At 61.3% G+C, this 894,986-nt stretch carries 899 protein-coding genes, 12 tRNA genes, 1 other RNA gene, 8 pseudogenes, 7 riboswitches and 1 other annotated feature (1 of these 928 running past the window's edge); of the genes and pseudogenes, 392 read left to right on the forward strand and 528 right to left on the reverse strand.

Annotation, left to right across the window (positions count from 1 at the left end; all coding sequences use genetic code 11):
* From BN2154_RS10255 to BN2154_RS10290, 8 genes are all read right to left on the reverse strand, one after another.
* Positions 1–828: the 5' portion of a virulence-associated E family protein gene (locus BN2154_RS10255; RefSeq protein ID WP_094762463.1), read on the reverse strand. 465 nt of this gene lie to the left of the window's left edge; 828 of the gene's 1,293 nt are visible here — the first part of the coding sequence; the start codon lies at positions 826–828; its stop codon lies off the left edge, out of view.
* Between the two features lie 10 nt (positions 829–838).
* Positions 839–1,477 carry a CHC2 zinc finger domain-containing protein gene (locus tag BN2154_RS10260; protein WP_195892337.1) on the reverse strand — a complete coding sequence of 213 codons (639 nt, stop codon included), beginning with the start codon at positions 1,475–1,477 and terminating at the stop codon, positions 839–841.
* A 63-nt stretch (positions 1,478–1,540) separates the two neighbouring features.
* Complete coding sequence (gene mobQ, locus BN2154_RS10265; protein WP_050618692.1) at positions 1,541–3,130, reverse strand: MobQ family relaxase; 1,590 nt, start codon at positions 3,128–3,130, stop codon at positions 1,541–1,543.
* Between the two features lie 129 nt (positions 3,131–3,259).
* A complete protein-coding gene (locus BN2154_RS10270) occupies positions 3,260–3,469 on the reverse strand; it encodes a helix-turn-helix transcriptional regulator (protein ID WP_050618693.1) in 210 nt (69 codons plus the stop codon).
* On the reverse strand, positions 3,466–3,798 hold the full coding sequence (locus BN2154_RS10275; protein WP_050618694.1) for a DUF6442 family protein: 333 nt from the start codon (positions 3,796–3,798) through the stop codon (positions 3,466–3,468). Before BN2154_RS10275 ends, BN2154_RS10270 begins: the two co-directional genes overlap by 4 nt.
* Positions 3,799–4,076: 278 nt before the next feature.
* A complete protein-coding gene (locus tag BN2154_RS10280) occupies positions 4,077–4,376 on the reverse strand; it encodes a DUF3847 domain-containing protein (RefSeq protein WP_050618695.1) in 300 nt (99 codons plus the stop codon).
* On the reverse strand, positions 4,369–4,710 hold the full coding sequence (locus BN2154_RS10285; protein WP_050618696.1) for a DeoR family transcriptional regulator: 342 nt from the start codon (positions 4,708–4,710) through the stop codon (positions 4,369–4,371). The genes BN2154_RS10280 and BN2154_RS10285 overlap by 8 nt, the downstream gene beginning before the upstream one ends.
* Complete coding sequence (locus BN2154_RS10290) at positions 4,711–4,896, reverse strand: hypothetical protein (RefSeq protein ID WP_050618697.1); 186 nt, start codon at positions 4,894–4,896, stop codon at positions 4,711–4,713. It lies immediately after the preceding gene.
* A gap of 532 nt (positions 4,897–5,428) precedes the next feature.
* Here BN2154_RS10290 and BN2154_RS10295 point away from each other — a divergent pair.
* Positions 5,429–6,250 (forward strand): helix-turn-helix domain-containing protein, encoded by an 822-nt coding sequence (locus BN2154_RS10295; protein WP_050618698.1) that lies wholly within the window; start codon positions 5,429–5,431, stop codon positions 6,248–6,250.
* A 46-nt stretch (positions 6,251–6,296) separates the two neighbouring features.
* Here the strand turns inward: BN2154_RS10295 and BN2154_RS15355 are convergent, their stop codons facing one another.
* The 4 genes and pseudogenes from BN2154_RS15355 to BN2154_RS15360 all read right to left on the reverse strand — a co-directional run.
* Complete coding sequence (locus BN2154_RS15355) at positions 6,297–7,061, reverse strand: MBL fold metallo-hydrolase (protein ID WP_015536484.1); 765 nt, start codon at positions 7,059–7,061, stop codon at positions 6,297–6,299.
* Between the two features lie 35 nt (positions 7,062–7,096).
* Positions 7,097–7,516 carry a nuclear transport factor 2 family protein gene (locus BN2154_RS10300; RefSeq protein WP_015536483.1) on the reverse strand — a complete coding sequence of 140 codons (420 nt, stop codon included), beginning with the start codon at positions 7,514–7,516 and terminating at the stop codon, positions 7,097–7,099.
* A gap of 18 nt (positions 7,517–7,534) precedes the next feature.
* Positions 7,535–7,759 carry a helix-turn-helix domain-containing protein gene (locus BN2154_RS10305; RefSeq protein WP_015536482.1) on the reverse strand — a complete coding sequence of 75 codons (225 nt, stop codon included), beginning with the start codon at positions 7,757–7,759 and terminating at the stop codon, positions 7,535–7,537.
* A 141-nt stretch (positions 7,760–7,900) separates the two neighbouring features.
* Positions 7,901–8,053 (reverse strand): annotated as a pseudogene (locus BN2154_RS15360) (Maff2 family mobile element protein); the annotation flags it as partial.
* Between the two features lie 265 nt (positions 8,054–8,318).
* Between BN2154_RS15360 and BN2154_RS15365 the strand changes: the two are divergent.
* Complete coding sequence (locus BN2154_RS15365; protein ID WP_094762466.1) at positions 8,319–9,080, forward strand: HNH endonuclease; 762 nt, start codon at positions 8,319–8,321, stop codon at positions 9,078–9,080.
* A 69-nt stretch (positions 9,081–9,149) separates the two neighbouring features.
* A complete protein-coding gene (locus tag BN2154_RS15765; protein WP_154666672.1) occupies positions 9,150–9,386 on the forward strand; it encodes a hypothetical protein in 237 nt (78 codons plus the stop codon).
* A gap of 43 nt (positions 9,387–9,429) precedes the next feature.
* Here BN2154_RS15765 and BN2154_RS10310 read toward each other — a convergent pair whose 3' ends face one another.
* From BN2154_RS10310 to BN2154_RS10330, 5 genes are all read right to left on the reverse strand, one after another.
* Positions 9,430–11,265, reverse strand: a complete 1,836-nt coding sequence (locus BN2154_RS10310; protein ID WP_050618699.1) for a VirD4-like conjugal transfer protein, CD1115 family — start codon at positions 11,263–11,265, stop codon at positions 9,430–9,432.
* Entirely contained in the window at positions 11,252–11,758 is a 507-nt protein-coding gene (locus BN2154_RS10315; protein WP_050618700.1) for a PcfB family protein, read from the reverse strand. Before BN2154_RS10315 ends, BN2154_RS10310 begins: the two co-directional genes overlap by 14 nt.
* 27 nt (positions 11,759–11,785) lie before the next feature.
* Positions 11,786–12,499, reverse strand: a complete 714-nt coding sequence (locus BN2154_RS10320) for an antirestriction protein ArdA (RefSeq protein ID WP_050618701.1) — start codon at positions 12,497–12,499, stop codon at positions 11,786–11,788.
* Positions 12,499–12,840, reverse strand: coding sequence for a DUF7768 domain-containing protein (locus BN2154_RS10325; RefSeq protein ID WP_050618702.1), 342 nt, complete (start codon positions 12,838–12,840; stop codon positions 12,499–12,501). Before BN2154_RS10325 ends, BN2154_RS10320 begins: the two co-directional genes overlap by 1 nt.
* 254 nt (positions 12,841–13,094) lie before the next feature.
* Positions 13,095–14,546 (reverse strand): ParB/RepB/Spo0J family partition protein, encoded by a 1,452-nt coding sequence (locus BN2154_RS10330; RefSeq protein ID WP_050618703.1) that lies wholly within the window; start codon positions 14,544–14,546, stop codon positions 13,095–13,097.
* Between the two features lie 249 nt (positions 14,547–14,795).
* On the opposite strand from BN2154_RS10330, the gene BN2154_RS15370 reads away from it, so the two are divergent.
* Positions 14,796–16,913, forward strand: coding sequence for an AAA family ATPase (locus BN2154_RS15370; RefSeq protein ID WP_195892338.1), 2,118 nt, complete (start codon positions 14,796–14,798; stop codon positions 16,911–16,913).
* Between the two features lie 75 nt (positions 16,914–16,988).
* Positions 16,989–17,345, forward strand: coding sequence for a hypothetical protein (locus tag BN2154_RS15770; protein ID WP_154666673.1), 357 nt, complete (start codon positions 16,989–16,991; stop codon positions 17,343–17,345).
* A gap of 89 nt (positions 17,346–17,434) precedes the next feature.
* Here BN2154_RS15770 and BN2154_RS16080 read toward each other — a convergent pair whose 3' ends face one another.
* The gene (locus BN2154_RS16080; protein ID WP_195892339.1) at positions 17,435–17,608 is read right to left on the reverse strand and encodes a hypothetical protein; all 174 of its coding nucleotides are present in this window, start codon (positions 17,606–17,608) and stop codon (positions 17,435–17,437) included.
* A 101-nt stretch (positions 17,609–17,709) separates the two neighbouring features.
* Here BN2154_RS16080 and BN2154_RS15775 point away from each other — a divergent pair, with 101 nt between their 5' ends.
* Positions 17,710–18,468 carry a hypothetical protein gene (locus BN2154_RS15775; RefSeq protein ID WP_154666674.1) on the forward strand — a complete coding sequence of 253 codons (759 nt, stop codon included), beginning with the start codon at positions 17,710–17,712 and terminating at the stop codon, positions 18,466–18,468.
* 200 nt (positions 18,469–18,668) lie between these two features.
* On the opposite strand, the gene BN2154_RS10350 is transcribed toward BN2154_RS15775, so the two are convergent.
* The 10 genes from BN2154_RS10350 to BN2154_RS10390 form a co-directional block, all read right to left on the reverse strand.
* Positions 18,669–20,273 carry a recombinase family protein gene (locus BN2154_RS10350; RefSeq protein WP_050618706.1) on the reverse strand — a complete coding sequence of 535 codons (1,605 nt, stop codon included), beginning with the start codon at positions 20,271–20,273 and terminating at the stop codon, positions 18,669–18,671.
* A 78-nt stretch (positions 20,274–20,351) separates the two neighbouring features.
* Positions 20,352–20,564, reverse strand: a complete 213-nt coding sequence (locus BN2154_RS10355) for a hypothetical protein (protein ID WP_050618707.1) — start codon at positions 20,562–20,564, stop codon at positions 20,352–20,354.
* A gap of 444 nt (positions 20,565–21,008) precedes the next feature.
* Positions 21,009–21,428, reverse strand: a complete 420-nt coding sequence (locus tag BN2154_RS10360) for an RNA polymerase sigma factor (protein WP_050618708.1) — start codon at positions 21,426–21,428, stop codon at positions 21,009–21,011.
* 324 nt (positions 21,429–21,752) lie between these two features.
* Positions 21,753–21,941, reverse strand: a complete 189-nt coding sequence (locus BN2154_RS15375; protein ID WP_094762468.1) for a cysteine-rich KTR domain-containing protein — start codon at positions 21,939–21,941, stop codon at positions 21,753–21,755.
* A 1-nt stretch (position 21,942) separates the two neighbouring features.
* A complete protein-coding gene (locus BN2154_RS10365; protein WP_050618709.1) occupies positions 21,943–22,737 on the reverse strand; it encodes an ABC transporter ATP-binding protein in 795 nt (264 codons plus the stop codon).
* A 2-nt stretch (positions 22,738–22,739) separates the two neighbouring features.
* Positions 22,740–23,756: a FecCD family ABC transporter permease gene (locus tag BN2154_RS10370; RefSeq protein ID WP_050618710.1), complete on the reverse strand. Its 1,017-nt coding sequence runs from the start codon at positions 23,754–23,756 to the stop codon at positions 22,740–22,742.
* Complete coding sequence (locus BN2154_RS10375) at positions 23,753–24,877, reverse strand: ABC transporter substrate-binding protein (protein WP_050618711.1); 1,125 nt, start codon at positions 24,875–24,877, stop codon at positions 23,753–23,755. Before BN2154_RS10375 ends, BN2154_RS10370 begins: the two co-directional genes overlap by 4 nt.
* A 10-nt stretch (positions 24,878–24,887) precedes the next feature.
* Positions 24,888–26,342: a methyltransferase domain-containing protein gene (locus tag BN2154_RS15380; RefSeq protein ID WP_154666675.1), complete on the reverse strand. Its 1,455-nt coding sequence runs from the start codon at positions 26,340–26,342 to the stop codon at positions 24,888–24,890.
* Between the two features lie 259 nt (positions 26,343–26,601).
* On the reverse strand, positions 26,602–27,966 hold the full coding sequence (locus BN2154_RS10385) for a relaxase/mobilization nuclease domain-containing protein (RefSeq protein ID WP_050619613.1): 1,365 nt from the start codon (positions 27,964–27,966) through the stop codon (positions 26,602–26,604).
* A 144-nt stretch (positions 27,967–28,110) separates the two neighbouring features.
* Entirely contained in the window at positions 28,111–28,398 is a 288-nt protein-coding gene (locus tag BN2154_RS10390; RefSeq protein WP_050618712.1) for a CD1845 family protein, read from the reverse strand.
* A 280-nt stretch (positions 28,399–28,678) separates the two neighbouring features.
* On the opposite strand from BN2154_RS10390, the gene BN2154_RS10395 reads away from it, so the two are divergent.
* Positions 28,679–29,308 (forward strand): hypothetical protein, encoded by a 630-nt coding sequence (locus BN2154_RS10395; RefSeq protein ID WP_050618713.1) that lies wholly within the window; start codon positions 28,679–28,681, stop codon positions 29,306–29,308.
* A complete protein-coding gene (locus BN2154_RS10400; RefSeq protein ID WP_050618714.1) occupies positions 29,305–30,459 on the forward strand; it encodes a helix-turn-helix domain-containing protein in 1,155 nt (384 codons plus the stop codon). The genes BN2154_RS10395 and BN2154_RS10400 overlap by 4 nt, the downstream gene beginning before the upstream one ends.
* Positions 30,460–30,535: 76 nt before the next feature.
* Here the strand turns inward: BN2154_RS10400 and BN2154_RS10405 are convergent, their stop codons facing one another.
* From BN2154_RS10405 to BN2154_RS10440, 8 genes and pseudogenes are all read right to left on the reverse strand, one after another.
* On the reverse strand, positions 30,536–30,883 hold the full coding sequence (locus BN2154_RS10405; protein WP_438819139.1) for a plasmid mobilization protein: 348 nt from the start codon (positions 30,881–30,883) through the stop codon (positions 30,536–30,538).
* Complete coding sequence (locus tag BN2154_RS16625) at positions 30,870–31,331, reverse strand: DUF4316 domain-containing protein (RefSeq protein WP_050618716.1); 462 nt, start codon at positions 31,329–31,331, stop codon at positions 30,870–30,872. Before BN2154_RS16625 ends, BN2154_RS10405 begins: the two co-directional genes overlap by 14 nt.
* Before the next feature lie 135 nt (positions 31,332–31,466).
* Complete coding sequence (locus BN2154_RS10415) at positions 31,467–31,820, reverse strand: cysteine-rich VLP domain-containing protein (protein WP_050618717.1); 354 nt, start codon at positions 31,818–31,820, stop codon at positions 31,467–31,469.
* Positions 31,817–32,605: a DUF4366 domain-containing protein gene (locus tag BN2154_RS10420; protein ID WP_050618718.1), complete on the reverse strand. Its 789-nt coding sequence runs from the start codon at positions 32,603–32,605 to the stop codon at positions 31,817–31,819. Before BN2154_RS10420 ends, BN2154_RS10415 begins: the two co-directional genes overlap by 4 nt.
* Positions 32,602–32,871: a DUF4315 family protein gene (locus tag BN2154_RS10425; protein ID WP_050618719.1), complete on the reverse strand. Its 270-nt coding sequence runs from the start codon at positions 32,869–32,871 to the stop codon at positions 32,602–32,604. The genes BN2154_RS10420 and BN2154_RS10425 overlap by 4 nt, the downstream gene beginning before the upstream one ends.
* Before the next feature lie 13 nt (positions 32,872–32,884).
* A complete protein-coding gene (locus tag BN2154_RS10430; RefSeq protein ID WP_050618720.1) occupies positions 32,885–34,573 on the reverse strand; it encodes a C40 family peptidase in 1,689 nt (562 codons plus the stop codon).
* 31 nt (positions 34,574–34,604) lie between these two features.
* Positions 34,605–34,910 (reverse strand): annotated as a pseudogene (locus BN2154_RS10435) (relaxase/mobilization nuclease domain-containing protein); the annotation flags it as partial.
* Between the two features lie 49 nt (positions 34,911–34,959).
* Positions 34,960–35,247 carry a CD1845 family protein gene (locus tag BN2154_RS10440; protein ID WP_050618722.1) on the reverse strand — a complete coding sequence of 96 codons (288 nt, stop codon included), beginning with the start codon at positions 35,245–35,247 and terminating at the stop codon, positions 34,960–34,962.
* 184 nt (positions 35,248–35,431) lie between these two features.
* On the opposite strand from BN2154_RS10440, the gene BN2154_RS10445 reads away from it, so the two are divergent.
* Entirely contained in the window at positions 35,432–35,758 is a 327-nt protein-coding gene (locus BN2154_RS10445) for a hypothetical protein (protein ID WP_050618723.1), read from the forward strand.
* Between the two features lie 89 nt (positions 35,759–35,847).
* Here BN2154_RS10445 and BN2154_RS10450 read toward each other — a convergent pair whose 3' ends face one another.
* From BN2154_RS10450 to BN2154_RS16455, 3 genes are read right to left on the reverse strand one after another with little or no spacing between them, the layout of a single operon-like run.
* Entirely contained in the window at positions 35,848–36,195 is a 348-nt protein-coding gene (locus BN2154_RS10450) for a plasmid mobilization protein (RefSeq protein WP_050618724.1), read from the reverse strand.
* Positions 36,192–36,365, reverse strand: a complete 174-nt coding sequence (locus BN2154_RS15390) for a DUF4316 domain-containing protein (RefSeq protein ID WP_094762471.1) — start codon at positions 36,363–36,365, stop codon at positions 36,192–36,194. The genes BN2154_RS10450 and BN2154_RS15390 overlap by 4 nt, the downstream gene beginning before the upstream one ends.
* Before the next feature lie 13 nt (positions 36,366–36,378).
* Positions 36,379–36,510, reverse strand: a complete 132-nt coding sequence (locus BN2154_RS16455; RefSeq protein ID WP_278320017.1) for a hypothetical protein — start codon at positions 36,508–36,510, stop codon at positions 36,379–36,381.
* 69 nt (positions 36,511–36,579) lie between these two features.
* Between BN2154_RS16455 and BN2154_RS10455 the strand changes: the two are divergent.
* The 4 genes and pseudogenes from BN2154_RS10455 to BN2154_RS15395 all read left to right on the forward strand — a co-directional run.
* Positions 36,580–37,719, forward strand: a pseudogene (locus tag BN2154_RS10455) (IS110 family transposase); the annotation flags it as partial.
* Between the two features lie 290 nt (positions 37,720–38,009).
* Complete coding sequence (locus BN2154_RS15780; RefSeq protein WP_154666676.1) at positions 38,010–38,957, forward strand: hypothetical protein; 948 nt, start codon at positions 38,010–38,012, stop codon at positions 38,955–38,957.
* A gap of 66 nt (positions 38,958–39,023) precedes the next feature.
* Entirely contained in the window at positions 39,024–39,479 is a 456-nt protein-coding gene (locus BN2154_RS15785) for a hypothetical protein (RefSeq protein ID WP_154666677.1), read from the forward strand.
* A 24-nt stretch (positions 39,480–39,503) separates the two neighbouring features.
* Positions 39,504–40,037: a PDDEXK family nuclease gene (locus BN2154_RS15395; protein ID WP_094762472.1), complete on the forward strand. Its 534-nt coding sequence runs from the start codon at positions 39,504–39,506 to the stop codon at positions 40,035–40,037.
* 44 nt (positions 40,038–40,081) lie between these two features.
* Here the strand turns inward: BN2154_RS15395 and BN2154_RS15400 are convergent, their stop codons facing one another.
* Positions 40,082–41,056: a DNA-methyltransferase gene (locus tag BN2154_RS15400; protein WP_094762473.1), complete on the reverse strand. Its 975-nt coding sequence runs from the start codon at positions 41,054–41,056 to the stop codon at positions 40,082–40,084.
* A 155-nt stretch (positions 41,057–41,211) separates the two neighbouring features.
* Here BN2154_RS15400 and BN2154_RS10460 point away from each other — a divergent pair, with 155 nt between their 5' ends.
* A complete protein-coding gene (locus BN2154_RS10460; RefSeq protein ID WP_050618725.1) occupies positions 41,212–42,348 on the forward strand; it encodes a tyrosine-type recombinase/integrase in 1,137 nt (378 codons plus the stop codon).
* A 168-nt stretch (positions 42,349–42,516) separates the two neighbouring features.
* Here BN2154_RS10460 and BN2154_RS10465 read toward each other — a convergent pair whose 3' ends face one another.
* The 4 genes from BN2154_RS10465 to BN2154_RS10480 all read right to left on the reverse strand — a co-directional run bounded on the left by BN2154_RS10465 (position 42,517) and on the right by BN2154_RS10480 (position 45,302).
* Positions 42,517–42,813 carry a hypothetical protein gene (locus BN2154_RS10465; protein ID WP_050618726.1) on the reverse strand — a complete coding sequence of 99 codons (297 nt, stop codon included), beginning with the start codon at positions 42,811–42,813 and terminating at the stop codon, positions 42,517–42,519.
* Between the two features lie 125 nt (positions 42,814–42,938).
* The gene (locus BN2154_RS10470) at positions 42,939–44,078 is read right to left on the reverse strand and encodes a type IV toxin-antitoxin system AbiEi family antitoxin domain-containing protein (protein ID WP_050618727.1); all 1,140 of its coding nucleotides are present in this window, start codon (positions 44,076–44,078) and stop codon (positions 42,939–42,941) included.
* A gap of 3 nt (positions 44,079–44,081) precedes the next feature.
* Positions 44,082–44,747 carry a hypothetical protein gene (locus BN2154_RS10475; protein ID WP_050618728.1) on the reverse strand — a complete coding sequence of 222 codons (666 nt, stop codon included), beginning with the start codon at positions 44,745–44,747 and terminating at the stop codon, positions 44,082–44,084.
* A 72-nt stretch (positions 44,748–44,819) separates the two neighbouring features.
* Complete coding sequence (locus BN2154_RS10480; protein WP_050618729.1) at positions 44,820–45,302, reverse strand: hypothetical protein; 483 nt, start codon at positions 45,300–45,302, stop codon at positions 44,820–44,822.
* Between the two features lie 618 nt (positions 45,303–45,920).
* Between BN2154_RS10480 and BN2154_RS10485 the strand changes: the two genes are divergently transcribed.
* The 4 genes from BN2154_RS10485 (at position 45,921) to BN2154_RS10495 (ending at position 48,211) form a co-directional block, all read left to right on the forward strand.
* A complete protein-coding gene (locus tag BN2154_RS10485; RefSeq protein WP_050618730.1) occupies positions 45,921–46,151 on the forward strand; it encodes a hypothetical protein in 231 nt (76 codons plus the stop codon).
* 1 nt (position 46,152) lies between these two features.
* Positions 46,153–46,353 carry a helix-turn-helix domain-containing protein gene (locus BN2154_RS15790; protein WP_195892340.1) on the forward strand — a complete coding sequence of 67 codons (201 nt, stop codon included), beginning with the start codon at positions 46,153–46,155 and terminating at the stop codon, positions 46,351–46,353.
* Positions 46,350–47,441, forward strand: coding sequence for a hypothetical protein (locus tag BN2154_RS10490; RefSeq protein ID WP_050618731.1), 1,092 nt, complete (start codon positions 46,350–46,352; stop codon positions 47,439–47,441). Before BN2154_RS15790 ends, BN2154_RS10490 begins: the two co-directional genes overlap by 4 nt.
* Positions 47,442–47,650: 209 nt before the next feature.
* Positions 47,651–48,211: a recombinase family protein gene (locus BN2154_RS10495; protein ID WP_050618732.1), complete on the forward strand. Its 561-nt coding sequence runs from the start codon at positions 47,651–47,653 to the stop codon at positions 48,209–48,211.
* Positions 48,212–48,511: 300 nt separating this feature from the next.
* On the opposite strand, the gene BN2154_RS16460 is transcribed toward BN2154_RS10495, so the two are convergent.
* The 13 genes from BN2154_RS16460 to BN2154_RS15405 form a co-directional block, all read right to left on the reverse strand.
* Positions 48,512–48,634 (reverse strand): hypothetical protein, encoded by a 123-nt coding sequence (locus tag BN2154_RS16460; protein WP_278320018.1) that lies wholly within the window; start codon positions 48,632–48,634, stop codon positions 48,512–48,514.
* Positions 48,631–50,115 (reverse strand): recombinase family protein, encoded by a 1,485-nt coding sequence (locus tag BN2154_RS10500; RefSeq protein ID WP_242853743.1) that lies wholly within the window; start codon positions 50,113–50,115, stop codon positions 48,631–48,633. The genes BN2154_RS16460 and BN2154_RS10500 overlap by 4 nt, the downstream gene beginning before the upstream one ends.
* Before the next feature lie 496 nt (positions 50,116–50,611).
* Positions 50,612–51,970 carry an IS1182 family transposase gene (locus BN2154_RS10510; RefSeq protein ID WP_242853731.1) on the reverse strand — a complete coding sequence of 453 codons (1,359 nt, stop codon included), beginning with the start codon at positions 51,968–51,970 and terminating at the stop codon, positions 50,612–50,614.
* Positions 51,971–52,528: 558 nt separating this feature from the next.
* Positions 52,529–54,502 (reverse strand): tape measure protein, encoded by a 1,974-nt coding sequence (locus BN2154_RS10515; RefSeq protein WP_050618734.1) that lies wholly within the window; start codon positions 54,500–54,502, stop codon positions 52,529–52,531.
* Complete coding sequence (locus BN2154_RS10520) at positions 54,489–54,851, reverse strand: hypothetical protein (RefSeq protein ID WP_050618735.1); 363 nt, start codon at positions 54,849–54,851, stop codon at positions 54,489–54,491. The genes BN2154_RS10515 and BN2154_RS10520 overlap by 14 nt, the downstream gene beginning before the upstream one ends.
* 5 nt (positions 54,852–54,856) lie before the next feature.
* Entirely contained in the window at positions 54,857–55,075 is a 219-nt protein-coding gene (locus BN2154_RS10525) for a hypothetical protein (protein ID WP_050618736.1), read from the reverse strand.
* 6 nt (positions 55,076–55,081) lie between these two features.
* Positions 55,082–55,276, reverse strand: a complete 195-nt coding sequence (locus BN2154_RS10530; protein WP_050618737.1) for a hypothetical protein — start codon at positions 55,274–55,276, stop codon at positions 55,082–55,084.
* The gene (locus BN2154_RS10535; protein ID WP_050618738.1) at positions 55,273–55,566 is read right to left on the reverse strand and encodes a hypothetical protein; all 294 of its coding nucleotides are present in this window, start codon (positions 55,564–55,566) and stop codon (positions 55,273–55,275) included. The genes BN2154_RS10530 and BN2154_RS10535 overlap by 4 nt, the downstream gene beginning before the upstream one ends.
* 63 nt (positions 55,567–55,629) lie before the next feature.
* Positions 55,630–56,481: a hypothetical protein gene (locus BN2154_RS10540; protein WP_050618739.1), complete on the reverse strand. Its 852-nt coding sequence runs from the start codon at positions 56,479–56,481 to the stop codon at positions 55,630–55,632.
* Between the two features lie 17 nt (positions 56,482–56,498).
* Positions 56,499–56,915 (reverse strand): hypothetical protein, encoded by a 417-nt coding sequence (locus tag BN2154_RS10545; protein ID WP_050618740.1) that lies wholly within the window; start codon positions 56,913–56,915, stop codon positions 56,499–56,501.
* Between the two features lie 344 nt (positions 56,916–57,259).
* Positions 57,260–57,430: a hypothetical protein gene (locus BN2154_RS15795; protein ID WP_154666679.1), complete on the reverse strand. Its 171-nt coding sequence runs from the start codon at positions 57,428–57,430 to the stop codon at positions 57,260–57,262.
* Positions 57,431–58,020: 590 nt separating this feature from the next.
* On the reverse strand, positions 58,021–60,015 hold the full coding sequence (locus BN2154_RS10550) for a DNA primase family protein (protein ID WP_094762474.1): 1,995 nt from the start codon (positions 60,013–60,015) through the stop codon (positions 58,021–58,023).
* 15 nt (positions 60,016–60,030) lie between these two features.
* On the reverse strand, positions 60,031–60,225 hold the full coding sequence (locus tag BN2154_RS15405) for a helix-turn-helix transcriptional regulator (RefSeq protein ID WP_094762475.1): 195 nt from the start codon (positions 60,223–60,225) through the stop codon (positions 60,031–60,033).
* Positions 60,226–60,376: 151 nt separating this feature from the next.
* On the opposite strand from BN2154_RS15405, the gene BN2154_RS15410 reads away from it, so the two are divergent.
* The gene (locus tag BN2154_RS15410) at positions 60,377–60,832 is read left to right on the forward strand and encodes a helix-turn-helix domain-containing protein (RefSeq protein WP_094762476.1); all 456 of its coding nucleotides are present in this window, start codon (positions 60,377–60,379) and stop codon (positions 60,830–60,832) included.
* A gap of 43 nt (positions 60,833–60,875) precedes the next feature.
* Positions 60,876–61,961: a site-specific integrase gene (locus BN2154_RS10565; RefSeq protein WP_050618743.1), complete on the forward strand. Its 1,086-nt coding sequence runs from the start codon at positions 60,876–60,878 to the stop codon at positions 61,959–61,961.
* A 152-nt stretch (positions 61,962–62,113) separates the two neighbouring features.
* On the opposite strand, the gene guaA is transcribed toward BN2154_RS10565, so the two are convergent.
* The 5 genes from guaA to BN2154_RS10590 all read right to left on the reverse strand — a co-directional run bounded on the left by guaA (position 62,114) and on the right by BN2154_RS10590 (position 69,874).
* Entirely contained in the window at positions 62,114–63,403 is a 1,290-nt protein-coding gene (guaA, locus tag BN2154_RS10570; RefSeq protein ID WP_050618744.1) for a glutamine-hydrolyzing GMP synthase, read from the reverse strand.
* A gap of 156 nt (positions 63,404–63,559) precedes the next feature.
* Positions 63,560–64,186: a hypothetical protein gene (locus BN2154_RS10575; protein WP_050618745.1), complete on the reverse strand. Its 627-nt coding sequence runs from the start codon at positions 64,184–64,186 to the stop codon at positions 63,560–63,562.
* Between the two features lie 175 nt (positions 64,187–64,361).
* Positions 64,362–68,456 carry an S-layer homology domain-containing protein gene (locus tag BN2154_RS16325; RefSeq protein ID WP_242853744.1) on the reverse strand — a complete coding sequence of 1,365 codons (4,095 nt, stop codon included), beginning with the start codon at positions 68,454–68,456 and terminating at the stop codon, positions 64,362–64,364.
* The gene (locus tag BN2154_RS10585) at positions 68,453–68,740 is read right to left on the reverse strand and encodes a hypothetical protein (RefSeq protein ID WP_050618746.1); all 288 of its coding nucleotides are present in this window, start codon (positions 68,738–68,740) and stop codon (positions 68,453–68,455) included. The genes BN2154_RS16325 and BN2154_RS10585 overlap by 4 nt, the downstream gene beginning before the upstream one ends.
* 291 nt (positions 68,741–69,031) lie before the next feature.
* On the reverse strand, positions 69,032–69,874 hold the full coding sequence (locus BN2154_RS10590; protein ID WP_050618747.1) for a tyrosine-type recombinase/integrase: 843 nt from the start codon (positions 69,872–69,874) through the stop codon (positions 69,032–69,034).
* 436 nt (positions 69,875–70,310) lie between these two features.
* Here BN2154_RS10590 and BN2154_RS10595 point away from each other — a divergent pair, with 436 nt between their 5' ends.
* Positions 70,311–71,180 (forward strand): AraC family transcriptional regulator, encoded by an 870-nt coding sequence (locus BN2154_RS10595; protein WP_050618748.1) that lies wholly within the window; start codon positions 70,311–70,313, stop codon positions 71,178–71,180.
* 260 nt (positions 71,181–71,440) lie between these two features.
* Here the strand turns inward: BN2154_RS10595 and BN2154_RS10600 are convergent, their stop codons facing one another.
* Positions 71,441–72,775 (reverse strand): B12-binding domain-containing radical SAM protein, encoded by a 1,335-nt coding sequence (locus BN2154_RS10600; protein ID WP_050618749.1) that lies wholly within the window; start codon positions 72,773–72,775, stop codon positions 71,441–71,443.
* Between the two features lie 162 nt (positions 72,776–72,937).
* Here BN2154_RS10600 and BN2154_RS10605 point away from each other — a divergent pair, with 162 nt between their 5' ends.
* The 4 genes from BN2154_RS10605 to BN2154_RS10620 all read left to right on the forward strand — a co-directional run bounded on the left by BN2154_RS10605 (position 72,938) and on the right by BN2154_RS10620 (position 75,587).
* Positions 72,938–73,231 carry a hypothetical protein gene (locus BN2154_RS10605; protein ID WP_050618750.1) on the forward strand — a complete coding sequence of 98 codons (294 nt, stop codon included), beginning with the start codon at positions 72,938–72,940 and terminating at the stop codon, positions 73,229–73,231.
* Between the two features lie 41 nt (positions 73,232–73,272).
* A complete protein-coding gene (locus BN2154_RS10610; RefSeq protein WP_050618751.1) occupies positions 73,273–74,163 on the forward strand; it encodes a C40 family peptidase in 891 nt (296 codons plus the stop codon).
* 91 nt (positions 74,164–74,254) lie between these two features.
* Positions 74,255–74,644: a metal-dependent transcriptional regulator gene (locus BN2154_RS10615; protein ID WP_050618752.1), complete on the forward strand. Its 390-nt coding sequence runs from the start codon at positions 74,255–74,257 to the stop codon at positions 74,642–74,644.
* A gap of 19 nt (positions 74,645–74,663) precedes the next feature.
* On the forward strand, positions 74,664–75,587 hold the full coding sequence (locus BN2154_RS10620) for a DMT family transporter (RefSeq protein WP_050618753.1): 924 nt from the start codon (positions 74,664–74,666) through the stop codon (positions 75,585–75,587).
* Positions 75,588–75,628: 41 nt separating this feature from the next.
* Here BN2154_RS10620 and BN2154_RS10625 read toward each other — a convergent pair whose 3' ends face one another.
* The 3 genes from BN2154_RS10625 to BN2154_RS10635 all read right to left on the reverse strand — a co-directional run bounded on the left by BN2154_RS10625 (position 75,629) and on the right by BN2154_RS10635 (position 78,844).
* Entirely contained in the window at positions 75,629–76,021 is a 393-nt protein-coding gene (locus BN2154_RS10625) for a hypothetical protein (protein ID WP_050618754.1), read from the reverse strand.
* A 136-nt stretch (positions 76,022–76,157) separates the two neighbouring features.
* Positions 76,158–77,939: an ABC-F family ATP-binding cassette domain-containing protein gene (locus tag BN2154_RS10630; protein ID WP_050618755.1), complete on the reverse strand. Its 1,782-nt coding sequence runs from the start codon at positions 77,937–77,939 to the stop codon at positions 76,158–76,160.
* Between the two features lie 14 nt (positions 77,940–77,953).
* On the reverse strand, positions 77,954–78,844 hold the full coding sequence (locus tag BN2154_RS10635; protein ID WP_050618756.1) for an SPL family radical SAM protein: 891 nt from the start codon (positions 78,842–78,844) through the stop codon (positions 77,954–77,956).
* Positions 78,845–78,957: 113 nt separating this feature from the next.
* Here BN2154_RS10635 and BN2154_RS10640 point away from each other — a divergent pair, with 113 nt between their 5' ends.
* Positions 78,958–80,175: a dicarboxylate/amino acid:cation symporter gene (locus tag BN2154_RS10640; protein WP_050618757.1), complete on the forward strand. Its 1,218-nt coding sequence runs from the start codon at positions 78,958–78,960 to the stop codon at positions 80,173–80,175.
* Between the two features lie 47 nt (positions 80,176–80,222).
* Here the strand turns inward: BN2154_RS10640 and BN2154_RS10645 are convergent, their stop codons facing one another.
* The 14 genes from BN2154_RS10645 to BN2154_RS10715 all read right to left on the reverse strand — a co-directional run bounded on the left by BN2154_RS10645 (position 80,223) and on the right by BN2154_RS10715 (position 96,569).
* Positions 80,223–80,627, reverse strand: a complete 405-nt coding sequence (locus BN2154_RS10645) for a GtrA family protein (RefSeq protein ID WP_050618758.1) — start codon at positions 80,625–80,627, stop codon at positions 80,223–80,225.
* Positions 80,611–81,582, reverse strand: a complete 972-nt coding sequence (locus tag BN2154_RS10650; protein ID WP_050618759.1) for a glycosyltransferase family 2 protein — start codon at positions 81,580–81,582, stop codon at positions 80,611–80,613. Before BN2154_RS10650 ends, BN2154_RS10645 begins: the two co-directional genes overlap by 17 nt.
* Positions 81,583–81,663: 81 nt before the next feature.
* Positions 81,664–82,377 carry a sigma-70 family RNA polymerase sigma factor gene (locus BN2154_RS10655; protein WP_050618760.1) on the reverse strand — a complete coding sequence of 238 codons (714 nt, stop codon included), beginning with the start codon at positions 82,375–82,377 and terminating at the stop codon, positions 81,664–81,666.
* Between the two features lie 4 nt (positions 82,378–82,381).
* Entirely contained in the window at positions 82,382–82,831 is a 450-nt protein-coding gene (spoIIAB, locus tag BN2154_RS10660) for an anti-sigma F factor (RefSeq protein ID WP_050618761.1), read from the reverse strand.
* A 48-nt stretch (positions 82,832–82,879) separates the two neighbouring features.
* Positions 82,880–83,185 carry an STAS domain-containing protein gene (locus tag BN2154_RS10665; RefSeq protein WP_050618762.1) on the reverse strand — a complete coding sequence of 102 codons (306 nt, stop codon included), beginning with the start codon at positions 83,183–83,185 and terminating at the stop codon, positions 82,880–82,882.
* Positions 83,186–83,618: 433 nt separating this feature from the next.
* Entirely contained in the window at positions 83,619–86,267 is a 2,649-nt protein-coding gene (locus BN2154_RS10675; protein WP_050618764.1) for a valine--tRNA ligase, read from the reverse strand.
* Positions 86,268–86,314: 47 nt separating this feature from the next.
* Positions 86,315–86,534: a binding site (T-box leader), on the reverse strand.
* Positions 86,535–86,627: 93 nt separating this feature from the next.
* Positions 86,628–88,274 carry a Na+/H+ antiporter NhaC family protein gene (locus tag BN2154_RS10680; RefSeq protein ID WP_050619616.1) on the reverse strand — a complete coding sequence of 549 codons (1,647 nt, stop codon included), beginning with the start codon at positions 88,272–88,274 and terminating at the stop codon, positions 86,628–86,630.
* Between the two features lie 181 nt (positions 88,275–88,455).
* The gene (gene gluQRS / locus BN2154_RS10685; protein ID WP_050618765.1) at positions 88,456–89,391 is read right to left on the reverse strand and encodes a tRNA glutamyl-Q(34) synthetase GluQRS; all 936 of its coding nucleotides are present in this window, start codon (positions 89,389–89,391) and stop codon (positions 88,456–88,458) included.
* A gap of 119 nt (positions 89,392–89,510) precedes the next feature.
* Positions 89,511–90,899, reverse strand: coding sequence for a dihydrolipoyl dehydrogenase (gene lpdA, locus BN2154_RS10690; protein WP_050618766.1), 1,389 nt, complete (start codon positions 90,897–90,899; stop codon positions 89,511–89,513).
* 124 nt (positions 90,900–91,023) lie between these two features.
* Positions 91,024–92,466 (reverse strand): aminomethyl-transferring glycine dehydrogenase subunit GcvPB, encoded by a 1,443-nt coding sequence (gene gcvPB / locus BN2154_RS10695; protein WP_050618767.1) that lies wholly within the window; start codon positions 92,464–92,466, stop codon positions 91,024–91,026.
* A 1-nt stretch (position 92,467) separates the two neighbouring features.
* Entirely contained in the window at positions 92,468–93,778 is a 1,311-nt protein-coding gene (gene gcvPA, locus BN2154_RS10700) for an aminomethyl-transferring glycine dehydrogenase subunit GcvPA (RefSeq protein WP_050618768.1), read from the reverse strand.
* A 5-nt stretch (positions 93,779–93,783) separates the two neighbouring features.
* A complete protein-coding gene (gene gcvH / locus BN2154_RS10705; RefSeq protein WP_050618769.1) occupies positions 93,784–94,164 on the reverse strand; it encodes a glycine cleavage system protein GcvH in 381 nt (126 codons plus the stop codon).
* Between the two features lie 40 nt (positions 94,165–94,204).
* A complete protein-coding gene (gcvT, locus tag BN2154_RS10710; protein WP_050618770.1) occupies positions 94,205–95,287 on the reverse strand; it encodes a glycine cleavage system aminomethyltransferase GcvT in 1,083 nt (360 codons plus the stop codon).
* Positions 95,288–95,357: 70 nt separating this feature from the next.
* Positions 95,358–95,440, reverse strand: a riboswitch (glycine riboswitch).
* Positions 95,441–95,443: 3 nt separating this feature from the next.
* Positions 95,444–95,533: riboswitch (glycine riboswitch) on the reverse strand.
* A 79-nt stretch (positions 95,534–95,612) separates the two neighbouring features.
* Positions 95,613–96,569, reverse strand: coding sequence for a tRNA dihydrouridine synthase (locus BN2154_RS10715; RefSeq protein WP_050618771.1), 957 nt, complete (start codon positions 96,567–96,569; stop codon positions 95,613–95,615).
* 140 nt (positions 96,570–96,709) lie between these two features.
* On the opposite strand from BN2154_RS10715, the gene BN2154_RS10720 reads away from it, so the two are divergent.
* From BN2154_RS10720 to BN2154_RS10755, 10 genes are all read left to right on the forward strand, one after another.
* Entirely contained in the window at positions 96,710–97,468 is a 759-nt protein-coding gene (locus tag BN2154_RS10720; RefSeq protein WP_050618772.1) for an alpha/beta hydrolase family protein, read from the forward strand.
* 401 nt (positions 97,469–97,869) lie between these two features.
* Entirely contained in the window at positions 97,870–101,037 is a 3,168-nt protein-coding gene (locus BN2154_RS10725) for a response regulator (RefSeq protein WP_368013993.1), read from the forward strand.
* 3 nt (positions 101,038–101,040) lie between these two features.
* Positions 101,041–101,412: an Hpt domain-containing protein gene (locus tag BN2154_RS10730; RefSeq protein ID WP_050618774.1), complete on the forward strand. Its 372-nt coding sequence runs from the start codon at positions 101,041–101,043 to the stop codon at positions 101,410–101,412.
* Positions 101,413–101,492: 80 nt separating this feature from the next.
* Complete coding sequence (locus BN2154_RS10735; RefSeq protein ID WP_050618775.1) at positions 101,493–101,822, forward strand: cupin domain-containing protein; 330 nt, start codon at positions 101,493–101,495, stop codon at positions 101,820–101,822.
* A 16-nt stretch (positions 101,823–101,838) separates the two neighbouring features.
* Complete coding sequence (locus BN2154_RS10740) at positions 101,839–102,177, forward strand: cupin domain-containing protein (protein WP_050618776.1); 339 nt, start codon at positions 101,839–101,841, stop codon at positions 102,175–102,177.
* Positions 102,178–102,556: 379 nt separating this feature from the next.
* Positions 102,557–103,165, forward strand: a complete 609-nt coding sequence (gene safA, locus BN2154_RS10745; RefSeq protein WP_050618777.1) for a SafA/ExsA family spore coat assembly protein — start codon at positions 102,557–102,559, stop codon at positions 103,163–103,165.
* 61 nt (positions 103,166–103,226) lie between these two features.
* Positions 103,227–103,361, forward strand: a complete 135-nt coding sequence (locus tag BN2154_RS16465) for a hypothetical protein (RefSeq protein ID WP_256304746.1) — start codon at positions 103,227–103,229, stop codon at positions 103,359–103,361.
* A 9-nt stretch (positions 103,362–103,370) separates the two neighbouring features.
* A complete protein-coding gene (locus BN2154_RS16470; protein WP_256304747.1) occupies positions 103,371–103,502 on the forward strand; it encodes a hypothetical protein in 132 nt (43 codons plus the stop codon).
* Between the two features lie 379 nt (positions 103,503–103,881).
* Positions 103,882–104,223 carry a hypothetical protein gene (locus BN2154_RS10750; RefSeq protein WP_050618778.1) on the forward strand — a complete coding sequence of 114 codons (342 nt, stop codon included), beginning with the start codon at positions 103,882–103,884 and terminating at the stop codon, positions 104,221–104,223.
* 34 nt (positions 104,224–104,257) lie between these two features.
* The gene (locus BN2154_RS10755) at positions 104,258–104,797 is read left to right on the forward strand and encodes a hypothetical protein (protein ID WP_050618779.1); all 540 of its coding nucleotides are present in this window, start codon (positions 104,258–104,260) and stop codon (positions 104,795–104,797) included.
* 39 nt (positions 104,798–104,836) lie between these two features.
* Here the strand turns inward: BN2154_RS10755 and BN2154_RS10760 are convergent, their stop codons facing one another.
* The 8 genes from BN2154_RS10760 to trpE form a co-directional block, all read right to left on the reverse strand.
* Positions 104,837–105,763: a tocopherol cyclase family protein gene (locus BN2154_RS10760; protein ID WP_050618780.1), complete on the reverse strand. Its 927-nt coding sequence runs from the start codon at positions 105,761–105,763 to the stop codon at positions 104,837–104,839.
* Between the two features lie 118 nt (positions 105,764–105,881).
* On the reverse strand, positions 105,882–106,661 hold the full coding sequence (gene trpA / locus BN2154_RS10765; protein WP_050618781.1) for a tryptophan synthase subunit alpha: 780 nt from the start codon (positions 106,659–106,661) through the stop codon (positions 105,882–105,884).
* On the reverse strand, positions 106,658–107,842 hold the full coding sequence (gene trpB, locus BN2154_RS10770) for a tryptophan synthase subunit beta (protein ID WP_050618782.1): 1,185 nt from the start codon (positions 107,840–107,842) through the stop codon (positions 106,658–106,660). Before trpB ends, trpA begins: the two co-directional genes overlap by 4 nt.
* Positions 107,843–107,847: 5 nt before the next feature.
* Complete coding sequence (locus tag BN2154_RS10775; RefSeq protein WP_050618783.1) at positions 107,848–108,453, reverse strand: phosphoribosylanthranilate isomerase; 606 nt, start codon at positions 108,451–108,453, stop codon at positions 107,848–107,850.
* On the reverse strand, positions 108,450–109,244 hold the full coding sequence (trpC, locus tag BN2154_RS10780; protein WP_050618784.1) for an indole-3-glycerol phosphate synthase TrpC: 795 nt from the start codon (positions 109,242–109,244) through the stop codon (positions 108,450–108,452). Before trpC ends, BN2154_RS10775 begins: the two co-directional genes overlap by 4 nt.
* 5 nt (positions 109,245–109,249) lie before the next feature.
* Complete coding sequence (gene trpD, locus BN2154_RS10785) at positions 109,250–110,260, reverse strand: anthranilate phosphoribosyltransferase (protein ID WP_050618785.1); 1,011 nt, start codon at positions 110,258–110,260, stop codon at positions 109,250–109,252.
* A 3-nt stretch (positions 110,261–110,263) separates the two neighbouring features.
* Positions 110,264–110,830 (reverse strand): anthranilate synthase component II, encoded by a 567-nt coding sequence (locus BN2154_RS10790; RefSeq protein ID WP_050618786.1) that lies wholly within the window; start codon positions 110,828–110,830, stop codon positions 110,264–110,266.
* Positions 110,827–112,302, reverse strand: a complete 1,476-nt coding sequence (trpE, locus tag BN2154_RS10795; protein ID WP_050618787.1) for an anthranilate synthase component I — start codon at positions 112,300–112,302, stop codon at positions 110,827–110,829. Before trpE ends, BN2154_RS10790 begins: the two co-directional genes overlap by 4 nt.
* 713 nt (positions 112,303–113,015) lie before the next feature.
* On the opposite strand from trpE, the gene BN2154_RS10800 reads away from it, so the two are divergent.
* The 10 genes and pseudogenes from BN2154_RS10800 to BN2154_RS10840 all read left to right on the forward strand — a co-directional run bounded on the left by BN2154_RS10800 (position 113,016) and on the right by BN2154_RS10840 (position 124,827).
* The gene (locus BN2154_RS10800) at positions 113,016–114,299 is read left to right on the forward strand and encodes an O-acetylhomoserine aminocarboxypropyltransferase/cysteine synthase family protein (protein WP_050618788.1); all 1,284 of its coding nucleotides are present in this window, start codon (positions 113,016–113,018) and stop codon (positions 114,297–114,299) included.
* Positions 114,300–114,523: 224 nt separating this feature from the next.
* Positions 114,524–115,456: a cysteine synthase A gene (gene cysK, locus BN2154_RS10805; RefSeq protein WP_050618789.1), complete on the forward strand. Its 933-nt coding sequence runs from the start codon at positions 114,524–114,526 to the stop codon at positions 115,454–115,456.
* 1,227 nt (positions 115,457–116,683) lie between these two features.
* The gene (locus tag BN2154_RS10810; RefSeq protein ID WP_050618790.1) at positions 116,684–117,646 is read left to right on the forward strand and encodes a DUF6017 domain-containing protein; all 963 of its coding nucleotides are present in this window, start codon (positions 116,684–116,686) and stop codon (positions 117,644–117,646) included.
* Positions 117,647–117,682: 36 nt separating this feature from the next.
* On the forward strand, positions 117,683–118,156 hold the full coding sequence (locus BN2154_RS10815; RefSeq protein WP_050618791.1) for a PcfB family protein: 474 nt from the start codon (positions 117,683–117,685) through the stop codon (positions 118,154–118,156).
* Positions 118,153–119,937, forward strand: a complete 1,785-nt coding sequence (locus tag BN2154_RS10820) for a VirD4-like conjugal transfer protein, CD1115 family (RefSeq protein ID WP_050618792.1) — start codon at positions 118,153–118,155, stop codon at positions 119,935–119,937. Before BN2154_RS10815 ends, BN2154_RS10820 begins: the two co-directional genes overlap by 4 nt.
* 64 nt (positions 119,938–120,001) lie before the next feature.
* Positions 120,002–120,218, forward strand: a pseudogene (locus BN2154_RS15430) (Maff2 family mobile element protein).
* A gap of 70 nt (positions 120,219–120,288) precedes the next feature.
* Positions 120,289–121,152 (forward strand): VirB6/TrbL-like conjugal transfer protein, CD1112 family, encoded by an 864-nt coding sequence (locus BN2154_RS10825; RefSeq protein WP_050618793.1) that lies wholly within the window; start codon positions 120,289–120,291, stop codon positions 121,150–121,152.
* A gap of 16 nt (positions 121,153–121,168) precedes the next feature.
* Positions 121,169–122,065, forward strand: coding sequence for a radical SAM protein (locus tag BN2154_RS10830; protein ID WP_195892341.1), 897 nt, complete (start codon positions 121,169–121,171; stop codon positions 122,063–122,065).
* 1 nt (position 122,066) lies between these two features.
* On the forward strand, positions 122,067–122,459 hold the full coding sequence (locus BN2154_RS10835; protein WP_050618795.1) for a PrgI family protein: 393 nt from the start codon (positions 122,067–122,069) through the stop codon (positions 122,457–122,459).
* Positions 122,419–124,827 (forward strand): VirB4-like conjugal transfer ATPase, CD1110 family, encoded by a 2,409-nt coding sequence (locus tag BN2154_RS10840; RefSeq protein ID WP_050618796.1) that lies wholly within the window; start codon positions 122,419–122,421, stop codon positions 124,825–124,827. The genes BN2154_RS10835 and BN2154_RS10840 overlap by 41 nt, the downstream gene beginning before the upstream one ends.
* Before the next feature lie 82 nt (positions 124,828–124,909).
* On the opposite strand, the gene BN2154_RS10845 is transcribed toward BN2154_RS10840, so the two are convergent.
* From BN2154_RS10845 to BN2154_RS15440, 4 genes are read right to left on the reverse strand one after another with little or no spacing between them, the layout of a single operon-like run.
* Positions 124,910–125,956, reverse strand: coding sequence for a tyrosine-type recombinase/integrase (locus BN2154_RS10845; protein WP_050618797.1), 1,047 nt, complete (start codon positions 125,954–125,956; stop codon positions 124,910–124,912).
* Positions 125,943–126,587 carry a tyrosine-type recombinase/integrase gene (locus BN2154_RS10850; protein WP_094762479.1) on the reverse strand — a complete coding sequence of 215 codons (645 nt, stop codon included), beginning with the start codon at positions 126,585–126,587 and terminating at the stop codon, positions 125,943–125,945. Before BN2154_RS10850 ends, BN2154_RS10845 begins: the two co-directional genes overlap by 14 nt.
* 3 nt (positions 126,588–126,590) lie before the next feature.
* A complete protein-coding gene (locus BN2154_RS16085; RefSeq protein ID WP_094762480.1) occupies positions 126,591–126,878 on the reverse strand; it encodes a hypothetical protein in 288 nt (95 codons plus the stop codon).
* 46 nt (positions 126,879–126,924) lie between these two features.
* Entirely contained in the window at positions 126,925–128,169 is a 1,245-nt protein-coding gene (locus BN2154_RS15440; protein ID WP_094762481.1) for a tyrosine-type recombinase/integrase, read from the reverse strand.
* 175 nt (positions 128,170–128,344) lie between these two features.
* Between BN2154_RS15440 and BN2154_RS10860 the strand changes: the two genes are divergently transcribed.
* From BN2154_RS10860 to BN2154_RS10890, 8 genes are all read left to right on the forward strand, one after another.
* On the forward strand, positions 128,345–129,301 hold the full coding sequence (locus BN2154_RS10860) for a DNA-methyltransferase (RefSeq protein ID WP_050618800.1): 957 nt from the start codon (positions 128,345–128,347) through the stop codon (positions 129,299–129,301).
* A 38-nt stretch (positions 129,302–129,339) separates the two neighbouring features.
* A complete protein-coding gene (locus BN2154_RS10865; RefSeq protein ID WP_438819145.1) occupies positions 129,340–131,265 on the forward strand; it encodes a C40 family peptidase in 1,926 nt (641 codons plus the stop codon).
* Between the two features lie 20 nt (positions 131,266–131,285).
* The gene (locus BN2154_RS10870) at positions 131,286–131,552 is read left to right on the forward strand and encodes a DUF4315 family protein (protein WP_021738981.1); all 267 of its coding nucleotides are present in this window, start codon (positions 131,286–131,288) and stop codon (positions 131,550–131,552) included.
* A complete protein-coding gene (locus tag BN2154_RS10875) occupies positions 131,542–132,291 on the forward strand; it encodes a DUF4366 domain-containing protein (protein ID WP_050618802.1) in 750 nt (249 codons plus the stop codon). Before BN2154_RS10870 ends, BN2154_RS10875 begins: the two co-directional genes overlap by 11 nt.
* Positions 132,288–134,363, forward strand: coding sequence for a type IA DNA topoisomerase (locus tag BN2154_RS10880; protein ID WP_050618803.1), 2,076 nt, complete (start codon positions 132,288–132,290; stop codon positions 134,361–134,363). Before BN2154_RS10875 ends, BN2154_RS10880 begins: the two co-directional genes overlap by 4 nt.
* Entirely contained in the window at positions 134,360–134,728 is a 369-nt protein-coding gene (locus tag BN2154_RS15445; RefSeq protein WP_094762482.1) for a cysteine-rich VLP domain-containing protein, read from the forward strand. The genes BN2154_RS10880 and BN2154_RS15445 overlap by 4 nt, the downstream gene beginning before the upstream one ends.
* Before the next feature lie 125 nt (positions 134,729–134,853).
* Positions 134,854–138,204 carry a YodL domain-containing protein gene (locus BN2154_RS10885; RefSeq protein ID WP_050618804.1) on the forward strand — a complete coding sequence of 1,117 codons (3,351 nt, stop codon included), beginning with the start codon at positions 134,854–134,856 and terminating at the stop codon, positions 138,202–138,204.
* A 4-nt stretch (positions 138,205–138,208) separates the two neighbouring features.
* A complete protein-coding gene (locus tag BN2154_RS10890) occupies positions 138,209–138,418 on the forward strand; it encodes a transposon-transfer assisting family protein (protein ID WP_050618805.1) in 210 nt (69 codons plus the stop codon).
* 190 nt (positions 138,419–138,608) lie between these two features.
* On the opposite strand, the gene BN2154_RS10895 is transcribed toward BN2154_RS10890, so the two are convergent.
* The 4 genes from BN2154_RS10895 to BN2154_RS10910 all read right to left on the reverse strand — a co-directional run bounded on the left by BN2154_RS10895 (position 138,609) and on the right by BN2154_RS10910 (position 141,736).
* Entirely contained in the window at positions 138,609–139,487 is an 879-nt protein-coding gene (locus BN2154_RS10895) for a BRO family protein (RefSeq protein WP_050618806.1), read from the reverse strand.
* 66 nt (positions 139,488–139,553) lie between these two features.
* Positions 139,554–140,888, reverse strand: a complete 1,335-nt coding sequence (locus BN2154_RS10900) for a relaxase/mobilization nuclease domain-containing protein (protein ID WP_050618807.1) — start codon at positions 140,886–140,888, stop codon at positions 139,554–139,556.
* Entirely contained in the window at positions 140,849–141,178 is a 330-nt protein-coding gene (locus BN2154_RS10905; protein WP_050618808.1) for a plasmid mobilization protein, read from the reverse strand. Before BN2154_RS10905 ends, BN2154_RS10900 begins: the two co-directional genes overlap by 40 nt.
* A 201-nt stretch (positions 141,179–141,379) precedes the next feature.
* Positions 141,380–141,736, reverse strand: a complete 357-nt coding sequence (locus tag BN2154_RS10910; RefSeq protein ID WP_050619617.1) for a helix-turn-helix transcriptional regulator — start codon at positions 141,734–141,736, stop codon at positions 141,380–141,382.
* Positions 141,737–141,908: 172 nt separating this feature from the next.
* On the opposite strand from BN2154_RS10910, the gene BN2154_RS16340 reads away from it, so the two are divergent.
* The 18 genes from BN2154_RS16340 to BN2154_RS10975 all read left to right on the forward strand — a co-directional run bounded on the left by BN2154_RS16340 (position 141,909) and on the right by BN2154_RS10975 (position 156,562).
* Entirely contained in the window at positions 141,909–142,073 is a 165-nt protein-coding gene (locus BN2154_RS16340) for a MerR family transcriptional regulator (protein WP_094762483.1), read from the forward strand.
* An 89-nt stretch (positions 142,074–142,162) separates the two neighbouring features.
* On the forward strand, positions 142,163–142,723 hold the full coding sequence (locus tag BN2154_RS15455) for an RNA polymerase sigma factor (RefSeq protein WP_094762484.1): 561 nt from the start codon (positions 142,163–142,165) through the stop codon (positions 142,721–142,723).
* Positions 142,720–143,751: a hypothetical protein gene (locus BN2154_RS10915; protein ID WP_050618809.1), complete on the forward strand. Its 1,032-nt coding sequence runs from the start codon at positions 142,720–142,722 to the stop codon at positions 143,749–143,751. Before BN2154_RS15455 ends, BN2154_RS10915 begins: the two co-directional genes overlap by 4 nt.
* A gap of 229 nt (positions 143,752–143,980) precedes the next feature.
* Positions 143,981–144,340 carry a BlaI/MecI/CopY family transcriptional regulator gene (locus BN2154_RS10920; protein WP_050618810.1) on the forward strand — a complete coding sequence of 120 codons (360 nt, stop codon included), beginning with the start codon at positions 143,981–143,983 and terminating at the stop codon, positions 144,338–144,340.
* Between the two features lie 10 nt (positions 144,341–144,350).
* The gene (locus BN2154_RS15460; protein WP_094762485.1) at positions 144,351–145,775 is read left to right on the forward strand and encodes a M23/M56 family metallopeptidase; all 1,425 of its coding nucleotides are present in this window, start codon (positions 144,351–144,353) and stop codon (positions 145,773–145,775) included.
* Positions 145,768–145,950 (forward strand): cysteine-rich KTR domain-containing protein, encoded by a 183-nt coding sequence (locus tag BN2154_RS15465; RefSeq protein ID WP_094762486.1) that lies wholly within the window; start codon positions 145,768–145,770, stop codon positions 145,948–145,950. Before BN2154_RS15460 ends, BN2154_RS15465 begins: the two co-directional genes overlap by 8 nt.
* Before the next feature lie 92 nt (positions 145,951–146,042).
* The gene (locus BN2154_RS10925) at positions 146,043–146,729 is read left to right on the forward strand and encodes a hypothetical protein (protein WP_050618811.1); all 687 of its coding nucleotides are present in this window, start codon (positions 146,043–146,045) and stop codon (positions 146,727–146,729) included.
* Positions 146,730–146,912: 183 nt separating this feature from the next.
* Entirely contained in the window at positions 146,913–148,031 is a 1,119-nt protein-coding gene (locus BN2154_RS15800) for a hypothetical protein (RefSeq protein WP_154666681.1), read from the forward strand.
* Positions 148,028–148,840, forward strand: a complete 813-nt coding sequence (locus BN2154_RS15805) for a hypothetical protein (RefSeq protein ID WP_154666682.1) — start codon at positions 148,028–148,030, stop codon at positions 148,838–148,840. The genes BN2154_RS15800 and BN2154_RS15805 overlap by 4 nt, the downstream gene beginning before the upstream one ends.
* Positions 148,833–149,693 carry a hypothetical protein gene (locus tag BN2154_RS15810; protein WP_154666683.1) on the forward strand — a complete coding sequence of 287 codons (861 nt, stop codon included), beginning with the start codon at positions 148,833–148,835 and terminating at the stop codon, positions 149,691–149,693. The genes BN2154_RS15805 and BN2154_RS15810 overlap by 8 nt, the downstream gene beginning before the upstream one ends.
* Entirely contained in the window at positions 149,690–150,397 is a 708-nt protein-coding gene (locus BN2154_RS10940) for a hypothetical protein (RefSeq protein WP_154666684.1), read from the forward strand. The genes BN2154_RS15810 and BN2154_RS10940 overlap by 4 nt, the downstream gene beginning before the upstream one ends.
* Before the next feature lie 11 nt (positions 150,398–150,408).
* Positions 150,409–151,044, forward strand: coding sequence for an ATP-binding cassette domain-containing protein (locus BN2154_RS10945; protein ID WP_050618815.1), 636 nt, complete (start codon positions 150,409–150,411; stop codon positions 151,042–151,044).
* A 450-nt stretch (positions 151,045–151,494) separates the two neighbouring features.
* Positions 151,495–151,932 (forward strand): sigma-70 family RNA polymerase sigma factor, encoded by a 438-nt coding sequence (locus BN2154_RS10950; RefSeq protein ID WP_050618816.1) that lies wholly within the window; start codon positions 151,495–151,497, stop codon positions 151,930–151,932.
* Entirely contained in the window at positions 151,916–152,158 is a 243-nt protein-coding gene (locus tag BN2154_RS10955) for a helix-turn-helix domain-containing protein (RefSeq protein ID WP_003431293.1), read from the forward strand. The genes BN2154_RS10950 and BN2154_RS10955 overlap by 17 nt, the downstream gene beginning before the upstream one ends.
* A gap of 497 nt (positions 152,159–152,655) precedes the next feature.
* Positions 152,656–152,910: a DUF6870 family protein gene (locus tag BN2154_RS10960; RefSeq protein ID WP_050618817.1), complete on the forward strand. Its 255-nt coding sequence runs from the start codon at positions 152,656–152,658 to the stop codon at positions 152,908–152,910.
* 96 nt (positions 152,911–153,006) lie between these two features.
* Positions 153,007–154,689, forward strand: a complete 1,683-nt coding sequence (locus BN2154_RS10965; protein WP_050618818.1) for a recombinase family protein — start codon at positions 153,007–153,009, stop codon at positions 154,687–154,689.
* A 243-nt stretch (positions 154,690–154,932) separates the two neighbouring features.
* Positions 154,933–155,388 (forward strand): hypothetical protein, encoded by a 456-nt coding sequence (locus BN2154_RS10970; RefSeq protein WP_242853745.1) that lies wholly within the window; start codon positions 154,933–154,935, stop codon positions 155,386–155,388.
* Between the two features lie 73 nt (positions 155,389–155,461).
* Positions 155,462–156,562, forward strand: coding sequence for a tetratricopeptide repeat-containing glycosyltransferase (locus BN2154_RS10975; RefSeq protein WP_050618820.1), 1,101 nt, complete (start codon positions 155,462–155,464; stop codon positions 156,560–156,562).
* Between the two features lie 340 nt (positions 156,563–156,902).
* Here BN2154_RS10975 and BN2154_RS10980 read toward each other — a convergent pair.
* The 6 genes from BN2154_RS10980 to pyrB all read right to left on the reverse strand — a co-directional run bounded on the left by BN2154_RS10980 (position 156,903) and on the right by pyrB (position 158,578).
* A tRNA-Lys gene (locus BN2154_RS10980) sits at positions 156,903–156,978 on the reverse strand.
* Between the two features lie 57 nt (positions 156,979–157,035).
* Positions 157,036–157,110, reverse strand: a tRNA-Gln gene (locus BN2154_RS10985).
* Positions 157,111–157,172: 62 nt separating this feature from the next.
* Positions 157,173–157,248 (reverse strand) — tRNA-His (locus tag BN2154_RS10990).
* A 25-nt stretch (positions 157,249–157,273) separates the two neighbouring features.
* Positions 157,274–157,350: transfer RNA gene (locus tag BN2154_RS10995), tRNA-Arg, on the reverse strand.
* Positions 157,351–157,353: 3 nt separating this feature from the next.
* Positions 157,354–157,427 (reverse strand) — tRNA-Gly (locus BN2154_RS11000).
* A 92-nt stretch (positions 157,428–157,519) separates the two neighbouring features.
* Positions 157,520–158,578, reverse strand: coding sequence for an aspartate carbamoyltransferase (gene pyrB, locus BN2154_RS11005; RefSeq protein WP_050618821.1), 1,059 nt, complete (start codon positions 158,576–158,578; stop codon positions 157,520–157,522).
* Positions 158,579–158,781: 203 nt separating this feature from the next.
* Here pyrB and BN2154_RS11010 point away from each other — a divergent pair, with 203 nt between their 5' ends.
* A complete protein-coding gene (locus BN2154_RS11010; RefSeq protein WP_050618822.1) occupies positions 158,782–159,342 on the forward strand; it encodes a putative ABC transporter permease in 561 nt (186 codons plus the stop codon).
* Between the two features lie 32 nt (positions 159,343–159,374).
* Here BN2154_RS11010 and BN2154_RS11015 read toward each other — a convergent pair whose 3' ends face one another.
* Positions 159,375–159,587 carry a hypothetical protein gene (locus tag BN2154_RS11015; RefSeq protein WP_050619618.1) on the reverse strand — a complete coding sequence of 71 codons (213 nt, stop codon included), beginning with the start codon at positions 159,585–159,587 and terminating at the stop codon, positions 159,375–159,377.
* Between the two features lie 111 nt (positions 159,588–159,698).
* Here BN2154_RS11015 and BN2154_RS11020 point away from each other — a divergent pair, with 111 nt between their 5' ends.
* Entirely contained in the window at positions 159,699–160,544 is an 846-nt protein-coding gene (locus BN2154_RS11020; RefSeq protein ID WP_050618823.1) for a DUF2238 domain-containing protein, read from the forward strand.
* Positions 160,545–160,599: 55 nt separating this feature from the next.
* Positions 160,600–160,788, forward strand: coding sequence for a DUF1540 domain-containing protein (locus BN2154_RS11025; protein ID WP_050618824.1), 189 nt, complete (start codon positions 160,600–160,602; stop codon positions 160,786–160,788).
* A 149-nt stretch (positions 160,789–160,937) separates the two neighbouring features.
* Here BN2154_RS11025 and BN2154_RS11030 read toward each other — a convergent pair whose 3' ends face one another.
* Positions 160,938–162,500, reverse strand: coding sequence for a lactate permease LctP family transporter (locus BN2154_RS11030; RefSeq protein ID WP_368013994.1), 1,563 nt, complete (start codon positions 162,498–162,500; stop codon positions 160,938–160,940).
* Positions 162,501–162,977: 477 nt separating this feature from the next.
* Between BN2154_RS11030 and larA the strand changes: the two genes are divergently transcribed.
* Both larA and BN2154_RS11040 read left to right on the forward strand, forming a co-directional pair.
* The gene (gene larA / locus BN2154_RS11035; protein WP_050618825.1) at positions 162,978–164,246 is read left to right on the forward strand and encodes a nickel-dependent lactate racemase; all 1,269 of its coding nucleotides are present in this window, start codon (positions 162,978–162,980) and stop codon (positions 164,244–164,246) included.
* A 39-nt stretch (positions 164,247–164,285) separates the two neighbouring features.
* Complete coding sequence (locus BN2154_RS11040) at positions 164,286–165,707, forward strand: FAD-binding oxidoreductase (protein WP_050618826.1); 1,422 nt, start codon at positions 164,286–164,288, stop codon at positions 165,705–165,707.
* Between the two features lie 50 nt (positions 165,708–165,757).
* On the opposite strand, the gene BN2154_RS11045 is transcribed toward BN2154_RS11040, so the two are convergent.
* Genes BN2154_RS11045 through BN2154_RS11055 form a run of 3 tightly spaced genes read right to left on the reverse strand, consistent with a single transcriptional unit; the run spans position 165,758 to position 169,063 of the window.
* A complete protein-coding gene (locus BN2154_RS11045; protein WP_050618827.1) occupies positions 165,758–166,126 on the reverse strand; it encodes a helix-turn-helix domain-containing protein in 369 nt (122 codons plus the stop codon).
* Positions 166,107–167,756, reverse strand: a complete 1,650-nt coding sequence (locus BN2154_RS11050) for a helix-turn-helix transcriptional regulator (protein ID WP_094762487.1) — start codon at positions 167,754–167,756, stop codon at positions 166,107–166,109. Before BN2154_RS11050 ends, BN2154_RS11045 begins: the two co-directional genes overlap by 20 nt.
* 2 nt (positions 167,757–167,758) lie before the next feature.
* Positions 167,759–169,063: an extracellular solute-binding protein gene (locus BN2154_RS11055; protein ID WP_242853746.1), complete on the reverse strand. Its 1,305-nt coding sequence runs from the start codon at positions 169,061–169,063 to the stop codon at positions 167,759–167,761.
* Positions 169,064–169,359: 296 nt separating this feature from the next.
* On the opposite strand from BN2154_RS11055, the gene BN2154_RS15815 reads away from it, so the two are divergent.
* The 3 genes from BN2154_RS15815 (at position 169,360) to BN2154_RS16090 (ending at position 170,285) form a co-directional block, all read left to right on the forward strand.
* On the forward strand, positions 169,360–169,500 hold the full coding sequence (locus BN2154_RS15815; RefSeq protein WP_154666686.1) for a hypothetical protein: 141 nt from the start codon (positions 169,360–169,362) through the stop codon (positions 169,498–169,500).
* Positions 169,487–169,843, forward strand: a complete 357-nt coding sequence (locus BN2154_RS11060; RefSeq protein ID WP_050618830.1) for a zinc-ribbon domain-containing protein — start codon at positions 169,487–169,489, stop codon at positions 169,841–169,843. The genes BN2154_RS15815 and BN2154_RS11060 overlap by 14 nt, the downstream gene beginning before the upstream one ends.
* Positions 169,844–170,000: 157 nt before the next feature.
* Positions 170,001–170,285 carry a hypothetical protein gene (locus BN2154_RS16090; RefSeq protein WP_195892342.1) on the forward strand — a complete coding sequence of 95 codons (285 nt, stop codon included), beginning with the start codon at positions 170,001–170,003 and terminating at the stop codon, positions 170,283–170,285.
* Between the two features lie 183 nt (positions 170,286–170,468).
* On the opposite strand, the gene yaaA is transcribed toward BN2154_RS16090, so the two are convergent.
* The 6 genes from yaaA to BN2154_RS16095 all read right to left on the reverse strand — a co-directional run bounded on the left by yaaA (position 170,469) and on the right by BN2154_RS16095 (position 175,045).
* The gene (gene yaaA, locus BN2154_RS11065) at positions 170,469–171,326 is read right to left on the reverse strand and encodes a peroxide stress protein YaaA (protein ID WP_094762488.1); all 858 of its coding nucleotides are present in this window, start codon (positions 171,324–171,326) and stop codon (positions 170,469–170,471) included.
* Positions 171,327–171,395: 69 nt separating this feature from the next.
* Positions 171,396–173,129 carry a DNA/RNA helicase domain-containing protein gene (locus BN2154_RS11070; RefSeq protein WP_050618831.1) on the reverse strand — a complete coding sequence of 578 codons (1,734 nt, stop codon included), beginning with the start codon at positions 173,127–173,129 and terminating at the stop codon, positions 171,396–171,398.
* A gap of 24 nt (positions 173,130–173,153) precedes the next feature.
* Positions 173,154–173,762 (reverse strand): HNH endonuclease, encoded by a 609-nt coding sequence (locus BN2154_RS11075; protein WP_050618832.1) that lies wholly within the window; start codon positions 173,760–173,762, stop codon positions 173,154–173,156.
* Positions 173,759–174,142 (reverse strand): (deoxy)nucleoside triphosphate pyrophosphohydrolase, encoded by a 384-nt coding sequence (locus tag BN2154_RS11080; protein ID WP_238074103.1) that lies wholly within the window; start codon positions 174,140–174,142, stop codon positions 173,759–173,761. The genes BN2154_RS11075 and BN2154_RS11080 overlap by 4 nt, the downstream gene beginning before the upstream one ends.
* Before the next feature lie 509 nt (positions 174,143–174,651).
* Positions 174,652–174,742, reverse strand: a tRNA-Ser gene (locus BN2154_RS11085).
* 87 nt (positions 174,743–174,829) lie between these two features.
* Positions 174,830–175,045: a hypothetical protein gene (locus BN2154_RS16095; RefSeq protein ID WP_050618834.1), complete on the reverse strand. Its 216-nt coding sequence runs from the start codon at positions 175,043–175,045 to the stop codon at positions 174,830–174,832.
* On the opposite strand from BN2154_RS16095, the gene BN2154_RS11095 reads away from it, so the two are divergent.
* Complete coding sequence (locus tag BN2154_RS11095) at positions 175,044–175,727, forward strand: gamma-glutamyl-gamma-aminobutyrate hydrolase family protein (RefSeq protein ID WP_050618835.1); 684 nt, start codon at positions 175,044–175,046, stop codon at positions 175,725–175,727. The two genes, BN2154_RS16095 and BN2154_RS11095, sit on opposite strands and share 2 nt — an antisense overlap.
* A gap of 56 nt (positions 175,728–175,783) precedes the next feature.
* Positions 175,784–176,359 (forward strand): xanthine phosphoribosyltransferase, encoded by a 576-nt coding sequence (locus BN2154_RS11100; protein ID WP_050618836.1) that lies wholly within the window; start codon positions 175,784–175,786, stop codon positions 176,357–176,359.
* A 48-nt stretch (positions 176,360–176,407) separates the two neighbouring features.
* On the opposite strand, the gene BN2154_RS11105 is transcribed toward BN2154_RS11100, so the two are convergent.
* From BN2154_RS11105 to BN2154_RS11120, 4 genes are all read right to left on the reverse strand, one after another.
* On the reverse strand, positions 176,408–176,776 hold the full coding sequence (locus BN2154_RS11105; protein WP_050618837.1) for a lipoprotein: 369 nt from the start codon (positions 176,774–176,776) through the stop codon (positions 176,408–176,410).
* A complete protein-coding gene (locus tag BN2154_RS11110) occupies positions 176,773–176,994 on the reverse strand; it encodes a helix-turn-helix domain-containing protein (protein ID WP_050618838.1) in 222 nt (73 codons plus the stop codon). The genes BN2154_RS11105 and BN2154_RS11110 overlap by 4 nt, the downstream gene beginning before the upstream one ends.
* 12 nt (positions 176,995–177,006) lie before the next feature.
* Complete coding sequence (locus BN2154_RS11115; protein ID WP_050618839.1) at positions 177,007–177,564, reverse strand: DUF2975 domain-containing protein; 558 nt, start codon at positions 177,562–177,564, stop codon at positions 177,007–177,009.
* A 126-nt stretch (positions 177,565–177,690) separates the two neighbouring features.
* Positions 177,691–178,413, reverse strand: coding sequence for an NAD-dependent protein deacylase (locus BN2154_RS11120; RefSeq protein WP_050618840.1), 723 nt, complete (start codon positions 178,411–178,413; stop codon positions 177,691–177,693).
* Between the two features lie 310 nt (positions 178,414–178,723).
* Between BN2154_RS11120 and BN2154_RS11125 the strand changes: the two genes are divergently transcribed.
* Positions 178,724–180,502, forward strand: coding sequence for a Na/Pi cotransporter family protein (locus BN2154_RS11125; protein WP_050618841.1), 1,779 nt, complete (start codon positions 178,724–178,726; stop codon positions 180,500–180,502).
* A gap of 53 nt (positions 180,503–180,555) precedes the next feature.
* On the opposite strand, the gene BN2154_RS11130 is transcribed toward BN2154_RS11125, so the two are convergent.
* Entirely contained in the window at positions 180,556–181,335 is a 780-nt protein-coding gene (locus BN2154_RS11130; protein ID WP_050618842.1) for a hypothetical protein, read from the reverse strand.
* Positions 181,336–181,563: 228 nt separating this feature from the next.
* Between BN2154_RS11130 and BN2154_RS11135 the strand changes: the two genes are divergently transcribed.
* The 3 genes from BN2154_RS11135 (at position 181,564) to BN2154_RS11145 (ending at position 183,893) form a co-directional block, all read left to right on the forward strand.
* Positions 181,564–181,977: a NusG domain II-containing protein gene (locus BN2154_RS11135; RefSeq protein ID WP_050618843.1), complete on the forward strand. Its 414-nt coding sequence runs from the start codon at positions 181,564–181,566 to the stop codon at positions 181,975–181,977.
* Between the two features lie 11 nt (positions 181,978–181,988).
* Positions 181,989–182,513 carry a Gx transporter family protein gene (locus BN2154_RS11140; RefSeq protein ID WP_050618844.1) on the forward strand — a complete coding sequence of 175 codons (525 nt, stop codon included), beginning with the start codon at positions 181,989–181,991 and terminating at the stop codon, positions 182,511–182,513.
* A gap of 90 nt (positions 182,514–182,603) precedes the next feature.
* Positions 182,604–183,893 (forward strand): polysaccharide deacetylase family protein, encoded by a 1,290-nt coding sequence (locus BN2154_RS11145; protein ID WP_242853747.1) that lies wholly within the window; start codon positions 182,604–182,606, stop codon positions 183,891–183,893.
* A 65-nt stretch (positions 183,894–183,958) separates the two neighbouring features.
* Here BN2154_RS11145 and BN2154_RS11150 read toward each other — a convergent pair whose 3' ends face one another.
* Positions 183,959–185,155 (reverse strand): acetate/propionate family kinase, encoded by a 1,197-nt coding sequence (locus BN2154_RS11150; RefSeq protein ID WP_050618845.1) that lies wholly within the window; start codon positions 185,153–185,155, stop codon positions 183,959–183,961.
* A gap of 159 nt (positions 185,156–185,314) precedes the next feature.
* Between BN2154_RS11150 and BN2154_RS11155 the strand changes: the two genes are divergently transcribed.
* The 5 genes from BN2154_RS11155 (at position 185,315) to BN2154_RS11175 (ending at position 192,169) form a co-directional block, all read left to right on the forward strand.
* Positions 185,315–186,481, forward strand: a complete 1,167-nt coding sequence (locus BN2154_RS11155; protein ID WP_050618846.1) for a tRNA(Met) cytidine acetate ligase — start codon at positions 185,315–185,317, stop codon at positions 186,479–186,481.
* A gap of 232 nt (positions 186,482–186,713) precedes the next feature.
* On the forward strand, positions 186,714–188,063 hold the full coding sequence (gdhA, locus tag BN2154_RS11160; protein ID WP_050618847.1) for an NADP-specific glutamate dehydrogenase: 1,350 nt from the start codon (positions 186,714–186,716) through the stop codon (positions 188,061–188,063).
* Between the two features lie 575 nt (positions 188,064–188,638).
* Positions 188,639–189,919 (forward strand): cation:proton antiporter, encoded by a 1,281-nt coding sequence (locus BN2154_RS11165; RefSeq protein WP_050618848.1) that lies wholly within the window; start codon positions 188,639–188,641, stop codon positions 189,917–189,919.
* A gap of 104 nt (positions 189,920–190,023) precedes the next feature.
* A complete protein-coding gene (locus tag BN2154_RS11170; protein ID WP_050618849.1) occupies positions 190,024–191,649 on the forward strand; it encodes an NAD(P)/FAD-dependent oxidoreductase in 1,626 nt (541 codons plus the stop codon).
* A 64-nt stretch (positions 191,650–191,713) separates the two neighbouring features.
* Entirely contained in the window at positions 191,714–192,169 is a 456-nt protein-coding gene (locus BN2154_RS11175; RefSeq protein ID WP_050618850.1) for an AlbA family DNA-binding domain-containing protein, read from the forward strand.
* A 59-nt stretch (positions 192,170–192,228) separates the two neighbouring features.
* Here the strand turns inward: BN2154_RS11175 and trxA are convergent, their stop codons facing one another.
* The 5 genes from trxA to BN2154_RS11200 form a co-directional block, all read right to left on the reverse strand.
* Positions 192,229–192,546 carry a thioredoxin gene (gene trxA, locus BN2154_RS11180; RefSeq protein WP_050618851.1) on the reverse strand — a complete coding sequence of 106 codons (318 nt, stop codon included), beginning with the start codon at positions 192,544–192,546 and terminating at the stop codon, positions 192,229–192,231.
* 21 nt (positions 192,547–192,567) lie between these two features.
* A complete protein-coding gene (locus tag BN2154_RS11185; RefSeq protein WP_050618852.1) occupies positions 192,568–193,437 on the reverse strand; it encodes an NAD(P)/FAD-dependent oxidoreductase in 870 nt (289 codons plus the stop codon).
* Positions 193,395–193,733 (reverse strand): ArsR/SmtB family transcription factor, encoded by a 339-nt coding sequence (locus tag BN2154_RS11190; protein ID WP_050618853.1) that lies wholly within the window; start codon positions 193,731–193,733, stop codon positions 193,395–193,397. Before BN2154_RS11190 ends, BN2154_RS11185 begins: the two co-directional genes overlap by 43 nt.
* Positions 193,734–193,866: 133 nt before the next feature.
* Positions 193,867–194,424, reverse strand: a complete 558-nt coding sequence (locus BN2154_RS11195) for an HD domain-containing protein (RefSeq protein WP_050618854.1) — start codon at positions 194,422–194,424, stop codon at positions 193,867–193,869.
* A gap of 33 nt (positions 194,425–194,457) precedes the next feature.
* Positions 194,458–194,874 carry a YjdF family protein gene (locus BN2154_RS11200; RefSeq protein WP_050618855.1) on the reverse strand — a complete coding sequence of 139 codons (417 nt, stop codon included), beginning with the start codon at positions 194,872–194,874 and terminating at the stop codon, positions 194,458–194,460.
* A gap of 262 nt (positions 194,875–195,136) precedes the next feature.
* Between BN2154_RS11200 and BN2154_RS11205 the strand changes: the two genes are divergently transcribed.
* The 4 genes from BN2154_RS11205 to BN2154_RS11220 all read left to right on the forward strand — a co-directional run bounded on the left by BN2154_RS11205 (position 195,137) and on the right by BN2154_RS11220 (position 199,457).
* On the forward strand, positions 195,137–196,081 hold the full coding sequence (locus tag BN2154_RS11205; protein WP_050618856.1) for a 2-hydroxyacid dehydrogenase: 945 nt from the start codon (positions 195,137–195,139) through the stop codon (positions 196,079–196,081).
* A 100-nt stretch (positions 196,082–196,181) separates the two neighbouring features.
* Positions 196,182–197,864 (forward strand): glutamine--tRNA ligase/YqeY domain fusion protein, encoded by a 1,683-nt coding sequence (locus BN2154_RS11210; RefSeq protein WP_050618857.1) that lies wholly within the window; start codon positions 196,182–196,184, stop codon positions 197,862–197,864.
* Positions 197,865–197,937: 73 nt separating this feature from the next.
* Complete coding sequence (locus BN2154_RS11215; RefSeq protein ID WP_050618858.1) at positions 197,938–198,969, forward strand: threonine aldolase family protein; 1,032 nt, start codon at positions 197,938–197,940, stop codon at positions 198,967–198,969.
* Between the two features lie 20 nt (positions 198,970–198,989).
* Positions 198,990–199,457, forward strand: a complete 468-nt coding sequence (locus tag BN2154_RS11220; RefSeq protein WP_050618859.1) for a hypothetical protein — start codon at positions 198,990–198,992, stop codon at positions 199,455–199,457.
* 48 nt (positions 199,458–199,505) lie between these two features.
* On the opposite strand, the gene BN2154_RS11225 is transcribed toward BN2154_RS11220, so the two are convergent.
* The 12 genes from BN2154_RS11225 to mraZ all read right to left on the reverse strand — a co-directional run bounded on the left by BN2154_RS11225 (position 199,506) and on the right by mraZ (position 213,650).
* Positions 199,506–200,429 carry a magnesium transporter CorA family protein gene (locus tag BN2154_RS11225; protein WP_238074124.1) on the reverse strand — a complete coding sequence of 308 codons (924 nt, stop codon included), beginning with the start codon at positions 200,427–200,429 and terminating at the stop codon, positions 199,506–199,508.
* Positions 200,430–200,663: 234 nt separating this feature from the next.
* Positions 200,664–201,800, reverse strand: coding sequence for a cell division protein FtsZ (gene ftsZ, locus BN2154_RS11230; RefSeq protein ID WP_050618860.1), 1,137 nt, complete (start codon positions 201,798–201,800; stop codon positions 200,664–200,666).
* Between the two features lie 165 nt (positions 201,801–201,965).
* On the reverse strand, positions 201,966–202,739 hold the full coding sequence (locus BN2154_RS11235; protein ID WP_094762489.1) for a cell division protein FtsQ/DivIB: 774 nt from the start codon (positions 202,737–202,739) through the stop codon (positions 201,966–201,968).
* A gap of 94 nt (positions 202,740–202,833) precedes the next feature.
* Positions 202,834–204,090 (reverse strand): UDP-N-acetylglucosamine 1-carboxyvinyltransferase, encoded by a 1,257-nt coding sequence (gene murA, locus BN2154_RS11240; protein WP_050618862.1) that lies wholly within the window; start codon positions 204,088–204,090, stop codon positions 202,834–202,836.
* Positions 204,091–204,163: 73 nt separating this feature from the next.
* Positions 204,164–205,285 carry a UDP-N-acetylglucosamine--N-acetylmuramyl-(pentapeptide) pyrophosphoryl-undecaprenol N-acetylglucosamine transferase gene (locus BN2154_RS11245; protein ID WP_050618863.1) on the reverse strand — a complete coding sequence of 374 codons (1,122 nt, stop codon included), beginning with the start codon at positions 205,283–205,285 and terminating at the stop codon, positions 204,164–204,166.
* Positions 205,286–205,297: 12 nt separating this feature from the next.
* Positions 205,298–206,515, reverse strand: a complete 1,218-nt coding sequence (gene ftsW / locus BN2154_RS11250; RefSeq protein ID WP_195892343.1) for a putative lipid II flippase FtsW — start codon at positions 206,513–206,515, stop codon at positions 205,298–205,300.
* Between the two features lie 38 nt (positions 206,516–206,553).
* Complete coding sequence (gene mraY, locus BN2154_RS11255; RefSeq protein WP_050618864.1) at positions 206,554–207,549, reverse strand: phospho-N-acetylmuramoyl-pentapeptide-transferase; 996 nt, start codon at positions 207,547–207,549, stop codon at positions 206,554–206,556.
* A 90-nt stretch (positions 207,550–207,639) separates the two neighbouring features.
* Positions 207,640–209,082, reverse strand: a complete 1,443-nt coding sequence (locus tag BN2154_RS11260) for a UDP-N-acetylmuramoyl-L-alanyl-D-glutamate--2,6-diaminopimelate ligase (RefSeq protein WP_050618865.1) — start codon at positions 209,080–209,082, stop codon at positions 207,640–207,642.
* 24 nt (positions 209,083–209,106) lie between these two features.
* Positions 209,107–211,569 (reverse strand): penicillin-binding transpeptidase domain-containing protein, encoded by a 2,463-nt coding sequence (locus BN2154_RS11265; RefSeq protein ID WP_050618866.1) that lies wholly within the window; start codon positions 211,567–211,569, stop codon positions 209,107–209,109.
* A gap of 128 nt (positions 211,570–211,697) precedes the next feature.
* Positions 211,698–212,261 carry a hypothetical protein gene (locus BN2154_RS11270; protein WP_050618867.1) on the reverse strand — a complete coding sequence of 188 codons (564 nt, stop codon included), beginning with the start codon at positions 212,259–212,261 and terminating at the stop codon, positions 211,698–211,700.
* Between the two features lie 20 nt (positions 212,262–212,281).
* Entirely contained in the window at positions 212,282–213,226 is a 945-nt protein-coding gene (gene rsmH / locus BN2154_RS11275; protein WP_050618868.1) for a 16S rRNA (cytosine(1402)-N(4))-methyltransferase RsmH, read from the reverse strand.
* 1 nt (position 213,227) lies between these two features.
* Positions 213,228–213,650, reverse strand: coding sequence for a division/cell wall cluster transcriptional repressor MraZ (mraZ, locus tag BN2154_RS11280; protein WP_050618869.1), 423 nt, complete (start codon positions 213,648–213,650; stop codon positions 213,228–213,230).
* Positions 213,651–214,056: 406 nt separating this feature from the next.
* Between mraZ and malQ the strand changes: the two genes are divergently transcribed.
* From malQ to BN2154_RS11295, 3 genes are read left to right on the forward strand one after another with little or no spacing between them, the layout of a single operon-like run.
* The gene (malQ, locus tag BN2154_RS11285) at positions 214,057–215,541 is read left to right on the forward strand and encodes a 4-alpha-glucanotransferase (protein ID WP_050618870.1); all 1,485 of its coding nucleotides are present in this window, start codon (positions 214,057–214,059) and stop codon (positions 215,539–215,541) included.
* Positions 215,542–215,557: 16 nt separating this feature from the next.
* On the forward strand, positions 215,558–216,163 hold the full coding sequence (gene yedF, locus BN2154_RS11290) for a sulfurtransferase-like selenium metabolism protein YedF (protein WP_050618871.1): 606 nt from the start codon (positions 215,558–215,560) through the stop codon (positions 216,161–216,163).
* Positions 216,163–216,429, forward strand: coding sequence for a putative Se/S carrier protein (locus tag BN2154_RS11295; protein ID WP_050618872.1), 267 nt, complete (start codon positions 216,163–216,165; stop codon positions 216,427–216,429). Before yedF ends, BN2154_RS11295 begins: the two co-directional genes overlap by 1 nt.
* A gap of 51 nt (positions 216,430–216,480) precedes the next feature.
* On the opposite strand, the gene BN2154_RS11300 is transcribed toward BN2154_RS11295, so the two are convergent.
* The 14 genes from BN2154_RS11300 to BN2154_RS11365 form a co-directional block, all read right to left on the reverse strand.
* Positions 216,481–216,999, reverse strand: a complete 519-nt coding sequence (locus tag BN2154_RS11300) for a hypothetical protein (protein ID WP_050618873.1) — start codon at positions 216,997–216,999, stop codon at positions 216,481–216,483.
* Entirely contained in the window at positions 217,000–217,494 is a 495-nt protein-coding gene (coaD, locus tag BN2154_RS11305) for a pantetheine-phosphate adenylyltransferase (RefSeq protein WP_050618874.1), read from the reverse strand.
* Positions 217,495–217,536: 42 nt separating this feature from the next.
* Positions 217,537–218,127, reverse strand: a complete 591-nt coding sequence (gene rsmD, locus BN2154_RS11310; protein WP_256303998.1) for a 16S rRNA (guanine(966)-N(2))-methyltransferase RsmD — start codon at positions 218,125–218,127, stop codon at positions 217,537–217,539.
* Positions 218,108–219,376 (reverse strand): DUF4358 domain-containing protein, encoded by a 1,269-nt coding sequence (locus tag BN2154_RS11315; RefSeq protein WP_195892344.1) that lies wholly within the window; start codon positions 219,374–219,376, stop codon positions 218,108–218,110. The genes rsmD and BN2154_RS11315 overlap by 20 nt, the downstream gene beginning before the upstream one ends.
* A 2-nt stretch (positions 219,377–219,378) precedes the next feature.
* The gene (gene uvrC / locus BN2154_RS11320; RefSeq protein WP_050618877.1) at positions 219,379–221,211 is read right to left on the reverse strand and encodes an excinuclease ABC subunit UvrC; all 1,833 of its coding nucleotides are present in this window, start codon (positions 221,209–221,211) and stop codon (positions 219,379–219,381) included.
* 209 nt (positions 221,212–221,420) lie between these two features.
* Positions 221,421–222,263 (reverse strand): VanW family protein, encoded by an 843-nt coding sequence (locus BN2154_RS11325; protein WP_050618878.1) that lies wholly within the window; start codon positions 222,261–222,263, stop codon positions 221,421–221,423.
* A complete protein-coding gene (locus BN2154_RS11330; RefSeq protein WP_050618879.1) occupies positions 222,263–223,069 on the reverse strand; it encodes an EcsC family protein in 807 nt (268 codons plus the stop codon). The genes BN2154_RS11325 and BN2154_RS11330 overlap by 1 nt, the downstream gene beginning before the upstream one ends.
* Before the next feature lie 67 nt (positions 223,070–223,136).
* Entirely contained in the window at positions 223,137–223,400 is a 264-nt protein-coding gene (locus BN2154_RS11335; RefSeq protein ID WP_033116234.1) for an HPr family phosphocarrier protein, read from the reverse strand.
* A gap of 168 nt (positions 223,401–223,568) precedes the next feature.
* Positions 223,569–225,950 (reverse strand): endonuclease MutS2, encoded by a 2,382-nt coding sequence (locus tag BN2154_RS11340; RefSeq protein WP_050618880.1) that lies wholly within the window; start codon positions 225,948–225,950, stop codon positions 223,569–223,571.
* A gap of 225 nt (positions 225,951–226,175) precedes the next feature.
* Positions 226,176–226,850 carry an amino acid ABC transporter permease gene (locus BN2154_RS11345; protein ID WP_050618881.1) on the reverse strand — a complete coding sequence of 225 codons (675 nt, stop codon included), beginning with the start codon at positions 226,848–226,850 and terminating at the stop codon, positions 226,176–226,178.
* Between the two features lie 12 nt (positions 226,851–226,862).
* Positions 226,863–227,609 (reverse strand): amino acid ABC transporter ATP-binding protein, encoded by a 747-nt coding sequence (locus BN2154_RS11350; protein WP_094762490.1) that lies wholly within the window; start codon positions 227,607–227,609, stop codon positions 226,863–226,865.
* Positions 227,610–227,626: 17 nt separating this feature from the next.
* The gene (locus tag BN2154_RS11355; protein WP_050618882.1) at positions 227,627–228,289 is read right to left on the reverse strand and encodes an amino acid ABC transporter permease; all 663 of its coding nucleotides are present in this window, start codon (positions 228,287–228,289) and stop codon (positions 227,627–227,629) included.
* Positions 228,290–228,483: 194 nt separating this feature from the next.
* Positions 228,484–229,347 carry a transporter substrate-binding domain-containing protein gene (locus BN2154_RS11360; protein WP_050618883.1) on the reverse strand — a complete coding sequence of 288 codons (864 nt, stop codon included), beginning with the start codon at positions 229,345–229,347 and terminating at the stop codon, positions 228,484–228,486.
* Positions 229,348–229,413: 66 nt separating this feature from the next.
* A complete protein-coding gene (locus BN2154_RS11365; RefSeq protein WP_050618884.1) occupies positions 229,414–230,643 on the reverse strand; it encodes an ROK family transcriptional regulator in 1,230 nt (409 codons plus the stop codon).
* 319 nt (positions 230,644–230,962) lie between these two features.
* Between BN2154_RS11365 and BN2154_RS11370 the strand changes: the two genes are divergently transcribed.
* The 3 genes from BN2154_RS11370 (at position 230,963) to xylB (ending at position 234,904) form a co-directional block, all read left to right on the forward strand.
* The gene (locus BN2154_RS11370) at positions 230,963–232,135 is read left to right on the forward strand and encodes a M24 family metallopeptidase (protein WP_050618885.1); all 1,173 of its coding nucleotides are present in this window, start codon (positions 230,963–230,965) and stop codon (positions 232,133–232,135) included.
* A gap of 124 nt (positions 232,136–232,259) precedes the next feature.
* Positions 232,260–233,435, forward strand: coding sequence for an MFS transporter (locus BN2154_RS11375; protein WP_195892345.1), 1,176 nt, complete (start codon positions 232,260–232,262; stop codon positions 233,433–233,435).
* A 14-nt stretch (positions 233,436–233,449) separates the two neighbouring features.
* Complete coding sequence (xylB, locus tag BN2154_RS11380) at positions 233,450–234,904, forward strand: xylulokinase (RefSeq protein ID WP_050618887.1); 1,455 nt, start codon at positions 233,450–233,452, stop codon at positions 234,902–234,904.
* On the opposite strand, the gene BN2154_RS11385 is transcribed toward xylB, so the two are convergent.
* From BN2154_RS11385 to BN2154_RS11445, 14 genes are all read right to left on the reverse strand, one after another.
* Entirely contained in the window at positions 234,901–235,272 is a 372-nt protein-coding gene (locus tag BN2154_RS11385) for a 5'-nucleotidase C-terminal domain-containing protein (RefSeq protein ID WP_094762491.1), read from the reverse strand. The genes xylB and BN2154_RS11385 overlap by 4 nt on opposite strands.
* A 146-nt stretch (positions 235,273–235,418) precedes the next feature.
* Positions 235,419–235,775: an oligopeptide/dipeptide ABC transporter ATP-binding protein gene (locus BN2154_RS16165; protein WP_050618889.1), complete on the reverse strand. Its 357-nt coding sequence runs from the start codon at positions 235,773–235,775 to the stop codon at positions 235,419–235,421.
* A gap of 48 nt (positions 235,776–235,823) precedes the next feature.
* The gene (locus tag BN2154_RS16170; RefSeq protein WP_094762492.1) at positions 235,824–236,072 is read right to left on the reverse strand and encodes an ATP-binding cassette domain-containing protein; all 249 of its coding nucleotides are present in this window, start codon (positions 236,070–236,072) and stop codon (positions 235,824–235,826) included.
* Positions 236,073–236,105: 33 nt separating this feature from the next.
* Positions 236,106–236,324 carry a hypothetical protein gene (locus tag BN2154_RS16175; protein ID WP_050618890.1) on the reverse strand — a complete coding sequence of 73 codons (219 nt, stop codon included), beginning with the start codon at positions 236,322–236,324 and terminating at the stop codon, positions 236,106–236,108.
* 16 nt (positions 236,325–236,340) lie between these two features.
* Positions 236,341–237,207 carry a PhzF family phenazine biosynthesis protein gene (locus BN2154_RS11400; RefSeq protein WP_050618891.1) on the reverse strand — a complete coding sequence of 289 codons (867 nt, stop codon included), beginning with the start codon at positions 237,205–237,207 and terminating at the stop codon, positions 236,341–236,343.
* An 18-nt stretch (positions 237,208–237,225) separates the two neighbouring features.
* Entirely contained in the window at positions 237,226–237,963 is a 738-nt protein-coding gene (recO, locus tag BN2154_RS11405; protein ID WP_050618892.1) for a DNA repair protein RecO, read from the reverse strand.
* A gap of 227 nt (positions 237,964–238,190) precedes the next feature.
* Positions 238,191–239,084 (reverse strand): GTPase Era, encoded by an 894-nt coding sequence (gene era / locus BN2154_RS11410; protein ID WP_050618893.1) that lies wholly within the window; start codon positions 239,082–239,084, stop codon positions 238,191–238,193.
* A 10-nt stretch (positions 239,085–239,094) separates the two neighbouring features.
* Entirely contained in the window at positions 239,095–239,583 is a 489-nt protein-coding gene (gene ybeY, locus BN2154_RS11415; RefSeq protein ID WP_050618894.1) for an rRNA maturation RNase YbeY, read from the reverse strand.
* Positions 239,584–239,588: 5 nt separating this feature from the next.
* Entirely contained in the window at positions 239,589–240,095 is a 507-nt protein-coding gene (locus BN2154_RS11420; RefSeq protein ID WP_050618895.1) for a hypothetical protein, read from the reverse strand.
* Positions 240,096–240,107: 12 nt separating this feature from the next.
* Entirely contained in the window at positions 240,108–241,082 is a 975-nt protein-coding gene (locus tag BN2154_RS11425; protein WP_050618896.1) for a PhoH family protein, read from the reverse strand.
* A gap of 45 nt (positions 241,083–241,127) precedes the next feature.
* On the reverse strand, positions 241,128–242,363 hold the full coding sequence (locus tag BN2154_RS11430) for a sporulation protein YqfD (RefSeq protein WP_050618897.1): 1,236 nt from the start codon (positions 242,361–242,363) through the stop codon (positions 241,128–241,130).
* Between the two features lie 10 nt (positions 242,364–242,373).
* Complete coding sequence (locus BN2154_RS11435; RefSeq protein WP_050618898.1) at positions 242,374–242,655, reverse strand: YabP/YqfC family sporulation protein; 282 nt, start codon at positions 242,653–242,655, stop codon at positions 242,374–242,376.
* A gap of 91 nt (positions 242,656–242,746) precedes the next feature.
* The gene (locus BN2154_RS11440) at positions 242,747–243,310 is read right to left on the reverse strand and encodes a M48 family metallopeptidase (protein ID WP_050618899.1); all 564 of its coding nucleotides are present in this window, start codon (positions 243,308–243,310) and stop codon (positions 242,747–242,749) included.
* Entirely contained in the window at positions 243,304–244,356 is a 1,053-nt protein-coding gene (locus BN2154_RS11445) for a DUF2804 domain-containing protein (protein WP_050618900.1), read from the reverse strand. Before BN2154_RS11445 ends, BN2154_RS11440 begins: the two co-directional genes overlap by 7 nt.
* Positions 244,357–244,374: 18 nt before the next feature.
* Here BN2154_RS11445 and BN2154_RS11450 point away from each other — a divergent pair, with 18 nt between their 5' ends.
* Both BN2154_RS11450 and BN2154_RS11455 read left to right on the forward strand, forming a co-directional pair.
* A complete protein-coding gene (locus tag BN2154_RS11450) occupies positions 244,375–245,559 on the forward strand; it encodes a nucleoside recognition domain-containing protein (RefSeq protein ID WP_050618901.1) in 1,185 nt (394 codons plus the stop codon).
* A gap of 36 nt (positions 245,560–245,595) precedes the next feature.
* The gene (locus tag BN2154_RS11455) at positions 245,596–245,805 is read left to right on the forward strand and encodes a hypothetical protein (protein WP_050618902.1); all 210 of its coding nucleotides are present in this window, start codon (positions 245,596–245,598) and stop codon (positions 245,803–245,805) included.
* Positions 245,806–245,871: 66 nt separating this feature from the next.
* On the opposite strand, the gene BN2154_RS11460 is transcribed toward BN2154_RS11455, so the two are convergent.
* From BN2154_RS11460 to BN2154_RS11550, 19 genes are all read right to left on the reverse strand, one after another.
* Positions 245,872–247,182: a stalk domain-containing protein gene (locus tag BN2154_RS11460; protein ID WP_050618903.1), complete on the reverse strand. Its 1,311-nt coding sequence runs from the start codon at positions 247,180–247,182 to the stop codon at positions 245,872–245,874.
* 206 nt (positions 247,183–247,388) lie between these two features.
* Positions 247,389–248,912 carry a 4Fe-4S dicluster domain-containing protein gene (locus BN2154_RS11465; RefSeq protein WP_050618904.1) on the reverse strand — a complete coding sequence of 508 codons (1,524 nt, stop codon included), beginning with the start codon at positions 248,910–248,912 and terminating at the stop codon, positions 247,389–247,391.
* A 193-nt stretch (positions 248,913–249,105) separates the two neighbouring features.
* Entirely contained in the window at positions 249,106–249,897 is a 792-nt protein-coding gene (locus BN2154_RS11470; RefSeq protein WP_050618905.1) for a lysine 5,6-aminomutase subunit beta, read from the reverse strand.
* Positions 249,894–251,456: a lysine 5,6-aminomutase subunit alpha gene (locus tag BN2154_RS11475; RefSeq protein ID WP_050618906.1), complete on the reverse strand. Its 1,563-nt coding sequence runs from the start codon at positions 251,454–251,456 to the stop codon at positions 249,894–249,896. The genes BN2154_RS11470 and BN2154_RS11475 overlap by 4 nt, the downstream gene beginning before the upstream one ends.
* A gap of 68 nt (positions 251,457–251,524) precedes the next feature.
* Positions 251,525–252,775: a lysine 2,3-aminomutase gene (gene ablA, locus BN2154_RS11480; protein WP_050618907.1), complete on the reverse strand. Its 1,251-nt coding sequence runs from the start codon at positions 252,773–252,775 to the stop codon at positions 251,525–251,527.
* 117 nt (positions 252,776–252,892) lie between these two features.
* Positions 252,893–253,936, reverse strand: coding sequence for an L-erythro-3,5-diaminohexanoate dehydrogenase (locus BN2154_RS11485; protein WP_050618908.1), 1,044 nt, complete (start codon positions 253,934–253,936; stop codon positions 252,893–252,895).
* 200 nt (positions 253,937–254,136) lie between these two features.
* Complete coding sequence (locus BN2154_RS11490) at positions 254,137–254,955, reverse strand: 3-keto-5-aminohexanoate cleavage enzyme (protein WP_050618909.1); 819 nt, start codon at positions 254,953–254,955, stop codon at positions 254,137–254,139.
* Between the two features lie 38 nt (positions 254,956–254,993).
* Entirely contained in the window at positions 254,994–255,380 is a 387-nt protein-coding gene (locus BN2154_RS11495; RefSeq protein WP_050619624.1) for a 3-aminobutyryl-CoA ammonia lyase, read from the reverse strand.
* A 150-nt stretch (positions 255,381–255,530) separates the two neighbouring features.
* A riboswitch (Lysine riboswitch) is annotated at positions 255,531–255,706 on the reverse strand.
* Positions 255,707–255,778: 72 nt separating this feature from the next.
* Complete coding sequence (locus tag BN2154_RS11500) at positions 255,779–257,212, reverse strand: lysine 5,6-aminomutase reactivase ATPase KamC (protein WP_050618910.1); 1,434 nt, start codon at positions 257,210–257,212, stop codon at positions 255,779–255,781.
* Between the two features lies 1 nt (position 257,213).
* On the reverse strand, positions 257,214–258,212 hold the full coding sequence (locus BN2154_RS11505; RefSeq protein WP_050619625.1) for a lysine 5,6-aminomutase reactivase subunit KamB: 999 nt from the start codon (positions 258,210–258,212) through the stop codon (positions 257,214–257,216).
* 123 nt (positions 258,213–258,335) lie between these two features.
* On the reverse strand, positions 258,336–259,052 hold the full coding sequence (locus BN2154_RS11510; RefSeq protein ID WP_242853748.1) for a hypothetical protein: 717 nt from the start codon (positions 259,050–259,052) through the stop codon (positions 258,336–258,338).
* A gap of 109 nt (positions 259,053–259,161) precedes the next feature.
* Complete coding sequence (locus tag BN2154_RS11515) at positions 259,162–260,721, reverse strand: recombinase family protein (protein WP_278320037.1); 1,560 nt, start codon at positions 260,719–260,721, stop codon at positions 259,162–259,164.
* A 386-nt stretch (positions 260,722–261,107) separates the two neighbouring features.
* Entirely contained in the window at positions 261,108–262,415 is a 1,308-nt protein-coding gene (locus BN2154_RS11520; protein WP_238074482.1) for a TRAP transporter large permease, read from the reverse strand.
* Complete coding sequence (locus BN2154_RS11525) at positions 262,412–262,924, reverse strand: TRAP transporter small permease (RefSeq protein WP_050618912.1); 513 nt, start codon at positions 262,922–262,924, stop codon at positions 262,412–262,414. The genes BN2154_RS11520 and BN2154_RS11525 overlap by 4 nt, the downstream gene beginning before the upstream one ends.
* 117 nt (positions 262,925–263,041) lie before the next feature.
* On the reverse strand, positions 263,042–264,106 hold the full coding sequence (locus BN2154_RS11530; RefSeq protein ID WP_094762572.1) for a TRAP transporter substrate-binding protein: 1,065 nt from the start codon (positions 264,104–264,106) through the stop codon (positions 263,042–263,044).
* 81 nt (positions 264,107–264,187) lie between these two features.
* Positions 264,188–265,033, reverse strand: coding sequence for a 3-keto-5-aminohexanoate cleavage enzyme (locus BN2154_RS11535; RefSeq protein WP_242853749.1), 846 nt, complete (start codon positions 265,031–265,033; stop codon positions 264,188–264,190).
* A 7-nt stretch (positions 265,034–265,040) separates the two neighbouring features.
* Positions 265,041–266,075, reverse strand: a complete 1,035-nt coding sequence (locus tag BN2154_RS11540; protein ID WP_050618913.1) for an L-erythro-3,5-diaminohexanoate dehydrogenase — start codon at positions 266,073–266,075, stop codon at positions 265,041–265,043.
* Positions 266,076–266,389: 314 nt separating this feature from the next.
* Entirely contained in the window at positions 266,390–268,483 is a 2,094-nt protein-coding gene (locus BN2154_RS11545; RefSeq protein ID WP_242853750.1) for a sigma 54-interacting transcriptional regulator, read from the reverse strand.
* Between the two features lie 152 nt (positions 268,484–268,635).
* On the reverse strand, positions 268,636–269,025 hold the full coding sequence (locus tag BN2154_RS11550; protein ID WP_050618914.1) for a 3-aminobutyryl-CoA ammonia lyase: 390 nt from the start codon (positions 269,023–269,025) through the stop codon (positions 268,636–268,638).
* A gap of 193 nt (positions 269,026–269,218) precedes the next feature.
* Here BN2154_RS11550 and BN2154_RS11555 point away from each other — a divergent pair, with 193 nt between their 5' ends.
* Both BN2154_RS11555 and BN2154_RS11560 read left to right on the forward strand, forming a co-directional pair.
* Complete coding sequence (locus BN2154_RS11555; RefSeq protein WP_195892346.1) at positions 269,219–270,199, forward strand: MBL fold metallo-hydrolase; 981 nt, start codon at positions 269,219–269,221, stop codon at positions 270,197–270,199.
* A 36-nt stretch (positions 270,200–270,235) separates the two neighbouring features.
* Positions 270,236–270,778, forward strand: coding sequence for a GNAT family N-acetyltransferase (locus BN2154_RS11560; RefSeq protein WP_094762496.1), 543 nt, complete (start codon positions 270,236–270,238; stop codon positions 270,776–270,778).
* 145 nt (positions 270,779–270,923) lie between these two features.
* Here the strand turns inward: BN2154_RS11560 and BN2154_RS11565 are convergent, their stop codons facing one another.
* Both BN2154_RS11565 and BN2154_RS11570 read right to left on the reverse strand, forming a co-directional pair.
* Entirely contained in the window at positions 270,924–271,250 is a 327-nt protein-coding gene (locus BN2154_RS11565; RefSeq protein WP_050618917.1) for an nSTAND3 domain-containing NTPase, read from the reverse strand.
* A 164-nt stretch (positions 271,251–271,414) separates the two neighbouring features.
* Positions 271,415–273,349 (reverse strand): GGDEF domain-containing phosphodiesterase, encoded by a 1,935-nt coding sequence (locus BN2154_RS11570; protein ID WP_050618918.1) that lies wholly within the window; start codon positions 273,347–273,349, stop codon positions 271,415–271,417.
* Positions 273,350–273,586: 237 nt separating this feature from the next.
* Between BN2154_RS11570 and BN2154_RS11575 the strand changes: the two genes are divergently transcribed.
* From BN2154_RS11575 to BN2154_RS11585, 3 genes are all read left to right on the forward strand, one after another.
* A complete protein-coding gene (locus BN2154_RS11575; RefSeq protein WP_050618919.1) occupies positions 273,587–275,047 on the forward strand; it encodes an MBOAT family O-acyltransferase in 1,461 nt (486 codons plus the stop codon).
* Positions 275,048–275,058: 11 nt separating this feature from the next.
* Positions 275,059–276,075: a hypothetical protein gene (locus tag BN2154_RS11580; protein WP_050618920.1), complete on the forward strand. Its 1,017-nt coding sequence runs from the start codon at positions 275,059–275,061 to the stop codon at positions 276,073–276,075.
* A 106-nt stretch (positions 276,076–276,181) separates the two neighbouring features.
* On the forward strand, positions 276,182–277,294 hold the full coding sequence (locus tag BN2154_RS11585; protein WP_050618921.1) for a M20/M25/M40 family metallo-hydrolase: 1,113 nt from the start codon (positions 276,182–276,184) through the stop codon (positions 277,292–277,294).
* A gap of 61 nt (positions 277,295–277,355) precedes the next feature.
* On the opposite strand, the gene BN2154_RS11590 is transcribed toward BN2154_RS11585, so the two are convergent.
* Entirely contained in the window at positions 277,356–277,628 is a 273-nt protein-coding gene (locus BN2154_RS11590) for a DUF6514 family protein (protein ID WP_050618922.1), read from the reverse strand.
* Positions 277,629–277,804: 176 nt separating this feature from the next.
* Between BN2154_RS11590 and BN2154_RS11595 the strand changes: the two genes are divergently transcribed.
* Positions 277,805–278,050 carry a hypothetical protein gene (locus BN2154_RS11595; RefSeq protein ID WP_050618923.1) on the forward strand — a complete coding sequence of 82 codons (246 nt, stop codon included), beginning with the start codon at positions 277,805–277,807 and terminating at the stop codon, positions 278,048–278,050.
* 58 nt (positions 278,051–278,108) lie between these two features.
* Here the strand turns inward: BN2154_RS11595 and BN2154_RS11600 are convergent, their stop codons facing one another.
* The 3 genes from BN2154_RS11600 to BN2154_RS11610 form a co-directional block, all read right to left on the reverse strand.
* On the reverse strand, positions 278,109–278,957 hold the full coding sequence (locus BN2154_RS11600; protein ID WP_050618924.1) for a 3-hydroxybutyryl-CoA dehydrogenase: 849 nt from the start codon (positions 278,955–278,957) through the stop codon (positions 278,109–278,111).
* A gap of 61 nt (positions 278,958–279,018) precedes the next feature.
* The gene (locus BN2154_RS11605) at positions 279,019–279,795 is read right to left on the reverse strand and encodes an enoyl-CoA hydratase-related protein (RefSeq protein WP_050618925.1); all 777 of its coding nucleotides are present in this window, start codon (positions 279,793–279,795) and stop codon (positions 279,019–279,021) included.
* A 310-nt stretch (positions 279,796–280,105) separates the two neighbouring features.
* Entirely contained in the window at positions 280,106–280,816 is a 711-nt protein-coding gene (locus BN2154_RS11610) for a DUF554 domain-containing protein (protein ID WP_050618926.1), read from the reverse strand.
* A 153-nt stretch (positions 280,817–280,969) separates the two neighbouring features.
* Here BN2154_RS11610 and BN2154_RS11615 point away from each other — a divergent pair, with 153 nt between their 5' ends.
* On the forward strand, positions 280,970–282,511 hold the full coding sequence (locus BN2154_RS11615; protein WP_242853751.1) for a putative polysaccharide biosynthesis protein: 1,542 nt from the start codon (positions 280,970–280,972) through the stop codon (positions 282,509–282,511).
* Between the two features lie 70 nt (positions 282,512–282,581).
* On the forward strand, positions 282,582–283,334 hold the full coding sequence (locus tag BN2154_RS11620; RefSeq protein ID WP_050618928.1) for an SDR family NAD(P)-dependent oxidoreductase: 753 nt from the start codon (positions 282,582–282,584) through the stop codon (positions 283,332–283,334).
* A 50-nt stretch (positions 283,335–283,384) separates the two neighbouring features.
* Here the strand turns inward: BN2154_RS11620 and BN2154_RS11625 are convergent, their stop codons facing one another.
* Positions 283,385–284,227, reverse strand: coding sequence for a pyridoxamine kinase (locus BN2154_RS11625; RefSeq protein WP_050618929.1), 843 nt, complete (start codon positions 284,225–284,227; stop codon positions 283,385–283,387).
* A gap of 201 nt (positions 284,228–284,428) precedes the next feature.
* Between BN2154_RS11625 and BN2154_RS11630 the strand changes: the two genes are divergently transcribed.
* Both BN2154_RS11630 and BN2154_RS11635 read left to right on the forward strand, forming a co-directional pair.
* A tRNA-Leu gene (locus BN2154_RS11630) sits at positions 284,429–284,513 on the forward strand.
* 426 nt (positions 284,514–284,939) lie between these two features.
* Positions 284,940–285,947: a hypothetical protein gene (locus BN2154_RS11635; RefSeq protein WP_195892347.1), complete on the forward strand. Its 1,008-nt coding sequence runs from the start codon at positions 284,940–284,942 to the stop codon at positions 285,945–285,947.
* Between the two features lie 669 nt (positions 285,948–286,616).
* Here BN2154_RS11635 and BN2154_RS15830 read toward each other — a convergent pair.
* The gene (locus tag BN2154_RS15830; protein WP_154666690.1) at positions 286,617–286,784 is read right to left on the reverse strand and encodes a hypothetical protein; all 168 of its coding nucleotides are present in this window, start codon (positions 286,782–286,784) and stop codon (positions 286,617–286,619) included.
* A 198-nt stretch (positions 286,785–286,982) separates the two neighbouring features.
* On the opposite strand from BN2154_RS15830, the gene BN2154_RS11645 reads away from it, so the two are divergent.
* The 6 genes from BN2154_RS11645 to BN2154_RS11670 all read left to right on the forward strand — a co-directional run bounded on the left by BN2154_RS11645 (position 286,983) and on the right by BN2154_RS11670 (position 293,765).
* Complete coding sequence (locus BN2154_RS11645; protein WP_050618931.1) at positions 286,983–287,657, forward strand: response regulator transcription factor; 675 nt, start codon at positions 286,983–286,985, stop codon at positions 287,655–287,657.
* Positions 287,654–288,868 (forward strand): sensor histidine kinase, encoded by a 1,215-nt coding sequence (locus BN2154_RS11650; RefSeq protein ID WP_050618932.1) that lies wholly within the window; start codon positions 287,654–287,656, stop codon positions 288,866–288,868. The genes BN2154_RS11645 and BN2154_RS11650 overlap by 4 nt, the downstream gene beginning before the upstream one ends.
* A gap of 170 nt (positions 288,869–289,038) precedes the next feature.
* Positions 289,039–290,034, forward strand: a complete 996-nt coding sequence (locus tag BN2154_RS11655; protein WP_050618933.1) for an ABC transporter ATP-binding protein — start codon at positions 289,039–289,041, stop codon at positions 290,032–290,034.
* Positions 290,031–290,894 (forward strand): ABC transporter permease, encoded by an 864-nt coding sequence (locus BN2154_RS11660; RefSeq protein WP_050618934.1) that lies wholly within the window; start codon positions 290,031–290,033, stop codon positions 290,892–290,894. Before BN2154_RS11655 ends, BN2154_RS11660 begins: the two co-directional genes overlap by 4 nt.
* Positions 290,894–292,363, forward strand: coding sequence for a GldG family protein (locus tag BN2154_RS11665; protein ID WP_050618935.1), 1,470 nt, complete (start codon positions 290,894–290,896; stop codon positions 292,361–292,363). Before BN2154_RS11660 ends, BN2154_RS11665 begins: the two co-directional genes overlap by 1 nt.
* Positions 292,350–293,765: a DUF4340 domain-containing protein gene (locus BN2154_RS11670; protein WP_050618936.1), complete on the forward strand. Its 1,416-nt coding sequence runs from the start codon at positions 292,350–292,352 to the stop codon at positions 293,763–293,765. Before BN2154_RS11665 ends, BN2154_RS11670 begins: the two co-directional genes overlap by 14 nt.
* 579 nt (positions 293,766–294,344) lie before the next feature.
* On the opposite strand, the gene BN2154_RS11675 is transcribed toward BN2154_RS11670, so the two are convergent.
* Positions 294,345–294,992 carry a Crp/Fnr family transcriptional regulator gene (locus tag BN2154_RS11675; protein ID WP_050618937.1) on the reverse strand — a complete coding sequence of 216 codons (648 nt, stop codon included), beginning with the start codon at positions 294,990–294,992 and terminating at the stop codon, positions 294,345–294,347.
* 142 nt (positions 294,993–295,134) lie between these two features.
* Between BN2154_RS11675 and hcp the strand changes: the two genes are divergently transcribed.
* The 3 genes from hcp to BN2154_RS11690 all read left to right on the forward strand — a co-directional run bounded on the left by hcp (position 295,135) and on the right by BN2154_RS11690 (position 300,086).
* Entirely contained in the window at positions 295,135–296,706 is a 1,572-nt protein-coding gene (gene hcp / locus BN2154_RS11680) for a hydroxylamine reductase (RefSeq protein WP_050618938.1), read from the forward strand.
* Positions 296,707–296,942: 236 nt separating this feature from the next.
* Positions 296,943–298,853 (forward strand): acyl-CoA dehydrogenase family protein, encoded by a 1,911-nt coding sequence (locus tag BN2154_RS15480; RefSeq protein ID WP_094762497.1) that lies wholly within the window; start codon positions 296,943–296,945, stop codon positions 298,851–298,853.
* A gap of 21 nt (positions 298,854–298,874) precedes the next feature.
* Positions 298,875–300,086: an FprA family A-type flavoprotein gene (locus BN2154_RS11690; protein WP_050618939.1), complete on the forward strand. Its 1,212-nt coding sequence runs from the start codon at positions 298,875–298,877 to the stop codon at positions 300,084–300,086.
* 77 nt (positions 300,087–300,163) lie between these two features.
* On the opposite strand, the gene BN2154_RS16475 is transcribed toward BN2154_RS11690, so the two are convergent.
* The 4 genes from BN2154_RS16475 to BN2154_RS11705 all read right to left on the reverse strand — a co-directional run bounded on the left by BN2154_RS16475 (position 300,164) and on the right by BN2154_RS11705 (position 302,640).
* On the reverse strand, positions 300,164–300,298 hold the full coding sequence (locus BN2154_RS16475; protein ID WP_256319010.1) for a hypothetical protein: 135 nt from the start codon (positions 300,296–300,298) through the stop codon (positions 300,164–300,166).
* A 21-nt stretch (positions 300,299–300,319) separates the two neighbouring features.
* Entirely contained in the window at positions 300,320–300,619 is a 300-nt protein-coding gene (locus tag BN2154_RS11695; RefSeq protein WP_050618940.1) for a hypothetical protein, read from the reverse strand.
* A gap of 326 nt (positions 300,620–300,945) precedes the next feature.
* On the reverse strand, positions 300,946–301,362 hold the full coding sequence (locus tag BN2154_RS11700; RefSeq protein WP_050618941.1) for a MarR family winged helix-turn-helix transcriptional regulator: 417 nt from the start codon (positions 301,360–301,362) through the stop codon (positions 300,946–300,948).
* A gap of 315 nt (positions 301,363–301,677) precedes the next feature.
* Positions 301,678–302,640 carry a LysR family transcriptional regulator gene (locus BN2154_RS11705; RefSeq protein WP_094762498.1) on the reverse strand — a complete coding sequence of 321 codons (963 nt, stop codon included), beginning with the start codon at positions 302,638–302,640 and terminating at the stop codon, positions 301,678–301,680.
* A 370-nt stretch (positions 302,641–303,010) separates the two neighbouring features.
* On the opposite strand from BN2154_RS11705, the gene BN2154_RS11710 reads away from it, so the two are divergent.
* The 3 genes from BN2154_RS11710 to BN2154_RS11720 all read left to right on the forward strand — a co-directional run bounded on the left by BN2154_RS11710 (position 303,011) and on the right by BN2154_RS11720 (position 306,549).
* The gene (locus tag BN2154_RS11710; protein ID WP_050619630.1) at positions 303,011–304,561 is read left to right on the forward strand and encodes an acyl CoA:acetate/3-ketoacid CoA transferase; all 1,551 of its coding nucleotides are present in this window, start codon (positions 303,011–303,013) and stop codon (positions 304,559–304,561) included.
* A gap of 77 nt (positions 304,562–304,638) precedes the next feature.
* A complete protein-coding gene (locus BN2154_RS11715) occupies positions 304,639–305,982 on the forward strand; it encodes a GntP family permease (protein WP_050618942.1) in 1,344 nt (447 codons plus the stop codon).
* Positions 305,983–306,138: 156 nt separating this feature from the next.
* Positions 306,139–306,549, forward strand: a complete 411-nt coding sequence (locus BN2154_RS11720) for a MaoC family dehydratase (protein WP_050618943.1) — start codon at positions 306,139–306,141, stop codon at positions 306,547–306,549.
* Between the two features lie 160 nt (positions 306,550–306,709).
* Here BN2154_RS11720 and BN2154_RS11725 read toward each other — a convergent pair whose 3' ends face one another.
* On the reverse strand, positions 306,710–307,459 hold the full coding sequence (locus tag BN2154_RS11725; RefSeq protein ID WP_195892350.1) for a DeoR/GlpR family DNA-binding transcription regulator: 750 nt from the start codon (positions 307,457–307,459) through the stop codon (positions 306,710–306,712).
* 223 nt (positions 307,460–307,682) lie between these two features.
* On the opposite strand from BN2154_RS11725, the gene BN2154_RS11730 reads away from it, so the two are divergent.
* From BN2154_RS11730 to BN2154_RS16480, 7 genes are all read left to right on the forward strand, one after another.
* Entirely contained in the window at positions 307,683–308,528 is an 846-nt protein-coding gene (locus tag BN2154_RS11730) for a transketolase (RefSeq protein ID WP_050618945.1), read from the forward strand.
* A 1-nt stretch (position 308,529) separates the two neighbouring features.
* Positions 308,530–309,477 carry a transketolase family protein gene (locus BN2154_RS11735; RefSeq protein WP_050618946.1) on the forward strand — a complete coding sequence of 316 codons (948 nt, stop codon included), beginning with the start codon at positions 308,530–308,532 and terminating at the stop codon, positions 309,475–309,477.
* A gap of 250 nt (positions 309,478–309,727) precedes the next feature.
* Positions 309,728–310,156, forward strand: a complete 429-nt coding sequence (locus BN2154_RS11740) for a hypothetical protein (RefSeq protein WP_154666691.1) — start codon at positions 309,728–309,730, stop codon at positions 310,154–310,156.
* 150 nt (positions 310,157–310,306) lie between these two features.
* Positions 310,307–311,296, forward strand: coding sequence for a lipoate--protein ligase (locus BN2154_RS11745; RefSeq protein ID WP_050618948.1), 990 nt, complete (start codon positions 310,307–310,309; stop codon positions 311,294–311,296).
* A 139-nt stretch (positions 311,297–311,435) separates the two neighbouring features.
* Positions 311,436–312,821 (forward strand): MATE family efflux transporter, encoded by a 1,386-nt coding sequence (locus BN2154_RS11750; protein WP_368013995.1) that lies wholly within the window; start codon positions 311,436–311,438, stop codon positions 312,819–312,821.
* A 152-nt stretch (positions 312,822–312,973) separates the two neighbouring features.
* Positions 312,974–313,555 (forward strand): sigma-70 family RNA polymerase sigma factor, encoded by a 582-nt coding sequence (locus BN2154_RS11755; protein WP_368013996.1) that lies wholly within the window; start codon positions 312,974–312,976, stop codon positions 313,553–313,555.
* The gene (locus tag BN2154_RS16480) at positions 313,552–314,499 is read left to right on the forward strand and encodes a PepSY domain-containing protein (RefSeq protein WP_050618949.1); all 948 of its coding nucleotides are present in this window, start codon (positions 313,552–313,554) and stop codon (positions 314,497–314,499) included. The genes BN2154_RS11755 and BN2154_RS16480 overlap by 4 nt, the downstream gene beginning before the upstream one ends.
* A gap of 41 nt (positions 314,500–314,540) precedes the next feature.
* On the opposite strand, the gene BN2154_RS11765 is transcribed toward BN2154_RS16480, so the two are convergent.
* The 3 genes from BN2154_RS11765 to mtaB form a co-directional block, all read right to left on the reverse strand.
* Positions 314,541–315,296 carry an exodeoxyribonuclease III gene (locus tag BN2154_RS11765; RefSeq protein WP_050618950.1) on the reverse strand — a complete coding sequence of 252 codons (756 nt, stop codon included), beginning with the start codon at positions 315,294–315,296 and terminating at the stop codon, positions 314,541–314,543.
* Between the two features lie 67 nt (positions 315,297–315,363).
* On the reverse strand, positions 315,364–316,788 hold the full coding sequence (locus BN2154_RS11770) for a S41 family peptidase (RefSeq protein ID WP_050618951.1): 1,425 nt from the start codon (positions 316,786–316,788) through the stop codon (positions 315,364–315,366).
* Complete coding sequence (gene mtaB, locus BN2154_RS11775) at positions 316,785–318,089, reverse strand: tRNA (N(6)-L-threonylcarbamoyladenosine(37)-C(2))-methylthiotransferase MtaB (protein WP_050618952.1); 1,305 nt, start codon at positions 318,087–318,089, stop codon at positions 316,785–316,787. The genes BN2154_RS11770 and mtaB overlap by 4 nt, the downstream gene beginning before the upstream one ends.
* A gap of 151 nt (positions 318,090–318,240) precedes the next feature.
* Between mtaB and BN2154_RS11780 the strand changes: the two genes are divergently transcribed.
* The 7 genes from BN2154_RS11780 (at position 318,241) to BN2154_RS11810 (ending at position 324,162) form a co-directional block, all read left to right on the forward strand.
* Positions 318,241–318,477: an HPr family phosphocarrier protein gene (locus BN2154_RS11780; RefSeq protein WP_050618953.1), complete on the forward strand. Its 237-nt coding sequence runs from the start codon at positions 318,241–318,243 to the stop codon at positions 318,475–318,477.
* Between the two features lie 2 nt (positions 318,478–318,479).
* Positions 318,480–319,058 carry a 5'-deoxynucleotidase gene (gene yfbR, locus BN2154_RS11785; protein WP_050618954.1) on the forward strand — a complete coding sequence of 193 codons (579 nt, stop codon included), beginning with the start codon at positions 318,480–318,482 and terminating at the stop codon, positions 319,056–319,058.
* 51 nt (positions 319,059–319,109) lie between these two features.
* Positions 319,110–319,379 (forward strand): ACT domain-containing protein, encoded by a 270-nt coding sequence (locus BN2154_RS11790; RefSeq protein WP_050618955.1) that lies wholly within the window; start codon positions 319,110–319,112, stop codon positions 319,377–319,379.
* Between the two features lie 12 nt (positions 319,380–319,391).
* Positions 319,392–320,750, forward strand: coding sequence for a PFL family protein (locus BN2154_RS11795; RefSeq protein WP_050618956.1), 1,359 nt, complete (start codon positions 319,392–319,394; stop codon positions 320,748–320,750).
* A gap of 128 nt (positions 320,751–320,878) precedes the next feature.
* The gene (locus BN2154_RS11800) at positions 320,879–322,204 is read left to right on the forward strand and encodes a glucose-6-phosphate isomerase (protein WP_050618957.1); all 1,326 of its coding nucleotides are present in this window, start codon (positions 320,879–320,881) and stop codon (positions 322,202–322,204) included.
* Between the two features lie 145 nt (positions 322,205–322,349).
* A complete protein-coding gene (locus tag BN2154_RS11805) occupies positions 322,350–322,766 on the forward strand; it encodes a hypothetical protein (protein ID WP_242853752.1) in 417 nt (138 codons plus the stop codon).
* 355 nt (positions 322,767–323,121) lie between these two features.
* Positions 323,122–324,162, forward strand: coding sequence for a LacI family DNA-binding transcriptional regulator (locus BN2154_RS11810; RefSeq protein ID WP_050618959.1), 1,041 nt, complete (start codon positions 323,122–323,124; stop codon positions 324,160–324,162).
* Positions 324,163–324,214: 52 nt separating this feature from the next.
* Here the strand turns inward: BN2154_RS11810 and BN2154_RS11815 are convergent, their stop codons facing one another.
* The 3 genes from BN2154_RS11815 to fixA all read right to left on the reverse strand — a co-directional run bounded on the left by BN2154_RS11815 (position 324,215) and on the right by fixA (position 327,636).
* Positions 324,215–325,765, reverse strand: a complete 1,551-nt coding sequence (locus tag BN2154_RS11815; protein WP_050618960.1) for an AMP-binding protein — start codon at positions 325,763–325,765, stop codon at positions 324,215–324,217.
* 163 nt (positions 325,766–325,928) lie between these two features.
* The gene (locus BN2154_RS11820; RefSeq protein ID WP_050618961.1) at positions 325,929–326,852 is read right to left on the reverse strand and encodes an electron transfer flavoprotein subunit alpha/FixB family protein; all 924 of its coding nucleotides are present in this window, start codon (positions 326,850–326,852) and stop codon (positions 325,929–325,931) included.
* Between the two features lie 22 nt (positions 326,853–326,874).
* Complete coding sequence (gene fixA / locus BN2154_RS11825; protein WP_050618962.1) at positions 326,875–327,636, reverse strand: putative electron transfer flavoprotein FixA; 762 nt, start codon at positions 327,634–327,636, stop codon at positions 326,875–326,877.
* A 525-nt stretch (positions 327,637–328,161) separates the two neighbouring features.
* On the opposite strand from fixA, the gene BN2154_RS11830 reads away from it, so the two are divergent.
* The 13 genes from BN2154_RS11830 to BN2154_RS11890 all read left to right on the forward strand — a co-directional run bounded on the left by BN2154_RS11830 (position 328,162) and on the right by BN2154_RS11890 (position 341,919).
* Positions 328,162–329,352 carry a CaiB/BaiF CoA transferase family protein gene (locus BN2154_RS11830; RefSeq protein ID WP_050618963.1) on the forward strand — a complete coding sequence of 397 codons (1,191 nt, stop codon included), beginning with the start codon at positions 328,162–328,164 and terminating at the stop codon, positions 329,350–329,352.
* A 27-nt stretch (positions 329,353–329,379) separates the two neighbouring features.
* Entirely contained in the window at positions 329,380–330,585 is a 1,206-nt protein-coding gene (locus BN2154_RS11835) for a CaiB/BaiF CoA transferase family protein (RefSeq protein WP_050618964.1), read from the forward strand.
* 26 nt (positions 330,586–330,611) lie between these two features.
* A complete protein-coding gene (locus BN2154_RS11840; protein ID WP_050618965.1) occupies positions 330,612–331,241 on the forward strand; it encodes an MBL fold metallo-hydrolase in 630 nt (209 codons plus the stop codon).
* A 41-nt stretch (positions 331,242–331,282) separates the two neighbouring features.
* On the forward strand, positions 331,283–332,062 hold the full coding sequence (locus BN2154_RS11845; protein WP_050618966.1) for an enoyl-CoA hydratase/isomerase family protein: 780 nt from the start codon (positions 331,283–331,285) through the stop codon (positions 332,060–332,062).
* Positions 332,063–332,138: 76 nt separating this feature from the next.
* Positions 332,139–333,275, forward strand: a complete 1,137-nt coding sequence (locus tag BN2154_RS11850) for an acyl-CoA dehydrogenase family protein (RefSeq protein WP_050618967.1) — start codon at positions 332,139–332,141, stop codon at positions 333,273–333,275.
* Between the two features lie 42 nt (positions 333,276–333,317).
* The gene (locus BN2154_RS11855) at positions 333,318–334,457 is read left to right on the forward strand and encodes an acyl-CoA dehydrogenase (protein ID WP_050618968.1); all 1,140 of its coding nucleotides are present in this window, start codon (positions 333,318–333,320) and stop codon (positions 334,455–334,457) included.
* A gap of 73 nt (positions 334,458–334,530) precedes the next feature.
* A complete protein-coding gene (locus BN2154_RS16100; RefSeq protein WP_195892351.1) occupies positions 334,531–334,668 on the forward strand; it encodes a hypothetical protein in 138 nt (45 codons plus the stop codon).
* Positions 334,665–336,278 (forward strand): sodium:solute symporter family protein, encoded by a 1,614-nt coding sequence (locus BN2154_RS11860; protein WP_050618969.1) that lies wholly within the window; start codon positions 334,665–334,667, stop codon positions 336,276–336,278. The genes BN2154_RS16100 and BN2154_RS11860 overlap by 4 nt, the downstream gene beginning before the upstream one ends.
* Positions 336,279–336,516: 238 nt before the next feature.
* Positions 336,517–337,788, forward strand: a complete 1,272-nt coding sequence (locus tag BN2154_RS11865) for an MFS transporter (RefSeq protein ID WP_050618970.1) — start codon at positions 336,517–336,519, stop codon at positions 337,786–337,788.
* Between the two features lie 96 nt (positions 337,789–337,884).
* Positions 337,885–339,051: a MalY/PatB family protein gene (locus BN2154_RS11870; protein ID WP_050618971.1), complete on the forward strand. Its 1,167-nt coding sequence runs from the start codon at positions 337,885–337,887 to the stop codon at positions 339,049–339,051.
* A gap of 132 nt (positions 339,052–339,183) precedes the next feature.
* Positions 339,184–340,185, forward strand: coding sequence for an acetyl esterase (gene aes, locus BN2154_RS11875; RefSeq protein ID WP_050618972.1), 1,002 nt, complete (start codon positions 339,184–339,186; stop codon positions 340,183–340,185).
* A gap of 649 nt (positions 340,186–340,834) precedes the next feature.
* Positions 340,835–341,368: a chromate transporter gene (locus BN2154_RS11885; protein WP_238075073.1), complete on the forward strand. Its 534-nt coding sequence runs from the start codon at positions 340,835–340,837 to the stop codon at positions 341,366–341,368.
* Positions 341,365–341,919, forward strand: coding sequence for a chromate transporter (locus tag BN2154_RS11890; protein ID WP_050618975.1), 555 nt, complete (start codon positions 341,365–341,367; stop codon positions 341,917–341,919). The genes BN2154_RS11885 and BN2154_RS11890 overlap by 4 nt, the downstream gene beginning before the upstream one ends.
* 40 nt (positions 341,920–341,959) lie before the next feature.
* Here BN2154_RS11890 and BN2154_RS11895 read toward each other — a convergent pair whose 3' ends face one another.
* From BN2154_RS11895 to BN2154_RS11910, 4 genes are all read right to left on the reverse strand, one after another.
* On the reverse strand, positions 341,960–342,211 hold the full coding sequence (locus tag BN2154_RS11895; protein WP_050618976.1) for a kinase to dihydroxyacetone kinase: 252 nt from the start codon (positions 342,209–342,211) through the stop codon (positions 341,960–341,962).
* A 198-nt stretch (positions 342,212–342,409) separates the two neighbouring features.
* Positions 342,410–343,606 carry a tyrosine-type recombinase/integrase gene (locus BN2154_RS11900; RefSeq protein WP_050618977.1) on the reverse strand — a complete coding sequence of 399 codons (1,197 nt, stop codon included), beginning with the start codon at positions 343,604–343,606 and terminating at the stop codon, positions 342,410–342,412.
* Between the two features lie 189 nt (positions 343,607–343,795).
* Positions 343,796–344,410 carry a hypothetical protein gene (locus tag BN2154_RS11905; protein ID WP_050618978.1) on the reverse strand — a complete coding sequence of 205 codons (615 nt, stop codon included), beginning with the start codon at positions 344,408–344,410 and terminating at the stop codon, positions 343,796–343,798.
* Between the two features lie 219 nt (positions 344,411–344,629).
* Positions 344,630–345,166, reverse strand: coding sequence for a helix-turn-helix domain-containing protein (locus BN2154_RS11910; protein ID WP_050618979.1), 537 nt, complete (start codon positions 345,164–345,166; stop codon positions 344,630–344,632).
* Positions 345,167–345,321: 155 nt separating this feature from the next.
* Between BN2154_RS11910 and BN2154_RS11915 the strand changes: the two genes are divergently transcribed.
* The 66 genes from BN2154_RS11915 (at position 345,322) to BN2154_RS12215 (ending at position 392,550) form a co-directional block, all read left to right on the forward strand.
* Positions 345,322–345,513: a helix-turn-helix transcriptional regulator gene (locus BN2154_RS11915; RefSeq protein WP_050618980.1), complete on the forward strand. Its 192-nt coding sequence runs from the start codon at positions 345,322–345,324 to the stop codon at positions 345,511–345,513.
* A 33-nt stretch (positions 345,514–345,546) separates the two neighbouring features.
* On the forward strand, positions 345,547–345,774 hold the full coding sequence (locus tag BN2154_RS16360) for a helix-turn-helix domain-containing protein (RefSeq protein WP_050618981.1): 228 nt from the start codon (positions 345,547–345,549) through the stop codon (positions 345,772–345,774).
* 208 nt (positions 345,775–345,982) lie between these two features.
* Entirely contained in the window at positions 345,983–346,357 is a 375-nt protein-coding gene (locus BN2154_RS11925; RefSeq protein ID WP_050618982.1) for a hypothetical protein, read from the forward strand.
* Positions 346,354–346,578, forward strand: a complete 225-nt coding sequence (locus BN2154_RS11930; protein ID WP_050618983.1) for a hypothetical protein — start codon at positions 346,354–346,356, stop codon at positions 346,576–346,578. The genes BN2154_RS11925 and BN2154_RS11930 overlap by 4 nt, the downstream gene beginning before the upstream one ends.
* A gap of 127 nt (positions 346,579–346,705) precedes the next feature.
* Positions 346,706–346,828, forward strand: coding sequence for a hypothetical protein (locus BN2154_RS16485; protein WP_278320021.1), 123 nt, complete (start codon positions 346,706–346,708; stop codon positions 346,826–346,828).
* Complete coding sequence (locus BN2154_RS11935; RefSeq protein WP_050618984.1) at positions 346,825–347,190, forward strand: DUF3846 domain-containing protein; 366 nt, start codon at positions 346,825–346,827, stop codon at positions 347,188–347,190. Before BN2154_RS16485 ends, BN2154_RS11935 begins: the two co-directional genes overlap by 4 nt.
* On the forward strand, positions 347,187–348,146 hold the full coding sequence (locus tag BN2154_RS11940) for an ATP-binding protein (RefSeq protein WP_050618985.1): 960 nt from the start codon (positions 347,187–347,189) through the stop codon (positions 348,144–348,146). The genes BN2154_RS11935 and BN2154_RS11940 overlap by 4 nt, the downstream gene beginning before the upstream one ends.
* The gene (locus BN2154_RS11945) at positions 348,147–348,758 is read left to right on the forward strand and encodes a hypothetical protein (RefSeq protein ID WP_050618986.1); all 612 of its coding nucleotides are present in this window, start codon (positions 348,147–348,149) and stop codon (positions 348,756–348,758) included.
* Positions 348,755–349,285: a hypothetical protein gene (locus tag BN2154_RS11950; protein ID WP_050618987.1), complete on the forward strand. Its 531-nt coding sequence runs from the start codon at positions 348,755–348,757 to the stop codon at positions 349,283–349,285. Before BN2154_RS11945 ends, BN2154_RS11950 begins: the two co-directional genes overlap by 4 nt.
* The gene (locus BN2154_RS11955) at positions 349,282–349,665 is read left to right on the forward strand and encodes a zinc-finger-containing protein (RefSeq protein WP_050618988.1); all 384 of its coding nucleotides are present in this window, start codon (positions 349,282–349,284) and stop codon (positions 349,663–349,665) included. The genes BN2154_RS11950 and BN2154_RS11955 overlap by 4 nt, the downstream gene beginning before the upstream one ends.
* Entirely contained in the window at positions 349,658–349,897 is a 240-nt protein-coding gene (locus tag BN2154_RS11960) for a hypothetical protein (RefSeq protein ID WP_050618989.1), read from the forward strand. Before BN2154_RS11955 ends, BN2154_RS11960 begins: the two co-directional genes overlap by 8 nt.
* Positions 349,887–350,399 (forward strand): single-stranded DNA-binding protein, encoded by a 513-nt coding sequence (locus BN2154_RS11965; protein ID WP_050618990.1) that lies wholly within the window; start codon positions 349,887–349,889, stop codon positions 350,397–350,399. Before BN2154_RS11960 ends, BN2154_RS11965 begins: the two co-directional genes overlap by 11 nt.
* Positions 350,400–350,457: 58 nt before the next feature.
* Positions 350,458–351,261, forward strand: coding sequence for a hypothetical protein (locus tag BN2154_RS11970; RefSeq protein ID WP_050618991.1), 804 nt, complete (start codon positions 350,458–350,460; stop codon positions 351,259–351,261).
* Positions 351,262–351,265: 4 nt separating this feature from the next.
* Positions 351,266–351,775 (forward strand): replicative helicase loader/inhibitor, encoded by a 510-nt coding sequence (locus tag BN2154_RS11975; protein ID WP_154666692.1) that lies wholly within the window; start codon positions 351,266–351,268, stop codon positions 351,773–351,775.
* The gene (locus BN2154_RS11980) at positions 351,772–352,389 is read left to right on the forward strand and encodes a cell wall hydrolase (protein ID WP_050618993.1); all 618 of its coding nucleotides are present in this window, start codon (positions 351,772–351,774) and stop codon (positions 352,387–352,389) included. The genes BN2154_RS11975 and BN2154_RS11980 overlap by 4 nt, the downstream gene beginning before the upstream one ends.
* Before the next feature lie 4 nt (positions 352,390–352,393).
* Positions 352,394–352,576, forward strand: coding sequence for a hypothetical protein (locus BN2154_RS11985; protein WP_050618994.1), 183 nt, complete (start codon positions 352,394–352,396; stop codon positions 352,574–352,576).
* Positions 352,573–353,085, forward strand: coding sequence for a Holliday junction resolvase RecU (locus BN2154_RS11990; protein ID WP_050618995.1), 513 nt, complete (start codon positions 352,573–352,575; stop codon positions 353,083–353,085). The genes BN2154_RS11985 and BN2154_RS11990 overlap by 4 nt, the downstream gene beginning before the upstream one ends.
* Before the next feature lie 16 nt (positions 353,086–353,101).
* On the forward strand, positions 353,102–353,830 hold the full coding sequence (locus BN2154_RS16490) for a DNA translocase FtsK (protein ID WP_050618996.1): 729 nt from the start codon (positions 353,102–353,104) through the stop codon (positions 353,828–353,830).
* Positions 353,817–353,993, forward strand: coding sequence for a hypothetical protein (locus BN2154_RS15845; protein WP_154666693.1), 177 nt, complete (start codon positions 353,817–353,819; stop codon positions 353,991–353,993). The genes BN2154_RS16490 and BN2154_RS15845 overlap by 14 nt, the downstream gene beginning before the upstream one ends.
* Positions 353,994–353,996: 3 nt before the next feature.
* Positions 353,997–354,857, forward strand: coding sequence for an N-6 DNA methylase (locus BN2154_RS12000; protein ID WP_050618997.1), 861 nt, complete (start codon positions 353,997–353,999; stop codon positions 354,855–354,857).
* Between the two features lie 14 nt (positions 354,858–354,871).
* Entirely contained in the window at positions 354,872–356,062 is a 1,191-nt protein-coding gene (locus BN2154_RS12005; RefSeq protein WP_094762504.1) for a Myb-like DNA-binding domain-containing protein, read from the forward strand.
* A 1-nt stretch (position 356,063) separates the two neighbouring features.
* Positions 356,064–356,252, forward strand: a complete 189-nt coding sequence (locus tag BN2154_RS12010; protein WP_050618999.1) for a hypothetical protein — start codon at positions 356,064–356,066, stop codon at positions 356,250–356,252.
* A 22-nt stretch (positions 356,253–356,274) separates the two neighbouring features.
* Positions 356,275–357,849, forward strand: a complete 1,575-nt coding sequence (locus BN2154_RS12015) for a ParB/RepB/Spo0J family partition protein (protein WP_050619000.1) — start codon at positions 356,275–356,277, stop codon at positions 357,847–357,849.
* The gene (locus BN2154_RS12020; protein ID WP_050619001.1) at positions 357,846–358,292 is read left to right on the forward strand and encodes an ASCH domain-containing protein; all 447 of its coding nucleotides are present in this window, start codon (positions 357,846–357,848) and stop codon (positions 358,290–358,292) included. Before BN2154_RS12015 ends, BN2154_RS12020 begins: the two co-directional genes overlap by 4 nt.
* The gene (locus tag BN2154_RS12025; RefSeq protein WP_050619002.1) at positions 358,289–358,537 is read left to right on the forward strand and encodes a hypothetical protein; all 249 of its coding nucleotides are present in this window, start codon (positions 358,289–358,291) and stop codon (positions 358,535–358,537) included. Before BN2154_RS12020 ends, BN2154_RS12025 begins: the two co-directional genes overlap by 4 nt.
* Positions 358,534–359,337, forward strand: a complete 804-nt coding sequence (locus BN2154_RS12030) for a DNA adenine methylase (RefSeq protein ID WP_050619003.1) — start codon at positions 358,534–358,536, stop codon at positions 359,335–359,337. Before BN2154_RS12025 ends, BN2154_RS12030 begins: the two co-directional genes overlap by 4 nt.
* Positions 359,338–359,352: 15 nt before the next feature.
* Positions 359,353–359,553, forward strand: a complete 201-nt coding sequence (locus BN2154_RS12035) for a hypothetical protein (protein WP_050619004.1) — start codon at positions 359,353–359,355, stop codon at positions 359,551–359,553.
* Positions 359,554–359,792: 239 nt separating this feature from the next.
* Positions 359,793–360,185 (forward strand): hypothetical protein, encoded by a 393-nt coding sequence (locus tag BN2154_RS12040; protein ID WP_050619005.1) that lies wholly within the window; start codon positions 359,793–359,795, stop codon positions 360,183–360,185.
* A gap of 228 nt (positions 360,186–360,413) precedes the next feature.
* The gene (locus BN2154_RS12045; RefSeq protein ID WP_050619006.1) at positions 360,414–361,799 is read left to right on the forward strand and encodes a sodium:solute symporter family protein; all 1,386 of its coding nucleotides are present in this window, start codon (positions 360,414–360,416) and stop codon (positions 361,797–361,799) included.
* A complete protein-coding gene (locus BN2154_RS12050) occupies positions 361,796–362,578 on the forward strand; it encodes a phosphoadenosine phosphosulfate reductase domain-containing protein (RefSeq protein ID WP_050619007.1) in 783 nt (260 codons plus the stop codon). Before BN2154_RS12045 ends, BN2154_RS12050 begins: the two co-directional genes overlap by 4 nt.
* Positions 362,575–363,183, forward strand: a complete 609-nt coding sequence (locus BN2154_RS12055) for a ParB/Srx family N-terminal domain-containing protein (protein ID WP_050619008.1) — start codon at positions 362,575–362,577, stop codon at positions 363,181–363,183. The genes BN2154_RS12050 and BN2154_RS12055 overlap by 4 nt, the downstream gene beginning before the upstream one ends.
* Positions 363,174–364,328, forward strand: a complete 1,155-nt coding sequence (locus BN2154_RS12060; RefSeq protein WP_050619009.1) for a phosphoadenosine phosphosulfate reductase domain-containing protein — start codon at positions 363,174–363,176, stop codon at positions 364,326–364,328. The genes BN2154_RS12055 and BN2154_RS12060 overlap by 10 nt, the downstream gene beginning before the upstream one ends.
* The gene (locus BN2154_RS12065; RefSeq protein ID WP_050619010.1) at positions 364,321–364,845 is read left to right on the forward strand and encodes an IbrB-like domain-containing protein; all 525 of its coding nucleotides are present in this window, start codon (positions 364,321–364,323) and stop codon (positions 364,843–364,845) included. Before BN2154_RS12060 ends, BN2154_RS12065 begins: the two co-directional genes overlap by 8 nt.
* A 393-nt stretch (positions 364,846–365,238) precedes the next feature.
* Positions 365,239–365,874 (forward strand): hypothetical protein, encoded by a 636-nt coding sequence (locus BN2154_RS16105; protein ID WP_195892352.1) that lies wholly within the window; start codon positions 365,239–365,241, stop codon positions 365,872–365,874.
* Positions 365,864–367,837, forward strand: coding sequence for a phage terminase large subunit family protein (locus BN2154_RS12075; RefSeq protein WP_050619011.1), 1,974 nt, complete (start codon positions 365,864–365,866; stop codon positions 367,835–367,837). The genes BN2154_RS16105 and BN2154_RS12075 overlap by 11 nt, the downstream gene beginning before the upstream one ends.
* A 10-nt stretch (positions 367,838–367,847) precedes the next feature.
* Complete coding sequence (locus tag BN2154_RS12080; protein WP_050619012.1) at positions 367,848–368,105, forward strand: hypothetical protein; 258 nt, start codon at positions 367,848–367,850, stop codon at positions 368,103–368,105.
* 127 nt (positions 368,106–368,232) lie between these two features.
* Entirely contained in the window at positions 368,233–369,876 is a 1,644-nt protein-coding gene (locus tag BN2154_RS12085; RefSeq protein WP_242853753.1) for a phage portal protein, read from the forward strand.
* Complete coding sequence (locus tag BN2154_RS12090; RefSeq protein WP_050619013.1) at positions 369,873–371,129, forward strand: head maturation protease, ClpP-related; 1,257 nt, start codon at positions 369,873–369,875, stop codon at positions 371,127–371,129. Before BN2154_RS12085 ends, BN2154_RS12090 begins: the two co-directional genes overlap by 4 nt.
* 1 nt (position 371,130) lies before the next feature.
* Positions 371,131–371,532: a head decoration protein gene (locus BN2154_RS12095; protein WP_050619014.1), complete on the forward strand. Its 402-nt coding sequence runs from the start codon at positions 371,131–371,133 to the stop codon at positions 371,530–371,532.
* A 15-nt stretch (positions 371,533–371,547) separates the two neighbouring features.
* Positions 371,548–372,618, forward strand: coding sequence for a major capsid protein (locus BN2154_RS12100; RefSeq protein WP_050619015.1), 1,071 nt, complete (start codon positions 371,548–371,550; stop codon positions 372,616–372,618).
* Positions 372,619–372,642: 24 nt separating this feature from the next.
* A complete protein-coding gene (locus tag BN2154_RS12105; RefSeq protein WP_050619016.1) occupies positions 372,643–373,119 on the forward strand; it encodes a hypothetical protein in 477 nt (158 codons plus the stop codon).
* The gene (locus tag BN2154_RS12110; protein ID WP_050619017.1) at positions 373,116–373,484 is read left to right on the forward strand and encodes a hypothetical protein; all 369 of its coding nucleotides are present in this window, start codon (positions 373,116–373,118) and stop codon (positions 373,482–373,484) included. Before BN2154_RS12105 ends, BN2154_RS12110 begins: the two co-directional genes overlap by 4 nt.
* Positions 373,481–374,056: a phage tail protein gene (locus BN2154_RS12115; protein ID WP_050619018.1), complete on the forward strand. Its 576-nt coding sequence runs from the start codon at positions 373,481–373,483 to the stop codon at positions 374,054–374,056. Before BN2154_RS12110 ends, BN2154_RS12115 begins: the two co-directional genes overlap by 4 nt.
* A 3-nt stretch (positions 374,057–374,059) precedes the next feature.
* A complete protein-coding gene (locus tag BN2154_RS12120) occupies positions 374,060–374,551 on the forward strand; it encodes a hypothetical protein (RefSeq protein WP_050619019.1) in 492 nt (163 codons plus the stop codon).
* On the forward strand, positions 374,548–374,895 hold the full coding sequence (locus BN2154_RS12125) for a hypothetical protein (protein WP_050619020.1): 348 nt from the start codon (positions 374,548–374,550) through the stop codon (positions 374,893–374,895). The genes BN2154_RS12120 and BN2154_RS12125 overlap by 4 nt, the downstream gene beginning before the upstream one ends.
* A 13-nt stretch (positions 374,896–374,908) precedes the next feature.
* Positions 374,909–376,330: a phage tail sheath family protein gene (locus BN2154_RS12130; protein ID WP_050619021.1), complete on the forward strand. Its 1,422-nt coding sequence runs from the start codon at positions 374,909–374,911 to the stop codon at positions 376,328–376,330.
* Positions 376,331–376,345: 15 nt separating this feature from the next.
* A complete protein-coding gene (locus BN2154_RS12135) occupies positions 376,346–376,855 on the forward strand; it encodes a phage major tail tube protein (RefSeq protein WP_050619022.1) in 510 nt (169 codons plus the stop codon).
* A gap of 72 nt (positions 376,856–376,927) precedes the next feature.
* The gene (locus BN2154_RS12140) at positions 376,928–377,353 is read left to right on the forward strand and encodes a hypothetical protein (protein WP_050619023.1); all 426 of its coding nucleotides are present in this window, start codon (positions 376,928–376,930) and stop codon (positions 377,351–377,353) included.
* Between the two features lie 41 nt (positions 377,354–377,394).
* The gene (locus BN2154_RS16495; RefSeq protein ID WP_278320023.1) at positions 377,395–377,520 is read left to right on the forward strand and encodes a hypothetical protein; all 126 of its coding nucleotides are present in this window, start codon (positions 377,395–377,397) and stop codon (positions 377,518–377,520) included.
* 20 nt (positions 377,521–377,540) lie between these two features.
* Positions 377,541–381,140: a phage tail tape measure protein gene (locus BN2154_RS12145; RefSeq protein ID WP_050619024.1), complete on the forward strand. Its 3,600-nt coding sequence runs from the start codon at positions 377,541–377,543 to the stop codon at positions 381,138–381,140.
* Complete coding sequence (locus tag BN2154_RS12150; protein ID WP_050619025.1) at positions 381,137–381,349, forward strand: tail protein X; 213 nt, start codon at positions 381,137–381,139, stop codon at positions 381,347–381,349. The genes BN2154_RS12145 and BN2154_RS12150 overlap by 4 nt, the downstream gene beginning before the upstream one ends.
* Positions 381,346–382,695, forward strand: coding sequence for an SH3 domain-containing protein (locus tag BN2154_RS12155; RefSeq protein WP_050619026.1), 1,350 nt, complete (start codon positions 381,346–381,348; stop codon positions 382,693–382,695). The genes BN2154_RS12150 and BN2154_RS12155 overlap by 4 nt, the downstream gene beginning before the upstream one ends.
* On the forward strand, positions 382,695–383,045 hold the full coding sequence (locus BN2154_RS16110; protein ID WP_050619027.1) for a hypothetical protein: 351 nt from the start codon (positions 382,695–382,697) through the stop codon (positions 383,043–383,045). Before BN2154_RS12155 ends, BN2154_RS16110 begins: the two co-directional genes overlap by 1 nt.
* Before the next feature lie 2 nt (positions 383,046–383,047).
* Entirely contained in the window at positions 383,048–383,449 is a 402-nt protein-coding gene (locus tag BN2154_RS12165; RefSeq protein ID WP_050619028.1) for a phage tail protein, read from the forward strand.
* A 7-nt stretch (positions 383,450–383,456) separates the two neighbouring features.
* On the forward strand, positions 383,457–383,777 hold the full coding sequence (locus BN2154_RS12170) for a GPW/gp25 family protein (protein ID WP_050619029.1): 321 nt from the start codon (positions 383,457–383,459) through the stop codon (positions 383,775–383,777).
* Positions 383,770–384,909: a baseplate J/gp47 family protein gene (locus tag BN2154_RS12175; RefSeq protein WP_050619030.1), complete on the forward strand. Its 1,140-nt coding sequence runs from the start codon at positions 383,770–383,772 to the stop codon at positions 384,907–384,909. Before BN2154_RS12170 ends, BN2154_RS12175 begins: the two co-directional genes overlap by 8 nt.
* On the forward strand, positions 384,902–385,489 hold the full coding sequence (locus BN2154_RS12180) for a phage tail protein I (protein ID WP_050619031.1): 588 nt from the start codon (positions 384,902–384,904) through the stop codon (positions 385,487–385,489). Before BN2154_RS12175 ends, BN2154_RS12180 begins: the two co-directional genes overlap by 8 nt.
* A 17-nt stretch (positions 385,490–385,506) precedes the next feature.
* Positions 385,507–388,215, forward strand: a complete 2,709-nt coding sequence (locus BN2154_RS12185) for a hypothetical protein (RefSeq protein WP_050619032.1) — start codon at positions 385,507–385,509, stop codon at positions 388,213–388,215.
* 203 nt (positions 388,216–388,418) lie between these two features.
* Positions 388,419–389,792, forward strand: coding sequence for an RNA-directed DNA polymerase (locus BN2154_RS12190; protein ID WP_154666695.1), 1,374 nt, complete (start codon positions 388,419–388,421; stop codon positions 389,790–389,792).
* On the forward strand, positions 389,734–390,156 hold the full coding sequence (locus tag BN2154_RS12195) for a hypothetical protein (protein ID WP_050619034.1): 423 nt from the start codon (positions 389,734–389,736) through the stop codon (positions 390,154–390,156). Before BN2154_RS12190 ends, BN2154_RS12195 begins: the two co-directional genes overlap by 59 nt.
* Positions 390,157–390,159: 3 nt before the next feature.
* The gene (locus tag BN2154_RS16115; RefSeq protein ID WP_195892379.1) at positions 390,160–390,300 is read left to right on the forward strand and encodes a CD1375 family protein; all 141 of its coding nucleotides are present in this window, start codon (positions 390,160–390,162) and stop codon (positions 390,298–390,300) included.
* Positions 390,301–390,353: 53 nt separating this feature from the next.
* Complete coding sequence (locus BN2154_RS16500) at positions 390,354–390,470, forward strand: CD1375 family protein (RefSeq protein ID WP_340041921.1); 117 nt, start codon at positions 390,354–390,356, stop codon at positions 390,468–390,470.
* Positions 390,471–390,545: 75 nt separating this feature from the next.
* The gene (locus BN2154_RS12200) at positions 390,546–390,971 is read left to right on the forward strand and encodes a hypothetical protein (protein WP_050619035.1); all 426 of its coding nucleotides are present in this window, start codon (positions 390,546–390,548) and stop codon (positions 390,969–390,971) included.
* 12 nt (positions 390,972–390,983) lie between these two features.
* Complete coding sequence (locus BN2154_RS12205) at positions 390,984–391,400, forward strand: hypothetical protein (RefSeq protein WP_050619036.1); 417 nt, start codon at positions 390,984–390,986, stop codon at positions 391,398–391,400.
* Positions 391,397–392,218, forward strand: a complete 822-nt coding sequence (locus tag BN2154_RS12210; protein ID WP_050619037.1) for a CHAP domain-containing protein — start codon at positions 391,397–391,399, stop codon at positions 392,216–392,218. Before BN2154_RS12205 ends, BN2154_RS12210 begins: the two co-directional genes overlap by 4 nt.
* Entirely contained in the window at positions 392,218–392,550 is a 333-nt protein-coding gene (locus BN2154_RS12215; RefSeq protein ID WP_050619038.1) for a hypothetical protein, read from the forward strand. Before BN2154_RS12210 ends, BN2154_RS12215 begins: the two co-directional genes overlap by 1 nt.
* A gap of 223 nt (positions 392,551–392,773) precedes the next feature.
* On the opposite strand, the gene BN2154_RS12220 is transcribed toward BN2154_RS12215, so the two are convergent.
* From BN2154_RS12220 to BN2154_RS16505, 7 genes are all read right to left on the reverse strand, one after another.
* Positions 392,774–393,064 (reverse strand): hypothetical protein, encoded by a 291-nt coding sequence (locus tag BN2154_RS12220; protein ID WP_050619039.1) that lies wholly within the window; start codon positions 393,062–393,064, stop codon positions 392,774–392,776.
* A 133-nt stretch (positions 393,065–393,197) separates the two neighbouring features.
* Positions 393,198–393,563, reverse strand: a complete 366-nt coding sequence (locus BN2154_RS12225; RefSeq protein WP_154666696.1) for a hypothetical protein — start codon at positions 393,561–393,563, stop codon at positions 393,198–393,200.
* Positions 393,564–393,658: 95 nt separating this feature from the next.
* Entirely contained in the window at positions 393,659–393,868 is a 210-nt protein-coding gene (locus tag BN2154_RS12230; RefSeq protein WP_050619041.1) for a hypothetical protein, read from the reverse strand.
* Between the two features lie 15 nt (positions 393,869–393,883).
* Positions 393,884–394,264, reverse strand: a complete 381-nt coding sequence (locus tag BN2154_RS12235; RefSeq protein ID WP_050619042.1) for a Sec20 domain-containing protein — start codon at positions 394,262–394,264, stop codon at positions 393,884–393,886.
* 44 nt (positions 394,265–394,308) lie between these two features.
* Positions 394,309–394,500, reverse strand: a complete 192-nt coding sequence (locus BN2154_RS12240) for a hypothetical protein (RefSeq protein WP_050619043.1) — start codon at positions 394,498–394,500, stop codon at positions 394,309–394,311.
* 44 nt (positions 394,501–394,544) lie between these two features.
* Entirely contained in the window at positions 394,545–395,141 is a 597-nt protein-coding gene (locus BN2154_RS12245) for a PLP-dependent aminotransferase family protein (RefSeq protein ID WP_050619044.1), read from the reverse strand.
* Positions 395,142–395,270: 129 nt separating this feature from the next.
* Positions 395,271–395,396 (reverse strand): hypothetical protein, encoded by a 126-nt coding sequence (locus tag BN2154_RS16505; protein ID WP_278320025.1) that lies wholly within the window; start codon positions 395,394–395,396, stop codon positions 395,271–395,273.
* A gap of 167 nt (positions 395,397–395,563) precedes the next feature.
* Between BN2154_RS16505 and BN2154_RS12250 the strand changes: the two genes are divergently transcribed.
* Positions 395,564–395,773 carry a helix-turn-helix domain-containing protein gene (locus BN2154_RS12250; RefSeq protein WP_050619045.1) on the forward strand — a complete coding sequence of 70 codons (210 nt, stop codon included), beginning with the start codon at positions 395,564–395,566 and terminating at the stop codon, positions 395,771–395,773.
* A 9-nt stretch (positions 395,774–395,782) separates the two neighbouring features.
* Positions 395,783–396,058 carry a helix-turn-helix domain-containing protein gene (locus BN2154_RS12255; protein ID WP_050619046.1) on the forward strand — a complete coding sequence of 92 codons (276 nt, stop codon included), beginning with the start codon at positions 395,783–395,785 and terminating at the stop codon, positions 396,056–396,058.
* Positions 396,059–396,080: 22 nt separating this feature from the next.
* On the opposite strand, the gene BN2154_RS12260 is transcribed toward BN2154_RS12255, so the two are convergent.
* From BN2154_RS12260 to rplM, 3 genes are all read right to left on the reverse strand, one after another.
* Complete coding sequence (locus tag BN2154_RS12260; RefSeq protein WP_050619047.1) at positions 396,081–396,335, reverse strand: helix-turn-helix domain-containing protein; 255 nt, start codon at positions 396,333–396,335, stop codon at positions 396,081–396,083.
* 553 nt (positions 396,336–396,888) lie between these two features.
* Positions 396,889–397,293 carry a 30S ribosomal protein S9 gene (gene rpsI, locus BN2154_RS12270; RefSeq protein ID WP_050619049.1) on the reverse strand — a complete coding sequence of 135 codons (405 nt, stop codon included), beginning with the start codon at positions 397,291–397,293 and terminating at the stop codon, positions 396,889–396,891.
* 19 nt (positions 397,294–397,312) lie between these two features.
* Positions 397,313–397,744 carry a 50S ribosomal protein L13 gene (gene rplM / locus BN2154_RS12275; protein WP_050619050.1) on the reverse strand — a complete coding sequence of 144 codons (432 nt, stop codon included), beginning with the start codon at positions 397,742–397,744 and terminating at the stop codon, positions 397,313–397,315.
* Between the two features lie 225 nt (positions 397,745–397,969).
* On the opposite strand from rplM, the gene BN2154_RS12280 reads away from it, so the two are divergent.
* Positions 397,970–398,728 (forward strand): tRNA lysidine(34) synthetase, encoded by a 759-nt coding sequence (locus BN2154_RS12280; RefSeq protein WP_050619051.1) that lies wholly within the window; start codon positions 397,970–397,972, stop codon positions 398,726–398,728.
* A 68-nt stretch (positions 398,729–398,796) separates the two neighbouring features.
* On the opposite strand, the gene BN2154_RS12285 is transcribed toward BN2154_RS12280, so the two are convergent.
* From BN2154_RS12285 to mltG, 16 genes are all read right to left on the reverse strand, one after another.
* The gene (locus BN2154_RS12285) at positions 398,797–399,039 is read right to left on the reverse strand and encodes a hypothetical protein (protein ID WP_050619052.1); all 243 of its coding nucleotides are present in this window, start codon (positions 399,037–399,039) and stop codon (positions 398,797–398,799) included.
* A gap of 209 nt (positions 399,040–399,248) precedes the next feature.
* On the reverse strand, positions 399,249–401,165 hold the full coding sequence (gene htpG / locus BN2154_RS12290) for a molecular chaperone HtpG (RefSeq protein ID WP_050619053.1): 1,917 nt from the start codon (positions 401,163–401,165) through the stop codon (positions 399,249–399,251).
* A gap of 132 nt (positions 401,166–401,297) precedes the next feature.
* Positions 401,298–402,728 carry a MerR family transcriptional regulator gene (locus BN2154_RS12295; RefSeq protein WP_050619054.1) on the reverse strand — a complete coding sequence of 477 codons (1,431 nt, stop codon included), beginning with the start codon at positions 402,726–402,728 and terminating at the stop codon, positions 401,298–401,300.
* A gap of 62 nt (positions 402,729–402,790) precedes the next feature.
* Complete coding sequence (locus BN2154_RS12300; protein WP_050619055.1) at positions 402,791–403,177, reverse strand: C-GCAxxG-C-C family protein; 387 nt, start codon at positions 403,175–403,177, stop codon at positions 402,791–402,793.
* The gene (locus BN2154_RS12305; protein WP_050619056.1) at positions 403,170–403,373 is read right to left on the reverse strand and encodes a DUF4177 domain-containing protein; all 204 of its coding nucleotides are present in this window, start codon (positions 403,371–403,373) and stop codon (positions 403,170–403,172) included. Before BN2154_RS12305 ends, BN2154_RS12300 begins: the two co-directional genes overlap by 8 nt.
* 13 nt (positions 403,374–403,386) lie before the next feature.
* The gene (locus BN2154_RS12310; protein WP_050619057.1) at positions 403,387–405,606 is read right to left on the reverse strand and encodes an ATP-dependent DNA helicase RecG; all 2,220 of its coding nucleotides are present in this window, start codon (positions 405,604–405,606) and stop codon (positions 403,387–403,389) included.
* The gene (locus tag BN2154_RS12315) at positions 405,597–406,193 is read right to left on the reverse strand and encodes a ribonuclease M5 (protein WP_050619058.1); all 597 of its coding nucleotides are present in this window, start codon (positions 406,191–406,193) and stop codon (positions 405,597–405,599) included. The genes BN2154_RS12310 and BN2154_RS12315 overlap by 10 nt, the downstream gene beginning before the upstream one ends.
* A gap of 13 nt (positions 406,194–406,206) precedes the next feature.
* On the reverse strand, positions 406,207–407,268 hold the full coding sequence (gene holA / locus BN2154_RS12320; protein WP_050619059.1) for a DNA polymerase III subunit delta: 1,062 nt from the start codon (positions 407,266–407,268) through the stop codon (positions 406,207–406,209).
* Between the two features lie 12 nt (positions 407,269–407,280).
* On the reverse strand, positions 407,281–409,530 hold the full coding sequence (locus tag BN2154_RS12325; RefSeq protein WP_050619060.1) for a DNA internalization-related competence protein ComEC/Rec2: 2,250 nt from the start codon (positions 409,528–409,530) through the stop codon (positions 407,281–407,283).
* On the reverse strand, positions 409,523–409,741 hold the full coding sequence (locus BN2154_RS12330) for a helix-turn-helix domain-containing protein (RefSeq protein WP_050619061.1): 219 nt from the start codon (positions 409,739–409,741) through the stop codon (positions 409,523–409,525). Before BN2154_RS12330 ends, BN2154_RS12325 begins: the two co-directional genes overlap by 8 nt.
* Before the next feature lie 257 nt (positions 409,742–409,998).
* Positions 409,999–410,337, reverse strand: coding sequence for a histidine triad nucleotide-binding protein (locus BN2154_RS12335; protein WP_050619062.1), 339 nt, complete (start codon positions 410,335–410,337; stop codon positions 409,999–410,001).
* Positions 410,338–410,351: 14 nt separating this feature from the next.
* On the reverse strand, positions 410,352–413,033 hold the full coding sequence (gene alaS, locus BN2154_RS12340; RefSeq protein ID WP_050619063.1) for an alanine--tRNA ligase: 2,682 nt from the start codon (positions 413,031–413,033) through the stop codon (positions 410,352–410,354).
* 259 nt (positions 413,034–413,292) lie between these two features.
* The gene (locus BN2154_RS12345) at positions 413,293–413,823 is read right to left on the reverse strand and encodes a hypothetical protein (protein ID WP_050619064.1); all 531 of its coding nucleotides are present in this window, start codon (positions 413,821–413,823) and stop codon (positions 413,293–413,295) included.
* A gap of 56 nt (positions 413,824–413,879) precedes the next feature.
* Positions 413,880–415,880 (reverse strand): CAP domain-containing protein, encoded by a 2,001-nt coding sequence (locus BN2154_RS12350; protein ID WP_050619065.1) that lies wholly within the window; start codon positions 415,878–415,880, stop codon positions 413,880–413,882.
* A 15-nt stretch (positions 415,881–415,895) separates the two neighbouring features.
* Positions 415,896–417,104: a peptidase U32 family protein gene (locus BN2154_RS12355; RefSeq protein ID WP_050619066.1), complete on the reverse strand. Its 1,209-nt coding sequence runs from the start codon at positions 417,102–417,104 to the stop codon at positions 415,896–415,898.
* A 67-nt stretch (positions 417,105–417,171) separates the two neighbouring features.
* Positions 417,172–418,311 (reverse strand): endolytic transglycosylase MltG, encoded by a 1,140-nt coding sequence (gene mltG, locus BN2154_RS12360; RefSeq protein ID WP_050619067.1) that lies wholly within the window; start codon positions 418,309–418,311, stop codon positions 417,172–417,174.
* A gap of 68 nt (positions 418,312–418,379) precedes the next feature.
* Between mltG and BN2154_RS16120 the strand changes: the two genes are divergently transcribed.
* Positions 418,380–418,592: a hypothetical protein gene (locus tag BN2154_RS16120; protein ID WP_195892353.1), complete on the forward strand. Its 213-nt coding sequence runs from the start codon at positions 418,380–418,382 to the stop codon at positions 418,590–418,592.
* Positions 418,593–418,671: 79 nt separating this feature from the next.
* Here the strand turns inward: BN2154_RS16120 and BN2154_RS12365 are convergent, their stop codons facing one another.
* The 4 genes from BN2154_RS12365 to BN2154_RS12380 are packed head-to-tail and all read right to left on the reverse strand — an operon-like array spanning position 418,672 to position 421,188.
* Positions 418,672–419,226: a 5-formyltetrahydrofolate cyclo-ligase gene (locus BN2154_RS12365; RefSeq protein WP_050619068.1), complete on the reverse strand. Its 555-nt coding sequence runs from the start codon at positions 419,224–419,226 to the stop codon at positions 418,672–418,674.
* Complete coding sequence (locus BN2154_RS12370) at positions 419,207–419,749, reverse strand: DJ-1 family glyoxalase III (RefSeq protein WP_050619069.1); 543 nt, start codon at positions 419,747–419,749, stop codon at positions 419,207–419,209. Before BN2154_RS12370 ends, BN2154_RS12365 begins: the two co-directional genes overlap by 20 nt.
* Before the next feature lie 14 nt (positions 419,750–419,763).
* A complete protein-coding gene (locus BN2154_RS12375; RefSeq protein WP_050619070.1) occupies positions 419,764–420,453 on the reverse strand; it encodes a dTMP kinase in 690 nt (229 codons plus the stop codon).
* Positions 420,454–420,465: 12 nt separating this feature from the next.
* Positions 420,466–421,188: a WecB/TagA/CpsF family glycosyltransferase gene (locus BN2154_RS12380; RefSeq protein WP_050619071.1), complete on the reverse strand. Its 723-nt coding sequence runs from the start codon at positions 421,186–421,188 to the stop codon at positions 420,466–420,468.
* Positions 421,189–421,387: 199 nt separating this feature from the next.
* Here BN2154_RS12380 and BN2154_RS12385 point away from each other — a divergent pair, with 199 nt between their 5' ends.
* The 3 genes from BN2154_RS12385 (at position 421,388) to BN2154_RS12395 (ending at position 424,268) form a co-directional block, all read left to right on the forward strand.
* Positions 421,388–422,422, forward strand: a complete 1,035-nt coding sequence (locus tag BN2154_RS12385; RefSeq protein WP_050619072.1) for an ABC transporter substrate-binding protein — start codon at positions 421,388–421,390, stop codon at positions 422,420–422,422.
* Between the two features lie 108 nt (positions 422,423–422,530).
* Positions 422,531–423,481 carry an ABC transporter permease gene (locus BN2154_RS12390; protein ID WP_050619073.1) on the forward strand — a complete coding sequence of 317 codons (951 nt, stop codon included), beginning with the start codon at positions 422,531–422,533 and terminating at the stop codon, positions 423,479–423,481.
* A complete protein-coding gene (locus BN2154_RS12395; RefSeq protein WP_050619074.1) occupies positions 423,474–424,268 on the forward strand; it encodes an ABC transporter ATP-binding protein in 795 nt (264 codons plus the stop codon). The genes BN2154_RS12390 and BN2154_RS12395 overlap by 8 nt, the downstream gene beginning before the upstream one ends.
* Before the next feature lie 243 nt (positions 424,269–424,511).
* Here BN2154_RS12395 and BN2154_RS12400 read toward each other — a convergent pair whose 3' ends face one another.
* The 7 genes from BN2154_RS12400 to BN2154_RS12430 form a co-directional block, all read right to left on the reverse strand.
* The gene (locus tag BN2154_RS12400) at positions 424,512–425,291 is read right to left on the reverse strand and encodes a sulfite exporter TauE/SafE family protein (RefSeq protein WP_050619075.1); all 780 of its coding nucleotides are present in this window, start codon (positions 425,289–425,291) and stop codon (positions 424,512–424,514) included.
* On the reverse strand, positions 425,288–425,722 hold the full coding sequence (locus tag BN2154_RS12405) for a MarR family winged helix-turn-helix transcriptional regulator (protein ID WP_050619076.1): 435 nt from the start codon (positions 425,720–425,722) through the stop codon (positions 425,288–425,290). Before BN2154_RS12405 ends, BN2154_RS12400 begins: the two co-directional genes overlap by 4 nt.
* Positions 425,723–425,844: 122 nt before the next feature.
* Positions 425,845–426,807: a copper amine oxidase N-terminal domain-containing protein gene (locus tag BN2154_RS12410; protein WP_050619077.1), complete on the reverse strand. Its 963-nt coding sequence runs from the start codon at positions 426,805–426,807 to the stop codon at positions 425,845–425,847.
* Positions 426,808–426,830: 23 nt separating this feature from the next.
* Positions 426,831–428,735, reverse strand: a complete 1,905-nt coding sequence (locus BN2154_RS12415; protein WP_050619078.1) for a S41 family peptidase — start codon at positions 428,733–428,735, stop codon at positions 426,831–426,833.
* 42 nt (positions 428,736–428,777) lie between these two features.
* Positions 428,778–429,437, reverse strand: coding sequence for an SdpI family protein (locus tag BN2154_RS12420; RefSeq protein ID WP_050619079.1), 660 nt, complete (start codon positions 429,435–429,437; stop codon positions 428,778–428,780).
* Positions 429,434–429,706, reverse strand: coding sequence for an autorepressor SdpR family transcription factor (locus BN2154_RS12425; protein ID WP_050619080.1), 273 nt, complete (start codon positions 429,704–429,706; stop codon positions 429,434–429,436). Before BN2154_RS12425 ends, BN2154_RS12420 begins: the two co-directional genes overlap by 4 nt.
* 104 nt (positions 429,707–429,810) lie before the next feature.
* On the reverse strand, positions 429,811–431,280 hold the full coding sequence (locus BN2154_RS12430) for a phosphate--AMP phosphotransferase (RefSeq protein WP_050619081.1): 1,470 nt from the start codon (positions 431,278–431,280) through the stop codon (positions 429,811–429,813).
* A gap of 208 nt (positions 431,281–431,488) precedes the next feature.
* On the opposite strand from BN2154_RS12430, the gene BN2154_RS12435 reads away from it, so the two are divergent.
* Complete coding sequence (locus tag BN2154_RS12435; protein WP_050619082.1) at positions 431,489–432,127, forward strand: YitT family protein; 639 nt, start codon at positions 431,489–431,491, stop codon at positions 432,125–432,127.
* 57 nt (positions 432,128–432,184) lie between these two features.
* On the opposite strand, the gene BN2154_RS12440 is transcribed toward BN2154_RS12435, so the two are convergent.
* The 5 genes from BN2154_RS12440 to BN2154_RS12455 all read right to left on the reverse strand — a co-directional run bounded on the left by BN2154_RS12440 (position 432,185) and on the right by BN2154_RS12455 (position 439,050).
* A complete protein-coding gene (locus BN2154_RS12440; RefSeq protein ID WP_050619083.1) occupies positions 432,185–433,774 on the reverse strand; it encodes an MBL fold metallo-hydrolase RNA specificity domain-containing protein in 1,590 nt (529 codons plus the stop codon).
* Between the two features lie 122 nt (positions 433,775–433,896).
* Entirely contained in the window at positions 433,897–434,157 is a 261-nt protein-coding gene (locus BN2154_RS15855) for a hypothetical protein (protein ID WP_154666697.1), read from the reverse strand.
* 136 nt (positions 434,158–434,293) lie between these two features.
* A complete protein-coding gene (locus BN2154_RS12445) occupies positions 434,294–436,312 on the reverse strand; it encodes an LTA synthase family protein (protein WP_242853754.1) in 2,019 nt (672 codons plus the stop codon).
* Between the two features lie 164 nt (positions 436,313–436,476).
* Positions 436,477–437,904, reverse strand: a complete 1,428-nt coding sequence (gene pyk, locus BN2154_RS12450; protein ID WP_050619084.1) for a pyruvate kinase — start codon at positions 437,902–437,904, stop codon at positions 436,477–436,479.
* A 192-nt stretch (positions 437,905–438,096) separates the two neighbouring features.
* A complete protein-coding gene (locus BN2154_RS12455; protein WP_050619085.1) occupies positions 438,097–439,050 on the reverse strand; it encodes a hemolysin family protein in 954 nt (317 codons plus the stop codon).
* A gap of 219 nt (positions 439,051–439,269) precedes the next feature.
* On the opposite strand from BN2154_RS12455, the gene BN2154_RS12460 reads away from it, so the two are divergent.
* Both BN2154_RS12460 and BN2154_RS12465 read left to right on the forward strand, forming a co-directional pair.
* Positions 439,270–440,544, forward strand: coding sequence for a chloride channel protein (locus tag BN2154_RS12460; RefSeq protein WP_050619086.1), 1,275 nt, complete (start codon positions 439,270–439,272; stop codon positions 440,542–440,544).
* Between the two features lie 4 nt (positions 440,545–440,548).
* The gene (locus tag BN2154_RS12465) at positions 440,549–442,141 is read left to right on the forward strand and encodes an amidohydrolase (RefSeq protein WP_050619087.1); all 1,593 of its coding nucleotides are present in this window, start codon (positions 440,549–440,551) and stop codon (positions 442,139–442,141) included.
* Between the two features lie 3 nt (positions 442,142–442,144).
* Here BN2154_RS12465 and BN2154_RS12470 read toward each other — a convergent pair whose 3' ends face one another.
* A complete protein-coding gene (locus tag BN2154_RS12470) occupies positions 442,145–442,384 on the reverse strand; it encodes a hypothetical protein (RefSeq protein ID WP_050619088.1) in 240 nt (79 codons plus the stop codon).
* Positions 442,385–442,455: 71 nt separating this feature from the next.
* Here BN2154_RS12470 and BN2154_RS12475 point away from each other — a divergent pair, with 71 nt between their 5' ends.
* From BN2154_RS12475 to BN2154_RS12515, 9 genes are all read left to right on the forward strand, one after another.
* On the forward strand, positions 442,456–442,668 hold the full coding sequence (locus BN2154_RS12475) for a helix-turn-helix domain-containing protein (protein WP_050619089.1): 213 nt from the start codon (positions 442,456–442,458) through the stop codon (positions 442,666–442,668).
* A gap of 380 nt (positions 442,669–443,048) precedes the next feature.
* Positions 443,049–443,717: an L-serine ammonia-lyase, iron-sulfur-dependent subunit beta gene (sdaAB, locus tag BN2154_RS12480; RefSeq protein WP_050619090.1), complete on the forward strand. Its 669-nt coding sequence runs from the start codon at positions 443,049–443,051 to the stop codon at positions 443,715–443,717.
* A gap of 1 nt (position 443,718) precedes the next feature.
* Positions 443,719–444,576: an L-serine ammonia-lyase, iron-sulfur-dependent, subunit alpha gene (sdaAA, locus tag BN2154_RS12485; protein WP_050619091.1), complete on the forward strand. Its 858-nt coding sequence runs from the start codon at positions 443,719–443,721 to the stop codon at positions 444,574–444,576.
* Between the two features lie 20 nt (positions 444,577–444,596).
* The gene (locus BN2154_RS12490; protein WP_050619092.1) at positions 444,597–444,974 is read left to right on the forward strand and encodes a VOC family protein; all 378 of its coding nucleotides are present in this window, start codon (positions 444,597–444,599) and stop codon (positions 444,972–444,974) included.
* A 3-nt stretch (positions 444,975–444,977) separates the two neighbouring features.
* A complete protein-coding gene (locus BN2154_RS12495) occupies positions 444,978–446,060 on the forward strand; it encodes an acyltransferase (RefSeq protein WP_050619093.1) in 1,083 nt (360 codons plus the stop codon).
* A gap of 19 nt (positions 446,061–446,079) precedes the next feature.
* On the forward strand, positions 446,080–447,102 hold the full coding sequence (locus BN2154_RS12500) for an acyltransferase (protein ID WP_050619094.1): 1,023 nt from the start codon (positions 446,080–446,082) through the stop codon (positions 447,100–447,102).
* A 21-nt stretch (positions 447,103–447,123) separates the two neighbouring features.
* Positions 447,124–448,554 (forward strand): MBOAT family O-acyltransferase, encoded by a 1,431-nt coding sequence (locus tag BN2154_RS12505; protein ID WP_050619095.1) that lies wholly within the window; start codon positions 447,124–447,126, stop codon positions 448,552–448,554.
* A gap of 12 nt (positions 448,555–448,566) precedes the next feature.
* On the forward strand, positions 448,567–449,946 hold the full coding sequence (locus BN2154_RS12510) for an alginate O-acetyltransferase AlgX-related protein (protein ID WP_050619096.1): 1,380 nt from the start codon (positions 448,567–448,569) through the stop codon (positions 449,944–449,946).
* Entirely contained in the window at positions 449,943–451,157 is a 1,215-nt protein-coding gene (locus tag BN2154_RS12515) for an MFS transporter (RefSeq protein WP_242853755.1), read from the forward strand. Before BN2154_RS12510 ends, BN2154_RS12515 begins: the two co-directional genes overlap by 4 nt.
* A gap of 34 nt (positions 451,158–451,191) precedes the next feature.
* Here BN2154_RS12515 and BN2154_RS12520 read toward each other — a convergent pair whose 3' ends face one another.
* Positions 451,192–451,713: a spore maturation protein gene (locus BN2154_RS12520; RefSeq protein ID WP_050619097.1), complete on the reverse strand. Its 522-nt coding sequence runs from the start codon at positions 451,711–451,713 to the stop codon at positions 451,192–451,194.
* Between the two features lies 1 nt (position 451,714).
* Entirely contained in the window at positions 451,715–452,293 is a 579-nt protein-coding gene (locus tag BN2154_RS12525; protein ID WP_050619098.1) for a nucleoside recognition domain-containing protein, read from the reverse strand.
* Between the two features lie 200 nt (positions 452,294–452,493).
* Here BN2154_RS12525 and BN2154_RS12530 point away from each other — a divergent pair, with 200 nt between their 5' ends.
* Positions 452,494–452,736, forward strand: a complete 243-nt coding sequence (locus BN2154_RS12530; RefSeq protein WP_050619099.1) for an AbrB/MazE/SpoVT family DNA-binding domain-containing protein — start codon at positions 452,494–452,496, stop codon at positions 452,734–452,736.
* A 182-nt stretch (positions 452,737–452,918) separates the two neighbouring features.
* Here BN2154_RS12530 and rsmI read toward each other — a convergent pair whose 3' ends face one another.
* Positions 452,919–453,761: a 16S rRNA (cytidine(1402)-2'-O)-methyltransferase gene (gene rsmI, locus BN2154_RS12535; RefSeq protein WP_050619100.1), complete on the reverse strand. Its 843-nt coding sequence runs from the start codon at positions 453,759–453,761 to the stop codon at positions 452,919–452,921.
* Positions 453,762–453,783: 22 nt separating this feature from the next.
* Complete coding sequence (locus tag BN2154_RS12540) at positions 453,784–454,473, reverse strand: tRNA1(Val) (adenine(37)-N6)-methyltransferase (protein WP_050619101.1); 690 nt, start codon at positions 454,471–454,473, stop codon at positions 453,784–453,786.
* Between the two features lie 12 nt (positions 454,474–454,485).
* Between BN2154_RS12540 and BN2154_RS12545 the strand changes: the two genes are divergently transcribed.
* On the forward strand, positions 454,486–455,313 hold the full coding sequence (locus tag BN2154_RS12545) for a GNAT family N-acetyltransferase (protein ID WP_050619102.1): 828 nt from the start codon (positions 454,486–454,488) through the stop codon (positions 455,311–455,313).
* Here BN2154_RS12545 and BN2154_RS12550 read toward each other — a convergent pair.
* From BN2154_RS12550 to murI, 9 genes are all read right to left on the reverse strand, one after another.
* Positions 455,246–455,896: an NUDIX hydrolase gene (locus BN2154_RS12550; RefSeq protein WP_050619103.1), complete on the reverse strand. Its 651-nt coding sequence runs from the start codon at positions 455,894–455,896 to the stop codon at positions 455,246–455,248. The two genes, BN2154_RS12545 and BN2154_RS12550, sit on opposite strands and share 68 nt — an antisense overlap.
* Positions 455,897–455,917: 21 nt before the next feature.
* Positions 455,918–456,475, reverse strand: coding sequence for an anaerobic ribonucleoside-triphosphate reductase activating protein (nrdG, locus tag BN2154_RS12555; RefSeq protein ID WP_050619104.1), 558 nt, complete (start codon positions 456,473–456,475; stop codon positions 455,918–455,920).
* 73 nt (positions 456,476–456,548) lie between these two features.
* Positions 456,549–457,751 carry a class I SAM-dependent rRNA methyltransferase gene (locus BN2154_RS12560; RefSeq protein ID WP_050619105.1) on the reverse strand — a complete coding sequence of 401 codons (1,203 nt, stop codon included), beginning with the start codon at positions 457,749–457,751 and terminating at the stop codon, positions 456,549–456,551.
* A 16-nt stretch (positions 457,752–457,767) separates the two neighbouring features.
* Complete coding sequence (locus BN2154_RS12565) at positions 457,768–460,086, reverse strand: anaerobic ribonucleoside triphosphate reductase (protein WP_050619106.1); 2,319 nt, start codon at positions 460,084–460,086, stop codon at positions 457,768–457,770.
* A gap of 227 nt (positions 460,087–460,313) precedes the next feature.
* Positions 460,314–461,558 (reverse strand): homocysteine S-methyltransferase family protein, encoded by a 1,245-nt coding sequence (locus tag BN2154_RS12570; RefSeq protein WP_050619107.1) that lies wholly within the window; start codon positions 461,556–461,558, stop codon positions 460,314–460,316.
* Between the two features lie 114 nt (positions 461,559–461,672).
* Positions 461,673–462,947, reverse strand: a complete 1,275-nt coding sequence (locus BN2154_RS12575; protein WP_050619636.1) for a glycosyltransferase family 2 protein — start codon at positions 462,945–462,947, stop codon at positions 461,673–461,675.
* A 174-nt stretch (positions 462,948–463,121) separates the two neighbouring features.
* A complete protein-coding gene (argS, locus tag BN2154_RS12580) occupies positions 463,122–464,870 on the reverse strand; it encodes an arginine--tRNA ligase (protein WP_050619108.1) in 1,749 nt (582 codons plus the stop codon).
* Between the two features lie 448 nt (positions 464,871–465,318).
* Complete coding sequence (locus tag BN2154_RS12585; RefSeq protein WP_050619109.1) at positions 465,319–465,762, reverse strand: YwiB family protein; 444 nt, start codon at positions 465,760–465,762, stop codon at positions 465,319–465,321.
* Between the two features lie 88 nt (positions 465,763–465,850).
* The gene (murI, locus tag BN2154_RS12590; RefSeq protein ID WP_050619110.1) at positions 465,851–466,666 is read right to left on the reverse strand and encodes a glutamate racemase; all 816 of its coding nucleotides are present in this window, start codon (positions 466,664–466,666) and stop codon (positions 465,851–465,853) included.
* Positions 466,667–466,856: 190 nt separating this feature from the next.
* Between murI and BN2154_RS12595 the strand changes: the two genes are divergently transcribed.
* Entirely contained in the window at positions 466,857–467,273 is a 417-nt protein-coding gene (locus tag BN2154_RS12595) for a hypothetical protein (protein ID WP_050619111.1), read from the forward strand.
* 44 nt (positions 467,274–467,317) lie between these two features.
* Here BN2154_RS12595 and BN2154_RS12600 read toward each other — a convergent pair whose 3' ends face one another.
* Entirely contained in the window at positions 467,318–468,262 is a 945-nt protein-coding gene (locus tag BN2154_RS12600) for a hypothetical protein (RefSeq protein WP_050619112.1), read from the reverse strand.
* A 137-nt stretch (positions 468,263–468,399) separates the two neighbouring features.
* Between BN2154_RS12600 and BN2154_RS12605 the strand changes: the two genes are divergently transcribed.
* A complete protein-coding gene (locus BN2154_RS12605) occupies positions 468,400–469,005 on the forward strand; it encodes a single-stranded DNA-binding protein (protein WP_050619113.1) in 606 nt (201 codons plus the stop codon).
* A gap of 67 nt (positions 469,006–469,072) precedes the next feature.
* On the opposite strand, the gene BN2154_RS12610 is transcribed toward BN2154_RS12605, so the two are convergent.
* From BN2154_RS12610 to BN2154_RS12625, 4 genes are read right to left on the reverse strand one after another with little or no spacing between them, the layout of a single operon-like run.
* A complete protein-coding gene (locus BN2154_RS12610) occupies positions 469,073–469,954 on the reverse strand; it encodes a MaoC/PaaZ C-terminal domain-containing protein (RefSeq protein ID WP_050619114.1) in 882 nt (293 codons plus the stop codon).
* Between the two features lie 43 nt (positions 469,955–469,997).
* Complete coding sequence (locus BN2154_RS12615) at positions 469,998–471,308, reverse strand: GntP family permease (protein WP_050619115.1); 1,311 nt, start codon at positions 471,306–471,308, stop codon at positions 469,998–470,000.
* A 35-nt stretch (positions 471,309–471,343) separates the two neighbouring features.
* A complete protein-coding gene (locus tag BN2154_RS12620) occupies positions 471,344–472,483 on the reverse strand; it encodes an acyl-CoA dehydrogenase family protein (RefSeq protein ID WP_094762506.1) in 1,140 nt (379 codons plus the stop codon).
* Positions 472,484–472,498: 15 nt separating this feature from the next.
* Positions 472,499–474,058: an acyl CoA:acetate/3-ketoacid CoA transferase gene (locus tag BN2154_RS12625; RefSeq protein ID WP_050619117.1), complete on the reverse strand. Its 1,560-nt coding sequence runs from the start codon at positions 474,056–474,058 to the stop codon at positions 472,499–472,501.
* A gap of 409 nt (positions 474,059–474,467) precedes the next feature.
* Here BN2154_RS12625 and BN2154_RS12630 point away from each other — a divergent pair, with 409 nt between their 5' ends.
* The 16 genes from BN2154_RS12630 to BN2154_RS15865 all read left to right on the forward strand — a co-directional run bounded on the left by BN2154_RS12630 (position 474,468) and on the right by BN2154_RS15865 (position 486,934).
* The gene (locus tag BN2154_RS12630; RefSeq protein ID WP_050619118.1) at positions 474,468–475,883 is read left to right on the forward strand and encodes a sigma-54 interaction domain-containing protein; all 1,416 of its coding nucleotides are present in this window, start codon (positions 474,468–474,470) and stop codon (positions 475,881–475,883) included.
* 132 nt (positions 475,884–476,015) lie between these two features.
* Positions 476,016–476,282 carry an alpha/beta-type small acid-soluble spore protein gene (locus tag BN2154_RS12635; RefSeq protein ID WP_050619119.1) on the forward strand — a complete coding sequence of 89 codons (267 nt, stop codon included), beginning with the start codon at positions 476,016–476,018 and terminating at the stop codon, positions 476,280–476,282.
* A 280-nt stretch (positions 476,283–476,562) separates the two neighbouring features.
* Positions 476,563–476,931, forward strand: a complete 369-nt coding sequence (locus BN2154_RS12640) for a winged helix-turn-helix domain-containing protein (protein WP_050619120.1) — start codon at positions 476,563–476,565, stop codon at positions 476,929–476,931.
* Positions 476,928–477,995: a histidine phosphatase family protein gene (locus BN2154_RS12645; RefSeq protein WP_050619121.1), complete on the forward strand. Its 1,068-nt coding sequence runs from the start codon at positions 476,928–476,930 to the stop codon at positions 477,993–477,995. Before BN2154_RS12640 ends, BN2154_RS12645 begins: the two co-directional genes overlap by 4 nt.
* Positions 477,992–479,017, forward strand: coding sequence for a molybdopterin-binding protein (locus BN2154_RS12650; RefSeq protein WP_050619122.1), 1,026 nt, complete (start codon positions 477,992–477,994; stop codon positions 479,015–479,017). Before BN2154_RS12645 ends, BN2154_RS12650 begins: the two co-directional genes overlap by 4 nt.
* 3 nt (positions 479,018–479,020) lie before the next feature.
* Positions 479,021–479,536, forward strand: a complete 516-nt coding sequence (gene moaC, locus BN2154_RS12655) for a cyclic pyranopterin monophosphate synthase MoaC (RefSeq protein ID WP_050619123.1) — start codon at positions 479,021–479,023, stop codon at positions 479,534–479,536.
* Positions 479,508–480,038, forward strand: a complete 531-nt coding sequence (locus tag BN2154_RS16370) for a radical SAM protein (RefSeq protein ID WP_242853756.1) — start codon at positions 479,508–479,510, stop codon at positions 480,036–480,038. Before moaC ends, BN2154_RS16370 begins: the two co-directional genes overlap by 29 nt.
* Before the next feature lie 10 nt (positions 480,039–480,048).
* A complete protein-coding gene (locus tag BN2154_RS16375; protein ID WP_242853757.1) occupies positions 480,049–480,501 on the forward strand; it encodes a GTP 3',8-cyclase MoaA family protein in 453 nt (150 codons plus the stop codon).
* 3 nt (positions 480,502–480,504) lie between these two features.
* A complete protein-coding gene (locus BN2154_RS12665) occupies positions 480,505–481,440 on the forward strand; it encodes an MOSC domain-containing protein (RefSeq protein WP_050619124.1) in 936 nt (311 codons plus the stop codon).
* A 113-nt stretch (positions 481,441–481,553) separates the two neighbouring features.
* Entirely contained in the window at positions 481,554–482,423 is an 870-nt protein-coding gene (gene modA / locus BN2154_RS12670) for a molybdate ABC transporter substrate-binding protein (RefSeq protein WP_050619125.1), read from the forward strand.
* A gap of 8 nt (positions 482,424–482,431) precedes the next feature.
* A complete protein-coding gene (gene modB, locus BN2154_RS12675) occupies positions 482,432–483,100 on the forward strand; it encodes a molybdate ABC transporter permease subunit (RefSeq protein WP_050619126.1) in 669 nt (222 codons plus the stop codon).
* 8 nt (positions 483,101–483,108) lie between these two features.
* Complete coding sequence (locus tag BN2154_RS12680) at positions 483,109–484,140, forward strand: sulfate/molybdate ABC transporter ATP-binding protein (RefSeq protein WP_242853758.1); 1,032 nt, start codon at positions 483,109–483,111, stop codon at positions 484,138–484,140.
* Positions 484,141–484,177: 37 nt separating this feature from the next.
* On the forward strand, positions 484,178–484,786 hold the full coding sequence (locus BN2154_RS12685; RefSeq protein ID WP_050619128.1) for a nucleotidyltransferase family protein: 609 nt from the start codon (positions 484,178–484,180) through the stop codon (positions 484,784–484,786).
* Positions 484,783–485,625 carry a TylF/MycF/NovP-related O-methyltransferase gene (locus BN2154_RS12690; RefSeq protein WP_050619129.1) on the forward strand — a complete coding sequence of 281 codons (843 nt, stop codon included), beginning with the start codon at positions 484,783–484,785 and terminating at the stop codon, positions 485,623–485,625. The genes BN2154_RS12685 and BN2154_RS12690 overlap by 4 nt, the downstream gene beginning before the upstream one ends.
* A 17-nt stretch (positions 485,626–485,642) precedes the next feature.
* The gene (gene xdhC / locus BN2154_RS12695; protein WP_050619130.1) at positions 485,643–486,662 is read left to right on the forward strand and encodes a xanthine dehydrogenase accessory protein XdhC; all 1,020 of its coding nucleotides are present in this window, start codon (positions 485,643–485,645) and stop codon (positions 486,660–486,662) included.
* A 110-nt stretch (positions 486,663–486,772) separates the two neighbouring features.
* Positions 486,773–486,934, forward strand: coding sequence for a hypothetical protein (locus BN2154_RS15865; RefSeq protein ID WP_154666699.1), 162 nt, complete (start codon positions 486,773–486,775; stop codon positions 486,932–486,934).
* On the opposite strand, the gene sleB is transcribed toward BN2154_RS15865, so the two are convergent.
* Positions 486,931–487,608, reverse strand: coding sequence for a spore cortex-lytic enzyme (sleB, locus tag BN2154_RS12700; RefSeq protein WP_050619131.1), 678 nt, complete (start codon positions 487,606–487,608; stop codon positions 486,931–486,933). The genes BN2154_RS15865 and sleB overlap by 4 nt on opposite strands.
* Positions 487,609–487,742: 134 nt before the next feature.
* Here sleB and BN2154_RS12705 point away from each other — a divergent pair, with 134 nt between their 5' ends.
* Positions 487,743–488,012 carry a hypothetical protein gene (locus tag BN2154_RS12705; RefSeq protein WP_050619132.1) on the forward strand — a complete coding sequence of 90 codons (270 nt, stop codon included), beginning with the start codon at positions 487,743–487,745 and terminating at the stop codon, positions 488,010–488,012.
* A gap of 42 nt (positions 488,013–488,054) precedes the next feature.
* Here the strand turns inward: BN2154_RS12705 and galU are convergent, their stop codons facing one another.
* Both galU and BN2154_RS12715 read right to left on the reverse strand, forming a co-directional pair.
* Positions 488,055–488,924, reverse strand: coding sequence for a UTP--glucose-1-phosphate uridylyltransferase GalU (galU, locus tag BN2154_RS12710; protein ID WP_050619133.1), 870 nt, complete (start codon positions 488,922–488,924; stop codon positions 488,055–488,057).
* Positions 488,925–488,950: 26 nt separating this feature from the next.
* Entirely contained in the window at positions 488,951–489,469 is a 519-nt protein-coding gene (locus BN2154_RS12715) for a QueT transporter family protein (RefSeq protein ID WP_050619134.1), read from the reverse strand.
* A gap of 253 nt (positions 489,470–489,722) precedes the next feature.
* Between BN2154_RS12715 and BN2154_RS12720 the strand changes: the two genes are divergently transcribed.
* Positions 489,723–490,178 (forward strand): MarR family winged helix-turn-helix transcriptional regulator, encoded by a 456-nt coding sequence (locus BN2154_RS12720; RefSeq protein WP_094762507.1) that lies wholly within the window; start codon positions 489,723–489,725, stop codon positions 490,176–490,178.
* Between the two features lie 9 nt (positions 490,179–490,187).
* Positions 490,188–490,406: pseudogene (locus BN2154_RS12725) on the forward strand (ATP-binding cassette domain-containing protein); the annotation flags it as partial.
* A gap of 50 nt (positions 490,407–490,456) precedes the next feature.
* On the opposite strand, the gene BN2154_RS12730 reads toward BN2154_RS12725, so the two are convergent.
* From BN2154_RS12730 to BN2154_RS12775, 10 genes are all read right to left on the reverse strand, one after another.
* Positions 490,457–491,836, reverse strand: a complete 1,380-nt coding sequence (locus BN2154_RS12730) for a TraB/GumN family protein (RefSeq protein ID WP_050619136.1) — start codon at positions 491,834–491,836, stop codon at positions 490,457–490,459.
* A gap of 163 nt (positions 491,837–491,999) precedes the next feature.
* Complete coding sequence (fusA, locus tag BN2154_RS12735) at positions 492,000–494,072, reverse strand: elongation factor G (RefSeq protein WP_050619137.1); 2,073 nt, start codon at positions 494,070–494,072, stop codon at positions 492,000–492,002.
* Positions 494,073–494,251: 179 nt separating this feature from the next.
* Entirely contained in the window at positions 494,252–495,145 is an 894-nt protein-coding gene (locus BN2154_RS16185) for an anti-sigma factor family protein (RefSeq protein WP_050619138.1), read from the reverse strand.
* Between the two features lie 53 nt (positions 495,146–495,198).
* Positions 495,199–495,807 (reverse strand): RNA polymerase sigma factor, encoded by a 609-nt coding sequence (locus tag BN2154_RS12745; protein WP_050619139.1) that lies wholly within the window; start codon positions 495,805–495,807, stop codon positions 495,199–495,201.
* 31 nt (positions 495,808–495,838) lie between these two features.
* On the reverse strand, positions 495,839–496,810 hold the full coding sequence (gene dusB / locus BN2154_RS12750; RefSeq protein ID WP_094762508.1) for a tRNA dihydrouridine synthase DusB: 972 nt from the start codon (positions 496,808–496,810) through the stop codon (positions 495,839–495,841).
* Between the two features lie 155 nt (positions 496,811–496,965).
* Positions 496,966–497,454 carry a MarR family winged helix-turn-helix transcriptional regulator gene (locus tag BN2154_RS12755; RefSeq protein ID WP_050619140.1) on the reverse strand — a complete coding sequence of 163 codons (489 nt, stop codon included), beginning with the start codon at positions 497,452–497,454 and terminating at the stop codon, positions 496,966–496,968.
* Positions 497,455–497,549: 95 nt separating this feature from the next.
* Positions 497,550–498,089 (reverse strand): nitroreductase family protein, encoded by a 540-nt coding sequence (locus BN2154_RS12760; protein ID WP_050619141.1) that lies wholly within the window; start codon positions 498,087–498,089, stop codon positions 497,550–497,552.
* Positions 498,090–498,119: 30 nt separating this feature from the next.
* Entirely contained in the window at positions 498,120–499,259 is a 1,140-nt protein-coding gene (locus BN2154_RS12765; RefSeq protein WP_094762506.1) for an acyl-CoA dehydrogenase family protein, read from the reverse strand.
* 59 nt (positions 499,260–499,318) lie between these two features.
* Entirely contained in the window at positions 499,319–500,515 is a 1,197-nt protein-coding gene (locus BN2154_RS12770; protein WP_050619142.1) for a CaiB/BaiF CoA transferase family protein, read from the reverse strand.
* 17 nt (positions 500,516–500,532) lie between these two features.
* Positions 500,533–500,901 carry a hotdog fold domain-containing protein gene (locus BN2154_RS12775; RefSeq protein ID WP_050619143.1) on the reverse strand — a complete coding sequence of 123 codons (369 nt, stop codon included), beginning with the start codon at positions 500,899–500,901 and terminating at the stop codon, positions 500,533–500,535.
* 253 nt (positions 500,902–501,154) lie between these two features.
* Here BN2154_RS12775 and BN2154_RS12780 point away from each other — a divergent pair, with 253 nt between their 5' ends.
* Complete coding sequence (locus BN2154_RS12780) at positions 501,155–502,333, forward strand: IS110 family RNA-guided transposase (protein WP_050617779.1); 1,179 nt, start codon at positions 501,155–501,157, stop codon at positions 502,331–502,333.
* 137 nt (positions 502,334–502,470) lie between these two features.
* Here BN2154_RS12780 and BN2154_RS12785 read toward each other — a convergent pair whose 3' ends face one another.
* Positions 502,471–502,947, reverse strand: coding sequence for a beta-alanyl-CoA:ammonia lyase (locus BN2154_RS12785; RefSeq protein WP_242853759.1), 477 nt, complete (start codon positions 502,945–502,947; stop codon positions 502,471–502,473).
* 30 nt (positions 502,948–502,977) lie between these two features.
* On the reverse strand, positions 502,978–504,342 hold the full coding sequence (brnQ, locus tag BN2154_RS12790) for a branched-chain amino acid transport system II carrier protein (RefSeq protein WP_050619144.1): 1,365 nt from the start codon (positions 504,340–504,342) through the stop codon (positions 502,978–502,980).
* Between the two features lie 302 nt (positions 504,343–504,644).
* Here brnQ and BN2154_RS12795 point away from each other — a divergent pair, with 302 nt between their 5' ends.
* Entirely contained in the window at positions 504,645–505,538 is an 894-nt protein-coding gene (locus BN2154_RS12795; RefSeq protein ID WP_050619145.1) for a MerR family transcriptional regulator, read from the forward strand.
* 244 nt (positions 505,539–505,782) lie between these two features.
* Entirely contained in the window at positions 505,783–506,625 is an 843-nt protein-coding gene (locus BN2154_RS12800; RefSeq protein ID WP_154666700.1) for a DMT family transporter, read from the forward strand.
* Between the two features lie 108 nt (positions 506,626–506,733).
* Here BN2154_RS12800 and BN2154_RS12805 read toward each other — a convergent pair whose 3' ends face one another.
* Both BN2154_RS12805 and BN2154_RS12810 read right to left on the reverse strand, forming a co-directional pair.
* Positions 506,734–507,660 carry a MerR family transcriptional regulator gene (locus BN2154_RS12805; protein ID WP_050619147.1) on the reverse strand — a complete coding sequence of 309 codons (927 nt, stop codon included), beginning with the start codon at positions 507,658–507,660 and terminating at the stop codon, positions 506,734–506,736.
* Positions 507,661–507,804: 144 nt separating this feature from the next.
* Complete coding sequence (locus BN2154_RS12810; protein WP_050619148.1) at positions 507,805–508,257, reverse strand: hotdog fold domain-containing protein; 453 nt, start codon at positions 508,255–508,257, stop codon at positions 507,805–507,807.
* Positions 508,258–508,855: 598 nt separating this feature from the next.
* On the opposite strand from BN2154_RS12810, the gene BN2154_RS12820 reads away from it, so the two are divergent.
* The gene (locus BN2154_RS12820; protein WP_050619150.1) at positions 508,856–511,213 is read left to right on the forward strand and encodes a SpoIIE family protein phosphatase; all 2,358 of its coding nucleotides are present in this window, start codon (positions 508,856–508,858) and stop codon (positions 511,211–511,213) included.
* Positions 511,214–511,258: 45 nt separating this feature from the next.
* Here BN2154_RS12820 and BN2154_RS12825 read toward each other — a convergent pair whose 3' ends face one another.
* The 14 genes from BN2154_RS12825 to BN2154_RS12890 all read right to left on the reverse strand — a co-directional run bounded on the left by BN2154_RS12825 (position 511,259) and on the right by BN2154_RS12890 (position 524,432).
* Entirely contained in the window at positions 511,259–512,614 is a 1,356-nt protein-coding gene (locus tag BN2154_RS12825; protein ID WP_050619151.1) for a DUF1576 domain-containing protein, read from the reverse strand.
* Positions 512,615–512,663: 49 nt separating this feature from the next.
* Complete coding sequence (gene ribF, locus BN2154_RS12830) at positions 512,664–513,572, reverse strand: riboflavin biosynthesis protein RibF (RefSeq protein WP_094762510.1); 909 nt, start codon at positions 513,570–513,572, stop codon at positions 512,664–512,666.
* A gap of 37 nt (positions 513,573–513,609) precedes the next feature.
* Complete coding sequence (gene truB, locus BN2154_RS12835) at positions 513,610–514,494, reverse strand: tRNA pseudouridine(55) synthase TruB (protein WP_050619153.1); 885 nt, start codon at positions 514,492–514,494, stop codon at positions 513,610–513,612.
* Complete coding sequence (locus BN2154_RS12840; protein ID WP_050619154.1) at positions 514,484–515,437, reverse strand: DHH family phosphoesterase; 954 nt, start codon at positions 515,435–515,437, stop codon at positions 514,484–514,486. The genes truB and BN2154_RS12840 overlap by 11 nt, the downstream gene beginning before the upstream one ends.
* A gap of 35 nt (positions 515,438–515,472) precedes the next feature.
* Positions 515,473–515,811 carry a 30S ribosome-binding factor RbfA gene (rbfA, locus tag BN2154_RS16125; protein ID WP_050619155.1) on the reverse strand — a complete coding sequence of 113 codons (339 nt, stop codon included), beginning with the start codon at positions 515,809–515,811 and terminating at the stop codon, positions 515,473–515,475.
* 216 nt (positions 515,812–516,027) lie between these two features.
* Entirely contained in the window at positions 516,028–518,379 is a 2,352-nt protein-coding gene (infB, locus tag BN2154_RS12850) for a translation initiation factor IF-2 (RefSeq protein WP_438819142.1), read from the reverse strand.
* 279 nt (positions 518,380–518,658) lie between these two features.
* Positions 518,659–519,216 (reverse strand): L7Ae/L30e/S12e/Gadd45 family ribosomal protein, encoded by a 558-nt coding sequence (locus BN2154_RS12855; protein WP_195892354.1) that lies wholly within the window; start codon positions 519,214–519,216, stop codon positions 518,659–518,661.
* A complete protein-coding gene (rnpM, locus tag BN2154_RS12860) occupies positions 519,209–519,484 on the reverse strand; it encodes an RNase P modulator RnpM (RefSeq protein WP_050619157.1) in 276 nt (91 codons plus the stop codon). Before rnpM ends, BN2154_RS12855 begins: the two co-directional genes overlap by 8 nt.
* Before the next feature lie 39 nt (positions 519,485–519,523).
* Positions 519,524–520,693 carry a transcription termination factor NusA gene (nusA, locus tag BN2154_RS12865; RefSeq protein WP_050619158.1) on the reverse strand — a complete coding sequence of 390 codons (1,170 nt, stop codon included), beginning with the start codon at positions 520,691–520,693 and terminating at the stop codon, positions 519,524–519,526.
* An 18-nt stretch (positions 520,694–520,711) separates the two neighbouring features.
* Entirely contained in the window at positions 520,712–521,167 is a 456-nt protein-coding gene (gene rimP / locus BN2154_RS12870; protein WP_050619159.1) for a ribosome maturation factor RimP, read from the reverse strand.
* 129 nt (positions 521,168–521,296) lie between these two features.
* The gene (locus BN2154_RS12875) at positions 521,297–521,902 is read right to left on the reverse strand and encodes an ATP-binding cassette domain-containing protein (RefSeq protein WP_050619160.1); all 606 of its coding nucleotides are present in this window, start codon (positions 521,900–521,902) and stop codon (positions 521,297–521,299) included.
* A complete protein-coding gene (locus tag BN2154_RS12880) occupies positions 521,899–522,651 on the reverse strand; it encodes an ABC transporter permease (protein ID WP_050619161.1) in 753 nt (250 codons plus the stop codon). Before BN2154_RS12880 ends, BN2154_RS12875 begins: the two co-directional genes overlap by 4 nt.
* 39 nt (positions 522,652–522,690) lie before the next feature.
* On the reverse strand, positions 522,691–523,737 hold the full coding sequence (locus BN2154_RS12885; RefSeq protein WP_050619162.1) for an ABC transporter substrate-binding protein: 1,047 nt from the start codon (positions 523,735–523,737) through the stop codon (positions 522,691–522,693).
* 26 nt (positions 523,738–523,763) lie between these two features.
* Positions 523,764–524,432: a Crp/Fnr family transcriptional regulator gene (locus tag BN2154_RS12890; protein WP_050619163.1), complete on the reverse strand. Its 669-nt coding sequence runs from the start codon at positions 524,430–524,432 to the stop codon at positions 523,764–523,766.
* A 110-nt stretch (positions 524,433–524,542) separates the two neighbouring features.
* On the opposite strand from BN2154_RS12890, the gene BN2154_RS12895 reads away from it, so the two are divergent.
* On the forward strand, positions 524,543–524,872 hold the full coding sequence (locus tag BN2154_RS12895) for a hypothetical protein (RefSeq protein WP_050619164.1): 330 nt from the start codon (positions 524,543–524,545) through the stop codon (positions 524,870–524,872).
* 45 nt (positions 524,873–524,917) lie between these two features.
* On the opposite strand, the gene BN2154_RS12900 is transcribed toward BN2154_RS12895, so the two are convergent.
* Together BN2154_RS12900 and thyA are read right to left on the reverse strand one after the other, a co-directional pair.
* Complete coding sequence (locus BN2154_RS12900; protein WP_050619165.1) at positions 524,918–525,409, reverse strand: dihydrofolate reductase; 492 nt, start codon at positions 525,407–525,409, stop codon at positions 524,918–524,920.
* Between the two features lie 412 nt (positions 525,410–525,821).
* Positions 525,822–526,652, reverse strand: a complete 831-nt coding sequence (gene thyA, locus BN2154_RS12905) for a thymidylate synthase (protein WP_050619166.1) — start codon at positions 526,650–526,652, stop codon at positions 525,822–525,824.
* A 187-nt stretch (positions 526,653–526,839) separates the two neighbouring features.
* Between thyA and BN2154_RS12910 the strand changes: the two genes are divergently transcribed.
* Complete coding sequence (locus BN2154_RS12910; protein WP_050619167.1) at positions 526,840–527,397, forward strand: FUSC family protein; 558 nt, start codon at positions 526,840–526,842, stop codon at positions 527,395–527,397.
* Between the two features lie 53 nt (positions 527,398–527,450).
* Here the strand turns inward: BN2154_RS12910 and BN2154_RS12915 are convergent, their stop codons facing one another.
* From BN2154_RS12915 to BN2154_RS12935, 5 genes are all read right to left on the reverse strand, one after another.
* Complete coding sequence (locus BN2154_RS12915; RefSeq protein ID WP_050619168.1) at positions 527,451–528,332, reverse strand: DUF6179 domain-containing protein; 882 nt, start codon at positions 528,330–528,332, stop codon at positions 527,451–527,453.
* A complete protein-coding gene (locus BN2154_RS12920; RefSeq protein WP_050619169.1) occupies positions 528,319–528,774 on the reverse strand; it encodes a DUF6323 family protein in 456 nt (151 codons plus the stop codon). Before BN2154_RS12920 ends, BN2154_RS12915 begins: the two co-directional genes overlap by 14 nt.
* 138 nt (positions 528,775–528,912) lie before the next feature.
* Positions 528,913–530,016, reverse strand: a complete 1,104-nt coding sequence (locus BN2154_RS12925) for a lysylphosphatidylglycerol synthase transmembrane domain-containing protein (RefSeq protein ID WP_050619170.1) — start codon at positions 530,014–530,016, stop codon at positions 528,913–528,915.
* Positions 530,013–531,104 carry an MGDG synthase family glycosyltransferase gene (locus BN2154_RS12930; RefSeq protein WP_050619171.1) on the reverse strand — a complete coding sequence of 364 codons (1,092 nt, stop codon included), beginning with the start codon at positions 531,102–531,104 and terminating at the stop codon, positions 530,013–530,015. The genes BN2154_RS12925 and BN2154_RS12930 overlap by 4 nt, the downstream gene beginning before the upstream one ends.
* 100 nt (positions 531,105–531,204) lie before the next feature.
* Complete coding sequence (locus BN2154_RS12935; RefSeq protein WP_050619172.1) at positions 531,205–531,729, reverse strand: 4'-phosphopantetheinyl transferase family protein; 525 nt, start codon at positions 531,727–531,729, stop codon at positions 531,205–531,207.
* 284 nt (positions 531,730–532,013) lie between these two features.
* Here BN2154_RS12935 and BN2154_RS12940 point away from each other — a divergent pair, with 284 nt between their 5' ends.
* Both BN2154_RS12940 and BN2154_RS12945 read left to right on the forward strand, forming a co-directional pair.
* Positions 532,014–532,709 carry a response regulator transcription factor gene (locus BN2154_RS12940; RefSeq protein WP_050619173.1) on the forward strand — a complete coding sequence of 232 codons (696 nt, stop codon included), beginning with the start codon at positions 532,014–532,016 and terminating at the stop codon, positions 532,707–532,709.
* A gap of 24 nt (positions 532,710–532,733) precedes the next feature.
* Complete coding sequence (locus tag BN2154_RS12945) at positions 532,734–534,842, forward strand: sensor histidine kinase (protein ID WP_050619174.1); 2,109 nt, start codon at positions 532,734–532,736, stop codon at positions 534,840–534,842.
* A gap of 189 nt (positions 534,843–535,031) precedes the next feature.
* On the opposite strand, the gene BN2154_RS12950 is transcribed toward BN2154_RS12945, so the two are convergent.
* Positions 535,032–535,119, reverse strand: a tRNA-Leu gene (locus BN2154_RS12950).
* A gap of 187 nt (positions 535,120–535,306) precedes the next feature.
* On the opposite strand from BN2154_RS12950, the gene BN2154_RS12955 reads away from it, so the two are divergent.
* Together BN2154_RS12955 and BN2154_RS12960 are read left to right on the forward strand one after the other, a co-directional pair.
* A tRNA-Leu gene (locus BN2154_RS12955) sits at positions 535,307–535,391 on the forward strand.
* A 315-nt stretch (positions 535,392–535,706) separates the two neighbouring features.
* A complete protein-coding gene (locus tag BN2154_RS12960; RefSeq protein ID WP_050619175.1) occupies positions 535,707–536,609 on the forward strand; it encodes an NAD(P)/FAD-dependent oxidoreductase in 903 nt (300 codons plus the stop codon).
* Between the two features lie 49 nt (positions 536,610–536,658).
* Here the strand turns inward: BN2154_RS12960 and murC are convergent, their stop codons facing one another.
* Positions 536,659–538,032, reverse strand: a complete 1,374-nt coding sequence (gene murC / locus BN2154_RS12965; RefSeq protein WP_050619176.1) for a UDP-N-acetylmuramate--L-alanine ligase — start codon at positions 538,030–538,032, stop codon at positions 536,659–536,661.
* A 111-nt stretch (positions 538,033–538,143) separates the two neighbouring features.
* Between murC and BN2154_RS16580 the strand changes: the two genes are divergently transcribed.
* A complete protein-coding gene (locus BN2154_RS16580) occupies positions 538,144–539,139 on the forward strand; it encodes a tRNA nucleotidyltransferase/poly(A) polymerase-related protein (RefSeq protein ID WP_050619177.1) in 996 nt (331 codons plus the stop codon).
* A 6-nt stretch (positions 539,140–539,145) separates the two neighbouring features.
* Here BN2154_RS16580 and BN2154_RS12975 read toward each other — a convergent pair whose 3' ends face one another.
* The gene (locus tag BN2154_RS12975; RefSeq protein WP_050619640.1) at positions 539,146–539,757 is read right to left on the reverse strand and encodes a TetR/AcrR family transcriptional regulator; all 612 of its coding nucleotides are present in this window, start codon (positions 539,755–539,757) and stop codon (positions 539,146–539,148) included.
* A gap of 122 nt (positions 539,758–539,879) precedes the next feature.
* Between BN2154_RS12975 and BN2154_RS12980 the strand changes: the two genes are divergently transcribed.
* Complete coding sequence (locus BN2154_RS12980; protein ID WP_050619178.1) at positions 539,880–540,743, forward strand: DegV family protein; 864 nt, start codon at positions 539,880–539,882, stop codon at positions 540,741–540,743.
* A gap of 188 nt (positions 540,744–540,931) precedes the next feature.
* Here BN2154_RS12980 and clpB read toward each other — a convergent pair whose 3' ends face one another.
* Together clpB and BN2154_RS12990 are read right to left on the reverse strand one after the other, a co-directional pair.
* Positions 540,932–543,541 carry an ATP-dependent chaperone ClpB gene (gene clpB, locus BN2154_RS12985; RefSeq protein ID WP_050619179.1) on the reverse strand — a complete coding sequence of 870 codons (2,610 nt, stop codon included), beginning with the start codon at positions 543,539–543,541 and terminating at the stop codon, positions 540,932–540,934.
* Between the two features lie 108 nt (positions 543,542–543,649).
* A complete protein-coding gene (locus BN2154_RS12990; protein WP_050619180.1) occupies positions 543,650–544,078 on the reverse strand; it encodes an Hsp20/alpha crystallin family protein in 429 nt (142 codons plus the stop codon).
* 307 nt (positions 544,079–544,385) lie between these two features.
* On the opposite strand from BN2154_RS12990, the gene BN2154_RS12995 reads away from it, so the two are divergent.
* On the forward strand, positions 544,386–545,582 hold the full coding sequence (locus tag BN2154_RS12995) for a pyridoxal phosphate-dependent aminotransferase (RefSeq protein ID WP_050619181.1): 1,197 nt from the start codon (positions 544,386–544,388) through the stop codon (positions 545,580–545,582).
* 51 nt (positions 545,583–545,633) lie between these two features.
* Here the strand turns inward: BN2154_RS12995 and BN2154_RS13000 are convergent, their stop codons facing one another.
* Positions 545,634–546,206, reverse strand: a complete 573-nt coding sequence (locus tag BN2154_RS13000) for an ECF transporter S component (RefSeq protein ID WP_050619182.1) — start codon at positions 546,204–546,206, stop codon at positions 545,634–545,636.
* A 229-nt stretch (positions 546,207–546,435) separates the two neighbouring features.
* Here BN2154_RS13000 and BN2154_RS13005 point away from each other — a divergent pair, with 229 nt between their 5' ends.
* On the forward strand, positions 546,436–546,813 hold the full coding sequence (locus BN2154_RS13005) for a hypothetical protein (RefSeq protein ID WP_050619183.1): 378 nt from the start codon (positions 546,436–546,438) through the stop codon (positions 546,811–546,813).
* A gap of 293 nt (positions 546,814–547,106) precedes the next feature.
* Here the strand turns inward: BN2154_RS13005 and BN2154_RS13010 are convergent, their stop codons facing one another.
* Complete coding sequence (locus tag BN2154_RS13010; RefSeq protein ID WP_050619184.1) at positions 547,107–548,492, reverse strand: uracil-xanthine permease family protein; 1,386 nt, start codon at positions 548,490–548,492, stop codon at positions 547,107–547,109.
* Positions 548,493–548,882: 390 nt separating this feature from the next.
* Here BN2154_RS13010 and BN2154_RS13015 point away from each other — a divergent pair, with 390 nt between their 5' ends.
* Together BN2154_RS13015 and BN2154_RS13020 are read left to right on the forward strand one after the other, a co-directional pair.
* Positions 548,883–550,142, forward strand: a complete 1,260-nt coding sequence (locus tag BN2154_RS13015) for a diaminopimelate decarboxylase (RefSeq protein WP_094762511.1) — start codon at positions 548,883–548,885, stop codon at positions 550,140–550,142.
* A gap of 357 nt (positions 550,143–550,499) precedes the next feature.
* Entirely contained in the window at positions 550,500–553,940 is a 3,441-nt protein-coding gene (locus tag BN2154_RS13020) for a pyruvate carboxylase (RefSeq protein ID WP_094762583.1), read from the forward strand.
* 94 nt (positions 553,941–554,034) lie between these two features.
* Here BN2154_RS13020 and BN2154_RS13025 read toward each other — a convergent pair whose 3' ends face one another.
* The 4 genes from BN2154_RS13025 to BN2154_RS15875 form a co-directional block, all read right to left on the reverse strand.
* Positions 554,035–554,295 carry a hypothetical protein gene (locus tag BN2154_RS13025; protein WP_050619187.1) on the reverse strand — a complete coding sequence of 87 codons (261 nt, stop codon included), beginning with the start codon at positions 554,293–554,295 and terminating at the stop codon, positions 554,035–554,037.
* Positions 554,296–554,403: 108 nt separating this feature from the next.
* Positions 554,404–555,255, reverse strand: a complete 852-nt coding sequence (locus tag BN2154_RS13030; RefSeq protein WP_050619188.1) for a glycosyltransferase family 2 protein — start codon at positions 555,253–555,255, stop codon at positions 554,404–554,406.
* Between the two features lie 16 nt (positions 555,256–555,271).
* On the reverse strand, positions 555,272–556,774 hold the full coding sequence (locus BN2154_RS16510; RefSeq protein WP_050619189.1) for a copper amine oxidase N-terminal domain-containing protein: 1,503 nt from the start codon (positions 556,772–556,774) through the stop codon (positions 555,272–555,274).
* Positions 556,771–557,064 (reverse strand): hypothetical protein, encoded by a 294-nt coding sequence (locus tag BN2154_RS15875; RefSeq protein WP_154666701.1) that lies wholly within the window; start codon positions 557,062–557,064, stop codon positions 556,771–556,773. The genes BN2154_RS16510 and BN2154_RS15875 overlap by 4 nt, the downstream gene beginning before the upstream one ends.
* Positions 557,065–557,144: 80 nt before the next feature.
* Between BN2154_RS15875 and pyrE the strand changes: the two genes are divergently transcribed.
* From pyrE to recD2, 8 genes are all read left to right on the forward strand, one after another.
* Positions 557,145–557,819 carry an orotate phosphoribosyltransferase gene (gene pyrE / locus BN2154_RS13040; protein WP_050619190.1) on the forward strand — a complete coding sequence of 225 codons (675 nt, stop codon included), beginning with the start codon at positions 557,145–557,147 and terminating at the stop codon, positions 557,817–557,819.
* Between the two features lie 43 nt (positions 557,820–557,862).
* Entirely contained in the window at positions 557,863–558,555 is a 693-nt protein-coding gene (locus BN2154_RS13045; RefSeq protein ID WP_050619191.1) for a JAB domain-containing protein, read from the forward strand.
* Positions 558,556–558,696: 141 nt separating this feature from the next.
* Entirely contained in the window at positions 558,697–560,664 is a 1,968-nt protein-coding gene (uvrB, locus tag BN2154_RS13050; RefSeq protein ID WP_050619192.1) for an excinuclease ABC subunit UvrB, read from the forward strand.
* 2 nt (positions 560,665–560,666) lie between these two features.
* Positions 560,667–561,443, forward strand: a complete 777-nt coding sequence (locus BN2154_RS13055) for a DUF6199 family natural product biosynthesis protein (RefSeq protein WP_050619193.1) — start codon at positions 560,667–560,669, stop codon at positions 561,441–561,443.
* Positions 561,444–561,485: 42 nt separating this feature from the next.
* On the forward strand, positions 561,486–564,308 hold the full coding sequence (gene uvrA / locus BN2154_RS13060) for an excinuclease ABC subunit UvrA (RefSeq protein WP_050619194.1): 2,823 nt from the start codon (positions 561,486–561,488) through the stop codon (positions 564,306–564,308).
* 99 nt (positions 564,309–564,407) lie between these two features.
* A complete protein-coding gene (locus BN2154_RS13065) occupies positions 564,408–564,902 on the forward strand; it encodes a COG2426 family protein (RefSeq protein ID WP_242853760.1) in 495 nt (164 codons plus the stop codon).
* A gap of 208 nt (positions 564,903–565,110) precedes the next feature.
* Positions 565,111–565,449 carry a hypothetical protein gene (locus BN2154_RS13070; RefSeq protein ID WP_238072852.1) on the forward strand — a complete coding sequence of 113 codons (339 nt, stop codon included), beginning with the start codon at positions 565,111–565,113 and terminating at the stop codon, positions 565,447–565,449.
* Positions 565,450–565,473: 24 nt separating this feature from the next.
* Positions 565,474–567,687, forward strand: coding sequence for an SF1B family DNA helicase RecD2 (recD2, locus tag BN2154_RS13075; protein ID WP_050619195.1), 2,214 nt, complete (start codon positions 565,474–565,476; stop codon positions 567,685–567,687).
* Here recD2 and BN2154_RS13080 read toward each other — a convergent pair.
* From BN2154_RS13080 to BN2154_RS13155, 17 genes are all read right to left on the reverse strand, one after another.
* Positions 567,684–568,397 (reverse strand): hypothetical protein, encoded by a 714-nt coding sequence (locus BN2154_RS13080; RefSeq protein WP_154666702.1) that lies wholly within the window; start codon positions 568,395–568,397, stop codon positions 567,684–567,686. The genes recD2 and BN2154_RS13080 overlap by 4 nt on opposite strands.
* Before the next feature lie 66 nt (positions 568,398–568,463).
* Positions 568,464–568,646 carry a hypothetical protein gene (locus BN2154_RS13085; protein ID WP_050619197.1) on the reverse strand — a complete coding sequence of 61 codons (183 nt, stop codon included), beginning with the start codon at positions 568,644–568,646 and terminating at the stop codon, positions 568,464–568,466.
* A 101-nt stretch (positions 568,647–568,747) separates the two neighbouring features.
* Complete coding sequence (locus tag BN2154_RS13090) at positions 568,748–569,134, reverse strand: metallopeptidase family protein (RefSeq protein ID WP_050619198.1); 387 nt, start codon at positions 569,132–569,134, stop codon at positions 568,748–568,750.
* A 2-nt stretch (positions 569,135–569,136) separates the two neighbouring features.
* Positions 569,137–571,302 carry a Tex family protein gene (locus BN2154_RS13095; RefSeq protein ID WP_050619199.1) on the reverse strand — a complete coding sequence of 722 codons (2,166 nt, stop codon included), beginning with the start codon at positions 571,300–571,302 and terminating at the stop codon, positions 569,137–569,139.
* Between the two features lie 90 nt (positions 571,303–571,392).
* Positions 571,393–571,920 carry a flavodoxin family protein gene (locus BN2154_RS13100; RefSeq protein ID WP_050619200.1) on the reverse strand — a complete coding sequence of 176 codons (528 nt, stop codon included), beginning with the start codon at positions 571,918–571,920 and terminating at the stop codon, positions 571,393–571,395.
* A 679-nt stretch (positions 571,921–572,599) separates the two neighbouring features.
* Entirely contained in the window at positions 572,600–573,085 is a 486-nt protein-coding gene (locus tag BN2154_RS13110) for an HK97 gp10 family phage protein (RefSeq protein ID WP_050619202.1), read from the reverse strand.
* Positions 573,049–573,492 (reverse strand): hypothetical protein, encoded by a 444-nt coding sequence (locus BN2154_RS13115; protein WP_050619203.1) that lies wholly within the window; start codon positions 573,490–573,492, stop codon positions 573,049–573,051. Before BN2154_RS13115 ends, BN2154_RS13110 begins: the two co-directional genes overlap by 37 nt.
* A gap of 4 nt (positions 573,493–573,496) precedes the next feature.
* The gene (locus tag BN2154_RS13120; protein ID WP_050619204.1) at positions 573,497–573,715 is read right to left on the reverse strand and encodes a hypothetical protein; all 219 of its coding nucleotides are present in this window, start codon (positions 573,713–573,715) and stop codon (positions 573,497–573,499) included.
* A 17-nt stretch (positions 573,716–573,732) separates the two neighbouring features.
* Positions 573,733–574,008 carry a hypothetical protein gene (locus tag BN2154_RS13125; RefSeq protein ID WP_050619205.1) on the reverse strand — a complete coding sequence of 92 codons (276 nt, stop codon included), beginning with the start codon at positions 574,006–574,008 and terminating at the stop codon, positions 573,733–573,735.
* Positions 574,009–574,071: 63 nt separating this feature from the next.
* On the reverse strand, positions 574,072–574,920 hold the full coding sequence (locus BN2154_RS13130) for a hypothetical protein (RefSeq protein ID WP_050619206.1): 849 nt from the start codon (positions 574,918–574,920) through the stop codon (positions 574,072–574,074).
* A gap of 17 nt (positions 574,921–574,937) precedes the next feature.
* The gene (locus BN2154_RS13135; protein WP_050619207.1) at positions 574,938–575,348 is read right to left on the reverse strand and encodes a capsid assembly scaffolding protein Gp46 family protein; all 411 of its coding nucleotides are present in this window, start codon (positions 575,346–575,348) and stop codon (positions 574,938–574,940) included.
* A gap of 343 nt (positions 575,349–575,691) precedes the next feature.
* Positions 575,692–575,928 carry a hypothetical protein gene (locus BN2154_RS13140; RefSeq protein ID WP_050619208.1) on the reverse strand — a complete coding sequence of 79 codons (237 nt, stop codon included), beginning with the start codon at positions 575,926–575,928 and terminating at the stop codon, positions 575,692–575,694.
* A 2-nt stretch (positions 575,929–575,930) separates the two neighbouring features.
* Entirely contained in the window at positions 575,931–576,101 is a 171-nt protein-coding gene (locus BN2154_RS13145; RefSeq protein WP_154666703.1) for a hypothetical protein, read from the reverse strand.
* A gap of 128 nt (positions 576,102–576,229) precedes the next feature.
* Positions 576,230–576,406 carry a hypothetical protein gene (locus BN2154_RS15880; RefSeq protein WP_154666704.1) on the reverse strand — a complete coding sequence of 59 codons (177 nt, stop codon included), beginning with the start codon at positions 576,404–576,406 and terminating at the stop codon, positions 576,230–576,232.
* The gene (locus BN2154_RS15885; protein WP_154666705.1) at positions 576,396–576,749 is read right to left on the reverse strand and encodes a hypothetical protein; all 354 of its coding nucleotides are present in this window, start codon (positions 576,747–576,749) and stop codon (positions 576,396–576,398) included. The genes BN2154_RS15880 and BN2154_RS15885 overlap by 11 nt, the downstream gene beginning before the upstream one ends.
* Before the next feature lie 125 nt (positions 576,750–576,874).
* On the reverse strand, positions 576,875–578,869 hold the full coding sequence (locus BN2154_RS13150) for a DNA primase family protein (protein ID WP_050619210.1): 1,995 nt from the start codon (positions 578,867–578,869) through the stop codon (positions 576,875–576,877).
* A 44-nt stretch (positions 578,870–578,913) separates the two neighbouring features.
* Positions 578,914–579,108: a helix-turn-helix domain-containing protein gene (locus tag BN2154_RS13155; protein WP_242853761.1), complete on the reverse strand. Its 195-nt coding sequence runs from the start codon at positions 579,106–579,108 to the stop codon at positions 578,914–578,916.
* Positions 579,109–579,267: 159 nt separating this feature from the next.
* On the opposite strand from BN2154_RS13155, the gene BN2154_RS13160 reads away from it, so the two are divergent.
* Positions 579,268–579,777, forward strand: coding sequence for a helix-turn-helix domain-containing protein (locus BN2154_RS13160; protein WP_050619212.1), 510 nt, complete (start codon positions 579,268–579,270; stop codon positions 579,775–579,777).
* A gap of 148 nt (positions 579,778–579,925) precedes the next feature.
* Positions 579,926–580,939, forward strand: a complete 1,014-nt coding sequence (locus tag BN2154_RS13165; protein ID WP_050619213.1) for a tyrosine-type recombinase/integrase — start codon at positions 579,926–579,928, stop codon at positions 580,937–580,939.
* A gap of 207 nt (positions 580,940–581,146) precedes the next feature.
* On the opposite strand, the gene BN2154_RS13170 is transcribed toward BN2154_RS13165, so the two are convergent.
* From BN2154_RS13170 to BN2154_RS13235, 14 genes are all read right to left on the reverse strand, one after another.
* Positions 581,147–581,575: a cupin domain-containing protein gene (locus BN2154_RS13170; RefSeq protein ID WP_050619214.1), complete on the reverse strand. Its 429-nt coding sequence runs from the start codon at positions 581,573–581,575 to the stop codon at positions 581,147–581,149.
* Positions 581,568–582,653: an ethanolamine utilization protein EutH gene (gene eutH / locus BN2154_RS13175; protein WP_050619215.1), complete on the reverse strand. Its 1,086-nt coding sequence runs from the start codon at positions 582,651–582,653 to the stop codon at positions 581,568–581,570. Before eutH ends, BN2154_RS13170 begins: the two co-directional genes overlap by 8 nt.
* A 65-nt stretch (positions 582,654–582,718) precedes the next feature.
* The gene (locus BN2154_RS13180) at positions 582,719–582,967 is read right to left on the reverse strand and encodes a EutN/CcmL family microcompartment protein (RefSeq protein WP_050619216.1); all 249 of its coding nucleotides are present in this window, start codon (positions 582,965–582,967) and stop codon (positions 582,719–582,721) included.
* A complete protein-coding gene (locus BN2154_RS13185) occupies positions 582,942–583,214 on the reverse strand; it encodes a hypothetical protein (RefSeq protein ID WP_050619217.1) in 273 nt (90 codons plus the stop codon). The genes BN2154_RS13180 and BN2154_RS13185 overlap by 26 nt, the downstream gene beginning before the upstream one ends.
* Positions 583,211–583,834 (reverse strand): phosphate propanoyltransferase, encoded by a 624-nt coding sequence (gene pduL, locus BN2154_RS13190; RefSeq protein ID WP_050619218.1) that lies wholly within the window; start codon positions 583,832–583,834, stop codon positions 583,211–583,213. The genes BN2154_RS13185 and pduL overlap by 4 nt, the downstream gene beginning before the upstream one ends.
* A 4-nt stretch (positions 583,835–583,838) precedes the next feature.
* Complete coding sequence (locus BN2154_RS13195) at positions 583,839–584,588, reverse strand: ATP-binding protein (protein ID WP_050619219.1); 750 nt, start codon at positions 584,586–584,588, stop codon at positions 583,839–583,841.
* Between the two features lie 3 nt (positions 584,589–584,591).
* Positions 584,592–584,891 carry an ethanolamine utilization microcompartment protein EutM gene (gene eutM / locus BN2154_RS13200; RefSeq protein WP_050619643.1) on the reverse strand — a complete coding sequence of 100 codons (300 nt, stop codon included), beginning with the start codon at positions 584,889–584,891 and terminating at the stop codon, positions 584,592–584,594.
* A gap of 371 nt (positions 584,892–585,262) precedes the next feature.
* Positions 585,263–586,756, reverse strand: a complete 1,494-nt coding sequence (locus BN2154_RS13205) for an acetaldehyde dehydrogenase (acetylating) (protein ID WP_094762512.1) — start codon at positions 586,754–586,756, stop codon at positions 585,263–585,265.
* Complete coding sequence (gene eutL, locus BN2154_RS13210) at positions 586,753–587,406, reverse strand: ethanolamine utilization microcompartment protein EutL (RefSeq protein ID WP_050619221.1); 654 nt, start codon at positions 587,404–587,406, stop codon at positions 586,753–586,755. Before eutL ends, BN2154_RS13205 begins: the two co-directional genes overlap by 4 nt.
* The gene (gene eutC / locus BN2154_RS13215; protein WP_050619222.1) at positions 587,403–588,314 is read right to left on the reverse strand and encodes an ethanolamine ammonia-lyase subunit EutC; all 912 of its coding nucleotides are present in this window, start codon (positions 588,312–588,314) and stop codon (positions 587,403–587,405) included. Before eutC ends, eutL begins: the two co-directional genes overlap by 4 nt.
* Positions 588,315–588,329: 15 nt before the next feature.
* Complete coding sequence (locus BN2154_RS13220) at positions 588,330–589,694, reverse strand: ethanolamine ammonia-lyase subunit EutB (protein WP_050619223.1); 1,365 nt, start codon at positions 589,692–589,694, stop codon at positions 588,330–588,332.
* Between the two features lie 21 nt (positions 589,695–589,715).
* Positions 589,716–591,122 carry an ethanolamine ammonia-lyase reactivating factor EutA gene (locus BN2154_RS13225; protein ID WP_050619224.1) on the reverse strand — a complete coding sequence of 469 codons (1,407 nt, stop codon included), beginning with the start codon at positions 591,120–591,122 and terminating at the stop codon, positions 589,716–589,718.
* Entirely contained in the window at positions 591,119–592,180 is a 1,062-nt protein-coding gene (locus tag BN2154_RS13230; RefSeq protein WP_050619225.1) for an iron-containing alcohol dehydrogenase, read from the reverse strand. The genes BN2154_RS13225 and BN2154_RS13230 overlap by 4 nt, the downstream gene beginning before the upstream one ends.
* Before the next feature lie 94 nt (positions 592,181–592,274).
* Entirely contained in the window at positions 592,275–592,562 is a 288-nt protein-coding gene (locus BN2154_RS13235) for a hypothetical protein (RefSeq protein WP_195892355.1), read from the reverse strand.
* A 208-nt stretch (positions 592,563–592,770) separates the two neighbouring features.
* Here BN2154_RS13235 and BN2154_RS13240 point away from each other — a divergent pair, with 208 nt between their 5' ends.
* Complete coding sequence (locus BN2154_RS13240; RefSeq protein ID WP_050619227.1) at positions 592,771–592,989, forward strand: hypothetical protein; 219 nt, start codon at positions 592,771–592,773, stop codon at positions 592,987–592,989.
* Between the two features lie 86 nt (positions 592,990–593,075).
* Here BN2154_RS13240 and BN2154_RS13245 read toward each other — a convergent pair whose 3' ends face one another.
* From BN2154_RS13245 to BN2154_RS13300, 12 genes are all read right to left on the reverse strand, one after another.
* Positions 593,076–594,338: a sensor histidine kinase gene (locus BN2154_RS13245; protein ID WP_050619228.1), complete on the reverse strand. Its 1,263-nt coding sequence runs from the start codon at positions 594,336–594,338 to the stop codon at positions 593,076–593,078.
* Positions 594,339–594,350: 12 nt separating this feature from the next.
* A complete protein-coding gene (locus BN2154_RS13250; RefSeq protein ID WP_050619644.1) occupies positions 594,351–595,010 on the reverse strand; it encodes a response regulator transcription factor in 660 nt (219 codons plus the stop codon).
* Between the two features lie 85 nt (positions 595,011–595,095).
* Positions 595,096–595,734 (reverse strand): phosphate signaling complex protein PhoU, encoded by a 639-nt coding sequence (phoU, locus tag BN2154_RS13255; protein ID WP_050619229.1) that lies wholly within the window; start codon positions 595,732–595,734, stop codon positions 595,096–595,098.
* Between the two features lie 12 nt (positions 595,735–595,746).
* Positions 595,747–596,508 carry a phosphate ABC transporter ATP-binding protein PstB gene (pstB, locus tag BN2154_RS13260; protein WP_050619230.1) on the reverse strand — a complete coding sequence of 254 codons (762 nt, stop codon included), beginning with the start codon at positions 596,506–596,508 and terminating at the stop codon, positions 595,747–595,749.
* Between the two features lie 15 nt (positions 596,509–596,523).
* The gene (pstA, locus tag BN2154_RS13265) at positions 596,524–597,477 is read right to left on the reverse strand and encodes a phosphate ABC transporter permease PstA (protein ID WP_050619231.1); all 954 of its coding nucleotides are present in this window, start codon (positions 597,475–597,477) and stop codon (positions 596,524–596,526) included.
* Positions 597,478–597,480: 3 nt separating this feature from the next.
* Positions 597,481–598,341 carry a phosphate ABC transporter permease subunit PstC gene (gene pstC, locus BN2154_RS13270; RefSeq protein WP_050619232.1) on the reverse strand — a complete coding sequence of 287 codons (861 nt, stop codon included), beginning with the start codon at positions 598,339–598,341 and terminating at the stop codon, positions 597,481–597,483.
* Between the two features lie 125 nt (positions 598,342–598,466).
* Positions 598,467–599,354, reverse strand: coding sequence for a phosphate ABC transporter substrate-binding protein (locus BN2154_RS13275; protein WP_050619233.1), 888 nt, complete (start codon positions 599,352–599,354; stop codon positions 598,467–598,469).
* Positions 599,355–599,532: 178 nt separating this feature from the next.
* Entirely contained in the window at positions 599,533–600,186 is a 654-nt protein-coding gene (locus BN2154_RS13280; RefSeq protein WP_050619234.1) for an HAD family hydrolase, read from the reverse strand.
* A 59-nt stretch (positions 600,187–600,245) separates the two neighbouring features.
* Entirely contained in the window at positions 600,246–601,631 is a 1,386-nt protein-coding gene (rpoN, locus tag BN2154_RS13285) for an RNA polymerase factor sigma-54 (RefSeq protein ID WP_050619235.1), read from the reverse strand.
* 188 nt (positions 601,632–601,819) lie between these two features.
* Positions 601,820–602,134, reverse strand: a complete 315-nt coding sequence (locus tag BN2154_RS13290; RefSeq protein WP_238072833.1) for a sigma-70 family RNA polymerase sigma factor — start codon at positions 602,132–602,134, stop codon at positions 601,820–601,822.
* On the reverse strand, positions 602,115–602,345 hold the full coding sequence (locus BN2154_RS13295) for a hypothetical protein (protein ID WP_050619237.1): 231 nt from the start codon (positions 602,343–602,345) through the stop codon (positions 602,115–602,117). The genes BN2154_RS13290 and BN2154_RS13295 overlap by 20 nt, the downstream gene beginning before the upstream one ends.
* A gap of 21 nt (positions 602,346–602,366) precedes the next feature.
* Complete coding sequence (locus BN2154_RS13300) at positions 602,367–602,558, reverse strand: hypothetical protein (protein ID WP_050619238.1); 192 nt, start codon at positions 602,556–602,558, stop codon at positions 602,367–602,369.
* Positions 602,559–602,628: 70 nt separating this feature from the next.
* Here BN2154_RS13300 and BN2154_RS13305 point away from each other — a divergent pair.
* The 4 genes from BN2154_RS13305 to BN2154_RS13320 all read left to right on the forward strand — a co-directional run bounded on the left by BN2154_RS13305 (position 602,629) and on the right by BN2154_RS13320 (position 604,499).
* Positions 602,629–602,704: transfer RNA gene (locus BN2154_RS13305), tRNA-Thr, on the forward strand.
* Between the two features lie 25 nt (positions 602,705–602,729).
* Positions 602,730–602,814, forward strand: a tRNA-Tyr gene (locus tag BN2154_RS13310).
* Between the two features lie 89 nt (positions 602,815–602,903).
* Positions 602,904–603,557 carry a trimeric intracellular cation channel family protein gene (locus tag BN2154_RS13315; RefSeq protein WP_050619239.1) on the forward strand — a complete coding sequence of 218 codons (654 nt, stop codon included), beginning with the start codon at positions 602,904–602,906 and terminating at the stop codon, positions 603,555–603,557.
* Positions 603,558–603,605: 48 nt separating this feature from the next.
* Complete coding sequence (locus tag BN2154_RS13320; protein ID WP_050619240.1) at positions 603,606–604,499, forward strand: DMT family transporter; 894 nt, start codon at positions 603,606–603,608, stop codon at positions 604,497–604,499.
* A 172-nt stretch (positions 604,500–604,671) separates the two neighbouring features.
* Here BN2154_RS13320 and asnS read toward each other — a convergent pair whose 3' ends face one another.
* The 4 genes from asnS to BN2154_RS13340 form a co-directional block, all read right to left on the reverse strand.
* The gene (gene asnS / locus BN2154_RS13325) at positions 604,672–606,066 is read right to left on the reverse strand and encodes an asparagine--tRNA ligase (protein ID WP_050619241.1); all 1,395 of its coding nucleotides are present in this window, start codon (positions 606,064–606,066) and stop codon (positions 604,672–604,674) included.
* A gap of 121 nt (positions 606,067–606,187) precedes the next feature.
* The gene (locus BN2154_RS13330; protein WP_050619242.1) at positions 606,188–606,580 is read right to left on the reverse strand and encodes a hypothetical protein; all 393 of its coding nucleotides are present in this window, start codon (positions 606,578–606,580) and stop codon (positions 606,188–606,190) included.
* Positions 606,577–607,437: a DUF3021 family protein gene (locus tag BN2154_RS13335; protein WP_050619243.1), complete on the reverse strand. Its 861-nt coding sequence runs from the start codon at positions 607,435–607,437 to the stop codon at positions 606,577–606,579. The genes BN2154_RS13330 and BN2154_RS13335 overlap by 4 nt, the downstream gene beginning before the upstream one ends.
* Before the next feature lie 302 nt (positions 607,438–607,739).
* On the reverse strand, positions 607,740–608,387 hold the full coding sequence (locus BN2154_RS13340) for a hypothetical protein (RefSeq protein ID WP_050619244.1): 648 nt from the start codon (positions 608,385–608,387) through the stop codon (positions 607,740–607,742).
* 143 nt (positions 608,388–608,530) lie between these two features.
* Between BN2154_RS13340 and BN2154_RS13345 the strand changes: the two genes are divergently transcribed.
* From BN2154_RS13345 to BN2154_RS13360, 4 genes are all read left to right on the forward strand, one after another.
* Positions 608,531–609,613, forward strand: coding sequence for a PfkB family carbohydrate kinase (locus tag BN2154_RS13345; protein ID WP_050619245.1), 1,083 nt, complete (start codon positions 608,531–608,533; stop codon positions 609,611–609,613).
* 51 nt (positions 609,614–609,664) lie between these two features.
* Positions 609,665–610,585 (forward strand): pseudouridine-5'-phosphate glycosidase, encoded by a 921-nt coding sequence (locus BN2154_RS13350; RefSeq protein WP_050619246.1) that lies wholly within the window; start codon positions 609,665–609,667, stop codon positions 610,583–610,585.
* Positions 610,586–610,652: 67 nt separating this feature from the next.
* Complete coding sequence (locus tag BN2154_RS13355) at positions 610,653–610,910, forward strand: hypothetical protein (protein ID WP_050619247.1); 258 nt, start codon at positions 610,653–610,655, stop codon at positions 610,908–610,910.
* Positions 610,911–611,000: 90 nt separating this feature from the next.
* Positions 611,001–613,058, forward strand: a complete 2,058-nt coding sequence (locus BN2154_RS13360) for a CocE/NonD family hydrolase (protein ID WP_050619248.1) — start codon at positions 611,001–611,003, stop codon at positions 613,056–613,058.
* Between the two features lie 41 nt (positions 613,059–613,099).
* Here the strand turns inward: BN2154_RS13360 and BN2154_RS13365 are convergent, their stop codons facing one another.
* The 6 genes from BN2154_RS13365 to udk form a co-directional block, all read right to left on the reverse strand.
* On the reverse strand, positions 613,100–614,254 hold the full coding sequence (locus BN2154_RS13365; protein ID WP_050619249.1) for a DHHW family protein: 1,155 nt from the start codon (positions 614,252–614,254) through the stop codon (positions 613,100–613,102).
* A gap of 13 nt (positions 614,255–614,267) precedes the next feature.
* Positions 614,268–615,671: an MBOAT family O-acyltransferase gene (locus tag BN2154_RS13370; RefSeq protein WP_050619250.1), complete on the reverse strand. Its 1,404-nt coding sequence runs from the start codon at positions 615,669–615,671 to the stop codon at positions 614,268–614,270.
* 78 nt (positions 615,672–615,749) lie between these two features.
* Positions 615,750–616,454 (reverse strand): DUF4358 domain-containing protein, encoded by a 705-nt coding sequence (locus tag BN2154_RS13375; RefSeq protein ID WP_050619251.1) that lies wholly within the window; start codon positions 616,452–616,454, stop codon positions 615,750–615,752.
* A gap of 148 nt (positions 616,455–616,602) precedes the next feature.
* On the reverse strand, positions 616,603–622,506 hold the full coding sequence (locus tag BN2154_RS13380; protein WP_050619252.1) for a Cna B-type domain-containing protein: 5,904 nt from the start codon (positions 622,504–622,506) through the stop codon (positions 616,603–616,605).
* Positions 622,507–622,539: 33 nt separating this feature from the next.
* Positions 622,540–622,627: riboswitch (cyclic di-GMP riboswitch) on the reverse strand.
* A 61-nt stretch (positions 622,628–622,688) separates the two neighbouring features.
* On the reverse strand, positions 622,689–622,889 hold the full coding sequence (locus BN2154_RS13385; RefSeq protein ID WP_050619253.1) for a hypothetical protein: 201 nt from the start codon (positions 622,887–622,889) through the stop codon (positions 622,689–622,691).
* A 138-nt stretch (positions 622,890–623,027) separates the two neighbouring features.
* Entirely contained in the window at positions 623,028–623,645 is a 618-nt protein-coding gene (gene udk, locus BN2154_RS13390; protein WP_050619254.1) for a uridine kinase, read from the reverse strand.
* Positions 623,646–623,759: 114 nt separating this feature from the next.
* On the opposite strand from udk, the gene BN2154_RS13395 reads away from it, so the two are divergent.
* From BN2154_RS13395 to BN2154_RS13460, 14 genes are all read left to right on the forward strand, one after another.
* Positions 623,760–625,115, forward strand: a complete 1,356-nt coding sequence (locus BN2154_RS13395; RefSeq protein WP_050619255.1) for a sigma-54 interaction domain-containing protein — start codon at positions 623,760–623,762, stop codon at positions 625,113–625,115.
* A 106-nt stretch (positions 625,116–625,221) separates the two neighbouring features.
* Positions 625,222–626,769, forward strand: coding sequence for a CitMHS family transporter (locus tag BN2154_RS13400; protein WP_349676180.1), 1,548 nt, complete (start codon positions 625,222–625,224; stop codon positions 626,767–626,769).
* Positions 626,770–626,809: 40 nt separating this feature from the next.
* Positions 626,810–628,156 (forward strand): acyclic terpene utilization AtuA family protein, encoded by a 1,347-nt coding sequence (locus BN2154_RS13405; RefSeq protein WP_050619257.1) that lies wholly within the window; start codon positions 626,810–626,812, stop codon positions 628,154–628,156.
* 28 nt (positions 628,157–628,184) lie between these two features.
* Positions 628,185–628,484 (forward strand): AtuA-related protein, encoded by a 300-nt coding sequence (locus tag BN2154_RS13410; RefSeq protein ID WP_050619258.1) that lies wholly within the window; start codon positions 628,185–628,187, stop codon positions 628,482–628,484.
* Between the two features lie 150 nt (positions 628,485–628,634).
* Positions 628,635–630,485, forward strand: a complete 1,851-nt coding sequence (gene asnB / locus BN2154_RS13415; RefSeq protein ID WP_050619259.1) for an asparagine synthase (glutamine-hydrolyzing) — start codon at positions 628,635–628,637, stop codon at positions 630,483–630,485.
* Between the two features lie 117 nt (positions 630,486–630,602).
* Positions 630,603–631,370 (forward strand): ABC transporter ATP-binding protein, encoded by a 768-nt coding sequence (locus BN2154_RS13420; RefSeq protein WP_050619260.1) that lies wholly within the window; start codon positions 630,603–630,605, stop codon positions 631,368–631,370.
* Entirely contained in the window at positions 631,360–633,207 is a 1,848-nt protein-coding gene (locus BN2154_RS13425; protein WP_050619261.1) for an FtsX-like permease family protein, read from the forward strand. Before BN2154_RS13420 ends, BN2154_RS13425 begins: the two co-directional genes overlap by 11 nt.
* Positions 633,208–633,756: 549 nt before the next feature.
* Positions 633,757–634,296 carry a hypothetical protein gene (locus BN2154_RS13430; RefSeq protein ID WP_195892357.1) on the forward strand — a complete coding sequence of 180 codons (540 nt, stop codon included), beginning with the start codon at positions 633,757–633,759 and terminating at the stop codon, positions 634,294–634,296.
* A gap of 183 nt (positions 634,297–634,479) precedes the next feature.
* On the forward strand, positions 634,480–634,725 hold the full coding sequence (secG, locus tag BN2154_RS13435; RefSeq protein ID WP_050619263.1) for a preprotein translocase subunit SecG: 246 nt from the start codon (positions 634,480–634,482) through the stop codon (positions 634,723–634,725).
* 54 nt (positions 634,726–634,779) lie between these two features.
* Positions 634,780–636,861, forward strand: coding sequence for a ribonuclease R (gene rnr / locus BN2154_RS13440; RefSeq protein ID WP_050619264.1), 2,082 nt, complete (start codon positions 634,780–634,782; stop codon positions 636,859–636,861).
* Complete coding sequence (gene nagZ, locus BN2154_RS13445; protein WP_050619265.1) at positions 636,858–638,123, forward strand: beta-N-acetylhexosaminidase; 1,266 nt, start codon at positions 636,858–636,860, stop codon at positions 638,121–638,123. Before rnr ends, nagZ begins: the two co-directional genes overlap by 4 nt.
* A gap of 57 nt (positions 638,124–638,180) precedes the next feature.
* Positions 638,181–638,825 (forward strand): helix-turn-helix transcriptional regulator, encoded by a 645-nt coding sequence (locus BN2154_RS13450; protein WP_050619266.1) that lies wholly within the window; start codon positions 638,181–638,183, stop codon positions 638,823–638,825.
* A 15-nt stretch (positions 638,826–638,840) separates the two neighbouring features.
* On the forward strand, positions 638,841–640,259 hold the full coding sequence (locus BN2154_RS13455) for a Sapep family Mn(2+)-dependent dipeptidase (protein WP_050619267.1): 1,419 nt from the start codon (positions 638,841–638,843) through the stop codon (positions 640,257–640,259).
* Positions 640,256–640,963, forward strand: coding sequence for a hypothetical protein (locus tag BN2154_RS13460; protein WP_050619268.1), 708 nt, complete (start codon positions 640,256–640,258; stop codon positions 640,961–640,963). Before BN2154_RS13455 ends, BN2154_RS13460 begins: the two co-directional genes overlap by 4 nt.
* A 59-nt stretch (positions 640,964–641,022) precedes the next feature.
* On the opposite strand, the gene BN2154_RS13465 is transcribed toward BN2154_RS13460, so the two are convergent.
* Genes BN2154_RS13465 through BN2154_RS13565 form a run of 21 tightly spaced genes read right to left on the reverse strand, consistent with a single transcriptional unit; the run spans position 641,023 to position 654,288 of the window.
* Positions 641,023–641,469: a phage holin family protein gene (locus BN2154_RS13465; protein WP_238073778.1), complete on the reverse strand. Its 447-nt coding sequence runs from the start codon at positions 641,467–641,469 to the stop codon at positions 641,023–641,025.
* A gap of 15 nt (positions 641,470–641,484) precedes the next feature.
* Entirely contained in the window at positions 641,485–642,051 is a 567-nt protein-coding gene (locus BN2154_RS13470; RefSeq protein WP_050619269.1) for a hypothetical protein, read from the reverse strand.
* Positions 642,048–643,103, reverse strand: a complete 1,056-nt coding sequence (locus tag BN2154_RS13475) for a baseplate J/gp47 family protein (RefSeq protein ID WP_050619270.1) — start codon at positions 643,101–643,103, stop codon at positions 642,048–642,050. The genes BN2154_RS13470 and BN2154_RS13475 overlap by 4 nt, the downstream gene beginning before the upstream one ends.
* A gap of 13 nt (positions 643,104–643,116) precedes the next feature.
* On the reverse strand, positions 643,117–643,467 hold the full coding sequence (locus BN2154_RS13480; protein WP_050619271.1) for a hypothetical protein: 351 nt from the start codon (positions 643,465–643,467) through the stop codon (positions 643,117–643,119).
* The gene (locus BN2154_RS13485) at positions 643,467–643,871 is read right to left on the reverse strand and encodes a hypothetical protein (RefSeq protein WP_050619272.1); all 405 of its coding nucleotides are present in this window, start codon (positions 643,869–643,871) and stop codon (positions 643,467–643,469) included. The genes BN2154_RS13480 and BN2154_RS13485 overlap by 1 nt, the downstream gene beginning before the upstream one ends.
* Before the next feature lie 16 nt (positions 643,872–643,887).
* The gene (locus tag BN2154_RS13490) at positions 643,888–644,838 is read right to left on the reverse strand and encodes a hypothetical protein (protein WP_050619273.1); all 951 of its coding nucleotides are present in this window, start codon (positions 644,836–644,838) and stop codon (positions 643,888–643,890) included.
* Positions 644,838–645,407: a LysM peptidoglycan-binding domain-containing protein gene (locus tag BN2154_RS13495; protein ID WP_242853763.1), complete on the reverse strand. Its 570-nt coding sequence runs from the start codon at positions 645,405–645,407 to the stop codon at positions 644,838–644,840. The genes BN2154_RS13490 and BN2154_RS13495 overlap by 1 nt, the downstream gene beginning before the upstream one ends.
* A gap of 15 nt (positions 645,408–645,422) precedes the next feature.
* Positions 645,423–645,914, reverse strand: coding sequence for a hypothetical protein (locus tag BN2154_RS13500; protein WP_050619274.1), 492 nt, complete (start codon positions 645,912–645,914; stop codon positions 645,423–645,425).
* A complete protein-coding gene (locus tag BN2154_RS13505) occupies positions 645,911–646,120 on the reverse strand; it encodes a molybdopterin oxidoreductase (protein WP_050619275.1) in 210 nt (69 codons plus the stop codon). The genes BN2154_RS13500 and BN2154_RS13505 overlap by 4 nt, the downstream gene beginning before the upstream one ends.
* Positions 646,117–646,554, reverse strand: a complete 438-nt coding sequence (locus BN2154_RS13510) for a hypothetical protein (RefSeq protein ID WP_242853764.1) — start codon at positions 646,552–646,554, stop codon at positions 646,117–646,119. Before BN2154_RS13510 ends, BN2154_RS13505 begins: the two co-directional genes overlap by 4 nt.
* A 2-nt stretch (positions 646,555–646,556) precedes the next feature.
* The gene (locus tag BN2154_RS13515; protein ID WP_050619276.1) at positions 646,557–646,946 is read right to left on the reverse strand and encodes a hypothetical protein; all 390 of its coding nucleotides are present in this window, start codon (positions 646,944–646,946) and stop codon (positions 646,557–646,559) included.
* A 15-nt stretch (positions 646,947–646,961) separates the two neighbouring features.
* Positions 646,962–647,996: a phage tail sheath subtilisin-like domain-containing protein gene (locus BN2154_RS13520; protein WP_050619277.1), complete on the reverse strand. Its 1,035-nt coding sequence runs from the start codon at positions 647,994–647,996 to the stop codon at positions 646,962–646,964.
* Complete coding sequence (locus BN2154_RS13525) at positions 647,993–648,490, reverse strand: hypothetical protein (protein ID WP_050619278.1); 498 nt, start codon at positions 648,488–648,490, stop codon at positions 647,993–647,995. Before BN2154_RS13525 ends, BN2154_RS13520 begins: the two co-directional genes overlap by 4 nt.
* A 1-nt stretch (position 648,491) precedes the next feature.
* Positions 648,492–648,830 carry a hypothetical protein gene (locus tag BN2154_RS13530; RefSeq protein ID WP_050619279.1) on the reverse strand — a complete coding sequence of 113 codons (339 nt, stop codon included), beginning with the start codon at positions 648,828–648,830 and terminating at the stop codon, positions 648,492–648,494.
* Positions 648,827–649,186 (reverse strand): hypothetical protein, encoded by a 360-nt coding sequence (locus tag BN2154_RS15890; RefSeq protein WP_050619280.1) that lies wholly within the window; start codon positions 649,184–649,186, stop codon positions 648,827–648,829. The genes BN2154_RS13530 and BN2154_RS15890 overlap by 4 nt, the downstream gene beginning before the upstream one ends.
* Before the next feature lie 10 nt (positions 649,187–649,196).
* Positions 649,197–650,228 (reverse strand): phage major capsid protein, encoded by a 1,032-nt coding sequence (locus tag BN2154_RS13540; protein ID WP_050619281.1) that lies wholly within the window; start codon positions 650,226–650,228, stop codon positions 649,197–649,199.
* Positions 650,229–650,246: 18 nt separating this feature from the next.
* Positions 650,247–650,603 carry a hypothetical protein gene (locus tag BN2154_RS13545; RefSeq protein WP_050619282.1) on the reverse strand — a complete coding sequence of 119 codons (357 nt, stop codon included), beginning with the start codon at positions 650,601–650,603 and terminating at the stop codon, positions 650,247–650,249.
* 34 nt (positions 650,604–650,637) lie between these two features.
* A complete protein-coding gene (locus BN2154_RS13550; protein ID WP_050619283.1) occupies positions 650,638–651,531 on the reverse strand; it encodes a hypothetical protein in 894 nt (297 codons plus the stop codon).
* 14 nt (positions 651,532–651,545) lie between these two features.
* Entirely contained in the window at positions 651,546–652,700 is a 1,155-nt protein-coding gene (locus BN2154_RS13555; RefSeq protein WP_050619284.1) for a phage portal family protein, read from the reverse strand.
* A 17-nt stretch (positions 652,701–652,717) separates the two neighbouring features.
* Positions 652,718–653,965, reverse strand: a complete 1,248-nt coding sequence (locus BN2154_RS13560; RefSeq protein WP_050619285.1) for a PBSX family phage terminase large subunit — start codon at positions 653,963–653,965, stop codon at positions 652,718–652,720.
* Positions 653,962–654,288, reverse strand: coding sequence for a hypothetical protein (locus tag BN2154_RS13565; RefSeq protein WP_050619286.1), 327 nt, complete (start codon positions 654,286–654,288; stop codon positions 653,962–653,964). The genes BN2154_RS13560 and BN2154_RS13565 overlap by 4 nt, the downstream gene beginning before the upstream one ends.
* Positions 654,289–654,441: 153 nt before the next feature.
* On the opposite strand from BN2154_RS13565, the gene smpB reads away from it, so the two are divergent.
* The 3 genes from smpB to ssrA all read left to right on the forward strand — a co-directional run bounded on the left by smpB (position 654,442) and on the right by ssrA (position 656,003).
* The gene (gene smpB, locus BN2154_RS13570) at positions 654,442–654,909 is read left to right on the forward strand and encodes an SsrA-binding protein SmpB (RefSeq protein WP_050619287.1); all 468 of its coding nucleotides are present in this window, start codon (positions 654,442–654,444) and stop codon (positions 654,907–654,909) included.
* Between the two features lie 66 nt (positions 654,910–654,975).
* Positions 654,976–655,497: a peptidylprolyl isomerase gene (locus BN2154_RS13575; protein ID WP_050619288.1), complete on the forward strand. Its 522-nt coding sequence runs from the start codon at positions 654,976–654,978 to the stop codon at positions 655,495–655,497.
* Positions 655,498–655,649: 152 nt separating this feature from the next.
* Positions 655,650–656,003, forward strand: a transfer-messenger RNA (tmRNA) gene (ssrA, locus tag BN2154_RS15510).
* Between the two features lie 219 nt (positions 656,004–656,222).
* On the opposite strand, the gene BN2154_RS13580 is transcribed toward ssrA, so the two are convergent.
* The 4 genes and pseudogenes from BN2154_RS13580 to BN2154_RS13585 all read right to left on the reverse strand — a co-directional run bounded on the left by BN2154_RS13580 (position 656,223) and on the right by BN2154_RS13585 (position 661,860).
* Positions 656,223–659,174 (reverse strand): hypothetical protein, encoded by a 2,952-nt coding sequence (locus tag BN2154_RS13580; RefSeq protein ID WP_050619289.1) that lies wholly within the window; start codon positions 659,172–659,174, stop codon positions 656,223–656,225.
* A 246-nt stretch (positions 659,175–659,420) separates the two neighbouring features.
* Positions 659,421–659,798: pseudogene (locus BN2154_RS16585) on the reverse strand (hypothetical protein); the annotation flags it as partial.
* Between the two features lie 213 nt (positions 659,799–660,011).
* The gene (locus BN2154_RS16515; protein ID WP_256303018.1) at positions 660,012–660,137 is read right to left on the reverse strand and encodes a hypothetical protein; all 126 of its coding nucleotides are present in this window, start codon (positions 660,135–660,137) and stop codon (positions 660,012–660,014) included.
* Between the two features lie 40 nt (positions 660,138–660,177).
* Complete coding sequence (locus BN2154_RS13585; RefSeq protein ID WP_050619290.1) at positions 660,178–661,860, reverse strand: GGDEF domain-containing protein; 1,683 nt, start codon at positions 661,858–661,860, stop codon at positions 660,178–660,180.
* A gap of 214 nt (positions 661,861–662,074) precedes the next feature.
* Positions 662,075–662,150: riboswitch (Fluoride riboswitch) on the forward strand.
* Between the two features lie 140 nt (positions 662,151–662,290).
* Here BN2154_RS13585 and BN2154_RS13590 point away from each other — a divergent pair.
* Positions 662,291–663,400: a cation:proton antiporter domain-containing protein gene (locus BN2154_RS13590; RefSeq protein ID WP_368013997.1), complete on the forward strand. Its 1,110-nt coding sequence runs from the start codon at positions 662,291–662,293 to the stop codon at positions 663,398–663,400.
* A gap of 41 nt (positions 663,401–663,441) precedes the next feature.
* On the opposite strand, the gene BN2154_RS13595 is transcribed toward BN2154_RS13590, so the two are convergent.
* From BN2154_RS13595 to BN2154_RS13660, 14 genes are all read right to left on the reverse strand, one after another.
* Positions 663,442–664,962 (reverse strand): sodium:solute symporter family protein, encoded by a 1,521-nt coding sequence (locus BN2154_RS13595; protein ID WP_050619291.1) that lies wholly within the window; start codon positions 664,960–664,962, stop codon positions 663,442–663,444.
* Positions 664,963–664,976: 14 nt separating this feature from the next.
* Positions 664,977–665,735: a CoA-transferase subunit beta gene (locus tag BN2154_RS13600; protein ID WP_050619292.1), complete on the reverse strand. Its 759-nt coding sequence runs from the start codon at positions 665,733–665,735 to the stop codon at positions 664,977–664,979.
* A 14-nt stretch (positions 665,736–665,749) separates the two neighbouring features.
* Positions 665,750–666,715, reverse strand: coding sequence for a CoA transferase subunit A (locus BN2154_RS13605; RefSeq protein WP_242853765.1), 966 nt, complete (start codon positions 666,713–666,715; stop codon positions 665,750–665,752).
* Between the two features lie 64 nt (positions 666,716–666,779).
* The gene (locus BN2154_RS13610) at positions 666,780–668,147 is read right to left on the reverse strand and encodes an aldehyde dehydrogenase family protein (protein ID WP_050619294.1); all 1,368 of its coding nucleotides are present in this window, start codon (positions 668,145–668,147) and stop codon (positions 666,780–666,782) included.
* 23 nt (positions 668,148–668,170) lie between these two features.
* Positions 668,171–670,165 (reverse strand): oxidoreductase, encoded by a 1,995-nt coding sequence (locus tag BN2154_RS13615; RefSeq protein WP_050619295.1) that lies wholly within the window; start codon positions 670,163–670,165, stop codon positions 668,171–668,173.
* A 15-nt stretch (positions 670,166–670,180) separates the two neighbouring features.
* Positions 670,181–670,972, reverse strand: a complete 792-nt coding sequence (locus BN2154_RS13620; protein WP_094762514.1) for an HpcH/HpaI aldolase family protein — start codon at positions 670,970–670,972, stop codon at positions 670,181–670,183.
* On the reverse strand, positions 670,969–671,181 hold the full coding sequence (locus tag BN2154_RS13625; RefSeq protein ID WP_050619297.1) for a tautomerase family protein: 213 nt from the start codon (positions 671,179–671,181) through the stop codon (positions 670,969–670,971). The genes BN2154_RS13620 and BN2154_RS13625 overlap by 4 nt, the downstream gene beginning before the upstream one ends.
* Positions 671,182–671,568, reverse strand: coding sequence for a tautomerase family protein (locus BN2154_RS13630; protein WP_050619298.1), 387 nt, complete (start codon positions 671,566–671,568; stop codon positions 671,182–671,184).
* A 31-nt stretch (positions 671,569–671,599) separates the two neighbouring features.
* Positions 671,600–672,757 (reverse strand): amidohydrolase family protein, encoded by a 1,158-nt coding sequence (locus BN2154_RS13635; RefSeq protein ID WP_050619299.1) that lies wholly within the window; start codon positions 672,755–672,757, stop codon positions 671,600–671,602.
* A gap of 18 nt (positions 672,758–672,775) precedes the next feature.
* Positions 672,776–673,609 (reverse strand): 2-keto-4-pentenoate hydratase, encoded by an 834-nt coding sequence (locus BN2154_RS13640; RefSeq protein WP_050619300.1) that lies wholly within the window; start codon positions 673,607–673,609, stop codon positions 672,776–672,778.
* 25 nt (positions 673,610–673,634) lie between these two features.
* A complete protein-coding gene (locus tag BN2154_RS13645; protein ID WP_050619301.1) occupies positions 673,635–674,423 on the reverse strand; it encodes a 2-keto-4-pentenoate hydratase in 789 nt (262 codons plus the stop codon).
* Between the two features lie 31 nt (positions 674,424–674,454).
* Positions 674,455–675,939, reverse strand: coding sequence for a tripartite tricarboxylate transporter permease (locus BN2154_RS13650; protein WP_050619302.1), 1,485 nt, complete (start codon positions 675,937–675,939; stop codon positions 674,455–674,457).
* Positions 675,940–675,953: 14 nt separating this feature from the next.
* Complete coding sequence (locus tag BN2154_RS13655; protein ID WP_050619303.1) at positions 675,954–676,445, reverse strand: tripartite tricarboxylate transporter TctB family protein; 492 nt, start codon at positions 676,443–676,445, stop codon at positions 675,954–675,956.
* A 108-nt stretch (positions 676,446–676,553) separates the two neighbouring features.
* Positions 676,554–677,612, reverse strand: a complete 1,059-nt coding sequence (locus BN2154_RS13660) for a Bug family tripartite tricarboxylate transporter substrate binding protein (RefSeq protein ID WP_050619304.1) — start codon at positions 677,610–677,612, stop codon at positions 676,554–676,556.
* A gap of 409 nt (positions 677,613–678,021) precedes the next feature.
* Here BN2154_RS13660 and BN2154_RS13665 point away from each other — a divergent pair, with 409 nt between their 5' ends.
* Positions 678,022–678,864, forward strand: a complete 843-nt coding sequence (locus tag BN2154_RS13665) for an AraC family transcriptional regulator (protein WP_256303123.1) — start codon at positions 678,022–678,024, stop codon at positions 678,862–678,864.
* 187 nt (positions 678,865–679,051) lie between these two features.
* On the opposite strand, the gene BN2154_RS13670 is transcribed toward BN2154_RS13665, so the two are convergent.
* Positions 679,052–681,877 (reverse strand): S-layer homology domain-containing protein, encoded by a 2,826-nt coding sequence (locus BN2154_RS13670; RefSeq protein ID WP_050619306.1) that lies wholly within the window; start codon positions 681,875–681,877, stop codon positions 679,052–679,054.
* A 475-nt stretch (positions 681,878–682,352) separates the two neighbouring features.
* Between BN2154_RS13670 and BN2154_RS13675 the strand changes: the two genes are divergently transcribed.
* Genes BN2154_RS13675 through BN2154_RS13690 form a run of 4 tightly spaced genes read left to right on the forward strand, consistent with a single transcriptional unit; the run spans position 682,353 to position 688,477 of the window.
* Positions 682,353–684,062: an efflux RND transporter periplasmic adaptor subunit gene (locus BN2154_RS13675; protein ID WP_050619307.1), complete on the forward strand. Its 1,710-nt coding sequence runs from the start codon at positions 682,353–682,355 to the stop codon at positions 684,060–684,062.
* Between the two features lie 11 nt (positions 684,063–684,073).
* Positions 684,074–684,769, forward strand: coding sequence for an ABC transporter ATP-binding protein (locus BN2154_RS13680; protein ID WP_050619308.1), 696 nt, complete (start codon positions 684,074–684,076; stop codon positions 684,767–684,769).
* The gene (locus BN2154_RS13685) at positions 684,766–686,064 is read left to right on the forward strand and encodes an ABC transporter permease (protein ID WP_050619309.1); all 1,299 of its coding nucleotides are present in this window, start codon (positions 684,766–684,768) and stop codon (positions 686,062–686,064) included. The genes BN2154_RS13680 and BN2154_RS13685 overlap by 4 nt, the downstream gene beginning before the upstream one ends.
* Before the next feature lie 43 nt (positions 686,065–686,107).
* Positions 686,108–688,477: an S-layer homology domain-containing protein gene (locus BN2154_RS13690; RefSeq protein WP_050619310.1), complete on the forward strand. Its 2,370-nt coding sequence runs from the start codon at positions 686,108–686,110 to the stop codon at positions 688,475–688,477.
* Positions 688,478–688,539: 62 nt separating this feature from the next.
* On the opposite strand, the gene BN2154_RS13695 is transcribed toward BN2154_RS13690, so the two are convergent.
* From BN2154_RS13695 to BN2154_RS13715, 5 genes are all read right to left on the reverse strand, one after another.
* The gene (locus BN2154_RS13695; RefSeq protein ID WP_050619311.1) at positions 688,540–689,823 is read right to left on the reverse strand and encodes an O-acetylhomoserine aminocarboxypropyltransferase/cysteine synthase family protein; all 1,284 of its coding nucleotides are present in this window, start codon (positions 689,821–689,823) and stop codon (positions 688,540–688,542) included.
* A 62-nt stretch (positions 689,824–689,885) separates the two neighbouring features.
* Positions 689,886–690,842, reverse strand: coding sequence for a GerMN domain-containing protein (locus BN2154_RS13700; RefSeq protein ID WP_050619312.1), 957 nt, complete (start codon positions 690,840–690,842; stop codon positions 689,886–689,888).
* A complete protein-coding gene (locus BN2154_RS13705; RefSeq protein WP_050619313.1) occupies positions 690,839–692,287 on the reverse strand; it encodes a sensor histidine kinase in 1,449 nt (482 codons plus the stop codon). The genes BN2154_RS13700 and BN2154_RS13705 overlap by 4 nt, the downstream gene beginning before the upstream one ends.
* Positions 692,288–692,321: 34 nt before the next feature.
* Positions 692,322–693,008 (reverse strand): response regulator transcription factor, encoded by a 687-nt coding sequence (locus BN2154_RS13710; protein ID WP_050619314.1) that lies wholly within the window; start codon positions 693,006–693,008, stop codon positions 692,322–692,324.
* Positions 693,009–693,020: 12 nt separating this feature from the next.
* Entirely contained in the window at positions 693,021–693,398 is a 378-nt protein-coding gene (locus BN2154_RS13715) for a ComEA family DNA-binding protein (protein WP_050619315.1), read from the reverse strand.
* 141 nt (positions 693,399–693,539) lie between these two features.
* Between BN2154_RS13715 and BN2154_RS13720 the strand changes: the two genes are divergently transcribed.
* Together BN2154_RS13720 and BN2154_RS13725 are read left to right on the forward strand one after the other, a co-directional pair.
* Positions 693,540–694,940 (forward strand): D-alanyl-D-alanine carboxypeptidase family protein, encoded by a 1,401-nt coding sequence (locus BN2154_RS13720; RefSeq protein ID WP_050619316.1) that lies wholly within the window; start codon positions 693,540–693,542, stop codon positions 694,938–694,940.
* 105 nt (positions 694,941–695,045) lie between these two features.
* The gene (locus BN2154_RS13725) at positions 695,046–695,798 is read left to right on the forward strand and encodes a MerR family transcriptional regulator (RefSeq protein WP_050619317.1); all 753 of its coding nucleotides are present in this window, start codon (positions 695,046–695,048) and stop codon (positions 695,796–695,798) included.
* Between the two features lie 114 nt (positions 695,799–695,912).
* Here BN2154_RS13725 and BN2154_RS15515 read toward each other — a convergent pair whose 3' ends face one another.
* Positions 695,913–700,016: an alpha/beta fold hydrolase gene (locus tag BN2154_RS15515; protein ID WP_094762517.1), complete on the reverse strand. Its 4,104-nt coding sequence runs from the start codon at positions 700,014–700,016 to the stop codon at positions 695,913–695,915.
* A gap of 239 nt (positions 700,017–700,255) precedes the next feature.
* On the reverse strand, positions 700,256–700,504 hold the full coding sequence (locus tag BN2154_RS13735) for a TIGR03905 family TSCPD domain-containing protein (protein WP_050619318.1): 249 nt from the start codon (positions 700,502–700,504) through the stop codon (positions 700,256–700,258).
* Positions 700,505–700,908: 404 nt separating this feature from the next.
* On the opposite strand from BN2154_RS13735, the gene BN2154_RS13740 reads away from it, so the two are divergent.
* Positions 700,909–701,397, forward strand: a complete 489-nt coding sequence (locus BN2154_RS13740; RefSeq protein ID WP_050619319.1) for an SAM-dependent methyltransferase — start codon at positions 700,909–700,911, stop codon at positions 701,395–701,397.
* Positions 701,398–701,434: 37 nt separating this feature from the next.
* Here BN2154_RS13740 and BN2154_RS13745 read toward each other — a convergent pair whose 3' ends face one another.
* Positions 701,435–702,337, reverse strand: a complete 903-nt coding sequence (locus tag BN2154_RS13745) for a LysR family transcriptional regulator (RefSeq protein WP_050619648.1) — start codon at positions 702,335–702,337, stop codon at positions 701,435–701,437.
* A 96-nt stretch (positions 702,338–702,433) separates the two neighbouring features.
* Here BN2154_RS13745 and BN2154_RS15895 point away from each other — a divergent pair, with 96 nt between their 5' ends.
* Positions 702,434–702,586, forward strand: coding sequence for a hypothetical protein (locus BN2154_RS15895; RefSeq protein WP_154666708.1), 153 nt, complete (start codon positions 702,434–702,436; stop codon positions 702,584–702,586).
* Positions 702,587–702,750: 164 nt separating this feature from the next.
* Here BN2154_RS15895 and spo0A read toward each other — a convergent pair whose 3' ends face one another.
* Together spo0A and spoIVB are read right to left on the reverse strand one after the other, a co-directional pair.
* Positions 702,751–703,515: a sporulation transcription factor Spo0A gene (gene spo0A, locus BN2154_RS13750; protein ID WP_050619320.1), complete on the reverse strand. Its 765-nt coding sequence runs from the start codon at positions 703,513–703,515 to the stop codon at positions 702,751–702,753.
* Between the two features lie 288 nt (positions 703,516–703,803).
* Positions 703,804–704,931 (reverse strand): SpoIVB peptidase, encoded by a 1,128-nt coding sequence (spoIVB, locus tag BN2154_RS13755; protein WP_050619321.1) that lies wholly within the window; start codon positions 704,929–704,931, stop codon positions 703,804–703,806.
* A gap of 315 nt (positions 704,932–705,246) precedes the next feature.
* Between spoIVB and BN2154_RS13760 the strand changes: the two genes are divergently transcribed.
* The 4 genes from BN2154_RS13760 to BN2154_RS13775 all read left to right on the forward strand — a co-directional run bounded on the left by BN2154_RS13760 (position 705,247) and on the right by BN2154_RS13775 (position 709,263).
* Positions 705,247–705,771, forward strand: coding sequence for a DUF6512 family protein (locus BN2154_RS13760; RefSeq protein WP_050619322.1), 525 nt, complete (start codon positions 705,247–705,249; stop codon positions 705,769–705,771).
* A gap of 434 nt (positions 705,772–706,205) precedes the next feature.
* Positions 706,206–706,478 (forward strand): hypothetical protein, encoded by a 273-nt coding sequence (locus tag BN2154_RS15900; RefSeq protein WP_154666709.1) that lies wholly within the window; start codon positions 706,206–706,208, stop codon positions 706,476–706,478.
* 627 nt (positions 706,479–707,105) lie between these two features.
* Complete coding sequence (locus BN2154_RS13770; RefSeq protein ID WP_050619324.1) at positions 707,106–707,978, forward strand: LysR family transcriptional regulator; 873 nt, start codon at positions 707,106–707,108, stop codon at positions 707,976–707,978.
* A 235-nt stretch (positions 707,979–708,213) separates the two neighbouring features.
* Positions 708,214–709,263, forward strand: coding sequence for an AbrB family transcriptional regulator (locus tag BN2154_RS13775; protein ID WP_050619325.1), 1,050 nt, complete (start codon positions 708,214–708,216; stop codon positions 709,261–709,263).
* A gap of 56 nt (positions 709,264–709,319) precedes the next feature.
* Here BN2154_RS13775 and BN2154_RS13780 read toward each other — a convergent pair whose 3' ends face one another.
* Positions 709,320–710,306 (reverse strand): LysR family transcriptional regulator, encoded by a 987-nt coding sequence (locus BN2154_RS13780; RefSeq protein WP_195892359.1) that lies wholly within the window; start codon positions 710,304–710,306, stop codon positions 709,320–709,322.
* A 266-nt stretch (positions 710,307–710,572) separates the two neighbouring features.
* Between BN2154_RS13780 and BN2154_RS13785 the strand changes: the two genes are divergently transcribed.
* From BN2154_RS13785 to BN2154_RS13795, 3 genes are read left to right on the forward strand one after another with little or no spacing between them, the layout of a single operon-like run.
* Positions 710,573–712,198 carry an amidohydrolase gene (locus BN2154_RS13785; protein WP_050619327.1) on the forward strand — a complete coding sequence of 542 codons (1,626 nt, stop codon included), beginning with the start codon at positions 710,573–710,575 and terminating at the stop codon, positions 712,196–712,198.
* 38 nt (positions 712,199–712,236) lie between these two features.
* Positions 712,237–713,817, forward strand: coding sequence for an AbgT family transporter (locus BN2154_RS13790; protein WP_050619328.1), 1,581 nt, complete (start codon positions 712,237–712,239; stop codon positions 713,815–713,817).
* A gap of 29 nt (positions 713,818–713,846) precedes the next feature.
* On the forward strand, positions 713,847–714,977 hold the full coding sequence (locus tag BN2154_RS13795; RefSeq protein WP_094762520.1) for a C45 family autoproteolytic acyltransferase/hydrolase: 1,131 nt from the start codon (positions 713,847–713,849) through the stop codon (positions 714,975–714,977).
* Between the two features lie 72 nt (positions 714,978–715,049).
* Here the strand turns inward: BN2154_RS13795 and citX are convergent, their stop codons facing one another.
* A complete protein-coding gene (gene citX, locus BN2154_RS13800) occupies positions 715,050–716,414 on the reverse strand; it encodes a citrate lyase holo-[acyl-carrier protein] synthase (RefSeq protein WP_050619330.1) in 1,365 nt (454 codons plus the stop codon).
* Complete coding sequence (locus BN2154_RS13805; protein WP_050619331.1) at positions 716,411–717,313, reverse strand: LysR family transcriptional regulator; 903 nt, start codon at positions 717,311–717,313, stop codon at positions 716,411–716,413. The genes citX and BN2154_RS13805 overlap by 4 nt, the downstream gene beginning before the upstream one ends.
* Before the next feature lie 121 nt (positions 717,314–717,434).
* On the opposite strand from BN2154_RS13805, the gene citD reads away from it, so the two are divergent.
* Genes citD through BN2154_RS13830 form a run of 5 tightly spaced genes read left to right on the forward strand, consistent with a single transcriptional unit; the run spans position 717,435 to position 721,547 of the window.
* Entirely contained in the window at positions 717,435–717,734 is a 300-nt protein-coding gene (gene citD / locus BN2154_RS13810; protein ID WP_050619332.1) for a citrate lyase acyl carrier protein, read from the forward strand.
* On the forward strand, positions 717,731–718,642 hold the full coding sequence (locus BN2154_RS13815) for an aldolase/citrate lyase family protein (protein ID WP_050619333.1): 912 nt from the start codon (positions 717,731–717,733) through the stop codon (positions 718,640–718,642). The genes citD and BN2154_RS13815 overlap by 4 nt, the downstream gene beginning before the upstream one ends.
* Before the next feature lies 1 nt (position 718,643).
* Entirely contained in the window at positions 718,644–720,218 is a 1,575-nt protein-coding gene (gene citF / locus BN2154_RS13820; RefSeq protein ID WP_050619334.1) for a citrate lyase subunit alpha, read from the forward strand.
* A gap of 36 nt (positions 720,219–720,254) precedes the next feature.
* Positions 720,255–721,256 carry a [citrate (pro-3S)-lyase] ligase gene (gene citC, locus BN2154_RS13825; protein ID WP_050619335.1) on the forward strand — a complete coding sequence of 334 codons (1,002 nt, stop codon included), beginning with the start codon at positions 720,255–720,257 and terminating at the stop codon, positions 721,254–721,256.
* Positions 721,257–721,310: 54 nt separating this feature from the next.
* Complete coding sequence (locus BN2154_RS13830; RefSeq protein ID WP_050619336.1) at positions 721,311–721,547, forward strand: hypothetical protein; 237 nt, start codon at positions 721,311–721,313, stop codon at positions 721,545–721,547.
* 48 nt (positions 721,548–721,595) lie between these two features.
* On the opposite strand, the gene BN2154_RS13835 is transcribed toward BN2154_RS13830, so the two are convergent.
* Entirely contained in the window at positions 721,596–723,002 is a 1,407-nt protein-coding gene (locus BN2154_RS13835) for an MATE family efflux transporter (RefSeq protein ID WP_242853766.1), read from the reverse strand.
* Between the two features lie 14 nt (positions 723,003–723,016).
* Entirely contained in the window at positions 723,017–724,153 is a 1,137-nt protein-coding gene (locus BN2154_RS13840) for a cysteine desulfurase family protein (RefSeq protein ID WP_094762521.1), read from the reverse strand.
* A 187-nt stretch (positions 724,154–724,340) separates the two neighbouring features.
* Here BN2154_RS13840 and BN2154_RS13845 point away from each other — a divergent pair, with 187 nt between their 5' ends.
* Positions 724,341–725,711, forward strand: coding sequence for a rubredoxin (locus tag BN2154_RS13845; protein ID WP_195892360.1), 1,371 nt, complete (start codon positions 724,341–724,343; stop codon positions 725,709–725,711).
* A gap of 41 nt (positions 725,712–725,752) precedes the next feature.
* On the opposite strand, the gene BN2154_RS13850 is transcribed toward BN2154_RS13845, so the two are convergent.
* From BN2154_RS13850 to BN2154_RS13860, 3 genes are all read right to left on the reverse strand, one after another.
* Entirely contained in the window at positions 725,753–727,165 is a 1,413-nt protein-coding gene (locus tag BN2154_RS13850; RefSeq protein WP_050619338.1) for an APC family permease, read from the reverse strand.
* A gap of 239 nt (positions 727,166–727,404) precedes the next feature.
* The gene (locus BN2154_RS13855) at positions 727,405–728,298 is read right to left on the reverse strand and encodes an NYN domain-containing protein (RefSeq protein WP_050619339.1); all 894 of its coding nucleotides are present in this window, start codon (positions 728,296–728,298) and stop codon (positions 727,405–727,407) included.
* 11 nt (positions 728,299–728,309) lie between these two features.
* Complete coding sequence (locus BN2154_RS13860; RefSeq protein WP_050619340.1) at positions 728,310–729,116, reverse strand: M55 family metallopeptidase; 807 nt, start codon at positions 729,114–729,116, stop codon at positions 728,310–728,312.
* A 218-nt stretch (positions 729,117–729,334) separates the two neighbouring features.
* On the opposite strand from BN2154_RS13860, the gene BN2154_RS13865 reads away from it, so the two are divergent.
* Genes BN2154_RS13865 through BN2154_RS13875 form a run of 3 tightly spaced genes read left to right on the forward strand, consistent with a single transcriptional unit; the run spans position 729,335 to position 730,988 of the window.
* Complete coding sequence (locus tag BN2154_RS13865; RefSeq protein ID WP_050619341.1) at positions 729,335–729,877, forward strand: RNA polymerase sigma factor; 543 nt, start codon at positions 729,335–729,337, stop codon at positions 729,875–729,877.
* A complete protein-coding gene (locus BN2154_RS13870; protein WP_050619342.1) occupies positions 729,858–730,577 on the forward strand; it encodes a DUF4367 domain-containing protein in 720 nt (239 codons plus the stop codon). Before BN2154_RS13865 ends, BN2154_RS13870 begins: the two co-directional genes overlap by 20 nt.
* A gap of 39 nt (positions 730,578–730,616) precedes the next feature.
* Positions 730,617–730,988: a hypothetical protein gene (locus tag BN2154_RS13875; RefSeq protein ID WP_050619343.1), complete on the forward strand. Its 372-nt coding sequence runs from the start codon at positions 730,617–730,619 to the stop codon at positions 730,986–730,988.
* 50 nt (positions 730,989–731,038) lie between these two features.
* On the opposite strand, the gene hpf is transcribed toward BN2154_RS13875, so the two are convergent.
* From hpf to ftsL, 4 genes are all read right to left on the reverse strand, one after another.
* On the reverse strand, positions 731,039–731,581 hold the full coding sequence (gene hpf, locus BN2154_RS13880; protein ID WP_050619344.1) for a ribosome hibernation-promoting factor, HPF/YfiA family: 543 nt from the start codon (positions 731,579–731,581) through the stop codon (positions 731,039–731,041).
* 162 nt (positions 731,582–731,743) lie between these two features.
* Positions 731,744–732,907 carry an amidohydrolase gene (locus tag BN2154_RS13885; RefSeq protein ID WP_242853767.1) on the reverse strand — a complete coding sequence of 388 codons (1,164 nt, stop codon included), beginning with the start codon at positions 732,905–732,907 and terminating at the stop codon, positions 731,744–731,746.
* Positions 732,908–733,294: 387 nt separating this feature from the next.
* Positions 733,295–733,729 (reverse strand): S1 RNA-binding domain-containing protein, encoded by a 435-nt coding sequence (locus BN2154_RS16630; RefSeq protein WP_438819143.1) that lies wholly within the window; start codon positions 733,727–733,729, stop codon positions 733,295–733,297.
* A 45-nt stretch (positions 733,730–733,774) separates the two neighbouring features.
* Positions 733,775–734,053, reverse strand: coding sequence for a cell division protein FtsL (gene ftsL / locus BN2154_RS13895; protein ID WP_050619345.1), 279 nt, complete (start codon positions 734,051–734,053; stop codon positions 733,775–733,777).
* 166 nt (positions 734,054–734,219) lie between these two features.
* Here ftsL and BN2154_RS16130 point away from each other — a divergent pair, with 166 nt between their 5' ends.
* Positions 734,220–734,435 carry a hypothetical protein gene (locus BN2154_RS16130; RefSeq protein ID WP_050619346.1) on the forward strand — a complete coding sequence of 72 codons (216 nt, stop codon included), beginning with the start codon at positions 734,220–734,222 and terminating at the stop codon, positions 734,433–734,435.
* On the opposite strand, the pseudogene yabQ reads toward BN2154_RS16130, so the two are convergent.
* The 3 genes and pseudogenes from yabQ to BN2154_RS13910 form a co-directional block, all read right to left on the reverse strand.
* Positions 734,334–734,594: pseudogene (gene yabQ / locus BN2154_RS16590) on the reverse strand (spore cortex biosynthesis protein YabQ); the annotation flags it as partial. The gene BN2154_RS16130 and the pseudogene yabQ sit on opposite strands and share 102 nt — an antisense overlap.
* Complete coding sequence (gene yabP, locus BN2154_RS13905) at positions 734,542–734,829, reverse strand: sporulation protein YabP (protein WP_050619347.1); 288 nt, start codon at positions 734,827–734,829, stop codon at positions 734,542–734,544. The pseudogene yabQ and the gene yabP, both read right to left, overlap by 53 nt.
* Before the next feature lie 63 nt (positions 734,830–734,892).
* Positions 734,893–735,429, reverse strand: a complete 537-nt coding sequence (locus tag BN2154_RS13910; protein ID WP_050619348.1) for a biotin transporter BioY — start codon at positions 735,427–735,429, stop codon at positions 734,893–734,895.
* A 173-nt stretch (positions 735,430–735,602) separates the two neighbouring features.
* Here BN2154_RS13910 and BN2154_RS13915 point away from each other — a divergent pair, with 173 nt between their 5' ends.
* The 3 genes from BN2154_RS13915 (at position 735,603) to BN2154_RS13925 (ending at position 738,287) form a co-directional block, all read left to right on the forward strand.
* Positions 735,603–736,595 carry a biotin--[acetyl-CoA-carboxylase] ligase gene (locus BN2154_RS13915; RefSeq protein WP_050619349.1) on the forward strand — a complete coding sequence of 331 codons (993 nt, stop codon included), beginning with the start codon at positions 735,603–735,605 and terminating at the stop codon, positions 736,593–736,595.
* A 15-nt stretch (positions 736,596–736,610) separates the two neighbouring features.
* Positions 736,611–737,123 (forward strand): transcription repressor NadR, encoded by a 513-nt coding sequence (locus tag BN2154_RS13920; protein ID WP_094762523.1) that lies wholly within the window; start codon positions 736,611–736,613, stop codon positions 737,121–737,123.
* Positions 737,124–737,222: 99 nt separating this feature from the next.
* The gene (locus tag BN2154_RS13925) at positions 737,223–738,287 is read left to right on the forward strand and encodes a PTS sugar transporter subunit IIC (protein ID WP_050619351.1); all 1,065 of its coding nucleotides are present in this window, start codon (positions 737,223–737,225) and stop codon (positions 738,285–738,287) included.
* A 54-nt stretch (positions 738,288–738,341) separates the two neighbouring features.
* On the opposite strand, the gene BN2154_RS13930 is transcribed toward BN2154_RS13925, so the two are convergent.
* The 21 genes from BN2154_RS13930 to BN2154_RS14030 form a co-directional block, all read right to left on the reverse strand.
* A complete protein-coding gene (locus tag BN2154_RS13930; protein WP_050619352.1) occupies positions 738,342–739,619 on the reverse strand; it encodes a S1C family serine protease in 1,278 nt (425 codons plus the stop codon).
* A gap of 250 nt (positions 739,620–739,869) precedes the next feature.
* Positions 739,870–741,333, reverse strand: coding sequence for a HAMP domain-containing sensor histidine kinase (locus BN2154_RS13935; protein ID WP_050619353.1), 1,464 nt, complete (start codon positions 741,331–741,333; stop codon positions 739,870–739,872).
* A 38-nt stretch (positions 741,334–741,371) separates the two neighbouring features.
* Entirely contained in the window at positions 741,372–742,061 is a 690-nt protein-coding gene (locus BN2154_RS13940; protein WP_050619354.1) for a response regulator transcription factor, read from the reverse strand.
* Between the two features lie 102 nt (positions 742,062–742,163).
* Entirely contained in the window at positions 742,164–743,342 is a 1,179-nt protein-coding gene (locus BN2154_RS13945) for a cation diffusion facilitator family transporter (protein ID WP_050619355.1), read from the reverse strand.
* Positions 743,343–743,346: 4 nt separating this feature from the next.
* A complete protein-coding gene (locus BN2154_RS13950; protein WP_050619356.1) occupies positions 743,347–743,586 on the reverse strand; it encodes an RNA-binding S4 domain-containing protein in 240 nt (79 codons plus the stop codon).
* A gap of 77 nt (positions 743,587–743,663) precedes the next feature.
* Positions 743,664–743,939 carry an HU family DNA-binding protein gene (locus BN2154_RS13955; RefSeq protein ID WP_050619357.1) on the reverse strand — a complete coding sequence of 92 codons (276 nt, stop codon included), beginning with the start codon at positions 743,937–743,939 and terminating at the stop codon, positions 743,664–743,666.
* Positions 743,940–744,053: 114 nt separating this feature from the next.
* Positions 744,054–744,848 (reverse strand): nucleoside triphosphate pyrophosphohydrolase, encoded by a 795-nt coding sequence (gene mazG, locus BN2154_RS13960; RefSeq protein ID WP_050619358.1) that lies wholly within the window; start codon positions 744,846–744,848, stop codon positions 744,054–744,056.
* 40 nt (positions 744,849–744,888) lie between these two features.
* On the reverse strand, positions 744,889–746,502 hold the full coding sequence (locus tag BN2154_RS13965) for a putative polysaccharide biosynthesis protein (protein WP_050619359.1): 1,614 nt from the start codon (positions 746,500–746,502) through the stop codon (positions 744,889–744,891).
* 33 nt (positions 746,503–746,535) lie between these two features.
* Positions 746,536–747,831 (reverse strand): amidohydrolase family protein, encoded by a 1,296-nt coding sequence (locus tag BN2154_RS13970; RefSeq protein ID WP_050619360.1) that lies wholly within the window; start codon positions 747,829–747,831, stop codon positions 746,536–746,538.
* Between the two features lie 10 nt (positions 747,832–747,841).
* Positions 747,842–748,669: a purine-nucleoside phosphorylase gene (locus BN2154_RS13975; protein WP_050619361.1), complete on the reverse strand. Its 828-nt coding sequence runs from the start codon at positions 748,667–748,669 to the stop codon at positions 747,842–747,844.
* Between the two features lie 203 nt (positions 748,670–748,872).
* Positions 748,873–749,991 carry a right-handed parallel beta-helix repeat-containing protein gene (locus BN2154_RS13980; RefSeq protein WP_050619362.1) on the reverse strand — a complete coding sequence of 373 codons (1,119 nt, stop codon included), beginning with the start codon at positions 749,989–749,991 and terminating at the stop codon, positions 748,873–748,875.
* A gap of 68 nt (positions 749,992–750,059) precedes the next feature.
* Positions 750,060–751,814 (reverse strand): NADH-dependent [FeFe] hydrogenase, group A6, encoded by a 1,755-nt coding sequence (locus BN2154_RS13985; RefSeq protein ID WP_050619363.1) that lies wholly within the window; start codon positions 751,812–751,814, stop codon positions 750,060–750,062.
* A gap of 15 nt (positions 751,815–751,829) precedes the next feature.
* Positions 751,830–753,629 (reverse strand): NADH-quinone oxidoreductase subunit NuoF, encoded by a 1,800-nt coding sequence (locus tag BN2154_RS13990; RefSeq protein ID WP_050619364.1) that lies wholly within the window; start codon positions 753,627–753,629, stop codon positions 751,830–751,832.
* 15 nt (positions 753,630–753,644) lie between these two features.
* Positions 753,645–754,013 (reverse strand): (2Fe-2S) ferredoxin domain-containing protein, encoded by a 369-nt coding sequence (locus BN2154_RS13995; protein ID WP_094762524.1) that lies wholly within the window; start codon positions 754,011–754,013, stop codon positions 753,645–753,647.
* A gap of 60 nt (positions 754,014–754,073) precedes the next feature.
* Positions 754,074–754,613, reverse strand: coding sequence for an ATP-binding protein (locus BN2154_RS14000; protein WP_050619365.1), 540 nt, complete (start codon positions 754,611–754,613; stop codon positions 754,074–754,076).
* A gap of 13 nt (positions 754,614–754,626) precedes the next feature.
* Positions 754,627–755,121, reverse strand: coding sequence for an NADH-quinone oxidoreductase subunit NuoE (gene nuoE, locus BN2154_RS14005; RefSeq protein WP_050619366.1), 495 nt, complete (start codon positions 755,119–755,121; stop codon positions 754,627–754,629).
* Positions 755,122–755,276: 155 nt separating this feature from the next.
* Positions 755,277–755,996: a PHP domain-containing protein gene (locus tag BN2154_RS14010; protein WP_154666711.1), complete on the reverse strand. Its 720-nt coding sequence runs from the start codon at positions 755,994–755,996 to the stop codon at positions 755,277–755,279.
* Between the two features lie 48 nt (positions 755,997–756,044).
* A complete protein-coding gene (locus tag BN2154_RS14015; protein ID WP_050619367.1) occupies positions 756,045–756,371 on the reverse strand; it encodes a DRTGG domain-containing protein in 327 nt (108 codons plus the stop codon).
* Positions 756,368–757,729, reverse strand: coding sequence for a [Fe-Fe] hydrogenase large subunit C-terminal domain-containing protein (locus BN2154_RS14020; RefSeq protein ID WP_050619368.1), 1,362 nt, complete (start codon positions 757,727–757,729; stop codon positions 756,368–756,370). Before BN2154_RS14020 ends, BN2154_RS14015 begins: the two co-directional genes overlap by 4 nt.
* Positions 757,730–757,801: 72 nt before the next feature.
* Positions 757,802–758,221: an ATP-binding protein gene (locus BN2154_RS14025; protein ID WP_050619369.1), complete on the reverse strand. Its 420-nt coding sequence runs from the start codon at positions 758,219–758,221 to the stop codon at positions 757,802–757,804.
* Between the two features lie 5 nt (positions 758,222–758,226).
* Complete coding sequence (locus tag BN2154_RS14030; protein ID WP_050619370.1) at positions 758,227–758,568, reverse strand: DRTGG domain-containing protein; 342 nt, start codon at positions 758,566–758,568, stop codon at positions 758,227–758,229.
* A gap of 273 nt (positions 758,569–758,841) precedes the next feature.
* Here BN2154_RS14030 and serC point away from each other — a divergent pair, with 273 nt between their 5' ends.
* From serC to BN2154_RS14045, 3 genes are read left to right on the forward strand one after another with little or no spacing between them, the layout of a single operon-like run.
* Positions 758,842–759,927: a 3-phosphoserine/phosphohydroxythreonine transaminase gene (serC, locus tag BN2154_RS14035; protein WP_050619371.1), complete on the forward strand. Its 1,086-nt coding sequence runs from the start codon at positions 758,842–758,844 to the stop codon at positions 759,925–759,927.
* A 52-nt stretch (positions 759,928–759,979) separates the two neighbouring features.
* Complete coding sequence (locus tag BN2154_RS14040; RefSeq protein ID WP_050619372.1) at positions 759,980–761,149, forward strand: phosphoglycerate dehydrogenase; 1,170 nt, start codon at positions 759,980–759,982, stop codon at positions 761,147–761,149.
* Between the two features lie 20 nt (positions 761,150–761,169).
* A complete protein-coding gene (locus tag BN2154_RS14045) occupies positions 761,170–761,652 on the forward strand; it encodes a gamma carbonic anhydrase family protein (protein WP_094762525.1) in 483 nt (160 codons plus the stop codon).
* Positions 761,653–761,686: 34 nt separating this feature from the next.
* Here the strand turns inward: BN2154_RS14045 and BN2154_RS14050 are convergent, their stop codons facing one another.
* From BN2154_RS14050 to gap, 5 genes are all read right to left on the reverse strand, one after another.
* Positions 761,687–762,328, reverse strand: coding sequence for an ABC-2 transporter permease (locus BN2154_RS14050; RefSeq protein WP_050619374.1), 642 nt, complete (start codon positions 762,326–762,328; stop codon positions 761,687–761,689).
* Positions 762,325–763,173 (reverse strand): ABC transporter ATP-binding protein, encoded by an 849-nt coding sequence (locus BN2154_RS14055; RefSeq protein ID WP_050619375.1) that lies wholly within the window; start codon positions 763,171–763,173, stop codon positions 762,325–762,327. Before BN2154_RS14055 ends, BN2154_RS14050 begins: the two co-directional genes overlap by 4 nt.
* Positions 763,174–763,175: 2 nt before the next feature.
* Positions 763,176–763,550: a GntR family transcriptional regulator gene (locus BN2154_RS14060; RefSeq protein ID WP_050619376.1), complete on the reverse strand. Its 375-nt coding sequence runs from the start codon at positions 763,548–763,550 to the stop codon at positions 763,176–763,178.
* A 104-nt stretch (positions 763,551–763,654) separates the two neighbouring features.
* Complete coding sequence (locus tag BN2154_RS14065; RefSeq protein WP_050619377.1) at positions 763,655–763,984, reverse strand: helix-turn-helix domain-containing protein; 330 nt, start codon at positions 763,982–763,984, stop codon at positions 763,655–763,657.
* Between the two features lie 223 nt (positions 763,985–764,207).
* The gene (gene gap, locus BN2154_RS14070) at positions 764,208–765,221 is read right to left on the reverse strand and encodes a type I glyceraldehyde-3-phosphate dehydrogenase (protein ID WP_050619378.1); all 1,014 of its coding nucleotides are present in this window, start codon (positions 765,219–765,221) and stop codon (positions 764,208–764,210) included.
* Positions 765,222–765,482: 261 nt separating this feature from the next.
* On the opposite strand from gap, the gene BN2154_RS14075 reads away from it, so the two are divergent.
* Positions 765,483–766,550: a sensor histidine kinase gene (locus BN2154_RS14075; RefSeq protein WP_050619379.1), complete on the forward strand. Its 1,068-nt coding sequence runs from the start codon at positions 765,483–765,485 to the stop codon at positions 766,548–766,550.
* A 51-nt stretch (positions 766,551–766,601) separates the two neighbouring features.
* Here the strand turns inward: BN2154_RS14075 and BN2154_RS14080 are convergent, their stop codons facing one another.
* The 10 genes and pseudogenes from BN2154_RS14080 to rny all read right to left on the reverse strand — a co-directional run bounded on the left by BN2154_RS14080 (position 766,602) and on the right by rny (position 775,375).
* Positions 766,602–767,240 carry a flavodoxin family protein gene (locus BN2154_RS14080; RefSeq protein ID WP_050619653.1) on the reverse strand — a complete coding sequence of 213 codons (639 nt, stop codon included), beginning with the start codon at positions 767,238–767,240 and terminating at the stop codon, positions 766,602–766,604.
* A gap of 32 nt (positions 767,241–767,272) precedes the next feature.
* Positions 767,273–767,857 carry a signal peptidase I gene (lepB, locus tag BN2154_RS14085; RefSeq protein ID WP_050619380.1) on the reverse strand — a complete coding sequence of 195 codons (585 nt, stop codon included), beginning with the start codon at positions 767,855–767,857 and terminating at the stop codon, positions 767,273–767,275.
* Between the two features lie 103 nt (positions 767,858–767,960).
* Complete coding sequence (locus BN2154_RS15530) at positions 767,961–768,533, reverse strand: ATP-binding protein (protein WP_195892361.1); 573 nt, start codon at positions 768,531–768,533, stop codon at positions 767,961–767,963.
* A 951-nt stretch (positions 768,534–769,484) separates the two neighbouring features.
* A pseudogene (locus BN2154_RS16635) lies at positions 769,485–770,285 on the reverse strand (AAA family ATPase); the annotation flags it as partial.
* On the reverse strand, positions 770,282–771,385 hold the full coding sequence (locus BN2154_RS14095; protein ID WP_050619381.1) for a metallophosphoesterase family protein: 1,104 nt from the start codon (positions 771,383–771,385) through the stop codon (positions 770,282–770,284). The pseudogene BN2154_RS16635 and the gene BN2154_RS14095, both read right to left, overlap by 4 nt.
* 19 nt (positions 771,386–771,404) lie before the next feature.
* Positions 771,405–772,184 (reverse strand): TIGR00282 family metallophosphoesterase, encoded by a 780-nt coding sequence (locus BN2154_RS14100; RefSeq protein WP_050619382.1) that lies wholly within the window; start codon positions 772,182–772,184, stop codon positions 771,405–771,407.
* A complete protein-coding gene (locus BN2154_RS14105) occupies positions 772,181–772,588 on the reverse strand; it encodes a PPC domain-containing DNA-binding protein (protein ID WP_050619383.1) in 408 nt (135 codons plus the stop codon). The genes BN2154_RS14100 and BN2154_RS14105 overlap by 4 nt, the downstream gene beginning before the upstream one ends.
* A gap of 134 nt (positions 772,589–772,722) precedes the next feature.
* Positions 772,723–773,265: a signal peptidase I gene (lepB, locus tag BN2154_RS14110; RefSeq protein WP_050619384.1), complete on the reverse strand. Its 543-nt coding sequence runs from the start codon at positions 773,263–773,265 to the stop codon at positions 772,723–772,725.
* Positions 773,262–773,783: a nitroreductase family protein gene (locus BN2154_RS14115; protein ID WP_050619385.1), complete on the reverse strand. Its 522-nt coding sequence runs from the start codon at positions 773,781–773,783 to the stop codon at positions 773,262–773,264. The genes lepB (BN2154_RS14110) and BN2154_RS14115 overlap by 4 nt, the downstream gene beginning before the upstream one ends.
* A gap of 50 nt (positions 773,784–773,833) precedes the next feature.
* The gene (rny, locus tag BN2154_RS14120) at positions 773,834–775,375 is read right to left on the reverse strand and encodes a ribonuclease Y (RefSeq protein ID WP_050619386.1); all 1,542 of its coding nucleotides are present in this window, start codon (positions 775,373–775,375) and stop codon (positions 773,834–773,836) included.
* A gap of 309 nt (positions 775,376–775,684) precedes the next feature.
* On the opposite strand from rny, the gene BN2154_RS14125 reads away from it, so the two are divergent.
* From BN2154_RS14125 to BN2154_RS14170, 11 genes are all read left to right on the forward strand, one after another.
* A complete protein-coding gene (locus tag BN2154_RS14125) occupies positions 775,685–776,431 on the forward strand; it encodes an IclR family transcriptional regulator (RefSeq protein ID WP_050619387.1) in 747 nt (248 codons plus the stop codon).
* Positions 776,432–776,782: 351 nt separating this feature from the next.
* Complete coding sequence (locus tag BN2154_RS14130) at positions 776,783–777,334, forward strand: 2-oxoacid:acceptor oxidoreductase family protein (RefSeq protein WP_050619388.1); 552 nt, start codon at positions 776,783–776,785, stop codon at positions 777,332–777,334.
* Positions 777,312–777,593, forward strand: coding sequence for a 4Fe-4S binding protein (locus BN2154_RS15535; protein WP_094762528.1), 282 nt, complete (start codon positions 777,312–777,314; stop codon positions 777,591–777,593). Before BN2154_RS14130 ends, BN2154_RS15535 begins: the two co-directional genes overlap by 23 nt.
* Positions 777,593–778,804 (forward strand): pyruvate ferredoxin oxidoreductase, encoded by a 1,212-nt coding sequence (gene porA / locus BN2154_RS14135; protein WP_050619389.1) that lies wholly within the window; start codon positions 777,593–777,595, stop codon positions 778,802–778,804. Before BN2154_RS15535 ends, porA begins: the two co-directional genes overlap by 1 nt.
* Positions 778,804–779,676: a thiamine pyrophosphate-dependent enzyme gene (locus tag BN2154_RS14140; protein ID WP_050619390.1), complete on the forward strand. Its 873-nt coding sequence runs from the start codon at positions 778,804–778,806 to the stop codon at positions 779,674–779,676. Before porA ends, BN2154_RS14140 begins: the two co-directional genes overlap by 1 nt.
* Positions 779,677–779,696: 20 nt before the next feature.
* A complete protein-coding gene (locus BN2154_RS14145) occupies positions 779,697–780,632 on the forward strand; it encodes a ketopantoate reductase family protein (RefSeq protein ID WP_050619391.1) in 936 nt (311 codons plus the stop codon).
* Positions 780,633–780,675: 43 nt separating this feature from the next.
* On the forward strand, positions 780,676–781,752 hold the full coding sequence (locus tag BN2154_RS14150; protein WP_050619392.1) for a TRAP transporter substrate-binding protein: 1,077 nt from the start codon (positions 780,676–780,678) through the stop codon (positions 781,750–781,752).
* 90 nt (positions 781,753–781,842) lie between these two features.
* Positions 781,843–782,376, forward strand: coding sequence for a TRAP transporter small permease (locus tag BN2154_RS14155; protein WP_195892362.1), 534 nt, complete (start codon positions 781,843–781,845; stop codon positions 782,374–782,376).
* Complete coding sequence (locus tag BN2154_RS14160; RefSeq protein WP_050619394.1) at positions 782,373–783,731, forward strand: TRAP transporter large permease; 1,359 nt, start codon at positions 782,373–782,375, stop codon at positions 783,729–783,731. The genes BN2154_RS14155 and BN2154_RS14160 overlap by 4 nt, the downstream gene beginning before the upstream one ends.
* Positions 783,732–783,810: 79 nt before the next feature.
* Positions 783,811–785,376 carry an acyl CoA:acetate/3-ketoacid CoA transferase gene (locus BN2154_RS14165; RefSeq protein WP_050619395.1) on the forward strand — a complete coding sequence of 522 codons (1,566 nt, stop codon included), beginning with the start codon at positions 783,811–783,813 and terminating at the stop codon, positions 785,374–785,376.
* Between the two features lie 30 nt (positions 785,377–785,406).
* Positions 785,407–786,768 carry an SLC13 family permease gene (locus BN2154_RS14170; RefSeq protein ID WP_050619396.1) on the forward strand — a complete coding sequence of 454 codons (1,362 nt, stop codon included), beginning with the start codon at positions 785,407–785,409 and terminating at the stop codon, positions 786,766–786,768.
* A 63-nt stretch (positions 786,769–786,831) separates the two neighbouring features.
* Here BN2154_RS14170 and BN2154_RS14175 read toward each other — a convergent pair whose 3' ends face one another.
* A complete protein-coding gene (locus BN2154_RS14175; RefSeq protein WP_050619397.1) occupies positions 786,832–787,314 on the reverse strand; it encodes a deoxycytidylate deaminase in 483 nt (160 codons plus the stop codon).
* Positions 787,315–787,490: 176 nt separating this feature from the next.
* On the opposite strand from BN2154_RS14175, the gene BN2154_RS14180 reads away from it, so the two are divergent.
* Positions 787,491–787,880 (forward strand): hypothetical protein, encoded by a 390-nt coding sequence (locus tag BN2154_RS14180; protein ID WP_050619398.1) that lies wholly within the window; start codon positions 787,491–787,493, stop codon positions 787,878–787,880.
* Between the two features lie 274 nt (positions 787,881–788,154).
* On the opposite strand, the gene mnmE is transcribed toward BN2154_RS14180, so the two are convergent.
* The 3 genes from mnmE to BN2154_RS14195 all read right to left on the reverse strand — a co-directional run bounded on the left by mnmE (position 788,155) and on the right by BN2154_RS14195 (position 791,976).
* Positions 788,155–789,522 (reverse strand): tRNA uridine-5-carboxymethylaminomethyl(34) synthesis GTPase MnmE, encoded by a 1,368-nt coding sequence (mnmE, locus tag BN2154_RS14185; RefSeq protein WP_050619399.1) that lies wholly within the window; start codon positions 789,520–789,522, stop codon positions 788,155–788,157.
* Positions 789,523–789,803: 281 nt separating this feature from the next.
* A complete protein-coding gene (locus BN2154_RS14190; protein WP_050619400.1) occupies positions 789,804–791,204 on the reverse strand; it encodes an NAD(P)/FAD-dependent oxidoreductase in 1,401 nt (466 codons plus the stop codon).
* A gap of 133 nt (positions 791,205–791,337) precedes the next feature.
* Complete coding sequence (locus tag BN2154_RS14195; RefSeq protein ID WP_050619401.1) at positions 791,338–791,976, reverse strand: helix-turn-helix transcriptional regulator; 639 nt, start codon at positions 791,974–791,976, stop codon at positions 791,338–791,340.
* Between the two features lie 313 nt (positions 791,977–792,289).
* Here BN2154_RS14195 and ssnA point away from each other — a divergent pair, with 313 nt between their 5' ends.
* Both ssnA and ygfK read left to right on the forward strand, forming a co-directional pair.
* Positions 792,290–793,630, forward strand: coding sequence for a putative aminohydrolase SsnA (gene ssnA, locus BN2154_RS14200; protein ID WP_050619402.1), 1,341 nt, complete (start codon positions 792,290–792,292; stop codon positions 793,628–793,630).
* Positions 793,631–793,667: 37 nt separating this feature from the next.
* Entirely contained in the window at positions 793,668–796,667 is a 3,000-nt protein-coding gene (ygfK, locus tag BN2154_RS14205; protein WP_050619403.1) for a putative selenate reductase subunit YgfK, read from the forward strand.
* 246 nt (positions 796,668–796,913) lie between these two features.
* Here ygfK and xdh read toward each other — a convergent pair whose 3' ends face one another.
* Entirely contained in the window at positions 796,914–799,475 is a 2,562-nt protein-coding gene (xdh, locus tag BN2154_RS14210) for a selenium-dependent xanthine dehydrogenase (RefSeq protein ID WP_050619404.1), read from the reverse strand.
* A gap of 234 nt (positions 799,476–799,709) precedes the next feature.
* On the opposite strand from xdh, the gene dpaL reads away from it, so the two are divergent.
* The 7 genes from dpaL (at position 799,710) to BN2154_RS14245 (ending at position 807,187) form a co-directional block, all read left to right on the forward strand.
* Positions 799,710–800,924, forward strand: a complete 1,215-nt coding sequence (dpaL, locus tag BN2154_RS14215; RefSeq protein ID WP_050619405.1) for a diaminopropionate ammonia-lyase — start codon at positions 799,710–799,712, stop codon at positions 800,922–800,924.
* Between the two features lie 46 nt (positions 800,925–800,970).
* Positions 800,971–802,383, forward strand: coding sequence for a YgeY family selenium metabolism-linked hydrolase (locus BN2154_RS14220; protein ID WP_050619406.1), 1,413 nt, complete (start codon positions 800,971–800,973; stop codon positions 802,381–802,383).
* 25 nt (positions 802,384–802,408) lie between these two features.
* Entirely contained in the window at positions 802,409–803,608 is a 1,200-nt protein-coding gene (gene ygeW, locus BN2154_RS14225) for a knotted carbamoyltransferase YgeW (RefSeq protein WP_050619407.1), read from the forward strand.
* Between the two features lie 95 nt (positions 803,609–803,703).
* Positions 803,704–804,645: a carbamate kinase gene (gene arcC, locus BN2154_RS14230; protein WP_050619408.1), complete on the forward strand. Its 942-nt coding sequence runs from the start codon at positions 803,704–803,706 to the stop codon at positions 804,643–804,645.
* A gap of 163 nt (positions 804,646–804,808) precedes the next feature.
* Positions 804,809–806,077: a putative DNA modification/repair radical SAM protein gene (locus BN2154_RS14235; protein WP_050619409.1), complete on the forward strand. Its 1,269-nt coding sequence runs from the start codon at positions 804,809–804,811 to the stop codon at positions 806,075–806,077.
* Between the two features lie 10 nt (positions 806,078–806,087).
* Entirely contained in the window at positions 806,088–806,873 is a 786-nt protein-coding gene (locus tag BN2154_RS14240) for a TIGR03915 family putative DNA repair protein (RefSeq protein WP_050619410.1), read from the forward strand.
* Positions 806,870–807,187, forward strand: a complete 318-nt coding sequence (locus BN2154_RS14245; protein WP_050619411.1) for a TIGR04076 family protein — start codon at positions 806,870–806,872, stop codon at positions 807,185–807,187. The genes BN2154_RS14240 and BN2154_RS14245 overlap by 4 nt, the downstream gene beginning before the upstream one ends.
* A 53-nt stretch (positions 807,188–807,240) precedes the next feature.
* On the opposite strand, the gene BN2154_RS14250 is transcribed toward BN2154_RS14245, so the two are convergent.
* From BN2154_RS14250 to BN2154_RS14290, 9 genes are all read right to left on the reverse strand, one after another.
* Positions 807,241–807,510, reverse strand: coding sequence for a GNAT family N-acetyltransferase (locus BN2154_RS14250; RefSeq protein WP_050619412.1), 270 nt, complete (start codon positions 807,508–807,510; stop codon positions 807,241–807,243).
* A gap of 22 nt (positions 807,511–807,532) precedes the next feature.
* The gene (locus BN2154_RS14255; RefSeq protein ID WP_050619413.1) at positions 807,533–808,366 is read right to left on the reverse strand and encodes a zinc dependent phospholipase C family protein; all 834 of its coding nucleotides are present in this window, start codon (positions 808,364–808,366) and stop codon (positions 807,533–807,535) included.
* A 68-nt stretch (positions 808,367–808,434) separates the two neighbouring features.
* The gene (locus BN2154_RS14260) at positions 808,435–809,136 is read right to left on the reverse strand and encodes an ABC transporter ATP-binding protein (protein WP_050619654.1); all 702 of its coding nucleotides are present in this window, start codon (positions 809,134–809,136) and stop codon (positions 808,435–808,437) included.
* A 7-nt stretch (positions 809,137–809,143) separates the two neighbouring features.
* Positions 809,144–810,004 carry an ABC transporter ATP-binding protein gene (locus BN2154_RS14265; RefSeq protein ID WP_094762530.1) on the reverse strand — a complete coding sequence of 287 codons (861 nt, stop codon included), beginning with the start codon at positions 810,002–810,004 and terminating at the stop codon, positions 809,144–809,146.
* Entirely contained in the window at positions 810,001–811,044 is a 1,044-nt protein-coding gene (locus tag BN2154_RS14270) for a branched-chain amino acid ABC transporter permease (RefSeq protein ID WP_050619414.1), read from the reverse strand. Before BN2154_RS14270 ends, BN2154_RS14265 begins: the two co-directional genes overlap by 4 nt.
* 13 nt (positions 811,045–811,057) lie before the next feature.
* Complete coding sequence (locus tag BN2154_RS14275) at positions 811,058–811,933, reverse strand: branched-chain amino acid ABC transporter permease (protein WP_050619415.1); 876 nt, start codon at positions 811,931–811,933, stop codon at positions 811,058–811,060.
* A 207-nt stretch (positions 811,934–812,140) separates the two neighbouring features.
* Positions 812,141–813,388, reverse strand: coding sequence for an ABC transporter substrate-binding protein (locus BN2154_RS14280; RefSeq protein ID WP_050619416.1), 1,248 nt, complete (start codon positions 813,386–813,388; stop codon positions 812,141–812,143).
* A 143-nt stretch (positions 813,389–813,531) separates the two neighbouring features.
* Positions 813,532–814,272, reverse strand: a complete 741-nt coding sequence (gene ymfI / locus BN2154_RS14285; RefSeq protein WP_050619417.1) for an elongation factor P 5-aminopentanone reductase — start codon at positions 814,270–814,272, stop codon at positions 813,532–813,534.
* The gene (locus BN2154_RS14290; protein WP_195892363.1) at positions 814,269–815,060 is read right to left on the reverse strand and encodes an alpha/beta hydrolase; all 792 of its coding nucleotides are present in this window, start codon (positions 815,058–815,060) and stop codon (positions 814,269–814,271) included. The genes ymfI and BN2154_RS14290 overlap by 4 nt, the downstream gene beginning before the upstream one ends.
* Positions 815,061–815,182: 122 nt before the next feature.
* On the opposite strand from BN2154_RS14290, the gene BN2154_RS14295 reads away from it, so the two are divergent.
* Positions 815,183–815,259 (forward strand) — tRNA-Val (locus tag BN2154_RS14295).
* Between the two features lie 515 nt (positions 815,260–815,774).
* Here the strand turns inward: BN2154_RS14295 and BN2154_RS14300 are convergent.
* Genes BN2154_RS14300 through BN2154_RS14315 form a run of 4 tightly spaced genes read right to left on the reverse strand, consistent with a single transcriptional unit; the run spans position 815,775 to position 819,343 of the window.
* Positions 815,775–816,302: a hypothetical protein gene (locus BN2154_RS14300; protein WP_050619419.1), complete on the reverse strand. Its 528-nt coding sequence runs from the start codon at positions 816,300–816,302 to the stop codon at positions 815,775–815,777.
* Positions 816,303–816,315: 13 nt separating this feature from the next.
* Entirely contained in the window at positions 816,316–817,899 is a 1,584-nt protein-coding gene (locus tag BN2154_RS14305) for a sodium:solute symporter family protein (RefSeq protein ID WP_050619420.1), read from the reverse strand.
* A gap of 45 nt (positions 817,900–817,944) precedes the next feature.
* Positions 817,945–818,157 carry a hypothetical protein gene (locus BN2154_RS14310; protein WP_050619421.1) on the reverse strand — a complete coding sequence of 71 codons (213 nt, stop codon included), beginning with the start codon at positions 818,155–818,157 and terminating at the stop codon, positions 817,945–817,947.
* Between the two features lie 52 nt (positions 818,158–818,209).
* Entirely contained in the window at positions 818,210–819,343 is a 1,134-nt protein-coding gene (locus BN2154_RS14315) for an acyl-CoA dehydrogenase family protein (protein ID WP_050619422.1), read from the reverse strand.
* A gap of 317 nt (positions 819,344–819,660) precedes the next feature.
* On the opposite strand from BN2154_RS14315, the gene BN2154_RS14320 reads away from it, so the two are divergent.
* The 6 genes from BN2154_RS14320 (at position 819,661) to BN2154_RS14345 (ending at position 826,219) form a co-directional block, all read left to right on the forward strand.
* Positions 819,661–821,097: a sigma-54 interaction domain-containing protein gene (locus BN2154_RS14320; RefSeq protein WP_050619423.1), complete on the forward strand. Its 1,437-nt coding sequence runs from the start codon at positions 819,661–819,663 to the stop codon at positions 821,095–821,097.
* Between the two features lie 133 nt (positions 821,098–821,230).
* Positions 821,231–822,688, forward strand: a complete 1,458-nt coding sequence (locus BN2154_RS14325; RefSeq protein ID WP_050619424.1) for a 4-hydroxyphenylacetate 3-hydroxylase family protein — start codon at positions 821,231–821,233, stop codon at positions 822,686–822,688.
* Positions 822,689–822,701: 13 nt separating this feature from the next.
* Entirely contained in the window at positions 822,702–822,998 is a 297-nt protein-coding gene (locus BN2154_RS14330; RefSeq protein ID WP_050619425.1) for a hypothetical protein, read from the forward strand.
* 92 nt (positions 822,999–823,090) lie between these two features.
* A complete protein-coding gene (locus tag BN2154_RS14335) occupies positions 823,091–823,372 on the forward strand; it encodes a NifU family protein (RefSeq protein WP_050619426.1) in 282 nt (93 codons plus the stop codon).
* A gap of 40 nt (positions 823,373–823,412) precedes the next feature.
* Entirely contained in the window at positions 823,413–824,966 is a 1,554-nt protein-coding gene (locus BN2154_RS14340; protein WP_050619427.1) for an acyl CoA:acetate/3-ketoacid CoA transferase, read from the forward strand.
* 56 nt (positions 824,967–825,022) lie between these two features.
* Positions 825,023–826,219 carry a thiolase family protein gene (locus tag BN2154_RS14345; RefSeq protein WP_050619428.1) on the forward strand — a complete coding sequence of 399 codons (1,197 nt, stop codon included), beginning with the start codon at positions 825,023–825,025 and terminating at the stop codon, positions 826,217–826,219.
* 103 nt (positions 826,220–826,322) lie between these two features.
* Here the strand turns inward: BN2154_RS14345 and BN2154_RS14350 are convergent, their stop codons facing one another.
* The 12 genes from BN2154_RS14350 to BN2154_RS14405 form a co-directional block, all read right to left on the reverse strand.
* A complete protein-coding gene (locus BN2154_RS14350) occupies positions 826,323–827,066 on the reverse strand; it encodes a response regulator transcription factor (protein WP_050619429.1) in 744 nt (247 codons plus the stop codon).
* Entirely contained in the window at positions 827,060–828,769 is a 1,710-nt protein-coding gene (locus BN2154_RS14355) for a sensor histidine kinase (RefSeq protein ID WP_050619430.1), read from the reverse strand. Before BN2154_RS14355 ends, BN2154_RS14350 begins: the two co-directional genes overlap by 7 nt.
* Positions 828,766–829,782 (reverse strand): ABC transporter substrate-binding protein, encoded by a 1,017-nt coding sequence (locus tag BN2154_RS14360; RefSeq protein WP_050619431.1) that lies wholly within the window; start codon positions 829,780–829,782, stop codon positions 828,766–828,768. The genes BN2154_RS14355 and BN2154_RS14360 overlap by 4 nt, the downstream gene beginning before the upstream one ends.
* An 18-nt stretch (positions 829,783–829,800) precedes the next feature.
* Positions 829,801–830,592 carry an HAD family hydrolase gene (locus tag BN2154_RS14365; protein WP_050619432.1) on the reverse strand — a complete coding sequence of 264 codons (792 nt, stop codon included), beginning with the start codon at positions 830,590–830,592 and terminating at the stop codon, positions 829,801–829,803.
* 57 nt (positions 830,593–830,649) lie between these two features.
* Positions 830,650–832,305, reverse strand: coding sequence for an ABC transporter ATP-binding protein (locus tag BN2154_RS14370; RefSeq protein ID WP_050619433.1), 1,656 nt, complete (start codon positions 832,303–832,305; stop codon positions 830,650–830,652).
* Between the two features lie 3 nt (positions 832,306–832,308).
* Positions 832,309–834,138, reverse strand: a complete 1,830-nt coding sequence (locus BN2154_RS14375) for an ABC transporter permease (protein WP_050619434.1) — start codon at positions 834,136–834,138, stop codon at positions 832,309–832,311.
* A gap of 109 nt (positions 834,139–834,247) precedes the next feature.
* The gene (locus tag BN2154_RS14380) at positions 834,248–835,645 is read right to left on the reverse strand and encodes a hypothetical protein (protein WP_050619435.1); all 1,398 of its coding nucleotides are present in this window, start codon (positions 835,643–835,645) and stop codon (positions 834,248–834,250) included.
* 416 nt (positions 835,646–836,061) lie between these two features.
* Positions 836,062–836,877 (reverse strand): EFR1 family ferrodoxin, encoded by an 816-nt coding sequence (locus BN2154_RS14385; protein ID WP_050619436.1) that lies wholly within the window; start codon positions 836,875–836,877, stop codon positions 836,062–836,064.
* A 60-nt stretch (positions 836,878–836,937) separates the two neighbouring features.
* The gene (locus BN2154_RS14390; RefSeq protein ID WP_195892364.1) at positions 836,938–838,230 is read right to left on the reverse strand and encodes a permease family protein; all 1,293 of its coding nucleotides are present in this window, start codon (positions 838,228–838,230) and stop codon (positions 836,938–836,940) included.
* A 252-nt stretch (positions 838,231–838,482) separates the two neighbouring features.
* Positions 838,483–840,027: a 4-hydroxyphenylacetate 3-hydroxylase N-terminal domain-containing protein gene (locus BN2154_RS14395; RefSeq protein ID WP_050619438.1), complete on the reverse strand. Its 1,545-nt coding sequence runs from the start codon at positions 840,025–840,027 to the stop codon at positions 838,483–838,485.
* Positions 840,028–840,100: 73 nt separating this feature from the next.
* Positions 840,101–841,402, reverse strand: coding sequence for an acetyl-CoA hydrolase/transferase family protein (locus BN2154_RS14400; protein ID WP_050619439.1), 1,302 nt, complete (start codon positions 841,400–841,402; stop codon positions 840,101–840,103).
* Between the two features lie 231 nt (positions 841,403–841,633).
* Positions 841,634–843,397: a sigma 54-interacting transcriptional regulator gene (locus BN2154_RS14405; RefSeq protein WP_050619440.1), complete on the reverse strand. Its 1,764-nt coding sequence runs from the start codon at positions 843,395–843,397 to the stop codon at positions 841,634–841,636.
* Between the two features lie 302 nt (positions 843,398–843,699).
* Positions 843,700–843,814, forward strand: a riboswitch (FMN riboswitch).
* A gap of 151 nt (positions 843,815–843,965) precedes the next feature.
* On the opposite strand from BN2154_RS14405, the gene ribD reads away from it, so the two are divergent.
* The 7 genes from ribD to BN2154_RS14440 all read left to right on the forward strand — a co-directional run bounded on the left by ribD (position 843,966) and on the right by BN2154_RS14440 (position 849,691).
* A complete protein-coding gene (gene ribD / locus BN2154_RS14410; RefSeq protein ID WP_050619441.1) occupies positions 843,966–845,072 on the forward strand; it encodes a bifunctional diaminohydroxyphosphoribosylaminopyrimidine deaminase/5-amino-6-(5-phosphoribosylamino)uracil reductase RibD in 1,107 nt (368 codons plus the stop codon).
* The gene (locus BN2154_RS14415; protein ID WP_050619442.1) at positions 845,053–845,709 is read left to right on the forward strand and encodes a riboflavin synthase; all 657 of its coding nucleotides are present in this window, start codon (positions 845,053–845,055) and stop codon (positions 845,707–845,709) included. The genes ribD and BN2154_RS14415 overlap by 20 nt, the downstream gene beginning before the upstream one ends.
* Before the next feature lie 12 nt (positions 845,710–845,721).
* Positions 845,722–846,921 carry a bifunctional 3,4-dihydroxy-2-butanone-4-phosphate synthase/GTP cyclohydrolase II gene (locus BN2154_RS14420; protein WP_050619443.1) on the forward strand — a complete coding sequence of 400 codons (1,200 nt, stop codon included), beginning with the start codon at positions 845,722–845,724 and terminating at the stop codon, positions 846,919–846,921.
* Positions 846,922–846,939: 18 nt separating this feature from the next.
* A complete protein-coding gene (ribH, locus tag BN2154_RS14425) occupies positions 846,940–847,407 on the forward strand; it encodes a 6,7-dimethyl-8-ribityllumazine synthase (protein WP_050619444.1) in 468 nt (155 codons plus the stop codon).
* Between the two features lie 230 nt (positions 847,408–847,637).
* On the forward strand, positions 847,638–848,081 hold the full coding sequence (locus tag BN2154_RS14430; RefSeq protein ID WP_050619445.1) for an RNHCP domain-containing protein: 444 nt from the start codon (positions 847,638–847,640) through the stop codon (positions 848,079–848,081).
* Positions 848,078–848,689, forward strand: a complete 612-nt coding sequence (locus tag BN2154_RS14435) for a GNAT family N-acetyltransferase (RefSeq protein WP_050619446.1) — start codon at positions 848,078–848,080, stop codon at positions 848,687–848,689. The genes BN2154_RS14430 and BN2154_RS14435 overlap by 4 nt, the downstream gene beginning before the upstream one ends.
* Positions 848,690–848,803: 114 nt before the next feature.
* Positions 848,804–849,691 carry a helix-turn-helix domain-containing protein gene (locus tag BN2154_RS14440; RefSeq protein WP_050619447.1) on the forward strand — a complete coding sequence of 296 codons (888 nt, stop codon included), beginning with the start codon at positions 848,804–848,806 and terminating at the stop codon, positions 849,689–849,691.
* A 49-nt stretch (positions 849,692–849,740) separates the two neighbouring features.
* Here the strand turns inward: BN2154_RS14440 and BN2154_RS16595 are convergent, their stop codons facing one another.
* From BN2154_RS16595 to BN2154_RS14465, 5 genes are all read right to left on the reverse strand, one after another.
* A complete protein-coding gene (locus BN2154_RS16595; protein WP_050619448.1) occupies positions 849,741–849,968 on the reverse strand; it encodes a hypothetical protein in 228 nt (75 codons plus the stop codon).
* A gap of 152 nt (positions 849,969–850,120) precedes the next feature.
* On the reverse strand, positions 850,121–852,154 hold the full coding sequence (locus tag BN2154_RS14450) for a GH25 family lysozyme (protein ID WP_050619449.1): 2,034 nt from the start codon (positions 852,152–852,154) through the stop codon (positions 850,121–850,123).
* A 106-nt stretch (positions 852,155–852,260) separates the two neighbouring features.
* Positions 852,261–852,755, reverse strand: coding sequence for a hypothetical protein (locus BN2154_RS14455; protein WP_050619450.1), 495 nt, complete (start codon positions 852,753–852,755; stop codon positions 852,261–852,263).
* Between the two features lie 122 nt (positions 852,756–852,877).
* Positions 852,878–854,110, reverse strand: coding sequence for a [Fe-Fe] hydrogenase large subunit C-terminal domain-containing protein (locus BN2154_RS14460; RefSeq protein ID WP_050619451.1), 1,233 nt, complete (start codon positions 854,108–854,110; stop codon positions 852,878–852,880).
* 94 nt (positions 854,111–854,204) lie between these two features.
* A complete protein-coding gene (locus BN2154_RS14465; RefSeq protein WP_050619452.1) occupies positions 854,205–854,987 on the reverse strand; it encodes a peptidoglycan recognition protein family protein in 783 nt (260 codons plus the stop codon).
* Between the two features lie 182 nt (positions 854,988–855,169).
* Between BN2154_RS14465 and BN2154_RS14470 the strand changes: the two genes are divergently transcribed.
* The 5 genes from BN2154_RS14470 (at position 855,170) to BN2154_RS14490 (ending at position 858,929) form a co-directional block, all read left to right on the forward strand.
* Positions 855,170–856,771: a peptide chain release factor 3 gene (locus tag BN2154_RS14470; protein ID WP_195892365.1), complete on the forward strand. Its 1,602-nt coding sequence runs from the start codon at positions 855,170–855,172 to the stop codon at positions 856,769–856,771.
* 4 nt (positions 856,772–856,775) lie between these two features.
* Positions 856,776–857,369 (forward strand): sugar O-acetyltransferase, encoded by a 594-nt coding sequence (locus BN2154_RS14475; RefSeq protein ID WP_050619454.1) that lies wholly within the window; start codon positions 856,776–856,778, stop codon positions 857,367–857,369.
* A 155-nt stretch (positions 857,370–857,524) separates the two neighbouring features.
* On the forward strand, positions 857,525–857,968 hold the full coding sequence (locus tag BN2154_RS14480) for a hypothetical protein (RefSeq protein ID WP_195892366.1): 444 nt from the start codon (positions 857,525–857,527) through the stop codon (positions 857,966–857,968).
* 25 nt (positions 857,969–857,993) lie between these two features.
* Positions 857,994–858,425 carry a cell wall hydrolase gene (locus BN2154_RS14485; RefSeq protein WP_050619455.1) on the forward strand — a complete coding sequence of 144 codons (432 nt, stop codon included), beginning with the start codon at positions 857,994–857,996 and terminating at the stop codon, positions 858,423–858,425.
* A gap of 18 nt (positions 858,426–858,443) precedes the next feature.
* On the forward strand, positions 858,444–858,929 hold the full coding sequence (locus tag BN2154_RS14490; protein WP_050619456.1) for a hypothetical protein: 486 nt from the start codon (positions 858,444–858,446) through the stop codon (positions 858,927–858,929).
* A gap of 61 nt (positions 858,930–858,990) precedes the next feature.
* Here the strand turns inward: BN2154_RS14490 and nifJ are convergent, their stop codons facing one another.
* A complete protein-coding gene (gene nifJ, locus BN2154_RS14495) occupies positions 858,991–862,548 on the reverse strand; it encodes a pyruvate:ferredoxin (flavodoxin) oxidoreductase (protein ID WP_050619457.1) in 3,558 nt (1,185 codons plus the stop codon).
* A gap of 314 nt (positions 862,549–862,862) precedes the next feature.
* Between nifJ and BN2154_RS14500 the strand changes: the two genes are divergently transcribed.
* From BN2154_RS14500 to BN2154_RS14510, 3 genes are all read left to right on the forward strand, one after another.
* Entirely contained in the window at positions 862,863–864,386 is a 1,524-nt protein-coding gene (locus tag BN2154_RS14500; RefSeq protein ID WP_050619656.1) for a YifB family Mg chelatase-like AAA ATPase, read from the forward strand.
* A gap of 31 nt (positions 864,387–864,417) precedes the next feature.
* Positions 864,418–865,587, forward strand: coding sequence for a tRNA uracil 4-sulfurtransferase ThiI (gene thiI / locus BN2154_RS14505; protein ID WP_050619458.1), 1,170 nt, complete (start codon positions 864,418–864,420; stop codon positions 865,585–865,587).
* 173 nt (positions 865,588–865,760) lie between these two features.
* Positions 865,761–867,053, forward strand: a complete 1,293-nt coding sequence (locus BN2154_RS14510; protein ID WP_050619459.1) for a competence/damage-inducible protein A — start codon at positions 865,761–865,763, stop codon at positions 867,051–867,053.
* A 143-nt stretch (positions 867,054–867,196) separates the two neighbouring features.
* Here the strand turns inward: BN2154_RS14510 and BN2154_RS14515 are convergent, their stop codons facing one another.
* The 3 genes from BN2154_RS14515 to BN2154_RS14525 all read right to left on the reverse strand — a co-directional run bounded on the left by BN2154_RS14515 (position 867,197) and on the right by BN2154_RS14525 (position 870,547).
* Positions 867,197–869,074 carry a WG repeat-containing protein gene (locus tag BN2154_RS14515; RefSeq protein WP_050619460.1) on the reverse strand — a complete coding sequence of 626 codons (1,878 nt, stop codon included), beginning with the start codon at positions 869,072–869,074 and terminating at the stop codon, positions 867,197–867,199.
* 117 nt (positions 869,075–869,191) lie between these two features.
* Positions 869,192–870,244, reverse strand: coding sequence for a 1-aminocyclopropane-1-carboxylate deaminase/D-cysteine desulfhydrase (locus BN2154_RS14520; protein WP_050619461.1), 1,053 nt, complete (start codon positions 870,242–870,244; stop codon positions 869,192–869,194).
* A gap of 84 nt (positions 870,245–870,328) precedes the next feature.
* Complete coding sequence (locus BN2154_RS14525) at positions 870,329–870,547, reverse strand: helix-turn-helix domain-containing protein (protein WP_050619462.1); 219 nt, start codon at positions 870,545–870,547, stop codon at positions 870,329–870,331.
* A gap of 104 nt (positions 870,548–870,651) precedes the next feature.
* Between BN2154_RS14525 and BN2154_RS15910 the strand changes: the two genes are divergently transcribed.
* Positions 870,652–870,801 carry a plant Invertase/pectin methylesterase inhibitor family protein gene (locus tag BN2154_RS15910; RefSeq protein ID WP_154666712.1) on the forward strand — a complete coding sequence of 50 codons (150 nt, stop codon included), beginning with the start codon at positions 870,652–870,654 and terminating at the stop codon, positions 870,799–870,801.
* Between the two features lie 100 nt (positions 870,802–870,901).
* Complete coding sequence (gene ychF / locus BN2154_RS14530; RefSeq protein ID WP_050619463.1) at positions 870,902–871,996, forward strand: redox-regulated ATPase YchF; 1,095 nt, start codon at positions 870,902–870,904, stop codon at positions 871,994–871,996.
* A gap of 54 nt (positions 871,997–872,050) precedes the next feature.
* Here the strand turns inward: ychF and BN2154_RS14535 are convergent, their stop codons facing one another.
* The 18 genes from BN2154_RS14535 to BN2154_RS15915 form a co-directional block, all read right to left on the reverse strand.
* Positions 872,051–872,341: a hypothetical protein gene (locus BN2154_RS14535; RefSeq protein ID WP_242853768.1), complete on the reverse strand. Its 291-nt coding sequence runs from the start codon at positions 872,339–872,341 to the stop codon at positions 872,051–872,053.
* Between the two features lie 66 nt (positions 872,342–872,407).
* Positions 872,408–876,448 carry an S-layer homology domain-containing protein gene (locus tag BN2154_RS14540; protein ID WP_050619465.1) on the reverse strand — a complete coding sequence of 1,347 codons (4,041 nt, stop codon included), beginning with the start codon at positions 876,446–876,448 and terminating at the stop codon, positions 872,408–872,410.
* A gap of 114 nt (positions 876,449–876,562) precedes the next feature.
* A riboswitch (cobalamin riboswitch) is annotated at positions 876,563–876,801 on the reverse strand.
* Between the two features lie 104 nt (positions 876,802–876,905).
* Entirely contained in the window at positions 876,906–878,855 is a 1,950-nt protein-coding gene (locus BN2154_RS14545; RefSeq protein WP_050619466.1) for a complex I subunit 5 family protein, read from the reverse strand.
* A gap of 14 nt (positions 878,856–878,869) precedes the next feature.
* Positions 878,870–880,360, reverse strand: a complete 1,491-nt coding sequence (locus tag BN2154_RS14550; protein WP_050619467.1) for a complex I subunit 5 family protein — start codon at positions 880,358–880,360, stop codon at positions 878,870–878,872.
* Between the two features lie 25 nt (positions 880,361–880,385).
* Positions 880,386–881,834: a complex I subunit 5 family protein gene (locus tag BN2154_RS14555; protein ID WP_050619468.1), complete on the reverse strand. Its 1,449-nt coding sequence runs from the start codon at positions 881,832–881,834 to the stop codon at positions 880,386–880,388.
* A gap of 19 nt (positions 881,835–881,853) precedes the next feature.
* Complete coding sequence (locus tag BN2154_RS14560; RefSeq protein ID WP_050619469.1) at positions 881,854–883,368, reverse strand: complex I subunit 5 family protein; 1,515 nt, start codon at positions 883,366–883,368, stop codon at positions 881,854–881,856.
* Positions 883,368–883,745: a sodium:proton antiporter gene (locus BN2154_RS14565; protein WP_050619470.1), complete on the reverse strand. Its 378-nt coding sequence runs from the start codon at positions 883,743–883,745 to the stop codon at positions 883,368–883,370. The genes BN2154_RS14560 and BN2154_RS14565 overlap by 1 nt, the downstream gene beginning before the upstream one ends.
* Positions 883,745–884,641 carry a hydrogen gas-evolving membrane-bound hydrogenase subunit E gene (gene mbhE / locus BN2154_RS14570; protein ID WP_094762533.1) on the reverse strand — a complete coding sequence of 299 codons (897 nt, stop codon included), beginning with the start codon at positions 884,639–884,641 and terminating at the stop codon, positions 883,745–883,747. Before mbhE ends, BN2154_RS14565 begins: the two co-directional genes overlap by 1 nt.
* Positions 884,634–884,885, reverse strand: a complete 252-nt coding sequence (locus tag BN2154_RS14575) for a hydrogenase subunit MbhD domain-containing protein (protein ID WP_050619472.1) — start codon at positions 884,883–884,885, stop codon at positions 884,634–884,636. The genes mbhE and BN2154_RS14575 overlap by 8 nt, the downstream gene beginning before the upstream one ends.
* Positions 884,882–885,205, reverse strand: a complete 324-nt coding sequence (locus tag BN2154_RS14580) for a cation:proton antiporter (RefSeq protein ID WP_050619473.1) — start codon at positions 885,203–885,205, stop codon at positions 884,882–884,884. The genes BN2154_RS14575 and BN2154_RS14580 overlap by 4 nt, the downstream gene beginning before the upstream one ends.
* Complete coding sequence (locus tag BN2154_RS14585; RefSeq protein ID WP_094762534.1) at positions 885,195–885,542, reverse strand: MrpF/PhaF family protein; 348 nt, start codon at positions 885,540–885,542, stop codon at positions 885,195–885,197. Before BN2154_RS14585 ends, BN2154_RS14580 begins: the two co-directional genes overlap by 11 nt.
* Position 885,543: 1 nt before the next feature.
* Entirely contained in the window at positions 885,544–886,002 is a 459-nt protein-coding gene (locus BN2154_RS14590) for a Na+/H+ antiporter subunit E (protein WP_050619474.1), read from the reverse strand.
* A gap of 427 nt (positions 886,003–886,429) precedes the next feature.
* Entirely contained in the window at positions 886,430–887,125 is a 696-nt protein-coding gene (locus BN2154_RS14595) for an ABC transporter ATP-binding protein (protein ID WP_050619475.1), read from the reverse strand.
* A complete protein-coding gene (locus tag BN2154_RS14600) occupies positions 887,112–887,960 on the reverse strand; it encodes an ABC transporter ATP-binding protein (RefSeq protein WP_050619476.1) in 849 nt (282 codons plus the stop codon). Before BN2154_RS14600 ends, BN2154_RS14595 begins: the two co-directional genes overlap by 14 nt.
* A complete protein-coding gene (locus BN2154_RS14605; RefSeq protein ID WP_050619657.1) occupies positions 887,957–889,072 on the reverse strand; it encodes a branched-chain amino acid ABC transporter permease in 1,116 nt (371 codons plus the stop codon). Before BN2154_RS14605 ends, BN2154_RS14600 begins: the two co-directional genes overlap by 4 nt.
* Before the next feature lie 10 nt (positions 889,073–889,082).
* Entirely contained in the window at positions 889,083–890,009 is a 927-nt protein-coding gene (locus BN2154_RS14610; protein ID WP_050619477.1) for a branched-chain amino acid ABC transporter permease, read from the reverse strand.
* Positions 890,010–890,167: 158 nt separating this feature from the next.
* Positions 890,168–891,388 (reverse strand): ABC transporter substrate-binding protein, encoded by a 1,221-nt coding sequence (locus tag BN2154_RS14615; protein WP_050619478.1) that lies wholly within the window; start codon positions 891,386–891,388, stop codon positions 890,168–890,170.
* 232 nt (positions 891,389–891,620) lie between these two features.
* The gene (locus tag BN2154_RS15915) at positions 891,621–893,273 is read right to left on the reverse strand and encodes an RCC1 domain-containing protein (RefSeq protein WP_050619479.1); all 1,653 of its coding nucleotides are present in this window, start codon (positions 893,271–893,273) and stop codon (positions 891,621–891,623) included.
* A 240-nt stretch (positions 893,274–893,513) separates the two neighbouring features.
* Between BN2154_RS15915 and BN2154_RS14625 the strand changes: the two genes are divergently transcribed.
* Positions 893,514–894,914, forward strand: a complete 1,401-nt coding sequence (locus BN2154_RS14625) for a uracil-xanthine permease family protein (RefSeq protein WP_050619480.1) — start codon at positions 893,514–893,516, stop codon at positions 894,912–894,914.
* Positions 894,915–894,986: the final 72 nt, after the last annotated feature.

The raw sequence follows: 894,986 nt of genomic DNA on the forward strand, positions 1-894,986 counted from the left end.
ATGAACTTCCGCCTGTTCCGGGTACACCATGACCGGCAGAAAGCGCCGGTTGCCGGAACGGTCAAGGGGCAGGAAGTCCAGGGCATTGGAAGTGCCGCCGAACACGCATTGCCGCAGCCTGTCCTCCGGGTGGGTTTCGTATGGGATTTTATAGACCTCCTTCTGTCGGCTCAAAAAAGACTTGATTTCCTCAATGCTCTTGGCGTTTGCGGTGGCGATCATCTCCGACATCTCAATAATCCAGTGGCCTTGCAGCTTGCGGTACACATTGTCATCGTCCAGCTTGCGAAGGTCATCGGAAAACCACTCGTCTTTCACGGCCAGCAGCCGGAAAAAGGTGGATTTTCCGGCGCCCTGGCCGCCCACCAGACAGAGCATGACCTCAAACTTGCAGCCGGGATGAAATGCCCGGTGGATGGCTCCCAGCAGAAACAGCCGCAGGGCTTCATAGGTGTACTGGTCGCTGTCGGCTCCTAAAAAGTGGTGCAGACAGGTGCGGATACGCTCGGTTCCGTCCCATGAAAGGCCGTTCAGGTAGTCCCGGATGGGGTGATAGCCGTTTTCGTTGGCAACGATCCCGATGGCGGCGGCAATCTTCTTTTCGCTGGTCAGCCCATAGGTTTCTTCCAGATACAAAAGCAGATAGTTCATATCCGTGTCCGTGATGGCGGTGCCGGTACGGTGGTAGCCGATGGGCTTGATGATGTCGATGCGCTCGGTCAGCAGATTTTTTGCGATTGCCCCGGAAAGCAGCGGGTCATTCTGAAAGACGGTCAGGCAGTTGCGGATACTGTTGCGGACGCCGCCTTTCTCGGTGCTTTCCAACATGGCTTTGACTTCACGGGCGTTCCGGGGCGGCGGTGTTTCTTGCATGGTCTGTTCTGCGGCCTGCCGTATCTCCGGCGGTAAGCTCTGCCATTCGTCTTTCAAGATTGCTCACTTCCTTTCCACAGTCGATGATAAGGGCTGCCCGTTCCTCCATGTCCGGGGAGAGCAGCACATCCAGCAAATAGTCCACATAGTCCTGCTTTTGCAGGGCTTCCACAAACAAAGGGTGGAAATCCTCGTCTGGCGTCTTGGGGGCATAGTCCCGTTTCCAGCGGCGCAGCAGGTTTCGATAGTCGCACAGCACCCGGAAGCAGTACCGTTCCATACGGCGGAACCGCTGTTCCGGGTTTTCCTGCGGTGGTTTCCTGTGGCTGGGCGGCTCCTTGTCCTCATAGGGGACGGAAAACGCCTGCGCCAGCATGAGGGCGGCTTCCTTGGGGCTGACAGCTTCCAGACGGGAAACAAAGTCGATCACATCCCCGTCTGCCTGACAGCCGAAACAGTGAAAGCGCCGGTCAACCTTCATGCTTGGCTTTTTGTCGGCATGGAAGGGACAGACGCACATCCCGTTTCGTCCCACCCGGACGCCGTAACGCTCGGCGGCCTGCCGGGTGGTAACAGACTGCTTGACAGCTTCAAATACATTCAACTCAATCCTCCTGAACATAAGAAAAGCGCCTGTCATTCTCGAAAAGAAAATGGCAAGCGCCTGTTAAAGTTCTATATCCTGTTTTTTCTCTGTGCGGGGCTGCTGGCGTTTCTCGGCTTGTTCCTCCCGGATACGCTGCGCCCGACCTTTGACTGCCTGCTGGATGGACGGTTTCTTGCCCGGCTCGGCGGTCTGGCGGTACTGCTCGGACGGAAGCACCTGATTGAGCCAGTGGCGCACATCCCGGAGAATCTTCACATCCTCCTGCACCGCTGACAGGCGTTCCCTGTACTCGGCCATCTCTCCGGCAAGCTGCGTCCGTTCCTCGTTCAATTTCTTGGTGCTGTACTTGGTTCCCTCCAAATGCACCTTGAAATAGCGGACAGCGGCATTGTAGGCGTCCAGCTCGTCCCGATGGGCGGCGGCAAACTGTTCCTCTGGCTTCTTAAACCGGATGGCGGCATATTCCGCATGAACCGGCTTGTGGGCTTCAAAGTTGGCGATATGGGAAAGCATGGTGTCGATCTCCTTCATGCGTTTTTCCTTCGGCTTCATCTCTGCCCGGATGGAAACGGCCTGCTCGCTGACGGTATCCAGATAGGTGTCAAGGCTCTCCACGGTGGACAGCTCCTTTTCCCGCAGATAGCGGATAGCGTCCATTACTTTGTTGAAGTCATTTACAGTGCCTTTGAGCTGGCCTTTGCTCGTCCAGCCGGTGCGCTCCTCCCGGCGCAAATCCAGATATTTGCCCAGCAGCTCCGGCAGGATGGGTTCCTTCGCTTCCTGCAAGGCTTCCAGCAGAGCGGCCTTTTTCTCCTTCAGGTCTGCGATCCAGCCTTTCAGGTGACGCACCATCTGACGGATGGACTGCATAAGCCGGTTGGCAGCGGTAATATCCCGGTTGAGATTGCCGATGTTGGTCTGTATCCCTCGTTTCTCCATCTGGCTGACCGCTGGCCCCATGTGGACGGTGGGGATTTTATCAAGCCCCTGCCGTTCATAGGAACGAAGGTCAAGGCGTTCCGGGCGGTCATTGGCTTCCAGATAGCGATTGGCGATAGCCGCCCAGCCCTGCCGCCATATCTCGGCGTACTTCTGGTCGTTCCAGTCTACGGTGTCCTCCTTGTGGCTTTTCCAGTTCCCGGACGGGAGCCGGATACGCTCGCCGTTCTTGTCAAGGTCATAAACCTTCCGGCTCTTGGGAAGCCATTTCCCGGTTTCGTCCATTGCCCGCATGGTCAGCAAGATGTGGGCGTGGGGATTCCCGTCCCCCTTATCGTGAATGGCAAAATCGGCAATCATGCCTTTGGAAACAAAAAACTCCCGGCAATAGTCCCGGATCAGGTCGGCGTGTTGCTCCGAGGGGATTTCCCTCGGTATGGCAAGTACGATCCTGCGGGCAAGCTGGGAGTTCCATTGTTTTTCTTGTGTCTCGGCAGCGTTCCACAAGATGTTGCGGTCTGCGTACTCCGGCGGTGCGTGGGGCGGCAGCATGATTTCCGTGTGGACAATTCCTCGTTTCTCGGAATAGTATTTCTGCTTCTGGTCGTACTCAGAAAACAGCCGTTCGCCGCTCTGGTAAGCTGCGGCGGCTACGGCTGACTGGCGGTTGCTGCGCTGGACGATTTTTATATCGTGGTGGGGACAGGGCATAACGGCTTCCTCCTTCCTGTGGGTGATTGGATGAGGTGGTGGTTTGCCACCGCATTTTGGGTAAAAGAAAAGCAGGAAACCGTTCAATGATTTCCTGCTCGGTGGTGCCGGTGGGCGGCTAATGTTTAGTTAATCAAAATAGAATAGTTCTTCAAACTTCTTGTCAAGGGCAATACATAAAATGAGTGCAAGTTTGGCGGTAGGGTTGAACTGACCTGTTTCAATCGAACTAATGGTGTTGCGGGAGACACCTACCATTTCTGCCAATGCCGCCTGCGATAGATTTTTTTCAACACGGGCTTCTTTGAGATGATTTTTAAGTGTCAATTCACCATTCATAGAGCTACTCCAAACATACTGCAAGCAACCCCAATTAAAGCTAAAATAGTCGTAAAGCTCGCAGCAATCGATAAAAGCAAAAACACCTTACTCTTTTTGAATCTCCATTCTATAAATGTTTCTCCTGCAAGATATCCCAAAAACATTGCACGCACCCCATAGTCAATCTCGCTCTTGGTAATTATAGCAAGAAGCGCAATTATGACAAACACGAAACTGAACATTGCTTGACCAATCAATCTCCCTTGATTTTTCATCTGTTTCGTTCCCTCATCAATGCCAAGCATACCTTCTTTTTGCGCCTTTGACAAAATATCTTCTTTTTTCATAAATTCATCTCCTTACTTGTTATCGCCAAGTATACTTGGTATCTTTAGAATAGCATTACCAAGTTTACTTGTCAATAGATTGTGCAAAGTTTTCTGTGCAAACTTTGCGGGCGGCATATTCGTAAAGGGGTAGCTGGCGGCAGCCAGCGCAGGGGGAAGTGTAGCTTCCCCCTGTGATGATTGGAAGCAGCCGCAAGTGTGCTGTCAATCATCTGCTTTCCGCAGGAAGCCCCCGGCAGGGCACAACACACCAGCTTGACCGGTGTATAGTTGCGCCCTTACTCCGTAAGGGGTTCCCCAGCTACCCGACCTTTCACGCTTTCCGCAACAACTTCTTTCATGTCAGTTTGGGAAAATGCCTGTTTCAGAATGTCCATCACGTCATCGTCCGTCAGCACTTCCGGCCTTATCAGGAAACTTTCCAGCATAGCTCCTCTGGTACAAAGCCGGTGCGTCCGTTCTTTCCGGGTAAGCTGTTTTATCTGGTGTGCCAGTATCTTTTCTTCGTGCTGCGCCCGCCGCAGTCTGGCTTCGCCTTTGGCAAGCTCCCGGTTGAGTTTTTCCAGCTTTTCATTCATCACGGCAGCCCTCCTTCTTGGGGAGCAGCGTGTAAATACGGTTCGGTTCTCCCACACCCCGGCGCACCCGCAGGATCAGTCCGGCGTCCTCCAATTCTTTCAAGGAACGCTTGACGGTTACGGAGCTTCGGGACAAGGCCGCCGCCAGCTCCACAATGGGGAAACGGACAAACAGTATCCCGTTGGTATCCTCCGTACCCACCGTAAGGGTGGCGTCCAGCAGGCGGGCATACATGACCTTTGCGGTGCTGCTGACCGGCAGCCGCAACATGGCGGGGGGAAGTGGCATACAGGGCGGCAGAACGGTATCTGCGGTCATAAATTCAAATTCCATTTAGTCGGTTTTCTCCTTTCGCTTGGCTCGTTTGGACAGGTAACAGGGGCAGTCGATCACGACAGCCCGGAAGCTCTGTTTGCACTCATGCTGACACTTCCGGCACAGGTCGTTGTAGGTCACACGCCCCCGGTCATTGAGGAAGAAGGACAGCTCCAACTTCCGTTTCTTGCTCATTCTCGGCATGGTGCCTCCTATCATAGAAAATCCGCCCATTTCAGCCGTAACGGTAGAGATGGGCGGATAGCGGTTTTTGGTGTCATGTTTCGGGGCGATTTTCAAGGAAAATACGGCCATAGAGCCGCTTGGAAAAGCCCCATAGTATCACGGACAGGGCAGACTACGCCCCGCCGATTTGTCATGTTTGGGTAGCGTTTTGGTGTCAGTTCTGCCGGGTTTCCCTGATGTCGTTCCTGCCCCTGAATCTCACAGCAGCGTTTCGTTCCCGTTGGTACGCTCGCTGCGGTCAAGGTTCCTCCAACTCCTTGCCGCAGGTCGTTGCGCTACATCGCCGGGGAGCATATCCCATCAGGCCGGTCATTCGATTGGAATAATCCATCGATGAACTGACTTAATCATAGCTCATTTTTGAACCCTTTCCCGTATGTCCAGAAAGTAGGAATACCGCCCCAAAATCGAAAATTTCCACGATTTCGGAACGGTATGGTATAATGGCTATATATGCTCGAAAACCACATGGAAAGGAAGTGGCAAACCGATGAAAGACCATGTTTCCTTACAGGAACGCTTGAAAGATTTACGGGTGGAAAAGGGCTTGAAGCTGGAAGAACTGGCGGAAAAGACCGGCATTTCAAAATCTGCTTTGGCAAGCTATGAAAATGAAGAAAACCGAAATAAGGAAATCAATCACGGCAACCTTATCACACTGGCAGACTTTTATGAGGTGTCCATTGACTATCTGTTCTGCCGGACAGAAAACCGGGAGCAGATCAACACCCCGCTGTCTGAACTGCATTTGACCGATGAAGCCGTGGCGCTTCTGAAAAGCGGACGGATCAATACCCGGCTGCTGTGCGAGATGATGTCCCACGAAAAATTTGCGGAACTGATGGCTGACGCAGAAATCTATGTGGATGGAATGGCTACCATGCGGTTCCATGACCTCAACAGTGCGCTGGCCGCTGTCCGGGTAATGATACTGGAAGAGCATCCCGAAGCCGCCGCAGACCGTTCCCTGAAAATTCTGGAAGCCGGTCAGATAGAGGAAGAAGATTTTTTCTGCCATGTGACACACAAAACATGGGACACAATCCTTCACGATATACGCAAAGCCCATGAGAACGACATGGAGAGTGCGCCGGATACCACGCCCGCCGATGAACTAATAAAGGCAGTCCGAAAGGCCATGCAGTCCACCGGCGATAGGGTGCAGGAATTTTTGGAAATCTTCTGCAAGGCGTTCCAGCTGAAATACAAGCGGCTCACAGACGAGGAAAGAGTGACCCTGAAAAGACTGTTCAAAAGATCGCCACTGATTAAAAATTCCGGGATCAACTTCCGGCGCAGGCCGTGGAAATGAAAACTGCCGTTGTGGGAACGGGTGTTCCTGCAACGGCAGTTTTGAATCATATATGAATTTGGAAGTCTCGAAACTCAAACAATCCATTTCCCTGTTTGAGTTTTCCGGCTCTCGATAATTGTGCAAATCCGGCTTCAATGTCACCTATCAAAGAAACAGGAATATCCAACTGGTGGTGTCCGGGCAGAACTTTTTTTATTTTGTATTTCTGTATCCGCCTTATGGATTGATAAAATAGTTGCGGATCAGTAGTTGGGTAAAATGCGTCAAGGCTTCCTTTGTATATCAAATCCCCGGAATACAAGTAATTTCTTTCTGGCTCGTAAAAGCAACAATGTCCGGGAGAATGTCCCGGCGTGTGAATAACCTGAATTTCCCGTCCGCCTAAATTCAGAAAATCTCCATCCTGCAAGATTCTTTGTGGCATACCTTGAAATATCTGATAGGCGTTAATATCAAAATCTCTTGGAAAATTACAAGGAAGTCTTGTTAAATTGTTCTTTACAACTTGCAACGGTATCGGAAACCTGACTGATAACCAGTCCTTTTCCGCTTCATATACAGCGATATTATCAAAATACTTATGCCCGCCGATGTGATCCCAATGAACATGAGTAGTAATTGCCATAACAGGCAGCTCTGTTAGACTGTCCACAATTTTTCTGATGTTGGAAACGCCTAAGCCTGTATCAATGAGAATAGCGCATTTTTCTCCACATAATAGATAGCAATGTGTTTCTTCCCAGTGTTTGTATTCGCTAATAGAGAATGTATCACGGTCTATTTGCTCAATGGTAAACCAATTATCCATTCTGCATAATTACCTCCAACAACTAAATTTCCCGGCTAAAACCACTTTGCGTTTTCATCTCTGAAATGTGGTATAGTGCCATCTTTATAAGGGTCATATCGATTTTCATTGCAACCAAATTCTTTTAAGAGGGCAATCTTGTCATCTGGTGTCCATTCAATCAGTGATATTCCATCAAACGCTTCTACATTACCGTCGTCCATTTTATTCTTAAAATACCATTCAACGATAGTCTGATTGTCTTTATGGAAAAACTGTTTGATGTCCCATTGTAAGACGGTTCCCCGGGTATTCCATTCCTCAAACCAAAGTATTATCTTCTTTATTCCGTGATATTCCGGCCCCCAGCTTTCAATATAGATGGCATTATTTGAAAAAATATCGGATATACCTAAATCTTTCTTTGTAAGCCACATATCAAACCAAAGTCTGATAATTCTTTCTCTATTGTCCATTTCGCAGAACCTTCCTTGTTAATTTGATATTTCAGCTTCTTCGTCATGCTCTAATTCAATCACATTCAAAATTCCACAGTTCAATGCTTTGCAGATACGCAGTAGTGTTTCCATACTGATATGCTTTCCCTTGCCCATGTTGGCAATCATATTGGTGGTCAGACCGGCGGACAGCCGCAAGTCCTCTTTCCTCATGCCACGCTCTTTCAAAGTGTCCCATAGCGGTTGATAGCTGATGTGCATAGGCTCCCGCCTCTCTTTCCATCGTCAAATGTTCTGTACCCATTATAGCAGAAATCTTGCGTTTCCACAATATTTCTTGACCGCACCGCCGGTTCCGTCTGGATTGTGCTTTTCCTTTCTTCACTTTTATTACATTTAATTAGCCATAAGCTGCTTCATGCCCTGGCTTTTGGAACCAGGGTTGTCCGAGCCGTAGCCCTCAAGCAAATTGACAACGCCCCACACGCCCAGACCAGCGCCGAGAGCCACAACAAGGGTCTGCAAAGTATCAATAGCGGAAGAAAAGAACTGCATATAGCCTCCATTTCTCCGGGGTTTTTCCCGGCCATGAAAAAAGCCGCCCATGCAGGCGGCAGGTTACGACCTCTGGACACTTTGTCCAGAAGTGCTGTTTATACAAAGGCGTCCGGGTCATCGAGATCGTCATAGTCGAGGATGTCCTCGTCCTCTTATATGAGTACAATGCCTACATGTACGCTTTGCATAACTTTTGATTGTGCGATTTCGATTTATTTGATATTATTGATATAAATAATAAGGCTTTAATAGAGGTGTTTCGATGAGTTTTCCAGAAAATGTTGCGATTGAAGCGTTGACATTATGTGGCCGCTGCTGTTGTATCTGCCACAAGTTTTGCGGAACAAAAATTGAGTTGCATCACATAGAGCAAAAGGCCTATGGGGGCAAGGATACTTTAGAGAATTGCATTCCACTATGTTTTGATTGTCATTCCGAGATGGGCAAAGCTGACCCAAAACATCCTAAAGGAAAAAGATATTCTACGGAAGAACTGAAACGCCATAGGGATAATTGGTATAGAAAAGTAAATAGTGATGGAATTTCTGTAAATAATAGCGAAAAGACTATATTTACAGAAGATATTGAATCATTTCAAACAATATGTGCTCTGTTTACTCCAACCGTCAAGTGTTGGCTTATTGAAGAAGATATTGGGGGAACTCACCCATACAATGTGTTTGATGGGTTAGCCAAATATCTAAATGATACTTATGATGATCCTTTTTCAGAATTTATAAATCCAGAACTAGAGAAAATGCGAGGTAATTTGATTAATTCTATTAAAGCATTTTTGAATTACAAATCCATGAACACATTTGTAAAGGATGTTTTTGGGCAAGAATTGTGTGTAACTCGCGCGTGGATGATTAGTCATGAAGATTGGATTCCACATTCCATGAGTTATGAAGAATGCTCAATACAGTATGCCAAAGAGTCTCAAACCCTAAATGATCTGGCAACAAAAGTTTGGAAAACTTACTGTGAATTTGTTCGCCAATGTCGTTTTTTGCTAGCTCAATAGCAGTATCACAAATAATGCTAAAATGAATTATCAATAGACTTTGAATATTTATAAAAAGGGAGAATTGTTATGAGAAAAGAGTTAACACCGGAGCTGAAAAAATGCAAAGAAGAATTTGATTTTCTTCATAAAAAAATTGGTGAACTAGAGTGGGAACTTGCAACAGTATATTATGGCCGCGAGGCAGTCCTCAGATCACAAATTGAATTGTTAGAAACACAAATTGAGAATTATAGAGTTAATATTGCAATTTTAGTAGATAAAGTTCGAGACGAGGTGTCAAAAGCAAACCATAAATCGCGATAGATTTTATGCCCCCATTCCGGTTGTTAAACTGGAATGGGGATTTTTATATAAAGGCATCCGGATCGTCCACATCATCGTAGTTGAGGATGTCCTCGTCCTCGCTTACGGGCCCCGCGTCCGATACGTCTACCTCGTACACCTCACAAGCCTCATTCAGCCCAGGCCGCCTGCGGCGGTTAATGAGTTTATCAAGGTCAAAGGCGTTTTTCTTTTTATCGGCCTCAGCCGTGTACTTGTAGTTCGGGTGCTGCTTCAAATCGTATTTGGACGAGAAGAACGGGGGCAGGCCCCGCAGCTGCAAAATGCACTTATCGCCCGGCATGGTAGCCAGCTCACTGGGGGTCATCAGCTCCCGGCCCAGCCGCTGGGTGTTTTGGTTGTAGCTTTCCGACTGCCCACGGGAGCGGCCCTCGGTCTGCATGGAGATCGTGGCCTTGCCCAGCCAGTTTTCGGAAATTTCCTTGATGGTGGAGCTTTCCCGCCCGCCCAGGAAAACCACGCTGTCCATGTTTCCCAGGATTGTTTCGGCGTTGTCCTTGTATATGGCCTTGCATTGAGCGTACTGCTGGTAGAACAGGCACAGACTTACCTCACGAGAACGGATCACGGCCACCAGCTTCTCCAGCGAGGGCACCTGGCCCGTGTTGGCCGCCTCGTCCCACAGCACCCGCACATGATGGGGCAGGCGGCCACCGTGAACATTGTCCGCCCGTTCACACAAGAGATTGAACATCTGCGAAAAGGCCAGGGCAACAATGAAGTTATAAGTGGGGGTTGTGTCGGAAATCGTGAAGAAAACCGCCGTTTTCCGATCCCCGATGCGGTCAAGCTCCAGCTCGTCATAGCTCATGATCTCCCGGAGTTGGGGGATGTCAAAGGGGGCCAGTCGGGAGCCGCAGGAAATCAAAATGCTTTTTGCGGTCTTGCCGCTTGCCAGCTTATATTTCTTGTACTGCTTCACGGCAAAGCAATCCGGCTTGCGCTTTTCCAGGCCCTTAAACATATAGTCCACCGCGTTCATATAGGACTCGTCATCCTCTTTCACGTCCATGCCGGAAATGATATCCACCAGGGTATTGATGTTCCGATCCTCGGCGGGGGCCTCGAAAATGATATAGGCAATCAGGGCGCAGTACAAAAGCGTTTCCGCCTTCGTCCAAAATGGATCGCCCTCCTTGCCCTCGCCTTTGGTGTTGGCTATGAGGGTGTCCACGAATTTGAGGATGTCCGCCTCGTTGTGAATGTAGGACAACGGATTGTAGTGCATGGATTTTGAAAAATCTATGCTGTTGAACACTTTGACCTGATACCCCCGGCGTTGCAGAAAAGCCCCCACCTGGGAGAGTACCCCGCCTTTCGGATCGACGCATACATAGGAGCTGTGCGCCTGGAGCAGTTGGGGCGTGAGCCAGAAACGGGTTTTGCCGGAGCCGGACGAGCCGATGATACAGGCGTTGAGATTGCGGGCGTTGGCGGGATTTTTGGGCCGGGTGTTCATAGTGAGAAACTCCGTCTTTGTCAAAATGACGTTGTTCTCAAACTTCGGATCGACAAAGGGCTTGATGTCTTTTTCGGTGCCCCAGCGGGCCGACCCGTATTCCTCATCCCGCCGAAATTTCTTTGCGTTCTTGCTTTTGAAGTAGATCAGCAGGCGAAAGCCCACCGCGCCCACAATGCCTATGAGCCAGTCAAAGGAGGCCAGCCCCGGCGCAAAGTCAGCAAAGGCCGGGCCGATGCTCTGCCCCAGGCCCATGAGCTTGTGAGCAAAGTCTGCTCCGGGGGCCAGACGGTAGGCCGTCCCCAGCTTTAGGCAGGCCCACAGAATAAATAGGTACGGGATATTGGGTATCACATACTTTTTGACGCTATCTGTCCTCATGCACCGCCTCCCTTGCACGTTCTCTCTTGTGGGACGGCTGGCGGGCCAGTTCAACGGCAGCCCGTTTGAGCTGTTCCCGGATGGGAACACGCTGGGACTTGGAACGCTTCATCACACGCCGGGAATACTCCGAAAAGCAAGTGGTGATGGCGTCGGCCTGCCCGCTCTTGAAAAACAACAGGTATTTGTCCGGCCCGGTCTTATAAAAGGCATAGTCCACATTCCAACGCCGGGCCACCCGGTCAAAATCCTTTGGGGACTCCACCTCGATGCTGTTCGTGGCGGCCCCGTGGCCCATGAGCTGGCGCACCGTCTGTTTTCCGTGAGGTGTCTGGCGGGCACGGTACGTTTTCTTAATCTTCCGGCCCACCGCCAGACACGCCTGGGCCAGCACCCGGCCCGTGAGCTTTGTCGCCTTGATCGAAACTGCTATGGTACGTCTGGAAACGTCCTCGTCAATCAGCCGTATCCCTCCTTTCCATGAAAAAAACACCTCTGGACAAAACGTCCAGAAGTGCTGTTATCGCTCCTCGTGTTCCTTTGCGGCAATCTTCCGATAGCCCTCCAGGGAGGAACCGTCAATGATTTCTTTGTAGGCCGCCATTTGCTCCCGCACCGTGAGCTGGGGAAAGGCAAAGACTTTGTGCTCGTCGGGAATGTCCTCGATCCCGTGATAGTGCTCGATAAATTGACCGCCATTGTTCCGCACATAGCCGCCGGGGGCAAAGTGGCCGTCCTCGTTGATCCTGATGTCCCGCCCGTATGCCTCATAGTCAAAGTAATTCAGCAGGTGCTCCGGCACCTCGATGGCCTCCATATCTTCCACATAGATGCGGCCCAGGGTTTCATCGTCCTCAACGCCGGGATAAAACTCGTAGCAATCCAGGTTTTGCGCCAGATTGATGAGATCGGCCACGCTGGAAGTATGTTCGCCGTTATCAATGACGGCCTCAAATTTCTCCAACTCACCTTGATCCAGCTCGGAGAGCAGACAGGCCAGATGATTGAGCTCGTCCAGATTTTCATATTCCGTCAGATAGTCGTAGAGCCCCAGCACATCACCGTCAAAGCTGGTAATGAAAAACTCCTCATAACGCACCCCATCCACACCAATGCGTTTCAGCAGTCCTTGCACCTCCTCCGTGGTGGTGGGGAATTTCAGCGTTTCGCCAACCAGCTCACCCTCGTTGTACTTTCCCAGGTTGGTGATGTAGGCTTCAAACAGAGACGTCATCAACACCGCCCCTGGCCCTTGACGGTCAGGATGCCCTCAAGCGTAGTCGCGGTGATCCCCAGGCGCTGGGCCACAGCAATATCATTTTTCATGGCCTCGGTCACGGAATGGCCGCACACCACCAGCACACGGGAACGCCGGAGCAGATCGCGGCCCATGTCGATGCCGTTCTTGTGCTCCTCCGGCACCGCGTCATTGAGGAACAGCGGCAGATAGAGCATAGGGCAGATGGGGGAATAGCCCGCATCGTAGACCACGCGGCAGTAATGCGCCGCCTGCTCCATATCCACCGCAGGATCGCCGCGCCACGCAGCGGTGATATAAGCAAGGGATCGTTTCATTATCACACCTCCGATATTTAATAGGTAGTTCAACCCTATCCCCCCGCCCTTTCCCATTCATGGGAAAGGGGGCGGCTCTGGAGGATATACCCCCGCCGCCTTGCCGGAAATAGCACGGCCGGGCCAGGCCGTCAAGGGCAAGCCGCCGCAAGCGACGGGCGTTCCGCCCCTTGACTGCCCGTTCCCGGCTGCGCTGCAAAATACCCGGCGCGGGGTGTTTACCTCTGGACAAAGTGTCCAGAAGCGGGGCCCGGTTACTTCTCCAAGTCCTTTTTCCTGTCCGGCTGCGCCAGTTCGGGCGGCTGTTTCTCTTTCCACTCGTCCAGCAGCGCCATGATCTGCTCTTTCATTTTGGCAGGAGTGACCTCCTTGCCGAAATACTTAGACAGTTCAGCAGTCGAAATAATCACACCGCGATCCTCCTTTTTTTCTTCACTCAAAATGCCGTCGATCACATCACCGTTGAGCTTGCCCTCCTTGTCCAGCTCGTGGAGCCGCTTCGCCTGGGCCACCGAGGGGGAGGACTGCTCTCCGTCAATGGAAACGGCAATCAGCCGCTGGTTTTCCGGCCTGATATACGAGATCTCCACCGCAGGCATAAAGCCCATCTGCTTTGTGTCCACCTTATCCAGAAGCTCCGGCACCAGGGAGTTGAGCCGGATATACCGCATGACCTTTTTATAGTTCATGTCGTGTTCCTTACCCACAATCTCCACCGAGAGCTTACCCAGGGCCTCCGCCTCTTTCTCATTTTTCGGGCGGGCCCCCTGGCGTTTGATGGCCTCCACCTCCAAATCCAGCAGCTTTGCCAGTTCGCTGGGGAGAGGATCGCCCCGCTGTTTGTTGCTGTTCCGCATTTCCCGGACAGCTTCAAGATCGGTCATCTCGCGGACGATACAGGGCATTTCCTCCAGTCCGGCCCGTGTACCACCGTGATGGCGGCGGTGGCCCGCGATAATCTCATAGCCCTTGCCGTCCTTTTCCGGGCGGACGGTGGCGGGGGTCATAATGCCGTGTTCCTTGATCGTCCCCACCAGATCGTCCATCGCCTTATCGTCCTGCACCTTGTAGGGGTGCTCCCGGAACGTATGGAACGGATGAAGCTCCGCCATTTTCAGATAGACGATTTTTCCATCTTCCACCGGGCGGGGCGGCACGTCAGGCGTGGGCGGCAGATTGATCTCCGGCGGCGGGACTGCCGCCTCCTTGACGGGAGCGGCCTTGCCCGGCTTTACCGCCTTAGCGGATTTAGACACAGGCGCACCGCCGGAGCCCGTTTCCTTGCCCTTGTCAGCTTTCTTACCTCTGGACACTTTGTCCCGAACAGCGGGCGGGGCCTCCTCACGGGCCGCCTTGTCAACCTTAGACGGGCGGCCTGTGCGGTGCTCCGTCGCTTTCTCCTTTTTTTCCGCAGACACCCCGGCCTGCTCTTTCAGGGGACGGCCACGGCGCTTTTGATCGGGTACAACCTCCGGCGGCTTGGCAGCCACATCGGCAACGACCTTGACGCCAGATAGATTAATCACTTTACTGGCAGGAGCGGGAGCGTCCTCAACCATACCGAAGATCACCGCCTGCTCATGCTCAGGTGGCTCGCCAGGGCTTTTGACCGGCTCCGGGGCGGGAGAAATGCTTGTCCTCGGGGGAGCAGCGGCCTCCGGGGGCTTAATGTTCTTTTGGTCTGGGTTCAGTTTTTCGGCTGCCATTTGCTAACCTCCTTCGTGATGGCATGAAAAAAGCCAGCCCAATGGCTGGACTGCGGGGGAGGGGTATCACTCCTTTCATACTATATTATTCCATATCACCCATAGTCCTGTTAGGTGGTAATCATTACAATAGAGTGGACAAGTGAAGTATTTTATCAATTTGTTTTTCTAGAGAAAAATATGGTATAATACAAAATACTGTCAGCAATGATCGCTTTTATGCCCACTATACGAAAGGAATGGCATGATATGAATATAGAAATTAAAAACTGCAATAATATCGATTTGGCTAGGATAACGATTGATCCTGGACGATTAAACATAAAATACGCTATTAACGGCACGGGTAAATCAACGATTGCACATGCCATCGAGCTTGCTGCAAACGGCAAGACACTAGAAAAACTAATGCCGTATAAATATCTAGGTGAAGATCCGATTTCTGAAAAACACACACCGTCTGTACTACTTTCAGAAACAACAGACGGAGTTGCAATTTTCAATGAAGAATATGTTAATCAGTATTTGTTTCGTCCCAATGAATTGGTAGAAAATAGTTTTGAAGTTTTTATAAAAACTTCAGATTATGATGAAAGAATGGCTAAAATCCAATTCCTTATAGAGGATATTCAAAAGACATTTAGAAATAACCCAGAGTTGGACGATCTCATTAATGATCTTACAACTTTCATTACCGGTTTCGGAAAAGCACAAAAGGGATACTCTAAAACGGGTTCTATTGGTAAAGGAATTGCTAGAGGAAACAAAATAATAAATGTCCCTCCTGTTTTAGCAGGATACACTCCCTATATTCAAAGTGAAAAAAACGCAGCATGGCTTACATGGCAAAGTAAAGGCGAAGAATACTTAGATCTTTCGGAACAATGTCCCTATTGCGCAGGAAAACTATCTTCTCCGCAGAAAGAAGTCGTTAAACAGGTTGCAATAGAATACGATTCGAAATATGTTGCCGAACTTCAAAAAATGGTCAGCGTATTTCAGGCATTGAAAGAATATTTTACAGATGATGTTAAAGTAGTTATTGATAGACTTGCAAGAAATAGCACTGGGTTTACCAAAGAAGAGATTAACTATTTAATTGAAATAAAAAAACAAGTAGAAATCCTGAACGAGCGTCTTATTGAGATTAAAAATCTGAATTTTGGCGCGCTAAAGGATGTAGATAAGGTTATTTCTGCACTAAACAGGCAAAAAATTGACTTGGAGTTATTGACACATATTAACTCGGTGTATACCGCAAGAAAAATATCACTAGTCAATGGCGCGTTGGATGGTGTAATTGAACAGGCAGGCCAACTGCAAGGAGAAGTAAACAAGCAAAAAGCGCTTATACAAAGCACAATTAATAAGTATAGCAGTGAGATAAATGGCTTCTTAGAAAGTGCTGGCTACAAATATAATGTGTCGATTGTCGAAGATACTGGAGCTGACACTTATCGACTTATTCTTTGCAGCACAGACACACTAGCGCCCGTTAACGATGCAAAACTTCATTTAAGCTATGGTGAAAGGAACGCGTTTGCACTAGTGCTTTTTATGTATCGGGTACTTAAGGAGAACCCTGCCTTGATTATCTTGGATGATCCCATATCTTCTTTTGATAAAAACAAAAAATATGCAATAATGGAGATGCTTTTTCAGGGGAACGGTTCACTTCAAGGTAAGACAGTCATAATGCTGACGCATGACTTTGATCCAATAGTAGATATGATTCATACATCAAGTATTAGGTGCAGATTTTGCCCAGTACCCGTGGCCGCTTTTCTATACAATGAAAATGGCATTTTAGCAGAGCAAGAAATATTGCCCTCAGATATTCAGTCGTTTTTTGAAATTGCAAATACCAATATAAATAGCAACATTGATATAATTAACAAACTGATTTATCTGCGCAGACGGGTAGAGGCGTGTGGCGATAAAGGGCCAGTTTGGCAGTTGTTGTCAAACTTTTTTCACCCCGATAGAGGAACACCTGTTATCCAGGATACGGCAGGAACCCGTAATATGACTAATGAAGAAATAGAGGCAGCTTCTCGAAAAATCTGCGAGGAGATTCCGGAATTTGATTATCCATCGGCTTATACAAGGGCGCATGATCCGCACCAAATGATAGCGCTATACAAAACTCTCACAAGCAGCTATGAAAAAATCCAACTTTACCGCATGATTAATCATGGGAAAATATCGGATACTGTTTTCAAAAAATTTGTAGATGAAGCATTTCATATAGAAAACGATAGTCTTTTCCAACTGAATCCATCCAAGTATTCGACAATACCGTACTACATTATTCAACTGTGTGATAATGGCATCCGAATTTTAGAAGAGCAACTACGCGAAGATTAAAGTCCGGTTTAAGGGACTGCTATCATGGTATTATCTTTATTAGAGAAGGAATATATCTAGTGAGGAGGTAATACCATGATAGTTCAATTACAATGCCATTGCCATTGGTCACCTGAAAAGCAAACGCGAATTGCAACCCTAATTGCTGAAAGGGCAGAGCTAATCCTTGGTAATAGTATATCACCATTAGTAAGAGATTTAGTTTTCGTAGATAAACTTCAACCACCGTCTCAACTAGCCTTACTCCTTTTTCAGAAAAGCCAAAAGGGTGTTTTTTTAGACAAAAGAAGCGATAATACATATAGACTGGTATTAGGTTCTGAGACATTATTTTCTATGGTTAATCCTGGGGCAGGGCAAGCTCACTTTGATGAACTTATTTTTTTCGCAAAAAAAGCAATATGTGAATTGCAGATTTGTAATGGCACTTAGTTTTCGAATCTTAAAAGGACGTCCCTCTGATTCCAGAGTGACGTCCTTAGGATAAAGCCTCTTGCTTGACTGCTTAGCAAAATATTAAATTATTCTTCTTTATGAGTTTCGTTCCACATTTCATCTTCTATGTCGGCCATCATTAACTTGAACAAGATGTCCGCCATACTTTCGCCGTTCTTGTTATAGTATGGCTCCACGATAAAAACACGCTTTCCGATTTGGTATCGCTGCGGCTCACCGGGTACATACTCTTTTTCCATATCACACCCCCTTTCTACTGTGGAACGTAAGAATTATATCATGTGCAGAAAGAACTGTCTTTGAAAAGAGCATATAGTATTGCTACGTAACTATTTTTTAGGTGGTGGTTCTCACGAGACTTAAGCCAAAACTATTATGGATATTTTTTGCCATTGAATCTTTTGCTTTAATTGTATTTTTAATCTTTTGGCTACTTGGATATAGATTAGTTCCAATCAATGATAGCACTATTGATTGGGAAGCGATCAATAGTGTTACATCCTGGGTGCTTCCAACTATGGTTTCAGTTGTTGCTATTTTTATAACATTATACATTGCCAGTAGACAGGAAAAACTTTCTCTTTTTCCCGAAAAAGAAAAAATCTATTATCAACTTGAGAGATTGAGTATGCATTATGTTTCATATAGAACTGATGCACTCCCATTTTTAGAGAAGAAGCCCTCTTTTGTTTCTCAAGAAGATTTGAGCAATGAAGAAGTTATTTTTTTGAAGGCGGAATCGTTATTATCAGATAATACCATCCGTCTACTTAAGTCCTTAAAAGATATAAGTACAAAAATCGGTATTTTGAATTTAGAAGCAGAAATTTATTTTGATGAGTTAGCAGAACAGGGAAAAATGACAATATATAAGCAAATTCAGCTTTTAGCCCTCAGACTCGAAAATAAAGAGAAAAATAAGAGTGATTTAGAGCATTTAGAGAAATTGTGTGCAGACAATGAAGTTGACCTTAAAAAATGTGGGGGAGAATTGACGAATTATGCTACCCTGCGAAAGCAGATAAAAGATTTACAACCCCAATTATATGGGCTGTACTTTGAGTTCAAGAGAGCGTTAGATGACGAACTTCATTTGTGAGTTTTTCTCGTTATAGCGCTGCCTGAAAAGTTCCCGCGCACAAAAAGCACTCTCCCCACCCCCTTTAGGGGGTTCGCTACACGCTTGTACGAGGAGAGCGCTTGAATGGCATTCAAGAGGTCAGCGGTTCGATCCCGCTTATCTCCACCATATCAAGGGAAAGTGCTTTTTCCTCGCCTCGCTTGAGGCGAGGTTTTGTTTTATGCGGCGATAGCGTCAAGGTCGATCCCGAGGCTGAACTGCTCAAAGTCGATGTTAAAGTCGATATGCAGCTTGTAGTCCCGGTAAACCTCAATCCGCTTGATAAGGCAGTTGACAATCATTTTCTTTGCCTCCATGCTGGCCGTGTCGTACATATCGGCCCATGAAATGATGTCGTCGTATTGCGCGTTGAGCGCGGCCATGATCTCCTGCCCCTCTTCATAGGCGGCCTGGGCAGCGTCAAGCTGTTCCTTCACTTTGAGACAATTTGTCTCAGAGTCGGCAATCAGAGAGGAAAGCAGTTCCTGACTGAAACTGCTTTCCCCACGGAGGGATTTTACCACCTCGGCCTTCAGCATCGCCAGATCAGCAGACGCTTTGTTATAGTCGGCCCGTACAGCCTGCAGCAGCGCCTTCCGCTCCTTCATCTTTTCCTGATACCTGACGCCGACGATCTCGCTTTTGGGAATAGCCCTCATGCGCTCAAAGATCTGTCGGATCAACTTATCAATAATACCGTCGAGAACGCTGGCCGTGTAGCCTGTTTGCCCGTCGCACACGGTCTGCTTGCGGGTTTTCCCATAGCAGATATACCGTACCCGCTTGACGATCCGGCTGGGATCATCTTTACAGGGATATGCTTTTCCGTTTGTCGTGCGGGACAGGCGGGAGCCGCAATGACCACAAAAGATATTTCCGGCCAGAAGCGTACTGCCCTTTGTGTTCATCGGCACGCGGTTTTCCAAAGCAACGGAATTTGCCCGTGAAGTGCGGATAGTCTGCGCCGCTTCAAAGAGCTCCGGCTCAATGATTTGCAACTGCGGCAATACCTCGGAGCGGCTTTCCCCGCAGCGGAGGACGCCGGTATAAGTCAGGTTGCAGAGGATACCCCGGATCGTGGCGTGGTGCCACGGCTTACCCGTTCTTGCCCGATAGCCGAGGTCGTTCAGATAGGTTGCGATCCGCTGAGCGCCGAAGCCCTCCTGTACGTACTTTTCAAAAATGATGCGCACGACAGGAGCTTCGGCTTCGTTGACCGCCAACATAAAGAGCTCATGCTTGCGCTTGTTGAAACGCCCGCTTTTTACAAGGTCATAGCCATAGGGAGCGTTCCCGCCCTTAAAGCCACCGTCTGCCACAATCTGGCCGAGGGCGGTTTTTGTGCGGATAGAGGTTTTCTCGCTTTCTCCGTCGGCCTGCCAGAAGCGGATATAGTTGGTGAGCTTGTCGGTGTGATTATCAAACCGTTGCTCGCCCTCCTGGGTACTCCATACCCGGATGCCGTTCTTTACAAACCATTCCACCACAAATGGCGTTTCGTCAGCGATACGCCCGATGCGGTCAAACATGAACACCAGCAGAATATCAAATTTACCTTGCTTTGCGTGTTCTTTGATGGTCTGTATCTTATCGCGGTTTTCAGCCCGTACCTTATGGCCGGAAACACCGTCCTCCTGTTCCTCATGGATGATCGTCCAGCCTTTTTCATCAGCGAAGCGGTGGCACTCTTTACGCTGCATGGGAATATCTGCTTGATTTCTCTCGTCGTAATCTACCTGTTTATCAGAAGAAACGCGATATAAGCAATAAACTCGGTTTTCCATAATTGATCCGTCCTTTCATATTGTCCGAGCAATATGGAGGTGCAGATCAATACACAAAGATAGAACGATATGCAGTTTTCAAGGTACACGGTGTCCTTCACCACTATCATTATACCTCTGCGCAGCAGGCACCTCAAGGATGTCGCCGGAACGCTTTTTGGGCGTATCTGCGGCATAGGAAGTCAGCAGGATATGTTTCAAGTGTCTGCTTATATCGGAGTTTCGGCTTTCCGCAAAGGTGGCGGAAATCTCGTAACCGTCCACACGAAACGCAGCCGTTTTCTGTTTCATCAAATAACCTCCCTCCCATAACGCTGGCCTTGTTGAGCAAGTTTCCCGTTGTCCGGTGGGGAAACAAGAATGGGCGACACCCGAGAGGATGCCGCCCATTCTTGCGGCTCCACCTTGGGACAAATTGTCCCGAAGTAGAAAAGCAGAAGCGCCGCGCTCATTTCCTTGGCCTGTCGTAGGACAGCTATACTCGGCACGAGCCCCTGCAAGGGTGCGGCGGCTCCGGGGGACAGGCTGCCGGCCTGCCTCGCGGATCGTGGCCGTGGGATGGCAAGGCCCCACTTGCGGCGTTGGTGTTGTTCGCTCGTTCTCATGGGAGAAGTCTCGGCGCACCCGCCACCCGGCTCCCCGCATAGCACCCGGAGCCGCCGCTATTCAGTTGTCGAGAGGATCAACTCCTCTCATATACCAAGGACAAAAAACGGCCAAATGCGGGGGTAGAAATTAAAAATTTTTCAAAAACTTTCTCATGTTCTCTATACCAAGACGAACCGACTCCCGCACTGAACTCTCATTGACACCTTCTTCCAGAGCCACCTCCCGGTAGCTCTTGCCGAGGATCACGCAAGCCTCCACACGGCGGCCCTGCGCTTCCGGCAGGGAGTTAAGCGCGTGGCAAAGTGCGATGAAGGTTTCCTTCCGTTCCAGCAACTGTTGGGGCGTGGGCTCGGACAGGCAAGCCGAATACTCGATCCCATCGTCCAAATCCAGAGAGTACTGCGCCTTGTTGCGGATGACCGTGCGCTGGTGAGCAGCCTCATACAACTTATCCGCCCGTAGCTCGGCAGCCACTTCATCGGAAACCTCGATATATTCATCCTGGGTGTACCACGGGTAATAGTCCCGCAAATTGATGGTTGTCATTTGTTCCTCCATTCAGATCTCGGGTTGACAAGCGATCTGAATGGAGGGGGCGGGGATCGGCAGCCGGGGCTACCGACCTTGGGACAAATTGTCCCAAAGATATGAAAAATGCCCGCACAGAGTAAAACTGTGTGGGCAGAGAAAAGACTGTATTTGCAAAAAGGGTAAAACGATCCACTCCTGCGGAAATGCAGAAAAGAAATATCATTGCAGTTTATAGTTTTATATCAACAGCAACATCCTTTCATGCTGCCACCTCCACGGTACAAAACCGTTCACCGCAGGAAAAGAACGACGCAGAGATGAAATCCTTTTAAGGAATTATCAGCTCTGCGTCTTTGCGTCTGGCTTATCAATAACCGTTATTCTCTTTTGCTCAAAACTTATAAGTATCTCCTTTTTGCACTTTGGACAGAATAAGGGGAAGTTATTTAACGTTGTATTCTCATATATTTTTGTTCTTGTCTTTTTGTGACATACAGGGCATAAGAGCCATTCACTTCTCCCTTTCATATTATGTAAAAACTTTGACTTCCTCCAAAAAGGAGAAAGAAGTTATCATTTCATCCTTGTATTGAAATTGCACAGATTGTGAATATACGCCGAAATACGTCTGTATATTCTTATCTGTCATTACCTCTTTTGCAGAGCCCACGATATACCCTTGCTCGCCAAGCAGGAAGCATTGATCGGCAATTCTCAGCGCGTGGTTGGGGTAATGTGTATTGATGATACAAGCAATTTCCTTTTCCAACGCAACTTTTTTTATCATTTTTAGCAGGCGGATTTGATTGCGAAAATCCAAGTGTGACTCCGGCTCATCCAGCACAAGTAATTTTGGGGCGTTTATCAAAGCGCGTGCAATATATACAAGTTGGAGTTGCCCCCCGCTTAACTCGTTGCAAGGATGATCCTTCAGCTCATATATTCCAACCTGCTGCAATACATTTTCCGCCAGCGCGTAGTCCTGTTTGCTTGGCGTCGCAAAATATGAGCTGTGGCCGACCTTTCCAAACACCACCATATCGCAGACTGAATAAGGGAAAGAAACCTTGTGTGCCTGTGGCACGTATCCGATTTCCTTCATGGCCCCTGTGCTTTTACTCTCTTTCCCGTTGATATAGGAATAACCGCTGTTCCATTTCAGCAGACCAACAACGCACTTAATCAGCGTGGTTTTCCCGATCCCGTTCCGGCCCATGACGGCCATGACCTTTCCAGCATCGAGCGAAAAAGAAATATCTTTTAAGACCTCATGGCCTGTGAAGTAAGAAAAGCAGCCACTTTTCACTTCTATTGCGTGTCCCATTTTCAAAGCCTCCTTCTGCGACGATATATTGCTGCAAAAAACGGGGCACCGATTAAAGCGGTGAGTATTCCGATAGGAACCTCTGCGGCGGTCAGATTTCTCGCCAATGTATCTACAAGGATCATAAAAATAGCTCCGATCAGACCAGAGGCCGGTAAAAGCTCTCCGTGGTTGACGCCCACCAATTTGCGGCAAATATGGGGGATCACAAGCCCAATCCAACCAATGACACCGGAAACCGTTACGCACCCGGCGGTTGTGATAGTAGCAAAAAGAATGATGATCCAGCGGGTTTTCACGGGGTCAACACCCAATGTGTGGCAATCCTCGTCACCGAGCGACAGCAAGTTGATTTTCCAGCGAAACAGATAAAGGCCGAACATTCCCCCGATAACGGGCACCGCCGCGATTTGTATATGGTCGTATGTTCTATTCGCAAAGCTCCCCATCTGCCAAAAGGTAATGGCAGGCAGTGTTTCCGAGCTGTCTGCGGTATATTTTATCAGCGCGATCAATGCTGCAAAGATTGACGAAACAACAATCCCGCCCAATACAACGGATAATGTTTCGGTATTATTTCTCCGCCCCGCGAAAAAGAACACCAGCAGGACGCTGAACAATCCGAATGTCAAGGACAGCACGGGGGTAAAAATTCCTGCCCCGCCGAACAATAAAATTCCTAACGCTGCGCCAAAGCCTGCGCCGGAGCATACGCCCAAAAGGTCAGGGCTTACCAATGGATTTTGAAACACCCCCTGCAAGGCGGAGCCGGACATGGATAGTCCGGCTCCTACCATAGCAGTTAATATCACACGAGGGATACGAACATTAAAAATTACAAAGGATGCTGTTTCCAAAGGGGACGCCGTTGCTGTTATTTTAGATTTTATGATCGCCAAAAAATCAGAAAGCGTGATTGTATATTGCCCAATCAATATTGCACAGAGGGAAATCGCAGCAATAACGGCAAATCCGCCAAGCATGACAGCGCGATACCTCTTGCTTGTTTTGTTCCTCATGATCCTTTCGCTACACGATAGTCCAAAATGCTGTCTATATCGGTATCGGACAGCGTAATACCATAGTTGGTTTTATAGTACTCCATGATTTCCGTCCGCATTTCCTGTTCGCTGAACAAGTCGGGATATGCTTTTGAAACGAGCCAAAGCGGGGTCAAAGCGGCATCTGCGGAGGGAACGATCCAAGAAAATGTAGTACGGGGAACATCGTACACAGCACCGTTTTTCCACGCAGTCAAGATAGACCAATCCTGCCCTTCAATCGAATTGCCGATAATCGCTTTTGCCGGCGCATCCTGAAATACAATAATCATATCGGGGTCCCATTCATAAATCTGCTCCATGCTGACTTCGGCAGTCCCGTCGATCCCAACGGCAGCGTTCCTAATTCCGGCCATTTCAAAGAAGCTCTGTGCATAAGCATCAAAGGCATTTGTGCCGCAAACCGTGATTGCACCTGCAAGATTTGAAAACACGCAAAGCGCCGTCTTTTCTTCCGTTTGGTTCGCCAAAAGCGCCCCGAGCTTTTCGTTTGTTCTGTCCCAAGCGGCCTGCTGTCCGCCAGAGGTAGGAAGATCAAATATCTCCCGGAGAAGATTATCCCAAGCAATAGATACATCTTGAGGGTCGTTAGACTCCGCTCGAAAATCTATACTGGGAATTGCAACCTCTCCGAGCCCTTGCTTCTGCATATTTCCGTAATAAAAGATAATGTCGGGGTTAAGTTTTAGTAAAGCCTCTTTGTTCACAGTAAAACTCGCGTCAATGAAAGATGTATCTGCGGTCTGCCAATTTGGAAAGACTTTTTCAACGATTTGCGTATTGGAGGTCGAAAAAGAGCGAGAATTGATCCCTACGATCATTTCTGTGCTGGGGATCGTTTCCACCACAAACGACATCACGGGTGGGGCAATAATCACAACGCGTTTAATATCTGCTGCCGCAGGGATCTCAACCTCGTTTCCGGCAAGGTCGATAATCTGCCTGCGATCTGCAGATGTTTCAACCGGATTTGAAGAGTCGGGGTTATCGGGATTTGTCACATTTGAATTTGTTTGCCTGCAAGCTGTAATAGCCATGCACAAAATGGCAGCTAAAATAAGGGATACGATTTTTTTCATTTTTACCTCCTTATGCGTGGTTTTGAATCAGATTGATGGCACGCTCCAAAAAGCCCAGGATGGCCGTGAGTTGATCGTCATTCATATCCGATAAGTATGAAAAGAGGGCTTTGTCGTATTTATCGTGATATTCAGCGTGATAACGATAGGCAAGTTTGCCTTTGTCTGTCAAATATAAACAATGCAGTTTTTTGTTGTCGGCAACAGCCTCCTTTCTAATTAAGTCGCGTTCTATCAGCTTTTGGAGTGTCTTATGGACAACCGGGCGGGTAATGCCGAATTTTCTTGCAAGCTCTGCGCTGTGGATACCGGGGAAATCTCCGATCATCTTTACAAGGTGTATCTCCCCACGATAAAAGGTCATATCCTTGCTTCCAAAGTCAAGGACATTTGTTTTGCTGTTGGCAATCCTTTCGGTCAACTCGATAAATGAACGGATAACATCGTCGGAGTAAATGCCGCCCTTTTGATATATTTTCCCCTGAAATAAACCGCTGTTCAGTTGGACTCCCAAGCAGGACAGACCGCATTTTCTCTCGGTTTCTCTCAACCCTGCGTTTTTTAATGCCTGGTTGAGTACATCGCTGCTTGGAGGAAGCGGAACCCCGTCAAGAAATCCGGACAGCCAACTTATCATGTTTTGAGGAACATCGTAGTTGTGATCTGAAAATTGACCTACAATAAGCAAATATCCGCCTTCATTCAAAGAACTCGACAACTTCTTCATAAATGCTGACATATCGCCGCGCACAAAATTCAAAATACCGGAGGCTATAATCAGGTCATAGCTGCCGCCTAAATCATCTGAATTAAAATCCCCGGCAAGCACGTCTACTTGTTTTTCTGCGTGATACTGCAAAATGATTTCTTTTGTAACCGTGGCAACATCGGGCCGCTCAAATACTACGGCAGAACTATTCGGAAAGTGTTTTGAAAATTCAATCGCTAAAATCCCTGTACCACCTCCGAGATCAAGGATACGCAACTGTTTGTTTTTGTCGGGATATAATCCCTGCATCCCCTCAATAAAAGATTGCACTCGTCCCGCATACATTTCCGGGATCGTTACTCGCGCAAGTTCTTCAAAATCATACCCCTGTTGCTTGCTGCCGCTTGTCTCTTCCAGCCGTTCTTTCAGATCCGAAAGAGAAGTCATTTTCTCGCGGAAAAGGATATTCTCACCTAAATAGACGGGGCTGTGACGGGAGAGATACTTTCTTGTGTTTTCCGTATTCACAAAAAAATCGCCTTGTTTTTCAATCAACCCGCAAGAGGTAAGTGCAAATAATAGCAGTTCAACTTTATTTGGAGGACAGGATATTCTTTCAGCTATCATGTCAACCGTTGCCGGAGCATCCAAAAAAGAGAAGATGTCCATTTGAATAGCAGTAAAGAGGAGTTGCGTTTCTTGATAGTCTCGTATCGCTTGATAAAACCGCGCTGGCCCGCTCATTTCTTTTTTCATAAACAACCAAAACCTTTCCAAAACACCAGAGTTGAGTTAGCGGTTCCTAACCTATCGTTAGCATAGCATACGATAATGATGTTTGTCAAGAAAACTATTTGCTTTTGGCCTGCGCACTACCGGCAAGCAGGGCAAGTGTGGCCACACTTGCTATTTTTGCACCCCGGAGGGGTCGCAAAAATGCTTGTTGGGGAGCCTCCCCAAACCCGGCAACTTCGGGACAAAATGTCCCAAAGTCCTGCTGGCTGCGTCACAGGAGCTACCGCTCCTGTTCCTTATGATCCCGGTCACCCGTGGCCCCAATCAGATGGTCGATGTTGGTCTTGACCGCCACGGCCTCCCGCATATCCCGCTGGGCCGCCCGGTACTCTGTATAGAGCGCCTTCTTCCGTGCCGCCAGCTTGCGGCGCTGTTCTTTTAGCGCGTCCATTTTCGGGAGCTTTGCGCCGCCCAGCAGATCGTTGATTGCTGCCTTTGCCGCCCGGTAATCGGCCAGTTCCTGCCCATGCTCGGCCAGATACTTCTTGCTGTATCGGGCGGCCTTGTATCCGTCGAACACGGGCCGTGTCTTTGCGTATTGCACCACCGCGCCCATAAGCTCGGAGGTTTTGGAGAGCTCGGCTTCTGTCTGCCGGATCTGCGCGGTCAGCGTATGAAAACGCCCGGCGGCCTGATCCGCCATAGCCGCAAGGCTGTCATAATCGGTCAGGTTATGCTCCTGCAAATACTGGAGCGCCGCGGCCATTTGTTTCAGATTATAGACCTTTGCCCAGCGTTCATAGCCCGGCCCATTGCCCTCGGCCATGCGCTGCTGAATGTCAACAATGAGCTCGACACGATGGGGAACTGGTGCCGCCTCGCGGGACACCTGGGGGATAGGACGTTTCCCGGCAATCACGGCCTGAATGTCCTCGGGATCGTAGCCTTCCCCGAGGACAGAAGCCCGGAGCCGTGTCGCCCGATCCTGGCCGGGAGCAAGGAAAGAGATCACGCCGCCGCGCCCATGCTTCACCGTATAGCCGGACTCCTCCATGAGCCGCAGAAAGGCGTCAAAGTCGGTGGGCTTTTTGGCAAGAGCGGCGTTTATCGCAAGCCGCAGCCGCTCCTGGTAAGAGGGCTGCCGATCCGCGCCCAGCCATGCCCCATAGTGGAGAAAACGGCCCTTGCTGTGCAGCTTGGGGTTGAGAATGACGGACAGATCATTTTCCAGACATACCCGGTCAGAGAGCCGCCGGAGAGCCCGGGCCGATCCGATGAAATCCCGGAACTTGTGCGTACAGTCCAGCGAGGTGGAATTGTAGTAAATGTGATTGTGAATGTGCGCCCGGTCTGTATGCGTTGCCACAAAAAAAGCGTACTTTCCCTTTGTCCAGCGCATAGCTGTTTCATAACCGACACGATTTGCCTCCTCGGGCGTAATCTCTCCGGGCTTGAATGACTGGCGGATCTGATAGCAAAGCACGTCCGCGTCCCGCCGCTGTTCCCGACCTGTGACAGTCTTGTACTTTGCTTTGGTAAGCAGAAATTCGGCGTCAGCGGTCACAGGGTCGCACTCATAGGCGGAAAGAAGCTCACCGCCCTGCGTTTTGTCCGGGTTTTGCCCGTAGTCAAAACGATCCCGCAGCGATTGAGCGATGGTCTGGCCTTTGCTGATCTTATGCGTTTTGAGGTATGTCGTTGCCGTAGGCGACACCTCCTTCCCATATGACAAACGGCGGCTATATCAGCCGCCGTTATGCTTCACCTTGGGACAAATTGTCCCGAAGTATCAGCTTGTTATAAAGTCCTTCAAATTCTCTTTCAGATCATTCAACTTCAACACCAGCCACTCAGCGATAGCCGGAATACCAAAGGGAGAGAATAGGAAGGCCAAAATGATGAACACAATGCCGCCAGTTGTCTCTCCGGTTATAAACAGTAGTACAGACAGGATAACCAATATCACGCAGATGACATAGCAAAATGCGTATGCTACACAAAAGAGGAAGTTTATCAAAGCAGCTAAAATCATGGCTATAACCATAACAGGGGCTGCAAGGATTTTCAGAACAATCATGGCGGCACCTCCAATCTGTCCGGCTGTTGTGGTTTCCTCCTATATTACTATCATATCTCTGTTCCGGCACACATGCAAGGATGTCGATTGCTGCCCACCTTGGGACAAAGTGTCCCGAAGTGCGAAAAGCAGGGGAGCGGCGCAGGGCCATTTTTATTACAACTCAGCTAACATAGGCTAAAGAGATACCGAAATCTCCTGTATTCAGAAAAGGGGTTGACAAAATCTCTTAAAAACTGTAAAATAGGCTCAAGATAAATTTGCGCTTGGAGGACATGTTATGCCGGAACGGTTTCAAAACCTTTTCACTCCCCGTGAGCTAATGACCTTGGCATCCATCGTGCAAGTTGGCGATGCTACATATCGAGAGTTGATGGAAACGCAACGTCCAATGTTTGGCCATCCTTACTTTGCCGACACACGAGGCCGTCTTAGAACAAAGCTTGTGCAAATGCAGTGTGAAATTGAGAGTCACGACTCAAAATTCCCATTTGAGTTTGTGCAACGCGAATTCCAGTACAAGCAGTTGATACCGGAATTGAGAAACAAAAGCGTTATTCTGCATGTTGCGCGCAGTTCTTCTCCAAATGATCTGCCGTATGCATCGAAATATAAGATCAGGCTCTCAAACAACAATCACGCCTTACAGCGGCAGATGGTTATTGATCTTGACCAGACACCTCCATACGGAGATGAACCCTATTACGGCATACTGACCTTTGGCGGGCGAGGCCAAACTTTCTCTGTCGTTCAGTTCCCAGAGCCTGGCTATACAGGAGTTGCTGAGCAGCTCCTACTTCCGCAAATTGTTCTGAATGATGAAAGCGAAAACACAAAGGTGTTTGAGCGTAAAAAGGCCGTCCTGAAAAGAGAATTTTTGGCACACGGTATTGAGGAGGATATTTCATGACCAGCCCAATTATTCCCTCTCGAATAACGGAGGCTCGCGAGGCTCGTGCCATGTCTATGGAGGATTTAGCAGAAGATATTGGCGTCACCAGACAATCTGTTTCAAAATATGAGAGGGGCATTGTAAGCCCCTCTCCTGAAGTGCTGCAAGCGGTTTCTTTTAGCCTTGGCTTCCCAACAGAGTTTTTTTATAAAGCTGAAGAAAACACCAGTGCAGGAAGCAGTCCACTTTTTTTTCGCTCAAAGTCTAATATTGCAAAAAAGGTTAAGACAGCATGCAAGTACCAAATAAAGTGGACAGATGAAATCAAAAAGCAACTTGAAGAATATGTTGATTTTGTTGATCTGGATTTGCCCACGATTGATAAAGAGTACGAGGATTTATCATTTGAGGACATCGAAGAATTAGCTTTATCAGTGAGAAAAAAATGGGGCTTAAATGATGATCCCATTGGAGACTTAATAGGCTTGTTAGAAAACCATGGTATCATTGTAACCCAATTTTCCACGAGCAATTTTTGTGCATTTAAAGGGATAGATGCTTTTTCTTGTTGGACAGATGGAACGCCATATATACTATACCATTCTGTCCAAAAGAGCGCAGTTCGTACTCGGTTCAGCATTTTACATGAACTTGGACATTTGATTATGCATAGCGCAATTGTCGAAGATGATTCCGTAAAAAAAGAGATAGTAGATTTTGCTGATATGCAGGCAGATCGATTTGCTGCGGCTTTTCTGCTTCCTGCAACATCTTTCCCTAAAGATGTCCGAAGCTCTTCTTTAGTTTCTCTGGAAATAGTTAAGCGGAAATGGGGCGCAGCCATGTCCACTATAATTAGGCGTTGTGAAACATTGGAGTTGTTAACCGAAAACCAAATCAACTATTTGAAGCGTCAGATGACGACTCAAAAATACTGGCATAAAGAACCGTTGGATGATGTTTTAACTGTTGCTGATCCAGAAATGATACGTGACGCAATTTATCTTTTAGTCGATAACCAGATCATTACCAAAGCGGCTTTTATTAACTCATCTGCGCTACCTGTTCAAGACCTTAAGCATATCTGTGGATTGCCGGATGAATTCTTTGATGAATTCAATCGACGGAAGAAGCCTGCATTGCGATTGATAAAAGCCGGTGAAGTATAAGTAAAATGTAAGTACGATAAAAGGTTTAGTTTGTTGTAAAAATAGACGGAGAGGACCTGGCCTCTCCGTCTATTTTTCATAGCTCCAGCAAGGCGGACAGCTTTTTCAGCAGCTCGGACAGCGGCCCCCATAGGGCCGCATAGTCCTTTTGCAGCGCGGCAATCTCCTCGGGATAAACACCGTAGGTGTTGGCGTGGATCGCCACCTGATTGAGATTGTTCGCGCAGCGCCGCTGCAAGGAAACAAGCTCCCGGACAGAGGACAGATCGACATGGAGCACATAGCCGTTGAGTGCCATCTTCCGCATATATGCGCCCATGTTTCGGATGCCCGCCTCGGCCATGCGCTCCTGAATGAGCGCCTGCTCCTCCTCGGACACCATGACGTGCAGGTGGATGGGGCGGCGGCGCTTACCGCTCCTCACGATCCCGGCCCCGGTGCTTCTTCGGCGGCTCCAGCACCTTGTCCTTGGGCTTCTCCTCCGGGATCGTCAGGTTGTTGATGATCCCGTCGATCTGATTGAAGTTCTGCTCCAACGCCATTTCCGCGTTTCTCAAAGGATTGTCTTTCTCTTGCATCTTCTCCTCCTTTGCCAGCATCCTGGCCTCCGCAAGCTGTTGTTTGATCGGGCGCATGACCTCATGGACGCCGAAGCGCCGCTTGTAGTCCTCGATCCTGGCGGCAAAGTCTTTTTCGGCGGCGGCCCTGTCGCCGTGGTAATGGCCCCAATAGTAATCCCGCCGCCCCTTTTCCTCGGTAAACTGCCATGTGACAAAGGGAGCCGGAGCCCTGGGAGACTCGCCCAGCGCAAAGCCCCGGCCATTGTCGAACAGAACAGACTGCCGGATGATATAATCCGCGTTGACCTCCACGGTATGACCTCCCTTCAAAATGTTGAAAGCATTTTTGAAAAACGGGGTAGGACGTAAAATCATACGTCCTGCCCCGAAAGTGGGCCGGAAAAGTCTTGAAAACAGGGTCTTTTCTCCGGCCTTATTTTCAACAGTTCAGCCCCGCTTTTTCCTCATGTATTCCCGCTGCTGCCGCCGCTGGGCGGCGCGGGAACAGGCCGCCGAGCAGTAGCGCGTCCTGCCGTCAGGCAAGAAGGGCTTGCCGCAGACGGGACAGGGCCGTGTGTCCGGCTCGCCGTCCTCGCTGAACAGGGACGCCTCCAGCACCGGATCGTTTGGCAGTACGGCCTCCCGGAAATAGCGGCAATAGGCCCCCGTCCAGCATTTGCCGAGCATATAACATTCACAATCCAAAGGCAGGCATCCGTATTCCTTATCGTAGTTGGCACAGAGCGTCACCACCAGCCTGCGGATCGCCGCCTTTTCCTTGCGCGTCAGCTCACGGCTCATTCATCCCCGTCCTCATCCCAGGGCGGGCCGTCGTCCTCGTCAAGATAATCCTCCGCGTCCTCATAGGCGGCGGGATCGTCCACATACTCCTCGGCGTCCGCGGCGGCCTGCTGCTGTTTCGGGCGATAAATCTTAACGTACCACGCGCCTACCCCGGCAATCACGGCAAGGACAAGGATCAGCACCAGCGCCCCGCCGTTGCCTGCCCTGGCGGGCTCCGGTTCCACCGTGGGTTCCACTTGCGGCTCGGGCGTCACCGTGGGCGCGGGCTCCGCGCCCGTACACTCGCTCATGTTTTTGGAGCACACCGGGCAATCCATGTTGACTGCGCCGGGCATACACTTTTCCTTGCAGATGCACCAGGGCAGTTCCACGCCCGCGGACTGCGCGAGGGCCAGCAGGTCGGCCTCGTCCACAAGGCTCAGAAAGTAGGTTTCGTACCGCTCTCCGGCCTCGTCGATGGGCTTGTCGTAGTCGATGATGATGTAAAAGAGATTGCCGCCCGCGGTTTCCACGGTAATAAACTGCTTGTTGGCGTACTTGTCATAGAGCAGATCGCGGGTAGCCAGATTGCCGTCCTCGGAAAAGCCCTGGCCGGGCAGCAGCTCAAAATGCTCCTCCTCGGCCACCGGCTCCGGGGCCGGGGTTTCCGTGACAGCTTCCGCGGGCGGCTCATAGCCCCCCGTTTCCTCATAGTCCGGCGCTCCGGCGTAGGCCGTCACCGTGACGGCGCACATAAGGGCGGCCACACACAGGGCCGCCATGAGAATACGCAGCTTTTTCATTCCTTTACCTCCGTTTTCGGCATAGCAGCGTCAGCCTCGGACTTCGGGACAATTTGTCCCAAAGTTTCACCGCTGCGGAGCTTCTGGAGCAGCACCGGCAGCTCGGAAAGGGAAATGCTCATACCGCGCACGATGTCCACGATCTCGCTGTTTTCCGCCTCCGTCCGGCGCTGTTCCAGCTCCTTCAGCCGGACCTGCTGCTCCGCGATCTTGCCCTTGACCTTTTCGATCTCGGCCTCGATCTTTGCGCTTTTCGTTGTCGCCATGAATGACCTCCTTTTACGGCAGCCGCCCATAGGCGTAAAAATGGGCCTGCCAATAGCTGTTGTTCAGGTTGGTATAGCTGATGGGATCTCCACAATGGAGCATCCAGCCGTCGCCCACATAGATGCCCACATGGGAAACGCCCGTCGTGTCATACGTCCCCACGAAGAACACCAGATCGCCGGGGTGGGGATCGCTTGTCGGGGTGCAGATGTTATACAGGCCCTGCGCCCCCAGCCGTCCCACGTTCCAGCCGCTGTGATTGATGACCCACGACACATAGCCCGAACAGTCAAAGGACGTGGCCGGGCTGGAGCCGCCCCACACATAGGGATAGCCGATGTATTTCTCCGCCTCCGCCATGATCGCGGCAAAGGTTTCGTCGTTCAGATACTCCCTGGGCACATCGTAGATCAGCGGGCTGCCGTTGACGTACTTGTTTACATAGCCGGAGGATGGGAACAGATCGGGGCGGTTGCCCAGCGTCGCCATATACAAGGCGTACCGGGAAAGCCGTTCCTGTCCCATGATGTAAACAGGCAGATGGGACAAGTTGAAGTTTTCCAGCGTGACGGTGCAGATGAAATAGTCATAGGGCACCTCCACCTCGTATTCCTCAATCTCCCAATAGCTCTCGCCGGTTTCGGGATCTGTGACAAGGTAGCTGTCCGTCCGGGTTTCCGTCCGGTAGCGGGTTTCCCGCACCACCTCCTCGGTAAGAATGTACTGACGGTCAAAGAGCATTTGCAGCGTGCCCTGTACCTCGTCCAGCGTCCACGCGCCCTCGTGCCATGCGCTCAAAATGGAGATCAGCACATAGGGATCGTGCCCGATGTCGTCCAGATCGTAGTGGTACTCGTCATAGTCGTGGGTACTCTCGTAGGTATTCAGCTTGTTTTGAAGCTCGGCCTCCAGCGCGCAGTAGGCAGCCTCGGCCCCGTACATATCCGCATCCGAGGCGGTGTAGGTGGAAGCGCCGATAGCCCCCACCGCGCTGCCGCCGAGGGTAGTCATGGAGGACATACAGGATTGCAGCCCCACCACCAGCAGCACAATGAGCAGGGCAAGGATAAAGCCCACGGGATGCCGCTTGACGAACTCCACGGCACGGGCCGCCAGCTTTTCCGTCGTGACCGCCGTTTCCTCGGCGGCCTTCGCGCTCTTTTTGGCGGCCTCCCGCGCCTGCTTTGCGTATTGCCGTTTGAGCCGCTGCTTCTGCCAATAGCGGGACACGGGATTGCCCTGCATTTCCGGGTGCTCCTGTGCCGTCACACGGTATTGGTAATCCGCCGTAGCCTTGACATAGTTTCTCTCGGCGCGGAGAACAGCCCGCCGGGGGTGCAACCGCACCTGCCGCTTGACAAAGCGTTTCCCGCCCCGTAGCACGGCCTCGCCCGCGAGCTCTGTATGGTGAGCGGCCTCCACGCCCACATTCTCATGCTCCACCTCGTAGATTTTGCCGTGGACATAGCCGTGGACGCCCCGCCGCACCGCCCGGCCCGTCCGTTTGACGGGGCCGGGCCTTTTGAGCGGCTTTTGTTTGGAGAGCTTTTGCCGGGCCTTGTCCAGCGTTTCCTCCCGGCGCTCCATGCGGAGCTTGGAGGCCGCCGTTTTCTCCTGTTGGCTCTTTTGCCGGAACTTGGACTTCGGAGACTTCGGGACATTTTGTCCCGAAGTCCCGGCCTTACGCTCCGGCCCGGTCATGGATCATATCCTCCGGGCGCGTCGTCAGCAGGTCATAGCCCACGCGATTGGCCTCCTCGGGCGTGATCTCCCCGGGCCGAAAGGACTGCCGGATCTGATAGCAGAGCACATCGGCGTCCCGGCGCTGCTCCCGTCCTGTGGCGGCCTTGTACCTGGCCTTGCTCAAAAGGAACTCCGCATCGGCGGTCTGATGGTCGCAGGCGTAGGAGGAAATGAGCTCCCCGCCCCCGGTCTTTTCCGGGTTCTGCCCGTAGTCGAAGCGGTCTTTCAGCGATTGCGCCACGCTCTCGCCCTTGCTGATGTGGTGGGTAATCAGTCGTGTTGTGGCCGTACACATGCCCCCTTTCAAAACGGCGCTCCACTTCGGGGCAAAGTCTCCCGAAGTATCAGCCGGTAATAAAATCCTGTAAGGCGAACTTGACCCCGTAGAGCTTGAGCAGCAGCCACTCTCCGATGGCTGGGAGCCCGAAGGGGGAAACAAGGAACGCCAGAACAAGCCCCACAATACCGCCCTGTATCATCCCGAAGGACAGCGAAGCGAGGCCCAGCAGCGTCAAGAGGATGCAGGCCACATAGCACAGGACCCCGGCAATACAGGCAAGAAAGGTGATGACTGCGGCCAGCAGCGTGAGGATCAGCAGAAAAGGCGTGGCAAGGATTTTCAGTAACAACATAATGAAACCTCCTGTAAAATCTCATCTTTTGGTGTCCTACACTAATATTTTAACTCCGGCCTGTGGGACAAACAAGGATGCCTTTGACTTTTATCACTTCGGGACAAAGTGACCCGAAGCTCCTTTTTTGTTGTGCGCACACCTCAAATATGATAAACTGACGCATAGAAAAAGAGGTGTTGAAATGAAAAAACCTATCGAATATTCCAGCAGGATTGATATAGAGAGCTATAACAACCTCCGCTTTGTTTTAACCGCGCTGGACAGGCGGGAAAAAGATATTGTAATCAGCGCAGACTATGGCCCGTCCCACGATGAGCCCGGCATGATCGTTGCCGATGTGTGGGCCGGTTTTGCGTACGGCTCCCTTCGCAGCTTCCTCTACACGGCGCATATCGAAAAATGCGCGCTGGAGGACTATGTCGGGATTGCGATGGAGATACATGACAGCCTCGTGTTTCGGAGCAAATTAAGAGATTTTATTCAATGGGCATACCACGGCCCCAACTGATGGCTCGTCAGCTTTTATCACTTCGGGACACTTTGTCCCGAAGTGATAAAAGCCGGGGGGAACGGCACAAAGCCGCTCCCCCCGGTAGGTCATAGCTCTACAACGGCGGCCAGCCTTTTGAGCAGGTCAGAGAGCGGTCCCCACAGGGCTTCATAGTCTTTTTGGAGCCGGGCGATCTCCTGCGGGTAAATTCCGCCGTATGTGTTGGCCTGGATCGCCACTTGGTTGAGATTGTTTGCGCACCGGCGCTGGAGGGACACCAGCTCCCTGACCGGGGCGAGGTCTACGTTGAGCACATACCCGTTAAGCGCCATTTTGCGCAGGTAGGCGCTCATGTTACGGATGCCCGCCTCGGCCATGCGCTCCCGGATCAGCGCCAGCTCGTCGGGGCGGAGCCACAGACAGACAGCCTCGCTGCGCACACGCTTTCGCTTCATCGCTCCTCGCGCTCCCGGCTGCGGTGGCAGCGGAGCGGCTCCTTCACCCTGTCCACCGGCTTTTCCTCCGGGGCCGGAATGGGCAGGTTGTTGATGAGCCCGTCAATGCAGTTGTAGTTCTGCTCCATGGCAAGCTCCGCGTTTTGGTTCGGATTGTTTTTCTGGTCCATAAACTCCTTCTTGTTATCTGTCGCCCCGGTCGGGGGCGTCCTTTTTGTGGGTATGGCCGTCCCGGTTGGCCTCCACCTTCTTTTGTGCCTCTTTCATCTGCTGGGCAATGGTGGGCTGTCTGGGCGTGGGCCTTGTATCCCGCACAAGCCGCACACGATATTGCCGCTGGTATTCCAAGGCTCTTTGGGAAAGGTCGGCCTCCGCCTGCCTGCTGTCGGTGTAGTAGTGACCCCAGAAGTAGTCCCGGTGGCCGTCCTGTTCATTGAATTGCCAAGTGACAAAAGTCTAGATGGCGAAACTCGTGTGGTAATGGAGTCCACAGGCAATTACCATGTGCCCGTAGCATGGTTGCTCCAAGATGCAGGCCTTTATGTTTCCGTGGTGAACGCACTTTTAGTGCATGACTATGGGAACAATAGTTTGCGACGGGCTAAAACTGACAAGAAGGATGCTGTAAAACTAGCTAATTATGGCCTTGACCACTGGCTTACCTTGACTCGCTATGTTCCAGAGGCAAATACTCGTCTGCTTCTGAAGAACTGCTATCGGCAGTACCAGCAATATTCCAAGGTGCATACTATGTTAAAAAATAATCTAATTTCCTTGCTAGATGCCGTATTCCCGGAGGTCAATCGCTTGTTCAGTAGCCCTCCGCGTGCTGATGGAAGTGAAAAATGGGTGGATTTCGTCTCGGCCTTCTGGCATTGTCAGTGCATTTCAAGGTTAACTCTAAAATCATTTTCTGCTAAATACTTGAAATGGTGCAAAAAATACGGGTACAAATTCAGCCAGGAGAAGGCGCTTGAACTTCATACTAAGGCATGCATCTGTATTGGTGTTATGCCTTCCAATGATACAACCAAGCTTTTAGTACAACAAACAATTGTACAGCTCCAGGCAACCTCTGCCGCATTGGCCTCACTCAAGCAGGAAATGCAGTCTTTGGCCGCTTCTTTGCCCGAATATCCTGTGGTCATGGGAATGTTCGGCATCGGCCCTATACTCGGCCCACAGCTTATGGCTGAAATTGGCGATGTGCGCCGGTTCCACTCTAAGAAGGCTTTGGTTGCTTTTGCCGGCATTGACGCTCCTCCTTACCAGTCTGGCCAAATGGATATCCGCAGCCGCAGTATTTCCAAGCGTGGTTCCGCTGCTTTGCGAAGGACTTTGTTCCTTGTGATGGGCGTTTATCTACAAAATGCTCCTCAGGATGAGCCTGTGTACAAATTCATGGACAAAAAGCGTTCTGAAGGAAAACCTTACCGGGTTTATATGATGGCTTCCGCCAACAAATTCCTGCGCATCTACTATGCCTCAGTAACTACTTATCTAAACACACTGGCACAAACCTGATCTCATACCGATCACATTTCTGGCCGACCGCCGTTTCAATTTTGAATTGCTCAGCGGTCTGGCGTTGTATTGCCTTTTTTCTAAATTGAAATCTCGAAATTTTTACTTGACTTTTGTTAGCAGGTCTACCGAAAAGGCCAAACCAACCGGCTCGGCCTGCGGGGATATATGAAAAGCGCCGCCCATAGTCTCCATTGGGCGGCGCTTTTCATAATGCTTTAAAATTTTCTATATGAGTTTGACGTGAGTTCTGCTATAATCAAATTACTACATTTAGGGAGAATATTTATATGGCGTTTAAAAGGGATTGGAGTTTCTTAGATAAAATAACAATGGGATCTGTAGGGACAAAACGTGTAATTGAAATACTAAATGCCGAGGGACATCAAATTATTGAGTTAGAGAGATATTGCACCAGTAATAAAATATGGTCAACTAAAATTAAACGCTTACGTATTCCTGATTTGCTTTGTCTACGTTGTGGGAAACGTATTGAGTCTCGGGCCAAGTCAAAATTGGGGATAATAATGTCTGATTCTAAGAATAATCTTGATCGGCGTTGGTATTCGGGATTGCGTAAGTCAGATTTAGTTGCTTTTGTTCAATGCCATAGAAATGTAGAAGGACTTTGGGAGGCGAGTAGAACAATAAATCTTTTTAGCGTAGGCGATATGCTAAGTAAAGAGAGCCTCACCAAACTTAGTGCCCCAAAATCTGTATATGAAGGAGCAGAACGTGATCGTGAATGGAAATGTTATATTCCAGGTTATGACTTTAAAGTAGTTGCTATCGAAAAAGGGAAAGACGGAACTCGTATTAAATTTATGACACCGACAGGAAAAAGACACTCAAGAGTTATTGCCAGTGATCATTATGTTTACGTCAATGAGGGTGATAATTTTCTTGGAAAAGAAAAAATAGTATCTGGAATTGTGCCTTCAACATACGATTGTCATTGTACGGGGGAACAGTATGATTTTATTAAAGATTTGAAATCCGAGGAAAATGAAACAAAGTATACTGCTATTAAAGCTTTGGGTTTTTTACCGCCAAATAATTTAGCTATTCATGAACTTCAATGCATAACAAAAAAAGCAGAGATGGATGCACGAATTAAATTAGAGGCATTTGCTACTTTAATAAAGTTAGGTATTGATTTATGGGACGATATGTATAGCTTTGTATTTTCCAGCACAAGCGAAGAAATAAAAATGGAATATGTTCTTATACTTGGATAACTTAATCTTGAAGTAGCAACTACGAAGCTTATCGAGGTTATTAATAATTCTTCCAATAATCCAGAAGTGCGTGCTGCTGCTGTTTGGTCATTACCAAATGACACTTATACATTGCTTGCAATACTAAATCAATGCTTTTCGAGTGAGGAGATTCTCGCAAATCATGCAATAGCTAAAATTGAAAAATACTTTTCACCTGAAATGACGCCCAACTTACTATCTTTATTTGGAGAGGACGAGCATAACAATGCTATTTGTTCGCACATCCTAGCCATGGCACAAGCCGTAAATAAAAAGGCAATTGTTAAACATTATATTGCAGAAAGACAGATAAAACTACGGAATTGGATATTATTTTCGATTGGTATTAGCGGTAGGAATGGCTATGAGGAATTAATAAATATGCTTGATATAGACGCCAAAGATACATTAAATAAACTTGCTTTGTTATGGGATTGTCATGATAATTTCATGAGCAAAGAACAGCAAGAAGGAATTGAATTTATTAAAAGGCAGAAATAAAATGAATTAAGGGGAAGTTTTAAAATGGAATTTTACAGTGACGAACACAAAGCTAAAATTGCACGTTTAGAAAAGTTGTGGGAAAATCTGCATGAGTTAGCTGATATGTGTAAAGAATATGGTATACAAGATATGCTTCAAGATAATGGACTTAAAGTTATGCAGCAGCTTGTATACTTAAATATGGATTTTCTCCCAGGGCGAGAAGGCAATGATAGTATTTCTAATTCTGGAACCGAATGGGAGATGAAATCTGTTAATATTTTATTGACATCTGGGTTTAGTACAAATCACCATACAAACCATGATATTATTGCAAAATATCGCAAAGTTCCATGGACGTTTTCAATATATGAAGGTATTGTTTTAAAAGAGATTTATGTAATGCGACCTGAACAGTTGGAGCCCATATTTAGGCATTGGGAAGATCAACTAGATGATGGACGCTCACATATAAATAATCCGAAAATTCCAGTCAAATTTGTCCGTGAAAATGGACTAAAAGTTTATCCGATTAATCCTCAGCACCCCATTGATCCTGATTTAATAAATATTTAAACTATAAGCAAGGGGCACCGCTCGCTGGTGCCCCTTGCTCTTTCTTATAAAGATAATTGTTCTATTTCGGCTTCCCGCTCAATTGTAATAAATTCCCCAGCCATAATTGAATCATAGCTATCTCGAGCCTGGTCTTTACTTTCGACAAATCGAAAAGTAGATGCTGCGACGAATTCTTGACAAAGTTCAAAGCACAGCCAACGGCGATCAAGTTTCTCTGCAACATATCCTGTAGTATTAGAACCGCCGAAAATGTCTAACACCAAATCATTTTTATCGGTTAAAAATTTAATAAAGAAGTCTGGCAGGGCAGAAGGAAATCTTGCAGGGTGCCCTTTAATCGAAAGCAGCTTACAATATCGCAAATATTGACTGTTAGAGTCACTATTAGGATATTGCAATAGATTTGGGGGTATTGCCCCACCGTTATCTCTCGTCCACGATGCTTTGCCCATAACATGACCTGAAGGTCGCTTAATTCCTTCTTCTTTTACAAAGTCCTCCGGTTTATTAATTAAGTGTTGCATTCTGGAAGAATACGGTGTAAGTACATTTTTTATATTTGATTTAGGCCATTCTGTTTTAGAAAGCCACCATACCGTATTAACACTATTTTTTGCTCTTAATTTACGCTTATTGACCCACTCAATCGGAGCGGGTAAAGCTGAGGTATTATACCAGTAAAAAGGTTGTGCTAAATGAAAACCAATTTCTTCGCACATTTTTATTAATACTTTAAACTGGTATAAGCTATAGGTAGGACTTCCACGGTTATACGCAGCACCTAAATCAATAACAAAACTACCGTCATCCGATAATTTATCAAAGACAAGTTTCCCAAAGGAACAAAGCCACGAAATATATTCTTCTTGCTCTAAGTTCCCGTAACTTTTTTGACGTAAAAGTGCAAACGGTGGTGATGTTACTACCAAGTTTACACTGCCATCTTCCAAGGTTCTGAGAAGTTCAAGAGAATCGCCTACAATGCATTGACCCCTATTTGTGCTATATCCGTTCATGAATTTTTTACCTCACATTTTCTCTTGATTAGTATATCATAACAATGCACTAATAACAATGGTCGGAATTTACGCCCTATATACCAAATTAAAGTGTTTATTTTCCACGTATACTGAAACGCATCTCCAGTCGTACACATAGGGGCGCGTAACCGATGGACTCAGGAGAGCGCTTGAATGGCATTCAAGAGGTCAGCGGTTCGATCCCGCTTATCTCCACCATCCAAATATGGGAAGTGCAGAAAACCGTTGAAACCACAAGGTTTCAACGGTTTTTCTGTTTTCTGAAATCACATTTTCACGGAAAAACTGTCCGCTTGATTTTTGCCGCAAAAATCTTGAATCAAGGGGACAGAAAAATGAAGAAAATTAAAATGAATCAAGCTGCTACAATGGAAGAAACCTTCAAAGACTTCCTCACTTCCCGGAAAATCAAAGGCGTTGCCGAAAAAACTTTGCAGACCTATTCTTTCCACCTCCATGCGGTTTCCAAGCACTTGGATATTCAGAAGGACATAGCAGAACTGAACAAGCGGGACTTGGAGCACATGATAGCAAGCATGAGGGAGCGCGGGCTTTCCGCAAACACGATAAACAGTTACACCCGGACGCTGAAATCTTTCTTTTCTTGGTGCAATGGAGAAGGACTTACGGCGGTCAATCTGCCGCTCTACAAGGCAGAGGAAACCGTCAAGGAAACCTACACGGACGCAGAATTGAAAGCCCTGCTCAAAAAGCCCGATGTACGGAAATGTACCTTTGCAGAGTTTCGGGATTGGGCAATCGTAAACTTTCTGCTGAACAGCGGCTGCCGCGCCGCCACGGTCAGAGCTATTCAAATACGGGACTTGGATTTGGACAACAGCCTTGTTTACTACCGTCATACCAAGAACAAGAAAGCCCAAGTAATTCCGCTTTGCAGCCCCATGACAGCCATTCTCCGGGAGTATTTGAGGGTGCGCGGCGGAGCGGCGGCGGATTACCTCTTTTGTACGGAGCGCGGCGAACAACTTACAGAAAACGCCTTGCGTCAATCCATTGTCCGATACAATAAGCGGCGGGGCGTGGAGAAAACCAGCATTCATCTGTTTCGCCACACATTCGCCCGGAAATATCTGATTGACTGCGGCGGCGACGCTTTTACTCTGCAACGGCTTTTGGGTCACTCCACGCTGAATATGACGAAACATTACTGCGCTATCTTTGACACGGATATTACAAAGAACTATGACAGCCTTTCACCGCTGGCCCAGTTGAAGGGCGGCGAAAACAGAATCAAGATGGAGCCATGAATATGTGGGATTTGCCAGACTTACCCCTTGCTCTCATCATGGAGGAAATACTGGAATGGGAAAAGCCAGCGGAGCGGGACACGAACACCGAGCGGGAGCGGGAAAACGATAAGCAATCCAAAGAGCGTTAAAAGACGCGGCGGAGGCATTAGACCTCCGCCGCATATTTTATTTCAATCCCTTTTGTACCGCGTCCACAGCCTCTTGTACCGCTTTTTCAGCGGCGGGCCATATCATCTCTTTTATTGCTTCATCGGACGGGAAAACGCGGCGGAGGGCGCGGCGCAATGCCTCCCGCTGTGTACTGTTTGTCCTGTTCCTGTGCGTCTGACGGGTGTATGCTTGCATGGGAGAGGGCGGATTGCCGCCGTAAATTTCCGCCAAAATCTCCCCGCGCTCTGCGGTACTCATTTCATCGTCAAAAGCGGAAAGGATTTGCTCAATTACGCTTTCATGTTCAGTCATTTCTTCACCTTCTTTCTCTGTCAGTATTGTTTTTCTTGTACCGCCCAGCGGCTATTTACCTGCCCCCGACCGTCTTATATTCTTTTCTTTTATAATGGCCGGGGTCAGGTAAACAGCGCCAGCGGTTACACGGATTTTCTCACATAATGGCCCCGCTTGACCCGCTCAATCAGGCCGTGCTCCACAAACTTATCCAGCGTCTTACGGCTGAAACCCTGTGCATAGATTTCCTGCGTTGTCCATGCGTCACCTTCCAACTGCTCAAAGCGTTTTTCAGTCTGACGGCGGCCCATATCCTTGTTGTGCTCGGCGTTGTGTTCTGCATTGTATGCGCCCATTTCTTCTTTCAAATACGGCGCAGCCACGATTTCAACATCCTTTTCAAAGTCGATGGTAAACTCATAATTGCCGTCTGGTATTTCTCCATGATAAGGGAGCGGCGCGGTTCCTGTGCGGAAATACTGATACACCCATTCTTTCAGTGTCCGGTATTCCTCCCCCGGAAGGGTCATGTATTGCCCCGACTGGTAAGATAACATCATCATGGCATTATCGTAGGTGCTGCCTCTGAAACGGGAGCGTTCGCTCTGGCTCATGGTTTTGGATATTTCCAGAGTTGCGCGGCGGTCATTCAGATAGTCCATAATAGGCTGTGCCCATCTCTCCCAAGTCATGGGAATACCGCGATAGGTTGCGCTGTGCGCCTCCATTTGCCCCATGTAGCACCAAACGCCTTTGACCGTCCCGCGCACTTCCAATGAAACCCCGAAGGTTATCATTTTTTCCAGACCGTCAGGCCATTGCATACGGTTTAACCACCGCTGGGCGCTCTCCGTCTTTTGGGCGCGGCAAAGGGCCAGCAAATCCCATTTGTCTTGTTCTGAAACATGCACCAGCGGAAACCGCTGGGCAAGAATATGATATTGCAGTTTAGACCGCTGATTTCCGCTCAATCGGAAAATATCATCGGTGAGAAATTGCACCTTGTAGGGGTACATTCTGTATTCATCAAATTCGCATTTCAAAAAATCCCTCCTTGTCAAATGATTGCCCTTATAGGCAATTAGATAGTTGTTATATTCTATATCTCTGGTATCATCCTCACCCTCAAAGGCGCTGACTGATACAAGGATTGTTTTCGTTTTTTGCGCTGCTGCCCATGTGATAGGCAAGCCGCGAAAGAGAAGCGGCGCGGCGGCGCTCTGGTCTTGCTGTGGCTCTAAACCGTCGAGCGGGAGCGGGACAATCGGTTCAAAGTCAATCAATGCTTACCCCTTGGCCGTCAGCGTTTCCCGCTGGGCAAAGAGCGTATCAAAGGCCCACTGTCCTTGGTCAATGGGTGCGTCCTTGTAATCCAGCCAAAGGCCCACTTTATCACAAATGCGGCTCACGGACACATGAGCGCCCACCCGCTCGGCAAGCCCCTTTGTTTTCCGCTCGTATAACTCCCATTCCAGACCTGTGTTGTCCTTGTATTGCTTATCAAAAGCAAGAATGATTTCCTTTGCGCCCGCCTGCATGAGCATGGCAATGTGGTTTGTATGTGCGCCAAAGGTGTGTGTTGCCACAGCGTAAGGATAACCGTAGGTGTGGGCCAGCATAACGCTTTTTGCGCCCTCAAATACGATGGCTTTTCCCGTTTCACGGATGGCCGCTTTTGCTTTGTGCAAGCCGTAGAGATTTCGGGTGTTTGGAAAGCTCCAACACGGTTTACCGTTCTTGTAGTATTGTCCCCCTTTATACAGAGGCATATATTTCGCCGTTGGAAACTGGTATAAATCTTTGGGTGAAAAGTCTGGGAAACAGGCTTTTGCCTCTTGCCGCAGCATGGAAAAATTGCGTTCATACAGACCGACAATTTCCCCATCGGCGTTGTGGTGCGGCAGAATGATGGTTTTTCTTTTGGGATAATACGCAACTTGGAATGCCTGCAACTGTTCAACGGGAATACCGTCCCCGCCCTGTTCCCGACTTTTGCACCATACCAGCCGGGAAAGCGTTTCCCGTCATGTGTCAAACTGCGAATACAATTCTTGTATGGTGTTGGGGTCAATGCCCTGCACCATTTCAATTTCTACATTTGGGTCAAACGGCTTTTCAGAATACGAAAATTCAATATCTTCCTGTGGTATTCTATTCTCAAAGTCGATTTCCTGCCCATCCATCCACTTCTCAAGCATCTTTTTGGCATGGTATGGACTGTCTAAATCCAAGGACCGCATGACCCATGTATGCAGCATCATTCCGCCGCCGCACGCGCTGAAACAATTTACTTTCAATGTTTCCGGGTCGAACAATGCGCTGTGGTTCTCTCCGTGGTGACAAAGGCCCAAAATTTGAATAGACCGTTTCCCGCCGCTGTTCACCCAGCGCGGCGCAGCATTGAAATGTTCAAAGAGGGAGAAAAATTCCTCTTTGTTCAACCGTGTAATTTTATCTTCATATATCGGCTCATAAGCCAACTCAAAAGGCACTTCCATGTTACTCATGGCAAAACTCCTTTTTATCAAATTAGAAAGTCTTTGGAGAGATTTTTTCATCTCTCTCACTTTCTATAATAATTATACTATAAAAATTTTTTTGACTCAAATTAGCAGAATTATGAAAGAAAATGAGTAAAACAAGAACATTACAAAGCATTTCTTGCAGGAGCCGAGGCAGAACAAAACTTCCCATCGGACAGCAGGAAGGGAGCGCCGGGGGGATAGTATTAGGAAAAAGAACAAGGTACGCGCGGCGGCGGATTTTCCCGGCGATTGTCCCGACCGCTGATAAATTACGGGAAACACGGACGAACACGGCGGAAACGACAAAAAGCAGAGCGGAACAAAGAGAATTGCATGAAAAACGGCGCATAATTCAAGAAATCCACGCCATTTCATATCGTATTCGATTGAAAATAAGAAAAAACACACCGAAATCGCGCGTTTTCCAGTCGAAACGCGGCAATTTCATGTGTGTCATGCGGAACAGCAATATTTTCAACTATTTTCGATAAATTTTGCGAAAGCTCTTGACAATATATATATATATATATGATAGATTGTACGAAATGCTGTCAGATTGCACAGTATTCGTACATTTTTTATTTGCAAGGAGGAATTGCTATGCGTATCATTTTGGACACGGACAAGAAAACCATCACCGTACCTTGGAACTATCAGCAAAAGTTGGAGGAATACAATGCTATGGTTATGGAAATCTCCGGTGATGCAAGCAAGAAAAAGACTTTTAAGAGTTTCATTGATGATATTTGGAGAGAGTGCATGGAGGACAGCGACAAGCACTTAATCACCGGGAAAAAGCCCGCCTCCGTCAAATCCTCCCCCCAGGGCTGATATGGGTGCGCCGCGTGTAACCCCGGCGGAAATCGTTGAAATGCACCGCCTGTATGCCAAACTCGGCAACTATGCGGCGGTGGGCCGTGAAATGGGGCGAAGCGGGACAACGGTTGCAAAGTACATCAAATTGAAAGATACACCCCAAATTATTAAGCACACCTTTGTTGAGGTCGTGCGGGAAGGAGATAAGAGAAAATGAAGAAGGTTTTGGCCCTTATGCTTGCGGCGGCGCTTATGCTGTCCTTGACGGCTTGCGGAAGCAAAAAGAGTGACGCCGCAAAGGCGGCGGATGAACAGATTTTGGCTATCGGCGAAGTAACATTGGAAAGTGAAAACCAAATTTCTGCGGCGGAAGCAACTGTAGAAGCTTTGGCTGAAGAAGATAAAGAACAATTAGATAATTTGAACGTTCTGACTGAGGCCCGGAGTGCCTATGATACCCTGGTACTGGAAAGTAAAGCAAGTGAAATTGAAGCCGCTATTTCTGCAATTGGTACGGTTACTCTGGACAGCGAAGCTGCTATTTCCGCCGCTGAGGAAGCTTATGGCAACGCCTCGCTTGAGGTGCAAGCATTAGTGGAAAACACTTCTGTTTTGGATGAGGCCACAGGGGCTTTGAGTGGTCTGCGGGTTGCCAAGGCGGAGGAACTGATTTCTGCAATTGGCGAAGTCACTCCGGAGCGGGCCGATGCTATTCGCCAGGCTCAAGATTTCTATAGTGCCCTGTCCGCCAGCGATAAGGAGAAGGTGACGAACGCCGATGTACTGGACGCCGCTACTACCTGCCTCAAGGAATTGACAAAGGCGGAGGCGGAAAAACTTTTAGCTGGGATGCGGCTGGACGAGGACAAGATTCAAAGAATGCAGTTTTATACTCCAAAGGTGGTAAAGCATTATTCAGACGGCAGTTGGGCCGCTGATATTCGGTGCTTTGTGGTGCCCTACCTCGGCCGGGATACTAATAGCGTTTGGCTTCGTCTAATTTGCAATTACACTGGGGATGACTGGGTGTTTTGGAAGAAGCTCACCTTTGCTGTAGATGATGAACGCTACACGAAAACTTTTAGTTATTATGATATCGTTCGTAATAACGGCGGTGGTGTTGTGTGGGAATATATTGACACCGATGTATCCGACTCTGATGTCGAAATGCTCTGGGCCATCGCAAATTCTACCGAAACAATCGTTCGTTTTGAAGGCGATGATTACACACATGACTTCACCGTAAATTCGGCCGATAAGCAGGCGATTCGGGATGTGCTGACTGCATACGAAGCATTAAAATAACACATCAAGACATGTGGGGGCAATACTAAAATATTGCCCCCACATGTCAATAGGGTATACCCAATTGACATATTGAAACAGCAGTGAATTGTGTGTCACACAAGCCGTTTTTCTATATCTGAAATATTTCAAAATATAATATAATTCTATTGATATACTTTCGATTGTGTGGTATCATTATATCAGACAAAGCGAAAGGGTGTGAAACAATGCGGGTCGGTTATGTACGGTGTTCCACCATCGAACAGAACGAGGCGCGGCAACTGAAAATGATGGAGGAACAAAAGGCCGAAAAACTATTCATCGACAAGGCCAGCGGCAAGAATACAGACCGCAAGGCGTTCAAAGAAATGATGGCTTTTGTCCGCGCTGGGGACATGGTAATTGTGGAAAGCATTTCCCGTATCGCCCGCAACACCCGCGACCTTCTCTCCATCGTGTCGGAACTGACGGAGAAACAGGTGGAGTTTGTCAGTCTGAAAGAGAGTATCGACACCACCACCCCGCAGGGCCGTTTCATGCTGACGGTGTTCGGCGCTCTGGCGGAGCTGGAACGGGAGAACATCTTGGAGCGGCAACGGGAGGGCATAGAGATTGCAAAGAGCGAGGGCAAGTATAAGGGCCGCAAGCCCTTGGAGGTGGACGAAACCCAATTCAAAGACGCTTGCAAGCGGTGGAGGGCCGGGGAGATAACGGCCACCGCCGCCATGCAGGAGGTTGGCTTGAAGCCGAATACCTTTTACAGAAGGGTCAAAGAAATGGGCCTGTAATGGCCCATTTCTCTCCCGAAAAGGTTGCAGAAAAATTGACTTTTCAAGGGAAATCTGCTATACTTAGCATAGTAAATTTTAAGCGCACAGGTTTCGGAAAAATCAAGCAGACACCCAAAGGGTGAACGGCGGAAACCCCTGTGTTTCAATGGTTTTTATATTGTCCCCGGCCGGAGCCGCAACGCGGCGTGAGGTCACTTGAATGGCATTCAAGAGGTCAGCGGTTCGATCCCGCTTATCTCCACCATATCAAGGGAAAGAGCTTTTCCTCGCTTCTGAAAAGGAGCGAGGTTTTTTGTTTTATGCGGCGATGGCAACGATGTCCATGCCCATGCTGAACTGCTCAAAGTCAACGTTAAAGTCGATATGCAGCTTGTAGTCCCGGTAGACCTCCACCCGCTTGATTAAGCAGTTGACGATCATTTTTTTGCCTCCATACTGGCCGTGTCGTACATTTCCGCCCATGAGATTATATCGTCATATTGGGCGTTCAGCGAAGCAAGCACCGTTTTCCCCTCGTCATAAGCCGCCTGTGCCGTTTCCATGTTCTCTTGAAGCTCTTGGCATTTGGCCTCGGCCTCGGCAATCAGAGAGCTTAACAGCTCCTTGGAAAAGGTGCTCTCCCCACGGATAGTCTTGATAACCTCGCCTTTCAGCGTTTCAAGGTCAGCAGCGGCCTTGGTATATTCCGCCCGCACGCTATGGAGCAGGCTTTTCCGTTCCTCCATCTTTTCCCGGTAGCGGATATTGACTATATCGCTTTTGGGGATTGCTTTCATGCGCTCAAAGATCTGGCGCACCAGCTTATCAATGATCCCGTCAAGGATATGGGCCGTGTAGCCCGTCTGTCCGTCACAATCCGTCTGCTTGCGGGTTTTCCCGTAGCAGACATACCGCACACGCTTCACCACCCGATTGGGATCTTCCTTGCAGGGATAAGCCTTGCCGCTGGTGGTCAGGGACAGCCGGGAGCCACAATGCCCACAGAAAACATTTCCGGCCAGCAGGGCGCTGCCCCTGGTGTTCAGGGGGACGGTGCGCTCCTGTTCGGCGGAGTTGGCGCGGGCGGTGCGTATCTTTTGGGCGGCCTCAAACAGTTCAGGCGGGATAATCTGCAAATGGGGCTGGACGGGGGAACGGCTATCGCCGCTGCGAAGTACGCCGGTATAGGTGAGATTGCAAATGATACCCCGGATGCTGGCGTGGTGCCACTTCTTGCCCGTCCTGGCCCGGTAGCCCTGATTATTCAGGTAGGAGGCGATCCGCTGGGCCCCGTAGCCCTCATGCACGTATTTGGCAAAGATAATCCGCACCACAGCGGCCTCGGCCTCGTTGACGGCCAAATCGAAAACCTCGTGCTTGCGCTTGTTGATCCGCCCGCTCTTTACGAGGTCGTAGCCATAGGGGGCGTTACCGCCCTTGTAATGCCCATCCTCCACCATCTGGCCCAGTCTTGTCCGGGTGCGGATCGAGGTTTTTTCGCTTTCCCCGTCCGCTTGCCAAAAGCGGATGTAATTGGTGAGCTTGTCGGTGTGATTGTCAAACCGCTGCTCCCCCTCCTGGGTGCTCCATACCCGGATGCCGTTTTTGACGAACCACTCCACCACAAAGGGGGTTTCGTCCGCGATCCGCCCGATGCGGTCAAACATGAACACAAGCAGAATGTCAAACTTGCTCTGCTTGGCGTGTTCCTTGATAATCTGCACCTTGTCCCGGTTTTCCGCCCGTACCTTGTGGCCGGAAACGCCGTCCTCCTGTTCCTCGTGGATAATCGTCCAGCCCTTTTCCTCGCAGAAGCGGTGGCAGGCTTTACGCTGCATGGGAATGTCCGCCTGGTTTTTATCGTCGTGATCCACCTGCTTGTCGGTGGAAACCCTGTATAAACAATAAACCCGATTTTCCATATTGATTTGTCCTTTCTCAATCATACGTTGTTAAATTGAGATGTAAATCAATACGTGGATAATATGCACTTTTCAAGGTACATGGGGAGTACCCCCACTTATATTATCCCTCTGTCCGGGGTGAATTTCAAGGATGCCTCCGGCCCTATTTTTAGGGGTGTTGCTGGCAAAAGACGATAGCAAAATCTGTTTCACTTGGCCCAGGGCCGCCGCGTTTTCACTGTCCGCGAAGGTGGCCGATATTTCGTAGCCGTCAACGGCAAACGTCGCCCTGCGCCTTGTATCGGTTGTAATTGACTGCATGAAAGACCTCCTTAGTCCAAAAATGAAAGAACCAATCAGCCTCCCCCGTGTCCCGTGGGGAAACGTGAAAGGGCGGCGCGAGAGCGCCGCCCTTTGACCTTCCCCCACCTCTGGACACTTTGGAGCTGTTGACAAAGTGCCTGATCATTTATTACGAGCGGGAAAATGGCAATAAAAAAGACGCCTATCGGCGTCATCCCATGTACTTTATCATCCTTTTTAGGTTTAAGGCCGTGGCTGAAAGGAGACAGTGGTCTTCCGCTGCCTCTAAACCCCGCCGCAAGACGCGTGTTAAGTTATGCCCCCACTTCTGAGCGGCAAACGTGCCCTCGCACCAGATCTGCCGCTTGCGCAGCGCATCCAGATCGTCCGGCTCGTTTTGCCGGGCGAGATGCCGTCGAACCGTGGGACGGAAGTAGGTGTCCAGCAGCCTTCGCGCACCGCGCTGATCATTTTCGCTCAAACATTTCTCCCGGCAAGGACAGCTCCGGCAGTCTCCGCGGTCTGCCCAATACTCCCAGTACACACCGCTGGCGCTGCGGTACAGCCCCTTCACGCGAAGTTCTTTCCCATTGGGGCATTGATAAACATCGTTCTCCGCATCATAAGAAAAGGCATCCCGCTTGAATTCCACCTTGGTCCGATCGGCAAAAGGCTGCGGCCTGACATAAAAAGAGATTCCCTGCTCCTCCAGCACACGGTGAGCCAGAGGGAAATCGTAAGCGGCGTCCGCTGTGGCTGCCTGAATGGGGAAGACATTTCGATGGATCTGCTCCAGGTGGTCCAGGTATGGCACGGAATCATGCACATCACCCGGTGTTACTGTCACGCCCAGGATCACACCGTGGTCCGTGTCCAAGGTCTGGTGGCTCAGGTAATATTGGCCCTCCGGTTTCCCCGGCCGTTTCATATGCCCTGCCTCCGGATCCGTTCGGCTCACCCGCTTGTGGCTGCGGCGGCTATCCCGCTTGATCTGCTTTGTCCGCTTCTTCCGGCGGTGTCCAGTCCGTTTCTCCAGTGCCTGCAGTCCTTCTTCCTCGTAGCTGTCCAGCCGTTCCCAGTATGCGCCCGGTTCCTCCAGCATTTCCACCAGATGCTCCGACGCCCGGGAGGCATTGGCCTTTACATGGGTGGAGTCAGTGGCTGCCAGCCGCCCGCTGACCAGACCTTTCTCGATGCACTGACGCACCACTTCCTCAAACAGCCGGCGGAAAACCTTGCGGAAAGAAGGCTTGCGGCGACGAAGCTGTGAGATGGTGCTGTGGTCCGGTACCCGGTCAAACAGATCCAGGCCCAGATACCACCGCAGGGCCACATCTGTCTGGATACGCTGTTCGATCTGCCGTTCCGATGGAATCCCGTACAGGTATCCTACCAGCAGATACTTCACCAACATCACTGGGTCGATGGGCGGGCGGCCATACCTGGGGCTGTACAGATGGGCTGTTTCTTCACGCACGAAGGACAAGTCCAGCGTGGCTTCCAGTTTTCGCAGAAAGTGTCCCTCCGGGACCAGATCTTCTATCGTTACCATGTGCAGTTTTAGTTGCATTCCCATCCCCCCACTGCTCTTTTTTCATTATATCATATTTCCAGTGATACATGGGCTTTGTCAACAGCCCCAAAGAGTGCAAAAGAGTGCAACGTAACTGTTTTTCACTCTTTTGCCTTTCTCCAATTATCGCAGATGGGTTTGCTCGTATCAATCCGCCCAATTATTTGACGGTTACGCTTGTTGCACAGAATAATGATAAAAAGAAAAAGAGAGCTAACTGATTACTCAAAATCAGTTAGCTCTCTTTTTATGAATAATGAAAAAGTGTTGCCAAATCGTTGCCACGGAGGGCCTTAACCCTTCAAAAACCCAGTCATATCAGGCTTTTTCGGGCCTCTGAAATCATTCCCACTCTGTTTCGGCTTACACTGAACAAGGCTAAAAAGTGCTTCTTTTTCGCTGAATATGTAGCGAATTTGAACAATTTTTCAGTGATATTCAGGGTAAAATGAACTATTCAAGCGTACTCTGAACCGCTATTAGTACGATTTTAGTACGCCCATTTTTTCAATTCATTGAACAGCCTTTTTCTTGAAAATTAACTTTCAATTCCCATTACTCATGCACCCCTTCTTCAGAAACATCCAGTTTTTCCGCAAAGTCATTGGCCCAAGCGTCCATGATCCCATCCAGATCAGTTTCCTTGTCAATGTAATTGGTGTTGTTCTGTTCAACCTTGATTTCAGCGGTGGTGAACCGGTTGATTGCTTCCCGTTCCGCAATATCACGCAGATAGGACAAATCTTCTTCAGTAATGTCAAGGGCATCACTCATAGCGGCGGTATTTCCCGCCGTATCACCGGTGTTGCCATAGATACCATCAAGGGTGTTGCCAAGATTGAAGGCTTCAACACCGCCCAAATTAAAGGCCCCGGAAATTTTATCGGCAATTCCTTTGCCGAAATCATATCCAGCGGAAGCGGCTTCAGAATAATCAATGAAGTCCATCTTCTGAACATATTCAACCCAACCGGCTTCATCTTTAACTTTTTGCTGGGCCTGTTCCAACCCTGCATAAAAGCTATCAAGGCCGCTTGTAATGTCCACGGTTACGCCGGGGATCTTATTCAGCAAATTTTCAATGGCATGGGCCAATTTGGTGATATAGCCAATCACGGTAAGGCACATATCATAGAAAGCAACCTTCACAGCGGCAATGGGGTTATTGAACACATTGCCAAGGAAGTTGGCGATCATAGCAAAGCCATTCTGAAGGGGAACAATGAAGCTGTTGATCAGGAAAGCGCCCAACACAGCAAAGGCCCCGCCAATAATGCCGGTTGCAGAAACACCAGCACCGGTGAACTTGTTATAAGCGGCTACACCGGCATACAATGCACCGATCAGCGCCATGATCAGCATTATCACCCAAACAATGGGGTTGGCCAACAGCGCAGAATTGAAGGTGAACACCGCCGCAGAAGCCGCCGCTGTGTTGCCGGTCAGAACGCCAAAGCCGATGGAAAGGAAGTTCACCACACCATGATAAATAGCCGTTGCCGCCGCCGCAATCTGCGTCCAATGGGCGGCAATCTGGAACACCGCAAAGGCACCGGCCAAACCCAAAACAGCGGGGCCAATGATAGAAATGTTGTTTGCAAGCCAGTTGATTCCGTTCAAAAGGGGCTGAAGCACCTGAAGGGCCTTGTTCTTCATGCCCGTCCAAATCTGTCCCCAAGTTTTGGGCATATTTGAAAAGGTTCTTTCAATATCACCAGCCGCTTCAAACATGGCGTTCTTTACAATATTGGCGGTAATCTGCCCTTCAGAAGCCATTGTTCTGATCTGACCAATGGGAACATCCAAGTATTTTGCAATGCTCTGAATAATTCCGGGGGCAGTTTCAAAAATGCTGTTCAGTTCTTCACCACGGAGAACCCCGGAAGCCATTGCCTGTGTAAGCTGAAGCATTGCGGCGGATTGCTCTTGGGCACCGGCACCACCGATAACAAAAGACTTGTTCACCAATTCGGAAAAAGCAATTACTTCATCCATGTTGGTGAATGCGTCCCTTGCGTTCATGCCCAACTTGGCAACAGCGGCGGCGGTGTCCATGTAATAAGAACGGGAACGCTGTGCCGAAGCCATTACCTTTGCTTGCAGTTCTTCAAGGCTCCCGCCATCATCAAAATTCACCATGGCATTGTTCAACCGGGCATTGGTGCTTGTAAGCTGGTCAGAAACCCCAAGCACCTTATTCAGTCCAGCAATACCACCCACGGTGGCCGCAATTCCCTTCAGCTTGTTCCAAAGGCCATCAGCGGCGGAAGAACCGGCCCGAATGGAATCGTTAAACTGGTCTTGGGCGTGATCCGATTGCCTGATATTCTGTTCCATCCGATCAAATCCAACGGTTGCTTCCGCTATATCTTCTCTGACCTGCTGAAGAACAGTGGAATCAAATCCACGGTCAAAGGTTCCTTGGGCATTTTCCATAGCGTTAATCAGGGTATTCATGCCCCGGCTCATTGCCTGAAGGGGGCGGGTCATGCCGTCATAGATTTGAATTGCAGTTTTAATGGTTGCCATGATTTTTCACCACCTTTCGGCGCTCCAGTTCCGCCAATAAGCAGTAACGATAAATGACCTGAAGCGGTTGGTTTGCGGGTGAATGGTGCAAGGAATCAAGTTCCTTATTGATCTGCCGGGATTTCAGCTTCATCACCGCTTCCGTGGCCTTCTTTACCAGTTCATAATGTTTGAAATCCTTGTTCAGAATCATGATCCCATCCGGGCCAAACTGCCCCGGAACCTGTTCCAGCGGAATAGATGGATCAGGATTATAGCTGATCTGCGGAATGAAGGGGATCAATGAAAACCGAACCGCCCACAGATTTTTGTTGATAATATCAATATTAGGGTTTTCATGCTTCAGCATATTTTTCACCGCCCTTCCATAGTGGCTAACAGCCCTTCCAGTTCCACCAGCTTCTTTTCATATTCGTCTGTCTTAATGGCCGCAAGAGCGGCGTTACAGGCGTAAAGAAGGGTGTTGGCTCTTTTGGGGTCAATTTCATTGTTCAGGGTCATATTTGCAACCCTTGAAATGGCCCGGCGTATATCTGCCGGGGTAGATAACTTTAGTGTTTTGCGCCGGGGCATGGTGTTTCACTTCCTTTCCAAAAGATGAAGGCCATCCACAGAAGCAAAGATTTCTATGATCCTTTCTTCAGACGGATTCCCATAGGCCAATTCTTTTAACTGGTCAATGGTCATTCGGTCATATATGGCTGCTTCCATTTGTTTGCTTCTTTGTATGGCCTGTTTCTTTGCTGTTGAAATTAACTTTTCAAGTTTGTTCATATGTCATCATCTTCCCCCTGATTCATATCATCGTAGAAAATGGGGGAATCTTCTTGGGTATTGGGGTACTCATCAGCAAGGGAATATAGGGCATCCATAGCGGCATCCGGGGAATCATGCCATGAAACTATATACCGACATCCAGCGCCCTTCTTGCCGCTCCACAGGTGGCCACAGGCCCGGTATTGGCCCCTATCTGGGGCATAGGTCACAGAACCCATAATAAACCGCTCAGATTTGGCTTGTGCGGCCTTTTTCGCTTTAATAATCAGTCGGTCTATCCGATCCATAAAAACCTCCCACAAGTCAAATACGGGGCGCATAGGCCACGCCCACACGCCCCGCATCAGATATTAGCCCTCGGTAACGGCCTGATAGTAGATTGCCTTTGCCTTGTTTTCCAGAACAAAGGCATCGTAACAGATACGGCCTTCCACCAGATCACCGGAAATGCCGGGCGGGTCTTGGTGTACTCGGTAATCCTCCAACTTGGTAGGGGCCACGGTTGCCACAGGATGGGCAATCATAAAGCCAAAGTCAGAGGGAAGGCGGTTGGCGGGAACCTTGATGATCTGCGCCCCGTCAAGCTGGGCGATCACGCCCCGAAGCCGCATATTTTCCGCCACATCAGTTTCCAAGAAAATATCCTTGGACTGCTTCATCAGAAGGTAAGTATCAGGCGTTACCACGATAATACGCCCGGTTTCTGGAACCTCGGCATTATCAAGGGCGGTATTTGCCTTGAAAATCTCACCACAGATGTTTTCAGCGGTAAGGGCAATAGCGGCGGGTTTGGTGCCAGCACCGGCACACATCACGCCATAGGTGTAAGTGTCCACCTCCGGGATCACCACTTCCCGAAGCTGACGGGCCAATGCACCAGCGGCCTGAAGCTGTCCTGCGGTTTCGTCCGTGTCCAGCTTGTCAATGGCGAAGGTGAAGGAACGATCCTTCTTCAGGGTCATTTCCTCTGTAGTGGCATCCAGACCGGCCACGGGGCCAAACCTGCTCCAATTTGTGGCGGTGTTTGCACCGGGGCGGTCATAGTCGTTCATGGCCGAAGTGCTGACCTTATAAACCTTGATGGAATGCGCCCCAGTCCAATCAAAGTCATTGTTGGTCAACAGGGATTTGCGGGATTCCGTGGTAAACTTTTCATCCACCAGCGGAAGGAATGTAGTAACAAGATTAACAGTATTAGCCATTTATGGCACTTCCTTTCTTATTCGGGAAGCCCCATAGCCTTTCTAAGTGAACTGTCACCGGTATTTTTTGCACGGGACAGACTTTCAGCCGGTTTAGCCCCGCTGAACTTGATAGGGTGGGCTTCCGCTTTGTGTTTGTCCATAACCGTTTTCACGATGGACAGGGCCTTTTCCAATGCTTTAGGGCTGGACACATTCAGAGCGTCCACCAGTTCAGCGGGAAGGCCCATTTCACTGATCTTCTCTTTTGCGGTCAACAGCAATTCACGCTGGGCCAACTGCTGTTCCCTTTCAGCAAGAGCGGCTTCCCCCTTTGCCTTCTCTTTGGCAAGGCGTTCACCCACAATGCGGTTCACATCGTCCTGACTGAAGGTTTTTGCCCCGGCTCCATCCGGGTTCTGATTGTTGTTCATAGTGGCCTTGATTTCATCCATCTTTCATACCTCCGTTTAACGCCCGAAGTAGGCTAAATATAGAAAAAGCGTGGGAACCGTCCCAAAAAGAACGATTCCCACGCCGTTTTCTCACAGCTTCCACCCGGTAAGGGGGTGGGGTACTATATTAAGATTATACCATATATGGGGGTGTAGGTCAAGGAAAATCACCTATTTCGTGTGTTTTTCGCTTTTCGTAGGTATGAAATACAGATGATTATAGGGGGGTGTACCTGTGCTTTTCTTGACCTTATGACGGGGCAAAAGCGACTTCAGAAGGGCTTCAAGCCGGGGTATTTTCGCTTCCTCGTCCGGGGTGTAGCTGATTTTGACTTTGACCGACATCAGCGATCACCAGCCTTCTGCCCTTGATGGAAGCCAATCTTGAACGCCCAAGAAATCATCCTGAACACATCCCCATGGGCTCCATTGTAAATGGCTTCCAAATCCCTTTCCCGAAGTTCGTACTTCTCAGGAACCTTGGTGGCCTTGGCGGTTTCGATCAGATTTTTCATATGTAATTCCGTCCTTTCTTGATTTCCGGGCGGATCATGTGTTATACTATCCACAAGCCGCCCTTTTGGGTTGGTGGTTTCGGCTCCCTTGTGTCAGAGTTTGCAGACGGTGACGCAAGGGGGCTTTTTTCTTCTGTCATTGTGCTTCAGGATCACATAGTTCTTAATGTTGGGTGTAAAACAATGTGGGCATCGTGGGCCTTCATAATGGCCTTTGTCGTTTCCGTGAATATGGATTTGTTGGCAATAAGGGCAAACGATGTAAACATGAAATGAATCAATCGCTATTGGGTATATGTTCCAGCATCCTTCCGAATCCAAAAAGGAACGATGATCCACGGCATGGGTTTTCCGCTTTTTATTGGCCGGTAGCAATTCCAACTGATCCAAGGGTAACAACAGCTTTACCGGGTCTTGACCTTTACCCCATTTCTTTGCATACTGCCTAAATTCACTTATCGTCAATGGGTATCCTCTCCTTTCGGCCTGTCCGTCTGTCCTTCTCAAAGTAGTATTTTATATACTTTTTTCCTATCAAAAAACTTTTTAGAAAAATATTTTCCCTATATACAAGGTTGTAAAATGGGATTTCAGAAGGACAGGCAGACAGTTATTTTTTTCCGAAACATGGGCATCCGTTTACCCTCTATGCGTTTGATATAGCTCTCATATCCATAGCGGGTTTTAATAATCCGGGTGAAATCCTTTTGATCCTTTGCCCTTTCTCCGCTGGCGTTACAATAGATTTCATACGCTTTATAAAGCCCTTCCGGGCCGCTTATCGGCTCCCGCTCCAAAATGCCGACATCATCAAGGCTTTCCACCCACGCAACAACGGAATCATTTTCCGACACAAAAGCGGCCATCTGCTGTTTGCTTTTCCGGGTTTCAATAAATCCTTTGTTTTGGGTCAGGCTCTTATAACCAGAAATGGCCCGGTTTAGAAGTGCGCTCATAGCTTCATCAGTAGAAAGATCATCGTCAATGGCGGGGTTATAATCGGGATCCGTCCGCTTGTAAACCCGTTCAAACTTCAAAATCACAAGCCGCCGTTCGATACCTTCAAAGTCTGCTGAAAAGTCCGGGAACAGGTTCATACCAAAAATCATTTTCCCGGTGAAAACATAATCAAACGATTCCCGGTATTTTTGTTCCACATGAACGGCATCGCCACCCACAAGGGCCTTAAACAGACCGGAAGCAAACAATTTCGTTTTCTTAATATCCGGTACAATGTTCAGTGTTTTGTTCACAAGGCCAGCCAATCCGAACCGATTCCCCAAATCTTCCAATTCCACGGAAGAAACATTTTCTTCCCCGCAGAACCGGCGAACCATCGTAGAAAGCGTACTTTTAGCCGAAGATGGAAGCCCCACCCAAAAGAAGCACTTCTGATACCGTGTGTGGTTCATCATAAGATAACCCATGATCTGGTCGAATAGTTCAATCTGTTCTGAACTTTTGCTAAACGCATTTTCAAGGGCTTTGTCAAGCACAGGGCAAACCGCTGAAGGGTCATAGTCTGCATGAAACTGTCGGAAGCTGATAATATCAGGGTTGTGGGGGTGAAGCGTTATTGTACCATCATCCGCAATTTCCAACATGCCATTTCTCACATTGATCATGGGGCTTTCTTCCGCTTGGTCAATGTAAGCGGCTCCCTTGATTTGTTCGGCCACTTCTTGCCGAAAGCGGATTTTGGCGAAAGGATAGTGCTTGCTGATATATGCGTTGATTTGATCCTTGCCGAATGGCTTATATACCCCATTTTGATAGGCATAAAGATTGCCATTCAGATAAATCAAATGGTGCTGTTCCAGAAGTTCATTGGCAACAGCCACAGGGGACAGGTTCTTTTCTTCCTTCTGGTTAATGATGTTCCGCAACTTCTCCAAGGTTTCTTCCCGAAGAATGGTATCAATTTCACTACAACGAAGGCCGGTTTCCAGCACAAAATCATTGATAGCCTGAATTGTGCTTTGAATTTGTTCAATGGTGTAACCTTTCCAAGCCAAAGCGAACGCATATTCAGAAAAACCATTGTTCCGGGCATCCGATAGGGTTGTAAAATCAAATGGCCGGTTTTTAGACTTCTGCAAAGGCCACAATTCAACCGGCAATTCATCAATGGCTTCATTCAGCATATCACCAGCGGCCCACTTTCGGAGAACGCCCCCCACTTTGAATGGGATGTGTTCTTTGGATTGCCCACCGCCCAATTTGACTTCAACTTTAATTCCCAATGCAGAATACCAGTTGATTTTATTGGTTTCATGGGGGTAATTTTGCGGAACTCTGAAATAAAAGTGCTTTCCATGTTCCGTAATCATCAGATTATAGCGAATGCCCTTAGAATTCAGCCAAGCCAATACAGCTTCACTTCTTGGATTTCCCTTGATAGGCTCGTCCAGTTCGCCGGTACGGTGGTCGAAATCATCAATATCCAACTTCAGAAAACCAGCTTTCAGACGGGCACACAAATCACCATTGTAACCGCTGATTTTTTCATCAGGGCTGAAATACACACGGTTCTTTTCATCCTCTGAAGGGTGTTTGTTGTTGGCTCTGCAAATACCATCAATCACTGATTATCACCTTCTTTACTCATTGAAAAACAGTTCTTGCACAGTCTTGTTCAATTCCTTTGCAATTCGCTCCATCACCTGTTTTGAAGGATTGCGTGAAACTCCACACTCCAACTGTGAAAGATATTTATTGGTTACGCCTACTCGCTCCGCAAGTTGCTTTTGTGTTAACTCTGCATCTATACGGGCCATTTTTAGTTGCTTGTTCAAATATCACACCTCCCGATATTCCCATTTGCAATGGAATTTTTTCTTATTATACCATTGACAATGGTATAAGTCAATCGTATAATGGAAAAAAGAGAAGCGGGGGTTTGAATTTTTCACTACCAATGGTATAATAATATTTAGAGGTGATCCAATGGCAGTGAAAGACAATCTGAAGCGGATCAGAAAAGAAAAAAGGCTTACCCAACGGGAATTAGCTGACAAGTCAAAGGTTAGTTTCAGCATGGTTTCCAAGCTCGAGAGCGGAGAACAGTTAAACCCTTCTTTGGAAACCATACAAAAGCTGGCAACCGTGTTAGAGGTAGAACCTTATCAACTTCTAACCAGCATTGATTTTGAAAAAATATCCCCCATTGCTAAACGGGTTGATGAAGAAGTTGCACGGTTGCTTGAAAGGCCCGTAGAAAAGGTTCGTACTGCAATTCATGAACTGCTTCTAAGCGATTATGGAACTGAAACCTTTGAAATCAATCATGATGCTATAAGTCCTGACGAACTGGGTAGAATTGAAGATGAAATACTCAATTTCATTCGTTTTCGTTTCCAACAGTTCAAAGATAAGCCTTCTATTTATCATCATTCTGATTAAGCTGAACCCCTGTTTTTTCTTCACAGAAAGGACAGGTGATTATATGCCGGTTTATAAGAATGAAAAAGCCGGTTCATGGTTCTGCAAGTTCTACTATACCGATTGGACGGGGAACCGGAAGCAGAAGAAGAAGGAAGGCTTTAAGACAAAGAAGGAAGCCCAAGAATTTGAACGGGAATTCTTATCCAAGGCCCATGCTTCCTGTGATATGTCCTTTGGCTCTCTGGTGGAACTTTACATGGAAGATTGCAAGCACCGTCTGAAGCCCACCACCTATTCCAACAAGCAATTTCTGATTGACACCAAACTTCTTCCTTTCTTCCGGGATATGCCAATCAACACCATTACCCCGGCCACAATCAGAAAGTGGCAAAACGAACTTTTAGCTGATCCCAAGGGTTATTCCCAAACCTATCTAAAAACGGTAAATAATCAGGCCAGCGCAATTTTCAATTTTGCTGTGAAGTATTACCGGTTGGAAAACAACCCTTGCCGACTTGCCGGTAGCATGGGGAAAAAACACGCTGATGAAATGGAGATTTGGACGGTAGAAGAATTTAACCGATTTATTCAAGCCGTATCTAACAAGCCGCCTTCCGTTGTGATCTTTAATCTGCTATTTTGGACGGGAATGCGATCCGGTGAACTGTTGGCTTTAACTGCGGATGATTTTGATTTTGAAGCCCATACAGTGAGTATTTCCAAAAACTATGCCAGACACCAAAAGGAAGATTTGATCCTTCCACCCAAAACCCCAAAGAGCAAACGAATCATTACCTTGCCGCCGTTTCTGTCCGATATGGTACAGCGGTATTCCACTTGCATTTATGTTACTGATCCGTCCGGGCGGCTTTTTGGACAAACCAAAAGCTATCTACTCCATGAAATGATCAGGGGGTGTAAATCATCAGGCGTGAAGCGAATTCGAGTTCATGATCTGCGGCACTCCCACGCTTCCTTCCTGATCGAAAAAGGTTTTTCCCCATTGTTGATTGCTGACCGGCTGGGGCATGAGAACATAGAAACCACGCTTCAGACATATAGCCACCTTTACCCGAATAAGCATTCAGAAGTGAGCGCCTTGATTGAAGAAGTCCATTCCGCTCTCAGCAACGCCCAGCGGGTCTAAAAGTTCAAGGCTATTTCTTGTGAATAGTACGATTATAGTACGGCAACAAAAAAGAACCACGAAACACAGAACAATTTCTTCCGTGTTTCGTGGCTTTTCTCTTGTTTTCTTCTGATTTCTAAACTAATTTAGCAAGTTCAGAAAACCTATTGTTATTCCCACTCAATGGTGCCGGTGGGCTTGGGTGTCAGGTCAAACAAGACCCGGTTGACGCCCTTAACCTCCTTCGTGATGCGCTTGGTGATGTGCTGGAGCAGGTCAAAGGGGACGTTCTCCACCGTGGCGGTCATGGCGTCCACGGTGTTGACGGCACGGAGGATAACGCACCACTCGTCGGCGCGCTTGTTGTCGCGGACGCCCACAGACTTGATGTCGGGGATGGCGGTAAAGTACTGCCACACCTTGCCCTCCAGACCGTTCTTGGCAAACTCCTCCCGAAGAATGGCGTCGGACTCCCGGACGGCTTTCAGACGGTCACGGGTGATGGCGCCCAAGCAGCGGACACCCAGTCCGGGGCCAGGGAACGGCTGGCGGTAGACCATGGAATCAGGCAGCCCCAGTGCCTTGCCGCAGGCGCGGACCTCATCCTTGAAGAGCATCTTCAGCGGCTCTACCAGCGCAAAGCCAAGGTCCTCGGGCAGCCCCCCCACGTTGTGGTGGGATTTGACCGCCTTGACCGTCTTGGTACCTGACTCGATGATGTCGGGATAAATGGTCCCCTGGGCCAGGAACTCGATGCCCGAGAGCTTGCGTGCCTCTTCCTCAAAAACCCGGATAAACTCCGCGCCGATGACCTTTCGCTTGGTCTCCGGATCAGCCACACCCGCCAGCTTGTCCAGAAAGCGGTCCACGGCGTCCACATAGATGAGGTTGGCGTCCATCTCGTCCCGGAACACCCGCACCACCTGCTCCGGCTCCCCTTTGCGCAGAAGGCCATGGTTCACATGGACGCAGGTGAGCTGCTTGCCGATGGCCTTGATGAGCAGGGCCGCCACCACCGACGAGTCCACTCCGCCGGACAGCGCTAACAGCACCTTCCGTTCCCCCACTTGCCGGCGGATCAGCTCTACCTGATCGGCGATAAAATTCTCCATATTCCAGTTGGGCTGGGCGCCGCAGAGTCCAAAGACAAAATTAGACAGCGCCTCTCTGCGCATCTCCCCGTCGTCCGGCCAGGGGGCGTCCCCCTTGTGGTCGGCCAGAAGGACCGGCACCTCATAATTATAGATCTCCTTGGCCGCGTCGATCTCCACTCCGTTCACGATCCGGTTGGCCCCGCCGTTCAGGATGATGCCTTTTACATTGGGAAGCGCCTTGAGCTCCTCCAGCGTGATGTCGTGGGGATGGATCTCACTGTAGACCCCCAGCGCGCGGATCTCGCGGGCCAGACGCGGATTCTCCTCACTGCCCAGGTCCAAAATAACGATCATGTCCTGCCTCATTGCAGTACCTCCTATATCTTCCGTATGGGTGTTTTTAATCCTACCATATCTGCGTGCCGAAATCCAGACTCAATTCCGCTCCATCTGCTCCATCTGCCAACCGCAGCTCCACCCAAGCGGTGCTCATGTTGAACTCATAGGACAGGATTTTCATCGTCATTGCTCCCTGGTTTTTCGGCGCACTCGTTCGTCAGACCGCTTGCCGCCCTCTGGAAAGATGTGCGGTTCCATCGGGATTACGCCTTTTTCGCTATGATCCAAAGCCCTGCGGAATATGTGGATCAGCTCCAGGGCGCTGCGGAAGGCCGTGGCGCTATCCCTGTCTCCCGCTCGGATTAGTATGCCTTGCATGGAAGCATTCTGTCTGGAATACACCCGCAGATAAAAACTCGCCAGTTTTCCTCGCCTTGGCCGCAGAGCATGGAAATCCCAGGCAGCGACTGGAGCAGAGCCGCGGGACACCTCCGGAAGGGGCCCCTTTTTGCGCTTTCGGGCCCTCCGGCCGCTCAAGGTACGTGTGATATTCCACGGCTCGGCCAGTCTGCTCTCATTCAGCACTTCCTCCATCGAGAACAATAATTGATCCAGGCTGTGGAAGGGACGTGGCGCAGGCAGGCAGAAACTGTGCAGCCACCCTTCCGCCAAGCCGTTTTCAAAGCTGTCCACACAGACGACCAGTGTGCGGCAATACTCGGGCCATTGGCCACCGTCACGGGATATTTCGTCCTCTGCAATATAGCGGGGTTCCAAACGATCGGCCACCAAAATACACTCTTCTTTCATCTGCAACCCACCTTTTTCAGGGCCGGCTGTTTTACAGGGCCCACTGACAAACATCCCATGTTCAAATGAGTCCCTTGCCATTCTTTCTCCAAGCCCTCCAAAGGATTGGAGGGCTTGGAGAAAGGGGGGCCGGGAGGCCCCCCTCCCGCGATAGGCGGGAAACGGGATCGGGGGATTATTTCACGACGTTTTCACAAAAGCGCATGAGGATGGCCGCAACTTGGGCCCGTGTTGCCCCAGCCTTGGGAGAAATCGTGGTAGTGCTGGTGCCTCTGACAAGGCCCGCGGCGTTGGCCCACCGGATGGCCTCCTGTGCATAGCCGCTGACCGTCCCAGCGTCGGAGAAACCAGACAGGTCAGCCTTTGCGCTCATGTCATAGCCCTGGAATCCGGCATAGCGATACAGAATGGCCGCCATCTGCTCTCGGGTAATGGTGTCGTCCGGGCCGAAGTTCCCGTCGTCATAACCATTCACAATCCCGTTTTCAGACGCCCAGGCAACAGCCTCGGAATAATACTGACCGGCAGGCACATCCAGGAAATCTGCGCTCTCCCGGCTCGCAGGCGACCCCGCGAGCCGATGGAGAATGGTCACGATCATACCCCGGGTCGTGGTCGCATCGGGACTGAACGTGGTGCTGCTGGTACCGTTCATCATGCCCTCGCCATATACGAACATCACGGCGTCATAGAACCAGTCGCCCGTCTGCACGTCCAGGAAGGGCAGCGTGGTCAAGGCGGGCTCTTCCACAAAGCTCACTGTGATCTCCACTTTGGAGGCGGGCATGGTAAAGGTGTACTGGGTATCGCTTTTCTTGGTCAGCTTCACGGCGTCGCCGCTTTGGTCGGTGACGGTAAGGTCATCCAACTCATAGCCGGAATCCGGCTTGACAGTAATCGTTACCGCGGTGCCCTTGGATGCATTTTTGTGGCTGACGGAAACGGAGCCATGCTTCACACCGGAAGGCGTGGAGACGGCATAAGTAGTAGTGGAAGAACCACCACCGCCGGAGGGAGCGCTGTAAACGCAGGTGTAGATGCCGTTCTCCTCCTGGACCGTCGTGCGGGCGCTGGCGCCCTTCACAGTGCCGCTAAAGATTTTCCCAGCCTTGTCAAGGGTAAAGGTCACCGTGCGGCCGACCGTCACGGCCTCGCTGTTGTCCTTCACCAGGGTAATCGTCTCGCCGTTCTGCACGGCGTCCACAGCGGCCTGGAGCGTGGTATAGCCAATCTCGCCGATCTTGGCGGCGGGGGCCTGTGTGGTCACCACAAAGGTGCTGAAACCGTTGGGATTGGTGAAGGTAATTGTGCTGTCATTGTTCCTCGTGGCGCTGTACACATAGGTCCTCGTGCTGCTCTTGATGTGCCGGACATAGAACTGCGCATCGCCATCAGCAAAGCTGGATGCAAGGGGGACCGTGATCTGGATCGGGGTCGTGACATTCAGGGTCTGCGCTTCCTTGAGGACCACGGCGTTTTGGCCCTCACCGCTCTCCGTTTTGATATGGTCGGGATCGGTGGTGGCGACAACATGGTACTTCGCCGCGATCTCCAACGTCATAGTCTTGGAGCCGTCCTCAGCCGTCTCAATTTTCTCAACGGCAACGTCCAGATAGGGCTGGACCACAACCGTAATGGTGGCACTGTCATCTGCAAGGTCGCCAAGTGCGGTCTTTGCCGCGTCCTCAGTGCCGACAATCGAGGAATCGTTGGCGAGGGCACTTGCGGCTGCGGCCAGAGTATTTGTGGTCGCTTCACTCTTCGCGGCAGTCGCCACCTGATCGGTAGTGATGCCTGTGCCATCGGGGACACTCACATTTGGTTCGCCGGCGGAGACAGCGGTTTCCACATCGACCTCGGATACGCCAATCGTGTAATAGCCGGCCTTATCACTGACGACGGCGTCCTTGCCCTCTGCGATATAGCTCTTGTCGGGCTTGTGGGAGAAGTAACCGTCGGTGATGAGAATGGTACCGCCCGGATATTTCTCGCTGTTCACAACCGCACCATAGGGCTCAACGCCTGTAAAGGTACCGCCTTTGATGGTCAGTTGACCCTTGCCGGCGGATTCCAACACGCCGTTCCATACAGCCTCCTCGGCTGTGCTGGTAAACGTACCGTCATTGATCTCGGCCACATTCCAGTTCATAATATTGGCCTGGGCGCCGGTTTGAAAGGTGCCGCCGGTGACCGTCAGCGTGCTGTAGTCGTCGTTCTTGACATTGTTCAGGCCGCCGGTGAAGGAACCGCCCTCAATGGTCAACACGCCGGCAGTCACGCCCTCTCCAGCCTGCGTGCCGAGATTGCGGATCATGCTGGAGAATTTGCCGCTGTTCTCTACGGTGACCCCTTTGTTGATGGTCATGACGCCCTGGTTATCAATGGTGTACCAGGAGTTCCCGCCGCTGGTCGCAGCATCCACGCCCGTCTCAGCGCTTCTTTTGAAAATGCCGCCGTTAAGTACCGCAGTGCCGTAGTTCACCAGAGCGCCCTTGCCGTGGCTCACATTGTCCACGGTGCCCTCGCCGGTAATGGTCAGGGTGCCATTGTTGATAATGGTATGTTTGCCGTCTTCATTGGTGAGAGTCTTGCCGTTCAGGTCCAGCGCCACAGTGGCGTCGGCAGGAATGGTCGTAGATTGTGTTGCGCTCTCTCCCAGCTCCACCGCTACATCAGCGCCAGCAGCCAGATAATTCAGTGCGCTTACATCGGAGAAGGTACCACTCTGGACGGAAATACGTGCATTGTTTTCCCCACCATTGGGGTTGGTCCGTTCAATCTTACCGAGAATCTCACTTTCCCCTTTGACTGTGACCGACACGCCGGTATAGTTGGCATAGTCGCAGGAATCAAAAGCAAAACCATTCTCAGGAGCAATGATTTCACAGTTCTGAATCGTCACATTGCCGCAGTTATTGGAAAGGGTATATTGTCCGCGTCCGATATTGGTACCGTCCAACGTCATATTGTCCAGTGTCAAATCGCAGTAATTTTGGACGAGCATCCGCACACCGGAATCGGCTGTCGAAGAAATCGTGCCGTTTTTCAAGGTTACCTTCGCATTTTCATTTCCAGTCCCTTTCCACTCCAGGTGGAAGGCTTGGCTCTGGGTGCCCATGGAACCTACCGCCGGGCCGGTGCAGGTGTATGTATGGTTGTCAAAATTGATGGTAAAGTCCTTCACCGCAGTTTTGGCGCCGTTCGCTGTATTTAGAAAAGTGCCAATACCACTGCCGCTGGCATTCGTCAGCAAAATAATCGTTCCGCCGTCTTCAACCGCTGCCACAGCGGCGGCCAGGGTGGCGTAACCGCGCTCAACACCATCGGTGGTGATGGAGGCTGTTGCAAACCGCTCGCCAACGCCTTCGGTGCCGGTCGTCGTTGCAGGGGTAATGTTGTAGGTGATCTTGTTTCGGATCGCTGCCGGATCGTATGCGGCATTGCAGCCGTCATCAAGGCCGTAGACCCATGCAGTGTTGGAGAAGGTGCAATCCGTGATGTTCACAACATTCTGCCTTACATTCGTGTCGGAGATAACATTGCTGTAAACAGCGTCCCACATGTTTGTGAAGGTACAGCCGGTAAAGTTAAGGATCACGCCGCTGGCGTCAAAGCCTGTGATCACGGCGTAGCCGTTCTTTTCGCCTGCGGTGTTCTCAAAGTTGACATTCTCAAAGGTCAGATTAACATCGGTCACGCCCTCCAGGTTGTTCTTGTCAATCTGCTTGAACACGCCGCCGGCGGGGAACTGAATCGTGTGGCCTTCGCCTTTGATAGTGAACGTTGCCTTCTCGGGTACGATAATGGAGCCGGTCAGGGTGATGTCGGCAGTCAGGGTGATGATGTCAGTGCCAACTCCATTAGTTCCGGCAGCATTGACGGCATCCGCGAGGGTCGAATAGCCGGTCTCACCGATCTTAACGGGCTGTTCCCCCACACTCTCCACCGCCGTGATATCAACCGGGTCAATCACATCAATTGTTTCATAATAGGCGTTGCTATCCGCATCGTCCATCGGGGCAGGCACATTATTTGTGTCTGTGTTAATGCCGCTGGTCTCATCATTAGCCGAGGCGGGTTCCCCGTCCACTTCATCACCTGCTTCGCCAGCATCATTGTTCGCAAAGGGAAGAACGCAATCGCCCTCATGACCGGCCTCCCGCGTACATCCCACCGTGGCCGTGCAGGGCTCCGCGGCCAGCGCCACGGTGGGCAGCAGGCCCGCCACCAGGCACACGGCCAACAAACTTGCTATTAGTCGCCGTTTCATGTACAAATTCCTCCTTTTTCTTCTTGCCACCCCTTGGTCCGGGGCGCGGCCAGTGAGCACATCAGCCGTTCTTTTGCAGCCTCCGGGGTCGGTTGGTGCGGTTCACCTGTCAGATATTCCAGGGCGTCGTTCCACTCGAACAGCGTCCCGGACTGCGGACTGACCTTCTCCAGTGCCCGGGCCAGCCGGAGCCGCTGAAGGTCATCGATGTACCGCAGATCAGACAGAAACTCACACCCGGCCTGGACCGCCATTGCATCCAACAGGGACATGTTTGCATCCATACCAACATCACCTCCACATCACAAAATCAACATTTCGCATACAGGTATACACTGCTTTTTTACTTCGGCAAGCCCAAAAACGGAAAAATAAGGAATTCAAGGGTTCATTGCAGCAGCAAAAGGGCGCAAAAAGACCAAGCCGCAAAATCGAGGTTTCAGCGGCTTGAGTTTTTGTGCCCAAAAGTGTCAATCCCCCTTGATAATCATAGGATTGCGTAGTACAATAACCATGCTATATGTAGCTGAAGGGGCCGGAGTGCCGATAGCTTCAAGGCAAAATGTTGATTTTGTCTATGAGACAAGTCCCAGGCGGTCCAGTTGTCTGACCTGCTCGGCTCCAGTGGTCACAAGATAGATGCGGGTAGTCTCGATGCTGGAATGGCCCAGCACGTCGGCTAGACGCGCGATGTCCTTGCAGGCCTGGTAAAATGTCCGGGCAAACAGATGCCTCAAATTGTGGGGATAGACTTTCTCCGAAGCTACACCCGTCGCCTTACAAAGCTGCTTCATCTCCGCCCATATCTGCCGCCGTGAAAGGCTCCTCCCGCTTCTGGTGAGAAAAATCTCGCCGGAGGCGATTTTCTGTTTCCTGGCGTATTTCAAGAGTTTGCGGCACAGCTTATTGGGCAACAGAATCATCCGTATCTTGCCCTTTAAGGCAATCTCCGCCCGGCCACACTGGGCAGCTTCCACCGTGAGATACTTCACCTCGCTCACCCGCACGCCGGTGGCGCAGACGGCCTCCATCAGCAGGGCAAGGCGCTCCTTTCCAGCGGCCCGGGCCGTGTTCACCAGCAGGTCGTATTCACCCCGGGTCAGCTCCCGGGACTGGTCCCGGAACAGCCGGCGCTGAACCTTCAGAAATTTTACCCGGATGCCCCAGCCCAAAAAGCGGAACAGGCCGTTGACGGCGGCCAGCATGGAGTTAACGGTACTGGGCTTGTGGCCGCTGGATAGCAAACGGTCTCTCCACTCCGCCGCTAATTCCCTTGTCACCGGGCGGCCCTCCAGCCACACGGCAAAAGCCCGCGTGTCCCGCAAATATTTCTCGATGGTGCTGGGGGCGTGCTCTTCCGTACGCAGACACACTCCGTAGGCCGTAATCTGGTCTTGCGTCAGTTGGTAGTTGTCCATGGAAAATCCTCCAGTCGCAGTAATGACAGTATTTTACCCGATTGCGGGCTTCATATGGGATGGGTACTCGCACGGACACAAGCCAGAAAATAAATCGCTCCGGCTCACCCGGGAAGCGCATCGACATTGGTGTGCGCATGATGTAATTGCCTTTGGGTAAAGTTGGCGGATCATGTCGGCCTGTGTTAAAATAACACCCAAGCGATGAAGAAAGCGCACGTCTCCATAAAAGGCAGAGATGTGCGCTTCTTTTCCTACAATTGCTTTCCGCGCTTGATTTCCATAAATTATATAAATTATTTGTTTTTGCGGAGGGCCCTGGCAATAGAAACACATCAAATGGAGAGACGGCTATCCTGACAGCAGAACGCACAGGATGTCAGGCTTTCACGGCTCAGATGTGCGATAATCAGTTCAGACGGAAGGAAGGGGTCCTATGGATTGGATCACAGGAATCCAGCGGGCGCTGGATTACACCGAAGCGCATTTGACGGAAGAGATCGACTACAAGGAAGTGGCGAAGCAGGCCTGCTCCTCCTCCTTTCACTTTCAGAGAATGTTCGGCATGCTTTTGGGCCTTACACTGGGCGATTACATCCGCATGCGGCGGCTGACGCTGGCGGCCTGCGACTTGCAGCAGACCGGCGGCAAGGTCATCGATATTGCTATGAAATACGGTTACGACACGCCTGAGAGCTTTTCCAGAGCCTTTGCCCGGTTCCACCACATCAGCCCCACCGAGGCAAGACAGGGCGGGAGCGTCAAATCCTTTTCCCGGCTGTCCGTCAAACTGATTTTAACAGGAGGCAACACCATGGATTACAGGATTGAAAAGAGGGACGCATTCAAGGTCGTCTGCAAGAAAAAGCAGGTCACGCAGCCCCAAGGTGACACCGCCACCGCCGACATTTCGGCCTTTTGGGATGCGTGCAGCCGAGACGGCACACTGGAGGCGATCTGCAAATATGCCGATTTCCCGCAGATTGGCGGAATGCTGGGCATCTGCTTCTCCGGGGAGATGGACGACTCGGCGTTTCCCTATGGCATCGGCGCACCCTACAACGGAGCAGAGCTCAGGGACAAGGGGCTGGAAGTGATTGAAATCCCGGCTCACACCTATGCGGTCTTTACTTGCAAGGGCAAGATGCCCGACGCGTTCCAAAAGACCTATCAGCAGATCTGCACCGAGTTCTTTCCCCAAAGCGGCTACGCGTACGGCAACGGCGTGGAACTGGAGGTGTACCCTTCCGCCAATACCCAGGACCCGAACTACACCTGTGAGATTTGGATTGCGGTAAAGAAGTAACCCTTATCCCTTCATGGCGCCCGCACGATTCCCGTGAGGCGCCTGCATCTCACGGGAGCCCTTTTGTATTTGATCTCCTTGGGCGAAGCAAATTTGCCCTGCGCGAACTCGGCTGCACCGAATTTCGCACCGCACTGGCGGCGTTCCGCTAGTGGCGCATCCAAAATGACCGGACAAGCCAGAGGGCCTCGGAAAGCAATGCTTTCCGAGGCCCTCTGGCTTGTCTGTTAACCTTTTTCAACCCCGCGGAGGGGTATGAGTTACCGCAGAGCGCCCCGTCTCCGCCACCAGCGGACCAGCACCCGACCCAAATACGCAGGGGTGACGAACCGGAACGCCCCCCGCCGCCAGGTACACAGAGTCAGACGCGCCAGCAGCAGCCGGTACCGGGCCAAAAAGGCCCTCCGGCTCATGTGTTCCGGAGGCAGCACCAGGTGGGTCAGGTCCCACTGCCGCAGGTCCCGGCTGGTGAGTTCCCCTTCCTTTCGCCGGTAAAAGGGGGTGGGCGGAATCGGGGTGAGGATCTGAACGGAGGCATACCGAACCGGATGCTCCGCCACCCAGCGGGCCAGGGCCTGAAAGTCCGCCTTCTCAAACGCAGGGTCGGCCAGCAGCAGAGCGGCGCAGTCGGCCCCGTTGGCGTGGAGGATGGTCACGCAGGCTTCGTTTACCGCCCGGCTGGTCCCCTTGTTCCAGCCCTCCAGCCGGTCGTCCCGCACCCCTTCGATGCCCACCAGGAAACATCGGAAGCCCGCCCGGCACAGCCGGGCCGTCAGCTCTGGGTGGGCGGCGATGAAGTCCGCCCGGGCGTAACAGATGAACTGTTTGCGGATGCCCCGCTCCTCCAGGCCCCGCAGGAAGGCCTCCGTCCGCACCTCCTCCAGCAGGAAGTCCGAATCCACGATAAAGACAGGCTCTCCCGGTATCGCCTCCAGTTCATCCAGCACCAGATCCAGCCGCCGGGCTTGATACCGTCCGCCGTGGAGGTTTCGGCCATAGCAGAAGTCGCAGGTATAGGGACAGGCTACGGCGGTCTTTAAGGTGGACACCCGCGGATAGTCCAGATAGCGGAACCACTTCGCCCCCGCCGCCCAGCCGCTCCGGTCGGGCAGGGGCAGCTCGTCAATGTCGCAGGGGATATAGGGCGTCTCGCTCCACCCCTCGCCCGTTCTCCAGCACAGGCCGGGTATCCCCGCCGGGTCGGCCCCGGACAGCAGCGCCTGAAAGGCCGCAGTGGACTCACCCCGCAGGATGAAATCCACCCCCTCCCAGCGCAGTCTGTCCCAGTTGAGCTGGGCATGCACTCCGCCCACCACCACCCGGCAGCCCGGGGCCGCCATCCTGGCCAGTCGGACATATTCCGCCATCTCCCGCTCCTGCGTCAGATAGCCAGTCAACCCCACCCAGTCCGGCCGCACCTCTCTTACCACCCGGGAGAACGGGCGGTGCTCCAGGATTCCGTCATAGAGAACCGGCTGCGCCCCCATGGCCTTGCAGGCCGCCGACAGATATTCCAGCTCCAGCGGCTCACAGTCCACCGCGCCAAATACCGTCATGGCGTTGAGCCTTCTGGGCCGCACCAGCAGCACCCGCATGAAACCGCCCCCTTCCCCTGTATTTTACCGATTTCCGCTCCGTTCTGCAAGCCTCCGGCCCCATCCCAGAAATATCCGGAAATCCGCCGAAAAGAATTTGACATGCCGGGAACAATGTGTTACAATTTGGTTACAGTTTTATCTTGGATATTGGAGGTCAATATGGCTGATCAGAAATTTCCCCTGGTTTACAAGGGACACCCCCTGCGCCGCAAGGACAACCTGATCTATTACGGCAGCATGGCGGATAAATATATCATCATGCTCCAAGTGATGGACAACAAAAAGGTGGACGACGACCTGTCCCTGGCCACCAAGGTCTCGGTCCAGCTCCAGCTCACCGACCCCGACCTGAAGAGCCGCGACCGGGTGGTCAAGAAGACCGAGAAGGACAACCTTTACGCCGCCATGGACGTGGCCGCCGTGTGGCTGGCCCGGGCTCTGGCCAACAAATAATTTTCTCCGCCTACAAACGATAAAATGGGAGGTCCTCACCGATGATAATGCCCGGCAAGCTGCTGCGCACCTGCCTGCTCACCGTCGCCCTTACCGCTCTATGTACCATCGGCGCGTCCGCCGCCTGTCTGGGCGCCGGCACCGTCACTGCCGACGCCCTCCGCCTGCGGGACACCCCCGCCACCGACGGCGCCATCCTGGCCACCGCCCCCAGCAACGCCAAGCTGGTAGTGCTGGAAGAGGCCGGCGATGGCTGGTACAAGGTCAGCTACAACGCCGTGGAGGGCTATATGGCCGGTGAATATCTGACCGTCTCCACCTCCATGGATGCCGCGCTGGGCTATGGCAAGGTCAACAGCGATGTATCCTCCCTCAACATCCGCTCCGGCGCCGGCACCGGCTGCAGCGTACTGAACAGCGTCTCCGGCGGCACGGTGCTGGAGCTCACCGGCGTACAGGACGGCTGGTATAAGGTAGTCCACGGCGGCACCAGCGGCTACGTCAGCAGCGATTACATAACCCTCACCTCCGAGACTCCCGCCGCCACCGTAGCCGCCTCCTCGGTGGGCGAGGAAATTGCCGCCTACGCCCAGAACTTCCTGGGAACTCCTTACGTGTACGGCGGCAGCAGCACCAGCGGCTTTGACTGTTCCGGCTTCACCAAGTATGTCTATGGCCAGTTCGGCTATACCCTTAACCGCACCGCCACCGACCAGCTCTCCAACGGCGTGTCCGTCAGCAAGGATGAGCTGCAGCCCGGCGATCTGGTGTTCTTCAAATACCGCACCAGCAAGCCGGTCTCCCATGTGGGCATCTACATCGGCAGCGGCCAGTTCGTCCATGCCTCTACCAACAGCTACGCCGTTCAGATCGACGACCTGTCCTCCGGCCACTACGCCAACGTCTACGTCTACGGCCGTCGGGTGGTCTGAGCCTCTTGCAAATCCGAGGCAGAGGAAATATAATAGCAAGTGCGCAGCGCCTCTGCCGCTGCGCACTTTTCTTATTGCAAGGAGGCCCGCCATGGAACATCTGACCATCGCCATGGAGCACTATCTGGAGACTGTTTATGATCTGTGCGGCGAGGGCGGCTGCCGGCTCAGCGATGTGGCCGCCCGGCTGGAGGTCTCCAAGGCCAGCGCCAACAACGCCATGAATGTGCTGGCCTCCCGGGGGCTGGTGGAAAGTGAAAAATACCGGGAAATCCGGCTGACGGAGCAGGGGCTCCGTCTGGCTGAGCTGCTCTCCCACAAGCACACCATTCTGCAGCGCCTACTGACCCAGGTGATGGGGGTGGACCCGGAGCAGGCCTATGAAGACGCCTGCGCCATCGAGCACGTCATCAGCGCCGACTCGGTCGCCCACATCCAGGACTTTCTGCGCCGCTACCCCCCGCGCTCCGACCAAACCTGAGGAAAGGACTTCGAACGCCATGCACAGCCGCTCCCGCCTCCTGGGACATACCTTCGCCCTGCTGGTCACCATCGTGTGGGGCACCACCTTTATCTCCACCAAGCTGCTTCTGCGGGCGTATGACCCGCTGGCCATCATGACCTACCGCTTCGTCATCGCCTGGGTGATCCTGTTCTTCCTTCACCCGAAACCGCTGCTGCCCAAAAGCCTGCGGGAGGAGCTCCCTTTTATGGCGGCCGGGCTCACCGGCCTCACCCTCTATTTCATTCTGGAGAACACCGCCCTGGCCTATACCCTGGCCTCCACTGTGGGCATCATTATCTCGGCGGCCCCCATGTTCTCGGCGCTGATGCTGTGGCTCTGCCGCCGGGCGCCCCGGCCCCGCTGGTCCTTCTTCGCCGGCTTTGTCCTGGCCCTCACCGGCATCACCCTGATCTCCCTGGCCCGGGGCGAGACCCTGGACTTCAACCCGCTGGGCAGCCTGCTCACCCTGGGCGCCGCCTTCTGCTGGGGCTGTTACGGCGTCTGTGTGGAGCTGACTCGCAGCTCCGGCTGCACCAACCTCCAGGTCACCCGCAAGGTCTTTTTTTGGGGCCTGGTCTTTACGGCCCCGCTGCTGGCCCTTCTCCGGCCCGACCTGTCCCCCGCCCATTTGGCCGCACCCGACCTGCTCTTCAACGTCCTCTACCTGGGCGTGGGGGCCTCTGCCATCTGCTTCGTCCTGTGGAATAAGGCTCTGTCCCTTTTGGGCTCGGTGTCCACCAACGTATACATCTATCTGACTCCGGTGGTCACGCTCTTCGCCTCCGCCCTTATCCTCCACGAGCCGGTCACCCTTCAGGCTCTGGCCGCCATCGCCCTGATCCTGGCCGGACTGTGGCTGTCCCAGAGAAAAACGGGTGCGCTGTCTGAAGAGGTTTCCGCCTCCCCCTCCTCTACCTGACCAAAACGCCCGGTCCGCTTAAGCGGACCGGGCGTTTTTTCTTACTGCCGGGGCTCTTCCGGCTTGGGGTCCTCCACGGGGGCCGCGGGTTCCTCGGGCGCCACCTCAGTCTCCGCAGAGCAGCAGCCGCAGCCGCACACATCGTCGGAGACATCGTTGGCCGCCTTGATCTCGCTGATCTTGGCGCGGTTCTCCTCGATCTTCTGCTTGGACGCGGTAATTCTCTCACACAGCGCCGCGTAAGCGCCCTCGGGCGCCATGCCCCGCTCGGCGTAGTAGAGCTTGCCCAGCTCAATATAGGCCTTGCGGATGTTATCCTCCTCGGTGGAGTTTGCAATGTTCAGCTTGGCCACGTCGGTGAGCTCCTTGGCCTTGGCCACGCCGCTCTGGGTCAGGTCCAGTGCCCGGCTCTTCAGTTCGTCAAAAGAAATCATATCAAAAACCTCCTGTTGCATTCTTCTAATGTTTTTGGAATCTGGCCCTATTGTATACGTATTTTCAGCGGGGCGCAAGTTGTCCCCGTGGAAATTCATGCTTTTTTAATCTTTTTTCAATCCGGATTTAGAAAAATCATGGATGGGCGATGCGCTCGGCCAAATCGGTGAGGTAGAGCCACCGCTCCATCTTCTCCTCCAGCCGGGCCTCCAGCTCCTCCTGCCTCGCCTGAAGGTCCTGCAGGGCCACGTAATCGCTGGCCTTCTCCTCCTGCTCCGCCCGAACGGCGGCCAGTTCTCCCTCTAGAGCGGCGATGTCGGCTTCGATGGTCCCATACTCCCGCTGCTCCTTGTAGCTGAACTTCAGCTTTTGGGGGCCGGTGGGCTTCTCCTGGGGCCGCTTCTCTCCGCTGGACCGGGGCGTCTTTTCCCGCTGCGCCTCTGCACGGGCGGCCAGATAGTCTGAATATCCCCCGGTATAGCCCTGCACCGCCCCGCCCTCTCCCACGGCAAAGATCCGCCGGGCCATTTTATCGAGAAAATAGCGGTCGTGAGACACGGCGATGACCGCCCCGGGGAAGGTCTCCAGATAGTCCTCCAGGATGGTGAGGGTCTGGATGTCCAGGTCGTTGGTAGGCTCATCCAGCAGCAGCACGTTGGGGGCGGCGCACAGGATGGACAGCAGGAACAGCCGCCGTTTCTCTCCGCCAGAAAGCCTGTCGATGGGGGCCCACTGGGCGTCCTTTGGAAAGAGAAACTTTTCCAGGAGCTGGGAGGCGGTGAGGGAACCCTCCGGGGTCTCAATGCGGTTGCCGATGTCCTTCACATAGTCAATGACCCGCCGGTCCGCCGCCATGGGAGGGGTCTCCTGAGCAAAATAGCCGATGCGCACCGTCTCTCCGGTTACCACCTCTCCCGCGTCGGGAGCCAGCCGCCCGGCGATGAGGTTCAGCAGGGTGCTCTTGCCGCTGCCGTTGGGACCCACGACCCCGATGCGGTCGTCCCGCAGCAGCATCAGGTCGAAATCCCGCAGCACGGTCCTTCCCCCAAATTCCTTGGATACCCCGCGGAGCTCAATGGTCTTTTTCCCCAGGCGGCTGGACAGGGCGGACAGCTCCAGCTCGGCCCGCTTCTCCGGCCCCGTCTGGTCCCGCAGGGCCTCATACCGCTCCAACCGCTCCCGGCTCTTGGTCCCTCGGGCGGTGGGGCCCTGCATCACCCACTGGTACTCCCGCCGGAGGATGGACTGACGCTTGCGCTCGCTGGCCGCCTCCATCTCCTCCCGCTGGGCCTTGGCCTCCAGGTACCTGGCGTAGCTCCCCTCGTAAAAGGCGAGTTTGCCCCGCTCTACCTCCACAATACGCTCCACCACCCGCTCCAGGAAATAGCGGTCGTGGGTGACCATCACCAGCGCCCCCTTGAACTGGCGCAGCCGCTCCTCCAGCCAGGCCACCATCTCGGCATCCAGGTGGTTGGTGGGCTCGTCCAGAATGAGCACGTCGCAGTCGTGGACCAGCGCGGCGGCCAGGGCCGTCCGCTTGCGCTGCCCGCCGGAGAGTTCCCCCATCCGCTGTTCAAAATTGGTGACGCCCAGGCGGGTGAGGATACTTTTGGCCTCGTACTCCTGAAGCTCCCGGGCCTCGGGGGACAGGCGGTCAAAGACCTGCTCCAGCACGGTGCGCGCCGGGTCGAAGGCCGGGTTCTGGGGCAGATATTCCAGCCGCACATTGGGGTCCCGAGCCACCGTTCCCCCATCGGGTTCCTCCGCCCCCGCCAGGATGCGCAGCAGGGTGGACTTGCCGTTGCCGTTCAGCCCGATGACCCCCAGCTTCTGTCCCCGCTCCAGATAGAGGGACGCCCCGTCCAGCACGGCCCGGGTCCCGTATATTTTTGTGATGTGTTCCGCGGAAAGCAGCATGGCTGCCGCTCCTTTCAATCCAAAAAACTGAGCTGCCGGTCCTCATAGCCCCGCTGGTAGTTGGCCGTGATGTGCCTCATCTCGTACAAAAGCCCCAGCTCGCCGCACCGCCGGGAGAACACCTCCCACAGCCGCCTGGCCCGGGGGCTGGTGCAGACATACCGGTCCCCATAGCGCTTTTCGTGCTTCTCACGCAGGCCCCGGCCGGGGAAAGCGGCCTCCAGCCGGTCCAGATACCAGCTCCGCTGGCCCTGCCGCTGGGTCATGCCGAAGGCGGGGTAGATGTACCGGGCCCCGGCCTCCGCCGCCGCCTCGGTCACCGCCAGGACGTTCTCCTCGGTGTCCTCGACGAAGGGGAGCACCGGCATCAGCAGGATACACACCGGGATGCCCGCCCTGGACAGCGCCCGCACGGCCTCCAGCCGCCGGGTCGGGCTGGGCGCCCGGGGCTCCAGCTTGGCGGCCAGAGCGTCGTCCGCCGTGGTGAGGGTCAGCTTGCACAGCACCGGAGCGCGGCTCTGGATAAACCGGAGCAGGTCGATGTCCCGGACCACCAGATCGCTCTTGGTGGCCAGGGTGACCCCGAAGCCATAGGCGTCCAGCAGGGACAGCGCGTTCCGGGTGAGCTCGAGCTCCCGCTCAAACGGGTTGTAGGGGTCGCTCATGGCCCCCATGCCTACAATACCGGGGCGGAGCTTGCGCCGGAGGTCGTCCCGCAGGACGGCCAGGGCGTTCTCCTTGACCCGCACGGTATCAAAGTCCTCCACCCGATAGCAGTCGCTCCTGCTGTCGCAGTAGATACAGCCGTGGCAACAGCCCCGGTACAGATTCATGGTGTAGTCCGTGCCGAACCAGGAGCCATCCCTGGTCCGGTGCAGCAGATGCTTGGCCGGGACAGATTCCAAACCGCTCGCCTCCGTTTCCTCCAGTGTATCACAATCCGGAGAAAATTCGTATCTTTTCTTTTGTTTTGAAGTATGATATCCTATTGGCTGTTGTTAATTCAGGAGGGATATCCATGAAACATAAGCCGCCCCTTTCCGTGCAGATTCTGATCGGCCTGCTCCTGGGCGTCCTGGCCGGGCTGGCCCTGCAGGCCGCGCCGGACGTCGCCCGAACCTATATCAAGCCCTTCGGCGTTCTGTTCCTCAACCTCATCAAAATGGTGGTGGTGCCTCTGGTGTTCGCCTCCATCACCGTGGGCACCTGCGGCCTGGGAGACGCCAAAAAGGTGGGCCGCATCGGCGGAAAAACCATTTTGTTCTACCTGTGCACCACCGCGCTGGCCGTCACGCTGGGTCTGCTGGCGGCCAACCTCTTTCCGGTGGGGCGGGGGCTGGGCCAGGTGGCGCAAGAATCCGCCGGAGCCGCCGGGACGACGGTCAGCGTCGCCGACACCCTGCTGAATATCGTCCCCACCAATCCTGTGGCCGCCCTGGCCGAGGGCAATATGCTCCAAATCATCTTTTTCGCCCTGTGCCTGGGCGGGGCCATCCTGCTCATCGGAGAGAAAGGCTTGCCCCTGCTGGCGGTGTGCGACAGTCTGGCCGAGGCCATGTACGCCCTCACCGGATTCATCATGAAGCTGGCCCCCGTCGCCGTCTTCGCCCTCATCGCCCCAGTGGTGGCCGAGCTGGGCCCCCGGGTGCTGCTTGCCTTTCTGGGGGTCATCCTGGTGGTATACGGGGCCTGCCTACTCCACATGCTGGTAGGCTACTCCATCGCCGTGGGGGGCATCGCCCGGGTCAACCCCCTGACCTTCTTCCGGACCGCCCTGCCCGCTCTGGTATTCGCCTTCTCCTCCGCCAGCTCGGCGGGCACCCTCCCCTTCTCCATGGAGGCCGCCCGCAGGCTGGGGGTGCCCGCTCCGGTGCGCTCCTTCGTCCTGCCCCTGGGGGCCACCATCAACATGGACGGCACCGCCATCTACCAGGGGGTGTGCGCCCTCTTTATCGCCAACGCCTATGGCATCCCTCTGGACCTGGGGCAGCAGGTCACCATCGTGCTCACCTGCACGCTGGCCTCCGTCGGCACCGCCGGGGTCCCCGGCGCGGGAGTGGTGATGCTCACCATGGTACTCCAGTCGGTGGGCCTGCCCGTGGAGGGGGTAGCCCTGGTGGCGGGCATCGACCGCGTCCTGGACATGGCCCGCACCACCGTCAACATCACCGGCGACATCGCCTGCTCGGCCGTGGTGGCCGCCACCGAGGGCGGGCTGAAACCGGAGCGCCCATAAAAAGCAAGGGGACTGACGAGCGCGCGCTCGCCGGTCCCTTTTTGCTCCTATGTTCCCTTCCGGAAAGCAAAAAACCGCTGTCCAAAGTAGTTGAGCACGGTATACAGCCCCATGCCCACCAGCTTGGAGAGCCGCTCGACCCAGATCACGGGTACGGCGTTGGGCTGTTGGGGGATAGGCACCAGCACCTTGGCCAGCCCATACCCCACCACATAGCACACCGCCACGTTGACGGCGAACTTTACCGCCGACCGGCCCAGCTTCTCCTGACTGTGGAAGGTGAAGTGCCGGTTGAGGAAGAAGCTCATCACCGCTCCGGCCACATAGGCGATGGCGGTGGAGGGCCAGTAGCCCAGCCCCTCCAGAAGGAACATGAGGAACATGGACAGCAGGGTGTTGCCCACCCCCACCAGCAGGAATTTGGGAATCGAGCTGTCAATTAGTCTGGCCATGTTCGTCCTCCAGCACCTCCCGGATCAGGAACCGGGGGCGACCCTTGGTCTCCAGGTAGATTTTTCCGATATACTCCCCAATGACCCCCAGGGACAGCAGGATCAATCCCCCGATGGCCCAGACGGAGCAGATGACGCTGGCCCAGCCCAGAACGGTTTCTCCGTGGGCCCAGCGGACGATGGAATAGATCAGCATCAGGATGCTGATGAAAAAGATGAGAAAGCCCAGGGCCGTGATATAGCGGATGGGCTTCACCGACAGGGAGGTGATGCCCTCCATGGCAAAGGAGAGCATCTTTTTGAGGGGATACTTGCTCTCGCCGGCGAACCGCTCGCCCCGCTCGTACTCCACGGCGGCGCTGGGATAGCCCACCAGGGGCACGATCCCCCGAAGGAACAGGTTGACTTCCTTGAACGCCGCCAGCCCCTCCAGGGCCCGGCGGGAGAGCAGGCGATAGTCAGCGTGGTTGAACACCGTCTCGGCCCCCAGGGCGTTCATCACCCGGTAAAAGCCCTCTGCGGTGAAGCGTTTGAAAAAGGAATCGCTCTTTCGGGAGGAACGGACGCCGTACACCACGTCGCACCCCTCGTAGTACTTGTCCACCATGGCGTCCACCGCGTCAATGTCGTCCTGGAGGTCGGCGTCCATGGAGATGACCATGTCGGCCCGGTCCTTGGCGGTCATCAGTCCGGCCAGCAGAGCGTTCTGGTGACCCCGGTTGCGGCTCAGATCCGCGCCGGAGAACAGCGGGCACTGCCGATGCAGGTCAGAGATCACCGCCCAGGTGTGGTCCCGGGAGCCGTCGTTGACAAAGAGGACCCGGCTCTGATCGGAGATCCGCCCGGCGGCCGTCAGAGCCTCCAGCTTGGCCCGGAGGCGGCGGGCGGTCTCGGGCAGGACCTCCTCCTCATTGTAGCAGGGGACCACGATATAGAGGGTATCCGGATGTTCCACGGAGTCTTCACTCCCTTGTGTTTTATGATCCTTTCGATTATACCCCCTTTGGACGAAAAAAGCCATCCTTGTGTTCCAAATTTACTCGCTCAGAATGGAGCGCAGGCGTTCCATCGCCTTGCGCTCGATGCGGGACACCTGTACCTGGCTCACCCCCAGCACCTTGGCCGCCTTGTCCTGGGTGAGATTTTTGTAGTACCGCAGGAAGATAACCTGCTTTTCCCGGTCAGGCAGGCTTTCGATGGCCCCCCGGAGGGCCAGCTTCTCCACCACCCCCTCCTCCATGCCCTCGGTGCCCAGAACGGACTCCAGAGTGAAGCCCCCGTCCCCCGTCTCCATCTGGAGGGAGGCCACCGGCAGATTGGCCTCCTCGGCGGCGGCAATCTCCTCGGGCTCCAGCCCCGTCTCCTCCGAGAGCTCGGAGAGGGTGGGCTCCCGGCCCAGCAGGTGAGTCAGCCGGTCCCGGGCGGTCCGGATGGCGGTGCCCCGCTCCTTTACCCCCCGGCTGACCTTCACCGCCCCGTCGTCCCGGAGAAAGCGTCGGATCTCCCCGGCGATCTTGGGCACGGCATAGGTGGAGAACTGACAGCCGTAGGCCGTGTCGAAGCCCCGGACCGCCTTGAGAAAGCCCAGGCAGCCCAACTGATACAGGTCCTCCGGGTCCACGCCGCGGCCGTAATAGCGCCGGACGATGGACCAGATGAGTCCGGCGTTCTCCTCCAGCATCCGCTCGCAGGCCTCGTTGTCCCCGTTGTGGGCGGCTTCCAGGAGGGAGGAAGCCTCCAGCGCGCTCATGGGCTCACCGCCCGCCCGCCGCCAGGCGGCGGGAGATGCGGCGGCGCAGGGTGACGGTGGTGCCTTTTCCGGGGGCGGACTTCACCTTGAGGGCGTCCATAAAGCTCTCCATGATGGTGAAGCCCATGCCGGAGCGCTCCTCGTTCCCGGTGGTGAACAGAGGGGTGCGGGCCTGAGCCACGTCGGCGATGCCCACCCCCCAATCCTGGACCACCACCTCCAGCGTGTTGTCCTCGAAAAGGCGCAGCTTCATCCGGATTTTTCCCAGTTCGTTGGGGTAGGCGTGGACGATGCAGTTCGTCACCGCCTCGCTGACGGCGGTCTTGATGTCGTTGACCTCATCCAGCGTGGGGTCCATCTGGGCGGCAAAGCAGGCCGCCGTCGTCCGGGCAAAGCCCTCATTGGCCGAACGGCTCAGGAATTCCACGGTGGCGCTGTTGACCGGATTTCTCATATGTATAGCCTCCTATTGGTCCGTGTGCGGCGGGGCAGCCCCGCCGCATCACTCAAATTTCATCAGCCGGTCCAGCCCGGCGGCCCGCAGGACCTTGCCCGCCTGATCCGGCACGTGCTGCACCGTCATGGTCCCACCCAGAAGCCCCACCCGCCGGTGGGCCCGCAGCAGCACCGCGATCCCCGAGCTGTCCATAAAGGTCACGTCTCCCAGATCCACCGTCAGGCGGCGGGGCAGCTCCATGTCGATCTCCCGGTCCAGCACGTCCATCATCTCCCGGGCCCGGTGGTGGTCCACCTCCCCGGTAATGGTCACCCGCAGCACCCGATCCTCCGCCGTACAACTTACCGGCATAGCTTGTCCCTCCCAGTTCTCTTTGGTATCTATAAAAAAATCGCAGTATACCAGAATTTGGTATACTGCGATTATAACGCGGGGACGCGGGGGCTTTTTGTCGAAGTGTCTGTATTTGGAAATTTATAGGTCCTGTGGTTTCCTCCTCGGCCTCCAGTACCGGCAGGTCTGCTCCACGCCGCGGCGCTTCATGCGGGGATAGCCACAATGTCCAAAGTCCAATGCGTGAAATGGCTCTCCCTCCATTTGACGATGGCAAAACGGCTGGGCCTATATAAAACGACTGATGCACGCTATGAAACGGGTAGGTACGAAATTCCCTTCTCCGTTGCGATACGGATTGCCAAGTGCCACAAAGTCACTCTGGACTATTTGGCTGCAATCGTGATGTAAAAGCCGGCGGACACACTGATATGTGTCCGCCGGCTTTTTGTTACATGCTCCGGAGCTGTTCCTCCAGCTTGGCGATCAGCGCCGTCAGCTTACCGGCGCGCTCCCGCTCGGCCTCCACCACGTTGGCAGGGGCCTTATTGACAAAGCCCGGGTTGTTCAGCTTGGCCTGCAGCTTCTCCAGCTCCGCCTTCTGCTTGCCCAGGTCCTTCTGAATCCGGGCCTTTTCCTTCTCCAGATCCACCAGCTCGGCCATGGGCATGGAGATACGGGCCGCATGGGTGATGACGGTGACCATGCCCCTGGCGCTCTCCTCGCCGTCGGCGCCCAGGCCGGCCACGCCGGTGATGGTCACGTCGCTGGCGTAGGCCAGGCGCTTCAGGAAGGGGATACCCGCCTGGAAGACCTCCTGCTCCAGAGTGGAGACGGTCAGGCTGGCCTTCTTGGAGGGGGGCACATTCATCTCCGCCCGCCGCGTGCGGACAGCGCCGATGGCGTCCATGATCATCTCCATGGCCTTTTCCTCTTCGGGGAAGTCCAGCTCCACATGGTGCTCGGGCCACTTCTGGAGCATGAGGAAATCGCCCTCATGCGGCAGCGCCTGCCAGATTTCCTCGGTAATAAAGGGCATGAAGGGATGCAGCAGCTTGAGAATATCGGTCAGAACACAGCACAGCACCTTCTGCGCGTTGACCTTGGCCTCCTCGTCGTCGCCCTGGAGGCGGGACTTGGTCAGCTCGATATACCAGTCGCAGTAGTCGTCCCAGATGAAATCGTATACCTTCTGGGCGGCCACGCCCAGCTCGTATTTGTCCATGTTCTCGGTGATCTCGGGGATGACGGCGTTGAGCTTGGACAGAATCCACTTGTCCTCCAGCTCCAGCCGCTCGGGCAGCTCGCACGTGTCGATGGTCAGGTTCATCATCAGGAAGCGGCTGGCGTTCCAGATCTTGTTGGCAAAGTTGCGCATGGCCTCGCACCGCTCGGTGTAGAAGCGCATGTCGTTTCCGGGGCTGTTGCCGGTGACCAGATTGAACCGCAGGGCGTCGGCGCCGTACTGCTCGGCAATCTCCAGAGGGTCGATGCCGTTGCCCAGGGACTTGGACATCTTGCGGCCCTTGTCGTCCCGGACCAGGCCGTGGATGAACACGGTGTGGAAGGGGGGCTTGCCGGTGTGCTCACAGCCGGAGAAGATCATCCGGGCCACCCAGAAGAAGATGATGTCGTAGCCGGTGACCAACACATCGGTGGGATAGAAGTATTTGTAATCCTCGCTGCTCTCGTCCGGCCAGCCCAGGGTGGAGAAGGGCCACAGAGCGGAGGAAAACCAGGTGTCCAGCACGTCCTCCTCCTGGTGGATATGCCGGCTGTGGCAGTGCTGGCACTCGGTGGGGTCAGACTCGGAGACGGTCAGCTTGCCGCAGTCGTCGCAGTACCAGGCGGGGATGCGGTGGCCCCACCAGAGCTGACGGGAAATACACCAATCGTGGACGTTCTCCATCCAGTTGGTGTAGGTCTTGGCGAAGCGGTCAGGGACGAACTTGGTCTCCCCCTCGTTGACCACCCGCAGGGCCTCCTTGGCCAGGGGCTCCATCTTGACGAACCACTGGGCGGAGATGAGGGGCTCCACATCGCTGTGGCAGCGGTAGCAGGTGCCCACGTTGTGCTGGTGGGGCTCCACCTTCACCAGGTAGCCTCCCGCCTCCAGATCCGCCACAATGGCCTTCCGGGCCTCGTAGCGGTCCATGCCGGAGTACTTGCCGTACCCCTCCACCACCCTGCCGTTGTCGTCCAGCACCCGGATGGTCTCCAGATTCTGGCGCAGGCCGACCTCGAAGTCGTTGGGGTCGTGGGCGGGGGTCATCTTCACGCAGCCGGTGCCGAAGGTCCTGTCCACGTATGCGTCGGCCACGATGGGCATCTCCCGGCCCACCAGAGGCAGGATGCACTTCTTGCCCACGATGCTCTTATACCGCTCGTCCTCGGGGTTGACGGCCACGCCGGTGTCGCCCAGCATGGTCTCGGGCCGGGTGGTGGCCACCACGACCCAGCGGTCGGTCTCCCCCTGGATAGGGTAACGGATGTGCCAGAGATTGCCGGGCTTGTCCTGGTACTCCACCTCCGCGTCGCTCAGGGCGGTGACGCAGTGAGGGCACCAGTTGATGATGCGGGAGCCCTTGTAGATCAGGCCCTTGTTGTAGAGGCGGACGAACACATGGCGCACAGCGGCGGACAGGCCGTCGTCCATGGTAAACCGGGCCCGGGACCAATCGCAGGAGGCGCCCAGCTTCTTCTGCTGCTCCACGATGCGGCCGCCGTACTTGGCCTTCCAGTCCCAGACGCGCTCCAGGAACTTCTCCCGGCCCAGGTCATAGCGGGTGAGGCCCTCCTTGGTGCGCAGCTCCTCCTCCACCTTGATCTGGGTAGCGATGCCGGCGTGATCGGTGCCGGGGACCCACAGCGCGGCGTAGCCCTGCATCCGTTTGAACCGGATGAGGATATCCTGAAGGGTGGAGTCCATGGCGTGGCCCATATGGAGCTGGCCGGTGACGTTGGGGGGCGGCATCACAATGGTGAAGGGCTTCTTGTCAGGGTCCCGGTGCCCCACGAAGCAGCCGTTCTTCTCCCACATCTCGTAGATGCGGCCTTCGACCTCTTGGGGCTCATAGACCTTGGGCAGTTCTTTCTTCATGTTTACATCTCCTTTTCGGGGCAACAAAAAGCGCCCCGAGCATGCTTGCTCAGGGCGAACGAATGTCCGCGGTACCACCTGAATTTGGGCGCGGCGCGCCCACACTCCTTGACCCTTAACGCGGGCGCACGTTGCGGCCTACGGCAGGATGCCGTTCAGCCCACAGCTCCGGGACCACCTTCCCCGCTTTTTTGGAGAGCCTCGCAGCAGGCCGGCTCCTCTCTGCACCAAACGAAGGCGGGTACTCCTTCCCATCACAGCCTTTTTTCGTCGAACAGCCTTAGTATACGCAAATGGCGGGAAAATGTCAAGGAAAAACCGGGGCGGACCAAGTCCGCCCCGGCTTTTCCTTGCAATCGCTTATTTCACCACAGCCGCCTCGTCCTTTTTGGACGAGATGCTCTTCAGGGCGAAGAGGACCACCTCCAGCAGGACCAGGCTGATAATCAGGGTAATCCAGGTGTTGCCGTTGGTCAGGCCGGCGATGATGTAACCCACGAAGCAGACCGCAGCGACGGTCAGCGCGTAGGGGAGCTGCGTGGCCACATGGTTGACGTGGTTGCAGCGGGCGCCGGCGGAGGCCATGATGGTGGTGTCGGAGATGGGAGAGCAGTGGTCGCCGCAGACGGCGCCGGCCAGGCAGGCGGCGATGGAGGTGACCATCATATCGCTGCCCATGGGGAACAGCGGCAGCACGATGGGGATCATGATGCCGAAGGTGCCCCAGGAGGTGCCGGTAGCGAAGGCCAAGCCCACACAGACCAGGAACACGATGGCGGGCAGCATGGCCTTCATGCCGGGGGCCGCATTGGCCACCAGGTTCTCCACGAAGGTGGCGCCGCCCAGCAGGCCGGTCATGCCGGACAGGGTCCACGCAAAGGTGAGGATCAGGATGGCGGGGACCATCTGCTTGAAGCCGTCGGGGATGCACTCGGTGAATTCCTGGAAGGTCATTACGCGGCGGATCATGTAGTAGATAAAGGTAAGAATCAGGGTGATGACGGAGCCCAGCACCAGGCCCATGGAGGCGTCGGACCCGGCAAAGGCGTCAATGAAGCTCTCGCCGTCAAAGAAGCCGCCGGTGTAGACCATGCCCATGATGCAGCAGAAAATCAGCACCACCACGGGGAGCACCAGGTCGATGACCTTGCCGTTGGCGTTGGGCTTCACGTCGCCCAGTCCCTCGCCATAGGGCCGGTCAGGCGTGGTGAACAGGTCGTTTTTGTCCCGGGCATTGTCCTCATGGATCTTCATGGGACCGTAGTCGAACTTGCCTATCGCCAGGGTGAGGCACATCACGATGGTCAGCAGGGCATAGAGGTTGTTGGGGATCGTCTGCAGGAACATGGCAAAGCCGTTGATGCCGGAATCCTCGGGGACGGAGCCGGTGACGGCGGCGGCCCAGGAGGAGATGGGCGCGATGATACAGATGGGCGCGGCCGTGGCGTCGATGAGGTAGGCCAGCTTGGCCCGGGACACCCGGTGGCCATCCGTAACGGGCAGCATAACGGAGCCCACGGTCAGGCAGTTGAAATAGTCGTCCACGAAGATGAGCACGCCCAGCAGCATAGTGGAGAGCTGGCCGCCCACCCGTGTCTTGATGTGGTCCTTGGCCCAGTTACCGAAGGCAGTGGAGCCGCCGGCCTTGTTCATCAGGGCCACCATGATGCCCAGGATAACCAGGAACACCAGGATGCCCGCGTTCCAGGAGTCGGAAATCTTATAGATCATGCCGCCGTCTTCATTGAAGAACATGGTCATGATGGTCAGCTCGGGGTTGAAGTTAGCGTACAGCAGGCCGCCCACCAGGATGCCTACGAACAGAGAGCTGTAGACCTCCTTGGTGATCAGGGCCAGGATGATGGCGATGACAGGGGGCAGCAGAGACAGGGGGCTGGCGTAGAAATTGCTGACGTATTCCGCCTCGCCTTCCGCGAAGGCTACGGTCATCATGATAGCGGTCAAGGCCACAAAAACAACCAAGAATGGAAGAAACCTCTTCCGCATGTTGGATCTGTGCATGTTTACCCTCCCTTTCGAATGATGCTTGTGTCGGATTTGCCGTTGCTGAGATAAAACCAAACCAATTCCCATTTACAGCATATCACATTTGCTCCCAAACCACAAGTAAAATCGAACAAATTACATCTGCATTTTATGTGTAAACTCGGCAAACTCACTATGCTATTCAGAGCTGTTCTATGCAGATCGGAGCCCGCTTCACTTTGGCCCAGGTAAATTCCTTCACCAACTCCCGGGGGCTTGCCGGGGCCGGCTCTTCCGTGAGCCCGGCCAAAAATGCCAGATACCCGGTCAACTCCGCCGGGGTAAACCGCTCCCGCAGGGCCCCCATGTCCAGGTCCTGGTCCCGTTTGGACAGGCGGCGGCCGTCGGCGGCCTCCAGCAGCGGGAGGTGGGCATAGGTGGGGCGGCGATAGCCCAGCTTGTCCATCAGCCAGAGCTGACGCGGGGTGGAGTCCAGCAGGTCCATGCCCCGCACCACCCGGGTCACCCCCATCCGGGCGTCATCCACCGTGACCGCGAGCTGATAGGCATACACCCCGTCGGAGCGCCGTACGATAAAATCTCCGCAGTCGTGGGCCAGGTGGAAGGATTGGGGTCCGCAGTTGGCGTCGCGGAAGGCCACCGTCTCGTGGGGGACCGCCGCCTTCCAGGCCGGGTCCCGTTCCCGCCAGCGGGCGGCCCGCTCCTCCGCCGTAAAGGCGCGGCAGGGACACGCCCCCATGTCCCGCACCTCCCCGGGGTGAGGGGCGGAGGCGGCCAGCCGCTGGTGGCGGCTGCACCAGCAGGGGTAGAGCAGCCCCTGCTCCTCCAGAGCCCGGAACGCCGCGTCATACAGTGCGGTGCGCTCCCGCTGGCAGTATGGGCCGTTGGGTCCGCCCGCCTGGAAGCCCTCCTCCCACCCCAGCCCCAGCCAGCGCAGATCGTCGGCGATCCGGGAGGCCCAGGGCTCCCCAGTCCGCAGGGGGTCCAGATCCTCCATCCGCAGCACCACCGTGCCCCCCGCCGCCCGGGCGTCCAGCCAGGCCAGCAGGAAGGACAGTACGTTTCCCAGGTGCATCCGGCCGCTGGGGCTGGGGGCAAAGCGTCCCTTTTCCGCCATATGGTTCTCTCCCCTTTGTTCGTTCTTCCGCCAGTGTACCACAGGTCCGGGCACTTTTACAGCCCAAACATACCAAGGACCGCACGCCGGATACCCGGCATGCGGTCCTCTCCGTCTTTTTATCGGTTGAGCTGGTGGATGGCCAGGCCGAAGCAGCTCTCTGCCGCCTCGGAAATCCCCTCCCCAAACGTGGGGTGAGGCCGGATAAGCTGGGCCATGCGCTCCACCGTCCGGCCCTCCGCCACGGCGAGGGTAAATTCCCCAATCAGGTCGGTGGCCCGCTCGCACATGAGCTGGGCGCCCAGCACCGCGCCGCTTTCGGCGTGGTACACCACCTTGATGAAGCCCCGTTCCCCCCGGGCGATGACCGTGCGGCCGTTGCCGCTCATCAGATACTTGCCCGTCTTGTACGGGATACCGTTTTCCTTGCACTCGGCCTCCGTGCTGCCCACACAGGCGATCTCCGGGTCGGTGTACACGCAGGCCGGGACGGCCTCCAGGCGCATGGGGGGCCGCAGGCCGGCCATACGGCTCACGGCGTTGATCCCCTGGGCGGAGGCTACATGGGCCAGTTGGATGTTGCCCTTGACCACGTCCCCGATGGCGCAGATACCGGCCACCCGGGTGGAGAAATGGAGGTTCACCGGAATGCCGCCCCGGTCCAGCCCCAGCGCGTCCTCCAATCTGGGGGAAAAGAGGCCGGCGGTGTTCGGCCGCCGCCCGGTGGCCACCAGCACGGCGTCGGACTGCGCCGTCTCCGCCTTGCCCTTGGCCGTAAAGGTGCACGTCAGCGCCTCGCCCTGCCGCTCCACCCGCTCTACGACGGCGCCGGCGTGGACCCGGACCCCCCGCTTTTTCAGCAGCATGGCCAGGTTCTGACCCAGCTCCCGGTCCAGCGTGGGCAGGATGCGGTCCATGGCCTCGATGACGGTGACCTCCGTGCCCAGGGCGCTGCACAGGCAGGCAAACTCCATGCCGATGACCCCGCCGCCGACGATGGTCAGCCTGGGATAGAGCCTCCCGTCGGCCAGCAGCTCGTCGCTGGTGACCACGCCGGGTAGGTCCAGCCCCGGCACCGGCGGCTTTGCGGGAACTGCGCCCGTGGCGATGAGGATGTGCCTGCTCTCCAGCACCTCTTCCCCCACCCGGACCTTTCCCGGCTCCTCCACCCGGGCGGAGCCCCGGAGAAGCTCCACCTTGTTGCCCTGCAGCAGGCCCTCCACACCGGAGCGGAGCTGACCGGTGACCTCGTCCTTCCGGGCGGACATGGCCCCGTAGTCGAAGCGCACGCCCTCCGCCTGTAGACCAAAGGACTGGCAGGTCAGCATCTCCCGGTAAAGGTGGGCGGAGTGGAGCAGGGTCTTGGTGGGGATGCAGCCCCGGTTCAGGCAGGTGCCGCCCACCGCGTCCCGCTCCACCAGGGCGGTCCTCAAACCGAGCTGGCTGGCCCGAATGGCGGCTGCATAGCCGCCCGGGCCGCCGCCGACGACGACAAGGTCATAACGCATGCGAATCCCTCCGGCAACGGTCAAATTTCCAGTACAATACTTTAGATTATAGAGGCTCCGCCGCCAAAAAGCAATCGCTCCGCCGGAAATTCATAAAAACAAAGCGACTTTCTGCAAGAAAGCGTCACTCCGCCGGAAATTCATAGCGCAGCACCGGATGCCGGGCGGCGCTGACCTCGTCGGGCCGGCCGATGGGCGTGGTGTGCGGCGCGGCGTGGAGGCTGTCCGGGTCGCTGTCGGCCCGGGCCCGGATGGCCTTGAGCACCGCCACCGCCTGGTCGATGGTCTCCCGGGACTCCGTCTCAGTGGGCTCGGCCATGAGGGCCTCCTCCACGATGAGGGGGAAGTACATGGTGGGCGGATGGATGCCGTCGTCCAGCAGGGCCTTGGCCACGTCCATGGCGGAGATCCCCTTCTCCCTCTTGAGCCCGGCCAGAGTGAGGACGAACTCGTGCATGCAGGGCCCGTCGCCGTAAGCGACGTCGTAGCTGTCCCGCAGCATCTCCCGCATATAGTTGGCGTTGAGCACCGCGCCCTGGGCGGCCTCGGTGATTCCCTCGCTCCCCAGGGTCAGGAGATACGCCAGGGCCTTCACCACCACGGCGAAGTTGCCGTAGAAGCTCTTCACGCTGCCAATGGACTTGGCCGGGTGCTGGAACTCCAGCCCATCCTCCCCCTCCGCCGCGTGGTACAGCGGCAGGAAGGGGGCCAGGAAATCCTTGCAGCCCACGGGGCCGGAGCCGGGCCCGCCGCCGCCGTGGGGGGTGGAGAAGGTCTTGTGCAGATTCAGGTGGACCAAATCAAAGCCCATGTCGCCGGGCCGGGCCACCCCCATGACGGCGTTGAGGTTGGCTCCGTCGTAGTAGCACAGGCCCCCCGCGTCGTGGACGATCCGGGTGATCTCCAGAATATTGGGATCGAACAGGCCCAGGGTGTTGGGGTTGGTGAGCATGAGCCCGGCGGTGTCCGGCCCGGCGGCCGCGCGCAGGGCCTCCAGGTCCACCCCGCCCTGGGAATTGGAGGGCACGTTGACCACAGTGAAGCCGCACATGGCGGCGGAGGCCGGGTTGGTGCCGTGGGCGGAATCAGGGACCAGGATCTTGGTCCGGGCTGGGTCCCCCCGGTCCAGGTGGTATTTTTTTACCATCAGCAGGGCGGTGAACTCCCCGTGGGCCCCGGCGGCGGGCTGGAAAGTCATCTGGTCCATGCCGGTGACCTCGCACAGGAGCTCCTCCGCCCAGCCCAGTACCTCCAGGCAGCCCTGGACCGTATCGGCGCTCTGGAGGGGGTGGACTCCGGCAAAGCCGGGCAGAGCGGCCAGCTCTTCGTTGATCTTGGGGTTATACTTCATGGTGCAGGAGCCCAGGGGATAAAACCCGTTGTTGACCCCGTGGGTCCGGCGGCACAGGGCGGAGTAGTGCCGGGACAGGTCCACCTCGGCCATCTCCGGCAGGCGGAGGGGCGTTTCCCGCTCCAGACCCTCCAGCAGATGGGCGGGCGGCACGTCCAGCGGCGGCAGCAGGTCGCAGCCGCGGCCGGGAACACTCTTTTCAAACAGCAATTCCATCTCAGCACACCTCCCGAATGGCCGCTTCCAGGGCGTCGATCTCATCCTTGGTGTTCATCTCGGTGGCGCACCAGAGGATGCCCTGCTCGATGGGCAGGCCGCCCAGAATACCCCGGGCCTCCAGCCCCGCCGTCAGCTTCTCCGGCTTCACGGGACAGGTGGTGACGAACTCATGGAAATAGGGGCCGGGGTAGACCATGTCGAAGCCGGGCACCGAGCAAATGCGCTCGGCGGCGTACCGGGCGTGGGCCATACAGCTCTCCGCAGCCCGGCGCAGGCCGTCCGGACCCATGGCCGCCAGATACACCGAGGCGGTCATGGCGCACAGGGCCTGGTTGGAGCACACGTTGGAAGAGGCTTTCTCCCGGCGGATGTGCTGCTCCCGGGCCTGGAGGGTGAGGACATAGGCCCGCCGTCCGTCGTGGTCGGCGGTCTGCCCCACGATGCGCCCGGGGAGCTTGCGGGTCAGTGCCTTGGTGCAGGCCATGAAGCCCAGGTACGGCCCGCCAAAGCTGAGGGGCAGGCCCAGACTCTGGCCCTCTCCCACGGCAATGTCGGCCCCGCATTCCCCGGGGGTCCGGAGCACCGCCATGGCGATGGGGTTGACCCCCATGATACACTTGGCCCCGGCGGCGTGGGCAGCACGGACCGCGGCCTCGGCGGACTCGATGCGGCCAAAGTAGTTGGGCTGCTGGAGGTAGACGCAGGCCACCGTGTCGTCCAGCAGCCCCTCCAGCGCCTCGATGTCGGTAAAGCCGTTCTTCATGGGGACAGTCCGGACCTCCATGCCGCTGCCGAAGCAGTAGGTGCCGATGGTCTGGAGTACCATGGGGTGGGCGGCGGCGGAGACCAGAACGGCATTCCGCTTCTTCTCCCGGCACATGGCCACGGCCTCGGCGGCGGCGGACGCCCCGTCGTACACCGAGGCGTTGGCCACATCCATGCCGGTGAGCTCACAGATCATGGTCTGATACTCGAAGATGGACTGGAGCACCCCCTGGGAAATCTCCGCCTGATAGGGGGTGTAGGCGGTGATGAACTCCTCCTTGGAGGTAACGGACTTGACGATGGCGGGGATATAGTGGCGGTAGGCCCCCGCCCCCCGGAACACCGAGGAGAACACCCGGTTCTTCCCCGCCATGCCCTCCAGCACCCGACGGACCTCCAACTCGGACTTGCCCGCAGGCAGGTCCAGCCGGTCCACCTTCATCTCCGGCGGCACCTGGACGAACAGATCGTCCATGCTGCGGCAGCCGATGGCCTCCAGCATAGCCTGGCGCTCCGCCGCCGTGGACGGAATATAGCTTCCCATGCCCCTCACCCCTCGGCCGCGCAGTGGGCCTCATAGGCGGCGGCGTCCAGCAGTTCCTCCTGCCCGGTGATGGCCTCCACCTCCACCAGCCAGGCCCCGTAGGGGTCGGCATTGATGGCCTCGGGGGTGTCCAGCAGGGCCTCGTTGGCCGCGCGCACGGTGCCGGTGACGGGGCAGAAGATGTCGGACACCGCCTTGACGGACTCCACGTCCCCCAGGGCCTCCCCGGCGGTGACGGCGTCCCCCGCCTCGGGCAGGTTGACAAAGACCAGATCGCCCAGGGCATCCTGGGCGTGATCGGTGAGCCCCACCCGGGCGGCGCCGTCGGGCAGGAACTCCACCCACTCGTGGGACCTGGTGTACTTCAGGTTTTCAGGAATATTCATGACGTTTTCCTCCTTATAAATTCAAACCGTGTGGTTTTGGTCAGCGCTTATAAAAGGGCAGCTCCACCACCTGGGCGGCCACGCGGCGGCCGCGCACGTCCACCTCCACCCGGGTGCCGGGGACGGCGTCGGCACTCGACAGATAGGCCATGGCAACCGCCTTGCCCAGGAAGGGGCAGTGGGTGCCGGAGGTAGTCTGTCCCGCCAGCCGGTCTCCGATATAGATGTCCTGGTGCTCCCGGGCGATACCCCGGCCGGTGATCTCCAGCCCCACCCGGGTCTGCCGGACGGGCAGCCTGGCGGCGAGGGCATCCTTTCCGATAAAGTCCTCCTTGCCCATCTTCACCGCAAAATCCAGCCCCGCCTCCAGAGGGGTAATGACGTCGTTGAGCTCGTGGCCGTAGAGGGGCATGGCGGCCTCCAGGCGCAGGGTGTCCCTGGCCCCCAGGCCGCAGGGGATGAGCCCCAGGTCGGCCCCCGCCTCCAGCAGCAGATCCCACAGCCCCTCCGCGTCGGCACTGACACAGTAGAGCTCATAGCCGAATTCCCCGGTATAGCCGGTGCGGGAGATGAGGCAGCGGATCCCCCTCAGGTCCACATCCCGGACAAAGCTGTAGTACTTTGGGGGCAGGACGGACTCGTCCAGCAGCCGGAGCAGGATCTGCTTGGACTTCGGCCCCTGGAGGGCCACCTGGGCCACCCGTCCGGAGATGTCCTCCATTTCGCACGCGCCGAACAGATGCTCCCGCATCCAGCCGGCGTCCTTATCCTTGTTTGCGGCGTTGACCACCACCAGATAGGCGGCGTCGTGCACCTTGTAGACGATCAGATCGTCCACACAGCCCCCCTGGTCGTTGCACATGGGGGAATAGCGCACCTGTCCGTCGTACATGCCGGTAAAATCATTGGTAAGCAGGTGGTTGAGGTTGCGGAGCGCGTCCGGCCCGGTGAATACGAGCTCCCCCATGTGGCTGACGTCGAAGAGCCCGGCAGCCGTGCGCACCGCCATATGCTCGGCGATCACGCCCGTAGGGTACTGGACGGGCAGCAGGTAGCCGGCAAAGGGGACGATCTTGCCGCCCGCCGCGGCGTGCTTTGCGTAGAGCGGGGTTTTTTGTTCCATCTCTATCATCATCCTTTCTGAATCATCGGTGCAGCAAAAAAAGACGGAGGCGTGCCAAAAAAAAGCATGCCTCCGTCTCGTTACCTGAAAGATTCTCCGCCCCCCGGGGGACGGGTTGCTTCTTCGGTCCGGCCGCAGGGCCGGTTTTCGGAGTTCCGTCCGGCGTCGGTACTTTTGCCTGAGAGTTTGCTGCCCGCTTCCCCTTCGGCGCCCCTCTTGCAGAGGAGTCTCTCCCGACGCCATCATCCGCCTGTTTGATTGTCACCCTCAGTATAGCCGACGGCGATGGATTTGGCAAGTCTTTTCTGTCGCCGCCCGGCCGGTTTTACCAGCCCTGCTCCGCCTCCTCCCGCAGCTCCAGATCCCGGAAGATGGACGCCACCTGGGCCTCATACACTCTGGGATCTGCCGCCTTGCGGAGCTGTCTGGCGTGGCGCTCCCCGCCCCGGAAGCGGTGGATGAGGTAGAACCAGACCTCCTTCATGCGCAGCATGGCGTTGCGCTCGCTGCCGAAGGCGGCGCAGTAGCCGTGGTAGAGCTGGTCATGAAAGGTCCGCAGAGACTCCTTGTCCAAAGCCGGGCCCCCCTTCTGCCGGGCGATGAGGTCCGGAGAGGCCACCAGCCCCCGGCCCAGCATAGCCGCCTCCAGACCGGGGGCCCGGGACTCCAGGGCCCGGCAGTCCGCCGCCGTCAGCAGGTCGCCGTTGTAGCACAGGGGATTTTTGCTCGCCCCCAGGGCCAGTTCAAACCACTCCCACCGGGCGGCGCCGCGGTAAAAGTCCTTCTGCACCCTCGGGTGGACCGTGAGCTCCAGGATGGGGTACCGGTTGTAGATCTCCAGAATGCGGAGGAACTCCTCCGGCTCCCGGACGCCCAGCCGGGTCTTGACGGAGACCGCCACAGGGGCACGGGAGAAGATCTCCTCCAGGAACCGGTCCAGCTCCTCTGGAAAGGCCAGGAAGCCGGAGCCCTTCCCCTTGGCCGTCACCGTGCCTGAGGGACACCCCAGGTTCAGATTGACCTCCCGGTAGCCCATGGCGGCCAGCTCCCCCGCCGCCCAAAGGAAGTCTTCCGCCCGCCGGGTCAGGAGCTGAGGCACCGCCGGGACCCCCTCGTTGTGGGCGGGCAGGATGTCCTGGAGCTCCCGCCGGGGAAAGACGTGGTCCTGGCTCACCGAGAGGAAGGGCATGAAATACTTGTCGGCGCCGGGAAAGCAGCGGTGGTGGACGCCGCGGTAGAGCCAGCCGGTGACGCCCTCCATGGGGGCAGAATAAAAGCGCATGTCGATCCATCCTTGCCGTCGGCGGAGTCCGCCGGATATCCAGAGGATTTTACCATCTTTTCGCCCCGCTGGCAAACCCTCGTTGCGGGGGCGGGTCTTGTTGGTGTATAATGGAAGGCGACCGGAAAGGAGAACGCGGTATGAAACATGAGTGGATTCCCACCGAAACGGGCTGGAGCGTGCCCTGTCTGCATCGGATCGGCGGCGGCGAGGCGCTGGTCTGCGTATCGGCCCACGGCTTCGGCAGCAGCAAGTCCAGCCCCACCAACCAGCTCCTGCTCCAGGGGCTCCCCGCCCGGGGCGTTGGCGTGCTGGCATTCGACTTTCCCCTCCATGGGGAGAGCCCCGACGGCGCCCCTCCCCTGCGGCTGGAGACCTGCTTCGACGCACTGGCGGCCGCGGAGGCCCGGGCCCGCTCCCTGGCCCCCCGGGCCCAGGTCGTCTATTTCGGCTCCAGCTTCGGGGCCTATGTCACCCTGCTCTATCTCGCCCAGCGGCCCCATGCCGGACGGCGGGCTTTCCTCCGCTCGGCGGCGGTGTGCATGCCGGAGCTCTTCCACCACAAGACCCCCGAGGAGGAGGCCCGGCTCCAGGCCGACGGCTCTGTGGTCCTGGGGGAGGAATACGGCTATGTTCGCCCGCTGAAGTTGACCTGCGGCTTTTTCGAGGATCTGGATCGGCACGATCTGTTTACCCTGTGGCGGCCGGAGGAGGCCGAGGTACGCATGGTCCATGGCGAGCTGGACGAGACCATCCCCGTGGAGGAGGCCCGCCGCTTTGCCGTGCGCTTCCAGATCCCTCTGACGGTGATCCCCGGAGGAGACCACCGTCTGTCCATTCCCGGCGCGCCGGAGCTGGTGCTGGAGCGGGCCGCCGCCTTCTTCCTGGGCCGGAGCTGACCCGGTCAGGGCCTCCTCCCCGCGCCTGTGCAGAGCAGGCCTTGGACACAGAATATGACGGTATGGCCCTCCATGGCCCGGCAGACCCATGTTTGCCCATCAAACCGTGGCGGGCGTGTACCCGCCGACGACTCTCGTTGCATGGCAGCAATTTTCATCCTTTTTTCCCGTTGCAAAAGCGGCCGAGGACATCCCCCTGCCGGGTCCCTCCGTCCTTCGGACCTACCTAAAGATTGCGCATCCTTCTCTCCCATGTTAAAATGGAATATCCACTGGTAAAAACAGATGTCCTCCCGCCACACCCTACCGCCCGGGCGGGCTCGGCCTGATACAGTGCAGGCGCAGCCTGCGGAAAGGGGAATGCCATGCCATTGCAGCGGACTGCGGAGGAGACTCTCCGCTTGTTTTGTCAGAGCTGGTTCGAGCAGCGGGATGCAGAGGGCACGCTGGCACTGCTCTCGCCCGACCTCACCTTTGTCGGCGCCATAGGGACGGACCCGGCCCTCAATCTGGCCCAGACAGCCGACTACATCCGGAAGAGCATCCAGGAGGCCCCCGAGCCCTGTGCCTGTACACTCTCTATTGTAGACGAGCAGCCGATCACCCCCTGCGTGTGCAACCTCTTTACCGAGCTGACCCTGCAAAGTCCCTATACCGTCCGACGGCTACAGGGCTGCGCGACTCTGGAGCGGCAGCCGGACAGGCCCTGGCTGATCCGCTCTCTCCACGTGGCGGACAGACGGGCCACCCTTCTCTCCACCTGCATCGACATCACGGCCCGGAAGCGGGCCCAGGACGAGGTGCAGCTCCTCTACAACAACATCCCCGGCGCGGTCTTCCGCTGCCGGTTCGACGATGATTTCACCGTCATCGACGCCAATGACGGCCTGTTTGACTTTCTGGGCTACACCCGTGCAGAATTCGCCGCACTGGGCAGCCGCATGTCCGCCGTGATCCACCCGGAGGACCTGTCCAACCTGCGGGAAAAGCTGCTGGCACAGTTGGAGCACGGGCACACCATCCGCCATGAAAACCGCCTGGTCTGTAAGGACGGCAGCGTCAAATGGATCTCCATCAAGGCCCAATTGCTTCAGGGCTCCGAACCATACTTTTACTGCATTTTTGTGGATATCACCGAAGAAAAACGGCTCCGGGTGCGTATCCGGGAGCTGTATGAGCAGGAGCTGGCCTATTTCTCCGAGCTGACCTCTGAGGACGGCAGCATCCAGGGCCGCTTCAATGTCACCCGCAACCGGCTGGAAAGCTATCTTACCACCTCCGATATCGCACTGACCAAAGACGGCGACTCCTACGATCAGGCCATCGCCGCGTTTGCCTCCTCGGCCGCGGACCCGCAGTGCCGGGACGCGATCCTCCGCGGCCTCGCCCGGGAGAATGTCCTGACCGACTACGCCGCCGGGAAAGTCAACTACCGCTTCGATTTTTTGCGCCGGCGCAGCGGCGGCCGCGAATTCTGGGGGAGCACCAGCTTCCGCTCCTGCCGCAATCCCGAGACCGGCGACGTGATGCTGTTTTTCCGCACCACCGACATCACGGAAAAGAAGCTGCAGGAGGAACTGCTCAACCAGTTGGCCGTATTGAATTACGACGTCATTATGGAGATCAGCATCCCTCTGGATACCCATCGGATCATCTCCTTTGACCGGCGCCAGCGGGAGACCATCCCCCGCCAGGGGAAGTTTCAGGAGGGGATTCGGGACATCGCCGACCGCTTTATGGACGCGGCGGCCAAAAGAGAGTATCTGAGCAAGCTGGACTACGCCTACATGGAGCGGCAGCTCGCCCGGCGCCCGGCCTACTCCTTTGTCCTGGAGGTGCGGGACCGGTGGGGCGACCGGCGGGTCAAGCGGTTCCAGGTCTTTTCCATCAGCAAGGAGCTGGGCCGCGTGTGTCTGGCGCGCTCCGACGTGACCGACGTGGTCCGGCAGGAGCAGCGGCAAAAGGAGGCGCTGGCCTCCGCCCTGGTGGCTGCGGAGCAGGCCAACGCCGCCAAGTCCGACTTCCTCTCCCGCATGAGCCATGAGATCCGCACCCCCATGAACGCCATCATCGGCATGAGCGCCATCGCGGCCCAGTCGGTGGGGCGCGACGAGCTGGTGGCCGACTGCATCGCCAAGATCGGCATTTCCTCCCGCTTCCTGCTCTCTCTCATCAACGACATTCTGGACATGAGCCGGATCGAAAGCGGCAAGATGCTGCTGAAGAGCGAAACCATCCCCACCGAGGAGTTTCTCAACGGGATCAACTCCATCTGCTATTCCCAGGCGGTGGCCAAGGGTGTGGACTATGAGTGCATCCTCGACCCGGTGCTGAACGATTGCTACATTGGCGACGCCATGAAGCTCCAGCAGGTGCTCATCAATATCCTGAGCAACGCCGTCAAATTCACCCAGGAGGGCGGTAAGGTCACCTTTTCCGTCTCCCAACACCGGAGGACCAAGAACGGCGCCCTGCTGCGCTTTATCGTCAACGACACCGGCCGGGGCATCAGCGACGACTTCCTGCCCCATATCTTCGAGCCCTTCTCCCAGGAGTCCACAGGCACCACCGCCCTGTACGGCGGCACCGGGCTGGGCCTGGCCATCTCCAAAAGCATTGTGGATATGATGGGCGGAAAGATCACCGTGCGCTCCATCAAGGGCATCGGCACGGAGTTTACCGTAGATGTCAAGCTGGGCGTCACAGAGGAGGACCGGCTCCGCCACCGCCCCAAAAAGCAGGACTACAACTTCTCCCATCTGAAAACCCTGGTGGTGGATGACGACGTGGCCGTGTGTGAAAGCGCCATACTTACCCTGCGGGAGATGGGCATCCAGGCCGAGTGGGTGGACAGCGGGCGCAAGGCCGTGGACCAGGTCCACGGCCTCTGGGATCGGGGCCGGTATTACGATCTGATCCTGATCGACTGGAAGATGCCGGAGATGGACGGGCTGGAGACGGCCCGGCGCATCCGCGCCATCGTGGGACCGGAGGTCACCATCATCATCATGACCGCCTATGATTGGACCGCCATCGAGCACGAAGCCAAGCTGGCCGGGGTTAATCTGCTGATGAGCAAGCCCATGTTCAAATCCTCCCTGATCTCTGCCTTCTCCAAGGCGCTGGGGGAGAAGGAGGAGCACACGCAGCCGGTGCAGGAGCCCGACTACGACTTCACGGGCAGGCGGGTGCTGCTGGCGGAGGACAATGCAATCAGCACCGAGGTGGCGGTGCTGCTGCTGGAGAGCAAGGGCTTTCAGGTGGATACGGCGGAAAACGGCCTGCGCGCCCTGGAGATGTTCAGCAAGACGGAGCAGGGCTACTACAGCGCCATCCTGATGGACATCCGCATGCCCCTGATGGACGGCCTGACCGCCGCCGCCAACATCCGCCACCTCAGCAACGCCGACGCCCGCACCATCCCCATCATCGCCATGACCGCCAACGCCTTCGACGACGACATAGAAAAGAGCCGTGCCTCCGGCATGAACGCCCATCTGGCCAAGCCTGTCGATCCGGCGCTGCTGTACCAGACGCTTTACGACTTCATTTTCCGGGAGGGGGAGTGATCCATGCCGGGTTTTCCGGAGTGCTTTGCCGCCTACGGCGCAGACCACCGCGACACCATGGCCCGCTTTCTGGGCAGCGAGAGTCTGTATCTGCGCTTTCTGGACATGCTGCCTCAGGACGATAATCTACGCAAGCTGGGGGCCGCGCTGGCCGACGGCGACCTGGAGCGCGCCTTCCTGGCCGCCCACACGCTGAAGGGCGTGGCGGGCAATCTGGGCCTGCTGCCTCTTTCCCGGGCAGTCTGCGCCATCGTGGAGCCCCTCCGGGCCAGGGAAGCCCGGGACTACGGGGCACTCTACCAGGCCGTCCTGGAGGAGTTCCGGCGCGTGGATGCTTTTCGGGAATGCCTGCGGCGGAACTACCAGGGAGAATGAATCCCACGGGGCCGGCATTTTCTCCAGTTTTGCGGCATACTACTGGGGGAACCACCATCTTTGTGAAAGGAGAGGAACCGATGGAGCATCTGAAAAACCTGCCGTCCGACCAGGTCGCGGCCTTGGCTCAGATGGTCACGATCCAGCCTGGTCGGGTGGTCAGCATGGCCCTTTCCCGAAATGAGCACTGTCAGATGACCCTGCTGGCCTTTGCGGACGGCGAGAGCGTCAGCGAGGAGTGCTATTTCGGCGACACCCTCTACTACGTTCTGGAGGGGGAAATGCCCCTTCAAATGGGAGACCGGGTGTACCCTCTGCGGGCGGGAGACTGCATGGCAGTGCCCGCCCACACCCTGCATGCGGTGGGCGGCAGCCTGCCGTTTAAACTGCTGCAGATCACACTGCAATGATCGGGAGGACCACATCATGGAAAAGCTGATTAAAAATCTGGAACATGCCAAGCCGCTGCCGCTGAAAGAGCAGGTGGCCTACGAGCCCGGCCGGGTGGTCAGCCTGACCCTGGCCCAGCAGCCTGGCGTGGGTATGACGCTCTTTGCCTTTGACGCCGGCGAAGGCGTCAGCACCCACGCCGCCCCGGGCGACGCCATGGTCTATGTCCTGGAGGGCGAAGCCCAGATCACCATCGACGGCGCGCCCCACTCCGTCACCGGCGGAAGCGCCATTATTCTGCCCGCCGGCATCCCCCACGCGGTGGCGGCCGTCACCCCCTTCAAAATGCTCCTTACGGTAGTCAAAGAGAGCTAAATTCAGCCCCCGCCGGCAAAAACCGGCGGGGGCTCAGGCTGTCGAAAACCCCTCCTGGAGAAGAGCCTCGCAGAGTTCCGTCGTCCGCAGACGACGGAAGGAAAGGAAGCTCCGTCATTTCCGGCGACATGCGCGTCGGAAATGACACCTCTCATGACAGATAGGGCGACTTTTCTACAAGAATCGAGCCCTGTCCGTCATGCATCTCTCTGTCGAAAAAGGCCAAAGGCCTTTTTCGACAAGCTGAGCCCCCGCCGGCAAAAACCGGCGGGGGCTTTTGATCTCCAGACTCATGGCAGATATTGCATTTGCAAAAAGGTTACAAAACGGTTACAATTGCAGTAGCCTTGCAAGGAAACCCACAAAGGAGCTGATTCCAATGAAACCATTCCGCACCCTGCTTCTCACTGCCGCCCTGGCCGGGACCGTCCTGGCATCCTCCGCCGGCGCGGCCTCCCTCTCCCACACGGTGGCGGCCGGAGACACCATGTGGAAGCTGGCCGTGAAATATCAGGTAGGCACCAGCGAAATCATCCGGGCAAACGCCCACATCAGCAACCCGGACCTGATCTATCCCGGCCAGGTGCTGACCATCCCTCAGCTCGACAGCACCGTATCCAGCTTTGAGGCCGAGGTGGTGCGCCTGGTCAACGAGATCCGCCGGCAGAACGGGCTGTCCTCCCTCACCGCCAACTGGGAGCTCTCCCGCGTGGCCCGCTATAAATCGCAGGACATGCTGGACAACCGCTACTTTTCCCACAACAGCCCTACTTACGGCACACCCTTCCAGATGATTAAGGCCTTCGGGCTGTCCTACCGCACGGCGGGGGAAAACATCGCCAAAGGCTACCCCTCTCCCCAGGCCGTGGTGAATGGCTGGATGAATTCCAGCGGCCATCGGGCCAATATCCTCAACGCCTCCTACACCCAGATCGGCGTGGGCTACGTCGCCCAGGGCAATTACTGGACGCAGATGTTCCTCGGCTGAGCTGTTGGGGCATGACTACGATCCCTCCGGTCCGGGCACACTATCAGGCGAGGTGATTACGATGCCGAAGGACAGCCAGCCGGACAACAAGCGCGCCCGCATGAAAAAGTGCCGGGGGCAGACGCCCATCACCCGGGAGAACCAAAATCAGAACCGGACCGCCAAAAAGCAGTCCATCCCCAACAACGACGTCTGAGGTGAAGCCATGGCAAAAAAAGGCATGAAGCGCCCCGAGCGCACCCACACCCGGCCGCGCAACGAAGTCCCTCCGGTGCCGGAGCTCCAGGGCCGGGCCAAGACCGCCAAGGAAAAGGCCAAGCCCATCACCGAGCCCTGACCGGCGCCCACAAAAAATGCACCTGCTGCCCGCAGGTGCATTTTTTGCTCCGGTCCCCCGGCCGGACAGAATGGACCGGACGCCTGCTCCTGACGTCCGGTCCACTCCAAAGGAAAGAGGATACCATGAAAAAAGCTATCTCTTGCAAGGATTAGGATACAAAAAAGATGTTAAGAAGAAAACTAAAAAGTATTACAAATGGATGAAATCCGGCAGGAATTTTGTAAGGGCAGGGTAAAGCGGGCCTACCTTCCCGCCTTTTGCGTCCGTTCTCCTCCCATTGTAACAAATTTCGCCTTCGGGAATAGGATGACACAGTGACAGTGCAGCGCGTCTGAAGGCGCACTGCGGCCATATCTATCACAAGGAGCGATGGTTTATGGACAACAACACCGCGCTGGATTACCCGATCGTGACCCGGTCCGGAGTACCCCTGTCCCCTCCCACCACCGTGGACACGAGAAGCTATCAGGAGCTTCTGTACGTCTCCAAAGGGCGCTTTCTGGTGTGCAGCTTCCTCATTGGCACCCAGACCATCACGACGCTCTCCGGTTTTCTGGTGAATGTGGGGCCCAGCTATTTTGTGCTGCGCGACCCGTGTACGAACATAGAGACGACCTGCGACATCTATTCTCTCAAGTTTGTCGCCGTCTATCCTGCGGGAGAGCCGGACCCGCGGGCGTACTGCGTCACCCGTCTTTACAGAAACACCCTCGGGTAGGGCAGGCCCTGTGCCGATGGACAGTCAACCGTTAATGTTCTCCGAAACTCAATACGATCTTGTTCAGAGCTGTATCGACGCCTGGCGTCTGGGCTCCTTCTGGAGCATCCTGTACATGCAGAGTCGTATGTTCGACGGAGACAACGCCAAAAGCATGGAGGAAGAGCTTGGCACCATACCGAAGCAATACGGCGCGATCCTCCAGCCGTATTACGGGCCGGCGGTGGGCACGCTGATAAGCGCACGCATCCAGCCGATTTACGGTTTCTATATCGAATATCTGGACCTGGTGATCTCCCGCCGGCGCACCAGGGCGGCAGAAGTGAAGCAGGCGTGGCTCCTGGCTGCGGACGACGCCGGTCAAACGATCAGCGAACAGAACCCCTATTGGGATGCGCATATGTGGAGCACCATGCTGCGGCACATGGTGACCCTGCTGGTGGGCTCCATCGACATGCTGATCCTGGGGACGTACCGCAAGGTGGGGCTGAATTATCTGATGCTGGAGCGGCTGGCTGCCGATCTGGGCTCTTATATGGGGCTTGGCATCATCCGCCAGTTCCAGATCCCCTAGTCTCCCTGCTCCAAGCCCCTCCGGAAGACGGCGGCCGCCTCACGGCGTGAGGCGGCCGCCGTCTGTCTGCGCGTTTTCCTCCCCCGCATACTCAAAGCTGGCGCAGCGGTCGGTGTGCTCAAACAAAAGAGTTCTGCCCGCCCAGAAGCGGTAGCGCAGGCAGGCGGTCAGGCTCTCACCGACGGTACGGCCCATGCCGCCCTCCACCGGCGCCCGCAGGAGCCGGGCTTCCCCTTCCAGGCGCTCCGCCTCCAGGCGGTATATTCCCTGGCGGATCCGGGCGCCGTCGGCGGACCAACGCTCCACCCGGGCCCCCCGGTAGGTGGCCAGGCGGTACTCGCGCCCATTGTAGAGCACCGCGCAGATGCAGCCGGTAAAGCTCACGCCCGCCAGGGGGATGTCCGCAATGGACAGCATCAGACTGCTGCACCTGGCCTCCCGCCAGGCGCACTGCGTCCAGAGGTAGGCGCTGGGGAAGGACCGTCCCCGGTCGGTCTCCACATACCCCGTCCCCCCAGCGAAGTCCAGGACCGCGCCGTTCAGGGTCAGCGTCCCCTCCAGCGCATGGCCCATGCTGATCACGCCATGGCTGCACTCCATGCCGGGCAGGAACCGGAAGGGGCCCATGATGTCCGATTTAAGGGGCGTGAAGGGGCCGCATTGCAGCGCGCCGTGGAGAGAGAGTCCCCTCCCCTCTACATTCAGCCAGATCCCCTTTCGATTGAACAGACTGCCGTCCAGCCAGATCTGGAACAGCTCCCCGGAGGCCTGGAGCGCAGATTCCGGGTATTCCAGCCACCAGGCGCCGTCCTCTGCGAGGACCTGGAGGGAGGCGCTGCGCCGCCCCGTCCGGTCCTGATGGACCGCCGGGATCAGCGCCAGCGCCCTGCCGTCCCTCGTCTGGCACTTCAAATACCAGCCCTCAAAATAGGGGCCTCGCCGGCCCGCGCCATGATAATACTTCACGCCATACACCCTCCTGTCAGGCCCGCCGCCTGCCCTTCCGTGCTAGTATTGCGAGTTTGGGCCCCCATTATGCCCACAGCGTGGAAGCGGTCTGCAGGCCGGCGCATGCTGCCTCCGCTCACCTCCGGCTGACCGCCCGCTTCATCGCCGCGGTGAAATCCCGCACAGCGGGCACGGCCTCCCGGCCATGCCGGGCCACCAGCTTGACGATGGCCGACCCCACAATGACCCCGTCGGAGAGGGCGGCCATCTCTGCGGCCTGCTCCGGAGCGGAGATGCCAAACCCCACGGCGCAGGGGATGTGCGGATTGGACGCCCGGACCTGGCCTACCATGGCGCCCACGTCCGTGGTAATCCGGCTGCGCATCCCCGTGACGCCCAGGGAGGACACGCAATAGACAAACCCCTCCGCCGCCTTTGCGATCTCTGAGATACGGCCTTCGGAGGTGGGAGCGATGAGGGAGATGAGATCCAGTCCGCAGGCTCGGCAGGCGGGGGCAAACTCCTCTTTCTCCTCAAAGGGGACGTCGGGCAGGATCAGGCCGTCTATGCCCGCTTCGGCAGCCGCAGCAAGAAACCGCTCGGTTCCATAGGAGAACACCACGTTGGCGTAGGTCATGAATACCATGGGGATAGCCACATCCCGGCGCAGCGCCCGGGCCATCCCGAAAATCTGGTCGGTGGTGACGCCGCCGGCCAGAGCTCGGGCGTTGGCCGCCTGGATGACCGGGCCCTCGGCCGTGGGGTCGGAGAACGGGATCCCCAGCTCGATGAGGTCGGCCCCTGCCTCCGCCATAGTCCGCACCAGAGCCGCGGTGGTCCCCAGGTCCGGGTCCCCGCAAGTAAGAAAGGGAATAAACGCCTTGCCGTTGGCAAAAGCCTGTTGGATTCGGCTCATTCGGAGATCTCCTCCCCTCTGTACCGGGCGACAGACACACAGTCCTTGTCCCCCCGGCCGGAAATAGTCACCACAAGGATCTGTTCCTTTCCCATGGTGGGCGCCAGCTTTCGGGCATAGGCCACCGCGTGGGCCGACTCGATGGCGGGGATGATACCTTCCAGACGGCTGAGATATTCAAAGGCGTCCACCGCCTCGCTGTCCGTGACGGGCACGTACTCCGCCCGTCCGGTGTCGTGGAGCCAGGCGTGCTCCGGCCCGATGCCGGGGTAGTCCAGCCCGGCGGAAATGGAGTACACCGGGGCGATCTGGCCGTACTGGTCCTGACAGAAGTAGGATTTCATGCCGTGAAAGATGCCCAGCCGCCCGGTGGCGATGGTGGCCGCCGTCTCGGGCGTGTCCACGCCCCGCCCCGCGGCCTCGCAGCCGATGAGTCGGACGGAGGGCTCGCCGATAAAGTGGTAGAAGGCCCCGATGGCGTTGGAGCCGCCGCCCACGCAGGCCACCACCGCGTCGGGCAGCTTGCCCTCCTTCTCCCGGAGCTGCTCCCGGATCTCCCGGGAGATGACGGCCTGGAAGTCCCGGACGATGGTGGGGAACGGATGGGGACCCATGACAGAGCCCAGGCAGTAGTGGGTGTCGCGGATGCGGCCCGTCCACTCCCGCATAGCCTCGGAGACAGCGTCCTTCAGGGTGGCTGTGCCGGTGGTGACGGGCACTACCCGCGCCCCCAGCAGCCGCATTTTATAGACATTGAGGGCCTGGCGCCGGGTATCCTCCTCCCCCATGAACACCACGCACTCCATACCCATGAGGGCGGCGGCGGTGGCGGTGGCCACGCCGTGCTGCCCCGCTCCGGTCTCCGCGATGAGCCGAGTCTTGCCCATCCTTTGGGCCAGGAGCGCCTGACCCAGCACGTTGTTGATCTTATGGGCTCCCGTGTGGTTCAGGTCCTCCCGCTTGAGATAGACCTTGGCTCCCCCCAGATCCTCCGTCATACGCCTGGCGAAGTACAGCCGGGAGGGCCGTCCGGCGTACTCGTTAAACAGCTCCGTCAGCTCCCGGTTGAAGGCCGGGTCGTCCTTGCAGCGGTCATAGGCCTCCTCCAGCTCCATGACCGCGTTCATCAGCGTTTCGGGTATATATTGCCCGCCGTGGATGCCAAATCGTCCCCTGGACATGACGCTCACTCCTTCCGCGCAGCGGCCACTGCCGCCTCTATCTTGTGCCGATCCTTTTTCTTCTCTGTCTCCACCCCGCTGGACAGGTCCAGCCCATAGGGGTGGAGGGCGGCGACGGCCGCCGGTATGTTTTCCGGGGTCAGCCCCCCCGCCAGCAGGAAGGGCCGGGTTACCCCACCGGCAAGGGACCAGTCGAAGGTCTCTCCCGTGCCGCAGCCGTTGTCCAGCAGCACCAGATCCGCAGCGGAGGCATGGACCGCCCTCAGATCGGCGGCGGAGCGCACTTGGAACGTCTTCCAGATCACGCATCCCGGCGCCAGCTCCCGCAGGGCGGCCAGATAAGCGTCGTCCTCGTGGCCGTGGAGCTGGGCGACGGAAATGGTCCCGTCCCTGAGCAGGGCGGCCGGGACCTCCGCCGGCTGGTCCACAAACACCCCCACCGGCACGATGCCCGGGGCCAGCTCCGCCCGCAATGCCCTGGCCTGGTCCGGAGTGACGTTCCGGTGGCTCTTGGGAAAATGCAGGATAAAGCCGCACCAGTCGGGCCTGGCCTCGTTCACATACCGGATATCCTCGGGCCGGTACAGTCCACAGATTTTGATCCGGGTCATTTCGCCGCCTCCCGCAGGGCAGCCAACAGGGCGGCCCGGTCCTTCGCCCGCATGAGAACTTCCCCCATAAGCACCGCGTCGGCCCCGATGCGCTTCAGCTCCGCCACATCCGCCGGCCCGGTCACGCCGCTCTCCGCCACATAGAGCACTTCCGGCGGGATTCGCTCCCGCAGCCGGGCGGCGGTGGCGAAGTCCACGGAGAAGTCCTTCAGGTTCCGGTTGTTGACCCCGATGATCGACGCCCCGGCGGACACGGCGGAGGCGAGCTCCGTCTCATCATGCGCCTCCACCACAGCGGACAGGCCCAGCTCCCCGCACAGCTCCAGATACCGGGCAATGGTGCGGGTATCCAGCAAGGCGCAGATCAGCAGCACCGCCTCGGCGCCCAGCAGCCTGGCCTGATAAATTTGATACTCGTCCACCGTGAAGTCCTTGCGGAGCATGGGAATGGATACGGCCGCCCGGATATCCCCGAACACCTGGTCCGAGCCCAAAAACCACTTGGGCTCCGTCAGGCAGGAGATGCAGTCCGCTCCCGCCGCCTGATAGTCCCGGGCGACGTCCAGATAGGGAAAGTCCTCCGAGAGAATCCCCTTGGAGGGGGACGCCTTCTTGACCTCGCAAATGAGGCCCAGGCCGCGCCCTTGCAGGGCGTTCAGAAACCGCCGTCCCCCAGCCTGGCCCTCCTGGCCGCATTGGTCCCGGAGCAGCTCCAGAGGGAGCCGCCGCCGGTCCTCCTCCACCCGCCGCCGGGTGTGGGCGGCGATGGTCTCCAAAATCGTCTCCGCCATGGCGCTCACCTCCGGGTGAGCCGGACGATCTCCTCCAGCTTTGCCCCGGCTGCGCCGGAGTCGATGAGCTCCTCCGCCCGCTTTACGCCGGCCGCCACGGTGTCCGCCTTCCCGCCGATGTAGAGGGCCGCTCCGGCATTGAGGCACACCGCCTGCCGCTTGGGGCCCCGGTCCGTCCCGTCCAGGACGGCCCGGGTGATGGCGGCATTCTCCGACGGAGTACCGCCTGTCAGCTCCGCCTTATCGCACCGGGCATAGCCGAACTGCTCCGGGGTCAGCTCATAGGACTGGAACCAGCCGTCCCGGATTTCGCAGACCGAGGTGGGGGCGGACATGGAGATCTCGTCCAGCCTGTCCCGGCCGAACACCACCATGCCCCGGGTGACGCCCAGCTTGCTCATCACCTGAGCCAGAGGCTCCACCAGCGCCTCGTCGTAGACGCCCATCAGTTCCCGGTTGGCCCCGGCGGGGTTGGACAGGGGGCCCAGAATATTGAACACCGTGCGGATGCCCAGCTCTTTGCGCACCGGGGCCACATATTTCATGGAAATGTGGTAGTTCTGGGCAAACAGAAAGCAAAAATTCTGCCGTCTCAGCAGTTCGGCACTCTGTTCCGGTGACAGGGCTATGTTGACCCCCAGGGCCTCCAATACATCGGCCGCGCCGCTTTTGGAGGAGGCCGCCCGGTTGCCGTGCTTGGCCACGGGGACGCCTCCGGCGGCGATGACAAAGGCGGAGGTCGTGGAGATGTTAAAGGAATTGGCCCCGTCTCCGCCGGTGCCCACGATCTCCAGGGCGTCCACGTCGTGGAGCAGGCGCACGCAGTGGGCGCGCATCCCGGCGGCGCAGGCGGTGATCTCGTCGATGGTCTCCCCCTTGATGGCCAGGGCGGTCAGGAAGGAGGCCATCTGAATCTGGCTGGCCTGGCCGCTCATAATCTCATCCATAACGGCGGCGGCGGTCTCGTAGGAAAGGTCCTGTTTGGCGGCGAGCTGGATGATGGCTTCTTTAATCATGGGTTATCCCTCCAAAAAATGTTTTAAAATGACGGCGCCCTGGGGCGTCAGAATGGATTCCGGGTGGAACTGCAGGCCGTAGACGGGAAACTTCCGGTGCCGGACCGCCATGACCTCCCCGTCCTCGGTACGGGCGGTGACCTGGAGGCAGGCCGGCAAGGTCTCCTCCACCGCGGCCAGGGAGTGGTAGCGGGCGGCGGGGATGGTCTCTGGCAGGTCCGTGAAGAGAGGACAGGTCCGGTCCAGTAGGATTCGGGACTGCTTGCCGTGCATAAGCTGCGCGGCGTAGGATACCGTGCCGCCAAAGGCCTCGCAGATGGCCTGATGGCCCAGGCAGACCCCCAGGATAGGCATCTCCCCCGCCAGCGCCGCGACCGCCCGCTCACAGATCCCCGCGTCCGCCGGGCGGCCGGGGCCGGGCGACAGGATCAAATGGTCGGGAGCAAGCGTGCGGATCTCCTCCACCGTCCGCTCGTCGTTGCGGATCACCTGGATGTCCGGCCGGATGCCGCCGATGAGCTGACAGAGGTTGTAGGAAAAACTGTCGTAATTGTCGATGAGCAGGATCATAGGTCTCTCTCCTCCCGGGCCAGCTCCAGGGCCTTCACCACGGCCCTGGCCTTGTTGATGCACTCCTGGTACTCCCTCTCCGGCACCGAGTCGGCCACGATGCCCGCTCCGGACCGGATGAACACCTTGCCGTTCTTGCGGAAGGCCAACCGGATGGCAATGCAGGTATCCAGATTACCGGTGAAATCCAGATATCCGACGGCTCCGCCATAGACTCCCCGCTTATTGTTCTCCAGCCTATTGATGATCTCCATGGCTCGCAGCTTGGGGGCGCCGGAGAGCGTTCCGGCGGGCAGGATGGCATCCACCGCGTCCACGGCGTCCCGGTCCGCCCGGAGCTGCCCCCGTACGGTGGAGCCGATGTGCATCACATGGGAGAAGCGCTGGATGGACAGGTACTTCTCCACCGCTACCGAGCCGAAGGCGCTGATTTTACCGATGTCGTTACGGCCCAAGTCCACCAGCATGTTGTGCTCCGCCAGCTCCTTTTCATCGCAGAGCAGCTCCGCCTCCAGAGCTTTGTCCTCCTCCGGTGTTTTTCCCCGCGGCCGGGTGCCCGCCAGGGGGAACGTTTGGAGCACCCCGTCCTCCAGCTTCACCAGGGTCTCGGGAGAGGCCCCGGCCAGCTCAATGTCGTCGCTGGTAAAGTAGAACATGTAGGGGGAGGGATTGGTGGTGCGCAGAATGCGGTAGGTATCCAGCAGGGAGCCCTCGAAGCCCGCCTCCAGGCGGTTGGAAAGGACCACCTGAAAGATATCCCCCTCCCGGATATGCCGCTTGGCCGTCTCCACCATGGCGCAGTAAGCATCCTGGTCGAAGAGCGGCCGGATGGGGGTCGTCATGCGCCCGGGCTGGCGGGGGATCGGCCTGCCCCGGCGGAGAAGCTGGACCATCCGCTCCAGTTGGGCGCAGGCAGCCGGATAGGAGCGGTCCAGGTCCTCCGCATCGGCATTGGCGATGAGCACCAGCTCCTGCCGGAAGTGGTCAAAGACCACCAGCTTTTCAAAGAGCATCAGATCCATGTCGTGGAAGCCCTCCTGGTCGTCGGCGTCCAGCTTCAGGGTGGGCTCGGCGTACTTGATGTAGTCGTAGGAAAAATAGCCCACCAGACCGCCGGTGAAGGGCGGCAGTCCCGGGACTCTTGGGCTCCTGTGCTCTGCCAGGAGCCGGCGTAGGACCCGGCCGGGATGGGCGGTCCCCTCCTCCCCGTTCCGGCTGCCCCTCAGCCGCAGCACCCCGTCGGTACAGGTGACCTCCAGCGTGGGTTCGTACCCCAGAAAGGAGTAGCGCCCCCAGCCCTCGCGGTCCGCGGCGGACTCCAGCAGAAAGCAGTGCCCGCTCTGTGCCCGCAGGACACGCAGGGCCTGGATCGGGGTGATAAAATCGGACAAGAGCACCCGGCTGACGGGGATTTTCCGGTAGGCTCCGGAGGCAGCGATGGCTCCGGCCTCCTTTAGGGACGGGTAATACATAAGCATGACCTCCTGCCGGGACGGGCCATAGGCAGAAAAAAACGCCCGTCCCTGACAAATTCTGTCAAGGACGAGCGTATGAATACACTCGCGGTGCCACCTTGATTCACGGCAAAAATGCCGTGCGCTTTGCGGGATACCAACATATCCCCGGCAACTGACGTATGCCCCCACGTCGCGAAATACTGGGTCGTTCGACCGTTCCTCGCGCCCTCCGTGATCCATTTGCCTGCCTGCGTTCTGCCCGGCTCTCAGCCGCCCGGACTCTCTGTGAGGGCACAACAGACGTTATCTCCACATCATCGGTTTCGTCTATGAAATTGCAAATATGATACCCCCGCGCCGCCCGGCTGTCAAGTCTTTTTTCCGCGCAAAACCACCCGCGCCCGGGGGAAAAGAAAAATTTGTAAGCCGCCCTTGACAACGCCATACTTGAGTGTTATTATACCTATAAACCAATCGAACATATAGGAATTAAAATGAGGGGAGTGTGAGGGGATGCGCCTCCAGTTTCAAACGCTGCTGAGGAGCAATTTCCGCTGTGGGCGAATGTTGTACTCCCGGGCTGACTCTATGGCCGGGCGCGGCAGCGCGCCCAGCGCCTGACTCCTTCCACGGGGCAGGTCGTGCCATATCCGGTCCGGGAGCGTTTACCGCGACCCGGATTATTCTTTTCCGGGCCCAAAAATAAAACAGAAAAAGAGGGATTTGCCATGAGCCGCTATCATTTTGAGACCCTTCAGCTCCATGTGGGACAGGAGCAGCCCGACCCCGCCACCGACGCCCGGGCGGTGCCCATCTATCAGACCACCTCCTACGTATTCCGCAACTCCGCCCACGCCGCCGCCCGCTTCGGCCTGGCCGACGCCGGTAACATCTACGGCCGCCTCACCAACTCCACCCAGGAGGTACTGGAAAAGCGCCTGGCCGCCCTGGAGGGCGGCGTGGCGGCCCTGGCCACCGCCTCCGGAGCGGCGGCCATCACCTACACCATTCAGGCCCTGGCCCAGGCCGGAGACCACATCGTGGCCCAAAAGACCATCTACGGCGGCAGTTACAATCTGCTGGCCCACACCCTGCCCCAGTTCGGCGTAACGACTACCTTTGTGGACGCCCACGATCTGGCGGCGTTGGAGGCCGCCATCCGTCCCAATACCAAGGCCGTCTATCTGGAGACCCTGGGCAACCCCAACAGCGATGTCCCCGACATCGACGCCATCGCAGCGCTCGCCCACCGGCACGGCCTGCCTCTGGTCATCGACAACACCTTCGGCACCCCCTATCTCATCCGGCCCATTGAGCACGGCGCCGACGTGGTAGTCCACTCCGCCACCAAGTTCATCGGCGGTCACGGCACCACCCTGGGCGGCGTTATCGTGGATTCCGGCCGGTTCGACTGGAAGGCATCCGACAAATACGCCCCCATCGCCGCGCCCAATCCCAGCTATCACGGCGTCAGCTTTGTGGATGCCGCCGGACCCGCCGCCTTTGTGACCTACATCCGGGCCATCCTCCTGCGGGACACCGGCGCCTCCATCTCCCCCTTCAACGCCTTTCTGCTGCTTCAAGGCGTGGAGACCCTCTCCCTGCGCCTGGAGCGCCACGCCGAGAACACGAGGAAGGTGGTGGCCTATCTGGCCCAGCACCCCCAGGTGGAGCGTGTGAACCATCCCTCTCTGCCGGACCACCCTGACCACGCACTGTACGAGCGGTATTTTCCCAACGGGGGCGCGTCCATCTTCACCTTTGAGATCCGGGGCGGCCAGGCTGAGGCTCACCGGTTCATCGACAGCCTGAAGATTTTCTCCCTGCTGGCCAATGTGGCCGACGTGAAGAGTCTGGTCATCCACCCCGCCACCACCACCCACTCCCAGCTCAGTCCCGAAGAGCTGGCGGATCAGGGCATCCGCCCCAACACCATCCGTCTGTCCATAGGCACCGAACACATCGACGACATCCTCGCCGACTTGGATCAGGCCTTCGCCGCGGTGCGATAAGGGCGAGAGCGTACCGCGGCCTTTTGAGGTGCTGTCCTCCGCGGAAAAAACCCAGATCCCCTCTTGACAATGGTTTGTGGGGGGCCTACGTTTCCTATAAACACACTTGAAAGGTTGGTATTTATGAACCACTATCGTCCGGGGTCCCGATGTTGCCTGTGCCGCCGCACCCGCATAGCGGAAAGGGGAAACACAATGAAAACATGGATTTGGAGGAATCGACTATGAGTCATATCTATACATCGGCCGACCAGTTGATCGGCAGGACCCCCCTGCTGGAGCTGGCCCATCTGGAGCAGAACGAAGCCCTGGAGGCCCGCATCCTGGGCAAGCTGGAATACTTCAACCCCGCCGGTTCGGTCAAGGACCGGATCGCCAAGGCCATGATCGACGAGGCGGAAGCCAAGGGGCAGCTTAAGCCCGGCTCCGTCATCATCGAGCCCACTTCCGGCAACACCGGCATCGGCTTGGCCTCTGTGGCGGCGGCCCGGGGCTACCGCATCCTCATCGTCATGCCGGAGACCATGAGCGTGGAGCGCCGCCAGTTGATGAAGGCCTACGGCGCGGAGCTGGTGCTCACCGACGGGGCCAAGGGCATGAAGGGCGCTATCGCCAAGGCCGAAGAGCTGGCTGGGGAGATCCCCGGCAGTTTTATTCCGGGCCAGTTCCGCAATCCGGCCAACCCCGCCACCCACACCGCCACTACCGGCCCGGAGATCTGGGAGGACACCGACGGCAAGGTGGATATCTTCGTGGCGGGCGTGGGCACCGGCGGCACCGTCACTGGGGGAGGCTGGTACCTAAAATCCCGGAACCCGGCGATCCGGGTCGTGGCGGTGGAGCCCGCCTCCTCCCCGGTCTTGAGTAAGGGCACGGCAGGCGCCCACAAGATTCAGGGCATCGGCGCGGGCTTCGTGCCGGACGTGCTGGACACGACGGTCTATGACGAGATCATCCCCGTGGAAAACGAGGACGCCTTTGCCACCGGGCGAAAAATCGGCCGGTCCGAGGGCGTGCTGGTGGGCATCTCCTCCGGTGCCGCCGTGTGGGCGGCCATTCAACTGGCCAAGCGGCCGGAAAACAAGGGAAAAACCATCGTCGCCCTCCTCCCGGACACTGGGGACCGTTATCTGTCCACCCCCCTTTTCGCGGACTGAAGGTTCCAGCGAGCCTCCGGCTCCGCAGCCGTGTAAGCAGGCCCGAAGCGCACCGGCATGGATAAAAAGAAGAGGCCCGGCTTTCGATCCAATCCTTCGAAAGCCGGGCCTTTTTTCCTTTCGCATCCTTTGTCAGAAGCAGGGCGGGATGCGGCGAAGCTTGGGCGAACACGGACGGAGCCAGCCTGCATAGAATGGACTGTGGCACAGCCACGCCTCTATTTTATGATGCATGCGATGCAAAAGGAGCGCTTATGAAACGATATTACGCTTCCGATTGGGAGCAGCGTCGTGAAAACGACGCAGCCGCATATCTGAGCAGCAGCGGGTGCTGTCCGCGGGGCCCCTTCTGCTGCTGCCCGCCCCCTTGTCCGCCTCTGATCGGTCCGACCGGGCCCACCGGACCGCAGGGCATCCCGGGGCCTGATGGCGCCACCGGCCCCACCGGTCCACAGGGCATTCCGGGGCCTGTCGGTGCGACAGGCGCCACGGGTGCCACCGGTCCTACCGGCCCCACCGGCGCGACGGGCGCCACCGGCCCCACCGGCCCCACCGGTAGGACCGGGTCCTACCGGCCCCACCGGTGCGACAGGCGCCACGGGCGCCACCGGTCCTACCGGCCCCACTGGCCCCACCGGCGCGACGGGCGCCACGGGCGCCACTGCTCCGTCAATATATGCACAACAAGGAAAATGCCGTAACCATGCGGCTTTCCGCTATCTTAAAGACAATTAAACAGCCCCTATGATTACACCTAAAACGCCGTAGCAAGGTTGGACAAGCCTTGATATGGCGTTTTTAAGTGGGTAGGGATATGCCGCCGCAGCTTGAAATAAGTTGTGGCGTTTTTTTATGCCCGCAGGAAAGGAGGCGCAGCCGGAATGTATTTCACAAAGGGTAAGCAGCGGGCGTTTGAACTGCTCATGCAGCAGAAGCCGGGATTTGACCGTTATCAATCCGGCTGTGCCGGAGATGATGAAGATTGCGGCACTTGCCGTTTCTACCGCCCCGGGTGGAAGTATGAGTTTTGCGTTTTCAAAGAGTGTCCCTACTGTCCCGGCAAGAGGACGCGGAAAACGCCCCCAGCATGGACAAATAGACGGGTAAAAACCCTTGTGTTATGCGGCTTTGCAGACGCGAAAACGGCAGAGGGCATATTGCAATACCAAAACCGCCGAAAACGGCTTTCTAATATTCCACGCAGACCAAGAGAGGAAGTGATGAAACATGGCAGTTTTCAGAGTGGAACGCAATACGGGATATACCGTTATGAGCAACCACCACTTGCGAAACAAGGAACTCACCTTAAAGGCAAAGGGCTTGCTTTCGCAAATGTTGTCCTTGCCGGAGGATTGGGACTATACCCTTGCGGGCTTATCCCATATCAACCGGGAGAAGATCGACGCAATCCGCGAAGCGGTAAAAGAACTTGAAAAAGCCGGGTATATCGTCCGCAGCCGGGAGCGCGACGAGAAAGGACGCTTGCGGGGCGCGGATTACGTCATATATGAGCAGCCACAGCCGCGAGAGCCGGAAGCAGCTACCAGCGACGAACAGCCTACCAGCGGCGAACAGCCGCCTATATTGGATTTACCTACATTGGAAAATCCAACATTGGATAATCCAACGTTGGAAAAACCTACGCAGGAAAAGCCTACGTTGGAAAATCCAACGCAATTAAATAAAGATATATCAAGTAATGAACAATCAATTACTGATTTATCAAGTACCCATTCCATTCCTTTCCATTCCCCAAACCCCTTGCCCTTTGCACAGGGCGAAGCGGCTACGCCGCCGGAAAGGAAAAGAACGGAAGCGAAAAGCAATAGCGCAGTAGAGATTTACAGGGAGATTATCAAGGACAATATCGAATACGACCATCTCATTCAAAACTGCAACATCGACGCAGACCGCCTAAATGAGATTGTTGACCTTATGCTGGAAACCGTCTGCACAGCCCGAAAGACAATCCGTATCGCCGGGGACGACTACCCCGCCGAACTGGTGAAATCCAAGTTTATGAAGCTGAACAGCAGCCATATTGAGTTTATTTTGGATTGCATGAAGGAAAACACAACCAAGGTGCGCAACATCAAGCAGTATCTAAAAGCGGTGCTGTTCAACGCGCCGAGTACCATTGACAGCTACTATACCGCCCTTGTCAATCACGACTTATACGGCGGCGAATGAGCATAGCCGCAGTTTACCGGGAAAGGAGTTGATACCTTGCAGGAAGAAGTAACCCAAAAAACGATTGCCCTATACGTCAAAGTGGGAAAAGGCGCGGCGCGGCTTACCGAGCAGGCGTTGCAGAAAGCAATCCAAAAGTTTTTGGAGCAGAAAAGCAAGCCCGCGCATGGGAAACAGACCATGCGGCAGCTTATGAAGCAGAACGCGGGCGTTTCCAACATCGAGATCACCGACGCGAATATCAAAGCCTTTGAAAGTACGGCGAAGAAATACAACATAGATTTTTCGCTGAAAAAGGTTAAGGGCGAACAGACCCGTTACCTTGTGTTTTTCAAAGGCCGGGACGCGGACGTTATGACCGCAGCGTTTCAAGAGTTTTCCGCAAAGAAGCTGAACCGGGATAAAAAGCCCTCTATCCGCAAAGCCCTTGCCGCTGCAAAGGACAAAGCAAAGCAGCTTAACGCCGCCCGCGACAAGGTAAAGAAAATGGACAGGGGGCGCGAGATATGAAGCAGATAAACTACAAAAAGCTGGTACTTCCGAATATCCCCTATGTGTTCTTTGTCTATCTCTTTGATAAAGTCGGACAGGCGGTGCGCCTTGCCCCCGGCGCGGATATTTCCGAAAAGATACTGAATATCACACAGGGATTTTCCGAAGCGTTTTCAAACGCCTTGCCGAGCGTCTACCCGCTGGATTTGCTTGTTGGCATTGTCGGCGCGGTGATTATCCGCTTGATTGTCTATGTCAAAGGGAAAAACGCGAAGAAATACCGCAAGGGCGCGGAGTACGGCAGCGCACGTTGGGGCAACGCCGAAGATATTAAGCCCTACATAGACCCGGAGTTTCAAAACAACATCATTTTGACGCAGACGGAACGGCTTACCATGAACAGCCGCCCGAAACAGCCGAAGTACGCGAGAAATAAAAATGTCGTCGTGATCGGCGGCAGCGGCAGCGGAAAAACAAGGTTTTTCGTCAAGCCTAATTTAATGCAGCTTCATTCCTCTTACGTCTTGACAGACCCGAAAGGCACCGTCCTAATCGAGTGCGGGAAGCTGCTGCAACGGGCGGGCTACCGCATTAAGGTACTGAATACGATTAACTTCAAAAAATCCATGCACTACAACCCCTTTGTGTATATCCGCAGCGAGAAAGATATTTTGAAGCTGGTAAACACGCTGATAGCGAATACCAAAGGTGAGGGCGAAAAAAGCGCGGAGGATTTTTGGGTAAAGGCAGAACGGCTTTTGTATTGTGCGTTGGTGGGATATATCTGGTACGAAGCCCCCGCAGAGGAAATGAACTTTATTACCCTGTTGGAACTTATCAACGCCAGTGAAGCACGCGAGGACGACGAGGAATATCAAAGCCCCGTCGATCTGCTCTTTGCCGACTTGGAGGAACGCGACCCCGACCATTTCGCGGTGAAGCAGTACCGAAAATATAAATTAGCGGCGGGCAAGACAGCAAAATCAATCCTCATTTCTTGCGGTGCGCGGCTTGCCCCCTTTGATATAAAGGAACTCCGCGATCTCATGTCCTACGACGAATTAGAACTTGATACGTTAGGCGACAGAAAGACCGCGCTTTTTCTCATAATGAGCGATACGGACAGCACATTTAATTTTGTTATCGCTATGCTGCAATCGCAGCTTTTCAATTTGCTTTGCGACAAGGCCGATGATGAATACGGCGGCAAACTGCCCGTCCATGTGCGGTGTCTGCTGGACGAGTTTGCCAACATCGGCCAAATCCCGCAGTTTGAAAAACTCATTGCTACAATCCGCAGCCGGGAAATCTCGGCTTCTATCATTCTGCAATCGCAGAGCCAGCTAAAAGCCATTTACAAGGACGCGGCAGAAATCATACTGGACAATGCCGACAGCACCTTGTTTTTGGGAGGGCGCGGGAAAAATGCAAAGGATATTTCGGAAAACTTGGGACGGGAAACAATCGACAGTTTCAACACTTCCGAAAATCGCGGCACGCAGGTTTCTCATGGCCTCAATTATCAAAAATTGGGAAAGGAGTTGATGACACAGGACGAAATCGCAGTTATGGACGGAGGAAAATGTATTTTGCAGTTGCGCGGTGTGCGTCCCTTTTTCAGCGACAAATACGATATAACGCAGCACCCGAACTACAAATACCTTTCCGACTTCGACAAGAAAAACGCTTTCGACGTTGAACGGTATATGTCTACCCGTCCGGCAATCGTAAAGCCGGACGAACCCTTTGACATATACGAAATAGATTTGTCCGACGAGGACGCAGCCGCCGAAACGTAACGGCGGCATTTTTATTTCCAACAACATTTTTTGAGCCGTTTTAGCGGCAGAAAGCGAGGTTTCTATGGAGTTTTTCAACAGCGCAGTTGACGTATTGCAGACTTTGGTAATCGCGCTTGGCGCAGGACTTGGCATTTGGGGCGGCATTAACCTCATGGAGGGCTACGGCAACGACAACCCAGGTGCAAAAAAGCCAGGGCATGAAGCAGTTGATGGCGGGCGGCGGCGTTGCCCTCATTGGACTTACCCTTGTCCCGCTGCTCTCCGGCCTGTTCGGATAATGCCACAAACTAACACTACCCACCGCGCCCTCTCGGAAACGGGAGGGCGCGGGAAAGGAGGGATTAGCTTTTGATATGGCAGATGATTGAAGATTGGTTCCGGGGCATATTGACAGACGGGATTTTATCAAACCTTTCCGGGCTGTTTGACAGCGTAAACACAGAGGTTGGCGAAATCGCGTCGCAAGTCGGCACGACCCCCGCCGGGTGGAACGCGGGCATATTCAATATGATACGCAGCCTTTCGGAAAACGTCATTGTGCCGATTGCGGGCGTTATCATTACCTTTGTCATGTGCTACGAACTAATCCAGCTTGTGATTGAGAAAAACAATCTGCACGATCTCGACACTTGGATTTTCTTCAAGTGGATTTTCAAAACCTTTGTCGCGGTGCTGCTGGTAACAAATACTTGGAACATCGTCATGGGTGTTTTCGATATTACGCAAAGCGTCGTCAACGACAGCGCGGGCGTTATCATATCCGACACAAGCATAGATATTGCAACCGTTATCACCGATATAGAAACAAAGCTGGAAGCTATGAGTGTCGGCGGGCTTTTGGGGCTATGGTTTCAATCCCTTTTTGTAGGGCTTACCATGAAAGCCCTCTCTATCTGCATTATGCTGGTTGTGTACGGGCGCATGATTGAAATATACCTTGTAACGAGTATCGCCCCTATCCCCGTTGCGACAATGGTAAATCACGAATGGGGCGGCATGGGGCAGAACTATTTGAAATCCTTGCTTGCCCTCGGTTTCCAAGCGTTTTTAATCCTTGTGTGCGTCGGCATTTACGCGGTTTTGATACAGACAATCGCAGCAACCGACGACATTTCCGGCGCGATCTGGTCTTGCATGGGCTATACCGTCCTCTTGTGCTTCACGCTTTTCAAGACGGGAAGCCTTGCAAAGAGCGTCTTTTCGGCGCATTAAGGGGGTGTGCTATGGTTTGAAAATCGGTTTAATCGACGTGGATAGCCATAATTTCCCCAACCTCTGCTTGATGAAGCTGTCCGCGTATCACAAAGCAAGGGGGCATAAAGTGGAATGGTGGAACGCAAAGGGGCGGTACGACCTTGTGTATAAAAGCCGCGTCTTTACCGACACCTACTCCAAAGACACGATAACCGTTACCAACGCGGAACAGGTTATTTTAGGCGGTACGGGCTACGATACGAAAAACCGCTTGCCGCCGGAGGTGGAACACAGCTACCCGGATTATGCAATCTACCCGCAGTTTTTCGGGATTGCCTACGGCTTTTTGAGCCGGGGCTGTCCGAGGAATTGCGGTTTTTGCATTGTCAGCGGCAAGGAGGGGCGCAAAAGCGTCAAGGTTGCGGATTTATCCGAGTTTTGGAAATGGCAGCCGGAAATCAAGCTAATGGACGCTAATCTGCTTGCCTGTCCCGACCATGAAAAACTCATTGAGCAGCTTATACAGAGCCGCGCATGGGTGGATTTTTCGCAAGGGCTGGATATTCGACTTATCAACAAGGACAATATCAGTTTGTTAAACCGCGTGAGGACAAAGGTGGTACACTTCGCATGGGACAACCCCAACGAGGACTTGACCGGGCATTTCCAGCGATTTTTGGACTTGACCGCCATTAAGAGCAGCCGCCAGCGGCGCGTGTATGTGCTTACCAACTACGGCAGCACCCATGAGCAGGATTTATACCGCGTGAACACCTTGCGGGCTATGGGCTTTGACCCTTATGTGATGATTTACGAGCGTCCAACCGCCCCGCCCGTTACCCGCCATTTGCAGCGGTGGGTAAACAACAAGCGGCTTTTCTATGCTGTTCCCCGTTTTGAAGATTATATTCCGAGCCGAAAGGAGATTTGAAATGGCGTATGTAACCGTCCCAAAGGATTTAACGAAAATCAAGAGCAAGGTAATGTTTAACCTTACCAAACGGCAGCTAATTTGTTTCGGCGCGGCGGTGGCTATCGGCTTACCGCTATTCTTTTTGACAAAGGACAGCGCGGGAACGACAACGGCGGCTTTGTGCATGGTGCTTGCCATGCTGCCTATGTTCCTACTCGCCATGTATGAGAAGAACGGGCAACCGCTGGAAGTGATTATACGGCAATTTGTGGAAGTGAAGTTTCTTCGCCCCAAAGAGCGACCTTATCAGACCAACAATTTTTATGCCGCCCTTGCGCGGCAGGAGCGATTAGATAAGGAGGTACGGGCGATTGTCAAAGGAAAAAGGAAAGACCCAAAACGAAAAGCGTAAACTTACGCGGCAGGAAAAGAAACAGATCGACGCGCTTATCCGGCAGGCAAAGGGCGACGGGAAGCCCCATACGGCGCAGGATAGCATACCGTTTGAGCGAATGTATAAGGACGGGATTTGCCGCCTTGCAAACGGGCGGTATTCCAAGTGCATTGAGTTTGAGGACATCAACTATCAGCTTGCGCAGCCGGACGATAAGACCGCCATTTTTGAAGCCCTTTGCGATATGTATAACTCGTTTGACGCTTCCATTGGCGTGCAGCTTTCCTTAATCAGCCGCCATGCGAACAAGGAGGATTTCAAGAGCAGTATCACGATTGCCCCGCAGAATGACGACTTTGACAGTATCAGAGCCGAATATACCGAAATGCTGCAAACGCAGCTTGAACGGGGCAACAACGGGCTTATCAAGACAAAGTTTCTCACCTTTACCATTGAAGCAAAGGATATTAAATCGGCGCGGGCGCGGCTTGCCCGTATCGAAACGGACACCCTCAACCATTTTAAGGTGATGGGCGCGGCGGCGCGGGTGCTGGACGGGAAGCAGCGTCTTGAAGTGCTGCATGGGCTGTTCCACCCGGACGGGGAACGCTTCAACTTTGCATGGGAATGGCTACCCGCAAGCGGCCTATCCGTCAAGGATTTTATCGCCCCGTCCTCTTTCCGCTTTGGCGACGGGCGTATGTTCCAAATGGGCGGCAAGTTTGGCGCGGTTTCCTTTTTGCAGATTGCCGCGCCGGAACTTTCAGACCGTATGCTTGCCGACTTTATGGAAGCGGAAAACGGGATTGTCGTCAATCTGCACATTCAGAGTATCGACCACAACGAAGCGATCAAGACCATTAAGCGCAAGATAACCGACCTTGACCGTATGAAAATCGAGGAACAGAAAAAGGCAATCCGCAGCGGCTACGACATGGATATAATCCCGTCCGACCTTGCCACCTATGGCGGCGAAGCGAAAAACCTTTTGCGGGATTTGCAGAGCCGGAACGAGCGAATGTTTTTACTTACCTTGCTTGTGCTGAATATCGCGGACACCAAGCAGAAATTGGATAACGACGTATTTCAGGCCGCAAGTATCGCGCAGAAATATAACTGTATGCTCACCCGCCTTGACTACCGGCAGGAACAGGGGCTTATGTCCTCTATCCCGTTGGGGGAAAACTTAATCCATATCCAGCGGGGCTTGACGACTTCCAGCACCGCTATTTTCGTCCCCTTTACGGTACAAGAGCTGTTCCAAAGCGGCGAAGCGTTGTATTACGGCTTAAACGCCCTTTCCAACAACATGATTTTGTGCGACAGGAAACGGCTGAAAAACCCTAACGGCTTGATACTCGGCACACCGGGAAGCGGAAAGAGTTTTTCGGCAAAGCGCGAGATCACCAATGCTTTCCTTATCACGCAGGACGACATAATCATTTGCGACCCCGAAGCCGAATATTACCCCCTTGTGGAACGGCTGAAAGGACAGGTTATCAAGGTTTCGCAGAACAGCACACAGTACATCAACCCGATGGATATTAACCTCAATTACAGCGAGGGCGACACGCCCATAGCCTTAAAGAGCGATTTTATCCTTTCCTTTTGCGAACTCATTATGGGCGGCAAAAACGGGCTGGAAGCCGTTGAAAAGACCTTGATTGACCGCGCTGTTATCAGCGTGTACCGCAGCTACCTTGCAGACCCGAAGCCGGAAAATATGCCGGTTTTGGGCGACCTCTACAATGAGATTAGGAAGCAGCCGGAAAAGGAAGCGCAGCGTATCGCGTCGGCATTGGAACTGTATGTAAACGGCAGCTTGAACCTGTTTAACCACCGCACAAACGTTGACATTCACAACCGCCTTGTCTGCTTTGACATTAAGGAACTCGGTACCCAGCTTAAAAAAGTCGGTATGCTCATTATCCAAGACCAGGTGTGGAACCGCGTAACGCTCAACCGCAGCGAGGGCAAGGCGACGCGGTACTACATCGACGAGTTTCATTTGCTCTTGAAGGAGGAACAGACCGCCGCCTATTCCGTCGAGATTTGGAAGCGTTTTCGGAAATGGGGCGGTATTCCGACAGGTATCACGCAGAACGTCAAAGACCTTTTGACGAGTAGAGAAGTTTCAAACGTTTTTGAAAACAGCGATTTTGTGTATATGCTCAACCAAGCGCAGGGCGACCGGGAAATCCTTGCAAAGCAGCTTAACATTTCGCAGCAGCAAATGACCTATGTAACCCATTCCGACGCAGGCGAGGGGCTTATTTTCTACGGCAACGTGATTTTGCCCTTTATTGACCGTTTCCCGCAGGACACAGAACTCTATCGCGTGATGACGACGAAGTTATCCGAGATCTCAGATAATTTGGTTTATTAAAGAACTATTGTTATTCGAGAAGAATTGAAACCCCGTTGTGACATGGGGTTTCTCAGCATTCTTCTCGAATAACGAAATATCATCACCGCAAGAACTCAGGGATGGAGTCCTTTGTCGGCGGCAATGTTGCTTCATTGGGTTTGTTTTTGGAAAACCATTTTTCATTCCATTCCTCCATTGAACGATCTACGGTCTGCTGTGAAATTTCTACATAAATCTGCGTTGTTTGTATCGACGCATGACCAAGTATATTTTTAACAATAGCTACGGGCACACCGGCTTCAATCAAATGTGTGGCTGTTGTATGCCGCATAACATGGGGTGTATACGGCCCATTGCAGAATTTATCCGGATGTGCGGCTTTAGCTTTTGTAATATATTTTGTAAAAATTTCCTCAACAGCCGGAACCGACAAGTACTCATTCCTCTGGCTGAAAAAGACGTGTCGATTTGGTTGGTTACTTATTTTTCTGTAGTTAATGTATTGGTTCAACAGTCGAGTAGCATCAGCGGTTATTTTTACCCGCCTTGTTTTCTCACCCTTGCCAGTAAGAGTAAGAATTGCATTTCCTTTTTCATCATGTGTAATGTTTTTTACTGTCAGATCACATATTTCCTGCGCTCTTGCTCCACTGGAATACATTACAGATAGCAGAACCAAATCACGCAATCCAAGTATTTCTGTGGTATCTGGAAGGCTCAGGAGGATTGCTATTTCTTCACGGGTAAAGGAGCTGCGTTGCTTTCCCTTCACTCTACGGAAGGATTTCTTAGCAATCCGTGCCAAACTGCTGTGGAAAATATATCCTGCTTCAAAATTTCTGTTCTGAGCATATTCCGCAAAAGAGGCCAATGCGCCCATTCGCTGCTTTGCTGTAGTTCGGCCATTCTTCCGGACCGATATTAACCAGTCAAAAAAGTTAGTGAGCAGATCGAAATTCAGCATTTCAAATGTAACGTGCCCTGTCTCTATATCTGTCTCCTCATTCAGATACTGGAATAGCAGCCGGAATGCACATTTATAAGATGAAATGGTATTTGGGCTGGCATTCATGGAGATGGGAAGGTATTCTGTGAAAAACTTTCCGAGGAGACTCAGAAATTCAAATTCGGCATTACTCCTCCGCATATGGCACCTCCACGAACGGAATCAATCCATCTGTAAATACTTCAAAGGCATCCAACGATTCAGGAACCTGCACACCAGAAAAACGCATATATTTATCGGTGTCGATAAGACATTCATGCCCAAGATATGTTGGCAAAAGCAGGTCATTCAAATCAACGGGATGTCCAGCGGCTTCAAGTTGCTGCATCGACTTTAGAACAAACAAATGGCGGAAGCAGTGAATACACGCACTACGCTCGTTTTTAGGCTTGTTTCTTTGGTCAATATTGGCAAGTCGGAGAATTTCAGAAAACCATGTATCCATTTGCCGTGAGGTAAAATGGTGTTCGGGTTTTCTGCCCGGAAACAGATATGCGTCAGGCTTATCCATGATTCCCAGAGCAAGACAATACTGTTCCAAGATCTCCATCAATGATTCATGGGCAGGAATCAAGCGCTCCTTTGAGAATTTTGTTTTACGCAGAAATATTGTACCAGCCTTAAAATCCACATCTTTTCTCTGTAATGCCATAGTCTCGCCCAATCTTGTTCCGCATCCATAAAGAATGCGAATGGCCATTGGTACTTTCAGATGCAGAAAATCACTGCATTCATTGGGACGCTTTGGCATAAGATTATCGGCGTAGTGCATGATTTACAGAAGCTCTTCATCCGAGTAAATGTACGGAATATAGTCGGATTTCACTTTGGGAAGCTGCGGCAGAAAAGAACTGTGACCCAGAGTGTTCAAATATTTTGCGAACCCTCTGGCGACTGCTACTTTCTCCTTTACTGTTTTGCTTTTTCCTGTGAGTGTTAAGATCCACGAATCAAGGATATCTTCGCTTAATTCCTTACCGCAAAAGTCATGCGTAAGAAGGTGCTGGTCCAGTAACCGTAATACACTCTTTTCGTGCGAAACAGTACTTTCGGATACGCTCATTTTTCTGAGTTCCAGAAAAGATACCATTTCCTGGGCAAGAGAACTGTTAAACACGGTCTTCACCTGCCTTCCACGAAAGTAATTGCGCAAAAGATCCGCTTGGCTCCGGTACAGGGAGAGGGCAAAGCCGCATGCTTTCAACATCAATTTTGGCGTAGTGCTTAAGGGCGTGTTTTGTACCATGCCCCAAAACCCTTCGGACAACCTCTGTTGAAACCCTGTCGTTAATCATGTTGCTCGCAATGGAAGATCTGAAAGCACGGCTTCCATGCCTCCTGTCTGCAACCGCAACGTCAGATTTACCGAATAAATCCCAAACCATTGTATTTATCGCAAAGCTATCAATCGGTTTATATGGAATCATTAGGGTAATGAATATCTGCGAACAGCCAGGAACATGGGGCCTAACATTTTGGATATAATCTTGTAATGCAGCTTTTACCTCTGGAAACAATTCACTTTCCCATGGATCACCTGTTTTCTGCTGCGTAAAATGGATTCTGTTGTTTTGGAAATCTATATTTTCAAAAGACAGTGCAGCTATATCACAGGCCCGAATTCCATATCGGGATAGCAGCAGGATGATTGCAAAATTTCTAATTCCCGAGGGAGAATTTCGGTCTACCGAATCCTCGACAACAGAAATTTCTTCTGGTGAATACACTGTTGGATGCGGTGTATGGCTCCTCCTGTGGAGGATGAGCTTTGAATAATCCTGTGCCAAGAACCTAGATTCAAAGAGGAACCTTAAAAAGGGACCGATGCGATCCCAGTATCGGGAAAACCCCAGTTTTAGGAAAGCGGACTGTATTAGCTCTCCGCTGGCATCCTCAATTTTTGTGCATCCAAGTTCAGCCAGATTCTGCATGAATTTTCCGCAAATCCACTGCCGATAATGAATTGTTGTCTCTTTATTCCCATTTTTGCGGCAATGATCAATATACGCATTTAGGGAATCGCTGAGACCATCCGGGATATTCATGGGAGATGTTCGTTCTCCCCATAGGGCAGTTCTCCCATCTAACCCCTGATACAGACGATTCAGTTTGCGTACAATGACTTTTGCTCTGGTAACGCGGGAAGCACATACTTGAAGATCCTGCTCGCAATATCGAACAAAGCAATCCCCAATTTCTGGGGTATAGTTTTCCAACGAATGTGCAGCCATGAAATCTGCAAAAGCACTCAGGATGAACTCCATGTCTCTGACTGTGCTTTTGCTGTAAGATTCTGTGTCCAGCAACAAACGCAAATGAGCTGACAAATCGTAAAAATTATGCTGTTTTTCCATTAAAAAACCTCCTGTAAATTTGGCGTTGGGTCGACACAACACCAGTATACAGGAGTTTTTTCATTACACATTGTTATTCAAGAAGAATGCAAAAAACTGTTGATTCTGAAAGGGGGTATTCAACTCTTTGAATAACGTAACTCATTTAATAAACCAAGCCCGGCGAGGTGTCGGCATGAGGATAGAAACGGATAAAATCTATTGCGGCGACAGCTTGCAGGTGCTTCAAACCTTGCCGGAAAACTGTATTGACTGTTGCGTAACGTCCCCGCCCTACTACGGCTTGCGGGACTACGGCGCAGACGGGCAGATCGGGCGGGAAGCAACGCCGGAGGAATACGTTTCCCGCATTACGGCGGTTTTCCATGAGGTAAAGCGGGTGCTTACGCCGGAGGGCACTTGTTGGCTGAATATCGCGGACACTTATTGCGGCACAGGCAGCAAGGCCGGCCACCAAGACCCGAAATACCCCAAAGGCAGGAACGGGCAGCAAGTGGCGGTAAACCACCGCGCCCCCGGCTGCAAGCCCAAAGACCTAATCGGTGTTCCGTGGCTTGTAGCCCTTGCCTTGCGGGGCGACGGTTGGTATTTGCGCAGTTCTATCATCTGGTACAAAACAAACCCCATGCCGGAAAGCTGTAAAGACCGTCCGACCCGCTGCTATGAGTATGTGTTTCTACTCACCAAATCGAAGAAATATTACTACGATTGGCAAGCAGTAGCCGAGCCGATAGCCCCCGCAACGGCGGGGCGGCTGAAAAGCGGCGTTGGCAAAGGCAACAAATACAGCGTTACTGTTCCGGGGCAGAACCAGCCGCAGAAAATCAACCGCCCCCGCGAAAAGGGCGCATACGCCGACGAGATGATTTCCCCCGTCCGCAGCCGCCGCAACGTTTGGCAGATCAACAACGTTGCCTATCGCGGCGGGCATTTCGCGGCATACCCGCCCAAACTTGCGGAAACGTGCATTTTGGCGGGCTGTCCCGTGGGCGGGATTGTCCTTGACCCCTTTTTAGGCAGCGGCACCACCGCAGCGGCGGCAAAGCACCTTTCCCGCCGCTATATCGGCATTGAGTTAAACCCCGAATACTGCACCCTTGCAAAACAGCGGATTGGAGGTGATGAAGATTGAACAAGGAACTGAAAGCCCCGGACAAGGTAACGCAGAAAATGACCCGCGACGGGGCGGTTGCGGAAAACCTTACGACGGGCGAAACAACGAGTATCAGCGAAAGGCCGCAGGAGGAAAACTATTCCCAAGCCCCTACCGCAGCGGCAGAAAAGGCTGTTGACCGTATCGGCGCAGAGGTTGAACGGCAAGCGGCAAAGGGCGCAGAGAAAAAAGCCCTTGACGCGGCGCAGCTAAAGACCCATACTTCCCGCTTGCAGTTTTCCGAAGCGGAACGGGCAACGCCGGAATTGCAGAAAGCTATCCGTAAATCCGAGAAAGCGGCAGACCGTTTAGACGCGGCGCGGGCGGCTATCCCCAAGCAGACCAAAATCAAGAAAGAGCGCGTTTTTGACGAAGCGAAAGGCAAGGCAAAGACGCGCCTTTCCTTTGAAAAGACCGATAAGCCCCCAAACGGCAAGTTGCGTCATAACCCCTTATCCCGTCCGGCGCAGGAGTTAAACAGCACCGTACATGGGAAAATCTACGAGGTAGAGAAAGAAAACGTCGGTGTGGAAAGCGGGCACCGGGTAGAACTTGCGGGCGAGAAAGCGGGCGGCATGGCGGCGCGGACGGTAAAACGCGGCATACGCAGCCACAAGCTGAAACCCTACCGGGCAGCGGCGGCAGCCGAGAGAAAGGCGGTAAAGGCAAACGCCGATTTCCTCTATCAAAAGGCGCTGCACGATAACCCCGCCCTTGCGCACTCCAACCCGATTTCCCGTTTTTGGCAAAAGCAACGCATTAAAAAGCAGTATGCAAAGGCGTTGAAAACAGGCGGCAAGGTGAAAAAGACCGCCGAAGCCACCGCAAAGGCGGCGAAGAAAACGGCGCAGGAAACCAAACGGGCGACGTTCTTTGTCGTCCGGCATTGGAAAGGCTGTTTGATTGTGGGCGGGATTGCCTTTATCGTGCTGCTGCTTTTCGGCGGCTTGTCCTCTTGCTCTCTGTTCGGCGGCAACAGCGGCAGCGGCTTGATTGCGTCGTCCTATCTCTCCGAGGACGCGGATATTACAGGCGCAGAAAGCGCGTATGCCGCTATGGAAGCAGAGTTACAAGATATGCTGGACAACATCGAGCGCGAATACCCCGGCTACGACGAATACCGGGTGAACGCGGACGAGATCGAGCATGACCCTTATGTGCTAATCTCTATCCTCTCCGCTTGGCATGAGGGCGTGTTTACTCTCGATGAAGCGCAAAGCACCCTTGAAATGCTCTTTGATAAACAGTATATCTTGACGGTTACGGAGGAAGTCGAGGTACGCTACCGCACCGAAACGCGGACGGACAGCGAGGGCAACGAGTACGACGTTGAAGTACCCTATAACTATTACATTCTTCATGTGGATTTGGAAAACTTCAACCTTTCCCATGTCCCCGTTTACATTATGGGCGAGGAACAGCTATCCATGTACGCTATGTATATGTCGTCGCTTGGAAACCGACCCGACCTTTTCCCGCAATCCGGCTATATCTCAAAATACTATGAACACCCGCCAGCAGATTATGAAATCCCGCCCGCCTATCTGGAAGATGAACAGTTTGCGCGGCTCATTGAGGAAGCGGAAAAGTACGTCGGCTTTCCCTATGTGTGGGGCGGCAGCAGCCCGGAAACCTCTTTTGATTGCAGCGGTTTTGTTAGCTATGTGCTGACGAACAGCGGCTTATACAATACGGGCAGACTTGGGGCGCAGGGGCTTTACAACATTTCAACCCGCGTTTCCAACCCGCAGCCGGGGGATTTGGTTTTCTTTACGGGTACATACGACACGCCGGGGGTATCTCATGTGGGTATCTATGTTGGCGAGGACGGGGACGGAAGCCCCGTCATGCTGCATTGTGGCGACCCGATACAATACGCAAAACTTGATACAAGCTATTGGCAATCCCATTTTTACGCCTATGGGCGGCTACATTACAACTGACTTTGAAAGGAGTTTATTTTATGGCAAATACGAAACTTGACCGTATCGAAAGGGATATTGAGAAAACGAGGGCGAAAATCCTTGAACAGCAAAAGAAGCTGAAAGACCTTGAAGCGCAGAAAACCGAGGAAGAAAACGCGCAGATCGTGCAAATGGTAAAGGCGGTACACCTTGACGGGACGCAGCTTGCCGCGTTCCTTTCCGCTTACGCCAGCGGCGAAATCACCTTGCCGCAGCCGGAAGCGGCCTACCCTACCGAACAGGAGGACAGCGACGATGAAGAATAAAAATCTAATCCGAACGTTTACCGTACTGCTTGCCGCGCTGGTTGTCATGTGCGGCTTTTCTGTTACCGCATACGCGGGCGGCGGCGATGAAAGCGACTTGCCGCCTACCCCCGTAACCGAGGAAACGCCCGCGCCGGAAACCGAGCCGGAGGAAACGACGGGCGGCTATGAGCCGCAGCCCCTTACCCCTGACGGGAATATGTCCCTTGTGGACGATATTTCGGGGGAAGCGTCCGGCGACAAGCAGTTTATCACCGTCGTTACCAAAAGCGGCAACTATTTTTACATCATCATTGACCGCGCCGAGGACGGGGAAAACACCGTCCATTTCCTTAACCAGGTGGACGAAGCGGATTTAACCGCCCTTATGGAGGACGGGCAGACCGAAGCCCCCGTTTGTAGCTGCACCGAAAAATGTATTGCCGGAAGCGTCAACACCGATTGCCCGGTTTGCAGCGTCAACATGGGCGAGTGCGCAGGTGTGGAAGCCGAGCCGGAGCCGGAAGAAACCGAGCAGCCGCAGGAGGAAGAAAAAGGCGGCGGCATGGGTATTCTGCTTGTCGTGCTGCTTGTTGCCGCAGCGGGCGGCGGCGCGTTCTACTACTTTAAGATTTTGAAGCCCAAAAAGGACGCGGCAAAAGGCGGCAGCAGCCTTGACGACCTTGATTTTGACGAGGACGACGAGGAAACGGAAGAAGTCGAAACCGAACAGACCGAGCAGGAGGACGAACATCTATGAAACTTGTAATTGCAGAAAAACCGAGCGTCGGGGCGGCGATTGCCGCCGTACTTGGCGCGGCTGAAAAGCGCAGCGGATATTTTGAGGGCAGCGGCTACCTTGTGTCGTGGTGTATCGGGCATTTGATTAGCCTTGCGGACGCGGCCACCTACAACGAGCAGTACCGAAAATGGAAGTATGACGATCTCCCCATTGTCCCGCAGGAGTGGCAGTTTGTTATTGCCAGCGGCAAGGAGCAGCAGTTTTCCATTCTCAAAGACCTTATGCACCGCAGCGACGTTACCGAGATTGTCAACGCTTGCGACAGCGGGCGCGAGGGGGAACTCATTTTCCGCTTTGTCTATGAACAGGCAAATTGCAAAAAGCCCTTTTCCCGCCTTTGGATTAGCAGCATGGAGGAAAGCGCAATCCGCGAGGGCTTTTCAAACCTCAAAGACGGGCGCGGCTATGATAACCTCTATCAATCCGCGCTTTGCAGAGCAAAGGCCGATTGGCTCATTGGCATTAACGCGACCCGCCTTTTCTCTATCCTCTATCACAAAACGCTGAATGTCGGCAGAGTGCAAACGCCCACCCTTGCTATGCTGGTAAACCGCGACTATGCGATTAGCAGCTTTAAGAAAGAGAAATATCATGTCGTCCGGCTGGACGTTGGCGGCGTTGCCGCCCTTTCACAGCGGCAGGACGACGAAGCAGCGGCGCGGCAGATGAAAGCGGCTTGCGAGAAATCGCAGGCCGTTTGTACTTCCCTCAAAAAAGAGAAAAAGACCGCAGCCCCGCCGAAATTATTTGACCTTACTTCCTTGCAACGGGAAGCAAACCGCCTGTATGGGTTTACGGCGAAACAGACCCTTGACTATGCGCAAGCCCTCTATGAAAAGCGGCTTTTGACCTATCCCCGCACCGACAGCAAATATATCACTTCCGATATGGAGGGCAGCACAAAGGAACTCATTACCGGGCTTTGTTCTCTGCTTCCCTTTATGCAGGGCGTGAAGCTGCAAGCCGACCTTACAGGGATTTGCGACAACAGCAAAGTAACCGACCATCACGCCATTTTGCCGACAGCGGAGTTTTTGAAAAACGGTTTTGCGCCCCTTGCCGAGAGCGAGAAAAAGCTAATGACCCTTGTATGCGCGAAACTGCTTTGCGCCGTTGCCGCGCCCTATAAGTATGAAGCAGTTACGGCGGTTTTCACTTGCGGCGGCTATGCCTTTACCGCAAAGGGCAAAACGACGCTTTGCGAGGGTTGGCGCGAGATTGAAAGGCTATCCCGCGCCGCGTCCGGGGAACAGGACGAGGACGCAGAGCCGGAAGCGGTTTTGCCCCCTCTTACCGAGGGACAGACCTTTGACAATCCGACAGCGGAGATCTCCGAGCGTTACACGCAGCCCCCAAAGGCATTTACCGAAGATACGTTGCTTTCGGCTATGGAGAGCGCGGGCAAGGAGGAAACGCCGGAGGACGCGGAGCGCAAGGGATTAGGCACCACCGCGACGCGGGCGGGTATCATTGAAAAACTCATTTCAGCGGGCTTTGCCGAGCGCAAGGGCAAGAAGCTAATCCCCACAAAGGACGGGTATAACCTTGTCGCCATTCTGCCCGAAAGCCTTACGTCCCCGCAGCTTACGGCAGAATGGGAAACGCGCCTTACCGGGATTGCAAAGGGCAGCGACAGCCCGGACGATTTCATGCGCGGGATTGAGGAAATGACAGCGGGGCTTGTCAAAACCTATTCCGCGATTTCCGAGGATAAAGCGAAGCTGTTTACCCCGCAGCGGGAAGCAATCGGCACTTGTCCCCGTTGCGGCGCGACGGTTTACGAAGGCAAGAAAAACTTTTATTGTTCCGACAGGGCTTGCAGCTTTGTGATGTGGAAGAATGACCGCTTTTTTGAGCAGCGCAAAAAGGCTTTCACGAAGGCGATTGCCGCCGCCCTTTTGAAAGACGGAAAGGTAAAAATCAAGGGTATGTACTCCACCAAGACAGGAAAGACCTTTGACGGCGTTGTGCTGCTTGCCGACACAGGCGGCAAGTATGTAAACTTCCGCGTCGAGCAGAACCGAAAATGATTAGGCTTGATGAAAAGCAATACCGCGCCGTAAAGAAAATGACCCGCGCCGCTTGTGCAAACAACGATTGCGGGAATTGTCTGCTGCTGGACGACGGGGAAACTTGCGTTTGTGTGCAGAGTATCAGCTATTCGCTGCTATGCCGTTATTTCCGCGAAGCGGTATTACCCGCCGACAGGCAGCTATGCGAACAGATCACCCGCAGCGGGGAAACCGATTTGAAGCGTTGCGCGGTATGCGGCAGCACGTTTGCAGCGGGCAGCAACCGGGCGAAATACTGCCCCGATTGCGCGGTAAAGATACGCCGCAGACAGAAAGCCCAAAGCGAGAGAAACAGGCGTTTGCGGAGTAAAACAACTACATAGCAAGCACAGCAAACGAGTACCCGTTTGCGAGAAATCCCCGCATTTCTCTTTGAGATTTGCGGGGATTTTGCTTGTTGGGATAGTCCCAAACCCTTAAAAACCGAGAAAGGACGTGATGAAATAATATGCCGTATTCCTCATACGACCATGACAAATTAGAAGCCGCCGAAACCATGCGGATAGACCGCCGGATATATTTTGAAGCAAAGGACGGGGATATTGCCCCCTATACTTCCTTGCCGATTGCGCAGTTACTTTCCATGCGCGAGGAAAGCGCGGCAGCGGAACAGGCGGTTTTTGACGACCTTGCAAGACGCGCCGCTGCATGGGAAGAACAGGCGGGAAAAACGCTTTTGCTCGACAAAGCACTTGAATATGTGAGAACGCCGCACGTCCAGCACACCGCTAACGAGTGGCGGGAAAACGAGTATAACCGCCATACCCGCAGCAACCGGGTCTATCAGATGAATTACTACATTTACGAGAATACCCGATACGACCGGGAAAAGCAGCAAAGCGTCCCGTATTCCTATTCCCTTACATGGGGCGTTTACACCAACAGCCCGAACAGGAACGGGCAAGCGAAGATCGCCGGACAGGACAGAAAAGTTTTCCCCGATAAGGCGGCTATGGAAAAGTATCTGAATGGGCGTATCAAAGCATACGACCGCCTGTTTACGGAAATCTCCCCGCCTATCCCGCAGGAGTACGCCGAGTATTTCAAAGTAAACGGGCAGCTCATGCCGGACTACACCATAGAGGGCGAGGAACCCCCGCAGCAGCAACAGGCGGCAGCTATCCCCGAAGCTACCGTACAGGAAAAGGAGCGTGAACACATGGACGGACAGTTTTCAATTATGATAGGCAACCGCAGCCGCTTTGAAGCGGGCGACCCCAGCGGCTATTGGCTGGATATGCCCGCCACAAAGGAGCAGTTACATGAAGCTATGCAGAGCGTCGGTATTACCGCCGACAACCCGCAGGATTTTTCCATTCGCGGCTATTCCGACGACCCGGAAAAACATATTGCCTTGCCTTATGAAATGGTATGCGCCGCCGACGTGGACGAACTCAATTTTCTTGCGGCGCGGCTGGAACAGCTTGACCCCGCCGAGGTTGGCAAGCTGAACGCAGCTTTGCAGCAGAAAAACGGGCTTGCAAATATCGGACAGGTGATCGACTTCACCTACAACGTGGATTTTTACGTCCATATCCCCGAAGTACATACCCACCGCGATTTAGGCGACTACTACTTAAATCAATCCGGCATGGTACAAATGCCCGAAGAATGGAAAGGCGGCATTGACCTTACTACTTTCGGCAGGAACGCCGCCGCACAGGAAAAGGGCGCGTTTACCGAATACGGCTATATTGTGGAAAGCGGCGACGAGTGGGAACGGCAGTTTGAGGGGCGCGAAGTGCCGGAAGAATACAAGATTATGAGTTACCCGCAGCCGGAGCGCGGCGAACAGGACAAAGCCTTTATGGACGCAGCCGAAACGCAGCAAGCAGCCGGACAGACCGACGAGCCGCAGCAGCCCCGCCCCGTCGTCCCCATTATCCTTACTTCTGAAAAGCCCGGCGACAAGGTAAAGGAAATCACCGCCCGTTTGGAACAGGGCGTACAGGCGATTTTTGACAGCGACCGCTACAAAGAGTTTCTAACCGCTATGTCAAAGTTCCATGATTACAGTCTGAACAATACGATTTTGATTGCCATGCAAGGCGGCAATTTGGTAATGGGCTTCCGTCAATGGGAAAAGGAGTTTGACCGCCATGTAAAGAAAGGCGAGAAAGGCATTAAAATCTTTGCCCCCGCCCCCTACAAGGTGAAAAAGCTGGTTGACAAAATCGACCCCGAAACGAGAAAGCCCATGCTTGACCGCGAGGGAAAAGCGATTAAGGAAGAAAAGGAAATCACCGTTCCCGCCTTTAAGGTTATAACCGTCTTTGATATTTCACAGACCGAGGGCAAGGAGTTTCCCGACCTTTCCGTTAAACCGCTGCTTGCCGATGTGGAGCAGTACGAGGACTTTTTCGCAGCCCTTGAAAAAGCGTCCCCCGTCCCGATTGCCTTTGAACAGATTACAAACGGCGCAAATGGGTATTTCAGTCTAACCGACAAGCGTATTGCAATCAAAGAGGGCGTGAGCGAATTACAGGCGGTAAAGACCGCCATTCACGAAATCGCCCATGCGAAGCTGCACGACGTAGACTTGAACGCCCCGCCGGAGCAGCAAAACCGCGTTGACCGCCATACCCGCGAGGTAGAAGCGGAAAGCGTCGCTTACACCGTCTGCCAGCACTTTGGCCTTGATACTTCCGATTACTCTTTCGGCTATGTGGCGGGTTGGAGCAGCGGCAAGGAAATGACCGAGTTAAAAGCGTCCCTTGAAACGATACAGGCCACCGCAAAGGAACTCATTACCGAGATTGAGGGGCATTTTACCGAGTTGCAGCAGCAGCGGCAAGCCGAGCAGGAACAGGGCGACACCTTTTCCATTTTTCAGTTAAAGCGCGGGGACGAAACAAGGGACTTGCGCTTTGAGCCTTACGACCGTCTGCAAGCGACGGGGCATACCGTTGACCGGGCAAATTATGAACTCGTCTATACCGCGCCGCTTACAAAAGATATGACGCTGGGCGGCATTTGGGAAAAGTTTAATATCGACCACCCCGCCGATTTCAAGGGGCATAGCCTTTCCGTTTCGGACATTGTCGTGCTTCATCAGAACGGCGAGGACACCGCCCACTATGTAGACAGTATCGGTTTTCAGCAAGTGCCGGAGTTTTTGCAGGAGCAGCAGACCCCCATATTTGACAAGCTGCCACCCGAACAGCAGCAAGCCCTATCCGACACCGTAAAAGACACCTTGCAAATACTGGTTGACGCAGACAAGCGGATTTATGGCGACGTTACGGGTAAGACCCTTGAAGCAATCGCGGCGCAAGGGTATTCCTATAAGGACGGGCAGCTTGAAAAGCAGCAGCCGGAAGCGACCCCCGAAAGCCTTATGACGGGTGAAACCGTCAGAACGCCGAGGGGCAATTTTCATATTACCGATATGAGCCGGGAGCAGATCGAAGCGGCGGGCTTTGGTTTTCACCATGCGTCGGAGGATGGGAAGTATCTCATTATGGGGAACAGCACACAGGCATTTGCCATAGCCGCCGAGCAGCCGCAGCGGGATAATCCCTTAAAGCACGTCGAGGACACCATAGAGCAGAACGACAACAATTTTGACGGGCTTATCAATAACACGCCGCAAGCCCCCACCGTCGCAGATTTGGAGCAGCGGGCAAAGGCGGGGGAAGCGATTTCCGTTACCGACCTTGCGAAAGCGGTAAAGGCCGAGAAACGGGAGCAGCCGCAGAAAAAGCCCTCTATTCTGAAAAAGCTGGACGAGTATAAGAAACAGGCGGCGCAGCAGCCGAAAGATAAGCAGAAAGAACATAAAAAGGATTTGGAGGTTTGATAGCATGAATATCCGCTTTACCATAGAGGAAGAAAACATAATTGCGATTTACGCCGAGGACAGCCGGGAAAGGACGATTGATAATATCAACTCTGCCATGCCCTATATGGACGAGGATATACGCCAGCTTGCCGCCGCAGCGGTGAGCAAGCTGCAAGCCATGACGGACAGCGAGTTTTCCGAACGGGAGTTTATCTTGACCGACGAGGAATAGACCATAGAAAACAGGGGCGCGGTTGCCGATTTCCGGCGCCGCGCCCCTGTTCTTTTTTTGTCCTTGCGTCGACAATTAGAAAGCCGATTTTGCGGGTTTGAATATACTTTATCGTCTACGCCGTTTCCCCGCGCTGGAAGCCGCAGAAACACAGGCGTTTTCAGCCCTTAATGTTCCACTTGCAGCCCCGTTATTCGTCCGTTTCGTCTTTCTTCTTTTCCGCGTCCACAACGCCCTCAATCATGCCCGTTACAACGGCGTTTAATTGCGCCGCGTTTTGGGAAGTGATAACGGGCTTGCCCGTTTCCGCTTCAAGGGCTTGTTTTGCAATCCCGGCGACATTCCCGCCGCGACGGGCAACCTCTATGTTTTCTTCAAAGGTTTCCGGCTTGGACGCTTGGGAAATATCTTTTGTAGAGGTTTCCGCGAGCATATTTAAGATGATTTCCGTTGTACTCATGTTATCCCGCAGATTTTCTTTTTTTAAGCCTTTCAGCTTTTTGTATTGCCGCGTCGTCATTCCCGACCATGCGCGGGTGATCTCGTCGGTGAGTATCGCATATTCAACGCCCTTTTTCACGCCCCGGTCTTGCCATTCGTCGGTTAATTCTTTCCGCACTTGGATTGCCTGTAACCGCTGGTTAATCCATTCGCGGGTATATCCCTTTTTCAAGTAAGTTTCAAGGGCGCGGTCAATGGCCTGTTCCGGGTCTATGGTTTCTTCTATCCGTTCCCGCCCGACTTCTGCAAGCCACAGCTTAAACGGCTCTGCTTTCGGTGAGGGGATAGACTGAATGATACGCAAAAGCTGTTCCGTTGTCGCAACGTCGGTCAAATAGCGTTTCCCGTCCTTGTGCGATTTCAATTTCAGTTGGTTACAAGATGTAACCGACTGATTTCCCTCGTCTTTCAGCCGCTTTTTTAAGACTTTCCAATAGTTATTTGGATTTGGGCTGTCGGTCAAAACCGCGACAACATCAACGACGGAAAAATACCATTCTTCCTTTTCCTCGTCCCATGCCGTTCTGATTGCTTTGTTTTCAAAAAGCTGCAATTTGTCGTTATCCATTTGCGGTACTCCTTTCCGGGCAATTCTATTTTATAATAAAATTATGACTTTTTCTACTGTAACCTCTTATCGCTCCTGCTCCCGCGCCTTGCTTTGGGACGGGTAAAGAATACTATCCACGTTCTTTTTGACAATACCGTACTCCTGCATTTGCTTTTTCGCTTGGCGGTAATCCTCATACAATTTGCTTTTCCTGTCGTTTAGGCCGCTGTACTCCTTGCGCAGCGCGGCGAGATCGGGCAGCTTCTTTATCTGCATTTCCTTTAATGCCTTTGCCGCAGCTTCAAACAGGATAATTTCGCTTTCATGCCCCCGCAGATACTTTTCCTTGTCCCGCGACTTCTTGTATTCCTCGTAAATCGGTTTCAACTGTCGGTATGTGGTGGTGTGCTTGATAATCAGCGACAAATCGGACATACGCTGCTCTACTTCCTTAACCGCCTTTGCCGCCGTGTCATGGGCGGTCATAATATCCGCGATTTTGCTTTCAAGGTCGCTGTAATACTCAATCTTGTTTTCGGTCAAGAAGTTCATGCTTTTTGCGGCCTGTTTCAGATTATGGATTTTCGCCCACCGTTCATAGCCCGCCGACTGTTGGGCTTTAATGCTGTTTTCAATATCGACGACAAGCCGGATTTTCCTATCTTCCCGCAGCGGTTTTGACTTGGCGATATATACGCCCTTGATACGCTCCTTTATCGCTTCTTCCGTATAGGCCGCGCCCAGCGTCTTTGCGCGGGTAAACCGTTCCTGTCCGGCGGCGCGGAAAGAAATATATTTGCCCTGTTTGATTTCATACCCCATTTCCTGCAAACGGCGCAGCAGTTCGTCAAAATCTTTCACTTGGGGAATGAGGGTGTCTATTGCCGTTTTCAATTTGGCTTTGTAGCTTGTACCTTGCTTTTCGGCGGTATATTCCGCATAGCTTTTTCCCTTGTCCTGTCCCGGCACGACGACGGATAGCCCATGCTCTTTACATATCCTGTCGCTGGTGCGCCGGATAAAGTGATAGCTTTGCTTGTTGGAATGGTACTTTTTGTAGTCAACGAAGCTGACCGCATTAAAAATCAGATGATTGTGCAAGTGGTTTTTATCGACATGGGTTGTCAAAACAAACTCATACTTGCCGCCTAAAATCTCTTTGGCAAGTTCCATGCCGATTTTGTGCGCTTCTTCCGGCGTGGTTTCGCCCACCGCAAAGGATTGTATCAAGTGCCGCCCTAAATGGGTGCCGCGATCTCCGGCAGCTTCCCGCGTCCATGCAAACTCTATATCGGCGGTTTCCAGCCCGCAGCCGAAAGAGGACGCAAGCAGCTTCCCGTCTGTCTTTTCGGGATTTAAGATATAGTCTATCGCAGCCTTTAAGGTTGATTTAATAGGGTGCGTCTTTGTAACCGCCATATCTCGTCCACCGCCTTTTTAATGTCCTCTATATCCTGCCTGTAAACCGTCCCCGTCGCATTGGCGCGTTTGGCAATCTGGTTGATGTTCCGGCTCATCGCTTGCAGTTCCCGGATATATGCTTTTGTGTCGCTTCGGTCAATGACAAGGATATATCCGTCTATCGCCATTTTGCGGAGGTATGCGCCGTATTGCCGGATTGGTAGCTGCTTCATTTTCTCGTCAATCAACCGCTTTTCTTCTTCCGTAACGTAAAACTTCATCTGTATGTTTCTCTTTCGGTTTTCCATTCTCGCGCCGCCTTTCGGTATAAGGGTTTGGGACTATCCCAACAAGCATTTTTCGCAAACGGGTACTCGTTTGCTGTGCTTGCTATCTACTCCATACCCCTACCGAAAGGCGGTATTTGTTGCGCGTCCCCTTGATTTTAGGCGCAAAAAAAGATTGCAGCCGCCATGCGCTGCAATCCTGTATTTCCCGTATAAAAGAGGTTAGCCCTCTGTCTTTTCAACTTCCGTAATTTCCTTTGCCGTTGCGGTTACAATCCGTATGCCTTTATCGCTCATACCGTCCAGCAGCGCGTCAAGCTGTCGCCGGTTGGTGGATTTTTCCGCGTCGCTGTTCGGGAAGAAAAATTGATCTACCGAAATATGATACCGGGTTACAAGGTCATAAAACACCTGTAAACTTGGCTGTTGTCCCTTGTTTTCGATATTCGCAAGGTAGCGCGGGGAAATATATAACTCGTCGCTTACCTTTTTCCGGCTCTCGCCGTATTCTTTTCTCGCGGCTTTTATGGCTGCCCCGAAAGCCTTAAAATCGTATAACGGTACAGGTCTTTTCGCCATTTTCATTCACCCTACTACATTCTACTGTTCACCTTTCTTCTTGGATATGCCTATATAATTCCTATAATTAGCTTAAATAATTCTTTTTATTTACGCCCTGTCTATTGTTATTGTTCGTTTGACCGTATATAATATATAGTGATATGTCAAAGAAAGAAAGGGCGGTTGCACAATGAAATATATGTCATGTGCGGAAGCAGGGGCAAAATGGGGCATTTCCGAAAGGCGGGTACAGAAACTTTGTGAGAGCAACCGCATACCCGGAGCGGTGAAGTTTAGCCGCGTTTGGTTGATACCAAAAGACGCGGAAAAGCCCGTTGACGGGAGAAGAAAATAAAACCTTTATTTATTTTTGAAAAACGTCTTTCTTATAGTGTAAGATTTTCGATTAAATCCATAGTACATAGATGAAAGGAGGGTGATACTTTGTTGGAAGATAGCAAAATCATTGAATTGTTCTTTGCGCGCGTGGAACAGGCAATCGTTGAGCTATCGGCAAAATATGGAACAGTTTGCAGCAGGATTGCAAGGAATATTTTGAAAAATGATCTTGACGCAGAGGAATGTGTCAATGATACATATCTTGCAGCGTGGAATACCATCCCCCCCGAAAAGCCTAACCCGCTACGAACATATATTTTCCGCATTGTCCGAAATATCTCTATTGCAAAATACCATGCAAATACTTCAATTAAACGCAACAGTTATTATGATGTAGCATTGGAAGAATTAGATAACTGCATTTCTTCCTCTGTAACCGTAGAGCAGGAAATTGCTGCAAATGAATTGTCAAAACAGATAGATTGCTTTCTTGATACTTTAGATAGAGAGAGCCGAGTGATGTTTGTGCGCCGCTATTGGTATTCGGATAGCATATCGGATATTGCGGGAATGTTCCATATTAGCAACAATAATGTATCTGTCCGCCTTTCTCGAATACGGGATAAGCTGAAAAATCATCTAAAGAAAGAGGGTTATGATATATGAATAAAAAGATCATATCGTATGCTATTGGCAATATTAGCAATCGGCACATTGAAGAAGCTGCCGATTTTCAAGTAAGGAAGAAAGAGCCCGTTTGGATAAAATGGGGCTGTATAGCAGCGTGCCTTGCAGTTGTGCTTTTCGCTACTTTTTCTATTCTCCCAAATTATTTAAGTCAGCAAGGTTTTACACCGCAGAATAATCCGAATGGAGTTATTGATCATAATCCACCAATAATTACAAACCCGGATGATCAGTCGGACAATACCGAGCAAGTCATAAATCTTAACATCAATGAAATTGCCGCTCCTAACGCCGTAAGTAGCAACATTGCTCTTGCGGCAGACGATTATACTGCAATGTCTTATGAAGAACTGCTCACATATTTTGATACATCTCTCCCGATTACAGAAACGCTCCCCTACCTTACACTCCAGAGCAAAAATTTTGGCATTTTCAAGTCAGAAGATCGTGATATTTATTACGATGGAAATTCTGTTGTGTTCCGAAATTCCGATGGGACGCAGAGCATCAATATTGTCCTTTCAAAAGTATTTAAGCACACTTCTGATGTTTTTGATTTAAGCGAGGACGAACTCAAGTTTACAGATATCAATGGTAGAGAATTGGCTGTTTTCCATTACAAAAATGAAAACGGAGCAGAATGTTATTACGTTGAATTCTTGCAAGATGATGTTGCTTTCGTAATCAGTTCGGAAAATATATCTGCGGAGGATTACGCGAAATGCCTGCAAGCATTAGTCAATAAAACACAGCAAAACAGTAACTCTGTCCACACTATTACAGGTGAAATCATTGCAATCGACCCATACGCAAATCATATAGGAATTCGTTTGGACGAGGATAAGGCCCTGAAATATAGCCGCGGGTACGGGATTGATCTACCAGACGGACAATCTGCTGATGGATATTCGCTTGGTGACCGTGTAGAGATAACATATACGGGAGAACCGGCAACAGTTCTAACGATATGGGCAGAGCAACTTGTTGATATCACATTGCTTCCATAAAGGCAAAAAGATATAACAAAGGGCAATTATCACAGAGCCAGACGCATAGACGCAGAGCCAAACAGCATAAATAGGCAGCGACTTTGCAAAGGCAAGGTTGCTGCTTTGTTTATTTGAAATCATCATAAAGAGTTTACATAAAACTATGTCAGTAGCATTGACTTTTTCACACGACTGTGGTAGTATATTTTTATACACTACTACTGTCGTGTGAATGAGGTGATATGTTATGGATAATAAACTTTTCGATTCTGAATTAAAAGTAATGTCTGTCCTATGGCGTGAGGGAGAATGTACGGCAAAGCATATTTCCGATGTTTTGAAAAAAGAAGTCGGCTGGAATATGAATACAACCTACACCCTAATCAAAAGGTGCATTAACAAAGGCGCAATAGAGCGGTCAGAACCTAACTTTATGTGCCGCCCCTTAATTTCAAAAGAAGCGGTACAAAAAAGGGAAACAAACGAACTGATTGATAAAATATTCGACGGGTCAGCCGATAAATTGTTTGCTGCTTTGTTGGGGAAAAAAACTTTATCTTCCAAACAGATCGAAAAATTGAAACAAATAGTTGACGAATTAGAGTGAGGTGATTGATATGAGCTTACTGCAAATGAGTTTCACCGGCTCTATATTCATTACGTTGATTTTCCTTTTGCGCCTTTTGACTGTAAACAGACTTCCAAAAAGCACTTTTTTAGTATTATGGGGGATAGCCGTAATAAGGCTGTTAATACCTTTTTCTATTCCCTCGGCTTTTAGCGTGTATTCTCTGTTAAATAGAAATGCTGCTCTCCAAGGTGCGCTTAACGAAAGTCCTATTGCGCGTCTGTTGCCGCTTTCAAATAGTACTCACTTAACGCTCGGAAGTAAGGTTACGCCGCAAGACATGGGGGCATTATCCGTTGAACATATAATATATTTTATCGGTGCTACTCTCTGTTTGCTGATATTTGCAACAGCATATTTTTGCTGTATAAAAAAGTTGCGTCATTCGCGCCCGATCAGAAACAGTTATATTTCAGAGTGGGTTAAAACTCATAAGATAAAAAGGAAAATCCGTTTTGAACAATGCGACAATATTTCTTCTCCCCTAACATACGGTATTTTTTCGCCTATAATCCTATTGCCTAAAAACACCGATTTTGATAACCGCCAAGAATTGAATTACATACTGCTGCATGAATACTTGCACATTCGGCGTTTTGACTGTTTGCTTAAAATAGTTGCTGTTGTTACCGTTTGTATTCATTGGTTTAATCCGCTGGTATGGCTTATGTATTTCTTCTTAAATCGGGATATGGAACTTTCTTGCGACGAATTTGTTGTTAGAAAAAATGGGAAAACCGCAAGAGCCAGCTATGCCCGTTTACTAATAGCTATGGAAGAAAGACGTAGCGTACCTTTGGCTATGTTTAGCGAGTTCTCGATCAATGTGTCAGAAGAAAGAATTACAGCTATTATGAAAACAAAACCTTTTACCATAGTAAGCATGGTTACTGCTTCCATTTTAATCCTTACTTTATGTGCAGGCTTTATGACTTCTGCTTATGGAGTAAAGATTGATGTAGGGCAACCGCAAACAGCCAATGTATCTGTCCCAAATGTTGATGTTTCGTCTATAAACGAGAAAGCAGTAGCCACAGCCACCGAATGGGCATGGCCCACAACCAGCAATGAAATATCAACAGTATTTGGTTATCAATCATCTTCGGGAAAAATGAGCGATCATATCAATATCAAAGGAGAGAAAGGTGATGAAATATTTGCTGCTGTTGAAGGGCAAGTAATTGAAAGTGGAATGGATAGGGAGTATGGAAATTACGTTGTCATAGAAAGCGATAACAATATAAAAATTATTTACGGACACTTGGAGAATGTTTCAATAACTGTAAACGATACGGTTAAAACAGGAGAAAGGATAGGGACAATCGGACGATCTGGAACGGCAACAGGGTACTGCTTATCGTTTGCGGTATTTGTAAACAATGTAGCTGTTGACCCTATGAGTTATTATGAATAGCCTTGACCGCAGCAAGTGGATTATATGTCCGGTGTGCGGGAACAAAACCCGCGATAAAATACGAGCAGATACAGTTATGGAACACTACCCCTTATTTTGTCCGAAATGCAAACATGAAACCCTAATAAATGTCCAAAAAATGAATATCACTATTGTGAAAGAGCCAGACGCATAGACGCAGAGCCAATAACCCGATAGGGGTTGTTGGCTCTGTTTATATATATCTTTATTCACCCTATGTTAATACAATTTTTTGGAGGTATCATTATGAAAAAAATTTATGCGTTCATAAGCTTGCTGCTTACTTCCGGTATGATTATGCTAATGCTTAGTGCCTGCACACAAAATAATCCTAATTCTCAGTTTTCCAACAATTCTCAAGTTTCCGCTGATCTGCCCAATGGTTATATTCTGCATGAGATGATTTTTCCCGAAAGTGATGCTGAAAAAACTGATTACAATAAGGATATTTTTGAAATAACACCATTTAAGATTCAGGTTGCATTCCCTGAAAAATGGTCTATAGGTGAATTTGACTCTCAGAAAAATACTTATCTATATAGTGGTACTTGGGCTCGTGTTGGCATTTATGACGAAGATAATAAATGTATTGGTGCTGTTGGTTACAACATCTTTGAAATCGACGAAGAAGCAGAAGATGAACTAATGGCCGTTTATAATCAAATTGCACTTGGAAATGACTATCGATTTGATGTTAAAAACACATACACTGTTGTTAAAGAGTCGGACACAAGCGAAACCGCAACTACTGACATATATTACTCTCCGGTGTTTTCTACTACGCCTGACTCGGAGGGAGTTTCTAAAACAAATTATGGCATTCTCTCGTATAATAGCGATAAACTTGTTTATGTAGCCTTTGAATTTGATAGTGCTGTTGTTTCTGATGATACAATTACCTGTATAGCTAATAGTGTTGAATTTCTTGACTAAACTGTACTGTAGTTATGCAAATTGTAAGCTTAAAAATTCAAATTGACTCTATCCTGATTTTGTCTCAATGCCATTATCTAATACAAAATAAACATAGGCATTAAAGCTAAAAGTAAATTTATGATAAATTGGGGTGATGCAAATACAGTTATCTCATCACCCCATTTTCTATTGGAGGGTTTTATGAAACGAAAAATGATTGTATTGATAACAATGATTCTTTGTTACACGCTTATGCTTACATCTTGCCAACCGACTCCGAGCAACACCATAAACTCTGAAAGCGCTCAATCTGCTGTTCCCTTAAATCCACAGTTGACCCCAAAGGACGAACAGAATAGTGTCAATAGTAACGATTTGTCTGCTAATCTCAAACTGGTGCATAGTGCTGATGGCAAAATGGTAGAGGAAACTTTGACTACAACAAATGGCGAAGAAATTATTTTGAATGCTACTGTTACCACTAAAAATGTTGAGAATGTCCAGCAATATCAGTATGTCTCATTACCAATTACAGATAATTTTAGAAAATCGCTGTTCACATCAGTTTTAGGGGATAAAGCCGCAGACGCAGAGTATGACGCAAGAAATGACGTATGGGAACTTCGACTATCAAACAAAGTAGGAGATTATTATTTGTATGAAACAGGCTATTTTCTTGCTGGTGAAAGTGTAGCGGAACAGACTACATTTTCGTTGGAATACCGCTATGTCGATTTATACCCAATTGACGATAATATCTTATCCTCAATTGAACAATCACCTATGACGCTTTCCGCTGATGAAGCAGTTTCTATGTGCAATAAAATTATGGACCAGATAGCAAACGGAACCGAATATCAAGTTGATTATATTTTTGCCTATGGGACAAATGGGCGACACCCTTACTATAAAATTGTTTATAAACAAGAGATTGACAACACAACCATTACTGCATTTAACGATATATATTTTTTGGTGGACGATAGCGGAGTACAAAAGGTTTTTGGCTGTCTTTATGAAGTCGGAAATACAATCCTCACAGACCCTATTATTTCTGTTGACAAAGCAGTTGAGTCCTTAAAGGATAGTATTTTTCAAATCTCTTTCCAAGAGTTTGACAATAGCACTCTAACTGTAAATGAGATTACATTGGAATACATCGTTGTCAATGCTGATGATGGGAAAGCGTATATAAGACCAGCATGGCGTTTTATTGTGGGAGAAAACGAAGAACAGCAAAATCGGTATCGAGATCGCATTATAGCTATCGACGCAGTAACAGGGGATTTAATTCAAGGTAGACGGGGGAATAACTTTTGAAAACTTCATTGTCCATACGATTACACGCAGCGATATTTTCTCCTGCTATGCTGATAAGCGTTCTGTTGGGGTTAATCCTGCTTCTCAAGTTCCACATCACTCATTATATTTGGTATTACATAGAATACGGTGCAATCAATTTTTCTGATATAGGGACAACATTTCTGAATGAAATATTCGTAACTGACGCAACAAGCGGTTTCGGGCTGTTTGCACCGATTTTAGCAGTACTTCCCGCTACCACCTTATTTTGTGATGATTACAACAGCGGATATATCAAACCTATTTTAAGCCGTATTGAGAAGAAACGCTATATCAAAGAAACGGTTTTATGCTCTACGATTGCGGGCGGCTTGGCAGTTTTCGTTCCAACCTTTTTGACGGATTTTCTTATGGTGATATGCTTTAAGCCTAACACATTGGAAAACAATTTGGGGTATCAAACATTTTTAGATGAAGGGATTTTTGCAAATATTCAATTTATATGGGGCGGATTACTTGTTGTGTTCCTGCTACTTTTGCTTTCATTTTTATTTGGGGCGGTATGGTCAAATATCGGGTTATGTATTTCTGCCTTTATCCCCAATAAATATGTCGCATTGGCAACCCCATTTGCCCTATATTTTTCCCTACATCTCATTTTATATAAAACGGGCAGCCTATTACTTTTAAGCCCTGTAAATATGCTAACGGCATTTGCCGATTTTCTCCCCTGTTTACCATACCCCTTTATTTATCAAGGGATATTATTAGCCGCCGCGATTTGCGTATTTTGGTGGGGCGTAAAGAGGAGGTTAAAAGATGTTTAGGGTTTGCAGTCATCAGTTGAAAATCTCGCTATGTTCCCCGCGAATATATATCGCTGTTTTTGCTGGAATTGTCATACAGATTGTGAGTTTAATATCTTTTTTGGACTTTTCCAAAACGATAGGAAAACCGCTTTGCGTTTTTGAAAGCATTACTTATTCTAATTGCGATCTGTACGCGCCCGTAGCATTATTTCTTGCAGTTTTGGTGTTGGTATCAGATATACCGTTTACCTCAGAGAGTGAAACATATACGCTGTTAAGAATATCAAGGAAAAAATGGATTGCGGGAAAAATCTTATACTTGGTATGTATTTGCGCGATTTATTATTTGATTGTTTATGCGGCGGGAGCATTGTTTATAGCGGAAAACGCGTATGGGGGCAATCTTTGGAGTGAACCGCTATATATCATTGCAAACGATACAACGTCTGCTCTATCCCTATCGAGCAATGTCTATTTTCCCTATGCGTATATCCTTAATAACCTATCCCCGTACTTTTCCGCTGTTCTTATCTATATTTTGAGCGTTTCTTATGCAACGCTTATGAGTTTGCTGGTATTTTGGCTTAATTTGAAAATATCACGAATGTTAAGCTATGCAGCCGTTATGTTGGTGCATATTGTCAGCTATACACTAACGGCATTATCCGTAACACCGAGCCGGATCAATCTTTCGCTTTTTAGCAATAGCCTACTCATGTTTCATAATATCGGGGCTGGGTCAGATGAACGATATAACTCTATACCACAAACAGTCATTATTTATGGCGTAATCATAGGGCTGCTTGTGCTTATGATTTTACACGCAATAAAGCGGTATGATTTCAGAATTACAGTCGGGGGTAAGCAATGAACAGAAAAATCATCGAGAGAACACTTACTCCTACAATATGTACTTTTTATCTTCTTATGTGTTGCTTATTAACGGCGACTGCCGAGGGGAAAACGGTTATTGATATTTGGGGCGGCTTTGTTCCGTCCGGCGGCTTGTTGTCAAATGTTATAGGAATTGTGCGTTGGAATATTTGTGTTATGCCGCCTATTATGATATGTAATCTGTTTATGATTGCGGGAACAGGCAAATTAAGCACTTTTACAGTAATAAGAGAAATAAGCCTTGAAAAATGGTTTTTCAAGCGATATATCGCAATGGTTATTTCAACGCTTGCCTATATAGCGATGGCAATGATATTAACCACATTTTTAGGATTTAACAATAGTTTGCAGCTTCATCAAATTATCGGCTTTGCATTGACCTTTTCCGCGCATATTTTACTGCTAATTTCCGCTTCTGTTGCCACACTTCTTATTTTTAGATCGGCAAAAGCGGTGTTGATACTGTATCTTATCATAGAGGGAATTATGGTGATTATAGGTACTACTTTTCCTGTAACAAGCAAATACCTCATTCCCTATTGGGGAATGGCAATCGAAGATCAAACCATGACAGTTGTTTGGAAAACAGTTCTATCGCTTTTGATAACTGCTTTAAGCGTATTGATTACAATAGTTTTTTTGAAAAAACACAATCCAGCGGAAACCCCGAAGAATACATAGGAGGTGTGATAATGGAAAACATTATTTGCGTAGAGAATGTGAATAAATCATATAAGGGAAATCAAGTTCTTCAAGATATAAATATATCATTTGAAATGGGAAAAATACATGGAATTATTGGAAGAAACGGCTCGGGTAAAACTGTATTGATAAAGACAATATGCGGTTTTGTTCACCCGGATACCGGGCGGGTGCTGGTTGACGGGAAGATTATAGGGAAAGATATTGATTTTCCTAAAAATATTGGAGCGATTATCGAAGCACCGGGCTTTCTCCCTAATGCAAGCGCGTATAAAAATCTTGAATACTTAGCGTCATTACGCAGAGTGATCGGAAAAGAGGAAATCCGAAAAGCAATAGAAATTGTGGGGCTGAACCCCGATGATAAAAAACACGTTGGGAAATACTCTCTTGGTATGAAACAGCGATTGGGATTGGCACAAGCTATTATGGAAAACCCGGATATTTTGATTTTAGACGAACCTATGAATGGGCTTGATAAAGAAGGAGTTTCCGAGATAAGGGAATTGCTGTTAGATTTCAAAAGTAAAGGTAAGACCATTATCATTGTTTCTCATAATTCGGAAGATATAAATATGTTATGTGATACTGTTCACGAAATGGATAAAGGTAGATTAGTTGAATAGTTAAGAGCCAGACGCATAGACGCAGAGCCGATAACCCGCAAGCCTTTTTTGGGCGCGGATTATCGGCTTTTGCATTTTATGGTGGCTATCAATAAAGAGCCGCCGTTACAGATATACGACGACTTTATGAAAAACGCTGCGGTATCAAGGAGGTATCGCCGTGTTACTTTTCTTACGACATAATTCGACTATCTTTTACATACGAAAAAAAGCCTTTATCCGCCAGCGGGATATTTCAGCTATGAGTATGAACTGTCAATACATCTAAATACTTCTTACATTTCCTTTGCGCTCGTCCGCGTCTTGCGGACGGGCGCATTTTGCTTATTTCAATTTATTTTTGAAAGGAGCAACAAAGAGCCATCTCCCGAACGGGTACGGAGCGAAAGGGGCAGAGAGGACAAGCCTTTACTCCCGTCCTCTACTCCACGCGGGAAGGAGGTGAACTCTATGGAGCTATCTTCTTCCGACAAGGAAAGAATACAACATCAGTACGACGCATTAGCAAAGAAAACTTTGGTAGGCGAAGCGAAAAGCTACCGCCGCACTCTTGCCAGACGCGCAGCCCGCGAAGTAACTTTTTCGGATTTGAGCGAAAGCGAACTCGCGCAGCTTTTCACGACGGACGAATACGAAAGCGATTATTTCCGTTTTCAAGTGTCCGGCTTTGATGTACTCGTCAAAAATGAACTGCTTGCCGAAGCCCTTAACGCTTTGCCCGAAAGGAAACGCGATATTGTTCTCTTGTCCTACTTCTTGGATATGAGCGACGCGGAAATTGGCGAACTGCTGAATGTTGTACGCACGACGGTTTTCCGGCATAGGAAATCCGCGCTTGCGAAGATCAAACAGTATTTGGAGGGAAAAGCAGATGATGAACACCGTTAGGAAATCTGAAAATCTGTTGCCGTTCCCTGTCATTTCCGCAGCGGCAAACGGCGACACAAACGCCATGTGCGCGATCTTGAAGCATTACGAGGGTTACATAGCGAAACTTTGTACCCGAACGCTGAAAGACGACGCGGGCAATACTTACTCCTATGTGGACGAAGAAATGCGTAACAGGCTGCAAGTGCGCCTTATTACCCGCACTCTTGCGTTTCATGTAGGCTAACTCTTTAAGCCCATGCGGGGAGCGTGTACCCCTTTCCACGCTTCCCGTTATGGGCTGTTTGTCGTTCCGTAAAAGCATATCGGAAACGGTATGCTTTTACAGGCTGACAAAGCCTTATTGTTCCTTGTCAAAGAAAGCCCGCAAGACAACGGCGGCGCAGTATAACAGGCAAACGAATACATACCGCTTATATCGAGCCGAACAGCGGGTACGCCATGACCGCTTTTCACACAGGGAAAGCCGAGCGAGAAATACCGCGCTGCAAAACAGGTTTAGCAGCTTGTGGGCGACGACATATAGGCGGGACGAAACGCCTTTATAGCCATAGTCCGAGCGTTAAGAGCGTCGCAGGCATTGGGTAAAGCTGCCTTAAATGAGCAGGGGTGAAACTCCCGCGGTGCTGCCGCTGACAGCCGTTCGTTTCTGCCTTATTTCTCATATCGTACAAGCCGGAGCGCATATTCTGTATTATGTCGCTATACCGGGAGGGAAAGAAGATGATTAACAAGGTACAGCTTCAACAAATGAGAAGCGTTGATATAACACAGGTAGACCGCAGCACTTTGGTTGACATTCGTAATATCCATATCGACAGTTCTTTGCCAGCAGCAAAGAAAATGCAAAGTTACTTTGAGCAGATCGTAAATCCTTACTGTTTTCTTTGCGACGACACACCCGTAAAAATACGGTTTGTAGCAGAGGATAAAACATTGAAACAATCATTGTGCGACTACTTTTTAAGTCTGAAATGACTTGCCTACTTTCCCTGCCCCAAAGGGTAAAGACCTTGTGATTATGGGGCTAAAATGGTATAATAGACCCGTAATTATAGGGGGAAAGGAGGTATTATGCCCCGCATACGCAAAGACAAAACGGCACGCAGTTACGCAGAGCCGTTTTGGAAAATCGGGCTATACATTCGACTATCCAAAGAGGACGATAACGAGGACGAAAGCGAGAGTGTTATCAATCAAGAAAAGATACTCCGCGACTTTGTAGACAGCTATTTTGAGCCGGGTACTTTTGTCATTGTAGACGTGTTTGCCGACGACGGATTGACAGGCACAGACACAGCGCGACCAAACTTCAAACGGCTTGAGGGCTGTATTGTCCGCAAAGAAGTAAACTGCATGATTATCAAATCCCTTGCACGCGGTTTCCGCAACCTTGCCGACCAGCAGAAGTTTTTGGAGGAGTTCATACCGATTAACGGCGCAAGGTTTATTTGCACAGGCACGCCATTCATTGATACCTACGCTAACCCCCATTCAGCAAGCGGACTTGAAGTACCTATAAGGGGAATGTTCAATGAACAGTTTGCCGCCACCACTTCCGAAGAAATCCGCAAAACTTTCAAGATGAAACGGGAGCGCGGCGAGTTCATCGGTGCATTTGCCACCTATGGTTATAAAAAAGACCCGAACGACAAAAACAGCCTATTGGTAGATGAAGAAGCAGCGGAAGTTGTGAAAAGCATATATCATTGGTTTGTCAATGAGGGGTACAGCAAAATGGGGATTGCAAAAAGGCTTAATCAAATGGGAGAGCCTAACCCCGAAGCCTACAAAAAGAAAAAAGGATTGAAGTACAACAATCCTAATTCCGGCAAAAATGACGGGCTATGGTCTGCCAGCACGATTGCAAGGATATTGCAGAACGAAATCTATACGGGCGTAATGGTACAGGGCAGAAACCGCGTTATCAGCTACAAAGTCCATAAGCAGATCAGCGTCCCGGAAGATGAATGGTTTGTCGTCCCCAACACACACGAACCGATCATTGACAGAGAAACATTTGAGAAAGCGCAAGCCCTACATAAGCGCGACACAAGAACGGCACCGGGCAAGCAGGAAGTCTATTTAATGTCCGGCTTTGTCCGTTGCGCAGACTGTCAAAAAGCCATGCGGCGAAAAACCGCCCGCAATATCGCCTACTATTCTTGCCGCAGCTATACAGACAAAAAGATTTGCAGCAAACATTCTATCCGGCAGGATAAATTGGAAAATGCGGTTTTGGCAGCTTTGCAAATGCAAATTGCCCTTGTAGATCAGCTTGCAGAAGAAATTGAACGTATCAACAACGCGCCTGTAATCAACAGGGAAAACAAACGGTTATCCTATTCATTGAAACAGGCAGAAAAGCAACTAAAACAGTACAATGACGCTTCCGACAGCTTGTACCTCGATTGGAAAAGCGGCGAAATCACAAAAGAAGAATACCGCCGCTTGAAAGGCAAGATTGCAGAACAGATACAGCAGCTTGAAGCGAATATCTCTTATCTGAAAGAGGAAATGCAAATCATGGCTGACGGTATCGGAGCCGACGACCCGTATCTAACCGCCTTTCTGAAATATAAAAACATTCAGAGCCTAAACCGAGGAATTGTAGTTGAACTTATCAAAGCGGTTTGGGTGCATGAGAACGGGGAAATAACGGTTGACTTCAATTTTGCCGACGAGTACCAGCGAATTATTGATTACATCGAGAATAACCACAACATAATTACGGTGATTGAGAGCAAGGCGATATGACGGGCTTTCTACTCACCGCAAAGCAAAAGCTAATGTTGTGCATAAATAAACGGCTCTACCGGTCCTACCGGCCCCACCGGCGCGACGGGCGCCACGGGCGCCACCGGTCCTACCGGCCCCACCGGCGCGGCGACGGGTGCTGCGGGCGCTACCGGTCCTGCCGGCCCCACTGGCCCGATTGGCCCCATCGGACCCACCGGCCCCACCGGCACCTGTGTCTGCCCCTGCCGTTCTACAGGTGAAATGGTCCTGAACGGGGGAATGGAGCAGTTCACAGGCAGTGTACCCACCAATTGGAACACCAACGATGCGCAAAGGATATCCAGGGTGACCGCTCAGGGCCGGGTCCACACCGGCAGTTCTGCCGTCAATCTGACGAACGGCGGTGAACTGTGGCAAGACATCCGAATCACCGGTGGCTGCTATTTTGACTTCTCCTTCTTTGCCCGTGGAGAGGGAGCACAGGTCGCCATAGAGGCCACTGTCACCTTTATGAACGCACAAGGAGACAGCCAGAGCGGGCTGACCATCTCCATCCACAGCCAGAATCTGACCAACGACAACCGGGAGTTTGCCTATTACCGCGGGATCACGGGCCAGGCGCCCGCCGGAGCCACGATGGCGCGGGTGCGCTTCGCGGTCACTGCGGAAGGCGGGCAGTCTGCCGATCTGGACGACGTGTCCTTCTCGACGGATTAAAGCCGCAGCCGAAAGCCGGCTTGGGAGCGCTGCCTCAGAGGAGCAGCGCTCCCCTTTTTAACAGGAGGAATGTATGGGGAACTATTCTGTCTGCGTCTATGCGATCTGCAAAAACGAGGAATCGTTTGTAGATCGCTGGATGGATTCCATGTCAGAGGCGGACCGGGTCGTGGTGCTGGACACGGGCTCGTCCGATGCGACCGTGGAAAAGCTGCGGAACCGGGGCGCCGAGGTAACGGTGGAAGTGATTTCCCCCTGGCGCTTCGACACCGCGCGCAATCGCTCCTTGGAGCTGGTACCGGAGGATGCGGACATCTGTGTATGCACCGATCTGGATGAAGTGTTCCAGCCCGGCTGGCGGGAGCGTCTGGAGGATGCCTGGACGCCCGGCGCGGGGCAGGCCACGTACCGCTATACCTGGTCTTTCAACCCCGACGGCTCGGAAGGCGTGGTGTTCTGGTACGAGAAGATACACGTCCGACACGGGTATCGCTGGGTCCACCCGGTCCACGAGGTGCTCGTCTGGGTGGGAGAAGGAGCGCCCGGACCTATGGTAACGGCCGAGGGGGTGCAGCTTGACCATCACCCGGACCCCTCCAAATCCAGAGGGCAGTACCTGCCGCTGCTGGAGCTGTCCGTGGCGGAGGACCCGGAGGACGACCGGAACGTCCACTATCTGGGCCGGGAGTACCTCTACCATGGGCGCTGGGAGGACTGCATCTCCACCCTGCAGCGCCACCTGGCCATGCCCAAAGCGGTTTGGCGGGACGAGCGGGCGGCCTCCATGCGGTATATGGCCAAGGCCTACCTTCAGTTGGGGGAGCCAGGCCCGGCCCGGGGCTGGTATCTTCGGGCGGTGGCCGAGGCGCCCCACCTGCGTGAGCCCTACATCGACTTGGCGCTGCTGCTGTATGAACAGGAGGCGTGGGACGGGGTCCTCTATTTCACCGGCTGCGCTCTGTCCATCACCCACCGCCCCCGGACCTATATCTGTGAAGCCGCCCCGTGGGGCAGTCTGCCCTACGATCTGCGCGCCGTCGCCTTTTATCACACCGGTCGCTTTTCGCAGGCTCTGGAGGCAGCACAGGCGGCGCTTGCCCTGGAACCGGAAAATGAGCGCCTGCGAGGAAATGTGGATTTACTCAACCGCATGATCCCATCGGATCAGACTTGATACGAACAAGTGCGGGCTGGCGCATGTTTGACAAAGGTATGTTCCAAAATCGGTTCTCTACTGCTGAAGGGCAATGTGCTCTGGTGTGTGATATTCCGATGCTCCGGATGCCAAACCATTGGGGCGCTACCGGTCACTTGAGGCGGCAGCAGACCCCGGCGCCGCACAGCGGAGCCCAAACAGTATAGATGCTGACCCTTTCAGGTCCGCAACCAAAACGAAACCGAAACTAAACCGAAGCCCGGCGCAGCGGGTTCGGTTTGGAAAGGAGGAGCAGCGGCATAAGCACGCTTTGACTTTTAAAAAAGTCGGAGCAAGCGATATGTAGCTTGCTCCGACGTGGTGACCCGTCGGAGATTCGAACTCCGGACACCCTGCTTAAAAGGCAGGTGCTCTGCCGACTGAGCTAACGGGTCACATATCTATATCACCACGCACTTTCTCCCGTCTCCGGTAAAAATGCGTGCCGTTTTTGGCTGGGATGGCTGGACTCGAACCAGCGAATGCGGGAGTCAAAGTCCCGTGCCTTACCACTTGGCTACACCCCATCAGGCTGGTTCCAAAGCAACGGGCCGGAGCGGACGCTCCGGCCCTTCTGCCTTGAGATTTATGGGGTGGGTGACGGGACTCGAACCCGCGACACTCGGAACCACAATCCGATGCTCTACCAACTGAACTACACCCACCATAGGCTTGCGGAGACGGTGCAAATGGCACGCCTGAAGGGACTCGAACCCCTGACCCACTGCTTAGAAGGCAGTTGCTCTATCCACCTGAGCTACAGGCGCGTATGGAGCGGGTGATGGGAATCGAACCCACGCGACCAGCTTGGAAGGCTGGGATTCTACCATTGAACTACACCCGCATGGGAGCGGCACTCCAAGGAATGTCAGCCATAGTATATTAGCATAAATCCTGCCGGCTTGTCAATCCTTTTTTCACCATACGTGCTTTTTTTCATCGCAGCGCAGCGTCGCAGTAGGCACAGCAATCCACGCCGCTGTTTTCCTTCACCAGAGGCGGCAGGTACAACTCGGTCTGGGTGATGCACCGGGGATTGGAGCACACCGGCCGGGTACCGATCTCCACCGGGTCCGGCGTCAGACGTTCCTGATTGGCCAGGTCGGTCAACAGGGCCATGCGGGCGAACATGCCGTAGCGGGCCTGCTCAAAGTAGACTGCCCGGGGGTCGTCGTCCACATCCACCGTGATCTCATCCACCCGGGGCAGTGGGTGCATCACCAGCAGGTCCTTTTTGGCCCGGTCCAGCTTCCGCCGGGTCAGGATGTAGATTCCCTTGTTGCGCTCGTATTCCAGCGGGTCCACGAAGCGCTCCCGCTGGATGCGGGTCATATACAGCACATCCAGCGAGGGGATGACCGACTCCAGGCCGGTGACCTCGGTGAACCGCATGCCGTTCTCCCGCATAAAGGCGCGCATATACTCGGGCACCGCCAGCTCCCGGGGGGAGATCAGAAAAAACTTGATGCCGTCGAACTTGGCCATGGCCTTGATGAGGGAGTGTACGGTCCGGCCGTTCTTCAGGTCGCCGCACAGGCCCACGGACAGCCCGTCCACCCCGCCCCGAAGACGGGTGATGGTGGTCAGGTCGGCGGTGGTCTGGGTCGGGTGCATGTGGCCTCCGTCGCCGGCGTTGACGACCGGGACGTGGGAGTAGAGGGAAGCCGCCTTGGCTGCGCCCTCCTTTGGATTGCGCATGACCACCACGTCGGCATAGCCAGACACCATTTTGATGGTGTCCTTCAGGGTCTCGCCCTTGGCCACGGAGGAAGAGTTGGGGTCGGCAAAGCCGAACACCGTGCCACCCACCCGCAGCATGGCGGTCTGGAAGGAAAAGTTGGTCCGGGTGGAGGGCTCATAGAATAAGCTGGCCATCACCTTTCCCCGGCATGCGTCCAAAAAATCAGCGGGGTGGTCCATGATATCGCTGCACCGACGGTACAACGTCTCCCACTCCGCTCGTGACAAATCTCCAAAATCGATGAGATGCCGCATTTCTTCCCTGTCCCCTTTTGAATTTTCCTTATTTTATCACAAGCCCCACCCCCAGACAAGAGGCAACCCGACAAATTTCCGCCCGCAGACGGGCTGTAATCGTCACTTTCGACCGATAGCGGCCTGCCAAAAAATACACCGCATGATTTGGTCCGCCCCGCCCATGCTAAGGGATACAGCATGGAATGGGGGAATCGCTTTTGATGGCGGCATGGTTCTGGTATTTTGTCCTCTACAGCTTTCTGGGCTTCCTGGTGGAGGTGGTCTTCGCGCGAATCACCCATAATCCCAAAAGGGATCGAAAATGCCTCTATTTCCTGCCGCTCTGCCCGGTGTACGGGCTGGGCGTGCTTTTGATGCTGGCCCTGCCCGCCGCCCGTTCCAATTCCTGGCTGCTGTTTCTGTGGGCCGCCCTGTCCGCCACCGGAGCGGAGTACCTCATGGACCTCTTCTATGACAGGGTGCTGGGGGTCTCCTTCTGGGATTATTCCCATCTTCCTCTGAACCTCCACGGCAGGGTCTGTCTGCTTTTCTCCTTTTTCTGGGGCATTTTGGGCCTGATCGCCGTCCGGCTGGTCCACCCTCTCGCGGCGGAGCTGGTCTCCCGCATCCCGCAGGCGGTCACCCTCCCCGCCGCCCTGTTCCTGGCGCTGGACATCGGCTTTTCCGTCTTTGTGCTCCGCCGGGACGGCACCACGGACGCGCTGATGTGGTACCGCCGTCTGCCCGCCCGCGGCGCCCGGCACTCTCTCCCGGAAAAGTAAGGGCCGGACGGAGCTTTCCCGTCCGGCTCTCCTCACAGATTGCGCAGCTCCCGCAGGGTCTCGTTGATGACCATCTTGGGTAAGTACACCTGGGCAAAGCCGATGAGCTGGTTCAGCGTCAGGCCCCTGGCTGCAGGCACCATGGGGTGGTTGAGAAATTTTCCAAACCGCTTTTGAAAGACTGCGCGGGAGGCCGGATCGTCCAGCAATTCCCCCACCAAGATCTGATTGTTCCGCAAATCCACATTGATCACCTCTCTTCCATTCTATGCGCGCCGGGCCAGTCCCTTGCACGCGGGAGGAATCCGTGGTAAAATGTTTTACTCTATATATTTCGGTCGAAAGGATACCTACTTATGAAACAACGGAAATGGGATGATCCCAACTACAAGTCACTGCGGCAGGAGATCAAGGAGAAAAAGGGCGTCGCCACCCTGTACTTTATCCTGCGGGCCATGGTCCTTGTAGTGATGGTCGCGCAGTTCCTGAACGGCAACTTTGAAAACTTTTTCCTCTGTATTCTGACCCTCATTCTCTTTCTGGTGCCCACCTTTCTTGAGCGTAAGATACATATTGATCTGCCGGACACCCTGGAGGTCATCATCCTCCTGTTTATTTTTGCTGCTGAGATTCTGGGGGAGATTCAGGCCTACTACATCACCTTTCCCTACTGGGATACCATGCTGCACACCCTGAATGGCTTCCTTTGTGCCGCCATCGGCTTCGCCCTGGTGGATATTCTGAACCGCAGTGAGCGCTTCTCCATTGAGCTGTCTCCCCTGTTTCTGGCCCTCGTGGCCTTCTGTTTCTCCATGACCATCGGTGTACTGTGGGAGTTCTTTGAGTGTACCATGGACCAGTTCTTCCTGTTGGATATGCAGAAGGACACCGTGGTGCACACCATCTCCTCGGTCATGCTGGACCCGGCGGGCGGCAACCATCCCACGGCTATCAAAGGCATCACCGACGTCATCGTCGTCACAGCGGACGGCGCTGAGACCTCTCTGGGCCTGGGCGGTTACCTGGACATCGGTATCCTGGACACGATGAAGGACCTGTTCGTCAATTTTATTGGCGCGGTAGTCTTTTCCATCATTGGCTATCTCTACGTCAAGTCCCGGGGCGAGGGCCGATTTGCCCGCCGCTTTATTCCCCAGGTGGTCCAGGAGGAATGTTCTCCCAAGGAGGGTTTGTCTGAATAAGGCCCCAACCGGTGTGCATACTAGTTCTGTACCACACAAAGGAGGTCAAATTCAAATGAATCAGAATCGACATGCCAATCCCAGCATCGCCTGCACCGTGTCCACCTGCGCCTTCCACTGCAAGGACCAGAACCACTGCTCTCTGAACGAGATCAAGGTGGGCTGCTGCGATCCCAAGGTCACCGACTGCACCTCCACCGAGTGCGCTTCCTTCCAATTGGGCTCTTGTGACCACTGCCGCTAAATCGGCAATCGTCCCGGAGGGACAGCCTCTGCGGCATCCCCGAAGCCGGAACCGGCTGTCCCTCACGACTCCCGTGCCTCGAAGCCCGTCTCAACACATAAAAAACCTGCCGCGGAACAAAAATTCCGCGGCAGGTTTTTATACAATACTCAAATACCCAGAATCGGGGTAAGAATACCGCCCAGCAAGCCCACGACTAAGCAGGCGATAACCAGTTCCAGAACAGCCCATTTAATAATGCCGCCCAGTAGCTTAGAATCCTGGCCAATCAGGCCCACGGCCGCAGCCGCGGTGGCAATGCACTGAGGAGATAGAATTTTGCCTATACCAGCACCGGTGGAGTTTGCCGCCGCCAGCCAGAACTCGGATACACCTATTTGCTGCGCCGCAGCGGTCTGCAAACTGCCTAAGAGCACCTCGGTGCTGGTGCCACTGCCAGTGATGAAAGCTCCCAACGCAGCAATGATGGGGGCCACAAAGGGATAAAAGCTACCAGTGATAGAGACAAAGAAAGTGGCCATATCGTTGATCATACCGCAGTAGGTCATAATTTTTGCCACGGCCAGCACCGACATAATGGTCACAATGGTCTTGGACATCTGTTTGACGGTGGCGACCAGCGTCTCCCACATGACCTTAGCGCTGGCCTTCTGGACAACACCGCCGATAATGGCCGCCACAAAAATCCAAATGCCGGGGGTGTTAATCCAGCTGAAGGATGCTTTGCCCGCATTAGCCGAGGTGCTGATCTTGACAGAGGTGGAGAAGCCCGCCAAGGCGCTGTTGATAGGGCTTACCAACTTAGAAGTAATCAACAACAGGATGAAGATGAGAATGAAGGGAAGCCAAGAGGCCAAGGCCTTCCGGCCATCAATCTTCCCATGGACACCCTCAGCGCGCATATTGTACTCAGCGGGCACCTCCGCGTTTTTGCGGCTCCGGGCCATAAGAATGGTGCAACCTAGGCTGACCACGCAACCCACGATAACAGCCAGTTCTGGACCGGTGAACTTGGCGACAATAAGCTGCGGGAGCACAAAAGAGGCACCGGAGACCAAGGTAATGCCAACCACGCCCTTAAGGGCCTTAACTCCGCCGCCGCCAACAATAACCATCAGGAAAGGCACCAGAATCATGAAGGGAATCATTTGCACCACAGTGGTAAAAGCAAGAGGTAGGGCGTCAAGCCCGGTCACATTTGCCAGAGTAACGGTAGGAATACCCACCGAACCAAAAGCGGTTGGGAATGCGTTAGCCAGCATGCACACCAAGCAAGCCGCTATCGGATTCATGCCCATTCCCGCCAACATGCTGGCAGGAATGGCGATGGCCGTTCCAAAACCGGCCATTCCCTCCATAAAGCCGCCGAAGCACCAGCCGATGAGAAGCACGAGCACACGCTTATCGGCGGAGACACCGGTGAGCATCTGCTTGATAACATCCATGGCCCCAGTTTTCAGGGATAGATTGTAGGTAAAGATAGCCGCGATAATGACCAAAATAATGGGCCAAAGAGCAGATGCGAAGCCCTCCAGCGCGGAGGTGGCGCAGTCTATAACCGGCATTTTCCACAGAAACAGGGATTCTAGAATCGTAATAATAAGCGCTCCCACGCAGGCCTTGTGGCCCGCCATCTTGAGCCCTGTCAGTGCCACAATCAGCCATATGATGGGGAGCAGCGCCAAAATCCCCCTGAATATAATTTCTCCCACGAGATGTTCCTCCTCTTCTTTCCTTCATCGGGATGAGCAAACCGCAAAATTTTAAGTAGCAATATGCAATATATGGGATAATCGCCGATCTTATTATATCGCATCACTATATTTGCGAAACAAAATTTTGCTCATCTCTTTTCCCACAGCAGTATTGACGCTACCAATTTTTAATTTTACGGCCTCCTTTCTACTTGTCCTGCTTTCTACCATTGGTTCCACCAATTTATGTAGTATTTTATTCTTTTTTCATCATATTGTCCAGCACAAATTAGGTGCAAATCTCATTTTTCAATAAATCGCCAAAAATTAGTGTTTCAAATTGTAAGGAATGGAGAAATCTATAAAATGATTCAAAAATTCTTGCATCTGCTCCATATTGTGTTAAACTTATAAAGTAAAAATAGGTGGGACCAATCAGAACAGATGTCTCGTTCTGCCGGCAGAGCGATTCAAATTTTTTAAAGGAGGAATACCATGCAAATCGCGTACGGAACCAGCGGGATACCTTGGGTGCGGAGCCTGGAGGGCGTGGAGGTTCTGGAGTCCGGGATCGGCGAGCTGAAGGCGACGAAGAGCGAGGACGAGCTGGTGCTGGAGGCCATGGCCAAGCCCATCGACTCTCCCAAGCTGTCCGAGCTGGCCAAGGGCAAAAAGACCTGCACCATCATCATCAGCGACCATACCCGTCCGGTGCCCAGCAAGCACATCATCCCCTTCATGCTCGCCGAGCTGCGGCAGGGCAGCCCCGAGATCGACATCACCCTGCTGGTGGCCACCGGCTTCCACCGCCCCACCAGCAAGGACGAGCTCATCCAAAAGCTGGGCGAAAAGATCGTGGCGGAGGAGAAGATCGTCATCCATGACAGCCAGGACCCGGCCAGCAACGTGGAGATCGGCGTGCTGCCCTCCGGGGCCCGGCTGGTCATCGACAAGGTGGCGGCCGAGACCGAGCTGCTGGTCAGCGAGGGCTTTATCGAGCCCCACTTCTTCGCCGGCTTCTCCGGCGGCCGCAAGAGCGTGCTGCCCGGCGTGTGCGATCAGGTGACGGTGCTGGGCAACCACTGCGCCAAGTTCATCGCCTCCGACTGCGCCCGCACCGGCGTGCTGAAGGGCAACCCCCTGCACATCGACATGGTGGACGCCGCCCGGCAGGCCAAGCTGGCCTACATCGTCAACGTCATCATCGACGAGGACAAGAAGGTAGTCGCCGCCTTTGCCGGCAACTACGTCAAGGCCCATGAGACTGGCTGTGCGTTCCTGAAGGGCTACTGCCGGGTGAAGCCCCAGAAGCGGGGCGACGTGGTCATCACCTCCAACGGCGGCGCGCCCCTGGATCAGAACATGTACCAGAGCGTCAAGGGCCTGACCGCCGCCGAGTCCGCCGCCGCTCCCGGCGCCGTGCTCATCATCTGCTCCCGCTGCAACGACGGCACCGGCGGCGAGGGCTTCTACCGGGCTCTGAAGGACTGTGAATCCCCGGAGAAGCTCCAGGAGGAGACCCTCAAGATCCCCATGGAGCAGACCAACCCCGACCAGTGGGAGTACCAGATCCTGGTGCGCATGATGTGCAAGCACCATATCATCTTCGTCTCCGACCCCTCCGCCAGGCAGTTTGTGGAGGACATGAAGCTGGAGTACGCCCCCGACCTGGAGACTGCTCTGGACCGGGCCTACGCCCTCAAGGGCAAGGACGCCCACACCGTGGTCATCCCCAACGGCATCTCCGTCATCGTGGAGGAGTAAAGACGCCGACCGTTGAAAAATACGTTAGGAGGAATCCATATGGCAACCTACAATCCAGTCACCCCTGAAATCATCGAAGAGCTGAAGAAGATCTCCGGCGACCGCGTCGTCGTGGGCGCGGACGTCAACCCCGACTACTCCCGCGACGAGATGCCCATCTACGGCACCAAGATGCCCGACGTCTCCATTGATGTGCTGAGCACCGAAGAGGTCTCCGCCATCATGAAGGTCTGCTATGACAACAACATCCCCGTGACCTGCCGCGGCGCTGGCACCGGCCTGGTGGGCGCCTGCACCCCCATCGCCGGCGGTGTGGTGCTGTGCACCATGCGCATGAAGCAGATCCTGGAATATGATACCGACAACTTTGTCGTCCGGGTCCAGCCCGGCGTGCTGCTCAACGACCTGGCCGAGGACGCCCTGAAGCAGGGCCTGCTGTATCCCCCCGATCCCGGTGAGAAGTTTGCCACGCTGGGCGGCAACGTCTCCACCAACGCCGGCGGCCTGCGGGCCGTCAAGTACGGCGCCACCCGCGACTATGTCCGGGCCATGACCGTGGTCCTGCCCACCGGCGAGATCGTCAAGATGGGCGCCACCGTCTCCAAGACCTCCTCCGGCTACTCCCTGCTCAACCTCATCATCGGCTCCGAGGGCACCCTCGGCATCATCACCGAGCTGACCCTCAAGCTCATCCCCGCCCCCAAGCAGACCGTCAGCCTCATCTGCCCCTTCGAGGACCTGGCCACCTGCATCTCCACCGTGCCCCTGTTCAAGAAGGCCCACATGGACCCCCAGGCTCTGGAGTTCTTTGAGCGAGAGATCCTCATCTCCTCCGAGGAGTATCTGGGCAAGGCCGTGTTCCCCCGCAACATCGGCGGGCAGGACGTGGGCGCCTATCTGCTGGTGACCTTCGACGCCAACACCCAGGACGCCATCGACGCCCTGGTGGAGCAGGCCGCCGAGCTGGTGGTCGAGGCCGGCGCCATGGACGTCCTGGTGGCCGACACCCCCGCCAAGATGAAGGACGCCTGGGCCGCCCGCTCCTCCTTCCTGGAGGGCATCGAGGAGCAGACCAAGCTGCTGGACGAGTGCGACGTGGTCGTCCCCGTCTCCAAGATCGCCGACTTCGTGCTCTACATCAAGGAGATCGACAAGGAGTTCGACTTTGAGGTCAAGATGTTCGGCCACGCCGGCGACGGCAACCTGCACGTTTACACCTGCTCCGTGGACATGGAGATGGACGCCTTCGTCAAGCAGGTGGACCAGTTCATGCGCAAGCTCTACGCCAAGACCACCGAGCTGGGCGGCCAGATCTCCGGCGAGCACGGCATCGGCATGGGCAAGGTGGAGTACCTGGCCGAGTCTGTGGGGCCCGTCAATATGCGCCTCATGGAGGAGATCAAGAAGGTCTTCGATCCCAAGATGATCCTCAACCCCGGAAAGGTCTGCTACACCCTCTGATTGCTCCTATTAATAACCGCCCCCGGGCTTTAAGCCCGGGGGCGGTTTTCTTATTCTTGGGATGGCGGCCGTTCCATGCTGCGGATAAAATCGGCCACTGCCCGCAACTCCGGCTCGCTCATGCGCTCTACCCGCTGGAGCACCTCGGCCTGAAGGCCGTGCACAGGCCGCCCCCCGCCCTCCTCCCCCTGGAGGACCCAGTCCGCCGGGTAGCCGTAGACACGCTCGATCAGCCGGGCCAGGGTCTCGGAAATGGCCGTTTTCCGTCCGCTGGTGAGCAGATAGACATAGTTTGCGCTGATACCAAGGCTCTGGGCAAACTCCACCTGCTTGACCCCGCTCTCCCGAATGATCTGCCGGATACGCCCGGCAAGGCCGGATTCCCTTCCCCCGTCTGGGTTATATTTTCCCCTGGACATAGGCGTCCTTCGCCTCCTCCATCATCTGGATATACACCATGAGTTCCTTGCGGCTGGTGACGTTCAGCTTCATATAAATGCGGCGGTTGTGGGTCTTGATGGTATTGATGGACAGGCACAGAATCTCCGCGATCTCCCGCGCCGTGTGGCCCCGCATGTACAGGTCAAAGACCGCCCGCTCCGCCGCGGAGAGCGTGTCGATGTTCTTCACGAACTCCTGGTACAGGGCGGACTGACCCGGCAGCGGGTCCGGCGCTTCATCCTGCGTGGAAAGGAATTCGATTAGGTCGTCAATCTCCGGGATATGGGTCTTGGCGCCCTGGCCGCCCGCTTTGATTTGCCGGAAGGCCGCCATCACCGGCCGGACATATCGGTGACTGATAAAGGCGGCCACCGCCATGCTGCACAGCAGCAGGATGCCCAATCCCACCATCAGGCTCCAATTCCGGCCCGCCAGCTTCTCCGCCAGAGCATGCTCCGGCATCAGCAGGGCCAGGACCCACTCCTCCCCCTCATAGGCCGAGTCCGAGGGGTAGAGCACGACCTCCCGGTGCAGCCCTACATAGGGTGCGGCGTCCGCCTGACGGTATGTGTTGACCGCATGGGAATCCGGCTGGACCTCCAGCGGCTCTTCCGTCATATCGGTGGGATAGACGGCATAGCTCCCGGCGAACAGAGCGCCCTCTGCCGCCAGCCGTCCCTGCTCCAACGGCGCCAGCATACAGAACAGATACTCATACTGGCTGTTGTCCGGCGCGTAGGACAGCTTGAAGAGCATTTGGCTCACCTCAAAGCCGCACACCCCCATCACCGTCCCGTCAGAGGCCCGCAGGGGCACGGACAGCAGCATGACCCGCTCGCCGCTGCCGGGCAGGGAGGTGCTGCGGCTCCAGTGGTACAGCCGTGAGATGGGCAAATCCCGGCATTCCTCCGCCCGCTCCATCGGCACGGTGTAGTACTCCCCATCCGATACGTCGAATTCCATCCTCCACTGGGGCAGCGTATAGAGCCCCCGCTCCCGGGCCACCGCCATGGGGCCCACCATGTAGCGCAGGTTGGCCGCCGTATTGCTGACGATATTGGGCTCCATATTTTTCAGGTAGAGGCCCGCCCGGGAGTGCTCCGCCCCCTCCAGCTCCGGATTTACAGTGGCGTCCAGGATCAAAAACACCCCGCTGCTGCGGGCCTTCTCCAGCGCCCCGGACAGCCGGGCGAGCTCCTCCCCCAGCAGCTCCTCCAGCAGCGCCGTGTCCTCCCCCAGCCCGGCGGGTACGGCTCCGCGCTCCGCCAGGTGCCACTCCAGGCTCTGGGAGAGCTCTCCGGCCAGGGTCACTCCCTGCACTGAGATGTCTCCAAAGCTCCGGTACACATTCTGCGCCCGGTAGGACAGCTCATTTTCCAGCAGCTCCCGGGTAGCCTGCATGCCGCTGTGGAAGGTCCCCGTCAGAAAGAGGATGAGCAGAAACCCCATCAGGATGGCGTTGAGAAAGAGCAGCAGCATACCGAACAGGCGCAGGCGCATGGAGAGGCCGTCCCGGCCCGCCCGCCGAACGGCATGGATATAGAGCTTTCCGGTTTCCAGCAGGCCGCGTCCGGCCATACCCATCCCCTCCCCTGCGCTTTCGTCCATGCCTACCGGCCGGTGAAGGCCTCAAACCGCCCCTGCACCGCCGCTTCATAGGCCGCATCTGGCTCCGTGGTCTCCAAAAGCGCGCAATATTCCTCCCTAGCCGCGCCCCCGGCAGTCAAAAAGTCCGCTTCATAGCTTCTGCGCAGGGCGTTGAAGGAGTCAAACACCGGCGGGATGTAGAATTCGTACTCGCTGTAGACCTGTACCGCCGTACGCAGCAGCTTCTGAATGTTGACGTTCTCATTGGTGGCGATTTCCTGGTCCATGCTGTTTTCAAAGGCGGCCTTCGTCACCGGGAGATAGCCCGTGGAGGCCACAAAGCGCATGTTCTGCTCCGGCTGGGTGAACCACTTGAGGAACAGCACCGCGGCCTGCTCCTTCTCCGGGGTGGACCGGGCCACCACCAGGCCATTGCCCCGCTGGATAGCGATTTTCTTCCCGCCTTCAAAGGTGGGGAAGGGCAGCACGGTGTACTCCACCTGCTCAGTGGTGTTGTCCGGGTAGGTGATCTGATCCCCATAAAAGAGGATGCCCGCGGTAGAACCGGTGGAGCAGACGATCTCCCCGGTTTTGGACAGATCGGAGGAGTAGCCGTCGTAGATGGCATAGCCTCCCCGGACCGCCGGCTCAAACACGGCCTGCCACACCCGCCGGTAGGCCGGGTGGTCCAGTGCCAGGCTCTCTCCCTCCAGAAGGGAGGCCCCCATCTGCTCCATGCCCACCTGAGCCAGGTTGAACAGGGAGTCCGCTGTATAAAAATGCTTGCCGTCCCCCGCCGTATCGGGGGTCAGCCCGTCGGTCCACTGGTAGTATTCCATGCTGGCCGCCGCAATACCCTCAAAGGTGGACAGACTGTCCAGCGTGACGCCGACGGCCTGGGAAAAGCGGTCGAACAGAGTCTGATTGACAAAGAGCACCTCGGTAGACTTGGCGAAGGGAAAGACATAGAGCCGCCCGTCGTCCAGCCGCCCCTCCTCCACGAAGCGGGGCAGATAGGCGTCCAGCTCCTCCTGGGTAAACGGTCCATCCAGCGGCGCCAGCAGCTCCTTTGCCCGCAGAATGGAGGCCGTGGCGGGGTAACAGGTGGTAATATCCGGCATCTCGGGCGCGCCGGGGTCCCCGGCGGCGATCATGGTCAGCTTCTCCTGGACGGAGGCCGAGCCGGAGATCGAGGTGACGCTGAGTATGACGCCGTTTTCCTTGCCCACCGTACCATTGAACTCGTCCACCAGGGCGTCCATGGTGGCCTGCATCTGTCCGCCGAAATTGTGCCACAGGGTCAGAGTCACAGGATGTTTGGGGTCCAATCCGGACGGCTCACTGCATCCGGATAATAGGGTAACCATGATCAAGGCGACGCAAAAAATCCCTCCAAAACGTTTCATACAACCGCTCCTTTTCCCTTCTTCCCCTGGTTTTGTAAAAATCACCCCAAAAATCACCCCTATTCGGGCTTGACCGTCACCCCAGGGATGATGACTCAGGTGAATGCGACCGATATACTGAACGCCAGAGGCGAGAGTTTTTGCTCTCCTCTTCTGGTTTTTATTTTACCTTTATGCTCTAGCCAAATCAATCTTAATTTGTGGAAGGAGAGGATCACATGGAGAGCAGGGAACAGCTTCTCCAGGAAATCACGCAGGAGATCAAAGGCATGGACCGGGAGTCCCTCCGGCATCTCAGCGCATTTCTTACCGGATTGGAGGCCGTCCGAAAGGAGGAGAGCGGCCATGACCAGGCCTGATTCCCCCGCCTTCCATGCTCCCCATCGGCTCCTGTGCCGCGGCAGAGGCTGGCAGGTGGTTTTCTCCTGCGGTCTCTGCGGCAAGGAGTACGCCGTCCTTGTTCCGCAGGCAGGCCAGCCGGAACAGGCCCTGGCGCTGGCCGCCGCTGAGGCAAAGCTCCACTTCAACTGGTGCCGGCACTGCGGCGTCTGGGTCTGCGACGAGCACTTTAACGAAAATCGCGGCCTGTGCACCCGGTGCGCGCCCCGCATCTGCGCCGCCTGCGGCGCTGGGGTCCCCGCCGGAGACCAATTTTGTACCGTCTGCGGCGCCGTCCAGTTTGAGCCCAGCCGCCGTCCCTGAACCATCGAAAGAAAAAGCTGGTCCTTTTCTCCTGTGTATGCGCCACCGCCTCGGCGACCGGAAAAGACACCGTGACCCTTTACATCCAAGGTGCGGTAAAGCTATACCCAGGACCAGCGTAAGGAACCACATAGGCTGGCTGTTCGGCGACGGCGGTATGGGCGTGGCCATCCTCATCTGGCTGGCGGGCACCGGCCTGGCCAATTCTTTGTGGACAGCTCCCTGGGCTATAGCGACGAGTGCTGCTTGGTCTGCTGTTCAGGCTCCTGCACGAGAGCCCTCTGGTGCCCTTCCTTCCAGAAGGGTCAGCAGGAAAACCCCAGCCCGCCTGCGCAGAGGCGGCCACGGCGGACAAGACCTTTTGTCCCTCCTGCGGCGCGCCGCTTCCAGAGCAGACGGCGGCGGCCTGGACAGCCTGCTGGACCAGATCAACCGCGGCTGAGGCCCAAACGACGGCAAACTCTACCTGAGCCTGTCCTACTGTGACGGCACCCTCACCATGGACCACACCACCGAGCTGCGGATCTCTCCGGGATTCTCGGCGGATAGCCGCCGGCTCCACACCCCGTTTCAAAAACAGGGCGGCTCCTCTCAGGGGCGTCCTGTTTTCGCTCTTTCTCTCCTACTATCCGGAGGATGGGGAGTCGATCCGATGTTCAACCCCAGGGAGCGCATCCTGCTGACCGCCCTGCGGCTGTTTGTCCAGGACGGCTACGAAGCCGTGTCTGGACGCAAACGGCTCCTTGCGCAGAAACACCAGCTCGTCCGGCGTCGAATGTTCGGCGTCGTAGGCATAGCCCAGGCCGTCAAAGTCCCTCACGTCTACCGCCTTTGTGACTTGGCGCTCGGTCAGCCAGCGCACCATCTGCCCCCGCGCCATTTTGCACAGGGTGCCCCTCTCGACGATCTTCCCCTTACTCCGCTCCCCAAACACGCAGGTGACCACCCGCACCGTCCGGGGCAGATAGGGCGTCACCGCCCTGCTGTACTCCCGGGAGGCCAGGTTCAGGATCAGGTCCGTCTCGGCCGCCAGCTCGTCGGCCAGCCTGCCGCCCCAGAAATCGTACAAGTCCCGGCTCCCGTCCACGGACAGCTTTGCCTGCATCTCCAGCCGATAGGGCACCACCCCGTCGAGGGGACGCAGCACTCCATAGAAGCCGGACAGGATACGCAAGTGCTCCTGCAGGAAGGCGTACTCCCCGCGCTCGAACACCCCTGGGGCCATATACCGGTATTGGATTCCTTCATAGGCCAAAACGGCCGGCGTCAGGCCGCGCTCCAGGTCCATTCCCCGCAGCCGTTCCGCGTTGAGCCGCGCCAGGGAATCGCTGCACCGCCAGAGGGCCTGCAGCTCCTCCGCCGTCAGCCGCTGCAGCGCCTGCTTCACCCGCTCCGCCTTGTCCCGGAATCGGGGCAGTCCAACAGCGGCCAGGCCGTCCGGGTCTGTCCGCATCTTCTTCGCCGGTGAGATGATCATCCGCATAGGCTTCTCCTCTGTCATGTTTCTCGGCGTCCGCTGCCGGGTCCGATTATACCTCAGCGGGCAGGCCGGTTAGCGGTTGTCATTGCTATCTGCCGACTGCATTGGGCGATAGAGGTTCCAGGCTTGACCATTCCAAATCATGTCTGGTCCCCAGCACAGGATCGGGAGATCCACCTCTAAGCCCTGACAACTGAACTCGGTCACCACGTGGCGAAAGCGACAGCAGGATTTTGGGCTTTCGGGTGGATCATTATACCACGCAGCAATGTCCATGTTGCGCATACTGGTGGCTTCATAGCTATTATCCACGCCATAGCGTCTCATCAGCGTGGACTCTGCTTTAGAAGAGACTAGCAGTCCATAGCGCTTCGATGATTGCCCCATATAGCGAGTCGTACAATACGCCTTTGCTGCATCTAAATCCTGCGTCACGAGCATCGTATAGCCCGCAGACTGCAAGGAGGTGGCAAGCGATTTTGCCTGGTCAATCTCACCTGAAATCAAATGGTTCATAAAGGTGCTGGCGTCTTGGGCCAAGTGGTTGCGTAAGGACACGTTGAGATCCAATTGGTTGCGCGCGTGAAGGCGACGCATCGTCCGCAGCGGTTCAAAGGAGGCGGTCAGTTTTGAAGGTGCAACAATTTCCCATGCTCGTTGTGCACGGGAAATGGCGCTCACCCACTGGTCTACGCCGGCGGATTCCCCCTTGTAGATTTCTTTCCCTTCCCCGATGAGCACAAGAAGGACACACCACGGGAGCCGTGTCTCTGCCAGTTGGAGCATTAATTCTGCCTCGGAGCATTGGCGACCAGGGTTCCGCTGGGCCATGCGCTCCTGCGTCCAAGCCCGCTGCCCCTCATCAAAGACAATGATGCTCTGGTGAAAATCCTTGGCCCGATAGCGGACAAATTCATCGATCTGTTTATGGAGGTCCTTGACAAATACATTGCTCCCCAAAGCAGCAGAGAGGACTTTCACCAAGGGGCCGTTGCCCGACAGATACACAGAGTGCACTTGCTCTGCTGCCTGGAGGGATTCATAAACATATTGTAAACCCAAGTAAGTTTTCCCTGCGCCAGGCACACCCGTGACAAAGGCGAGCATATACTTGCCCTTTTCTTGCGCATAGGTAGCAATACCGGTAAGGCACTGTAATGCTTGTGGAATGCCTGCACTGTCTGCGCTGCGGATATGCGGGAGTGCCTCCTTGCGCATAATCATCTGAGCGGCCTCCACGATGGTGGGAAGGGGCTCATAGCGGGAGGACATCCAGGCAGTCGCATCACAAGCGGTTGTGCCCGCTTGCAACGTGTCGAGCAGGGCTTCCTGCAGCCGATCCCCAGAGCTCACAAGGACAGAACCTCTTAACTCTATTGTATGGTTTATGCGGGTAACCACCAGTAAGGAAGTGACTTTGCGGTTTCTGGATTCAAAGTGATATTCCTGGATATCCCGGGCATAGGCAGCCGTCTGGTCCACATCGGCCCGGAGCACACGGTATTTCATTTTGAACTCCAAAATCACGACCTGTTCTTGGCTGAGGAGGATCACATCTGGGCGACGGCCCGCTTCATAAGGCAGCTCGTATTCGAAGATCAGGATGAGCTCTGGATGTTGCGCTTGAATGGCCGGTAGCGTATGTAGGAGCACATCATAGCAGTCTGCCCAGGCAGCAATCTGCTCTTCGTGGAGAGGGCGCCCCGACTCCCGAGCCTTCATTTGGGCCAGCCATTCTTCTTTTCTAACACTGAGGAAGGTGCCCAGTGAGGAGGCAAAGCTACAACGGGGATGGGCCAGCAGCATAAGAACAACCTCCCACAAACAGTTTTATCCAATCGCTGAGCGTAGCTTTTGAACGTCCTCAGGGTCATTGACAATGTGCATCTTTTTGTGACAGTTGGGGCAGAGCGCGGCTGTATTGTCAGTGGTATCTGCCCCGCCCTGAGAGAGCCACTCAATATGGTGGCTTTCCAGGTAAGGACGCCCCTTTTGATCCCAAAATGGTGCTGGCTGGCCACAGAGCTGACAGATCCCCTTGGCCCGACGCTTGGCATACTCTGCAACAAAGGGGTCCCGTACGTAGACAGAGGAAGTCACATCCCGTTGGGCAGCCTTCTGTTTTTCAGTGCCGTTTACGTGGCGAGCAAGGTGCAGCACTTCAAAGAGGTACACTTCGACTCCGTTGTGATCTGATTCGGCCAGAGTGCGATTTTGACTGGTCAACGTCTGATCTCCAGTCTTGCCCATTCCAGTATAGTGAAGGGTATCGCCATACCACTTATCGTCATAGAGAGACTTTGTATGGTCCGAGATGATAATGAGGGTATTGGTGCGCTTGGAGCGGTGCATACCACCCATATTACCGCACTGAAATGCGGTACAGATTTCTGGGTGAGTCACTGTGTCGCCCACTGCAAATGGCGGTCGGAAGCTCATCGCAATACCTCCAAAAGTTTTTGAGAGACCAGATAGTCGGCCGGAAGCTGGTCGTGGTCTAACAACTTCGAAAGTGGGACCCACTCCATCTGATCATGGACGGTCAACTGGATTTCCCCTTCATATTGGTTGATCCGATAGGCATGTAGGCGAATGGTTTTGGAGCTCATTTCAAAGGCGCTCTCCGCCATCTTCTCACCAATTTCCGCGTCAATGCAGAGTTCTTCCTTTAGCTCGCGGTGCAGACACTGTTCACCAGTCTCGCCGGGCTCTATTTTTCCACCGGGATATTCCCAACCGCCAGCCGCATTCTGACCCGGAGCACGGCGCATAAGCAAAACATGGTGGTCTTTCACAAGGATACCAGCAGTTACTTCCATGATAATCCCTTTCTATGGAAGGATAATATTGTATTTTTATTGTACCAGATTTGGGTGTGTTTTCAATGGCTATCCCAAATTCTGAATCGCCCCCATCGATGAGCACGGTACTATGTTATAGCTGAAAAGAGAACTGCAAAAGGACACTTCTTCTTTTCAGAGGAACTGTCCTTTTGAGGGCAGGTAAGCAGCCTACCTACGCGGTATTCATTTTTGTCGCTAATTTAACACCCTCTACGGTATAACGGTTTCGTGCCCGATTTTTTCGGGTTGGAAAAGGATAAAAAATCCACCTGATAAACCTCCAAATCCTTGAAATTATGGGGCTTTTCCGGTTTGTCGTTTTAATACCGTAAGGGCATACCTGCGCAAGCCTTCTGCTGCAAAGCGGAGAAGTATCAATGAAGCAGCTTTCAAACCGGCTGAGGCACAGCATCTTCTCAACAACGGCAGACATCTATCCGCTTAAAAAGGAAAGAGCCTGCAATGGTACTCCCATTGCAGGCTCTTGGCGGAGGAGGTGGGAGTCGAACCCACGCGCCGGGAACACCGACCTGCCGCTTTTCGAGAGCGGTCCCTTCACCACTTGGGTACTCCTCCAAGCTATCTTCAACACCTGCCCTCTAGATGAACAAAGTGTAGAAATGCTGTTGTAAAAAATACGGGCAAGCCAGAAAACCAGTAAAATCAAGGGTTTTCGGGCCCAAACGGTCTACAGTCCACTTTGATTTCCATCAGTCCCGTTATGACCACTTCGATGCCGCTCCCTCTTGAGCCGCCAGTTAAAATCGTCAGCTCATATAAAATACCGTATTTCTTTCCGTTTGTCAATGCCGTCCCTTGCAGTTCCATGGCTTTTCCGCTATAATACCGTTGATAATCAAATGAGGAGAGGCCGAACATGAAAGCTCCGCGCATCCTGCTCTCCGGCTCCGACGGCAGCCGTATCAACTATGAAAATGCCATCCGCCGCGCGGGCGGCATTCCCTGCTCCTTCTACTGTCCCCCAGTCAGCACCGACTACGACGGGCTCCTGCTCTGCGGTGGCGAGGACGTGGACCCGTCCTATTTTCATCAGGAAAATCGCGGCTCCCGCGACATGGACCTGCGCCGCGACCAGGCGGAGTTTCCCCTCGTAGCCGCCTGGCTGGCGGCAGAGAAACCCATTTTCGGCATCTGCCGCGGCCATCAGGTCCTCAACATCGCGCTGGGCGGAACGCTGGTCCAGGACATTGGCCCGGAGCCGGCTCTCTTTCACACCCACGACTCCCATTGCGCCGGAGACAAGGTCCACCCCGTCCGGGCTGCGGCGGGCTCTGTTTTGCATCGCTTCTACGGCCCCATCTTTCCCGTGAACAGCTCCCACCATCAGGTCGTGGACCGGCTGGGGACGGGCCTGCGGGCCACAGCCTGGTCGGAATCCGGCCTGGTGGAGGGCATGGAACATGACACGCTGCCCCTGCTCTGCGTCCAATTCCACCCCGAGCGCATGTCGTATGACCGGCGTCGCCCGGACACGGCGGACGGCTCTTTCCTGTTCGAGCACTTTATTCAGCAATGCCGCGGAGGCTGTACCGGGTGGTAAGCCCAGTACCGCCGGAAGCACCACGCGGAAATATAGAACGGAGGCACCTACCACATATGGATGAACTGAAAAAACGAATCCAAAAGGACGCCGCCATCGGTGAGGGCGACATCGTCCGGGTGGACATGTTTCTCAATCACTGCATGGACATGGAGCTGCTCCAGTCCGCCGGCAAGGCGCTGGCCAAGCGCTTTCAAGGCGAAAAGGTCACCAAGGTGCTGACAGTGGAGGCTTCCGGCATCGCTATGGCCTGCTTTACCGCGCTGACGCTCGGCGTCCCCGCCGTCTACGCCAAGAAGTTTCAGACCGGATACATCGACCCGGACGTCTACACCGCCGAGGTCCACTCCTTTTCTCTGGAAAAATCCTACACCATGCGGGTCTCCCGCCGGTATCTGAGCGAGGACGACCGGGTCCTGCTGATAGACGACATCCTCTCCAGCGGCCAGGCCATGCTGGGACTGCTGGAGATCGTCTCCAAAGCCGGGGCGGAACCCGCCGGTGTGGGTGTCGCCATCGAAAAGGCCACCCGGGACGGCGGACAGGTCCTGCGGCGCATGGGTCTGCGGGTGGAGGCCCTGGCTACCATCCAGCGCATTGAGGATGGCCACATCGTCCTGGCGGAGGATTGAACCGCATGGAACAAGCGAAGGGACCGGCACGCCCGGTCCCTTCGCTTGTTATGACGGGAGCTCCTCCAGCAGCAGGACGGGCCGACCGCCCCGCTCCGACAGGGTGACGGTATACCGGAGCTCGTGCTCAAAGGACAGGGAAAACGTCCCCTGAGCCAGCACGGCCCGCTCCCCCTCGTCCCAGACGCGCAGCGACACCACCCCGCCCTCGTCCGGGTCCATCCGGAAGCCCAGGGAGTCCCCCCGCCCGATGGGGGAGCCGTCCGCGTAGCAGCCGCCCCCGCTATACCCCGGCCCGGCCAGCTCCACCAGTCCCACCGATGCGGCGCTGTCGTTGACGAAAATCAGATTGTCGGCGTTCCGGGCACAGCCGGCCAGGAAAAACAGCAGCAGGGCGGGCAAAAGCAGCCGCTTCACGGCTTTTCCTCCTCTCCGGATACATATTCCAAAATGTCGCCGGGCTGGCAGTCCAGAGCCCGGCAGATGGCCTCCAGGGTGGTAAAGCGCACCGCCTTGGCATGATTGTTCTTCAGGATGGACAGGTTGGCCAGGGTGATGTCCACCCGCTGGGCCAGCTCGTTGAGGCTCATCTTCCGCCTGGCCATCATCACATCCAAATTGACCATGATCGGCATCGTTCCGCCCTCCTATATGGTCAGGTCATTTTCCGCCTTCAGCTCCGCCGCCTGGCGGAAAAGAGCGGACATGACCATGCACAGCAGTCCCGCCATCAGAAAGATGGGCACGAACAGCGCGTTGTATGTGAGCAGAGGCATCAGGCTGCGATAAAAACACAGGCCCCACACCGTCCGGCCCAGGGCGGCGGCCGAGATGAGGAAGCAGCATACCGCCGCCCGCCGCATATTGGCCGCATTTTCAAAGGTGAAAGTGTTCCCGGCCAGGATGGTGTCCAGCACCCGGCGGGCCTGCCACAGGATGACGGCGGTGCAGACGCCGCAGAAAAAAAGGAATCCGTATAGTACCCAGTCATAGATTCCGCACTCTGCCACAAGAAACAGAAAATCCGGATAGTAAGAGAGCCAGAAAGCTACGGGATGGCGCAACAAATCCATCAACACCCCCGGCTCACCTCGGGACACCACCAAAGTCGGCAATTGGAACAGTGCTAGGATGTTGCAGATAAACGTAATCGTGACTAGGACCTTTAATACGCTGGCCAGCTTTTGTACTCCGGTCTTTTCCATGGGAATCCCTCCCTTGTTCTGGGGTCAGCATAGCACACTCTATATTGAATGTCAATTATTTTTTATTGTTTTTCAATAAATGGCGGCCTACCGACAGCCCCGGCGCAGAACGCCGGGGCTGTTTCTTCAAATCTGGACGGCGCCCAGGATCTCCCCGATGGGGCCGGAGACCACCAGATCGGCCTGCCAGTCCATGGAGGTCGCCCCCTTGTTGATGAGGGTCAGCTTATTCCCCCGGTAATCGTTCACCAGCCCGGCGGCCGGATAGACCACCAGCGAGGTGCCGCCGATGATGAGCATGTCGGCTTTGCGGATGTAGTCCAGCGCCCTCCGCATCACCGTCCCGTCCAGCGCCTCCTCATAGAGCACCACATCGGGCTTGATGACCCCGCCGCAGGCACAGCGGGGCACCCCCTCCGCCTCAGCCACCGCCTCCACCGGATAGAACCGGCCGCACGCCTGGCAGTAATTCCGGTGGACGGAGCCGTGGAGCTCCAGCACCTCCCGGCTCCCGGCCATCTGGTGGAGACCGTCGATGTTCTGGGTGATGACCGCCCGGAGCTTGCCCGCCTGCTCCAGCTCGGCCAGCTTCCGATGGGCCATGTTGGGCTTGGCCCACAGGGCCAGCAGCTTTTTTCGGTAAAAATCAAAAAATTCTTCGGTGTGGGACGCATAAAAGCTGTGGCTCAGCATGGTCTCAGGCGGATACTGGAACTGCTGATGGTACAGCCCGTCCACGCTGCGGAAATCGGGGATGCCGCTTTCGGTGGATACGCCGGCCCCGCCGAAAAAGACGATGTTGTCGCTCGCGCTGATCCATTCCTGCAAGGTTTCCTGTTCCTTTGTCATGGGTCCTCCTCCTTCTCTGGTCTGGAGATTGACGGCTGATCTGCTGTTCTTTATTTTACCCTCTTTTTTCCAAAAACACAAGAGGGCATCCGGACCCCTTTGCCGCCCACGCTGATTATTTGACGGATTTCATGCAGAAACTTTTTGCCTTTTTGGCCGAAATGTAAAATTTACGTCAAGTGCTTTACATAGGATTTACGCGGCGAAAAAAGGCGTATATAATCTATACTGGTTTTATAGGGACCTAAAATTGAATCCTGCAAATTTCGGCCGCTCAACTTTGACAACTTGTCAGATTTGGAGGAAACTTGTGAACGCAACTGATGTGATCACCCTGATAGGTGCAATCGCGACCTTCCTGTTCGGCATGTCCACCATGACCGACGGTCTGGAGAAGCTCTCCAGCGGTCGGTTGGAGGGTATTCTGGAACGACTGACCAGCAACGTGTTCAAGGGAGTCCTGCTTGGCGCTCTGGTCACGGGTCTGATTCAGAGCTCCGCCGCCACCACCGTAATGTGCGTGGGCTTCGTCAATGCCGGCATCATGAAGCTGCCCCAGACTGTGGGAATTATCATGGGCGCCAACATCGGCACCACGGTCACCGCGCAGCTCCTCCGGCTGGGCGACATTTCGTCCGACAACGTCTTTTTGGCCCTGCTCAAGCCCTCGATCCTGGGCCCTCTGCTGGCAGCGGTGGGCATCGTGCTCTTCATGTTCCTCAAGGGGAGCAGCCGCAGGCAGATCGTGGGCCAGATCCTGCTGGGGCTGGGCCTTCTGTTCATCGGCATGAAGACCATGGAAAACGCCGTCTCCGGCCTCCAGGAGCTCCCCGCCTTCCGCGAGCTGTTCGTCGCCTTTTCCAATCCCCTGCTGGGTATTCTGGTAGGCGCCGCCGTCACCGCCCTGATCCAGAGCTCCTCCGCCTCCATGGGCATCCTGCAGGCGGTCAGCTCCACCGGCGTGGTTTCCTTCCATATTGCTATCCCCCTTATTATGGGCCAGAACATCGGCACCTGTATCACCGCCCTTCTCTCCGCCATCGGCGCCAGCAAAAATGCCAAGCGGACGGCCATGGTTCATCTCCTGTTCAATATCATCGGCACACTGTTCTTCCTCGTGGTGCTGTATGCAGGCAACGCCCTGTTCCACTTCCCCTTCTGGGGCGACGTCATGAACCGCGGCTCCATCGCCAACCTGCACCTGGGCTTCAACGTAGCCTGTACCCTTCTGCTGCTCCCCTTCAACCGGGTGTTGGTGAAGATCGTGGAGACGCTGGTCCCCGGCGATACCGGGACCATCGACATCAACCCCCTGGACGAGCGTTTCCTCTCCTCCCCCGCCGTGGCTCTGGAGCACGCTCGCGCCGCCGTCATCAATATGGGTACCATGGCCCGGGACAACTACCGTCTGGCCGTGGAGCTGCTCTCCGACTATGACGACAAAAAGCTGGAGCGGCTCCATGAGACCGAGTCCGCCATCGACAAGCTGGAGAACATGCTGGACAGCTATCTGGTCAAGCTCACCGACCGCGCCCTCACCCAGTCGGAGAGCAATCTGGTGTCCGAGCTGCTCCACACCCTCACCAACTTTGAGCGGATCGGCGATTACTCGGTCAATCTGTCCGAGTCGGCCACCGCCCTCCACAGCCGGGACATCGCCTTTTCCCCCGTGGCCAGCCGCGAGCTGCGGTACCTCACCGACGCCGTGGGCAAAGCCGTGGACACCACGCTGGCCTGCTACGCCGGCCGGGATCACGCCCTTTCCATGCAGGTGGAGCCGTTGGAAGAGGTGGTGGATCTGATGGAGGACACCTTGAAAAACCGGCACATTGAGCGGCTGAAATCCGGCGCCTGCACCATCGAGCTGGGCACGCAGTTTCTGGAGCTGCTCATCAATCTGGAGCGCATTTCTGACCACTGCTCCAATGTGGCCATGCTGATCCTCCGCTCCACCACCCCCGCCAAGGAAAACCTACCTGACAACCACACCTACCTCAAGTATCTCCACTCCGGCGCCTCAGCCGAGTTTGAAAAGCTCTTCGCCCAGTATCAGGAGCAGTATTACGCCCCCATTCGCAAGGAGGCGTGAAGACACACAAAAAAGCGGCGCCCGGCAGTAGCCGGGCGCCGCTTTTTTCCCAATCACATGAGCTTGACGGTGAAGTAGACTGCCAGTACGAAGATCCAAGCCACCAGTGCGAACATCAGGTAGTAGGCCGCCGCAGCGCCCAGGATCAAAGCCGCCGCCAGGGCCGCCGCCACCACGGCACAACTGACATAGAACAGGGCGTAATTGGCACCGTGGCCCAGGACCCGGATACGCTTTTCCCCGCGCTTGAGCATTCCCTCCGCCTGCTGGAGCCGCCGGGCCAGCAGCACCGCCGCCACCAGTATCACCGCCACCACGGCGAAATAGCCATAGACCACCACTGCGTGGCCGCCGCCCGCCTTGCGGAAGAGCCAAAGCCCGACCAGGCCCAGTGCCGATAAAACGGTGATGGCAAAAAATTCCCGCTGGTAGAGGTAATACACCAGCGCCAGCACCGCCACGGCCGGGACCAGGGTACACATGAGCTGGATGCCGGCCCCCTTGAATCGGAACGCCGCCAGGCATCCCAGAGCCAGAGCTCCGAAAACGCCGGTCAGCAGCCCGGGGATCAGGCCGCTCCGCTTCTTTTTCAACCCTGTATACAGCCAGACCGCGCAGACCACCGTCAGCACCGCCAGCGCTGCAATCATCACGGGCAGGGCCTTATGGATGTTGCTCATGAGCGTGATGCCGCTGACGTTATAATTGATATAATAGCGGTTAAGCAGCAGCAGCAGGAGTTCAACGACCACTGCCCCGCCAAACCAGATCAGGGTCCGGTTCAGGACGACATCCTCCTTCTGGTTCCGCGCCGCTTGCTTCTGTTTATCCATGGGTTCATCTCCTAGTCGCTTTCGTCCGGCGCATACCGCACCAGTCTAACAGGCAGTATTTTATCAGAATTTGCCCTGTTTTGCAACTAGAAAATACTTACCGCTCCCGGCGCCAGTTCCTTCCTGTCATCGGAGCTTTTCAAGCGCGCCGCTTCGTGATACAATAAAAAAGTCTATGATCCCGGCTTTACCGGGGTCAAATTGTGGATTTTGATGTGAGGCATACCGATGAAACACGCTGGAACTCCCCCCGCGGCTATCCGTGTCCGCCCCACCCCCTGGGACGGCCTTGTGGCGCTGGCCGTGGCGGCCTTCGCGCTTCTCCTGCTCTATCTTTTTCGTCCGGCCCCTGGAAACTTTTTGACCGCCACAGTCGTCTTAAATAACGAGGTCATCGCCCAATACCCCCTCTCTTCCCTGTCCGAACCCGTCACCCTGTACCTGGAGGAGCTGGACTATCCCCTCACGATTCAGGCGGAGCGGGGCCGCATCCGGATCTCAGAGAGCTCTTGCCCCGGCGAGGACTGCGTCCACACCGGCTGGGTGTCGGTTTCCGGCGGGCAGATCGTCTGCCTGCCCAACCGCCTCATCATCTCCGTCACCGGCTCGGAGGCCCCGGCCGTGGACGGCGTGACCGGTTAGGAGGGCCCGTGATGTATCCTGCTTCCGCCCTTTCCACGCGCCGCCTCACCCGCTGCGCGGTCCTGACCGCCCTGGCCCTGGCCCTGTCGGTAACCGAGGGGCTCTTCCCCCTCACCGTGCTGGTGCCCCTGCCCGGCCTGCGGCTGGGTCTGGCCAATCTGGTCACCATCTACGCCCTGTGCACCATGTCCGGCCGGGAGGCCCTGCTCATCTTGGTGGCCCGGTGCCTGCTGGGCGCGCTGGTGGGCGGTAATCTCTCCGCCCTGGCCTTCTCCCTGGGCGGCGGGCTGCTGGCCTTTGGGGTCATGTGGCTGCTGGTCCGCTGCCGCCGTCTGTCCCTCTTCGGCGTCTGCATTGCCGGCGCCGCCGCCCACAACACCGGCCAGGTCCTGGCCGCCATGGCCGTGCTGGCCTCTCCCGCCCTGCTGGTCTACCTGGCTCCCCTACTGCTGGCCTCCCTGGTCACCGGAGCCGTCACCGGCGCGGCCTCCATTCTGCTGGTCCGAAGGGTCCCGCCCCCCGACGGAAAACCTTAATCTTTTTGTCATTTCTTTGTGATGCATGTTACCGCCCGTTTCCTGTAAGATAACAGGGACAGAGATCGAACGCTAGGAGGAACCCCGCCCATGTGCATGAGAACAAACCTGAAACGACTGTTGGCCCTGACACTGACCCTGACGCTGTTCACACCGCTGGCCGCCTGCAAGAAAGCCCCGCCCGCCGGCAGCGGTACACCGGACACCCCGCCCGTCTCCGCAACCCCGGAGCCCACCGCCTCCGCCGAATCTTCCCCAACCCCCGCCGCGGACCCCTACGACGCCGTCAGGACCTACTGGTCTGAGGACCAGCTCACACAGTCCTGGGGCCCGGACCAGGTGGTGGAGCACCTGTTCTTCCACCCCATCATCGCCTATCCCCAGTACGCCTTCCATGAGAGCCCTCTGCCCGAATCCCAGCGCATCGGTCTGGACGACTGGATGGTGACGGTAGACGAGTACAACAAGATTTTGCAGAGCGTCTATGACAAGGGCTATATTCTGGTGGCCATGGAGGACGTCTGGAGCGAGGTCACCGACGAGAGCGGTACCCATATGGTCCGCAACACGCTCCGGCTCCCCGAGGGGAAAAAACCTCTGATCATCTCCTTTGACGACGTGAACTACTATGAGTATATGCTGGAGGGGGGCTTTACCTCCAAGCTGGTGGTGGGGGACGACGGCCAGATCTGGGCCGAGTGCACCGACCCCTACACCAAGGAGACCTTCCTCACTCAGGACCTGGACGCCACCACCATCCTGGACCAGTTTATCCTGGAGCACCCCGACTTCTCCCTCAACGGAGCCAAGGCCATCTTCTCTCTCACCGGCTACCAGGGCATCCTGGGCTATCGGACCCAGAACGACCGGGACATCAAGGCCGACGACCCGCGCCGGGCGGAGTTTGAGGCCTACCGCCAGAGTGAGATCGACGCGGTGATGCCGGTGATCCAGCGTCTGAAGGAGACCGGCTGGACCTTCGGCAGCCACACCTGGGGGCATATCAACCTGTCCGCCAAGTCCATGGAGGTGGTCAAGACCGACACCGAGCGCTGGGCCGAGGAGGTGGGCAGCCTGGTGGGCCCCACCAGCATCCTGTTCTATCCCCACGGGGCGCGGCCCGACGGGGACAACGACGTAACCCAGACCGGCCCCATGTTCCAGTACCTCCAGAGCATGGGCTTCCGGGTCTTCGCTTCGGTGGGTGTCGAGTCCTACTCCAAGATCAAGACGGACATCTCCGCCGTCATCTGCGACCGGCTTCACCCCGACGGCAAGACCCTACGCAGCGGCCGGGAGCGGGAGCGGTATCTCCAGTTCTACGACGCCAAGGACATCATCGACCTGGGTGTGCGCCCCGACCTGGGGGTCACCTGGTAAACCTGTGATGCGAAAAGGGCCCGCGCTCCATTGCGAGCGCGGGCCCTTCGTGGTTCCTGTGCAGTTTACTTGCCTACGATCTCGGCGGTATCCATGGCGATCATGAGCTCCTCGTCGGTGGGGATGAGCAGCACCTTCACCTTGGAGTCGGCGGCGGAGACCACCGCCTCGTGGCCGCGGGTGTTGTTGGCCTCGGCGTCCATCTTCACGCCCATGAACTCCAGGCCGGAGGCGATGGCCATCCGGGTGACGGCGTCGTTCTCGCCCACGCCGGCGGTGAACACGATGGCGTCCACCCCGCCCATGGCGGCGGCGTAAGCGCCCACCAGCTTCTTCACGCTGTACTGGAAGGAGTCCAGGGCGAGCTGGGCGCGGTCGTTGCCGGCCTTGGCGGCCTCCTCCAGGTCGCGGAAGTCGGAGGATACGCCGGAGATGCCCAGCACGCCGGACTTCTTGTTCAGCACGTTCAGCATCTCCTTGATGTCCATGCCGTACTTGTTCATCAGGTACTCCAGAATGCCGGCGTCCAGGTCGCCGGAGCGGGTGCCCATCGGCACGCCGGCCAGGGGGGTGAAGCCCATGGAGGTATCCACGCTCCTGCCGCCGTCGATGGCGCTGACGGAAGAGCCGTTGCCCAGGTGGCAGGTGATGATCTTCAGCTCCTCAATGGGCTTGCCCAGCAGGGCGGCGGCCCGGGCGGAGACATAGCGGTGCGAGGTGCCGTGGAAGCCGTAGCGGCGGACCTTGTCCTTCTCATAATACTCGTAGGGCAGGGCATAAATATAGCTCCTGGCGGGCATCGTCTGATGGAAGGCGGTGTCGAACACGGCCACCATGGGAGTGGAGGGCATAACGGCCTGGCAGGCCTTGATGCCGGTGATGTTGGCGGGATTGTGCAGGGGGGCCAGAGGGATGCACTCCTCCAGAGCGGCCATCACGTCGGCGTCGATCCGGGCGGAGGCGGCAAACTTCTCGCCGCCGTGGACCACCCGGTGGCCCACCGCGTCGATCTCGGACATACTCCGGATCACGCCGTGCTCGGCGGAGGTCAGGGCGTCCAGCACGGACTGGATGGCCTCGGCGTGGGTGGGCATGGCAATCTCAAACTCCAGCTTCAGGTCCTTGGCGGGGACCTTGTGGGTCAGGCGGCCGTCGATGCCGATGCGCTCACACAGGCCCTTGGCCAGCACCGTCCGGGTGTCGGTGTCCATGAGCTGGTACTTCAGAGAGGAACTGCCCGCATTGATGACGAGGACTTTCATGTTACTATCCGCTCCTTAATTTGTATAGTTTGGGCTTCGGCCCTTGCAGAATCGTTCCGGTTCCGCTAAAATTGCAAGTATATTCTAGACCATTCCGCTGGAAAGAACAACCCACTTTTTCGATGAAATTCAAAAAAATCTACACTTTTGGGGGCTGACATGAACATCTCCGGCATTATTGCTGAATACAATCCCTTCCATTCCGGCCATGCCCGGCAGATTGCTGAGACCCGCCGGCTGCTGGGTGAGGACGCCGCCGTGGTCTGCGCCATGAGCGGAAACTGGGTCCAGCGGGCCGACTGCGCCATCGCTGACAAGTGGACCCGGGCGGCCGTGGCCCTAAAGGGCGGCGCCGACCTGGTGCTGGAGCTGCCCACCCCCTGGGCGATCTCCTCCGCGGAGCGCTTCGCCCGGGGTGCGGTGGAGGTCCTCTCCGCCGCCGGAGTGGTGAGCCATCTCTCGTTCGGCAGCGAGTCCGGCTCGCTGGAGGAGCTTCGGGCCGCCGCCGTCTGTCTGGACTCCCAAGCCTACCCCTCCGCCCTGCGCCGCGCCCTCGACCAGGGGCTCCCCTTCCCCGCCGCCCGGCAGGAGGCCGTCCGCGCCCTCATCGGCCCGGCGGCCGACGTTCTCTCCGCCCCCAACAACAACCTGGCGGTGGAATACCTGCGGGCCCTGCCCGGCTCCATGGAGGCCGTCGCCATCCCCCGGACCGGGGCGGGCCACGATCAAGCTCCGGCGGCGGGCTTTGCCTCGGCAAGCTGGCTGCGGGGCCGGCTCCGCGCCGGGTACCCCGATGCCGCCGCCCCCTATCTCACCGGCCCCTGGACCTGGGAGACCGCCGACCTGGTCCGCTGTGAGCGGGCCATCCTGGCCCGACTCCGCTCCATGACTCTGGAACAGGCCGAGGCTCTGCCCGACAGCGGCGACGGCCTGGCCGCCCGGCTGCTGGCGGCCGGAAAGGCCGCCACCACCCTGGAGGAGGTCTACGCCCTGACCAAGACCCGCCGGTACACCCACGCCCGGGTCCGGCGGCTGGTGCTCTGGGCCTTTCTGGGCCTCACCGCCGCCGACCGCCCGGAGCATGTCCCCTATCTGCGGGTGCTGGGCTTCAACGACCGCGGCCGGGCGGTGCTGCGGGAGATGTGGAAACATGCCCGGCTGCCCATCCTCACCAAGCCCGCCCACGTCCGCACCCTCTCCCCCGCCGCCCGGCGGCTTTTCGAGCTGGAGGACCGCTGCACCGACCTCTACGGCCTGTGCCTGCCCACAGCGGCTCCCGGCGGCCGCGAGTGGACGACAAATCCCGCCATTTTGCCCGTCAAATGAACTATGCATCTTCCTTTGCTGCATCGGATGCGGCATTCTTCCGCCATATGAGAAAAATTCTGCAAGTTTCCATTTTTTTGTTGCATTTTTACCCAGATAGGCGTATAATACCCCCAACAATTTTCCGTGGGGGGCGGAATCGGCCGCACCCAGTGCAGCAGCGCACAGGATTTTATATTTTAAGGTGGGCGTGTCCACGGAAACGCGCCGCCAGGCAAAGGGGTTTGGCAAGATGACATTTACCAACAGCTATCTGCAGGAAGTGTACGCGGACGTAGTCCGCAAGGACCCGGATCAGAAAGAATTCCTCCAGGCCGTCCGGGAGGTGCTGGAGTCCCTCCAGCCTGTGGTGGAGCAGCGCCCCGAGCTGGTCAAGTCCGGCGTCATCCAGCGCATCGTGGAGCCGGAGCGCAGCCTGCTCTTCCGCATCTCGTGGGTGGACGACAAGGGCAACGTGCAGGTGAACCGTGGCTATCGCGTCCAGTTTTCCACGGCCATCGGCCCTTCCAAGGGCGGCCTGCGCTTCCATCCCAGCGTCAACCTGAGCGTCATCAAGTTCCTGGGCTTTGAGCAGATCTTCAAGAACAGCCTCACCGGCCTGCCCATGGGCGGCGGCAAGGGCGGCTCCGACTTCGACCCCAAGGGCAAGAGCAGCAACGAGGTCATGCGTTTCTGCCAGTCCTTCATGACCGAGCTCCAGCGCCACATCGGCCCCGACACCGACGTGCCTGCCGGCGACATCGGCGTGGGCGCCCGGGAGATCGGCTATCTGTTCGGCCAGTATAAGCGCATCCGCAACGAGTTCAACGGCGTCCTCACCGGCAAGGGCATCAGCTACGGCGGCTCCCTGGCCCGGACCGAGGCCACCGGCTACGGCCTGTGCTACTTCACCGAGGAGATGCTCAAGGCCAACGGAAAGTCCTTCCAGGGCCAGAGCGTGGTGATCTCCGGCTCCGGCAACGTGGCCATCTACGCCAACCAGAAGGCCACCCAGTTGGGCGCCAAGGTCATCGCCATGAGCGATTCCAACGGTTATATTGTGGACCAGAACGGCATCGACTATAAGGTCATGCAGGAGATCAAGGAGGTCAAGCGGGACCGTATCAAGACCTATCTGGACTATGTGCCCACCGCCCAGTACGTGGAGGGCTGCTCCGGCATCTGGAGCGTACCCTGTGACATCGCTCTGCCCTGCGCCACGCAGAACGAGCTGGACGGCGTAGCCGCCCAGCAGCTTGTGAAGAACGGCTGTTTTGCCGTGGCCGAGGGCGCCAATATGCCCTCCACCCCCGAGGCCATTGAGATCTTCCAGATCAACGACGTGCTGTTTGGGCCCGCCAAGGCGGCCAACGCCGGCGGCGTGGCCACCTCCGGTCTGGAGATGAGTCAGAATTCCATGCGTCTGTCCTGGTCCTTCGAGGAAGTGGACCAGAAGCTCCACGGCATTATGACTAACATCTACCACAACGCCGCCAAGGCCGCCGAGGAATACGGCATGCCCGGCAACCTGGTGGCCGGCGCCAATATCGCCGGCTTCATGAAGGTCGCCGACGCCATGATCTGGCAGGGTGTCAGCTACTAAACAGCCTGTCGGTGACCGGGGCCCCATCGCGGATGGGGCGGCGCGCAGCGCCGTCAAGCGTCCTGCACAGCAGGACCTTGGCGCAGGGCGAATTCATTTCGCCCGAGCAGGTCAGACCGGGTCCCCAAAGTGCCTATGCGCTTTGGGCCATGCCGACGCCATGATCTGGCAGGGCGTCAGCTACTAAACAGCCCGTCGGCGACCGGGGCCCCATCGCGGATGGGGCGGCGCGCAGCGCCGTCAAGCGTCCTGCACAGCAGGACCTTGGCGCAGGGCGAATTCATTTCGCCCGAGCAGGTCAGACCGGGTCCCCAAAGTGCCTATGCGCTTGGGGCCATGCCGACGCTATGATCTGGCAGGGCGTCAGCTACTAAACAGCCCGTCATGCCTGCTCCGTCCGGGTCGCAGCGGCCGGGAATTTCAACTGAATCTATATCTAATGGGTCTCCAGGCCGCTGCCGCGGCCTGGAGACCCATCTCGTTCTGCCGCCAAGGCAAAACTTTTCGGCGTTTTTGCCCTTGCATTCCATTCGGGAATGGTCTAGAATGAGTCCCTCAACAAAGGGGGTAATCGCATGGATTCCTATCTGTTCCTGGTCCAGCTTTCGGCCATCCTCCTGTGCACAAAGCTGCTGGGCATCCTCACCAAACGGGTGTCCCTACCGCAGGTGGTAGGCGCCCTGATCGCCGGTCTTCTCCTTGGCCCCGCCTGCTTTGGCCTCATTCCCGACACCGCCTTCCTCGACGAGGTGGCGGAGCTGGGCGTGATCACTCTGATGTTCACCGCCGGGATGGAAACCGACCTGGACGGCCTGAAGCGTGCTGGAAAAGCCGCCTTTATCATTGCCCTCATCGGCGTTCTCCTCCCCTTGGTGATGGGGTTTGCCGCGGCCGCACTCTTTAATCGCGGTGAGTTCCTTCAGAATCTGTTCATCGGCGTGGTCCTGACCGCTACCTCGGTCAGCATCACGGTCGAAACCCTGAAGGAACTGGGCAAGCTCTCCACCCGTTCGGGCAATGCCATCCTGGGCGCGGCCCTGATTGACGACGTGCTGGGCATCGTGGCCCTCACCATTGTCACCTCCCTGTCCGGCAAAGGGGGCGGCCTGGGCCTGGTGCTTCTGAAAATCGCGCTCTTTTTTGCCCTGAGCGTTCTGGTGGGCTTTGTGCTCCACCGTCTGATCAGTCTCTGGTTCTCCCGCTGGAACCGCGACAAACGCCGGTTCCTGATCGTGGCTTTTGCCTTGTGCCTCCTCTATGCCTATCTGTCCGAGGTCTATTTCGGCGTGGCCGATATCACCGGGGCCTACATTATGGGGATCATCTTTGCTAACACGCCCAGAGTCACCTATCTACAGGACCGCTTCGACACGCTGTCCTGTATGCTGCTCTCCCCTGTCTTCTTCGCCAGCATCGGCTTGAAGGTGGCGCTGCCCGAGATGAGCGCTTCCATCGTCCTCTTCGCCCTACTTCTGGTCCTGGTGGCCCTGGTGAGCAAGGTGGTGGGCTGCGGCCTGGGCGCCCGGCTGTGCGGATACTCCACCAAGGATTCCCTCCAGGTGGGCGTCGGCATGATTTCCCGGGGCGAGGTGGCTCTGATCGTGGCAAACAAAGGCATCTCCTCGGGACTGATGAAGGAGGACTTCTTCGGCCCGGTGGTACTGGTCGTCATCGCCACCACCGTCATCACGCCCATTCTTCTGAAGCTCGTCTACCGGGGCAGCAAAAACGACTACTCCGACCTGGAGGAGAGCGCGCTGCTCGACCGCTACGAGGACGCCTCGTCCTATGATAAGGCCTCGCAGATGCTGCTGGAGGACCACGTCAACCTGCTTCCTCCAAAGGAGAAAAAGTAATCCAAAGGCACGGGAGCCGCCGCAAGGCGGCTCCCACTCCTTTTTTATCCGGACGGACTGTTCCCCCGCCCATTTTTCTGGTATACTACCTCTCAGGTGATAACATGATACGAATCAGCAATCTTCCCCTCCCCGTGGACGGGGACCTGGAGCAGCTCCGACGCAAGGCTGCCCGGCTGCTGGGACTCCGCCCGGCTCTGGTCCGGGACCTGACCCTGACCCGCCAGTCCATCGACGCCCGGAAAAAAACCGACGTCCACTACGTCTGCACCGTGGAGCTGTCTGCCGACCACGAGGAGGACCTGGTGCGCCGTGCCAACCGCAAAAACATCGCCCTGTTTCAGCGGCAGCCCTATGTCTTTCCCGCCGCCGCCCGGACCTCCCCCCTGCCTCCAGTGGTGGTGGGCATGGGCCCGGCGGGCCTGTTCGCCGCCCTGTTCCTGGCCCGGGCGGGGCTGGCCCCCATCGTATTGGAGCGGGGCCGCCCGGTGGAACAGCGCGCCGCCGATGTAGCCGCCTTCTGGTCCTCCGGGGTGCTGGACCCGCTCTCCAACGTCCAATTCGGGGAGGGTGGCGCAGGCACCTTTTCCGACGGCAAGCTGACCACGGGCACCCACGACGGCCGCATCTCCGCCGTGCTGGAGGCCCTGGTGGAGCACGGCGCGCCGGAGGACATCCTCTGGTCCCACAAGCCCCACATCGGCACCGACGTGCTCCGCCAGGTGGTGAAGCGCATCCGGGCCGAGCTGCTGGCCCGGGGCTGCGACGTCCGGTTCGAGCACCGGCTCACCGGCCTGCGGCAAAAGGACGGCCGGCTGACCGGTCTCACCGTGGCCGCCCCCGGGGGGCCCTACGACCTGGAGGCCGACGCCCTGGTGCTGGCCCCCGGCCACTCCGCCCGGGACACCTTCCGGATGCTCTTCGAGGCCGGGGTCCCCATGGAGCAGAAGCCCTTTGCCATCGGCGTGCGCATCGAGCACCGGCAATCCGACGTCAGTCTGGCCCAGTTCGGCCCCGCCTGGGAAAAGCTGCCCCCGGCGGACTACAAGCTGGCCTGCCACCTGCCCAACGGCCGCTCGGCCTTCACCTTCTGCGTCTGCCCCGGCGGCGAGGTGGTGGCCGCCGCCTCCGAACCCGGACGGCTGGTGACCAACGGCATGAGCGGACGGGCCCGGGACGGGGAAAACAGCAACGGCGGGCTGCTGGTGGGGGTGGCCCCGGCCGACTTCGGCAGCCCCCATCCGCTGGCGGGCATGGAGTTTCAGGCAGTTTGGGAGGAACGGGCCTTCGCCCTGGGCGGCGGCGGGTTCTACGCCCCCGCCGCATGTGTGGGCTCATTCCTGGCAGGGACGGCTCCCACCCTCTCCCCTTCCGTTAATCCCACCTACCGCCCTGGGGTCGTCCCGGCGGACCTGTCCCGCTGCCTGCCCGGCTTCGTCACCGATACCCTCCGGGGTGCGCTCCCCCTGCTGGGGAAAAAGCTCCGGGGCTTCGACGCCCCCAGCGCCCTCCTCACCGGGGTGGAGACCCGCTCCTCCTCCCCGGTGCGCATCCTCCGGGGCGAGGACCTCCAATCCCCCCTCCGGGGCCTTTACCCCTGCGGCGAGGGCGGCGGCTGGGCCGGCGGCATCGTCAGCGCGGCCGTGGACGGCATCCGGGTGGCCGAACAGATCGCCGCCGGTTCACGCCTCCCCCCGGACCCATTGACAAGCCCGCCCCATTCGGGTTAAGATGAGGTCAGAATGGCCCAGGCCCGCGCCGCGCCTGGGCCGCTGCAGGCAGGAGGCAGACGCGATGCTGGACCTGAACCACATGGAGCAATACCGGGAAAACAACCGCCTGGAGGCCAAGCTGGCCACCGGCGGGCTGCCCCACAGTCTCTGGGAGACCTACTCCGCCTTTGCCAACAGTTACGGCGGGGTCATCCTGCTGGGCGTGGAGGAGCTGCCCGACCACTCTCTTCGGGTCCATGGGCTGCTGGAGCCCCACGAGATGGCCGACGAGCTCTGGTCCATGCTCAGTGACCCCAAGGTGGTCAGCGCCAATATCCTCCGCCGTGACCAGATCTGGGTGGCGGGCACCGACTATGGCTCGGTGGTGGTCGTGGAGGTCCCACCGGCAGAGCGGGACCAGCTTCCCGTCTATCTGGGCGGCGACCCCTTCACCGGCTCCTATCGCCGGGCCTGGGACGGCGACTACCACTGCACCCGGGCCGAGGTGGTGGCCATGCTGGGCGCCAAAGAGCACTGAGAGACGAACATCCGCCCGGAGCTGCCTGTGCAGCTCCGGGCGGATGTGTTTTGTCCTCCTTACAGGTTGGCGTCCAGCACCTGGGTGTAGGCCCCGGCGGGCATGACGCCTACCTTGCGGCCAATCTCCTTACCGTCCTTAAAAAAGACCACGGTGGGGATGCTCATGACTCCATAGCGGGCGGCCAGACCCTGGTTCTGGTCCACATCCACCTTGGCCACCACGGCCTTGCCGTTGTACTTGCCGCCCAGATCCTCGATGACGGGGGCCAGCATCTTGCAGGGGCCGCACCAGGTGGCCCAGAAGTCCACCATGGCCAGAGGGGCGGAGGTAATCTTGGCGTCGAATTCAGACTCGTTGAGATGTAAGACAGACATAATTTTTTCTCCTTTTCTTCGTTAATTGGAATTGGTTTTGTCGGTGTGAAGTGCGTCCACATATTCGGCGGCCTTTTGGCCGGCCACCAGCCCTTCCCCCGCCGCCTTGGACAGTTGGAGGGGCTCCCCCGTACAGTCGCCGCAGGCGAAAATGCCCGGCAAGTTGGTCTGCATATCCCGGTCCACCGCCACATACCCCCCCTCCAGGGTCAGGCCGGGCAGCAGATCGGTGGGCGCCACGGCGTGGCGCAGAAGGAACACCCCGTCGCAGGGAATCTCCCGTCCGTCGGCTTGCAGGGCGGCGACGGCGCTGCCGCCGGTGATCTCCATCCGGGCGGCCTTTACATAGGGGATGGCGGGGTCCAGCCCCGCCGGGGGCCGCGGGGATACGTAGGTCACACGACAACCCAGGCCGTGGAGGAAATTGGCCTCTTCCGGCGCGTCGGGGGCCAGGCCCACCACCGCCACCGGGCGGTTTCGGTAGAGCATTCCGTCGCAGGTGGCGCAGTAGCTCACCCCCCGTCCCAGAAATTCCGCCTCGCCGGGATATTTCCGGCCGCGGGAGACCCCGGTGGCTAGAATCACCGCCCGGGCCTCCTCCATGTCGCTGCCGATGCCGATATAGTTTGTGCCTTCCATCGGCATGATATTCAAGGCCCGTCCGGCCCGGAACACCGTCCCCATGGCCTCGGCGTGGCTGTGGTAGGCCTCCAGCAGCTCCGGGCCCGTCCGGCCCGGCATCCCCAGGTAGTTGTCCACCCACTCCGCCTTATACAGAGGGCTCTCCCGGTAATCATTGGTGACCACCAGCACGGATTTGTTCCGCGCCCTGGCGTTGACGGCGGCGCTCAGCCCTGCCGGGCCGCCTCCGATGACGGCAATGTCGTACAATTATAGTCCTCCCTTTCATCGCCGAACAGGGCCGCCACCAGGTTGGCGGCATCCGGGTCGGACACCTCGTAGTACATCTCGTTGCCCGACCGCTCGCACCGGACCACCCCCGCCGCCTTCAGGCGCATCAGATGCTGGGAGATGGTGGACTGGGACTGCCCCGTGCCCGCCTCCATGCAGCGGACGTTGTGGCATCCCCCCACCAGCAGGCCCCGAACGATCTGCAGCCGCAGAGGATGGGCCAGTGCCTTGAGCAGTTCGCTTTTCGCTTCGTACAATTCCCGGCTCTCTTCCATGCCCCACGCTCCCTTCCCTTGTTCTAATATTATTATATTCTAATATTCAGTTTTGTCAATACTCTTTGCAAAAAAATTTTGGGACGCCGGGGACCTCCGGAAAGGTCCCGGGACTTTTCCGGAGGGCTTCGGGCTACTTTCCCAGCTTTTCCAGCGTATCCTGGCGCAGCGCATCCCGCAGAGCCCGCAGCCAGGGAAATTCGGCGGCGTTTTCGGCGCCATAGTCCAGTTGAAGCTGGCGCTCCAGCGGCGTCCAGGTATCCAGGGGGGCCTCGTTGTGCTGGAGCACGGCCTCCAGCTTGTCCAGGGCCTTATAGACCCTGGATTCGGGAGTCTCGAACGCATCCATCTCGGCAAAGAGGGCGGTCAGCTCTCCCCGGAGCGGCTCCGGCAGCGGCGCGAGCATCCCGGCCACGGCCTCGGTCTCGGCCGCTTCGTCGGCGCCGGTCTTTTCAAAGGAGGGAATGTCCCCGGTGACTGCCTCTCCAAAGTCGTGGATAAGGCACATACGCAGCACCTTGTCCATATCCACCCCGGGCAGCTCGTCCCGCAGCAGCAGGGCCATCACCGCCAGCCGCCAGGTGTGGGCCGCCACCGTCTCGTGCCGCCCGGTGGAGGTCCAGGAGTGGCGGGTATTGCACTTGAGCCGTTCCAGTATGTGCAGAAAATCCAGAAATACACGCTGTGTCATGTTCACTGCTCCTTGTACGCACAGGGGCCGCGGTCAGCGGCCCCTGTGCTTCTGCTTTTTCTTCTCCTGGCGGAGCTGGAACTTCCGCTTCTCCTCCGCCTCGTCCCTGGCGCGCCGCGCCGCCTTTCGCTCCCGGCCGCCCTGCTCCCGCTGGAGCCGGAGGGCCTGCTGGGCCTTGGTGCCCACGCCCCGGTTTTCCAGGGCGGAGGCCGCCGTCCGCTGCCGCCGTTTGGGGTTTCCCCCGTCGGTCCGCATCCGGGCCGCCACGGCCGGGCTGAACACCAGCCCCCGCCAGCAGGACAGCAGGAGCTCGTACATCTGGCCGTCGGTGGGCTCTCCGCCCAGAGTCAGCTTGCAGGCCGACAGCCGGCCGTTCTCCTCCCGCTCCAGAACGCAGACCCAGAAGGGGTCCTCAAAAAAGACGGTCACCCGCGCTTGCGCCTGTTCCATATGCAGTTGTCCTCCCATAACAGAAACTCACGGAGAACGGACGACCCTGGGAGGGAAGGTTACTGACGGCGCGGCGGGCGGGACGGTCCCCCTGCGCCGCGGCCGGACTACCAACCGGCCTGTGTTTTGATCTCCGCCCCTTTATTCTACGGCGGGTTTCTTCTCCGGTCAAGGGATTTCGCATTGCTTTCCGGTCCGGCTTCTGTTATAGTAGTATTGGCCAAAATTGGTAGTACAAATCGGGAAGGGAGTGTACAATTTCATGAATACCAGGACAGTCGTGCTCAACGGAGCCAAGATGAACTATGACGGCAAGCTGGACTTTTCCATCCTCTCCGATGCGGTGACGGTCTACGACGACACGGCCCAGGACCAGGTGCTGGAGCGGGTGGCGGGCTGCGGCATCGTGGTGACCAAGGAGATGCCCGTGGGGGCGGAGCTCCTCGCCCGATTCCCCGACTCCGTCTATCTGCTGTGCGAGGCGGGCACTGGCTACAACAACATCGACCTGGCCGCCGCCCGGGCCAGGGGCATCACCGTGTGCAACATCCCGGCCTATTCCACCCAGCGGGTGGCCCACACCGCCGTCATGCTGCTGCTCAACCTGGCCTCGTCCATGCGCCGGCAGCTCGACATGCTCTCCAGGGGAGATCGGAGCAACTTCACCGGCCACCTCCAGTGCCCCCATGCAGAGGTCAACGGCAAGACCCTGGGCGTCATCGGCGCGGGCCACATCGGCAAGGAGGTCATCCGGGTGGCCCGGGCCCTGGACATGGAGGTCCTGGCCTACAGCCGCACCCCCAAGGACGACGGAGTGTGCTATGTGGGGCTGGACGAGCTGCTCTCCCGCAGCGATTTCGTCTCCCTCCACTGCCCCCTCAGCGACCAGACCCGCCACCTCATCAACGCCGATACCCTGGCCAAAATGAAGCCCACCGCCTGCCTCATCAACACCTCCCGGGGCGCTCTGGTGGATGAGCCCGCCCTCATCGCCGCCCTGCAAAACGGCGTCATCGCCGGAGCCGGCCTGGACGTGCAGGAGACCGAGCCTCCCGCCGCCGACAATCCCCTCTATGACATGGATAATGTCATCCTGACCCCCCACATGGGCTGGAAGGGTCTGGAGACCCGTCAGCGCCTGGTGGCTCTGCTGGCCGGGAACATCCGGAGCTATCTGGAGGGCCGGCCCATCCATGTGGTGAGCTGACGAGCGAAAAACCTCACTCTTTCGAAGAAAGCATTGCATTTTCCTATGGCAGAGGTTAAAATAGGAAGGCTATGAAGCAATTACGAAGGAGTGAAACGACATGCCAGAAGAACGGAACCCCACCATGACCCAGAACTTCATCCATGACTTCATCGACGAGGATATCGCCCAGGGTGGTCAGTTCCAAGGTATGACCGTCCACACCCGGTTTCCGCCCGAGCCCAACGGCTACCTCCACATCGGCCACGCCAAGGCCATTTTCGTGGATTTCGGCACCGCCGAGAAGTATCACGGACTGTGCAATCTCCGCATGGACGACACCAACCCTACCAAGGAGGACGTGGAATATGTGGAGGCCATCCAGGAGGACATCCACTGGCTGGGCTATGACTGGGGCGACCGGTTCTATTTTGCCTCCGATTACTTTGACCAGATGTATGCCTACGCCGTAGAACTCATCAAGAAGGGCCTGGCCTACGTCTGCGAGCTGACTCCCGAGGAATTCAAGACCCACCGGGGCGACGTGGGCACCCCCGCCACCTCCCCCTGGCGGGACCGGAGCGTGGAGGAGTCCCTGGACCTGTTCGCCCGGATGAAGGCCGGGGAGTTCCCCAACGGCAGGTACACCCTGCGGGCCAAGATCGACCTGGCCTCCGGCAACTTCAACATGCGGGACCCGGTCCTCTACCGCATCAACCACATGCACCACCACCGGCAGGGGAACAAGTGGTGCATCTACCCCATGTACGACTTCGCCCACCCCATTGAGGACGCCCTGGAGGGCATCACCCACTCCCTGTGCTCCCTGGAGTTCGAGGATCACCGGCCCCTCTACGACTGGGTTATCGCCAACTGCCCGGTGCCCTCCAAGCCCCGGCAGATCGAGTTTGCCCGGCTGGGCATCAACTACACCGTCATGTCCAAGCGCAAGCTGCGCCAGCTCGTGGAGGAGGGCAAGGTCTCCGGCTGGGACGACCCCCGGATGCCCACCCTGTGCGGTCTGCGCCGTCGGGGCTATACCCCCCGGTCCATCCGGAACTTCTCCGAGCGCAACGGCGTGAGCAAGGCCGCCTCCACCGTGGAGTTCGCCTTTTTGGAGCACTGCCTGCGGGAGGATCTGAACGAGACCGCCCAGCGGGTGATGGCGGTGCTGCGGCCCATCCGGCTCACCGTCACCAACTACCCCGAGGGGCACAGCGAGACCTTCCAGGTGGAAAACAACCCCAGCCGCCCCGAGGATGGCACCCGGGCCGTCACTTTCTCCCGCCACCTGTATATCGAGGCGGAGGACTTTCTGGAGACCCCGGTACCCAAATATAAGCGTCTCTATCCCGGCGGCCCCGAGTGCCGCCTGAAGGGGGCCTATCTGGTCCATTGCACCGGCTGCGTCAAGGACGAGGCAGGCAACATCGTCGAGGTCCTGTGCGAGTACGACCCCGACAGCCGCGGCGGAGACCCCGCCGACGGCCGCAAGGTGAAGGGGGCCACCATCCACTGGGTGGACGCCGCCACCGCACTGGACGCCGAGGTGCGGCTTTACGACAACCTATTTTCCGACGCCGACCCCGACGGCGGGGACAAAAACTTCCTGGACTGCCTGAATCCCGGCTCTCTGGAGGTGCTCTCCGGCGCCAAGGTGGAGGCCGGCCTGAAAGACGCCGCCGCTCCCGCCTCCTTCCAGTTCCTGCGCCAGGGCTACTTCTGCGTGGACAACAAGGACTCCCGGCCCGGACACCTGGTCTTCAACCGCTCGGTCAGCCTAAAGGACTCTTTCAAATTCTGAGTACGACCGGCGGCGGGGCCATGGCTCCGCCGTCGGCCTTTCAGTTCAATCAACAGACAGAAGGGAATCGGATATGAAGTATCTCTTTCGCAACGACTACTCCTTCGGGGCGCATCCCAAGGTACTCACCGCCCTGGCAGAGACCAGCATGGAGGGCAACACGGGCTACGGAGAGGACGGCTACTGCAAGCGCTGCGCCGACCTGATCCGCGGCCTGTGCAACTGCCCCCAGGCCGACGTGCAATTCCTCATCGGAGGTACCCAGACCAACTTCACCGCCATCGCCGCCTTCTTGCGGCCCTGGGAGGGGGTCATCGCCGCCGACTCCTCCCACATCAACGGCCATGAGGTGGGCGCGGTGGAGGCCACCGGCCACAAGATCCTCCCCGTCCCCACCGGACCGGACGGCAAGATTACGCCAGAGCAGATCGCCCCTATCCTGGAGCGGCACAAGGACCCCCACCTGGTCAAGCCCCGGCTGGTGGAAATCGCCGACGCCACCGAGAGCGGCATGGTATACACCAAGGCGGAGCTCACCGCCCTGTCCCAATTCTGCCGGGAACACGACCTGCTTCTCTTCCTGGACGGCGCCCGGCTGGGCTCCGCCCTGGCCTCTCCGGCCAGCGACCTGACCCTGCCCGACCTGGCCGAGCTCACCGACGCCTTCTACATCGGCGGCACCAAGAACGGCGCTCTCATGGGCGAGGCGCTGGTTATCGCCAATCCCGCTCTCCAGCCCGACTTCTTCCGCATCAAAAAGCGGCTGGGCGCAGTGCTGGCCAAGGGCTGGCTGCTGGGCGTCCAGTTTGAGGCTCTGCTGCAGGACGGCCTCTATTTCGAGATGGCCCGCCACGCCAACGCCATGGCCGCCCGGCTCCAGACCGGCCTGAAGGCCCTGGGCTGGACCTTGATGGTGGACTCCCCCACCAACCAGATCTTCCCCGTCATTCCTAACACGCGCAAATCCGCGCTGGACCAGCTCTGCGCCTATGAGGATTGGTGCCCCGGCCCCACGCCCGACACCACCGTCATCCGTTTCGTCACCTGCTTTGCCACCACGGCCGAGGACGTGGACGGCTTTCTGGCCGCGGCGGCCAAATTCTGAACAGACAGGGAGGACCCCATATGAACGCCCTCTGCCGCCTGAGAGAATCGCTCCCCGACATCGTCTACCGCATCGCGCAGATCCTGGAGATCATCGTCAGCATCATTGTCGCCCTGGCCATCATCCTGTCCTTCTACACCGTCCTTGTGGAGCTGGATCTGATGGTCAACGACCCCGCCGTGGGGCTCCACGACTTCCTGGGCACCGCCTTCAACGTGGTCATCGGCATCGAGTTTTTGAAAATGCTCTGCCGCCACAGCGTGGGCTCGGTGGTGGAGGTGCTCCTCTTCGCCCTGGCCCGCGGACTGGTGGTGGATCACGGCACGCCGGTGTCCAATCTCATCACCGTAGGCACCATCGCCCTATTGTTCGTGGTCCGCAAATTCCTTTTCATCCCTGGCCTGGACGACAAGCACCACCATGAACACCGCCATGGGCACCAGAACGGCTGTCCGACCCAGGAGCCCGCAGGCGCGGGCCGGCACTGAGCATATGGAAAACGGCGCACCGCTATGCGGTGCGCCGTCTGTTTTTCTTCAGAACAGGTCTTTGATCTTCAGCACGATGCCGACCACCACGATGGCCACGACCGCCACCACCAGTGGGAACCACCAGAACTGGTCCAAAGGCAGGTTGGCCACGTTCATGCCGTAAAAGCCGAAAATGATGTTGGGCAGAGTCAGCAGGATGGTCAGAGAGGTCAGCACTTTCATGATGACATTCAGATTGTTGGAAATCACCGACGCAAATGCGTCCATCATGCCGGAGATGATGGAGGAGTAGATGTTGGCCATCTCGATGGCCTGCCGCACCTCGATCAGCACGTCCTCCAGCAGGTCGTGGTCCTCCTCGTAGAGGGTGATGATGCGCCCCCGGAGGATCTTCTCCAGCGTGACCTCGTTGGCCTTCAGCGACGTATTGAAATAGACCAGGGATTTTTCCAGGTCCAGAAGCTGGATGAGCTCCTTGTTCCGCTGGGATTTATAGAGCTGCCGCTCCATGTAGTTATAGATCTTGTCAATCTGCTTCAGGTACTGAAGGAAGCGCTTGGCCACCCACAGCAGCAGATAGAGGATAAAGCTGGTTTTCTTCTGGGTCTCGGCGTTTTTCACCAGCCCGTCCTGAAAGTCCCGGATGATGGAGGACTCCTTCAGGCAGACCGTGATGATGCACTTCTCCGCCACGATGATGCCCAGGGGCAGAGTGGAATACACCACCGCCTCGCCCTGCTCCACGGAGGGCAGGTCGATGATGATGAGGGTCTGGCCGTCCTCGGTATCAATCCGGGAGGTCTCCTCCTCGTCCAGGGCGGCCCGGAGAAAGCCCGGGTCGATGCCCAGCAGGGCGGTCACGGTATTCATCTCGTCCTCGGTGGGGTAGGTCAGGTTCACCCAGCAGCCGTCCTCCACCTTGTCCAGCTTGGTCATTTTTCCGTCAATGGTCTTGTGGATGCTTAACAATGGTCATCACGCCTTTCCCGGCGCGTCACCGTGGCTGAATACACTCCACCCCTGTGAGACGCGCCGCTTCGTTATAGTATCTTCGACTTCCAGGGTCGCTACTCACGACAGGTCTCACTCCTTTTTCCGTTCAAATCGCCAGAAGCCATGTTTCATTATAAATCGCCCTTGTCCCATTTGCAAGCAAAAAAACACCTGCGGAATCCTTCCGCAGGTGTTTTTATAATCGTAGGTTCAGCGGTCCTTGTTGAAGATCTTGAAAATGTCCACGAAGGGGTCGTCCTCCTGGTCCGGCTCCTTGTCGGGCAGGGGCTCCAGGCTGGGACGCTTACCCGACGGCGCCGCAGCCGCACCGGCCGCCGCCGCCCGCTCCCCCGCCTTGGTAAAGGGGTTGGCGTTCATGCCGGCGCCCACGTTTTCTTCAAAGCCGGTGGCGATGACGGTCACGCGGATCTCGTCCTCCAGCTCGTCGTCGAAGGCGGCGCCGAAGATGATGAGCGCGTCGGGATGGGCGGCCTGCTGGACCAGGTTGGCCGCCGTCTCCACTTCCTCCAGACCGATGTCCATGGAGCCGGTGACATTGACCAGCACGCCCTTGGCGCCATTGATGGAGGTCTCCAGCAGGGGGCTGGAGATGGCCATCTTGGCGGCCTCCTCGGCCTTGTTCTTGCCGGCAGCCCGGCCCACGCCCATGTGGGCCATCCCCGCATTCTTCATGACGGCGGTGACGTCGGCAAAGTCCAGGTTGATGAAGCCGGTGTTCTTGATGAGGTCGGAGATGGACTGGACCGCCTGGCGCAGCACGTCGTCGGCGATCTCAAAGGCATTGGCAAAGGTGATCTTCTGGTCGGTGGCAAACTTCAGCCGCTCGTTGGGGATGATGACCAGGGAGTCCACCCGGGTGCGCAGGTCCTCGATGCCCCGCTCGGCCTGCTCCATACGGCGGCGGCCCTCGAAGTTGAAGGGCTTGGTCACCACGCCCACGGTGAGGATGCCCAGCTCCTTGGCGATGTCGGCCACGATGGGGGCCGCGCCGGTGCCGGTGCCGCCGCCCATACCGGCGGTGATGAAGACCATGTCGGTCTCCTCCAGCATCTTGGAGATCTGGTTGCGGCTCTCCTCGGCGGACTTGCGGCCCACCTCGGGGTCGCTGCCCGCGCCCTGGCCCTGGGTGAGCTTCTCACCGATCTGTATCTTGTAGGTCGCGGCGGAATTTTTCAGCGCCTGCTTGTCCGTATTCACGGCGATAAAGTCCACGCCCTTCATGCCGGAGCGCACCATGCGGTTGACTACATTGCTGCCGCCGCCGCCCACGCCGATCACCTTGATCGTAACGACGGTATCAGGCCCGGTGTCCAATCCAAAAGCCATGCCTGTTCCTCCTATGTAAATATGTCAAAAAACACGGTAAAATCGACTGATTGTGCCGGAAACACCGGCTCAAGCTCAATATCTTGTTATATTGTATCTCTCTTTTCGCCGCAGGTCAAGAGCTACCCGGATATTTCCAAAACTTTTGTGTGCCTTGGGCCTCAGCTATTCCGGGTCGAAGTACCACCTCTCTCCAATATCGCGGGTCAGGTCCAGGGTGCCCCGCTCGTTGTCCTGGATGCTCTCCATGGCCCGCTCCAGTCCCTCCAGCTTGGCTTCCACCTTCTCGTCTACCAGAGGCAGCTTGACGGTAATGCGCCCGTCGTAGAGGAAGGTGAGCCGGGCGGCGGCGGTCAGGTCGATGGCGCCCACCCGGCCCAGCATGGCCCGGTTCTCCATGGCGGTCAGAAGCCGGGTGAGGCTGGACAGCTTGGTCTGCTCCTCCTCCGCCACGGCCAGCTTGGTACCCGCCGTGGGCAGCAGGGCGGTGATGCCGGTGACCTTGGCCAGATCCGGCCGGACGGTGGGGGCGCTCACCTGCTCCAGCAGCTTGCCCCGGGCGTCGATGATCCACCAGCCCTCCCCGCCCTGGACCAGAGCGGCGGGAGCGCATTCGGTGACTGAGATGAGCAGGGTGTCCGGCAGGCTCGGGCGCAGGTTGACGTTGCTGACATAGGGGAGCTGGGTCAGGATACGTTTGACGATCTGGTTCCTGGGCAGCAGGAGGAGATTGTCCCCCTGCTGCACTCCGGTCACGTCGATGATCTCCTGGGCGGTATACTTGCTCTCCCCCGAAACCGCCACGTCGTTGACCCGGAAGAATACGATGCAGCCGGCCACGATGGCCGCCAGAATGAGCACCAGGGACAGGGCTTTATAGAGGAAGCCGAAGCGTCCCCTCCTCCGCCTTGTTCGCTTGCTGCTTCTCCTCGCCGCCATGACTGCCTCCGCATCGTCTCTTTGGTTTCTGCCTCAATATAGCATACAAAGGTGAGAAAATCGTTAAAAATTCCTTACAAAAGGTTCATACGGCTCAGGGAACCCGGACAATATCCGCTCCCAGGCCCCGGAGCGTATCCTCCAGACCGTAGTAGCCCCGATCCATGTGGTGCAGGCCGGTGATCTCGCTGCGGCCCTCCGCCCCCAGGGCGGCCACCACCAGGGCGGCCCCACCCCGCAGGTCGGCGGCCTGGAGCGCAGCGCCATGGAGCCGCTCCACGCCGCACACCACCGCCACCTTGCCCTCCACCCGGATATCCGCCCCCATGCGGGAGAGCTCATCCACATGGCGGTAGCGGCTTTCAAACATGTTTTCCACAAAGACCGTGGTACCTGTTCCCCGGCACAGCGCCGCCATGACGGGCGGCTGGGCGTCGGTGGGAAAGCCGGGATAGGGGGCCGTCCGGATGGGCCGCACGCCCCGCAGGGGCGCCTCCCGGCAGATGTGGATGGAATCGCTGCCGCTGCGGATTCGGCACCCCGCCTCGGTGAGCACGGCGGTGACGGTGGAGAGCTGCCGGTAGTCGGTGCCCAGGAGCTCGGCCTCTCCCCCCGCGGCGGCCACGGCGGTCAGCAGCGTGGCGGCCACGATCCGGTCGGGCATGACCGTGTGCTCTCCGCCGTGGAGGGGCTTTTTCCCCCGCACGGTGATGACAGAGGTGCCCGCTCCCCGGACGTCCGCCCCCAGCGCCCGCAGGAAGGCCTGCAGATCCACGATCTCCGGCTCCCGGGCGGCGTTGCAGATGACGGTGACGCCCTCCGCCCCGCAGGCGCACAGCATGGCGTTTTCCGTGGCCCCCACGCTGGGGATGGAAAAGGTGATCTCGCAGCCCGCCAGGCCGCCGGCCGCGGAGCAGTGGAGCTCGCCCCCCTGCTCCCGCACCTGGGCCCCCAGGGACCGGATGGCCGCCAGATGGAGGTCGATGGGCCTGGGGCCCAGCTCACACCCGCCGGGGAAGGACATGATCGCCTCCCCCAGCCTGGCCAGGATGGCCCCCAGGAAGATGACGGACGAGCGCATCTCCCGCATCAGGGCGTCGGGCACGTCCCGGCCGGTGAGGGCGGAGGCGTCCACCGTCACCGTGTCTCCCGCCCGCTCCACCCGGCACCCCAGGTGCTCCAGGATGGCAATGGAGGCCCGCACGTCGGAGAGATCGGGGCAGTTATGTACCACGCTCTCTCCCGGGCATAGAATGGTCGCCGCCAGGATGGGCAGCACGCTGTTTTTCGCTCCGTGGACCCGCGCGGTCCCCTGGAGCCGGTTTCCGCCTTCCACCAGATAAGCACTCATATGGACCGTCCTCCGCATTCATGGTTTCAGGCCATACTATGCGGAGGCTCCGGGATGTGACAGCCCCGGCGGGCTATTGGACGAGCCGGATCAGGGTCTGATAGATCTCCTCCGCCGCGTCGGTGACCGACAGTGCCGACAGGGCCCTGGACATGGCGGTGAGTCGGTCCCGGTCCTCCAGCAGCCCGGATGCCGCCCGGTAGAGGCTCCTGCCGTCGCACTCCGGCTCCAGCAGCACCACCGCAGCCCCGTGGCGCTCCAGCACCCGGGCATTCTTCTCCTGGTGGTTATTGGTCACGTTGGGGGAGGGCACCAGGATGGCCGGCTTGGCGATGGTGGTCAGCTCCGAGATGGTGGAGGCCCCCGCCCGACAGATCACCAGGTCGGCGGCAGCCATCACCAGGGGCATGTCGTAGATATACTCCCGCACCTCCACCCCGGCGCGGCCGTCCAGCTCGATGCCCCGGCCCTTCAGCTCGCCGGTGAGCCAGGCGTAGTTCCGCCCCGCCCCGTGGATGTGGTGGAAGGGCCGGCCGTCGGCGCACTCGGCCTGGATGAAGTCGGCGGTATAGCGGTTCATCACCTCGGCCCCCAGGCTGCCCCAGTAGGACAGCAGCACCGGCCGCTCGTCGGTGATCCCCAGGGCCCGCCGGGCCTCCTTCCGGGTGTGGTCGAAAAAGTCCCGGCGCACCGGGGTGCCGGTGACCACCACCCGTTCCGGGTGGGGATAGTATCCGCGGGAGTCCTCAAAGCCCACCAGCACCCGGTCCACCACACGGGACAGCAGCTTGGTGGTCAGGCCGGGCACGGCGTTGGACTCGTGAACGGCGGTGGGGATGCCCCGCCGGGCCGCCTCCCGCACCACGGGGTAGGAGGCGTAGCCCCCGGTGCCCACCACCAGGTCGGGCTGGAAATCCCGGATGATCTCCGCCGCCTGACGCCGGGATCTGGGCATGGTCACCACCGTGATGAGGTTATGCTTGATGTCCTTCCAGCGGAAGGCCCGGTGGATGGTGTTGACATACACGGTCCGGAGCTGGTAGCCCTCCTTGGGCACCAGATCCCGCTCCATGCCGTTGTAGGCGCCGGCGAAGAGGATGTTGCAGCCGGGGTGATGGAGCTGAAACAGACGGGCCAGCGCGATGGCCGGATTGATGTGTCCGGCCGTGCCGCCGCAGGTAAAGAGAATGTTCAAGCCAGTGCCCTCCTATCCGGCCTTTGGGGCCGGAATCTGTCGTGATACGCTCAATATGACGCCCATTTCCAGTAGCTGGATCATCAGGGCCGTACCGCCGTAGCTGAAAAAGGGCATGGAGATACCGGTGACCGGGAACAGATTGGTCACCACGCCGATGTTCAAAAAGGTCTGCACCGCCACCTGGGTGGTGATCCCCACGATGAGCAGGGCGCCGAAGCGGTCCCGGGCGTGGATGGCCAGCCAGTAGCCCCGCAGGATCAGCAGGGCGAACAGGCACAGGATCAGCACCGCTCCCACGAAGCCCAGCTCCTCACAGGCGATGGAGAAGATAAAGTCGTTTTCCGGCTCGGGGATGTAGAGGAACTTCTGGCGGCTGTTGCCCAGCCCCAGCCCCAGCAGGCCGCCGGAGCCGATGGCGTACAGAGACTGGATGGTCTGGAAGCCCTTGCCCAGCGGGTCGCTCCAGGGGTCCTGCCAGATGTGGATGCGGGAGGCCATGTAGTCGGTGTTGAAGATGATGAAGGTCAGGGCGGCCACGGCAAAGCTGCCGCCGGCCACGAACCACCCCAGATGGATGCCGGCGGCAAAGAGGATGGACGCGCCGATGGCCAGAATCAGGATCATGCCCGACATGTGGGGCTGGAGGGCCAGCAGACCCAGGATGGCCAGCAGCACCCCCATATAGGGCGCCAGTTCCAGTAGGCCGATGCGGTCCATCAGGCGGAGAAAGCGGCCCTTGGGGGTATGGTGGTTGAATTTTCGCTTTTTTTCCGTGTTCCGCTTGGCCAGGCGCGCCGAAAAATAGAGGATGACGCCCAGCTTCGCCACCTCCGAGGGCTGGAACTGGGGCAGACCAGGCAGCTTGATCCAGCGGTTGGCACCGCCGGCGGTGACCCCGATGTGGGGCACCTTCACCAGAATCAGCAGCACGAAGGCGGCGGCCAGCACGAAGATGGACATCCATCGGAAATTCTGGTAGTTGAGCTTGGAGGTCAGGTACATGACGACCACCCCCGCCGCGGCAAAGATGGCCTGCCGCTTGACGTACCAGGTGGGGTCGTGGTGGGTCACCGCCTCGTTGTAATAGGCCGAGGCGTAGGAGGCGGAGAACACCATGATGAGGCCGATGCCGGTAAGCAGCAGCACCAGCATCAGGAAGGGCAGGTCCAAAGGCCCCCGGGCCAACTGCTCTTCCACCGTCAGGTCGCGCTTGGGTTTGGTCGCCATGGGGCCACCTGCCTTTCCTCAGCAGAGTCCAAAAGTGACTACAGGGATACGTAGCGGTCCATGACTCCCAGGAAGGCCAGGACGCAGAACACGAGGGAGACGGCGGCAAAGACCGCCACCACCTTTTTTTCGCTCCAGCCCCCCATCTCGAAGTGGTGGTGCAGGGGGGCCATGCGGAAGATACGCTTGCCGTGGGTGGCTTTGAAGTAGACCACCTGGATGATATCGGAGAGGGTCTCGGCAATATAGACGACGCCCACCAGGACGAGGATCAGCGGCATGTCAAAGGCAAAGGCCAGGCCGCACACCGCGCCCCCCAGGAACAGGGAGCCGGTGTCCCCCATAAACACCTTGGCGGGGTAATGGTTGTAGAGCAGGAAGGCCGCCAGACCGCCGAACAGCGCCCCGGCGAACACGCCGATGTCCTGGTACTGGCTGCCCCACCAGGCCGACACGGCGGCGAAGAAGGCGGCCACCGGCAGGGTGACGCTGGAGGACAGGCCGTCCACTCCGTCGGTGATGTTGACGGCGTTGACGGTGCCCACCATGACGAAGGCGGCAAAGACCATATAGACCACCCAGGGCAGCTCCACCACCAGGTTGACAAAGGGGAGGTACAGGTGGGGGGCCAGGTAGCCGTAGTGCCGCAGCAGCACCGTGAAGGCGATGGCGGCGGCGAGCTGGAGCAGGAACTTGGGCCCGGCGGTCAGGCCGGTGTTCTCCTTTTTCTTCACCTTCTCGTAGTCGTCCAGGTAGCCGATGACCCCGAACACCAGCGCGAAGCAGAAAACGAACAGAGCCCGGAAGTCCCCCCGGGCCATGTCGGTCCAGCCGATGAGCAGGAGGGTGCACAGGATGCCCAGGATGAACATGAGCCCGCCCATGGTAGGGGTGCCCTGCTTGGACATGTGCCAGGTGGGGCCGTCCTCCTTGATGGACTGGCCGGCCTTCATCCGGCGGAGTACAGGAATCAAAATCTTTCCGGCAATGGCCGATACCACGAAGGACACCAGCGCCGCGATCAATAGTCTCATTTTTTCAACCTCCCGGTAAAATTCCCAAACGGGGATTATACCACAAAGCCCTCCATATCAAAAGCCCAACGTGTCACTTACCGGGACTTTTCACTTGGAAAAGTACGCCGCCACCTCTTCCCGCTCGTCCAGGTGCCACTGTACCCCGTCGATCTCCTGATAGGTCTCGTGTCCCTTGCCCGCCAGCACCACCACGTCGCCGGGCCCGGCCTGGGCCAGGGCCAGGCGGATGGCCGCGCGGCGGTCGGGCTCCACCAGAGGCGGAGCCGCGGCCTCGCCCATGCCCGCCAGAACGTCGCGGAGGATGGCCTCCGGCTCCTCGGTGCGGGGGTTATCCGAGGTGACCACGCACAGATCGGCCAGGCTGCCCGCCACCGCCCCCATCAGGGGCCGCTTGGTCCGGTCCCGGTCGCCGCCGCAGCCGAACAGGCAGATGACCCGGTGGTCGGTCAGGTCCCGGACGGTGGTGAGAATGTTCTCCAGGGCGTCGGGGGTGTGGGCGTAGTCGATGATGACGGTGTAGGCCGCCGGGACGGGGACTACCTCAATGCGGCCCTTCACCCCTCGGGCCGTCCGCAGGGCGGCAATGACGTCGGGCAGCTCCGCCCCCAGGTTGAGGGCGCAGGCCACTACGCCCAGGGCGTTGTAGATGGTGAATCCGCCCGGAATGGGGAGAAACACCCGACCGATGGCCCCCTTGGCCACCGCCTCAAATTCCACATGGCTGGGGAATAGCCGGATATTCTTGGCCACCAGGTCGGCCTCGTCCTTCCGCTCGGAGTAGGTAAACACCGGGCAGGGCGCGGTCCGGGCGTAATACCGCCCGGCCTCGTCGTCCAGGTTGAGGACGGCCAGGTCGGACTGCTCGAACAGCCGCCCCTTGGCCGCCCGGTAGGCCTCCATGGTCCCGTGAAAATCCAGGTGGTCCTGGGTCAGGTTGGTGAAGATTCCGGCGGCAAAGCGGATGCCCCGGACCCGGTGAAGCACCAGGGCGTGGGAGGAGACCTCCATCACCACATGGGTACAGCCCGCGTCGGCCATCTGCCGCAGCAGCGCCTGGAGCTCGTAGGACTCGGGGGTGGTCCGGTGGGCGGGGAGGATTTCCTCTCCGATCATGTTCTGGTTGGTGCCGATGAGACCTACCTTGGCCTTCAGGGCCCCCTCCAGCGCCGCCTTCAGCAGATAGGTGGTGGTGGTCTTGCCGTTGGTGCCGGTCACCCCTACGCAGGTCATGGCCTCCGCCGGGCGGCCGAACCAGTTGGCCGACACGTCGGCCAGGGCGGCCCGGGTGTCCCCGGCCACCAGCCACGGGCCGTCGAAGTCGGGGGCACGCTGGCACAAAACGGCGGCGGCCCCCTTCTCCAGGGCCTCCCGGATATAGCGGTGTCCGTCGGTCTTATAGCCGGACAGCGCCGCGAAAAGGGCTCCCGGCTTGAGGTCCCGGGTGTCATAGCTGATCCCGGTGATTTCCACGTCCCCGGCCGCCCGGCACTCTGTGAGCGCCACGCCGGACAGCAGCTCCTGCAGATTCAATCCGCTTTCACCTCCTGGGGAGAATCACCGTATACCGGTGTTGTTGGCATAGTCCTGGATATCGGTGTCGATGAACTGGACGTCCACCACGGTGCCCGGGTCCACCATGGCCCCCGCTGTGATGGACTGCCCCACCGCCACGGTGGAGGAGGAGGAATAGCTGCCGCCGCTGCCCGAGGGCCGCAGGTACAGCCCCACCTTGGCAAAGGCGGTCTGGGCGCTCTCCAAAGTCTTGCCCGACACGTCGGGCACCGGTACTTGGTCGGTGGGCTTTTCCGCTCCCAGGTAGAGGACCACCTGGCTGCTGCCGGGGATGGAGGCCCCCTGGGCGGGGATCTGGTCGGTGACCACGCCGCCCTCGCCCACCGTCCGCCACTGAAGTCCCTTCTGCTTGAGCAGGTCCTGGGCGTCGTTGAGGGAGAGCTCGGTGACCTTGGGCACCACCACATCGGCCAGTTCATCGGCCTTGTACTGCTTCTCCACCCCCAGGTAATCCAGAATGTCGGCGATGAGCTCTCCGGCCATGGGGGCGGCCATGTTGCCGCCGCTGATGTAATAGCCCCCGGCGGTCAGGTTGGAGCCGGGAACGGCGGGCTTGGGGTGATCGTAGCCCAGCAGGACCACGATCTGCGGGTTCTCCGCCGGTGCCACCCCCAGAAAAGAGACGATCAGCCGGCCGGTGGTTTTACTCTGGTTGGTCTCGGAGGTGCCGGTCTTGCCGCCGATGCTGTAGCCCGCCTGATAGGCGTTCTTGCCGGTGCCTCCGTCCATGACCACGCTGCCCAGGATAGAGCGCACCTGGGCGGAGGTCGCCTCGCTGATGACCTGCCGCACCTGGGTGGGCTGGGCGGACTGAATTACGTTGCCGTCGGAGTCGGTGATGGACTGGACCACATAGGGCTGCATCAGGCGGCCGCCGTTGACAGCGGCGCAGGCGGCGGTGATCATCTGGATGGGGGTGATCTGGAACCGCTGGCCGAAGGAGGCGGTGGCCAGGGAGGCGATGCCCTGCTCGCTGACGAACTCCTCCTCGTCCCAGAACTGGCTCTGCCCCTCGCCCTGCAGGTCGATGCCGGTGCGCTCCATCAGGCCGTAGTTCTCCAGGTACTCCCAGAACTTTTCCGCCCCCAGCCGCTGGCCGATCTCGATAAAAGCCGGGTTGCAGGAGTTCATCACTGCCTGGCGCAGGGTCTGATCTCCGTGGCCCTCCCGCTTGGAGCACCGGATGGGCCAGTTGGCCACCTGCTTCACGCCGGAGCAGTAGAAGTGGTCGGACTCGCTGACCACCCCCTCCTCCAGGGCAGCGGAGAGGACCAGGGTCTTGAAGGTGGAGCCGGGCTCATAGGTGTCGTTGAGGGCCTTGTTGCGCCACTGGGAATACTGCGCGTCCTGAAGGGCTTTGGCATAGGCCTCGTCGTTGGAGCTGGGGTCGTTCCTCACCGACTCCACGTAGCTGGACAGCACTGAGTCGGTGATCTCCCGTGGGCTGTTCAGATCGTAGTCGGGGCTGGAGGCCATCGCCAGCACCGCGCCGGTGTTGGGGTCCATGACGATGCAGAAGGCCCCCTCCTGCACATCGTATTTGGCAATGCCCTCGTCCATGACCCGCTGGGCGTAGCTCTGGATGGTGTTGTCGATGGTCAGGTGCAGGTCGCCGCCGGCGATGGCGTCGATGTAGTTTTCATAGCTGGAGAGCATCTCGGTGCCGGCGGCGTTTTTGGCGGTGACCACCCGGCCGGCCTTTCCGGCCAGATAGCTCTCGTACTGGGCCTCCACGCCGTAGGCGCCCTTGTTGTTGTCGTTGACGTTGACCCAGCCCACCACATGAGCGGCCAGATCGGAGGAGGGGTAGTAGCGCTTGGTGTCCGGCTCCACATACACGCCGGGGTAGAGCTGATAGTCGCTGATGAACTGCCGGACCTGGGTGGTGATGTCGTCCTCCACCCGCCACTTGACCACCTCATACTGGACCGCGGTGTTCTCCATGCGCTTGAGGATCTTTTCCTCCTCCACCCCCAGGATCTGGGACAGCCCCTGAGCGATGAATTCGGCGTAATTGCCGCTCTGGGCGGCAATTTCGGCGTCGGTGGGGACGCAGCCCTTTTTCTCCTTCTCCTCCTGGGTAAGTCCGGCGCCCTTTTCCAGCTTGGCCACCGCCCGCTCGGCCGCCGCCTTCTCTCCCTCCACGATGTCCTTGGGAGAGATGACGATGTTGTGAACGTCGGCGGAGACGGCCAGCCGGTTGCCTTTGGCGTCGTAAATGGTGCCCCGGGGCGCGGTCACCAGCAGGTCCCGGGTCTGCTGGTCGATAGCCTGCTCCTCCAGCTTGTCGTGCTGGCTGATTTGCACGTCCCACAACTTCCAGAACAGCGGGATAAAGACAACCACCCCGAAGATCACCATCAGGAAAATGGTGCGGCCCAGGATGGTCCGGTTGGCCCGGCGGTCACCGGACCGGGATTCTGTTTTGCGCGTTCTCTCTGCCATGCCGGTCTCCTTGTCAAATCGCCGTGCGGGCGCTTTCCGAAAGAGGAGGGCGTAAGAAAATACACCATTTTCTTACGCCCCGCTTTATCTCTCTCGCTATTAGGACTTGATGAACGATATGTGCCGACTCACTGGAAATATGCCTGGAATCCGCTCAAAATCTCCTTGGTCTTGTCCCAAAGACCGCTTTTTTCGGTCTCGCCCTCGGCCCGGTAGCGGACCACGGTGTCGGGCTCGGACATATCCAGCATCACGATCTGCCCGCTCTGGGGCTTGGTCATGGAGCCGTCCGCCGTTACCTGGGCCTCAATGGCCGACAAATCGAAGGCCAGATCGTACCGGGCCATCAGCTTGGACTCTTCGGTCTTCAGGCTGTCCAGCTCGCTGCGCAGGCTCACCACCTGGTCGGACACCACGGTGAGCCGGACATAGCTCATCAGCACCAGGGCGGCGAACACACCCACGGCCAGAAAGCCCACCACGGCGAAGATCGAAACCCTGCCCTGCTCCCGGACCTGTACCTTGGGGCGGGCGGCGGCGCGCTGCCGGGGGCGTACCTTTGGCTGCGGGCGGAGGACCTCCGCCCCTCCCCGCTCCGCGGGGCGGCGGGCAGGCTGGGCATAGGCCGGATCATAGGCCACGTTGCCATAGGACTGATATCGGGTTTTTCTTCCGGCCGCAGCTACCGCCATGGGTCGTCAGCTCCTCGCGTTCACAATTTCTCCGCCAAGCGCAGCTTGGCGCTGCGGGCTCTCGGGTTTTCGTTTAATTCCGCTTCCCCGGACAGGATGGGCTTGCGGTTCACCAGCCTCACCTGGGGCGTTTTGCCGCAGACGCACACGGGAAAGTCCGGCGGGCAGGTACAGCCCCTGGCGAAAGCTGCCAGTGCGTTTTTCACGATGCGGTCCTCCAGGGAGTGGAAGGAGATGACCGCCAGCCGTCCCCCTGGGGACAGCCGGGGCACCGCTGCCTGGAGCATCCGGTCCACCGCCGCCAGCTCGTCATTGACCGCGATCCGGATGGCCTGAAAGCTGCGCTTGGCCGGGTGCTGCTTCTCCCGCAGGGCCTGGGCGGGCATGGCGCCGCGGATGACCTCCACCAGCTCCAGCGTGGTGCCGATGGGCTTGTCCGCCCGCCGGCGGGCGATGGCCGCCGCAATCTGGGGGGCGTAGCGCTCCTCCCCGTACTGCCAGAGGATACGCTTGAGCTCCTCCTGGGGCCACTCGTTGACCACCATGGCGGCGGTCAGGGCCTCGGAGCGGTCCATGCGCATGTCCAGCGGGGCGTCGTGCATATAGGAAAAGCCCCGCTCCGGGTCGTCCAGTTGGGGGGAGGACACGCCCAGGTCGAAGAGCATCCCGTCAAAGGGCCCCAGTCCCCTGCCGTCCAGCAGCTCCGCCAGGTCCCCGAAGTTGCCGTGAATCAGCTCCACCTTGTCCAAGCAGCCGGCCAGCCGGTCCTGAGCGGCGTCCAGCGCCGCCTGGTCCCGGTCGATGCACACCAGACGTCCGGTGTCCAGCCGCCTTGCGATCTCCCGGGAATGGCCCGCCCGGCCCAGGGTCCCGTCCAGATAGAGACCGCCGGGGCGGATGCGCAGCCCCTCGATGCACTCGTCCAGCAGGACGGGGCGGTGAGAATAGGCCTGTCCTTGTTCCATATTACAGCTCCAAAGAGTCCATCAGCGCCGCCATCTTCTCGGGCGTCATCTCTTCCTCCTCGGCGTTCCAGCGCTCGGCGCTCCAGATTTCCGCCCGGTCGTGGACGCCGATGATGACCACGTCCTTGCCCAGATCGGCGTATTTGCGCAGCCGCTGGGGCAGAACGATGCGCCCCTGGCTGTCGGGCACACACTTGACGGCGTTGGCGAAGAGAGAGCGCATGGCCTTGGATTTGCTCACCGGCAGGGAAGCGAATTTCTCCGTAAACCGGTCCCAGCTCTCCTGGGGATAGACGGCCAGACAGGTGTCCACGCCCATGGCCAGATAGAAGGAGGCGCCCAGCTCCTCCCGGAGCTTGGCGGGGATGAACAGCCGGCCTTTGGCGTCGATGCTGTGCTCATAGGTGCCAGTGACGCTCCCCACGCCGGTTCACTCCCTCCACTTTACCCCATTTAGGCTCTGTTTTACTCCACTTCACTCCACCAGTATGTCCAGTATAAAGGGTTTGTCACAAAATTGCAAGAGTTTGTACCAGCTTTTTTCACCAAAAATACGGAATTTTTCGAGGAAAATCAGCCCTTTTCGGTACAAAAACAAATGTTCTATATTCTTTGGATTACAACCGGTTACACGGTGATTTTTTGCAGTTTTATACTAAAAACACACGTTATTGTATGACCAAATCTTTCCTTCCCCAGATATGGTGCCTGTGCAGGCCGTTTTTGCCGGCGGCTGGAATTATCCATTGTAAAGCCCCGGCAAATCCCGTATAATGGTCTCCGCAGGACTTTCCCCCGCACCAAACCGCATCTGATTGGAGGCGCATCCCATGACCGGACGTTCCAGCGGCATTCTTCTTCCTATCTTTTCTCTCCCCGGCGGCTGCGGCGTGGGCTCCCTGGGAGGGGGCGCCCGAACCTTTGTAGACTTTCTTGCCGCAGCGGGACAGCGCTGGTGGCAGATTCTCCCCCTGGTGCCGCCGGGCAGCGGCAACTCCCCCTATATGTCCCCCTCCGCCTTTGCAGGCAACCCCTGGTTTCTGGACCTGGAGGACCTGGCCCGGGACGGCCTGCTCACCCCGGACGAGCTCCGGGAGGCCCGATATCCTGATCTGGACCGGGTGGACTATCGGTGGCTGGCCGAAACCCGCCTCCCCCTGCTGCGCCGGGCTTGGAAGCGAGGAAGGACGGCCTGCCGGACGGAGCAGGACGCCTTTCTGCGGGCGCAGGCCGGCTGGCTGCCCGACCACGCTCTGTTCACCGCCCTGCACGCCCACCTGGGCGCTCTGCCTCTGGACCGGTGGCCAGAGCCTCTCCGCCGCCGGGACCCGGAGGCGTTGGAGCCGTACCGAGCCCGGCTGGCCGACGAGATCGACTTCCAGGTGTTTTTGCAGTATCAGTTCTTCCGCCAGTGGACCGCCCTGCGGGCCTACGCCAGGGCCAGAGGAGTCTCCATCCTGGGCGACCTGCCCATCTACGTCTCAGCCGACAGCGCGGAGGTGTGGGCCCAGCCCCGACTCTTCCAGCTCGACGAGGCGCTCCGCCCCAAGGCGGCGGCCGGCGTGCCCCCCGACGCCTTCTCCGACGTGGGCCAGCACTGGGGCAACCCCCTCTATGACTGGGCCGGACACAGGCAGGCGCTCTTTACCTGGTGGGTGCGCCGGATGGAACACGCCGCGCTGCTCTACGACGCGGTGCGCATCGACCACTTCCGGGGCTTCCACACCTACTGGTCCATCCCCATGGGGGCCTCCACCGCCCTGGAGGGCCGCTGGGAGCCCGGTCCCGGCCAGGACCTGGTGGACCACCTGCGCCGGGAGGTCCCCGGCCTGGACCTGATCGCGGAGGACCTGGGGGATCTGGACGAAGCCGCCCGGGACTTTATCGCGGGCTCCGGCCTGCCTGGTATGAAGATCCTGATCTACGCCTTCGACCCCGTGGGCGAGAGCGCCTATCTGCCCCACAATTGCCCGACGGACGCGGTGGTCTACACCGGCACCCATGACACCCCCACCTTCGTCCAGTGGCTGTTTCAGGAGGCCAGCCCGGCGGAACGGGCTTTTGCCTCCGATTACCTGCGGCTCCGGGCCGACGAGGGCTTCGGCTGGGGGGCCGTCTGCGGCGCCTGGGCCGCCCCGTCCCGGCTGGCCATCGCCCCCCTGCAGGACGTGCTGGGCCTGGGGGCGGACGCACGGATCAACACCCCCGGCACCACCGGCCCCCACAACTGGTCCTGGCGGGTCCGTCAGGACGCCCTCAACTCCGACGTGTCCGGCCGGCTGAAACACATCACCCGTACCTACCGCAGAGGCTAAAAGGAGGAATCCGCTCATGTCCCAATGTATCGACGCCAAGGGCCAGCGCTGCCCTGTGCCCGTGGTCCTGGCCAAAAAGGCCATCGCCGCCGGGGAGACCAGCTTCACCATTGAGGTGGACGACCCCGCCGCCGTGGAAAATCTGTCCCGGCTGGCCGACCACCAGGGCTTCACCGTCGCCGTCCGCGGCCTTCCCGGCGGCGGCCATGCCCTGAATTTCACCCGCGCTTCGGGTGTGAGCGCGCCCACCGCCTGCCAGCGGGAGGCCGACGCACCCCTGCCCGGCCGGGGCTACGCCGTCTTTGTGGGCCGGGACATCATCGGCTCCGGCGACCGGGAGCTGGGCGCCAACCTGATGCGCATGTTTTTCTACACCCTGGCGGAGGGGGACGCGCTGCCCGAGAGCGTGCTTTTCATGAACGACGGGGTCAAGCTGCCCACCCTGGACGACCAGGTAGCCGCCCACGTCCAAACGCTCACCGACCGCGGGGTGGAGGTACTGGTCTGCGGCACCTGCCTCAGCTTCTACGGCCTGACCGACCGGCTCCAGGCGGGTACGGTGAGCAACATGTTCGACATCGTGTCCCGGATGCAGGCCGCCGCCAAGGTCATCACCCTGTGATGGAGCCGGACTACTGTCTGATCTCCTTCGCCTCCACCCATGCCGCTATCCGGGCCCGGCAGGCCCTGACCGGGGTCTGCCCGGCGGTGGTCATGCCGGTGCTGCGGGAGATCTCGCTGGGCTGCGGTATGGCCCTCCGCCTTCACCCGGCCCATCTTTCCGCCGCCCGGACCGCCCTGGCGGAGAGCGGACTCCCCCGGGAGACCTACGCCTTTTACCGGGTGACCGGCTCGGGCAAAACTCTGGGGGCCGAGCCACTGGAATAAGCGCAAAAAAGACGCGGGACCCCGCACGGGGTCCCGCGTGTGTATTTTCCGTTACTGCTCCGCCTCGGCGTCATAGACCGCGCGGCCCTGCGCCGCCGCAGCCCCGCCCGCCGCACCGGCGGCGGCCCGGAATCGGGCCCGGGAGCGCTTGATCTCCTCGTGGGCCTCGCTCACCGCCTCTTCCGTCCGGCGCAGAGCGTCCTCGCAGTACTCGTTGGCCGCCCGGCGCAGCTCCCGGCTGCGCTCCTCGGCCACCTTGACGATCCCGTTGGCCTTCTGCCTGGCCTGGGCCATCAGCTCATCCTCGTCCAGAAGCTGCTTGGCCCTGTCCTCTGCCTGCTTGCGGATCAGATCGGCCTCCCGCTTGGCGGAGGCGATATAGTCCGCCCGCGCCGCCAGCAGCTTCTTGGCCTCGCCAAACTCCATGGGGAACTGCGCCTTGATATCGTCCAGCAGGTCCAGGGCCCGGTCCCGCTCGATGATGCACTTCTCACTGCTCAGGGGTACGCTTTTGGCCTCGTCGATCATGGCAAAGAGCATATCCACCAGTTCTTCCACACCGGTCGCCATCTAATTTTCCCTCCTGCTGTCGTCCATTTTCTTTTTTACGTCCTCGATGATCTCCCGGGGCAGGAAATCGGACAGGTCCGCCCCATAACGCACCATCTCCTTCACCACCGTGGAGCTGAGATAGGTGTACTTCTCGTTGGAGGGCAGGAACATCGTGTCAATGTTGGGATTGAGCTTGCGGTTGACCACTGCCATCTGCACCTCAGCCTCGAAGTCGGAGAAGGCCCGCAGGCCCTTGACGATCACCCGGGCCCGGCGCTGCCGGGCATACTCCGCCAGCAACAGGGCGGAGGCATCCACCTCCACGTTGGGGAGCTGCTTCACCACCCGCCGGATGAGCTCCACCCGCTCTTCGGGCGAGAACAGCCCCTTTTTCTGGGAGTTCACCATGACGCAGACGATGAGCTTGTCGAAGCAGCGGGCCGCCCGTTTGATGATGTTCAAGTGGCCCAGAGTCAGAGGGTCAAAGCTGCCGGGATAAATGGCGATCTTCATGGACACACGCCCCCTATGGGTTTTGAACTGGTCCGGAGACCGTCACACCGTGCGCCGGCACGTGGTCAGCTTGATCTTGCCGTAGCGGTATTCCCGCCCCACCGCATAGGGGGCCGGCAGCTCCGGCAGGACCGTTTCCTGCGCACTTTCGCAGACTATTATACCATTTTCCGACACAATGTCAATCGCGGCAATGGTTTCCAGCGCCTTTTCCAGAAAACCGCTGGCGTAGGGAGGGTCCAGAAAGACCAGGTCGAACTTCTCCCGGCAGCCGGTGAGGAAGGCCAGATAGTCCCCCTGGACCACCCGGGCCCGGCCGGCAAAGCCGCAGTGGGCCAGGTTCTCCCGGATGAGGGCGGCGGCGTCCTTGCGCACGTCCACAAAGACGGCGGACTCCGCCCCCCGGGACAGCGCCTCGATGCCGAGCTGGCCCGTGCCGGCGAACAGGTCCAGTACCTTTCGCCCCTCGATGTCGAACTGGACGATGTTGAACATGGACTCCTTCACCTTGTCGGTGGTGGGCCGGGTGTCCATGCCGGACAGCTCCTTCAGCCGCCGGCCCCGGGCCTCTCCTGTGATGACGCGCATAGGTGCAGTCTCCTTTTCCTCAAATTTAGTCCGCCTTCCAGGCATACGCGGCCGCCGTGGCCTCCGGCACATTCCGATAGTCCCACTGATGGTCGGTCTCCCGCAGATAGGCGCTGGTCACGTTGAAATAGCGGTGATGTCTGCCGTTCCTGGCCGCACCGGTGGGGTCGTCCCAGGTCACGTCCACGCAGTACCACTCCCCGTCCAGCTTCACCATGTTCCAGGCGTGGTCCTCCCGGGAGCCGAAGGCCGCTCCGACCACGGTGATACACTCCACCCCGGACAGGTCCATCAAAAGCTGGAAGGTGCTGGAGTAGCCCAGACAGTTGCCGTAGCCCCCCACCAGCATCCCCCAGGGGTCCCGGTAGCCGGTGCGGCCACTGTGGTTGGGATTGTCATACACCGTGCGGTCATAGCTTCCCCACTCCACCAGCCAGTCATGTACCGCCAGTTCCATTTCATATGCGCTCATTCCCTCGGTGAGGACCTCGCCCAGCACCTCCCGGCACCGCTCCAGGATCTCCCGATCCTTGTCGCTCAGGCCGCTGTCGTCTCCGCTCTCCCACGCCCTTTGAATGGCGCTGGTGTCATAGAGCTCCATCACGGAGGCATTGGGCTGGACGTAGGGTACGAAGCCGCTGACGTCCAGGTCCGGGTTGAGCACCCCGGCGGGGGTGGGCTCCGGGTCAGGCGACGGAGAGGGTGGGCTTGCCGGCTCCGGCAGGGTCCGCGTGGGTTCCGGCGGCTCCGACGGACTCGGGGCAGGGTCCGGCGTCTGCGTATGTACGGGGGCAAAGACCGGCTCCCCGGCCAGAGCGGCCTCAAAGGCGGACCGGGCCGCGTCCATGTCCTCGCAGACCAGCAGGGCGGCAAAGCGCCCGACGGTCAGGACGGCGGCCTTGTCCAGCCGCTCGGCCTCCTCCGGGGCGTAGCCGAAAAAGTCCCCCTGGCGGCTCTGGCGGTAGACTTCCAGCCTCTCTCCCGCCGCCTGGGCGGCGTCTTCGTCGGGCAGCAGCACCACCGTGATCTCCCGGGCGTCCACGCCGGAGGCGGCATACACCGCCCCCTCTTCCCAGTCCTCCAGCCCGCAGAAGTCGGCCAGGTGGTCGGACAGGCCGTCCCCCTCCAGGGCCTCCAGTCCCTCCCGGTCGGGCTGGCTGTTCCAGACGGCCTGTGCCGCCTGCGCCGCAGTCACATCGGCGGCAGGCGTAATCTCCGCCCCGCCGCCCCCGCCGCAGGCGGCCAAAATCAGGCACAGCATCAGCATGGGGAGCAGCATGCGCAATCGTTTCATGGTCATGGCTCCCCCTCCGGCCGGTTGAAAAAGTCATACACGGCTCTGGCCGTGTTCTTGGGCACCGCCTCCTCCAGCTCGGCCAGAGAGGCAGCCCTGACGTTCTTTACGCTCTTGAAGCGTTTGAGCAGCTCGGCCCGGCGCTTGTCGCCCACGCCGGGGATCTGGTCCAGCACCGAGCCCTGGACCCGGTTCTTCCGCTGGAGCCGGTTGAACTCGATGGCAAAGCGGTGGGTCTCCTCCTGGATACGGCCCACAAAGGAAAAAATGGCCTGATTCTGCTGGATGCCGATCTCCCGCCCCTCCGGCGTCACCAGGGCGCGGGTCCGGTGCCGGTCATCCTTCACCATGCCGAACACCGGGATATCCAGTCCGTGGGCCTCCAGCACCCGGACGGCCACCCTGGCGTGGTTCTCTCCGCCGTCAATGAAGAGCACGTCGGGCAGATTTCCGAACTTTTCGTCCCCGTCCAGATACCGCCGGAATCTCCTCGTGAGCACCTGCTCCATGGAGGCGTAGTCATCGGCGTGCTCCAGGTCCCGGAGCTTGAAATGGCGGTAGTCCCGCTTCAGGGGTCGGGCATGGACAAAGACGGTCATGGAGGCCACGATGTCGGCGTCGCCGGTGTTGGAGATGTCGTAGGCCTCGATGCGCTCAGGGCCCCGCTCCAGGGCCAGCATCCGTCCCAGGGCCTCCAGCAGCCTGGACTGCCGTTCCTCCCGACTGGTGGCTCGCTCCACCTCCTCCACGGCGTTCTTGTTGGCCAGGCGGATGAGGTCCATCTTGGCCCCACGCCGGGGGGTCATCAGGGCCATCCGCCGTCCGCAGGCCTCGGAGAGCATCCGGAGCACCGGCACCTCGTCCTCGATCTCGCAGGGCAGCAGGATCTGCCGGGGCAGGCTGCCCCGCCCGCCGTAGTACTGCTTCACCAGGGCGGAGACGGTGTCCTCCCGCTCCTCCTCCATGGGCGTGTCGATGAGCTCCATGTCCTTGGCCGCCAGGTCGCCGTCCACATAGTGCAGGACCACAAAGCAGCTTTTGGCCTCCCCCCGGTGGAAGCCCACCACGTCGGTGTCGGCCAGGCTGCCGGCCACCACCTTCTGCCGCTTGCCCAGCAGCTCGATGGACCGGATGCGGTCCCGCAGCTCGGCGGCCCGCTCAAACCGCAGCTCGGCGGCTGCGCGCTCCATTTCGGCCTGGAGGTCGTTCACCACCTCGTCGTACCTGCCCTCCAGCAGCCGGACGGCCTGGTCCATGGCCTCGCCGTACCGGCTCTGGTCCATCTCCCTGCGGCAGTAGCCGTCGCACTGGCCCATACGGTAGTAGAGACAGGGCCGCTCCTTGCCGATGTCACGGGGGAACCGCTTCTGACACTGGGGCAGGCGGAGGGCGGCCTTCAGAGCGTCGATGATGTCCTGGCTGGCCCCCCGGCTGCCATAGGGCCCGAAGTACCGGGCCCCGTCCTCCGCCGGGCGGTTGACCAGGGAAAAGCGGGGGTAGGGCTCGTGCACCGACAGGCGGATATAGGGGTAGCCCTTGTCGTCCTTCAAAAGGATGTTGTACTTGGGCTGATGCCGCTTGATGAGGGAGCACTCCAAAATAAGGGCCTCGAACTCCGAGTCGGCGATGATGACGTCGAAGTGGTCGATCTGGCTCACCATGGCCCGGGTCTTTTCCGTGTGGGAGGCCAGATTGGCAAAATACTGCGACACCCGATTTTTCAGAGCCTTGGCCTTGCCCACATAGATGACCTCGTTTTTGGCGTTCTGCATGATGTAGACGCCGGGCTTCAGCGGCAGGCCGTGGGCTTTTTCTTTCAGTTCGTCAAAGGTCAATGGGATTGCACCACCTTGGTCTCCGTTCGGTGTATCGCGGCCTGCCGCATGGGCGCAGCCAACCGCGCGTCGGCGCGTTCAAGCGTTTTGGGCCGTGCCCAAAACCTTGCCGCAGGGTGAATTCACTTCACCCGAGGATGTCAAATCCACGGGGCCCCGCAGGATGGCGCATCCTGTGGGGATAGGCCGTGGGCTTTTCTTTCCGTTCGTCAAAGGTCAATGGGATTGCACCACCTTTCTTCCGGCAGCATGGGGGAATACATCATCAGAGCGTGGTTTTCACATACGAATTCATCCCCCAGCAGAACGCCCTTCAGGTCCAAAACCCGGCGGTACAGGGCGTTATGGCGGGTATAGCCGCCCCAGTATTCCCCCTGGAAATAGTGTTCCTTCTCGTACACCTCATAGCGGAGGGTCTGCGGAGCGCTGCACCGCCACTCTCCCTCCAGATGGGTGTCCGTCACCCGCAGCATCAGCCGCCATGTGTCGGGGGTATCGTTGCGGATGGTCAGATCCAGATAGTTGTAAAAGCAGGTGGCCCCGCTGCCGAAGGGCTGGGTCCGGTCCGCGTCGGGAAAGACGTCATACCCGTGCCGGTGCCGTTCGGTGACCGTAAGCGGCGTGTGGAGGGTCATCCAATAGAGGAGGTTGGAGCACTGGCACAGGCCCCCGCCCACGCCGGGGACCACCCGGCCGTTTCGCAGAAGCATCCCCTCCACATAACCCTTTCGCCGCGTGGGATTGCCGATGCTCCGCCAATAGGAGAGCGTCTCCCCGGGCAGCAGAGTCATTCCATCCAGCCGGGCGGCGGCCAGGCGCAGGTTTCGCACCTTGTTCTCCTGCATCCACAGGTCCACGTCCCGGAGCCTCCGTACCAGGGGCGTGGCGTGGGCCATCCACAGGTGGGGACAGTCGGGGGCGGTCCTCCGCCGGGCATAGGCCGTCCCGCCCACATGCCACCAGACCCATCGTCGGGCGCGGAAATACCGGACTCCCAGCCACATGCGCAGTCTTCCCCGAAGCACCGGCTCCGGCGTTATCTCCCTCTTCATCACAGCCCCCTCCGCTTTTTCTCCAAAAACCGCTTCTGGTATTTCAAATTGGCCACCTCGGTCACCCGGCGGCTGGCGGAAAAGTTGCAGGCGCCCCCCACCACGCCCACGACGGCAGTGCCCTGGATGAACTTCACCACCAGCATGGCGTCAGCCAGGGCCCTGGAGGTCTCCCCCATCTGGGCGTCCAGGTCAAAGGGCGGCCGCTCCCCGTGGTCGATGGCCCGCCCGAATCCGTCGGCCCGGTCGCTGTAGTCCTTCCGCTCCGCCCCCCTGGTCAGGGCGGCGCACAGCAGGAGCAGAATGTAGTAGCGCTCCTCCCGGGTGTCGTAGGGGAAACCATAGCGCAGGGCAGTCTGATACACCGCACGGAGAAGCAGGGTCATCAGGATGGGGATATCGGGCAGCCCCATCCCCAGCAGGCCCAGGGCGCAGCCCTCCAGGGTGGCCGCAGCGGTGGCCGCCGCTCCGCCCCGGCTGCCGCTCTTATGGAAGGCTCGGACGTGCTCGGCGCTGGGGTCCTCCTTGAGGAAGTATTCCCGGATATACCGCTCCCCCCGAAGCTTTTTCTCCGGTATGGTCTTTTTCAGCAGGCCGGTCCCCTGCTGGAACAGCACCTGAAAGGCGGTGTAGAAGGCGGTATCCAGAGTCCCCCGCAGCTTTTCCGGAATTCTTTCCTCGATTTTGGCCATCAGGCTTCCGCCGGGTGCGTTCCGCGGAGCGCGCACCCGAAACAGCTTGGCCTCCCGGCGCCGGATGGCGTCCAACTGGCGGTTATACTGGTTGACATAGGGATTGATCGGCATGGCTCACCCCTCCCGAGGTGAAAAAAAGCGCCGCTCAACGCGGCGCTTTTTCTAGAGTTCGAAGGTCTTACTCCGAGAAGTTGGACGAGATGAGTTCGATGAGCGCCTCCACGGCCTCCTTCTCGTCGGGTCCGTCGGCGATGAGGTTGATTGCGGTGCCCTTCACGATGCCAAGAGAGAGGACACCCAACAGGCTTTTCGCATTTACTCTGCGCTCATCCTTTTCCACCCAGATGGAGCTCTTAAATTCATTGGCCTTCTGAATGAAGAACGTGGCGGGTCTGGCGTGGAGACCTACCTGATTGTTCACGACCGCCTCTTTGATATACATTGTGTTCTCCCCCTCAAACAAAAACATTGTTTGCACCTCTATAGCATACCAAATTTGTGTCAAACCGTCAATGACATTTTGCACAAATTCCCGCAAGGCCCTTTGCACTTTTCACAAACAAAACCATCGATATGACGATATCCCCTGTTTTTGCCCTGTTTCCATAACCTATTTCAGCTCCACCACCGTCACGCCGTCCTCGCCTTCGCCATAGCGGCCGGGCCGGAAGGTCTTGACGTAGCGGCTGCGCCTGAGGTGCTCCCGCACCGCCTTACGCACTGCACCGGTGCCCTTGCCGTGGATGACGGTGACCTGGGTCAGCTTGCCCATGACGGCGCTGTCCAGGAACTGGTCCAGCACCCCGATGGCCTCGTCGGTCATCATGCCCCGCAGGTCCACCTCCGGCGAGGCCCCCAGGGAGCGCAGCTTGTGCTCCGCCCGCTGGACGAACCGCTGGGCCTCCTTCTGGGTCTTTTGGGCCTCGCCCTCCACCACTCGCACCTCCGACTGCCTGGCGGTGATCTTCAGAATGCCCGCCTGGAGCTGGAGCCCTCCGTCCCTGTTCACCGACAGCACGGTGGCCCGGGTGCCCATCTTTACCAGCTCCACCGTGTCCCCGGCCGCAGCGGGCCGGGTGGGGGGCGGCGGGGGCAGGTCCTCCCGTCCGCCGCCGATGGCGTCTTCCGCCTCGTTGAGGCGGCGGCGCAGGCCGGCCCGGCGGTCGTTCTGCTCCTGCCAGCTCGCCTCCTTCTCCTGGCGGCGGCGCATATCGTTGAGCTCGGCAAAAACCTGATCGGCGGTGTCCCGGGCCTCCTGGATGATGGCGCGTGCCTCGGCCTGGGCCTTCTCCACCGCCTTGGCCTTCTCCTTCTCCAGCCGCTCTCGGTACTCCCGGGCGGTCCTGGCGGAGTCCTCCATCTCCCGGCGCAGCTTCCGGGCCGCATCCTTTTCCCGCTCCATCTCCTGGCGCTGGCGGTCGAGCTGGGTCAGCACATCCTCAAAACGGACGTTCTCCGCGTCGATGCGCTCGGCGGCCTTGTCGATGATCGCCTGGGGCAACCCCAGACGGCGGGAGATGGCAAAGGCGTTGGACTTGCCCGGCACGCCGATGAGCAGCTTATAGGTGGGGGCCAGGGTCTCCACGTCGAACTCGCAGGAGGCGTTCTCCACCCCCCTGGTGGTCATGGCGTAGACCTTCAGCTCGGCATAGTGGGTGGTAGCGGCCACCAGCGCCCCCCGCTCCCGGGCGGACTCGATGATGGCGGCGGCCAGGGCCGCGCCCTCCACCGGGTCGGTGCCCGCTCCCAGCTCGTCGAAGAGGATCAGGGTCCCCGGCCCGCACTGGCCCAGGATGCCCACGATATTCACCATGTGGGAGGAGAAGGTGGACAGGTTCTGTGCGATGGACTGCTCGTCCCCGATATCGGCCAGCACATGGTCAAAGACCATTACCCGGCTGTCGTCGGCCACCGGGATGTGGAGACCGCACTGGGCCATCAGCGTCAGAAGGCCGATGGTCTTGAGGGTCACGGTCTTGCCGCCGGTGTTGGGGCCGGTGATGACCAGCGTGTCGAAGCCATCCCCCAGCCGCAGGTCGTTGGCCACCGCCTTGGCCGGGTCCAGCAGGGGATGGCGTGCCTTTTTCAGCTCGATACCGCCCCGGCCCAGCCTGGGCTCGCTGGCATCCATCCGGGTGGACAGCTTGGCCCGGGCAAAGATCACATCCAGCATCACCAGCAGATCGTAGTCCTGGATGATATCCTCTTTATGCCCGGCGCAGTCGGCGGAGAGCTCCCGCAGGATGCGCTCGATCTCCTTTTCCTCCCGGGCCTGGAGCTCCCGCAGCTCGTTGTTGGTCTTGACCACCCCCATCGGCTCGATGAAAAAGGTCCCGCCGGAGCCGGACACGTCGTGGACCAGGCCGGGGACGTCGTTTTTGTGCTCCGCCTTCACCGGCACCACATACCGGCCGGAGCGCATGGTGATGATGGACTCCTGGAGGTACTTGGCCTGAGAAGAGGAGATCAGCTTTTGCAGGATGTCCCGCACCTTGGAGGCCGAGGCCCGGATATGCCGCCGAATGTCGGCCAGCTCCGGGCTGGCGGCGTCGGCGATCTCGTCCTCCCCCAGAATGGAGCCGGAAATCTTGTCCTCCAGGAAGCGGTTGGCGGTCAGGGAGACGAAAAGGTGGTCGATGCAGGTCTTCTGATTCCCCTCCCCGGTGGCGTAGTCCCGGGCGGACCGGGCGCAGCGCAGCAGGGCGGCGATGTCCAGCAGCTCCCGGGTGTTCAGCGCGCCCCCCATGTAGGCCCGCTGGAGGGCAGCGGCCACCGGCTTGACACCGGACAGCGACGGCGTGCCCCGCAGGACCAGCATACTCAGGGCCGCCGAGGTCTCGGCCAGTCGGCGCTGCACGTCGTCGGCGTCCGTGAGTGGCCGCAGGGCCCGGCAGCGCTCCTTGCCCTCCTCTGTCACCGCCTGGTCGGCCAGAAGGCCCAGCACGCGGGGCAGTTCCAGAGTCTGAATGGATTTTTCAAACAAATCGGTCATAGTTCCTGCTTTCCTTCCAAGCATCGTGGCAGTCGCCTGCAGGCTTCCACCCAATCGCATTGGATATACCTGATGGATTATATTTATCATAGCCTGTTTTTGCATCCGATGCAATACTTCATGCATCGTTTTCTCTCCGCAGATTGCACCTTCTGCCTTGGCCCACAGCAAAAGAGCGCTCCCGGAACAGCTCGTAAGCTGTTCCGGGAGCGCCCAGGTGCGGCGTTATTTTTTGGCCTTTTCTATGGTCAGACCGGGAATCTTGATCTTCTTCTCCGCCACGGAGAAAATGATGGTCATCACGCCAATGATCACCAGGTAAAAAATCGCCACAGTGGAGTAGGACTCAATGGTGTTGTAGAACCGAGAAATCATGATCTTGGCCTGGGTCATCAGCTCGGGCACGGCAATCAGATAACACACTGACGTATTTTTAATCATGGAGATGGCCTCGTTGGCCCAGGTGGGCAGGACGATACGGAAAACCTGCGGCATCAGGATCACGCGAATCGCCTTGAATTGGGACATCCCCAGGGCCCGTGCGGCCATCATCTGACCGGGGCCGATGGAGAGGATGGCTCCCCGGAAATATTCGATCTGATAGGCCGCCGAATTCAGCCCCATGGTCAGGCAGCCGGCCACCATGGGAGAGAGCACCAGGCCAAACTGGGGCAGACCGTAATAGACGATGAAGAGCTGCACCAATACGGGCGTGCCTCGCATCAGTTCCGAATAGGCCAGGCTGAAATTGCGCAGTATCTTACCGCCATAGACTCTGGCAAAGGCCAAGGGTATCCCCACCGCTAGGCCCAGGAGCAGGGAGATGGCCGACATCTCCAAGGTAATGAGGGCGCCCCGGCAGAATGCGGGAATGGCAATTTCCAGAAAGTTTACATTCATAATAACCCCTCCTCAGTCGAACTGGCTTTCAAACTTACCGAGGAATTGGCGGGCACGTTCGGTCTTGGGATGCTCGAAAAACTCGTCAGGCGTCCCCTCTTCCACGATCACGCCGCCCTCCAGAAAGACAATGCGGTTGGCCACACGGCGGGCAAAGTGCATCTCATGGGTCACGCAGACCATAGTCATGCCCTCCTGGGCCAGCTTCTGCATGACCTCCAGTACTTCGCCGATAAGCTCCGGGTCCAGGGCCGAGGTGGGCTCGTCGAAGAGCATGACCTCCGGGTCCATGGCCAGAGCACGGGCAATAGCCACCCGCTGCTTCTGGCCTCCGGAGAGCTGGCCGGGGTACAGATCCAGCTTGTCGCCTAAGCCTACCCGCTCCAGCTCAATCCGGGCCTTCTCCTGGGCCTCCGCCTTCTTCACGCCCAGCACCTTAGTCAGCCCCACCGCCACGTTGTCGATGGCCCGCAGGTGGGCGAACAGGTTAAACTCCTGAAACACCATACCCAGGTGCTCACGGGCGTGATTGATGTTGACCTTGGGGGCCGTCAGCTCCTGACCACTGACCCACACATGGCCTTCGGTCGGAACAGTAAGGAGGTTGATACAGCGCAGCAGCGTACTCTTGCCGGTGCCGCTGGGCCCCAGAAGGACGACTACCTCAGATTCGTTGACAGACAGATCAATCCCCTTCAGAACCTCACTTTGGCCATAGGACTTTTTAATGCCTTCCAGACGGATGATTTCTTTACCCATTTTACATGACCTCGCAGTTAAGAAATGTCGGGAATCGCCAGGCGTCTTTCCACTTTGCGCAGCGCAAAGTTGGTCAGGTAGGTGCAGGCGAAGTAGATGAGCGCAACGGCAATGTAGACCGCAAAGGGCTGTCGGCTCCGGGCAATTTCATACTGGGCCAGCCGCATAATCTCGACCACGCCGATGATATACACTAGGGACGACGCCTTGATCACGCCGGCGGCCTCATTGGCCCAGGAGGGCAGGGCCCGGCGCAGTGCCTGGGGCAGAATGATGTAAAAGACCGCCTTGAAATGGGACATTCCGATGGCGCGGGCGGCCATCATCTGGCCGTAATCCACCGACTCGATGGCGGAGCGGAAAATCTCCAGTTGATAAACGCAGCTTATGACCGCCAGAGAGAGCGTACCCGCCCAGTACGCAGAGATGTTGATTGAACCGGCGATGACGAAGTAGAGCAGCAGGAGCAGGATGGTCTGGGGGATGGCACGGAACACCGCACTGAAGATCGTCATAAGCACCTGGACGGCCCGCCCGCCGTATACCCGCAGGAAGGCCAGCAGCAAACCGCCCACTGCTCCAATCACGAGGGCCAGGGAGGAGACCGAGAGGGTCACCGAGATACCGCCTAAAAGATAGGGGATCAGATATGTAAATAATCTGTTGAATGTCAGTTCCATAAAGACCTCTTCCCATGGGTCCGGGTAAACACGAAACAAATCCCCGCACACATGCGCTGCGCGGTCAATTCAGCCGGGACATGCGCGCCTGTGCGCGCCGATTCGTTCCGTCTCTCCCTGGTTTTTGAGGGCCGCAGCGGGCGGAAATGCCCGCTGCGGCGATGGATTTTGGTTGGTTGCCGATATGGCGTTACTCAGTCCACTTCCCACTTCAGGGCCAGCTCGTCCAGGAAGCCCTCTTCACGCAGGTCGTCCAGGATACCGTCCAGCTCGCCGAGCAGCTCGGGCTGATTCTTGGGGACGGCGATGTTCTCGCCGGTGCCAAAGAAGGAGCACTCGTAGATAATCTTGACGTTATACATGCCCTCAAAGACCTTGGCCTGGTTCTTATCGCCGGCCACCAGGTCGATACGGCCGGCCTCCAGGTCCAGAATCATGTTTTCAGGGGCTTCATAGCGGGAAACCTGGGAATCCTTCATCTTTCCGGCGTCCACCAGACCGGTAATGTACTGGTCGGGCAGGGTGCCGCTCTGCACGCCCACGTTGTAGGCGGCGATGTCCTCCATATTGGCGATGGAGATATCGGAATCCTTTTGAGCAATGTATACGTTCATCTGCTGATGATACATCTGGGTGAAATCGACCTTCTCCTTGCGCTCTTCCTTCGCGCCCATGGAGGCGATGGCCACATTGACCTTACCGGTCTGGACAGCGGCCACCAAAGCGTCGAAGGCCATATCCTCGATCTGGACCTCGACCCCCATGCGGGAGGCAATTTCATTGATTAGGTCCATGTCATAGCCCACGTAGTTGCCGTCGGCATCAATGGACTCCCAGGGGGCGTTGGTGGCGCTGGTGCCGACCACCATCACGCCGGAGCTCTTGATCTGGTCCAGCAGGCTGGCGGTACCGGTCTCGGCGGGGGCGCTCTCCGCGGGTGCGCTGGCGCTGGGGCTGGGGCTCTGGGACGTGCTGTTGCTGCAGCCGCTCATCATGCCGAGCATACCCACGATGACGGAAGCGCAGAGGAGCAAGGACAGTGTCTTTTTGGCTTTCATGATGTTTCCTCCTGTTTTAATTGATTTTTCTCTTTTATAGCGAATAGCGACAGGGCTATTTACTATTCAAGTCCCGACGCAGAGCATATTGTTGTGGCCGTGCGGGTCGCCGATTGGACTAGTAAAAATCACATGGAAGGCAGCCTCCGCCGCGCCCACCAGGCTGGCCCGGCTACCCAAAACCGTGAGTTCCACCTTCAGTTGGCGATAGATCAGCTCAGGGAGACGCTGGCGCAAAATCTTCTTTATGGGCTCCAGCACGATATCCCCCATCTCGGAGAGCAGCCCGCCGATAACGACGACCTTTGGGTTATAGATATAGACCACGTTAAACAGCCCCAGAGCCAGCACGGCGGCCGCCTCCCGGGCCAGCCGGACGGCAAATGCGTCGCCCGAGTTGGCCGCGGCCACGATGTCCTCCACCGTCACCTTGTCGGCACAGTCCCCCGTCAGCTTGCGCAGCAGAAAATTGTCCTGCGCGCCCCAGCTCTCCTGGGCACGCCGGATCAGCATCTGGCCGCCGCAGGATTCCTCCAGATTCCGCAGGAAAGGGTTCCCCTCGCCGGTAAAATTAATGGTGTTTCCGATCTCACCCGCCATGCCCCAGCCGCCTCGGAACAGCTCCCGGTGGGAGATCACCCCGGCGCAGATGCCCCAGGAGGTAGTAACATAGACCAGATCGTCCACCGAATCGTCGTAAACCGTTTTCCACTCGCCCAGAGCTGCCAGCCTGGCATTGATATCCAGCCCCACCGGCACGGAGTAGCGGTCGGTCAGGAGCTGCCGCAGGGGAATATTCTCCCACCCGAAGGTGGTGGAGGACAAAATGGTACCGGTGTTGCTGTCGATCAGTCCCCGGACGCCGCAGTAGATCAGCATAAGGCGTTCCTTGGCGTGTAGAAAGGCAACGCAGTTGTCAATGGCCTCGTATAAACCATCCAAATAGGCGCGTCCATGGATGGGAGCCACGTACTGAAAGATCATCTCACCGCAGAAGTTGAATACCCCGGCATTGGCCTTGGTTTTGCTGAAATCCACGCCGATGACGTATCCCGCCAAGGGGTTGACCCGGATGGTGATGGGCTTCCGGCCGCCGCTGGAGTCGCCGTAACCCGTCTCCAAAACAAAGCCGTCTTCAATGAGCTGTTTGACGATCCGTGAGACCGCCGAAAGGCTCAGCCCAGTCATTCCGGCCAGTTCAGTCCGGGAAATGCTCTTCTGCTCATGGATAATCTTCAAAACATGGATGCGGTTCGCATCACTCAGCGTTCTGAGGTCGATTCCGCCCTTGGACATACGGCACCTCCTGCAAGCTTTCTTTCTTGTTATTAGAAAGCAAGTAAGTTATAATTATACTACCATCTCTCCACAGCGATGTAAAGTTACAATCGTTTAATAATTTAGCCAAATAAGACAAATATATTTTGTTTTAATCTACAAATTTATTTAGTTTTTAGAGTGTTTAGGAAAAATTGACTGAGACGCCCTTTACAAACTAACGGGTGTATGCTATATTAAAAGTCACTTTCAACCATCTTTCAATAAAGTTTTTTCTATAGCAGCAGTAGGTTTGCGGGGAAAGACGGGCTGAAATGAAAAATTGAGGTGTGCTTTTATGGTAAAAACGATCCCCGACAGCGATTATTTTGAGAGGATACATCGTCTTCAGGCCAAGATGGCCGAGCGGGACCTAGACGCGGTCCTCTGCTATGCCGATACCGGCGTGTATGAAAACGTCTTCTACCTGAGTAAATACTGGCCGCTGTTTGAGGTGGGCGGCGTTTTGGTGGGCCGTACCGGCACGCCACTGGTGCTGATCGGCGGCGAGGCCCCCGAGTTTGGCGGCCAGACTCCCTTTGGCATGGACGCCGTCCGCGGCTGCTCCGCCTTCGGCCACACCAGCGGGCCGGTGCGCGACTGGATCGGCGTGACATATCACAGCCTGAGTGAGCTGTTTGGCGAGGTCACCGGCGGCAAGGGTGTCAAACGTCTGGGCCTGGCTGATTACAACATCACCCCGCACCCCCTCTATGAGCAGATCTGTGCCGCCGTTCAGCCCAGCGGCGAGGTCATCGACTGCGGCGACCTGCTCATCGACCTGCGCATGAACAAGTCCGCCTATGAGCAGGAAATGGTGCGCGAAGCCTGTCTCCTCTCCCAGAAGGCCTTCAACGACGCTCTGGGCAAAATCCATCCCGACATGACCGAGTACGAGCTGGAAGGTGTGCTGGCCGCCGAGCTGTATAAGAACGGCGGTGAGGGGCCCTCTTTCCCTATCCTGTGCTACTCCGGCTACCGCAGCCGCAGCGGCATCGGCCGCAGCACCCACAACAAGCTGGGCCGCGACACCCTCATCAACATTGACATCGGCTGCCACTATGCAGGATACGCCTCTGCCTACGGCCGCCCCATCCTTTTCGGCAAGATGCCCGACTCCATGAAAAAGGAGATTGACTTCATGCTGGACCTCCATGAGCGGCTTATCTGCGAGTGGGTCAAACCCGGTATGACCTCCGAGGCCGTCTATCAAAAGTATTACGACTGGTTCGTGGACCACGGCTATGGACCTCCTCCGGCCAGTGCCTCCCATGGCATCGGCGTCTTCGAGGGGGAGCCCCCCACGTTCCGCTTCAACAACCCCACCGAGCTGAAGCCCGGCATGACCATTGCAGGCGACCACTTCTTCCGCTCCAAGGAGTACGGGTTTCGATTCGAGGACTGCTACCGGATCACCGAGACCGGCACCGAGCTGTTCACCCGGGACAACTGGCGCTGCATCGAGCTCTAATCCCAAACTATCATCCCTCTTTTCTGGGAATGGCCGCTGTGTACTTGCACGGCGGCCATTTTCCAAATCTCCCGCAAGGAGTTGAGACGGCCCCATGTCCACAATCACACCGTCCTATTCGCTTATGCAGGGAGCGGAATGGGCGATCGACGGCTGCCTGTACTGTTACAGCAGCGTATTCCTGCTCTCCTGTGGTCTAAACAACACCCTCATCGGAGTCCTACTGGGAATTGCTGCCGGGCTCAGCTTTTGGGGACAGATCTTTTTTGGTGAACTGTTGAACCGCAGGGGCCGCAGGGCACTCAGGGGTTTTTTATTGCTGGGCGCCGGGGTCCTGCTGGCGGACAATCTGATTCTGCTGGCGGGCATCCCCAGGGGGGGCGCCGTCCCCCTGTTTCTAATCAACTGCCTGCTGCTGCAGCTCTTCCCGGCCTTTCTCAACTCCGCGGCCATGTGCGAGATCCAGTTTGGCGTACCGGTCAACTTTGGCGTCGGACGGGGCACCGGCTCTCTGGGCTACGCCCTCTGCTCGGTAATCGTGGGGCGCCTACTGCTGCGGTTCGGCACCTCCGCCATGTTCTGCGTCGGAGCGGCGCTCTCCGCGGCGCTGCTGGTCGGTATCCTCTGGTTCTTTGCCTCGGCCGACGCCTACCGCGCCCAGCGGCCGGGCTTCCTTCCTCCCCCATTGCCTCCAGAGGGAAAGACGCCCGTCCGGCGGGGATTCGACGTCTCGTTTCTGCGGACCTACCGGCGCTATACCCTGCTGCTGGGCGGGTGTGTGCTTCTGATGATGGGACACACTTATATGTCCAACTTTATCTATCAGATTGTGGCCTTCAAAGGTGGAAATGAGGAGGCCACTGGCGTGGCCTCCGCCATCGCCGCCTGCGCGGAGGTGCCGGTGCTGTTTCTTTTCGGGCGGGTCATCGGAAAGCTGCGCTGCGACCAGTGGCTGAAGCTGTCCTGCGTCCTTCTGACTGCAAAAATGCTCCTGGCCTATTTTTCTGGAAATCTGTTTCTGCTTCAGTCCACCGAGCTGCTCCAGTTAGGATATGCCCTATTCGTCGTGAGCAGCGTGTACTACACCGGTGCCGTCATTCCGCACCGAGATGCTATCAGCGGCCAGGCCTATCTCAACGCGGCTTCCACCTTGGGCGTGCTGCTCTCCCTGCTGACCGGCGGCATACTGCTGGACTGCTTTGGCGTACCCGCCCTGCTGCTGACGGGAGCCGGAGCCCTGGCCGCCGGCACTGTCATCCTGTTCTGCTCTGCAGAGCCCGCGCCGCCGCAGACATGCTGAAAGGGGAACATACTATGCTGTATATCGGAATCGACTTAGGCACTTCTGCAGTCAAGCTGCTGCTGATGGAGCAGAGCGGACGCGTGCTGCGGACCGTACAGCGGAGGTACCCTCTCTCGTTTCCCCGGAACGGCTGGTCAGAGCAGTCGCCGGAGGACTGGTGGTCCCAGACCTGTGCAGGGACCCGAGCCCTTCTGGAAGGGTTCGACCCCGCCGCGGTGGACGGCATCAGCTTCGGCGGGCAGATGCACGGTCTGGTCCTCCTGGACTGGGAGGATCAGGTAATCCGGCCGGCCATTCTCTGGAATGATGGTCGGGCCGTCCAGGAGACCGCCTGGCTCAACCGGGAAATAGGGGAGGACCGGCTTTCCGCCCTGACCGGCAACATCGCCTTTGCCGGTTTTACCGCCCCCAAGCTCCTGTGGGTCCGCGCACACGAGCGGGAGCGTTTTTCCAGAATTGATAAGATCATGCTACCCAAAGACTTTTTGGCCTATCGCATGACGGGCGTGCACAGTACAGACTATTCCGACGCGGCCGGCACGCTCCTGCTGGATACCGCCCATAAGCAGTGGTCGGCCGAAATGTTGCGGATCTGCGGGATTCGTGCAGAGCAGCTTCCGGTGCTCCGGGAAAGCTGGCAGGTCACCGGCACCCTGCGGCCGGAGGCGGCCCGGGCACTGGGACTGCCGGAATCTGTGCGGGTGTGCGCCGGGGCGGGAGACAACGCCGCGGCCGCCGTTGGCACTGGCACCCTGACTGACGGGAGCTGCAATCTCTCCCTGGGCACATCGGGCACCCTTTTTATCACCTGCGATCAGTTCCGTCTGCCCCAAAATCACGCCCTGCACGCCTTTGCCCATGCCACCGGCGGCTATCACCTGATGGGCTGCATGCTCAGTGCCGCCGCCTGCAACCAGTGGTGGATGGAGAACATCCTGAAAAGCGGCGACTTCAGCGGCGAACAGGCGCACGTTTCCCAGCTAGGCAACAATCCCGTACTGTTTGCTCCTTACCTGATGGGGGAGCGCACCCCCCACAACGATACGGCGGTCCGGGGCGCCTTTGTGGGGCTCTCCCTGGACACCTCCCGGGGGCAGATGACCCAAGCGGTGCTGGAGGGCGTGGCCTTTGCGTTTCGGGACGCGCTGGAGATCGCCAGATCCGTGGGAGCGGAGGTCCGGCGGGCCACTGTCTGCGGCGGAGGCGCCAAGAGTCCGGTGTGGCGTCACATCCTGGCAAATGTACTGAACATTCCTATGGATTACATTCAGACCGAGGGTCCGGCCATGGGAGCGGCCATGCTGGCGGTCAAGGGCTGCGGCGCCTGCGGCAGTCTGGAGGAGCTGGCGGCCAGGACGCTTCAGGTCACGGACACAGCCTTTCCGGATGCTGAGATTGTACGTCGGTATGAGGCACGCTATCCAGTATTTCGGGCCCTCTACCCGACCCTGCGCACCCTGACTTAGAATCCTTTTTTCAAAATACACCTGCGGCGGCCCAGGACCTGAGAGATGTCATAGGTGAAGGAGAAGCCCGATGTCTGGGGGAAGGCGTCGGAGCCCCGCGCCGGATCGATGCGCTCCGCCGCGTCAATGGCAGTGCCGCTCACGGCCTGTTCCATCAAGTGATAGAGCTCTCCGGCCGTAATCGTGACGGATACCACCTGACCATCTACGGCAAAGACCTGGTAGACATCGGCCAGGGTGATGGTGCCGCCGGGCAGGCTGTTTCCCAGATGTCCCCCGCAGGCGATGGCCACGTCGGTCTGCCCCGCCTGTCGGAAGGCACCCGCTGTCAGAGCCCCCCAGGGCCGTCTCCGTGACCCTGGCCCCATAGGACTGGGCAATAGCCCGGGGCGTCATGGCTCCCTCGCTGACGGCGACCACGACCCCAGCGTCTGCACCCTCGTATACCACCGCCTCCGCCGGTGCAGCCAAAAGGCCGGTCAGCGCCAGCAGGACCGGCGGTCCGCCCGCCCACTTACGCCCCATAGATCTCATGGATAAAGTGGCAGGCCGTCAGATGGTCCGGGCCGCACTCCACCAGTGTCGGCTGTTCGCAGGCGCATCTCTCTTTCGCATAGGGGCAGCGGGCCAAAAAACGGCAGCCCGACTCCGGGTCCACCGGCGAGGTAACCTCCCCCTTCAGTAGAATGTGCCGCCGTTCCCGGTGGAGGCCGGGAACAGGGATGGCCGAGATGAGTCCCCGGGTATAGGGATGCATGGGACGACAAAAGAGCTCCTTGGCTGGAGCCTTTTCCACCATCTGCCCCTTACACATTACCAGGATATCATCGGAGATATGACGGACCACGGACAGATCGTGGGTGATGAACATATAGGCGAGCCCCTTGTCACGCTGCAATTCTTTCAGCAGATTCAGAACCTAGGCCTGGATGGATACGTCCAGGGCGGAGATCGGCTCGTCACATACCACGAAATCCGGGTCCAGCGCAAGTGCACGGGCGATGCCGATCCGTTGGCGGCGCCCGTCATCTAGTTCATGGGGGTAGGCGCAGGCCATGTGGGCCGAGATGCCCACAGTGTCCATCAATTCCTTGACCCGGCGCTCCTCCTCGTCGTGGGTCCGGCAAACTCTGAATATCCGCAGGAGTTCTGCAATCAGCTCCGCCATACATAGGCAGGGGTCCAGCGAGGAGAAGGGGTCCTAAAAGATCATCTGCATCTGGCGGCGCAGTTGCTTGCGTCGGCGCCCCCGGGCGCGGGTAATATCCTCCCCTTTGAAGCAGATCTGCCCTCCGCCGCAGGCGGTCAGCGTGAGCGCCGCCACCAAAATGAGCGCGGGCAAGTAAAATGTAAAGATTTTGTGCTTTTTTGCAAAAAGGCGGTGCGGATACGCAGGCGTATCCGCACCGCTCGACCACATGTTTCACTCTGCGTCGTCACAGCAGTTCACACCGCAGGGACAGCACCGCCTGCCCGCCCACCAGTACCTTGGGGCCCGACGGGGTCTCCAGCAGCCGGGTCCGGATCTCCGAGGGTTTCCCCATGGACTCCCCCTGGAAAAAGCGGCTCTCCGCCCCGGCCTCCACCAGCCCCAGGCGGTACAGATAGTAGGTCAGCGCCCCGTTGGAGGTGCCGGTGGCCGCCTCCTCCGGGATGGCGTAACGGGGGGCGAAGTTCCGGCACAGGGCCACCGCCCGGGTCCCCGGCGTCCGGCAGAACATGTGGACCCCCACCACGTCCAGCTCCTCCGACAGGCGCTTCACCTCGGCCTCATCCTGGATGGCCGCCGCCAAAGTCTCCCCGCTGTCCACCGGCAGCAGGACGTCGGCCAGCCCGGTGCTCACCACCTGCACCGGCAGATCAACAGGACGACACTCCTCCGGCAGGCCATAGGCCCGGTACACCGCCGCCGCCTCCCGGTCGGTGAGGGCCCGCAGCACCCGGGGCGGGGCCATGTCCATCCACACGGCCTCCTCCTCCACCTGGATGGCCAGCGCCCCCGCCCGCGTCAGGGCGGTACAGCCCCCGACCGGCAGGCCGTCCGCCTCCCGCAGCACCGTGAAGGCGGCGATGGTGGCATGGCCGCACAGGTCCACCTCCCCCTCCGGCGTGAAGTAGCGCAGCCGGAACCGGTCCGGACCCAGCCGCTTTACGAACGCCGTCTCCGAGTGCCGGAGCTCGGCGGCCAGGGCCTGCATGAAACCCGGCTCCGGGAAGTCCTCCCCCGCCGGGAGCAGCGCCACCCCCGCCTGGTTCCCGGCAAACCGCCGCTTTGCAAAGGCATCCACTATAAAAAGCCGCATACTGCCTCCTTTTCCGGTCTACAGGGTCTTGTAGAAATCCAGGGTGCGAAATCCCCGGTCGAGCTGAGCCAGCAGAAAGCCCTCACAGGCCGCAGCCATCCGGGACAGGCTCTCCGGCGGGAGGGCAAAGGAAAACAGCCTTTTGGGGTCGCCGTACACCACATGGCGCATGGCGGCCAGGGCAGCGGTATCCAAAACCCGCGCGGGCCCGCCGCCGCTGCCGCAGTGTCCGCAGCGCAGCACCCCTTCCGCCAGATCCAGAGCGGGCTGCTCCGGCTCGGGCAGGCCGCAGACGGCGCAGGCGTCCAGCAGCGGCTCGTAGCCTGCCAGGCACAGCAGCTTGAGCTCAAAGGCCGCCTTTACCAGCGGCAGGGGCTTCTTCAGCTTGTCCAGGGCATACATGGAGTTGAGGATGAGGGACAAAAGCCCGGCGTCCGGCCTGCCCTCCTCGGCCACCAGCTCGGTGACCTCGGCAAAATAGGAGCACAGAGCCAGCTTCTCCACGTCCTGCCGGACGCCCCAGAAGAGCTCCAGCGCTTCCGCCTCGTTGAGGGTAAAATAATCCCGGTACTCGAACAGCGTCATATCCGACCAGACCAAAAGCTGGGCTGAGGCCGCCAGCGGGCTGTTCTTCCGGCGGCACCCCCGGGCCTTTACCGTCCGCTTGCCGCCCTCCCGGGTGAGGACGGTCAGGATCTTGTCGGCCTCTTTATAGCTGGTCTCCCGCAGGACCAGGCCCTGTGTCGTAATGTGCATGGTTCCACCTGCCCGCTATGTACGGCCGCGGGGCCGGGCAGTCCGGCTTACGCCGAATGCTCCTCCCGCGCCGTCTGTTCCTCCGCCTCCCACAGGAAGCGGCAGAGGGTATATGCCTCCGGCAAGCCGGTCTTCAGAAACAGATCCCACATGGTCTCAGCATCCATGGCTCTGGCCCCCTTTGTTCTTAGGGTGCCTGTCCGCGGATGGATTATGAGCGGTAAAATTTAATCGTCCCGATAGCCCACATTGTGGATAAAATTCAAATTATCCCGCCAGTTTTCTTTGACCTTTACCCAGGTCTCCAGATAGACCCTGGCCCCCATAAAGGCCTCCATGTCCTGCCGGGCCAGGGAGGAGATCTTCTTCAGCATGGCGCCGTTTTTGCCGATGATAATGCCCTTGTGGCTGGTCTTTTCGCAGTAGATGGTGGCGTCCACGTCGATGATTTCGTTGTCCCGCTCGGAAAATCGGGTGATCTCCACGGCGGTGCCATGAGGGATCTCCTGATCCAGGCAGAGCAGCAGCTTCTCCCGCAAAATCTCCGCCATGACCTGGCGCTCGGGCTGGTCGGTAACCATGCCCTCGGGGAAGAGCTGCGGCCCCTCCGGCAAAAAACCGGCCAGCACGGTGAGCAGGTCCTCCACCCCCTCCCCGTTTTTGGCGGAGATAGGCACGATGGCCTGAAAATCATGGGCGGCCTGATAGGCCCGCATGACGGCCAGCAGGTCCTCCTTTTTCACGGTGTCAATCTTATTGATGACCAGCACGGCGGGGACCCCCAGCGCCCGGATGCGGCCGATGAGCTCCTCCTCCGGCCCGCCCACGTTGGCGATGGGCTCCACCAGAAGCATCACCGCGTCCACGTCGGCCACGCTCTGCTTCACCACTCCCACCATGTAGTCGCCCAGCTTGGTCCGGGCCTTGTGGAGGCCGGGGGTGTCGATGAACACGAACTGGCTGTCCCCCCGGTTGAGGACGGCGCAGATGCGGTTGCGGGTGGTCTGGGGCTTATTGGTGACGATGGCAATCTTCTCCCCCACCAGGGCGTTGGTCAGGGTGGACTTTCCCACGTTGGGCCGCCCCACGATGGTGATCATGCCGGATCTCTTGATGTTCATAATTTATCCTCTATTCTCTCGTAATGCCTAACTGGTTCAGGATGGCTTCCTCCCGCGCCCGCATCCGGGCTTTCTGCGGGCCGTCGTCCATGTGGTCGTAGCCCAGCAGGTGGAGCACCGAGTGGACGGCCAGATAAGCCAGCTCCCGTTTGGTGCCGTGGCCGTATTCCTCCCCCTGAGCTCTGGCCCGCTCCATGGAGACCACCATATCCCCCAGCGGGAGCAGCCCGGTCTCCGGGTCGATTTCGGCCCCCTCCGCCGGGGGCTGCCCCGGGGTGAACTCGAACATGGGGAAGCTCAGCACGTCGGTGGGGGCGTCCACCCCCCGCTGCTCCAGATTGATCTGGTGGATGCCCTCGTCGTCGGTAAGGAGCACATCCACCTCACAGGGCACCGCCACGCCCTCCGCCGCCAGGGCGGCGGAGATGGTCTCCCGCAGCAGTCCGGCCCAGAGCTCGTCCCGCTCCAGCTCAGACTCGATGAGAATCTCATGTTCCATATCTCTCACGTCCTTACCCTCTGATAGGCCCGCCCGGCCTGGTAAAACAGCACCGCATAGTACACCGCCCCGCCGAAATAGAGCAGCAGGGCCGCCTGGGCAAAGGAGTAGGCCACCATGCGGAACACGCAGACGCACACGCTGCCAATGGCCATAATGTTCCAGCCGGTCAGCAGGTTCCGGGCCTTCAGGTCCGCGCCGTGGCTCGCCTGGAGCTCCGACAGGCCCTGGACCAGCCAGCGGGTAGCCGCCAACTGCAGCATCAGGGTGACCACCATCAGCAGCAGACCGACGACGTCAAACGCCCCGGTGAAAAAGCTCCGCACCCATATCAGGGCCGAGGCCCCGGCCATAGCCAGGGTCAGGGGCCGCACCCGGGTAAAGGTGGGGCACTCCACCTCCCCCATGCCGGCCCAGAAGAGCAGATAGCCCACGAAGCCCGGCGTCACGCTGACGCTTCCGATGTTATAGTCGATGAACAGGAACAGCAGTCCCACAAACAGTTTGCGCATATCCGTCCCGCCTTATTTCTTTTTCGGCATCCTGCGCCGGTTCTCGTCGTCCTCATAGGCCTTGATGATCCGCTGCACGATGACGTGCCGGACTACATCGGCCTCATTCAGGCGGCAGATGGCGATGTCCTCCACTCCGTTGAGCACCCGCATGGCCTCCTTTAGGCCGGAGACCTTGTCGGCGGGCAGGTCGATCTGGGTCACGTCGCCGGTGATGACGATCTTGGAGCCGAAGCCCAGCCGGGTGAGGAACATCTTCATCTGCTCCCGGGAGGTGTTCTGGGCCTCATCCAGGATGATAAAGGAGTCGTCCAGGGTCCGGCCGCGCATGTAGGCCAGAGGGGCCACCTCGATGTTGCCCCGCTCCAGGTATTTGGCGTAGTTTTCGGTGCCCAGCATGTCGAACAGGGCGTCGTACAGCGGCCGCAGATAGGGGTCCACCTTGGACTGGAGGTCGCCGGGCAGAAAGCCCAGCCGCTCCCCCGCCTCCACCGCCGGGCGGGTGAGAATGATGCGGTTGACCTGCCCGCCGCGGAAGGCCGCCACCGCCGCCGCCACCGCCAGATAGGTCTTGCCGGTGCCCGCAGGACCGATGCCCAGGGTGACGGTGTTTTTCCGGATGGCCTCTACGTACCGCTTCTGCCCGATGGTCTTGGCCTTGATGGGCTTGCCCTTGGCGGTGACGCACAGCGCGTCCCCCGCCAGCTCACCGATCTTGTCGGCGTTGCCCGAGCGGACGAGCTGGAGGATATAGCGGACGTTCTGCTCGTTGATCTGCTCCCCCCGGGAGGAGTAGGTCAGCAGGCCGTTGATGGCCTGGACGGCGGCCAGCACGTCCTCCCCCTCGCCGGAGACCTTCAGCTCCCCGTCCCGGCTCACCACCGCCACGGAGAGCTCCCGCTCGATGATGCGGATGTTCTCGTCGAAGGAGCCGAACAGGTTGACGGCCTCCTCCATGCGCTCGATACTGATGGTCTGTTCTGTCAAAAAGCCTCGCTCCTTATTGAATGGCGGCCGTGCCGCCCCCTTGTCCTATGTGCCCGCGCCAGGCAGGATGTGCCCTACCTGGCCCTCGAATTCCACTACCCGGCCGATCTGCTCCCGACACTCCGCCAGCAGCGTGACGACCAGGATGCCGTTTTCCTCCCGGACGGTAAAGTCCGTGCGCAGGACCTCGCCGTCCTCGCCCACCAGCCCGTCCAGCCGCTCCAGGAGCCGCTCCTCCAGCAGAGTGCGGGCGGCCTCGGCGTCCAGAGCCACCGGCTCGGTGGCATAGCCCCGATAGCGCTCGACCCGGAGGACCAGGGGCATCACCCGGCCGCCGGGAAGGGTCAGACTATGGGATGAGGTTATTTTATCATACTTGTCCAGGGAAATGCCACTATTTCCATAAAAATTGAGCCGCCGGTCCAGAATGCCCAGCGAATAGCGGGTGACCTCCTCCCCGGTGTAGCGCTTCACCTGGGCCTCCAGGGGGATTCGTGCCTCCAGGGTCCGCCAGGTGCGGGCCCACACGTTGCCCATGGCGTGGGTGATGCGGGTGCCCAGATCGGTATCGGCGTACTGGGGCTCGGGGACGTCGATGACGCCGGAGATGAGGATCTCCCCGGCCAGCACCGTGTCCCCCTCCTGAAACAGGGGCTGACCCTCCAGCACCTCCATATGGGTGATGATGCCGGTGGCCGCCGACACCACGTGGGAGGGCACCGTGCGGTCCACGATGTCCGGCTTGGGCACCTTTTCCCGGACGATGACCTCCGCCCGGGTGCCGTGGAGATTGACCGCCATCCAGCTCAGCGCGGGAATGCGGAGGAGGGCCTCCTGGCTGACCACCTTTTCATCGATGGACGGGCCGTAGGCGCCCACCCGCACCCCCTGGCGGTTGAGCTCGGAGAGGATGACGGCGGTGGACACGGCGCGGTTGCCGGTGACCTCGATGGTCAGGATGAACCGGGACAGCACGCACACCGCCGCCACCGCCAGAGCCAGCCCGGCCAGGAAGGCGTACCGCCTGCGGAATTTGGCCAGGAAAAAGGGAACTCCAACCCGGCGGGCGGCCTTGGCCTCGCACATTACCTTCTCCGCCAGGGTCCGGGCCTTTTTGGCGTCCTTTCGGGCGAAGCACAGCCGCAGCGTGTGGTCGTCCAGCCACTCCAGGCCCCAGAAGGGCACCGCGTTTTGGGCGCACAGGTTGAGGAACCGCTCGGGGAAAGCCCCCGTCACGGTGTAGAGGACGCTGCCCCGGAAAAAGTTGATGATCTTCTGCATGGCCGCCCTCCTATGCCAAATCGACCCCGGTGATGTCCCCGGTGATCAGCAGCTCCACCGCGTTCATGGCCCGCAGCTCCAGATTGGTCCCCCGGACCTTGACGATGAGCTTGCCGCCGCTGATGTGAATCTCATCGCTGCCGTAGGCCAGGATGCCCCTGTGATTTTCCATGCGGAGCTGCCGGTCTCCCAGCAGCTCCACCCGGGGCAGGCCCGCCACCACGTCGCCGGGCAGGTCGAACACCTCCGCCGTCTTTTCCAAAATACTCTCTTTGCGCGGTTTTTTCTCCATAGCGAGTCCTCCTGTCTGGTGATGTGTATGCAAAAGGGCCGGTCTCCTTGCCTGTCCAGCGGCAAAAGAGACCGGCCCCTCTTCTTTTTTCCTAGGGCTTTTGCAGTGCGCAGCCCTTCAGCCGCGCCCGCTTTTCCTTCCAGTCCGGCATCAGCCGGTCCATCACGGCGTAAAACCCCGGGCCGTGGTTGGGGTGGAGGAAGTGGACCAGCTCATGGAGGGTCACATAGTCCATCAGCTCCTCCGGCAGGGCGGCCAGGGCGGTGTTGAGTACGATCTTTCCCCGGGTCCAGTGACAGCTCCCCCACCGGCTGGTCATATACCGCGCCTGGAGGGCAGGGCGCGTCACCCCCAGAGGCTCCACCAGAGGCAGCACCCGGTCCAGAGCCCGGGTCAAGCTCTGCAAGGCCTCCTCCCGGTCCGGAGGCGGGATGGGCGCCCCTCTCTGGGCGAGCCGCTCCCGCCCCCGGCCGATCCAGGCCGCCCGGCTGCGCACGAAGGCGTCCGCCGCCGCATAGGGCACCCGGCGGTTTACCGACACCCGCACCGTCCCGTCGCCCTCCAGGCGCAGGTTCATATTCTTCACCGACTTCACCGTCAGAGTATAGGTGATGGGCCCTTGAGGCGTGTCCACCGTCCGTTGTGTCTCTACCACCGATTCTCCACCTTTTCCGCAGAGCCCATCAGGTCCCTCACCCGGAGGGGCGTACCGTCGTCCAGCACCACGGTGCCGTTGAACCGGCCGAAGATCTGATGCTGCTCCGACCGGAGCGGCCCCGCGCCCGCACAGGCCGAGCGGTCCAGCACCGGGGTCATGGAGAGGGCGCACCGTTCTCCCGTAAAGGTCCAGGGGGCCATCCGGTCCCAGGGCAGGCGGAACGCCACGTCAGACAGCTTATGGACCCTTCCGTCATAAAAGACCGCGTTCTCCGTGGCTGCCGAGGTGTCTCCGAAGCCGCAGCCCAGGTTGAAGCCAAAGGGCACGCCGTCCAGCCGGCCCGAGGCCGAGGCCCAGTACCAGGTATTGTGCCAGGTCCACACCCCCCGGCCCCAGTCCAGGGTGCCGAAGGCGGTCTCCGGCTCGAAGCGCCGCACCTGCTCCCCCAGACGCACCGTCCCCTGGGCCCGCAGGCCGTTGATCTTCTGGTTGTAATGAAAGTGCCCCGGCTTGCCGAAGGGAGTGCAGATGACCATGGACTCCGGCGGCGCTTCGGTGAGGATCACATGGGCGTCCAGGGTCTGGTCCTCCCGGAACCGCTCCATGTGGGCGGTGAGTGTACGGTTCTGCCCGTCGTTGTGGAACAGCAGGGCATAGCCCCGGCCGGACACCGCCGCATTCCCCCTCTGGGAGGTCCCGGGCAGGCCGGTGGCGCCCATGGGCAGCAGCCGCACAGGGCTTCGGGTCACCTGCCCGCCCTCCTGAAAGTCCAGCAGGGAGATGGAAGCCACGCCCAGGCAGGAGCTGTCCGCGATGGTCAGGGCCAGGGCGAAGCCATCCCCCATGACCAGATAGTAGTCCCACTCCTTGCGCCGGGCGGGGCCGCCCTTCACCCGGGAGCGGTCGTAGACGGGCAGGGGCCGCCGAGCCCACCCCGGCTCGGTCAGGTTTCCCCTGGGCCCGCATCCTAACGCTCTGCCGTGATTATACCACAAGCCCGCCACCGTGCATAGGACATCCCCGCCGGCGCATACCCTTTCCATTATGGAGGTGACGCGTGTATGTCCAAGCTGCTCTCCCGTCAGGGCGTGCGGGATTTCTGCCTGGGGCTGGCCCTGCTGCTGGCCACCCTGGCCCTCATGTTCTGGCCCAAGGACTCCATGGCGGCGGCCCGGGACGGGCTGACCCTGTGCTACAACGTCATCATCCCCTCCCTGTTTCCCTTCTTCGTCCTCTCTGCCCTGGTGGTGGACCTGGGGCTGGCCGGGCATCTGGGCCGGGCGCTGGAGGGGATCATGCGCCCGCTGTTCAACGTGCCGGGGGCCTGCGCCCCCGCCCTGGCCCTGGGCTTTGTGGGGGGATACCCGGTGGGGGCCCGAACCGCTTTACAGCTCTACCAGAAGGGCATGTGCACCAAGACCGAGGCCGAGCGGCTGCTCGCCTTCTGCAACAATTCCGGCCCCGCCTTTATTCTGGGCGTGGTGGGGGCTGGGGTCTTTGCCAGCAGCAAGGTGGGCGTGCTGCTCTACTTGGCCCATGCCGCGGCCTCGGTGTGCGTGGGACTGGTATTTCGCTTTTACAAGGCGGGCAAACGCCGGGGCGAGCCCCGCCGGGTCGGGCCCCGCTTTGAGGCCGCGCGCTTCACCGCCGCCTTCACCGGGGCCATCCGGGACTCCTTCCTCTCCACCCTGAATATCTGCGCCTTTGTCGTGTTCTTCACCGTGGTCATCAGGCTGTTTTTTCTCTCCGGCGTGCTGCCGGGGCTGGCCGGGCTCCTGGGGCGGCTGCTGGGACCGCTGGGGTTTTCCCGGGCCTGGGCGGAGCGGCTGCTCACCGGCTTTTTCGAAATTTCCTCCGGCGTCTGGACCCTGTCCGGAGAGGGGGACATGGCGGGACGCATGTCTATGGCCGCCTTTATGCTGGGATGGGCGGGGCTGTCCGTTCACTGCCAGGTTCTGTCCTTCCTGGGCGGCAGCGGTCTGTCGGCGCGGACCTATATCCTGGGAAAAATGCTCCACGGCGGCCTGTCCGCCCTGTTTGTGGGGCTGCTCGCCCGCCTGTTTCCCCTGGAAGCCCCCGTGTCCTCCTACCTGGCCGACCAGGTGGAGAGCCTCTCCGCCTTAGACTTCTCCACCGCCCTTACCATCTCCACCGTATGCGCCTGGGTGCTGTGGCTGCTGTTCTTCACCGCCGCCCTGGCCGCGGTGCGAAAAACCAGTAGAAAAAGGCGGAAAGCTGTGCTATGATGGTAGACAGCAAAGGAAAGGCTGGAGGCGCGGCACATGTTGTTCGAAAAAAAGATGGACCCCAGATGCTCCTACTGTTCCCGGAGCGCCAGACTGGATGACGAGACCGTCATGTGCATCAAAAAGGGGGTAGTGCCCGCCGGGTACCACTGCCGCGGCTTCCAATACGACCCGCTCAAGCGGGTGCCGCCCCGTCCGGCGGCCCCGGACTTTTCCCGGCTCAAGGACGAGGACTTCTCCTTATAGGCATGAGAAACGGGAGGCGCGTCAATTTTGACGCGCCTCCCGTTTTACTGCAGTTTCCACTCCCACTCAGTCGTCCCAATCGTCGTCATCATCGTCGTCGTGGTCGTGATGGTCATCGTCATCCCAGTCGTCATCATACCAGTCGTCCAGATCATCCACCCGGTCGTCCACCTTGTCGAGCTGCTTGTTCAGGTCCCGGTACTCGCTGCCGGTCAGCTTGCCGGCCTTATAGTCCCGTTCAATGGCATCCTCCAGGGCGTCGATCTCGTCGTCCAGAGCGTCTAGCTTCCGCTCGATGGCCCTCCATGCCTGCTTGTTGTTGTGCTCTCCCTTGGCGGGCTTGTAGTTCTCCACGTCCTTCTGGCGCTGGTCCGCCTTGGCGTCCAGGGCCTCGATCTGCTTCACATAGCTGTCGTAGGCGCCGGAGCCCTCCGGCTTGGAGGTATCGTCATCCTTACCGTCGTAGTCCACGGTCTTGTCGGCCAGGTCGTCCCAGGCATCCTTCATCCGGACGTCCAGCGCGTTGATACGGCCGTTGAGGGCGTTGTACTGCCGGTTGGTCAGGCTCTCATCCCGCAGGTGGGCGTTCAGGCTCTTATACTCGGCGCTGATGTCCTTGGACAGCAGGCTCAGATCCACCGCCATATCCTTGTACTGCTTCAGCCGGCCGCTGTCGGTTTCGGCGGGCTTCAGATCCTTGATCTCGGCCTCTACAGCCTTCACCCGCTCGGTCAGCTCGTCGATGGCCCTGGCGTGGGTCTCCTCCACGGTCAGCTTGCCGGTCTCGTCGCCGATGGTCTTGCTGCGCAGCAGATCCAGGGCGTCCTTCAGCCGGTTATCCAGCTTGTCAATGCGGGTGGTCAGAACGTTGAATTCGTCGGTCTCCAGCTTGCCGTCCATGTGCTGGGCGTTGACCCGTTGGGCGTAGGTGTGCAGGTCGTCCCGGATGTTGTCGATGGTCTCGCTGTGCAGATCGTACTGGTCCTTCCGTCCGGCGTAGGTGGAGGCGGCCTTCAATTCGGCCACGGTGTCCTCGGCCTCTTCCGTGCGCTCGGTGAGTTTCTCCAGGGTCAGGTCCTCCGGCTTGGTGTCGGTCTTGGTGTAGAGGCTGACGGTCTGAGTCTTGCTGTTCCACTCCACCTCCAGGTCCATGGCGTTGCCCAGGGCCCGGATGGGAAGATAGGTGGTGCCGTCGTAGGTGATGGGGTAGACGACGTCGCCGTTTTTGTCCAGCAGGGTCTGCTTCTCTCCGTCCACCTGGACGGTGATGTCGGGACGCAGGTCGGCGGTGATATGCTGGACGGTGGCGGCGCCCGCCGCGCCCAGCAGAACGCCGGTCAGCAGCAGACCTACGATGGGAGCGCGAAAATGCTTCATAAGAATCCTTCCTTTCCGAAATGGGGCACGTTTGCGCCGTTTGGTCGGTTTTGGCGTTTTGCCCTTTCATCCAGTTAACGCACCGGCCCCGGCTTTTATCGCAGGAAGAGAAAAAATCTTTGAGAACTTTTTCAGGCTCCTGAAATCGCGCGGGGAGGAGGCGCCCCGTCGGCGCCTCCTCCCCGCGTGTCATACAGCCGGCGGACTCAGTCCACCAGCTTATCCAGCTCCTTGATATGCTCCGTCTCGTTGGAGGTCTTGTGCTTGGCCTGCCTGGCGTACTGGTTCACCGCCGTCTTGGACCGCAGGATGGGCTGCATGGTGCCCGCACCCGCCACGCACCCACCGGGGCAGGCCATGCCCTCCAGCAGGTAGCCGGGGTATTTGCCCGCCACGGCCCCCGTCATCAGCTTCCGGCACTCCTGCAGCCCCTCGGCGCTGGCCACCTGGATATCCCGTTCGGGGAATCGCTCCCGGATCACGTTCACCACCGCCTGGGCCACGCCGCCGGAGACGGCAAAGTTCCGCCCGTCGGCCGAGGCGTCGTTGACGCCGTCCGGGTCCTCCTGGATGGTGGCCAGGTCCAGGTGCTTGGCGTCGAAAATGCCGGCCATCTCCTCAAAAGTGAGAACAAAGTCCACCTCGCTGCGGACACTTTTGCGCATGGCCTCCAGCTTTTTGGCGGCGCAGGGCCCGATAAAGACCACCTTGCCGTGGGGGTGATCCTTCTTGATGAGCCGGGCGGTCAGGGTCATGGGGGTCAGGGCCATGGATACGCACCTGGCGTAGTCGGGGAAGAGCTTTTTGGCCATGACCGACCAGGCCGGGCAGCAGGAGGTGGCCATGAAGGGAAGGGACTCGGGCACCTCCCGGATGAAGTCCTCGGCCTCCTGGGTGGCGCACAGGTCGGCGCCGATGGCCACCTCGAAGATGTCGGCAAAGCCCAACTGCTTCATGGCGGCGCGGAGCTTGCCCGGAGTCACCTTGGGCCCGAACTGGCCCACAAAGGCGGGGGCTACCGCGGCATAGACCCGCTCGCCCGACTGAATGGCCCGGATGACCTGGAAAATCTGGGACTTGTCGGCGATGGCGCCGAAGGGGCAATTCACCAGGCACATCCCGCAGGAGACACACTTTTCATAGTCGATATCGGCCTTGCCATTGACGTCGGAGTGAATGGCATTCATGCCGCAGGCCGCGGCGCAGGGCCGCTCCTGCTTGATGATGGCGTGATAGGCGCACACATCCACGCAGCGGCCGCATTTGATGCACTTGTCCTGGTCGATGACCGACCGGCCGTTATAGCGGTCCAGCCGGATGGCATCCTTGGGGCAGACCTCCACACAGGGGTGAGCCAGGCAGCCCTGGCAGCCCTCGGTCACCAGCACCTGCTTCTCCTTGCAGCCGTTGCAGGCGAACTTGATCACATTGATGAGAGGCGGAGTGTAGTAGGTCTCATCCTGGTCCGCCGCCTCGATGTTGTCCGACAGGGGGGCGTGCTCGGCGGCGCTGCGGTAGGGCAGGCCCATGGCCAGCCGCAGGCGCTCGCCCACGATGGCGCGCTCCAGGAACACGTCGTTGCGGAAGTTGCCCACCTCGCCCGGAATGATCTTATAAGGGAGTGCCTCAATCCTCTTGTCCACCGGCCACTCGGTATGGTACGCCATCCGGGCCACTTCCCGGAAGATCCGATGCCGAATCTCCTGGATACGGGTCTCTACGCCTCGCATTGTACTGTCCCCTTTACGTTGTGTCGTTTCCGGCAGGAGCCTCATCCCCCGGTTCCCTCTCAGGATACCTTAATCGCCCTCGCCTGTAAAGCGTCAACTTGCGCAAAAATTTCAAGAGTGCCGTTCCGCCTGAAGCAACAGCACGCGAAGAGCAGGGCGCACCCCGCGGCACACCCTGCCCCATGGCCTGTTCTTATTCCCGGCCCATGCGCCGGGCCATCTCCTTCACGGCGAAGGTGATGACATCGCCGGCGTAGGTGCCGGCGCCGAAGCCGGCGTCAAAGCCCAGCTCCTTGGCCAGCGCATGGGTGATGCGGGCGCCGCCGCAGCAGACGATCATCTTGTCCCGCACGCCTTCGGCCTCGCACAGCTCGACGAGCTCGGTGAGGTTCTTTACATGCACGTCCTTCTGGGTGACGGTCTGGGACACCAGCAGCACGTCGGCGTGGAGCTCCCGGGCCTTGCGGATGAACTCGTCGTTGGGCACCTGGGAGCCCAGGTTGTAGGCCTCCACCATCTCGTAGCGCTCCAGGCCGTAATGCCCGGCAAAGCCCTTGCGGTTCATGATGGCGTCGATGCCCACGGTGTGGGCGTCGGTGCCGGTGGAGGCGCCCACCACCACTACCTTGCGGCCGATGTGCTCCCGAATGTACTCGTTGGTCTCCTCCATGTCCATGGCCTCGTCGGCCACCGTCATGACCTCGATCTCGTTGTAGTTGACGCTGTGGGTGGTGGCCCCGTAGACCACATAGAAGGTGAAATTCTCATCCAGCTTCTGGCGCAGGGCCACGTTGGGGTCGGGGATGCCCATCTTCTGGGCCAGTTGGACCGCCGCCGCCGCCCCTTTGTCGTCGTCCTTCACCGGCAGGGTGAAGGACATCTGTACCTTGGCGTCGTTCATGGTATCGCCGTAAGGGCGCAGCTTGGTGAGGTCCAGTGTGGTGTCCAGGTCCTTGTCCCTGATCTGATACAGTCCGGAGCTCATTGATCCATTCCCCCTTTCATCATGGGTTCCAGGAAGGGATTCCGATAGCCGGGGGCCTTCTGGAATACGCCCTCCAGCCCCTTGCCGCCGTCCCGGGGCCGCTTGATGTCGGCGAAGATGCCCTTCTCCAGGGTCTCGAAGATGCCCAGCCGCTCGATCTCGGAGAGCAGGTCGGCCGCCTTGTGCAGCACCTGGTCGGCCCGCTGCTGCATAATGCCGCCCTCCTTAAACACGATCTCGCCGCCCAGGTCCTTCATAGTATTGAAAATATACTGGGCGTTCTGGATGGCCAGGAAGCGGTCGGACAGGAAGGGGGTGTGGATGGCCTCGGTCATCATGCCCAGCAGGTGGATCTTCTGGTTGGTGAGGATGGTGACCATGTTGAACAGAGCGTCCTGGACATGGCCCCGGAAGATGTTGCCCGTCATGAACTTGGTGGGGGGCATATACTTCAGGGGGGCCTCCGGGAAGATCTCCCGGGCCATCTCAGCCTGGGCCAGCTCGTAGAGGAAGCCGTTTTCTACGGCGGGGTCGATCTCAAAGGCGTGGCCCAGACCCATCTGGGACTTGGGCAGGCCGGCCCGCAGGGCGAACTGCTCGTTGAGGAGCTGAGAGGCCAGCACGGTGTGGGCCTCCTCCACCGCATCGGCGGTGGTGAGATAATTGTCCTCGCCGGTGTTGATGACCACGCCGGCGTAAGCGTTGATGGCGCGGGAGAAGTTCTGGTCCACCAGGGTGCGCTGCATGTTGATGTCTCGGAACAGGATGCCATACAGGGCGTCGTTGAGCATCACGTCCAGGCCCTCGAAGGCGCCCATGGCGGCGATCTCGGGCATGCACAGGCCGGAGCAGTAGTTGCACACCCGGATGTAGCGGCCCATCTCGGCCCCCACCTGGTCCATGGCCTGGCGCATCAGGCGGAAGTTCTCCTGAGTGGCGTAGGTGCCGCCGAAGCCCTCGGTGGTGGCCCCATAGGGGACGTAGTCCAGCAGAGACTGGCCGGTGGTGCGGATGACGGCGATGACGTCGGCGCCCTGCCGGGCGGCGGCGGTCGCCTGGGTGATGTCCTCATAGATGTTACCGGTGGCCACGATCAGATAGATCCAGGGCCCCTGCTTGTCGCCGTGCTCGGCCAGGAAGTCCTCCCGGCGCTTCCGGCGGGCGGCGATCTTCGCCATGGCCTCCCGGACCACCGGGTCCAGGACCGCCTCGATCTCGGCGCCGCTGTGGGCGGGCAGCGCCGTCAGGTCCAGTTCGCCGGCGGAGACCGCCTCGGCAATTTCCTGGGGCGTCTTGCCGGTGGCCAGCATGGCGTTGCCCACCCAGAAGGCCGCGCCTTGGGGCAGGGCGCTCTTGCCGGTGAGATGCTCCACCACCACGTTGGGCAGGGGCACCTCGAACTCGTTGACCCCGTCGATGCCCAGCAGGCGACACACCGTCCGCTCCACCGCCACGGTGGTGTGGCGGTCGATGAACCGCTGGGTGTCGTCGGCCACCTTGGACGCGTGGGCCCGCGCCTCCTCTACCAGTTCAAAATTCAGGTTCAGTTTTGATTCCAAGGGGTTCCACCTCGTTTCTCTCGTTTCAAGGGAAGGGGACGGGAGCCGCGGCCCCCGCCCCGTTGCTGTCAATGCTGCTCGCGCTTATGCCGCTCCAGGTTGGCGGGCTCCATGGACATCATGTGCCCCTGCTCCAGCGCCGCCACGCCCATCAAGTCCACCTTCCGCTTGCCCGTGCAGACCTCGCAGTGGCAGGTCTCCTCATAGTGCTCGGGCTCGGTGTAGGTGGTGATGACGCCCTCATAGTTGCGCAGGATGACCTTGTGGGGGGCCTGGGAGATGACATAGTTGGGCATCACGGGGGTCTTGCCGCCGCCGCCGGGGGCGTCCACCACAAAGGTGGGCACGCAGAAGCCGGAGGTGTGGCCCCGCAGGGCCTCGATGATCTCGATCCCCTTGGACACCGGGGTGCGGAAGTGCTCCAGGCCCATGCTCAGGTCGCACTGATAGATGTAGTAGGGGCGCACCCGGATCTTCACCAGCTCGTTGACCAGCTTCTTCATCACGTGGACGCAGTCATTGACTCCGGCCAGCAGCACGGACTGGTTGCCCAGAGGAATGCCGGCGTCGGCCAGCCGGGCGCAGGCGGCGGCGGACTCGGCGGTGATCTCGTTGGGATGGTTGAAGTGGGTGTTGAGCCAGATGGGGTGGTACTTCTTCAGCATATCGCACAGCGCGGGGGTGATGCGCTGGGGCAGTACCACCGGGGTGCGGGAGCCGATGCGGACGATCTCCACGTGGGGAATGGCCCGCAGCTCTTTGATGATGTACTCCAGCCGCTCGTCGGAGACCAGCAGAGCGTCGCCGCCGGAGAGCAGCACGTCCCGGACCTCGGGGTGATGGCGGATGTAGTCGATGGCCACGTCGACCTGATCCACCGGCAGGCCGGCGTCGTGCTGGCCGGCGAAGCGGCGGCGGGTACAGTGGCGGCAGTACATGGAGCACTGATCGGTGATGAGCAGCAGCACCCGGTCGGGGTAGCGATGGGTCAGGCCGGGGGCCGGAGAGTCGGCGTCCTCATGGAGGGGGTCCAGCAGGTCGGCCTTGGACTGGTGGAGCTCCGCGGCGGTGGGGACCGCCTGACGGCGGACGGGGTCATAGGGGTCGTCAGGGTCGATGAGGGAGAGGTAGTAGGGGGTGATGGCCATGCGCAGGGTGCCCAGGCAGGCCTTGACGCCCTCTTCCTCCTCGGGGGTCAGGCTGATGTACTTTTTCAGGTCCTCCAGGGTCTCGATCCGGTTGGCCACCTGCCAGTGCCAGTCGTTCCAATCCTCATCAGAGACCTGGGGGAACAGCGCTTTGCGTCTGGATTCGTTCATTCGGTCGCACCGCCTTTCAGAATTCGCGCCTCGGGTAACCGCGGCGGCAGGAAAGAGGGAAGGAACGCCCCGGCGTGTCCCCGCGGACGCCGCCGGTAACGCGCCTTCCCTTGGGTATTATACGTATTTCTCCTCAAACAGCTTGCGCAGCTTGGGATTCTCCCGCAGGACGTTCAGGGTGATGTCGGCATGGTCCTTGGTGTAGCCGTTGCCCACGATCATGGTCACGTCCTTGCCGATGCCCTCGGCCCCCAGGGCCGCCTTGGTGAAGGAGGTGGCCATGGAGAAAAAGTACACCAGGCCGTCGTCCCGGACGGGCAGGATGGCGGACATCTCGCAGCTCTCGATGTTGACGCAGCAGATGGAGATGTCATACTCCTTGCCGCCGTTGACGGCCAGGGCGGCCTCCATGACCTCCACGGGCTTGGTGGCGTCGGCCAGCACGATGTCGGTGTAGACGCCCAGCTCCTTCAAAGCGGGGATCTGCTTCGGGTTGCGGACCACGCCGACCACCTTGCCGTTGGGCCCCACCTTCTTCATAGCCTCGTAGCCACACAGCACGCCGGACTTGCCGTTGGCCCCCAGGATCAGGACGCTGTCGCCCTCCTTGGGCAGCTTGCGGGCCTGGGCGGGAGCGCCGGCCACGTCCAGGGCGGCCAGGGCCAGAGGCTCGGGCATGTCGTCGGGCAGCTTGGCGTAGATGCCGCTTTCAAACAGGATGGCCTGGGCTTCCACATCCACCCGGTCGATGTCCTGATGGACGGCCAGGATCTTATGGATCTTCAAGGGCGTCAGGGACAGGGACACCAGGGAGGCGATGCGGTCGCCCTCCTTCAGGTCAATCTTGCCCTTCAGGTCGTCGCCGATCTTGGCCACGGTGCCCATGAACATGCCGCCGGAGCCGGTGACCGGATTCTGCTGCTTGCCGCGCTCGGCCACGATGGACAGGATCATCTCGCCGATCTTCTGGTCGTCATGGCCGCACACGTCGGCGATCTGGGTGAAGGAGGCGGAGTCCACGTTCAGGGCGGTGACGTTGCAGAGGATCTCGTTGGAGTAGATCTCATCCATGTTGTTGTCGATCTTGTACGCAGCCTGGGTCAGCACGCCTTTGGGTTCGATGACGCGGTGAGTGCCGTACTTATTGCCCTTTTTCTGCATATGTTTTGACCTCCTGTAGATTGAGATTCGGGGACCGGGTATGTGGATTTGGGAATGGTTGTGGGTTGGTTTGGGTTTGGAATTGGGAATGTGGGAATTGGGTTGGGAATGGTTTGGTTTTGGTGCGTTTGGTTTGGGAATCGGAAACGCGGCGGGCGGCGGGTCCCCGTGCAGCTCCCGGCCGCGTTTGGGAACACGGGTTACTTCAGACTGAGAATCCTGCGGGCCTCGTCCGGGGTGGCGATCTCCCGGCCCAGCAGCTTGGCCAGCTCCACCACACGGGCCACCAGCTCGCCGTTGGACTTGGCCAGCACGCCTCTGGACAGGGTCAGCTCGTCCTCGAAGCCCACCCGGACGTTGCCGCCCATGGCGATGGCGGCGGCGGCCATGGTAAAGGCGTGGCGGCCGATGCCGGTGACCGTCCAGGTGGAGCCGGCGGGGATCTGACTGACCAGATAGCACAGGTTGGGTACGGTGGCGGGGGTACAGCCGCCCACGCCCAGCACAAAGTTGAACTGCATGGGTTCGCCGGGCGCCTGCCCCTTCCGGGCCAGGGTCAGAGCGGTGTCCAGATGGCCGATCTCAAAGCATTCGTACTCTGGCTTGATGTGATTTTCCAGCATCCGCTTGCCAAAGGCCCGCAGAGTGGGCATGTCGTTTTGGAATACATCGTCGCCGAAGTTGCAGGTGCCGCAGTCCAGCGTGGCCATCTCGGGCATCAGCTCGGTGGGCTGGAGGCGCTCCTCCGGCGTCATCCCCACGGCGCCGCCGGTGGAGGGGATCAGAATCACACCGGGACAAGCCGCCTGAATGGCGTCCATCACGACCCGGAAGCGCTCCCGGTCCTGGGTGGGGGTGCCGTCGTCCCAGCGGACGTGCACGTGGATAACCGCTGCCCCGGCGTCATAGGCGCTCTTGGCCTCCCGCACCATCTCTTCCAGCGTGTAGGGAACGGCGGGGTTCTGCTCCTTGGTGACCTCCGCGCCGCAGATGGCGGCGGTGATAATCAGCTTTTCCATAGGGTAAACCTCCTTTTCATCGGGCTTGCTTGCGGTGTTCAGCGGGCGATGCGCTGTTTGTCCTTGGGCACCACGCAGGTGCCGGAGGCGCGGCAGACCACGACAGGCTCGGCCAGCTTGTCGGCGGCGGAGTCGCTGATGTCGGGCCGGGGCACGGCCACCTTGCGGGCCTCGAAGACCATCTTGCGGGAGGTGTTGCCCATGTGGGTGATCTCGCCCACCGCCTCGATGAAATCGCCGGCGTAGACGGGCGCCAGAAACTCCACGTTGTCGTAGGCGCAGAACAGGCCCTCGTCGCCGTCACTGATGATGAGCAATTCAGTGGCCACGTCGCCGAACAGATGGAGCATGTGGGCCCCGTCCACCAGATTGCCGCCGTAGTGAGCGTCCTCCGCCCCCATACGGACCCGGATCATGGATGTCATTTTTTCCATCGTCAATACCCCCTAAAAAATTTTCCATACGGTTCCCCAAAAAACATCAAGCGCCGCCCGTCCTGCCCCGAAAGGGAGCAAAACGAACAGCGCTCCATGCAAACAACAAAACGCTATTTATGCCTGACGGTCACCCGACAGAACATAAATAGCGCTTCATGTTTCCATGACAATCCGTGCGCACTGGGCCCACGTCTCAGGAGAGGCTCGGGACAGCTCCCCCCTCCTTCGGCGGCGGTCCCATTCCCAGCGCGCATCGGGCCTGACCGCCCTTTGCATCGCGCCGGTACCTGAACTGCCGCGCCTCTATTCACACAATATTTTGTTATACCACTCTAATAATATAGGCACTTTAACTAAATATTATTATAGCACCGGCCGTCAGTTTGTCAACTATTTTCTTCAAAGATTTTCATCCATTCTTCGTCCAGATCCAGCAGGCGGCACACCCGCAGGGCGTCCCGGGGACAGGGCGCACCGGGCGGCGCGGCCAGCAGGCGGTAATCCATAAGCCGGGACAGCCGGTCCAGCGGGGCCTCCCCCGCCCGGAAGGCGGCGGTATCCAGGGCGGCAAGACCTGCCACCTGGTAATGCCGCCGGGCGGCATCGGACACGCCGTCGTAATGGGTGGTCATCATGGCCACGCAGTTGAGCCCGCCCAGATATTCCACCAGCGCCCGGGCCAGGGCCGCCCCCTCCCGGGGATTGGTGCCCCGGGCGAACTCGTCCAGCGCCACAAAGAAGAACTTCCCCTTCTCCCGCCGCAGCAGGTCCCCCAGCGCGGCCACCTCGGCCCCGAAGGAGCTGAGGCCCTGCTCCACCGACTGCCGGTCGGTGCAGATAAGGCTCACCGAATCGAACAGGGGAGCGGTCATTTCCCGGGCAAAGACAAAAAAGCCGGTCTGGAGCAGCAGCAGGTTCAGGGTGACGCTCTTGAGGGAGACGCTCTTGCCCCCCATGTTGGCCCCTGTGATGACAGTGGTCCCCTTCTCCAGTGTGATGGACACCGGAATAAAGGCCCCGCCCCGCTCCTTCAGGTGGTCGGCCACCTCGGGATGGACCATGTCGAACGCCTCTACCTCCGGCACGGCGGACAGCCGGGGCCGGACGCAGCCGAACCGCCGGGCCAGCCGGGCCTTGGCCAGCGTCAGGTCCAGGCGGCCGATGGCGTCCATGGCGGCAAAAAAGCCTGCTTTCTCCCGCAGCAGGGCGGCCGTCAGCCGCCGCCGGGCGGCCAGCTCCGCCTTGTCCTCCTCCAGCACCAGCTCCCGCCGCCGGGCCAGCAGGGCTTCCCGGGCCTCCCCCTCCGCGCTCCGCAGCTCCCGCTCCACCTGAAGCTTATCCGCCCGGATGCGCTCCAGGGCCGGGTCAAAGGCGTTCTCCACCGAGAAGGGGGGCAGCCGCCGCCCGCTGGGGTCCAGCAGGTCCAGCAGCCCCGTCATGGGGCGCAGCTCCAGCCCCTCCAGCCGCGGGAAGCGGCCGTACTCCTCCGCCAGGCGTTCCAGATAGAGCAGGAAGTGTTTGACCTCGAAGAGCTCCACCTCGTCCATGGGGGAATTGGAGGGGCGCTGGAAGGAGTTTTTGATGTCGTGGAACTCCGACAGCAGATGGACGACGTTCTCCACCGCCGGCGCACCCTGCTCCATCCACGCCAGCAAAGCGTCCACCCGGCCCAGCTCCGCCTCCAGCGCCCCCTCCTCGCCGGGCCCGTACCAGCGGGGGGTCCGGGCCAGAGCGCGGCCGAAGGGAGAAGCCGGCTCCAGCCGGGCCATGACCCAGAGGTAGCCGGTATCCTCCTTGAGTTGTTGATCGAGCTTTACCATGTCATACCTCCCTCACGTCCACCACCGGGACCTCTACCGCCGCCCGCAGGGCGGACAGGAGCTCCTCCCGGTCCAGGTGCTTGCCGTAGGCCGACCAGGGGTTGGCGCACACGGCGGCGATGGTCAGCCGCCGCGCCGCTTGCAGAGACCCGCCGCCCCGGAAAAAGGCGGCGGTGCTGCTCCGGTCCGCCAGAAAATGAGTGGCGTCTGGAGCGGCCACCACCGTGGGAGCCCCCCGCCGGGCCAGGGTGCGGAGCATGGGACTGGTGACGCCTCCCGCCACCCAGAGCACGCACTTCTCCCGGGGCAGCGCCCCCCACAGGGGCTGGCCGCTATCCTCCCGCTCCAGGGGCAGCCGCTCTCCCTCCGGCGTAAAGAGGGCAAAGCGCTCCTGTTCCGCCGCCAGAGCCGCCCGGAGGCCGGGTTCCTCCGGCTCCGGCGCGGCGAACAGGGCGCAGGTGTGGGCCGTCTCGGCGGCGATGACCGCCGCCCCGCCGTCCATGGAGGCGCCTACGCACAGAATGGCACAGCCGCCCGGTTCCGCCCCCGCCAGGGATTTCCGCCCGGCGGCTCCATCGATCAGCACCCGGTCGGCTCCCAGCTCCCGGAAGGTCCCGGCCAGGGGGGCCAGTTGCGCCACCGCCGAGGGGCCCGCCAGTTGGATGTATCCGTCGGACAGGGCGCGGAACACCGCCACCGGGCCCAATGGGGTCATCACGCCAGTAACCCGGTCCACCTCCACCGTAGCGTCGCATAGGGGCAGCAGCCCACGGGCCGTGGCGAACAGCGTACCCGCCGGGACCCAGATCTCCGGCTTTTCCGTCCCCGTCACCACGTCGGTCCGCTCCCCATCCCGACCCACCGAAGTCATGGCCAGGGTCTCCCCCTCCAGCTCCCGGATGAGCCGACACAGCGCGGTGGTCTTACCGGCATTCTTGCACAAACCGATGACAGTCACCGGCGAGGCGTCCCCCACCAGGGGGGCCAGCAGCGGCTTCACGGCCCTCTCCCCTTCCCGCATTGCAGATTCCATAGCGCCATTATAGGGGCTCAGCCTGGGAAATGTCAATGGGGCGGCCGGCTGAACCGGCCCGCCCCATTGACGCGCTTGCCCGGAAAAATTTCAGCTTTCCTTCAAGATTTCCCCGGCAATCCGGTCGGCCATCCGGCCCACCCGTTCGAAATCCACATAGGGGTTGTAGAGGGCCTCCAGCTCGTCGTGCATGGCCTTGGCCTGGGCCAGAGAGTCCACCGCCTCCTCCGTCAGGGCGGCGGACACCTTCCGCGAAAAGCGCAGCCGCGCCCTGTTCCGGCGCACCGCCTCGGCGTCCGCCATGGCGTCCAGCCGGATGCGGCGGTAGGGCCGCTTTTCGTAGGGCAGGGCCGGAGAGCTGGTCACGAAGGCCAGCGACAGCCCCGGGAGGAGCAGATGCTCCAGCCGGTCGGGGGCCATGGGGGAGACGCAGGCCACCGCGTCGTGGCCCGCCGCCACCGCCCCGGAGAGCAGGTGGGTCAGCATCACATGGGCCAGCCCGTAACTGTCCGCCAGCTCGTAAACCCGTTTACATAACTTATCCACTGTATCAAATTCCGCCAGAAGCCCCCGGTGCGTTACCGCCGAGAGGAACCGCTGCTTCACCTGCCCGGCGCCCTCCCCCGTCTTTTTGATTTCCCGGGACAGGATGCCCTTGCTCCGCTTGGCAATCTTGGCCTCTACCTGCGGCGAAATCACGATGGATCGCACATCCTCCGCGATCTCCTCCGCCGCGCCCAGGCAGCGGTAGGCCCGCTGGTAGCACGCCGGATAACCGCCCATGCAGGACAGGATTTCCGCGCGCACATCCCCCAGGGCTTTTTTATCATAACAGTCTCCAATGTTAACATAAGATTCAACTACCCCGGGGTATTTAGGCTCCACCACATGGGCCTCGGCAACCGAAGGACACTTGTTAAAATTTCCAGGTAATCCGAATCTCCTGGCGTCCGGTGGCCGGGTCCCGCTCGCCAATCTCGATCTTTTCCACCAGAGCGACCACCAGCTCCCGAGGCACGGTCTCCAACTGCAGCAGCTCCCGCATCCGGTCCATAATGCTGGCCTGGTCCACCGGGTATGTCCGTTTGTTCAGCTCCTCACCGTTTTGAGCCAGCCGACGCTCCAGGCGCCCTTTTTCCATCTGAAGGTCCCGGTTTAGCTCCACAAACTGCCCCTCGCTGAGTACGCCAGAGATTTTATCCAGGTACAGATTTTTTAACGCCTGGCTCCGCTTTTCCAGTTGGGCTTTCAGCGCTTTCTGCTCCTGCTCCAGAGCCTCTCTGCGGGTGTCCCGCGGCGGAGGCACATTCAGTTCCTCCAGCGGACAGCAGCTTTGAACATAGTGGCGGATGCGTTCGGAAACCTGCTCGATCAGTTGATCCAGACGGATGGAGTGCCGGGTGCAGCGCTTCTCCCTTCCACTGTCTGCATACAGCTTGCAGCGGAGGTAGGACACCCTGGGCCGCCCCTGCTGACAGTTGGTGGTCTTGCTCATGGTGCTGCCGCAGTCCATGCACTTCACCAGCCCGGACAGCAGGTGGGCTTCTCCGGTACCGTCGGCCTTGGAGCGCAGCTTCAGGCTTCTCTGTACTGCGCGGAAGGTCTCCCGGTCAATGATGGCCTCATGGGTCCCCTCTACCCGATACCACTGATCTTCGGGAACCGGGAGCATCGTCTTGGATTTGTAGCTCGCCTTTTTCCGTCGGCCCTGGAGCATCACCCCTGTGTACATCTCGTTGTGGAGCATCCTCCAGATGGTGGTCTTGTTCCAGAGGCCATACTGGTTGGAGCCCGGGGGACCAGCGGTCCACCCCCGCTCCAGCTTATACCGGGCCGGGTTCGGGATGCCCCGGTCGTTGAGCATCCGGGCGATCTCCTGTTTCCCGCGGCCCTCCAGGGACCACTGGAAGATCTGACGCACCACTTGAGCGGCCTGCGCTTCCACAATCAGATGATTGTGGTCTTTCGGGTCCTTCTGATAGCCGTAGATGGGGAACGCTCCGATATACTGCCCCTGCCGCCGCTTCAGGTCAAAGACCATGCGGATGTTTTCCGACAGGTCCTCCAGATACCACTCGTTCACCAGGCCGTTGATCTGCCGGGCCTTTTTGGTGCCCTTCACCTCCGTGTCAACGTTGTCCGCCACCGCAATAAAGCGGACGCCCCAGATGGGGAACAGGCCATGGATGTACTTTTCCACCAACTCCATATCCCGGGTGAACCGGGATTGGCTCTTGCAGAGGAGAATTTGGAACTTTTTCTCCCTGGCCGCCCCAATCATCCGGTTGAAGTCGGGCCGCAGGCTGTCGGCCCCGGAATAATCCTCGTCGCAGTAGATGTGGTAGATATCCCAGCCACGCTCCACAGCGTAGCTCACCAGCAGAGATTTTTGATTTTGGATACTCTCGGACTCTGTTTTGTATTTGTCCTCATCCTCTTTGCTCAATCGTGCATAAATGGCGCAGAGAATGTGCAGCCCTCCCCTCTAAAGGCGCAGCTACGCCCCTCCCCCCGGCACGCAGAGCTGCCGCCCAGCCGAAAATCATTTAAGTCCCCCCGCCGTTCAAACGTGGCGCCGGGCTCATTTGCAGAGTTCTTTTGTGAGCCAGGCCACCACCGCCCGGCGGACCGCTTTCCCGTCTGGTTCTTTGGGGGACAGGAGCTTCTCCGTTAGGATAATTGTGGATTTCCGCATAAAATCGCCTCCGGTTCAGGATATGCTTACCGGGGCGGCGGATATGAAACAGAAGCGTCCGCTACTTTGGCGGATAAAGTCGAATTGATCGGCGCGCTGATCGGTATGAGAACTGTGTGAGGCCCGGGCTGACCGAAGTCAGTCCGGGCCTCACACCGTTGTTGGGCTTATACAAACATCAGGGAGAGGGAGGGAATATACGTTAGAATCATCAGCAGTACGATGGACACCAGGAAGAAGGGCACAATCCACTTGAACATGCTCTCCATCTTGATCTTAGCCACAGCCGCACCGACAAACAGGTTGCATCCATAAGGCGGAGTGCACAGGCCAAAGGCCAGATTGACCGCCATGACAACGGCAAAGTGGATGGGATTGATGCCGAAGGTCTGAAGCGTAGGCAGCAGCATGGGGGCCATAATGATAATGGCGGGTACCGTGTCCAAGAAGCAACCAATGACCAGCAGGATCGCATTGATGACCAACAGAACGACGGCGGGGTTGTCGGACACGTTGGACAGGAAGGTGGTGATGGCCTGGGGCACCTGCTCGAAGGTCATAAAGGTGGAAAACACGGTGGAGTAACCCAGCAGGAAGGAAGTTGCCCCGTTGAGCACCGCAGCGCCCACCAGAGTCTCGTAGAGGGACTTCCAGTCCATATCCTTGTAGACAAAGATGGAGACGATGACCGAATAGACCACGGAGACGGCGGCGGCCTCTGTGGGGGTAAAAATGCCGGAGTAGATGCCGCCCAGAATAATGACTGGGGACAGCAGAGCCCAGAACCCGTCCTTGGTGGCCTTGCCCAGCCGCTTCAGTCGGGCCACAAGGGCCTCCTTAAGGGGCTTTTTCTCGTCGGAGCGGACAGGCAGGTCGGTACCTGTGCGCTTGCAGATGATGATATTGACCACCAGGAAGGTCAGACCGATGATGATACCGGGGAGGATACCCGCCTTGAACAGATCCGGCACCGAGGTTTTGGTGGTGGCGCCATAGAGGACAAAGGACAGGGAGGGCGGGATGATGGGGCCCACGGTGCCGCCGAAGCACACCAGAGTGGCGGCATAGGAGGGATCGTAGCCCCGCTTTTTCATCTCAGGGATCATCATGCCGCCGATGGCGGCGGTGGTGGCCATGCCGGAGCCGGACAGGGCGCCGAAAAACATACACGCCAGCATGGATACGCAGCCCAGGGCTCCGGTGAGAAAATCGACCAGAGCCGAGGCAAATTCCACGATCCGCTTGGCGATGCCTCCGGTGGAGATCACCGACCCGGCCAGCATGAAGAACGGGATGGCCATGACGGTAAAGGAGAAGATGCCGGAATAGCAGTACTGGGCGTTGACCACCATGTTCAGATCCGAGCAGTAGAACATAGCGACCATGGTGGCGCCGCCGATGGCAAAGCCCACGGGCACACCGATCATCAGCAAGAGCACCAGGAGCACCAGCAGGACAATCAAAGCGGTATTCACTGCGCCTCGCCTCCTTCCGATTCCTCCGGACGTCCCTTCGCCAAGAAGACGACGGAATCCTTGATGCTGGCCAGGCAGCGGATGGTCATCAGGGTACAGCCCACCACCACCGCCAGGTAGCCCCAGGAGGTGCTGATTTTGATGCCGGCATAGGGAGAGGTCCACTGGCTGATGACCAGGGACACACCGTAGTACAGCGTGACGACACAGATGGCGATCACGACGAGGTCGGACAGGATGTTGAAAACCTGGGCCGCCCGGAAGGGCAGGTGGTCGGTGAGCATGGTGATCTTGATGTGCTCCCCCTTCCGCTGTGCAATGCTGATGCCAAGCCAGGAGATCCAGACGAAGAGGAACTTGCCCAGCTCCTCGGACCAGTACAGGGAATTGCCGGTCTTGCGCATAATCACCTGCACAAAAATAATGAGCACCATCGCCGAGAACATGGCCACCAGGACCACTTCCTCCACGCGGTTGAGCACATCAACGATGCGATTGGTCTTTTTCATAGTCAGCCAGGATGTATTCTAAAAATACATCGCGCCCTCCTTTTCTCACTTTTTAAGCGGCGGACCGACTGGAGGAGCCGGTCCGCCCTGAGGCAGTTTGGGATCTTTTCCGGGGACTTACTGGGGCACGGTGGCCAGCCAGAGATCCATCATCTCGTCGCCGACCTTCGCGCGCCACTTGTCGTATACGGGCTGGACAGCCGCCTTGAAGGCGGCGACCTCTTCGTCGGTCAGCTCTTCCACGGTGGCGCCCTCGTCCTTGAAGCGCTGGATATAATCCATCTCGTTGGCGCGCTCCTCGTCACGCTGCTGCTTGCAGGCCAGCGTGACGGCCTCCTGGATCAGAGCCTGGTCCTCGGCGGACAGGGACTTGAACCAGTCCAGCGAGCAGATGATGGGGAACGGGGAGCTGGCGTGGTTGGTCAGGGTGATGTAGGGAGCGATCTCATGCAGGGAGAAGTCGTTGAACACGCCCAGGGAGTGGTCCAGAGCCTCGATGGTACCGGTGGACAGAGAGGTAATGACCTCGCCCCAGGACATCGGCGTGGGGGCGGCGCCCATGGCGTTCCACATCTCAATGTTCAGCTCGTCCTGGGCGATACGGATCTTCTGGCCGTGGAGGTCGTCGGAGTTGTGGTAGCAGCCGGTGCGGCTGATAACCTGACGCATGCCGTTGTAGTACATGCCCAGGCAGTAGTAGCCCGCGTCAGCGATGGTCTCGTTGAACAGCTCCAGACCGCCGTTTTCGAAGGTGCCCTTCTCCCAGTCTTCATAGGTGGGGTACAGGAAGGGCAGGTCCACACAACTGGACGCCGCGCCGGTGACGGAACTCACCACGGAGGACAGGTCAAACTCCATCGTCAGGGTGCCCAGCTTGACGCCGGCGACCATGTCGGGGGAATCGCCCAGTTGTCCGTCGGGATAGACCTCCACCTTGAAGCGGCCAGGCGCCTTTTCCTCCAGGTATTCGCCGATCCACACGCTCCAGACGTGGGTAGACCGGGTGGACGAGTCGGTATGGCCGATTTTGATCACGATGGGGTCAGACGTGGTTTCCGACCCGCCGGACTGGCTGCTGGAGGGGGCGGGAGAGCTGCCGCCGGAGGTGCTGGGACGACTGCAGGAGGACAGCAGAGTGAAGCAAAGTGCTGCGCTCAGTGCGAGGGCAATCCATTTTTTCATTTTCATCGTATTCTCCTCTCATTCGTTCACATGGTGGATGTATTTTCTGTTCCCAGCGGTCCCCTGACCGCAAAACAGACCTCATTTGCGCAGGCCCAGAATGCCGCGGGCCTCGGCGGGAGTGGCCACGGGCCGGCCCAGGAGGGCGGCCAGATCCGCCACCTTTTTCACCAACTCGCCGTTGCTCTTAGCCAGGACCCCCTTGGACAGATAGAGGTTGTCCTCGAAGCCCACCCGGACGTTGCCGCCCATGGCGATGGCCGGGGCGGCCAGCTCAAAGGCGGCTCTGCCGATGCCCGTGGCGGTCCAGGTGGAGCCGGCGGGGATGGACCGGACCAGCCAGTCCAGGTTCCCGGCGGTAGCCGGAGTGCAGCCCGCCACACCCAGCACAAAGTTGAACTGCATGGGCGCGCCGGGTACCAGGCCCTTGTTTGCCAGCTTCAGGATGGTGTCTACATGCCCCATCTCAAAGCACTCGTATTCCGGCTTGATCTGGTTTTCCAGCATCCGCTTGCCAAAGGCCCGCAGGATGGGGAGGTCATTGACAAATACGTCGTCCCCGAAGTTGCAGGTGCCGCAGTCCAGCGTGGCCATCTCGGGCATCAGCTCGGTGGGCTGGAGCCGCTCCTCCGGCGTCATCCCCACGGCGCCGCCGGTGGAGGGGATCAGGATCACACCGGGACAAGCCGCCTGAATGGCGTCCATCACGACCCGGAAGCGCTCCCGGTCCTGGGTGGGGGTGCCGTCGTCCCAGCGGACGTGCACGTGGATAACCGCCGCGCCGGCGTCATAGGCGCTCTTGGCCTCCCGCACCATCTCTTCCAGCGTGTAGGGAACGGCGGGGTTCTGCTCCTTGGTGACCTCCGCGCCGCAGATGGCGGCGGGGATAATCAGCTTTTCCGTTTTAATCGACTCCTTTTGAAACAACTGACGCTTATCTGCAATACCGCTCGGTGAAATAACGGCGCAGCTTCTCCTCCCGACGGACGATGTCAAAGGCGATCTCCGCATGGCCGGGGTAGTAGCCGTTGCCGATCAGCATCGGCACATGCTTTTCCACTCCCTCGGCGCCCAGCGAGGCTTTGACAAAGTCGGTGCTCATGCTGAAAAAGTAGATCATGCCGTTGTCGTCCGTGACCAGGATGGTGGAGAGCTCCGTGTCCGACACGCTGACGGTGCTGACCGTGAAATCGGATAATTTCCCATTCAATGCGCGGGTATATGCCTCGTAGGTTTCCAGGGGCTTCTGACCGTTGACCTGGAGCACCACATCGGCGATGCCAAGGCCGCGCACCACCTCGCACTGCTCGGCGGAATACTCCAGACACACGACCTTCCCCGTGGGAGACACGCGCTTCTTGGCCTCCGCCAGGCACAGAAGCCCCGCCTTGCCCGCACCCATGACGACCACGGTATCGCCCGCCTTGGCATGAATGGCGACCTGTGCGGGCGCCCCCGCCACATCCATCAGCGCAAGACTGAGCTTATCTCCCAGGTCCTCCGGCAGCTTGGTGTAGATCCCGGTCTCAAACAGCACCGCGTCCGCCTTGCAGTAGACCTGTTCTGTGTCGACGTCGATGTCGGTGATTTCATAGATTTTCAGGGGCGTCAGGGACAGGGAAACCAATGTGGCGATTTTGTCGCCCACCTTTACGCCGGCACTTTCTTTCAAATCGGCGCCGATTTCTTTGACCCGTCCGATGAGAATTCCACCGGATTTGCTCACCGGGTCCTGGAACTTGCCGCGCTCTTCGACAATCTCCAGAATGGCAGCGGCGATTTTTGTCTTGTCGCCGCCGCACTCGCGCTTGATGCGGCCAAAGGCGGTGGCGGTGGGTTGAAGAGCAATGACGTCGATCAAGATCTCGTTGGTGCAGATCGCGGGATCATTGTTGATTTTCTCTGCAGCCTGAGGCAGCAGGCCGGTGGGAAAAATAACGCGGTGACTACCGTATTTATCCCCTCTCATGGAACAATCCTCCTTGACATAGAGCTCGTATTTCAGGAAATCCTGTGCCCTTTTATTTTGCAAGCTGTATGCCAATTTTGTTTTCAAAGGAAACTTTCACAGAAAAACCATCCGTCAGAGGGGCGCATCTGCGCGAGGCGGTGGGGGCGGGCTTTGTACGACGGGTACTCCGGCCCAGTTAAAGTCGAGAGGGTGGAGAATTTTTGCTGCAAAATATGCTCTTTGCAAACTTTGGATTCCACAATTCTTCCAAAAAGCGATCCAAAAATAAATCAATGATTTAAATTTGTATCGGTTTTTGATTCATATTTGTATCACTCCTGCGTCGAGTCGCTGCTGATTCCATAGAATTTCAGCTTGCGGACCACCGACGGCTGGCTGATGCCGAGCAGGCTGGCAATTTTGCGGGTGGAGCCGTATTTCTCTTTATACACCCTGAGGATCGACTCCTCGTGCCGTGCCAAGATTTCCTTGAGGGACCCACGCTCGACGGGCTCGGAAGGCCGGGGAAGATCCGGCCCCTGTTCCGCCGGATTCGGTCCGCTGCTCTGGTCGCAGGACATGGCGGTCAGCACATCCCGGACCTCGATGATCTGATAGTCGGCGGTAATCATCAGCCGCTGGATCAGATTCTGAAGCTCGCGGATGTTTCCCCGAAACGGCTGATTTTCCAGGAACTCCAGGGTCTTCACGCTCAGGACCTTATTGAGCGCGAACTCCCGGTTGTACCGCTCTACAAAGTGCTTTGCCAACGGGCCGATGTCCATGCGGCGCTGGCGAAGGGGGGGCACCGTGATGGGATAGACATTGAGCCGATAATAGAGGTCCTCACGGAAGGTGCCCTGGCGCACCATGGCGGACAAATCCCGATTGGTGGCCGCGATGATGCGGACGTCCACCTTGATGGGGGCCACCCCGCCCACCCGTACGATCTCTTTTTCCTGTATGACCCGCAGCAGCTTGGCCTGAAAAGACAGAGGCAGCTCGCCCACCTCGTCCAAAAACAGCGTCCCACTCTGGGCCGCCTCCCATAATCCAATTTTGCCTTTTGCATTTGCGCCGGTAAAGGAGCCCTTTTCATAGCCGAACAGCTCGGATTCCAGAAGATTCTCCGGGATGGCGGCGCAGTTGATTTTAATCATGGGAAAGGTTTTTCGCTCGCTGTTTTGGTGGATGATGCGGGCGATAATCTCCTTGCCGACGCCGGATTCACCGTAGATCATCACATTGGAGGTATAGCGGGACACCTTCAGCGCTTGCCGCAGAGTGGCTTTGGACTGGCTGCTGCGGAAGATATAGCCGTTGGCGTTTGCAACGTGGGTATCGTCCCTTGTTTCGCTGTGCTCCTCATGCTCCACGAGCACATGGTGCCGCCGTGCCTCGCCAAATTGCTGCTGGATCGCCTTTTGCATCTGTGGGAAGCGGCGCAGCAGGCCCAGGGTATACTCGGCATGCCCCTCCATAAATCCGGCATAGGGGATGATGTGTACCTGTTTGCCGATCCCCTCTGCCGTCAGCCCGGTGAACTTATAGTCGCACCCAAGGGTGGCAAAGTAAAGAATGCCCCGGGGCTTGACCGCCACCAGAGCGGCAATCTCCGTGTTGACTGAATTGATACAGTTGATGACCACGTCAAACTGCTGGGCGACCGCACTTTCCCGGCCGGAGCAGAAGCCTTCGATGTCTGTGGCGTCCAGCGCCAGCACCTCGTCGTATACACCGTACCGCTCTAACATCTGCCGGTGATTTTCGTTTCGGACAATGCCCACCAGCCGGCCGCTGGATTTCATCTTATCGCGGGCGGCATAGCCGCAGAGCAAGCCGCTCCGCCCACCGGCGCCCAGGACCAGAACGGACTGCCCCGGCTCCACGATCCTGTGGGTACACGCGGACACGCCGGCCTCATCCATGGCGGAGATGACCACCTGCAGAGGGATATCTGGGGGGCGCTTCACCACCGGAGAACTGGCGTACAGGATGGCGCGCCCCTCCACCGTCAACTGGGCACACGCATAGTCTACACATAAAATCCGGTCGAGCTTCAGAGGGGTGATCGATAGGGACGCCAGGGAAATAATCTCGTCACCGGGAGCCAAGCCATACAAATTGGGGTATTCTGAGCCCATTTGGGCCACCTTGCCGTAGAGCATCCCACCCGTGTTGGTGACTGGATTATGGAGCTTGCCCCGCTCCTGAATGATCTCCATGACCCGCTGGCACAGCAGGGTGTCGTTGTCACCGGTCTCATCCCAAATCTCGTTGAAGCTGACCAGGTTGATGCTGACGATCTTGACGTCGATCAGCAATTCATCCGGGCGCAGCTCGGTGGTGTTGTCGATTCTCCATGCCTGCTGGGGCAGGGAGTGGGCAGGTTCCATGGAACGACCAATGCCGAAGGTATCCATCATCGTTTTTCTCCTCCAAGCGCGTATCTCTCTTGTTTCCGGCCATTCTCTATTGTATTCTATTTGTGTACAGCTTCAAGCGGCAATTTGCCTGCCCGTTTTTTTATTATGGCAGGAGCCCGGCGTATTGCTTCCGCCGGGCCCCCTTGTACGTGCTACTTTCTCTTGCAGGCAGCCGGTACCACACAGGTGCCGCTGGCGCGGCACACCAGCAGCGGCTCGTCCAGCACATCGGCTGCGGAGGCGCTGACCTCCGGGCGGGCCGTGATGACCTTGTAGGCGGTAAAGACCATCTTGCGCGAGGTATTTCCTACAGAAGTGATCTCGCCCCTGGCCTCGATGTAATCCCCGGCGTAAACAGGGGCCATGAACTCCACGTTGTCATAGGCGCAGAACAGGCCCTCGTCGCCGTCGCAGCGTATGAGCAGCTCCGTGGCCACGTCCCCAAACAGGTGGAGCATGTGGGCGCCGTCCACCAGGTTCCCGCCGTAGTGGGCGTCCTTTGCCGACATTCTCACACGCAGCTCAGAGGTGATCTTTTCCATAATAAACGTCTCCTTTCATTTTACGGGGACACATTCTGTCCCCCTCCTAAATTAACAGCAAATTTCATGCCAGGATCCAAGCCAAAGAACCGAAACACAAATGGAATCGGCGCCATCCAATTATAAAGTTGGCATAACGTTTGCAATTATACAGGGGCGACCCAAAATCAAAAAAAGAAAGCAGGCGAAGATCATGCCGCGTGAAGTCATGCGCAACATCTACCGCATCCCCGTCCCTCTGCCCAACAACCCCCTTCGTGAGCTCAACTGCTATCTGATCCGCGGGAAGGACCGCAGCCTGCTGATCGACACGGGCTTCCGGCAGGAGACCTGCCGCCGGGCGCTCTTCGACGGGCTGCAGGAGCTGAACGTGCGCATGGAGGATACCGATATTTTTTTGACCCACCTCCACTCGGACCACACCGGCCTGCTGCCGGAGGTGGCCTCCGCGTCCAGCCGTGTCTTCATCGACGACCTGGACCGGGACTGGATCGTGGGGAGCACGCGTTTTGAACTGGAGCGTCAGGAAGACGCGCGCTTCGCTATGGCCGGCATCCCGCCGGAGATGCTCCGGATTGCCTCGCAGACGCACCCAGGCCGGTGTTTTGCGCCTGACCCGAGCTTTGATCGCTATACCCGCCTGTCGGCGGGGGCTGTGCTGGAGGTGGGGGGCTATCGCCTGGAGGTCCTCCGCACGCCGGGCCACACGCCCAGCCACCTGTGCCTGTGGATGGCGGAGCAGCAGGTCATGTTTACCGGCGACCATGTGCTGTTCGACATCACCCCCAACATCACCCGCTGGCCCAATCTGGAAAATGCCCTGGGCTGTTACCTGCGCAGTCTGAAGCAGGTGCGGGAGTATGACGTAAAAACGGCCTTGCCCGCCCACCGGGCCACCGGAGATTTCCATGCCCGTGTGGACGCGCTGCTGCGGCACCATGCATACCGGCTGGAGGAGTGCCTCAAGGTGGTCCGGGAGGAGCCGGGGTTGCTCCCCTTCGAAATCGCGGGACGGATGACCTGGCGCATCCGGGCCAAAAATTGGGAGGACTTCCCCATCCCCCAAAAATGGTTTGCCGTGGGGGAGTGCCTCTCCCACCTGGACCTGCTCCGGCTGGAAGGGCAGGTGCGGGAGGAGCTGGCGGACGGCAGGTTGTATTACTATCCGAACTGAACCCAACAAAAAAGAGGAAGGGAGCGCGTATTACAAATGGCGTGGATGGAGACAGCGGACTTGTGGGTCCGGCCGTCGCAGGAGGCGGATCTGGAGCTGTTTTACCAATGGGAGCGCAGGCCGGAGGTAACGCAATTCTTCAGCATTGCCGATGGACAAAGCCGGGCGGAGGTGGAGGCGATCTATCGCAGAGACGCGGCCGACCCGGGCCGGCGTCAGTACACCATCCTGCTCAAGCCCGAGGGGCGGCCCATCGGGCGGATCGTGCTGGCGGACCGGATCGAGGGCTGGAAGGTAGAGATCTTCCGGATCTATATCGCGGATACCGCCTTGCGGGGCAAGGGCTACGGAAAGCAGGCCATGCAGGCGATCCTGAAGCAGTGCTTCGAGGCATGGGGCATGGAGCGGGTCTATCTGGACCATTATACCGGCAATCCGGCCGCGGAGTTATATCGGTCGCTGGGGTTTCAGTACGAGGGGGTCCTGCGAAGGAACTGCCGGAAAAACGGGAAACTTTACGACGTGCACCTGATGTCCATGCTGAGGGAGGAGTATCAGCAGGCCCGCCAGAACCGGTGACGCCGGTCCGCACCCGGTCCATCCGCCCGCGCGGAACCGAAGCCTGGTCGCCGGACTTTGTCGGAGCGCCCGATCCGGTCCGTCTCCGCGGAGAAGCGCCGGGGGGCCTTGGGCGGGCGGTGCCGCTGTGCATTGTCGGTAATATTCAAATGCTTGTCCCAGTAAAAGGTCCTATTGCTGCTCTCTCATGGGGGGCGGTGCCATCCACGATGGCGGTCTTTTTCTCCGGCAGGAGGATGGCGTCCAGGGAGTCGGGGTCGCCGGAGCAGCGGATGTACTCCACCTGGAGCCCCCGCTCCTCGGCGGCGGCGGCCACCCGCTTCATCAAGGTGGATTTTCCGCAGCCGGGGCCGCCCTTCAGGATGAAAACGGCGTCTGCCTCCGCCGGGTCGATGAGCTGATCGTACAAGGAATAAAATCCCGCAGGGGAATTCGCACCTAAAAAATATCGGACCTGTGGTTCCGTTGACATGGGCTTACCCTCCTAACTATTCTCTACTTCAGGGTATGCCGTCCGCCGTGCCCCGGTGCCGTGCCTGCGCCCGTTTTTTTACCCGTTCCGGCCATTGTTTTTCCCCTTTCCCGTCAAAAGGGCCCCGCGCCTTCCGCAGGAGGCGCGGGGCCCTTTTCGCCGCTTCAGCGGGCTTCGGTCAGCGAGCGGTCCAGCAGGAAGGACAGCAGACGCTCTTCCGGCAGCGGTCTGGCATAGTAATAGCCCTGGAGCCAGTCGGCGTCATACCGCCGGAGGCCCTCCGCCTGGGCCGCCGTCTCCACGCCTTCCACCACCACCCGCTGCCCCATTTTGTGGAACAGCTCCAACAGCGTATGCACCAGCATATCCGCCCGCCTGTCCTCCGGGAAGGCAACCAGCAGGCTCTGGTCCAGCTTGATACACTCGAAGGGCAGGTCCAGTACGCTGGAGAGGTTGGAATAACCGGTCCCGAAGTCGTCCAGATAAAAGCGCACACCCTTGGCGGACAGCTCGCCCATGACCTTTCGCATCCGCTCCAGGTCCTGAAGCAGCACCCGCTCGGTGATCTCGATCTTCAGCCGCTCCGGTGAAACGCCGTGACGGGCCAGGCAGCCGGTCACCCGCCCGGTCAGGTCCGGGTCCATAAACTGCTGCATAGACAGGTTGATGGAGACCGTCTCCAGCCCGGCGGCCTGCCCGCCGCCCAGCAGACGGCATACCTCCTCCAGCACGATCCAGCTCAACTCGTCGATGAGTCCCGTCTCTTCGGCCAGCGGGATGAATACCGAGGGAGGCACCGCCCGCCCCTGAAAATCCTCCAGGCGGAGCAGGGCCTCCGCCGAGGAGAAGGCGCCGGTCCCACAGCGGTACACCGGCTGATACCAGACCCGGAAGCGCCGCTCCCGAATGGAACGGCGGATCAGCTCCAGCAGCTCTTTCCGCCGCTCTAGCGCTTCCCAAACCGCTTCCCCGCACTCCACCGTCTCCTCCGGCCCCTGCTTGGCCAGGCGAAGCCCGTGTTCCAGCAGCTCCAGCACCTGGGCCTCCGTCCAGGCCTGCCCCCGGCAGACCAGGTCGGTCAGCCGGGCCGGAATCAGCGTCTCTGCGTCTCCCAGCGTCCAGGTTCGCTGGAACCGCCGCTGCACCGTCTCCAGGCTGCTGCGCCCCTTCTCCTGACTTTCCCACGGCAGGAGAAGGGCAAACTCCACGTTGCCAAAGCGGAAGGCCCGGCCCTCCGGCTCCATATGGTCCAGCCAGCGGGCAATCTCATAGAGGAAGGCGTCGCCCGCGGCGTGGCCGAAGCGCTGGTTGACATTGACAAAGTGGTGCAGGGAGAGCAGGATCACCTGAAACCGCTGCCGCCCCGCCAGACGCAGAGAAATCTCCTGATAAAAGCTGTTTCGATTGCCGATCCCCGTCAGGCCGTCCTGCTCCACGCTGCTGCACTGGAAGCCGAGAAACAGGATGAGATCGGCCATGGCAATGATGGTGCCGTTGAGCAGCAGCTCGGGATAGAGGAGCTGAAAGAGCATCAGCAGCAGTGCCACCGGGGGCAGGGTCCGCATGACCCGCACCATGTCCCGGCTGACACAGGGCTGGTTTTTAAAATAGCACAGCAGCAGCAGCGCCAGTTCTGCGGCCATGATGCCGTAGCCCAGCCGGTTGAGAGGACCTCTCTGGTAGTTCCCCATCGCATCGAAGGAGAACATGACCCCGCTGCCCAGGTTCCACAGCACCACCGCCAGATCGATCAGCGTCAATGCGCTCACCCACCGCCGGGCCCGGCGCAGGCAGCCCTTGTCGTACACATGCTCCAAGATGAGGCAGAACAGGTATAGGGCCGTCATGGAGCACATGAGAACACTGATCAGGAAATAGGCGCTGTTCAGCATCAGGTTGACCCACAGCGGCACCCGGGCCGCGTTCTGGATGGTCACCACACACAGCGTATTGAGAATCACGGAGCTCAGGGAGAGCCACAGACACAGGCCGTACATCCTCCGCCGCGCCGTCACCGCCCACCTTCGCTCATAAAAGTAGAGCAGCAGAATCATCAGAAGGATACATGCAAAAAACTCCGCCGACAGAGACCACTTCATACCGGAGACCACCCCCCTTCGGCTACGGCAGCCGTCAATTGTATCTTCATTTTATCACATTTTCTCAAAAAACGTAAATATTGTATCCAAAAAATGTTACAAACATCTATCTCCCTCCCCTCCGGCCTCACCGGACCGCACCCCGGCTGTTGCTATTTGTCCTCGGTTCGGTTACAATATGATTATATGCCACCGCTGCTCCGGCGGAAGCACTTTATTGGAAAGAGGTGACGGCGTTTGAGCTTTCTCTCCCCCGGTTATCTGCTCTTTTTTCCGGCCACGGTGCTGCTCTACTTCCTGCTGCCCCGGCCCTGTAAAAACCTGTGGCTGCTGGCGGCAAGCTGGTTTTTCTATCTCTGCGCCGGGCCGGACTGCTTCGCCTTCCTCCTGTGCGCCACGCTGGTCACCTATACCGGAGCCCGGCTGCTGGAGCGCCGGGATGGAGCGAGCCGGAAAGCCCTGCTGACGCTGCTGCTGACACTTTTGTTCGGGACGCTCTTCCTCTTCAAGTACCTGGACTTTGCCTTCTCTCTGGCGGAGCGGGTGCTGGACGCGGCGGGCCTCTCCTTCTCCTCCCCCGCCCTGGATCTGATCCTCCCCGCCGGGATCTCCTTCTACCTTTTCATGGCGGCGGGCTACCTTATCGATGTGTACCGGGGCGACCGGGCCGCAGAACACAGCTTCCTTCTCTGCGCCCTGTTCCTCTCCTTCTTCCCCCATGTCATCTCCGGCCCCATCGCCCGGGCGGGCGGGCTGATCCCCCAGTTCCGTGAGGTCCACCGGTTCGACTATGACAAATTTCGGGCCGGGCTGCTGCGCTTTCTGTGGGGCGCATTCAAAAAGCTGTGCATCGCCGACCGGCTGGCCGTGCTGGTGAACGCCGTGTTCGCCGCCCCCGGGGACTTCGGCTGGCTCCAGGTCATCGCCGCCGCCTGCGCCTTCTCCGTTCAGATCTACTGCGACTTCTCCGCCTACTCCGACATGGCCCTGGGCTCGGCGGAGGCCATGGGCTTTCATCTGATGGAAAACTTCCGCACGCCCTACTTCTCCCGCTCCATTGCCGAATTCTGGCGGCGGTGGCACATCTCCCTGTCCGCCTGGTTCCGCGACTACCTGTACATCCCCCTGGGCGGCAGCCGCCGGGGAAGGACCCGCAAATACCTCAACATCCTCCTCGTGTTCGCCGTCAGCGGCCTGTGGCACGGCGCCGCCCTCACCTTCGTGGTCTGGGGCCTGCTCAACGGTATCTATCAGGTGGCCGGCGGTCTCACCGCCAGGCTGCGGGCCCGGTGCCGCCAGTCGCTCCGGATGCGGGAGGACCGCCCCCTCACCGTCCTGTGGCAGATGGCGGTCACCTTCGTCCTGGCCACCCTGGCCTGGGTCTTTTTCAAGGCGGGCTCCCTCTCCGGGGCTCTGTCCGTGCTGCGGGCCATGCTCCCCGCCGGCCCCGCGCTGGTCCATCCGGTACTGGCCTCTATGGGGCTGGACCGCCGCGAATTCCTGGCCGCCGCCCTGGCCGGCCTGGCCCTGCTGGCGGTGGACCTGCTTTCCCTCCGCGGAAGCGTCCGCGCCCGGGTCCTGGCTCTCCCCCGCCCTCTGCGGTGGCTCGTCGCCCTGATCCTGCTGCTCTGCGTGTTCCTTTTCGGGGTATATGGCACCGGATACGATCCCCAAGACTTCATCTATTTCAAGTTTTAGGGGGAACGGCCATGAAAAAAAGCAAAGAACTTCTGTTCGCCGCCGCCTTCGTGCTGACGGCCGCGCTGCTGCTGGGGCTGTGCGGGGCCGCTCTGCGGCCGGTCCGGGTGGACTACGGCGCAGTGTGGGAGCCCTATCTGGCCGAACCTAAGGACAGCTTGGACTACCTCTACCTGGGCAGCTCCTACGCCTACTGCGACGTCAATCCAAGCCTCATCTATGACGCTACCGGCCTGACCGGCTACGTGCTGGCCGGCCCGGAGCAGACTCTGTCCACCACCTACTGGTACCTCAGAGAGGCCCTCAAAACCCAGACGCCGCAGGTGGTGCTCATCGAGGCCTCCGCCCTCCACTTTGAGCGCTACCAAAACTACAGCCAGATCAATGTGGGCTATATGCCCTTTTCCACCAACAAGCTCCACGCCATTTTTGAGGCCGCGGAGCCCGAGCTGCGTACCGGCCTGCTCTTTGACCTGTACTTCTACCACAGCCGCTGGAAAGAGCTCACCGTGCAGAGCGCCCTGTGGGCCCTGGCCCCCAAAGGGGCCGACCAGCTCAAGGGCTACACCGCCGTGGAGGGGGTGTTCGAGCAGATCGCCGACGGCCCCTTCCAGCGAGAGGTGAAGCCGGACGCCGTCTACCGGCAGAATCTGGCCGACCTGGGTCGGATTCTGGCCCTGTGCGAGGAGTACGGCGCTCTGCCTGTGGTGGTCTTCCACCCCACCTACAGCCAGCTCCCCGCGCAGGAATACGAGCGCATCCGCTCCGATGTGGCCGCCCTGGACCCCAGGGCCAAATACTTCGACTGGAGTAGTCAGATCACCTCCATCGGCCTGGACCCGACGCTCCATTTCTTTGACCCCGGCCACCTGAACCGAGCGGGAGCCGACCTTTTTTCCCCTTGGGTGGGAATCTTTCTGACCAACGAGCTGGAGGTCTTCCCCCGAGCCCAGACGGAGGAGAACGCCGCCGCCTGGCGCGCCTCCGCCGAGCACTGGCTCCAGGCCGTCCCCTCAGAGCAGGAATAGCGTCAGAAGGACGCCCGGTTATGCACCGGGCGTCCTTCTTCTATGCAAAATCGGTATAACGGCGGCGGGCCGCCTATGATATGATAGAAAAAACGGAGGGATGGCCATGATCAACCAAGCACGCGTGACACAGACCTTTTTGGACTACGTCCAGATCGACAGCGAGACCCACTTTGAGCGGGAGATGACCGCCCGGCTGGTGGCCGATCTGGAGGCGCTGGGCCTTCCGGTGACCACCGACGAGGCTGGAAAGGCCGCCGGCTCGGACGGAGCCAATGTCTACTGCCACCTGGAGGGGGACCCCAACAGTGACTGCATCCTCTTCAGCGCCCATATGGACACCGTCACTCCCGGCAAGGGGGTCCGGCCTCAGATCCGGGACGGCTATATCTACAGCGACGGCACCACCATCCTGGGGGCCGACGACAAGTCCGGCATCGCCGCCATACTGGAGGCGCTGCGCACGCTGCTGGAGAGCGGCGTCCCCCACCGCCCCATGGACATCCTCTTCACCATCCGGGAGGAGGGCGGCCTCAACGGCTCGGCCAACGTGGACTACGGCCGCCTGAAGGCCAAATACGGCGTGGTGCTGGACGCCAGCAACGACGTGGGTAAGATCGTCTCCAGCGCGCCCGGTCAGATTCGCATTTACGCCGACATCTATGGGCGGAAGGCCCATGCCGGCTCCGACCCGGAGAAGGGGGTCAGCGCCATCCAGGCCGCCGCCGTGGCGGTGAGCCGGATGCGGCTCCAGCGCATTGACGAGGAGACCACCGCCAACATCGGCACGCTCTCCTGCGTGGGGGAGACCAACGTGGTCCAGGACCACGTCACCTTTGCCGCCGAGACCCGCAGCAAAAGCCCGGAGAAGCGGAAGGCCCAGGCCGCCCACATGGTGGCCTGCCTGCAGGAGGCCTGCGACGCCCTCGGGGCCCGGCTGGAGTACCGACTGCACCATAGCTATCAGAGCTACGGCTTCCCGGACGACCACCCCCATGTCCGGCGGCTGATGGACGCCTGCCGCCGGGCCGGCGTCGAACCCTGGACCACCTACACGGGCGGCGGCACCGACGGCAACAACTTTAATGCCCATGGCATCGAGACCGTGGTACTGGCCTGTGGCATGGAGCACGAGCACACCACCCAAGAGCGCATCGCCATCCGGAACCTGGCCGATGCCTCTCAGGTGGTCTATCAGCTCATGCTGCCGGACGCCTGACCCATCCAGACAATCAGACACGTCGCTCCGGACCAGCCGGAACAGCGCGTCTTTCCTTTTCTCACAGCCAGTCGGCCACCACGTCTCCCACCGCGGCGGGCCCCACCGTGTTGCGCGTCAGCAGCTCCATCAGTCCGTCGATACGGGAAATGCTGACCGTGACGTTGGGGATGACGGCGCTGTCGCCCCCCTGTTCCGCCACCTTGACCCCATAGCTCTCACAGGAAAAATGCTCCGCTACCTCCATCTCTCCGATTACAACATAGTAATCAAAGCAGTGGGAGACGCCATCCTCTCCCCGGACCGTTCGGCGCTCTACAAACAGCTCCCTCATCTTGTGTTTTTCCTCCTTCTTTTAACATCTTGCTTACATTATATGGTGGTATATACGGAAAGTATCGCAAAAAATGTCGAGCAAAAGGAATATTTTGGAACTTGCCATTGTGCCGCACCCCTGGTATGATGATGGCAGATTCTGCGGTGCTCCTGCGCCGCATCGGAGGTGAACACATGCGTCATTGGCTGCGAAAACGGGTGGCGCTGCACGACTGGCCTCTGTTCCTTCTGACCCGCGGGCTGTGTATGACCACCATCTTTTTGCTGGCCGCCCTGCTGCTGCGTCTGTGGACCGGGCCGGCGGACCCCTGGCTGCTGAACTGGTATGCCGACTATGTGCAGGCGATGGCGGCCGTGCTGCTGGGGACTTCCCTGATCGGCCCGCTCCTGCTGGAGGACGTACTGCGGCGATATACATAAAAAAACGGGGACCGGACAGTTGTCCGGTCCCCGTTTTTGTTTCCAGAGGGAAAGTCTTTTACTTGCTGTAATCGAAGAAGCCCTTGCCGGTCTTGCGGCCCAGGGTGCCGGCGCGGACCATCTTGCGCAGCAGCAGGGAGGCGCGGTACTTGGGATCGTGGGTCTCGTTGTACAGCACGTCCATGATGGCCAGGCAGACGTCCAGACCGATCAGGTCGCCCAGAGCCAGGGGGCCCATGGGATGGTTGGCGCCCAGCTTCATGGCGGTGTCGATGCCCTCCGCGGAAGCCACACCGGTGTACAGCAGGTCGGCGGCCTCGTTGATCATGGGGATCAGGATCTTGTTGACCACAAAGCCGGGGGCCTCGTTGACCTCCACGGGCTCCTTGCCGATCTCCACGGACAGGTCGGCCACGGCCTTGTAGGTCTCGTCGGAGGTGTGAGCGCCCCGGATGACCTCCACCAGCTTCATCACGGTGGCGGGGTTGAAGAAGTGCATGCCGATGAACTTGTCCGGGCGCTTGGTGGCCGCGGCAATGGCGGTGATGGAGATGGAGGAGGTGTTGGTGGCCAGGATGGTCTCCGGCTTGCAGATCTTGTCCAGCTCCGCAAAGATGCTCTTCTTGATGTCCAGGTTCTCAATGGCGGCTTCCACCACCAGGTCGGCGTCCGCGGCCATGTTCAGGTCGGTGGTGAAGGTCATGTGGGCCAGGATGTCGGCCTTCTTCGCCTCGTCCATCTTGCCCTTGGACACCAGCTTATCCAGGCCCTTGTTCAGACGGCCCTCGGAAGCCTTGATGATATCGTCGTTGATGTCGCGGACCACTACATCAAAGCCCTTCTTGGCAAAAACCTGCGCGATGTCCAGGCCCATGGTGCCGCCGCCGATGACAACAATCTTTTTCATGTTCTTTTCCTCCTATTATGTATGTGTATGGAACGGGTTCGCGATTCTTTTCCGGCCGTGCTTACCGATTCTTGAAGTTCTTCTCCTTGCGCTTCTCCAGGAACGCGCCCATGCCCTCGTCCTTGTCCTCAGTACCGCAGCACACGCCGAAGGCCTCCGCCTCGAAGGCGCAGCCGGTGTAGATGTCCGTCTGCATGCCCTTGCGGATGCAGCGCTTGGACTCCTTCACCGCGATCTGTGCGTTGGCGCAGATGGCGTTGGCCAGCTCCAGGGCCTTGGGCATCAGCTCGTCGGCGGGGTACACCTCGCTGACCAGACCGATCGCCTTGGCCTCTTCCGCCCCGATGACCTTGGCCGTCAGAATCAGCTCCATGGCTTTGGAGATCCCCACGATGCGGGGCAGACGCTGGGTGCCCGCGAAGCCGGGGGTGATGCCCAGGCCCACTTCGGGCTGGCCGAACTTGGCCTTCTCGCTGGCCAGCCGGATGTCGCAGGCCATGGAGATCTCGCACCCGCCGCCCAGCGCGAAGCCGTTCACCGCCGCGATGACGGGCTTGGACAGGTTTTCCAGCTTCAGGAACACATTGCCGCCGTGGATGCCGAAGTTCCGGCCGTCGATGGAAGAGAACTGCTTCATCTCTCCGATGTCCGCGCCTGCCACAAAGCTGCGGCCCGCGCCCGTGAGGATGACCACATAGATTTCCTCGTTGGCTTCCACCTGGTCCAGAGCTGCGTCCAGATCGCTCAGCACCTGGCTGTTCAGGGCATTCAGAGCCTCCTGACGGTCAATCGTCAGAATCCCCACGTGCCCCTGCTGCTCTAATTTCACGAATCCCATACTTTGCTGCCTCCTTATTGCGATTCTCCGTTTTTAAGCGGAGTGGTGCTGGGGTATCCCCTCCCCACACCGCTCTTAGTATAGCTGTTTTCCCTGGCATACGCAAGAGGGAAACATGAAAAATCTGTGTTCTATCTATGAATTTTGCGGGATTTTACCCACATTCCTCCCATTCAAACGTGCGAAATGACCGATTTTCCGCAGAAAGGCATAACTCGGTACCAAAGCGAAATATTGGTAGTACCACTAAATTGGTGCTACCTGTTCCGCCTCTCAGAACGGGTCCGCGGCAGGCGGCACAGCGCCTTGGTCACCCCATCAGCCTGCCCAGCCATTCGGCCAGAGGCAGGTATGCCAGCGGCAGGAAGATCGCGGGCAGCATATTGCCCACCTTGATCTTTCCCTGGCCCAGACCCAGCATGTTGATGGCGATGCCCATGATGATGGTGCCGCCCACGGCGCTCATCTCGGTGATGACCGCCGGGGCCAGATAAGGCCCCACCCACCCGGCCAGCAGGGTCAGTCCCCCCTGGTAGAGGATCAGCGGTACCACGGAAAACGCGGTACCCACACCGAAGGTGGCGGCATAGGTGATGGAGGTCACCCCGTCGATGACCCCCTTGGACACCAGAACGGTGTAGTCCCCGTTGAGTCCGGCGTTGAGGGAACCCGTGATGGCCATCGCCCCCACACAGAACAGGACGGAGGCATTCATAAATCCCTCCGTAAAGCGGCTGCTGCCGCCTGCCTTCATCAGCCTGCGCTGGAGCGCGCCCCCCACGGAGTCCAGCCGGTCCTCGATGCGGAGGGCCTCCCCCAGGATGGTACCCACCACCATGCAAACGATGACGCACAGGGCGTTCTGTGTGCCTACGGCGGAGGAAACCCCGATGCCCAGCACACACAGACCCAGCGCGTGGGTGACGATGCTGGAAAAGCGCGGGGGGATGAAATTTTTGAACAGCAGTCCGATGAGGCTCCCCAGCAGGATGAGCCCCGCATTGATGAACGTGGCGGGCATGGCGCGCTTCCTTCTCTCTCTGCACCCTTGCGGAGGTGGATTTACAGGGCTCTATGATACCACGTTTTCCCTGCCGTTGTAAAGCGTTAAAGTTGTCCCGCCACATGTTCATTGACCCCCTTGAATATACTCTGCCAGGAAGGGGGCGCTTTTTTGAAACTGAGCCGCACATCCATGCTTTACGGTACGCTGCTGTTGACGGCCACCGGACTTTTTTCCCAGCTTCTGGGTTTTATTTACCGTATCCTCCTCTCCCGCCTCATCGGTGCGGAGGTCATGGGCCTCTACCAGCTCGTTATGCCGGTCTATTCGGTGCTGCTGTCCGTAACCGCCGTGGGCCTGACGGCGGCGGTGTCCAGCCTCACCTCGGAATACCAGGCTCTGGGCAACCTCCGGGCCGCCGGACAGGTGCTCCGGCGGTGTCTGGCCGCCCTGTTCCTCCTGCTGGTCCTGCCCTGTCTGGCGGTGGTGCTGTTCTCCGACGCCATCTCCGTCTATCTGCTGGGCGACGCCCGGACCCGACTGGGGCTGGTGCTTCTTCTGCCCTGCCTTCTCCTCACCGGGGTGGAAAACCTCCACAAGCACGCCTTCTACGGCTCGGGCCTGATCCGTCCTCCCGCATGCACGGAGATGCTGGAGCAGTTGGTGCGCACCGTGGCGGTGCTGGGGCTGCTGGTGCTCTTTCTCCCCCAGAGCCCCGAGCGGACCGTGGGGCTCATTGTGGCGGGCATGGTGATCTGCGAGGTCTTTTCCTCCTGCACCCTCACGCTCCTCCACCGGCGGTATACCCGCCGCCTGCCCCCGGACCGGGGCCGCGGCGAGTCCGGCCGGGTCCTGGACCGCCGCATCCTTCACATCGCCGTACCCATCGGCCTGACCGCCCTGCTGGGCAACCTGATGGGTTCGGTGTGCGCCATCCTCATTCCTCAGCGGCTGGTGGCCGGCGGGATGGAGGTCTCCGCCGCCATCTCCGCTTTCGGGGTCATGTTCGGCATGTCCCTGCCCCTGCTGAACCTGCCCACCGCCTTCATCGCCGCGCTGGGCCTGGTGCTGGTGCCCAAGCTGGCCGAGAGTGCCGCCCTGGGCCGGAGATCCGAGGTCCATCGCCGGGTCTCCAAGGCCATGCTGGGCACCTCGGTGCTCATGCTGCCCGCCATGGCCTTTCTGGTGGTGCTGGGGCCCACCTTGGGCGCCGTCCTGTTCCGCGAGAGCTCCGTGGGAAACTACCTGGCTCCCCTGTCGGTGGGGGTGGTGCTCTCCTGCTATCAGTCGGTGCTCTCCTGCTCCCTCAACGGCGTGGGCCGCCAGCCCGCCGCCGCCCGCAACGCCCTCATCAGCGGCGCGGTGGAGCTGGTCATCGTCTTTCTCACCGTGGGCATCCCGGGCGTGGGGCTGCGGGGCTATGTGTGGGCCTTTCTCATCAGCGCCCTGGTTGGGGTCGTGCTGGGCGCCGTCTCCCTCCGCCGGGCCACCGGCCTCCGGCTCCAGATCTTCCTCTGGATCACCGCCCCCGGCCTAGCCGCCCTGCTCATGGGCCTGTGCATCAATCTGCTCTTCCGGGTGCTGCTGGACCAGGGCTGCGACGGCCTGCCCGCCGCCCTGGTCTGTCTGGCCTTCGGCGCCGTGCTCTATCTGTCCGCCCTCTATGCCCAGGGCCTTCCCGTTTCCCAGCTCTTCCGCCTGCGCCGCTCCTGAAAAAATGCCGGGCTTTTGTCCGCTGCGGGGTCAAATGTGGTATACTACCCCTTGAAAAGGAGTGATCCCCATGAAAGCACTGATCACCGGTGCCAGCTCCGGCATTGGCCGGGACATGGCCCGCGGCCTGGCCCGGCGGGGCTATGATCTGATTCTGGTGGCCCGGCGCACCGAGCGGCTGGAGGAGCTGGGCCGTACCCTTCCCGTGCAGGTCCAGACCATCTCCCTGGATCTGGCACAAAAGGGCAATTGCAGGGCTCTGTATGAGCAGGTGAAGGACCAGGACCTCGACATTCTGATCAACAACGCAGGTAGGGGGCTCTTCGGCCCCTTTGATGAGACCGACCTGGAGGAGGAGCTGGCGATGCTGGATATCAACATCCGGTGTACCCACATCCTCACCAAGCTGTTTCTGCCCGACTTCAAGCGCCGGAACAAGGGCCACATCCTGAACGTGGCCTCCTCGGCGGCCTTTCTGCCCGGCCCCCTGCTCTCCTCCTATTACGCCTCCAAGGCCTATGTCCTCCGGCTGTCCGAGGCTATCTCCGAGGAACTCCGCCGGGCTGGCAGTCAGGTGAAGATCAGCGTCCTCTGCCCCGGCCCCGTCCGCACGGAGTTCAACGACGTGGCCGGCGTGCGCTTCAGCATCCGCGGCCTGCCCAGCCCCTCTGTGGCGGAATACGCCATCGACCGGATGCTTCGGGGCCGGCTGGTCATCGTCCCCGGCCTGGACATGAAGCTGGCCCATCTGGGGGCTCATCTGGCCCCGGACCAGCTTCTGCTGCGGATCTGCTGGCACATGCAGAAGCGTAAGCAGGGCTGAATCGACGCAAGGGGGCGCGGCCATCCGACCGCGCCCCCTTGCGTTCTCCTTTACCGCAAAAGCTCCTTCAATTTTGGTTCAAACTGAACCCCTTCAATCAGGGGTGTCTCGGCGGCCAGTGTGCTGGAGGCGCAGGACTGCACGAACTCCACCGCCCGGTTGGTGGCGATGGGGAGCTGCTCTCCCCGCAGGATGGAGCCCAGCACCACCGAGGCGAAGAGATCTCCCGTACCGGAAAACTGCCCCTTTTCCTGCCGGGCCACGGCAAAGCGGATTTTTCCGGTGCGGCAGTCCAGGCAGGCCGCCCCCACCGTGCCAGGCGCGAAGCTCACGCCGGTGATCACCACCGAGCGCCGACCGTCCAGCGACAGCCGGGCCAGCCAGCTCTCCATGCCCACCTGAGTGGTGGGCACGTTGGCGTAGTCCTCCTCCAGCAGGATGGCGGCCTCCGTGGCGTTGGGGGTGATGAGGTCGGCCTGCGCCGCGAGTTCCCCCATAAGCCGGCACATTTCCGGGGTGTAAGTACGGTAGACCTTGCCGTGGTCCCCCATAACGGGGTCCACCAGCACCAGCGTATCCTCCCGGCGGAAGTCGTGGATAAACTGGCGCAGGACGGAGATCTGCCGGGCAGAGCCCAAAAAGCCGCTGTAGATGGCGTCAAAATCCATGCCCAGCTCCCGCCAGTGCCGCGTGCCCTGCTCCATCTCCGGCGTCAGATCCAGAAACGAGGCGCTCTTCGCCGCCGGGAAGGCCGTATGGGCGGACAGCACTGCGGTGGGCAGGGGGCAGCACTGGATGCCCATGACGGATAGGACAGGCAGTATCACAGACAGCGAGCACCGGCCCAGTCCGGACAAGTCATGGACCGCTGCTACCCGTGGCGTTCGGTTCATAGGTGTTCCTCCCGACTGCGGCCTGCCGCGGTGCGGCGGGCCGCTATCATTGCTTGGTGGTGCCATTATACCAACTTCTGGCCCGTTGTGCAATTGACTTTTTTGACGGCAAATGCTAAAATAAAATTTATTGAGTGCATCCCGGTCTTTTCTGTCCCGAGCGGTTGTCTTGCTCCGTGCCGTTGTCGGCCGCTCATCCATGCGGGCATGATGGAATTGGTAGACATGCGAGATTTAGGTTCTCGTGCAGTGATGCGTTGGGGTTCGAGTCCCCATGCCCGCACCAAACATTGACGGGATCTTGTCAAAAATGACAGGCTCCCGTCAATGTTTTATTTTGTTAGAAGCGGGCCCTATCTGTGCAAGCAAGGCGGGCATAGTTCCCGATAGGGGAGCCAGCAGGCAGCGGACAAATAAAGCAAATTCCTTTTCTGTGACGAATCTCCTGCTTTTATAGCAAAAACAGACCACTTTAACCCGAAATTCAAAGTATTTTCGCGCTTGCAGGCCACACAAATCTTTGCTAAAATACCATTGTAGTAAAGGGTGAATCGTCTGTTGTTGACCGATATTTCCAAAAGGAGAAAACGGAGATTATTAATATATGGAAACTATTAAAAATAAGTATTTCCCAAGGGCGGTTGCGGTTGCGCTGGCACTTGCCCTTCTCACCGCCGGATGCGCTGGTCCGGAAACGGTTCCTGACGCGGAGATGAGTCCCTCCCAAATCGCCGCGCAGGAAGCGGAGCGCACGCAGGCGGAAAAGGAGCGGCTTTCCATGCAGAAAGCCGCCGCGGAAGAATTGGAAGGATACCGCTGGCCCCGGGAATCCGTCTGGAAAACGATTATGGGGGAAGAGATGGAGTTTATCCTTTACCATGGGAACGGGTGGACAATTCATGTGCCTGCCGCCTGGGAGGAGACCAATGCCGGAACGTGGGACGCGCCTTCCCATTGCGCCAGTTTTTCCGTCAGCAAGCAGTTCTTGGGGGTGAATAACCCCAAATGGTTTCGTGCGCAGCAGGGCGCATGGAAATACGAGACAAATTATGAGCCGCCTTTCGACTACTATTACGATGACGACGGAGGCTATACGCCTCCCGCCGGCAGCGCCGACTACATCTACTTTTTCGCCCCGGACGGTGAGAACCAAAGTTATGAGTTTACGCTTCAAACGGTGGTGGGCGAGACCAGCGAAGAAGAAAAGTGCCTTCAAGAAGCCATGCTCCTCAGTTTTCGCCTGGACGAAAGCTCTCATGTTTTGAACGCGGAGGCTTACACGCCGGGAAGGACGGAATGGGACGCCGCCGTGGCGGGGCTGATGGCGGAGACACAGCAGCTTTGGTTCTCCTGGTATCACGACGGGACGTACATAGAGCCTGACGGGAAGGGGGATCCGGACTACGTCTCCTATGTCATGGCGCTGGAGGATTATTGCCCGGAGGAGTTTACAGAGACGTTTTTCGGGGAAAAGCCGGAGGGGGCGGAGACATTGGAGGGAGATCCGATTACCCTTTGCCTGCCTGAAATGGGAATATGGCTGTACTTCTACAACAATTCTCCTTGGGTCCATATTTACCACGCCGGCGAGGAGTATTGGGCAAGATTCTGCCACAAGGACGATCCGGACAAGCTGATTTTCGACACGGTCCACGCCTGGCTGGAAGCGGAAAGCATGTGGGCGACCAGTCCGGCAGAGGCTTCGGAAAGCGGCGCTTGACAGCATGCGGCAGAGGGTTCCCCGCAAAGCGCCACCGTGGTGTCATACGGCTTGATATAGGGTGTGGTGGTGTTTGCTGTTTCGCTGTACCTGCAAGCAAGGTTGTCCGCCGCAGGGACGCCCCCTGATCTCTCGTTTTCTGACAGTATACGGCCACGGCCCCAGCTCCGCACCCGAGTCCAAACCAGATACGCTGCGCAGGGCTTTTCTCCTACATCTTTTTCGGCAAACATAGGCAAACCAATATAATCCGAACTTGCTTCCTATAGGATATAGGAGACGGGTTCGGATTATCTGTTTTCTTTGACCGTTATGAGAACACCTATTTCCCCAATGGAGTGAAGCGCAAGCCCGCCACCAGGCCAAGAGGGCCACGGAAAAAGAAGAAAACCATATAAACGCAAAAAAGGCAGGGCGTCATCCGAATGTGGTGACACCCCGCCTTTGCTATGTCCTTATTCTGTTTTGGCCTCCTGCTTCTCCGCTTCCCTTTGTTTCTTCCATTCAGCAAACTCCCGCTGGCCTTCCTCACTCTCATAAAAAGCGAGCATGTCCGGCAAGATGCAGCGGGCTATCGCCTCAATCTAGTGCTGGGGAATGTCGGTGCTGGTGTTGGTAATGATCTTTTTTCTTCTACCCAAATGTACCTCCGTGTTTCTCAAAGATGGCTTACAGTTCGATTGCGGTATTCGTAGAGATAGCTGCATCTGCTGTGGCCGTTTCTATTGTTTGCACTTCTGACGGGAAAACATCTGCCGTGGTGTCAGCGGAACTGGCGGTAAAAATCCCGGTCAGAAAAATGGCACACAAGATTATGCCAAGCAATACTCCGTTCAAAATGGGTTCCTCCTTTGTGGTGAAATGGATGTGTTGCTTACGATTGTCAGCATAACTCGAGGGACTGAACCATCTCTGAAACACTAACGCCAAGTTTTGTGAACGGTTTGTAAAACTTTCTTTTTCAGAGATGTTTCAGCCAACGGATGTACTATAATGTCGATAAAATACATCTTCTGACAAGCAAGGAGCATCCAAATGAAGATATTGATTATAGAAGACGATAAGTTGTTGGCCGAAGCCTTGCAGACTTTGTTGGAAATCAAAGGCTTTGATGTGGAAGTGGTCTATGATGGCGAGGACGGCACGGAATACGCCGAAACCGGCATTTACGACTTACTCATCATGGATGTGATGATGCCCAAACTCAATGGGTATCAGGTTGCAAGGCAGGTGCGTCATCGCCGTGTCACAACGCCTATCCTGATGCTGACCGCCAAAAGTGAAACGCAGGATCGTATTGAAGGATTAAACGCCGGAGCGGACTATTACCTAACCAAGCCTTTTGACAACATGGAGCTGCTGGCCTGCATCAATGCCCTCCTGCGCCGCAAAGGAGATCAGGTGGACATGCTCCGATACGGAAATACCACGCTGGATCTGACTGGATATATGCTCAGTACAGAGAAAAACAGTATCCGCCTTTCCAAGAAGGAATTTGATGTGATGCGCCGCCTGATGCAGTTCCAAAGCCGCAGCATCCGCAAGGACGTATTGCTGACACAGGTGTGGGGATATGAGTCCAACGCCACAGAAAACAATGTAGAGGCCTATGTGGGATTCCTGCGAAAGAAACTGAAAAGCATTGGCTCGAATTTGAAGATCGAGTCCATCCGGTTGTTGGGGTATCATCTGGAGGTGACGGAGACATGATTAAACGGCTGCGCATCAAATTCGTCTGTATCAATATGACCATCGTGACTATTATGCTCTGTGTGATTTTTGGCCTCGTTCTCCACTTTACCAGCGTTAGCATGGAAAAAGAGAGTATTGAAATGATGCAGTCCGTGGCGCTTGATCCGCTTCAACTCGGCATTCCCGGCAAAGGCGCTTCCGGTGTTCGGCTACCATATTTCGCGCTCCAGCTTGGCCCCGGCGGAGAGTTGCTGGCCTCCGGCGGCGGATATTACGATCTGACTGACCGGGCCTTGCTGAATGAACTGATCTCCCTGTCCTCTGTGCAGAAAACCGGAGTATTGTCCGACTATGGTCTGCGCTATGTCCGGGTGGTAACACCCACCATGCAGTGCATTGTGTTTGCGGATATGTCCAGCGAAATCAACACAATCAACAATCTGTTGCAAAATTGCCTGCTTATCGGCGCAGCCAGCTTTATCATCTTTTTGATGATCAGCATCCTGCTGGCACGTTGGGCGGTGAAGCCAGTGGCGGTGGCATGGGAGCAGCAGCGTCAGTTCGTGGCCAACGCATCCCATGAACTGAAAACACCTCTAACCGTGATCCTCAGCAACGCTCAGATGCTGGCAGAAAACGTCGAAGATCTGGAACTGCGGAAACGAATGACAGCAAGTATTTTGACGGTTTCGCAGCAGATGAAAGATCTGGTCACCAAGCTGCTCAACTCTGCGCAGGTGGATCAGGGTATCGGCGCCATGCAGTTTTCTGCCGTTGATCTAAGCCATACGGTTACCAATGCTCTCCTGCCCTTTGCTCCTATTTTCTATGAGCAGGGGATGGAACTGGACAGCGTGGTTCAGGATGACATTTGGGTTCAGGGAAGCCAACCGCATCTGATTCAAGTTGTGAATATTCTACTGGACAACGCACAGAAATACGGCGTCGAACACGGCCATACTCGCGTGACACTGCGGCAGCAAGGTAAAAAGAGCTGTCTGCTGACAGTGGCAAACGAGGGCAAGGCCTTGTCCGGCCAAGAACTGAAAAACATTTTCAAGCGGTTCTACCGGGCCGACGCCGCCCGGGAACGGACGGGCAGCTACGGCCTGGGCCTCTCCATAGCAGAGGGTATCGTACAGGCCCACCGGGGCAAGATCTGGGCGGAGAGCAAAGATGGCGTCAATACTTTCTTGATTCAATTGCCAACTACATCAGTAAAACCATAAAAAGTGGGAGCGGGCTGAATGAGTGCAGTCCGCATCCACTTTTTGTTTCGGGCCAATGAAAATTTCAGAGATGGCTCAGTTTCGGATGTTACAATGAATTAATCAGTGCTTCGTCTGACTTTCAAACGAGAAATTACTCGGACAGCAAATCAGCATGAAGGAGGTCCATTATGATATCAGTTGAACACTTGACAAAATGTTATGGTGATTTCACGGCTGTGGACGACCTATCTTTTGAGATCGGAGAGGGCCACGTCTATGGCTTCCTGGGCCCCAATGGCGCAGGTAAGTCCACCACCATGAACATCATGACAGGCTGCCTGTCGGCAACGGCGGGCCATGTGCGGATTGATGGATACGACATCTTCGATGAACCGGACAAGGCCAAGAAGCTGATCGGCTATCTGCCGGAGCATCCCCCGCTGTATATGAATGAGACGCCCTTGGAGTATCTCACCTTTGTGGGTGAGGCCAAGGGGCTGCGGGGCGAGGAGCTGAACCGGCAGATCGACACGGTCATCGGTCTGACCAAGATCGAACATATGAAGCACCGCCGTATCTCCGCCCTCTCCAAGGGGTACCAACAGCGCGTGGGCATCGCCCAGGCGCTGTTGGGTAATCCCAAGGTCATTATTCTGGACGAGCCCACCGTAGGCCTCGACCCCATTCAAATCATTGAGATCCGTGACCTTATCAAGGAGCTGGGCAAGACCCATACCGTTATCTTCAGTTCCCACATTCTCTCCGAGGTGCAGGCCATCTGTGACCAGATCCTGATGATCGCTCATGGCAAGCTGGTAGCCTTTGATGACCCGCAGAAGCTGGAAAAGACGCTGCTCTCGTCCAACGAGATCACCTTAACCACTGATGCGACAGAGGATGAACTGCGCGAGATCCTCAGCAGCGTGGACCATATCACCGAGGTAACCACGGGAATCGTGGAGGAAAAGTGGACGGTCGCCCGTATTAAGACCGACCACAACAACATTTACGATCTGTCCCGTGATGTGTTTCTGGCCTTTACGAAGAGCAAAAATGTGATCTTGGAGATGAGCCTGAAAAAGGGTACACTGGAGGACATTTTCATTGAGCTGTCCGAGGTGGAGCCTGATACGCAGGTTGCCACTCATGATGAGGCACACGAAAGCGAGGTGGAGGAAGTATGATTGCAGTATTGAAACACGAGTTGCGGACCTACTTTCGCTCCCTGACCGCCTATGTGTTCGGCGCCTTTTTGCTGCTTTTCATCGGCATCGGTTCCGTTCTCTATAACCTGCAGGCGGCAGTCAGTAACTTCGAGTTCGTTCTGGGCTTTAGCTGTCTGGTTTTCGTGGTCATTGTCCCCATTCTGACCATGCGTGTCATTGCGGAAGAACGTAAGCAAAAAACCGACCAACTGCTCTACTCTCTGCCCATCACTACCACGCAAGTAGTTCTGGGCAAGTATCTGGCCCTGCTGGTCGTGTATCTGATCCCGCTGGCCATCATTAGCCTGTACCCTCTGATCTTCTCCCAGTACGGCGATGTGTACCTGTTGACCGCCTACGGCTCTATTCTGGCCTTTTTCATTCTGGGGGCGGCACTCATCGCTCTGGGCGTGTTCATCTCCTCTCTGACGGAGAATCAGGGATTTGCCGCCGGAATCGGCATTGCAGTGATCCTGCTGAACTATTACAGTGTCAGCCTGTCTCAATCCGTATCTTCCACCGCCTTCGGCAGCTTGGTTGCCCTTGCGGCTCTGATCGTTGCCCTGGGCTTTATCATCAAGCATCTGACTAAAAACAATCCAATGGTATGGACAATCTGCATTGCCCTGTACGCTGCTATGCTGATCGCCTATTGGGTGGACCACACCAAATTTGAAGGGCTGCTGCCCATCATCATGACCACCCTTTCCCTCTTTGAGCGGTTCTATGTATTTGTAAACGGCGTCTTTGACGTGACGGGTATTGTATATTACCTGACCATTATTGTCTTCTTCCTGTTCCTGTCCGTCCAGTCCCTGGAGAAACGGAGGTACAATTGATGAATAAACTGAAAAACCTCCTATCCTCCGGAAACAGCGAGCGAAACCGTCAAGCAACGAAAGGCGGCTCGTACTCTCTGGCTGTCACCGCCGTAGTGCTGGCCATCCTGGTAGTCGTCAATATCTTTGTGTCCGCCCTTCCCACCCATCTGACCAGATACGATATCAGTTCCTCTCAGCTCTATTCCATTACCAGCAATACCAAGGCGGTGGTCAACGCCCTGGAGCAGGATGTGAGCATCTATTGGATCGTCCAGTCCGGCGCAGAGGATCCGGTCATCGAAAATCTGCTGGACAAATACCAGAGCCTGTCCGACCACATTGCAGTGGTGAAAAAGAATCCAGACGTGTATCCCGCCTTTGCCGAGCAGTACACCGATGAGGTGGTCCAGAACAACAGCCTGGTCGTAGAGTGCGGTGACAAGCATCGCTATATCGGCATTGATGACATCTATCTGGGTGAAATCAACATTTACTCCGGCACCTACAATGCCTCTGACTTCGACGGTGAAGGCGCTATTACTTCCGCCATTGACTATGTGACCAGCGAGGAATACCCCCAGGTCTATATTCTGGAGGGTCATGGTGAGGCGGAGCTGCCCGCGTCTTTTGCCGAGCAGATTGAAAAGGAAAACATGGAGACCAACACATTGTCCCTGCTGACGGTAGATGAGATCCCCGAGGAGGCCGACTGTATCGTGATCTATGCCCCTGAAAGCGATCTCTCCGTGGAAGAAAAAGACATGCTGGCTGACTATGTGGCAGGCGGCGGCAAACTGCTGGTGATGGCAGGCGCTGTGAAGGAAGGGATTCTGGAAAACCTGTACAGCCTGCTGGGTGATTATGGCGTTACCGCCAATGAGGGCATCGTAGTGGATAATGACCGGAAACACTATGCGTTCGGCGTCCCTTATGTGTTGATGCCTGATATGGCCAGTAGCCACATCACCGATCCTCTGATCGAAGAAAACTATTACGCTATCATGCCCATTTCCCTGGGCCTGACCGTGGATGGAAGCACCAGTAAGGGAACTGTTACGCAACTGCTTACGACCTCGTACAATTCTTTCAGCAAATCTTTCAGCAAACTGGCCGGAGATAGCTTTTCCACCTATGAGCGGGAGGAGGGTGACATTGAAGGTCCCTTCTCCGTGGCCGTTTCCATTGATGATAACAGCGGTGGCCAGATTCACTGGTTCACCTCGGACGAATTTCTGAACGAAAGGTATAATGCCTATTCCTCCGGTGCCAACATGGACATGGCTATAAACGCCCTGTCAGACCTGATCGGCGAGAGCGAGGCCATGGCCATCCGCAGCAAATCCCTCAATTACAACTATCTGACCATCAGCGATTCCACCTCCTCCTTGCTGAAGGTCCTGATGATCGGTGTGTTCCCGCTGACCTATCTGGGTGTGGGCATCTGCGTCATTCTAAATCGAAAGAAGGTGCAACATGAAACGGTCTAAACGGCTTTACGCGATGCTGGGCATTCTGGTGGTTGCCTGCATCGCCACCTTTGCGGTGACCCAGACAAAAGAAGAAAGGGAACAGATCAAAGCCACCGGCGAGATCGTGCTGCAAGTTTCCAGCGATGATGTCCAATCCCTGAGTTGGGAGTACGGAGAGACCTCTTTGGCCTTCCATAAGGACGAGACCTGGCTCTATGATGAAGATGAGGCATTCCCGGTGGATGAGAACACCATCTACGAAATGCTGGAGCAATTCGAATCTTTTGGCGTGTCCTTCGTCATTGAACAAGTCACCGATTACAGCATGTACGGTCTGGACGATCCTGTGTGCACCATCCATTTTGCCACGGAGGATCAGTCCTATGAGATTGAATTGGGCGATTTTAGCAACATGGACGAGGAACGCTATGTTTCCATCGGGGACGGCAACGTGTATCTGGCAAAAGTTGACCCGCTGGATCAGTTTGATGCCACGCTGAAGGACATGATCAAGCATGACGAAGACCTGGCCTATGACCAGGTGACCCAGATCAAGTTTGAGGGTGCGGAAAACTACACCATCTTTTATGAAGAGGAAAGCGCCGCCACCTATTGTGCGGACGATGTTTACTTCACCGAGAAGGACGGGGAAATTCTGCCCCTTGACACCGTTCGGGTCGATAACTGGCTGGAATCCCTTACCACCCTTAATCCTACCGATTATGTGACTTACCATGTCACGGAGGAGGAACTGGAGTCCTACAATCTGGTCGAGCCTGAATTGACCGTCACGGTGGACTACACCAACGAGGATGAGGGTGGAAAGGAGAGCTCCGATACCTTTGTGCTGTCCATCAGCCGCAACCCCGAAGAACTGGCTGCCGCTGAGGAGGCCAAGGCGAATGGCGAAGAAGCAGAGGATGTCACCGCCTATGTCCGTATCGGTGAGTCTCAAATCGTTTATAAGGTCTCCGAGTACAACAGCAACCGCCTGAGAGCCGTTTCCTACAACGAGCTGCGCCACCGCGAGGTTCTGCCTGCTGACTTTGAGGACATCTACCAGATCGACGTTACTCTGGAGGGTTCTGACTACACCATCGCCGTGGACGGCGAGAAGGATGATGAGCGCATCTGGAAGTATCAGGAGGATGAGGTTGCGATCGACGCCCTCCAGGATGCTCTGGAAACTCTGGATGCGGAATATTCCAGTGACTTCCTCTCCGACGACCCCACTGGGAAAGAGGAGATCCGCCTGACTGTCCATCTGGACAACGAGAATCACCCCAAGGTGGACATTGAACTGTATCGCCATGACGGCGAGGACTGCCTTGCCGTGGTGGACGGCGAGACCTTCGCATTAGTACCTCGCAGTGATGTGGTAGATCTGATCGAAGCAGTCAATGCTATCGTTCTGAACTAAGAACCTGTATTCACAAAAGGCGAGTCAGGCAGTAAGGTTTCCATCCTTTTCGACCATACACCGCTTCTACGGCGGGCCCGTCTGAGCGGGCTGTGGGAGAAGACCCTGCGGCATCTGGTGAAAATATCCCGGGAGCGAGCCGGGCGTAAAGCGGAGCCGAGCGATGCGCTCCTTGATTCCCTGAACGTCAAAGTGACCGGTGTGGCAAAGGAACGCGGGATAGACGGTGGAAAAAGCGAAGGGCAGGAAGCGGCACATCCTCAGCCGCTTGTGAATACAGGTTCCAAACTAAGGCATCACCGCACAATTCCCCACACACGTCTTGGCGGCCAATTTGCCCCACAAATGCGTTGCAATACCTTGCAATACACAAAGTATTCCTGCGGTTTTGCGCCTTTTTGAGGCACAAATTCTCGCGCCAATCCGCACGCGTTGAATTATGCGGTAATACCCTAACAAAAAATCCACGAGCGATCCGTTTGATCACTCGTGGATTTTTGTTTGTCCCGTACCAGCGTTATACCCATGGTTCACAAATGGTACCTATGAGAAGTAACACTACGGTTACAGGGGTTTTTTCTATGGCGTTGCCAGCAGTTGGAAGTGGTTTTTGTGGAACGCCAGAATCCCCTCATCCCGCATCCGACACAGCTCGGCGGAAAGGCCGCTCCGTTCCACCGAGAGGTAGTCGGCCAGTTGCTGCCGGGAATAGGGAATGTCAAATTCCGCATCGCCGCACCGCTGCGCCTCCGCCGACAGATAGGACAGCAGCTTTTCCCGGGTGGTGCGCTGCCCCATGTGGGTGAGCTTCTCCGTAAAGCGCAGGTTCTTTCCGGCCAGGTCAGAGAGCAGGTTGCGGATCATACGGCTGTGGTGGGCGCAGGTGGTGGGACACATGGTCAGGATGCGCCGGACGTTCAGGAAGAGCACGGTGCAGGGAGCCTCGGCTGCCACTGCGATGTTGAGCACCGCGCCGGGCGAACAGGCAAAGGCCTCGGCAAACAACTGCCCCGGTCCGATGCGCGCCATAATGTTGCGGCTCCCCCAAAAGCTCTCCTGGGTCACCAGAGCGCCGCCGGCCAGGAGCAGCCCGACGGACTCCACCGTATCGCCCACCCGGAGCAGATACGCCCCCTTGGGATAGCGCTCCACCCGGGCGTCCAGGCACCCGAGAATGGCCCGGATCTCCTCCTCCTCCATCCCGGCAAAGAGGGGCGAGGTCCTCATAATCGGTAAAAAGAGCTCCAAAAAATCATCTCCGTTGAAAAATCAACCGACTGGTTGCAATTAATATACTATAATACAGCCAGAAACACAAGAGATCGGATTTCAATCCCTCTGCATCCCAAGATTAAAGGAGTGTATTTCAATGGCAAATGAAATGTTTTGCTTCCAGTGTGAACAGACGGCCGGGTGCGCAGGCTGTACCGGCCGGGCAGGCGTCTGCGGCAAGACCGCTGCCGTCGCCAACGCCCAGGATGACCTCACCCGGGCACTGATCGGCCTGTCCCTGGACCTGGCCGGCCAGACTCCCAGCGACGAGCAGCGGCGCGTTATGCTGGAAGGCCTGTTTACCACCGTGACCAATGTCAGCTTCGACGGGGTGAGCGTAGCGGCCCTGACCAGCCGGGTCAACGCCCTGCGCACCGGGGCCTCCGGGACGGACTGCGCCGCCTCCGGCGAGCCCCTGCGGCTGTGGACGGAGGATGAGGACGTCCGCTCCCTCAAATCCCTCATCCTCTTCGGACTGCGCGGTATGGCGGCCTACGCCTACCATGCGCGGATGCTGGGCTACCTGGACGAGCAGGTGGACGCCTTCTTTTTTGAGGGCCTGCGGGCCGTGGGCGACCGGGAGGCCGGCATGGAGGAGTTGCTGCCCGTGGTCATGAAGGTGGGAGAGATCAACCTGAAGTGCATGGCCCTGCTGGACCGGGCCAACACCGGGAGCTACGGCGTCCCCACGCCCACCACGGTGCCTCTGACCGTGGAGAAGGGCCCCTTTATCGTGGTGACCGGCCACGATCTGAAGGACCTGGAGCTGCTTTTGGAGCAGACACGGGACAAAGGGATCCATGTCTATACCCACGGCGAGATGCTGCCCGCTCACGCCTACCCGAGGCTGCACGCTTACCCCCATCTGAAGGGCAACTTCGGCACCGCGTGGCAGAACCAGCAGAAGGAATTTGCTGACCTGCCCGCCCCCATCCTGTTTACCACCAACTGCCTGATGCCCCCCAAGCCCAGCTACGCCGACCGGGTCTTTACCACGGAGGTGGTGGCCTTCCCCGATGTCGTCCATATCGGGGAGGACAAGGACTTCACTCCGGTCATCGAAAAGGCGCTGGCCCTGGGCGGTTATCCCACGGACCAGGTGTTTACCGGCATCAACGGCGGCACCCAGGTGGTCACCGGCTTCAGCCACGGCGCGATCCTCTCTCTGGCCGACCAGGTGGTGGAGGCCGTGAAAAGCGGCGCCATCCGGCACTTTTTCCTGGTAGCGGGCTGCGACGGGGCCAAGCCCGGGCGCAACTACTACACCGACTTCGTCCGCCAGACGCCCCCCGACACGGTGGTGCTGACCCTGGCCTGCGGCAAATACCGCTTCAACGATCTGGACCTGGGCTCCATCGGCGGGTTGCCCCGCCTCATGGACATGGGCCAGTGCAACGACGCCTACGGCGCCATTCAGGTAGCGGTGGCCCTGGCCGACGCCTTTGGCTGCGGCGTCAACGACCTGCCGCTGTCCTACGTGCTCTCCTGGTATGAGCAGAAGGCTGTCTGTATCCTGCTGACCCTGCTGCACCTGGGCATCCGCAACATCCGCCTAGGCCCCTCCCTCCCCGCCTTCCTCTCTCCCAACGTGCTCAACTACCTGGTGGAGCAGTTCGGTATCGCCCCCATCACCACGCCGGAGGCCGACCTGAACACCCTGCTGAGCTGACCTTTGCACATACATCCGTCCATCAAAAGAGGGCGGCCTCATCGGAGGCCGCCCTCTTCTTCCGTTTGACCGCACGAAAATTTTTCCAAAAGTAGTTGACAGTTAAATTCCCCTATGTTAATATGAAAACAGGAAAAATAATGATTCTTATTATTAATTATCTGTAAACCCCGGTCTCTCCTCCGCCTGCACCTGTCCTTCCCTTCCACCCATCTTATATCAAAGGAGGCAATCACATGTTTTTCAAGACCACAGACGCGCATGAGGCCCTGCGGGCCAAGGTCCGGCAGTTTGCGGAAAACGAGGTCAAGCCCATCGCTTTCCTGCTGGACCAGCAGAACGAGTTCCCGGATGAGGCCGTGAAGAAGCTGGCCGAGCTGGGGCTCATGGGCATCCCCTACCCCAAGGAATACGGCGGAGCCGGCCTGGACGTGCTGAGCTACGCCATCGCCGTGGAGGAGCTTTCCCGGGTGGACGGCGGCACCGGCGTCATTCTGTCCGCCCACGTGTCCCTGGGTTCCTGGCCCATCTTTGCCTACGGCACCGAGGAGCAGAAGCAGAAATACCTGGTGCCCTTGGTCAAGGGCGAGAAGATCGGCGCCTTTGGCCTCACCGAGCCCAACGCCGGCTCCGACGCCGGCGGCACCGAGACCACCGCCGTCCTCAAGGGGGATCACTACGTCCTCAACGGCGGCAAGATCTTCATCACCAACGCCCCCAAGGCGGACACCTATGTGGTTTTTGCCGTCACCACGCCGGACATCGGCACCCGGGGCATCTCGGCCTTCATCGTGGAAAAGGGCTGGAAGGGCTTCGAATTCGGCGACCACTACGACAAGATGGGCATCCGCTCCTCCTCCACCGCCGAGCTCATCTTCAACGACGTGAAGGTACCCCGAGAGAACCTGCTGGGCAAGGAGGGGGACGGCTTCAAGATCGCCATGTCCACCCTGGACGGCGGCCGCATCGGCATCGCCTCCCAGGCGCTGGGGATCGCACAGGGCGCCTATGAAAACGCCCTGGAGTACGCCCGGGAGCGCATCCAGTTTGGCAAGCCCGTGGGTTTCCAGCAGGCCATCTCCTTCAAGCTGGCCGACATGGCCACCAAGCTGCGCTGCGCCCGGATGCTGGTCTACTCCGCCGCCGAGCTGAAGGAACACCATGAGAGCTACGCCATGGAGGCCGCCATGGCCAAGATGTACGCCTCCGACATCGCCTTGGAGGTCACCAACGACGCCATGCAGATTTACGGCGGCGCGGGCTTCATGAAGGGAATGGACGTGGAGCGGGCCTACCGCGACGCCAAGATCACCACCATCTACGAGGGCACCAACGAGATCCAGCGGGTGGTCATCGCCTCCCATATCCTGGGCAAGCCCCCCAAGAGCGAGGGCGGCTCCTCCAGCCGCCCCAAGAAGCCCGCCCCCGTCACCGGGGTGCGCAAGAAGCTGATCCTCCGGGACGGCACCCCCGCCGAGCAGGTGGCCGCTCTGGTGGAGCACCTGAAAAAGGACGGCCACGACTTTGCCGTGGGCATCCCCCTGGACACCCCCATCCCTCAGGCGGAGCGGGTGGTCTCCGCGGGCAAGGGCATCGGCGAGAAGAAGAACATGAAGCTTGTTGAGGCCCTGGCCAAGGCCGCCGGCGCCGCAGTGGGCTCCTCCCGCCCGGTGGCCGAGACCCTCAAATACGTCCCCCTGGACCGCTATGTGGGCATGTCCGGCCAGAAATTTACCGGGAACCTCTACATCGCCTGCGGCATCTCCGGTGCCATCCAGCACCTGAAGGGCATCCGGGACGCCTCCACCATCGTGGCTGTCAACAAGAACGCCGGCGCCCCCATCTTCAAGAACTGCGACTACGGCATCGTGGGGGATGTGAACGAAATCCTGCCGCTGCTCACCGCCGCGCTGGACTGCGGCGAGAAGCAGCCCGCGCCCCCCATGGTCAAGATGAAGCGGCCCCAGCCCCCCAAGCCCGAGCCCATCGGCAAGCGGTACGTCTGTGGCGGCTGCGGCTATGAGTACATCCCCGAGCTGGGCGACGAGGACGCCGAGATCGCCCCCGGCACCCTGTTCGAAAAGCTGCCCGAGGACTGGGTCTGTCCCGAGTGCGCCGAGGGCAAAGATCAGTTCATCGAAGCGTAACGTCTGGAAGGAGGAAGAATTATGCATTGCGTGAGAACCGTCACCGACCACCTCTACTGGGTGGGCGCCAACGACCATCGTCTCCACCTGTTTGAGAACATCCACCCCATTCCCCGGGGAGTCTCCTACAACGCCTACCTCCTGCTGGATGAGAAGAGCGTCCTCTTCGACACGGTGGACTGGTCCGCCTGCCGCCAGCTCCTGGAGAACATCGCCTATCTGCTGGACGGCAAGCCCCTGGACTATTTGGTCATCAACCACATGGAGCCCGACCACGGCGCCTCCATCGAGGAGATCCTCCTGCGCTATCCCCAGGTGAAGATCATCTCCACCGAAAAGGCCTTCCTGCTCATGCGGCAGTTCGGCTTCCATGTGGACGGCCACGAGTGCATCGAGGTGAAGGAGGGCGACACCTACACCTTCGGCGCTCACACCGTCACCTTTGTGGCCGCTCCCATGGTCCACTGGCCCGAAGCCATGGTCACCTTTGACGTGACCAACGGCGCCCTCTTCTCCGCCGACGCCTTCGGTTCCTTCATTGCTCTGGACGGCAAGCTCTTTGCCGACGAGGTCAACTTTGACCGGGACTGGATCGACGAGGCGAGAAGGTATCTCACCAACATCGTGGGCAAGTACGGCCCCCACATCCAGCTTCTGCTGAAAAAGGCCGGCGGCATCCTGGACCAGATCAAATTTATCTGTCCCCTCCATGGCCCTGTGTGGCGAAAGGATTTTCTGTACTTCATCGACAAGTACGACAAGTGGAGCCGCTATGAGCCCGAGGTCCAGGGCGTAATGCTGGCCTACGCCTCTATGTACGGCAACACCGAGGCCGCCGCCCAGGCCCTGGCCGCCAAGCTGTGCGAGCGCGGCGTCACCGACGTGGCCCTGTACGACGTATCCAACACCCATGTGTCCTACCTCATCTCCGAGGCCTTCAAATACAGCCACATCGTCCTGGCTTCGGTGACCTACAATCTGGGCATCTATCCCGTCATGCACAACCTGCTGATGGACATGAAGGCCCTGAACCTGCAAAACCGCACCTTTGCCCTCATTGAAAACGGCTCCTGGGCCTGCAAGTCCGGCGACCTGATGCAGAAGTTCATCGACGAGGAGCTGAAGAACATGACCGTCCTCAACGAACGGCTCACTCTGGCCTCTTCTCTCCACGAGAGCAAGGCCGCCGAGCTGGACGCCCTGGCCGACGCCATCGTGGAGTCCATGAAATAACCCCTTTCATGTCGCTCCATTCCACAAAGCGGAAGGGGCCGGATGCACACGCATCCGGCCCCTTCCATTGTCCCCACTCAGCCCAGCAGGCCGGTGAGCTCCTCATATTCCTCCCGGGTCAGCTTGTCCGCGGCGAAGAAGACATCCAGCTTCTCCCCCAGGCCCTGGGTCTGGCCCCGTTCCATGAGGCGCTTTAACGTCCGATACAGCATCTCTCGTCCTCCCCTCTTCTCTTATTCTGCCGTAAGCCCCAGCTCCAGCAGCGTCAGCCGGTACTCGTGGTCCACCAGCAGGGCGTCGGCGTCCTCCTGCGGCGTGGGCGCATCCAGCTCCTCCGGCCGCCGGACGGCCGTGAGGGCGGTCAGAACGCCGTCCTCCAGCGTCAGCTCACAGGAGCCGCCGCAGGCGAACGCCTGCTCCGCCAGGTGCTCGGGCACCTCTGCCCACCCCTCTCCCATCCAGTTGGATGTGCGGTGAGACTGCCGCTCTACCGGATGGACGCCGTTGACCGGCTCCAGCTTGATGATGGTCATCGTTCTCCCCTCCCGCCCCTGCCGGGCCGGACGGAGGAATGGGACGGACACGTACACCTCCGGTCCAAAAGAAGCAACAAAGGGCCCGCCGGACGGCGGGCCCTTTGCGTTTGGAAAGAGAGAGAGGAGGAGTGAGAGGTGTAATTGAATGTATATATGAACACAGCACACTGTGTTGCATCCGGCTTTGCGCTTCTGTTCTGTTGTGATTACAGGATACCACACCCGCCGGGGAAAAGATTGGATAGACTTTGAACGAGTTGTAAAAAACCTGTGAATAAAATGGCTGATGCAAAAACGCCCGCCGGCTTGCCGGCGGGCATCCATCAGATTTTTTCCGCGATCTGCTTCAGACAGCGGGTGAGGGTAGCGGCTTCCTCCCGGGAGAAGTCCCGCAGCACCTCCTCGTTCAGCTCCTGGATGATCTGCAGCACCGGCTCTTCCAGCGCGGCGCCCATGGGGGTGATGACCACCTGCACGCAGCGGCGGTCATTGGGGTCCACCACCCGGTCAATCAGCCCCTTCTTCTGCATCCGGTCCAGCACACCGGAGATCGTGGAGGTCTCTAATCCGAGGATCTGCGCCATCTCCTTGGGGTTCACGGCCTCCTTGCGCCAAAGGCAGTTGAGCACACCATACTGACCCGGCGTGATGCCGTAGGGCGCCAGCTTGGAGGACAAAAGCTGAAACACCTGATGCTGCGCCGTTGTCAGCAAATAATTGATACACTCTCTGATATCCATGCAATACCGCCTTCCAACGCTCGGCTCCGGTCCGGACCACCCGTGCCGGCCTCTCTCCTGATCCATGTGTAAACGATAAAAGCGGCGCCCGGTCCCCGCAGGCCCTGCAGGCCGGCGGGCATAGGCCCGTCGGCACGGTGCGGGCCGATGGCTGAATCGGTGATTGTCTCCCTGTCCGGTGCCGCGCTCTGGTCTTTGGGGGAAAAGTGGCGGCCGGAGTCAGGCCCGGGCTTGGGCAGCCACAAGTCGTCCTCTCACAAAATATTTTTGCACGAGAACTTCTCTAGGGTATAATACCCTTTCTTCCCCTTTTTGTCAATCGCAAACACCGGAAAAAATGTTCTGCCCCTCCCGCGGCGCGGGCGTTCCGACAACAGGGACTGCGGCCTTCTGGAGGGCGGCAAAGTAGTCGCAGATGAACTCCCGGAGCTTGTTGGAGGCATAGGATTGGTAGCACTCCTTGCGGTGAATGACGGCAATTTCCCAGGGAAGACTCTGTTCAAGCGAAAGCACGGCCAATTCATCGGTGCGGTATCTCTGAATCACAGGGCCCGGCATGACTGCCACGCAGTCGCTGGAGGCCAGCAGTTCCGCTGTGAAGTGCGGCATCAAACTTTTATAGGCTACATGTGGATAGAAATTATGTTCTTCGCACAAATGGATGAATTGGTCATGCAGCGTGGCTGTGTCACCAAATGTAATAAACCGCTCTTCTTTTAGTTCCCGAATATGGACCTGGCCGCAGCCGGCCAGCCGGTGTCCCTTGCCCACCATCAGCCGGACCTGATCCCGTACCACCACCGTGGTCTCGAATTGGGAGGAATGCTCGACAGGCAGCATAACCATTCCCAAATCCGCCTGGTTGGACAGTACGGCTTTTACGACTAGCTTAGAGCCCTCCTCCACAATATTAATGTCAATACCGGGAAATTTATTTCGAAACTGCGCCAGCAGCGGAGCAAAATACATATCCAGCAGCACCCCCGGCGTGCTCAGGCGTACCTCGCCGCTGCGAACCGATCTGACATCGTCAATGGTCCGGTATAAATCATTGTAGCGCAATAGCAGGTCCTGGGCCTGAAGGTAGAACGCCTCCCCCACGTCAGTCAGCCGGAAGCTCTTGCTAGTCCGCTCAATCAGCTTAGCATCCAGCTCCTCTTCCAATTGTTTGATCACCCGGGTCAGCATGGGCTGGGTAATATAAAGCTGCTCTGCGGCCCGAGTAAAGCTCTTGTTTCGGGCAATTTCCACGAAATACCTTAGATGATGAATTTCCACGGAAAACCTCCTATCGTAACCGAACCAACGTGCTTCTTCCCCTAAAATGTATTGTATAAGAAAAGCTTTCACTTGACGAGCAACAAAACGACCAAAATTATTTTGCATTTTTTTGAGCTTTATCCAAAACCATAACCTGGATGCATCGTCCCATACACCTCAGTAATAATTATGTGATTTATGCACAATTATTTTTGAATGCTTTTTGTATTTTTGTATTATCTATTATTTTCAGTTATGGACTGCCATACAAAAGGGCATTTTACAAAATTACGCTTTCCCGTGTATGCTTTAACCGTCAATCTCCCCCTCAGGTTTCTTCCAATATCGAAACGCACCTAGGCAAAACCCAGGAGAAAGGATGATGCACATGGTAAAAACGATGACGGCCACCGAAGCAGTCCATACTTATATGAAAGACGGCCATACTTTGGCCTTTGCGGGGTTCGTTGGCGCCGTACACGCAGAGGAGATCAGTAAGGCCATTCAGGAATCCTACCTCAGCAGCGGACACCCCAAGGACCTGACCCTTCTCTACGCGGCTGGTCAAGGCGACGGCAAGGAGCGGCAGCTCAATCACCTGGGGGAGGAGGGTCTCGTCACAAAGGTAATCGGCGGTCATTGGGGACTTCAGCCCCGGCTTCAGAAGCTTGCGTTGGAAAATAAATTGGCCGCCTACAACCTTCCGCAAGGCGTTATTTCTCAAATGTTCCGGGATATCGCCGCCGGTAAGCCCGGCGTAATCACGCATGTTGGCCTCAAGACATTTGTAGACCCCCGGCTGGAGGGCGGCAAGCTGAATGACAAAGCCCGTGAGGCTGGCGACATCGTAGAGGTCGTGCACCTCCGCGGCGAAGAAAAGTTATTTTATCACTCTCACCCCATTGACGTGGCCGTCATCCGTGCCACCTATGCCGATACGAAGGGCAACTGCACCCTTCAGCGAGAGGGCGTAATCGGTGAGGCGCTGTCCATCGCGCAGGCTGCCAAGAACTCCGGCGGCAAGGTCATCGTCCAGGTGGAGCAAGTGGTGGATTACGGCAGTATTGACACCCGTCTCATTAAGATTCCCGGTATCTATGTCGACGCCATCGTAGTAGCCGCAGCCGAAAACCACATGCAGACCAATGGCTCGTTCTATAACCCGGCCTACAGCGGGGAAATCCGTGTACCCGTTGATTCACTGCCGCCCCTGCCCATGGGTGAGCGCAAGATCATCGCCCGCCGGGCCGCCATGGAGCTGGTCCCCCACGCCGTGACCAATCTGGGCATCGGAATGCCGGAAGGCGTGGCGGCGGTGGCCGCCGAGGAGGGGCTGGAGGGCATGGTCCTCACCACCGAGGCCGGAACCATCGGGGGCATTCCCGCTGGGGGCGGAGACTTCGGCGTCACCACCAATCCTGACTGCGTGCTAGATGAACCCTATCAATTTGATTTCTACGACGGAGGCGGCCTGGACGTGGCCTTCCTGGGTCTGGCCCAAATGGACGCGCAGGGCAATGTCAACGTCAGCAAATTCGGCCCCAAAATTGCCGGATGCGGCGGCTTTATCAATATCACGCAAAACGCCAAAAAGGTTGTCTACTGCGGCACCTTCACGGCCGGCGGCCTGAAGGTGGGTGTGGAGGACGGCAGGCTGCTCATTCATCAGGAGGGCAAGGTAAAGAAGCTGATCCCTGCTGTGGAGCAGATCACCTTTTCCGGCCAGTACGCCGTAGAGAAGGGCCAGCCGGTACTTTACATCACCGAGCGGGCGGTCTTTGAACTGACCTGGGAGGGCGTGGTGCTCAAGGAAATCGCCCCCGGCGTGGACCTGCGGCGGGACATCCTGGAGCAGATGGATTTTGAGCCCATTGTAAATTATGTGGAGCTCATGGACGAGCGTATCTTCCGGGATGCGCCCATGGGGCTGACCTTCTAAACTGGCAAACCGGAGAGAGTACCCGCGTAGCCGCCAGGGGGCCTGCGCGGGAATAAAGAAATAGGAGGAACGTACTTATGGCATTATCTCTGTTTGGTATTATTTTGGGCTTGGTCCTGCTGATGTTCCTGGCCTATAAGGGCTGTTCCATCATCTGGGTCGCCCCTGTCTGCGCCGTGGTGGTGGCCGTTCTGGGCGGTTACAGCATTCTGGACGCCTATATCGGCGACTATATGGCCGGCATGGCCAACTATGTGCTTCAGTGGTTCCCCGCCTTCTTCCTGGGCGCGGTCTACGGCAAGCTGATGGACATGACCGGCTCCGCCCGGAGCCTGGCCGACGCCATTGTACGGCTCATCGGGCCCAAGTTCGCCGTGGCCGCCGTTGTCATTCCCTGCCTGCTGATGACCTATGGCGGCATCTCTCTGTTCGTGGTGGTCTTTGTTATCTATCCCATGGGCTACGCCATCTATCGGGCCGCCGATCTGCCCCGCACCCTGCTGCCCGGCGCCATCGCTACCGGCGCCTTCGGCATCACCATGACCGCCGTCCCCGGTACGCCCCAGATTCAGAACATGATCCCCACTACTTACTACGGCACCACCCCCATGGCCGCTCCGCTGATGTCCATCGTGGCCTGCATCGTGATGTTCGTTCCCGCCTACATATATCTGGAGTGGCGGGTCCGCCAGTGCCGGAAGAAGGGGCTCCACTTTACGCCCGACCCCAAGCACGTGGAGGTGGACCACAGCGCCAAGAACCTGCCCTCCTGGCACTGGCTGGCCGGTATCGTTCCTCTGATCGTCGTGGTCCTCATGCTCAACCTGTTCCCCAAGCTTCTGCTGAACGCCACCGGCATTAATCTGGCCTCCAACTATTCCATCGTGATCGCCCTGGTCTGCGGCATCATCATTTGTTGCCTGATGAACCTGAATCAGGTCAAAACGCTCATTCCCGCCATCAATGATGGCGCCAACGGCTCCATGGGCGCCATCATGAACACCGCCTGCGCCGTGGGCTTCGGCTCTGTGGTCAAGGTCATGTCGGGCTTTGAACTGCTCAAAAACGCCATGCTGAATATGCCCGGCTCCATTCTCTTTTCCGAGGCCGTGGCTGTCAACGTGCTGGCCGGCGCCACCGGCTCCGCCTCCGGCGGCATGTCCATCGCTCTGGAGGCCCTGGCCCCCCGCTATCTGGAGATCGCCCATTCCATCGGCCTAAACCCGGAGCTTCTGCACCGCATCGCTTCCATCTCCTCCGGCGGTCTGGACACCCTGCCCCACAACGGCGCGGTCCTGACCCTGCTGGCCGTGTCCAACTGCACCCACAAGGAATCCTATATCGACATCTGCGTCACCACCTGTATTATCCCGGTAATCGCCTCCCTGCTGCTGGCCCTGGTCTGGGGCGTGTTCCTGTAAGCCCGTCCGGGACCATAAAGTTCCCCCTTGCTTGGCTGGGCGGACCAACTCCCCGGTCCGCCCGCCACATATCAATGTATCTTCTCTTTTTATACAAGCTCTCCCTTTTCCCATATTCCCTTTTCCCACACAACTCAATAAGAAAGGAGGTTTTCTATGACCATTCATGAGTTGAGGGTCGGTGAGAGCGCCAGCCGCTCCAAGACCATCACTGAGACCGATGTCTACCTCTTCGCCGGCATCACCGGCGACCTGAACCCCGCCCACGTCAACGAGCAGACTGCCAGCCTGACTCCCTTCGGCGGCCGCATCGCCCATGGCATTTTGTCCGCCGGACTGATTTCCGCCGTTCTGGGCATGCAGTTCCCCGGCCCCGGCACCATCTACCTGGGCCAGGAGCTGAAGTTCACCAAGCCCGTCCGTTTTGGCGACACTGTCACCGCCACCTGCACGGTGTCCGAACTTCTCCCCGAAAAGAACATCGCCAAGCTGGATACTATTTGCACCAACCAGCGGGGCGAGGTCGTAGTCAAGGGCATGGCCACCGTCATGCCGCCCAAAGATTGATTTCCCCTCCGCAAATGAGCCATCCGGGCGAGACCTTCTCAGGTCCCGCCCGGATGGCTCATTTATTCCCGCCGTCTCAGCCGTTAAAAATGCCGCCCCTTATATCATAAAAAAGGCGTCCGGGCCGCCAGCGGCCGGACGTCCTTTTTCCATTCTGTCGTCACACCGTAAGTACGTTGACCCCCGCCCTCTCCAGCATATGCTGGTCGGCCGGCTTGATGTCGGTGTCGGTAATGAGGGTATGCAGGTGGTCCAGGGGGAACACCGACGCTACCGCGCTGCCGCCGATCTTGTCGGAGGTGGTCAGCACGATCATCTTGCCGGCCGATTCGGACATGGAGCGCACCACCTCCGCCCGGAACAGGTTGATGGTGGACACGCCCTTCTCTTCGCTGATGGCATCGGCGCCGATGAAACACTTGTCCACCGAGAACTGGCTCAGGCCCAGCTTGGTGAGCGGCCCCACATTGGCCTCGGCGTCGTGCTGGAAGGAGCCGCCCAGCAGCACCACATCCAGCGAGGAGCAGGCCCGCACGAAGTTGCACAGGAACACGGAGTTGGTAATGATGGTGATGCCCCGCTTGGTGGCCAGCTCCCGGGCCAGCAGGGAGCAGGTGGAGCCCGTCTCGATGATGATGGTCTCCCCGTCGCTGACCAGACCGGCCGCCCGCTGGACGATGCGCTGCTTTTTCTCATAATTGTTCCACATGCGGGTGGAGGTATCATAGCCGTTGTCCACCGCCACCGCCCCGCCGTGGGTCCGCTTCAGGACGCCCTGGTCCTCCAGCTTTTTCAGATCCTGCCGCACCGTCACCAGGGAGACGCCAAATTCCGCGGTGAGCTCGCTGACGCTGACCTTCTCCTGGCTCTGAAGCAGGGAGATGATCCGCAATTGTCTCTCATTAAACACTTTGAATGCCTCCAAGCTGTCGTTACGCGCTGATCGGATTTTCGTTGCAAAGCTGTTCTTTATATAATAGCCTATTTTTCCGAAAAGTGCAAGAAGGAATCTGAGCAAGTTCAAGAACCCCCTCCTTTTCCGGCAGAAAGAAGGCACTTGCGCCCGCCGCGCCCTTGTACTATACTAATAACACTGCATTTTTACCCACGATCGACATGAAAGGGTGATCCTGTTGGAACAATCGCGCATCCGTGAGCTGGAGGTCCTGGCGGCCAGGGCCAGGCTTCTGGCGGTTGACATGGTGCACACGGCCAATTCCGGCCACATCGGCGGCTCGCTGTCCGCCATGGACCTGCTGACCGTGCTGTACTTCCACACCATGCGGGTGGACCCCGCCCATCCCCACGACCCCGACCGGGACCGTTTTGTCCTGTCCAAAGGCCACTGCACCCCCGCCCTGTACCCCATTCTCTCCCTGCGGGGCTTCTTCCCCCAGGAGGAGCTGAAGCTCTTCCGTTCCATCGAAGGCCACCTGTCCGGCCACGCCGAGATGCGTCACGTCAAGGGCGTGGACATGTCCACCGGCTCGCTGGGCCAGGGGCTGTCCGCCGCCGTGGGCATGGCCCTGGCGGGCAGGCTGGACGGCCGGGACTACCGGGTCTATGCCCTGCTGGGCGACGGCGAGCTGGCCGAGGGCCAGGTGTGGGAGGCCGCCATGTCTGCGGCCAAGTACAAGCTGGACAACCTGTGCGCCTTCGTGGATCTGAACGGTCTGCAGATCGACGGTAAGACCGCCGACGTGATGCCCACCGCTCCGGTGGACAAAAAGTTTGAGGCCTTCAACTGGAACGTGCTGACGGTGGACGGCCACGACTGCGCCGCCGTGGCCGACGCGCTGGAGCAGGCCAAGGCCGCCCAGGGCAGGCCCACCGTCATCCTGGCCCGCACCGTGAAGGGTAAGGGCGTCTCCTTTATGGAGAACAACGCCGGCTGGCACGGCAAGGCTCCCAACGATGAGCAGTACGAGCAGGCCATAGCCGAGCTGAGGGCCGCTCTGGCCCAACTGGAGGTGAACTGACATGGCAGAGAAGATCGCAACGAGAGCCGCCTACGGCGAGGCCCTGGCCGCCCTGGGGGAGCACTATCCCCAGTTGGTGGTGCTGGACGCCGACCTGTCCGGCTCCACCATGAGTAAGAAGTTCGCCGATAAGTACCCGGAGCGCTTTTTCAACATGGGCATTGCCGAGGCCAACATGACCACCGTGGCCGCCGGCCTGTCCACCTGCGGCAAGAAGGTGTTCACCAATACCTTTGCCATGTTCGCCGCCGGCCGGGCCTTTGAACAGGTCCGCAACTCCATCGCCTATCCCCACCTGAATGTGACGGTGGTGGGCTCCCACGGCGGCCTGTCCGTAGGCGAGGACGGAGCCACCCACCAGTGCTGCGAGGACTACGCCCTCATGCGCAGCCTGCCCGGGATGCTGGTGCTCTCCCCCTGCGACGCTCCCGAGATGCGCCGGGCCGTCCAGGCCCTGCTGGACTACGAGGGTCCCGCCTACCTGCGCCTGGGCCGCCTGGCGGTGGAGTCGGTTACCGACGGAGCGCCCGGCTACCGCTTCGAGCTGGGCAAGGGCGCCGTGCTGCGGGACGGCGGCGACGTCACCGTCATCGCCGCCGGTATGATGGTCCAGATGGCCCTGAAGGCAGCCGAGGCCCTCCAGGCCGAGGGCGTGTCGGTCCGAGTGGTGGATATGCACACCATCAAGCCCCTGGATGAGGCGCTGGTGCTGCGCTGCGCCCGGGAGACCGGCTGCATCGTCACCACCGAGGAGCACAACATCATCGGCGGCCTGGGCGAGGCGGTGGCCGCCTGTGTGTCCGCCGGCTGCCCCGTACCCGTGGTGCGCCACGGCGTGGAGGACGTGTTCGGCCGCTCCGGCAAGGCCGAGCGGGTGCTGGAGCACTTCGGCCTGAGCCCGGAGGGCATCGCCGCCAAGGTCCGCCAGGCCCTGGAGCTCAAAAAATAAAAAATCATGTGCGGCAGGCAAATGCCATCCCTGCATTTGAAACCTGAGAGGCAGTCACAGCATGCAGCAGACTTTACAGCGCGTTGGATTCCTGGCGCTGTCGGCCATCCTTCTCGCGTGGGTGATACAGGCCGGACCCACGGACCGGTCTTCTTCGCCAGTTGCGGATCGGGTCGCGCCCGTAGAATATGCTCAGGGCAAAGGACTGAGTCCGGTCCCCTCCCAAACGGCAGGCCAGGACGCCCCGATTGTGTCCTGGGCGGACGCATCCTTGTGGTATTCCATGGAGGATGGACTGCGCCGGGGCGACGTCTTATCCTCCTATGGCTTTGACGGCGCGGCGCCCTGCTTCCTCTACTGCAATGCCGCACAGCAGACGCAGTTGGAGCTCTATTTTGATGGAGAGACCGGGACAGGTTGCGGTTTCCGCTATGACTGGGACGGGCAGGCAGAACAGCCACAAATCTATGGGTTTGGCTTCCATATGGTGGAGACCTCCTCCGAATGGGACGTATGGGGAAATACCGAACCCTATTCCATGCAATCCGTCTGGGGGACGGATGGATCGGCATTTGTCTCCCATTATCAGGAATCTATGACCTATGCCAGTAGCGGCAAGCCGGAGTGGTCCAATCCACCGGCGTGTCGGAGGGAATTCCTCCGGAGCAGGTCCCGGTAGACGTCCTGACGATCACATTTGCCTATCGGGAGGACGACAGCCCCCAGCCTGCCTATTGTCTCGTTCTGGACTGCGGCCTGGGTCTCTGCCTGCCGACAATGATTTCCTATTCCATTTAAAATCTGTATTTATATGACAGAGAGGTACCGTATGGTCTATCTGGAATCCCCCTCCACCGATCCCTATTTTAACCTGGCGCTGGAGCAGTACGTCTTCGACTGCCTGCCCCGGGACCGGGAATATTTCATGCTCTGGCAGAACGACAACACCATCGTGGTGGGCAAGCACCAGAACACGGCCGAGGAGATCAACGCCGACTTCGTCCGGACGCACGGCATCCGGGTGGTCCGGCGGCTGTCCGGCGGCGGCGCGGTGTACCACGATCTGGGCAACCTGAACTTCACCTTCGTCATGGACGCCGGGGCCGACAGCGCTCTGGATCTGCATCTGTTCTGCCGGCCGGTGGCCCGCGCCCTGCAAAAGCTGGGGGTGGACGCCCAGGTCAACGGCCGCAACGACATCACCATCGACGGCCAGAAGTTCTCCGGCAACGCCCAGTACCGCAAACAGGGCCGCATCATGCACCACGGCACCCTGATGTTCGACTCCGACCTCTCCGTGGTGGCCCAAGCCCTGCAGGTCTCCCAGGACAAGATCGAGTCCAAGGGGATTCCTTCGGTGCGCAGCCGGGTCACCACCATCCGTCCCTATCTCCGGCAGGACGTGTCCCTGGAGCAGTTCAAAGCCCTGCTGCTGGAGGCCATGTTCGAAGGGACGCCCATGGAGCCCTATTCGCTCACCACACAGGACCTGGCCGCCGTCCAGGCGCTGCGGGACAGCCGCTACGCCACCTGGGAGTGGAACTACGGCGCCTCCCCCAAGTGGTCGGTGCGTAAGCGCCGCCGGGTGGAGGGCGTGGGCGTCATCGAGGTCTTTCTGGTGGTGGAGCAGGGGCGCATTGCCGCCGCCGACTTCCGCGGCGATTACTTCTCCGCCGAGGATTCCGGCCCCCTGTCCGCCCGGCTGATGGGCCTGCCTCTGGAGCCCTCCGCCCTGACCGACGCCCTGCGGGACGTGCCGGTGGACCGGTATTTCACCGGCCTGACCGCCGAAGCCCTGGTCTGTATCCTGACCCAATGACCCCTAGACCGGCCCCGGCCGCCCCTTTGGGGCGGCCGGGCTCTTTTTTCGATTTCTCTCCCTCAAATAGTTGCGTATTCACCTATTTGTGCTATACTATTGAGTATTGAATCATCCTCATCCGTTGGGAGTGACACCGTTGTCCATCTTTCATCCGGCCGAAGACAAATTTACCCAGATGACCCAGACCCCCATCCCCAACCTGGTGGCCACGCTGGCTGTCCCCACCATCATCAGCATGCTGGTCACCTCGGTCTACAACATGGCCGATACCTACTTCGTAGGGCAGATCGGTACCAGCGCCACCGCCGCCGTAGGCGTGGCCCTCCCCCTGATGGCCGTCATCCAGGCCATCGGCTTCACCTTCGGCCAGGGCTCGGGCAACACCGTCTCCCGCCTGCTGGGCCAGCAGAAGCGGGAGGAGGCCGAGTCCATGATCTCGGTGGCCTTCTTTTCCGCTTTCCTCTGCGGGCTCGTCCTGGGTGTGCTGGGCACCGTACTCATCGAACCCATGGTGCACTTTCTGGGCGCCACCGACACCAGCGCCCCCTATACCATCGACTATGTCCACTTTATCCTCATCGGCGCGCCCTTCATGGTGTCCTCTCTGGTGCTGAACAACCAGTTTCGCTTCCAGGGCAACGCCGTGTTCGGCATGGTGGGCATCTTCTCCGGCGCCATCGTCAACATCGTGCTGGACCCCATCTTCATCTTCGCGCTGGATCTGGGCACTGGAGGGGCGGCCCTGGCCACCATTCTAAGCCAGTTTCTCAGCTTCTGCCTGCTGGTGGGCGGCACCTTCCGGGGCACCAACATCCCCCTGTCCTTCCGGCAGTTCCGCCCCTCGCTGGACAAGTATCGCATCATCCTCGCCAACGGCCTGCCTTCTTTCTGGCGGCAGGCATTGGCCAGCCTGGCCACTATTCTGCTCAACGTGGCGGGGCGCAACTGCGGCGGCGATACCGTAGTAGCCGCCATGAGCATCGTCTCCCGGGTCACCATGTTCGCCGGCTCGGGCATCATCGGCTTTGGCCAGGGCTACCAGCCGGTGTGCGGCTTTAACTACGGCGCCGGGCTGTACGGCCGGGTACGGGAAGCCTTCCGCTTTTTCTTCCGGGTGGCTCTCATCGCCGCCCTGGCCCTGTCCATCCTGGGCTTCCTCTTCGCCCCCCAGGTGGTGGCCCTCTTCCGCCGGGACGACCCGGAGGTCATATGCATCGGCGCGCTGGCCCTCCGGCTCCAGTGCATCACCTTTCCCCTCATGTCCTGGCTCTTTCCCGCCAGCATGACCCTGCAAACCATCGGCCGCTCCTTCAAGGCCACGGTACTGGCCATGTGCCGCCAGGGGCTCACCTTTGTGCCCCTGATCCTGGTCCTGCCCTATCTGTGGGGGGTATTCGGCATCCAGGCCAGCCAGCCGCTGGCTGACATTCTCACCTTCGCTGTGGCCCTGCCCATGGGTCTGGGCGTCCTGCGGGAGCTCCGGCTGGCGCAGGAAGGAGCCGAGGCCCAGGGGACCGCCTGAATCCTCCGCAAAATTGGAACGGGGCCGCGATAAAACCGCAGCCCCGTTCGTTATCCATACAAAGGGAAGGACTTCCCTTCTCTCCCGGCTCTGTGATATAATGACTGCAAAGCAGTCATTATATCACAGAGCCGGGAGGAGGTGCCGCCGACGTGTTCCTGCTGATGTCCATGGAGGAGCTGGCCCGTGCCCAACGGCCGGAGGGCCGGCTGGAGGAGCGCCTGCTGCCCCTGGTCGGCCAGGGGGATTCGGAGGCCTTCGAGGTCCTGTACCGCTCCACGGAGAAGGCCGTCTATGCCCTGGCCCTCTCCATTTTGAGGAACCCCCACGACGCGGAGGACATCGTCCAGGAGACCTATCTCAAGGTGCGGGCAGCCGCCCACCTGTATGTTCCCCAGGGCAAGCCCCTGGCCTGGCTGTTCACCATCACCAAGAATCTTTGCCGGGACCTGCTGCGCGGTCAGAGCCGGACAGAGGCCGCCCCAGATGGGGCGGAGGATGATCTGCGCTTCTCCTACGTCTCCGACCCCACCGACCGGCTGGTGCTGGAGACCGCCCTCAAAGCGCTGGGCGAGGAAGAGCGGCAGGTGGTGCTGCTTCACGCCGCCTCCGGCCTGAAGCACCGGGAGATCGCCCGGGACCTGGGTCTTCCCCTGTCCACCGTCCTGTCCCGGTACAGCAGAGCCCTGAAAAAGCTGCAGCGCTATCTGACGGAGGAGGGGGTGCACCTGTGAGCCGCAAGAAATTGGAACATGCCCTGTGCCGCGCGGTGGAGGACCTGCCCCGACCCGGCCTGGACGCCGTCTCCGGCCCTCCCGTGGTCCGGATGGAGGTCCATGACTACATCACCCGTCCGGCCTCCCCCGACCCCCGCCTGCGGCGCCGGCGCCTGGCCTCCCTGGCCGCCGCGGTCTGCCTGCTGGCGGTCATCGCCGGAGCGGCGGTATGGACGCAGTTTTTCCAAATCTACTCCACCGTGGAGCTGTCCGTCAACCCCCACTTCTCCATCCGCCTCAACCGCCGGGACCAGGTCCGGGCGGTGGACGGCGTCAACGGCGACGCTCAGGCGCTGCTGGAGGGGCGCTCCTACCGGGGCTGGACCTTGGAGGCCACGGTGAACTCCCTGATGGATGAGCTGGCCCTCAAGGGCTACCTCACCTCCCCCCAGGACCAGGTGGACGTGCTGGCGGCCAGTAAGGCCCTCCCCCACGCCCAGAAGCTGCGGGAAGAGGTCGAGGCTCTGGTGGCGGCGAAGCTCTCCGGTCTGGATGCCCCGGAGCCGGAGCCCGCTCCCAGCCCGGAGCCCACCCCCTCCGTCACGGCCACGCCCTCTCCCACGCCCAGCCCGAGCGTGGGAGACACACCTGCGCCCGCTGTCCCCGTCTCCCCCGCTGTCTCGCCCAGCCCCAGTCCGGCGGTCTCGCCCGCGCCCGTCCCTACGCCTACGCCTGCGCCCACGCCTACGCCCGCGCCCATCCAGCCCCAGCCGCTGACGGAAGCCGACGTGGAGTCCATGGTCCGGGCCCTCTTTCCCGGCGGCAAGATCCAGAAGATCAAGCTGGATGAGGACGACGGCGTCTCCTATTATGAAGTGATGCTGAAGGACGGCAAGGAAAAGATCGACCTGGAGATCGACGCCTATACCGGCGAAGTGCTGGATCTGGATTACGACGACTGAAAACCGCCTCCGCGTCCTGAGACGCGGAGGCGGTTTTCCGTTCAGTCCCTCAGCTCCAGGCAGACCGGGCAGTGGTCGCTGCCGTACACGTCGGAGAGGATGGAGGCCCCGGCGACGCGGTCCCGCAGCCGGTCGGACACCAGGAAATAGTCGATGCGCCACCCGGCGTTGTTCTCCCGGGCGTGGAAGCGGTAGCTCCACCAGGAATAGGCCCCCGCAGCGTCAGGGTACAGCCAGCGGAAGGTGTCGGTAAACCCGGCGGAGAGCAGCTCGGTCATCTTGGCGCGCTCCTCGTCGGAGAAGCCGGCGTTGCCCCGGTTGGTCTTGGGGTTTTTCAGGTCGATCTCCTGGTGGGCCACATTCATGTCCCCGCAGACCACCACCGGCTTTCTGCCGTCCAGACTCTTGAGATAGGACCGGAAGGCGTCCTCCCACGCCATGCGGTAGGGCAGACGGGCCAGTCCATCCTGGGCGTTGGGGGTATAGACGGTGACCAGATAGAACTCCGGGTACTCCAGGGTGATGCACCGGCCCTCCCCCACGTGGTCGGAATCCCCGATGTCGTAGGTCGCACACAGGGGCTCCCGCCGGGTGAAAATGGCGGTGCCGGAGTAGCCCTTCTTCTCCGCCGAGTTCCAGTACTGCAGGTAGCCGGGGGTGTCGATGTCGGCCTGACCGGGCTGCATCTTGGTCTCCTGCAGGCACAGCGCGTCGCAGTCCGCGGCGGTAAAAAAGTCGAAAAATCCCTTTTTGACGCAGGCCCGCAGGCCGTTGACGTTCCAGGATATGAGCTTCATGCGAAAACCTCCTGTTTCAATGGGATATAGGGACATTCTACAGGATGCCTACGCAAAAGGGAAGCCCCTATTTCAAGTTGTAGTATTGGCACAGCCGGACCGCCGCGTCCAGGGCATCGGCGGGCTCCACCCACAGGTCGGGGAGGAAGCCCGCCCCGTCGATGTTCTCCAGGCTCTCGCAGAAGGACAGGCCCGTGCCGAAGTAGACCCGCAGGCCGGTGTTGGGCAGGTAGAAGTTACAGTTGTTGGGGGTCAGGGAACAGCCCAGGGTGGGGCCCCCAATAAACAGGACATCCCCCGCCGCGCGGAAGAATTCCACCGCCGTCTCCCCCGAGGAGGCCGTCCCCTTGTCGGTGAGGACCAGAACGACGCTGTCCGTCTGGGCCCACCGGCTCTCCAGATCAGCCGTCTGCCAGGTCCCGATTCGATCCGCCGGGTAGCCCTCCGGCATCAGCCTGTTGGAAAGCTGAGACACCCGGTGGGCGAAGGCCCGCCGGGGTGCGGCGGGCTGCCCCGCCCAGCCCTCGAACCAGTCCATGATCCAGATGTCGCTCCCCCCGCCGTTGGCCCTCAGGTCAAAGAGGAAGAGGGACTCATCCGCGTAGTCGCCGCCGCAGGAGGCGAAGCGCTCCAACTGTTCCTCCTGCGGCGGCCGCCCCTTCCGGGCGTACATCTGCCGGGAGGTCAGCACCGGAATTCCCTCCGCCTCTGTCTCAGTGAATACGTCCAACCCGTCCCAGGGGGTCTCCCCCGCCCGCACCCAGTCCAGCTCGTAATCTCCCTGTCGCTCCGGCAGGTCGGTTCCGTCGTGGCTCAGGGCGGCGAACCAGTGGACGATGGCGCCGTCCGGGCCGATGGTGGGCTTGACGTAGGCCGGGTCCAACCCCTCCGTGTCGGAAAAATAGAGGCCGGGCACGTAGTACATGTACTGGGCGTGGCCGTCCCGCATGGCGGTGGAACCCAGGGTAAAGTGCCCGTCCACCAGCACCGGAGCGAGATGCCGGACCAACACCTTCTCCAAGTCCCGGGAGAGCAGGTAGCGCTCCCCCTCCAGGTCGGAGCGCACCGCGTCCTTGAGGGGCAGGAACACCTCGTCCCCGCCAAAGTATGTGTAGGCCCCATAGGTGGTACGCAGCAGGGTGAAGAGAGTCTCCACGTCCTCCTCCATCCCCGCCCGGCTCAGGGGCGGCAGGGCTTCCGGCGGCGCGGTCAGCCGGTCCATCTCCTCCGGGGTAAAGGTATCGTTCTGGTCCCGGAAGTCCGCCGTCCACGGACTCAGATCCAGGTCGGGGCCATCCTCCAGCACCGCCCGGCGGGCGGCGTTGGCCTCCTCCAAAAAGGCGGAGAAGTCCACGCCCGCTAGCGTCTGGGTCCCCACGGGGGCGGAGGTCGCTGGGGGCGGGGCCTCCGCCTCCGTGGCGGGGCCGGGGGCGCAGCCCGTCAGCAGCAGCAGAGCCGCCCACAGGGCCGCCAGCCATTTTCTCCGCTTCACAGCAATTCTCCCTCCAGACAGTCCTCCCCGACGCCGGTGATCCGGACCTGCCGGACCCGGTTGTGCAGGCCGGCGCCCTGCGCCCGCACCTGCACATAGTTGGGGGCGTGCCCCCGCCAGAGGCCCTCCTTCTCCTCCTCAAAAAGGACGGGCAGGGCCTGTCCCACCCAGGACGCCAGATAGGCCCGCTCCAGACGTGTGGCCAGCGCCGCCGCCCGGCGGGCCCGCTCCTCCTTCACGCCCCTGGGCACCTGGCCCGGCAGGTCCGCCGCCGGGGTGCCGGTGCGCCGGGAGTAAGGGAAGATGTGCATGGCAGTGAAGGCGCACCGCTCCACGAAGGTCAGGGTCTGGGCAAACTCCTCCTCGGTCTCCCCGGGGAAGCCCACGATGAGATCGGTGGTAAGACCGGGGGCCTGAAAGTATCCTCTCAGTAATTCCACGCTCTCAAAATACCGGGCGGTGTCGTACTTTCGATTCATCCGCCTCAGAGTGGCGTCGCAGCCGGACTGCATGGACAGGTGGAAGTGGGGGCACAGGTTGTCCAAGGCGGCGCACCGGCGGCTGAAGTCCTCCGTCACGGTCCGGGGCTCCAGGGAGCCCAGCCGCACCCGGCAGCCCGGCGCAGCGGCGCACACCGCCTCGACGAGGTCCATGGGCCCGGGCCCCCCGGGCAGGTCCCGGCCCCAGGAGGACAGCTCGATGCCGGTGAGCACCAGCTCCCGGTAGCCCTCCTCTGCCAGCCGTCTGGCCTCGGCCGCCGCCCTCTCCAGGGGCAGAGAGCGCACCGGTCCCCGGGCGTAGGGGATGATGCAGTAGGAGCAGAAGTTGGTGCAGCCGTCCTCCACCTTGAGCATGGCCCGGGTGCGGCCCTCCAGACCGCCGGCGGCGAGGGGCTCAAAGGTCCGGTGGGCCATGATGTTGTCCACGGTGACCTGGGGGGCCGGGCGATTGGGGGCGGCCTTGGCGGCGGAGAGCCGCTCCAGATCGTCCAGAAACTGCATCCGCTCCGCCGTCCCGGCGATCAGATCCACCCCCAGGGCCTCCACCGCCCCGGGGGCGGTCTGGGCGTAGCAGCCGCAGACGGCCACCACCGCGCCGGGGGCGCGTTTCCGGGCCTGACGGATGGCCTGGCGGGACTTTTTATCGCTCACCGCCGTGACGGTGCAGGTGTTGATGATATAGGCGTCCGCCGGGCCCTCAAAGGGGACCAGCGCGTGCCCCCGGGCCCGGAGGGCGTTTTCCAGGGCGGCGGTCTCGTACTGATTGACCTTGCAGCCCAGGGTGTGTATGGCGACTTGCATGGCGATACCTCACAAATGGCATGGATTTCGGTTTGCTTTATGGGCAAAATGGCTGAATTTACAATGGGGCGGGGGTTCTTCGTTGAATTCCAACCCGGTTTGTACTAGAATGATGCTACCTCATTCTAACATAACCGGGGAGGAAAAGACAATGACCAGCTTTGCCGTTCAGCTTACCTCTGTCGCAGATATCAAGGAATTTGTCGATGCGGCCAACCGCCTGGATTGCGATGTGGATGTGATCTGCGGCCGCTATCTGGTGGACGGCAAGTCCATCATGGGCCTGTTCTCCATCGACCTGTCCGCCCCCATCCGGGTGGAGGTCCACGGCACCGACGCCCAGGGGGAGTCCTTTCGCAGGGCCGTCGGCCGGTTCGTGGAGCAATAGGGATGCCCTATCATTTCTTTGCTCTCATCTCCCGGATGCGCTACATCGGCCGCTGGGGCCTGATGCGCAACACCTTCCGTGAGAACATCCAGGAGCACTCCCACATGGTGGCGGTGCTGGCCCACGCCCTGGCGGTGATCCGCCGGGAGGTCTACGGCGGGGAGATTGACCCCGGCCAGGCCGCTGTGCTGGCTCTCTACCACGACGCGCCGGAAATCCTCACCGGCGATCTGCCCACGCCGGTGAAGTACTTCAACCCGGAGATCCGGGACGCCTACAAGGCGGTAGAGGCGGTCTCGGCCCGCAGGCTGCTGGCCCTGCTGCCCCCGGAGCTGCAGCAGGTCTATGCCCCGCTGCTGGGTGAGGACGCCGGCGGCGAGCTCCACGCCATCGTCAAGGCCGCCGACAAGCTGTCGGCCTACATCAAGTGCGTGGAGGAGCTCAAGGCCGGCAACCACGAGTTCAAGCAGGCAGCGGAGCAGACCCTGGAGGCCCTGAAGGACTCCCCGCTGCCCGAGGTGGGCTATTTCATGGAGCACTTCCTGCCCGGGTTTAGCCTCACCCTGGACGAGCTTCAATAGCGAAGTGCGCTGACCGCCCCCGTGCCACAAGAAACGAAAGGATCTGATCGTATGCGAGCCATCGTCACCGTCATCGGCAAGGACCAGGTGGGCATCATCGCCTCGGTATGCGCCCTGCTGGCCGAACACAACGTCAATGTGCTGGACATCAGCCAAACTATCTTGCAGGACTACTTCACCATGATCATGCTGGTGGACGCTGCCCACACCGACCTGCCCTTTGCCGAGCTGGTCACCGCGCTGGAGTCCGCGGGCAGAGAGCGGGACCTGGTCATCCACGCCCAGCGTGAGGATATCTTCAACGCCATGCACCGCATTTAAGGGGGCTGTGTTATGATCAACACCAACGACATCCTCTCCACCATCGACATGATCGACCAGCAACACTTGGACATCCGCACCATTACCATGGGCATCTCCCTGCTGGACTGCGCCGACCCCTACCCCAAGGCCGCCTGCCGGAAGATCTATGAAAAGATCTGCCGTAAGGCAGAAAAGCTGGTGGTCACCGGCGAGGCCATCGAGAGGGAGTTCGGCATTCCCATCGTCAACAAGCGCATCTCCGTCACCCCCATGGCGCTGGTGGCCGCCTCCTCGGAGACCGAGGACTACGTCCCCTTCGCCGTGGCCATGGACGAGGCGGCCAAGGCCTGCGGCGTCAACTTCATCGGCGGCTTCTCCGCCTTGGTGCAGAAGGGCTTCACCGCCGCCGACCGGAAGCTCATCGCCGCCATCCCCGAGGCGCTGGCCGTCACCGAGTACGTCTGCTCCTCGGTGAACGTGGGCTCCACGAGGGCGGGCATCAACATGGACGCGGTGAGGCAGATGGGCGAGACCGTCAAGGCCGCCGCCCAGCGCACCCGGGACCGGGGCGGCTTCGGCTGCGCCAAGCTGGTGGTGTTTTGCAACGCGGTGGAGGACAACCCCTTTATGGCCGGCGCCTTTCATGGCACCGGCGAGGGGGAGTGCGTCATCAATGTGGGGGTCTCCGGCCCCGGCGTGGTGTACCACGCCCTCCAGGCCGTCAAGGGCAGGCCCTTCGACGTGGTGGCTGAAACAGTGAAAAAGACCGCCTTCCGCATCACCCGCATGGGGCAGCTTGTGGCTCAGGAGGCCTCCCGCCGCCTGGACGTACCCTTCGGCATCGTGGACCTGTCCCTGGCCCCCACCCCCGCCGTGGGCGATTCGGTGGCCCGCATCCTGGAGGAGATGGGCCTGGAGGTCTGCGGCACCCACGGCACCACCGCCGCGCTGGCCCTGCTCAACGACGCGGTCAAAAAGGGCGGCGTCATGGCTTCCTCCCACGTGGGCGGCCTGTCCGGCGCCTTCATCCCCGTGAGCGAGGACGAGGGCATGATCGCGGCCGCCGCCTCCGGCGCCCTGCACCTGGATAAGCTGGAGGCCATGACCTGCGTGTGCTCGGTGGGTCTGGACATGATCGCCGTCCCCGGCGTCACCAGCGCCGAGACCATCGCCGCCATCATCGCCGACGAGGCCGCCATCGGCATGGTCAACTCCAAGACCACCGCCGTACGCATCATCCCCGCCCCCGGCATGCACGTGGGTGACACGGTGGAGTTCGGCGGACTGTTGGGCTCGGCCCCGGTCATGCCCGTGCATCCCTTCGGCAGCGAGGCGTTCATCCGCCGCGGCGGACGCATCCCGGCCCCCATGCAGAGTCTGAAAAATTAGGGCCCTTCAAGGCGCCGCCCACCGGCGGCGCCTTTTTCTCCGGGGCCTCGCACCAATTTCCACTAGGAAATTCGCCCTTTATCGTGTATACTAGCAGCATGGACAAGTAATATAAGGAGGTTCGACATATGTTAAAACTGGACCTTTCCAACGCCCAGGGCTTTCTGCCCCAGGACTGGCTGGACCGCCGCCTGCCCGCACTGGAGCAGGCCCACCGTCAGGTGCTGGAGGGCAACGGCCCCGGCGGAGATTTTACCGGCTGGGTCACGCTTCCCAGGGACTACGATTCAGCCGAACTGGTTAGGATAAAGGCGGCGGCAGAGAAGATCCGTTCCGACTCCGACGTGCTGGTGGTCATCGGCATCGGCGGGTCCTACCTGGGGGCCCGGGCGGTCATTGAGCTCACGAGCTCCGCCGACCGCCGTCTGGTCCGGGGCCGGCCGGAGATCTTCTTTGCCGGCAACGGCCTATCCTCCGACGAGCTGGCCGGCATCATCGACTACCTGGACGGCAAGGACTTCTCGGTAAACGTCATCTCCAAGTCGGGCACCACCACCGAGCCGGCCGTGGCCTTCCGTATCTTTAAGGCCCTGCTGGAGGAGAAATACGGCAAGGCGGGGGCCCGTGGGCGCATCTACGCCACCACCGACGCCCGCAGGGGAGCTCTGAAGGGTCTGGCCGACGCCGAGGGCTACGAGGAATTCGTGGTGCCCGATGCGGTGGGCGGGCGCTACTCCGTCCTCACCGCCGTGGGGCTGCTGCCCATCGCCGCCGCAGGCATCGACGTGGACCGGCTGCTCTCCGGCGCCCGGGAGTTGATGGAGGCTCTGGCAGTCCCCGGCCGGGACAACCTGGCCTGGCAGTATGCCGCCGCCCGCAACGCCCTGTATGACGCCGGCAAGGCGGTGGAGCTGCTGGTGGGCTACGAGCCCTCCTTCCGCTTTTTTGCCGAGTGGTGGAAGCAGCTCTACGGGGAGAGCGAGGGCAAGGAGCACAAGGGTCTCTTCCCCGCCAGCGTGGAATTCACCGCCGACCTGCACTCCATGGGCCAGTATATCCAGCAGGGCCAGCGCATCCTGTTGGAGACGGTGGTGCGCTTCTCCCGCAGCCGCCGGAGCGTCGCCATCCCCCACGACCCGGACAACGTGGACGGGCTCAACTTCCTGTCGGGCAAGAGCCTGGATTTTGTGGCCGAGCAGGCCATGCGCGGCACCCTGCTGGCTCACGTGGACGGCGGCGTGCCCAACCTGGTGCTGGAGGCCGGGGGCCGGGACGAGGCCAGCATTGGCGCGCTCATTTACTTCTTTGAGTTCGCCTGCGGCGTATCCGGCTATCTGCTGGGGGTCAACCCCTTCGACCAGCCCGGTGTGGAGGCTTACAAGAAGAACATGTTTGCTCTTCTGGGCAAGCCTGGATACGAGGCGCTGCGGGCCGAGCTGGAGCAGCGGCTGTGACATCGGAAGGTTCCTCATGAACTTTCCGTGAATTTGCGCAAATTGGTTGCAATCCCATTGTGGAAATGGTAACATAGTGACAAGGAAATCGCCCCGCGGTTTTCACAGGCCGGGAGAGCCCGGCGTACAAAGTAAGGAGTGATTTATGATGCTTCGAGTGATCATGGGGGTCAAGGGTACCGGTAAGACCAAGCAGATGATCGATCTCATCAATACGGCTGCCAAGGATGCCAGCGGAAATGTGGTGTGCATTGAACGTGGCCCCAAAATGATGTATGACATCCACTATAAGATCCGCCTAGTGAACTCCGGCGAGTTTGCCATGCACAATTACGATTTTCTGAAGGGCTTCATCAGCGGCCTGTACGCGGGAAATTACGATATCACCCACATCTTTATCGACAGCCTGACCAAAATCATCCCCAGCGACGCCAGCGACCGTCAGGTGGAGGACTTCCTCAACTGGCTGGCCAAGTTCGGTGAGGACAACAACATCAAGTTCGTGGTCACCATCAGCGCCGACGCCTCTCTGGCTACCGAGGGCGTGAAGCAGTATTTCTAAATCGCCGTGCCGAAGCCGGGCTCCGTTACAACGGGGCCCGGCTCTCAGTCTGTCGAAAAGCCCGGATTCTCGAGTTGAGAATCCGGGCTTTTCGACAGACTGAGAGCCGGAAAGTGAGCCTTCCCGGCCCAAAAGTGACGTTGGCAGACCGCTTGGCGGACACCATATCCGTTTTCTCCTTCTATAAACACCTCATACCGGCAAATAGCACCGATAGCACCTGTATAACACCAAATATCAGCGTTCTTCCATTGACAGGCGAACTTTTTTCTTGTAATATTATAAAAATGGCGTAATATCCCAGCGCTGTCCGCACACATCCCCTTCAGCAGCTGGTAGAAAGGGGAACCCTTGAGTGAGAGCTAGACCCACCATCAAAGACATTGCCGCGGAAGTCGGCGTTTCCCATACCACCGTTTCCTATATCCTCAGCGGGAACACCACCCAGAAGATATCTCCGGCGACCCGCAAGGCGGTGCTGGACGCAGCCAAGCGGCTGCAATATGTCCCCAACAGCGCCGCCCGCTCCCTGCGCAACAACAGCACCCACTGCGTCAGCGTCGCCATGGAAAAGGCCCTGACCAACACCCGTTTCAGCGGACTGCTCCAAGGCATCCGGGAAAGCCTTCAGGCCGAGGGCTACTGGATCATGCTGTTCGATTTCAGCACCAGCAGCCCTCCGTATCCCGACTTTCTGGAGAGCGTTCTGCAACGGCGCACCGACGGCATCATCTATATCTCCTCCGACGGATACCCTCCGGAAGAGCACTGCCGCCAGATGATCATCGACAACACCCTGCCCTTTGTGGCCTGCGACTGTTGCCCGGAGGAACCGGAGTTGGTCTCTGTGAGCTTTGACTATGAGCGGGGCGCCTTCGAGGTAGCCTGCCGCTTGTTTGGAGAGGGGGCCCGGCGCATTTTGTATTGGAGGCCCGACGTTCAGAGCCTCCAGGAGGGGTACCGGGAGCAGGGTCTGCGCCGTGCGGCGGAGCTCTACCCAGGAGTGGAGTTTTCCGTGTCTCTCCTGCCTTCCAACACCTGCGTGTGCACGAGCGACCGCCACTCCGACCTGAACCGGATATGCAGCCAGCACCTGGCCCAGGAGATCCTGCCGCGCATTGCCGACTTTCAGCCTGGGGATGCCGTAGTTTGTTGCTGGAGCGTCATGGTAAACCACCTAAACGCCGCCTTGAGCGGAAAGGGCAGGGGGCTGAAAATCGCCACCCTGTCCGACGCGGAGCCTCCTGTGGTGACGGACACGCAGATCCTCACCAGCCGCTCCAACTTCGTGCGGGGCGGGAAGGAGTGCACTGCCTTGTTGCTGCGCCAGCTCCGGGGCGAGTCTTGCAGCAGCGTGGTACTTCCCCCGGATATTCCCAGTTACATTAATTCTTGACCGGCCAAAAGACCGCCTGAACATGATGTTCAGGCGGTCTTTTAATGTCATATCAGCGAAGATGACTCTTTTTGATCTTTCCGGTGGCAGTCCTGGGGAAGTCATCCACAAATTCTATGATCGTGGGACGTTTGAATTTGGCCAGCCGCGGCGTGCAGTACTCTGTAATCTCATCTTTGGTCAGTACGCTGCCTGGCCGGAGCTGAACGAAAGCCTTGACCGCCTGATCCCGGATGGGGTCAGGCACTCCGATCACCGCCGCATCAGCAATATCCGAATGGGAGGTGAGCACACACTCCACCTCCAGGCTGCTCACGTTTTCCCCCGACCGTTTGATCATATCGCTGGAACGGTCGATAAAGTAAAGCCAGCCATCTTCATCCAGATAGCCCCGATCCCCGGAGTGGAGCCAGCCGTCGGGATCAATGAGTCGGGCGGTCGCCTCCTCGTCCTTGTAATATCCCAGCACCAGCGAGCGCCCGGGGACTCCGTGGACGCAAATCTCCCCCACCTGGCCGGGGGCCAGCTCCCGGCCGCACTCGTCTACAATTTTGATGCAGTAGGATGGCGCGGCTCTGCCTACCGACGGCCAGCGCTTCTCCCCTGTCAGCGGCGCGCAGGTCACTCCGGATACCGTCTCGGTCATGCCATAGGAGTTGAGCAGGCTCACCCGAAATCGCTCCTCGAACCGCTCCTTCTCCTCGTCGCTCAGGCCCATGGAAAAATAAATCTGTTTCAGGCTGTGATCTTTCTCCCAGGGTTGAACTGCCTGCATCAGCATGGTGCGGTTCATCACGGACATGGTGTCGGTAAACTGCGCCCGATAACGGCAGACCTGCCCCCAGAAACGGCGGGCACTATAATGCTCCACCATCAACAGGGTGCTTCCGGTGCAGATGACCGGCATGGCCGCCATCTCCTGGAAATCCATGTGATAGCAGGGCATAGAGCTGAGAAACCGATCTCCGTGTTCCATCCCCATCTGCATCACATGGATCAGCCCGCCGTAGACCACATTGCAATGGGTGTACATGGCCCCCTTGGGGTGACGGGTGGTGCCGCTGGTAAACAGAATCACGGCCAACTCGTCGCCCGTCACCGGCCGAACCTCCCGAAGATACGGCTCCTGGCGGGCCATCCCAGCCTCCAGTGAGATCACCCCCTCCGGCAGCGCCTCTCCGCCCCGGATGGAGATCAATTGCTCCGCCATGGGGCGCGGAGCGGACTCCAGGTACAGCGGCAGAGCACAGGGTTCCGTGATCACCCGCCGGATGCCGCACTTCTCCAAGATGTGGCGAACCTCCGGCTGCTGGTAATGTTCATTCAGCGGCACCGACACCGCCCCGATCTGGGCCAGCGCCAGCCAGCAGGTCAAATATTCCGGCGTGTTGTGCAAGTGCAGGGCCACCAGCTCCTGCCGGGCCACCCCCAGCTCCAGGAAAAAGTTGGCCGCCTGCTTCACCTTGCGATCCATCTCCTCATAGGTCCATACCGTTACCTGGTCGTCCACGGAGATATATTCCAAAAAGGGCGCCCGCCCATAGCAGCGTACAGTCTCATCCCACTGGCTGCGCAGGGTGCGGCTACCCACCATATCCGTCATAGCAAACCCACCTTTTATACCGCTGAGGCCAGAGCCGGTCGTCCTTTCATCGATTCCCCGGAAAATCATCCGGGAGCGGCCACACCATCGCCACCGCTCCCGTCCATGGGCGCATCTGCCAGGCCGCAGTCTTGGGGACTTCTGTATATATCCCGCCGACTCCTCAGGAAAGCTTTTCGATCAATGCAGGAACCACCTTATACAAATCGCCCACTACGCCGAAATCGGCGTTTTTGAAGATCGGCGCGGACTTATCCTTGTTCACTGCCACGATCACCCGGGACTTGTTAATGCCGCCAATGTGCTGAATCTGCCCGGACACGCCCAGAGCCACGATGAGCTCGGGCTTGACCTGGACGCCTGTGATGCCCATATAGTTGGACTTGGGGAGCCATTTGTTGTTCTCCGCCACTGGACGGGAACAGCCAACCTCCGCGCCCAGCGCAGCAGCCAGCTTCCGGCACAGCTCCAGATCCGCCTCCTGCGCCAGGCCCCGTCCCACGTCCACAATGCGCTTGGCCGCCACCAGGTCCACGCCGCCCTCCTTCTTCGGCGTACAGGCGATGCGCTTCAAGCCGCCTTGTGGGAGCCCCTCAAAGGGGGCGACAGCGGCCTGCGCCGGCTCCGCGGCGGCCTCGAATACACCGCCGCCCACCGTGAGCACACCGTAGGGCTTGGTGAATACCTCACTGCGCTGAGCCATACCGCCGTACACCATGCGGCAGCAGACCAGCTCCTCGCCGGATCGCTCCAGGGCGTTGACACTGGTGAGCACCGCGGTGTCCAGCAAAACGCCCAGCTTACCCGCCAGGCAGCGGCCACGGATGGTGTTGTTGACGATGACCAGAGCGGAGGCCTCCTTTTTCACCTCCTGGGCGACAGCGGCGGCATAGTCCTCCGGTACGGCTCCGTCGGAGGGCTGGCAATAGAGTAGGCGATCCGCACCGCACCCGGCGGCACCTGCCGCCTCGGCCTCACTGCCGAACAAAATGGCGGTGACCCGCGCTGCCACAGCCCCCGCGCCGGCACACAGCTCTGACAGGGCGGAAGCCTCATCGCTCATCACGAATATCGTCTGCATCGACATGATTTCCTAACCTCCCTTTCTATCAAAAGCCCTCTTTTTTCAGGAACCGAACCAGGGCATCCACGGCCTCCTCGCCGTCGCCCTCCACCAACTCTTTGCGGCGCTCCTGCTGTTGGGGCGCCAACTGCTGCAAGATGCGCAGGGAGGGCTCGCCGCCTCCTTGGCAGTCCAGCTTGTCCACGGGCTTCTTACCCGCCCGCATGATATCCCGCATGGCGGGTACAGAGGGGGTATTGATCTCGGAGGATACACTGAGCACCGCCGGCAGGGGAACCTCCAGCACCTCCACCTCGTCCTCCAAGGTGCGCTCTACCTCAAGGACGCCCTCTCCGGCGGGCTTGATGCCAGTGATATTGTTCAGGGCAGGCACGCCCAGCAGCTCACCCACCTGCACCCCAACCTCCTGGAAGTACAGGTCGCTGGAACCCATGCCGCACAGCACCAGATCATACTGTCCGATGGTTCCCACCGCCTCCGCGATGGCTTTGGCGGTCTGGAGGGAGTCCTGGAAGGGCTTGCCGTCATCCATGACCAGCTTCAGCTCGTCCGCCCCCCGGGAGAGAATATCCTTCTGGATCTTGCTGGAGCCCAGGGCCGCTTCGCTGCCAATGCTCAGGGCCGTCAGGGAACCGCCGCCTGCCGCCAGTTGCTTGCCGCTCTCCAGCGCGTTCAAATCATACTGGCTGATCTTCCAGGGCGTTCCGGCAAAATTCAGCTCCCGGCTGGACAGCACCTGGATTTCCTCCTCGTTGGGAACGACCTTACAACACACAATGATCTTCATCCTACCAACCTTCCTTCTACGTTTTCCCAGACCCAAACTGCCGTACAGGAGTACTCCAATGGATGAAAAAGCAAACTTCCCGGTCTGGTTTTTCGTTAAAGTAGACGCGCTCGGCTTGTTTTTGCACAATCCGCCTTTATCTTAGGCTAAATCATTTGGGCTGTCAACAGAAAAATAGGAGAACCCCAGCGCCGGATTTAAAAGCAGTTTTTCTACTATTTTTAATAAAATATCAATATTATTGTGTATTAATTAAAAAAACGTAATTTTATATATATTTTCACTTGTTTGCCGCCCCTCCATTTTTGGGGGGTTCTACAATTTTGATGTTAAAAATTTGGCAACATTGATGCTTGCGAATTTACCCTTGATTTGCTATCTTGTAATTGCACGTTAAAGTAGAGTAATTTACAATTTCCAAGCGGATATATCCGGTTCGGTTTGTTGTTTTAGCGTGAAAGTTATTGGGGGAAGCCAATGCCGTCACCGGATGGATCGGAACAGAGAAAGGAGCGGCCTAATGCTATGAAACCACTGGCTTCACTGAGGATACTGGACCTGACTGACGGCAACCCCTATCCGGGCAGTCTGTTCGCCGACTACGGGGCCGAGGTGCTGAAAATCGAGCCGCCCGGTCGGGGCGATTCCATCCGCCGCCGGGGCACCACGGGGGCGGACGAGCCCGAGGGGCTTTACCAGAGCTATTATAACCGAAGCAAGAGGAGCGTGGCACTGGATCTCACCCGGAACGCCGGGCAGGAGATCCTGCGGCGGCTTATCCCCACCTGCGACATGCTCGTGGCCAATGTGCCGGAGTCACGGCTGGCAGCGCTGGGACTGGGCTATGAGCGGCTCAGAGCGGTAAACCCCAAGCTGATCTACGGCGTGCTCACTCCCTTCGGAGAGGAAGGCCCCTGGAAGGATCTTCCGGACTATGATCTGATCGTCATGGCCCGCACCGGGCTGCTTGAGAAGACCGGCCTGCCGGACAAGCCCACCCGCATCGGCTCTCCGCTCTCTTATTATTACGGGGCTTGGCACCTCACCGCCGGGATGATGGCCGCCTGGCTGGACGCTCAGGACAGCGGGCAGGGCCGGAAGGTGTCTGTGTCCTGCTGGCAGGCCATCTGCTCCATCGACGACACCTATGTTCAGGGCCTCCAGGGGCTGAATGTCCTGCCCAAGCGCATCGGAAACGGCTTCCCCACCACCAACCCCACCGATACCTTTCAGTGCAAAAACGGCTGGTTCGCTCTGAGCATCGGCAGCGACGCTCAGTGGCTGGCCTTTGCCGCCGGAGCCGGGCGGGATGACTGGGGTGAGGGCACTGTCTATGCCCACGATCCGGCCCGATCCATGAAGCACTACTTCGGTGAGCTGGACGAACAGTTGCGGGACTACTTCCGCACCATCACCATTGAGGAGGCGGATCGCATCTGCCGGGAGGCCATGGTGCCCGGAGGGCCTTGCAATACCGTCCGGGAACTGATGGACGACGAGCAGGTGGCCGCCCGGAGCATGATTATTGAGGTAGACGACCCTGTTTGGGGCCGGGTGAAGCAGTTGGGCAAGCCTGCCAAATTTCTCCGGGATGACCAGGATGACGACGCGGCGGCCCCCGCCCCCGCCCTGGGCGCCCATACCGATCCAGTGCTGGCGGAGCTGGGGATGGAGGAACCAGAGATCGCGGATCTGCGCCGGCAGGGTGTGGTCTGAACATCGCTGGGAAAGGAGTGTTGACCTATGAAAAGAAGACTCCCTCTCGAGGGCATGAAAGTACTGGACTTCACCATCGCGCTGGCCGGGCCTTTCACCGCTTGGCAGTTGGCCGATATGGGGGCCGAAGTGTGGAAAATCGAGCGGGCGGGCGGCGGCGATCAGTGCCGGGCATGGGATCCCTTCCTCAACGATTTAGGCACCATGTTTGTATCTTACAATAAGAATAAAAAAAGTGTGGAAATGAACCTTGCCGCCCCAGAGGGCAAGGCTGTGATCTATGAGATGGCCAAGCAGGCCGATGTGGTCATCGAGAATTTTAAAAGCGGCTCCATCGACCGGCTGGGGTTGGGCTATGAAAAGCTAAAGGAACTCAACCCCAGGCTGGTATTCATCTCCCTCAGCGGCTTTGGAGCCTCCGGCCCGCTGAGGAAGCTGCCCTGCTACGATGCCATCGCGGAGGCCCGCAGCGGCTTTGCCGCCTCCAACGGCGATCCGGAGGGCCCCCCCATGAAGGCGGGCAACTGCATCGGCGACACCATCACCGGCCTGTACGGACTCAACGCGGTGCTCATGGCTCTCATCGACGCTCGCCGCACCGGGCAGGGCTGCCGCATCGACATGTCCATGATGGACGTGGGGATGCAGGCCTGTGAGGAGACCATTATGGACTTCAGCCTCCACGGCCAGGCTCAGGCTCGCTTCGGCGACCATGACCGCTTTACCTCCCCCTATGGGATGTTTGAGGCCAGGGACGGCTGGTGTGTCATCATCGCCGACACCGAAGCGCGGTGGCGGGCCCTATGCGGAGCGCTGGATCATCCCGAATGGAAGGACGATCCCCGCTTCAAGGATAACGCCTCCCGGGTGGCCCACAAAGATCATCTGGTAGAGGCCGTCACCTCCGCCACCGTCCTTCTGCGCCGGGCGGAGATCGAAGCCCGGCTGCTGGCCGTGGATGTGCCCGCCTCGGCGGTGCTCACCTTTATTGAGGCGTACACCTCGGACCATGCCAATCAGACGGGGCTCACCCAGTTGGTGGATCAAAAAAAGATCGGCCTGATGCGCTTCTATTCCAACCCCATCCGCTTTGACAACGAGACCATCCCCATCCGCCGGGGCGCTCCCCTGCTGGGGGAGGACACCACCCAGGTCTTGAGGGAGCTGGGTTACTCCCAGGCGGAGATCGACCGACTGTATGCGGATGGCGTGGTCGGCGCCAGCCTGATCTGACCTCTTGGAAAAAGGAGCGATGCCTGATGGAGATACGGCGCGTGGTGGCCGGGGAGTTCTTTACCAACTGCTATGTGGTGTGGGGCGGCAAGCCTGGGATCGCGGTACTTATCGACCCGGCGGACGACGCGCCCGGACTGCTCCGGCTGCTGGATGGCCTGGGGCTCATCCCGGAGGCCGTCCTGCTCACCCACGGGCACTATGACCACATTCTGGCGGTGCCCGGCCTGCAGGCGCGGTGGCCGGAGCTGCCTGTCTGGTGCCACCCCCTGGACGTGCCCCAGGCCCTGACCGAGCGGGACATGGGCCGGGTCTACCCCACTGTAGCGGCCTTCTCCAACCTGCGGCCTTTGGAGGACGGGCAGCGCCTCCGCCTGGCAGGACTGTCCATCCAGGCGCTCCACACCCCGGGGCACACACCCGGCTCCGTCACCTTCCTGACAGGGGACGCACTGTTTACCGGGGACACCCTGTTTCGCGGAGAGATCGGCCGTACCGACTTTGCGGGGGGCGATGACGAGCAGATGGCCTCCTCGCTGGCCCGTCTGGCAGAACTGGAGGGGAATCTCCGGGTGCTGCCGGGCCACGAGGAGGACTCCACTCTGGAGCGGGAGCGGCAAACGAACCCCTGGCTGCGTGTTGCCGCGGAGATCTGAGTATCCACTGCACAATGATTTCAAATATGAGGTGAACCACTATGGAGATCAAAAAGAACGTTCTGACTGAACTGCGGGACGGCGTGCTGATCGTCACCCTCAACCGGGAGGAGCGGCGCAACGCCATCGACCCCGACACCGCCAACGAGCTGGAAGCTATCTTCAATCACGCCGAAAAGGATCCCGCCGTGGGCGCCCTCCTCATTACCGGCGCCGGGGAGCGCAGCTTCTGCGCCGGGGAGGATCTGGCCGCACTGGGAGAAAATGGTGAGTGTCTTACCGAGACGGAGCACGGCTTTGCCGGCATCACCGAGCGGCTGTGCCCCAAGCCCATTGTGTGCGCCTGCAATGGTACGGCGGTAGCCGGGGGACTGGAGATTGCCCTGGCCTGCGACGTGATTGTGGCCGCCGACCACGCGCGCTTCGGCCTTACCGAGGTGAAGGTGGGTCTGTTGGCCACCAGCGGCGGCCTGGTTCGCCTTCCCAAGCTTATCCCTGCCAAGATCGCCTCCGAGATGTGCCTCACCGGCAACCTCATCAACGCCCAACGGGCCTATGAGGTGGGGCTGGTCAACCATGTGGTTCCCAAGGAGCAGGTGATGGACAAGGCGATGGAGCTGGCCAAGCGGATGGCTGCCAACGCCCCCATCCCCATGCGGCTGGCCAAGCAGATCCTCCACATGGCCCCCCATACCTCTGTGGAAGACGGGATGCGGGTGTGCCGCTACATGGCCTGGAAGTACGTGGAGGGCACCGAAGACGCCAAGGAGGGCCCCCAGGCTTTTCTGGAGAAGCGCCCGCCCCAGTGGAAGGGCCGCTGAATCCTGTTGGGATGGGCTCTCCGCTTTTGAGCGGAACGGGCCGCCAAAATAACTGAATTTATGGAGGAACGCAAGTATGGATTTCAAGCCGACTGAGGAACAGGAGCTGATGGTACAGGCCATCGAAGAGGCAATGACCCGGGAAAACCTGGAGACCTACTTTCAGGACTGCGACCGGGAGCACAAGCACCCCAAGAAGTGGTGGGATCTGCTGGACGAGCTGGGCTTGTTCAGTATGTTCCTGCCCGAGGAAGCGGGCGGCGACGGTGAAGGGGCCATCACCATGTTCCTGGTGATGGAGGCGCTGGGGCGCTGCGGCGGGCCCATCTATCTCTTCTGGGATCACGTGAAGGCCGACGCCCTGCTGGAAAATGGCACCAAGGAGCAGATCGACAAATTCATGCCCATGTTCTTTGAGGGCAAGCCCGCCTTCGCCCAGGGCTTCTCCGAGCCGAATGCGGGTACCGATCTGTCCCCCGCCACCATCTCCACCACCTACACCCGCCGCAACGGCAAGGTGTATATCAACGGTCACAAGCACTTCATCTCCGGCGCCCAGGACAGCGACTACTGTCTCACCCTGGCCAAAAACGCGGAGAACCCCGAGCAGCTCACCCTTTGGTTCGTGCCCACAAACGTACCCAACTGCAAGAAGGAGCCCATGGAAAAGATGGGCATCCACATGGAGAACGTCAACGACATCTGGTTCGATGAGGTGGAAATCGACGAGTCCGACATGTTCTCCTTCGAGGGCAACGGCCTGATGGCCACCAGCAAGGGCTTCGACTATGAGCGGCTGATCGATGCCTTCAACGCTTACGGCCAGGCCCTGTGCGCCTATGAGGACGCCTGCCGCTACGCCAACCAGCGGATCGTCAAGGGCCAGGAGATCGGCCGGCTCCAGCTCATTCAAAACCACATCATGGAGATGACCATGCGCATCGAGGCCATGCGCAATATGCTGCTCCACTACGCCTGGAACAAGGACAATGGGATGCTCACCCGGGCGGAGGCCTCCATCGCCAAGCAGTTCTGCTCCGAGAGCGCCAACATCGTGGTGGATCACGCCCTCCAGATCCTGGGCGGCATCGGCTTCTGCGGCAGCCGGGTCAGCCGCATCTACCGCGACCTGCGCATCACCCGCATCTCCGGCGGCACCGGCGAGATCCAGACCGTCATCGCCACCCGCCAAGTGCTCAAGAAGTACCGCTGAGCCCCAAGCCCCGAAAAGTCATTCGTAAAGGAGAGTTTTTCCGTGGAATTTAAATGGAACGACGAGCAGCAGCTCATGCAGACCATGTTCCGGGAGTTCGTTGACAAGGAGCTGCGTCCCATCGCCGCCGAGCTGGACGAGCAGGAGCGCTTCCCCTTCGAGCTGATCCCCAAGATGGGCGAGATCGGCCTTCTGGGCATTCCTGTCGCCGAGGAGTTCGGCGGTGTGGGTATGGGCACCCTGGAATACGTCATGGCGGTGGAGGAGATCTCCAAGGCCTGCGCCAGCACCGGTGTCACCATTTCCGCCCACACCTCCCTGTGCTGCTGGCCCATTGAGCACTTCGGCACCCAGGAGCAGAAGGAAAAATACCTGCCCGACCTGGCCACCGGCGAAAAGCTGGGCGCCTTCGGCCTCACCGAGCCCAACGCCGGCACCGACGCCGCCATGCAGCGTACTACCGCGGAGGACAAAGGGGATCACTGGCTGCTCAACGGCTCCAAGGTCTTCATCACCAATGGCGAGGTGGCCGACGTATACGTGGTGTTCGCCATGACCGACAAGGCCGCGGGCAACAAGGGCATCTCCGCCTTCCTCCTGGAGAAGGGCATGGAGGGCTTCAGCTTCGGCAGTCACGAGAAGAAAATGGGTATCCGCGCCTCCTCCACCTGCGAGCTGGTGTTCGAGGACGTGAAAGTGCCCAAGGAGAACCTGCTGGGCGAGCTCAACAAGGGCTTCCAGATTGCCATGATGACCCTGGACGGCGGGCGCATCGGCATCGCCGCTCAGGCATTGGGTATCGCCCAGGGCGCCATCGACGAGACGGTGAAGTACGTCAAGGATCGGGTCCAGTTCGGCCGACCCATCTCCAAGTTCCAGAACACTCAGTTTATGTTGGCAGAGATGCAAACCCGGGTGGACGCTGCCCGGATGCTGGTCTACCGGGCGGCCGCCATCAAGGACGCCGGGGAGCCCTATTCCTCCGAGGCGGCCATGGCCAAGCTGTTCGCCTCCGAGACTGCCCGTGAGGTGACCTGGCGGGCGGTACAGCTCTTCGGAGGCTATGGCTATACCCGGGATTACCCCGTAGAGCGCATGATGCGGGATGCCAAGATCACCGAGATCTACGAGGGCACCTCTGAGGTTCAGAAAATGGTCATCTCCTCCCGCATGGGCCTGTAAAAGCCTGTCCAACAATCTGACCCGGAGGGCGCCTTCCACTGGCGCCCTCCCTCACAGAAAGGAGCTCGATCAAGTGGGAGAGATCCTCTACTCCATCCTCATTGGCGGCTTCCTGGTTTTGTCCGGAATTTTCATGAACATCTATCTGCGGTGGGAGGAAAAAAAGTGGACTTCTGAGGACAAAGGGGAGCGGAACGGAGGCGGCGCATGAACGTCTTCTTCCTCGGCGTCATCGTCAGCATCGTAGTCTACCTGGTCGTGGGCCTGTCGGCGGGACGTAAGGTCAAGGATATCGACGACTATTACGTCAGCGGCCGCAACGCCCCGACCATCCTCATCGCCGGAACCCTGTTTGCCTCCATGCTGTCGGTCAATGGCTTTATGGGGGATCAGGGCTTCTGCTACACCGGAAATATCACCACTCTGGTGCTGCTCAACTCCATGTGCGCCTGCGGCTATGTGTTCGGTCCGCTGTTCTTCGGCCGCTACCTCCGCCGGTCTGAGTGCGGCACCATGCCCGAGTACTTCGGTGTCCGCTACAAGGATCCCCGCATCCGCCGTGTCGCGGGCATCATTACCATCATCTCGCTGACCGCTTACCTGCTGGCCTGCATCACCGGCGTGGGTATCCTCATGCAGGAGCTCACCGGGCTGAGTTACGAGCTATGCCTGTTCATCGCGTGGGCCTGTTTTACCGCGTTTACCTTCTATTCCGGCTCCAAGGGCGTTATCATCACCGATACCATGATGTTCATGGTGTTCATCGTGGCCGCCATTATCGCCGGGCCCTACATCTTCAACGCCCAGGGAGGTCTGGGCAGCCTGCTGGAGAACCTGATGAATAACCCCGCCGCCGCTGAAGGCCTGTTGGATTATCATGGCAACATCCCCGGCACCGGAGCGTCCGACGTGTTCGGCGCGGTGATGTATGCCGTCACCATGGGCATCATCTGGTTCATCACTGTAGGCGTCTCTCCCTGGCAGGCGGGACGCAACCTGATGGCCAAAAACGAGCACGTCATCTTCCGCGCCGGTGCGGTGGCCGCCGTGTGCACCACCGTGTTTCTGCTGTACGTAAACCTCATGTCCATCTCGGTCATCAATCTGGCGCCCAATCTGGAAGATCCCCAGCGGGTGCTTATCTGGGCGGCGTTCAACGTTATGCCCAAGCTGGTGGGTACCCTGCTGCTGGCCGGCATCATGGCCGCGGGGCTCTCCTCCGCCTCCACCTTCCTGTCGGTGGTGGGCTTCTCGGTGACCTCGGACATTTTCCCCGTAGCGTTCAAGGACGAGAAACATCAGCTGCACACCAGCCGTGTTATTATGCTGGCGGTAGGCATTGTCTCCCTCATCCTGGCCTATCTGGGCCTGGGCGGCGTGCGAGTGATCTCCTGGTTTGCCTCCACCATTATTGCCGCCTCCTGGCTGGTGCCCGGCGTGGGCAGTATTCTGTCTGGCAAGCTGTCCGCCACTGGAGCCCGGTGGTCCATGACGGCGGGCTTCTTGGGCTTCATCCTCTCGAAGTGTCTGGTGGGCTTCGGGGCAGGCCCCTTCCATAGCATCTTGATCAACTTTCTGGACCCCTTCTTCATCGGGCTGTATCTCAGCCTGGCCTTCGCGGTCATTGGCTCCAAGCTCCGCCCGGTGACGCCGGAGGAGTCCGCCTACCGGGACAAGCTGCTTGTGCTGCCCCAGGGGGAGCGGGCGGCCCGTGAGTACCAGATCGACCGGCGTTACGGCTGGCTCCTCATCGTCATGGGGGTCCTTACAACCCTGTTTTTGCTGCTGACCTGGGCTCTGCCCTACAACGGCCTGATCTGACCGGCTCACATCTGCGTCGCGAAGAGGAATATCCCCCTTTTGCCGGCTGCCCCGCTGAGGAAGGCCCTTGGATGGGCGGTGGCCCGCCTGCCCGGCATGTGCGCCGAGGCGGAGCCCAACATGCTCATATTGGCCATTTACTCGGTATTGCCTTTCAGAGGGGGTAAGAGAGCAGAAGCGAGAGCCCGCGGCAATTCGGCCCAATCAAACAAAATAAAAAATTTTGGAGGAGTCTGTCATGAAGAAAAACAAAACCGCCAAGTTTTTGACCTTCATCCTGCTGGTTCTGGCCATGAACACCATCTACGTGCTGCCCTACCTCATGTACACCTATTATACCCCCCTCCAGGAGGCGATGGGCCTGGTGGGCCGGGACGCGGATTACGGCAAACTGCTCAATGTTTACGGTATCGCCAACGTGATTCTGTATCTGCCCGGCGGCTGGATCGCCGACAAATTTAACCCCAAGAAGCTGCTGGTCTTCTCCATGATCAGCACTGGCATCCTGGGCCTGTGGGAAGCCACCTGGCCCAGCTACTCCATGCTTATGCTCATCCACGTGCTGTGGGCGGTCACCACCGTGCTCACCTTCTGGTCCTCCTCCGTCAAGTGTGTCAACCTGCTGGCCGACGCCGATGAGCAGGGCAGCATGTTCGGCAGCCTGGAGGCCATGCGCGGCGTGGTGGGCCTCATTGTCACCACCATCTGCGTGGGTCTGTTCAACCTGTTCCGCTCCGATAGTTCCAAAGCCATGGGCTCCATCGTGGCCGTGGTATCCGTCATCATGATCGCCGTGGGCATCGCCCTGGCTCTGCTCATGCCCAAGTTCAACAACCTGCATGCCACCAACGACTCCCTGCTCGACAGCATCAAGGCCATGGGCGTGGCCTTCAAGCTCCCCATCACCTATGTGCTGGCCGGCCTCATCTTCTGCGGCTCCATGACGTACGCATCCTCCAGCTACTACGCCCCCTACCTCCAGAAATTCTGCGGCATGCCCACCGAGATCGCCGTCACCTTCACCAACTACCGGGCCATTATTTGTCAATTGATTGCCGCCTCCCTCGCCGCCGTGCTGGCCGCCAAGCTGAAGAATTCCAGCCTGCCCATGATCGGGGCCGGCATCGTGGGCATCGTGTGCTTCGTGGGCATGACCCTCGTTCCCGCCTCCGCTGCCGTACTGTGGCCCGTGATGATCCTCACCATCGTCGCCTCCATGGCCGTGTATTTCTTCCGCGCCCTGTACTACGCCACCGTGGACGAGAGCGGCACCCCCAAGAACGTCGTGGGCAGCGTCATCGGCATCGCCTCTCTAATCGGCTTCCTGCCCGACACCTTCTACACCTCTCTGTGCGGTAAGTGGCTGGAGGCTGACCCCACCGGCACAAGCGGCTACCAAAAAATATTTATTGCCGCTTGCTGCGCCATGGTGCTGGGCTTGGTGTGCTCTTTCTTGGCTGAGCGCCTCATCAAGAAATACCGCAGCTCCGCTTCCGCCTCTGCGAAGTAATCCCCGTCCCCTAACGCGGAGCTGCCCCCATGCGGCTGCTCCGCGTTTCCCCACTTGCTTGCCAAGCAAAAGATCCGAGAAAGGAACGATTCAGCAATGAAATTTGAGTTCGACACCGCCCACTCCCGTGTGGGCATGGAGTCCGCCAAGTGGGATGCCATCGGCCCCAACCCCGCCCAGGGTGTGGTGCCCCTGTCCGTGGCCGATATGGAACTGCTCTCCCCGCCTGAGATCATCGAGGAGCTGAAGAGCACCGCCGAGTTTGGCATGTGGGGCTACACCTGGTGGGGCCAGCGGTACGCCGACGCCGTCAAGCACTGGCTGTCCACCCGCCACGGCTGGGACATCCAGAAGGACTGGATCATCCAGACCAACGGTGTGGTCCAGACGCTGTACGCCTCCGTCCGAGCCTTCACCCAGCCCGGGGACAATGTGCTGCTCCTGACCCCTGTTTACTACCCCTTCTACCGGGCGGTGAACCTGAACGGCCGCAAAGTGGTGGAGAGCCCCATCCGTCTGGTGGAAGGCCGTTATGAGGTGGACTTTGACGACTTTGAGGAAAAAGCCAAGCAGTGCAAGATGTTCCTGCTGTGCTCCCCCCATAACCCGATGGGCCGGGTGTGGAGCGAAGAGGAGCTGTGCCGTATGGGCGATATCTGCCTGAAGCACAACGTGCTGGTGGTCAGCGACGAGATTCACTTCGATATCATCATGCCCGGTCACAAGCACGTCAGCTACCCCACGCTGGGAGAGAAGTACGCCAACAACTGCGTCATGTGCTGTGCCGCCAGCAAGACCTTCTCTCTGGCGGGCCTTTGCGTGGCCAACGCCATCATCCCCAACCCCGAGCTGCGCGATAAGCTGAACAACGAGGTAAACATCTCCGGCTGCTATACCTACAGCATCTTCGGCCTCCGGGCTCTGGAGGCCGGTTATATGAAGTGCGCCGAGTGGGTGGATCAGCTCAATGAGCACATCTGGGGCAACTACCTCTATTTTAAGGAGTTCATGGCGAAGCATTTCCCTGAGGTGTGGGTAGCCGATCTGGAGGGCACCTATTTGTGCTGGTTCGACTGCCGCTGCTTTGGCATGGACGGCGAGACCCTGGCCAAGTTTCTTCAGGAGAAGGCCCAACTGTTCCTGGACGATGGCTACATCTTCGGCACAGCTGGGGACGGCTTTGAGCGGATCAATCTGGCCTGCACCCGGAAAGTGCTGGAGGAGGCCCTGCTCCGCTTCAAGGCCGCTATGGATCAGCGGTAAGCGCCGTATGCATCGTCAAAACGGAGTGCCTGGCGCTGCGCGGGCAGATCGCTACCACCTGGCAAGTACACCGCCGGAGCGCTAAAGCGGCTCCCAAAATAGCTGCTGTAAAAGAATAAGGAGGTATTCATCATGGAATTCTTCATGCCTGACCGCAAGCCCGACTATGAGCGCAACAAGCCCGATCCCTATCCCCTGCTCAGCGAGAGTATGCGGAAGGTGGTCGATTATCAGGCCGCACACGCTGCCGATGCGTTCGACACCAACTGTTCCTGGGATGAGCTTCGGGTGAAGTATGTGCAGGAGCGCCGCTTCTGGAACGAAGGCGGCCCCGAGGCGTTCAAGACCGTGGAGGTCATGGTGCCCGGCCCCATAGGGGATGTGCCCGCCAGGATCTACTATCCCGACGACAAGCCAGAGCACTATGCGGTGGTGTTTATCCACGGTGGCGGCTACACCGTGGGAAGCAACGACACCCATGACCGTATGATGCGCTCTGTCATGGCTTCCAGCGGCTGCTGTGTCATCGGTGTGGACTACCACCTGGCCCCTGAGGCCAAATTCCCCATCCCTCTGTACGAGGCCGCCGCGGTGGTGCGCTACTTCCAGGAGCGCGGTGCCGAGTACGGCATCCTCCCGGACAAGATGGCCTTGGGCGGCGACTCCGGCGGAGCTAATCTGGCTCTGGGGCTGAACCTCTACCTTCGAGACACCCCCGGCGGCAATGCTTTTGTCAAGGCCCTGCTGCTGTACTATGGGGCGTTCGGTATGATGGACTCCTGTTCCTTCCGGCTCTACGGCACTCTGCTGGACGGGATGCGCCGCTCCGACCTGGCCGCCTACATCAACTATTATGCCACCCCCGAAGACCAGGAGAACCCCTATTACGCCGCCTTCCTCAACGACCTGTCCTTCGGAATGCCCCCTGTCTATATGTGCTGCGGTGACCTGGACCCCCTGCTGGACAATACCAAGACCCTGGAGGCGTTTATGAAGCTCTACAATGTGCCCACTCAGGTGGATATCGTTCCCGGCGTCCTCCACGCCTTTATGCACTACGGTCGCATGATGCCTGAGGCGGTGGAGTGCCTGGAGCGCAGCGGCGCCTTCTTCAAGGCCCATCTGGACCAGTAAGCACGGTAAGGCGGAACGGAACCGGCCTCACATCCCGCAAGGAAAGAAAAACACGAAACAGAGAGAACAGGCCCTACCCGGTCAAACCCGGGCTGGGCCTGTTCTTGTTTGTGCTTTCGCAAGAGGAGGGACGAATACAAAGCTGTTTTCCCTTCAAACCCGCAGGCTGTGTGGGTACGCTTTTGCAGCGATGCGGGGGGAGCTTTTGTGCTTGACGTCAGTCAGACCTTGAAGTGTGGCATAAATCTTTCTGAGGAAAGCAATCCTTCCCAACGGTAATGCTGGCCCCACGCGCAGGATTCCGAAGCTGTCCCAGTCCCGCAGGTCCTTCTCCATCTCGTCGAAGGGGGGGGGCAACGTGGGAGTCGTAGGAGCGGAAGCGCTCTCCCGCCGCCGTCAGGTGGAGCCGCCGGGACAGCCGCTCAAAGGTTTGACCCTCCCCCGGAATACCCATCCAGCTCGGCCACCGCCTGGCTCACGGTGGGCTGGGCTTCCGAGGCCCGGGTCGCGTTGTTCCCTCCATCGTAATTTCCTTATGTTTTCTATCATATAATAGTATTTCCATAATTGTTTGACAAGTGGTATACTGAGATCAGCCAAAGGAGGGATACCCTTGCAGCGGGCGAATTTTTCTTTCTGGAGATTGTTTTTGTCCACCTTTCAGCTCAGCGCCTTCACCTTCGGGGGCGGCTACGTCATCGTCCCCCTGATGAAGGAGCGGTTTGTCCGCCGTCTGGGCTGGATCGACGAGGAGGAGATGCTGGACCTGGTGTCCATCGCCCAGTCCTCGCCGGGGGCCATGGCGGTCAATACCTCTATTCTGGTGGGCTATCGGATGGCCGGTGTACCCGGGGCCCTGGTCTCGGTGTGCGGCACCGCCCTGCCCCCCCTAATCATTTTGTCGGTCATCTCCCTGTTTTACGTGGCTTTCCGGGACAACCGCGTCGTCAGTCTGGTCCTGCGGGGCATGAACGCGGGGGTGGCTGCCGTCATCTGCGATGTGGTCCTCACCATGGGAAGGGGCGTCCTGCGGCAAAAGCGCGCGCTCTACACCGCGGTCCTGGCGGCGGCGTTCTGCGCGGCCTGGTTCGCCGAGGTCAGCGTGGTCCTTATTATCCTCTGCTGCGGCCTGATCGGGGCGGCCGACACCCTGTGGAGCCGAAGAAAGGGGGCGGTGTCGTGACTCTGCTCCGCCTGTTCTGGAGCTTTTTCCAGATCGGTCTGTTCAGCTTCGGCGGCGGCTATGCCGCCCTACCCCTCATCCAGCACCAGGTGGTGGAGCAAAACGGCTGGCTCACCATTTCCCAGTTCACCGACATCATCACCATCTCCCAGATGACTCCCGGCCCCATCGCCCTGAACTCGGCCACCTTTGTGGGCATTCAGATCGCTGGGCTCCCCGGCGCCCTGATCGCCACTCTGGGCTGTATCCTACCCTCCTGTATCGTGGCCCTGACCCTGGCCTGGTTCTACTACAAATACCGCAATCTGAGTCTGGTCAAGGGGGTGCTCCAGGGCCTGCGGCCTGCCGTGGTGGCCCTCATCGCCTCCTCCGGCCTGTCCATTCTGCTCCGGGCCCTGCTGGCGGGAAACCGTCTGCTCTCCGGCGTGGACTTTGTGGCGGTCGCCCTCTTTGCCGCCGCCCTGTTCGTCCTGCGCCGGTGGAAGCCCAACCCCATCTGGGTCATGGCGGGTTGCGGCGCGGCGGGGCTTGTGCTCTATTCCCTGGTATAAGTAAAATACATCGGAGGAGCGGCGCTCCTCCGATGTATTTTCAGCCCTGCAGTCCGTTCTCCTGGCGCTCCATGTTCTCTACCACGATATCAAAGATATCCCCCAGTGAAGCGGCGTACTCCAGCACCTTCCAGGGCTCGTTGGTGTGAAAGTGGAGCTTGATCAGGTCCTCGTCCCCCACCGCCAGCAGGCAGTCGCCGGGGATGTTCTGCGTGATATAGTCGTGAATGCCATCCTCCGAGAGGTTTTCCCCCTCGATAAGCAGTTGAGTGTCAAAACGGTATTCCAGCATCCCGTGTTCTCCTCTCTGATCAAGGAAAGCCGCCACGTCTGTGGCGGCTTTCCGAATGCGACAGACAAATCAGCGCTTGCTGAACTGAGGCGCACGGCGGGCGGCCTTCAGACCGTATTTCTTGCGCCCTCTGGTGAAATCCCCTTTATTTTCAACGGGTATAAGCCACATCTCCAAAAATGCACCTCAAAATGAACCTCATTTTGGGCTGGAAGCGAAGGCGGCCGTGACCTTGGAGATCAAGTCTTTGGGCTGATTATAGGTCAAGTGGGCATAGATGTCCAGGGTGATTTTCGCGTGCTCATGGCCGGCCAGCACCTGAACGGTCTTGACGTCAACGCCAGATAAGAGCAGATTCGTGATGTAGGTATGCCTGAGCTGATGCGGCGTCACCTGGAAGTCCATGCTGTAAATGACGGTCTTGTTGTGAGCGGCCCGCTCTCCAAGCACCGGCGTGACCGTGTGCTTGATTTTCTGGCCTTTGACATATCTGGTGTATGTGCGCTCCTTTGTGCTTCGCACGGTTACATACTTCCAGAGTCGCGCCCACTGGGTACCGGATAGCGGCCCACCGTCCCGGTTGTAAATCACATACTCAGACTGGCTTGCTTCTTTGACGGCCTTTAGGCAGTCCACCAGCTGGGGAGGGATCGGGATGATCCTCTTGGACGCCTTGGTTTTCAGGTCGGTCAATATGACTGGCCTATTGTGCTCAGTGTGCCAGGCCCTGCAGACGGAGATGTGAGGGGCGCTCCCCTCCAGGAAAACGCTATCCCATTGCAGCGCCAGGGCCTCCTCTCGACGGAGCCCCGCATATAGGCAGAGCATGACAAACGGATACGGCGGTAATCCCCGGATGGCATCCAGCAAAATACTGACCTGCTTATCGGTAAGCGCATTTTTCTCCTTTGGGGCCCGCCCTCCCTTGGGGTTGAGGTTTTTACACGGGCTCTCGTCGATGATGCGATTCTCCAGAGCGGAGCCAAAAATCATCTTGTAGAGCATCTGAACGCTGCGGTAGATAGAGGCTGACTTCTCTGCTGCCTTGGAGATCGCCAGCTTAATATCGTCCGGTGTCACCTCGGCCATGTATTTCTCCCCCAGGGGCGCTATGATGTAGATTTTGACCTTGGAGGTGTAGTCAGCCAGTGTAGTGGCTCGGATGTGCGCGGCTTGCATAGTAAGCCACTTCTCGGCATAATCCTTGACGGTAGGGTTTTCCCTGCGGTAGACCTCCTCCTCGATCTGGCGTTGGACGACGGCGATTTTTTCGGTCAGCTCCTCGGGGGTTTGCGCGTAGAGGGCGATGTACTTTCCGTTCGGCCCCTTTATGCGCTTGCGAAATTCTTTCCGGCTCTCTATCCACTCATAAGTCGGTTTCTTGGGCCGAGCCACATTGTCACCCCCTGTTCTTCTACTGATAGACTTGCTTAGATAGATTACAGTACCCAGTTACAGATACAGCTTACAGTTCAGTATGCAGTAACAGATACAGAAACAGTGCGCGCGCGCGAACAGTATAGATACCGTATTGCATACGGTATCGTGCTCGCCAAAAAATCGGTAGCTGAGCAGACGCTGACATCAACTCAAGCTGTCAATTTTCGCATTGAGTGCGTCAACAAGGACACTTTTTTCAGCTTCGGAAAGAACGCTATCGTAGTCAGAGTAATCCACACCAGCTTCGGCGCTTTGGCCGTAGTAGTAATACTGGGTCGTTGTTGCCGTCAGGTCTTTTTGTGGCGACGCGATTATTTGCAGGCTGATTTCAAAATCATCCAGATGTTCACGCTGGACATCTTGGGTGTAAAACATGAAATAGATATTTTCGCTGTTGTAAATGGTCTGGAGCTGAGACATCCGCTCGCCATCAAGAGCATTACCCTCGCTGGAGATATAAGCATTAACTTGAAGTTCCGCCTGGATATCCCCGGAATCCCTGTTCAGCATCCAATACACATCGTCATCGGAAAGGTTAGCCCTATCCACGGTCGCTACGCAATAGCCAGTGTAGCCGTGATCGGCGTAAACTTCACAAAAAGAAACCGCAGACAGTGAAATAGATGCATCTCCACAGGCTATATCCCCGGGCAAAACTTCTATTGTGATAGGGTCTGCCTGCTCTGGTGCAGAGCTACACCCGGAGACAAGGGCGGCGCACAGGACAGGTAATAGCATCATGCGGAGCTTTTTATTCACAAAGACCCCTCCTTGTTGATGAAATTCATCGTATATCTGCGAATAATGTCAAAAGTAATTTTATATCGTTTCCAACAAAAATCTGTTCTCTTTTGCTATAATGACGATACTGCCGGCAGCTACTTTTCGATAAGGAGCTGAAATCAATGAAAGCGACCGAGTGGAAAGAGGTAATTCACATGCTGGGGCAACTGTCGGCCCCTGAAAAGCAGGAGCTGATCACTTTCTTGCGCCGTTTGCAAGATAGCGAATGTAGTTCACCGCCTCTGCCTTCTTGTCATCAGAAAGAGAAATGAGCATATTGATTATTTCCATGTCCAGTCCGCTCCCGCTGCCGGGGGCGGACTTTGCTGCATCCAGCCCAAGCATCGAGTCAAGGCTTTCGCCGAGCTGCTCCGCCAACTGGCAAGCCATGTCCAAAGAAAGCGGGACAGCCCCGTTGATAATGAGCCCCACTTCGTATAAGTCAACGCCAGCTGCGGCCAGATCGGCCTTGTCCCGCGTTTCGATGATGTGGGCCAGCTTCTCCCTAAATTCCTTCGACATCTCGCCGCTGTCCTCATGGCCAGTGAGAAAATCAATATTGACGTTGAAGATGTCGGCCAGGGCCTCCAGCATCTCGTAACTCGGCATCCGCTGCCCGGACTCATACATACCGACCAAGCTTCTGGAAACCTCCATCTTATCGGCCAACTCTTGCTGCGAAAAACCCGCCCTTTTTCTTAGATAGACAAGGGTATCGGAAAATTTACTCACGCAAATCACCTCAATGCAAGGTTATCACGAAATGTGACAAAAGTAAAGAGGAAAAAGAAAAAATGTCACGGAAAGTGTTGACAAGCCCAGCGGCCTGTGGTATGCTCGGTTTGTCACTTGAAGTGACAGCCAAATGAGAAAGGGGGTAGACAAGTATGGACCTTGGGAGACGCCTTAAGGAGCTTCGTGGGGATCGGAGTAGGGACAAGGTGGCTGCGGCCATTGGTATTTCCTCTTCCGCGCTCGGAATGTATGAGTGCAATAAACGAATCCCCCGGGACGATGTCAAGAAAAGGATTGCTGATTACTTCGGTGTGACGATCCAGCAGCTTTTTTTTGAGGATTGATGTCACTTAAAGTGACCGAAAGGAGTTGATGCAATGGGCGCACTGTTGACCCGCAAAGAAGCAGCTGCACGGCTTGGCATTACGGTTATGACGCTGGACGCCGAGCGGAATAGCGGCCACCTTGCCTACATACAGCGAAAGCCCGGCGGGAAGGTTTGGATTACCGAAGAGGCGCTAGCTGAGTATTTGGCCCGCGCGACGCACCCGGCGCGGCCGGACGTAAAGGCGGCTCGGGCATTGCGCCAAGTCAGGCGAGCATAAATGGGAGATGAAAGGAGCTGATATACCCCCATGTATTTCAGAGTGTGCTCCCTCTGCGGTGCGCATCTCGACCCCGGAGAGCGGTGCGACTGCCGGGAGACAGAAAAGAGGCCGCCCCCGCTGCTACGGGAACGACCTCACGAAAATAGAACCAAGCCCAGTCTATCAGCCGGCCAGCTGGAAGTCAAGGGCGACTGGAGGTGCCGCTATGGCCGAGAATGAACTGAGAGCCCTCCGAATTGACCTGGGCCTGCCGGCCAAGGACATGGTGGCCGTCGTCCAGGGGCTCTACCCCAAGTACGACAAGACCATGCAGAGCAAGTGCGAGAACGGCGACGACTACGGAATTTCTATACGGCCGGATGCCATGAAGGCCCTGTATGAGAAATTTGCCCCTGGCGGTACCAAGGTCAGCCGGCGGAAGAAAGACCGCCACCGGCTGACGGGCCGTATCACCTGCCGCCTGGAGGACGCCGATATGGAGGCGTTGCAACAGCGCATGAAAGCCGATGGATATGCCACCGCCCAGGAGCTCATGACCGCCCTGGTGCGCCGGTATCTTGCCGGGGAGGTGGAAGCGTGAACTATGACCTGCCGGATCACCCGGTCGTGCAAAACCTGGAGCGCACCGGCTATCCGGACGGAAAGGAGCCCCGCTGCCCCCGTTGCCCCATCTGCGGCGAGGAGTGCGAAACCGTCTACAAAGACCGATGCGGTGCATACGTCGGCTGCGACGTGTGCATGGAAACCAAGGACGCATGGGAAGTTGAAGACTGCTTCCCTGAAAGGAGCGAAGATGCCTAAATTCTATTTCACCTACGGCACCTAGGGCCAGCCGTTTGTCGGCGGCTGGACGGAGGTCGAGGCCCCGGATGGCCACGCGGCCTGTGCTGCGTTCAGAGCCTACCACCCGGACAAGACCGAGGGCCTCTTGAACTGTTCCAGCGTGTACGACGAGGCTCACTTCAAGCTGACCGAGATGTATCGGCGAGATAATTTTGGCTTCCGGTGCCATGAGCTGATCCAGCTCACCAGAACGGGGGTGTCCCGGTGAAAGGCGTAGTCATCACCACCGCGGACGAAGTCTCTGTTCGGGACTTTGCGGCCCCGCTCAATAAAAGCCTGGGGGCGGTTGTCGGTGGCTACATCGAGCTCGTTCATCCGCAGGGCCTCCAGCCCCCGTACTGCATGATCGTCAACGAAGAGGGGCTGCTCAAAGACCTCCCGCTCAACCGGGCCGGGTCGCTCCTCTACGGGACGCAGTTCCACGGCTCGCCCATCGTGGGAGACATCGTCATCATGGCCGAGAGATGGACGCCGGATGGCCGGGACATCGTCGGCATCCCCGAAGACCGCGCCGAGAAGGTGGCGCAGGAACTTATTAAAGCATTCAAGCTGAAAGGAGCAGAACAATGATTAGAAATCCCAACGAAATCCAGGAGGGCACCAAGAAGATTCGTATGCTGATTGCCGGCTACCCTGGCATCGGTAAGTCTACACTGGCCCTGTCCGCCCCCCGTCCCCTGCACATTGACGTGGACTTCGGCATCGACCGCATCGAGCCCCGGTACCGCAAGCCCTACATCCAGCCCAAGAGCTACGACGAGATCCTGGAGGACCTGACCCCCCTCAACGTCAAGGACTTCGACACGCTGGTCTTTGACACCGGCGGGAAGCTCATTTCCCTCATGTCTCAGTGGGCCATCAAGAAAGACGTCAAGTATGGCCAGCGGGACGGCTCCCTCTCCCTCAAGGGATACGGCTTCATCGGCCGCGAGTTCCAGCGCCTCATGGATTACTGCTTCTACGAGCTGGACAAGCACATCGTCGTGGTGTTCCACGCCATCGAGGAGAAGGACGGGGACAACACCCGGCTACGCATCAAGGTCGAGGGCCAGACCAAGAACAACGTCTGGGAGCCGATGGACCTGGGCGGCTTCGTGGAGATCCAGGGCAACAACCGCACCATCGGCTTCTCCAACTGCGAGCGGTACTTCGCCAAGGGCACCCGGGGCATTCACGGCGTTTGGCAGGTCCCCGAGCTGGGCCCGGATAAGCCCAACGACTTCCTGACCCGGCTCTTTGCCCAGTACAACGCGCTCTCCGCCGCAGAAGTGGCTCAGAACGCAGAGGAGCAGGAAGCCTACGAGGCGGCTATGGCCAAGGGGCGGAAAATCGTCGCTGGTATCACCGATGCCGACAGTGCCAACGCCGCCATGTCCAAAATCAAGGCCGTCAACCACGCCTTGACCTCCAAGAAAGAAGTCAACGCGGCTTTCAACGCCAAAATCAAGGAGCTCGGGCTGTTCTACGACAAGGTGCTGAAAAAGTACACCCCAGCGCCGGCGGAGGGAGAAAAGGGGGCGGAGTAAATGGCCCGGTATCTGATGACCCACTCTCTGCTGTCGTCCTGGCTCTACGCCATGAAGGAAAACCCCTACGAGGACGCCAGTACCGAGCGGGACCCCTATGCCGAGTTCCTCCAGGTGCTCCGGCGGGAGCCGACCCCCACCACCGAGGCCATGCAGAAGGGCATCGACTTCGAGGACCTGGTGACTGACATCGTGAACGGCGCCGGCGACACTCAAAATCGCTGGTATGACGCCGCGCAAAAGGTCGCCGGGTATGTCCGGGGTGGCATTCTCCAGTACAAGGCCCGCCGGATCATCACCGTCCGGGACACTGAGCTGGTGCTGTATGGCCGGCTGGATTGCCTCAAGGCTGGCGACATCAAGGACATCAAATTCTCCAGCAGCTACGACCGGGGCAAGTATTTCAGCAGCACCCAGCACCCTACCTACTTCGAGATCGTCCCGGAGGCCAAGTCTTTCACCTACCTGGTGAGCAACGGCTCCGAGGTCTGGACGGAGCGGTACTACCGCGAGGAGACGCCCAGCATCATCCCCACCATTTCAGACTTTCTGGAATGGCTGGATGCCCTGGAGCTGGCCCCGCTCTACAAAGAAAAATGGCTGGCCCTATGAGGGGGCGGCTGGTCGACCTGACCATCGGGCTCAACCGCAAGCAGCGCATCACCGTGGAGGTCGACCGGGATTACCGCGAGGACTATGAGCGGCTGAAAGACGCCGAGCTGGACATCGAAATCAAGAAGTACCGGGAGAAACGCTCCAAATCCGCCAACGCCTATTTCCATGTGCTGGTGAACAAGATCGCCGCCGAGCGCGGCGGCAGCGACGAAGCTACCAAAGCCTCCCTCGTCGTGGAGTATGGGGCGCTGGCCAAGGACGCCGACGGGCTGACGGTGGGCTTCAAGCTCCCCGCCTCCGTGGATGTGTCCACCATCTACCCCTATGTGAAATGCTTTGACACCCGCGTGGAGAACGGCAAGATGTTCAAATGCTACCTGGTCTACAAGCAGACGCACCTCATGGACAGCAAGGAAATGGCCCGGCTGATTGACGGTGCCATCGAGGTAGCCAAGGAGCTGGGCATCGAGACGGACACCCCGGAGCAGCTGGCCCGGTACAAGGAGGACTGGAATAAGGAATGAGAAAAGTTTACTGCGACTACTGCGGCTGTCAGGCTGAGTATGTGGACAGCAAGGTCGTCTACGGCAAGAGCTACGGCATGATGTACCTCTGCCGGAATTGCATGGCCTACGTCGGTGTTCACAAGGGCACCGACAAGCCCCTGGGCCGGCTGGCCAACGCGGAGCTCCGCTACTGGAAGAAGCGGGCCCACGCCGTTTTCGACCCCCTGTGGCAGCGGGGGCGTTTCCGCGGCCACCGCAACGCGGCTTATGGATGGCTGGCCCAGAAGATGGGCTTGCCCGTGGAGCAGACCCATATCGGGATGTTCGATGTGGCGCAGTGTCGCAAGGCCATTCATATCATCGAGAACGAAACGAGAGGAGGAAGTTCACATGGATGAAAAGAGAAGCCCCGAGGAGCTGCTGGCGCAGCTGTGCCTGGAGCCCGGCTTCGTGCTGGTGCCGCAGGATCGCTTTGAGGAGCTGGTGCGGGCTGAGGCGGAGCGCGACGTCCTGGAGGCCACGATCCTGGGCGAAAACAAGTATGCCGTTGGCACCGTTTTGGATGCCATCAAGAAGGCCCGGAACAAGGTGCTCCTGGGCAAACCGGAGGTGGAGGGCGATGCTCAATAGAATCATCATCATGGGTCGGCTGACCCGTGATCCAGAGCTTCGCCGCACCCAGAGCGGCACGGCCGTCGCCTCCTTCTCCCTGGCGGTCGACCGCGACTTCAAGAACCAGAATGGGGAGAAAGAGACGGACTTCATCGACGTGGTAGCATGGCGAAACTCCGCCGAGTTTGTATCCCGGTACTTTACAAAGGGCCGCATGGCTGTGGTGGAGGGGCGGCTGCAGATCCGCCCCTGGCAGGACCGGGACGGAAACAAGCGCCGCTCGGCCGAGGTCGTCGCCGACAACGTGTATTTCGGGGATTCCAAGAAAGACGGGGACGGAGGTGGCGGCTACCAGGGCGGCTACCCGCAGGACGCCTACGGCGGCGGGTATGGCGGAGGCTATGCGCCGCCCCCGGCTGGGCGGTCTGGCCCGCCGGCCGGAGGCTATCCGCCATCCAACTACGGCGGCGGAGACTTCACGGAGCTGGGCGATGACGATGACGGGGAGCTCCCGTTCTGACCCGTGCGGGCCGTCCCTTCGGGCGGCGGCCCGCTTCCCATAAAGGGGGGTGATTTCAATGGCAAGGTACAGAAATGTGAGCACCTCGTTCTGGGAGGACAACAAAATCGTTGATGATTTCACCCCGGAAGATAAGTACATCTACCTTTACTGCATGACAAATCCGCATACCAACCTTTGCGGCTGCTATGAGATCAGCCTGAAGCAGATTGCGTATGAGACGGGTTACAACACCGACTCGGTGGAGCGATTGCTGAAGCGCCTGGACAGGACCCATGAGGTTATTCGATACTCCGCGCCGACCAAAGAACTCCTGATTATCAACTGGGACAAGTACAACTGGTCACGGTCGGAGAAGCTGGACAAGCCCCTTTTGGCAGAAATCAGCGCCATAAAATGCAGTGATTTCCGTAGGTTTCTGGCCGAAAAGTACAACCGGCGTGAGACGGTGACGGTGCCTTACGATTATCGGGTGGAGCGAAGAATTCCATCTTCATCATATCCAGAAAGCGACACCGGCGCAGCGTCGTCCGGCGGTGCGGAAGCTCCCCCGGAAAGGCAGGTGCGCCACAAGCGCGGCCAATACGGATGGGTGCGCCTCACCGATGAGGAGATGGACCGCCTCACCCGTGACTTGGGGCCGGACGAATTGACCCGATGCATCACCTACGTCGACGAAGCCGCCCAGACCACAGGCAATAAGAACAAGTGGAAGGACTGGAACCTCGTCATCAGGAAGTGCAGCAAGGGACGCTGGGGACTTGAAAGGGCGCCGGCTTCTGCGGGCGGTACGCGGAAAAGCACATCCCAGGGCGCTGTGGAGGATCTGCGAGAGCTCCACGAGCTATTCGGCGAGGGGTGATGACGTGACCAAGAAGGAAATGACGGAGATTTTTAGTGTCATGCTCCTTGCGTGGCCCAACGCTGAAATGTTCAAGGGTGGCGTCGCCAAGCTGGGGCCGACCATCGAACTCTGGGCAGCCTGCCTCTCCGATGTGGACTTCTGGACCGGCCAGCAAGCAGTTATCCGATTGTGCCGGGCCTGCAAATTCCCGCCCTCTATCGCAGAGTTCAAAGAGCAAGCTGATGCCGTAGGCGTGGACGTTCAAAGCCGCATCGACCGCGCCTGGAACGATGTCAAATGGTCCCGGCTCCTGGAAGAGTCCCCAGAAGAGTGGTATCAACGATTACCGCCGGGGAGCGATATCAAGGCCGTGGTCAATGCCCTGGGCGGCCCCGGGGGGCTTGTGTCCAAGGACGGAAAGCGCTGGAACTACTACGAGTTCCGGGATGTGTACGAAAAGCTGATACGAAAAGAAGTGCCCGGGGCGGTGGCGCAGCTGACCTCCGGGAAAAAGAAGGAGTTGAGTCCATGAGAACGAGAAAAAGCTACCGCCGCCGGGCCTGGGCGCAGCGTATCGTACTGGCGCTGCTCCTGGCGGTCGTTGCAACGCTGGTAATTGCCCGTATCGAGGCGGAGCCGGTGGCGGGCGAGGTATCTACCACCCCGGAGGCAACGCCCCAGGAAACGGCTGTATTGCGGCCGGAGCCTACCTATGTCGTAGGGGTCGTCCCGACCCCGGAGCCGATGCCGAAGGTGGTGGCACGATATGCGGATGTCTCCATGACCGAGGCTGAGCGCGACGAGTTGGCGGCGATCATCTACCTGGAGGCCCGCGGAGAGCCGGCCGAGGGACAGCAGGCGGTGGCCGAAGTCGTTTTGAACAGAGCGGTTTCCTCGGACTTCCCGGACAGCGTGAGCGAGGTGCTGCACCAGGGGGAGGGTACTGCGGTGCCGCAGTTCTCCACCATCGGCCTCCTGTCCGCGGCCGAGCCGGGGCAGGCCCAGTATGACGCCATCGACGCGGCGCTATATGGCCCGTCCATCCTGCCGGTCGACGTGGTGTTCTTCTCCCGGAGCGGAGAGAATGACCGGGTGTGGGGCGAGATCGGCGGCCATGTGTTCTGTTACGCCTATGTCTGGGAGTGAGCTTATGAGAAAAAAGAAATTCCGAACAATCTGCGGAACTGCAGCCTGGGCCGGATTATTCCTCATGCTTGGAGCTGCAGGCGGCAGCGACACCGGCACCCTTGACTTCCCTGAAATCCTTTGGATGACGCTCCTGGGACTCGGGCTTTTCGCCGGCGGGTGCTATCTGGGAGGCTACATCGAATGACCAAGGAAAAGGACCCCCTCCGCCAGCTGATGGGAAAAATCAGCAAGGCCAAGGGAAAACACTTCGAGGAACGCCTGGACGCCTCCTTTGCCTACTACCGTGACCGGGGGTACGCCATCATCGAAAAGACTCCTGAGCCCATGCGCCCGACAAAGAACCTGGGCAACGGAAAGTTCATCGCTTTCTTTGAGAAGAAAGCGCAGCCCGACTATAAGGGCGTCATCAAGGGCGGCCGCACCGTCATGTTTGAGGCAAAGTTCACGGCAAAGGAGCGGATGGAGCAGGACCGCGTGGAACGGGAGCAGGGCGAGTACCTGGACCGGCACGAGCGCCTTGGGGCGCGGTGCTATGTTCTGGCCGGCTTTGGCTCCGGCGAGGTCTACCGCATCCCCTGGGCCATCTGGCGCAGCATGAAAGAGCATTTTGGCCGAAAGTATGTCATTGAGGCCGACCTGGAGCAATACCGAGTACATACGGCGTGGAACGCCACGCTGCAGCTGCTCGACTGAAAGAAAGGAGATTACCATGAGCGAGATTTCTATGTACGAGGCCCAAAAGAAGAAGCTGCAGGGCCTATGCGACGAGCATGACCTTGTTTTCCGCTTCATCAAAGACCGCTATCCCATCACCCTCACCATCAAGCCCGTGCAGGGCATGGACGCACAGATTTCCATGCTGGAGAATGTCGAGGAGGTCGGCTATCGGAGCCCGGACGCCTCCATGACCTGGATCTTCGAGGACGGGGTGCTGGAGACGAAGGTCACCGGTGGCACCTTCACCATCAGCAAGACCCTCCGGGGGAAAATCGAGAATGTCCTGGTGAAGATGATCGCCTACTGGCAGCAGTACTTCTTCCGGGACGTGATGGAGAAGAACGCCCTGCGCCCCGGCGTAATGCCTGTCATCGACGAGGACGAGGCCGACGACAGCGAGGCCCCGCCCGTGCCGGAGGGTGCGGAGCCCCTGGAGGAATACGAGGACGACGGCGAGATCCCCGGGGGCGAGGAGCTCGACGAGAATGACCCGGACATCCAAGAGGCTACCCGCATCGTCCGGGGCGAGAACAAGGCTACCACGGCCCTCTTACAGCGGCGCATGAATATAGGCTATGCCAAGGCCGCCCGCCTCCTGGATGCCTTGGAGAATCTGGGCGTGGTCGGCCCCTACAACGGCTCCGACCCGCGAGAGGTGCTTCCCAGCGACCTCCCCGATGACGATGACAGCGAGGAGGGCGAGAGCGATGATGAGGCGTGAGGACTACAAGGCCGTGAAGCACATGGACAAGACCCAAATGGAGAAATATCTCCAGACGGTCTACCAGCGCGGCTTCGATGCGGGCGTCAAGTCCGTCATCGCCAAGACCAAGGCCGCCATCCAGGCGAAGGCCGTCGGCGGCGCGCCGGAAGCGGAGGGGTAAGTCATGGGAAAGGCCATCCGTCTCCGTGGTGAGTGCCAAAAGAATATCGTCAAGTTGCTGGACGGCTTGTGCGGCCGCTACTCCAGGTGGGAAGTGTGGCAGGACTTCATCATCATGTCCGCCATCAGCATTGCGAACGTCCTGGGCGGCCCTCACCGGGAGGCCCGGGAGCGGGAGTACACGAATCACGCCTCCCGGTATTCCCTGAAGGAGCTGGAGGTATTCGCGCAGATGCTGGCGGAGGTAGCCATGGAAATGGAGCGAGAGCCCGACCAAGACCTCCTCGGGGAGCTTTTTATGGCCCTCGGCCTCAGCAACGAGTGGAAGGGTCAGTTCTTCACCCCGTACTCCGTGTGCCGGGCGATGTCCACCATGACCTACGGTGACGATTTCAAGGCGCGCATCGAGCAGAAGGGATGGGTGGCCGTCAATGATCCGGCCTGCGGGGCAGGGGCCCTGCTGATTGCCTTTGCAAACGAGTGCCGCCGCCCTGGCCACGACATCAACTTCCAGACGTCGGTGCTGTTCGTGGCCCAAGACATCGACTTCCTGGCAGGGATGATGTGCTATATCCAGCTGAGCCTCATGGGCTGCCCTGGGTATGTGGTCATAGACGACAGTATCTCCCACCCCATAACAGGGATTGATCCTCATGGGCTCATTCCTCGCGACGGACCAAACGTCTGGTACACGCCCATGTACTTCCGGGACGTTTGGCACTGGCGCCGGCTGTGGGTGCAGATGGATCGCGTATTGTTCACGGCGGCTCCGAAAGGCCAGGCGGAAACGCTGGCCCCGGAGCCGCCAGGCACAAATGGGCCTACATTGTCCGAGGGCAAGGGCGGCCAGCTGACACTGTTTTGATGGGAGGGGAGAAAATGCGCGTATCGCCGCCGCTTGGGAAAAGGACATGGACGGCGGAGGAAGAAAACTACCTCCGGGAGAGCTGGGGTACCGTGACGGTCGATGGAATCTGCCGCCACTTGAACCGCACAAAAAACGCTATCATGGTAAGGGTAAACCGGCTGGGGCTTCCGCCCTACCTGGAGAGTGGAGAATACATCACCCTGCACCAACTGTCACGCGCACTTGGCTTCGGGGCATCATCGGATAAGTATTTCATGAAAAGCTGGGTGGAAAACCGGGGCTTCCCCCTGCACTACAAGCGGCGGGGAGCATCGACGATCCGTGTGGTCTACCTGGGTGAATTCTGGGCGTGGGCCGAGAAAAACCGCTCTTTCCTGGATTTCTCCAAAATGGAGCCCCTGGCACTGGGGGAGGAACCAGACTGGCTGCCGGGGCAGCGCCGAAAAGATTATGAGGCCTATGCGCTTCAGAGAAAGGACGCATGGACACCGACAGAGGACTCCCGCCTAAAAATGCTGGTCAGCCTGCACAAGTATTCGTGGGCCGAAATTTCCGACATGATGCACCGCTCCCATGGAGCGATTTCCCGCCGTTGCCGCGACCTTGGTATCAAAGACCGGCCTGTGGCTATGGAGTTGACCGGGAAGCGCGGGACATGGTCACCGGAGGACTTTGAGGCACTGGTTGACGGTATTCGCAATGGCGACAGCTACGCCGCCATCGGGAAGGCCGTAGGCCGGTCGGAGAAATGTGTCCGCTCCAAGGTCTACAACGACTACCTGACCGAAAACATGGACAAGGTGCGTGAAATGCTCGGCGACGGACCCTGGGGATCCGGAGCCCCGGAGATGGACGTCAAGCACGGCTTCTATATCTCGCGCACCAGACAGCAGGTCCGGCGCGACCTCTCCACGCTGGCGGCACTGCTCCGCAAGAGGATGAACGACCTCGGGTATGACCCCTACTGGCAGCGGTTTATGTGCATGAACTGGGATGACTTCGACGGATGCGCCGCCGGGTGCAAGGACTGCGATTCCTGCACAGAGTTCCGCCGCATACCCCCGCAATACTGCGCCCGCTGCGGGGCTACCTTCTATGAGCGCAAGGAAAATCGCTTCTGCTTGGCCTGCCGCACGGCCAGGAAGAAACAGGCTCAGCGCCGGTGGTGCCGCATGAACGGATATACCCGAAAGGAGGTGTGAGATGTTCTTCCTGGAGAGAAAAGAGCCGGTCGCCATGTCGAATGTCCTCGGCAACACCAGCCAGCCGGTCCATACATACCGATGGAAAGCGATATACACCTGCCCGGAGCGGTGGCCCTTGGAGGCGCTTCTCCGGCACATGGACCCCGAGACGCACCGTATCACATCAAATTCCCCGGCCGAGGGATAAGCCGGCCACGAAAGGAGCTTGTATGAAAAAATCAATCAATGACCGCTGCCCACTGCAGGTCGAGTGCGAGCGGAAAAAATGTGAGTATGTCCGAAAGGAGTTGGAGTGCCCATACTACTCAGCGAACGCCCGCAAAGGCTACTACATCGACGACCAGGAGGAGATCCGTGACCGGCGGGATCGGGAGCGGATGGACGAAGCCCTCCTTGCTTCGCTGGGCGACGATGACGATGACGACACCTCCGACGGCGGCCTGGTCTACATCCCCGTCGAACAACTTTATCCTCACCCCGACAACCCCCGGAAAGACCTGGGCGACCTGACCGAGCTGGCCGACAGCATCAAGGCCAACGGTGTCCTCCAGAATTTGACCGTTGTCCCCCGCACCGTGACCGGGGAAATCACGGGAGAAACCTGGCAGAAGGGCTATACCGTGGTCATCGGCCACCGCCGGCTCGCAGCCTCGAAGCTGGCCGGGCTGAAAGAGCTGCCCTGCGTCATCACCGATATGGACCTTCGGAGCCAGGTGCAGACCATGCTCATGGAGAACATTCAGCGGGCCGACCTCACCCTTTACGAGCAGGCCCAGGGCTTCCAGATGATGCTCGACCTGGGGGACAGCATTGACGAGATCGCCCGGAAGTCCGGCTTCTCCCAGACGACCGTGCGGCGCAGGGTGAAGCTACTGGAGCTCGACCAGGAGAAATTCAAGGCTTCCGTGAGTCGTGGTGCCAACCTCATGGATTACATGGAGCTGGACAAGATCGACGACCCGGAGCTGAAGAATGAGGTCCTGGAGGCCATCGGCACCAACAACTTCCGGCAGAAGCTGGCCAGCGCCATCGAGACAGAGAAAAGCCGCAAGCTCATCGCGGAGCGGGTGCAGGCCCTTTCCGCCTTTGCGACTCAGGTTGAGAAGGTGGACCACTCCACCATGCGGTATGTGCGGAATTACGGCACCTGGAACAAGAAAGACGAGGTGACGCGCCCCGATGACGCGGACACCGTAGCTTACTTCTTCTGTGTGGGAATGCACCAGGTAGACCTTTATCGCCAGATCGTTGAGGAGCCGGAGGACACAGAGGCGGCGGCCCAGGCGGAGCGAATCAAGGCAGAGCTGGAGCGCCGGCACGCAGAGCTTGAAACTATCTCCAGGGCAGCATACCAGGCCCGATACGCATTCATCAAGGACTTTTCGGCGGCGAAAAAGAACGTGGCGACTGTCTGCCGGTTTGTTGCTGGGATGCTCCTCCGGGGCCACGATGATCCCGACGACGCCATGATGTCCGAGCTCTTGGGCATTGGCATTGATACCGAGAACGATGAAATCGACATCCCGGCCTTTGATGAACGGTCGAAAGAAAGCCCGGAATACGCTCTTCTGGCTACCGCCTACGCGTCCTTTGACGACGAGAGAGTAAATTATTTCTGGTGGCGCTGGGACTCCGCGAAGCACAGCATGGCCTGCGCCTACCAGGAAAACGAAAGCCTGGACTTCCTGTATAAGATTCTCACCGAGCTCGGATATGAGATGTCCGACGAAGAAAAAGCCCTCCAGGACGGCACCCATGAGCTGTTCCAGGAGGTGGACGGATGAAGGCCCTCACCATTTGGCAGCCCTGGGCCTCACTGCTGGTGTCCGGCCAGAAGAAATACGAAACCCGGAGCTGGGCCACCGCCTACCGAGGCCCCATAGCCATTCACGCCGCCATGCGGCCGGTGCGTCGAACTATCGACGCGCTGGCCGCCGACAAGGAAGGGAGCGGGTGGAATGTGCTGGAGCGGCTGGACGGCCTCTTCATCCGGCCTGGGGCGCTTGACCAGTTACCTACCGGGGCCATCGTCGGAAAGGCGATTCTGACCCGTTGCAATCTGATTACAGAGGACTTCCGGGCGAAGCTGTCGCCCCAGGAGTTGGACCTGGGTGACTTTTCGATTGGCCGGTATGCGTGGGAGTTTCATGTGATGGTCCCAGTGGACCCGCCGGTGAAAGCCTCCGGGAGGCAAGGACTCTGGACTTGGGAGGGAAGCCTGGAATGAAGAAAAAGCGAGCGAGATCCCAGCCGGTATCGGGGCGCACCGCCCCGGCGCCGGCGCCGGCGACCGGCGGCCGCGTCCAGGTGGGCGATGTAGTCTACCGCAAGCCCATCTCTTTTTCGGATAGCGACGCCAAGAACGCCCAGACGATGCGCGGGACGGTGGTCTGGGTACACCCGGCCGGCCGCTTCCATGTGGTCGAATTTGAGAAGGGTGTTCGGGAAAGCTTCATGGGGGTAAAAGGTTGAATGCTGTAATCAAATACCCTGGAGCAAAGTGGTCACTGGCCGAATGGATAATTGGACACTTTCCGCCGCACCACAGCTATTTGGAGCCCTTCTTTGGGAGCGGAGCAGTACTGTTCACAAAACAGAGGTCCAACATAGAGACGGTGAATGACCTGGATGGGAATGTAGTCAATTTATTTAACTGGATTAGAAACGACCCGGAGCGGCTGGCCCGTGCGATTTATTGGACGCCCTACGCCAGAGATGTTTACGACCGCGCGTGGGCCGCGCAACACACAGAAACTGACCCATTTCAGCGCGCAGTAGACTTTTATGTCAGAATGATGATGGGACATGGTTTCCGCACAACCGGCGAAAAAGTGGGGTGGAAAAACGACGTGCAGGGCCGCGAGGCCGCCTACGCTGCAGGTTACTGGTGCAAAACGCCGGAGGTTGTCTATCAAGCCGCAGAGCGACTTCGGGGCGTTCAAATCGAAAACAGGCCGGCCGTAGAGCTGATACGCCGGTTCAATTTTCCAAATGTGCTGATTTACGCCGATCCTCCTTATCTACTGGAGACACGGCACGGAAAGCAATATCGGTGCGAGATGTCCAAAAAAGACCACGTTGACCTACTGGATGCTCTAAAAGCGCATCGCGGGCCGGTAATCCTCTCCGGATATGAAAGCGACCTCTACGACGATGCGCTGACAGGCTGGTACCGAGATGAAGCAACAGCCATTGCCCAGACCGCGACGAAACGAAAGGAAGTCCTGTGGATGAACTTTGAACCACAAGGAATCCAAGAAAGAATGTTTTAAGAGATGGGGGCACCTATGTTGATTATCACCATTGAGGTCAATGCCAGGCCCGGACAGGCCATCGGTATCAAGGAGGATCTGGCTCTCTACCTGGAGCGGTACGGGGACGCCCGGGTGGTCTCCGTTGAAGAAGCTCCGCAAAGGCAGATGGAACAGATGATGATAGGGGGAGGTGTGCACCGTGAGGAAAAGCGTGTGTCGAGGGTGCGGCGCTGAGATCATTTGGGTGAAAACCGAGTCGGGAAAGAGTATGCCGTGCAATCCGCGACTGGTTCCGTTCTGGGCCAGACCCGGGGCTCCGGGAAAGGTCGTTACCATGCGAGGAAAGGTGATGAGCTGCGACTTCGCCGGAGAAAGGGATCAACTGACGGATTTCGGCTATGTGTCCCATTTCAGCACCTGCCCGCAGGCGGGGAAGTTCAAGCGCAAGTGACCAAAACAGGGGGTGAGCCAATATGACGCTACAAGAGTTGTCCCAGTACTATAAGTTGCGCGAGCGGCTGAAAAGGGACGAAGAAATCCTGCAATCCCTACGAGCCGCGGCTTGCCCCGGAGCGCAGAATTTGAGCGGGATGCCACACGCGCCGGGCGTTCGGGACAAGGTGGGCGACCTGGCTGTTGAGATCGCCGATATGACGGAACGAATCCGGTATCTCAAAGAGGAGATCGACCGGGCAGAGGCGGCCGTCACAGAATTTGTGGAGAATATCGAGAACGACCAGACGCGGATGATTTTCAGGCTCCGCTTCCTCCGCTGCCTGACTTGGGGAGAGGTCGCGGCCGTCATCGGTGGGCGCAATACCGAAGATGGCGTGAAGTCAGCCTGCTACCGATACCTCTCTTCCTGAGAAGTTGCAACGGCATGACGCGGCGCGACGCTTGCAAACGCCCCGTACATACGATATGCTTAAACTCGTAAAATCCTATCAAGCCAGGCGGCCCTTCTTCGGAGGGGCCGCCATTCTTTTGGGAAAGGAGGTTGAGGCCGCCGCGTTACTCCTTGCGCGTCGGTCATGCGCCGGGCTTCGTGTTCGCCAGCACGGGCAGCGGCGACGCCAAAAAAGGAGAAAAGCAAAATGTTCGGAATCATTGTCCTGGCCGTCTATGCGGCGCTGATGATCGGCGTCACGCTGATTTTCACCCGTAGGGCGACCAGCTCAGAGAGCTTTCATGTGGCAGACCGGCGAATCTGTGCTCCCGTCGCAGCTATGAGTATCGCTGCGACCTGGATCTGGGCGCCGTCTCTGTTCACGTCATCGGAAATGGCGTACACAAAAGGCGTTCCAGGAATGTTTTGGTTCCTGGTGCCGAATGTGCTGTGCCTCATCATCTTCATTCCCTTTGCCAAGAAGATCCGCCGCCAATACCCGGAGGGCATCACCCTCACCGGCTACATGGCCGAGCGGTACCGCTCCCCGAGGGTAAAGGGCGTCTACTCCTTCCAGCTGGGCGCGCTGGCCGTCCTCTCGACGGCCGTGCAGCTGCTCGCCGGCGGGAAGACGCTGGCCCTCCTCACGGGCCTGCCCTTCTGGAGCATGACGCTGGCCCTGGCCGCCATCGCCTATTCCTACTCCCGCTTCTCCGGTATCAAGGCGTCGGTGGCCACGGACGTCGTCCAGCTGGGCATCATCCTCTTGGGCGGTGCGCTCCTGGTATCCCTGGGCCTCCGGCTGACCGGCGGCCTGGAGACAGTGCGGGCCGGGCTGGGCTCTGTCAGCGGGGAGTACACCTCCCTGACCTCGGCCTCCGGCGTCGAGGTGCTGCTGAGCTTCGGCCTCCCAACGGCGGTCGGCCTCATCTCTGGTCCGTTCGGCGACCAGTGCTTTTGGCAGCGGGCCTTCTCCATCCGGGAGGACCGCATCGGCCGCTCGTTCTTCGTCGCGGCGCTGCTGTTCGCCCTTGTCCCCATCGCCATGGGCACGGTAGGCTTCCTGGCCGCCGGCTCCGGCTTCCAGGCGGCAGACGCCGGCATGGTGAACTTCGAGTTTGTCATGTCGCTGCTCCCGGCCTGGGTGCTGGTGCCCTTCCTGTTCATGGTCATCTCCGGCTTGCTCTCCACGGTGGACAGCAACCTGTGCGCCGCGGCGTCCCTCACGACAGACTGGATGACCGGCGAGGGGGCCGACAACATCCGCGCCTCCCGGCGCGTCATGCTGGCCCTGCTGCTGGTGAGCATTCTGATCGCCAACATCCCGGGGCTGACCGTGACGCACCTGTTCCTGTTCTACGGCACCCTGCGGGCCTCCACGCTGCTCCCCACGGTGATGACGCTGCTGGGGAAGAAGCTCTCCGCCGGCGGCGTGTTCGCCGGCGTCCTCACCGCGCTGTGCGTCGGGCTCCCCATCTTTGCCTACGGCAACATCGCGGGCATTCCGGCCCTCAAAACGGCCGGCAGCCTGACGACCGTGCTGTCGAGCGGCGTCGTGGCCGTCATCGCCTCCAGAAAGGCGGTGAGGACATGAGCCTGGGTAGGAAACAACGCATCACCAATGAAGCCTGGCTGGAGGCCGTTGCAACCGTCGAGAGCGCGGTTTCCGAGGCGGCCCTGGGCGAACTTGTGGCCGCGACCATCGAGGACATCAAGGCCAAGACAGCGGGCAAAAAGGCGGCCTATGCCTGGAGCGGTGGTAAGGACAGTATTGTCCTTGGCAAGCTCTGCGAGGCCGCCGGCGTGGTCGACAGCATGATCGGCGTGTGCGACCTGGAGTACCCGGCCTTTGCCGCTTGGATCGAGGCCAATAAGCCGGAGGGCTGCGAGGTCATCAACACGCACCAGGGGCTCGACTGGCTGGCCAGACACCCGGAGATGCTGTTCCCGCAGAACTCGGCCGCGGCCGGCCGGTGGTTTTCCATCGTGCAACACCGGGCCCAGCGCATCTATGCCAAGGCCCACGGCCTCGACCTCATCATCCTGGGCCGCCGCCGTGCGGACGGGAACTATGTGGGTCGCGGCACCAACATCTACACCGACGGCAAGGGCGTCACCCGCTTCAGCCCGCTCGCGGCCTGGAGCCATGAGCACGTCCTGGCCTATATCCATTACCACCAGCTCCCGCTCCCGCCCATCTACGGGTGGAAGAACGGCTACCTCTGCGGTACGCACCCCTGGCCCGCCCGGCAGTGGACGGGCGGCACCGAAAACGGCTGGCGCGAAATCTACGACATCGACCCCTCCATCGTCATTGAGGCGGCGGAGAAGATCGAGAGCGCCCGGGCCTTCCTGAAGGGGGTGCGGGCATGAACGTGACGAGAAAGCTCCTGTCCGAGCTCCGGCGCCCGGAGCGGAACGTCCGGATGCACACCGACAAGCAGCTGAAAGAGTTCCGGCGCTCCATTGAGATGTTCGGCCAGATCCGCCCCATCGTGGTGGACGAGGACGGCGTCATCCTGGCTGGCAACGGTCTGTATGAAACGCTCCTCTCCATGGGCCGCACCGAGGCAGACTGCTACGTCGTGACCGGCCTGACCGAAGCCCAGAAGAAAAAGCTGATGCTGGCAGACAACCGAGTGTTCGACCTGGGCGTGGATGACCTGTCCGCGCTGGATGCTTTTGTCCTGGAGTTGAAGGACGACCTGGACATCCCCGGCTATGAGGAAGACCTGCTCCGGGCGATGGTCATGGAGGCGGACGAGGCCGCCGATACCCTCAGTGAGTACGGCACCATCGACGAGGAGCGCATCGAGGAGATCCGCGACGCCCGGGAGCGCACCGAGGCCCGGGAGGAAGCGGCCGCGAGGAACGCCGAGGAGTATGTCCCGCCGGCGGCTGGAACACAGCCTCAGGAGGAAGGACCGGCGCGCCGGTTCATCCTCTGCCCGAAATGCGGTGAGCGGATATGGCTGTGAAGCGTGTTGCGTCCAACGTGGACATTGTGACCGCCGCCCGTCAGCGCATCAAAAATGTGTTCTCCAACGGCGTCCCAGTCTATATGTCGTTCTCTGGCGGAAAGGACAGCCTGTGCCTGGCCGACCTCACCTTGAAACTGATCCAGGCCGGGGAGATCGACCCGGCCCAGCTGACCGTCCTCTTCATCGACGAGGAGGCCATCTTCGACTGCATCGAGGAAACGACCAAGGCCTGGCGCAAGAAGTTCCTGCTGGCCGGCGCCAAGTTCCAGTGGTGGTGCATCGAGGTCAAGCATTTCAACTGCCTCAACGAGCTCTCCAGCGACGAGACATTCGTCTGCTGGGACCGCCGCAAGCGGGATGTCTGGGTGCGGCAGCCGCCGCCCTTTGCCATCCGCAACCATCCTCTGCTCAAGCCCAGGGTGGACAACTATCAATCCTTCCTGCCCCGCGTCACCCGGGACGGCATTATGATGACCGGCGTCCGGGCGGCCGAATCCGTCCAGCGCCTCCAGTACATGGCGGCTCTGGGCGTGGGCGGTAAGGGGATCACCAACACCAACACCATCTACCCGATCTACGACTGGAAGACCACCGACGTGTGGCTCTACCTTCGCAACGAGCGGGTGGAGATCCCCAAGGTCTATCTGCAGATGTACCAGGTCGGGGTCAATCGCAACCAGCTGCGGGTTTCGCAATTCTTCTCTGTCGATACTGTCCCCGTCCTGGTACATCTTGCGGAGTATGACCCCGCTCTGATGGAGCGCGTGCTCCGCCGTGAGCCCAACGCCTACCTTGCCATGCTCTACTGGGACAGTGAAATGTTCCACCGCACGACGCGGAAGCGCCGGGAGCTGGAGGGCAAGGACACGAAGGACTACCGCGCGCTCCTGAAAGAGATGCTGTTCGAGCGCCCCGCCGATTTCTTCAACACTCCGCACAAGCGCGAGATCGCCAAGCAGTACCGCAAGCTCTTTATCCGCATGGACGGCATGGCCCGCCCCCGGGACTACCGGAAGATGTACGAAGGGCTGGTGGCCGGCGACCCCAAGCTCCGCACCCTGCGGGCGATCTACCAGGATATTTCCTGCGCCTACGCAGCCTACGCCAAGTCCTTCCGGAAGGGAGGTGAAGCGAATGGCTGATGTGGACCTGTTCGCCCCTCTGTCCTCCCTGCAGTGGGTGGACCGCGACCAGCTCAAGCCCAACGACTACAACCCCAACAAGGTCAACCGGGAGAACTTGAAGCTGCTGGTGCAGTCCATCCTCACCAACGGCTGGACGCTGCCCATCGTGGTGCGCCCTGACTACACCATCATCGACGGCTTCCACCGCTGGACGGTGGCCGGAGAGGAGCCCCTGCACACGAAGCTGGGCGGCAAGGTGCCCGTGGTGATCGTGCGGCACGACGACCAGACCGAGGACATCTACGGCACCGTCACCCACAACCGCGCCCGTGGCACACACCTGCTGGAGCCTATGAAGGCCATCGTCAAGCGCCTGCTGGCTGACGGGAAAAGCGTGCAGGAAATCGGGAAGCAGCTGGGCATGAGGCCCGAGGAGGTATTCCGCCTGTCTGATTTCTCACGCGATGACTTCCTCTCGATGATGACGAAAGGCGTACATGGGTACAGCAAAGCAGAGCTGCTGACCAAGTACTGAGGCATACCCCATGCCCCCATACACCAGGCATAGCCCAGGACAGGGCCATACAAGGCGTGAGAGCCGCGTATGTGTTCTGCCCTGGGCGTTCTCATGCCGAGGCGTGAAGGGGTGTTGCAAGCCCTGGAAATGGGCATTGAGGCCGACGATGAAAAGCGCGGCAAGGTACTGTGACGGCCCCTCCCCAAAGGGTGCGGGCTCGCCGACCCCAAAAAACGATTAGTTAGTGCGCGAGAAAAGGGTAACTTTAATTGAAATCTTGTATGAAATTATCGACTTCTTGACCTTCCGCCGGGCGTGGGACGCCCGCCTCCTATCACATAGCCTGGCCCCGGAGCGGAAACGCCCCGGGCGTCGGGCGGAGGGCCAAGACACAGGAAAGGAGCGTGGCCTATGGCGGCAAAGAAGCAGGATGTGGTCGTAGAGGACGGAGCCGTGTACGTGCTGCGCGCCGGGACGCCTGTCTACGTCAAGACTGCCGACATCTGCTCGATGACCGGGAAAAGCAATCAGTGGATCGGACAGCTGGTAGCCCAGGGGACGCTGCATAAACGCAGCACCCCCCACGGGAGCCTGTTCGATGTCACCGAGGCTGTGCGCGCCTACTGTTCCATGCTGGAGGCCCGCGCAGGACCGGCCAAGACCGAGGAGGAGATCAAGCAGGAAATCAAGCAGGAAAAGGCGAAAGCGGCCGCTGACGTGACAATGAAGATTGCCAAGGCCAACATCGCCAAGGCCGAGGCCGACGAGCTCCAGGGCAAAATGCACCGGAGCGAGGACGTGGCCGCGATGACTACCGACTTGATCTATGCCATTCGCGGGGCGATGATGGCCCTGCCCGGCCGCCTGGCCGTGGACGTGGCCTCGGCGAACTCCCCAGCGGAGGCCGCCGAGATTATCCGCCGCGAGGTCAACAAGGCCATGCGGGAGCTCTCCAATTACCGCTATGACCCAAAGAAATACGAGGAGCGCGTCCGGGAGCGGAGGGCCTGGGAAGCTGACAGCGGGCGTGATGCCGATGACGGATAAGGAAACGCGCCGGCTCATAGAGGAGAAAGAGGCCCGCGAGCGGGTAAAGAGGCTGAATGCCGTCATCGGGAAAGTCTTGGCCGGCATGAAGCCGCCGGACGACCTGACCGTGACGGAATGGGCGGAGAAAAACCGCCGCCTGTCCACCGAGGCCAGCGCCGAGCCCGGCCCCTGGCGTACCGACCGCACCCCTTACCTCCGGGAGCCGATGGACGCCTTTACCGACCCCCGGGTGCACCGCATCGTCATGGTGGCGGCGTCCCAGGTGGGAAAGTCGGAGTTCCTCAACAACACCATCGGCTATATCATCGACGAGGACCCCGGCTCCATCCTGTTCGTCCACCCCACGACCATTGACGCCAAGGAGTACTCCAAGCTCCGTATCGCTCCGATGATTCGGGACTGCCCCACCCTCAAAAAGAAGGTGGCGGACCCCAAGAGCCGCGACAGTGGAAACACCATCCTGCAAAAGACATACCCCGGCGGCATCCTGACGATGTGCGGCTCCACAGAGGCCCACGCCCTGGCGTCCAAGCCCATCCGCTACATCATGGGGGACGAGCGCGACCGCTGGGCGACCTCCGCCGGCAACGAGGGCGACCCCTGGGAGCTGGCCCAGGCCCGACAGACCACGTTCTACAACGCCAAGGCGCTGGAGGTCAGCACCCCCACCGTCAAGAACGCCAGCGCAATCGAGGCGTCCTACGCCGAGGGCACAATGGAGCGGTGGAAAAGCAAATGCCCCCACTGCGGCGAGTACCACGAGATCAACTTCGAGGACATCCGCTATGAGCACGAGGAGGGCGTGGTAGCCGGCCGCAAGACCTTCAAGGTGCTGCACGTCTGGTATGTCTGCCCCGGCTGCGGAAGCATATCCGACGAGACGACCATGAAGCACCAGCCCGCGCGCTGGGAGGCGGACAACCCCGACGCATACGCCCAGGGCGTCCGCTCTTTCTGGCTGAACGCCTTTGTTAGCCAGTGGGCTTCCTGGAGCTCCATCGTACTCAAGTATCTCAAGGCTATCGGCAACACCAGGAAGCTCCAGGTGGTCTACAACACCTGCTTCGGCCTGCTGTGGGAAGACCGCGGCGACCTGGAGGACGAGGACAGCCTCATGGCCCGCCGGGAGGATTACGGTACCCGGCCGGACGGCTCCCCCGTGGAGCTGCCGGAGGGGGTGCTGGTACTCACCGCCGGCGTGGACACCCAGGACGACCGCATGGAGTATGAGGTCGTCGGGCACGGCCACTTCGGGGAAACCTGGGGAATTGAAAAGGGCATCGTCATGGGCAGGCCGGATGACCCGGACACCTGGGCCAAGCTGGACGAGATGGTGTTCAACCGAGTATTCCGCTTCGAGGACGGCCTGGGCCTCCGAAGCTCTATGACCTTCGTGGACGAGGGCGGCCATTTCACCCAAGACGTCCGCCTCCAATGCCGGGCGCGCATCTCCCGCAAGGTGTTCTGTATCAAGGGTATGCCCGGGGCGGATAAGCCCTACACCTCTCCGCCGAAGAAGATGAAGATCGTGGTCAATCAAATCGCCATCGGCACCTGCTGGCAGTACCAGCTCGGCGTCGACTCCGGCAAGCAGATCATCATGGACAACCTCAAGGTGCAGAAGCCGGGCTCGAAGTACTGCCACTTCCCGAGGCGGGACGACTACGGCCCCGGCTACTTTACCGGCCTGCTCTCTGAGCACCTGGTATATGACCCGGCCAAGAAGCAGCCCTGGGTGTGGGAGAAGATACCCGGCCACGAGCGCAACGAGGCCCTGGACTGCCGCAACTACGCTCTGGCGGCCTTCAAATGCACGCCGGCCAACCTTGACGAGATAGACAGGCGGCTAAAGGCGGCCCGGGGGAAAGCCCCCTCTACGGGCGTTGCAACAGCCCCGCCGCCCCCCAAAAAGCAGACCAAGCGCGGCTCCGCGCTGAAGAAATACTACGACGAATGGTAGGTGATGCCCGATGGCAGATATGACCGACGTGAAAATCCGGCTGAACTTCTGGCGCTCCGCCTATGAGAAGCTGACTGCGGCTTACACCGCCCTGGTGGACGGCCGCGTCAAGAGCTATACCATCGACGACCGGCAGCTCACCCGCTTCGACCTCGGCACCCTCAAGGACGAGATCGAGGAGGCTGAGCAGAAGATCGACGAGCTGAACGCCCTGCTGAACGGCAGGCGGCCCCGCAAGGCCTTCGGCGTCATCCCCCGCGACTGGTGACCTTTTTCGTGAGGTCACGAAAATGATATGGGTACAAGCCTGAGAGGGCTTTACCACGGGCAGCCCGGCGGAGTTTGTCAGCTCCTTTCGCCGCCGGGCGGCCCGTTTTTTATGCAACACATAGGAGGTGGGCGACATATACCGCGATAAGAAAACCGGGCTGTTCCTGCCCGACACAGCGCGCCCCCAGGCCAAGGGATACAGCGAGGCCGGCGCCAGCATGACCCGGCGGGCGCTCAAAGGCTTTACCCCGCGCAGCGGCTCCCCCAGGGAGGACATCGACTGGAACAACTTTACCCTCCGCCAGAGGGGGCGGATGCTGTATATGTCCTCCCCGGTGGCGACGTCAGCCATCAATACCAACCGGACGAAAGTGGTCGGCGTCGGCCTGACCCTCAAGAGCTCCGTGGATCGGGAGGTGCTGGGCATCTCCCCGGAGGCGGCCAAGGAGTGGCAGCGGCGCACCGAGGCGGAGTTTTCCCTGTGGGCCAAGAACAAGGCGAACTGCGACGCTACCGGCGTGAACAACTTTTACGGAATGCAGCAGCTGGCGCTGGTGGCGTGGCTCCAGAGCGGAGACGTTTTCCCCGTGTTCAAGCGGAGAAACCCCACGCCGGTAAATCCCTACTCCCTGCGCATCCATCTTGTGGAGGCCGACCGGGTGCGCACCCCCGCCGAGTACGGGGGTGGAACGGCCGTGGCCCACATCACGGACGGGAAGAACCCGGAGAACGGCAACCGCATCTTTGACGGGGTGGAGGTGGACAACGACGGCATGGTCGTCGCCTACTACATCCACAACACCTACCCCTGGCAGACCACGACAGAGCCGACCAAGTGGACGAGGGTGGAGGCCTACGGCCCCAGGACAGGCTTGCCGAACATCCTCCACATCATGGGGAGCGAGCGGCCGGACCAGTACCGGGGCGTGACCTATCTGGCCCCGGTGATCGAGCAGCTGCTGCAGCTGCGCCGGTACACGGAGAGCACGCTTATGGCCGCCCTCGTCCAGTCTTTCTTTACGGCGTGGATCATCACAAAGACCAGCCAGACCGAGATCCCCATCAACGAGGTCGGCGCCGGCGACATCGCCGGTGTCCCCGCGGAAAATCCCATCGAGAACAACCTATCCGGGAGCGACAGCGAGTATGAGATGGGCCCCGGCACGGTTTCCCACCTAGCGGAGAATGAGGACATCAAATTCGGAAACCCCAGCATCCCCACTACGGGCTTTGATGCTTTCGTCAAGACCTTCTGCCAGCAGGCCGGCGCGGCCCTGGGCGAGCCCTACGAGGTGCTGATGAAGACCTTTAACTCCAGTTACTCGGCCTCCCGCGCTGCTCTCCTGGAGGCCTGGGAAGAGTTCAAGATGCGCCGGAGCTGGTTTGTGGCCGACTTCTGCCAGCCGGCCTACGAGGTATGGCTTGCGGAGGCGGTGGCCCGTGGACGCATCAAGGCCCCCGGCTTCTTTGAAGATCCTCTGGTGCGGGCCGCCTGGTGCGGTGCGCGCTGGATCGGCCCCGTCCAGGGGCAGCTCGACCCGCTGAAAGAGGCCAACGCCGCCGTTGTCCTGGTCGACCACGGATTCAAGACCCACGAGCAGGTCACGCGCGAACTGGGCGGTGGTGACTGGGAGGCCAACGTGGAGCAGCTGAAAGCAGAAAACGCGAAACTCGCGGAGGCGGGCGGCGCGCGCATCACCAACCTGCCAAGCTCCGGCGCCGATGATGGCGACGGCGGCGATGGCAAAGGAACAGGAGGAAACGCATGAGCAAAACAGTGCCTACCACGCAGCCCGTCGTGAACATCAAGCGGGCCGCCTATGCGATGGCTACCGCCGACGGCCAGAGCGCAGAGATCACCATGTACGGCGACATCTACGAGCAGCAGCCCACGGACTGGTGGGGCGATCCCGTAGAGGGGCAGTTTATTACCCTGACCGAGTTCCTTGAGGACCTGGGGCAGATTGCCGCTTGCAAAGACATCACCATCCGCATGAACAGCTACGGCGGCGACGCCGGCGTGTCCAACACCATCCACAACCGCCTACGGGAGCTGTCACGGGACGGAGCAAAGCTTACCTGCATCGTGGACGGCGTGGCGATGTCCGGCGGCTCCCTTATCATGTGCGCCTGTGACACAGTGAAGGTCAATCCCTCCAGCCTGATTATGATTCACAAGTGCTGGGGCTTCTTCTGGGGCGGCTACAACGCCGACGAACTGCGCGAGGCGGCTGGGCAGTACGACGCCTGGGACAAGGCCCAAATCGCAATCTATAAGCGAAAGACCGGCCTGACCGAAACTGTCCTGTCCCACATGATGTCCGATACAACCTACATGACAGGCCGCGAGGCGGTGGAAAAGGGCTTTGCCGACGAGCTGATCGAGGACGCGGAGCCCCTGGACGTTGCCGCCAGTGCAGACGGCCGGCGCCTGTTCGTCCGAGGCCGCACCATCCACCTTACGGCTGGAATGTTTGCCCCGGACAATATCCCTACGGTCGATCCCGAGGCCTCGGCCCCGGCTGAGACACATACAAATCCGCCGGCAAAGACCGGCAGAAAAGGAGGAAGTACATCTATGGCAAGTACTGTTGAGGAGCTCCGGGCGGAGTACCCGGAGCTGACCGCGCAGCTGGAGGCCGAGGCAAGAGCTGCTGCCACACCCGCCCCCAGCGCAGCAGCCGCAGGCGACGGCGGGGCTGACCACGCCCAGGTCGAGCGCCAGAGAATCCAGGACATCGACGCCCTGGCTTCCCTCTATGACGCGGAATCCATCCGCGAGGCCAAGTATGGCGAGCACCCCTGCACCGCCCAGGAGCTGGCTTACCGCATGGCGCAGAAGGCCGCCCAGCAGGGCAAGAGCTATATGTCTGCCCTGGAAGCCGACACTGGCGCATCTGGCGCGCAGCAGGTCGGAGCGGCCAGCAACGAGGGCGCGCCTGTCGGCGAACTCACCCCGGAGCAGCGCATGGCAAAGGGCCGCGCCGACGCGAAGGCCCTGAACAAGAAGGAGGACAAGTAATATGGCGAAGCATCTGAATGACAAGATCGGCTCTATGGAGTACGACAAGCTGATCGCCGGTATGACCCCGCCTCCCAAGGTGGCTTCCGGCGTCATCACCAAGCTGGCGACCGCCGCTACCTATCCGCGCGGCACCATCCTGTGCCGCAGCTCCGGCATCGGGGGCGACGGCAAGCTGAAAATCCTCGGCACTACCGCCGGCTCCAACGAGACCCTGACCCCCGACTGCATTCTCTGCGATGACGAGGACATCGGCACCGACGCCGATGCCAATGTCGCCGTCTATGTGATGGGCTGCTTCAATGAAGACGCCCTGACCGTGGATGACGAGTACACCATCACCCAGGCCGACAAGGACACCCTGCGCGAGCGTGGTATCTATCTGGCCCAGGTCCTGGACTAAAAGGAGGACAAGAATATGCCTTTCGACATTTTTGATACCTACTACATGGCGGGCATGGTCCAGGAGATCGCCCCCGTCCAGAGTTTTTTCCGCGACCGCTATTTCCCCACCAACGCGGCGACCGACATCTTCAACGCCAACAAGGTGCTGGTGGAGTACCGCGACCGCGACCGGGCCATGGCTCCCTTCGTTGTGCGCCGCGCCGGCGACATCCCTGTGGCCCGCGGCGGCTACGAGATCCACGAGTTCGAGCCGCCCTTCACCGCTCCGTCCCGTCTGCTGACCCTGGATGACCTGCAGAAGCGCGGCTTCGGGGAGGCTCTGTATGCTGGCAGCACCCCCGCCGAGCGCGCCCGGGCGCTCCAGATGCAGGACCTCACCGACCTGGACCGCCGCATTCAGCGCCGTGAGGAGTGGATGGCCGTCCAGACCATGATCAACAACGGCTGCACCATCGTCGCCTACATCGACAACGACACCGTGGGCGAAACCTACGACATCTTCTACTTCGACACCACCGGCTCCAACCCCGCCAAGTACACCGTGGCGAACAAGTGGGACGCGTCCGGCGGCGACTGGAAGGGCGATGTCGCTGCGATGGTGAACGACCTGCTGGACCGCGGCCTTCCTGCCGCTGACCTGATCGTGGGCACCGACGTGGCCGCCTTCATCCAGAGCGACGAGGCCACGCTGAAGCTGCTGGACAACCGGCGCGCCGAGTATGGCCGCCTGGCGCCCCAGGTGCGTTACCCCGGCGTGGTGTGGATCGGCAACCTGAACTTCGACGGCACCGACCTGGACATCTTCTCCGTGCGCGAGACTGTGCTGGACAAGGACGGCACCATCCGCCTGTTCCCCGCGACCTCCGCGATGGTCACCGCCCCCGACTGCGGCCACATGATGTACGGCCGTGTCGACCAGATCGAGGACGACAACGAGTACCACAGCTTCGCCATGCAGCGCGTGCCCAAGTTCGTCGTCGACAAGGACAAGGACACCCGCAAGCTGCGCCTGGCCGCCCGCCCCCTGGCCGCGCCCCGGAGCAAGGCCCCCTGGATGTACGCGGCCAACGTGGTCGGCACCTGATAGGGCCGGGAAAGGAGCAATATCATGAAGCGTGTAAAAATCACCAACGGCCTGTACGGCTACCGGCCCGAGGGGGCGAAGCACCCACGGCCGGTGTCCGCCGGCGGCCTCTGCATCGTGACTGACACCGAGGCCGCCCGCCTGGCCTCCCTCGGCGTGGGCGTCGTCCTCGAGGACATCCCCGAGGAAGATACCGCAGGAGCCGTTGCAACGCCCGTAGAGGACGAGGACGGCGCGGGGTCGGGCGTGGACACTCCCAGCCAGGACGGGCCCGCAGAGGGCAAAGAAACCGCCCACCTTGACCCTGAGCAGCTCAAGGAGTTCACCAACGCCAAGCTCAAGGAGCTGGCCGAGGAAATGGGCATCGACACCGCCAAGCTCAAGACCAAGGCGCAGTTGATCGCGGCCATCACCGACGTGCCCCTGGAGGACGCAATCTCCAGCGAGGAGGACGACGAGGGGGCCCCGTCCGGTCTCGGCGCGGAGGGGCCGGTGGAATGAGCGGCTTCAAGGACATGGTGGCCGATGACGTCCACGCCGTTTTCCTCAACCTGGACGAGTTCGCCGAAAAGCGCACCATCCGCTACGACGGCGAGGAGTACCAGGACATCCCTATCGTCTTGTCCGGCCTGAAGGAGCAGGAGCGACGCCAGCTCCAGTCCGACCATGTCCAGGGGCTCTACCTCGTGTCATCCGTGCTCCACTGTGCGCTGTCCGACCTGGGCGGCAATCAGCCCGAGAAGGGTATGCGCATCCAGATCAACAACCGGGAGGGCGGCGGCGGATTCTTCCGGGAATTCTATGTCGCCTCCTCGGTCTGTGAGATGGGGATGCTGCGGGTGGAACTGGGGGCGATCGACGAATGAGCTACGCCATCACCATTGACGAAATCGACGATAGCCTTGACCGAGTATCGAAGCTCCTGGCCGGCATCCCCGACGGCGTGTACCGTGCCGTCGGAAGCGCCTTGAAGCGGTCGGCGCGGCACGGCCTTACCGTCGGCATGAAGATCGTTTCCGAGGAGTACGCCATTTCCCAGGGGGAGCTGAAGTCCCGGACGAAGACCATCAACACCATCGTCAAGGACTCCGCCAGCTCCTATCAGGTCGCCTTCGGCTATCGGGGGAACGTCATCCCCCTTATCAAGTTCGATACCAAGTTTGGAGCGGACGGCAAGGTGCATACCCGCGTCCTGCGCTCCAGCGCACAGCAGACCCTTGAAAACGCCTTTGTCACCCATGTGGGCGGGCATACCGGTGTGTTCGAGCGCGAGGGCCCTGAGCGGTTCCCCATCCGGGAGCTGTTCGGGCCTTCTGCTGTCCAGGCATTCTATGCCCACGAGGAGACGACCGACAAGATGGACGAGGAAATCTTGAAGACCTACGAGAGCCGTATTGAGCACGAAATACTGCGGGTGCTCAACGGGTGGGGAGGGTAGCCCATGGACCGAGTTATGCTCCTGGAGGAGTTGAAAACCGTTACCGAGGAGGCCGTCAAGGACCTTATCATGCCTGTGAAGATACAGAGCGCCGACGAGCAGCAGCAATATCGGGCGGCGGAGGTCTATCTCATGAACTTGCCCGATGCCAGGGCCGCGAAAAAGAAGGTGCCCTATATCATTCACCAAGCCATCACCAGCAAAGACATCCAGCCGGAGGGAGAACGAGAGTACGGTATGGCCGTAGTGCGTTCCATCTTCGCCGTTTACAACGATGACGCCCAGGAGGGCGGGCTTATGCTGCTCAACCTCATGGAGCGGCTGCGTATCCGCCTGCTACGTCAAGTCGTTATCGGGCAGCGCTATCAGCTTGATCTCTCCGCCGGTATCGAAACATTCATCTACCCCAACTCCGAGGAAGTCGCGCCATATTACGCCGGAGAGATGACCTCCACCTGGCGCGTCCCAGCCGTTGAAAGAGAGGTTAACCTATGACCGACAAAATCATCGACACGGCGTCAAAGACCGCCGATGCCGCTGCGGACACTCCCCCCAAGGTGGCAAAGAAGCGCCCCGCCGCGCCGAAGAAGTCCGCCGAGAGCGGCGGCTTCTGCGTCTATCTCGGCCCGACCCTGATGGGCGTGATCCAGCGCGGCACCATCTATCGCGGCGGTCGCAGAGAAGTCCTTGACACCCTTACACCGGTGATCGAGCAGCACCCGCTGATCGCGTCGCTGGTGGTGAGCGACGACACGCTCCCTGCTGACCGCATCAAAGTCAAAACGCCCGGGAACCTGCTGTATGTGAATTATCACAAGCTGGCCAAGGGCATGAAGTAAGGAGGAATTTTCAATGAACCACGGCGTATATGTCTCTCAGCAGGCTACCAGCGTCAGCACTCCTGTCGTGGCGGAGTCCGGCGTCCCCTTCGTGGTTGGCCTGGCTCCTGTCCAGGCTGCGGATAAGCCCGCCGTCCCTGGAACGCCCGTCCTCTGCACCAGCTGGGCCGAGGCGGTAGAGAAGCTGGGTTATTCCGACAACTGGGCAACCTACACACTCTGCGAATTCATGTATTCGCACTTCAAGCTGTTCGCCTGCCAGCCCGTCATCTTCTGCAATGTTCTCGACATCGCCACCGCAAAGGAGGCGGTTTCCGCCACCGACATCGTGGTGGCGGAACACAAAGCGAAGCTCCCCATCGAGGCCATCAATGATGCCACACTGGTTGTCAAAGCTGCTGGAGGCGCCGGCGCTGCTTATGTGTCCGGCACCGACTACAACGCCTATTACAACGGCGAGCATCTGGTGGTGGAGCTGCTGTCCACCGGCAGCGCCTATGACGCCGAGCAGGTGAACATCGCCTACAACAAGGTCAAGGCCTCCACCGTCACCGCATCTGAAATCGCCTCCGCCATGGAGAATGTGGAGCTGTGCCTGACCCTGCTGGGCATCGTCCCAGATCTGCTCTGCGCCCCCGGCTATTCCCAGCAGTCCACCGTGGCCGCCGCGATGACCGCAAAGGCGGGCAACATCAACGGCCTGTTCCACGCCAAGGCGCTGATTGACATTGACTGCGGCGCTTCCGGCGCACGCGCCTATTCCGATGTCCTCACCAAGAAGAATGCCGCCAACATCGCCGACGAGGACGAACTTGCCTTTTGGCCCATGCTGAAGCTGGGCGATCACAAGTTCCACATGTCCACTCAGCTTGCCGGCCTGATGGCGCAGATCGATACCGGCAATGGCGGCTGCCCCTATGAGTCCCCTTCCAACAAGGGGCTGCAGTGCGACGGTCTTTGCCTGGAGGACGGCACCGAAGTCAACCTGACGCTGGCACAGGCCAACTACCTCAACAGTGTTGGCGTGGGTACGGCTCTGAACTTCATGAGCGGCTGGGTCGCATGGGGCAACTACACTGCCTGCTATCCAGCCAACACCGACGTCAAGGATTACTTCATCCCGGTCAGCCGTATGTTCGGATGGGTCGGCAACTCCCTCGTCAAGACCTTCTGGAGCAAGCTGGACAAGCCCATGACCCGCCGTCTCATCGACACCGTTCTCGATACCGCCAACATCTGGCTCAACGGTCTGGTGGGCATGGGCTACCTCCTGGGCGCTCGCGTGGAGATGCTGGAGAGCGAGAATCCGCTGACCAACCTCATGGCCGGTATCATCAAGCTCCATGTCTACATGACGCCGCCCTCTCCCGCCCAGGAGATCGACTTCGTGCTGGAGTATGACGCCAGCTATGTCACCAGTGCCCTGCAGGGCTAAAAGGAGGTTTGAATCATGGATCAGAGCATTATCAATTTCAAGGTCTACGAAGACTCCGTGGAGTATGTCGGCATGGCGCAGGCGACCCTGCCCGATCTGACCGCGCTGACGCAGTCCATCTCCGGCGCCGGCATTGCCGGCAATGTGGAGGCAGTCATCCTCGGCCACTTCGACGCGATGACGCTGGGCCTCAACTTCCGCACCGTCACCGATCAGAGTGTGAAGCTCTCCGAGCCCCGCCGCCACACCATCGACCTGCGCATTGCACAGCAGGACGAGGATGTTGTGGCCGGCAAGGTGGTCGTCCGTTCTGTCAAGCACATCCTCGTGGTCATTCCCAAGAGCGACAAGGGCGGCTCCGTCGCCCCCGCAGCGCCCTCCAACGGCTCCGGCGAGTACGCCGTCCGCTACTGGGCGACCTACATTGACGGCAAGAAGGTGCGCGAGGTTGACCAGCTGAACTTCATCTGCTATGTCAACGGCACCGACTACCTGGCCGACGTCCGCAAAGCGCTCGGTATGTAAGGGACCAGACCAAAGCCCGGGGCGGGAGATCCGCTGCGGGCATCTTTTTGAGATTTGAAAGGAGTTATCATCATGGCTGACACTAAGAAGACCGTTGTCCCCGCCGACGCTTTTTCCACCGTCGATCACGACGAGTACGCCGCTGCCGAGGCGCAGGCCAAGGAGAGCGTGGGCAACTTCACCCTCAAGCTGAAAAAGCCCTTCACCTATGAAGGGCAGACCTTTGACGAGCTGAACTTCGACTTCGAGGGGCTGACCGGCGACGACGCCCTTGCCATCGAGGACGAGCTTCAGGCCATTGGCAAGCCCACCATCTCGCCCACCTTCTCCGGCCAGTTCCTGGTGCGCATGGCGGCGAGAGCCTGCACCAACACCATCATTGACGCCAGCGGCCATCCCCGCCGTATCGGCGACGACGCCCTGCGCGCCCTGCCCATCTTCGAGTTCAACCGCGTCAGAGGCAAGGCCCGCTCTTTTTTGCTGGCATCGGAGCTGTAACCGGCGACGGCGGCGTCTGGCTCCGCAGGCAATGTCTTACGATGGCGAAAACCAATCAGACCCCCGTTTCCTACTGGCTGTCGCTGCCCCTGCCGTCCCTGTGCAAGTGGATCAAGGTCAGCAACCAGCTTGTGAAGGAGGTGCGGGAGCGACGCAAGAATAAATAAATCTGAAAGGAGGGCCGTCTATGGCAGGCCGCAAAGAGTATGAGATGCTATTCCAGCTGAACGCGCAGCTTGGAGGCAGTTACAGCAAGACCTTCAAGGCCGCTCAGCAGGAAATTGTGTCCATGCAGAAGGAAATCCAGGCCCTCTCCAAGACACAGGCGGATATTTCCGCATTCCAAAAGCAGCAGGCAGCCGTGGAAGCGACGCGGAAGCGGCTGGAAATGCTGCGGCAGCAATATGACAATATCCAGCGGGAGATGGAGGAGACCGGCAACGAGTCCGCCGACATGAAGAACAAGCTGCTGGCAAAGCAGCTTCAGATCGACAAGACCTCCGCCTCGCTGGAGAAGCAGACGGCAAAGCTGAACGAGCTGAGCGGGGCTTTGGAAGAGGCGGGCGTCAATACCGACGACCTCTCCCACAGCTCCGAGCAGCTTGCTGGCAAGATCGACACGCTGAAAAAGAAGCAGGGCGAGGCCGCCGATAAAGCTATGACCTTCGGCGACAAGGCGGGGCAGGCCTTTAATCAGGTACACGAGGCCATCGTGGCTGCAGGCATCGCCGTCGCCCTGAAAGAGATCTACGAATACTTCGCCAGCTGCGCGCAGGCGTCGATGGACTTTGAGAGCGCCATTACCGGCGTCGCCAAGACCACAGACCTCACAGACGAGGAACTGGCGGCAATGTCGGATTCCATCAAGGCGCTGTCCACGGAGATCCCCGCCACCACAGAGGAGATCGCGGCGGTAGCCGAAGCCGCGGGACAGCTCGGCATCCAAAAGGACGCCCTGCTGGACTTCACCGAGATCATGACCATGCTCGGCACTGCCACCAACATGACAGCTGACGAGGCAGCAACCGCCCTTGCGCGCTTCGCCAACATTACCGGCATGGCAACGGACAATTACGGACGGCTCGGCTCTGTCATCGTTGACCTTGGCAACAACTTCGCCACGACGGAATCCGAGATCGTGGCGATGGGTACGCGCCTGGCGTCGGCGGGTAAGCTGGCCGGACTGACCGAGCCGGAGATCATGGCTCTGGCGGCGGCGATGTCCTCTGTCGGCATCGAAGCCGAGGCGGGCGGTACCGCCATGACCCAGACGCTCAACGCCATTGAAAAGGCCGTTGCAAAGGGTGGGGACGACCTCGCGGAGTTCGCCCGTATCGCGGGTATGTCCTCCGAAGAATTTTCTTCTGCGTGGAAGAACGACGCCATGAGCGCCCTGACTTCCTTCATCGGCGGGCTCGGCAAGCTGGACGAGCAGGGCGAGAGCACCGTCCTCGTACTGGAAGACCTGGGTCTGACCGGCATCCGGCAGAGCAATATGCTCAAAGCCCTGGGTCTTGCCGCAGACCAGATGACCGGCGCGGTGAACACTGCAAATACCGCCTGGCAGCAGAATACCGCCCTCACCAACGAGGCCAACAAGCGCTACGCCACCGCGCAGAGCCGGTTGACCATGATGCAGAACGCCTACAACAACCTCAAGGTAGCCATCGGCGACGCCTATACTCCCGCGCTCAGCGAGGCTTACGGCGTCGGCACGAAGGTCCTCAACGAAATCACCAAATTCGTTCAAGCAAATCCTGGGGTCGTTGCCGCTATAACTGGACTGTCTACTGCGTTGGGAGCTGCCGCAGTTGCGGCGGCAGCTTTTGCGTTGAAAGCGAAGATCGCAGCAGCCGCTGCGGCTTTCCTCACCACCGTAACGCCTGGTGTAAATGTGATTATGGGCATTGCGGCAGCCGTGGGAGTTGTTACAGCAGGAATTATTGCCCTTGCTTCCTCCGCAGCGAATGACGCCGTACCCAGTGTGAAGGAGCTGACCGAAGCCGCCCGAGGAATGCGGGAGGCGATGGACGAGGCCAAGGCCACCTATGACGATACTGTTACCTCCACCATGGCCGCTGCAGGCGTCGCAGACACCTACATCGGCAAGCTGGAGGAGCTGGAGGCGGCGGGGCTCAATACCGACGAGCAGCACAGGCAGTACCACAACACCCTGGCTCTGCTTTGCCAGGTGGTGCCGGAGCTGGCCGATTATATCGACCTGGAGACCGACACCATCAACGGCGGCACTGCCGCGCTCCGCGCAAACACCGAGGCGTGGAAGCAGAACGCCATGCAGCAGGCCTACCAGGATCAGCTCACCGAGCTGTATTCCCAGTATTCCGCTGTACTGATCGAGGCCGAGGAAAACAGCATCGGGCTCACCAAGGCACAGTACAGTCTGGAATCCGCGCAGCAGAAGCTGTCCGATACCTACGCGCAGATGGATGCGCTGTGGGCGGACGCGCAGAAGCAGGCGGACGACTACTACGACCAGTACGGCTACTATGCCGACGCGACCTCTTTCCTATCTCAGGAATACTACGACCTGCAGAATTCCATCTACGACACCAACGACGAGATCTGGGCAGCCGAGAAATCCATCAAGAACTACAACAAGGCGATGGAGGAGGACGCGGATGCCGTTTCCGAGGCCGAGGAGGAGATCGCCCTTGCGGAAGAGGCGGTCAAGAATCTGACCGACGCCATGAACGAAGGTGCTGGCGCATCCGAGGAAGCCGCCGCCCAGAGCAGCGAATTCCAAGCCGTCATCTCCGGCGTTCAGGAGAAACTCGCTGCCCTCACGGAGTCCTACAACGAGGCATACGGCGCGGCCTACGAGAGCATATCCGGACAGTACCAGCTCTGGGACGAGGCCGCTGAGGTCGTTGCAACCAGCGCCAGCAGCATTAATACCGCGCTGGAGAGCCAGATCACCTACTGGCAGGATTACAACGCCAACCTGCAAGCCCTCACCGAGCGCAGTGCCGACATCGAAGGCCTGAGTGACATGATCGCATCCTTTGCGGACGGCAGCTCCGACAGCGTGAACGCCATCGCCGGCATGGCTGGCGCCACCGACGAGCAGCTGGCCGATATGGTAGCCAACTGGCATACCTTGCAGCAGGAGCAGCAGAACGCGGCCGGAAGTGTGGCAGACCTCAAGACCGACTTCACGGCCACCATGGACGAATTGCAGTCGGCGCTTGCCGAGGACATCGAAGCGATGGACCTGGGCGACGAGGCCAAGGAAAGCGCACAGGCCACCATTCAGGGCTTTATCGACGGCGCTGTCGGTATGCTGCCCCAGGTGACCGCCGCCTACAACCGCATCGCCGCCGCAGCCAAGGCCGCGCTGTCCACCGCAGGCACCGGCACAGTCAACAGCATCCCCGGCTATGCGGTCGGTACGCAGTCCGCCGCGCCGGGCTTCGCCCTCGTTGGCGAGAACGGCCCCGAGCTGGTCTACTTCAACGGCGGCGAGCAGGTCATGACCGCCGAGGAGACTGCCGCCATGCGCGACAGCATGGAGGTCCAGGCAATCACCTTTGCGCCGCAGCTCCTGGAGGTGCTGCACGCCATCCAGGGCGACGGTGCGCTTTCGGCCGAGCCGGGCACAGGCTCCGGCGCCGGCGTGGTGGAGCTGCAGGTCGTGTTCCAGATCCAGGGCAACGCGACGCCGGAAACGGTAGAAGCCCTGCGCGAATACGGCGATGAATTCACCGAGCGCGTCCTCGAAGTCATGGAGGAGGCCGGCATCGACACCGCAAGGAGGGCCTACAAATGAGCAAGACCTATACCACCATTCAGGGCGACATGTGGGACAGCATCGCATTCTCCCAGCTGGGGAGCGAGGCCTACACCGACCGGCTGATGAATCTGAATCCGCAGTATCTCGGGAACTATACTTTCCCTGCGGGGATCGTGCTGAAGTTGCCAGACCCTGCTGAGGATGTCAGCGACGCCCTGCCCCCGTGGAAGCAGGTGGTCGGATGAGCAACCCGAATCAGGCGCGCCGCGTCACGGCGCAGATCTTCTTCCAGGGCGCAGACATCACCGGCAGTATGCGTCCCTATTTCCTGTCGGCCACCTACACCGACAAGGAGGCGGACGAAACCGACGACCTGCAGCTGAAGCTTCAGGACCGCGATGACATATGGCTCAAAAAGTGGCTGGCTGACGCCATCGACGCGGCAGCCTCCGCAGGGAGCCTGTCCGCGTCCTCCAAGGCCAAGACCGAGAGCGCGGCAAAGCCCTACAAGGTCACAGCCAAAAGCGGCTTGAATGTCCGCTCCGGCCCCAGCACCAGCTATGGCAAATACGGCGCGCTGGTCTGCGGCGCGGAGCTGCAGGTCGAGGGCATCGAAAACGGCTGGGCGAAGGTCAGCTACAACGGCAAGACCGCCTATGTCAGCGCATCGTACATCAAGGAATCAGGCGGCGGGGGCGGCGACGCTCCCGCCGCTGCTCCCGCGTCCGCCTCCGGCGCCGGCTTCAAGATCAGCGCCGTTTTCGTCCGGGAAAACTGGACGGGCGGCGGCAGAGATAAGGTGCTGGACTGCGGACAGTTTGAGCTGGACAGCGTTGACGCCTCCGGCCCGCCCAATACCATCACCATCAAGGCGACGGCGCTGCCGTACAGCGCACAGATCCGCCAGACGGAGAAGTCCAAGGCGTGGGAGTCCTACACGCTTTCCGGCATTGCGAGCGAGATGGCCGCAGCCAACGGCATGACCTGTATGTTCCTCGCCAACAGCGACCCGGCCTATAGCCGCGTGGAGCAGTACAAGCAGAGCGACATCGCCTTTCTCTCTAAGCTCTGCCATGAGGCGGGCATCTCGCTGAAAGCCACCAATAACCTGCTCGTGCTTTTCGACCAGGAGGACTATGAGAAGAAAGATCCCGTGCTGACCATCGCACGCGGCAGCGGAAGCTACACCAAGCACAAGCTGAACGCGGGAACGGCCGGAACGCAGTACGCCTCCTGCCGCGTCAGCTACACAGATCCAGGCACGGGGAAGTGCATCGAGGCCACCGTCAAGGTCGAGGACTACAACGACAAGGCCAAGAACAACCAGCAGCTGGAGATCACCGCGAAGGTGGCGAGCGTGGCCGAGGCCAAGACCAAGGCCGAAAAATATCTCCGGCTGCACAACAAGTACGCGAAGACCGCCACCTTCACGCTGCCCGGCAATCCGGACATTGTGGCCGGCGTCACAGCTAAGCTCACCGGCTGGGGCGCATGGGACGGGAAATACATTGTCGAGCAGGCCGCGCATTCGGTCGGCTCGTCCGGCTATACCACGCAGGTCAAACTGCGAAAGACATTGGAGGGATACTGATGGACGAACAGCAGAATATCCTTTCGAGGCTCGTGCAGACCGGCACGGTAACGGCTGTCGACAGCGCAAAGCGCAAGGCCCGCGTCAAGTTCAAGGACACGGGCATCATTTCAGACTGGCTCTATGTGCTCCAGCATTACGGAGCGAATTTCTACATCGAGCCGGACGCAAAGCATACCCACGAAATCACGGACACCTTCACCGGCGGCGGATCGGCCAGCGAATACCCCGCACACGATCACCTGCCCGGCTCGCATCTGACCTACTGGATGCCGAAGGTGAACGATCGCGTCCTCTGCCTTTACCTGCCGGTATTCAATGGGGACGGCTTTGTGTTAGGAGGTTTTTGACTATGGGAATGGTCGGCTGTCTGGGCGACATCGTTTTCACGGTGTCTGACCGCACCATCGAAACGATCAACAATGTAACCTGGTCGGGGTCTGCCCGGTACGCGACCCATCAGCGGCACGGCACACACGCCCTCACGGAGTTCACCGGTCTTGACCCCGATAAGATGACCTTCGACATCGTTCTCTCCGCCTATCTCGGCGTCGATCCCATCGCCGAGGTCGTGAAGCTGTGGAACTATGAGCGAGGCGGCATCGCCGTCCCGCTGGTGATCGGCAATAAGGGCTACGGGAAATACCGCTGGTCCGTGCTTGAGCACAAGATGAAGATGAAAACCTATGACGGACGCGGGAATGTCACCAGCGCCACCGTGTCCGTCAGCCTGCAAGAGTATCTGAGGGGGTGAAGCTGCCATGAGCTACAAAGTGACTGCGGCCGACATCGGCGCGGTGCGGCTCAACGAGATCGACACCGTGCGCTCCGTCTTGCAGAATATCGCCATTATCCTTTCCACGCGGCAGGGTACCTGCCCGCTGTACCGCGGCTTCGGCCTGCCGCAAAAGTTCGTGGATAAGCCCCTGCCTGTGGCTATGCCCATGATGTATTCCGAGGTCAAGGAGGCCGTTGAAGAATACGAGCCCCGCGCCGAGGTGGTGAATGTGACCTTTGCGGCCGACAAAACCACCCCGGGCAGGCTGATCCCTACCGTGGAGGTGAACATCATCAATGAGTGACAGAAATACGGAATATCAGTTCGTTTCCACCGACACCGAAACGGTCGAGGCGCTGCTGATCTCCATCTACGAAAAGATCACCGGCGTCAGCGTAAAGCCCGCCAGCCCGGAAAAGCTGTTTATCCAGTTCGTAGCCGCCGTGGTGATCCAGGAGCGCGGGCTGAACAACTACACCGGCAATCAGAACATCCCAAGCCGTGCCGAGGGGGAAAACCTGGACGCGCTGGCCGAGCTGTTCTATGTCACGCAGCGCCCGGCGGCGCAGGCGGCGGTCTGTACCGAGCGTTTCCACATCTCCGAGGCGCAGAGTACGGCAATCCTCATTCCGGCCGGTACGCGCGTCACCGACGCCAGCGGCACGCTGATCTGGGAGACCGTTGCGGACGCCTATGTGTCTGTCGGCGCGACCCACGCCGATGTGCAGATCCGCTGCCAGACAGCCGGTGCGGTCGGCAACGGCTACGCCGCTGGACAGATCAACACATTCATTGACCTGTTCGACTACTGCGAGAGCTGCGAAAACCTCACCGTCAGCGACGACGGTGCGGACGAGGCCACCGACGATGAATTCTATGAGCTGATGCGCGCCAGCCAGGACGCTTATAGCTGCGCCGGAGCCAAGGGCGGGTATATCTACTTTGCCAAGCAGGTCAGCACCGAGATCGCCGATGTGGTAGCGAACAGCCCCAGCGACGGGGCGGTGGATCTGTATGTCCTCATGGACGACGGTACCATCGCCACCACAGAGATCAAGAACGCCGTCCTCGCCGCCTGCAACGATGACACCGTGCGCCCGCTGACGGACAAGGTTTCCGTCAAGGACCCGCAGGAGGTGAGCTACAACATCACCTTCACCTACTATGTGCCAAAGGACAGCTCCCTCAGCTCCACGGAGATCAAGGCCGCAGTCGACAAGGCCGTGGCCGAATTTGTCGCATGGCAATGCGGGAAGCTGGGGCGCGACATCAACCCCTCCGTGCTGATCGGAAAGCTCATGCAGACCGGCATCAAGCGCGTGGCGCTGACCAGCCCGGTCTTTACCACGCTGCGGGATGGCTCCGACGACACGACGCCGCAGGTTGCGTCGGTCGGGACCATCACGGCCACGAATGGGGGCTATGAGGATGAATAAGGCGCACGGCATCACGAAGGAAAACCTGCTGGCCTCCTTGCCGGCGGTCCTTGCCAATGACGACAATATGGCAGCACTTGCCTCTGCCGTTGCCGAGGTGCTGGCTGCCCGCGTAGGCGAGATCGAGCGCGTGTCGATCTACTCACAGATCGACCGGCTCCCGAACGAGCTGCTGGACATTCTGGCGAACGACTTCAAGGTTGACTGGTGGGGCGCCGACTACACCCTGGAGGAAAAGCGCCGGACGCTGAAAGACTCATGGAATGTTCACCGCAGGCTCGGCACCAAGGCGGCGGTCGTGCTGGCAATCTCCGCCATCTACCCCGATACGCAGGTCAGCGAATGGTGGGAATACGGCGGCAAGCCGTACCACTTCAAGCTGCTGATCGACGCCACCTATGAGGATGTCGACCCCGTCAGACATCAGCGCGTGATCGACCGCGTTGACTTTTACAAGAATCTGCGCTCGGTGCTGGACGAGGTGGAATACTACGACGCCGGAGGACTGGCAACAGAGTATTTCGGCGCGGCCTGTATCGGCTGCGAGCTGGTCGACAGCGCGGCCGCCATTCGATACTGACACGGAGGTGTTTTACTATGGCAACATGGAACGGCGTCATCACCAACGCCGGCAACAGCCTGCTCAATGAGTGGGTGAATGAAAAGACCCTGAACTTCGACAGCGCAGCTGCGGGGCAGGGCACCGTCGCGGCGGCGGCAATGATGGCACAGACCGCCCTCGTCAATGAAAAGCAGACCGCGAGCCTGCTGGGCGGCGAGATGGTATCTTCCGGCATTCGCCTGAAACTCCGCATCGCTGCGCCGAATACGGCCTATACGCTGAATCAGTTCCGCGTATCTGCCAGCGTGGACGGAGGAGCGTCCGCCATGATCGCCTTGTTCCAGCTGGAACAGGGCGTTCCCATTCCCAGCAAGACAGAATCGCCGGATTTCGTCTACACCTTTTACGCTCTGATCTCCTGCTCGAATACCGGCACATGGAGGGTGACGGTCGACACCAGCGCCTGCGTCACACAGGGCGATATGTCCGCCGCCATCGCTGAGGCGGTAAAGACCAAGCAGGACAAGATCATGGTCAAGGGTCTGCTGCTGGGCGACGGGAACGGGAATATCTCTGCGGCAGTCGCCGGAAAGGACTACGGTTATCCGCTTGCAACAGGCTCAGGAGCGCCGACAGACACGACCGAGGGTGCCGCAGGGCAGCACTACTATGACAGCGCTACGGGCAAGGAATACGTCTGCAGCGGCAAGGACAGCAGCGGCAAGTATCAGTGGAAGCTGTCCGGCGCCAGCGACGCGGCCGATCTGACCTATAACGGTGAATCGCTCGACACCTTCCTTGATGGCGTTTCCGGCGACCTCGACACGCTCTCCAAGGGGCTGGACGGAAGTAAGCCACTCACCGGCAAGACCGATCCGACCTCCAGCACGAAGGGCTCGGTCGGCCAGTCGTATCTGAACACAGACACCATGCAGACCTTCTACTGCACGGCAGCCAACGATCAGACCGGCGTATATACATGGGAAAAGCCCAAGGGCGGCGGCGTGGCTCCACAGCTGGAGGTCTCTGTTGCCACCGGATCGGCTATCACCTGTACGAACGGCGAGACTACGCTGACTGGCACCAGCGTCGGCGGTAAATGCGTTTTTGATCTCCCTGGCTACGGTACATGGTCGCTGTATGCCACGCTGAACGGGCAGACCACCGCCACCGAGACTGTGGTCGTGGATCAGGTCAAGCAGTACGCGGTGACGCTGAGTTACTTCGCGGCTACGCTGACTGTAACGGCGGAATCCGGCGCAGTCGTGACCGCCACGCTTGGCACGAAGCAGTATACCGGCACCTGCGGCAGCAACGGCAAGTGTGCGCTGACCGTCAACTATGCCGGCACCTATTCCGTAACGGCTACCAAGAGCGGGGTATCTTCGTCCACGGCGTCTGCGGCGGTGTCGACCTCCGGCGGCAGTTACACCGCAACGGTGAAGTTCTGCACCCTCACCGTCACCATCGACAGCGGCTCTACGGTCAAGGCGGTCAACGGTTCCACCACGCTCACGGCCACCAGCAACGGAACGGCAAAGTTCTACCTGCCGAACACCGGCACGTGGAGCGTCACCGCCACCAAGAACGGCGAGACGGCCACCGGCAGCGTAGCTTGCAGCTCCTACACCGGCTATACGATGGAGCTGTCCTATGTCAAGGTCTTCGGTGTCTGCTGGAATTACAGTGCGCAGTCGACGGCTCTGACGCGGCTGAAGAAGGCCACCGATCCGAACGGACTGGTCAATGTCGACATCACCACGAATCCCGCGCCTGCGGTCGGTACCGGCGCCGGCAGCTCTCCCTTCGACAACTATCTCCCGTGGAGCGGCATGGACGAGCGCAACATCATCAACAATGCTGTCAGCTACAGGAAGGGAACGACCGGCTTCTCACGGAGCAGCTACGATACCGCCGTCTATATCCCGGAGTATTACTTCCGGATCATCGACGACGCTGCCAACAAGAAGCGGTACTTCTACATCGCGGACAAGGCCAAGAGCGGCTTCACCAAGCACCCCGGCTCCGGCAAGTATGTCGGCCGCTACAACACGATCTCCGGCCATTACTCCAAGACCGGCTCTGCGCCGCTGGTCAACCTGACCCGCGCATCGGCGCGCTCCGGCGCAAGAGGCAAGGGCAGCAAGTGGAGCGAATACGACTTTGCCTCCTGGTGCGCAGTCTGGCTGCTTTATCTGGTAGAATTCGCGGACTGGGACAGCCAGAGCAAGGTCGGGCGTGGCTATGTTGACAACAACAATTCGGCCATCAATTCCGGCGGGACAGACAGCATGACCTATCACACCGGACGCGCATCCGGCACAGACGGCAAGACCGCCGTCCAGTACCGGCATATTGAGAACCCCTGGGGCAATGTCTTTGAGTGGATCGACGGCATCAACTTCAGCGATGGAACCGTCTATGTCTGTACCAATCCGGCCAACTACGCCGATGACACCGCAAGCAACTACTCAAACATCGGAACGAAGTCACAGACAGACGGCTTTATCAAGTCGCTCGGCATGTCGTCGTCTATGCCGTGGGCGTTCTTCCCGACGGCCACCGGCGGATCTGAAACTACCTACGTCCCGGACTACGCCTATTATAATTCTGGCTGGCGGGTGCTCCCCGTCGGGGGTTACTGGTACAGCGGCTCGATTGCCGGCCTGTTTTATTTCGACGCGGACAGCACCTCGTCGTACGCGGGCTCCAGCGTCGGTGCGCGGCTCCTTTTCCATCCCTAATGGGGGACCGGGGGCCGCAGCCCCCGGAGGCTTCGTCGACCGCTGCGTGCGCGTGAGAAGTGCCGGCGCGGCAGCGCCATTTTCCTATACCGCGCGAAGCGCGGTCGCGCAAATTTTTGAAATAACGTAATCCGTTATTTCCTCCCGTTTTTCCGTATGCGCAGAGCTGCGGAGTTATAATTCCAAAAGGGACTGTCTGCACGGTGCGCCGGGGGCTTTTCCTGCCCGCCTATTATAATTCTGGCTGGCGGGTGCTCCACGTCGGGGGTAACTGGAACAACGGCTCGAATGCCGGCCTGTTTTATTTCAACGCGAACAACACCTCGTCGAACACGAACTCCAACGTCGGTGCGCGGCAACTTGTTTTCTTTCTCATTGTGCAGGCTTTTCCTCACCGCTTGGTGAAAATATTGTCGGGAGGACAGGGGTTAGTAGGCTGCGGCTCGAAAGACCTTGCAGACAAACAAGGAGCACGAAAGATGCCAAAACGAGTTGGATTCCTCTACGAAAAGATGATGGATCGGGATTTCATCCGGGCCACCATCTACAAGGCCGCAAGGCACAAGCACAAGCGGCGCGAGGTGCGCCGCGTTCTGAAGAACATCGACGAATATGTAGACAAAACCTATGAGATGGTCGCGTCGGAGAGTTTCGTCCCTACGCCGCCCCACGAGAAAGAGATCTACGATGAGAGCAGCCAGAAGCGGAGGGTCATCAAGATCGTACCATTCTGGCCGGACGGTGTGATGCACTGGCTTCTGGTCGAGGCCATGCGGCCGGTACTGATGCGCGGGATGTATCACTGGTCCTGCGCTTCCGTCCCCCGCCGCGGTGCAACGCGCATCCAGAAACATATCCGGCGCACTCTGCGGGACGATCAGAAGGGGAGCAAGTACGCTGCTGAACTGGATGTGTATCACTACTACCCAAGCATTCCGCCCAAGCGCCTGATCTGGGCGCTTGCCCGGAAAATCAAGGATAAGCGGTTCCTGCGCACTGTCTACGCCGTTATCGAATCCTGCGGCGGCGGGCTGGCCATCGGCTACTACATTTGCCAATGGCTGGCGAACTACTATCTGGAAACGCTGGACCACTTCATCTGCGCCATGCCGGGCGTGAAGACGATGACCCGCTACATGGACAACATCACCCTGTTCGGCCCGAACAAGAAGAAGCTGCACAAGGCGAGGCAGGCCATCTCCGACTTCCTGCGTGACCGACTGGGGTTGAAGCTTAAAAGCAACTGGCAAGTATATCCCACGGCGAAGCGGATGGTGTCGGCTGTCGGCTATCGCTTTGCACAAACGCATACCATTCTGCGCAAGCGGAACTTCCTGCGCTTCACCCGTCAATGCCGGCGTGTGAAAAAGAAACTGGACGCCGGAAAGCCCATCCCACCCCGGCAGGCATCCGGCCTGTTGTCCAGGGTGGGACAGCTCAAGCACTGCGACAGTCACAACATCAGGGTCAAATACGTCGATCCAATCGGCGTGAAGCATCTAAAGGAGGTAGTACGAAATGAGAGTAAGAGGCGACAACGCGCCCAGCAACGCCTTCTCGCTGGAGGAGCAGCCTAATAATCCGGGGGTAGCCCTGGTGCGCTTCTACGAGAACGCCGAGCCGTTCGAGGAAAAGCGGGACGAGCTGACCATCAGCGGGTGGGTGTATGACGAATATCACCTGGAGCTGGATATGTACGACGGTCTGAGCGAAGACATCCTCGGAAACTATGACGGCTATCTGGCACAGGCCAAGCTGCACGAGGCGGAGGGCAAGACCATCCCCGCCCTGCAGCAGCAGGTAGCCGATCTGGAGACCGACAAGGCGGCGCTGGCGGAAAAGGTGACGACTCTTGAAGGGCAGGTCACCGATACGCAAATGGCGCTGTGCGATGTCTATGAGCAGATTGTCGCCGCGGCTTCTACGACTGGAGGCGAGTAACCGATGGCGAGCAATTACATGGTGAAGGTCTATGCAGACCTGGTCCGCAAGGGGAAAAAGACGATCGAGGAAGTTCCCGAACCGCTGCGAGCGGCAGTCCAGGAGATCCTCGAAAATAGCGAGAATGGAGCTGAGGGCTTATGAAAAGCCTTCGGCTCTTTCTTTTATCCATCCTACTGCGAAGGGAGGTGCAAGTCATGGCTGTTGTCTACGCGACCCTTATCATCAAGGGTAAGAAGACCATCGACCAGGTTCCGAGCCTGATTCGGAAGCAGGTCGAGGACATCCTGGCAGATCTCGAAGTCACCATCTGACCACGGCATTGATACGGAGGGCAGCTCCTGCGATGGGGGCTGCCCTTCTTATCACGCGCAGAGGAGGATTGAGAGATGACGCTCAAGGAGATTTTGTTAGGTGGGGGCGGTACGCTGTTTGTGCTGCTGACGCTGATCCAGCTCGCCCCCATCAAGATCAATCCGTGGTCTGCAATGGCAAAGGCTTTCGGGCGCGCTATCAACAGCGAGGTCTTGGAGAAGGTCGGGAGGCTCGAAAGCGAGCTGCAGGGCGTTCGGTCTGGCATGGCCGAGGAAAAGGCCATCAACTGCCGGGCGCGCATTCTCCGCTTCGGCGATGAATGTCTCCACGGCGAGCGCCACACAAAAGACCATTTCGACCAAACGCTCCGGGACATCGCCGCCTATGAACGGTACTGCGAGGATCACCCGGAGTTTGAAAACAATGTAACGGAGCTGACCAGCGACCGGATCAAGGAGATATACCGCCGGTGCTTGGACAGCAACGACTTTTTGCAGTAAGGAGGACTTTCGATGAATGTGCTGGACATGACGATCATTCGCCTGGCCGCAGGCCTTGTGCTGCTGATTGCCGCAAATATCGCCCTCGGCTCCATCAACGCCATCATTGCCGGCGAATGGGATCGGGCGAAGTTCCGCAACGGCTGTATCAAGAGCGCGGTCGTGGCAATGGCGCTGATCGCGGTCTACTTTTCCGGATACCTCAACCCCGATCTGATGGTGGTGGAGGTCGACGGGCAGACTGTGAATCTGATAACGGCGGTATCGCTGGCCATGCTGGCAGCCTTTACCGCTTACGCCGTCGATGTACTGAAAAAGCTGAAAGATATGCTCTCCACCGCAACACCCGGGGTGGATGCGGCGCCTGCTGCGCTGCCTGCCGGCGAGAGCAAGGAAACCCTGCCGCCCCCAAGGAGGAATGACCCATGACCGCAGTAGAGCGCGTGATCGCTACCGCAAGAACTGAGATCGGCTATGTGGAGAAAGCCACCAACGCCCAGCTTGAAGATAAAACCGCCAACGCCGGCAGCGGAAACTGGACGAAGTACGCAGCTTTTCTCGACGGTCTCGGTGTCTACAACTTTCCGAAGAACGGCTACGCCTGGTGCGATATGTTCGTGGACTGGTGTTATATCACGACCTTTGGCCTGAGCATCGCCATGAAGATGACGAATCAGCCAATGGGCGGATGCGGCGCGGGCTGCACGCAGTCCGCTGGATATTACCGCGCAGTCGGCCGTTTCCACAAGAAGGCCCCACAGCCCGGAGATCAGATTTTCTACACCAATGACGGCGGGAAGTCGATGTACCATACCGGCCTCGTTGTCAAGGTCGCCGGCGGAAGGGTCTACACCATCGAAGGGAATACTTCCAGCTCACCTGGTGTCGTTCCGAACGGCGGTATGGTGCGCGACAAAAGCTATTCCATCAACTATGCGCAGATCGGCGGCTATGGTACGCCGGACTGGGATCTCGTCAAGGAGGAAGAGAATATGGCAGAGATGACACAGGACAAGTTCAACGAAATGTTCAAGGTCGCAATGAACGCCTACCGCGCCGAGCTTCAGGACAACGACTGCGGCAATTTCAGCGCGGACGGCCGGAAGTTTGTCACCGAGAGCGGCTTACTGGTCGGCGGCAGTACGCTCCCGAACGGTGAGGCCAATTTCATGTGGCAGGATTTCCTTACCCGTGAGCAGTTTGCAACGGTGCTGTACCGCTTCGCTCAGAAGTTCGGGCTGAGCTAATGGCAAGGCGCAAGCGCAGAGCTGCGAAGAAGCGCAAGATCGAGTGGAGCAAGGTCGTGTGCCTGCTGGCCATGCTGGCCGGTCTGCTGATCGTCCAGGAATGCCTGTTCCTCATGTATCTGTGCATCAAGAGCGGCTACACCGCCGCCGCTGCATGGCTGACCGCGGCCACCGGCGTTGGCGAGGCAATCATCATCGCCGGTGCAAACGGCTACCTCTCACTTGCGAAGTCCGACCACAAGCGCGGCGGGATCACCTTCGAGGCGGCCAAGGCGAAGAACTTCCGCACCGACGAGGAAGACGGAGGCAGCGTCGACAGCCCCGCTATCTGAATAAGGCCCCGTGAAAATGCAAAGTACAGTTGCAGTCCTTGCGGTCGAAAATGTAAGCTACGATTTGAAAAGCCCCCTCGCAGGATTTTCCGTCCTGTCGAGGGGGCTTTTTCCGTTTTCCGGCGCTTTCCCATTTACGGGGCGCACAGGCGCTTTTTCGGCTTGGGCATGCGTCTACCCCATGAGAACACAAATGGCGTGTTGCAACTCACCTACGTGCCTGTCAGGTGGTGTTCCCGCTGACATCCACTATGTCCACCGCAACAATCTCCACCAGCCGGTCGCCGGCCGCGCCCATATTGAGGCAGGAGCCGATGCGATAGTAGTCCCGGATATCCTGCTCGGTGCCGTGAATCCTGGTGGTGATGGCGTCACCGTCGGCCAGGTGGACGACCACGACCTTCTCGGTGCATCGCTCCAGGTAGGCGCAGAATTCCTCGTAGCCCATTTCGCCCCGGGCCTTCATGGCGGTGCTGACGGCCTGGAGTTCGGCTGGAGTCCAATCCCTGCTCATGGCATACCTCCTATTCGATTTTCAAGGTCATGTATGTAAAAGGGGCGGCGCTTCTCCCCTGTGCCGACGGGTTCCCGCGACGCCCTCGGCGGGGCGTTTCGGCCCGTTCCCAGCGGGCCATCATCAGGCGGGGTCACCAGGTATCACGATGCGGAATGAACTCAACCTCAGCACCAGCAGGAATTGGGTCGCATGGCTCTCCATCAAAGTCGTTATCCTGCTTCGTGCAGATGGCCGGATGGCGATCCGCCCGGGGGTCGTCGTCGACATACAGCCGGCCGCCGCATTCGTAGACTGGGCGGCTCCAGCTGTCGCGGCCGACGAAGGTCAGCTGCAGGGGCATCTCCCATTCCACCGGATTTTTCATAATTGCCCAAGCGGACAACGGGAGCTTAAACCCACCAGCCATATCCTCTATGGCCTCGAGCGTCCCGCACTCGTCGCACACTTGTACCCCTGCTCGCCGGCTCAATGCATTCCTCGACGGGTTGATGTCCATGGACTGCCTACCGCACCTGGGACACGGGAAGTCCTTCCCGTATTGCTTTGCCGCAAATTCCTCAATAAACTCTCTCGGACCGTTCATTGGCGTCCTCACTTTCTGTCGTGGATCTCCTGGAGCTCGTCGATGGTAGCCATGTCAACCTCCAGGGCGTCGATCATGTTCTGGAGACCGTCCGCAAGGCTCTTGGCCTCCGGGTGCGCTCCGGCGCCCGCCAGGGCTTTTTCCTGCATCGCGCGGTAATTGTCAATCTCGGCCCGAATGCCGCGCCGGGCGTAGGACAGAATCTTCAGGTAAGTCATGCACATCACCTCCCGTCAGGCCGCCGGGGTGGCGGCATCCTTGAGGTCCTTCGCGGCCTGCTCGGCCTTGGCTTTGGTGGGCTTCTTGGCCACGGGCTTCTTCGCGGCCTGCTTCTTGGAGGTAGGGGCCGGGGCGTTGCCGGCCTCAATGGCCTCGATCTCGTCCAGCTTCTTCACGATGCGGCGGGCCTTCTGGAGCTCCCCGCGCACCGCCTTCAGCTCGGTTTCCTTGTCGGCGATGGTCTTGGACAGGGTCGCAAAGGACACCAGCGCGTCGGAGCCGGTGATGGACTGGGCCAGCTTCTGGAGGCCCCGGAGCTTCCGCAGGTCGGCGCACAGGCCCTCGGCGGCAGTCAACTTCTCGTTGATGGTGTTCATGTACTCGGTCTTGTTCATAGCGATTTCCTTTCTCCCCGTAGGCCCGATAGGTCAGGCGACATTCAGCAGTCTTTGATGATGTAGTCGTTTCTCATGCAGCCAATGGTGGCTCTGGCTCTGCCGGCTGCGGCTTCGGCATCCTCACGCGCCCGGAGGTCTCTCTTGGACTTGCCGACCGGCACCAGGCTTAGCAGATGGTCGATTTCCTTTTGCAGGTCGCTGAGGTCGTGCAGGTAAGCGTCTTGATTGGCCATGGTATTCCCTTTCTGCCCTCGTGACCTCCGGGGCGGGCGATAGTTTAGCAGCAGTAGAAGCGGAGTTCGCCGTTGACCAGCTCATACATGAAGCAGGCGCAGTCAAAGCGGACATAGTTCCAATCGGTGGCCTCGTACACGGGCGCGCGGTCGAAGGTGCCAGACTTGCGAAGGCGGCGGTGCTTGTTGACCTCGTAGGTGTTGACCTCGTGCAGAATGCGGATCTTCTCGGGATCGAAGCCGCACTCGTCAGCGATAAACGCCTTGGCCTCTTCGTCGGTCATCGCCTTGCCGTATTTGGCAAGCTCCTCGTAACGCTTCTGCTCCATGTTCGTGCCGGCACCATCGCTGGGCTTCCATTCAAGCTCACGGTCCAGCTCGGCAGTCAACTCATTGATGCGGCGGTCGCGGTCTGCCACTTCCTTCTTGTGCTCTTTCTCAATCTCCGACATCTGGCTCCGCAGGCGGGCAATCTCGTTAGCTCTGGCCTTGTAGATCTTCATTTCGCCGCCCTGCTCGACAAACGCCTTGCAAAAGGCATCCTTGTCGCCGTCAAAGGCATAATAGGCGCTTTCGATCTGGTCGTACTCGTCAGCGGTGGGCTGGAAGCCGGTGCGCTCAACAAACTCGGACATCATCATTTTGTGTTCCTCCTTGATTTTTCTGCCTTACTCGGTTATAATCAAGGCGGCCGGGGTAAGGCTCCCGGCTCGCCTCTGCCTTACGAGGTGCGGTGCGTAGCTACTTTAGCGAGGGGCTGCGCACCTTTTTTATGCTTTGACCTTGCTGTCCCGCACGATCTTAGCGGCTGCGGCCGGGTCGTTGGCGGTAGCCTCAATCAGTTTTGCGATGTTCTCTAAGAACTGATTGAGCTCGGCGGTTGTCATCTCGTCCAAGTCCTCACTTCCTTCCGTAAGAGGTTGTCGACCTCTGCCTTACGAGTATAATATACAGCAATCGCTAAATAATGTCAAGTGTTTTATTTACGATTTTCTAAAAAATTTTTATTGTGTCATTGACATTGAACAGCAAACGCTGTATATTTTATATGGGAGGTGATAGCGTGACTACGGAACAGATGTTGAAAATGGCCTTGTCCTACAAGGGAGTGTCCCAAGCGGAACTCGCTCGGACGCTGGGGACGTCGCCGTCAAACCTCAATCAAAAGGTTAAGCGGAATACGCTGACCCGTGAAGATTTGGAACACATCGCCGCAGCGCTTGGGGCGGAGTTTATCTGCTCGTTCAAGTTCCCGGACGGGACGGAGATTTAGGAGGTTTCCATGTACGAGGATTTCGAGGAGCGCGGAATCAGGCGGACAATCGTTTCGTTTGATCCATTTTTCAAGCGCGATGATGTTCGCGGGCTGACAGATGCGCAGGTCGGCAAGAAGTTTGGGTTACCGACACAGACAGTCAAGGCTATGCGGCGGCATTTGGACGTTCCGTTTGAGACGATACAGATTCTTTGCCACCAGCTTGAATGCCAGCCAGGGGATATACTGGATGCGACGACGGTATATACAATTCCTGCAAAGGAAAAGGCCTCGGACGAATAAACGCCCGAGGCCTCGGAGCAGGCTACCGCTTGCTATGTATTTCTGCGCCAGTGCGCGATTTGACCCGAACATCTGGGTTGTCCTCCCGGACTATCAGATCGGATAGATCGCACCCCAACGCTTCGCATATCAGGTCGAGATGCTCCAGATTGACACGCTCGGCGATCTCGTGGTACAGGTCGTTGATGGTCGACGGCCTAATGCCCGTGGCCCGAGCAAGATCAGCTTGCGTCCACCTCCGCTCGCCAAGCCGGGTGGACAGTAAAATCCTAATCATAGCCAAGCTCCTTTACGTGAGATTCTAACAAGGATTTTAAGAGCCCGCTGGATTTTGTAAGAAAATCACGTATTCCGTTAGAACATTGGCGTAAGGCAAAAAGAGGCCGCTACACAGGGAATACCCTGCATAGCGGCCTCTTTTTGTGTTAGTATCTACCTGGTGAGCGCGCTCACACATTTTTTTGGAGGGATTTTATGGACAAAGTTCATGAGGGAATTTCCGAGCTGGAGTTCAGCCCGCAGGACATCCCTGACCACGCCGTAAAGATTGCGGCTCTGGCTGCCGTTGAATTGACGGAAAGTATTCTCCGGCGGCCAGGGGGCCGCGAGATGCTTGACCGGGAGACAGAGAGGCGGCGACTGAGGCAGCGGGAGAGGGGCGAAAAGGATGCACCAAAATGAACCTCACCATGCACCTCAAAAAGCGGTTTTAAGGCCCATGCACCTCAAATGAACCTCAATATTTTATGTTTTTCTTTGCTGTATTATATCAGACTTTATCAAAGGAAAAATCCCTGAAACCGTTGCGGTTCCAGGGATTTTTTGAAATATCAGCGCTTGGAGAACTGGGGAGCGCGGCGGGCGGCCTTCAGACCGTATTTCTTACGCTCCTTCATACGCGGATCGCGGGTGAGGAAGCCGGCGCTCTTGAGCGCAGGGCGGAATTCCTCGTTCATCTGGAGCAGAGCGCGGGCTACGCCGTGCCGGATGGCGCCGGCCTGGCCGCTGACGCCGCCGCCCACAACAGTGGCCACGATGTCCACCTTGCCGTTGGTATCGGTGGTATTCAGAGGCTGACGGACCACCATCTTCAGGGTGTCAAGGCCGAAATACTCGTCGATATCGCGGCCGTTGATGGTAATGGAGCCGGTCCCGTTGGGGAACAGGTGGACGCGGGCCACGGAGGACTTCCGACGGCCAGTGCCGTAATGATAGGGCTTCTTGCTCTTATACATGTTCGAAATTCCTCCTTAATTAACCCTGAGTCCAGGCTTCGGGCTTCTGGGCGGCGTGATTGTGCTCGGCGCCGCGGTAGATCTTCAGGCGGGTGAGGGAGTCCTTGGTGATGATGTTGCGGGGCATCATGCCACGGACGGCCAGCTTCATGGCCAGCTCAGGCTTGTCCTGCATCAGCAGGCGATACTTGGTCTCTTTCAGGCCGCCCACCCAGCCGGAGTGGGTGCGGTAATACTTCTGCTCCAGCTTCTTGCCGGTGAGCACGGCCTTCTCGGCGTTGACAATGATGACAAAGTCGCCGCAGTCGGCGTGCGGCGTATACTCGGGCTTGTGCTTGCCGCGGAGCAGGACGGCGGCGGTAGCGGCGGTCTTGCCCAGGGGCTTGCCAGCGGCGTCCAGAATGTACCACTTGCGCACGATGTTGCCCTTGTTGGCCATAAATGTGGACATGGTGTAACCTCCAATTTGTTTGATCTTCTATGTTATTTTGCTCTAAACATGATTGACGCTCCACTCTTTACGGGTGGAGCGTTTTGTATTATAATACCCAAGTTACAAGGTGTCAACCGCTTTTTTAAACTTTTTTTATTTAGAAAACGCAATCTCGTTTTTTCTCCTGTTATCTCGCGATATCTTTGATTTCCTAAATATCATTTTTCTTTTTTGAGGTGCTCCATGAACAAGGTTTTGAGCCACGTCCGCCGCTGTGTGGAGGATTACGACATGATTCAGTCCGGGGACCGGGTGGCCGTTGGCGTCTCCGGGGGAAAGGATTCCCTGACGCTGCTGGCGGCCCTGGCCAAGCTGCGGGAGTTCTATCCCAAGCCCTTCACGGTGGAGGCCATTACTTTGGACATGGGCCACGCCGACGGCCGGGAGAGCGCCGACTTCTCCCGGGTGGCGGACCTGTGCGCCCGGCTGAATGTGCCCTACACCCTGCTGCACACCGAAATCCACCACATCATCTTCGACCTGCGCCAGGAGAGCAACCCCTGCTCCCTGTGCGCCAAAATGCGGCGTGGCGCCCTCCACAACGCGCTCCAGGAGCGGGGCATCACCAAGATCGCCCTGGGCCATCATTACGACGACGCCGTGGAGACCTTTTTTCTCTCTCTGTTCTATGAGGGCCGCATCTCCTGCTTTCAGCCGGTAACCTACCTGGACCGGACGGGCATCACCCAGATTCGGCCTCTGCTCTACTGCGGGGAGGCCATGGTCCGCGGCGCGGCGGCCAGGGCCGGCCTGCCGGTGGTCTATAACCCCTGCCCCGCCAACGGCTGCACCAAGCGGCAGGAGATCAAGGAGCTGGTCAGGGACCTGGACCGGCAGTACCCCGGTCTGAAGAGCCGGGTGTTCGGGGCCATGCAGCGCCTGCCTCTGCCCGCATGGGGGCCGGTGGAGCACCGCCGCCTGCCCCTGCCCGACGGAGAATGACCAAACGGGCGCCCCCTTCTGGGAGGCGCCCGTTTTCATCTCCAGCAAAATCAGAAAGGCGCCGGCCCTCAGGCCAGCGCCCGTTCCTGCTTGCGCTTGAGTATCTCCAGCTTGCGGATCACATAGGGGGACTCGGTGACCACCTTTACCGGCTGGGTAAAGTCCAGCGTGAACAGTCCGATAAAAGACTTGGCATCTACACGGATGCGGTCGTCCATGGAGTGCAGGAAGACCTCTTCCTTGACGTCGCAGGCGATCTCCTGCAGGCGCTGGAGCTCGGCGACGGAATGAAACTTCATTTCGATCAACATAATTGGCATTACCTCCTTATCTGCTCCGAGTATAACACGCCGGGGCGGTCCGCGCAATTGTCACCTTATCCAAACTTCGAAGTGTCATATTCTTTCGTTTGAAGCTATTTTTTGTTTTGTTTATAGGACCCAGGCCCCATCTTCCCCAAATAGTCCCCTCCTTTGTCGAAAACAGGAGCGCCGCCCTCGGGCGGCGCTCCTGTTTTTGTTCACTTCATCAAACTGCACACCAGCTCGGTGTAGCGGGAGGGGTCCTCCAGAGGGAAGCCGGCGATGAGCAGCGCCTGGTCGTACAGGATCTCGGCATATGTGCCCGCCAGCTCCTTATCGCTGTCCAGGGCGGCCCGGAGCGCGGCAAAGGCGCCGGAATCCGGATTGAGCTCCAGCACCCGCTGGGCCTTCATAAATTTGGCCTGCTCGGGGTCCACCCGCTGGAAATACTTCTCCATCTCCAGGGTGACCGGGCCGTCGGAGGTCATGCACACCGGGGCGGATTTCAGGATCTTGGACACCCGGGCCTCCTTGATCCGGTCGCCCAGGGCCTCTTTGACGAAGTCCAGCACATCCTTATTCTCCTCGGCCTTCTTCTCGCTGGCCGCCTTCTCCTCGTCGCTCTCGGGCAGGGCGTCGTTGTCGTTGACGTTCTTGAAGGCCTTGCCGTCCAGCTCGGCCAGAGTATTCATGATGAACTCATCCACCTCGTCCGTGAGGTAGAGGATCTCATAGCCCTGATCCAGAATGCGCTCGGCCTGGGGCAGCTTGGCCGCCTTCTCCACGCTCTCGGCGCAGAGGTAGTAGACGTAGGGCTGGTCCTCGGCCATGCGCGCCTTGTATTCGGCCAGGGTGGTGTTCTTCCCCTCCCTGGAGGACCAGAACAGCAGCAGGTCCCTCAGCAGGTCCTTTTTGGCTCCGTACTCCCCCACCACGCCGTACTTGATCTGGCGGCCGAAGGCGGACCAGAACTTCTCATACTTCTCCCGGTCGTCCTTTTGGAGCTTCAGCAGTTCGGCCTTGATCTTCTTCTCCAGGTTGGCGGCGATGACCTTGAGCTGCCGGGTGTGCTGGAGCATTTCCCGGGAGATATTCAGGGAGAAGTCGGGGGAGTCCACCACGCCCCGGACGAAGGAGAAGCAGTCGGGCACCAGGTCGGCGCACTTGTCCATGATGAGCACGCCGGAGGAGTAAAGCTGCAGGCCTTTCTGATACTCCCGGGTGTAAAAGTCAAAGGGGGCCCGGGCGGGAAGATAGAGCAGAGCCTTATACTCCACCATGCCCTCGGCGGAGGTGTGGATCACCGCCAGGGGGTCCTCCCAATCTCCGAACTTCTCCTTGTAGAACTGGTTGTAGTCCTCGTCCTTCAGCTCGCTCTTGGGCCTCTGCCACAGGGGCACCATGGAGTTGAGGGTCTCCCACTCCTTCACAGTCTCATACTCGGGCCGGTAGTCCTCCGGCGCGTCCTCCGGCTTGGGCTTCTGATGGGAGTGCTCCATCTCCATGACGATGGGATAGTGGATATAGTCGGAGTATTTCTTCACCAGCTCGTCCAGCCGGTAGGTCTCCAGATAGGGGTCGTAGTCGTCGTCCTCGGTGTTGTCCTTGATGTGCAGGGTGATGTCGGTGCCCACGGTCGGTTTTTCACAGGCGGTGAGGGTGTAGCCGTCCGCACCGGCGGACTCCCACTTCCACGCCTCGTCCGAGCCGTAGGCCCTGGAGACCACCGTCACCCGGTCGGCCACCATGAAGGCGGAATAGAAGCCCACGCCGAACTGGCCGATGATGTCGGTCTTGTCCCCCTCGTCCTTCTGGGCCAGCTCCTGCTTAAACTGGAGAGAGCCGCTGCGGGCGATGGTGCCCAGGTTGGCCTCCAGCTCCTCCTTGGTCATGCCGATGCCGTTGTCGGAGATGGTGAGGGTACGCTGCTCCTTGTCAGGGACCAGCGTAATTTTGAAGTCTCCCCGGTCCAGACCCACCTGATCGTCGGTGAGGGCCTTGTAGGCCAGCTTGTCCACCGCGTCGCTGGCGTTGGAGATGAGCTCCCGGAGGAAAATCTCCTTGTGGGTGTAGATGGAGTTGATCATCAGGTCCAGCAGCCGCTTTGATTCCGCCTTGAATTGTTTTTTTACCATGGTGCACGCCTCCGTATATATGAATCTCCTTATAAACATAGCGTTAGCACTCATTATCCAAGAGTGCTAACGCTATCATAATACTTAGGATACGATTTTTCAAGAGGGTTCAAAAAATATTTACAATTTGACCTACTCCGCCAGGGTGACGGAAAAGGTCTGCCGGAATGTCTGCGTCTCCCCCTCCACAGGCCACAGGTAGTCTCCCACCGTCTCGTAGCCCGTATAGTCCGCCTGATTGGTCACCGTCAGACCATAGCAGGTAAAGCTGTAGTCCTCATGGGCCGGCCCCATCTGCTCCAGCGCCTCCATGGCCGCCCGACGCCAGTTGAACAGCCCCACCTCCGACCGGGCGCACAGCAGCGCGAGCACCGTGGCAGCCGGCCGGCTGCCGGAGCCGAACGGCAGCTCCGGCGCACGCTCCTGAAAGGAAACGGCGGTCAGCACGCCGTCGGACAGGGTGTAGTCAAACGCAGGGGGCGACCTGCCTCCGGTCCAATCCAAAACGATCGCGTTTTCAGCCCCATTCTCCTGCCAGGTCCCGGATACGTCCAGTTGGTAGCCCGCCTCTCCAAAATACCGCCCATACACATCGTTGTAGTTGCGGGCAAATCCCGCCACCGTCAGGGGGCCCCGCACCGGCGGTACCAACAGATACAGACCGACCAGCACACCCAAACCCATCACGGCCCCGTAAGCCGCCGCAAGGCCCAGGCAGCGCAGCGCCCGCAGGTCCCGGATGGTGTAGGCCTGCTCTTCCTCCCAGGGCAGAGGCTCCCCGGCGTCGCAGGCCCTGTAGCACTTGTAATTGCGATAGAGATTGTAGAGGGGGATGCCATAGCCCTCACCGCGGCAAAACACCCCGGCCAGCCGGGCGGCAGCCTGCGAGAAGCTCAGCTTGCCGCCTTCGGCGTTTCGGACCGTCAGACCGAGGACCCACTTGCCCGGCGTATAGCCCCAGGTGCTCAGCAGCAGGGGCTCCAGCACGAACTGCACCGCCCAGGTCAGATAGCTCATCAGCAGCGTCCACAACAGTCCGTCTCCCGCCTGGAAGCGAAACCCCAGCGCCAGGACGGCGTTCAGCAGCAGGCGGCACAGTCCGAAGTCCAGGCTACGGGCAAAAAACCGCCGCCAGGGATGGCTGACCGTGGGCAGGGCATCGGCCTCCACGCTCTGGAACCGGGCGCCGCCCCGCTCCAGCCGCTCCATCTCCTCCAGATACCGGACCGCGTCCAGATCCCGGTAACTCACCTGGTCCGCCTCCATCCGGCGGCACAGCGTCCGGGCGGCCTCCAGATCCGACGCCCGCCGCCGGAGGTCCTCCTCCTGAGCCGCCAAAAGAGCGGTCAGTTCCTTTCCGCCCTGCTGGAGCGCCCGGATGTCCTCCACCGGGACCTGGAGCTGCCGCAGCAGTTTGATCTTCCGCAGGGTCTCCAGGTCATCCGGGGTGTAGTCCCGGTAACCATTCTCCAGCCGGAGCGGAGAAAGCAGCCCCTCCTTTTCGTAGAACCGGATGTTGGCCCGGCTCATGCCCAGAGCCTGTTCCAATTCCTTGACCGTCATGGAATCCCTCCTTTTGAGGGCATTGTAAAGGATAAAGCAACTTTACAGTCAAGCCCTTTCCCTCAATTTTTCAGCATTTCCTCCACCAGCTCCACCGCCAGGAACACCATCCGGTCGCAATGCTCCTTTTTCTCCTCCCCGCGCTCTTTGGCGCATTTGAGCAGTTCGGCGCAGTCCAGATACTGGGACCCCTCCCGAAAAGCCCGCTGGAAGGCCTGCGCGTCCTGACTGCCGCTCTTTCCCATGAGGCCCAGGGCCATCAGCCCCCCGGTCACCGCCCCGCACACCGAGCCGCGCCGCATCCCGGAGCCAAAATGCTCGGCCAGCTTCAAAACGGCCTCCTCGTCCAGCCCCAGCTCCTCGGCGAAGGGCAGCACCACCGACTGGCAGCAGTTGTAGTGCCGGGCGGTGTCGGCCCGAAGCTCCCGGGCCCGTTCCAACTTAGTCATGACAGAATTCCTCCTTTTCCCGTTCAAAAATCAGATCCAGGTTGCACAGCACCCCGCTGCCGCTGATGTGGGTGGGGATACAGCCGGCGTACCGCCAGCCCTGGGCGGCGTGCTGGTCGATGATCGCCCGGTGCTCCTGGAACTTGGCGGCGGCCACGCCGTCGGACAGCAGGTTTACGTATTTGTACTCGTACATATCCGGTCTCCTCTCAATTGAACATATCGGGATTTTCCTCGAACAGCCGCCGCACCTTCTCCAGTAAAGGCCGGTGCTCCGGACGGGACAGATCCGGGTCGGCGGAGAGCAGCGCCGCCGCGGCGTCCCGGGCCTCCTTGAGCACCCGGGTGTCGGTGTTCAGGTCGGCCATGCGCAGCGCGGGCAGGCCGTGCTGTCGGCGGCCGAAAAAGTCGCCGGGCCCGCGGAGCTTCAGGTCCTCCTCGGCGATCCGGAAGCCGTCGGCGGTGTCCACCAGCACCTTGAGCCGGGCCCGGGTCTCCGGGCTGCGGTTGTCGCTGACCAGCACGCACCAGGACTGGTGCTCCCCCCGGCCCACCCGGCCCCGGAGCTGGTGGAGCTGGCTCAGGCCGTAACGGTCGGCGTTTTCCACGATCATCAGCGTGGCGTTGGCCACGTCCACCCCCACCTCGACGACGGTGGTGGACACCAGGATATGGGTCTCCCCCCGGGCGAAGGCGGCCATGGCCGCCTCCTTGTCCTTCGCTTTCATCCTGCCGTGGACCAGCCCCACCCGCAGGTCGGGGAACACCTGCTTTTGCAGCCCTTCTGCGTACTCCACCACCCGCTTCAGATCGGCGGCGGCGCTCTCCGGGTCGGTCTCGATGGCGGGGCAGACGATGTAGGCCTGCCGCCCCTGGCGGATCTGCTCGCGGACAAAGCCGTACATCCGCTGCCGTTTGGATTCCCCCACCAGCACCGTTTTCACCGGAAGGCGGCCCGGCGGAAGCTGGTCGATGACCGACACGTCCAGGTCCCCGTAGATGATAAGGGCCAGGGTGCGGGGGATGGGGGTGGCCGACATGACCAGCACATGGGGGCGAATTTTTTTCTCGCCCTTGGCGGCCAAGGCCGCCCGCTGCTCCACTTCCCTACAGCGGCATGCCGCTGTAGGGACCCCATCCATTCCATTTGCGGCCGGGGGAACTGAATCCCCCCGGCCTTCGCCGCACAGGCGGCGGCCCGCCTCGGGCGGGCAATCCGGCGTGTTCGCCTTGGCGGCCAGGGCCGCCCGCTGCTCCACGCCGAAGCGTTGCTGCTCGTCGGCCACCACCAGGCCCAGCCGCCGGAAGGCCACCGGTCCGGACAGCAAAGCGTGGGTCCCCACCACGAAGTCAATCTCCCCCGCCTCCAGGGCGGCATAGACCCTCTTTTTTTCTCCGGCCCGCATACTGCCGGTGAGCAGTCCCACCCGCATCCCAGCCGGGGCGAGCAGCGCCGACAGGGAGCGGCAGTGCTGCTCGGCCAGGATCTCAGTGGGGGCCATCATGGCCGCCTGCCAGCCGCTGCGGAAGGCCATCCAGGCACAGGCCGCGGCCACCGCCGTCTTGCCCGAGCCCACGTCCCCCTGGACCAGCCGGTTCATGGGCCGTCCCGAGGTCAGATCGGCGGCGCACTCGGAGATGGTCCGCCGCTGGGCCTCCGTGGGCGCAAAGGGCAGCAGAGCATAAAAGTCCGCCGGGTCGCAGGCCGGAAAGGCCGGCCCCTCCCCCCCGCTGCGGCGCTGGCGCAACAGGGCCAGGCCGGCGGATAGGGTGAAGAGCTCCTCAAACACCAGCCGCCGTTTGGCCCGGGCCAGGGCGTCAAAGTCCTGGGGAAAGTGGATACTGCGGCAGGAGAACTCCGCCGGGGCCAGGTCATGGGCCTCCAGTAGATCCGCGGGCAGGGTCTCGGCCACCTGGCAGGCGCACTCCTCCACCGCCCGCTGGGCCAGGCCGGCCAGCAGGTTGTTGGACACCCCCGCCGTCAGGGGATAGACCGGCAGGATGCGCCCGGTAAACCGGGCCCGGTCCTCCCGCTCGAACACCGGGTTGGTCATCTGGCGGCCCCCCCGGTCCCCCTCCACCCGGCCGTAGAAAATGTACTCCTGCCCGGGGACCAGGGCATCTCTGACGTAGCTCTGATTGAAGAAGGTAAGGGTCATGGCGGCGGAGCCGTCCACCACCTTTACCCGGGTCAGCTCCAGTCCCTTTCGGATGCGGGAGAGCCGCGGCGTCTCGGCCACCATGGCGGAAACGCACACCGGCGTATCCGCCGGGGCCTGGGCGATGGCGTACCGCTTGGTCCGGTCCTCATAGTCCCGGGGGTAGTAGCCCAGCAGATCCCCCACCGTTCTCAAGCCCAGCTTTTCCAGGCTCCTGGCCCGGGCGGGGCCCACTCCGGGCAGGGCCGTCAGGGGGGTATTCAGCTCCATTCCTCTTCCTCTTGTAGAAACGCATCTCTTGTATACAGTGCGTTGAGGACCGGCAGCAGGGCATTGGGGGACAGATGCTCCGGCAGGTCCAGTTTTTCCAGCAGCACCCCCCGCCGCTCCGCCGCCCCCGGCCCGCCGGAGAGCCCCAGCGCGAACAGATCGGCCTTGGTGATGGGCGGGGAGGTCTGGGCGGCGGCGTCCGGCTCGTCCAGAAAGGTGGCCCCCGCCCGGCGGAGCACAGCCTCCAGCACCGCCGGGGACATGCCCTCCACCCCCAGCTTGCCCTCCTTGCCGGGGGCGCGCTTGCGGCGCTCCTTGCCGGGCACGTCGGGAATATAGGCGTGCTTTACCCCCTGGGCGGGCAGGGCGCTTTTCAGGTGGCCGCGGATGAGAAAGCCCGCCCCATCGGAGTCGGTGAGGACGATCAGCCCCCGGGTCCGGGCCAGACGGCGCAGCAGGGCCACCAGCTCGGCGTTTTGGAACACGCCGAAGCCGGCGGTCTCCAGTATGACCGTGTCCACCAGCTGGGACAGGGTGTTTTTATCATAGCGGCCCTCCACCACGATGGCCTCCTGGATGCGGAACACGGGTCCACCTCCCTCACGCGATGCCGGTTTTCGGCTTTGTGTTGGCCAGCTTCAAAAGCAGCTCGATCAGCAGCTCTTCCCCATCGGCCCCCGAAACCGATTTCATGGCCAGGTCGGCTTTGGCCGCCTCGGTCACCGCCATGCGGCACCAGTTCCGGTCGAACCGCCGGGCGGCGTCGGTGAGCTTCTGGGCCGGGTAGGCCGAGCGCATGGCCCAGAGCTGGGCCACATACCCGCTGCCCTTCCGGCTCTCCAGGGCCAGCCGGGCGGAGTAGAGCTGCCGAAGCTGCCGGCCCAGCACGCTCAGGAGCTTGATGGGAGGCTCCCCCATGTGGAGCAGGTCCCCCAGCACCGAGGCGGCTTTGTCGAAGTTCCCGGCGGCGATGGCGTCGGTCATCTGGAACACCACCGCGTCCAGTTGGGGGGTGGCCACGGCGTCGATGTCGGCGCGGGTGACGACCCTGTGGCTGGCGTAGGAGCCGATTTTGCCGATCTCCGAGATGAGCCCGTTCATCAGGTCCCCGCACAGGAAGATGAGATACCGGGCCAGCTCGGAGTCAATGTCGTGGTCCAGGGCCCGGAAGCGGCGGCGGATCCAGTCCACCAGGTCCCCCTGCTCCTGCCGGGTAAACTTCACGGCGGCGCCCTGCTGCTTGAGGGCGGCGGCCAGCTTGGTCCGGGCGTCGGGCTTATACTCGATGAGATCGTAGATGAACACCAGGCATACATAGTCCGGCAGGTCGGCGAACAGGGCCGTCAGGGCCTCCTTGTCCCCCGCCGGGGCCTTGAACAGGTCATAATCGTACACCAGCACCATGGTCCTTGGGCTCATCATGGGCAGGGCGTCGATCTCCTGGGCCAGCCGTTTGGGGTCGCAGTCCCTGCCCTGCACCGTGTGGAGGTTGAACTCCTCCAGCCCGGCGGGCACCAATTTGGTCTTCATCTGGCCCAGATAATAGTCCCGGAGGTAGGCCTCCTCCCCGTGGAACACATACAGCCGGCCGATGGTCCCGGCGGCGATATCCTGCTTGAGCTGTTTGTAGGCGGCGCTGTCCCCGCTCTGTTTTGGCGGCATATCCTCTCTCCTTTAGCCCACCGTAACGGTGATGGTCCCCTGCAGGTCGGTGCGGTAGATCACGCAGTCCGCCCCGTCCAGCCGGAGCAGGGTCTCCGGCGACGGGTGTCCGTAAGTATTATACCCCACCGAGACCAGAGCGGTCTCCGGTGAGACGGCCTCCAACAGAAGCTGGGATGTGGCGTTCTTTGAGCCGTGGTGCCCCACCGCCAGCACATCCACCTGGGGCAGGTCCCCGTACTTCACCAGCCGGGCCTCGATGTCGGCCCCCATATCCCCGGTGAACAGGGCGGTGAAGTCCCCTGCCCGGCACAGCAGGGACAAGCCCTCCTCGTTGGCCTCCCCCGCCCCCAGCGGGGCGTAGAGGGTCAGCTCGGCGGAGCCGAAGGCCAGCCGGGCGTCCTCCCGCACCAGCCAGACCTGGGTTCCCTTTTCCTCCGCCAGGGCCAGCAGCTCCCGCCGCAGAGGGTCGTCCGGCTCCACGTCCGGGACGGCCAGCACGTCCACCCGCACCCGCTCCAGCAGCTCGGCCACTCCGTTGGCGTGGTCGGCGTGGAAGTGGGTCAGCACCAGCAGGTCCAGAGAGTCCCGCCCCCGGTCCCGCAGGTAGTCCGCCGCCCGGTCCCCGGCATTGCCCTCGCTGCCGCCGCAGTCCACCAGGGCGGTCCGCGCCCCGCAGCGCAGCAGAGTGCTCTGCCCCTGGCCCACGTCCAGCGCCACCAGGGTGAGCCGGGGCGCGGTGTCGGCCAGCCGGGTCAGCACCAGGCAGACGCACAGGGTGCAGACGCAGGCGCAGACGGGCAGCACATACCGCCGCTGCCGCCGCCAGACGCAGCACAGCAAGAAAACGCCGTAGACAAAGGCCAGCCAGGCCGTCAGATAGGGGCTGGTGAGAGACAGGGAGGCGAAGGGCAGGTCCGCCAAGTGCCGGGCCATCCACAGCAGCCAGCGGGCAAAAGGCGTGACCAGCGCGGCCAGCGCTCCGCCCATGGCGGGAACGGCCATGCCCAGAGCCGCCGCCGTCAGGCCCAGGGTGAACACCAACTCCACACACCACAGGCACAGCAGGTTGGACAGTGGGGCGATCAGAGAGGCCGAGCCGAACTGCCAGGCCGCCAGGGGTGTGGAGAAGGCCAGGGCCCCGCAGGTGCCGGAAAAGGTGGTCACCAGCAGGCGGACGGCCTTGTTGCGCCAGCGCTTCCAGCCCTTCCGGGCCGGTTTCAGGTCCAGCTTGTCCCACAGAAAGCCCTCCAGCCGCCCGGAAAAGGCCAAGAGCCCCACCACGGCGGCGAAGGAGAGCTGGAGGCTGACGCTGTGGGCGGCGTAGGGGTTCTGGACCAGCAGCAGGAGCAGGGCGAAGGCCAGACTGGTGGGCGGATCGGTCTCCCGGCCCAGCAGCGGGGCCAGGAGCAGCAGCCCCTGCATCACCACTGCCCGGACCACCGAGGGGGAGCCCCCCACCGCCAGGGCGTAGAAGGCCAGCAGCGGCAGGGCCAGGAGGGCAGTGCGGCGGCGGTTCCGCCCCAGGAGCTGGACGGCCACCCACACCAGAAAGGAGATGTGCAGGCCGGAGACCGCCACGGTATGGGCCAGCCCGGCGCGCTGGAGGGCCCCGTAGTCCGCGTCGGACAGCCTGGCCTTGTCGCCGGTGAGGAGGGCCCGGATCAGGGGCGACACCTCCGACGGGAAGAGGGACTCCACAGTCCGCCGCAGGCCCCCGGCCCACTGGGCGGGCCAGTATCGAAGGGGCACCCGGTCCGGGCGCTCCACCGTCAGCGCCTCCCCATTGGCGTAGGCCCGCAGGAAGACGCCCCGGGCGGGGCAGGTCTCGTCGGCCGCGCCCCGGACCCGATCCGCCGGGCGGAACCGGGCGGTGAAGGTCAGTCCGTCGCCGGGGGAGAGCCAGGCATAGTTCTCGTCCGCGTAGAGGAGGGCCTTCGCGTCAGGACCCGACGGAGTGTGGACCCGGACGGTGACCGAAACGCCGTGGGAGGTCTCCCGGGGCCAGTCCTCCACCGTGGCGGAGACCTCCGCCCAGGTGTTCTCCAGGGCCCGGGCGGGGGCGCGTACAAGGGCGTCGTAGCCCCGGCACCACAAAAGGCCCGCAATCAGGCCCAGGCAGACCAGCCCGGCCCGCAGCGCCCGGTCTTCTCTCCGCCACAGGGCAGCGGGGAGGGCCAGCAGGACCAGCGGGGCCGCGCCGTAGCGCAGGGCAAAGACCGCCGCGGCGAAGGCGGCCGAGAAGCAGAAGAGCTTACGCACGGGGCGGCGCCGGGTCGTCCGTCCGGCCCAGGAGATAGTCGGTGCTCGTCCGGGAATACTCTGCCAGCTTTATGACGTCCCAGACCGGGATCTCACGTTTTCCCTTCTCATAGCGGCCATACACATCCGGATGCAGGCCTAAATAGGCCGCAACCTCTTTTTGCTTCAAATCCCGATCATTTCGCATGTCGGCCAGACGTCGAAAATACATGCAATCACCTATTTCACACTACCATTTGGTAGGTTTTGATGGATAAAAGCCGACTATACAGTCTGATATTACCACATATTTGATTTTAAGTCCAGTCGAGACAGGGCCACCGGCGGGACCTCCCTTCTGGAAAAGAGGCAAAAAAACGCCAGGGAAGGGGGCTCTCTTTCCCCCCTTCCCTGGGCTTAGGTTCTTGCAGTCCCCCATTGGGGAGGGCTTGCGCTTCCCCCCGGAGGGGCGCGGAACACGCCGGCGCCTCAGCCCGGCGGCCAGGTCATATCCCGTCCCGCCAGCACATGGAAGTGCAGATGGTGGACGGACTGACCCGCCTGCTCGCCGCAGTTGGACACCACCCGGAAGCTCTCCATGCCCAGCTCCCCGGCCAGCCTGGAGATGACCTGGAAGATATGGCCCACCACGGCGGCATTCTCCGGCCCGATCTCCCCGCAGGAGCCGATGTGCTCCTTGGGGATCACCAGGAAATGGGTGGGGGCCTGCGGGTCGATGTCGTAGAAGGCGTAGCACAGCTCGTCCTCATAGACCCTGGAAGAGGGAATCTCCCCCGCGATGATCTTGCAAAACAGGCAGTCACTCATGGAAAAACCTCCTTTTACAGCCCCAGCTTGGCGTGGACAAAGTCGTCCACAGAGGCCAGCGCGTCGTCCAGCTTGAGCACGTCGGTGCCCCCGCCCATGGCGGAGTCGGGCCTGCCGCCGCCCTTGCCGCCGCAGACGGCCGTGACGGACCGGATGATATCGCCGGCCTTGATTCCCTTGGCCACCGCCTCCTTGCCGCAGACGGCCAGGAAGGTGATTTTCTCCTCCCGCACGGCGGAGAGCACGGCCACCACGGTCTGGTCCTTGTCCCGCAGGAAATCGCCCATCTTGCGCAGGCGGTCGGCGTCGGCGTCGTCCAGCGTGGCGGTGACGACCTTCAGGCCGCCCACACTCTTGGCCCCCATGAGGAAGCGGCCCGCCTCGCCCACGGCCTCGCGGGCCTTGAAGGCCTCCACCGCATGGCGCAGCGCCCGGATCTCCTGGATCTCCTGCGCGGCCTTGGAAACAAGGTCCGCCGGCTTGGCCTTCAGCGTCTCCGCCATAGCGTTGATCGTACAGCAGTGGCTGTGCATACACTCCAATGTGGCACGGCCAGTGGTGGCCTCAATCCGGCGCACGCCGCTGGCCACGGAAAACTCGCTTTCAATGTGGAACGGCCCGGCCTTTGCGGTATTGTCCAGGTGGGTGCCGCCGCAGAACTCCACGGAATAGCCGCCGCCCATGTCCACCACCCGGACGGTGTCGCCGTACTTCTCGCCGAACAGGGCGATGGCACCCCTCTTTTTGGCCTCCTCGATGGGCAGCACGTCGGTGCGGATGGGATAGCCCTCCAGGATTGCGTCGTTCACCATGACCTCCACCTGCTGAAGCTCTTCGACCGTCATGGCGGAGAAGTGGGTGAAGTCGAAGCGCAGCCGGTCGGGCTCCACCAGGGAGCCGGCCTGCTGAACGTGGTCGCCCAGCACGGTGCGCAGGGCCTTATCCAGCAGATGGGTGGCCGAGTGGGCGCGCATGACGGCCTTGCGGCGCTGGCCGTCGATCTGGGCGCAGACGGCGTCGCCTACCTTCAAAACGCCCTCCAACAGCTTGCCGTAGTGCATATACTTGCCGCCCTTGTTCTTCTGCACGTCGGTCACTTCAAAGCAGACGCCCCGGTCGCCGGCAATGACGATCTGCCCGTGGTCGGCCACCTGGCCGCCCATCTCGGCGTAGAAGGGGGTCTTGTCCAGCACCACGATGCCCTCCACGCCGGGCATCAGCTCCTCAGCCGGCTCGTTTTCCACCACCAGGGCCACCACCTTGGCCCCGGGGAAGGTGGTGTGCTCATAGCCCACAAATTCAGTCTCGGGCACGTCCTTGCCGAACTCCACACCGGCCCAGCCCAGGTCGCCCAGGGCCTCCCGGGCCTTCCGGGCCCGCTCCTTCTGCTCCTGCATCAGCTTCTGGAAGCCCGCCTGGTCCACGCTCATGCCCTGTTCTTCCACCATCTCGATGGTCAGGTCGATGGGGAAGCCGTAGGTGTCATACAGCCTGAAGGCGTCGGCCCCGGAGAACACCGTCTCCCCCTTGGCCTTGTGTCCGGCCAGCAGGTCGCTGAAAATCCTCATGCCGCCGTCGATGGTGCGGGCGAAGTTCTCCTCCTCCGTCCGGATGACCTTGGTGATATACTCCTGCCGCTCCCGCAGCTCGGGATAGTGTCCCTCGTTTTCATGGATGACGGTATCGCACACTTCGTACAGGAAGGGCTCGTTGACGCCCAGCAGCTTGCCATGGCGGGCCGCCCGGCGCAGCAGGCGGCGCAGAACGTAGCCCCGGCCCTCGTTGGAGGGGAGCACGCCGTCGCAGATCATAAAGGTGGCCGAGCGGATGTGGTCGGTGATGACCCGCAGGGAGACGTCCTTCTCCCTGGTCTGCCCGTAGTGGGCCCCGGTGATCTCCGACACCTTGTTGGTGATGTTCATGACGGTGTCCACATCGAAGAGGGAGTCCACGTCCTGGCACACCACCGCCAGGCGCTCCAGGCCCATGCCGGTGTCGATGTTCTTCTGCTTGAGCTCGGTGTAGTGGCCCTCGCCGTCGTTGTCAAACTGGGAGAATACCACGTTCCAGACCTCGATATATCGGTCGCACTCGCAGCCCACCGTACAGCCCGGCTGGCCGCAGCCGTACTTCTCCCCCCGGTCGTAATAGATTTCAGAACAGGGGCCGCAGGGGCCGGAGCCGTGCTCCCAGAAGTTGTCCTCCTTGCCGAACTTGAAGATGCGCCCGGCGGGGATACCGATCTCCTCGTTCCAGATCCGGAAGGCCTCATCGTCGGCGGGGGTGGTCTCGTTGCCGGCGAAAACGGAGGGGTACAGCCGGTCCGGGTCCAGCCCCACCCACTCGGGGGAGGTCAGGAACTCCCAGGCCCAGTGGATGGCGTCCTTTTTGAAGTAGTCGCCAAAGGAGAAGTTGCCCAGCATCTCGAAATAGGTGCCGTGGCGGGCGGTATGGCCGATGTTGTCGATGTCGCCGGTGCGGATGCACTTCTGGCAGGTGGTCACCCGATGGCGGGGCGGCTCCTGCTCGCCGGTGAACCAGGGCTTCATGGGGGCCATGCCGGAGTTGATGAGCAGCAGGGACGGGTCGTTCTGGGGAATCAGGGAAAAGCTGGGCAGGCGCAGATGGCCTTTGGTCTCAAAAAAGCTGAGGAACATCTCGCGCAGCTCGTTGAGGCCGTACTTCCTGGTGGGCATGGGAATTACCTCCGATACAAAAAAATAAAGCCCCGCCCCGGTTAGGGGCGGAGCAAGTCTACTCCACGGTACCACCCTAATCAATGCCCCGCGCCGGACGCCGGGCATATCTCAGTCATCCGGTAACGGGGATGGGGCGTCCCGCTCGTCGCGGGCGGCTCGGAAGTGGCGCGGACACCCGTGTCGCAGAGGGCTCGCACCATCCCCTCTCGCTCTGTGCGGCGTGGTATCCTTGGCTTCGTCATTGCCGTTAGCTTCATTAGTTTATCACATTTTCCGCCGTTGTCAACCGTCTTTTCGGCAGGATAGACCCCAAAACGAACAGCAGCGGCGGCAGCAGCCCGGCCAGGCCCATGGCAAGATACCACACCGGCTGCCACAGCGGCTCGGTCGCCAGATGGAGCAGGGTCAGCAGCATGAGAAAAAAGGACGGGGTGGCAAACAGGCCGGTGGACAGCAGCATCCACATCCCAACCCCGCTCTGGGGCGTCAGGGTCACCAGTCCCCAGCCGGTCAGGGCCCAGGCCCAGGCCGTCAGAGCGGGCAGCAGCACCGCCCGCACCCCTTCCCCAGGCGTGGGGCGGGACCAGCCCTGCCACCGGGCCGTGATCCAGCCCGCCGGGACGTAGAGGGCAAGCATGACCCCCAGCAGCACCCACGCCGGCCGGTCCTCCACGTTCACGTCCAGGGCGCCCAGAGCCAGCAGCAGCAGGAGACTAGCTGCCGTCACCACCAGGTGCCCCGCGAAAAACCAGCGGGCCCGGCCTCTGGCCAGAACACGTCCTTCCATGCGATCACCTTCCTGGACTCAGGATAGCACAGTCACAGACGAATTTCAATATATTTTTATTGAAATTCAATAAAATCGCTTTCCTCTTGCAAGACGCCCCGCGCCTGCAGGTGCTGCCGCAGCGTGCCGGAGCCGTCCGCCATGGGGCAGTCCAGGGCCGCCCGGCACAGCAGCACCATCCCGCCCCGGTCGGCGGTCTTCCCGGCCTCCGCGCCATACCGGCCCAGGGTCAGGCCGATCCGGTCCGACAACGTCCAGGGGCTGTCCCAGGCGAAGTCGGCCCCACTCTCGTAGCCCAGGGCCCGCAGCACGAAGGTGACACACTGGGCCGGAGTGGCGGCGTCTCCGCCGCGGAAGGCGGTCGGACCGGCGCCCTGTGCGATGCCGTTTTGGTAGGCGTAGCCCACATAGGCGGAGGCCCAGGCGTCCACATCGGCAAAGGGGTGTGCGGAGGCGTCCGCCGGGCGCACCGCGCCCGCCTCACCCAGCAGCCGCAGCAGCAGCACCAGGGCCTCCTGCCGGGTGCAGGGGTCGGCCAGGGCGAAGTCGGGCAGGCCGTTGGCCAGGGTCCCCTTGCCCTGGAGCAGCCCCAGGCCGCAGAGCTCCTCCGCCGCCGCCCAGGCGGTGTAGGGATCGCACGCCGGGGCCTGGTCCAGCGGCGCGAAGGTCAGCCGGTCGGCGTTCAGGCCGGAATACTGCTCCTCCAGGTCCCCGCCGGGGACGCCGTATAGGGTCAGGCCGCAGTTGGCGAAGGTGTAGCCCATGGCCCGGGTCTCGGCGTTGGGCACGATGAGGGCCGTCAGGCCACAGTTGGCAAAGCTGGTGCAGCCGAGCAGCGTCACGCGCTCGGGGACCGTATAGACCTGGCCGCTCATACCCTGGGGGTAGAGGATCAGGGTGGTCATGTCGGCGCTGAAGAGCACGCCGCCCACCGAGCGGTAGGCACGGTTACCCTCCTCCACACACATCGCGGGCAGCCCGGACACATAGCTGAAGGCGTAGGCGCCGATCTCCTCCACACCGGCGGGGATGACCACCGGCTGGACGATCCGGGCACAGTAAAAGGCGGAATCCCCAATGGTCCGGAGGCCGGCCGGGAAGGTGACCGAATCCAGTGTGGCGGCGCAGAAGGCCCGGGAGGCGATGGCGGTCACCGGCAGGCCGTCGATGGCTGCGGGGATCACCAGATCCCCGCCGGAGGTCCCGCTCCGGCGGTAGGCGGTCCCGCTGCCGGTGTCCTCCCACTCCCCGGCCCCCGGCCCGGTATAGCCGGTGATCGTGATGCCGGAGGGCGTCTTTTCATAGGTCAGGTCTCCCCAGGTCCCCGTCCCCGCGGCGGTCTCCCCCGTCAGGGTGACGGTCATCTCCACCGACCGGCCGCCGTAGGAGACCGTGACGGTCTGGGGCCCGGCGGCCTCGGGGTCATAGCCCTGACACATCCCGGCGGCCACCGGCAGGCAGCTCGCGCCGTGGGAACATCTGAGCACCAGCACCGCCCCCATCTCGTCCAGGGGGGTGCCCACGGGGAAGCGCTCCCCGGCCGGCCCGGCCAGCACCTTCTCCGGCCGGGGGGAACAGGCCCCCAGAAAGAGCTGTTCCCAGCTATAGAGGCCGTCATAGCCCGCCCCCATATGGGTGAACTCACCCTCCAGAATGTTGGCCCGGTGGCCGGGGCTGTTCATCCAGGCCGTCACCACCTCGGCGGAGTTGCGCTGGCCCTGGGCGATGTTCTCCCCCACCACGCTCCAGTCGGTGAGGGCCACGTCGTCTAGGACGGTAAAGCAGTTGGAGCCGTCAGGCCGGGTGTGATCGGAGCGGTAGTCGGCGGCCAGCTCTCTGGCCCGGGTACGGGACGCCTGGTGGAGGCGGTCAAACATGGACAGGGGCGTCAGGCCCCGGGCCAGTCGCGCGGCGTTGGTCAGCCGCAGCACCTCCCACTCCGCCTCATAGACCGGGAGCGTGAAGCGTTCGCCTACCGCGTCTCCCACCTGCACGGCGGCGGCGGACAGGCTCAGGGCCAGGGTCAGGGCCGCGACGAGGCCGAAAAAGCGTTTCATACAATCCCTCCGCGTTCAGGAATGTTCCCGGCAGGCCCGCAGGATGGACAGGGCCGGGGCGGGACGGGGCAGGCGCATGGAAAAGCGCATCTGGGGCGTGCGGGGCTCCCGGAGGGGCGCCCCCTCCAGGTCCGTCATCCGCGGGACCCGGAAGGCCAGGGGGTCCAGGCCGGGGCCGATGAGCTCCAGCTCGTCCCCGGCGGCAAACTTGTTGCGCAGGGACAGCACGGCGTTTCCCTCCCCGTCGCAGGACTCTACCACCGCCACCACCTGCCACCGGCGGATGTACCGCGCGTCGCCGGTGTACTGGCCCGGCGGCCCGAACCAGAAGCCGGTGGAGTAGGGCCGGTGGCTCACCTTGTCCACCTCGGCCCGCCACACCGGGTCCAGAGGCTCCCCGGCCAGAGCGGCGTCCACCGCGTGGCGGTAGGCGTTGGTGACGGCGGCGGCATAATAGGCCGACTTGGCCCGGCCCTCGATCTTCAGGGCGTCCACCCCTGCCTCCAGGAGCTCCGGAACGTGGTCGATCATGCACATGTCCCGGCTGTTCATGATATAGGTTTCCCCGTTTTCCTCAAAAACCGGAAAATATTCTCCGGGCCGCTTCTCCTCCATCAGAGCGTACTGGTAGCGGCAGGGCTGGGCGCAGGCCCCCCGCTGGGCGTCCCGGCCGGTCATGTAGTTGGACAGCAGGCACCGGCCGGAGTAGCTCACGCACATGGCCCCGTGGACAAAGGCCTCCACCTCCAGCTCCCGGGGCGTCCGCGCCCGCAGCTCCCGGACCTCCTCCAGCGAGAGCTCCCGGGCCAGAATGACCCGGTCCGCCCCCAGCTCGTGCCAGGCCCGGGCCACCTGGTAGTTGGTCACCCCCGCCTGGGTGGAGACGTGGCGCCGGACATGGGGGGCGTACTTCTGGGCCAGCCGGAACACCCCCAGGTCGGCCAGGATCACGGCGTCCACGCCCAGCTCCTCCAGGTATTCCAGCCAGCCGGGCAGCCGGTCCATCTCGTCGTTGCGGGGCATGGTGTTGCAGGTGACATGCACAGCCGCGCCCCGGCCGCGGCACAGCGCCACCGCCTGCCGCAGACCCTCCCGGTCAAAATTCCCGGCAAAGGCTCGCATGCCGAAGTCACTGCCCGCCAGATAGACGGCGTCGGCCCCGTAGGCCAACGCCATCTCCAGCCGTTCCCGGTCCCCGGCGGGGGCCAGCAGTTCAAGGGACATTCCATCACATCCTTATCCGAAGGGGGGCCGGCGGGGATTTCCCCGCCGGCCCCCTCTGTCTCTTTGGTTATCCGTTCTGATAGAGCGCCTGGCTCTGGATGAAACGCTGCTGCGCGTCGTAGGTCTGGAAGAAGTGATGGACCCCGTCGTCGCCCAGGGCGTAGTAGTAATCGCTGGTGTTCTGCGGATTCAGCGCGGAGCGGAGGGAGGCGATGCCCGGGTTGGAGATGGGGCCCGCCGGCAGGCCGGCGTATTGATAGGTGTTGTAGGGGTCGTCAATGGCCTGGTCCTCCGCCGTCAGCTTCTCCTTCCGCTCAGGCAGGATATACTGGATGGTGGCGTCGATCTGGAGGTAGCCGTTGGTGGCCGTGCCTTTGAGCCGGTTGTAGATGACCGAAGCGATGTGGGTCTGGTCGCTGCCGTCGGTCTCCTTTTCGATCATGGAGGCGATGTTGACGATGTCATGGACGCTGTAGCCCATGTCGGCCGCCTGCTGGCGCATGTCGTCGGTAAACTTCCGGTCAAAGTTGGCGATCATCTTGTTCAGCACCGTCTTGGGGTCCTCTCCCATATAGAAGCGGTAGGTGTCCGGGAAGAGATAGCCCTCCAGCCGCCGATAGTCCCCCAGGGGGATCTCCTGGAGGAAGGAGAACTTATAGTTGTAGCTGGCCGCCTGCTCGGTGAGCTTGTCCACCGTGGAGACCCCCTTCTCCTCCAGGAGCTTGAAGATCTGCATGACGGTGTAGCCCTCGGGAATCGTCACCGAGATTTCCACCCGGCTCACCGATTTGGAGCCCAGGTTGGCGATGATGGCCCGATAGTCCATCTCGGTGTTGAGCTCGTACATGCCGGGGACCAGCTTCTCCTTCCCCTTGGTGACGGTAGCGAAGAGATTGAACAGCCATTTGTACTCAATGATGCCGTTTTCATGGAGCTCATTCGTCACCTCATGGAAGGTCTCCCCCTCGCTGACGGTGATGACGGCGGTGTGCTCGTCTTTGTTGAGGGCCAGGACGTCCCCAGCCCACATCCAGCCCAGGGAGGCCAGCAGGGCGGAAATGCCGATGACGAAGACCACGTACAGAAGGGCCCACGCGGCGCCGCTGCGCCTGTGGCGCCGCTTTTTCCGCGGAGCCGCGGAGCGGCCGTCGGCACGGGGCTGCCGGGGCGCCTGCCTGCGGCCCTGCTCTCTTCTTCTTGCATCCATAGTGTCAAATCTCCTCGCTGAAATATTTTCTCCTCGCCGCGGAACCCGCCCCTGTCCGGCCACATAGAATGGCGCAGACAAGAACAAGTGAGGTGAAAAACAATATGTGCTGTGGTAACAATGGCTGGGGTGGCGGCGGCGGCTGCTGCTGGATCATCCTGATCATCATCATCATTTGCTGCTGCTGCGGCGGCTGGGGCGGTTCCGGCTGCGGGTGCGGCAACAACTGCGGCTGCGGATGCGGCTGCAACAATAACTGCGGCTGCGATCCCTGCTGCTGAGGTCCGATCCTTACTTAGCGTTCTGTATCCTCCGGCGTGGGGCGGGACATCATGTCCCGCCCCACGCGCCTGTTCTGCTTCAGTCGGTAAGCACCAGGCGTACAGGCACGTCCCGTTCGTCCCGGGGCACCCGGTCCAAGAGCAGGAAGCGGGGGCAAAAGGCCACCGTAAAGCCCCGGTAGCCCGCCAAATAGCGGTCGTAGTACCCTCCGCCGTGGCCCAGCCGGTAGCCTTCCCGGTCGCAGCACAGGTTGGGCACCAGGATCACGTCGATCTCGTCCCGCGCCGCCACAGGGCAGTCCTCTCCCGGCTCCGGAATGCGGAAGACGCCGGGGACAAGCCCCTCCCGGCCCCGTATGAGCCGGGCCTCCATGCCCCGGTGGGGCAGGCACCGCGGCAGGGCCACCCGCTTGCCCTGGGCCAGCAGCTCGTCGATGAGGGGGAGGGTATCCGGCTCAGTGCCCACCCCCCAAAAGAGCAGCAGCGTCCGGGCCAGGCGCACCTGAGGCAGCGCCAGGAACCTGGCGTGCAGCGCCGCATCGCTCACCCGCCGGGCGGCGGGGGAGCGGAAGGCGGATTCCACCTGTATCCACGCCCGGAGCTCCGCCTTTTCCTCAGCGATAGTGGACGGCATGGCGCACCTTCTCCGCCTCCGCCGCGCCCAGCAGGGCCTCCACCAGCTTCAGCCCGAAGTCAAAAGAGGACCCGGGGCCCTCCCCCGTGACGATCCGGCCATCGGTCACCACCCGCTGTCCCGGCTGGACCACCGCGGAGCCCATCTGCTCCTCCATCCCGGGGTAGCACACCGCCTTCCGGCGGTCCAGCAGTCCCGCATGGGCCAGGATGGTGGGAGCGGCGCAGATGGCCGCCAACCAGCAGCCCTTGTCCCACGCCTTTTGGATCAGGCCCTGGGCAAAGTGGTTTTTCTGGATGGCCTCCACGCCCCCCAGTCCTCCGGGAAGCACCAGCATCTCCATGGCCTCGGCGTCCACCTGCTCCAGCGCCATGTCGGCGCGGAGCGTAATGCCGTGGCCGCCGGTGACCTGCAGCCCGCCCAGACCCACCAGGGCCACCTGGACTCCCGCCCGCCGCAGCAGGTCGGCGGGCACCACGGCCTCGGCCTCTTCAAATCCCTCACCCAACAAAATATAGACCATACCCTTCGGCCTCCTCAAGCATTTTTTGCATTGGAATCCAGCAGCGGGGCGACGGCGCCCCAGATCTCGCGGTGAATCTCCTCCTGAGCGCGGACCCGGCCGCTGCCGTCCACACAGGAGATCCGCTTCCAGCCGCCCAGCCGGGCGGCGGTGGCCGCCACGCTCCGGCACCGGGCCAGATAGGCCGTGTCCACCTCGTGGATGTCCCCCTTGGTGTGGGTCTCCCCCTCCCGGCGGCGAAGCATCTCCACCGCCCGCTCGGTGGGCATATCCAGCCAGAGCACCAGATCGGGCTCCGGCAGGCCCAGCCTGCCGTACTCAAAGGTAAAAAGCCAGCGGAGAAACTCCTCCCACTCCCCCTCGGGGAGCTTTCCGGTCTGGTGGACGGCGTTGGAGGTGGTATAGCGGTCGGAGAGGATCAGCTCCCCCGCCCGGTACGCCGTGCCCCACACCTTTTGATACGAGGCGTAGCGGTCCACGGCATAGAAGGTCGAAGCGGCGTAGGGGTTCACGTCGGAGGGGTGGGGTCCGAATTCTCCGTTCAGGTACATCTTGACCAGGGCCGACGAGGGCTCCTGATACTGGGGGAAAATCAGCTTGCGGAAGGGTCTGCCCTCCCGGTCCATATGCCCGCACAGGAGGGAGAACTGGGTGGATTTCCCCGACCCGTCGGTGCCCTCCAGGACGATGAGCCTGCCTGCCATGACTCTGCCTCCTTACTTGCTCTTTCCCCGGGCTGCCAGGGCGGAGACCAGGAACAAGGGCAGCTTGGCCATGCGGCCGATGCGCCTGGGCTCCCTGGTCAGCCGGTAGAGCCACTCCAGGCCCAGCTTCTGCCAGGCCTCCGGAGCCCGCTCCGTAACGCCGGCAAACACGTCCAGGGACCCGCCCAGCCCGGCCAGCAGCTTGGCCCCGGTAGCCGGGCCGTTCTTTACCATCCAGAACTCCTGCTTGGGCGCACCCAGGCAGACAAACACCGCGTCAGCCGCGGCGGAACGGATGTCCTCCACCACCGGACCGTCGTCCTGGAAGTAGCCGTCGTGGACGCCGCAGATGTTCAGGCCGGGGTATTTGGCCTCCAGATTGCGGGCGGCGGCCTGCGCCACCCCGGGCTTGGCCCCCAGCAGGTACAGTCGCCTGCCCTCCCGGGCCATCTCCGCCATGAGGCCGGCGGCAAAGTCGATGCCGGGGCAGCGCCCCTTTAAGGGTCTGCCCAAAATTTTGGCGGCGTATACCACGCCGATGCCGTCGGGGAGCACCAGGTCGGCCCCGTTGAGGGCCTCCCGGAACGCCGGGTCGGCCCGGGCGGTGTTCACCAGCTCGGGATTGGGGGTCACCACATAGTGGCACCCCTGCCCATCCAGCAGGGCGCGGCCCGCGGCCACCGCCTCCGCCAGGGTCAGATCGTCAAAGCCTACGCCGAGGATTTCCGTTCGCAAGGCACATGCCTCCAATATTAAAGTCGGATTGATTGTACCATAGAGGGCCGCAAAAGTCCATTGTAACCTGTCTCGGGCTAAAAACTTCACAAAAAATTTAGGGTTGACATTTCCCCGCAAAGTGCTTATAATGCAGATAATACTTTAACACCTAAAAGCGCTAAAGTAATCAACCTGCACAACGGGAAGGATGAATGAAATGAAGAAACTGTCGAAAATTGCCGCTCTTGCTCTGGCGGCGGCCCTGTCAGTCTCTCTGGCCGCCTGCGGCAGCGGCTCCGCCAGCCCCTCTCCCAGCGCCAGCGCGCCCGCTCCCTCCGCCTCCCAGCCCGCCGAAAGCGCCCCCGCCGCCGGTGAGCAGTATGTGGTGGGCATCTGCCAGCTCGCCCCCCACGTGGCGCTGGACGCCGCCACCCAGGGCTTTAAGGACGCCATCGAGGAGGCCCTGCCCGGCCAGGTGGAGTTTAAGGACGGCAATGCCGCTGGCGACAGCCCCACCTGCGCCACCATCGTCAACGGCTTCGTCTCGGACGGTGTGGACCTGATCATGGCCAACGCCACCCCCGCCCTCCAGGCCGCGGCCTCCGCCACCGGCGACATCCCCGTACTGGGCACCTCCGTTACGGAATACGGCGTGGCCCTGGGCATCGACGGCTTTACCGGCACCGTGGGCACCAATGTGTCCGGCACCTCCGACCTGGCCCCCCTGGACCAGCAGGCTGCCATGATCAAGGAGTGGTTCCCCGACGCCAAGACCGTCGGCCTGCTCTACTGCTCTGCCGAGCCCAACAGCCAGTACCAGGTGGATGTGGTCCAGGCCGAGCTGGAAAAGCTGGGCTACACCTGCACCCAGTATCCCTTCTCCGACACCAACGACATGGCCTCCGTCACCCAGAACGCCGCGGACAACAACGAGCTTCTTTATGTCCCCACGGATAACACCGCGGCCAACAACGCCGGCATTGTAGACAATATCTGCCACGGCAAGATCCCCGTCTTTACCGGGGAAGAGGGCATCTGCGCCGGCTGCGGCGTGGCCACCCTGTCCATCAGCTACTACGACCTGGGCGTGGCCACCGGCAAAATGGCCGTGAAGATTCTCACCGGCGAGTCCAACGTCTCCGAAATGCCCATCGAATATGCCCCCCAGTTCACCAAAAAGTTTAACGAGGCCATCTGCGCCGACCTGGGGCTGACCCCCCCCGACGGCTACGAGGTCATCTCGGCCGGGTAACTTTCACTCTTTCCCAAAACAGCGGAAACGGGCTCTTCCCTTTTCCGCTGTTTTTTGCTATACTGTTGACGTGTATTGCTTTCATTTTGATAGGGGGAACATCCAACTATGCTCGGATTCATCAGCGCGCTGCCAGGAGCCGTGTCTCAGGGCCTGATCTGGGGCATCATGGCAATCGGCGTCTTTATCACCTACAAGATCCTGGACATCGCAGATTTGACCGTCGATGGCTCCTTCTGCACCGGCGGCGCCGTCTTCGTCATGCTCTTCACCACTGGCGCCAACATCTGGCTGGCGCTGCTGGCGGCCGTAGCCGTGGGGATGCTGGCCGGTCTGGTCACAGGCCTGCTCCACACCCTATGCGGTATTCCCGCCATCCTGGCCGGCATCCTCACCCAACTGGGCCTGTGGTCGGTGAACATGGCCATCATGGGCATGAAGGCCAGCGTGGCCGTCAACGTGACCAACCCCGACACGCTGAACAGCCTGCTGGTCTCCCTGCGCTTCGTGCAGGACGTGGCCAAGGGCACCCGCCCCTTCTACCGCCACCCCATCTTCGTGGTGGGCCTGTTCACCGCCGCCGTCATCGCCATCCTCTACTGGTTCTTCGGCACGGAGCTGGGCTGTTCTCTCCGGGCCACCGGCTCCAACGCCAACATGGCACGGGCCCAGGGCATCAATACCGACTTTACCAAGGTGCTGGGCCTGGTGATCTCCAACGGCCTGGTGGCTCTGTCCGGCGCCCTGCTGGTCCAGTATAACAGCGCCTGCGAGATCAACATGGGCCGCGGCGCCATCGTCATCGGTCTGGCCGCCGTCATCATCGGCGAGGTCATCTTCAGCAAGGTATTCCACAACTTCGCCCTGCTGCTGCTGGCCGTGTCCATCGGCGCTATTCTCTATTACATCGTTCTCCAGGTGGTGCTCTCCATGGGTATGAACCCCAACTACCTCAAGCTGCTCTCCGCCGCCGTGGTGGCCGTGTTCCTGTCCGTCCCCTACTGGAAGGGGAAATACTTCTCCAAACCCGTCAAGAAGGGGGGCGCCGACCGTGCTTGAGATTCGGAATATCCACAAGACCTTTAACGCCGGCACCGTCAACGAAAAACAGGCCCTCCGGGGCGTCAGTCTCACCTTGGCCGACGGCGACTTCGTCACCGTCATCGGCGGTAACGGCGCCGGCAAGTCCACCCTGCTCAACGCCGTGGCCGGCGTGTGGCCGGTGGACGAGGGAAGCATCGTCGTTGGCGGCGCAGACGTGACCCATCTGCCGGAATTTAAGCGGGCGCAGTACATCGGTCGGGTCTTTCAGGACCCCATGATGGGCACCGCCGCCACCATGCAGATCGAGGAGAATCTGGCGCTGGCCATGCGTCGCGGTAAAAGCCGCTCCCTCCGCGTCGGCATCACCAAGCAGGAGCGGGAGGAGTACAAAGAGCTGCTCAAGATCCTGGATCTGGGTCTGGAGGACCGGCTCACCTCCAAGGTGGGGCTGCTCTCCGGCGGCCAGCGGCAGGCCCTGACCCTGCTGATGGCCACCCTCCAGAAGCCCAAGCTGCTGCTTCTGGACGAGCATACCGCTGCCCTGGACCCCAAGACCGCCGCCAAGGTGCTGGACGCCACCGAGAAGATCGTCCAGCGGGACCGGCTGACCACCCTGATGATCACCCACAACATGCGCGATGCCATTGCCCACGGAAACCGGCTCATCATGATGTACGAGGGCCGCATTGCCGTGGACGTATCCGGCGAGGAGAAGAAAAAGCTGACGGTAGAGGCCCTGCTGGAGCTGTTCAGCAAGGCCAGCGGCAGCGACGAGGCCGACGACAAGCTGCTGCTGTCGTAGCCGCCGGCCGGGGCCCCGCAAGGCGGGGCGGCGCGATAAGCGCCGGACAAGCGTTTGACCGGAACGGTCAAACCTTGGCGCAGGGGCGATTGATTCGCCCCGAGCAGGTATGATCTTAATGGCCCCCGCGGGACCCGTCCCGCGGGGATCAGCGGCAGCGACGAGGCCGACGACAAGCTGCTACTGTCCTAACTCAATGCAACAGCGGCCCGGACCACCTGGTCCGGGCCGCTGTTTGCCCTCTCAGGAGAACCGTCTGACCGCGATCATGGCCAGCCCCAGCACCGCCAGCACGATGCCGGTGATGCGGTTGAGCGCGGCGGGCTCAGCCCGGTTGGCAAACACCGCCGATACCCTGGCTCCGACAAAGGTAGCAACGACGCACAGGATCAGCGCGAACGGGTCGGGCAGGCCGCCGATGACGAAGTGGGACACCGCCCCGGTAAAGGCCGTGAACGACATGATAAAGACGCTGGTACCCACAGCGGTCTTGAGTTCGTAGCCCAGCACGCTGGTGAGGATGAGCAGCAGCATCATGCCGCCCCCCGCCCCGATAAAGCCACAGATGAAGCCGATCACTGTGCCGCAGACCATGGACTGCACCGCCTTGGTGCGGTGGTCCTTCTCCGCCTGCACCTCCTTGGTGGTCATGACAGGTCGGACGATGAACTTGACGCCCAGCAGGAAGGTCATGAATACGGAGAAGTTCCCCATGGCCGTGTTGGGCACCAGCGAGGCCACCCAACTGCCGATCAGGGTGAAGATCAGCACGGTGCACAGCATGATGAGGCCGTTTTTGATGTCCAGGTTCTTGTTCTTCCCGTAGGTATAGGCCGACACCGCCGAGGCCAGCACGTCGGAGGCCAGGGCGATCCCCACGGCCTGATAGGCCGGGAAGCCCAGGAAGGTGATGAGCATGGGGGAAATGACGGCGGCGGCGGACAGCCCGGCCAGGCCGGTGCCGATACCCGCTCCCAGGCCGGCGACGATGCAGACGAGGATACTGGTCACACAGATGGTCATTGCTGGGCCTCCTTGAGATTGGAAAGCATTTTTTCCTGGACCCGCTCCAGGGTCTCCCGCTCCTCCTGGGACACGCCCCGGTAGAGCCGGACAAAGAAATCCCGCTGGACCGCCTGGGCAGCCGCCACGGCGGTCTGGGCGGCAGGGAGCAGACTCAGATGGACCCTGCGCCGGTCCTGCCCGTCCTGGACGCCGGACAGCCAGCCCCGGCGGGTCAGCCCGTCCACCGACTGGCAGACATGGGACTTGGTCAATCCCCGCAGCTCCACGATGTCCCGGGCCGTATCGTACCCCGGGTTGTTGGCCAAAAACAGCAGTACGTCCACCTCATTCCTGGTCAGGCCATGGGCCTCCGCCACAGGCTTCAGCGCCGCGTCATAGGCCCGTTTGAGGGTGCGGACACCTTGGATCGCCATATCCCGTTCTCTCATATTGTGCCTCCATTTGTTCTATTTTTAACGGTTTTATTTTATACTATTTTTATTTTTTGCGCAAACGCAAAAAAGCACAAGGCTGCTTGCAGCCTTGTGCTTTTTCTGGTGAAAAAGGGCAATCAGGGCCAGGGGGTCTCCACCTTCAGGGCATGGAGCCAGGCCAGGGCCTCCAGCGGCATAAACGTGACGCCGTTCTCCGCAAAGGTCGCCACCACCGTCTCACCGCCATCCCGCTCCACGGTTCCGCTCCCAATCACAAAGCGGTAGAGGACTTCCTCCCCCCGGACCACGGATACGGCGTTGGTATCGGCCTGCCAGGTCACAGTGCAGTCCAGGGCCTCGGCCAACGCCCGGACGGGAACCATCGTCTGTCCCTCCGCCGTGCGGGCTTCGCCCACCGGCTCGCCGTCCAGGCTCACAGTCCCCTCCGATACGGTGACGTAGCCCTCGTACCCATAGGGAAACACCAGGACCTTGGCGGGGGTGGCCTGGGCGGGCAGTGAGAGGGTCACGATATCGTACCAGGACAGGAGCCGGACGCCCGGCCGGATGTCGTCCAGCCCCACGATGTTTTTGGTGCGATAGGCCGTCAGCTCCGTATCGGCGCTCAGGTGGAGAATCACGTCGCCGGTGACATAGGCGTCCACGCCGCCGTCCCCCCGGCCGCGCACCGCCTGCACCTCAGCATAAGTGGGCGCCCCGAAGTCGGCGGGGATGCCGCACAGCACCACCTGGGCGCTGGCTACGGGCGGCAGGCTCATGGTCATAGCCGGCCCTACATAGGCGTACAGGGTCTCGTTTTCCTGCAGGTCCGCAAAAATCCTGGGCGCGCCGGTGACGGCGTCCAGGATGGCGGTCTCCGGCCCAACGACGAGGACGATCTCGCGGTAGGGGTCCTGGTCATTGCTGTTTTCCAACCGGATTCGGCCCTCCCCGATTTCCTGCACCGTACCCCACACCAGGACAGGCCCCTCGGCCTGGGTCCCGGCGGTGAGCTCCACGCTGCCCTCCGCTGCGCAGACTCCGGTGACCAGCAGCGCGGCGGACAGGGCGGCGGACAGGATGCGTCTGAAGTATCTCATTCTTCTTCTCCTCTCTTCGGTGCTCAGGCCGCGGCCTCCGCCGCTTCCCCGGTCTCCACAGAAGTAAGGATGCCGGAGTAGGCCATAAAGTTGTACATCAGTGCGGCGGCCTCGGCGCGAGTGGTGGCGGCGGTGGGGTCCATATCCGTCAGGGGCTCCAGCAGGATATCCAGTTCGTCCAACGCCAGCACGGCGTCCTGCGCCCAGGCGCCGAAGGCAGCGGCGGCGCTGTGGTCCAGCTCGGCGGCGTCGGTGACGGCCTGACGGACCGTCATATCCGCCTGGGACCCCACCCGGGCCAGGATAGTCAGGAACTGCTGGTGGTCGATGAGGGCATCGGGGTTGAAGTTGCCCTTCTCATCCCCCTGGAGCAGGCCCAAATGATACAGGATGTCCACGGCGTTGGCGTACCAGGCGTCCTCAGGCACGTCGGCAAAGGGCGCCCGGCCCTGGCTCTGCCAGCACCAGTAGCCCATGGCCTGGACCACCAGGGCGCACAGCTCGGCCCGGGTCAGCTCTCCATCGGGATCAAAGGCGCCGTTCTCATCGCCGTTGAGCACCCCCAAAACGGCCAGGGCGTTGCTCTCATCGGCGTAGTCCGTGCCGTCCACGTCGCTGAACCAGCGGGAGTCATAGTCCACGCCCCAGGCGGCGGAGACCTGGGCCGGGGTGACCTCCTTGCCGTTCAGGGTCATGGGCGTATGGGGGGCCAGTGCGGCCAGGAGCTGGGCAAAAGCGGGGCGGTAGTCGCTGCTGACGGCCTCGTCCTTATGGACGTACCACTGCCGGTCCACCAGCTCGATGACCAGCACGTCGGAGCCGGCCTTCTCCACCGGCTTGCCGGAGAGCAGCCGGGCCACCCCGTCGGCCAGGTCGGGGTCCACCACCAGGTTGGGCAGCACGCCGGAGCGATCCGGGGTGACCCAGTAGGGGGAGTAGTAGCGGTCGGTGGTGATCTTAAAGGCCGAGCCGTCCTCCAGCTCAAAGACGTTCTGGGCGATGCCCTTGCCGTAGGTGCGCGCGCCGATGACGAGGGCGGCCCGGTAATCCCGGACGGCCCCGGCAAAGAGCTCGGAGGCGCTGGCGGAGGCCCCGTCCACCAGCACGATCATCGGCTCGTCGGTGAGAGGCGGTATCTCCACAGGGAAGGGGTTGGGCCGCCAGGCCGCGGGCCGCAGGTCCCGGCCCATCAGGTAGGCCACGTTCTGGTTGCCCAGGAAATAGCCCAGGGCCTGGATGACGGCGCTGCCGTAGCCGCCGGGGTTGCCCCGCAGGTCCACCACCCAGCGGTCGGCCTGCTCGTTCTCTTCCAGAATGTACTGCTCAAAATAGTCGCCGGTGTTCTCGCCGAAGCTGGACACCTCCAGCCAGCCGATATGTCCGTCCACCACCTGGCCGGTGGCGGTGGGAAAGACCACCTCCGCCCGGGTCATGGTAGCGGTGAAGGTCTGGCCGTCCCGCAGGACGGTCACCTGCACGTCGGTGCCGCGCTCGCCGGGGACGAGCAGGGCCAGGGCCTCGCTGCTCCCGGCCTCCTCCAGGGTGGTGCCGTCTACCGCCACGATGGCGTCCCCCACCCGAAGGCCGGCCTGGGCCGCCGGAGAGTCGGGCGCCACGCCGGAGATCACCAGGCCCTCCTTGCTGTAGCCCGCCATGACGCCGATGCCCACCACGGCGGTATCGCTGAGGGAATCCTGAAACCGCTGATATTCCTCCGCCGTCATGTAGTAGGTGTAGGGATCGCCCAGGGCGTCGGTGATCTCCTGGATGGTAGGCAGGGCCAGAATCTCCTCGTCGATGGGATCGACGTAGCTCTCGCGCAGGAGGTCCCGGGCCTCCTCCACGGTGATGGCCCCCGCCGCCGGCGGCAGGACCGTAACAAGCGCCAGCAGCAGGGCCGCCGCGCGCTGGAACACGCTTTTTTTCATGGGGCAGTTCTCCTTTACTTTTCCAAAGCTGCCTTCATTCTATCATCGCCGTCCGTCCTTGTCCACCTTTTGACGATACCAAATATAAGACAGGACCACCGGTGTCAGGGAGGCGGCGAGGACTCCCGCCAGCAGCACGCCGAAGGCCGCCTGTTCCGGCAGGAAGAGACCGCAGGGCACCAGCGCCGCCCCCAAGGCGAAAAACAGGATGCCCCCCGCCCGGTGGGTGCGGTTCCACACGTCGGGGTCGGAGAGGGTCCAGGGAGTCCTGAAGCCCAGGAAGAAATTGCTCTTCACCTTGGGCAGCCGGTTGCCCAAAAAGGCCAGTAACACCCCCAGCGCCAGGGTCACCACCCGGCCCACCGACAGCGTGCCGGGCCGGAGGGCCTCCACCAGGGTCACCGCCGTCAGGGTCAGCAGGAACAGCAGCAGGGCCGCGCAGAAGCCATCGTAGCAGCGCTGGAAGCGGGCGTAATTTCCCCTTCGGGGGTCCAGCCTGGGAAGCAGGCGCAGCAGCGCCGTCAGGGCCGGGGAGAGCAGGGCGAACAGCCACAGCAGGGCTTTCGGGCCGTAGGTCACCGTCCCGTCCAGACCCCAGTGCGTGGGCACCCGGTCGGGCAGAGCGCCGTAGCAGGCGGCCACCAGCGCCACAGGCGCCAGAGCCAACAGACACAGCACGATCCATGCGCTTTTTTTCGTCATGTGGCGTCCCCTCCCTGCAGCCCGGCAATCCAGCCGGTGATCTCGTCCAGCACTGTCATGTTGAGCTCGTAGTAGATGAATTTCCCCCGCTTGTCCTGGTCGATGAGCCCCGCCTGACGGAGCACCGCCAGGTGATGGGACACCGTGGCCCCCGTCATGGCGAACTGGGCGGCGATGTCTCCCGCCGTCCTGGCCCCATCCTTCAAAAGAGCCAGGATCTCCCGCCGGGTCGGGTCGGAGAGGGCCTTGAAGGTCTCCTGAAAGCCCATAAAACCGTCCCCCGTTCATTTTGATTTCTATCTAAATAAAATATAGCAGTCCGGCGCCAAAAAAGCAAGCGCGTTTTGATGGAAATCAAAACGCGCTTGCTCTTTCAGTCCTCCAGACGCCGCTCCAGGGCCTTGCGCACGGTCTTGAGCACCTTGAGCCGGGCATATTTTTTGTCGTTGCTCTCCACGATCACCCAGGGAGCGTACTCCGTGGAGGTCTTTTGCAGCATCTCGTCCACCGCCGCCTCGTACCGGTCCCACTTCTCCCGGTTACGCCAGTCCTCGTCGGTGATCTTGTACTGCTTCTCCGGGGTCTCCTGCCGGGCGGTAAACCGGCGGAGCTGTTCGTCCGGGTCGATCTGGAGCCAGAACTTCAGGACCACCGCCCCCCAGTCGCTCAGCTCCTTCTCAAAGGCGTTGATCTCATCGTAGGCCTGCCTCCAGCGCACCTCGGAGGTCAGGCCCTCAATGCGCTCCACCATCCCCCGGCCATACCAGGTGCGGTCGAAGAGCACCACATGGCCGTCCTGGGGCAGCTCCCTCCAGAACCGCCACAGGTAGTGGCGGGCCAGAGCGTCGGGCGGGGGCGCGGCGATGGGCACCACGTCGAACCCACGGGGGTCCAGGGCCCAGGACAGCCGCCGGATGGTGCCCCCCTTCCCGGCGGCGTCCCAGCCCTCAAAGCCGATGACCACCGGTACCTTTTCCCGGTAGAGGGCGCTGTGGAGCCTCTGGAGCTTTTTCTTTTCCTTCTTCAGTTCCCGGTGGTAGTCCTCGTCGGACACCTTGGGGCTCAGGTCCACGGCGGAGAGCGGAGGGACCTCCCGCAGGGGGAAGCGCCGGACGGCGGCAGGAACCGGCCGCGGGGCCCCCTCCCGGACGGCGGCGGCCAGGGCGTCCCGGATGATGGTCAGCACCTCCAGAGTCCCCGCCCCCTTCTCCTCGTTCCAGATGACATGCCAGGGGGCGTGGGGCGTGTCGGTGGCCTCCAGCAGCAGGTCGGCGGCCTCCAGATGCCGCCGGTAGTCCCGGTTGCGCCGCCAGTCCCGGTCGGTGACCCGCCAGGCGGTGGCCGGGTCGCCGGACAGCTTCTCCAGCCGTTTTTTCTGCTCCCCCTGGCTGATGTGCAGGAAGAACTTCAGGATCAGATAGCCGTCGTCTCCCAACTGCCGCTCGAAGATGTTCACCGACTCCAACAGCGCCCCGGCCCGGCCGTGCTCCGCCTCCATCTGCTCCAGCACCCGGCCGTACCAGCTTCGATCCAGCACGGCCGCCTCCCCCCTGGGGGGCAGATCTCTCCAGAAGGGCCACAGCAGAGGCCGCCGCGCCTCCTCGTCGGTGGGCTCCGCCGCCGAATAGACCTGATAGCCCCGGGGGTCCATCTCGGAGATGACCTTGGCGATCATGCTCCCCTTGCCCGCAGCGCTCCAGCCCTCAAAGACCAGGAGCACCGGCACCCCCGCCGCCCGCAGGGGCTGCTGCAGGGCGGCCAGCTCCTTCTGCAGGACCTTGATCGCCTTTTTTTCCGCTTCCCTGGGCAGCGCCGCCGCCCGTTCCTGTTTCTGTTCCAGCATGGTACGTTCCTTCTTTTCCGAGATTTTGTCCCACCACCGGCCCCAGCAGAAATCCGAGGAGATGGGCGGAGATGGGAGGAGGCCGGAGGACCGGGGCCGCCGTTGGGCCCTATCCCGCTCTATTCCGGTCTATCCTCTTCCTTCCGCTTTGCGCGGGGCCGGGTTTTCTGCTATACTGTAAACAGCAAAATGTGTGAGGAGTTTTATTATGTTTACCCGCAAGAGCCTGGAAAAACCGGTGTTTTTGTACCTTATCATCGTTTTGGGCGCCTGCATTCTCTCCTTCGGGCTTTACAACATCCATGAGCGCACCGGCGTCACCGAAGGCGGCGTGCTGGGCATGACTCTGCTGCTCCAGCACTGGTTCGGTCTTTCCCCCGCCATCACCAGCCCCGTTATGGACATCGCCTGCTATCTGCTGGCCTGGCATTTTCTGGGCAACGCCTTTGCCAAGTACGCCGTGGCGGCCAGTCTGGCCTTCGCCGCCTCCCACGCCCTGTGGGAGCAGTTCCCGCCCCTGCTGCCCGACCTGTCCACCTTTCCCATGGCCGCCGCCATTCTGGGCGCGCTCTTTGTGGGGCTGGGGGTGGGGCTGGTGGTGCGCATCGGCGGCGCCTGCGGCGGGGACGACGCTCTGGCCCTCACCATCGCCCATGTGAGCCGCTGGCCCATCTCCCGGTGCTACCTGTTCACCGATCTGGCGGTACTGCTGCTCTCCCTGACCTATATCCCCTTTGCCCGCATCGTCTATTCCCTGGTCACCGTCACCATCTCCTCGGTGGTCATCGGCCGGGTACAGCGTCTGGGCGTCCGGGCGCCCGAGGCGGAGACCGCCGTGGACGCCTGATTCCGTCTGGAAGCGGCGCGGCCCGAAGCAGAGTGCTTCGGGCCGCTTTTTTGCTGCTTATCGGTCCCACTTTTGGATGAGGGCCATGAGCTCCTTCTCGAACTGAGCCAGGTCCTTGTTGGTGCCGCCCTTGTTGTGGCGGATGGTCTCCAGCAGGTTCTGTCCGGCACTCTCCAGCTTCCGGTAGGCGGGAGAGCCGCTGACCGCGGACACCGCCTTGGGCGGCAGAGGCACTCCGGCCGCCAGCATCCGGTCCGCCGCCAGGTCGTAGACCTCCTCGTACTCGGCGGCGTGGGCGGAGATGCCCGCGTCCCGCAGGCGCTGGGCGAAGATCTCGGTCACCGGGGCGTCCCCGTGGACCACGAACACATGGCTGGGATGGGGGGCAAAGTGCCCGACCCAGGCCAGCAGGTGATCCCGGTCTGCGTGGGAGGACATACCCTTGAAGTTGACGATGCGGGCCCGGACGGCGATTTCCTCGCCGAACAGGCGCACGGAGGAGGCCCCCTCCAGCAGGGCCCGGCCCAGGGAGCCCTCGGCCTGGTAGCCCACGAAGACGATGGTGGACTCCGGCCGCCACAGGTTGTGCTTCAAATGGTGCCGGATGCGCCCGGCGTCGCACATACCGGAGGCCGAGATGATGACCTTGGAGGCTTTGTCCAGATTCAGGGCCTTGGACTCCTCGCTGGACTCGGTGAGGGTCAGGCCCGGGAACTGGAACAGCGCCCCGCCCTTCAGGGCCTCAATGGCGGCCTCGTCCAGATAGCCATGCAGGTCGCCGGAGAAGATCCGGGTGGCCTCGTTGGCCAGGGGGGAGTCCACGCAGACGGGGAAGTCCGGGTGGGTCCTCACCAGGCCCCGCTCCTTCATCTCACGGATGAAGTACAAAAGCTCCTGGGTACGGCCCACGGCGAAGGAGGGGATGATGACGTTGCCCCCCCGGGCAAAGGTCTCGTCGATGATGGCGGCCAGAGCCTCGGTATAGCTCTCCGGCACCTCGTGGAGCCGGTCGCCGTAGGTGCTCTCCATGACCACGTAGTCGGCCTCGTCGATGTACTGAGGGTCCCGGATGATGGGCTGGTCCCGGTTGCCCAGGTCGCCGGAAAAGACAATCTTTTTGGTGACCCCGTCCTCCATGAGCCACAGCTCCACACAGGCGGAGCCCAGCAGATGGCCCGCGTCCACGAAGCGCAGGCGGACTCCCTCGCACAGATCTACCAGCTCGCCGTACTCACAGGTGGTCACCAGCTCCAAGGCCGCCTCGGCGTCTGCGATGGTGTAGAGGGGCTCCACCGGCGCCCGGCCCGCCCGCTTGCCCTTCTGGTTCTGCCACTGGGCGTCGGACTCCTGGATGTGAGCGGAGTCCCGCAGCATGATGGACATGAGCTGCCCCGTCAGGCGGGTGGCAACGATCTTGCCGTGGAAGCCCTGCTTGACCAGCAGGGGAATGCGGCCGGAGTGGTCGATGTGGGCATGGGTGACAATGACATAGTCGATATATCCGGGGGCGAAGTCCAGCACCCGGTTGTCCCGCTCGTCTCTGCCCTGCTGGAGGCCGCAGTCGATGAGGATCTTCTTGCCGCCCACCTCCAGGCAGTGGCAGCTTCCGGTGACCGCCTTGGCCGCGCCAAAAAAGGTTAACTTCATGGGGCACCTCCCTGTTTTTCTATGCTACTATTCTAAACGTTTCCGCGCCGGGTGTAAAGGCCCTTGGTTATGTTAACGAAAAGTTAAAAACTGCGGGCCCCGGAGGGACCCGCAGTTTTTCTTCACAGATCCGCCGCCAGATCTCCTGCCCGGTACCAGCGGGCGCAGCCGTCGGCCTGAATGGTGGTGTAAGCTCTGGGGCCGCCCCACAGAGCCGGCGCGGAGGAGGCCTCCATACACCGATAGCTCTCCGTATCCAGGTACTCCACCCCGTTCTTTTCATAGGTCCGGAGATCGGACCCGTTCCGGGCCCAGAGCCGGGCAGGGAGAGGTATTGCTCCGCCAGGCCCGCATCCACTTTTGATCGAGATAGATGCGGCCATTGGCTTGTGGCTCCGACGTACTGGGCGGCAGCCTTGATGGCGGCCGGAACCGCCTCCTGCCGGCCAGCGTTCGGAGTCTCCGCCGCCGCAACCCCAACGGCAAGTGAAGCTTCTTTTCAAACGGAAAGGAGGCCGGTCAACCGGCCTCCTCCCGGGTGGGCAGCGTGAAAAAGTCCGCTGTCGCGTCAGTCTTATCAAACATCACATTGTACTGGAGCATCTCGTACTCCTTCAGGGCGGCCTGGGCCCCCGCGGAGAGTTGGCTGCGCCGGCGCACCCAGGTGCCGTCGGTGTCCCGGAAGCCAACGGCATTGACCACCGGCACCGTCTGGCGCAGCTCATTCAGAAATTGCTGGTAGCCGGTCTGGGGCAGGTTGGCGGTCTCGGCCAACAGAGCGGACAGGTAGTTGAGGGACAGCTCCAACCCCTCGGCCTCCGGGATGTCGTAGTTGGCCCAGATGACGAAGGGCACCGCCTGGCGCTTCTGGGCGGTGGCGGCGTCCCAGGTGTCCTCGCTGCCGCCCAGCATCTTGGTATAGAAGCTGGTGGCCACCTGGGGCTGGTGGTCCCCAAACAGGAGGATCATGGTGGGCTCCTCCACCTGGGAGAAATAGTCGATCAGGTACCGAAAGGCGTTGTCGCTCTGCTTGATGAGGGACAGGTACTGGTCCACGGTGGGGAACCGCCCGGCCAGCACCCCGGTGAGCTCCGCCGTCCGCTCCAGACCGTCCCAGGGCTTGTCATAGCCGCTGTGGTTCTGCATGGTGACGTTAAAGAGGAAGAGCGGCTGTCCCTTTTCCTTCTCCTCGTACAGACGGATCAGGCTCTCATAGTCGGACTGGTCGCTGATGTACTCCCGGATAAGGCTGGTGTCGGTGAGGTCGTCCTGAAACAGCACCGTGTCGAAGCCGAAGTCGGCGTATACCGCCCGCCGGTTCCAGCCGGAGGCCAGATAGGGGTGCAGGAACACGGTATCGTAGCCCAGGGCCTTCATCTGAGCGCCCAGGTTGGGGGTCCCGTCGGCAACGTAGAGGTGGAAGGGCACCGTGCCCTCCGGGAGAAAGGCGGTGGTGTTGCCGGTGAGGAACTCGTACTCCGAGTTGGCGGTGGTGCCGCCGAACACTGAGGCGTAGGCCGTTCCCCTGACGGTGTTCTCGCTCAGGGAACGGAAAAAGGGGAGAAAATCCTCGCTGACGGGCACTTCGCCCAGCACGCTCAAGTCGGAGAAGGACTCGTTCATGATGACGATGAGATTCTCCGGCCGGGTGCCCTGCGCCGCGGCGCCGGCGGCATAGCCCTCTGTCAGGCCGTCAAGGGCCTCCTGGGAGTAGCCCTCCGGCTCCGACACCCTGGAGTAGCGCAGACAGACCGAGAAATTGAGCAGGAAGCCGTTGCCCCGGGTGGTCCACATGGAGGGCTCGATCTCCAGTGCGGAGAGGAAGCCGGTGCCGAAAAAGACCGCCAGGTAGGCCGCCGCCACACCCACCGCGGGGAGGGTGATCCAAAGCCGCGGCAGGCTGCGGCCCTGCTGCCGGGGGAGCTTCCACAGCACCAGCAGGCACAGGGCCAGCACCAGCAGACACTGGAGCTGGGTGGCGTCCAGCCGGTAATCGTAGTTGCCGGCCACGTTGGCGGCGGTGCGCAGGGTCAGCAGATCGCCGGGGAAGATGGTGCGGCCCCGAAACCGGATGACGTAGCGGTTGGCCATGCCGATGGCGAAGCACAGGGTCAGGGCCGTCCCGGCGGACAGGTTCCGCCGCCCCAGCAGCAGATAGAGCCCGCAGGCGATCAGGTAATACCAGGCCAGGTTCAGGGCCACCTGGAGCTTGGAGAAGCTGGACCAGGGCTGGTTCCAGTTCATCTGCTCCACCATACTGTAGGAGACCAGAGGCCCCAGGGCAAAGCACAGCCGGGAGAGCAGCAGGCCCAGGCTGCGGCCCATGTCCACCCGCAGGGCGGTGAGGGTGCCGAAGGTCAGCGCCCAGAGTCCGGCGGGGATGGGGTCCATGCCGAACCAGAGCAGCCCGGCCAGCACGGCGGCAAACAGGGCCAGTCCGGCCCAGACCCCGCCCCGCCAGACCGCGACGGACAGGTGAAACCGGGACAGGGCATGCTCCGGCGTGGTATGGAATTTTGTGGGGTTGAGTACGCTCATGACGGTATCCTTTTCCTTTGAATCTGCAAAATTGAGTTACATTTTATACTTGCGCAGGGTAAAAATCAAGTAAGAGAGCCTTACGTTTTCTTTACGATTCATCCTATGGAAATAAGACGAGCCCCCGCCGGAAAAGTTCCGGCGGGGGCTTCTTTTCTGTTTTGTCACAGCGTTTCCTGGACGATCTGGGCTTTGATGAGGTTGGTGGAGCCGCTCTTGCCGATGGGCACGCCGGCGGTGATGACCACGGTGTCGCCGGGCTTCACCATGCCCTCCTTGCGGGCGCACTCCACGCACAGGGAGAACAGCCGGTCAGTGGAATCCACCGTGCCGGACAGGCAGGGCTTCACCCCCCAGGAGATGGCCAGTTGCCGCCGGACCTTCTCGGTCTGGCACATGGCCACGATGGGGCAGGGGGGGCGATAGCGGGAGATCATCCGGGCGGTGTGGCCGGAATTGGTGGCGGTGAGGATGGCGTTGGCTTCCAGGTCCATGGCGGTCAGGCAGCAGGTATGGGTGATGGCGTCGTTGATGGTGCTCTCGGGCACGGTCTTGCGCTCCCGGAAGCGGCCCCAGTAGTCGATGGCCCCCTCGGCGGCGGTCACGGTGTCCACCATGGTCTGCAAGGCCTCCACCGGGTACTTGCCGGAGGCGGTCTCGCCGGAGAGCATGACGCAGGAGGTGCCATCGAACACGGCGTTGGCCACGTCGGAGACCTCCGCCCGGGTGGGACGGGGGTTGCGGATCATGGAATCCAGCATCTGGGTGGCGGTGATGACCGGCTTGCCCTCCCGGATGGTGGCCTTGATCATCTTCTTCTGGAGGATGGGCACCTCATGGGCGGGGATCTCCACCCCCAGATCGCCCCGGGCCACCATCACGCCGTCGGCCACCTCGATGATATCCAGCAGGTTGTCCACGCCCTCCCGGTTCTCGATCTTGGCGATGATGCGGATGTCATCCCCGCCGTACTGGTGCAGGCACTCCCGGATGTCCCGGATGTCGCTGGCCTTGCGGACGAAGGAGGCGGCCACGAAGTCAAAGTCGTTCTCCGCGCCGAACTTCAGGTCCTCCCGGTCCTTCTCGGTCAGGGAGGGCAGCAGGATGTGCACGTCGGGGATGTTGATGGACTTGTTGCTGGACAGGGGGCCGCCGTTGTCCACCGAGCACAGGATGTCGTGGCCCCGGATCTCCCGGACGCTCAGCTCGATGAGGCCGTCGTCCACCAGCACCCGGTGGCCCGGCTTGAGCTCCTCGTGGAGGTTCTGGTAGGTGACGGACACCCGCCGCCCGTCACCGGGCACGTCGTCGGTGGTCAGGGTAAAGTCCTGCCCTCTCTCCAGGGTAATGGGGCCCTTTTCAAAGGTCTTGATGCGAATCTCCGGCCCCTTGGTGTCCAGAATGGTGGCCACCGGGACCCCCATCTCGTCTCGGACTCGCTTGAGCTTGGTCAGTTGAGCCAGATGGCTCTCGTGGGTGCCGTGGGAAAAATTAAAGCGGGCGGCGTTCATGCCCGAACAAATCAACTGGCGGATGATCTCCTCGCTGTCCGCCGCGGGCCCGAGGGTACAGACGACCTTGGTCTTTCTCATAAAATGCGAACCTCCCATGTTCCTTTGTATGGCGGTCAATTCTTTCAATCGAAACCTCGCTTGCTATCATACTACAGGCGGCGCTATTTTTCAAAACAAATTTTTGTGAATTTTATAGCTTTTCGTATTTCCCGGAAAAAGTCCGAAGGACGGCCCGGCGCGCCGCGCCGGAACCGCCCTGTGCCCCACATGTTATTTCTCCGCATCCGGGTCCGGCTGCGGTTCCCGCCTGGACACCAGGGCCCAGTCCACCCGGCGGTCGCTGAAGTCCTCCACATGGATGTGCAAGCCGCAGGCGTCCACATCGAACTGGGCGCCATCCTCGGGGATCACCGAGAGCTGGTCGAACACCAGCCCGCCCAACGTGTCGCACTCCTCGTCCTCGGGAAACTCCAGGCCCAGGGCCTCGCCCACGTCCTCCAGGTCGGCGGAGCCTGCAATCCGCCACAGGTTGTCCTCCAACTGGACGATCTCCTGGTCCTCCTGCGGGTCAAACTCGTCGTAGATGTTGCCCACGATCTCCTCCAACAGGTCCTCCATGGTCACCAGGCCGGAGGTACCGCCGTACTCGTCCACCACGATGGCCATATGTACCTTTTTGCTCTGCATGTCCCGGAAGAGGACGTCCGCCCGGACCGACTCGGGCACGAAATAGGCGCTGCGCAGCAGCTCCTTCACGGGCTTGGGCGCATCCAGCCGGGCGTTGAGCAGATAGTCCCGGGTGCTGAGGATGCCGATGATGTCGTCGGCATCCTCCTCATAGACCGGAAACCGGGACAGCCCGGAGGACCGGATGGTCTCCATGATCTCCTCGTCGGTGTCGCCGGTCCAGACCATCACCATATCGGTGCGGTGGACCATCACATCCTCGGCCACAGTGTCGTTGAAGTCAAAGACGTTTTCGATCATCTCTTTTTCGTCGGCCTCCATGGCGCCTTTTTCCTCGCTGATGTCCATAAGCGCGCGGAGCTGCTCCTCGGACACCGATTCCCGGCCCGCGTCGGGCCGGATGCGGGTGATGCGGAGGAAGGCGTTACAGGCGGCCTCCAGCCCCCGCCGAAAGGGCTTGACGGCGGCGGCGAGCAGGGCGCCCGCCAAAAACAGGGCCGCGCCGCAGAGTATGAACGGCCATACCGGGTCCGGCATGGAGGATTCCCCCTTAAAACAGTCATTTCAGCCGGAATTTCTTCGCAAAAGGCTCCAGCATATTCATGATACAATACTATGGCCTGAAATGCAAATTTTTTCACGGAAAAGTTCAAAAGCGCCCTCCGTTATGATATAATAGCCGCTGCATGGCCGCGCTATGCGCTTTTGGGCGCCGCCGCTGCCCTTCTTTCAACTTTTTGCGGAGATGATGTTTCCATGAAGCTGTCTGCGGACATGCTGCGCGCCCACGGGCTGGATCTTTTGGATTTTCTGCGCCGGGGTGTTTTCGCCGTTCTGATCGGCCTGCTGGTCGGAGCGGTGGGCGTGGCCTTCCACTTTGGTATCGACCTGGTCACCCAGCTCCGCCAGGCCCACAACTGGTTCATTCTGCTGCTGCCCGTCGGCGGTCTGGCCATCATTCTGCTCTACCGGGCCTGCGGCATGGAACAGGATCGGGGCACCAACCTGGTGCTGGTGGCCGTCCGGGAGCACGAGCCCATGCACCTGCGCACCGCCCCCCTCATCTTCCTGTCCACCTGTATCACCCATCTGGTGGGCGGCTCTGCGGGCCGGGAGGGGGCCGCCCTCCAGTTGGGGGCCTCCATCTCCAACAAGATCGCCCACGCCATGGGCGTGGAGCCGGAGGAGGGCCGGATGCTCACCGTCTGCGGCATGGCCGCCGCCTTCTCCGCCCTCTTCGGCACCCCCCTCACCGCCGCCCTCTTTGCGCTGGAGGTGGTCCACGTGGGGGTCATCCAGTACGCCGCCCTGGTCCCCGCCTTTCTCTCCTCCCTGGTGGGCTATCTGCTGGCGGGCTGGATGGGGGTGGCCCCTACCGCCTACGCCGTCTCCGGCCTGCCCGGCCTGGCTGCCGGACCTCTGGTCCAGGTCATCGTCCTGGGCGGTCTGTGCGCCCTGCTGTCCATCCTGTTCTGCAAGACCATGCACACCGTGGGCCGCCTCTACGCCCAGTTTTTGCCCGATCCTCGGCTCCGGGCAGTCGTGGGCGGCTGCATCATGGTGGCCCTGTCTCTGCTGGACGGCGGGCTGGCCGACCAGGTATACAACGGCGCGGGCGGCAATCTCATCGAGGCCGCCGTCAACGGGAACGGCGCAGGGGTGGCCCCCTGGGCCTTCCTGGTCAAGATCCTCTTTACCACCCTCACCCTGGGGGCGGGCTTCCGTGGGGGCGAGATTGTCCCGACCTTCGCCTGCGGGGCCACCTTCGGCTGCACCGTGGCCCCTCTGCTGGGACTGTCCCCCTCCTTCGGCGGAGCGGTGGGCGTGGTGGCTGCCTTCTGTGGCGTCACCAACTGCCCCCTGTCCTCCATCCTTCTGGCCTATGAGCTTTTCGGCGGCCGGGGCCTGCCCCTGTTCGCCCTGGCTATCGCCGTGTCCTACCGTCTGTCCGGCTATACCGGGCTGTATAGCGAGCAGCAAATCGTGTATTCTAAAATCATCCCCAGACAAATCAACAAGAAGGCGGAGTGACGCAATGCGCAGCACCCTTTATACCAATGGCAGTATTTTGACCATGGAGCCCGGTCCCCGGCCGGAAGCCCTGCTGGTCACGGACGGGCGGATCGCCGCGCTGGGCGGGGCGGCTACCCTGTCCGCCCTGGCTCTGGATGCGGAGCGGCGGGATCTGGCGGGCGGAGCCCTGCTCCCCGCCTTTCTCGACGCCCACTCCCACATCACCGCCCTGGCCGCCACCATGGGTCTGTGCGACCTGTCCCCAAGCACCAGTCTGCACCATATGGCGGATATCCTGTGGACTTTTGAGGAGGATACGGACCCGCCCGCCGACGGCTGGATTCTGGGCTTCGGCTACGACCACACCGCCCTGGCCGAGCGGGCCCACCCCACCCGACAGTTCTTGGACGCCGCCCTACCCGGGCGGAAGGTCCTGCTCACCCACGCCTCGGGCCATATGGGGGTCGCCAGCACCGCCGCCCTGCGCGCCATGGGCATCACGGCGGACACCCCCGACCCGGAGGGAGGAAGGATCGGCCGGGAGGCCGACGGCAGAACCCCCTCCGGCTACCTGGAGGAAACTGCCTTCCGCCTGGCTGCGGCCCGGGTCCCGGCGGCTCCCCAGGCCGACCCGCTGGCCGGGCTGCGGCTGGCCCAGCAGATCTATCTGTCCCAGGGCATCACGCTGGTGCAGGACGGGCTGACCGGCGCGGGTGAGTTTCAGCTTCTCCACGCCGCCGCCCGCACCGGCACCCTGGCGGTGAACGTGGTGGGCTATGCCGACCTGAAAAAAGCCCCAGAGCTCTCTCGCCAGTCGGAGTTCTGGCAGCGGACCAGCCGTCGGCTGCGGCTGGGCGGCTACAAGATCCTTCTGGACGGCTCTCCCCAGGGCCGCACGGCCTGGATGCTGGAGCCCTACGCCGGCGGCGCGCCCGATGACCGGGGCTACCCCGCATACACCGACGAGGAGGTCACCGGCTTCGTCCGTACTGCCCTGTCAGAAGGGGTGCAGCTTCTGGCCCACTGTAACGGGGACGCGGCCTGCGCCCAGTTCATCCGCTGCTGCCGGGCTGCCCAGGCGGCGGAGGACCGCCCTGTCCGGGACATCCGTCCGGTGATGATCCACGCCCAGTTGGTCACCCCCGGCCAGTTGGCCGAGCTGAAGGAGCTGGGCATTCTCCCCTCCTTTTTCGCCGCCCACCTCTGGTACTGGGGGGATGTGCACCGGGAGAACCTCGGTCCCCGCCGGGCCGCCTCCATCAGTCCGCTGGCTGCCGCCGTCCGGCTGGGCCTGCCCTTTACCCTGCATCAGGACACCCCCGTCATCGCCCCCAATATGCTGGAGAGCATCTGGTGCGCCGTCAACCGAATTACCCGGAATGGCGGGGTGCTGGGGCCGGAGTACCGCATCTCCGCCTATGAGGCGTTGAAAGCAGTCACCGTCCACGCCGCCTGGCAGTATGCTCTGGAGGGGGAGCGGGGCTCCCTGGCCCCGGGCAAGACGGCGGACCTGGTGCTCCTGGACCGGGACCCCACGGCCGTGGAGCCCATGGCCATTCGGGACATCCGGGTGCTGGAGACCATCCGGGAGGGAGAGACCCTGTACCGAGCCTGAGCTTCAGGCCCGCAGGCTCCCCAGCGCCAGCCCCAGGGCCAGCGTCCGGAGAAAGAGGCTCTTCCGGCTCTCCTGATCCAGCTCGTTGTCGGCCCGGCAGTAGGCCCGAAAGGCAGAGGCGCACGCCGAGGTCAGCAGCTCCTCTTCCAGGGCTTCCCGGCGGAGGCTGGCCTCCCGGTGACCGGGGATATAGGGGAGGTTTTGCTCGGTGAGCTCGAAGAGCTCCTGCAATAAGTCGGACATATGCATACCTCCTGATCAATCGTTCACCTCATTATAACATGAATGTTTGTTCATGTCAAGGAGTGATAACCATGGATATTTTTGCACAACGACTGCGAATTTTGCGGCAGAATCTGGGCGTGACACAAGAGACTGTCGCAGATGCCATTGGCGTCACCAGCCGGACCTATATCCGTTATGAGAAAGGCGAACGGGAACCTGTGATTTCCTTGTTAACCGTAATTGCCGATTACTTTGATGTTTCCGCCGACTATTTGCTGGGCCGTTCAGACCAGCGGAAGTAGAAGGCCCCCTGCCTCCGGCGGCGCCCCTTTTCTGGAAAAGGGGCGGGAAAAGCAGTCAGGGCGGGGGATTCCGATTTCCCCCGCCCCGACACCCCACCCCTTAAAACGGCCAATCAGGGGGGACCGCGGTCCCCCCTATTGGATGTACCCCCCTGGGGGGCGCGCCCCGGGGGAATGAATCCAAACAAGGGGGCCGCAGCCCCCTTGGCTGGTCGTTTTAAGGGGAGATTCCAAAGAGGGGGAAATCGAAATCCCCCTCTTTGGCCCTTCTTTCCGTCCCCTTTCTTCGGGAAGAAAGGGGACCCCTGCGCGGGAGCGCCGCTCCCATGCGAGGGGCCATCCCGGAGTGCCCCCTATTTCTTTCCCCAAAGGAGATCGTCATGAACATCTTCGACATCATGGGTCCCATCATGGTGGGCCCTTCGTCCTCCCACACCGCCGGGGCGGCCCGCATCGGGCTCATCACCCGGCGGCTGCTGGGCGAACAGCCCGTGGCCGCTGCCCTCATCCTCCACGGCTCCTTTGCCGCCACCGGCCGGGGTCACGGCACCGACCGGGCGCTGGTGGCCGGACTGCTGGGCCTGCCCCCGGACGACCCCCGCCTGCCCCAGTCCTTCGTCCTGGCCCGGGAGGCGGGCATGGACCTCAGCGTCTCCGCCGCCGTCATCCGGGGCGCCCACCCCAACACCGCCATCCTCCGGGTGGAGAACCGGGAGGGCCGGGTGCTGGAGGTCAACGCCTCCTCCCTGGGGGGCGGCCGGGTGCGGGTCAACGCCATCGACGGCATGGAGGCCACCTTCACCGGCGACTACCCCACCCTCATCATCCGCAACGAGGACAAGCCCGGCCAGGTGGCCGAAGTGGCCGGGCTGCTGTCCGAGCACGGGGTGAACATCGCCGCCATGCAGCTCTACCGGGACCGCCGGGGCGGCCTGGCCGTCATGGTCATCGAGAGCGACCAGCCCATCCCCGAGGGGATGGCCGACTACCTGCGCACCCTGCCCGGCATCGTCCGGTGTACGTATCTGAACATGGGGGAGGCGGACTGATATGGCGTTTCATTCTGTGGAGCACCTGCTCCGGGCCGCACTGGACCGCCCGCTGTGGGAGGCTGTGCTGCTGGACGACCTGCGGGACCGGGGCGTGGAGCGGGAGGCCTCCTGGACCCGGATGGCCGGGTTGTGGGAGGCCATGCGGGCCTCGGTGGCGGGCTACGACCCGGACAAGCGCTCGGCCTGCGGGCTCACCGGCGGAGCCGCCGCCAAGGTGGAGGCCGCCGGGGTGGAGCTCTCCGGGGCCTTCGTCACCCAGGTCATGGCCACCGCCCTCAAGGTGGCCGAGTGCAATTCCTGCATGGGCCGCATCGTGGCCGCCCCCACCGCGGGGGCCAGCGGCGTGCTCCCGGCGGTGCTGCTGCCGGTGCAGGCGAAATACGCCCTCTCCGACGAGGAGATTCTCCGGGCGCTCTACGTCTCCGCCGGCTTCGGGCAGGTCATCGCCACCCGGGCCTCCATCGCCGGGGCGGAGGGGGGCTGTCAGGCCGAGGTGGGCTCCGCCTCAGCCATGGCCGCCGCCGCCCTGGTCCACCTGCTGGGCGGTAGCCCGGAGCAGATGGCCGCCGCCTGCGCCACGGCCCTGCAAAACCTGATGGGTCTGGTGTGCGACCCGGTGGCCGGGCTGGTGGAGCTGCCCTGCGTAGGCCGCAACGTCATCGGGGCCATGAACGCCCTGTCTGCCGCCGAACTGGCTTTGGCCGGGGCGGCCAGCCCCATCCCCTGCGACGAGGTCATTGACGCCATGCGGGCGGTGGGGGACCAGATGCCCGCCGCCCTGAAGGAGACCGGAGGCGGCGGCATCGCCGCCACGCCCACGGGCCGCCGCATCGCCGAGCAGATGCGCAGTCCCTGATTTGGAAAGGAGAAAGAGACATGATTCGTTTTGCCCATGAAAATTTCAACGTGCTGGACCTGGACCGCAGCCTGAACTTCTACCGGGACGCCCTGGGCCTGGCCCCCACCCGGGAGATCAACGCCAAGGACGGCTCCTTCCGGCTGGTCTATCTGGGGGACGGGGTCACCGGCTTTGAGCTGGAGCTGACCTGGCTGAAGGACCGTACGGAGGCCTATGATCTGGGTGAGGGGGAGTTTCACCTGGCCTTCGTCACCGACGAATTCGACGTCTGGCACACCAAGCACCGGGAGATGGGCTGCATCTGCTTTGAAAATCCGGCTATGGGCATCTATTTCATCGAGGACCCCGACGGCTACTGGATCGAGATCATCCCCGACCGGAAGCCCAAACCGTAACCCATGGCAAGAAGCGACCAGGGCCGGCTGGCCTATGCCGATCTGCTGCGGGTGTTCGCCTGTCTGGCCGTCATCGTGGTCCACGTCTCCGGCGGCTGGCTGGAGTCCCTCCCCGCCGGGACCACGGACTGGAACCTCCTCAACGCCTGGGACTGCCTGGCCCACTGGTGCGTCCCGGTATTTGTCATGTGCTCGGGCATGTTCCTGCTGGACCCCAAAAAGTCCCTCGCCTGGCCCCACCTGCTGTTCCGCTATCTGCTGCGGGTGGTCGTGGCCCTGGTGTTCTGGGGCGTGGTCTATGCCCTGATGAACACCGCCCTCTTCCGCGGCCTCACCCTGCGGGGGGTGCTGGACGCCCTGTACGCCGTGGCGCTGGGCAGCGTGCCCACCCATCTGTGGTTTTTGTATATGGTAGCGGGGCTCTATCTGCTCACCCCCCTGCTCCGCGCCTTCGTCCGGGGCGCCCGGCGCAGCGATTTCCACTGGTTCTTTCTGGTGGTTTTTCTCTTCGTCTATGTGCTGCCCCTGTTCCTGCGGCTCCGGGGCAGCCAGACGGTGGAGCTCTACGCCAACAAGCTCTCCCTCAACTTCCCCCTGGCCTACCCGCCCCTGGCCTACGTGGGGTACTTCGTGGCGGGGGACTATTTGAAGGAGTATACCCTGGGCCGGGGGGCAGAGGGCCTGATCTACGTGCTGGGCGTCGCCGGGGCGGCCGCCACGGTATGGGGCTCCGCCGCCCTCAACGCGGGCAACGGCCCGGGAGAGTTCAACGGCCTGATGATGAGCTACCTCACCCCCAACGTGTGCGCCATGTCGGTGGCCGTGTTTGTCCTGTTCCGGTATGTGCTGGGCCTCAGCGACGAGCGCTCCCGCCGGGCCCGGGTCAGCCATGCCGCCGACTACACCTTCGGCGTCTATCTGGTCCACGTGGTCTTTCTCACCCTGCTGCGCTACTTCGGCCTGTCCAATCCCCCCATCACTCCGGCGCTGGCGGTGCCTCTGCTGACTCTGGCCATCGCGGTGCCCAGCTTCGCCGTATCCTGGCTCCTCCACAAGATCCCGGTGGTGGGCCGCTACATCACCTGACCCAAAGGAGGTTCTCCCCATGGATACCCTGCTGGAGCGCCCCACGGCCGGGCGGACGGGACGTCTGGCCTGGGCCGACCTGCTGCGGGTCCTGGCCACCTTCGCCGTGGTCCTGCTCCACACCTCCACCACCTGGCTGGCCCTGGCGGAGGAGGGCTCCGCGGAGTGGACGGCGCTAATGGCCTGGGACGGGCTGACCCGCTGGTGCGTGCCGGTCTTCGTCCTGCTGTCGGGCGCTTTCCTGCTGGACCCGAATAAGCCGCTGACCGTTCGCTTCCTGCTCCGGAGCCGTCTGCCCCGCATCCTCGCCGCCCTGCTGGCCTGGGGTTTTTTCTACAATCTCATTTACTTTCGCAAAGCCGGGGTGGCGGGCGTACGGAACGCCCTGCTGCTCACTTTGCGGGGGCAGACGGAGTATCACCTGTGGTATCTCTACATGCTGCTGGGTCTGTACCTGCTCACCCCCGTCCTCCGGGGATTGGTCCGGGGCTGCTCCCGGCGGGAGCTGGAGTGGCTGCTGGCCCTCTGGTTCCTGGCGGGGCTGCTGCTCCCCACCGTTTTGAGCTACTTTCCCAGCGTCGGAGCGCAAAGCTGGCTCAAGCAGCTTGAACTTCCCCTCATCGGGGGCTATCCGGGCTATTACGTGGCGGGGTACTACCTGCGGACCTATGACCTGAGGCCCCGTGTCCGGTACGCCGTCTACGCCCTGGGTCTGTCCGGTCTGGCCGCCACCCTGGCGCTGGGGAGCGACGTATACGGCTACCTCACCCCCAACGTGGCCTGCACCGCCTGCGCCCTGTTTTTGCTGTGCAGGCAATGCCGCCTCCGCCCCAGCCGGGTGGCGGGCCTGTCCGACTGCTCCTTCGGCGTCTATCTGAGCCACGTCTTTTTTCTCATGCTCCTCAACCATTTCGGTCTGACTACCCTCCGCTTCACCCCCTGGCTGTCGGCGCCGCTGCTGTCCCTGGCGGTCTTCTTCTGCGCCGCCGGCACCGCACGGGCGCTGCGGAAGCTCCCGGTGGTGGGAGCCTACATTACGTAACCCATAAGGAGTCTGCCGCCCATGCTCTTCTCCAGTTCGGTCTTTCTCTTCGCCTACCTGCCCATTGTCCTGGCGGTCTATTACATCCCCCTCCGGGGCCTGCGTCGGGCGCAGAATCTCTTCCTGCTGGCGGCCTCCCTGCTTTTTTACGCCTGGGGGGAGCCCTGGTTTGTGCTGGTCATGGCGGCCTCCATCGCGGCCAACTACGGCTTCGGCCTCTGGGTCCACGCCCGGCTGTGCCGCTGCCGGAGCGTCCGGCTGCCGGTGGCGGCGGCGGCAGTCTGCAACCTGGGGCTGCTCTTTGTCTTCAAGTACCTCACCTTCACCCTGACCAACCTGGGCCGGCTGGGTCTTTCGGTCCCCGTTCCGGTCATTGGCCTGCCCATCGGCATCTCCTTTTTTACCTTCCAGGCCATGAGCTACGTCTTTGACGTGGCCCGGGGCGAGACCCGGGTCCAGCGCAGCCTTGCGGACCTGGGGCTGTATATCTCCTTCTTTCCCCAGCTCATCGCCGGGCCCATCGTCAAATACTCCACCATCGCGGAAGAGATCCTCCACCGCCGGGAGAACTGGGCGGATTTCTCCGCCGGGTGCTGCCGGTTCGTGGTGGGGCTGGGGAAGAAGGTATTGCTGGCCAACCAGTTGGCCAGCATTGCCGACGCCGCCTGGGGGACGGTCGGCGTCGGCCTGTCCATGCCCTTCGCCTGGCTGGGCTCGCTGTGCTATACCCTTCAGATCTACTTTGACTTTTCCGGCTACTCCGACATGGCCATCGGCCTGGGCCGGATGTTCGGCTTTCATTTTTTGGAAAACTTCAACTACCCCTATCTCTCCACCTCCATCACCGAGTTCTGGCGGCGGTGGCACATCTCCCTGTCCTCCTGGTTCCGGGACTACGTCTACATCCCTCTGGGCGGCTCCCGGGTGGACCAAAGTTGGAAGCTGCTGCGGAATCTGTTCGTGGTCTGGCTGCTTACCGGCGTGTGGCACGGGGCCAACTGGACCTTCGTGTGCTGGGGGCTGTACTATTTCGTCCTGCTGTGCCTGGAAAAATTCTGGCATGCCGGCGAGTGGCTGCCCCGGCCCCTGAAAGGAGTGTTCACCTTCCTGCTGGTCAACTTCGGCTGGGTCCTCTTCCGGGCCGACGACCTGAGCGCTGCCGGGCGGTTTTGGGCGGCCATGTTCCATTTTGGCGCCCAGCCCGACCCGCTGGACCGGGCGGGCTACTACCTGCGGCAGTACGCTGTAGTGCTGCTCTTCGCCGCGCTGTTCGCTTTTCCCGTGGCCCGGTGGCTGTCCGTGCGGGTGGGCGGCTATCTGCGCCGCTACGCCGCCCACGTCCTGCCCATGTGGGGGGCGGTCTACTCCCTGACCCTGCTCACCGTCCTGCTGGCGGCGGCGGCCTATCTGGTGAAGGGCACCTATAACCCCTTCATCTACTTCAATTTCTAGAGGAGGTCCACCATGGCAAACCGCGAATCCTGGGGGGCCGTTCTCTTTCTGGCCGCCCTGCTGGCCGGGGCGGTCTTTCTTTTCTCCGGTCTCTACGCCCCCGGTCCGGAGCGGGCGGGCGTACTCCTGCCCCAGCGGAGCGCCGCTTACGTCACCCGCCTGTCCCGGGACCTGGGCCGCTCTGCGCCGGGCATTTCCGGACAGGCTGAGGCGGTGAAGCCCACTCCCCTGCTGGACGCCGTTCAGGAAAAAATCGCCGCCGCCGAACCCGCCGCCAACTCCCTGCTGGACCGCAATCACCTGTTCATCCAGCTCTACGGCGCCGCCCAGCGCCTGACCCAGCGGCAGGTGGTGGACGACGCCGACCCCCGCTATTCGGTGGTCCGGCTCACCGACGGCACCCTCACCTTCGTCAACGCCGAGGAGGCGGACACCGCCTCCCACGGTAAGGCCCTGGCCCGGCTGCGGGACCAGCTTGGCAAGCGGGACATCCCCCTGCTCTACCTCCAGGCCCCCGGCAAGGTGGCGCCGGAGGACGACCGCCTGCCCGCGGGGGTGACAGATCACAGCAACGACTACGCCGACGCCCTGCTGGCCGAGCTGGAGGTCCATGGTGTGGACTATGTGGACTTCCGGGACCTGTTCGCCGCCATGGAGGACCGGGACTGGAGCTCCTGGTTCTTCGCCACCGACCACCACTGGACCCCCGAGGCGGCCTTCACCGCCTGCGGCGCGCTGTTCGAGCTTCTGGCGTCCGACTACGGCTATTCCACCCCGGCCGAGTACAGCGACCCTTCCCAGTTCACCGTGGAGGCCTGGGAGGACTGGTTCCTGGGCAGCCTGGGCAAGCGGGTGGGCACCCTCTACGGCGGGGTGGACGGCATCGAGCTGTGGAAGCCCGTCTTTGAGACTGATTTCACCTACTCGGTGCCCATCTACGAGATTGAGCGCACCGGCCCCTTCGAGGAGTCCCTCCTCTTCCCCGAACGCCTGGAGGAGAAGGACTACTTTGGCGGCAACCCCTACACACTCTACGCTGGGGGCGACTACCCCCTGGCCCGCATCTACAACCACACAGACGAGGACGGGCCCCGCATCCTGCTGCTGCGGGACTCCTACGCCTGTGCCATGACCCCCTTCCTGGCCCTGGGCTGCTCTGAGCTCATCACCGTGGACCTGCGCTACTTTCACGAAAATCTGCTGACCTACGTGGACTGGCTCAAGCCCGATCTGGTGCTGGTGCTGTACACCACCGGCAGCGTAGCGCAGGACGCCCTGTTCGAGTTTCTCCCCACTCCGGAGGCCGACCCCGCCGAAAGCGGTCCGCCCGCCGTACAGCGCCCCCTGCCCGCCGGCGCCGGCGCGGCCGCCGAACATCAAAAATCCGATTGAATCGTAAAGTAGGTGTCTGTTTGAAGGCTCTCCCCTCCGCCCGTCGCCTGGATTACCACTACATCGCCATGCAGGCCGGTTTCTGGGCCATGTTTGCCGCCATCTGCGCCTACCAGGCCGCGCTGCTCCAAGGCCGCGGCTTCTCCAACGGCCAGGTGGGCCTCATCATCGCCGTGCGCTGCCTGGCAGGCATCGTCTGCCAGCCCGCGCTGGGCGGCTTTGCCGACCGCCACCCCCACATTCCCCTCAAGTACATCGTCTCTGCCTCCCTGGGCCTCAGCTTCGTCGCCGGAGTGATCTTCACCCTCCTCCCCATGGGCATGGCCGGAACTTTGGCGGTATTCGTCGTCATCGGCGGACTGGAGCTGTCCGCCTATCCTCTGATGGACGCCATGGCCATCCAATTCATCAACGCCGGGGCGCCCATTCGGTACAGCCTGGGCCGGGGCATCGGCCCCTTCGCCTATGCCGTGTGTTGTGTGGTCCTGGGGCTCCAGGTGGGCCGCTGGGGGGTGGAGTCGGTGCTGATCACCCATACCGCCCTGGTCATTCTGGAGATCCTCCTGGTGGGCACCTATCCCCCCTTCCGGGCCGAGGCCCCCGCCCCAGGGGCGGAGGCCTCCGGGCCCCACTCCGCCCTCTATCTGCTGCGGCACAATCCCCGGTTCACCCTCATGCTGCTGGGGGTCCTGTGCGGCCTTACCGGCATCCTGCCCATGTCCAACTTTCTGGTCAACGTGGTGCTGGACCGGGGCGGGACACAGCCCGACCTGGGCGCCGCCCTGTTCGTCATGGCGGCCTGCGAGCTGCCCACCGCCTTCCTCTTTCAGCGCCTGCTGCGGCGCTGGGGCAGCGCCCGTCTGCTGATGGTCAGCCTGGCCTGCGGCGGGCTGAAGGCCGTGGGGCTGCTGCTGGCCCCCAGCTACCTCTGGGTCTGTCTGGTGCAGTCCTTCCAGATGCTGGGTTATGGCCTGTTCACCCCTTCCTCGGTATACTACGTAAACGAGTCGGTCCCCGCCGGGGACCGGGTCCGGGGCCAGACCATCATGATGGTCGCCTCCAACGGTCTGGGCGGCGTGCTGGGCAGCCTGCTGGCCGGGCAGGTACTGGACCGCTGGGGCGTAGATCGGATGCTGCTCTTCTGCGCCGCCCTGTGCGCCGCCGGGGCTCTGCTGGCCGGACTGTCTCTGCGCCGGCCCAAGGCCGCGTAAAAGGGCCCCGGCGGCCGCCGGAGCCCTTTTGTTTTCACTCAAACAGCACCCGCACCGCCCAGGCGGCCGCCATAAACCCCGCCAGGTCGGCGCAGAGGGCGGCCGGGACTGCGTAGCGGGTCTTGACAATGCCCGCTGCCCCGAAATAGACGGCTATGGTGTAAAAGGTGGTCTCGGTGGAACCCAGCATCACCGCCGCCGTCCGGCCGATGAGGGAGTCCGGCCCATAGGTCTGGATGAGCTCGGCCCCCACCCCCAGGGCAGCGCTGCCGCTGACCGGCCGGACCAGCAGCAGGGCGATGGTCTCCACGGGGATGCCCAGCCGGGCCAGCACCGGAGAGAGTGCCTCCCCCGCCAGCTCCAGGGCGCCGGAAGCTCGGAGCATATACACCGCCGTCAGCAGGCCGATGAGGGGCGGTACGATGCGGATCAGGACCCCAAGGCCGTCTCCCGCCCCCTGGACCAGGGCGTCGTATACGTCCACCCGCCGCAGCATGCCGTACAGGGCCACCACGGCGATGATAAGGGGCACCAGCATGGTGAAGATGAGATCCATATCATGTCCTCCAGATCTTTGCGAAGAGCTTGGCCGCCAGGATACCTACGCTCACCGAGATGGCCGAGGCCAGCCAGGTGGCGGGCAGGATATCGAAGGGTGCGGCGCACCCGGCTCCGGCCCGTACCGCCGCCACGGTGGTGGGGATAAGCTGGATGGAGGCGGTGTTGCACACCACCAGCATGCAAAGCGCGTCGTTGGCCACACCCGGGGTCCTGCGGCTCATCTTCCGGGCGGCCTCCAGACCCAGGGGCGTGGCAGCGTTGCCCAGCCCCAGCAAATTAGCCGACACATTGGCCGCAATGGTGTCCATCACCTCCCTGTCCCGGGCGAAGGCGGGGTAGAGCCGCCGGAGCACCGGCATCAGCAGCCGGGACAGCTTCTGGGACAGGCCGGAGCGCCGCATGATCTCCATGACCCCCATCCACAGGCACAGCACACCCGCCAGGGAGAGGCACAGCTCCACCGCCGCCGCCGCCCCGTCCAGGGCGGCCGTGGCCACCGCCGGTCCGCGGCCCGTCGCCAGTCCGCACAGGATGGATACCAGGACCATCCCGGTCCAAATGATCGACATCGCCATGTCCCACACTCCCCTCAGCCTTCATCATACGTGGCGAAACGTAGAAACATGCCTTCCGGTTTTAGGATAAATTTGGCAAGATTTCTCACAAATATTTTCCATTTACCGATTGACATTTCTATACTCCATGTTATAATACTGTCAGATATTGGTCTATTTGTGGGAAAATTGTTGCCTTTATCTGGAAAGGGGTTTCTGCCATGAAGTCAACCGGAATTGTACGTAAAGTAGATGAGCTTGGGCGCATCGTGCTGCCGATCGAGCTGCGGCGCACTCTCGATATCGCCGAAAAAGACTCGCTGGAGATCTATGTGGATGGTGCATCCATCGTCCTCAAAAAGTATCAGCCGGCCTGCATCTTCTGCGATGATGCCAAGGATGTAATTAATTTTAAGGGGAAAAACGTTTGCCCCAACTGCATCCGTGAGCTGATGAGCAAGTAAAGTTTTTGCAAAGAAAAAGTCACCGGAAATCCAGGTGGTGCGGATTTCCAGTGACTTTTTCTTTTGTCTGATCCGCTCCGGGCCCCGCAGGTCCTGCTATAATCAGAGGTTATATTGCAAAATATATATACTGATTGTATAATTATGCTTTCCATTTTATTACATAATAGGGATGTCGCCGCTCATTCGTCCTTCTTCGACGACACCGCCCGGTCATAAAGGGCCTTGCGCGGAAGTCCCAGCTCCGCCGCCGCCTGCCGGGCGGCGTCCTTCAGGGAGCAGCCCTGGCCTTGCAGAGCAAGCAGCCGTGCCAGCCCGTCCTCCAGGGTGGCACTGTCCTCTGCGGGCGGGCAGCCCCCCTCCACCACCAGGACGAACTCCCCCTTGGGCGGGTTTTCCTCATACCACGCGGCCGCCTCGCCCAGGGTGGTGCGGCGGACCTCCTCGTGGAGCTTGGTGAGCTCCCGGCACAGAGAGATACGCCGCTCGGGGCCAAAGGTATCCCGCAGATCCCGCAGGGTGGCCGTCAGCTTGTGGGGCGCCTCGTAGAACAGCATGGTCCGCTGCTCACCCCGGAGCTGCTCCAGGTGGGCCCGGCGATTTTTCTTGTTCATAGCCAAAAATCCCTCAAAGGTAAACCGGCCGGTGGGCAGGCCCGAGGCCGCCAGCGCGGTGACCAGGGCGCAAGGTCCCGGGATGGAAACCACGCTCACACCGGCGGCGGCGCACTGGGCCACCAACTCCTCGCCGGGGTCGCTGACCGCAGGGGTGCCCGCGTCAGTGACCAGAGCGCAGTCTTCGCCCGCCAGAAGGCGGCTGAGGACCGCCGCCCCGCTGGCGCCGGTGTTGTGCCGGTAATAGCTCAGCATCGGCTTTTTCAGCCCCAGATGATTGAGTAGCTTCACGGTGACACGGGTGTCCTCAGCGGCGATGAAGTCCACCGCCGCCAGGGTATCGGCCATCCGCCGGGAGATATCTCCCAGGTTGCCGATGGGGGTGGGGACCAGGTACAAGGTTCCGGGCATATTGTCTCCTCCTCGGTCAATTTCATGGGGTGCGCAGCAGGGCGGGCAGAATCTCCAGCCCCGGCCTGCCCTGACGGACAGCCTCGGCCAGCACCGCCGAGGGCGGGGCATCCGCCCGGTGTTGGACCAGCCGCAGCCGCTTGGGCTCCAGCCCATGGGACCGCAAGGCCTCCAGCAGGTCGGCCAGCCGCTCCGGCCGGTGGACCAGGGCAAAGCGCCCGCCGTTTCGCACCAGCCGCCCGGCGGCAGCGCACAGCTCGTCCAGGGTACAGGCGTGCTCCATCCGGGCGGACCCGCCGGACGCCCCGCCGCCCTCCCGGAACCAGGGCGGGTTGGACACCGCTAGGTCAAAACTGCCGGCGGGCAGCAGTTCCGGGTCCCGCAGATCCCCGGCGCAGACGCGCCCTTCCACGCCGTTTTCCCGAAAGTTCCGGTCCGCCACCGCAGCGGCGGCCGGGTTCCGTTCCACACCGGTGAGGGCCAGGCTGGGCTCCCGCTCCAGCAGAAGCAGCCCCAGCGCCCCGGAGCCGCAGCCCAGATCACACACCCGCCAGCCCCGCCGCAGGGTGGCAAAGTCCCCCAGGGCCAGGGTGTCGCCCCCCAGGGGGAAGCAGTCCGCCGTCTGTACCAGGGTATAGCGCCCCAGCCGCTCTGTCCGCTCTATGGTAATCCGTCCCCCTTGCGTGGTATACTGGTTTTTGCATCCATCCATCGTGAAAGTGAGATGACCCTCATGGAAATCCGCGCCATCACTGCACGGACGGCTCCAGACGGCTTCGACCGGCTGGAAAATCCGGACCATTCCTTTCATGTCTGCCCCGAGATGCCCAGCTACTTCCAGGCTCTGGACCGGGGCCGGCCGGTGGGTTCGCTGTCCGTCTTCCTGCCAACCGCCGACACCGCGGAGATCAGCGCCTGCGTCCGTCCGTCCTGCCGCCGGCAGGGGATCTTCCGCGCTCTGCTTCAGGAGGCGGTCGCCGTCCTGCGGCCCGCCGGCTGCCGGCGGCTGCTGTTCCCCTGCCAGGGGGACAGCAGCGACGGCCGTGCCGTGGCCTCCCACTGGGGCCTAGCCCTGGACCACTCCGAATATCTGATGTACTACGGCGGCGCCCATGCCGCGCCCCGCGTCTCGGTCTCCCTTCGCCCGGCACAGGAGACCGACCGTTCCGCCCTGGAAGTCCTCTATTCCGCCGCCTTCCCCGGCAATGGCGGAATGGCCGCCGGCTGTCTGCAGGAGGGCATCCTCTGCCGGGTGCTGGAGCGGCAAGGCCGCCTGGCGGGCGCCGCCTGTGTCAACCTCCGGGGAGAGGCCCTGTCTATCTTCGGCGTGGCGGTAGACCCCGCGCTCCAAGGGCAGGGCCTGGGCGGCGGGCTTATGGCCGCCCTGCTGGACGGGCTGGCCCCTCTGCGTGGCAAACGGCACGTGCTGCTGGAGGTGGACGGCGGCAATGAGCGGGCCCGCCGCCTGTATGCCTCCAGCGGTTTTACGGTGCGGCGACTGGTGGAGTATTACTCTCTTCCCCTTCTGCAAGCTGCTCCATCAGGTGCTTGATGATGCGGGCGGTAAGGCCCCAGACGGCGTGGCCCCGATAGCTCCAGATGGGCACCTCCATCCCCCCCGCCCGCCAGCGGTAGCCCCGGTCGAAGCCGATGAGGTGGTAGGGGAAGTCCTCCCCCACCTCGGCCCGCAGGGGGTAGTGGTACACCTGAGGCGGATTCTCCCGAAAAAAGCGCACCGGCGCCAGAAAGGTCTCCTTCACCTCGGCGTGGCTGGCCGACATGTGGACCACCGCCCCGGCGTCCACCTGGGCCAGCACCGGGTGGAGCAGGGTGCCGTCCCGGTGGTGGAGCTCGTCCAGCCGGGCGATGGGCCGGATGGCCGAGGCGGGGATGCCCAGCTCCTCCCGGGTCTCCCGGAAGGCGCACTGGGTGGGCCCCTCACCGGGCTCCATCCGGCCGCCGGGGAAGCAGACCTCCCCCGGCTGGCGGTTCAGCGTCTCCGAGCGGACCTCCAGGAGCAGATAGGGCTCCCCCTGCCACTCCACCAGGGGCACCAGCACGGCGTAGTGGGCCCGCACGTCCATCAGGACGGGGGTGTGGTCCATGAACCTCCGCTCAAAATCACCGATGGTCATCGGCTGCTCGCTCCTCTCTGTTCAGGATTCCGGCACCGTAAAGTGAGCCAGCGGGTCGGGCCGGGTCCACAGGACCACCCGGCCCTCCCGTTCGGTTTTTCTTAGGTCGATGAGCCGCTGGTTGTCCGAGCCCCGGAACAGGGCGGCATAGGACTTCCGGGCCGCTACAAAGGGGCCGTCCACCAGCACATCGGTGGCGTCCAGCAGGGCCAGCCGGTCCGGGTCGCCCTCCGTCAAAAGCTGCTCATAGGTCCAGCCGGTGTAGGTCCACACGTCCAGACCCCGGTCCCGGGCCGCCCGGGCCAGAGCGGCGCACTCCGCCGCCTGGAGGAAGGGGTCGCCGCCGGACAGGGTCAGCCCCTGGAGCAGCGGGTTGGTGTCCAACAGGGCGATGAGCTCCGCCAACTCCGCCTCCCGTCCCCCCGCCGGGTCGTGGGTCTCCGGGTTGTGGCAGTCGGGGCAGCGGTGGGGGCAGCCCTGGGCGAAGACCGTCAGCCGCAGACCGGGGCCGTCCACGATGGAGTCGGAGATGGTATTGGCGATGCGCACGGCGCGTCCCTCCTTTTGCGATTCTTTCATTATACCCTTCTTTTTTCCCGGGCACAAGCGTCCGGGACTGGAAGACGCCCCCGGCGGCCGCCGGGGGCGTTTTTTATCGGTCATCGCAGACCTGGAAGATATAAAACTTCAGGTAATAGGACTCATCCGCCCCCCAGAGGATAGGGTGATCGGGGGACTGGGTGCGGTACTCCACCTGCCGCAGCCGTCGGCGGGCGTCCCGGGCAGCCTCTCCCACGGTCTGGGCGAAGAGCTCCGGCGTCATGAAGTGGGAGCAGGAGCAGGTGGCCAGATAGCCTCCATCCCGCACCAGGGCGATCCCCCGGCGGTTGATCTCCCGGTAACCCCGGACCGCCTTTTTGACCGAGGCCCGGGACTTGGTGAAGGCGGGCGGGTCCAGAATCACCAGGTCGAACCGCTCGTCCCGCCGCTCCAGCTCAGGCAGCAGGTCAAACACGTCGCGGCACGTGAAGCCCACCTGTCCGTCCATGCCGTTGAGGGCAGCGTTCTCCCGGGCCTGCAGCACCCCGGTCTCCGAGGCGTCCACCCCCAGCACCTCTGCCGCGCCGCCCTTGGCGGCGTTGAGGGCGAAGGCTCCGGTATGGGTAAAGCAGTCCAGGGCCCGACCGCCCCGGGCCAGGGGCTGGATGGCCAACCGGTTGTACTTCTGGTCCAGGAAGAAGCCGGTTTTCTGTCCCTCGGCCACGTCCACAACGTACTGCAAGCCGTTCTCCACGATCTCCACCTTGGGGTCGAACGGCTCGGACAGGAAGCCCTTCACCCGCTCCATGCCTTCTTTGAGCCGCACCTTGGCGTCGCTGCGCTCATAGACGCCCCGGATGTGAATGCCGTCCTCGGCCAGGGCCCGCGTCAGCAGGCGGAGGATGGTCCCCTTCAGCCGGTCGATGCCCAGGGCCAGGGACTCCACCACCAGCACGTCGGAGAACTTGTCCACCACCAGGCCGGGCAAAAAGTCGGCCTCCCCGAAAATGAGGCGGCAGCAGGCGGTGTCCACGGTGTCCTTCCGGTACTGCCAGGCCGCCCGGACCCGCCGGTCCAGGAAGGCCTCGTCGATGACGGCGTCGGCCCGGCGGGAAAGGGCCCGCACGGTGATGGCAGAGTTTGTGTTGACGAAGCCGTGGCCCAGCACATAGCCGTTGTAGTCCTCGATGCGCACCAGCCCGCCGTTTTCCCAGGGGCCGGTGAGAAGGTCGATCTCGTTGTCGTAAATCCAGGGGCCGCCGGCCTTAAAGGACCGGCCCTCCCCTTTTTTGAGGCGGACCGCCGCCTGTTCCATGTCCGTTCTTCCTTTCTCAGACCGAGTGCTTCACCCGGTCGCGCTCCTCGGCCCGCTTGGCGTTGTTAAAGCGGTCCAGGGTACCAACCAGATAGCCGGTGATGCGGCGGATGCGCTCGAAGGGCACGCCGTCGGCCTCGGTCCGGCCGCAGCCGGGGCACTGATCCCCGATGATGCCGGAAAAGCCGCACACCGGGTCCCGGTCCACCGGGTGATTCACACTGCCGTAGCCGATGCCGTGCTCTTTCATATCCCGGATGACCCGTTCGAAGGCCTCCAGATTGTCGCAGGGGTCGCCGTCCATCTCGATGTAGGTGATATGCCCGGCGTTGGTCAGGGCGTGGTAGGGGGCCTCGATGGCGATCTTCTCATGGGCGGAGATGGGGAAATACACCGGCACGTGGAAGGAGTTGGTGTAGTAGTCCCGGTCAGTGACGCCGGGGATGGTACCGTACTTTTCCTTGTCGATGCGGACGAACCGGCCGGAGAGCCCCTCGGCGGGGGTGGCCAACAGAGAGAAGTTCAGGCCACGCCCGGCGCTCTCGGCGTCCATCCGGGCGCGCATGTGGGCGACGATCTCCCGGCCCAGCACCCGGGCCTTCTCACTCTCGCCGTGGTGGACGCCCACCAGGGCCTTGAGGCACTCGGCCAGGCCGATGAAGCCCACCGACAGGGTGCCGTGCTTGAGCACCTCCCGCACCTCGTCGTTCCAGTCCAGCTTGTCCGAATCCAGCCACACCCCCTGCCCCATGAGGAAGGGGTAGTTATACACATGCTTACGGCACTGGATCTCGAACCGCTCCAGAAGCTGCTCCACGCACAGGTCCAGCATCCGGTCCAGCCCTTCGAAGAAGACGTTCACGTCGCCCTTGGCCTTGATGGCCAGCCGGGGCAGATTGATGGTGGTGAAGCTCAGATTGCCCCGGCCGTTGCAGATCTCCCGTTCCGGGTCGTGGACGTTGCCGATGACCCGGGTGCGGCAGCCCATATAGGCGATCTCGGTCTCGGGGTGGCCGGGCTTGTAGTACTGGAGATTGAAGGGAGCGTCGATAAAGGAGAAGTTGGGAAACAGCCGCTTGGCCGAGCAGCGGATGGCGAGCTGGAACAGGTCGTAGTTGGGGTCCCCCGGCTCATAGTTGACCCCGGACTTCACCCGGAAGATCTGGATGGGGAAGATGGGGGTCTCGCCGCCGCCCAGCCCGGCCTCGGTGGCCAGCAGGATGTTCTTCATGACCATGCGGCCCTCGGGGGAGGTGTCGGTGCCGTAGTTGATGGAGGAGAAGGGGGTCTGAGCCCCGGCCCGGGAGTGCATGGTGTTCAGGTTGTGGATGAGGGCCTCCATGGCCTGATAGGCAGCCCGGTCGGTCTCCTTGACGGCCCGGGCGTGGGCGAACCGCTGTGCTTTTTTCAGCTCGCCCTCCTCCCCGAAGGGGGCCAGCCGGGGCAGCTCGGCGGCAAAGTAGTCCTCGCAGTCGGCCAGGGTGGGCGCAAGGCCGGTCTCCTCCTGGATCTCGCCCTGGAGCATCTTCAGTCTGGCCTCCGGGTCCTCGTCCCCGCATAGGAGCATCAGGGCGCGGGCCAGATTCTGCCGGTACATGCGCACAAAGGTCTTGCGCACGCCGTCGGCCATGCCGTAGTCGAAGTTGACCACCGACTGGCCGCCGTGCTGGTCGTTCTGGTTGGACTGGATGGCGATGCAGCACAGTGCGGCGTAGGAGGAGATGTCGTTGGGCTCCCGCAGGGTGCCGTGGCCGGTGGAGAACCCCCCGGCGAAGAGCTTCTGGATGTCGATCTGGCAGCAGGTGGTGGTGAGGGTGAGGAAATCCAGGTCGTGGATGTGGATGTCCCCCTCCCGGTGAGCCCGGGCGTGCTCTGGATCGAGGACGAACATATCGTAAAACTGCTTGGCGCCCTCGGAGCCGAACTTGAGCATGGCGCCCATGGCGGTGTCGCCGTCGATGTTGGCGTTTTCCCGCTTGATGTCGGAGTCCTTGGCGGCGGTGTAGGTGATGTCTCCGTAGATCTTCATCAGCCGGGTGTTCATCTCCCGGCTGCGGCTGCGCTGGTCGCGGTAGAGGATGTAGGCCTTGGCCGTCTGGATGTACCCGTTGTCCATGAGCACCTGCTCCACCAGATCCTGGATGTGCTCCACCTCCGGGCAGGCGCCCCCCTCCTCGGCCAGCAGGGCCAGGACCTGATCCGCCAGGCGCTGGGCCGCCTCCTCCTGGCCGGGCTTGTACGTGGCGTTAAAGGCCTTGGTAATGGCGGCGGCGATCTTGGACTGGTCGAAGGGCACCAGGCGGCCGTCTCTTTTCTTGATCTTGGTCACGGTCATTTTTTGTCTCTCCTCCCCATAAGCATCAAAAAACGCCCCTGCACGGGGCGAAACATCCTGTCACCACAGCACACTATATGTTGTGGTTCAAATTTCAACGTGCACCAATATGATACCCTATCGTGGGCAGGCCGTCAAGAGGCACGGAGCAAGAAGCCTCAAAAACACCCGCCAAAGATGGCGGGTGTTTTTTAGGGATTTCTACCAGTTGACAGCCCCATCCCGCCTCAGAGCAGGATCAGTCCGTATTTCTCCGACATGCGCGCCAGAAACTCCGGCTCCAGCTCAGCGGTGCCGTCGTAGAAGGCTCGTCCCTGATAGGCCCGCAGGGCCCCCTCCAGCAGCTCCGGCACGTCGGACCACAGGCACAGGGCGTCCCGGACGGCGTACTGCTCCCGGGCGAAAATCTCCAGGTCGTCGGTGTCCAGCACCTCGATCTTCAGCGCCCCCACCGGGCGCTCCTCCTCGGCCTCCAGAATGTCCTCCATCAGGTGATCGGTACACTGGATGGTCTCCCCCACGTCCACGTCCGGGGTGATGAACCGGGCCTCCTTCTCGCTGGCGCAGGGAATGACGTCGGGGTCCTTCTCCACGGGCGGGAAAGCGGAAAAGTCAACGGTGGCCATGGCCCGTCCCAGGGCGGCAATGTGAGCCGGGGCGGTGCCGCAGCACCCGCCGAAGATGCGCACCCCCGCCGCCGCCCACTGGGGGGTCCGCCGGGCAAACGCGTCGGCATTGTCCGGGTAGTCGGGCTTTCCCGACGTCAGGTCGGGCAGCCCGGCGCTGGGCTCGGCGATGAGGGGCAGGTCGGTGTATAGATGCAGACGGGCAAGCTGCTCCTCCGCCACCGCCGGGTCCACGCAGTTGAGGCCGAAGGCGGTCACCCCCATGCCCTGCATGACGATGGCGCAGGCCAGCACGTCGGTGCCGCTGGGGGTACGGCCCTCCTCGTCGCAGTAGCAGGTCACCAGGATGGGCCTGCGGCTGCCCGACTCCCGGATGCCCAGCACGGCCGCCCGGGCCTCGGCCATGGCCATGACGCTCTCCACCAGGAACAGGTCCACCCCCGCCCGCTCCAGGGCGGCGGCCTGCTCGGCATAGAAGCCCACCAGCACCTCGAAGGGGGTCTCTCCATAGGGCGGGATGGCATGGAGCGTGGGGCCCAGATCCCCGGCCACCAGAGCGCGGCCTGCCGCCGCCTGCCGGGTCAGGCCGGTCAGGCGGGCATTGTACTCCTCCACCCGGTCGGCCAGTCCGAATTTCTCCAGGGCGCCCCGATTGGCCCCCAGGGTAGGAGTCACCAGCACCTGGGCGCCCGCCTCCACATAGGCGCGCTGGAGCTCCAGCAGGGCCTCCGGGTGCTCCAGGGCCCACTGCTCGGTACAGGCGCCCAGGGGCATGCCGCGTTTTTGCAGCTCGGTACCGGTGGCGCCGTCCATCAAAAACGGCAGGGATAAGGGAATGGGGTCCATAATATGGAATTCCTCCTCAATGTCTGTGCAGGTTTCATTCGGTAGATAAGTATATCACATCCTGCGGGGAAAAAGCAAGAAAAGGGGCGGCAGAGCCGCCCCCTTCTGGCTGTTTCATTCACCGGCCAACTGCTGCTTGCCGTGGTAGATGGGCTTCCACTCCACCTTGCGGACCAGTGCCGCCAGGGAAATGGGGATGTACGTAAACATAAACAGAGGAAAGGTGAACACATAGGCCAGCTTCTTCCAGCCGGGCTCCCGGATCTGCTTCCACTCACAGCACACCGTCAGCAGGCCGTAGAAAAACAGTCCCGCGTAGAAGCTCACCACCGTAGAGGCCAAAAAGCCCTTGGTCAGGCGCATCACCCGCCAGGCCACATAGGCGGGCTGGGTCACGCAGGCCCCCCATACGATGAGATTAAAGGCCACCACCAGCAGGGTCAGCAGCATGCCCGGCGCCACGGTCATCAGCATGTCATAGCAGGACCAGCCCTTCCGGCCGGGCCGGAGGCAGCCCTTCAGCAGGGACAGGCCGTACTTGACGTCCACCTGGTAAAAGCCCTTGGACCACCGCAGCCGCTGGTCCCAGGACTGCTGGAAGGTGGTGGGCTGCTCGTCGTAGACCATCGCCCCGTCGCAGTAGCCGATGCGCACCCCTTTCAGGGCGCAGCTCACGGAGAATTCAATATCCTCGGTAAGCAGGTGATAGGGCCAGCCGCCATTCTGGCGGATCACATCGGCGGAGACCAGAAAGCCGGTGCCCGACACGTGGCAGTTGGAGCCCAGCAGCATCCGGGGAAAATTGAGGAACCGGGCCTCCCGCAGGAACCAGATGGAGTAGCCCGCCGAAATCCAGTTGCTTCCAAAATTCTTGGAGTTGCGGTAGCAGGTGATGGCACCGTATTTGCCGGTGTCAAAGACCCGGTTCATCTCGGCGGTGAACGCCGGGTCCACCAGATTGTCGGCGTCAAAGACGAAGTACCCCTCGTAATCCTCCCGGCCCTCCTCGGCCAGCCGGTGGAACAGGTAGTCCAGGGCATAGCCCTTCCCCTTCCGGGTCTGGTCGTGCCGCTCGTAGACGGCCGCACCCGCCTGGCGGGCCACCCGGGCCGTGTCGTCGGTGCAGTTGTCCGCCACGACGTAGATGTCCAGCAGCTCCTCCGGGTAGTGCTGCGCCCGTAGGCTCTGGATCAGCTCTCCGATGACCCCCGCCTCATTGCGCGCCGCCACGATGGCGGCGAAGCGGTGCTGACGGGCGGGGGGCCTGCGGTCCTTCCGCTTCCTGCGGACGAACCCCACCGCCAGATAGAAGAGCTGGTAAAAATAGACGGTAAAGAAAAAAACCGCGATGAACAGGTTGAAAAGCTCAACCCACTGTAGCATTCTCATGATATTCACCCAATGTTGTCCCTTGGCCCCAGGCGGGCCGCTCCTTCGTGAGGGATATCATAGCACGGTTTTGAAATGTTACAAGGGCTTTTCTTGTACTTTAATGAAAATTTAAGTATTTGTTTCCAGTTTGTTAAAGAGGGCGCCCCAGCGGGACGCCCTCTTTCGTCACATTCACATCTTTTCCGGGGCGGTCACACCCAGCAGGTCCAGACCGTTGGCGATGACGGAGCGCACGGTATCGGCCAGCTTGAGCCGGGCGGAGAGCAGCGCAGGCTCCTCGCCCTTGATGCGGCAGGCGTTGTAAAAGCGGTGGAAGTCCCCGGCCAGGCCCACCAGATAGCGGTTGATGCGGGAGGGATCGTAGTCCCGGGCCGCCAGGCGGATCTCCTCGGGGAGCTGGGACAGGGTCTTGAGCAGCGCTTTCTCCTCGGCGGTGGCCAGTAGGGCGGCGTCGGCCTGGGCCGCGGCAGGCACCTGGTCCCCCTCCTCGGCAAGCCGGGCGACCAGGGAGCAGATGCGGGCGTGGGCGTACTGGACGTAATACACCGGGTTGTCGGAGTCCTGCCGCACCGCCAGGTCCAGGTCGAAGTCCACAGGACTGGTGGCGGAGCGGGAGTTGAAGAAGTACCGGGCGGCGTCCACGGGGACCTCGTCTAAGAGGTCGTGGAGGGCGATGGCCTTACCGGAGCGCTTGGACATGCGCACCGGCTTGCCGTCCTGAAGCAGGTTGACCAGTTGCATGAGCACGATGATCAGCCGGTGGGAGCCGTCCAGGCCCAGGCCGTCCAGGGCGGCCTGGAGACGGGCCACATGGCCGTGGTGGTCTGCCCCCCAGATGTTGATCGCCTTGTCAAAGCCCCGCTTTTCCAGCTTGTTGCGGTGGTAGGCGATGTCGGCGGCGAAGTAGGTGTAGAAGCCGTTGGCCCGGCACAGCACGTCGTCCTTCAGGTCCAGCTTGTCGGCCTGCTCCCGGGTCTTGCCCTCAGCCATATACTTCTGTTTGAGCAGCTCGGTGGTCTTGAGCCAAAGGGCTCCGTCCTTTTCATAGGTCCAGCCCCGTTCAGTGAGCATCCCCACCGTCTCGGCAATATAGCCGGACTGGTGGAGCTCGGACTCGAAGAACCACTGGTCGTACTCGATCTTATAGCGGCGCAGGTCCTCCTTCATCTTGGGGACGTTGGTCTCCAGGCCGAAGCGGGACATATCCTCCAGCCAGACCGCCTCCGGCTCGTCCCGGTAGCGGTCGCCGTGGAGCTCGTAAAAGGCCTGGGCCAGCTCCTTGATGTCATCGCCGTGGTAGGCATTTTCCGGCAGGGGGAAGTTCTCCTCTCCCACCAGGAGCTGCATATAGCGGGCGTGGATGGACTCGGCAAACTTGTGGATCTGGTTGCCCGCGTCGTTGACGTAGAACTCCTTCCAGGTGTGGCAGCCTGCCCGGCGGAGCACGTTGGCCAGGGTGTCGCCCAGCACGCCGCCCCGGGCGTTGCCCATGTGCATGGGGCCGGTGGGGTTGGCGGAGACGAACTCCACCATGACCTTCTCCCCGTGCCCCTCGTCGCACTGGCCGTAAGCCGCGCCCTCCCGCTCGATGTCGGAGAGCACCTCGCCGTACCAGCGGGAGCCCAGGTAGAAATTCAGAAAGCCGGGGCCGGCAATCTCGGCCCGCTGGAAGTAGGAGCCCTTCAGGTCCAGATGGTCCAGGATAGCCTGGGCGATGGCCCGGGGCGCCATGTGCAGGGTCTTGGCCCCGGCCATGGCAAAGGAGGATGCGTAGTCGCCGTGGCTGACCTCCTTGGGGATATCCACATTGCCCCGCACCACCGCCCCGGCGGGGAGAGCCCCGGCCGCGGCGGCCTTCTCATAGGCGTTCTGCGTGAGCTCGGCCACCTGGTCCCGGGCCGCCTGGATGAGGTTCGACATAGTCTTGATCACCTTTTCTTCTGTAATTAAGAGCGCCAGAGCGCCCGGCGGCACCCCGGCCGCTACTGCCGCAGCAGCGGCCCTTTTTCCCGCACGTTGATGCGGAACAGGTTCTCCCCCGCCACCGCATGGTCGATTCCCCCACGCCGCAGGCGCCGCGGGGCCCCCGCCCCATTTTATCTGCGCGGGCGAAGTGAATTCGCCCGGCATCAAGGTTTTGCTTCGCAAAACGCTTGGGTCCGAAATCGACCCCGCCTACTGCCGCAGCAGCGGCCCTTTTTCCCGCACGTTGATGCGGAACAGGTTCTCCCCCGCCACCGCGTGGTCGATTCCCCCACGCCGCAGGCGCCGCGGGGCCCCCGCCCCATTTTATCTGCGCGGGCGAAGTGAATTCGCCCGGCATCAAGGTTTTGCTTCGCAAAACGCTTGGGTCCGAAATCGACCCCGCCTACTGCCGCAGCAGCGGCCCTTTTTCCCGCACGTTGATGCGGAACAGGTTCTCCCCCGCCACCGCGTGGTCGATTTCGATGGCGTAATCAATCTCGATCTCGCCACCGTCCTCGTTCAGGTTGGACCGCATCTTGCGGGTATTGATGCCAATGGACAGCGCCCCATAGGGGGTGTCGTACATGGAGAAATGCCGCTTGCCCAGTTGGAACACCATCTGAGAATTGACCATGCCCATGCGCATGAGCGTGATGCGGTCGGGCTCGACCTGGAAGGTGGTCAGGGTCCCCTCCAGTCCGGTGAGCTCGCTCTCCTGATAACTGAACGTATAGCCCTCGTCGCCGCAGTCCATAAGCCGCCCCTCGGTGACCAACTCAATGGTCTCAGGCTCGGCGTCCTCGTAGGTCTGGGTGCCCTTGATGGAGATGATGACGCTTTTATCCATAAACGATTTACCTCGATACGCTTTCAGAATGCATTGCGCGGGCTATTATATACTACTTAAATCCGATTGTAAAGTCCGAAAGGGACCGTCAATAGTTCCAAATGTCCACCTTTTCCACATCCTCCGTCACATCCCTCTGGAGGAAAATGGACGCCAGGCCGGAAAAGCCCTCCACGCTGTCGCTGACAAAGAACCGGCAGCGACCGGTCCGACCCGGTCCCGTCAGGCTCCCCCGCTCCCGGAGCGTGCCGGCCACCCGCCGGGCGCACTGCTCGCCCACATCCACCAGCGTCACGTCCGGCCCCATCACGCCGCCGATCACGCGCTTGAGCAGCGGGTAATGGGTGCAGCCCAGCATCAGCGTGTCAATGCCGTCCGCCTTCAGCGGCTGGAGGTACTCCGCCGCCACGGTCTCCGCCACCAGGTCTCCGGGCCGGAAGCGCCCGTTTTCCACCAGAGGCACGAACAGCGGGCAGGCGGCGGCGAACACCTGGGCGTCGGGCCGCAGGGAGGCGATGCGCCGCTCATAGGCGCCGCTTCGGATCGAGGCCTGGGTGCCGATGAGGCCGATCTTCCCGTTGCGCGTGGCCTGGACAGCGGCATCCGACGCCGGCTCCACCACGCCCCAGATGGGGATGTCATTCTCCGCCGTCAGCACGTCCAGCGCCGTGGTCGACACAGTACCGCAGGCCACCACGATGCCCTTCAGGTCGAAGGTGCGCAGAAAGGCAACATCCTGCCGGGCGTAGCGGATGAGCGTCTCCCGGGAGCGGCCGCCGTAGGGCACCCGGCCGGTGTCTCCAAAATAGATGATATCCTCCGCCGGGAGCAAGCGGGACAGCTCCCGCAGAGCCGTCAGGCCGCCCAGACCGGAGTCAAAAACGCCAATGGGTCTTGTATCCAACGTGCAAACCCCCAAAATTCGCCGCTGGGGCGAGTTGTTCTTACCTATGATATGCGAAAATTCCCGCAAACACAAGCACAAATTTCCCTGCCGGTTGCGTTTGACAACGGGGGAAAATATAATATAATAAGAGTGTGCTACCAGCACGTCAGACCTTTTGGCAGTTCGCCCCGCAAAGGAGGGTTATCCCATGAAACTGGAGCTGACCAAGAAGCAATACCGCCGTCTGCTGGACCTGGCGTATATCGGCAACTGGATTCTCAATTCCACCCGCGGCGAGGACCGCATCCGGGACTACGACGAGGTGGAGAGCCTGCTCTTCGGCAAGGCCGCCGACGAGGGCATGGGCGTGGTTGCCGAGGTATACAACGGAGAGGTCATCCCCTCCCGGGCCTTTGCGGAGGGCGGCATCCACGAAGCCATCATGGACTACGAGGACAACGTGTTCTTCGAGATTCTGGCCGAAGACCTGGCCCGCAGGGATATGGACGACGTGCCTATCGACGAGAGCAATTACGAAGAGCTGGCCTCCCGGATCGACGCCTATATCAGCGAATTTGAGGAGCACGGCACCGATAACATCCTGGTGGACAGCGACATCATGTAGCGCGGCAAAACCGGCGGGGGACGCGAAACGCGTCCCCCGCTCTTTTATGCCTCCTCGGTCAGGCGGCGCAGCTCGGCCTCCAGCGCGGCCGCCTCCTGCTCCGTCCGGACCCGCAGGTCCTCCAGCTTGCCCAGCGCCGCCTCCACCCGGCTACGGGTCTCGTTCACGCTGTCCTGCGAGTCCCGAATCTTGCTCTGCACCATCCAGTCGAAGAGAAATCCGTCGAAGAAATAGTCCCCGAAGGTCTCGAAGGCCCCCACCTCTAGGCCCAGGTCGGCCTGTACCTTCACGTCGGCCAGCTCTGACCGGAACCGGCTCAGGGCGCACTGGGCCTGGTACATCAGATCCCTGGCCTCGTCCATCCGGGAGTGCTTGATGGCCGTGGCCAGCATCCCGCCCCCCAGCATGTCGTACACGCCCCAGCTCCCTGCGCTCTCCAGCTTGCCGCCGGCGCTGTCCAGGTCAAAGGCGGCCTGCCGGCCCGCCCGGACGGCCTCTTCCATCTCCCGGCACATACTGCGGCAGGCGGCCAGCTTCTCCTCCAGCTCTCGGATGCGCCCGCCCAGGGCCGGGTCGCTTTGGGCCATGCGGCGGCGCTTCTCCTCCAGCAGCGCCCGGCAGCGGTCCTCCAGGCCGTCCAGCGCCCGCAGGCGCTCCCGAGTCTGCCGCCAGCGACCCTCCACATCCTCCAGGGCCCGCACGGCGGACTGGTAGTTGGCCCGGGCGGCGGCCGCCTCCCGGCGCTCCTGGTCCAGCGCCTCCTCCCGGCGGCCCAGTACGGTCTGCCAGATGGCGGCCAGACTCATTCCCTCCAGCGCGTCCACGTCGGCCTGCTCCTTGTCCAGTTCCGCCCGCAGCGCCCGCTTCCGCTCCCGCAGGGCCTGCTGCTCCCCGTCCAGCTCCGCCAGCATGGCCTCCAGCCGGCCCCGCCCGGCCAGCTTCTCCCGAATCTCCGCCAGCTCCCGGTCCAGCGCCTCCCAGTTCTTCATTTCATCCGCCTCCATTCGTTTTAATGGAATTGTACCAGTCTTTCTCTTTCCTGTCCATATTGCGTCATAGCCGGGGACAAACCCGCATATACATGTCCCTGTCCAAGCAAAATGACAGATGCGGGAGTGTGGCTGGTATGCAGACAGGCTGGAATGAAAATCGGGCGCTGCTCCGGGGGACGGCGGCGGGGTCCCCCGTCTTTTCCCACGAGAACCACGGCGTGGCCTACGACCTCTTTCCCCTGTCGGTGCAGCGGCTCTCCGGCGCCGCAGACCGGCTCAACGTGGTGCTGCCCCGCTCCCTGCTGACGGCCTGCCCCGTGTACGAGGGTCTGCCGCTGGAGGTGCAGGGGGAGGTCCGTTCCTTTAATAACCGCAGCGGCAGCGGCAGCCGTCTGGTCATTACCGTGCTGGCCCGGGAGTTGGCCCCCACGGCAGAAAAGCCCGCCAACCATCTGGCGCTGGCAGGCGCCCTGTGCAAGCCCCCCATCCTCCGGCGGACGCCTCTGGGCCGTGAGATCTGCGATCTGATGCTGGCGGTGAACCGGAGGTACGGCCGAGCGGACTACCTGCCCTGCATCGCCTGGGGAGCCCTGGCTCAGAGCTGCGGCCAGTTGTCCGTGGGAGATCCGCTCCGGCTGGAGGGCCGCCTTCAGAGCCGCACCTATCAAAAGCTGGTGGACGGCGTCCCCCAGGACCGCACCGCCTTTGAGGTCTCCATCATGCAGTTGGCGGAGTTTTGAGACCATTGCCCTCAAAAAATGCACCGGCTTTTGAAAAGCCGGTGCATTTTTGCTGCATGGGACACAATTATTTCCACTCAAACACGCCGCGGTTGAGGACGGCCTTGCCGGTGTTCTGGTCCACGAAGCGGAAGTAGGCCTTGCCCGCCTCCATCTTCCAGATCTGGGTCTGCACCGGAGTGCCGGGCAGCAGGGGGCTGCTCATCTGCGCGGCCATCCGGGCCGCCCGCTCGGGTTCGCCGGGAATCAGCGCGCCGATCATCATGCGGCAGGCAAAGCCGAAGGAGCAAAGGCCCTGCACGATGGGCTGGTCAAACTTCATGTTCTTGGCGTACTCCGGGTCCACATGGATCAGATTGGTGTCGCCGGTCAGCCGGTAGAGCAGGTTCTGCACCTCGCTGACATAGTCATCCACCACAAAGTCCGGCTCCCGTTCGGGGATGACCACATCGCTCTTGGGCATGGGCTTGCCGCCGAAGCCGCCCGCCTCGTGGAAGAAGGTGGTGGAGTAGTTGGTGCACACCAGATTCCCGGCCTCATCCCGCACGTCGATCTTGGTCTTGACCACGGCGCCCTTGCCCTCGCCCCGGTCGTATACATCCACGATCTGGTCCTGCCACTGGAAGGTGCCTTTGATGGGGTCGATGGGCCGGTGCCAGATGATCTCGTGGTCCATGTTCAGGAAGGCGATGGTGGGCTTGATGATCTCATCGGCCAGCATGGAGGCGGGCAGAGGCATCCACTGGTAGGGGCGCACGTTGACCGTGGCCCAATAGGGCACCGCGCCGAAGGTGGGAATGGCCTTCAGATATTTTTCATAGTAGTAGGACAGGTCCTCCTTGTGGGCGCCCACGGCCAGGGCGTACAGAGCCACGTCCCGCCAGTTGTACTCCACATAGCGGGGCTCCATCTTACAGCCGATCAGTTGGTTCAGATCATACTTTTCCATACATACGCACCCTTTCTGATTTTATATACCTTAATATTATACGTCACAGCCCCATGGCGCACAAGGGGATGGTAACCGCAAATACCGTGATAAGGGGGATAATGAGCTGAGTCACGCAGATGTCCAGATAGGCAGTCTTGTGGTTCATATGGGTGATGGCCAGGATGGTGATCTGGCCGCCCTGGTGAGGCAGGGTATCCAGCGTGCCGGCGGCGATGACGCCGATACGGTGGACGTACTCCAGATTGACGCCCAGGGAGACAAAGGTGTCCTTGAGGGCGTTGAAGGCCACGCCCATACCGCCGGAGGCGGAGCCGCACATGCCGGCGCAGACCGCCACGGCCACTGCCACGAAAATAAGGGGCGAGATATTCATGTGGAGCACGGCGTCCACAATGATCCGGAAGCCCTCGGTATTCTGGGCCACACCGCCGAAGCCCACCACGATAGCGGTGTTCAGCAGGGCTCCCCCGGCGTTGACGCCGCCCCGGTTGAGCAGCTCCACGTAGGTTTCAAATCGCTTCAGGTAGGGGAAAAAGAGAATGCAGGCGGCCACGATACCCCAGAATACGGCGCCCTCCACAGCCATTTTGAAGCCGTTGAAGAGGATCAGGATGACGGCGATGGGGATAAACGCCACGATCCAGTGGGGCATCCGCTCGTTGGGGTCGTCGGCAAAGTTCTTCTCCTCCTCAGGCAGGGGAGGCAGGGTTGGGTCGTCAAAGCGGCGGCCCCTTTTCTCCAGAGCCTTTGTGCGGTATTCAAACCAGATGATGATGAGAATCAGCTCGGCAATGACACTGATCACGCCGGGGACAAAGGCAGCCGTGGCGGTGGTGCCCAGGCTCTTCATGCCGATGACGTTCTGGATAGAGGGGGAACCGGGGGCAATCATGGAGATGGTCCAGCAGCCCGCGGTGATGGAGGCCGGGATCAGGATGCGGGACATGTCGTTCTTCTGGAAGAGCTGCAGGGTGATGGGATACATAACGAAGTACACCACGAAGCCGCTGATTCCGCCGAAGGTGAGGATGGAGGTGATGATGAACACCAGCACCGCCACATGCTTGCCTCCGGTGAGGCGGCTGAGGAAGCGGGCAATGGATTTGGCCGCGCCGGAGCCCTCATAAAAGGCGGAGAACACCGCGCCCAGGAAGAAGATGAAGAAATAGTTCTTCACATAGTTGGCCGCCGACTCCATAAAAGGCCCCAGCATGGTATCCAGCACGGGCATCTGAGCCAGGATACAGGTGATGAGGGCCACGATGCCCGCCATCGGCAGAGCGCCCACCCGCTTGAACGCCAGCACCGTGAACAGGACGATGGCGAAGAGCAGGATCAATACGTCAAACATACGCGTTCTTTCCTCCCTTTCAAAATAGACAGTGGTTACTTCATGACCTCGCGTGCGATGACCATCTTCTGGACCTCGGAGGTGCCCTCGTAGATGGGGACGATGCGTGCGTCGCGGTACATGCGCTCGATGGGGTAGTCCCGCATGTAGCCGTAGCCGCCGTGGATCTGAAGGGCCTTGTTGGTGACCCAGACGGCGTTCTCAGAGGCGTAGTATTTGCACATGGCGGCCAGCTTGGACAGCGGCTGGCCGTTGTCGGCGGCGACGGCGGCCTCCAGGATGAGGGCCTTGGCGGCCTCGGTGCGGGTGGCCATGTCGGCCAGATACCACTGCAGGCCCTGGTTCTTTCCGATGGGCTTGCCGAACTGGACCCGCTCGCCCATGTACTTGACGGAGGCGGCGATGGCGGCCTCGCAGATGCCCAGCGCCTGGGCGGCCATGCCGATCCGGCCGCCGTCCAGCGCCATCATGGCGATCTTGAAGCCTTCGCCCTCCTTGCCCACCAGGTTGCTGCGGGGGACCCGGCAGTCCTCAAAGATCAGCTCGGAGATATCCGCGCCCCGGATGCCCATCTTCTCTTCCCGCTTGCCCACGGTGAAGCCGGGGGTGCCCCGGTCCACCACGATGGCGGACATGCCCTTGACGCCCTTCTCCGGCTCGGTGAGGGCGATGACCACCACATAGTCGCCCTCGGTGGGGCCCATGTTGGAGATGAAGCACTTGCTGCCGTTGATGACGTAGTCGTCCCCGTCCACCACGGCCTTGGTCTTGGCCGCGGCGGCGTCGGAGCCGGCGCCCGCCTCGGTGAGGGCGAAGGCGCCGATCTTACCCTCCACGGCGGCGGTGAGGTACTTCTGCTTCTGCGCCTCGGTGCCGTGCTTGAGGAAGATATCGTTGACTAGGGTATGCACGGCGATGACCTCCGCGGTGCTGGCGCACTGCCGGGCCAGCTCGGAGACCACCAGCACCTTGCACACGGTGTCCAGACCGGGCCCGCCGTACTCCTCGGGGACGTTCAGGGCGGTGAAGCCGATCTCGGCCATCTTCTCGATGATCTCCTTGGGAATGCGCTCCTCCCGGTCGATCTCGGCGGCGATGGGGGCCAGCTCGGACTCCGCAAAGTCCCGGGCCAGTTGCTGGATCATCTGTTGATCTTCGGTAAATTGCATCGTGATTCCTCCTTTGGGTGGTTACAGGGTCAGGCCCATCTTCTCGTCGCGGAAGATGCGGGAATCCATCTCCTTCACTTCCTCGGCGATGAGGGGTCTAAACTCCATCTTGTCCAGAATGTCGCGCTGCAGGTCCACGCCCGGGGCGATCTCAGTGAGCATGATGCCCTTGGGCGTCAGCTTGAAAACGGCCCGCTCGGTGACGTAAAGGGCTTCTTGGCCCGCCTCGGCGGCGTACTCGCCGGAGTAGGTGACCTGCTCCAGCGCCTTTTTGAACTTGATGCTGCCGCCGTCCTTCACGATATCCAGCTTGCCGTCCCGGATCTCGATCTGCATCTTTCCAGCGGTGAAGGTTCCGGCGAAGCACACCTTCTTGGCGTTCTGGGTGATGTTGATAAAGCCGCCGGGCCCCACTACCCGTCCGGCAAACTTAGATACGTTGACATTGCCCATGGCGTCGATTTCCGCCGCGCCCAGGAATCCGGCATCGATGCCGCCGCCGTCGTAAATATCAAAGATGTCGGGCATCTTGTAGATGGACTCCGGGTTGATGGTGCCGCCCAGCAGGGTACCGCCCAGGGTGACGCCGCCCAGAACGCCGGACTCGATGGACAAGGTGATGGCATCGGAGCAGCCCTCCTCGGCCAGAATCTTGCCCACCAGATCGGGCACGCCCAGGCCCAGGTTCACCAACTGGCCGGCCTGGATCTCAAAGGCACAGCGGCGGGCGATGAGCTTGCGCACGTCAAAGGGGGCGGGCGCCACCTCACTGACTGGGATCTTCAGTGCGCCGCACATCTCGGCCCGGTAGCCCTCGTAGGCCAGGCACTGGCGGGTATAGGCCGGATCGCCCACCACCACATAGTCCACCATGAAGCCGTGGATGGCCACCTCGTTGGCGGGGATCGTGCCGGCCTGGACCAGCTTTTCCACCTCCACCACCACGATGCCCCCGCTGTTATGGGCGGCCGCCGCCAGCTCTAGCTGCTCGGTAATATTGGCCTCCCCCTTCAGGGAGATGTTGCCGCTCTCGTCGGCCAGCACGCCCTTGACAAAGCAGACGTCGATGGGCATGGACTTGTAGAGCAGGCAGTCCTTCTCCCCAATGTGGACCAGTTCCACCACCTCGTGTCCGCCGTCTCGTGCGGCCTGATTGGCCTTGCAGCCCTCCAGCCGGGGATCGCAGAAGGTCTTGAGGCCCACATGGGTCAGCACGCCCGGCTTTTTCCCGGCGATGGCCCGGGTCAGGTGGGAGGCCACGCCCTGGGGGATCAGAAACGCCTCAATCTGGTTGGAGACCGCCAGGGCGTTGAGCCGGGGCTCCAGGCCAATGTGGGCACAGATCATACGCTTGCACAGGCCCGGCTCCCCAAAGTGGTTGGCCCCGCCCTGGGCGCCGTCGCCCACTGCGGCGATGTGCAGCAGGGTCAGGTCCTTGGGGCTGCTGGTCTCCACGTAGCGTTTTTGCAGGGACACGAGGCAGTCCTCGGGCACGCCGTAGGTAATGAAACCGCCCACAGCCACGGTCATATTGTCCTGTACCAAAGCAGCGGCTTCCCGACTGGTAATCACTTTCGGCATACAAATTCCTCCATTCTGCCGCCGTTGAGGCGGCGCTTCACGGTATCTGCGGTGGACTGGCTCCGTTCGTCGCGCCTTTGCGCCCGAACGGCTCTTCGTGTCGGCCAACACTTTTTGTTTCCGGTTTTTATATCAGCCAATTTTGTGCCAAGTTTTTCTTTCTGACCGCAAAAGGGATTGGAGCGTCCCCCGAAGTCATTGCGCCCCAAGGCCGTTCCTTTTTCTCAGCCTCCGCTCTGGTCCCGCCAAATTGGGGCAAATTCATGTGTCTCTCCGGCGGTTATGTGTCATTTTTTCCTCACTCAACCCTTTGGCTCCCACGGCGGACCGGCCGGGAGGGACTTGCATTTTGCCGCAGGCCTGCTTTATAATGGCGCAAACAGCATCGCGCGGAAAGGGGGCTGCCGGCATGACGGAGGATCATCGGTACCGGCTGATTTTTGAGGAGTTTCTGGACAAGACCGAGGACGGCTTCATCGTGGTGGATAAGGACGGCATCATCACGGATATCAACCAAAACTACTGCGACTTTCTGGCCAAGCGGCAGGAGGACGTGATTGGGAAGCCCATCGGGCAGGTCATCACCACCACCTCCATGTACGACGTTCTCGCCCGCAGGCATCGTGGGGACGGCAGCAACGGCGTCTATATTCAGCCCTACTGTGCCGGCGAGACCCGGGATCAGTCGGAGAATTATGCCGTGGCCAACCGCTTCTGCTTCTTCGACGAGGACAGCACCCTTCTGGGTGCGGCGGCACACATGAAATTCCGGCAGCGGGCCATGGATACCGCCAAGGAGATCCTGGATCTGGAGCTGAAATATTACAGAGAGGAATATTCCAAGAGCACCTCCGGCAGCGGCGGCTTCGAGCATCTCATCGGCAAGGACCCCAAGCTGCTGGAGCTAAAGCGGACGGGCACCCGCATCGCGCAGACCGACTTTTCAGTGCTCATTACCGGGGAAACCGGCACCGGCAAGGAGGTGCTGGCCAAGGCCATCCACGCCGAAAGCCCCCGGCGGGACGGTCCCTTCATCTGCGTCAACTGCGGCGCCATCCCGGATAATCTGCTGGAATCGGAGCTCTTCGGCTATGAAGAAGGGGCCTTTACCGGGGCCAAAAAGGGTGGAAAACCCGGGAAATTTCAGCTTGCCAATCACGGAACGCTTTTTTTAGACGAGATCGGGGATATGCCGCTTCCGCTCCAGGTCAAAATCCTTCGGGCCCTCCAGGAGCGGGAAATTGAGAAGGTGGGCGGCGGCGCTCCCATGCCGGTGGACGTGCGTGTCATTTCCGCCACACGCCAGGACCTTCCCAAAATGATGGCAGAAGGCTCCTTCCGGGAGGACCTGTATTACCGTCTGGCTGTCATCAACATGGAGACCGTACCCCTGCGGGAGCGGCCGGGGGACATTCTGCTCCACGCCAACTATTATCTGGATGAATTAAACAAAAAGTATAAAACGAAGATCATCCTCTCCGACCCGGTCAAGTGCTGCCTGCGGCAATACAACTGGCCCGGCAATGTCCGAGAGCTGCAAAACGTCATCACCGGCGCCTACGCCTCCTGCGACAACCTGATGGTGGAACCCGCCGATCTGCCCGCCAAAATCACCGCGCTTCACAAATATGATCCCGGCCTTCGCCGTCAGAGCAGCCGCCTGGCCGACACCATGGACGCCTATGAATCCGCCGTCATCCGGGAGGCGCTGTGCCGGAACGGCCAAAATGTCAAGGCGGCGGCCGAGGAGCTGGGTGTGGAGCGGAGCCTGCTCTATAAAAAAATGAAGCGCCTTCAGATTATCATCCAGCGCTCCATCCATTGACTTGCATGGCCGTGTTACTGTGGTCAAATTGACCTGAATCAGCAAAAACTGGCGCACATATAAAACTTCGCTGGGGCAAAGATATGTCTGGATTCCCAATCCAACAAACACACAAAAAAGGAGATGCGAATTATGTCCAGTTCCAACAATTCCAATCAGCCTGTCGTGCCCAGCGCCCGCGAGGCCCTGAACAAGTTTAAGATGGAGGCCGCTCAGGAAGTCGGCGTGAACCTGAAGCAGGGCTATAACGGTGACCTGACCTCCCGTGAGGCCGGTTCCGTGGGTGGCCAGATGGTCAAGAAGATGTATCCCGAACGAACCTTGACCTTTCCTCGGACGGACCGCACCGCGCCGGGGCATCAGGCGTCGGTCTCCTACATAGCTGTCCTGACCTTTTGATTATGCTGTTTCAATGCTTCTCTCGGGATGCCTTTCCTTACCGTTTCGGCCCCATTTTGACATATCCTTCTCGCCTTACCCTATCTTTTTTTCGATTAATTTAATCAAAAATTGCAGGTGCAGGTGTTTAACTTGCACCTGCAACTTTCGAAAACTTTTTGTTTTCCGTCTGTTCTGTGGTATACGCCTCTGGACCTTCTGAAAAAAGTCTGCTACAATATCATTGCACCGATTGATTTATTAAAAACAATCGCTTTTATTGGAAAGGCAGGTAAGACCTATGGCGGGAAAGATCTCCCATGCCTTCCGCCCCGATATCCGGGTCCGCCTGATCGACGCGCGCCCTTTCTTTGGACCCGGGACCTCCGCCCTGCTGCGGGCCATCCAGGAGTGCGGCTCGGTGCTGGGGGCCTGTGAAAGACTGGAGCTGTCCTACTCCAAGGGCCGTGCTATCCTCCACTCCGCCGAGCAGGAGCTGGGTTTTCCCCTGGTGCGCCGCACCAAAGGCGGCGTGGGGGGCGGCAGCGCCAGCCTGACCGAGGCAGGCGTCCGGCTGTTGGACAGCTTCGAGCAGTATCAGGCCGATGTGCGCCGCTATGCCCAAGAGCACTTCGACGCCCTGCGTACCCAGTTGGAGCATCCGGAATGAGAAAGCTCTATCTGATCCGCCACGGACAGTGCCGGGACGGGGCCCACCGCTGCATCGGCGGCACCGATCTTCCGCTGGACGAGGTGGGGCTGTGCCAAGCTGAGCGTCTGCGGCAGTGGGCACGGTCCAAACCGCTGACCGCAGTGTACACCAGCCCGCTCTCCCGCTGCCGGGAGACCGCCCGCATCCTGTCTGACGGCCGGCTGCCCGTCCACACGGCGGACGGACTGCGGGAGATGGACGGGGGCGTGTGGGAGGGACTGCTCTACGCCGACATCCGGGTCCGCTGGCCGGAGGCCTACGCCGCCAGAGGCGCCCACCTGGGCGCCGTTCCTCCCCCGGGAGGAGAGAGCTTTTCGGCCGCAGGTGCCCGGCTGGGCGGCTGCATCCGAGGCATCCTGGCCCGAACGGAGGGGGATATCGCCTTGATCAGCCACGCAGGCGCCGGGCGGGGCTGGCTGGCCCCCCTGCTGGGGCTGGACCTAGACGACGTGCTGTCCATCCGGCAGCCCTGGGGTGGCATCTCGGAGCTCACTTGGAGCCGCGGCCGTTTCACTGTGGACTGTCTGGGCCTCCAGCCCGACCCCGTCCCCCCGCCCTTCCTGCTGGAAGCCCTGCTGGACCGCCAGGAGGCGCCGCCTGCCGTGCGGACCCACGGGGAGGCCGTGGCCCGGACGGCTCTGGCCCTGGCCGATCCGATCCCGGAGCCGCCAGTGGACCGGCCCCTGCTGGAGGCCGCCTGCCGGCTCCACGACATTGCCAAGGGCTCGCCCGACCACGCCCGGCGCGGGGCCCGGCTGCTGGACGAAGCCGGCTATCCCGCCGTGGCCGCGCTGATCGCCGTCCACCACGACCTGCCGCCGTCGGCCGGGTTGGAGGCCCGGCTGCTGTATCTGGCGGACAAGCTGGTCCAGGGCTCGGAGCCCACCTGCCTGGAGGCTCGCTTTGCCGCTTCCCGAAAAAAATGTGAGACGCCGTCCGCTCGCGCCGCCTGGGAGCGGCGCTACCGAGCCGCCCGGGACATCCTGGACGAATACCAACTAAACTGGGGGCAAACGCAATGAAGCTGCTGAAGACGGAAGAGGCCGTGGGACAGGTGCTGTGCCACGATATCACCCAGATCATCCGGGGCGTCACCAAGGACGCCGTATTCCGCAAGGGCCACATCATCACGCCGGAGGACGTCCCCGTCCTGCTCAGCGTGGGCAAGGAGCACGTCTATATCTGGGAAAAGAATGAGAACATGCTCCACGAGAACGACGCGGCGGAAATCTTGCGCTCCCTGTGCCAGGGGCCCAACATGCATGCCACCGCCCCCAGGGAGGGGAAGATCGAGCTGGTGGCAGATGAGGACGGCCTGCTGCTGGCGGATGTGGAGCGGCTCCGGGCGGTGAACCGCCTGGGCGAGATGATGATTGCCACCCGCAGCTCCGGCTTTCCGGTGAAGCGGGGGGACAAGCTGTGCGGCACCCGGGTCATCCCTCTGGTCATTGAGAAGGAAAAGATGGAGGCAGCCCGGCAGGCGGCGGGGGACGGACCTCTGCTGCGGCTGCTCCCCTTCCGCCCCCGGCGGTACGGTCTGATCATCACCGGAAGCGAGGTGTACCACGGCCGCATTGAGGACACCTTTTCCCCCGTCATCCAGGAAAAGCTGGCGGAATACGGCTGTGAATCGGGCTGGCACGAGGTCCTGGATGACGACCACGTCCAGATCACCGCCGCCGTCAACCGGATGCTGGCCGCGGGGGCGGAGCTGGTGCTGTGCACCGGCGGCATGAGCGTGGACCCGGACGACCGCACTCCCCTGGCCATCAAAAACACCGGGGCGAAGATCGTCAGCTACGGCGCGCCGGTGCTGCCCGGGGCCATGTTTCTGCTGGCTTACACCGCCGACGGCCGCCCCATCTGTGGTCTGCCCGGCTGCGTCATGTACGCCAAGCGGACCATTTTCGACCTGGTGCTGCCCTTCCTGCTGGCCGACGTCCCGGTGACGGCGGAGCACCTGGCGGGGCTGGGGCACGGGGGCCTGTGCCTCAACTGCCCGGAGTGCCGCTTCCCCAACTGCATGTTCGGAAAGGGCGTGTGAGCTATGGCCTTTACCCATATGGACGAAAACGGCAACGCCGTCATGGTGGACGTCAGCGAAAAGGCCGTCACCCAGCGCACTGCCGTGGCCCGGGGGGCCGTCTCCATGAGCCCCGGCTGCTTTGCCATGGTGCGGGACGGCCGGGCCAAAAAGGGCGACGTGCTGGCAGTGGCCCAGGTGGCCGGCATCATGGCGGCCAAGCGGACGGCCGAGCTCATCCCCCTGTGCCATGTGCTGGCTCTGAACAAGACGGCCGTGGAGTTCACCCTCCGCCCGGAGCGCAGCGAGATCGAGGCGGTGTGCACCGTCCGGTGCGACGGCCGGACCGGGGTGGAGATGGAGGCCCTCACCGGGGTCAGCGTGGCGCTGCTGACCATATACGACATGTGTAAGGCGGAGGACCGGGCCATGTGTATCCGGGAGATTCACCTGGTGGAAAAACAGGGCGGCAAAAGCGGCCATTTTATTTATGGACAGGGAGAGGACCACCATGACGGACCAGTGGGGACGGACCATTGACTATCTGCGGGTATCGGTGACGGACCGGTGTAACCTGCGCTGCCGGTACTGCATGCCCCGCGGGGTGGAGCTGTGCTCTCACAGCGACACCCTCCGCTATGAGGAGCTGCTGCGGGTCTGTGCGGCGGCGGTGGCTCTGGGCGTCACCCGGTTTAAGATCACCGGGGGCGAACCGCTGGTCCGCCGGGACTGCGCCGCCTTTCTGGCTCGGCTGAAGGCCCTGCCCGGTGTGGAGCAGGTCACCCTGACCACCAACGCACTGTTGCTGTCCCAGTGCCTGGACGAGCTGGCCGGGGCGGGCGTGGATGGGATCAACATCAGCCTGGATACCCTGGACCCGGAGCGCTACCGCCGGATCACCGGCTTTGACGGTGGGGCGGTGGAGCAGGTCCTGACCGCGCTGGACGACTGCGTGCGCCGGGGCATTCGGACCAAGATCAACGCCGTGCTGCTGCCCGAGACCCGGGACGAGCCGCCGCGGCTGGCCGCGGGGTGGGGATAAGAGACAGAGGTTGAGGTGGGGGCCGCTCCGGGACGTGCGCTTCATCGAGCTCATGCCCATCGGAGAGGGCCGCGGCCTGGAGGGCGTGTCCCCGGACGAGGCCCTTGCCCGGCTGCGGGCGGTCTGGCCGGATCTGCACCCCACGGACGAGCGCCGGGGCAACGGCCCCGCTCAATACTATGCCGCCGCCGCCCTAGAGGGGCGCATCGGCCTCATCGGCGCGGTGAGCCACGCCTTCTGCGCCGCCTGCAACCGGGTCCGCCTCACCAGCACCGGGGTGCTGAAGCCCTGCCTGTGCTACGAGGAGGGGACCGATCTGCGCTCCCTTCTGCGGGGTGGCTGTACCGACGAGGCGCTGGCCCGTGCCATGGCCGGGGCCATCCGGGGCAAGCCTCCGGCCCACTGCTTCGCCCGGGAGGAGGGCGTCACCGAGCGCCGCGCCATGTTCCAGATAGGAGGATAAACCATGGGAAAGGTTCGAGCCGTCTGCGTCAGCGACGTACGCGGCGTACAGAAGAAGAACGTGGAGCGCGCCTGGTTCGCCACAGAGCACGGCATCCAGGGGGACGCCCACGCCGGGAACTGGCACCGGCAGGTCTCCCTGCTCAGCCAGGAGAGGATCGACGCCTTCAACCAGCGGGGCGCCGGAGTGGTCCCCGGCGCATTTGGCGAGAATCTGGTGGTGGAGGGCATCGACTTCCGCGCCCTGCCGGTGGGCACTCTGCTGCGGTGCGGCGACGTGCTGCTGGAGATGACCCAGATCGGCAAGGAGTGCCACAGCCACTGTGAGATCTATCAAAAGATGGGCGACTGCATCATGCCTCGGGAAGGGGTATTCGCCCGGGTGCTGGAGCCCGGCTCCATCGCCGTGGGGGATGAGATGACCCTCCAGCCCCGCACCGCCCCCCGTCCCTGGCAGGCGGCGGTCATCACCCTGTCGGACAAGGGCGCCCGGGGAGAGCGGGAGGACCGGAGCGGCCCCGTCATCGCCCAGCGCCTGAAGGACAACGGCTATGAGGTCGTGGAGCTGCTCCTGCTCCCCGACGAGGCCACTCCTCTGAAAAACCAGCTCATCCGGCTGTGCGACCAGCGGCAGCTCGATCTGATCCTCACCACCGGGGGCACCGGCTTCGCCCCCCGGGACATCACCCCGGAGGCCACCCTGGCAGTGGCCCACCGGAACGCTCCGGGCATCGCCGAGGCCATCCGCTCCGCCTCCCTGGCCATCACTCCCCGGGCCATGCTGTCCCGGGCGGTGTCGGTCATCCGGGGCAAGACCCTGATCGTCAACCTGCCCGGCAGCCCCAAGGCCTGCATGGAGAGCATGGACGTGTTCCTGGACACCCTGCCCCACGCCCTGGACCTGCTGCGCGGCCGCGTTCAGGACTGTGCCCGCCCGTAACGGGACTCCCTTCGGTCGAAGCGTGTAAATCCACGTTTTGATAGCGGCGCGGCGCCCCTGTGCCGCCGCGCCGCCATCACATTTTGCGAACAGCAAAAGAAGGAGAATGCAACATGAAACGACTTGGCACCCTACTCCTGGTACTGTCTCTGACCCTGGGCCTAGCCGCCTGCGGCGGCACCGCCTCTTCCCCCAGTCCCTCGGCTGCGCCCACGCCCGCCGCTCCCGCGCAATCCCAGCCCGCCGAAGCGGTGGAGCTCATCGTCTTTGCCGCCGCCTCCATGACCGAGACCCTGAATCAGATCGCCGCGCTCTACGCCGACGTGGCCCCCAATGTGAAGCTCACCTTTAACTTTGACTCCTCCGGCACCCTCAAGACCCAGATCGAGGAGGGGGCCGACTGCGACCTCTTCCTCTCCGCCGGACAGAAGCAGATGAACCAGCTCGATGTCACCGCCGACCCCGCCGTCAATGACAAGGGCCTGGACTTCGTGCTGCAGGGCAGCCGGGTAGACCTGCTGGAAAACCGGGTGACCCTCTGCGTGCCCGAGGGCAACCCCGCCGGGATCGAGAGCTATGACGACATGGCCCAGGCCCTGAAGGACGGCGCCATCCTGCTGGCCATGGGCAACTCCGACGTGCCCGTGGGCCAGTACACCCAAAAGATCCTAGCCTACTACGACCTGGACGAGACCGCTTTGGCCGGCGCCGGCGCCATCACCTACTGCACCAACGTCAAGGAGGTCACCACCCAGGTCTCCGAGGGCAGCGTGGACTGCGGCGTCATCTACTGCACCGACGCCTTCTCCGCCGGCCTGACCCCGGTGGCCTACGCCACTGCCGAGATGTGCGGCCAGGTCATCTACCCCGCCGCCGTCCTCAGCGTCAGCCAACATCCCACCGAGGCTCAGGCCTTCCTGGATTACCTCTCCACCCCCGAGGCCATGGCCGTGTTCGAGGCCGTGGGCTTCGCCGCCGCCTGATGCGAGCCATGGACTGGTATCCCCTGTGGAACTCGCTGCGCATCGCCGGCATCAGTTGCGTGCTGGTGTTCTTTCTGGGCATCCTGATCGCCTACTACGCCGCCCGTCTGCCCCGGGGAATCAAGGGTCTGCTGGATGTGGTGCTGACCCTGCCCATGGTGCTGCCTCCCACGGTCTGCGGCTACTTTCTGCTGCTGCTCTTCGGCAACCGGCGGCCCCTGGGCCTGTTTCTGGCCCGGTTCGGCGTCAAGTTCGTCATGACCTGGTACGGCGGCGTACTGGCCGCGGCGGTGGTGGCCTTTCCCCTGATGTACCGCACCGCCCGGGGCGCTTTCGAGAGCTTTGACGAGACCCTGGCCTACTCCGGCCAGACCCTGGGGCTGTCCAATTCCTACATCTTCTGGCGCATCCGGATGCCCGCCTGTCGCCAGGGCATCCTGGCCGGTACCGTGCTGGCCTTTGCCCGGGCCCTGGGCGAGTATGGCGCCACCAGCATGCTCATCGGCTATACCCCCGGCAAGACGGCCACCATCTCCACCACGGTCTACCAGCTCTGGCGCACCAACGACGAGGCCGGGGCCTTCACCTGGGTGATGGTCAATCTGGCCATCTCGGCGGCGGTGCTGCTGGTGGTCAATCGGATGGAAAAGCGCAGCGGAACGGGGGTGCGCCGGTGAGCCTTCTGGTGGACATAGAAAAAGACCTGGGAGGCTTCTTCCTCCAGGTCCGGTTCGAATCCGAGGGCGGCGTGCTGGGCCTGCTGGGCCCCTCGGGCAGCGGCAAGAGCATGACCCTCAAGTGCATCGCCGGGATCGAGCGGCCCGACCGGGGGCGCATCGTCCTGGACGGTGAGACTCTGTTCGACAGCGAAAAGCGCATCGACCTGCCTCCTCAGAGGCGTCGGGTGGGCTACCTGTTCCAGAGCTACGCCCTGTTTCCCAATATGACGGTGGCGCAGAATATCCTGTGCGGCCTGTGCCGGGAGCCGGACCGGGGCAAAAAGAAGGCTCTGCTCCAGGACGCGGTGGCTATGATGCGGCTGGAGGGGCTGGAGCGGCTTCGGCCCGCCCAGCTCTCCGGCGGGCAGGCGCAGCGGGCGGCCCTGGCCCGCATTCTGGTCAGCCGGCCCAACCTGCTGATGCTGGACGAGCCCTTCTCCGCCCTGGACAGCCATCTGCGCGACCAGCTCCAGCTCCAGACGAAGGCGCTGCTGGCCCAGTTCAGCAAGCCGGTGCTTCTGGTCACCCACAGCCGGGACGAGGCCTACCGCCTGTGCGGTCAGATCGCCGTGGTGGATCAGGGCCGCTTCCTGGCCTTAAAGGAGACCAAGGCCCTCTTTGCCGACCCGGGCAGTGTCCAGGCCGCCCGGCTTACCGGCTGCAAAAACATTGCGCAGGCACAGAAAACCGGGGATTATGAGCTGGAGGTCCCCGCCTGGGGGGTGCGGCTGCGCACCGCTCAGCCGGTGGCCGACGGAGTCCGCGCCGTGGGTATCCGGGCCCACTACTTCAACTCCAGGGCCACGCAGAACCGCTACCCCGTCCGCTTTACCGGCGAGATGGAGGAGCCCTTCGAGGTCATCCTCCAGTTCCGGTATGAGGGGCAGGCCCCCGCCGCCCCCGACCTGTGGTGGCGCATCCCCAAGGACCGCCGGCCTCAGGCCCTGCCGGAGGCATTCGGCGTGGCTCCCGCCAACGTCCTGCCCCTTTACGACTGAGGGCCGGAGTTATTTTGTGAGAAGAGAGGTGAGGGCCGTGGAACGGCTGGGCGCTGTCATCCTGGCGGCGGGCCTGTCCTCCCGCATGGGGGAGTTCAAGCCCCTGCTGCCCATCGGCGGCGTGAGCATGATCCGCCGGGTCGTGGACCTGATGCGGGGTGCCGGCGCCGAGACCGTGGTGGTGACCGGCTACCGGCACGAAGCGCTGGAGGCCCATCTGGTGGGCTGCGGCATACGCTTCGTCCACAACCCGGATTACCGGCATACCCAGATGCTGGACTCCCTGCGGCTGGGCCTGGGGGCCCTGTCCGCCGGCTGCGGCCGGTTTCTGCTCTCTCCGGCGGACGTGCCTCTGGTGCGGCCTCGGACTGTCCGGGCTCTGCTGGCGCTGGATGCCCCCTTTGTGCGCCCCTTATACCGGGGCGAGCCGGGGCACCCGGTGGTATTTCGCGCCGGCCTCCTTCCCCTCATCCGCTCCTACAGCGGCTCCGGGGGGCTGGGTGGCCTGGTGGAGACCTGCGGCGTACCCGTCCGAGAGCTGGAGGTCGATGACCTGGGGGTCTGCATGGACGGCGACACCCGGGAGCAGTATAACGCCCTGCTGCGGGCTTATCAGGCCATCCAGGACGGGAGGTGCGGCGCATGAAGCAGCGTCTGGTGATTCTGGGCGCGGGTCAGATGGGTCGCGCAGCCGAGGCCCTGCTGGACTGGAATGCATTCTGTCTGTGCGCCTTCGGCGACAATTTCTCCGGCGCCTGGGACCCCGCAGCCCGTCCGCCCGTTCTGCCCGTGAAGGAGGCCCTGTCCGCCGCCCCCGACCTGGTGCTGCTGGGAGTGCTGGATGAGGAGCGAAGCGGTCAGTTGGAGCGGCAGGCCCGCTCGCTGGGCTACCGAGGCGCGTTCCTGCGCCTGAGGGACCTCTATCGCTGTTTTGACATGCGGGGCGCCGTCCTGCGGCGCATGGTCGAACGGCTCCGGGCCGTCCCCGGCGACATGGCCGAGCTGGGGGTCTACCGGGGTGACTTCGCCTGGCAGTTCAACGTCCTGTTCCCCGACCGCAGGCTGTATCTTTTTGATACCTTCCAGGGCTTCGACCCGCGGGATGTGCGGCAGAAGCCCGTCGGGGGCGGCTGCGACCGGCGTCAGGACTTCTCCGACACCAGCGTGGAGGCCGTCCTGGCCCGCCTGCCCCACCCGGAGCAGGCCGTGGTGCGGCGGGGCTGGTTTCCCGATACCGCCCGCGGACTGGAGGCCGTCTTCGCCCTGGTCAGCCTGGACGCCGACCTCTATGCCCCCACCCTGGCGGGGCTGGAGTTCTTCTACCCCCGTCTGAGCCCCGGCGGCGCGATTTTCCTTCACGATTACAACAGCAGGCAGTTTGACGGCGTGAAGGAGGCCGTCCTCGCCTATGAACGGGACCACGGCCCCCTGCCGCTGGTCCCCCTCAGTGACCTGCACGGCACAGCCGTGCTCATCCGGCCTTGAAAGGAGCCTGATCGCCCATGAGAAACTTATTTGCCGCCCTGCGCGACGCCCTGGCCAGCGGCCAGGACGCAGTGCTGGTCACCGTGGTGGCCAGCAGTGGCTCCACCCCACGGGGAGCCGGGGCGCGGATGGTCGTCACCGGACAGGGCCGCCTGTGTGGCACCATCGGCGGCGGCGCGGTGGAATACCGCAGTCAGCAGGTGGCCCAGGAGCTCCTCCGGACGGGCGGCGCCCACCTTGAGCACTTCCGGCTGCATGAAAACCAGGTCCAGGATCTGGGCATGATCTGCGGCGGCGCAGTGGACGTGTACTTCCGCCACATTCCGGCCTGGGATGCGGATACGCTGGCGCTGGTCGGACACATGGAATCCCTCTACCGCGCCGGGGAGCCCGCCTGGCTGATCTGTGAGATCACCGGCGGGTGCGGCGGGGCCATGGGGATCTACGGCGGGAAGAGCGGCGTCTTCGGCCTCTCCCTCCCCTCAGCCCTCACCGGCGCTTTGGGCGGCAAGCCCTGCCAGCTCACCGACGGCGGCCGGACCTACTACTGCGAGCCCCTCTTCCGGGCGGGCCGGGTGTATGTCTTCGGCGGCGGCCACGTCTCCCAGGCCCTGGTGCCCGCCCTGACTGCGGTGGACTTCCGCTGCGTGGTGCTGGAGGACCGGCCGGAGTTCTGCCGCCCGGAGCTCTTCCCCGGCGTGGAGGAGACCCGGCTGGTGGACAACGCCCGGCTGGCCGACTTCGTCACCGTGGAGGAGCGTGATTATGTAGTGGTCATGACCCGGGGCCACAAGGACGACCAGGCGGTCCAGGCCCAGATGCTGCGCACCCCCGCCCACTATATCGGCGTCATCGGCAGCCGCCGCAAGACTGCCGGGGTCTTTGCCCGCCTGCGGGAGGAGGGCTTCACCGATGCCGACCTGGCGCGCATCACCACCCCCATCGGCCTGGATATCAAGGCCGAGACCCCGGCGGAGATCGCGGTGAGTATCGCCGCCCAGCTCATCCAGGTCCGGGCCGAACGCGCCGGGCACTGAGACGCCCCCCCCTGCCGGGGGTCTGTATGGACGCACCCCGCCCGGGGAAGAATACGAGGGGCCGCACGCGGTGTGGCCCCTCGTATTCTTCTTTTTTAGGGGGCGATCCCATGACCGATGCACAGGCCCGGGCCCAGGCCGCCCGGCAGCAATGGCTGCTCTACTACAACCGCACCCTGCTGGAACAGGGTCTCATCAGCCGGCGGGCCCATGACCGGATGCTTCTGAAGATCCGGGGCCGCTTCGCCGCTCCGCCGGGCCGGGAGCCCTAGGAGCAGAACCGGTGTTTCCCGATGATCTTGATGAGGGGCCTGGACCAGATCCAGGCGCTGGTGGCGGTGTTGGGATTGAAATAATAGATGGCGCCGCCGCTGGGGTCGGCCCCGTTCATGGCGTCCCGGGCGGCCCGGACGGCTGAGTCGGCCACCGGCTGATCGAACTGCCCGTCCAGCATGCAGCTAAAGGCCCCCGGCTGATAGACCACCCCGGCGATGGTGTTGGGGAAGGAGGGGTGCCCCACCCGGTTGAGGATGACCGCACCTACCGCCACCTGGCCGCTGTAGGGCTCGCCCCGGGCCTCGGCGGAGATGACCCGGGCCAGCAGATCCACGCTGCCGCTCTGGGCGGCGGAGCCGCCGGAGGGGGCGCTGTCCTGCATTCCCAGGGCCGCCAGGGTGGCGGAGCCCACGACGCCGTCCGCCGCCAGGCCGTTTTTCCGCTGGAAATCCTTGACGGCCGCGGCGGTCTTGGAGCCGTAGATGCCGTCCACCGGGCCGTCGAAATAGCCCCAGCGCACCAGCTTTTGCTGGATCGTGCGCACGGCCTCGCCCGATGAGCCCTGCCGGTAGGTGGCCGCCTGGGCGCTCTGGGCCAGGGTAATGATCAGGATGTTCAGGGCAAAGATCAGCGCCAGGGCCAGCAGGAGCTGTTTTCGGTGTTTCTGCATGGGGTCGCCGCCTCCTTGAAAATGTTCAAGGCTAGTTTACGACGGCGCCGTCTTTCCTATGCAAGGCGAATAATGGCAGGGAAAAAGGGCCATACTGGTAACCGAAACATGGATCGGAGAGGATGTGTTGCGGCATGGTAAAGGGTGTGACCCGGCAGGTCATCGTGGTCAAGTCCCCGGACCCGAAGCTGTTCGAACAGGCGATTTTCATCATGCGGGAGGACGCCTTCGTGGAGGGCGTCTCCGCCGACCAGGTCATTCAGGAGGCCCAGCAGGTGGCCAAGAGCTACGTCAAGCAAAACTCCCGGTGGGGCCGCCTGTCCCGGGCCATCCCGGCGCCGGCCTACACGGCGGTGGGGGCTCTGGCGGCCACCGCCCTGTGGAGTCTGGCCATGCTTCTGTAAAAAACGAGCCTCCCGGCGCGCCGGGAGGCTCGTTTTCTTTCCTTACAGCTCTTTGACCTTTTCCTTGAGGAAGCCCCGCAGCCACTCCCCCGTCTCCGGATGGGCCAGAGAGAAGTCCACCGTGGCCTCCAAAAAGCCCTTCAGGTTGCCGGTGTCGTACCGCTTGCCCTCAAAGTCCACGGCCACCATCTTGTCCCGGCGGCACAGCGCCTTCAGCCCGTCGGTGAGCTGGATCTCCCCGCCGTAGCCCGGCTCCAGGTCCTCCAGGATATTGAAGATACCGGGCCTCAGCACATAGCGCCCCAGGATGGCGTAGTGGGAGAAGATCTGTTCGGGCCGGGGCTTTTCCACCATGTCGGAGACGGCAAAGACCCGCTCCTCCAGCGGACTGATCTGGACGGAGGAGTACTTGGCGATGGCGTCGGTGGACACCTGCTGCACCCCCACGCAGGAGGCGTCATACTTCTCCGCGGCGGCGATGAGCTGGCCGATAACGGGAGTCCGGGCCCGCATAATGTCGTCGCCCAGCAGCACGGCAAAGGGTTCGTCCCCCACGAAGCGCTTGGCCCGCCAGATGGCATGGCCCAGGCCCTTCGTCTCCTTTTGCCGGACATAGAAGATGTTGGCCAGGTCGGCGGCCCGGCGGACCTCCTCCAGCTCCCGCTCCTTGCCGGCCCGCTCCAGGCGCTCCTCCAGCTCGGGGTAGTAGTCGAAGTAGTCGTCCATAGCGGACTTGGCCCGGTTGGTCACCACCAGGATATCCTCGATGCCGGCGTCTACCGCCTCCTCGATGATATACTGGATGACCGGCTTGTCCACCAGGGGGAGCATCTCCTTGGGAACCGTCTTGGTGGCGGGCAGCATCCGGGTCCCCAGCCCGGCGGCGGGGATAACGGCCTTGCGAACTTTCATGGGGACAGCCTCCTGATCGTGAAAAATTATGCCGTTTCCTTCGGAGCAATCATGGGCTTGAAATAGTCCACCCGGGGCAGCAGCTTCAGCAGCAGCATCCCCAGCACATAGCAGGCGCCCAGCTCTCCGACGCCCACCGTCAGGCCGTTGTAGAGCCAGGCGGCGGGGAGGGCGGCGGTAAAGCCGGTCTGGGCAAAGGCGATGGTGAAGCCCACCAGCACCGTGTTGCACACCACGGGGGGCAGGGGGGCCAGCCAGCGGCGCTTCACCCGGCTGGTCCACACGGCGGCGATAAGGGTGGCCAGGGAGCCCACCACGATGTCCAGCGGTCCATAAGGGCTGAGCAGATTGGCCGCCAGGCAGCCCACGAAGAGCCCCGGCGCCGTGGCCGGGAACAGAAAGGGCAGCACGCACAGCGCCTCGGAAAAGCGGAGCTGGATGGGTCCATAGGTCAGGCCGAAGACGTTGCCGAAATAGCTCATTACGGCGTAGAGGGCGGCCACCATGGCCGCCAGGGTCAGATCCTTGGTCGTAAACTTGCGCATGACAAAATAACCTCCATTTTTTGTTTAGAGTACGCGCGCCAACGCACAGCGGCACAGGTTCCTTTCCCCGGGAGCAGGACGCTCAGGCTCCCGGACGGCTCACTCTGTGCCGGTTGGACTGGTTGGGGAAACCGGTCGGAGGTATTGTATCATCTTTTTTCTGAAAAGTAAAGCCGGCGGCCTTGCCGCCTTTCCTCAACATCAATCTTGACAAATTGCGGTCAAACGATTAGTATGTTAGGAACCTAACATTGTGGAGGTGATTCCCATTGACCGACAAAATTCCATCAGCTTTACCATCCGTGGACTATCCAATCTGCTGCGGCGTAAGATGATGGAGGTGGCCCCACCCCCGGAGGACCGGCACGGGACCACGGAGACGGAGGGGCAGATCATGGGCTTTCTCTGCGACCATCCGGATCGGGCGCTGTACCAGCGGGATGTGGAGGAGGCCTTCTGCATCCGCCGCTCCACGGCCTGCCGGTTTCTCCAGAACCTGGAGCGGGACGGGATGCTAGCGCGGCAGAGCGTGCCCCAGGACGCCCGGCTGAAGAAGCTGGTCCCCACCGCCAAGGCGCTGGCGCTCCATGCGGAGATTGAGTCTAAGACCCGGATGATTGAGGACCTGATGACCCGTGACCTGACCCAGGAGGAGATCGCCCAGTTTCTCGCCATCGCCTGGAAAATACAACGGAACCTCCGCCAGTGAGCCGCCGGGATGGTCTACACCCGGCTCACCGGCGACGTGCGGTTCTTCGACGTGGACTTCGAGTACGAGGAGGGCAAGCCCATCCTCCACGACGTCATCTTCTACGCCAAGCCCGGGCAGAAGCTGGCCTTCGTGGGGGCCACCGGCGCGGGCAAGACCACCATCACCAACCTCATCAACCGCTTTTACGACATTGCCGACGGCAGGATCCGCTACGACGGCATCAACAGGGCCGCCGGACAGATTGTCCGGCGGCCCTTCTGCATATGCTTCCTCAGTCAGTCCGCGGGTACCAGTTCCACGGTGTAGCCCAGCTCGCGCAGGCCGGAGACGATACCGCCCGGGTCCACCATGTGGCCCGCGCCCACGGCCAGGAAGAAGGTATTCTCCCCCTCGGTCTCCAGGTACTCCGCCGCCGCGGCGATCATGCCGGGGTCCCGCTCGGTAAACAGCTTGGAATTGAGCTCGTCGTCGCTGTTGAGGATGGCCTCCTTGCCGTAGACCTCCGCCAGGGCGTTGGGGTCCCGGTCCTTCCAGGCGTCAAACATGGCGGCAATCTGCTCCTGCTGGGCCTGGGCCAGCGCCTGGGCCTCCTCGCTGGCCGTCTCGCCGTTGAGCATCCCCTCGTACCCGGCCAGGCTGGCGTCCAGATAGGCCTCCTGGTACTCGGCGGACAGGCTGTCGAAGATGCCGCCCTGGAAGGCGTAGGTCTCCACCGAGTCGATGGTCTTGCCCGCGTTCACCGCGTAGGCGTTGATATACATATCAATGGCCATGGCGTTGGTGCCGGTGGTGTCGTCCTGGAGGCTCAGGACGCCGAAGGTGGAGGCCAGGGCCCAGGGCTTATATGCGTCAAAGCCGTTGGGCTCCATGCCCAGGCTCTCCGCCGCCGCCTGCACCCGCGCGTACAGCTCCGGGCTGATGTGGTCGGCCAGGGTGGTGCCGTCGGAGTATACCTGGAGCTGGGCCAGCAGGGCCATGCCCTCCTGGTCGTTGAGATCCAGCTCGAAGCTCACCACCTGGGAGGCGTCCAGGGCGTCCCGCACCGACTTGTGCAGGGGATAGACGTTGCTGCGGTCCATATGGATGGTGCCCAGCAGATAGAGGGTGTTGTCTCCGTTGACGGCCTTCCACAGCAGGCCCTTGGAGCCGGCGCCGTTGGCGTCATAGAGGGCGAGGATCAGCCGGTCGGCCATGACCATGGCCTCCTGATAGGTACAGGTGCGCTCCAGGGCCAGATCGGCTCCGGTGCCCTTCACTACACCCAGGCCGGATAGAAAGGGGACGGGGCCCTCCTCCACACCGGAAAACGCATAGGCCGCCGCCTCTTGGTACAGGGCGTTGAGCACCCCACCCCGAGTGGTGTCGATCACCACAGGCGTCCCGCTCTCCCCGGCCGCCCGGGCGGGCAGACCCAGCAGCGCCAGCTTGTCCGCCACAATGCCGGTCATATGCTCCAACTGTTCGTCCGTCACCGGGTCGAGCAGGTAGGTGGAATAGAAATCATCCAGCAGGCCCATGGCGTAGCTGTCCGCTACGGTATCGTAGGCCCAGGGGGAGATCTCCTGTATGCGGGTCTCTTCTCCCTCCGCCGCCAGAGCGGCCGGAGAGGCCAGCAGGCCCAGCACCAGCGTCAGGGCCAAAAGTCGTTTTTTCATACGGTTCCCTCCTTTTCTGTAAAACCATTGTATAAGCAGGCGGACGGTTTATCAACGGGTTGGTCCGATTTTTAAGGAAACCTTCACTTTTACCGAGAGCAGACCGCCCGCCGGGTTCCCCCGGCGGGCGGTCCAACCTCTCTCATCTCTCTTGCAGGCTTGATTACTCCTCGCCCGCCATGGCCTTGGCCTCGGCAATGGCCTTCTCCTGAGCCGCGGGGGGCGCCTCCTCGTAGCGCACGAAATGGAACACAAAGGAGCCCCGGCCCTGGGTCATGGAGCGCAGGTCGATGGCATAGCGGGTCATCTCGGCCATAGGCACCTCGGCCTCCACGATCTGGTTGCCCTCATGGTCGGGATTCATACCCATAACCCGACCCCGGCGCTTGTTCAGGTCACCGATGATGTCGCCCATATAGTTGTCGGGAATGGTGACCTTCAACTCGCCGATGGGCTCCAGCAGGACGGGGGATGCCTGAGGCATACCGGTCTTGTAGGCGATCTGCACGGCGGTCTTGAAGGCCATTTCGGAGGAGTCCACCGGGTGATAGGAGCCGTCGAACAGGGTGGCCTTCAGGTTGACCACCGGGTAGCCCGCCAGCACACCCTTGGTAACGGCCTCGCGCAGGCCCTTCTCCACGGCGGGGAAATAGTTCTTGGGCACGGAGCCGCCCACGACCTCCTCGCAGAACTCCAGCTCCTCCTGCTCGCCGGGCTCGAAGCGCATCCACACGTCGCCGAACTGGCCGTGGCCGCCGGTCTGCTTCTTGTGGCGGCCCTGGACCTCCACCTTTTTGCGGATCTTCTCGCGGTAGGGCACCCGGGGCTCGGTGAGCTCGGCGTCCACGCCGAAGCGGCTCTTGAGCCGGGAGAGGATAACGTCCATCTGCATGTCGCCGGTGCCGGAAACCACCATCTGGTGGGTCTCGGCGTTGTTGACCCAGTTGAAGGTCTGGTCCTCTTCGTTGAGGCGGGTCAGGCCGCTGGCGATCTTATCCTCCTGGCCCTTGGTCTTGGGCAGGATGGCCACGGAATAGCAGGGCTCGGGGAAGCGGATCCCCTCCAGCTTGACCACGTTACGGGCGTCGCAGAGGGTGTCGCCGGTCCTGACCTTGTCCATCTTGCCGATGGCGCCGATGTCGCCGCAGGAGAGCTTCTTGACCTCCTCGGTCTTTTTGCCCTTGACGAGATAGAGACGCCCCAGCTTTTCCGGATTGCCGGTGCGGGCGTTGACCATGGGCATGTCGGCTTCGATGGTGCCGGAGACCACCTTGACGTAGGAGTACTTTCCGTATTGGTCGGAGACGGTCTTCCATACGAAGGCGGCGGGCACGGCGCCGGGGGAGACGGCGAACTCCACCATCTCACCGTGGTCGTCCTCGCCCATCTCGGCGGGGCCCTCCAGGGGATTGGGGAGCAGGTTGACGATGTTGTCCAGCAGCATTTGGGTGCCCAGGCCGGAGAGCGCGGAGCCGCAGACCACGGGGAAGATGGACAGCTCCTTGACGCCGGTGTGCAGACCCTGGATCATCTCGGCGTAGGTGAACTCCTCGCCGTTGAAGTAGCGCTCCATGAGCTCCTCGCTGGTCTCGGCCACCGACTCCACCAGGGCGGTATAGAGCTCCTCCACCACGTCCTTCTTGTTGTCGGGGATGGGGATCTCATGGCGCTTGCCGCCCTCGATGTCGTAGGCCCGCTTGTTGAGCACGTCGATGATGCCGATCACCTTCTTGTTCTCGTCCCAGATGGGGGCGACCACGGGAGCCACGTTCTTGCCGAAGCGGTCCCGCAGGGTCTCGAAGGCGGAGTTGTAGTCGGAGTTCTCCTCGTCGGTCTTGGAGATATAGAGGATGCGGGGCAGCTTGCGGGCCTCGCAGTATTTCCACGCCTTTTCGGCGCCCACGCTCATGCCGCCCTTGGCGGAGCAGACGATGACGGCGGAGTCGGCCACCCGCAGGGCCTCCATGACCTCGCCGGAGAAGTCAAAATAGCCCGGTGTGTCCAGGATATTGATCTTGCAGCCCTTGTACTCAATGGGGGCCACCGCAGTGGACAGCGAAATCTGACGGCGAATCTCCTCGGGATCGAAATCACAGACGGTATTTCCGTCGGGCACCTTGCCCAAGCGGTCAGTCCCGCCGGTGGAATACAGCATACTCTCGGCCAGGGAAGTCTTTCCGTTTCCGCCGTGGCCCAACAGACAGACGTTACGGATGTTTTGCGCGGAATAGCTCATAGTGGTTTCCTCTCCTTACTTTTGGAAGATCGAGCGCCGCCTCTTGGAATGCGTCACTGTCTTAGTCATTATATATCAAGAATCGCCGGTTGACAACTGAAAATTTATAAATTTCCGCCACGCCGGCAAAAAACAAAAGCCCCCGGACGGCCTATGGCCGTCCGGGGGCTTTTTCCCGCTCATTCGACGGGGAGATAGCCGAGAACTTTGCCTGTCCCGCTGTCACAGACCACCCGCACGCAGTCATGGCCCGCGGGGTCGCCCAGGGTCACCACCCATTCGGACCCGTCCGGCCCGCCTGAGGTCCTGTCCTCCCAGATCACGTCCGCCAGCTCCGCCTCGTCGATGGCGTCCACTGCCGCCTGTTCCGTGTCCACCGCGTTCTTCCGCTCCAGGTCAGAAGCCGCCAGCCAAGTCCGGCTGTTGTCCACCGCCGCCTGCTCCAGGCCGTCCGCGCCGGAGCCCGCCGTCTGGCTGTACTGGACGGGCAGGTCGCCTCCCGCCGCTCCGACGCCGTTCTTCTCCAGGCCCGGCGCCTCGGCCGGCTCGGGAGCGGGGGCGGCGCTGACCGCCGCGCTCTCCGTCCCGGCCCGATCCATGGCGCCCTCCATGATGGTAAAGGGCTGCCGCTCGGCCTGTCTCTCGTCCTCGGACACATCGGCGTAGGCCGACGGACTGGCCCCCGCCGCAGCCTGAGGGGCCGCTGCGGTGGAATTACCGGACCCGCCGCCGGCAAAATAGCCCAGGCGCGCGGCCATACCGCCCCCCACCGCCACCACGGCAAAGACGGCGGCCAGCGCCGCCCAGGAGCGCCAGGTCCGGTTTTCTCTTTTTTTCGGCGGGAAGGGGACGACCTGCTCCGCCGCGATGCGGTCCATGACCGCCTGATGAAAGCCCGCGGGGACCTCCGCCTCTCCGGGCATCTCCCTCTGGAGCTGCCGGAGCTCCTTCGCCAGCGCCCGGCACTCCGCGCAGGCCGCCAGATGCGCGTCCAGCCTGCGCTGTTCCTCCGGCGTCAACGCGCCGTCCAGGGCGGCGCTGATCCACTCCAGCGCCTGATCGCAGTCACACATTGCAGGTCACCTCCTCTCGCGGCCTTTTCCGCTCGTTTGCTTCCGGGGGCCCGCTACGGCCCCTTCCCTCTTACAGACGCAATTCCCTCCAAAAGGTTCCCCTCGGATTCCAACGCTTTTCGCAGGGCCAGCCGGGCCCGGGCGATGCGGGACTTGACCGTCCCGGGCTCCAGCTCCAGCACCTGGCCGATCTCGGCATAGCTCAGGCCGCTGACCTCACGCATGACCAGCACCTGCCGGTGCTCCTCCGAGAGCCTTTGCAGCCCGTCCCGGATGGCCCGCCGCAGCTCCTGCCGCTCCAGGTGCTGCTCGGGGGTAGAGCGCTGGTCGGGCAGCTCGGCCTGCCGCTCGCACGTCTCGTCGTCCAGGGAGACCGTCATGGACAGGCTCCGCCTTCGCTTCTCCCGGCGGAGAAAGTCGATGCAGGCGTTGGAGGCCAACCGGTAGAGCCAGGTGGCAAAGGAGCTCTCCCCCTGGAACCGATGCAGCCCCCGCCAGGCGTTAAGGAAGGCCTCCTGGGCCAGTTCGGCGGCGTCCTCCGGGCTGCCGGTCATGCGGAGGGCCAGATTATAGATACGCTTTTCGTTGTCGGTAACCAACTGGCCAAAGGCGTCCGGATCGCCTCTTTTGGCCCGTTCCACCAGCTCCTGTTCGGTTGCCATCCGCGTCACCTGCCCTTCCGCGCTCCGTTTTTTACCGCAAATCCCGCTTAATGCCCTCGGTAATTCGATGGATCTCCTCCAGGGTGGACACCTGGCAGATCTGCTCTTTCCAGTAACCCGCATAGGGCACGCCCTTGAGATACCAGGCGTAGTGCTTCCGGGCCTCCAGACAGGCGATGTGCTCTCCCTTGTGGGCGGCGGAGAGCTCAAACTGCCGCACCGCCGTGTCGCACCGCTGGGCCAGGGGGGGCAGGGGGGGGACCTCCCGCCCCTCCAGAGCCGCCTTGGCCTGCTGGAACAGCCAGGGATTGCCGAAACAGCCCCGGCCCACCATGGCCAGGTCTGCCCCGGTGTACTTCAAAATGTGGACGGCGTCCGCGGCGGAGAAAATATCGCCGTTGGCGATGACCGGGATGGTCACCGCCTCCTTGACCGCCCTGATATAGTCCCAGTCGGCCCTTCCGGCGTACATCTGGGACTTGGTCCGGCCGTGGACGGCCACGGCGGCCACCCCAGCCTGCTCCATGGCCCGGGCCAGCTCCACGCAGTTGATGGAGCCCTTATCCCAGCCCAGGCGCATCTTTACGGTGACGGGCCTGCCGCCCGCCCCCCGGACCACCGCCTCAGCCACCCGGACGGCCTTGTCCGGGGTGCGCATCAGCCCCGAGCCGTCCCCGGAATTGGCCACCTTGGGCACCGGGCAGCCCATGTTGATGTCCAGGATGTCGGCGCCGGAGACCTCCCCGGCAATGGCGGCGGCCTCCTGCATACACCCCTCGTCGCTGCCGAAGAGCTGGGCGGCGGCGGGGTGCTCCCCTTCCCCCAGCTTGAGCAGAGGCAGGGACTTCTGATCCTGATAACACAGGGCCTTGGCGGACACCATCTCGGTAACGGTATAGCCCGCCCCCAGCTCCCGGCAGATGGTACGGAAGGCTAGGTCGGTAACCCCAGCCATAGGGGCCAGGGCCAGTCTGGAATCAATGGTAACGTTGCCTATTTTCACGCTTTCCCTCACAATGTTTCAAATCTCTGCCTATGATACCACAAACCCGGATGTCCGGCAAGTGGCTCGGCCACTCTTCCAAAAAGACCCCCGCGGCCTTGCTTTATCGCAAGGCCGCGGGGCATCTCTTCCATGGCTCAAATTTTGGTGGGCCGTCAAGTGGGGGCCTGGTTGCGGCTGCACAGACACGACAGGCATTGGAAAAGGACCTCCAGATCCCCGGTCGGAATGCCCCGGAGCGCCTCATCCGCTGCCTCGCGCACTGCGGCGGCGGCTTCCGAGCCCAGGCAGCTTCCCCGGATGGTCAAATCGACCCGTCTTTGCCTGCGGTCCTTCCGAAGTGGCCGGCGGGAGACGACCCCCTTCTCCTGGAGCTGCCTCAGATAGTTGGAGACCACCGAGCTGGTGTAGCCCAGCGCCTCCGAGAGGTTTGCGGGCGTGATTTTTTCTCGTCCCCGCAGGACCCGCAGGATGTTGTACTCGCCCGGGGTAATGCCACAGGCGGCAAGGCGCCCGGCGGCGCGCCGGGTCATGGAGCGCTGCGCCAGTTGAAGCATGTCGTATATGCTGCTCGGCGGCGGCTGGATGCCCCCGCCTTCTGCTGCGGCCCGGCGGCCGCTTTCACAAAGCGCCTGCGTCTGCATCACGCTTTCCTCCTCCCCCCTCCCCCGCTGAAAAACCAGCGCCCCCGCCGCAGACCGTTCCGCAGCAGGGGCGCTTGGCCGGGGACCGTCTCTGCCTACATGCGATAGCGCAAGATCTCACAGACCTCTTTCCTTCTGGGCGGCACGGGTGATCCGTCGGGATAGCCGCAGGCCACCAGGGCGATGATCTCCTCGTCCTCCGGAAGCTCCACCTGGCGGGATACCCCGTCCTCGTCAAAGGACGCCAGAATACAGGTGCCCAGCCCCATGGCATGGGCGGCCAGGCAGATGTTCTGGCAGGCGACGCCGGTATCAAACATCTCCCAGGAGGAGCCCTTTGCCGTGGACGTGGTCCCATTCCTCTCATAGCCGGATCGCTTTTTGACAATGGACAGCACCAGCAGCAGAGGTGCATTGCCCACAATGCGGACGTTTTCCGGCGCCACCAGCGTCTCGGCGATGCGTTTGAGTTCGGCCTCGTTCTCCACGGCGGTATAGCGTACCGCCTTGCAGTTGTTCCACGACGGCGCCCAGCGGGCACAGTCGATGAGCTGCTCAATCTCGCTGCGACCCACCTTTTCAGGCTTGAATCGTCGAATACTGCGGCGGCGTCTGATGCACTCTAATACATCCATAAGGGGTCCTCTCCTGTTCTCAAGAAAAGCTTACTTCATGACCTCGCGTGCGATGACCATCTTCTGGACCTCGGAGGTGCCCTCGTAGATGGGGACGATGCGTGCGTCGCGGTACATGCGCTCGATGGGGTAGTCCCGCATGTAGCCGTAGCCGCCGTGGATCTGAAGGGCCTTGTTGGTGACCCAGACGGCGTTCTCAGAGGCGTAGTATTTGCACATGGCGGCCAGCTTGGACAGCGGCTGGCCGTTGTCGGCGGCGACGGCGGCCTCCAGGATGAGGGCCTTGGCGGCCTCGGTGCGGGTGGCCATGTCGGCCAGATACCACTGCAGGCCCTGGTTCTTTCCGATGGGCTTGCCGAACTGGACCCGCTCGCCCATGTACTTGACGGAGGCGGCGATGGCGGCCTCGCAGATGCCCAGCGCCTGGGCGGCCATGCCGATCCGGCCGCCGTCCAGCGCCATCATGGCGATCTTGAAGCCTTCGCCCTCCTTGCCCACCAGGTTGCTGCGGGGGACCCGGCAGTCCTCAAAGATCAGCTCGGAGATATCCGCGCCCCGGATGCCCATCTTCTCTTCCCGCTTGCCCACGGTGAAGCCGGGGGTGCCCCGGTCCACCACGATGGCGGACATGCCCTTGACGCCCTTCTCCGGCTCGGTGAGGGCGATGACCACCACATAGTCGCCCTCGGTGGGGCCCATGTTGGAGATGAAGCACTTGCTGCCGTTGATGACGTAGTCGTCCCCGTCCACCACGGCCTTGGTCTTGGCCGCGGCGGCGTCGGAGCCGGCGCCCGCCTCGGTGAGGGCGAAGGCGCCGATCTTACCCTCCACGGCGGCGGTGAGGTACTTCTGCTTCTGCGCCTCGGTGCCGTGCTTGAGGAAGATGTCGTTGACCAGGGTATGCACGGCGATGACCTCCGCGGTGCTGGCGCACTGCCGGGCCAGCTCGGAGACCACCAGCACCTTGCACACGGTGTCCAGACCGGGCCCGCCGTACTCCTCGGGGACGTTCAGGGCGGTGAAGCCGATCTCGGCCATCTTCTCGATGATCTCCTTGGGGATGCGCTCCTCCCGGTCGATCTCGGCGGCGATGGGGGCCAGCTCGGACTCCGCAAAGTCCCGGGCCAGTTGCTGGATCATCTGTTGATCTTCGGTAAATTGCATCGTGATTCCTCCTGTTTCTCCGTCCGCCTTTGGGGCGGCCGCCGCTTCCCATACCGGCTCAACGGTTAGATGACGCCCTCTGCCCTCAGCGCCGTCTCCTGCTCCGGCGTGAGGCCAAAGACCTCCCGGTTGTGCTGCCCCAGCGTGGGAGCGGGCGTGTAGACGCCTCCGGGGGTCTTGGACAGCTTGGCTACCACGCCCTGGACGGGCATATCGCCCAGCAGGGGGTGGGGCGTTGGGGTGTGGACCAGCATCTCGCGGGCCTTAATGTGGGGATGCTCGATGGCCTCCTTCATGTTGAGGACCGGGCCACAGGGAATGGCCACCTCGTCCATCATGGCCTCCAGCTCTTTTTTGGTGTACTGTCTGACCCAGCCCCGGATCAGGTCCTGAAGGTCGGGGATGTAATTTTTGCAGCGGAGATCGTTGGTCTTGTAGCGGGGGTCCTCCAACAGCTCGGTGTGGCCGATGAGTTTGCAGAATTTCTCCCACAGGCGGTCGTTGCCCACGCCCAAAGCCACAAAGCCATCCCTGCAGGGATAGATGTCGAAGGGGCAGATGGAGGGGTCTACGTTGCCGTTGCGCTCGGGGACGACGCCGTGCATGACATAGTGGGGGATGGCGTTCTCCAGCAGGGAGAAGATGGTGTCCACCATGGACACATCCACCATCTGGCCGACGCCGGTCTTCTCCCGCTCATACAGCGCCACCATGGCGCCCACGAACTGGTAGATACCGGACACGTGGTCCGCTACAGAGGGCCCTACCTTTACCGGATCGGTCTCCTTGAAGCCGGTGAGGTTTACCATGCCGCCCATGGACTGGGCCACGATGTCGTAGCAGGGGCGGTGGCCGATGGGGCTGGTCTGGCCAAAGCCGGAGCCCGAGACGTAGATGATCCTGGGATTGATCTTCTGGATGGTCTCGTAGTCCACCTTCAGCTTTTGGGTCACGCCGCCCTTGAAGTTCTCGCACAGGAAGTCGGCGTCCTTCACCAGTTCGTAGAGCATGTTCAGACCTTTTTCGGTCTTGAGGTTCAGAGTGACGCCCTTCTTGTTGCGGTTGTAGTTGGCAAAAAAGCCGCTCTCGCCGGTCTTCTCGTCTATGGGGCCCCAAGTGCGGCACTGCTCTCCGTCCGGGGTCTCGATCTTGATGACCTCTGCGCCGTAGTCTCCAAAAAACATGGTGCAGAAGGGTCCGCTCAGGGCGGTGGTCAGGTCGATCACCTTAAGGCCGTTCAGGGGCTTGTGATTGTTCGGCACGTTTCTTATCCTCCCGATCAATAGGTCTCATAGACGAACTGAGTCACCGTACACAGGGGGGGATCGGCGAGCACGTCGATGGAGCTGGGGAAGGGGGGATCCTTGGGCACCTCTATGATCTTGTAAGCGCGGACCTCGATCAAAGACTTGTTGCCCTCGGTCTTTTTGATGCGGGCAATGTACTCCATGTAGTCGCCGGCGAACAGGGGCACATATAAGCGCACCTTCTTGACCTTCACACAGTGGCCGGTATTGCCGAAGGTCTTGGCCATCAGCCGGTTGGCGCAGTCGTTCATCAGGGTGATGCTCCGCGCGCCGTTGACCACCCCTCCGCCGTAAAATACGTCCCGATCCGACATTCTATATCTCATCGTCACTGTTTCCATTCTATTGTTCTCCTTGTATTATAAAGTAGTAGTTATTAGAGCCCCTCTCCAAGGGCTATGTGCTACACTGTAAGGGATGCTGTGGATTGGTGTTGTCCTCCTACCAGAAGATGGTTTAAGAAAGGTTCCAACCACAGCCCTTTGCAGTTTTGTTAATCAGTTAAATACCGCCAGACGGTTTATGTGGAACAAGGCTACAAGAGCAAAGTGTTCTGTGGAGCAGCATCACAATCTTACCGTTGGAGGTTTTATCATGGTAGTTTCTGTTGGCATTGATGTCTCAAAGGACAAGCACGACTGCTTCATTCTCAACTCGGAAGGTGAAGTCCTGGCAGATGTGTTCACCATTCCCAACAACATGGATGGTTTTACCTGCCTGCTTCAGAAAATCCGGGACTGCACCACATCCCAGGACAAAATAAGAGTAGGGCTTGAGGCGACCGGACATTACAGCTACAACATCCTTGGGTTTCTTCTTGACAACGGTCTGGCCACCTATGTCTTGAACCCTTTGCGCACCAATCTCTACAGGAAAAGTCTCAGCTTAAGAAAGACAAAGACTGACCGTGTGGATGCACGAACGATTGCAGCTATGCTTCTGTCCGATGTAGGCCTCAAGCCCTACACAGACACAGCATACCACAATGAGGAGCTAAAGTCACTCACAAGATACCGTTTCGACAAGGTGAAAGAACGAGCCAAACTGAAATGCTCTGTTTCCAGGCTGGTCTGCATCCTGTTCCCAGAGTTGGAAAATCTGGTACCGTCCCTCCATGGGGCTTCTGTCTATGCCTTGCTGGAAGAGTTCCCTGGCGCCGTTCAGATCGCCGGGGCGCACCTGACACGACTGAAATCCCTTTTGACTGACGCCTCCAGAGGCCGTTACGGGCGGGACATGGCCCTGGACATCCGGGATGCTGCCAGGAATTCCATAGGCTCCAGAATGCCTGCCAAGTCCCTCGAATTGCAGCATACCATCCGGCTTATCCGGGAACTGGACGCTGAAATTGAGGAAATCGAAACAGAAATCCAAGCTATGATGGATGAACTGCACTCTCCGATCACGACCATTCCGGGCATTGGCTGTCGCATGGGGGCTATGATCCTTGCCGAGGTTGGGGACTTCTCCCGCTTTGAATCTCCCGACAAGCTGCTTGCCTATGCAGGGCTTTCACCATCGACCTACCAATCCGGACAGCTCAAGAACTGCTATCCGCACATGGAAAAACGCGGCTCCAGATACCTTCGCTACGCCATTTACAACGCCACCAAGTATGTCTGCTTATGGGACCCGGCCTTTGCGTCTTACCTTGCCAAGAAACGAGCGGAAGGCAAGCATTACAATGTTGCAATCTCCCACGCGGCCAAGAAACTGGTACGGCTCATCTTCGCTCTGGAGAAGTCCAGACAACCGTACCGTCTGGTAGCCTAACTTACTCTTGCTGGCATCCGGGGTCCTAACGGACCTCTACTTTGATATACTTTTTTTGAACCATCTGTTTTTGTACCACCGCCATTCATTTTGGGGGTTGACTTCTAATAGTTAATCTTTCTGATATAACGTTACGTCTACATCTCGCAGTCGTCTTCGGGGAAGTCCTCCAGAGGACGCCAGGGATTCTCCACCAGGCCGTCGGGCTGCTCGCCGCGCTGCAGGTGCTTCTTCACCACCAGGCGGACGTTGCCCTCGGTGCAGAGCACCGGCTTGTCAAACCAGACCATATCGCCGGGCTTGCAGTCGGTCCGGCCGGCGCGGGCGGCGGGGGTGGCCAGCTTATACACCTCGATACGGCAGTCGCGTGAAGTGCCTCCCACATGGGTCATGGTGGCCTTATATTCCATCATGTCCCCCACAAATACATCCTCGTAGATTTCTACGTCGTGATAGCCCAGGCACAGAGACTCGTCGCCGTCGTTGAGGATCATCTGCTCGGTCTCCACGTCGCCGATGAAGTCGAACTGACGGCCAAATGGCACCAGTCCGTCCGGATTATTGGCGTCCGCCGTGGTCATGTTGTAGCTCAGATAAGATATCTTTCTTGCCATGATGCTTGTTCCTCCTTAAAAATGGTCAATTTATGCGTCCGCTGCGCTTTTCAGAGGGGGATCCGTCTGTTTTTCCCGGTAGGCAAACCAACCAATGATGAAAGCCAGGATGGTAAAGGGCACCCAAGCCAGGGACACGTCGGCAAAGGGGAGCTTCAGATAGAGATCGCAAATCCCGCCGGGATTGGCGTCAAGTTTTACAAAGTATTTCCATATCATATCCAGAGCGCCGAATATCACTGAGGCATACATCGCCCAGCGTGCGGCCAGCGTCTGCCGGGGGGACATGGCGTTGGGGCACAGCGCGTAGTAGAGCACCAGCACGATAGCGGGGGGATAGATACCGTCCAGGATGGGGCCCAGCAGAGAGAGAATGTTGGTCAGGCCCAGGCTGCCGAAGATGATGCTCAGGACTACCATAATCAGTGACCACTGCTTGTAATTGAGTCTTTCATGACTCACTTCCACGAAAAACTCAGCGCAGCCGGAGGTCATGCCGATGGCGGTGGTCAGGGCGGCCAGGAAGAGCGCCATGGAGAAGAGGATCCCGCCCACCTTGCCATACAAGATGGCAGCCACGGCGGTGTAAAGGGCCGTGTAGCTCAGATCCAGCGTACCGCCGGTGTTGGCCCCGATGATCATATGGGCCAGGTGGGTGCAGCTTAGCATGGCCAGACCCACAATGCCCACGCGGACCATGTTCTTGCTCATGCGATCATGGGCGACGCCCTTGTTCTCCAGGGTTTTGAGGATCACCACGCCGAAGATGAGGGCGCACAGGATCTCCGCGGTGGCGTAGCCGTTGGTGAAGCCGTAAGCGAAGGCGTTGCCCTCATAGGACTTCGCCACCGGCGCGGCAATGGGATTGAGCAGTCCCTTTCCGACCACGGCCACCACAATGATCAGCAAAATGGGGAACAGGATGGCGGAGATGCGGTCCATGGCCTTTCCGGGGTTGGCCAGGAAGAAGTAGGTCACAATATAGAATAGAATGGTGAAGATGATGAGGGGCAGCTTGGAAGTGGGGTTGAGCCCAAATGCCTGGACGATGGAATCCCAGGAAGCCGCGCTCATACGGGGGATGGCGTAGAGGGGCCCCAGCACCACGATGGTCAGGCAGGTAAAGAACGCTCCAAAGCGGTTCCCAACGAGCCGGCCGGTCATTTGACTGTAGGATTGGTTGGATTTTGCCAGCGCGACATAGGCGACCAGCACCAGCAGGATGGCAGTGATGAAGGCTCCGATGAAGGCCAGCGGCCAGGAGCTTCCGCTCTCTTTGCCCCAGTTCATGGGCCACACCATACTGGATGCGCCAAAATGCATGGAAAACAGGGCTCCGCCGGTCATAAACAGGGCTACGGGGTTCAGGTCTCCGTGTTTGTTCAGACTGCTCAAATAACATTCCTCCCTTGTTTGCCTTTTTGTGGATGTCCGCGAACAATTCGTATGCTAGCCGTTACAGCAGATGGAAAGTCAACTCTTTTTTACGTAAAAATAAATGGTGAGTTTCCAAACTATTTCCAGAAGTCTCCTGTTGCAGTAGGGTTCTTTTGTGGATTTTTATCTTAGGAATATTAATTTATTGGAAAATTTGTTATTGAAACACACAGAAAATATGGATATTATATATTATAAATTATGTAAAGAGGCATGGCACTTCCCCGCAATACTTCGACCGACCGTAAGGAGGGATTTCTGTGGTTCCCGAAGACGACTGCTACTCTATCGGAAAGGTTGCCGGACTGTGCAACACCCCTGTAAAAACGCTGCGGTATTACGATGAAATCGGTCTGCTCAAGCCCACGTACCGCCGTGAGGAGAGCAATTACCGCTATTACAGCAAGGAACAAATGAACACGCTGCTGGTGATTCGCCGTCTGCGTGCCCTCGGTTTTAATCTCAAGGAGGTTCAAAGCCTGATCGAGGACACCAGTCTGGACTTTATCGAGAGCATGATGACTGCTAAGCAGGCAGAGCTCAACGAGGAAATCCGCATGCTTCAGGCCAAGCAGCAGACCATCTCCTCTCTGTTGGGCCGGGTCCGGCTGGGCCGCGAGATCATGGCGCAGCATCGCTCGGAGGTAGGGCCGGACCTGTCCCGGCACTCCACCCCCATTCAAGTCGAGTACATACCCGAAGGACAATTGCTTTACTCCCGCCAGCTTATGAAGCAGTACCGCAATGCGGACGTCTCCTTCTCCCGTTGGATTGACATTCTGGAGCAATGCACCGCCCTGGGCATCCCGCTGGAGAGCCCTATCATTGTCACCTTTTATGGGGAGCTGCTGGGGCAGTTCCTAATGAAGGACTGTGATGTGGAATTCGGTGTGCTCATTGGGCAGAACGCCGTATTGCCCGAGATTGAGAATGTGCGCAGTTGGGGCGGCACCTATGCAGCCACCGTCTATCACGTCGGGAAATACAGCGATATCGTCCGGAGCTACATCACCCTTCTGCAGTGGATTAACCAGCACGGCTGCGAGGTGCTGGGCCCCCCCGCGGAACGGTTCATCATCTCTCCCCTGGAGGTAAAGGACGAGGGACAGCATATCGTTCAGATCCTCATCCCCATCCGGCGCCCTGCCGCATGACCCGGGTTCTCCGCCATGCTCTCCGTTTGTCCGACAGATTGCCCCGGGAAGGCTGTAACGTCTTTTCAGGGCAATCTTCTTTTTTTACCCCTCTAGCCTGTCGAATCCGGAACCCTTCCATTTGCTGGAGTGTTTTTTGAAAATTGCACGGCGGGACGGTTGCAATCCATCGACATCCCATTGACCCTCTTGCAACTGGACCCGTTATAATAGCAGTGGATTCTTCAGGTCAGGAGGTACAATTGTGAATCAAACAAAGAAAGCCATGCTCACGATGCTGCTCACTGCCTTCTTGTGGAGTCTGGCGGGCGTCTTTATCAAACTGATTGAAATGGATGCGCTAGCCATCGTCTGCATGCGAAGCTTTGCAGCCTCACTGACTATGCTGTTTTTCATACGCCGCCAAAAACTTCCGTGGTCCTGGCCTATGTTGGGCGGCGCACTTTCCTATATGGCCTTTACTTACTGCATCATCCTTTCCACCAAACTCACCACCTCGGCCACCGCCGTGATGATGCAGTACACCGCCCCGATCTATGTGGCCTTTTTCTCCTGGATGATCCTCAACGAGCGGGTCCGCCGCTCGGACTGGGTGTGTCTAGCCGTGGTGCTGGGCGGCATGTGCCTTTTCTTTCTGGATAAAATGGGCGGCGGCAGTATTCTTGGAAACGTCATTGCGCTGGGCAATGGCATCTCCTTCGCCCTTCTCTCCATCTTTCTACGCTTCCAAAAAGGCGGACACCCTGAGCAATCCATCTTCCTGGGCGGCTTTCTCGCCTTTCTTATCGGCATTCCCTTCACTGTCCGGTCCTTTCAGTCTCAACTTCCCTCCCCCCGTGACATCGCTGTTCTTGTAATCGCCGGTATCGTAGTCACGATGGGTTACCGACTTTTCACCGAAGCCTCCAAGAGTCTGACCGCCCTGCAAACCGTGATGCTGCCTATTATCGACCCTATTCTCAATCCCGTTTGGGTGTTCCTGGCCGTGGGCGAACGACCCGGCGCTGTCTCTCTTTGCGGCGGCGGCATTGTGCTGGCTGCCATCACCATCCGTTCCCTCCTGCTCATTCGCTCCCCGCAGCCCTAAGACGCAGAAGCGGCCCGCTGCATGGCGGCAGGCCCTTGACCCCCAACATTCGTTCCATCCGCAAAAGCAAGAGAAGCCGTCGTCCTGCCAACGCCGGCTTCTCTTGGTTTAGATGGCGTTCTCCTCCATCGGCCTTTGGGGTGGCCGTTTCTTCCCCTGCTTCTCTTCTCTGCGCTCCGTCTCCTGGACCGGAATAATAATTTTGGTGATATGTTCTTCTTCCTTGTTGACATCCACCGGGGAGACGATGTATTCCTCCGAGATGGGGCCGGCCACCTCATAGCCATGCTCGGAAAGCCATTTGATCGTCTTGACATGGCTCTGGATGATCTCTTCGTTTCGGCCGATATGCAGGGCGGTCACCGCCCGGAAGCCGCCGAACTGCTTGAAAATGGGCAAGTCCTGGTGTTCGTTTACCTCGATGCTGATCTCCAGGTCGCAGTCCACCTTAAAAAACTGCTCCAGCGGTTTGTTGTGATAGGTCAGGATCACCGGCCCTTTTACCCGCAGATTGTGCTTGGATACCATCTTGAACAGTTCAAACCATCGGTCTACCGACACGTCGCTGTTTTTATAGTTCTTCTTGATCCGCCGGGTAAACAGCACCTCGCAGGCTGGGATGTCCTCCACCTGTATCTCCTCCGTGCTCCAGCTCTCCCGCCCCGCCGACAGTACGGTCTGCCCCCTGGCCAGACGGTTGAGCAGGGTCTGTCCCTCCTCGTACTGACCGTTCAGCGTCTCGATGGTCTGGCCGATCTCCTCCAGCCGCGCCTGGATGCTTCGGGTCATTGCCGCCGTATCCTGTCCGCAGACAATCTCCCGGACCTCCTTCAGCGGAATGCCCAGCAGCTTTAATTTCCGGATGATGAACAGCGTCAGCAGCTGCTCCTGGGAGTAGTAGCGGTAATGATTGTCGTCCTTCCGGTGACTCGGGACCAAAAGGCCGATCTTATCATAATACCGCAGGGTCCTGACAGGGACGTTGCACAACGTGGACACCTTGCCGATGGAGTATTGATTTTTTTCCTCTGCCATACCGTCTCGTCCTTTCGACGTTTAATTTCCTTGTTTTTCCAGTATAGCACAATCGTTCCATGCGCACAACGGCTTTTTTATGCCGGACGCTGTCCGTATAAAAAGAAAGAGCGGACCGCGGTCCGCTCTTTCTTTTTATGAAACTTACTCGCCGCGATGCTTTCGGTTGCTGTAAGAGGACTCGGTGGGTCCGCGCTGGTCCTTTTTGGCGATGAACAGGCTGCCGGTGGCGGTGCCGCACAGAATGGGAGGCTCGCAGGCGGTGGCGGCCGTATGCGCGATGCCGGTCATGTCGGCGCCGGTGCGGTCCAGCATGGTGGCAACCTTCCAGGCCTCAAACTTGCACTTGTAGGACTGGTTGCCGACCTCGATGATCTCGCCGGTATACTCCATGAAGTCGCCCTCGTAGACGGGGGCCGTGAACTTGATGTCCTCATAGCCCAGGAACAGGGAGATGTCGCCGTCCACATAGACCATCAGCTCGGTGCCGACGTCGCCCCACTGATTCACGATACGGGCGCCGTTCACCAGCCCGCCCACATAGTGACAGTCCTTGGAGCTCATCATCAGATGATGTACGACTTTCTTACCAACCATTGTTAAGATCCTCCTTTTAATTATGTGAGTTTTTTGCGCCTGGAAAGGTTTGTTTTCCTTTTCTCAACCTGTCACTTATTTTAGGAGATACCCTAAATGGATGGTCAACCGGAAGATGAAAAAAAGTTTTCCGCAAAACGGGCCCAAAAGTCAAAAAGGTTCCGTATGGGGGAGGGTTTTCATTTTTCCGATTCTTGCCGCCTTTGCCCGCAAAACAGGTACATTCAGCCAAATGGACGGCCAATTCTGCCCCTGTATCTTGTGTCTTTCCATAATTTTATGGCAGGGTTTTTTGCTGACTTCCCATATGACCCGTTTTCCGTTCTCACATCCCTTCCGTCCCGGAGCAGGGCCCTGGGTGCAGCGGTCATGGCCGCCGAGGCTGTCTTGGTCCTGCGTGGCTCTTGCTTCATGCTGCCGGAGTGCGTCCTCCTGGCCCCCGGCTCCGCCCCCCACCTGGTCCTGCTGAAATAGCCCGCCGCCTTTCCACGTTTTTCCTTTTCCATCCATCCGGTCAGCCACATTCCGACTATATATTTCCATTTATTGGATTATACTGTCTCTACTACCTTTCGGGATACATAGGAGGAGACAGACCATGGCGGCAAACGGAGGATTGAAAATGAAAGCGGCCCGGGCCCGGGAGGACCTGGCTCGGACGGGACGGCTGGTGCTGCGGGCGCCGGCGCTGGTCCGGGGAGCGGAGTGCGCCATCCGCTTCCTGCTGGGGGCCATGCTGGCCGGTGCGGAGATCTTCGGCGGCTGGGCCCCCTTCGGTCTGGCGCTGGTGGGCTGCTCCGGTTCGGGGCTGGACGGCTTCTGCGCCCTGGTGGGGGCGGCCTTCGGCTACCTGTCCTTTCTAGGGCTCACGGCGGGACTGCGCTACGTGGCGGCGGCGATTCTCATCTTTTCGGTGTCCTTTGCCTTCTACGATATCCGGCTCTACAAGCGGGTGTGGTTCATGCCCCTGGTGTCCTCCCTTCTCAACGGCGCCACCGGCTTCGTCTACCTGGCGGACAGCCGGTGGGACGCCCCCCAGGTCATCTTTTTCGGCACCGAGCTGCTGCTCACCGGGGCGGCCTGTTACTTCTACCGGGTGGCCTTCTCCCCCTGGACGGGCAGGCGGGAGGAGGGGAGCCTCTCCTCCCGGCAGGTCATCAGCCTGATGATCCTGGCGGGCACCGTCCTCATCTCCCTGGCCCAGTTCACCATTCTGGGGGACCTGATCTCCCTGGGCCGCATCGCCGCCGCCCTGGGCGTAATGGTGATCGCCTCCCAGGGGGGGCTGGAGATCGGGGCTGCCGCCGGGGTGGCCGCCGGGCTGTGCATGGATATCGCCGTGGGGGCTCCTGGAGCCTGCACCGTCTCCTTCGGCCTGTCGGGGCTGGTGACGGGCATGTTCTGCCGGCAGGGCCGGCTCTTGGCCGCCGTGGCCTATATCCTGACCAACGCCGTCACGGTGCTGTGGAGCTGGGAGGCGGGCCTCCGCCTGGCCCTGCTGTACGAAGTGTTCGCCGCCTCGGTGCTCTTCCTGCTGCTGCCGGACAAGCTCACCCGCCGGGTGGGGGCCCTGCTGACCCGCGAGGGGTCGTCCGACACGGCGGACCGGGCCATGGCCTATGTGCGCAGCAAGCTTCTGGAGACCTCCGGGGCCTTTCAGGAGCTCTACGCCACCCTGCGCAGCTCCTTCCGCCGGCCCGGTCCCAACGACGGCAACACCGCCGCCATCTTCGACCGGGCGGCGGGCCGGGTGTGCCGCCGCTGCGCGCTGCGGGACGCTTGCTGGCAGCGGGACTATGTCTCTACCTTCAACGCTCTCAATGACGCCCTGCCCGCCATGGTAGACCGGGGCCGGGGCCAGGCTTCGGATTTTCCCCTCCATTTCACCAGCCGCTGTCTGCACTTTCCCCAGTTCCTCTCCGCTGCCAACGAGGAGCTCACCGCCCTGCTCGCCCGCCGCCAGTACCAGGCCCGGCTCCAGGAGAGCCGGGGGGCGGTGTGCCGCCAGTACGCCGAGCTGGCCCATGTCCTGGGAAATGCGGCGGCGGAGCTGTCCGCCGAGCTGGTCCCCGACCCGGCCCGGGAAAAGAAGCTACGAGGCCACCTCACCGCCCTGGGCCTGGAGGGAAACGCCAGCGTCTACTACGACGAGGCGGGGCACCTGCGGGCCGAGCTGGAGGGCCCCGACCTGTCCGCCCTGACGGAGCCCAAGGAGCGCAAGGCCCTCTCCGCCCTGCTGGGACTTCCCCTGCGGGAGCCCGAGTATACCGGCAGCGGAGCGCTGGACAAGGTGGTGTTCACCCAGGCCGAGCCTCTGATGGCGGTGGCGGGGGTGGCCGCCCGGCAGAAGGACGGCGAGACGGTGAGCGGCGACGCGGGGGCCTGGTTCCGCACCGACGCGGGGCTTCTGTATATCCTGCTGTGCGACGGCATGGGCAGCGGGCCGGAGGCCAGCCGGGAGAGCAGCACGGCCATCCGGCTGCTGGAGCGTTTTTTGAAGGCGGGGGTAGAGGCGGAGGCTGCCCTGCGCACCCTGAACTCCGCTTTGGCCCTGCGGGGCGAAGAGGAGGGGGGCTTCACCACGGTGGATCTGCTCCAGATCGACCTGTTTACCGGCCAGTCGGCCCTCTACAAATTCGGCGCCGCCCCCACCTATGTCCGCAAGGGGGACACGGTGAGCAAGCTGTCCGGCAGCGCGCTGCCCGCGGGCCTGGTGGACGGGGACGGGGTATCCCCCGACGTGACCCGGCTGGACCTGGAGGCGGGGGACACGGTGGTGCTGGTCAGCGACGGGGTGACCGGCGGACGGCCGGACCTGTGGCTGCGGGAGACAGTGTCAGCCTTCGGCGGGGAGAGTCCCAAGGATCTGGCCCGCTCCCTTATCGACGCCCAGGAGGCGCCTGGCTCCGACGACCGCACCGCCCTGGTGGTGCGGCTGGAGCGCCGAAAGCTCTAGAATTAAGGACCGCCCCGGATGCGTGCATCCAGGGCGGTCCTTGATTCAAATAAATTCCTGGGGCGGGCCGGGCTCCCGTTCGGGGTCGGGGGGCTGGTCCCGCTCGGTGGGCTCCGGAGAGTCCTCCTGGAAGATACGGGCCTCGTCCCGCTGCTGCAGGTCCGGATTGCGGCGGCGGGCGACGGCGGTGATGGTGGGATAGAGCACGATGGCCACCAGGCCGCCGGAAAAGCCGTTGTTGTAGAGGTTCACCCCCATGTGGACCACACCGGCCTGGAGCACCACGGCGGAGTGGAGGAACCCGGCCAGCACGCCGTAGGGCCAGCCAAAGACCCCGGCGATGGGGGCCAGGGTGGTGCCGAAGAGGCCGGCGAGCTGAAGGGCAGGAGAGTTGACATTGTAGTGGAGGAAGGTGCCGCCGAGAGAGACGCCGCACATGACGGGCAGGATGTTGGCGGCGTGCTTGCCGTAGGCGGAAAATCCGATGACGGTGAGGATGCCGCCCAGGGTGGCGCCGTTCAGGTCGCCCCCGATGAGCAGGATGTACGCGGTGGCCACCAGGCCGTTGACCCCCATGTTGATGAGGACGGGGGCAGCGCCGAACATACGCAGGTAGTCGCTGGGGGCACGGCCGGAGGTAAGGAGCAGGCGGCGGTAGCCGGCCCATGCGGCCCAGGCGGGCTTGCCGCACAGGAACAATCCTGAAAAAATGAGAACGCCGCACAGGATGCACAGGGCCGCGGTGAATTTCGTGTTGTAGCCGGTGGCCCAGTACATGACCTTCTCGGGGGAGTCTCCAGCGGCGGTGAGGATGGGGACGATCATCATAGCCAGCATGCCGCAGGCAAAGCCCATGTTATAGAGGTTCATGCCGTTCTGGACCTTGTAGGTATAGGCCGACAGAGAGGGCAGCACACCTCCGATGACCATGCCCATGAGGACGCCCACCAGGAGGTTGGCGTGCTGGCTGCCCAGAGCCATGTAGCTGATGAGGGGCGACAGGGCGGTGGCCATAAGGGCCACATTGACGTGCTGACCAAAGGGCTCCCTGCGGCGCCTGGCATAGGTCCAGGTGCCCAGGATGATGGGCCAGATGTTGGCAATGTTCTTGCCGAAGAGGGAAAAGCCGGACATCAGGCCGATGAGGGCAATGGTGAAGCCGTTGAGGGGGTCTTTGCAGAGATAGAGGATGACGGTGCTGACCAGAGTCACCAGGGCGGAGTTGACCAAGGCGGCCCCCGGTCCGGCGATCTGGACATAGTCGGTGATGAGCACATCCTGCATCGTGATGATTTTGACCAGTCCCGGCAGGATGTTGGCCGGATGGTCCAGAATCACCGCCGTCAGCAGCTCAGCAGCGATAAACAGCAGGATAAATTTATACATTTTCTGGTATCGCATGGAGCGGGTCCCCCCTCTTACCTGTGGGATGCCAGAGTCCGGCGCCTTTTTATTGCGCCTTGAATGCGGCAAAGTAATCTCGCGTCTGCTGGGCGTTGCGCATGACCTCTTCCCGCAGGGCGTCCAGGGAGGGGAACTTTCGCTCCCCCCGCAGGCGCCGGAAGAATTCCATGCGGATGGTCTGCCCGTACAGGTCGCCTTGGAAATCCAAAATATAGCCCTCCACGCTGACGGAGTCCCCGTCGTCCACGGTGGGGCGCATGCCGATGTTGGTCACCGCCGGGCGGCTGTCCCCGTTCTCAAACCACACCCGGGTGGCGTACACCCCGTAGGCCGGCACCAGCACGCCGGGGGGAAAGTGGAGATTCACCGTGGGGAAGCCCAGGGTGGAGCCCAGCTTCTTGCCGTGGGCCACCCGGTCGGTAAGCACGTGGGGGTGGCCCAAAAATGCGTCGGCCCGCTCCATCTCGCCCTGGGCGATGAGGGTGCGGATGTAGGTGGAGGAGATGGTGATCCCCTCCTTTTCGATCTTAGGGATGATGTCGCAGCCCACCCCCAGCGCGGCGCATTTCTCTGCCAGGCGCCGGGGATTGCCCTCCCCCTTGTAGCCGAAATGGAAATCGTGGCCGGCCACCACATGGACAGCCCCCTGCTCCTTCACCAGGTATTCCGTGATGAAGTCCTCCCAGGGCATCCGCATCATGCTGTCGAAGTGGGCCACGATAATCTCCCGAATGCCGTACAGGCGGCGCATCAGATCGGCCCGGTCGGCCGCCGAGTTGATCAGCGGCGTGACCGCCCCGGTGATGCGGCTGCCCGGATGGGCGTCGAATGTAAAAGCGGTGGGGACCGCCTCCAGCGCGGCGGCCTTCTCCCGCACCCGGCTCAGCAGAGCGCCGTGGCCGGTGTGTACCCCGTCAAAAAAGCCCAGGGCGATGACTCGTTTGGTATCGTTCAAGGTCGTTCCCTCGTTTCTGTTGCAGATATCTGCGGGTTCAGACCTCATAAAAGCTCTTGATGGTCTTTAAGGTCCCCCGCTCCAGCCGGCCCAGCATGAGAAACGCCCCGCCCGGCCCGTAGACTCGGTAGGTACCGTCCCCCCCGGCGGCCCGGATGGACCCGCCGTTGCGAACCCGCTTCTCCCCCGCTTCGTCTACGGTGAGGGCGGGATAGCCGCCAAAGTAGGCGTCCACCGGGAGGAGCAGCCGCTCCGCCTCTCCCCGGTCCGCCGCGGCCAGCACATCCTCCAGCCGGACGGCCCGGTCCAGCCCAAACCCGGCGGCCTGGGTCCGCCGCAGCCCGGCCAGCGCCGCGCCGCAGCCCAGGGCCTGTCCCAAGTCGTGACACAAGGTGCGGATGTAGGTCCCCTTGGAGCAGAGCACCCGCAGCCGGTACTCCCCGGCCTCCGGGTCGCCCCCCTCCAGCAGCTCCAGGGCGTGAATGGTCACGGGCCGGGCCCTGCGCTCCACCTCCTTGCCCTTCCGGGCCAGCTCGTAGAGCTTCTTCCCCCCCACCTTGACGGCGGAGTACATGGGTGGCACCTGGAGGATCTCCCCCCGAAAGGGGGCCAGAGCGGCCTCCACCTCTGTCCGACCGGCGGTGACCGGTCTGGTCTCCAGCACAGTCCCGGTCCGATCCTGGGTATTGGTGATGACCCCCAGTTTTATATCCGCAATATATTCCTTATTGGACTCGCTGGCGAACTCCACCGCCCGGGTGGCCCGGCCCACAAAGACGGGGAGCACCCCTGTGGCCATGGGGTCCAGGGTCCCGGCGTGGCCGATGCGCTTTTCGTGGAAGGCCCCCCGCAGCTTGGCGCAGACGTCCATGCTGGTCCACTCGGAGGGCTTGTCGATGACAAGAATACCGTTAGCCGCCATGCTGCACCGTCCGGATGGCCTTTAAGATCTCCCGCTTAGCGTCGTCCACGCCGCCCCAAACGGTGCATCCCGCTGCGGCGGCATGTCCGCCGCCCCCCAGCAGGGAGCAGACCCGGGTGGCGTTGAGCCCGCCGTCCACGGTGCGGACGGAGAGCTTGCACTCCCCGGGCTGGAGCTCCCGGATGGTGACGGAAGTCTCCACCCCCTCCAGTTGTCCCAGGAAGGCGGCGATGTCCTCGGCGTCCCGCTCATCGGCACCCAGCCTGGCCATGTCCTCCAGGGAGATGGCGGTGACCGCCAGCTTTCCCCCGTCGTAGAGGTCCATGTTGGCCACGATGAGGGCCTCCAGGCGGAAACGCTTGTAGCTCTTGGTGCGGAAGTGGCGCTTGTTGGCGGCCTGATAGTCAATGCCCGTCTCCATGAGGGCGGCGGCTACCCGGTGGGTGGCGGGCGTGGTGTTGCCGTACATGAAGCAGCCGGTGTCGGTGGACACGGCCACATAGAGGGGCAGGGCCGTCTCCGGCCGGAGCTGGCCCAGCTCCCGCACCACGTCGTACATCAGCTCGCCGCAGGCAGCCCTAGACGGGTCCACGCAGCTTTCTTTGGCAAAGCCCTCGTAGGAGGGGTGGTGGTCAAAGGCGAAGTCGATGCCCCGCTCCAGCCATCGCTCCCCCCGGGGGGTGAACAGTCCCCGCCCGGCGATGTCCACCGACACCACCACGTCCGGCTCCGCCTCGTCGGGGGCCAGATAGGGCTCCAGATAGGGGGCAAACAGGTCGGTGGCGTCCTCGTTGGGTAGGACCCAGGCGGTTTTTCCCAGGCCCCGCAGGGCGGCGCAGAGCCCCGCCGCACACCCCACCGTGTCCCCGTCGGGGCGGCGGTGGGTCAGGATGAGGACGTGATCTCGCTGGTTCAGCCAGGCGGCTGCCTCTTGATAGTTCATGCTTATGTTCCCCTCACTCGCCTGCCTGCGGCGCTTTATTTCTCCAGGTCGTGGATGATCTCCAGAATGCGGGCCCCCTCGGCGATGGAGTCGTCGGGGGTAAAGGTGAGCTCCGGGGTATACCGGAGCTGGAGGGCCCGGCCCAGCTCCCGCCGCAGGTAGCCCGCGGCGGATTTGAGGCCCTTGACCACCTCGTGCACGTCCCCCTTGTCCAGCACGCTGACATAGACCTTGGCGTACTTGAGGTCGGGGGTGGTGTCCACGGCGGTGATGGAGATGAGGCCCTTGACCCGGGGGTCCTTGACGGTGCGGATCAGGGCGGACAGCTCCCGCTGGATCTCTTCATTGATGCGTCCAATGCGATTACTTGCCATAAAAGTTCTCCTCAAATAAACACAGGGGGATGCCGCGGCACCCCCCTGTATCGCCGAAGGCGATCAAAATCAAATCTGCTTTTGGGAAATCCACTTTCCGCAAAAACACCTCGACCCGGCCCAAACGGGGCCGAAACCGGGGGTATCGGACCGCCGTGCCGGGGTCACCCGGCGCGGCGGCACAGATCCGGAGGGATGGGACGCCCCCGGAGCCCGTTAGGGCAGGATCTGCTCCATGAGGAAGGCCTCGATGACGTCGCCCTCCTTGATGTCCTGGAACTTTTCAAAGGTGATGCCGCACTCATAGCCTGCGGCCACCTCCTTCACGCTGTCCTTGAAGCGCTGCAGGGAGGCGATGGCGCCGTCGTAGATCACGATGTTGTCCCGCAGCAGGCGCATCTGGGCGTTGCGCTGCATCTTGCCGTTGGTCACATAGCAGCCGGCCACCATGCCCACGCCGGTGATCCGGAACACGCTGCGGACCTCGGCCTGACCCAGCTCCACTTCCTTGAACTTGGGCGCCAGCATGCCCTTCATGGCGGTCTCAATCTCGTTGATGCAGTCGTAAATGACCCGGTACATGCGCATATCCACGTGGTCCCGGGCGGCGATGTCCTTGGCGTTGTTGTCGGGGCGGACGTTGAAGCCCACGATGATGGCGTTGGAGGTGGCGGCCAGCATGACGTCCGACTCGCTGACGGCGCCCACGGCGCAGTGGATGACCCGCACCCGGACCTCCTCGTTGGAGAGCTTCTCCAGGGAGGACTTGACGGCCTCGGCGGAGCCCTGGACGTCGGCCTTGACGATGATGTTCAGGTCCTTCATCTCGCCCTGCTTGATCTGGCTGAACAGGTCCTCCAGGGAGACCTTCTGGTTCTGGGGCCCGGCGGCCTGGACCTTCTGCTCGTGCTTGCGCTGCTCCACCAGTTCCCGGGCCATGCGCTCGTCGGCCACGGCGTGGAAGTCGTCGCCGGCGCCGGGCACCTCGCCCATACCGATGATCTCCACGGGCACGGAGGGTCCGGCCGTCTCCACCCGCTCGCCCTGAGCGTTGGTCATGGCCCGGACGCGGCCTACGGCGGTACCGGCGATGATGACGTCGCCCTGGTGCAGGGTGCCGTTCTGGACCAGCAGGGTGGCCACGGGCCCGCGGCCCTTGTCCAGCTTGGCCTCGATGACGGCGCCGTGGGCGGTGCGGTTGGGGTTTGCCTTGAGCTCCTTCATCTCGGCGGTGAGGATGACCATCTCCAGCAGCTCCTGGATGCCCTGGCCGGTCTTGGCGGAGATGGGGCAGATGACGGTCTCGCCGCCCCACTCCTCGGGCACCAGCTCGTAGGCGGTGAGCTGTTCCTTGATGCGCTCGGGGTTGGCCTCGGGCTTATCCATCTTGTTGATGGCCACGATGATGGGAATGCCGGCGGCCTTGGCGTGGTTGATGGACTCCACAGTCTGGGGCATGATGCCGTCGTCGGCGGCCACCACCAGGATGGCGATATCGGTGACCATGGCGCCCCGGGCGCGCATGGCGGTAAAGGCTTCGTGGCCGGGGGTGTCCAGGAAGGTGATGGGCTGGCCCTTCACCTGGACCTGGTAGGCACCGATGTGCTGGGTGATGCCGCCGGCCTCGCCCGAGACCACATTGGCGTTGCGGATATAGTCCAGCAGGGAGGTCTTGCCGTGGTCCACATGGCCCATGACCACCACCACGGGGGCGCGGGGCTCCAGGTCCTCGGCCTTGTCCTCGGCGGTGTCGATGAGCTTCTCCTCAATGGTGACGATGACCTCCTTCTCCACCTTGCAGCCCAGCTCCTCGGCGATGATGGAGGCGGTGTCGAAGTCGATGATGTCGCTGAGAGAGGCCATAACGCCGTTTTTGATGAGGCACTTGACCACCTCGGCGCCGGTCTTTTTCATGCGGGAGGCCAGCTCGCCCACGCCGATCTCGTCGGGGATCTTGACCACCAGGGGGTGCTTCTTGGCGATCTCGGCCTGGAGGCGGCGCATCTTTTCCTGCTCCTCCTGCCGGCGCTTGCTGCCCTGGAAACCGCCGCCCCGGCGCTGGTTCCGGCCCTGGAACTTCTGCTTGCCGCCCTGCATCTGGTTGGTCTTGCCGGCGGCCAGCTTCTCCAGCCGCTCGTCGTACTTCTCCAGGTTCACGTTGCCGCCCTTGCGGGTATCCACCACCTTTTTTTCCGGCACGCGGGTGGCGGGACGACCGGCGGACGGCTGAGCGCTCTGCCCCGCCGGCTGGCCCTGGGGCTGCTGGGCCGGACGGGCCGGCTGCTGGGGCCTGCCCTGGGGAGCCGCCTGCTTCTGGGGCGCGGGAGCGGCGGGCTTCTGGGCCGGCTTGGGCTCCCGGTAGACGTCGGCGTAGATGCTCTCGATGCTGTCCACCGGGTGGTGTTGGGTCAGATAGTCAAAGAGGATGGCCAGCTCGCCGTCCTCCAGCACCTGCATGTGGTTCTTGGGGGTCTTGGCGTATTTCGTCAGGATGTCAGTGATCTCCTTGGTGCCCAGGTTAAAGTCCTTGGCCACCTCGTGCACGCGGTACTTGATTAAGCTACTCAAATAAAATCCCTCCATTGGTCGTGGCGGGGATCACTCCAATACGGAAATGCGAAAGCCGGGGGCTTTCGCCCTTACGTATTGAAGCGATCCGCTCAAGTTTGATGGTTCACACACCGCTCCAGCGGTCTCATTTACTGTTTTTCACGTCACTTGACGCCCTCCTTCAGAAGCGGACATGCTCCATGGACCATGCGCCGCCTGCGCTCCGGCCGCTTCCCGTGGGAATCCCGTTCCCCGCGCGCCCCTCTCCGCCCGGCGGGGGTTGGAGGCGAAGCGGCATCATGCCTTGTCCCGGTCTCCGGGACCCTTCTTGGGGACTTTGGGCCTGCCCGGATGCTTCTCCCCGGGCTTTTGGGCGGCCAGCCTGGCCTCCGCCCCACTCAGGGCCTTTCCGTCCTTCGTGGGCGCAACCCAGGGTTTGCGCTTTCCCAGCCTCAGGTTCTTCTCGTGCCGGCGCTGCTCCTGCTGGCGGCGGAGGACCTTCTCCGCCTTTTTGCCCAGTTGTTCATAGGCGGGGCCATACCGCTCCGGATCGGCGGCGGCCAGTTTCTTCACCAGGGAGGCGGCCAGGCCCGCGTCGGTGAGGGCCAGCATGGCGCAGGACGCCCGTCCCACGGCGCCGCCCAGCTCGGCCTTGGTGTAGGGCACGGCGAGCCACAGTACATTGCCCGCCTCGCCGAAGTGGCCCGCCCGGCGGGCGGTGTTGGCGGCGGCGTCGCAGGCCAGCAGGATGACCCTGGCCTGGCGGGCCCGGGCGGCGGCCCCGACGGGCTCTTCCCCGACCTCCAAGCGGCCCGCCTTTTTGGCGATGCCCAGGAGGTGCAGCGTGTTATCCATTCGGCTCTCCCTCCTGCATCTGCCCCTCCAGGGCGGCATAGACCTCCTCGGGCAGGGGCGTGGAAAAGGCCCGCTCCAGGGCCCTGGACTTTTTGGCCCGGGCCAGGCAGTCCGGCGCCGGACAGAGGTAGGCCCCCCGGCCGGGCTTTTTGCCCTTGAAATCCAGGGAGACCTCTCCCTCGGGGGAGCGGACCACCCGGATGAGCTCCCGTTTGGACTTCATCTCCCGGCAGCCCACGCACTGGCGCATGGGGATCTTTTTCGGCATAAGCCGTCACCTCTCCCTTTCCATTCTGGGAATCTGCACTTATTCCTCGTCCACGGGGAGTTCGGCGGGCTCCTCCTCGTCCATGACCACCATATCCTCCTCGGGCTCAGGGAGCTCGCCGGGGTCGGAAACGGGCTTGATATCGATCTTGAAGCCGGTGAGCTTGGCGGCCAGGCGGGCGTTCTGGCCCTCCTTGCCGATGGCCAGAGAGAGCTGGTCGTCGGGCACGATGACCCGGCAGCTCTTGCCGTCGGGGAAGAGGTCCACGCTGACCACGTCGGCGGGGGACAGCGCGGCGGCCACATAGGCGGCGGAGTCGTCGCTGTACTTGATAATGTCCACCTTTTCGCCGTGGAGCTCCTCGACGATGTTGCCCACCCGCTGGCCGCCGGGGCCGACGCAGGCGCCGATGGGGTCCACGTTCTCGTCGGCGGACCAGACGGCGATCTTGGTGCGGCTGCCGGCCTCCCGGGCGATGGACTTGACCTCCACGGTGCCATCGTAGATCTCGGGGATCTCCAGCTCGAACAGGCGCTTGACCAGGCCGGGATGGGTGCGGGAGATGAGGACCTGGGGCCCGCGGGTGGACCGGCGGACCTCCACCACATAGACCTTGAGGCGGTCGCCCTCCCGGATGGCCTCGCCGCGGACCTGCTCGCCGGGGGCGAGGAAGGCCTCGGTGATCTCGCTGCCGGAGCCGATGCGCAGGGAGGCGGCGCCGGAGCGGGGGTCGACGCGAGTGACGATGCCGGTGAGGATCTCGTGCTCCTTGGAGTTGAACTCATCGTAGACCATGCCCCGCTCGGCCTCGCGGATGCCCTGAATGATAACCTGACGGGCGGTCTGGGCGGCGATGCGGCCGAAATTCTTGGTCTTGACCTCGATGCGGACCACGTCGCCGAGCTGGGCGTGGGGCAGCTTTTCCCGAGCCTCCTCCAGGGAGATCTCGGCGGCGGGATTGTCCACCGTCTCCACCACGTCCTTTTTGATGTACATGCGTACATCGCCCTTTTCGGGGTCGGCCCGGACCTCGATGTTGTCCCCGGCGCCCTCATGGTCCCGCTTGTAGGCGGAGGCCAGGGCCTGGGTGATCTTCTCCATCATATACCCCGAGGGGATGCCCTTCTCCTTTTCGATCTGGGCAATGGCGGCGAAAAATTCCTTGCCGTCGCTCTCGCTGCTGGCGGCCTTTGCGTTTTTTCTCGGCATAATCGTCTATCTCCTTACTCAAAAGGTCACATGCAGTCTTACCTGCGCCACATCTTTTTTCTCCAGAAGGGTGTCCGTCCCGTCGAGCTCCACCGTCACGTCCCCGTCGTCGTATCCCTTCAGGGTCCCGGTGAGCTCCTTGCGCCCTTCCCGGGCCCGGTAAAGCCGCACGTCCACCGGCTCGCCCCGGAAGCGGGCGAAGTGCTCCGGCCTCTTGAGGACCCGGTCCGCCCCGGCGGAGGAGACCTCCAGGGTGTAGGAGCCCTCGATGGGGTCGGCCTCGTCCAGCGCGTCGGACAGGGGGCGTGACACGGCCTCGCAGTCGTTGATGGACACGCCGCCCTCCCGGTCGATGTAGACCCGGAGGTACCACTCCCCCGCCTCTTTCACATATTCCACATCCCAGAGCGTGCAGCCGCAGGCCTCCACGATGGGGGCGGCCAGCCCGGCGGCGATCTCGGTCACTTTCGGCATTCCATTCCCTCCGGTAAGATATCCCATAATTTTACAGATCCGTTTTTTTCAATAAGAAAGAGCGGGGCGTGCCCCACTCTTCACGGATACGTACACTGGTAGTATACGCAGTATATCACAAAAGTGTCCTCATTGCAAGGGTTTTCCACGAATTTGCAGCACTTTGAGGGGCGGGCCGTCCAAATAGACCACGGTGTCTGCCAGGGACAGGGTGTGCCTCTCGTGGGCGGCGAGAAGAACGGGGATCCCGGCGGCCCGCACCGCCGCCATCAGGGCCTCGGCCCGGGGGGCGTCTACGCCGGTGAAGGGCTCGTCCAGCAGGAGGTATCTCCGCCCCAGCGCCAGGGCCCGGACCAGGGCCAGCCGCCGGGCCATGCCGCCGGACAGAGCGGCGGGGAGGTGTTCTTGCTCCCCGGTCAGGCCGGCCAGCGCCAGCAGCCGGGCCGCCTCGTCCCGGCGGGGGCGGGGCAGCACGTCGGTGAGCTGCTGCTCCACCGTCCGCCAGGGCAGCAGGCGGTTTTCCTGGAAGAGCAGGGCGGTCTCCTCCGGCGCCAGCCCCAGCACCCGGCCGCTCTCCGGCCTCTGGAGCCCGGAGAGCACCCGCAGCAGGGTGGTCTTGCCGCACCCCGAGGGGCCGGACAGGGCGGTGACGCCCGTATCCGGCAGCTCCAGCGAGAAGCCGTCCAGCACTTGTTTGCCGCCGAAGGCGACGCTCAGGTCCTCGATGCGGATCATGGCCGCCTTCCCCCTTCCAGCCCCTCCGCCCGCCGGAGCAGTCCGCCCACCGCCCATTCCAGCAGAAAGCTCAGGGCGATGACCACCAGGGTCCAGGCGAAGAGGGAGGGGGTCTCCAGATAGTATTTGGTGTTGTAGATCTGCGTGCCGATGGCGTTCTGGGGCTGGCAGAGCACCTCGGCGGCCACCCCCGCCTTCCAGGCCAGGCCCAGGGCGGTACGGCAGCCGCTGGCGAAGTAGGGCAGCACGGAGGGGATGTAGATCCGCCGCAGGGTCCTGCCCCGCCCGAAGCCGTAGGCCCGGGCGAGCTCCAAAAGCTGGGGGTCGGTCTCGGCGATGCCCCGGGTGACGTTGCCCCACACCACCGGCAGCACCATGAGGGCGGAGATGAGCCCCGGCACCCGGCCCCGCTCCACCCACAGGTAGACCAGCAGGATGAAGGAGGCCACGGGGGTGGCCCGGACCACCTTGACGGCGGGGGTGAGCACCCAGTCCAGCAGGGGGACCCAGGCGGTGAGCCCGGCCAGCAGGGCGCCCAGCGCCACCCCCAGCAGCAGTCCGCCGAAGATGCGCAGCAGAGAGGCCAGGGCCGTCTGCCAGAATACGGCGCCGGCCGCCAGCTCCAGCAGGCGGCGGCCCACCGCCGCCGGGCCCGGCAGCAGCAGCTCCTGCCCCACGGCGGCGGCGGCAAGCTGCCACACCCCCAGCCAGAAGAGCACTGGGAGAAGGACCCTTCCAATGCGTCTCATGGCGGTACCTCCTTCCCCTGCGCGCCGGTCCCCGCGCCTTTATTCGAAATAGAAGCCGTCGTCGGGGATGCTCCCTCCGAGGGCGTCGGGGTTGGCGGCGGAGAGCACCTCAAAATACCCCTGGATGGCGTCGGCCATGTCCACCTTCCCGGTGATACACACCAGAGAGCACTTGGGGATGGCCAGCTCGGCGATCTTGGCCTTGGGAGTGATCCCGTACTGGGCCACCAGCTCAGAGGCGGCGGCGGGGTCTCCCTTGACGTACTCCACCGAGGCGGCGTAGTCCGCCAGGAAGTTTTCCACCGCCTCAGGGTGCTCCTGAGCGAAGGCCGTGCGCACGGCGATGCAGGTCATGGTCAGGTGGCTGCCGTTGTTGAGGCCGTCCCACTCGGCGGACAGGTCCAGAGCCTCCCGCACGTCGGGGTTGCTCATCTGAATGGCGGTGGCGGCGGGGACGGGCATCATGCACAGCCTGGCCTCGCCGGAGACCATGAGGGCGGAGACCTCGTCGGCGGTCTTCCACTGGATGTCCACCTCGGCGGGGTCCACCCCGTTCTCGGTGAGCAGGTAGTTGAGCACGTACTCGGGGTTGGCGCCCTGGCCGGTGGCGTAGAGGGTCTGGCCCTTCAGGTCGGCCATGGACTGGACGGTGTTCCCGTTCTCCAGAATGTAGAGGACCCCCAGGCCGCTGACGGCGGCGATCTGGATGCCGCCGTTGGTCTTGTTGTAGAGGTTGGCGGCCACGTTGGAGGCCACGGCGGCGATGTCCAGGCTGCCGCTGGACAGTCCGGCCACAATCTCGGTGTTGTCGGCCATAATGCTGTAGGCATAGTCGTTGGCGGTCTCCCCGGCGTCGCTGTCGGCCAGGAGCTTGGCAGCGCCCACGCCGCTGGGTCCCTTGAGAACAGCCAGGTTAACGGTCTGCTTCTCCGCCGGAGCGGTCTCAGACGGGGTGGGGGTGGGCGTCACGGTCTGGCTGGGGGTGGGGGAAGGGGACTGACTCCCGCTCCCGCCGGTGCAGCCGGCCAGCAGGCCGGCGGTCAGGGCCAGCGCCAGGCCCAGGGCAAGAATCTTGCTTCTTTTCATGTGGGTTTCCTCCTTGATTTCGGCTTTTACGCCTGACTTTGCCGGAGCAGGGCCTCCCGGTCGGCGGTCTGGACCAGCTTTCCCGTCCGCCGGATGGCCCCCGCGCCCTCCAGGACCTCAAAGGCCCGGTAGAGAGAGGCCCGGCTCACGTCCAGCCGCTGGGCCAGCTCAGTGGCGGTGCACGTCACCGCCCTCCCTTCGCTACCCTCGCTGAGCAGATAGCGGGCCAGCTTGCCCACGGCCCCGGGCCCGGTGAGCCCCTCGATCTTCCGGTTCAGGAAATGGATGCGCTCGGAGAGATAGCGGATGTAGTTGGCGCACGCCGCGGGGGATTCGGCCATGAGCCGACTCACCAGCTCCTGGGGGAAAAAGGCCACGGCGCAATCCTCCAGGGCAGTGATGGTGGTCTCATAGCGGGTCCGCTGGTTGTAGAGGGCGGCCGCCCCGAACAGATCACCCCGCTCCAGGGTGCTGACCACCAGCTCCCCCTTGGTGACCCGGGCCCTGCCCTCCAGCAGCACCCCCAGGCTGCGCCGAAAATGCCCAGGGCTGTAAATCACGTCCCCCCGCTGGTAGTTCTCCCGGGTACACAGGGGGTCCTGGACGGCCCGCCGGACCGTCTCCCACTCCAGTCCCTGGAACAGGAAGGTCCCGGCCAGCAGCTCCAGCTCCCGGGGATTCCATTCTGGCCGCATCGTCGCTTTCCTCCGTTTTGTCTCATTTGAGACACTTTAAGAGTTTAGTCTTTTTGATAACCAATGTCAAGGCATCTGCATAGGATATTTTGGAAATGGAGGTAACGCCGATGCCTAAGAATTGTTCCAAGGACCGCCCGCCGGTGTGGTCGGTGCCGGGCCCGCTGCCCGGCGGGGATGTCCGCGCCGGAGGCCGCGTCTCCTCCGCCCCGTCGTTCTCCCCGGCGGAGGAGGCCGCCGCCCGCCGGGCGCGGCTGGAGGATATGCCCATGTGCCGCTACAGCCACCCCATCCCCACAGCCACCTGCACCGAGGAGTCCGAGGTGGCCTGTCTGCTGCAATGGCAGAACGGGCTGCTGTGCGAGCTGCTGGGCACGGTCAACGCACTGCTGGCCCTGGGTCTGGGCCGCCCGCCGCAGGACCCGCCGTCCTGCCCCTGAAAAGCCGCATGACGCCCCGGCCGTGAAGCCGGGGCGTCATGCGGTTTATGTTGAGCTTCCGATCCTCCGATAGGTCACGTAGCGAAAGGGTAGGCCCCCCTCCTCCAGGGGCGGCTCCTCCGCCTCCACCGCCCAGTCCTCCCGGGCGTCCAGGTCCGGGAACCAGGTGTCCGCCCCGGGGAAAACGGCGTCGATCTTGGTCACGTAGGCCCGGTCGCACCAGGGCAGCAGAGCCCGATAGACGCTGCCTCCGCCAATGACGAACGCATCGGCGGGGGCGACCGCCAGCAGGGTCTCCAGGCTGGAAAAGACCTCCGCCCCCTGGGGGCGGAAGTCCGGCTTCCCGGAGAGCACCAAGTTCCTTCGTCCGGGCAGGGGCCGCCCGCCGGGGAACGTCGCCAGGGTCCTGCGGCCCAGGATCACCGTATGGGCGGTGGTCAGGGCTTTGAAGCGCTTGAGGTCCGCCTTGAGGTAGGCCAGTTGGTCCCCGTCCCTGCCAATGGCCCAGTTCCGGTCTACGGCTGCGATGAGCTGCACGGTCCTCTCTCCTTCCGATGCAGGCCCCGGAACCATGCGCAAACACACCTTCCGTCCGGGAAGCTGTCCTTGCGCGCGGTCCCGACCCGGGTGCGCCGCCGAATGGTGCCAGACGGGGAGGCAGGAGCCGGAGGCTCCCCCCGGCATCCCCCGCTCCGGTCGGTCGGCGCCGGCGTAGCCGGGCCTTCCCATCGGGCGCGGGGACGGGCGGTCTCCCCCCTGTCCTCGCCGTCTGGTCCTCGGTTGGCAAAGCCGACGCGTCTGCCTCGGGTCGGCTTTGCCGGTATTGGTAGCACCAATGAGGTCTTGCCTACAAGATACCACAGATATTGGTGAGTGTCAACAATTTTTTGTCTGTTTTTGGCCTGGAACTCCGTTTTTTTGTCCTCCGGCCTGACCGGTTTTTCTACTTTTACACCGCCACGGGAATCTTTTCCTCCAGCGTGTGGGCCCGGTAGCCCTCCAGCTTCAGATCGTCCCGGGTGAAGGCGTAGAAGTCGGTAACGGCGGGGTCCAGCACCAGCGCGGGGGCGGGATAGGGCTCCCGGGCGATGATCTCCTCCACAATGGGCACATGCCGGTCATAGATGTGGGCGTCGGCAATGACGTGGACCAGCTCCCCCGCCTCCAGGCCGGAGACCTGGGCGAGCATGTGGACCAGGGCGGCGTACTGCATCACATTCCAGCCGTTGGCGGTGAGCATGTCCTGGGAGCGCTGGTTGAGCACGGCGTTGAGGGTCCGGCCGCTGACATTGAAGGTCACCGACCAGGCGCAGGGGTAGAGGGCCATCTCGCTCAGGTCGTGGTGGTTGTAGAGGCTGGTGAGGATGCGCCGGGAGGCCGGGTTGTGCTTTAGGTCGTAGAGCACCCGGTCCACCTGGTCGAACTCCCCCTCGGGATAGCGGTGCTTCACCCCGAGCTGATAGCCGTAGGCCTTGCCGATGGAGCCGCTCTCGTCGGCCCAGGCGTCCCAGATATGGCTGTTCAGGTCGTGGATGCTGCTGGACTTTTTCTGCCAGATCCAGAGCAGCTCGTCCAGGGCGCTTTTGAAGGCCATCCTGCGGATGGTCTGGATGGGGAACTCCTCCCGCAGGTCGTAGCGGTTGACGATGCCGAATTTCTTCACCGTGTGGGCCGGCGTCCCGTCCTCCCACCGGGGGCGGACGTTCTGGTCGGTGTCCCACACGCCGTGGGCCAGGATATCCCGGCAATTTTCGATAAAAAGCTGATCTGCCCGGCTCATAATGCGCCTCCTGTCCCGCTGAGGGCGATTTGTTCACTATCATAGCACATTTTTGCCTCGCCGTGAAGTCCTTTTTGTGGCTTTTAGAATATGGACTTTCCCGTAAAATCCCCTATAATATACTATTGTTGTCCCATTTTTTCGCTTGCGACTTATTCGGATACTAAATATTCCGTCGGAGGTCACCATGGAGGAGAAGCCCAAGTTTCATCTGCCCGGCGTGGGCCTGCGCAACCTCAAGGCGGCCTTTTCCGCCGCCCTGTGCGCCGCCCTCTACTTTCTCATCGGCCGGAACCCCACCTTTGCCTGCATCGGCGCCGTCTACGGCATGGGCAGCGACATGGGCGACTCCTGGAAGCAGGGGGGCAACCGTCTCATCGGCACCGTCATCGGCGGCTTTTTGGGTATGGCCCTGTTCTGGCTCTACCGGGTCCTCAACCCCTCCGGGGAAACGCGGGTCCTCCTGGTCCCCCTGCTGGCCCTGGGTGTGGTGGTGCTCATCGTGCTGGCCCAAATGTTCCAGTGGCCCACAGCGGTGCAGCCGGGCAGTGTGGTGTTGTGCATCATCCTCTTCAACACCCCGGTGGACACCTACGTCAGCTACGCCCTCAACCGCATGGTGGACACCGGCGTGGGCGTCATCTTCTCCATGCTCATCAACTACCTGCTCCCCCGGGAGCGGCTGGAGCCCTGGCTGGAAAAGCTGCGGGGCAGCTCCGGTCGGGTCCAGAGCGGTGAGAGCTGAACTTTCTCATACAAACGCCGCGGAAGCAAAGGCTTCCGCGGCGTTTTCCGGTCCTACAGGGACAAAAAGATTCCCTCCAAATCGTTGTGCGGCAGGGCGGCGCGGACCCGGGGCCACAGCCGGGCGGCGGCGGCCTCCACGTACCATGCCGTCCCCCGGTCCAGAGCCAGTCCGCCGCTGAGGGTGCGCCCGGCAGCGCGGAGCTCCCTTTCCCCCGCCTCTGCGGGCAGGGCCCGCAGCCGTCCGGCCAGCCGTGCCCGCCCCTCCGACGGCAGAGCCAGGTCCAGCGGGTCCAGCCCCAGCAGGGTGCGCCCCAGAGCGTTGACGGCCACCGGCTCGAACAGGTTGATATGCAGGCCCCGGTAGTCCGGGCAGGAGCCCTCCAGCACCCGGACCACCGCACGCCGGTCAAAGCAGTTCAGAAACCGGCTCTCCGCCAGCAGGCGGGACAGCCAGGAAATCAGGTAGTCCACCCCCAGCAGCCTCTCCGGCGCTGGGAGGCAGAGTTGATAGTCAATGTCGCCGGGCACCTCATGGGCGAAAAAGCGGCGGTCATACCGGCGCCAGAAGGCTCCGATGCCTGCCAGCGTATCGGTCAAGGAGCGGTTCTCGATCCGGGGCCGGGCAATACAGGCCGCCTGCCACAGCCGCCTAGCCTGTGCCGTCCGCTTCTCCAGCGCGGCCTGCTCCCGGCGGAAGGCCTCCTCCAGGGGTTCCCGGAGCAGAGGCCGGGGGTCGGCGGGCCGCTCCCGCCCCTCCAGACCCAGCACATACCGCAGGGAGCACAGCAGCTCGGCGGCGGTCTCCCGGGGCAGGGAGCTGTCCCCCGCGGCATAGCGGCGGCACTGGTCCGCCAGCAGTCCGGCCAGCCGCTCCTGAAGCGTCAGCAGCTCCGCCGCCGACCATCCGGCGCAGGTCAGCTCAGCCGTCGTCATCGGCATCCCCCTCCCCGCCCCGCAGCTCCCGGCACAGCCGGTCCAGAGCGGTGCCGCCCAGATACTCCAGACTCCCCTGCGCCGGGCCGTCGAAGGCCTTACGCATGGCCGCCAGGAGTGCGTCATCGGTGAGCCGCCCCAGGGACTCATTCTTATAATAGTAGAAGAGGTCCTGGAGCTCCGCCAGGGTATCGGCATAATTGTCGGGGGCCAGCCAGGGGGAGTCGTAAAATGCGTAGATCAGCTCGGGGAGGATTCCCTCCCCAAATTCCCCCCGGCCGGTGTCCCGCAGGGCGGCGGCGCGCCGCTCCAACAGGCGGGTGATCTCTCCCTCTGACAGGGTCAGACCCGCCCGTTCCGTCACCCGGCTGCACGCCCGCAGGCCCGCCGCCCCGTCCGTCCGCCGGAGGGGCAGGGCCGCCAGAGAAAAACAGTCCTCCATGCTTCATCACCTCATATTCTTCTTACACCCTGGGCGGCGCAAGTACAAGACTGGACTTTTGTCCGGTTTTGTGGTAATATAAGAGCAGAAAACGCGGGAGAAAGTTTGGCCTTGCCAAACTTTCTCCCGCGTTTTTATTCAGATCATGGGGGGCACCGCCGGTCTGGGCAGAGACCCCCGGGGCCGCTCCCGCTGGGTCCGGAGGGGACTGGGAGAGGGTTCCAGTCCCCTCCGGCGGGCGCGCAGATGGACGGTCAGGGTGACACCGCCGCTGATGAGGAGGAAGGCGTAAAAGCTGATGCCCCGGGAGACCAGGACCGCCGGCGTCACCAGGGCGGGACCGAAGAAGTGGGTAAAGGCCGTCAGGGCCACCCCCTCGGAGGCCCCCACCGCCCCCGGCAGAGGCAGGGAGCCCACCGCCAGATTCACCAGGGCCTGGGTGCCCACGATCTGGAGGAAGGATGCCTCCCGAAGGCCGAAGCCCCGGTACACCAGATAGGGCACGGCATACAAGGCGGTGAGCTGGAGGGCGGTCAGCGCCAGCAGGGCGGGCAGCAGGGGCAGATTGCGCTTCAGGCACTCCGCCCCCCGGCGGTATTCCGCCATCTGCCGCTCCAGCTTCTCCCGCAGCTCGGCCTCCCGGCGGACCAGCCGCAGCCGCACCAGCAGACCCAGCACGCCCCCCGTCAGCCGCGCGGCGGCGTTGGGGAGGAACATCATGCAAAGCATCCCGGCGGTGAGGACCGCCAGCACCGCGCCGCCGTACAGCAGGAGCAGCCCCACCCCTGTCCCCAGGCCCTGGTGGGTCCGGGACAGGCCGAAGAAGGCCGCCGCCGCGTAGAGCAGGGTCACCACCTGGTAGCACACGGCGATGAGCATCATGTTGAGCGAGCCGTGGGCGGCGGGCACCCCGTCCTTGGACATATAGTAGATCTGGGCGGGCTGTCCCCCGGTGGAGGAAGGGGTGATGGAGCTGACATAGAAACCGGCGAAGGAGTAGCCCAGGCATTGGCGGTAGGTGACCTTATGGCCCAGCCGGCCCAGGATCAGGCGGGAGCACATGGCCTCGCAGCCCACGAAGGCCGTCATCAGCCCCAGGCCGCCGGGCACACACCAGATCCTGACCTGCCGCAGCGCCGCCCCGAGGCTGGACAGGGGCTGGCGGCTGAGGAGGAACCAGGCGGTGCCCCCGATGAGGGCTAGCATCAGCAACAGGCTCAGCCGGCTTTTCCGGTCATTCACGCGCATACCCCCTCGGACTGAATCAGCGCGGAGAGCCGGCGGGCCAGAGCGTCACCCTCCAGCCGGCCCTTCAGCGCGCGCATATTGCGGCTCATGCGTTCCAGCGCCCGGTCGTCGTACAGCAGCCGCTTGATGGCCTCGATGCAGGCCTCCGGCTCCTTGGATGCCGTCCGGCCGATCTGATACCGGGTGATGAACCGGGCGTTGTTGATCTCCTGCTGCAAAAAAGGCTCCCAGGCCAGGATGGGCAGCTCGGAGGTGATGGTCTCAAACAGGGTGATGCCGCCGGGCTTGGACAGCAGCAGGTCGGCCCGGGCCATGTACTCGTACACCTTGTCGGTAAAGCCCAGCACCTCGATGTGCCCGTATCTGCCGTGGAGCCGGTCGTATAGCTTCTGGTTGCCCCCGGTGATGAGGGTCGTCCGGACGCCAGGCAGGGCGTCCAGCGCCTCGTAAAAGCTGTCCTTTCGGGGCAGCAGGCCCAGGCCGCCGCCCATAATGAGCAGCCGCCGCTCCCGCTCGCCGCCCCGCCGGGGCGGGGCCTGGAACTCCGGCTTCACCGGGATGCCGGTGACCAGAATTCTCTCCGGCTCCACGCCCTTTTCCACCAGGGCGTCCCGGATGTCGGGGGCCCCCACCAGGTAGCAGTCGGTGCCCTCGTTGAGCCACTCCGAGTGGGAGGTCAGGTCGGTGACGCAGGTGACCAGGGGCACCGCCGCGCCGGTCTCCCGCTTGTAGTCGGCCATCAGTTGGGCGCAGGTGGGGTGGGTGCACACCACCGCGTCGGGCCGCCGCTGGGCCAGCAGCTCCAGCAGCTTGTCTTGAAAGTAGCTCTCAAAGGGCGGCTTGGTCTTAATGGTGATGTTCTCCGTACATTTATAATAGGTGTTGTAAAGGCCGCTGCCCAGGGTCACCAGCAGGGAAAACCCCTTATACAGCGCGTCGGATGCGTCGGGCATGGCATAGGCAAAAAAGTCCTCCACCTCCACCCGCGCGTCGGGGAAGGCGCGCAGCAGACGCTGCCGCAGGGACTGGGAGGCAGACCAATGTCCCATGCCGAATTTTCCCGTCAGGATCAGAATGTTCATGGCTGTTCCCCCTTTCTATGTTATCCAGTATATCGGCCTTTTCTTTAGAAAATCGGGGGGCAATCCTTAACATTGCATTAAGATTTCTGTGCAGCCCGCTTCAGACCCTCTGAAAGCCATCCACCGGCTCCGGCCCGCACACCGCCGCCCGCCAGCCAGGGCCGCCGAAACTCTGGAACCCCAGGCCGTCCAGCCCGGCGGACATCCCCGGCTCCAGCAGCGGCACCCGCAGATGCTCCGGCCGCCGGTCCAGGCCCCGGCCGTCCTGCTTGGCCAGGGCCTCCTTCAGGGTCCACAGGGTGTAGAAATCCTCCCAGCGGCTTCCCCGCCCCCGGAACCAGGCCAGCTCCTGCGCCGACAGCGCCCGCAGCAGGGCCTCCCGCCGGGGCCGCACCGCCTCCACGTCCGCCCCCACCGGGCCGTCCCCCAGCGCGCACAGGGCCCAGGGCCCGCTGTGACTCAGGCTGAAGCAGAGCTCCGGCCGGTCCGGGAAATAGGGCTTTCCCCCGGGCGCCCGCTCCACAGCCGGCATCTGCTCCAGGCCTCGGTCCGCCAGGGCGCGCTCCAGCAGCGCCCAGGCGTCTATTTTTCCGTCCGCCGTGCGGGAGAGATAGAGCCGCAGCACACTGCCGCCCCCTTTCTTCTGATTATGGCTTCCTTTTCCTATATTTAACCCTATTTCCCCGGGAAAAACAACGGTCTGCCGGTATCTTCCCGGTAAATTTTCGGAGAACCCCGCCCATGAGCCGCAGTCTCTCCCGGCCCAGCCTGGAATGGAAGGCCCATCCATTTGCTTTTTAGGTGGGTCATGGGGTAAAATGTTCCTGTACGCCTTAAGCAGTTCTTAATCAATTCCCCTCTTGGGGCTTAAAACTCTGTTGTTATGATACCACATAAGGAGTGAGCGCGTTGTATCACATTCTCATCTGCGACGACGACCGGGATATCGTCTCCGCCCTGGACATCTACCTCACCAGCGAGGGCTACAAGACCTACCACGCCTACGACGGTCTGGAGGCCCTGAAGCTGGTGGAGGAGCACGACATCCACCTGATCCTCATGGACGTGATGATGCCGCGCCTGGACGGCATCCGGGCCACCGCCAAGCTGCGGGAGAGCACAAATATCCCCATCATCCTGCTCACCGCCAAGAGCGAGGACTCCGACAAGGTGCTGGGTCTCAACATCGGGGCGGACGACTATGTCACCAAGCCCTTCAACCCCATCGAGGTCCTGGCCCGGGTCAAGTCTCAGCTCCGGCGGTACACCACCCTGGGTGGCCGCCCGAAGGAGGACGACGCGCTGCTCTTCCGCAACGGCGGCATCGTGCTGGACGACGGGGCCAAGTCGGTGAGCGTGGACGGCGAGCCGGTCAACCTCACCCCCATCGAATACAACATCCTCCTCCTGCTGATGAAAAACCCCGGCCGGGTCTTCTCCACCGGCCAGATCTATGAGCTGGTGTGGAACGATCCCTCTCTGGGCTCGGAAAACACCGTGGCCGTCCACATCCGCCACCTGCGGGAAAAGATCGAGATCGACCCCGCCAACCCCCGGTACGTCAAGGTGGTGTGGGGTCTGGGGTACAAGATGGAAAAGCAATGATTCCTCGCACAAGGGAGTGATCCGATGAACAAAAAGCGCGCCGGTCCCCTGCGCCGCACCCTGCGGGCCCTTCTCTGTCTGGCGGTCACCGCCGCCGCCTTCTGGACCGGTCTGTTCACCATGTCCCGGTGGGACGACCTCTGGTCCGGGGGGGACTATATCAGCAGCTACAGCGTCTACGGCCCCCTGCAGCGCTACTCCCACCAGGCAGAGGAGCTGGAACGGCTGTGCCTGAAGCAGCGGTGGGACGGCGCGCTCAACTACGCCGACCAGCAGCGGCTGGAGCAGTTGAAGAAAAACCTCTCCCCCGCCGCCACCAACTACCGCTTTGAGATCCACGACCAGAGCGGCACGCTGCTCTACTCCAACCTGCCCGACGGAGAGAGCATGGATTCCGCCGCCGCCGTCCAGCTCAGCGAGAATACCCTCACCCAGGGCGAGGATCTGCGCGGCAGCGACTACGTCATCTATGAGTCCGACACGGGCCGCAACATCCTGATGGCCTGCACCGGCGGGACGGAGGACGCCTTCGTCCGCTGCGACCCGGCGGAGACGCCGGGCTGGTACAATCGGTACGGCTGGCTCTCCGACGGGGAGGACTGGCTGGAGTACCACTCCGACCGGGACAGCCGGGTCCAGACCGCCTCCGTCACCCTGCAGGAGGGGGTCCGCTGGCCCTTCACCGTGGAGGACGCCTTCGTGGAGGACGCCCGGGACTATCAGGAATCCCAAACCTACCTGCCCGCCATCGCCGCCGCGGCCGCCGTCACCACGCTGCTTTCGGCGTGGCTGCTCTTCCGTTTCTGCCGGGGGGCCGGCTGGCGCCGGGAGCAGGAGGGACTGTACCTCGACTGGCAGGACCGGGTCCCCTTCGACCTCTATCTGGGAGCCAGCTTCCTCATCCTAATCCTGCTGCTGGGGGCGGGGGACTCGGTGGCCTGGAGCTTCAATCAGGGCTCCGACCGCCCCGCCGCCTATGTGGGGCTGGGCTTCTTCACCGTCCTCATCGACGCGCTGGTCCTGGCCCTGCTCCACACCCTGGCCGTGCGCATCAAGGCCCGGACCCTGCTGCACAACACCCTGATCGGGCGTCTCTGCGCCTGGCTGGGCCGGTTTTTCCAGCCCGTGGCCGCCAACTGGCACGTCACCAGGCGTCCTGTGCTCACCTTTCTGCTCTATGTGCTCATCACCGTGGTCACCATTCCCACCGTAGTGCTGGTGCCGGTGTGGCAGGGCTTCGTGCTGTGGTGCCTGTGCCGCTGGGTCCGCCAGTGGCGTGCCATCCGGGAGGGCACTGGACGCATCGTGGGGGGGGACCCCGACTGCCGCATCAGCACGGACAAAATGTTCCCCGACCTGAAAGAGCACGCCGGGCAGCTCAATGACCTGGGCAGCGCCATCAACACCGCCGTGGACGAACGCATGAAGTCGGAGCGGTTCAAGACCGAGCTCATCACCAACGTCTCCCACGATCTTAAAACTCCCCTTACCTCTATCATCAACTACGTGGACCTGCTGAAAAAGGAGGACATCCCCAACCCCAAGGCCCAGGAGTATATCGAGGTGCTAGAGCGCAAGAGCCAGCGGCTCAAGAAGCTCACCGAAGACCTGGTGGAGGCCTCCAAGGCGTCCGCGGGGACCCTGTCGGTGGTCCGGGAAAGGCTGGGCTTTACCCAACTCCTGGACCAGGCGCTGGGGGAGTACGAAGAGAAGTTCCGGGCCGCCGGCCTCACCCCCATCCTCACCAGTCCCGACCACGAGCTCTGCGTGGAGGCCGATGGGCGGCATCTGTGGCGGGTCATCGACAACCTGCTGGGCAACTGCTGCAAGTACGCCATGCCGGGCACTCGGGTCTATCTGGATGTGAAAGCCTGGGACGGCAGCGTCGCTCTGTCGGTGAAGAATATCTCCAGGAATCCTCTCAACATCCCGCCGGACCAGCTCATGGAGCGGTTCGTCCGGGGCGACGTCTCCCGGACCACCGAGGGCTCCGGCCTGGGGCTGTCCATTGCCCGCAGTCTCACCGAGCTCCAGGGCGGCGCCTTCCGCCTGGATATCGACGGGGACCTGTTCAAGGCCGTGGTGACCTTCCCCGAGTACCGAGAGTCTCTCCCCCAGCCCGGGGCAGAGTAGCGAAAGGACTGCGCCGCAGAGCATTGTGGAGGGGGGCAGGCTGATTTTTCAGCCTGCCCCCCTTTCCTTTTACCAGCAGCCAACCCTGAACCGCCGCCAAAGGCAGGGCCGTCTGCCGTTCCCTCCAAAAATTACAATGCAAAAACGAGAGGTCTTACAGCTTTTCAAAGGCTGTAAGACCTCTCGTTTTGGTGCGCGAGGCGGGACTTGAACCCGCACGTGCGTAATGCACACTAGAACCTGAATCTAGCGAGTCTGCCAATTCCACCACTCGCGCACACCGCTGCGCCCTGTTCAGCGCGAAAATTATAATACCATGTGCTTATCCGGATGTCAATACCTTCTTCGACTTTTTTGCAAAAAAGAAAATGGGGAGCGGCAGGGCATCCAGAAAAAATCAGGTTGACAAAAAGAGAAGAGGCCGCTATAATAATCAGGCAGTCTTTTTCTAACAGGCTGTTTATGCGGCTGTGCTGGAACTGGTAGACAGGCACGTTTGAGGGGCGTGTGTTTCACGACGTACGGGTTCAAGTCCCGTCAGCCGCACCATCAGCAGGACCCTGGAAGCCTTGTGTTTGCAAGGTTTTCGGGGTCTTTTCGTTTTGTCGTTCCTATATGCTTTCTCCCAGCCTCTAAATAATGTCTACGGAATAAACCGCCAAGCGGTCGATTCGTGTGGCCACTGCCGCATAATTTGATCGGAAGGCAGGCGCCAATGGTGTCTCCGCGGATGATCTGCCAATCCAGGTAAAACAACGCACGCCTCCAATCCCGGGGGATACAAAATTAAGCTGTATGAAACGCCTCCGGTGTGATATAGTAGACCCACACAAGGAAATCCTGTATCACATCGGAGGTATTTTTATGTACGACATCATCATTGTGGGCGCGGGGCCGGCCGGCCTAACGGCCGCGCTCTATGCCCGGAGGGCGGGCCACACCGTCCTCATCCTGGAGGGAGGCGTCCCCGGCGGCCAGGCCGCCACTACTCCCAACGTGGAAAACTGGCCGGGCACACCCGCCATCGGCGGAGCCGACTTCGCCATGAACCTGTACCAGCAGGTCCAGGACCTGGGGGCGGAGGTCGCCTTCGCCGCCGTCACCGGCCTGCGGGACGAAGGAGCGGTCAAGACAGTGCTGGCCGGGGAGCAAGCCTTTCAGGGCCGGGCGGTCATCCTGGCCAACGGCGTCCGCCGCCGGAAGCTGGACGTTCCCGGCGAGGCGCGGCTGGCGGGCAGCGGCGTTTCCTACTGTGCCACCTGCGACGGCGGCTTTTTCCGGGGCCGGAATGTAGCCGTGATCGGCGGCGGCAACACCGCGCTGGAGGACGCCGTCTATCTCTCCGCTCTCTGTCCCACGGTATGGCTCATCCACCGCCGGAACCAGTTCCGGGCGGAACGGCACCTCATCGACGCTTTGGCGGGCAAGGACAATATCAAGTTTCTGATGGAGCACCGGGTGCTGGAGATTCGGGGCGATCACCAGGTGGAGGCCTTACGCCTGGTCGGGCCAGAGGGTGAGACTACCCTGCCGGTGGCGGGGGTATTCGCCGCCGTGGGCCTCATTCCCGACAACGCCCCCTTCTCCCCTCCGGTGGAGCTGGACCAGGGCGGCTATATCCGTTCTGGCGAGGACTGCGCCACCAACGTGCCCGGCGTGTTCGCCGCCGGGGATACCCGCACCAAGGACCTGCGGCAGTTGGTCACCGCCGCCGCCGACGGGGCCGCCGCCGCCAGCCGGGCGGGGCAGTACCTGGGCCTCCGGTAACCCAAAAATGCGGGGCCCTCAACACCTTGAGGGCCCCGCATTTTTCCCTTCATTCGCCCCGGACTAGGGCCTCTCCCGCGGTGTAGATGTCTCCGGCCCCCACGGTGAGAATCAGGTCTCCGGGCCGGGCCAGCTCCCGCAGCCGGGCGGTCACCTCGGGCAGCGTGGCATAATATTCCGCGCCGGGGATCTGCTCCGCCAGGTCCCGGGAGGAGATGCCGATGTCGTTGGTCTCCCGGGCGGCAAAGATCTCCGCCAGGAGGGTCACGTCCGGCTTTTTCAGCACCTCCGCAAAGTCGTCGAACAGGGCGGCGGTGCGGGTATAGGTGTGGGGCTGGAAGGCGCAGATCACCCGCTCGTACCCCAGGGTGCGGGCGGTATCCAGCAGGGCCTTCAGCTCGCCGGGGTGGTGGGCGTAGTCGTCAAAGACCTCCGCCCCATGGAAGCTGCCCTTGTGCTCCAGGCGGCGGCCCGCCCCCCGAAAGGCGTTCAGCCCCTCCTCCACCGCCCGGGCGGGGACCCCCAGGGCGATGGACGCGGCGGCGGCGGCCAGGGCGTTTTTCACATTGTGAACCCCCGGCACCCGCAGGGATACATGGGCAAAGGTCTCCCCCCGGTACACCACGTCGAAGGCGGGCAGGCCCCTTTCCCAGATCAGACCTGCCGCGTGGACGTCCCCCGCCTCCAGGCCAAAGGTGGTGACGGGGCGGCTCTCCCCCTCCAGGGTGCGCATGGTGTTGGCGTCGTCCCGGTTGGCGATGATGCGCCCGCCCTCGGGCACCCGGTCGGCAAAGCGCCGGAAGGAGTGCTCCACATCCTCCAGATCCTTGAAAAAGTCCAGGTGGTCCGCCTCGATGTTCAGGATGACCGCCACCGTGGGGAAGAAGGACAAAAAGGAGTTGCAGTACTCGCAGGACTCCAGGATGATGGTCTCCCCCCGACCCACCCGGTGTCCCGCCCCCAGCAGGGGCAGAGTGCCTCCGATCATCACCGTGGGGTCCAGTCCGGCGGCCATGATGATGTGGGTGCACATGGAGGTGGTGGTAGTCTTTCCGTGGGTGCCCGAGATGCACAGGGCGTTGCGATAGTGCTTCATGATGGAGCCCCAGGCCTGGGCCCGCTCAAAGACGGGGATGCCCGCCTCCCGGGCGGCGGCGATCTCGGGGTTGACGTCGTGGACGGCGGCGGTGCGGATGACCAGCTCGGCCCCCGCCACGTTCTCCGCCCGGTGGCCTACGGTGACGTGGATACCCAAGGAGCGCAGATGCTCCACTGTGGCGCTGTCGTGCATATCGGAGCCGGTGATGACCATGCCCGCACCGTGGAGGACTTCCGCCAGCGGGGACATGGATACGCCGCCGACGCCCACCAGGTGGGCCCGGCGGCCGGGCTTGATGTAATCGTCAATGTTCAAAACCGTCATGGGGTTTACACACCCTTTGTTTGAGATTATAATGCAGGGGAAATCAAAATATTATATCTCCATTATAGACGTTAGGCAAGTAAAAGATACCAGCGAGAGGGGGAAAACGGGATGGACCTGCCCAACTGGCCGGCCCCGGTGGCGGCGTGCTGCGGCACGCTGCGCCGGGCGGGGTATGAGGCCTGCCCGGTGGGGGGGTGCGTCCGGGACCTGTTGCTGGGCCGCGCCCCCGGCGACTGGGACATCGCCACCTCCGCCCGGCCCGAGGCCGTGACGGCCCTGTTTGAACGCACCGTGCCCACCGGCCTGAAGCACGGCACCGTCACGGTGCTGCTGGGCGGCATGGCCCTGGAGGTCACCACCTTCCGCGGGGAAAGCGGCTACTCCGACGGGCGGCACCCGGACCGCGTCACCTTTGGCGTGGGGCTCCGGGAGGACCTGGCCCGCCGGGATTTCACCATCAACGCCATGGCCCTGGCCCCGGACGGATCGGTGCTCGACCCCTTCGACGGCCGGGCCGACCTGGCCCGCCGCCTCATCCGCTGTGTGGGAGAGCCGGAGCGCCGCTTTACCGAGGACGCCCTGCGGATGCTGCGGGCGGTGCGCTTCGCCGCCCAGCTCGGTTTTTCCCTGGAGGCGCGGACTGCCGCCGCCCTGGCCTCCTGTGCCCCCCTGCTGGAGCGGGTCTCCGGCGAACGCATCCGCGCCGAGCTGGAGAAGACCCTCCTCTCTCCCCACCCTAGTCTGGCCGCCCTGCCGGTGGAGCTGGGAATGCTGGTGCGCTTCGGGGCCCCCGCCCGGCAGGTGGAGCTGTCGGCTCTGGCGGCCCTGCCCGCCACGCCCGCCCACCGTTGGGGCGCCTTCTGTGCCGCCACGGGGCTGGACATTACCCGGCTGCCGGTGGAGCGGGCTCTGCGCCGGGCGGTACTCCATCCGGAGGACCGGGAGCTGGCCGCCCTGGCCGTCACCGGCCGGGACCTGTACGACCTGGGCCTGCGGGGCGGGGACATCGGCCGGACCCGCTGGGCCCTGCTGGAGCACGTGCGGGCCCATCCGGGGGACAACCAGCGGGAGTTCCTGCTCTCCTTGGCAAAAGAACGGACCTGACCGACGTCAGGTCCGTTCTTTTGCCGCCGTTTTCTGGAAAAACCCGGTAAAAAGCTGATAGTCCTCCTCCATTTTAGGCAACAATCGATAGGAATAGTTGTGCAATACCCAGTCGATCACCACGCCCCGGAAGTGCCGGTAGCAGAAGTCGGCCACCCACTCCGGGCTGCGTCCCGAGGCCAGGATGCCCTCCCGCTGGGCCTGGCGGAAGCACTCTACCATGGCTCGCAGCGTGTACCGGGAAGAATCCATGGACTGCGTAGTGGGGTCGGTGATCCGGCGCACATAGTAGCGCCCCGTCAGCTCGCCGCCCTCCTCCTCCATGAACCGGGCATAGGCCGACAGGATGTGCCCCAGGCGCTCCGCCGGCTCGTCCGCCTCATGGCCGCGGAGGGCCGCCTCCATATAGTCATCCAGGGGGGCAAAGCCCTTGTTGAGCAGGGATTCCTTGGAGGGGAAGTGGTGGTAAAAGGCCCCGGTGGTGATACCCGCCTGCTTGCAGATGTCCCGGATGGACACCTTGTCAAAGCCCCGTTCCCGCATGAGGGTCAGAGCCGCCTGGAGAATGTTCCGCTCGGTCTGGCGGGCCTGGGCCTGGCGCCGTTGTGCATAGCTCATGTTTTTTCCTTTCCGGGCGGTTGACATTCGCCCCTCCATGCCCTATAATTACATAACAATGTTATGTGACTATTATAAGACAAGGGCTTTCCCCTGTCAAGAGATGGAGAAGTGATGCTCGTATGGCTCCCCGCAAAATCGCGCTGCTGACCGATTCCTGCGCCGATCTCTCCCCCCAGTTGGCGGAGGAAAACCACATCCATGTGGTGCCCCTGCACATCCGCTGCGCCGATGGGGAATACCGGGACGGAGTGGACATCCACCCCGCCGACATCTACGCCAGGCTCCGCTCCGGCGAGCTGCCCAAGACCTCTCTCCCCGCCGGGGAGGACATCACCGGCGCCTTCGACCGCATCGCCGCGGAGGGGTACGACGGGGTCATCGCCGTCATGCTCTCCAGCGGCCTGTCCGGCACCTATAATATGACCCGGCTGCTGGCCGAGGAGCGCCGCGATCTGGAAATCAAGGTCTACGACTCGGTGAGCGGGGCCCTGGGTATGGGCATGACCCTGCTCCAGCTTGCCGAGGACCTGCGCTCCGGCGCCTCCTGGCGGGAGCTGACCCACAGACGGGTGCCCTATCTCATCCAGAGCACCTTTCCCTTCTTCTCGGTGGACACCCTGGAGTACCTGCTCAAGGGCGGTCGCATCGGCAAGGTCACCGCCATGGCGGGCACCATGCTCCAGATCAAGCCCCTCATCACCTTCGCCCCCGACGGGCAGCTCCAGTCCATCGCCAAGGTCCGAGGGCGCAGACAGGTTCAGGATAAGCTCATCGACCTGGTGGTCAAATCCTGCGGCAGCCACAAAAAGTACAACCTGGCCGTGGCCAACGGCGGGGCCCCTGAGGAGATGGCCCAGCTCAAGGAGAAGCTGAAGGCCGCCCTGCCCCACTACGACCACGTGTGGGAGGGCGAGATCGACGGCACCCTCAGCGTCTACATCGGCTCCGGCGTGCTGGGCGCCGCGGTACAGGTACTGGACTGAATGGCCCAAAGCGCGGTGCGGCCTTCCGCCCGCAATCGCTGGCACCAGGGAACCCCCATGGTAAACCGCACATCGCCCGCGGACCGCGGGTGAGATGTTCCGGAATTTTTCCTTCCGGCGCAAAAACCCCGGAGCGGACGGCGGTCCGCTCCGGGGTTTTCTTCGTCTTTCAGGTCCGTCCGCCGTACTCACTCTACCCGGACGGCGCTGACCGTGAGCGCGCCGTCCCGGCAGTCCACGGCCAGGGTGTCGCCCTGCTCCACCTCGCCGGCAATGATCTTCCGGCTGATGAGGGTCTCCACCGTGTGCTGGAGATACCGGCGCAGGGGCCGGGCGCCGTAAATGGGATCGTAGGCGCTGTCGATGATGTGCTCCTTGGCCCGGTCGGTCAGGTTCACGGTGAGCTGCTTGTCGCTCAGACGCCGGTTCAGCTCGGCCGCCATCAGGTCGATGATGTGGGTGACGTTGTCCTTGGTCAGGGGCTTGTAGAACACGATCTCGTCCAGCCGGTTCAGGAACTCTGGCCGGAAGGACCGCTTGAGCAGCTCGCTGACCTGGTTCCGGGCCTCCTCGGTGATCGCGCCGTCGGGCCCGATGCCGTCCAGCAGGAACTGGGAGCCCAGGTTGGAGGTCAGGATGATGATGGTGTTTTTGAAGTCCACCGTCCGGCCCTGGCTGTCGGTAATGCGGCCGTCGTCCAGGACCTGGAGCAGGATGTTGAACACGTCGGGGTGGGCCTTCTCCACCTCGTCGAAGAGGACCACGCAGTAGGGATGGCGGCGCACGGCCTCGGTGAGCTGGCCGCCCTCCTCATAGCCCACGTATCCGGGAGGGGCGCCGATCAGACGGGACACGGAGAATTTCTCCATGTACTCGGACATGTCGATGCGCACCAGATTCTTCTCACTGTCGAACAGGGCCTCGGCCAGGGTCTTAGCCAGCTCGGTCTTGCCCACGCCGGTGGGGCCCAGGAACAGGAAGGAGCCGATGGGCCGGTCAGGGTCCGCGATGCCGGCCCGGGAGCGCAGGATGGACTCGGCCACCAGGCGCACGGCCTCGTCCTGACCCACCACCCGCTGGTGGAGGATATCCTCCAGGTGGAGCAGCTTCTCCCGCTCGCCCTCCATAAGCCGGCTCACCGGGATGCCGGTCCACCGCTCGATGATGCGGGCGATCTCCTCCTCGGTGACCTTGTCCCGCAGCAGGGAGCGCTCCTTGCCCGCCTGGGCGATCTGCTCCTCGGCCTCCAGTTCCTTTTTCAGCTCCGGGATGCGGCCGTACTGCAGCTCGGCGGCCTTGTTCAGGTCGTACTCCCGCTGGGCCTTCTCCAGATCGGCGTTGGCCTGCTCCAGCTCCTCCCGGAGCTTCTGGACCTTGCCAATGGCGTTTTTCTCGTTCTCCCACTGGGCCTTTTTGGCGTTAAACTCGTCCCGCAGCTCGGCCAGCTCCTTCTGGAGCTCGGCCAGGTGCTCCCGGGACAGGGCGTCGTCCTCCTTCTTGAGGGCGGCCTCCTCGATCTGGAGCTGGATGATCTTCCGCTGGATGACGTCCAGCTCGGTGGGCATGGAGTCGATCTCGGTGCGGATCATGGCGCAGGCCTCGTCCACCAGGTCGATGGCCTTGTCGGGCAGGAAGCGGTCGGTGATATAGCGGTTGGACAGGGTGGCGGCGGCGATGATGGCCCCGTCGGTGATCTTCACACCGTGGAACACCTCGTAGCGCTCCTTTAAGCCCCGGAGGATGGCCACGGTGTCCTCCACCGTGGGCTCGCTGACCATGACGGGCTGGAACCGCCGCTCCAGAGCGGCGTCCTTTTCGATATACTGGCGGTACTCGTTGAGGGGGGGGGCGCCGATGCAGTGGAGCTCGCCCCGGGCCAGCATGGGCTTGAGGAGATTGCCCGCGTCCATGGCGCCCTCGGTCTTGCCGGCGCCCACGATGGTGTGCAGCTCGTCGATGAAGAGAAGAATCCGCCCCTCGGACTTCCTGACCTCACTCAGCACGGCCTTCAGCCGCTCCTCGAATTCGCCGCGGTATTTGGCCCCGGCGACGAGGGAGCCCATATCCAGGGCGAAGATGGTCTTGTCCTTCAGGCTTGCGGGCACGTCCCCCTTGACGATCCGCTGGGCCAGGCCCTCGGCGATGGCGGTCTTGCCCACGCCGGGCTCGCCGATGAGCACGGGGTTGTTCTTGGACTTCCGGCTCAGGATGCGGATGACGTTTCGGATCTCGTCGTCCCGGCCGATGACCGGGTCCAGCTTGTTCTGCCGGGCCCGCTCCACCAGGTCGGAGCCATACTTCTTCAGGGCGTCGTAGGTCTCCTCCGGGTTGTCGGAGGTCACCCTCTGGTTGCCCCGGACGGCGGTGAGGGCCTTCAGCACCCCCTCCCGGGTGATGTTGTAGGTGCGGTACAGGTCCTTCAGGGAGGAGTTGGCGGTATCCAGCAGGGCCAGGAACAGGTGCTCTACCGACACGTACTCGTCCTTCATGGACCCGGCGATGGACTCAGCGGTGCTGAGGGCCTTGTCCACATCCGGGGCAATGTAGATTTTTCCCGCCTCCCGGCCGCCCACGCTCACCCGGGGGAGCTTCTCCACCTCAGCCCGGACGGCGGCCTCAAAGCTGGGCACCGTCAGGCCCAGATTACCCAGAAGCTGGGGGATCAGGCCGTTTTCCTGCTTCAGCAGGGCGTAGAGCAGATGGGCCTGCTCGATCTGCTGGTTGCCGTACTCCTGCGCGATGGTCTGGGCGGACTGGACGGCCTCCAGGGATTTCTGTGTAAATTGATTCAGATTCATAGGTCTGTACGCTCCTTTCGTGGGGCGAAAAATTTGGGATAAAAAATGGGGCGCCGGCCGCGGGCCGGCGCCCCACGCTCTGGGGAACGGACTGTCAACGCTGGGGGGTTACTCAATGGCGATCCTGCGGGTCTCCGGCACGGCGGGGACGGTCTTGGGCAGGTTCAGGGTCAGGATGCCGTTGCTGTAGGCGGCGGTGATGCCGTTTTCGTCGATGCCCGTGACGTCGAAGCTGCGGCGGAAAGAGCCGTACCGGCGCTCCCGGCGGATATACTGGCCTTTCTCGTCCTTGTCCTCCTTCTCCTCCTTGTGCTGGGCGGAGATGGTCAGGATGCCGTCCTTCACATCCAGGGAGATGTCCTCCTTGTCAAAGCCGGGCAGCTCGGCTTCTAAAACGAACTTGTCGTCCGCATCCTTGATGTCGGTGCGGAAGGCGGGAAGATTGGCGCTGCTGTTGCCGAAGAACTTACGCTCAAAGTTGTCGAACACATCAAAGAAATTGTCCTCGTGACGCTCAAACGGAACCATACCAAACATAATGGAAAACTCCTTTCACAATACAAAAGACGATGTTAGCAATCAAATGATTCTTGTGCTAAAACCTGACGTTTTTCATGGCGACCATCCTCTTTCCGGGAATCAAACCCGCCTCCGGGCCATTCCCTTCTCTTTATTTCTGAGCTTAGTATAGTGTGATTCTGTGAACAAATATACAATAAATTATGTCCAGATTGTAAACTTAGCACTCTATACGTAAGAGTGCTAAGTTCGGATTACCTCTTTTCTTTTTTGCTTTGCCGTGCTACAATGTGGTCAATCTTTTCAGGACACGGAGGTCACAGCAATGAGCAATCTGCCGCAGGACCTGGTGCAGATGGGCACCAAACGAAACATCATGCGGGAAATCCGGGAATATGGACTGCTCCGCGCCCGGGAGGTCGGGGCGGAGAACGTGCTGGATTTCTCTCTGGGCAATCCCTCCGTGGCCCCTCCGGCCCAGGTGAACGACACCATCCGGGCCATCCTGGACTCGCCCGAGGGGGCCTCCATCCACGGCTATACCACCGCCCAGGGCGATTGGTCCGTCCGGCAGGCCCTGGCGGACTCCCTGTCCCGCCGCTTCGGCGGGAGCTACGGGCCCGGCGACCTGTACCTGACGGTGGGGGCGGCGGCGGCTCTGTGCTGCTGCTTCCGGGCCCTGGCCTGCCCCGGCGACGAGTTCGTCCTCTTCGCCCCCTTCTTCACCGAATATACCTACTTCGTCTCCGGCAACGGCGGCAAGCCGGTGGTGGTCCCCCCGGACTACGCCACCTTCCAGCCCGACCTGACCGCCTTCGAGTCCGCCGTCGGCCCCCGTACCAAGGGCGTGGTGGTCAACTCCCCCAACAACCCCTCCGGCGTGGTCTACTCCGCCGACACCCTCCGGGCCATCGCCGCCATCCTCCGGCGCAAGGCCGCCGCTTACGGCCACCCCATCTACCTCATCTCCGACGAGCCCTACCGGGAGATCGTCTTTGCCGGCTTCTCCGCCCCCTGGCTGCCCGATTTCTACGACGACACTCTGGTGTGCTATTCCTATTCCAAGTCCCTATCCCTGCCCGGTGAGCGCATCGGCTATATCCTGGTCCCCCCCGCCGCCGCGGAGCACGACGCGCTCTATGCCGCCGTCTGCGGGGCCGGCCGGGTGCTGGGCTACGTCAACGCCCCCAGCCTGTTCCAGCGGGTGGCCGCCGCCTGCGACGGGCTCACCGCCGACCTCACCGTCTACCAGACCAACCGGGACCTGCTCTACCACGGCCTGACCGGCATGGGCTACACCTGCATGGAGCCCGGCGGCACCTTCTACCTGCTGCTCCAGTCTCCCGAGCCCGACGCCGCCGCCTTCTGCCAGCGGGCCCGGGAGTACGACCTGCTCTTCCCCCCCACCGACGACTTCGCCTGCCCCGGCTGGTGCCGCATCGCCTTCTGCACCTCCACCAAAACGGTCCAAAGGGCCCTACCCGTCTTTGAACGGCTGGCCAAGGAATACGGACTGTCATAAAATAAGAAAAACAGAGCCGGACAGCAAGCTGTCCGGCTCTGTTCCTCCGTCTCAGGCGGTTTTCAGGCTCAGTCCGCTGCGGCGCAGCGCCGCCCGCAGGGCGATGCACAGGGGCGGGGCGGCGATGATGGCCACCGCGGCGTTGAAGATGGAGGCGGGGAACTTCAGAGGCAGGGCGGCCAGGGCCACCATGGGCTGGAGCCCCTCCACCAGGACGCCGTCGTAGGCCACGCTCTTGAAGAAGTAGAGGATGTAGTAGGCCACGCAACCCAGCACGGCCCCCAGCAGGCATCTGGGGTAGGCCAGCTTCTCGTCGTTGACATACCGGGCCACCACCAGGCCCGCCACCGTACCCATCAGACCCTTGGTGAGAAGGGTGATCCAGCACTCGGCGGCGTAGAGGGGGTTGGTTAGGTCATAGAGGGCGGAGCCCAGGCCGGAGGCCAAGCCGCCGATGGGGCCCAGCAGCAGGCCCGACAGGCAGCAGACGATGTTGGCCAGGGTGAAGGAGGTCCGGCCTCCGATGGCGATGGGCATGATGATGCGGGCATAGTTGCTGGCAAAGACCAACGCGGTCATCATCCCCAGGAAGGCCAGCTTCCGGGTGGTAAAACGCTGTTTCATAATGCACACTCCCTTGATCGTTTGGTTGCGTTTCTCTCTGCATGTTCCGTGGAAAGAAACCCGGTTGGGTTTCTTCATCGGACCTCATTATAGCAGAAACTGACTATAGTTCAAATGCCAGATTCAGAAAATTTGATAAGGTCAGTTTGGGCCATAGTGGACAGGACCGGCGGGGTGTGCTACAATAAAAACAATATGAATCGCTGACCGGGAGGGGGCGCGGAGAGCAATGGAACTGCAAAGGCTGAAAAAGATCGTGACGGCGGCGCTGATCACCTGGTCCTTTCTGGCCGTAGGCCTGTCAGCGGCTTGGTCTCTGGGGACTCCGGCGGTCCAAACCCTCCGCATCCCCGTCGAGAGCCTCTATTTGGAAGTGGGGGACACGGTGCATCTCCCGGTGGAGGGGACCACCGTCGACGGCAGTCCCGCCTCCGCCAAGGCTCTGGAGCAGCTAGAGCTGTGCTGGCATGCCGACTTCGACGACGGCGTCGCCGTGATTCACGCCACCGGGGCGCTGCACGCCTGCCGCCCCGGCCTGGGGAATGTGTGGGTGGAGAGCCGGGACGGGAGGCTCTCCGCCCGGCCCATTACGGTATACATTCAATAAAAAGAGACGGGGGAGGGCCGATGGCCCTCCCCCGTTTCAGGCTGTCGAAAAAACCTCCTGGAGAAGAGCCTCGCAGAGTTCCGTCGTCCGCAGACGGCGGAAGGAAAGGAAGCTCCGTCATTTTCGGCGACATGCGCGTCGGAAATGACACCTCTCATGACGGACAGGGCGACTTTTCTGCAAGAATCGAGTCCTGTCCGTCATGCATCTCTCTGTCGAAAAAGGCCAAAGGCCTTTTTCGACAAGCTGAGACGGGGGAGGGCCGATGGTCCTCCCCCGTTTTTTGTATCCGCTCAGTACCGGCCCATGTCGGCGGAACGGCCCTCCGTAACATCGGTCCCGAACTCGTAGTCCTTTCCAGGGAGGACGGCGTTGAGGGCGATGCCCGCAATGGCGGCGATGGCCAGCGCGGTCAGAGTGATGTGGGCCTCGCCCACCGCAAAGGTAATGCCGCCGGAGAAGCCCAGACCGCATACCAGGATGACGGCAGCGATGATCAGGTTGCGGGAGTTGGTAAAGTCCACCCGGTTCTCCACCACATTGCGCACGCCGATGGCGGAGATCATGCCGTACAGGATGAAGGACACGCCGCCGATGATGGCGGTGGGGATGGAGTTGACCAGGGCGGCAAAGGCGGGGGAGAAGGACAGCACCACGGCATAGAGCGCCGCCAGCCGGACCACCTTGGGGTCGTAGACCCGGGAGAGGACCAGCACGCCGGTGTTCTCGCCGTAGGTGGTGTTGGCCGGGCCGCCGAACAGGCCGGCCAGGGAGGTGGCGATGCCGTCGCCGATGAGGGTGCGGTGGAGGCCGGGATTCTCGATGAAATTTTCGCCCACGGTGGCGGAGATGGCGGACATGTCCCCGATATGCTCCATCATGGCGGCGATGGCGATGGGGGCCATGACCAGGATGGCGGTCAGGTCAAATTTGGCCACGCTGCCGCTGAATTCGGTGACAAAGGGCTGGAAGCCCAGGAGCTGGGCCTTGGTCACGGCGGAGAAGTCCATGAGGGGGACCAGCTCGCCGGCGGCGTTGACGGCGGTGGCGCCCATGGCGTTGGCGGCGAGGGCCACCAGGTAGGGGATCACCACGCCCAGCAGGATGGGGATGATCTTGATCATGCCCCTGCCCCAGATGTTGGCGACCACGATGACGGCGATGGACAGAATGGCCAGCCACCAGCAGGAGGAGGCGTTGGTGACGGCAGAGGGGGCCAGGGACAGGCCGATGAGGATGATCATGGGCCCGGTGACCACCGGCGGCAGGAAGCGCATGACCTTTTTGACGCCCACAGCCTTGATGACGGCGGCCAGCACCACATACAGCAGGCCGGCCACCACGATACCGCCGCAGGCATACTGGAGCTTCTCGCCCGCCTCCATAGCGGCGTACCGCCCGGCGTCCAGCTTGGCCATGGCCTGGAAGCCGCCCAGGTAGGCAAAGGAGGACCCCAGGAAAGCGGGGACCTTCAGCTTGGTACAGACATGGAAGAACAAGGTGCCGATCCCGGCGAAAAACAGGGTGGTCTGGATGGACAGAGGCAGGCCGTAGCTCTGGACCAGGATGGGGACCAGCACGGTGGCGCCGAACATGGCGAACATGTGCTGCAGGCCCAGGATCAGCATCTTGGGCAGGCCGAGCTGCCGGGCGTCGCGGATGGGTTCATTGGTGTTCATGTCGTCTCTCCTTCTCTCTTCTCTCTTGCGTCTGGCCCGCATTTGGGCAAAAAAAAGACAATCACCACGTGATTGTCAACAAAAACAAGGAGAAAGGGAGGAATCCGCCTCCCGCAGCAGTCGGTCGTTCGTCAGCAGCCCGAACACAAGCATCCTCTCCTTCCCCACATTTCGTTTTATGATACCAGAACCCACAGCCCAATGCAAGAGGGAATTTTTCTTTTTTGTGCTTTTGGCTCCGGGCCCTCCAGGCCGCACAAAAGGGGCCGTCCCCAGTTCCCTCCGGCTTGGCGGTTGTGTTGATTGACTTTTTTTCCGAGACTGGGTAGACTATAGGTAATTTTTATTCATTTTTATCCACTCTGTTTTGCAGGAAAGGACGGATCTGCCTTGAAACAGCCCTTTGTCACTCCGGATCAGCTCCGGGCCATCACCGCCCGCTACCCCACCCCCTTCCACCTCTACGACGAGAAGGGCATCCGGGAAACCGCCCGGAAGCTGCAGGCGGCCTTTGCCTGGACCCCCGGCTTCCGGGAGTATTTTGCCGTCAAGGCCCCCCCCCCCCCCGCCATTTTGAAGCTCCTCCGGGAGGAGGGCTGCGGCGTCGACTGCTCCTCCCTCACCGAGCTGATGCTCTCCGACCGCTGCGGGTTCACCGGCGGGGAGATCATGTTCTCCTCCAACGAGACTCCGGCGGAGGAGTTCCAACTGGCCGCCAAGCTGGGGGCCACCATCAACCTGGACGACTTCACTCTCATCGACGGCCTCCAGGACGCCATCGGCTATATCCCCGAAACCATCTCCTGCCGGTTCAACCCCGGCGGCGTATTCCAGTTGGGCGCCTCCAAGGAGGGCTTCCAGGTTATGGACACCCCCGGCGACTCCAAGTACGGCTTCACCCGGGAGCAGCTCTTCGAAGGCTTCCGGAAGCTGAAGGCCATGGGGGCCAAGCGCTTCGGCATCCACGCCTTTTTGGCCTCCAACACCCTGTCCAACGACTACTACCCCGCCCTGGCGGGCATTCTCTTTCAGCTCGCCGTGGACCTGGAGCGGGAGACCGGAGCCGACGTGGCTTTCATCAACCTGTCCGGCGGCGTAGGCATTCCCTACCGCCCCGACCAGCCGGAAAACGACATCATGGCCATCGGCGCGGGGGTGCGGGACCAGTACGAGTCCATCCTGGTCCCCGCCGGGATGGGAGACGTGGCCATTTTCACCGAGCTGGGCCGCTATCTGCTGGGCCCCAACGGCTGTCTGGTCACCACCGCCATCCGCGAAAAGCACACCTATAAGGAGTATATCGGCGTGGACGCCTGCGCCGCCAACCTGATGCGCCCAGCCATGTACGGCGCCTATCACCACATCACCGTCATGGGCAAGGAGGACGCCCCCTGCGACCACAAGTACGACGTGGTGGGCTCCCTGTGCGAGAACAACGACAAATTTGCCATTGACCGGCTGCTGCCCCGGATCGACCGGGGGGACCTGCTGGTCCTCCACGACACCGGCGCCCATGGCTTCTCCATGGGCTACAACTACAACGGCAAGCTGCGCTCCGCTGAGCTGCTCCTCCAGGCGGACGGCGGCGTCCGGCTCATCCGCCGGGCCGAGACCCCGGAGGATTACTTTGCCACCATGGTCTTTGACTGACCGCCGCAGGCCCTCCGGCTGCGCTGCTCCGGAGCCCTCTTCCCCCGAAGGGCAGCGCCGCCCGCCGCCATAAGAAATGAAGCCTCCTTTCAAAAGAAAGGAGGCTCTTTCCTTTCTTGTGCGTTTCCTCCATACCGCCCGGCCGCCCGGGCGGAAAACCATGTGCTTTGTGACAAGAATTGCAATTTCATCTAAATTCGATTGCAAAACCTTGCCCGACCGCATATAATAAAATTATCAAATTAAAATTGGGATAAGGCGCCAGCAGGGGCCGCCAGGCTGTGGGGCGGGCGGTTTTGTCCGTTCCCTTTTGTTGGTAACGTGTCTGGCTTTTGAATGAAAGGAAGGATGCAGAAAGTGTCAGAATGCAATTTCAAGAAGGTCTTGGTTGCAAACCGCGGCGAGATCGCCATCCGGGTGTTCCGGGCCTGCTACGACCTGGGGCTCCACACGGTGGCCATGTACTCCAACGAGGACACCTACGCCCTGTTCCGCACCAAGGCGGACGAAGCCTATCTGATCGGTGAGAACAAGTCTCCCCTGGGGGCCTATCTGGACATCCCCGCCATCCTCGACCTGGCCAGGCGCCGGGGCGTGGACGCCATCCACCCCGGGTACGGCTTCCTGTCCGAGAACGCTGACTTTGCCCGGGCCTGCGAGGCGGCGGGGATCAACTTTGTCGGCCCCCCCTCCCACATCCTGGCCCAGATGGGCGACAAGCTGGCCGCCAAGGCCACGGCCATCGCCTGCAATGTGCCCACCATCCCCGGCTCTACCGAGCCCCTGAAGGACGCCGACGACGCGGTGGCCCGGGCAGTGAGCTATGGCTTCCCCATCATCCTCAAGGCTGCCGCCGGCGGCGGCGGGCGCGGCATGCGCCGCTGCGACAACGAGGAGGAGGTCCGCCTCCAGTTCCAGCTCGTCAAGAATGAGGCCAAAAAGGCCTTCGGCAACGAGGACATCTTCATCGAGAAGTTCCTGGTGGAGCCCAAGCACATCGAGGTCCAGATCCTGGCCGACCAGCACGGCAACGTCTATCACCTGGGGGAGCGGGACTGCTCCCTCCAGCGCCGCTACCAGAAGGTGGTGGAGTTCGCCCCCGCCTGGAGCGTCCCCAAGGATACCATTGAACGGCTGCGGGCCGACGCGGTGAAGATCGCCCGCCACGTGGGCTACATCAACGCCGGCACCGTGGAGTTTCTGGTGGACCGGAACGGCAGCCACTACTTCATTGAGATGAACCCCCGGATTCAGGTGGAGCACACCGTCACCGAGATGGTCACCGGCATCGACCTGGTCCGGGCCCAGATCCTCATCGCCGAGGGCCTGCCCATGTCCGACCCCCGCATCGGCCTGACCTGCCAGGAGGACCTGCACATCAACGGCTACGCCATCCAGTGCCGGGTGACCACCGAGGACCCGCGGAATAACTTCGCTCCCGACACCGGCAAGATCACCGCCTACCGCTCCGGCGGCGGCTTCGGCGTGCGGCTGGACGGCGGCAACGCCTATGCCGGCGCGGTCGTCTCCCCCTACTATGACTCGCTGCTGGTTAAAGTCACCGCCTGGGACAACACCTTTCAGGGGGCCTGCCGCCGGGCAACCCGCGCCATCAGCGAGGAGCACGTCCGGGGCGTCAAGACCAACATTCCCTTTGTCACCAACATCCTCACCCACCCCACCTTTCACGCCGGCAAGTGCCACACCAAGTTCATCGACGACACGCCGGAGCTCTTCGACATCGACACCGGCCGGGACCGCGCCACCAAGGTCCTGAAATACATCGCGGAGATCCAGGTCCAGAACCCCTCCGCCGAGCGCAGGCAGCTGGACGTCCCCCGGTTCCCGCCCTATGAGAACACCCCGCCCAAGTGCACGGGCCTCAAGCAGGTGCTGGACCAGGGCGGCCCCGAGGCCGTCAAGCAGTGGGTGCTGGACCAGAAGAAGCTGCTGGTCACCGACACCACCATGCGCGACGCCCACCAGTCGCTGCTGTCCACCCGGATGCGTACCCGGGACCTGGTGAAGGGGGCCGAGGGCACCGCCGAGATTCTCAACGACTGCTTCTCCCTGGAAATGTGGGGCGGCGCCACCTTCGACGTGGCCTACCGCTTCCTCCACGAGTCTCCCTGGGAACGGCTGGACCTGCTGCGGGCCAAGATCCCCAACATCCCCTTCCAGATGCTCCTGCGGGGCGCCAACGCCGTGGGCTACACCAACTACCCCGACAACCTGATCCGGGAATTTGTCAAGGAGTCCGCCGTCTCCGGCATCGACGTGTTCCGGGTCTTTGACTCGCTGAACTGGCTTCCCGGCATGGAGGTTGCCATGGACGAGGTCCTCAAGCAGAACAAGCTGCTGGAGGCCACCATCTGCTATACCGGCGACGTGCTGGACCCCAAGCGGGACAAATACACCCTGGACTACTACGTCCGGATGGCCAAGGAGCTGGAGAAGCGGGGGGCCCATCTGCTGTGCATCAAGGACATGTCCGGTCTGCTGAAGCCATACGCCGCCAAAAAGCTGGTGACGGCCCTCAAGCAGGAGGTGGGCCTGCCCATCCACCTGCACACCCACGACACCTCCGGCAACCAGGTGGCCGCCCTGCTGATGGCCGCCGAGGCCGGGGTGGACATCGTGGACGCCGCCATCGACTCCATGGCCTCCATGACCAGCCAGCCCTCTCTCAACGCCGTGGTCACCGCCCTGAAGGGTCAGGACCGCGACACCGGCCTGGACCCCGACAAGCTGCAAAAGCTGTCCGACTACTGGGCCGACGTGCGCCTGCGCTACGCCGCCTTTGAGGCGGGCATCAAGAACCCCTCCACCGACATCTACCGCTATGAGATGCCTGGCGGCCAGTACACCAACCTGAAAAGCCAGGTGGAGAGCCTGGGCCTGGGCCACCAGTTTGAGGACGTCAAGGAGATGTACAAGGCGGTCAACGACATGCTGGGGGACATCGTCAAGGTGACGCCGTCCTCCAAGATGGTGGGCGACCTGGCCATCTTCATGGTGCAGAACGGCCTGACCCCGGACAACATCGTGGAAAAGGGCGCCGCCCTCACCTTCCCCGACTCGGTGGTAAGCTACTTCAAGGGCATGATGGGCCAGCCCGCCTGGGGCTTCCCCGAGGACCTGCAGAAGGTGGTTCTCAAGGGCGAGGCGCCCATCACCTGCCGCCCGGGCGAGCTGCTGCCCCCGGTGGACTTCGAGGCCGTGGAGAAGAAGATGCGCGCCTTCATGGGCGACGACCGGATCAACCGCCGGGCCATGGTGTCCTACTGCCTGTACCCCAAGGTGTACGAGGAATACCGCAAGCACCGCAAGGAGTACGGCTACATCATGCGCATGGGCTCCCATGTGTTCTTCAACGGCATGGCTCTGGGCGAAACCAACAAGATCAACATTGAGGACGGCAAGACCCTGGTCATCAAATACCTGGGCCTGGGCGATCTGAACGAGGACGGCACCCGCAACGTCCAGTTCGAGCTCAACGGCATGCGCCGTGAGATCGCCGTGCCCGACCCCCACGCCGACGTGCAGACCCACACCGTAGCGCTGGCCGACCCGGAGGATAAGAGCCAGGTGGGCGCCTCCATCCCCGGTATGGTGTCCAAGGTCAGCGTCCAGCCCGGCGACGCCGTGGAGGAAAATCAGGTCATCGCCGTCATCGAGGCCATGAAGATGGAGACCTCGGTGGTGGCGCGTATGGCCGGCGTCATCGACCAGGTGCTGGTCAGGGAGGGCTCGTCCGTCAAGGCCGGCGAGCTGCTCATGACCATCAAGGTAAAGTAAGAACGGCTTGCCCAGCGCATATGCAAAGCCCCCTGCTCGATCCTGGGATCGAGCAGGGGGCTTTTTGCCCGCAGGGCCCCCGCGTCCCTATGTTCTATATTCCTCCGCCACTCAGATCATATTTTCCCGTGATCTCTTCCCCGGCGGCGTTCCACAGGGTCACCGGACCCAGGTCCAAACGATCGGATTCCATGCGGTTGTCGATCTCCGCAGAGACAAGAAAGCGCTCTTTTTGCGGAAGTTCCAGGCGGTACCGCAACCCATCCGGCGCAACGGTGATATTTGCAATCTGCCGTCCCGTGTTTCTTCCGCCATAGAGCAGGTACTTTCTGCCGCCGCTATGCGCATGACTCATATCCCTTCCTCATTTTCATACAGAGCATAATACAGGAGGGGGCGGAAGTCTGTGCACTTCCGCCCCCTCCTTTCCGTGTCGATTGGTCCCGGCGCCCGGGGCGCTTTTTTATTCCCCGGGTTCTCTGGGCCGGAGGAGCCCCTCCAGGGGGGACACCGCGCCGTCGGTGGCGGCGGAGAGCAGATAGCCGTAGATGCGGCCCTTCTGCTCCTCGTACAGATCCAGCTTCTGGTAGAGCTCCTTGTACGCGGCAAAGGTCTCCTTCTTGGTCCGGATCAGCCGCCGCAGGCCGGTCTGGGTGTTGACCAGGCTGTCCTCCCGCTTGCGGTAGTAGTACACCGCCCGGGGCACCGCCGCGATGAGCCGGGCGTACTGGATGTACTCCAGGTTGAACAGGAAGTCCTCGCACCAGGCCATCCGGCGGTCGCAGCGCAGACGGTTGGCCTCCACAGTGCTGCGGCGGTAGAGCTTGTTCCACAGCACGCCGTAGTAGTAGTTGGCCGGGGCCTTCACCATTTGCTCGGCAAACTCCCGGCGGGTCATGACGCCGCCGGTCTTGATGTGGCCGCGCCGGGCCTGCCGCTCCCCGGCCACCCGGTAAAAGTGGGCGATCACCAGGTCGCAGCCGGTAATCTCCGCGGCCCGGACGAAGGTCTCGGTGGCGTCGGGGGCAAGCCAGTCGTCCCCGTCGGCAAACTGGAGGTACTTGCCCTCGGCCAGGTCCATGGCCTGATTCCGGGCGTCGGACACGCCGCTGTTGGACTTGTGCAGGGCGATAAAGCGGCTGTCGGCGGCCGCCGCCCGGTCACACAGGGCGGCGGAGCCGTCGGTACTGCCGTCGTCCACCAGAAAGCACTGGAAATTGGAGTAGCTCTGGGTCCGGATGCTCTCTACGCACTGCTCCAGGTAGGGCGCCACGTTGTAGACCGGAACGATGATGCTGACCAGGGGCTGATTCACGGCTCAGGGTCCCGGTTCAGGCGGCCGTCTCAGGCGCGGCGGTCTCCATCCCCAGCTCCTCGAAGGGCACCACAACGGCGCCGGCGGGGGGCTCCACGGCGGGGGTCTTGTCGGTGGTCTTGTAGTCGCCGGAGATGGTCATGTTCATGCTCATCAGGCCCAGCATATCCATCTTCATCTCGGCGGTCATGTGGTTTTTCTCATCCATGCCCATGGTCATGGTCATGACCTCAGTGGTCTCGCCGGTCTCGGCGCCGGTGACCATGGTCATCTTGATGTCCATGGCGTAGCCCACCACCTTGTCGTTCTTGGTGTTCAGGGTGAAGGACAGGGTCATGTCGGCGCCGTCCTGGGTATAGGTGTAGGCGGTGGTGTAGTCGCTGCCGTTCTTCTGGAAGCCCTCGTCGGAGAGCAGCTTGGCGGCGGAATCCACCAGGCCGGCGACGGTGGCGTAGGCGGTGTCCTTATCGGACAGGTCGGCGCTCTGGAGCATGGCCTCCAGCATGGCGGAGGCGTCCAGGGTCTTAGACAGGTCCATCAGCTCGGCGTAGTCCATGCCCAGTTGCTCAAACAGGGCGCCCATATCCATGGAGTACCAGGTGTCGGCGGGCAGGCCCAGGGCCTCCAGCGCTTCGCCGGTAAAGGTCATGTACAGCATGCCCTTGTCCATGTCCATGCGCATCTCCAGGCCGACGCCCTTCTCCTTCAGGGCGGTCAGCAGAGCCTGCTCCTCGGCGGTCGGCGCGGCGGGCTCCTCGCTGGTGCCGGCGGCGGCCAGGGCGGACAGGTCGGCCATGAGCTCCTCCAGGTCCAGCTTCATGTTCATGGACATCTGGGCCTTGACGGCGTCCGCCACCACGCCCTCCAGGGTGCCGTCCACGGTGGCGGGGCCCATGCCCATCATGCTCAGGTCAGCGTCAAAGTCGGCGGTCACGGCCCAGGCGCCCTCGTTGAACTGCCGGCTGTACTCCAAGTATTTGGCCAGGATGGTGTACTCCTTGCCCGCCTTGGCGCTGCCCAGCAGCTTCTCGGTGTCCACGATGACGGCCGTCTGGTCGTCCTGATCCCAGCCCACGGCGCAGCCGAAGGCCTGGGCGGCGAAGCGGACGGGCACATAGGTGCGCCAGGTGGCGGAATCCACATAGGGCGCCACGTCCATGGTGATGACGGTGGCGGTCTCACCCTCGGTGAGGGTGGCCTCGGCGGAGCCGATGGTCATGGTCAGGGTCTTGCCGTCCCGAGCGGCGGTGATGACGTCGCCCTCGTTGGACACCTCGGCGCCCATGGCCTCAAACACGGCGCGGAAGGGCAGGAAGGTGCGCTGGTCCTTCACCTGGGGCACGGCGTCGGTAAAGGTCAGGTTCTGGCCGTCCAGTTGAACGGCGATGGTCTGCTCGGCGGCGGGGGCGGGGCTGACAGGGGGCTCCTCCCCCTCGGCCGCCAGGGCGGCGGTGGACAGGCCCAGGGTCAGGACCAGGGCAGTCCCCATGGCGAGGACCCGCTTCAGGGTATGCTTCATGGTAATTCTTCCTCCTTGATGAATGCATTTGGTCTTTTATTTTGAATCAAACTGATTGATTCCACCGGGTGATACAATAGAAACGACGCAGCGCTCTGAAATATGACAGGCGCGGGCCCTTTTTTTCTTTCCAAAAAAGGATTATACCAGCATCTCCGCTCCACCGCAACCCATCGGAAGCGGCCATTTTTTGTATTCACTGCTCTTCCCCTTGCCTTCGGCGCCTTTTTGCTGATCGTTAACACAATTAAACCATTTACATGTGCTAAAATCAAGTAAATTTCTGGCACACGGGCCCGCCCTGCCTTCTCTCTTGTCGGGCGGGGCGAAAACTGATATAATAAAATGATTTTTGGGAGGAGATGCTCTTATGACCTACAAAGAGGAATTCATCACGTTCATGGTCCGCGCTGGCGTGCTCACCTTTGGGGATTTTGTCACCAAGTCCGGCCGCAAAACCCCCTATTTCATCAACACCGGCAACTATAAGACCGGCGCCCAGGCCGCCCAGTTGGGCGACTACTATGCCGCTTGCATCCAGGAGCATCTGCCCGACGGGGTGGACTGTCTCTTCGGCCCCGCCTACAAGGGCATCCCGCTGGCGGTGGCCGCCGCCTCCAGCCTGTACCGGAATTACGGCCGGGACCTGCCCTACTGCTTCAACCGCAAGGAGGCCAAGGACCACGGCGAGGGGGGCTCCATGGTGGGCTACAAGCCCCAGGACGGGGACCGGGTGGTCATCGTGGAGGACGTGGTCACCGCCGGCACCGCCGTGCGGGAGTCCCTGGCGCTCTTTCAGGCTCTGGGCGACCTGAAGGTCACCGCTCTCATCGTCTCGGTGGACCGGATGGAGCGGGGCACCCGGGACTGCTCCACCCTGGACGAGCTGCGCGCCGACCACGGCATCGCCGTCTACCCCATCGTCACCGTCGGGGAGATTCTCGCCTTCCTGCACAACCGGGAGATCGACGGCCGGGTGTATATCGACGACGCCATGAAGGCGCGCATGGAGGCCTATCTGGCGGAATACGGCCCCCGGGCTTAAGGGCTTCCGCCGAACAATCCACGCGCAGAAGAGGGGTGCCAGCATGGGTGTCCACGACGGCCACCGCAAGCGGCTGAAAACACAATTTCTCATCCATGGGGAGGATTTCCACGACCACCAGCTCCTGGAGCTGCTGCTGTGCTATGCCATTCCCCAAGGGGACGTGAACGGCCTGGCCCACGCCCTGCTGGACCAGTTCGGCTCTCTGGCCGGAGTGTTCGACGCCCTGCCCCCCTCCCTCACGCGGGTGGACGGGGTAGGGGAGCACACCGCCGTCCTTCTCAAGCTCATCCCCAAGCTGGCCGGCCGCTACTCCACCATCCGCAGCTCTCCGGGGGACATTCTGGCCTCCAGCCGGGCCGCCCGGGACTACCTGCTGCCCTACTTCCAGACGGGTCCCCGGAACGAGATGGTCTACCTGGTGTGCATGGATGCCAAGTACAAGGTGCTGGGCTGCCACAAGCTGGGGGAGGGCACGGTGAACGCCGCCGACATCACCCCCCGCCGGGTGGTGGAGCTGGCCCTGGCCCACAACGCCTCCGCCGTCCTCCTGGCCCACAACCACGTCTCAGGCCTGGCCCTCCCCTCCAACGCCGACCTGCTCACCACTGAAACGCTCGCCCGGGTGCTGCGGGAGGTGGGGGTGGAGCTGGCCGACCACCTGATCTTTACCGAGGACGACATGGTCTCCCTGAAGGATAGCGGCCTGCTGAACGGGTATCCTAACCCATACTGAGGGCCGGAGCATCGGTGGATTTTTCCGGTCCCCTCTTGATTTAGAACAAATGTTTTGATATGATATCGAATAGATGTACGATGCCCCGTTGAACGCCGGCCCCGGTACGGGGTCCGGCGCGGGGAAGGAGGTCGGAACCGCATGCCCGATTTTCACGTTGTCTCCCCTTATCAGCCCGCCGGCGACCAGCCGCAGGCCATTGAGGCCCTGGCCAAGGGCGTGGAGCTGGGGCTGACCGAGCAGACTCTGCTGGGGGTCACCGGCTCGGGCAAGACCTTCACCATGGCCAAGGTCATCGAGCAGGTCCAGCGGCCCACCCTGGTGCTGGCCCACAACAAGACCCTGGCCGCCCAGCTCTGCGCCGAGTTCAAGGAGTTCTTTCCCGATAACGCGGTGGAGTATTTCGTCTCCTACTACGACTACTACCAGCCCGAGGCCTATATCCCCCACACCGACACCTTCATTGAGAAGGACTCGGCGGTGAACGACGAGATCGACCGGCTGCGCCTCAGCGCCACCGCCTCCCTCATCGAGCGGCGGGACGTGATCGTGGTGTCGTCGGTGTCCTGCATCTACGGACTGGGCGAGCCCGACGACTACGCCAAGATGATGGTCCCCCTGCGGGTGGGGGACGAGTTTCCCCGGGATGAGCTGCTGCGCCGCCTGGTGGAGATCCGTTACGAGCGCAACGACATCGCCTTCGAGCGGAATATGTTCCGGGTCCGGGGAGACACGGTGGAGATCTGGCCGGCCTACTTCAAAGACACCGCCATCCGGGTGGAGTACTTTGGGGACGAGATCGACCGGCTCAGCGAAATCAACGTGGTCACCGGCACTCCCATCCGGCGTCTGGAGCATCTGCCCATCTTTCCCGCCAGCCACTACATCACCCCCAAGGAGAAAATGGACGCCGCCATCCAGGAGATCTACCGGGAGCTGGAGGAGCGGGTGGCCTTCTTCGAGGAGCGCAATATGCTGGTGGAGGCCCAGCGCATCAAGCAGCGCACCCTGTACGACATCGAGATGATGCAGGAGCTGGGCTATTGCTCCGGCATCGAGAACTACTCCCGGCCCATCGCCGGGCGGCCGGTGGGCTCCGCCCCCATGACGCTGATGGACTACTTCCCCGACGATTTTCTGATGTTCATCGACGAGAGCCACGTCACCCTGCCCCAGGTTCGGGCTATGTATAACGGCGACCGGGCCCGCAAGACCACTCTGGTGGACTACGGCTTCCGTCTACCCTGCGCGTTTGATAACCGTCCGTTGAAATTTGACGAATTTGAACAGCGAGTAAACCAGGTGGTCTACGTCTCCGCCACTCCCGGCGACTACGAGCGGGAGCGCTCCGGCCAGATCGTGGAGCAGGTCATCCGGCCCACCGGCCTGCTGGACCCTAGGGTGGAGATCCGCCCGGTGGAGGGCCAGATCGACGATCTGATCGGGGAGATCAACGACCGGGTGGCGCGGAAGGAGCGGGTGCTGGTCACCACCCTGACCAAGCGGATGGCCGAGGACCTGACCGCCTACCTGAAAAACGCGGGGATTCAGGTGCAGTACATGCACCACGACATCGACACCATCGAGCGGCAGGAGATCATCCGGGACCTGCGGCTGGGGACCTATGACGTGCTGGTGGGCATCAACCTGCTGCGGGAGGGTCTGGACCTGCCGGAGGTCAGCCTGGTGGCCATTCTGGACGCCGACAAGGAGGGCTTTCTCCGCTCGGAGACCTCCCTCATCCAGACCATCGGCCGGGCGGCCCGGAACGCCGACGGCCTGGTGGTCATGTACGCCGACGCCGTCACCCCCTCCATGCGCCGTGCCATGGACGAGACCGAGCGCCGCCGGGCCAAGCAGGACGCATTCAACCAGGCCCACGGCATCGTGCCCAAGACCATCATCAAGTCGGTCCGGGACGTCATCGAGCTGTCGGCGGAGGAAGAGGAGACCGAGCAGCTCATGCGCCGCAAGACCAGCTTGACCAAGAAGGAGCGGGACGCCGCCATTGAGAAGCTGGAAAGAGAGATGCGGGAGGCCAGCAAGCGGCTGGAGTTCGAGTACGCCGCCGTATTGCGCGACCGCATCATCGAGCTCAGAGGGAGGTAAGCATGTCCCAGTGGAGCACCCTGACCCGGTTTCAGCGGGTCCTGCTGATCGCTCTGACCGCCCTGCTGGCGGTCTTTACCGTCGTCTACCCCGTCCTCAGCCGCCGGAAGGGCATTCAATATCGGGACGCCCTGCTGCTCTGGTCCGCCCAGGGGGAAAACGACGTCTACGCCGGCCGGGTGGACGGGGCGCGAACCGTCTTTACCGTCGCTCCGGACGGGACCATTCAGTACCGCCGCGGCGATACCGACTACGGCCCCTATACCGTCGCCCTGGACCCCTCCGCCGTCCCCCGGGACAGCGACATGGCCGATGTGCTCACCGGGGTGGAGGTCCGCGACGGAGCGGATATCCTTTTCCGGGGCGGCTGGTATAACAGCAGCTTCCCTCTCCTGGTGGACGAAAACGGCGCGATGGAGCCCCTCTTCTCCCTCTCCGTCCATACTTCTTCCGGCAAGGTCTACGGCCCCGACGGGCAGGCCCTCGCCCCCTCCTACGAGCCCACTGCTTCCTTCCTCCTCCAACTGGCGCTGGAGCCCCCTCTCACCCACCGGGGCGAGCTCTACGCCTATTTTACCGGCACCCTGCTGGCCGTTGTGGGTATCGTCTCCATCCTGTTTGCCGACCGGCTCTTCCGCTGGGACCTCAGCTTCCGCATCCGGGACCCGGAGGGGGCCGAGCCCTCGGAGTGGGAGATCTTCACCCGTTACCTGGGCTGGATCGTCTGCACGGCGGGGGCTCTGATCGTCTATCTGATGGGCGCTTTCGCCATTGTCTGACCCCATTTTTCCTTCGTGCGAAGATAAAGGAGTAACAAATCTATGCTCGACCACATTTCCGTCAAGGGCGCCCGCGCCAACAACCTGAAAAACATCGACGTGACCATCCCCAGGGACAAGCTGGTGGTGCTGACCGGCCTGTCCGGCTCGGGCAAGTCCTCCCTGGCCTTTGACACCATCTACGCCGAGGGGCAGCGCCGCTACGTGGAGTCCCTGTCCTCCTATGCCCGGATGTTCCTGGGCCAGATGGAGAAGCCCGACGTGGACTACATCGACGGCCTCTCCCCCGCCATCTCCATCGACCAGAAGACCACCTCCAAAAACCCCCGCTCCACCGTGGGCACCGTCACCGAGATCTACGACTACCTCCGCCTGCTGTGGGCCCGGGTGGGCACTCCCCACTGTCCCAAGTGCGGCAAGGAGATCCGGCAGCAGACCGTGGACCAGATCATCGACCAGGTGATGGCCCTGCCCCCGGCCACCCGCATCCAGGTCATGGCCCCCGTCATCCGGGGCAAGAAGGGCGAGCACCTGAAGATCTTCGAGGACGCCCGCAAGTCCGGCTACGTCCGGGTGCGGGCCGACGGGTCCATCTACGACCTGACGGAGGAGATCCGGCTGGATAAGAATAAAAAGCACAACATCGAGGTGGTGGTGGACCGCCTGGTCATCAAGGAGGACATGGCCCGCCGCCTCACCGACTCGGTGGAGATCGCCGCCAACCTGTCCGGCGGCCTGGTGGTGGTCAACATCGTGGGGGAGGACCGGGACATCCTCTTCTCCCAGAACTACGCCTGCGAGGACTGCGGCATCTCCATCGAGGAGCTCTCCCCCCGGATGTTCTCCTTCAACAACCCCTTTGGGGCCTGCCCCACCTGCACCGGCCTGGGGGCTCAGCTCAAGGTGGACCCGGCCCTCATCATCCCCAACCCCGGTCTCTCCATTCTGGAGGGGGCCATCACCGCCTCGGGCTGGAACAACGTCAAGTCCGACTCCATCTCCCGCATGTATTTCGAGGCCCTGGCCCAGAAGTACAAATTCAAGCTGAACACCCCGGTGAAGGACCTGCCGCCGGAGGTGCTGGACGTCATTCTGTACGGCACCAAGGGGGAGAAGCTGAAGCTGACCTACGACCGGGCCAACGGCCAGGGGACGCTGTACCAGGCCTTCGAGGGCGTGGTGAACAACCTGGAGCGCCGCTACCGGGAGACCCAGTCCGACGGGATGCGCCGGGAGCTGGAGGAGTGCATGACCGAGCGGCCCTGTCCCGACTGCGGCGGCAAACGGCTGCGGAAGGAGGCCCTGGCGGTCACCGTGGGGGGCATCAGCATCTACGCGTTCTGCCAGAAGCCGGTGACCGAGGCCCTGGCCTTCGTGGACGCGCTGGAGCTCTCTGCCCAGAAGATGCTCATCGCCGCGCGCATTTTGAAGGAGATCAAGAGCCGGCTGGGCTTTCTCCAGTCGGTGGGCCTACAGTACCTGACCCTGAACCGGGCGGCCGCCTCCCTGTCCGGCGGCGAGAGCCAGCGCATCCGCCTGGCTACCCAGATCGGCTCCTCTCTGATGGGGGTGCTGTATATCTTGGACGAGCCCTCCATCGGCCTGCACCAGCGGGACAACGACAAGCTGCTGGCCACCCTCAAGCACCTGCGGGACCTGGGCAACACCCTTCTGGTGGTGGAGCACGACGAGGACACCATGCGCCAGGCCGACTATATCGTGGACATCGGCCCCGGGGCCGGGGTCCACGGCGGACAGGTGGTGGCCTGCGGCACCGCCGAGGAGGTCATGAACACCCCCGGCTCCATCACCGGCGACTACCTGTCCGGGCGCAAAACGATTCCCGTCCCTGCCCAGCGGCGGGCGGGCAACGGCCACACGCTCACCATCCGGGGGGCGGCGGAAAACAACCTGCGGCACGTGGACGTTTCCATTCCCCTAGGCACCTTCACCTGCGTCACCGGCGTGTCCGGCTCGGGCAAGTCCTCCCTCATCAACGAGATCCTCTACAAAAGGCTGGGGGCCGACCTGAACCGGGTCAAGGTCCGCCCGGGCAAGCACGACTCCATCGAGGGCGAGGAGTTTTTGGACAAGGTCATCAACATCGACCAGTCCCCCATCGGCCGCACCCCCCGGTCCAACCCGGCCACCTACACCGGGCTGTTCAACGACATTCGGGACCTGTTCGCCACCACGGCCGACGCCAAGGCCCGCGGCTATGGGCCCGGCCGGTTCTCCTTCAACGTCCGAGGCGGCCGGTGCGAGGCCTGCGCCGGCGACGGCCTCATTAAGATCGAGATGCACTTCCTCCCCGATATCTATGTGCCCTGCGAGGTCTGCAAGGGCAAGCGCTACAACCGGGAGACCCTGGAGGTGCGCTACAAGGGCAAGAACATCTATGAGGTGCTGGAGATGACGGTGGAGGAGGCCCTGGGCTTCTTCGAGCACCTGCCCAGGCTGTACAACAAGCTCCAGACCCTGTACGAGGTGGGCCTGAGCTACGTCAAGCTGGGTCAGCCCTCCACCGAGCTGTCCGGCGGCGAGGCCCAGCGGGTCAAGCTGGCCACCGAGCTGGCCAAGCGCTCCACGGGTAAGACCATCTATATTCTGGACGAGCCCACCACCGGCCTGCACACCGCCGACGTCCACAAGCTCATCGAGGTGCTCCAGAAGCTGGTGGACGCGGGCAACAGCGTGGTGGTCATCGAGCACAATCTGGACGTCATCAAGACGGCGGATCATATTATCGACCTGGGCCCCGAGGGCGGCGACGGCGGCGGCGGCATCGTCTGCACCGGCACCCCCGAGGAGGTGGCCCAGTGCAGCGCCTCCTACACCGGCCGCTACCTCAAGCGCATGCTGTAGGGGCTGGGTCCTCCTCCAAATTTTTATGAAATCTTCCTGTTATACCCCCGCCGCTTATGGTAGAATAAAGGTACCCTTTCTGCCGATGAGGTGACACACTTGGATTTTGCACAGTGGCTGACGGAAAATCCCGCCGGCGAGCTTTTCTATACCTTTCTCATCGCCATGCTCCCGGTGGTGGAGCTGCGGGGCGCCATTCCCGTGGGCGTGGGGATGCTGGGGCGCAGCGCCCTGCCCTCGGTGTACCTGGCCGCCGTGCTGGGCAACATGCTCCCCGTACCCTTCATCATCGTCTATATCCGCCGCATCTTCCAGTGGCTGCGCAGGCGCAGCCGCCGCCTGGACGGCCTGGTGACCCGTCTGGAGACCAAAGCCCACCTGAAGGGCCGGATGGTCACTCGGTACAAGTACCTGGGGCTTTGCATCCTGGTGGCCATTCCTCTGCCCGGCACCGGGGCCTGGACCGGAGCTCTGGTGGCCGCCTTCTTGGATATGCGGCTGCGCAGCGCCGTGCCCGCTATTTTCCTGGGCGTGGTCATCGCCGGGATTCTGGTATCCCTGGTCACCGGCGGCGTGATCGCGGCATTTTTTTAAGGGATTGCCGCATAATTCAACGCGTGCAGATTGGAGCGAAAATTTCTGCCTCAAAAAGGCGCAAAACCACAGGAATACTTTGTGTATTGCAAGGTTTTGCAACGCATTTGTGGGGCAAATTGGCCGCCAAGACGTGTGTGGGGAATTGTGCGGTGATGCCTTAACAAACGCCCCCTTTTCCGCATAGAATGGCGCGGAGGTGGGTATTGTGCTGCAAGCAATCGTGGAAATTCTGCTGTCCCTTCTGGCCGTTTTCGGGCTGCTCTGTCTGAGCTGGCTGCTCTTCGGGCGGCTGCTCTCCCCCGCGTCCTGGTCCGCCCCGGCCTATGCCGTGGTGCCTGCCCGGGGGGATGGAGCCGGTCTGGAGCAGACGGTGAAGGGACTTTTGTGGCTCCGGGCGGGCCATCTGGAGCGCTTCACCCTGGTCATCGCCGACGCCGGGCTGGACAGTGAGGGCCGCAGGCTGGCCCGGCTGCTGGCGGACCGGGAACCAGGGGTGCTCCTGTGCCCGCTGGCCGCGCTGCCCGACCGGCTGACGGAGGGCTAACCCAGAACGGGAGGTCGAGTACATATGGAGGAGACCCCGGCGCTGCACAGCATCGACGGGACGGTGGACGCGGTGATCTTCCAGAACGAGGAAAACGGCTACACCGTCCTGCGTCTGGAGGTGGGCGCTCCGGAGCCGGTGACGGTGGTGGGGTGTATCCCCGGCGTGGCGCCCGGCGAAGGACTGACCGTCACCGGCACCTGGGGCCGCCACGCCTCGTACGGGGAGCAGTTCAAGGCCGAATCGGTGGAGCGCCGGGTCCCCGCCGGGGAGAAGGCCATGCTGGAGTACCTGTCCTCCGGCATCCTCAAGGGGGTGGGCGCCGCCACCGCCCGGCGGCTGGTGGAGGAGTTCGGCGCCGACCTTTTCACGGTGCTGGAGGAGCAGCCGGAATTGCTGACCAAAATCAAGGGCATCACCCGGAAGCGGGCCCTGGAGATCGGGGCGTCCTTCCGGCTCCAGATGGGGATGCGGCGGCTGCTGGACTTTCTGTCGGCCAACGGCCTGCCCCTCCAGTTGGGGATGCCCCTCTACCGCCGCTACGGCGTCCAGGCTCTGGAGGTGCTCCGGGACAACCCCTATTTGCTGGTGGACGAGGAGCTGGGGGTGGGCTTTTCCGCCGCCGACCAGTTGGCCCTCCGCCTGGGCATGGAGGGGGACGACCCCCAGCGGTTGGAGGCGGGGCTTCTGTTCGAGCTGTCCCACAACCTGATGAACGGCCACACCTTTTTGCCCCGGCGCAAGCTGCTGTGGGCCACGGGGGCCCTCATCGGCCTGGAGGACGCCGAGCCCCTGGAGGACGCTCTGACCACGCTCGTCGAACGGGGCGAGGTGGTCCGGGAATCCATCGCCGGGGAGGACGCCTGCTATCTGGCCCCCATGCAGGAGGCGGAGGAATACGTGGCCTTCCGCCTGGCCGAGATGGCCGCCCACGAGCTGCTCCCCCCGGCGGGGCTGGACGGACTCATCGGGCGCATCGAGGCCGAGCAGGGCATCACCTATGCTCCCCAGCAGCGGCAGGCGGTGGATCTGGCCGCCCGGTCCCAGGTGATGCTGCTCACCGGCGGCCCCGGCACAGGCAAGACCACCTCCCTGCGGGGGGTGCTGGCTCTCTTCGACGCCCTGGGGCTGGAGACCGCCCTGGCGGCCCCCACCGGCCGTGCGGCCAAGCGCCTGGGGGAGACCTGCGGGGTGGAGGCGCTGACCATCCACCGGCTGCTGGAGACCCAGTTCGACGACCACACCGGCCAGTTGGTCTTCTCCCACTGCGAGGACGATCCCCTCCGGGCCGACGCCGTCATCGTGGACGAGACCTCCATGGTGGATATCTCCCTGATGCGGGCCCTGCTGGCCGCCCTGCGGGGGGACTGCCGCCTGATCCTGGTGGGGGACCCGGACCAGCTCCCCTCGGTGGGGCCGGGCAACCTGCTGTCCGATCTGATCCGCAGCGGGCGGGTGCCCATGGTGCGGCTGACCGAGATCTTCCGTCAGGCCGCCGAGAGCGCCATCGTCATGAACGCCCACAGCGTCAACCGGGGCGAGGTGCCCGACCTGCATAACAACAAAAAGGACTTTTTCTTTCTTCGCCGCCGGGACCCCCAGCGGACGGCGGACACCATTGTGGAGCTGTGCCGGACCCGCCTGCCGGAAAAGATGGGCATACCGGCGGAGCAGATCCAGGTCCTCTCCCCCACCCGCAAGCACACCACCGGCACCCAATCTCTCAACGCCGCCCTCCAGGCGGCCCTGAATCCCCCGGCGGAGGACAAGCCGGAGCGGCGCTTCGGCCCCTTTCTCTTCCGGCAGGGGGACCGGGTGATGCAGGTGCGGAACAACTACGACCTGATGTGGAAGGCGGCGGACGGCCTGAGCTCGGGCCTGGGGGTGTTCAACGGGGATGTGGGCCGCATCACCGGGATCGACCCCCGGGATGAGCGGATCACGGTGGACTTTGAGGGGCGGATCGTGGCGTACACCCCCGACCTGCTGGGCGAGCTGGAGCCCGCCTACGCCATGACCGTCCACAAGGCCCAGGGCAGCGAGTACCGGGCGGTGATCCTGGCGGCCTGTGACGGAGCCCCCATGCTGCTGACCCGGGGGGTGCTCTACACGGCCATCACCCGGGCCCGGGAGCTGTTTATCGTGGTGGGGGACGAGGGCAAGGTGGTCCAGATGGTCCACAACGACCGGCAGCAGCGGCGCTATTCCGGCCTGCGGGCCCGGCTGTCCGCGCCCTAAATGGCCGCCTGTCGGCGTGCAGCATAGTCATCCGCCGCCGAAGCAGCGCTTCTTTCGCGCTGGGCCTTCTGCCTAGCAGTCTCTCCGTGCGGTATCCGCAGCTTATCGTCCATGTAGTCGCTTATAGGCGCTCTAATTCCACGAAGTCCCAGGAACTCGTCCAGCGACAGCCTACCGCCCGCATCCGTGGCGGATAGATCGCCTTTATGGAGGGCAGACTGGGTATTGCCACCGGCGGAGGAATCTGCTATAATGGGGGCAGAAAGAGTAGGCCCTGTCTCTTGGTACGTTCCGCCATTGGCGGGATTGCCGTAGGCGGGGCTTACTCCGGGAGACCCAGTCCTAGCGGGCGGCGGATTTATTCCGTTGACACCGCGGGTGGACGGGTCTCCCTCTTTTTGTATCTCAGTAATGTCGTGGAACACGCGCCCTCGATCAGTGACCTTTGTCTTTACAATCCCGAAGTATACGTCTGTTTCTGTTTTGAACATCACATAGAAATTGTCCCACCCTCCGGTCGCTTCCGGATGGTGCCCGTTATCAACGGTATTCAGCAGGAATACGGTCGGTTCGAGTGTGGTGTTCAAATTTGCTCCCGCTTTGATCTTTGTGGTTTTCAGATCGGCATCCATCCTGCGGACTGGGAAAGCAAATCCTTTCGTTCCGTTTTTGTCAGTATAGACTTTGTGGTCGGCTTCGACATTGAGCACCTTCCCGCGGAATAACCGAATCATGTATTTTCGTATCGCTTAGGATGTGGGAAGGGCGGAGAGTCTTCACTCTCCGCCCTTCCCGTCCCGCGCGATAAAAATTTCCTCCGCGTCCCGCTGCCCCCGGCGCAGACGGTCCGCCGCCGCGCCGAAGTTTTGCTGTGCCATGGCCTCCAATGCCTCTGTGACCGCCCGGAAAAGCCCGAAATACATCTTCCGGTAGAGCACCTCACTCTTATCATCGTCCATACTATCCCTCCATTTTGTAATCACATTATGATTACAAAATTGTACATTATAAACTTTATGATGAACCGCCTTCGGCCGAATAACGGCCGAAGGCGGTTTTTTCAGTCTTGTGCTCTTCCCTCCCGGTACTGCTCCAGGAACGCTTCGTCCTGGATCTCCAGGCCCCGTTCTCCGGCCCGGCCCTCCATGTGGTGGGTGAATTCATGGGCCAGCGTGCCGTAAAGCTCCTCCTCCCAGTCCTCCTGCCGCCAGTTCTCCTGCCGGGCCAGGGCGGCGAAGGAGCCGTAGTACAGATTGATGAACTTTCCCATCATACCGCTGTTGCGGTATTCCCCCATGATGTAGAGCTCCCCCTCCGGGAACTCCGGATCGTGCTTGGCCTCGGGCAGCAGGCAGATGCCCCCATTGAGCTCGTCGTAAAATTCCGGTGGGAACTCCTCGGCCATCCGGTCCAGCAGCTCCCCCGCCTGTTCAAAGGACAGGACCATTTCTATCCCTCCTTGGGCTTCCGCATCGTCAGTGAGATCCGCTTTTTCTTCTCCTCCACCTCCAGCACCCACACCGTGACCACATCCCCCACGGCGCAGACCTCGCTGGGGTGGCGGACCCTCCGCTGGCAGAGCTGGCTGATGTGGACCAGGCCGTCCTGATGGACCCCGACGTCCACAAAGACCCCGAAGTCGATGACGTTGCGCACGGTGCCGGTAAGCTCCATGCCCGGCTTCAGGTCTCTGATCTCCATCACGTCGGTGCGGAGGATGGGCTTGGGCAGCTCGTCCCGGGGGTCCCGGCCGGGCTTCAGCAGCTCCGTCACCAGATCCCGCAGGGTGGGCACCCCCACGCCGCAGGCCGCGGCGGCCCGCTCCTCGCCGTAGGCGGCCACCCGCTCCCGCAGATCCCCGATGGCCCCGGCCTTCACCCCCTTCCGGTCGCAGCCGCACAGCTCCAGCAGCACCTCCGCCGCGGCGTAGCTCTCCGGGTGGACGGCGGTGTTGTCCAGCACGTTTTTGCTCTCCGGCACCCGCAGAAAGCCCGCCGCCTGCTCAAAGGCCTTGGGCCCCAGCTTGGGCACCTTCAAAACCTGTCTGCGGGTAGTAAAGGCCCCGTTCTCCTCCCGGTATTTGACGATGTTTTTGGCGGTGGCGGCGTTGAGCCCCGACACCCGGGTCAGCAGAGGGACGGAGGCGGTGTTCAGATCCACGCCCACGGCGTTGACGCAGTCCTCCACCACGCCGTTGAGGGTCACGTCCAGCCGGGCCTGGGGCATGTCGTGCTGGTACTGGCCCACGCCGATGGCCTTGGGGTCGATCTTCACCAGTTCGGCCAGGGGGTCCTGGAGCCTGCGCGCGATGGACACGGCGGAGCGCAGATTCACGTCGTAGTCGGGGAACTCCTCGGCGGCCAGCTTGGAGGCGGAATACACGCTGGCCCCCGCCTCGTTGACGATCATGTAGGACACCCCGCCCCCCAGACTACGGATGAGCTCCACCGTCATCTGCTCCGTCTCCCGGCTGGCGGTGCCGTTGCCGATGGCGATGTGCTCCACGCCGTGCTTCCGGGCCATCCGGGCCAGCACGTCGATGGCCTCCTGCTTTTTCCGTTCGCTGAAGGTGGGGTAGACCACCGCCGTATCCAGCACCTTGCCGGTGCCGTCCACCACCGCCACCTTGCAGCCGTTGCGGTAGCCGGGGTCCAGGCCCATGGTGACCTTGCCCTTTACCGGCGGCTGCATGAGCAGGGGCTTCAGGTTTAGGCCGAAGTTGCGGATGGCCCCCTCGTTTGCGTGTTCGGTGAGGGTGTTGCGGATCTCCCGCTCCACGCTGGGGGCGATGAGCCGGTCGTAGGCGTCCTCGGCGGCGGAGCGGACAAAGGCCATGGAGGGGGCGCCGGGGACCAGCACCGCCCGGCGGACGGCGATGAGGGCGGTCTCCCGGTCCATGTCCACCGCAGCCTTCAGGAGCTCCTCCCGTTCCCCCCGGTTGATGGCCAGCACCTGGTGGCCCATGGCCCGGCACACCGGGGTACGGAACTGGTAGTAAAGCCGGTACACCGAATCCTCCGGCTCCTTGCCGGCAGCGGAGGAGACCAGGTCCGCCTTCCGCCACCACAGCTCCCGCAGGGCCTTGCGGATGCCCGCGTCGTCGGAGATCCACTCGGCGATGATGTCGCCCGCCCCCTGCAGGGCCTGCTCGGCGCTCTCCACCCCCTTTTCCGGGTCGATGTAAGCCTGGGCGGCCTTCTCCGGGTCGGGGCAGTCCCGCTCCTGGGCGAAGAGGAGCTGGGCCAGGGGCTCCAGCCCCTTTTCCCGTGCGGCGGTGGCCCGGGTGCGCCGCTTCTGCCGGTAGGGGCGGTACAGGTCCTCCACCTCCGCCAGGGTGGCGGCGGCGTCAATGGCGGCGGAGAGCTCCTCCGTCAGCTTGCCCTGTCCCTCGATGGCGGCCTTGACCTCTTCCCGGCGCTTGTCCAGATTGCGCAGGTAGTTCAGCCGGTCGGCCAACGTGCGCAGGGTGGTGTCGTCCATGGTACCGTGGAGCTCCTTGCGGTACCGGGCGATAAAGGGGATGGTGTTTCCCTCGTCGATGAGCTTGACCACGTTTTCCACGTGGACGGCTTCGCGGCCCAGCTCCCGGGCCAGGCTCAGTATGATGGCGTCCATAGGTTACTCCTTTGCAGTGATGTACGGTGTATTTTACCACACTCCGCCCACGAAAAAAAGGACGAGCCGCCCGCCCGTCCCTCTTTTCTCTCACCACGCGCCCTTCAGGGTGGCGAATTCCGCCAGCTTTTTCCCCTCCCAGGGCCGGATCTTGATGGAGCGCACCCGGTTGCCCGCGGGCACGCACAGCCGAAAGGCGGCCAGCTCGGGGGTGCGTTCCATGTCCCCGGTCACGTATAGCAGCACCCGCCGGCCGGTGTACTTCAGCCGGGAGGCATACTCAATAAGAGGGCGGGCCAGCCCTCCCAGATAGGCCGCCCCGCCGAAGATCAGCAGGTCGTAGCCCATGGGGTCGTACTCCAGCCGCCGGGAGGGGTGGTTTACCGTGACGGTGTAACCGGCCTGAGCCAGCGCCTCGGCCAGTGTCTGGGCCGCCAGGCGGTTGCCGCCCCGGTTGGAGGGCTGGTAGATCAGCAGGGCCCTTTTAAAGCCCACGCCGTAGATGGTCTCGTGGGGCTTATGGACCTGGTCCCGCTGATTCAGGACCCGGTAGAGCAGAAGGACCGTCAGGCCCGCCAGCAGCCCGGCAATCAGCACTCCCCATCCCAGCGCCGGCATCGCGCGCCCTCCTTTCCGTTGGTTTTTCTTTATTGTACCATGAATTGTTCAGTTTTTCACTGAATTTTTGAGCGTTATTCAGCGCCGCTAACGCTTGCAGTTCAAGGAAGTTCAGTATTTTAGCGTTTGTGGGAACCGCCCCGTTTTAGGGGGTATTAGTAACACAAAAGCAACACAGTTTTTCCCTTGAAAATTAACTTTCAATCCCAAAGGCTAACGGCTACAATATCCGTTTTCTTCAGGGGGTCCCGGCAAGCTGGGCAAACCATATCTTTCCCGCTCCTGATCCGGTGCATGGTGGCCCCACAATCACACCGCTGAAGGATTGGAACCCGGACAGGGGCCTTCACAGTGACCGCCAGACGGCTTTCCAGCTTGCCACAGGCCCCGCATTGGTACATAGCCCTTTCAACGCTCACAGGGGCTTCAGGATGGGCTACAAGGGCCGCTTGTGCCTTGGGGCCATAGATACCCGCCAGAATGCTTTCCCGCTCCATATCGGCTTCCACAGGGGACATGAAGCCCACACCGGAAAGAAGTTCTTCTTCATGGCCGCATTTTGAGCATCTATACACATACCCTTTCCCCATACTGGTTCACCCCCTTTGAATTTCAGTATAGCATACCTGACCAAAAGAAGAAACCCCGGATCGGCTATGATCCGGGGCCGCTGTCTGTATCAGCCATTTTCAAAGATAGGCCGCAAAAATTGGTACAACTTCTGTTCAATCAGTTTGGGCGCTTGCTGTTCCAATTCTTGTGTGGAAATCGTCAGCATATAACGGCCCTTCACCCAATTCTTCTTCAGCACCATCCCGCCTTCAGCATCGGGATCATAAACAAAGCGGTCATTCTCCCAATATCCGGGGATGAAGCGCCCCGGCTCTTGCCGGTGGCCGTACTCCACATAGGAAGCATACTGAAGGTTATTCAGCACAACCACCGTGTAATGGGTTCCCCGGTGGCCCACGGGCATCACAGCCCACGCATCCCGCAAGGTGCCATATACAACAGGTGTCCGCTTCACAACCTTGTTCAGCAACCGCCCCGCAAGGTCATTAGCCATTTGGCGGCAAAAGCTATCCAAATCAGCTTTATCCAACTGCCCAAGGCGCTTTTCCAAATTCTTCAGTTCTTTGAAGTCGCATTTTCCCCAACGCGCCATTCTGGAACCCCCTCTTTCTCCAAAAGCATATTCAAATAGTCAATGCCTTTCCGGTGCCGCCTATATAGGGTTTCTACTTCATAATTCATCAGGGGTGGTATATCCATCCAAGGCATTTTCTTTGTAGCGTTGTCCAAAAGTCCATAGCGCAACTGTAAAACAAGCTGAACTTCTCCATCCGGTATCTTCTTTACAAGGGCCAAAATCTTTTCACGCTGGGCGGTTAAGCAGTCAATGAAAGTCTGAACTTCATCTTGATAGGCTCTTATGGAAGCCTTGGTAGAAGGTAGCAAGTTCAAGTGAACCAGAGGAATAGGGTGATCCATACAAAACCGCAAACGCTTTATAAGCTGGTTGGATTTTGTCACCTGATCCAGTATGATTTCGGCTTTTGTTGGCTCTACCATCTGATTACCGCCCTTCCATAGTAGACAACAGCCCTTCCAGTTCCACCAGCTTCTTTTCATATTCGTCTGTTTTAATGGCCGCAAGAGCGGCATTACAGGCATAAAGAAGGGTGTTGGCTCTCTTGGGATCAATTTCATTGTTCAGGGCCATATTTGCAACCCTTGAAATGGCCCGGCGTATATCTGCCGGGGTAGATAGCTTTAGCGTTTTGCGCCGGGGCATGGTGTTTCACTCCCTTCTTACTGGTCAATCACATTGAAGAAGATCACGGCATCTTCAACGGGGTTTGGGTATTGGTCATAAAGGCCAATCAGGGCATTGGTGGCGGCTTCTGTGCTGTCATGCCATGTAACCACATAACGGCATCCAGAAGCCTTCCTGCCGCCCCACAGGTGGCCGAAAGCCTTGTATTTACCCTTATCCGGTTCATAGGTCACAAAACCCACTGTAAACCGTTCCGCCTTGGCTTGTGCGGCCTTTTTAGCTTTAATGATTAGTCGGTCTATCCGTTCCATGAAAACCTCCCACAAGTCAAATACGGGGCGCATAGGCCACGCCCACACACCCCGCATCAGATATTAGCCCTCGGTCACAGCCTGATAGTAGATAGCTGCTTTCTTGTTATCCAGCACAAAGGCATCATAGCAAACACGGCCTTCCACCAGATCACCGGAAATTCCGGGCGGGTCTTGATGGATTCTGTAATCCTCCAACTTGGTAGGGGCCACAGTTGCCACAGGATGGGCAATCATAAAGCCGAATTTGTCAGGAAGGCGGTTGGCGGGAACCTTGATGATCTGCGCCCCGTCAAGCTGGGCGATCACGCCCCGAAGCCGCATATTTTCCGCCACATCGGTTTCCAAGAAAATATCCTTAGACTGCTTCATCAGAAGGTAAGTATCAGGTGTTACCACGATGATCCGCCCGGTTTCGGGCACCTCGGCATTATCAAGGGTGGTATTTGCCTTGAAAATCTCACCACAGATGTTTTCAGCGGTCAGGGCAATGGCGGCGGGTTTGTTACCGGCACCGGCACACATCACGCCATAAGTGTAAGTGTCCACCTCCGGGATCACCACTTCCCGAAGCTGACGGGCCAAAGCACTTGCCGCCTGAAGCTGACTGGCTGTTTCGTCCGTGTCCAGCTTGTCAATGGCAAAGGTGAAGGAACGATCCTTCTTCAGGGTCATTTCCTCGGTGGTGGCATCCAGACCGGCCACGGGGCCAAATCTGCTCCAATTTGTGGCGGTGTTTGCGCCGGGGCGGTCATAGTCGTTCATGGCCGAAGTGCTGACCTTATAAACCTTGATGGAATGCGCCCCAGTCCAATCAAAGTCATTGTTGGTCAACAGGGATTTGCGGGATTCCGTGGTAAACTTTTCATCCACCAGCGGAAGGAATGTAGTAACTAAATTGATTGTAGCCATTTATGGCACTTCCTTTCTTATTCGGGAAGCCCCATAGCCTTTCTAAGCGAACTGTCACCGGTGTTCTTTGCATGGGACAGACTTTCAGCCGGTTTAGCCCCGCTGATCTTGATAGGTCGGGCTTCCGCTTTGTGTTTGTCCATAACCGTTTTCACGATGGACAGGGCCTTTTCCAGTGCTTCAGGGCTGGACACATTCAGAGCGTCCACCAGCTCCACCGGAAGGCCGTTTTCGGTCAACTTCTCTTTTGCGGTCAACAGCAATTCACGCTGGGCAAGTTGCTGTTCCCTTTCAGCAAGGGCGGCTTCCCCCTTTGCCTTCTCTTTGGCAAGGCGTTCACCAACAATGCGGTTCACATCGTCCTGACTGAAGGTTTTTGCCCCGGCTCCATCCGGGTTCTGGTTGTTCATGGTCTTGGTTTCATCCATCTTTCATACCTCCGTTTAACGCCCGAAGTAGGCTAAATATAGAAAAAGCGTGGGAACCGTCCCAAAAAGAACGATTCCCACGCCGTTTTCTCACAGCTTCCACCCGGTAGGGGGTGGGGTACTATATTAGAATTATACCATATATGGGGGTGTAGGTCAAGGAAAACCGCCTATTTCGTGTGCTTTTCGCTTTTCGTAGGTGTGAAATACAGGTGGTTATAGGGGGGTGTACCTGCGCTTTTCTTGACCTTATGACGGGGCAAAAGTGACTTCATAAGGGTTTCAAGCCGGGTTATTTTCGCTTCCTCGTCCGGGGTATAGCTGACATTGATTTGTATCGACATCAGCGATAACCCCCAGCATGAAGGGAAGCCACATAGGAAAGAATCTGGTGCAAGATTTCAGAATCATCAATCACCTGAACCAATGCGGAAATGGCCTTCTTCACATCATCGGTTGACTGCTCCGAAGATTTGTTCATACGATGGGCGGCTTTCTTCACATCGGCAAAATACCGGGTTCGGAAATCCTTCATCCGATCCTTGGGAATACCAAGGGAAATCATATCTTCCTTTGTCATGATTATTCCCCCTTTGCCTTCTGCCCCTGATGGAAGCCAATCTTGAACGCCCAAGAAATCATCCTGAACACATCCCCATGGGCTTCACAGTACAGGGTTTCCAGATCACTTGCCCGAAGTTCGTACTTCTCAGGAACCTTGGTGGCCTTGGCCGTGTCGATCAGATTTTTCATTATGTAATTCCGTCCTTTCTTGATTGCCGGGCGGATCATGTGTTATACTATCCACAAGCCGCCCTTTGGGTGGTTGGTTTGGCTCCCTTGTGTCAGAGTTTGCAGACGGTGACACAAGGGGGCTTTTCTTATTGCTGGGGCTTGTCCAAATCATCCAGCCACATTTCCACTTCTTCAATGGTCATGGGGCCGGGAGCGGCAAGGGCGTTGGTGCTGGGGTCTACCAACAAATAGCCGCCTTTGCCATCCTTGCGGATCATAAGATCAAGGGCCTTGGCTCTGGTTTTCAGTTGATTAAGTGTCATTTTGATGCAGTCCTTTCTTTGAAATCTTCAAAATTCGGTAGTTTTTAGCTTGTGCGAAACAATGGGGACATCTGGGGCCTTCATAATGACCTTTATCGTTTCCGTGAATATGGATTTGCTGACAATAAGGGCAAACGATATAAACATGAAATGAATCAATCGCTATCGGGTATATGTTCCAATATCCATCTGAATCCATAAAGGAACGATGATCCACAGCATGGGTTTTCCGCTTTTTATTGGCCGGTAGCAATTCCAACTGATCCAAGGGTAACAACAGCTTTACCGGGTCTTGACCTTTACCCCATTTCTTTGCATACTGCCTAAATTCACTTATCGTCAATGGGTATCCTCTCCTTTCGGCCTGTCCGTCTGTCCTTCTCAAAGTAGTATTTTATATACTTTTTTCCTATCAAAAAACTTTTTAGAAAAATATTTTCCCTATATACAAGGTTGTAAAATGGGATTTCAGAAGGACAGGCAGACAGTTATTTTTTTCCGAAACATGGGCATCCGTTTACCCTCTATGCGTTTGATATAGCTCTCATATCCATAGCGGGTTTTAATAATCCGGGTGAAATCCTTTTGATCCTTTGCCCTTTCTCCGCTGGCGTTACAATAGATTTCATACGCTTTATAAAGCCCTTCCGGGCCGCTTATCGGCTCCCGCTCCAAAATGCCGACATCATCAAGGCTTTCCACCCACGCAACAACGGAATCATTTTCCGACACAAAAGCGGCCATCTGCTGTTTGCTTTTCCGGGTTTCAATAAATCCTTTGTTTTGGGTCAGGCTCTTATAACCAGAAATGGCCCGGTTTAGAAGTGCGCTCATAGCTTCATCAGTAGAAAGATCATCGTCAATGGCGGGGTTATAATCGGGATCCGTCCGCTTGTAAACCCGTTCAAACTTCAAAATCACAAGCCGCCGTTCGATACCTTCAAAGTCTGCTGAAAAGTCCGGGAACAGGTTCATACCAAAAATCATTTTCCCGGTGAAAACATAATCAAACGATTCCCGGTATTTTTGTTCCACATGAACGGCATCGCCACCCACAAGGGCCTTAAACAGACCGGAAGCAAACAATTTCGTTTTCTTAATATCCGGTACAATGTTCAGTGTTTTGTTCACAAGGCCAGCCAATCCGAACCGATTCCCCAAATCTTCCAATTCCACGGAAGAAACATTTTCTTCCCCGCAGAACCGGCGAACCATCGTAGAAAGCGTACTTTTAGCCGAAGATGGAAGCCCCACCCAAAAGAAGCACTTCTGATACCGTGTGTGGTTCATCATAAGATAACCCATGATCTGGTCGAATAGTTCAATCTGTTCTGAACTTTTGCTAAACGCATTTTCAAGGGCTTTGTCAAGCACAGGGCAAACCGCTGAAGGGTCATAGTCTGCATGAAACTGTCGGAAGCTGATAATATCAGGGTTGTGGGGGTGAAGCGTTATTGTACCATCATCCGCAATTTCCAACATGCCATTTCTCACATTGATCATGGGGCTTTCTTCCGCTTGGTCAATGTAAGCGGCTCCCTTGATTTGTTCGGCCACTTCTTGCCGAAAGCGGATTTTGGCGAAAGGATAGTGCTTGCTGATATATGCGTTGATTTGATCCTTGCCGAATGGCTTATATACCCCATTTTGATAGGCATAAAGATTGCCATTCAGATAAATCAAATGGTGCTGTTCCAGAAGTTCATTGGCAACAGCCACAGGGGACAGGTTCTTTTCTTCCTTCTGGTTAATGATGTTCCGCAACTTCTCCAAGGTTTCTTCCCGAAGAATGGTATCAATTTCACTACAACGAAGGCCGGTTTCCAGCACAAAATCATTGATAGCCTGAATTGTGCTTTGAATTTGTTCAATGGTGTAACCTTTCCAAGCCAAAGCGAACGCATATTCAGAAAAACCATTGTTCCGGGCATCCGATAGGGTTGTAAAATCAAATGGCCGGTTTTTAGACTTCTGCAAAGGCCACAATTCAACCGGCAATTCATCAATGGCTTCATTCAGCATATCACCAGCGGCCCACTTTCGGAGAACGCCCCCCACTTTGAATGGGATGTGTTCTTTGGATTGCCCACCGCCCAATTTGACTTCAACTTTAATTCCCAATGCAGAATACCAGTTGATTTTATTGGCTTCATGTGGGTAATTTTGTGGAACTCTGAAATAAAAGTGTTTTCCATGTTCCGTGATCATCAAATTATAGCGAATTCCTTTGGAATCCAGCCAAGCCAATACAGCTTCACTTCTGGGCTTCCCTTTAATGGGTTCGTCAAGTTCGCTGGTATCGTGGTCGAAATCGTCAATGTCCAGCTTCAGGAATCCCGGCTTCAGACGGGCGCACAAATCGCCGTTGTAACCTCTGATTTTTTCATCCGGGCCGACATATTCCCGGTAACCCTCACCCTCTGAAGGGTGCTTGTTATTGGCTCTACAAATGCCGTCAATCACTGATTATCACCTTCTTTTTTTTTTTTTGCATCATTGGCCTCCTATCATTCTTCAAGAATCTGTTCCACAGGCACATTCAGGGCCTTGGCGATCTTGCCAATGGTGGCGGGGCGTAAATTCCGCCCGGTTATGGCATTGTTCAGCGTGGGCCGGGGAAGATTGGCGGCAACCGCCAAATCCCTTGAGTCCATACAGACATTAGCCATTGCCAATTTCAGTTTCTTTTTGTTTACCTTCAATTTGATTCATCCTTTCTAAAAATCTGTTGACAGGTTGTTTTCGACCTGCTATAATCATATCAGGTTGAAACAAACCTGTCAATACCGAAAAAGATTTTTTTCAATCTGTTATTTTCTCTATTCTTGTGCTATACTGGTTTCATTGGAGGTGATACCGGCATGACGGTAGGTGAAAATATCAGGAAATTGCGAAAAGAAAGGGGGCTAACACAAAAACAGCTTGGGGAACTATGCGGTATAAATGAAGCAAATATTCGTAAATATGAAGCGGATAAGCAAAACGCAAAAATTGAAACCATAGAAAAAATAGCAAAGGCTTTAGGGGTTCCCATTGTCAAAATCAAGGAAGATTTGACTTGGGCAGAACACCAGAATACAGAGGAATTTAGGCAGTTGGAGCAGTCCACATATTTATTTGAAGGTATTGTGGTGGCCCTTGAAGAAATCTATGGTGATGTGGAAGAAAAATCCGTCATAGGGGAAAATGGACTGGAACGCCCTTATTGGGTTGTTGGAAAAGCCCCCAATAGCTTCATTCTGTATGAAGATGATATAGAAGCCCTTGTAGAATCCACCAAGGCTTCTATTCCGGCTTTGGTGGAACGGTTGAAGGATACCCGGCCAGAAACTGAAATTATCCAAGAAATCACAGAAGAACTTAACAAGTAAAAAAATAACCGCCCTCCCTGCGCCAACAGGAAAGGCGGTTAAAGATACCATACTGGGACAGGCCCAATAATAGCACCTCTGCAAAAGCTATTATAGCACCTGCCCTTGGTTCAATGCAACCATTTTCACGAAAGGACAGGTGTTTACTATGAGAGCGCCCAACGGCTTTGGAACTGTGGCCCGGTTATCCGGGAACCGGCGTAGGCCCTTCATCATCAAGAAAGTAACCGGGTGGAATGACAAAGGCCATCCAATCTATGAGATCATCGGATATGCCGCCACACGGGAAGAAGGTTTGATGATCCTATCAGAATACAACCGTGATCCATGGGATGTTGACCGGGCCAAGATCACACTTCAACAGCTATTCGACTTATGGAAAGAGAAAAAGGCCCCAAAGCTGGGAGCCAGTAACCGGGCATCAATGACTTCTGCTTACAAATACTGCGCCCCGCTTGGAAGTAAGCCCTACAAACAAATTCGATCCTATCAAATGCAAGAAACCATTGATACTTGTGGAAAATCCTATTCCACCCAAGCGGCAATCAAGAACCTTTGGGGCCATCTTGACCGGTTCGCTTTGGAAATGGATATAATCAACCGGTGCTTTTCTGATCTTCTCACTTCTGATCCAATTCCACCAACACAAAAGCAACCGTTCACAGATGATGAGGTCAACACAGTTTGGAAACACCAGAATGAACCGTGGGTTGATTCCGTCCTTGTATTTCTATATTCCGGGTGGCGAATCAGTGAACTTCTATCCATGAAGAAATCTGATGTTGACCTTCAGGCCGGGACGATGAAGGGCGGAACCAAAACCAAGGCCGGTAAAGATAGGGTGGTTCCCATCCATTCCAAGATCAGGCCGTTGATTGAACGGCGCATGAATGAGCCGGGAAGTTATCTTTTCAGCTACAACGGGAAACAGTGTTCCCAAAGTCAATACCGCTTGTTCTGGGCTGACTTCATGAAGGCTTGGGGAATGGATCATACGCCCCACGAATGCCGCCATACATTCAGAACCCGCCTTGACCGGGCCGGGGCAAACCAAAAATGCTGTGATCTTCTCATGGGTCATGTGTCCAAAGACACAGGAAACCGGGTCTATAATCATAAGACTTTGGACGAACTGAAAGCCGCCGTGGAACTGGTGGAATAGGGGTTCAAAAGGTTGAACAAACCATGTTCAAAGAACCCTGAACAGTAGCGCATTAGTAACAGGCAACCCCGGAAGCCCTGATATTATGGGCTTTTCCGGGGTTGTTGTCTTTATTGTACCACAGCCGCCCTCCGACGGTTCTTATTTTTCCCTTAAAAATGCGTAAACGCAAGGAAAGGGCCGGTCTGAGACCGGCCCTTTGCACTTTTAATTTTGCCAGTTGGCCGGGTAGACGAAATAGAGGAACCTGGCCTTGTCCCGCACCGAAAACTGGATGGAGGTGTCCTTGGGGATATACAGCACCTCGCCCGGCCCGGCGGAGACGGTCTGTCCGTCCACCAGGATGTCCAGCCGCCCCTCGATGACGTAGTCCATCTCGTCGTAGGTCAGGGTCCAGGGGAAAGTGGTCCGCTCCATGACCATCAGCCCGCAGCCCAGCCGGGGGGCCTCCTCCAGGGTGAACAGGTCCCGGGTCCACACCCGGTCGGCCGGGTTCCCGGTGTCCATGCGGTGCTCCGCGGCCACATCCAGCCGGGGCACCTCCACTTTCTTCACCCGCGGCCCGTTTCCGCCCAGCTTTTCCAGCAGCACCCGCCGCACCAGCTCCTCGATGGCAGCTCGGTCCCGTTCAGCCATGGTCTGCCTCCTTTCGGGTCAGCAGCATAGCCGCAGCTACGGCGGTGACGCCGCCCACCAGCTTGCCCACGATCATGGGAAAGATCATGGCGGCGTCGAATCCGGCGGTAAAGCCCAGATGGTCCCCGAATACGAAGGCGGCGGAGACGGCGAAGGCCACGTTGATGATCTTGCCCCGCCGGTCCATGTCGCCCATCATCTGGAACATGGGGATGTTGTTGGCCAGAGTGGCCACCAGCCCGGCGGCGGCGATGTCGTTCATGCCCAGCAGATGGCCCAGCCTCATCAGGGGCTTCCGGAACACCTTGGTGATGACGAAGACCAGCGGGAAGGCGCCCGCCAGCACGATGGCGATGCCGCCCACGGTGGCATAGCCCTCCTCGATGGGGTTCATGCCGGGGATGAGGGTGATGCCGGTGAGGGCCTCTACGATGGCGGCGGCCAGGCCCACGGTGATGACGATGATGACGAACCTGCCAAAGACCTGGAAGCCCTTCACCATTCCGTTGGGAATAAAGGCCAGGCCCAACGCGATGAGGACGGCGATGAGGACGATGGGGATCAGGTTTTTCAACACCATCATCAGGGGGAAGCCCGCCGCGAGGCCGCCCACCAGGCCGCCGATGGGGATGGTGATGACCCCGGCCAGCACGCCCCTTGCCAAGAACTCTTGGTCCTCCGGCCGGATGATGCCCAGGGCCACGGGGATGGTGAATACCACCGTGGGCCCCAGCATGGAGCCCACGATCAGGCCGCCGAACTGGCCCGCCTCGGGGGTGAGGGCAAGCTCCTTGGCCAGGGGCGCGCCCCCCATGTCGTTGGCCAGGATGGTCCCGGCGAACATGGCCGGGTCGGCCCCCAGGAAGGAGTAGAGGGGCACCACCACCGGCCGCAGGAGCCCGGCCAGCACCGGCGCCAGACAGATGATGCCGATCATGGACAGGGCCAGCGACCCCATGGCGATGATGCCCTCTTCAAATTTTTCCCCCAGGCCGAAGCGGTTGCCGATGATCCGGTCCACCGCTCCCAGGGCCATGAAGAGGACCATGATATAGACGATAATTTCATTGACGGACAAAGGATTGCCCCCTTTGGATTTGGTTTTTGGGCGGGCCCAACCCGCCCGGCGCCGGCGGGCGGCCGCTACCGCTCCACGTGGTCCACGATCCCCACGATGGCGGCGTCCACGGGCACATGGGCTCCGGCGGCCACCCGGGCCCCGCCGCCGGATACCACCAGCACCTGGTCGCCGGGCCCGGCCCCGGCCTGATCGGCGCACACCAGGGGCGGACCCTGGTGCCCCTCCGGAGCCACCAGCAGGAAAGCCTGCCCGGTGAGGCTCTGGAGCTTTTTGGTGCACCACACATTACCAATGACGGTCCCTAATAACACAGACGCCCATCTCCCGCAGCTCCCGTTCCAGAGCCACAAATTTCTGAAAGACCCCCATGGGGGCCGTCTTCTTGTACTGCTTGTACTCCAGTCCGGACTCCAGGACCCGGACCTTCCGGCCGGAGAGAAGGGCCTCCAGCACCTGTTTTTCCTCCCGCTCCAGGGCCAGGCCCAGGGCGAGTATGCCCATCTGCTCCACGGGCAGCCGGGTGATGACCAGCTCACTGCCCCGCTCCTCCACCGTCATTTCACGATCATCCCCCGGTCGCCCTTTCGGAACCCGCAGGCGTTGGCCTCGTCATAGTCCAGGTGGACCACGGTGGTAAACTTGTCGCTGACCCGGACCTCGGTGTCCCCGAAGACCAGCGGCCGGGCGGTGAAGGTGCGGAAGCTGACGTTCTGCTTGTCGGCCACGCCGAACAGGGCGGCGTCCGCCGGGGTCATGTGGATGTGACGCTTGGCCACGATGAGCCCCCGCTGGAGCCGCAGCTCCCGGTCCCCGCGGCGCACGGTGATGCCGGGGGTGTCCCGGATGTCGCCGGAGATGCGCACCGGGGGCGCCACCCCCAGGGCCACCGCGTCGGTGAGGGACAGCTCCACCTGGCTCTCGCCCCGCTCGGGGCCCAGGATGACCACGTTCTGGAAGCTCCCCTTGGGGCCCGTCAGGGTCACCCGCTCGGCGCAGGCGAACTGTCCGGGCTGGCTCAGGTCCTTGACCCGGTTGAGCCGGTAGCCCACGCCGAACAGCGCGTCCACATCCGCCCGGGACAGATGGACATGACGGCCCGAGGCCTCGATTTCGATGGTGACCCGGCGGACGATCTCCTCCGCCAGCCGCTCCATGCCCACGGTATTGACGCTGTGCATCTGTTCACCCGCTCTCTCTGGGATACTTTCCCGCCTTTAATTTGATCATCATGATCCACATCAGGGAGGACAGCCGGTTGAGCCCCAGCAGGATATCCTCCCGGGTCACCGCCCCGTTCTCGTCCCGGAAGGCCTTATAGGCCGCCAGCTCGGTCTGCCGCACCACGGTGCGCAGCTTGTTCACCGCCAGGATGGCGGCTCCGTCGGTCCAGTGCACCAGGAAGTGGGGCTGGCCGAAGTATTTTTCCGGGTAGTGGGACTGCTCCCGCAGCTCCTCCGGCCCCAGGGAGCACACTCGCACCTCCCCCACCGGCTCGGAGAGCACATCGAAGCGGATGAAGCGCCGGACGAAGCCCAGCACCTCCTCCAGCTCTCCGCACAGGGTCCGGTATCCCTCCTGGGCGGCGGCCTGCTGGGCCAGAGTGATCTCGGCCTCCAGCAGGTCGATGTACCCCCGGAACGCGATGCGGGGGTGGTCCTTGAAGACCAGCACGTTGCCCCGGAGGTGGGTCATATGCTCCGGCTTGTGGTCCAGGGCGGCTCCGAACAGGGTCTGATACCGGGCCCGATCCCCCGCGGGAGCAGAGGTCTCGCCCTCCGCCGCCCGCCCCTGGGGATAGACCACCTCCACCCGGTGCTCCCGGAGCCAGCTCCGGGCGGAGGGGGTCAGCACGTCGTCCCGGGAGACCACCACGGGGCCCCGGGTCCCGCCGTTGGACATCTGCCGGACGACCTCTTCCGTCAGCAGGGCCATGGCTTACCCCTGATTGTACTCGCCGCTGCGGTGGGGCAGGATGCCGTCCACCTCGGCGTGGGGCCGGGGGATGACGTGTACGGAGATGAGCTCGCCCACCTTCTCGGCGGCGGCGGCTCCGGCGTCGGTGGCGGCCTTGACGGCCCCCACGTCGCCCCGGACCATGACGGTGACCAGGCCGCCGCCCACCTGCTCCTTGCCTACCAACTGGACGTTGGCGGCCTTGACCATGGCGTCGGCGGCCTCGATGGCCCCCACCAGTCCTCTCGTCTCCACCATGCCCAGCGCGTTTGTGTTTGCCATTTTTGTACTCCTCCTCATATCGTTGTCCGCCCGCCGCTCCCCTTCTGCTTTTGGGGCGGGGGCCTCGGTCTTTTTGGTTCGGCCGGCGGCCGCAGCCGGGGCCTTGGCCTTTCTTTTGGGCTCCGGCGCGCCCGCGTTCATGCCCGACCCGGCGCCCTTATGCCCGCCGGGCGGCGCCGCCATGGCCGTGGGCATGTGGGGGATGCCCCCCACGGTCCCAGCCGGCTCGCCGTTGGCGGCGTAGACGGTGTGCTCCTTGTCGTCCTCCATCCCCTCCGGCTTTTCGGCCATCAGGGAGTTGGACAGGGCCTGCACCTCCTGCAGGAGGGCCTCATGGGGATTCAGCAGGACGCCGTCGGCGTTGACCTCGCTCATACGTTCAGCCTCCTCATGATCTGCCGGACCAGCTCATCCAGGGTGCCCGCATCCACCTGCCAGCCGCCCGGAGCGGTGTTCTCCCAGGGGGAAGAGGCGTTCCCGGCCCGGATGTCCTCCAGCTCCCGGACGCCCCAGGCCACCCGCTTGATGTTGATGAGGTCCAGGGGACCAATGTTGTTGGAGCTGGAGGAGCCGCCCACCGCGCCGCAGCCCAGGGTGAGGGCGGGGAACAGACAGGTGCTGGCCCCGATGCCGCCCAGGGCGGCGGGGGTGTTCACCAGCACCCGGCTGGCGGGGACGGCGGCGGCGAAGCGCTTGACCACGCTCTCGTCCTGGGCGTGGATGGAGAAGGTATGCCCCGCCCCCTCCCACTCCAGGATCTCCACGCAGCGGCGGAGGACGGATTCCTCGTCGGGCTCCACGTAGTAGGCCAGGATGAGGCCCAGCTTCTCGTTGGAGTAGGGGTAGCCCCGGCCCACGCCGGTCTCCCGGGCCACCAGGACCCGGGCGGAGGCGGGCACATGGGTGAGCCCGGCCAGCTTGGCCACGGTCTCCACGCTTTTGCCCACGATGGCGGGGTTCATGGTGCCGTTGGAGCGCAGGATGAACTGGGACAGGCGGGCGTGCTCCTCGTCGCTGAGGAGATAGGCCCCCTGGGTTTTCAGCTCGGCGGTGACGGCGCTCTCCATCTCCCGGGCCACGATGACGGACTGCTCGCTGGCGCAGATGGTGCCGTTGTCGAAGGTCTTGGAGTCCAGGATGCGCTTGACCGCCAAGCGCACGTCGGCGGTGCGGTGGATATAGGCCGGGCCGTTGCCAGCGCCCACGCCGATGGCTGGGGTTCCGGAGGAATAGGCCGCCTTGACCATGGCCCCGCCGCCGGTGGCCAGGATGAGCCGGGTGTTGTCGTGGCGCATCAGCTCGTTGGTGGCCTCCAGGGTGGGGGTGGAGATGCACCCCACGGCCCCGGCGGGGGCTCCGGCGGCCTCCGCCGCCCTGCGCACCACGTTCACCGTCTCCAGAATGCAGTTCACAGCGCTGGGATGGGGGGAAAAGACGATGGGGTTGCCCGCTTTCATGCAGATCATGGTCTTGTAGATGACGGTGGAGGTGGGGTTGGTGGAGGGCACCAGCCCGGCCACCACGCCCGTGGGCACGCCGATGTCGATGGTCTTTTTCACATGGTCCCGGGCCAGGATGCCGTGGGTCTTCTCGTCCTTGATGGCGTCATAGAGGGTGAGGGCGGCAAAGCGGTTTTTGAGCTCCTTGTCCGCCTTGATGCCGAAGCCGGTCTCCTCCACCGCCATGTCGGCCAGCCTTCGGGCCTGTTCGGCGGCGGCGGCGGAGACGGCCGCTGTTATTTTGTCTAATTGCTCCTGTGTCATACCTGCCAGGATGCGCTGGGCCTCCCGGGCTTGCTTCAGCAGGTCCCGGACCTCCTGGATGGAGCGCAGATCCTTGTCCAAATGCTCCGTCTCCTTTCTCATACTTCGCGGGGCCGGGCCGCCACCGCTTTGACCGCCTCGGCAAACGCCTCGCAGGCGGCCTTGCAGGCGCTTTGGGTCCCGGTGAGGAGCCCGCCGCCGAAGTTGGTCTCGCTGGGTGGCTCGAAGAGGGCCACAAGCTCCACGTCGGCGGCCTTCATGGCCTCGTCCAGGCCCACCACCGCCTCCAGGGGCGGGGCGATGAGGTAGGCCAGGGCCTCCCCCTCCCGCACACCGGAGGTCTTGGACAGGTAGGTGCCCGTGCGGGACACGGTGTGGGCGAAGTAGACGATGGAATCGTCCTCGTTGGCGGAGCGGAAGCCCACGCCGCTGTCCATGAATTCCACCGCCGCCCGCAGGCCGGAGCTGACCTCCGCCGGGTTGGGTCCGGCCAGGATGCCGATGACCTCGCCGGCCAGCTTGGTGTTGGCGTTGGCCGCCCCGGCGTAGAGGCTCCGGCCGTAGACCACCTCCACGGCGGCGGCCTTGGTGGCCTCGTCCAGGGCGCAGTAGGTGACGTCGTCGCTGTCGGCGGTGAGGATGCCGATGGAGCGGTAGCGCTCCGGCAGCTCCAGCTTCCTGGCCAGGGTCTCGGACACGTTAGCGATGGTGTGGGTGGCCAGCACATTGCATTTCAAGAGATCTCCCGTCATGCGCCCCTCCCCCTTTCCATCTGCGCCAGCGCCACGCCGGAGGCTTTTTTCTCCAGCATGGTGTGGATGAGTTCGGCGATGTGGGCCCCGGCCTCCACGGCGGTGGTGCCCTGCCGGTGGATGTTGGAGATGACCGTCCGCTGGGACTCGGGCACTCCGATGCGCGCGGCGTAGGTGAGATAGGCGGACATGCTCTCGGCGGTGACCAGGCCCGGCCGCTCGCCCACCAGCATGCAGACCACCTGGGCGCCGGTGAGCTCCCCGATGTGGTCGGAGGCTCCCACCCGGCAGTATTTGACGAAGAGGGCGGGTCCGGGGTCGATGCCGAAGGTCTTCAGGCCCGCCCGGATGGCCTCCAGGCAGTCGGCGGCGTTGGCCTCGATGGCGGCGGAGGACAGCCCGTCCCCCACCACCAGAGCCACCTTGGGGTTCTGGCCCAGGGTCTTTTGGATGACGTCCTGGTTGGCCTCGTCGAACCGGCGGCCCTTGTCGGGCCGGGTCAGGTATTCGTCCTTGTCCTTGCACAGGGTCTGGACGAAGACGTAGCGGTTGCGCTGGACGAAGTCCTCGTCCACCAGGGAGAACACCGAGTCCTGGGCGGCGGCGTGGTCGGCCCGCATGCGCAGCATGGTCTCGGTTTTGTACCGGGCTCCGGCCCGGCCGAAGCCCAGCCGGGCGGGGGTCTTGGCCTTTAGGTCCAGGAAGGCGGGGCCGTTCTGGGGGTGCTCCACCAGATAGAGCTTCCGCAGGTCCACCTCGGTGATGTCGGGGAGGCTCTCCCCGGTCCCGGCGGCCGGAGCGTCCTCCAGGGGCTTGTAATCGGCGGCCTTGACCTGGGGCGTGGGGGCCTGACCCATCAGGTCGGCCACCATGCGCTCCACCAGGGCCCGCAGTTCTGTTTCATTCAACGTGTGAAACCTCCTTTACGCCAGTAAGATCGAGCCGTCTCCCGCCAGAGCGGTGAGGGCTCCGTTCTCCACAAAGCCCATCTGCTCCAGCCACTGCTGGAAGGGCTTGATGGCGGTGAGCCCGAACAGCTCCCGCAGGGCCGCCGTCTCGTGATACCCGGTGGTCTGGTAGTTGAGCATCACGTCGTCGCCGTGGGGGATGCCCATGAAGTAGTTGCACCCGGCGGTGGTCAGCAGGACGGCCAGGTCCTCGATGTCGGACTGGTCGGCCTTCATGTGGTTGGTGTAGCAGGCGTCGCACCCCATGGGGATGCCGGTGAGCTTGCCCATGAAGTGGTCCTCCAGGCCCGCCCGGATGACCTGCTTGGAGTTGTAAAGATACTCCGGCCCGATGAAGCCCACCACCGTGTTCACCAGGAAGGGCTGATACCGCTTGGCAAAGCCGTAGCACCGGGCCTCCATGGTCACCTGGTCCCAGTCGTTGTGGGCCTCGGAGGAGAGCTCGGAGCCCTGGCCGGTCTCAAAATACAGCACGTTGGGGCCAGTGGCGGTGCCCTCCCGGAGCGCCAGGTCCCGGGCCTCGGCGAGGGTCTCGGCGGTGAAGCCAAAGGCCTCGTTGCCCTTCTGCGATCCGGCGATGGACTGGAAGATGAGGTCGGCGGGGGCCCCCTTGCGGATGCACTCCATCTGGGTGGTGACGTGGGCCAGCACGCAGGTCTGGGTGGGGATGGCCCAGCGGGTCTTGATGTCGTGGAAGCGCTCCAGCACCCGGGTGACGCTCTCCACGCTGTCGTCCACCGGGTTCAGGCCCAGCACCGCGTCCCCGATGCCGAAGGAGAGGCCCTCGAGCAGGGAGGCCATGATACCGTCCGGGTCATCGGTGGGGTGGTTGGGCTGGAGCCGGGCGGACAGGGTGCCGGGCTCGCCGATGGTGGTGTTGCAGGTGGCGGTGACCCGGATCTTTTTGGCGGCGTAGATGAGGTCCAGGTTGCTCATCAGCTTGGCCACGGCGGCCACCATCTCGCTGGTGAGGCCCCGGGAGATGCGCCGGATGGCGGCCCCGTCGTGCTTTTCGTCCAGAATCCACTCCCGCAGCTCGGACACCGACCAGTTTTTGATCTCTCCGTAAATCTTTTCGTTCACGTCGTCCTGGATGATGCGGGTGACCTCGTCGGTCTCATAGGGGACGGCGGGGGAATTGCGCAGGTCGGCCAGGGTCAGGTTGGCCAGCACCACCTTGGCGGCCACCCGCTCCTCGGCGTTCTCGGCGGCGATGCCCGCCAGCCGGTCGCCCGACTTCTCCTCATTGGCCTTGGCCATGACCTCACGGACCGACTTGAAGTCATAGACGTGGCCCAGCAGCTTGGTTTTTAAGATCAATTGTGTCAGCTCCTCCAGTTTTTACTTCTTTTCAAAGGCTAAGGTCTTGACCACCACCGGCAGGACGGTCCCCCCGGCCACGGGGGCGCCGATGTCGATGTAATCTCCGTTGCTCACACCGACGCCGTCCAGGCACAGCAGGGGGCCCGGCAGCCGGGGGGCCAGGGCCTGGCCCAGCACCTTGGCCAGGTCGGCCTCCACCGCCACGACGGGAAAAAAGCCTTGGTCCAGAAGGGGTTCCAGCCCTTTTTGGATGTGCTCGGCCAGCTCCTGCACCCGGCGGTAGGGCGGGGAATTCTCCCCGGCAAAGGCCAGGGCCACCTGCGTGAGCCCCCCCTCGTCGGCGTACCAGCCCAGCTTGGAGCGGATGGCGGCAGCCAGATCCCCCCGCTCCTCCTCCGGCTCCAGCCGGAGAACCGGCAGGTTTTTCAGCGGGAACTCCACCTCGCGGTAGAAGATGGTGGAGCCGGACACCTCCATGGAGTGGGCCCCCGCTCCCACCACCGTGGCCCGGATGGTCTCCGCCCCCTGGATGGGGGCCACGCCCTTGGCCTGCAGAGCCTTACGGATGGTTTGCCCCAGCAGGGGCCCCATGTCGCCGTAGGCCAGCTCGTCCGCCGGAGGCGAAAACAGGCAGTCGGCCACGCCGCCGGAGAAGGAGAGCGCCGCGCCCCGGGCCCGCATGGGGGACACCCCGGCGGTGGTGTAGAATTCCAGCAGAGGTCCGGGGGGCTCCAGCCCCGCCGCCTGCAAAAGGGCGGCCGTCATCTCCTCCGCCACGGGGGCCAAAAGGGCCGAAGAGGCCTCCGCGCCCCGTACAACTCCGGGAAAACGCCCCTCCAGTTTGGGGGAAAGATAGGTGATTTTTCCTGTTTTTGGCTCGATTTTTACCAATCTTCCGCCGATATCGAGACACGAGGTTGCACACAGCCGTCCACGGTTGTACAGGGCCAGGTTGGAGGTGCCGCCACCGATGTCATAGTGTAATACCTGGGTATGATTCTCCTTTGAGTATTCATCCGCCCCGGCCCCTCGGGCGGCCAGGATGGACTCCAGGTCGGGGCCGGCGGTGGCCACCACGAAGTCCCCGGCAAATTCCGAGAGCGCGGCGAGGACCTCCCGGGCGTTCTCCTTCCGGGCGGTCTCGCCGGTGATGATGACCGCCCCGGTCTGGACCTGGTCCCTCTGGAGCCCCGCCCGGCGGTACTCCTCCGCCACGATGTCCCGGACGCCCCGGGCGTCGATGACCGTGTCGGACAGCAGGGGGGTAAAGTGGATGCCGCTGCGGTAGACGATCTCCTTGTCCGTGATGGCGATGCGGGGCACCGAGAAGGGGTTGGCCCGGTTCTCCAGGGTCAGGTCAGAGACCACCAGTTGAGTCGTACTTGTTCCTATATCAATACCCACGGATTTCAGCGTCTCCGTCATACCAGCGCCTCCATCATGGCCTCCACGTCGGTCGCAGCGACCGGCCTGGGGTTGCCGGGCAGGCACACATCGGACAGGGCGGCGGCGGACAGGGCGGGCAGGGCGGCCTTCAGCTCCGCCGGGGGCAGGTCCAGCCGGGCGGGGATACCCAGGCCGGTGCGCAGGCGGACCAGAGCGGCGGACAGAGCCCGTGGGTTGGCGGCCAGGCCGCACCGGCGGGCCAGGCGGGCGTATTTCTCCGCCGCCCGGGCGTCGGCGGCGTTGAAGGCGACGACCTGGGACAGCAGCAGAGCGTTGAGCCGGCCGTGGGCCACGTGAAAGCGGCCCCCCAGGGCGTGGGCCATGGAGTGGCAGACCCCCAGCCCGGCGGCGTTGAAGGCCCCCCCCGCCATACAGGAGGCGTAGAGCATCTCCGCCTTGGCCGCCCGGTCCCCCTGGTAAGCCCTGGGGAGGGCCCGCCAGGCCAGAGCGAAGGCCGACTCGGCCAAGGCGTCGGTGAAGGGATTGGCCCCCACGGCGGCGGCGGCCTCGGCGGCGTGGGTGAGCACGTCCATGCCGGTGTCGGCGGTCACCTTGGGGGGCACCCCGTCCAGGAAGGCGGGCTCCAAAATGGCCCCCTCCGGCAGAAGGCCGTCCTCCACCAGCGGGTATTTCACCCCCTGGTCGGTGTCGGTGAGGACCGCGAAGGAGGTGACCTCGCTGCCGGTGCCCGCGGTGGTGGGGATACAGTAGAGCGGCAGGTCCCGGTCGCCGGAAAACCAGCACATGGCCTTGGCGCAGTCCATGGGGGAGCCGCCGCCGAAGGCCACCACCGCCTCGGGCCGGAAGGTCCGCACGGCCCGCACCCCCTCCGCCACCAGGCGCAGGGAGGGGTCGGGCTCCACCCGGTCGAACACCGACACCTCGCCGGTGAGCCTGGCCTTCACCCGGTCCAGCAGGCCGGAGGAGGCCAGAAAAGCGTCGGTGACGATGAGCACCCGCTTCCCCGCCAGAGCCGACAGGGCCTCCAGCGGCTCTGGGCCAAAATAGAGCTTGGGCTTGATCCAAAAGGTTTCCATGGCATTCCCCTGCTTTTTCCTTGATGGGCTTAGTATGGCAGGGAAGGGAAAAAATATAGCCGGTGCGGAAAATTTTCCGCTCCGGCCATTTCCTCTAATAGACGATTCCGGTACTGTCCATCAGACTGCGCATCAGACGGGCCCCCACCCGGAGACCGGAACAAAAGCCCACCCGCTGGTGGTCGGCACCCAGAGCCCCGGCGGCCCGGCGGATGGGTTCGGCGGCCGGCTCCCCCAGGCCGGCCAGGCTGACCTCCAGGCGGCCATAGGCGCGGTCCAAAAGCTGTTTTTCCGTCTCGCTGCGAGACAGGGCCTCCGGGCCCGGCGCGCCCCCGCTCATCAGGTACTCCCCCAGGTACTTCAGCTCTGCGCGTTTTAACATGTCCTCATTGTAACCCACGGTTCTTCCCCCTTATAAAAATTTACAGTTTGTTCACATATTCCCTTTTTAGTGTATATTCATCTTCCAATCGTTAATATTATACATTAATCAGCGAACTGTGTCAACCGCTTTTTAACTTTAAAATTTATTTTTTCATTGATAAAGTTTATGAACGAAATATAATAGTTGATAAAAGGAGTGATGCCCCATGAGCATGGCCACGAAAGTGCGCATGCTGCTGGCCGCCAGAGACATCAGCATGACTGAGCTGGGAAAACGACTGGACCCGCCTACCACCATTCAAAATCTAAGTGGGAAAATGAAGCGGGACAATTTTTCCGAGAAAGAATTGATTGCCATCGCAAAGGCCTGCGACGCCGAATTCGAGGGCTCTTTCATCCTGAACGATTCCAAAAAAGTGATTTAACACCTCCGGAGCACTCGGAGGGGACGCGAGAGGCAAAAACCCCGCGGCCATTCGGAAGAACGGCCGCGGGGTTCCCTTTTCTGTTTTCACTTTACGGCGGGGAACTCCAGCGTCAGGGTGGTACCCTGACCGGGCTCGCTCTCCAGGGTGACGGCGCCGCCGTAGAGCTGGGTGATGTGCTTGACGATGGCCAGCCCCAGACCGGTCCCCCCCGTCTTGCGGGCGCGGCCCTTATCCACCCGATAAAACCGCTCGAACACCCGCTCCTGGGCCTCCTTGGGGATGCCGATACCGGTGTCCGCCACGGTGATGAATACCCTGCCGTCGGTCTGGCGGACCCCTACGTCCACCCGGCCGCCGGGCTCGTTGTACTTGATGCCGTTCTCCATCAGGTTGGTCAGCAGCTCCCGCAGGCGGCCGGGCGCCATGGCCACCTGGGTCTCCACCCCGGCCAGGGACACCGTCACCCCCGCCCGCTCGGCCATCGGCTTCAAAAACTCCCGGGCCTCCCCCGCCACGGCCAGCACCGACGCCCGGTCGTCCGGCTGGGGCATTGCCACCGACTCCAGCTCAGACAGCTTGAGCACGTCGTTGATCAGCTCCACCAGCCGGTCCACCTCCACGCCGATCATGGTGATGAACCGCTTCTGGTCCTCCGGGTCCTTCACCATGCCGGAGGAGAGCATGTCGGTAAAGCCCTTGATACTGGTCAGGGGGGTCTTGAGCTCATGAGAGACATTGGCGGCAAACTCCGAGCGGACGGTCTGGAGCTTCTCCCCCTCCTGATCGAGCTCCTCCTGCTTCAATTCCAGGGGCTGCGCCGTACTGATGGCCAGCTTGCGGGCCAGCAGCAGGGTGAGGACCAGGGCCACCGCCGCCGCCGCCAAAAAGCCCGCCACTCCCTGGAGCACCAGGGCGTTCACCGACGAGATGGGCATGGAAACCCGGCCGATGTTGCCGTCGGTGAAGCGGCGGGCCTCATAGAGCATGGTGGTGCGGGTGGTGTCCGAGGGCCGGATGGCCTCCCCGCTCCCCTTCGCCAGCGCGTCCTGGAACTCCGGCCGGTCGGCGTGGCTGGCGGTCACCTCCCCCCAGGTGTCGGACAGCACCGAGCCGTCCGGGGCGATGATGGTCAGGCGCTTATCCGGCGCCGCCACGGCAAACTGGGCCGACCAGGCCGCCGCGTCGGTATAGTAGCTCTGGGCGTCCATCAGGTTCAGCAGCTCCACCAGCGTCTGGCGGGCGGCGGTCAGCTCCCGGTTCCGGTACGCCCACACGCCGAACACGCTGGACAGGGCGATGCCCAGGGCGGCGATCAGAAAAATGTAGGTGGTCAGGCGTTTTTTCATGGCGGCTCCCCCTTACGGCATCTTATAGCCCACGCCGCGGACCGTCTGTATGTACCCCTCGCCCAGCTTCTGGCGCAGGGTCTTGACGTGCATGTCCACGGTGCGGGTCTCCCCGGCAAAATCGTAGTCCCAGACGGCGTGGAGGATGTCGTCCCGGGTCAGGACGGTCCCCCGGTTCTCACACAAGAGCTTCAAAAGCTCAAATTCCTTATAGGTCAGCTCCACCGGAATGCCGTCCCGGCGGACCTCCCGGGCGGCGGGGTCGATCTCCAGCCCGTCGCACTTCAGAATGGCCGGGGTCTGGGGCCGACCCGTCCGGCGGAGCACCGCCTTCACCCGGGCCTGGAGCTCCATGATGCCGAAGGGCTTCACCACATAGTCGTCCGCCCCCTGCTCCAATCCCTTCACCCGGTCCAGCTCGGCGGTGCGGGCGGTGAGCATGATGACGGGGATATGGGCCGTATCCGGCGCCCCCCGCAGACGGCGCAGAATCTCCAGCCCGTCCATCCCCGGCAGCATGATGTCCAGGATGTAGAGGTCGGGCTGCACGTCGTGGACCGCCTGAAAGTAGTCCTCCCCGGATTCAAAGTCCTCCACTCCGTACCCCACCGAGTGAAAATAATAGCGGAGCATCTCGCGGATGCTCTCGTCATCCTCGATGATCGTAATCAGGTCCGGCACGCGGCATCTTCCTTTCCATATGGCTTTATCCCCCGGGGAAGCCCCGGGGGACACGCAATGCGCTGGGGGTGTGGTCTCAGAGCTGGCCCGTCACGCAGAAGATCGCCCACTGGGCGATGTTCACCGCGTGGTCCGCGATGCGCTCCAGGTACTTGGCGATGATGATGAAGTCGATGGACAGGTCGGCCTCGTCCCGGTTGGCCGCCACCTGGTCGATGAGCTCGCCCTTCACCTGCCGGAACAGATCGTCCACCTCGTCGTCCAGGTTGATCACCGCGTGGGCCGTCTCTACGTCCCGGCCGGTATAGGCCGAAATGGCCTGGCGGACCATCAGTCCCGCCTTGCAGGCCATGACCCCGATGTCCTGAGGCACCTTCACCTCCCCGTGATTGCTCAGCAGCAGGGAGATCTCCGCGATGTTGGCCGCCTGGTCCCCGATGCGCTGCAGGTCGGTGACCATCTTCATGGCCGCCGAGATGGCCCGCAGGTCCCGGGCCACCGGCTGCTGCCGCAGCAGCAGGTTCAGGCAGCGGTTCTCAATGTCCCGCTCCATCTGGTCCAGGGAGGCCGTCATGTCGATGGCCGCCTTGGCCGTCTGCTCGTCGTCGGTGGACAGGCTCTCCGTGACCACGTCGATGGCGTCCTGGGCCTGACGGGCCATGGCCGTCAGCTCCTCGTTGAGCTCCAGCAGCTCCGCGTCAAATGTCTTGCGCATGGTGACCCTCCTTTAACCAAACCGGCCGGTGATGTAATCCTCCGTCCGCTTGTCCCGGGGCACGGAGAAGATCTGGGTGGTATCCCCATACTCAATGAGCTCGCCCAGCAGGAAGAAGGCGCACTTGTCCGAGATGCGGGTGGCCTGCTGCATGTTGTGGGTCACAATCACTATTGTATAGGAATTTTTCAAATCTGCAATCAAATCTTCAATCTTTGACGTAGAAATTGGGTCCAGGGCCGAGGTGGCCTCGTCCATCAGCAGAACGTCCGGCTCCACCGCCAGAGCTCGGGCGATGCAGATGCGCTGCTGCTGGCCGCCGGACAGGCCCAGCGCCGACTTCTTCAGCCGGTCCTTTACCTCGTCCCAGATGGCCGCTCCCCGCAGCGATTTTTCCACGATCTCATCCAGCTTGGCCTTGCTCTTGATGCCGTGGGTCCGGGGGCCGTAGGCGATGTTGTCGTAAATGGACATGGGGAAAGGATTGGGCTTCTGGAACACCATGCCGATCTGACGGCGGATCCAGGTCACGTCCACGTCCGGGGCGTAGATGTTCCTGCCCCGGTACTCCACCCGGCCCCGGATCGTCACGCCGGGCACCAGGTCGTTCATCCGGTCCAGGGTCTTCAAAAAGGTGGACTTGCCGCAGCCCGAGGGGCCGATCAGGGCGGTGACCTGCTTTTCCGGGATATCCATATTCACCGATTTCAACGCCTGGTTCTCTCCGTAAAAGAGGTCCAGGTCCTTGGCGGAGAGGATGGGAGTCTGGTTCATAGCTGCCGCTCCTTCTTACTTTTTGAGCTTTTTGCCCACCAGCTTGGCGCACAGGTTGATGAGCAGAGTGATGATCATCAGGATGGCCCCGATGGCAAAGGCGATGTCAAACTGGGCCCGCTCCTTGGCAAAGACGTACAGGGCCACGGTGAGGGTGGCACCGGAGCTCTGGGTCAGGCCCTGCCAGGTCTGGGCCAGGCTGGCGCCCAAGTCGCCGTTCCAGACGAAAAAGCGGTTGAGCGTGGTGGACATGCCGGCGGTAAACATCAGCACCGCCGACTCCCCCACGATGCGCCCCACCGACAGGATGCAGCCGGTGACGATGCCGTCGATGGAGTTGGGCAGCACCACGGTGCGGATCATGTGCCACTTGCCCGAGCCCAGGCCCAGCGAGCCCTCCCGGTAGGACTGGGGCACCGTCTTGAGCGACTCCTGGGTGGTGCGGATAATGGTGGGCAGAGTCAGGATGACCAGAGTCAGGGAGGCCGCCAGCAGAGTCTTGCCCAGGCTCATGAACTGGCTGAAGATCAGCACCCCCACCATGGCATAGATGATGGAGGGGATGCCCGCCAGGGTCTCGGTGGCAAACTCGATGGCCGCGACCAGCCGGCGGTTGGAGGCGTACTCCGTCAAGTAGACCGCCGCCCCCACGCCCAGCGGCAGCACCACCAGCATGGTCACCACCACCACGTACACCGTGTTCAAAATGCTGGGCAGGATGCCGGTGGTGTCGTTGAGGATGCTCTCCTGGGTGGAGACCAGCTCCCAGGTGATGTGGGGCAGGCCCCGGTAAAAGATGTAGCCGATCAAAAACAGCAGCAGGGCGCAGGTCAGCCCCGCGCACAGGTACAGCAGCCCCCGGAGGGTCCGGTCATAGACCCGGCGGCTGAGAGAGAGGGGATGTTGCTCTTTCACGGTATCCCTCCGTTCGGCAGTTTTGGGCCTGACGCCTTCCTTGACTTCGTCCATAGCTTACCCCTCCTTCTCCCGTTTTAAGACCAGATTGAGCAGGATATTGATGAGCATGATGAACAGAAACAGCACCAGGCCGATGGAAAACAGGGCCTGCCGCTGCAGGCCGGAGGAATAGGACATCTCGCTGGCCACGGCGGTGGTGAGAAACTTGACGCTTTTGAGCAAAGAGGGCATATTGGCCACGTTGCCCGCCACCATCAGGATGGCCATGGCCTCGCCGATGGCCCGGCCGATGCCCAGCACCACCGAGGCGGCGATGCCGCTTTTGGCCGCCGGGACGGAGACCCGGAAATAGGTCTCGATCTCGGTGGCGCCCAGGGCCAGGGATGCCTCCTCATACTCCCTGGGCACCGCCTTGAGGGCGGTCTCGGACACCGAGATGATGGAGGGCAGGATCATCACGGCCAGCACGATGATGGCGGCCAGCAGGCTGTCGCCGGCGGGCAGGCCGAACAGGTTGCGAATGGCGGGCAGCAGCACCACCATGCCCACCAGGCCGTAGACCAGGGAGGGGATGCCCGCCAGCAGGTCCACCGCCGGGCGGACCACCGCCGCCACCTTGGGGGGCGCCACCTTCGCCAAAAACACCGCCGTCATAAAGCCGATGGGCACTCCGATGAGAATGGCCCCGGCCGTGCCGTAGATGGAGGTGAGGATGAAGGGTAGGATGCCGAACTGCGGGTCGGTCTTGTTGGTGGAATCCCACGTCTTGCCAAACAGGAAATCCACCAGGCCGATTTCCCGGATGGCGGGCAGCCCGGAGAGGATCAGATAGACCGTGATCAGCAGCACAAAGGCCACCGCGATGAAGCCGCAGACAAAAAAGAGGGTGTGCATGGCCGTCTCCGCAGGGCTCATGCGACGAGTCAGTTTCAACGGGATCAACCTTTCCATTCCACTCTGGAATCTCTTTGATAGGGCGGAAACCCAAGACACGCACCGGGCCGGCGCGCGCCTTGAGTATCCGTTTCGATTGCGCTTGTTTACTTCGCGGGGGGCACCGCGCCGGCCTTCACGATCAGTTCGGCCACATCGCCGCTCATAGCGTAGTCCAGGAAGGCCTGGGCCGCGTCGGAGAGCTGGGCGCCGTCCTTGGTGACGATGAGGAAGGGGCGCTGGATGGCGTAGGTGCCGTCCTGGACCGTGGCCTCGGTGCACTCCACACCCGCCACGTCCACCGCCTTGACGGTGTCGTTCAGAGCGGACAGGGAGGCGTAGCCGATGGCGCTGGGGTTGGAGGCCACGTTGCCGATGACGTCGCCGGTGGAGGAGTACTCGTTGGTGTACTTGCAGGCGTCCTTCACGCCCACGATCTCCTCAAAGGCGCCGCGGGTGCCGGAGCCAGCCTCACGACCGATGACCGCGATGGGGCCGGCCACGCCGCCCAGCTCGGACCAGTCGGCGATCTCGCCGGTGTAGATCTTGGCGATCTGCTCCACCGTCAGGTCGGCCACGGTGTTGGCGGGGTTGACCACGATGGCCACGCCGTCCAGGGCCACCACATGGGCCACGGCGCCGTTGGCGGCCTCTTCGTCCTCCAGCTCACGGGAGGACAGGCCCAGATCGCAGGTGCCGTCGATGACGGACTGGATGCCGGTGCCGGAGCCGGAGCCGTTGTAGTTGATGGTGACGCCGCCGTTGTCCTGCATGAAGGACTCGGACAGGACCTTGACCACCTTCTCCATGGAGGTGGAGCCGTCGGTGTTGACCACGCCGGACAGCGCGGCGGGAGCCTGGGAAGCCTCCTGAGAGGGGCTGGCGGGGACGGAGGCGGAGGGAGAGGCGGAACCGCCGGCGTTGCTGCTGGAGCAGCCGGCAAAGAGGCCCAAGCACAGGGCCAGGGAGCAAATCAAGGCAAGACTCTTTTTCATTTTGTTTTCATTCTCCAATCCAAATATGGTTTCTCGGAACGATTTACAGTATACAGGGCTTTTGTAAAGTTGTCCTTCAGCTCTTCGTAAAGTCTGTGTAAAGCATAGTCTGCCCCCTTTGTAAAGAAAAACGCCCCTCCGCCATGCGGAAGGACGCTTTACAATTTCTTTTTTCGTTTTACAAACCCAGCCAGCGCCGCAGATCAGGCAGATCCGGGGCGATATGGACGCTGGGGTAGGGGACGAAGGCGGCCGCCGGCGTGGTGCCGTTGAGGACGGCGCAGAAGTCCGTCCCCGCGGCCTGGGCGGTCTGGGCGTCGATGACCGTGTCGCCGCAGTACAGCGCCTGCCGGGCCGTCAGACCCAGCCGGGCCAGGCCGGCGGTCAGGCCCTCCGGGTCGGGCTTGGGGCGGCTCACCCGGTCCCCGCCGATGACGAAGGAAAACATCTGATCCAGGCCGTGCCGGGCAAAGATGCGCTCCAGGGTGTCGGTGTGCTTGGTGCTCACCACTGCCGTGGCCACCCCCGCCGCCCGCAGGGCGGACAACAGCTCCCCCGCCCCGGGGAACAGGCTCACCTGGCCCTTGGCCTGCAGCTCCCGGGCCACCGCCCGGAAGTGCTGGTAAAAGGTCTGCCGGCGCGCCTCGCTCTCGTCCCCCGTCAGCAGGGTATAGGCGTCCGTCACCTGCATTCCCACGGTGCGGCGGACGGCCTCCCGGTCGGGCTCCGGCAGGCCCAGCGCGGCAAAGCCCGCGGCAAAGCCGGCAACGATGGCGTCGGTGGCGTCTCCCAGGGTATAGTCAAAATCGAACAGAACGGCCGGATAGACCATTGGAACCCTCTCCTCTCCATGGAAACGCGGGGCCGCCCCGCGGCGCCCCGCATCCGTGTTCACTCGTACTGCTTTCGTCCGGTGGTGCTGGGGATGCCCAGCTCGTCCCGGTATTTGGCCACCGTGCGCCGGGAGAGCTCACAGCCCTCCCGGGCCATCCGCTCACACAGCTTTTGGTCCGACAGCGGCTTGTGCTTGTCCTCCCCGCCGATCAGCTTTTTCAGCAGAGCCTTGGCAAAGTCGGGGGAGGAGGCGTTCTCCTCCGTGCCCGGTCGGGCCGCCGGCGCGCCCAGGCTGCGGGAAAAGAAGTAGCTCAGAGGGTAGACCCCGCTGGCACACTGGAGATACTTGTCCCGCACCGTCCGGCTGACGGTGGACTCGTGGACCCCCACCTTCTGGGCGATGTCCGCCAGGCACATGGGCTTCAGATGGCCGGGGCCCCGGCGGAAAAATTCCTCCTGGAGCTCCAGGATGCACTCAGCGCACCGCAGAAGGGTGGAGCGCCGCTGCTCGATGCTGTGGACCACCCACTTGGCCTGCCGCACCTTGCCCATCAGATAGTCCTTGACCTCGTTGTCCTCGGTGCTCTTGAGCATCCGGCAGTAATAGCCGCTGATGTTCAGGTCGGGGAAAAAGTAGTCGTTGGTGAGTAGCTCAAAGTGGTCGGGAAAGTTGACCACAAAGAGGTCGGGGTTAATGTAGACCAGGTTCTCCCGGGCGGCAAAGCCGCCGCCCGGCCGGGGGTTCAGCGTGCGAATCAGATCGCAGGCCGTCCGCACCTCCTCCTGGCAGACCCCAAGGCTCTTGGCGATGAGACCGTAGCGGCTCTTGCTCAGGGGGTCCAGGTAATCCCGCGCAATCCGGATGGCCAGCTCGCTGTCCTCATGCCGGCGCTGCAATTGCAGCACCAGGCACTCCGACAGATTCCGGGCCCCCACGCCCGCGGGCTCCAGGGATTGCACCGCCGCCAGGGCCTTCTCTACCTCCTCCACCGGCTTGCCCAGCTCCTCCGCCAGATCCTCCACGCTCTCGTCCAGCCAGCCGTTCTGGTTCAGGCTCTCCACCAAAAAGCGCCCCACCGGGAGCAGCTCCGGTTCCAGATCCATCACCTCCAGTTGGGACAGCACATAGAGATACAGGTTCTCCTCCCGCTCGTCTACGGTGCCGTAATTGGAGATCGGGTCCTTCTCGTCGTCCTCGGTGTCCTGCTGGTGATAGTAGCGGTTCTGCGCGTCGGTGGACTCCAGCCACTCCAGCTTCCGCTGCAGCACCGCCGTGTCGTCCCCCTTGCCGTATTTCTCCTCCATCTCCAGTACCGGATTCTCCTGGACCTGATCCTGGATGTACTCCAGCAGCTCCTGAGAACCCATCTGGAGGATTTCCATGGACTGCATCATCTGGGGCGAAAGAGTTTGTGTCTGCTTCATCGACATGCTCAGTTCCATGTTGCTTCCTCCATTCCACAGGTTTCATTCGACTGTTTTCTATCCTTTTAATTGTACCACAGCCGGAGTCAAAATACAACGGAAACTGGGCCGCCCGGCGGCACTCTTATCGGTAGAAAATGCGGTTCGAACCGCAGAACGGCCCGAAAAAGCCCCCGATCCGGGCGGTCCGGACCGGGGGCAAAGCCCTATTCCTCTTCCAAAAACGCCTTTGCGCCGTAGCGCAGGCAGCGCCGGAGCCGGGCCTCTCCACGCTTGATCGTCCGGGAGACGGTGGACTTGTCCACCCCCAGCTTTTCCCCGATCTCCCGCATGTTGAGGCCCTGGCCGTAGTAGAGCAGCAGGAACTCCCGCTGCCGGGCCGTTACGTCCTCCCGAAGGGCCCGGACCAGGTTCCGCTTCACCCGGTCGAGCTGCGCGCTGTTGTCGGAGGCCATACTGCGGGCGTAGACCGCCATATCCGCCGCATAGGCCCGCCCCCGCCTATAACGTGTATCTGGCATTGCGGCGATACCCCCTCTCGTAATACCGTTCGGTCAGCACGGCCAGGTCCCTGGCCTCCCGCCACATGGCGGTGAGCATATGGATGCGCTCCGCCATGCAGCAGCGCTCCTCCTCCGGCAGGTCCGGAAAACGGGCCTCCAGCTCCCGAATGCGTCCTTTCAGAACCTGGGCATGGGCCCGGTATTCGCTTGATAATTCCAACAGGGTCATTCTTTTTTCTCTGATGCCTCCCTAGGTCTCCGTTCCCAGGCGCACCCGGCGCACAGCGGCCCCGCCGCCGTCGGCACCGCCCGGTCCCAGCGGTAGAGCTCCCCGCCGCACCGGCAGCACCACGCCTTCGGCGCCTCCCGCTGCACATCCCGCAGCGGGTCCGTCCGTATCCTCCCGCTCCTCGTAACTGCCTCCCCAAAAGAAAATCTGCATTTTCGAATTTTTCTGGTTGACAACCAAACTCCTTTCTGGTAGAATAACCGTTGCTGTGGACGAGCTAAGTGCTGGTGTAGCTCAGTTGGTAGAGCAGCTGATTTGTAATCAGCAGGTCGGGGGTTCGAGTCCGTCCACCAGCTCCATCGTCACGGGACGCAAACTGAATATGGAGGAGTTCCCGAGTGGCCAAAGGGGACAGACTGTAAATCTGCTGCTTAACGCTTCGGTGGTTCGAATCCACCCTCCTCCACCACGTCGGAGCAAGCTTACCGCTTGCTCCGACCTTTTTTGTCAAGCTTCACCTCCCTTTTTTCCATCCCACAGAGAAAGCAGGAAGCCCACATGTCGGAGACCCTTTTCTTCGTTTTGGAACTGATTGGCACCATCGCCTTTGCTGCATCCGGTGCGATGGTCGGCCTGAAAAAGGGCATGGATATCTTTGGCGTCGCCATCCTCGGTCTGTGTACCGCCGTCGGCGGCGGCGTGATCCGGGACCTGGTCCTGGGGATCACGCCCCCGGTCACCTTTCAGGACCCGGTCTACGCCCTGATTGCCATCGCCACCTCCATCGCCGTCTTTCTCCCCGCCGTCCGGAGCCGCCTGGAGCGGGGGAGCCGTCTGTACGACGTAGTCATGCTGCTGATGGACTCCATCGGACTGGGCGTATTCACCGTGGTCGGCGTTCAGAGCGCCTACAGCGTATCCAGCTCCTACAGCATCTTCCTGCTGGCCTTCGTGGGCGTGATCACCGGCGTGGGCGGCGGCGTGCTCCGTGACGTGCTGGCCGGCGACACCCCCTACATCTTCGTCAAGCACTTCTACGCCTGCGCCTCCCTCATCGGGGCGCTGCTCTGCTCCCTGGCCTGGATGCCGCTGGGCAGTACGGCCGCCACTCTTTTGGGCGCGGCGGCGGTGGTGGCCCTGCGCCTGTGCGCAGCCTACTTCCGCTGGAACCTGCCCAAAGCCAGCCCAAGCCCCGGCGGGGCGCGGCGCTGATGCCACGCTCCCTGTCCCGTCTATCACCATCCACTGGAGGAATGCATCGTGCACCGCAAAGGCATCTTCTGTACCGCGCTCTCCGCCCTGCTCTTCGGCGTCACCCCGCTGCTGGGCCGTCTGACCTACGGCATGGGCAGCAACGCCCTTACCCTCACCTTCTATCGCAACGCGCTGGTCATCCTCCCTATCTTCCTCCTGCTGCGCCTCCGCAAGATCTCCCTGCGTATCTCCCCCCGGCAGCTCGCCACGGTCCTGGCGGTGGGCATCCTGGGACGGGGCTTCACCACCCTCATGCTCTACGACTCCTACCGCTTCGTGGGCATCGGCATCGCCACCACCCTCCACTTCCTCTATCCCGTCTTTGTGGCCGTCCTGTGCCGGGTCGTCTTTCACGACCGGCTGGGCCGGGTCCGCCTGGCCGCCCTGGTCCTGGCCGGCATCGGCGTGCTCTGCTTTCTGGAGCGGGACAGCGGCCCCGTCTCCGGCGCCGGCCTCGCCCTGGCCACCATCTCCGGCTTTACCTACGCCTGCTACATGGTGTGCACCGAAAAAACCGTCATCCGGGAGATGGACCCCCTTGTGGTCTCCTTCTACATGGCCATCGGCGTGTCCTGCGCCATGCTGGCCGTCCACATCCCCACCCGCCAGATCGTCTTCGCCCTGCCGCCCAAGGCCATGCTGCTCACCCTCCTGGTCGCCCTGTGCACCTCCTTCCTGGGCGTGGTCCTGTTCCAGATCGGCATCTGCTACCTCAGCGCCACCACCGCCGCCATTTTCTCCCTGCTGGAGCCCATCGCCAGCAACCTGTGCGGCATCCTGGTCCTGTCCGAGCCCGTCACCCCCGCCAAGGCTCTGGGCAGCCTCATCATTCTGGCCGCCGTGTTCCTCATGGCCCGGTTCAAGCCCGCGGAGGCCGCCGATCCGGCCGCCGCCGAATAGAACTCATGTTCTATTGCATGCCCATCATAGCACTTTTTTTCCGCCCGCGTCAATACAACTAAGGAATTTTATCGAACTTTCGTTCTATAAAAAGTCCCAGACATGGGACAGCAACACGCACAAGGCCGCCGTCTGGAGTCCTCCAGACGGCGGCCTTGTGCAATCTCATTTTTCAGAACTCGGCGTTGCCCACCGTGCGCGGGTGGGGCAGAACGTCGCGGATGTTGCCCACGCCGGTGAGGTACATCACCATGCGCTCGAAGCCCAGGCCGAAGCCGGCGTGCCTGCATCCACCGTAGCGGCGCAGATCCAGGTACCACCAGTAGTCCTGGGGGGCCATGCCCAGCTCCCGGATGCGGCGCTCCAGGACGTCCAGCCGCTCCTCGCGCTGGGACCCGCCGATGATCTCGCCGATGCCCGGCACCAGGCAGTCGGCGGCCGCCACGGTCCTGCCGTCGTCGTTCAGGCGCATATAGAAGGCCTTGATCTCCTGGGGATAGTCGGTGACGAACACCGGCTTTTGAAAGACCTGCTCGGTGAGGTACCGCTCGTGCTCGGTCTGGAGGTCGCAGCCCCAGTCCACCGGATAGTCAAACTTGTGGCCCGACTGCTTCAGCAGCTCGATGGCCTCGGTGTAGCTCACCCGGCCGAAGTCGGAGGAGGCCACATGCTCCAGCCGCTCTTTCAGGCCCTTATCCACAAAGGAGTTGAAGAAGTTGATCTCGTCGGGGCACTTCTCCAGCACCGTGCGGATGATAAACTTGATCATGGCCTCGGCCACGTCCATGTCGCCGGCCAGGTCGCAGAAGGCCATCTCCGGCTCGATCATCCAGAACTCGGCGGCGTGGCGGGTGGTGTTGGACTTCTCCGCCCGGAAGGTGGGGCCGAAGGTATACACGTCCCCAAAGGCCATGGCAAAGTTCTCCGCGTTGAGCTGGCCGGACACCGTCAGGTTGGCCGGCTTGCCGAAGAAGTCCTGGGTGTAGTCCACGGCCCCGTCCCCGGTCTTGGGCACGTTGTCCAGATCCAGGGTGGTCACCCGGAACATCTCGCCCGCCCCCTCGCAATCGGAGGCGGTGATGATGGGGGTGTGGACATAGACGAAGCCCCGCTCCTGGAAGAAGGTGTGGATGGCGTGGGCCGCCACGCTCCGCACCCGGAAGGTGGCCGAAAACAGGTTGGTCCGGGGCCGCAGATGCTGGATCGTGCGCAGGTACTCCACGCTGTGGCGCTTCTTCTGCAAAGGGTACTCCGGAGCGGAGGGGCCCTCTACCGTGATGGAGGTGGCCTTCACCTCCAGGGGCTGCTTGGCCCCGGGCGTCAGGACCACCGTGCCGGCCACCGTCAGGGCGGCGCCCACGTTCTGCCCGGCGATCTCCTTATAGTTGGACAGGGCGGCGGCCTCCATCACCACCTGGAGGTTTTTGAAGCAGGAGCCGTCGTTGAGCTCGATGAAGCCGAAGGTCTTCATGTCCCGGATGGTGCGGGCCCAGCCGGAAATCCGGACCTCCCGGCCGCCGAAGTGCTCCTGATCGGCAAAAATCTGAGCAATCTTTGTGCGTTCCATGGGTTTACTTCCTCTCTCTACGTCGTTGTAGGGTTCCACAGTACCCTATATTATAAGGACTCCTGCGGGATTTTACAAGGGTTTGTGAGGCGGAATGACCCCAGGGCCCACTTTTCTTGCTTTACCGCCGGGTCGTCACCCAGAATACCCACAGCGCCGACAGCCCTGCGGCGGCGGCATAGAGGCCCGTCCAGCCCAGCCAGGCCGACAGGCCGTAAAACGCCACGGCGGCGGGAGCTGCGAAGGGCAGGGCCAGGGCGCCCAGCCAGGTCCGCCCCAGCAGTCCCATGACGGCGGAGAAAAAATGGATGGCCCCCGCCGCCAGGGAGACCGTCCGGAGCCGGCTGTCCTCCCCCGCCAGGAAGGTAAACACCGCCCAGAACACCACATAGCACCCGGTGCCCAGCACGTTGACCGGCCCCGCCGGGCCGCCGTACCAGGCGCCCGCCCAGTTGCACGCCGTGGTCAGGGCCAACGCGCCCAGGACCCCGCCCAGCCAGAGCCCCCGCTTCATCGCGCCCCTCCTCTCTCCTCCCCGCGCCGCCGCCACCGCCGCACCACGGCGGCCAGCAGATTGGCGCCCAGGGCCAGCAGGGCATAGACAACCCCCTGCTGCCAATCATAGGGCACATGGGGCCAGAACAGATTGGGCAGGAAGCTCACAAACGCGGTCAGGGGCACCAGAGGGCACAGCCCCCGGGCCAGGCCGGAGGCCCAGCCCGTCAGCAACGCTACGAAGGGGTAGGCCAGCCAGGGCAGGAGCAGCGCCCGCAGCACGGGCACATCAGGGGCGTCCAGCACCTCCGCCAGCGGGCGCAGCAGCAGGAAGAATCCGGCCAGCAGCAGGGCGTAAGGCAGGCTCTCCCGCCCGTTGAGGCGGGACGGCGACGGCGCAGGCAGGTCCAGGGCGGAACGCAGGTCGTCCAGCTCGGCCCGCCAGCCCAGCCACCGTACCAGCCACACCGTCAGATAGAGGAAGGTATAGAGCCCCAGAAGCAGCAGAACGGCCGCCGGGCTGGACCCGACCAGCTCCAGCAGCCAGCCCAGCAGGAGCACCAGCCCTCCCGTAACGGCAAAGTGGAGCAAGGACCGGGCGGCCAGGGCGGGGCCATAGTTGTCGAAGGGCAGGGTGGCCACCCCCACCGAAGCGCCCAGAGCAAAGGTGACGGCGCACTGGGCCGCCTGGGCCAGGCCCTCGGAGCCGAAAAAGGCCGCCGCGCCGTGGGTGACCCACTGGAGATGGCGGTAGTCCGGCCGGCCGCCGGACAGGGTGATGCTGCCGATGCAGACGACCCCCGCCGCCATGAGGGCCAGCCCCACAAATCCGCCGATGAGGATGCGCTTTATCCACTGTTTCTGTACGTCCGTCATGCTCTTCTCCCCCTCCCCAGGCCCAGGGCCTGCTTGATCTTGGGCACATACCGCCGGGAGACCCAGCACACCGCCGCGCCCCCCGCCAGCCCGTCAGGCTCCGGGGCTCCAGGCTCCGGACCAGGGCCCGGACCTCCTCGGTGAGGGCGGGGGCCGTGACGGTGACCGTGGGCTCGGCCCGCGCCGGGTCGATCTTTATTTCCACCTTCAAGTCTCCGCCCCCTTTCCCCTTCAGTATAGGGCATAAAAGGGCCGTCTGTCCACTGGTCCGGGACAGACGGCCTTATTTTATGGATATTCGGTCAGGAAATGGCCTCGCTCCCCACGGCGTAGGTCCAGGTCCCGTCGTCAGCCTGGACAGCGGTGCAGTCCTGGAAGAAGTAGGCCCCCAGCCCGGAGCGCCACTTCTGGGCATTGAAGCCATCCCTCGCGCAGCCGCTCACGGAGAAGAGGACGCCCCCCTCCCAGTAGTAGAGGGCCAGGGAGTCGGCATAGCCCTCCGCCGGCTCCGTCATCCGGGTCAAATACCCCTGCTCCCACAACTCCTCCAGCGTCCCCTCCACCGGCATCAGACCGTGGGCATTGCCGAAGGCCCAGGCCACGGCGGCCTTCTCGCTCTCGGACAGGTCGGTAACCGAGCTGAGGTCCACACCCAGCTCCGTGATATCCCCGTTGAGGCCCTCATCCACCGCCCACAGGTCCTCCAGCACCTGGAGATAGAGTCCGCAGCGGTCGTCCCGCTCCGTCCTGGTGTGCTCCACTGCGGAGACGTTGCCAAACTGGGCGGTGAAGGTGGCAAACCAGGGCGCCGAATCCACCGGGCCTGTGGCCGCGGCCTCCGGGGACTCTGTCAGCTCCGGCGTGGGAGCGGGGGAAACCGCCCCCGGGGCGGCGCAGCCCGCCAGCAGGGCAAGGCCCAACAGCAGGGCCGTCTGCATGGCTTTTTTCATAGCCGCAGACCTCCTTTTTCTTTCTTCAGACGCTGCCGGGTCTTTTTTGTTCCCTCCGGGCAAAATACCCTTGACTTTTTGAAAAAAGCAGGTAAACTAATCATGTGATTACTTGTATAAATAATTGCTTAGGAGGTGTCCCCATGACCCAGCGGGAAGCCCAGATCCTTCAGTGGATTCAGGAAAATCCCCTGATCTCCCAGCAGGAGCTGGCCGACCGGGCGGGCATCACCCGCTCATCGGTGGCCGTCCACATCTCCAATCTGATGAAAAAGGGCTACATCGACGGCAAGGGCTACATCGTCCGCACCGCCCCCTACGCGGTGGTGGTGGGCGGGGTGAACATGGACATCGGCGGCACCCCCCTGGCCCCCCTGGTCCGGCAGGACTCCAACCCCGGCCGGGTGCGGATGAGCCTGGGCGGCGTGGGCCGCAACATCGCCCACAACATGGCCCTGCTGGGGCTGGACGTGCGCATGATCACCGCCCTGGGGGACGACGTATACGCTCAGAAAATCACCACCTCCTGCATCGAGCTGGGCATTGACCTGGCCCACAGCCTGCAGGTGCCCGGCGCTTCCACCTCCACCTACCTCTTCCTCACCGACGAAAAGGGGGATATGGAGCTGGCCGTGTCCGACATGGAGATCTACGACCACCTGACCCCCCAATTCCTGGCCGGCAAGGAGCCGCTTCTGAACAACGCCCGGCTGGTCATCTGCGACACCAACATCCCCGAGCCGACCCTGGCCTGGATCGCGTCACACTGCAAGGCCCCCGTGTTCGTGGACCCAGTGTCTACCGCCAAGGCCGTCAAGGTCAAGCCGGTCCTGGGCCGGCTCCACACCCTCAAGCCCAACCGCATCGAGGCCGAGCTGCTCTCCGGCGTGGCCATCACCGATGACGAAAGCCTGGCCCGCTGTGCCGACGCGCTGCTGTCCACCGGGCTTCACCGGGTGTTCATCTCCCTGGGGGGCGACGGGGTGTACGCCGCCGACTACCAGGGCGGGCGGATTAAGGTTCCCTGCGGGAGAGCCAAGATGGTCAACACCACCGGCTGCGGCGACGCCTTCATGGCCGCCCTGGCCTGGGGCTGGCTGGAGGGGCTGGGGCTGGAGGAGGCCGCCCGGGCCGGTCTGACTGCCTCCGCCATCGCCATGGAGGGGGCGGAGACCATCAACCCCGCCCTAAACGCCTGCGCCGTCCGGGCCCGCGCCGGGCTCTGAACCGATCCCATCCATCTTAATTTGTATTTTATCATTTTGGAGGTAATCAATATGTCTCTCAACTCGTATCTGGACGTCTCCCCCGAGGTGGCCGCCGCCCTCGCCGCCGGTAAGCCCGTGGTGGCCTTGGAGTCCACCATCATCTCCCACGGCATGCCCTACCCTCAGAACGTGGAGACCGCCCTCCAGGTGGAGTCCATCATCCGGGACAACGGCGCCGTGCCCGCCACCATCGCCATCCTGGGCGGACGCCTGAAGGCCGGTCTGTCCCACGACGAGATCGAGTATCTGGGCAAAAAGGGCCAGGCCGTCAACAAGGCCAGCCGCCGGGACCTGGCGGTGCTGGTGGCCCGGGGCGAGGACGGCGCCACCACCGTCACCACCACCATGATCATTGCCCACATGGCGGGCATCCAGGTCTTTGCCACCGGCGGCATCGGCGGCGTCCACCGGGGCGCTGAGACCACCATGGACATCTCCGCCGACCTGGAGGAGCTGGCCCAGACCCCCGTCATGGTGGTGTGCGCCGGCGCCAAGTCCATCCTGGACCTGGGACTGACCCTGGAATACCTGGAGACCCACGGCGTTCCCGTCATCGGCTACGGCACCAAGGAGCTGCCCGCCTTCTACACCCGCAAGAGCGGCTTTTCCGTGGACTACGAGCTGGACTCCCCCGCCGAGCTGGCCGCCGCCTTTCACGCCAGCCAGGGGATGGGCCTTAAGGGCGGCATGCTGGTCACCAACCCCATCCCCGAGGAGTACTCCATGGACCACGCGGTCATCAGCGCCGCCATTGAACAGGCCGTGGCCATGGCCAAGGAGCAGGGCATCCACGGCAAGGCCACCACTCCCTTCCTGCTGGCCACCATCAAGGATCTCACCGGCGGCGACAGTCTGGCTTCCAACATCCAGCTCGTCTTCCACAACGCCCGCCTGGCCGCGCAGACCGCCGCCGAGCTGTGCAGGCTCTAAGCATGGACAAACGGCTCCCTTTATGCTAGAATGAGCTCATCAGCCTACGGCGAAGGGAGCGACGGCAATGGCGCGCAGGAAAAAAGGCAAGGACCCGGCTCAGGAAGGTCCGTACAACCCCTACTTCGGGAAGGTCAAGGACGATTCCAACATGGCCAAAAAGCCTGTCTGGACCTGGGCCCTGGCCATTCCCGGCCTGGTGTTGGGGGTCTTCATCGGTATGGGCACCCACGAGCCGGTCCTGGGTCCCGTCTTCGGCGCTATTATGGGCATTGCCATCGGCTCGCTCATCGACAAGCGTCGGGAGCGCAAAGAGGAACAATAAAGGCAGGGGACCATGGTCCCCTGCCTTTATTGTTTTTATACAAAATAGCTTTGCTCGAGAATATCTTGTATCGTGAAAGGGGTCGTTATTATGTGTATCTGGCATCTCTATGTCTCCGGTATCCGCTGCGCCGACCTGCGGTTCACGCCCTGCGGGGTGCTCCACGCTCCCCTGGACCCCGAGACCGCCGTCCTTGCCCCCTTCCAGCCCCTCTCCGCCGAGGCGGCGGCCGGCTATCTGGCCCTGACCCACTTCGACCTGGAGGCCCTGGCCGGGCGCATGGCGGAATACGAGCGGCTCTTCCCCGGCCCCCCGGAGGTGGAGACCTCCTGGGGCGCCCGCTACCTTAGCGACGACGGTGTGCGCTGGGCTCAGCGGGAGATCAAATACCCCTGGAACGTCACCGTCTCCGGTGGAAGGCTGGCGGCCTTCACCTGCCCCAGCCGGGAGCGGGTCCACGTGCTGGTCCGGGAGGGCTGCGAGGATGCCACCGTTCTGGCCCGGTGGCGGGCCTACCGCCCCGAGCCCATCCTCCCGGTCCGGCGGGTGGAAAACCTGGAGGTGCCCATGCGGGACGGGGTGGCTTTGTCCACCTCCCTGCTGCTGCCCCAGACGGACCGGCCCGTGCCCGCCGTGCTGGTGCGCACCCCCTACGGCAAGGAGGACGAGCTGGACAACTACATGCGATACGCCTACCGGGGCTACGCCGTGGTGCTCCAGGACGTGCGGGGCCGAAACAAGAGCGGCGGGGCATGGATTCCCAACCACTTTGAGACCGAGGACGGCGACGACACCCTCAACTGGATCGCCGCCCAGAATTGGTGCGACGGCAGCGTGGGCATGGTGGGCGGCTCCTACCTGGGCTATGTCCAGTGGGCGGCCGCCGCGTCCCGGAATCCCCACCTGAAGGCCCTCATCAGCGTGGTCTGCGCCGGCAGCGCCTTCCACGACCTGCCCCGGAAGGGGGGCTCCCTGGTGTCCGGGATGCTGGCCTGGGCCTTCTCCGTCTCGCAGCAGCAGTTCGATGGCACCAAGATGGAGCGGGACGACTGGGACGAGGTGCTGGACATCCGGCCCCTGGCCGACCTGCCTCGGAAGGCGCTGGGCTATGACATCCCCTTCTTCCACCAGTGGCTGGCCCACCCGGACAACGACGACTTCTGGCGGGCCGGGGACTGGGCGGAGCGGGGGGCCGGCGTGGACGTGCCCGCCCTCATCGTCTCCGGCTGGTTCGACGACAACGGCGCCGGCACCACCGAGGCCCTGGACCTGACGGCGGACTACCCCGACGGGCGGCGTAAGATCATCCTGGGGCCCTGGCCCCACAGCGGCAACGCCCGCTACGACCTCCACGGGCTGGCGCTGGGCAACGGCGCGCTGCGCGACGACATCGACCTCATCTTCCTCCAGTGGTTCGACCACCACCTTCTGGGGGCGGACAACGGCGCCGAGGCCATGCCCACGGTGCGCTACTACACCATCGGTGAGGAGAAGTGGAAGACCGCCGGAAACTGGCCGGTGCCCGGGGGCCGAACGGTCTCCTTCTACCTGACTCCCGGAGGCGGGCTGTCGGACGCGCTGCCGGAGGAGCAGGGCTGCGACAGCTACACCTACGACCCGGCCGACCCGGCCGAGCACATCATTGACCTGTCGGAAAACGAGCTGGGGGTGCCCGAGGACTACACCCTGGTGGAGCAGCGGCCCGATGTACTATCCTACACCACGCCGGCGCTCACCCAGCCCCTGGTGCTCACCGGGGACTTCACCGTGGAGCTCTACGTCTCCTCCGACGCGCCGGACACCGATTTCATCGTCCGCATCACCGACGTGGACGAGCACGGCCGGTCCAGGAAGCTGGCCGACGGGGTGCTCTCCGCCCGCTACCGCGACGGGTTCGGGGCCCCCAAGCTCATGGAGCCGGGGCGGGTCTACAAGCTGTCCATCCGCACCTCCAAGCTCTCCGCCGCCTTCCAGCCGGGCCATCGGCTGCGGCTCACCGTCACCTCGGGCGCCAGGAACTTCCTCTTTCCCAACCGCAACACCGGCGCCGGCTTTGACGGCACAGAGGTCCGCCCGGCGGAAAACAGCATCCATTTCGGCGGCATCTGCCCCTCTCGGGTCATCGCCTGGCAGGAAACGCAGCCGTAACGCCAAAGACCGGGCGGACTCTCCAGTCCGCCCGGTCTTTTTTATTTGCTCAGGACAAACAGGTTGGTGTCGCTGACGAAATTCGCCGCGCTGTAAAGGACCAGCACCTGGTCGATCTCGTTTTCCGCGAGATATCCGCTGAGAGGGGTCTTGTTGTACCGGGGGTCCACCAGGTGGATCTCGGAGAAGTGGGCGGTGAGGAAGGGGACCAGGCTGTCGGTATAGGAGTCCCGGACAATGAGCAGCTTGGGAGCGTCGGTATGCTCCGTCCGCACCACCGCCAGGGATTGGTTGCCCCCCATGAAAAAGGCGTACTGGTCCTTTTCCTCCAGCTTCGACCAGTCGTAGAGGCTCCCCGTCTGGGGCTCCGCTCCAAACCAGGAGGTCACCTCCACCCCGTCCTCCGGCACGTACTGGTCGATGACGTCCGGCGTCATCCACCGCACGCCGGAGGAGGAAAAGGTGGTGCCGTTGAAGTCGGTGGAGACCGTGGTCTTTTCATAGGCGCTCAGGGGCACCGGGTCCAGTCCCATGGCCTCCGTCAGGGCGGCGTAGCCGTAATAGGCCCCCAGGCTGGTCCAGTGGTGGTCCAGCCGGTAGTAGATGTCCTCCCCGGCATGGGCCAGCAGAGCCCCCTGGACATCCACCCATCGGGCCCGGGAGGCGGCCGCCGCCTCCCGGAGGATGGCGCTCTCGTCGGCGTTGGGAGCCCCCTCCGGCAGCCGGTCCGCCCACACCGAAACCTTACCGGGGATCAGGGCAAAGTACACCGGAATGTCCACATGTTCCACCAATTTGTTCACATAATTCAGATTATCCGTCACCCTTCGGGCATCCGGCCGGTCAAACCGGGGGATCAGGGTCTCCTTTTTACAGAGATAGACCCCGTTGTTCTCCCCCTTGCCCGAGAGCTTTTCCGCCGCCGCCTTGGCGGCGATCCAGCCGTCCCGGCCCACAAACTGGTCGGTGACATAGCGCTCGAAGTCCGACATGAATTTGCCGCTGAAAAAGTCCCCGGTCCCGGCTGCGCTCCAGCTCAGGGTGAAGTCCCGTCTGTCCAGGGTGGGCCGCTGGGCCAGATAGCGGTTCTCCATGGGGGAAAACTCCCGGTCCGGCTTCAGGGCGTTGGCCACGGCAAAGGCGCCTAGAAAGGCGCAGAACAGCACGGTGATGAAGACAGCGTATTTTTTTGACATGCTTCTCGCCTCCTCAGAACCGGAAATACAGGAAGGGGTTGTAGGTGGCGTCCACCAGATAGGCGGTGGACAGCAGCAGACCCGCCAGCAGCAGCACCGGCAGCGCCGCCTGGACGGCCCGTGCGGGAGCCCTGTGCCACAGGCGGCGGGCCAGGGGGGTGGAGGCCAGGCAGGCCAGGACCAGCACCGGCAGGTAGGAGCACAGATAGTAGAAGAAGGCCCCATCGGTCAGGCTCCGCCCCGCCAGGCCGAACATCACCGCCAGGTAGGCGCCCAATTGGCCAAAGTCCTCCAGGGCGAAGATGGCCCAGCTCACCGCCACCAAGAGCAAGGTATAGGCGTGCCGGAAACAGGCGGGCCAGCGGTCGATCCACCGCTTCAGAAACAGCTTTTCCAGCATAAGGAGCACCCCGAAATAGAGGCCCCACAGCAGGAAGTTCCAGCTCGCCCCGTGCCAGATGCCGGTCAGGCCCCACACCACCAGCAGGTTGAAGCACAGCCGGCCCCGGGAGACCCGGTTGCCCCCCAGGGGGATGTAGACGTACTCCCGGAACCAGGTGCCCAGGGAGATGTGCCACCGCCGCCAGAACTCGGTGATGCTTCGGGAGATATAGGGGTAGTCAAAGTTGGGCTTGAACTCGAAGCCCAGCATCCGGCCCAGGCCGATGGCCATGTCGGAGTAGCCGGAGAAGTCAAAGTAGATTTGCAGGGAGAACGCCGCCACCCCCAGCCAGGCCCCCAGGACGGTGAGCCCGGCGGCGGGGACGGCCTTGTAGGCATCCCACAGCATCCCCAGGTTGTTGGCCAGCAGCACCTTCTTGGCCATACCCACCACAAAGACCTGCACGCCGGAGGCAAACTTCTCCGCCGTGTGGTCCCGGTGGTCCAACTGCGCGTCCAGGTCCTTGTACTGGATGATGGGGCCGGCAATGAGCTGGGGAAAAAGCGTAACGAAGGTGCCGAAGCTGATCACGCTGCGCTGTACCGGCGCGTCCCCCCGGTATACGTCGATGGTATAGCTCATGGTCTGGAAGGTGTAGAAGGAGATGCCGATGGGCAGGCTCAGACCCAGCCGGGGCATGAAGTCCAGCCCCACGGCGGCCAGGCTCTCGGCCAGGAAGTCCCAATACTTGAAGAAAAACAGCAGGGCCAGGTTGAAGAGCACCGAGGAGCACACCGCCGCCCGGGCCCGGCCGTCCCGCCCCCGCCGTTTGGCCCTCTCCACCAGCATCCCATGGGTGTAGTCAATGGCGATGGAGAGAAACATGATGAGGATATACACCGGCTCCCCCCAGCCATAGAAGATCAGATTGAAGACCAGCAGGACCGCGTTGCGCCACCGCAGAGGCGTCATATAGTAAACCAGCAGAACTGCGGGCAGATAGAAAAACAGAAACAGCGGGCTGGAAAAGACCAACAGGCTCACCTCACGTCACGGAATGGCGGAAAAGGGCCGGCCCACAGGCCGGCCTTTTGGTATTATACCCGCTTTTCCTTACTTTGTATAGTCGTCAAAGATCTCTACCGCCTGGTCGGCGTTCTCGGTGATGCAGAAGAGGATGTAATTGCCGTTGACCACCAGCTTGTAGTCCTCCACCAGCTCCACCAGCGAGGGGTAGAGGAAGCCGCCGGCCAGGGCCTCCTGCCGGGCCTGGAGCGCGGCCTTGACGGCATCCATCTTGCCGTCCTTCACCTTGGCAATGAAAAACTCGGTGATATGGGCGCTCATCATGGGCAGCTTGCAGACGTAATCCTCCAGGTCCGCCGGGTCGATGCCGTAGGTGCTCTTCAGGTCGTCGCCGGTCAGGTCCATGGAAGAGGGCAGCACGTCGGCCAAATCGGCGGCGATCTGCTCCCACACCTGGGTGACCACAGAGCTGGTGTCCGGGCTCTCGGAGGGGGTGGGGACGGGCGTGGCCTCAGGGCTGGCCTGGGGCTTTTGAGAGGGGGCGGCATTGGGCTTCTCCGAAGGCTTGGGGCTCTGGGAGGGCTTGGCGGCCCCGGGGGTGCTTTCGGGGGCGGCGCCGGGCGTCTCGGTGGGCAGGACCGGGGTCTCGGTGGGCTCCGCCGGCTGGGTGGGCGTGACCATCGGGGTGGTCTCGGGAGGCTGGGAGGTCTCGCTGCCCGCGGGGGCGCAGCCGGCCAGCAGGGTTAGGGAGAGGGTCCCCGCCAGCAGCACGGAGAGGATACGCTGATTCATAAGAGTGCTTGGCTCCTTTCGGTTTTGGGTGATACGCTGTCTTGGACGACGGGGCGGCGCAAAAGGTTCCCGGTCTGCGTCGATTTTTACAAAAAAGGGCCCCGCGCCAAGGCGCGGGGCCCTTTCGATGCTTTTGCGGTGCGGGCGCTTAGTTCTCCTCTTCCTTCTTGCGGCCGATGCAGAAGGCCAGGCCGGCCGCGGACAGGGAGGCGGACAGGGCCATCAGGCCCAGCGTGACAGAGGGGTCCACAGGAGCGGCCACGGTGCCGGTCTGGGGCAGGTTGCCCATGGGTGTGCCCTCATCCACAATCTCGGTCGCGCCGCCGTCGGGGCCCGGGTCCGCCGGAGAGGGCTGATCGGGGCTCTCCGTCTCGCCGCCGGGGGTGGGCTGGGGGTCCACCGGGTCGGAGCCGCCGGGGGTGGGCTGGTCGGGAATCTCGGTCACAGCGGTGTAGTAGACATCAATGATGACGTTGGACTGGATGTTCCGGCCGGTGGGCTCACCGTCCACGCGAACCCGCTCGTAGCCCTCGATGCTCTTTTCGGTCTGCTCGGTCACATCCCAGGAGTTGCCCTCTCGGATCTTCTCGGAGCGGTACTGGGTGGCCAGCACTCGATCCGTACCCTCCTCCAGGTAGTTGACGATGACCCGGTAGTAATCCTTTCCGCTGGGGCCCGGATCCGGCTCGGGATCGGGGGTGGTCTTCTCGCGGTAGTAAGTCAGCTCCAGAGTCTCCACCACGGAGGAATCGTCCAGCACGAAGGAGAAGTTCTTCTGGCCCTCCTGGTAGGTCTCGCCATTGAGCTTGGCGCTGCCCAGCACGTACTCGTAGTCGCTGTGGCCGCCGTAGGTGGTATAGTCGCCGGAGGCGATCCGGATGGTCTCGTTGGCGTCGCCGCGGCCGCCGGCCACCTGCACGTCGGTGACGGTGGTGGTCGTGCCGTTCACCTTGGAGATATAGGTGGCCTTGACCAGATAGCTGTAATACTCGTTGTCCTTCCAGGTGTTCACCACATCCCGGGTGCCGTCCTCGTTGGTCTTGTACTCCACCTGGTAGGTGTCCTTGCGATCCTTGCCGTCGCTCTTCACGGTGTAGATGATGGTACCGTTCTCCAGGACGCCCTTCTCTTTCAGGGTGTAGTCGATGAGCGCGCCACTGCCCTCACCCGCGTCGTTCCGATCGTACTTGGGCAGGCCGGTGAAGGTATAGCTCCAGTCGGGCGCGGCGGGAGCGCTCTCCACGGGCTCGGAGGTGGAAGGAGCGGACTCTGCCGGCGCGTCGGCGGCGGTCCTGGGCAGGTCCACGGAGTCCACCAGCACAGTGCCGTTGCTCTTATAGAGCTCGATGGTCACCCGTTCCGGCGCGACCCAGTTCTCAGGGGTGTTCTCCCACTTCTTCTCACCGGAAATGGAGATGGTCTTTTGCTGAATGGTGTTGGTCACGGTAAGGCCGTTCACGGACGCGGTGTAGCGCTCGCCCTCCACGGCGGCGGGCAGGCAGCCGTCCTCATCCAGGCCGTTTTCCCGGACGGTGTAGCGGTAGGCGTTCCGGCCGTCGTCATACTTGGGCAGACCGGTGAAGGTGTGGCTCCAGGTGTCGCCGTTCACGTTGGTACCGGGCTCATTCGGGCCCAGAGTCACGGTCTCATACTCGCTGCCATTGCGCAGCAGGGTCAGGCTGACGGTGGCGGGGCGGGTGCCGGCGGCGTTGGAGCCGTCCTTCCACACCTTGTTGATGGTGACGTCGGAGTAATCCTGGGGCTTGGTGTTGGTAATGGTGTAGTTGTCGCCGTAGGTCACGTCGTAGGTGAGGGTGCTGTCGCCCACGGTGTAGGTGACGCTGCCCTTGGTCTGACCCTCGGGGAGCTCCACCCAGGTTCCGTCGGGCGCGACCTCACGGACGGTGTAGGCGATGGCGGTATTGTAAGCGCTGTACTTGGGCAGGGTGGCGCCGCCGTCGCTCACGCCGAAGGTAAAGGCCCACTCGCTGCTGCCTTCCACGGCGCTGACGGTCTGACGGTCTACCTCGACGCCGTCGGCCAGAAGGGCCACGGTGACAGAGGCGGGACGAGCGGCGCTGCTGCCGTCCACCCAGACCTTCTTGCCGGAGACAGAGGTAAACTCCTGCTGGAAGGTGTTGGTCAGGTCATAGGCGCCCTGGGCGTTCCTGGCGCCGCCGGTGGTCTCGTAGCCGCTTACCGTGTCGGTCACCTTGTACTGGATCTCGCGGACGCCCCCGTCGTCATAGGCGTACCGGTCCAGGCCGGTGAAGGTGTAGGTCCAGCCGCCCTCGGCGGTGGCGGTGGCAGTCTTGCCGGTCACATTTGCAAACACGTTGGCTTCGGCCGCATCGGACTGGAGCTGGATGGTGGTGCTGGCGGGGTGGTGGATGCCGTCGGCAGGCAGCCAGCTCTTGGTGCCGGACACGGTGACGCCCTCGTCGCCGCTCTGCTGCTTCACGGTGTTGGTGACGGTGTAGCCGGTTTCCATGCTGCCCGCGATGACAGGGGTCTGATAGCCGGTGACGGTGTCCTCCGCCACGGTGTACTGAATCCGGCCGCCGTCGCGGTACTTGGTCAGGTCGGTGAAGGTGTAGGTGTTGACCAGGACGCCCTGCTCATCCGCCCGGGGCAGGTCGATGCTGTCCACCACGGTGGAACCGTCCATCAGCTTGATGGTGGCCTTGGGGCGGTCGGCGTTGGTGCGGGTGTCCTTCCAGATCTTCTCCACGCTGACAGCGGTGGTGTCGCCGTTCAGGGTGTTCTTCACGGGGAAGTGGATGGTGGCGTCGTCCACTTCGGCCTGCCCCACGGTGGCGTCGTAGTGGGCGGGCTCGGCTTCCACCACGGTGTAGCCGATGGCCGCGCCGGTGGCGTCGTACTTGGGGAAGGTGCCGTCAAAGCGCCCGGTGGTGGAGTCCTCCCAGTAGGTGATCACGGTGGGGGTGCCGCCGGGCTCCTCGGAGTCCTGCTCCTCTTCCTTAGCGTTCAGGACCAGGGTCGCAAGGGCGTTTTCCTTGTCCGCGCCGTAGAGGGAGAAGGTCAGACTGTCGGGCCGCTCGTCTTCAAAGCCCTCGTCGTCCCAGGTCTTGGTGACGCTGATGGTCATCTCGACCTGAGTCAGCTTGTTGGTCAGGTTATACTGGCCGTCCTCGCCCTTGTAAGCGATGGCGGGGTCATAGCCCTCGGCGTCGTCGGTGACGTAATATTCAATCTCGGCGCCGGTGCCCTCCCACAGGTCGGTGGTCTCGTTGTAGGTGAGGTCGTACTTGGGCAGACCGGTGAAGGAGTAGGTCCAGTCATAGGTCTCTGTCTCGGCGTTCCAGCCGATGGTCCGGGTGTCCTGCGCCGTATTGGAGCCGGTCTTCCACAGGCTGACCTCCACGGTCTGGGGCCGGGCGCCGCTGTTGCCGTCCACCCAGGCCTTGGAGCCTTCCACGGCGACGGTAGTCTGATTGACCACGTTCTGGATGGTGTAGCTGCCGTCGTCGTTCTTCACGATATGGGCGGAGTAGCCGGCGTCCTGGGACACGGTCTCGGTGATGGAATAGGTGTACCGGTCGCCGTTCTCGGCATACACGGGGACCTTCTCAAAGGCGCCGGACAGCTTGGTGCCAGACAGGGTCAGGGTCTGGAAGGGACTGCCGTCCCGGAGCAGGTTGACGGTGACCGCGCCCTTCATGCTGTCGGGGGTCAGCCACTGCTTCTCCACGGGGATGGACATCTCGTTCTGAATCTCGTTGGTGATGATGTTGTTCACGTCATTGTAGGTGACCAGATAGTCCTTGCCGTTGATGGTGGATACCTGGTTGCCCTCGGCCACGGCGCCGTTCACGTACTCGCGGACCACATAGGCATAGGCCTCGCCGGTCAGGATGTCACGGACGGGGACATCGTTCCAGGTGTGGGTCCAGTCGTCGGCAGCGGTGAGGGTGACCGGATCGCTGGTGGCGGTCTTGGTATGATTCAGGTACTGCTCATAGACCACCTGGACAGCGGTCTGGAGGCCGTCGGGGGTGGCGCCCCACTGCTTGGTGACGGTCAGATCCTGGGCGCCGGGGAGATAGGTGTTCTCCAGCTTCAGGTCCGTGGGGTTCTTCTGGCCGTTGACATAGACAACGCCGCCGGAGACCTTTACTGTGACGGTGCCGATGCTGGCGGGGTCGTGGGGATCGCCTTCGGGCAGGGTCTCGGTCAGGGTGTACGTATGGCCGGAGGGGATATCGGTGAAGGACACCGCGCCGGTATCGGAAGAGGCCGCGATCTTGGTGTGGGCGGGGTCCTTGCAGTCACAGGTCAGGGTGAAGGTCACGCCGGGCAGGGCGGCCTGGGTGTTTTTGTCCACCTTGGTGAAGCGCAGAGCGCCGAAGTTGCCCTTGACCGTGGGTACCGGGAAGTCCACGGTTTTCAGATGGGTCTCGGCGGTCTCGCCCTCGCCGATGCTGGGCCACTCGCCCTGATCGTTGGTCAGCATGAACTTCAGCGTGGCGGCGGTATTGGTCGGATAGGCGGTGGTGCTGCCGTCCGTATTGTCCAGACGGACGCGGTACTTCATGGTATAGCCATAGGTAGAAGGCTCGCTGGAGCCGGCGGGCTTGATCGTGGTGATGGCCGGATCATAACCGGAGGCCAGCACGTTCCACTGGAAGGACTCTCCGTCCTCGGCAGGGGTCACGGCGTTGGTAAAGGTTCCGGTGGTGGTCTCCCCCAGATAGGTGATGTTGGCGCCCATCTGGTCCTCCACCCGCCACGCCTGAGCCGCCAGGCGGATGGTACTGCCGATGGCCTCAAAGGCATCAAACAGGGTCTGGTTGTCATCGGCCTCATAGGCGTTGGTGGAGAAGCTGCCCAGCCACTGGCCGATGGTCAGGTTCTTCCATGTGGTGCCCGCCACGGGGCTGTCAATGCCGCTCACGCTGCCAAAGGGCTTATCCCCGGCCACGTCTTTGCCGTATGCAATGGAGAACAGCTTGGAAGCACTGGCGAGGCCCTTGATGGCCGAAGCCACGCCGGCCACGTCACGGACATCATTGGTGGTGGTGTAGCTGCCACCGCCCTTGGTGCCGTCGATGCGTTTCGTATCGGATTGGTCTTTATTTACATGGAAAGTGGGGGCTCCGTCCGTCAGCAGCACGGTATAGAGGTACTCCATCCCGTTCAAAGGCTGACCATTTTTCAAACCATCCTGCAGCAGGTTCCGGGCCAGCATCAGGCCGCCCTCGATGTTAGTGCCGCCCTTGCCGTCGCCGTTGCCCACCCGGATTCCACTGTCCAGCCCGGTGCCGATGATGTTCTTCAGCGCGGTGATATTGGCGGCGCCGTTGGCAGCATCGTTGACATCATACCACTGAGAGGTATAGGTCTTGGCATCGCTGCCGAACGCGATGATCTGCACCAGACGCTTGTCGCCCTCCTGAGCGCCGGTCTGGGTGGCGAAGGTGTCGATGAAATCCTTGGCCGCCTTCTTCGCCTGGGTCAGACGAGCCTCATAAACGCAGTCAGGGGTCACGGTATAGTGATTCTCCGCCGTTCCCCAGCAACCGTCTACGTCACAAGTACCGTTAGGTCCTCCCATAAAACCGCCGTGTTTATCTATGAATGCATGGCGGCCATCACACAACCAGGAACCGCAGTTGCAGCGGTTCGGCGTATGGTTAGCATGGTCCTGCTCCTTGCCGCACTTGGCGCAGTCGTCCATACTGTTGGACACGTCCAGCACCAGCACCACGGCGCTGTCGGGGGTCTTGCCGGGGATGGTGGTCAGGTCCTCGGTGGTCTTGACCTGGAGCGTGATCTCAAACTCATTCTCCACCTGGGTCCCGGCCACACTCTTGGTAATCTCCAGGATGGCGTCGCCGGCCTCTTTTGTGGTCTCGGCCACGCCGTTGCCGTCCTTCTTGAAGTACCGCGTGCCGCCCGCATCCACGATCTGGGCGGTACTGTCGTACTCGTCCTCCACCCGGGCCGCAAAGGCGGCGGCGGGCAGGAGGCCCAACACCATCACCAGCGATAGCGCCAGGGCCAGGGTCCTCTTCATTCTCTTTGCCATCATGTTTCATTCTCCTTCTTAAAAAGAGTGGAACATTGTGGCGGCCGGACGAGCCTGGCGGCACAGCCGCTTTAGCCTCCTGGCTTTGCGTCCCGGCCTTTCGGCCGGTTTGCCTCTGCACGTGTTCTGCTTTCTCGGGTTCGCTGCGTCTGTCTGCCAGACTTGGAAAAGGGCGCTCCTCTTTCTCAGTTCTCCCGGCCCGGCGCATCCCCCTCCTCTTCCTGCTCCAGCAGGGTACTGTCGATCAGGCGGATGAGCTCCAACGCGCTGCGGAAGGGCTCCGTCCTCCGGCCGTCCGTCCAGGTGACCGTCCCCTGCCAGGTGGCGTTCTGCGTATTGAGGATGCGCACCACGAAGGTCTCCCTCTCGCCTGTGGATTGCTTCACCAGCAATCACCTCCATCCATATGAGAGGCTCTGCGTGTTCTATGCACCAAGTCTAACTCAGAAAAGATACATTTCGGTCACATTTCAAATATTGCTGAAAAAAAGAATCGGACTCCTGTAGCAGAAGTCCGGTTCGTTCTACCCCCCGTCCACGTGGCTCTTGATGCGCTGGGTGATCATATCCAGCGCCACCAGGTTGTGGCCCCCGTCCAGCACCACAATGTCCGCATACTGGCGGCTGGGCTGGACAAACTGCTGGTGCATGGGCTTGACCGTATTCAAATACTGGCTGATGACCGAGTCCAGACTCCGGCCCCGCTCCTTTACGTCCCGCAGAATGCGCCGCAGGATTCGCACGTCGGCGTCGGTGTCCACAAAGATCTTGATGTCCATCAGGTCCCGCAGCTCCTTAGGGTGGAAGATCAAAATGCCCTCCACGATGACCACCTTGGTGGGCCGCACCTCCACCGTGTCCTTGGAGCGGTTGTGGATGGTATAGTCGTACACCGGGCAGTGGATGGTCTGGCCTGCGCACAGCGTCTTCAGATCCTCCACCATGAGGTCGGTATCGAAGGCGTCCGGGTGGTCGTAGTTGAGCTTGCAGCGCTCCTCATAGGGCATATTGGGATGGGCCTTATAATAGTTGTCGTGGTAGACCACGCTGACGTTTTCCCCAAAGTGGTCCTTGAGATGCTGGGTCAGGGTGGTCTTGCCCGAGCCGGTCCCGCCGGCGATGCCGATGATCATGGTGTCCATGCGTCCCGCCTCCTCGTTTTTCCCAATTATAAAGGATACAGACGGCTTTGACAATCCCTCTTGCGTCCCTCCGCCGGACGGGATACAATAGCCCTACGGAAAGGGGGGGCACCCATGGAGCTCAACGAGGCCGCCCGCGCCGCCTTCAACGCCATGCGGGAGGGCATCACCATCATCGACACCGACGGGATCATCGTCTTCGGCAACACGGCCTACCGGGAATTTCTCAACAAGGAGGCCGGAGGCGATATCGGCCCCATCGAGGGCTACCGGCTCCGGGACCTGCGGCCCGGCGCCCGCCTGCCCGATGTGCTGGCGAAGGGCGAGCCCATCCTCCATCTGACCCGGCAGGAGGTGGAGGACTTCTACTTTGTCAACCTGTACCCCATCTACCGGGACGGGGTGCTTCTGGGCGGCCTATCGGTGGTCACCTTCCTGGACGACGCCTACCGGGCCCGGGAAGAGCTGGAGGCCATGGAGGCCCGGAGCAAGCAGGTCCTCCACCGCATCAACAAGGCCAACGGCGCCCGGTATACCTTCGACGACATCGTGGCCGAGAGCCCGGCGGGAGCCCAGACCAAGGCCCTGGCGGAAAAGATCGCCGCCACCGACGCTACCGTGCTGCTGGAGTCGGAGAGCGGCACCGGAAAGGAGCTCTACGCCCAGGCCATCCACAACGCCAGTCTCCGGCGGGAGGGGGTCTTTGTGGCCATCAACTGTGCCAACTTCAATCCCAACATGCTGGAGTCCGAGCTGTTCGGCTACGTGGAGGGGGCCTTCACCGGGGCGAAAAAGGGCGGCAAGCTGGGGCTCTTCGAGGCCGCCGCCGGCGGCACCCTCTTCCTGGACGAGATCTCCGAGATGGACCTGGGCCTCCAGGCCAAGCTGCTCCGGGTGCTTCAGGAGCGCCGCATCCGTCCGGTGGGCGGCGTCAAGGAGATCGACGTGGATGTGCGGGTGATCGCCGCGTGCAACGCCGGCCTGCCGGACTATGTGGATCAGGGCAAGTTTCGAAAGGATCTCTATTACCGCCTCAACACCTTTCCCATCCACATTCCGCCCCTTCGGGAGCGGACCGGCGACATCCCCGCCCTGGCCGCCGCCATTCTGGACCAGCTCTCCCACAAGCTGCGCCGCCCCTTTACCCTCACCGACGAGGCCGTGCGCCTCCTCCAGGCGCATAGCTGGCCCGGCAACGTGCGGGAGCTGCGCAACGTGCTGGAGTTCTCCGCCTACCTCACCCCCTCCGGCATCATTACCTGCGAGGCCTTCCCCGCCGACCTGCGCCGCCCCGCGGAGCACGACGCCGCCCTCCCTCTGGTCCAAAGGGTCCGGGCCTTTGAAAAGCGGGAGATCCAGCGGCTGCTGGCCCGGAACGGCGCCAGTCTGGAGGGCAAGAAAAAAACGGCCGCCCAGTTGGGCATCTCTCTGGCCAGCCTATACAACAAGCTGAACGCGCCTGACTTCTAGTTTTTTAGAAATCAGTTCCAGCATTTTAGAATTTCGCCATTTGCAACGGCTTGGACCCCCATTCGTCCCGCAAAACATGTCGGATTTCTAATATTTTAGAATTGCGGTGCGGCCAATTGGCCGCGCTCCGCCCCGTTCCCAAAACCCGCGGCGCCTTGTCCCCCAGGCGCCGCGGGGCTTTTTTATTTTTTTCTCAAGTTTTGGCACGCCCCTTGCTTTGTTAACTAAGCGCAAGCGAGAAGCCCCACAGATCGCGCTGCAAAAACGAGGAGGTATTTGCATGTTAGCAGCACTTGGTTTCATCACAGTCATCGTCATGCTCGTCCTGATCATGACCAAGAAAGCGTCTCCCCTGGTCGCCCTCATCGCGGTCCCCGTCATCACCGGCATCCTGGCCTGCTTCTTCATCGCAGTGGTCCCGGAGGGCGCCCCGGAGGGGACCGCCGGCGTCGTCAACTTCATGGCCAACTTTAAGTCCCTGGGCAAGATGATCACCGGCTCGTCCGGCATCGGCTCCGTGGCCGCCACCGGCGTCATGTTCATCTTCTCCATCCTGTTCTTCGGCATCCTCACCGACGCCGGCACCTTCCGCCCCATCATCGGCGGCATCACCAGGATGATGGGCACCGACCCCGTGAAGATCGCCATCGGCACCGCCATCCTGGCCATGTGCGTCCATCTGGACGGCTCCGGCGCCGTCACCTTCCTGATCTGCGTGCCCCCGCTGGTGCCCCTGTATGACGCCGTGGGCATGAAGCGCACCACCCTGGCCACCATCGTCGCCATGGCCGCCGGCACCATGAATATCCTGCCCTGGGGCGGCCCCACCATCCGCGCCGCCACCGCTCTGAGCGTGGACGTGGTCAAGGAGCTGTTCATGCCCGTTCTCCCCGCCGTCATCGTGGGCCTGATCTGCGTGGTGGTATTCGCCGCCCTGCTGGGCAAGAAGGAGAAAGCCCGCATCGGCTCCGTGGCCCTGGGCAATGCCGAAGTCACTATGGCCGAGCTCTCCGATGAGCAGAAGGCCCTGCTGCGGCCCCATCTCTTCCCCATCAACCTGGCCCTCATCATCCTGGCCATCCTCTCCCTGCTGTTCTCCGGCTTTGCCCCCGCCGTGGTCTTCATGGTCTTCTACGTGCTGGCTACCGTCATCAACTACCCCAACGTGAAGGACTCCAAGGCCCGGGTGGACGCCCACGCCAAGGAGTGCTTGATGATGTGCTCCGTCCTCTTCGCCGCCGGCTGCTTTACCGGCATCATGAAGGGCACCGGCATGATTACCGAGATGGCCGGCGCGCTCACCGCCCTCATCCCCGCCTCTCTGGGCCGGTTCTTCCCCATCATTGTGGGTATCATCTCCATGCCCGCCTCCCTGCTGTTTGACCCCGATTCCTTCTATTACGGCGTGCTGCCCGTGCTGGCGCAGACCGCCGAGGGCTTCGGCGTGGCCGGCGTCAACGTGGGCCAGGCCGCCATTCTGGGCCAGATGACCACCGGCTTCCCTGTCTCCCCCCTCACCGCCTCCACCTTCCTGCTGGTAGGCCTGGCCGGCGTGGACCTGGGCGAGCATCAGAAAAAGACCATTCCCATGGTGTGGGCCATCTCCCTCATCATGCTGGTGGTGGGCGTCATCACCGGCGGCATCTCCATCTGAACCACACCTACCTTTTAACTGCTAGAAAGGAAGTCGTACTATGAAAACCATCCGTATCGGCAGCGGCGCAGGCTACGCCGGCGACCGCCTGGAGCCCTCCCTGGAACTCATTGAGAAGGGCAATCTGGACTACATCAGCTACGAGTGCCTGGCCGAGCGCACCATCGCCATCGGCCAGCAGGCCAAGCTGAAGGACCCCACCAAGGGCTATAACGGGCTGCTGGAGCACCGCATGGAAAAGGCCCTCCCTCTGGCCTGGGAGCACAAGGTGAAGATCATCACCAACATGGGCTCCGCCAACCCCCAGGCCGCCGCCAAAAAATGCGTGGAGATCGCCCGCAAGCACGGCCTCACCGGCATGAAGATCGCCTGTGTCACCGGCGACGATCTGCTGCCCGTCATCGACAAGTACAGGGACACCGAGGTCTGGGAGACCCACGAGCCCCTGTCCAAGCTGCCCGGCGAGATTGTCTCCGCCAACGCCTACATGGGCGTGGAGGGCATTCTGAAGGCCCTGGATCTGGGCGCCGACGTGGTCATCACCGGCCGTGTCTCCGACCCCGCCATCTTCATGGCCCCCCTCATCCACGAGTTCGGCTGGTCCCTGGAGGACTGGGACAAGCTGGGCAAGGGCACCATGGCGGGCCACCTGCTGGAGTGCGGCGGCCAGGTTACCGGCGGCTACTTCGCTGAGCCGGGCAAGAAGGACGTGCCCGGCGTGGGCCACCTGGGCTTCCCCATCATCGAGGTGGCTGAGGACGGCTCCTTCTTTGTCACCAAGGTCCCCGAGGCCGGCGGCATGGTGACCGTAGAGACCTGCTCCGAGCAGATCGTCTATGAGATCCACGACCCCGAGAACTACTTCACCCCCGACGTGGTGGCCGACTTCAAGCAGGTCAAGTTTACCGAGGTGGCCAAGGACAAGGTACAGGTGGAGGGCGCCACCGGCAAGCCCAAGACCGAGACCTTCAAGTGCTCCATCGGCTACCGCGACTGCTTCATCGGCGACGGCGAGATTTCCTACGGCGGACCCGGCTGCGTCGCCCGCGCCAAGCTGGCCCTGGACATCGTCAAGGAGCGGCTGGAGCTGGTGGCCCCCCACACCTTCGACGAGCTCAAGTTTGACCTCATCGGCTGCAACAGCCTGTACTGGAACCCCGACTACCAGTACAACGAGGAGCCCAGCGAGGTCCGGGTCCGGGTGGCCGGCCGGGCCAAGACCAAGGCGGACGCCGACATCATCGCCAACGAGGTGGAGGCTCTCTACACCAACGGCCCCGCCGGCGGCTGCGGCGCCGTGAAGCGCACCCGCGACATCGTATCCGTGGCCTCCATCCTGGTCAGCCGCTACGACGTCAAGCCGGAAGCCGAAATTTTTGAAGTCTGATTTTAGGGACAGAAAGGAAGTATCCGCCATGAAACTCTGGGATATCGCACACTCCCGCACCGGCGACAAGGGCAACATCTCCAACGTGTCCCTCATCGCTTACGACGCCAAGGACTTTGCGCTGCTCAAGGAGAAGGTCACCGCCGAAAAGGTGAAGGAGCACTTCAAGGGCATCGTCAAGGGCGAGGTGGTCCGTTACGAGCTGCCCAACATCCACGCCCTCAACTTCGTCATGTACGCCGCCCTGGGCGGCGGCGTCACCCGCTCCCTGTCCGTGGATATGCACGGCAAGGGTCTGAGCTCCTACCTGCTGGATATGGACATCTAAGTCCTTCCAATACCCTCCGAATCCCCAACACGAATTCTGCTTTTCCCACCCCGGACTTTTACGGAAGTCCGGGGCCTTTTTTCCGCGTGGCGGGGCAAAAGCCCGGTTTTTGCATATACTAGCGGTGTAAACCCGAAAGGAGAACTGCGTATGTGCGGAATTGCCGGATTCATCCACTTTGAGCGGGACAATGGCCGTCCGGAATGGGCGGCCATTGCCCATTCCATGGAGGAGACGCTGCACCACCGGGGCCCCGACGACAGGGGGGAGTGGACCTGCCCCGCCGGGGCGCTGGTCCACCGGCGGCTGGCGGTCATCGACCCGGACCGGGGCAGACAGCCCATGACCCGGTCCCGGGAGGGACAGGACTACGTTATCGTCTACAACGGTGAGCTCTACAACACCGGCGCGCTGCGCCGGGACCTGGAGGGGCGGGGCCACGCTTTTGAGACCGCCTCCGACACCGAGGTGCTCCTCGCCGCCTATCTGGAATACGGCGAGGCGGTGGGGACCCGGCTGGAGGGCATCTACGCCTTCGTGATCTGGGACGGGGCCCGAAAGCAGTTTTTCGCCTGCCGGGACCGCTTCGGGGTGAAGCCCTTCTTCTACGCCTGGGCCGACGACGGGGCCTTTGTCTTCGGCTCCGAGCTCAAGGCGCTGTTCGCCTATCCCGGTCTCACCCCCCGGGTGGACGCCGCCGGGTGGTGCGAGGTGCTGGGTATCGGCCCCGCCCGGACTGCCGGGGTAGGGGTGTTCGCCGGGGTGGAGGAGCTCCGGCCCGCCCACCAGATGGTCATCGGCCCGGCCGGGGCCCGGCAGGAGCGTTACTGGTCCCTGGTCAGCCGCCCCCACACCGACTCCTATGAGGACACGGTGGTCCGGGTCCGGGAGCTGGTCACCGGCGCCGTCACCCGGCAGTTGGTCTCCGACGTGCCCCTGTGCACCTTCCTGTCCGGCGGGCTGGACTCCAGCGTCATCACCGCCGTAGCCGCCCGGGACTACCAGCGCCGGGGCCTGCCCGCCCTGGAGACCTACTCCTTCGACTACGCCGACAACCAAAAGTACTTCCGGCCCTCCTCCTTCCAGCCCGACGCCGACTGGCCCTGGGTGGAGCGCATGGTGGAGGCCTTTCACACCCGGCACACCGTACTCACCTGCCCCATCCCCGATCTGGCCGCCCTGCTGGACCAGGCTATGCGGGCCAAGGACCTGCCCGGCATGGCCGACGTGGACGCCTCCCTGCTCTATTTCTGCCGCCAGGTGGCCCAAAAACATGTGGTGGCCCTGTCCGGGGAGTGCGCCGACGAGGTGTTCGGGGGCTACCCCTGGTTCGAGCGGCCCGAGATGCTCCACGCCTCCACCTTCCCCTGGAGCCGGGGCCTGGACGCCCGCAGGGAGGTCTTTGACCCGCGGCTGTGGAAGCGGCTGGGAGTGGAGGATTACGTGCAGTACCGCTACACCCAGTCGGTGGCCCAGACCCCCCGGCTGGAGGGGGAGGACCCGGAAAACGCCCGGCGGCGGGAGGTGGCCTGGCTCAACCTCAACTGGTTCATGTCCACCCTGCTGGACCGCAAGGACCGCATGAGCATGTGGTCGGGCCTGGAGGTGCGGGTCCCCTTCTGCGACCACCACCTGGTGGAGTACGTCTGGAACATCCCCTGGTGCATGAAGGCCATGAACGGCCGGCGCAAGCAGGTGCTGCGGGACGCGGCGGAGGGTCTGCTCCCCGTGGACGTGCGCACCCGGCCCAAGAGCCCCTATCCCAAGACCCACAACCCCCTCTACGAGGAGCTGGTCCGGGCCCGGGTGGCCGAGATCCTGGCCGACCCGGCAGCTCCCCTGCACGCTCTGGTGGACGAGAACGCCCTGCGGGCGGGGATGCTGGTCTCCGCCGGGGACTACGGCCGGCCCTGGTTCGGCCAGCTCATGGCCGGGCCCCAGATGCTGGCCTACCTGGTGCAGCTCAACGCCTGGATGGTCCGGTTCGGGCTGACGGTGTAGCACCCCGGCGGCGGGGAGAGCGCCGCCGGAAAAACTTTATCTTTTCTTCACTCCTTCTCAAGGAAAATTTACCTCCTTCGTGGTAGCCTGATAGCAACACGAAGGAGGCTTTTTCTTATGGAACCCATCCTATCCGTCTCACATCTGCAAAAGGTCTACGGTGACCGGGGCAGCCACACCCGGGCCCTGGACGACCTCAGCTTCGACGTGCTCCCCGGCGAGTTCGTGGGCGTTATGGGCGCGTCCGGCTCGGGCAAGACCACCCTTTTGAACTGTGTGTCCACCATCGACCGTCCCTCTTCCGGCACCATCACCGTGGACGGCACCGACGTCACCGCCCTCCGGGGCAAGGCCCTCTCCCGCTTCCGCCGGGAGCGGCTGGGCTTCGTCTTCCAGGACTGCAACCTGCTGGACACCCTCACCGCCTTTGAGAACATCGCCCTGGCCCTCACCATCCTGGGCACGCCCGCCGGGGAGATCGACCGCCGGGTCCGAGACACCGCCGGGCTGCTGGGGCTGGAGCGGGTGCTGGAAAAGTACCCCTACCAGCTCTCCGGCGGCGAGCAGCAGCGGGTGGCCGCCGCCCGGGCCATCATCACCGCCCCCGCCCTCGTCCTAGCCGACGAGCCCACCGGCGCGCTGGACTCCAAGTCCGCCGGGCAGCTTCTGGGCCAGCTCTCCCAGCTCAACCGGGAGCAGGGGGCCACCATCGTCATGGTCACCCACGACGCCTTTACCGCCTCCTGGTGTCATCGCATCCTCTTCATCAAGGACGGCCGACTCTGGCACGAGCTGCGGCGGGACGGGGAGGACCGGCGGCGGTTCTTCCAGGACATCATCGGCGTGGTCAGCCGGCTGGGAGGTGACGCGGCCGATGTTTTTTAAGCTGGCGCGGAAAAACGTCACCCGCAGTCTCAAGGACTACTCGGTGTACTTTCTCACCCTCACCCTGGGGGTGAGCCTCTTCTATGTGTTCAATTCCCTGGAGGGGCAGTGGGCGATGCAGATGCTGGCCAAAAGCGCCCACTATATGGTGGAATCCATCCTCATCTTCATGAACATCTTTTCCGCCTTCGTCTCGGTGGTGCTGGCCTGCCTGGTGCTTTACGCCAACACCTTTTTGATGAAGCGCCGCAAGCGGGAGCTGGGCACCTACTTCCTGCTGGGTCTGCCCGCAGGCAGGGTCTCCCTGCTGCTGGTGCTGGAGACCCTGCTCATCGGTCTGATGGCCCTGGCCACCGGACTGGTGCTGGGGGTCCTGCTGGCCCAGGGCCTGGGGCTGCTCACCATCGCCATGTTCTCCGCCTACCCTGCCGGGGAGCAGTTCGCTCTGGTCCTCTCCGTCAAGGCCATCGGCAAGACGGTGCTCTACTTCGGCGTCATCTTCCTGGTGGTCATGATTCTGACCGGGGTGTCGGTCTCCCGGGCCAAGCTCATCGACCTGATGCAGGGAGCCCGGAAAAACGAGGAGATGAAGGAGCGTCCCCTGTGGACCAGCGTCCTCACCTTCCTGGCCGGGGTGGCTCTGCTGGTCGTCGCCTACGCCATGCTCCTCATCCGGGGCATGCTATATATCGACCCGCTGTTCTTCCTCATGCTGGCCCTGGGTACTCTGGGGACCCTGCTGTTTTTCCGGTCCTTGTCCGGCTTCCTGCTGCGGGTGGTGAAGGGGCACAAAAAGCTTTATTACAGGGGCCTCAACATGTTTGTGCTGCGGCAGTTCAACTCCCGCATCCACACCACCTACCTGTCCATGACGGTGATCTGCCTGCTCCTGCTGCTGGCCATCGGCGTCACCGCCTGCTGTGTGGGCCTCAACGACACCATCGAGCAGAACACCTCCTCCGCCGCCCCCTACGACGTCACCATCCAGAATTACAGCGGGGACACCACCGTGGCGGACCTCCCCGCCCGGTTGGCAGAGTCCGGCTTTGACCCCGCTCTACTGGGGGAGCAGCACGACTTTCTCTTCTACTACAACGACCCCGCCGTCACCGGCATCCCCGCGGACGACGCCTATGCCGTGGTGCTGCTCTCCGACTACAACGCGCTGATGGCCCTCCAGGGCGGGCAGGCCCTGGCCGGGGACGGTCTGCCCCTTGTGACCGATCAGGCCATCGTGACCGGCTACAGCGGTATGAACCGCTATCTTGTGGCCCCCGACAGTTGGGCGGAGGCGCTCCAGGTCCGGCGGCAGGTCTTCTGCGCCAACTACCGGGGCGACAAGCAGACCGCCGAAGACGCCCTTGCCGCCGCCTGCAGCTCCCCCGCCTTTTCCGACGGGCTCACGCTGTCTCTGGACACTCGCATCGGAATCTACACGGAGAATATGGGCAGCAAGATCCTGGTGCTGTTCATGGGACTCTATCTGGGCATGGTCTTTCTCCTCACCGCCGCGGCGGTGCTGGCCCTCCAGCAGCTCAGCCAGGCGGCGGACAACGTGCCCCGCTATCAGATTCTCTCCCGCCTGGGCGTCCCGGAGCGGATGCGGGACCGCTCGGTACTCACCCAGGTAGCCCTGTCCTTCTTCCTCCCGCTGGCCCTGGCGGTGGTCCACTCCATCGTGGGCATGACGGCGGCCAACGCCGTGATCTCCGTCGTGGGGCGGGTGGATTCGGTGCGCAGCAGCCTGGTCACCGCCGGCTTCCTGGTGCTCATCTACGGGGCCTACTTCCTGGCCACCTGCTTCGGCGCCCGCCGCATCGTCAAAGGAAACGGGTAGCCTTCAGCCTCATCCCCCCTGAACGCACGGAGCGGTTGGACGCGCCTCCGGAAAATTTGCTTTTTTCTTTGCAAAGAACCGTCTTTTAAGAAGGGCTTTTGGTATTGCACCCTGTGGTGCTGTATGGAAAGTCCTTCTTTTTTATTTGAATGCGTAGTGAACAAGGCCGAAAGGCTTGCATCCCCAGGGTTTCAGGGCCAATTGGCTTTGTTCCAGTGCAAGGCAGGAACAGGAAACGCCCTCTTTCTTTTTATATTCTTTCGCTGTATCGGCGCGTCACGCGATATAGAACATAAAAAGCGCGTCTCGGCCCAAGGTGCGGGATAACTGTCTGGTCCACCGAAGCGGAACCGCAACATCCTCACGGTCTGCTTCTCCGACGGAGATAAAAAATTTCTTTATCCGGACGCCTTTGCCAAACACTTGACCTTAAAAAATAACGACATGCAGGATCAAATGAAACGCCTCCTGGCCGCAAGAAAGGCCGCAAGAGAGGCGGAGCGGCAAGCGTTCCAGCAGAAACAGGAGCACAAGAATCTCCTGCGCAATATGAAAATATCCGCAAACTCCCAGGCGGCGTTCCACCTCACCGCAGCACAGGAACAGGACGTATTCTCCGCATGGACTGTGTTCACCGGCACTTATCTGAGCGGACCTTCCAAAGGAGAGCCCCGGATTCCCGACCGGATGAAGCCGAATTCGCTTTGTCTGCTGACCAAACGTGGGGCTGGGGTGCAGGAGGCAAGCCGCCGCATCATCGGCGCTTTTATGGTCGGGGAGGATTTCTTCGGCGCTGATTGCCGAAGCGGCACAGTCGCCGCCCATCCGGTCCACCGCGTGGCGCTGCGGCCGGAAAAGGGCCTGGCCTTCTGGCCCTATTTTACGCGGGACCCTGAAAAACAGCGCTGGGGAAAAACGGCTCTGAAATATTTTTCCAACCAAACTGCCGAAAAAATTCTCTTTGATCTGCTGGGTCTGGCAGACACCGCAGAGGAACGCGAGGCCGCCCTGCGGTTCTATCCCTACTTTTGCAGGCTCAACCGAATACCACCCCGAGATGGGAAGGCGGAGGAGCCCTCCCGCGGCTGACCTCAGGGCCTCCGCCCCGGGGCCGCAAGCGCGCGGTTTGCGCGTCCTTTCCGCCGTGCCTGCCGCAAAATAGGGCTTGCATTCGCCGTCGAAATGTGCTATAATAGATTTCACGGTTTGGGATTATTGCGCCCATTTGAATGATGATACGGCCCTTCGGGCCTTTGAAAGGACGATGTATTTATGGGTACTCTGAAGCTCGTGCTCACCGTGGTCGATGTGATCGCCGCCGTTTTCCTCACCGCCGTAATCATGCTCCAGTCCGGCAAGAGCGCCGGTCTGTCCGGAGCCATCGCCGGCGGCGCCGACACCTTCCTGTCCAAGAACAAGGCCAAGAGCTGGGACGCCAAGCTGGCCCGCTGGACCAAGTGGGTGGCCATCGGCTTTATGGTCCTCTCTCTGGTCATCGGTCTGATGCCCAACGCCTGAGCGCATCAAAAACGCCTCTCCCAACGGGAGAGGCGTTTTTCTTTTTCCCATTCCGTGGTATACTACAGCTACCGACGAATAAAGGAGATTTTTTATTTGGAACTGAATGGAACCTACCAGGCCACCGGCAAGGGGTTTGGTTTTCTCATTCCCGAGGACGGGAAGGGCCGGGAGGACGACTGGTTCATCCCGCCCCGCAGCGAGGGCGGGGCCTGGAACGGCGACCGGGTGCTGGCCGTGCCTGTGGAGGACGACCGGGGCGGCCAGCGCCGTACCGCGAAAATCACGGCGGTGGTGGAGCGGGCCAACAAGACGGTCACCGGCGCCATTGAGCGCCAGGGCCGTGAGGTCTGGCTCCGCCCCGGCAGCGACCGTCTCCCCCACCCCATCAAGGTGGTGGGCCGTACCCGCTCGGCCAAGGCCGGGGACAAGGCCGCCGTGGCGGTGACCAGCTACGGAAACAAAAAGCTCCCCCCCATGGGCACGCTGCGGGAGATCTTCGGCAAGGACGGCACCCGCCCGGCCGCGGTGGAGGCCATTCTCTATCAGTACGGCATCGAGCGCGCCTTCCCCGTCTCGGTCCAGACCGCCGCCGAGCTGGCGCCCCGGGAGGTGGCGCCCGCCGACCTGGCCGGCCGCCTGGACCTGCGGGGCAAAACGGTCATCACCATCGACGGGGCCTCCTCCAAGGACTTCGACGACGCCGTCTCCCTGGAGCGGGACGCGCGGGGCCGCTGGGTGCTGGGCGTCCACATCGCGGACGTGTCCCACTACGTGGCCGAGGGCTCTCCGCTGGACCTGGAGGCGTGGAACCGGGGCACCTCGGTCTACTTTGCCGACCAGGTGGTGCCCATGCTGCCCCCGGAGCTGTCCAACGGCATCTGCTCCCTGAACCCCCACGTGGACCGGCTGGCCCTGAGCTGCATCCTGACCATGGGGCCGGATGGGGCGGTTCTGGACCACCGGCTCGTCAAGTCCGTCATCCGCTCCACCGAGCGGATGACCTACGGCGACTGCAACACCCTGCTGGCCGGGCTGGACCCGGAGCTGGAAGCCAAATACGCCCACATCCTGCCCATGCTCCGGGACATGGCGGCTCTGGCCGCCGCTCTGGAGCAGCGCCGCAGGCTCCGGGGCGCGCTGGACCTGGAGAGCCGTGAGTGCCATGTGATCTGTGACGAGCTGGGGGACCCGGTGGACGTCCAGGTCCGGGAGACGGGCGTCTCCGAGGCCCTCATCGAGTCCTTTATGCTCTCGGCCAACGAGTGTGTGGCCGAGCACCTCTTCCAGCTCCACGCCCCGGCGGTATACCGGGTCCACGAAAAGCCCTCGGAGGACAAGGTCGCCACTCTGCGGAGCATGCTCGCCCCCCTGGGCTACGACCTGAGAGAGGCCGACCACTTCTCCCTCCAGAAGGTGCTGGAGAAGGCCAGGGACACCCCGCAGGCCCCCGCCATCCACATGATGGTGCTGCGCAGCCTGATGAAGGCCCGGTACGATGTGGAGAATCTGGGGCACTTCGGTCTGGCGGCAAAGTTCTACTGTCACTTCACCTCGCCCATCCGCCGCTACCCCGACCTGATGGTCCACCGCATCCTCACCGCCCTGCTGGACGGGGCGCTGGAGGGCCGGACCCGCGGAAAGGAGTCGGCGGCGGCCCAGCGGGCGGCCCAGCAGTCCTCCGACCGGGAGGTGGCCGCCATGAACGCCGAACGGGAGATCGAAAAATGCTACCTGGCGGAGTATATGCACCAGCGCCTGGGAGAGACCTTTTCCGGCGCGGTGTCCGGGGTCACCCGGTTCGGCCTCTTCGTGGCCCTGCCCAACGGGGTGGAAGGGCTTCTCCCCGCCGCCGCCCTGCCCGACGACGACTATACGTACGATGAGGTGCGCATGACCCTGACCGGCTGCCGCACCAAGGCGGTCTGGTCCTTCGGAATGCCCCTGGAGGTGGTCTGCGCCGCCGCCGACCCCGGCTCGGGGCAGATCGACTTCGCGCTCCCGGAGGGGGCCGCACCCGCCCGTCCCGTCGAGGCCCGGCAGCCCCCCGTGAAGCCGTCCAGACGCTCGGCCAAGACGGGGAACAAGCCCGGTTACCGTCCGCCCAAACGGACCAAAGGCAGGAGGAAACGATGACAAATCGGAATTTACTCGCCCTCATATTGCTGATTGTATTCACGTTTACCGGCTGTCAGACCGCCGCGGTCCCCGCACCCGCGCCCGAGGCGGCCCCCACCGCCGCCGTGCCCAGCCCGGAATCCACCCCCACGCCGGCGCTCACCCCCGTCCCGGAACCCGACCCCTTTGCGGAGCAGCTCGCCGCCATGACGGTGGAGGAGAAGGTGGGCCAGCTTTTGATCGGGGGCTTTGAGGGCACGGAGATTGGGGACCAGGCGACCCGGCTGGTCCAGGAATATCAGGTGGGCGGGCTCATCCTCTACGGCCGGAACATCGCCGGCGCCGGCCAGCTTGTCACGCTGACCAACGGCCTTAAGGCCCTCAACGGCGATGGCATCCCCCTGTTCCTCTCCATCGACCAGGAGGGCGGCGGTGTGGACCGGATGCCCCCGGAGGTCCGCCGGACTCCCGGGGCCTACTGCGTGGGACAGACCGGCTCGGTCCCCGCCGCTCAGTCCTACGGCGACGTGCTGGCAGCCGAGTGCGCCGCCTTCGGCCTCAATCTGGACTTCGCCCCGGTGCTGGACGTGTGGTCCAATCCCGGCAACACCGTCATCGGGCAGCGGGCCTTCAGCGCCGACGCCCGGACCGTGGCGGGGCTGGGCCCCGCCGCCGCCCGCCGCATGATGGACCAGGGCATCATCCCCGCGGTCAAGCACTTTCCCGGCCATGGGGACACCGCGGTGGACTCCCACGTGGGTCTGCCGGTGGTGGATAAATCCCCGGAGGAGCTGGAGGAGACCGAGCTGATCCCCTTTCGCGCCGCCATCCAGTCCGCCGGGACGGACGGACAAGTCCCCGCCGTCATGGTGGCCCACATCCTGCTGACCCAGCTAGACCCGGAGCGGCCCGCCAGTCTCTCCCCCGCAGTGGTGACCGGCCTGCTGCGGGAGGAGCTTGGCTTTGCCGGAGCGGTCCTCACCGACGACCTGACCATGGGGGCCGTGACCCAGAGCTACGGTCTGGGTGAGGCCGCCGTTCTGGCCGTCGAGGCCGGCTGCGACATCCTGCTGGTCTGTCACGGGCAGGACAGCGTCCCCGCCGTCCGGACGGCTCTGCTGGAGGCGGTGGCCTCCGGCCGCATCACCGCAGAGCGCCTGGACGAGAGCGTCTATCGCATTCTCCGCCTGAAAACGGAATACGCCCTGACCAATGAGCCGGTGAGCTCCCCGGATCTGGAGGCCCTCAACGCCCAAATCGGCGCAGTGCCGGTCCAATGACTTGCATTTTCCACCTAGGCAAGGTACAATAGTGCCACTGCAAAGGCGGTGATCTGGATGACAAGAGAGGAAGCTTTTGAATTTCTGGACCGGACAGCCCGGGGCATTGCCGAGATGTTCGGCTCCACCTGTGAAACGCTGGTCCACGACATGGGCGTGCCCACCCATCCCATCCTCTCCATTTACAACGGCCACATCTCCGGCCGGACGGTGGGCTCTACCATGGACATCCTGGGCACCAACCGGGAGCTGGACCAGGAGGCCTCCACCACTGACCAGGTGAATCTGTACGCCACCACCCCCGCGGGGGCCCAGATCAAGTCCTCCACCTTCCACCTCATCGGAGAGGGCTACAATCTGGCTCTGGGCATCAACTTCGACTACACCTCTCTGGTCTATGCCAACCGCATCCTGGTGGACCTGATGAGCGCCGAGGCCGATCTGAAATCCGCCCTGTTCCAGGGGGGCGATACCGCCCTGACCGACCTGTTTGACGAGTGCCTGCGGGCGGTGGGCAAACCGGCAGATGCCCTGGGCAAGGCCGACCGGCTGAAGCTGGTGGCCTTGATGGAGCAGAAAAACGCCTTTTCCTACCGCAAATCCGTGCCCTTCGTGGCCAAGCGCCTGGGGGTAAGCCGGTATACGGTATATAAATACTTAGACGAGCTGGCCCGTCAGGGCGACGGCGGCCAGCCGGACTGAAACGAGGGATACGACATGAAGCATCAGGAACAGATCGAAGCCTATTGGAGCAACCCCGCCCGGGAGCGGGAACTGGTCGGCGCCATCGCCCGGCTGGTGAACGTGAAGAGCGTAAAGGGGGACCCGGAGCCCGGAAAGCCCTTCGGCCCCGGCCCTGCCGCCGCGCTGGACGAGGCTCTGGCCCTGTGCCGGGAGCTGGGCTTTTCCACCTCCGACTACGACCACTATGTGGGCCTGGCCGACCTCAACGACAAAGAGACCCGGCTGCACATCCTGGGCCACCTGGACGTGGTGGGGGAGGGCTCCGGCTGGGACACTGACCCCTATACCTGCGTGGAGAAGGACGGGATGCTGTACGGCCGGGGGGTCTCGGACGACAAGGGCCCCGTGGTCTGCGCCCTGCTGGCCATGAAGGCCGTGCGGGACCTGGGACTCCCCCTGTCCGCCAATGTCCGCTGCATCCTGGGCACCGATGAGGAGTCCGGCTCCGCCGACATCGCCTACTATTACGCCCGGGAGCCTTACGCCCCCATGGCCTTCACCCCCGACGCCGACTTCCCTCTCATCCACATTGAGAAGGGCCACTATCATCCGGACTTCGGCGCCCAGTGGGAGAGCTCCGACGCCAAGCCCCGGGTGGCCGCCCTCACCGGCGGGTTCCGCACCAACGTGGTACCTCCCGAGGCCGAGGCCATGGTACTGGGCCTTTACGCCCACGATGTGGAGCCGGTCTGTGACCAGGTGGCGGCCCGGACCGGGGCGGTGTTCACCGTCAGCGGCTCGGCCAGCGGCTGTCACATCCACTGCGCGGGCAAGAACGCCCACGCCGCCTCCCCCGACGGCGGCATCAACGCCATCGCCGCCCTGCTGGAGGTCCTTGCCGCCCTCCCCCTGGCCGGCTGCGCCGGCACGGACGCCATCCGCTCCATGCACGAGCTGTTTCCCTTTGGGGACAACCGGGGCCGCGCCCTGGGCATCGCCCAGTCCGACGCGGAGTCCGGCGAGCTCACCCTCAATCTGGCCGTCATGACGCTGACGGAAACCGGCTTTTCCGCCAAATTCGACGTGCGCTTCCCCCTCTGCGCCAACGAGGACAACTGCAAAAGGGCCTGTGAGGCCAGCTTTGCCGCCCACGGCATCGCCGTTACCGGCGCTCCGGATATGACCACCGTCCACTGTGTGAGCGCCGATTCCCCCCTGGTGCGGACCCTCCTGGCCTGCTACGAGACCTACACCGGCGAGCCGAACGCCCAGCCCATCGCCATCGGCGGCGGCACCTACGTCCACGACATCCCCGGCGGCGTGGCCTTCGGCTGCCAGTTCCCCGGCTTCGACCCCAAAATGCACGCCGCCAACGAGCAGGCCCGCATCGACCAGCTCCTCCTGTCCTGCAAGATCTTCACCCAGGCCATCGCGGAGCTGTGCGGCGGATGACGGGTCCGTACATCCGGCGGCGGCCGGCCGCCCTCCTGGCCGCCCTGTGCCTCTGCCTGGCCCTGACCGGCTGTGATACCGGGGCGCATATGACGGTCTTCGACGCCTCGTCCTATGTCTCGGGCCTGCTGGACCAGAGCTTTAAAAAGACCTGGTCCAACGCCTGGCTGGACCTGGTGGACCTGACGGAGGGCGCCGCTCTGGACGCCTACGAGGCGGGCCTGGACCAGGAGTACCGGCGCTTCGCCTACCAATTCGACCTTCAGGATGCCAGCCTCACCGACGAGACCCGACAGGCGGCGCGGGACCTGCTGGCGGAGATCTGCGCCAAGGCCCAGTACACCGTCCAGAGCGCCGTCGCCCTGGACGATGAGCGGTACGCCGTGGAGGTGAAGGTGCGCTCCATCGACCTGTTCCTCCAGGTGGAGGCGGACGACCTGTCCGACTACGCCGCCGCTTTTCAAGCCGCCCATGCTTCCGACCGTCCCGACGCGCTGGACGACGCGGACCGGTCCGCCTACTGGACCCAGTACGAAAACGACTGGGCCCTGGGCGTGGTGGAGCTGTGCCGGAGCAAGCTGGGCCTGCTGGGCTATGGCGACGTGGAATCCATCCTGGTGCTGGTGGCCCCCGACGACGCGGGGAACTACTCCATGGGGGACAATGACTTTGCCAACCTCTCGGCGCTGATCCTGCCCTATTGACTGCGATAAAAAACGGCTCTGTATTCCAAAACGGAATACAGAGCCGTTTTTCACGCCACTTACGCCTTTCCCCGATCTCCCTGCTCCCGCAGGACCGACAGGGCGTTTTTCAGAAAGGCGGGATAGGGCGCCCCCATCAGTCCCAGGTTCTCCAGCACCGACAAGCCCTCGTTTCCAATGAGAAACAGCAGCACCGCCGTCCGGGCATAGGTCTCCTCCACCAGGAGGTCCAGTCGCACCGCCACCAGCACCAGCGCCAGCTCCGCGCCCTTTTTACACAGCCCCCGGAAGCCCGCCCGGCTGTCCAGCGCCCCGTCTCCGCTCTTGTCCGACCGCCGGAACACCCCGGCCACCACCAGCCCGGTAAGGTAATCCAGCGCCATGCAAAACAGCAGGGTCTGCAGCGCGCGGTCCCATCCGCCCAGGGCGTTGACCGCCGCGCTCCCCGCTGCGGCCGCTCCGGCCAGCACCAGGTCCTTGGTCCGCAGCCATTGTTCTCTGTTCACGCCTCACGTTCCTTCCTATCGCACCATTTTCGCCAGCTCGGCCCAGGTGGGGCCCAGCGCCTCAAGGTCCGCCCAGGTCTGGAACCGCGCCTCCAGCTCGGCCCAGGTGGCGTACCAGAACGCATATTGGATCTCCAGGTGGCACGGCAGGATGTCTTCGATGATGCGCCGCATGGCAGGGAAGCCGTCCGGAACCCCCGGCACCTCGGGAAAGCACACCTCCACCGTCCCCGGCAGTTCCCCCTCGCTGGCCACAGCGTTGAGTCCGCAGCCGGTCAGGTTGTCGTTGACAGCGGCCAGGGTGAAGCAGTCCCCGCTGATGCGCAGCAGGGCGGCCAGGGCCTCCCGGCGGCGTGGAAGGCTGTCTGTCACCGGCCGCCGGGCCAGCAGCTTCTCCACCCGTTCCAGGCCCTCGTTCTCTGCGGTGGAGAGGAGCATTTCCCGCTGGATGGCCTCCAGGCGGGCGCCGCAGGCGTCCAGCGCCGCCCCCACCGCCTCCAGCTCTCCGGCTCCCAGGCCGCCCTCCAGCCGGTAGACCCCCAGGGGTCGGAGCAATTCCTTCAGATAGCGGGCGTAGCTCATGCCATCTCCTCCACCGTCAGGGTGCCCAGCACGGGTAGCACGTCGTCCGCCGCCGCCACGTCGGCGGCGGGGGTGACGACGGCATAGTTCTCCACCCCGTCCACGCCGTAGAGCAGGGCCCCCAGCCGGGCCCGCAGCACCGGCTGACCCAGCCGGCCGCCGTTGAACCAGCTCCGCAGGGCCTGCTCGGCGGCCTCCAGCACGGCGGCGGGGTCCGCCCCCGGCGCCACGGCCACCCGCACCGCCACATCCACCGTCCGGATCTCCGGCGCCCGGACCACCAGGTCCACGGCGATCTCCCGCCGCGCCTCAAAGTAGTCGGTCAGCTCCGCCAGCAACTCCGCCGAGGGTGTGCCGGAGGGGGCGGACACCACCACATCCACGGTACCCCGGCCTCTGGGCCGGGGTACCGCCACGGCGGCGGCCACTCCTTCGAAGGACAGCGCCCCCTGCTCATAAAAGGCGGCGTTGGCCCCGTTGGGCATCCGCTTGAAGCTGTCCAGCACCCGCTCCCGCAGCGCCTCGTCGCTCTCCCGGTCGGTACCGCCGGAGAAGCCCTCCGGATTGACGCACCGGCTCACCCCCACCGGGGCCACTGCCAACGAGAGGATGGTTCCGGCGGCCGCGTTGCCCGCCGCGCCGGCCTCCACGGCCCGGGCCCGGACCAGAGTGGTGAGCTCCCCGGCCGGCAGCGTCCCCTCCTCCACGGTCTCGAACCGCACCAGGCCCGCCGTCATGCACACCGTCCCCGCCGGGATAGGCCGGTCGGTGGCCGACGCCGTATCCACGCTGAACTGAATGCTTCCCTCGGCCTTGGCGGCCTCCCGCCGCTCCAGCCCCCGCAGAGCGGCGTGGCGGTCCAGGTCCTCCCCCTCCGCCGTCTGGGGAAAGCACTGCCGCTCCACCCACTGGGCCTGCACGTACATGGCGTAGATCTGGGCGGCCACGGCGTACAGCCGCGCCGCCAGGTCACCGCTCCCCGCCACCTCCGTCCCGGTGGCCTCGGCAAAGGCCGCCGCCATCTCCCGGTATATCTCCTCTACCGTTTTCAACCCGATTTCCTCCTCACACCGTCACCGAAGTGGAGAGGGCCTCTCCGTTCCAGTCCAGCCGCACATGGACCCGGAGCCGGTCTCCCTCCAGCTCCTCCACCTCCACGCCGGTGATCTCCAGCTCGCTTTCCTCCGCCAGCGCCTCGGCGGCGTATTGCCGGGCCAGGGCGGCCCTGGCCCCCGGCTTCTCCTGGGTCAGCCGGTACAGGCGGCTGCCCAGCTCGGGCAGGAAGGGGAAGCTCCCCCGCCGGGCGGAGAGCTGGAACAGCACCCGCTGCAAGAGCCCGTCCGTCCCTTCAGCCCGCCGGAGCCCGCCCTGTCCGTCCGGCACATAGTCTCCGTCCCGCAGCAACAGCTCCGCCATCAGCTTCCATCCCCCGGACCGGCCTGGGGCTGATAGGTGCCGGGCAGCTCCACGCCGTTGATGGATACCCGCCCGGTGATGGAAATCCGCCCGTCCGCCCCCAGCCGAACGGCGGTGTTTCCGCCGGGCCCCAAAAGGAGGATCTCTCCGGGGTCCAGCCCGGCAGCCGCTTCGGTCTCCACGCCGGCGATGCAGAGCTCCTCCCCCTGGTCTCCGGCTTTGATGACCAGCACCCGCTGCCCCGGGGCGGGCCGCCAGAGGTAGCCCCCCGGCCCCATCAGCGGCAGGTCCCGCCGCTCACCGGAGAGATAGACGCTGGGCCGGTCCCCGGCCAGGGTCACCGTCCCCAGCTCGGCGCCCGCCTCGGCGTTCCCGTTTCCCCGGCCTTGTCTTGACAGCCACATGGACTCACTTCCTCTCTCATAACACGCTTTCCGGCTCGCCCAGGACCAGCCGGGTCCGTCCGCCCTGTCCGTCCAGCTCCACGGCAGCCTCCAGTACCCGGTAGACGCCGTTGCAGCCCAGTCCCGTCCGGTCCAGGCGCACCAGGTCCCCCGGCCAGGCGAAAAACCGCTGGGGGACCGTCAGCTCCAGCCGTGACCGCTCGGCCTGGGAGCGCTGGAGCTGGAACTCCCCCCGGTAGCGCATGGCCTGGTATCCGCTCCGGCCCGGCATGGTCAGCACCCGGCGGCAGCGCCCTCCCTGCTCCGCGAAGGTCCGGTTGACCATCCGCTCGGCCTGCTGCCGGGTCTTGTCCCGCACCAGGATCTCCGAGAGCACGCCATAGCGCTTTTCCCGGCAGACCAGCTCCGTCACCGCCGTCTTGTCGTCGATGACCAGCCGCTCGCCGTCCTGCCAGGGGGAGAGGACCAGCCGGCCCTGCCGGTCAAAGCGGGGAGCCACACCCCCGTGGTAGCGGGCGAAGTCATAGAGCACCTGCCACTCGCTGCTGCCGCTGGCCACCGAAAAGCCCTCCACCGGCGGCAGTCGGTATCCGCCGGCCACCTGGATGCCGTAGGGCTCCACGTGGTCCCGCAGGATGTCCGCCGCCGTGGCGGTCTGATAGTCGGCCGCCTGGGCCTCGTTGTCCAGCAGCAGGGCGGCCATTCCCCGGCCAGAGACAGTCAGGGTGCTCCCGCTGTCCCCGAAGCGGCACTCGCACTCGTCCACCACGCCCTGAAAGACCCGCTGGCCGTCTTCCCATGCGGTAAAGCCCACCAGGTCGGCCAGACCTCCCTCCAGCCCCCGGTCCCACAGACATCGAAGTGCGAAGCTGTCGCAGGGCACTCCCGCCGTGTACTCCAGGGTGCAGGACAGCAGGGCCGGCAGGGTGAAGACCCGCCCGTCCCATCTGGTCAGCGCTGTCTCCATCACCGGATCTTCACCTGCTCTCCGGGCAGGATGAGGTTGGGGTTCTTGATCTGGGGATTGCGGGCGATGAGGTCGGTGAGCTCCACCTCATAGCTCCGTGCGATGCCCCACAGGGTCTCCCCCCTCTTCACCGTGTGCCACAGCGCTCCGGCACCGCCACTCCGGGCCGTCTGGTTGTGGGCGGCGGAGGCGGTCTCCTTCCACGTCCCGCGGTAGAGGTTCTGCTCCTCCCAGAAGGTAAAGCGGTAGCTGACGTAGTCGGCCCGGGGCTCCTGACGGAGGGCCAGGTCCACAAAGTAGGCCTCCGCCGTCTGCCAGACCGGGTGGACCAGCACGCCGGGGCCCGGATCGTAGAAGACGGAAGCCAGCTTTTTAAACTCCTGATAGGCGCCCTCCCCCACGAACTCGCCCTCTCCCCGCATGATCCGCCGGGTGAGTCCCAGGTCCTGGAGCTGATAGCCCCCGAAGGGGACCTTGTGGACCGCCATCTTCCGCTCGTAATCAATGGTGTAGGTTCTGGGGTTGTGGGGCCAGGTATAGGTCTTGTACCGCATGGCCGTCAAGCGCATGGGCTTCTCCCCCTTCTAAAACAGTGTAAATCGGCCGTCGTATCGCCGGGCGTCCCGCTGGAACAGGCGGTCCAGCTCCGCGGGCCGGAGGCCCGGCGTCTCCTCGGACGCCGGCGCGGGGACCCGGACCACTGTCCGGCCGGGGGCGGAGGTCCCATAGGCCGCGGCGGCCCGCAGGCGCGCCAGCCCCCAGTAGAGCCCGGCGGCGGCCTGTCCCGGCGGCGCGGTCCCCTCCAGCCCGCTCCACTCCGTCCCGCTCTCCGCCGGCTCCTGTGTTCCCCCGGCGGCGGAGCGGGCGGACGCCGGGAGGTCCGGCTCCCTTTCCCGGCGCCTTTCCCGGACCGCCGCCGTCTCCGGCGCGGCGGTCCCGTTTTGGCTCTGCGCCGCCGCTTGGCGGCTCTTCTCGGAGCTCCTTGCAGAGAGGACCGCCGCTGCCTCATGCCAGTCCCAGCTCCGTTCTTCCTCCTCCTCCAGCCGGTCCAGGCTGTCCTCGATGTAGTCCGTCATGCCTTCTCCCCCCGCCGCATCCGTTCAAACCGCTCCGGGTCGAACCCTGCGTTCTCCCCGGTCCGGTCGCCTCCCGTGGCCGCGCCGCAGACGGGGCACCGTCCCTCCCGTGCCTCCGCCCGGCAGGCGGGACACAGCGCATCCAGCGCCTCCTCGCCGTCCAGCAGCAGGTTGAGGGCGCACCACAGGTAATCCCGGTCGGTCATCGCCCGGGCCCGCGGCTCGGTGGGCAGCGCCCCAAAAGCCCGGAGCACGCGCCACTGAAGGCGCGCATAAGGCGCGTGCTCCAGGCTTTTTTTAAGTCGTGCACCCCCGGCTCTCCCTCCTCCGGGGAGGGATTTTCCCGCCGGTTGAAGGCGCTCCACTGGCGGCTGAGGGAGGCGATCTGCTCCACCGACAGGCCCTCCAGGACCGCGCCGCCGGTAGAGAACACCGGCTCTCCGCCCCGCTCCAGGGCTCGGGCCAAGAGGCAGGCGTTGGCGCACAGGGCCCGCTCCCGGTCCTCCCGCGTCAGGCCCGCCGCCTCCCGACGGGCCTCCAGCACCTCTCGGGCGGACAGGAGCCGCAGCTCCAGCCCCTGTCCCTCCTCTGCCGCCGTCCTCCGTGCTCCGGCCAGGAGGGTCATCCAATCCCGCTCCATGCTCACGCCTTCGTCTCGATTCGCTTGGCCGCCACAATGGTCACCTTTTCCACCACCATGTCGCCCAGGGTGCCGTTTTCCCCGATGGCGCTCCACTGGCAGCCGGAGTAGATAATCTTCCGGTCCGGCTTGCAGATAACCAGGGAGAAATCCTCCAGGTCGTGGAAGTTGATGCCGTCCCGCACGGCCTCGTCTGTGGCGTAGAGCCGCGTCAGCTCCACCAGATGGCTGCGTGGCCCGGGTATGGTGGCCACCGGCTGATCCTCGCCGAAGGCCTCCACCGTCCGGCTCGAGCGGCTGGTCTTTGCGGCGTAGCTCTGCACCACCGCCACCTTTTTGCCGTCTACCTCTAGATAGATGTCGCTGCTGGTGGGAAATCCCGTCACTGTCATTGCTTCCCCTCCGTATTAAACCGTCACATGGGCCGTCAGCCAGATCTGATTGAGTCCGTGGGTGACGGTAAAGCTGAACTCCACCAGACACACCGTGGGATTCTCCTCCAGCGCCGTCACCGTCACTCCGTCGTAGCCGGTGATGATCTCCCGGCCCAGCTTGTTCTCCAGCTCCAGAATGGTCTGGGCGCGGATCGCCCCTCTGGACTGCTCGGTGTTTTTGGCCCGCTGGAACTTGGCCCGCAGGCTGTTGCGCACTGCGGGGATCACGTCGTCCACGATGCGGATGGTGGACAGCTCCCGCCAGGTGCTGTCGGCGGCCTCGCCGTTCTTGGTTCTGGTGGTGACGCCCCGCACCACCGAGATCTCCCCCGCCGCGCTCTCCAGGGGGGTAACCCCGCCCCGCACCAGCAGGTCGATCTCGTTGTCGCTGTACTGGACCTTCAGTCCGCTCAGGCCCCGGAGTACCGCACCGCCCAGGGGCACCGCCGGGTCGTTCTCTCCGGCGATGGCCCCGGCCACGGCCGCCGCCGCCCGGCCCTTGCCGCTTGGGTCTGCGGGGGCCACCAGCACCATACGCTCGGCGTTGAGCCCCTCCGCCCGGGTCACCAGTTGGCTCACCGTCTCGGTCTCTCCTCCGGCCGCCACGCCGATGCGCTCCCGCCGGGCGGCGGAGGCGGCCTTTACGCTGTCCCGCAGGGCCTGCTGCACCGCCAGGGTGGTGGAGTCGCACACCACCACCGCTACGTCCTCCACCGCCTCCAGCGCGGCGAAGGCGGCGGCGTAACCGCTCTCATCCGCCGCGGGGACCGCGTCCACCGCCGCCGCCCCGTTGAGGAGCAGCAACCGGATCAGCTCGCAGATCTCCTCTCCGCTGCCGAAGGCGGAGACCGCATCCTCGTAGCGGGTGATCCGCACCGCCTCCCCGGCGGCGGCGCCGGTGCACAGCGCCGCCAGCCCGACCACCTTGCCGCCGCCGCTGCCGGACACCACCGCCGAGGCGTCGTAGGCAGAGTACACCCCCGGCCGTTCATGCGTCGTCATTGTCATGCTCGTTCCCCTCTCACCTCAAAATCCAGGAAGGTCCCGCCCTCATCGGCCACGGCGTAGAGCCACGCGCCGCACTGCGCCTCCGCAGGGCAGTGGAACAGCCCCGCCTCCCGGTCGAAGGCCGTCTCCCCCCGGGAGAGCGTGTGGAGCTTCAGCCCCTCCGGCCCCCCGGCGGCCAGGGCCTCCGCCAGATTGTCAAAGAGAGTCTGGCACCCCGCCGCCCCGCTCTCCCTCGGGGCGTAGAGGTCCAGCCCGAAGGTGACCTGTACCTTCCTGCCGTACAACTCCTGCCATTGGCCGCTGTCCCGGTCATACCGCTCTCCCAGGTAATCCCGGAAGCCGGACGGCCCGCCCTCGCAGGCGCGGATGGACACCGCCGCCACCGGCCCGCTCAGGCGTCTGCGCCCCTGGCCGGGCCAGGCCGCCACGGCCTGCACGCCCCGCGCAGTCAAAAAGGCCGTCATATGCTCCCGGATTCGATCCAATCCCGTCATGTCATTCCTCCGCATCCCTGGGCCGCAGCAGCCCCCACCAGTGGGAGAGCCGCCGGCCCACATAGATGGGCTGGGCCTGCATTATCTCGTATTTCCGCCCATTCCACTGGAGCCAGCCCTCCTCCAGCCCCTCCAGCGGGGCATCCGGGGGGCCCAGGTAGAGGAAGCGGTCCCGCCTGGCCTCCCCCAGGGGGGTGGGCAGGCTCTGCCACCGGTCCTCCCGCCGGTCCAGCACCGGCTGGAGGAAGGCCCGCGTCTGGACCTCCTGCCCGCCGCCGGAGTGGAGGCAGACGGTCTGTCCGTACCGTTTCAGAAGCCCCCGGAGCACTCCGCCCGTCAACCCGGCACCCCCTGAAAGTGAAATCCCCGGTCGGCCAGGTAGGGGGCCAGCACGGCCTCCGCCCGCCGCCGCAGCTCGTCCCGCCGCAGGCAGGCGGCCTCTCCGCCGCCACGGACGGTCAGGTCCCCGGCGGAGAAGGCGCTCACCCCCTCCAGGTCCTCCCCCGCCCGCCAGTCGGCCAGCGCGGTCCAGGCCGCGGCCAGGGCGAAGGCTTCGGCGCAGTCCCCGGCCGTCACCCCCTCCTTCAGGCGGGCGGCCAGCTCCTGTTCCGCCTGGGTGCACAGCTTGCGCAGGCCCTCTTCCTCCTCGCCGGCCCCGCTCAGTGCCCTGGCCAATGCAAAGATCTCCTCCGTCATGCCGCCTCCATCACACCGTCAGGACCTTGGCCGCGTCCTTGAAGATCTTGGCAAAGCCGCAAATGGTAGTGATCGCGGCCCGCTCCAGTTGCCGGTCGATGAGCTTGTCGTATTCCACCATCACCCGGTCACCGGACTGTACCATCTCCAGGGCGTAGCGCTTGTCCAGGCCGATGAGCTTGCCGCTGTCCATGGCGGAGGTGCGCAGCAGCTTGGCCCCCAGGGGGGTGGTCAGCCTGCCGGTACCCTGGAAGTTGAGGCCGGTCAGGGGGTTTTGGAACTCAGTCATCTTGAGCATGTCCACCATGACGCCGCTGGGCACCAGCAGGGTGTTGAGCTCGTAGGGCTCGAACTGCGCCCAGAAGTCCACCAGGGCGTCGTAGTCCAGCGTACCGCTGGTGCCGCCGATGGGGCTGGTGCCCACCTGATAGGTGTCGGCGGCGTTGTCGTTGCCGTCGCCGCCGATGAGCACGCCGATGGCGTCCTCCACCAGCATCCGGCTGATGTAGGCGCCGATCTGCTTGAGGGTGACGGAGAAGAGGTCCAGCTTCTGATAGCGGATGGCCTCGTAGGAGGCCACCAGCATCCTCCCCCGCTTGTGGAGCTTGACCAGGTTCTCCTGGGTCTTGACGGTGGTGGAGGGGATTGCGGCCCCTTCCTCCACCCGGCGGAGCTTTTTCTCGTCGCCGGGCGCGGAGGCGATGGAGCGGTAATCCAGCCCGTCGAAGCGGGTGACGGCTGCCACCAGATCGGGGAGGATGTCGGCCTCCTCCATGCCCAGCCGCACCGACCGGGCGATGTACTCGGGAAAGAGGACGGCGGAGTCGGAAGTACGGAAAAATTTCTCCACCACGTCGGAGCCCTCGCCCTTGACCTTGATGTCAAAGCGCTTGAGCTGCCGCTGGTAGGCGTCCAGCCCCTCCAGGGGGGTGCCCTTGTAGTGGGGACCGGGGTCCAGCTCCTCCAGCACCTGGGTAAAGGACTTACCCGTCTGGTTGTACATGCCTTTTTCCAGCTTTAGATTGTCATAACAGTATGCCATACCCGCATCCTCCTTTTCTTACAGCCGAACCACGGCGGTTTTGGCCGTGGTATCCGCGCTGACGACCAGATAATCTCTCGCCCCGTCGCCGGAGCCCGCCTGTTTCACGCCGCCGGAGCCATCGGCGGTGAGGCTCACCCAGCCGGGCGCGACGCCTGTGCCGCTGTATTTGACCCGGGCAAAGCCTCCCACCTGTACGGCGGCAAAGCCCCCCACCGGAGCCAGGGCCACGCCGCAGAAGCGCTCCCCTGCCGTGCAGGGGCCCACTGTGCTGTCTCCGGCCAGCTTGACCGCCATGCCGTCCTCCACGCCGCTCTGGGCGATAAAGGTGGCGGTCACCGCGCCGATCTCTTCATAGGAAACCTGTCTGCTCATGCTCTTCCTCCCTTTCTTCTCCGTCCAACCTGCCTCAGATCAGGAAGGCCCCGTCCCGGGCCGTCTCCTGTTCCTGCCCTTCCGAATAGGTCAACTGCGTCCGCAGGGCGTAGCGCTCCCGGGTCCGTTTTTCCAGCGCCTTGCGCAGCGCCTCCAGCTCGCCCTCCTCCAGCTTTTCCGTCATACGCTCCAGGACGGGTGCTTCCAGCTCCGGCTCGGCCAGCGCCCCCAGCCGCGCCACCTCCCGGCGCAGCCCGGCCAGATACTTGCGCCCCAGGGCGGCCTCCTGCTCCAGGCGCTCCAGCCGGGCCTCCCCCCGGAAGCCCTTGAGCACCCCCGCCCCCGGCTGGGCGGGCACGGCCACGAAGGACCACTCATAGGCGTCGGTGACGCCGTCTAGCTCGGCCCAGCACAGTTTTCCGTTGTAGGTCCGGCCCCGGATGTGCCGGCACTTCTCCCGGTCCCGGATGTCCTCGCCGCACACCGAGCAGACCGACCGCTCCACCGCGCAGCCCACCGATACCTCCCGTTTGATGCCTGCGTCGATCTCGGCGATCAGGTCCCGGTTGGCCTCGGTACGCAGCATGTAGGCGTACCCCTTCACATAGCACAGGGGGTCCCCCGCCCGGGTGGTGGCCTCCGGCTCCCGGACCACCTCCGCCCGGTAGATGCGGGCGGTCTGCCCCCTGGCGCTCCATTCGTGGTCAAAGATGCCGCTTTTCCCCACGAACTTTTCCGCCAGCGTCTCCAGGGCCTGGGGGGAGAAGCGCTCCCCATCCCGGTCGATCTCGTTGTCGCACAGCCGAACCGAGAAGGTGTAGACCTCTTCCGCCGTCAGCTCCTTCCGGCTAAATTGATGGATCTGCTCCAGCTCCCGCCGGTCCACTTGGGGGCCCCGGCCCAGCCCCGCCTCTTTTTTGATCTGCAAGCTTTCGTCCTCCCCTATCTTCCGCTGTTCTGTCCGCGCACCGCCCGGGCCTGCTCCCGGTACAGCTCGGCGCGGGCCTCCTCCACCTGATCCTGCAGGTTGATGTCGTCCCACCGGACCTCCACCCGGCCGCCGTAGCCGTGTACCCGCAGCCACAGCTCGCAGATGCGCTCCACCACCGGGTCCAGGGACCGCCGCAGTGCGGTGATCTCGCTGGTCATCATGTCGGCCTGCTGGGTGCTCATGCGCTCGGTGGAGGACCAGGACAGCCCCAGCAGGAAGGGTGGGATTCCCGTCTTGGCGATGAGCTGTTCCAGGATCTGCCGCACGGGCACCTCGCTGTCCAGCACCTGGTTGTCGGCGCCGATGACCTTGATGTCCACGTCGCCCACCGCCACAAAATCCCGGACCCCGCCGTTTTTTCCCGCCTGCATGGCCGCCGACCACTCCTGAGCGATCTGCCGGCACCGCTCCTGGGCGCAGGTCCGCTCCAGGCCGTCCTCCCCCGGCTTGCAGACCACGGCAAAGCGCACGTTGCCCATGCGCTCCCAGTTCATGCCCATAGCCTGATAGATTTTTAGCAGGATTCCGGTCAAAAAGGGCATGGACCGCAGCAGGGACACCCCATAGGGGCTGTCGGTTTCCGGCTGGAAAGGGGTAAAAAGGAGGAGCTCCTGACAGGGGAGCTCCTCAATCTGTCCGTTTTCCCTCCGGGCGCAGAGGGTGAAGTCCAGGGGGGAGTCTCCCTCCCGGATCTCCAGGTCGGCGGCATTCCCGCACAGCAGGGCGGCCACCTCCCGGCCGTCGGGGTCCAGCACCAGCTCACCCACGGCCCGTCCGCAGGTGAGCAGCGAGTCCATGTAGCAGTCCAGGAAGGACTGCACGCCCCGCTGTCCCCGTCCGGTGGGCACCGTGCGCAGAAACCGCTCCAGCCCCTCCTGGGCCCTGGGGTCTCCGCACTGCACCCGGACGCCGCCCACCAGCCGGATGAGCTTTATGAGGGCGGCGTCCACGATGGGCACCGCCTCCCGGATGGCGCGGTAAAGGGCAATCTCCCCATTGCGCAGAGGCACATAGCCGTCCAGCACCCCGAAGGGATGCCTGCCCCCGTCCCGGAGCTGTACCGCCGTCCCGGTCAGAGGCACTTTTTTCTTTTCAAACAAAGCCATATCCATCTCCCGTCACTCTAAAAGGCTTCCCGCTCCGCGTACCCCGCCGCCAGTCCGCCCCGCTCCCCTTCTCCCGCCGCCACCATGGCGGCAAAGTAGCGGATGTCGTCCATGGCGTGGTCGTGCTCTTTGAGCACCCGATCCCGCCCGCTTCCGGGGTCCCAGCGATAGAGCCCGAATTCCCGCAGGCTGTCCCGGCACCCGCTGCAAATGACCAGCTTCCCGCTCCGGAGCAGCTCCGCCGTCACCCGGATGCCGGAGAGCACGTCGTTGTCGGCCTTGCAGACCCGCCAGCCCTCCCGCCGCAGAGTCTCCAAGAAACTGGCCGCCGAGGGGTCCACCACCACCCGGCGGATCTCCCGCTCTCCGGCCAGCCGCCGCAGGTCGGCGGCATACTCACCGTCGGTTTTCTGCCGCCCGGCTCTCTTGGAATCGTAGTAGTACTCCTCCACCCGGTACCACACCCCGTTCTTCCTGCCCCACAGGCCGAAGGAGGCGGGGTTGACCGTACCGTAATCACAGGAGATGCGCCACTCCTCCATAGGTCCGGCCGGGGGCGGGCGTACCAGGCTCTCGTCGAAGAAGCCGTACACCAGCCCCTCGGCGGCCACCCATTCCCCCAGTACGAACCGCCGGTAGAAGGCGCCCTGAAAGCGCCGCTCATACCGCCGTCGCATCGCGTCCGACAGCCCCGGGTTGTCCTCCATGGTAAAGTGGAGATAGAGGGCCCGCTTTTCCCCGGCCTTCCGGATCCACTCCTGGTAAAACCAGTGTCCGGGGTGCTCCGGGTTGCAGGAGAACCACAGCCGGCTGCCCTCCACGGAGCATCGGGCGCAGGTCTGTTCCACAAAGGAGCGGGGCATGAGGGCCGCCTCGTCCAGCAGGGCCCCGGCCAGCGTGATGCCCTGGATGACGGCGGCGCTGGATTCATCCCGGCCGCCGAAGAGGTAAAAGGTGTTTTCCCTTCCTCCCACGCGCAGGGTCAGCCGGCTCTGGGAGAGCCGCTCCTCCGCCTGGAACCCCAGCTCCTTTAGCGTGGGCAGCAGCGGGACCAGGAGGTTGCGCCGCACGCTCTGGACGCTGCGGCCGCACAGGGCGAACTGCCGGTCCTGGAAGCGCCCCATGGCCCAGCAGAAAAAAGACAGCCCCAGGCAGAAGGTCTTTCCGCTGCGGACTGCGCCGTCGCAGATGACGGCCTCCCAGTGTCCGGCCTCGGGTGAGCACCACCAGGTGAGGACCCGCCGCTGCTTGGAGGAGAACCTCATAGGTCCTCCCGCTCGGTTTTTTCTTCGTCTCCGCCGCTCTCCTCCAGAGCCCGGAGAAAGCGCTCCGCCCCCTCGCCGCTCTGGCCCGCCATGCTGTAGAGCTTCTCCAGGGCCAGCAGCTTGTCCACCAGCCGGATCTCTACCGCGCCGTTGCCGTGCCGTTTGAGCTCCGTGAGTCCGGTGAGGTCCAGCTTTTCGATCTCCTCCAACTGCCCCTCGCCCAGGAAGGCCAACTTGACCGCGTCGTTGCTCTTCCGGTCCGCCAGCCGCTCCAGCCGCCTCAGCACGTCGTTTTTCCACTCCCGCTCTGTCTTTGCCTTCACGCCATCCCACCTCTCACCCTTTCCGCGCCCCGCCAAAATGTTGCATGCTCCGGTACACGAAGCCAAAAACCGTCTTTCGGCGTCGAAAAGCCCCTCTTGTCCTTTTGGGGGTTCTGTGGTATAATTTTTATCTTAGCAGAGGGGAGGTGCACCATGGACCGCAGCGCTATCAAACAGATTGCCGCCAACCGCAAGGCGTATCACGACTACTTTGTAGAGGAGAAATTCGAGGCCGGCCTCGAACTGTGCGGCACGGAGGTCAAATCCATCCGCCAGGGCAACGTCAACCTGAAGGACTCCTACTGTATCATCAAGGACGGCCAGATGGTGGTCCACGGGATGCACGTCAGCCCCTATGAGAAGGGCAATATCTTTAACCGGGACCCGGTTCGGCCCCGCCGCCTGCTGATGCACAAGCGTGAGATTCTGCGTCTGTTTGCCAAGGTCAAGCAGGACGGCTATGCTCTGGTGCCTCTGTGCATCTACTTTAAGGGGCCGCGCATCAAGCTGGAGGTGGGCCTGTGCAAGGGCAAAAAGCTCTATGACAAGCGTGCCACCGCCGCGGCCAAGGACGCTCGGCGGGAGATTGACCGCGCCATGAAGGACCGGGCCAGATATTAGGCATTGACACCGGCCGGAGAGTGTGTTATTTTATAGTACTCTCCCAAATTGAAAGGAGTGTTTCCCATGGCTCAGAATCCCATTGTCACCTTTGAAATGGAAAACGGCGGCAGGATGGTGGCCGAGCTCTACCCCGATAAGGCCCCCAATACCGTCAACAACTTCATTAGCCTGGTCCAGTCGGGGTTTTACAACGGGCTGATCTTCCACCGGGTCATCCCCGGCTTCATGATCCAGGGCGGCTGTCCCCAGGGCACCGGCACGGGCGGCCCCGGGTACTCCATCCGGGGGGAGTTTACCGGGAATCGCTTTCCGAACGACCTGAAGCATGACCGCGGCGTGCTTTCCATGGCCCGTACCATGGCGCCCAACTCCGCCGGCAGCCAGTTCTTTATCATGGTGGAGGCGGCCCCTCATCTGGACGGCCAGTACGCCTCCTTCGGCAAGGTGATCGAGGGCATGGAGGTGGCCGACGCCATCGTGTCCGTGCGCACCGACCGGATGGATAAGCCCATGGAGGACCAGCGGATGAAGGCGGTGACTGTGGAGACCTTCGGTGTGGATTACCCCGCGCCGGAAAAGGTATAATCACACGTAATGGTTGGATTTTGCAAACTCCCGGCTTTCTGAACGTGGCCCAGCGCAAGCGGGCCCATTCAGGGGCGGAGGCGCAAGGGCAGGAAGGGATGGATGCGCGGCTTTGCCGGGTGTGCCGAACGGAATGGACTTTGCGACGACGCGGGGGCGTACCGGTTTCGACGGGGATGCAGAGGCGGGAATAGCGGGCGAAGGCGCCCAGCCTTCTAAAAATGGGCATTCTTTATAAATTAAAGAACAACAACGATTACGAACTCGTAGCGGCTTAAGTTCCGCTGCCGTCCCAGCCGGAAGGCCCACGAGCCGGTTTGGGGCGTGATTTGAGTGGGGACCGTGCGTGCGCAAAGCTTTGAGCGCACCATGCATCATGAAGCTACCAACCTGCTGAGCGTGACGGCTCGCGCTTCAGGAAGGGAAATTTAAAAGACCGTCTGCGCCCGGAGAAGTTCCCGTTAAAACATTTTCGGACGGGGGTTCAACTCCCCCCGCCTCCACCAAATCCCGAACCCTTGATAAATCAGGGTTTCGGGATTTTTTCTTTGTTTTTCAATGGTTTCATGGTTTTGTCCATGGTACAATGTAAGTTGAAAGAGTATGGTGTCGTGTGTAAAAATCTCAAAAAATGCACACGAATTTGCACATGAAATTAACGGGCGAACCCAAGGCTTTCGATATAAAACCCCCCCCCGCCGCTCCAAGGAGCGGCGGGGGCTTTTTCAATCTTTCCCGAGCTGGCTGTACAGCGCGTTCCCTCGCTCGCCGACGAGCTCCCGTAGGGCGGCCTTTTTGTCGGCGGCGGACATATCCTTGCTGTCCTTGTTGTAGATGCTCCATGCTTGCGCGTACTGCTCCGGTGTGATATCCGGGAATCTCTTCTTTACCCCAGGCCACCGCTTCCGGGCCCCGTCGGACATCTGGGAAATAGCGAACGCCTCAGCATCCGAGTATTTCACGTCCAGATTCCTTGGAATCACAATGTTGTCCGAAAGCAGGGTCTGGTCCAGAAATTCCTTTTGGTTCTGGGTCAGCCGTCCATCCGAGAAGAGGGTCTTCCGCACGGCGGCGTTGGCCACGGAGGCTTTCCCCGCCGCCTTCCGCTCCGCCAACAGGTCCTTGTACTCCAGATAGACCCCGAAGTCAATTCCATTCCGAGTGATGGCGTACGCCTTTTCCCACGCGCGGCTTTTGTACTCCACGCCTCGGGCCGTCAGCATCTCCCGCTTGGCGACGTCCTCTCCGAAGGATACCGCGTCGGCCAGCATTTCCGCCTTCTCCTGGTCGGACGCGCGCTGGTAGCTCCTCGCGCCCACCAGGCTCTCCATCAGTCTAAGGGTAGCCTGGCCACGACTGCGCTGGTATGCGTCCCGCTCCTTGGGCGTGAGGCTGTAGGACTGGTTGTCATACCGGACGGTGTAGGGCGCGTTCTTGCCCGGATAAATGTTTGTCGCGCCGGTGCTGCCACTGATCCGCTCCAGCTCCTTCTCCACGGCGTTCTGCCTGTAGGTCCGGAGCTGTCCCGGCAGAAGGTTGGCATTGAGCAAATTCAGAGCTGTGTTCCCGGTATTGGTCCGCTCCCGCCCGAAACCATCCACGGAGGCGGGAAGGTCCTTGCGGAACATAGGCAACCCCGCCACGATGCTGTCCCGAGCGGTTCCCAGAGTGGTGCCGCTGCCGTACTGACTTCGGACCGTATCGTCTAGGCCGGTGGCGATACCCTTTACAAAGTTGGGCAGGAGGAAGCTGGACGCCTGGGAACCGGCGTAGCTGAACCCCGCTTCAAAGACCTTTTCTGCTGTGGTCTCCCCTTCGGCGTAGGTGTAGGCGTCGATCAGGCTGCCGATGGAGGACATAGCGGGCAAGTCCAGCACCGCCTGAATCGTCGCGCTGGCAGATGAGCCAACCACCTCCCCAAGCGACAGCGCCCCGTCCTCTCGGTAGGCATCGGCCATCAGCGCCCCCGCCGCCATAATGGCGTTCAGGGGCTCCAGGAAACCGATAGACACCAGCGTGTCCCCGTCCCTCCACTCCGTGCCCTTCCCGTTCAGCCAGCGCATGGTGGCGGACAGGTTCCATTGCGTGCCATTCTTCCCCTGCGCCCGCTCCAGAGCCTCCTTGTCCTTGTCCTCCGCCCCGGCCACGTTGATCAGACCGGCCAGCGCCAGCGCCCCGAATCCGGCCAGCGCGACGGAGCCGGTGAACCCGCGTCCCACATTGCGGACCGCCTGGGCCTGCATCTCCGGAGAAAGCTGCCCCTTCTTCGCCTGGTAAACCGTCCGGACAACATCCTTCATCCCGTTTACCAGCCCCATGGGGCTGTAGTTGGCCGCTTGGGAAACCAGGTTCCCGGGAACTCGGGCGAAGGGCAGCGCCAGGTCCCCGGCGCCAAAGGAACCGCCTCGGGAGTCCTTTAGGCCGACATGGTTGCCCGCAGCGCGCAGGCCGGTCATGACCCTGGCTACCCTGCCATCGTTTTGGAAGGTGCGCTGTAGCGCCGTCTCGTCTGCCCAGGTGGGCAGGGCCTTGGCGTCCAGCTTCCCCGCGGATTTCAGTTCGTCGATGCCGCGCTGGGCCTCCGCCCGGATGCCACCCTTCTGGAACTCGTCCGTGGTGTTCAGGGCATAGCCCTCATACTTGGCCCAGGTGGACAGCAGCCGCTCGAAGAGGTTGCCGGTCATCTTGAACGTCCGCCCGGCGGTCCCCTCGTAGCGGCCCCTGGCGTTCTCCGTGCTGGCGTCCAGGCCCACCTGTATGTAGGATTTCAGCAGCCCTTCCAAGGAGCCCTGCCGCTTGGCCTTTGAAAACCAGGACTTGTCCACCGCCGTAGTGCGCTGCCCGGTCAGCTTGGACAGCGCGATATCCAGCGGAACCCCAATGTCGTTGGAGAGCGTTTCCAGCGGGTCAAATACATTGTTGCTCACAAGGTTGCGCATGACAGTGGACGCTTTGGAGAGCATCCCCATGACGCGGAAATTCTTCACTGCCTCCAGGGGGCTGACTGGAAGATAGTCGGCGGCGATACTGCGGAGCTGAGACACGGCCACATCCCGCAGGAAGGCTTCCGCATCGCTGTAGCTCTTCGCAACTTCCCGCAGGGCCCAATCCATCTGGGATGCGGTTTTCCTGGAGAACAGGCCGGTAGTCCCCCGGATCTCGCTGTTGCGCTCAATCAGTTCGATCAGGCCGTCCAGGTCGCCCTCTCCGATGCGCTCCAGGGCGCCTACCTGCGTCTCCACATCCCCCAGGATGGCGTTGCGTCTGGCCTCGTCCAAGCCCGTCCGCTCCAAGGTCTCCGCCGCGTCCATCAGGATGCCCTCCGGGGTCCGGGTGTACTTAGCGAATGCCTGGATCATCTGGCCGGCATTGGTCCCCTTTTCCTGAATGAGCTTGCGCCACTGGTTAAACTCGGAGTAGTCGCCCGTCTTCTTCCCCTGCTGCCGCGCCTGATACAGGATGCCCATGGCGGTGTCCAGGTCCTCCCCGCTCCAAGCCTCCTTGTTGGGCAGGTCGGCTTTTTCGCCTTCAAAATCGTTTACCAGCCGGTCCAGCGCGTGGGACATGCTTTGCCGCTCAGAGACAGGGTCATAGGCGAGGTCCTCCGGCTTGACGCCGGCCATCTGCTTGTTTACCTCGTTATAGATGCCGCCGTTCTCAAAGGTGTTCGTTTCCACCTTGGATATCTTGGGGGCGGATTTAAACGGATTCTCCGCCGAGCCAACCGTGTTGGGCCCGAAGCCTCCGGTGGATGATTCCGGGCCGGCCTGGGCAGACTGGGTATTGCCACCGGCGGAGGAATCTGCTATAATGGGGGCAGAAGCGGAAGTATTCGCACCATGGGGCGCTTTGGGCGTAAGCTGCGGGCCGTTTTGCGGCACGTTCAGCACTTGGTCAGTACTTCCGCCATTTTTATGCATGTATGCGGATACCACACGCATTTGGTGTGCAGCGGAATCCGGTACAGCCTCAACGACGTAGTATGTGCCATTGACCTTCTTCTGGAATTGGACCATAGGTGCCGGAGTGTCATCTGCGTTTGCGTACTCCGTACTAGTCCTTGGCGTTCCATCGTCATTCCTGAGCAAATCAACGGAATCGTAGTTTTCCAAGACATACCCCATGCGACCAATGTCGTTGACGTCGGTCATGCTTTGGTCCGCGCGCCCGGACGTCCCATGCCGCTTTTCGATATGTTCAAGCGCATTCCCACTCAATACATGCTCAAATCCGGTCACATCAACACCTGTTGCATTCTGCACATCATGGGCCGCTCTTTCAGAAACTTCTGCGATTGGCATCCGTATACGTTTCTTGTAGTCCGGGTTCTTAAGCGTTTTCCACTTGTTCACAAATGCGACCAGCGAGGCATCGACCGCATTCTGGTATTCGTTGATGACCGCCTGTTCTTGCGGCGTATGCCGCGTCGGATCTGTATTGACCGCTGTGCTTCCTGCCTCCCCCGTGGAGGCGGTTTTTTGTGCCTGTTTTCCGGTGGGTGGTCCGTGGCCCACTCACACCGGGCAGGGGCTGGCTTCTGCACCTCCGGGAAGGTCTCCGCCCGCCGCCGAATTTGCCAGCTCGGCCAGGGGGAAGGAGGCGTTTGGGTCCCTGGCCGCCTTGTCCGCGATGTAGTCCATGACGTAGGACAGGCTTTCCTCCCCGGCCTCCACCCCCGCCTTATCCGAGGAAACCCCCGGCTGAATCCTGCTCCCGCCCCGCCACAGCGGCCCTAGCGCTGCCCTGCCGACGGGAACGCTGCTGCTTTTTGTGGCGATACATGGCCTGATCCGCTTCATACTTCCAGTCACTCATCCGCTTGATGTCGCCGGCCTCGTCCCGCAAGTAGCTAGATCCCCGGGCAATGGACAGCCAGAGGCGGCTGTCCTGGTTGTATTGGCGGATGGCTTGGTCCAACTGCTCGTTCCAGGCCCGCTCATCCCCCGCCGGGTCGGGCAGGATCACGGCAAACTCGTCTCCGCCGATGCGGTAACAGCTCCCCTGCCTACAAAACGCCTGCTCTATGCAACGAGCTGCGCCGATGAGGAGCTCATCGCCGGCGCTGTGTCCGAAATGGTCATTGGTGTATTTGAGCCCATCGAGATCCAGGAAGATCAGGGCCACATTTCCGTAGCTCCCCGTCTCCTTCTCCAGCCGGGCAAGGAACTCTTCGAAGGCACGCCGGTTCTCCAGCCCCGTCAACCGATCCTCCCGCGACAGGCGCTTATAGACCTGCACCTCGGTCTTGAAGCGCAGATTGGCTGCCATAGTGGTGATCAGAGAACTCAGCAGGCAGATAATGAACACCAGGATACCGCACTCGAAGATGGTCCCATACCAGGGCGTTTCCAACAGCCAGTACAGCAACAGCGCCAGGGCGCCCCCCGCCGCCAGCATGGCAAAGGCCCGCAGCACCGCCTGCATCTCTCGGTTTCCAGTCCTGCGGTATTCCCGCAGCATCAGCACACCCATCAGGCAAATCCCCGCTGCCAGCAGCAGGTGGGTCACGAACAGCATGTCGATGAAATCGAACCCCCAGAAGAAATTCAACAGGCTCTGCCCAACAGCGTTGACGTAGAACGCACCGATGAGGACGTCCAGGCTGCGGAACCGGCACATCTCTCCCGTATTGCGGACGAAGTGCAGCATGGGGATGGCCAGCGTCATGAATGCATAAAAGGACAGGTAACAGACCAGCGGTGATTGACCGCTCATCTGCTGCATCAGGGAGGAGTCCAGCGTGCACCAGGCGCCGCACAGCAGCAGGAAGCAGGCGACGTCGGCAAAGCGGCGGTCCTGCATCCGGACCTTGTCTAGATAGCTTGCAATGCCGATGGCCACTACGCTTATAATAGCCATGGTGAACACCAGAAGCAGAGTAAAGGCGTCACCCAGGCAGTGCTGGCGAAAGACCGCGCTGCTGCTGCCCAGATAGACTGCGGGCAGCGCGAAGCGCCCGTCCCCCGCATTCTCATAGGTCAGAATCAGGGGTTGCCCCCCCGTCTCCTCGGGCAGAACAACGTCGCAATCCAGCTTGGCCCGCATCTGTTCGTTGCGCCGGAAGGTGGAATCGTCATAGGCGTAGAGCAACTCCTCCCCCAGGTCCACCCGCAGCCGGTAGACCGCCCCCCGTGTGGTCAGCACCAGGCCCGCGTCTGTCGGATTCAGACCGTCGTAATAGAGGGTCAGGGCTTCCACGCTGTCCAGCGTGACGGTACCCGGTATCTGGACCTCCACCCGACGGCCGGCCTCCAGGCGGTACCAGCCCTCCGAGAGCTGCCGTACACCCTCCAGCGGGGTCCGTATCCTCTGTCTGGCGCTCTTGCCCAACGAGAGCCCCATTGCCAGCAGGATGGCCAGCATCAGCACGGCCTCCCAACTCCGCTTTCTCCTTCTTGCCGTTTTGCTCACCTCTTTTCCGTCTGCCGTCGACGGCGGGTCGGCCCATTTAATGGTCACTTTTATTTTATATCAATTAGTTTATTAAAGTCAATTGTAACCTTTTGTACGTTTTGAGATTCCGCGTGCCGGTACCCAAGAGGCAGCGGGTTGACACCGACTCCATTCTAGGCTATAATACACCGCAGGGAATGAGGTTCTCCCCTGGAATTCGATCCTAAACCGCTTTTTAAGCTGATGACTTCTGCGATGATTCACGTCGCAGGGTTATTGGCTTTTTTTATATCCTGCGAGAAGGGAGCTCGAGTATGTTACAAGGTCTGGCACTGATCTTTCTGGGCGGCATGGCGCTGGGGAGGCTGTCCTCCCAGCTCCGGCTGCCCCCCTGCTGGGCATGCTGCTCGCCGGCATTTTGCTCGGTCCGCATGTCCTGGGTCGCCTGGATGAGCGCATTCTCCTCCTTTCCTCCGACCTGCGCCGGATCGCCCTGCTCATCATCCTGACCCGTGCGGGCTTGAACCTCCGCCTGGAGGATCTGAGGCGGGTCGGCCGGCCGGCCTTACTGATGTGCTTTCTTCCCGCCTGCTTCGAGCTGGTGGGGATGGTGCTGCTGGCTCCCAAGCTGCTCGGCGTCCGTCCTCTGGAGGCGGCTCTTCTGGGCAGTGTGGTGGCCGCCGTCTCCCCCGCGGTGATCGTCCCCAAAATGCTCCGGCTCATAGAGGACGGCTGGGGCGGTGCACGTCGCATCCCCCAGATGATCATGGCGGGGGCTTCGGTGGACGATGTGTTCGTCATCATCCTGTTTACCTCTCTCACCGGTCTGGCGGCTGGTGAGAGTCTGGCCTTTTCGGATCTGGCCCGCATCCCCGTCTCGATTCTGTTGGGCATTGCGGCGGGGCTCCTCTGCGGCAGCCTTCTGGCCGTTCTCTACCATCGGGTGCCCATCCGGGACACCGTCAAGGTCGTGCTGCTTCTAAGCCTCTCTTTTCTGCTGGCAGCCCTGGAGGACCGTCTGTCCGGTCGGGTTGGCTTTTCCAGCCTTCTTGCCGTCATGGCTGCCGGGGTTGCCCTGCAAATGCGGCAGGGGGAGACCGCGGCTCGGCTGTCTGCCAGATACGCCAAGCTGTGGGTGGCGGCGGAGCCGCTGCTCTTCGTGCTGGTAGGCGCCACCGTGAATATCCGCTGCGCGCTGGACTTTGGCCCGGCCGCCGTACTGCTTCTTTTCCTGGTGCTGCTGTTCCGGATGCTGGGCGTTTGGGTCTGCCTGCTGGGGACCGCGCTGGACCGCCGGGAACGGCTGTTCTGTATGGTGGCCTACTGCCCCAAGGCGACGGTGCAGGCGGCGATCGGCTCCATCCCCCTGAGCATGGGCCTGGCCTGCGGCAACCTAGTACTCACCGTGGCCGTGCTGTCTATTCTTATCACCGCCCCTCTGGGGGCCTTTGCCATCGACCTGCTCTATCAGCGGCTGCTTCAGCAGCAGACAGGCGGAGGGGATACCTGAGTATCCCCTCCGCCTGTCTGCTGCTGTGCAGTAATCCAGATTCAAGCCCGCTTGTGCCGCTCCGGCGCGGGCCGGGCGCCGCCTGCCGCGCAGCCCAGGCAAGCGATCAGCAGGGCGATACCCATGCCGATGAAGAGCGGGTCCACGGGGCTTCCCAAAAACTTTCCCAGCAGGACTCCCAGCGGGCCACCCAGCGTGCACAACAGGGCAAACCGCCGGTCCATCCGACCCGGGAGGAAGAGGGCGCAAGTCAGCGGGATAAAGACCACCGCCCCCCGGAGCCCCATGGACAAGAAGCCGAAGTCGTTGATGGTGGCCGAAGGCACCACGCAGGCGATGACGGCCGAGGCCGCCAGCACGGCCAGAATGGTCCCGCGGGTGGCCACCAGGGCCGCCGCCGCAGAGTCAAAGCGACTGGAAACCTTCTTATAGATGTCATTGACCAGGATGGTGGCCACGCCCAGAGAGAGCCCGGCCCCACCGCCTACCACGGCGATCAGCAGTGTACCCAACACCACGCCGGCAAAGAGCACTGGCAGATGGTGGACAACAAAGGTGGGGAACACCTGGATGGTGGAGGCCAGTACCCCCACCCCCTCTGGCAGGGCCTGGCCGGCGGCCAGCAGGGCGTCCGCCTCCGCCTGGGTGATGTAGTGGCCACGCATGAACAGCCCCACAGCGATTCCGGCAATGCCGATGGGGGGAATGAGTCCCGCCGCCAGCAGTGCGCCCCGCCGGGCGTCCCGATCGCTGCCCCCCGACCAGACCGCCTGGGCGTAAGTCTGGGTGGAGAGGACACCCAGCAACAGAGAGATACCGGAGCCGATGTCCTTGGCCGCGCCCCGGGCGATCAGGCTACCGTACCGGGCGGACAGGTCTGCCGCGCTCTCGATCCCGGCCATGGCCCCCGGCGTTGTGCCCACCAGAGCTGTCCGGAGGCTTTCCCCCAGTCCGCCCAGCCCCCCGGTGAGCAGCAGCACTGCCGCCAGACCGGCGATACAGGAGACATAGAGCAGCACCAGCTTGACGATTCCACCCATACCAGCTCCCCAAGCGCCGCCGAACACCACATAGACGGTCATCAGCAGCACCGACAGCACCGCTGCCACTGTGGTGGACACCGGGAAGATCACGGTAATCAGGCCTGTGCAGGCCACTACCTGGGCCAGGACGGAGATGAAGATGCCGATGGAGCTCAGAACAGAGCCGGCGTACTCCACCTTGTGTCCATACTCCCGGTCGATAACCCCCATCAGGGTGGTGCAGCCGCTCCGACGCAGCGGGCGGACATATCCCAGGGCCAGGATGAGGCACCCGATGCCGGAGCCCAAGGTGAACCACCACGCAGAGATACCGTAGCTGAAAGCCAGTTGGGCCGTGCCGATGCTGGCCTGGCTGGAGACCAGCGCCCCCATGATGGTACCGCAGATGAGCCAGGGGCCCGATCGGCCGCCGCCCGTGGCAAAGTCGGCAGCCGACTTCACCCGACGTCCGGACGCGACGCCCACCCCGATGATGACCAGCAGGACCAGGACCACGCCCAGATAGTTCAGTGCTGCCATTGTGTCTCCTCCTTTTAAACCATGATGCGCATGGGGTCCACCTTTTGCAGCAGGACCTCCAGGACAGCCTCCTCCGGCGGCTCCGCCTCCACCGCCCGGGACAGATCCATGTCGAAGCCCGTCCGCTCCCGGATGGTGTCCAGGCTCACGCCCGGGAAGCATTCCGCCAGATACATGCGCTTGTCCGCGCCGAAGCGCATCACACCCAGCTCTGTGATGACGGCCCGCGGGCCCTTGTCGTTGAGCCCCCGCCGGGCCCGGCCGTCCGGTCCGTCAATCCAGCCGGGGCTGGTGATGTAGTCGATGTGCTCTACAAACCGCCGGGGTTCATGCTTCATGATGATGACGGTATCGCAGTAGGTGGCAATGCCGTTGGCCCCTCCGGAACCGGAAAAGCGGGTCTTGGGATGGAAATAATCCCCGATGCAGGTAGAGTTCAGATTTCCGTAGGGGTCAATCTGGGCCCCACCCAGGAACCCAGCGTCGATGGCGCCGGTGCGGGCCGCCAGGGCCTGGAAGCCGAAATAGCGGTACTGGGGCCAGAGCACCGAGGCCTGGTAGTTAATGCGCAGGTCGGAGACGCTGGTGGGCACCTCCTGGGGGTTGCCCTCGAACAGGGCGGTCTCAAAGATCAGATGGGCATTGGGCGCGTGGGTGTTCTTGGCCAGGGTGCCGCCGATGAGGGGCAGGCCCGTGCCGATGATGTAGGTCTTTCCGTCTTCGATCTGCCGTGACAGGGCCACGGCCATCATCTGCTTTGCGGTATATTCCATGCTTCTCCCCTCCCTCAGCGGCGCTTCAGGCCGGGCCGGTAACCATACCCCGGCTGGACGCACAGGCTTGTCAGATGTTCCGCCCCGATCTTGTTCAGATAATCCCCGTGGGTGGGGCACTCGTCCACGTATTCCCGGATGAAGGCGTCAAAGTCCTCCTGGGTACGGCTGACCTTATCATAGCACAGGTAGAACGTGCTGTCATAGTCGTAGCAGCCAAAGCACTGGGAGGGATGGGCGCCGTAGGCCGCAGGCACCACCGCGTCCACGCACAGTCCGGTCAGGGTATTGCGCTCGGGGTGGCGGTGCATTTCCTCGTCGGATACCAGCCGTTCGCAGGAGACAATGGTGTGCCGGGCCGCCATGGCAATGTCCAGGTCCTGGAACTGGGCCCCCTCGATGCAGCAGGTGCCGTCAGGGCTGGCCTCCTGTACGTGGATGCAGGCCACGTCGATCTGCGGAGTGGGCACACAGCAAACCTGGCTGCCAGGGTGGAAGGGGTCCTCCCGGATGACGAACTTCTGGTTGGGCAGTTTGGGGTGCTTCTTTCGCTCCTCAGCCGAGATGCCCCACACGTCGGCCAGATCGGAGCCCAGCATGTTTTTTACCGGGACGTAACTCAGGCCCAGGGCCGCGCCGTGGTAGGCGATGGTCTGCACGTCCAGGGAGTAGTCATCAAACAGGATGCGGCCATTTTCAACGGCATCCCGAAAACGGCGGCACACCATGGTATAACCGGAGTTGGCGATATAGGACACCATCATAATCTCCACGCAGCCCGCGCCGATGAGCATATCCATATCGCCGCCGGAGGGCCCCCCCTCCAGATAGAGCTTCCGCTTGCGCTGACGGATGATCTCCCGTACCAGGGCATAGGGCCGCCGATTGGTCACAAAACCGCCCAAAGCCAGACAGTCCCCGTCCTGTACAAAGCGGGAGACGGCCTGCTCGGCGGTCATAACTTTGGATGGAGCGTTCAAGTGGATTCCTCCTCTCAATAGTACGAGCCGCCCCGCACCTGGGGGCGGCTCATCTTTGGTTCGATTATTCCGCCCAGATCTCCTCGTCGGTGGGGACCGGGTTGTTGGGCATCTGATAGGCGATGCGGCTGATGTTCACCAGGTGATGCCACCACAGGTTCTCGCTGATGCTGTTGTTTCCCCAAGTGCCGCAGCCCAGGGTGGCGGTGGGGTTCAGGCCGCAGTCAAAGCCTCCGCCCAAGCCGCTGGAGCCCACCAGATTGACGCCGATGCGGGATACAGGCAGGCGCACCGCGGCGTACTCCACATGGGCCTTGTTGTTGGAGTGAAGGATGGTGCTGTGGCCGGCGCCCTCATTCTTCAGGTTCCGGACCGCCAGATCCACCGCTCCCTCCCAGGAGTCATAGGGGCAGATGGCCAGCACCGGGCAGAGCTTCTCCTTGGTCAGGTCTTCGTCCCGGCCGCCCTTGGTCACCCGCACCAGCAGGAAGCGGGCCTCCTCCGGCACGGTGAGTCCGGCCAGAGCCGCAATGGCCTGGGGCGTGGAACCCACCACGTCCTTGTTGATGCTTCCGTTGGGGAACATAGCCTTGCGCAGGGCCGCCACGTCCGCATCGCTGCCAATGTAGGCGCCGCCCTGCGCCTGAAGCAGGGCCACCATCGCGTCAAACTTGGCGGAGGGGATATGGACACACTGCTCACACGTACACAGCACGCCGTTATCATAGGTGCGGCTCCTGGCAATCTTTTCTGCTGCCTGCTCCAGGTCCACATCGGTATCCACCAGGGACTGCACGTTGCCGGCGCCTACGCCGAAGGCGGGCTTGCCGCTGGAGTAGGCCGCCTTGACCATGCCGGGGCCGCCGGTGGAGACGCAGGCGTCGCAAAGCTGCATGATGAGGCCGGAGGCCTCCATGGTGGGTTCGGGCACCACCTGAATCAGGTCCTCGGGATAGCCAATTTCCCGCAGCGCCTGCCGCATGAGCTCCACCGTCTTGATGCCGGTCTCCTTGGCACGGGGATGGGGGCAAACGATGATGGCGTTACCGCCCTTTAGGGCGATCATGGCGTTGTGATTGGGGGTCATGGTGGGGTTGGTGGTGGGGGCTACACAGCCGATGACGCCGATGGGCTTGGCCACCTCCACGATGCCGATGTCGTCCAGATAGCGGATGATACCCCGGGACTTCACACCCTTGAGCTTATACCAGACGATCTTGGCCTTGGCCTTGTTCTTGACGATCTTGTCCTCGTATTTGCCCATACGGGTCTCGTCCACGGCCATTCTGGCCAGCATCTCGCCGTTGTCATAGATGATCTTTCCAATGGCCCGTACGGCCTTGTCCACCTGCTTCTGGGAGTAGGTCTCAAATTCCTGCTGGGCTGTCCGGGCCCGGTCGATCAGGCCCTGAATGTATTCCTTGGTATCCATGCTCTGTGCTTCCTTTCCATCGCTTAAAGACTGCGGGCCACCTCATAGGCGTCCCAAATCGCATACATAATGTTGGACACCCGCCGGGCGTCGCCCAGCAGGTAAGCCTCCTCGCCCGCGGCCTGGAGCGCACCATACAGGACGGACTCCGAGCGGTAGCCCACGCTAAGGACGACGGCGCCCGCCGGGATATGGTGCTTTTCTCCGCCGCTGGCGACTACCAGGCCCTGTCCGTCTACGTGGTCGGCCAGGCTACCCGTGTGGACCGAAATGTGGTGGAAGGCAATCAGGTCCTGGAGCATCTGGGTGTTGGCGTAGCACAGCGGCCCGTTCTGCCCCAGGATGGCGGGCAGCCCCTCCACGATGGAGACCTGCTCGCCCCGCAGGGCCAGCATCAGGGCGGTCTCGCAGCCCACCAGGCCGCCGCCCACCACTACATAGGGCCCCTGGGAAGTCACCTCGTTCTGCAGGATTTGGGCGGCAGTGAAGACCGGCACCCCGTCCCCCAGAGAGAAGGTCACCGGCCGGGAACCGGTGGCCACCAGATAGGCGTCGAAGCCTTGTGGCAGCGTCTCGGCGGTGAGGTCGGTCCCGAAGTGGACCGGTACCTTCCGGTCAGATATCTGTTTTTCATACCAGGCGATGAGCTTGCGCTCGTCCTCCTTGAAGTCCGGAGCGCTGGCCGGGTGCAGATTTCCCCCCAGCCGCTGGGTGCGCTCAAAGATCTCCGGCCTATGTCCCCGCAGGGCCAGGACCCGGGCCGCCTCGCACCCTGCAACGCCGCCGCCCAGTACCGCCACCCGCTTGGGGGTGACGGCGGGCGTCAGAGCCATTTCCCGCTCCCGGGCCGCCGCTGGATTGACCGCGCAGCTGATGTGCAGATACTTTTTGAGCCGGCCCATGCACCCCTCTTGGCAGGAGATACAGGGGCGCACATCCTCCCTCCGGCCGCGGTACAGCTTCCGGATGAGTGCGGGGTCGGCCAGCAGGGGCCGGGCCATGGACACCAGGTCGGTCCTGCCCTCCGCTACCGCGGCGGCGGCCTGCTCCGGATCGTCCATCCGCCCGGCGGTCAGCACGGGAATGGAGACATGCCGTTTGAGCTCCTCATTGTAGGTCAGATACATGCCCTTTTCAAAGTACATGGGGGGATGATTCCAATACCAGGAATCATAGCACCCCACATCGGCGTCTAGAGCGTCGTAGCCCGCCTGCTCCAACAGCCCGGCAATCTGAAGCCCCTCGGCCAAATCCCGGCCCATCTCCCGAAAATCCTCGCCGGGCAGGGCCCCACGTCCAAAGTCCTTCATAAAGCTCTTGGTGCTGTAGCGCATGACCACCGGAAACTGGGAGCCGCAGGCAGCTTTGATTTCCTGCACGATCTCCACGGCCATACGGATGCGATTTTCCAGGCTGCCGCCGTACTGGTCGGTGCGCCAGTTACAGCACTCCATGGCAAACTGGTCCAGCAGGTATCCCTCGTGCATGGCGTGGATCTCCACGCCGTCGAAGCCGCACTCCTTAGCGATGGCCGCAGCCCGGCCCATAGCCCGGACAATCTCCTGCACCTCCTCGGTGGAAATAGCCCTGCAGGTGATGGCAGGGTCCCAGCGATAGGGGATGGGCGAGGGGCCAATGGGCAGGTCTCCGGGCGGGATGCGGTTGGTCACCCGGCCAAAGCCCGCCGAGATCTGCAGAAAGATCTTGGCGTCATAGGCGTGCACCCGCTCAGTGAGCTGTTTGGCGGTGCGTTTGAAGAGCACCGGATTCAGGGTGGGGCAGGGCATGGTGCCCGGTCCATGGCGCTCCACGGTATTTTCCGAGTAGCACATGCCCGCGATGATGAGGCCCACGCCCCCCTTGGCCCGCTCCACATAGAAGTCGATGCCGGTCTGGGTAAAGGCCCCCTGGGCATCCGCCAGACCCGCCGGGCCCATGGGGGCCATGACAAAGCGGTTCTTCAGCATGCACGCCCCGATTTGGGCTGGTGTGAATAAAATCTGTAGGTCTTGCTTCATTGTGTCCTCCGTAGCTCAATAGCCGGTCAGCGGGGCGGGCTTCCGGTCCGGCTTCAGCGTGGCCACCAGGTTGCGGCAGACCCCGGCAAAGCTCTGGATGTCCGTCCCCACGATTACCAGGTGCATCCCCAGCTCGGCATAGAACGCCGCCTCACCGGGGTCTTTCGTGAAGATGCCGGCCAGCTTTCCGTGTCGCCGGGCCGCATCCAGCACGGCATCCACCGTGTCCCGGATGGACTCATAACCCACCTGGCCCGGCGCTCCCATGGAGGAGGACAGGTCATAGGGCCCCACAAAGAGCAGGTCGATGCCCTCCGTGGCGGCGATGGCGTCCAGGTTGGGCAGGCAGGCCACGTCCTCGCACTGGACGGCCACCAGGTTGCGCCGGTTGGCCAGGGCGAAGTAATCCGTCAGCGGAGTAAAGCCGTAATCAGAGGCCCGGGTGCTGGCCACACCCCGGCTGCCCTGGGGATAGTAGCGGGCGGCTCTGGCCACCCGGCTGGCCTCCTCGGCGGTGTTGACCCGGGGCACCAGGATGCCGTGGGCTCCGATGTCCAGCATCTTGAGGATGGTATCGCTGCTGCTGTTGGGGACCCGGACGATGGGGACCGTCCCGCGGTACTCCGCCGCCTGGACCAGTTCCCGGTTGTCCAGTACGCCGGTGGGGCCGTGCTCGCTGTCGATAAGGACAAAGTCAAATCCGGCCAGGCCGATGACCTCCGTCAGAACGGAGCTGCCTGAGTTGAGAAACATGCCGTATACCGTCTCGCCCCGCTCCATGCGCTCCCGCAAGTCGTTCTGTCTCATTCCGCCTCACCGTTGAAATCCGGCATGTCCCGGGCGAGTACGCCGCCTGCCATGTAGCGCAGGCGGGGGAGTTCATCAATGGTCACCCGCACCTGGGTAGGCTGGGCCTCAAAATTGCGCATGAGTACCTCGGAGATATCCTTCAGCGTGGCCTCAATCTGCTCGGGGGCCTTGCCGGCAGGCAGTTGAACCGTACACATGATGGGCATTTATTTCACCTTCTTTGAAAAGTCTTTGTGCTTGCCGCCAATGCAGAAGTGGTGGCCCTCCTCGTTGTCCAGGACATAGGCCCGTACGTCCTCCTTGGCGCAGCCCAGGTTCCGGCTGAGGATGGAGGCAATCTGATCCATGAAGGCATCCTTGGCGCCGGCGCTCCGGCCGGGGCCCACCCGGAACAGGACGGTGGGGGCCAGCTTTTCCGCCTGAGCCCCGCCCTGGTAGACCCGCTCAGGGTCGGCCTCCAGTACGGTCACCCGGATCATCCGCTCCAGAGTGTTCTCCAGCAGCTCGGCACCGGCCGCCGTGATCTCCCGCATAGAAGTTTCCAGCGCCCCGTCGTCACAGCCGCGGGGCAGGTACAGCGTAATAAAGGGCATGATCAATCTCTCCTAAGGGCCGCGCAGGCCATTAATAGTCGGTCACGATGGTGTTGTACATGATCTTACCTTTGATGATGGTGGCCTTGGGGATGATGTTGGTCTGTCCCTCGTAGTGCTCGCCAAAGGCGTCGGTAAAATCGTGGGGCCCCTGCTGCAGGTCCAGGATGGTCAGGTTGGCGGGCAGGCCCCGCTTTACGCCCACTTCAACGCCCTTCATAAAGGAGGCGGGGACGCTGGTGGTACGCAGAAGCACATCCTCAAAGCTCATACCGAGGGCCATGCACTCGCCCATATGGACGGTGAGGCGGCTGGTCTGGGGATCATTGCTCAGGGCGGTCAGGTCATCGGTGATCACGTCGGGGAAAAAGCCCTCGGCAAAGGCAGCCTTGGCCACCTCGGAGCTCCAGTTGCGGGAGCCGCGGGCCGAATCGAAGATGACACCACGCCTTTTGGCCTCCCACGCCTCCTTGTAGACGTGTCCGTCCTGATCCAGGATGTTTCCTTTATTATAGGTATGGGTGAAGTTGTCACCGGGATGGAAGTAGTCGATCAGCTCCGGCAGGGGCACGTCGGGGTTGGCCACATGGACGAACATGCGGCAGCCCACCGCGTCGCAGACCTGGCGAGCCTTTTTCATCACGGCGTGGGTAAGCTCGGCGCCGGGGGAGTCGGCGTGACCAATGAACACCTTGATGCCCACCAGTACGTCTCCGTGGACCTCGAAGAGCTCCTGAATCTTCTCCAGATTGACCTCCTGGTCCAGCAGGGCGTAACGGGGGATCTCGCCCTGGGTCTCCGCCATGTTGGACAGGCCCAAGCAGGCGTTGACCATGCAGGGTGCCTCGTCGATGAGATGGCGCTCCCGGTGGAAGGAAGCGGAGGTCTGGCTGCCCATATCAATGCAGGCGGTGATGCCTCGCTTCCACAGCTCGTCAATGGGGTAGGTGAAGCGCAGGCCAGGCAGTACATGGACGTGACCGTCCACCAGGCCTGGGACCACATACATGCCGGAGGCGTCGATGACCTTATGGCCGCAGATCTTGCCGGGAAGGCTGCCCGGCTCGAACACGTCGGCAATACGGGAGGCGTAGATGCCCACGTCCATCTTCTTATTCAGGCCCAGCACCGGGTCCACCACGGTACCGTTTTTGATCAGCAGGTCATAACAATGCACGATAAACGCCATAATGGATGCTCCTCTTTTCTATTCCTTAATTTGAATCTCGACATATCCCAGACCGCCGAAGTCGGCGCGCAGGGCGTCGCCCACCTGGACCGGGGTGGAGGGAGTGATGGCGCCAGAGAGGATGATGTCTCCCTTTTTAAGGCCCTTGCCGCCCTCTTTCCACAGGCCCCGGACCAACTCAGCCACCGCCCGGGCCGGGTGCCCCATCACCGAGGCCCCCGCGCCAAAGCCGGTGTTCTTCCCATTTACCTGCAGGCACATCCCCACGTTGGCCAGGTTCAGCTCCCTGGGACACTTGCGCCCCTCCCCCAGCTTGAAGCGGGCGGAGGAGGTGTTGTCCACCACAGCGTCATAGCGGCTGCCGATCTTGAAGTTGTGGAACCGGCTGTCGATGATCTCAAAGGCCGGTGCCACCCACTCCGCGGCGTTCATAACGTCCGGGGCCGTGACATAGGGGCCGGACAGGTCCTGGCCCATGATAAAGGCCATCTCTGGCTCCACCTTGGGGTGAAGGAGCTGGCTCAGGGACAGGTCCTCGTCGGGCGCCAGAAGCATGTAGTCCATCAGGCGGCCGTAGGTGATCCCGGTGGGCTTGACCGTCAGGCCGCCCTTTTCATAGATGGTGCTGGCCATCTGCTTCTGCTTGGCCAGGCTGGTCCCGCCCAGCTTGTAGCCTACCACCCGGTGCCCCATCTCCTCCATCCTCTGGACCCGCAAGGCCTGGCCCTCATAGGCTTCAGCCTCGGTCAGCTCCGGGTAGGTCTTGCAAAACTGGTCGATGGAGTGGTGGTGATATTCGCCGTCCAGGGAGAGCTCCACCAGTTGGGCGATAATTTTTTTGGATAAGGCCATGTTTTCACGTCACTTTCTCTGTCTGCTACACAAAGCTGCAGCTTACTTCCCCAAAGGGGCCGAAGGTACAGCGCAGGTAATCCCCCGCCTGGACCGCCACCGAGGAGACCGCCGACCCGGAGAGGATGATCTCCCCGGCCTTCAGGGGGTTCCCGAGCTGGGTGAAGCGCTCTGCCAGCCACGCCACGGACTTGGCCGGGTCGTTATACACCGCCGCACCGCAGGAGACCTCCTGCTGCCGGTGGTTGATCTCAAAGATGTAGGGCACCAGGGTCAGGTCCACCTGACCGGGCTTGAGGGGCACATCGCCCAGAATATAGGCGCCGAAGGCGGCGTTGTCCGCGATACTGTCCTGCACCAGGCGCTGGACCTTGTCCCGGAAGATGCGGAAGTCCACCACCTCCATGCAGGCCGCCACGTACTCCGTGGCATCCAGGACCTGCTCCCGGCTGATATGTTCCCCGTCCAGATCGTTTTTGAGCCGGAAGGCCAGCTCGCATTCGATGCGGGGCGCCAGGAAGTCGTCCATGGCTAGGGTCACACCATTGTCGAAGCAGCGCTGATGAAAGGCGTAACCGTAGTCCGGCTCGTAGATGTTTGCGGCCTTCCGCATGGCCTCGCTGGTCAGGCCCACCTTTTTACCCGAAATCGTCCAGCCGCTCCGAACCAGATCCTGCACCATGACCTCCTGGATGGCATATGCCTCGTCATAGGTGATGTCGGGAAAGGTCACGCTGGGCTGGTCAATCTGCTGTTTGGTCCGGCTGCACTCCGCCAGCCGGTGGCCGAAGGTCTCGATTTCTTTTTGATTCACATTGATCTCTGCCTTTCGTGGTTGAACTGTCTCAGGCCTTCTTCTTGTCTCTATGCTTCTGGAGCAGAGCAAAGGCCACGGAGACCACGCTCAGAGCGAGGAACAGCAGAGAGATGGGCCGGGTGAAGAAGACGGACACGTCACCCGCATACACGGCCATGGTCCGCACCAGGTTCTTTTCCGCCAGGGAGCCCAGCACGATACCGATGAGCATGGGGGTGGTGGGGAAGCCGAACTTGGGCATGATGTAACCGATGAGGCCGAAGAGGATGGCGATGAGGATGTCGGTCATGTTATTGCTGCAGGAGTAGGAGCCCACCATGCAGAAGGCCATGACCATGGGGAGCAGGATATAGTAGGGGATTTTGGTGATCTGGGAGAAGCCGCGGATAGCCAGTCTGCCCATATAGAGCATGAGGACTTGGATAATGATAAAGCCTACCAGCACCACATAGGTCATGTCGGCGTGCTTGACAAACAGCTCTGTACCGGGGGTCAGACCCTGGATGGTCAGGGCGCCCATGAGCACGGCTGTAACCGAGTCGCCGGGGATGCCCAGGGTGAGCATGGGGATGAGCGTAGCGCCGGTGACGGCGTTGTTGGCAGTTTCAGAAGCGCACAGGCCCTCTTCCGAGCCGTTGCCGAACTCCTCCGGATGCTTGGAGCCGCGTTTGGCCTCGCCGTAGGACAGGAAGGCGGCAATGGCGGCGCCGGTGCCGGGGCAGGCGCCTACGATGACACCGATGATGGAGGACTTGAGCATGAGCCACTTGAATTTGAGCATATCCTTCCATCCATGGGCCTTGTCCATCTTGACCTGGGGCGGCTGACTCAGGCGCAGGATCTTCTTTTCGGCCTGGCTAAACAGCTCGCTGATGGCGAACAGGCCGATGAGCGCGGGCACCAGGTCCACGCCGCGGACCAGGATATTAGAGCCGAAGGTCAGGCGGTAAACGCCCTGCTGGGGATCGATACCGATGGTGGTGACCAGCAGGCCCAGGGCGGCCATGGTCACACCTTTAAGGATGCTTTTGCCGCTGACGCTGGCAATGATGGTCAGGCCGAATACCGTCAGCATGAAGTAGTCGGGCGCGCCGAATTTCAAGGCCAGGTTGGCGAGCTGAGGGGCAAAGAACAGCAGGCAGACGCCGCTGAACAGTCCGCCCACCACTGAGCCGCGCAGGGCAATGCTGAGGGCCGTGCTGGCCTTGCCCTTGAGGGTCATGGGGTAGCCCTCCAGAACGGTGGCCGAGGCGGCTGCCGTACCGGGGGTCTTGATGAGAATTGCGGAGATGGACCCGGCAAATGTTGCGCCGCAGTAGACGCCGATCAGCATGAGCATGGCGGCCGCCGGGCTCATGCCGAAGGTGACAGGCAATAGCAGGGTGATGCCGATGGTGGCGTTCAGACCGGGCATGGCCCCGAAGGAGAGACCGACGGCCAGGCCGGCCACCATACCCAGGATAGTGGAAAGGTCCAACATGTTAACCAGTGCGTTTCCAAGCAGTCCAAGCATATTCAGCCACCTCCTTAAAATAGAATCTCGGGCAGGCTCACGTGGAGCAGCTCAACAAAGGTAAAATACACGGCCAGGGTAAAGATCACCGGGAAGGCCACCAGGACGATCTTGTTGCGGCAGCCCAGCAGGTAGCTCATGATGCACATGATGACAATGGTAGAGATGATAAAGCCGATGCGGGGCATCAGGATGTACCAGGCCAGCAGAAGCAGGGCCACCAGTACCACGCGGACATAGCTGACTTCTTCCTTCTTCTCCTGGGTAGCGGCGGCCTCGGCGGTCTTGTGGGAGAAGATATGCTCCTTGGCGTCAAACACCAGCAGAAGGGCGCAGCAGACAATTACGCCCAGAACGGAAAACGTGGGGAAGAACCGGGGGCTGATGGTGGCCTTAGCCACCATGTTCTCCGCGATCTGGCTGGGGATGCAGAGGTAAAGGATGATCATCCCCACCAGGAGGATCAGCGTCATTCCATTTCGTTTCAGATAGTCTTTGATGTTCATAGTTTTCTCCTATGTCCGGGTCTGAATCAGACTCCTCAGGATGGAAGTGCGGCCGGCTGGGACCGGCGGCAGTCACCGCGCCCCAGCCGGACCACAGATGGGAGGGAATTACCCGGCGATGAAACCGAGCTGATGCAGCAGTTCATCTGCCACAGGCACCAGCTCTTCCAGGCCGGCGGTGTACGCTTCGGTGTCGCGGTAGTCGGGCTCCAGGCCGATGTTGGCGATGGATTCCAAAACGCCCTCGTCCTGTACCGCCTGGTGGAACGCATCCGACAGGACCTTGACCGCATCTGCGCTCATGCCGGCAGGGCCGTAGAAGCCTACCAGCCCCTTTACCCGGCACTCATAGCCCAGCTCCACGGAGTTGGGGCCAAAGTAGCCGCCGTCGGTCATCCACTGGGGGGTGGTGTCGCCGAAGATCATGATGCAACGGACGTTGCCCGCCTCCACGGCGGACTTGGCACCATGGACCTGCAGAGTGGCGAAGGGCAGCTCGCCGGACATCAGGGCCACAATCTCTTCGGGGTCGCCGTCGTAGGGGACGTTGGTCAGATTCCATGTGCCCTCGGGGTCAGCCTGAGAGGCCCACTCTTCCAGGCACATGTGCTGCATGTTGCCCGTGCCAGAACCGGCGTAGCTCAGGGTGCCGCCCTTCTCGTTGATGAAGGCGATCAGGTCATCCACGTCCTGGATGGGGGAGTCCGCGGCCACATAGATGCCGTGCAGCACGGTGTAGGCGTTGCAGATGGGCTGCATGTCCTCCAGCGTGTAGCTGGTCTCGCCCAGCAGGGGAGTCACACACAGCGGAGTGCTGATGCTGAAACCGATGGTGTAGCCGTCGGTGTTGGCGTTGGCCACCTGGGTGGTGCCGATGGTGGCCGAGCCGCCGGGCACGTTGACCACCTCGATGGGCACGCCAACGATTTGGGACATCTTATCCACTACAATACGGGCAAACAGGTCGGTGCCGCCGCCGGCGGAGAAGGGAACGACGACCTGGATGCTGCTCTTGGGGTAATCGCCGCCGGCGGCGGGGGTCTGGGACCCGGCGGGTTGGCTGGGCTGAGGAGAAGCGGTTTGTCCGCTGCCGGAGGAACTGCATCCGGTCACGGCCATTGCCAGGATCATTGCAAGTGAAATCAGCAGTGCGGCTAACTTTTTCATTTTTTGTCCTCCATATTCAGTTTCCGTTTGCCTTTCCCCGCCTTCGCGCGCCAGTCGGAGAAAGTCGTTTTTGGGGGTCTTACGGAGCTGTACTAGTTGTACCAATTCTCAATTTGAGATTCAATAGTTTTTGTTTCTTCGGGCAATTTCCCCCATCACTTCAGCAAGATTCCATAATTATTATTCCCCTTTGCTTTGGCTATCTTGTTTTATCAAATTGAACCCGCGCAAATAGGTGCTACCAAATCAACCGCGTTTTTTAGGCATTATCCACAGATAAAAATCCACTCTCTCTCTTTTTTCTCCGTTCTCCAGCACAATTTTCCCTTGCAACTTGCCAAAAGATGCGCTATATTAGAGCAATATAAAGGCTTTTAAGGGGGCGGTCACCCTGATCCAGCAAACTTATATTGCACAGCACCGCGCCGAGCAAAACAGCTATCAGCGCACGCTGCACTTTCACGACATCAACGAAATCCTGTTTTCTCTGAACGACGGCTGCTCGTTTTTTCTGGACGATCAGATCTATGACATCCGCCGGGGCGTGCTGGTTCTTATCCCAGAGGGCACCATCCACCGCAAAATCAATCCCTCCAACGTCACGGTGGACACCTACACACTGCACTACCCCCTGGCGCTTTTGGAGGCATACTCTACTCCCCACACCGATCTGACCCAGCTCTACGGCACCCAGGCCATGTGCATCCAACTGCCGGAGAAGGACATTGGAGAAGCCATTGCCCTGTTCGAACGCTGCCTCACCGTGCCGGATGATTCTTTTGGCAGCGATTTGCGGCAAAATCTACATTTTCTGGACATTCTTTTAAAATTTTATCCCCTTCTCTCCGCCGGCCACGGAGGCAACAACGCCCACTCCAATATTTCTCCCCTGGTCTCTGAGCTGATCCGCTACATCAACCAGCACCTGTCGGAGCGCCTGACTCTGGACCGGCTGGCCAACACCTTTTTCGTCAGCAAGTACAACCTATGCCGACAGTTCAAAAGGGAAACCGGCTTCACCATTGTGGAGTACATCAACAGCAGCCGGATTCGCATGGCCTGCACCCTGCTGCGTCAGGAAAAGGCCATCTCGGACATCAGCTCCCGGGTGGGATTTCTGAACAACTCCCATTTTATCCATACCTTTCGCCAGTACACCGGCGTCACCCCCCGAAACTACATCACCCGCTACAAGACCTTTACCGACGTACCCTTCTTCAGCAACTTTGCCCCCCAGGAAAACGGTGCATGACGGCAGGCCACACTACGCATTTACGCATTTATATGCAAAAAATCACGGATTTTTTTATTCAAAAAAATCCGTGATTTTTTGTGGTTTTTTTCAATTTTTTGCGTTTTTAAGTAAAAAAACGCCCCCGGGCCGAAGCCCGGGGGTGAAAACCAAATCTGGGTTTTTACGTCAGTGGATTGCCGATAGCTTACTCAGCAGCCTTCTCTATCGCGTAAGTGAAGGTGTAGCTAACAACGCCCATCTTGGCAGAGACGCCAGTCACCTCGCCACCCTTAACGGTCACATCGATATCGGTGTAACCGAGGTCGGTCAGCTTAGCTACAACGGCATTGGCCTGATCGGTCACGCCAGGCTTCTCTTTGGTATAGGTCAGGGTGATCTTGTCATCCTTAACCGTCACAGTGACGTTATCGGGAGTCGCGGGAGTCTCCTCGGCGGTGTTATCGACCACCATCATGAGAATCTCGTCGTCATCAACCAGCATGTAGGTGATGTAGTCGTCATCCTCGGGGGCGGCGCCCAGAGTGGCGCTGGGGGGATTGGGATCATCCGTGTTGTCGATCAGCACGGTCTTGGACGTCACGGCATACTCCTTGCCGTTCACAACCACGCTGCTGGAGGACACATTGGTAGCCACGCCATTCACGTGGATCAGGTCTTTACCGGCGTCCTTCAGCTTGAGGTAGCCGTCGCTGTCTTTGGTGTAGAGGTAAATCGCACCATCCACAGCATCAGCCGCATCAACGTTGCTGTTATCGGAGACCTTCAGCTCAGTATTAGCCTGGTCCGTACCAGCCAGGAAGCCGCGGACCTCGGTGTAATCGGTGAAGGTTCTGTCCTTCTTGTAGATGAACACGTGATCACTCAGGTCAGTGCTGTCAAATTCCTCGGAAGTGATCGCCACGGCCACCATCTTACCAGCCTTATTATAGGCCGCAAGGGCAATGGCACTATCTTCCTTGTCAACATCGGGAGCGGCGGAGTAGCCGGTGTAGACGTCTACGTCATCAATCTTCTCATCATCCTTCAGGGTGACATAGAAGAATACCGTGTTCTTGTTGGCGAACTTGGTCTGGTTGGCTTCGGTCTTCAGGCCGTCCACAGTGGTCTTGCCCTTCTCGAAGGTAACCTGCTCGCCTTCAGCCATACCACCGGCAGGCTTGGTCAGCTTAATTTCATTGTTGGTGACCTTGTAGGCAAAAATCAAGCCCCGAGCTGCATCCTCGCCAACCGTTTTCTTCTCGGGATTATACGCAGAGTCACCCGGGAGAATATCAATGTCGCTGTCATCATCCAGGTCATAGGTGGCCTTGGTGCCGTCAGACAGGGTGACCTTCACGCGGTCAGTGCCGATGTTGCTGGCAGCCTCGGCACCCCAGACATAAGCGTAGTCATAAGCAGAGGCCTCAGGCTCGCCCACAGCCACGATGTAGCCGTTCACATCCAGATAGAAGGTAGCGTCCTTGTCCAGCTCGCTCTTGGAAGCATAGCCCTTGGCGGGAGTGATGTCGTCGGAGGTGCTCTTGTAGCAGCCCACGGCGGAGACGGTATACTTGGTGCCGTCCACGGTCAGGGAGGTGTTGGTGTAGGCATCCAGAGTGCCAGTCACGCTCTCAGCCTTCTGGACATGCAGCTTGCCGCCGATAAAGGCAGCCAGCACATAGTCGTTCTTGGCCACATCGTCAAAGCCCACCACGTCGTCCTTGTCGTCGACGCTCAGGGTGGCAGCACCGCTGTAGTTCACGGTCAGAGAACCGTCGCTGGAGGTAGATTTCCCGGTGACCTTACCGAACACATAGGTGGTCAGCAGGACGTAGTCCACATCGCCATCGTCGTTGTTGTCGATGAGGATCTTCTGAACGCCGTGGGTGCCGTCGGCCTTGGCGGCATCGCTGGAAAGATCGGTCAGGTCGGCATAGTTGGTGGCAACCTTGGTACCGCTCACGATGTCCAGGCTGTTGTCGTCGGCCACGCTATTGATGGAGTCGTCAGAAGCGTCGGTGACCACCTTGTTGTCATCGGTCACGATCACGGAGCCAAAGACCTTGGCATTAGCAGCGGAAGAGCCGGTCTTGACGTACAGGCGCACGGTACGGCCCAGTTGGTCCAGCCCGGTGGAGACCTTAAAGGTCTGGGTGCCGGTGTACTCGTTCTGGTCCTCGTCCTTGCCGCCATTGGTGATGACAATCTTGGTCTTGCCAGCATCCAGAGCGGAGCCGACGAGCACCTTGTTGTCGTTCTTCTTGCTGGAGTTCAGGTCAGCAACCTCGTTGGCAACCACAACGCCCTCGACCTTCACGGCGCCGAACTTGTCCTCAAGGACAGTCTTGTTGTCGGCGGTCTTGTCGATCTCAGTAACGGAAGTGAAGGTGCCGTCGCCATTGGCGACCATGGTGTACTTGTAGGTGACCTGCTCCACATCCAGAATGTTGTAAACCATCTGAGCGGCGGAGTCACGGGTCAGGCCCTGGGAGGGGTTGATGTCCAGACCGTCGTACAGGCCCACAGCGTTGGCCCGAACATTGGTATTGACTTCCCAGTTGGCGCCGGTGAAGCCCTCGATAGCGGACTGATAGCCAGCGGCGACCAGCAGCATCTTGGCGGCCTGAGAACCGGTGACGGTCTCGTTGGGGCCAAAGGTGCCGTCGCCCTTACCAGCGACGATACCACGGATCGCGCAGTACTCGATGTAGGGGGCAGCCCAGTGACCGACCGTGTCGGTGTAGCTGTACTTGGTGACATTGCCCAGGCTGGGGTCCTTGCCGCCATTCAGGACGACGCAGATCATCTTGGCCATCTCACCACGGGTCACGATGCCCGTAGGATCATAAGTACCGTCGTCCTTGCCGGCGATAACGCCCAGCTCAACCAGGGTGGAGACGGCCTCTTTGTTGACGATCTTGTCCTTATCGGAGAAGTCGTCGTAGTTCGCAGCGGAAGCGCCAACGACCATCATGCCGATCAGCATAACGGAAGCCAGAGCCAGGCTGAGAACCCGCTTGAGGTTTCTCATTTTGGAATTCCTCCTTCAAAATTTTGAGTTTGGAGACGCATAGTTCCCCTTACCTCTGGCAAGACTATACCGCGTCTTGTGTCCACCGTCAACCCCTTTGCCGGTTTTGTAACACAACCGTAAAAATACGCCGCTGCCCTGCCGTGAGGCTATGATAGTTTAGACGCGGCCGCCGCAAAAAGGTTCCCGATTCCCGCTTTTTTCTTTTTTCTGTTGTCTATTATATAAGGTATAGGCCGGAGGCGCGCTTTTGCGTCCCGGCCCTTTTTGCCGTCCGCACCCAGACGGCAAACTTTTTACCGGGGCCTGTAACTTTTTGCCGGTCTGCATCGTCTAAAGGATATATGGTACTCCCTGAAACAATTTCTTAAGCTTATCTTAAGAAATTGTCATCTGTTTGTTGTTGCGCCCCGCAAACCGCGTGATACAATGGATGACATGTAACGTTCACAGGAAACTTAGGAGGAATCCAAACATGGCAGAAATGACACAGCAGAACGCGCCGGTCACGGAAGCCCCCGCTCCGGCGGCTCCCCCCGCCCGTCCCAGCGGCACGTCCAACCAGAAAAAAAAGCAGCGGAAAAAGGTACGGAACACCATCATCGCCCTGGTCGTCCTGGCGGTCCTGGCGGTGGGCGGCTTTTTCCTGTACCGCTTTCTTACGGCAAAGGAAGCCGTGAACAGCCAGATCCAGACCCAGCCCGCCCAGATCTCCTCCATCCAGAGCATGGTCCAGGGCAGCGGCAACGCCAAGGCCAAGGATACCGCCGCCATCACCCTGACCCAGGGCGGCACCGTGCAGGAGGTCTTTGTCACTGCGGGCGACACCGTCACGGAAGGGCAGCCCCTTTACACCATTCGCAGTCAGGCCGCCGAGGACGAGGTGACGGCCGCACAGGAGAAGGTCTCCAACCTGCAAAAGGATATGGCCGACCTCCACAAGGCCCTGAATAACCTGACGGTTCGGGCGCCCTTTGCGGGCAAGCTCATCGAGGTCAGCGAGTTCGAGACGGGCAGCACCGTCTCCTCCGGCGCCTCCGTGGCCACCCTAGTCAACGACAAGAAGCTCAAGCTGTCCCTCTACTTCAGCTATGCCTATGAAAACGATATCTATGTGGGCCAGAGCGTCTCGGTCTCCATCCCGGCCGTTATGGACAGCTTTACCGGCTCGGTGGAACAGGTCAACAAGGTCCACTACATAACCCCCGAGGGGGCCGACCACTTTGAAGTGGTGGTGGCCTTTGACAACCCCGGCACCCTCACCGAGGGCATGACCGCCTCCGCCGCCCTCACCGCCGCCAACGGCACCCCCATCTACCCCTACGAAAACGGCGCCACCAAGTATTACGAGACCCGCAAGATTGTCACTGAGGCCGGCGGCCCCCTGCTCTCCGCCAACCTGCTGTGCTACTCCAACGTGTCCGCCGGTCAGGTGCTGCTGAGCATGGGCTCCGACACCATCGACTCCGACATCCGGGCCAAGCAGAAGGAGATCGACGACGCCATGGAGAAGCTGACCGAGGCTCAGAAGGCCCTGAACAACTTTAACGCCGTGGCTCCCATCGACGGCACCGTCACCACCTGCACCCTCGCCGAGGGCGCCGAGGTCAAGAGCGGCGACACCGTTATCATCATCTCCAACACCACCACCATGCTGGTCAACATCACCGTGGACGACCGGAACATCTCCTTCGTCAAACCTGGCATGACGGTGGACCTGACCGACTGGAACGGCAACGTGTTCACGGGCACCGTGTCCTCCATCAACACCGGCAGCGCTGAGGCCGGACAGGGTATGACCAGCTTCCCGGTCACCCTCACCGTGGACAACTACGACGGCTCCCTGCTGGAGGGCGTGTGGCTGGACTACTCCTTCGTGGCCAGCCAGTCCGACGACTGCATCGTGGTGCCCATGCAGAGCGTGAAGTACGTCAGCGACGAGAACGGCGAGACCGCCTCCGTGGTCTTTATCAAGGCGGACAGCAAGCCTGAAAATACCGTCGCCATCGATATTCCCCCCACGGAGCCTGGCGCTACGCCCCTCTATCCCAGCGAGTCCGAAGGTTTCTACCCCGTGCCCGTCACCACCGGCCTGTCCGACAACTACAACGTGGAGATCAAAGAGGGCCTCACCGGGGATGAGGAAGTCTTTGTCAACTACTATGTCGAGCAGGCCTGGGGCTAAGGGGAACGGCCATGCTCATTGACATCAAGAACATCTACAAGATCTACAACGAGGGCAAGGAGAGCGAGGTCCGGGCCCTGGACGGGGTATCCCTCCAAATTGACCGGGGGGAGTTCGTCTCCATCATCGGCCAGTCCGGCTCGGGCAAGTCCACCCTGATGAACATTCTGGGCTGCCTGGACATCCCCACCTATGGCGACTACCACCTGGACGGCACCGACATCACCGAACTCACCGACAAGCAGCTCGCCCACATCCGAAACAAGCAGATCGGCTTCATCTTCCAGGGCTACAATCTGATCCCCGCCCTCAACGCCCGGGAAAATGTGGAGCTGCCTCTGATCTATCAGGGCTTGGGAATGGATCAGCGCTACGACCGGGCTATGGAGGCCCTGGCGCGGGTGGGCATGGAGGACCGGGCCGATCACCGGCCCGCCGAGATGTCCGGCGGCCAGCAGCAGCGGGTGGCCATCGCCCGGGCCATCGCCACCCACCCCCCCGTCATCATGGCCGATGAGCCCACCGGCGCTCTGGACTCCAAGACCGGCCGACATGTGTTGGAGATCCTGCACACCCTCCATGAAGAGGGCTCCACCGTTATTTTAATCACCCATGACAACGGCATTGCCGCCACCGCAGAGCGTATCGTCCGCCTGTCCGACGGGCACATCGTCTCCGACGGCACCAGAGAGGAGGTCGGATTATGAATCTGGGCCAAGCAGTCAAGATGGCCGCCAAGTCCATCTCCTCCAACAAGGGCCGCTCCGCCCTGACCATGCTGGGCATCATCATCGGCCTGGCCGCCGTCATCATTCTGGTGTCCTACGCCAAGGGCCAGAACATGGCCATGGCCGCCTACTACGAGAGTATGGGCACCAACCAGATCTCGGTCTATGCCTCCACCTGGGGCAACTCGGGCGCGGTGGACGTGGGGCAGGAGCTGTACGACTACTGCCTGAATCTGGATGGTGTGCTGGGCATCTCCCCCAACGGTTCGGTCTGGGACCGCCCCACCATTAAGTATGAGTCCAAGACCCTCAGCCGGGAATCCAGCCGCAGCTATGCCGGCGGAGGCGCTTCGGTGACCAGTTACAACAACAGCGATGACTATCCCCAAATCTATTTGGGCAACGACAAGTTCGGGCTGTGCAGCGGCTATACCATCTCTAAGGGCCGGGACCTGAGCTATCTGGACATCGAGAACCTCAATCAGGTCTGCGTGCTAGGCTCGGCCACGGCGGAGTACCTCTTCTCCTTTGCCAATCCGGTGGATAAGACCATCACCATCAATGGGAGACCCTTCCGGGTGGTGGGCGTCTACCAGAGCAAGGCCGCCGGCAAGGAGCTTGGAGGCGGCGAGGACGCCGCGTGGATGCAGGATTCCATCAACCGTATGGACCGGATGATCCTGCTCCCCTCCACCATGACCCGCTACTTCAACAACAACCAGCCCATCGAGGAATATGTGGTAAAAGCCAAGGACTCCGACTCCGTCAAGAAGGTCACCACCAGCCTCAACGGCTTCCTCTCCGGCCTCATCAACACCAACTACGGCAGCTACGGCGTTTACCCGGTGGATACCTGGGCCAAGGAGTCCACGGAGGCCAACGCCATGCAGCAGCGCTTTCTGGGCGGCATCGCCGCCATCTCCCTGCTGGTGGGCGGCATCGGCATCATGAACATCATGCTGGTCACCGTCACCGAGCGCACCCGGGAGATCGGCATCCGCAAGGCCATCGGCGCCGAGCGGAGGAGCATCATTACCCAATTTCTCATCGAGGCGGCCATGATCTGCGGCATCGGCGGCGTATTCGGCATCATCGTGGGGTATCTGGGGACCATGATCGTGGGCAAGCTGTCCTTTGAGACCATCCTCATCCCCAGCGCAGGCATTACGGTTGGGGCGTTCTTCATTTCCGTGGCCCTGGGTATCCTCTTCGGCATGTATCCCGCCATCAAGGCCTCCGCCCTGCAGCCGGTGGAAGCCCTGCGGGCCGAATAGCGTCGGAGCGTCCACTCCAAGCGAGATTAAGGAGAGATTAGACATGAGAATCAAACGTTTTCTGGCCCTGGTGCTGGCGTGCGCGCTGACGGCGGGACTGCTGATCCTGCCCTCCTCCGCGGCCCGGCAGCCCTCCGCCTTCCCCGACATCACCGACGAGGCCACCGCCGAGGCGGCGGAGATCCTCCGGCTGCTGGGCATCGTCAGCGGCACCGGCTCCGGCAACTTTGAGCCGGGCCGCACCCTGACCCGGGCCGAGTTCTGCAAGATGGCGGTGGAGATCATGGGCAACGGCGACAAGGTCGCCGCCCAGATGAACCGCACCGTCTTTGCCGACGTGCCCTCCACTCACTGGGCCCGTGGCTATGTGGCCGTAGCCACCCAGGGCAGCTCCTCCGGCAGCGGTGAGAGCGCCGTCTCCACCCCAGGCATCATCCGGGGCGACGCCACCGGCCGCTTCCACCCTGACCGGGCCATCACCGGCGCCGAGGCGGTTACCATCCTCATGCGCATCCTGGGCTACCACGATGCCAACGTGGGCGTGGGCGCCGTGTGGTACGACGGGTATTTCAGCACCGCCCGCTCCATCGGGCTCACCGACGGCCTTACGCTGAACCCCACCGGCTCCATCACCCGGGGTCAGGCCGCCATTCTCTTTGAAAACCTCCTCTTCACCAAGTCCAAGGGCAGCGACGACGTGTACCTCACCACCCTGAAGGGCTCGATTACCGACGAGGTGCTCATCCTGGATGTGAACGCCACCGCCCCCGACGGCTCCACCGGCGCAGTGGAGACCGGCGACGGCAAGGTGTACCAGACCGACCGGGTCCCCTTCTCCGACGACATGGAGGGGCGGCAGGCCAAGCTGGTGCTGGATCAGGACGGCCATCTGCTGGCCCTCCAGGTGTCCGACAAGGGCACCCAGCGGGTGGTGGGCATTCTGTCCGCCAAGTACGACTCCTTTACCATCCCCGGCGGCGAGACCGTCAAGGTCAAGCCGGCCACCACAGTCTGGCAGGACGGCGAGCAAAAGAGCTACAAGGACGTCTACCTCAATCTGAAGGCCGGTACCCAGGCCCTGCTGCAGTACTCCGCGGCCGGCGAGTTGGAGTACGTCTTCCTGCGGGACGCCGCGGCCTCCGAGGATGCCACCCAGGTACTCAAAACCAAGCCCAGCGGCACCGGCACCCCCAGCTATCAGATCTACAAAAACGGCGTGCCCGCCACCGCCGCCGACCTGCGGCAGTACGATGTGACCACCTTTGACAAAAACACCAACATCCTGTACGTGTCCGACCTGCGGCTCACCGGCGTGTATGAAAACGCCTCTCCCAGCCCGGACACCCCGGCCACCATTACCCTGCTGGGTCAGGAGTTCCCCGTGCTGTCCATGGCCTATGAGGACCTGCGCGCTTTCGACATCGGCGACCAGATGACCATCCTGCTCTCCTACGACGGCCAGGTGGCCGGCGCGGTCACCGCCAGCGCCGCCAGCTCCACCACCGTGGGCGTGGTCCAGAAGGTAGAGGGCGGCAAGGCCTATGTCAAGCCGCTGGCCGACATCCGCAACGCCGCCGGGGAAAAGGTGGTGCTGTCCGGCCAGGTCTCCTACAGCGACAGCCGGGCCAAAGAGATGATCGGCCAGGTGGTCACCGTCTCCGCCGGGGCCAAGGGGCGCATCAGTCTGAGCAAGGTCTCCGGCTCCGACGCCGCGGGCGTCTTCGACGTGGCGACCAAAAAGATCGGCAGCGTACCGCTGGCCGAAAACGTGGCTCTCTACGAACGGGTGGGCAACGGCACTCCCGGCGAGATCGACCTGGAGCAGCTCACCGTGAACAAGGTCGCCGCCTCCAAGATCGTCTATGTCCATAAGGATTACGCCGGCAAAGCGGACATTGTGCTGCTGGACGACGTGACCGGCGACCAGTACGAGTACGGCTTCCTGAAGTTCACCGCCGGCGCCGAGAGCGGCGACCCGGGGGACTGGTCCTACTCCAAGCAGCCCGACACCGTCTGCGTGAAAAACAGCGCGCACCCGAACGGCAGCACCGCCCTGGTCACCACCGAGAAGCTGAAGAACAACGCGGCCATCGGCATCGTCGCCTCGCTGGACACCGCCACGGACGGCGCTACCCCCAAGCTGGGCGCCTATGTACTGCTGCACTCGGCCGAGGTCAAGAGCTCCGCCTTTGATATGGACAGCGAAACCCTGACCACTACCGACGCCGTCTTCCCCATCTCCCGGGATGTCCAGTGCTACAATGACGCCACCGACTCCTGGTTCACCTCCACCAATGAGGACGACAATTTTGACGCCCTTAACGCCGCCCGCGCCTTCTCCAGCACCCTTACCGTCTACTACGACAAGTCCCCCGACGAGGGCGGCAAGATCCGCCTGGTGGTGGCCGGCTGACGGCCTGACCAAAAAAGCCGCCCCCGGACCCGACAATGGGTCCGGGGGCGGCTTTTCCGCATTCATACTCCGGCCAGGGCCTTCTCCAGGTCCGCCAGGATATCCGCGCTGTCCTCAATGCCCACGCTGAGGCGCACCAGGTCGGGGGAGACCCCGGCGGCGGCCAGCTCCGCGTCGTTCATCTGCCGGTGAGTGGTGGAGGCGGGATGGAGAACGCAGGTCTTGGCGTCGGCCACGTGGGTGGCGATGGAGGCCAGCTCCAGCCCGGCCATGAACCGGGAGGCGGCCTCCCGTCCGCCCTTCACGCCGAAGGAGACCACGCCGCAGGTGCCGTCGGGCATGTACTTCTTCGCCAGAGCGTGATATTTGTTGCCGGGCAGGCCGGGGTAGTTGACCCAGGCCACCTTGGGGTGGGCCGCCAGGTACTCCGCCGCGGCCTGGCCGTTCTTACAGTGCTGGGCCACCCGCAGGGGCAGGGTCTCCAGGCCGATGTTCAGGTAGTAGGCGTTCTGGGGGGAGGGAATGGAGCCGAAGTCCCGCATGAGCTGGGCCGTGGCCTTGGTGATATAGGCGCCGCCCAGCCCGAACTTCTCGGCGTAGGTGATGCCGTGATAGCTTGCGTCCGGGGTGGTGAGCCCGGGGAACCGGTCGGCGTGTGCCATCCAGTCAAAGCGACCGGAATCCACGATGGCCCCGCCTACGGCATTGGCGTGGCCGTCCATATATTTGGTGGTGGAGTGGGTGACGATGTCCGCCCCCCACCGGAAGGGCCGGCAGTGGATGGGGGTGGGGAAGGTATTGTCCACGATGAGGGGCACGCCGTGGGCGTGGGCGGCGGCGGCAAATGCTTCAATGTCCAGCACCGTCAGGGCGGGGTTGGCGATGGTCTCGCCGAACACCGCCTTGGTGTTGGGGCGGAAGGCTGCCTCCAGCTCGCCGGGGGTGCAGTCCGGGTCCACAAAGGTAAATTCGATGCCCATGCGCTTCATGGTGACGGCAAAGAGATTGTAAGTGCCCCCGTAGATGGCGGAGGAGGCCACCACATGGTCGCCGCAGGAGGCCAGGTTGAACACGGCGTAGAAGTTGGCGGCCTGGCCGGAGGCGGTCAGCATGGCGGCCGTGCCCCCCTCCAGAGCGCAGATTTTGGCGGCCACCCGGTCGTTGGTGGGGTTCTGGAGCCGGGTGTAGAAATAGCCCTCTGCCTCCAGATCGAACAAGGCCCCCATGGCCTCGCCGGTGGTATAGCGGAAGGTGGTGGACTGTACGATGGGGATGTTCCGGGGCTCCCCGTTGCCGGGGGCATAACCGGCGTGGATGCACTGGGTGCTGGGCTTGTAGTCTGGCATGGCAATCGACCTTCTTTGCGTGTAAAAATTTCTTCTATCCTACCCTCTCCGGCCTTCCCTTGTCAAGAGCCAGATGCAGCGGCGGGCTTCTCCTCCCCTGCCATCTCGTAGTCTTTTTCCAGGGGATTGCGGGTGGGAACCCCGCCGTAACGGTCCAGGGACTCCCCCTCCACCAGCAGGTGGACCGCCTCCACCTGGTCCAGCGAGCACAGGGTGTCCACCACGGCATAGAGCAGGCGGGCGGCCTCCTCCCGGCTCTGGGGCGCGCCCTCGGTGAAAGCCCGGGAGAAATTCACGTAGCACACCCCCGCCTCCACGGCGGCGGAGAGCAGTTCCGTCCCCTCGGGCAGGGGCAGATAGAGCTCCTCCTGGTCCCTCGGCCCGGCCATGAGAGCCCCCATGACGGCGGTGGCCAGGGTGTCGTTCTCGGTGACCAGCACTTCACGGGACTCGCTGGCCAGCCCCCCGGACCGGCGCAGGAAATAGAGGCTGGCCGTAATGGTCACCGGCTCTCCCTCGCCGCCGGAGAGGACCACGTCGCCCTCCCGCATCAGCTTCCGGCCCCGGTAGGGGACCGTCTCCCCCTCTACGGTGATGTCCACCGCCTCCACCCCCTCCACCTGGCAGAGGGTGAGCACGATGCAGTAATCCGCGATGGTCAGGTCCACGCCGGACAGGCCGCCGTAGGCCTCCGACAGGTCCAGCCGCAGCACGCCCTCCTCCAGCCTCCAGGAGCGCAGCCGCACCCCGGATGGGAAGGGAGAACGCAGCTCAGCCGACTGGGGGCCGGACAGCAGGGCGGCCATCCGTTCCTCCACCGGGTCGGCCTCATCGGGCAGGGCGCGGTATTCAGGGGCCACGGCACCCCCGCCGTCCGCCAGCGGGCCGCCGTCCTCCCCGGTGCCCACGGCGAACCAGATCTCCGCCGCCCCCTCGGAGGGCTGGGGCCGGGCGCTCTCGTTGCAGGCGGTCAGCAGCAGCGCCAGGGCGCACGCCAGGGCCAGCATCCGTTTGCTCACAGCGCTCCCCCCTTTTCTTCGCCGTACCAGCGGGGAAACGCCACCTCAAAGCAGGTGCCCTCGCTCTCCCGGCGGCGGACCGTAACGGCGCCGCCGTGCTGGCGGACGGTGTCCCTGACAATGGACAGGCCCAGGCCGGTGCCGCCGGCGGCCCGGGAGCGGGCCTTGTCCACCCGGTAAAAGCGGTCGAACACCTTGCCCAGGTCCTCCTCCGGAATGCCCACGCCGGTATCCTCCACCGTGAGCGTCACCAGGTCCCCCGCTCCCCGCAGGGTGACGGTGACGCTCCCGCCGGGCAGGTTGTATTTGACGGCATTCTCCATCAGGTTGAAGGCGATCTGATAGAGGTCGTCCTCCGTGGCCAGCACCATGCAGTCCTCCTGCAGGTCGGTTTCCACCGTGACCTCGCCCTCGTCGGCCAGGGGGGTGAGCATGTGCTCCACCTTTTCAACGACGCGCTTGACGTCCACCGGCACCTCGGCCACCGCCACCGCGCTGTCCATCCGGGTGAGGGTGAGCAGCTTTTCCGAGATGCGCGTCAGCCGCTCGGCCTCCTCCCCGATGTCGGAGACGAAGTCCTTCACCGTGGCCGGGTCCATGTCGCCGGTCTGGAGGATGGAGTCGGTGAGCAGCCGGATGGAGGCCAGGGGGGTCTTGAGCTCATGGGAGGCGTCAGAGACGAAGCGCCGGCGCACCTCCTCGGTGGTCTGGAGCCGGCCGGTGAGCTCGTTGAACTCCCCGGCCAACTGACTGAGCTCGTCGCCGCCCTTGATGACCACCCGGTGGCCGTACTCGCCCTCCCGGACGATGCGGATGGCCCGCAGCAGGGCGGCGATGCGCCGGGTGATGGCGCCGGAAACGATTACGCTCATGACCAGCGCCACGGCGCAGATCATAAAGGAGATGTTGCGCAGGTTGTTCTGGATGCCCAGCAGCAGACTGGCCTGCTCGGTGTCCCGCTCGTGCAGGTATACCGCGCCGATGACCATATTGCGGTAGACCACCGGGGCCACCGCCCAGCTCCGGAAGGCCCCGTCCCGGTATTCACACCGGAACACGTCGTTCCCGGTGTCCCGCAGGGCGGTGGTGATCTCCCACAGCAGGGCGTAGTGCCCCCTGGCGTTGCCCACCTCCTCGGTGTCATAGAGCACCAGCCCGGTGGGGCCGGTAATCATGATCCGGTTAAAGGTCATGGGGCCCAGGTCCTCCATGGCCTGCTCCACCCCCTCCTCGGTGAGGGTCTCGGACACGGCCAGGGCCCCGGCGATGAAGCCCGCCTGACTCTGGAGGGAGGTCTCCTTGGAGGTGATGACCAGATCCCGGGACACCAGCAGCGGGTAGGTGTTCAGCAGCGAGAGCACCGCCGCCACGATGAGGATATAGGTCAGGGCGAACTTGACCTGGATGGACCGCCAAAAGGGGACCCGCTCCGTTGGATTCCGCATGTTCCCGCACCTCCTCTGCCGCGCCCGGCCCGGCTCAGCCGTTTTTCAGATAGTACCCCACGCCCCACTTGGTGAGGATATACTCCGGGTTGGCCGGGTCCAGCTCCAGCTTCTCCCGCAGCCGGCGGATGTGTACGTCCACGGTGCGGTACTCCCCGGCGTACTCATAGCCCCACACGATGTTCAGCAGGTTCTCCCGGGAATAGACCCGGCCGGGGTTGCGCATGAGCAGCTCCATCAGGTCAAACTCCTTGGCGGTCAGGTCCACCGCCTGGCCGTCCTTGCTGGCGGAACGCTCGTCGGTATCCAGGGCGATGTGCCCCACCTGGAGGCGGCTGGTCTTGTCCTTCTGGTGGGCCGCCCCCGCCCGGCGGAGCATGGCCCGGATGCGGGCCTTGAGCTCCAGGATGTTGAAGGGCTTGGTAATATAGTCGTCGGCGCCGCACTCGAAGCCGATGATCTTGTCCGTGTCCTCGCTGCGGGCGGTAAGCATGATGACCGGCACGTTGGAAAACTCCCGGATGCGCATACAGGCCTGGAGCCCGTCAATTTTGGGCATCATCAGGTCCAGGATGATGAGGTCAAACCCGCCGTTGCGTGCCAGCTCCACGGCCTGCTCCCCATCGTAGCCCACCTCCACCTGATAGCCCTCGTTCTCCAGGTTGAATTTGATGCCCTTTACCAGCACCTTTTCGTCGTCCACTACCAGAATTTTCGGCATATTCTGTTCCCCTCACTCCACCGTAATATAGTCGATCAGCCCCGCCAGCGTGCCTTCCCCAATGCCCTTGACCCGGGTGATATCCTCCGCGATGCGGAAGGGTCCGTTGGCCTCCCGGTCGGCCACGATGTCCGCCGCCCGCTTCTCCCCGATGCCGGGCAGGGTCTCCAGCTCCCGGGCCGTGGCCGTATTGAGGTTCACCTTTTCCCCCGCCGCCGGGCCGGACCCTGCCGCCGCCGGGCTCTGGGGCGTCTCCCGGCTCTGGAGGTATTCCACATCCACCCGGTAGGGCTCCGCTGTGCTGCGCGTTCCGGCAAAGTAGCCTGCCGTCACCAGCAGGAAGGCGGCGGTCAGCGCCAGGACGCCTTTTTCCAGTCCTGAAATCTTCACTTTTTTGTAACCGCCCTCCTGTTGCGCCCGCCGCCGGGGTCTGCTATAATTATGACAACCGAACCACAACGTCAGGACGCCCGGCCCGCCGGGCCCGGGCACCGATTGGTGCTATTATATCATAAGAGCCGGGAGTTTCCTATGAAAAAAAATCGTCTTTCCTCATTTCTGCTCGCTCTGAGCCTGACCCTGGGCCTTCTCGCCCCCATGGGCGCCGCCCAGGCCGCTGAAAGCCGCAGCGCCATCCTGGACGGCATGGAGGTGGAGGCCACGGCGGCCATCCTGGTGGACACCACCTACGGCTCTCTGGACGTGCTCTATGACCAGAATTCCCACGAGCGCCGCTATCCCGCCAGCATCACCAAGGTGATGACCGCCCTGCTGACGGTAGAGGCCGTGGACAACGGCCAGCTCTCCCTGGACGACTGGATCACCGTGGGCCCTGAGGTCAACCACGAGGTGGGCTCGGGCAGCTCCACCCAGAACATCAAGGAGGGGGAGGTCATGCGGCTGGAGGACGTACTCTACTGTGCCCTCACCGCCTCCGCCAACGAGGCGTGCAACGTGCTGGCCCAGGCGGTGGCGGGCAGCGTGGCCGACTTTGTGGACTTGATGAACCAGCGGGCGGCGGAGCTGGGCATGACCGGCACCCACTTCGCCAACACCCACGGCTACCACAATGAGGACCACTACACCACGGCCTATGACATCGCCATTATGTGCGCCGAGGCCATGAAGCACCCCGCCTTCCGCACCATCGTGAGCTCGGTGGGCCACACGGTCCCCGCCACCAACCTCCACGAGGCCCGGGAGCTCCACGAGACCAACGCCCTGGTCTCCAACTTCCGTTACATCGGCTACCTGTACCAGTACGCCACCGGCATCAAGACCGGCTCCACGCCGGAGGCGGGGCTCTGCCTGGCCTCTTCGGCCAGCCGGGACGGCCGGGATCTGATTGCCGTGGTCCTGGGCTGCGTGCGGGAGCCCAACACCACCGGCAGCCAGGGTATGACCCAGTTTTCCGAGAGCCGCCGCCTGCTGGAGTGGGGCTTCAAAAATTTCTCGCGGCAGACCGTGCTGGACTCCACCTCGCTGCGGGACGAGGTGGAGGTGACCCTGTCCAAGGAGGCCAACTACGTGGGCGTGGAGCCCCAGGGGGTCCTGGAGGCCACCCTCCCCACGGACCTGGACCCCGCCGCCTTTACCCGGGAGGTGGTGCTGGACAGCCAGTCGGTACCCGCCCCGGTGGAGAAGGGCCAGGTGCTGGGCCACGTCACCGTCTCCAACGGCGACACGGTGTACGGCACGCTGGACCTGGTGGCCGTGTCCAATGTGGAGCGCTCCGAGCTCCTCTACCGCTTGGACCAGATCAAGCAGTTCTTCTCCCGCGCCGAGGTGAAGCTCGGCCTGCTGGTGCTCCTCGTGGTGGTGCTCTTCCTCCTGCTGCGCTGGCTGCTGTTCGGGCGCCGGCGCAGGAGCCGCTACGGCAGCGGCCGGGGCGGATACGGCGGTTCTCATTACCGGGGCCGCCGGCGCAGATAACGAACCAGGGCCGGGGATGCGGTGCATCCCCGGCCCTTTTTTCAAAAACCCCTTGACCTTGACGTAACGTCATGGTCTATGCTCGTTGTGTCAGGAGGAGATCAGATGGAATACACCATCAAGCAGCTTTCGGATCTGGCGGGCATCACCCCCCGCACCCTGCGCTGGTACGACTCCCAGGGCCTGCTGAAGCCGGGCCGGGTCACGGAGGCGGGATACCGGCTTTACGGCCCGGCGGAGGTTGACCGGCTCCAGCAGATCCTGTTTTATCGGGCGCTGGACCTCCCCCTTGCCGAGATCCGCACCCTGCTGGGGCGGCCGGACTTCGACCGTCAGGCGGCGCTGCAGAGCCACCTGTCGGCCCTGGAAGCGCGGCGTGCCCAGTTGGATGCCCTCATCCTGACGGTCAAACAGACACTGAAAGGAGCAGATACCATGTCCGATGCGGAGAAATTTGAATGTTTTAAACGAAATGTAATCAAGGAAAACGAGGACCTCCACGGTGCGGAGGTCCGGGCCAAGTACGGCGACGCGGCCATGGAGCAGGCCAACGCCCGGGTGGCCGGCCTCACCCGCGAGCAGTATTGGGCCATGACCGCCCTGGAGGAGGAAATCCGGGCCAAACTGGAGGCGGCGGTCCGGGCCGGGGCCGACCCCGCCGGGGAGGCAGGGCTGGACGTGGCCATGTGCCATAAGACCTGGCTGTCCTATGGCTGGGACGGGAGTCAGTACAGCCCCGAGGCCCACCGGGGCCTGGCCGCTCTGTATACCGAGGACGACCGCTTTACCACCTACTACGACCGCACCGTCCCCGGCTGCGCAGCCTTCCTCCGGGCCTCCATCGAGCGGCACATCTAAAGCGGCGCCCGGCAGTTTGCCGGCGGCGGTAATCGGCGGCATTGCAGGGGCAATCTCTTCGCAAAAGGGCGCGGGACCGTTGTGGTCCCGCGCCCTTTCGGCTGCGCATCGAAATCAGGCGGCCTTCTCCGCCGTCACGGGGGTGGTCAGGGCGCTCTGGAGCGCCGCCACCTGCTCGGCGGTGAGACCGACGGTACCGATGAGATAGGCCTCAGCGGCGGCCTTCAGGTCGGCCTTCTCCAGGTCGGCCTGGGTCTCGGTGCCGGTGATGGTGCACAGGGTCTTGATAATATTGCTGTTGGCAATGCTGAACCAGCGGTCAGAGTGGTACTCCACGTGGTAGTAGTTCTCGTAGGAGCGCATGTAGTCCTCCACGATCTCGCCCACGCTGGCGCCGCACACGGCCTCCAGCAGCGCGGCGGTGAAGCCGGCGCGGTCCTTGCCCTCGTTGCAGTGGATGACATAGGGGCCCTCGTTGGCGATGAGGAACTCCAGGCCGGTCTTCAGCTTGGCGTTGAAGTCCTCGGCGGCGAAGTCCACGCCCATGTCCAGCGCCACCACGTTCAGCGTGGCGTAGTAGGAGTCGGCATAGCCCTCATAGGCCGCCAGTTCCTCCTGGCTGTCGGCCAGGTTGATGGCGGTCTTGACGCCCGCCTTCTCCACCAGGGCGTCGGCGTGAGTATTGCGGCCCAGCTCGGGGTTCACGGGGCTGGAGGAGCGGAACAGCACGCCCTCGGCGATGTCGCCCATGACCACGGGGCGGAAGTTGGCGAACACCTCGTCGGAGGCGTAGTCGGCCCGGTCATTGGTGCGCAGAGAGTCGATGTTGCGGATCTCGTACTCCTCCAGATAGCCCTCCTTCTCCCCCATGGCGAAGACGATGGGGGTGTCGGCGGTGACGTTGTATGTGGAGGCGAAGTTGCCCATGTTGATGGCGATGGCCACGGTGCCGGTGGAGGCGTCGGGCAGGACGATGACGCTGCCGTTGTCCACGTTGGCATAGGCGGTGCCGTAGGGGGCCTCGATGGTCTGATCGCCCACGGTGATCTTCAGAATGTCGCCCACGGCGTACCCGGCCCCGTCAAAGAGATCTACGGGCAGGGTGGTGGTGACGTTGCCGTACTTGCTGACGGAGGCGGCATAGGCGGGCTCCAGCGCGCCGTTGAAGGTCTCCTCCAGGAAGCCGATGCCCACGTTGATGGTCTGGGTGATGGCGGTAAAGTCGCCGGTGAAGATATTATAGGTGTGGTCGGCGCCGTCTACCAGCCAGCTCCGGCCGTTCTGGGCGGCCTGAGCGATGGCCACGGCGTTGTCAGGGGTGACCGTGGTATCCTGATCGCCGTTGATGGCCAGCACGGGGGCCTGGATCTTGGCGATTTCCTTCCGTACGTCGGTGTTCTTCACGTCCTCAAACCAGCGGACGCCCACGGGCAGGGGCTCGCGCCAGTCGAACGTCAGGGTGTAGGAGCCGTCCTTCTTGGCGGTGGCGTAGGCGGCGTCAAAATCAGAGAACAGGATACCCAGCTCCAGCGCGCCGGACCAGGTGATGACGGCCTGGAAGGTCTCGGGGTAAGCAGCGGCAGCCAGCAGGGCGTTGGTGCCGCCCTGGCTCCAGCCCATGACGGCCAGTTTGCCGCCGTCGATGGACTCCAGACCGGCCATGTAATCGGCAGCGGCCTTGGCGTCGAGGTTGGCGGAGGTGTAGCTGTAGTCGGCATAGCTGGCGGTGGACTCGCCGTTGCCCATAAAGTCGAACCGGATGGTGGCAATGCCGGACAGAGCCATGGCGGGGGCGGCCAGATCGTAGCCGCCGCCGGCCTCATGCTTGTCGGAGCCGGTGCCGTGGAGCATCACCACGGCGGGGTATTTGCCCTCGCCCTCGGGGAGGGTGACGATGGCGGGAATGGTGTGGGCGGGCACGCCGTCGGTCTCAGGGACCTCAATGGCCACGGTCTCCACGGTATAGCCGGGGGACAGCTTGGAGTAATTCATCAGGATGGTGGCCAGCTCGGCGCGGACGGCGGTGCCGTTGGGGTCCAGCAGGTTGCCGGGCTTGCCGCCGATGATGCCGGAGCCCACAGCCACACGCATGCCGTCCTTGGCCCACTCGGCCACGTCAGCCACGTCGGCGTAGGTGCTGAGGTCGCCGGCGGCGGTGACCATGTTATTGAGCGCAGCGTACCGGGCGAAGATGGTGGCGATCTCGGCGCGGGTGACGTTGCGGTCGCCGGCGTAGGCGCCGGTGCCGTCGCCGGTGGTCAACCCCACGTCCTCCGCCCAGGCGGCGGAGTCGGCGTACCACTTGCCGGCCACGTCGGAGAAGCTGGCGGCCTCCGCCACGGCGGGCTTACCGGCCATGTTGTAGAGCGTCTGGTACACAGTGGCCCGGGTCACGGTGCCGTTGGGGGCGAAGACCTTCACACGGGCATCGGTGGAGCCCATGACGCCGTGTTCGATGACGTAGTTCACCGCGGCGGCGTACCAGGCGCTCTGATCCACATCCGCCCAGTCGGCGGGAGCCTCGGGCTCCTCAGCCGGGGCGCCCACCACCGTGATGCGGCCCTGGCCCTTGGGGTCGGAGTAGTCGGCGCTCACCACGCCGCCCAGCTCGTCCACAATGTAGTTGATCAGCACCTGGTTGTCGATCATCACGCAGTCCTTCAGCAGGGCATCGTCCTTGAACATAACGAAGCCGTCGCCGCCGGACTTCAGCATATAGTTGTGGGAGGCCAGCGTGTAGGTCTTGGCGGGGTCAATGGCCTCGCCGTTCACCTTCACGTCCTTTACCCGGCGCTCGCCGTCCACCTTCACGAACTCCTTCTCGTCGTTGAGCACCACCGGGGAGGGAATCGAGGTGTCGATGGTATAGGTCAGGCCGGAGACCTGCAGGAACCCGCCGTTCTCCTCCGGCGTCACACGCGCGCCCATCTCCAGCGCGTCCAGAATGTCCTGGCCCGTGGTCTCCACCACGCAGGCCTCGTTGCCGAAGGGATGCACGTTGATGATCTGCTCATAGGTGATCTCCCCCGCGGGGATGTCGGCCGGCTCGCCCTCGCCGCCGGAGAGGACCACGTCGCCCTCCCGCATCACCCGGTAGGCGTCCGCGCACAGGTCGCCCAGATTGGTCTCGGCGCTGCGCACCGCGCGCTTCCCAGTGGCCGGGTCCTTGGTGGTCAGGTCCACATCGGTCTTGGCCACGACCTTCTTCAGCACCCCGGCAAACTCGTCGTTGATGCCCTTCACGAAGGCCCCAGTGGCCTCGTCCTCAGCGGCGCAGTCCTTGGCCGCCACCAGCTCGCTGGTGATCTCGCCCGTCTTGGTGTCGATGACCACCTTGCCCAGGTTGGCCAGCTTGGTGCCCGTCTGGGCCACCAGCACGTCCTCCCCGGCCTGGTTCTTCTCGGTCTTGGCAAAGGTGCTGTGGGAGTGCCCGTCGATCAGCACGTCGATGCCGGTGGTGTTGGCAATCACCTCGGTGGAGGTCCAGGGGGAGCTCTGCTCGTCCACGCCCAGGTGCCCCAGCGCCACCACGTAGTCGGCGCCCTCTGCCTTGGCCGCGTCTACCGCCTTCTGCACCACGTCATACAGGTCCTTGCCCTCGTTGCCCTGGCTGAAGCTGTAGATATAGTTCCCCGCGGCGTCCTGGAAATAGGTCGGGGTGGACTTGGTGAAGGACTCCGGCGTATCGATGCCCACGTAGCCGACCTTCACGTCGCCGTAGGTCAGCACCTGATAGCCGTCCAGCACCGCCTTCCCCTCCAGGTCGGTGAAGTTGGCGCACAGATAGGCATACTCCGCCTTCTCCCGCGCCAAGGTCAGGAAGTTGTCCATGCCGTAGTCAAACTCGTGGTTGCCCGGAATGGCCAAATCGTAGCCCACCTGGTTCATAATCTCCACGATGTACGCGCCCTTGGACAGCGTCCCGATGGGGCCGCCCTGGATGGCGTCGCCGGCATCCACCAGCGTCACGTTCTCCGCGCCGTAGGCCGCCTCCATGGCGGTCTTGTACGCGGCCACGCCCGCATAGCCGATGTTGGTCACCTCCCCTGCGTCGTTCTTGGCCTGATCAATGCCGCAGTGTACGTCGTTGGTGTGCAGGATTACGATCTTGCCGCTCTCCGTGCCTGCGGCGTCGCCCTCTGCCGCCACGGCCGGTACGGTCAGGCTGAACGCCATGGCCACAGCCAGCAGCAGCGACAGCAGCTTCTTCTGCTTCATTTTTCGTTTCCACCTTTCGTTCCATTTCTCGGAAGTTCCAAGCCGTCCTTGGATATCCTAATAGTAACAAATCGGTGACAGGATTACAAGGGCCGCCATAGAAATCTTGCCCGTTTTCCGCCGGGATAAGGAGGACAAGCCCGTCGGTTTTTTCGCGCGCGCTCCCTCCGGATTCCTCACCAGAGAGATTTTTGAAAATTTGAGCGCCCGGCGGTTCACCGGGCGCCGCTTTCTCCTTTTTACTGGGCCTTGGCCTGCTTTAAGGCTTGGGCGAGCTGGTCGGGGCAGGAGGTGGGCTTCCTGCCACAGCGGATACCCTCCAGCCGGGCAATCACGTCGTCTACCTTCATTCCCTCCACCAGCCTGGAGATTCCCTGGAGGTTTCCGGAGCAGCCGTTCTGGATGCGGACGGACCGCACCACGCCGTCCTCCACTTCCACGGTCATATGGGTGGAGCAGGTGCCCCGGGTCTTGTACTGAATGGTCATGTGAGTTCCCTCCCTGGTCCTTTTCATCCGGTCTGTTCTATACTAATGCGTACTGAACAAAGCCGAGGGTCTTGCATCCCAAGGCTTTCAAGGCCAATTGGCTTTGTTCAGGTGCCATACGGCGCTCCAATGGAAATACGCATTGTAACAGTGTCTAAATTTCATCTTGATGAAATTATGCGGCAGTGGCCGCACGAATCAACCGCTTGGCGGTTTATTCCGTGGACATTATACTAGCACAAAACCGGGCATTTTGTCTATGGGGTGCGGTTGGGGCCGCGTGAGTGGAGCGATACCCTCTGATGCGAGTCAAATGGTTTGAAAATGGGGCTTGTAGTATCCGATTCCCCTGCTATACTGGAGATACGGTACCGTAAAAATCCAATCAGAGAGGAACGATTTTTATGGAAAACAGCTTGCTTGTGCGCCCAATCGGCACGGTCCGCGCCTCCGGGGACGGCTTCCGCATCGAGGTGTCCCCCTCCTTTCGCCCTGCCCTGATGGGACTGGATGCCTTCGGCTGGGTCCAGATCCTGTGGTGGTTCTCAGGCTGTGATGACCCTGCCTCCCGGGCCACACTGCAGATATCCAGGCCCTATATCCGGGGCCCGGAACGATTGGGCGTCTTTTCTACCCGCTCCCCCCAGCGCCCCAATCCGCTGGCTGTCTCCTGCGCTCAGGTGCTCTGCGTAGATTCGGCGTGCGGCGCGGTGGACCTGGCCTATCTGGATGCGGCGGACGGCACTCCCGTGCTGGACCTCAAGCCCTACACCCCCAGTCTGGACCGGGTAGAGCGCCCCGGCGGGCCAGACTGGTGCGCCCACTGGCCGGGCTCGGTAGAGGCCAGCGGCGCTTTCGACTGGTCTTCAGAGTTTGCCTTCGAGAGCCAATAATAAGACCGCCCCGGGACCTTGGTCCCGGGGCGGTCTGTCAATTTTCCTTCAGCCACGCCTGAACATGGGGCAAAAACCGGGCCGTCACCGGAGAAACCTCCCTCAGGCTGCGCACTGCCAGGCCCAGTTCCCGGAACTGGGGCGGGTCCAGCGGCTTGACCACCACCTCGTAAGGGGTACGCCGGAGGACCAGCTCCGGCAGGATGCTGATGCCCAGACCGCTGGCCACCATGGCGATGACGGCATAGTCGTCGTTGACGGCGTACTCCACGTTGGGCCGCACCCCCGCCCGCTCAAAGATGCCGGCCACCTCCTTGTCCTTGTCGTCTTCCGGGCGGATAAAGGGCTCCTGAGCAAAGCGCTCCATGGGACAGCTCCCCGCCTCCGCCAGCGGGTGCCGCTTGGGCAGCACAGCCACCAGCCGGTCCCGCCGCAGGGAGATGGTCTCCAGCTCCCGGCCGGCGGGCAGGCCTACAAAGCCGCAGTCCACCCGCCCTTTGCGAATCCAGTCCTCGATCTCGGCGTACTCCACCCCGCCCAGCAGCTCGAAGCGGATGCCCGGATACTGCTCCAAAAAGGACTTCATGATGCCCGGCAGCCAGTGGACCGAGATGCTGGTAATGGTGCCAATGCGGATAGTGCCCCGGGTGAGGCCGTGGAGCGCCCCGATCCGCTCGGTCAGCTCCCGCTGGGCATTGCACACCGTCCGGATATCGGGCAGCAGCTCCGCCCCCGCCGGGCTCAGCGCCACGCCGCCCCGGCCCCGGACCAGCAGGCTCACCGCCCATTCCGTTTCCAGATCCGCAATCATACGGCTCACGGCGCTCTGGGTATACCCCAGCTCCTCGGCAGCCCGGGTGATGCTGCCCAGCTCCACGGTTTTGAGGAATGCCTGGTATTTGGAAATGCCCATCTCCTCATCTCCATTCCATTTTTTCATGTTATATATGATAAACATTCTCTTGTCTCATGTCTGTTTCCATTGTATAATGAAGACAGACAAAAGGCAAGACTGAGATTCAGAAAGGAGTTCTCCATGAAGATGCGTTACGCCACTCCCTTGGAGGCTTGGATCCATGCAGGCGGCGATCCGCTGGTCCGCAACTGGAACACATTGACCGCCAAGGGGAGCTTTTGGCAGGGCAGCCTCTGGCAGGCCTTCCGCCTGGCCTTTGGGGCACAGCTCTGAATTTCTTGGCCGATTCCCAAACCATTTTCCATACTCTCCCGAACAGATCAGGCCCGCGGCATTTGCCGCGGGCCTGATCTGTTCTAACAATCAATTATGGACGGGCACGGCGTCCCTGTTTTCTCCGCAAGTAACTCCCTTGCAGCGCAGTGTCCTCCGCCGGTTTACTTTTCCTTTCGCTGGAGCTGGAGCCGATCGGCAATCATAGCGATGAATTCAGAATTGGTGGGTTTGCCTTTGGCATTGGAAACGGTATAGCCAAAGTATTTTTGCAGGGTCTCCAGATCGCCCCGGTCCCAGGCCACCTCGATGGCATGGCGGATCGCCCGCTCCACCCGGGAGGCGGTGGTATTGAACCGCTTGGCCACCTCGGGGTAAAGCACCTTGGTCACGGCATTGATGACCTCCATGTTCTCCACCGTCATGACGATGGCTTCCCGCAGATACTGATAGCCCTTGATATGGGCCGGCACTCCGATCTCGTGGATGATGGAAGTGACGGAGCTCTCCAGACTCTGGTGCATGCCGGCCGGACTCCGGTTGTCCTCCTCCTGGGAGACCGCTCCGCCCAACTGCCGCACCCGCTCGATGACGGCGGACAGCTTACAGGGCTTCATCATAAAATAGCTGGCTCCCTTGGCGGCGGCCAGCTCGGCCATATTGCCCCGCACAAAGCCGGAGAGGACCAGGACCTTGGGCCGGGACGCCTGTTCCAGCGCGCTCAGCACCTCCAGGCCGTCCATCCGGGCCAGCACCATGTCCATAAGCAGTACGTCGGGGGACAGCTCTCGAACCAGCCGCAGGGCCTCCTCCCCGTCTCCGGTCGCAGCCAGAACTTCCATATCTGCCTCATCCCGCATGGCATCCATCAAAATGCTGCGGAACGATTCATCCGCGTCCGCAATCAACAGCTTCTTCTTGCTCTCCATGTCGTCTCCCTTTCCAGCAGAATTGCCCTGCTCTCTGATTTTACCGGTCCTCGCCGGCTTCATATCCATAATTTACCACAATCAGACAGCAACTTCAAGTCTTTTCTGACATTTTTTGGAATTAAATGGTTCGACCGAATTCGCCGCGCATTCTCCCGCAACAGGTCCAGCTTTTTGGGGGGCTCTCTTTTGAGATTACTCAAAAGTGGTAGAAAAGTCAAGTATCTGCTCTTTTGTGCGGGAAGGGCCGCCCGCTGCTCGTGCGGCGGGCGGCCCTTTCCACTTGAATCAGGAGACCTTGGCCTCCAGAGTCTGCGGCGTCTGCGCCAGCATGGTCTCCGCCAGGATGCCGTAGCCCTCGGTGGGGTTGTTGACCAGAACGTGGGTGACCGCCCCCACCAGCTTGCCGTTCTGGAGGATGGGGCTGCCGCTCATCCCTTGGACAATGCCGCCGGTGGCTTCCAGCAGCCTGGGATCGGTGACCTTAACCATCAGCTCCCGGGTATCGCCTCCACTGCCGGGATAGACCTTGGTGATCTCTACCGCATACTCCTCTACCGTGTCGCCGGCGATGTTGGACAGGATGGTGGCGCCGCCCAGCTTGACTTCCCTCCGGGCCGCCACGGGGACCGGCCGGAGGCCGTCCGTCAGGCTGTCGTCCGTAAGGGTGCCAAAGACTCCGCTGCCGGTATTGGCATACAGCTCGCCCATGTCCCGGTCCACCTGGAAGGCCCCGTGGAGCTCTCCCGGGGAACCGGACTCTCCTTTCTTCACGTCGGCCACCGTGGCATACATGATGGAGCCGGATTCCAGAGGCATCAGCAAAGCGGTGTCCACGTCATTGATGCCGTGGCCCAGCGCGCCGAAGGCGCCGGTCTCCGGGTCATAAAAGGTGAGGGTGCCGATTCCGGCCATGGAATCCCGAATCCACGCCCCCAGCTTATAGGCGCCGTCGGTACTGCATTTGACGGCCTGGGCGGTGAGCTGCATCTGCTTGTCCCCCCGGATGGCCCGGATGCTCATCCGATCCCCCTCCAGGCCCTGGAGCACAGACTGTACCTGTTCAATGGTGTCCACCTGGGTATCGTTGATGTGGGTGATGATATCACCCTGGCGCAGACCGCAGTCCTTGGCGGGCGCGCAGCTTCCCGCCTCGCCGGTGATCTCCGACAGCCCTACCACCAGTACGCCGTCGGAGAACATCTTGATGCCCACCGCCCGACCCAGCGGCACCACCATCCGCTCCCCGGTCTCCAAAGCCGCCGTGGTCCGGGCCTCTTCGCCGCCGGGTCCAACCGCTCTGGCCCGGCCGGTGACACTCAGCACCAGCAGCCCGGCCAGCAGGCACACTGCCGCCGCCCGAACCGCCTGGAGAAGCTCGCCGGCCCAGGGCATAAAGTGTTGTTCCTCATTCATTGTACCACCCCTTTTTAAAATCACAGCGTGCGAACGCATCCGATCGCACCAAATTTAATATGGCCCGGCGCGGTGCAAAAAAGAGGTGGCAACGCTGCCAATGAAACACACCTTTGGGTTGTCTGAAAATGGGAAACGCCTGAGCGGCGGCGTTATGCAGAACGTGCGCTGGCGGTTCCTGTCTTTTTGCCAAAATTAAATTTTTGATTTCAAACCAGTTTTTTCCAGACCCTTCAGGTCCTTCCGGGTCATGCCTGGCATCATTTGGGACGGGGCTGCATACCTTTTACTACCATTGTAAAGGGGGAATCGCCCGTGCGGAAGCATTCCAAAAAATGCCTGATTACCTTTGTCGCGGTGACATTGCTCGGCGCCTGCCTGCATTTTGTCTACGCTATCTTTCCCAACCCCGTCGTCGCCATCTTCTCTCCCATCAACGAAAGTTTATGGGAACATTTGAAAATTTTGTTTTGGCCCTATCTCCTGGGTTTCCTCTATCTCACCCGCGGCGGCGAGCAGGGCTGCCGCATCCCCTGGATGCTGTCCGCGCTGGCGCTCTGCGCCGTCATGCTGGCGGCGAGCTATGTCTATCACATACTCCTCCTGGGCGAGGCGCCGGCGGTCGATGTCGCCCTCTATGTGCTGCTGATGGCGGCAGGATTTCTTCTGCTCCCCGGTCTCTTTCAGGCTGCGGCCGGCCGCCGGGGCCTGCGGGAAGCCGTTACCCTGGCCTTCCTGACACTGGGAGCCCTGCTGGTACTCTTCACCTTCCTGCCGCCGGATCAGGTGCTCTTTGCGGACCTCTCCGGGGTCAATACCTTCGCCACCATTCCCTACTGACAAGCCGCTTGATCCCCGCCCAAAAAAGGGCACCTGCTTTCGGCAGGGTGCTCATCATGCAGTAAGCAATCCAACACAATGATGCTTTACGACCTTTGTCAGACGGGGTCGGCCAGCAAAAAATAGGCGGTGCTTGGCTTTTTTGTGCCGAGTACCGTTTGTTTTTTAGGTGGGAAAGGAGCATCTGTGCGCAAACAACTTATTCGATTTTTCCCATATCCTGCATGTGAAGCCGCTTGCGGGAGGCTTGCACCTGCCGGGAGCAGCCTCATCAAAGTATGATATAATTTTGTTCCAGAAATCCTGGATTTGATGTAGCATGCGCCGCCAAAACCGTAGTAGGACTTACCGGGAAAGTGGAAGTTTCATAAAATTGCCGCCTGTTTTTCTGTAATTATGTTGATTGCCGTATTTTATTTGGAACCGCATGCGCAGTGAGCGCAGATTTTAGACAGGCCGTTATTTCATTTCTCTTCCCAACTTATACAGAAAATCAACTTTGCGAAATAGATGAAGGCCATAGAACTGGGTCTTTTAGCATGGAGGATACATTATTCACATTTTTGGAAAAATTCAATAGTGAACATGTCGAACATGTTGTTATGGAACGAAATGATTACAAAGAAACTACGGGCCTGTGGCAAGTCATAGCCTATCAAATCCTCGATAGTGAAATTGCAAATGAAATGATTGATAATAGGCAATAGAATGACCTGTGCTTTCCAAAAAAGAGTGACTGCTATGAACGCAGTCACTCTTTTCCGTGTTAGAAAGCGGCCACCACCCATAACAAAACCAAGGGAAAAAACCGCGAGGAATTGACCGCCGAGATTGAGGACGGCAGGCCCTCGGAGAGGGGTTGGTAGCTAGCGCCGCAACAAAGACGGCATGACCAAAGCCCTGCCGTCCCTGCAAAACAATATTCTACTGTTTATGACCCGCGCTCATCACAGGCTACTCTTCCTCTCTGTCTTTTATTCCATGTCCGCCTGCACAGCAGCCTGCTTCCATCCTGCGGGATACGCCTCCGGGATCCATGCTGACAATAGGTGGCCCAAACGTTGACCAGGATCAGATCATAGTCGGACAGAAGGGACTGGTCCACTGCGCGGAGCATATTCCTGGTGCATGGTATCTCCTCCAATGTCACAGGTTGGTCTCTGCTCCCACTATATATGGCATATGGCGTCCGGCCCTCTCGTCAAGGAAATTTGCCGTACCGGTCAAAAACTGCCTCCCCTCTTGCCGCCCGGCGGAAACCGCGGTATGATACTGCTATCCGGTCCCGGCGGGCATCTTTTGCGGTCCGCCCGGCCCACAGGGGGGATCACACCGTGGACAGCCGCGACTGCCAGTTTCTCATTGACCTATACGAAATGAAGAGTATCACCAAGGTAGCTCAGAAATACTACTTGTCCCAGCCCGCCATGACCAAACGTCTACAGCGGCTGGAGGAAGAGTTCGGCTGCACGATCCTGCTGCGCCGCAAAAAGGGGGTCTCCTTCACCGCCGTCGGGGAGCAGGTGCTGCCCTACTGCCGCAGTATGCTGCGGCTCAACCAGGAGATGATGGGAACCATCAACCGCCACCAGGGCATCGTGGGCGGCTCCCTGTCCATCCTGTGCTCTCTTTCCTACTCCTATTACCGGCTTCCTTGGGCGTTGAAACTCTACTGCCAGCGCTATCCCATGGTGGGAGTCACCGTCCAGGCTGGGCAGAGCGGCCCCCTCTACTACCAGTTCCTGAAAAATGAGAGTTGCATTGCCATCCTGCGAGGGGAGCGGGCCTGGGGCGACGGCCGAATCCGCCTGGACTCTGAACCACTCTGCCTGGTGTGCAGTCACGAGAACGCCAGCCGCGCCCTGAAAGATTACAGCTATATCGCCAGCCACACCGACCAGGCTGTAGTCTCCCAGATTGAGCGCTGGGCCTTGGAGCAGAACCTGCCCCTATACAACACCAAGCTCTCGGTTAATAACATCAACTGCTGCAAGGAGATGGCCCGGTTGGGGCTGGGTTGGTCCGTCCTGCCTCGCACCTGCCTGGATGACTTTGATGGCACTGTGCGGCCCCTCTGCTTCCAGGACGGCTCTCCTCTGAAGCGGGATACCTATGTGCTCTATCATAGCTCCTATCATGAACTGCAACAGGTGCGGCTTTTTCTGGACACCTTGGTGGAAAGTGAGCGTCTCCACCATCATCCCTGAAGCGAACCATCTCAGCATGGTTTCTTTTTATCTATATCCATAACTATTTTTCATGAAAAATTATTTTACCGATAATCTTCAGTTCTTATTTCTTTTTTCTACTTTTTGAGCATTTTTTACCGCCATCCATCCACGCCCTGCCAAAAACCGTCCCGCTTGTCAACTTTGGAGACTTCTTGTACACTGTGGGCGACGGGGATTTTTCCCCGCGGTTCTTTTGCAGAGGTGAACAACGATGTCTCATCTTCTCCTGACGTTGGGGGCGGGGGCTGTCCTGGGCTTGGCCTTTCTTCGTCTCAAGGTACCCGGCGGTATGATGGTGGGGGCCATGGTGGGCGTGGCAGCCTTCAACATCGGTACCGGGCTGGCCTATATGCCCGCCACCGCCCGTCTGGCAGCGCAGATCACCGCCGGTGCCTTTATCGGCGCCTCTGTGGAAAAGCGTGATCTACGGCGTATGCCTAAGCTGATCAAGCCTGCCCTGATTTTGCTGGGCGGCATGCTGATCCTAAACCTGGCCATGGGGCCTGTGATCCATGCACTCAGCGGACTGGATTGGATGACCTCCTTTTTTTGCGCCGTGCCAGGCGGAATAAGCGACACCCCCATCATTGCCGCCGATATGGGGGCCGATGCGGGCGATGTGGCCCTGGCCCAATTTTCCCGTCTGGTGGCAGGCATCGGCATCTTTCCATCCCTCATCCTAGCCATGACACAGCATGATCCACAGGGGGAAGAGGGCGCGCATCAGGCCGGGGCGGCTGACCGGCAGAAGGCCCCCGCCTCGGTGGCGCTGACCATCGTGGTGGCGGCTGTCTGTGGCTTCATCGGCAAGCGCTCCGGCGTACCGGTGGGTGCCCTGCTCTTTGCCATGCTGGGTGTTATCGCCCTCAAGCTGCTGACCGACCGTGCCGCCGTCCCCCTATGGCTCAAGCGGCTGGCCCAGCTTCTCTCCGGAGCTTATATTGGCTCCAGCATGGGTCTGGCCGACCTGCTGGAGATGTGGGTACTGCTTCTGCCCATCGTCCTGCTGGTGCTGGCTTATCTGCTCAACTGCTTGGTGATCAGTACCTTGCTTCATCGCTTCTGCGGAATCCGCCGCCGGGAGGCCATGCTGGCCGCCACCCCCGCCGGGGCCAATGACATGGCGCTGATCTCAGGAGACCTAGGGGTCCATAGCCAAGACCTGAACGTCCTGCAGATCATTCGCATGATCGTCGTCGTATCGGTCTTTCCCCAGATCGTCCGTCTGGTAGTCTCTCTGTTGGAGGGCACCTGTCCGTAATGTACCTCAGCCACAACCAAAACCACCGCGGTCATTCAGACCGCGGTGGTTTTTTGTCACAGCGCTGCGGAAAAATCAATGTCGTGGCGCACCTGAAACCGGGGGATGTGGGTATCCACAAACTTGGGAATCTCACGCCGGGCCATTTCAATGAATCTCAGCGCCGCTGGGGAGAGCTTCCGGTTTTTCTTATACAGCATCCCCATAGAGCGCACGGTGGGCTTCTCCTCGATGGAGCAGAACAGGGGGGCGGGGTCGAACTGCTCCTCAAAAGTGACCGAGACTGGGGCAATGGCGAAGCCTTTTCCCCGGGAGGCCAGGCGGTAAGCGGTTGTGGTATTGATAATCTCCATCACCACCTCAGGCTGGAGTCGGTACTGCTCGAACAGGCGGTGGGCCAGGTAGTAGGTTCCCTGAGAGGGGGTAGCCGAAAAGAAGGGCAGCCGATCCAGGAGTTTGGGCGGCAGGTACTGGAGCACATTAGGCTGGTTGGCCGGCAGCTTCAGCCCAGCCAAAACGGGGTGCAGACGGCTGACTACCTCGGTCATCTCCTCGTCGCACAGGTGAATGAAGCCCACCCCCTCGGTCAGCACCGGTTGGGTTCCAATGAAAAAAATGTCGATAGTCTCTTTGGTGAGCATCTGCTCCAAGGTCAGGCTGTTGCCCTCTACGAGCTGGACCTCTACCCCTGGATTCTCCGCTTTGAACGCGGGTAGGATACGTGGCAGCCAGGTGTGGCAGCGGGTGGAGGCCATGCCCAGGACGAGCCGGTCCTTTTTGGCGGCGGCAATCTCGGCCATTTCCTGGTCCAGCCGCCCCTTCATGGCCAAGATCTCCCGCATACCGGCCAAATAGCGCTCCCCGGCATAAGTCAGCCGAATGGGGGAACACGAGCGGTCGAACAGCTTAACCCCCAACTCTTCCTCCATGTTCTTGATACAGCGGGTCAGCGCCGGCTGAGAGATAAAACACTTCTCCGCAGCTTTGGAAAAACTCTTGAGCTCAGCTACCGCGATCATGTAATGCACCTTGTTAAAATCCATGGTCATCCACTCTCCTGCAATCGGTTGCGGGTCGTCGCAGCTCCGGCGGCCATTTTCATATTTTTCTATTTTTCTTCTTTTATCTCAACGAGATTATAACTCTTATGTGGAAAAGGTATTGGACGAATTGCCCTCTTTTCAGTATCATGTGACCATAAACATTATAGATAATATCCAAACAAGTTGTCAATCATGAAATACAGGCGCATAATTATTTAGTATTTATGAATAATTTCCTATTTTTATGAATAGAGGGAGGAACCTTGATGCGAAAACCTGATGTGGCCTATGTGAACGGGAAGGTCTATACCGTCGATCCAAATTTCTCTGTTGCCACCGCCTTCTGCCTCTCGGACGACCGCTTTGTGGCCGTGGGTACCGACCAGGAGATCCGGGCGCTGTGCACTCCTGAAACCCGGGTGGTGGACCTGCACGGCCAGGTGGTCCTGCCCGGTCTGATCGACTCCCACCTCCACATCAACAACACCGGCGCCATGAAGCTGGAGCTGAACGTGGTGGCCAAGCAGCGGCGGGAGATTGTGGACATGGTAGCTCAGGCCTACCAGACCATCAGGCCCGGGGAGTGGATCGTGGGCCGGGGCTGGCTGAACGACGAGTGGCCGGACTCCTCCTTCCCCACCAAGGAGGAGTTGGACGCCGTGGCGCCGGACGTACCCGTCTACCTGAAGCGGGCCTGCGGCCACGCCGCCTGGGTGAACAGCAAGGCCTTCGAGGCGGTGGGCGTCACCGACGCCACCCCCGACCCGGTGGGCGGCGAGTACCTGCGCAAGCCGGACGGGACCCTGCTGGGTGTGGTCACCGACCAGGCTCAGGACCCCTTCAACAAGGCCATCCCCCCCTACAACAAAGAGCAGCTCCAGAAGATCGTGCTACTGGCCCAGGAGAGCTTCTTCGCCGCCGGTCTGACCACCGTCCACGACGCCGGTACCGCCGAGGAGTGGATCCAGGCTTGGGAAGAGCTCTACCAGCGCCGGGAACTCAAGTTGCGCATCTATGCCAGCATGCGGGTCATCGGCCGGCCCAGCTACGAGGAGCTCCTCCACGGCTCCATGGAGTATTTCAAAAAGGGCCTGCGCATCGGGATGTACGGCAACCGGCTCACCGCCCGGGCCTACAAGATTTCGGGCGACGGCTCTCTGGGTGCCCGCAGCGCCTGGATGTTGGACGACTACGACGACCGGCCCGGCCACAAGGGCAACGGCAAGTGGACCGACGAGCAGCTCTACAACGTGCTCTATCAGGCCCGCCGGGCCGGCTTTCAGATTTGGTATCACGCCATTGGCGACGCGGCCAACCGCCAGTGCCTGAACACCTACGAGCGGCTGCTGCGGGAGCTGCCCGACCCAGACGCCCGCCTGCGCATCGAGCACGCCCAGATTATCGCGCCCGAGGACATCCCCCGGTTCAAGAAGCTGGGCGTCATCCCCACGCACCAGACCGTGTTCCTGCGCACCGACAAAAAGGTGGCGGATACCCGCCTGGGCCCCCAGCGCATCAAGGGCGCCTATGCTTGGCGGACCCTGATCGATCAGGGTAACGTGGTGCCCAACGGCACCGATTCCCCGGTGGAAAGCTATAACCCCTTTCTGAGCATGTACTGCGCCGTCACCCGCATGGATGAGCGCGGGCAGCCGGAGGGCGGCTGGTACCCCCAGGAGGCTATGACCCGGGAGGAGGCCCTGCGCTCCTACACTGTATGGGGTGCTTACGCCGGTTTTGAAGAGCATCTGAAGGGCAGCATCGAGGCCGGAAAGCTGGCGGACTTTGTGGTCATCGACCGGGACTACCTGGCCTGTCCTGCCGAGGAAATCAAGGATATTCAGGTCTTGCAGACTGTTGTGGGTGGTGAGACTGTGTATCAGCGGGGATAACGGGAGAGTCCCCGACCGAGTTGAAAGGAGATTGGAAAATGGAAACAGCCAAGCAAGAAAAGAGAGCAAAGAAAAGTCTGTTTTACCGCTTTATCCACGGCGTGGAAGTGGTAGGCAACAAGCTGCCCCACCCCTTTTACCTGTTCAGCATCCTGATCGTCGTCGCCATCATCCTGTCCGTCATCTTTGCCGGCACCTCCGTCACCTATGAGAAGGCCTCCAGCTCCGGCGCCGCCGCCGAGATGGTCACCGCCACCGTCAAAAACCTGCTGAACAAAGAGACCATCACCTACGTCACCCAGAACATGTACAGCATCTACTACAACTTCTCTCCCATGATGATGATGGGTCTGCTGATGCTGTCCATCGGCCTGGCCGAGCAGGTCGGCCTCTTTGGCGCCGTCATCAAGCGGACCATCGCCGGGGCCAAGCCCGCCTTCGTCTTCGCCATCGTATCCTTCATCGCCATCAACGCCAACACCGCCTCCAACGCCGGTATCCTGGGCTGCACCGCGGTGTCCGCGGCGGTCTTTGCCTCCATGGGGTATAACCCCTGGTTGGGCATCCTGCTGGCCTATGCCGCCGGCAACGCGGGCATGTCGGCCAACGTCTTCGTGGGCAACCTGGACGTGCTCCTGTCCGGCATCAACGAGTCGGTGTGCAGCACCCTGGGCATCGACACCTCCACTGTCCACGTGCTCCAGAACTGGTACTTCATGGCCGCTTGCGCCATCGTCCTCACCGTGGTCTTTACCTTCGTCACCACCAAGTTCGTCCGCGGCTTCATCGGCGAGCCCAAGGACCTGAGCCTGGTCCAGGCCGACGACGCCAACCGGGAGCTGACCCCCCTGGAGCACAAGGCCCTGCGCAACGCCGGTATCGCCGCCATCGTCTACATCGCCGTCGTGGTGGCTGTGTGTATCCCCAAGAACTCCTTTTTCCGGGCCGACGACGGCAGCATCGTGCCCAACTCCCCCTTGCTCAAGAGCGTGCTGACCCTGCTGTTCCTGTTCTTCCTGGTCACCGCCATTGCCTACGGCCGCACCACCGGCAAGCTGGCCGATTGGAACGATCTGCCCAAAATGCTGGCTGGCAGCATCAACTCCATGGTCAACTTCATGGTCATCGCCCTGCCCGCCTCCGTGTTCATCTACCTGTTCAATGCCTCCAACATCCCCACCGTCCTCGGCGCCGCCGGCGCCGAGTGGATCAAGGCCTCCGGCATCAACGGCTTCGGACTGATGGTGTGCATCGTCTTCTTCTCCACCTTCCTGAACCTGTTTATGACCTCCGGCTCCTCCAAGTGGATGATCCTGGCCCCCATCCTGATCCCTATGTTCTACGCCATCGGCTTCAGTCCCGCGCTGACCACCGTGGCCTACCGCATCGGCGACTCCGCCACCAACGCTATCGCCCCCATCTCCTCCGACGTGGCCCTTATCGTGGGCCTGCTGGGCAAGTACAACACCGACAAGTCCAAAACCCCCGGCATGGGCACCGTGTTCGCCGGCTGTATGCCCTACGCCATCGCCACTATGATCGCCGAGCTGGCCATTCTGGCCGTGTGGTGGGCCCTCAAGCTGCCCTTGGGCCCCGGCGTAGGGATGTTCATCCACTAAATCCCACATTTGTCTGAGAGGAAATTGCCATGACTAATATGCCACTCTTCACCGTCCGCGGCGCCACCCACCGGGAGCGGGGCGCGGACTACGGCCGCCAGTGCCGGGACCTGATCCACGGCGTTCTGGAGCGCTACATCACCTTCTTCAACGGAGGCCACGCCGCCGTGAGCTGGGACGACGCCCGGGAGATCTCCAAACAGTTCCTTCCCTTCCTGCAGCGCTATTCTCCCGAGCTTTTGGAGGAGCTGGAGGGCATCGCCGAGGGCTCCGGCGCCAGCTTCGACGACCTGCTGACCCTCAACTCCCGCTCGGAGGCCATGACCCTCATCAAACGCCCCGCCTCCGACGAGGAGGAGCTGGACGGCTGCTCCAGCGTGGCGGTGCTGCCCGAGGCCATGGGCGATGGGCACACCCTGCTGGCCCAGAACTGGGACACCTACTCCTGGCAGGAGTACGGCACCATCATTCTACAGGTCCTGCGGGACGACGGCCCCGACCTCATGCTCGTCACCGAGGCCGGTCAGCTCGCCCGCTACGGCATGAACCAGGCCGGCATCGCCCTGGGCGTCAACAGCCTGCACAAAACCTTCAACACCAAGGTCTTCGGCATTCCGTCGGTCTTCGTCCGCCGTAAGTTCCTGGAGCAGGACCGCTATGTGGACGCCGTCAACAAGATCTTCGGGGCCGAGTCCATGCTGCCCATGTACTATGCGGCGGCCTATGCCGGCGGCGATGCCATGGGCTTTGAGAAGCTGGCGCGAGGCCATCTGGTCCTCTATCCGGAAAACGGCCTCATTGCCCACTCCAACCACCTGAAGCACCCCAAATACGCCTATCAGGTGGACGCCCTGGGCGGCACCCTGTATCGGGACCGCCGCATCCTCAAGCACCTGACGCCCAAGGTAGGGCAGATCACCCGCGAGGATGTGATCACCGCCTTCCAGGATCACTTTGGTTACCCCTTCTGCGTCTGCCGCCACGGCGATGAGCGCAAGAAGGAGCTGGACAAGATCAGCACCCTGGGCTGCATCCTGATGGACACCACGGACAAGCGCATGTGGGTGTGCAAGGGCACCCCGTGCTGCAGTCCCTTCCGGGAATACACCTGGCAGCGGCCCGACAAGCTTGCCCAATGGCAGGACATCGTCCTGTGGTGACGCCTCCCTCCCGCTTTCCTGTGATGCAGACCAATTCCCACCACTCCTCCCACAAGCCGAAAAGGCCGGAGCTCACGCTCCGGCCTTTTCCTGCTCCTCCCAGAAGAAGAAAAAGCACACCACTGCCAGCAGGTCGGCGCAGCCGCCGGGGCTCAGACCCTCCCGGATGAAGGACTCGTCCAGCCGGAGCAGGTCTTCCCAGGAAGGCCCTTCCCCGGCCAGCAGTTCCTCCGCCTCCCGGTGAACCTGGTCCAGGCGCTCCCTGCCCCGCCGCTTGACGATGTTCGTGTCCTCCGCCCGGGCGATCAGCCGGAGGAGCACCAGCGCCAGGGCGTCGTTGAGGGAGCGGCCCTCGGCCAGCAGGGCCCGCAGCGCCGTCAGCTCCTCCCGCTCCCGCCGGAAGCCGGAGGCCGCCTCCCCCCGGGCGCCCGTGAGCCCATGGGCCCGGAAGGCCGCCTGGCCCGCCGTCTCCGCTCCTGCTCCCAGCCCGCCCAGGGCCGGAGCTGCGATCTCCCCCGCCAGCGCCCCCAGGGCATCGTCGGAGGGGGCCTGCCCCGCCGCGGCCAGCATCCCCGCCGCCGCACAGAGGATGCCCAGGGAAAAGATGGCCCCCTTGTGGGTATTGACGCCCCCGGTGGCCCGATACATCTCTCCCTCGGCGCACATGCCCAGGGTCTGGAGCTCCGCCAGGACCTGCCGGGCCGGAGTCTCCGGGTGGGTCAGTCCCCACCGGGCGCAGGCGCGGAAGTATCCCCCCAGGGCGCAGGTACTGTCCAGAAAGGTGAAGAAATCCATGTCCCGGTGGGCGCCGCTGTTGTTCCGGTCCACCAGTCCCGGCTTGGGCGTGACCGAGACCTCGTAGAGCAGGGCCCGCTGGGCGGCCGCGCCGATGCGTCCGGCCTGGCGGGCGACGTACCAGTCCAGCAGCAGCCGGTCTGTGTACGCCTTCAACTCCTCCACGCTGTGGGCGCGGCTGCGGGCGCACAGGGCGGCGGGCTGGGTACACAAGAAGCAGCGCCGCCCCTCCTGCCCCACATCCCCCCGGCTCACCTTGGTCCCGTCGGGCCGCAGCACGTCGATGTCCCACAGGCGGCTGGCACCGCCCTGATCCTCCAGAGCGGTCATCCGGACTTTGACCAACTCCGCCGGCTGGTCCACCGCGAAAAAGGCGGTCTGTCCGGCGGGGCGGTCGGTCACCCGCTCATCCAGGACCGCGCCCAGGGCGGTGAGCACGTCCGCCGTCTGCCGTCGCCCCTCCTCGAACAGGGCGTCCGCCAGGAAATGCCGCTTCACCGGCCCGGCCATGTTCAGGCTCAGGCAAACCAGGCTGGCGCAGCCGCTCTCCGCCAGCATCTGCCGCTGCCGGGCCGCCCGCTCCTCCCGCAGGTCCAGCATCTCCTCCAGGGTGGTCTCCCGCCCCTGCGTCAGGCTGCTCATTGCTGCGCTCCCTCCTCCAGCAGCGCGATCCAGTCCCGCATATAACGGGTCTGGTACATGTTCTTCCGCCAGCAGAGATAGCTGTGGTGGCTGCTCTTCATGTTCTTCAGGAAATAGACGTTCCCCTGCCGCTCCAGATCCGGGTCGGTGCTGAACAAAGGATAGGGGGACAGGGTGACCGCTCCGCTGGACAGGGCGATACGCTTGGCGGTATCGAAGGAGTTGACCTCGGCCAGCACCTTGACCTTCATGCCATATTGCACAAACTGCTCCCGGACGAACTGGCCAATGTGATGTTCCTTTTCCAGCAGGACGAAGGCCTCGCCCTGGGCATCCCGGAGAGAGATGCTGGAGCCGCTGGGGTACTTTCGTGCCAGCGCGGTGTCCTGGGCGCACAGCAACACCAGCTTGTTTTTGGCGAACAGGCGGTACTCCAGGGGCTCCCGCTTACGCTCATACCGGGCCAGCACGATGTCGACGGTGCCGTCCAGCAGCATCTCCTCCAGCAGCGCCGAGCCCCGCTCCTCCACGCACAGCTTGACCTGGGGGTACATCTGAAAAAAACGGGGCAGCACCCGGGGCAGCAAATACATGCCCTCTTGGGCGGAGATGCCAAACCGCAGGATGCCGGTGGATTCTCCGTTCAGGTCGGACAGCTCGTTTTTCAGGTTCTGCTCCAGCATCATGATCTGCCGCCCGGTCTCCACATAGCGCTTTCCCGCCGGCGTGAGCTGCAGCGGCGTGCTGCCCCGCTGGAAAATGGAAGTACCCAGATTCTGCTCCTCCTGTTTAATCGCCTGGCTGAGGGCAGGCTGGGAGACGTGCTGGGTATGAGCTGCAGCGGTAATGTTGCCCTCCTGGCAGACCGCGAGCACATACTGAAGATTCTTCATATTCATGGCAGGTCCCCCTATAACAAATCTGTTATAACAGTTTTAATCTAAATAATATTTTACTTATTGTCAAGCCCCGAGTACAATAGAGTCGACAAAATTTCCAGATACGAAGGAGTGTCTGTTGATGCAGTTGAAAAAGGCGGCCGTCGCCGGGACGCTGGAGTCCAGCGACGTGCAGGTTTCGGTCGAGCCCGGCGAAGGTACCTTGGACATCTCCATCCAAAGCAGTGTGCTCAACCAGTACGGCAGGCAGATCATGGCCACGGTCCGCGAGGTGCTCGATCATCTAGCTGTCGCCGATGCAAAGGTCACCGTAGTGGACATGGGTGCGCTGGACTGCACCATCAAGGCCCGCGTGGAGTGTGCTGTGTTCCGCGGCTGCGGGATCGACGAGGGCTATCCCTGGGGAGGCGAAGTGCGATGATCCCACGTCCCACCCCCGAGCGCTTCCGCCTGCGCCGCACCATGATGTTCCTCAGCGCCCAGAAGCCCGGCCTCATCAAGGACGCCTACATCTACGGTGCCGACAGCCTGATCCTGGACCTGGAGGACGCGGTGGCGGAGAACCAGAAGGACGCCGCCCGCTTCTCCCTCTACCACACCCTGACCACGGTGGATTACGGCGACACCGAGGTGCTGGTCCGCATCAACGGCCTGGACACTCCCCACTGGCGGGAGGACGTGCGGGTGGCCGTGGCGGCGGGGGCCGACGGCATCCGCATTGCCAAGTGTGAGTCCGCCGCCGACATCCGCCAGGTGGAGCACGCCGTGGAGCAGGCCGAGGCCGAGTTCGGCATGGAGCCGGGCCGGACCCTGCTGATGGCGGCACTGGAGAGCCCCAAAGGTGTGCTCAATTCCTACGAGATCTGCTGCGCCTCCAACCGAATGCTGGGCATCGCCCTGTCCGGCGGCGACTTCCGCAAGTGCATGCAGGTCTCCCCCACCCGGGACGGCATCGAGATGGCCGCCGCCCGGGGTCATATGGTTCTCACCGCCCGGGCGGCCGGCGTCCAGTGCTTTGACACCGTGTTCACCGACCTGGACGACATGGAGGGCTTCCGCCGGGAGGTCGCCGACAACCACCGGATGGGCTTCGACGGCAAGAGCGTCATCAATCCCAAGCAGGTCCCCATCGTACATGAGATCTTCGCCCCCACCGAACAGGAGATCGCCGCCGCCGAAAGGATCGTCCGGGCCGTCCAGGAGCAGGCCGCCCAGGGCATCGGCGTCTTTACCATCGACGGCAAGATGATCGACGTCGCCTTTCTGCCCGGCGCAGCCCGCACCATCGCGCTGGCCAAGGCCTGCGGCATCTACAAGGGGGAGCTTTGAGATGAAGAATTTTGTGGGACGCGACATCCCGGATTGCCTGCTCGCCGGCGGCCGTGAGGTCTATCAGGGCAAAAACGCCAAGGACGGCGTCTATTTTACCAAGGCCGGGCCCCGGGTCCGGCGCTGTGAGAAGCCGGTGGAGACCAAGGTGGTCCCCACCCTGAAGGAGGCTCTGCTCCGCTGCGGCGCCCACGATGGCATGACGGTCTCCTTCCACCACCACCTGCGGGACGGCGACTACGTGGTGAACCTGACCGTGGCCACTCTCTTTGAAGAGCTGGGGCTAAAGGACATCACCATCGCCGCCACCTCGCTGGGCAGTGCCCACGACCCGGTGGCCGAGTATATCCGCCAGGGCAAGGTGGTGGGCATCCAGACCAGCGGCATCCGGGGCAAGGTGGGGGAGGCGGTCTCCCGCGGGGAGCTGAAGACCCCCGCCGTCATCCGCAGCCACGGTGGCCGCCCCCGGGCCATCGAGGCCGGGGAGCTCCACATCGACATCGCCTTTGTGGCGGCTCCCACCGCCGATTCCATGGGCAACTGCCGGGGCGTGGGCGGCAAGAGCGACTGCGGCTCCCTGGGTTACGCCATGACCGATGCCCGCTTTGCCGACCACGTGGTGGTGGTCACCGACACCCTGGTCCCCTTCCCCAACTACCCGGCCAGCGTGGAGGCCATCGACGTGGACTGCGTGGTGGTGGTGGACTCCATCGGGGACCCCAAAAAGATCGCCAGCGCCGCCGCCCGGATGACCGAGAACCCCCGGGACCTGATGATGGCGGAGAGCGCCGCCCGGGTCATGGCCGCCACCCCCTATTTCCGGGACGGCTTCTCCTTCCAGACCGGCGTGGGCGGCCCCTCCCTGGCGGTGAACCGCTTCCTCACCCCCCTCATGGAGGAGCGCGGCATCCAAATGGGCTGGGCCATCGGCGGCATCTGCACCTCCATGGTGGAGATGCTCAAGCAGGGCCTGGTGGGCCAGATCATCGACGTGCAGGACTTTGACCTGGGGGCCGTGGAGAGCATCCACCGTACCCCCGGCCACTACGAGATGAGCGCCAGCCAGTACGCCAACCCCGCCAACAAGGGGGCCTTCGTCAACCGTCTGGACTTCGTCATCCTCTCCGCCCTGGAGATCGACGTGGACTTCAACGTCAACGTGCTCACCGGCTCGGACGGCGTGCTGCGGGGCGCCCCCGGCGGCCACCCGGACACCGCCGCCGGCAGCAAGTGCTGTATCATTGTCACGCCGCTGGTCCGGGGCCGGATGGCTACGGTGTGCGACCATGTGGTGACGGTCACCACCCCCGGCGACTGCGTGGACGTGCTGGTCACCGACTACGGCGTAGCCGTCAACCCCCTCCGGGCCGACCTCATCGCCTGCCTGGACGCGGCGGGCATTCCCCACGTGACCATCCAATCCCTGCGGGACCGGGCCTACGGCATCGTGGGCGTCCCGGACGAGCTCCAGTGGCAGGACAAGGTGGTGGCCGTGGTGGAGGCCCGGGACGGCACCATCCTGGATGTGGTCCGGCAGATCAAGCCCTACACCTTCGACGGGACCGCCACGCCCTGATTTTGGATTTTACGCGCTGAGACGCGGGAGGGTTCGATGGACGATATCACGCTGAGACAACTGGACCGGCGGGACCCCGCCGCCGCTGCGGAGTGGCGCCGCCTGCTGGAGCAGGAGGGCATCCACGAAGACCCCCACCTGGACTACACCGCGGGCGTCTATGACCGGCATGAGCGGCTGGTGGCCACCGGCTCCTGCTTCCGCAATACGCTGCGCTGCTTTGCCGTGGACGGGGCCCACCGGGGCGAGGGGCTGCTGAACACTGTGGTCTCCCACCTGGTGGAATATCAGTATGGCCGGGGCAACTGCCATCTGCTGCTGCACACCAAATGCTGCAACCTCCCCGTCTTCCGGGACCTGGGCTTTCACGAGATTGCCCGGGTGGAGGGCCAGGTGGTCTTCCTGGAGAACCGCCCCCACGGCTTCGAGAGCTATCTCAGCCGGCTGCAGCAGGGCCATGGCCGGCAGGCCGCCATCGTCATGAACGCCAACCCATTTACCCTGGGCCACCGGCGGCTGGTGGAGACGGCCTGCCGGGAAAATGACACCGTCCACCTGTTCCTCGTCTCCGAGGACGTGTCCCAGTTCTCCTTCTCCGTGCGCAAACAATTAGTGGAGCAGGGCACCCGTGACCTGCACAACCTCATCTTCCATGAGACGGGCAGCTACCTCATCTCCACCGCTGTGTTTCCCTCCTACTTTTTTCCCAGCAGCGAAGCGATCACCCAGATCCAGGCCGCCCTGGACTGTAAGGTGTTCCTGCGCATCGCCCAGGCCCTGGACGTCACCTCCCGCTACGTGGGCCAGGAGCCCTTCAGCCCTACCACCGCCGTCTACAACGAGATGCTCCGCCGCATCCTGCCGGAGCACGGCGTGACCCTGCGGGAGATCCCCCGCTTCTCCGCCGACAACACGGTCATCAGCGCCTCCAAGGTGCGCAGCCTGCTCTCAGAGCCCCAAAGTCAGGCTTCCAGGCTCATCAAGCTGCTGCCCCCCACCACCTATCAGTATCTGGCCGGAGCACATTTAATCAAATAGCCCCGGCGGGTTTTTCTGCGCATTTGGGGCATCCTGGGAGTGGAGGTGATCGCCATGCCCCTGACCAACGTCCATTTCCACCTGCCTGCCCTGCCGGAGCCTTCCACCCGTCAGGTCCAGCAGGAGCTGTTGGCCATGCCCGGCGTGCTGGAGGTCCGGCTCGACCAGAGCTCCGGCGACCTGGCCGTCCGCTACGACACCGGCGGCACCAGCCGGGAGCTCATTCGGGAGCGGCTGAACCGACTGGGCTGTTTCTTCGTTCAGACCAGCCTGGAGCAGCTTACCAGTTAGCCGTCCAAAAAGAGACCGCCTGCGCCTCAAGGCGCAGGCGGTCTCTTTTTATGTATCTGCGCTCCGGCTCGGCGTTTCCTCCCGCTGATAGCGGGCCACAGTAACGTCATTGATCCAGGCGCGGGACCGGAAGCGCCCCACGCCAAAGCCGAATTTACTTACCTGCTCCATGGTGATGCCGATGTAGACCCAGAAAATCCCCCACTTCAGCGCCAGCCCGAACAGGGCGGCCAGGGGGAGGGCCACCGCCCACAGGGGCAGAATGTCGATGCGCATAGCGGTCCGGACGTCGCCGCCACCCCGGAGGACTCCCACAATGTTGGTGGAGTTGAAGGCCCGCAGGGCCAGCGTAGTCCCGGTAAAGGTGAGCATCATGGTGGCGATGCCCGCCGACCGTGCGGACAGGTCGAAGATAGGGTAGACCCACACCGGCAGGAGGAAGTGGGCGGCCAGCACCAACAGCCCCCCCAGTACACCCCCGCACAGAAGGGCCAGGGTGTTCATGGTGGCCCCCACCTCGTAGACCGTATCCCGCCGCCCCGCGCCGATCTCCCGTCCCACGATGATGGCGGTGGAACCAGCCACGGCAAAGATGGCCACCGAGCAGATGTCCTCGATGTTGCCCGCCAGGGCACGGGCGGCCAGGATGGCGGCACTTCCCTCCATGTGGCCCATGATCACTTTATATAAGGTAGTGCCCAGGCCCCACATGGTCTCGTTGAGCACCACGGGGCTGGAGTAGCGCACGAACTTTCCCACCAGCTCCCTGCTGGGCCGGAGCAGCAGGGCAAACTGCAGCCGGAAGCGCCGGTTGGTCAGAGCGTAGATTGCCATAGCCACAAACTCCACCACCCGGGACGTCAGGGTGGCGACCGCAGCGCCCACCACGCCCAGCGCCGGGGCCCCCAGATTGCCAAAGATCAGCACCCAGTTGAGAAAGGTGTTGGTGCACATGGAGATGGAGAAGATGATGAGCCCCAGCTTGGGGTTCTCCATACTGCGGTGGGCCCCCACGTAGACCCCGGTGATGCTGTTGAGAATGTAGGAGGGGCCCACGATGCGGGCGTAGTCGGCGGCGATCTCCACCAGGGCGGCGTCGTTCACCAGCAGACCCATAAGCGGGCGTGGAAAGGCCATCATCACCAGGGCAAAGAGAATGGAGATGGCCCCCGCCACATAGCAGCCGATGCCGATGACCCGATTGATGTTCTCCCGGTCACCCTTGCCCCAATATTGGCTGATGAGGACGGAGGAGCCACTCTGCAGGCCGAAAATGACCAGTTGGATGACGAACACCGGCATGTTGGCGGTGGTGACCGCCGCCAAGGGGGTCTCGCCCAGCATCCCTACCATCAGGGTATCGACGAGGCCCAGAGACGTGGTGACCAGATTCTGCAGGATAATGGGGATGGCCAGGATCACCACGTCTTTGTAGAAGGCCCTCCCGCGTCTCATATAGTGGAACATCATTACCTCACTGCAATGCGATTTTTTTGAATCTCGGCCAGTGCGTCGGCCAGAGCCTCAGCGTCCCGGCGGGTGCTGTCCGGCCCGAAAGAGACCCGCAGCACCCCCATCAGCTCCTGCTTGCTCAGGCCCAGGGCGGCAAAGACATGGCTGGGCTTCCCCCGATGGCAGGCCGAGCCGGAGGACACGCAGATGCCCCGGTCGCTCAGGTCCCGCACCAGCATCTCGCTGGGGTAGCCCGGCAGGCTCACCGCGCAGATGTGGGGGGCATCCCCCGCGCTGATTACCCGGAGGCCCTCCACTTGGGCCCGGAGCCGCTCCAGAGCGTACTCCTTCACATCGGCTATGTGCCGGATGGCCTTCTCCCCGCCCCAGGCCCGGCAGGCCGCCGCCAAGGCCGCGATCTGGGCCGTGGGCTCGGTGCCGGAGCGCAGCCCGCCCTCCTGCCCGCCGCCGGGGAGCAGAGGCTTCCACTTGGAAATCCGCTCCTTTTTGATATACAGGGCCCCGATGCCCTTGGGGGCCCGGACCTTGTGGCCGCTGATGGTCACCAGGTCGGCGCCCAGACCCCGGGGGGTGAAGGGCACCTTTAAAAAGCCCTGCACCGCGTCGGTGTGGAGCAAGGCTGGGCATTGGGTCCGCCGGATGGCCTCCGCCGCCGCCTTCACGGGCTGGATGGTCCCCAGCTCATTGTTCACCAGCATCACCGACACCAGCACCGTGTCCGGCCGCAGGGCGGCGGAGAGCTCCTCCGGGTCAATGTGCCCGGTCCGGTCCGGTCGGAGCCGGGTCACCTCATAGCCCTGCTCCTCCAGCTCCCGGATGGGCTCCAGCACGGCGGCGTGCTCGATGGCGGTGGTGACGATGTGCTTTCCCTTGTGCCGGTTGTACCGCACCGCCCCCCGCACAGCCCAATTGTCCCCCTCGGTGCCGCAGGAGGTGAAGAACAGCTCCTCCGGCGCGCAGCCCAGGGTGTCCGCCACCGTCTGCCGGTCCTCCCGGAGCCGGGCGGCCGCCCGTCCTCCCCAGGCATAACGCGAGGAGGGATTGCCGAACTCCTCCGTCATGACCTCCAGGGCGGCCCGGGCCGCCTGGGGACACACCTGTGTCGTAGCCGCATTGTCCAGATAAACCAGCATGTTTCTGCCCCTCCCACGTTGTTCACGTTCCGATATTGTATGTCAAAGCCAGTGGGAAGTCAACCCCGCCAAAATTCCCTCTTATTCACTAGGATTTTGTTGACAAGTCCCCGTCGGAACGCTATACTGAAAGGCGAAAAGTGTGCGGTCCGGCCGCAAATCCTGACTTTTGGAAAGGAAATCTGCTATGAGCGCCATCAAGCTGCGTGAGGGTATCTGGTCCGTCGGCATTCTGAATCCCGCCCTGCGGGTATTTGACATCGTCATGGAGTCCAAATACGGCACCTCCTACAATGCCTATCTGCTCACCGGAGAGAAAAACGTCCTCATCGAAACCGTCCACCTGGACTATTGGGACGAGTTTGTGTCCAACGTGGAGGAGGTCCTCCCCCTGGAACAGGTGGACTACCTGATCATGAACCACACCGAGCCCGACCACTCCGGCAGCGTGGCCCGGCTGCTGGAACGCTGCCCCAATCTGACGGTGCTGTGCACCACCTCGGCCAAGAAGTTCCTCACCGCCATCGCCAACCGGGCGCTCCCCTGCCGGGTGGTGAAGGATGGAGACACCCTGGACCTGGGCAATAAGGTCCTCCACTTCCTCACCGCTCCCCTGCTCCACTGGCCCGATTCCATGTTCACCTGGGACCCGGCGGACCGAACCCTGTTCACCTGTGACTTCCTGGGGGCCCACTTCTGCGAGCCCACCATGAAGGACACCGGCATCCACCCCGTCTACCGGAATGCCTACGAGGGGGAGCTGCGCTACTATTTTGACTGCATCTTCGGGCCCTTCAAGCCCAGCGTTCTGGCCGGACTGGACAAGATGCCCGCCGAGGCCGAGCTGGTCTGCCCCAGCCACGGCCCCGTCCTCACCGAGACCCTGGCCCATGCCAAGGAGCGCTACCGCGCCTGGAGCACCCCCGCCCCCAAGTCCGGCCCCACCGCCGCCGTGCTCTACTGCTCGGCTTACGGCTGCACCAAGGCGCTGGCCGAGGCCGCCGCCCGGGCCCTGGCGGACGAGGGCTTTCAAGTCACCGCCGCCGATCTGGTCTATGACGCCGCCGACGTATCCGGTCTGGTCAACGGCTGCGACGTGGTCCTCTTCGGCGCCCCCACCATCAACCGCAATGCCCCCGAGGCCATCTGGCACGCCGTCCACGCCGTGGACGCCATCAACACCAAGGGCCGGGCCGCCGGCGCCTTCGGCTCCTTCGGCTGGACCGGCGAGGCCGCCGACATGCTTCAGGCCCAGCTCGCCCAGTTGAAATTCAAGACCTTGGAAAAGCCCTTCAAGGTCTGCTTCCGGCCCACCGAGGCCGACCTAGCCGCCGTGGCCGACTACGCCCGGGCCGTGGCCGCCCTGACCGCCCCCGCTAAGCCCGCCGCACCCAAGGCTCAGAAGTATGTCTGCTCCATCTGCGGCTACATCTATGACCCGGAACAAGGCGACGCCAAGGGCGGCGTCGCCCCCGGAACCCCCTTCGAGTCCCTCCCCGCCGACTGGGTGTGTCCCCTGTGCCGCATGGGCAGGGAGATGTTCAAGCCTGCTCCCTGACCAATGTAAAAAAGCCTGTTCGGATGTCCGAACAGGCTTTTTTATACCTCTTTCCGCCCATCCCCCAGGATGAGGGCCTCCCGCTCCTGCCGAGTCAGGCTCCGGTCCCGCAGGCGGTAGAGCCCGCTCCCCAGGGCCGTCAGCCCCAGGGCCAGCAGGTACTCCAGGGGCGTCAGCGCCCCCGGGCTGAAGGGTAGCAGGATGTTCCCCGCCAGAAAGAGGGCGGCCAGAACACCGAACGCCGCCATGGGCCTCCCGCCGGGCATGCGCACCGGCCGGGGCAGGTCGGACCGGGTCCGGCGCAGCCGCAGCACCGCCGCCAGGGTCATGACCCACATGACGATGGTGGCCAGGGAGGCCACGTGGATGAGGGGCCGGAAGAAGAGCTTTCCGGTGAAGGGGGCGGGCAGGACGAAGGCGGCGGCGAACCAGACGCACCGGGTGGGGGTCCCGTACCGGGGGTGGAGCCGCCCGAATCCGCCGGGGACCAGCTTGGACCGGGCCAGGCCGTAGAGCATCCGGGAGGAGGAGTAGAGGGTGGAGTTCATCACCCCCACCGCCCCCACAAGGGCTGTGGCCAGGAAGGCCAGGCGCACCGCCGGCCAGCCGGTGATGGACACCAGCACATCGGCAAAGGGGGCGGTGCGGTCCACCGCCGTCCGCCAGGGCAGGTTCCCCGCCACCGCGGTGGGCACCAGGCACAAAAGGGCGGTGACGATGAGCAGGCAGGTAATCAGGGCGGCTCCCGCCTTCCGCGCGGCGGAGCCGGTGGCGTCGGCCGCCGCCTTGGCCACCGTCTCCCATCCGGCCACCGAGAACACCAGCATGGACAGCAGGGAGGCCGAACCGCTGAAGTGGAATTCCAGCCCACCGTCGGCGGCGTAGACCGCCGGGTCGAAGTGGGAGAAGCAGACCGCCAGCCCGGCCAGGCACATGGTGAGCAGCACCACGGTGGCCAGCTTGGCCAGGGAGGCGCACAGGTCGGCGCCTCGGTACTGGATATAGACAATGGCGCCGGCCAGGGCAAGCTGGCACAGCACATTGGGCAGGGTCACCGAGTGGCCTCCCACCGTATAGAGCAGCCCCACCCGGCCCAGGGCGGGAAACAGCTCATCCAGCAGGGAGATGGCGGCCAGGTCCACCCAGCAGAAGACGATGGAGTTCATCAGCACCCCCGCCCAGCCCACCGCAAAGCCCCCGCCGGGGCCGAAGGCGGCGCTGGAGTAGACCACCTCGCCCCCTTGCCGTGGCAGCATGGGGATGGCCTCCATATAGGCAAAGGCGAAGGGCAGCTCGACGACGATGCACAGGGCAAACGCCACGGCCAGGTTCAGGGGACCTCCCGCCACCTCCAGCCAGGGGCCGGTGAGCAGGAGCCAGGACGTACCCAGCATACACCCAATGCCCATGGCCACCAGGCCGAAAAAGCTGATGGACTTGTTGCCGTCTCCCATATACCGCGCCTCCCTGCCGGGTCTCCCCAGCCGTGCAGCCGGGTCCCGCCCCGTTCATCACCGCCCAAGGGCGTACCGCGCTGTGTGGTAATCTCTGGAACAGACATAAAAGTTGTATTCGTATGCCGCGCTCCGGGCCGTTCCGAAGCTGCTCAGGTTCTCCACCCGGATCCGGTATGCAATCCCTGCATCCGCCGGTTGCATGGGGTCATCATGGGTCAGCCCTCCCTCCCCAGCATCTATTTCCGCTTCTTATCCCGCAGATAAATGTGCTTGGTGTGGGGGTTGGAGGTCTGCCGCGCGTCCACCTCGAAGCGGGGCAGGCTTTTGATGAGGGTGGTGAGCTTGGAAAAGCCATAGTTTCGGGGGTCGAAGTCGGGTCTCTGTTTGGCCAGCAGGTTGCCCAGCTCTCCCATAAAGGCGTAGCCGTCCTCGTCCGCGATCATCTCCAGCGCGTCGGCGATCAGATCCACCATCTCCGGCGGCACTCCCCGCTCGGGTTCGGCGGCGGGCGGCTCCGGCACGGGGGGCTCCGGCGCAGGCTCCGGGACCTCGGCCGCCTTCTTCCGGCCCTTCCGGCTCTTGCCGGCGGCTGGCTCCTCCGGCCTGGCGGCGGACGGCTCTTCTTTGGCAACCTCCGCCTGCTCCTGGAGCTTCCGGGCCGCGGCCCGTGCCTTGTCCCCGGCAGCCCGTATGACCTCGATGTAGACAAATTTGTCGCAGGAAGCGATAAAAGGCTGGGGGGTCTTCTTCTCCCCCATGCCGATGACCTTCATCCCCGCCTCCCGCAGGCGGATTGCCAGCCGGGTGAAGTCCGAATCGCTGGAGACGATGACAAAGCCGTCGCACCGCCCGGTGTAGAGCACATCCATGGCGTCGATGATCATGGCCGAGTCGGTGGAGTTCTTGCCGGTGGTGTAGCTGTACTGCTGGATGGGGGTGATGGCGTTCTCCAGCAGGATGGGTTTCCAGGAGGCCATATTGGGGGTGGTCCAGTCTCCGTAGATGCGCTTGATGGTGGGGGTGCCGTAGACGGCGATCTCCGCCATCACGTCCCGCATGGCGGTCCGGGAGGCGTTGTCCGCGTCGATGAGCACCGCCAGGCGCAGATCTCTGTCATTTTGCTGTGGCATGTGATCCTCCCTTAGTCGCTGAGCACGAAATGGAAATAGCGCAGCATCTCGTACCAGTCGTCGCTGTCGAAGCATACATTTTTGCCGTCCTCCAGCCGGGCGCCGGGGTAGAAGCTCTTGGAGTAGGCCAGCTTGTGTTCCCGGAACCGGATGACCGACTCGAAATGGTCGGGCATGTGCACCCGGCACCGGTCGGCTTTTTTCACCGCCTCCTCGGCGCCCGCCCGGATGCGCTCCACCGCCACCGCCGGGTGGAGGGAGACCACCCCTCCGCCCACACCCCGATTGACAGGGACAGTGACGATCTCGGGGATGAGCTCCCGGGCGAAGGCGCACAGGTCGGCGTCGCCGGACAGGAAGGCCACCGGCACGCCGTAATAGCCGGCGGTGTAGGAATTGAGAAGAAACTCGCTGGCCCGCACGCCATTGATGGCAACGTACTCGTTGCCCAGGTTCATGGTGTGGCTGAGGGGATTGCCGGGGCAGGCGGCCCAGGCGTGATAGCCCGTGAAGAGCACCGCCCCGAAGGGGGCGGAATCCAGTCCCGACATCATGGACAGCGGGTCCCCGGTCCACCCCCGCAGGATGCGCGTCTCTCTGGGCAGGGCGGTGGGGTCAAGATTGCGGGCGGTGTCGTGGGCATCCTTCAGGAGAATATCTTCCGCCCCCGCCGCCACGGCTCCGGCGCAGGCGGCGGCTACCTCCCGGGTCATCTGCTGCTGGAAGGGCCGGTAATCGTCCATGGTCTTGCGCTCGGTCTCGGACCAGTCGGCGATGCCGCAGGTCCCCTCGATGTCGGCGCTGATATAGATCTGCATTGCTGTACACTCCTTTTTCTCTCCGACGGGGCGGTTTCGCCCCGATATTTTCCTTTTTAAGTATACCACATCCCTTTTTCTTTGGATACAGCAACCTGTGGGACTTTTGGGCAATTTTTGTCGCTTTGTGGAAAAATTTTTCTCAATTTCCGGTTGGTATTGTCCTCCGCCGCGTGTTTGTGATACAGTATAGATACGCTGCGAAAGGGGGAAGGCGCATGCCGCCCGGCCTGACCGCGCTGGAGCTGGAGACGGATCGCGCTCTGCTCCAGCAGATCTACGAGCAATATGAGCCCCGGATGTACCGTGTGGCCCTGCAGGTGCTGAAGTCCTCCGTCCTGGCGGAGGACGCCGTTCACGATGCGTTTCTCAAGCTCATCAAACATTTTTCCGAAATCCGCAAAATTTCCTGTAAGGAATTGGAGCCCTTCGTCGTTATTATAGTGAAACGGACTGCGCTGGACCTGCTCAAGCAGGAGAAGCGGCTGACCTCGCTGGAGGACGGCTGGGACCCGCCCGCCGGGTCCGGTCCCGAAACCGAGACCGCCTACCACCGCCTGGTGGAGCTGATCCGCTCCATGCCGGACACCTACCGGGAGGTGCTGGAGCTGCGCTGCGTGCTGGAGTGGTCCAACAAGGACATCGCCCGGCGACTCTCCCTATCGGAAAATGCCGTGGCGGTGCGTCTGATGCGGGGCAAAGCCTTGCTGCAAAACAAACTGGAACAGGAGGGGTACGGCCGTGAAGGATTCGGAATTTGACGCTCTGCTGCGCAGCGCCCTTCTGGAGGCCGCCCGACTGGATGCCGAGGCCCTGACGGAGGGTGAGACCGAGGCGCCATCCCGCTCGCTGGAGTATCAGGCCGAAATGGCCGCCCTGCTGCGGGACCCCATCCGCGGCGGTGCCCGGCCCAAGGTCCGGCCCGGCCTGTGGCGGCGCAGCCGCCTGTTCCGCTCGGCGGCCTGTCTGGCGCTGGGGGCGGTCCTGTGCCTGGGCAGCGCCGTGACCTTCAGCCCGAGCGCCCGGGCCTGGGTGGTCCACTTCTTCAGCCAGCGCTTTGAGGACCACTCCGCCTTCTCCTTCCAGGGGGATGGGATGGACGGCCCGGACGACGTCCTCTACCGGCCCACCTACCTCCCCGCGGGCTATATGGAGGACCGCTCCCAGGGCGATCTGCCCGAGGATATGGCCATCTACGTCAACGATCAGGAGCAGTTCCTCTACTTCTCCTATATGGCCGGCAACACCGCCGGCACCTTCGCCGTGGACAACGAGCACTCCACGGAAAAGCTCATCACCATCGGCAAGGACTGTCAGGCCCATCTGCTGGAGACCATCAGTCCCGACTATCCCAGCTTCCTCATCTGGATGGACGAGGAGAAGGGGGCGGCCTTCCTCATCGACGGCTACGTCTCCCCTGAGGAGCTCATCCGGGTGGCGGAGAGCGTGCAGGCGCAGTAAGCGCCCGGTCTGCATCCATCTTTACGGGAGGGAGCCGCGATGAAGAAAACGCCAAGACATACCGCCGTCTGGTTCGTCGTCACTTTTGCGGTGTGCGCTCTGGCGCTGGGTACCTTCTACCGGACCAGCGCCCAGGGTGAGCTGTCCCCCCATGTGCGCTATCAGGGGGAGTATTACGCCTGCCTGCATGACCAGCCTCTGGACTACGGCCGGCTGGAGGAGCGGCTTCTCCCCGCCGGCGTGGTGGATACCCTGGTGGAGGAACGGGCGGAGCGGGACTTTCAGACCAACTGCGAGGCCTACTGGGGCGGCGGGCTGTACCGGGACCCCAGCCAGGCGGACACACTCTACCTCCGGCTGAACGCCAATACGCCGGAGGAGACGCTGCTGCTGCTGGAAAAGGCAGCCTGAACTTCACGGAAAAGCGCCGGGGCAATGCCCCGGCGCTCTGTGGTTTCGTATTACAGCGCGTCCTCGATGAGGCCGTAGCCGCCGTTTTCTCTTTTATACACCACGGAGAAGGCTCCGCCGGCATCCTCGTTCTTGAAGGCGAAGAAGGCGTGGTCCACCAGGTTCATCTGGAGGATGGCCTCTTCCTGGGTCATGGGCTTGATGGGGAAGCGCTTGACCCGCTCGATCCTGAACTCCTCCTCCTCCTCGGGCACGAAGTCCGAGACCTCCGCCACATCCACGGACCGCTCGAAGGCGTCCTTGCGCAGACGTTTTTCCAGGCGGGCCTTGTTCTTGCGGATCTGACGCTCGATGGTGGACACGGCCGCGTCGATGGAGGCCCGCATGTCGGAGGTGCTCTCGGAGGCGCGGAGGATCATACTGCCGGAGCGGACGGTAACCTCGGCCCGGTTCCGGTCCTTTTCTACGCTAAAAGTAATGGCAGCCTCCGCTTCGCTGCTGAAATAGCGGTCCAGCTTGCCCACCTTTTTTTCGGCGTAGGCATGGACGGATGCAGGCAGGGTGACCTTCTTGTCGGTGAATACGAATTTCATTCGATTCAGCTCCTTCTTCCGCCCCCGGTGGGGGGCTATCGTTGACGGCGGACGGAGTGCCCGTCCTCCGGGTATTTTTATTATACCAGCTTTCCCCCAAAAAGTCACCGCCAATCTGGAAATATTCTGTGAACTTTTCACAATGTGCGTTTGGAGCGGCCGTCAGCCCTTGACCTGTTTTCCCCCGATGAACACATAGCGCACCTTCCCGTTCCAGTCCAGTGGATGGCCGGTGGTGACCACAATATCGGCGTCCTTGCCCGGCTCCAGAGAGCCTACCCGTTTGTCCAGACCGGCCAGCCGGGCGGGATGGATGGTGATGGCGGCCAGGGCCTCCTCGGGCTCCAGACCGCCCCGGACCGCCAGAGCGGCGCAGATGGGCAGGTATTGGATGGGGATCACCGGGTGGTCGGTGCAGATGGCCACCGGCACCCCCGCTCGGGCCAGAATGGCCGGATTCTCGATGGTCAGGTTGGCCAATTCCGGCTTGCTGCGGTCGGTGAGGCTGGGCCCGGTGATGACCCCCGCCCCCTCCGCCGCCAGCAGCTCGGGCAGCAGGTGGCCCTCGGTGCCGTGGACGATGACGTATTTCAGGCCGAACTCCCGGCAGATCCGCACCGCGGTGGCAATGTCATCCGCCCGGTGGGCGTGGATGTGGACGGGCAGCTCCCCCCGCAGGACGGGGATCAGGGCCTCCAGCTTGGCGTCGTAATCCGGTGCGTCGGTATCCTCCTCGGCATCGGCCTTGTCCTGCTTGTCCATGTACTCCAGGGTCTTGGAGAGCTCCTGCCGGATGACCGCCGCGGTGGCCATCCGGGTGATGGGGGTCTCCTTGCGCTCGTTATACACTGTTTTGGGATTCTCCCCCAGGGCCATCTTCATGGCCGCCGGGGCCCGGAGCACCATCTCGTCCACCCACCGTCCGTCGGTCTTGATGGCGGCAAACTGCCCGGCGATGGGATTGGCGCTGCCCGGCCCGGTGAGCACCGTGGTGACGCCCCCCTCCCGGGCCTCGTGAAAGCAGCGGTCCTGGGGATTGATGGCGTCGATGGCCCTAAGCTGTGGGGTACAGGGGTCGGTGGACTCGTTGCCGTCGTCGGCCTCAAAGCCCAGAGCATTGCCGAACATACCCAGATGGCAATGGGCGTCGATGAAACCGGGCAGGATGTGCCCGCCCCCGGCGTCGTACACCGGGCCGGCCCCCGCCGCGGTCCGGGCGGACATCTCCCCCACCGCCCGGATCTTTCCATTCTCTACCTCCACATAGCCGTGGGGGATCACCGGCCCAGCCATAGTGTGGACCACTCCGTTGAGGATGCGCATCATGATTTTCCGCCTTTCGACAAAAGTTCTCATTGACATTTTTAGGAAGTTTATGTAAGATAGGCTTGTACGCGAGGAAGCGTATTCCCACTCTGGCTGGAGTTCATTCCATTCTCCCGCACAATCCCCTTCTTTGAGCGCCCTGGTGCTTCCGGGCGCTCCCTTTTTTGCCCCGGACAAAAAAAGGGCGCGGCCTCCGGCCGCGCGCTTTTTCCATTTTTACTTGCGTCCTCCGCGGCGGGAGCTCTTCTTCTCTAAGTACCGCATCTCGGACAGCTTGCTGTCCGAGGCCTGCATAAAGTGCTTGAGGCGGTCCTCAAAGGTCTCCGGCTCGGCAGGCTGCGCGCCGCGAAAGCCGCCGGAACGGCCGCCCTGGCGGGGTGCGCTCTTTTACACATCTCCTTGACCTGGTTTTCCCCGATGAACACATCGCGCACCTTCCCCTTCCCGTCCCCTGGGTGGGCCGGGGTGGCCCCAATATCGGCGTGCCTGCCGGGGGCGGAGGCCCGGGCGGGGGGGACCGCCCTGGCGGCGCCCTGGGGGGTGGCCCGCGGCCGGGCCCGGCGCGGGCCGCGGGGGGCGGGGAGGAGGATCCATCGCCTTTTTGATGGACAGATTGATGCGGTTGTTGTCATCAATGCCGATGACCTTCACCTTGACCTCCTGTCCCTCCGTGAGGTAGTCCTTGACGTCGTTCACGTAGGAATAGGCGATCTCCGAAATGTGCACCAGCCCGGACCGGCCGCCGGGCAGAGACACAAACGCGCCGAATTTTGTGATTCCTGTCACTTTTCCTTCCAGGATCGAACCAACACCAAACTCCATACCTTTTGCTAAATCCTCCTTGCAATTTACCCCGGGGACCCTCGCTCAGTTCGAGGCGATGAAAATGCGCTCGTCCGGCGCAGCCAGGCCCAGCCTGTCGCGGGCAATGTCCTGGATGCGCTCAGGGTCGCCGCTGTTTTCCACGTCGTCGGCCAGGTCGGCGTTTGCCTGGGTCTGCGCCGCCACCTGCCGGCTCAGGTCGTCCCGCTCCGCCTGGGCGGAGGCGATCTGTCCCTGCAGATTCAGGAGAGAAGTCGCCAGGTAAATCAGCAGAGCGAGTACGACGATTTTTGTGAGCAGACCCGCCTTTTTTGTCTTTACCACGGCCCTTTTCCCCCTTTTCCGCGCCCTGATTTCGCTTCAGGGTCTCCATTTCTCCGGGTATCAGCCTTATTTTATACCATCTCCGGCCATAATGAAAGATATTTTTTGCAATTTTAATAAGTTTTTTACACAGAAGGCCCAGCCAAATCATGGGCAGGGCGGCCAGATGGCAGAGATAAGCGATCCCGTCGGCCAGCAGGCCCGCGAGAAAGAGGGCGGGGCGGCTGAGGAGGAGGAAATAGAATACCGCCCCCACCCCCACGGCGATGACCATAAAGATCCGCAGCCGCCCTCCGGTGGCCACGGCGTAGACGAAAAGGGCGGCGGTGAGCAGGAGCCAAAAGAGGAAATCCAGGACGGGGCCCAGCAGGGGGAGGCGTAGCCTGCGCCGGAGGACCCGCATCAGGTCGTAGACCAGGCCCGCCCCCATGCCCAAGATCGCCGCCCCGGCAAAGGTAAGAGCCTGGTCCCACAGGTCGATGCCCATCCTACCGGAACAGCCGGGCGAAGAACCCGCCCCGGTCCCCGGCATCGTCCTCATAGGTGAGGGAGTCCACCGAGCCCTCCACCTTCAGGTCCCCGCCGTCCAGACTCAGCTTCTCGATGTGCAGGTCCTCCCCCCGCACCACCAGGGAACCTTTGGAGGTGGACATGACGATGGTGGTTTCGTCAAAGCTCTCCACCTCCTCCACTCCGGAGACCGTCAGGGACTCCCGTCCCTCCAAAATCACGTGGTGGGCCGCCTCCGGACGGACCCGTTTCTCCTCGTATTGCATCCTGATCCCGCCTTTCCCACAGCTTTGTACCATCTTATGGGACAGGGCGGTCAGATATGCTTCTCAGTGGGAAAGGGCTCGCTTCAGGGGCCGGGCCAGCAGAGTGGTGACGGCAATCTTCAAAAAGTCCCCGGGCAGGTAGATCAGCATCCCCGCCCGGACCACATACCAGATCGACAGGCCCTTATCCAAATAGACGTTCAGGATCAGGTACATATACGGCAGACCCACCAGGTAGAGTACCCCCAGCCCGGCCAGGCAGGCCGGGACGATGCGCCGGGCCTGGGTCCCCTCCCCCGCCAGACGGCCGATGACCCAGGCGGCGGGGATCAGTCCCAGCAGGAAGCCGAAGCTGGGCTGGAACACATAGCCCAGGCCGCCGCCCATGGTAAAGACGGGCAGGCCCGCCAGCCCCAGCGCCACATAGACCGCCTGGGAGGCCGCCCCCCAGCGGGGCCCCAGCAGAACCCCCGCCATGGCAGTAAAAAAGAACTGGAGGGTCAGGGACAGGGCGCCCAGGGGAATCTTCAAAAAGGCCCCGATGGCGGTGAGGGCGGCAAACAGAGCCGCCAGGATCAGGGAACGGGTCTTACTGTGCATACGGGTCGCTCCAATCGTAAACCATTTTTTATATTGAGTTTACAATAGTATAGCGCAGCCATCGCCGGTTGTAAACTATTTTTTAATTTTTGTTGACAGCCTTTGGCCCTCAGCTATAATAAAAGGGTATTAGGGTGTCTTGTCAAGGGTCCAGGCAAAAAGGAGGCTTTGATATGCTGGAGGAAGAGGTCCTGGCGCTGCTGCGCGGCCATGGGGAGGGGCATCTCTCCGGAGAGGCCATGAGCCGCACTCTGGCGGTAAGCCGCGCGGCGGTGTGGAAGGCGGTGGAGGCCCTGCGGCGGGACGGCTACCAGATCACCTCCGCCCCCAATCGGGGCTACCGCCTCGCCGGCGGTCCCGACCGCATCCGGGCAGGCGAGCTGGCCGGAGCTCTGGCAGGCCGCACCGTCGGGCGGGAGCTGGTCTGTCTGGAGACGGTGGACTCCACCAACACCGAGGTCAAGCGCCGGGCCGCCGCCGGAGCGGCCGAGGGTCTGGCCGTTCTGGCCGAGGAGCAAACCGCCGGCCGGGGCCGTAGGGGGCGCTCCTTTCAGTCCCTTTCCGGCAAGGGACTTTACTTGTCTATCCTGCTGCGGCCGGCCGTCTCGCTGGCCGATCTGTCCCAGCTCACCGCCTGGACGGCGGTGGCGGTCTGCCGCGGCATCCAGGCCTGCTGCGGAGCGGAGCCCCAGATCAAGTGGACCAACGACATCCTTCTGAATGGAAAAAAGCTGTGCGGCGTCCTGACCGAGCTGGAGCTGGAGGCCGAGAGCGCCGCCCCGAGCCATGTGGTGGTGGGCCTTGGGGTCAACGTGAGTCAGACCGCCGCGGACTTTGGCCCGGAACTGGCCGATATCGCTACCTCGCTGAAGCTGGAGGGCTTTTCCGTCCGCCGTGCGGAGCTGGCGGGGCGGATCTTGGCCGCGCTGGACGACCTGTATGCCGCCTTCCCCGCCGGCAAGGCGGACTATCTGTCCGACTACCGGGCCCGGTGCGCCACCACGGGCCGTGAGGTGCTGCTGCTCCGGGGGGGCGCCCAGGTCCCCGCCTTCGCCGAGGCCGTCGACGACGACTTTGGCCTGGTGGTCCGCTGCCCCGACGGCCGCCGGGAGACCGTCACCTCCGGCGAGGTGTCGGTCCGGGGCCTGATGGGACAATATGTGTAAAGGAGGATGCCCTTTATGAATGCCGTCCAACGCCGGGAGGCCCTCTCCCGCTGCCTGACCGAGACCCTCTGCCCGGTGAGCGCCACCGCCCTGGCCCAGCGCTTTTCCGTCAGCCGCCAGATCATCGTGGGGGACATCGCCCTGCTCCGGGCGGCGGGAGCCAACATCGTCTCCACACCCCGGGGCTACCTGGTGCCCCGGGAGGTAGGCGGGCGGCTGCGCACGCTGGTCTGCCGTCACAGCGCCGCCGAGCTGGAGCCCGAGCTCAACATCATGGTGGACAACGGCTGCACCGTCATCGACGTGGCGGTAGAGCACCCGGTGTACGGCCAGCTCTCCGGGCGGCTGGAGCTCTCCTCCCGGTATGATGTGGGAGAATTTATACGCAGGGTAAAGGAGGAGGGGGCCAAACCCCTCAGCGTCCTCACCGACGGCATCCACCTGCACACCCTCCGCTGCCCGGACGAGGACGCCTTTCAACGTGTCCGGACCGCGCTGGATGCGGCGGGCTTTCTGGTGAAGGAGTAGCTTCCGCTTGACAAATATCCAAAATCCGCTATAATAGGACCTTACAGGTGTCTTGACACCTGTAAGGTCCTATTATTTTACCCAAAGGAGCCCGCCACTATGGACAAGCTCAACGCCTTCCTCCAGCGCAAAAACATCGTCATCTCAGCCAAGCGATACGGCATCGACGCCCTGGGGGCCATGGCCCAGGGCCTGTTCTGCTCCCTGCTCATCGGCACCATCATCAAGACGCTGGGCCAGCAGCTCGGCGTCCCGTTCCTGGTGGACATCGGCGGCTACGCCTCGGCCATGTCCGGCCCCGCCATGGCCGCCGCCATCGGCTACGCCCTTCAGGCCCCTCCGCTGGTCCTCTTCTCCCTCATCGCCGTGGGCTCCGCCGCCAACGGCCTGGGCGGGGCCGGCGGCCCTCTGGCCGTACTCGTCATCGCCATCCTCGCCGCCGAGATTGGCAAGGCCGTCTCCAAGGAGACCAAGGTGGATATTCTGGTCACTCCCCTGGTGACCATCTGCGCGGGCGTGGCTCTGTCGGCCTGGTGGGCCCCCGCCATCGGGGCGGCGGCCTCCGCCTTTGGCCAGCTCATCAAGGACACCACCGTACTGCAACCCTTCTGGATGGGCATTGTCGTGTCCGTGCTGGTGGGCATCGCCCTGACCCTTCCCATCTCCTCCGCCGCCATCTGCGCCGCCTTCGGCCTCACCGGCCTGGCGGGAGGGGCGGCCGTGGCGGGCTGCTGCGCCCAGATGGTGGGCTTCGCCGTCCTGTCTTTCCGGGAAAATCGCTGGGGCGGCCTGGTAAGTCAGGGCATCGGCACCTCCATGCTCCAGATGCCCAACATCGTCCGCAATCCCCGCATCTGGCTCCCCGCCATCGTCACTTCCGCCATCACCGGCCCCATCGCCACTTGCGTCTTTCGGTTAGAGATGAACGACCCCGCCGGCGGCGTGGCTTCGGGCATGGGCACCTGCGGCCTGGTGGGGCAGATCGGCGTCTATGCCGGCTGGGTCAGCGACGTGGCCGCCGGCATCAAGCCCGCCATCACCGCCTTTGACTGGGCGGGGCTGGTCCTGGTCTGCTTCATCCTCCCCGCCGTACTCTGCTGGGCCCTGGGTCTGGGATGCCGGAGGCTGGGGTGGATTAAGGAGGGGGACCTGACCCTCTCCTGAACTCCTATGCAAAAAAACAGCGGCCCCGGACGAAGATCCGGGGCCGCTGCCCTTTTATTCCAGGCTGTACTGTTCCACCAGCTCCACCGTGATATCCAGGGTCTCCCCTTCCCGCCAGAGGCAAAACCGGATGGTCTCCCCCACAGCCAGAGCGTTTTTCAGCTCCAGCAGGTCGTCGTTCACCGACAGCTCCACCCCATTGGCGGACAGCAGCACATCGCCGGTGCGGATGCCCTGGGTCCAGGCATCGGACTTCTCCTCCACCTGCTCCACCCAGAGGCCGTGGTCCAGGCTTCGTCCGGTTCTCTCTTCCGCGGTGAGAGGCCGGACGGTGATCCCCAGCATGGGCCGCCCCTTTACCACACCGTAGCCGATCAGATCGTCCACCACGGTCTTGGCCGTCCGGGACGGGATGGCGAAGCCCAGCCCCTCTACCGTGGAGTTGTAGGCCATCAGCTTCATGTTGGTGATGCCGATGACCTGACCCATGTCGTTGATGAGCGCGCCGCCGGAATTGCCGGTGTTGAGGGCGGCGGTGGTCTGGAGCAGGGTCATCTGCCGGCCCTCCACCTCCATGTCCCGGTTAATGGCCGAGAGGATGCCGTCCGTCATGGTGCCCCGCAGCTCCTCCCCCATGGGATTGCCGATGGCCACCACCACGTCCCCCACCTCCATCTGGTCGGAGTCGCCGAACTTGGCGGGCGTCAGACCCTGAGCGTCGATCTTCAGCACCGCCAGGTCGGTGGCCGCATCGCTGCCCACCAGCAGGGCCTCGTACTGCCCGCCGTCCTCCAGCACCACATCCGCCCGAAAGCTGCCTTCAATGACGTGGGCGTTGGTGATGATGTATCCATCCGCGGACATCACCACGCCGGTGCCCTGGGCAATGCCCTGTCCGGTGGCGGCCCGGATAAAGACCACCGAGGGGCTCACCTTTTTATAGATGTCCTGAAAGCTCATAGCCGCCTCCGCGGGCCGCTCGGCCAGGGTGAGGACCGTGCCGTCCCCGGTGGGGGCCCGCCGGAGCTCCGGCGCGGGCACCAGCTCCACGGAGGGCTGCCTGACGCCGGGCTGTCCCTGGACGGTTCCGGGCAGCAGCGCCTCCAGAGCCACGGGCTGGGCCCGCAGCGCCAGCAGCACCGCCGTCCCGCCCAGCAGCAAAGACAGTACGGCCAGCAGGGTGGCCGCTCCCCGCTCGGAACGGTCTTTCTTCCGCCGCGGCGGGGCGGCCGGCGCCTCCGGCGGGGCGGTCGGTTCCGGCTCTGCCGCGGGCAGGACCGCTGTCGTCCCGGCGGGGTCGTCCTGAGGCGTGTGGTCATAGTAATAAAGCATAGGGACCTCCTGTGTGGCGGCTCAGGCCAGCGTCAGCGTAAAGGTAAATTCGGTCACCCCATTTTCGCTGGTGACAGAGATGTTTGGCCCATCCGACTGCCTCGGATGGGGGCCCTGTTCTTTCTTCCTCGGGACGAATGAATCGTCCCTGCGGCAAGGGCTTGGACTCCCGTCCAAACCCTTGTGCGCGGCAGATCGCCGCGTCCCCGCTGCGCGGGTGCCGAAAAACATCTCCCCGGCCTTCCCACCCTCAGGCCAGCGTCAGCGTAAAGGTAAATTCCGTCACCCCATTTTCGCTGGTGACAGAGATGTTTTCTTTGTGGTTGTCCAGAATGGTCTTGACGATATACAGCCCCAGCCCCACGCCCTCCCGGTCCTCGCTGCGGGAGTGATCGGTCTTGTGGAAGCGGTCAAAGACCAGCGCCAGCTCCTCCGGAGGGATGGTCTCACCCACATTGCGCACCGAGATGTAGGCCTTTCCCCCTTTGGCCGCCACGCCGATGCCCAGGGTCTCTCCCTCGGCGGAGAACTTGATGGCGTTATCCAGCAGATTGTAGCACACCTGCGTGATAGCGTCCGGATCCCCCCACACCTTGACGGGCTCCTCGGGGAGCTGGGTGTCCACGTCCAGATGGCGGGAATTGATCTTGCCCTCCAGGCTCACCAGCACCCGCAGCATGATCTCGCTGACGTCGAACTGCTCCTGGGCGGTCACGTGCTCGGCCGACTGAAGGCGGCTCAGGTCCAGCATCCGGCGCACCAGGCGGGACAGCCGCCGGGTCTCGGAGGAGATGGTCTTGAGGGCGGCCTCCTGCTTTTCCGGCGGGACGGTGCCGTCCAGGATGCCGTCGGCAAAGCCGGCGATGGTGGTCATGGGGGTCTTGAGCTCATGGGAGATGTTGGCCACGAATTCGCTGCGCCGGGCCTCGGACTTGGCCAGGGAGTCCGCCATGGCGTTGAAGGCGGTGGCCAGCTCCCCCACCTCGTCGCAGCGTTCGCAGGAGCCGCTCACCCGCACGTCGAACTCCCCGTGGCCAAACTTGCGGGCGGCCTCGGCCATCTCCTTCAGGGGCTTGGTCTGCCGCAGAGAGGTGACCGAGCTGGTGATAAAGGCGATGAGCAGCACCACGATGGAGGTGAAGAAAAAGATGCTGGCGAAGGCCCGCCACATCTCAGTCAGGCTGGCAGTCTCGGCGGCCACAAAGACCATGCCGAACAGCTTATCCTGCACCACCAGGCCCTGGCCGGTCTTAAAATCAATGGTCTGCACCAGGATGGGGGTCCCGGCCACGAACCGCTTTTCCGGAAAGATGCCCCCCAGGTCGGTCATGCCGGAGTAGCTCCCGGTGGCGGCCACCTGGCTGACCATATAGGAGGGCACCACGCCGCCGGCCAGGTTGGACCCGTCGCTGCCGTCGGAGGAATAAAAGATCAGGCCGTCGGTCTCGGTGACAATGACATAAGAGTCGGAGACCTTGGCCAGAGTGTCGATGTTGACGGCGTAATCGTTCTGCTGCCCCAGGGTGGTGGAGGCGGTGCTCAGGGAGCGCATAAAGGACTGGGCGATGTACTTGGCGTTGTCCCCCAGGCTGTCCCGCTTCTCCTGGACGGCGTACTGGTAGGAGAGGGTGACGAAGGCGCCCCCCAGCAGGGCGAAGGAGATCAGAATGACCCCCGCCATCAGCATAAATTGACGTTTATAGAGGCTTTTCATGGGCGGCTGTTCCCCTTCTCTCGCGCATTCCGGCCCGTTCAGGCATTGACGGCCTCGAACTTATAGCCCACGCCCCAGACCGTCTTCAGGGACCACTGGTCGGAGATGCCCTCCAGCTTCTCCCGCAGCCGCTTGATGTGCACGTCCACCGTGCGGGAGTCGCCGAAGTAGTCGAAGCCCCACACCTCATCCAGGAGCTGATTGCGGGTGAACACCCGGTTGGGGGAGGCCGCCAGATGGTAGAGGAGCTCCAGCTCCTTGGGGGGGGTGTCGATGCGCCTGCCGTCCACCACCAGCTCGTAGGAATCCAGGTTGATGACCAGCTTATCAAAAGAGAGCTTCTTCTCGCTCTCGCCGTTCTCGGCGCCGTAACGGCGCAGCACGGCGTGGATGCGGGCCAGGACCTCCTTCATCTCAAAGGGTTTGACGATGTAATCGTCGGCGCCCCCCTCCAGGCCCTGCACCTTGTCGTTGGTCTCGCCCTTCGCGGTGAGCAGGATGACGGGGGTCTTGTCGGTCTCCCGGATCTTCTTGAGGACCGACCAGCCGTCCATGACAGGGAGCATGATATCCAGCAGCACCAGCTCGGGGTGGAAGGAGCGGTACAGCTCCACCCCCTTGCCGCCGTCGGGAGCCACCTGGGTCTCGAAGCCCTCCTTCTCCAGATAGAGGTGGAGCAGCTCGGCAATGTTGTTGTCGTCCTCCACGATCAGGACCTTCCGGGCCATAATTTCACCAGCCTTTTCTCTCATTCGGGCGGAGCCGCCGCCCGCTTTGCTTTCTGCTCTATTATATCCGATTCCAGCCTGATTGGATGAATATTTTGTAAATCAGCCCTTATGGTCGGCGTAGACGTGGTCCACGCTGACCACCGTATAATAGTTTCCCGGCAGGGCCTTGACCGCCGCGCCGATGGCCTCCTGGACCTGCTCGTCCTCCAGCCGGCAGTGGTAGGGCACGGCCACGTCGAAGATAAGATTGGTGTGCTCGGGGCCGGCGGTCATGCGGAAGTCGTGGATGGTCATATCCGGATCGATTCGCCGGACCAGCTCGGTCACCTGAGCCTTCAGGGCGTCGGTGCGGGGGTCGCCCACGGCGATGGGGTCCATATGGATGACCACCTCCACCCCCAGTTTCCGGCGCAGCTCCCGCTCCAGATTGTCGATGACGTCGTGGATGGCGAGGATGTCGGCGTCCATGGGCACCTCGGCGTGGAGGGAGGCCATGCACCGGCCGGGGCCGTAGTCGTGGACCACCAGGTCGTGCATCCCCACGATCTCCGGCCGGCCCAGCACGGTCTCCTGGATGCCCCGGACCAGCCCCGGGTCGGGGCTCTGGCCCAGCAGGGGGTCCAGGGTATCCTTGGCCGCCCCCCATCCCGCCCGCAGGATGAACGCCGCCACCAGAATGCCCACCCAGCCGTCGATGTGCAGGTCGGCAAAGTGCCCCACCAGCGTGCCCAGCAGGACAGCGGAGGTGGCGGCGGCGTCGGAGAGGGAGTCGGTGGCTGTGGCCATCATGGCGGCCGAGCCGATGCGGCGGCTCAGGTTCCGGTTGAAGAAGAACATCCACAGCTTCACCAGAATGGAGGCGCACAGGATGCCCACCGACAGCCAGGAAAAGGCCACCTCCACCGGGTGGAGGACCTTCTCCAGGGAGGATTTGGCCAGCTCCAGGCCCACCACCAGGATGGCCACCGCCACGGCCAGGCCGGATAAGTATTCGATACGGCCGTGGCCGAAGGGGTGGTCGTCGTCGGCCCGCTTGGCCGCCATGCGGAAGCCCACCAGGGTGACCACGGAGGAACCCGCGTCGGACAGGTTGTTGAAGGCGTCGGCTGTGACGGCGATGGAGCCCGTCAGCACACCGGCGACAAACTTTCCCGCCGACAGCAGCAGATTGAGCACGATGCCCACGCCGCCGGACAGCAGGCCGTAGGCCTGCCGCACGGCGGGGTCCGAGCCGTCCTCCGGCCGCCGGATGCATCGTTGGACCAGCCAGTCTGTCATACCCTCACAGCTCCTTATACAGGGCGGGCGCGTCGTCCTTGCCCGCGTGCTCGCTGACGGCCAGCACCTCCACCCGGGTCACCCGCTCGCCGAAGCGGAACTCCAGGACATCGCCCACCTTCACATCATAGGAGGCCTTGACGCTTCTGCCGTTGGCGGTCACCCGCTGGCTGTCGCAGGCCTCGTTGGCCACGGTGCGGCGCTTGATGAGCCGGGACACCTTAAGCCATTTATCCAGTCTCATAACCATTCTCCTTGCATTGGATTAAAAAGCGGCCCCGGGGTCCCCCGGAGCCGCCACACTATCGCTTGCTGACCTGATTACTTGGCCACGGCGTCCTTCAGGGCCTTACCGGGCTTGAACACGGGCACCTTGGAGGCGGGGATCTTGATGCTCTCCTTGGTCTTGGGGTTACGGCCGATGCGCTCGGCGCGCTTCTTCACCTCGAAAGCGCCGAAGCCCACCAGCTGCACCTTGTCCTCGTTGGCCAGGCACTCGACAATGGCCTCGATGGCGGCATTGATGGCGCTCTCGGTGTCCTTCTTGGACAGACCAGACTTCTCAGCAGCGGCATTAATCAGTTCAGCCTTATTCATGTGATAGTTCCTCCTAAAAAGATAGTCAGACGGCAACCAGGTCCCCGCCTATATTACTTAAAGCGAAACACGACCGGTCTGGCTTGCTCCCCTCCGCCCGGCGCGGGTCTGCTTTTAAGCCTCATGCTCCTTGGCAGCATCCCATAGCTTGTCCATTTCGGCCAAAGTCATGTGCTCCAAGGCTTGTCCGCGCTCTGCGGCGGACTGCTCCACCTGCCGGAACCGCCGTGCGAACTTGTCGCAGGCCCCGCTCAGGGCGTCCTCCGGGTCCACCTGCACGAAGCGGGAGACGTTGACGGCGGCGAACAGCAAATCGCCCAGCTCCTCCTGGATGTTGGAGCCCTCCGCTACGGCGGTCCTGAGCTCCTCCACCTCCTCGGAGAGCTTGTCCAGCGCACCGGAGACGTCCGGCCAGTCAAAGCCCGCCTTGCGGGCCTTTTTCTGGATCTTCTCCGCCCGCCACAGCCCGGGCAGGCTTCTGGCCACGGAGTCCACGCTGTCAGCGGCGGTCTCCTGATGCTTCTCCTTCCGCTTGAGCTCCTCCCAGTTCTGGAGGACCTCGCCGCTGCCGGAAACCGCCACATCCCCGAACACGTGGGGGTGGCGGTAGATGAGCTTTTTACAGATCCCGTCGGCTACCGCGTCCAGGTCGAAGCGGCCGGCCTCCTGCTCCATCCGGGCGTGAAAAACCACCTGGAGCAGCACATCCCCCAGCTCTTCCCGCAGATGCTCAGGGTCGTCCTCGTCGATGGCCTCAGCGGCCTCGTAGGCCTCCTCCAGGAGATTACGGCGAATAGAGTGGTGATCCTGTTCCCGGTCCCAGGGGCAGCCCCCGGGCTGGCGCAGGATGCGGACGATCTCCACCAGGTCCCTTACACCGTACGAATTCTTATACTGGAAATCTACCATACTTCTCTACCTTCTGCAAGTTATTTTTTCACAAAAACCCTTAGAGCCGCAAAATTTTCGCAATTTTCTCGCCTTTTGGCATCAGGGACAGGTCATCTTTGGAAATAGCATGCAGCGCCACCACCAAAACAAAGTAGACCGCCACCCCCACGCCGATGGCGCCAAGAGCAGACAGGGTGTTGCCCAGAAAACGGTGGAGCAGGCCGTAGACCGCCCAGACCGCCGCGCCCATGACGGCCGCAGCCACCGTGGGCTTGATGAACACCCGGCTGTAGCTGGGCGCGGCTGGGATAACCCGCTTAATGAGGGCAAGCTCGGCCACGGCCACGATGACATAGCATACCAGGGTGCCCACGGCGGCGCCCACGGCGCCCACGCTGCGCACCATGAAATTGTTTACGATGAGCTTGGCGGCGCAGCCGGCCACCATGATGACGATGGGCAGGTTGACAAAGCCGCTGGCCTGGAGCACCGAGTTGCACACCAGCATGATACACACGAAAATGGAGGCCACGCCCAGCAGCATCATGGACGGGTCGGCAATGGCGTGGTCGGTGCCGGGGTAGAGCAGGTACATGATGGGGCTGGCCAGAGAGAGCAGCCCTATGCCGGCGGGCAGGGCCAGCAGCATACCGATGCGCATGGAGGACTCGGCAATCCGTCCCGCCCCCACGAAGTCCCGCCGGGCCCGGCAGGCGGCGATGGCGGGGACCACGCTGGCCGTGATGGCCACCATGAAGGAGGAGGGCAGATTGTAGATGGTGATGGCCTTTTGATAGGCGCCGTAGGCCGCCACCACCGGGTCGGTGACCCCCGCCTGGTCATACCACTCGGCGGGCTGGGCCTGCAGGATGTCCCGAAGGATGTTCTGCACCTGGGCGGTGTCCAGCCAGGAGGTGATGGGAGTGACGGAGGCGCAGATCGTGATGGGCACGGCGATGACCAGCAGCCGTCTGAGGATGGTGCCGTGGGCCTCCGGCTGGTCGTCCAGCCGCCCGATCTCCCGCCGGCGGCGGCCGATGTGGTCCAGGATCAGGTAGATGAGGCAGATGCCCGCGCCGCTGGTGACACCGAAAATGGCCCCGGCGGCGGAGTCGGAGCTGGTCGCGCCGCGGCTGACCAGCAGCCAGGCCAGGGCCAGGCCGATGACCAGCTTGCCCAGGGCCTCGATAACCTGGGACACGGCGGTAGGGACCATGTTGGAGTGGCCCTGGGCGTAGCCCCGGAAGGTGGACAGTACGCAGACGAAGAAGCAGGCGGGCGCGATGGCCTGGACGGCGTGGACCGCCATGCCGTCGCCCTGGAGGTTGGCCAGCGGCTGGGCCAGGATGAACATGACGGCAAAACTCACCGCGCCCAGGAGGAAGAAGGTGACCAGGGCCACGTTAAACACCCGGTGGACCTGATTCCGCCGGCCCAGAGCGTTGGCCTCGGAGATGGTCTTGGACAGGGCCACGGGCAGGCCCGCGGTGGACACCATCAGCAGCAGGTTGTAGATGACATAGGCGTTGTTGAAATGGCCGAAGCCCTCGTCCCCCAAGATATTGCCCAGGGGAATCTTGTAGATGGCCCCGATGATCTTGACGATGGCGATACCCGCCGCCAGGATGGCGGCTCCGCCGAAGAAGGTGCTCTTTTTTTCTTGTCTAGCCAATGGGCTGCACAGCCTTTCGCATGGATTGGAGCCTTACCCGAACAGCAGGGGCAGGGCATAGTCGCGGATCTCCCGTTTGACCCGGTCCAGGTCAATGGTCAGGAAGGCCCCATTTTGGTATATGACCCGGCCCCGCGCCATATTCATGCACACATCAGCGCCGTGGGCGGCGTAGACCAGGTTCTCCACCGTGTCGTGGCAGGGGATGAGGTTGGGCCGGTCAAAGTCCACCAGGATGAGGTCGGCGGTATAGCCGGGAGCCACCCGTCCGGCCTTGCGGCCCAGGGCCCGGGCACCGTTGACTGTGGCGGTCTCCAGGGCGTCCCAGGCGGTGACCGCCATGGGGTCATGCTCGGCGCCGCAGGTGAGGATGGCCGCCAGCTTCATGTCGGCGAACAGGTCGGTGGAATTGTTGGAGGACACCCCGTCGGTGCCCAGGGCCACGTTGACCCCGGCCTGCCGCAGTCCCTTCAGCGGGGCGATGCCGGAGCCCAGCTTCAGGTTGGACATGGGGTTGGTGACGGCGCTGACCCCGTTTCTGGCCAGGATGGCCCAGTCGTCCGGCGTGGTCCAGACACAGTGGGCGGCGATGGCCCGCACGGCGAAGACGCCGTACTGCTCAAAGAGGGCGGCGGGGGTGCGGCCATGGCGGGCGACGCAGTCGTCGTGCTCGCTCTTGGTCTCCGACAGGTGGACGTGCATCCCCAGTCCGTGGTCGGCGGCGTACCGGGCCATCCACTCCCACAGGGGGGCGTGAGAGGTGTACTCCCCGTGGATGGAGCCGTCGATGGCGATCTGCCCGTCGCCTGCGCCGTGCCAGCGCTCCGTGAGCTGCCGCTGAACGACGCAGTCGTGGTGGGTCTTCGGGTCAAAGCCGTCGGTGAACTGGGTGGCGCCGCAGCAGATGTTGGCCGAAATCCCGGCGGAGAGCACCTCCTGGATGATGGCCTCGTTGTTCATATACATGTCGGCGATGCAGGTGACGCCGGAGGCAATCATTTCCGCCAGGCCCAGGGCGGTGGCGGCCCGGATGGCCCGGTCGTCCCATTTGGCCTCGGTGGGGAAGATATACTGGTGCAGCCAGGTGTGCAGGTCGCACCCGCCGCCGTAGCCCCGCATCAGGGTCATGGGCACGTGGGTGTGGGCGTTGACAAAGCCGGGCATCAGCACCTTGCCGGCGCCGTCGATGACCCGGTCGAAGGGCCCGGCGGGCCGCTTCGTCCCCACATAGGAGATCTGGCTCCCCTCCACCGTCACAAAGGCGTTGGGCAGCACCGTCCGGCCCTCGTCCAGGAGGACGGCGGTGACGTTCTGAATGAGAATGGACATGGCGTTCTCCTTACGACAGCTTTTTCAGGCAGGCCAGCACCAGCCGCGAGAATTTCTCCTTGCAGGCCTCGGCGGCGTCCAGCACCTCCTGCTCGCTGAGGGGCTGGTCCAGGATGCCGGCGGCCATGTTGGAGCACAGGGTGAAGCCCAGCACCTGCATCCCGCAGTGCCCGGCCACGATGACCTCGGGGGCGGTGGACATGCCCACGGCGTCGGCTCCGGCGATGCGGGCGAAGCGCACCTCGGCAGGCGTCTCGTACTGGGGCCCCGGGAAGTACATGTAGACGCCCTCCTTCAGGTCGATGCCCAGCTCCCCGGCGCTCTGCCGAGCCAGATCCTGCAAGGCGGGGGTATACAGGTGGGAGGAGTCGGGGAAGCGTACCCCGAACTCGGGCAGGTTCTCGCCCCGCAGAGGGGACTCCATGAAGATCTTGATCTGGTCGGTGATGAGCATCAGGTCACCGGCCTGCCAGGCGGTGTTGACGCAGCCGGCGGCGTTGGTGACGATCAGGGTGTCGCAGCCCAGCAGCCGCAGCACCCGCACGGCGTAGGATACCTCTTCGTAGGAGTAGCCCTCGTAATGGTGCATCCGGCCCTGCATCACGGCCACCGGCCGGCCCTCCAGGGTGCCGAACACCAGCCGGCCCTTGTGGCCGGGGGCGGTGGAGGCCTTAAAGTGGGGGATGTCGCGGTAGGACACGCAGACGGGGTCCTCCACCACGTCGCCCAGGAAGCCCAGGCCGGAGCCCAGGATCATGGCCACCTTGGGGCAAAACGCGCCGATCCGCCTGCGGATGGAGTCGGCGCTCTCCTTGTACTGGTCAAAGGTGTAGGTCATTGCAGAGCCCTCCTTTGTATGGCTTTTATTGTTTTGGGTCAATCAAAGGCATTTTACACCACAGGAAGGCAAAAAGCAAGGAAAGCGGCCCTTTCTCCTCGCCAGGCCGTGGATTTTGGCCGGGACGGCCGCGTCCCGCTCCCCTTCGGCGCAAAGAAACGGCCCGCGGACGCATCGCCCGCAGGCCGTTTCTTCCCGACCGTTCAGCCGTTCGGGGCGGCAAAGGAATTGCCCTCGAAGGTGCAGTTCTCCACCGCCAGGGCCAGATTTCCGGCGCTGGTGTCCGAAAAGTTCGCCAGCGCATTGTCCTCGAACCGGCAGCCGCGCACGGCCACGGCGTCGCAGTTCGAGAGGGACAGCAGATAGGAGCCTCCGTCCGCATTGCTGCCATTGTTCCGGACCACGGTGTCGGAGAGGGTGACGCCGCTGGAGCTGGTCAGGCCGAAGAGGGACCAGGCCATGTTGTCGTAGACCTCGCAGCCGTCGAAGGTGACCGTCTGACTGTTCAGGATAGTGGCCGCGCCGTAGGAGCAGTGGTAGATGGCGCTCTTCTCCACCAGCAGGCCGGTGACCCCCTCCGACTCCACGCCGTAGGTGCCGCAGCCGAAGAGTCCGCAGCCGGTGACCCGGACGCCGCCGCAGTCGGTGAAATTGAGCACCGACCCCAGGCAGGAGCCGGTGGGCGTGTGGCCGATGGTCAGCCCGTCCAGCACCAGGTCGCTGCAGCCCTGGAAATGGAAGACATCGGCATAGCGTGGGGTGGCCAGCAGCTCGACCTGGTCCCGGTCCTGCCCGCGGATGGTCAGTCCGGACACGTTCACCACGTTGAGCTGCGGCCCGTCGAACTCCTCATACCAGACCACATACGGGTTGTCGGTCTTGCCCGCCAGCTCCGTCAGGTCGTAGTCGCCGGGGGCCAGGATGATCTCGGTGTCCGGGGCGATGGCGGCGACCAGCTCGGCCGCCGTGGCGGCCTGCACGGTATTCTTCCGGGGCGTGTCGGCGGCGGGGATGGCGTCGGCGGCGGGGCCGCGTGCCGTGGTCACCGTGGCCAGGTTGGTTTCGGCGTCGTAGCCCACGGTGAGGCCGTAGGCCTCGGCCAGGGCGCGCAGGGGCGCGTAGGTGGTGCCGTTGTAGGAGAAGACCGGCACGTCGTTTCCGTTGACGTCCTTGGGCTGGAAGAGCTGGCCGTCCACCTGGATGCGGACCGGGTCCACCTCCAAGGTGAGCCGGCCGGACGCGGCCAGGGCCGAGGCCCCCAGGGAGAGGACCAGCAAGGCGGTCAGCACGCCGGCCAGGAACGGTGGAATTTGTTTTTTCATCCGATGCTGCCTTCTTTCTGTTCAAAAAGCGTGCGGCGCGCAAACGGCCGCGCCGCACGCCGCTATTTTTAGACGCGGTAGCGCTTCTGTGGAACGTAGGTGCAGTGGAGGAGCTCGTGGGCCTTGTGGGAGCCGGGCTCGCCCAGGTAGTCCTTGTAGATGGTCTGGACGAAGGGGTTCTCATGGCTCTTGCGGAAGATCATGGTCTCATCCTGCTGATAGAGGGCGGCGGCCCGCAGGCCCTTGATGTCGGTGAAGGAGCGCACGTCGGCGGGCTGGAGAGGCTGGCCGCCGCCGTTGATGCACCCGCCGGGGCAGGCCATGAACTCCACAAAATCGTAGTCCAGCTCGCCGGACTTGAGGCCGTCCAGCACCTGCTTGGCGTTGTGCAGGCCGGAGGCCACGCACACTTTTACCGTCTTGCCGGGCAGGTCGTAGATGGCCTCCTTGATGCCGGCCATGCCGCGGACCTCGTGGAACTCCAGCGGCTTCATCTCGCCCCCGGTGACGATCTCCACCACGGTGCGCAGGGCGGCTTCCATCACGCCGCCGGTGGCGCCGAAGATGACCGCCGCGCCGGTGGACACGCCCAGCATTTGGTCAAACTGTCCCTCCGGCAGGTGGTCGAAGAGGATGCCCGCCCGCTGGATCATCCGGGCCAGCTCGCGGGTGGTCAGGGACACGTCCACCGGCATGCAGCCATTGGCCATGCGCTGCTCTTCCCGCTGGACCTCGTACTTCTTGGCGGTGCAGGGCATGATGGACACCACAAAGATGTCCTTGGGGTCGATGCCGGTCTTCTCGGCGTAATAGCTCTTCACCAGGGAGCCGAACATCTGCTGAGGGGACTTGCAGGAGGACACGTTGTCCAGCATCTCGGGGTAGTGCTGCTCACAGTAGCGAATCCAGCCGGGGGAGCAGGAGGTGATGAGGGGCAGCTTGCCGCCCTCCTGGATGCGGTGGAGGAACTCGGTGCCCTCCTCCATGATGGTGAAGTCGGCGGCGTTGTCCACGTCAAAGACCTTGTCGAAGCCCAGGCGGCGCAGGGCGGTGACCATCTTGCCCTCCACGTTGGTGCCGATGGGCATGCCGAAGCACTCGCCCAGCGTGACGCGGACGGAGGGGGCGGGGCCCACCACCACGTGCTTGGTGGGGTCGTTGAGGGCCTCCCACACCTTGGGGGTGTCGTCCTTCTCCTGGAGGGCGCCCGTGGGGCAGGCCACGATGCACTGGCCGCAGGAGACGCAGTCCACCTCGGCCAGGTCCCGGTCGAAGGCGCAGCCGATGTGGGTGGCGAAGCCGCGGTCGTTGGGGCCGATGACCCCCACCTCCTGGTACTTCCGGCACACGGCGGTGCAGCGGCGGCACAGGACGCACTTGGAGTTGTCCCGGATCAGGTGGGCAGCGGAGTCCTCGATCTGAGGCGGGAGCTGGTCGTTGGCGTAGCGCACGGCATCGATGCCCAGCTCGGCGGCCAGCTCACGCAGCTCGCAGTGAGCGTTCCGGGCGCAGGTCAGGCAGTCCATCCGGTGGTTGGACAAAATCAGCTCCAGGGTGAGCTGGCGGGAATGGCGCACCTTCTCGGTGTTGGTGTAGACCTCCATGCCCTCGCTGACCGGGTACACGCAGGAGGCCACCAGGCTTTTGGCCCCCTTCACCTCCACCACGCAGATGCGGCAGGCGCCGATCTCGTTGACGTCCTTCAGGAAGCAGAGGGAGGGGATCTTGATACCGGCGTTCCGGGCCGCCTCCAGCACGCTGGTGCCCTCGGGCACCGTGACCGAAATGTCGTTGATCTTCAGATTGACCATTTTCTTGTCCATGTTCTTCTCCCCTCCTTAATGCTTGGAAATGGCGTCGAAGCGGCAGTTGTCCATACAGGTGCCGCACTTGATGCACTTTTCCTGGTCGATGACATGGGGAGCCCGGACCACGCCCGAGATGGCGTCGGTGGGGCAGTTCTTGGCGCACAGGGTGCAGCCCTTACACTTGACCGGGTCGATGACGTAGTGGACCAGGCTCTTGCACACCCCGGCGGGGCAGCGCTTCTCCACCACGTGGGCAATATACTCGTCCCGGAAGTGGTGCAGGGTGGACAGCACCGGGTTGGGGGCCGTCTGGCCCAGACCGCACAGGGCGCTGGCCTTGATGTGGTTGCACAGCTCCTCGATGGTGGTCAGATCCTCCAGCGTGCCCTTGCCCTCGGTAATCTTGGTCAGCAGGTCGTACAGCCGCTTGGTGCCGATCCGGCAGGGGGAGCACTTGCCGCAGGACTCGTCAATGATGAATTCCAGGAAGAACTTGGCGATGTCCACCATGCAGTTGTCCTCATCCATGACGATGAGGCCGCCGGAGCCCATCATAGAGCCGATGGCGCCCAGGGAGTCGTAGTCCATGGGGGTGTCGATGAGGTTGGCGGGGATGCAGCCGCCGGAGGGGCCGCCGGTCTGGGCGGCCTTGAACTTCTTGCCGTTGGGGCAGCCGCCGCCGATCTCCTCGATGACGGTGCGCAGGGGGGTGCCCATGGGGATCTCCACCAGGCCGGTGTTGGTGATCTTACCGCCCAGGGCGAAGACCTTGGTGCCCGTGCTCCCCTTGGTGCCGATGGCGGCGAACTTGTCGGCGCCCTCGTTCAGAATCCAAGTGATGTTGGCGTAGGTCTCCACGTTGTTGAGCAGAGTGGGCCGCTGGAACAGGCCCTTGTTGGCCGGGAAGGGGGGCCGGGGCCGGGGCTCGCCGCGCTTGCCCTCGATGGAGGTCATCAGGGCCGTCTCCTCACCGCAGACGAAGGCGCCCGCGCCCAGGCGCAGCTCCAGGTCGAAATCAAAGCCCGTTTCAAAGATGTTCTTGCCCAGAAGGCCGTACTCCTTGGCCTGCCCAATGGCGATCTCCAGCCGTTTGACCGCGATGGGGTACTCCGCCCGGACGTAGATGTAGCCCTGATGGGCGCCGATGGCATAGCTGGCGATGGTCATGGCCTCGATGACGCTGTGGGGGTCGCCCTCCAGCACGGACCGGTCCATGAAGGCACCGGGGTCGCCCTCGTCGGCGTTGCAGCAGACGAACTTCACGCCGTCGGGGGCGGTGGCGTCGTGGGTGAACTGCCACTTCATGCCGGTGGGGAAGCCCGCGCCGCCGCGGCCCCGCAGGCCGGACAGCTTGATCTGGTCGATGACCTGCTGGGGGGTCTGCTCGGTGAGGGCCCGTCCCAGAGCGGTGTAGCCGCCAGTGCCGATGTACTCGTCAATGTTCTCGGGGTTGATGACGCCGCAGTTGCGCAGAGCGATGCGGAGCTGCTTTTTGTAGAACTGGGTGTCGCTGAGGCTGGTCACCTTCTCGGCGGCGTCGCCCTCCTTGTGCAGCAGCCGCTGCACGATGCGGCCCTTGACGATGTGCTCGCTGACGATCTCTGCCACGTCGGGCACCGTCACGTGGGTGTAAAAGGCCCCCTCGGGGTAGACCAGCACCACAGGCCCCATGGCGCACAGGCCAAAGCAGCCGGTCTTGACCACCCGCACCTCCTGATCCATGCCCTGGGCCTTCAGCTCCTGCTCAAAGGCCTCGATGATGGCCGGACTGTTGGAGGAGGAACAGCCTGTGCCGGTACATACCAGGATATGGGAACGTACAAAGTTCATGTCCACTACCTCCCCTTATTCCGCCGCGCCAATGGTGTACTCGGTCACGACGTTGTGATTGACCAGATGCTCGGTGACAATGCGGGGCACCATCTCCGGCTTCAGCTTCACGTAGGTCACCTTCTCCTCCCCGGGCACGTACACCTCCGCGATGGGCTCCAGGCGGCACACGCCGATGCACCCCGTCTGGGTCACCGTCACGTTCTTCAGTTCCCGCTTGGCCACCTCTTCCAAAAAGGCGGCCAGCACCGGCCGGGCCCCCGCGGCGATCCCACAGGTGGCCATGCCCACCACCACCCGGATGTTGTCCTCGTTGTTCTCCCGCACGTCCATCTGCTTTTGCATCTTCTCACGGATGGCCTTCAGTTCTTCCAGGCTCTTCAAATCAAATTCACTCCTTTAAGCATACCGGGACGGCGCCGCCGCCCGGGTTTGATTCTCTCCTTATGTGATCTCCGCTTCGTTTTCCGCCACGAAGTCCCGCACCCACATGGCCACATCCGGGGAGCTCAGGGGCACGTCCGGCCCCAGGATCTCCCGCACCTGCCGGGTGTCGAACCGGAAGCCGCCCTTCGGCGTGCTTCTGGTATAGGTGATCTCCAGGCCCTCCGGCGCACCCTGGACCAGCAGAGAGACGGTCCCCGGCATGTCCCCCAGCGGGGGGCAGTCGATGCTGGCAGTGTCGAACGCCGCCGTGACGGTGGTGCCCTCCCCCAGCCGGCTGTCCACCTTCATCTGCCCGCCGGTCTGCTCCGCCGCCAGCCGCAGCAGGGGCAGACCCAGCCCCACCTTGCGGGTGGTGCGGGTGGTGGTGAAGGGGTCGGTGACGGTGGCCAAAAACTCCGGCGACATCCCCCGGCCGTCGTCGGCCACGGTGATGGTCAGCCAGCCGTTTTCCTCCGCCAGCGTCAGGTCTAGGGCGCGGGCCCCCGCGGAAATCGAATTCTGGGCAATGTCCAGAATATGTAGCGACAGCTCCTTCACGGACCGGCGCTCCTCACTCGTATTTGTCCAGGATCGCCCCCACCTGATCGGGGGTAAGCCGGCCATACACGTCGTTATTGATCATGATGACGGGAGCCAATCCGCAGGCGCCCACGCAGCGGCAGGCGTCCAGAGAGAATTTCCCGTCCGGAGTGATGCCGCCAGGCTTGATGCCCAGCTTTTTCTCCACAGCCGTCAGCACGTCGGAAGCCCCCTTGACATAGCAGGCGGTGCCCAGGCAGACGGAAATCTGGTATTTCCCCTTGGGATTCAGCGTGAATTGTGCATAGAACGAAGCCACTCCATAGACTTCGGTCAGAGGGATATCCAGGCCCTCGGCCACCATGATCTGAACCTCCTCGGGCAAATAGCCGAAGATCTCCTGCGCGGCCTGGAGCACCGGCATGGTGGCGCCGGGCTGTCCCCTGTGCGCGGCAATCACCTGCTGCAGCCGTTCCTCCTGCTCCTTCGTTCCAGCATACGGAACAACCGTTTTGCAATTTGGCATTTTGCGTTCCTCCTTACTTACTGAATGGCATTTCAAAGCTCGCTGAGATACATTTTAGCGCGTTATCCTGGGAGATACGAGGCAGTCAGACGACAGTTTGTCTAACTTTTTTCGGCATAATGCCCTTTATTAGTTCCCGCAGATAGAATTGCGTTCTATTTTTCACCTCCATAAAGCAGCCAATCCAAGACTGCCCGCGGAGTCCATTCGGGCAGGTACAGGTATTGGCTGGCATCTGCAATCTGATCCAGGTAGTGGGCGTCGGAGCCGGTGATGGTCCGCACCCCGGCCAGATCGGGCCGGCCCGCCGCAAAATCCGGCGGGCAATGACGGGACAGCTCGGCCAGTGGGAAGCCCAGCGCGGGGTCCCAAAAGCCCAGGTTGGAAAGCAAAGCAAACGAAGGGCGGTCGATGTGGGCCGGATAGGCCACGCCGCCGAAGCGGGCCGCCAGCTCCCGGACCTCGTAGACGCCGATGGAGGAGGCTCCGGCCAGCATCCGCCTCTCTTCCCCCAGCACGTTGTCGTCGGCGTCCATATAGATCTGGGGGCCAAAGATATCCCGGTCGTTCTCCAGGGGGGGCAGCCGATCGTAGACCATCCGGCTGAAGGCGTCCGCCGCCGCCAGGTCTGGCAGGAGGCAGACCACGTGGACCTCCTCGGCAGTACACAGCTCCATACCGGGCAGTCCCAGCAGGCCATAGGCCTGACACGCCTGACAGAAGGCCGCGCAGTTGCCGCAGGTGTTGTGGTCGGTGAGGGCGGCCACGTCGAGCCCCGCCAGCTTGCACAGACCGGCGATGGTGGCGGGGGTCATGGCGCCGTCCCCGCAGGGGGACAGGCAGGAGTGGAAATGCAGGTCGAAGGCCGCTTTCATGGCCGGTATCCCCTTTCTCTCCCGCTTTGGGCGGAGGGAGCTGGCCGGTCAGAGCAGTTGCTTCAGCGCGGCCGCGGTATCATAGGTGGACAGCTCGGTGCCCATCAGGTTGATGTCCTGCTGCTGGGCCCGCTGGCGCAGGGCCTCGTCGGGAACCACCCCTTCGGTGAGAATTACGCAGGACACCTCGGCCATCAGCGCCACGGCGGCCACGTTTTGATTGGACATAATGGTAATCCAGGCGTTTCCCGCCTGTGCGCGGCCCATGACCCAGCTCAGCAGGTCGCCCACATACCCGCCGGTGACCTCGCGCTCGGGCTGGGGCAGGGTGAATTCCGTCAGGGCCAGCACATGAGACAGTTCCTTGACCGTCATGATAAGGTTCCTCCTTCTTCCGTATGCGGTTTCTTAGGTGGGATGCTCTGGGGCAGCTTCCGTTTCCGGAAGGGCGCGGGCAGGTATTCGTCGGCGTCTCCGGTACCCGCCATGTACTGCATCCGCTCCCGGACCTTAAAGATGCAGTCCTCCTCGCTGGCCCGGCCCAGGACCACATCCTCGGCCAGGGCGTGGCAGGAGGGCGCCCCGCAGGAGCCGCAATCCAGGCCCGGCAAGGCCCGGTAGAGTTCGTCGATCTTCATCAGCTTTTCCATGGCAAGGCTCCGGTCCTCGTCCAGCAGGAAGGCGGGGACATACTGAAGCTCCTTGTCGAAGCAGACCAGGTCCCGATCCTCCCCCTTCAGATTGAAGCGGTTGCGGGAGACCGGCAGGCCCTTCATCAGATTTTTGATACGCATCCGGGCGCCGTAAGGATTCTCCACCGTCAGGCAGCCCCCCACGCAGCCCTGGACGCAGGCGGACAGCTCGATGAAGTCGGCCTCGGGAAGCCGGCCGTCCTCGATCTCCTCCAGCATGCGGATGCAGTTGCCGATGCCGTCCACGGCCAGGTAGCTCTCCCCCAGCCGGGCGGCGGACTCGCCGCCGCAGTAGGCCCAGCCCACGCCCATGATGCCCGCCGAGGACAAGCTCTCCAGCTCCTGGAGCTCCTTCATGGGGCCCAGCAGCCGCAGGTAGATGTCCCGGATGGCGAAGGCCCCATCCAGCACCGGCTTGGCCAGGGTCTCGGGGTGGTGGGCGGCGGTGACCTGGGAGGAGCAGGGCACGATACCGAACACGCCGATCTGCTCCGGGGGCAGCCCGGTCCGGGCCGTAGCCTCCTTCCGGGCCAGAATGGCGGCCAGCTCCATGGGAGTGATGGTGGAGGTGACGTTGGGGATGAGCTTGGGGAAGCGCATCCGGATGAGGCGCAGAATGGTAGGACAGGCGGAGGAGATCTGGGGCATGACCCGCTTCTCCCCGCTGCTGATGTGCTGCCGGGCGTAGTCGGAGAGGATCTCCGCCGCCTTGGCCGTCTCATACACAGCCTGAAAGCCGATCTTCAGCAGGCCGTTGAGCACGATGTCGATGTCATCCAGGTGCTGGAACTGGCCATAGAGGGCGGGGTCCGGCAGCGCCACCCGGTACTGGAACGGGTCCAGCGCAGACAGGTTGTCGCTGACCGAGCGGATGGCCTTGTGGGGGCAGACCTGGATGCACTTGCCGCAGTCAATACAGCGTTCATTGAGGATCTTGGCCTTGCCGCTGCGGACCCGGATGGCCTCTGTGGGGCAGTTTTTGATGCAGGTGGTGCATCCGCGGCAGCGTTTGTACTCCAATATGACGGAATGCTTCATCATAGGGCGGCACACCTCCATTGGTTTTCGATTCAGCAGGATGGGCGCGGCGCACAGCGGCCCGCGTCCGTCGGATCAGATCCTGATTTTCATGGTCACGGTGGTGCCCACTCCGACGGTGGTGTCGATGTGCATCTCGTCGGAGTAGCGCTTCATATTGGGCAGGCCCATGCCCGCCCCGAAGCCCAGATCCCGGGCCACATCGCCCGCGGTGGTAAAGCCCTCCTCCATGGCCTGGTTCACGTCGGGGATGCCGGGGCCGTGGTCGATGAGGCGCAGCGTGATGGCGTCCATCCCCACGTCCACCTCCACCCGGCCGCCGTCGGCGTGGATGACCATGTTGATCTCGCCCTCATACATGCAGATGGAGGCCCGTCGGATGGCCTCGGCCGGCAGTCCCAGCTTTTTCAACGTCATCTTCATTTTGCTGGAGGCCTCTCCGGCCTGGATCAGGTCTCCGCCGTCCACCTGATACGTCAGTTTGATCTCTCCCATGGTCCCTACTCCCCCGCTAAGCCCGTCGTATACAGCAGGCCGCAGGCGATAAACATGGGCTTTTCCGAGGTCATCACCACGATGTCGCGCTCCCGCGCCATCTCCAAAATGGTCTCGTCAGGCACCTTGCCCCGGACAAAGACAATGCACTTCATATCCATCATCTCGGCGGTGCGCACCACCTGGGGGTTGACCATGCCCGTGAGCAGCAGGGCCTGATCCTTCACATAGGCCAGCACGTCGCTCATAAAGTCGCTGGCACAGGCGGCATGGGCCTCCCAGTCCAGATTCTCCTCGCCGCAGAGCACTTTCGCATCCAAAATCCTTCTGATTTCCCTCAGATACATAGATGTTCCCCCTTGGCGGAGCCGGGACCGGTCCGGTCTCGCCGGGTCTCCGCATGATACCAGTGATACTTCGCTACATATTTTAGCACAGCCTAAGAGAAATGGGAATGTCTTTTTTGTGCTACCCGCCAAACTTTCACAAAGAACGACTTCGGCCGCCCGCCGTTTTTGTCTTACCCTCTCATTGACGGGTCCCCCTTCCTTCTATATAATTAAATTTAACACAGTAAAGCGTTTGATGCTTTGCTGAATTTGCAAGGAGGCTAGCCAACTATGGGAAACGATCGAGTGTACAACTTCTCCGCAGGCCCGTCCATGCTTCCCCTGGAAGTGCTCGAAAGAGCGGGGGCCGAAATCACCAACTATCAGGGTTCCGGCATGTCAGTCATGGAGATGAGTCACCGATCTAAGGTGTTTCAGAAGATCTTTGACGACACCCAGGCCAAGTTCCGCCAGCTCTTCTGCGTGCCGGAGGGGTACAAGATCCTCTTCCTCCAGGGCGGCGCGTCCAGCCAGTTCTCCGCGGCTCCCCTGAACCTGATCGGCCGGACCGGAAAGGCCGACTACGCCGTCACCGGCAACTTCTCCAACATCGCCTATAAGGAGGCCAAAAAGTACGGCGCCATCCGTCTGGCCGCCTCTTCCGAGGACCGCAACCACACCTATATCCCCACCCAGGACCAGCTCCAGTTGGACCCCGAGGCGTCCTATTTCTACTACTGCGCCAACAACACCATCTACGGCACCGAGTGGCAGTACGTCCCCGACACCGGGTCCGTCCCCATTGTATGCGACATGTCCTCGGACATTCTCTCCCGCCCGGTGGATGTGAGCAAATACGGCGTCATCTTCGCCGGCGCGCAGAAGAACATGGCCCCCGCCGGCCTGACGGTGGTCATCATTCGGGAGGATCTGGCCGGCCACGAGCTGCCCTACACCCCCCTGATGATGAACTACAAGACCATGATCGACAAGGACTCCATGTATAACACGCCCCCCTGCTGGTGCATCTACATGCTGGGCCTGGTGCTGGACTGGCTGGAGGCCCAGGGTGGCGTGCCCGGCATGGAGGCCATTAAGCACAAGAAGGCCCAGATGCTCTACGACGTGCTGGACCGCTCCAAGCTCTTCACCTGCGCCGCCGAGGCCGGCTCCCGCTCCGACATGAACGTGACCTTCCGCTCGGTGAGCGAGGAGCTCAACGACAAGTTCGTCCAGGAGGCCGCCGCCGCCGGCTTCACCAACCTGAAGGGCCACCGCAACGTGGGCGGCATGCGCGCGAGCATCTACAACGCCATGCCCACCGAGGGCATTGAGAAGCTCTGCGACTTCATCCAGGACTTTGACAAAACGAATTAAATCGGGCCGCCGGGAGGCGGTCCCGTTCCGATGAAATGGGAGGTAACGAGAGATGTTTCGCATCAAAACCCTCAATAAAATTTCCCCGGCCGGCCTGTCCGTGCTGGATAAAAGCCGTTTCACCGTCTCCGACGACGCGGAAAACGAGGACGGCATTCTGGTCCGCTCCGCGGACATGCAGGACTACCCCTTTCCCGAGAATCTGCGCGCCATCGCCCGGGCGGGCGCCGGCACCAACAACATCCCCATCGCCCGCTGCTCCGAGGCGGGCATCGTGGTGTTCAACACCCCCGGCGCCAACGCCAACGCGGTGAAGGAACTGACGGTGTGTGCCCTGCTGCTGGCCTCCCGCGACGTGGTGGGCGGCGCCGACTGGGTGAAGCTCCAGGCGGGCTCCGGGGCCGACGTGGCCGCCGCCGTGGAGAAGGGCAAGAGCCAGTTCGTGGGCCCCGAGCTCATGGGGAAGACCCTGGGCGTCATCGGCCTGGGCGCCATCGGCGTACAGGTGGCCAACATCGCCACCAAGCTTGGCATGACCGTGTACGGCTACGACCCCTTCCTGTCGGTGGACGCGGCGCTGTCCCTGTCCCGGTTCGTCCACCGGGCCATGGACCTGGAGACCATTTACAAAAACTGCGACTACATCACCCTTCACGTGCCCCAGACCCCCGAGACCCGCGGCATGATCAACACCGACGCCATCAACATGATGAAGGGCCATGTGCGCATCCTCAACCTGGCCCGGGGCGGTCTGGTCAACGACGACGACATGCTGGCGGCTCTGGAGACCGGCCGGGTGGCGGCCTACGTCACCGACTTCCCCAACAACAAGATCGTCCAGGGCAAGCGGGTGGTGGCCATTCCCCACTTGGGCGCCTCCTCCCCCGAGAGCGAGGAGAACTGCGCCGTCATGGCGGCCCAGGAGTTGAAGGACTATCTGGAGAACGGCAACATCCGCAACGCGGTGAACCTGCCCAGCCTGGTCCAGGACTGGAGCGGCGAGACCCGGCTGTGCATCATCCACCGCAACGTGCCCAACATGCTGGCCTCCGTCACCACGGTCCTCTCCCGGGAGCATGTGAACGTGGAGAATATGACCAACAAATCCCGTGGAGAATACGCCTATACCATCGTGGACGTGAGCGCCCGGGTGGGCGACGCGGTGGCCAACGAGCTTCGGGCCATCGACGGCATCCTGCGGGTCCGCGTTCTGAATCACTGATGGAAAAAGGAGGCGCTTCCATGACCATCCATGAGACCGCCTGGATCGCCCCGGGCGCCCACGTCTCCGGCGATGTGACCATCGGCCCCGGCTGCGGCGTGTGGTACAACGCGGTTATCCGGGGGGATGAGTGCCCCATCTCCATCGGGGCGCGCAGCAACCTTCAGGACTGCGGCGTCATCCACGGCTCGGCGGGCTGCACCGTGGCCATCGGGGACGACGTGAGCATCGGCCACGGGGCCATCGTTCACGGCTGCACCGTGGAGGACGGCGCCATGATCGGTATGGGGGCCGTGGTCCTCAACGGGGCCCGGGTGGGCAAAGGGGCTCTGGTGGCCGCCGGGGCCCTGGTGCCCGAGGGCATGGAGATTCCGGCCGGCATGGTGGCCATGGGCAACCCGGCCAAGGTCCGCCGCCCTCTGCGGGACGCGGAGCGGGCGTACCTGCTCCACGCCGCCGCGGAGTATGCGGCCCTGGCCCAGAACAACCGCAGCAAAGACTAGGATGAGGCGCGGACGAATGTCCGCGCCTCATCTTTTACAGCTCTTTTTTCCCGTAAATCTGCAGGGAAACAGCGTAGGATACCATCAGGGCGGCCGCCGCCGCAACCGGCATCAGCAACGCCGCCGCCCCGGTCAGCCACGCGATGCCGGTCTCGGTGGCGGAGATCACCCCCATCAGGATCACCACACCCGCCGTGCCGACCCCCATGGCGATCATGAAAAAGATGCGGCTCTTCTGCGTCCCGAACCGAAAGATGAGGGGCAGCAGGATGGCGTTCAGGATACCGCCCGCGCAGACGGTGATCATAGACGCCTCCAGACACTCTCCCAGCGTACCGTCGCCGTGGATGCCAAAGGCGTACATACTCGCCTGAATGCCCGCGCACAGGGCCAGCCCGACCGCCAGCAACAGCACAGTGAAAAGGTATTTGGCCCCCACCACGCCCCGCCGTCCGGCGGGAGTCGCGGCCGCCAGCTTTTCCCACCCCGACTGCTCGTCGTAGGCGAAGGTGTTGATGGGCAGCAGGATGAGCATCATCACCGCCAGGAACGATAGGAAGGAGACCCCGTCGTATACCCCCATCATGGACAGGAACGCAAACACGCCGAACATGAACAGGTAGCTGCGCCCCATGCTCTTGACAACGTAGAAATCCTTCCGGACCAATCCGCTCATGCCTCATCCCCCCTTACCGTAAACAGCATGATGTCCTCCAATGTCACCGGGTCCACCGTCAGGCCGGGATACCGGCGGACAAAGGTCCTCCGGTCCTTCACCAGCGCCTCGCAGCCGAACTGGCCCCGGCGGACGCCGGCCAGGCAGGCCGGGTCCACCCGCTCCAGGTCGCCGCGGCCGCACACCAGCCGCCCATAGGCCTCCAGCAGCTCGTCCTTGGCCCCCTGGACCGCCACCCGCCCCTTGTGGAGGTAGGTGATGTAGTCCGCCGCCTTCTCCAGGTCGCTGGTGATGTGGCTGGAGATCAGAACGGCGTGGTCCTCCTCCTGGATAAAATCCAGGAATTCGTCCAGAATCTCGTTGCGCACCACCGGGTCCAGCCCTCCGGTGGCCTCGTCCAGCAGGAGCAGCTTGGGCCGGTGGCTCAGGGCGACGGCGATGCCCAGCTTCATTTTCATCCCCCGGGAGAATTCCTTGATCTTCTTGTCCCTGGGCAGGCCGAATTTGGCCAGATAGTGCTCGTACAGCGCCGGGTCCCAGGCCGCGTAGAGCCCGGCGAAGATCTTCCCCACCTGCGGGGCCCGGAGCACCTCGTGAAAGCTGCTCTCATCCAGCACCACGCCGATGTCCTCCTTGGCCTCCTCCGGAGCCCTGCCCAGCAGGGAGATCTCCCCGCCGTCGGGCCGCACCAGCCCCAGCAGGCACCGGATAACGGTGGATTTGCCCGCGCCGTTCTCGCCGATCAGGCCCAGGATGGTGCCGCCCGGCACCGTCAGGTCCACATGATCCAGCCGAAAGTCTCCGTAGTCCTTACACAGGCCCCTTACTTCAATGGCATTGTTCATGGTCACTCGTCTCCATATAGAATCGTCAATGTCTGTTCCAGCTCCTCCAGGGTGACGCCCCCGCCCTTGGCCAGATCCACCGCCTGGGACAGGTGCTCCTCCACCCTGCGCAGGGTCTCCTCCCGGACCAGCTCCAGGTCCCGGGCGGCCACAAAGCAGCCCTTGCCGGGAACGGTGGTGAGAAAGCCCTCCCGCTCCAGCTCCTCGTAGGCCCGCTTGGTGGTGATGACGGAAATGCGCAGGTCCTTGGCCAGCAGCCGCATCGAGGGAAGGGCCTCCCCCTCGCGCAGATCTCCCCGCAGAATGAGGCCCTTCATCTGCCGGGTGATCTGTTCGTAAATGGGCACGCCGCCGGAATTGCTGATAATGATGTCCATGTTCCACCTCGAGATGTGTTACTGTATATATCCAGCATGTACAGTATAAACGCAATGCCGCCCCTTGTCAATAGGGGCGGCATTTTTTGAGGCTGGTATCTTGGTCACCTGGTCTCCCGTTCCTCCAAAAACTCAACCAGCTTGGTCACCACCTGGCGGTCCGCGCCGGTCAGCACCCGGAGCTTGGCGATGAGGTCCTGCTCCGTTTGCGAAAGTATAACTGGCTTCTCTGGATAATCACTCAACCCGAGCAGATAATCCGCCGTCACATTAAAATAGATGGCAAGTTTTGCTGCAATATCACCCGGAATCTTGCTTACGCCTGTTACATAGTTGCTTAATGTACTTGGAGAAATGCCAATTTCGGAGGCAATCGCCTTTTGCTTTTTATCGCTGTCACTGATCAGCGCCTTTAGCCTTACATTGCTATCCATATCAATCACCCAGCGCCATTATTCTAAAATTTATGGCCCAGATGTTTAATATTCCAATATTTATATCAATTATTCCATTAATAAAAATAGTGCTTAATTTTATTCCATATTTTTGTTATTCTTTTATTGGGAGACCTTCCCAAAAAATCCCCTGTGCCCACAAACGGGGGATAAAGAAACCGGCCCCCGCCGATATGGCGGGGCCCGGTCTTTGTATCACTTTTTACTTGTGGTCCACGGAGCTCATATACTGGATGAGGTCCACGACCTTGTTGGAGTAACCCCACTCGTTGTCATACCAAGACACAACCTTCACGAAGGTGTCGGTCAAAGCGATGCCGGCCTTGGCGTCGAAGATGGAGGTGCGGGGATCGCTGATAAAGTCGGAGGACACCACATCCTCGTCGGTGTAGCCCAGCACGCCCTTCAGCTCGCCCTCGGAGGCGGCCTTCATGGCGGCGCAGATCTCGTCGTACTTGGCGGGCTTGGCCAGGTTGACGGTCAGGTCCACCACGGACACATCCAGGGTGGGCACACGCATAGACATGCCGGTCAGCTTCCCGTTCAGGGAGGGGATGACCTTGCCCACGGCCTTGGCCGCGCCGGTGGAGGAGGGGATGATGTTGTAGGTGGCCGCGCGGCCGCCGCGCCAATCCTTCTTGGAGGGGCCGTCCACGGTCTTCTGGGTGGCGGTGACGGAGTGGACGGTGGTCATCAGGCCGTCGGTGATGCCGAACTTGTCGTGCAGGACCTTGGCGATGGGGGCCAGGCAGTTGGTGGTGCAGGAGGCATTGGACACAAAGTTCATGCTGGAATCATAGGTTGTATTGTTGACGCCCATGACAAACATGGGGGTGTCGTCCTTGGAGGGGGCGCTCATGATGACCTTTTTGGCGCCGGCATCCAGGTGACCCTGGGCCTTCTCCTTGGTCAGGAACAGGCCGGTGGACTCCACCACATACTCGGCCCCGATCTCGCCCCAGGGAATCTCGGCGGGGCTCATCTTGGCGTAGACCATGACCTTGTGGCCGTTGACGGTGATGCTGCTGTCGTCATAGCTGATCTCACCGTTGAATCTGCCGTGGATGGTATCATACCGCAGCATATAGGCCATGTAGTCAGGGGTCATGCCGGGGTCGTTGATGCCCACAAATTCTACGTCGGGCCGCTCCAGGCCGGCGCGGAATACCAGACGACCGATTCTGCCGAAGCCGTTGATGCCGATTTTAATGCTCATAGCTGCAATCTCTCCTTTTCGAAGTCAAAAATAGTTTCATCTCTGACAGGAGCCATTATACATCATATTTTCGATTTTGCCAAGAGGGTTTTTCAATGAAATTTAGTTTACTTTCGATTGTAAGGTGCGCCCGGTGCAGATATTTCGACCAAATTCGACTTTTTCTCTTGTAGCGCCCCCCAAGATTTGGTACACTGAAGATAATTGGTTTTTCCGTTTCCTGCGCATGCTACTTCCATGACCCTTTAAGGAGGTCTTGTCTTGTCGCCCGTTGCCTTTGAAGTGGCGCAGTTGTTTGACGGCTTTCCCGAGCCGGTGCTGATCCTTCGGGATCGTGAGGTCCGCTACCGGAACCCGGCGGCGGAGCGGCTGTTTCCTGCTCTCCGGGACCGCGCCACGCTCCCGGAGGACCTCTCCGCCCTCCTCCCCGAGTGTGAAGCTCCCGCTGTGGTGACGGCCCGCATCGGCGGCGGCAACTACCGGCTGAGTGTCCAGAACACGTCTCTGGGCGCACTGGTCATCCTGCGCTCCGCCCCGGCGGCGGCCGCCGCCTCGTCCGAGCGGCTGTCCCGCTACCTGCGGCAGCAGACCGCCGGCCTGGCCGCCGCCCTCCAGCGGCTGGGCGCCGACCCGGAGGGGCTGGACCCCGCCCGGCAGGTCCGCTATCTCTCCATCGCCAACCAGGGGCTCTACCGCCTTCTGCGGCTGGCCGACCACCTGGACTTTCTGGAGCGGGACGACGCCTCCCTTTACCGCCCCGCCCCCATGGACCTGGCCGGGCTGTGCCGGGAACTGGGGCGCGAGATCTCCGGCGTGGCGGCGGCCGCCGGGTACGGCTTTGCGTATGAATCCGAGCTGGCCAGTCTGCTGACGCTGGGGGACCCCTCGCTGCTGCGCCGGATGCTGCTGGCCCTGCTCTCCAACGCCATGAAGGCCGCGGGCCCCGGCGGGAAGCTGGGCCTCCGGCTGGCCAGGTCCGGTCAGCGGGCCGTCCTCACCGTGTGGGACGGAGGAAACGGCCTTGCCGAGGGAGACCTGTCCCTGCTGTTCGGGGGGGAGCCCGACGGCGGCCGGGCCGGGACCGGGCTGGGCACGGGTCTGGAATCGGTACGGCGTATCGCCGCGCTCCACGGCGGCAGCGTCATGGTAGCGAGCCGGGAGGGCGACGGCCTGCGGGTCGTGGTCTCCCTGCCCATTCGTGACACCGCCGGGATGTTCCTTCGCGCGCCGGCGGCCTCTTACGACCCCTCTGGAGGCTTTTCACCCCTGTTGCTGGAGCTCTCGGATGTGCTTCCCGCCGAGCTCTACCGTCCGGAGGACGTGGAGTAGCCCCCCTACAACCGCCAAAGAGGCGGGCAGCAAATGCTGCCCGCCTCTTTTTCATCGAATCAGGTTGAGATATCCCCGCTTCTCCCGGGGCTCCACGGGGATCTGTGCCCGGCCAAGAGCCACCGCCTGGAGCAGCCAGGCCATGTTCTTGCCCAGGGCCCGGAGGTAAACCTGTCCCTCGGTATCCCGCTCCACATCGCCGGGCTTGAGGCCGTAGACCAGCGGCCAGTTGGTGGTGGAGGGAAGAAACATCTCGGCGCAGTTGAGGTACCGCTGGAGGCAGTCCAGCGTGGTGCGCCCGCCGGGCCGCCGGGCCACGGCCACCGCCGCGCCCACCTTGTACCGGAAGGCGCCGCCGCAGTTGTAGTCTCCAGCGAAGAACACCCGGTCCAAAAAGGACTTCATGGGGCCGGGCACGTCGCCGTAGTAGGTGGGGGCCCCCAGCAGGACTCCGTCCGCCGCCCGGATCTTCTCAATGGCGGTGTTGACGCCGTCTTCCGGCAGCACGCACCGGCTATCCTTGTTTCTGGCGCACTGGTTGCAGGCTGCGCAGCCGCGGATGGGCAGATGGCCCACCTGAACGATCTCAGCCGTGATCCCGGCGGCTTCCAGTTGCTCGGTGACGGCCCGCAGGGCGGCATAGGTGTTTCCCTTTTCGTGGGGGCTTCCGTTAAATGCGATGACATGCATGGCGGAGGTCTCCTTTCTGTCCGGGGCGCCGTTCATTCGATGACGCCGAAATCCTGGAAGGGCAGCAGCACGAACCGCGCCCGGCCCAGCACATACCGCACATCCACCGTACCTAAGCGGGGGTCCCGGCTGTCGGAGGACTTGTTGCGGTTGTCGCCCATGACAAAGATGGACCCCTCCGGCACCTCCACATGGGTGGCGTAATCCGGGGGCAGCTCGTACATGGCCTCGTTGATATAGTCCTCCTCCAGCGCAACCCCATCCACGGCGACGGTGCCGGCGGCATAGTCGATGTCCACGGTCTGCCCCCCTACGGCGATGACCCGCTTGACAATGGGTTGGGCCATAAAGGATTCTTTGGTCAGCACCACGATGTCCCCCGGCTTGGGCTCGTAGCCGATGGATTGGAGCAGCAGCATATCCTTGTCGTGGAGGGTGGGCACCATGGAGGAGCCCTGCACCCCGATGACCCGGCCCACAAAGGTAAAGAGGAGGATGAGGCTGACCAGGGCCATGACCAGGGCCTGGAGCCAGAAGTACAGGTCCACCTTGAAGGCGTCGCCGCCGCTCAGGTTCTCCTCCCGGCCCTCAGGCGGCCGTTTTTGTTCTTCAGACATGGGTATCAACTCCCCGCGGAACACATTCATAATTGGAGTACATTATACGGCATCCCGCGCCGGAATGCAAGGGAAGGCGCCCGTGGTCCGCGGTATTTCCACCTCAGCCCCGCCCCTCCCGCCACGCCGCCTCCCGGCCGTGGCAGGTAAACAGCAGCACCTGCCGCCCCCGGGCGTATTCCTCCAGGGTCTCCAGGGCCAGGGCCATGCGGCCGTCGTCAAAGTCGGCCAGGGCGTCGTCCAGCACCAGAGGAGCCGGATCGGCGGCCGGCAGGGCCAGGTCGCACACCGCCAGGCGTACCGCCAGGTAGAGCTGGTCCACGGTGCCCCGGGACAGGCTGAGGGCCCGGCGGGGCAGCACGTCCCCGGCGGGGCGGACGCTGGCCTCCAACTCCCGGTTGAGGGCGATGGAGGCATAGCGGCCCCCGGTGAGGGCGGCGAAGAGCTCCCCCGCCCGGCGGTTGAGCTCCGGGGAAAACCGGGCCTGGAGCTGGGCGTTGGCCTCGTCCAGGACCTCCAGGGCCAGGCTCAAGGCCCGGTATTCCCCCTGACGGCGTTCCAGCTCCCGCTCCAGCGCGTCCCGGCCGGCCTCCAGCGCGTCCGGGTCCCCCAGGGCGGTCCGGCGGCCCTGGAGGGCGGCCAGCTCCCGCTCCAAGCGGGAGAGCTCTCCGTTCACCGCCGCCAGGGCGGCGGCGGTTTCGGCGGGGCTGTGGGGCTGTCTCTTTTACACAACTTGGTGGGGTTAAAAGACAGGCCAAGACACAACCTTCACGAAGGTGTCGGTCAAAGCGATGCCGGCCTTGGCGTCGAAGATGGAGGTGCGGGGATCGCTGATAAAAGGAGGAGGCGTCCCCTCCGCCGGGGCAGGGCCCTCGGGCATGGGAATGGAGGCCACCAGCTTCCGGGCCCCCTCCGCCTTCACCCGTGCGGTGGCGACGCGCTCGTCCAGGGACAGGGCACGGGACAGGGCGGCGGAAACGCCGAAGGGGTCGGTCACGGCGGGGGCAAAGCCGTGGACAAAAGCCAGCAGGCCCAGCCACAACCGTTCCCTCTGGGTGTCCAGATCCCGGATGGACTGTTCCACCGCCTCGGAACGCCGGCGGGCCTCCTCCACGTCCACCCACCTTTCCCGGTAGGCATTGGCCCGAGCAAGGATGTCGTCGGGGAATTGGCTCTCAGAGCGGGCGAGGATGGCCCTCCGTTCCCGGTCCCACTCCCGCCGACTCTTTCGGGCGGCCAGCAGGAATCCCACGCCTGCCGCCAGTTCCAGCCCGGCGGCCGCAAAAAACAGGTAATTCCCCTGGGAGAGCGCGCCGGCGCCCCCGAAGGCCGCGGCGGCCAGCAAAAGCAGCACCCCTGCCACAATTTGGGGCGTCGCCTTCTTTTGTTCCAGCGCCCGGACCCGCGCGGCGTCCTCATTGGCCCGCTTCCACGCCTGGTCCGGGTCCATACCGTCAAATACCGGGTCCGCCGCCGCCTGCTCGGCACGGTCCACCGCCCGCCGGGCGGGCTCCCGCTGGTTCTGCGCCTCCTTTTGACTGGCCTCCAGGGTCTTGAGATAGGCCAGCTCCCCCTGGGCCTGCCGCAGCTTCTCTTTGTCGGGCAGGGGCCCGGCCTCGGCCTCCAGGTCCGCCAGCTCCTTTCGGGCGGCCTCCAGCTCGGCCACGGCAGCCTTGTACTGCTCCCGCCGGGCCCATTCCTGCCGGGCCTTCTGGGCGGCGGCTTCCGCCTCCAGCGCCCCTTTTCGTGCCGTCAGCTCGTCCCGCTGGCTCTCCGCCTCGCCGGCCTGTCGGGTGAGCTGCCGCATCTGGGCCAGCTCCCCCTCTATCCCGGTTCGCTCCTCCTCCAGCCGGGGGATGAGCCCGGTCTTGTTGTGCCTGCGGCGGTTGAGCCACCCCCGCAGGGTCTTTTCCGTCTGGGAGTAGGACACGTCCTCCTCCCCGGAGGACACCAGGGCGGCGATGCGCTTTTCCAGGTCCGGGTCGGCGTCAATGGGCACCCCGGACTGACCCACGAAGGCGGTGCGCTGGAACGTCTCCCGGCCCACCCCCAGCAGGACCTCCCCGCAGTTTTCCGCCGTCAGACCGGATACGGCCTCCCCCGTGCCGGTATAGACCGCCTCGAAACCGCCGAAGGGGCTGGCCCCCTTGGCAAACCGGCGCAGGGTGATGTCCTGCCCCCTCCAGGTCAGCTCGATCTCCCCGGCCATGGGGGCGCCGGACCAGGGGGCGTAGCGGTTCTTCTCCGCCAGGGCGGTCCTGGTGTCCCGCTCCCGGGTGGGAATGCCGTAGAGCATGGCCCGCAGGAAGGCGCACCAGGTGGACTTGCCCGCCTCGTTGGGGGCGGTGAGAATGTTCAGGCCCTCCCTCAGCTCCAGGACGGCCCCGTCCAGCTTGCCGAAGGTGGCGGTCATTTTTTTGATCCTCATGCCATGGGCTCCTCCCTATGCTCCAGCGCCGCCAGCCCAAAGCGGACGGCCCGCTCCAGGTCGGCGCGCGCCCCGTCGTCGGCCGCGGCAGCCAGGCGCTCCTGCATCCGACGCAGGAACAGCCCCGTGAGGGTGTCCTCCCCGGCCCGATCCCACAGGTCCCGGGGGACCGCCGTCTCGTCCCGGAGCTCGGCGCGGTAGAACCGGGCGGCGGCCACCGCCTCCAAGGGCGCCAGGTCCAGCCCCTCCACTCCGCTCTCCCCGGTGAGCCGGATGCGCACGATGTCCTCCGCCCCGTCGTCGGGCAGGGCGGCGGCCAGGGCGGAGGCGGGGTCGGGGCCGGACACGTCGGCCTCCAGGACGCGGTAGCGGCGGCGGGCCAGAGGCACGAATTCCTCCTCCACTCCGCCGTCGTCCCGGACCGTGATCCACAAGCAGCCCTTGTCCCCCAGCTCGTCGAAGCCCCGCCCCTCGGGGCAGCCGGGGTAGGCCCAGAAGGTCTCTCCCGCCCGCCGGAGGCCCGACCGGGCGTGGATGTGCCCGAGGGCCAGATAGGTCAGGCCCGAAGCGGCGATCTCCTCCGGCCCGATGGGGCCGTAGCGCCCCCGGCCCTCCACGTCCCCGTGGAGGACCCCCAGGTGGAGCCGTCCGTCCGCCGGGGCGGCAAAGCCCGCCAGGGGTGAATCCTCCCGGGCGGGGGCGGTGAAGGCCGCCCCCCAGACGGTGCAGGCCTTTCCCTCCAGCTCCACCGGCGTCAGCCCGGCCCGGCGAAAGAGATGCACGTTGTCCGGCCAGGCCAGCCGGGCGTAAGGGGACCGGGCGCTGTAAAAGTCATGGTTGCCCGGGGCGATAAACACCGGGCAGCCGGTCTGCCCCAGGGTCCGGACCAGGGCCTGTCCGGTCTCGGCATAGAGCTCGCCGCCGTCGAACAGGTCGCCGGAGAGCAGCACCAGGTCGGCTCCGCGGCTCCGGGCCAGCTCGGCCAGGCGGGCGAGCAGCTCCCGCTGCTCCCCCCGGCGCTCGGCGGCCTGCTCGGCGTTCAACGAGGCGAAGGGCGCATCCAAATGGAAGTCTGCCGCGTGTAAGATCTGTATGGGCATACTTGCTCCTTTCCAGGCGTCATTCTGCGATGTCCACCCGCTCCACATGCACGCACCTTTTCGTCTCCGTGTCAAGGGAGAAGAGGACGGCCTCCAGCTTGCAGGGGCCGGGGGCAGGCTCAAAGCGCATGGGCAGCCCCCCCAGGAAGCGGTTGACGGCCTGCTCGTGCTTCATGCCCAGCACCGACCGGGCCGGGCCGGTCATGCCCAGGTCAGTGACGAAGCCCAGTCCCCGGTCCAACACCTGGCAGTCGGCGGTGGGCACATGGGTGTGGGTCCCCCAAAGGGCCTGCACCCTGCCGTCCAAATAGTAGGCCATGGCCCCCTTTTCGCTGGTGGCCTCTGCGTGGAAGTCCACCAGGCACAGGTCGGCGTCCAGGTGGCGCAGAAGCCGGTCCGCCACGGTGAAGGGGTTGTCGAAGTTGGAGTCCATCTCGCACCGGCCGATGAGGTTCATCACAGCCACGCGCAGGCCACGCGGCCCTTCGTAGATTCCCAGTCCCCGGCCGGGGACCCGGCTGGTGTAGTTGGCAGGCCGCAGGAGCCAGGACACATCGTCCAGCAGGTCCTTGATCTGGATGCGGTTCCAGGTGTGGTTGCCCAGGGTGACCACGTCGGCCCCGGCCGCATAGATGGCCCTGGCCTGCCGGGGCAGGATCCCCACGCCGGAGGCGTTCTCCCCGTTGACCACCGTGAAGTGGACGCCGTGGAGCTTCTGCACGGAGCGCAGGTGCTGCTCCAAAAAGGCCAGGCCCTGCTCGCCCACCACGTCGCCCACCGCCAAAACGTTCATGATCATGCTCGTTCCTCCAAAGATAAAATCGCCAGCTCGTCGTAGCCGGTCTCCCCGTCCCACTCCGCCCCGAAGCGGACTCCGTCCAGCTCCAGAAGCACCACCTCGGCGGTGGTGTTGACGATGCAGCCCTCCATCAGGTGGCCGCCCAGGACGGTCAGGTCCTCCCGGGCCAGGGAGATGTGCAGATGGGTCCGCGCCGCCGAGAGGGTCCCCATGAGGGAGACGATCTCCAGCGGCTCGTTCAGCTCCCGCACCGTGACGCCGGAGGCGTCCCGCACCCGGGCCCGGGTGACGCAGCCCACCCCCGAGACCACCGTCCCGGCGGCGATGCGGCGAGTCCGGGCATACTCCTGCAGGGCCTTCAGCAAATCACTCCCCCGGCGCAGCCGGAACACATGGGTCTTCATACGCTCCCCCCGTTCTCAGGGTTTTTATTATATGTCATTTTCGTGCAAAGGGCAAACAGAAAACGCCCCGCCGCGAAAGCGGCGGAGCGTTCCAGGGCTCGTTCTTCCCATTCCCCGCTCCGGCGGACCGGCGTTTACCGCACCGCCCCCAGCCGGGTGAGCGGGAAAACCACCCACTCCGCCCGGCCCAGCACATACCGGGCGTCCACCGCCCCCAGCGCCGGGTTCCGGCTGTCGTTGGAGACGTTTCGGTTGTCTCCCAGGACAAAGATGCAGCCCTCCGGCACGGTGAGGGAGGTGACGGTCTGCCAGTGCCTCTGGGTCATTGGCTCCAGGATATAGTCCTCCTCCAGGGCCCGGCCGTCCACGGACACGGCACCGGCGGCGTAGTCGATGTCCACCCTCTGGCCGCTCACGGCGACGATGCGCTTGACAATGGGCCCCTCCACGTCATCGAACTCCTTGGAGAGCACCACCACGTCTCCCTGCCGGGGCGTGTAGCCGATGCTCCGCACCACCATCCAGTCCCAGTCCCGGAGGGTGGGCTCCATGGAGGTCCCGTCCACCGGCGTCAGGCGGCCCAGGAACAGGAATACCAGCACCAGGGACACCGCTACGGACGCCAGAGCCTGGAGCCAGAAATAGAGGCTGACCGCCAGAGGCTCCCGGTCTGTCATGCCTCCTCCCGCTCTGCGTAGCAGTCCTGATGGACCCGCTCCTCCAGATAGCGGTCGTGGGGCTCTTTTACCTTTTCGGTCTTTCCGGCGGCCAGGATGCCCACGGGCCGGATATAGTCCGGCAGGGCGCACAGCTCGGTGATCTTGTCGATGCGCACCGGGTCGGGGTGGACCCCCACCCACAGGCTGCCATAGCCCAGCTCGGTGGCCTCGATGAGCATATTCTCCAAAGCGGCGGAGCCGTCCATGATCCACCAGTCCCCCTGAATCTTGCACTTGCGCAGGTCGGCGCACACCAGGATGTTCAGGGGGGCGGTGCGCATGGCGAAGGCGTTGGGGTGGACGGAGATAAACTGCTCGATGGCGGCCTTGTCCGTCATACGGATAAAGACCCACTCCCGGTTGTCCTTGGCGGACGGGGCGGCCATGCCGGCCATGAGGATCTTCTTCACGTCCTCGGCGGGGACAGGCGTATCCAGGAATTTACGGATGCTGCGGCGGCGGAAAATGGCGTTCATGTGATCGTTCCTTTCTTAAAAAAAGCGGGACCCCTTCGGGCCCCGCTTCCTTATTTGGCGTACTCGATGACCTTGGTCTCCCGCAGGACATGCACCTTGATCTGGCCGGGATACTCCAGCTCTTCCTCGATCTTCTTGGCGATGTCCCGGGCCAGCAGGACCATCTGGTCCTCGGAGACCTGCTCGGGCTTGACCATGATGCGGACCTCGCGGCCGGCCTGGATGGCGTAGGATTTTTCCACTCCGGGGAAGGAAGAGGTGACCTCCTCCAGCTTTTCCAGGCGCTTGATATAGTTCTCCAAATTCTCCCGCCGGGCGCCGGGGCGAGCGGCGGAGATGGCGTCGGCCGCCTGCACCAGGCAGGCCACCACCGTCTTGGGCTCCACGTCGTTGTGGTGGGCCTCGATGGCGTGGACGATGGCCTCAGACTCCTTGTACTTCCGGGCCAGCTCCACACCGATGGCCACGTGTGAGCCCTCCACCTCGTGGTCGATGGCCTTGCCCAGATCGTGGAGCAGACCCGCCCGCTTGGCCTCGGCCACGTTGGCGCCGATCTCGGCGGCCAGCAGGCCCGCCACGTGGGAGACCTCGATGGAGTGGTTGAGCACGTTTTGGCCGTAGCTGGTGCGGTACTTCATGCGGCCCAGCAGCTTGACCAGCTCGGGGTGCAGGCCGTGGACATTGGTCTCGAACACGGCCCGCTCGCCCTCGGCCTTGATGGTGGCGTCCACCTCCCGCTTGGCCTTCTCCACCATCTCCTCGATGCGGGCGGGGTGGATGCGGCCGTCCAGAATGAGCTTTTCCAGGGCGATCCGGGCGATCTCCCGGCGGACGGGGTCGAAGCAGGAGACTGTGATGGCCTCCGGCGTGTCGTCGATGATCAGATCCACCCCGGTGAGGGTCTCCAGAGTGCGGATGTTGCGGCCTTCGCGGCCGATGATGCGGCCCTTCATCTCGTCGTTGGGCAGGGGTACCACCGAAACGGTGGCCTCGGCCACGTGGTCGGCGGCGCAGCGCTGGATGGCCAGAGAGATCATCTCCCGGGCCATGGTGTCGGCCTCTTCCTTAAAGCGGGCCTCGATCTCCTTGATCTTCATGGCCGACTCATGGGTGACCTCGGTCTCCAACTGGGAGATGAGATAGTTCTTGGCCTCCTCGGCGGTGAAGCCGGAGATGCGCTCCAGCACTTCCATCTGGGTCTTTTTGACGGTGGCGACCTCCTCCCGGGCCTCTTCCAGCTCGCTGAGCCTCCGGGCGAGGGTCTCCTCTTTCTTCTCGATGTTGTCGGTCTTGCGGTCCAGGGTCTCTTCCTTCTGCTGGAGCCGCCGCTCCTGCTTTTGCAGGTCGCTGCGGCGCTCCTTGACTTCCTTCTCATACTCGTTACGGGCCTTCAGGATCTCTTCCTTCGCCTCCACCAACGCTTCCCGCTTTTTGCTCTCGGCGCTCTTGATGGACTCGTTGATGATGCGCTTGGCCTCTTCCTCCGCGCTGGAGATCTCCTTCTCGGAAATATTCTTGCGGATTTGGATGCCGGCGAAGATGCCTATGACCAGCCCGACTATGATGCCAATCAGGGCGTATAACCACGGCATAAGTTAGGGACACACCTCCTGTTTCATTTTTGTTGGCTCGGAATGGAATTGCATAAAATGAGTCGTGTAGGATAATCCCACACGATTTGTGAAAAACCTCCCCCGGAGTTCTTCAGTTTTAGCCATTTATATTGTAAAACGATGATGCTTTTCTGTCAAGAACTTTCGCACCCTAAAGAAGGACCTCATAGCCAGGAGCGCTGCTTCCCAGCCATGCCGGCATTCCTGGGTTTCCCGGCATTTTGCTTGACAGGAAGAACATGCCAAGCTAGAATGTATGTAATTTAATAGCAAGAAAGGAAGTGTACCGTGGCAAAGGAAGTAAGTCAAACCGTTGTCAATGCCCTGCGGTTGCTGGAATGCTTTGGACAGGAGGAGGAACTGGGCATTACCGAGCTGGCGGCTGACATCGGTGTGGGGAAGGCTGTGGCGGCCCGGTTGGTGAGTAGCCTGGTGGAATTCGGCTATCTGCGCCAGAACCCCCAGACCCGGAAGTACCGTCTGGGCCTAAAACTGGTATACTGGGGCAGTTTGGCTCAGGAGCGCAACGAGATTGTGCAGTTGGTAGAGCCCTACCTCTGGACCCTTAGCCAAGAATTCCAGGTTAGTGCCCATATGGCGGTCCTAGATCATTTCGCCGCTCTCATCACCTGCAAGGTAACGAGGGGCCCCATAGTCTATATGAATTCCCGTGTGGGAACCTCCCTGCCCATCCACGCCTGTGCCACAGGTAAATGCCTGTTGGCCTATAGCAGCGAGCAGTTTCTCCAGGAGTTTTTGGGCACACAGCCTCTGGTCCGTTTTACGGAACAGACCATCACTGATCCCGATGTCTTTCTGGAGGAGGCACAGCGCATCCGCCAACAGGGCTATGCGCTGGACAATGAGGAGTCCAACTTGGGGTTGTCCTGTATGGCCGTTCCGCTTCTGAATGCAGGCGGGCAAATCACTGCTGCCATCTCCCTCAGCGGACAGACCAAGTTCATGAAGAAGAACCATGTTGCCATTCTCCGACGACTCCGGGAAGTGCAGCATGAGCTTTCTTCCTACCTGTAAAGCCGCAAGCCCATTGCCTCCCAATGGTTTTGCGGTTTTACTGTTTCGTCTCGTCCCTCTTTTTTCGTCAAAATATATATTTTGCAGAAATAAAACAGGAATTTTTCCGTATGCATTGACATCCCAGAAAAGTTTTGCTATACTGGCGACGATTAAAAGAAAACCATTTTGAATTGGACCGCTTTGCGGCCTAAAAAAATAACAATTATCCGGAATATTGTACCGTTATTCGGAAAAATTGGGGGCAATGGCACGTTTTAGAAGGAAGACCGCCTATGCGGTCTAAAAAAAGTTAACTATATCGGAATATTATACCGATAATAGGAACAATTAATGAAAGGGGAGTTATCCATGTATCGCATCAAGTTCTACGGGATCGGTGGACAGGGCGCGGTCACGGCAGCGAAGGTACTTTCCCAAGCGGTCTCCATCTATCAGGACGAGTACGCCATCACGGTACCGGCTTACGGCCACGAGCGCCGGGGTGCACCAGTATACGCCCACATCATTGTGGACAAAGAGCCGGTGATGCTCAACTGCTATGTTTACGAGCCCGACATTGTAGTTGTATTTGACGAGACCATCATGGAGAAAAATGTAAACGTCGGCGAGGGCTGCCACGACGGCACTATTCTGGTACTGAATACCAACAGCGCGGACGTCGTGGAAAAGTACCGCAAGACGTACGGCTTCAAAGAAATCTACTGGAGCGATGGCACGGGCGCAGCCCTTCGGAACATTGGGCTATCCATTCCCAACAGCGCCATGCTAGGCGCTCTGGCCCGGACGGGCGTAGTGGACATCGCTGCGGTGGAGCACGCGATCAACGATAGTTTTGGAAAGGTAGGGGAGAAAAATGTCAAAGCCGCAAGAGACGCCTATGAGCACACCGAAAAATCGTAGAATCCTGGGCCCCTGTTCTCTGGTGTTTGCCGCTGCCAATACCGGGAGCTGGCGGCTGGAGCGTCCGGTTGTGGACGCAGAAGGTTGCATTCGCTGCGGCACCTGTGCCCGGTCCTGTCCTGCGGATATTATCACAATACACAAGACCGGGGACGTGCCGGTGGAGATCGACTGGCGCTATTGCAAAGGCTGCGGCATTTGTGTCAACGAGTGCCCTAAGCATTGCATGAAACTGGTGGATGAAAGGAGCGGAGAATAATGCCCATCAAAATGCTTGACGGCAACGGCGCAGCTGTAGAAGCCATTCGCCTGGTTAAGCCCGGCGTGATCGCCGCCTACCCCATCACCCCCCAGAGCTCCATCGCCGAGCACCTGTCCGACGAGGTGGCCGAGGGCCGTATCGACGCCGAGTATGTCCGCGTGGAGTCCGAGCACTCCGCCATGAGCGTCTGCGTAGGCGCCCAGCTCACCGGCGTGCGGGCCGCCACCGCCACCTCCTCCGTGGGCCTCGCCCTGATGCACGAGGTCTGCGGTGTCACCAGCGGCTGCCGCATCCCCATGGTCATGCCCGTGGTCAACCGCTCCCTGGTGGCACCCTGGTCCCTGTGGTGCGACCACCAGGATACCATGGCCGAGCGGGACACCGGCTGGCTCCAGTTCTACGCCGGAACCGTGCAGGACGTGTTGGACCTCTACCTGACCGCCATGCGCATCAGTGAACATCCCGATGTGCTTACCCCCTCCATGGTCTGTCTGGATGGCTTCTTCCTCTCCCACTCTATGCAGAAGGTACATGTCCCTGAGGATGCCGATGCTTTTGACTTCGTGGGCGAGTATCAGCGCATCAACATGTACCTGGACCCCATGGACCCCATGTTTGTCAACGACCTGACCCCCACCGACGAGTACACGGAGATGCGCTACCAGCAGATGGTGGGCTTCCAGGAGGCGGCCAGGCTGGCCCCCCAGGTCTTTGCCGAGTACAACCAGCGCTTCGGCAGCAGCCTGGACATCGTGAAGCCCTACATGCTGGACGACGCCGAGGTGGCCGTGGTCACCATCGGTTCCATGTCCGGCACCGCCCGCTACGTGGTGGACCAGCTCCGGGCCAAGGGCGTCAAGGCCGGGGCGCTCCAGATCGTCATGTTCCGCCCCTTCCCCACGGAGGCCGTTCGGAAGTATCTCTCCCACGTGCCCGTCATCGGCGTGATGGACCGGTCCGCCGGTCTGGGCGGCATCCAGCCCCCGGTGTGTACTGAGGTCACCGCCGCCCTCTACGGCGCACCGTGCGACATCCGCAGCTACATCGGCGGCTTGGCCGGGCGCGACATCTCCAATCACTCCTTTGAAAAGATCTTTGGGGAGCTGCTGGACATCAAGTCAGGCAAAACCAAGGAGCACGGCCAGTGGTTCGACGTCAAGGAGGACCCCATGGACATCCGGATGGAGATTTGGGAGGAGGAAGACTGATGTATAAGATGATGGCAGAATCCAAAGGCCTGGTCACCCACGGCGTCAGCACCTGTCAGGGCTGCGGCCTGGAGCTCATCATGCGTAATGTAATGGAGGCACTGGGTGAGGACATTGTCCTTATCATCCCTCCCGGATGCTCGGCCATGTTCTCTGGCAGCGGCATCGAGGGCAGCGTAAAAGTCCCCGGCATCCAGGGCAACCTGGAAAATTCGGCCGCCATCGCCAGCGGCATTGCCAACGGCTTCCGGCACCAGGGCAATACTCACACCAAAGTCGTGGCCTTCGCTGGTGACGGCGCTACTGTGGACATTGGCCTACAGGCGCTCAGCGGCGCCATGGAGCGCAACGAGAACATCCTCTACATCTGCTACGACAACGAGGCGTATATGAACACCGGCATCCAGGGCAGCAGCTCCACCCCCGCTGGCGGGTGGACCACCACTACCCCTGCGGGCAAGCTGGGACAGAGCAAGGATCTGATGCGAATCGTAATGGCCCATGACGTACCCTACGCCGCCTCCGCCTCCATCGCTAATCTGCCTGACCTGAAGCGGAAGGTGAAGAAGGCCCGGGAGACCGTGGGGACCAGCGTGCTCCACATCCAGTGCCCCTGTCCCACCGGCTGGGGCTATCCCTTTGCTAAAAGCATCGAACTGGCCCGCGAAGCGGTGCAGAGCGGCGCATGGCTGCTCATGGAGTTTGAGAGCGGTAAAGTGAAGATCAGCCAGGTCCCCAAAAAGCTGGGCGAGGTGGAGGATTATATCAAGCCGCAGCGCCGTTTCCGCGGCATGAGCGACGCGCAGCTCCAGGCCCTGAAGGAGCAGGTGGCCGCCCGCTACGAGATCATCAAGAGCAGGGCAGAAGCCTAGCGCCGGAACAGGAGGCAGAGATGAAATTTGCCGTATTGGGCGCGGGCGCCATGGGCTGCCTCTACGGGGCCCAGCTCAAGCAGTCCGGCCAGGGAGTCACCTTGATCGACGTGAACGTTCCCCACATGGAGGCCATCAATGAACGGGGCCTGCTGGTCAGGCGGGAGAGCGGGGAGGAGTCCGTGCCCATCTCCGCCTGCCGGGCAGAGGAGTACCGGGGCGTGGCCGATGCAGTCATCGTCTTCACCAAGAGCATCTACTCCGCCGGCGCGCTGAGCTCCCTGGCGGGGGCCATCGGGCCCGAGACCCAGCTGATCTCCTTCCAGAACGGGCTGGGGCATGAGAAGGTCATGGGCGCGTACGCCGATCCCGACCACATCATCATCGGGACCACCAACTTTCCCTCCGACCTGGTGGGAAACGGCGAGATCTCCACCGGCGGTGCGGGAGTCACCCGCATGATGACGGTCTCCGGCAAGACCACCCCCGCGGTCCAGGCCCTCTACGAGATCTTCCGGACGGCGGGGCTCAACCCGGAGCTCACCGCTGACGTGTTCCAGGCGATCTGGGAGAAGGTGGCCTTCAACGCCGCTCTCAACACCCTGACCTCCGCCACCCTTCTGCCCCAGGGCTACCTGGGCCAGACGAAGGAGGGCATGGAGTTGGCCCACACCATCGTGAGCGAGGTCATCTCCGTGGCCCACGCCAAGGGCATCCGGGCCGACGGGAACCACGTCCACAAAAACGTGGATGAACTTCTCACCACCCACTTCGAGCACTGTCCGTCCATGTTTCAGGACGTACTGAAAGGCCGGCAGACCGAGGTGGAGTTTATCAACGGCGCCGTGGTCCACGAGGCCGAGGCCCTCGGGATGGAGGTCCCCGTGACCAAGACCCTCTACTACTTGGTCAGCATTTATCAGCAGACCTACCCCCACCGCAAATACGAACTATAGTCTTCGACGAAGAATCAACAAATAGTATACACGGAGGGACGAAATGAAAAAGTTTAATCAGGTCCTTGCACTGATCCTGGTGGCCGCGATGATGGCCTCCCTGGCCGCCTGCGGCGGCGACGGCGGCAAGCAGCCCGCCGCCAACGACCCGAAGTCCAGCGCCAACGCCGGGGTCCAGAGCGGCGACCAGAGCGGCCCCACCCCCGAAAACCCCCTGATCCTGAAGCTGGGTCACATGGGCAACGAGACCAACCCCCTGAACACCTACACCATGCGCTTTAAGGAGCGGGTGGATGAGCGCACCAACGGCGCCATCCAGATCGAGGTCTACGGAGACCGCGTGCTGGGCGCGGACCGGGAGCTGCTGGAGGCCATCCAGATGGGGACCCTGGACATGGCAGTCACCACCACCTCCCCGCTGACCAACTTTGTCCCCGCCTACCTGACGCTGGACCTCCCCTATCTGATCTCCGACTGGGATCACTGCTACAAGTTCTTTGACAGCGACATCTATACCCAGATGCTGAGCGAGGGCGACAGCGTGGGTCTCACCGTCCTCTCCCTGGCGGGCCGCGGCTTCCGCCACGTCACCACCAACGACCGGCCCATCCGCAACCTGGACGACATCAAGGGCCTGAAGCTCCGTGTCATCGAGTCCTCCGTCTACGTGGATACCTTTACCGCCTTCGGGGCCAACCCCCAGGCCATGAGCTTCGGTGAGGTCTTTACCGCCCTGCAGCAGGGCACCATCGACGGCCACGAGAACTCCTACCTGGTCATCCAGGAGGAGAAGGTCTACGAGGTCCAGAACACCGTCTCAGAGACGGCCCACATGTTCGCTTTCTTCGACATGGTCATCGGCACCAAGGTGCTGGAGGGCCTGCCCGAGGATATGCAGGAGATCATCCGCACCGCCGCCCTAGAGGCGGGCCTTGAGGAGACCGAGTCCGAGCAGGCCACCGAGAGCGGCGTGAAGGACTTCCTGCGCGAGAAGGGTGTCACCATCGTGGAGGACGTGGACGTGGACTCCTTCAAGGCCGTCGTCCAGCCCGTGTACGACAAGTTCGGCAAGGAGTACGACACCACTTACCTCACGGAGATCCAGGCCCTCAACAGCTAGTCGTCCCTCCCAAACCGTGCCTCATCCCCCCTCATCCCCCCTATGGAGGAGGGATGAGGCCCCATTTCAGGATGAATGGTGGAATTGAATATGAAAACAGTCGATAAAGTCCTGGACTTCATTGAGAAGATATGCTTTGCGCTGGCGGCTGTGCTCCTCATTGGAATGCTATTCTCCCTCTCGGTGCAGGTCATCTCCCGCTATGTCTTTAACACCGGCTTTTCCTGGACGGAGGAATCCGCCCGGTACATGATGGTCGTCATGGTTTTTGTGGGAGCCGTGGTGTGTACGAAGCAGGGCATCCACGTGGCCGTAGACGCCCTGGAGGAGATGATGCCCAAGGTGGCCCCCGTACTCAAGGTCGTCCAGCTCCTCATTATGCTGGTCTACTGCGGCGTGGTCTTCAAATTCGGCATTGACATCCTGGAAACCGCCGCCATGCAGACCTCCCCCAACATGAAGATCCCCATGAACTTCATCTATATCATCTTCCCCATCACAATGGTCTTCATCGCAATCTACGCTCTGCGCCACCTCGTCGCCGTCTTCCGCAGGGAGAAGTACGGGGCGGTCAAGGATGAAGTCACGGAGGCCCTTGAGGCGGTAGAGGAGGAGATCCCATGATCGTTGTCTTCTTTGTCACGGCCATCGTCCTGCTGCTGCTGGGCGTCCCGGTGGCCGTCACCGTGGGCAGTGCGGCCATCGTGTTTATCCTGGGCAGCGGCATCAGCCCCCTGATTATCATCCAGCGGCTCTTCGTGGGCCTGGACTCCGTCTCCTTCATCGCCATCCCCATGTTCATCCTGGCTGGTGACATCATGAACCGGGGCGGTCTGGCCAAGCGCATCGTCCGGCTGTGCAGCAAGCTGGTGGGCAACATCCACGGCGGTCTGGCCATCGTGACCATCATCGCCTGCATGTTTTTCGCCGCCATCTCCGGCTCCGGCGTGGCCACCGCCGCCGCCATGGGCGCCATCATGGTGCCCTCCATGGTGGCCAGCGGCTACAGCAAGGAGTATGCCGGCGCGGTGGTGGGCGCCGCCTCCCCCATCGGCGTCATCATCCCCCCCAGCATCTCCTTCATCGTCTACGGTGTACTGGCCAACTGCTCCATCACGGGGCTTTATAAGGCCGGCATCCCCGCCGGCATCATCATGGGCGCGGCCCTGATGGCCGTCTCCTATATCATCGCCCGCCGCCGGGGTTATCGCGGCACCATCGCCGGGAACTCCGGAGAGGAGGAGCGCAGACACGTCTCCGCCTCTACCGGCGCGGCCGCGGAGGCCAAGGGCGGCGTGGCCGTCCGAGTGCAGGAGGAACAGAAGCCCATGGGCCTGTGGGCCAAGGTCTGCGACTCCTCCGTGTGGGCCATCCTGACCCCCGTCATCATCATCGGCGGCGTATTCGGCGGCATCTTCACCGCGACCGAGTCCGCCGTGGTAGCCGTACTCTACTCCATCCTGGTGGGCACCTTTATTTATAAAGGGATGCGCTGGCGCGACCTCCCCAAGGTGTTCCTAAACGCCGCCGTAGGCGCGGCCAAGATCATGTTCATCATCGCCAACGCCCAGCTCTTCGCCTGGGTCATCTCCTACGCCAAGATCCCCCAGATGATCCTCTCTGGCTTCGAAAGCCTCCAGATGCCCGGCTTTGTCATCCTGCTGCTCATCAACCTGATCCTGCTCATCGCCGGCACCTTTATGGAGACCAGCGCCATCATCCTGATCTGCACCCCAATCTTCCTGCCCGTCGTCACCGCCATGGGGATGGACCCGGTCCACTTCGGCATCATCATCACCGCCAACACGGCCATCGGCCTGTTGACCCCGCCCTTCGGCGTATGCCTCTTCACCGCCGCCGCCGTGGCCAAGGTGAAGATCCAAGCCATGTTCAAGGAGATCATACCGTTTATCGTGACCATGATCATCGCCATCCTGATCATTACCTACTGCGCGCCGCTGGTCATGTTCATGGTGTAGCGGCAGCTTGCAATCGGACGGAACATCAACAGGCGCGGAGAGGTCTTCTCTCCGCGCCCTAAGAAAAGGTGGGAATCATATGGCAAAGATCGTCTCCGCCCGGGAGGCCGTCTCCACGATCCGGGACGGCATGACCCTGGGCATCGGCGGTTTTGGCTCCTACGGCCCCTCTGACGAATTGCTGGAGGCGCTGGCGTGCCAATACGCCGAAACCGGCCATCCCAGTCGGCTGACGGTAGTGGCCGGCATCAGCGGCGGCAACAACAAGCCCGAGGACATCGGCTTTAACCGGCTGAAGGCCCCCGGCCTTCTGGACACCATCATCGCCGGGCATCTGGGCAACGCCCCCTGCATCGCCAACATGGTGGGCGGCAATGAGATCGCCGGCTTCACCATCCCCCTGGGCGTGGTGATGCACCTCTACCGGGCCATCGCCGGGAAGAAGCCCGGCGTCCTCACCCACATTGGCCTGGGCACCTTCGCCGATCCCAGGGTGGAGGGCTGCAAGGCCAACGACAAGGCCCGGGAGCAAGCGCGCGAGGTAGTATCTCTGGTCGAGATGGAAGGGCGGGAATACCTGTTCTACCCCTCCTTCCACATCGACGCCTGCCTGATCCGCGGCACCTATGCCGACGAAGACGGAAACATTACCATGTGGCACGAGGCGCTCACCGACGCCCAGTTAGAACTGGCCTCTGCCGTCCACAACGGCGGCGGTACCGTTATTGTTCAGGTGGAAGGAATCGTCAAGCGCGGCACGATTCCCCCAAAGGAAGTGCGCATTCACAACTCCCTGGTGGATTATATCGTCAAGGCCCGGCCAGGAAATCATCTGCAGGGCTACGCCTGCTCCCACTATCGCCCGGAACTCACCGGCGAAGTCCAAGTGCCCACTGACGCGCTGCCTCCCATGCCCTTGGATATCCGGAAAGTGATTGCCCGCCGGGCCGCCATAGAGCTGCGTCCGGGCTGCCTCATCAACCTGGGCATTGGGATTCCTTCCGGCATAGCCAACGTGGCCAATGAGGAGGGCATCGCCAACCAGATGACCCTTTCCCTAGAATCCGGCCCCGTAGGAGGCATTCCGGTGGACGGCGTGGGCTTTGCCGCCGCCGTCAACGCCGAGGCCATCTACAGCATCTGTGACACCTTTGACCTCTACGACGGCGGTGTGCTGGACATGACCTTCCTGGGCGCAGCGGAGATTGACCGCCGGGGCAATGTCAACGTCTCCCGGTTCGGTACTCGCTGCACGGGGCCCGGGGGCTTTATTAACATTTCCCAGAATGCCCGCCGGGTGTTCTATGTGGGGGCCTTCACCTCCGGTAAACTGGAGGCCGAGATCGCCAATGGAAAGCTGAAGATCGTCCAAGAGGGCACCGGCGTCAAGTTCGTGGACCAGGTGCAGCAGATTACCTTCTCCGCCGACTACGCCAACGAGAGCGGCCAGGAGGTCATGTACATCACCGAGCGGGCGGTATTCCGCCTGACCCCGGAAGGTCCCATGCTGGTGGAAATCGCTCCGGGCATCGATCTGGAAAGGGATATCCTCCTCCACATGGCTTTTCACCCCATCCTCTCCCCGGAGCTTAAGCAGATGGACGCGCGCATCTTCCGGGCCGAACCCATGGGGCTGCATCTATGAGCCCGGCCCGCCGTAAGAGGAGGTAGCCGTGTGACCGTTAAAAAACCTCTCTCCCTCCTGCTGACCCTGTTGCCACCCCTGCTGATTCTACTTCTGCGTCCCTTCGGCATGGACTGGCTTCAAGGCGGTATCTTGGCCGCCCTGATTTTAACCATCTTCTGGTGGGTCTCCGGCGTGGTGGAGCGCACTTTAGCCTCCAGCTTCCTGTTGCTGGTGTTCCTCCTGTTCAGCGGGGCGCCTGTCCGGTCGATCTTTACCTTTCCACTGTCGGAGAACTTCCTCATGATCGTGTTTTCGTTCCTATTCTCTCAGGGCATCTCCAACAGCGGTCTAACAGGCAAGCTGCTCCAGCCGCTTCTGGGGCGGTTCGCACGGACGCCCCTTCGACTCCTGCTGTCCATGGTGCTGTCCGCCTTCGTAATGATTTTTATCATTCCACAGCCCTTCTCCCGTATCATCATCCTCTCCTCCATCTATGCCAGCTATTTTGACACACTGGAGTGTGTACAGCGGGAAAAGGCGCTCAAGCCCATCCTGATGGCCGCACTGTTCATACTTTCCGTGCTGACCAACATGCTCCTGCTCCGGGGAGACATCATCCTCAACAATGCTCTTCTGACCATGGGAGGCATCTCAATGAGCGAGGGTGCCTGGATGCGCTATATGACCGTTCCTACGGCGGCCTTCCTGTCGCTGGCCACGGCACTGTTCTATCTGCTGTTCCGGAAGGAGCTGACCCAGTACAGCGGGGGTGTGGCCGGGCAGCAGGAAACGCTGCGCCTCACGTCTTGGGAGAAGAAGTATCTGATTCTGATTCTCGCCGTAGTGGTATTTTGGGCCGTGGAGGACCTGCACGGCGTCAGCGGCACTGTCACCGTTGCCATGGGTACTGCTCTGATGTTTGCGGTTGGGCTCTTAAGGCTTCCCGACTGCAAGTCGGTCAATGTCAAGCTGTTGGTGTTTCTGACCGCCGCCTTTGCCATCGGCGGTGTTCTGAAGGCCTGCGGCGTGGCCGATATCCTCTTCTCCCGTTTTATGGTCCTGTTTCCCTCCTCCTTTTCCTGGCGGTATGCAGTGGTGGTCCTCCTGACCGCGATGCTGCTCCACATGGTTCTGGGCAGCAATGTGACGACTATGTCTGTGGTGGTGCCCGGCCTGATGACCATCGGAGCAGGGGTTGCCCCTCCCGTGCCTCTGCTCCTGCTCATCTACATCGCCGTGTGCGGTCACTTCCTTCTGCCCTTCCACCATGTGGTCCTGCTGCTGGGCGAGGGCAAGGGCTATTATGGTTCGAAGCATCTGGCCCGCTTCGGCATCCCGCTGACAGCCCTGATGTTTTTGAGTGCTCTGTTGCTCTATATGGGTTGGTGGTCAGCCTTGTCCCTGCTCTAAGGCACAAAAGGCACAGTGCCCCGGCATCCGGATGCCGGGGCACTGTGCTTGGGGTCGGCCGCGCTAGAGCCCCTCCGGCAGAGAGTCGTCCTCCCGGATCCAGTCCTCCACGTGGACGACGGCATACTCGGCGGGAGTGCGCCGGATGACCACCCGGCAGATACCGGCGTTGATGATCAGCCTGCGGCACATGGAGCAGGAGGTGGCGTCTCCCAGCAGCTCGCCGGTCTTGGCGTCCCGTCCGGCCAGATAGAGCGTCCCCCCCAAAATCTCGCTGCGGGCGGCAGAGATGATGGCATTGGCCTCCGCGTGAACAGAGCGGCACAGCTCATAGCGCTGGCCCGAGGGCACCTGGAGCGCCTCCCGGGTGCAGTAGCCCAGATCGGTACAGTTCCGCCGGCCCCTGGGCGCGCCGTTGTACCCGGTGGCCACGATCTCGTCGTTTTTGACGATGATGGCGCCGTAGCACCGGCGCAGGCAGGTGGCCCGCTTGAGTACGGTCTCAGCGATGTCCAAATAATAGTTTTCTTTGTCAATACGGGCCATATGGCGCCTCCTCAAGTCGTTTTTATCAGTATAACGGCTTTCCCCTGTCAATGCAAGGGGCACAATTCACACATTGTTTACGTTTGATTTCTTGACGGTTTCCCCGTCAGGCGCTATCATTACTGGTGGTGGATGCGGTGCATCCAAATAGGGCGGAAGGGAGATTACGGGCGCCTATGAACTTCATACAACGTCTCATGTACGGCCGGTATGGCGTGGACCAGCTCTCCGTTTTCCTCTTCGCCCTCTACCTGGTCTTCTATTTATTGTCTGTGGTCTTCCACAACTCCTTCTTCTCCCTGCTGTCGATGGCGCCCATCCTGTGGGCTGTCTTCCGGATGTTCTCCCGGAACATCGTCCGGCGACGGGGGGAAAACGCCCGCTTTATGACGGTGGCCGGACCGGCCATCCGCTGGGTGAAGCTCCGGCGCACCATTCACCGGGATAAGGATCACCTCTACTTCAAATGCCCCAACTGCGGGCAGCAGCTTCGGGCCCCCAGGGGGAAGGGCAAGATCACGGTGAACTGCCGCAACTGCGGCGTCAGCTTCGAGGAAAAAACCTGATGGATTTCAGACAGGCGCGCGGCCAGGCCGCGCGCCTGTCTTTTCTGCCCCGAAACAGGAAAAACGCGGGTCTGTTATAACAGACCCGCGTTTTTGTCGTGCAGGGAATGGGAAAGAGAGAAATGAGAGGAGATTTTGTGTGATCGCTGTTCTTCATCCAGCCTGTCATTATCCTACTACAGCGGCCCGGAGAAAGGATGAATGAGCTGTGAACGAAACATAAATAAAATCTGAACAATTCCGCCGATTCCCTGCAAACAATGGAGGGAGGACCCTATTTCCCCACGCAGAACCGGGCAAAGATCCGCTCCACCACGTCCTCCCGGACGCTGCGGCCGGTGAGCTCCCCCAGCGCCGCCATGGCCCCCTCCACATCGGTGAGGACGGCGTCGGGGGTGATGCCCAGGGCCAGGCCCTCCGATGCGGCGCGCACGCTCTCCAGGGCCCTGCGGGCGGCCTCGGCCTGGCGGGCATTGGTGAGCACGGCTCCCGCCTCCCCGGCTGCGGGCTGGGGGAACGTGCCGGCCACCAACTCCCCCAAGTCCTCCAGGCCGGCCCGGGTCTTGGCGCTCACCGGGGTCGCAGGGGCCAGATCCAGGTCCTCGGTGAAATCCAGGCCCCGAGGCAGGTCGGCCTTATTGAGGACCAGAATGGTGGGGGCCAGGTCCACAGCCTGCCGGACCAGCTCCTTGTCCTCCTCCGTGGCAAGCCGGGACTGGTCCAGGACCACCAGGATGAGGCCCGCCTCCTCCATGGCCCTGCGGCTGCGTTCCACCCCCAACCGCTCCACCGGGTCTTCGGTCTTCCGCAGCCCGGCGGTATCGATGAGACGCAGCAGCACGCCTCCCAGCCGGACGGTTTCCTCCACGGTATCCCGGGTGGTGCCGGGGATGGGCGTGACGATGGCCCGCTCATACCCCAGCAGGGCGTTGAGCAGAGAGGACTTGCCCGCGTTGGGAGCCCCCACGATGGCGCAGGGCACCCCCTGCACCAAATACTTGCCCCGGTCGTAGGTCTCCAGCAGAGCCGACAGCCCGTCCGCCGCCGCCGCCAGCGCGGCGGCGAGCTCCGAGGCCCGGAAGGGGTCGATGTCCTCGTCGGGGTAGTCCAGCACGGCGTGAAAGTGGGCCATCAGGTCCACCAGGCCGTTATAGACCGCCTCCACCCGGCGTGAGAGGGCGCCCCCCAACTGCCCCGCCGCCGTCCGGACGGCGGCGTCGGTCCGGGCCTCCAGCAAATCTCCCACCGCCTCGGCCTGAGGCAGGTCCAGCCTGCCGTTGAGGAAGGCCCGGCGGGTAAACTCCCCCGGCCCGGCCGGGCGGGCCCCGGCAGCGCAAAGGGCCTCCAGCCCCAGCGTGAGCACCATGGGGGAGCCGTGGCACTGGAGCTCGGCCGTGTCCTCCCCCGTGTAGCTGTTGGGCCCCCGGGAGACGGTGGCCAGCACCTGGTCGATGGGGCTGCCCTGCCCGTCCAGCAGCGTGCCGTAGACCAGCTTGCGGTCGGGCGCGGCGGCCATAGGTCCGCCCCGGGCGGCGCGGAATACCCGGTCCACCGCCTCCACGGCCCCCGGCCCGGACAGGCGCAGGATGCCGATGGCGGCGGGCACCGGGGCAGTGGAGATAGCGGCGATGAGATCAGACATAAAGCTCCCTCCGGACCCTTTGGGGGTTCATAGAAAAATTTGTGTAAGTTGCGCGTCAATTTCCTCTTGACATCCTCTTATGTCAACCATTTCTGTATATGAGCCGCGTTGAAGTTGACATAACCGTCTGTGGAAAACCCTGTGGACAATGTGGAAAACCCTTGTGGAACCTGCATTCTTTACAAATTCGTTACATTATGCCGGTGCATATGGTGATGAATAACGGCTGTAAAAAGGAAACCGCGCCGCCCAGGGCCGGGCGGCGCGTGACCGTTTGCATCTCAGCGCTGCGCTCCCAGCCGGTCCGCGATCACCCGCGCCACCTTTACTCCGGACGCTCCTGCCTGAGCCAGGCCGCGGGTGATGCCGGCGCCGTCGCCCACGGCGAACATGCCCGGCAGCTCGGTCTCCAGCTCGGAGCTCAGGGACAGCCGGGAGGAGTAGAACTTGACCTCTGCGCCATAGAGCAGAGTATCGTAGTTGGCGGTGCCGGGGGCCAGCTTGTCCAACTGGTAGATCATCTCGATGATGTCGTCCAACTGCCGCTTGGGCAGAGCCAGGGACAGATCGCCGGGCACGGCGGCGGTCAGGGTCGGCCGGGTAAAGGACTTACTCATGCGGTGGTCGTTGGTCCGCACCCCCTTCACCAGGTCCCCAAAGCGCTGGACCAGCACGCCGCCGGCCAGCATGTTGGACAGGGAGGCGATGTGCTTGCCGTAGCGGTAGGGCTCGTTAAAGGGCTCGGTGAAGCGGTTGGACACCAGCAGTGCGAAGTTGGTGTTCTCGCTCTGGAGGGACGGGTCGGCATAGGAGTGGCCGTTGACGGTGTTGATGCCCTCCACGTTCTCCGCCACCACATGGCCGTAGGGATTCATGCAGAAGGTGCGCACCTGGTCCCCGTACTGCTTGGTGCGGTAGACCAGCTTGGACTCGTACACCACGTCGGTGATGTGCTCGAAGACCCGGGCGGGCAGCTCCACCCGCACGCCGATGTCCACCTGGTTGTTGATGAGGGCGATACCCAGATCCTTGCACTGGTTGGCGAACCACTCGGCGCCGGAGCGGCCGGGCGCGGCGATGAGCCAGCCGCAGGCCACCTCCGCGCCGCCCTCCAGCTCCAGGCGGTAGCCCTTCTCCGCCCGCCGGATGCCCCGCACGGCGGTGTTGAACCGGAACTCCACCCGCTGCCGCAGGTCCTCATAGATGTTCTGGAGGATGACCAGATTCTTTTCCGTCCCCAGATGCTTGACCTTGGCCTGGAGCAGGTGCAGGTCGAACTCCAGGGCCCTTTTCTCCAGCGCCCGGGCCTCGGGAGTATCGGTGGAGTACATCTCCTCCGTGGCCCCGTGCCCCACGTTGATGGAATCCACATACCCGATGAGGTCCATGACCTCCTTGGCGGGCATGAAATCGGTAAGCCAGCCGCCGAAGGCGGTGGTGAAATTGAACTTCCCGTCGGAGAAGGCCCCGGCGCCGCCAAAGCCGCACATGGTGTCGCACACCTTGCACTGGATGCAGTCCTTCACCCTGCCCGCTACGATGGGACAGCTCCGGCGGTAGATGTCGCGGCCCTGCTCCAGCACCACCACCTTCAGCTCGGGGCGCAGCCGCGCCAGCTCGTAGCCCGCATAGATCCCGGCCTCGCCGCAGCCAATGATGGCCACGTCATAACGTTCGCTCATTTTTTCCATACTCCTTTGCAGCAGGTGTGGGGGCATACTTCATCTATTCTAGTATAACATATTCTGTCAACACAATCGCACGCATCCTCGCAGAGCGGCGCGGCGGCCCCCATGGACCGCCGCGCCGTTTTCCCTACTCCTTGGCCTCGTCGATATAACTATATAAGGTATACTTGGAGATACCGAAGAACCTGCACACCTTGTCGCCTGACTTGGTGATGAGAAAGGCCCCCGTCTCGTTGAGGAACTGGATGGCCTTGACCTTGTCCTCCTTGGTCATCAGGGCCACCGGCTTGCCCACGATCTTGACGCTCTGCTCGATGAGCTCATCCAGCAGGTCCCCCACGTTGCGGGAAATGCGCTCCGGTTCCCGCTGGTCCTGGTCGGTGGCGGTGAACTGCTTCAGATTCTCCTCCATGGCCAGCATGAGGGTGATGTCGTAGTTGATGGCGAAAATACCGATGGCCTCGCCGTCGTCGTCCCGGACATAGATGGTGCTGGACTTGAGGATCTTGCCGTCCTTGGTGCGGGTCAGGTAGCTCAGATGGTCGGTCAGGTTCTCCCTGCCGCTGCGCAGGGCCTCCAGCACCACATGAGAGGGGCCGTCCCCCACCTTCCGTCCCGTGACATGGCCGTTTTCAATGGCGACGATGGAGCTGTTGGGGTCGTTGGAGTCCAGGTCGTGGACCACCACCTCGCAGTTGGGCCCGAACTGCCTGGAGATCCCCTTGGCCAACTGGAACAGAAACTGCAGCGTTGATGCACTCAGCATGGGGCCTTTCCTCCATTTCTTTCTTCCTCCTTTTAGCATATCACAAATCGGCAGAATTTCAACAAAAATTGTATGGCCTAAAAATTTTTTAGTTTAACTAAAAAGCGGGTTGCGTTTCTCTGAGCCCTGTGGTAAAATGAAGGCGACAGGTGGAAGATTCCTGTGGATATCCGCCAAAACTGCATCGGAATCATGGCTGCAACGGAGTGCTTTGCGCACGGGCTGAAGGAAGAGCTTCAGTCCGCGCGCGTTTTTTATATCCGGCTGTTCCAGAAACCCATCGGTAAGACTGATGCAAAAGGAGGACGACGCTATGCTGCTGATCGGCAACGGCAAACTGTTCACCCGGGACGAGGAGCGTCCCTACCTGCCCGACGGAGCGGTGGTCATCGACGGCGACACCGTCCAAGAGGTAGGGTCCCTGGCCGACATGAAGGCCAAGTACCCGGCTGCGGAATTTGTGGACGCCCGGGGGCAGATCATTCTGCCGGGCCTCATCAATGCCCACACCCACATCTACAGCGGCCTGGCCCGGGGCCTGGCCATCACGGGCAATCACCCCACCAACTTCCTGGAGGTGCTGGAGGGCACCTGGTGGAACATCGACCGCCATCTGACCCTGGACGGCACCCGGGCCTGCGCCTACGCCACGGTGCTGGACTGCATCCGGGACGGCGTCACCACCATCTTTGACCACCACGCCTCCTTCCGGGAGATTCCCGGTTCCCTGTTCGCCATCCAGGATGTGTGTCGGGAGGTGGGCATCCGGGCCAGCCTGTGCTACGAGGTCAGCGAGCGGGACGGCATGGAGAAGTGCAGCGAGGCCATCCGGGAGAACGCCGACTTTGCCAGATGGTGCAGGGAGCAGGACGACGACATGATCCGCGCCATGTTCGGCGGCCACGCCCTGTTCACCCTCTCGGACCGGACCTTTGAGAAGATGGTGGCGGCCAACGACGGCATGACCGGCTTCCACATCCACGTGGCCGAGGGCATGAACGACGTGTACGACTCCCTGCGCAAGTACGGCTGCCGTCCGGTGAACCGGCTGCTCTACAACGGCATTTTGGGGGAAAAGACCCTGCTGGGCCACTGCATCCACCTCTCCCCCGCCGAGCTGGACATCCTACGGGAGACGGGCACCATGGTGGTCAACAATCCGGAGTCCAACATGGGCAACGCCGTGGGCTGCTCCCCGGTGCTCCAGATGATGCAGAAGGGCATTCTGGTGGGCATGGGCACCGACGCCTACACCCACGACATGCTGGAGAGCCTGAAGGTCTTCCTCCTCATCCAGCGGCACAACGCCTGCCTGCCCAATGTGGGCTGGTGCGAGGCCATGGAGATGCTCTTCCAAAACAACGCCAAAATCGCCGCCCGTTTCTTCCAAAAACCCCTGGGCGTGCTGAAGCCCGGGGCCGCCGCCGACGTGATCGTCATGGATTACAAGCCCTTCACCCCCTTCTCGGAGGAGAACCTGGACGGTCACATGCTCTTCGGCATGATGGGCAAGAACTGCCGCACCACCGTCATCAACGGCAAGGTGGTCTACCGGGACCGGGAATTTGTGAACCTGGACGAGGAGGCTGTCAACGCTTGGACCATGGAGCAGAGTAAAAAGCTCTGGGGTGAGCTGAACCACCGCGCCTACTGAGTTTTATCGTCTTTTTCATCAAAAGGAGGAACATCCTATGAGCGACATCATGCGTCCCATCCCCTTCGGTCGGCTCATGGACTGGATTCTGACCGAATACCGCGCCCACGGCAGCGTGTTCGGCGTCACCAAGCTGGTCCGCCACACCAACGGTCAGGCCCTGCCCATCTTTACCGAGAAGATCGAGTCCCCCTACGGCCCCGCCGCCGGCCCCCACACCCAGCTTGCCCAGAACCTGGTAGCGGCCTACGCCGCCGGAAGTCGCTTTTTTGAGCTCAAGACCGTCCAGATCATGGACGGCGAGGAGCTGAGCAAGTGCGTGGCCAAGCCCTGCATCACGGCGGAGGACGAGTGCTACAACTGCGAGTGGTCCACCGAGCTCACCGTGCCCCAGGCCTACGACGAGTACGTCAAGGCGTGGTTCGCCTGCAAGCTGCTGGCCAGAGAGCTGGGCCTGGGCGACCCGGACGGCTTTGTGTTTAACATGTCGGTGGGCTACGACCTGGCCGGCATCCGCAGCGAGAAGATCGACGCCTACATCGAGGGCATGAAGGACGCCTCCGCCTCTCCTGTGTGGAACGCCTGTATGGACTGGACCCTGGCCCATCTGGACCGGTTCCAGAAGGTGGACGCGGCCTACGTGAAGGCCATCTCCCCCAAGGTGTCCGCCTCCATTACCGAGTCCACCCTCCACGGCTGTCCCCCCGACGAGATCGAGCGCATCGCCACCTATCTCATCACCGAGAAGGGGCTCAACACCTATGTCAAGTGCAACCCCACCCTGCTGGGTTACGAATTTGCCCGCAGGACCCTGGACGACCTGGGTTTCGACTACGTGGCCTTTGACGACCACCATTTTGTGGAGGACCTCCAGTGGGCCGACGCGGTGCCCATGTTCCGCCGCCTCACCGCCCTGACCCGGGCGCGAGGTCTGGAGTTCGGCGTCAAGCTGACCAACACCTTCCCGGTGGACGTGGCGGCAGGAGAACTGCCCAGCCAGGAGATGTATATGTCCGGCCGGCCCCTGTACCCCCTCACCCTCTCCCTGGCCCAGCGCATCGCCGCGGAGTTTGACGGCGGGCTGCGCATCTCCTACTCCGGCGGGGCCGACGCTGCCAACATCCGGGGCCTGTTCGACGCGGGCATCTGGCCCATCACCATGGCCACCACCATCCTCAAGCCCGGCGGCTACCAGCGCCTGAGCCAGATCGGCGGAGAGCTGATGGACTGCGGCACTTCTCCCTTCTCCGGCGTGGACGCCGCCAAGGTGGCCGCCCTGGCAGAGGCGGCCCGCACCGGGTCCTCCTGCCGCAAGCCCATCAAGCCCCTGCCCGACCGGAAGAACGGCCGGAAGGTGCCCCTCATCGACTGCTTCGAAGCCCCCTGCCGGGGCGGCTGCCCCATTGAGCAGGATATCCCCGCCTATCTGATGGCCGCCGGGGCGGGCGACCACGAACGAGCCCTGGAAATCATCCTCCAGCGCAACGCCCTGCCCTTCATCACCGGCACCATCTGCCCCCACCACTGCGCGGACAAGTGCATGCGCAATTACTACGAGGAGTCGGTCCACATCCGGGACGTGAAGCTGCAGGCCGCCCGGGGCGGCTATGACGCCCTGCTGCCCAGGCTGCACCCCAAAGCCCCGGTCCCCGGCAAGCGGGTGGCCGTGGTGGGCGGCGGACCGGCCGGCCTGGCCGCCGCCTTTTTCCTGGCCCGGGAGGGAATCGACGTCACCGTCTTTGAGCGCAGACAGGCCCTGGGCGGCATCGTCCGTCACGTCATCCCCGGGTTCCGCATCCCGGACGAGGCCATCGACAGGGATGTGGCCCTGTGCCGGGCCATGGGGGCCAAATTTGCCCTGGGTGCGGACGTACAGTCCGCCGACGCGCTGAAGTCCCAGGGCTTCACCCACGTCATCTTCGCCACCGGGGCCTGGAAGGCGGGCTCCGCCGGGCTGGAGTACGGCGAGGAGCGCGGCGTCCTCGCGTTCCTGGAGCAGGCCAAGTCCGACCCGGCCTCCCTGGATCTGGGGGCCGACGTGGTGGTCATCGGGGGCGGAAACACCGCTATGGACGCCGCCCGGGCTGCCAGGCGCATCCCTGGCGTGGAGCATGTCCGGCTGGTCTACCGCCGTACCCGGCGCTACATGCCCGCCGACGAGGAGGAGCTGGCCCTGGCCCTGGCCGACGGGGTGGAGTTCCTGGAGCTGCTCTCCCCTGTGGGGGTGAAGGACGGGGTTCTGACCTGCCGGGTGATGGAGCTGGGCGCCCCCGATGCGTCGGGCCGCCGCTCGCCGGTGGCCACCGGCAAGACCCGGACCGTCCCCGCCTCCGCCGTCATCGCCGCCGTGGGCGAGCAGGTGGACGGCGCGTTCCTGGCCGCCAACGGCCTCACCCTGGATCAGAAGGGCCGCCCGGTGGTGGATGAGACCATGCAGACCAGCGTCCCCGGCGTTTTTGCCGTGGGCGATACCAGACGGGGCCCCGCCACAGTGGTGGAGGCCATCGCCGACGCCGCCCGGGCCGCCGGCGCCATCGTCTCCCTGGACCTTGGCAAGTACGCCGGGGCCAACATCGGCCCCGACCATCAGGCTCCCCTGGCCGGGCGGGGGGATCTGTGCGCCGACTGCCACACCTGCGGCGACAGCCGCTGTCTGGGCTGCGCCACGGTGTGTGAAACCTGCGCCGAGGTCTGTCCCAACCGGGCCAACGTGGCGGTGGCGGTGCCGGGCAAGCGGCAGCGGCAGATCGTCCACGTGGACGGCATGTGCAACGAATGCGGCAACTGCGCCACCTTCTGCCCCTACGACTCCCGGCCCTACCGGGATAAATTCACCCTGTTCTGGAGCCGGGAGGACTTTGACCACAGTGAAAATGAGGGCTTCCTTCCCTATGGGGACGGCAGCGGGACCTGTCTGGTGCGCCTGGACGGCCGGGTGGCCGAGTACGACGCCGCCGACCCGGCCTGCGGCCTGCCCGCGGACGTGCGGGCCCTGATCCAGGCGGTGCGGGCCGACTACGGCTACCTGGTGCGGTAAAGCCCCACAAGGAGGGCGGCAGCGATGTCGGCAAGGGAAGGGCTCCGGCGTGATCGGATGCTTCCGGCGGAGGTTCTGACCTGCCCTGTGGGCAATGTCTTCCTCACCTGGCCGGAACCATCCCCTCTCCAGCGTCCCCCTTGTCCTCAGCCTGCCCGCGCCGTCCGGCGATCCCCTTGTCTATGTCAATCCCAACTTCTTCCCATAGGAAACGGGCCTCTCCCAAGCTTGGGAGAGGCCCGTTTCTCACGCCTTCTTTTTGCGGTAGGGGGTGTCCTCCAGGGGGAGGGCGGTGCGGAAGTTCCCGTCGTAATGGTAATAGGCAAGCTGTACCGCCGGCGGGGTGGGGATGGAGCAGATCTCCCCGATGCCCTTGGCGCCGCAGGCCAGCGGGTCGTGGTTCTTCTCCACGATGACCGCCTGCACCGGTGGAGTCTGGTTGGCCCGGAAAAGGCCCAGGGAGGCGTACACCGCCTTGGGGCGGCCGTTCTCCAGCGGAAAATCCTCGGTGAGGGAGTAGCCCAGGCTCATGACCACGCCCCCTTCGATCTGGCCCTCCACGCTGACCGGGTTGACTGCCCGGCCCACGTCGTGGGCGGCGATCACCCGCGCCACCTTCCCCTCGGCGTCCAGCTCCACCAGATGGGTGGCGTAGCCATAGGCGATGTGGCTGACGGGGTGCTCCTTGGGGGAGCCCAGCTTGTCGGTGATGCCGGTGTATTCGGCGTGGAAGTCCACTCCCTCCACGTCGGCCAGAGTGCGCCCTCCGGCCAGAGCGGCGCTGAGCTCCACGGCGGCGCGGCGGGTGGCCTCACCGGTAAACAGGGTCTGCCGGGAGGCAGTGGTGTTGCCCGAGTTGGGGGCGATGGAGGTGTCGGGGGCATCCCACACCACCTGCTCCGGGGGCAGGCCGGTGGTCTCGCAGACGATCTGGCAGGTGACGGTGCCCATGCCCTGGCCGATGCAGGCGGCGGAGGTGCGGATATGGACCGCGCCCTTCTCCACGTGGAGGGTACAGCGGCCGGTGTCGGGGATGCCCACGCCCAGGCCGGAATTCTTCATGGCGCAGGCGATGCCCGCCTTGGGGTTGGCCTCGTAGTAGGGCCGCACGGCGTCTAGCGTCTCCACCAGGGCGGTGCCCGCGTCGGCGATCTGGCCGTTGGGGAGGGTCTGGCCGGGTCGGATGGCGTTGCGGTAGCGGATCTCAAAGGGGGAGATGCCCACCTGCTCGGCCAGCAGGTTCAGGTTGCACTCGGCGGCAAAGACGCTCTGGGTGACGCCGAAGCCCCGGAAGGCTCCGCAGGGGGGATTGTTGGTGTAGTAGGCCTTGCCGTCGATGTCGATGTCCTGGTAGTTATAGGGCCCGGCGGCGTGGGTGCAGGCCCGTTGGAGCACCGGTCCGCCCAGGGAGGCGAAGGCTCCGGTATCAGTGAGCAGGACGGCCTTCATGGCGGTCAGAATGCCGTTTTCGTCGCAGCCGGTGGTAATCTCCATCTCAAAGCCGTGGCGCTTGGGGTGGCAGAGCATGGACTCCTTGCGGCTCCAGCAGACCTTGACCGGCCGCTGGGTCAGCAGGGCCAGGATGGCGGCGTGGTGCTGGACGGACATGTCCTCCTTGCCGCCGAAGCCCCCGCCCACGGACTTGGCCGCCACCCGCACCAGGTCGGGGTTGAGGCCGGTGGCATCGGCGCACTCCCGCTTGGTCTGGTAGATGCCCTGGTCGGCGGACCAGATCACCACCCCGCCCTTCTCCGGCGCGGCCACGGCGCACTCCGGCTCCAGGAAGGCGTGCTCGGTGGGAGGGGTGTGGTATTTCCGGGTCACCACATATTTGGACTGCCTCAGCTTCTCCTCGGCGTTGCCGCGAACCAGATGCTCGTGGGTGAGCAGATTGCCGTCGGGCTGGATCTGCGGAGCGCCGGGGGCCATGGCCTCCTGGATGGAGAGCACCGGCTGGAGCACCTCGTATTCGATCCTCACCAGGGCCCGGGCCTGGTTGAGGAGCTCGGGCGTGTCGGCGGCGATGAGGACGATGGGGTCCCCGCAGAAGTGGACCTCCTCCCCCACCGGCACCAGCACCCACTGGTCCCGCTTGAGGTGCCCCACCTTGACCTGGCCGGGCAGCTCGGCGGCGGTGAGCACCGCCCGCACCCCGGGCAGGGCCCTGGCCTCGGCCGTGTCAATGGACTTGACGATGGCTCTGGGGTACTCCGAGCGTACCGCTCCGCCGTGGAGCATGCCCGGCAGGTGGATGTCGTCGGTGTACTCGGCCACGCCCAGAGCCTTGTCCGGAGCGTCCACCCGGGGCAGGTTCTCCCCCACCCGGCCGGAGAAGTCCTCGTGGGGGACGGCCTCCCCCTCCCGGAAGATCCGGGCGGCCAGGAGCACGGCGTCCTCAATCTTCTTGTAGCCGGTGCAGCGGCAGATATTGTTGCGCAGGGCGAAGCGGACCTCCTCCCGGCTGGGGTCCGGGCTGGCGTCGATCAGGCCCTTGGCGCTCATGACCATACCGGGGGTGCAGAAGCCGCACTGGACCGCGCCGCAGTGGGTGAAGGCATAGGCGTACACGTCCTTCTCCCGCTCGGTGAGGCCCTCGCAGGTGATGACGCTCCTGCCCTCCATTTTGGAGGTCTTCTGGACACAGGCCTTTGTGGCTTTGCCGTCGATGAGGATGGTGCAGGTGCCGCACGCGCCCTCGGAACAGCCGTTCTTCACCGAGGTGAGCAGCAGCTCCTCCCGCAAAAAGGTGATGAGCTTTTCCTCTTTGTCTGTGGATACCGATTTGCCGTTTACCGTAAAGGTGAACATGTCGGGCCCTCCTTTTGTCCGGACGTATGCTTCCGTTGCCTCTAGCTTAACACCGAAAATACACAAAGGCAAGGAAAGAACATCCGTCAAAATTACCAAAAATCTAAAAAACTTTTTGGTGTAACAAAAATTTTTTAGTTTACCCCTTGACTTGCGGCGCAGGCGTGTTATGATAGGGCCAGAACGAACCAGAAAATTTTTTAGGTCTCATGATGATTGGGAGGAGACGACGGCATGAGAGAGCAAATCCGGTGGACCGACAACCATATGCCACCCAGCGGGGACCGGCAGTTGGAGATCATGTCCCTGGCCAATGTGGCCAAGGCGCGGTTTTTCCACAGCAGCTTTCCCCAGTACAGCGTGACCCCCCTGGCCCGGCTGGACGGCATGGCCCGCTACCTGGGGCTGGCCGGGCTGTTTGTAAAGGACGAATCCTTCCGGTTTGGTCTGAACGCCTTCAAGGTGCTGGGCGGCTCCTTCGCCATGGCCCGCTACATCGCCCAGCAGATGGGCCGGGACGTGTCCGAGATGACCTATGACTACCTGACCAGCGACCGGCTGAAGCAGGCGTTCGGCCAGGCCACCTTCTTCACCGCCACCGACGGCAACCACGGCCGGGGCGTGGCCTGGGCGGCCAACAAGCTGGGGCAGAAGGCCGTGGTACATATGCCCAAGGGCAGCTCCCGGGCCCGGTTCGACAACATCGCCCGCGAGGGCGCCGCCGTCACCATCGAGGCGGTCAACTACGACGCGTGCGTGCGCATGGCCGCCGCAGAGGCCGCGGGGACCGAGCACGGCGTCATCGTGCAGGATACCGCCTGGGACGGCTACGAGGAGATCCCCTCCTGGATCATGCAGGGTTACGGCACCATGGCCAGCGAGAGTGCCGACCAGCTCCGGCAGATGGGAATCAACCGGCCCACCCACGTGTTCGTCCAGGCGGGAGTCGGGTCCCTGGCCGGCGCGGTCATCGGATACTACACCAACCTTTTTCCCAACGATCCTCCCAAGTTCGTGGTGATGGAGGCCCGGGCGGCCGACTGCCTCTACCGGGGGGCCCTGGCCGGGGACGGAGCACCCCGGATCGTGGAGGGCGATCTCCAGACCATCATGGCCGGGTTGGCCTGCGGCGAGCCCAACACCCTGTCCTGGGACATCCTGCGCAACCACACCACCGCCTTTGTCTCCTGCCCCGACTGGGTCAGCGCACGGGGGATGCGGATGCTGGGCGTACCGGTGAAGGGGGACCCGGTGGTCATCTCCGGCGAGTCCGGTGCGGTGGGCATGGGTCTCATCGCCGCTCTGATGGAGACCGACGAGTACCGGGACCTGCGGGACGTCATCGGGCTGGACCGCTTCAGCCAGGTGCTGCTGTTCTCCACCGAGGGCAACACCGACCCCATGAAATTCCGCAAAGTGCTCTGGGATGGGGAGTACCCCACCGTATAAATCTGTGGTACAATTAAAATTGATACGATCAATGGAGGGCTTTCAAATGGACTTTGAGAAAATCAAGGCGGCTGCCGCAGGCTACAGCGCCGACATGAACCGTTTCCTCCGCGCCATGATCTCCCATCCCAGCGAGAGCTGCGAGGAGAAGGAGGTCGTGGCCTGCATCCGATCCGAGATGGAGAAGCTGGGCTACGACAAGGTGGAAGTGGACGGCCTGGGCAACGTCATCGGCTGGATGGGCGAAGGCGACAAGATCATCGCCATCGACTCCCACATCGACACCGTGGGCGTCGGCAACCGCGGCAACTGGACCCACGACCCCTACGAGGGCTACGAGGACGACGCGGTGATCTACGGCCGCGGCGGCTCCGACCAGGAGGGCGGCATGGCCTCCGCCGTTTACGGCGCCAAGATCATGAAGGATCTGGGCCTCATCCCCGCCGGCTACCGGATCATGGTGGTGGGCTCCGTGCAGGAGGAGGACTGCGACGGCATGTGCTGGCAGTACATCGTCAACCAGTTCTTCCCCGCCAACCGCATCCAGAAGGAGCAGGTGGAATTCGTCATCTCCACCGAGCCCACCGACGGCGGCATCTACCGCGGCCACCGGGGCCGCATGGAGATCCGGGTGGACGTGAAGGGCGTGTCCTGCCACGGCTCCGCCCCCGAGCGGGGCGACAACGCCATCTACAAGATGGCCGACATTCTCCAGGATGTCCGCGCCCTCAACGAAAACCCCGCCGACGACACCGTGGAGATCAAGGGCCTGGTAAAAATGCTGGACCCCAAGTACAACCCCGAGCACTACGAGGACGCCCGCTTCCTGGGCCGGGGCACCTGCACCACCTCTCAGATTTTTTACACCTCTCCCAGCCGCTGCGCCGTGGCCGACTCCTGCGCCATCTCCATCGACCGCCGCATGACCGCCGGCGAGACCTGGGACTCCTGTCTCCAGGAGATCCGGGACCTGCCCAGCGTGAAGAAGTATGGCCAGGACGTATCCGTGTCCATGTATATGTACGACCGGCCCTCCTGGACTGGCGAGGTATATGAGACCGAGTGCTACTTCCCCACCTGGATCAACAAGGCCAGCGCCGCCCATGTCCAGGCCCTGGCCGACGCCCACCACGCCCTGTTCGGCGCGGAGCGCATCGGCCATGCCGACGCCGATCCCGCCCGGGACGCCATGCACCTGCGCGCCGGCCGCCCCCTCACCGACAAGTGGACCTTCTCCACCAACGGCGTGGCCATCCAGGGCCGGTACGGCATTCCCTGCGTGGGCTTCGGCCCCGGCGCCGAAAGCCAGGCTCACGCCCCCAACGAGATCACCTGGAAGCAGGACCTGGTGACCTGCGCCGCCCTGTACGCCGCTGTGCCCGGCCTCTACAAAGAGGAGAACAAGACCGGCGACGCAACCCAGTTCCGCGCCACCCTCACCGACAACGACATCCGCTAAACAAAGAATAAAGGAGAATGCCATTATGGATCAGACCCTTCAGATGTATATTGACAAGCTCAACAAGCTCAACTTCCGGGAGATGTACGAGGGCGACTTCTTCCTGACCTGGGAGAAGTCCGACGACGAGCTGGAAGCCGTGTTTACCGTGGCCGACGCCCTGCGCTATATGCGCGAGCACAACATCTCCACCAAGGTGTTCGACTCCGGTCTGGGCATCTCCCTGTTCCGGGACAACTCCACCCGCACCCGTTTCTCCTTTGCCAGCGCCTGCAACCTGCTGGGTCTGGAGGTCCAGGACCTGGACGAGGGCAAGAGCCAGATCGCCCACGGCGAGACCGTCCGCGAGACGGCCAACATGATCTCCTTCATGGCCGACGTCATCGGCATCCGGGACGACATGTATATCGGCAAGGGCAACCAATACATGCACGACGTGGTGGACGCCGTCACCGAGGGCCACCGGGACGGGGTTCTGGAGCAGAAGCCCACCCTGGTGAACCTCCAGTGCGACATCGACCACCCCACCCAGTGCATGGCCGACATGCTGCACATCATCCATACGTTCGGCGGCGTGGAGAATCTGAAGGGCAAAAAGGTAGCCATGACCTGGGCCTACTCCCCCAGCTATGGCAAGCCCCTCAGCGTGCCCCAGGGCGTCATCGGCCTGATGACCCGCTTCGGCATGGACGTGGTGCTGGCCCACCCCGAGGGGTATGAGGTCATGCCCGAGGTGGAGGCGGTGGCCCGGGCCAACGCCGCCAAGACCGGCGGCACCTTCACCAAGACCAACTCCATGGCCGAGGCCTTTGCCGGCGCCGACATCGTCTACCCCAAGAGCTGGGCCCCCTTCGCCGCCATGGAGAAGCGCACCGACCTGTACGCCCAGGGCGACAGCGCGGGCATCCAGGCCCTGGAGCAGGAGCTTCTGGCCCAAAATGCCCAGCACAAGGACTGGTGCTGCACCGAGGAGCTGATGAAGACCACCAAGGATGGCAAGGCCCTGTACCTGCACTGCCTGCCCGCCGACATCAACGGCGTGTCCTGCGTGGACGGCGAGGTGGAGGCCAGCGTCTTTGACCGCTACCGCACCCCCCTGTATCAGGAGGCCAGCTTCAAGCCCTACGTCATCGCGGCCATGATCTTCCTAGCCAAGGTAAAGGACCCCCAGGCCACCCTGAAGGCCCTGGAAGAGCGCGCCGCCGCCCGCTGGTTCCAGAAGTAATTTCCTCTTGCTCCATCCATGACCCGCCCCTCCCTCCACCGCGCCGGGGCGGGTCATGTCTGTTTTTACTGCAATACAGGAGGTATTATCGAAATATGGGTAAACGAATCGTTATCGCCTTGGGCGGCAACGCGCTGGGCAGCAACCTGCCGGAGCAGATGGTCGCCGTAAAGCAGACCGCCCGGGCCATCGTGGACCTCATCCAGGAGGGGCACCAGGTGGTCATCGCCCACGGAAACGGACCTCAGGTGGGGATGATCCAGAAGGCCATGACCGAGCTGACCCGCTCTGACCCTGACAAGTATATTCCCTGTCCTCTGTCTGTCTGCGTAGCCATGAGCCAGGGCTACATCGGCTATGATCTGCAAAACGGCCTGCGGGAGGAGATGCTGGACCGGGGCATCTCCAAGGGGGTGGCCACGGTGCTGACCCAGGTGGAGGTGGACCCGGACGACCCCGCCTTCCGGCACCCCACCAAGCCCATCGGGGCCTTTATGACCCGGGAGGAGGCCGAACGCATGGTGGCCGAGCGGGGCTATGACGTCATCGAGGACGCCGGCCGGGGCTACCGCCGGGTGGTGGCCTCCCCCCGGCCCCAGTCCATCGTGGAAATCGAGTCCATCCGGGACATGGTGGAGGCCGGCCTGGTGGTGGTGGCCTGCGGCGGCGGCGGCATCCCCGTTTTTAAGACCCGGGGACACCATTTGAAGGGCGCGGCCGCCGTCATCGACAAGGATTTCGCCTCCTGCACTCTGGCCCAGCAGTTGGACGCCGACTGCCTCATCATCCTCACCGCCGTGGAAAAGGTGGCGGTGCACTTTGGCAAACCGGAACAGAAGTGGCTGGACCGCCTGACTCCCGACCAGGCCCGGATCTATATGGGCGAGGGGCACTTCGCCCCCGGCTCCATGCTTCCCAAGGTGCAGGCCGCCGTCCAGTTTGCCGAGTCCAAACCTGGGCGCACCGCGCTCATCACACTGCTGGAAAAAGCCAAGGACGGCATTGCCGGCCGAACCGGCACTGTCATTTCCCTTTGACCCCGCCTCCCCTTCCCTTCCCCATGCCACGCTTTCCCACATGCCGGAGGGCGGCCCCGCAGTGCGGGGCCGCCCTCCGGCACTCCATTTTTTCCCTCTTGACAAAACGCCTGTTCGAGTTATAATAATGGTACAAATGTTCTATTGGGAGGGGGCGCAGCCCGTGGAGCTGCTGGACAAGCTGACCATTCTCACCGATGCGGCCAAATATGATGCCGCCTGCACCTCCAGCGGCCTGGACCGGGCCGGGCGGCCGGGGCGGTTGGGCTCCACGGTGCTGGCAGGGTGCTGCCACTCCTTTTCCGCCGACGGCCGCTGCGTCACCCTTTTCAAGGTCCTGCTGACCAACGTGTGCGTCTACGACTGCCAGTACTGCGTCAACCGCCGATCCAGCGACGTGCCCCGGGCCGCCTTCACGCCCCGGGAGCTGGCCGAGCTCACCATCCAGTTCTACCGCCGCAACTACATCGAGGGGCTGTTCCTCTCCTCCGCCGTGCTGAAAAACCCGGACTACACCACCGAGCGCATGATCGAGACTCTGCGTATCGTCCGGCAGGACTACGGCTTCGCCGGGTACATCCACGCCAAAGCCATCCCCGGGGCGGACCCGCTGCTGACCTGGCGGCTGGGCCTGCTGGCCGACCGGCTCTCCGTCAACATCGAGCTGCCCTCGGAGCAGAGCCTGGCCCTGCTGGCCCCGGACAAGAAGAGGGACGCCATCCTGTCTCCCATGCGGCAGATCCGGGACGGGGTGGCCCGCTCCAGCCAGGAGCTCAAACAGTACCGGGGCGCCCCCCGATTCGCCCCGGCGGGCCAGTCCACCCAGATGATCATCGGCGCCACCCCGGAGACCGACCTGCACATCCTCCGCCTCACCGAGGCCCTCTACCAGAAATACCGGCTCAAGCGGGTCTTTTACTCGGCCTATCTGCCGGTGTCGGACAGCGCCCTTCTCCCCGCCCGGCGGGATTTTCAGCCGCCCCTGCTGCGGGAGCACCGGCTCTACCAGGCGGACTGGCTCCTGCGTTACTACCACTTCACCGCCGCCGAGCTGCTGGACGAGGCTCACCCCGACTTCGACCCCCGGGTGGACCCCAAATGCTCCTGGGCCCTCAACCACCTGGAGCAGTTTCCGGTAGAGGTCAACCGGGCCGATTATGAGATTCTGCTCCGGGTCCCGGGCATCGGCGTCCGCTCAGCCCGGCGCATCCTCACCGCCCGGCGGGTGGGGCCCCTCACCTTCGAGGGACTCAAGCGGCTGGGCGTGGTCCTCAAGCGGGCTCAGTATTTCCTCACCTGCTCCGGACGGATGCTCCCCGGCCTCAGCCGGGTGCGCCCGGACGGCGTCCTGCGCCGTCTGGTGGCGCTGGAGCAGCCCGCCCTGGCAGGCCCCGCCCCGGAGCAGCTCTCTCTGTTTCACCCCACCGGTTAGGAGGTGCCCCATGTCCCAATGGCCCCAGTTCCAGTATACCTACGACGGCAGCTTTGCCGGATTCCTCTGCTGCGTCTACGAGAGCTACGTCCGCAGGGAGCTGCCCGTCTGCTTCGCCATGGCGGAGGACCCCCGCCTCACCCTGTGGCCCGACCGGGCGGTGGAGACCTGCCGGGAGCACGCCGAGCGGGTCTACCGCTCCCTGGCCCGGCGCATCTGCCTGGAGGCCCAGCGCTGGGTGGTCCGCGGCTTTCTCACCTGCATGCCGGAGAAGGAACGGCGGCTTTACGACTTTATCCGGCTGGGCTACAGCGTGGGCCCGGCGGCGGTACGGGACCTGACCGATCCCCGGGTGGCCGCCCTGCACACCGCCCTGCTCCACCTGAATGGGGAGGTCCACCTGCTGCGCGGCTTTGTCCGCTTCTCCCAGCAGGAGGGGGCCCTGGTGGCCGAAATCGAGCCCAAAAACCGGGTCCTCCCCCTGCTGCGGCCCCACTTCTGCGCCCGGTACTCCGGGGAGCGCTTCGTCATCTACGACCGCACCCACCGGGAGGCTCTCTTCTACCAGCCCGGGCGGTGGGCCATCGTCCCCCTGGACCGGTTCGAGGTGGCCGCCCCCAACCAGGCCGAGCGGGACTACCGGCGGCTGTGGCGGCGGTTCTACGATACCATCGCCATCGAGGAGCGCCGCAATCCCAAATGCCGCATGACCCACATGCCCAAGCGCTACTGGAACACCATGACGGAATTTCAAACGGACCCGGCCCCCGCCGGGAGAAAGGAACGGATGGAATGAAGAATGTGAAAATCACCGTGCTCCGCAAACAGCTCAACGAGGACCTGGCGGAACGATACCTCACCGACGGGAAGGACGTGGAATGCGCTTTCTATCAGGTGGGCGACACCTTCCTCTACACCGGCGGAGCGGAGATGCCGGAGGGCTTCTGCCCCTGGGCCTGGATCGACGTCTACCGGAGCGTCTCGGCCCTCTCCGCCGGGGCCACCTGCACCCCCTGGCAGAAGCGGGACGGGGTGAGCGTGGTATGCTGCACCGACGGCATCCGGCCCGTTACCTTCCTGCTGGAGGCTCTGGAAGCGCTTCCCGGATAGAAAACATGCGCCCGCCCGGCTTTCAACCGGGCGGGCGCATGTTCATGCTTTTTTCAGGATGGCCTCCAGACGCTCCGCCGGGACCGAACCGATGGGGCGGAGGGGGCGATGTTCTTCTCAAACCAGGCCACATCGCGCCACCAGTCGCACGGGAAGCCTGTGCTGCGGTAGGTCACCAGCCGCCGGAATCCCATGGCCTGGTGGAGCCCCCCGCTCTTCCCGTTGGGCACCGTGACCCCGCCGCAGACCGTCTTGACCCCCTGGAGCGCCAGAATCTCCAGCAGGGCCGCGCTGTCGGCGGCCGCTACAAACCGGGATGTCATCCGCTTCTCTCCTCCCCTCACCTTACCAAGCGGGGGCCGACTGGGGCGCCGCTTCCGTCTTCCGGTAGGCCATGCCGCCGAAGTCCCGGTCCAGCCAGGGGTCCAGGGGGGCGCCCTCCTCCACTGCGGCAAAGAAACGGCCGATCTGTTCTGCCGCCACCGGGACCGCCCGCTCCAGCAGCCTCCCCAGGACTCGGCTGCTCTCGGCGCTGGCCGGAGCGGGGACGGCCTCCAGGATCATTCCTCTGGCCCCCGCCAGGACTGGGAGGCGCCCACACAGCCGGTCGGCCGCCCGACCGGCCCGGGTACCGCTCACCCGGGCCAGCAGCGCCGTGTCCCGCCGCATGGCCAGATAGCCCTTTCGGAACTCCGCCGGCCCCGCCGTACCATAGGCCAGCGCCGCGGCCTTGCAGACCGCCTCCCCGGCGGGGGGCGGCAGATGCGCCCGCCGGGCGTCCAGTCCGGCCCGCTCCATCAGCAGCCGGTCAAACTCCGCCTCCATGGCCAGGTGGGCCAGCTCCCCCCGGGCGGCCCGGGCCTCCACATAGGGGTGGCAGGTGCTGTCCAGCGCCAAATGGCACAAAAATCCGGCGGCGTAGCCCCGGCTCATGGGCACGCACTCCTCCACCGCCGCCCGCAGCCGCCGGAAGGCGGGCAGGGCGGAGCATTTGTGCATCTTCAGCCCCTCCCGCCGGGCCGGGTTGCCGGTGGCAGGATGGTAGAAAAACAGAGGGTCGGGGCCCAGGCAGCCCAGATCAAAGGCCGCCCGCTCCCCCTCCAGCGAGGTCCGGAGTTCCTCCGGGAGCTGGGCCAGGACCCTGGCGCCAAAGGTCAGATGTGCAAAGTAATTGGGCATGGGATTTTCTTCCTCTCCAAAGACAAACAGTCCGGCGGCCTGCGGCCCGCCGGACTGTCGAACGGGCGTCAGCCGCCCAGGTATGCTTTTTTGACCGCCTCGTCGGCCAGGAGCTCGGTGCCGGTGCCGGAGGTGACGATGCGTCCCGTCTCCAGCACGTAGCCCCGGTCGGCCACCGACAGGGCCATCTGTGCGTTCTGTTCTACCAGCAGGATGGTGGTGCCACCCGCGTGGAGGGTCTTGACGATGTCGAAGATCTCGTCCACCAGGATGGGGGCCAGACCCATGGAGGGCTCGTCCAGCATCAGCAGCTTGGGCTTGGACATGATGGCCCGGCCCATGGCCAGCATCTGCTGCTCGCCGCCGGACAGCGTGCCGGCCACCTGTCTGCGCCGCTCCTTCAGGCGGGGGAAGCGCTGGTACACCACTTCCATGCTCTCGTCCAGCTCACTCTTGGGCCGGGTGTAGCCGCCCATCTCCAGGTTCTCCTCCACCGACATCTGGGTGAACACCCGGCGCCCCTCGGGCACATGGGCCAGGCCCATCTCCACGATCTTGTGGGGCTTGATCCCCGCCAGGGGCCTGCCCAGAAATTCCATCCCGCCGGTCTTGGTGTGGAGCAGGCCGGAGATGGTCTTGAGGATGGTGGACTTGCCCGCGCCGTTGGCGCCGATGAGGGTGACGATCTCCCCCTCCTCCACGTGGAAGGACACGTCCTTAATGGCGTGGATGGCGCCGTAGTACACGTTGATGGTTTCCACATTGAGCATCATGGCGTCATCCCTCCTTGTTGCTGCCCAGGTAGGCCTTGATGACCTCTGGGTTGTTCTGGATGTCCTCGGCGGTACCCTTGGCGATGACCTGACCGAAGTTGAGCACGCAGATGCCCTCGCAGATGCCCATGACCAGGCTCATGTCGTGCTCGATGAGCATGATGGCGATCTGGAAGGTATCCCGGATCTTGACGATGTTGTCCATCAGCTCACTGGTCTCGGAGGGATTCATGCCCGCCGCCGGCTCGTCTAGCAGCAGCAGGGACGGGTTGGTGCCCAGGGCCCGGACGATCTCCAGACGCCGCTGGGCGCCGTAAGGCAGGCTGCCCGCCTCGTGGCCGGCCAGGTCCTGCATGTCAAAGATGCTCAGCAGCTCCATGGCCCGCCCCCGGGCAATCTCCCCCCCCCGCCAGTAGCCCGGCAGACGGAGGATGGCCGCCGGCAGGCGGTAGTCCATCTCATTGTGCAGGCCGATGAGCACGTTGTCCAGCACGCTCAGGCTCTTGAACAGGCGGATGTTCTGGAAGGTGCGGGCGATGCCCAGCTTATTGACCTGGATGGTGTTCAGACCGGCGGTATCGTGGCCGTCCAGCAGGATGGTGCCCCGGGGGGGGTGGTACACCTTGGTCAGCAGATTGAATACCGTGGTCTTGCCCGCGCCGTTGGGGCCGATCAGGCCGGCGATCTCGGTGCGGCCGATGGCCATGTTGAAGTCGTTGACGGCGGTCAGGCCGCCGAAGTCGATGCCCAGGTGGCGGCACTCGAGGATGGGGCTCTTGTCCACGTCCCGCTCTGGGATGATGTTGGGGTTGGGCACCGGCACCAGCTTGGCCTCGGGTATGCGTCGATTGGCGGCTGCACTCATTTCTGAGCCCCCTCCTTTCCCGTTCTGGTCCCGCCGTTCATCAGCTTCTCCAAGATGCGGGACAGGGAGAAGTCATAGGTGCCCATGAGGCCCTTGGGGCGGAAGATCATCATCAGCACCAGCAGCAGGGAGTAGGCCACCATCCGGTAGTCCGCCACCGAGCGCAGCAGCTCAGGCAGAATGGTGAGCACCGTGGCCGACAGGACGGAGCCCAGCATGGAGCCCATGCCGCCCAGCACCACCATGACCAGGATCTCGATGGACTTCATGAATTTAAAGGTGGAGGGGTACAGGGAGCCCAGATATCCGGCGTACAGGCAGCCGGCGATGCCCGCGAAGAAGGCGGACAGAACGAAGGCCATGACCTTGTAATAGGTGGTGTTGACGCCGCAGGACTCGGCGGCGATCTCATTCTCCCGGATGGACAGGATGGCCCGGCCGTGGCGGGATTTCATCACCATGTGGATGATCAGGCAGGTAAGAGCCACGCAGAGGAACACCAGCGTGAAGCTGGAGATCTTGGGGATGCGCTTGAGGCCGGCGGCGCCGTAGGTAAACTTGAAGCCCAGCACCGAGTCGATGTTGGTCAGGACCACCCGGATGATCTCGCCGAAGCCCAGGGTGATGATGGCCAGATAGTCGCCCTTCAGCCGCAGGGCGGGGATGCCGATGATGAGGCCGAAGATACCCGCCATGATACCGGACAGCAGCAGAGCGGCGACGATATAAGGCAGGCAGCCGGCGGTATTGCCCGCCTTGAGCAGCTCGTCCACGGGGGTGGACTTGAGAAAGATGCCGCCGGTGTAGGCGCCCACCGCCATAAAGCCGGCGTGGCCCAGGGGAAGCTGGCCCAGATAGCCGGTGGCCATGTTCAGGGAGACGGCCAAAATGATGTTGATGCCCACGGTGACGAGGATGCCGGACCAGTAATTGGTGATGGACCCGCTCCGGATCAGGCCGAAGAGCACCGCCCACAGGGCGATGGTCAGCACCAGGTTGATCCCATAGCGGACGGGCATGGAAATGCGTTTTTGTTTCATGTCGCCCACCTCCTCAAACCTTTTCCGTGATGGGCCGGCCCAGGATGCCCGTGGGCTTGACCAGCAGGACCACGATCAGGATGGCAAAAACCACGCCGTCCTTCCACACGGACAGTCCCGCGGCGGAGACCAGCGCCTCGGCCATGCCGATGGCGAAGCCGCCGATGACCGCCCCGGGAATGGAGCCGATGCCGCCCAGCACGGCGGCCACGAAGGCCTTCAGGCCCAGCATGGAGCCCATGGTGGGGCTGGCCTGGGGGTAGGCACACATGTACAGCACCGAGCCGATGCCCGCCAGTGCGGAACCCACGGCAAAGGTGAAGGAGATGGTCTTATTGATGTTGATGCCCATGAGCTGGGCGGCGCCCATATCCTCGGACACGGCCCGCATGGCCTTGCCCAGCTTGGTCCCCTGCACCAGGAAGGTGAGCAGAAGCATGGCCGCCACCGAGACCAGGATGGTGATCAGGGCCGCATAGCTGATACTAATGCCGCCCACGCTCAGGTTGCCGGTGACCATGGGGTCCATGCTCTTGGAGTCGGCTCCAAAAATGAGCTGGGCCCCGTTTTCCAGCAGGAAGGAGATGCCAATGGCGGTAATGAGGAGGCTGAGACGGGGAGCGGAGCGCAGGGGGGTGTAGGCTACCTTCTCGATGACCACGCCCAGCAGGGTGCTTACCACCACTGCCAACACCACCGACAGCAGCGGGTGGAGGTGGAAGGTGGTAATGGCGTAGAAGGTCATGTAGGCGCCTACCATAATGATGTCGCCGTGGGCAAAGTTGAGCAGCAGGATGATGCCGTACACCATGCTGTAGCCCAGGGCCACCAGCGCAAAGATGGAGCCGGTCTGGAGCCCGTTGATGATTTGGGCGATCACGAGGGACATCCGTGCGTCACGTCCTTTCTTTCTCTTCAGACGGCGGGGCCTGGTCCGGCCCCGGCTGAGACCTTTGATACGGACGGCCAGTGGCCGCCCCCACGGTCCGGACACCGTGGAGACGCCCATTGGACGTCCGTGTTGCCTGTCCCGTATGCAAGGACAATGCGGGGGGAAGGAGCACTTCCCCCCGCACTGCAGTGGCTTGCGTCGGGCTTAGTACAGCTCGGTGAATTTCTCCTCGCCGCCCTGGAGCTGGATCATGGCGGCGGACTTGATGGGATTGTTGTACGGATCGAAGGTGTAGGAGCCGGTGATGCCCTCCGTGCCGTCGTTGGCGGCCAGAGCGTCAATGACGGCCTGTTTATACTCGTCGGTACCGGCGGTGAGGCCGGCGTCCTCAGCGGACTTCAGGGCATTGCACATCAGCATGGCGGCGTCATAGGCCAGAGGGGCAAACATGTTGGGCACAGGCTCGCCATAGGTGGCCTGGTAGTCGGCCTCGAACTGAGCCACGGACTCGGTACCGGGGGCGTAGCCGGAGCAGTAGACGGTGCCCTCCAGATCCTCGGGAGAAGCGTAGTCCCTGATGCCGCCGAAGCCGTCGCCGCCCAGGAAGGTGGCGGTGATCCCAGCCTGACGGCCCTGGGTGATGGCCAGGCCGGCCTCACCGTAGTAAATGGGGCAGAACACCACGTCGGGGTTCTTGGAGGCGATGTTGGTCATCTGGGCCTTGTAATCCTTGTCACCGGTGGCAAAGGCCTCGGTGGCCACCACCTCCAGGCCCAGCTCGGCGGCCTTCTCCACAAAGGCGTCCTTCAGGCCCTCAGAGTAGTCGTTGCCGGTCTCGAAGAGGATGCCCGCGGTCCTGGCGCCCAGCTTGTTGTAGGCGTAGTCAGCCATCTTCTCGCCCTGGAAGGGGTCGATGAAGCAGGAGCGGAACACGTTGGTGCGGATCTCGCTGTTTTCGTCCTCGGGGTCGATCATGGTCACGCCGGCCGCGGTGGCGGAGGCGGTGATCTGGGGCATGTTGACCTCGTAGGTGGCATCGGCCAGGGCGATGGTGGCGCCGGTGAGCACGGAGCCGATGACGGCGGTGATGCCGTTGTCCATGGCCAGGTTGAAGGCGTTGACGGTCTCGATGCCGTCGGCCTTGTCATCATACTCCAGGACCTTGATGGTCTTGCCGTTGATGCCGCCGTTGGCGTTGAGCTGATCAATGTACAGCTTGGCGCCGTTATGGACCGGAATGCCATACTGGGCATAGTCGCCGGTGGTGTTGGTGATCAGGGCGATGGTGATCTCACCGCTCTCGCCGGTGGAGCCGGTCTCGGCAGGCTGAGACGCCGCGGGAGCCGAGGCGGACGGCGAGGGGCTGGCGGAGCTACCGCCGCCGCAGCCGGCCAGCAGGGAGAAGCACATGGCAGCCACGAGAGCAAGAGACAAAACACGGAACTTCTTCATTTCATACTACCTCCTTTGGGATTGTTGACAATTATAAGCTCCCCTTCTAAAATTGTCAACCGTCGTTTCCGCCAAAAGGCCTTTTCCGCACAGAATATTTCAAGCAGAAATGACAAAGTTGCCCTTCCGTCCTTCATTTCCGGTCAGATCAGAAAGCCGCCGTCCACGCCCAGCACCTGTCCGGTAATAAAATCCGCCCCCTCGGAGGCCAAGAACAGCACTGCCCGTGCCACCTCCTCCGGGGCGCCGAGGCGGCCCAAAGGGGTCTCCTCCGCCAAAACGGCCAGGTCCCCGGGAGGCAGATGGGCATTCATGTCGGTGTCAATGACCCCCGGCGCCACGCAGTTCACCGTGATGCCGGAGGGCCCCAACTCCCGGGCCAGGGCCTTGGTTAGCCCTATGACGCCCGCTTTGGCGGCGGAATAGGCCGCCTCACAGGAGGCCCCGGAGCGCCCCCACATGGAAGAGACGGTGACAATGCGCCCCGTCTTGCGCGCCACCATATGGCGGTAGACTGCCCGGCAGCAATAGAATACTCCGTCCAGGTCCACTCCCATCAGCCTGCGCCAATCTGCATCACTTGTTTCACACAAAAGTCCCTGGGAGGCCACCCCTGCGTTGCATACCAAAATGTCAAGTTGACAAAATTTATCCAACACATTGTCAACCATACGCCGGACCTGCTCCGGGTCGGAGACGTCGGCCTGCACCGCCAGAGCTGGGCGGCCCTCCGCCGCCAGCTCCGCCGCCAGGTCCTCTGCCTCCCGTCGGGAGTGGTGATAGTTGATGGCTACCGCGTAGCCCGCCCGGGCAAGCGTCCGGGCCGTGGCGGCGCCTATGCCCCGGCTGCCGCCGGTAATCAATGCCGTTTTCATTTCCTTCACAGTCCTTTCAGCCACTCCAGGCACAGGGGGAACCAGGTGGCCACATGGGGGTCCTGCTGCTCCGGCCGCCCCTGCGTCCGCCGGTCGGCCAGGGCCATGGCGTGAGGGCCGTCGGGGTAGAGGTGCAGTTCAAAGGGGACCCCCGCCCGACGCAGCGCCGCCACATAGAGCAGGGTGTTTTCCGCCGGAACCCGGTCATCGGTCCCGGTACACCAAAGAAACGCGGGGGGATTTCCGGCGGTCACGCTGTTCTCCAGCGAGAGCTCCGGCGGTATCTCCGCCATGTCGTCCGCTCCCGTCAACGTGCGGAAGCAGTCTGCAGCCCCGAACGCCCCGGCGGTGACGACCGGGTAGCCGAGGATGGCCGCGTCCGGTCGGGCCTCCGCCGGGCGCAGGCCCAGGCGCTCCTCCAGCACAGGACTGCCCCAGAGGTTGGCCAGACAGCCTGCCAGATGGCCTCCGGCGGAAAAGCCGCACACCGCCACCCGGCCGCCCCGTCCTCTCCGGATGCGCGCCAAAGCCGCCCCAGCCTCCAGAAAGGGCTGAGGCCAGCGGTCGGGCGCCACACTGTAGTCCAGCACCCAGGCGTGGATTCCGGCCGCCGCAAAGGCGGCAGCCACCGGTGCCCCCTCCCGGGGAGCCGTCATCCGATAGGCCCCGCCGGGCAGCAGGAGCACACTCCACTCGCTTTCTTCCCCCGCCGCCGGAAATTCGGTCATGCGGAGCTCCGTAGCCGCCTCCGGCAGGTGTGGGTCCAGCTCCCAACGGCTCCAGACGCGCGTCCTCACAGTCATCCCTCACTTTTACGTCATTTTTCCCAGTATACCAGCTTTCACGCCGGTTGACCACCCTCTTGTGAAAAAAGCCTTGACAAGCCCTTACCAATCCGCTATAATGATTTTTGCGCTTCGGACGATTAGCTCAGCTGGTATGAGCATCCGCTTGACGTGCGGGAGGTCACAGGTTCAAGTCCTGTATCGTCCACCATGAAAAAGCCCAGGAACCATATGGTTCCTGGGCTTTTTACGTCTTTTAGCCGGAATTTGGGGGGCGAATGCGCTCCCACATACAAGAAACGGATGCGGGCGGCAAGGAATACGCCTTCACTGCCCGCTTCCCTTCAGAGAGAACATTCGGTAAGCGCGGGGTGTTTGGCCGGTGACGACCTAAAAACTGCGATTAAGATTTGGCAGGACGCGAGTGCGTTCTCGGCTATGTTCCGGCCGCTGGAGGCGAGCTGTTCCTCCACGCGTTTAATATGCCGGAACTGCACATACTTCCATAAAAAAGAAGGCTGTTCCGCTTTTTGAACTGCGCAGATAGCCTGGACGTGTGGGCGCCGACCGGTGCATGGAACCGGGCCTTCTCCAATGACCGGCTCTAGAGCTTATGGCCAGCCTCCTTACAAAAGGGCCCTGGAGAATGATTCTCCAGGGCCCTTTTGTGTATTGGCAGCACCAAAATGAGAGGACCGGGCAGCCACCCGGTCCTTCCTTGATGGTTCAGGGCTCATGGGATGCACATCTGACGGAGAATACCAGCTCCCGCAGAAAATCCTCTTCCTCAGTTACCTTGTCCGGCAGCCCGATCACCGAGCTGACCACAGCCCGACCGGAGTTCTCGTCATAGAAGGCCAACTGCATGGTCCGTACGGAACCGTCGGTCTTTTTTTTGACCAGACCCGGGCTGGCTCGGTATTCCGACACGATATAGGCGGCTTTCCCGTCCATGAAGTCAATGACCTCCATGGTCTCCACCTGGAACGGTGCTTTTTTCATCTGCCTTTGATACTGCATCAAAATGTTGTCGCAGTACTGGCGGGCAAAGCTCTCGTTGTCGCCGGGGACCTTCTCCCAATTGATACTCAGGGAAACCTGGGCTCCCTTTTTGGGGATGTAGTCCTCAATACGGAAAAAACCCGTGGTATAGTCAAAGGTGCGCTTTGGATTGAAAAAGATCTTCCAGTCCTTGGGGTGCTCGATTGAGACGCCATAGATGGAAAACAAGGTCTTCTCCGTCAGAGTGGTCATAGTATCCCTCCTATCAGCGCTTGCTGGCCAATTGCTCAGGACGGAAGGTGGAGGCTAAGATGGTATTGCCCACAATTGTATCCATATCGGTACCGGCGCTGATGTAATTTTCCACCCGGGTAATGTACTTGTCTGCAATCTCCTCCGGACATTTGGTGCACAGACTGACCACGATGTAGAGGACGGCGTTGATGAGCAGGCCCCAGGAGAGCGCAGACAAACCCAGAGGCAGATTTTTAATGAAGAACGTGCCAAGGGTGACGATGATGCAGCCCACGATGGTACCCGCCCAGGCCCCCTCCTTGGTCCCCTTTTTCCAGAACAGGCCGCCGATGGTGGCGGGCATGACCATGGCAAAGTAGGGGGAGGAGAGCTTGTAGGCGTAATCCACGATGGCAGCCGGCCGCAGCCAGACGATGATGAGCATACCGATCATCATAATGATTACCACGATGCGGGTCCAATGCACTACCTTTTTGTCGTCGGCAGGCAGTCCTTTTAGCAGGAAACGATGCCGAACAAACAGGTCCTTGGTCACCATGGCCGTACCGGACAGAAGCATTGACTCGCCGGTAGAGATAGCAAAGGCGAAGAGACACAGCATGGCGACGGCACTGACGATGGGGGGCGCGAAGTTTGTGGCCAGATAGGGCACTAGAGAGTCCGCCTTGTCAAAGCCGGAGCCCAGGATGCCGGGGCCGATGTAAATACCGATGAGAATCAGGCCGGTGAAGGTCATCAGGTAGCCCAGCGGCAGGCCCCACGCCATGACCTCAAAGTTCTTCTTGCTCTTTGCAATGTAGCAGCGGGAATAGATGTGGGGCCACACAATCGTGGCGACCGAGGCGGTAAGGGCCTGGTTGATGATGCCGGGGATGGTGAAGTAGCCGGTGGCACCCGGCGCCCCTAAGTTGGCCACGGACACTGGATCGTTCTTGATGGCCTCGTAAACCCCTACCATACCGCCGTCGAAGTTCCGCACCACCAGGACGACGACCAGCACCCACAGGGTACCCACACCCAAGATAAAGTTAAAGGTATCCATCCAGGCCACCGCCTTCATGCCGCCTCCGAATACATGGAAACAGATGATGGCGCAGGCAAAGAGTACCGCGAGGAAGTAGGGCACGAAGCCCTTGGTTGAGACGTTCATACCATCGCCAATGGTGATGAGCTGCAGAGCCACATAGGGCACAATCATGGCCACCATGAGAATCGCACAGAACACGCCGTACTTCTCGGAATAATAGCGGCTGCGCAGGAAATCAATCGGTGTTGTAAAGCCATACTCCTTGCCCAGGAGCCACAGGCGGTAGCCAATCACCGCGAACTCCAGGCCAACGCAGAAGGCGCCCATACCGGAGATGTAGCCGGCGCCCAGCTTATAGGACGAAGAAGGCCAGCCGTAGAAGGCCAGGCCGCTGAACACCGATACGGCAGTGGAGCAGACGAGCATAAAGGTGTTGACGCCGCGGTCGGCGTTGTAGAAGGTCTCGGTCGAGCCGCTGGTCTTTCGGTAGTTGGCCAGGCCCTGAATGACCATGAAGACGCCATAAACTCCGCAGAGCACCAGCGTAAAAACTGCGTACATATTCATATTGCGTTATACCTCCTCCATGTTTCGTTGGAACGGTGCAGGGGGTCAAATATCTTTCTGGCGGGCAAAAAACTGGATGAAGTAGGCGCCCCAGATGAGAGAGCCGATGGGGGCGGTGCCGAAAAACAGCAGATAATGCAGGCTCAGCCAGCCAAAAAGGATGGGGTTGGGCAGGATGGGAATGACCAGAAAGTTAAACGCAAAGAATATGATGTTGATGATGATAAACAGGGTGGCGTTGGGCTTTGGCTGATTCATGATACATCCTCCTTATCTCGTATTGCTGACGCGCAGGGGGATGGGGCGGGCATTATTTCAGAAGCTGGCCCGCAATGACCACGCGCTGAATCTGGTTGGTGCCCTCAAAGATCTGGAAAATCTTAGCGTCCCGAAGAAGCTTTTCCACCGGGTACTCCCTGGAGTAGCCGTAGCCGCCCAGAATCTGGATGGCATCCAGCGCAGACTTCACAGCGGTGTCGCCGGCGAAGCACTTGCAGATGGCGGCCTCACGGGAGTAGGGCAGGTGCATCATGATGCGGTCGATGCAGTAGATCACGGTCTGTCGGGCGGCCTCGGTCTGCATATCCATGTCGGCCATCATGAACTGGAGCGCCTGCTGCTTGGCGATGGGTTTTCCAAAGGTCACCCGGGTCTTGGAGTAGCTCACGGCCTCGTCCAGGGCCCGTTGGGAGATGCCCACGGCGATGGCGCCGATGAAGGGGCGGGACAGATCCAGGGTGCGCATGGCGATCTTAAAGCCCTCGCCCTCTTCGCCCAGCCGATTGGCCGCGGGCACGCGGACATCCTCAAAGATCACATCGCAGGTGTTAGACAGGCGGATGCCGAACTTATCCTCCTCCTTGCCGGTGCTCACGCCGGGGCGGCTGCGCTCGACAATAAAAGCGGTCAGGCCCTTCAGCCCCTTGGAGCGGTCCACGTTGGCAAAAACCACGTACACATCAGCGATCCCGCCGTTGGTGATAAAGCACTTGGAGCCGTTGATGATGTACTCGTCTCCATCGCGGATGGCGGTGGTGGTGCAGGCGCCTGCGTCAGAGCCGGCCATGGGCTCGGTGAGGCAGAAGGCGGCAAACTTCTTCTGTGTGAGGATGTCGGAGTACATCTGCTTCTGGGTGGCAGTGCCGGCCAGAAGGACCGGCTTGATGGCCAGGCCGGTGGCCCCCATGGTGGTGGCGAACCCCGCGTCTACCTTGCCCATCTCTTCACAGGCAGCCGCCACAGTCATATAGTCGATGCCGCCGCCGCCAAACTCTTCCGGAATCTCCATGCAGTGCAGCCCCATCTCCAGCGCCTTGTCATAGGCGGCCATGGGCAGCTCGCCCGAGCGGTCGCATTCGGCGCAGACCGGCGCCACTTCTTTTTCCATAAACGCCTTGACGGAGCTGACGATGGCTTGCTGGTCTTCGTTGAGCAGGTAACCCATATGATCTCCTCCATTTCAGTTTTGGTACTATGTGCGATGCATGCATTCATGGAATTTTAGATGCAAGATCTGTGCCAAACTACATTCCTGCGCCCAAAAAGACCCGCGGCCCACCTCTTCTATGCAAAGTCATGCGCCGTAGGGCAAGCCATTTACTATGAGTAATTTTGCCAAATATGAAATTACAACGGTTGACTTTTCTGGATCATCTGTGTATAATCGAGCCAAAAATTGCAAAAGTGAGACGGTTCTGATTTCGTGATTTTGCGAATCGTCGCAGAAGTGAGACGATTTTGCAGCCAAGAGGAGGGGCTCTCATGCGCCGTGAAGAATTCGGTTTGGAAAATTTGGTGAAGGCCCTGAACCACATGAAAGGGACCCTTCTAATCTGCGACCGGAACCGCAACGTGGTCTACTACAACGACGTGGTCTGCTCCGCCCTGGACATCCCCGAGGAACGCTTGAGCGGAGCCAACCTGATGGGTCTGGCGGAGGAGGGCTATATCCTCAACTCAGCCAGTATCCAGGCCTTTGAGACCCGGCAGTTGAGCATCAAATACGTCCGGGGCAAAATGAAGATGCCCATCCTGACGGTGTCCAATCCAGTCCTGGACGAAAACGGCGAGGTGGCGCTGGTGGTGGCCGTCAGTTTCAACGAGCAGATCACTGAACTGGTGGCCCGCGAGATGATGGAATCCAGGCAAAAATCCATAGAACTGCTGGACTTCTTGTCCTCCAAAATGTCCAATAACGCCACAGTAATTGCAGAGAGCGCGGCTATGAAGGGCATTTTGGCCTTTCTGACCCGGATCTCCCCCGCAGACAGCAACATCCTGCTGACGGGGGAGACGGGCGCCGGCAAGGAGGTGCTTGCCAAATACATCCACAACCAGAGCTCGCGTAGCGGCGGGGTCTTTATTCCAGTCAACTGCGCGGCCATCCCGGAGAGCCTGATGGAATCGGAGTTTTTCGGCTATGCCAGGGGGGCCTTCACCGGAGCCAACAAGGAGGGCAAGGCCGGTGTGTTCGAGTTGGCCGACGGCGGCACCATCTTCCTGGATGAAATCGGGGAAATGCCCCTTTTGATCCAGGCCAAATTCCTGCGCGTCATTGAAACGGGGGAGGTCACCCGTCTGGGCTCGGAGAGCAGCAAAAAGGTGGATTTTCGGCTGGTGGCGGCCACCAACCGGAACCTGGAGGAGATGTGCGCCCAGGGCCTGTTCCGCAGCGACCTCTACTACCGTCTAAACATCCTCTCCGTGGAAATCCCGCCCCTGCGGGAGCGGCGGGAGGACATCGTGCCGCTGGCCCGGTTCTTCCTCAGCAGACTCAATAAAAAATACAACAAAACAAAAATCCTGTCCTACTCCGCCATCCGGCGGCTGGAGCACTACCGCTGGCCCGGCAATGTCCGGGAACTGCGCAACGTGATCGAGCGGCTGTTCATTACCTCGCCCACCGATATTCTGGAATTCGAGAGCGGGGACAATACCCTGTCCTTCCGCGGCGCCGGGCCGGAGACCTCCTTGGAGGCGCAGGACCGTACAGACCCGGCCTCCGCTCCGGTCCGGGAGGGCGTCTCCCTGCGCGCCGCCGTGGAGGCCTATGAAAAGCAGCTCGTTTTGGAGACGCTTGACGCATGCGGCGGCAGTGTTTCCAAGGCCGCTGGACGCCTGCGGCTCCACAAATCGGTGCTGTATCGCAAGCTGGAAAAATACCGTGGCCAGGAGGCAATCTCCGGCCCGGGAACCTGACAAATGAATTGGGAGAAACGGGAACTCCGGTACGACGCCGGGGTTCCCGTTTTTTGCGGTTGGCACACGATTTGCTTATATCTTGGGCAGGCCGACAAATCCACTTTCCAAAAAATTAAACGGAGGTAACAGCATGAAAACGGGACAAGAGTATAGAGACAGCCTGCGCAACCGCAACATCAAGGTGTACATCAAAGGACAGCTCCTGGACAGCAAGGACGTGATCGACCACCCCTTCATCAAAGGCCATGTCAACTCTGCCGCCATGACCTATGAACTGGCGGAGGACCCCCAGTTTGAGGATCTGATGACCGCTACCTCCCATCTGACCGGGAAAAAGATCAATCGGTTCACACACATCCATCAAAGTGTAGATGATTTGGTGAAAAAGGTCAAGATGCTGCGCATGATTTCCCTAAACACTGGTACATGTTACCAAAGATGCGTAGGTCTGGACGCCGTCAACTCCATCTACAGCGTCACCTACGAGATGGACCAGAAGCTGGGCACCAACTACCACGAGCGCCTGAAAAAGTACCTGCTGCGCTGGCAGGAGGAGGACCTGATGGTGGCCGGCGCCATGACCGACCCCAAGGGCGACCGGAGCCTACGCCCCTCTCAGCAGGCCGACCCCGACCTGTTCGTCCACGTGGTGAAGAAGGACGACAAGGGCATTTACATCCGGGGCGCCAAGGCCCACATGACCGGCATGGTTAACTCCCACGAAATGCTCATCATGCCCACCTCCGGCTACGGCGAGGAAGATAAGGACTACGCCGTCTGCTGCGCGCTGCCCGTGGATGCCCCCGGCGTCATCCATATCTTCGGCCGTCAGACCAATGACGACCGGAAACTGGAAGGCGAGATTGATCAGGGCAACGCCCGCTATGGCGTGGTTGGCGGCGAGTGCCTGACCATCCTGGAGGATGTGTTCGTACCTTGGGAAAATGTCTTTATGTGCGGCGAGTATCCGTTCTCCGGAATGCTGGTAGAGCGCTTTGCCTGCTACCACCGGCAGAACTACGGCGGCTGCAAGGGCGGCGTGTCCGACATCGTCATCGGCGCCGCCGCCACCGTGGCCGACATGAGCGGCTATGGCAAGGCCACCCACATCAAGGATAAGCTCAACGAGATGATCCATCTGGCCGAGACCCTGTACTGCTGCTCCATCGCCTGCTCGGCTGAGGGCAAGCCCACCGCCGCGGGCAACTATTATGTGGACCCCCTGCTGGCCAACGTGGGTAAGCACAACGTTACCAAGCTGATCTACGACATCGACCGCCTGGCCCAGGATGTGGGCGGTGGTATTCTGGCCACGCTGCCCTCCGAAGCCGACTTCCGCAGCCCTGAGGTCGGCAAGTACGTGGAAAAGTACATGCGGGGCGTGGCCTCGGTGCCCACCGAGGACCGTATGCGGATGATCCGCCTGGTGGAGGTCATGACCGGCGGCGTGGCTCTGGTGGAGTCCATGCACGGCGCCGGCTCGCCCCAAGCCCAGAAAATCATGTACTCCAAGCTCTCCGGCCTGGAAAGCAAGAAGAAGGCGGCTATGAAGATCGCCGGTGTAGACCCCAGCAAATATTCAAAATAAGCAGGTCCCCGCCTTGAAGGTAGGCGTCAAGTTCTGCGGGCACTGCGCGCCCCGCATGGATATGGCGGAACTCTGCAAAACGCTGCGGGCGCGGGCGCCCGAGTTGGTCTTTGGTTACTATGCCAGAGACCCCGCCGTGGACGTGCTCCTGATTCTCAACGCCTGTCAGGCCGAATGCGCCAGCCGTCCTGATTTCCAGGGGCCAGTGATCCTGGTCTCCCCCGACACAGTGGATCACTGGCCCACCCCTCCTGAACAGCTCTGCAGCAGTATCCTCCGCCGGATTCAGGCGGTGTCCCGGTCCGGCTGAAGCGGCGTGCAGAGCGGTGCGAAACGAGCTGAGGCGGAGGAATCGTCAGCGGGCGGTTCCTCCGCTTTTTTCCAACGAAAGGAGCAATTCTGATGCGGGAAGCCATCGAACAAGCCCTGGACGAATACGCCCGGCCGATCCTGCGGGAGCACTGCGGCGAGGTGGAAGTCACCCGGATCCAGGGGGACACCGTTTATGTACGGCTTCTAGGCCAGTGCGCCGGCTGTGCCGCGGCCGATTACACGGCGGACGAGGTTCTGGAACGAGTGCTGCGGCAGCACGTGCCCGGCGTGGAGCATGTGGAGCTGGACACTCTTGATCTGGACCTTTATCAGTATGCCAGACAGTTGCTGCGGTGGGAGAGTCCGGGATAATCTCTCCTGCCCGCGCCAGATCAAAGAAGGGAGCGACTATATGAGTAAAATCGTCAGTATGGACACCGCGCTGGACCTGATCCGGGACGGTGCCGTGGTGGGCACGTCGGGCTTTATGATCGCCGGGACCCCCGAGTCCGTCTTTCGCGCCATGGGAGAACGGTATGCGCAGACGGGCCACCCCCGGGACCTGACTTGTGTGTTCTGCGCCAGCCAAGGCAATGCCGAGGGGCAGGGCTACGATCACCTGGCCCAGGACGGCATGATCGCCAAGATTATTGGCGGCCACTTCGGCCTGACACCCAAGCTGGGCAAATATATGGCGGAAAACAAGTGTCAGGCCTACAACTACCCCTTGGGGGTGGTGGCGGGTATTTTCCGGGCGGCCATCCAGCAGCGCCCCGGCGAACTGACCAAGGTGGGTCTCAAGACCTTCGTGGACCCCCGGTTGGAGGGCGGCAAAATCAATGCCGTCACCACCGAGGACCTGGTGAAGGTGGTGGAGTTTGAGGGGGAGGAGTGGCTGTGGTATCCCACTCCCAAGTTTGACGTGGCTATTATCCGCGGCACCACCGGCGACGAGGACGGCAACATTACCATCGAACACGAGCCGGTGAACCTGGAGATGCGCACCATCGCCATGGCGGTCAAGGCCTGTGGCGGCAAGGTCATCGTCCAGGTAAAGAACGCCGTCCGCGCCGGCAGCCTCACTGCCGACCGGGTGGAGATCCCGGGGATCTTTGTGGATGCAGTGGTGGTCTCCCCCGACCCCATCGAGGAGCACCGTCAGACCAAGGCTTATTTTTACGACCCCAGCATGTCCGGTCATATCAACGTCCCCGTGGACTCCATCCCGCCCCTGCCCCTGGACGTGCGCAAAGTCCTGGCCCGCCGGGCCGCCATGGAACTGACTCCCCATGCCGTCATCAATCTGGGGATCGGTGTGCCCGAGGGTGTGGCGGTGGTGGCTGCCGAGGAGGGCTTTGGCGATCAGCTCACCATGACCACCGAAAGCGGCGTGATGGGAGGCATCCCTTGCGGCGGCGGCGCCTTCGGCGCCGGGCAGAACGCCCTGGGCATCCTGGACATGCGCACGATGTTCGATTTCTATGACGGCGGCGGCCTGGACATGACCGTTCTGGGGTTGGCCGAGGTCAACGCCAAGGGCGACATCAACGTGGGGCGTTTCGGTCCCAAAACACCGGGCTGCGGCGGCTTCATCAACATTTCCCAAAATACCGGCAAGGTGGTTTTCTGCGGCTCCTTTACCTCCGGCGGTCTGGAGCTGGAGATTGGAAATGGTGCGCTTCACATCATCAGGGAGGGACGCAACCGCAAATTTGTGGAGAACGTCCAGCAGGTGACCTACAGCGGCGAATACGGAGCCTCCATCGGCCAGGAGGTGCTCTATGTCACCGAACGGGCGGTCTTCCGGCTCACCCGGGCTGGCATCGTTCTGACGGAGATCGCCCCCGGGGTGGACCTGCAAAAGGATGTGCTGGACCAGATGGGTTTTCTTCCCATCCTGTCCAAGGACTTAAAGCAGATGGACCCCCGGGTCTTTCAGGCGGAGAAGATGGGCCTCACCATCTGAAAGCCTTCCGGAGCCATTGGCTCCTAACCTTCACCAACGATGTTTGGAGGAACGCTATGCGAGAAGTTGTCATTGTCAGCGCCTGCCGTACTCCCATCGGCGAATTTAACGGGGCCTTTGCCTCCCTGTCCGCCCGTGACCTGGCCATCGCCGCCGGAAAGGAGGCCATCCGCCGGGCCGGTTTGGCCCCATCCCAGGTGGACGAGATCGCCATGGGTCAGCTCTACACCGCCATGCAGGGCTCTCTGCCCGCCCGGCAGGTGAGTATGCGCATCGGGCTGCCCGCCCGCAGCAACGCCGTCAGCGTAAACCAGAACTGCGCCTCCGGGATGCGGGCCCTGGAGATCGTCTGTAATGATGTGGCGCTGGGTAAGACCGACATTGGTCTGGCTGTGGGTGTGGAGAGCATGACCAACGCCCCCTATCTGCTCCCCAAGGCCCGGAATGGCTACCGGATGGGTCACGGCCAGATCACCGACTCCATGCTCCATGACGGCCTGGTGGATGAGTTGTCCGGAGGTCATATGGGCGTCACGGCGGAAAATGTAGCCAAGCGCTACGGCATTACCCGGCAGGAGTGCGATGAGCTGGCCGTCTTGAGTCATCAGCGTGCCTGCGCCGCCATTGATGCCGGAACATTTAAGGACGAGATTGTCCCGATGGAAGTCCGCAGCCGAAAAGGCACTGTGGTGGTGGATACCGACGAGCATCCCATTCGGGGTGCTGATCTGGCGTCCATGGCCCAGCTTCCCCCGGCCTTTCTGCGGGACGGCGTGGTCACCGCGGCCAACGCCTCCGGGATCAACGACGCGGCGGCGGCGGCGGTGGTCATGTCAAAAGAAAAGGCCGACGCGCTGGGCATCGCTCCCCTGGCAAAGATGCTCCATATCTGCGGTGAGGGAGTGGAGCCCGAGGTCATGGGCCTGGGTCCCGCCGTGGCCATTCCCAAGTGTCTGAAAGCGGTCGGCCTGGCATTTGAGGATGTGGACTACTGGGAGGTCAACGAAGCCTTTGCCGCCCAGTTCATCGGAGTGGAACGGATGCTCCAGGAAGAGCACGGCATTCAGATGGACCGGGCGCGGACCAATATCAACGGCTCTGGCATCTCCCTAGGGCATCCAGTGGGCTGTACCGCCCTGCGGATCGTGGTGTCGCTGATCTATGAGATGCTCCACTCAGGGCACCGGGTGGGAGGCGCCGCACTGTGCGTGGGCGGCGGTCCGGCCATGGCCTCCCTGTGGGAGCGCATCTGACCCATTCCGGATCATGCCCTGTGTGGATTGGGATATATCCAGAAGGAACCGGCTGGGGCCGTGGCCCCAGCCGGTTCCTTCTGAATAGTATGGGGAAGGGCAATCACTGGCACCGGCGCTGGAACTCCGAGGGAGAGAACCCCACCGCCTTTTTGAAGGTGCTGCTGAAATAAGTGATATCCCGATAGCCCACCTGCTCGGCCACCTCATAGACCTTGCTGCGGCAGTCCTTGAGCAGCTCCATAGCCTTGTGCATCCGGTAGCTGGTCAGGTAGCCGGACAGGGTATAGGAGGTTTCCTTTTTGAATACATGGCTCAGATGGCTCTCGCTGACGCCCAGATGGCCGGCGATGGAGCTCACCCCGATCTCCGGGTCGTTGTAGTGCTCGGAGATGTAGTTGAGGGCCTCCATAACATATTTGCTTTTGCCCCGGAGCTCCTCGGGACCGGCGGGGGACGCCGGATGCCGCTCCTCCCGCTCCCGGCGCTGGATACGCTCGACGACGGCCTCCAGCTCCCCGTCGCGGAAGGGCTTGAGCAGATAGTCCACCGCCCCCAGCTTCACCGCCGCCTGGGCATAGGAGAAGTCGCTGTAGGCGGTGAGGAGGATCACATAGGCCCGGTTGCCCTGGGCCCTGAGCTGCCGTACCATCTCCAGTCCATCCAGCCTGGGCATCTTGATGTCGGTAACGATGAGGTCGGGGCGGTAGCGTGCGATGACCTCCAGTCCCTCCTGGCCGTTGGCGGCCTCCCCCACCACGGCGCAGCCCACAGAGGCCCAGTCCACCGCCAGAACGATACCCTTGCGGACCAGCTCCTCGTCCTCCACGACGACCACCTTTAGCATGAGGGGACCTCCCTTCTCGTAATGGGCAGGGTAATGCGCACACAGGTGCCCCGGCCGCCCGTGGGGACGAAGCGCAGGCCGTTGTCCGGCCCGTAGTGCAGCCGCAGGATGGCGTCCACATTGTGCAGACCCAGGTGACGCCCCGGGCCGGGCAGGATCTGGGCCTGAAAATTGCGCAGGCTCTCCTCCGACATGCCGCGGCCGTCGTCGGAGACGGTGATCAGGAGGTGGCCCGGCTCCTCCCGGGCCGAGACCACGATCTCGCCGCCGTCGCTGTCCTCAAACCCGTGGATGATGGCGTTCTCCACCAGAGGCTGGAGCATCAGCTTGGGCACCAGCACATCCAGCAGGCCGTCGTCCACCTGGGTGCGGAGCTGGAAGGTGCCGGAGAAGCGGATGCGCTGGATCTCCACATAGCGGTCCAGCAGCCGCAGCTCCTGCTCCAGGGGGACAAATTCGTCGTTGGTGATGCTGCTGCGCAGGATGTCGGCCAGGTCAGCGGAGATGGTGGCCACCTCGGGGACCTGGTGGATCTTGCCCAGCCACTTGACCGTGTCCAGGGTATTGTAGAGGAAGTGGGGGTTGAGCTGGGCCTGCATCATCCGGATCTGGGCATCGTTGAGCTCCCGCTGCTGGCGCAGGGACTGCTCCAGGTTCTCCTCCAGCCGCCGGGTCATCCGGTTGAAGCGCCCGGCCAATTGGGCCATCTCGTCGGCGCCCCGGGGCTCCACCCGGGCGTCCAGATTGCCTCTCTCCACCTCCTCCATGGCGCTGTTGAGCGCACGGATGGGTGCAAAAAGCTGACGGCTCATGCCCATGGAGACGGCGGCGCACAGGCCCAGGCACAGCAGGATGGCCACTCCGGCCACCAGATACAGCAGGCGCATGACCCATCCGGCCAAGGGTTTTGGCTGCTGGAGAATCAAGCAGAGGCCGCCGGCGCCGCCGGGCCGGACGTAATAGGAGTACTCTCCACCCCCGTCCAGCGCCAGGCCGGCGAGCAGCCGCTCCCGCAGGACGGGAGCCAGCCCAGCGTCCCGCAGACTGGCGGAGGCGTACACCTCGTCCCAGAAGGCGTCCAGCACCAGTACGCCGCCGGCGGAGCCTGTCCGCTTCTCAAAGAGCCGCTCGAAGTGCCGCTGCGTCAGGTCCAGGACCACATAGCCCACCACCCGCTCCCCCTCCCGAACCGCGCAGGCGGCCTGGAGGAGGCTGCCCGCGCCGCCCTGGCCAAAGTCGTCCACATCCCGGTAGACGATATCCGGGGAGCGCCGGGCGGCCTTGAGCAAGCCCCAGTCTACGCTGAGGCAGCCGCCGCCGGAGAGGCTAGCGGTGGCGTAAAGACGGCTGCCGCCGGCGTCAAAGAGGGAAAAGGCGGCGTCGTTGAGCAGGGGGCTGGCGGTATCGTAGAGGATGGAGTAGATATCCTGAGCCATGTCGGTGTGGCCGGAGTCCAGGGCGCTGCGGACCCGTCCGCTGCTCCGGAGGCGGTCCATCACCTGAGCGCAGGCGTCCAGCAGGCCGTCCAGGTCGCCGCACAGGGCGTCCAACTGCGTCTGGGCGGTATCGGCCACGCTGCGGTGAAGGGAGGACTGGAAGATGCCCAGCATGAGGACGGTACACAGCAGCAATGGCACCATGCCGATCAGCAGGAAGCTCACCAGCAGCTTGGTGCGGAAGGAGCGGTTGAGAAAGTCCCTCATGCCCGTTCCTCCCCGCACAGTGCCAGCCACCGGGCGGTGAATTCCTCTTTCAGCCCCGCAGCCCAGTGGACGTCGTAGTCGATGACGTCCAGCTCCTCCACCGGCGGCAGACTGTCAGGGTCGTGGACGTCGGTGCGGACCGAGCGGCGGGAGAACTGGCTGACCACCAGCTCCTGCACGTCCCGGCTCTGGACGAACTCCAGAAAGGCCTTGGCGTTTTCCGCATGGGGGGCCCCGGCCACCAGAGCGCTGCCGTCCGGGACGGCGCTGGTGCCCTCAGCGGGGAGGAAGACGGCAATCTCCGCCCCCTGACCCAGCCCCTTGAGCGCGGTCTCCTCCAGGGTGACGCCCAGATACCGGCTGCCGTTGGCCACCGCGCCCACCACGTCGCCGGAGTCGGCCAGAATGTCACCGTCCAGGTTGGCCGCGAACTGCTCCAGCAGCTCCCAATCGTCGCCGGGCAGACAGGACAGCAGCGTGAGGGCCGCCGTATAGCTGGAGCCGGACACGGTGGGGTCGGCGAAGGCGATTTTGCCCTTCCACCGGGGGTCGATCAGATCGGCCCAGCCGGTGAGCTGGTCGGGCTCCACCAGCTTGGGGTTGTAGATAAAGACCAGGGGCAATGAGGAAAAGGGCGTCCATGCGTCGCCCTCCGGCCGCAGCCCCTCCCGCAGCCGGTCCGCCCCGGCGCAGGCGTAGGGCTCGAAGCAGCTCTCATAGGCACACAGGCTCTCCACCCCACCGCCGAACATCACGTCGCAGACCGGCTGCTCGGCCTCGGCAGCGATGCGCTCCAGCAGCTCGTTGGTGCCGCCGGTGATCACCTCCACCCAGATACCGGTCTCCTCCTGAAACTCCTTGACGATGGGGCCGTAGACCGCCTGCTTGTGGGAGGTATAGAGGGTCAGCCGGGCGTCCCGGCCGGGGGCCAGGGCGGCGGTGGCCTCATCCGCCGGGACGGCGCAGGCCGCGAGAGCTCCCAGAAGGGCCAGCAGCAGTCCGATCTTCTTCACGGTAGCGCCCCCTTTCTCTCATGTGGCGGAAACGAGCAGCGCTTCCAGCACCGCCGCCACGCTGGTACAGCGGCGGGGAAAACGGGCGGCCAGAGCCGGGTCGGCCCCCTCCATCAGCCAGGCCGTCCCCGCCGTCTCCAGCATGGCCGCATCGTTCCAGTTGTCCCCAAAGGCTACGACTTCCTCAGGGTGGATCCCCAGCCCGGCACACAGCTCCCGAAGGCCCTTGCCCTTGTCCGCCAGGCCGAAGTCTACCCAGTCGGGCCCGGCGGCGGCCATGTGGAAGGGCGCTCCCCACACCGGGCCCAGGACCCGCTGGGGCCCGTGGGTGCCCTGCGGGCAGTAGGCAGAGACCTTGAGGATCGCCTCGTCGATCTCACCCGGGTCAGCGATCCGGGTCACCCGGTTGCCCTTGCCCTCCCGCAGATAGGCGATATACCCCTCGTCGGAGTCGCAGATATAGCTGGTGTTGGCGCCGGAGAGCAGCACCCGGCAGCCCTCCAGAGTCTGAATGGCCCGGGCCAGAGCCAGGGCCGGCTCCCGGGGCATGGGGGTCCGGGACAGGACGGGGGCGGTCTCCTCCGGGCCGGGACCGTAAAGGATAGCGCCGTTTTCGCACAGGAAGCAGACCGCGTCGGCCACCGGGGCGAACAGCCCCCGCAGGGAGTGATACTGCCGCCCGGAGGCCGGGCAGAACAGGACGCCCCGGTCCCGCAGCCGCCGGATGAGTCCGAAAAGGGCGGGGTCCAGGGCGGCGGCGCCATAGGGGATGAGCGTGCCGTCAATATCGCTGGCGATGAGCCTGACCATAACATGACCTCGGTTCCAGGAGATAGAAAAACGGCGGGGGCCAGGCCCCCGCCGCGCTCACCGGGCGGACCGGACGGAGAGGGACCCCTGGGTGATGATTCGGCCGTTCTTACGGCTAAATAATACCATATGATCCCCCTCAAAGTCCACCCGCACCTTCTGGCCGATCTGATAGAGCACGCCGCCGAAGATGACGCCGGTGAGCAGATACTCCCCAATACGCAGCTTGACGGTGGTCTCCATGCCGGTGGGCATGGCGCTGTAGACCTCGGCCTCCAGCGCGCCGTGTTCCGAGATGGACAGGAACTCAGGCCGGACACCCAGCACGAAGTCCTCGTCGGAGAGGACGGCCTCGTCCCCGAAATCCTCCGTCTCGTTGACCTTGGCGATGTGGCAGCGGAAGGGGGTGTCCTTGTTTCCCTTCTCCACATGGCCCTTTTGGCTCTGTTTGGCCTGCTCTGCCGCCTTTTTCTCCGCGTCCTGGGCGTCGGCCCGGGCAAACCAGTCCGGCAGGTCCAGGGGCGTGCGGGGCGTGAAAGCGAGCCGGGTGCCCGCAAAGACCTCCAGCTCCACCGTGCCGTCGGGGGCCTGATGGCCTTTGGCCTCCATGAAGTTGATGGCCGGATTGCCCACGAAGTCGGCCACAAAGAGGTTGTTGGGCTTATTATAGACGTCCAGGGGGGCGTCGTACTGCTGGAGCACGCCGTTGTCGATGAGACAGATCTTGGTGGCCAGGGTCATGGCCTCCATCTGGTCATGGGTGACGTAGATAAAGGTAGAGCCGGTGTCGATGTGCAGCCGCTGGAGCTCCGAGCGCATCTCCAGCCGCAGCTTGGCGTCCAGATTGGACAGCGGCTCGTCCATAAAGAGTACCGCGGGCTCGGGGGCCAGGGTGCGGGCGATGGCCACCCGCTGCTGCTGTCCGCCGGAGAGCTCGGAGGGATAACGGTCCATGAACATGCCGATTTTGACAATGCGGGCCACCCGGCGGACCGAGAGGTCGATCTCCTCCGGGGAGAGCTTGCGCACGCCGGTCACAGGCACGCCGTCCTTGAGGTAGGCGAAATCCTCCCGGAAGGTGCAGCCCTGGGCGGCGCACGCCGCCCGGGCGCTCTCCAGCGCCTTTTCCAACTGCTCCAGTCTGGCCTTGGCCACGGTGACCGGCTCCATAGACTCGTGGAGCTTGTAGCCCATCAGGGTCTTGGCGGTGTGGAGGGAGATCTCATAGCGGTCGATGAGCTTGATATGGGCCTTGTTCACGTCCAGCCTGCCCTTTTTGTCCACACACTCCCGGATGGTCCGAACCACGTCGTCCGGCCTTTGCAGGATGCGGATGAGGGCGGCGGTCCGGCGGGCCTCCAGGTCAAACTTGGGCAGCTCCTCCTTGATGTTGCCCAGACCGAAGGCGATGTTCTGGTAGACTGTCATGTTGGGCCACAGGGCGTAGTTCTGGAACAGGAAGCCCACCTTCCGCTTATTGGGCGGGATGTTGATGCCGGCGTCGGAGTCGAACACCACCTTGTCGCCAATGGTGATGCGGCCGCTGGTGGGGGTCTCCAGCCCGGCGATCATGCGCAGCGTGGTGGTCTTGCCGCAGCCCGAGGGGCCCAGCAGCGTGACGAAGGCGTTGTCGTCGATGACCAGATTCAGGTCGTCCACGGCGTAGAATTTGTCCCAGCGCTTGGTCACGTGGGTGAGTATAATCTCAGGCATGGTTTAACCTCCTATCCCTTTGTCCAGGCTGGCGCCGGTCACTTTGTTGACAAGGGTGTTGCAGATGAGAATGGTGACGATCAGGATCAGATTGATGCCGCTGGAGAAGGCGTATAGGCCCATCTCGTCGAAGTAGTCCAGCGTGGTGGAGAGGATGAAGCCCTGCACGCACAGCAGCATAAACAGGCTCAGCTCCCGCAGACAGGTCATGAAGGGCAGCAGGTAGCCGCTGATGATGGAGGATTTCTGGATGGGGATGATGATGCGGGTCATCCGTTTGATCCAGGGCACATTCTGGATGATGGCCGCCTCCTCGATCTCGCCGGAGAGCTGGAGCATGGAGTTGAGGCTGGAGCGGCTGGCAAAGGGGATGTACTTGATGGTGCCTGCGAGAATGAGCAGCGTGTAGGTGTTGAACAGGTTGATGTGCTCGTTGGAAAAGAGGATAAAGAAGGCGGCGCCCACGGCAATGGAGGGCATCAGATAGGGCAGGAAGGCCACCGAATTGACGTAGTTGGCCCACTTGCTCCGTCGGTTTTTGGCCACAGCGTAGCCAATGAGGGTGCCGATGGTGCCTGCCAGCAGGGCGCAGGAGACCGACACCAGAATGGTGCCCCGGAAGGCCCGCCAGATGGTCTCATTGTGGAGGATACCCTTCTGGCCGTACATGCCGTTTTCGGTGACGTTCTCGCTGGTGACCCACCATTTGGTGGTCAGGTTGCCGGCGTCCCCCGTGTAGAGGAAGGAGTAGTCGCCGGGGTTGGGCAGGAAGGTCTCGAAGGCGAAGGAGACGATGGGAAAAATACTGGTGAAAAAGGTGAGGACCACCAGCACCAGGGCGATGACGTATTTGCCCGCCCGGCCCAGGTTGATCTTGGAGGTCTGCCCCGACTTGCCGGTGACGGTGGTGTAGCTCTTGCGCGAGCGCAGAGACATCTGGTTCATCAGCATGATGGCCACGCCGAACACCATCATGACGATGGCCAAAATGCTGGCCTCGCCGGTGTATTTGGAGTTCATGGACACATATTTGGTGGCCAGGGTGGTGAGTCCCAGGTAGTGGGGCACCGGATAGGAGCCCATAGAGGAGCCGAAGACCAGCAGCACCGTGGACAGGATGGCGGGCTTGACCATGGGCAGGGTGATCTTGCACATGGTCTTCCACTTGGGAGTATCCAGGATGGTGGCGGCCTCCTCCAGGTTGGCGTCCATGTTGCGGAAGATGCCGCCGATCAGGATATAGGCGAAGGGGGCGTAGTGCAGACCCAGCACCACCAGACTGGGGAAGAGCCCCTTGCACCACCACAGGGGCATGTTGATCCCCAGGGTGGCAGCCAGCAGCCCGTTGGAGGTGCCGGTGACGGCGTTGGAGTTGAACAGGTTCTGCCACACCACGGCCAGGGTCCACTGTGGCATGATGTAGGGGAAGATGAAGATGGAGCTCAGGTACTTGCGCCAGGCCAGGTTGGTGCGGGTGACCAGAAAGGCGAACAGGCCCCCGTAGAGGATGGAGACCACGCAGGTGCCCGCCGCCAGCCACAGGGTATTCAGCAGCGGCGTCCACAGGTTGGTCCGGGCCAGGCGGCTGGTGAACAGGTCGATGTAGTTGACCAGGGTGTAGCCGCTGGCCTTGCCGGTGAGGTGGGCGTCGATGGTGCCGGCGTGGATCTTGAAGGTGTCCTCCACAATGGCCACGATGGGAGCCACGGTGGTGACGGTAAGCACGATGCCCATCAGCAGCAGGATGACGTTGTGGGGCTTGGAGAAAAAGGTCCTGAGCTGATTGAGCAGGATGGCCGGCCGGCCGGCGGTCCGGGTGGACGACGGATTCATAGGGCGTTCCTCCTTCGTGGAAGCTGGAAGAAAAGGCGCCCCTGGATGCGGTACAGGACCCCGATCCAAGGGCGCTCTTATCTCATGGGGCGGCGCCGGAGCCCCTGGTTCAGCCGGCGCTGTACTTGGTCAGCATCTCGATCCAGCTACCCACGGTAAAGGACACGCCGGCGCAGTACTGGGGGTCCTCCAGGACCAGCTTGCCGTCGGTGGTCCACCAGTCGTAGCCGTGGTCGTTCTTGGCGGGGTAGGTGTCCACGCCGTCCACATAGCCGCCGGTCTCATGCTGATAAGTGGCCTCGGTGGCGGCGGCCACGTTGGGATTGGCGGAGTAGCCGCCCATGTCCTTGCCCCAGGCGGAGAAGCCGTCCTCGGTGCAGGTCATATAGGCGATGAAGGCGCAGGCGGTCCAGGGCAGGGGGGAATTGTCGGTGACGAAGAGGTAGTGGCAGTAGCCGTAGCCGCCGATGCCCTGATAGCCGTCCTGATAGGCGGCCACGTTGATGTTGTTGACGGACACGGAGGAGGACTCCTCCACAGAACGCAGCTTGGAGTATACCAGCAGTCCGAACTGGTCGGTGGCCGATTGATCCACCAGCGTGTTGCAGATGGGGCCGTCGTCGGTCTGGGCGTTGTAGGACTCCACCCACAGCTTGATCCAGGCCAGGGCGTACTTGCCGTCGGCGCCCAGCCCCAGGTCGGCGGCCTCGGACTCCATCTCGTTGATGACGGGCTGGAAGTAGGCCTGCTCGTCGGCGGACAGGGCCTCGAAGGACTCCTTCAGCCAGGCGGCATAGTCGTCACGGGTCAGCATATACAGGAAGTTCTTGCCCACGATCTCGGAGTCGATGTCCATGAACAGGCCGTGCTCACCCTCGGCCACAAAGTCCCAGCAGTTGTCATAGGTCTTGGAGCCGGTGTTGTTATACATAAAGACCTTGTTCAGCGTCTGCAGAGGCAGATAGCCGGTGTAGTCGGCGGCGGTGGTGCCGTTGGCGTCGGCCCAGTCCTTGGGGATGAAGGTGTCCAGCACGCCGGTCTGGACCATCTTGCTCTCGATCTGGTTGCCGTCCTGGATCAGGGTCATGGCAAAGGTGCCGGTCTCCTTCAGGGAGTCGGCGGTGAGCTGATCGAAGATCTTGTTGTTCTTGGGCTGCTGCCACTCAAACTCCATGGAGTAGGAGGGGTCAATGGTCTTTAAGTAGTCGATGAACAGGGGCAGCGCGCTCTTGCCGCGGCTGGAGTTGCCCACGCCGTAGAACATTTTGCCGTTGGATTCCTCGATGGCCTTCTTGGCCAGCTCCTCCAGCGTCATACCTTCGGCCTCGGCAATGATTTTCTGGGTGGGGGTGAGCTCGGCGGACTCGCCGCTTTCGGGGGTTCCCTCCGGGGTCTGGGGGGCGGCAGGAGCCGAGGCGCTGGGGGAGGGGCTGGAGGCGCCGCCGCAGCCTGCCAGCAGGGCGCACAGCATGGCCAGGGTCAGAATGACTGCAAGAAACCGTTTCATGTGAATCCTCCTTTAAGATAATTGAGCCTGCGACGCGGGAGTCAGGCGATTTGACGAAAAGAGAGCGAGCAACCGCGTCCTTCTATGTCTATTTTATACGTTGGTTTTGCAAAGTACCACTGGACAAATCTGCGGTTATTTGTGAAATCCCGGCTTTTTTAAGCAATGGGACGAATCAACCGGGCTGCCGATGGACAAAATAGGCGGTTATGCACAACGGCGATTGCGGGTTGCCCTCCCTCCGGCGCCCATCGGAGACGGGCGTGGCAAGAGAAGCGCTCCCCAGCCCAAAAAGCCGGGGAGCGCTTCTCTTGCGTTTGGAAGGAGCTTTGAACCTCCGGAAGGGGAGACCGGAGGCGCCAGGGGTATTGTGGAAAAAACGTGCAGGCCAGACCCAGGAGCGCCGGGGCGGGCGCTCAGACGAATACGGTGGGCTCCGCCCGTCGGGCGTAGGTCGTCTCCAGATCGTGCTTGTGGTATAGGTAGCTCTCGTCGTCGTAGTACCGGGCCTCCACGGGACATTTTTTGATACAGGCTCCGCATTTGATGCAGATGTTGATAAAATTCCGCACGTCCGCCGGGTCGATGGAGCCCATCGGACAGATCTGGGCGCAGTAGCCGCAGTCGGTGCAGGTGTCCCGGGTCTTGGGGCGCACCTTGCGGATGTCGATGGGGTTGCCGTCCTGATCCCGGGGCTGGTAATAGCCGCCCAGCGGTCCCTCGTTGTCCAGCCGTACCGGGGAGATGACCTGGCCGGTGCGCAGGACGGCAAAGATGCGGCGGGCGAACTCCGAGGCCACAGACAGGTCGGCGTAATCCGGCCTGCCCTTTCCCAGGGTGTAGGAAAAGGCGTGCTCGCCTACAAAGGCGCCTGCCGCCACGGTCTGGAAGCCGCGGAGCTCCAGCAGGTTGCGCAGCTCTTTCAGGGCCTCATCGTAATTGCGGTTGCCGAACAGGACCACCGGCACTGCCTGGGCGCCGTTTCCCTCCAGGGTGTTCAGGTACTTGAGCAATACGTTGGGGACGCGGCCGGCATATACCGGCACGCCGAATACCACCAGATCGGATTTCAAGAAGCGTTTTGCCTCCTGCCGGGCCGGGGGCAGTGTGAAGTCAAAATACAGCACCGGATGCTCGATGGGCTTGGCAAGGTGCTCGGCAAGGTGGGTGACGATCTTTTCCGTAGTGCCTGTCGGGCTGAAGTAGGCTGCCCAGACACGTTGAATTTCCATTTGATACACTCCTCTCAATGCGTTCAGAATGCCTTGGGCAGTCGTTTGGCGCAGCGCAGTTTACAGGTCTTCCTCTGCTATGGTGGCCAGCACGTCCGGTACGACTTCTTCCGTCAGAACATCCTCGGGGGACTCCGTCCCCATTGTCTCTTCTTCGTACTTCGCATTTTTGAATGCACCCATGATGAGGCACAGGCCCAGGCCGACGCACAGGCCCCAGGTCGCGCCCTTGGTCGCCAGGAAGATGGCAGTAATGCCGGCAATGGACATCTCCAGTCTGGTCTTGCACATCTCAATGGAGAGATAGAAGCAGCCCCACGCCTGTACCGTCATCGTAACGCTCATGGCCACCTGCAGACCTGGCTTGAACAGGCTGACAAATCCCATCCATATGGTGCCGATCATCAGCGTGCAGTTCATGGACCATAGTCCGCCAAAGAGACTGTCCATATCCTTCCGGCCGTGCTTATACCGCTCCAGGATGGACATATGCGTAGCGCCCCAGAGGGGACCGCTCAGCACCGCGCCGTAAGGAGCCACCAGGGCCAGCAACAGGTTGCGGAAACCGCAGATGATATTGGTGCGGTTGCTGTCGTAGTTAAGGAACTCGTCCTGGCGCACTGCGTCAGCTTCATTGATAACCGCCTCGGCAAAGACAAAGTCGCCAAAGGCAATGATATAGCAGGTGATGGCCATGGGGATGGCCTTGACAAAGGTCGAAAGGGGCGGGAACCCCAGCCCAAAGATGGTGTAGTTCTGAATGAGCTCGGGAACGCGGGAGAGATCGATGAAGCTGAAGTCAAAGGTGGGCAGAGGCACGGCCTTGGTCGCATAAGCAATGATGCATGCACCAACCAGACCCGGGAGCATCCCAAACTTGGCGATGAGCTTCAGCCCCTTGTTTGTATGGACCCGGTGGAGGAAATAGGGGGCGAACATGGTAATGAATGCGATGGCCATACCGCCAAGGACCGCGATTTCTATGCCCTTCATCCGCGTCCCCGCCACACTCATGACCGAGGACACGCCGGCACCCAAGACGATGCCGATGCGCAGGGGGCTGGGGATGATACGCACGACCTTTTTGCCCAGGCCCGTGATGCCAAGGACGAAGAAAATCAGCGCCATCAGAAGGCCCAGGGCAATGGTGGCGTGGATGCGCTCCGGGCCCGCGGCAAAATTTGCCACGCCCCATGCGCCGATCAGAGGGATGGCCGGGGTGATCCACCCGGCTGACACCGGGTCACCCAGGCAGACGTGCACATTGTACAGCAAGCTGTTCAGGGTGACCATGATAATGGCAAGTTCAAAAGGAATGCCCAGCATCTCCTGGTGCGCGGTGATGGAACTCATCGGAATAGCGATCAATAAGAATCCCTGCAGAAGCTCCGGAATTTCCGGCTTGAAATGGACAAATGGAATCCGTAATTTGAAGATGCCCATCTTAATATGCGGCTGTTCCTGTCCGTCGATGCGATAATATGCCATGAATACACCTCCGTTTGATTCGACTGCGTCACTTCCATTCCTGTTTTTGGTGAAAAGCCATGCGGCCGGGCCACAGTATCCGCTGCGGCCCGGCCACGGAGTTGGGGAGGAGGGTGATTACTCGGCCTTGGGCAGATCCAGGGTGGTGCAGATGCGGCCTTCCCGCTTGCCGATGTCGCTGATCAACTCATCGCACTTATCGGGGTCCTTGATGATGCCGGTAGCCACCTTGACCATATCCTGAAGGTGATTCCAGTCGGTGTAGGCGCGGGCCATGACGGTGGAAGCCTCCTGGTTTCCGCCACCGTGGAGGGCCATGGCCGTCCAGTTGGAGCCGCGGACCATATGCTCGATGAAGCGGGTGGCGCGGAGGCGGTCAAAGGCGTCGTAGTTGGGGTTGCCGGGGTTGAAGGCGGCCTGGCAAATCTCGCCCACGCCGGCGGAGCGCATATCCAGCTCGGAGGGAGCGGTCTCGCCAAAGCCGGCGATGATGTCGCGGGCGTAACGGACGGCCTCGAAGGGCATCTTGGTGCAGTTGTACTTGCAGGTGTGGGACAGCAGCGGGTTGGGAATCCAGAAGCCGCTGGGATGCTTGAAGCCTTCGATGCCGGAGGCCAGGGACAGGGCGTAGACCGTCTCGGCGGTCATGGCCATCTCGGTCAGCTTGGTCTTGATGTGACCGGCCTTCTGCACGCCCACCATCTCGGTGATGAGACTGGCAGCACCGCACAGCGCGGAGACGCCGCCCGCCTTACAGCCCCCGGCGGTCAGGCGGTGCACCGCTGTGAAGTAGCTGAGCAGCCGGCCCACGTACTCGGTCTCGCCGCACATAAACACGCGGTCATTGGGGACGAACACCTTGTCGAAGTAGACCAGGGCCTGGTGGTCCGCGTAGGGCTTGCCCAGGTCGATACCCTCGATGTCGCCGCCCACTTCGAAGAAGCGCTTATCCTGCGGGGTGCGGCCCAATACGAAGGTGAGGCCCGGAGTGTCGGAGGGGATGGCGCACGCCAGCGCAAAGTCCTTCTCCTCGGGCTTCATGTTGGTGGTGGGAACGATGATGATCTCGTGGGCGAACAGAATGCCGGTCTGGTTGCACTTATAGCCGCTGACGACGATGCCGTCATCCCGGATCTCATCCACGTGGATGTAGCTGTCCTTATTGGGCTGCTTGTGGGGCGGGAGGGTCCGCAGGCCCTTGACGTCGGTAACGGTGACGGTGCAGCTCAGGTCGTTCTTCTGCACATAGTCCAGGAAGTTCATAAAGCGCTTGTAGTAATTGGTGCCCAGGTCATGGTCCATGTCGTAGGTGCAGGGACCCAGACCGGCAAACGCCTCGGAGCCGGTGCAGCGGTGAGTGCAGCAGCCGATGACCTCGGCCAGGGCGCGGGCGGCGCGGGTCTTCTTGTTGGCGTCGGCAGGGGAGGCCAGAGGGGCGTTGTAGATGCTGACCGTCTCGCCGTTCAGGGCGGACTTTGTGGTGACCAGGTCCACCCAGTCGGGATGGCTGTGGAGCTCATAGACCTTGGAGATTGCGTTGAAGCTGGCCGCCAGTGGGGGGAATGCGGTGAGATCGTCAACCTTCTCCCCCAGGAACCACACGTTCATGGGCTTTCGGGCACGGATGCTGGCTTGGAACTGTTCCCTTGTCATGATCGCCATAATAAAATCCTCCTTTATATTTGTATATCCATACGGATACGGTCAACACAGTCGGGTGGGCGGTGAGATGGGGTCATACGATGAGGTGCATTTTCTGGGCGGCGCGGGTGAGTTCCTCGCGGAAGTTGGGATGTGCAATGCCGATGAGGGCCTTGGCGCGCTCGGAGCAGGTCAGCCCCTTCAGGCGGACCATGCCCTGCTCGGTGACGATGTAATCCACGTCGTTCCGGGTGGTGGTGACGCAGGAGCCCTCCGTGAGGACGGGCTTGATCTTGGAGATGGTGTCGTTCTTGGCCGCGGACTTGAAGGCCAGGAAGGACTTGCCCCCCTTGGACGCCGCGGCTCCACGGATGAAGTCCACCTGTCCGCCGGCCCCGCTGAAGTTCTTCGGCCCGATGGTCTCCGAGCAGACCTGACCGAACAGGTCGATCTCCATGCAGGAGTTGATGGAGATGACGTTGTCGTTCTGCGCGATGACGAAGGGGTCGTTGACGTAGTCCACAGGCAGGAACTCCACCCCCGGGTTGTCGTCGATGAAGTCATAGGTGCTCCGCGCGCCGAAGGTGAACGTGACGATGGTCTTGCCCCGGTGGATCTTCTTGCGGTCATTGGTGATGACCCCGGCGTTGGTCAGGTCCACGATGCTGTCGCAGAACATCTCGCTGTGGATGCCCAGATCCCGTTTGTCCATCAGGGCCTGGGCCACGGCGTTGGGGATGCCCCCGATGCCCAGTTGGAGGGTGGCCCCGTCGCAGATCTCCTGGGCGATCATGCCGCCGATGATCTGGTCGTCCTTGCTGATGGGGGCGGGGGGCACCTCGGTGATGGGCAGGTCGCTTTCCACCAGCGCATCCACTTCCGAGATGTGGATGTGGCTGCCGAAGGTGCGCGGCATGGTGGGATTGACCTCCAGAAACAGGCGCCCGGCCTTTTTGCGGATCTCGCTCAGATCGGCGGCGGTGCCGCAACTGAAGTACCCATGCCGGTCCATGGGCGAGACCGTGCAGTAGAACACGTCCGGCCCCTCCAGCACCTGCTTCCACAGTACGGGCACCTGGCTGTAGTGGCTGGGCAGGTAATCAGACCGCCCCTCCCAGATGGCCTCCCGGTCAAACCCGCTGACAAAGTGGGAGACGTGCCGGATGTGGGCTTCCATTCCCGCCGCCATGTACTTCTGGTTCCGCATGGGCAGCAGCAGGTAGTGCCGGATCCCCGTCAGCCCCTCCCGCTCCGCCCGGTCCGCCAGGGCGTGCAGGATGGCGATGGGCTCCGTGATCTGTCCGTTGCTCAGGCAGATGTCCCCCGCGTGGAAGAGCTTGGCGACTTCCTCCGGCGTCTTACGTTTCTCCTGGTACATCTTGGTCCAACGATCCATCGTGACCCTCCTTTCAATTTGCCTTTCTGGTCTGTCCGTTGGGTTCTGTTCTCTGCCCATAAAGATAAGCAACCCCCGTGCCAAGTTTAAAAACCGGAAAAAGTCCCTGTTTGCAAGGGGTGTCCAAAAAAAGCCCGTTCCCTGATTATGCATTTCTGCATCAGGGAACGGGCCATATGGAAGAAAAAGGTGCGGATATTCAGGGCTTTTGACAGGGTATGCGCAAACGCATCAGCGATGCAGGAGCGTTCCCATCTTGCGGGAGACGGTGGATTGGTCCACGCCGAGGACCTTGGCGATCTCCCGGGTGGTGGTGTATTTTTCCTGGGCGTGGCAGAGGAGCTGACTCTCCACCTGCTGGATGGCCTCCTTCAGCGGCATGATGCCGTGGACCGTGACCTGGCAGGCGCTGACCTCGGCGCCGGACTGCCGGTAGCGGGGCGGCAGGTCCTCCGGGTAGAGCACGTCCCGCTGGACCAGCACCACCATGTTTTCGATCAGGTTTTCCAGCTCGCGGATATTGCCCAGCCAGTCCAGGGAGCGCAGGATCTTGCCCAACTCCATGGACAGCTCCTTGTGCTTGCTGTACTTTTGGTTGTACTTCTCGATAAAGTGGACGGCCAGGGGGATGACATCGTCCCGCCGCTCCCGCAGGGGCGGCACCTCGATGTTGATCACGTTGAGCCGGTAATAGAGGTCCTGCCGGAATTTGCCCTCCTGGACCTGCTGCCAGAGGTCCCGGTTGGTGGCTGCAATGATGCGCACGTCCACATGAAGCGTCTTGGTGCCGCCGATCCGGGTGACCTCTCCCTCCTGGATGACCCGCAGCAGCTTGACCTGCAGGTCCAGGTCCAGCTCTCCGATCTCGTCCAGGAACAGGGTGCCCTCATTGGCCAGCTCAAAAAAGCCGGCTTTCCCCCGGCGGCGGGCGCCGGTAAAGGCCCCGTCCTCATACCCGAACAGCTCTGACTCAAACAGGGACGCGGGGATGGCCCCGCAGTTGATCTTGATGATGGGCTTGTCCCGGCGGTTACTGGAGCGGTGGACCTGGTTGACAATGACTTCCTTGCCGGTGCCCGACTCTCCGGTGATGAGCAGCGTGGAATCTACCTGGGAGATGGTCTTGATGGTGTCCATGATATGCTGCATTTCCTTGCTGTGGACCACGAAATCCGCACCGGGGGCATTCCGGCTCTGGATGAAGGTCAGCTCCCGTATGTAGCCCTCCGCCACCATGCGCTGGTGCTCCAGACGGCTTTGCAGGTCGTTTAGCTCGGTGATGTCCCGAATGTTTACCACCACGGAGGTGAAGCTGCCGCAGATGTCGAAGGCGGGGGTACCGGTGGCAATGAGCCGTTTCCCCTTCTGCTCCAGGACCACGGTGGCGGTCTCCCTGGTCTCCAGGACCTTGAGGGCCGCCGAATCCAGGTACAGGCCCTCGGCGATGAGCTCCGTGACGTTCCGGCCAATGACCTCCCGCCGGAGGACTGAAAAAGCCCGCTCAAAAGCGGCGTTGACCCGGATAACGACGCCTTGGCTGTCGGTGACCAAAATGCCGTCGTGAGAGGACTCTACGAAGATGTTGATCTCCTGAAGCAGGCTGTTGGTCACGTCCAGCTCCTGCATGATGCAGTTGGAGTGCATGGATTCGTGCAGGATAAAAATGGTGCCCCGCCGGACCCCGTCGATCACCCACGGGTGGACGTTGCAGACCACCTGCCTCCCCTCCAGCTCGATGATGTAGCGGCCCTTCCCGCTGATGAGGTCCACCCGCTCTGCCATCGGCTCGGAAAAGGCCTCAAAACGGGTAAAATACGCGCGCTCCGGATCAATGCCCAGTCCATGGAAAAAATTCCGGGCGGCGCAGTTGCAGTGGATCAGTTGTCCATTGCCGTCAAACACAAGAATGCTGCAAAAAATGGTGTCAAGAATTGCCCGGTAGCCATCTTTGATCCCGTCAACACCTACGGTAAGATCCAATGCCTCCTCGTTCATGCCGTCCTCCCTCCTTGAATGACGCCTGTTGGTTGTAACACGTTCTGGGCGGCAAACTGTGGGCTGCCTCCAGACCGGATGTGCGCAGACTAATTTTATTATAGTAGGAGGACCTGGAAAATTCAAGAATCTTCGCCGAATGGAAAGAACTGCCGCATCCATCCACGTTCTGTAACCGCGTCTCTGCCGGGGCCGACCGCCTCAGCTCGCCCGGAAGGGCAACGGCCGCCCGTGGTCCTGAGCCGTCTCAAACCCGGGCTTGACAACCGGGACGTATGCGCCTATAATGCACTTAATTGAATCAGGATCTTCAGGGCGGGGCGCAGTTCCCCACCGGTGGTATAGCCCACGAGCCGTAAGGCATGATTCGGTGAAATTCCGAAGCCGACCGTACAGTCGGGATGAAAGAAGATCGTGTACCGCAGGAGTTATCACGCCTGTGCGCATGGATTTGCTCTGGAATGGCTGCATTCCGGAGTTTTTTCTTTCCATGGGCGGGGTGTTTCCGTGGTCCCGTCGTGCCTTGAACCATCCGTTCAAGGCATTTTTTGTTGCTTGGAGGCGGACCATGAAGGACAGCGACTATATGCGTCTGGCCCTGGAGCTGGCACAGCGGGGCCAGGGCTGGACGTCCCCCAACCCGATGGTGGGCGCCGTCATCGTCAAGGAGGGCCGGATCATCGGCCGGGGCTGGCATGCCCGGTGCGGTGCCCTCCACGCCGAGCGCCACGCCCTGCAAAACTGCGCGGAATCCCCCCAGGGGGCGGTTCTGTACGTGACGCTGGAGCCCTGCTGCCATCACGGCCGGCAGCCCCCCTGCACCGAGGCGATCCTGGCGTCCGGGATCGCCCGGGTGGTGGCCGGCTCCGGCGACCCCAATCCCCTGGTGGCGGGCAAGGGACTGGAGCTCCTGCGGAAAAACGGCGTGGCGGTGGAGACCGGCGTGCTGGAGGCCGAGTGCCAGGCCCTGAACCAGGTGTTTTTCCACTTTATTCGGACCCGGCGGCCCTATGTGGTCATGAAATATGCCATGACCCTGGACGGAAAAATCGCCACCCGCACCGGGGCCTCCCAGTGGATCACTGGGGAGGCCGCCCGGCGGCGGGTCCATCAGGACCGGCACCGCTGCACCGCCATTCTGGCGGGGGTGGGTACCGTGCTGGCGGACGATCCCCTGCTCACCTGCCGGATGGAGGGAGGCAAAAATCCCCTGCGGGTGATTTGCGATACGCGGCTGCGCGCCCCCCTGACCAGCCGGATCGTTCAAACGGCCCGGGCCGTTCCCACCATCCTGGCCACCGCCTGCGGGGACGCGGCCCGGCGCGCCCCTTACGAGGCCGCCGGATGCCGGGTCTGGGTCCTCCCCGCCCGGGACGGCCATGTGGACCTGGACGTCCTGATGGAGCGGCTGGGCGCCGCGGACATCGACAGCGTGCTGCTGGAGGGCGGCGGTACGCTGAACTGGTCGGCGCTGGAGGCTGGAATCGTCCAGAAGGTCCAGGCGTACATCGCCCCCAAGCTCTTCGGCGGGGCGGAGGCCCCGTCTCCGGTGATGGGGCGGGGCGCAGCCCTCCCCGCCCAGGCCGTACGGCTGAAAAACACCGTCGTTACCCCCGTCGGGGAAGATTTTTTATGGGAAAGCGAGGTGGACGGCCCTGTTTACGGGAATCGTTGAGGAGATGGGCGTAATCCGCGCCATCCGGCGGGGGGCCCGCTCGGCGGTGCTCTCCATCGGCGCGGCGGCGGTGCTCTCCGACCTGAAGCTGGGGGACAGCGTGGCGGTGAACGGCGTCTGCCTGACCGCCTCCGGTCTGGATGACACAGGCTTCACCGCCGACGTCATGCACGAGACCCTGGACCGCTCCTCCCTGGGGAGCCTGACCGTCGGCAGCCGGGTGAACCTGGAGCGGGCCATGGCGGCGGGGGGCCGCTTCGGGGGGCACATCGTCTCCGGTCATATCGACGGCACCGGCCGCCTGGCCGCCCTCCGACGGGACGACAACGCCGTGTGGTACACGGTGGAGGCCGCCCCTTCCCTGCTGCGGTACGTGGTAGAGAAGGGCTCCATCACCATGGACGGCGTCAGTCTGACGGTGGCCCGGGTGGAGGCGGACCGCTTCTCCGTCTCCCTCATCCCCCACACCGCCGCCGTCACCGTGCTGGGGCGCAAGCGCCCCGGCGACGTGGTCAATCTGGAGACGGATGTGATCGGCAAATATGTGGAAAAGCTGCTGCTACCCCGGCCGAAGGCCGAAACGGACCCGCCTGCCGGCGGCATCACCCTGGACTTTTTAGCCCGAAATGGATTCTAAGGAGGAACCGTCATGTTTCCGTACAACACCATTGAAGAGGCCCTGGAGGAGCTCCGGCAGGGGCGTCTGATCCTGGTCACCGACGACCCGGACCGGGAGAATGAGGGGGACCTCATCTGCGCCGCCCAGTTCGCCACCACGGAGAACGTCAACTTCATGGCCACCCACGCCAAGGGGCTCATCTGCATGCCCATGTCGGCGGCGTACATCCAGAAGCTGCAGTTTCCCCAGATGGTCTCCCACAACACCGACAACCACGAAACCGCCTTTACTGTCTCCATCGACCACGTCTCCACCACCACCGGCATCTCCGCCGCCGAGCGGTCGGTCACCGCCCTGAAGTGCGTGGAGGAGGACGCCCGGCCGGAGGATTTCCGCCGCCCCGGCCACATGTTCCCTCTGCTGGCCAAGCCTCACGGCGTGCTGGAGCGCAGCGGCCACACCGAGGCCACGGTGGACCTGTGCCGGCTGGCAGGGCTGAAGGAGTGCGGGCTGTGCTGCGAGATCATGCGGGAGGACGGCACCATGATGCGCGCCTCCGAGCTGCAGCAGAAGGCAGCGGAGTGGGGGCTGAAGTTCATCACCATCCGGGATCTGCAGAGCTATCGCAAGCGCCACGAGAAGCTGGTGGAGCAGGTGGCCGTCACCCGGCTTCCCACCAAGTACGGCGACTTTACCGCCTGCGGCTACCGCAACAGACTCAACGGCGAGCACCATGTGGCTCTGGTCAAGGGGGAGATCGGGGACGGAGAGAACCTCCTGTGCCGGGTCCACTCCGAGTGCCTCACCGGGGACACCTTCGGCTCCCGGCGGTGCGACTGCGGGGAGCAGCTCGCCGCCGCCATGACCCAGATTCAGCAGGAGGGCCGGGGCGTGCTGCTCTACATGCGGCAGGAGGGCCGGGGCATCGGGCTGCTGAACAAGCTGAAGGCCTACGCCCTCCAGGACCAGGGTCTGGACACCCTGGAGGCCAATCTGGCCCTGGGCTTCGCCGGAGACCTGCGGGAATACTTCATCGGGGCCCAGATCCTCCACGATCTGGGGGCCAGGACCCTGCGGCTGCTGACCAACAACCCGGACAAGGTCTATCAGCTTGCCGACTACGGACTGGAGATCGTGGAGCGGGTCCCCATCCAGATGGAGGCCACCCAGGACGACCTGTTCTATCTGCAGACCAAGCAGCACCGCATGGGCCACATTCTGAATTATTAAACGCAGGAGGAAAAACACATGAACATCTACGAGGGCAAGCTGGTATCCGAAGGCATCAAGGTGGGCGTGGTGTGCGCCCGGTTCAACGAATTCATCGTCTCCAAGCTGCTCAGCGGCTGCGAGGACGCCCTGCTGCGCCACGGCGTGGACGCCGCGGACATCTCAGTGGCCTGGGTGCCGGGCGCCTTTGAGATCCCGCTGATCGCCTCCAAGCTGGCCCAGAGCGGCAAGTACGACGCCGTCATCGCCCTGGGCGCCGTCATCCGGGGCTCCACCAGCCACTATGACTACGTGTGCAGCGAGGTCTCCAAGGGCCTTGCCCAGGCCTCCCTGAGCAGCGGGGTCCCCGTGCTGTTCGGGGTGCTCACCACCGACACCATCGAGCAGGCCATCGAGCGCGCCGGTACTAAGGCCGGAAATAAGGGCGCCGAGTGCGCGCAGGGGGCCATCGAGATGGTCAATCTGATCCGCGCGCTGGAGCGGTAAGGGCGGCACGAGCATTTTCCACTTGCATCCGGAGGAATTCTGCGGTATGCTGAAGAGGCGCGGAGGCGGCAGCGCCGCCGCGCGGCGGCTGAATCAACGAAACAAAGGAGTATGTTTTTGAATTATTTCTACTGTGATTTGGAGCGTGTGGCAAGCCGGGAGGTTTGCGACTGACGCTCTCCGCAATCCTCCCAAAAGGAACTCAAATCACTTTTTGGAGGATCATCACCATGAACCGTGAACACAAGCGCAAGCAATACGAGACCGGTTACTATAAGACTCACCCCTGCCGCGAAGGCTTTACCTGCAAGGTCTGCGGGCGGCCCGTGACCCCCGCCGGGGCGGGCAGCGACCACCGCAACCACTGTCCCAACTGCCTTTCCAGCCTCCATGTGGACGTGGAGCCCGGAGATCGGGTCTCCGACTGCGGCGGCATCATGGACCCCGTGGCCGTCTGGGTCCGCAGGGGGGGCGAGTGGGCCGTCATCCACCGCTGCCGCCGCTGTGGCGCCCTCTCGTCCAACCGGGTGGCCGCCGACGACAACCCCATGAAGCTGATGAGCATCGCCATGAAGCCCCTGGGTCACCCCCCCTTCCCCCTGGAGCGCATCGAGGAGATGACCGCGCTCATGGGCGGAGACGGCTGCCTCCGGACTGTAGGAGGGACGCCATGAACATCCGTCTGGAGGAGCCCCGCGACTTTTCCGCGGTAGAGCGCCTGACCCGGGAGGCATTTTGGAACAAGTACCGTCCCGGATGCTCGGAGCACTATGTCCTGCACCAATTCCGCAGCCGTCCGGAATTTGTGCGTGAACTGGACTGCGTGCTGGAGGAGGACGGACAGATTGCCGCCCATATTATGTACAGCCGCGCCGAGATCGCGGCTGACGACGGGCGGACCATCCCCATTCTGGTCTTCGGTCCGGTCAGCGTCCATCCGGAGCGCCAGGGCCGTGGGCTGGGCAGCAAGCTGATCCGCTTTACCCTGGAGAAGGCGCAGGCGCTGGGCTGTGGAGCCGTAGCCATTACCGGCGATCCGGGCTATTATGCCCGCTTCGGCTTTGCCGGCGGTCATTCCAGGGGCATCTACTATGCCGGCCTTCCCCGTGGGGAGGAGGCGCCCTTCTTCCTGGTCAAGGAGCTGCGGCCCGGATTCCTGACAGGCGTCACCGGCACCTACCGGGACCCGGAGGGCTACCGGGTGGCGGACGCCGATGTGGACGCCTTCGACCGGACCTTTCCGCCCAAGGAAAAGAAGAAATTGCCGGGGCAGCTAAATTAGCTGCCCCGGCAATTTGCGCAAGAATGGCGAAACCCGCCGTGCGTTTGGCAAGAAACGTCGAGCCTTCCTGCGCGGGATGCCGTAGAATAGCCATACCCTGGAGGTGGTGAGAGGATGACGGAACAGATCCTGGCCGTACAGCGGATGCAGGAGTACATCGAGACCCATATGGACGAGGCCATCACCACAGCCGACCTGGCGCGGGTGTCCCGCTTCTCTCCGTGGCACTCCTACCGCCTGTTCCACCAGCATACCGGCCTTACGCCCGCCGACTACATCCGGCGCCTGCGGCTTTCCCAGTCGGCGCTGCGCCTGAAACGGGAGAACTGCCGGGTGATCGACGTGGCCTACGACCTGGGCTTCGGCAGCGTGGACGGCTATCAGCGGGCCTTCCTGCGGGAGTTCGGCTGCAACCCCGGCGCTTACGCCAGGCAGCCCGTTCCCATTCCTCTCTTCATCCCCTACGGCGTCAAATTTCGGGCATTGCGAAAGGAGTCAATCGACATGGAACCGATACGAAGCGTTTTTCTTCAAATCATCCACAAGCCGGAGCGCAAGGTGATCATCAAGCGCGGCGTCCAGGCGGAGGACTATTTCCCCTACTGCGAGGAGGTGGGGTGCGACGTATGGGGGCTGCTGGCCAGCATGGATTCCCTGTGCGGCGAGCCGGTCTGTCTGTGGCTGCCGGATGCCTACAAAACCCCCGGCACCTCCACCTACGTGCAGGGCGTGGAGGCGGCCGCCGACTATGAAGGGCCGGTGCCGGAGGGCTTTGACGTCATACGCCTGCCCGCCGCGGACTATCTGATGTTCCAGGGCGAACCCTTCCGGGAGGAGGACTACTGCCAGGCCATCTCCGCCGTCCGGCAGGCCATGGACCGCTATGATCCTACGGTCATTGGCCGGGTGTGGGACCCGTCCAGCCCCCGCATCCAGCTTGAGCCCCGGGGAGAGCGCGGATACATCGAGCTGCGGGCCGTGAAGGCCAAACAGGACCGGTAAGTCGGCCGTCCTCCCACTGGAGGCGTAGGGCGCTCCTGTTTCTGGTCAGTCAGTGCATCACTCTGTTCGGCTCCCCCCTGGTGCAGATGTCCATCGTCTGGTATGTGACTCTGGAGACCTCCTCCGGCGCCTGGGTGGCAGCCTTTACTGCCAGAAGTTGCCCTCTGCCCTGGCCCGGGTCAACCCCCGAATCAGGCACCACGCACCGCGATACCGCTGGCAGCCAAACGAAGTTCTGCACCGTCAGAACGCCGATGCAGCCCAATACGATCTCCACTGCGATTCCTCCTTTGTCTTTTTACGTTCCGAGTAGAGCGCCAAACGGATAAGGATATCGTTTGGACTGCCCTGCCCCCATTAAGGTTGCATAAACCCATGACAAAAGGCCCTGGGACCATAGGACCCCAGGGCCTTTGCCATGCAGGCGCGCTACGCGCCGAACCAGAGATTCATATCCACATTCCCCTGGATGCCGTCCACGCTTCCCTTGGAGGTATACTGCCACATCTGGAAGTGGTAGTAAAAGGTGGGCGCCGCCTTGTCATACTCGGCAAACCAGAAAGGATAATCCATTACGCGGCTCAGGTCGTACTTGACATAGCCCGCGTAGGAGGTGAGGTAGATCATGGGGGTGTAGCCCGCCTCCTCCACCAGCTCACAGAAGGCCAGGGCGCACCGGCACAGGGTATCGGTGTCCAGACCGTAGGTCCGGGCCTCGCTCTTCCCCAGCGCCTCCCAATCAAAAACCACGGGGCCGGTCAGCGCATAGCCCCGGATCTTGTCCAGCACGAACCGGGCCTCCTCCTCGGCCTCCTTCACCGTAATGGCCTGGGAGAAGAAGTACACCCCCACCTCCAGGCCGGCGTCCAGGGCCCCCTGGAGGTTCTGTTCGAACTTCGTATCGGCGTAGAGACCGCCCTCGGTATAGCCGCGCCCGCCCACCCGGAGGATGGCAAAATCCACGCCGTCGGCCTTGACCCTGGCCCAGTCGATGTCGCCCTGGTAGGAGGACACGTCCACTCCCAGGCGGGTCTCCCCGGCGGCATACTCCATCACGCTGCCCTTCCGGCGGAAGGCCGCCGGGTCATAGCCGTTGACAGGCACGCCCTCCAGCACGTCCACCGTATAGGCGCCGTAGGTGATCTGGGCCTTGCCGGTCTCCCCGGCCCGCAGGCAGTTCACCCGCCAGATCAGCGCGCTGAGCTCCGCCCGGCGGATGCCGTCGGCAGGCTTGTAAAGGCGCCGGCCGTTCTCCTCGCTGCCCTCCAGAATCCCCCATTCGTACAGGGCCGTCACCGAAGCGTCGTCAGCGTCGGCAAAGGGGGACGGGCCCGAAGCGGGGGCCAGCCCCAGGGCCCCGGCGGTCAGCCGAGCCACCGTCAGGCGGCTGACTGTCCCGTCCAGCTCGGCCAGCTCCCCGGCGGTGAGCAGTCCCTCGGTCCGGGCCAGGGCGGCATAGCCGCTGCTCCAGTGCCCCCCGGCGGGAGCCTGCTCCTCATATCCCGCCGCCAGCAGCACCAGCTTGAGGGCCTCCCCCAGGGTCACCGAGCCGGATGGGTCAAAGGTGCCGTCCGGATAGCCGGAGACGATGCCCTGCCCGCTGAGGGCACACACATAGTCGTAATACCATGCCCCGGCATCCAGGTCGGGGTAGGGGCTCTCGGCCGGGCCGAGCTTCCGCCACAGGGCCTCCACCGTCCCGCTCTCCCCCGCGGGCATGCCGGCCAGCAGAGCGCCCCCCTCCGGCCTGCGCCAGCCCTCCAGGGCATAGCCCTCCCGCCGGGCGTCGGGGAAGGCACCGTAGGGCTGGCCAGCCTGGTAAAACATCACGTCGCTGGCCATCTCTCCCTCGCCTGGGTCAAAGACCAGATAGGTGAAGTTCCCGGCCGCCTGTCCGCTGTAGTCCCCCCAGAGGAACAGGGCGGCCTCCTCCATGCGCCGCCGGGCCAGGCCTTTTACCACCTGTCCCCCGGCGTGGCACCAGACGCCGAAGGCATTGACGGTCTCCAGCGTGTCGTATGTATCCCCCGGCCCCGCCAGCAACTCCGCCAGATCGGAGCTGCCGGACAGCCAGCCGGTGCCCAGGCTGTAGGTGAAGCTGACCAGGGCGTCGAACTGGCTCTGGCCCACCGTCCGGCCGTGCTCCTCCAGAAAGTCCGCCACCGCCGCCGCGCAGACGGCGGCCGCCTCCCGCAGCAGCCGGTCGGCCTCCTCTTCAGTGATGCCTTCGGCATAGGCCCCGGCCTGACACTGGGTGCCGTAGCCCACGTACCAGTTGGTCCCGTCGGTGTAGGGGGTCTCGGAAAAGCTCTCCCGGGCCTTGAGAAAGTCCGCTCCCGCCTGGCTGAGGGCGCCGGGTCCCTCGGGCCCGGCAGCCAGGGCGGGGACGGCCGCGGGGAGGAGCAGGGCGAACAGGAGAAGCAGGGCGGGGATGCGCCGGAAGTGCGTGCGGTCGTGTGTCATGTGTCGTTCCTTTCTCTGCAATTGCGCGAATCTCTGACGTTCCTGTTCAGAATAACACAAGTTTCATCCGCCCGTCAACCGGGCTCGGAGGCCCTGCTGCTCCCCGCTATTTTGTGATATCGACGCCCCGGTCTCCCACCTGAACGCTTCCATCCTCCAGGGAAATGTATGGCGAGAATTCCACCGTTTCCGTTTCCCTGGTTAAGCAGATCGTCGCATCCGTGAAAATGTCGCTGACATTACACTGGAGGATGAATGGCCGGCACGCCATCTCCTCATAGATCAGGGTAGTCCCCATCGTCTCGATGTCGTTTCGGTACAGACGCACCTCCATGTCCGCATACCTCGGTATGATCAGATAGTAGTCTCCCTTTGACAGGTAATGGACCGGCAGATTCACGTCGTCCAGATAGTTCTCGGTATAGAAGGCGAGATCGTTGATCTCCCCATACCCCAGATATGCCACGGCATAGAGTTGATCCTCCTGAAATGGAATGGACGCGGTTTTGCTCCCTTCGGAACCGGAGTCGGGGGCGGCCCTGCACCCGGTCAGCGCCAACAGGCAGAGCAGGGCCGCGATCCATGCGGTGTGTTTCTTCATTTGTCGAGCCTCCCATCGCGGCCTTTCGACCGGCCAACATCCTTCCTCGCGTGTTGCAACTCATTATAGGGTATTTGCAGATGGATTGCAAGGCGGGGTCCGACGCCGGGACGGGCGGCGGATCAGAACCGGCGGAGAAACAGGTCGCTCTCCTCCAAAAAGGCGTCCACCGTCTCGAATCCCAGGCGGCGGAGCAGCTCCGGCACATAGGGGTTGTCCAGCGGGGTGGGGTATTCCGCCGCCTGCCCGTAGCGGTCCACGTTTTTTCGGCCCGTCTCCCGGTCCAGGACGGCCCTGGGTCCCCCGACGCAGCCGCCCACGCAGCCCATACCCTCGAAGAAGTTGGCGCTGCGCTCCCCCTTCCGGAGCTCCTCCATCATGGCCCGGCAGGCGGGCACGCCGTCGGCCTGCCGGGTACGCACCTGGATGCTCCGATCCGGGCGGAGCCGCTCCACGGTGGCCCGCACCGCCTCGCTGACGCCCCCCGTCCGGGCGTAGATCCGCCCCGCTCGGGAGGAGTGGTCCCGCTCGGCCTCCTCCATCGCGGCGGGATCCATACCCGCTGCGTCAAAAATGTCCTGCATCTCCTGAAAGGTCAGCACATAGTCCACCGCCCCCCGCAGGTCCGGCTCCCGGGCCTCCGCCTTCTTGGCCAGGCAGGGCCCCACAAAGACCGTCAGCGCGTCGGGGTGGAGGTGTTTCACCGTGCGTCCGGCGGCGATCATAGGGGAGACTGCCCCGGGGACATGGGGCATGAGCTGATGGTACACCTTCCGGATCATGGCGATCCACAGGGGACAGCAGCAGCTCGTGAGCTGAAAATCCGCCTCTGTGCAGACGTTGCGGTCGAACTCCAGCGCCTCCTTCAGGGTGAGCACATCGGCAAACAGCGCCACCTCCACCATACCGGAGAAGCCCAAGGCCTTGAAAGCGGAGCGGAGCCTGCCCGGTGTCACCTCGGCGGAAAACTGGCCCAGGAAGGCCGGGGCGATGAGGGCGTAGGCCGGTCCCGTGGCGTGCTTGAGGGCGTCCAGGGCGGGGAGCACGTCCCGGCTGGCGGTGAGGCGGCCCGAGCGGCAGGCCGCGATGCAGGCCGCGCATCCGGCGCAGCGGTCCGGGTCCACGGTCAGCTCCCCCTTCTCATCCCGGACGATGGCGTCGAACAGGCAGGCGGCGGCGCAGGGGGCCTCCCCCTCCCCACAGGTACACCGGCCGGTCCGCCACACCGGCGGGTGCGCCTCGGGGTGGAGCAGGCAGTCCAGCTCCCCGGGGTCCGCTCCCTCCGGGTCGGGCACACCATTGCCGGTGACGGCGGATTTCAGCAGGGTGCGGTACAGCTCTTCCAAGGTGGACATGGCGTTTCGCTCCTTTTGGTGATCTGGACCCTTAGCATGTGCAGGTCCGAAGCCGTCTATTCCATATTCTGGGGCACGAAAGCAAAACCCCCTGTCACTCCAGCAGCCCCAGCCGCTCCAGCGCCAGGGCGGCCTGCTCCCGGGTCAGGGCGGTGCGGGGCTTGGTACCGTCGAACACGCCCCGGGCCTCCGCCCGCTCCCACGCGTCCCTGGCCCAGCCGCTGGCGGACTCCTTCTCCGCCCGGGCGGTATACTCCGCCATGGCCCTGGCAAACATGGTATCAAATTGCTCCTGTGTCATGGATTCCTCCCCCTCTCCCCGCAGCGCCGCCCGCACGTCGCCGCGCAAATCGTCCATACGCTTGCCATGTCTGGGAAACCAGTGGGCCACGTCGCCGTGGTTGCTGGCGATCCCCCTGGCATACCCCTCGGAATGGTCCAGGATGTCCTCCATGGGGTCCAGGCCGTACCGCCTGCACAGCATGGCGCACAGCTCCACCGCATTGCGATAGACGGCGGCGAAATAGCCGGCGTTCCGCTCCGCGTCGTAGCCCACCATGGTACCGCCCCGGTAGGTATGCCCCGCAGGCTCCAGGATCTCAAAGCTGATGTGGGTGTTGTTGGCCGAGGTCCCCCCGGCCCGGGGCGTGCCCGCGTGCCAGCCCCGCCGGTCCCAGGGCAGAGTCTGCACCACACCGCCGGTATGGACGAAGGCGTGGACGCAGGCGTTCACGCCCGGCCGGTCCCAGCTTTTGAGAAAGACCTCCACGTCGGGCTGGGCCACCCCGGTGGAGTGGACCATGATCCCCCTGGGTACGATGGTCCGCCCTGCCTGATAGCAGTCGTTTTGGGTCAGAAAATGCTGTGTCAGTTTCAATTTGCTCCCCTCCTCACCCCTTCCGGGTCCTTCGGTGCGGGGTTGCACCTCTCCGTCCCCCTTGCAATCTCCTGCGGCGCATGATATAATTTTCTGTCCAACTTTTCTGCTGTTTGGAGGGTTTACCCGATGTAACGTGCGTCTGTAGCTGACTGAATTGAATCTAAATGGAGGGAAACCCTTTGTCCAAATATGAATCCGAAATCTCCCGGCGCAGGACCTTTGCCATCATCTCCCACCCCGACGCTGGTAAGACCACTCTGACCGAAAAATTCCTGCTCTACGGCGGGGCCATCGCCCAGGCCGGCGTGGTCAAGGGCAAGAAGAACGCCCGCGCCGCCACCTCCGACTGGATGGAGATCGAAAAGCAGCGCGGCATCTCGGTCACCTCCTCGGTGATGCAGTTCCAGTACGAGGGATACTGCATCAACATCCTGGACACCCCCGGCCACCAGGACTTCTCCGAGGACACTTACCGCACCCTCATGGCCGCCGACTCCGCCGTCATGGTCATCGACGCGGCCAAGGGCGTGGAGGCCCAGACCCGGAAGCTCTTCAAGGTCTGCGTCATGCGGGACATCCCCATCTTCACCTTCATCAACAAGATGGACCGGGAGGCCCGGGACCCCTTCGAGCTGTGCGAGGAGATCGAAAAGGAGCTGGGCATCGACACCTACGCTGTCAACTGGCCCATCGGCTGCGGCAAGGAGTTCCAGGGCGTCTACGACCGGAACAAGCGGGAGATCATCCACTTTACCTCCAACGGCGGGGCCCGGCAGGCCACGGCGGTGGAGGTGGGCTTGGACGACCCGGGGCTGGACGGTCTCATCGGCGCCAAGTTCCGCAGCCAGCTCTCCGACGATGTTGAGCTCTTAGACGGCGCCTCCTGTGAGTTTGACATGGACCGGGTGCGCCACGGCAAGCTCTCCCCCGTGTTCTTCGGCTCCGCTCTCACGAACTTTGGCGTGGAGCCCTTTTTGGAGGACTTCCTGCGCATGACCACGCCGCCCCTGCCCCGCACGGCGGGCGAGCAGTTGGTGGACTCCACGGACGACGATTTCTCCGCCTTTGTGTTCAAGATTCAGGCCAATATGAACAAGGCCCACCGGGACCGCATCGCCTTCATGCGCTTGGTCTCCGGCCGGTTCGACGCCGACAAGGAGGTCTATCACGTCCAGGGCGGCAAAAAGCTCAAGCTCTCCCGGCCCCAGCAGCTCATGGCCGCCGAGCGGGAGATCATCGAAGAGGCCTACGCCGGGGATATCATCGGCGTGTTCGACCCGGGCATCTTCTCCATCGGAGATACCCTGTGCGCCCCGGGCCGGAAGTTTCGCTTCGACCCCATCCCCACCTTCGCCCCGGAGCACTTCCGCCGGGTGCGGCCGCTGGACACCATGAAACGCAAGCAGTTCCTCAAGGGGATGGAGCAGATCGCCCAGGAGGGCGCCATCCAGATCTTCAAGACCCCCTACACCGGCATGGAGGAGGTCATCGTGGGCGTGGTGGGCACCCTGCAGTTCGACGTGCTGGAGTACCGGCTGAAAAACGAGTACGGCGTGGACCTCTATATGGAGGGCCTGCCCTACGAGTATCTGCGCTGGATCGACCACGACGGGGACGAGCCGCTGAAGGAGGAGGACCTGATTCTGGGCACCGACGTGAAGCTGGTGGAGGATTATAAGGGACGTCAGCTTCTGCTCTTCGCCTCCCAGTGGTCCATCAACTGGGTGGCGGACAAGAACAAGGCCTTGACCCTCACCGAATTCGGCGGGACAAGGGAGTGAGCGTATGACCCAGCGGGAGCGCATGCTGTCCGGCGGGCTCTACTCCGCCGCCGACCCGGAGCTTTTCCGGTTGCGGCAGGAGGCGCGGCGGCTGACCCGGCTTTACAACCAGACCGCCGAGGACCAGCCGGAGGAGCGCCGCCGCCTGCTGGAGGCGCTGCTGGGCGGCGTGGGGGAGAACGCCTTCCTCGAGCCCCCCTTCCGCTGTGACTACGGCGGCAACATCACGGTGGGGCGGGATTTTTACGCCAACTACGACTGCATCATCCTGGATGTATGTCCGGTCACCATCGGCAACCGGGTGCTGTTTGGTCCCCGGGTGGGGCTCTACGGCGCGGGGCACCCCCTGGACCCGGAGGTCCGGGCCGGCGGGCTGGAAAACGGCGGTCCCATCACCATTGGCGACGACGTCTGGCTGGGCGGCGGCGTGGTAGTCCTCCCCGGCGTCACCATTGGGGCGGGTGCGGTGATCGCCGCCGGTGCGGTGGTCACCCGCGATATTCCCTCCGGCGTTCTGGCGGCGGGCGTCCCCTGCCGGGTTCTGCGGCCCTTGAACGAGCGGGACCGCACTTACTGGCGCGGCCTCCAGAAGGTCTAGCGGCAGGACTGAGCTGCCCCGTCTATGCATTGAAAAAACCAGCGTCCCGGCTTGGGCCGGGACGCTGGTTTTTTTGTTTTTGCCCAAAAGATGCACCCCATCGCCCAATCTGGATAGAATGATAACAGGAATCAGGTGAAGGGAGACGGCGTGCCATGGAGGAGGATACCCTGCGGCAGCAGTTGGGGATCGTGGACCAGTCGCTGGGCTTCCTGCTCATCCTCATCGCGTCGGTGCTGCTGTCTTTTTACACCGTGGTCATCCAGCGTCGGGGGCTCTGCCTCACGATATTGGGAGATACCGAGGCCGCCGCCGGCCTGCCTGACGTCTATCCCATCAAGCGGAGAGCCTCCGCCATGGTGGTGGGCTCCCTCGGCTTCTTTCTGTGCCTGGCGCTCAACGCCTGGCAGCAGGCGGAGCAGGGGGACGACTGCGTGGCCCGGCGCTCCGCCACAGTCAACCTGTGGGCCTCCCTCTTTGTGCTCCTGGCGGGTATCATGCGGCTGATGGACCTGGATTTCGTGGCGTGCTGCTCCGGCGGCAGCGCGGCGGCGGAGCAGGAGGCGGAACCGCTGGAGGACAGTACACTGCCGGCTTAGATTATCCTTTCCAGGAGGCGACCCTATGACAGATCTGGAACTTTTGGCCCGCATCATCCAGTGCGAGGCCGGAGGCGAGGGCGAACAGGGCATGAAAGCGGTGGCCTGCGTGGTGATGAACCGGGTCAACGTGAGCTACGGCGAATACGGGCGGCTGGAGCCCACCATCCGGGCCGTCATCTACCAGCCCGGCCAGTTCGACTGCGCCCGGGAGACCATTCGGGGACAGTACAATGCCCAAAACATCTACAACATGTCGGTGGAGGAGATCCACTACGACATCGCCAACTGGGCCATAGCGGGAAACCGGCTGACCAACCTAGGCTTTGCCCTGTGGTACTTCAATCCCTTTGTCCCAAGCTGCCGCCCGAACTTTCCCTCCCGGGTGGGGGAGTTTGTGGTGCGCATCGGCAACCACTGTTTTTACAATCCCACCGAGGCTTACGCCGATACATAACAGGAGGAGAATGTGTCTATGAATCAATTTTATCCCGATGGTATGCGGGACATCGCCCTCAACCGCGCCAATGAAAACGGTGGGCTGGTGACGCCGCCGGATGAGAACTTCAACACCGACGCCATGCGCGGCTCCATGCAGCAGATTCTGTCCGACAACCTGGGCAACTTTGTGGTCTGCGAGTTTCTGGTGGGCACCCAGGCCATGACGCAGAAGGAGGGCATCCTCTACAGTGTGGGCCGCAGCTATCTGACCCTCTACGAGGAGCTCACCCAGACCTTTGTGGTCTGCGACATCTTCTCGGTCAAATTCGTCACCTTCTATCTGCCCGGCCAGCGACCGGGTCAGACCGGCGGCCCGCTGAGCGTACCCACCGTCAATGTCCCCGGAGTGGGGCAGGTTCCCGCGGGCCCCTATGGTCTGGGCACCGGCAATATTCCCTCATCCTCCGCATCGACTGTTCCCCGCTCCACCGGAAATCGCACCCTGAATTCCGGCCGGTAGCTCAAAAAGGCCGCCCCGTCTTGCGACGGGGCGGCCTTCCGTTTTTTACTTGACTTGCCGCTTAGGCGTACAGAGCCTGGAGCTTGACCAGATGCTCGTAGCGGGCCTTGGCGGACTCTTCGGACTCGGCAAACAGCACCTTGGCGCGCTCGGGGAAGGAGCGGGTCAGTGCGGAGTAGCGGGCCTCGTTCATCAGGAACTCCTGATAGCCGCCGGCGGGGGCCTTGGAGTCCAGGGTGAAGGGGCTCTTGCCCTCGGCCTTCAGAGCGGGGTTGAACCGGAACAGGTTCCAGTAGCCGCAGTCCACGGCCTTCTTCATCTCGCTCTGGCAGTTGGCCATGCCGCCCTTGATGGAGTGCATCTCGCAGGGGGCGTAGCCGATGATCAGAGAGGGCCCGTGATAGGCCTCGGCCTCGTTGATGGCCTTCAGGGTCTGGGCGGGATTAGCGCCCATGGCCACCTGAGCCACGTAGACGTAGCCGTACTGCATGGCGATCTCGGCCAGGGACTTCTTGGCGGTAGCCTTGCCAGCCGCGGCGAACTGAGCGACAGCGCCGAAGTTGGTGGACTTGGAGGCCTGACCGCCGGTGTTGGAGTACACCTCGGTGTCGAAAACCATGATGTTCACGTCCTCGCCGGAGGCGATGACGTGGTCCAGGCCGCCGTAGCCGATGTCGTAGGCCCAGCCGTCGCCGCCGAAGATCCAGATGGACTTCTTGGACAGGTACTCCTTGCTGGCCAGGATCTCGCGGCCCAGCGTGCAGGCCTCGCAGCCGCAGTCGGCCTTCACAACGGCCTCCAGAGCGGCCACATACTTCTTGGTCGCCTCGCCGTTGGCAGCGCCGTCGGCCATGGTGTCCAGCCACTCCTGGCCGGCCGCCTTGATGGCGTCGTCGGTGTAGTCGATGGCGATCAGGGCCTTGGTCTGCTCCGCCAGGCGGTCACGAATAGCCTTCTGGCCGTAGAAAATACCCAGGCCGTGCTCGGCGTTGTCCTCGAACAGGGAGTTGGCCCAGGCGGGACCATGGCCGCACTTGTTGACGGTGTAGGGAGAGGTCGCGGCGGGACCGCCCCAGATGGAGGAGCAGCCGGTGGCGTTGGAGATATACATCCGGTCGCCGCAGACCTGGGTAATCAGGCGGGCGTAGCTGGTCTCAGCGCAGCCGGCGCAGGAGCCGGAGAACTCCAGCAGAGGCTGGTTAAACTGGCTGCCCTTAACGGAGGTGGTGTCGGCCACGTCGGGCTTGTCGGCCACCTTGGCCACCATGTAGTCGAACACGGGCTGCTGAGCGGCCTGGGATTCCTGGGGCACCATCTCCAGCGCCTTCACGGGGCAGACGCTGACGCAGACGGAGCAGCCCATGCAGTCCAGGGGGCTGACCGCCAGGGAGAACTTGTAGACGCCCTTACCCTTGCCGGCCTTGATATCCACGATCTTGGCGGCCTCGGGGGCGTTCTTGGCCTCCTCCTCGGTCAGCGCGTAGGGACGGATGGTGGCGTGGGGGCAGACGTAGGAGCACTGGTTGCACTGGATGCACTTGGTCTCGTCCCACACGGGCACGTTCACGGCCACGCCGCGCTTCTCATAGGCGGCGGCGCCCTGCTCGAAGGTGCCGTCCACGTGCTTGGTAAAGGCGGAGACGGGCAGGCTGTCGCCGTCCATGCGGCCCACAGGCTCCATGATCTCCTGGACCATCTTCACGGTCTCGGCGCGGCCCTCCAGGCTCTCTTCCTTCTTCACATCCTCGGCGGTGGCCCAGGAGGCAGGAACATTGAACTTCTTGAAGGCGGTGGCGCCGGTATCGATGGCCTTGTGGTTCATATCCACCACGTCCTGGCCCTTCTTCAGGTAGGAGTGGGTGGCGGCGTCCTTCATGTAGCCGATGGCCTCTGCCTGGGGCATCACGTTGGCCAGAGCAAAGAAGGCGGACTGCAGGATGGTGTTGGTGCGCTTGCCCATGCCGATCTTGGCGGCCAGGTCGATGGCGTCGATGGTGTAGACGTTGATGTGGTGCTCGGCGATGTAGCGCTTGGCCACGGCGGGCATGTGCTTGTCGATCTCCTCATCCGACCACTGGCAGTTGATGAGGAAGGTACCGCCGTCCTTCACGTCGCGGACCATGGGGAATGCCTTGATGATGTAAGCGGGGACGTGGCAGGCCACGAAGTCGGCCTTGTTGATGTAGTAGGGGCTCTTGATGGGCTTGTCGCCGAAGCGCAGGTGGCTGATGGTCACGCCGCCGGTCTTCTTGGAGTCATACTGGAAGTACGCCTGGACGTACTTGTCGGTGTGGTCGCCGATGATCTTGATGGAGTTCTTGTTGGCGCCCACAGTACCGTCACCGCCCAGGCCCCAGAACTTGCACTCGATGGTGCCGGCCGCGGCGGTGTTGGGGCAGTCGTGCTCGGGCAGGGACAGACCGGTGACGTCGTCCACGATGCCGATGGTGAATTCCTTCTTGGGGGCGTCCTTGGCCAGCTCCTCATACACGGCGAACACGCTGCGGGGAGGCGTATCCTTGGAACCCAGGCCGTAACGGCCGCCGATGATGGTGGCCTGACGACCGGCGTTGGCGAAGGCGGTCACCACGTCCAGATACAGGGGATCACCCTGGGCGCCGGGCTCCTTGGTGCGGTCCAGCACGGCAATCTTCTTGGCGGTGGCGGGGATGGCGGAGAGCAGCTTGTCGGCGCGGAAGGGCCGGTACAGGCGGACCTTTACCAGGCCGACCTTCTCGCCGTGGGCGTTCAGGTAGTCAATGACTTCCTCGGTCACGTCGCAGATGGAGCCCATGGCGATGATGACGCGGTCGGCATCGGCGGCGCCGTAGTAGTTGAAGAGCTGATAGTCGGTGCCCAGCTTGGCGTTGACCTTGCCCATGTACTCCTCGACGATCTCGGGGACCGCCTCGTAGTAGCTGTTGCAGGCCTCGCGGTGCTGGAAGAAGATGTCGCCGTTCTCATGGGAGCCGCGCATGGTGGGATGCTCGGGGTTCAGGGCCCGCTCGCGGAAGGCCTTGACGGCGTCCATGTCCACCATATCCTTCAGGTCGTCGTAGTCCCAGATCTCGATCTTCTGGATCTCGTGGGAGGTACGGAACCCGTCAAAGAAGTTCAGGAAGGGGACGCGGCCCTTGATGGCGGCCAGGTGGGCGACGGCGCCCAGGTCCATGACCTCCTGGGGGTTGGTCTCGGCCAGCATGGCGAAGCCGGTCTGGCGGCAGGCCATGACGTCGGAGTGGTCGCCGAAGATGTTCAGGCTCTGGGCGGCCACGGTACGGGCGGAGACGTGGAAAACGCAGGGCAGCAGCTCGCCGGCGATCTTATACATGTTGGGGATCATCAGCAGCAGGCCCTGAGAAGCGGTGTACGTGGTGGTCAGGGCGCCCGCGTTCAGGGAGCCGTGCACAGTACCGGCGGCGCCGGCCTCGGACTGCATCTCCACCACCTTCACGGTAGTGCCAAAAATGTTCTTTCTGCCCGCAGCGGCCCACTGGTCAACGTTGTCGGCCATCGGGCTGGAGGGGGTGATGGGGTAGATGCCGGCCACCTCGGTAAACGCATAGGATACGTGCGCTGCGGCGGTGTTGCCGTCCATGGACTTCTTATTTCTTGCCATGTTTATCGTTCCTCCTTATTCAAATGGATGCCACTCCACTTTTCGTTCCTTATCTTATCACCACGGAACACATATGTAAATACAATTATCTTACCAGAATTTAATTTCGGCATTGAGCCCAAAATTGGTCCTTCCAATTTGGCGAAGTTGGTCCCTCGTTCTTGATTTGACGAAAATACGCGCTCTTTCGCCTTGAAAACCATGGATTAATCAGGTATTATAATATTTGTTGCATCAGCCGCCGGACGGTTGGTGCAACCCATTTCTTATGTTTAAAAAGAAAGCCTGCATGGGAAGAAGGGGTGGTGATCCGGGTGCTGTGCAAGCTGCGTTCCCTGGGGCTTCAGGGCGTGACCGGCTATGAGGTGACGGCGGAGTGCGACCTGTCCGGCGGTCTGCCCAACTTCGACATCGTCGGACTCCCCGACGCCGCCGTCAAGGAGGCCCGGGAGCGGGTGCGCTCGGCGGTGAAGAACTGCGGGTTTTCCTTCCCGGTCTCCCGCATCACCGTCAACCTGGCCCCCGCCAACCGGCGCAAGGCGGGCACGGTGTACGACCTGCCCATCCTGGTGGGGCTCCTGCGGGCCGGCGGGCAGCTCCCCGACGGGGACTGGACGCGGCAGGCCGCCTTTGTGGGGGAGCTCTCCCTGTCCGGGGAGCTGCGGCCGGTGCAGGGGATGCTGCCCATGGCCCTGGCGGCCCGGCGCGCGGGCATCGGGGCGCTGTACGTCCCGGCGGACTCCGCCCCCGAGGCCACCCTGGCCGGAGGGCTGGCCGTCTACCCGGTGGAGCACGTCTCCCAACTGGTCCGCCATCTGCGGGGGGAGGAGCCCCTCTCCCCTGCCCGGCCCTGGAAGCCGCCGCCGGAGGCCGGGGGCGGCCCCGACTTTGCCGACGTAAAGGGGCAGGCCCCAGTGAAGCGGGCACTGGAGATCGCCGCCGCCGGGGGCCATAACATCGCCATGGTGGGTCCGCCCGGCTCCGGCAAGTCCATGCTGGCCCGGAGGCTGCCCTCCATCCTGCCCGGCATGACCGAGCGGGAGGCCTTGGAGGCCACCGCCATCCACTCGGTGCTGGGCCTCACCGGCAGGGACCGGCCCCTGCTGACCCGGCGGCCCTTCCGCTCCCCCCACCACACCATCTCCGCCACCGGCATGTCCGGCGGCGGGACCCCGCTGCCCCGGCCGGGGGAAATCTCCCTGGCCCACAACGGGGTGCTCTTTCTGGATGAGCTGCCCGAGTTCCACAAGGACGTGCTGGAGGCCCTGCGCCAGCCGTTGGAGGACGGGCAGGTCCAGATCTCCCGCTCAGCGGGCAGCGAGGTGTTCCCCGCCCGGTTCATGCTGGTGTGCGCCATGAACCCCTGCAAATGCGGCTGGTACGGCTATTCGGACCGGTGCCGCTGCTCCCCCGGCGAGGTGGAGCGGTATCTGGGCAGACTGTCCGGCCCCCTGCTGGACCGCATCGACCTGTACGTGGATGTGCCGCCCCTGGAATATGAGGAGCTCTCCCGCCGGGGGCAGGCCGAGTCCTCTGCCGCCATCCGGCGTCGGGTGAATGCCGCCCGGGCCATCCAGACCGCTCGGTTCGGTCCGGACGGCCCCGACTGCAACGCCCACATGGGTCCCCCCGAGCTGCTGGCCTGCTGCGCCCTGGACGAGGACTGCCGGGCCGTGATGAAGGGGGCCTACGAGCGCATGGGCCTCACCGCCCGGAGCCACGACCGCATCCTGCGGGTGGCCCGCACCATCGCCGACCTGGAGGGCGGCGGCCCCATCCAGGTCTCGCACCTGGCGGAGGCCATCCAGTATCGGGCCAGCGGATATTTACAGCGCTGAAACATGTTAAAACATAAAGGAGCTTGTACCCATGACCGAAATGATCCTGCTCAAGCTGGGCGAGCTGGTCCTGAAGGGGGCCAACCGCTACACCTTTGAGGACAAGCTGAAATCCAACCTGGCCCGGCGGCTCAAGTCCCACGGCAAATTCCGGGTCTACTCCCGCCAGTCCACCACCTACATCGAGCCCCTCAGCGACGAGTGCGACATGGATGCCGCCTACGACGTGGCCAAGAAGGTCTTCGGCGCGGTGGGTGTCAGCCGGGCCAAGGCCTGCGCCAAGACCAAGGAGGCTATGCTGGAGACGGTACGGACCTATCTGGCCGGCAATCTGGTGGGGGAAAAGACCTTTAAGGTGGAGTCCAAGCGGGCCGACAAGTCCTTTCCCATGACCTCCATCCAGCTCTCCCAGTGGGTGGGGGGCGAGCTGGACGAACTCTACCCCAACCTGCATGTAGACGTCCACAACCCCGCGCTGACCATCCACCTGGAGGTCCGGGACTACGCCGCCTTTGTCCACGCCGACCCCGAGCCCGGCGCGGGCGGGCTCCCCGTGGGCACCAGCGGGCGGGCCATGTCCCTGCTCTCCGGCGGCATCGACTCGCCGGTGGCCTCCTGGATGATGGCCAAGCGGGGGGTGGCCCTGGAGATGGTCCACTTCTACTCCTACCCCTACACCTCCCCTGAAGCCAAGGAGAAGGTGCTGGACCTGGCCCGGCTGCTGACCCCCTGGACCGGGCGGCTCATCGTCCACGTGGTCCCCTTCACCCACATCCAGGAGGAGCTGCGCCGCGCCTGTCCGGAGGAGCTGTTTACCCTGCTGATGCGCCGGTTCATGATGCGCATCGCCGAGGGTATGGCCCGCCGCACCGGCTGCCGGGCCCTGGTCACCGGCGAGTCTCTGGGCCAGGTGGCCTCCCAGACCATGGACGCCATGGCGGTCACCGGAGCGGTCGCCTCCCTGCCCGTGTTCCGGCCTCTGGTGGGCATGGACAAGGAGGAGGTGGTCCGCATCGCCCGAAAAATCGGCACCTTCGAGACCTCCATCCTCCCCTATGAGGACTGCTGCACCGTCTTTACGCCCCGCCACCCCCGCACCCGGCCCCACCTGGACGAGATCGAGGCCGCCGAGGCCGTCCTGGACGTGGAGGCCCTGGTGCAGGAAGCCCTGGACGCCACCGAGCGGGTAAAGATCGGGTAGGGGCGGCCGGCCGCGGAGCCAATTCCCCGCGCGATCCCCGATCATGCAGGGCTCCCTTTGATTCCACATCCTCGGGCGGAATGAATCCGTCCTGCGGAAATGCTTTGCTGGCGCTGCACATTGGGCGGCGGCACTCGCCGCCGTCCCGGCGTTGGCATACGGAGGCTTTTATCATGTCCCACACAGCCGAACTCATCGCCGTGGGCACCGAGCTGCTCCTCGGCAACATCGCCAACACCGACGCCCAAATGATCTCCCAGGGACTCAGTGGCATCGGCATCAACGTCTTCTACCACACGGTGGTGGGCGACAACCCGGAGCGGCTGCGCGCCGCGGTGGAGATCGCCAAGCGGCGGGCCGACATCCTCATCACCACCGGCGGCCTGGGCCCCACCTGTGACGATCTGACCAAGAACGTACTGGCCGCCGCCTTCGGCAAAAAGCTGGTCTTTGACGAGGCGTCGGCCCAGCGCATCCGTGCCTATTTTCAAAAGCTCCACGCCCGCCGGCCCATGACCGAGAACAACCTCCAGCAGGCCATGCTGCCCGAGGGCTGCACCGTTCTCTCCAACGACTGGGGCACTGCCCCCGGCTGCGCCTTCGAAGCGGAGGGGGTCCGGGTGGTCATGCTCCCCGGTCCACCCCGGGAGTGCCGGGAGATGTTCACCCACCGGGCCCTGCCCTATCTGCAAAATCTGGCCGACGGCACCATTCTCTCCCGCTCGCTGCGGATCTTCGGTATGGGGGAGTCCGCCGTGGAGTCTCTGCTCCGGGACCGGATGAACGCCATGACCAACCCCACCCTGGCCCCCTATGCCAAGGAGGGGGAGGTGGAGCTGCGCATCACCGCCAAGGCCCCGGTGGAGGCCCAGGCCCGGGACCTGATCGCCCCGGTGGAGGCGGAGCTGCGCGCTCTGCTGGGCGACGTGGTCTACGGCGCCGATGTGCCCAGCATCCAGGCCGTGGCCTTCGCCCTGCTGGAGGCCCAGGGGCTGACCCTGGGCGCGGCGGAATCCTGTACCGGCGGGCTGGTGGCCAAGTGCATCACCGATCTGCCCGGGGCCTCCGGCGTGTTCAAGGGCGGCGTGGTGAGCTATACCAACGAGGTCAAGCACGGCGTGCTGGGGGTGCCCCGTGAGCTGCTGGACCAATTCGGCGCGGTGTCGCCCCAGGTGGCCGAAGCCATGGCCCGGGGGGCCCGCCGGGTGCTGGGCGCCGACCTGGCCGTCTCCACCACCGGCGTGGCCGGCCCCGACCCCGACGACCGGGGCAATCCGGTGGGACTGGTTTACGTGGCGCTGGCCGGACCGGACTTCTGCCATGTCCGGGAACTCCACCTGGGCGGCGTGCGGGAGAGCATCCGCATCCGGGCGGCGGGCAGCGCCTTTGACCTCGTCCGCCGGTACCTCACCGGGCTGGACCTGAACGAAAGCGACGGGCGGCGGTTTGCCGATCGCCTTCCCTGAACCCGATGGAAACGAGGTGATCCCATATCCCCCGAACGGCCGCTCACCGAAGGGGCCGTCCGCCCCACCCCGCTCCGCACCGGGCTGGCCGCCCTGGACCAAACAAAGGACCTCTGACCGGTGTCAGAGGTCCTTTTTCTGTGCTATTCTTCCCCCTCCAGGGCCTGAAACAGCCGGTGGACGGTGACGAAGGACTGTTCCCTGGTGTAGCCCGCCAGGGGGGAAAAGCGGTTTGCCCCGGTGCTGCCCATGACGCCCCGGTCGGCGGCAAAGGCCACCGCGTCCCGGAACCACACCCCCACCTGGTCATGGTCGGCAAAGGCGCTCTCCGCCGCCCCGGCCGTCTCCATGCCCAGGACCTTGGCGGTCCGGTAGAGGAAGGCGGCGGCCTCCTGCCGGGTGATGGGGGCGTAGGGATCGAAGGTCCCCTCGCCCCGGCCGCTGACGATGCCCAGCGCGTAGGCCGCCATCACGTCCGCCCCGGCGGTGTCGGCAAAGGGGTAGTCCCCCACCCAGTCGTAGAGGCTCCGGCCGGTCTCCTCCCGGACCACCGTCCGGATATCCTTTCCCTCCGACCGCTGGACCACCTGGACGATGAGGGTACAGAACTGGGCCCGGGTGATGTTCTGCCGGTACAGGCACTGGAGCTCCACCGGCACCAGGTCCGCCTCCACGGCGGCCACCACCTCGCCATAGGCCCAGGCGTCCATCTCTCCGGCCTCCGGCAGGGGGGGCAGGAACTCCAGGCGGCCGAAGCCGTACTGTCCCCCCTCCTCGATGACCACATACTCGCCGGGGTTGACGGCGGTCTTGGTGCCGTCCGCCCCCTCCCGGAAGTAGGTCTCGGTGTCCAGCTTGTCGGAGCCGGTCACCTCCCGGCCCCGCCGGTCGATGAGGAAGGCCCGCTCCCCGTCGTACACGGCGGCGTAGCCGCCCGAGAAGCCGGTAGCCCGCTCGTATCGGGCGGGGATGGCCGTCTGCCCGGATGGGTTCAGATAGCCGTACTTCCCGCCCAGCCGGAAGGGGGCCAGGCCCTCGCTGTAGGGCCACAGCTCCTGGTACTGGAAGGGCAGGGCGGTCCGGCCGGTCTTGTCGATGGCGCCGTAGAGTCCCGCCTCGTTCTGGACCATGGCCAGGCCGGTCTCACCAAATACCTCCCAGGCGGCGTCGGAGCCGGAGACGAAGCAGTTGGTGTAGGCGGGCAGGATGGCCCATTCCCCGGCCCGGTCGATAAAGCCCAGGCGATAGGTGACCGCCCAATTCTGGGAGGCATCTGCGGTGCCCTGCCATACGGGGGCCAGCCCCTGGTTGAAGGGCAGCACCCCGCTGACGAAGCGGTAGCTCTGGGCCCGCAGGCCGTCGGCGGTGGTGACGGGAGCGCCGAAGTACTCCGGCCCGTTCCAGTAGAGGACGGCCTGGCCGTCCCGGTCCACGTATCCCCGGCCCAGCCGGGCGGAGGCGGAGTAGCCGGGGGTCAGCCCCTCAGTCATGGTGTGCAGGGGGACAAGCTGGGCGCCCATGGCCTGCCCTGCGGCGTCGTACAGCGCCCAGCCGGCGCCGGCGGGCAGGCGGACAAAGCCGTTGTAGAAGTAGCAGTCGGTGTCGGCCTGCCAGTCCTCCGACTGGACCAGCAGGGGCTTGCCCCAGCCGGTGAAGGGGGTATAGTTTCCGTCGTGGTCCACGAAGCCCAGGGCCAGGCCGGTCTCCTCCTCCCGGCCCACCACGGCCTTGCCCTCGCTGAAGGGGCAGGCAAAGTCGTACGCAAAGGGGATGGCGGTCTCGCCGTCGGTGGCAATATAGCCCCACTTTCCCCCTTGGCGGACGGCGGCCAGGCCCTCGGAAAAGAGCTTGGCGGCCTCATACTGGGGGGCGATGGGTTCGGTATAGGTCATGGTCCCCCGCTCGGGCTCCGTCGTCTGCTCCGGCTCGCCCGAGGCGGCCTGGACGGCGGCGGCCATAGCCCCCGCCACCAGCGCCAGGGTCAGGCACAGAGACAGGATGCGTCTGCGCGTGCGCGTCATGGATCGTTTCCTCCTTTGTGCGCGGGGCGTATCTGAAAAGGTTCAGATACGCCCGCATAACAAAGGGATTTTAGCACATTTTTCCGTCGTTTGCAATCCTTTCGTGCCGAATGGGGCTCACAGGGCCCTCCCGTCCGCCACCGGGCCCACCATTTCCGGCTCGGCAAAGAGGGCGGTTGCTCCGCCGGTGTGCCAGAACACCACGGTGGAGCCCCGGGGGATCTTGCCCTGTTCGGCGTAGTCGATGAGCCCGGAGAGGGCCTTTCCGGTGTACACCGGGTCCACCAAAATGCCCTCGGTGCGGGCCAGACGCCGGATGGCGGCAGTGGCGGCAGGAGCGGGCGCCTCGTAGCCCGCGCCGTAGTAGCCCAGGTCGGTCCGGAAGTCCTCCGGCCGCAGGTTCTCGTCCGAACCGATGGCCCTCAGGGCCCGGGTGCCCAGCTCCGCCGTGCGGGCGGGGTAGCCCTCGTCCTTGGGGCTGACGTTGACGGCCACGATCTCCGGCCCGCCCATCAGCTTCCGCCCGGCGGCCAGCCCGGCCAGTGTGCCGCCGGTGCCGGTGCCCAAGAACAGATAGTCCGGCGCAATACCCTGGCCGCAGCACTGGTCCAGCAGCTCGGCCCAGCCGCCGATGAAGCCGGCGGAGCCCAGGGGCTGGGCGGCCCCCATGGGCACCTCGCAGCAGATGTGCCCCTCCCCCTCCAGGCGGGCCATGTGGGCCCGGCCCAGCCGGACGGCCTCCTCCTCGGCCTCCTCCTCCGTGCCGCCGTTCAGGGGGACCAGATGGACCTCGGCGTCCAGCACATAATCCAGCAGGAGGTTGGCCCGCAGCTCGGCGGGCTCCACGATGGCCACCAGATACAGAATAGGCCGCATCCCCAGGCGGCGGCAGGCGGTGGCCACCTGCATGGCGCAGTTGGACTGGGTGGCGCCGTAGCTGACCACGGTGTCGCAGCCCCGGGCCCGGGCCTCCCCCAGCACATACTCCAGCTTGCGGACCTTGTTGCCGCCGAACAGGCTCATGCCGGTCAGGTCGTCCCGTTTGATCCACAGATCGATGCCCAGCTCCCGGGACAGATTTTCCGCCCGGTGGAAGGGGGTGGGGAAAAAGCCCAGCGCCGCCCGGGGCAGGGTGGACAGGCGGGCGTGTACTTGCGCGGTGGTCTCCATAGAGATCCCTCCTATATGGTTTTGTGATGTTGCCAGTATAACACTTAAGGGCCCGCAGGAAAACGTCTGTTTTCCCGCGGGCCCTCAAGCTTCGCCGTTCTCCACGACCTCCAGGATGTCGGTCAGGTCGCAGTCCAGCGCGGTGATGATCCGCGACAGGTTATAGGCATCATATCGGACAACGGTATTTTTATAATACCCATCAATGGTCTGATATTTGATTTTTGACCTCTGCGCAAGCTCGTACCGACTTATGCCGCGCTCATCCAAATAGCGGTCCAGCTTCAGACGAACCTGCTTCATCCTATCACCTTCTTTTCGTATATACATCATATCGGTGATAGTAATGATTGACAATTTCCTGAACTCAGTATACACTGTTTATCGGATATAAAGGAGGTCTCGGTATGCCGGACTATCAAACCCTCTACACCTACCTGTTCAACCGGGTCACCGATGCGGTGGCCGCCCTGCAGGCCCGGGACTATGGCACCGCGGAAGACATTCTGAAAAGCGCCCAACAGGATACCGAAGAGCAGTACGCCGAAGGCGAGTAGAGCCCCGCGCCCCGCCCCTCAATTTCGCCGTGAGCCTTGTATTTTCCCCTGCCATCGTATATAATGTCAGGGCGAATCAACGGAAAAGAGGGTTCTGCCGATGAAATTAGGCATCGTGGGTCTGCCCAACGTGGGCAAATCGACCCTGTTCAACGCCATCACCAACGCGGGCGTCGAGTCCGCCAACTACCCCTTCTGCACCATCGACCCCAACGTGGGCGTGGTGGCCGTCCCCGACAGCCGCCTGGACTGGCTTTCCGCCTTCCATAAGCCCAAAAAGACCACCCCCGCCGTGGTGGAGTTTGTGGACATCGCCGGTCTGGTGAAGGGCGCCTCCAAGGGCGAGGGTCTGGGCAACAAGTTCCTGTCCAACATCCGGGCCACCGACGCCATCGTTCACGTGGTCCGCTGCTTCGACGACCCCAACGTCATCCATGTGGAGGGCTCCACAGACCCCCTGCGTGACATTCAGATCATTGATATCGAGCTCATCATGGCCGATATGGAGATGGTCCAGCGCCGCATCGACAAGTGCTCCAAGGCCGGCCGGACCGGCGATAAGAAGGCCGCCCACGAAGCGGAGGTCTTCCAGGGCCTCCAGGACTGGCTCAACGAGGGCAGGTCCGCCCGCTCCTACGAGTGCGACGAGGACGACGCCGCCCTCATCGCCACCTCCGAGCTTCTCAGCCTCAAGCCCATCATCTACGCCGCCAACCTGGACGAGGCGGGCTTCTCCGACTACCAGAACAACGCCTACTACCAGCAGGTGGCGGGTGTGGCCGCCGCCGAGGGCGCGCAGGTCATCCCCGTCTGCGCCCAGTTGGAGGCCGAGATCGCCCAGTTGGAGCCCGACGAGAAAAAGCTGTTTCTGGACGACCTGGGCATCCCCGAGTCCGGCCTGGACCGGCTCATCAAGGCCAGCTATGCCCTGCTGGGCCTCATCTCCTTCCTCACCGCCGGCGAGGACGAGTGCCGGGCCTGGACCATCCAAAAGGGTACCAAGGCGCCCCAGGCCGCCGGTAAGATCCACACCGACTTCGAGCGGGGCTTCATCCGGGCCGAGGTGGTCTCCTTCGACGACCTGGTAGCCAATGGCAGCATGAACGCCGCCAAGGAAAAGGGCCTGGTCCGCAGCGAGGGCAAGGACTATGTCATGCAGGACGGGGATATTGTCCTCTTCCGCTTCAACGTGTAATCGCTTAAAAAGGACCGGGGCGTCCGTCCAGTGGACGGACGCCCCGGTCCTTTTTTACTGCTTCCAGTACAGGCAGTAGCTGACGTGGGTCTGGCCCAGATAGACCCACACCGTGTCCCCCATATCCAGCTTTTCCTCAAAGACCAGGTCGGGGACAAACAGCTTCAGCGAGGTGCCCTTCATACCGGTGCGGATGTTTTTGCCCTCCGGCGTGGGCTGTGCCCGGAAGGCCTCTACCTGAGCGGGCAGATCGGGCAGCTTCACCTTCCGGCTGAACTCCGGCAGGAAACGCTCCGCCTCCACATAGACCACGTGCTCGGGCTCCTTGAACCAGTTGACATTCACGGTGATCGCTCCTTTCCCCTCCATAAAGGCCTCTCTGCAAAGCAATGCCTGCCGCTCCCTTTTGCTTCATCGGACCATGAGGCCCACCAGGCGCTCCAGAACGGCGGCCACCTCGGCGCGGCTGGCATTCCCGGCGGGGTCCAGCCGCCCGCCGTCCTTTCCGGTCAGCAGGCCGGTGGCCAAGGCCCAGGACAGGGCCTCCTCCGCCCACCCGGCGCGCTCGGCGCCGTCGGCAAAGGCGGTGAGCGGCTGCCGGGCGGAGGTATCCAGGCCGGCGTACCCGGCATAGCGGTAGAGCATGGCGGCCAGTTCCTGCCGGGTGATGGAGCGCTCCGGGGCAAAGGCCCCGCCGGAGACCCCGTTGGCGATGCCTGCCTCTGCCGCCCAGGCGGCGGCCGAGGCGTACCAAGCCTCGACCGCCACGTCGGAGAAGGCCGCCTCAGCCCCCTCCGGCTGGCCCTCCAGGCGGTAGAGCACCGTCACCAGCATGGCCCGGGTCAGCACCCCGTCGGGGTCGAAGCGGTCGCCGCCCACCCCCTGGAGCAGCCCGCGGGAGGCGGCGAAGGCCACCGCTTCCGCCCCCCAGTATCCGTCGGGCACGTCGACGAAGGTCTCTGCCCCTCGGATCAGGGCCACGGAGGCCGAGCCGGGCAGCAGCAGATAGGCGGTGCCGTTCGCCACCAGGGATTTTTTCAGCGGGGCGGCGGCGTCATCCGCCCCCACCAGTGCGGGCACCAGCCCCGCCTCCGCGGCGGGGAAGGCGACCCGGATGCCGCCGGGCAGGGTCTCCACCGGCTTGCCGTCCACCAAGACGGCGACGGTCCGGACCCCGTCCGCCCCCTGTCCCACCGACACCGACACCGTCCGGCCGCCTGCGTCGGCCAGTGCGGCCAGCGCCCGGCTGGAGAGGTCCACCTGCGCCAGTCCGGTCTCAATCCTCAGGCCGACCCCGGTCTCCCCGGCCAGCCGCTCCACCGCCGTCCGGGGCAGCTCCACGGTGACCTGGTCCGCCCGTCCCGAGACGTCGGGCCGGATGATAACACACCCTGCGCCGCCGTTCTGGGCGGCGTCCAAAGCGGCGCGAATCTCTTTTTCCGTCACCGCCGCCTTGGCCTCGCCGGTTTTGTCTGCCACCGCCTGAGGCTCCAGAACGGCGCTGGTGTCCGCCGCCCCTGCCGAGGAGCTGCCGCCCCAGGACTCCGAGCCGTACTCGTCGTGGTAATTGTCAGTGTAGAACCAGATCACCTTGGCATCCCGCGTCAGCGAATAATCCCGGCAGCCGATGTCGGCGGTGGTGCCGTTGACCATATACAGCCAGCCGGAATCCTTGCTGCCGTGCCCGAACTCCTCCTCGTCTCCAATGGAGCTGATGTACCCCGGCGTGCTCTCCACATAGTCCACCCCCGCCTGGGTCAGGGCGGCGTCCAGGGCGTCGAACACCGACTGACCGGCCCGCAGCGCCACAGACTCGTCAGCCAGGACCACCTGATAGGCCGAGGCGTTGTGCTTATAGGTGTATTTTCCGCCGCAGGCGCTGTCGTCGTGGGTCAGCACCTTGACGGAGACAGTGATGCTCCTGCCGCTGTCTGCGCCGGGCGCGGCGGCCAGCGAGACGCTGATCTTCTGGCCCGTGTGGGCCTCAGCCTGGGCCTCCGTCACGGTAAAGGAGCCGGTCTTGCCCACATACCCGCTCTTGCTCACGGTGTAGGTGTAGGTCCCGGCGGGCAGGTCATAGCGGAAGGGAGCCGCCGGCGTCTGCTCCGTCTCCTCCCGCAGGACGGTCACCGCCGCGTCATCCGGGATGACCGCGAAGGTCACCGGGCCGTGTTGGGCCCAGGTGGCCTCGGCCGTCTCCATGGCCCGGTCGGAGAAGTCAAACAGCCGGAAGGGCAGCCCCGTCTCCCCGTACCGGAGGGCGGCGATCAGGCCGCGGAAGCCCTGCTCGGTGGAGAAGGAGTTGGACGTGGGCCGGAAGCCATCCAGGGTGTCGCTGACATAGGTCAGCAGTCCGTCCACCAGGGAGGGCTGGCCCTCGCCTGCCGTCACTTCGGCAGGGTCGATACCCAGCGCGGCAAAGGCCATGGCGGCCAGGCCGGTGGAGGCGGCGTTCCCCATGCCGCCGTCCGCCCCCTGGCAGGCCCGCACCTTGGCCAGGGCCCCGTCCACGGCCTCCTTCACCAGAGCGTTGCCGTCACAGTAGGGGGCCAGCGCCAGCAGCATGGGCGTGGCCCCGTCGGGGCCCCAGGATGTATTGCCCCAGGAGTCCTGGCTGTCCACCGCCGCCTGGATCAGGTAATCCATCTGCGCCTGGGTGGCGTAGCCCTCCCCCTGCTGGAGCGCCAGAATGACGTAGGGCAGGGTATACGGATTGGTCACGCTGGCAGCCTTGCCGTCCACCAGGGCCGTCAGCTTGGCCACCACGTCCACCTCCCGCAGGTCGGCGGTAACGGTCTTCCGGGCGTCGTAGCCCAGGGCCCGCAGGGCAATGATGTATTTGGCCAGATCGCCGGGCGCGTCGGTAGCGTCAGCCTTGGCCAGGAAGGTATCCAGGCAGGCCTGCACCTGGTCCGCGGACAGTTTGTGGCCGCGGTCCGGCCAGGCGGCGGCATAGGCAGCCAGATCGGCGGCCAGCCAGGGGCCATTGCCGTCGCCCGCCACGCCGGAGGCCGCATACCGGGCCGCGATGTTGTCCAGGACCTCCCGGGCCCCAACCGGGGTGACCGTCACTGTAAATATCTTAGTCAGGCTTTCCAGCCCCGCAGCCGAAAGGGTGGCTGTCAGTGTAACGGTCTGCTCCTTGGCCCCCCGCCGGACCACGCCGCTGCCGCTTATAACATCCGGTGCGCTGGATGTCCAGGTAATGGAGGACAGCCCGCTGGCCCCGGTCTCCGGTAGATCCAGGTCCGCAGAGACCTCCACCGTGCTGTCGCCGCCCCCCAGCCGCAGGGCATCCCGGTCCGCCTCCAGCTCGGCTGCGGTCAGGGCACGGCTGATCCGGACGGTGTAGGTTTTGGCGGACAGCCCAGTGCCCTCCGGCGGTTCTACCACCATTCGCAGCACGTTGACCGTGCCGCTCCAATCCAGGTCCCTGAGTATAATCCAGCTATCCCCCTGCTGGCCTGTGACCTGCGCCGCCGGCTCCGCAGCCTCTCCCAAATAGATGGAGACCACCGCATTCCCAGAGGCGCGGGCTGCCTTCACCTTGACCATTGACAGCGTGGTGGGAAAATCGTAGAGGGCGTATTCTGTCTCTGCGGGATCAAAGTCTATGGACCCGGTGTAGCTCTCCATCAGGTCCGTCACGACCAAACTGGTCAGCTCGTTGGCCGGGCTGGGCTGCATCGCTGCGGCCAGGGCTGCCGCAGCCTTGATCAGTTTGTCGGCGTCCGAGCCGGGGCCATAGAGGGCGCTCCCCTTCTCCGCGACATACTCCAGCCAGAGCCCCATATAGGTCTCATCCAGCCCGCCGATCAGCGTTTCAGCTTCCGCAACGGCCTGCTCCAGAGCCGCTTTTTCCGGGTCGGAAAAGGCGGAGGTGTCCCATGCCTTGGCCTGCTCCAGGGCGGTCCGGGCCTCGTCCAGCGCATCTAGGAACTCGTAATCGTAATAGTGCATGGCATTCCCGCTCCAGACCCCATAGAGGCTGTAGCGGAAGGTATACGTATCCCCTTCTGTAACCGGATCTGCTCCGATGCCGGCCGGGGCGTCAAAGTCGCCATTGATGGCATAGGACCAGCCGGGGTACTGAAAGCTCCCCTCCTGGACCTCGGTCCCCAGCGTCTCGTTGATGGCGCTGATGCCCGATACCCAGCCGATGCCCGTCACAAAGCCCTTGTCCAGCCCAACGATATCCAGTCCCTGGTCCTTCTGGGCCTGGGTCAGCACATCCTTTACGGTGGACCCGGCCGGCACCGTCACTGTCACCGGTCCTGGCAACGGCGACTGCACGCCCAACTCCGCCAGCATTTCCGGCTCTGCAACGGCGCGGATATTGACCTCCAGTGTGACCGTCACGTCCTCCGCCGCAAAGGCGGCGGCGGGCAGCAGACTCAGGGTCAGCACCAGCGCCACCAGCAGAGCCAAAGCCTTTTTCATCCTGTTTTTCATCGCGCTCTCTCCTTTTTCGTCTGGGCGGAGCCCGCCCAAAATATAAAATGCCGCGGCAAGCATATGCTTGCCACGGCCGTTTTTCCGCAACACCAGAGCCCCGTCCCTCCACGGGGCGGGTCGTTTTTGTAGGTCTTCTGACTTGCGTTTAGGGAGCGTCTGCTCCTGCGCCCGCATCCCGCCTTCCCAGGTCTCCCCAGTGACTGGCTTTCGCCAACGGATGCGGCCTCCACGCTTACAGCGGCGGTTACCGTCCGGTCTGCACGGTCTCCCGTGTTCCGGTTCCCTTGTCCATCTCTCCCGGTGCCGGGCCAGGGCCCACGCCCCGAAAGAGCCACAAGAACATCTCTTTTTTCTTTTTCAATTGTCGGTCCAAGCGGGATGGGCCCAGAAGAGCCATCCATCCTTTTCCAGTATACACAGTCTGCGAAGGGATGTCAATGCCCTTTTGCGCCGCCTAGACCAGCAGAATATACAGCAGCATGGCGACCAATCCCACTCCCGCCAGCAGCAGGTCGAAGGAGAAGGTCTCCCCCACCAGGAACCGCCGGGGCTTGCGCTCATATGCGCCGAAATTCTCATCGTGCTTAGGCACAAAGATGCCGGGAGCCTTGGTAAAGAGGATGCGCTCCCCCAGAAAGACAATGACGTCCCCCACCGAGGCCGCGGCCCGGGCGCAGAAGGCGCCCAGGAAGGCCAGGGCATTCAGGGCGGGCCGGTACACCAGCTCCTCCAGGTCCAGCCTCTGCGGCCAGCGGTTGAGGTAGACCTCCCCGCCGCTCTCCCGCCGCATCAGTAGCCCCCGGATGACCGCCAGATAGACCAGCGCGCCGATGCCCAGTGAGATGCAGGCCCCCTTCAGATTGGTCAGGGAGAAGTAGTGGAGGGTCTCCTCCAGGTGGTCGCCGTGCAGGAACTCCGCCGCCCAGACGGCGATGGGCTGCATGGTAAGGGAGGGGGTCACGCCCAGCGCCAGCAGCACCCCCGCCCCGCCGGTCAGGGCCGCCGCCGTGCCCGCAGACCAGTAGGGCTTCGGCGCCGCGTGCTGGCCCCGGGCCTTGGGGGAGAGAAAGATGCACACAAAGAGCTTGGTCATATAGGCTGCCGTCAGGCCGCCGGAGATCAGGAACAGCCACTCCACCACACGGTAGACTCCGGCGTCCAGACCCGCGTGGGTCAGGGCGTGGATGTACTCCACAATGCTCTCGTGGAGCAGGGTCTTGCTGACGTATCCGGAGAAGCCGGGCACCCCGGCGATGGAGCAGGCCCCCACCAGAAAGACCGCCTTGAGCCAGGGCTTGTCGCGGCCCCAGCCCCGGATGTCGTTGAGGTTCAGGGAATGGGTCCCCAGATAGACCACCCCAGCCGCCACGAAGAGGACCAGCTTGATCAGGGAGTGGTTGAGCATATGCAGAATGGTGCCCCAGGCCGCCAGGGCGTTCTCCCCGCTGAGGAGGCCCTGCATGGCCACTCCCACCAGGATAAAGCCGATCTGGGACATGGATGAGCAGGCCAGAGTCCGCTTCAGGTCCACTGAGAAGACGGCCAGCACCGCCCCCAGCACCATGGTCACTACCCCCAGCAAAAGCACCGCGTCCCCCCAGGGCGCGTCGGCCCGGAACAGGTTCCGGGCGATTACCAGAATGCCGAACACGCCGCTTTTGGTCAGGATGCCGGACAGCAGGGCCGAGGCCGGGGCCGGCGCCACCGGGTGGGCCTTGGGCAGCCAGATGTGCAGGGGGAACATGCCCGCCTTGGCTCCGAAGCCCGCCAGGCAGCAGCCTCCCGCCACATAGAGCGGGACCTTCTTCTCCTCCGGCAGGGCGGCGGCCAGGCCGGCCAGCGCCCCAATCTCCAGGGTGCCCAGCAGGTCGTACAGCAGGAACAGCCCCACCAGCAGGGTCATGCCGCCGATGACCGCCACCGCCAGATAGGTGTTGGCCGCCCGGAGGGCCTCCGGGGTCTCGTTTTGGGCCACCCACACGTAGGAGGTGAAGGACATCATTTCAAAAAAAACAAAGAGGGTGATGAGGTCAGCCGCCAGAAAGACCCCCATCAGGGCCCCCAGGGTCAGCAGCCAGAAAAAGTAGTAGCGCTCCTTGTGCGCGGCGGCGGCAAAGTATTCCCGGCTGGCCAGGCCGGTGGCCAGCCACAAAAAGCCCGCCACCAGGACCAGCAGGGTACGCAGGCTCCCCGCCGCCAACCGCAGTCCCAGGCCGCACACGCCGGGCAGGGCGGCCCCCGCCCCGTCCGCCGTCAGCAGCAACAGGGCCGCCGCCAGCTCCACAGCGGGCACGATGCGGACATACCAGTCCCGGCCCGCCGGGCTCCGCTTCCCCAGGGGAAAGACCGCGAAAGCGCCCAGAATAGGGAAAAGCACCAGAAACAGCAGCAGATCGGTTTGCATGTTCTCTTCCCCCCTTACAGCAGCCCCTGGCTGACCTGGGTCAAAAAGCCGATAACCAGGTTGGAGCACAGGGCCAGCACCACGCCCATGGACGTCAGGAGCACCAGCGGCACGGTCATGGTCTTGTCCGGGTCGTGGACCTTGGCCAAGGCCTCGGCGTCCAGCTTTCCCACCGGGAAGTAGGCCCGGACCACCACTGTCATCAGATAGAGGGTGGTCAGCAGCGTGGACAAAATCAGCGCCCCGATGCCCACGTAGGCCAGTTTGTTCTGGGAGGCCACGGCGGCGGTGGCGATCATCCACTTGCCCGCGAAGCCGCCCAGAGGAGGCAGGCCGATGAGGGCAAAGGAGGACACGGTGAAAGCGGCGAAGACCACCGGCATCACCCGCCCGAAGTTTTCCAGATCGTAGACGTACTCCCGACCGCTCTTGTGGAGGATGGCGCCGGCGCAGCAGAACATGGTGATCTTGACCACCGCGTGATAGACCATATGGGTCAGTCCGCCCAGCAGCCCGGCGGGAGTCATGATGGTAAAGGCGAAAAGGATGTAGGACAGGTTGCTCACCGTGGAGAAGGCCAGCCTCCGCTTCAGGTGGGGGGTGCGCAGGGCCCGGGCGGAGCCGTAGACAATGGTGACGATGGTGGCCGCCATGACCACCGTCTGGGCCCAGGTGCCCCGGAGAAAGTCGGCCCCGAAGCCGAAGTAGATGAGCCGCATGACGGCGAAGGCGCCCGCCTTGACCACCGCCACGGCGTGGAGCAGGGCGGAGACCGGGGTGGGGGCCACCGAGGCGTCGGGCAGCCAGCGGTAGAAGGGGTAGATGGCCGCCTTGACGCCGAACCCGAGGAAGGCCGCCACAAAGACCACCAGCAGCGTCCGCTCGTTGCCCGCCACCCGGGCGGCGTCCAGAATGCCGCCGTAGGTAAAGTTCAGGTGGCCCGCGCCGTAGTTGAGCAGGAACACGATGCCGATGAAGGCAAAGGCCGCGCCGGACAGGGAGTAGATGAGGTACTCCCGCCCGGCGTACCGGGCCTTTTCGTCGGCGGCGTGCATCACCAGGGGCAGGGTGGACAGGGTCAAAAGCTCATAGAACAGGTAGAGGGACAAAAAGTCCTCCGAGTAGGCCACGCCCAGCACCACGCCGTAGGCCATGAGCCAGAAGGAAAAGAACCGGTTCTCAGAGCCCTCGTGGGACATGTAGTCGATGGCGTACACCGTGATGATGGGCCACAGGGTGGAGACGATGGTCCCGAACACCATGGACGCCCCGTCGATCCGCAGGGAGATGGAAAACACGTCGTTGAACCGGACCATGATGCAGGCCAGGGCGTCGCTGCCCTGGACATAGGTGACGCCGATGGCGGCAAAGGAGAGCGCCGAGGTGATCAGCACCGCCGTCATCAGGTAGAGGTTGCGTGTTTTCCGGCTCTCCGGGTGCAGGATCAGCAGACCCAGGCCCATCAGCACGGGGAAGAGGATGGGCAGATTGAGAAATCGAAGCATGCGTGCGCCTCCTTTCCGGCGGAATTCAGAACATCTTGGGGATCAGCCCGCCCAGCCAGCTCATGAGGGGGCCGGGGAACAGGCCCAGCAGGACGGACGCCGCCGAAAAGCACAGCATGGGGGCCAGCATGGTTTTTCCCACTTCCTTCCGCTCGCCGCTGAAGTCTCGGCCGGGGAAGAAGCCCGCCGTGACGATGGGCAGCAGGTAGCCCGCCGTCAGCAGGGCGGAGAGGATGAGCACCACCAGCCCGGCGATGCCGAAGGCCCGGGAAGCCCCCTCCAGCCCCGCCGTCACCAGATACCACTTGCTGAGAAAGCCGGGCATGGGCGGGATGCCAATGAGGGACAGGGCGGCCAGGGTAAAGCACCACATGGTCACCGGCATGCGGCGGCCGATGCCCCGGAGCTGGTCCACCCGGGTACGGTTGGTGGCAAAGATGACGGCCCCCGCCGCCAGGAAGAGGACGTCTTTGGCCAGGGCGTGGAACACGAGCTGGAGCAGAGCGCCCAGCACGCCCGCCGGGGTGAACAGAAACAGGCCGAAGAGCACGTAGGACACCTGGCTGACGGTGGAGTAGGCCAGCCGCCGCTTGAGGAGCTTCTCCCGGTAGGCCAGCATGGAACCCACAAAGACGGTGCACAGGGCCAGAGTGAGCAGCACATACTGGGGCCAGGTGCCGGAGAGGAAATCCACGCCGTACATATAGTAGGTGATGCGCAGGATGGCCAGCACACCCCCTTTGGTGATGACGCCGGACAGCACGGCGGAGGCGGGAGCGGGGGCCACCGGATGGGCGGCGGGCAGCCAGGCCTGCATGGGCATCATGCCCGCCTTGCACCCGAAGCCCACAATCATCAGGAAGTAGACGACGAGCAGCATGGGCCGATGCTCCGCCGCCTTGACCGGGTCGATGGCCCCGCCGTGGATGAAGTCGGGGGTGGCCATGTAGTAGGCCACGAAGAAATAGCCCGCCAGGGCCATGCCTGCCCCGAACACCGAGTAGCCCAGATACTTAAAACCCGCCCGCCGGGAGGCGGCAGTGCCGCTGTGGAGCACCAGGGGCACGGTGATGAGGCTCATCATCTCGAAAAACATATAGAGCGTCACAAAATTCTTGGCCATGGCCAGCCCCGCCAGGATGCCCAGGGTCATGGTGTAGAAGCCGAAGAACTGCCGGTCCCGGCCCTCATGCCGGATGTAGGGGAAAGCAAACAGGGTGATGGGGGCCCAGATGCAGGTGATGAGCACCAAGAAGAACTTGGCCAGCAGGTCGCTGCGCAGGGCCAGGTGGAGCCGGCCCTGGATGGTCAGCAACTCCACCGTCTGCTCCGGCGTCAGGCAGACGGCGCATACCAGCCCGGCGGTGACCAGCATGAGGGCCAGCACCAGCCGGTTCCGGACCGATTCCTTTTTCTGCCGGAAGACAAATATGCCTCCGGCCACGGGCGCCAGGATGGGCAGCAGCAACAGCATGGACACTACCTCGCAAACCTCAGATCAGCCGGATTCCGGCCTCGATGATGTCGGTGATGGGGTGATAAAAGATCCCCAGGATAAAGATGCTGGCGGTAAAGACCGCGGCCGCCGCGGTAAAAGGCCGGTCAAAGGCCAGCATTTCCGGCGTGGCGTCGGCCAGAACGGCGCGCTCATCCGCCGGGTCCGGCCGCATCCAGATGGACAGCAGGGCCGGGATGTAGTACAGCGCGTTGAGCACCGTGGACAGGGCGATGGTCAGCAGCGTCACCGCCGTCCGGTTGGTGGGCAGGGAGGCGCTGGCAAAATACAGCTTGGAGACGAAGCCGCCGAACAGCGGGATGCCGATCATGGACAGAGAGCCCACCGTAAAGCCGATCCCGGCGGCAATGTCCCGATAGGCGCTGCCCCGCAGGTTCTTGAGGCTGCGGTGGTGGCCGCTGACGGCGCTCAGCCGCCCGGCGCAGCAGAACAGCAGGGGCTTACAGCAGGCGTGGACCAGAATGTGGAAGCAGGAGGCCGTCAGGCCCGCCGCGCTGCCCAGACCGATGCCCATAAAGATGTACCCGATCTGCGCCACCGAAGAGTAGGCCAGCATCCGCTTGACGTGGTACTCCCGCATGGCGCCCAGGGAGCCGAAGATCATGCCCAGCAGGCCGAAGAGCAGCACCACGTTGGTCACACCCAGCTCCACCATGAGCTCCATGGAGAACACCCGCACCATCAGGGTCATCATCAGCACGATGTATCCCTTGAGCACCAGCCCCGACAGCAGGGCCGAGGAGGCAGTGGTGGCCCCTCCGTGGGCGTCGGGCAGCCACAGGTGGAAGGGGAACATGGCGCTTTTGATGCCCAGCCCGGTGACCATCAGCCCGGCGCACACCGTCAGGGGGACCCGGTATTCTCCCGTCTCCGCCAGCCTGGCCACCGCCTCGGCCATGGAGGGCATCAGCAGGTAGCCGGTGATGGAGGTGAGGATGGCCAGACCGATGAGAAACAGCCCGGAGCCCATCAGGCTCATGAAGAGATACCGGATGGTGGCGATGAGGTTGGGTCCGTTGTCCTTGGCCATGACCAGGGCGCAGGCGGCGATGGTGCTGATCTCAATGAAGACATAGCCGGTAAAGGCGTCGTTGGTATACACCAGGGACAGCAGGGCGGCGTCGGTCAGGTTGACCATGACGAAATAGAACCGCTGCTTCTCCGGCAGCACGTCGTGAAACAGGTCCCGGGACCCGCCCACCAGGGCAAAGAGCAGCACCCCCGCGAACACGGTGCACAGCAGGGCCTGGAGGGGGCCGCAGCGGATGGCGTTGCCCAGGGGGATGGGGAAGCGGCCCATGGTGTAACCGAAGCTCAGGCCACCCTCCACCACATACCGCAGGGTCAGGGCGGACAGCACGGCGATGGCCCCGGTGACGGCCAAGGTCATGCGGTAGGCCGCCCGGCCGCTGCGGAAGGTGGCGGACAGGATGCCGGCCACCAGAGCCAGGAAGATGCAGAAGAAGGGGAAATTCTCGACAAACGGCCGCATCAGTCATCCTCCTTCTTGGCCCGCTCCAGCAGCTCTTTCATCTCGATGGTGCCGTAATGCTTGTGGATGCGCTGGATGAGGGCCAGGGAAAAGGCGGTGATGCTGACCGACACCACGATGCCGGTGAGCACCAGGCCGCTGGGGATGGGGTTGATAAACAGGCTGGCGTCCGGGGTTACGCCCTCGCCCATCACCGGGGCCACCCGGCCCTCGATGTAGCCCAGGGAGGCCAGCAGCATGAACACGGCGGAGTCCATGATGTTGAAGCCCACTACCTTTTTCAGCAGGTTCTGCTGGAGCAGCAAATTCATGAAGCCAATGCCGAACAGGAGGACGGCGGTGACCGCAAAGCGGTTGTGCAGGATGGTTTCCAGCATCACAGCTCCCCCCTTGCAAACAGGGCGTAAAACCCGTAAACCGTGCAGGCCACCACCAGGCCCACCGCCAGGTCGATGAGCAGGCTCATGCCCACCAGATAGTTGGGCAGGCCGTTGGCGCCCAGAAAGATGTTGATCCCGTACAGCACGGCGTACAGCATCAGGCCGAAGGTGCGCACTACGCTGTAGGTCCTGTGGTTCATAAAGGCCCGCAGCTTGTCGAAGCCGAAGGCGCAGGCGAACAGGACCAGCCCACTGCCTAGAATGGTACCGCCGGAGAAGCCGCCGCCGGGAGAGGTCTCGCCGTTGAGCAGCACATAGACGGCAAAGAGGAAAATGAAGGGGATGAGGATCTCCCCGGCCTCCTTGAGAATGACGTCCTGGTGCTCCCGCTGGATGGCGTCCTCCTGGGCCATCCGGCGCAGGTCCCGGCCATCGGTGTTCTTCTCGTCCCGAAGCAGCAGCATCATCACGCTGGTCACCGCCAGGAACAGCACACAGCTCTCCCCCAGGGTGTCGAAACCCCGGTAGGTGAGGATCATGGCGGTGACCACGTTGGCCGCGCCGGAATCCTCCTTGCCGTGCTCGATATAGTGTTCGGACACCTGGTTGTGCAGGGGATTGTCCGCCCGGCCGAAGCCCGGCATCTGGAGCACAGTGAACATCAAGACGGCCGTGAGCAGCAGGCAGATGAGCACCGCCGCTGCGGGATACCAGTTGAAAAACTCCCGCAGCCGATGCTTCTCCCGTTTCTCGTGCTCCTCCACCGTGGGCAGGCGGGACCGCCGGGCGCGGGTCTCCATGACAAAGAGCGTCCGGTCCTTGGGCCCCCGGTCGCCGTCCACCCAGGCCGTCAACCGCCCCTTCCAATCCCCTTTTTTCGCCGTCTTACTCATCGCGGGTCCCCTTCAGCGCGTGGATTTTCTTCAGCGTCAGGAAAAATAGGATGCTGGTGATGCCGGCGCCCACGGCGGCCTCGGTGATGGCCAGGTCGGGGCTCTGCAGCAGGCTCCACAGCACTGCCATCAGCAGCGAAAAGGCCATATACACGATGACGGTGGCCAGCATCCGCCTGCACAGGGGCGCAGCCACGGCGGTAATGACCAGCCCGGCCAGCAGCAGGTACTCCAATACGGTCATCGCACCTCCACCTCGCATTCCTTTTGGATGTCCGGGATGGTCAGGACCTCCATCTCGGCGATCAGGTGGCTGGACACCGGACTGGTCAGCCACAGAAACAGCAGGATGGCCAGCGTCTTGAAGGCCGGCAGGGACCAGCCGTGGAGCAGCATCAGCCCCAGCAGGATGCAGAAGATGCCCAGCGCGTCGCCCACGGCGGCGGCGTGCATCCGGTTGAGCACATAGTCAAAGCGGTATAGCCCCAGCACCGCCGTAAAAAAGACGAACAGGCCGAACAGCAGGACCGCCAGTCCTAGGCCCGTCACGATATTATGTACCACGCGCGCCGCCTCCTTTTTTCCGGGTGCCCCTGCACCGCTGCTCCCGCCGCTGGTCCTCCTTGTGCCTCTGCCGCCGGGTGAGCACCAGCCGGGAGACCACCACCACCGTCAGAAAGCTCAGCAGGGCGTAGATCAGAGCCACATCCACCAGGAAATCCTCGCTCATCCACACCGAAAGCACCACCAGCAGCGCCACCACCAGCGTGTTGATGACATTGACGGCAATGATGCGGTCGGTGAACCGGGGCCCCAGAATGGCCCGCACCAGAACTGCCAGGATCAGCACGGCCAGCACCAGGGCGGAGGCGACCAGAAGGCCGTTTCTCACCTGTTCCATGTCACTCCTCCAATTTCTCCAGCCGGCGCTGGAACTCGCAGTCCTCGATGCCCTCGGCCAGGGACCGGTCCAGGGCGTGGACGCAGAAGCGCCCGTCCACCGTCTCCACGGTGATGGTGCCGGCAGTCAGGGTAATGGAATTGGCCAGCACCGCCCGGCCGCCCTCGGTGTGGACCGGGCTGTCGTAAAACACCAAAAGAGGCTTCATGTTCCGCCCCCTGGTGTAGACGAGCTTCATGACCACCAGCCCGGCCTTGAGCATCTCCACGATCAGATAGCCCAGATAGCGCAGCCCGGGGCCCAACTTTTTGACCGCCCGCCTCTCATAGCGCCAGCCATAGCCCAGCACCCTGGTGCAGAAACAGTACAGCAGGGCGGAGACCACCGCGCCCCATACGCAGACGCGCAGGGTCACCTCTCCCGACAGCAGAAGCCAGAGCAGAAAAAACAGGACAATCACGCGTCCACCTTCTTCAAACGGAATTGGGTCCCGGTTTCCGGGCAAAAAACGGACGCCTCACGGGAGGCGTGTGGGAGCACTGCTGCACGGGGCAGGGGGGCACACGTTCGTTGGGCGTCCAGGGCCAACTGGGTGGCATGTCAGTCAAAAGCAACAAAACAGGCCTTTTTTTCCAGTTATTCTTATTTTAGAAGCTCCTCCAGGGAATGTCAACCGCTTCCGGTTGTTCCCGGGCCGGAATCGCCTGGATTCGGGTGTAGAAATCTTGGTATACGAATTATGCAATCTGCCAAATTGGTCCTACCATAGGTGGGCAGCGGTCCTCCTTTTGCGCCTTTGTTTTTCCTGTCCGCCCAAATTCAGGAACATATGGTTAAAAATATGCCCCATCTCCTGCACGGAGATGGGGCCATATGGGCGGTCCGGTTCAGCCCAGATAGGCTTTTTTGACCGCTTCGTTGCTCAAAAGCTCCCTGCCGGTACCCCGGAGGGTCAGCCGGCCGGTCTCCAGCACATAGGCGCTGTCGGCTGTGTGCAGGGCCATGTTGGCGTTCTGCTCGATGAGCAGGATGGTCACGCCCTGGCGGTTGATCTCCTTGATGATGTCGAAGATGCCCTTGACCACCAGCGGAGCCAGGCCCAGGGAGGGTTCGTCCATCATCATCAGCTTGGGACGGGACATGAGGGCCCGGCCCACGGCCAGCATCTGCTGCTCTCCGCCGGACAGAGTGCCCGCCGCCTGCCAGGACCGCTCCTTGAGCCGGGGAAAGAGGTCGTACACCCATTTGATGTCGTCCTCCAGGTTGTCCTTGCGGAGGTAGGCGCCGATCTTCAGGTTCTCCAGCACGGTGAGGTCGGGAAATACCCGCCGCCCCTCGGGCACCAGGGTGATGCCCTTGGAGACGATCTTGTCCGGGGACAGGCCGGTGATGTCCTCGGCCTGGAGATGGATGCGCCCCGAGGCCGGCTTTACCAGTCCGGCGATGGCGCGCAGGGTGGTGGATTTTCCGGCGCCGTTGGCGCCGATCAGGGTGACGATCTCCCGCTCAGGCACTGCAAGGGTGATGCCCTTGACGGCCTCGATGCCGCCATAATTGACCCGCAGGTCGTCAATCTTCAGCATCGTCTGCCACCCCCAAATAAGCCTCGATGACCCGGGGATCGTTCTGGACGGCCTCCGGGGTGCCCTGGGCGATCAGCCTGCCGAAGTCCAGGACGTAGATGCGGTCGGAGATCTGCATGACCAGATCCATGTGGTGCTCGATCATGAAGATGGTCAGGTCGTACTCCCCGCGGATCTGCTTGATGAAGTCGGTGAGCCCCTGGGTCTCCTGGGGATTCATGCCGGCGGCCGGCTCGTCCAGGAGCAGGAGCTTGGGATCGGTAGCCAAGGCCCGGGCGATCTCCAGCCGGCGCTGGAGTCCGTAGGGCAGGCTGCCCGCGATCTCGTCTTTCAGATGGGCCAGGTTCTGCTCCTCCAGCAGGGCCATGGCCTCCTGGCGCATCCGCTTTTCCTCCCTGGCGTTGAGCCGGAAGGTGGCGGACAGGAAATTCTGTCTGGCCCGCATGTGCTTGGCGATGAGCACGTTGTCAAAGACCGACAAGGCGCCGAACAGCCGGATGTTCTGGAAGGTCCGGGCGATACCCAGCCTGGTGATGTGGTCGGGGGTGGGGCTCAGCTTCTTGGTGTAAAGGCCCTGGTTCTCCCCGGCGTAGAGCTTCTGCATCTTGCCCTGGGGATAGTTCTCCACCATGGTCTCACCCAGGAAGGAAACCCGGCCGTTGGTGGGCTCGTAGACCCCGGTGATGCAGTTAAAGGCGGTGGTCTTTCCGGCGCCGTTGGGGCCGATCAGGGCCACGATCTCCCCCCGGTTTACCTCCAGAGAGAGGTCGTTGACCGCCACTACGCCGCCGAACTGCATGGTTACCTGTTCGACCCGGAGGACGTTCTCACTCATTTTACCGCCTCCTTTCGCTTGCCCGGCCGCCGCCGGATGAGGTCGGGGAGCTCCTTGTCCCCCATGATGCCCCGGCGGAAGAAGAGGACCACGATCATAATGATGATGGAAAAGACCACCAGCCGGAAGCCGTTGCGCAAAAAAGGCACCTTAAGACCGTTGGCCAGCACCATCTCGCTGTCCAGGAAGCGCAGCCACCACTCGGAGCAGGCCACGAACAAAAAGGAGGCCAAGCAGCTTCCGGTGACCGAGCCGATGCCGCCGATGACCACGATTAGCAGGATCTCATAGGTCAGGGCGGACTTGAACTGGGCGGCGGCCACGGTGGTCTGGAACATCGCCAGCAGGGCCCCGCCGACCCCGGCGAAGAAGGAGGAGATGCAGAAGGACATCTGCTTGTGCCGGAACAGGTTGACGCCCATGGCCTCGGCGGCAATCTCATCCTCCCGGATGGCCTTGAAGGCCCGGCCGTAGGAGGAGTTGATGAGCAGGACAATGAGCGTGATGCAAATGGCCGACACGGCAATGGGGAACAGGGTGGAGAAGAAGGCCATGTGCCGGCTGTAGAGGCCGTAGAAGGGGGACTCCTCCGCCACCAGGGTGCTGAAATTGGGAAAGCTCTTGAGCAGGTTGGAGCCGTTGGTGATGGGGCCCAGAGGCTTCCACAGGAAGATGGCCTTGATGATCTCGGCAAAGCCCAGGGTGGCGATGGCCAGATAGTCGCTCTTCAACCGCAGCACGGGCAGTCCGATGAGGAAAGCGAAGGCGGCGGCCAGCAAACCGGCCAGCACCAGGGCCACCGGCACGGGCAGGCTGAAGCCCACGGCGCAGTCGTAGTACTGGTACACCTTCTCCTTGGCCTCCAGCGGAATGGTAAAGATGGCATAAGTATAGGCTCCGATGAGCATGAAGCCCGCCTGTCCCAGGGAGAACAGGCCGGTAAAGCCGTTGAGCAGGTTCATGGAGACGGCCACCAGGGCATAGATGGCGCTTTTCCGCAGCACGGTGAAGAGCATGTGCCCGCTGGGCAGGGTACAATCCAGGACATAGAGGGCGGCGATGCAGACCACGGCGGCGGCAATGGGGACCCAAATCTGTTTCTGTTTTTTCATGGCGTTCACCTCAAACCTTATCGGTGGCCTTCTCACCGAACAGCCCGGTGGGCTTGGCGATGAGAATGACGATGAGCAGGGCGAAGGTGAAGGCGTCCGAGAAAGTGGTCAGCCCCAGTCCCGTCTGAAGGACACCCAATTGGACCAGCATGTCGTCCAGGCCCTTGATGATATTTTCGCAGATGCCGATGAGGAAGGCGCCCACCACCGCTCCGGGAATGGAGCCGATGCCGCCGAACACGGCGGCCACGAAGGCCTTCAGGCCGGGCATGGCGCCCGAGGCGGGCACCACGCCGGGGTAATTGGTGAAGTAGAGCAGCGACCCCACCGCAGCCAGGAAGGAGCCAATAATAAAGGTGACGCTGATGACCGAGTTAATCTTGATGCCCATAAGCTGACTGGTCTCGAAGTCCTTGGCCACGGCCCGCATGGCCATGCCGATCTTGGTGTGGTGGATGAGCTGCATCAGCACCGCCACCAGCACGATGGTGAGCACGGGGGTGACCAGAGTGACCACCTTGGTGGTTGCGGGCCCGATGGTGACCTGCTCGGAGATCAGGGGGATGGCGGGGTAGTTCTTGTTTAGGCCGCCGGTGACATACAGGGCCAGGTTCTGCAGCAGGTAGCTGACGCCGATGGCCGAGATCATCACCGACATGCGGGGTGCGGAGCGCAGGGGCTTATAGGCCACCCGCTCGATGACGAAGCCCAGCGCCACGGTGAGGAGGAGTACCAGAGGGACCGCGGCGTACAGGGGCAGGGCGGCGGAGAGATAGACCATCATCAGTCCCGCCACCATGAACACGTCGCCGTGGGCGAAGTTGATCAGCCGCAGGATGCCGTAGACCATGGTATAGCCGATGGCGATGAGGGCATACTGTCCTCCCACCGAGATACCGGCCAGCAGGTAGGCCAGATTCTTGCTCAAAAATTCCATAAGCGGACCTCCACTTTGGACTGTCTCGAAAAAGGCCCCGGGGCCCTTTTCGAGGCAGTCCAAATGATAATAAGGGGGACGTATCAGAGGACAGCGGGGGCAGCTTCTGCCCCCGCTGTCCCTTGACGCCGCGCTTGGATGATCTTGGGACGACGGCCTCAGCCGGCTTTCTGGACGGTGACGAAGTCCCAGGCGCCGGTCTCGGTGTTGGCCTGCTTGACGTAGGCCACGTCGCGGATGGCGTCGCCGTTTTCGGACTCAAAGGCGATGTCGCCGGACACGCCGGTGTAGGTGGTGTTCCAGAGCGCCTCGTTGACGGCAGCGGGATCGGTGGAGCCGGCGTTCTTCAGGGCCTCCAGCGCCACGAAGTAGGCGTCATAGCCCATGGCGGAGACGGCGGCGATCATGTCGTTGCCGTTGTTGTTGGACAGGCGGGTGGCATCGGCGTTGATCCACTCCTTGATGCCGGCGTCAAACTCGGCGTTGCCTCCCTCCTGATAGAAGGTGGTCACATAGATCTCCACATCCTTGCCCTGGGCGGCGCCGGTGATGACGTTGGAATCCCAGGTGTCGCCGGCCATGATGGGCATGCCCAGACCCTGGGCGGCGGCGTTGTCCACGATCAGAGCGGCCGCCTCGGTGGAGACGGGGGAGAAGAACACGTCGGCGCCGGCATTCTTGGCGGCGATGACGTAGGAGGTGAAGTCAGAGGTGCCCTCCGGGAACTCGGCGGACACGACTGTACCGCCCAGCGCCTCGAAGGCCTCCTTGAAGTAGTAGCACAGGCCGCCGGAGTAGTCGTCGCCCTGCTTGCTCAGGGTGTAAGCGGTCTTGGCCTGGAAGTTGTCCGCGGCGAAGTTGGCCAGAACGGTGCCCTGGAAGGGGTCCAGGAAGCAGATGCGGAAGTAATGGGTGTTGCCCTCGGTGACCTGGGGGTTGGTACAAGTGACACCGATGACAGGGATGCCGGCGTTCTTGAAGGTATCGGAGCCGGCAATGGACACGCCGGAGCCGTAGGAGCCCAGCACGATGGAGCAGCCCTTGCTCACCAGCTCGGAGGCGGCGGTGGCGGCCTTGTCGTTGGAGGACTGGTTGTCTACGATGGCCAGCTCCACCTGATAGGTCTCGCCGCCGATTTCCACGGTGGGCTGTACGTCGTGGGCGTACTGCATGCCCAGGACCTCCTGCTTGCCGCCGGCGCCGTTGTCGCCGGAGGCGGGCTCAAAGATGCCGATGGTGACCACCTTGTCGCCGGAGGAGGGGGCGTCGCCGCTGGCAGAGGGGCTGGGACTGCTGCTGCCGCTGCCGCTGCCGCCGCAGCCGGCCAGAAGGGTCAGGGCCATAGCGCCGGTCAGCGCGAGTGCAAGAAGCTTTTTCATGAATATGTATCCTCCTTAATCCTGAATCACGGGCCCATTCTGTCCGCGCGTTACGGACATATGTCCGCGCCCGTTGCTTTATTATAGCAACGCATTACAGAAAATGCAAGCAGAACTGGCTGTGGAACTCATTTTCTGCTATTTTGGATAAAAATTGAGCGGCGGACAAGCCCAGTCTCCATGGAAAACGCGCCGCGGACCTTGCAGCTCCGCGGCGCGTTTTGTTCATTTCCTATTTTATCCATCCGTACTGCTCCACCAACCGGGCCAGGATAACCAGGCTCTGCTCCCGGGTCAGGCGGTCCAAGGGGGCGAAGCCCCCGGCGGCATTGCCCTCCATGATATGGTTCTCATGGGCATAGTGCACATAGGGCACCGCCCACTCCGCGATCTGTCCGGCGTCGCGGTAGAAAGCCAGGCTCTGCATCCCGGCGGGGATCGAGATGCCCTCCATCCGGCCCACGAAGCAGCACAGCATCTTGGCCGCCTCCTGGCGGGTGACGCGGCGGTCCGGGGAGAGGGTGGTGCCTGACGTACCTCCCAGCAGCTCCAGGCCATAGGCTTTACGCAGGTCGGTCTCCAGCAGGTGGCCCTGAAGGTCGTTGAATTTGTTTGCCGCGCTAGGCGTCGGGGCCGTCCCCCGCACCTGCTCGTAGACGCTGACCAGCAGGTGGGCCAGTTCGCCCCGGGTAATGCCGGCCTGATAGTCGCCCCACAGCATGGGGGGCACCAGCCCGGTGGGATAGAGCTCCTCGGCATAGGGCCGGGCCCAATCGCTGATGCCGTCGGTCCAGGACACAGGGTAGGCGCCGCCGCTGCCGGTGCCGGTCAGGACCCGCACCGGGCTGTCGGCGTTCTCGTTCCTGCTGTTGCCGAGCTGGTAGCGCTGGTTCCGGCCCCAGGCGTAGAGCACGCCTCCGTTGGTGACGGCCAGATCGTGGTAGGCCCCGGCGGCGATCTGGGCCATGCCGCTGCCCGGCATGCTGATGGTGTAGGGCCGGCTCTGGGTGTTTTGCCGGCGGGAGCTCCCGAGCTGGCCATACTCCCCGCAGCCCCAGGTATAGACCGTGCCCCCCTGGGTCAGGGCCATGGAGCTGTCTGTTCCGGCGGCCACCTGGACCACCTTGGTCAGCTCCGCCACCTCCGACGGGGTCCGGCGGTCTCCCTCGGCATGGCCTAGCTGCCCGCAGTCATTGGAGCCCCATGCGTACACCCGCCCGTCAAAGGTGACGGCCAGAGAGTGGGCCGCCCCGGCCGCCACATCCACCACATCCACTAAGCCGGGCACCTTCACCGGGGCGGCGCGATCCACCGCCGTTCCGTCCCCCAACTGCCCCCGGTCGTTTTTGCCCCAGGCCCAGACCTCACCGCTGACGGTGAGGGCCAGGTGGTGCCCTCCGCCGGTAGCGATGGCCGCCACCCGGCTCAGTCCGCTCACCCGAGAGATGGCGCCGCCGTAGGTCCACTGCCACACAGTCCCGTCGGTCTTGAGGGCCAGGACCACCTCTCCGCCGGCGGCGATGGCCGCCACCTGATCAATGGCCGCCTGGACAGGGACGGCGTGGACGCCGTGGCCCCAGGTGTAGACCGCGCCGTCATACCGCAGGGCGGCGGAAAAATCCTCTCCCGCCGCCACCGATACGGCGGAGACTCCCTCTACCGCCGTGGGCTTTCTGATCTCGGCCACATCGCCGCCCAGCCCGAGCTGCCCGGCGGAATTGTCTCCCCAGACCAGTACGGTGCCGTCCTCCTGCACTGCCAGGGAATGGGCCTGGCCCCCGGCGGCCAAGGTGTTGGCCCGGTCGGTCCCGGTGGCCCGGGCCGGCAGCAGGGTGAGCAGCAGCAACAGCGCCAGGACCAGAGGCAGTCTCCGTTTGCCTTTCATATCCCATTCCTCTTTTCTTTGTAAGCTGGGCAAATACGCCCCTTCTTTTGCAAGTATACCATGGGCTCGCCCCGGGCTCAACGCCTTTTCCGTCGAGCCCGTCAAACTAAACAAAAAACCAGGTCCAGATTCTGCACCCATGCAAAAAATTTTTCTTGCTTTCTCTGGGTGGGAGGGCGTATAGTAGGTGTAACATAAAAAACATTTAGGTCTAAAAAAAAGTTGTAAGGTGATGATTGTATGCCAACGCACCCCAATTCCGCCGCCCTGTTCCAGTACAGAGGCGTCCCAGCTCCCGGCCAGCTCATCCCCCTGGGGCTCCAGCATGTGGTGGCCTCCATCGTGGGGATCGTCACCCCCGCCATTCTGATCTCCAACACCTGCGGCCTCAGCCCCGCTGACCAGACGCTGCTCATTCAGGTCTCCCTGGTCATCACCGCACTGGCCACGCTGCTGCAGCTCTTCCCCCTGTTTCGGCGCATTGGGGCGGGACTGCCTGTCATTATGGGCATCAGCTTCGCCTATGTCCCCACCCTCCAGTCCATCGGGATGCAGTTCGATCTGCCCACCATCCTGGGAGCCGAGCTGGTGGGCGGCATGGTGGCCATTGTGTTCGGCGTTTTTGTCAAGCAGATCCGCCCCTTCTTTCCGCCGCTGGTGACCGGAACCGTCATCTTTACCATCGGTCTCTCCCTGTATTCCACGGCCATCCGGTATATGGCCAGCGGCTCCAATCCAGCGGACCCGGCCCAGTTCGGCAGCGTCCAGAACTGGGTGGTGGCCTTCATCACCTTCGCCGTGGTGGTGTTCTTCAACAACTTTACCAAGGGCACCCTGAAGCTGGGCGCCATCCTCATCGGCATGGTGGTCGGTTACCTGGTGGCTTGGCTCATGGGCATGGTCTCCTTTGATTCCGTGGCCAGCGCCGGCTGGTTCCAGGTGGCCGCTCCCCTTCACTTCGGCCTCTCCTTCGAGCCCTCGGCCTGCGTCTCTCTGGCCATCGTCTACGTGGTCAACGCCGTGCAGACCATGGGCGACCTGAGCTCCACCACCCTGGGCGGCATGGACCGCCTGCCCACCGACCGGGAGCTGTCCGGCGGCATCATCGGCCAGGGGGTTATCAGCATTCTGGGCGCCTTCGTGGGGGGCCTGCCCACCGCCACTTACAGCCAGAACGTGGGCATCGTCACCGTCAACCGGGTGATTAACCGCCTGGTCTTTGCCCTGGCCGCCGCCGTGCTGCTGGTGGCCGGTCTGGTGCCCAAGTTCTCCTCCGTCCTCACCACCATCCCCCAGAGCGTCATCGGCGGAGCCACCGTGTCGGTGTTTGCCATGATCACCATGACCGGCATCCGCATGATCACCTCCCAGAAGTTCACCATGCGCTCCTCCACCGTGGTGGGGCTTTCCGTGGCCCTGGGTATGGGGGTCACGCAGGTGAGCGGCTCTCTGGCTGGCCCCGGCTTTCCCGGCTGGGTCACCACCGTGTTTGGCTCGTCCTCGGTGGTGCTGGCCACCATGATGGCCATCTTTCTCAACCTGATCCTCCCCAAGGACCCCCCGGAGGAGGAGGCCCAGGCCCATCGGGTGGAGGCCGTCATCGAGGAGGCGGCCCAGAAAGCCGAGCGCGAAACGCAGTGATTTCCCTCCCAGATGCTTGTTAACCGATTGTTTCAAGCGGCATGACGGACCAATTCTGTAGCTTTCCGCCTG

The sequence above is a fragment of the Intestinimonas massiliensis (ex Afouda et al. 2020) genome (assembly GCF_001244995.1).
Lineage (GTDB): Bacteria > Bacillota > Clostridia > Oscillospirales > Oscillospiraceae > Intestinimonas > Intestinimonas massiliensis.

What these genes read in the sequence shown, in the direction of transcription:
- mobQ (WP_050618692.1), bottom strand. Translation starts at nt 3,130, where the DNA reads ATGCCCTGTCCCCACCACGATATAAAAATCGTCCAGCGCAGCAACCGC.
- BN2154_RS10270 (WP_050618693.1), bottom strand. Translation starts at nt 3,469, where the DNA reads ATGAATGGTGAATTGACACTTAAAAATCATCTCAAAGAAGCCCGTGTT.
- BN2154_RS10275 (WP_050618694.1), bottom strand. Translation starts at nt 3,798, where the DNA reads ATGAAAAAAGAAGATATTTTGTCAAAGGCGCAAAAAGAAGGTATGCTT.
- BN2154_RS10280 (WP_050618695.1), bottom strand. Translation starts at nt 4,376, where the DNA reads ATGAATGAAAAGCTGGAAAAACTCAACCGGGAGCTTGCCAAAGGCGAA.
- BN2154_RS10285 (WP_050618696.1), bottom strand. Translation starts at nt 4,710, where the DNA reads ATGGAATTTGAATTTATGACCGCAGATACCGTTCTGCCGCCCTGTATG.
- BN2154_RS10290 (WP_050618697.1), bottom strand. Translation starts at nt 4,896, where the DNA reads ATGCCGAGAATGAGCAAGAAACGGAAGTTGGAGCTGTCCTTCTTCCTC.
- BN2154_RS10295 (WP_050618698.1), top strand. Translation starts at nt 5,429, where the DNA reads ATGAAAGACCATGTTTCCTTACAGGAACGCTTGAAAGATTTACGGGTG.
- BN2154_RS15355 (WP_015536484.1), bottom strand. Translation starts at nt 7,061, where the DNA reads ATGGATAATTGGTTTACCATTGAGCAAATAGACCGTGATACATTCTCT.
- BN2154_RS10300 (WP_015536483.1), bottom strand. Translation starts at nt 7,516, where the DNA reads ATGGACAATAGAGAAAGAATTATCAGACTTTGGTTTGATATGTGGCTT.
- BN2154_RS10305 (WP_015536482.1), bottom strand. Translation starts at nt 7,759, where the DNA reads ATGCACATCAGCTATCAACCGCTATGGGACACTTTGAAAGAGCGTGGC.
- BN2154_RS15365 (WP_094762466.1), top strand. Translation starts at nt 8,319, where the DNA reads ATGAGTTTTCCAGAAAATGTTGCGATTGAAGCGTTGACATTATGTGGC.
- BN2154_RS15765 (WP_154666672.1), top strand. Translation starts at nt 9,150, where the DNA reads ATGAGAAAAGAGTTAACACCGGAGCTGAAAAAATGCAAAGAAGAATTT.
- BN2154_RS10310 (WP_050618699.1), bottom strand. Translation starts at nt 11,265, where the DNA reads ATGAGGACAGATAGCGTCAAAAAGTATGTGATACCCAATATCCCGTAC.
- BN2154_RS10320 (WP_050618701.1), bottom strand. Translation starts at nt 12,499, where the DNA reads ATGACGTCTCTGTTTGAAGCCTACATCACCAACCTGGGAAAGTACAAC.
- BN2154_RS10325 (WP_050618702.1), bottom strand. Translation starts at nt 12,840, where the DNA reads ATGAAACGATCCCTTGCTTATATCACCGCTGCGTGGCGCGGCGATCCT.
- BN2154_RS10330 (WP_050618703.1), bottom strand. Translation starts at nt 14,546, where the DNA reads ATGGCAGCCGAAAAACTGAACCCAGACCAAAAGAACATTAAGCCCCCG.
- BN2154_RS15370 (WP_195892338.1), top strand. Translation starts at nt 14,796, where the DNA reads ATGAATATAGAAATTAAAAACTGCAATAATATCGATTTGGCTAGGATA.
- BN2154_RS15770 (WP_154666673.1), top strand. Translation starts at nt 16,989, where the DNA reads ATGATAGTTCAATTACAATGCCATTGCCATTGGTCACCTGAAAAGCAA.
- BN2154_RS16080 (WP_195892339.1), bottom strand. Translation starts at nt 17,608, where the DNA reads ATGGAAAAAGAGTATGTACCCGGTGAGCCGCAGCGATACCAAATCGGA.
- BN2154_RS10350 (WP_050618706.1), bottom strand. Translation starts at nt 20,273, where the DNA reads ATGGAAAACCGAGTTTATTGCTTATATCGCGTTTCTTCTGATAAACAG.
- BN2154_RS10355 (WP_050618707.1), bottom strand. Translation starts at nt 20,564, where the DNA reads ATGAAACAGAAAACGGCTGCGTTTCGTGTGGACGGTTACGAGATTTCC.
- BN2154_RS10360 (WP_050618708.1), bottom strand. Translation starts at nt 21,428, where the DNA reads ATGACAACCATCAATTTGCGGGACTATTACCCGTGGTACACCCAGGAT.
- BN2154_RS15375 (WP_094762468.1), bottom strand. Translation starts at nt 21,941, where the DNA reads ATGAAAGGGAGAAGTGAATGGCTCTTATGCCCTGTATGTCACAAAAAG.
- BN2154_RS10365 (WP_050618709.1), bottom strand. Translation starts at nt 22,737, where the DNA reads ATGGGACACGCAATAGAAGTGAAAAGTGGCTGCTTTTCTTACTTCACA.
- BN2154_RS10370 (WP_050618710.1), bottom strand. Translation starts at nt 23,756, where the DNA reads ATGAGGAACAAAACAAGCAAGAGGTATCGCGCTGTCATGCTTGGCGGA.
- BN2154_RS10375 (WP_050618711.1), bottom strand. Translation starts at nt 24,877, where the DNA reads ATGAAAAAAATCGTATCCCTTATTTTAGCTGCCATTTTGTGCATGGCT.
- BN2154_RS15380 (WP_154666675.1), bottom strand. Translation starts at nt 26,342, where the DNA reads ATGAAAAAAGAAATGAGCGGGCCAGCGCGGTTTTATCAAGCGATACGA.
- BN2154_RS10390 (WP_050618712.1), bottom strand. Translation starts at nt 28,398, where the DNA reads ATGATTGTTCTGAAAATCCTTGCAGCCCCTGTTATGGTTATAGCCATG.
- BN2154_RS10395 (WP_050618713.1), top strand. Translation starts at nt 28,679, where the DNA reads ATGCCGGAACGGTTTCAAAACCTTTTCACTCCCCGTGAGCTAATGACC.
- BN2154_RS10400 (WP_050618714.1), top strand. Translation starts at nt 29,305, where the DNA reads ATGACCAGCCCAATTATTCCCTCTCGAATAACGGAGGCTCGCGAGGCT.
- BN2154_RS10415 (WP_050618717.1), bottom strand. Translation starts at nt 31,820, where the DNA reads ATGAGCCGTGAGCTGACGCGCAAGGAAAAGGCGGCGATCCGCAGGCTG.
- BN2154_RS10420 (WP_050618718.1), bottom strand. Translation starts at nt 32,605, where the DNA reads ATGAAAAAGCTGCGTATTCTCATGGCGGCCCTGTGTGTGGCCGCCCTT.
- BN2154_RS10425 (WP_050618719.1), bottom strand. Translation starts at nt 32,871, where the DNA reads ATGGCGACAACGAAAAGCGCAAAGATCGAGGCCGAGATCGAAAAGGTC.
- BN2154_RS10430 (WP_050618720.1), bottom strand. Translation starts at nt 34,573, where the DNA reads ATGACCGGGCCGGAGCGTAAGGCCGGGACTTCGGGACAAAATGTCCCG.
- BN2154_RS10440 (WP_050618722.1), bottom strand. Translation starts at nt 35,247, where the DNA reads ATGTTGTTACTGAAAATCCTTGCCACGCCTTTTCTGCTGATCCTCACG.
- BN2154_RS10445 (WP_050618723.1), top strand. Translation starts at nt 35,432, where the DNA reads ATGAAAAAACCTATCGAATATTCCAGCAGGATTGATATAGAGAGCTAT.
- BN2154_RS10450 (WP_050618724.1), bottom strand. Translation starts at nt 36,195, where the DNA reads ATGAAGCGAAAGCGTGTGCGCAGCGAGGCTGTCTGTCTGTGGCTCCGC.
- BN2154_RS15390 (WP_094762471.1), bottom strand. Translation starts at nt 36,365, where the DNA reads ATGGACCAGAAAAACAATCCGAACCAAAACGCGGAGCTTGCCATGGAG.
- BN2154_RS15780 (WP_154666676.1), top strand. Translation starts at nt 38,010, where the DNA reads ATGGCGTTTAAAAGGGATTGGAGTTTCTTAGATAAAATAACAATGGGA.
- BN2154_RS15395 (WP_094762472.1), top strand. Translation starts at nt 39,504, where the DNA reads ATGGAATTTTACAGTGACGAACACAAAGCTAAAATTGCACGTTTAGAA.
- BN2154_RS15400 (WP_094762473.1), bottom strand. Translation starts at nt 41,056, where the DNA reads ATGAACGGATATAGCACAAATAGGGGTCAATGCATTGTAGGCGATTCT.
- BN2154_RS10460 (WP_050618725.1), top strand. Translation starts at nt 41,212, where the DNA reads ATGGACTCAGGAGAGCGCTTGAATGGCATTCAAGAGGTCAGCGGTTCG.
- BN2154_RS10465 (WP_050618726.1), bottom strand. Translation starts at nt 42,813, where the DNA reads ATGACTGAACATGAAAGCGTAATTGAGCAAATCCTTTCCGCTTTTGAC.
- BN2154_RS10480 (WP_050618729.1), bottom strand. Translation starts at nt 45,302, where the DNA reads ATGAGTAACATGGAAGTGCCTTTTGAGTTGGCTTATGAGCCGATATAT.
- BN2154_RS10485 (WP_050618730.1), top strand. Translation starts at nt 45,921, where the DNA reads ATGCGTATCATTTTGGACACGGACAAGAAAACCATCACCGTACCTTGG.
- BN2154_RS15790 (WP_195892340.1), top strand. Translation starts at nt 46,153, where the DNA reads ATGGGTGCGCCGCGTGTAACCCCGGCGGAAATCGTTGAAATGCACCGC.
- BN2154_RS10490 (WP_050618731.1), top strand. Translation starts at nt 46,350, where the DNA reads ATGAAGAAGGTTTTGGCCCTTATGCTTGCGGCGGCGCTTATGCTGTCC.
- BN2154_RS10495 (WP_050618732.1), top strand. Translation starts at nt 47,651, where the DNA reads ATGCGGGTCGGTTATGTACGGTGTTCCACCATCGAACAGAACGAGGCG.
- BN2154_RS16460 (WP_278320018.1), bottom strand. Translation starts at nt 48,634, where the DNA reads ATGATCGTCAACTGCTTAATCAAGCGGGTGGAGGTCTACCGGGACTAC.
- BN2154_RS10500 (WP_242853743.1), bottom strand. Translation starts at nt 50,115, where the DNA reads ATGGAAAATCGGGTTTATTGTTTATACAGGGTTTCCACCGACAAGCAG.
- BN2154_RS10510 (WP_242853731.1), bottom strand. Translation starts at nt 51,970, where the DNA reads ATGCAACTAAAACTGCACATGGTAACGATAGAAGATCTGGTCCCGGAG.
- BN2154_RS10515 (WP_050618734.1), bottom strand. Translation starts at nt 54,502, where the DNA reads ATGGCAACCATTAAAACTGCAATTCAAATCTATGACGGCATGACCCGC.
- BN2154_RS10520 (WP_050618735.1), bottom strand. Translation starts at nt 54,851, where the DNA reads ATGCTGAAGCATGAAAACCCTAATATTGATATTATCAACAAAAATCTG.
- BN2154_RS10525 (WP_050618736.1), bottom strand. Translation starts at nt 55,075, where the DNA reads ATGCCCCGGCGCAAAACACTAAAGTTATCTACCCCGGCAGATATACGC.
- BN2154_RS10530 (WP_050618737.1), bottom strand. Translation starts at nt 55,276, where the DNA reads ATGAACAAACTTGAAAAGTTAATTTCAACAGCAAAGAAACAGGCCATA.
- BN2154_RS10535 (WP_050618738.1), bottom strand. Translation starts at nt 55,566, where the DNA reads ATGGATCGGATAGACCGACTGATTATTAAAGCGAAAAAGGCCGCACAA.
- BN2154_RS10540 (WP_050618739.1), bottom strand. Translation starts at nt 56,481, where the DNA reads ATGGCTAATACTGTTAATCTTGTTACTACATTCCTTCCGCTGGTGGAT.
- BN2154_RS10545 (WP_050618740.1), bottom strand. Translation starts at nt 56,915, where the DNA reads ATGGATGAAATCAAGGCCACTATGAACAACAATCAGAACCCGGATGGA.
- BN2154_RS15795 (WP_154666679.1), bottom strand. Translation starts at nt 57,430, where the DNA reads ATGAAAAATCTGATCGAAACCGCCAAGGCCACCAAGGTTCCTGAGAAG.
- BN2154_RS15410 (WP_094762476.1), top strand. Translation starts at nt 60,377, where the DNA reads ATGGCAGTGAAAGACAATCTGAAGCGGATCAGAAAAGAAAAAAGGCTT.
- BN2154_RS10565 (WP_050618743.1), top strand. Translation starts at nt 60,876, where the DNA reads ATGCCGGTTTATAAGAATGAAAAAGCCGGTTCATGGTTCTGCAAGTTC.
- guaA (WP_050618744.1), bottom strand. Translation starts at nt 63,403, where the DNA reads ATGAGGCAGGACATGATCGTTATTTTGGACCTGGGCAGTGAGGAGAAT.
- BN2154_RS10575 (WP_050618745.1), bottom strand. Translation starts at nt 64,186, where the DNA reads ATGAAAGAAGAGTGTATTTTGGTGGCCGATCGTTTGGAACCCCGCTAT.
- BN2154_RS16325 (WP_242853744.1), bottom strand. Translation starts at nt 68,456, where the DNA reads ATGAAACGGCGACTAATAGCAAGTTTGTTGGCCGTGTGCCTGGTGGCG.
- BN2154_RS10585 (WP_050618746.1), bottom strand. Translation starts at nt 68,740, where the DNA reads ATGGATGCAAACATGTCCCTGTTGGATGCAATGGCGGTCCAGGCCGGG.
- BN2154_RS10590 (WP_050618747.1), bottom strand. Translation starts at nt 69,874, where the DNA reads ATGGACAACTACCAACTGACGCAAGACCAGATTACGGCCTACGGAGTG.
- BN2154_RS10595 (WP_050618748.1), top strand. Translation starts at nt 70,311, where the DNA reads ATGGATTGGATCACAGGAATCCAGCGGGCGCTGGATTACACCGAAGCG.
- BN2154_RS10600 (WP_050618749.1), bottom strand. Translation starts at nt 72,775, where the DNA reads ATGCGGGTGCTGCTGGTGCGGCCCAGAAGGCTCAACGCCATGACGGTA.
- BN2154_RS10605 (WP_050618750.1), top strand. Translation starts at nt 72,938, where the DNA reads ATGGCTGATCAGAAATTTCCCCTGGTTTACAAGGGACACCCCCTGCGC.
- BN2154_RS10610 (WP_050618751.1), top strand. Translation starts at nt 73,273, where the DNA reads ATGATAATGCCCGGCAAGCTGCTGCGCACCTGCCTGCTCACCGTCGCC.
- BN2154_RS10615 (WP_050618752.1), top strand. Translation starts at nt 74,255, where the DNA reads ATGGAACATCTGACCATCGCCATGGAGCACTATCTGGAGACTGTTTAT.
- BN2154_RS10620 (WP_050618753.1), top strand. Translation starts at nt 74,664, where the DNA reads ATGCACAGCCGCTCCCGCCTCCTGGGACATACCTTCGCCCTGCTGGTC.
- BN2154_RS10625 (WP_050618754.1), bottom strand. Translation starts at nt 76,021, where the DNA reads ATGATTTCTTTTGACGAACTGAAGAGCCGGGCACTGGACCTGACCCAG.
- BN2154_RS10630 (WP_050618755.1), bottom strand. Translation starts at nt 77,939, where the DNA reads ATGCTGCTTTCCGCGGAACACATCACAAAAATATACGGGACCCGGGCC.
- BN2154_RS10640 (WP_050618757.1), top strand. Translation starts at nt 78,958, where the DNA reads ATGAAACATAAGCCGCCCCTTTCCGTGCAGATTCTGATCGGCCTGCTC.
- BN2154_RS10645 (WP_050618758.1), bottom strand. Translation starts at nt 80,627, where the DNA reads ATGGCCAGACTAATTGACAGCTCGATTCCCAAATTCCTGCTGGTGGGG.
- BN2154_RS10655 (WP_050618760.1), bottom strand. Translation starts at nt 82,377, where the DNA reads ATGAGCGCGCTGGAGGCTTCCTCCCTCCTGGAAGCCGCCCACAACGGG.
- spoIIAB (WP_050618761.1), bottom strand. Translation starts at nt 82,831, where the DNA reads ATGAGAAATCCGGTCAACAGCGCCACCGTGGAATTCCTGAGCCGTTCG.
- BN2154_RS10665 (WP_050618762.1), bottom strand. Translation starts at nt 83,185, where the DNA reads ATGCCGGTAAGTTGTACGGCGGAGGATCGGGTGCTGCGGGTGACCATT.
- BN2154_RS10675 (WP_050618764.1), bottom strand. Translation starts at nt 86,267, where the DNA reads ATGAAGAAAGAACTGCCCAAGGTCTATGAGCCCCAAGAGGTCGAAGGC.
- BN2154_RS10680 (WP_050619616.1), bottom strand. Translation starts at nt 88,274, where the DNA reads ATGCGGAAGAGGTTTCTTCCATTCTTGGTTGTTTTTGTGGCCTTGACC.
- gluQRS (WP_050618765.1), bottom strand. Translation starts at nt 89,391, where the DNA reads ATGGCGGAAAAGGGACGCTTTGCCCCCAGCCCCAGCGGCCGGATGCAC.
- lpdA (WP_050618766.1), bottom strand. Translation starts at nt 90,899, where the DNA reads ATGCGTTATGACCTTGTCGTCGTCGGCGGCGGCCCGGGCGGCTATGCA.
- gcvPB (WP_050618767.1), bottom strand. Translation starts at nt 92,466, where the DNA reads ATGGAATTGCTGTTTGAAAAGAGTGTTCCCGGCCGCGGCTGCGACCTG.
- gcvPA (WP_050618768.1), bottom strand. Translation starts at nt 93,778, where the DNA reads ATGGGAAGCTATATTCCGTCCACGGCGGCGGAGCGCCAGGCTATGCTG.
- gcvH (WP_050618769.1), bottom strand. Translation starts at nt 94,164, where the DNA reads ATGAATATTCCTGAAAACCTGAAGTACACCAGGTCCCACGAGTGGGTG.
- gcvT (WP_050618770.1), bottom strand. Translation starts at nt 95,287, where the DNA reads ATGGAACAAAAAACCCCGCTCTACGCAAAGCACGCCGCGGCGGGCGGC.
- BN2154_RS10715 (WP_050618771.1), bottom strand. Translation starts at nt 96,569, where the DNA reads ATGCGCTTTTATTCTGCCCCCATGGAGGGCGTCACCGGCTGGCTCTAC.
- BN2154_RS10720 (WP_050618772.1), top strand. Translation starts at nt 96,710, where the DNA reads ATGAAACATGAGTGGATTCCCACCGAAACGGGCTGGAGCGTGCCCTGT.
- BN2154_RS10730 (WP_050618774.1), top strand. Translation starts at nt 101,041, where the DNA reads ATGCCGGGTTTTCCGGAGTGCTTTGCCGCCTACGGCGCAGACCACCGC.
- BN2154_RS10735 (WP_050618775.1), top strand. Translation starts at nt 101,493, where the DNA reads ATGGAGCATCTGAAAAACCTGCCGTCCGACCAGGTCGCGGCCTTGGCT.
- BN2154_RS10740 (WP_050618776.1), top strand. Translation starts at nt 101,839, where the DNA reads ATGGAAAAGCTGATTAAAAATCTGGAACATGCCAAGCCGCTGCCGCTG.
- safA (WP_050618777.1), top strand. Translation starts at nt 102,557, where the DNA reads ATGAAACCATTCCGCACCCTGCTTCTCACTGCCGCCCTGGCCGGGACC.
- BN2154_RS16465 (WP_256304746.1), top strand. Translation starts at nt 103,227, where the DNA reads ATGCCGAAGGACAGCCAGCCGGACAACAAGCGCGCCCGCATGAAAAAG.
- BN2154_RS16470 (WP_256304747.1), top strand. Translation starts at nt 103,371, where the DNA reads ATGGCAAAAAAAGGCATGAAGCGCCCCGAGCGCACCCACACCCGGCCG.
- BN2154_RS10750 (WP_050618778.1), top strand. Translation starts at nt 103,882, where the DNA reads ATGGACAACAACACCGCGCTGGATTACCCGATCGTGACCCGGTCCGGA.
- BN2154_RS10755 (WP_050618779.1), top strand. Translation starts at nt 104,258, where the DNA reads ATGTTCTCCGAAACTCAATACGATCTTGTTCAGAGCTGTATCGACGCC.
- trpA (WP_050618781.1), bottom strand. Translation starts at nt 106,661, where the DNA reads ATGAGCCGAATCCAACAGGCTTTTGCCAACGGCAAGGCGTTTATTCCC.
- trpB (WP_050618782.1), bottom strand. Translation starts at nt 107,842, where the DNA reads ATGTCCAGGGGACGATTTGGCATCCACGGCGGGCAATATATACCCGAA.
- BN2154_RS10775 (WP_050618783.1), bottom strand. Translation starts at nt 108,453, where the DNA reads ATGACCCGGATCAAAATCTGTGGACTGTACCGGCCCGAGGATATCCGG.
- trpC (WP_050618784.1), bottom strand. Translation starts at nt 109,244, where the DNA reads ATGGCGGAGACGATTTTGGAGACCATCGCCGCCCACACCCGGCGGCGG.
- trpD (WP_050618785.1), bottom strand. Translation starts at nt 110,260, where the DNA reads ATGATTAAAGAAGCCATCATCCAGCTCGCCGCCAAACAGGACCTTTCC.
- BN2154_RS10790 (WP_050618786.1), bottom strand. Translation starts at nt 110,830, where the DNA reads ATGATCCTGCTCATCGACAATTACGACAGTTTTTCCTACAACCTCTGT.
- trpE (WP_050618787.1), bottom strand. Translation starts at nt 112,302, where the DNA reads ATGTATTACCCGTCCCTAAAGGAGGCCGGAGCCATCGCTGCCTCCGGA.
- BN2154_RS10800 (WP_050618788.1), top strand. Translation starts at nt 113,016, where the DNA reads ATGAGCCGCTATCATTTTGAGACCCTTCAGCTCCATGTGGGACAGGAG.
- cysK (WP_050618789.1), top strand. Translation starts at nt 114,524, where the DNA reads ATGAGTCATATCTATACATCGGCCGACCAGTTGATCGGCAGGACCCCC.
- BN2154_RS10810 (WP_050618790.1), top strand. Translation starts at nt 116,684, where the DNA reads ATGGCAGTTTTCAGAGTGGAACGCAATACGGGATATACCGTTATGAGC.
- BN2154_RS10820 (WP_050618792.1), top strand. Translation starts at nt 118,153, where the DNA reads ATGAAGCAGATAAACTACAAAAAGCTGGTACTTCCGAATATCCCCTAT.
- BN2154_RS10835 (WP_050618795.1), top strand. Translation starts at nt 122,067, where the DNA reads ATGGCGTATGTAACCGTCCCAAAGGATTTAACGAAAATCAAGAGCAAG.
- BN2154_RS10845 (WP_050618797.1), bottom strand. Translation starts at nt 125,956, where the DNA reads ATGCGGAGGAGTAATGCCGAATTTGAATTTCTGAGTCTCCTCGGAAAG.
- BN2154_RS10850 (WP_094762479.1), bottom strand. Translation starts at nt 126,587, where the DNA reads ATGCACTACGCCGATAATCTTATGCCAAAGCGTCCCAATGAATGCAGT.
- BN2154_RS16085 (WP_094762480.1), bottom strand. Translation starts at nt 126,878, where the DNA reads ATGAGCGTATCCGAAAGTACTGTTTCGCACGAAAAGAGTGTATTACGG.
- BN2154_RS15440 (WP_094762481.1), bottom strand. Translation starts at nt 128,169, where the DNA reads ATGGAAAAACAGCATAATTTTTACGATTTGTCAGCTCATTTGCGTTTG.
- BN2154_RS10860 (WP_050618800.1), top strand. Translation starts at nt 128,345, where the DNA reads ATGAGGATAGAAACGGATAAAATCTATTGCGGCGACAGCTTGCAGGTG.
- BN2154_RS10865 (WP_438819145.1), top strand. Translation starts at nt 129,340, where the DNA reads ATGACCCGCGACGGGGCGGTTGCGGAAAACCTTACGACGGGCGAAACA.
- BN2154_RS10870 (WP_021738981.1), top strand. Translation starts at nt 131,286, where the DNA reads ATGGCAAATACGAAACTTGACCGTATCGAAAGGGATATTGAGAAAACG.
- BN2154_RS10875 (WP_050618802.1), top strand. Translation starts at nt 131,542, where the DNA reads ATGAAGAATAAAAATCTAATCCGAACGTTTACCGTACTGCTTGCCGCG.
- BN2154_RS10880 (WP_050618803.1), top strand. Translation starts at nt 132,288, where the DNA reads ATGAAACTTGTAATTGCAGAAAAACCGAGCGTCGGGGCGGCGATTGCC.
- BN2154_RS15445 (WP_094762482.1), top strand. Translation starts at nt 134,360, where the DNA reads ATGATTAGGCTTGATGAAAAGCAATACCGCGCCGTAAAGAAAATGACC.
- BN2154_RS10885 (WP_050618804.1), top strand. Translation starts at nt 134,854, where the DNA reads ATGCCGTATTCCTCATACGACCATGACAAATTAGAAGCCGCCGAAACC.
- BN2154_RS10890 (WP_050618805.1), top strand. Translation starts at nt 138,209, where the DNA reads ATGAATATCCGCTTTACCATAGAGGAAGAAAACATAATTGCGATTTAC.
- BN2154_RS10895 (WP_050618806.1), bottom strand. Translation starts at nt 139,487, where the DNA reads ATGGATAACGACAAATTGCAGCTTTTTGAAAACAAAGCAATCAGAACG.
- BN2154_RS10900 (WP_050618807.1), bottom strand. Translation starts at nt 140,888, where the DNA reads ATGGCGGTTACAAAGACGCACCCTATTAAATCAACCTTAAAGGCTGCG.
- BN2154_RS10905 (WP_050618808.1), bottom strand. Translation starts at nt 141,178, where the DNA reads ATGGAAAACCGAAAGAGAAACATACAGATGAAGTTTTACGTTACGGAA.
- BN2154_RS10910 (WP_050619617.1), bottom strand. Translation starts at nt 141,736, where the DNA reads ATGGCGAAAAGACCTGTACCGTTATACGATTTTAAGGCTTTCGGGGCA.
- BN2154_RS16340 (WP_094762483.1), top strand. Translation starts at nt 141,909, where the DNA reads ATGAAATATATGTCATGTGCGGAAGCAGGGGCAAAATGGGGCATTTCC.
- BN2154_RS10915 (WP_050618809.1), top strand. Translation starts at nt 142,720, where the DNA reads ATGAATAAAAAGATCATATCGTATGCTATTGGCAATATTAGCAATCGG.
- BN2154_RS10920 (WP_050618810.1), top strand. Translation starts at nt 143,981, where the DNA reads ATGGATAATAAACTTTTCGATTCTGAATTAAAAGTAATGTCTGTCCTA.
- BN2154_RS15460 (WP_094762485.1), top strand. Translation starts at nt 144,351, where the DNA reads ATGAGCTTACTGCAAATGAGTTTCACCGGCTCTATATTCATTACGTTG.
- BN2154_RS15465 (WP_094762486.1), top strand. Translation starts at nt 145,768, where the DNA reads ATGAATAGCCTTGACCGCAGCAAGTGGATTATATGTCCGGTGTGCGGG.
- BN2154_RS10925 (WP_050618811.1), top strand. Translation starts at nt 146,043, where the DNA reads ATGAAAAAAATTTATGCGTTCATAAGCTTGCTGCTTACTTCCGGTATG.
- BN2154_RS15800 (WP_154666681.1), top strand. Translation starts at nt 146,913, where the DNA reads ATGAAACGAAAAATGATTGTATTGATAACAATGATTCTTTGTTACACG.
- BN2154_RS15810 (WP_154666683.1), top strand. Translation starts at nt 148,833, where the DNA reads ATGTTTAGGGTTTGCAGTCATCAGTTGAAAATCTCGCTATGTTCCCCG.
- BN2154_RS10940 (WP_154666684.1), top strand. Translation starts at nt 149,690, where the DNA reads ATGAACAGAAAAATCATCGAGAGAACACTTACTCCTACAATATGTACT.
- BN2154_RS10945 (WP_050618815.1), top strand. Translation starts at nt 150,409, where the DNA reads ATGGAAAACATTATTTGCGTAGAGAATGTGAATAAATCATATAAGGGA.
- BN2154_RS10950 (WP_050618816.1), top strand. Translation starts at nt 151,495, where the DNA reads ATGGAGCTATCTTCTTCCGACAAGGAAAGAATACAACATCAGTACGAC.
- BN2154_RS10955 (WP_003431293.1), top strand. Translation starts at nt 151,916, where the DNA reads ATGATGAACACCGTTAGGAAATCTGAAAATCTGTTGCCGTTCCCTGTC.
- BN2154_RS10960 (WP_050618817.1), top strand. Translation starts at nt 152,656, where the DNA reads ATGATTAACAAGGTACAGCTTCAACAAATGAGAAGCGTTGATATAACA.
- BN2154_RS10965 (WP_050618818.1), top strand. Translation starts at nt 153,007, where the DNA reads ATGCCCCGCATACGCAAAGACAAAACGGCACGCAGTTACGCAGAGCCG.
- BN2154_RS10970 (WP_242853745.1), top strand. Translation starts at nt 154,933, where the DNA reads ATGGTCCTGAACGGGGGAATGGAGCAGTTCACAGGCAGTGTACCCACC.
- BN2154_RS10975 (WP_050618820.1), top strand. Translation starts at nt 155,462, where the DNA reads ATGGGGAACTATTCTGTCTGCGTCTATGCGATCTGCAAAAACGAGGAA.
- pyrB (WP_050618821.1), bottom strand. Translation starts at nt 158,578, where the DNA reads ATGCGGCATCTCATCGATTTTGGAGATTTGTCACGAGCGGAGTGGGAG.
- BN2154_RS11010 (WP_050618822.1), top strand. Translation starts at nt 158,782, where the DNA reads ATGGCGGCATGGTTCTGGTATTTTGTCCTCTACAGCTTTCTGGGCTTC.
- BN2154_RS11020 (WP_050618823.1), top strand. Translation starts at nt 159,699, where the DNA reads ATGAAACAACGGAAATGGGATGATCCCAACTACAAGTCACTGCGGCAG.
- BN2154_RS11025 (WP_050618824.1), top strand. Translation starts at nt 160,600, where the DNA reads ATGAATCAGAATCGACATGCCAATCCCAGCATCGCCTGCACCGTGTCC.
- larA (WP_050618825.1), top strand. Translation starts at nt 162,978, where the DNA reads ATGCAAATCGCGTACGGAACCAGCGGGATACCTTGGGTGCGGAGCCTG.
- BN2154_RS11040 (WP_050618826.1), top strand. Translation starts at nt 164,286, where the DNA reads ATGGCAACCTACAATCCAGTCACCCCTGAAATCATCGAAGAGCTGAAG.
- BN2154_RS11045 (WP_050618827.1), bottom strand. Translation starts at nt 166,126, where the DNA reads ATGTCCAGGGGAAAATATAACCCAGACGGGGGAAGGGAATCCGGCCTT.
- BN2154_RS11050 (WP_094762487.1), bottom strand. Translation starts at nt 167,756, where the DNA reads ATGGACGAAAGCGCAGGGGAGGGGATGGGTATGGCCGGACGCGGCCTG.
- BN2154_RS15815 (WP_154666686.1), top strand. Translation starts at nt 169,360, where the DNA reads ATGGAGAGCAGGGAACAGCTTCTCCAGGAAATCACGCAGGAGATCAAA.
- BN2154_RS11060 (WP_050618830.1), top strand. Translation starts at nt 169,487, where the DNA reads ATGACCAGGCCTGATTCCCCCGCCTTCCATGCTCCCCATCGGCTCCTG.
- BN2154_RS16090 (WP_195892342.1), top strand. Translation starts at nt 170,001, where the DNA reads ATGGGCGTGGCCATCCTCATCTGGCTGGCGGGCACCGGCCTGGCCAAT.
- yaaA (WP_094762488.1), bottom strand. Translation starts at nt 171,326, where the DNA reads ATGCGGATGATCATCTCACCGGCGAAGAAGATGCGGACAGACCCGGAC.
- BN2154_RS11070 (WP_050618831.1), bottom strand. Translation starts at nt 173,129, where the DNA reads ATGCTGCTGGCCCATCCCCGTTGTAGCTTTGCCTCCTCACTGGGCACC.
- BN2154_RS11075 (WP_050618832.1), bottom strand. Translation starts at nt 173,762, where the DNA reads ATGAGCTTCCGACCGCCATTTGCAGTGGGCGACACAGTGACTCACCCA.
- BN2154_RS11080 (WP_238074103.1), bottom strand. Translation starts at nt 174,142, where the DNA reads ATGGAAGTAACTGCTGGTATCCTTGTGAAAGACCACCATGTTTTGCTT.
- BN2154_RS11095 (WP_050618835.1), top strand. Translation starts at nt 175,044, where the DNA reads ATGAAAGCTCCGCGCATCCTGCTCTCCGGCTCCGACGGCAGCCGTATC.
- BN2154_RS16095 (WP_050618834.1), bottom strand. Translation starts at nt 175,045, where the DNA reads ATGTTCGGCCTCTCCTCATTTGATTATCAACGGTATTATAGCGGAAAA.
- BN2154_RS11100 (WP_050618836.1), top strand. Translation starts at nt 175,784, where the DNA reads ATGGATGAACTGAAAAAACGAATCCAAAAGGACGCCGCCATCGGTGAG.
- BN2154_RS11110 (WP_050618838.1), bottom strand. Translation starts at nt 176,994, where the DNA reads ATGCCGATCATGGTCAATTTGGATGTGATGATGGCCAGGCGGAAGATG.
- BN2154_RS11115 (WP_050618839.1), bottom strand. Translation starts at nt 177,564, where the DNA reads ATGGAAAAGACCGGAGTACAAAAGCTGGCCAGCGTATTAAAGGTCCTA.
- BN2154_RS11120 (WP_050618840.1), bottom strand. Translation starts at nt 178,413, where the DNA reads ATGACAAAGGAACAGGAAACCTTGCAGGAATGGATCAGCGCGAGCGAC.
- BN2154_RS11130 (WP_050618842.1), bottom strand. Translation starts at nt 181,335, where the DNA reads ATGGATAAACAGAAGCAAGCGGCGCGGAACCAGAAGGAGGATGTCGTC.
- BN2154_RS11135 (WP_050618843.1), top strand. Translation starts at nt 181,564, where the DNA reads ATGAAACACGCTGGAACTCCCCCCGCGGCTATCCGTGTCCGCCCCACC.
- BN2154_RS11140 (WP_050618844.1), top strand. Translation starts at nt 181,989, where the DNA reads ATGTATCCTGCTTCCGCCCTTTCCACGCGCCGCCTCACCCGCTGCGCG.
- BN2154_RS11145 (WP_242853747.1), top strand. Translation starts at nt 182,604, where the DNA reads ATGTGCATGAGAACAAACCTGAAACGACTGTTGGCCCTGACACTGACC.
- BN2154_RS11150 (WP_050618845.1), bottom strand. Translation starts at nt 185,155, where the DNA reads ATGAAAGTCCTCGTCATCAATGCGGGCAGTTCCTCTCTGAAGTACCAG.
- BN2154_RS11155 (WP_050618846.1), top strand. Translation starts at nt 185,315, where the DNA reads ATGAACATCTCCGGCATTATTGCTGAATACAATCCCTTCCATTCCGGC.
- gdhA (WP_050618847.1), top strand. Translation starts at nt 186,714, where the DNA reads ATGACATTTACCAACAGCTATCTGCAGGAAGTGTACGCGGACGTAGTC.
- BN2154_RS11165 (WP_050618848.1), top strand. Translation starts at nt 188,639, where the DNA reads ATGGATTCCTATCTGTTCCTGGTCCAGCTTTCGGCCATCCTCCTGTGC.
- BN2154_RS11170 (WP_050618849.1), top strand. Translation starts at nt 190,024, where the DNA reads ATGATACGAATCAGCAATCTTCCCCTCCCCGTGGACGGGGACCTGGAG.
- BN2154_RS11175 (WP_050618850.1), top strand. Translation starts at nt 191,714, where the DNA reads ATGCTGGACCTGAACCACATGGAGCAATACCGGGAAAACAACCGCCTG.
- trxA (WP_050618851.1), bottom strand. Translation starts at nt 192,546, where the DNA reads ATGTCTGTCTTACATCTCAACGAGTCTGAATTCGACGCCAAGATTACC.
- BN2154_RS11190 (WP_050618853.1), bottom strand. Translation starts at nt 193,733, where the DNA reads ATGGAAGAGAGCCGGGAATTGTACGAAGCGAAAAGCGAACTGCTCAAG.
- BN2154_RS11195 (WP_050618854.1), bottom strand. Translation starts at nt 194,424, where the DNA reads ATGACACAGCGTGTATTTCTGGATTTTCTGCACATACTGGAACGGCTC.
- BN2154_RS11200 (WP_050618855.1), bottom strand. Translation starts at nt 194,874, where the DNA reads ATGGAACAGGCGCAAGCGCGGGTGACCGTCTTTTTTGAGGACCCCTTC.
- BN2154_RS11205 (WP_050618856.1), top strand. Translation starts at nt 195,137, where the DNA reads ATGAATACCAGGACAGTCGTGCTCAACGGAGCCAAGATGAACTATGAC.
- BN2154_RS11210 (WP_050618857.1), top strand. Translation starts at nt 196,182, where the DNA reads ATGCCAGAAGAACGGAACCCCACCATGACCCAGAACTTCATCCATGAC.
- BN2154_RS11215 (WP_050618858.1), top strand. Translation starts at nt 197,938, where the DNA reads ATGAAGTATCTCTTTCGCAACGACTACTCCTTCGGGGCGCATCCCAAG.
- BN2154_RS11220 (WP_050618859.1), top strand. Translation starts at nt 198,990, where the DNA reads ATGAACGCCCTCTGCCGCCTGAGAGAATCGCTCCCCGACATCGTCTAC.
- ftsZ (WP_050618860.1), bottom strand. Translation starts at nt 201,800, where the DNA reads ATGGCTTTTGGATTGGACACCGGGCCTGATACCGTCGTTACGATCAAG.
- BN2154_RS11235 (WP_094762489.1), bottom strand. Translation starts at nt 202,739, where the DNA reads ATGGCGGCGAGGAGAAGCAGCAAGCGAACAAGGCGGAGGAGGGGACGC.
- murA (WP_050618862.1), bottom strand. Translation starts at nt 204,090, where the DNA reads ATGAGTGCTTATCTGGTGGAAGGCGGAAACCGGCTCCAGGGGACCGCG.
- ftsW (WP_195892343.1), bottom strand. Translation starts at nt 206,515, where the DNA reads ATGGCGACCAAACCCAAGCGCGACCTGACGGTGGAAGAGCAGTTGGCC.
- mraY (WP_050618864.1), bottom strand. Translation starts at nt 207,549, where the DNA reads ATGAGACTATTGATCGCGGCGCTGGTGTCCTTCGTGGTATCGGCCATT.
- BN2154_RS11265 (WP_050618866.1), bottom strand. Translation starts at nt 211,569, where the DNA reads ATGGCAGAGAGAACGCGCAAAACAGAATCCCGGTCCGGTGACCGCCGG.
- BN2154_RS11270 (WP_050618867.1), bottom strand. Translation starts at nt 212,261, where the DNA reads ATGGCGGTAGCTGCGGCCGGAAGAAAAACCCGATATCAGTCCTATGGC.
- rsmH (WP_050618868.1), bottom strand. Translation starts at nt 213,226, where the DNA reads ATGGAACAAGGACAGGCCTATTCTCACCGCCCCGTCCTGCTGGACGAG.
- malQ (WP_050618870.1), top strand. Translation starts at nt 214,057, where the DNA reads ATGACCGGACGTTCCAGCGGCATTCTTCTTCCTATCTTTTCTCTCCCC.
- yedF (WP_050618871.1), top strand. Translation starts at nt 215,558, where the DNA reads ATGTCCCAATGTATCGACGCCAAGGGCCAGCGCTGCCCTGTGCCCGTG.
- BN2154_RS11295 (WP_050618872.1), top strand. Translation starts at nt 216,163, where the DNA reads ATGGAGCCGGACTACTGTCTGATCTCCTTCGCCTCCACCCATGCCGCT.
- BN2154_RS11300 (WP_050618873.1), bottom strand. Translation starts at nt 216,999, where the DNA reads ATGGCGACCGGTGTGGAAGAACTGGTGGATATGCTCTTTGCCATGATC.
- coaD (WP_050618874.1), bottom strand. Translation starts at nt 217,494, where the DNA reads ATGAAGATCGCCATTTATCCCGGCAGCTTTGACCCTCTGACTCTGGGC.
- rsmD (WP_256303998.1), bottom strand. Translation starts at nt 218,127, where the DNA reads ATGCCTGGAAGGCGGACTAAATTTGAGGAAAAGGAGACTGCACCTATG.
- BN2154_RS11315 (WP_195892344.1), bottom strand. Translation starts at nt 219,376, where the DNA reads ATGAAACGATTGCGCATGCTGCTCCCCATGCTGATGCTGTGCCTGATT.
- BN2154_RS11325 (WP_050618878.1), bottom strand. Translation starts at nt 222,263, where the DNA reads ATGAAGAGGGAGATAACGCCGGAGCCGGTGCTTCGGGGAAGACTGCGC.
- BN2154_RS11330 (WP_050618879.1), bottom strand. Translation starts at nt 223,069, where the DNA reads ATGCCGATCAATCCCTATGTCAACCAGTATAACCGCCAGTTGGACGCC.
- BN2154_RS11335 (WP_033116234.1), bottom strand. Translation starts at nt 223,400, where the DNA reads ATGTATATCAAAGAGGCGGTCGTGAACAATCAGGTAGGTCTCCACGCC.
- BN2154_RS11340 (WP_050618880.1), bottom strand. Translation starts at nt 225,950, where the DNA reads ATGACCGATTTGTTTGAAAAATCCATTCAGACTCTGGAACTGCCCCGC.
- BN2154_RS11345 (WP_050618881.1), bottom strand. Translation starts at nt 226,850, where the DNA reads ATGAATGTAAACTTTCTGGAAATTGCCATTCCCGCATTCTGCCGGGGC.
- BN2154_RS11350 (WP_094762490.1), bottom strand. Translation starts at nt 227,609, where the DNA reads ATGGGTAAAGAAATCATCCGTCTGGAAGGCATTAAAAAGTCCTATGGC.
- BN2154_RS11355 (WP_050618882.1), bottom strand. Translation starts at nt 228,289, where the DNA reads ATGGAACTGACATTCAACAGATTATTTACATATCTGATCCCCTATCTT.
- BN2154_RS11360 (WP_050618883.1), bottom strand. Translation starts at nt 229,347, where the DNA reads ATGAAAGCCAAAAAGACACTGTCCTTGCTCCTCTGCGCTTCCGTCATC.
- BN2154_RS11365 (WP_050618884.1), bottom strand. Translation starts at nt 230,643, where the DNA reads ATGTCCAAGGGCGGAATCGACCTCAGAACGCTGAGTGATGCGAACCGC.
- BN2154_RS11370 (WP_050618885.1), top strand. Translation starts at nt 230,963, where the DNA reads ATGGTAAAAACGATCCCCGACAGCGATTATTTTGAGAGGATACATCGT.
- BN2154_RS11375 (WP_195892345.1), top strand. Translation starts at nt 232,260, where the DNA reads ATGCAGGGAGCGGAATGGGCGATCGACGGCTGCCTGTACTGTTACAGC.
- xylB (WP_050618887.1), top strand. Translation starts at nt 233,450, where the DNA reads ATGCTGTATATCGGAATCGACTTAGGCACTTCTGCAGTCAAGCTGCTG.
- BN2154_RS11385 (WP_094762491.1), bottom strand. Translation starts at nt 235,272, where the DNA reads ATGGGGCCAGGGTCACGGAGACGGCCCTGGGGGGCTCTGACAGCGGGT.
- BN2154_RS16165 (WP_050618889.1), bottom strand. Translation starts at nt 235,775, where the DNA reads ATGTTCATCACCCACGATCTGTCCGTGGTCCGTCATATCTCCGATGAT.
- BN2154_RS16170 (WP_094762492.1), bottom strand. Translation starts at nt 236,072, where the DNA reads ATGGCGGAGCTGATTGCAGAACTCCTGCGGATATTCAGAGTTTGCCGG.
- BN2154_RS16175 (WP_050618890.1), bottom strand. Translation starts at nt 236,324, where the DNA reads ATGTGGTCGAGCGGTGCGGATACGCCTGCGTATCCGCACCGCCTTTTT.
- BN2154_RS11400 (WP_050618891.1), bottom strand. Translation starts at nt 237,207, where the DNA reads ATGCGGCTTTTTATAGTGGATGCCTTTGCAAAGCGGCGGTTTGCCGGG.
- recO (WP_050618892.1), bottom strand. Translation starts at nt 237,963, where the DNA reads ATGCACATTACGACACAGGGCCTGGTCCTGCGGGAGACCAGCTATAAA.
- era (WP_050618893.1), bottom strand. Translation starts at nt 239,084, where the DNA reads ATGAACATCAAGAGATCCGGCATGATCACCATCGTGGGGCGGCCCAAC.
- ybeY (WP_050618894.1), bottom strand. Translation starts at nt 239,583, where the DNA reads ATGGAACATGAGATTCTCATCGAGTCTGAGCTGGAGCGGGACGAGCTC.
- BN2154_RS11420 (WP_050618895.1), bottom strand. Translation starts at nt 240,095, where the DNA reads ATGCGCAAACTGTTTGTGGGACTGCTGTTCCTGTTCATCGACTATAAC.
- BN2154_RS11430 (WP_050618897.1), bottom strand. Translation starts at nt 242,363, where the DNA reads ATGCAGAAGATCATCAACTTTTTCCGGGGCAGCGTCCTCTACACCGTG.
- BN2154_RS11435 (WP_050618898.1), bottom strand. Translation starts at nt 242,655, where the DNA reads ATGGAGAAAAAACCGCGCAAAGAGAGTATTTTGGAAAAGACGGCGGAG.
- BN2154_RS11445 (WP_050618900.1), bottom strand. Translation starts at nt 244,356, where the DNA reads ATGGAAAGGGTATGCGCCGGCGGGGATGTCCTATGCACGGTGGCGGGC.
- BN2154_RS11450 (WP_050618901.1), top strand. Translation starts at nt 244,375, where the DNA reads ATGTCCAAGCTGCTCTCCCGTCAGGGCGTGCGGGATTTCTGCCTGGGG.
- BN2154_RS11455 (WP_050618902.1), top strand. Translation starts at nt 245,596, where the DNA reads ATGTTGTTCGAAAAAAAGATGGACCCCAGATGCTCCTACTGTTCCCGG.
- BN2154_RS11460 (WP_050618903.1), bottom strand. Translation starts at nt 247,182, where the DNA reads ATGAAGCATTTTCGCGCTCCCATCGTAGGTCTGCTGCTGACCGGCGTT.
- BN2154_RS11465 (WP_050618904.1), bottom strand. Translation starts at nt 248,912, where the DNA reads ATGCGAGGCGTAGAGACCCGTATCCAGGAGATTCGGCATCGGATCTTC.
- BN2154_RS11470 (WP_050618905.1), bottom strand. Translation starts at nt 249,897, where the DNA reads ATGAGCTCCGGACTGTATCAGATCAGGGACAAGGACCTGGACACCACA.
- ablA (WP_050618907.1), bottom strand. Translation starts at nt 252,775, where the DNA reads ATGAACGAATCCAGACGCAAAGCGCTGTTCCCCCAGGTCTCTGATGAG.
- BN2154_RS11485 (WP_050618908.1), bottom strand. Translation starts at nt 253,936, where the DNA reads ATGCAGAAAAAGGGCAATAAGTACGGCACTCACCGCGTCATCGAACCC.
- BN2154_RS11490 (WP_050618909.1), bottom strand. Translation starts at nt 254,955, where the DNA reads ATGGAAAAGCTGATTATCACCGCCGCCATCTGCGGCGCGGAGGTCACC.
- BN2154_RS11495 (WP_050619624.1), bottom strand. Translation starts at nt 255,380, where the DNA reads ATGACATCCATGATCCGGGTCCGTATGGGGGCGGAGGACGCTCACTAC.
- BN2154_RS11500 (WP_050618910.1), bottom strand. Translation starts at nt 257,212, where the DNA reads ATGGTAAAGCTCGATCAACAACTCAAGGAGGATACCGGCTACCTCTGG.
- BN2154_RS11525 (WP_050618912.1), bottom strand. Translation starts at nt 262,924, where the DNA reads ATGAAAAAGACCAATCGCATCGTTGATGTGCTCAACCGCGTGGAGGAA.
- BN2154_RS11530 (WP_094762572.1), bottom strand. Translation starts at nt 264,106, where the DNA reads ATGAAAAAATGGATTGCCCTCGCACTGAGCGCAGCACTTTGCTTCACT.
- BN2154_RS11540 (WP_050618913.1), bottom strand. Translation starts at nt 266,075, where the DNA reads ATGAGAGGGGATAAATACGGTAGTCACCGCGTTATTTTTCCCACCGGC.
- BN2154_RS11545 (WP_242853750.1), bottom strand. Translation starts at nt 268,483, where the DNA reads ATGATGGATACCTTCGGCATTGGTCGTTCCATGGAACCTGCCCACTCC.
- BN2154_RS11550 (WP_050618914.1), bottom strand. Translation starts at nt 269,025, where the DNA reads ATGGAAAAGATCACCTCTGAGCTGCGTGTGAGAATGTCGGCAAAGGAC.
- BN2154_RS11555 (WP_195892346.1), top strand. Translation starts at nt 269,219, where the DNA reads ATGCCGCGTGAAGTCATGCGCAACATCTACCGCATCCCCGTCCCTCTG.
- BN2154_RS11560 (WP_094762496.1), top strand. Translation starts at nt 270,236, where the DNA reads ATGGCGTGGATGGAGACAGCGGACTTGTGGGTCCGGCCGTCGCAGGAG.
- BN2154_RS11565 (WP_050618917.1), bottom strand. Translation starts at nt 271,250, where the DNA reads ATGTCAACGGAACCACAGGTCCGATATTTTTTAGGTGCGAATTCCCCT.
- BN2154_RS11570 (WP_050618918.1), bottom strand. Translation starts at nt 273,349, where the DNA reads ATGAAGTGGTCTCTGTCGGCGGAGTTTTTTGCATGTATCCTTCTGATG.
- BN2154_RS11580 (WP_050618920.1), top strand. Translation starts at nt 275,059, where the DNA reads ATGAAAAAAAGCAAAGAACTTCTGTTCGCCGCCGCCTTCGTGCTGACG.
- BN2154_RS11585 (WP_050618921.1), top strand. Translation starts at nt 276,182, where the DNA reads ATGATCAACCAAGCACGCGTGACACAGACCTTTTTGGACTACGTCCAG.
- BN2154_RS11590 (WP_050618922.1), bottom strand. Translation starts at nt 277,628, where the DNA reads ATGAGGGAGCTGTTTGTAGAGCGCCGAACGGTCCGGGGAGAGGATGGC.
- BN2154_RS11595 (WP_050618923.1), top strand. Translation starts at nt 277,805, where the DNA reads ATGCGTCATTGGCTGCGAAAACGGGTGGCGCTGCACGACTGGCCTCTG.
- BN2154_RS11600 (WP_050618924.1), bottom strand. Translation starts at nt 278,957, where the DNA reads ATGAAAAAGATTGTTGTCATCGGCGGCGGCACCATGGGCCTGGACATC.
- BN2154_RS11605 (WP_050618925.1), bottom strand. Translation starts at nt 279,795, where the DNA reads ATGGGATTCGTGAAATTAGAGCAGCAGGGGCACGTGGGGATTCTGACG.
- BN2154_RS11610 (WP_050618926.1), bottom strand. Translation starts at nt 280,816, where the DNA reads ATGCCCGCCACGTTCATCAATGCGGGGCTCATCCTGCTGGGGAGCCTC.
- BN2154_RS11620 (WP_050618928.1), top strand. Translation starts at nt 282,582, where the DNA reads ATGAAAGCACTGATCACCGGTGCCAGCTCCGGCATTGGCCGGGACATG.
- BN2154_RS11625 (WP_050618929.1), bottom strand. Translation starts at nt 284,227, where the DNA reads ATGAACCGAACGCCACGGGTAGCAGCGGTCCATGACTTGTCCGGACTG.
- BN2154_RS11635 (WP_195892347.1), top strand. Translation starts at nt 284,940, where the DNA reads ATGAGTCCCTCCCAAATCGCCGCGCAGGAAGCGGAGCGCACGCAGGCG.
- BN2154_RS11645 (WP_050618931.1), top strand. Translation starts at nt 286,983, where the DNA reads ATGAAGATATTGATTATAGAAGACGATAAGTTGTTGGCCGAAGCCTTG.
- BN2154_RS11650 (WP_050618932.1), top strand. Translation starts at nt 287,654, where the DNA reads ATGATTAAACGGCTGCGCATCAAATTCGTCTGTATCAATATGACCATC.
- BN2154_RS11655 (WP_050618933.1), top strand. Translation starts at nt 289,039, where the DNA reads ATGATATCAGTTGAACACTTGACAAAATGTTATGGTGATTTCACGGCT.
- BN2154_RS11660 (WP_050618934.1), top strand. Translation starts at nt 290,031, where the DNA reads ATGATTGCAGTATTGAAACACGAGTTGCGGACCTACTTTCGCTCCCTG.
- BN2154_RS11665 (WP_050618935.1), top strand. Translation starts at nt 290,894, where the DNA reads ATGAATAAACTGAAAAACCTCCTATCCTCCGGAAACAGCGAGCGAAAC.
- BN2154_RS11670 (WP_050618936.1), top strand. Translation starts at nt 292,350, where the DNA reads ATGAAACGGTCTAAACGGCTTTACGCGATGCTGGGCATTCTGGTGGTT.
- BN2154_RS11675 (WP_050618937.1), bottom strand. Translation starts at nt 294,992, where the DNA reads ATGAGGACCTCGCCCCTCTTTGCCGGGATGGAGGAGGAGGAGATCCGG.
- hcp (WP_050618938.1), top strand. Translation starts at nt 295,135, where the DNA reads ATGGCAAATGAAATGTTTTGCTTCCAGTGTGAACAGACGGCCGGGTGC.
- BN2154_RS15480 (WP_094762497.1), top strand. Translation starts at nt 296,943, where the DNA reads ATGTTTTTCAAGACCACAGACGCGCATGAGGCCCTGCGGGCCAAGGTC.
- BN2154_RS11690 (WP_050618939.1), top strand. Translation starts at nt 298,875, where the DNA reads ATGCATTGCGTGAGAACCGTCACCGACCACCTCTACTGGGTGGGCGCC.
- BN2154_RS16475 (WP_256319010.1), bottom strand. Translation starts at nt 300,298, where the DNA reads ATGCTGTATCGGACGTTAAAGCGCCTCATGGAACGGGGCCAGACCCAG.
- BN2154_RS11695 (WP_050618940.1), bottom strand. Translation starts at nt 300,619, where the DNA reads ATGACCATCATCAAGCTGGAGCCGGTCAACGGCGTCCATCCGGTAGAG.
- BN2154_RS11700 (WP_050618941.1), bottom strand. Translation starts at nt 301,362, where the DNA reads ATGGATATCAGAGAGTGTATCAATTATTTGCTGACAACGGCGCAGCAT.
- BN2154_RS11710 (WP_050619630.1), top strand. Translation starts at nt 303,011, where the DNA reads ATGGTAAAAACGATGACGGCCACCGAAGCAGTCCATACTTATATGAAA.
- BN2154_RS11715 (WP_050618942.1), top strand. Translation starts at nt 304,639, where the DNA reads ATGGCATTATCTCTGTTTGGTATTATTTTGGGCTTGGTCCTGCTGATG.
- BN2154_RS11720 (WP_050618943.1), top strand. Translation starts at nt 306,139, where the DNA reads ATGACCATTCATGAGTTGAGGGTCGGTGAGAGCGCCAGCCGCTCCAAG.
- BN2154_RS11735 (WP_050618946.1), top strand. Translation starts at nt 308,530, where the DNA reads ATGGCAGAGAAGATCGCAACGAGAGCCGCCTACGGCGAGGCCCTGGCC.
- BN2154_RS11745 (WP_050618948.1), top strand. Translation starts at nt 310,307, where the DNA reads ATGGTCTATCTGGAATCCCCCTCCACCGATCCCTATTTTAACCTGGCG.
- BN2154_RS11765 (WP_050618950.1), bottom strand. Translation starts at nt 315,296, where the DNA reads ATGAAGCTCATATCCTGGAACGTCAACGGCCTGCGGGCCTGCGTCAAA.
- mtaB (WP_050618952.1), bottom strand. Translation starts at nt 318,089, where the DNA reads ATGCAAGTCGCCATACACACCCTGGGCTGCAAGGTCAATCAGTACGAG.
- BN2154_RS11780 (WP_050618953.1), top strand. Translation starts at nt 318,241, where the DNA reads ATGACCAGCTTTGCCGTTCAGCTTACCTCTGTCGCAGATATCAAGGAA.
- yfbR (WP_050618954.1), top strand. Translation starts at nt 318,480, where the DNA reads ATGCCCTATCATTTCTTTGCTCTCATCTCCCGGATGCGCTACATCGGC.
- BN2154_RS11790 (WP_050618955.1), top strand. Translation starts at nt 319,110, where the DNA reads ATGCGAGCCATCGTCACCGTCATCGGCAAGGACCAGGTGGGCATCATC.
- BN2154_RS11795 (WP_050618956.1), top strand. Translation starts at nt 319,392, where the DNA reads ATGATCAACACCAACGACATCCTCTCCACCATCGACATGATCGACCAG.
- BN2154_RS11800 (WP_050618957.1), top strand. Translation starts at nt 320,879, where the DNA reads ATGTTAAAACTGGACCTTTCCAACGCCCAGGGCTTTCTGCCCCAGGAC.
- BN2154_RS11805 (WP_242853752.1), top strand. Translation starts at nt 322,350, where the DNA reads ATGATGCTTCGAGTGATCATGGGGGTCAAGGGTACCGGTAAGACCAAG.
- BN2154_RS11815 (WP_050618960.1), bottom strand. Translation starts at nt 325,765, where the DNA reads ATGACGGATATGGTGGGTAGCCGCACCCTGCGCAGCCAGTGGGATGAG.
- BN2154_RS11820 (WP_050618961.1), bottom strand. Translation starts at nt 326,852, where the DNA reads ATGTCGATGCAGACGATATTCGTGATGAGCGATGAGGCTTCCGCCCTG.
- fixA (WP_050618962.1), bottom strand. Translation starts at nt 327,636, where the DNA reads ATGAAGATCATTGTGTGTTGTAAGGTCGTTCCCAACGAGGAGGAAATC.
- BN2154_RS11830 (WP_050618963.1), top strand. Translation starts at nt 328,162, where the DNA reads ATGAAACCACTGGCTTCACTGAGGATACTGGACCTGACTGACGGCAAC.
- BN2154_RS11835 (WP_050618964.1), top strand. Translation starts at nt 329,380, where the DNA reads ATGAAAAGAAGACTCCCTCTCGAGGGCATGAAAGTACTGGACTTCACC.
- BN2154_RS11840 (WP_050618965.1), top strand. Translation starts at nt 330,612, where the DNA reads ATGGAGATACGGCGCGTGGTGGCCGGGGAGTTCTTTACCAACTGCTAT.
- BN2154_RS11845 (WP_050618966.1), top strand. Translation starts at nt 331,283, where the DNA reads ATGGAGATCAAAAAGAACGTTCTGACTGAACTGCGGGACGGCGTGCTG.
- BN2154_RS11850 (WP_050618967.1), top strand. Translation starts at nt 332,139, where the DNA reads ATGGATTTCAAGCCGACTGAGGAACAGGAGCTGATGGTACAGGCCATC.
- BN2154_RS11860 (WP_050618969.1), top strand. Translation starts at nt 334,665, where the DNA reads ATGAACGTCTTCTTCCTCGGCGTCATCGTCAGCATCGTAGTCTACCTG.
- BN2154_RS11865 (WP_050618970.1), top strand. Translation starts at nt 336,517, where the DNA reads ATGAAGAAAAACAAAACCGCCAAGTTTTTGACCTTCATCCTGCTGGTT.
- BN2154_RS11870 (WP_050618971.1), top strand. Translation starts at nt 337,885, where the DNA reads ATGAAATTTGAGTTCGACACCGCCCACTCCCGTGTGGGCATGGAGTCC.
- aes (WP_050618972.1), top strand. Translation starts at nt 339,184, where the DNA reads ATGGAATTCTTCATGCCTGACCGCAAGCCCGACTATGAGCGCAACAAG.
- BN2154_RS11895 (WP_050618976.1), bottom strand. Translation starts at nt 342,211, where the DNA reads ATGCTGGAATACCGTTTTGACACTCAACTGCTTATCGAGGGGGAAAAC.
- BN2154_RS11915 (WP_050618980.1), top strand. Translation starts at nt 345,322, where the DNA reads ATGGACCTTGGGAGACGCCTTAAGGAGCTTCGTGGGGATCGGAGTAGG.
- BN2154_RS16360 (WP_050618981.1), top strand. Translation starts at nt 345,547, where the DNA reads ATGGGCGCACTGTTGACCCGCAAAGAAGCAGCTGCACGGCTTGGCATT.
- BN2154_RS11925 (WP_050618982.1), top strand. Translation starts at nt 345,983, where the DNA reads ATGGCCGAGAATGAACTGAGAGCCCTCCGAATTGACCTGGGCCTGCCG.
- BN2154_RS11940 (WP_050618985.1), top strand. Translation starts at nt 347,187, where the DNA reads ATGATTAGAAATCCCAACGAAATCCAGGAGGGCACCAAGAAGATTCGT.
- BN2154_RS11945 (WP_050618986.1), top strand. Translation starts at nt 348,147, where the DNA reads ATGGCCCGGTATCTGATGACCCACTCTCTGCTGTCGTCCTGGCTCTAC.
- BN2154_RS11950 (WP_050618987.1), top strand. Translation starts at nt 348,755, where the DNA reads ATGAGGGGGCGGCTGGTCGACCTGACCATCGGGCTCAACCGCAAGCAG.
- BN2154_RS11955 (WP_050618988.1), top strand. Translation starts at nt 349,282, where the DNA reads ATGAGAAAAGTTTACTGCGACTACTGCGGCTGTCAGGCTGAGTATGTG.
- BN2154_RS11960 (WP_050618989.1), top strand. Translation starts at nt 349,658, where the DNA reads ATGGATGAAAAGAGAAGCCCCGAGGAGCTGCTGGCGCAGCTGTGCCTG.
- BN2154_RS11965 (WP_050618990.1), top strand. Translation starts at nt 349,887, where the DNA reads ATGCTCAATAGAATCATCATCATGGGTCGGCTGACCCGTGATCCAGAG.
- BN2154_RS11970 (WP_050618991.1), top strand. Translation starts at nt 350,458, where the DNA reads ATGGCAAGGTACAGAAATGTGAGCACCTCGTTCTGGGAGGACAACAAA.
- BN2154_RS11980 (WP_050618993.1), top strand. Translation starts at nt 351,772, where the DNA reads ATGAGAACGAGAAAAAGCTACCGCCGCCGGGCCTGGGCGCAGCGTATC.
- BN2154_RS11985 (WP_050618994.1), top strand. Translation starts at nt 352,394, where the DNA reads ATGAGAAAAAAGAAATTCCGAACAATCTGCGGAACTGCAGCCTGGGCC.
- BN2154_RS11990 (WP_050618995.1), top strand. Translation starts at nt 352,573, where the DNA reads ATGACCAAGGAAAAGGACCCCCTCCGCCAGCTGATGGGAAAAATCAGC.
- BN2154_RS16490 (WP_050618996.1), top strand. Translation starts at nt 353,102, where the DNA reads ATGAGCGAGATTTCTATGTACGAGGCCCAAAAGAAGAAGCTGCAGGGC.
- BN2154_RS15845 (WP_154666693.1), top strand. Translation starts at nt 353,817, where the DNA reads ATGATGAGGCGTGAGGACTACAAGGCCGTGAAGCACATGGACAAGACC.
- BN2154_RS12000 (WP_050618997.1), top strand. Translation starts at nt 353,997, where the DNA reads ATGGGAAAGGCCATCCGTCTCCGTGGTGAGTGCCAAAAGAATATCGTC.
- BN2154_RS12005 (WP_094762504.1), top strand. Translation starts at nt 354,872, where the DNA reads ATGCGCGTATCGCCGCCGCTTGGGAAAAGGACATGGACGGCGGAGGAA.
- BN2154_RS12010 (WP_050618999.1), top strand. Translation starts at nt 356,064, where the DNA reads ATGTTCTTCCTGGAGAGAAAAGAGCCGGTCGCCATGTCGAATGTCCTC.
- BN2154_RS12015 (WP_050619000.1), top strand. Translation starts at nt 356,275, where the DNA reads ATGAAAAAATCAATCAATGACCGCTGCCCACTGCAGGTCGAGTGCGAG.
- BN2154_RS12020 (WP_050619001.1), top strand. Translation starts at nt 357,846, where the DNA reads ATGAAGGCCCTCACCATTTGGCAGCCCTGGGCCTCACTGCTGGTGTCC.
- BN2154_RS12025 (WP_050619002.1), top strand. Translation starts at nt 358,289, where the DNA reads ATGAAGAAAAAGCGAGCGAGATCCCAGCCGGTATCGGGGCGCACCGCC.
- BN2154_RS12035 (WP_050619004.1), top strand. Translation starts at nt 359,353, where the DNA reads ATGTTGATTATCACCATTGAGGTCAATGCCAGGCCCGGACAGGCCATC.
- BN2154_RS12040 (WP_050619005.1), top strand. Translation starts at nt 359,793, where the DNA reads ATGACGCTACAAGAGTTGTCCCAGTACTATAAGTTGCGCGAGCGGCTG.
- BN2154_RS12045 (WP_050619006.1), top strand. Translation starts at nt 360,414, where the DNA reads ATGTTCGGAATCATTGTCCTGGCCGTCTATGCGGCGCTGATGATCGGC.
- BN2154_RS12050 (WP_050619007.1), top strand. Translation starts at nt 361,796, where the DNA reads ATGAGCCTGGGTAGGAAACAACGCATCACCAATGAAGCCTGGCTGGAG.
- BN2154_RS12055 (WP_050619008.1), top strand. Translation starts at nt 362,575, where the DNA reads ATGAACGTGACGAGAAAGCTCCTGTCCGAGCTCCGGCGCCCGGAGCGG.
- BN2154_RS12060 (WP_050619009.1), top strand. Translation starts at nt 363,174, where the DNA reads ATGGCTGTGAAGCGTGTTGCGTCCAACGTGGACATTGTGACCGCCGCC.
- BN2154_RS12065 (WP_050619010.1), top strand. Translation starts at nt 364,321, where the DNA reads ATGGCTGATGTGGACCTGTTCGCCCCTCTGTCCTCCCTGCAGTGGGTG.
- BN2154_RS16105 (WP_195892352.1), top strand. Translation starts at nt 365,239, where the DNA reads ATGGCGGCAAAGAAGCAGGATGTGGTCGTAGAGGACGGAGCCGTGTAC.
- BN2154_RS12075 (WP_050619011.1), top strand. Translation starts at nt 365,864, where the DNA reads ATGACGGATAAGGAAACGCGCCGGCTCATAGAGGAGAAAGAGGCCCGC.
- BN2154_RS12080 (WP_050619012.1), top strand. Translation starts at nt 367,848, where the DNA reads ATGGCAGATATGACCGACGTGAAAATCCGGCTGAACTTCTGGCGCTCC.
- BN2154_RS12090 (WP_050619013.1), top strand. Translation starts at nt 369,873, where the DNA reads ATGAGCAAAACAGTGCCTACCACGCAGCCCGTCGTGAACATCAAGCGG.
- BN2154_RS12095 (WP_050619014.1), top strand. Translation starts at nt 371,131, where the DNA reads ATGGCGAAGCATCTGAATGACAAGATCGGCTCTATGGAGTACGACAAG.
- BN2154_RS12100 (WP_050619015.1), top strand. Translation starts at nt 371,548, where the DNA reads ATGCCTTTCGACATTTTTGATACCTACTACATGGCGGGCATGGTCCAG.
- BN2154_RS12105 (WP_050619016.1), top strand. Translation starts at nt 372,643, where the DNA reads ATGAAGCGTGTAAAAATCACCAACGGCCTGTACGGCTACCGGCCCGAG.
- BN2154_RS12110 (WP_050619017.1), top strand. Translation starts at nt 373,116, where the DNA reads ATGAGCGGCTTCAAGGACATGGTGGCCGATGACGTCCACGCCGTTTTC.
- BN2154_RS12115 (WP_050619018.1), top strand. Translation starts at nt 373,481, where the DNA reads ATGAGCTACGCCATCACCATTGACGAAATCGACGATAGCCTTGACCGA.
- BN2154_RS12120 (WP_050619019.1), top strand. Translation starts at nt 374,060, where the DNA reads ATGGACCGAGTTATGCTCCTGGAGGAGTTGAAAACCGTTACCGAGGAG.
- BN2154_RS12125 (WP_050619020.1), top strand. Translation starts at nt 374,548, where the DNA reads ATGACCGACAAAATCATCGACACGGCGTCAAAGACCGCCGATGCCGCT.
- BN2154_RS12130 (WP_050619021.1), top strand. Translation starts at nt 374,909, where the DNA reads ATGAACCACGGCGTATATGTCTCTCAGCAGGCTACCAGCGTCAGCACT.
- BN2154_RS12135 (WP_050619022.1), top strand. Translation starts at nt 376,346, where the DNA reads ATGGATCAGAGCATTATCAATTTCAAGGTCTACGAAGACTCCGTGGAG.
- BN2154_RS12140 (WP_050619023.1), top strand. Translation starts at nt 376,928, where the DNA reads ATGGCTGACACTAAGAAGACCGTTGTCCCCGCCGACGCTTTTTCCACC.
- BN2154_RS16495 (WP_278320023.1), top strand. Translation starts at nt 377,395, where the DNA reads ATGGCGAAAACCAATCAGACCCCCGTTTCCTACTGGCTGTCGCTGCCC.
- BN2154_RS12145 (WP_050619024.1), top strand. Translation starts at nt 377,541, where the DNA reads ATGGCAGGCCGCAAAGAGTATGAGATGCTATTCCAGCTGAACGCGCAG.
- BN2154_RS12150 (WP_050619025.1), top strand. Translation starts at nt 381,137, where the DNA reads ATGAGCAAGACCTATACCACCATTCAGGGCGACATGTGGGACAGCATC.
- BN2154_RS12155 (WP_050619026.1), top strand. Translation starts at nt 381,346, where the DNA reads ATGAGCAACCCGAATCAGGCGCGCCGCGTCACGGCGCAGATCTTCTTC.
- BN2154_RS16110 (WP_050619027.1), top strand. Translation starts at nt 382,695, where the DNA reads ATGGACGAACAGCAGAATATCCTTTCGAGGCTCGTGCAGACCGGCACG.
- BN2154_RS12165 (WP_050619028.1), top strand. Translation starts at nt 383,048, where the DNA reads ATGGGAATGGTCGGCTGTCTGGGCGACATCGTTTTCACGGTGTCTGAC.
- BN2154_RS12170 (WP_050619029.1), top strand. Translation starts at nt 383,457, where the DNA reads ATGAGCTACAAAGTGACTGCGGCCGACATCGGCGCGGTGCGGCTCAAC.
- BN2154_RS12175 (WP_050619030.1), top strand. Translation starts at nt 383,770, where the DNA reads ATGAGTGACAGAAATACGGAATATCAGTTCGTTTCCACCGACACCGAA.
- BN2154_RS12180 (WP_050619031.1), top strand. Translation starts at nt 384,902, where the DNA reads ATGAATAAGGCGCACGGCATCACGAAGGAAAACCTGCTGGCCTCCTTG.
- BN2154_RS12185 (WP_050619032.1), top strand. Translation starts at nt 385,507, where the DNA reads ATGGCAACATGGAACGGCGTCATCACCAACGCCGGCAACAGCCTGCTC.
- BN2154_RS12195 (WP_050619034.1), top strand. Translation starts at nt 389,734, where the DNA reads ATGAGAGTAAGAGGCGACAACGCGCCCAGCAACGCCTTCTCGCTGGAG.
- BN2154_RS16115 (WP_195892379.1), top strand. Translation starts at nt 390,160, where the DNA reads ATGGCGAGCAATTACATGGTGAAGGTCTATGCAGACCTGGTCCGCAAG.
- BN2154_RS16500 (WP_340041921.1), top strand. Translation starts at nt 390,354, where the DNA reads ATGGCTGTTGTCTACGCGACCCTTATCATCAAGGGTAAGAAGACCATC.
- BN2154_RS12200 (WP_050619035.1), top strand. Translation starts at nt 390,546, where the DNA reads ATGACGCTCAAGGAGATTTTGTTAGGTGGGGGCGGTACGCTGTTTGTG.
- BN2154_RS12205 (WP_050619036.1), top strand. Translation starts at nt 390,984, where the DNA reads ATGAATGTGCTGGACATGACGATCATTCGCCTGGCCGCAGGCCTTGTG.
- BN2154_RS12210 (WP_050619037.1), top strand. Translation starts at nt 391,397, where the DNA reads ATGACCGCAGTAGAGCGCGTGATCGCTACCGCAAGAACTGAGATCGGC.
- BN2154_RS12215 (WP_050619038.1), top strand. Translation starts at nt 392,218, where the DNA reads ATGGCAAGGCGCAAGCGCAGAGCTGCGAAGAAGCGCAAGATCGAGTGG.
- BN2154_RS12220 (WP_050619039.1), bottom strand. Translation starts at nt 393,064, where the DNA reads ATGAGCAGGGATTGGACTCCAGCCGAACTCCAGGCCGTCAGCACCGCC.
- BN2154_RS12225 (WP_154666696.1), bottom strand. Translation starts at nt 393,563, where the DNA reads ATGGACATCAACCCGTCGAGGAATGCATTGAGCCGGCGAGCAGGGGTA.
- BN2154_RS12230 (WP_050619041.1), bottom strand. Translation starts at nt 393,868, where the DNA reads ATGACTTACCTGAAGATTCTGTCCTACGCCCGGCGCGGCATTCGGGCC.
- BN2154_RS12235 (WP_050619042.1), bottom strand. Translation starts at nt 394,264, where the DNA reads ATGAACAAGACCGAGTACATGAACACCATCAACGAGAAGTTGACTGCC.
- BN2154_RS12240 (WP_050619043.1), bottom strand. Translation starts at nt 394,500, where the DNA reads ATGGCCAATCAAGACGCTTACCTGCACGACCTCAGCGACCTGCAAAAG.
- BN2154_RS12245 (WP_050619044.1), bottom strand. Translation starts at nt 395,141, where the DNA reads ATGATGATGTCCGAGTTTGTTGAGCGCACCGGCTTCCAGCCCACCGCT.
- BN2154_RS12255 (WP_050619046.1), top strand. Translation starts at nt 395,783, where the DNA reads ATGTACGAGGATTTCGAGGAGCGCGGAATCAGGCGGACAATCGTTTCG.
- BN2154_RS12260 (WP_050619047.1), bottom strand. Translation starts at nt 396,335, where the DNA reads ATGATTAGGATTTTACTGTCCACCCGGCTTGGCGAGCGGAGGTGGACG.
- rpsI (WP_050619049.1), bottom strand. Translation starts at nt 397,293, where the DNA reads ATGTATAAGAGCAAGAAGCCCTATCATTACGGCACTGGCCGTCGGAAG.
- rplM (WP_050619050.1), bottom strand. Translation starts at nt 397,744, where the DNA reads ATGTCCACATTTATGGCCAACAAGGGCAACATCGTGCGCAAGTGGTAC.
- BN2154_RS12280 (WP_050619051.1), top strand. Translation starts at nt 397,970, where the DNA reads ATGAACAAGGTTTTGAGCCACGTCCGCCGCTGTGTGGAGGATTACGAC.
- BN2154_RS12285 (WP_050619052.1), bottom strand. Translation starts at nt 399,039, where the DNA reads ATGTTGATCGAAATGAAGTTTCATTCCGTCGCCGAGCTCCAGCGCCTG.
- htpG (WP_050619053.1), bottom strand. Translation starts at nt 401,165, where the DNA reads ATGGTAAAAAAACAATTCAAGGCGGAATCAAAGCGGCTGCTGGACCTG.
- BN2154_RS12295 (WP_050619054.1), bottom strand. Translation starts at nt 402,728, where the DNA reads ATGACGGTCAAGGAATTGGAACAGGCTCTGGGCATGAGCCGGGCCAAC.
- BN2154_RS12300 (WP_050619055.1), bottom strand. Translation starts at nt 403,177, where the DNA reads ATGACTAAGTTGGAACGGGCCCGGGAGCTTCGGGCCGACACCGCCCGG.
- BN2154_RS12305 (WP_050619056.1), bottom strand. Translation starts at nt 403,373, where the DNA reads ATGTACGAGTACAAATACGTAAACCTGCTGTCCGACGGCGTGGCCGCC.
- BN2154_RS12310 (WP_050619057.1), bottom strand. Translation starts at nt 405,606, where the DNA reads ATGGAGCTGAATACCCCCCTGACGGCCCTGCCCGGAGTGGGCCCCGCC.
- holA (WP_050619059.1), bottom strand. Translation starts at nt 407,268, where the DNA reads ATGCCGCCAAAACAGAGCGGGGACAGCGCCGCCTACAAACAGCTCAAG.
- BN2154_RS12330 (WP_050619061.1), bottom strand. Translation starts at nt 409,741, where the DNA reads ATGTATTTTCGACGTCTGGCCGACATGCGAAATGATCGGGATTTGAAG.
- BN2154_RS12335 (WP_050619062.1), bottom strand. Translation starts at nt 410,337, where the DNA reads ATGAGTGACTGCCTGTTTTGCAAGATCATCGCGGGGGAGATTCCCTCT.
- alaS (WP_050619063.1), bottom strand. Translation starts at nt 413,033, where the DNA reads ATGCCCACCAGGAAGTACGGCCTCAACGAGCTGCGCGAGATGTTCCTC.
- BN2154_RS12345 (WP_050619064.1), bottom strand. Translation starts at nt 413,823, where the DNA reads ATGGAAGGACGTGTTCTGGCCAGAGGCCGGGCCCGCTGGTTTTTCGCG.
- BN2154_RS12350 (WP_050619065.1), bottom strand. Translation starts at nt 415,880, where the DNA reads ATGAAACGCTTTTTCGGCCTCGTCGCGGCCCTGACCCTGGCCCTGAGC.
- BN2154_RS12355 (WP_050619066.1), bottom strand. Translation starts at nt 417,104, where the DNA reads ATGTCCCTTGAACTGCTGGCCCCCGCCGGGGACCGGGAACGGCTGGAG.
- mltG (WP_050619067.1), bottom strand. Translation starts at nt 418,311, where the DNA reads ATGGATGCAAGAAGAAGAGAGCAGGGCCGCAGGCAGGCGCCCCGGCAG.
- BN2154_RS16120 (WP_195892353.1), top strand. Translation starts at nt 418,380, where the DNA reads ATGGCGCAGACAAGAACAAGTGAGGTGAAAAACAATATGTGCTGTGGT.
- BN2154_RS12365 (WP_050619068.1), bottom strand. Translation starts at nt 419,226, where the DNA reads ATGCCGTCCACTATCGCTGAGGAAAAGGCGGAGCTCCGGGCGTGGATA.
- BN2154_RS12370 (WP_050619069.1), bottom strand. Translation starts at nt 419,749, where the DNA reads ATGGTCTATATTTTGTTGGGTGAGGGATTTGAAGAGGCCGAGGCCGTG.
- BN2154_RS12375 (WP_050619070.1), bottom strand. Translation starts at nt 420,453, where the DNA reads ATGGCAGGCAGGCTCATCGTCCTGGAGGGCACCGACGGGTCGGGGAAA.
- BN2154_RS12385 (WP_050619072.1), top strand. Translation starts at nt 421,388, where the DNA reads ATGAAGAAACTGTCGAAAATTGCCGCTCTTGCTCTGGCGGCGGCCCTG.
- BN2154_RS12390 (WP_050619073.1), top strand. Translation starts at nt 422,531, where the DNA reads ATGCTCGGATTCATCAGCGCGCTGCCAGGAGCCGTGTCTCAGGGCCTG.
- BN2154_RS12400 (WP_050619075.1), bottom strand. Translation starts at nt 425,291, where the DNA reads ATGACCATCTGTGTGACCAGTATCCTCGTCTGCATCGTCGCCGGCCTG.
- BN2154_RS12405 (WP_050619076.1), bottom strand. Translation starts at nt 425,722, where the DNA reads ATGAGAGAACGGGATATGGCGATCCAAGGTGTCCGCACCCTCAAACGG.
- BN2154_RS12410 (WP_050619077.1), bottom strand. Translation starts at nt 426,807, where the DNA reads ATGAGATACTTCAGACGCATCCTGTCCGCCGCCCTGTCCGCCGCGCTG.
- BN2154_RS12415 (WP_050619078.1), bottom strand. Translation starts at nt 428,735, where the DNA reads ATGAAAAAAAGCGTGTTCCAGCGCGCGGCGGCCCTGCTGCTGGCGCTT.
- BN2154_RS12420 (WP_050619079.1), bottom strand. Translation starts at nt 429,437, where the DNA reads ATGACGAAAAAAAGCGCATGGATCGTGCTGTGTCTGTTGGCTCTGGCG.
- BN2154_RS12425 (WP_050619080.1), bottom strand. Translation starts at nt 429,706, where the DNA reads ATGGGCTTTCAGGAGACCTTCAAGGCCCTCTCCGACCCGACCCGGCGG.
- BN2154_RS12430 (WP_050619081.1), bottom strand. Translation starts at nt 431,280, where the DNA reads ATGCTGGAACAGAAACAGGAACGGGCGGCGGCGCTGCCCAGGGAAGCG.
- BN2154_RS12435 (WP_050619082.1), top strand. Translation starts at nt 431,489, where the DNA reads ATGTTTACCCGCAAGAGCCTGGAAAAACCGGTGTTTTTGTACCTTATC.
- BN2154_RS12440 (WP_050619083.1), bottom strand. Translation starts at nt 433,774, where the DNA reads ATGAAGTTAACCTTTTTTGGCGCGGCCAAGGCGGTCACCGGAAGCTGC.
- BN2154_RS15855 (WP_154666697.1), bottom strand. Translation starts at nt 434,157, where the DNA reads ATGGCCGCATCTATCTCGATCAAAAGTGGATGCGGGCCTGGCGGAGCA.
- BN2154_RS12445 (WP_242853754.1), bottom strand. Translation starts at nt 436,312, where the DNA reads ATGAGCGTACTCAACCCCACAAAATTCCATACCACGCCGGAGCATGCC.
- pyk (WP_050619084.1), bottom strand. Translation starts at nt 437,904, where the DNA reads ATGAGAAAGACCAAGGTCGTCTGTACCCTCGGGCCCGCGGCGGACAGC.
- BN2154_RS12455 (WP_050619085.1), bottom strand. Translation starts at nt 439,050, where the DNA reads ATGCCGGACCCGGTATGGCCGTTCATACTCTGCGGCGCGGCCCTGTTT.
- BN2154_RS12460 (WP_050619086.1), top strand. Translation starts at nt 439,270, where the DNA reads ATGAAGCTGTCTGCGGACATGCTGCGCGCCCACGGGCTGGATCTTTTG.
- BN2154_RS12465 (WP_050619087.1), top strand. Translation starts at nt 440,549, where the DNA reads ATGCGCAGCACCCTTTATACCAATGGCAGTATTTTGACCATGGAGCCC.
- BN2154_RS12470 (WP_050619088.1), bottom strand. Translation starts at nt 442,384, where the DNA reads ATGTCCGACTTATTGCAGGAGCTCTTCGAGCTCACCGAGCAAAACCTC.
- BN2154_RS12475 (WP_050619089.1), top strand. Translation starts at nt 442,456, where the DNA reads ATGGATATTTTTGCACAACGACTGCGAATTTTGCGGCAGAATCTGGGC.
- sdaAB (WP_050619090.1), top strand. Translation starts at nt 443,049, where the DNA reads ATGAACATCTTCGACATCATGGGTCCCATCATGGTGGGCCCTTCGTCC.
- sdaAA (WP_050619091.1), top strand. Translation starts at nt 443,719, where the DNA reads ATGGCGTTTCATTCTGTGGAGCACCTGCTCCGGGCCGCACTGGACCGC.
- BN2154_RS12490 (WP_050619092.1), top strand. Translation starts at nt 444,597, where the DNA reads ATGATTCGTTTTGCCCATGAAAATTTCAACGTGCTGGACCTGGACCGC.
- BN2154_RS12495 (WP_050619093.1), top strand. Translation starts at nt 444,978, where the DNA reads ATGGCAAGAAGCGACCAGGGCCGGCTGGCCTATGCCGATCTGCTGCGG.
- BN2154_RS12500 (WP_050619094.1), top strand. Translation starts at nt 446,080, where the DNA reads ATGGATACCCTGCTGGAGCGCCCCACGGCCGGGCGGACGGGACGTCTG.
- BN2154_RS12505 (WP_050619095.1), top strand. Translation starts at nt 447,124, where the DNA reads ATGCTCTTCTCCAGTTCGGTCTTTCTCTTCGCCTACCTGCCCATTGTC.
- BN2154_RS12510 (WP_050619096.1), top strand. Translation starts at nt 448,567, where the DNA reads ATGGCAAACCGCGAATCCTGGGGGGCCGTTCTCTTTCTGGCCGCCCTG.
- BN2154_RS12520 (WP_050619097.1), bottom strand. Translation starts at nt 451,713, where the DNA reads ATGGATCTCATCTTCACCATGCTGGTGCCCCTTATCATCGCCGTGGTG.
- BN2154_RS12525 (WP_050619098.1), bottom strand. Translation starts at nt 452,293, where the DNA reads ATGGCGATGTCGATCATTTGGACCGGGATGGTCCTGGTATCCATCCTG.
- BN2154_RS12530 (WP_050619099.1), top strand. Translation starts at nt 452,494, where the DNA reads ATGAAGTCAACCGGAATTGTACGTAAAGTAGATGAGCTTGGGCGCATC.
- rsmI (WP_050619100.1), bottom strand. Translation starts at nt 453,761, where the DNA reads ATGCCCGGAACCTTGTACCTGGTCCCCACCCCCATCGGCAACCTGGGA.
- BN2154_RS12540 (WP_050619101.1), bottom strand. Translation starts at nt 454,473, where the DNA reads ATGGATGGATGCAAAAACCAGTATACCACGCAAGGGGGACGGATTACC.
- BN2154_RS12545 (WP_050619102.1), top strand. Translation starts at nt 454,486, where the DNA reads ATGACCCTCATGGAAATCCGCGCCATCACTGCACGGACGGCTCCAGAC.
- BN2154_RS12550 (WP_050619103.1), bottom strand. Translation starts at nt 455,896, where the DNA reads ATGACCATCGGTGATTTTGAGCGGAGGTTCATGGACCACACCCCCGTC.
- nrdG (WP_050619104.1), bottom strand. Translation starts at nt 456,475, where the DNA reads ATGAAAGAATCGCAAAAGGAGGGACGCGCCGTGCGCATCGCCAATACC.
- BN2154_RS12560 (WP_050619105.1), bottom strand. Translation starts at nt 457,751, where the DNA reads ATGGAACAGGCGGCGGTCCGCCTCAAAAAAGGGGAGGGCCGGTCCTTT.
- BN2154_RS12565 (WP_050619106.1), bottom strand. Translation starts at nt 460,086, where the DNA reads ATGACCGTGACCAAGATCAAGAAAAGAGACGGCCGCCTGGTGCCCTTC.
- BN2154_RS12570 (WP_050619107.1), bottom strand. Translation starts at nt 461,558, where the DNA reads ATGGACCCCATTCCCTTATCCCTGCCGTTTTTGATGGACGGCGCCACC.
- BN2154_RS12575 (WP_050619636.1), bottom strand. Translation starts at nt 462,947, where the DNA reads ATGAGAATGCTACAGTGGGTTGAGCTTTTCAACCTGTTCATCGCGGTT.
- argS (WP_050619108.1), bottom strand. Translation starts at nt 464,870, where the DNA reads ATGTCGAACCTCATCCAGGCGGCCCGGGACCAGGTGGCCGAGCTCACG.
- BN2154_RS12585 (WP_050619109.1), bottom strand. Translation starts at nt 465,762, where the DNA reads ATGGATAAAAGCGTCATCATCTCCATCAAGGGCACCCAGACCTACGAG.
- BN2154_RS12595 (WP_050619111.1), top strand. Translation starts at nt 466,857, where the DNA reads ATGAAACTGGAGCTGACCAAGAAGCAATACCGCCGTCTGCTGGACCTG.
- BN2154_RS12600 (WP_050619112.1), bottom strand. Translation starts at nt 468,262, where the DNA reads ATGAAGAACTGGGAGGCGCTGGACCGGGAGCTGGCGGAGATTCGGGAG.
- BN2154_RS12605 (WP_050619113.1), top strand. Translation starts at nt 468,400, where the DNA reads ATGCAGACAGGCTGGAATGAAAATCGGGCGCTGCTCCGGGGGACGGCG.
- BN2154_RS12610 (WP_050619114.1), bottom strand. Translation starts at nt 469,954, where the DNA reads ATGGAAAAGTATGATCTGAACCAACTGATCGGCTGTAAGATGGAGCCC.
- BN2154_RS12615 (WP_050619115.1), bottom strand. Translation starts at nt 471,308, where the DNA reads ATGTTTGACGTATTGATCCTGCTCTTCGCCATCGTCCTGTTCACGGTG.
- BN2154_RS12625 (WP_050619117.1), bottom strand. Translation starts at nt 474,058, where the DNA reads ATGCCGAAAGTGATTACCAGTCGGGAAGCCGCTGCTTTGGTACAGGAC.
- BN2154_RS12630 (WP_050619118.1), top strand. Translation starts at nt 474,468, where the DNA reads ATGACGGAGGATCATCGGTACCGGCTGATTTTTGAGGAGTTTCTGGAC.
- BN2154_RS12635 (WP_050619119.1), top strand. Translation starts at nt 476,016, where the DNA reads ATGTCCAGTTCCAACAATTCCAATCAGCCTGTCGTGCCCAGCGCCCGC.
- BN2154_RS12640 (WP_050619120.1), top strand. Translation starts at nt 476,563, where the DNA reads ATGGCGGGAAAGATCTCCCATGCCTTCCGCCCCGATATCCGGGTCCGC.
- BN2154_RS12645 (WP_050619121.1), top strand. Translation starts at nt 476,928, where the DNA reads ATGAGAAAGCTCTATCTGATCCGCCACGGACAGTGCCGGGACGGGGCC.
- BN2154_RS12650 (WP_050619122.1), top strand. Translation starts at nt 477,992, where the DNA reads ATGAAGCTGCTGAAGACGGAAGAGGCCGTGGGACAGGTGCTGTGCCAC.
- moaC (WP_050619123.1), top strand. Translation starts at nt 479,021, where the DNA reads ATGGCCTTTACCCATATGGACGAAAACGGCAACGCCGTCATGGTGGAC.
- BN2154_RS16370 (WP_242853756.1), top strand. Translation starts at nt 479,508, where the DNA reads ATGACGGACCAGTGGGGACGGACCATTGACTATCTGCGGGTATCGGTG.
- BN2154_RS12665 (WP_050619124.1), top strand. Translation starts at nt 480,505, where the DNA reads ATGGGAAAGGTTCGAGCCGTCTGCGTCAGCGACGTACGCGGCGTACAG.
- modA (WP_050619125.1), top strand. Translation starts at nt 481,554, where the DNA reads ATGAAACGACTTGGCACCCTACTCCTGGTACTGTCTCTGACCCTGGGC.
- modB (WP_050619126.1), top strand. Translation starts at nt 482,432, where the DNA reads ATGGACTGGTATCCCCTGTGGAACTCGCTGCGCATCGCCGGCATCAGT.
- BN2154_RS12690 (WP_050619129.1), top strand. Translation starts at nt 484,783, where the DNA reads ATGAAGCAGCGTCTGGTGATTCTGGGCGCGGGTCAGATGGGTCGCGCA.
- xdhC (WP_050619130.1), top strand. Translation starts at nt 485,643, where the DNA reads ATGAGAAACTTATTTGCCGCCCTGCGCGACGCCCTGGCCAGCGGCCAG.
- BN2154_RS15865 (WP_154666699.1), top strand. Translation starts at nt 486,773, where the DNA reads ATGACCGATGCACAGGCCCGGGCCCAGGCCGCCCGGCAGCAATGGCTG.
- sleB (WP_050619131.1), bottom strand. Translation starts at nt 487,608, where the DNA reads ATGCAGAAACACCGAAAACAGCTCCTGCTGGCCCTGGCGCTGATCTTT.
- BN2154_RS12705 (WP_050619132.1), top strand. Translation starts at nt 487,743, where the DNA reads ATGGTAAAGGGTGTGACCCGGCAGGTCATCGTGGTCAAGTCCCCGGAC.
- galU (WP_050619133.1), bottom strand. Translation starts at nt 488,924, where the DNA reads ATGAAAGTTCGCAAGGCCGTTATCCCCGCCGCCGGGCTGGGGACCCGG.
- BN2154_RS12715 (WP_050619134.1), bottom strand. Translation starts at nt 489,469, where the DNA reads ATGCGCAAGTTTACGACCAAGGATCTGACCCTGGCGGCCATGGTGGCC.
- BN2154_RS12730 (WP_050619136.1), bottom strand. Translation starts at nt 491,836, where the DNA reads ATGAAAAAACGACTTTTGGCCCTGACGCTGGTGCTGGGCCTGCTGGCC.
- fusA (WP_050619137.1), bottom strand. Translation starts at nt 494,072, where the DNA reads ATGAGCTATTCCGCGCAAAACATCCGTAACGTCTGTCTGTTGGGCCAC.
- BN2154_RS16185 (WP_050619138.1), bottom strand. Translation starts at nt 495,145, where the DNA reads ATGTGTGACTGCGATCAGGCGCTGGAGTGGATCAGCGCCGCCCTGGAC.
- BN2154_RS12745 (WP_050619139.1), bottom strand. Translation starts at nt 495,807, where the DNA reads ATGGCAACCGAACAGGAGCTGGTGGAACGGGCCAAAAGAGGCGATCCG.
- BN2154_RS12755 (WP_050619140.1), bottom strand. Translation starts at nt 497,454, where the DNA reads ATGCAGACGCAGGCGCTTTGTGAAAGCGGCCGCCGGGCCGCAGCAGAA.
- BN2154_RS12760 (WP_050619141.1), bottom strand. Translation starts at nt 498,089, where the DNA reads ATGGATGTATTAGAGTGCATCAGACGCCGCCGCAGTATTCGACGATTC.
- BN2154_RS12775 (WP_050619143.1), bottom strand. Translation starts at nt 500,901, where the DNA reads ATGGAAACAGTGACGATGAGATATAGAATGTCGGATCGGGACGTATTT.
- BN2154_RS12780 (WP_050617779.1), top strand. Translation starts at nt 501,155, where the DNA reads ATGGTAGTTTCTGTTGGCATTGATGTCTCAAAGGACAAGCACGACTGC.
- BN2154_RS12785 (WP_242853759.1), bottom strand. Translation starts at nt 502,947, where the DNA reads ATGGCAAGAAAGATATCTTATCTGAGCTACAACATGACCACGGCGGAC.
- BN2154_RS12805 (WP_050619147.1), bottom strand. Translation starts at nt 507,660, where the DNA reads ATGGCAGAGGAAAAAAATCAATACTCCATCGGCAAGGTGTCCACGTTG.
- BN2154_RS12810 (WP_050619148.1), bottom strand. Translation starts at nt 508,257, where the DNA reads ATGGTTGGTAAGAAAGTCGTACATCATCTGATGATGAGCTCCAAGGAC.
- BN2154_RS12820 (WP_050619150.1), top strand. Translation starts at nt 508,856, where the DNA reads ATGGCGGCAAACGGAGGATTGAAAATGAAAGCGGCCCGGGCCCGGGAG.
- BN2154_RS12825 (WP_050619151.1), bottom strand. Translation starts at nt 512,614, where the DNA reads ATGCGATACCAGAAAATGTATAAATTTATCCTGCTGTTTATCGCTGCT.
- truB (WP_050619153.1), bottom strand. Translation starts at nt 514,494, where the DNA reads ATGGCGGCTAACGGTATTCTTGTCATCGACAAGCCCTCCGAGTGGACC.
- BN2154_RS12840 (WP_050619154.1), bottom strand. Translation starts at nt 515,437, where the DNA reads ATGAACTATCAAGAGGCAGCCGCCTGGCTGAACCAGCGAGATCACGTC.
- rbfA (WP_050619155.1), bottom strand. Translation starts at nt 515,811, where the DNA reads ATGGCAAGTAATCGCATTGGACGCATCAATGAAGAGATCCAGCGGGAG.
- BN2154_RS12855 (WP_195892354.1), bottom strand. Translation starts at nt 519,216, where the DNA reads ATGGATAACACGCTGCACCTCCTGGGCATCGCCAAAAAGGCGGGCCGC.
- rnpM (WP_050619157.1), bottom strand. Translation starts at nt 519,484, where the DNA reads ATGCCGAAAAAGATCCCCATGCGCCAGTGCGTGGGCTGCCGGGAGATG.
- nusA (WP_050619158.1), bottom strand. Translation starts at nt 520,693, where the DNA reads ATGCCGAGAAAAAACGCAAAGGCCGCCAGCAGCGAGAGCGACGGCAAG.
- rimP (WP_050619159.1), bottom strand. Translation starts at nt 521,167, where the DNA reads ATGCCGAAAGTGACCGAGATCGCCGCCGGGCTGGCCGCCCCCATCGTG.
- BN2154_RS12875 (WP_050619160.1), bottom strand. Translation starts at nt 521,902, where the DNA reads ATGATCCGCATCGAGGACCTGAGCGTCGCCTTCGGCGGCAAACAAGTG.
- BN2154_RS12880 (WP_050619161.1), bottom strand. Translation starts at nt 522,651, where the DNA reads ATGAGACGCATTGGAAGGGTCCTTCTCCCAGTGCTCTTCTGGCTGGGG.
- BN2154_RS12885 (WP_050619162.1), bottom strand. Translation starts at nt 523,737, where the DNA reads ATGAAAAGAAGCAAGATTCTTGCCCTGGGCCTGGCGCTGGCCCTGACC.
- BN2154_RS12890 (WP_050619163.1), bottom strand. Translation starts at nt 524,432, where the DNA reads ATGCGGCCAGAATGGAATCCCCGGGAGCTGGAGCTGCTGGCCGGGACC.
- BN2154_RS12895 (WP_050619164.1), top strand. Translation starts at nt 524,543, where the DNA reads ATGCCTAAGAATTGTTCCAAGGACCGCCCGCCGGTGTGGTCGGTGCCG.
- thyA (WP_050619166.1), bottom strand. Translation starts at nt 526,652, where the DNA reads ATGAGCCGGGCAGATCAGCTTTTTATCGAAAATTGCCGGGATATCCTG.
- BN2154_RS12910 (WP_050619167.1), top strand. Translation starts at nt 526,840, where the DNA reads ATGGAGGAGAAGCCCAAGTTTCATCTGCCCGGCGTGGGCCTGCGCAAC.
- BN2154_RS12915 (WP_050619168.1), bottom strand. Translation starts at nt 528,332, where the DNA reads ATGACGACGGCTGAGCTGACCTGCGCCGGATGGTCGGCGGCGGAGCTG.
- BN2154_RS12920 (WP_050619169.1), bottom strand. Translation starts at nt 528,774, where the DNA reads ATGGAGGACTGTTTTTCTCTGGCGGCCCTGCCCCTCCGGCGGACGGAC.
- BN2154_RS12930 (WP_050619171.1), bottom strand. Translation starts at nt 531,104, where the DNA reads ATGAACATTCTGATCCTGACGGGAAAATTCGGCATGGGACATTGGTCT.
- BN2154_RS12945 (WP_050619174.1), top strand. Translation starts at nt 532,734, where the DNA reads ATGAACAAAAAGCGCGCCGGTCCCCTGCGCCGCACCCTGCGGGCCCTT.
- BN2154_RS12960 (WP_050619175.1), top strand. Translation starts at nt 535,707, where the DNA reads ATGTACGACATCATCATTGTGGGCGCGGGGCCGGCCGGCCTAACGGCC.
- murC (WP_050619176.1), bottom strand. Translation starts at nt 538,032, where the DNA reads ATGACGGTTTTGAACATTGACGATTACATCAAGCCCGGCCGCCGGGCC.
- BN2154_RS16580 (WP_050619177.1), top strand. Translation starts at nt 538,144, where the DNA reads ATGGACCTGCCCAACTGGCCGGCCCCGGTGGCGGCGTGCTGCGGCACG.
- BN2154_RS12975 (WP_050619640.1), bottom strand. Translation starts at nt 539,757, where the DNA reads ATGAGCTATGCACAACGGCGCCAGGCCCAGGCCCGCCAGACCGAGCGG.
- BN2154_RS12980 (WP_050619178.1), top strand. Translation starts at nt 539,880, where the DNA reads ATGGCTCCCCGCAAAATCGCGCTGCTGACCGATTCCTGCGCCGATCTC.
- clpB (WP_050619179.1), bottom strand. Translation starts at nt 543,541, where the DNA reads ATGAATCTGAATCAATTTACACAGAAATCCCTGGAGGCCGTCCAGTCC.
- BN2154_RS12990 (WP_050619180.1), bottom strand. Translation starts at nt 544,078, where the DNA reads ATGTTTGGTATGGTTCCGTTTGAGCGTCACGAGGACAATTTCTTTGAT.
- BN2154_RS12995 (WP_050619181.1), top strand. Translation starts at nt 544,386, where the DNA reads ATGAGCAATCTGCCGCAGGACCTGGTGCAGATGGGCACCAAACGAAAC.
- BN2154_RS13000 (WP_050619182.1), bottom strand. Translation starts at nt 546,206, where the DNA reads ATGAAACAGCGTTTTACCACCCGGAAGCTGGCCTTCCTGGGGATGATG.
- BN2154_RS13005 (WP_050619183.1), top strand. Translation starts at nt 546,436, where the DNA reads ATGGAACTGCAAAGGCTGAAAAAGATCGTGACGGCGGCGCTGATCACC.
- BN2154_RS13010 (WP_050619184.1), bottom strand. Translation starts at nt 548,492, where the DNA reads ATGAACACCAATGAACCCATCCGCGACGCCCGGCAGCTCGGCCTGCCC.
- BN2154_RS13025 (WP_050619187.1), bottom strand. Translation starts at nt 554,295, where the DNA reads ATGAGTCATGCGCATAGCGGCGGCAGAAAGTACCTGCTCTATGGCGGA.
- BN2154_RS16510 (WP_050619189.1), bottom strand. Translation starts at nt 556,774, where the DNA reads ATGAAGCATACCCTGAAGCGGGTCCTCGCCATGGGGACTGCCCTGGTC.
- pyrE (WP_050619190.1), top strand. Translation starts at nt 557,145, where the DNA reads ATGACCTACAAAGAGGAATTCATCACGTTCATGGTCCGCGCTGGCGTG.
- BN2154_RS13045 (WP_050619191.1), top strand. Translation starts at nt 557,863, where the DNA reads ATGGGTGTCCACGACGGCCACCGCAAGCGGCTGAAAACACAATTTCTC.
- uvrB (WP_050619192.1), top strand. Translation starts at nt 558,697, where the DNA reads ATGCCCGATTTTCACGTTGTCTCCCCTTATCAGCCCGCCGGCGACCAG.
- BN2154_RS13055 (WP_050619193.1), top strand. Translation starts at nt 560,667, where the DNA reads ATGTCCCAGTGGAGCACCCTGACCCGGTTTCAGCGGGTCCTGCTGATC.
- uvrA (WP_050619194.1), top strand. Translation starts at nt 561,486, where the DNA reads ATGCTCGACCACATTTCCGTCAAGGGCGCCCGCGCCAACAACCTGAAA.
- recD2 (WP_050619195.1), top strand. Translation starts at nt 565,474, where the DNA reads ATGGAGGAGACCCCGGCGCTGCACAGCATCGACGGGACGGTGGACGCG.
- BN2154_RS13085 (WP_050619197.1), bottom strand. Translation starts at nt 568,646, where the DNA reads ATGGACGATGATAAGAGTGAGGTGCTCTACCGGAAGATGTATTTCGGG.
- BN2154_RS13090 (WP_050619198.1), bottom strand. Translation starts at nt 569,134, where the DNA reads ATGGTCCTGTCCTTTGAACAGGCGGGGGAGCTGCTGGACCGGATGGCC.
- BN2154_RS13095 (WP_050619199.1), bottom strand. Translation starts at nt 571,302, where the DNA reads ATGGACGCCATCATACTGAGCCTGGCCCGGGAGCTGGGCCGCGAAGCC.
- BN2154_RS13100 (WP_050619200.1), bottom strand. Translation starts at nt 571,920, where the DNA reads ATGCCGGCGCTGGGATGGGGAGTGCTGATTGCCGGGCTGCTGGCGGGC.
- BN2154_RS13110 (WP_050619202.1), bottom strand. Translation starts at nt 573,085, where the DNA reads ATGGCGCGTTGGGGAAAATGCGACTTCAAAGAACTGAAGAATTTGGAA.
- BN2154_RS13115 (WP_050619203.1), bottom strand. Translation starts at nt 573,492, where the DNA reads ATGGTAGAGCCAACAAAAGCCGAAATCATACTGGATCAGGTGACAAAA.
- BN2154_RS13120 (WP_050619204.1), bottom strand. Translation starts at nt 573,715, where the DNA reads ATGCCCCGGCGCAAAACGCTAAAGCTATCTACCCCGGCAGATATACGC.
- BN2154_RS13125 (WP_050619205.1), bottom strand. Translation starts at nt 574,008, where the DNA reads ATGGAACGGATAGACCGACTAATCATTAAAGCTAAAAAGGCCGCACAA.
- BN2154_RS13130 (WP_050619206.1), bottom strand. Translation starts at nt 574,920, where the DNA reads ATGGCTACAATCAATTTAGTTACTACATTCCTTCCGCTGGTGGATGAA.
- BN2154_RS13135 (WP_050619207.1), bottom strand. Translation starts at nt 575,348, where the DNA reads ATGGATGAAACCAAGACCATGAACAACCAGAACCCGGATGGAGCCGGG.
- BN2154_RS13140 (WP_050619208.1), bottom strand. Translation starts at nt 575,928, where the DNA reads ATGACAAAGGAAGATATGATTTCCCTTGGTATTCCCAAGGATCGGATG.
- BN2154_RS13145 (WP_154666703.1), bottom strand. Translation starts at nt 576,101, where the DNA reads ATGAAAAATCTGATCGACACGGCCAAGGCCACCAAGGTTCCTGAGAAG.
- BN2154_RS15880 (WP_154666704.1), bottom strand. Translation starts at nt 576,406, where the DNA reads ATGACACTTAATCAACTGAAAACCAGAGCCAAGGCCCTTGATCTTATG.
- BN2154_RS13160 (WP_050619212.1), top strand. Translation starts at nt 579,268, where the DNA reads ATGACGGTAGGTGAAAATATCAGGAAATTGCGAAAAGAAAGGGGGCTA.
- BN2154_RS13165 (WP_050619213.1), top strand. Translation starts at nt 579,926, where the DNA reads ATGAGAGCGCCCAACGGCTTTGGAACTGTGGCCCGGTTATCCGGGAAC.
- BN2154_RS13170 (WP_050619214.1), bottom strand. Translation starts at nt 581,575, where the DNA reads ATGGCTGAACGGGACCGAGCTGCCATCGAGGAGCTGGTGCGGCGGGTG.
- BN2154_RS13185 (WP_050619217.1), bottom strand. Translation starts at nt 583,214, where the DNA reads ATGACGGTGGAGGAGCGGGGCAGTGAGCTGGTCATCACCCGGCTGCCC.
- pduL (WP_050619218.1), bottom strand. Translation starts at nt 583,834, where the DNA reads ATGCACAGCGTCAATACCGTGGGCATGGAGCGGCTGGCGGAGGAGATC.
- BN2154_RS13195 (WP_050619219.1), bottom strand. Translation starts at nt 584,588, where the DNA reads ATGGCCCTGCTGACGGAAGAGGTCGTCCGGCAGATGTCCAACGGCGGG.
- eutM (WP_050619643.1), bottom strand. Translation starts at nt 584,891, where the DNA reads ATGGCAAACACAAACGCGCTGGGCATGGTGGAGACGAGAGGACTGGTG.
- BN2154_RS13205 (WP_094762512.1), bottom strand. Translation starts at nt 586,756, where the DNA reads ATGAGAAAGGAGACGGAGCATTTGGACAAGGATCTGCGCTCCATCCAG.
- eutL (WP_050619221.1), bottom strand. Translation starts at nt 587,406, where the DNA reads ATGACGGGAGATCTCTTGAAATGCAATGTGCTGGCCACCCACACCATC.
- BN2154_RS13225 (WP_050619224.1), bottom strand. Translation starts at nt 591,122, where the DNA reads ATGACGGAGACGCTGAAATCCGTGGGTATTGATATAGGAACAAGTACG.
- BN2154_RS13230 (WP_050619225.1), bottom strand. Translation starts at nt 592,180, where the DNA reads ATGGAAACCTTTTGGATCAAGCCCAAGCTCTATTTTGGCCCAGAGCCG.
- BN2154_RS13235 (WP_195892355.1), bottom strand. Translation starts at nt 592,562, where the DNA reads ATGTTAAAACGCGCAGAGCTGAAGTACCTGGGGGAGTACCTGATGAGC.
- BN2154_RS13240 (WP_050619227.1), top strand. Translation starts at nt 592,771, where the DNA reads ATGAGCATGGCCACGAAAGTGCGCATGCTGCTGGCCGCCAGAGACATC.
- BN2154_RS13245 (WP_050619228.1), bottom strand. Translation starts at nt 594,338, where the DNA reads ATGAAAAAACGCCTGACCACCTACATTTTTCTGATCGCCGCCCTGGGC.
- phoU (WP_050619229.1), bottom strand. Translation starts at nt 595,734, where the DNA reads ATGCGCAAGACATTTGACGCGGAGCTGCTGGAGCTCAACGAGGAGCTG.
- pstB (WP_050619230.1), bottom strand. Translation starts at nt 596,508, where the DNA reads ATGAACCAGACTCCCATCCTCTCCGCCAAGGACCTGGACCTCTTTTAC.
- pstA (WP_050619231.1), bottom strand. Translation starts at nt 597,477, where the DNA reads ATGGACGAAGTCAAGGAAGGCGTCAGGCCCAAAACTGCCGAACGGAGG.
- pstC (WP_050619232.1), bottom strand. Translation starts at nt 598,341, where the DNA reads ATGAGCCCTGCGGAGACGGCCATGCACACCCTCTTTTTTGTCTGCGGC.
- BN2154_RS13275 (WP_050619233.1), bottom strand. Translation starts at nt 599,354, where the DNA reads ATGAAAAAGAGTCTTGCCTTGATTTGCTCCCTGGCCCTGTGCTTGGGC.
- BN2154_RS13280 (WP_050619234.1), bottom strand. Translation starts at nt 600,186, where the DNA reads ATGGTCTATCCGGCCGTTCTGTTCGATTTTGACTATACCCTGGGAGAC.
- rpoN (WP_050619235.1), bottom strand. Translation starts at nt 601,631, where the DNA reads ATGGAACTGAGCATGTCGATGAAGCAGACACAAACTCTTTCGCCCCAG.
- BN2154_RS13290 (WP_238072833.1), bottom strand. Translation starts at nt 602,134, where the DNA reads ATGCCAGATACACGTTATAGGCGGGGGCGGGCCTATGCGGCGGATATG.
- BN2154_RS13295 (WP_050619237.1), bottom strand. Translation starts at nt 602,345, where the DNA reads ATGACCCTGTTGGAATTATCAAGCGAATACCGGGCCCATGCCCAGGTT.
- BN2154_RS13300 (WP_050619238.1), bottom strand. Translation starts at nt 602,558, where the DNA reads ATGCAGATTTTCTTTTGGGGAGGCAGTTACGAGGAGCGGGAGGATACG.
- BN2154_RS13315 (WP_050619239.1), top strand. Translation starts at nt 602,904, where the DNA reads ATGTCGGAGACCCTTTTCTTCGTTTTGGAACTGATTGGCACCATCGCC.
- asnS (WP_050619241.1), bottom strand. Translation starts at nt 606,066, where the DNA reads ATGGAACGCACAAAGATTGCTCAGATTTTTGCCGATCAGGAGCACTTC.
- BN2154_RS13330 (WP_050619242.1), bottom strand. Translation starts at nt 606,580, where the DNA reads ATGAAGCGGGGGCTCTGGCTGGGCGGGGTCCTGGGCGCGTTGGCCCTG.
- BN2154_RS13335 (WP_050619243.1), bottom strand. Translation starts at nt 607,437, where the DNA reads ATGACGGACGTACAGAAACAGTGGATAAAGCGCATCCTCATCGGCGGA.
- BN2154_RS13340 (WP_050619244.1), bottom strand. Translation starts at nt 608,387, where the DNA reads ATGAAAAAAGCCATGCAGACGGCCCTGCTGTTGGGCCTTGCCCTGCTG.
- BN2154_RS13345 (WP_050619245.1), top strand. Translation starts at nt 608,531, where the DNA reads ATGACCCAGCGGGAAGCCCAGATCCTTCAGTGGATTCAGGAAAATCCC.
- BN2154_RS13350 (WP_050619246.1), top strand. Translation starts at nt 609,665, where the DNA reads ATGTCTCTCAACTCGTATCTGGACGTCTCCCCCGAGGTGGCCGCCGCC.
- BN2154_RS13355 (WP_050619247.1), top strand. Translation starts at nt 610,653, where the DNA reads ATGGCGCGCAGGAAAAAAGGCAAGGACCCGGCTCAGGAAGGTCCGTAC.
- BN2154_RS13360 (WP_050619248.1), top strand. Translation starts at nt 611,001, where the DNA reads ATGTGTATCTGGCATCTCTATGTCTCCGGTATCCGCTGCGCCGACCTG.
- BN2154_RS13365 (WP_050619249.1), bottom strand. Translation starts at nt 614,254, where the DNA reads ATGTCAAAAAAATACGCTGTCTTCATCACCGTGCTGTTCTGCGCCTTT.
- BN2154_RS13375 (WP_050619251.1), bottom strand. Translation starts at nt 616,454, where the DNA reads ATGAATCAGCGTATCCTCTCCGTGCTGCTGGCGGGGACCCTCTCCCTA.
- BN2154_RS13380 (WP_050619252.1), bottom strand. Translation starts at nt 622,506, where the DNA reads ATGATGGCAAAGAGAATGAAGAGGACCCTGGCCCTGGCGCTATCGCTG.
- udk (WP_050619254.1), bottom strand. Translation starts at nt 623,645, where the DNA reads ATGGACACCATGATCATCGGCATCGCCGGCGGGACCGGCTCGGGCAAG.
- BN2154_RS13395 (WP_050619255.1), top strand. Translation starts at nt 623,760, where the DNA reads ATGGAGCTCAACGAGGCCGCCCGCGCCGCCTTCAACGCCATGCGGGAG.
- BN2154_RS13405 (WP_050619257.1), top strand. Translation starts at nt 626,810, where the DNA reads ATGAAAACCATCCGTATCGGCAGCGGCGCAGGCTACGCCGGCGACCGC.
- BN2154_RS13410 (WP_050619258.1), top strand. Translation starts at nt 628,185, where the DNA reads ATGAAACTCTGGGATATCGCACACTCCCGCACCGGCGACAAGGGCAAC.
- asnB (WP_050619259.1), top strand. Translation starts at nt 628,635, where the DNA reads ATGTGCGGAATTGCCGGATTCATCCACTTTGAGCGGGACAATGGCCGT.
- BN2154_RS13420 (WP_050619260.1), top strand. Translation starts at nt 630,603, where the DNA reads ATGGAACCCATCCTATCCGTCTCACATCTGCAAAAGGTCTACGGTGAC.
- BN2154_RS13425 (WP_050619261.1), top strand. Translation starts at nt 631,360, where the DNA reads ATGTTTTTTAAGCTGGCGCGGAAAAACGTCACCCGCAGTCTCAAGGAC.
- BN2154_RS13430 (WP_195892357.1), top strand. Translation starts at nt 633,757, where the DNA reads ATGAAAATATCCGCAAACTCCCAGGCGGCGTTCCACCTCACCGCAGCA.
- secG (WP_050619263.1), top strand. Translation starts at nt 634,480, where the DNA reads ATGGGTACTCTGAAGCTCGTGCTCACCGTGGTCGATGTGATCGCCGCC.
- nagZ (WP_050619265.1), top strand. Translation starts at nt 636,858, where the DNA reads ATGACAAATCGGAATTTACTCGCCCTCATATTGCTGATTGTATTCACG.
- BN2154_RS13450 (WP_050619266.1), top strand. Translation starts at nt 638,181, where the DNA reads ATGACAAGAGAGGAAGCTTTTGAATTTCTGGACCGGACAGCCCGGGGC.
- BN2154_RS13455 (WP_050619267.1), top strand. Translation starts at nt 638,841, where the DNA reads ATGAAGCATCAGGAACAGATCGAAGCCTATTGGAGCAACCCCGCCCGG.
- BN2154_RS13460 (WP_050619268.1), top strand. Translation starts at nt 640,256, where the DNA reads ATGACGGGTCCGTACATCCGGCGGCGGCCGGCCGCCCTCCTGGCCGCC.
- BN2154_RS13470 (WP_050619269.1), bottom strand. Translation starts at nt 642,051, where the DNA reads ATGAGCTACGCCCGCTATCTGAAGGAATTGCTCCGACCCCTGGGGGTC.
- BN2154_RS13480 (WP_050619271.1), bottom strand. Translation starts at nt 643,467, where the DNA reads ATGGCGGAGCTGTTGCTGCGGGACGGAGACTATGTGCCGGACGGACAG.
- BN2154_RS13485 (WP_050619272.1), bottom strand. Translation starts at nt 643,871, where the DNA reads ATGTGGCTGTCAAGACAAGGCCGGGGAAACGGGAACGCCGAGGCGGGC.
- BN2154_RS13490 (WP_050619273.1), bottom strand. Translation starts at nt 644,838, where the DNA reads ATGGAGACAGCGCTGACCAGATGGGACGGGCGGGTCTTCACCCTGCCG.
- BN2154_RS13495 (WP_242853763.1), bottom strand. Translation starts at nt 645,407, where the DNA reads ATGCGCTTGACGGCCATGCGGTACAAGACCTATACCTGGCCCCACAAC.
- BN2154_RS13500 (WP_050619274.1), bottom strand. Translation starts at nt 645,914, where the DNA reads ATGACGGACTACATCGAGGACAGCCTGGACCGGCTGGAGGAGGAGGAA.
- BN2154_RS13505 (WP_050619275.1), bottom strand. Translation starts at nt 646,120, where the DNA reads ATGACCGACCGGGATTACCTGTGGTGCGCCCTCAACCTGCTGCTGGAC.
- BN2154_RS13510 (WP_242853764.1), bottom strand. Translation starts at nt 646,554, where the DNA reads ATGGAGCGGGATTGGATGACCCTCCTGGCCGGAGCACGGAGGACGGCG.
- BN2154_RS13515 (WP_050619276.1), bottom strand. Translation starts at nt 646,946, where the DNA reads ATGACAGTGACGGGATTTCCCACCAGCAGCGACATCTATCTAGAGGTA.
- BN2154_RS13520 (WP_050619277.1), bottom strand. Translation starts at nt 647,996, where the DNA reads ATGACAATGACGACGCATGAACGGCCGGGGGTGTACTCTGCCTACGAC.
- BN2154_RS13525 (WP_050619278.1), bottom strand. Translation starts at nt 648,490, where the DNA reads ATGACGGGATTGGATCGAATCCGGGAGCATATGACGGCCTTTTTGACT.
- BN2154_RS15890 (WP_050619280.1), bottom strand. Translation starts at nt 649,186, where the DNA reads ATGACGGAGGAGATCTTTGCATTGGCCAGGGCACTGAGCGGGGCCGGC.
- BN2154_RS13540 (WP_050619281.1), bottom strand. Translation starts at nt 650,228, where the DNA reads ATGGCATACTGTTATGACAATCTAAAGCTGGAAAAAGGCATGTACAAC.
- BN2154_RS13545 (WP_050619282.1), bottom strand. Translation starts at nt 650,603, where the DNA reads ATGAGCAGACAGGTTTCCTATGAAGAGATCGGCGCGGTGACCGCCACC.
- BN2154_RS13555 (WP_050619284.1), bottom strand. Translation starts at nt 652,700, where the DNA reads ATGGCTTTGTTTGAAAAGAAAAAAGTGCCTCTGACCGGGACGGCGGTA.
- BN2154_RS13560 (WP_050619285.1), bottom strand. Translation starts at nt 653,965, where the DNA reads ATGAGGTTCTCCTCCAAGCAGCGGCGGGTCCTCACCTGGTGGTGCTCA.
- smpB (WP_050619287.1), top strand. Translation starts at nt 654,442, where the DNA reads ATGGACCGCAGCGCTATCAAACAGATTGCCGCCAACCGCAAGGCGTAT.
- BN2154_RS13575 (WP_050619288.1), top strand. Translation starts at nt 654,976, where the DNA reads ATGGCTCAGAATCCCATTGTCACCTTTGAAATGGAAAACGGCGGCAGG.
- BN2154_RS16515 (WP_256303018.1), bottom strand. Translation starts at nt 660,137, where the DNA reads ATGGACTACATCGCGGACAAGGCGGCCAGGGACCCAAACGCCTCCTTC.
- BN2154_RS13585 (WP_050619290.1), bottom strand. Translation starts at nt 661,860, where the DNA reads ATGCTGGCCATCCTGCTGGCAATGGGGCTCTCGTTGGGCAAGAGCGCC.
- BN2154_RS13590 (WP_368013997.1), top strand. Translation starts at nt 662,291, where the DNA reads ATGCTGCTCGCCGGCATTTTGCTCGGTCCGCATGTCCTGGGTCGCCTG.
- BN2154_RS13595 (WP_050619291.1), bottom strand. Translation starts at nt 664,962, where the DNA reads ATGGCAGCACTGAACTATCTGGGCGTGGTCCTGGTCCTGCTGGTCATC.
- BN2154_RS13600 (WP_050619292.1), bottom strand. Translation starts at nt 665,735, where the DNA reads ATGGAATATACCGCAAAGCAGATGATGGCCGTGGCCCTGTCACGGCAG.
- BN2154_RS13610 (WP_050619294.1), bottom strand. Translation starts at nt 668,147, where the DNA reads ATGGATACCAAGGAATACATTCAGGGCCTGATCGACCGGGCCCGGACA.
- BN2154_RS13615 (WP_050619295.1), bottom strand. Translation starts at nt 670,165, where the DNA reads ATGAAGCAAGACCTACAGATTTTATTCACACCAGCCCAAATCGGGGCG.
- BN2154_RS13620 (WP_094762514.1), bottom strand. Translation starts at nt 670,972, where the DNA reads ATGAGACAGAACGACTTGCGGGAGCGCATGGAGCGGGGCGAGACGGTA.
- BN2154_RS13625 (WP_050619297.1), bottom strand. Translation starts at nt 671,181, where the DNA reads ATGCCCATCATGTGTACGGTTCAACTGCCTGCCGGCAAGGCCCCCGAG.
- BN2154_RS13630 (WP_050619298.1), bottom strand. Translation starts at nt 671,568, where the DNA reads ATGCCCTTTATTACGCTGTACCTGCCCCGCGGCTGTGACGACGGGGCG.
- BN2154_RS13635 (WP_050619299.1), bottom strand. Translation starts at nt 672,757, where the DNA reads ATGGCGTTTATCGTGCATTGTTATGACCTGCTGATCAAAAACGGTACC.
- BN2154_RS13640 (WP_050619300.1), bottom strand. Translation starts at nt 673,609, where the DNA reads ATGGCCTTATCCAAAAAAATTATCGCCCAACTGGTGGAGCTCTCCCTG.
- BN2154_RS13650 (WP_050619302.1), bottom strand. Translation starts at nt 675,939, where the DNA reads ATGCTTGGACTGCTTGGAAACGCACTGGTTAACATGTTGGACCTTTCC.
- BN2154_RS13655 (WP_050619303.1), bottom strand. Translation starts at nt 676,445, where the DNA reads ATGAACATCAAAGACTATCTGAAACGAAATGGAATGACGCTGATCCTC.
- BN2154_RS13660 (WP_050619304.1), bottom strand. Translation starts at nt 677,612, where the DNA reads ATGAAAAAGTTAGCCGCACTGCTGATTTCACTTGCAATGATCCTGGCA.
- BN2154_RS13670 (WP_050619306.1), bottom strand. Translation starts at nt 681,877, where the DNA reads ATGAGAAACCTCAAGCGGGTTCTCAGCCTGGCTCTGGCTTCCGTTATG.
- BN2154_RS13675 (WP_050619307.1), top strand. Translation starts at nt 682,353, where the DNA reads ATGGCAGAAATGACACAGCAGAACGCGCCGGTCACGGAAGCCCCCGCT.
- BN2154_RS13680 (WP_050619308.1), top strand. Translation starts at nt 684,074, where the DNA reads ATGCTCATTGACATCAAGAACATCTACAAGATCTACAACGAGGGCAAG.
- BN2154_RS13685 (WP_050619309.1), top strand. Translation starts at nt 684,766, where the DNA reads ATGAATCTGGGCCAAGCAGTCAAGATGGCCGCCAAGTCCATCTCCTCC.
- BN2154_RS13690 (WP_050619310.1), top strand. Translation starts at nt 686,108, where the DNA reads ATGAGAATCAAACGTTTTCTGGCCCTGGTGCTGGCGTGCGCGCTGACG.
- BN2154_RS13695 (WP_050619311.1), bottom strand. Translation starts at nt 689,823, where the DNA reads ATGCCAGACTACAAGCCCAGCACCCAGTGCATCCACGCCGGTTATGCC.
- BN2154_RS13705 (WP_050619313.1), bottom strand. Translation starts at nt 692,287, where the DNA reads ATGCGGAATCCAACGGAGCGGGTCCCCTTTTGGCGGTCCATCCAGGTC.
- BN2154_RS13710 (WP_050619314.1), bottom strand. Translation starts at nt 693,008, where the DNA reads ATGCCGAAAATTCTGGTAGTGGACGACGAAAAGGTGCTGGTAAAGGGC.
- BN2154_RS13720 (WP_050619316.1), top strand. Translation starts at nt 693,540, where the DNA reads ATGAAAAAAAATCGTCTTTCCTCATTTCTGCTCGCTCTGAGCCTGACC.
- BN2154_RS13725 (WP_050619317.1), top strand. Translation starts at nt 695,046, where the DNA reads ATGGAATACACCATCAAGCAGCTTTCGGATCTGGCGGGCATCACCCCC.
- BN2154_RS15515 (WP_094762517.1), bottom strand. Translation starts at nt 700,016, where the DNA reads ATGAAGCAGAAGAAGCTGCTGTCGCTGCTGCTGGCTGTGGCCATGGCG.
- BN2154_RS13735 (WP_050619318.1), bottom strand. Translation starts at nt 700,504, where the DNA reads ATGACCATTCAGTACAAGACCCGGGGCACCTGCTCCACCCATATGACC.
- BN2154_RS13740 (WP_050619319.1), top strand. Translation starts at nt 700,909, where the DNA reads ATGGAAAACAGCTTGCTTGTGCGCCCAATCGGCACGGTCCGCGCCTCC.
- BN2154_RS13745 (WP_050619648.1), bottom strand. Translation starts at nt 702,337, where the DNA reads ATGAAAAAATGGAATGGAGATGAGGAGATGGGCATTTCCAAATACCAG.
- BN2154_RS15895 (WP_154666708.1), top strand. Translation starts at nt 702,434, where the DNA reads ATGAAGATGCGTTACGCCACTCCCTTGGAGGCTTGGATCCATGCAGGC.
- spo0A (WP_050619320.1), bottom strand. Translation starts at nt 703,515, where the DNA reads ATGGAGAGCAAGAAGAAGCTGTTGATTGCGGACGCGGATGAATCGTTC.
- spoIVB (WP_050619321.1), bottom strand. Translation starts at nt 704,931, where the DNA reads ATGAATGAGGAACAACACTTTATGCCCTGGGCCGGCGAGCTTCTCCAG.
- BN2154_RS13775 (WP_050619325.1), top strand. Translation starts at nt 708,214, where the DNA reads ATGTCTCATCTTCTCCTGACGTTGGGGGCGGGGGCTGTCCTGGGCTTG.
- BN2154_RS13780 (WP_195892359.1), bottom strand. Translation starts at nt 710,306, where the DNA reads ATGGATTTTAACAAGGTGCATTACATGATCGCGGTAGCTGAGCTCAAG.
- BN2154_RS13785 (WP_050619327.1), top strand. Translation starts at nt 710,573, where the DNA reads ATGCGAAAACCTGATGTGGCCTATGTGAACGGGAAGGTCTATACCGTC.
- BN2154_RS13790 (WP_050619328.1), top strand. Translation starts at nt 712,237, where the DNA reads ATGGAAACAGCCAAGCAAGAAAAGAGAGCAAAGAAAAGTCTGTTTTAC.
- BN2154_RS13795 (WP_094762520.1), top strand. Translation starts at nt 713,847, where the DNA reads ATGACTAATATGCCACTCTTCACCGTCCGCGGCGCCACCCACCGGGAG.
- citX (WP_050619330.1), bottom strand. Translation starts at nt 716,414, where the DNA reads ATGAGCAGCCTGACGCAGGGGCGGGAGACCACCCTGGAGGAGATGCTG.
- BN2154_RS13805 (WP_050619331.1), bottom strand. Translation starts at nt 717,313, where the DNA reads ATGAATATGAAGAATCTTCAGTATGTGCTCGCGGTCTGCCAGGAGGGC.
- citD (WP_050619332.1), top strand. Translation starts at nt 717,435, where the DNA reads ATGCAGTTGAAAAAGGCGGCCGTCGCCGGGACGCTGGAGTCCAGCGAC.
- BN2154_RS13815 (WP_050619333.1), top strand. Translation starts at nt 717,731, where the DNA reads ATGATCCCACGTCCCACCCCCGAGCGCTTCCGCCTGCGCCGCACCATG.
- citF (WP_050619334.1), top strand. Translation starts at nt 718,644, where the DNA reads ATGAAGAATTTTGTGGGACGCGACATCCCGGATTGCCTGCTCGCCGGC.
- citC (WP_050619335.1), top strand. Translation starts at nt 720,255, where the DNA reads ATGGACGATATCACGCTGAGACAACTGGACCGGCGGGACCCCGCCGCC.
- BN2154_RS13830 (WP_050619336.1), top strand. Translation starts at nt 721,311, where the DNA reads ATGCCCCTGACCAACGTCCATTTCCACCTGCCTGCCCTGCCGGAGCCT.
- BN2154_RS13835 (WP_242853766.1), bottom strand. Translation starts at nt 723,002, where the DNA reads ATGAGACGCGGGAGGGCCTTCTACAAAGACGTGGTGATCCTGGCCATC.
- BN2154_RS13840 (WP_094762521.1), bottom strand. Translation starts at nt 724,153, where the DNA reads ATGCTGGTTTATCTGGACAATGCGGCTACGACACAGGTGTGTCCCCAG.
- BN2154_RS13845 (WP_195892360.1), top strand. Translation starts at nt 724,341, where the DNA reads ATGAGCGCCATCAAGCTGCGTGAGGGTATCTGGTCCGTCGGCATTCTG.
- BN2154_RS13850 (WP_050619338.1), bottom strand. Translation starts at nt 727,165, where the DNA reads ATGGGAGACGGCAACAAGTCCATCAGCTTTTTCGGCCTGGTGGCCATG.
- BN2154_RS13855 (WP_050619339.1), bottom strand. Translation starts at nt 728,298, where the DNA reads ATGCCACAGCAAAATGACAGAGATCTGCGCCTGGCGGTGCTCATCGAC.
- BN2154_RS13860 (WP_050619340.1), bottom strand. Translation starts at nt 729,116, where the DNA reads ATGCAGATCTATATCAGCGCCGACATCGAGGGGACCTGCGGCATCGCC.
- BN2154_RS13865 (WP_050619341.1), top strand. Translation starts at nt 729,335, where the DNA reads ATGCCGCCCGGCCTGACCGCGCTGGAGCTGGAGACGGATCGCGCTCTG.
- BN2154_RS13875 (WP_050619343.1), top strand. Translation starts at nt 730,617, where the DNA reads ATGAAGAAAACGCCAAGACATACCGCCGTCTGGTTCGTCGTCACTTTT.
- hpf (WP_050619344.1), bottom strand. Translation starts at nt 731,581, where the DNA reads ATGAAATTCGTATTCACCGACAAGAAGGTCACCCTGCCTGCATCCGTC.
- BN2154_RS13885 (WP_242853767.1), bottom strand. Translation starts at nt 732,907, where the DNA reads ATGATGCGCATCCTCAACGGAGTGGTCCACACTATGGCTGGGCCGGTG.
- BN2154_RS16630 (WP_438819143.1), bottom strand. Translation starts at nt 733,729, where the DNA reads ATGGAGTTTGGTGTTGGTTCGATCCTGGAAGGAAAAGTGACAGGAATC.
- BN2154_RS16130 (WP_050619346.1), top strand. Translation starts at nt 734,220, where the DNA reads ATGGCAGAGATAAGCGATCCCGTCGGCCAGCAGGCCCGCGAGAAAGAG.
- yabP (WP_050619347.1), bottom strand. Translation starts at nt 734,829, where the DNA reads ATGCAATACGAGGAGAAACGGGTCCGTCCGGAGGCGGCCCACCACGTG.
- BN2154_RS13910 (WP_050619348.1), bottom strand. Translation starts at nt 735,429, where the DNA reads ATGCACAGTAAGACCCGTTCCCTGATCCTGGCGGCTCTGTTTGCCGCC.
- BN2154_RS13915 (WP_050619349.1), top strand. Translation starts at nt 735,603, where the DNA reads ATGCTGGAGGAAGAGGTCCTGGCGCTGCTGCGCGGCCATGGGGAGGGG.
- BN2154_RS13920 (WP_094762523.1), top strand. Translation starts at nt 736,611, where the DNA reads ATGAATGCCGTCCAACGCCGGGAGGCCCTCTCCCGCTGCCTGACCGAG.
- BN2154_RS13925 (WP_050619351.1), top strand. Translation starts at nt 737,223, where the DNA reads ATGGACAAGCTCAACGCCTTCCTCCAGCGCAAAAACATCGTCATCTCA.
- BN2154_RS13930 (WP_050619352.1), bottom strand. Translation starts at nt 739,619, where the DNA reads ATGCTTTATTACTATGACCACACGCCTCAGGACGACCCCGCCGGGACG.
- BN2154_RS13935 (WP_050619353.1), bottom strand. Translation starts at nt 741,333, where the DNA reads ATGAAAAGCCTCTATAAACGTCAATTTATGCTGATGGCGGGGGTCATT.
- BN2154_RS13940 (WP_050619354.1), bottom strand. Translation starts at nt 742,061, where the DNA reads ATGGCCCGGAAGGTCCTGATCGTGGAGGACGACAACAACATTGCCGAG.
- BN2154_RS13945 (WP_050619355.1), bottom strand. Translation starts at nt 743,342, where the DNA reads ATGACAGACTGGCTGGTCCAACGATGCATCCGGCGGCCGGAGGACGGC.
- BN2154_RS13950 (WP_050619356.1), bottom strand. Translation starts at nt 743,586, where the DNA reads ATGAGACTGGATAAATGGCTTAAGGTGTCCCGGCTCATCAAGCGCCGC.
- BN2154_RS13955 (WP_050619357.1), bottom strand. Translation starts at nt 743,939, where the DNA reads ATGAATAAGGCTGAACTGATTAATGCCGCTGCTGAGAAGTCTGGTCTG.
- mazG (WP_050619358.1), bottom strand. Translation starts at nt 744,848, where the DNA reads ATGGTAGATTTCCAGTATAAGAATTCGTACGGTGTAAGGGACCTGGTG.
- BN2154_RS13970 (WP_050619360.1), bottom strand. Translation starts at nt 747,831, where the DNA reads ATGTCCATTCTCATTCAGAACGTCACCGCCGTCCTCCTGGACGAGGGC.
- BN2154_RS13975 (WP_050619361.1), bottom strand. Translation starts at nt 748,669, where the DNA reads ATGACCTACACCTTTGACCAGTACAAGGAGAGCGCCGACTCCATCCGC.
- BN2154_RS13980 (WP_050619362.1), bottom strand. Translation starts at nt 749,991, where the DNA reads ATGAAAAAACAAATTCCACCGTTCCTGGCCGGCGTGCTGACCGCCTTG.
- BN2154_RS13985 (WP_050619363.1), bottom strand. Translation starts at nt 751,814, where the DNA reads ATGGACAAGAAAATGGTCAATCTGAAGATCAACGACATTTCGGTCACG.
- BN2154_RS13990 (WP_050619364.1), bottom strand. Translation starts at nt 753,629, where the DNA reads ATGAACTTTGTACGTTCCCATATCCTGGTATGTACCGGCACAGGCTGT.
- nuoE (WP_050619366.1), bottom strand. Translation starts at nt 755,121, where the DNA reads ATGCCAAATTGCAAAACGGTTGTTCCGTATGCTGGAACGAAGGAGCAG.
- BN2154_RS14010 (WP_154666711.1), bottom strand. Translation starts at nt 755,996, where the DNA reads ATGAAAGCGGCCTTCGACCTGCATTTCCACTCCTGCCTGTCCCCCTGC.
- BN2154_RS14015 (WP_050619367.1), bottom strand. Translation starts at nt 756,371, where the DNA reads ATGACGGTCAAGGAACTGTCTCATGTGCTGGCCCTGACGGAATTCACC.
- BN2154_RS14020 (WP_050619368.1), bottom strand. Translation starts at nt 757,729, where the DNA reads ATGATGAAGCATTCCGTCATATTGGAGTACAAACGCTGCCGCGGATGC.
- BN2154_RS14025 (WP_050619369.1), bottom strand. Translation starts at nt 758,221, where the DNA reads ATGGGAGAGATCAAACTGACGTATCAGGTGGACGGCGGAGACCTGATC.
- BN2154_RS14030 (WP_050619370.1), bottom strand. Translation starts at nt 758,568, where the DNA reads ATGTATCTGAGGGAAATCAGAAGGATTTTGGATGCGAAAGTGCTCTGC.
- serC (WP_050619371.1), top strand. Translation starts at nt 758,842, where the DNA reads ATGGGAAACGATCGAGTGTACAACTTCTCCGCAGGCCCGTCCATGCTT.
- BN2154_RS14040 (WP_050619372.1), top strand. Translation starts at nt 759,980, where the DNA reads ATGTTTCGCATCAAAACCCTCAATAAAATTTCCCCGGCCGGCCTGTCC.
- BN2154_RS14045 (WP_094762525.1), top strand. Translation starts at nt 761,170, where the DNA reads ATGACCATCCATGAGACCGCCTGGATCGCCCCGGGCGCCCACGTCTCC.
- BN2154_RS14050 (WP_050619374.1), bottom strand. Translation starts at nt 762,328, where the DNA reads ATGAGCGGATTGGTCCGGAAGGATTTCTACGTTGTCAAGAGCATGGGG.
- BN2154_RS14055 (WP_050619375.1), bottom strand. Translation starts at nt 763,173, where the DNA reads ATGAACAATGCCATTGAAGTAAGGGGCCTGTGTAAGGACTACGGAGAC.
- BN2154_RS14060 (WP_050619376.1), bottom strand. Translation starts at nt 763,550, where the DNA reads ATGGACATCATTATCAGCAATTCCGGCGGCGTGCCCATTTACGAACAG.
- BN2154_RS14065 (WP_050619377.1), bottom strand. Translation starts at nt 763,984, where the DNA reads ATGGATAGCAATGTAAGGCTAAAGGCGCTGATCAGTGACAGCGATAAA.
- gap (WP_050619378.1), bottom strand. Translation starts at nt 765,221, where the DNA reads ATGAGCATTAAAATCGGCATCAACGGCTTCGGCAGAATCGGTCGTCTG.
- BN2154_RS14080 (WP_050619653.1), bottom strand. Translation starts at nt 767,240, where the DNA reads ATGCATGTCATCGCATTTAACGGAAGCCCCCACGAAAAGGGAAACACC.
- lepB (WP_050619380.1), bottom strand. Translation starts at nt 767,857, where the DNA reads ATGTCTGAAGAACAAAAACGGCCGCCTGAGGGCCGGGAGGAGAACCTG.
- BN2154_RS14095 (WP_050619381.1), bottom strand. Translation starts at nt 771,385, where the DNA reads ATGCCCATACAGATCTTACACGCGGCAGACTTCCATTTGGATGCGCCC.
- BN2154_RS14100 (WP_050619382.1), bottom strand. Translation starts at nt 772,184, where the DNA reads ATGATCATGAACGTTTTGGCGGTGGGCGACGTGGTGGGCGAGCAGGGC.
- BN2154_RS14105 (WP_050619383.1), bottom strand. Translation starts at nt 772,588, where the DNA reads ATGAAGACCCATGTGTTCCGGCTGCGCCGGGGGAGTGATTTGCTGAAG.
- lepB (WP_050619384.1), bottom strand. Translation starts at nt 773,265, where the DNA reads ATGACAGACCGGGAGCCTCTGGCGGTCAGCCTCTATTTCTGGCTCCAG.
- BN2154_RS14115 (WP_050619385.1), bottom strand. Translation starts at nt 773,783, where the DNA reads ATGAACGCCATTTTCCGCCGCCGCAGCATCCGTAAATTCCTGGATACG.
- rny (WP_050619386.1), bottom strand. Translation starts at nt 775,375, where the DNA reads ATGCCGTGGTTATACGCCCTGATTGGCATCATAGTCGGGCTGGTCATA.
- BN2154_RS14130 (WP_050619388.1), top strand. Translation starts at nt 776,783, where the DNA reads ATGTATCGCATCAAGTTCTACGGGATCGGTGGACAGGGCGCGGTCACG.
- BN2154_RS15535 (WP_094762528.1), top strand. Translation starts at nt 777,312, where the DNA reads ATGAGCACACCGAAAAATCGTAGAATCCTGGGCCCCTGTTCTCTGGTG.
- porA (WP_050619389.1), top strand. Translation starts at nt 777,593, where the DNA reads ATGCCCATCAAAATGCTTGACGGCAACGGCGCAGCTGTAGAAGCCATT.
- BN2154_RS14140 (WP_050619390.1), top strand. Translation starts at nt 778,804, where the DNA reads ATGTATAAGATGATGGCAGAATCCAAAGGCCTGGTCACCCACGGCGTC.
- BN2154_RS14145 (WP_050619391.1), top strand. Translation starts at nt 779,697, where the DNA reads ATGAAATTTGCCGTATTGGGCGCGGGCGCCATGGGCTGCCTCTACGGG.
- BN2154_RS14150 (WP_050619392.1), top strand. Translation starts at nt 780,676, where the DNA reads ATGAAAAAGTTTAATCAGGTCCTTGCACTGATCCTGGTGGCCGCGATG.
- BN2154_RS14155 (WP_195892362.1), top strand. Translation starts at nt 781,843, where the DNA reads ATGAAAACAGTCGATAAAGTCCTGGACTTCATTGAGAAGATATGCTTT.
- BN2154_RS14160 (WP_050619394.1), top strand. Translation starts at nt 782,373, where the DNA reads ATGATCGTTGTCTTCTTTGTCACGGCCATCGTCCTGCTGCTGCTGGGC.
- BN2154_RS14165 (WP_050619395.1), top strand. Translation starts at nt 783,811, where the DNA reads ATGGCAAAGATCGTCTCCGCCCGGGAGGCCGTCTCCACGATCCGGGAC.
- BN2154_RS14175 (WP_050619397.1), bottom strand. Translation starts at nt 787,314, where the DNA reads ATGGCCCGTATTGACAAAGAAAACTATTATTTGGACATCGCTGAGACC.
- BN2154_RS14180 (WP_050619398.1), top strand. Translation starts at nt 787,491, where the DNA reads ATGAACTTCATACAACGTCTCATGTACGGCCGGTATGGCGTGGACCAG.
- mnmE (WP_050619399.1), bottom strand. Translation starts at nt 789,522, where the DNA reads ATGTCTGATCTCATCGCCGCTATCTCCACTGCCCCGGTGCCCGCCGCC.
- BN2154_RS14190 (WP_050619400.1), bottom strand. Translation starts at nt 791,204, where the DNA reads ATGAGCGAACGTTATGACGTGGCCATCATTGGCTGCGGCGAGGCCGGG.
- BN2154_RS14195 (WP_050619401.1), bottom strand. Translation starts at nt 791,976, where the DNA reads ATGCTGAGTGCATCAACGCTGCAGTTTCTGTTCCAGTTGGCCAAGGGG.
- ssnA (WP_050619402.1), top strand. Translation starts at nt 792,290, where the DNA reads ATGCTGCTGATCGGCAACGGCAAACTGTTCACCCGGGACGAGGAGCGT.
- ygfK (WP_050619403.1), top strand. Translation starts at nt 793,668, where the DNA reads ATGAGCGACATCATGCGTCCCATCCCCTTCGGTCGGCTCATGGACTGG.
- xdh (WP_050619404.1), bottom strand. Translation starts at nt 799,475, where the DNA reads ATGTTCACCTTTACGGTAAACGGCAAATCGGTATCCACAGACAAAGAG.
- dpaL (WP_050619405.1), top strand. Translation starts at nt 799,710, where the DNA reads ATGAGAGAGCAAATCCGGTGGACCGACAACCATATGCCACCCAGCGGG.
- BN2154_RS14220 (WP_050619406.1), top strand. Translation starts at nt 800,971, where the DNA reads ATGGACTTTGAGAAAATCAAGGCGGCTGCCGCAGGCTACAGCGCCGAC.
- ygeW (WP_050619407.1), top strand. Translation starts at nt 802,409, where the DNA reads ATGGATCAGACCCTTCAGATGTATATTGACAAGCTCAACAAGCTCAAC.
- arcC (WP_050619408.1), top strand. Translation starts at nt 803,704, where the DNA reads ATGGGTAAACGAATCGTTATCGCCTTGGGCGGCAACGCGCTGGGCAGC.
- BN2154_RS14240 (WP_050619410.1), top strand. Translation starts at nt 806,088, where the DNA reads ATGTCCCAATGGCCCCAGTTCCAGTATACCTACGACGGCAGCTTTGCC.
- BN2154_RS14245 (WP_050619411.1), top strand. Translation starts at nt 806,870, where the DNA reads ATGAAGAATGTGAAAATCACCGTGCTCCGCAAACAGCTCAACGAGGAC.
- BN2154_RS14250 (WP_050619412.1), bottom strand. Translation starts at nt 807,510, where the DNA reads ATGACATCCCGGTTTGTAGCGGCCGCCGACAGCGCGGCCCTGCTGGAG.
- BN2154_RS14255 (WP_050619413.1), bottom strand. Translation starts at nt 808,366, where the DNA reads ATGCCCAATTACTTTGCACATCTGACCTTTGGCGCCAGGGTCCTGGCC.
- BN2154_RS14260 (WP_050619654.1), bottom strand. Translation starts at nt 809,136, where the DNA reads ATGCTCAATGTGGAAACCATCAACGTGTACTACGGCGCCATCCACGCC.
- BN2154_RS14265 (WP_094762530.1), bottom strand. Translation starts at nt 810,004, where the DNA reads ATGAGTGCAGCCGCCAATCGACGCATACCCGAGGCCAAGCTGGTGCCG.
- BN2154_RS14270 (WP_050619414.1), bottom strand. Translation starts at nt 811,044, where the DNA reads ATGAAACAAAAACGCATTTCCATGCCCGTCCGCTATGGGATCAACCTG.
- BN2154_RS14275 (WP_050619415.1), bottom strand. Translation starts at nt 811,933, where the DNA reads ATGTCCCTCGTGATCGCCCAAATCATCAACGGGCTCCAGACCGGCTCC.
- BN2154_RS14280 (WP_050619416.1), bottom strand. Translation starts at nt 813,388, where the DNA reads ATGAAGAAGTTCCGTGTTTTGTCTCTTGCTCTCGTGGCTGCCATGTGC.
- BN2154_RS14300 (WP_050619419.1), bottom strand. Translation starts at nt 816,302, where the DNA reads ATGACCACTCTGACGGAGAAGACCTTGTTTTCCATCTATGGCGTCTCA.
- BN2154_RS14305 (WP_050619420.1), bottom strand. Translation starts at nt 817,899, where the DNA reads ATGAATATGTACGCAGTTTTTACGCTGGTGCTCTGCGGAGTTTATGGC.
- BN2154_RS14310 (WP_050619421.1), bottom strand. Translation starts at nt 818,157, where the DNA reads ATGAATCAGCCAAAGCCCAACGCCACCCTGTTTATCATCATCAACATC.
- BN2154_RS14315 (WP_050619422.1), bottom strand. Translation starts at nt 819,343, where the DNA reads ATGGGTTACCTGCTCAACGAAGACCAGCAAGCCATCGTCAGCTCCGTC.
- BN2154_RS14320 (WP_050619423.1), top strand. Translation starts at nt 819,661, where the DNA reads ATGCGCCGTGAAGAATTCGGTTTGGAAAATTTGGTGAAGGCCCTGAAC.
- BN2154_RS14325 (WP_050619424.1), top strand. Translation starts at nt 821,231, where the DNA reads ATGAAAACGGGACAAGAGTATAGAGACAGCCTGCGCAACCGCAACATC.
- BN2154_RS14335 (WP_050619426.1), top strand. Translation starts at nt 823,091, where the DNA reads ATGCGGGAAGCCATCGAACAAGCCCTGGACGAATACGCCCGGCCGATC.
- BN2154_RS14340 (WP_050619427.1), top strand. Translation starts at nt 823,413, where the DNA reads ATGAGTAAAATCGTCAGTATGGACACCGCGCTGGACCTGATCCGGGAC.
- BN2154_RS14345 (WP_050619428.1), top strand. Translation starts at nt 825,023, where the DNA reads ATGCGAGAAGTTGTCATTGTCAGCGCCTGCCGTACTCCCATCGGCGAA.
- BN2154_RS14350 (WP_050619429.1), bottom strand. Translation starts at nt 827,066, where the DNA reads ATGCTAAAGGTGGTCGTCGTGGAGGACGAGGAGCTGGTCCGCAAGGGT.
- BN2154_RS14355 (WP_050619430.1), bottom strand. Translation starts at nt 828,769, where the DNA reads ATGAGGGACTTTCTCAACCGCTCCTTCCGCACCAAGCTGCTGGTGAGC.
- BN2154_RS14365 (WP_050619432.1), bottom strand. Translation starts at nt 830,592, where the DNA reads ATGGTCAGGCTCATCGCCAGCGATATTGACGGCACGCTCATCCCCTAT.
- BN2154_RS14370 (WP_050619433.1), bottom strand. Translation starts at nt 832,305, where the DNA reads ATGCCTGAGATTATACTCACCCACGTGACCAAGCGCTGGGACAAATTC.
- BN2154_RS14375 (WP_050619434.1), bottom strand. Translation starts at nt 834,138, where the DNA reads ATGAATCCGTCGTCCACCCGGACCGCCGGCCGGCCGGCCATCCTGCTC.
- BN2154_RS14380 (WP_050619435.1), bottom strand. Translation starts at nt 835,645, where the DNA reads ATGAAACGGTTTCTTGCAGTCATTCTGACCCTGGCCATGCTGTGCGCC.
- BN2154_RS14385 (WP_050619436.1), bottom strand. Translation starts at nt 836,877, where the DNA reads ATGGAAATTCAACGTGTCTGGGCAGCCTACTTCAGCCCGACAGGCACT.
- BN2154_RS14390 (WP_195892364.1), bottom strand. Translation starts at nt 838,230, where the DNA reads ATGAGTTCCATCACCGCGCACCAGGAGATGCTGGGCATTCCTTTTGAA.
- BN2154_RS14395 (WP_050619438.1), bottom strand. Translation starts at nt 840,027, where the DNA reads ATGGCGATCATGACAAGGGAACAGTTCCAAGCCAGCATCCGTGCCCGA.
- BN2154_RS14400 (WP_050619439.1), bottom strand. Translation starts at nt 841,402, where the DNA reads ATGGATCGTTGGACCAAGATGTACCAGGAGAAACGTAAGACGCCGGAG.
- BN2154_RS14405 (WP_050619440.1), bottom strand. Translation starts at nt 843,397, where the DNA reads ATGAACGAGGAGGCATTGGATCTTACCGTAGGTGTTGACGGGATCAAA.
- ribD (WP_050619441.1), top strand. Translation starts at nt 843,966, where the DNA reads ATGAAGGACAGCGACTATATGCGTCTGGCCCTGGAGCTGGCACAGCGG.
- BN2154_RS14420 (WP_050619443.1), top strand. Translation starts at nt 845,722, where the DNA reads ATGTTTCCGTACAACACCATTGAAGAGGCCCTGGAGGAGCTCCGGCAG.
- ribH (WP_050619444.1), top strand. Translation starts at nt 846,940, where the DNA reads ATGAACATCTACGAGGGCAAGCTGGTATCCGAAGGCATCAAGGTGGGC.
- BN2154_RS14430 (WP_050619445.1), top strand. Translation starts at nt 847,638, where the DNA reads ATGAACCGTGAACACAAGCGCAAGCAATACGAGACCGGTTACTATAAG.
- BN2154_RS14435 (WP_050619446.1), top strand. Translation starts at nt 848,078, where the DNA reads ATGAACATCCGTCTGGAGGAGCCCCGCGACTTTTCCGCGGTAGAGCGC.
- BN2154_RS14440 (WP_050619447.1), top strand. Translation starts at nt 848,804, where the DNA reads ATGACGGAACAGATCCTGGCCGTACAGCGGATGCAGGAGTACATCGAG.
- BN2154_RS14450 (WP_050619449.1), bottom strand. Translation starts at nt 852,154, where the DNA reads ATGACACACGACCGCACGCACTTCCGGCGCATCCCCGCCCTGCTTCTC.
- BN2154_RS14455 (WP_050619450.1), bottom strand. Translation starts at nt 852,755, where the DNA reads ATGAAGAAACACACCGCATGGATCGCGGCCCTGCTCTGCCTGTTGGCG.
- BN2154_RS14460 (WP_050619451.1), bottom strand. Translation starts at nt 854,110, where the DNA reads ATGTCCACCTTGGAAGAGCTGTACCGCACCCTGCTGAAATCCGCCGTC.
- BN2154_RS14475 (WP_050619454.1), top strand. Translation starts at nt 856,776, where the DNA reads ATGACCCAGCGGGAGCGCATGCTGTCCGGCGGGCTCTACTCCGCCGCC.
- BN2154_RS14480 (WP_195892366.1), top strand. Translation starts at nt 857,525, where the DNA reads ATGGAGGAGGATACCCTGCGGCAGCAGTTGGGGATCGTGGACCAGTCG.
- BN2154_RS14485 (WP_050619455.1), top strand. Translation starts at nt 857,994, where the DNA reads ATGACAGATCTGGAACTTTTGGCCCGCATCATCCAGTGCGAGGCCGGA.
- BN2154_RS14490 (WP_050619456.1), top strand. Translation starts at nt 858,444, where the DNA reads ATGAATCAATTTTATCCCGATGGTATGCGGGACATCGCCCTCAACCGC.
- nifJ (WP_050619457.1), bottom strand. Translation starts at nt 862,548, where the DNA reads ATGGCAAGAAATAAGAAGTCCATGGACGGCAACACCGCCGCAGCGCAC.
- thiI (WP_050619458.1), top strand. Translation starts at nt 864,418, where the DNA reads ATGACCGAAATGATCCTGCTCAAGCTGGGCGAGCTGGTCCTGAAGGGG.
- BN2154_RS14510 (WP_050619459.1), top strand. Translation starts at nt 865,761, where the DNA reads ATGTCCCACACAGCCGAACTCATCGCCGTGGGCACCGAGCTGCTCCTC.
- BN2154_RS14515 (WP_050619460.1), bottom strand. Translation starts at nt 869,074, where the DNA reads ATGACGCGCACGCGCAGACGCATCCTGTCTCTGTGCCTGACCCTGGCG.
- BN2154_RS14520 (WP_050619461.1), bottom strand. Translation starts at nt 870,244, where the DNA reads ATGGAGACCACCGCGCAAGTACACGCCCGCCTGTCCACCCTGCCCCGG.
- BN2154_RS14525 (WP_050619462.1), bottom strand. Translation starts at nt 870,547, where the DNA reads ATGAAGCAGGTTCGTCTGAAGCTGGACCGCTATTTGGATGAGCGCGGC.
- BN2154_RS15910 (WP_154666712.1), top strand. Translation starts at nt 870,652, where the DNA reads ATGCCGGACTATCAAACCCTCTACACCTACCTGTTCAACCGGGTCACC.
- ychF (WP_050619463.1), top strand. Translation starts at nt 870,902, where the DNA reads ATGAAATTAGGCATCGTGGGTCTGCCCAACGTGGGCAAATCGACCCTG.
- BN2154_RS14540 (WP_050619465.1), bottom strand. Translation starts at nt 876,448, where the DNA reads ATGAAAAACAGGATGAAAAAGGCTTTGGCTCTGCTGGTGGCGCTGGTG.
- BN2154_RS14545 (WP_050619466.1), bottom strand. Translation starts at nt 878,855, where the DNA reads ATGCAAACCGATCTGCTGCTGTTTCTGGTGCTTTTCCCTATTCTGGGC.
- BN2154_RS14550 (WP_050619467.1), bottom strand. Translation starts at nt 880,360, where the DNA reads ATGCTTCGATTTCTCAATCTGCCCATCCTCTTCCCCGTGCTGATGGGC.
- BN2154_RS14555 (WP_050619468.1), bottom strand. Translation starts at nt 881,834, where the DNA reads ATGCTGTTGCTGCTGCCCATCCTGGCGCCCGTGGCCGGAGGCATATTT.
- BN2154_RS14560 (WP_050619469.1), bottom strand. Translation starts at nt 883,368, where the DNA reads ATGCGGCCGTTTGTCGAGAATTTCCCCTTCTTCTGCATCTTCCTGGCT.
- BN2154_RS14565 (WP_050619470.1), bottom strand. Translation starts at nt 883,745, where the DNA reads ATGCTGGAAACCATCCTGCACAACCGCTTTGCGGTCACCGCCGTCCTC.
- mbhE (WP_094762533.1), bottom strand. Translation starts at nt 884,641, where the DNA reads ATGAGTAAGACGGCGAAAAAAGGGGATTGGAAGGGGCGGTTGACGGCC.
- BN2154_RS14575 (WP_050619472.1), bottom strand. Translation starts at nt 884,885, where the DNA reads ATGACCGTATTGGAGTACCTGCTGCTGGCCGGGCTGGTCATTACCGCC.
- BN2154_RS14585 (WP_094762534.1), bottom strand. Translation starts at nt 885,542, where the DNA reads ATGGAACAGGTGAGAAACGGCCTTCTGGTCGCCTCCGCCCTGGTGCTG.
- BN2154_RS14595 (WP_050619475.1), bottom strand. Translation starts at nt 887,125, where the DNA reads ATGCTGAAGATTGACGACCTGCGGGTCAATTATGGCGGCATCGAGGCC.
- BN2154_RS14600 (WP_050619476.1), bottom strand. Translation starts at nt 887,960, where the DNA reads ATGAGTGAGAACGTCCTCCGGGTCGAACAGGTAACCATGCAGTTCGGC.
- BN2154_RS14605 (WP_050619657.1), bottom strand. Translation starts at nt 889,072, where the DNA reads ATGAAAAAACAGAAACAGATTTGGGTCCCCATTGCCGCCGCCGTGGTC.
- BN2154_RS14610 (WP_050619477.1), bottom strand. Translation starts at nt 890,009, where the DNA reads ATGGAATTTTTGAGCAAGAATCTGGCCTACCTGCTGGCCGGTATCTCG.
- BN2154_RS14615 (WP_050619478.1), bottom strand. Translation starts at nt 891,388, where the DNA reads ATGAAAAAGCTTCTTGCACTCGCGCTGACCGGCGCTATGGCCCTGACC.
- BN2154_RS15915 (WP_050619479.1), bottom strand. Translation starts at nt 893,273, where the DNA reads ATGAAAGGCAAACGGAGACTGCCTCTGGTCCTGGCGCTGTTGCTGCTG.
- BN2154_RS14625 (WP_050619480.1), top strand. Translation starts at nt 893,514, where the DNA reads ATGCCAACGCACCCCAATTCCGCCGCCCTGTTCCAGTACAGAGGCGTC.